The organism is Streptomyces anthophorae (genome assembly GCF_049310305.1).
In the GTDB taxonomy this organism is placed as follows: Bacteria; Actinomycetota; Actinomycetes; order Streptomycetales; family Streptomycetaceae; genus Streptomyces.
This window is the reverse complement of sequence record NZ_JBLWQQ010000001.1, coordinates 5,437,437-6,350,700: the sequence shown is the minus strand read 5'-3', so window position 1 is coordinate 6,350,700 and position 913,264 is coordinate 5,437,437. Positions and strand designations below refer to the sequence as shown.

Genomic DNA, 913,264 nt, shown 5'->3' with positions numbered 1-913,264 from the left:
CGATCCCCGCAGATGGGGGGCACCGTCAGGGCCGCGTCTGCGTTTGCGGCGCGAGCGTCAAGGCTTCATTGGTGTTTGACCGTCCGGTCACGCCCTGGTAACACCAATCAGTGACTCTGGAATCACGCCCCGTACACCCCGTGCCACAGCCGTGATCACCCTTCGAGGGGGGACCTCAACCATGCAGGCCGCGCCCGTCCGCGCCACCGCCATCCCGACCGTCACCGACGCACTGCGCGCCGTGGAGTCGCTGCTCATGAGCAGCGGCCAGCGCACCGCCCGCCGCAATGCCTGGACCTCCGTCCTGGAGGACCGCCGCCGCGCCAAGGATCGGGTCGAAGCGCAGCGCGTCCTGGAGGCCGCCGCTTCGCGGGGCTGATCGAACCAGGGATGAACCAGGGACCGGTGCGGGTTCTGCCCGCTTCCCCGGCCACGTAGACTTCAAGACATGGCGAGGAAGGAAACTGCAGCGGACGCTGCTAACACCGGGCGGCTCAAGCAGATCGCTCAGACCTACAAGATGACCCGCAGGGTCGACACCAAGATCGGTCTCGTACTCGCGGGTGTGGGAATCGTCACCTTCGGTGTCCTCCTCGCGATCGGTTTCTTGATCGGTCACCCCATCTACCTCGGAATTCTCGGCCTCCTGCTCGCTTTCCTCGCGATGGCGATCATCTTCGGGCGCCGAGCCGAGAAGGCGGCCTTCGGGCAGATGGAGGGACAGCCCGGCGCGGCCGCGGCCGTGCTCGACAACATCGGACGTGGCTGGACGACGACCCCCGCGGTCGCCATGAACCGCAGCCAGGACGTGGTGCACCGCGCGGTCGGCAAGGCCGGCATCGTGCTCGTCGCGGAGGGCAACCCGAACCGGGTGAAGTCGCTCCTCGCGGCCGAGAAGAAGAAGATGGCCCGCATCGTCTCCGACGTCCCGGTCCACGACTTCGTGGTGGGCACGAGCCAGGGACCCGAGGGAACGGTTCCGCTGAAGAAGCTCCGCACGACGATGCTGAAGCTGCCCCGCGTACTGACCGGCCCCCAGGTGACCGCGACCAACGACCGGCTGAAGGCGATGGGCGACCTCATGTCGAACATGCCGCTGCCGAAGGGTCCGATGCCCAAGGGGATGAAGATGCCCAAGGGCGGTGGCGGCCGGGCCCGCTGAACCGCTCCGCTGCTTCTACGTGAACGAGGCGGGCCGGAACCTGGTGGTTCCGGTCCGCCTCTCTTACGTTCCCGCGCGGGCTGGTGCCCGGTGCTGATTGTCGTGCGGCTCACTTGGCGCTGTGGTTCCGTTTGCGCAGTTCCCCGCGCCCCTCAAATACGGACCTGCACCGCCTTCGCGACGCGGTCGTGCAGGCCGCGGCCGTCGCGGTCCCAGATCAGCGCCGGGACGGCGACGCACAGCAGCACCGTGCGGGCCAGCACCCGGCCGAAACCGAGGCGTCCGCCGGCCTCGGAGACGACCCGCAGACCGAAGAGGCGCTTGCCGGGCGTGCAGCCGATGGTGCCGACCGTGAGCACGCCGAGTGCGAAGAAGATGAGCAGCGCCCAGTTGCCCGTAGCCTGGTTGTAGCCGTGCGTGACCAGGCCGTATGCGATCAGCATGCACAGCGCCCAGTCGACGACGAGGGCTCCGATGCGGCGTCCGGGGCGCGCGATGGAGCCGGGTCCGTGCTCGGGCAGACCGAGCTGTTCACCGCGGTAACCGAAGTCGGCGCCCGCCTGTTCCATGGCCTCACGAGGCCCGGACAGCCACGATCCCATTGCTTCCCTGTTGTCCACGCGTCAACGGTACTGCGCCGCTCTCCTGATGCGGCCCTGACCCCTGCTCCGGTTAACTTGGGCGAAACAAATGGGTCATGCTTGAGAAATCACGCCTGCATATCGTCAGGTCCCAGCGTGTGCCACCGCACCGGTCGCGCGATCGAGCTGCCAAGAGCTGCAACCCCGCCCCTCCCTGGGTGGGAGTAGGAGGAGTTGGATGTTCCAGAACGCCGATGACGCCAAGAAATTTCTCGCGGACGAGGACGTCAAGTTCGTCGACGTTCGCTTCTGCGACCTGCCGGGTGTGATGCAGCACTTCACGGTACCGGCTGCGGCGTTCGACCCCACGGAGGAGCTGGCCTTCGACGGCTCGTCGATCCGCGGCTTCCAGGCCATCCACGAGTCCGACATGGCGCTGCGCGCGGACCTCACCACCGCCCGTGTGGACCCCTTCCGCCGCGACAAGACGCTGAACGTCAACTTCTTCATCCACGACCCGATCACGGGCGAGCAGTACTCCCGCGACCCGCGCAACGTGGCGAAGAAGGCCGAGGCCTACCTGGCCTCCACCGGCATCGCCGACACCGCGTTCTTCGGCCCCGAGGCCGAGTTCTACGTCTTCGACTCGGTGCGCTTCGAGACCTCCGCGAACCGTTCTCTCTACGAGATCGACTCCGAGGCCGGCGCCTGGAACACGGGCTCCGAGGAGAACAACCGCGGCTACAAGGTCCGCTACAAGGGCGGCTACTTCCCGACCCCGCCGGTCGACCACTTCGCCGACCTGCGCGCCGAGATCTCCCTCGAGCTGGACAAGCAGGGCCTCCAGGTCGAGCGCCAGCACCACGAGGTGGGCACGGCGGGACAGGCGGAGATCAACTACAAGTTCAACACGCTGCTCGCCGCGGCCGACGACCTGATGCTCTTCAAGTACATCGTGAAGAACGTCGCCTGGCGCAACGGCAAGACCGCGACCTTCATGCCGAAGCCGATCTTCGGTGACAACGGCTCGGGCATGCACGTCCACCAGTCGCTGTGGAACGGTGGCGAGCCGCTCTTCTACGACGAGCAGGGCTACGCGGGCCTCTCGGACACCGCCCGGTACTACATCGGCGGCATCCTCAAGCACGCCCCGTCGCTGCTCGCCTTCACCAACCCGACGGTGAACTCGTACCACCGCCTGGTCCCGGGCTTCGAGGCGCCGGTCAACATGGTGTACTCGCAGCGCAACCGCTCCGCCGCGATGCGCATCCCGATCACGGGCTCGAACCCGAAGGCCAAGCGCGTCGAGTTCCGCGCGCCCGACCCGTCCTCGAACCCGTACCTCGCCTTCTCGGCGCTGCTCATGGCGGGCCTCGACGGCGTCAAGAACAAGATCGAGCCGGCCGAGCCGATCGACAAGGACCTGTACGAGCTGGCTCCCGAGGAGCACGCCAACGTCCAGCAGGTCCCGACCTCGCTGCCCGCGGTCCTCGACGCCCTGGAGGCGGACAACGAGTACCTCCAGGCCGGCGGCGTCTTCACGTCCGACCTGATCGAGACGTGGATCGACTACAAGCGCACGAACGAGATCGCCCCGATCCAGCTGCGCCCGCACCCGCACGAGTTCGAGCTGTACTTCGACATCTAAGCCGTCCCGTAGCTCCGGACGCGCTCGTCGCCGAGGGCCCGGTCTCCCCCACCAGGGAGGCCGGGCCCTCGGCCGTGTCAGGAGCGCGTGAGGCTCGCCGGGCGAAAAGCGGGCAACCGCCCTAAACTCGGGCAAGTCGCACACGCTGACAAGCCTCGGAGGAGTGCCGCCATGAGCAATCTGTTCGTCGTCGCCTATAACGACCTCGCCACCGCCGACCAGGTCCGCAACCGGCTCCTGGAGATGTCCAAGGAGCACCTCGTCGAGCTCGAGGACATCGTCGTCGTCGAGCGCCGGGAGTCCGACGGGAAGATCAAGCTGCACCAGGCGGTGAACCACACCACGATGGGCGCCACGGGCGGCGCGCTGTGGGGCAGCGTCATCGGGATGCTCTTCCTCGTGCCTTTCCTGGGGGCCGCCGTGGGCGCCGCCGCGGGTGCCGCGGGCGGGGCCGTCACGGACACCGGGATCAACGACAACTTCATGAAGGAGCTCAGCCAGAACCTGCGGCCCGGCGCCGCCGCGCTGTTCGTCCTCGTCAAGCAGGCCGCCCGCGACAAGGTCGTGCCGGAGATCGCCCAGTACGGCGGTCAGCTGGTGCAGACGTCGCTGAGCAACGACGACGAGGAGGCGCTGCGCGAGATGTTGCAGGAGGGGCAGGCGAAGGCCCAGGCCTCGGCGTAGGCGCCGCAGTCGCGGCAGGGCGGCCGCCCCGGTCCGAGTGACCGGGGCGGTCGTCGTCCGTATGCATGGACGCGGCTACCGTGCCATGAGGTCGCTGCGGCCCTCCGTGACCTCGCGCGCCACCTCCACGAGCTTGCGCTGGTGGGAGCGCGCGTAGCTGCGCAGCCCCGCGAAGGCTTCGTCCAGGGACTGGCCGGTGCGGGCGGCGAGGATGCCCTTGGCCTGCTCCACGACGACCCGGCTGGACAGCGCGTGCTCCAACTGGCCCGCGAGCACCTGGGATTCGCCCAGCTCGCGCTGGAGCGTGAGGGTGTGCCCCGCGACCTCGGCGAAGAGCCGCACCAGGGCGAGCGCCTCCTCGTCCAGCGGCTTGTCGGCGGCGGTGAACAGGACCAGCGCGCCGATCTCCTCCTCCCTGCCGTGCAGCGGCAGCGCGGTGACCCGGCCGAAGCCGAGGGCCCTGGCGCGCGCGGACCAGCGCGGCCAGCGCAGCTGGGCGGAGCGCGCCGTCACGTCCACGTCCACGAGGGCGCAGCCCGTCGTACGGGCGTCGTAGCCCGCGCCCTCGCCCCAGCGGGCGGCGTCGGCCGCGAGGGCGCCGAGCGAGGAATCGGTGCCCTCGGTGAGGAGCGGCGCGCGGCCGCCGGGCACGTACGCCACCTTCGCCCCGCGCGCGTGGAACAGCCGCCTGCCCCCTTCCGCGAGGGTGGCCAGCAGGGTTTGCGTGTCCGAGGGGTCGCGCGCGGCTCCACCGGTCAACTCGGCGAATACCGCGGCGACTTCCTGCTCTCGCAGTGTCACGGTGGAGACCTCTCAGCCAAGTCGGAGTCGTCCCTGGACGATATCCTGCGCGATGTCACCGATGGGACGGCCATCGGCGAAGGCGCGTACTTTGACCAGTTCCAGTGCATCCGCGATGCGGCAGCCGAGCTGGACGGCGACCATGCCCGCGGCCTGGTGGACCTCGGCGCGGTAGTCGATACCTCCGAAAAGGCCGGGTACCGCGTCCGTACCGAGGAAAACATTGCGGGTCAGGGAGTCGGCGACCTGAGCGACGGTCGTGGCGGACATGGCGTCCGCGCGTATGTCGAAGGCGGACAGCGCGCCGATACAACTGCCCCCCGATTGCAGGGGCACGGAGACGACGTGGCCGATTCCGAGTTCTTCGGCAGCGGGACCGTAGCCGGGCCAGCGGTCCGCCAGCACGCCCCGCGAGGCGATGACCGCGCAGCGGCCGCGCACCGCGTCGCGCGCCGGGCCCTCGCCGAGGACATACTCCAGTTCCTGCGCGGCACGCGAGGGCTCGTCGGACGAGGCGGTCGCGATCTGGTTCCGCTCCATGTCGACGAGGGTGACGGCGGCGCTCTCGCTTCCGCAGGCCTCCGCGACCCCCGTCATGAACAGCGGCGGCCGCCCTCCGATGTCCGCCCAGCGGGCGGCTCTCCGGGCATGGGACTCGAGGAGCTGCGCGGTCAGCTCGTGCCGCCGCGCGCTCGTCCGGTGGATGTGCGCCAGGCGGACGTTCAGCCGACCCTCGTCCGCCCCGCCGACGGTCTCGTACTTGCGTGCAAGCTCCAGCTCGCGGTCTGCGCGCTCACGGGCGCGGGCCGCTCGCTGCCAGACGGCCGCCGCCTGCTCTGCCGAGCTCCCCCCGAGGGTCATGTGCCCAGCGTACGCCCAGGGAGCGGATCAGGAGGCTCCGTTGCTCCTGCCGCCCTCTTCCATCAGCAGCACGACGCCACCGCGGTGTCCGTCGAAGGGGCTGCACTGCACCGTGCAGTTGATGCTGCGGCCGAGGCGGTTGACGGCGGCGACCATCACCGGGTTGCCGCGGCTGCGGGTCCTGACGCACTCCTCGACGGCCTCCCGCAGCGGCCGGGTGGGCAGCCCGAAGTCGAGGTCGAAGAAGGGTTCGTCGACCGCCTCGTCCTGGCGCAGCCCCCACAGGTCGCTCGCGCCCCGGTTCCAGCTCTTGACCCTGAGGTTCTTGTCGAGGACGACGACGGCGGCCGCGATGGAGCTGAGGACCCCCTCCAGGAAGGCGCGGGTCTCGTCGAGCTCTTCGCTGCGGATCCGCATCTCCTCGTTCATCGTCTCCAGTTCCTCATTGCCGGACTGGAGCTCCTCGTTCGTGGTCTCCAACTCCTCGTTCGTGGACTGGAGTTCCTCGTTGGTCGTCTCCAACTCCTCGATGGACGACTGGAGTTCCTCGTTCGTGGTCTCCAACTCCTCGTTCGTGGACTGAAGTTCCTCGTAGGCCGTCTCCAGGTCCTCGCGGACCCGCTTCACCTCGGACTTGAGCTGGGTGGCCACGGTGACGTCGGTGAACGAGATGTGGGTGGCGGCCGGCACTCCCCCGGCGCCGACCAGCGGCTGGACGACGATGTCGAAGTACTGGACGTCCTCGCCGACCCGGCGCTCCGCCCCGTTGACCCGCAGCGTGCGGCGCTCGTGGGTGGCCTGGTCGATCAGTGACCGCAGCTCGACGGGCCGGTAGGAGATCTCGAGGTCCCGGAAGGGACGCCCGATGTCGTTCGTGGTGAGGGCGAACTGCACGCGCGCCTGGTTGTTGATGAGGACGACCATGCCCTCGGCGTCCACGGCGAGGGCGGCACCGGGCGAGGCGTCGAGGATCAGGTCGCGCAGCTGCCGATTGCGGGCCATGTGCTGCATCTCCCCGCCCAGGTTGGAGCGCAGCTTCACCGGGGTGGGCTGATAGGGGGCCGAGGAGTCGCCGGGCCGGCGGCGGAAGATGCGCTGGCGCATGCTCACGACGTCGAAACGGTCGGCGTCGTTGAGCAGCATCTCGGCCTTGCCGAGGAACAGGAACCCGCTCTCGCGCAGCGCGAAGTGGAACCGGTCGATGATCTGCGTCTGCGCCTCGACGTTGAAGTACATCAGCGCGTTGCGGCAGACCAGCAGGTCGAGGCGGGAGATGGGGGCGTCGCGGGTGATGTCGTGGCGGCCGAAGATGACGCGGCGGCGCAGGTCGGAGCGGAAGAGGTAGCGGGCCCCGTTCTGCTCGAAGTACTTCTCGCGCAGGGCGTCGGAGAGCGGTTCAAGGGCCTTGGCCGGGTAGAGGCCGGAGCGTGCGTCGCGCAGTGCCTCGTCGTCGACGTCGGTGCCGTAGATCTTGACGCGGTTGATGGTCTCCTCGATGCCGAGGGCCTCGGCGAACATGATGGCCAGCGAGTACGCCTCCTCGCCGCTGGAGCAGCCCGCGCTCCACACCCTGATCTCGTCCTCGGGGCCGTGGTCGGCCAGCACCTCGGGGATCACCTCGCGCTGGAGGTACGTCCAGGCCTCCGCGTCCCGGAAGATGGAGGTGACGTTGATCAGGATGGTGTTGAAGAGCGCGCTGAATTCATCCGCGTTCGTCTCCAGCTGGTCGCGGTAGTCGGTGTACGAATCGATGCCGACGTCGCCCATGCGCTTGCGGATGCGGCGTCCCAGGGACGAGCGCTTGTAGCCGGTGAAGTCGAAGCCGCGGGCGTCCCGAAGGAAGCCGAGCAGATCCTCAAGCTCCTCGTCCGTCTCCACGTCGCGCCGTGCCTCAGCCTCACTCATCACTGTCCTACTTACTGCTTGGTGTCGACCAGTCCGCGGATAACCGTGGGGATTTCATTCAGCGACAGCACGAAGTCCACTGTGCCCGTACCCTCCGCTGCCTCCGGCATGCCCCGGAACTCCGCGCTGCGCGGATCCTGGGCGATCACGGTACCGCCGCGGGACTTCACCGCGTCGACACCCATGGCTCCGTCGTTGCCCGTGCCGCTCAGGACGACGGCGATGGCGCGCGACCCGTAGGCGCCCGCGACGGATTCGAAGAGCAGGTCGGCGGAGGGGCGCAGGAAGTGGACCAGTTCGCTCTGGGAGAGGCTGAGGGAGCCGTCCGGGCCCACGAGGAGATGACGGTCGGGAGGCGCGATGTAGACGGTGCCGGGCAGGGCCGCTTCGCCTTCTTCGGCGAGTTTGACGTGCAGGTCGGTGCGGCGGTCGAGGATCTCCGCGAGGACGGTGCGGTGGCGCGGGTCCAGGTGCTGGACGACGAGGACGGGCACGGGCAGGTCGGCGTCGAGCCCGCCGAGGACCGTGACAAGGGCATGGATGCCGCCCGCGGACGCGGCGAGGGCGACGACGCTGAAGCTGTCGTCGGTACTGTCGGTGCTTGGCTGTGACGGCACACCTTGAGCCTAGACGTGCCGCGGGGAGCGCGCCCATGGCCCGATGCGCGCCTCTGTGACCACTGGGCGTCACACCCCGGGCGCCGCCGTCAGCACCCCCGCCGATATCGCGCCCCGCAGCTCCGCGTGATCGCGGACCGTCTGGTCGGCGTAGTGCAGCGCGAACGCGGCGACCGCCCGGTCGAAGCCGTCCTTGCCGCCGAGGTAGGCGGCGATGGCGACCCGGTCGCCCGAGCGGGCGTGGGCGCGGGCGAGGGCGGTGCCGCACAGCCGGGCGTAGGCGAGGAGTTCGTCGGGCGGCATGACGGTGACGTCGGCGGAGCCCTTCATGTCGCGCAGCTGGCGCCAGTAGAAGGAGCGGCCCTGCGGCCCGGTCATCCAGCCGAGGAAGATGTCGCTCGCGGCCTGGAGCAGGCGCTGGCCGGAGACGACGCGGTGGCCCGGATGGATGTACGGGCCGTGGTTCGGGATGTGGTCCTCGACGACGGACCGGGTGGCCTCCTTGATCTGGAGGAACAGCGGGTCGTCGGCGTCGCGCCCGGCGAGCAGCACGATGAAGCAGCGGGTGCCGACGCTGCCGACGCCGACGACCTTGCGGGCCGCGTCGACGAAGCGGTAGCGGTCGAGCAGCCGGCGGCGTTCCTCGGCGAGCGTGGAGCGGTAGTCGCCGAACATCTTGCGGACGGCGGCGGCGTCGGAGACCCCGGCCGGTTCGAGGAGCGGCGGGTCGTAGGCGATGCGGCGGCGGCCGTCGGGGGTGGTCTCGGTGAGCTTGTCGAGGGCGTGCAGGCTGGTGCGCCGGGTGGCCTGGTTGAGGGTGTGCTCGGCGCGGCGGCGGTGCCGGGTGGAGCGGATGAGCGGGAGCAGCGCGTGGGCGTCGATGCGCTCGTACCAGACGGTGAGCTCACCGAGGGCGGCCAGGCGGCGCATGTTCGTGCGGTACGCGGTGACGGAGGCGAGGGCGGCGTGGTGCGCCTGCCGGTCGGAGTGGCCGTTGTCGCGGGCGGCGACGGCTATGGAGGCGGCGAGGCGTTTGACGTCCCACTCGAAGGGTCCCGGGTACGTCTCGTCGAAGTCGTTGAGGTCGAAGAGCAGGGCGCGGTCGGGCGCGGCGAACAGGCCGAAGTTCAACAGGTGGGCGTCGCCGCAGAGCTGGACGGTGAGCCCGGTGTGCGGTGTCGCCGCGAGGTCGCCGGTCATCACGGCCGCGGCGCCGCGCAGGAAGGCGAAGGGGCTCGCCGCCATCCGCCCGTAGCGGATGGGCAGCAGGTCGCGGAGCCGGTCGGCGCCCTGCCGTTCCAGGGTCACGACGGGGTCGGGGCGGTCGGCGGACGGGATCCACGGGCCGTGCGAGGAGCGGGGGCTGTGCTTGCGGGCCCGTCTGCCCACGGCGGCGCGTTCGGCGGGGCTGCTCATGGCGGGCGCCCCTTCGGTCAATGACGCAGGGCGCGGGGGACCTCGGCGGTGATGTCACCGTCGAGGGAGTGGGTGCTGCGCGCGGTGGCGTCCTTGGAGTCGCCGCCCGGCACGTCGTTCACGTTGAGCACGACGGTGTCGACCAGCTTGCCGTCGCCGTTCTTGAAACCGACCTGGACGGCGTACGACTTGGTGTCCGACGTGCTGTTGTCGACGGTGACGGGCACGGTGGTGCGGTTGCCTTCGGTCTTCACGTCGCCGAGCTTCACGTCGCCCTTGGCGTCGACGCCGTCCTTGAAGTCGTCGAACTTCTTCTGGGCCTCCGCGGTCGCCGACGCCACCACGTCGGAGGCCCTGGACGCGGCCGAGGACGCGGCGGACGCGGCCTTCGACGCGGCGCTGGAGGGGTTGTCGCCGTCGTCGCCGCAACCGGCCGCGGCCACGGTCAGGGCCGCCACGCACAGGGCCGCGCCCACCGCTCGGGCGCCTCGTGCGCCTCGTCGTACGTCCGCCATCGCCGACACCTCCGCTCGACCACCACTCCAGGTCGCTCAAGTCAACGGTGGGGCAGGGTCGGGGCGCATGCCAAGGGGGGCAAACAGGTGACCTCGTGCGCGGGGCGGCGGGCAGGATGTGCCGCATGAACACGAAGAGCACAGAGCCCGTGCGGCACATCGGTGACGAGGAGCGGCGCGTACGGCTGGCGCTGGCACACCGTCTCTCCCCCGCGGTGCGCGCGGACCGCGCCGAGGACGTCGCGCGCTCGCTCGTGGCGCTGCACGGGACGGACCCGGCGACCGTGTATCTGGCGGTGGGGGCGCGGCTCGCGGACGCCTCAGGGACCGTCGCGGACGTCGGGCGGGCGCTGTACGAGGACCGGACGCTGGTGCGGATGCACGGCATGCGGCACACGGTGTTCACGTTCCCGGCGGAGCTGGCGGCGACGGTGCACGCCTCGACCGGGCTCGCGGTGGCGGCGAAGGCGCGGGCCGGGCTGCTGGGGGACATCGCGGCCGGGAGCGACGGGCGCCTCACGCCCGAGTGGCTGGCGGAGGTGGAGGCGTCGGCGCTCGCCGCCCTCGGGCGGCGCGGGGAGGCCACGGTGAGCGAACTCGTGGCGGACGAGCCGCGGTTGCGGGAGCAGTTCACGTACGGGCGCGGCAAGAGCTACGAAACCGAGCAGACGGTGTCGTCGCGGCTCATGCGGGTGCTCGGGGTGGAGGGGCGGGTCGTACGGGGCAGGCCGCTCGGCTCCTGGACGTCCTCGCAGTTCCGGTGGGCGGTGGCGCCGCCGCATCCGGAGCTGCCGGTCGCCGGGGCGCAGGCGGAGCTGCTGGGGCGGTGGCTGGGGGCGTGCGGTCCGGCCACGGAGGCGGACCTCAAGTGGTGGACGGGGTGGAAGGTCACGGATGTGCGCAGGGCGCTCGCATCGGTGGGAGCGGTGACGGTGTCGCTGGACGGCGGCGGCACAGGATACGTGACGGCGGACCAAGTGGAGGCGCCAGAAGGGGACTTGGAGCCGTGGGCGGCGCTCCTTCCGGGCCTCGACCCCACGTCGATGGGCTGGCGGGAGCGGGACTGGTACTGCCCGCCGGAGCTGCGCCCCGCGCTCTTCGACGGCAGCGGGAACATCGGCCCGACGGTGTGGTGGGACGGCCGGATCGTGGGCGGGTGGGGGCAGAGGGCGGACGGCGAGGTGGTGTGGCGGTTGCTGGACACCTCCGGCGGCCGGAAGGCGGAACGCGCGATCACGGCGGAGGCGGATCGTTTGTCGTCCTGGCTGGACGGAACCCGGGTCACACCCCGTTTCCGCACGCCGCTGGAGAAGGAACTGGCAGTTGCGCGCTGACCGGCGGGTGAGCACATCAAGCCCCGCCGGCGATTGAGGCGCGGGGTCCGGGGCGGAGCCCGTGACGTGGGAATCCGCCCCGGCCGAAGGAAGCTACCGGCTGTACCGCATCAGCGCCCGGACCATGTGGCACGTCGTGTCGGACGGCGGGTGGATGCCGACGAGGTCGGCGGTCGCGCGGATCCTGCTGTTGGAGGCCTGGGTGGGGAGGTAGACGCCGGAGTCGAGGAGGGCTATCGCCAGGCGCATGGCCTTCAGGCGGCGGTTGTGGGTGATGTACCAGTCGCGGGGGCGCCCCGCGGGGAGCGGCCTCTTGGCGAGTGGCGTGTACGGCAGATCGATCAGCATCGGAGCGGCGGCAGCGGGCACAGGCATCCTCCTGTCGCGGACGTCCGAGAGCCCCCGTAGCCCTCGAACACTGCTTCTATTCTACTGCCGACCACTGACAAAAGCCGCTGGCCAGAGCCGACTTGAGGGTCGCCGCAGGGCTTCACTCGCGTACCGTTGCCCCCATGGAGATCTGGATCAACCCGGCCTGCTCGAAGTGCCGCAGCGCGCTCACCCTGCTCGACGCGGAGGGCGCCGACTACACGGTGCGCCGCTACCTGGAGGACGTCCCCGCCCCCGACGAGATCCGCGCCGTGCTCGGCCGGCTCGGCCTCGAACCGTGGGACATCACCCGCACCCAGGAGGCCGACGCGAAGGAGCTCGGCCTCAAGGACTGGGCGCGCGACGCGGACAGCCGCGAGCAGTGGATCGAGGCGCTCGCCGCCCACCCGAAGCTGATCCAGCGCCCGATCATCACGGCCGAGGACGGCACCGCGGTCGTGGGCCGCAGCGAGGACGCGGTACGGGACGCCATCGGCCGCGGCAAGGCCTGATCCGACGACAGGTTCTAGGCCACCAACTCGGCCAGCCGGGCGCCGAGTTGGAGTGGCATCGCGTGGTGCGAGAGGCCCGGGACGGTGACCGTTCCGGGGCCCGCCCGTTCGGCCACGCGCCGCACGTCGTGCGCCCTGCTCTCCCCCGCGAGCACCACCCGCACCGTGTCGCCCAGCGGCCGCAGCGCGTCCCGCGACGGGATCCGGCCGGTCACCGGCCGCACCGACGGGAAGCCCGCGGCGGCCTCCTGGAGCGCGAGCCAGTCGCCGTCGAGCGCGGCCCCGCCCGCCTCCCACGCGAGGAACCGCCGGGTCCGGTGCGGGGCGGGCCGCAGCAGCGTCGGCAGGGCGTGCGCCAGGTATCCGGGCCGCAGCCCGGCGTAGCAGCGGGTGGGATCGAGCAGGGTGAGCCGGCCGACCCGCCCCGGGTCCCGCAGCGCGCAGTGGAGCGCGATCCAGGCGCCGTACGAGTGTCCGCACAGGTCGACGGGCCCGGTGACGTCGAGACCGGCCAGCAGGGCGTCCAGCCAGCCGGACAGATCGGCGACCGTGCGGACCGGGCGGTCGGGGGCGGCGACGCTGCGGCCCGGCTCGCCGACGAGGTCGGCCGCGTACACCCGGCGCGATGCGGCGAGCGCCGCCACGCTCGCGTACCAGCCTGCGCTGCTCGCGCCGCCGCCGGGGAGCAGGAGGAGGGGCGGGGCGTCGGCCGGGCCCAGGGTGTGGACGTGCGTGGAGCCGTACGGGGTGGGGACGTCCAGGTGCGCGGTCGATTCCGGCCACTTGGCCATGACCTTGTCGTACGCCTCGAAGAACGCCCGTTGCGGTGCCACCGTCGCCACGCTCCCCTGCGCGCCACCAACTTACCTGTGAGACACGTTACTTGAGCGCCCGAAGTGGTCGTTGAGTGTTCGGGTCCGGGTGCTCGTACGTAACGGCGTGCGCAACAACGTGCATCTCACGACAGGAGGCGCGCATGTCACGCAGGAGAACTCTTGGCCCGAGGAAGCGGCTCGCCCTCACGGCGGCCGCGGCGGTGGTCGCGGGCGGCGGGGCGTTCGCCCTGGCAGCGACCAGCAACGCGGCGCAGGTCGACCAGGGCGGCGCGCAGGGCTCGGCCGTGTGCGACGGGCTGAACACCGCGCTCGCCAACAACCAGAAGTTCATCGACGGGCAGAAGGCGAACCCCGACGCCCAGTCCGAGGCCCGGATCGCCAACCGCGAAGCGGTGATCGCGGAGATCAAACGGAAACAGGAGGCCTCCGGGTGCGATACGGGGGCGGGGGGCGGGTCCGCCGCGGACGCGAGCACCCCGCCGGCCGACGCCTCCGCCTCCGCGCCGGAGGCATCCGCTTCCGCCTCCGCACCGGCCGCCTCCGACCAGGCCTCCGCCGCCTCCGGTGAGCAGGTCTGCGCCGGGCAGCAGGTGACGCTCTCCGGGGAGGGCGGGGCCCCGGCCGCGTCCAGCGACCAGTTCCCCGCGGGCACCAAGCTGAAGGTGACCAATCTCGACAACGACAAGTCCACGACCGTCGAGGTCACCTCCACGTCCGGTTCCTGCGTCCTGCTCAACAACGCCGCGTTCGAGCAGGTGAGGGAGCCCGGCAAGTTCCTCATCCGCAACGCCCGCATCGAGAAGGCGGGGTAACCGGCACACCCCGCACATCGCATACAGGGCCACGGGCCACATCCCGCCCCGCGCCACCCAGGTAACACGGGGTTCACAAACGAGCAACGGCCGGGAAATCCCCTGGTGACAGGGTCCCGGTAGTTCGAGAGACCCGCGTGAATGAGGATGTGGCCCCGTGACCTTCAAGGCTGAGTACATATGGATCGACGGCACCCAGCCGACGGCCAAGCTGCGTTCGAAGACGAAGGTCATGGCGGGCTCCCCGCAGGGCCTGGACACGCTCCCCCTCTGGGGCTTCGACGGCTCCTCCACCAACCAGGCCGAGGGCCACGCCTCCGACCTCGTACTCAAGCCGGTCGCCCAGTACCCGGACCCGATCCGCGGCGGTGACGACATCCTCGTCATGTGCGAGGTCCTGAACATCGACATGACGCCGCACCGCTCCAACACGCGTGCCGCGCTCGCCGAGGCCGAGGAGAAGTTCGGCGCCCAGGAGCCGATCTTCGGCATCGAGCAGGAGTACACCTTCTTCGAGGGCGACCGCCCGCTCGGCTTCCCGGTCGGCGGCTTCCCCGCCGCGCAGGGCGGCTACTACTGCGGCGTCGGCACCGACGAGATCCACGGCCGCGACGTCGTCGAGGCCCACCTCGAGAACTGCCTGAAGGCGGGTCTCGCCATCTCCGGCATCAACGCCGAGGTCATGCCCGGCCAGTGGGAGTTCCAGGTCGGCCCCGTGGGCCCGCTGGACGTCTCCGACCAGCTGTGGATCGCCCGCTGGCTGCTCTACCGCACCGCCGAGGACTTCAAGATCTCCGCGACCCTCGACCCGAAGCCGGTCAAGGGCGACTGGAACGGCGCGGGCGCGCACACCAACTTCTCCACGAAGGCGATGCGTGAGGGCTACGACGCGATCATCACCGCCTGCGAGTCGCTCGGCGAGGGCTCGAAGCCGCTCGACCACGTGAAGAACTACGGCGCCGGCATCGACGACCGCCTCACCGGTCTGCACGAGACCGCCCCGTGGGACGAGTACAAGTACGGCGTCTCCGACCGCGGCGCCTCGGTCCGCATCCCGTGGCAGGTCGAGCGGGACCGCAAGGGCTACATCGAGGACCGCCGCCCGAACGCCAACGTCGACCCGTACGTCGTGACGCGGCTGCTCGTCGACACCTGCTGCACCGCGCTCGACAAGGCCGGCCAGGTCTGACGGCGCCGGCCGGGTCCTGATCCGGCCAACCGCTTCGGGAGGGTGTCCACATTGTGTGGGCGCCCTCTCGTATGCGTGAAGCATCTGTTTCAATGAAGGCATGGCCAGTCTCCATCGGAACAGCAGCTCGACGGGTCGTCGACCCGACCTCGAGCCGTTCTGGCCGTCCCGCCAGCACCACGACTTCGACCGTGTGTGTCGCAGCGTGAGGAACGCGCGGGCCCTCTAAAGCCGTCGACCCGACCGACCGTCACGGCCTTCGGTCCGCGCGCACGACGTACGTCCTTCTCCCCGACGTTCCCTCGCGCGAAAGAGCCGACCATGACCTCTGCCCTGCTGACCGACCCGCTCATCTCCGTCGACACCGCCTGCCGCACGGTGCACGTCGCGGGCCGCCAACTCGACCTCACGTACCTGGAGTTCGAGCTGCTCGCCCACCTCGTCGGGCACCCGCACCGCGTGCACACCCGCGACACCCTCGTCCACACCGTGTGGGGATACGGGCATGTGGGCGACGGCCGCACCGTCGACGTCCATGTCGCCCGGCTGCGAAGGAAGCTCGGCGCCGAGTACCGGGACACCATCCGTACGGTGCGCCGCGTCGGCTACAAGTACACGCCGCCCACCACCGGTTGAGGTGAAATCCGGGGGCCGATTGAACAGGGTCGGCCCCCGTTGCGTACGTAGTCCCATGGGACGCACCTCACGGAAACGGCGCTCATCGCTGGCGACGCGCATGACCATCGCGTCGGCCGCACTGCTCCTGGGTGGAGGTGGGCTGGTCGCGGTCAACGTGTACGCGTCGGCCCACGAGGACTCCGCCGACGGACAGAACGCGGGCAGCGGGACGCAACAGACACAGCAGACGCAACAAGTGGCCACCATCGACTGTCCGGACGTCGGCGCACAGCTGTCCGACGTGCCGGGCGGCGCCCGCGACGAGGTCGACGATGAACTCGCCACCCTGGACACCCAGATCACGCAGGCCTACAAGCGGCTGGCCACGACGCGGGACGCGGCCGCGCGGGATCCGCGGTTCGTACAGAACAGCATCATGGACCCGCTGAAGAAGAATCGGGCCGCCATCCTCGACCGCATCCGCCTGGAGATGGAGCGCCGCGGCGGACAGGCCCCCGACGGCATGAACGACATGGCCGAGTGCACGGCCCAGCCGAAGGAGGGCGGGCAGGAGGGCGGGCAGCAGCCCCCGGACTCGGGCGGAAACCAGGACGGCGGCGGCGATCAGCAGCAGGGCAACGGCGGGCAGGCGGGCAACGGACCCGTCGCCGCGGACTTCGCCGACATCACCAAGGTCCAGCCCAACGTCCAGAAGCCCCGGAACGGCGACAACGCTTCCACCGGCACCTTCACCTCCCGCTGCGGCGTGAACGACAACAAGAAGTTCAACACCGACAACATCATCGTGGCGCCCGGCGTCAGCAACGGCGCGCACCACCTGCACGACTACGTGGGCAACCAGGACAACGACGCCTTCTCCAGCAACGACGACCTCGCGAACGCCGACACCACCTGCCAGAACCAGGGCGACAAGTCGACGTACTACTGGCCGGTGCTGCGCGTGCAGGACGGCTCGGCGGACTTCGACGCCGACAAGGACGGCGGCGGCAAGGAGGGCAACGTCGGCAAGATCCTCCAGGCCCAGAAGGCGAGCATCAAGTTCGTCGGGAGCCCGCAGAGCGACGTCGTCGCGATGCCCAAGTTCCTGCGCATCATCACCGGCGACGCCAAGGCCTTCACCAACGGCACGGCGAACGCCAACGCGCACTGGAGCTGCACCGGCTTCGAGGACCGGCAGTTGACGGACAAGTACCCGCTGTGCCCCGACGGTTCGAAGGTCGTGCGCAGCTTCGCGTTCCAGAGCTGCTGGGACGGGCAGAACATCGACAGCGCAAACCATCGCACACACGTGGCATTCGCCGACCAGGCCGGCAACTGTCCGCAGAATTTCAAGGCCATCCCGCAGCTGAAGATGCGCCTGGTGTACGACGTGCAGGCGCCGACGATCGAGAACGGGCAGGTGAAGAACCCGTTCGCGGTGGACGGCTTCCCCGAGCAGCTGCACAAGCCGATCACGGATCATGACGACTTCATCAACGTCTTCGACGACCAGACCATGCGGAAGGTCGTGGACTGCATCAACAAGGGCGATCGCTGCACCTGAGCGATCGCCCCTTCCCGGCCGCTGCGCGGCCGGCTCAGCGGAGACCTTCGTGCCCGGAGAACTACCCCGCCTCGTGACCCCCACCACCGCTGCTCCCCGAGTGGTGCGAGGCGGGCCTCTCCAGGGTCCCGCCGAGCCGACCGCGCAGCTTCGTGAGCTGTGCGGCGCCGCCGACCGCGATCCACTTGGGTCCGACGAGGTAGACGCCGCCGTAGTCGTTGGCCTGGTCGAACCACTCGGCCTGGCCCTTGTCGGTGGTGAAGGTGGCGAGGATGTAACGCCCGCCGCCCGCACCGCAGTTGGCCTGGCGGATGTCGGACGCGTCGGTCTGGATGTCGGGGCGGCAGCCCGCCTCCTTCGCGAGGTGTTCCAGGCTCCCGGAGGCCGTACGGGGGATCTTCGGCGTGTCGTCCTCCGGGGCCCCGCCGGAGCCGCCCGCGCCACATCCGGTCGCGGCCACGAGCACTACGGCCGCGGCCACCAGTTCTTTCCTCATTGCGCTCTCCTGTCCCGTACGTTCCGTTGCTACCGTGCGCCGCACCAACCGCGACGCAAGGGGGGTACACGTATGTCCGCACCATCGCGACGCACTGTTCTCGGCACGACGGCCGCCATCGGCCTCGGCACGGCCCTGGGGACCGGCGCCCCGGCCGCTCAGGCGGATCCGCGGCCGGTCGCCGCGAGGGAGGTGCCCGTTCTTGATACGGCTGAGGCGCGCGCGGCACTCAACCGTCAACTGCCGCACCACGCGGACCAGATCCGTCTCAGACTGATGGCCGCGAGCGGCACGGAGGACCGTTTCCGGGTGACCGGGACGCAGGGCCGCATCACGGTGTACGCGACGACCCCGGCGACGCTGCTCGCCGGGGTCCACTGGTTTCTGAAGTACGAGTGCGGGGCGCACATCGCCTGGAACGGCTCCCAGCTGGACCTGCCCGACCGCCTCCCGGCCCCCTCGAAGACGCTGGAACGCAGCACCCGGCTCCCCCACCGCTTCGCGCTGAACGACACCAACGACGGCTATACGGCGCCCTTCGCCGACTGGTCGTACTGGGAGCGCGAGATCGACGTCCTCGCGCTGCACGGCTGCAACGAGGTCCTTGTCATCGCGGGCATGGAGGCCGTCTACCACCGCCTCCTGAAGGACTTCGGCTACAGCGACGAGGAGTCCAGGGCCTGGCTGCCCGCCCCGTCCCACCAGCCGTGGTGGCTGCTCCAGAACCTCTCCTCGTACGGGGGGCCACTGTCGCCCGAACTCATCGACAGACGCGCGGCGTTGGGGCGAAGAATCGTCGGCAGACTCCGCGCGCTCGGCATGAAACCGGTGATGCCCGGCTACTACGGGCACGTGCCGAAGGGGTTCGTGGAGCGCAACGGCGGGGACGCGCACGTCGTGCCGCAGGGGGTGTGGCACGGCTTCGAGCGCCCCGACTGGCTCGACCCGCGCACCGACTCCTTCGCGCAGGTGGCCAAGGCGTTCTACGGGCACCAGAAGGACCTGTTCGGCGAGATCGGCGCCTTCAAGATGGACCTGCTGCACGAGGGCGGCACGGCCGGTGACGTGCCGGTCCCGGACGCGGCGCGCGGCGTCGAGAGGGCGCTCCAGAAGAACCGTCCCGGCGCGACATGGGTGATCCTCGGCTGGGAGGCGAACCCGCTGCCCGAGCTGATCGACGCGATCGACAAGAAGAAGATGCTGATCGTGGACGGGGTGTCCGACCGGTTCACCTCTGTCACGGACCGCGAGAAGGACTGGGGCGGCACCCCGTACACGTTCGGGACGATCCCCAACTTCGGCGGGCGGACGACGATCGGGGCCCGCGCGCACATCTGGGAGCAGAAGTTCTTCGCGTGGCGCGACAAGCCGGACAGCGCGCTCGCCGGGACGGCGTACATGCCCGAGGGCACCGACCGGGACCCGGCGGCGTTCGAGCTGTGGTCCGAACTCGCGTGGATGGACGGGAAGATGGACCGGGCGGCCTGGTTCGCCTCGTACGCCGACTTCCGCTACGGGCGCCGCGACAAGGACGCCCGCGCCGCCTGGCAGGCGCTGCACGAGACGGCGTACCAGCACAGGGCAGCCGAGCGCTCCGACCCGCACGACTCGCTCTTCGCGGCCCGCCCCGACCTGTCGGCCGACCGCGCCTCCTACTACGGGCCGCGCGCGCTCGCCTACGACCCGGGCCGCTTCGACGCGGCGCTCGCCGGACTCCTGGGTGTGGACGGGAGACTGAGAGGCAGCGCGGCCTACAAGTACGACCTCGTGGACGTGGCACGGCAGGCCCTCGCGCACCGCAGCCGCCAGCTTCTGCCGCAGCTGAAGGCGGCGTACAACGACAAGGACCAGGCCACGTTCAAGGCGCTGTCGACGCTGTGGCTGCGGCTGATGCGGCTGTCGGACGACGTGACGGGCACCAACGCGGCGTTCCTGCTCGGCCCGTGGGTCCAGGACGCCCGCGAGCTCGCCACGAACGACGCCGAGCGCGCCGAGTTCGAGCGCTGCGCGAAGACCCTGATCACCGTGTGGGGCGACCGGGCCACGTCCGATCCCGGCAACCTCCACGAGTACGCCAACCGTGACTGGCACGGCCTGATCGGCGACTTCTATCTGCCGCGCTGGCAGAAGTGGCTCGACGAGCTGTCCGACGCGCTCGCCGCGGGTCGCGAGCCCGCGAAGGTCGACTGGTTCGCGTTCGAGGAGCCCTGGACACGCGAGCGCAAGGACTACCCGCTGCGGGCGTACGGGGATCCGTACCGGACCGCCGCGAAGGTCCGCGACGTCCTCGCGCGCGCCCCGTACCAGGGCTCGGTGAAGGTCACCGCCGAGCCGCCCGCCTTCCCGCCGGGCGGGCACGCGCGCGTGACGGCCACGTTCCGCAACGTCAACGGGCTGCGCGCGACGGGCCGCGTCGACTTCGGGCTCAAGGGCATCGCCGCCGAGCCCGAGGGCGCGACCTCGCTGCCGAGTGTGCCGCCGGCCGGGGAGGGCACGGTCACGTGGCGGGCGAGCGCGCCGGGCACCCCGCTCGACGAGCCGCTGCGCCCGCTCCCGTACACGATCGACGTCCAGTACGGTCCGGCCGGCGAGAAGCGGATCACCTACGTCCACAAGGGCACGCTGTTCGAGGCGGGGCCCGTCGCCGAGGGCTGGCGCACGTACAGCAACAACGCGGCGGTCTTCGGGCAGCTCGGCGACCGGTTCGCGATCGACGGCGGCGGCGCCGACCTGTGGAAGGGCACCGCGGAGTTCGGGGCGCTGTACCGCGCGAACGCGTTCCGGGACGGTTCGGTGGCGGTGGTGCGGGTGGACGCGCAGGCGGTGACGGGCCCGTGGGCACGCGCCGGGATCATGGTGAGCAACTCCATCGGCGGCTCGGGGTCCCTGGGCTTCGCGAACCTGTCGGTGACGCCCGCGAACGGCGTCGTCCTCTCCTACGACTCCACCGGGGACGGCACCCTCGACACGTACAAGCGGATCACCGGGATCAAGGCGCCGGTGCTGCTGCGGCTGTCGCGCTCCGGCGACTCGTACACCGGGGAGTGCTCGACGGACGACGGCGCGACGTGGCGGACGGTCGCGACCGTGCCGTCGCCGAGGCTCGCGTCGGCGCAGGGCGTGGGCATGTTCATGAGCGCGACGAACGGCGGGAACGGGGCGCGGGGCACGGTGGAGTTCAGCGGCTGGAAGCTGAGCTGATCCGGCCCCGACAACTCCGGTGACACCGGGGCGCCGCTGTGTGAGAGTGCCCCGGTGAGCACCGAGAACAGTGACTGGGAAGAGCGGATCGCGGCCGCGTGGGCGACGATCGACGACTATGACGAGGCGCGCGCGGGAGAGTTCCGCGCGCTGATCGACGGGCTCGCCGCCGAGCTGCCCGCCGGCAACCCCGTCGCCCCGTTCGAGCGGGCCTGCGCCTACGACTCGACCGGCCACTCCGACCAGGCGGTCCCGCTGTACCAGGAGGCGCTGCGGCTCGGCCTGTCCGGCTACCGGGCCCGCCGCACGAAGATCCAACTGGCCAGCTCACTACGGAACACGGGGCGCCCGGAAGAGGGTGTCGCGCTCCTCGAACCGGAATTGACCGCTCCCAGCGACGAGTTGGACGACGCGGTGCGGGCGTGCCTGGCGCTGTGCCTGTCGAGTCTCGGTCGCGACAGGGAGGGCCTCGCCCTGGTGCTCGGCGCCCTTGCGCCCCATCTGCCCCGGTACCAGCGGTCGATGGCGAACTACGCGAAGGCGCTGGTCGGGGCGGATCCGAATCCGACGTCATGACCGAATGACGACGGGCGGCTGTGACCATCCCACGATTCGCTCGTTCAGCTGAACGTGCAGTCAAAGGTGCAGCAGCAAACCACGCCCCCGTCCGCAGCGCCGGCCGCCGTCATCGACGTCGAGCAGGCCGAGGCCGCCCTGGTCGAGCACTACCCACGGCTGGTACGGCTCGCCTACCTCGTGCTGCCGCCGGGCCTCGGCCGCAACCGCCGCGTGCTGACCGCCCACTCGGTCGTCCAGCGGGCCCTCCCCCGCGGCCGCACCGCGGACGCGCCCGCGCCGGTCCCGGCCCAGCGCGACTCCGCGGGCCGCACCGGCGACCCCGGCTTCGCCTACGTACGCCTGAAGGTGCTGCGCAGCGCCCTGGAGGCGGGGCTGCCGCTGCGCCGCATGGCCTGGCCCAAGCGGGCGCAGCTGCCGCCGCTGCTGCCGCAGGTGTGGGGCCTGAGGCTGTTCCCGAAGTCCGGCGGCGCCGATGAACTCGCCCTGGACCAGCAGCTCTCCGCGCTGAGCGGACCGGCCCGCGCCGCGTACGTGCTGCGCGGTCTCGAGCGGCTCGACGACATCGCCGTCCGTGCGGCCCTCACCGAGGCGGGCTGCTCCGAGGAGGACGCGGCCGCGGCCCTCGCCGAGGCGCGCGGCATGGCGGCCGACGCCGGGTCCTGCACGGAGCTCCTGGAGTCCCCCGAGTTCGACCCCTGCTCCCTGCACGCGCGGCCCACCGATCTGATGCGCCGCCGCCAGCACCTGAAGGCGGCGATCGCGGCGGTCGCGGCGACGCTCGTGTGCGGCGCGCTGCTCGGCCTGCCGGGCGAGGGCTGGGCGCCGGACGGCGCGGCGGCCCCGCCGTACGCGAAGAACCCGGCGGGGCAGGCGGCCCTGAACCCGGGCAAGCTGCGGAAGGTGTCGCCGACCGCGTGGAAGACCTCGGCGCGCACCGACTTCTCGGTGTGGCCCGCGCGCGGCTCGCTCACCGGCGACAAGGAGCTGCTGCACAGGGCCCTCGCCGTGTGGGCGCGGCCCGGCGGCTCGGTGAAGGTCTCGGCGACACCGGGCACGCCCGCGGGCGCGCCGCCCGGACCGCCGCAGCTGCTGTACGCGGGCGAGCTCGACCAGGCCCGCGTCGTGCTGCTCTACGACGGGCTGCGGATCGTGCGCTACGCCGAGCCGAAGAGCGGCACGAGCGGCGCCGCGCTCGACTTCGCGCGGGTCGACGGGGCGGCGGGCGCGCAGTCGGGCGCCGTGGTGATGGACCGGGCCGACGGCAACGTCCGCTATCTGACGGCCCCTTGGGTGGCGAAGGCCGGCACCCGCGACCTCCTGAAGCCGTCGGCGGGGACGCGGGCCCTCGCGCGTACGAAGGACGGGGTGACGGCGCCGTTCCCGAGCCCGGCGCTCGCGACGTCCTGCACGTCGTGGAACGCACTCGCGCTGACCGACTCGACCGGCACCCGGCTCACCACCGACCTCGGCGAGCTCGTCCCCGCGCACCTCACGTCCGGCAGCCCCGCGGCGCCCCGCGAGGCGCGGCCCGCGGACTGGGCGACGACCGCGTGCTCGCTCGCCGCGGCCCGCTCGCACGGCGTGCGGTCCGTGAACTCCTGGGCGTACGCGCGCCAGGCACTGCCGGAGGCGAACGGGACGGCCGAGTGGCTGTGCACCCGGGCCGACACGTGGCGGGGCACCGGGCCGCGCACCCTCGCGCTGTTCCGGGCGCCGGGGGCGGACGCCGCCGTCGTGGCGGCGAAGTCCCAGTCGTCGCCCGCGTGTGGCGCGCGCGAGGCGCAGGTGCTGGCGGGTGTGCGGTGGAAGTCGCGGGAGGGGGCGTGGTACCTGGTTGCCGCGGGCAGCCGGGGGGTGAACTCGGTGACCGCGTCGGGGCGGTCGGCCGAGGGGAATGTGCTCGCGGTGCCGCTGGCGCGGGGAGCGAAGGTGTCGCTGACCGGGCGGACGGCGCAGGGCGCCAAGGTCCGGCCCCTGAGGTGAGCCCGGTCGCGGGGCTCTGCCCCGGACCCCGCGTCTCAATCGCCGGCGGGGCTTGAATCGCTCGGCCGGCGCGCGGGGGCTGAATGGTCCACTCGGCGCGTGGGGTTGAGAGACAAAAGTGGTGCACGGGGGGTGTCCATGATGGCTACCCGTCAGTACATTGACGCCATGTCTAATACGCGCGTCCCGTTGAAGGCACGCCAGGTCTCGTTCGCCTGGGACAAGACGCCCCTGCACTGGCTGCCGGACGATCCGTTCAGCACGCACACCATCAACGTCCTGCACCTCCTGCTCCCGGCGGGCGAGCGCTGGTTCGTGCACGTCTACAAGCAGGTCCTGCCGTACATCACGGACGAGCGGCTGCGCGAGGACGTCATCGGGTTCATCGGCCAGGAGGCCATGCACTCGCAGGCGCACGACGAGGTGCTGCCGCACCTGCGCGAGCAGGGCCTGGACCCCACGCCGTACACCGCCCAGGTCGACTGGTTCTTCGAGAAGCTGCTGGGCGACCGGACGCTGCCGCCGGGCAAGGCGCGCCAGTGGTGGCTGATGGAGCGGGTCGCGCTGATCGCGGCGATCGAGCACTACACCGCGTTCCTCGGCGACTGGGTGCTCAACGCCAAGGAGCTGGACCGGCGCGGCGCCGACCCCGTGATGCTGGACCTGCTGCGCTGGCACGGCGCCGAGGAGGTCGAGCACCGGGCGGTCGCCTTCGAGCTGTTCGAGCACCTCGACGGCAGCTACCGGCGCCGGGTGCGGACCTGGGCCACCGCCTTCACCGCGCTCGTCTTCCTGTGGCAGCGCGGCGCGCGGTTCTTCATGGAGAACGACCCGACGCTGCTCGACGGGAAGGCCACCTGGAAGGACTTCTACCGGAGCGGCAAGCGGGGCGTGCTGCCGACGCCCGGGGCCATGGCGCGGTCCATCCCCCGTTATCTGAGCCGGAGTTACCACCCCGACCAGGAGGGCGACACGGCCCAGGCCGTCGCCTACCTCGCCTCGTCCCCCGCGGCCACGGCCGCCGAAGCCCGTACGGGAGCCGACCGATGAACGCCCGTACGCTGCGCGGAGCCGTGGTCGTCGCAGGTGCCGCGTTCGTGGTGCGGCGCGCCGTGCGGCGGCGGGTGCGGCGCTCACCGCTGTGGCCGATGCCCGCACTGGAGGAGCCGACGTCGGGCCGGCCGCGGGCCCGCGCGCTGAGTCTGCGCGTCACACGGCACGAGCAGGTGGCCGAGGGGGTCGTGCAACTGCGCCTGGAGGGACACGACCTGCCCGCCTGGCAGCCCGGCGCGCACCTCGATCTCGTGCTCCCCTCCGGGCTCGTGCGGCAGTACTCGCTGTGTGGCGATCCCGAGGACACGTCGTCGTACACCGTCGCCACCCGGTTCATCCCGGCGGACGAGGGCGGGCGCGGCGGGTCGCGCGAGGTGCACGAGCAGGTGCGGGAGGGCACGGAGGTCGAGGTGCGCGGGCCGCGCAACCGCTTCCCGCTCGACGCGGCGGCGCCCGCGTACCTGTTCGTCGCGGGCGGCATCGGGATCACCCCGATCCTGCCGATGCTGCGGGAGGTCGCGGCGCGGGGCGCCGACTGGAGGCTGCTGTACGGGGGCAGGTCGCTGGCCTCGATGCCGTTCGTGGAGGACGTGCGGAAGCTGGGCGGGCGGGTCACGGTCGTGGCGGAGGACGAGGACGGACGGCCCGACCTGGCCGCCGCGCTCGCGGACACCGCGCCCGGCACGGCTGTGTACTGCTGCGGGCCCGAGGGCCTGATGGCGGCCGTGGAGGCGGCACTGCCCGAGCACTGCACGTTGCACAGCGAACGGTTCACGCCACGCAATTCGGTCGAGGGCAACGGCCCGTTCGAGGTCGAGCTGCGCCGCAGCGGCAGGATCGTGGACGTTCCCGCCGACACGACGGTGCTCGCGGCGGTCCGCTCGGAGGTCCCTACGGTCGCTTACTCCTGCGAGCAGGGCTTCTGCGGAACGTGCCAACAGCGCGTCCTGGAAGGGGAGATCGAGCATCGCGACGAGTTGCTCACGGATGCCGAGCGCGCCGACTCGATGCTGATCTGCGTTTCGCGGGCCCGCGGCAAGCGTCTGGTTCTCGACCTTTAGTGGAGCCGGACGGGGGCGGGGCGCGGGGGCCGGTTGGCAGGCCGGAATCGCTCGGTAGAGTGTTCGGCATGACTACCGGGGTGCGGCGCAGGATGGGAGTCGAGGAGCGGCGGCGGCAGTTGATCGGGGTCGCACTCGAACTGTTCAGCCACCGCTCCCCCGACGAGGTCTCCATCGACGAGATAGCGGCCGCCGCGGGCATCTCGCGGCCGCTGGTCTACCACTACTTCCCGGGCAAACTCAGCCTGTACGAGGCGGCGTTGAGGCGCGCGGCGCAGGATCTGGCCGAGCGGTTCGAGGAGCCCAAGGTGGGGCCGCTCGGGGCGCGTCTGCTGCGGGTGATGGGCCGCTTCTTCGACTTCGTCGACGAGCACGGGCCGGGGTTCTCGGCGCTGATGCGCGGCGGTCCCGCGGTCGGTTCCTCGGCGACGAACGCGCTGATCGACTCCGTCCGGCAGGCGGCGTACGTCCAGATCCTCGCGCATCTGGGGGTCGCTGCGCCCTCGGCGCGCCTCGAACTCGTGGTCCGCTCCTGGATCTCCCTCGCCGAGTCGACGGCGCTGATCTGGCTCGACGGTCGCCGAATCGACCGCGCGGAGCTCCAGCTCCAGCTGGTCCACGACTTCGCGGCGCTGGCCGCGGTGAGCGCCGCGTACGACGAGGAGATGGCGGCGCTGCTCCGCCACCTCCTCGCGGACGAGCCACCGGACGGCCCCTTCGCGACCCTGATCAGCCGCCTGGCGACACTGGCGCCTTCCCCCGGGGTCCCCGCGGCAACGGGCTGAGCCCTCACGTCCCTGTTGCGCGGCACCGGGGGCCGCCTTGCCCACCCTGCCGCCCAAGGCGGCAGATTGCCCAAGGCGAGGCAAATCAAGCCCCTGCGGCGATTGAGCAGCGGGGTACGGGGCAGAGCCCCGATCTTTTGAAGCCCCGCCGGCGATTGAGGCGCGGGGACCGGGGCAGAGCCCCGAGGCGTGGGAGCGGGTAGCCGTCAGTCGGCGACGGCCGAGCGGTACGCCGGGTCCAGGTCCCGTACCTCCGCGGAGAGATGCACACCGGCCGGCTCCTTGATGTGCGCCGGCAGCGCCGCCAGAACCGCCTCCGCAAGCGCCGTCTTCGCCTCCTCCGTCCGCCCCGCGAGCAACGCGATCTCCACGTGCACGAGGGACGCGGGCCCCTCCCCGACCACCGTGGTCCCGACCTCGCGGAACCGCGTCTTGCACGCGGGAATCCGCGCGGCCACGATGTCGACCGCGGCCTGGTGCACGGCCCCGGCGAGCCCCGCCCGGTCGAGCCGGTCGTCGAGGTCCGCGGAGTGGTCGACGGTGATCTGCGGCATGGATGCCCTCCGAGGCGTCGTGGTGCGTGCCTGCGTGCGCGCACGCGTGTCGGCGCCAACCTTCACCCGGAAGCGCCCGCCCGCACAATCACGTCCCGCCCAGCGGACGCACCGCCGGACACCCGGTCACCGCGGAGCCCGCCGCAGGGCCAGGAGCGCGATGTCGTCGGCGCGGTCGCGGCCGAACCGGGCGAGGAGCGCGTCGCACAGCTCGCCGGGATCCGCCGGCGCGGCCGCGGCGGCGTGCCGCAGCTCCTCCAGGGAGACGGACAGGTCGATGCCGCGGGTCTCGACGAGGCCGTCGGTGACCATGAGGAGGCGGTCGCCGGGGTCGAGGCCGAGCACGGTGGGTTCGGGGTGCGGCAGCCCGAGCCCGAGCAGCGGCCCCGCCGCCCGCGCGTACCGGGCCGCGCCGTCGTCCGGCACGACCAGCGGCGGGATGTGCCCCGCGTTGGCCACGCTCGTACGGCCCGTGGCGGGGTCGACGAGGGCCAGGCACAGCGTGGCGGTGAGCTGCGGGTGGTAGTGCTGGAGCAGCCGGTCGAGCCGGGTCACCAGGTGGGCGGGGCGGGGGTCCTCCAGGCAGTAGGCGCGCAGCGCGTGCCGCAGCTCGACCATCACCGTCGCCGCGTCGAGCGAGTGCCCCACGACATCGCCGACGGCGACGAGGACGCCCTCGGGCGCGGGCAGCGCCGCGTAGAAGTCGCCGCCCATCTCGGCCTCCTGGGAGGCGGGCTCGTAACGGAAGTCGATGTCCAGGCCCGCGAAGGCGGGCAACTGGGAGGGCAGGAAGCTGTGTTGCAGCGTGTGGGCGACATGCCGTTCCTGCTCGTACAGGACGAGGGGCTCCGCGGCGAGCGCGATGGCGCGGGCGAGCTGGGCGACGAGCGGGCCCGTCCTGCCGTCCGAGTCGTCGAAGTCGGGCGTGGCGAGGCAGACGGGGAACCGGCCGTCGCGGGTGCGGGAGAGCGTGAGCCGGGTGCCGCCGGGCCCGAAGTAGGCCTGCGGCCACGCGGCCCCGGACCGCAGCGTGGTGCGCACGCCCCCGGGCCGGCAGCGGATCTGCCGCACCTGCTCGACGGCCCGCTCGCGCGCGGCGGCGTCCGGCTCCTCGGCCGCCGGGGCGCTCCGGGACAGGCCCCTGTACACCGCCCCGTGGTCGCCGAGGACGAAGACCGCGGCGTCGCCCCCGGTGAGCCGGGCCGTCGCGGCGGCCGCCGTTCGGGCGAGTTCCGCGAGGTCGCGGGCGCCCTGCACGTCGACGACGGCCCGGGACAGCAGGGTGAGATGGTCGAACTGGGCCTGGGTGTCGGTGAGTTCCCGGGCCCCGCGGAGCGCGGCGCGCACCACGGCGCGGATCTCCTCGGGTTCGGCGGGCACCGTCAGATAGGCCTCGCCGCCCGCGTCGAGCGCCCGGCAGCGGTCCGCAGGCACCGAGGGACGGGCGGAGAAGTGCACGACGGGGATCCCGGCGAGCGAGGGCAGCGCCTTGACCCTGCGGCACAGCTCGAACCCGCTGAGGTCGGGAAGCCCCACGTCCACGAGCGCCACATCGGGCAGCGCCCCCGCGCGCAGCCGCACATCGAGCTCGACGAGGGCCTCGCCCGCGGAGCCGACGGGGATGACGACGTGGCCCGCCCGGCTCAGGACGGCGCCCAGGGCGTACCGATTGGCGGCGCTGTCGTCGACCACCAGGACGGTGCAGCCGACGTCCGTCCCGGGTCGCTGAACCATGACGTTCACGAGAAGGCCCCTCATGAGCGGAGCGATGCCGGCCCCCTCGGCCCGCACCGCACCAAACTACCGCCGGACACCCGCGCGGCGGCCTGCCCTTCGTCCGGTTCACCGTTCCGGGTGGCGCGGTCCAACCGGGCTTGCCCGTCCGGCACTTCCCGTTCGGTGGGCAATGCGGCGAGTGACGGGTAAGGTCGCGTCCCGTGACCGCACGCCTAGCCGACATCGCAAGCCAAGCGGGGGTCAGCGAAGCGACCGTCAGCCGCGTGCTCAACGGGAAGGCGGGGGTCGCCGCGGCCACCCGCCAGTCCGTCCTCGCCGCCCTCGACGTGCTCGGCTACGAGCGCCCCGTGCGCCTCAAGCAGCGCAGCGCGGGCCTGGTCGGCCTGATCACCCCGGAGCTCGAGAACCCGATCTTCCCGGCGCTCGCCCAGGTCGTGGTGCAGGCCCTGACCAGGCAGGGTTACACCCCGGTCCTGGCCACCCAGACGCCCGGCGGCTCCACCGAGGACGAGCTGACCGAGATGCTCGTCGACCGCGACGTCAGCGGCATCATCTACGTCTCCGGGCTGCACGCCGACACCACCGCCGACCCGCAGCGCTACGAACGCCTGCGCGGCCAGGGCGTCCCCTTCGTCCTCGTCGACGGGTACGCGCCCGCGGTCGCGGCGCCGTTCATCTCGCCGGACGACCGGGCCGCGGCCCGGCTCGCGGTGACGCATCTGCTCTCGCTCGGCCACACCCGGATCGGCCTGGCCGTGGGGCCGCGCCGCTTCGTCCCCGTACAGCGGAAGATCGAGGGCTTCGTACGCACGATGACGGAGCGGCTCGACCTGCCGGGGGACGAGATCGAGCACGAGTTCGTCCAGCACTCCCTCTACACCCTGGAGGGCGGGCAGGCCGCGACGGCGGCGCTGCTGGACCGGGGCTGCACCGCGGTGGTCTGCGCGAGCGACATGATGGCGCTCGGTGCGATCAGGGCGGTGCGGGAGCGCGGCATGGACGTGCCGAAGGACGTCTCCGTGGTCGGTTTCGACGACTCTCCGCTGATCGCCTTCACCGATCCACCGCTGACCACGATCCGCAAGCCGGTGCACGCGATGGGTCAGGCGGCGGTGCACACGCTCCTCGAGGAGATCGGCGGCACGCCCGCGCCCCCGAGTGAATTCGTGTTCATGCCGGAGCTGGTGGTGCGGGGGTCCACGGCCGCGTCAGCAGCGGTGTCCGTAGGGGTTCGGCCTCGTCCGTAGGGCGTAGCGGGTGCGCTCGTGACCCGCCCAGGGGATGATCGGTCGGGGGGCCGTGATCTGGCAGACTCTGTGCCTATGGGTGAAATGACCGTGACGACACGTGAAGGCCGAAAAGGGGCCACACCCTCACCCATCGCGGAAGACCGCGCCGGGCGTCGCCTTCGGGTGCCGCGGCGTCCGCGGCTCTGGTTCGAGATCCTGCTGATCGCCGTGAGTTACTACACGTACTCGCTGATCCGCAACGCGGTCCCGGAGCAGAAGGCGCAGGCGCTGCGCAACGCCGACTGGATCTGGCGGACCGAGCACAGCCTCGGTATCGCCGTCGAGCAGGCAGTCAACCATGCCGCGAATTCGGTGAGTTGGCTCATCGTCGGCATGAACTACTACTACGCGACACTGCACTTCGTCATCACGTTGGGCGTCCTGGTGTGGCTGTTCCGCTGCCATCCCGGCCGCTACGCGGCGACGCGTCTCGCGCTGTTCGCGACGACGGCGGTCGCCCTCGTCGGTTACTACTTCTATCCGCTGGCGCCACCGCGCCTGATGAGCGGCGGCGGTTTCGTCGACACGGTCGCGGTGCACCAGACCTGGGGCTCGATGGCCTCGGGCAACCTGAAGAACATGTCGAACCAGTACGCGGCGATGCCGTCGATGCACATCGGCTGGTCGCTGTGGTGCGGCATGACGATCTTCGCGCTCGCCTCGGTGCCGTGGGTGCGGGTCCTCGGGCTCCTGTACCCGGCGCTGACCCTGGTGGTCATCGTGGCGACCGCGAACCACTTCTGGCTGGACGCGGTGGGCGGCGTGCTGTGCCTGGCGTTCGGGTTCGCGGTGGCGCGGGCCTGGTACGGGGCGCTGCCGTACGCGCTGCCGCGGCTCGTGACCCCACCCTTGATGCCGGTCAAGGCCTGAAGCCCCTCGGGGGAGGGGCGGCACCGCGCGGTGCCGCCCCTCCCCCGTGTGTCAGGCGCTGCGGTGCGTGATCCGGCCGTCCGTCACGGTGAGGACGACGGGGGCTTCTGCGACCTCGTCCGCGGGGGCCGTGACCGGGTCGAGGCCGAGCACGGTGAGGTCCGCGCGCAGGCCGACCGCGATCCGGCCGCCCTCCGCCGCCTGGCCTGCGGCGATCGCCGCGTGCGAGGTGACGCCCTCCAGTGCCTCAAGCCCCGTGAGCCCCTGCGCGGGCCCGGCGGCGCCCTGTGGCACCCGCGCCATGGCGAGCACCTTGCGGGCGTCGTAGTGGGCGATCGGCCAGTCGGAGCCGAGGGCGAGCACGGCGCCGGCCTCCCGCAGGTCACGGGTGCGCCAGGCGCGGGCGGCACGCGCGTCGCCGAGCCGCTTGGACCACTCGTCGCTGTGGTCGCCCTTCGTGTACGCGGTGTGCGGGGGCTGCATCGAGGCGGCGACGCCGAGCGCGGCGAACCGCGGGATCGTGTCGTCGGGCACGGACTCGATGTGCTCGATGCGGTGCGCGTTCCGGCCGCTCTCCCCCAGCGCCTCGATGGTGTCGAGGGCGTGCCGTACGGCGGCGTCGCCGATGGCATGCGTCGCGGTGCGCACCCCGGCCGCGTGCAGATGGCGCACGGCCGCGCTGTACGCCTCCGGGTCCGGCCAGAACGCGTCCGTTCCCTGCCCGTGGCAGTCGGCGTGCTCCAGCCAGGCGGTGCCGCCCTCGACGGTGCCGTCCATGAAGAACTTGGCCCCGCCGACGCGCCAGCGGCGCCCGCCGAGCTTCTGAAGCCCGACCAGCTCGTCGAGCCCGGCCCGGTCCACGCCCGGCATGCACCAGGGCGAGACGGTGAGCCGCAGCGGCAGCTCGGCGCCCTCCTCCACGGCGGCCAGCAGGTCGAGCCCCGAGCCGTCCATGACGTGGGCCCCGGTGAGCCCGGTGGCGGCCATGGTGCCCAGCAGCTCGACGAGTCCGGCGCGGCGGTCCTGCTCCGAGGCCCGGGGCGCGACCTCGTACACCAGGTCCATGGCGGCGTGCTCGACGAGATACCCGGTGGGCCGCCCCTCGCCGTCACAGACGATCTCGGCCCGCTGGGCGAACTCCCGCGGGCCGGTGATCCTCGCGGCGTCCAGGGCGGCGCCGCTGACCAGCGCGGAGTGGCCGTCGTACAGGCGCAGGAAGGCGGGCGCGCCGCCGAGCACGTCCTCGATCAGCTCGCGGTGGACGGCCCGCCCCTCGAAGGCGTTGTGGTCGAGCCCCCACCCGACGACCCACCCGTCGAGCCGGGCTGCTGTGCGCAGGGCGGCGCGGAGTCCGTCGAGGTCCCGCACGCCGCTGAGGTCGACACCGGTCGCCATCTCCAGGCCCCAGACGGGGTGACTGTGGGAGTCGACGAGGCCGGGGAGGACGGTGGCGTCCGCCAGGTCGAGCCGTTCCGTGGCCGGGCCCTGCCAGTCCCGTACGAGGTCGTCGGTGTCGCCGACGGCCACGATGCGGCCGTCGGCCACGGCCAGCGCGGTTGCCTCCGGCCGGGTCGGGTCGAGGGTGCGGATGTGGGTGTCGGTGAGGAGGAGGTCGGCGGATGCCATGGTGCGGTTCGCTCCGTTTCTGGTCACGCTGTCGCGTCGGCGGGTGCGGTCTTGCTGTGGCTGGCTTTGCGCAGTTCCCCGCGCCCCTGAAAAACAGATCCCTGTGCCCCGGATACACAGATCCCTGTGCCCGGGTGGGCATATCAAGCCCCTGCGGCGATTGAGCAGCGGGGTCCGGGGCGGAGCCCCGTGACGTCGGCCCCGTTACTGGCCGAACCGTGCGTAGGTGTCCGGGCGGGACCGCTTGAGCCGCCAAGCCAGCGCCAGGCCCAGGACGAAGACCGCCGGAGCCACCGCCATCAACACCCAGTTGACCAGCGGAGTCGCCCCCGTGAAGAGGTCGATGTGCGTGGCCACCAGCCCGATCGCGACGGCCAGGAGGACCGTCGCCACGACCGGCGCGACGACCGTCCGCAGCACACCCTCCTGATGCGTGATCCGCCGGAAGAAGAACGGGACGGCGAGCGCCGCGAGGAGCTGGAGGGCCATCAGGCCCAGCATTCCCGGGGTGTTGACCCACAGCAGCAGCTGGTCGTACGGGTCCGCGCCCGCCGCCCAGAACCCGAGCACGACGACCGCGCCGAGCACCGTCTGCGCGAGCCCGGCGACGTACGGGGACCGGTGCTTGGGGTGGATGCGCGCGAGCGAGCGCGGCAGCACGCCCTCGTCGGCGAGCGCGAGGGCGTACCGGTTGATGGCGTTGTGGAAGGCGAGGAGCGAGGCGATGACGCTGGTGACGATGAAGACGTGCATCAGGTCCGCCGCCCAGCCGCCGACGAAGGTGGTGATCGCGGTGAAGAAGAGGTTCGCCGGGTCGTCGCCCGCCGCCTTCACGACGGCCGCGTCGCCGAAGGACTGGATCGCGATCCAGACGGTGAAGGCGTAGAAGAGGCCGAGGAAGGCGACCGCGATGTACGTGGCGCGGGGCACCGTACGGTCCGGGTCGCGGGCCTCGCGGCGGTAGATGACGGTCGACTCGAAGCCGGTGAACGCCGCGAACGCGAAGGCGAGGACGGCGGCGGTGCCGGGCACGATGACGTTGCCGGGCGCGAAGGAGGCCAGGGACAGGCCGTGCGCACCGCCCTTGATGAGCACCCCGCCCGCGAGCAGGAGCAGGATGCCGGTCTCCGCGACGAGCAGGACGCCGAGCACCTTGGCGCCGAAGTCGATCGAGCGGAAGCCGCCGTACCAGATCAGCACCAGGCCGACGAGGGAGACCGGCAGCCAGGGCACGTCCGCGCCGAACAGGGAGTGCACGGTGTCCTGCGTGGCGGAGCCGAGGAGGCCGTAGACGCCGATCTCCATGCCGTTGTAGCCGACCATGGCGAGCAGCGCCGCCCCGATGCCGGCCGGTCTGCCGAGTCCCTGGGCGATGTACGAGTAGAAGGCGCCGCCGCCGGTGACATGGCGGCTCATCGTGGTGAAGCCGATGGCGAAGACGGCGAGCGTGATGCCGGCGAGCAGGTATCCGGCGGGCGCTCCGACGCCGCCGAGGGAGATCGCGATGGGTGCGACGCCCGCCATGACGGTGAGCGGGGCGGCGGCGGAGACGACGAAGAACGCGATGTCGGACGTGCCGAGGCTGCCTGTGCGGAGGCTGGGCGGCGTGCTCGACGGTGCGTTCTCGGTCTTCGGGGAGGTCACGGTCATGCGGCAGGAAGCCCCTCTGGCGGACGGCCCGGACTGCGGACGGGCGTAAATCTAAAGGCTTTTGGTTTTCGCAATGTAACCTCCCGTTGGGCATACGGGAAGACCCGATTTCGTGGAGCCACTGAGGAGGGACCTGGATGGGGCGGCCGCGCACACCCCTTCTCGACCGGGAGCGGATCACCACGGCGGCGCTCGCCATCGTCGACGAGAACGGCGAGTTCAGCGTCCCGCAGGTGGCACGCAGACTCGGCGTGCAGGCGGGCTCGCTCTACCACCACGTCGACGGCCGTGACGGCATCGTCGAGCTGCTGCGCGAGCGGATCTGCTCCGCGATCGACGAGACGCCGCTGACCTCCGGCCTCCCGTGGGACGAGGCGATCGCCGGGTGGGCCCGCTCCTACCGCGCCGCGTTCGCCGCGCACCCCAAGGCGATCCCGCTCCTGACGACCCACCCGGTGCGGGCGCCGCGGGTGCTCGCGCAGTACGAGCTGGGGGTGGCGCTGCTGCTCGACGCCGGGTTCGCGCTGCCGGACGTGATGCCGGTGATCATCGCGCTCGACAACATGGTGCTCGGTTCGGCGCTCGACATGGCGGCGCCCGACACGATGTGGGAGCCGACGGAGGAGGGCGCGACCCCGATGCTCGAACGGGCCCTCGCCGCCGGGCCCGAGGGCCGCACGGACGCGGCGTTCGAGCTGGTGCTCGCCGGGTTCGTCGCGCGGTGCCGGGTGCTGCTGGACGCGTAAGGGCCCCGTAGGGTTCCGGGACCTTCGTCCCGCGCGTTCACGACCGATGGCATCTGCCGCCGGGGCCCGTCCGGAGGGATCGTCGGAGGTCCAGACCTCGACGGTACGGACGGAGGGCCGGTTTCATGGCTACGGCGACGGCAACGGTACGCAAGGGCACGGCGAGCGCGAGGGTGGCGGCTCCGGGCGACGACTCCCACCCCTTCGGCGCGCTCCAGCGCGAGCACGCTTCCGCGGACGAGCGGACGGCCCTGGCGACGGCCCACGCCCACCGGGGCCCTTCCGGGCTGCCGTGGTTGTCGGCGACGACGTCGGCGAAGGTCTCCTGACACCCGCACCGGTCCTACGCCACGGGGCTCCGCCCCGGACCCCGCTGCTCAATCGCCGCAGGGGCTTGATTTGCCCACCCGCCGGCGGGGCTCAAGAGGGCCGGTCCCGCCTTGGGCAATCTGCCGCCTAATGGGGTCTCCCCTGCTCGGAGCTTGTCGGAGAGCTTGGGGAAGGCAGGGTGGGCAAGGCGGCCCCCGGTGCCGCGCAACGGAACAGCAGGCGCCGACCCCGGCACGGCCGAAAACCCCGGCGCCCGCGCAGCGCCGTCACCCGTCGTAGAACCGCTCCTCCATCACCGCCCGCGCGCGGCGCGTGGTGCGGCGGTAGTCGTCCAGCATGTCGCCGACGTGCCCGGGGTCGTAACCCAAGTACCGCCCCACGGCCCCGAGTTCGCGGCCGTCCGACGGGAACGTGTCGCCGGGCCTGCCGCGCACCAGCATCACCGCGTTGCGCACACGCGTGGCGAGTACCCACGCCTCGTCGAGGATCGCCGCGTCCTCGGCCGGAATCAGCCCGGCGGCGCACGCGGCGGCGAGGGCCTCGCGGGTGCGGGTGGTGCGCAGGCCCGGTTCGGCCCAGCCGTGCCGCAGCTGGAGCAGCTGCACCGTCCACTCGACGTCGGAGAGGCCGCCACGGCCCAGCTTCGTGTGGAGCGTGGGGTCGGCGCCGCGCGGCATCCGCTCCGACTCCATGCGGGCCTTGAGGCGGCGGATCTCAAGCACGGCGTCGTCACCGAGGCCTTCGGCGGGGTAGCGCAGCGGGTCGATCAGGTCGATGAAGGCGCGGCTCAACTCCTCGTCACCGGCGACCGGTTGGGCCCGCAGCAGCGCCTGCGACTCCCAGACCAGGGACCAGCGGCGGTAGTACGCCTCGTAGGACTTGAGCGTGCGCACCAGCGGCCCCGACTTGCCCTCGGGGCGCAGGTCCGCGTCGATGAGCAGCGGCGGGTCGGCGCTCGGCAGGGCGAGCAGCCGGCGCATCTCGGAGACGACCTTGTTGGCGGCCTGCGCCGCCTCGTGGTCGTCGACGCCCTCGCGGGGCTGGTGCACGAACAGCACGTCGGCGTCGGAGCCGTAGCCCAGCTCGTGCCCGCCGAAGCGACCCATGGCGATGACGGCGAAACGGGTGGGCAGCGTGTCGCCCCAGCCGTCGCGGACCACGGCGCGCAGCGTCCCGCCGAGGGTGGCGGCCGTCAAGTCCGACACGGCGGCGCCCACTTGGTCCACCAGGGCACCCTGGTCGGCGACGGCGGGCGTGTCCTCGGTGCCGTACGAGGCGATGATGTCGGCGGCGGCCGTGCGCAGCAGCTCGCGGCGGCGCACCGCACGCGCCGAGTAGACCGCCTGCTCGCCGCTCTCCGCGCGCCGTACCGCCGCCAGCGCCTCCTGCTCCAACTGCTCCTGCCCGCGCGGCTCCAGGCCCCGCTCGTCGCCCAGCAGCGCCACCGCTTCGGGGGCGCGCATCAGGAGGTCGGGGGCGAGGCGCCCCGCGGACAGGATCCGCGCCAGGTTCTCGGCGGCCGCGCCCTCGTCGCGCAGCAGCCGCAGGTACCAGGGCGTCTTGCCCAGCGCGTCCGAGACCTTGCGGAAGTTGAGCAGGCCCGCGTCCGGGTCGGCGGAGTCCGCGAACCAGCCGAGCAGCACCGGGAGCAGGGTCCGCTGGATGGCGGCCTTGCGGCTGACTCCGGAGGCCAGCGCCTCCAGGTGGCGCATCGCGGCGCTCGGGTCGGCGTAGCCGAGCGCGACGAGCCGCTCGCGGGCCGCGTCGGCGCGCAACCTCGTCTCGCCGGGCGCGAGTTGGGCGACGGCGTCGAGCAGCGGCCGGTAGAACAGCTTCTCGTGCAGACGGCGGACGACGGACGTGTGCCGCTTCCAGGCCCGCTTGAGGTCCGTGATGGGCTCCGTGCGCATGCCCATCGAGCGGCCGATGCGGCGCAGGTCGGCATCGTCCTCGGGCACCAGGTGGGTGCGGCGCAACTTGTAGAGCTGGATGCGGTGTTCGAGGGTGCGCAGGAACCGGTAGGCGTCGTCGAGCTGCACGGCGTCGACCCGGCCGACGTAGCCGCCGTCGGCGAGCGCGGCGAGTGCGTCCAGGGTCGTTCCGCTGCGCAGCGCGGCATCCGTGCGCCCGTGCACCAACTGGAGCAACTGCACGGCGAATTCGACATCGCGCAGGCCGCCGGGCCCGAGCTTCAGCTCACGGTCCTTCTCGCCCGCCGGGATGTTCGCCACGACCCGCTTGCGCATCTTCTGCACGTCGGGCACGAAGTTGTCCCGCTCGGACACCTGCCACACCATCGGCGACACGGCCGCGACGTACTCCTCGCCGAGCTCCAGGTCGCCCGCGACCGGGCGCGCCTTGAGCAGCGCCTGGAACTCCCAGGTCTTGGCCCAGCGCTGGTAGTAGGCGAGGTGCGAGGAGAGGGTGCGCACGAGCGGCCCGTTGCGCCCCTCGGGGCGCAGGTTGGCGTCCACGGGCCAGATGGTGCCCTCGACGGTGGTGTCGGAGCAGATCCGCATCATGTGCGAGGCGAGCCGGGTGGCGGCCTGGACCGCCTTGCCCTCGTCGGCGGACCCGTCGGCGGGCTCGCCCACGAAGATGACATCGACGTCGGACACGTAGTTCAGCTCGTGGCCGCCGCACTTGCCCATCGCGATCACGGAGAGCCGGCACAGCGCGGCGTCGGCCGGGGACGCCGCGCGGGCGATGGCGAGGGCCGCGCGCAGCGTCGCCGTCGCCAGGTCGGCGAGTTCGGCGGCGGTCTCGGTGATGTCGGTGGTGCCGCACACGTCGCGGGCGGCGATGGACAGCAGGCAGCGCCGGTAGGCGACGCGCAGCGACACCTCGTCGGTGGCCTCGGCGAGCCCCTGCTCGAACTCCTCCACGCCGGGGTGCAGATCGTTCGCCTCGTACGTGACGAGGGCCCGCCAGTCCTTCGAGTGCCGGGCCAGGTGGTCGGCGAGCGCCTCGGAGGAACCGAGCACGCCGAGCAGCCGGTCGCGCAGCGGCTTCGCGGCGACGAGCGTGTCGAGCAGTTCGCGCCGCGCCGTCTCGTCGTCCTGCGCCTCGACCAGCCTGACGAGTCCGAGGAGCGCCAGGTCCGGGTCGGCGGCGGCGCCGAGCGCGTCCAGGAGCAGCGGGTCGGAGCGCACGGCGGACAGGGCGGGGTCGTCGAGCAGCCGCTCGGCGGTGGACGGATCGGTGAAGCCGAGTCGCAGCAGCCGGGTGAAGGTGCTGCTTCTGCGGCCGCCCGTCCACCGTCCCCCTTCGTGCGGCACCGACATCATCGCCCGGCCTCCTGTTCGATCAACGGTGGCCTTGAGCCTACTGCGCCCCGGCCCGCACCGATGAGTTGCGGCGGCGTGCCGGGTCCCTACTCATGGACGAGAGGGTCCGTCCCGGGCCTCGTACTCCGTTCCCGGGCCCGTACGCGGAAAGGAAGCCCCGCGATGCCGCACGCCACCGACGACACCGACGACACCGACGACACCGACGCCATGCCGCACACATCGATCGACCCGCGCTACAGCTCCCCCGGCGCCGAACCCACCGCGTGGGCGGCGGCCGAACGGCTGCTGACCGGCGCCGAACTGTTCTGGATCTCCACGGTGCGCCCCGACGGCCGCCCCCACGTCACGCCGCTGATCGCCGTCTGGCTCGACGGGGCCCTGCACTTCACCTCCGGCGAGCGCGAGCGCAAGTCGCTCAACGTCGCGGAGAACCCCGAGGTCGTCCTCACCACCGGCACGAACACGTGGGCCGCGGGCTTCGACGTGGTGGTCGAGGGGCGGGCGGTGCGGATCACCGAAACGGAACGGCTGCGTTCCCTCGCCAAGGCGTGGGAGGCGAAGTACGGTCCGGCTTGGCACTTCGAGGTCCGTACCGACGGCGCGTTCCAGGGCCAGGAGGGCCCGGCCCTGGTCTTCGCGGTGACGCCGCGCACGGTCTTCGGCTTCGGCAAGGGCGAACAGTTCACGCAGACGCGCTGGCGGTTCGAGTGACTCGGTGAGAGGACAGGTCAAACCATGGAATGGACCCTCGAGGTGATCGTCGTCCCCGTCTCCGACGTGGACCGCGCCAAGGACTTCTACGCGAACAAGGTGGGCTTCAAGGTCGACCTGGACAGCCAGGTGGCCCCGGGCATCCGCATCGTGCAGCTCACACCGCCCGGCTCGCGCTGCTCGGTCTCCCTGGCGGAGGGCCTGCCGGGAGCGCCTGGCCAGCCGTCCATGGCCCCCGGCTCGCTGACCGGGCTCCAGGTCTGCGTCACCGACATCGCGGCGGCGCGCGAGGAACTGCTGACGCGGGGCGTCGACGTCAGCCCGGTGCAGCACGCGGGGCCGCAGGGCTGGCAGGAGGGCCCCGGCGAGGTGTGGAACTCGTTCATGTTCTTCACGGACCCGGACGGCAACGGCTGGACGGTCCAGGAGGCGCCGGCGCCCCTGTCGGAACGCTGAGCACCGGCGTCCACGTGGGTCCGGAACCGGCGATTCGCCCCTACCTTGTCCCCATGGAAATGACCCTTGAGGTAATCGGCCTGCCGGTGTCGGACATCGACCGGTCCAAGGCCTTCTACGTCGACAAGGTCGGCTTCCGCTGCGACGTCGACCGCGAGGTGATGCCCGGCGCCCGCATCGTCCAGCTCACCCCGCCCGGCTCCGGCTGCTCGGTCACCCTCGCCGCGGGCGTCCCGTCCCCGACGGGCACCGCGACCCCGGGCACGTACCACGGCCTGCAACTGTGCGTCGCCGACATCAAGGCCGCCTACGAGGAACTCCGCGCCCGCGGCCTCGACGTCTCGGAACCGGTCCAGTACGCCCCCGACGACGGCGGCACCTTCATGCACTTCACCGACCCGGACGGCAACGGCTGGTCCATCCAGGAATACCGAAAGCGCTCCGCTGTGCCGTTGCGGGACGCGTTGTAGACCGGGCGGGTCCCGGAACGTTCGCCCCTGCCTTGGCAGACCAATGCCTCACGGGCTGCCGGCGGCCGAGATGCTCTGCACGACGTTGCCCAGGACGGCGAGAATCCCCTGCCCGAACCCGGTCGGCGCGATCAGCACGCCGAACACCAGCACGATGAACACGGTCGTCCACTGGTTGGCCTTGCTCTGGAACTGGCCCTTCCGACCGATGCGGAAGTAGATGATCACGGCCAGCAGGACCGCGACGTTGAGCGTCAGGATCACTTGGCCCAGCTCCCCTTCTGGTCAGGACCGTGCCGTCGGTAGCCGTGGTGGCGGTGCTTGCACTGGATCGCCCGGACAGCCGACGGCGGGCCGTGCGCCGCGCCGGGCGACGGCCGCTCACCGGGACGCACCCGGTGGCCGCAGCCCTTCTCCGCCCATCACACAGTCCTCACCCCGTGCCCCCATGAACGAACTCCCCCTCAGGCCAAATGCGTTGGCGCAACCCCGCTCCAGTCATATGACAGCACGCACCACTGACATGGCGTAAGGATGCGATCACAGAGGGCAGTGTCATTCGGCCAGCACAGCTCCCCCTTGCGCCCACCCCGCAGCAGCGGCCTGCTCGCTCGACACCGCCGATTCCTTGCCGCTCCCACCACAGACGACAGGGCCGCCGGTCACAGACCGGCGGCCCTGAAAGCCTGATGCGGCGTGAAACCGCCCTGCCCTGCGCCTACAGCACCGGCAGGTTCTTCCTCAGCTCGAACGCCGTGACCTCCGAGCGGTACTCCTCCCACTCCTGCTTCTTGTTGCGCAGGAAGAAGTCGTAGACGTGCTCGCCCAGCGTCTCCGCGACCAGTTCCGAGCGTTCCATCAGGGCGATGGCCTCGCCGAGGTTCTGCGGGAGGGGCTCGATGCCCATCGCGCGGCGTTCCGCGTCGGAGAGGGCCCAGACGTCGTCGTCGGCGCCCGGCGGGAGTTCGTAGCCCTCTTCGATGCCCTTGAGGCCGGCCGCCAAGAGGACCGCGTACGTGAGGTACGGGTTGGCGCCGGAGTCGATGGAGCGGACCTCGACGCGCGCCGAGCCCGTCTTGCCGGGCTTGTACATCGGGACGCGGATGAGGGCCGAGCGGTTGTTGTGGCCCCAGCAGATGTAGGACGGGGCCTCGCCGCCGGCGCCCGCCGTGCGCTCGGAGCCGCCCCAGATGCGCTTGTAGGAGTTCACCCACTGGTTGGTGACCGCGGAGATCTCGGCGGCGTGCTTCAGCAGGCCCGCGATGAAGGAGCGGCCGACCTTGGAGAGCTGGTATTCGGCGCCCGACTCGTAGAAGGCGTTCCTGTCGCCTTCGAAGAGGGACAGGTGCGTGTGCATGCCGCTGCCCGGGTGTTCCGAGAACGGCTTGGGCATGAACGTCGCCTGGACGCCCTGCTCCAGCGCCACCTGCTTCATGACCAGGCGGAACGTCATGATGTTGTCCGCCGTGGAGAGCGCGTCGGCGTAACGGAGGTCGATCTCCTGCTGGCCGGGCGCGCCCTCGTGGTGGCTGAACTCGACCGAGATGCCCATCGACTCCAGCATGGTGATCGCCTGGCGGCGGAAGTCCATGCCCACGTTCTGCGGGGTGTGGTCGAAGTAGCCGGAGGTGTCGGCGGGCACCGGGCGGGTGCCGTCCAGCGGCTTGTCCTTGAGCAGGAAGAACTCGATCTCGGGGTGGGTGTAGAAGGTGAAGCCGAGGTCGGAGGTCTTGGCCAGGGCCCGCTTCAGGACGTAGCGCGGGTCGGCGAAGGACGGCGAGCCGTCGGGCATCAGGATGTCGCAGAACATGCGTGCCGTGCCGGGGGCCTCCGCGCGCCACGGCAGGACCTGGAAGGTGCCGGGATCCGGCTTTGCGATCATGTCGGACTCGTACACACGGGCGAAGCCCTCGATGGCGGAGCCGTCGAAGCCGATCCCCTCATCGAACGCCTGTTCCAGCTCGGCCGGGGCCACGGCCACCGACTTGAGGAAGCCCAGCACGTCCGTGAACCACAGACGTACGAACCGGATGTCGCGCTCCTCCAGGGTGCGGAGCACGAACTCCTGCTGCTTGTCCATCTTTCGCTTCCACCCATCCTTGCTGGTCAGGCCTACTGCTCCCACGCCGTTTGGAGGGCCTGGTCACATCCCACCACACGCCCGTTTCCGGCGCGTTGCCGACCTTGATCCTCGCTGATCGGCCGGTGATGTGTTCATAGTGCCTGCCGAAGCCCTCGGCGTCATAGTGCCCGCCTCGCGGCCGGTCCGCCGGATGGCCGACGCGGGTCTCGCACAACCGGCCCCGCCGCACCCCCCGATGCGCCCAAATCAGCCTATCCCGACCGGAGTTGAGCCGACTTGACGCCTTCTTGATCGTCCCATTTCCCCCGCGTGAACGGTTGTTGGCAAGAGTGGGCCCTTCTGCGTGTGCATTACACATGCACCTCAGCATCTCCAGCACCTCTATCCAGGGGGGTTCCACATGAGATCCAATCGCGGCGCACGCCGCACCCGGGCAGGCCTGAGCATCGCGGCCACCCTTCCGCTGCTCGCCGGCGCCCTCGCCCTCGCCGCGCCCGCCCACGCCCAGCCGGACGGCCGCGACACCCTCTCCGGCACCAAGCCGCTGTGGGCCACCGGCGCCGCCGACAAGGGCGACACCGCGGACGGCGGCAAGGTCACCGCGCGCGTCTACCTCGCGGGCCGGGACGCGAAGGGCCTCGCCCAGTACGCGAAGGACGTGTCCGACCCGGCGTCGGGTCACTACCAGAAGTATCTGAGCGCCAAGGAGGCGCGCGGCCGCTTCGGGGCGACGAAGGCGCAGATAGCCGAGGTCACGGCCTGGCTCAAGTCCGCGGGGCTCACCGTGACCGGCACAACCGCGCACTACCTCTCCGTGTCGGGCGACGTGGCCGCCACCGAGAAGGCCTTCGGCACCCAGCTGCACGACTACAAGAAGGGCGGCCACACCTACCGCGCCCCGTCCGCCGCCGCCTCCGTGCCCGCGTCCCTCGACGGCGCCGTGCTCACGGTCACCGGCCTCGACAGCGCCCCGCACAAGGCGACGAAGCAGGACCAACTGCCGCCGCCGAGCGCCGTGTTCCGCAACGCCGGGCCGTTCTCCACGTACTACGGCTCCAACACCGCGAGCACGCTCCCGGACGCGTACGGCGGCAAGGTCCCGTACGCCCCGAAGGGCTACACCGGCAAGCAGCTGCGCGCCGCGTACGGCGCCGGGAAGGCGACCGGCAAGGGGGTGCGGGTCGCGATCACCGACGCGTACGCCTCGCCGACCATCGCCAAGGACGCGGCGACGTACGCGAAGAAGCACGGGGACGCGGGCTACAACACCGGGCAGCTGAAGCAGGTGCTGCCGAAGAAGTACTCGCGGATCAAGGAGTGCGACGCGGCCGGCTGGTACGGCGAGGAGACCCTCGACGTCGAGGCCGTGCACGCGATGGCCCCGGCCGCCGGCATCACGTACGTGGGCGCCGCGTCCTGCTACGACGACGATCTGCTCGACTCGCTCGGCAAGGTCGTCGACAACCACCTGGCCGACATCGTCTCCAACTCCTGGGGCGACATCGAGGCCAACCAGACGCCCGAGCTGGCCGCCGCGTACGACCAGGTGTTCCAGCTGGGCGCCGTCGAGGGCATCGGCTTCTACTTCTCCTCCGGCGACAACGGCGACAACGTCGCGTCGACGGGTACGAAGCAGGTCGACACGCCCGCCAACTCGGCGTGGGTGACGGCGGTCGGCGGCACCTCGCTCGCGGTCGGCAAGGGCGACACGTACCAGTGGGAGACCGGCTGGGGCACGCTGAAGTCCAACCTGTCGGCGGACGGCAAGAGCTGGACCGACTTCCCGGGCGCGTACACCTCCGGCGCGGGCGGCGGCACCAGCAAGACGGTCGCGCAGCCCGACTACCAGAAGGGCGTCGTGCCGGACGCGCTCGCGGGGGCCAACGGCGGCAGGAACCGCGTCGTCCCGGACATCTCCGCCATCGCCGACCCGAACACCGGCTTCCTGGTGGGCCAGACGCAGACCATGCCCGACGGCTCGCTCGGCTACGACGAGTACCGCATCGGCGGCACCTCGCTCGCCGCGCCGGTGGTCGCGGGCGTGCAGGCGCTCGCGCAGCAGACGGGCGGCGGCAAGCCGCTCGGCTTCGCGAACCCGGCGATCTACGACCGGTACGGCACGGCGAAGTACCACGACGTCGTCGACAAGCCGACCGGCAAGGACCTCGCCGTGGCCCGCGTCGACTACGCCAACAGCTACGACTCCTCCGAGGGCCTGCTCACCTCGGTGCGCAGCCTCGGCAAGGACGCCTCCCTGAAGGCCGTCAGGGGCTACGACGACGTGACGGGGGTCGGCTCGCCGGCTCCGGGTTACGTGAACTCGTACCGCCGCTGACCGAAGGACGCCCCGGTGGTCCGGGCGGGCGCTCGCCCGGACCACCGGGGTTCAGCCCTGTTCACCGACGACCGGGTCCCGGTGGTCCGGGTGGATCCAGCTCGGCTTGCGGTACTTGAGGAACGCGACCGGCGCCGCGATGCCGAGGAGCAGCAGCCCGCCGCCGACGATCAGCAGATACCGCCACAGCGGCCCGGTGTCGTACTGGTCCGGCGGTACGAAGCCGATCACGAGCGCGAGCACGGAGGCGACGAACCCGACGCCCGCGACGGCGGTGACGGCCGGGACCACGAAGCCGCGCGGCACGTCGGGCTGCGAGCGGCGCAGTCGCACGACGGCCACGAACATCAGCAGATACGCGACCAGATAGATCTGGATCGTGATGACGGAGAACATCCAGTACTGGCTGGAGACGTTGTCGCTGAAGGCGTAGAGCACGCCGATGAGGGTGGTCAGGACGCCCTGCGCGACCATCACGTTCTGCGGGACGCCGTACTTGTTGAACTTCTGGAGGAACGGCGGCAGATAGCCCTCCTGCCGGGACAGCAGCACGAGCCCCTTCGCGGGTCCCGCCAGCCACGTGAGCATGCCGCCGAGCGCCGCGCACACCAGCATCACGCCGACGATCCGGGTCATCCAGCCGACCCCGAAGTGGTCGAAGAACGCCTGGAACGCCTGCATGAGGCCCGCGGTCAGGCTGAGCTGCTTCGCGGGCATGACCCAGCTGATGGCGAGGGCGGGCAGGATGAAGATGAGGAGTACGAGGCCGGTGGCGAGGAAGATCGAGCGCGGGTACTCGGCGCGCGGGCTGCGCAGCGAGGAGACGTGCACGCCGTTCATCTCCATGCCCGCGTAGGACAGGAAGTTGTTGACGATGAGGACGAGGCTGGCCAGGCCCGTCCACGGCGGCAGCCAGTGGCTCCCGTCCATGGGGGCGGCGGACGGATTGCCCTGCCCGAGGAAGACGATCCCGAGGACGACGAGCACGATGCCCGGGACGAGCGTGCCGATGACGAGCCCGAGGGACGAAAGCCCCGCGATGGTCTTCGTGCCGCGCGAACTCACGTACACGCCCGCCCAGTACAGGACGACGATGCAGATCGCGACGTACAGGCCGTTCTCGGCGAGGCTCGGGTGGATGACGTACGCGAAGGTGGACGCCACGTAGGCGAGCAGGCTCGGGTAGTACGCGATGGTCATCGCGAACTGGCACCACACGGCGATGAACCCGAGCGGTTTGCCGAGCGCCTCGCTGACCCAGCGGTAGATGCCGCCCGTCCAGCCGGAGGCCAGTTCGGCGCCGACGAGGGCGGTGGGCAGCAGGAAGACGACCGCCGGGAGCAGATAGAGGAAGATCGCGGCGAGTCCGTACAGGGCCATGGAGGGCGAGGGCCGCAGGCTGGCGACGGAGGCCGTGGTCATCAGGCCGAGGGTGACCCAGGAGATGAACTGGCGGCGGTTGCCGTCATCCACGGTCCGATCGCTTTGCCCTGGGTTGTCCGCAGTCGTCATGGGCTCATGATCCGCGCGGGAGGGGGAGCCCGCACATCGCCGGATACCGGGTGGGGGTAAGGTGCGGGGCATGGCGAGGACGCGGAGCGGCACCGGGCGGTGGCAGCGGCTGCTGCTGTTCGCCGCGCTGCTCCTCGGGGTCGTCGGGATGCACACGCTGGGGCATCCCTCGGGGCACGGGGCGGGGCGCGACGGGGCGATGCCGATGCCGAGCGCGCACGTCGCGACGGCCGGGCACGGCTCCCCGCACAGCACCGCCGTCACGGTTCACGAGCGCCCCGGCTCCCCCGGCCACGGCGGCATGGATCCGCTGAACGTGTGCCTCGCGGTGCTCGGTTCGTTCACGCTGCTGTTGCTGACGGCGCTGGTGCTGCGCCCGCTGCTCGCGGCGGTGGCACCGGGGCCGCGGGCCCGCGGCCTCGCCCTCGCCCAGCGCCCGAACCCTCCCCCGCCGCGAAGACTCCTGTCCCGGCTGTCGGTACTGCGCATTTAGGCCTGCGCGCGCTTTCGCACGCCTGAATCCACCATCACCGACAGCTCATCGACAGCGAGGTACACACGCATGCGCAAGGAGACTCCGCGCACCCCCACTCGACGCACCCTGCTCGGCGCGGCGGTCGCCGTGGCCGGGACGGGCGCCCTGGCGGCCTGTTCCGGTTCGTCGTCCGGCCACGGGAGCCACGCGGCGAAGGACGCCGCGCCGCGGGGCTACGTCGATCCGGCGGGCAAGGAGGTCGCCGCCGCCGAGAAAAGGCGCGGCTCCGGCGGACGGGTCCGCCGGGTCCGGCTCACGGCCGCCGCGACCCGGCTCGACCTGGGCGACCGCACCGTCAAGTCCTGGTCGTACGGCGGTGACCTGCCCGGCAAGGAGATCCGGGCCACGGCGGGCGACACGCTCGACCTCACCCTCGCCAACCACCTGCCCGAGCCCACGTCGATGCACTGGCACGGCATCGCGCTGCGCAACGACATGGACGGCGTACCGGATCTGACGCAGAAGCCGATCGCGCCGGGCGCCGACTTCACGTACCGCTTCAGGCTCGCGCACCCCGGCACGTACTGGTTCCACCCGCACTCCGGCACGCAGCAGGACCGCGGCCTGTACGCGCCGCTGATCGTGGAGGACCCGAAGGAGCCGCTCTCCTACGACAAGGAGTGGGTGGTCGTCCTCGACGACTGGGTCGACGGGGTGGCCGGCTCGACGCCGGACGCGGTGCTCAAGGAGCTGCGTTCGGGGATGGACCACGGGGGCGGCTCGGGCGGTTCGTCCGGTGGCGGCCACTCGGGCCACGACATGCCGGGGATGGAAGGCATGTCCATGCGTACGGAGGAGAAGCCGGCCGGCCCGTCCCGCATGATGATGGGCGCGAAGAGCGAGCTGCTGGGCGGCGACGCGGGCGACGTGAAGTACCCGCACTACCTGGTCAACGGCCGTACGCCACAGGCCCCTTCGTCCTTCGGGGCCCGCCCCGGCGACCGCATCCGGATCCGGTTCGTCAACGCGGGCGGCGACACGGCGTTCCGCGTCGCGCTCGGCGGCCACGAGATGACGGTGACGCACACGGACGGCTTCCCGGTGCGGCACGCGAAGACGGAGGCGCTGCTGCTCGGGATGGGCGAGCGGTACGACGTGCTGGTGACGGCGGGCGACGGGGTGTTCCCGCTGACGGCCGTCGCGGAGGGCAAGAAGGCGTCGGCTCTCGCGGTCCTGCGCACGGGCTCGGGCTCGACACCGTCCGCCTCCGCCCGCCCGAAGGAACTGGACGGCCGCCTCCTCACGGCGGACAAGCTCCGCGCGGACGACTCCGTGGCCCTGCCCTCCCGCAGGCCGGACCGCACGATCAAGCTGCGGCTCACGGGCGGGATGGCCGAGTACGACTGGGCGTTCGACAAGAAGCCGTACGACCCGGACCAGCGCCATCCGCTCCGCGCGGGCGAGCGGGTCCGCCTGGTCTTCACCAACACGACGTCGATGTGGCACCCGGTCCACCTGCACGGCCACACCTTCACCCTGCCGAACGGCCCCCGCAAGGACACGGCGATCGTCCTCCCGAACGCCACCGTCACAGCCGACTTCGACGCGGACAACCCCGGCCTGTGGATGCTCCACTGCCACAACGTCTACCACTCGGAGGCGGGCATGATGACGGTGCTGGGCTACCGGGGCTGACCTGAGAGGGCGGGGTACGCACGCGTACCCCGCCCTCTTTCACGCGGTTCCGGGGAAGCGCCGCGGCTCAGCGTCGCGCCGGTTCCTGTTCTGTGGGGATGTGGGAGGCCACCAGGCGGCCCGGGGGTGTCGGTGTGCGGCTGCGGTCGACCGCGTAGGCGACCGCGGCGACGCCCACGCCGAGGACCGCCAGGGCCGCGCCCGCGATGGCGGGGGAGGTCACTCCGAAGCCCGCGGCGAGGGCGAGGCCGCCGATCCAGGCGCCGCCCGCGTTGGCCAGGTTGAAGGCCGCCTGGTTCGCGGACGAGGCGAGGGAGGGGGCCGCGGAGGCCTTCTCCATCACGATCAGCTGGAGCGGGGAGCCCGTCGTGAACGCCGCCATGCCGAGGAGGAAGACGGCCAGGGCCGCGCTCCACTCCGTACGCATGAGGAGGGGGAAGAAGGCCAGGACCGCGGCCAGGGACGTCAGGCCGCCGAAGAGCGTGCGGCGCAGGGAGTGGTCCGCGAGGCGGCCGCCCATGAGGTTGCCGATCGTGGCGCCGACGCCGAAGAGCGCGAGCAGCACGGTCACGGAGGCCTCCGCGTAGCCCGCCGCGTCCGTGAGCATCGGCGTGATGTAGCTGTACGCCGCGAAGAGCGCGCCGAAGCCGGCGACCGTCGTGCCGAGCGCGAGCCAGACCGGGAGGGACTTCAGGGCGCGCAGTTCGCCCCGCAGGCCCGCGGCCGTCTCGGCGTGGCCGTGGTCCGCCGGGACCAGCGCCACCAGCGCCGCGATCGCGACGAGGCCGATCGCGCTGACCGCGAGGAACGTAGCGCGCCAGCCCAGCTGCTGCCCCATCGCGGTCGCGGCGGGCACGCCGACGACGTTCGCGATGGTCAGGCCGAGGAACATGAGGGAGACCGAGCGGGCCTTGCGTTCCGGGGCGACCAGCGAGGTGGCGACGACCGCGCCGACGCCGAAGAACGCTCCGTGCGGCAGTCCGCTGACGAAGCGGGCGAGCATCAGCGAGTGGTAGTCGGGGGCCGCCGCCGAGACCGCGTTGCCGACGACGAACAGCGCCATCAGGCCGATGAGGACCCGGCGCCGCGGCATCCGCGCGGTGACCGCGGCGAGCAGCGGCGCGCCGATGACCACACCGAGCGCGTACGCGGAGACGAGGTGTCCGGCGTCCGGGATCGAGATGCCCAGGTCGTCGGCGACGTTGGGCAGCAGGCCCATGATGACGAACTCGGTCGTGCCGATGCCGAAGGCGCCCACGGCGAGCGCGAGCAGGGCGAGGGGCATGGAGGAACTTTCGGTTGCGACGGCGGGAGGGTGGTGCGTTCCGTACGTGCACGCGTACAAGAACGCGTACATGAACGCGTACATGAACGCGTACCTGTGGAGTACGTAAGTTTACGTACGGAACAAAGTCTCGCCCATCGACTATTCCGTGAGGTTAAGACGCCGTGACGAGCGGCGAACCGCTGGACGTCACAGGTCGACCCGCGCCGCGATCGGCAGGTGGTCGCTCCCGGTCCTCGGCAGCGTCCACGACGTGACCGGCTCCACACCCTTGACCATGATCTGGTCGATGCGCGCCATCGGGAACGCGGCCGGCCAGCTGAACCCGAAGCCGCTGCCCGCCGCGCCCTGCGTGGAGCGCATCTGGGCGGTGACCCCGTTCAGGGCCCGGTCGTTCATGGTGCCGTTCAGGTCGCCGAGGAGGACGACCTTGTCGATCGGCTCGTCGGCGATCGCCTCGCCGAGCGCGTCCGCGCTCTCGTCCCGCTGGCTGGCGGTGAACCCGGAGTTCAGCTTCACCCGCACCGACGGCAGGTGGGCGACGTACACCGCGACCTTGCCCTGCGGCGTCGCGACGGTCGTGCGCAGCGCCCGCGTCCAGCCCAGCTTGATGTCGACGGGCCGGGTGCCGGAGAGCGGGTACTTGCTCCACAGCCCGACCGTGCCCTTGACCGCGTGGTACGGGTAGGCGCTCGCGAGCGCGTCCCGGTACGCAGGCAGCGCCTGGGCCGTCACCTCCTCCAGGGCGACGACCTGCGCGCCGGACGCGGCGACGTCCTTCGCGGTCCCGGCCGGGTCGGAGTTCTCGGCGTTGACGTTGTGCGTGACGACGGTCAGGTCGCCGCCGCTGCCCGTCTTGTCGGTGAGCAGCCCGCCGAAGAGGTTGAACCAGACGATCGCCGGGGCGAGCACCGCGACCACCGCGGTCGCCGACCTCCGCACGAGGCCCAGGACGAGCAGCACCGGCACGAAGACGCCAAGCCACGGCAGGAACGTCTCGGTCAGCGAGCCGAGGTTGCCGACGGTGTTGGGGATCTGTGCGTGCAGCAGCATGACCAGCGCCAGCAGGATCGCGAGCACCGCGAGGACGATGCCGCGCCGCCAGTAGCCGCGACCGCCCAGCGGTCGGCCACCCTGACGTCCCGGCCGGGCTCCCGGTCCGGCGGTCCCGGTCCCGCTGCCGTCGCCACCCTTGTACGCCTGCGCCATGCCGTCGTCGCCTCAACTCTGCCGTGCCCGCTGCCCTCGCCCGAAACAGTAGGGGATGAGCAGCGGCTTTCCGTTCCTCTACGGTCTGGGGGACGTGTGCGGCGGCGTCCTGAGTTCCGCGCGACCGGCCCACGAGGGACGCTGTGACGAAACCCGCACATCGTCCACCGGGCCGTCGACACCCGGCACGGGCGCCCGGCCGTCAGTGACCCGCGCGCAGCCCCGCGAGCACCGTATCGACGATCCGCTCGGCCAGGTCCTCCGCCAGCGGTGCGTCGGTCCGCATGACGGTGCGCAGCAGCATCGGCCCGGTGAACAGGTCCGCGGCGAACTCGACGTCCGTGCCGGCCGGCAGCTCCCCCTCGGCCACCCCGCGCCGCACCACGTCGTGCGTCGCGCGCCGCCGGGGTTCCACGACCAGCTCCTGGTACGCGCCCCAGAGCCTCGGCAACGTCTTCATCTGCGCGAGGACGTTGTGCAGCAGGGCGGAGGTGCGCATGCTCAGGCCCCGTCTGCGCATGTGCTCCAGGAGCCGCACGAGGTCGTCGCGCATCGAGGTGCCGGGAAGACCGGCGGGGTCGGGCTCCTCGATGGTGGCGACGACGTCGACGAAGAGTTCCTCCTTGCCGCTCCAGCGCCGGTAGATGGTGGCCTTGCCGACGCCGGCGGTGCGGGCGATGCGCTCGATGGACAGCTCGGTGAGCGGCACGCCCTGCTCGAGGAGTTCGATGACGCCCTCGATGATCGCCTGTTCGACGGCCTCGCTGCGCGGACGGCCGCGCGCGGGGGCGGCCGGCGCGGGAGAGGCCGACGCGGGGGTTCCGGGGGGTCCGGGGGTTCCGGGGGTGTCCGGGGGCCTTCGCCGCCGCGTCTGCCCCTCGGCCCGTTCCGTGCCCGCGTCCACCGCGCTCCGCCTTTCACCACGCCCCGGGCACCGCCACTGTGGCGGACCCCGGCGCATTCTCTCAATCGGCAGGTCAACGCCGGGTCAGTGGCCCGCGCCGACCTTCTCCGGCCGCTCACCGCTCTGCTCGGCCGGCGGATCCTTGGGCTTGCGCGGCAGGAAGAGCCCGGTGAGGACGGCGCTGAGCAGCGCGACCCCCGCACCGCACAGCGCGGTGATGTGCATGGCGTGCACGAAGGAGTCGTTCGCCGCCCCGACCAGCGCCTCGCCGCGCGGCCCGAGCTTCTCGGCGACACCGAGCGTGGCCTCGATGGACGCGCCCGCGGCGTCCCGGAGCCCGGCGGGCAGCGGCAGGAGCTGGTCCGCGATCCCGTTCTTGTACGCCGTGGACAGCACCGAGCCGAGCACGGCGATGCCGAGGGCGCCGCCGACCTGGCGGAACGTATTGCTGAGCGCGGAGGCCGAACCCGCCTTCTCGCGCGGCAGCGACTGCATGATCACGACGCTGGTCGGCGTCATGACGTGGGCCATGCCCGTGCCCATGAAGAAGAAGATGATCTCCATGACCCACATCGGGCTGTCCTCGTCGAGCAGCGTGAACGCGGCGAGCATGGCCGCCAGCAGCACCAGGCCGCCGGTCGTGGTGACGCGGACACCGAGCCTGTCGACGACGAGCCGGGCGCGCGGCGCGAAGATCAGCTGGGCGGCGGCCAGCGGCAGCAGGAACGCGCCGGTCTGCAACGGCGAGTAGCCGCGCACGCTCTGGATGTAGAAGGACGCGAAGAACGTGACGCCCATCATCGCGAAGAAGACGAGCGCGATGCCGGCCATGGCGGCCGAGAACACCTTGTTCTTGAAGTAGTTGATGTCGAACGACGGGTGGTCGCTGCGCTTCTCGTACAGCACGAAGGCGACCAGGACGACGAGGCCCGCGGCGATGGTGGCGAGGACCTGGGCGCTGGTGAAGTCGCCCTCGTCGCCGCCCTTGATGATCCCGTAGACGAGCAGCACGAGTCCGACGATGGACAGCACGACGCCGACGAGGTCGATCCGGCCCGGCTTCGGGTCCCGGGAGTCCGGCACGAGCGCGAGCATCAGTGCGATGGCGATGATCACGATCGGCACGTTCACGAGGAAGACCGAGCCCCACCAGAAGTGGTCGAGGAGCAGTCCGCCGGTGATCGGCCCGATGGCGATGGCGAGCCCGACGCCACCGGCCCAGATGCCGATGGCCTTCGGCTGCTCGTCCCGCTCGAACACGTTCATCAGGACGGCGAGCGTCGCCGGCATGACGAAGGCGGCACCGAGACCCATCACCGCGCGGAACGCGATGAGCTGGACCGGCGAACCGGACTCGGCGGCGAGGGCGGAGCCGACGCCGAAGACGACGAGCCCGCCGATCAGCACCTTCTTGCGGCCGAGCCGGTCGCCGAGCAGTCCGGCCGTGAACAGCAGCCCCGCGAAGACGAGCGTGTACGCGTTGATGGCCCACTCGAGCTCGCTCTGCGAGGCGCCGATGCCCACGGGCTCGGGGGTCGAGATCGTCTTGATCGCGACGTTCAGGATCGAGTTGTCGAGGACGACGATCAGCAGGCTCAGCATGAGCACACCGAGGATCACCCATCGACGGCGGTGCACGGACTCGGGCACGCGGCTACCCGGGGAGTCCGGGGAACCCTGGGAGCCCTGAGAGGCGGCGGGAGTGGTCATGGGAACGACCCTAGACCCATTTCGATACGGGACCGTCTCGTATTGAAAATCTCGGGGAAAGCCTTGCCGAGGCTTTACGTGGGCGGGGTACGGGTTGAGGAGGAGGCCTGGCGCGGGAGCGGCACGCGGTGCCACCATGGAGGCGATCCGGGGACGCCGTCAGGGCGCCTCGAGACGACATGAAGGAGCCGTTGCGATGACGCAACCCACAGAGCTTTCGGCTGCCCAGAACACACCGACCGGCGAGAGCGCCTCCCAGAACGCCCAGAAGCCCACCGTGCTGTACGGGGGCAAGGGCTCGCGGCGGGTCTCGGTCCGGGACATCGGCCTCGCCAAGGAGCGGGGCGAGAAGTGGCCCATGCTCACCGCGTACGACGCGATGACGGCGTCGGTCTTCGACGAGGCCGGGATCCCCGTGATGCTGGTCGGCGACTCGGCGGGCAACTGCCACCTCGGCTACGACACGACGGTGCCGGTGACCGTGGACCAGATGGTGATGCTGTCGGCGGCGGTGGTGCGGGGCACGTCCCGCGCGCTGATCGTCGGCGACCTCCCCTTCGGCTCGTACCAGGAGGGGCCCACGCAGGCGCTCCGGTCCGCCATGCGGCTGGTGAAGGAGGCCGGGGTCGGAGCGGTGAAGCTGGAGGGCGGCGAACGCTCGCACGCCCAGATCAAGCTGCTCGTCGACGCCGGGATCCCGGTCATGGCGCACATCGGGCTGACCCCGCAGTCGGTCAACACGCAGGGCTACCGGGTGCAGGGTCGCGGCGAGGAGGCGGCGCAGCAGCTGCTGCGCGACGCGAAGGCGGTCCAGGACGCGGGCGCGTTCGCGGTCGTCCTTGAGCTGGTCCCGGCGGAGCTGGCGGCCGAGGTCACGCGGAGGCTGCACATCCCGACGGTCGGCATCGGGGCGGGAGCCGGTACGGACGCGCAGGTCCTGGTCTGGACGGATGCGCTCGGGCTCACCGGCGGGAAGATGCCGAAGTTCGTGAAGAGTTACGCGAATCTGCGGGGCGTGATGTCCGATGCGGCGAAGGCGTTTGCGGAGGACGTCATCGACAGAACGTTCCCTCAGGAGGAACACTCCGTCCACTGACCGCGCCCCCGGGGCGGGGCCGACCCGTCCGCTTCCGCTGACCGCACCTCGGGCGGGGCGCCGACCCGCCCGCTGAGCACACCCCTGGGCGGGCCCAACTCGCCCGCAGAGCACACCCCTGGGCGGGGCCAACCCGTCCGCTGAGCCAATTCGGTACGACCGCGGCCCGCCGATCTTCCCCCGTCGGCGGGCCGCGTCACGCTCCGCGGGTGGGTCGGTGGGGCGTTGCGCATCGCCGCGCCTGGCGGTGGCCCGTCCACCGGTCTCGGGGCGGCCCGTGGCGGTCGATCGTCCACCACGCTCGGGTCCGTCTGTGACGGCCGACCATCCGCCGGTCTCGGGTCCGCCCGTGGCGGTCGATCGTCCGCCGCCCTCGGCTCAGCCCGTGACGGCCAACCATCCGCCGCCCTCGGCTCAGCCCGTGACGGCCAACCATCCGCCGCTCTCGGGGCGCTGCCCCGGGCCCCGCTGCTCAAGCGCCGCAGGGGCTGGACTGGCACGCCCACCCGCAGGCGACCGCCCGCTCCGGGGACCCCAGCGCCACGAGGTGCCACCCGCTCCGCCGGGCCGCCCCCACCGGCCTACCATCCGCCGCCCTCGGGGCTCCGCCCCCGAACCCCGCTGCTCAAACGCCGCAGAGGCTGGACTGACCCACCCGTCGCACGGACTTGAGTGACCCGGCCACCGCCACAGGGGGCTCGAGTTCACCCGCCCATCCGCAGGCCATGGCCCTCGACCGATCCCCCACCCATCTCCCACCACCCGCCCCCTCCGGGGGCTACGGCCCGACGCGGTGCCACCCGGACCAGACCGCCCCCTCCGGTCGACCTCCGCCGCCCCCCGGGGCTCCGCCCCGAACCCCGCTGCTCAAACGCCGCAGGGGCTTGATTGGCCCACCGGCCCCTCTGGGCGACCGCCCGCTGCTTGAGGCAAGCGCCGCAGGGGCGTGCGGACGGCCGTCACCGGCTTGGGCAATCTGCCGCCTGGGGCGGCAGGGTGGGCAAGGCGGCCCCCGGTGCCGCGCAACCATCACGATGGGCGCCGCCCCGGCGCGGAGGCCGGTCCCCGGACGGGCCGAAGCCCCTGGAGGGGGCGGGCGGTGGGAAGTGAGCACGCGCAACCGGTGAAGAGCGGTGCCGCGCACCGGAGCCGTGGACGCCCACACCGGCACGAAGCCGAGCCCCGAACTAGCCAAAGCCCCCGGTCGGAGCCGACGGGCGGGGGACGAGCAGGCGCAACCGCAGAAGCGCGGTACCGCGCACCGGTCCCGTGGCCCCACCCCGGCACGCGGCGCCGGCCCCCGCACCGGCCGAAGCCCCCGGAGGGGGCGGGCGGTGGGAGACGAGCACGCGCAACCGGTGAAGAGCGGTGCCGCGCACCGGAGCCGTGGACGCCCACACCGGCACGGGGCCGGCCCCCGGACTAGCCAAAGCCCCCGGTCGGAGCCGACGGGCGGGGGACGAGCAGGCGCAACCGCAGAAGCGCGGTACCGCGCACCGGTCCCGTGGCCCCACCCCGGCACGCGGCGCCGGCCCCCGCACCGGCCAAAGCCCCCGGAGGGGGCGGGCGGTGGGAAGTGAGCGGCGCAAACGGTGAAGAGCGGTGCCGCGCACCGGAGCCGTGGACGCTCACCCCGGCACGGCCCCGAGCCACACCGCACCGCACCGCCGACGACAAGCGCCGGCCCCGGCACGGCCCCGAACCACACCGCACCGCAACACTGACGACAAGCGCCACCCTGCCCCGCCCTGACCTCGCCCCGGGTGCCGGCCCGGCACACCCTGGCCTCGCCCCCGGGTGCCACCCCGGACCCGAGACCCGACACCCACCCCCGGCCCCCGGCCCCCGACCCCCGCCACTCGGCCCCGACACCCCGCCCGCCCCCCGTCGGAGACCTGTCGGGCGGCTGTCGGCGGGTTGTCGGTGGCGGCTGCCACCTTGGGGGCATGACGCGAATCGACAAGAACTCCGTGAGCGACCGCCCGGTCGCCGTATCCGTGCGGGGGCTGGTCAAGCACTACGGCGAGACCAAGGCCCTGGACGGCGTGGACCTGGACGTGCACGAGGGCACCGTCATGGGCGTGCTCGGGCCGAACGGCGCCGGCAAGACGACCCTCGTACGGTGCCTGTCCACCCTGATCACCCCGGACTCCGGCACGGCGATCGTCGCGGGCTACGACGCCGTCAACCAGCCCCGCCAGCTCCGCCGCGTGATCGGCCTCACCGGCCAGTACGCCTCGGTCGACGAGAAGATCTCCGGCCGGGAGAACCTGTACATGATCGGCCGGCTCCTCGACCTGTCCCGGAAGGACGCCAAGGCCCGCGCCGACGCCCTGCTCGAGCGCTTCAGCCTCACCGACGCCGCCACCCGCCCCGCGAAGACGTACTCCGGCGGCATGCGCCGCCGCCTCGACCTCGCGGCGTCGATGATCGGCCGCCCGCACGTCCTGTACCTGGACGAGCCGACGACCGGCCTCGACCCCCGTACCCGTAACGAGGTGTGGGACGAGGTGAAGAGCATGGTGCGGGACGGGGTCACCGTCCTCCTCACCACCCAGTACATGGAGGAGGCCGAGCAGCTGGCCTCCGAGCTGACCGTCGTCGACCACGGCAAGGTCATCGCGCGTGGCGGCATCGAGGAGCTCAAGGCGAAGGTCGGCGGCCGCACCCTGCGAATCCGCCCGGCCGACGAGCTGGAGCTGCGCCCGCTGGCGCACGCGATAGACGACATGGGGCTCACGGGCCTCGCCACCACCACCGTGGACACCCGGTCCGGGTCCGTCCTGGTCCCCGTACTCAGCGACGAGCAGCTCACCGCCGTGGTGGGCGCGGTCACCGCGCGGGGCATCACGATCGGCTCCATCACCACCGAACTGCCCAGCCTGGACGAGGTGTTCCTGTCCATCACCGGCCACAAGGCCTCCGCCCCGGAGGACGCCAGGCCCGAACTCGAGGAGGCCGCCGTATGAGTGCCACCACCCTCTCCCCCACCGCGGCCCCCACGATCACCGTCGAGGCCGACCCCAAGATCGGCCTGAGCGGCCATCTGCGTCACACGGGCGCGCTGATCCGCCGCAACCTGCTGTGGATCCGCAACGACCCGGAGTCGATGTTCGACGCGATCCTGATGCCGATCGTCTTCACGCTCCTGTTCGTGTTCGTCTTCGGCGGCTCGATCGGCTCCGCGATGGGCGGCGGCCAGGACGCGTACGTGCAGTACGTGATCCCCGGCATGGTCGCGATGATGAGCATGAACATCGCGCAGGGCGTCGGCACCGGCTTCAACGAGGACTTCCAGAAGGGCATCATGGACCGCTTCCGGTCCCTGCCCATCGGCCGCGGCTCGGTGCTCATGGCCAAGGTGGTCGTCGAGATGCTGCGGCTCCTCGTCGCCACCACGGTCCTGATGATCGTCGCGCTGCTCGTCGGCTTCGACATCACCAGCTGGGCCGGTCTGCTCGGTGCCATCGGCCTGACCGCGCTGTTCGGCTCCGCCCTCATGTGGATCTTCCTGACGCTCGGCGTGACCATGAAGAGCGCGCAAGCCGTGCAGGCCATGGGCTTCCTGGTGATGATGCCGCTCCAGTTCGGTTCGTCGATCTTCGCGCCGACCGAGTCGATGCCGGGCTGGCTCCAGGCCTTCACCGACTGGAACCCGATCTCGTCCCTCGCGGACGCCTGCCGCGGAATGATGGTCGGCGGCCCGGTCGCCCACGACCTGTGGGTGACCCTCGGGTGGACGGCAGTGATCACGGCCGTCATGGCGCCGATCGCGATCCGTAAGTTCACCACCAAGAGCTGACCCTGCGCGGGACGGGTCCGGGCGACCGGGTCGATTCGCGTCGGTCGTCAGTCGTCCAGCAGGGCGGTGGCCTCCTCCACGGAGAGGCCGCCGCCCTCGGCGTATGCCCGCCCGTACGCCGCATCGTCGAGCAGCGCGCGGACCGCCGCCTCGGCGTCCGCGCGCCAATTGCGTTCGAGGAGGCCCGGCTTGTGGCCCTTGGGCATCGCCGCGTCGGCCGCGCCCATGAGCCGCGCGGCGGCCACCGCGTCGCCGTCCCCGCCGCGCTGGGAGACGGCCCGCGCCGCGGTGCACAGATGCAGCCCCACCAGTTGCGGCATGACGAGCGCGGACAGCGGGTCCCGCGCGATGTCGAGGCAGCGCCGCACGTTCGCGAGGGCCTCATCGGAGCGCCCGTCGACGGCGTCGATCATCGCCTCCATGCCGACGGTCATGCCTTGGAAGAAGCCGATCTGCGCCACCCTGAACTCGGAGCGCAGCAAAGCGAGTTGTTCCCGGGCCACGGCGGTGCGGCCGGTGAGTGCGAGATGCGAGACGAGGAAGAGCCGGGCGGCGGGCCGGGACTCGTTGGTGTGCCGGCGGCCGTCCTCGAGGGACTCCCACAGCAGCGCCTCGCCCCCCTCTGCGTCTCCCTGCTCGATCCGCGCCTGCCCGAGCCTGACCTGGAGGATCGCGGCCTGCGAGTGGGCACCCATGCTGTGCGCGACCTCGCGGGCGCGCGTGTAGTCGGCGGCGGCGCCCTCGAAGTCGCCGAGTTTCTCGCGCGCCTCGCCGCGCGCGGACAGCGCCTCCGCGGTGCCCCATTCGTCGCCGAGCCGGCTGAACAGCTCAAGCGACTCGTCGGCGTACGCGAGCCCTTCCTCGGCCCAGTCGCTGCGGTTGGCGAAGACGTTGGCCCGCATCTGGAGGACGAGCGCCAGCTCCCAGTCGTAGCCGAGCTCGCGGCAGGTCCGCGCGGACACCGCCGCGAGTTCCTGCAACTTGTCCATGTCGCCGGTCATCAGGACGGCGAAGTACCAGATGTTGCCGGGCGGGCGGCAGGCCTGCGGGAGGTCGGCGCGGTAGGTCGCGATGACGGCGCGCAGCCGGGCCTGGCCCTCCTCCGTCTGCCAGTGGTCCATCTCCATGTCCATGTAGCCGAGTCGGCACAGGTGGACCTGGCGGCGCGCCTCTTCGAAGAGTTCGCCGGTCAGCGGGGGCGGGGTGTCGGTACAGCGCTCGTGAATCGGCGGCGCGGGGCGCACGGGCCCGGCGAACGGGTCCGGGCCGAGCGCCGCGGCCTCCCCCGTCCACGTACGGGCGTCGATGCGCAGGTCGCGCATCTGCCAGAACCAGGCCAGGGACAGGACGAGGCAGAACGCCTCCTGCTCGTCACGGGCCGCGATCGCGTGCCGCAGGGCCGTGCGCAGATTCTCGTAGTCCCGCTCGATCCGGGCGATGGCCGCGCGCTGGCCGCCGCCGCGCAGCAACGGGTCGGTGGTGCGGGCGAGTTCGCGGTAGTACGTGAGGTGGGCGCGCTCGGCGGCGGCGCGCTCCCCGGACTCGTCGAGGCGGTCGCCCGCGTACTCGGAGACGGTTTCGAGGAGCCGGTAGCGCATGCCGCCGCCGTGCTCGTCGTCCTCCGGGGCGGCGACCACGAGCGACTTGTCGACGAGGGAGGCCAGGGCGTCGAGCGCGTCGAGGCCGCAGACCGCCTCGGCGGCGGGCAGGTCGCAGCCGCCGCTGAAGACGGAGAGGCGGGCGAGGGTGGCGCGTTCGGGCTCGTCGAGCAGGTCCCACGACCAGTCGACGACGGCGCGGAGCGTCTGCTGGCGGGGCAGCGCGGTGCGGGCCCCGGAGGTCAGGAGGCGGAAGCGGTCGTCGAGGCGGTCGGCGATCTGGCGGGGCGTGAGCATGCGCAGCCGCGCCGCGGCGAGTTCGATGGCGAGCGGGAGCCCGTCGAGGCGGCGGCAGATCTCACCGACGGCGGCCGCGGTCTCCTCGGACTGCTCGACGGTGAAACCGGGACGCACGGCGGCGCCGCGCTCGCCGAACAGCCGCAGCGCGTACGGCTCCGGGAGCGGTTCCACCGGGTACAGCGACTCGCCCGGTACGCCGAGGGGTTCGCGGCTCGTGGCGAGGATCGTGACGCCGGGGCAGTGCGCGAGGAGGTACTCGGCGAGGGCGGCGGCCGCGTCGATGACGTGCTCGCAGTTGTCGAGGATGAGCAGCAGCCGGCGGTCCTCGCAGTGCTCCACGATGCGTACGAGGGGGTCGTCGCCCTGGCGCTCGCCCGCGACGCGGAGCTCTTCGGCGCCGGCGCCGCGCAGCACCGTCTCCCGTGCGCCGAGCGCGCTGACGACCGCCTCCGGCACGGCGGACGGGTCGCCGACCGGCGCCAGCTCCGCGACCCACACCCCGTCCGGCACGGCCCCGAGCCCCTCGGCGGCCTCCTGCGACAGCCGCGTCTTCCCGGCCCCACCGGGCCCGAGAAGGGTCACCAGCCGTACGCGCCCCAGGTCGGCGCGGATGGCATCAAGATCCCCCGCCCGCCCGACGAACGAGGTCAGCCGGGCCCGGAGATTCCCCGGGGCTGGGGCCAAACCATCGGCGCGCGGCACCGTGGGCCGCCTTGCCCACCCTGCCGCCCCAGGCGGCAGGGTGGGCAAGTCGGAACCGGCCGTATTAAGCCCCTCCGGCGATTGAGGAGCGGGGTCCGGGGCGGAGCCCCGTGGCGTGAGCAACTCTTGGTGCAACGCTCGAAGTTCCGGCCCGGGATCCGCCCCCAGCACATCCGCCAACTCCCGCCGCACCCCCTCGTACGCCGCCAACGCCTCCGCCGCCCGCCCCGCGGAGCGCAACGCCCGCAGCCGCAACACCTGCAACGACTCGTCCAGCGGATGCGCTTCGCACAGCGAGGTCAGCTCCGGCAGGACCTCGTCCGCACGGCCGAGGTCCAGGCACGCGGCGAGGCGCGTCCGCCGGGCGTCCAGATGACGGGCCTCCCGGCGCACGGCCTCGGCCGACCGGTCCGGAAGATCGGCGAGGACCGGCCCCCGCCACAGCCCGAGCGCGTCGTCGAGAAGGTCGACCGCCTTCGCCGGGTCACCGTCCGCGAGGGCCCGCGCTCCGTCGGCGGTCAGCCGCTCGAAGCGGAACAGGTCGACGTCGTCCGCCGCGGCGGCGAGCCGGTAGCCGCCCTCGGACGAGGTGATCGCCCCGGCCCCCAGCGCCCTGCGCAGCCGCCCGACCAGCGCCTGGAGCGCGCCCGCCGCGTCCGCGGGCGGCTCGTCACCCCACACCTCGTCGATGAGGAACGCGACGGGCACGGCCCGGCCGGGCCGCAGCGCGAGCACCGCGAGCAGGGCACGAAGCCGCGCCCCGCCAACCGGAACGGCCGTGCCGTCGTCGCGGAGTGCTTGCGTGGTGCCGAGGATGCGGTAACGCACGGACCTATTCTCCCCGCTGCCGTTCGACCCCGGCGCCGGGCACCTGCCCGCACCTCGTCATGCCCCTACCTTCTCCGGAACTCCCGCGATACCGCGACACGTTTCCCGCATACAGCGAGTACGTTCGGTGAGCCAGCCGACCAGCCTGCACCGGGAGTTCCACCCCATGACCACCGCCACCGCACGCCGCGGCGACAACAGGATCAGCCCCGTCTTCCTCGGCATCGCCGCGATCACGGCGGTGGCCGGCTGGGCGGTGTGGACGGACTTCGCGTCCCAGCCCGGCTTCGCCGTGTTCCTGTTCGTGACGGGCGCCTGGGTCGTCTCGCTCTGCCTGCACGAGTACGCGCACGCGCGCACGGCCCTGCACAGCGGCGACATCTCGATCGGCGCGAAGGGCTATCTGACCCTGAACCCGCTGAAGTACACGCACGCCCTGCTCAGCATCGTGCTGCCCGTGCTCTTCGTGATCATGGGCGGGATCGGCCTGCCCGGCGGTGCCGTCTTCATCGAGCGGGGGCGGATCCGGGGGCGCTGGCGGCACAGCCTGATCTCGGCGGCGGGGCCGCTGACGAACGTGCTGTTCGCGATCGTGTGCACGGCCCCGTTCTGGCTGGACGCGCTGGACGGGGTGCCGGACACCTTCCGTTACGCGCTCGGGTTCCTCGCCCTGCTCCAGGTGACCGCGGCGATCCTGAACTTCCTGCCGGTGCCGGGCCTGGACGGGTACGGGGTGATCGAGCCCTGGCTGTCGCAGAAGATCCGGCGGCAGGTGGAGCCGTTCGCGCCGTTCGGTCTGCTCGCCGTGTTCGCCGTGCTGTGGATCCCGGAGATCAACCAGTGGTTCTTCGACGCGGTCGACTGGGTGCTCGGCGCGCTCGGTGTGCACGAGTGGGACACGTACTGGGGCCAGCAGTTCTACCGGTTCTGGCAGGGCACCCCGGAGATCCCGACGTTCACGCAGTAGGCGCGGCCGACGCCTGCTTCTCGGCCTTCGCCCGGCGCAGGTAGAACCACGACATGTTCGACGTGACGCCCGCGATCAGCACCCACACGATCCCGAGGAAGCTGCCCTCGGCGAAGGAGACCACGGCCGCCACGACGGCCAGGGCGCAGACGACCAGGGAGAACAGTGCGATGCGGGGCATGGGGGTCGGCTCCAGACGGCGACGCGGCGGGTAGTACGCCGTCCAGTGTCCCCCATGCCCCACCGGGGCCGGAACGCGGCTATACGTCCGTGACGCGCAGTCCCGCGTGCGCCTTGTAGCGGCGGTTCACCGAGATGAGGTTGGCGACGAGCGATTCGACCTGGTGGGCGTTGCGCAGGCGGCCGGAGAAGATGCCGCGCATGCCCGGGACGCGCCCGGCGAGCGCCTGGACCAGCTCCACGTCGGCGCGCTCCTCGCCGAGGACCATGACGTCGGTGTCGATCTCCTCGACCTCCGGGTCGGCGAGCAGGACGGCCGACAGGTGGTGGAAGGCCGCCGCGACCCGTGAGTCCGGGAGCAGCGCCGCGGCCTGTTCCGCCGCGCTCCCCTCCTCGGGCTTCAGGGCGTAGGCGCCCTTCTTGTCGAAGCCGAGCGGGTTGACGCAGTCGACGACGAGCTTGCCGGCGAGGTCCTCGCGCAGGGCTTCGAGGGTGGCGCCGTGGCCGTCCCACGGCACGGCGACGATCACGATGTCACTGCGGCGGGCGCACTCGGCGTTGTCGGCACCCTCGATGCCGAGGCCGAGCTCGTCCGCGGCGGCCTGGGCGCGTTCGGCGGCGCGGGAGCCGAGGATCACCTTCTGCCCCGCACGGGCGAAGCGGTAGGCGAGTCCCTTGCCCTGCGGGCCCGTGCCGCCGAGCACGCCGACGACGAGTCCGGAGACGTCGGGGAGGTCCCAGGGGTCCTTGGCCGGGGCCTTCTGGCCGCTCGGGCTGCTTTCGGTAGAGGTCATGCAGCGACCCTACTCAAGGGTATGTGGCCCGTACGGGCGGACTTCCCCCGAACGCGGCGAACGGGGGCGCCACTTGAGGCACGATGCGGGCCCATGGACGCCGTACGAGTAGCACTGCTGCGCGAGGTACTCGCCGGGACCGAGTGGCCCTCCGCCACCCGTCGCTTCGCGGGGGCGCTGCGTTCCTCGGTCGGCGCGCACGGTGGCGGGCTGCTGCTCGTGGGCTCTCCGACGTACGAGCCCTGGCATCTGGCGGCCCATCTGGTCGACGAGGCGGCCTGGTCGGGCACGCCCGAGCTCGCCCCCACCCTCGTACGGCACGCGGCGCGCCCCGACGATCCCGCGCATCTGGCCGTCGGGCTCGGCCGGCTCGAAGCGGCCCGGCGCGGCGAGACGCTTCTCGTGGTCACGCCGTCCGAGCCGGGCGCTCCGCTCCTGGAACGGGTGCGCGATGCGCGCCGCGCGGGGGCGACGATCCTGGCGCTCGACGCGGAGGCCTCCGGCGGGGGCGACCTGCATGCCATGGCCCATGACGGGCTGAGCGTGCCCGATGACACCGATCTGGATCTGGATACGGTGCAGCATCTGGTCAGTGCGGCGGCCGGGGAGAACGCGTCACCCGCTCCGCGGGGGCGGCGGGGGTTTCGTGATCGGTTGTCGCGGCTTGCGGATCATTTGACCGCGCCGCCGCCCGCGCGGTGGTGATGTTGCGGCTGCCCGCGCGGGGCTCTGCCCCGGACCCCGCGCCTCAATCGCCGGCGGGGCTGTCCTTATTCCACTTGGGGTCGTTGTCCCACTCCAGGTTGCGTTCCTTCGCGGTGTCCATCGCGTGCTGGGCCTCCTCGCGGGAGGCGTAGGGGCCGAAACGGTCCTTGTTGGGGCACTCCGGCCCCTCTTCGACCTTCTTGTGCTCCAGGCAGTAGTACCACTCGCCCGGCTTTCCCACGGTTCGCTTCTTGAACAGCGCCACGGCGGCTCCTCTCGTCCCCGCCATGCTCCCCCACGTGCGCTCGTTACACTCGCTGGCATGTCTGGCCAGTCGCAAGCGTCGCCCGCCCTGCTCGTTCCGGGGGAGATCTCCCCCATCCGCTCCGTGCCCGGGAACATCCGGCGTCCTGAGTACGTCGGCAAGCCCGCGCCGACCCCGTACACGGGCCCCGAGGTGCAGACCCCGGAGACGATCGAGGCGATGCGGATCGCCGGACGGATCGCGGCGCGGGCCATGGCCGAGGCGGCGAAGGCGATCGCCCCGGGCGTCACCACGGACGAGCTGGACCGCATCGCGCACGAGTACATGTGCGACCACGGCGCGTACCCGTCCACGCTGGGCTACCGCGGCTTCCAGAAGTCGCTGTGCACGAGCGTCAACGAGGTCATCTGCCACGGCATCCCGGACTCGACCGTTCTCAGGGACGGCGACATCGTCAACCTGGACGTCACCGCGTACATCGGCGGCGTGCACGGCGACAACAACGCCACGTACCTGGTGGGCGACGTCGACGAGGAGTCGACGCTGCTCGTCGAGCGGACCCGCGAGTCGCTGAACCGTGCCATCAAGGCCGTCAAGCCGGGCCGCCAGATCAACATCATCGGCCGGGTCATCGAGTCGTACGCCAAGCGCTTCGGCTACGGAGTGGTGCGCGACTTCACGGGCCACGGCATCAACTCGTCCTTCCACAGCGGCCTGATCGTCCCGCACTACGACTCCCCGCAGGCCACGACCGAGATCAAGACCGGCATGACGTTCACGATCGAGCCGATGCTCACGCTCGGCACGTACGAGTACGACATGTGGGAGGACGGCTGGACCGTCGTCACGAAGGACCGCAAGCGGACCGCGCAGTTCGAGCACACGCTGGTGGTCACGGAGAGCGGCGCGGAGATCCTCACGCTGCCGTAGTGGTTCCCCGCGCTCCGCCGCGGTCTCCACCTTCCGGTTTTCTGCTTTTACGTTCCCTTGATCGCGTCGCTGGGTACGCTTTTACCGACAGCTTGTCGGAAACCCGGAGGCCGCTCGATGGACACCCCGTTCTCCACGTTGATCCGCACCGCATCGCACGAGCAGCACACGGAGGCGGAGACGTCGACGTTCATGGGCGACCTGCTCGGCGGGCGGCTCGGCGTGGACGCGTACGCGCGGTACACGGAGCAGCTGTGGTTCGTGTACCGGGCCCTCGAGGACGGCGCCCGGCGCCTCGCCGGCGATCCGGTGGCCGGGCCCATCATCCAGCCGGAGCTGGAGCGCGTGCCCGAGCTGGAGCGCGACCTCGCGCACCTGCGGGGTGCGGACTGGCGGGAGACGGTTTCGGCGTTGCCGCAGACGCGGGCGTACGCGGAGCGGGTCGCCGAATGCGCGGCGTCCTGGCCGGGCGGATACGTGGCGCACCACTACACGCGCTATCTCGGCGATCTCTCGGGTGGGCAGATCATCCGCGACAAGGCGGAGAGGACGTGGGGATTCGCGCGCAAGGGGGACGGGGTGCGGTTCTACGTCTTCGAGGGTGTGGCCAATCCCGCGGCGTTCAAGCGGCACTACCGGGAGCTTCTCGACGGCATCGGGGTGGACGAGTTGGAGAAGCAGCGGGTGGTGGCCGAGTGCAAGGCGGCGTTCGCCTTGAATACCGGGGTGTTTGTCGGGCTGGGCGAGGAGTTTCGGTCGGCCGCGTGATCCTTTGACCGGCGGCGGTGTTGCGGCCACGGGGCTCCGCCCCGGACCCCGCTGCTCAATCGCCGCAGGGGCTTGAATCGGGCTACGCGAATCAAGCCCCGCCGGCGATTGAGGCGCGGGGTCCGGGGCGGAGCCCCGTGCGGGTGGGCGTTACAGGCGGACGCGGCCGCCGACCTCCACCAGGTCCCCCGGCAGGGGAGCCGTCAGGATTTGGGAGCCGCGGCCCTGGCGGATGTTGAGGGCCCGGCCGAGGGTGCCGGTCAGGGACAGGGCCGCCGCGCCCGTCGCCTCGTCCTCCACGATGCCGTCGCCGCGGCCGGGGAAGCCGCGGGCCCGGACGCGGCCCGCGGCCTCGTCCTCCCAGGCCCACGCGTAGATCCACTCGCCCTCCGGGGGAACCGGCAGCGCGTCCACCTCGGCGACGGATCCGTACTGCCGCAGCGTGCGCCCCGGCGCCCACTCCGGGCGCGCCTCGACCCAGCTGAACTCGCCGTCCTGGCGCGCCCCGACGACGCCCGCGGGCACGACGAGTTCCGACACGTCGAGCAGCCAGGCCGTGCCGACGCAGGGGTGCCCGGCGAACGGCAGGCGCGCGGTCGGCGTGTAGATGTCGATGGCGCCGCGCTCGGGGTCGTCGACGAAGACGGTCTCGCTGAAGCCCAGTTCGGCGGCGAAGGCCTGCCGCTCGTCCTGGCCGGGCAGGTCGGCGCCCTCGCGGACGACGCCCAGCGCGTTGCCCTCCCGGCCGTCGGGGGCGCAGAAGACGCGCACCACGTCGTACTCGATGCCGTACTGGTTCATGGCGGCAGTCAACCACGCGACATTCCGGACTTGACCAGTACTTGACTCTTCCCTGACTTGGCCATGGGCGGTACTGAGGTAAGCCTCATATAAGTTAGGGCGGCCTTAGTTAGCCCTGCCCCCGTGCACCCCCCGCACCACCGCTGTACGCCTTGGAGCCCGCATGCGAGCCGCCCGACTCACCGTTTCCACCGCCGTCGCCGCGGTGGCCGCCCTGACCGCCGTCACGGGCTGCACCCAGAAGAGCGACGCGAAGAGCGCCGGTTCCGGCGCGATCAAGGTGACCGCCGACGACGACAGCTGCCAGGTCTCCAAGAAGCAGTTCCCCGCGGGGCACGTGGAGCTGGCGGTCGAGAACAAGGGATCCCGGGTCACCGAGGTCGAGATCCTCTTCCCGGACGACCGGATCGTGTCCGAGCGCGAGAACATCGGCCCCGGCACCAAGCACAGCCTCACCGCCGAGGTGAAGAGCGGCGACTACCGCATCGCCTGCATCCCCGGCATGAAGGGCAAGGGCCACCGCCAGGACGTGCAGGTGACCGGCGGCAAGTCCGCGGCGAAGCGGGACCCGAAGCTGGACAAGGCCGTCGCCGCCTACCGCGAGTACACCCAGACCCAGGCCGACGAGACGCTGCCGAAGGTGAAGACCTTCACCGACGCCGTCCGCGACGGGGACCTGGCGGCCGCCAAGAAGGCGTACGCCCCCTCCCGCATCGGCTGGGAGCGCACCGAGCCGGTCGCCGAGTCCTTCGGCGACATCGACCCGAAGGTCGACGTGCGGGCCGACGGCCTCGAAGAGGGCCAGAAGTGGACCGGCTGGCACCGCCTGGAGAAGGCGCTGTGGCAGGACAAGAAGATCGGCAAGGCGGAGAAGTCGCTCGCCGACCGGCTCGACAAGGACCTCGAGGACTGGCAGCAGCGCGTCGGCAAGGCGGAGATCACGCCCACCTCCATGGCCAACGGCGCCAAGGAGCTGCTCGACGAGGTCGCCACCGGCAAGGTCACCGGCGAGGAGGAGCGCTACTCGCACACCGACCTCGTCGACTTCAAAGCCAACGTCGAGGGCGCCGAGAAGGCCTACGAACTGCTCAAGCCGGTCGCGTCGAAGAACGACGCCGCGCTGACCAAGGAGCTCGACAAGCAGTTCGCCGCACTGGACGAGCTGCTCGACAAGTACCGCGAGGGCAGGGCCGGTTACGAGTTCACCTCCTACGACAAGGTCGGCAAGGCGGACCAGAAGGACCTGTCCGACGCGGTCAACGCGCTGGCGGAGCCGCTGTCGCAGCTGGCCGCAGCGGTCGTCAAGTAGCCGTCGCCCGAAAGCCGCTGGTCGTACACGTGAACACGCACCACGAGGAGAGGGTCGCCATGACTGCCGACGAGACCTCCAACTCCCCATCCCCGTCCCGGCGTTCCCTGCTCGCCGTCGGCGGCGCCGGGCTCGCGCTCGGCGCCGCGGCCGCGGGCGGCGCCGTCGCCCTGACCCGCTCGGGCGAGGGCTCGGACATGCAGCCCGCCGGTGAGGCCGGCGGCTCGGTGCCGTTCCACGGCGCCCATCAGGCCGGGATCGCCACGGCGGTGCAGGACCGGCTGCACTTCGCGGCGTTCGACGTGAAGACGGCCGACCGCGAGGAGTTCGTGCAGCTCCTGAAGGACTGGACGAAGGCCGCCGCGCGGATGACCGAGGGCCGTACCGTCGGCGAGGGCGCGTACGGCGGGCTCGTCGAGGCGCCGCCGGACGACACGGGCGAGGCGCTGGGGCTGCAACCCTCGCGGCTCACGCTGACGATCGGCTTCGGTCCCTCGCTCTTCGAGAAGCACGGGAAGGCCCTCGGCATCGCCGACAAGCGGCCGGAGGCGCTCGTCGACCTGCCGAAGTTCCCCGGCGAGAACCTGGAGAAGACCCGCAGCGGCGGCGACCTGTGCGTACAGGCCTGCGCCGACGACCCGCAGGTCGCCGTGCACGCCATCCGCAACCTCGCCCGCATCGGCATGGGCAAGGTCGCCATCCGCTGGTCGCAGCTCGGCTTCGGCAAGACCTCGTCGACGACGCCGGACGCGCAGACCCCCCGTAACCTCATGGGCTTCAAGGACGGCACCCGCAACATCGCGGGCACCGAGAAGGACCGCCTCGACAAGCACGTGTGGGTGGACGCCGCGGATGCCGGCTGGATGAAGGGCGGCTCGTACCTGGTCGCCCGCCGGATCCGGATGAACATCGAGACCTGGGACCGTACGTCGCTCCAGGAGCAGGAGGACGTGTTCGGCCGGGACAAGGGCGAGGGCGCTCCGGTCGGCAAGGCGAAGGAGCGCGACGAGCCGTTCCTGAAGGCGATGAAGCCGGACGCGCACGTACGGCTCGCGCACCCCGACTCCAACCACGGGGCGACGCTGCTGCGCCGCGGCTACTCGTTCACCGACGGCACCGACGGGCTCGGCCGCCTCGACGCCGGCCTGTTCTTCCTCGCGTACCAGAAGGACGTGCGCAAGGGGTTCATCCCGGTGCAGCGCAACCTCGCGACGGACGCGCTCAACGAGTACATCCAGCACGTCGGTTCGGCGGTGTTCGCGGTGCCGCCGGGGGTGCGGGACGGCAGTGACTGGTGGGGCCGCGGCCTCTTCGAGAAGACGGAGGCGTGAGAAGCGATGTTCGCGAACTACCTGATCGGACTGCGCGAGGGCCTGGAAGCCAGCCTCATCGTGTGCATCCTCGTCGCGTACCTGGTGAAGACCGAGCGCAGGGACGCCCTGAAGCCGGTGTGGGCGGGGATCGGCGTCGCCGTCCTCGTGTCGCTCTGCTTCGGCGCGGGCCTGGAGTTCGGCTCGCAGGAGCTGACGTTCCAGGCGCAGGAGGCGCTCGGCGGTTCGCTGTCGATCATCGCCGTGGGCCTGGTGACGTGGATGGTGTTCTGGATGCGGCGCACGGCCCGGCATCTGAAGTCGGAGCTGCACGGCAAGCTGGACAACGCCTTGCAGATGGGCACGGTGGCGCTGGTCGTGACGGCGTTCCTCGCGGTGGGCCGTGAGGGCCTGGAGACCTCCCTGTTCGTGTGGACGGCGGTGCACGCCACCAGCAACGGCACGACGGACCCGGTGATCGGCGCACTGCTCGGCCTCGCCACGGCGGTGTTCCTCGGCTGGCTGTTCTACCGGGGCGCGCTGCGCATCAACCTGGCGAAGTTCTTCACGTGGACCGGCGGCATGCTGGTCGTCGTGGCGGCGGGCGTCCTCGCGTACGGCGTCCACGACCTCCAGGAGGCCGACTTCATCGGCGGCCTGAACAACCTGGCCTTCGACATCAGTTCGACGATCTCCCCCGACGGCTGGCTCGGCACGCTCCTGAAGGGCGTCTTCAACTTCCAGCCCGACCCGACGGTCCTCCAGGTCACCGTCTGGTTCGTCTACCTTGTCCCGACCCTCGCCCTGTTCTTCGCGCCTCCCGGACTGTTTTCCCGCAGGGTCGCGGCAGTGCGGGCCTCCTCTTCCCGGTAGGGTTCGGGCCCGTGGCAGGGGCCGGGGAGCGGAAGGTGAATCGAACGTCATGAGCGAGGCCAGGAACAGGATCGGCCGACCGGTCGCAGCGGCGGCCGCCGCGGTCGTGCTGTCCCTCACCGCGAGCGGCTGTGTGACCGTGCACGGCGAGCTGGAGATCGTCCCGACGACCACGAAGGGGCAGGCGGCGCGCGCCGTCGACACCTTCGTGGACGCGTACAACGAGGCGGACAGGACCTACGACGCGGACGCCGACGCCAAGCACGTCACCGGCGCGCTCGGCGCGATCGACGCGGCGAAGCTGAAGGCGGGCCGCGCGCTCAACCCGAACGGCAACCCGAAGCACTCGCCGCTGAAGCTCACCGACACGCAGATCACGGTGCCGAAGAAGGCGGGCTGGCCGCGCTGGTTCGTGACGAACTCGGACAACAACCGGGTCAACGGCTACCGCTGGGTGATGGTCTTCACCCGCAACGCGCAGAACGCGCCGTGGGCGGTCTCCTACCTCTCCCTGTTCCGGGACGGCACGGTCCCCAAGTTCAAGCAGGACAAGGACGGTTGGGGCGAGTCCGTCGACCCGGACGCGTCGGGTCTCGCGCAGCGTCCGAAGGACATGGGCGACAAGTACATCCAGTACCTGAAGAAGGGCGGGGGCGGTTACGCCCCGGGCCCGCACACCACGCGCTGGCGCCAGACCCGCGAGCGGATCGACACGCGCCCCGGCCTCACCACGCAGTTCATCGACGAGACCCTCACCGAGGGCAACTACGCGCCCGTGGCCCTGCGCACCGAGGACGGCGGCGCCCTCGTCTTCTTCACGACCCGCCGCTACGAGAAGCTGACCGCGTTCCCGGGCAGCAATCTGCCCGCGATCGGCCCGGACGTGAAGGCCCTGATGAAGGGCGAGCCCAAGGAGTCGGCGATGTACGGCTACGTCTCCGGCCAGGCCGCCATCGACCCGCCCAAGTCCTCGGGCAAGGTCAACGTGGTGTCGCGCGTGGAGGGCATCACGACGGCGGAAGGAAATTAGTCCTCATCGCCGGGTGAGCAATTCAAGCCTCATCGCCGGGTGAACAATTCAAGCGTCGGCGGCGGGTGAGCACTTCAAGCCCCGCCGGCAGGTGAGCAATTCAAGCGTCGGCGCCGGGTGAGCAATTCAAGCCCCGCAGGGGGCACCTCCCAGCGTTAGCTGGGGGAGATTGAGGCGCGGGGCCCGGGGCAGAGCCCCGCGACCGCAACGCCGGACGACGCCTACGGCCACGCCGACGTATAGTCCGGCTCCGCCCCCACATACCGCGCACACGCATCCGTCAACGTCTCCAGCAACGTCAGCGGATCAGGAAGCGGATGCTCCGGCCCCCGCACCCAGAACACGCCCCGCTCCCCCGGCAACCGCGCCGGCGGCACCAGCACGTACGACCCACGGCAGTGCCACCGCAGCCCCGGATGCTCGTCCATGGTCTCGGGGTGGCAGTCCAGCTCGCAGGGCCACCACTCGTCCTCCTCGTCGGGCGTCCCGCGCGTCGCGGTGAAGAAGAGCATGCGGTCGCCGCCGGACTCGGCGACGGGGCCGACCTCGATCCCGGCGGCGAGCAGCCGCTCCAGCGCCTCGTGCCCCGCCTCCAGCGGAACGTCGAGGACGTCGTGGACCATGCCCGTCGCGGTGATGAAGTTGGCCTGCGGCTGATGCCTGGCCCAGCGCTCGATCTGCGCGCGGTCCGTCGTCGACTGGGTCTGCCAGGCGAAGGAGACGGGGTGCCTGCCGGGGGTGGGACAGCCGACGCGGTTGCACGAACATCGGTAGTCGGAGGGGTACGCGGCCGGGGCCAGCGGCAGTCCGGCGGCGGCAGCGGCGAACAACAGGTCCTCGCGGTCCGATGCGGCGGCCTCGGCGGCCGCGGTGTCCTTCGGGCCGCGCGCGGCCCTCAGCCACCGGGAGATCAGTCCACCCGGCGTACGCCCCGCCGTGTCGCCCCGCCCGCCGAATCTGCGGCCCTGCTCCGCGCCCATCAATCCCCTCACCATCGCCGTCGAGCCACTGCTGTCGTGCCGAGTCCGGATGAACCTTGGACCAAAAGTGTCCCACCATCCTGCGCCCCGGGTGGCCACAGTCCACATCCGGGGTGCGTGAGGGCGCGCGGGGCCGGGTTCCTAGGGGCGGCGGCCGGCGATCCCGTAGAGGGCGTACTCGACGATCGCGTCCGCGTACGCGTGGTCGAGCGGTCCGGTGTTCTGGAGCCAGCGCTGGGCGAGCGGTCCGGAGAACAGGTCGCGGGCGATCAGCGGGTCGACCTCGGTGCGGACCTGGCCGGCCTCCTGCGCGGCGCGCAGCCGGTCGGCGTACAGGTCGAGCCCGGGCATGAGCAGCCGGGCGACGAACTCTTCGGAGAACGCGCGGTCGGCCAGGCCCTCGGCGGCGAGCGCGCGGGCCGGGGCCTCGAACACGGGGTCCTTCAGCACGTCAACGGTGGCGTGCAGCAGCAGCTTGAAGTCGGCCTCGATGTCTCCGGAGTCGGGCAGGACGGCCGGGTCGCCCGGGTAGCCGGGGTGCCGCTCGGCGGCGACCTCCGTGTTGCGTTCGTTGAGGTCGATGAAGGCCTCCATCAGGACCTCGGCCTTCGAGCCCCACCATCGGTAGATCGTCTGCTTGCCGACACCGGCGCGGGCGGCGATGCCCTCGATGGTGGTGCGCGGGTAGCCGATCTCCCCCACGAGGCCGAGGGCGGCATCGTAGATCGCGCGGCGGGAACGTTCGCTGCGGCGGTTGGCGTCGGGGACGGACTTCTTCGCCGACTGGCTCTTCGTGGCTGACATGGTTCGAATGTAGCAGCGCACGAGCCGAGACGTACCGTCTCGTAACCCCTTGACAAGACGCGGCGTCTCGCCCACAGTGGAGCACGCCAGGGAAACGAGACGATACGTATCGTCGCATCGATGTGAGGAGCACACCCATGACCCGAGGTGGAGCAGGCGGCATGCTGGGCGTCGGCGGCGCCCGCAGCAACATGTCCCGCAAGGCGATGCGCGGCGGCGGCCGCGGCGGACGCGTCGGTGGCGGGGGCGCCGACCCCGTGGCGCAGAAGCGTGAACTGCTGCGCAAACTCCAGGAGAAGCGCGGCACGCACGACGCGTCGTGATCAGGGCCAGCCGTGAACCACCCGTTCGGTTCACAGCCCCGAGGGCTCCTCCGACCGCACCATGGGCTTCCACCCAGATCTGCGGTCGTGAGGAGCCCTCATTGCGTAATCCGCGCCCTGTCGAACGTCGCGCCACACCCCGGCGCTATCTCATGTGCCCACCGGCACACTTCAAGGTCACGTACTCGATCAACCCGTGGATGGACCCGACGAAACCCGTCGACGTCCCGCTCGCGGTCGCCCAGTGGGAGGACCTGGTCGGACGCTACCGGGCGCTCGGCCACACCGTGGAACTGCTCGACCCGCGCCCCGGCCTCCCGGACATGGTGTTCGCGGCGAACGGCGCGACCGTGGTGGACGGGCGGGTGCTCGGCGCCCGGTTCGCGCACCGGGAGCGGGAGGCGGAGGCCGCCGCGCACCTGGAGTGGTTCCGCTCGCACGGCTACGCCGAGGTGTACGAGCCCGTTCACGTCAACGAGGGCGAGGGCGACTTCGCCGTCACCGCCTCGTACGTGCTCGCGGGGCGGGGCTTCCGGGCCTCGCCGCTGTCGCACGGGGAGGCGCAGGAACGCTTCGGCCGGCCCGTGATCGGCCTCGACCTGGTCGACCCCCGCTTCTACCACCTGGACACGGCGCTGGCGGTCCTGGACGACGCGGAGGACTCCGTCATGTACTACCCGGCCGCGTTCTCGCCGGGGAGCCGGGCGGTGCTGCGGCGGATGTTCCCCGATGCGCTGATCGCCGCGGAGGAGGATGCGGTGGCCTTCGGCCTGAACGCGGTGTCGGACGGCCTGAACGTGGTGCTGCCGCAGGGGGCCGTGGGGTTGTTCGGGCCGCTTCGGGAGCGGGGGTTCGTGCCGGTGGGGATGGATCTGGGCGAGTTGTTGAAGGGGGGCGGGTCGGTGAAGTGCTGCACGCTTGAGCTCCGCTGACCGGGAGCTTCGTTCGGACCGCGCCGTGGTTGAGGTCGCGGGGCTCCGCCCCGGGCCCCGCTCCTCAATCGCCGGAGGGGCTTGATTGGCCCCACTCGGCCTTCCTGGCCCACTTGTACGCCTCACCGTGCTTCTTGGTCACCGTCCTGCGCACCAGGCCGCCCTCCGCCACGCAGAGGTCGAGCAGCACCTGGCCCTTGCGGATCTGCGGCTTGCGGACGATCCGCGCGGGCGCCGCGGCGACGGGGAAGCGGGTCGCGGCGACGTAGGCGAACTTCTCGTCCTCGTACGCGAGGGAGCCGCCCTTGACCTGGCGGTGCAGGGAGGAGCGGGCGACCCGGGCCGAGAAGTGGCACCAGTCCGTGCCGGGCACGATGGGGCAGGCCGCGCTGTGCGGGCAGGGCGCGGCGATGTGGAAGCCGGCGGCGATCAGGCGGTCGCGGGCCTCGATGACGCGGGCGTAGCCGTCCGGGGTGCCGGGTTCGATGATCACCACGGCGCCGGTGGCGGCCGCCGCGGCGGCGTCGACGACCGTCGTACGGTCGGCCTCGGTCAGTTCCTTCAGCACGTACGAGACGGTGACGAGGTCGGCCTCGGGCGCGTCGTGCACCCCGATCCGTCCCCGCTCCCACCGCACGGAGTCCGCCGAATCGCCCTGGGCCGCGGCCAGTTCGCGGCCGAGGTCGAGCGCGGGCTGCGACCAGTCGACGACCGTCGTGGTCCGCTCCCCCGGCCACACGTCCCGCGCCGCCCACACGGCCGCGCCCGTGCCGCCGCCGATGTCCAGGTGGCTCGCGGGCGACCGGCCGGACGCGGCGTCCAGCGCGTCGAGCGCGGAGCGGACCGCCTCGAACGTCGCCGGCATCCGGTACGCCGCGTACGCGACGACGTCCGCCCGCTCCCGCAGGATCGGGGCGTCGGTCGGAGTGGTCCCCCGGTAGTTCGCGATGAGCCGCTCGACGGCCTTCGCCGCCTGCGTGGGCGGAAGACCGTCGACGAGCCCGGCGAGGGCGGTGCGGAGGGTGTCGGAGGGCGACTGGAGGGGGGTGTTCACCCCCTGATTCTACGAACCGGTGGAGGCGGTCACGGGGCCCGCCTCAGACCACCGCCCGCGCCAAACGGTTCGCCGCCGTCACCCGGGGCCCGTTCGCCGGGCCGCGGCGGCGGGGGTGGACCGTGTTGGCGAGGAGGATCAGGAAGGTGTCGGTCGCCGGGTCGATCACCAGGGACGTTCCCGTGAAACCGGTGTGGCCCGCCGCGCCGCGGCCCGCCAGTTCGCCCATGAACCAGGACTGGTCGAGGCGGAAGCCGAGCCCCGGCGGGGTCAGCATCAGGTCGACGAAGTCGGGGCCGAGGATCCGGGCCGTGCCGTAGGAGCCGCCGGTCAGGAGGGTGCGGCAGAGGACGGCCAGGTCGTACGCCGTGGAGAAGAGGCCCGCGTGGCCGGCGACGCCGCCGAGCGCCCAGGCGTTCTCGTCGTGCACCTCGCCGCGCAGCATGCCCCGGTCCGCCTTGCCCCAGGGGCGGCGCTGGTCCTCGGTGGCGGCGGCGCCCGGGCACGGGCCGTACGACGTGGCGGTCATGCCGAGGGGGCGGGTGATGCCCTCACGGATCAGGACGTCGAGGGGGCGGTCGGCGACGCGCTCGAGGACCTGCTGGAGGAGCAGCATGTTCAGGTCGGAGTAGAGGTAGTCGCCCTGCGGCGACGACGGTTCCTCGGCGTGCAGGAGGGCCAGGCGCGCGGCCGTGTCCGGGGCGTCGTACAGCGGGAGTTCGGGGCGCAGGCCCGAGGTGTGGGTGAGCAGCTCGCGGACCGTGATGCCGTGCCGGGCGGCGGCCGTGAACTCGGGGACGTACGCGCCGACCTTCGCGTCGATGCCGAGCCTGCCGCGTTCGATCTGCTGCACGGCGGCGATCGCGGTGAAGAGCTTGGTGAGCGAGGCCAGGTCGAAGGGGGTGTCCGGCGTCATGGGGACGCGGGCCGCGGGCGGCAGTTCGACTCCCGTGTCGGTCGTCTCGTCGTACGACGCGTAGCGCGCCGCCCAGCCGTACGCCCCCTCCGCCGCGATCACCGGGCCGCGCCCCGCGAGCACGACGGCCCCGGCGCACCAGGGCCGAGGCCCCTCGGGCAGCCCGCGCACGTCGGAGAGCAGCCCGGCGAGCTGCTCGGCGTCGAGCCCGGCCCGCTCGGGGGTGCCGTGGCGCAGTCTCGGCGCGTTCAGCGCTGCTCACCCGCCGTGCGCCGCTGCCAGGGGCGGCACAGGGTCACGAAGGCGAGCGCCGCGACGAGCCCGGAGGCGAGCTGGACCAGTGCCATCGGGACCGCCGTGTGCTCGCCCGCGATGCCGACGAGCGGGGAGGCGATGGCGCCGATCAGGAACGAGACCGTGCCGAGCAGCGCCGACGCGGAGCCCGCCGCGTGCGGGGTGCGCATGAGGGCGAGGGCGTTGGTGTTGGGCGTGGTCAGGGCCATGCAGGCCATGAGGACGAAGAGGCCGGCGGCGATGGGCACGATGCCGAGTTCCTCGGGCGTTCCGAGGACGCCGCTCGCGGCCAGGAGGAGGAAGGCGGCGGCGAGGACGACGAGGGTGAGGCCGATGCCGAGCACCTTGTCGAGGTTGACGCGGCCGACGAGCACCTTGCCGTTGAGCTGGCCGACGGCGATCAGGCCGATCGAGTTGAGGCCGAAGAGCAGGCTGAACGTCTGCGGGGAGGCTCCATAGATTTCCTGGATGACGAAGGGGCTGGCGCTCACGTACGCGAAGAGCGCCGCGAACGCGAAGCCGCCGACGAGCGTGTAACCGAGGAAGACACGGTCGGCGAGCAGTCCGCGCATCGTGCGCAGTGCCTCCATGGTGCCGCCGCCGTGCCGCCGCTCGGGCGCGAGGGTCTCCGGCAGGAACCTCCAGACGACGGCGGTGAGCGCGATGCCGATGCCGGTGAGCACGACGAAGACGCCGCGCCAGTCGGTGAACCGCAGCACCTGGCCGCCGATCAGCGGCGCGACGATCGGGGCGATGCCCGAGATCAGCATCAGGGACGAGAAGAACCGCGCCATCGCGACACCGTCGTAGAGGTCGCGGACCACGGCCCGCGCGATCACGATGCCGGCCGAGCCCGCGAGCCCCTGCATCAGACGGAAGGCGATGAGGAGCGCGGCGTTCGGCGCGAAGGCGCAGATCGCCGTCGCCAGGATGTAGATGAGCAGGCTGATGATCAGTGGCCTGCGGCGGCCCCACTTGTCGCTCATCGGGCCGACCACGAGCTGCCCGAGCGCCATGCCGGTCAGGCACGCGGTGAGGGTGAGCTGGGCGGTGGCGGCCGAGGTGTGCAGGGACCCGGTGACCTCCGGCAGGGCCGGGAGGTACATGTCCATGGACAGCGGCGGCACGGCGGTGAGGCCGCCGAGGATGAAGGTGACGAGGAGGCTCGCGCCGGCGCCGACTGCCGCCCTGGGGAGGGGAGTTGGGGTGCCGGCCCGGATCTCACCGGTCGCGTTCTCCCCCGTGGTGCTCCCGGTGGAACATCCGCTGTCCTTCATCCCGTTGTCCCTCGTTTCCCTTCGTCTCTCCCGGCCATCTGTGCGATTCCCTATGCTCTCAGCTCGGCGGTGCGGTCGAGACCAATATCTGGAGTGGGTGGGGCGCGATGGCGGAACGGGTGCGTTGGGGAATTCTCGCGACGGGCGGGATCGCCGCGTCGTTCACGGCCGATCTGCTCGACCTGCCGGACGCCGAGGTGGTGGCCGTCGCCTCGCGCAGGGAGACCTTCGCGGAGCGCTTCGGGATCGAGCGGGCGTACGGCGACTGGGCCTCGCTCGCGGCGGACGAGGACGTGGACGTCGTGTACGTGGCGACGCCGCACGCCGCGCACCGGGAGGCCGCGGGGCTCTGTCTCGAGGCGGGCCGCGCGGTGCTGTGCGAGAAGGCGTTCACGCTGAACGCGCGGGAGGCGGCGGAGCTGGTGACGCTCGCGCGCTCGCGGGGCGTGTTCCTGATGGAGGCCATGTGGATGTACTGCCATCCGCTGGTGCGCCGCCTCAAGGCGCTCGTCGACGACGGGGCGATCGGCGAGGTGCGCACGGTGCAGGCCGACTTCGGGCTCGCCGGACCGTTCCCGCCCGCGCACCGGCTGCGCGATCCGGCACAGGGCGGCGGCGCGCTCCTGGACCTCGGGGTGTATCCGGTGTCGTTCGCGCAGCTGCTGCTCGGGGAGCCCTCCGGTGTGATGGCGTCCGCGCAGCTCTCCGACGAGGGCGTCGACCTCCAGACCGGGATGCTGCTGTCGTGGGACGGCGGGGCGCGGGCGCTGCTGCACTGCGCGATCAACGCCGGTACGGGCGTGACCGCCTCGGTGACCGGGTCCGCGGGGCGGATCGACGTACCGGACGGGTTCTTCTATCCGGAGCGGTTCGTGCTGCACCGGGACGGCCGGGAGCCGGAGGAGTTCGTGGCGGCTCCCGAGGACGGCCCGCGCGATTCGATGCGGCACGAGGCCGTCGAGGTGACGCGGCGGATCAGGGCGGGCGACACCGAGTCCCCGCTGGTGCCGCTGGACGGTTCGCTCGCCGTGATGCGGACGCTCGACGCCGTCAGGGAACGGGTCGGCGTCCGCTATCCCGGCGAGTGACCGCTACGCGGGCTTCAGGCCCGGCTCCCCCACGGCCGTCACGAACGAGGCCGCCGTGGTGAGGGCCGCCCCCGGCGTCGTCACCGCGGACACCGTCTTGAAGTCGGCGCGCGCCGCCTCCTGGCCCAACTCCACGGTCGCGTAGCCCCGCTGACCGTTGTAGTGCTTCATGTGCGGGTTGCGGGCGAGGTAGTCGGCCCAGTTGGCCGGCTTGGCGGAGCCGTCCTTGCCGCTGGTGATCGAGGTCGTGACGATCTCGGTGCCGACCGTGCGCGAGTCCTGGTCGGCGGCGTCCCGCTTGATGTCCATGGCGTACGAGACGTGGACGTCGCCGGTGAGGACCATCAGGTTCTCGACGCGGGCCGCCTCGGCGCCCTTGAGGAGCCGCTCGCGGGAGGCCGGGTAGCCGTCCCAGGAGTCCATGGAGAGCGTCGTGTTGCCCGCGGTCGGGCTGTTGCGGCGGGAGAAGGTGACCTGCTGCGGGACGACGTTCCACAGCGCCCGCGAGTTTCGCCAGCCGTCGGTCAGCCAGCGCTCCTGGGTGAAGCCGGGCAGCGTCTGCGAGGCGGCCTCGGACTCGGGCGTGGGGGTCTTCCAGCCGTCGCCGTTCGCCTGGTCGGTGCGGTACTGGCGGGTGTCGAGGATGTCGAACTGGGCGAGCCGGCCCCAGTGCAGCCGCCGGTAGACCTTCATGTCGGGGCCGCTCGGCACCTGGGGGCGGCGCAGCGGCTGGTTCTCCCAGTACGCGCGGTACGCGGAGGCGCGGCGCAGCAGGAACTCCTCGGGCGGGTCGCCGTTCTCGTCGGTGTCGCCCGCGTAGTTGTTCTCGGTCTCGTGGTCGTCCCAGGTGACGACGAAGGGGTGCGCTGCGTGCGCGGCGCGGAGGTTCTCGTCGGACTTGTAGAGGGCGTACCGCAGCCGGTAGTCCTCCAGCGTCATGGTCTCCCGGTCGAAGACGTCGGGCAGGACGCGGTCGGTGTAGTTCCGGGCGCCGCCGGCCGGGGTGACGGCGTACTCGTAGAGGTAGTCGCCGAGGTGGAACACCACGTCGACGTCGTCCTCGGCCAGGTGCTTGTACGCGGTGAAGTACCCGTCGTGGTAGGCCTGGCAGGACACCGCCGCGAGGGTCAGCGCGGAGGTCTTCGCGTCCACGGCGGGCGCGGTGCGGGTGCGGCCCGCCGCGCTCACCCAGCTCCCCGCGCGGAAGCGGTAGTAGTACACGCGGCCCGCGGCGAGCTTGTCGACCTCGACGTGCACGGAGTGGTTGTACTCGGGGTGCGCGGTGGTGGTGCCGCGGCGCACCACACGCCGGAACTTCTCGTCGAGCGCCAGCTCCCAGGCCACGTCCACGCGGGCGGCGGGCAGTCCGCCGCCGGTCTCGTACGGGGACGGGGCGAGGCGCGTCCACAGCAGCACGGAGTCGGGCAGCGGGTCGCCGGAGGCGACGCCGAGCGTGAAGGGGTTGCTCTTGATCTTCTTGGCGTCGAGCTCGGCGGCGGCCGCGGTGCCCGCGGTCGGCAGATTGGTCGCGAAGGCGAGCGCTGCGGCGGCGCCGGTGACGGTCAGGAATCTTCTGCGGCCCAAGTGCTGGGCGGCGACACGGAGTTCGGCTGCGTGCTGCGATATCTGGGGCATGAAGCGTTATTCCAGTGGCCGGGGACGACGGCCGACTGTCACGTACACAACAGCCACATGGCGGATCGATGATCTCCGCGTGGCCGCGCGACCCGTACGCTGCGGCCCCATGAACGCTTCGCAAACGGACACCGCTTCGCGCACCGCCGTCGTCACCGGCGCGGGCTCCGGCATCGGCCGGGCCGTCGCCCTCGAACTGCTGCGGGCGGGCTGGCGCGTGGCCCTCGCGGGCCGCCGCGCCGAGACCCTGGAGGCGACCGCGGCGCTCGCCCCGGACGCCGAATCCCTCGTGGTCCGCGCGGACGTGTCGCGCCCCGAGGACGTCACGGCGCTCTTCGCCGCGGCCGGCGACCGCTTCGGCCGCCTCGACCTGCTCTTCAACAACGCGGGCACGTTCGGGCCGGGCGGTGTGGGCATCGAGGACCTGGAGTACGACGCGTGGCGGCAGGTCGTCGACGTGAACCTCAACGGGGCGTTCCTGTGCGCGCAGGCGGCGTTCCGGCGGATGAAGGAGCAGGACCCGCAGGGCGGCCGGATCATCAACAACGGCTCCATCTCCGCGCACGCGCCGCGCCCGCGCTCGATCGCGTACACGACGACGAAGCACGCCATGACCGGCCTGACGAAGTCACTCTCGCTCGACGGCCGCCCCTACCGGATCGCCTGCGGTCAGATCGACATCGGCAACGCGGCGACCGACATGACCGAGGCCATGCAGCGCGGCATCCCGCAGGCGAACGGGGAGCTGGCCGCGGAGCCGGTGATGGACGTCGCGGACGTGGGCCGCACGGTGCGGCACATGGCCGAGCTGCCGCTCGACGCCAACGTCCAGTTCGCGACGGTCCTGGCGACGAACATGCCGTACATCGGCCGCGGCTGACGTCCCGGGATCCGGTGTGCGAGCTTGATCCACTGCACTAGGGTCACTCGAACGGGCCCGCGCACCGAGTGCGGGCCGGACGAGTACCGGACGGTGAGGTCATGACCTGCTCACGTTTTCGTACGTCTCGTAAGTCCTGCTCCGGGCGGCTCGATCTCGGGCTGCTCGCGCTGCGCGTCGGCACCGGCGGCGTGCTCGCCGTGCACGGGGCGCAGAAGCTCCTCGGCTGGTTCGGCGGCGGTGGGGTGTCCGGCACGGCCGCCGGCATGGAGGCCATGGGGTACCACCCGCCGAAGGCGAGCGCCATCGCCGCCGGGCTCGGGGAGGCGGGCGGCGGGGCGCTGCTCGCGCTCGGGCTCGCGACGCCGGTGGGCGGCGCGGCCGCCGCCGGGACCATGGCGGGCGCGGCCGCGGTGCACACGCCGAACGGGTTCTTCGCGCAGGGCGGCGGGTACGAGTACCCGGCGTTCCTCGGCTTCGTCGCGGCGGGCCTCGCGGTGACCGGCGCGGGCCGCTACTCCCTCGACCACGCGCTCGGGCACCGCCTCGACCGGCACTGGATGGTGCCGGCGGCGCTCGTCGGGGCGGGCGCGGCGGCGGTGGCCGTGGTGGCGTCCCGCAACAAGCAGGTGGCCGCGCGTCAGGACGAGAAGGAAGAGGAATAGCCCGCCTGCGAAACCCGCCCGCACACCCCGTCGTCGCAACCCGTCATCGCTACCCGTCGGCGCAACCCGTCGTCACAACCCGTCGTCGCAACCCGTCGGCGCAACCCGTCGGCGCAACCCGTCGGCGACCCTCTACCCTCGTCGCTCGTGACGACGAACCCCGACTCCGACGACGCCCTGTGGACGACGATCGACCGGCTGCGGTCCTGGCTCGACGACCACAACGCCCGCCCGCCCCAGGAGGCCCTTCTCCTGCGGATGCTGAAGCTCTCCGAGGAGGTCGGCGAGGTCTCCGAGGCGGTGATCGGCGCGATCGGCCAGAACCCGCGCAAGGGCGTGAGCCACTCCTGGGGCGACGTCGAGTCGGAGCTGTGCGACGTGGTGGTGACGGCGCTGGTCGCCCTCGGCACCGTGACACCCGACCCGCGGGGCACGCTCCACGCCCACGTGGCGAAGGTGGCGGACCGCTCCCTCGACGGGGCGCCCGATCACGAGAAGCCCGTCGTCGTCCCGTACGACTCCGAATGGGCCGCCGGTGGGCGGGAGTTGTGCGCCCTGCTGCGGGAGCGTCTCGGCCCGTCGGCGCTGCACGTCGACCACATCGGGTCCACCTCCGTGCCGGGCATGGCCGCCAAGGACATCTACGACGTGCAGGTGAGCGTCGCCGACCTGGACGAGGCCGCGAACGGCTTCGAGACGCCGCTGGCCGCGCTCGGCTTCGTACGGGCGCCGTATCTGCGCGATCACGTGCCGGCCGGCCGCGAGGCCGAAGAGGACCCGGCCGACTGGGGCAAGCGGTACTGGTCGCGGCGGAGCGGCACCGCGCCGGACGTCAACCTCCATGTCCGCAGGGCGGGTTCGCCCAACGAGCGGCTCGCGCTGCTGTTCAGGGACTGGCTGCGGGCCACGCCGGACGCGGTCCCGGCGTACGCTCGTTTCAAGTACGTACTCGCCGACAGCGTCTCCGACACCGGCACGTACGCCGATGTGAAGGACCCGGTCGTCGACCTCGTCGCGGTCGTCGCGGAGCAGTGGGCGAAGGCCACCGGCTGGCGCCCGCGCCCGTGAACCCCGCGCGGGCCTGGCGCACAAGGTGAACGGCTACCATCGCCGCCATGACTGACAGGCACCGAAGCCCCGAACTCCCGCGCCTGGGTGTGGCCATCGTCACCATGGGCAACCGGCCCAAGGACGTCGACGCCCTCCTGGAATCGGTGGCCAAGCAGGATGCGGTGCCCACCCGCGTCGTCATGATCGGCAACGGTACGGCGCTGCCCGCCTACCCCGGCTACCCGTTCGAGGTCACGACGGTCGAGCTGGACGACAACCTCGGCTGCCCCGGCGGCCGCAACGTCGCCCTGGCCCGGCTGCGCGAGTTCGGCGACGTGGACGTGGCCGTGGAGCTGGACGACGACGGGCTGCTCGTCGACGCCGATGTGTTCTCCACCATCCAGCGCCTGTTCGCCGAGGACCCGGGGCTCGGCATCGTCGGTTTCCGGATCGCCGACGAGCTCGGCGAGACCCAGCGCCGTCATGTGCCCCGCCTGCGGGCGAAGGACCCGATGAAGCGCGGCCTCGTCACCGCGTTCCTCGGCGGCGCGCACGGATTCTCGATGAAGATGCTCGACGAGACCGGCGACTGGCCCGCCGACTTCTTCTTCACGCACGAGGAGACCGACCTGGCCTGGCGGGCGCTCGACGCGGGCTGGAAGGTCCTCTACGAGCCGTCGCTGCTGCTCCAGCACCCGAAGACGTCCCCGGCCCGGCACGCCGTCTACCACCGGATGACCGCCCGGAACCGGGTCTGGCTGGCCCGCCGCCGCCTCCCCCTCCCGCTGATCCCGCTGTACCTGGCGGTGTGGACGGGCATCACCCTGCTGCGGACGAGGTCGCTCGGCGGCCTGCGCGCCTGGGCGGGCGGCTTCGCGGAGGGCCTGCGCGCCTCGGCCGGCGAGCGGCGCCCGATGCGCTGGCGGACGGTGTGGCGGATGACGCGGCTCGGCCGCCCGCCACTGATCTGACCGTGCCGACAGGCCCTGGGGCCTCAGATCGACTCCAGGCTCCGCCCCGTCGTGCGCGGCCCCAGGATCCGTACGTTCAGGCACAGGATCAGCATCAGCACGCCCGAGCCGATGAACACCGCGTCCGCGCCCAGGTCTTCGAGCACGTCGATCGCGACGAACGGCAGCACCACCGAGGTGAGCCGGGACAGCGAGTACGCGATGCCGATGGCGCTGGAGCGCATGCCCGTCGGGAAGATCTCCGTCTGGTAGACGTGGAAGGCGTTCGAGAAGACGTTGGAGCACACGGTGAGCAGGAAGCCCGCGCCGACGATCAGCCACGACGCCTCCGCGAACCCGAAGACCAGGCCGAACGCGGCGATCCCGAGCGCCGACAGGATGATGAGCGTGCGCCGCTCGATCCGGTCGATCAGCGGCACGGAGAGCGCCGAGCCCACCGGGTAGCCGAGGTAGCTGAGGGCCGCGTAGGAGAGGGATTCCGTGACGGTGTGGCCCTTGGCCTGGAGGACGACGGGGGCGAGTGAGCCGAAGCCGTAGTAGCCGACGGTCTGGAGGATCTGGAAGATCCACCACATCGCCGTGCGGCGGGCGTAGGGGTGCTTGAACATGTCGCTCAGCGGCACCTTTTTCGCCGGCCCCGACGGGGTTGACGTCTCGGGGCTCTGCCCCGGACCCCGCGCCTCAATCGCCGGCGGGGCTTGAGATGACTGGGCGGCGATGTTCCGCACCACCGCGTCCGCTTCCGCCGTGCGGCCCCGTGCCGCCAGCCAGCGGGGGGATTCCGGGAGGCGGGTGCGCAGGAGCTGGATGAAGGCGGCGCCGAGCGCGCCCGCGACGAGGAGCCAGCGCCAGCCGTCGATGCCGAGCAGTTCGTGCTTGGCGACGAGGCGCGCGCCGAGCAGCGCCGCGACGGGCACGCCGACGAAGCCGAGGGTGTAGGCCCAGGCGATGTAGCGGCCGCGCACCTTGCGCGGCAGGAATTCCGCCAAGTACGTGTCGACGAGCACCAGTTCGGCACCGAGGCCGAGTCCCGCGAGGAAGCGGAGCACGGACAGCTGGGTGGCGTCCTGGGCGAAGGCGCAGGCCAGCGAGAACAGCGAGTAGAGCCCCAGGTTGACCAGGAACATCTTGCGCCGCCCGAACCGGTCGGCGAGCACGGACAGCACGTTCGCGCCGACGAACATGCCGAGGAACCCGGAGGCGATCAGCCACGACTTCTCGGTGCCGGACAGTTGCCAGGGCTCCGCGAGCGCGGCGGCGAGCACGCCGCCGAGGAACACCTCGTAGAGATCGAAGAAGGCCCCTACGCCGACGATCGCGGTCAGCCGGCGGTGCCAAGGACCGACGGGCAGCCGGTCGAGCCGGTCGACCGGGTCCGTCGTGTCGTTCATGTCCGGGGTGGCGGCAGCCCCCGTGACGCCCTGCTCACTCATGGACACAGACGTTAGCTGTAAGCGGCACGCAAATGAAGGGGTGATTCCGCGCTTCCACACCTCCCCCACCTGCGCATACGCCCCCAGGCGACCGCCGATGGGGACCGGCGCACACTTATATCACCATTACTCGCATACTGGACATAATCCTTCTCCTCTCGAAAGAACGGGTCCATGTCCTCGAACGACCACGACACCACCGGCACGGCCCTGGACGTCGGCGAGTGGGCCGCATTCGACAGCGGCCTCGAAGCGACGATCGACGAGATCGAGACCTTCGCGCCCACGTACCTGGACCAGGGCCACGAGGAGGGCGACACCTACGTCCGCTTCACGGTCCGCGTGAAGAACAGGGCCCCCGGCGTCCGCGGGGCGATGCGCGCACACCACGCCGAGCATCCGCGCCGCGCGCCGCGCAGGGGCTATTCCAGCGAGGCGGCGCACACGAGGGCCGTCGACCAGCACACCAAGGAGCGCACCGACGCGCTGCGCCGGGCGAAGGCGGCGGTGCGGATGCACCTGACCGCACGCGTCCAGGTGTGGGCGGGCGGAGCCAAGGCCGTCCGCTCGTACGACGCCGGTCACGACATCCTCGCCGGGCTGCACACCGAGGTGCGCCGCCGTCGTACCCGTACGGCCACCTACGCCTTCCGCGTCCCGGCGGGCGGCCTGGACGACCTCCGCATACGCCTGAGCCCCGCGGTGAACGGCACGACCCGCGAGTCCGCGGAGTGGACGACGTCCCTTCCGGCGCCGCCGGAGGACCTCCTCGACGACTCCCTCGTACGGGAGCCCGAGGAGCACACGGCCACCGAAGCGGCGGACGACGAATCGGAGCACGCCCCCAAGAAGCGCAAGCAGCGCCGACAGGAGAAGCGGGAGCACCGGCGCCAACAGATCCGCTCGACGCACGGCGCGGCACTCTGACGCCGCCGGGGGGGGCGGGGAGGGGAAGGGGCAGACGAGTCGGGCTGTACGCCGGGTTCTGTACCCCGGGACCTCGCGGTCGTCGGGGCGACGGCCATCCATCTACGACCGGCGTTGCCACCGGCCTCCTGCGGTCTACCCGCGAACATCGGGCGGGCAGCCCTCGATCGTCCGCGCAGGACCGTCTCCGAAGAGGCGGTCCCTCTTGACCTTGCTCCAGGTGGGGTTTACCTAGCCGCCTGAGTCGCCTCAGGCGCTGGTGGTCTCTTACACCACCGTTTCACCCTTACCGAGGGCCTTGCGGTCCCCGGCGGTCTGTTTTCTGTGGCACTGTCCCGCGGGTCACCCCGGGTGGCCGTTAGCCACCACCTTGCCCTGTGGAGCCCGGACGTTCCTCGGGAGGTTCCGAAGAACCCCACGCGGCCGCCCGCCCGGCTCGTCTGCCGTCCGGCCATCCTACCTGCCGGTTCGGGGGGTTCGGCCGGTTCGGCCCGCCGCCGGCCGGTTCGGCCCGCCGCGCCGGGAGCCGAGCGCCGCGACCCCGGCCCGCCACGCCTCCGTCAGGTCCGCACCGTCCGGAAACCTGCCGTGGATCTCCAGGATCACCATGCCGTGCGCGAAGGCCCAGGCGGCGCGGGCCAGGTCGCCGTCGCCCGCGCAGGCCCGCATCAAGGGGCCCGCCGCGCGGTTCTCCAGGCCCTCGGGCAGCGCGTGCCGGGGCAACGGACGTTCGGTGGCGAGGCAGTAGAGGTGGGGGTGGGCGAGGGCGTAGGCCCGGTACGCCTCGGTGAGGGCGTCGAGTGAGCCCGGGTGCCGGCGCTCCGCCTCCTCGCAGGCCTCGGCGGACTCGGTGAGCATCTGTGCGACGAGCTCCGCCTCGACGGCCTGCTTGTCCGGGAAGTGCTTGTAGAGGGACGGGGCCTTGATGCCGAGGCGGTCGGCCAGGGCGCGCATCGTCAGGGCGTTGGGCCCGGACTCCTCCAGGAGGGCCCGGGCCTCGGCCGCGATCCCGGTGGCACGGGGCGTGAGCCGCGGCCCCTCTTTCAGGTCAGGCACGCTGGAAGCCCTCCTTGGTCCGCAGCCCGTAGCCGAAGGCGCGATCGTACGAGATGTGGGCGAGCCAGCCGCAGAAGCCCGCGAAGAGCGGCGCCCACTGGATGGGCAGGAACGTGTACGCCACGACGAGGGCGAGCGGGACCAGGGCGCGGTGGGCCGAGTTGTAGAACGGCACGGCGCGGGGCGGGAGTTGGCCCGGAGCCATCTTCCGGGTCTCGCCGATGCCCGCCAGGAACGTGAAGTCGGGGGCGAGGAAGAAGGCGACGGCGAACAGGGTCGCGAGCCAGCCGTGGTTGACGCCCTCCAGGACCGCGAAGGCCGTCCAGAACAGCGCGTGCAGGAGCCATGCGGTGCGCCGGACGACCTTGAGCGACTTGCTGACGGTGGACGGGGCGGTGGCGGTCGTCGCGGTCGGTGCTGTCGTCGTGCTCATCGGGGCCTCCCGGAGAGTCTGTGGCGTCGTCGACGCCGTGGCTAACACCGTTAGCCGAACCATGGGACGACCGTACGGCTAACAGCGTTAGCCGTCAAGCCCTCCCGGCGCGGTCCGCTTGACCCTGCCGCAGCGTCAACGTTTCTACTGAGGGCATGCGGATCGGAGAGCTGGCCCGGATCGTCGGCGTCACCACACGCGCCATCAGGCACTACCACCACCTCGGGCTGCTGCCCGAGCCCGAGCGGCTCGGCAACGGATACCGGGAGTACGGACTGCGGCACGCCATCGAGCTCGCCCGGATCAGGCGACTGACCGAGCTGGGGCTCGGACTGCCCGAGGTGCGGGACGTGCTCGCGCAGGACGCGGGGCGCGACCTCGTCGAGGTGCTGGCCGAGCTGGACGCGGATCTGGCGCGGCAGGAGGCGGCGATCCACGAGCGGCGGACCCGGTTGCGGGCGCTGCTCTCGGACGCCGAGCGGGGGCGGCTGCCGGCCGAGGGCCCGCTGTCCCCGGAACTGAGCGCGTTCTTCGGCGAGTTGGCGGACGAGCTGCGCGATTCCCCGATGGCCGCGAAGGACCGCGAGGTGCTCGCCCTCATCGACACGGCGGCGCCGCCCGAGGACCGCGAGCGGTTGATGTCGGTCCTGCTGCCCGCCCTGTCCGGGCCCGAAGCCCTGGAGGCGGCCCGCGATGTGTACGCGCGGCTCGACGCGCTCGCCGACGCCCCCGCGGACGACCCCCGGGTGGCCGGGGCGGCGCGGGCGCTGGCGGCGTGCGTGCCGCCGGACCTGCCGACCGGCGAGGCGCTCGCGGAGGGGAACACCCTGCTCGACGCCTTCCTCGCCGACTTCTCCCCCGCCCAGGCGGAGGCCGTCAGGCGCGCGCTGCGGATCGCCGCCGAGGGTGGTGCGCCGTGACAGCGCCGCGGACGGTGCTGCGCGTCCTCGCCTACGCCGCCATGGCCTGCGAACTCGTCGTCACCATCTGCCTGTTGGCGGACACGCGGCCGCCCCGCGCCGTCGAGGCCGCGGTCGTCGCGGTGCTCCTCGTCGAGGCCTGCGGGCTCACCGTGCTGTACCGGCGCGGCGGCGGGGACGCCGTGCGGGAGGTCGTCCCCGCCAAGGTCCGCCGGATCGTCGGGCACGAGCTGCGGGTGCTCACGAGCCTCCTGCGGTGGGCGGCCGGGCGGCGGCACGGGGTCCCGGTCGGCGCCGACGCCTTCCCGTACGCGCGCGGCCAGGCCGTGATGATGTACGGCATCACGTTCGTGTGCGTCGTCGAGTCCTTCGGGATGTGGGCGCTGCTGCGCGACCGGCCGACGCTCCACCACGTCGTCCTGTTCCTCGACGTCTACACGGTGCTGATGGTGCTCGGCCTGCACGCCGCGTCGGTGACCCGGCCGCACGTCGTCACCGACGACACCCTGCGGGTGCGCCGCGCCGCCCACGTGGACGTACGGATACCGCTGGAGCGGATCGCGGCGGTGCGCCGCGAGAACAAGTACACGCACACGCCGCGCGAGGGCGAGCTGAACCTGGACGTCGGCTCCCAGACCAGCATCACCCTCGAACTCACCGACCCCGTACGGCACTTCACGTTCCTCGGCCGTCCACAGGACATCCACCTCGTACGCCTGCACGCCGAGGACCCGGACGCGCTCGCCCGCACCCTGAAGCTCACGCGGGCGCGAACAGTACCTTCGCCGACCCCGGGTCCGCCTGCGTGAGCCGGACCCGCAGCCGCTCCCCCAGCGGCAGCGCGGACGCGCCGCCCTCGATCCGGGCGACGACGGCGGGCTCGGTCAACTGGACGGTACCGGCGGTCGGTTCGCGGTCCTTCACGTCCACCACCACCGCGTCGAAGACCTCGCCGACCCGGTGTCGCAGGAGCGCCGCCTCGACGATGTCGACGCACTCGCGCTCCACGGTGTTGGCCCGCCGGGTGCCCTCGGCCATCTCCTTCGGCAGCCCGTCCAGGGCCGTGAGCACCCACTCGGGAACGCCCCTCCCCGCACACGCGGCCAGACACAGTTCGGACGCGTAGCGGTCGACGAGGCGGCGCAGCGGGGCCGTGCAGTGCGTGTAGGGCGCGGCGACGGCGGCGTGCGTGGCGAGGGCCGGGGGCTCGCCACCGCTGAACGCCGTGTAGCCCGCGCCGCGCAGCAGCGTCGTGCACTCCTGGAGGAACGCGGCGTGGTGCGGGATGCGCGGGTCGAGGGAGCGGACCAGGTCGGAGTACGGGACGTGGTGCGGCCACTCGATGTGCAGGGCCTTCGCGCTGCGGCGCAGACGGCCGACCGCGCCGTCCGGGGCGGTGGGCAGGGTGCGCAGGATGCCGGTACCGGCGGCGAGCATCAGGTCGGCGGCCGCCATCCCGGTGAGCAGCGAGATCTGGGCGTTCCACGAGTCGGCGGGCAGCGGGGCCCGGTAGGCGAGTTCGTAGGCGGTGTCGCTCGCGACGATCTCCTGCTCGGGCACGTCGAGCGAGATGCCCCCGCGCTCGACCTCCAGCTGTTCGCGCAGCGTCCCGATGTCCTTGAGCAGGGCGAGCGGCTCCTCGGCGCTCCCGTCATCGATGGCCTTCTGCACGCCCGCGTAGTCGAGCTTGGCGCGGCTGCGGACGAGGGCGCGGACGACGTCGGTGGACTCGGCGCGCCCGTCGGCGTCCAGGTCGATCGTCCACAGGACGGCCGGGCAGGTCTGGCCGGGCAGCAGGCTCGCGGCGCCCTCGCTGAGCACGGTGGGGTGCAGCGGGACCTTCTCGTCGGGGAAGTAGAGGGTGGTGACGCGGCGGTGCGCCTCGGCGTCGATGGCGCCGCCCGGCGCGACGTACGCGGCGACGTCGGCGATCGCGTACCGCACGCGGTAGCCGCCGCCGGGGCGCCGGGACAGGTGCATGGCCTGGTCGAGGTCGGTCGACGTCGGCGGGTCGATGGTGAAGAACGGGATCGCCGTCTCGTCGCGGTCCGGCAGCCACGGCGGCTCGGCGGCGGCCTGCTCCGCCTCCGCGAGCACATCGGCCGGGAACTCCCCGGGCACGTCCAGCTTCGTACGCAGTTCGCGCAGCACGGCACCGAGCGGCTCCCGCGCCGCGCCGGTCACACGGAGGTGGCGACGGGGCATGCCATGAAGCGTAGGACCGGGTGGCGCGGTCGGCACGCCGTAGGCTGGTGCGCCGATCGTCTTCTGTTCCCGTACGTGCTTGAGGAGTGCCCCGTGCTTGTGCTGTTGCCGCCGTCGGAGGGTAAGGCCGCTTCCGGACGCGGGGCGCCGCTGAAGCCGGAGGGGCTCGCCCTTCCGGGGCTCACGCAGGCGCGGGCGGCCGTCCTGGACGAGTTGGTGGAGCTGTGCGCGGCCGACGAGGAGAAGGCGCGCGAGGTGCTCGGCCTGAGCGAGGGGCTGCGCGGCGAGATCGCCAAGAACGCGGAGCTGCGCACGGCGGGCGCGCGCCCGGCCGGCGAGATCTACACGGGTGTCCTGTACGACGCCCTCGACCTGGCCTCCCTCGACGCGGCCGCGAAGAAGCGGGCGGCGAAGTCGCTGCTCGTGTTCTCCGGGCTTTGGGGCGCGGTCGGCATCACCGACAAGATCCCCTCCTACCGGTGCTCGATGGGCGTGAAGCTGCCGGGGCTCGGGGCGCTGGGCGCGTACTGGCGAAAGCCGATGGCCGAGGTGATGCCGGAGGCCGCGGGCGAGGGGCTCGTCCTCGACCTGCGCTCGTCGGCGTACGCGAGCGCGTGGAAGCCGAAGGCCTCGGACGGCACGGTCGCGGAGCGGACGGCGACGGTGCGGGTGCTGCACGCGCCGACCCGCAAGGTCGTCTCCCACTTCAACAAGGCGACCAAGGGCCGGATCGTCCGCTCGCTCCTGGAGGCGGGCGCCGCGCCGGCCGGTCCCGCCGAGCTGGTCGACGTACTGCGCGGGCTCGGGTATGTCGTGGAGGTCGAGGAGCCGACGAAGGCGGGCCGGCCGTGGAACCTGGACGTCCTGGTGGACGAGATCCACTGACCGGCGACGCGGTGCATTGCAGCATGCGCAACGCCCTTTGCGCATGCTGCATGGACCGGGGCAGGATGGTGCCATGACCTCGACTGCCGCCGCCTCTGCCGGCTCCGCCTCCGTGCTGGATCTCGCCCCCGTCGTCCCCGTCGTCGTGGTGGAGGACATCGCCGACGCGGTGCCGCTCGCGCGGGCGCTCGTCGCGGGCGGCCTCCCCGCCATCGAGGTGACCCTGCGCACGCCCGCCGCGCTCGACGCGATCCGGGCGATCGCCGCCGAGGTGCCGGACGCCGTCGTCGGCGCGGGCACCGTGATCTCGCCCGCGAACGTCGCCGACTCCGTCGACGCGGGCGCCCGCTTCCTGGTCAGCCCCGGCTGGACGGACGTGCTGCTCGACGCGATGAAGCAGTCCGGGGTGCCGTTCCTGCCCGGCGTCTCGACGACATCGGAGGTCGTGGCGCTGATCGAGCGCGGCGTGCACGAGATGAAGTTCTTCCCGGCGGAGGCCGCGGGCGGCACCGCGTACCTGAAGTCCCTCGCGGGCCCGCTGCCGCAGGCCCGGTTCTGCCCCACGGGCGGCGTCTCCCCGGCCAACGCGCCCGGCTACCTGGCGCTGAAGAACGTCGGCTGCGTGGGCGGCAGCTGGATGCTCCCGGCCGACGCGATCGCGGCGAAGGACTGGGGCCGGATCGAGTCCCTGGCCCGCGAGGCGTCCTCGCTGCGCTGAACCGGCTGAACTATGCGAGGTGCGCTGTCTCGTTGAGGCAGCGCACGCTCGCGTTCCCGTCCGCGTAGTACGCGACCGTGGTCAGGGACGCCGCCGCGAGCTCCATGCGGAACATCGCCTCGGCGGGCGCGCCGAGCGCGAGCCGCACCAGCGTCTTGATCGGCGTCACATGGCTGACCAGCAGGGCGGTACGCCCCCGGTACGCCGCCGTCAGCCGGTCCCGCGCCTCCGCGACCCGCTCCGCGACCTCGGCGAAGCTCTCGCCGCCGCCGGTGGGCACGGCGTCGGACGACCCGAGCCACGCCTTGAGGTCGTCGGGATACCGCGCGCCGACCTCCTTGAACGTGAGCCCTTCCCACGCCCCGAAGTGCGTCTCCCTGAGCCCCTCGTCGACCCGCACTTCGATCCCGAGCCGCTCGCCGACGACCTCGGCGGTCTCCCGACACCGCTTGAGCGGCGACGCGACGATCACGTCGACGTCACCACGGGTGGCGAGGGCCTCGGCAGCCCGCTCGGCCTGCCGCCGCCCGACCTCCGACAGCTCGGGGTCCCCGCCCCCACTGCCTGAGAACCGCTTCTCAGGAGTCAGAGCGGTCTCCCCGTGCCGGAGCAGCAGAAAGGTGGCGGGCGGGCTCAAGTCGGGTTGCATGTCAAGCCCCTGCTGCGATTGAGCTGCGGGGCCCGGGGCAGCGCCCCGCGACCGCAACACGGTGGGGCCGCAACACTTACAGACCCGACTCAGACGTACGGACCAGAATCCGCCGACAGTTCTCGCACCGCACCACCGCATCCGCGGCAGCGGAACGCACCTCGTTCAGCTCCGTGATGTTGAGCTCGAGACGGCACCCCTCACAGCGACGCTGGAACAGCTTCGCCGCGCCGACCCCGCCCTCCTTCTCGCGGAGCTTGTCGTACAGCTTCAGCAGATCCGCGGGGATCGACCCGGCGACGACCTCGCGCTCCTTGGTCACCGACGCCACATCGGCGTCGATGGCGGCAACCGCCTCGTCGCGCCGCGCGGTCGCGTCGTCGGCCTTGGCCTGCACCGAGGAGAGCCGCTCGGCGAGCTCGCCCGCGCGCTCCTGCGCGGACTCGCGGCGCTCCATGACCTCGAGGACGACGTCCTCCAGGTCACCCTGGCGCTTGGCGAGCGAGGCGATCTCGCGCTGAAGGTTCTCCAGGTCCTTGGGGGACGTGACCGCGCCGGAGTCGAGGCGCTTCTGGTCGCGGGCGGCACGCTGGCGGACCTGGTCGACGTCCTGCTCGGCCTTGGTCTGCTCGCGGGCGCAGTCGCTCTCCTCGGTCGTCGCAGCGACGTGCAGGTCGCGCAGCTGCGTGAGGTCCTTGGTCAGCGACTCGATCTCGGCGTGCTCGGGCAGCGACCGCTTCTTGTACGCGAGCTGCTGGAGACGGGTGTCCAGATCCTGGAGGTCGAGCAGACGGATCTGGTCGGCGGGCGCGGCGTTCAGTTGGGGGCTCCAAAGTTAGATACAGACTGGGGGTTGGACGCCGCGTGGGCGGTCCAGGGATCGGTGACCGCCTTCGAGACGTGGACCCGCAGGCCCCATCCCTCGCGGTCGGAGATCTCGTCGAGCTGAGCTGCGGCCAGCTCGCACCAGGGCCACTCGGTGGCCCAGTGCGCCGCGTCGAGCAGCGCCAGAGGCGTGGTCTCGCGGGCCTCGCTCACCGGGTGGTGGCGCAGGTCCGCGGTGAGGAAGGCGTCGACGCCGGCCGCACGCACCTCGTCGAAGAGGCTGTCGCCGGAGCCACCGCTCACGGCGATCGTACGCACCGTCGCGTCGAGGTCCCCCGCGACGCGGATGCCCTGCGCGGTGGCCGGCAGCCGGTCGGCGGCGCGGCCCGCGAGTTCGCGCAGCGTCAGCGGGTGCTCCAGCTCGCAGATCCGGCCGAGGCCGCGGCGGCCCGCGGGGTCGGTGGGGTCCGGGACCAGCGGGCGTACGACGCGGACGTCGAGGGCGCCCGCGAGCGCGTCGGAGACGCCGGGGTCTGCCTTGTCGGCGTTGGTGTGCGCGACGTGCAGCGCGATGTCGTTCTTGATCAGCGTGTGCACGGCGCGGCCCTTGAAGGTCGAGGCCGCCACCGTCGTCGTACCGCGCAGATAGAGCGGGTGGTGCGTGACCAGCAGGTCCGCGCCGAGCTTGACGGCCTCGTCGACGATCTCCTGGACCGGGTCGACGGCGAACAGGACCCGGCCGACCTCGGCGTCCGGGTCCCCGGCGACCGTGCCGACCGCGTCCCATCCCTCGGCGAGGGCCGGGGGCCAGAGGGCTTCGAGGGCGGTGGTTACTTCAGACAGACGGGGCACGCAGACAGGTTACCTGCGCGGCCCACCCCACCCCCAAGCCCGGCCCTGACCGGAGGAGGGGAGCAGGAGAGCACAAGGGGCTCAGGGCGCACAGCCAATTCGGGGCATGGCCCACCTTTCGTGTGAAACGGCGGGCGCGAGGTGCCACGGAGGTTCGTGCGAAAACTAGCGTCGGCCCGGACAAGCGGAGGTGACTGATCCATGACGGCCCTGGCCACCGAACCCACGCCGGATACGCCGGAAATGCCGCCACGACCGCCGCACACCGGATGTGTGCTCACGATGGACGCGACATACGCGGCGCGGCTCGCCCGGCACGGCGCGAGCGAGGACTCCTGGTTCCCCGAGCGCTGGACCCTGGACGGACCCGAGCCGTACGCGGTCCCGCTCCCAGGCCCCCAGCCCGAGGAGCCCGGCACCGCGGTACTGCCCCTGACCGACGGCCGGGTGCTGATCCATCGCACCGCGGCGGGGCGCCAGATGTTCTCGCTGCTCTACCCGACGGGCCCCGGCACGGGCGAGGTGCCGCTCGGGGCCGTGGAGTGCGAGGAGCTCACCCTGCTGCCGCCCGCGCCCGACGGGCGGTGCGCCTACGCGCTCGCGGTGGGCGCGGAGTCGACCGCGGTCTGGCAGGTGGCGGGCGCGGGCTCCGGGCCCGAGCTGCTCGCCGAGGTGCCGGGGCGCTGCTCGGGCGGGGTCTGGCTGTCCCGCGAGGCGCGGCTGCTCGCGCTCGACCGGGCCCTGCCGGACGCGGCGGGCGGCGGCCCGGTGAAGACGGTGGTGGTGGACCTGGACCGGGGCGGCGAGGTCTCCCCGCTCCTCCAGGTCGCGGAGGACAGCGAGGACCGGCTGCTCCTCGCCGACCTCGACAGCGGCCTCATCCTGCTGCACTCGGACGCCCCGACGCCGGGTGAACTCCGGCTCGGCTGGGGCGTGTTGGGCAGTACGCTGCCGATCCGCTTCCCGGATTCGCTGCGTCTCGCCGACTGCGAGCTGACGCCGTTCGCCATCCAGCCCGGCCAGTCGCTGATGCCGGAGGGCTGCGCGGTGGCGCTGCGCGTCGCGAGCGCGGAGGGCGGCGCCCCGTGGCTCGGCCTGTGGCGGCCCGCCGAGGGCCGGATGCACCAGGTCGCGGCGCCCGGCGGCTGGCTGGAGGGCAGCGGCTTCTTCTCGCGCGACGGGGTGCTCTCCCTCCCGTACGTCACCGAGGAGACGCCGTGCGGCCTGGCGCGGCTCCCGGTACCCGAACCCGGCCCGGAACAGCGGGAGCCGAAGGCGGAATCCGCACCCCCGGAGCCCGCCGCGACACGTCCCGTCCCGCTGGCGCAGGCACCCCTCGGCGGCCGTGGGACGGACCGTTAGACTCGCCCGGCTGCAATTGAAGGATCTTGTACGTGTTTACGGGGTGAATGTTCCGATGGCGGAAGGCAACGGCACGGATGTCGAGGTCGACACGGAGGCGGCGCGCCTGGCGCGGGCCGGTTCGGGTCGGCACCGCGGCAAGGTGTCCTCGCCGCCCACTATGGGCGGCGACCAGGAGTCGAGGCCGCGCGGGCGGCATCGTGGGCCGCGCGCGGACGAGGCGTAACGCTCGACAATCGAAGTGAAGAAACGTCACTCCGAGGGGCCCGGCAACACACTGCCGGGCCCCTCGGCCGTTTCCCCTCGTCGCGCCTCCCGGCCCCGCTCCTCAGCCGTGCTTGAGGCCGAGCACCTCGGCCGCCGCGAACGTCTCGTTCGGGGGCCGGTCCTTGTAGTGCGGGGTGAGCAGCGCGTCGAGTTCGTCGTACGTGAACGCGTCCTTGGCGGTGTCGAACTTCGCCTGCACCCTGGGCCGGTCGACGACGGCGACCATGCCGCCGTGCACCACGAGCAGCTGGCCGTTGACGTTCCCGGCAGCGGGCGAGGCGAGGTAGCCGACGAGCGGCGCGACGTGCTCGGGCGCGAGCGGGTCGAGCCCGTCCTCGGGCTCGGCGAACCCGGCGAAGACGTCCTCCGTCATCCGGGTGCGGGCGCGCGGGCAGATGACGTTGGCGGTGACGCCGTACTTGGCGAGGGCGAGCGCCGTGGACGTGGTGAGCCCGACGATGCCGCCCTTCGCGGCCGCGTAGTTGGGCTGTCCGGCCGAGCCCGCGAGGAAGGCCTCGGACGAGGTGTTGATGATGCGCCCGTACACGGGGCCGCCCGCGGCCTTGGACGCCTCGCGCCAGTGGCGGGCGGCGAAGTGGCTGGTGTTGTAGTGGCCCTTGAGATGGACGTGGATGACCGAGTCCCACTCCTCCTCGGTCATCGAGAAGATCATGCGGTCACGGAGGATGCCGGCGTTGTTGACGAGAATGTCGAGCCGGCCGTACGTGTCGATCGCCAACCGGACGAGTTCCTCGGCCTGTTGGTGGTCGGCGACGTCGCCGGTGTGCGCGGTGGCGGTGCCACCGGCGGCCTCGATCTCCGCGACGACCTGCTCCGCGGGGCCTGTCGTCGCCTCGCCGGAGCCGTCGCGGCCGGGTTGGCCGAAGTCGTTGACGACGACGTTTGCGCCGAGGCGGGCGAGTTCGAGGGCTTCGGCGCGGCCCAGGCCGCGGCCGGCGCCGGTCACTATGGCCGTGAGGCCGTTGAGCGGGGTTGACATGCAGTCGGCTCCCTTGGTTCGTGTGCGCCGCGACGGTGTTGCGGGCGCGGGGCTCTGCCCCGGACCCCGCGCCTCAATCGCCGGCGGGGCTTGAAAGCCCTACAGCTCGATGCACGTTCGCAGTGCGACGCCCGTACGCATCTGGTCCAGTGCCTCGTTGATCTCCGCCAGCGGCACCCGGTGCGTGATCAGGGACTCCAGGTCGATGCGGCCCGCCCGCCACAGGGCGATCGCCCGCTCGTAGGACTGGAGGACGTCGCCGCCGCCGTACATCGACGGCAGGATCTTCTTCTCGTCGAAGAACAGCTCGAACATGTTGAGCTGGAGGAAGTCGTCCATCGCGCCCGCGCCGACGACGCAGAGCGTGCCGCCGCGCCGCGTCGTCTCGTACGCCGTGCGGGCCGTTGCGGACTTGCCGACGACCTCGAAGACGTAGTCGAAGCCCTCGCCCGCGGTGATGTTCTGCTTGGCGTCGGCGAGTTCGTCCGGGGAGATCGCCTTCGTGGCGCCGAACTTGAGGGCGGACGCGCGCCGTGACTCCACCGGGTCGACGGCGACGATCTCCGCCGCCCCCTTGAGCCGCGCGCCCTGGATCGCGGAGATGCCGACGCCGCCGCAGCCGATGACGGCGACGGACGAACCCGCCGCCACGTCCGCCGTGTTGATCGCGGCGCCGAGCCCGGTGGTGACACCGCAGCCGATGAGCGCGGCGATGTCGAAGGGCACGTCGTCGGGGATCGGCACGGCGCAGGCCGCGTTGACCACGACCTCCTCGGTGAAGGTGCCGGTTCCGGCGAAGCCGAATACATCAGAAGGGCTGCCGCCGGGGCGCTTGAAGTTCGGGGTGCCCGCGTTCATGAACCCGGCGAGGCAGAGTTCGGTCTGGCCGCGCTTGCAGGCGGGACAGGTGCCGCAGGCGGGCAGCCAGCACATCAGGACGCGCTGGCCGGGGGTCAGGTTGGTGACGCCGTCGCCGACCTCGACGATCTCGCCCGCGCCCTCGTGGCCGGGGATGAACGGGGCCGGCTGCGGCAGCACCCCGTTCATCGCGGAGACGTCGGAGTGGCACAGGCCGGTGGCGCGCAGCCGGACCCGCACCTTGCCCGGGCCGAAGCCGACCGCCTCGACGTCGTCCAGTACCTCGAGTTTGTCCTGGCCTATCTCGTGCAGTACGGCTGCTCGCATGGCGTGCGGCTCCTTCGCGTGGACGTGCGTACGGGGGGGGAATCAGCTGTGCTCGACGACCGTGTCCGCGAGCACCGGGGCGTCCTCGCGCTCCACCGCCGTGACCGTGACCTGCACCCGGCCCGGCTGCTCCCACATGCGCACGCGCAGCGTCTCGCCGGGGAAGACGATCCCGGCGAAGCGCGTGCTGTAGCGGGTGATGCGGGAGACGTCGCCGCCGAGGGCCGTGTCCGCGACCGCCTTGAGCGTCATGCCGTAGCTGCACAGGCCGTGCAGGATCGGCCTGTCGAAGCCGGCCAGCTTGGCGAACTCCGGGTCGGCGTGCAGCGGGTTCCAGTCGCCGGAGAGGCGGTAGAGGAGGGCCTGGTCCTCGCGGATGGTCCGCTCGACGGTGCGGTCGGGCGCGCGCTCGGGGACCTCCAGGCGCTCGGAGGGACCGCGCTCGCCGCCGAATCCGCCCTCTCCCCGTACGAAGATCTGGGAGTCGCTCGTCCACAACGGGCCGTCCGCGTCGGCGACTTCGCTGCGCAGCACGAGCACGGCCGCCTTCGTCTTGTCGTAGACGGCGGCGACCCGCGAGGTGGTCGTGGCCTTCCCCTTGACCGGGATGGGGCGGTGCAGCTCGATGGTCTGGCCGCCGTGCAGCACGTGTGCGAGGTTCACCTCGATGCCGGGCGCGGACAGGCCGCCGACGACGCCCATGCCGGCGCCCGCCACGGTCGCGAAGCTCGGCAGGACGTGCAGCTTCGACTCAAGGGTGTAGCGCAGCTCGTCGGGGTCGGTGGCGGGGACGCCCGCGCCGAGGCCCAGGTGGTAGAGCTGGATGTCCTTGTGGTCCCAGGTGATCTCGGCGGACCTGGGCTCTGCGGCTACGGCCTTCGCGGCGTCGATGGGCATAGAGACAAACGCTCCCTAAGGCTGGTCGAAGACCTCGGTGCGACCGTCCGCACCGTCGGCCGCACCGAGGTCGTCACGGGCCGGGTAGAACCTGTTCCATTTCCCCCGGCGCCCCCATGTATAGCCAAGAGCACATGGCTTGGGAAGGGCCGTGGCACATTTTCCTGACGATGCGTCAGGAAGACGGCGGTGACATTTGTACCGGTGAACCGGGGACAAGCGGTTCTGCCCGCCCGCGGGCACCCCTTCGTACGCTTTCGGCATGGCATGGATGCGGAAAACGCGGCGTCGGACGTGCACGGGGTCGAACTGGCCGGGCGAGGACTTCGGCGGGCCCCGGATGAACGGGTTCACCCTGCTCCCCTGGCTCCTGCTGGGCCTGGGCGCCTTCTCCAACCTCGTCCAGGGCGAGACCCCGAACCCCTGGATCGGCGGGCTCGGCCTGCTGACGTTCAACTCGCTCTACATCGCCGTGGTCTTCCGCTCCTTCGACCCGGCCAAGCGCGAGTCCCCCGCCACTCGCGGCGCGCTGCTGGTCATGGCGGTCGTGACCTGCCTGCTCGCCGGGCTGTACGGCGGCAGCTGGGTGGCGTTCTTCCCGCTGCTCGGGCTCGCCACGGGCGCGGCGCTGCGGGGGCGGCACCTCGGCAGGATCGGGATCGCGCTCGCCGCTGTCGGCGGCTTCGTCGCCGGCGCGCACAGCCCCTCCGCGGGGGCGAGCGTCGGGTACGGCACCTTCCTGTCCACGATGGTCACCGCGGCGATCCTCTCGCTCGCCGAGACCGTACGCGAACTGCGCTCGGCCCGCGAGGAGTTGGCGCGCCGGGCGGTGGCCGAGGAGCGGTTGCGGTTCTCCCGCGACCTGCACGATCTGCTCGGGCACACGTTGTCCGTGATCGTGGTGAAGTCGGAGGCCGCGCGGCGGCTCGCGCCGCGCAGCATGGACGCGGCGCTCGAACAGGTCACCGACATCGAAGCGGTCGGCCGGCAGGCGCTCACCGAGATCCGTGAGGCGGTCACCGGCTACCGCGAGGGGAGCCTCGCCCTGGAGCTGGACCGGGCGCGCTCGGCCCTCACGGCGGCCGCGATCGAACCCGTCGTACGGCAGTCGGGCCCGCCCCTGGCGGCGCGCACGGAGGCGTTGCTCGGGTGGGTGGTGCGGGAGGCCGTGACGAACGCCGTCCGACACAGCGCGGCAACCACCTGCACGATCACCGTTGAAGGCACGGCCGAGCGGGTCCGGCTCCGGGTCACGGACGACGGGGCGGGCCCCGCTCCGACCACCACCCCCGGCACCGGCCTCAAGGGCCTGACCGAGCGGCTCGCCTCCGCGGGCGGCTCGCTGGAGGCGGGCGAGGGGCCGGACGGCGGGTTCGAGGTCCGGGTCGAGCTGCCGGCCGACGAGCGGGAACCGGCGACCGGCGGCGCGCTGGCCGCGCCCGCATGACGGCGCCCGGAGGCCCTGCTCCCCGTAATCTCGTTTCCGTGACCGAGATGCCGCAGGACCACCGCCCGGCGAAGTGCATCCGCGTGCTGCTCGCGGAGGACCAGGGGATGATGCGGGGCGCGCTCGCGCTGCTGCTCGGGCTTGAGTCCGACCTGGAGGTCGTCGCCCAGGTCGCCAGGGGTGACGCCATCGTCGACACGGCCCTCGAACAGCGGCCCGACGTCGCACTCCTCGACATCGAGCTCCCCGGCCTCAGCGGGCTCGACGCCGCGGCCGAGCTGCGCGAGCAGGTTCCGGACTGCCGGGTCCTGATCCTCACCACGTTCGGCCGCCCCGGCTATCTGCGGCGGGCGATGGAGGCCGGGGCCGCGGGGTTCCTCGTCAAGGACGGTCCGGTGGAGGAGCTCGCCGAGGCGATCCGTACGGTGCTGCGCGGCGAGACGGTCGTCGATCCGGCGCTGGCCGCGGCGGCGCTGGGGGCGGGGCCGAGTCCGTTGACGGCGCGGGAGGCGGATGCGTTGCGGGCGGCGGCGGACGGGGCGACCGTCTCCGACATTGCCGGGCAGTTGCACTTGTCCGAGTCGACCGTGCGGAATTATTTGTCGTCGGCGATCGGGAAGACGGGGGCGCGGAATCGGACGGAGGCGCTTGGCGTCGCCGCGGACAAGGGGTGGCTGTAACGGGGTTGCGGTCGCGTCTATTCTTGCCGCACCGGCGTTACGGTCGCGGGGCTCTGCCCCGGGCCCCGCGCCTCAATCGCCGGCGGGGCTGAAAATGCCGCACCGGCGTTGCGGACTCGGGGCTCCGCCCCGGACCCCGCTGCTCAATCGCCGCAGGGGCTTGATGTGCTCGCCTTCCGCATGCCTGCCAGCAGTACCAGCGCGGCCACCACCAGGATGGCCGCGCCCGTGGCGAAGGCCGATGCGTAGCCGCGGGTCAGGGCGGGCGGGGCCGTGGAGCCCGCGGCGCGGCTCGTGGCGACCGTGGAGAGGATCGCCAAGCCCAGGGAACCGCCAAGCGTGCGGGACGTGTTGACGAGGCCGGAGACCAGGCCCGCGTCGCCCGGCGCGGCGCCCGAGGTCGCCAGGGAGGCCAGCGGGGTCATGGCGCAGCCGGCGCCCGCCATCATCACGATTCCGGGCAGCATGATCGTGGTGACGTACGCGCCGTCCGCGGTCATCGTCGACTGCCACAGGAATCCGGCCGCGGTCACGAGGACACCGGCCGTCGCCACGTTCCGCGCGCCGTAGCGCGGCATGAGGCGCGGCGCGAACTTCGAGCCGAGGACCACCGCGAGCGAGCTCGGCACCAGCGCGAAGCCCGCCTCGATCGGCGTGTAGCCGAGCACGTTCTGCGCGTACAGCGTCATGAAGAACCACATGGCGAACGAGCCCATGCCGCACACGAACATCGCCGCGTTCGCGACCGCCACCGAGCGCACCTTGAAGAGGCCGAGGGGCATCAGGGGCAGGCGTGTGCGGGCCTCCACGGCGAGGAATCCGACGACCAGCAGCAGGCCGACCGCCAGCGGCACCAGCGTCGCCGCGTCGCCCCAGCCCTGCTCCTCCGTCTGCACGATGCCGTACGCGAGGACGGCCGTGCCCGCCGTCACGAGGACCGCGCCGGGCAGGTCGAGGCGGCGGTCGCCGCCCGCGCGGGACTCCCGGATCCAGCGGGCCGCCGCCGCGAGGACGACCGCGCCCAGCGGAACGTTGATCAGGAGCACCCAGCGCCAGTTCAGCCCCTCGGTGAGGACGCCGCCGACGAGTCCGCCCGCCGCGCCGCCGCCCGCGCCGACGGCGGTCCATGTCGCGATGGCGCGCGCCCGCGCGGCCCCCTCCGGGACGGCCGAGGTGAGGATGGTGAGGGTGGAGGGCGCCAGGACCGCCGCGCCCAGGCCCTGGACCGCCCGCGCCGCCAGCAGCTGCCAGCCCTCCTGCGCGAGGCCGCCCGCGAGCGAGGCGAGCGTGAACAGGCCGAGCCCGACCAGGAACATCCGCTTGCGGCCGAAGAGGTCACCGGCCCGGCCGCCGAGCAGCATGAAGCCCGCGAACGCGATCGAGTACGCGTTCACCACCCATTGCAGGCCGCTCGCGCTGAGCCCGAGGTCGGCGCGCATCGACGGCAGCGCCACGTTCACCACGGACACGTCGAGGACGACGAGGAACTGTCCGGCGCAGGCCACGGCCACCACCAGCCAGGCGGGCGGAGCGGCGGCCGCACGGCCACGGGAACGTATCGCGTCGTCGCTGGCCGCTTCGGAAGCGGCGTCGGGGGGAGTCTGGGCCATGCGTGTCATGGTCTCAGTCCCCCGGCACCCCGTACATCCGGATTTCGCCGCAGCACAGGTGGGTCGTCCGGCATAGGCCCATGGTCCTAGGCCGTGTCCTTCACCCGCGACGCAGCATCGTCACCACCGCCGCGCCGCCGAGGCCGATGTTGTGCGCGAGGCCGACCCGCGCGTCCGGCACCTGCCGCGGGCCCGCCTCGCCCCTCAACTGCCAGGTCAGTTCGGCCGCTTGGGCGATGCCGGTGGCGCCCAGCGGGTGGCCCTTGGAGATGAGGCCGCCGGAGGGGTTCACCACCCACGTGCCGCCGTACGTCGTCGCGCCCGACTCGACGAGCTTGCCGGACTCGCCCTCCGCGCACATGCCGAGCGCCTCGTACGTGAGGAGTTCGTTGACGGAGAAGCAGTCGTGGAGTTCGACGACGTCGACGTCCTCGATGCCGAGGCCGGACGTCTCGTAGACCTGCCGGGCGGCCTCCCGTGACATCGGCTGTCCGACCACGTCGATGCACGAGCCGGACGCGAAGGACTCCTCCGTGTCCGTCGTCATCGACTGGGCGGCGATCTCGACCGCCTTGTCGCCGAGGCCGCGTTCCTCGACGAAGCGTTCGGAGACGACGACGGCCGCCGCCGCGCCGTCCGAGGTGGGCGAGCACTGGAGCTTGGTCAGCGGCGTGTGGATGGTCTTGGCGGCGAGGATCTCGTCGACCGTGTACGCGTCCTGGAACTGGGCGTACGGGTTGTTCACCGAGTGCCGGTGGTTCTTGGCGCCGACCGCCGCGAGCTGCGCCTCGGTCGTGCCGTACTTCTCCATGTGCTCGCGCGCGGCGTCGCCGAAGATCTGGGCGGTGGGCGGGCTCATCTCGAAGCCGTGGCGGGCCGCCATGATCCCGTAGTGCCGGGCCACGGGGGACGTCTTGAAGTCGCCCCCGTCGGCCCCTCCCCCGAGCGCGCCGCGCTGCATCTTCTCGAAGCCGAGCGCGAGCACGCAGTCGCTGATCCCGCCCTCGACGAACTGGCGGGCCATCATGAGCGCGGTCGAACCCGTCGCGCAGTTGTTGTTGACGTTGTAGACCGGTATGCCGGTCAACCCCAGTTCGTAGGCGGCGCGTTGGCCCGCCGTCGACGCCTGGAAGCAGTAGCCGACGGGGGCCTGCTGGACGTCCGCGTAGGAGATCCCGGCGTCGGCGAGGGCCGTCGTGCCCGCCTCCTTCACCATGTCCCAGTACTGCCAGTCCCGCGTCTCGGGCTTCTCGAACTTGGTCATGCCGACGCCGACGATGTACGACTTCATGGCTGCGAGCCCTCCTGACACACTGCCTGCACTGCCCTCAGTACCTCAGTACCTATCTGACGGTTCGTCAGATAGTGGCAGGGCGGGCCGCCCAACGGAAGGGCTCAGGAGCCCAGCAAGCGGTCGATCTCCGCCTCCCCGTAACCGATTTCGGCCAGTACCTCCCGGCTGTGCTGGCCCAGCGTCGGCGGTGCCGAGCGCACCGGCGGGCGGACGCCGCGGAACGTGACGGGGAACGCGACCTGCTCCAGCGGCCCCACGTCCGGGTGGTCGACCTTCCGCACCATGCCGAGGGCCGCGGTCTGCGGGCAGTCGTAGACCTCGTCGAGGGTGCGGATGGGGGTGACTGGTACGCCGAGGGGCTTGAGCAGGGCCACCCAGTGGGCCACCGGCTCGTCGACGAGGACCGCCTCCAGTTTGGCGTTCAGGGCGGTGCGGTTGGCCACCCGGTCGCGGTTGCTCGCGAAGCGCGCGTCGTCCGCCCACTCCGGGTGACCGAGCGCGGTCACGAGGCGGCGGAACAGCGCGTCGTTGCCGACCGCGATCACGAAGTGCCCGTCGGCGGCCCGGTAGGCCTGGTACGGGACGAGGCTGGGGTGGCCTGAACCGAGGCGCCCCGGCCGCTCGCCCGTGGCGAAGTAGCCCGTCGCCCAGTTGATGTGCAGGGCGAGCTGGGACTCGTAGAGGGAAGTCGTGACGTACTGGCCGCGGCCCGTGCGCTCGCGTTCGACGAGGGCCGCGTTGACGCCGACGAGGCCGAAGAGGGCGGCGCCGAGGTCGCCCATCGCGACGCCCTGGATCATGCGCAGGAGGACGAGCAGGATCGGTGCGGCGGCTCCGATCCGGTCGTAGCCGGGAAGCAGCCCGACGCAGAAGGTGGCGCCGCCCATCATGGTGAGCGTCGTGATCAGGGCCTTCTTGCGGCCGTATCTGTCGCCGAAGTGCCCGAAGATCAGGCCGCCGAGGGGGCGGGCCAGGAAGCCGACCCAGAACGTGGCGAAGGCGGCGAGCGTGCCGACGGCGGGCGAGGCGTCGGCGAAGAAGATCTTGCCGAGGACCAGCGCGGAGGCCGATCCGTAGATGTAGAAGTCGAACCACTCGATGGTGGTGCCGACGAACGCGGTGACTCCGGCGCGACGGGCGTCCTTGGCGAGGGCGGGGTCCGGGGCGGGGTCGATGGCGGGCTGCGCGGGGGCGTCTTGCGGCATGCGAGCGTCCTCTCGGTGCGGCGGGTCCCGCCCGTGGCGCGGACACCGCGGCCCGTGCACGCTCCGTCGCGAGACGTGGATCACTCTGCCCCCACGCATTAGGCGCTGTCCAAGACCAATTCCGGGGCCGATTGAGCCGCGATCCCGCACAATCAGCCCCCGTGGTGCGCGGCCTCCGGGGCGTCGTCCGGTGTCGGCAGCACGTCCCGCGCCACCCGCAGCACCGCCTTCAGCGCCGCCGACGGGTTGCCGCTGCGCCAGCCGAGCGCGATCGGCAGGACCGGCACCTCGTCCCCGGCGAGCGGCCGGAACACCACGTGCTCCAGGTGGATGTTGCGCGCCGACTCGACGACGACCGCGACGCCGACGCCCGCGCCGACGAGCGCCAGCATGTTGTACGAGTCCGGGGCCTCCTGCGCGATCCGGGGCGCGAACCCGGCGTCGTGGCACGCCTGCACCATGGCGTCCCGCACCGCCGACTCGCGGGAGAGCGGGAAGGTGACGATGGGCTCGTCGGCGAGCGCGCGCACGGGGACCTCGGCGCGGTCCGCGAGCGGATGGCTGTCGGGCAGGGCGAGGACGAGTCGCTCCATGCGGACGACGCGGGCGGTGATGCCGCGCCGCACCGGCAGCGCCACGAAACCGAGGTCGAGCGTGCCGTCGGTGACCCGCCGCAACGCCTCACCGCTGTAGGTCTGCCCCTCCAACACCAGCTCGATACCCGGCAGTTGGGACGTCACGGCCCGCGTGAGCAACGGCAGCGCCGCATAGCTGCTGGCCCCGGCGAACCCGACGGACACCCGCCCGACCTCCCCCAGGTGCGCGGCCCGCACCGTCCTGCGCACGGACGTCGCGTCCGCGAGCAGCTTCCTGGCCGGCTCCACGAGCGCCTGCCCGGCGGAGGTGAGGCGGACGGTGCGGGTGGTGCGGTCGAAGAGCTTCACGCCCAGATCGCGCTCCAGCAACTTGATCTGCTGACTGAGCGGCGACTGCGCGATGTGCAACCGCTCCGCGGCCCGCCCGAAATGCAGTTCCTCGGCAACCGCAACAAATCCCGTGAGGTGTTTGAGTTCCACACACCCATTCAAGCCCCTGCGTCAGGGTGAGCCTTTCAAGCCCCTGCGTGAGGGTGAGCCTTTCAAGCCCCTGCGGCGATTGAGCAGCGGGGTGCAGGGGCGGAGCCCCGCCGGGTGACCTAATCCCTCGGCAGGCCCAAGATCCTCTCCGCCACCACATTCAACTGCACCTGCGTCGTGCCACCGGCAATCGTCAGGCACCGCGACAGCAGGAACCCGTGCAGCGCCCGCTCCCCCGCCCCCTCCCGAAGCGCCCCCTCCGGACCGAGCAACTCGAGCGCCAACTCCGCGACCTTCTGCTGGTGCGGCGTCTGCACCAGTTTGCGGACGGAGGCGCCCGCCCCCGGCTCCACGCCCTCGACCTGCTGCATGGTCGTACGGAGTCCGATGCACCCCAGCGCGTGCGCCTCCGCCGCGAGCGCGCCGATCCTCGCCCGGTACGCCCCGTCCAGGTCACCGGCCCGCGCGAGCAGCGACTCAAGGCCGGTGTCGAAGGTCAACTGGTCGGCCATGTGCACCCGTTCGTTGCCGAGCGTGTGCCGGGCGACCCGCCAGCCGTCGTCGACCTCTCCGACCACCGCGTCGGCGGGCAGCACCACGTCGTCGAAGTAGACCTCGTTGAAGAGGGAGTCGCCGGTGATCTCGCGCAGCGGCCGGATGTCGATGCCGTCGGTGTTCTTCATGTCGAGGACGAAGTACGTGAGGCCCTTGTGCTTGGGCGCGTCCGGGTTGGTGCGGGCGAGCAGGATGCCGTGGTCGGCCCACTGCGCGGCGCTCGTCCACACCTTCTGCCCGTTGATCCGCCACCGCCCGTCGGGCAGCCGCTCCGCCTTCGTGCGCAGCGAGGCGAGGTCGGAGCCCGCGCCCGGCTCCGAGAACAACTGGCACCACAGCGTCTCGCCGCGCAGGGTCGCCGGAAGGTACCGGTCGCGCTGCTCCTGAGTGCCGTACGAGATGAGGGAGGGGACGACCCACGTGGCGATGCCGAGGTCGCTGAGTTTTACTCCAGCTGCCTTCAACTCCTGCTGAACCGACAGCTGTTGGACCGGCCCGGCGCCGAGTCCGTACGGGGCCGGGAGGTGCGGCGCCGCGTAACCGGTCGGCGCGAGAGCCCGCCGCGCGGCCTTCGGGTCGAGGCCCCGCGCCCCCTCGATGACGTCCCGGGCCGCCTCCCGGTACCCGTCCGCCTCGGCGGGCAGCGCGAACCGCAGCTCGCGGCGGACTCCGGACTCGGCGAGCCGCACGGCACGCAGCCGGTGCGCGTCGCCCGCGCCGAGCAGCTGGCGGGCGACGACGGCGCGGCGCAGATAGAGGTGGGCGTCGTGCTCCCAGGTGAAGCCGATGCCGCCGAGGATCTGGATGCAGTCCTTGGCGCAGGAGTACGCGGCGTCGAGCGCGGCCCCCGCCGCGAGCGCGGCGACGAGCCCGCGCACGTCCTGACCGCAGTCCTCGTCCAGCGCCCGCGCCGCGTCCCAGACCAGCGCCGCCGCCTGCTCGACCCGCACCAGCATGTCCGCGCACAGATGCTTGACGCCCTGGAACTGCCCGATGGGCCGCCCGAACTGCTCGCGCACCTTGGCGTGTTCGGCCGCGGCGTGCAGCGCCCAGGCGGCGGTGCCGCAGGCGTCGGCGGCCAGCAGTACGCCCGCGAGGTCGCGCACGAGGGTGCCGTCGACGTCGAGGATCCGGTCGGCGGGCACGACGGCGCCGGCCGCCGTGACCTCGGCGGTGGGCCGGGTCGGGTCACCGCTCTCGTGCGCCCGCACGGTGAGCCCTGCGCCCTCCGCGTCGACGGCGACCCACACCACGCCGTCCGCGCTCTCCGCCGCGAGTACGAGGAGGTCGGCGTCGGCGCCCGTGAGGACGGGCGGCGCGACCCCGTCGAGCACCAGCCCGTCGGGGCCCGCGACGGCGCTGAGCCCGCCGGGGCCGAACGCGACGGCGCCGATCCGCTCCCCCTCGGCGAGGGAACGGGCGAGCTCGCGCCGCCCGGCCCCGCGCAGCACCTCGGCCGCGAGCACGCTGCCGACGAAGGGCCCGGGCAGCGCCGCGCGACCCGCCTCCTCCACGACCACCGCGAGATCGAGCAGGGTCCCGCCCCCGCCGCCGTACGACTCGGGGAGGTGCACCCCGAGGAGGCCCTGCCCGGCGAGACCGTCCCAGTAGGAGGGACGGTGGCCGGGCGCGGCCGGGGCGTCGAGCAGCTTGCGCACCTCGTCGGGCGGTACGGCGCGCGCGATCCAACCGCGCACGGCGTCCGCGAGTTCCCGCTGTTCCTGCGTGATGGCGATGCCCATGCGGCGCACGGTAGAACACGTTCCAGTAGACCGGAAGACCAAATCTGACACCGGGTCAGAAACAAGCGTTCACCGGACGGTGACGTAATGAAGAGGTAAAGGATTCCGCTCGTACGACGACCGTCGGAATAGTCGCCCCAGCCAACCGGTTCGACATACACACAACCTGCCCGCAGTCAGCCCCACCGACCGCATACCGACCGCACAACGCGCGCCCCGACCCCGGCGGCGCGCGTTCGCCGTCCCAAGCGTCACGTCTCAGTACGTGGACCGAGACCGCCTTCCGGAGGCCTTCCTTCATGTCCCAGCCGACGACTCAAGCCCGCCCGTCAGGCGGCGTCGTCCCCGTCCTCGCCTTCGCGGGCATCACCGTGGCGGTCATGCAGACGCTGCTCGTGCCGGTGATCAAGGACCTGCCCGAGCTGCTGAACACCGCCCCCTCCAACGCCACCTGGGTCATGACCTCGACGCTCCTCGCGGGCGCGGTCGCCACCCCGATCATGGGCCGCCTCGGCGACCTGGCCGGCAAGCGCCGGATGCTGCTCACCAGCCTCGCCATCATGGTGTTCGGCTCCCTGGTCTGCGGCTTCACGGACAACCTGCTCGTCATGATCGTGGGCCGTGCGCTCCAGGGCTTCGCCATGGGCGCCATCCCGCTCGGCATCGGCCTGATGCGGGACATGCTGCCGCGGGAGAAGCTGGGCTCGGCGATGGCCCTGATGTCCTCCTCCATCGGCGTCGGCGGCGGCCTCGCCCTGCCGGTCGCCGCGCTCGTGGCCCAGCACGCCGACTGGCACGCGCTGTTCTTCGGCGCCGCGGGCCTCGGCGTCGTCGGCATCGTCCTCACCCTCGCCGTCGTCCCCGAGAGCCCGCTGCGCGCGCAGGGCACCTTCGACATCGCGGGCGCCCTCGGCCTCACCCTCGGCCTCATCCTCTTCCTGCTGCCCATCACCAAGGGCAGCGACTGGGGCTGGAGTTCGGGCACGACGCTCGGCCTGTTCGCGGCCGCGCTCGTCGTGCTCGTCGCGTGGGGCCTCATGGAGCTGCGCCTCAAGGCCCCGCTGGTGGACCTGCGCACGACGGTCCGCCGTACGGTCCTGCTCACCAACCTGGCCTCGATCATGGTCGGGGTCGCCTTCTACGCGATCTCCCTGGTCCTCCCCCAGCTCCTCCAGCTGCCGTCGGCCACCGGCTACGGCCTCGGCCAGTCCATGGTCGTCGCCGGCCTGTGCGTGGCGCCGCTCGGCCTGACGATGATGCTGACGGCACCGGTCTACGCCCGGCTCTCCGCCAAGTTCGGCGCGAAGGTCACCCTGATCCTCGGCATGCTGATCATCGCGATCGGCTACGGCGCGGGCCTCGGCCTGATGAGCGCCGCCTGGCAGACCATCATCATCTCGGTCCTGATCGGCGCGGGCATCGGCCTCGCCTACTCCTCCCTGCCGGCCCTGATCATCGGCGCGGTGGACCCGTCCGAGACGGGTGCGGCCACCGGACTCAACACCCTGATGCGCTCCATCGGTACGTCGGTGTCCTCGGCCGTCATCGGCATGGTCCTGGCCAACACGGCGAACAACGTGGGCGGCGTCGCCGTCCCGACGATGCACGGCTTCCGGGTCTCCTTCCTCATCGCCACGGCCGCCGTCGCGGTGGGCCTCCTGCTCGCGATCGGCCTGCCGGGCCGCCGCAGGCCGACGGTCCAGCTCCGCGCCAGCAGCGAGGAGGACGCCGTCCTGGAACGCGTAGAGGAGGCCATCGCCGCCCGGTTCCACGGCCGCGTCCTCGACCCGGCGGGCCTGCCGGTCCCCCGCGCCAAGGTCACCCTGATCGACCGCCGCGGCCGCCAGGCGGGCGCCGCCCTCACCGACCACGAGGGCCAGTACGCCCTCGACGTCCCGGCGGGCGGCTCGTACGTCCTCGCGAGCACCGCCACCGGCCACGCCCCGCGCGCACTGGCCGCCACGCACCACGGCGAGGCCCGTCCGGTGCGGGTGGACCTGGCGCTCGAGGCGCTCGCCGAGTCGGTCCGGTAGGCAGGCCGCCGGGCTGCGGGCAGCTTCGGCGGAGGGCGCGTCACGCGGGTGCGTGGCGCGCCCTCTTCGCGTGGCACTCGAACCAGACGGTCTTCCCGCCCCCGGACGCCCGGTGCGGCACCACGCCCCACCGGTCGACCACGGCCGCGACGATGGCCAGTCCCCGGCCCGACTCGGCGCATTCCCCGCGGTCCTGCGGCTCGGGCAGCACGGGATGCGCGTCGGCCACCTCGACGCGCACCCCGGCGTCCGCCCGCATCATCCGCACGGTGCAGTTCCGCCCCGGCACATGGCGGACGACGTTGGCGATCAGCTCGGTCAGCGCGAGTTCGGCGTCGTCGGCGAGCTCCCCCAGCTCCCACACCCCGAGGTGGATCCGCAGGATGCGGCGCAGGTGCCGGGCGCTGTGCTCACCCACGGTGAGGCCGAAACCGTAGGACTCGGCAAGTCCCGCGTCCGGGGCGTCAGTTGCGTGATTCATGTCACCAGCGTGGGACGGTTCGATTACTCTCGGCTACGTCGTGATCGAAACGCCGCGAGGCGTTGCACGTCTGGGGTGACCGCCCGTGCCGAACATCCGCCGCGATCTTGACCCGGGCGCCTCGCCGCTCGACTACTACGGGTTCGAGCTGCGTCGCCGCCGCGAGGAGGCGGGCCTGAAGCTGGGGCAGTTGGGCGACTGCGTCTTCTGCACGGGTTCGCTGATCGGCCAGATCGAGTGCGCCAAGAAAGTGCCGACGCGGGACTTCAGCGAGCGGGTGGACGCGGCGCTGGGCACGGACGGCTTCTTCTCGGGCCTGGTGGGCCTGGTCCTGCGAAGCCAACTTCCGACCTGGTTTCAGGCGTACGCGGAACTTGAGGCGCGGGCCACGTACATCTCCACGTTCCAGTGCCAGCTGGTGTACGGGCTGTTGCAGACGGAGGAGTACGCGCGGGCCGTCTTGGCCACGGGTCGGCCCGCCAAGCCGGACGAGTTGCTCGCGGCGCGGATGGAGCGCCAGCGCATCCTGCGGCGCGAACAGCCTCCGCTGGGCCTGGTGATCCTCGACGAGGCGGTACTGCACCGCCCGGTGGGCGGCAGAGCGGCGATGCGAAAGCAACTGCACCATCTGTTGGACGTCCAGCGTGAACGGTTGATGCAGCTCCAGGTACTGCCGTTCCATGTTGGCGAACACGCAAGCCTGGCGGGATCGTTCACGTTGCTCCGTTTCGACGAGGACCCCGACCTCGTCTACACCGAGGATTTCGTGCAGGGGCACATGACCGCCAACCCGGAAACCATTCGGGAAGCGACCCTTCGTTACGCTAGCTTGCAGGCCACCGCCCTCTCCGTGGAGGAATCGGCGGCACTGATCAAACGCGTACTGGAGGACCGTTATGGGCAGCACCCAGGACCTGGCCAACGCCCAGTGGCGTAAGTCCAGTTACAGCGGCAACACGGGGGGCGAGTGCATCGAGTGCGCCACCGGCACCGGAACCGTCGCCATCCGCGACTCCAAGGACCCGGGCCTCGGCCACTTCCAGGTCACGCCACGCGCATTCCGCGCGTTCGTGGCGGCAGTCGTCGGCGGGCAGGTCTAGCCGAAACTCGGGGGACACCCCGGAGGCACCCCGCTAATGTCACCGCTCATGAGCTGGCTGCCGCAGGACTTCGTCCACCCCACCCACGTACCCGTGCCCGGAACCGGCCTCCACCTGAGGCCGATCCGGGAGGCGGACGCCGCGATCGACTACCCCGCCGTGATGGGCTCGCGCGAGCGCCTGTGGGAGATCTTCGGCCCGGCCTGGGGCTGGCCCGCGGAGACCATGACGTACGAGGCGGACCGCGTCGACCTGCTGCGGCACGAGAAGGAGATCGCGGCCCACCAGTCGTTCAACTACGCCCTGCTGAACGCGGAGGAGACCGCGCTCCTCGGCTGCGTCTACATCGATCCGCCGGAGCGCACCGGCGCGGACGCCGAGATCTCCTGGTGGGTGGTCGACAACCTCGCCGGCGGGGTCGAGGAGCAGACGCTCGACGCACTCGTTCCCGAGTGGATCGCCACCGACTGGCCGTTCCGGCAGCCGCGCCTCATCGGCCGCGACATCGGCTGGCAGGAGTGGCTGAAGCTGCCGGAAGTCCCGTAGGGGGCCGTCAGCGCCCCACGTCGAACCGCGCCTGCACACCCAGAAGTTCGGACACGTCCGACCCCGCCGCCAGCTCCCGCGGCTCCGCACCCCGCCGGAACAGCCGCGCCGCATGCGCACCCTCCACCGACGCCCGGTCCCCGGAAACCCGCAGCCAGGAGCCCTCCCGCAGGCCGAGGACCGGCACGTCGTTCTCTTCCAGGAACTCCGTGAGGCGCTGCTCGCGGGTCTCGCCCTTGTGGGTGGAGGACGGGTCCGGGTCCAGGTAGTGCGGGTTGATCTGGAACGGGACGAGGCCGAGCGTCTCGAAGGACGGCGGCTGCACGATCGGCATGTCGTTGGTCGTGCGGAGGGTGGGCGCGGCCATGTTGGTGCCGGCGCTCGCGCCCATGTACGGCAGGCCCGCGCGGACGGCCTTCGTCAGCGCGTCCCGCAGCCCGGTGCGGCAGAGCGCGCTCAGCAGCCGGAACGAATTGCCGCCGCCGATGAACACCGCGTCCGCCGCCGCGAGTTGGGCGAGCGGGTCGTCGCCCTCGTGGACGCCGTGGACCTCGATCCCCGCGCCCTCCAGCGCGCCGCGCACCTTCGCCGTGTACGCGTCGTGGTCGGCCAGCGCGTACGGCACGAACGCGAGGCGGGCGTTCGGCGGCAGGAAACCGGTGACCGTGTCGAGCGCGTGCTCCAGGTAGCCCTGGCCGTGCTGGGTGGAGTTGGAGAGCAGCAGAAGGTTCACGACGGGGTCGCTCCGATCAACGTAATCAACAGGCTGTGCACAAAGGTCAGTTGGCGGCCGTGCGGGTGCGGCGCGCGGGCTGCGGCGGATGCGTCAGGCGCCGCTCCAGAAGGTGGGCGGCCTTGCGCAGGGCGTCGAGGCGGTCGCCGGGCCCGTCGGGGAAGCGGTCCTTCGCGGCGCCGAGGCTGAGGCTCCCGTAGGGCTCGCGGCCGAGGAAGACGGGGACGGCCACCGTGCCGATCCCGGCGTCGTACTCGCCGACCGTCCACGCGTACCCCTGGGCCCGTACGGCGAGGAACTCCCGCTCCAGCTCGTCCGCGTCGGTCACCGTGCGTTCGGTGAAGCGGGCCATGGGGCGCCCGCGGAACAGCCGGTGGCGCTGGTCGTCGGGGAGGAACGCGTAGTACGACTTGCTGGTCGCGCCCGCGTGCGCCGGGTACAGCTCGCCGACCAGCGGGTAGTAGCGCAGCGGCCCTTCCTCGCCCTCGACGGCCGCGACGCAGCGCATGTGGAAGTTGTCGGGCAGGCAGAACAGGACCGTGTCACCGGTCGCCGCCCGCAGTTCCTCAAGGACCGGTCCCGCGAGGAGTTCCAGGGAACCCGAGCGCTCCCAGAGCCGGCCGAGCCTGAGCACCGCGGGTCCGATCCGGTAGCGCCGCGTCACCGGGTCGGAGACCAGGAAGCCGCGCCCGGCGAGCGTCGAGAGCAGCCGCTGCGCGACCGAGGTGTCCCAGCCGAACTCGGCGGCTACCTCCGTCACGCCCCAGTCGGGACGCGTCCGCTCGAACGCGAGCAGCACGAGCAGGGCCCGGTCGACGGTCTGAAGCGCGCCGGCCGGGGTCTTCCGGTCGAGCGGGATCTCCGGCACGCCATCTCACCATCCAGACCTGTATTGCAAATAACGGGAAAGGCTTGCCGACAACGCTATCCGATCCCGAATCTGCTGTCAGTACCGGTGCAATCCGCGACCGGGCGCAGCGCAGTGGGCGCGGCGCGGTGAGCAGTGAGAGGGACCCCGCATGTTGAAGTACGTCCTCGATGTCGTCGATCTGCTGGACGACCCCGACGCCGACGGCAAGCGCGCCGTCGCGTATCTCGACTCGGTCGCGGGCCCGGAGGGCTCCGGCGCCGAGGTGACCACCGTGGACGGCGAGCGCGGCTCGACCGACTTCGTGCTCGTCCGCGTCCCCGGCGCCAAGGGCCGCAGCCGGGGCGGCAGCGCCCGCACGCTCGGCGTCGTGGGCCGCCTCGGCGGCGTCGGCGCCCGGCCCGAGATGACCGGCCTGGTCTCGGACGCGGACGGCGCCGCCGCCGCGCTCGCCACCGCCGCGAAGCTTCTCGACATGCGCCGCCGCGGCGACGTGCTCGACGGCGACGTGATCGTCGCCACCCACATCTGCCCGGACGCGCCCACCGCCCCGCACGACCCGGTCCCCTTCATGGACTCGCCGGTCGACATCGCCACGATGAACCGGCACGAGGTCACGGACGACATGGAGGCCGTGCTCTCCATCGACACCACCAAGGGCAACCGCATCATCAACCACAAGGGCCTCGCCCTGTCCCCCACCGTCAAGGAGGGGTGGGTGCTGCGGGTCAGCGAGGAGCTGGGCGAACTCCTCGCCGTCGTCACCGGTGAGCCGTTGGTCACGTATCCCGTGACAACCCAGGACATAACGCCTTACGGTAACGGCGCCCACCACATCAACTCGATCCTTCAGCCGGCCACCGCGACCGCCGCCCCGGTCGTCGGCCTCGCCGTCACCTCTGCCTCCGCGGTCCCCGGCTGCCAGACCGGCGCCAGTCACGAGACCGACATCGCGGCCGCCGCCCGGTTCGCCGTCGAGACCGCGAAGGCGTACGGCGGCGGTCGGATCGACTTCCACGACGCCGACGAGTTCGACGCCCTCGTGAGCCGCTACGGCTCGCTCGCCCACCTTCAGACCCTCGGCAACGCACCCACGGAGTCGTAAGCCATGGCCACCACCAAGAAGAGCGTGGGCAGCGACGACTACGCGCTGTCCAGAGTCCCGAAGGACAAGCGGCTCGGCTTCTGGACGATGCTGCTCCAGTGGCTCGCCCAGTCCGGCTCCATCTCGCAGTTCACGCTGGGCGCCACCATCGGCGTCGGCATGACCTTCGGCGACGCGTTCTGGGCCTTCACCCTCGGCGCGGTCATCCTCGAAGTCGTCATCTTCCTCATCGGCATGGCGGGCATGCGCGAGGGCCTCGCGACGCCACTGCTGACCCGCTGGGTCGGCTTCGGCCGCAATGGCTCCGCCCTCGTGAGCTTCATCATCGCCGTCAGCCTCGTCGGCTGGTTCGGCGTACAGAACACGATCTTCGGCGACAGCGTCTCGTCGCTGGTCGGCGGCCCGTCGTGGCTGTGGTGCATCGTCGCGGGCCTCGCCATCACCGTCCTGGTGATCTTCGGCTTCCGCTACATGGCGATCTTCGCGAAGATCGTCACACCCCTCTTCTTCGCGATGGTCGCCTGGTCGGTGATCGACGCACTCTCCGACCACTCCATCGGCGATCTCATCAGCTCCCCGCCGCCCGGCCAGGCCATCCCGCTCTCGGTCGCCGCGACCGCCATCGCGGGCGGCTACATGACCGGCGCGATCGTCGCGCCCGAGATGACCCGCTACAACAAGAAGGGGTCGCACGTCTTTCTTCAGACGGCGTCCTCGATGATCCTCTCCGAGTACATCGTGGGCCTGACCGGCGTCCTCCTCGGCCACATGGTCAAGAGCGACCAGGTCTCGCAGATCGTGCTCTCCACGTCCGGCGTCTTCGGCGTCCTGGTCGTCCTGATGTCGACCGCGAAGATCAACGACTGGAACCTGTACGGCTCCTCGCTCGGCGTCGTCAACTTCTTCCAGGTCGTCTTCAAGAAGCGCCTGCACCGCGGCGCCGTCACCATCGCCCTCGGCGTAGCCGGAACGGCCCTCTCCGCAGTCGGCATCATGACCCACTTCACGGAATTCCTTTCCGTCCTCGGAGTGGCCATCCCGCCCATCGGCGGCATCGTCGTCGCCGAGTACTGGGTGGTCCGCAAGATGCGCAGGCCGCTCGACGAGACCCGGGAAGCAGGCACGCTCCCGGCCACCTCCCCGACCTGGGTGCCGATGTCCCTCGTGATCTGGGCCGCCGCCTTCTGCGTCGGCAAGTTCTACGACGGCGGCATCCCGGCCCTGAACTCCCTGGCCACCGCGTTCGTCCTCTACGCCGTGCTCGGGCTGCTCGGCTGGATCAGGACGTACGGCACCACGACCCTGGCCGACGACGAGGACACGCGTCCCGCCGCCGCCGAGCAGACCCCCGTAGGAGCGGCATGACCACCCTTGCTTCGGAAGAGGCCCAGCGCGAAGTCGTCGAACTCTGCGCCGAGCTGATCCGCTTCGACACCTCCAACCCGACGAGCGACGAGCGGGCCTGCGCGGACTGGGTCGTGTCCCGCCTCGCCGAGGCCGGCATCACCTCCGAACTCGTCGAGAGCGCACCGGGCCGGGCCAGCGTCATCGCCCGGATCGAGGGCGCGGACCGCACGCGCGGCGCCCTCCTCGTCCACGGCCACCTCGACGTCGTCCCGGCGGACGCGGCCGAGTGGCAGGTCCCGCCCTTCTCCGGCGAGATCCGCGACGGCTACCTGTGGGGCCGCGGCGCCATCGACATGAAGGACACGGTGGCCGTCATGCTGGCCACCGCACGGCACTTCGCGCGCACGGGCACCAAGCCGTCCCGCGACCTGGTCCTCGCGTTCCTCGCGGACGAGGAGGCGGGCGGCAAGTTCGGCGCGCACTGGCTCGTCGAGCACCGCCCGGACCTCTTCGAGGGCGTCACGGAAGCCATCGGCGAGGGCGGCGGATTCAGCTACGCGCTCGACGACACCCGGCGCCTCTACCCGATCGAGAACGCCCAGCGCGGCATGGCGTGGATGGAACTGACGGCGAACGGGCGGGCCGGGCACGGCTCGTCGCCCAACGACGAGAACGCGGTGACGGACCTCGCCGAGTCCCTCACCCGCATCGGCCGCCACACGTTCCCCGTCCGCCTCATCGAGCCCGTACGGGCCCTGCTCCAGAAGGCGGCCGACCTCCAGAACGTGGAGATCGACTTCGAGGCCGAGGACCTGGACGCGGAACTCGCCAAGCTCGGCCACGTAGCGGACTTCATGCAGGTGGTGCTCCGCAACTCCGCGAACCCGACGATGTTCACGGCCGGCTACCAGACCAACGTCATCCCCGGAAAGGCGAAGGCCCGCGTCGACGGCCGCTTCCTCCCCGGACACGAGCAGGAGCTGATCGACGCCATCGACGCACTGCTCCTGCCGTCCGTCTCCCGCGAGTGGGTCAACCACGACATCGCGATGGAGACGACGTTCGACGGGCCGCTCGTCGACGCCATGTGCGACGCGGTGCGCGCCGAGGACCCGGAAGGACACCCGGTCCCGTACTGCAACCCGGGCGGCACGGACGCGAAGGCGTTCACCAAGCTGGGGGTGCGCTGCTTCGGCTTCAAGGGCCTGAAGCTCCCGGCCGACCTGGACTACGGACGCCTCTTCCACGGCGTGGACGAGCGGGTGCCGCTGGAGGGCCTGCGGTTCGGGGTGCGGGTGATGACCCGGCTCTGGCAGGGCTGCTGAACGGCTCCGCCGTGGGGACTGTGACGTGTAATGACGGTGGGACCGTCATTACACGTCACAGTCCCCCCACCCCCGGGCCGGGCCGCAGTCCGCGTAGGGCAGAGTGAGCGGCATGAGCATCACAAGCCGCAGCCACACCCCCGCCCCGGACGTCCTCGCCGCCTTCGAGGCGGCCAAGGGATTCATGCCGCGCGGTGAGGGGCTGGCGCTGTACGCCGCCGCCGTCGAGGCCGCGGCGCTCGGGCTGCCGCTCCTGGAGGTCGGCACGTACTGCGGGCGGTCCACCATCCTGCTCGCCGACGCGGCGCGCGCCGCCGGGGTCACGGCGCTCACCGTCGACCACCACCGGGGCAGCGAGGAGCAGCAGCCGGGCTGGGACTTCCACGACCCCGAGACGGTCGACCCCCAGGTCGGGCTCATGGACACCCTCCCCACCTTCCGGCGCACGCTGCACGCGGCGGGCCTGGAGGACCACGTGGTCGCGCTCGTCGGAAAGTCGCCGCGGGTCGCGAAGGCGTGGGGCGGAAAGCTCGGGCTGGTCTTCATCGACGGCGGGCACACCGACGAGCACGCGAACGCCGACTACGAGGGCTGGGCGCCGCACGTCGCCGAGGGCGGCCTCCTCCTCATCCACGACGTCTTCCCCGTGAAGCACGACGAGTGGACGGGGCAGGCGCCGTACCGCGTGTACCAGCGGGCACTCGCGTCCGGGGCGTTCACCGAGGTCTCCGAGTGCGACTCGCTGCGCGTCCTGCGTCGAAGTGGCGCCGGGATCTGAGCGCACGGTTAAGGTCGGAAACGTGTCGTATGTAGGTCCGGAACCCGATGGCTTCGATCCCGATGGGTGGGACGGCCGGGGCGGGGCGCCAAGCCGCCGCTTCGGCGGGCGTCCCGTGCTCGTCACCTTCGCCGCGCTGGTGCCGACGGCGCTCGCGGCGTGGCTGGTGTGGCAGGTCGTGAGCGGGCCGGGTGACAGCGAGCCGCCGAAGGTGCTGCCCGCCCCCGGCCAGTCCTCGACGGGCTCGCCCTCGCAGGACGCCTCACAGGACGGCTCACAGGACGCGAAGGAGTCGAGCGCGGCGCCGTCGAAGTCCAGTGAGAAGTCCGGCGAGAAGTCCGCCTCTCCTTCTGCCTCACGGTCCAAGGCGCCCGCGAAGCCCGCCGCCGGCTCGGGCCCCCTCAAGGGCAAGGTCGTCGTCATCGACCCCGGCCACAACCCGGGCAACTTCAAGCACACCACCGAGATCAACCGGTCCGTGAACGTGGGCAACGGCTCCAAGGAGTGCGACACCACGGGTACGTCGACGAACGCGGGCTACACCGAGGCCCGGTTCACGCTGGACGTCGCGAAGCGCATGCGGACGGTCCTCGAACGACAGGGCGCGACCGTCGAATTGACCCAGAGCGGCGAGCGCGCCTGGGGCCCCTGCGTCGACGAGCGCGCGAAGATCGGCAACACCGCGCAGGCCGACGCCGTCGTCTCCGTGCACGCGGACGGCTCGGGCGAGGGCAACCGCGGCTTCCATGTGATCCTTCCCGCATCCGTGCGCGCGGGAGCCGCCGACACCACCCCGATCGTGAAGCCCTCGCGGGACCTCGGCGAGCGGATCGCGGGCCGCTACCTCAAGGCCACGGGCCAGGCCCCGTCGAACTACGTCGGCGGTGGCACGGGCCTCGACACCCGCAGTGACCTGGGCGGACTCAACCTTTCCAAGGTTCCGAAGGTCTTCATCGAGTGTGGCAACATGCGGGACTCGCAGGACTCCGAGCGACTGACCTCGGGCGCCTGGCGGCAGAAGGCGGCGCAGGGCATCTCCGAGGGAATCGCGAGTTTCCTCGACGGGTAAATGTCACCCTGTGGATCTCGGCAGACACTCCCCGGACCCGGGCGATAGTGTCCTCCGTACGATGTGGGGCCACCCCTGCGCTCCTGCGTCGCCTCCACCCGATGACCAGACGACTGACTGACGACTGACTAAGGACTTGCAGTGAATATCCGCTCCCTCACTCGAGGCGACGGCGTGGTGATCGGAGCAGCGGTTTTGCTGTTGATCGCCTCGTTCCTCGATATCTACAACGTCGACGGGGCTCCCGACAGCTACGAGTTCCCGAACTCCTGGGAGAGCGGCCCGGTTCTCATGAGCGTGGTGCTCGCTGGCGTCATCGGCGCCGTGCTCATCGTGGTCAGCCGCGGTATGCCGGAGTCGCGCAAGATCGCGGGGATCGACCTCGGCCAGTTCGGCATCGCGGCCACGGTGCTCGCGGCGTGGGCGGCGCTCGGCAACATCTTCGACCCGTCGGGCGGCGGCAACAACGTCTCAACGGGGCTCACCAACGGGAGCTCGGACGGCCCGGACGCCGGCATCGGCCTGATCCTGGCCCTCGTCGCCACCCTCGTCATGGCCGCCGCCGCCATCGCCACGCCCCTGGTCCCGGCCCTCAAGGGCGCCCTCCTCGGTGCCCCGCGCCCGCAGCAGCCGCAGCCCTACGGCGGCCAGCCGCAGCAGGGGTACGGCTACCCCGGCGCCCAGCAGCAGCCCGGCGGCCCCGGCCAGCAGCAGCCCTACGGCGCGCAGCAGCCCGGTGGCCCGGGTCAGCAGCAGCCGTACGGCGGCCAGCCGCAGCAGCAGGGTGCTCCGGCGCCGCAGGCCGCCGCGCAGCCGCCCGCCGCGGACTTCTCGCCGTTCTGGTTCGCCGTGCCGGTGCCGCGCCCGCTCTTCGCGGAGGACGGCTCGCAGGCGCAGATCGCGGAACTGGCGCCCGGTACCTGGTACTTGGCGGTCGAGCAGCGGGGCCCCGGCCTCGTCGCGCAGACCCAGGACGGCCGCCGCGGCGTCCTCCAGGACACCTCGGGGATCCAGCGCGGCTGACCCGATCGCCGCACGGGGATCAAGCGGTTCAAGGCCCCTCGCCCGTCTTCCGGGCGAGGGGCCTTTCGCGTACAGTCGCGCACCGGAAGCTGAACTGACGGGTCATCAGTTACGTCATCGGTTATGGGGGCGCGCATGCGGCTCGGAATCGCACTCGGCTACTGGGGTCGCGGGCCGAACCCCGACTACCTTCAACTCGTGCGCGATGCCGAGGAGTTGGGCTACGACTCGGTGTGGACGGCGGAGTCCTGGGGCAGCGACGCGTTCACCCCGCTCACCTGGTTCGCCGCGCACACCTCGCGGATCCGGCTCGGCACGGCCATCGCGCAGATGGCCGCCCGCTCCCCCACCACGACCGCGATGCACGCGCTCACCCTGGACCACCTCTCGGGCGGCCGGATGATGCTCGGCATGGGGCTCTCCGGGCCGCAGGTCGTGGAGGGCTGGTACGGGCGCCCGTTCCCCCGCTCCCCGCTCACGGCCACCCGCGAGTACGTGGACGTCGTACGGCAGGTGCTGCGGCGCGAGGGCCCAGTGGAGGTGGACGGGCGCTTCCACGCGCATCCGTATCGCGGCGAGGACGGGACCGGACTCGGAAAACCCCTGAAGCCCATCACGCACCCGCTCCGCGCCGATCTGCCGATCCTGCTCGGCGCGGAGGGCCCGAAGAACATCGCGCAGACCACGCGGATCGCGGACGGCTGGCTGCCGCTGTACTGGTCGCCGACGCGGACGGACGTGTACGAGGCGTCGCTGACGGATCTGCCGGAGGGCTTCACCATCGCGCCCATGGCCCGCGCGAAGGTCTGCGACGACGTCGCCGAGGGGCTGCTCCCGGTGAAGGCGATGCTCGGCTTCTACATCGGCGGCATGGGGCACGCGACCCGCAATTTCCACGCCGACCTCATGGCGCGCATGGGGTACGAGGCCGAGGCCCGGCACATCCAGGACCTGTTCGCCGAGGGGCGCAGGGAGGAGGCCGTGCTCGCCGTGCCGGACGCGTTCGCCGACGAGATCTCGCTCGTGGGGCCGCGCGAACGGATCGCGGAGCGCCTGGAGTCGTGGCGCAAGGGCCCGGTGACCGACCTGCTGGTCCTGTCCCCGGACCCGCACACCATGCGCGTACTGGCCGAGCTCAACTCGTAGGCCAGTGACAGCGTTACGACCCCTTGGTGAGCTGGGAGGCCGACGGGACCTTGTTCGTCACCTCGGCGCCCGCACTCTTGCCCGCGTCCTTGACGCCGTTGATGACGTCGTCGAAGGAGGAGGTCACGTCACCGAGGCCCTCGCCCTTGCGGAGCTTGGTCGACAGGCCCTTCAGCGACGCGATGCCGGCCGTCAGCGGCCCGACCGCCTTCGAGAGCGTCGGGTCGCCCTTGGCGTTCTTCGTCGCGGCGTTCAGCCGGTTGTACGTGAACGCGCCCGCGAGGCCCGCCTTGATGAGCGCGAACTTGCGGCCGTCCGCGCCGGCCTTGAACTTGCCCGCGCGGTAGGGCTTCACGATCCACTGGTAGGTGGCCCCGGCCGCGAGCCCGGCGTTCGCCGCGAACCGGGTCTTGGCGAACTTCTGCTTCTCGGCCTTCGTGGTGGCGCTCGACGACGCCTTGGTCGCGGACGCCGAGTCGCTGTCGGAGCCGCACGCGGTCGCGCCCGCGAGCAGCGCGCCGCACAGCAGCAGGGCCGTGAGCAGACGTCGTACGGGAAGGGGGGAACGGGAGCCCACCGAATACCTCCGTGGCTGGAGTGGCACTCGTGGCAGCGTCACCCGGCTGCTGCGCGTGCGCCACTTGAGGAAGCCCGTACGGGTTTCACCGGGGCCCAGGCGGCAACCCGGAAGTACATGTCTGCGAATCGGCATTACCGAGGGACCAACGAGGCCGCCCGGATCGTGGCGATCGTCGCCGATGTCCTGGCACTGATCCTGGGCCTGTGGATCGTGATGTACCTGTTCGACGCCAATCGCGGCAACGACCTGGTCCAGGTCGTCCACGACGCGTCCGCCTGGCTGGCCGGCTGGTCCCATGACCTGTTCACGTTCGATGCGGCCTGGGCCCGTGTGGTCGCCGGTTACGGACTCGCGGCCGTCGTCTACCTGTTTGTCGGCCACGCGGTGGCGAACCGGCTGCGCAGGTACTGAACCGTCGCCTCAGCGGCAGCAGTCCGGCTCGACACCCGTCGGGAGCAGCTGGCCGCCGAACACGGAGCAGGTGGCCTCGTCCCCGCCGAGCGCCGCCACCGCGAGCAGCACCGAGCCCGCGGTCCACGTGGTCAGTTCCTCCGGCCAAATGGCCTTGTCGTCGAAGACGTAGCCCGTCCAGTACAGGCCCGTCTTCGGGTCGCGCAGGTGCTGGATGTCCTGGAGGATCTCCAGCGCCCAGTCGGATTCGCCCATCGCCCACAGGGCGAGGGCGAGTTCGGCGCTCTCACCGCCGGTCACCCACGGGTTGGGGTCCACGCAGCGCACGCCGAGGCCGGGGACGACGAAGGTGTCCCAGGACTCCTGGATGCGGGCCTTCGCCTCGGCGCCGCGCAGGGCGCCGCCGAGCACCGGGTAGTACCAGTCCATCGAGTAGCGGTTCTTGTCGAGGAACCGCTCGGGGTGGCTGCGGATGGCGTGCCCGAGCGCGCCGAGCGCCAACTCCCAGTCGGGCTGGGGCTCTTCGCGCTGGTCCGCGATGGCGAGCGCGCAGCGCAGGGCGTGGTGGATGGACGAACTGCCGGTGAGGAGCGCGTCGTTGACGGGCGTGCCGTCCTCCTCGCGCTTCCAGCCGATCTGGCCACCGGGCTGCTGGAGGCGGAGCACGAACTCCGTCGCCGCGCACACGGCGGGCCACATGCGGTCGAGGAAGGCGTCGTCACCGGTGGAGAGGTAGTGGTGCCAGACGCCGACGGCGAGGTACGCGACGAAGTTGGACTCGCGGCCGCGGTCCGTCACGTCGTGCGGGTCGCCGTCGCGGTAGGCGGCGTACCAGGAGCCGTCCTCGCGCTGGTGCCTGGCCAGCCACGCGTAGGCGCGCTCGGCGGCCTCGTGCTCGCCGGCCACGTCGAGCGCCATGGCGGCCTCGGTGTGGTCCCACGGGTCGAGGTGGTGCCCGCGGAACCACGGGATGGCCCCGTCGGCGCGCTGCACGGCGAGTATCCCGGCGACGGTCTGCGCGGCCTGATCCGCCGTCAGCACGCCGGGGAGTACGAGGAGTTCGGTCCGCTCCGGGCTGCTCACTCAGCGGCCCCGTCGGCCTTCGGCAGGTGCGGCTTCGTGGCGTACGCGACGAAGCTCTTGCCGACGACGGGGTTGAGGAGCCCTTCGGCGACCCGCGTGAGGGCGGGCTTCTTCATGATGTCCCAGACCAGGAGCTTGTGGTACGCCTTCACCGGCAGCGCCTTGTCGTTGTCGACGCCGAAAGCGCACTTGAGCCACCAGTACGGGGCGTGCAGCGCGTGCGCGTGGTGCGTGCCGTACGGCTTGAGGCCCGCCTCGCGCATCTTGCCGAGCAGCTCGTCGGCCTTGTAGATGCGGATGTGGCCGCCCTCGACCTCGTGGTACTCGTCGGAGAGCGCCCAGCACACCTTCTCGGGGCCGTAGCGCGGCACGGTGACCGCGATCCGGCCGCCCGGCCTCAGGACCCGCACCATCTCGGCGAGCACACCCTTGTCGTCGGGGATGTGCTCCATCACCTCACTGATGATGACGACGTCGAACGACTCGTCGGGGAAGGGGAGTTGGAGCGCGTCCCCCTCCATGGCGGTCGCGGTGGCGCCCGCGGGGGCCTCGCCGGCCTCCTTCATCGCGGCGAACCACTTGGCGACCTCGGCGATCTCTTCCTTGTTCTGGTCGAGCGCCACGACCTGCGCCCCGCGCCGGTAGCACTCGAACGCGTGCCGTCCGGCCCCGCACCCGAGATCGAGGACGCGGTCGCCCGCGGCGAGCGGGAAACGGGTGAAGTCGACGGTCAGCACGTGGCCCTGCTTTCCTGGGGGGTTTCGGTGACAACTTCGGTGCGTGCGGGGCCTGTCGGCCGCGGCGCGGCTCCCATCGCCTCGCGGTAGAGCTCGGCGGTGCCCTGCGCGGCGCGGGCCCACGTGAAGCGTTCCAGGACGCGGGCACGGCCTTCGGCGCCGAGCCGGGCGCGCAGTTCACGGTCGCCGAGGAGCCGGCCGAGGGCCGCGGCGAGCGCTCCCGCGTCGCCGGTCGGCACGGCCAGGCAGGTCTCGCCGTCGGGACCTGCGACCTCGGGGATCGCGCCGCCGGTGGTGGCGACGAGCGGGGTGCCGGTGGCCATGGCCTCGGCGGCGGGCAGCGAGAAACCCTCGTAGAGGGAGGGCACGCAGGCGACCTGCGCCGAGCGCACGAGGTCGACGAGCTCCTGGTCGGTGATGCCCTTGACGAACTCGACGGCGCCTTCGAGGCCGTAGCGCGCGATGGCCGCCGCGACCGGGCCCTCCTCGGGCCGCTTGCCGACGACGACGAGGTGCGCGTCCGGCTGCTCGGCCCGCACCTTGGCGAGCGCCTCGACGAGGAAGACGAGGCCCTTGAGCGGCACGTCGGCGCTGGAGGTCGTCACGATCCGGCCCGGCACCTCGGGCACGGCCGGATTCGGCGAGAACAGGTCGGTGTCGGCGCCGATGTGCACGACGTTGATCCGTCCAGGACGCACGCCCAGGTGCTGGACGATCTCGTCGCGGGACGTGCCGGAGACGGTGACCACGGACGGCAGGCGGCGGGCGACCCGCTTCTGCATGCGCGTGAACGCGTACCAGCGGCGCTTGGACATCCGCTGCCGCCAGCCCTCGGCGGCGTCCAGCTCCAGCTGCCGGTCCACGGTGATCGGGTGGTGGATGGTGGTGACGAGCGGGCCGCCGATGTCCCCCAACAGGCCGTACCCGAGCGTCTGGTTGTCGTGCACGACGTCGAACTCACCGCGTCTCGCCCGCAGATGACGGCGGGCGCGCAGGGAGAACGTCAGCGGCTCGGGAAAGCCGCCGGTCCACATGGTGCCGACCTCGAGCGCGTCGACCCAGTCGCGGTACTCGCCGCGCTTGGGGGTACGAAAGGGGTCGGGGCTGCGGTACAGGTCGAGGCTCGGCAGCTCGGTGAGCGAGAGCCCCTCCAGGTCCTCACCCTCGTCGAGCACGGGGTACGGCTGGGAGCCGATGACCTCGACGCGGTGCCCGAGCCGGACCAGCTCTCGCGAGAGGTGCCGGACGTACACGCCCTGACCACCGCAGAACGGGTTGCCTTTGTACGTGAGGAGAGCGATACGCAACGACTCCGCGGTCACTCCAGGCCACCCTTCTTCCTGCTTGCCCGTGGACACTACGTGGGGACGCTAATCTAGAACAAGTTTCAGACTTGATCGTTCAAGAGCATCGAATCTACCGGCTGGTAGCCGGGCCGTAAGGGGTGGATCAGGTGATTCACGCCACGGCCGGCCCCACGGGACACGGAAAGCTTTCTGATGACAGCTCCGGACGCGAGAACCACCACCCGCACGACCCCCGCGCTCACCGAGCGTCAGGAGGCCAGGCGCCGCCGCATCCTGCACGCGAGCGCGCAGCTCGCGGCGCGCGGCGGCTTCGACGCGGTGCAGATGCGGGAGGTCGCCGAGTCGTCCCAGGTCGCGCTCGGCACGCTGTACCGCTACTTCCCGAGCAAGGTGCACCTCCTGGTCGCCACCATGCAGGACCAGCTCCAGCACATGCACACCACGGTCCGTAAGCGGCCGCCGTCCGGGGACTCCCCGTCCGAGCGGGTGGCCGAGACGCTGATGCGGGCCTTCCGCGCGCTCCAGCGCGAGCCTCATCTGGCCGATGCCATGGTCCGGGCGCTGACCTTCGCGGACCGCAGCGTGAGCCCGGAGGTCGACCAGGTCTCCCGGCAGACCACGGCGATCATCCTCGACGCGATGGAGCTCGACGACCCGACCCCGGAGCAGTTGTCCGCGGTGCGGGTCATCGAGCACACGTGGCACTCCGCGCTGATCACGTGGCTCTCCGGCCGGGCGTCCATCGCCCAGGTCAAGATCGACATCGAGATGGTCTGCCGGTTGATCGACGTGACGACACCGGCCGCCGACTGACGGCAGGACGTCCGACAGCCGACAGTGTTGGCCAGTTCCATCCATCCCTTACGGGGAACCCGCCCGCTTGAATTGTTTCCGCACTCAAGGAACGGGAGGAAGTGACCGGAGCGGCACTTCAGGGGGTGGACGTGACCCGCGTACTTCTCGTGCACGACTCCTGTCTGATGCGTTCGGCCCTCGCCGAGCGTCTCGCCAGGGAACCGGACCTTCAGGTCGACCACACGCCGTGGCGCGGCGCGCCGGGGAAGGTGGGAACCCTGCGGCCACAGATCTGCGTGGCCGACCTCGAATGCGAGTCGGACTGCGGAATTCCGCCCCTGGGCGAGCTGCACTGCTCCTTGGTGGTGCTGGGGACACCGACCAGGCCGGGCCTGCTGCGGCGAGCCCTTGAGGCGCGGGCGCTCGGCTACGTCGACAGGACAGGACCGGTGGAGCGGCTGCTCACGGGCATCCGGCACGCCGCCCGCGGGGAACGGTTCATCGACGAGTCCCTGGGCTTCGGCTTCCTCAAGGCGGCCCAGAATCCTTTGACCTGCCGGGAGTTGAGCGTCCTCACGCTCGCCGCGGAGGGCGCGCCGGTGGCCGAGATCGCGCACCGGCTCCACCTCTCCAAGGGCACGGTCCGCAACTACATGGCCGCGATCACCCGGAAGATCGGCGCCCGCAACCGGATCGACGCGATACGGATCTCGCAGGGCGAGGGGTGGCTGTAGGGGCGGCCCTACGTGACCGTGGGCAGCGAGGGCCGCCGCGGGGCCTCCCAGACGCCCGCCAGGTCGCGGTAGAGCGGCGAGCGTTCCAGCAGCTCGGCGTGGCTTCCGCAGACGGTCCGGCGGCCGTCCATGACGAGGATGCGGGCGGCCCGCCGGGCGGAGCTGACCCGGTGGGCGACGACCACGAGGGTGCCGCCGGGGCGGGCGGCGAAGGCCCGTTCCGCGCGGGCCTCCGCCACCGGGTCGAGATGGCAGGTGGCCTCGTCGAGGACGGCGAGGCGGGCGGGCGCGAGCCAGGCCCTGGCCAGCGCGACGAGCTGCCGCTCCCCCGCCGAGAGCGCGCCCGGGTCGACGGGGGCGTCGAGCCCGCCGAGGCGTTCCAGGACCGGGGCGAGACCGACCGCCTCGACGGCGGCGCGCAGCTCGGGGTCCGCGACGGGCCCCGGACACAGGTAGCCGAGGTTGGCCGCGAGGGTCCCGCCGAACACGTACGCCTCCTGCGGGATCAACACCCGGCCGCGCACGGCCCGTTGGTCCCGGGCGGGGATTCCGTGCACCCGGACCTCCCCCGCTCCGGGCACGAGCAGCCCCGCGACGAGCCCGGCGAGGGTCGACTTGCCGACGCCGCTGGGGCCGACGACCGCGAGGTGGCCGCCCTGGGGGACGGTGAGGTCGAGCCCGTCGACGACGGGGGCTGCGCCGGGGCCGTAGGCGAAGGTGAGGCCGGAGGCGTTCAGTGCGGGGGGATCCGGAGCGGGCGCGGGTTCGGGCGTGACCTCCCGTGCCGGGGTGCGGGGTTCGGCGGGCCCGGGCGGGTCCGTCAGACGGTGCAGGACGACCACGAGGCGGGAGCCGCCCACGCCCAGGCCGTGGACGAGGCTCTCCAGGGCGGGCAGCAGGGACTGTGTGAGGTAGGCGACGGCGCCCACCAGGGCCCCCGGTGTCACACCGCGGTCCAGCGTCCAGGGTGCCGTCACCAGGACGAGGAGGAGCGGGAGTTGACCGCCGACGGCCAGGGCGAGGGTCCGTACGAGGGACCAGCGGGCCAGCGTGACCGACGTGCGGCGGCCCGCGTCGACGAGCGCACCCGCGGCCGCGGCGGTCGGCTCCTCCGCCCCGGCCGCCGTGATGTCCCTGAGCCCGGCGCACACCGCGCCGAGCCGGGCCGAGACGGCCTCGTCCGCGGCGAGGAACTTCTCCTGCCTGCGGGCGAGGGGGCGCAGCGTGCCGAGGAACAGGCCGACCCCCGCGGCGAGCGGCGGGGCGACGACGAGGAGCAGCGCCGGGGCGAGCGAGAACAGGCCGACCAGGGCGCCGGTCGCGGTGACGGCGAAGGTCCGGGCCACCATGATCAGCCCGGCGAAGGTGTCGCGGGCGATCTCCACCTGCTGGGTGAGGCGCGACACCGCTCCGCCGTCGCCGTCGCGGACCCCGCGCGCGACGACCTTCCGCACGAGCAGGTCCCTCAAGGGTTCGACGAGTTGGGCGACGGCCGCGTAGACCCGGGCGGTGCCGAGGGCGCCCGCGAGCACGCCCGCCGCCGCGGCGCCGAGCCACACCAGCCCCACGGCCGCCCGCCCGGCGAGGAACCCGTCGTCGAGGGCGCGGGCGACGGCGTAGCCGAGGAGGAAGGTCTGCCCGGCCTCCAGCACCGACCAGGCGGCGAGCCGGGCGAGCACGGCGCGACGGCGCAGGAGGTAGCGGACACCGCGCCGGTACGTGCCGTGGCCCCGGCCCCTGCGGCTCATCCCCGCTCGTCCTCTCCCCCGGACGCGAACACCGCGCGGTACCCGGGCATCGCCCACAGCCGCGCGTGCGGGCCGAGCGCGCGGATCCGGCCGCCGTCGAGCCAGGCCACGGAGTCGGCGCGGGCCGCGGTCGTGGCGCGGTGGGCGACGACAAGCCGGGCCGTGCCCGGAACGCACTCCAGGAGGGCCGTCGCGATCTCGCGTTCGGTGAGCACGTCGAGGCTGGACAGCGCGTCGTCGAGGACGAGGAGCCGGCCACCGTGCGCGAACGCCCGCGCCAGGCCCAGGCGTTGCACCTCGCCGCCGGACAGCGGCGCGGCCGAGCACGGTGTGTCGTACCCGCGGGGCAGTCGGCGCACGAACCCGTCGGCGTGGGCGGCCCGCACGGCGCGCACGATGTCCTCGCGGGTGCGGGCCCCTGGCCCGAGGGCGACGGTGTCCGCGAGGGTGTCGCCGAGCAGGGCGGGCCGCTCGAAGGCGTAGCCGATGGCGCGGCGCAGTTCGGCGCGGCCGAGCTCGGGCAGCGGGACGCCGTCGAGGAGGACGACCCCCTCGTCCGGGTCCGCGAGCCGCCCGGCGATCCCGGCGAGCGACGACTTCCCCGCGCCGGACGCGCCCACCACCGCGACCGTCGCCCCCGCGGGAACGGTCAGGTCGACGCGGTCGAGGACCGTCCGCCCCGCGTGGCGCACGGTGACGCCGCGCAGCTCCAACCGGCCTCCCGACGCGGGGAGTCGGGCGTTCCCGTACGTCGGCACCGGCGTCTCCAGGACCTCGCCGAGACGGCGTCCCGCCGCCCGCGCGCGGATCAGGCCCGCCATGTCGCCGACCAGGACGCCCACTCCGGTGGCCAGCACCACATAGCGCGAGGACGCGAGCAGCTCGCCCACCGAAAGGCGGCCTTGGAGCAGGAAGAGGCCGGCCAGTGCCACGACGGCGATCTGGAGCAGCGGCGCAAGGGCCACCGCTCCCGCGCTCGCCCGCCCTTGCACCCGCCACATCCTGCGTCCCTGGTGGGCCAGTTCGGGCAGCGGCTCCAGGATGCGGGCGGCCTCGCGGTCCGCCGTGTGCGCGGCGGCGATGGTGCGGGCGCCGCCGATGGCCTCGGTGAGGCGGGCGGCGATGTCGGCCTGGGCGCGCAGATAGGACGCCACGCAGCCCGACGAGGCGCGGGCGAAGGCCCGCAGGAGCAGGGCGAGCGCGGGCGCTCCCGTGAGGAGGGCGAGGGCCAGCCACGGGTCGATCAGACCGAGGGCCAGAGCCGCCCCGGCCGGTGTGACCAGCGTGGCGAACAGGGTCGCGACGATCGCGGGTCCAGGACCCGCCTGCCCCGCGCCGCCGACGAGCCGCGCGACCAGGTCACCGGCGGACAGCCGCCCCGTGACCCGGGGTCCCGCCGCAAGGGTGTGGCCCAGGAGGCGGTGCCGCAGCCAGGCGGTGGTGCGGGCGTTCGTGGTGCCGGTGAGGACGCCCTCCGCGGCGCCGAGGAGCATCAGCACCGCGATGAGCGCGCCGGCCGCCAGGAGCCACCGCCCGAACTCCCCGCCGATGGGGTCGGCCGCCCCTGCGGCGTGCGCGGCGAACAGCGCGTCGAGCGTGCGGCCGAGTGCGTACGGGAGCAGCAGCTCGGCGCCCGCGGAGCCGACGGCGAGCAGGCACAGGGCCACGCAGCGGCCCAGGCTGTGCCGGAGCGCGCCGCGCACGAGCGTGTCCCGCGACCCCGCCATGGGCCTCGCACCCCTCTCGGACAGGAAGGGCGGGCCCGCGCCTCGGCGGGCCCGCCCGTGGATCACTCGTTCACCACCCGCACGGCGTCACAGGCACAGGATCGTGCTGTTGGAGCTGTGCTTGTCACAGGTCAGCAGGGAGACGTTGCTTCCCCCGCCGCCACCGGTGGTCTCGTCGGCCTCGAGGTTCTGAAGGTCGAGAAGTGCCATGGTGCTTCCTTCCTCTTCGTCGTCGCTCTCCCGTGGGGACGGGTGTGCGGTGTTGTGTCACGACTCCGGCTCTCGGTGGCCGGAGCCGGCTTCAGGGCCGCCGTGGGGGCGGCAGGAACGGCAGGTGTGCGCGGCCGGTGTCGCGTGCGTCGCCGAGGGCCGCGGCGAGGGCGAGCAGACAGCCCGCCGACCCGGTGGCGAGGTCCATGGACAGGCGCATCATCTGGTGGCCGGGGAAGGCGAGCCGGCCCTCGTACGACATGGCGAGCCAGCCGAGCGCGTCGACCTGCGCGGCGAGCAGGTCCTCCGTCGCCCCGGGCGTCGTGGTGCGGGCGAGGTGCAGGATCATGCCCGCGCGGCCCTCGAACAGGCCGGGCTGGACGTAGAAGCGGGACGTGGCGGCGGTGAGGATGCCCTCGCGCGCCTGCCGCAGGTCGTCGTGCGGCGCGTGCCGCAGCAGGTCGTCGAGGACCAGGCCGATGCCGACGCTGCCGTCGCCCAGGTAGGGCATGGTGCGCTGCCCCTCGTCCACCTGGAGCCCGCCGTCGCGCGCCGTCCTGCACCGCTCCAGGTCCAACCGGACGGCGTCGACGGCGAGTTGGAGCAGTTCCGGGTCGCCGCCGCGTTCGTAGCGGCGCAGCAGGAACAGGGCGGGGCCCGTGAGCCCGTGCAGGAGTCCGGCCCGGCGCTTCGAGTCCGCGGCACGGTCGCGCTCCCGGGTGTCGGCGATCCGGTCCGCGACGATGCGGGCCGCCTCGCCCGCCCGGTCGGCGAGCGCGCTCTCGCCGGTGGCCCCGGCGAGATGGTCCAGGACCAGGCCGACCCCCGCGAGTCCGCCGTGCAGATGTCCGGCGAGGCGCTGCCAGTTCTCCTTGAGGAGCAGCTCGGTCAGGTCGAGGGCGCGCTGCGGGTGACCGAGCCCTTCGAGGGCGTACGCGATGCCGGCGATGCCGTCGTAGAGGCCGAGGGCGGTGCCGGGCGGCACGGGGTCGGTGTGGTCGAGGAGCCAGCGCTCGCCCTCCTCGTACCGTTCGGCGCCGGCCCCGTCGAGGGCGTACAGGACGCCGGCGGCGCCGTGCGCGAGGCCGAGGCCGCCGCCGATGGCGAACTGGGCGACGTCTCCGGGGAAGAGCCGGTCGTCGCGGTCCGGTGTGGCCGTGGCGAGGATGCCCGCGACCAGGGAGTCGCGGCTGCGGGGCCAGTCGCCGGGTGCGGGGACACCGCCGCGCGCGAAGGACGTCGCTCCGCCGTCGTACCCGCGCAGGATCTCGGCGACGGCGTCGTCGAGGAACTCCCTTGGCAGTGTGGGGAATTGCCCGGCGATGACCTCGGCGAGATGCGCCGCCTTGCCCCGGTCGACGACGAACAGCGTGGTCACGGGCAGGAACATGGCGATCCGCAGGCAGGCGAGCGCGTAGCGGTCGATGTCGGTGCCGGTGCGGTCCATCGGCGCCCAGAAGCCGGGGTGGGCGAGCAACTGGCTGCCGCTCTCCTCGACGGAGGTGGCGGCCTCGAAGTCGATGAGGGTCACGGACTCCTCGTCGGGGGCGACCAGGATGTTGAACATGTGCAGGTCGTTGAAGACGACGCCGCGTTCGTGGACGGCGGCCACCGCCTCCTCGACGGCGGTGACGATCCGCCGCGCCCACCGCGCGTACTCGGCGACGGCCTCCGGGTCCGGTTCGGGCGCGAGCAGCGGGTGACGCTCGGCGAAGAACGTGTTGAGCGCCCGCCCCTCCACGTACTCCATGGCCAGGAAGCGGTGGTCGCCGACCAGGAACCAGTCGCGCACCTCGGGCGCGACGCCGAGCCCCGACAGGCGTTCCAGGGCGGCCTTCTCGCGCTCCAGGCGGGCGACGGCGTCGGCGCCGTCGGAGGCGAGGCCCGCGTGCGGGCGGCCCTCCTTGAGGACGACCTTGTGGCCGTCGCGGGTGTCGACGCCCCGGTAGACGCCGCCGCCGTTGGAGAAGTGCAGCGCCTTCTCGAAGCGGTACGGCAGGTCGGTGACGGTCGTGGCGTTGCGGGCGTCGAGGTGGGGCTTGAGGAAGTCGGGGAGCGTCACCCAGGCCGGGACCTGGAAGGCGGGGTCCCTGAGGTCGGGGACGAGCCGGCCGGCATCGTCCTCGACGGCGCTCACCAGGGTGCCGCGCTCGTTGACGACCATGCGCCGGGCGAAGGCGCCGTAGCGGACGTACAGCGGCCCTTCGCCCCACCTCAGATCGGTGAGAATGTACGGGCCCTCGACGCCTTCCAGGAGTTCTCCGAGTTCCTCCAGAATGCGCCGGCAGCTGTCCTCGTCCGCCGGATAGACGGTGGCGAATTTTCCGCTGATGTCACGCCCGGCGTATTTGGTGTTCCGTAAGTGGAGCAGATGCGGGCCCGGCACGAATTTGAAGGGGATACCGCGTGGCACGCAGTAGTCCCAGACGGTGGCCGCGGTCCTCTCGGCGTGCGCACGGGTCGCCGACGCATGGATCTTCCAGCCCTGCCGGGGCCCCTGGCGGGGCTCGCCCCGCGCGTCGAGGGGCGTGAGATTCAGCCACTCGCCGTTGCTGTCGGCGCGCCATCCGTCGGGCACGGGGCGCCGGGCCGTCGCGTACTCGGGCAGGGCGCGGTCGGCCCCTTCGCGGCGGAGCCTGTCCGGGGTGTCGTAGAAATGCGGGTCGGCGAGCGCGTACACCTCGTACCGCTTGTCCATGACCCGCACCCCTCCCCTGGAGGCCCCTTCGGCGGCCTTTTCGCCGGCCGCCAGACGAGATTTGCACGCCTCCGGGGGAGAGGACAGTCGCGTTTGTCACGAGAAAGCCGTGCGGAACTCACAGGTCAACTCATGTTCGCCCTGTTCGAGTTCACTCGTTCTCCCGACTCTTTTTAATTCACTCACACTTAAGAGGCGCGGTTCCCGTACGTCAATCCCGGCACCGGCCCCTCCGGTCAGTCCTCGGGCGGGAAGACGACCTCGCCGGAGCCGAGGAGCGTGATGGTGATCGCCTCCACGGGGCAGCCCTCGGCGGCGGCAAGCACCTTCTCGTTCGCGTCGGCCTCCGGGTCCACCGGGTGGGACTGCCGCGCGCTGTCGAGCCGGAATCCGTCCGGCGCCGTGTTCACACACATCGCGGAGCCGATGCACACGCTCCGGTCGACCTCCACATGCCACCGGTCACCCATGCTCAGTTCGCCTCCGGCTCGTAGCCCGCGGGCAGGTGGATCATCTTGTGCTCGAAGTACTCGCCGTACCCCTCGGGACCGAACTCGCGGCCCAGGCCGGAGTTCTTGTAGCCGCCGAACGGCCCGAGCATGTCGAGGCTGAAGGTGTTCACGCTGTACGTGCCCGTGCGCACCTGCCGCGCGAGGTCGACGCCGTGCGCGGTGTCGGCGGTCCAGACGCTGCCGCTGAGGCCGTAGTCCGAGTCGTTGGCGATCTTCACGGCCTCGGCCTCGTCCCCGTACGGGAGCAGGCAGATGACCGGGCCGAAGATCTCCTCGCGGGCGATGCGCATGGAGTTGTCGACGTCGCCGAAGAGGGTCGGCTCGACGTACCAGCCCTGCTCGAAGCCCTTCGGGACGCCGCCGCCCGTGAGGATCTTGGCACCCTCGTCCTGGCCGATGCGGATGTAGTCGAGGGAGCGCTGCTGCTGGCGCTTCGCGACGAGCGGGCCGAGTTCGGTGGCCGGGTCGAGCGGGTCGCCGACCTTGAGCGCGGAGGCCGCCGAGGAGAAGGCGTCGGCGAACTCGTCGTAGCGCGAGCGCGGGACGAGGATGCGGGTCTGCGCCACACAGGCCTGACCGTTGATCATCCAGGCGAAGGGGACGATGCCGGAGACCGCGGCGCCCGCGTCGGCATCCTCCAGGATCACGGCCGCGGACTTGCCGCCGAGTTCGAGGGTGACGCGGGTGAGGTTGCGCGACGCCACCTCCATGACGCGCTTGCCCGCAGCGACGGATCCGGTGAAGGAGACCTTGTCGATGCCGGGGTGCCCGACGAGGTACTCGCTGACCTCGCGGTCGGCGGGGAGGATGGAGAGCACCCCCTCCGGAAGCCCGGCCTCCGTGGCGATCTCCGCCAGCAGGTACGCGTCGAGCGGCGTCTCCGGCGAGGTCTTCAGGATCACCGGGTTCCCGGCGAGCAGCGCGGGCGCGAGCTTCGCGGCGGCGGTGAACTGCGGGACGTTCCACGGCACGACGGCCGCGACGACACCGACGGGCTCGCGGCGCACGAGGAGCTTGCCGAGGGCGCCGTCGCGCGTCTCCTCGTACGTGAAGTTCCGCGCGACGTTGATCGCGGAGTCCCAGACCATCATCGCGGCGAGCGCCTGCACCATGACGCCCGAGGTGTACGGGGTGCCGTTCTCGCTGCTGATGACGCGGGCGATCTCCTCGTGCCGGACCGCGAACGCGTCCTTGATCTTCGTGATGACCTCGATGCGCTCGTCGAGGCTCATCCGCGGCCAGGGCCCCTCGTCGAAGGCGCGGCGGGCGACGGCGACGGCCCGGTCGACGTCGGCGGGCGCGGCGTGCGGCACCCGGCCGAAGACCTCGCCGGTGTGCGGCGAGACGACCTCGATGACCTCCTTGCCGAGCGGGTCGGTCAACTCCCCGCCGATGAACAGTTGCCCGTATTCCAAGAGCTCGGTCATGGCTGGCATCCTCACGCACGACATTTCTGACGGTGTTTCAGAACTGATACCAGTTCTAGTTGCGATCCGGAAGGGTGGTGCGCGCCCTGAAGGTCGTGTGCTCGGGCGACCATTGAAACAAGTTCTACAAGTTCCCGTACAGTGGCGGCAGTTCGGCTGGAGCGGCGGAGGGTGTCCGATGGCAGAGGCGACGCAGGTGACCGACCACAGCGGGGGCGTGCACAGCATGCGCGTACCGATCCCCGACAACCCGCTCGGCTACACCCTCGTCTACCTGGTCGACACCGACGCGGGCCCCGTCCTCATCGACACGGGCTGGGACGACCCGACGTCCTGGGACGCGCTGACGACGGGCCTGACCGCCTGCGGCACGAGCGTCGAGGAGCTGACCGGCGTCCTGATCACCCATCACCACCCGGACCACCACGGCCTGTCGGCCAAGGTGCGGGAGGCGTCCGGGGCCTGGATCGCGATGCACGAGGCGGACGTGGCGGTGGTCCGGCGCACCCGGGAGAACAAGCCGGCGCGCTGGTACGCGTACATGGTGGCGAAGCTGGTCGCGGCGGGTGCGCCCGAGGAGCACATCGCCCCGCTGATCGCGGCCCGCGACTCCGGCAAACCCCGTGAACTGCCGGGCTTCGCACCGGCGTTGCCGGACCGCACGATCACCCCCGGCGACCTCCTCGACCTGCCGGGCCGCAGACTGCGCGCGATCTGGACGCCGGGCCACACCCCCGGGCACGTCTGCCTGCACCTGGAGGAGGATCACCCCTCGGGCCGCGCGGGCAACGGCCGCCTCTTCTCCGGCGACCACATGCTGCCCGGCATCACCCCGCACATCGGCCTGTACGAGGACCCGGACGACGCGACCGTCACGGACCCGCTCGGCGACTACCTCGACTCGCTCGAACGGGTGGGGAGGCTCGACCCGGCGGAGGTCCTCCCGGCCCACCAGCACACGTTCACCGACGCCCCGGCGCGCGTACGGGAGTTGCTCGACCACCACGAGGAACGCCTCACCGGCCTGCTCACCCTGCTCTCCACTCCCCTCACCCCGTGGCAGCTCGCCGAACGCATGGAGTGGAACCGCCCGTGGTCCCAAATCCCGTACGGGTCAAGGACGATCGCGGTCTCGGAGGCGGAGGCCCACCTCCGCCGCCTCCAGAAGTCGGGCCGCGTGGAACAGGTCCCGGGCACAGACCCGGTGACGTACGTATCGAGCCCCGCCGGCGATTGAGGCGCGGGGCCCGGGGCAGCGCCCCGCGACCGCGACCCCGGTGCGGCGGATCTTTGCCGTGCCTTCATCGAAGGTGCGCCCGCAGAGGCGTATCTTCGGCCCCCAAGAGCTCTCACGAGCTGGAACGACAAGGGGGCGCCCGCCGATGACGCCGGACGAGGCAGTGGTCGGCCGAACGGGGAAGCTGGTCATCGGCACACGTGGAGCCGGCGGTCCGGGTGAGGTGTTGGTACAGGTCAGGGGCGGGACCGAGACCTTTCTCGCGTACTCGGACGAGCCCCTGGACCGTGGCGCCACCGTGCTCGTGATCGAGTCCCGCGGGAGCCGTCAGGTCGTGGTCATGGCCTGGACCGACCCTCTCCTCTCCGATGGCGAAGGCGACGCCCGCTAAGGAGACGTACAGGCATGTTCGGATATCGCGTTCCCGCACCCGACGAGGCGATGCTGATCTCGGGCGGCAGGCGGGGACTTGGGGGAGCGCCGTTCCGCGTCGTCACCGGGCACGGGAAGTTCGTGCTCCCCGTGTTCCGCAAGACCCGCTTCCTGTCGCTCGCGATGAGCGAGGCGGAGGTCGTCGAGAAGTGCGTGACCAAGCAGGGCATCGCGCTGACCGTGCGCGCGGTGATCGCCTTCAAGGTCGGCAACGACCATGAGTCGATCGTCAACGCCGGTCAGCGCTTCCTCTCCGACCAGGACCAGATGTCGGTCCTCACCGGGCGCATCTTCGCCGGTCACCTGCGCTCGATCATCGGCTCGATGACGGTCGAGGAGATCGTGACCGAGCGCCAGAAGCTCGCCACGGAGGTCCTCGACACGTCGAAGGCGGAGATGGCGAAGATCGGTCTGCACGTCGACTCGCTTCAGATCCAGTCCATCGACGACGGCCAGACCGGCTACATCGAGGCGATGTCGCGCCCGCACAAGGCCGCCATTCAGCGGCAGGCGCAGATCGCGCAGGCGCAGGCCACGCAGGCCGCGGCGGAGGCGGAGCAGGCGGCGGCCCGCAAGCAGGCCGAGTACGCGCGGGAGACCGCGGTCGTGCAGGCCGAGTACAACGCCCAGGTCGACCGGGCCAAGGCGCAGGCCGACCAGGCGGGCCCGCTCGCGCTCGCCCACGCCCAGCAGGAGGTCCTCGAAGCGCAGACGGAACTGGCCATGAAGCAGGCCGAGTTGCGGGAGAAGCAGCTGGTGTCGGAGATCGTCAAGCCGGCCCAGGCCGACGCGGAGCGCATCCGTGTCCTGGCCCTCGCCGAGGCCGAGCGGATGAAGATCCAGGCGGAGGCGGCGGCGTCGTACGACCGGGTCGCCCTCGACCGCATGCTCATCGACCAGCTCCCGCAGATCGTGAAGGAGGCCTCGGCGGGCCTCGCCGGGGCGAACGTCAACGTCCTGAACGGCGCGGACGGCCTGGGCGAGATCGCGGCGGGCCTGGTCGGCCAGGGCCTGACCATCCTCGACTCGGTCCGCAAGAACCTCGGCGGCGAGGGAGCGGACGGGGGTGGCTCGGCGGTGGAGCGCTACGTGGGCGCTCCGCGCGGCAGCGACGACGGCCCGGTGGACGTCCGCTGACGTCTCGGGGCTCTGCCCCGGGCCCCGCTGCTCAATCGCCGCAGGGGCTTGAATCGCTCCGGGTACAGTAAGTAGGTCGTCAGTACGTACGTACGAGGGGAAGCCGGTGCAAATCCGGCGCTGACCCGCAACCGTCACAGCCGGAATGCCTCGTACGTACCTGCTCGGCTCAGGACCGTCGAGGAATACGGAGCCGGAGCCGCCCGGTGCCCCCGTGTGCCGCGCCGCCCCGCTCCCCGCAGGGAGAGGCATCCGCCCCACCATGAACATTCGCCGTAGCGCCGCGCTCGTCGCCGCGACCGTCGCGATCGGCGCCGTGAGCGCGCAGGCCGCGTTCGCAGACGGTGCGGACAGTGCCTCCCCGTCGCCGAAGGTCGTCGTGCCCTCGGGCCTGTACGGAAAGAGCGACCCCACGTACGACGGAGTGTGGCGGCAGTCCCTCGCGCTCGTCGCGCAGGACACCGTGGGCGTGCGGCCCGCGAAGAAGGCCGTCGACTGGCTGGCCGGGCAGCAGTGCGAGAACGGCGGCTTCGCCGCGTTCCGCGCCGAGCCGGGCAAGGCCTGCGACAAGAAGACCAAGATCGACAGCAATGCGACCGCGGCCGCCGTCCAGGCGCTCGCCGCGGTCGGCGGCCGGGACGGCGAGGTCGCCTCGGGCGTCGCCCTGCTGAAGAAGAACCAGAACGCCGACGGCGGCTGGGGCTACAGCCTCGGCATGGACAGCGACGCGAACTCGACGTCCGTCGTCATCGGCGCGCTCGCCGCGGCCGGCGAGAAGCCGTCCGAGGTGACATCGGGCAAGGGGAAGACCGGCGCCGACGCCCTCGCCTCGCTCGCCCTCCCCTGCTCCAAGGGCAAGGACGGCGGCGCCCTCGCCTACCAGCCGGACAAGAAGGGCGAGCTCGCCGCGAACGCCGACGCCACCGCGGCCGGTGTGCTCGGCGCCCTCGGCACCGGCTTCGCGCCCGGCAAGGGCAAGGCCCCGGACGCGTACACCTGCGAGGCCGGCAAGAGCCCGGAGGCCGTGGCGCACAACGGCGCCGTCTACCTCCAGAACCAGCTCGACACCCACCTCTACCTGAAGTCCCAGCTGGCCGGCTCCACGGACCAGCCCGACTACGGCAACACCGCGGACGCGGTCACCGCCGTCGCCGCGGCCGAGGGCGTCAAGGCCACGAAGGACTCGTACACCTGGCTGGAGAAGAACGCGAAGGGCTGGGCGACGCAGACCGGCCCGGCCGCCTACGCCGAGCTGATCTTCGCCGCGCACGCCACCGGCAACGACCCGCGCGACTTCGGCGGGACGGACCTGGTGAGCGCGCTGAACAAGACGGGCCCCGAGCCCGCCTCCACCAAGTCCTCCGCCTCGGACTCGGACGAGAAGAAGGACGACGGCGGTGGCGGCGCCAACTGGTGGATCATCGGCGTGATGTTCATCGCCGCCGTGGGCGCCGGTTTCCTGCTCAGCGGCCGCAAGAAGCGGCAGCCGTGACCGCGCGCAGGTCGGCCGGGCTCGGCGGGCTCGTCCTCGCGCTGCTCGGCGCGCTGCTCGCCATGACCGTCGCCCCCGCGCAGGCGGCCGGGTACCGGTACTGGTCGTTCTGGGAGCGGGACGGCAAGCAGACGTGGACGTACGCGACGGCGGGCCCCTCGCAGACCAAGCCGGAGGACGGGGACGTGCAGGGCTTCCGGTTCGCGGTGAGCGCGGACTCGAAGGACGCGAAGCAGCCGCGCGGTTCCGCCGGCTTCGACGCGATCTGCGAGGACACCCCCGCCGAGAAGGGCAAGAAGCGCGTCGCGCTCGTCATCGACTTCGGCACGGGGACCGACGCCCAGCCGCTCGAGACCCCGCCGAAGCCGCGCACCGAGTGCGCGCAGGTGGCCGAGGACGCGACGAGCGCCGACGCGCTCGCCGCCGTCGCGAAGCCGCTGCGCTACGACAGCAGCGCGATGCTGTGCGCGATCTCGGGCTACCCGAAGTCCGGCTGCGGCGAACGGGTCTCCAAGGAGTCCTCCGGGTCGTCGACGCGGCCCACCGCGAAGGACTCCGCGTCGCAGTCCGACGACGACGGCAGCGGAGGCCCTTCCGTCGGTCTCATCGCGGGCATCGCCGTGGTCGTCGTGCTCGGTGTCGCGGCGGGCGTGCAGGCCCGACGCCGCCGCGGCTGACCCCGATGTCCGGTCGTACGCTGCGCGCCCCTCGGGCCCACCGCTCCAATTCGCTGCACCCGGGCGCCTGGTGGATCTGGGCGCTCGGCCTCGGCACGGCCGCGTCCCGCACCACGAACCCGCTGCTGCTCGCGCTGCTCATCGGCGTCGCGGGGTACGTGGTGGCGGCGCGCCGCACCGAGGCGCCGTGGGCGCGTTCGTACGGGGCGTTCGTGAAGCTGGCGCTTGCCGTGCTCGGCATCCGGCTGGTCTTCGCGACGCTGCTCGGCTCGGCGATCCCGGGCACCCACCTGCTGTTCACCCTCCCCGAAGTCCCCCTGCCGGACTGGGCGCAGGGAGTCCGGATCGGCGGCCCTGTCACCCTCGAAGGCCTCGTCTTCGCGCTCTACGACGGCCTGAAGCTGGCCACGCTCCTCATCTGCGTGGGCGCCGCGAACGCGCTCGCCTCCCCGTCCCGGCTGCTCAAGTCGCTGCCGGGCGCGCTGTACGAGGCCGGGGTCGCGGTCGTCGTGGCGATGACGTTCGCCCCGAACCTGGTCGCGGACGTCCGCAGGCTGCGGGCGGCGCGACGGCTGCGCGGCCGCCCGGACAGCGGTCTGCGCGGACTGCTCCAGGTCGGCCTGCCGGTCCTGGAGGGCGCGCTGGAACGCTCGGTCGCGCTGGCCGCCGCGATGGACGCGCGCGGCTACGGCCGCACGGCCGAGGTGCCGCCCGCCGTCCGTCGCGCCACGGCCGCGCTCACGCTGGGCGGCCTGATCGGGGTGTGCGCGGGAACGTACGGTCTGCTGGCGGCGTCCGGCTCCGGGTACGGGCTTCCGGTGCTGCTCGCGGGGGTCGCCGCCGCGCTCGGCGGGCTGTGGCTGGGCGGCCGGCGCACGGTCCGCACCCGCTACCGGCCCGACGTGTGGGGCGTCAGGGCCTGGCTCGTCGCGGCGTCCGGGGCCACGGCCGCGGCGGCGATGATCTGGGCCGGAACGCGGGACCCTGCGGCCCTGCAACCCCCCGTGGTCCCGCTCGCGGCGCCGGAACTGCCGCTGTGGCCCGCGGCCGGCATCCTGCTCGGCCTGCTCCCGGCCTTCCTCGCACCCGTTCCCGACAAGCCGACGGAGGCCTCGTCGTCATGATCCGCTTCGAGGACGTCTCCGTGACGTACGACGGCGCGCGGACGCCCACCGTGCACGGCATCCGCCTCCACGTGCCCGAGGGCGAGTTGATGCTGCTCGCCGGCCCGTCGGGCGTCGGCAAGTCGACGCTCCTCGGCGCGGTGAGCGGGCTCGTGCCGCACTTCACCGGGGGCACGCTGGCCGGGCGGGTCACGGTCGCAGGCCGTGACACCCGTACGCACAAGCCGCGCGAACTCGCCGACGTCGTCGGCACGGTGGGCCAGGACCCGCTCGCGCACTTCGTGACGGACACGGTCGAGGACGAACTCGCGTACGGCATGGAGTCGTTGGGCCTGACGCCGCCGGTCATGCGCCGCCGCGTGGAGGAGACCCTCGACCTCCTGGGCCTCGCGGACCTGCGCGACCGCCCCATCTCCACGCTCTCGGGCGGCCAGCAGCAGCGCGTCGCGATCGGCTCCGTCCTCACCCCGCACCCCCAGGTCCTCGTCCTCGACGAACCGACGTCCGCCCTCGACCCGGCCGCGGCCGAGGAGGTCCTCTCGGTCCTGCAACGCCTGGTCCACGACCTGGGCACGACGGTCCTGATGGCCGAACACCGCCTGGAACGGGTCATCCAGTACGCGGACCAGGTGGCACTGCTGCCGGCGGCCGGAGAGCCCCTGACGGTGGGCGCCCCGGCGGAGGTCATGGCCGTCTCACCGGTGTACCCACCGGTGGTGGGCCTGGGCCGCTTGGCGGGCTGGACCCCCCTGCCACTGACGGTGAGAAACGCGCGGCGAGCAGCGGGGGACCTGCGAGCGCGACTCAGCCAAAAGAAAGCCCCTGCGGCGATTGAGCAGCGGGGCCCGGGGCAGAGCCCCGCGACCGGGACCACTCTGGCTGCAACGAAAAACCTCGGCGTAAGAAGAGGCCGCATCGAAGCCCTCCGCCACATCGACCTCACGGTCACCACCGGCGAGGTTCTCGCCCTCATGGGCCGCAACGGCGCCGGAAAATCCACCCTGCTCTCCACCCTGGTCGGAATGATCAAGCCGACCTCGGGAACGGTCACGGTCGGCGGAGCCACCCCGCACAGGACCACCCCCCGCGACCTCATCCGCAAGGTCGGCCTCGTCCCCCAGGAACCCCGCGACCTGCTCTGCGCGGACACGGTGGCGGCGGAGTGCACGGCGGCGGACAAGGACGCGGCCGCCGCCCCCGGCACCTGCCGCGCCCTGCTCACCGACCTGCTCCCCGGGATCGCCGACGACACCCACCCCCGCGATCTCTCCGAGGGCCAGCGCCTCACCCTGGCTCTGGCCATCGTGCTGACCGCGGCCCCGCCGCTCCTCCTCCTCGACGAACCGACCCGCGGTCTCGACTACGCGGCGAAGTCCCGCCTCGTCGCGATCCTGCGGAACCTCGCGGCCGAGGGGCACGCCATCGTCATGGCGACGCACGACGTGGAACTCGCGGCGGAGCTGACCCACCGCGTGGCGATCCTCGCGGACGGCGAGATCGTGGCGGACGGCCCGACCCCCGACATCGTCACGTCGTCCCCGTCCTTCGCCCCGCAGGTCGCGAAGATCCTGGCGCCGCAGCGCTGGCTCACGGTCTCCGAGGTACGGGAGGCGCTGGCATGACGGCGACCACGACACCACCGCCCCTCACCGGAAGAGCGAATCCGGTACGCCTCGGCCCCCGCTCCATCGCCGCGCTGCTGCTGGTCAGCGCCGTGGGTGTGGTCGGTATCGGCTGGCCGCTGATCACCGGCCCGGGGTCCGAGGTGAACGCGCACGCGACGGACGCGCCGTGGCTGTTCGCGGCGCTGCTCGTGCTGCTGGTCGCCGTGGTCGCGGCCACGATCTCGGAGTCCGGGATGGGCCCCAAGGCGGTGGCGATGCTCGGCGTGCTGGCCGCGGCGGGGGCGGCGCTGCGGCCCATCGGCGCGGGGACGGCCGGCCTTGAGCCGATGTTCTTCCTGATGGTCCTGAGCGGCCGGGTCCTCGGTCCCGGCTTCGGCTTCGTCCTGGGGTCCCTCAGCATGTTCACCTCGGCGCTGCTGACCGGGGGCGTGGGCCCCTGGATGCCGTTCCAGATGCTGTCGATGGGCTGGTTCACGATGGGCGCGGGGCTGCTGCCGGGCGCCTGGTCGCTGCGCGGCCGTGCCGAGCGCGTGATGCTCGCGGCCTACGGTTTCCTGGCCGCGTTCGCGTACGGAACGATCATGAATCTGGCGGGCTGGCCGTTCATGAACGCGCTGGCCTCCTCCGTGGCGTACCAGCCGGATGCCGCGCTGCACGAGAACCTGGCCCGCTTCCTCGCCTACTGCGCGGCCACCTCGCTCGGCTGGGATCTGGGGCGCGCCGCGCTCACCGTCGTTCTGACGCTCGTCGTCGGCGGCGCCGTCCTCAAGGCGCTGCGCCGGGCCACGCGGCGGGCCGCCTTCGAGGCCCAGGTCACATTCGACGACCCGCGGGCGTGAAGCCCCCCACATGACCCACGTCACGTACTAAGCGGGACCGTAGTCCTGTCGCACGCCTCCCCTTTGCCGCACAACGGACATTTACCCCACACTTCACGACATCCGACTTTCCTTAGTAAAACCTGACATTGCTTCCGGCCCCCGGTCTTTGTTTCTGTGGAGCAACCGCACGGCACCACGCCCTGCACCCCCCTGCCTCCCACGGAAGGTTCCGTTTTGACCGCCACGCTCCTGCGCCGCATCGCCACTCCGAAGAAGGCCATCGCCGGCGTCACCCTCGCCGCCGCCACCACCGGTTTCCTCTTCGCATCGGCCCCGGCCCAGGCCGCGTCGACGTCGGGCTCGGCGAAGGCCATCGCCCAGCAGAAGATCTCGAACTCGGCCGAGTTCAGCTGCTTCGACAAGATCGTGTCCCACGAGAGCGGCTGGAACCCCAACGCGACGAACGCCTCCACCGGTGCGTACGGCCTGGTCCAGGCGCTTCCGGCCAACAAGATGGCATCGTCGGGATCCGACTGGAAGACGAACCCGGAGACCCAGATCGACTGGGGCGTCAAGTACATGAACGACCGCTACGGCAGCGCCTGCGGCGCGTGGGCCCACTGGCAGTCCAACGGCTGGTACTGACCGGCCCCGGAGCGAGGCGGCACCTTCTGGTGCCGCCTCGCTTTTCGTTGTCGTCACCGTGCCGGGCCGAACCACTCGGCGATCTTGGGAGCTGCCGACCTGAAGCCTCCGAAGTGGTCCCGGGCGCCCTGGTCCAGGACCGGGGTCCGGCCGCCCAGCCTGCGGGCGCAGCTGTAGGCGTTGCCGATCGGGACGTCGCTGTCGCCCGCCGCCGCGTACAGGCGGACCGGGATCCTCGGCTTCCAGGCGCAGGCGCCGTCGTTGGCCCTGAGGGTGGCGCGCAGCGCACCCGTGGGGTGCCGCAACTGCCGGTAGTAGGCGGGCGTGAGCAGCTCCCTCACCGTCCTGGGGAGGGCGTTGACGATGTCCTCCTCCTGGTGGTCGCCGTCGAAGAGGGACTCCACCCGGCTCGCGTAGGGGGCGCGGAACACCTCGGCCGGGCCCTTGTAGAGCGGGTGCAGCCGGTTCTGGGCGACGAGGAAGTACGCGGTGTAGAAGATGCCGCTGGTGTCGTTGACCCGGCCGTCGTACAGGGCCGGGATTTCCTGGCCCGAGAGGTCGTAAGGACCGCTGACCGGTGCCAGCGCCTTCAGCCGGAAGCCGTGGTCGGCGCCCGTCCTGAGCGCCTTGCCGAGGGCCATCGCAACCTGGCCGCCCTGGGAGAAGCCGGTGGCGTAGACGTCACCGGTGAGCGGGCGGTCCAGACGGTGCGCGGCGTGACGGGCGGCGCGCAGCATGTCGAGGGAGGCGGTCACCGAGGACGCCGTGTCCATGTACGGGTGGCGGCCGGGGCCCTCACCGAGACCCAGGTAGTCGGGGGCGGCGACGGCCCTGCCGGTGGAGGCGTACAGGTAGGAGGGGATGCGGCCGAAGTCGTCGCCGACGGACGGGGCGTAGCCGCGGTTGACCATGGTGCCGTGGGTGTCGGAGACGAGGCCGAGGCGCCGGTCGCCGCCGACGGGGAGGGTGAACAAGCCGGTGGCGGTGGTGGGTCGGCCGTGCGCGTCCGGTGTCCGGTAGGTGAGCCGGTAGGCCCGGACGCCATGGCGCACCTGCTCGGCGTCCACGCCGTGGTCGGTGAGCCACCGGACGACCTCGGCGCGGGTGAGCGTGGCGACCGGGATGACGGAGACGAGGGTGCCGCGGGCGGCCCGATGGGCGGCCGCCGGGGCGCTGTCGAGGGCCGTGGCGGCCGGCGCGGCGACGCCGCCCGCGAGGAGCAGCGCGGCGGCCACGGCCGCCCCTGCACGGGGCCATGAACTACGGGTGCGGATACGGGAGTTGCCGGTCTCGGTGGCCATGGCACGACGATAGGGATCGGCGCAGGTGGGAGGGCATCCGGCACACCCCCGGGGCCGAGGTGGACCTTTCCCCACCTCCACCCCTGGGGCAGCCCCCCAGGCCCCAGGGAGGTTAGAGCCGCTGAATGATCGTGCCGGTGGAGAGCGCTCCGCCCGCGCACATGGTGATGAGCGCGAACTCCTTGTCCCGGCGCTCCAGTTCGTGCAGCGCCGACGTGATGAGCCGCGCCCCTGTCGCCCCCACCGGATGCCCGAGGGCGATCGCCCCACCGTTCACGTTGACCTTCTCCAGGTCCTGCTCGAAGACCTGCGCCCAGCTCAACACCACCGACGCGAACGCCTCGTTGATCTCGACGATGTCGATGTCCTTCAGGGTCATCCCCGCCTTGCCGAGCACCGCCCGCGTCGCGTCGACCGGCCCGTCCAGGTGGTAGTGCGGGTCCGCCCCGACCAGCGCCTGCGCGACGATCCGCGCCCTCGGCCGCAGCTTCAGCGCCCGCGCCATCCGCTTCGACGCCCACATGATGGCGGACGCCCCGTCGGAGATCTGCGAGGAGTTGCCCGCCGTGTGCACGGCCGTCGGCATCACCGGCTTGAGCTTGGCGAGGCCCTCCATGCTCGTGTCGCGCAGGCCTTCGTCACGGTCGACGAGCCGCCACATACCCTGCCCCGCGGCCTGCTCCTCCTCCGTGGTGGGCACCTGCACCGCGAACGTCTCGCGTTTGAAGCGCTCCTCGGCCCAGGCGGTGGCGGCCCGCTCCTGGGAGATGAGGCCGAGCGAGTCCACGTTCTCCCGGGTCAACTCCCGCCTGCGCGCGATGCGTTCGGCGGCCTCGAACTGGTTGGGCAGATCCACGTTCCACTCGTCCGGGAACGGCTTGCCGGGCCCGTGCTTCGATCCCGACCCGAGCGGCACCCGTGACATCGCCTCGACGCCACAGCTGATGCCCACGTCGATGACGCCCGCCGCGATCATGTTGGCCGTCATGTGCGAGGCCTGCTGGGACGAGCCGCACTGACAGTCGACCGTCGTCGCGGCCGTCTCGTACGGCAGCCCCATCGTGAGCCAGGCCGTGCGCGCCGGGTTCATGGACTGCTCGCCCGCGTGCGTGACCGTGCCGCCCACGATCTGCTCGACGCAGTCCGGCTGGATGGCGGTGCGGCCGAGGAGTTCGCGGTACGTCTCGCCCAGTAGATAGGCGGGATGCAGATTGGCCAGCGCGCCGCCGCGCTTGCCGATCGGGGTGCGTACGGCTTCGACGATGACGGGCTCGGCTGCCATGACCTACGTCCTCTCCAGGATTCCCGGACCAGCACGACCAGAACTGGACAGACTCCGCGGACCTCGTGCACACGAAACTAGAACGCGTACCAGTTCTGCTTGCAGTCTCGGGTCCCTTACCCCCGGTACGCAAGGGGCGTGCACGCACATCGCACCGAACCGACACGACCGGGGGCCTTGCTACTTCTAGAACCCGTTATTACCTTCACAGCCACAACTGACGGATCGTCAGACCACCACGGGAGTGACTCCATGCCGTGCCCCGCGCTGCCCGACGGGTTCGACTTCACCGATCCCGACCTCCTCCAACACCGCATACCGCACCCGGAGTTCGCCGAGCTCAGGCAGGCCGAACCGGTCCGCTGGATCGAGCAGGAACACGGCATCTCCGGCTTCGACGACTCCGGTTACTGGGCCGTGACCCGCCACGCGGACGTCAAATACGTCTCCACTCACCCGGAGATCTACTCGTCCAACACCAATACCGCCGTGATCCGCTTCAATTCGTCGATCGAGCGCGACCAGATCGACGTACAGAAGATGATCATGCTCAACATGGACCCGCCCGAGCACACCCGGGTGCGCCAGATAGTGCAGCGCGGGTTCACTCCGCGCGCCATCCGGTCCCTGGAGGAGAAGCTCCGCAATCGCGCCGGCGACATCGTCGCCAAGGCGGTCCAACAGGCGGGCCCCGACGGCTCGTTCGACTTCGTCACCAACGTGGCCGTCGAGCTGCCGCTCCAGGCCATCGCCGAACTCATCGGCATCGAGCAGAAGGACCGCTCCAAGGTCTTCGACTGGTCCAACAAGATGGTGGCGTACGACGACCCGGAGTACGCGATCACCGAGGAGATCGGCGCCGAGGCCGCCATGGAGATCGTCGGCTACGCGATGAACCTCGCGGCCGACCGCAAGAAGTGCCCGGCCAAGGACATCGTGACGCAGCTGGTCGCGGCCGAGGACGAGGGCAACCTGTCCTCCGACGAGTTCGGCTTCTTCGTGATCCTGCTCGCCGTCGCCGGCAACGAGACGACCCGCAACGCCATCACCCACGGTATGCACGCCTTCCTCACCCACCCCGACCAGTGGGAGCTCTACAAGCGGGAGCGGCCGAGCACCACGGCCGAGGAGATCGTGCGCTGGGCGACCCCGGTCGTCTCCTTCCAGCGGACCGCCACACAGGACACCGAACTCGGCGGCCAGAAGATCAAGGCGGGCGACCGGGTCGGCCTCTTCTACTCCTCCGCCAATCACGACCCCGAGGTCTTCGAGAACCCGGACACCTTCGACATCACCCGCGACCCCAACCCGCACCTCGGCTTCGGCGGCGGCGGCCCGCACTTCTGCCTCGGCAAGTCCCTGGCGATCCTGGAGATCGACCTGATCTTCAACGCCCTGGCGGACGCGGCCCCGGACCTGCGCCTGGCGGGCGACCCCCGCCGCCTGCGCGCGGCGTGGCTGAACGGAGTGAAGGAGCTTCAGGTGGCGACCGGTTAAAGCCCCTGCGGCGATTGAGCAGCGGGGTCCGGGGCAGCGCCCCGCGACCGCACCACCGGCGCAGCCACAGAGGCCCGAGGCCCCGACAACACATACGTAAGGCCAAACCCGGCACCAACGACCACCGCACCCCCCACCGCGTCGAGAACCCAATGGTTCCCCGTCGCCACAATCGCGGACACCGTGAACAAGGGGTGGAGAAGGCCGAGCGCCTTCATCCACCACCTCGGGGCGAGCGCCACGATGACGACACCGCACCACAGGGACCAGCCGAAGTGCAGCGAGGGCATCGCCGCGTACTGGTTGGTGACCGCGGTGAGCGTCCCGTAGTCCGGCTGGGAGAAGTCCTGCACGCCGTGGACCGTGTCGATGAAGCCCAGCGTGGGCATCAGGCGCGGCGGCGCGAGCGGGTACAGCCAGAAGCCGACGAGGGCCAGGACCGTCGCGAAACCGAGGGAGGCGCGCGCCCAGCGGAAGTCCACGGGGCGGCGCACGTAGAGGACCGCGAGGACGGTCAGCGGCACCACAAAGTGAAAGGACGTGTAGTAAAAGTCGAAGAAATTGCGCAGCCATCCGACCGATACGACCGCATGGTTCGCCCAGTGCTCGACATCGATGTGCAGGAACTTCTCCAGTGAGTGCACCTGCGCCCCATGCTGCTCGGCCCGCTCCCTGCCGCCCGCCGCGACGATCCTGACCTGCTGGTACGCGGAGTATCCGACGCGGATGAGCAGGAGTTCGAGCAACAGGTTGGGGCGGGCGAGCGCGCGCCGCCACACCGGCAGCAGCGGCACCCACGGCCAGCGCGCGGGGACCGGCTCCGTGCGGACGGTGGGCCGTGCGGCCCCGAAGGCCGGGTCGGTGCGCCGCAGGAAGGGGACGGCGCAGGCCGCGGCGAGCACGGCGACCAGGACGAGGTTGTCCCGCAGCGGCGCGAGCACCGGCAGCTTCGGCAGTATCGCGGAGGCCGGGAGCGTCATGACCAGCACCACGGCGACCGGCCACACCGCCCGGTCGGCGGTCTTGGCCCCCACCCGGCCGACCACCGCGAGCAGCACCCACAGGAGCTGGTGCTGCCAGGTCGTCGGTGACACCGCGACCGCGACACAGCCGGTGACCGCTACGGCGAGCAGCAGTTGCCCGTCGCGCGCGTACGCGATGGAGCGGCGCAGGCCGAGCACGGCCACGGCGGCGCCGAGTGCCAGGAAGAGGGCGATCTCCAGGGGCCCCGACAGGCCCAGGCGCAGCAGCATGCCGTGCAGCGACTGATTGGCTACGGCGGCCGGATCCGCGGCGAGGCCCGCGCCCGCCACATGATGCACCCAGTACGTCCACGAGTCCTGCGGCATCGCGAGCCAGGCGACGCCGGTGCCCGCGGCGAAGGCGGCCCCCGTCGCGGCGGCGGCGCGGCGGCGGCCGGTGAACCAGAGGAGCGGGGCGAACAGCAGCACCGTCGGCTGGAGCGCGGCGGCGACTCCGATCAGGACGCCGGACGCCACCTGCCCGCGTACCGCGAAGCAGCCGAGCAGCACGAGCAGGACCGGGAGGATGCTGGTCTGGCCGAGCGTGAAGGCGTTGCGCACCGGCAGCGACAGCATGAGCAGGCTGATGGCGACGGGCGCCGCGAACTGTGCCGTACGCCGGGACACGGGCCGCGGCAGGGCGTGCGCGGCGACCACGCCGAGCGCGACGACCAGGGCCAGCGAGCCGAACGTCCAGCCCCAGCCGAGCGCCTGCTCCGCCGCGCGCGCGAGCGGCTTGAGGACGAGCCCCGCGAACGGGGGGCCGGTGAACCGGTCGGGCGCGTCGTACAGGGAGCCGCTGACGTGCAGCACTCCTTCGGGGCCGATCCAGGTCTCCAGATCGGTGAGCCGTTCACTCGGAGGAGCGCTCAGCACCGCCACGAGTTGACGCGCGCCGAGCACGGCCGCGATCAGCCACAGGCCGGCGCGCAGCACACCGAGCCGTCCCGTCACCGGATCAGTGGATCCCGGCGCCGCTCCTCCGTGCTCCGCGTTCGCCACGCTTTTCGGACCTCCCGCTCAACTCGGCCGGTTCACCGACATACACCGCACTCCCGGTAAGACGCAGGCAACTGCTCCTTCACCTGTCTGTCCACCGGGATTTGACGGATAGGCAGTGTCTTCAGCCACTTTGTCCCGGCCTTCACACGTGCGGTTCCGCGACATAGATCACAAGAATTTGCATCAGCACCGTGCGAACGCCTCGACGTTTTCCCAGGCCGGAGGGGGTTTCCTCACGGGGAGAAGTTAACTGAACACTACCCGTTACGGGCGCGGGCGCCCCTATGGTCGATGCGTCGGCCGTTCCGCGTGAACGGCCGTTGCTCTTGTCCCCGACGAAAGGAAGGCGAAGGACCCGTGTCCAGCGCCACTTCCATCGCCCCCAGTACCGGCGGGTCCTTCGCCCCCACGAAGGACCGCACCTCATCCGAGCCCACCACCACCGACCCCGCGCTGGTCAAGCGCGCGGTCAAGGCGGCAGCCCTCGGCAACGCGATGGAGTGGTTCGACTTCGGCGTCTACGGCTATCTGACCGCGACGCTCGGACACGTCTTCTTCCCCGCGGCATCGAGCACGGCACAGGTCCTGTCCACGCTCGGCACCTTCGCCGCCGCCTTCCTCGTGCGCCCCATCGGCGGCGCCTTCTTCGGCCCGCTCGGCGACCGCATCGGCCGTCAGCGCGTCCTCGCCATCACCATGATCATGATGTCGGCGGGCACCTTCGCGATCGGCCTGATTCCGTCGCACGGCGCCATCGGCATCTGGGCGCCGGTGCTGCTGATCGTGGCGCGCATGGTGCAGGGCTTCTCGGCCGGTGGCGAGTACGGCGGCGCCTGCACGTTCATCGCCGAGTACGCGCCCGACAAGCGCCGCGGCTTCTTCGGCTCCTTCCTGGAGCTCGGCACCAACGCCGGTTACGTCGCCGGTGCCGCCCTCGCGACGGTGCTCACGACGACGATGGCCACCGACGACCTCTACAGCTGGGGCTGGCGCATCCCGTTCCTGATCGCGGGCCCGATCGGCCTGGTCGGTCTCTACGTCCGGATGAAGCTCGAGGAGACCCCGGCGTTCAAGAAGCTGGCGGACGAGGCCGAGGCGAAGGAGAAGTCCAACCCGAAGCCGAAGCTGAAGGAGATGTTCATCGGCAACGCGAAGCCGATGTTCCTGTGCATCGCGCTGGTCCTGGTCTTCAACGTGACCGACTACATGCTGCTCTCCTACATGCCGACGTTCCTCAGCGAGGAGCTGCACTACGACGCCACGCACGGCACGCTGATCCTCATCGGCGTGATGCTGCTGATGATGATCGTGCAGCTCCCGACGGGCCTCGCCAACGACCGCTTCGGCCACCGCTGGGTGATCGGCATCGGCTGCGCCGGCTTCCTCGCGCTGTCCGTCCCCGCCATCCTGCTGATCCAGCAGGGCTCCACGTGGGCGATCGCGCTCGGCCTGGCCGCGCTCGGCCTGCTGCTCGTCTCCTTCACCTCGTCGATGCCCTCGACGCTGCCCGCCCTGTTCGACACGAAGGTCCGCTACGGCTCCCTGGCCGTCAGCTTCAACCTGTCCGTCTCGATCTTCGGCGGTACGACGCCGCTGGTCGTGGCCTCGCTCATCGCGGCCACGGGCAACCTGATGATCCCGGCCTACTACATGATGGCCGCGGCCCTCATCGGCGGTATCGCGGTGTGGCGCATGAAGGAGTCCGCGGGCAAGCCGCTGCCGGGCTCGCCGCCGGCGGTCTGAAGCGCGCGCAGATCGTGAAGCGGGCGGGTCCCGAGCGGTGAACATCGCTCAGGGCCCGCCCGCTTCCGCGTTCCCCTGCCTACGCTGACGGCCATGACGACTCAACCGGCACACCCTGGGCCCGAGTCCGCGGCCGCCGTCGACGCCTACCTCGCGGGGCTCCTCGCCCCCGCCGACGAGGCGCTGGCCGCGGCCCTCACCGACAGCGAGGCGGCGGGGCTGCCCGGCATCAACGTCTCGGCCACCCACGGGAAACTGCTGCACCTGATCGCCCGCGTCCAGGGCGCCCGCCGGATCCTGGAGATCGGCACGCTCGGCGGTTACAGCACCATTTGGCTGGCCCGCGCGCTGCCCGCCGACGGGACGCTGATCACCCTGGAGTACAGCGACCGGCACGCCCAGGTGGCCCGCGCCAACATCGCCCGCGCGGGCCTGGACAAGGTGGTCGAGGTCCGGGTGGGCGCGGCGCTCGACTCGCTGCCGCGCCTCGCCGAGGAGGGCGGCGACTTCGACCTCGTCTTCATCGACGCGGACAAGGTCAACAACCCGCACTACCTGGAGTGGGCGCTGCGGATGACGCACCCGGGCAGCGTGATCGTCGTCGACAACGTGGTGCGCGGCGGGCGCGTGACGAACCCCGACTCCACGGAGGGCGACGTCGTCGGCACCCGCGCCGCCCTCCAGCTGCTCGCGGACCATCCGAGGCTTGAGGCGACGGCGATCCAGACGGTGGGCGCCAAGGGGCACGACGGCTTCGCGCTGGCCTATGTGAGTTCGTGACAGAAGCCGACGTGCACGCTGCGCGGCCCGCTCCGGTCGGCCACGAGCACCTCGCCGGAGGAGCCGCGCGGCAGCGTCACCACCCCGCCGTACGCGACGTGTTGGCCCATCCCCCGCGACTGCGGCTCGAACCGCACGCGCACCTCGGAGGCCGGGTCGTCCTGCGAGCCGCGCAGCCAGAACAGGACCCAGTCGCCTTCGGGGCCGCACCGGAACTCCAGGTGCGCCCGCGACACGAACAGCCAGTCGTCGGGAACGACGAGCCGGCACACGCTCGCGTCGCGGCCGACCCGCAGTACGGATCCCGGCTCGCTGCGGGCCTCGGCCATGGCCATCGCGGCCGTCGCCCCCGCGTCGTCCCCGGCCATCGTGGCCATGGTCAGTTCGAGCACCGCGCTCCCCCCTCACCACCGTCGAGCTCCTGGCGCCCTGGCCGCCCCTGACCGCCCGTCGTCGCTCGCCGTCCCTCGCAGCCTATGGCGCCACGATCCGCTCTGGGACACTTGCTTCATGACCGAACGAAAACCGCCCGGAGTCAGTTTCGAGTCATTCGTCGACAAACAGATCCGCGACGCGGAACGACGCGGCGACTTCTCCTCGCTGCCCGGCGCGGGCAAGCCCCTCGACAGCTCGGCCGATGCCACGTACGACGAGAACTGGTGGATCAAGGGGAAGCTGGCCCGCGAGGGCTTCTCCGTCCTGCCGCCCTCGCTCGCGCTGCGCAAGGAGGCCGAGGACACCCTGGCGGCGCTGCCGAAGACGCCGTCGGAGCGGATCGTGCGCGACAGGCTCGCGGAACTCAACGACAAGATCCGCGACATGATGTTCAAGCCGCCGCCCGGCCCGCCGCTCGGCCTGAAGCCGTACACGGCCGAGGAGATCGAGGACATCGTGCGCGAGTGGCGGGAGGCGCGGGAGTCACGGCCGGGGCGCGAGTCGGCCTGAGAGGTCGCTGAGGCACGATGGACGCATGAGTATCGTCAAGATCAACGCGCTCACCGTCCCTGAAGAGCAGCGGGAAGTCCTCGAGAAGCGTTTCGGCGCGCGGGCCGGCGCCGTCGAGAGCTCCGACGGGTTCGAGTGGTTCGAGCTGCTGCGCCCCGTCGAGGGCACCGACCAGTACCTCGTCTACACCCGCTGGCGCGACGAGGCCGCCTTCCAGGCCTGGATGGAGGGCCCCATGAAGTCCGCCCACCAGGGCCCGCAGGACGGCGACCGCCCGAAGCCGGCCGCGACGGGCTCCACGGTGTGGTCCTTCGAGGTGGCCCAGCAGGCGGCCCCGAAGCCGTAACCCCTCCGGGCCCACCCGGCCCCGCCCCCTCGGCCTGCCGTTTCGGGGGCTTGCCCGGTGGGCCGGGGGGGGAGGGCGGCACTCGGTGGCCCGGGGAGCCTGGCCGGTTGCCTCCAGGAGACGAAGCTCCGGGCCTCCCGTCGGCCCGACGCCACCTCGGGCACCGACCTGCCACCGCCTCGGGCGCCCGCCTGCCGCCTCCACGTGCTTCGCCCACCTCCCACCCACCCGCCCCCTTCGTGGGCTCCCGCTCCGACGGGGACAGCCCCGGAGAGGGCGGGCCCGAAGCCCCGGAGAGGGCGGGCCCGAAGGTGCGGCCCCAACGGTCACGCGCCCAGAAGAGGCGCAGCCCCTAGTGGCGTGCCCCCTTAAGGGCGTTGCTGCCCCAAGGGCTGAGGCCCAATAAAGGCAGACCCACCCGGGCGCGAAGCCCCTCCGGGTGCCAGGCCCGACGAGCGTCAGACCCACCCGGACGCGATGCCCGATGGTGGCAGGCCCACCTGGATGCGAAGCCCGATGGGCCACCCGGACGCGAAGCCCCTCCGGGCGCCAGGCCCGACGAGCGTCAGATCCGCCCGGGTGTCAGGCCCACCCGGGCGCCAGGCCCGACGGAGCGTCAGGCCCACCCGGGCGTCAGACCCCCGTCCGCCTCAAGGCCCCCCGGCTCACAGCCTCAGGAGGCGTTCCGCTGTCTCCCGGTAGTCCCGGAGGGCAAGGCGGAGGCGTTCCGTGTCCTCCGTCGAGTCCTGCCAGGACGTGCGCAGGGTGTGGCGGTGGCTCGCGAGGGTTTCGGTGAGGCGGGCCGTCAGGTCCTCCAGCACGTGGTCGGCCTCCTCCACCGCGGCGCGCGGCTCGTCGACGAAGCCGGTGAGCGCGTGCCGCAGCCGCCCCTCCAGTTCCTCGCGCTCGCCCGTGGGGACGAGGCCGCCACGGGCCGGCGTGACCCCCTTGCCGGCCCCGGCCGTCCGCTCGGGATCCGGCACGACCCTCTTGTCGGCCGTGGCCGCCTGGCCGCGGGCCGGTCCGATCCCCTGGTCGGCCTCGGTCGGCCTCTCCGGGTGCAACGCGACCCCCTCGTCGTCCGCGGCCCGCCTCGCGGGAGCCGCCGACCTCTCCGGATCCACCGCGATCCCCTTGTCGACCCCGTCCGCCGCGGCGCGCTCGATGTTCGTCATGGGACTCAACTCCCCTTCGCCAGGCGCCCCTTGAACGCGCCGGGCCGCTTGTGTGTCGGGCGCTCCGCGGTGCGGGCGCGGGCCGTCGCACGGTCCGGGCCGACCAGTTCGTCGAAGAGCGGCCGCGCCTCGATCATCGCCTCGCGCAGCTCCTCCGTCCCGGCCCCGCTCTCCTCGGCGCGGCCCGTACGGGCGTGCGCCGCGCGGTGCACGCGCCGGTACCCGTGCACGTGCGAGCCGTGATGGACGGAGAGCGCGTCGAGCTGCTCCTCGTAGTGGACGCCGTCCGGGAAGCCGCGCTCGTGCGCCAGGTCGGCGAGGAGCAGATCGACCTCGGCGACGGCGGCGTCCGGGGACTCGACGAAGCGTTCCTGGGCGTCGGCCCAGCGCACCAGGTAGCGCTCGCGAACGACGGGATCCAGCGGCTGCTCGCGCAACGCACCGTGGCGCTTCACGCGCTCGGTCAGCTCCCGCTCCGCCGCCCTGGTGTCACCGTCGTGCCGCGCCACGGTCCGCTCGTACTCGGGCCCGAAGCGGCGCCGCAGTCCGCGCCCGCCGCGGGGCCCGGTCCGCGCGGCGAAGATCCCCGCCGCGACGACGACCAGGACCCCCACCACGATCAGAGCGATGATCAAGCCTGTGGACATGACTGCCTTCCCTCAACAGTGGCTGTTCCACGCCGGGTTGCCCCGGCTGAGGGCCTGAAACAGATCCGAACCGGCCACGGCGAATCCCGGTTGCGTCCACCCACCCCACCGGCCTCACCATGTCCCATGAACACCACGCCCTGGACCGTCGCCCCCGAGCCGTACGACTCCCCCGCGGCCGCCGCGCTGTGGCGCGCGTACTTCACGGAGGTGAGCGACCGCTGGTATCTCCTGCACGAGGGACACGCGTCCGACCCGGACGGGTTGGAGCGGGCGATCGCCGCCGAGTCGGGCTCCGAACTGGCCCCGCCGCACGGCCGGTTGCTGCTCGCCCGGTACGCGGGCGAGCCCGCGGGGACGGCCGGCGTACGGCTCGTGGACACGGACACGGCCGAGCTCACGCGCGTCTACGTACGCGAGGAGCTGCGCGGCAAGGGCGGCGCCGCGCTCCTGGTGGCCGCTGCGGAGGACGCGGCCCGCGCGCTCGGCGCCACCGCGATCCGCCTCGACACCCGCAGCGACCTGGTGGAGGCGCGGGCCCTGTACGCGCGGCTCGGTTACGCGGAGACGGCGCCGCACAACGCCGACGTCTACGCCGAGCACTGGTTCAGGAAGGAGCTGGCGCCGCCCCGGCCCCCTCGTGCGGGCGCTCCGCGTCCGAGCCGCACATCTCGGCGTTGAGGTCGGCGACCAGCTCGACGAGGTCGCGAGGACGGTCCGGGCCCCACCAGTCGCCGAGCAGTTCGGCGAGGGACTCCTCGCGGGCCCGCCCGAGGCGTTCGGCGACCGCGCGGCCCTCCTCGGTGAGGATCAGGTCGGGGCCCTCGCGCACGGCGAGGCGGCGCTCCTCGACCTGCCGGGCCGCGTCGATGATCACGGGCAGCGGGATCGCCGTGTACTCGGCGAGGACGCCCGGCTCCGCCCACCCGTTGCGATGGGTGCGCAGCACCAGCCAGCTCGCCGCGGGCAGCAGGTCGTAGCCGGCCTTCGCGGTGATCTTCTCGTACACCTCGCGGCGCCCCTCGCGGCTGCCGAGCGTGGACAGGGCGCGCACCGCCTCGTCGTACGAGGAGCGCTCGACGGGGTTGCTGGCGAGCGTCTCGGTGACGTCGGGCGCGGTGACCGAGCCGCGCAGCGGGTCCTCGTGCAGCAGCAGCGCGAGCGCGAAGGCGAGCAGCGTGACCGGGACCGCGTACAGGAAGACGTCCGTGATGGACGTGGAGTAGGCGTGGACGACCGGATCCCGCAGGCCCGGCGGGAGGGCGGCGATGCCGCGCGGGTCGGCGCCGAGCGAGTCCGGGGTGACGCCCGGTGGCAGCTGCCGTCCGGCGAGGGCGTCGCCGAGCCTGCTCGCGAGCTGGTTCGCGAAGATCGTGCCGAAGATCGCCACACCGAACGAGGCGCCGATGGACCGGAAGAACGTGGCGCCCGATGTGGCCACGCCCAGGTCCTCGTACGGGACGGCGTTCTGCACGATCAGGACCAGGACCTGCATGACGAGGCCGAGGCCCGCGCCGAAGACGAAGAAGTACAGGCTCATGATGCCCGTGGCCGTGTGCTCGTCCATGTTGTGCAGGAGCAGCAGCCCGATCATGGTGATGGCCGTGCCGGCGACGGGGAAGACCTTCCAGCGTCCGGTGCGGCTGACGACCTGCCCGGACAGCGTGGTCGACAGCAGGATGCCGAAGACCATCGGCAGCATGTGCACACCGGACATGGTCGGCGTGACGCCCTGGACGACCTGGAGGAACGTCGGCAGGTACGTCATCGCGCCGAACATCGCGAAGCCGATGACGAAGCTGATGACCGCCGACAAGGTGAAGGTGCGGACCCGGAACAGACGCATCGGCAGGACCGGCTCCGCCGCCCTGAACTCGACGAACACGAAGGCGACTCCGAGGAGCACACCCAGGACCGCGAGTCCGATGATCTGCGGCGAACCCCACGCCCACGTGGTGCCGCCGAGCGAGGCGACCAGGACGAGACAGGTGGCGACGGAGGCGACGAGGAACGTGCCGAGGTAGTCGATGCGGTGCTCGCGGGAGCGGGCCGGGATGTGCAGGGCCGCGGCGATCACGAGGAGCGCGACGACGCCGATCGGCAGATTGACGTAGAAGACCCAGCGCCAGCTGAGATGCTCGGTGAACAGGCCGCCGAGCAGCGGTCCGAGGACGCTCGTCGCACCGAAGACGGCGCCGAACAGGCCCTGGTACTTGCCGCGTTCGCGCGGCGAGACGATGTCGCCGACGATCGCCATGGACAGCACCATCAGGCCGCCGCCACCGAGTCCTTGCAGGGCACGGAAGCCGATCAACTGGCCCATGTTCTGCGCGAGTCCGCACAGCGCCGAGCCCACGAGGAAGATGACGATGGCGAGTTGGAAGAGCTTCTTGCGTCCGTACTGGTCGCCGAGTTTCCCCCACAGCGGGGTCGCCGCCGTCGCGGCGAGCATGTACGCGGTGACGACCCAGGACAGATGTTCCAGGCCGCCCAGATCGCTGACGATGGTCGGCAGGGCCGTCGACACGATCGTCTGGTCGAGCGAGGCCAGCAGCATGCCGAGCAGCAACGCGCCGATCGACACGAGGACGCCGCCCGTCTTGGCGCCCTCCCTGGACGCGACGGGTGCTCCGCGACCGCTGTCTCCCGGCCCCACGGCATCGATGTCCTGGCTGCTCATGGCCACCTCCGAAGCCGGCCCGGCGCGGACGGAGCCGGGTGCTTGGTACTTCCCATCCTGGTAGGTGTGACCAGGTTTGGCCTGTTGAGTCATGCGGCGCTGAAAGTTTTACGCGACGGCCCCCGGTCACGGTGTGCGCACGGGTGACGACGAGCGTTTACGGGACCGGCGCTGCGGCCGGGGCCCGCGGGTCTGCATAATGCGCTGCAACGACCGGGCGGGGGGCCCGGGCGTCCGGCAGGGGGTACCGAGCAGTGAGCGATGAACGTCGTACGTGTCCGGAGTGCGGGATCGAGGAGGGGCCCGACGGGACGCCGTCCTGCGCCTGCGACCCGGAAGCCTTCGCTCCGCTCCGTGTCCGCCCCTACGTCTCGCTCTCGGAGCCGTCCCAGCCGGCCCCGCCACGGGCCGCGGACCCGTACGCGTATCCGCCACCGCCTCCGCACACCGCGGACGACGCCGACGACGGGCGGGAGCCGGACGAGCCGCCCACCCACGGCCGGATGCTGCTGCTCTCCGCGGTCACGGGCGTGCTGAGCGTGGCGACCCTGGTCACGGTGCTGATCACGTCCCCGGGCGACGACGGCGCGTCCGCCTCGGACCACACGGCGGCGACGGCGACAGCGGTCCCTTCCGCCCCGTCCCGCCCGGCGACCCCGACCTCACGCTCCGCGTCCCCGTCGGCGAAGACCTCACCGTCCGCGTCGCCCACACCGACGCACTCGCGGACCGTCAGCGCCTCCCCCGCACCGACCAGGAAGAAGCCCGACACGGACACCAGGAAACGCGACCGCAGCCCGTCCCCTTCGGCCTCCCGCACGACGTCGTCGGCACCGGCCGACGACGCGACCCTGCGCAAGGGCGACAGCGGTCACGAGGTCGCCGAACTCCAGTGGCGCCTCAAGCAGTTGAACCTGTACGTGGGCGAAATAACCGGCGACTTCGACAACCCCACGGAATCCGCGGTCGGCACATACCAACTCTCCCGCGGCATCAACGACGACAAGCGCGGCGAATACGGCCCGGCGACCCGCACGGCGCTGGAACGAGAGACCGGAAACAAACGGAGCCGCTGGCATTAGGGGCGCGGGGAACTGCGCGCCCAGCCACGACAGGGCGAAACCCGCGACGCCCCCAAACCTCTGTGGCCCAGGGCAAAAAGCACCTCACCCCACGTGCAGCGCAACCTCGCCGCCACCGAGAACCTCAACCCGTACAACCGAAAGATCCGGAACACACACGGTCGCCCCGTGCGCCCGGGCGCGAGGCCCAACCCCCACAACCCGCATCCCCGCGGAGCGCCCCGCCGAGATCCCCGCCCCCGAGTCCTCGAACACCACGCACTCCGCCGGATCGACCCCCAGCTCGGCCGCGCCCTTCAGGAACCCCTCGGGATCCGGCTTGCTGGCCCCCACGTTCTCCGCGGTCACCCGCACCGCCGGGTAGGGCAGCCCGGCCGCCCCCATCCGCGCGGTGGACAGCGCGAGGTCCGCCGAGGTGACGAGGGCGTACGGAACCCCGCCGGCCGCGACCGCGTCGAGGAAGCGGGCCGCGCCGGGGATCTCGACGACGCCCTCCACGTCGGCGGTCTCCTCGGCGAGCATGCGCGCGTTGTCCGCGTAGTTCTCCTCCATGGGCCGCTCGGGGAGCAGCTCGGCGAGCGTGGCGTGGGCCTGGCGGCCGTGCGCGACGGAGAGGACGTGCTCGGCGTCGAATCCGTGGGCGGCGGCCCAGCGGCGCCAGATCCGCTCGACGACGGCGTCGGAGTTGACGAGGGTGCCGTCCATGTCGAGGAGGAGTGCGCGCGCCTTGAGAACAGTGGGCACCGTGGGCGAGGCCGTCATCGGCGGGCTCCAGACCTGTGAAGGCGTGAGAAGGACAAGGCGGCCCCGCCCGCTGGTCAGGGTTGAACGGGCGGGTGCCACTTTGTTTCTCCACGATACAAAAACTCTCCCGAAGATCGCCACCCGGCCCCCACCTGCCGCGCCCCGCCCCTCGGCCCCGCCCTCCGCGCCACCGCTCAGCGCGTCGTCGGCGGCGACGACGGGAACGTCTTCGTGTACGGATTCGGCAGCCCCGGCGGCGCGATCAGCGCGACCTGCGGCGCCCCGGGCTGCGGCACAGGCGGGGTCATCTGCGCCTTCGGGACCCGCGGCGGCCCGGTCTGCTCGGCGAGGGCCTGGTCCATGTTGACGAGGCCGGTCTTCTCCAGGACCTCCATGTGGTCGCGCACCACGTCGTTGGCCTCGTTCGCGAGCCGCCGTATCTCGGAGTTCTGCGTGGTGGCCCGGATATTGCTGATGGCGGGGAAGATCTGCCCGTGCGTCACGCGCATGATGTTCGACGCCGTGGAGTCGAACTCGGTGCCGCGCTTGGACTCCACGGTCGCCACGAACTGCTGTTGCTGCGCCGTGGGTTGATTGGGCAGGGTGATGCCCAGGTCCTGGGAGATCTTGCGGCAGCTGGCGTCCAGCAGGGAGTGCCCGACGACGAGGTGCCGCCCGGCCGTCTTCATCTCCGGCGTCGTCCCGCGCTTCAGAACCTCCTGGCCCAGGGGGAATTCCCACAGGCCCGCCGATCTGACCTTGACCACGAAGTCCCGGTCGGCCTCGGTGAGCGGACCCCAGCGGGTGCTGGCGACGACGCGCGTCTGCGTCGTGGTCGTGTTCTGCACGCCGAGCACGGCCGGGTAGGCCAGGGCCGAGACGGTCACGATCAACGCGCCGATCACGAAGAGGTTTCCGGCCGTGGAGCGCGAGAGTCGCATGGTGCCTCCAGTCACGAACGAGGGTCACCGGAGAGTACGGACGCGGACCCCGCCCCGATCAGCGCCCGGCGAAAATCCCCACGTTCTTTTTCGGGCCCGCCCCCGGCCAACTCCTGTTTCGTGGGGCCCACTTGTGATCGACCGCCCCGCCCGCCACCATATTGACGCGACCCTGCCACACGCGACGCCCCACGGCGCGCGGCACGGCAGACCCCCGTAACTCCACCCCACATCCAGGGAGTTCACATGCGCCGCACCTCACCCTCGCATCGCGCCCGCTCGGTCTACGCGCGTCGAATATCGATCGCCGGAGCAACCGTCGGCGCCACCGCCCTCGCCCTGCTGCTCACCACCCCGTCCGCCCAGGCCTCCCCGCCCACCCCCGTCAGCGCGGCCACCGCCCGCACCTACCTCGGCGAGCTGACCGAGAAGGCGGAAGGTTCCTCCGACGGCTACAGCCGCGACAAGTTCCCGCACTGGATCACGCAGTCCGGCACGTGCAACACCCGCGAGGAAGTCCTCAAGCGCGACGGCGAGAACGTCCGGACGGGCTCCGACTGCGCCGCGACGTCCGGCAGTTGGTACTCGGAGTACGACGGCGAGACGTGGACGGCGTCCTCCGACGTCGACATCGACCACATCGTCCCGCTGTCCGAGGCATGGAAGTCCGGCGCGAGTTCCTGGACGAACGACCAGCGCCAGGGCTTCGCCAACGACCTCACGCGCCCGCAGCTCATCGCGGTCACCGACAACGTCAACCAGTCCAAGGGCGACCAGGACCCGGCCGAGTGGATGCCCTCGCGCACCGCGTACACCTGCACATATCTGCGGATGTGGGTCCAGGTGAAGCACTACTACAAGCTCAGCGTCGACCCGGCGGAGAAGTCGGCGATCCAGTCGGGGCTCAGCGGCTGCTGAGGGTCACGGCCAGGTCGTTCAGGTATTGCGGAACCGTCCCGCCCACCTCCGGCGTTCCGTACCGTACGGTGCCGGAACGTCGGGGATTCGAGCGGAGGCGATCACGTGGCGAGGCTGCGCCTTGGACCACTGCTGCGGTACGTGGACGAGGAGACGGCGACGGTGTGGGTCGAGGCGAGCCGGCCCTGCGTCGCCGAGGTGCGCTGCGCGGACGGCGCGTCGGGCAGCGCACCCACGTTCCAGATCGACGGGCACCACTACGCGCTGGTCCCGGTCACCGGGCTCACTCCCGGCACGGAGACCACGTACGAGGTGATCCTCGACGGCGGTGGGGTCTGGCCGCTGCCCGACTCCCCGTTCCCGGCCAGCACCATCCGCACCCCGGCGTACGACGCGGACACCCCGGTCCGCGTCACCTTCGGCTCCTGCCGCTGGGCCGCTCCCCCGGCCGCCGAACACGACCCGGTGGGCCCGGACGCCCTCGACACCCTGGCCGCCCGCATCGCAGCCGACCCGGAGGGCGAGCGCCCCGACGTCCTCGTCCTCCTCGGCGACCAGGTCTACGCGGACGAGACGTCCCCGGCGACGCAGCAGTGGCTCGCCCGCCGCCGCGACCTCTCGGACCCGCCCGGCATCGAGGTCGCGGACTACCAGGAGTACACGCACCTCTACTACGAGTCGTGGCTCGACCCCGAGGTCCGCTGGCTGCTTTCGACGGTCCCGAGCGCGATGATCTTCGACGACCACGACCTGATAGACGACTGGAACACCAGCGCCGCCTGGCTCGCGGACATGCGCAAGGTGCCGTGGTGGCGCGAGCGGCTGCTGAGCGGCCTGATGTCGTACTGGGTGCACCAGCACATAGGCAACCTCTCGCCCGCCGCCCTCGCCACCGACCCGGTCTACGCGGCCGTGCGCGCGACCCCCGACGGCACGGACGCACTGCGGGAGTTCGCGGCCCGCGCGGATGCCGATCCCGCCTCGGTCCGCTGGAGCTACCGCCGCGACTTCGGCCGCGTACGGCTGCTGATGGTGGACACCCGGGCGGCCCGCGTCCTCGACGAGCAGCGGCGGGCGATGCTCTCCCCCGGCGAGGCGAAGTGGCTCCGCGAGCAGGCCCTTGCGGACCACGGCACGTACGACCACCTCCTCATCGGCACGTCGCTGCCCTGGCTGCTCCCGCACCTCATCCACGACGCGGAGGGGTGGAACGCGGCGCTGTGCCGGGGCGAGCGCGGGCCGCGCTGGGCGCGGTTCGGGGAGGATCTGCGCCGCAGAGCGGATCTGGAGCACTGGGCGGCGTTCCCGACGTCGTTCGTGGCGCTCGCCGACCTGATCGCGGAGGCGGGCTCGGGCGACGCCGCACCGGCGACCATCTCGGTCCTCTCCGGCGACGTCCACCACGCGTACGTGGCCGAGCCGACCTGGCCCGCGGACGCCGAGGCACCGAGCGCCCGCGTCCTGCAACTCACCTGCTCCCCGGTCCACAACTCCGTGCCCGCGTCCATACGCCTCGGCTTCCGCTTCGGCTGGAGCCGTTTCGGCCGGGTCCTCGGCCGCCGCTTCGCCCGCCACGCCCGCGCGGGCGCCCCGCACATCACCTGGTCCCGCACGGGCGGCCCCTGGTTCGGCAACCAACTCATGACCCTGACCCTGCGCGGCCGCGCGGCGAACCTGTCCTTGGACCAGGCAACCGCGTCCCGCGGCCTGCTCCGAACAGACGAACGCCCCCTTTCAAGCCCCGCCGATTCAAGCCCCGCCGGCGATTGAGCCGAGCGGAGGCCAAATCAAGCCCCTGCGGCGATTGAGCAGCGGGGTCCGGGGCAGAGCCCCGCGACGTGGGAAGACGCTCCCACCCCCCACCGCCCGACCAAGACCGGGTGACCCCGCCCACACCCCCACCACTCCCCGAAGGGAACCGGCATGATGACCCCGTCCGCTTCCCAGCACCCCCACATGCCACGGGAGTCCCACCTTGCCCGTCCCCCACCCCGAGTTCGCCGTCGCCGTCGTCGGCGCGGGACCACGCGGCACCAGCGTCCTGGAACGCCTCACCGCGTCCGCGGACGAGCTGCTGCCGCCCGGGACCCGGCTCACGGTCCACCTGATCGACCCGCACCCGCCGGGCGCGGGCGCGGTCTGGCGCACGGACCAGGCGCCGGAACTCCTGATGAACACGGTCGCCTCACAGGTCACCCTGTTCACCGACGACAGCGTCGACTGCGCGGGCCCGATCCGCCCGGGACCGAGCCTGTACGAGTGGGCCGCACGGCACGACGTACCGGTGGCCCCCGACGCGTACCCGACCCGCGCCCAGTACGGCCGCTACCTGCGCTGGGTGTTCGCGGAGACGGTGGCGTCCGCCCCCGCATCCGTCGAGGTCGTCCCGCACGCCACCCGCGCCGTCCGCCTCGACGACGCCGAGGACGGCCTCCAGACCCTCGCCCTCGCCGACGGCCGCCGCCTCACCGGCCTGCACGCGGTCGTCCTCGCCCAGGGCCATCTGCCCGCCGTCGCCGCCCCGGCCGAGCGCGACCTCACCGAGTACGCCCGGCGGCACGGCCTGCGCCACCTCCCGCCCGCCAACCCGGCCGACCTCGACCTGAGCCGCGTGACCCCCGGCGAACCGGTGCTGCTGCGCGGCCTCGGCCTCAACTTCTTCGACCAGATGGCCCTCTTGACGGAGGGCCGCGGCGGCCGCCACATACGCACGGCGGACGGCGGCCTGCGTTACATACCCTCGGGCAACGAGCCGCGCCTGTACGCGGGTTCGCGCCGCGGCATCCCGCACCAGGCGCGCGGAGACAACGCCAAGGGCGCGTACGGCCGCCACCAACCCGTCGTACTCACCCCGGAGTTGATATCCGGATTCCGCAAACGCGCGGACTCCGGCGACGCCCCCGACTTCCTCGCCGACATCTGGCCGCTGGTCGCGAAGGAGGTCGAAACGGTCTACTACGAGACGCTCCTGCGGACCGCGCAGGCCCGGCCCCGCGCCCACGAGGGCTTCCGCGAACGCTTCCTCGCCACGCCCCACCGCTCCCCTCAAGAGGCCGCGATCCTCCGGGAGTTCGGGATCCCTCAGGACCTGTCGTGGTCCTGGGACCGCGTCTCCCGCCCCGCCTCGGGCCGCACGTACACCTCTCCCACCGCCTGGCGCGCCTGGCTTCTCGGCCATCTTCGCGAGGACGCCGCGCACGCCGCGCTCGGCAACGTCGACGGCCCCGTGAAAGCCGCCCTCGACGTGCTGCGCGACCTCCGCAACGAACTGCGCCTCGTCGTCGACCACGGGGGCCTGACCGGACCCTCGCGCCGCGACCACCTCGACCAGTGGTACACCCCGCTCAACGCCTTCCTGTCGATCGGCCCGCCCCGGCGGCGCATCGAGGAACTGACCGCACTGATCGAGGCCGGCACCCTGACCGTGGTGGGGCCGCGCATGGAGGTGGCGGCACGGGACGGCCGTTTCGTCGCGCACTCACCCGATGTGCCCGGTTCGACCGTGAGGGTCACCACACTCGTCGAGGCCCGGCTGCCCGAGCCCGACCTCCGCAGGACCGCCGACGACCTGCTGATACGGCTCCTGAAGACCGGCGGCGCCCGCCCCCACCGGGTCGAGGGACACGAGACCGGGGGCCTCGACGTCACACCCCGCCCGTACCGCCTGATTGACCGTCAAGGCCGGGCGCACGCACGGCGGTTCGCCTTCGGCGTGCCCACCGAGGGGGTGCACTGGGTGACCGCTGCGGGGGCCCGCCCAGGGGTCGACTCGGTCACCCTCTCCGACGCCGACGCGGTGGCCCGCGCAGCCCTGAACGCCACTGGTACAGCGGCCGAAGCGGAGGCGGATCATGGCCGGATGTTGAACTTGCAAGCACTAATTAGGTTCCCCTAATCTTTGGCGCCCCACACCGGTGGCGGCAGCGGCGACGAAGGCGCTCCGTGCGCCGGATTTCTCGGTTTCGTCCCCACCGACCGAAGGAGCCCCACCATGACTGGACGTCTGAACAGCGCCCAGCCCTACGCTCTCGGCCTCTTCCGCATCGTCATAGGCCTGCTCTTCACCTGCCACGGCGCCTCCTCGCTCTTCGGCGTGCTCGGCGGCGCGATGGGCAACGGCGGCACCGTCCCGACCGGTACCTGGCCCGGCTGGTACGCGGCCGTGATCCAGCTCGTCGGCGGCGCCCTCGTGCTGCTCGGCCTCGGCACCCGCTTCGCCGCCTTCGTCGCGGCCGGCTCGATGGCCTACGCGTACTTCAAGGTCCACCAGCCCGAGGCCCTGTGGCCGCTCCAGAACGGCGGCGAGCCCTCCGTGATGTTCTGCTGGGCGATGCTGCTGCTCGTCTTCACCGGCTCCGGCGCCCTCGGCCTCGACCGCCTCTTCGCCGGACGCGGCGAGCGGGTCGAGGACCCGGCCCCGGCCGGCGAGGCCGTCCCGGCCTGAGGCCCCGCGCGTACGACGGCGGCCCGCTCCCCACGTGGACTCGTGGAGGGCGGGCCGCCTTCGTACGCGTGCGGCCTCAGGAGACCGAGGCGAACGGGACCGTGAAGCACGCCACCCGCTCCCCCGACGAGCCCGGCTTGTCGTGGATCACGACGGAGCCCGCGCCGCCCGGCCGCAGCCCCCACTTCTTGTGGACCTTCGCCCTGCCGTTGCCGTCCGCGTCGGCGGTGAAGTCGAGCCAGAGCTCGTTCTCCTCGGTCACCCGCTTCGGATCCACCACGTTCTGGTAGTGCCCGCCCGCGGCCTCGGGGTCGGCGCCGCACGCCTTCTGGTGCACGTGCGCCCCGTACTCGTGACCCGGCACGAGCCCGCTCACCCGCAGGCTCACCGTCATGCCGGAGTCGGTGCCGTGCTGCGCCACCCGGATCGCCGACGCCGGGGGCACGAGGCCCTTGTCGTACGTGAGCGCCGACGACGCGACGAACGCGTCGGGCGGCGAGAAGTGCCCCGCCGCCCGCACCCAGTAACTCGTCGTCGCGCTGGCCGTGCCGCTGCTCACCGCGAGCACGGCGGCCGCCAGGGCACCCGTCACGATTTTCGCCTTCATTCCCGTTTCCTCCGATCACCCGGGGTCACCAGACCCGCCTCTTGCTGAGCTTTTGGTACGGGACGTGACCGACCCATCACGGCAGGAACACGCGGGAACGTGAGATCCGGAACAACTGTGCCCCTTTCGTCACTTCAGCCACTTCCGAGGCGTACGCTGTACAGCTGACATGTCAGCCGCTCCTGTCGGGAGGGAACGGCCGGAAAGCAGCCGGGCAGCACCGGAACGGTCCGTACGGGAGTAGGCGAGCAGTGCTGGAGAACGTCCTGGGGTCACTGACCGACAGCTCGTGGATCTACGCGATCGTGGCGCTCTCCGTCGTCTTCGACGTGTTCGTGCCCGTGCTGCCCAGCGGCTTCCTCGTGATCGCCGCGGCCACCGCGACCGCGGGCGGCGCGGCCGCCACCGGCGGCGTCCCGCACCCCAACCTCCCGGACCTGCTCGCCCTCACGCTCTGCGCGGCGACGGCCTCGGTCCTCGGCGACCTGGTCGCCTACCGGATCGCCTGGCGCGGCGGCGAGCGCCTGGACCGCGCCCTCGCCCGCTCCCGGCGCCTGAGCACCGCGCAGGAACGTCTCGGCGGGGCGCTCGCGCGGTCCAGCGGCGGGCTGCTCGTGATCATCGCCCGGTTCGCGCCCGCGGGCCGCTCGGTCGTCTCCTTCGCGGCGGGCACGGCGCACCGCAGGGTCCGCGAGTTCCTGCCGTGGTCGGCGGCGGCGGGCGTGGCCTGGGCCGCGTACAGCGTGGCGCTCGGCTACTTCGGCGCCCAGTGGCTGGGCGCGAGCTGGCTCTCCACCGTCGTCTCGGTCCTCGCCCTGGTGGGCGCGGGCGCCGTGGCGGCGTACGTGATGCGCAGGCCGGTACCGGCGGCTCAGGAGGCCTGAGCGGGCTCCGTGGGCCTCTTCGGCTGCGCGGACCCGCGCACTTCGAGGCCGTCGAGCAGCTCGGCGGTCGCGCGGGCGATGTCGTCCACGGCCCGTTCGAACACCGCGCGATTGTGCGCGGCCGGCGCCCGGAAGCCGGACACCTTCCGCACGTACTGGAGGGCTGCGGCCCTGATCTCGTCCTCGGTGGCCTCCTCGGGGAGCGCGGGCGGGCGAAGGGTCTTGATGCTGCGGCACATGCCTCCAGTCTGCCGCCGCGGGGCGCTCCGCACCCGGCGATCGGCCGACGGTCCGGAGCCCGTTCGGCCACACGTTCGCGTGAACTGCCCACCGAAGTGGCCGAAGTTGCTCGCACCCTGAATTCGAACAGACGTACCATTGCCGGGTGGCAGCGACCGATGATTCCGACTTCGACTTTCCCGGCGACCTCCTCGCCGGCCAGGCCGAGCTGCGTCAGATCAGGGCCGAACTCCTGGCCCTGCTCAAGCGGCTCCCCTGGTCGGTCGAGCCCCACGACGCGGTCATGGACACGCACGGGTGGCGCAAGATGGAGCGCGCGGCCTCGCCCGGCTGGAGCGAGGACGATCAGGCGGAGGTCGAGAAACTCCGCAGGCGCGAGCTGGAACTGGCCGTCTTCGTGACGTGCCATCGATACTGGTCCGAGCTGACGGGCGGCGACGCGGTGCGGGCCCGCGCACGCCTCAAGCACGTGCACGACGAGCCCGAGCCCGAGCCCGAGCCCGAACATGGGCAGCCCGGCCCCGAGGACTCCGGACACGACGAAGGCCCCCGGGCCTGATCGCCGAGGGGCCTTCCGTCACGGTGGGCGCGGACGGTTTCGAACCGCCGACATTCTGCTTGTAAGGCAGACGCTCTACCCCTGAGCTACGCGCCCGTGATCCCGGCGTGCGGCCAGGACGAGTGGACAGCCTACCTTGCCGATGCCCCTGCTCGGCAATCAGGTAATCCCCGGAGAACCTCCGGGGAAAGTTACCCGCCGAACCGCGAACTAACGGACCCGTGTGTTCGTCATTAACCGATGGGAGAATGGACCGGGCAGGGCTGATGACGGCACGGACAGCGCGGGAGAGGTTAGTGACGGCGACGACGACCACGAGGAACCCGCGTCAGTCGTCCGCCCCCGGCCCCCGGCGCCCCGAAGCGTCCTTCGGACGCTCCCTCAAGGACACCCTGACGCTCGTCGCCCTCCCGCTCCCCCTCCTCGCGGCCACGCTCACGGGCGCGTTCAACGCGGGAGGCACCCGGCGCTGGTTCGGGGGCCGCGCCGAATCGCAGCGCGCCCAGGCACAGGCCGCCAAGGACGACGCGGCCGCGGCCTTCTACGAGCTGGACACCGCCCAGCGGGACCTGCGCATCTCGATAGAGACGATCACCGCGGTCGACGACTCGCCTGCGGCCCGCCGCGCCGTCGACGAGTTCGCGGGCCTCGGCCGCCGGATCGACGAGGTCAGCGGGCAGTACATCACCGCCGTCGACGCCACCGACCTGGACCGGGACGATCTGGAGGCCGCCGCCGCCTCCCGCGCCCACAGCGAACTGACGCAGGCGAAGCAGCAGTTGACGCAGGTCAAGCAGGACCTGGACCGCTTCGCGCAGGGCATCGGACCGCTGCTCGGCAAGGCGGAGACGCAGCTGGCGCGGGTCGCGCCGTCCGTGGAGCGCGCCCGGCAGTCCCTGCTCGCGGCGACGACCGCGCTCGACGCCGTACGCGAGGCGGGCCTGAAGGCCGACGACCTGGCGGCGCGGCTCGCCGCTCTCGGCCCCGAGCTGACCAAGCTCAACCAGGGGGCGGGGCAGCACGGCGTGCCGGAGACCCTGGAGCGCGCGGAGCGGGTCGCGCGGGACGCCGAGTCCGTGCGGGCCGAGGCCGAGCGGCTGCCCGAGCGGGCCGCCGAGATCGACCGCAGGCTCGTCTCCCTGCGGACCCGCGCCCAGGCGCTCCAGACGCGGGCGGGGCAGGTCGAGCCGGTGCTCAGCGAGCTGCGGCGCCGGTTCACGGCCGCGTGCTGGCAGGACCTTCAGTCCGTGCCGGACACGGCCGCGGAGAACGTGCGGCAGGCCGAGTCCAAGCTCGCCGAGGCCCGCTCGGCCCGCGAAAGCCAGGACTGGCCGAACGCGACGGCGCTGCTGTCCACGGTGCGGGCGCTGCTGAACTCGACGGACGAGTCGGTGTCGGCGGCCTCCGACCGCCTTCAGCGGCTGAACGCGGTGTCCAAGGACCCCCGCGCGGAGATCGACCGCACCCGCTTCGCGATCCGGGACGCCCAGCGCCTCGCCATGGCGGGCCGCTCCACGCCCGACCCGCGGCACGCCCGCCCGCTCGACGAGTCGGTGGCCCGCCTGGACCGCGCCGTCGCGGGTCTTGAGGGGCGCCACCCCGACTACTGGCACTTCCTGACGGAGACGGAGGGCGTGCGGCGGACGGTGGCCCGCGTGGTCACGCAGATCCGGGAGGACCGGGGCGGCGGCGTCTGACGTTGGCGTTCCCCCTGCGACGGGCGGATCCTTGAGGTGCGTACGTGCGTCAGGTGCGCACGTTCCGCGTCGTGCAAGGAGGCGAGGCGATCATGTCCACGCACGTACTCCGCCCCAGGCCCGGGCGCCATGTCACGCTCGACGAGCATCTGCCCCTCGATCACCGGCTCAGCAAGGTGTACCGCACCGGTGCCGGCCTGATGGGCCTCGTCCTGCTCGCCTTCGGCGTCCTCGGGCTCATCGACAAGATCGGTTTCTTCGACACCCGCGGGGACACCGTCGCGGGCCTGAACACGAACGGCGCGCTGAGCGTCCTGTCCATCTGCGTCGGCCTGCTGCTCTTCGCCGGCATGCTGATCGGCGGCAACTTCGCATCGACGCTCAACATGACGCTGGGCATCCTGTTCATCCTCAGCGGCTTCGTGAATCTGGCGCTCCTGGACACCGACCTCAACTTCCTGGCGTTCCGCATCCAGAACGTGCTGTTCAGCTTTGTCGTCGGCGTGCTGCTGATGTGCTTCGGGATGTACGGGCGGGTCAGCGGAACGCTGCCGCACGACAACCCGTACTGGCAGGCCAGGCACGCCCCAACCGACCGGACCTGACCGTACTCTTGGCGCATGCCACGCTACGAGTACCGCTGCCGCAGCTGCGCCACGACGTTCGAACTCACCCGTCCCATGTCCGCCTCCTCGGCCCCGGCCACGTGCCCCGAGGGCCACGAGGACACGACCAAGCTCCTCTCGACGGTGTCCGTGGCCGGGACCGCCGCATCCCCGACGCCGAGCGCCGGGGGCGGCGGATGCTGTGGGGGCGGCTGCTGCGGGTGAGCCGGGGCCGGACGGCCGACACCGGCGTCACGGTCTCGGGGCTCCGCCCCGGACCCCGCTGCTCAATCGCCGCAGGGGCTTGAATGATCCGGTCCCGCCTTGGGCAATCTGCCGCCTTGGGCGGCAGGATGGGCAAGGCGGCACCCCGGTGCCGCGCAACGGAGCCAGGGCGCCGACCCCGGCGCCGCACCGCGCTCACAGCGACCCGAGGAACCCCCGCAACACCGCCTCCCCCGCCGAAACCCCGCGTTCGGCCAAGACCGTCACCCCGGGCGACACCCAGCCCACATCCGCCAGCTCACCGTGCCCGGGCCGCCACCCCCGGTCCACCACGCTGAGCAGATCCGCGTCCAGCAGCGAGTCCCCCGCGCCCAGCGTCTGCCCCGCCCCGACCCTGCGCGCAACCTCCGCAACCGCCGCCCCCTTGGTCAACGGCTTCGGCACGGCGTACACCTTGCGCCCCTGGAGCGACACACCCCAACCGACCCCGTCGGCCCACTCCCCGAGCTCCTTGACCCACCCTTCCGGCAGGGCCGCCCGGTCGACGACCAGGTAAGCGAACAGATCCTCCGCGACCCGCTCCTTGAGCAGCCACGCCGGATCCGCCGCACCGACCATCCGCTCGCGGACCTCCCCGAGCGGCGCGCACTCCGAGTCGAGCCGCTCCCCGACCGCATGCCGCCACTCCGGATCCGACACCCCGTCGACCAGCAGGTGCCCCCCGTTCGCACAGATCGCGTACCTCGGCGCCGCCCCCGGCAGCCGCACCCGCCCGTACTGCTCGCGCGTCCGCGTGGTCGTCGGCACGAACACCGCGCGCTGCCCCAGCTCGACAAGGAGCTCGGCGGCGTCCTCGGTGACGTACGACAGGGGTCTGCCCTCGTACACCTCGACGCAGAGCAGCCGCGGCGCCTGCGCGTCCGGCATGGTGAGGCCGAGCGCGCCGGCGGAGTAGATGAGCGTACGGTCGAGATCGCTCGCGACGACGGTGGTGGTCACTTGGCCGCCACCGCCCTGCCGTCCGTCCCCGTCGCCCCGCGCGTGAACTTCGGGTGGATCAACCCGACGCAGGTGTACGGGAGTTCGCCGACCACCTCGACCGGGACCCCGCGCTGCTCCGCCAGCAACCGCACATGGTCGAGGTCCGCCCCGGCATCCGCCCGCGCCAGGATCTTCCACGGCACCCGCCGCAGCAGCACCCTGGTCGTCTCGCCGACCCCGGGCTTCACCAGGTTCACATCGTGGATCCCGTACTCCTCGCTGATCCGCTCGACGGCGGCCCAGCCTTCCCACGTGGGCGTACGGTCGGCCCCCTGCAACTCCTTGACCTCGGCGTCGACCGCATCCGCGACCTCCGCGAACCGCTCCTCCACCGCGTCGAGGAACCGCCCGGAGACGTCCGAACCGGCCAGCTCGGAGTAGAACTTCGCCCCGTGGAAATCGTCGGGACCGACCAGGTCGGAGCGCAGCACCGTCCGCGAAATCAGCCCCGACACCGTGGAGTTGAGGCAGGCCGAGGGGATGAGGAAGTCCTCCCGCGTGCCGTACGTCCGCACGCACGACCCCGGGTCGGCGAGCACGGCGATCTCCGGGTCGAAGCCCTCGAACTCGGCGACGGCCGCGGCGAGTTCCCGCGTGATGGCGCCCTTGCCGGTCCACCCGTCGACGAACACCACGTCCGCCGGATCGTGGTGCGCGGCGAGCCAGCGCAGCGCGTTCGCGTCGATGCCCCGGCCGCGCACGATGGACACCGCGTAGTGCGGCAGCTCCAGGCCGTGCCGCCGCTGCGCCCAGCGCCGCATCAGCACGCCCACCGGCGTCCCCGCGCGCGCGAGCGACACGAGGACAGGCCGCGGCGAGCGCTCGGCGAGCACCGTCTCGGTGACCACGCCCACCGCGTGGGCTATTCGCCCCGCCGACGCCTCGAGGGCCGCGTGGAACAGCTCCTGGTACTCGGCGCTCGGCTGGTACTCGACGGGCAGCGACTCCGCGTAGTGAGCGCCGCCGCCCTGAATGGCCTCCTCGCGCTCCTCGGTGGGCGCCTCAAGGCGTACGTCCGAGAGATCCTGGAGCAGCCACCCCACCTCGTCCGGCGCGTACGAGGAGAACGCGGGGCCGCGCAGCGGCTCGGGCAACGGCATGGGGGGCCTTTCCTGAGGGACGTACGAGGGCACCACGGCCACGACCACCCGCGAGGCGTGCTCGGAGACCCGCTCCAACAGCCCGCCGGGCCCTTCGAGTTCGGCGGTGTCGCCGACCGAGTCGAGCACGACGACGACCGTGTCGAAGCCGCCCCCCGCGACGTTGTACGCGAACCGCTCCCCCGGCCCGTCGGCCGGAGCGTCGTGCGCCGGGAAGACGAGGCGGCTGCGGATCGCGTAGCCGGGGTCGTCGACGGCGAGGACGGGCGAGCGGGTCGTGGTGGAGTACACGACGTCGGCGCCCGCCGCCTCCAGCTCGGTGGCGAGGCGCAGCGGCGCGTACATCAGCTCCTCGTTGCCGAGGACGAGTACGCGGCCCTCGCCGAGGTGCGGCGCGAGGCGCGCGGCCATGCCGGGCAGCGCCGCCTCGAGGCGCTCCCGGTGCTCCGGGGTGAACCCGTGCCGCCCGCCGTCCGGCAGGCCCCGCGGCCAGCCTAGGTCATCGAGGCGTATCAGCTCGGCGCGCTCCCCGCGGGGCGCGGGCAGCCGCCCGCCCTCGTGCTCCGCGACGAGCGCCTGCCCCTTCTCCAGCACCCCGTCCGGAAGCTGCACCGCACCGCGCGCCGCGACCACGAGGTCGACCCGCGCCCCTATCTCGCGCGCGAACTCCTCGAGCCGCCCCTGGTCGCCCGGCGAGCGCATGTCGACGAGCGCGACGATCACGTAGTGGCCGCGCGCGTGCAGTTCGTGCAGCGCCCGGATGGTGTTCAGGACGGTGTTCCCCGTGGAGAACTCGTCGTCGACGAGGACCAGCGGTCCACCCCCCGCGAGGAGCTGCGGGTCCTCGGGCAGCAGCAGGTGCGAGGTGGCGTGCGAGTGGGACTCCTCGAAGCCGCCCGCGCGGGCCACGCCCTCGACGGGCCTGCGCGTGGAGTGCAGATAGGGCGCGAGGGCGAGGCCGTCGGCCACCGAGTGCCCGAGCCCCGTCGCCGTCTCCGCGTAGCCGAGGACGACCGCGCGGCGCGCCGCCTCGTCGCCCAGCAACTCCCGGACCCGTACGCCGAGTTCGCGGCCCGCGCCCCACACCACGGAGGGGCGCTGCGGGACATGCTTGCCCAGCACGTTCGACACCAGCAGGTGCGCTCTCTTGGGGTTGCGGCGCAGCGCGAGCCCCAGCAGCTCGGGCAGCTCCCGGTCGCCCGTCAGCCCGACCCCGAGCCGCTCGGCGACCCACTCCCCTGACCACACCACGTTCCCGCTGCCTCTCGTCTGTTCACCCTGCCCGGAAGCCGGGCCCACCTCTGCACGCGCCCCGAAGGCGCTCATCCCGGCAACCCGGCCGTCAGCAGCTCCACGAACCCCACGTCCTCCCGCGCCACCCCGAACGCCTCCGCGCGCCGCAGCGTCCGCTCGGCCCACGCGCGGTGCGGCTTCACCTCGTTCATCTTGTTCGTGTACGCCGACCTGAGCACACCGCCGCCGCCCCGCTCGGGCCGCAGTATGTCGCAGGCGTCGCTGTACTCCTCGTGGCTGACCACGGAGAGCGCGTGCACGGGCAGTACGTGGGTGGGGTGGATGCAGGTCTTGCCGAGCAGGCCGTTGGCCCGGTCCAGCTCGATCTCGCGGAGCAGCCCGTCCATGTCGTGCTGGATGAGCGCCTGGCGCAGGTCGTCTGCCCGGCCCTCCAGGAAGGGGCTGCGGCGCAGCTGCGGCTTGAACATGCGCTCCTGGTGGCGGAAGTACTCCCAGACGGGGCCGGTCACCGTGAACCCCGTGCCGTCCGCCCGGCCCAGCAGGTTGACCACGTCCCCGATGACGGAGGCCACGATCTGGACGTCGTACGCCGTCATGTCCGCCGGCCTGCGCAGCCCGTACGCGGAGCAGAAGTCTGTGACGCCGAGGCGCAGCGCGAGGACGCGGTCGCGGTACTTGTCGACGGTGCGGGCGATGCCGGCCAGGGTGTCGCCGCGCGTCTCCAGGTGCAGCAGCTCTGCCGACTCCAGGACCGGCATGGCGAAAAGCCGCCGCCCGGAGGCCGCCTCGGCGGCGGTGAGGGCCTCCAGGAACGGAACCCCCCGCTCCTCGGTGAACTTCGGCAGCACGAATCCGGACAGCAGGTCCACGGAGCTGCCGAGCCGCGCCACGAGGTCGGTGATCTGCTCCGGGTCCCGTACCCGGATGAAGAGCAGGGGCGGCTCGGCGCCCTCGGTCCCCCGGCGCGCGAGGTCGGCGAACTGCCGCACGAGGTTCTCCTCGGCGCCCTGCACCTCGCCGTCGTGTATCGAGTCCTCCAGGCACAGCACCATGGAGACGACGCCTCGCCCGGCCTGCTTGAGCACGTCGTCCGCGAGCTGGAGGCGGGTCGCCGGACTGTAGAGCGTCGCCCCGAGCGCCGCCGCGAGCATGTGGGGCGGGGAGTCCGCGGTGAAGTCCCGCGGCTCCTCGTGGAACAGACGCTCCCGCACCTCAGGGGCGATGTGCCCGAAATGACGCATAAGACTCCCCCGCACTGCCGTGCCACCCGAAATGATGTGGCCGGTAATAGTACGTACAAGGGTGTGTCAAAGGTTCCCGTCCGCAATGAAATTCTGGTAACCGGCGCATGTCGCGCGCTGTTTCCGGCCTCGCGCGCGGCGGGACGATGCCTGCGCACAGAGATGTCGATCTTTGCACCCCGCGTTGTCCCGGCCAGGAGCGGGGAGGCAGGATGACCGCATGACGCACGCGATGCTCAAGGGGGCGAACGTCCCGCTCGACGCCACAGCGGTGCGCGCCGTGCTCCACTGGTCTCCGGGGCAGGGCGTGTCGGCCGTTGACGCTTCGGCGCTGTTGCTCGCCGCGGACGGCCGGGTCCGTTCCGACGACGACTTCGTCTTCTACAACCAGCCGCGCCACCCCGACGGGAAGGTCTGGCGGCTCGGCCAGAAGCGCGTGGCCGACGGCATGACGGACACCATCCAGGCCGACCTCTCGGGCGTCCCCGCGGAGATCGCCCGGATCCTCGTGACGGCCTCCACGGACCCGGACGCCACCCCGTTCGAGAACGTCCGGTCACTGCGGCTGTCCCTCTACGACGCAGGCGCCGAGGCCGCCGAGCCGATCGCGTACTTCGACATCAAGCCGGAGACCGGCGCCGAGACCGCGCTGATCTGCGGCGAGCTGTACCGGCGCGGTGACGGCTGGCGGCTGCGCGCGGTCGGCGAGGGCTACTCCGACGGCCTGGTGGGCCTCGCCACGGACTTCGGCATCTCGGTCGACGAGTCCGCCGAGCCCGAGGGCGCGCCCGTCACCGAGCCCGAGGCCGAGACCGCCCCGGTCGCGCGGCCCCCCGTCGCCCCCGCCCCGGCCGCCGAGCCCGCGCCGCCCCTCGCGGCCCCCGGCCCGATGCCCGAGGCCGCGCCGGTCGCGGCGGCCTCGTTCCCGCTGCCGCCCCAGCAGCCGCCCTCGTACGGCTATCCGCCCGCGGCCGCCACCCAGCAGCAGCCGCCCGCGTACGGGTACCCGCAGCCGGTGTCGGCGTGGCCCGACCCGGCCTTCAAGCTCCCGCCGCAGGGGCCGCAGTTCATCGGCCAGTGACGGACTTGTAGCCGCGGCCCCACTGAAGGCCCCAGCCGTACAGCCGGTCGAGCTCGGCCTGGAACCCGTACACGAAGCGCACCTCGCGTCGCACGACGAAGTCGCCCTTCACGTTCTCGATGGAGACCACGGCGCACGAACGGGCCTGCGGCGCCCGCTCGTCGAGGCTGATCTCGATGCGGGGGCCGTTGCTCGGGTACAGCGTCACATGGGCGTGCGTACGGTCGAACGCCGGCGTCTGGTCGTAGATGTAGACGAACACCAGCAGGCGCTTGATGGAGTCGCGGTGATCGAGATTGACGTAGATCGTCTCACCGGACGCCGAGCCGAACCGGTCGTCGCCGCTGAGCTTGACGTACGGCGCCTCGTTGAGCGCCCCGAAGAAGCTGCCGAGCGGCTGCACGACGCCCTTCTCGCCGTCCTTCAGCTCGTACAGGCAGCCGAGGTCGAGGTCCACATTGACCATCGACTGGGTGTGTGCCTGCACCACATCGGGTTTGAACATGCTGAACGGATGCCGCATCAGGCTGTTCCGCTTGGGCCCGCCGATGTCCGAAGTGCGCATCCGCCACGACAGATTGATCCGCAGATTGCCGGTGGCCGCGCCCTGTTTGGAGAGCGAGACGACCGGATGTCGCTTGGTGAGTTCGATGGCGTTGGTCGCCGCGCTGCCCGAATCGAACTCGAACTGCGCGGAGTTCCCGCGCCATAGCCTGTCCCAGAAGGACATACCGCCCCCAAGTGCCGCCGTCCATGCCGACGGGGCGGCCGCTGAGGACTTGTCCTCGTACAACCGCCCCGCTCACAGCGTTCCAGGAATGACCCAGGGGTCAAACCCGTGAATCAGACTCCTGATGACACCTCGGTCTTGTCCGCGCTCCCGGATCCGCCCTCGGCCGCCGCGATGCGCTTGTTGCGGCGCACGGAGGACAGGAACGACCAGGCGATCAGGACGACGCCGATCATGCCCGTGATGAGCTCGCTGATCTGGTACTGGATGGTGACCAGGAGGATCACGGCGAGCGCGCCGATCGCGTAGTGCGCGCCGTGCTCCAGGTACACGTAGTCGTCCAGGGTGCCCTGGCGGACCAGGTAGACCGTCAGCGAACGGACGTACATGGCACCGATGCCGAGGCCGAGCGCCATCATCACGATGTCGTTGGTGATGGCGAAGGCGCCGACCACTCCGTCGAAGGAGAAGGACGCGTCCAGGACCTCAAGGTAGAGGAACATGAAGAACGCGGCCTTGCCGGCCATCACCACCGCGGACTGCGGCTTGCCCTCGCGCTTGGCCTGCTCCTCGGCCTCGTGCTCACGCTCCTCCTCTTCCTCGAGACGGTGCTCGAAGAAGCCCGAGAGGCCGTTTACGACGAGGTACGTGATGAGGCCCGCGACACCCGCGAGCAACACGGTGGCCTGCTTGTCCGCGTGGGCGCCGCCGTGCTGGTGGGCGTTGACCGCGACGGTCATGGAGGCGACGAGCAGCACGATCAGGGCGATGCAGACCGACAGCATGTCGACCTTGCCGAGCTTGGCGAGCGGCCGCTCCAGCCAGCCCAGCCACTTGATGTCGCGCTCCTCGAAGATGAAGTCGAGGAAGATCATGAACAGGAACATGCCGCCGAAGGCGGCGATGGACGGGTGCGCGTCCGTGACCAGCTGCTGGTAGCGGTCGGGCTGGTTGAACGCGAGGTCGACCGCCTCGATCGGCCCCAGCTTCGCGCTGATGGCGACGATCACCACGGGGAAGACGAGGCGCATGCCGAAGACGGCGATCAGGACACCGACCGTGAGGAAGATCTTCTGCCAGAAGGCACTCATCTTCTTCAGGATTCCGGCGTTGACCACAGCGTTGTCGAAGGACAGCGAGATCTCCAGGATCGCGAGGATCGCGACGACCCCGAAGGCCTCCCATCCGCCGTAGAACACCGCGGCGATCAAGCCGAGCACGGTGATCGCGAACGACCAGCCGAAGGTTTTCAGAAGCACTGGCTACCCCATCATCTGAACGGGTTTCCCCGTGCTGGTTGTACGGGGCTCCCCCGCTCCGCGCACGGCTTTACGAAACATTGACCCCGAAGTCTAGAGCGATGCCCCGGAGCCCGGACGCGTACCCCTGGCCGACTGCCCGGAACTTCCACTCTCCTCCGTATCGGTACACCTCGCCAAAGATCATGGCAGTTTCGGTGGAGGCGTCCTCGGAGAGGTCGTAACGGGCGAGTTCCTGTCCGTCCGCCTGGTTCACGACGCGGATGAACGCGTTGCTGACCTGGCCGAAGGTCTGGCTCCTGTTGTCCGCGTCATGGATGGAGACCGGGAAAATGATCTTGTCGCAGCCGGCCGGCACCTTGGAGAGGTCGACCAGGATCGACTCGTCGTCGCCCTCACCCTCGCCGGTGAGGTTGTCCCCGGTGTGCTCGACCGAGCCGTCGGGGCTCGTGAGCTGGTTGTAGAAGATGAACCACTCGTCGCCCATGACCCGGCCGCCGCTGCACAGCAGCGCGCTGGCGTCGAGGTCGAAGTCGGCTCCGGTGGTGGAGCGCGCGTCCCATCCGAGCCCGACCAGGATCTGGGTGAGGTTCGGTGCGGCCTTGGAGAGGGAGACATTGCCTCCCTTGGCGAGTGTGACGCCCATGATCGTGGTCCTCCCCGAGGTGTGGCGGTGCTGTGGTCGAGCGCGTCCGGCGCCGCACTGGGAGTGCGGCGCCGGACGGGATGAACGTGCTGCGGTGCTTCGGCTCAGACGTTGACGCCGAAGTCCTGCGCGATGCCGCGCAGGCCCGAGGCGTAGCCCTGGCCGACGGCGCGGAACTTCCACTCCGCCCCGTTGCGGTACAGCTCACCGAAGACCATGGCGGTCTCGGTGGAGGCGTCCTCGGAGAGGTCGTAACGGGCGATCTCCGTGCCGCCCGCCTGGTTCACGACGCGGATGAACGCGTTGCGCACCTGGCCGAAGGACTGCTGACGGTTCTCGGCGTCGTAGATGGACACCGGGAAGACGATCTTGTCGACATCGGCCGGAACCGAGGCGAGGTCGACCTTGACCTGCTCGTCGTCGCCCTCGCCCTCACCGGTGGTGTTGTCACCGGTGTGCTCGACCGAGCCGTCGGCGCTCTTCAGGTTGTTGAAGAACACGAAGTCCTGGTCGTTGCGGACCTTGCCCTCGGCGTTCGTCAGGATGGCGCTGGCGTCGAGGTCGAAGTCCGTACCCGTGGTGGTACGGACGTCCCACCCAAGGCCCACGACCACGGCCGTGAGGCCCGGGGCCTCCTTGCTCAGCGATACGTTGCCGCCCTTGCTGAGGCTGACTCCCACGAATCCTCCCTATGGTCTCTAGGGGCGGGGAGCCCCCGTGCTGCTCTGGTATCGGATCAACGTCTGGATCCTAGTAAGGGGTTCCCGCCCCGGCGAGGGATCCTGCACGGTGTCGTCCGTCGGTGCTTCGCCTACAGGGCGTCGATCGCCTTGACGTACTCGTTCAGGTCACGCGCGTCCGGCAGCCCGTTGACGACGGTCCAGCGGACCACGCCCTCCTTGTCGATGATGAAGGTGCCGCGCACCGCGCAGCCCTTCTCCTCGTCGAAGACGCCGTACGCGCGCGAGGCCTCGCCGTGCGGCCAGAAGTCGCTCAGGAGCGGGTACTCCAGGCCCTCCTGCTCGGCGAAGACGCGCAGCGAGAACGGGGAGTCGTTCGATACGGCGAGCAGCTGCACGTCGTCGTTGACGAACTTCGGCAGTTCGTCCCGCAGCGCACACAGTTCCCCGGTGCACACGCCGGTGAAGGCGAACGGGTAGAAGAGCAGCACCACGTTCTTCTCGCCCCGGAAGTCCGAGAGCTTCACGGTCTCACCGTGCTGGTTCTTGAGCTCGATCTCCGGAGCCTTGGTGCCGGCCTCGATCGCCATGGTGAAGCTTCCCTTCCGTGGGGCTGTTCGGGTGGCTTCAGCCTAGTTGGCCGCGTACGGGCGCCGCCGCGCAGGTGGGTGCCGGGCGCCCTGTCATGCGTGAGGGCCCCCGCGGGCGCTGTGGCGCACCTGCGGGGACCCTCTTTACCGTTCTCGTTCCGCTGCGGCTGCTATCGCTTCTTGGCTGCCGCCTTCGGCGTGGCCAGACGGCTTGCGGTCCAGTCCTTACCCGCGCTGACGCTCTTGCTCGCGGTCAGGCCCGCCGTAGTGGCGGCCTCGCCGATCTCACTGGCCTCGACGTACCCGTCACGGCCGGTCTTCGGCGTCAGAAGCAGGATGGAGCCGCCCTCCTCCATGTAAGCGATGGCGTCCACCAGCGCATCAGTAAGGTCCCCGTCGTCATCCCGGAACCAGAGCACCACGGCGTCAGCCACGTCGTCGTAGTCCTCGTCGACGAGCTCGGAGCCGATGGCCGCCTCGATGGTCTCTCGGAGCTCCTGATCGACGTCGTCGTCGTAGCCGATCTCCTGGACCACCTGGTCGGTCTGGAAACCAAGCCTTACGGCAAGGTTCGTTTCCGCGTGGTCCGCGGTCGCGCTCACGGATTGCCTCCTGATCGTGTTTACGAAGTTGTCTACAGCCTCGCGTACGCGCGAAGCATTGGCCGTAGTCCACACGTGCGCGACGGATCGCGCAAGTACCCGGCCGTCAAGACCGCCGAAACGGTGACTTTCCAGGCTGTGTCACCGCAACTCCTGTCAAGGATCCCCGCTGGCCAGTGATGTATGCCACAGCGATCTGTCAGCTTTGCCCGTCACTGCCCGAGCACCGAGCGCTACCAGGGTCCGTCACCCCCACGGAACACCTGAGCGAAATCGGCGTATCGTGGCGGTTTGAGCGCGACGGCTGGTGGGATGCGCACGGGACCTCGAATTACCTCTCGGTAGAGATGACGATTCCGAATTCGAGGTACACGATGGACAACGGCGCACCCGACAGTGGAACAGTGGCATCACCGACAGTGAAGGAACAGCGTGGTTTCCGGATCCGATCGCAACCCGATCATCATTGGCGGTCTCCCCAGCCAGGTCCCGGACTTCGATCCCGAAGAGACCCAGGAGTGGCTCGACTCCCTTGACGCCGCAATCGACGAGCGCGGCCGCGAGCGGGCCCGGTACCTGATGCTCCGGCTGATCGAGCGGGCCCGCGAGAAGCGCGTGGCCGTGCCCGAGATGCGCAGCACGGACTACATCAACACGATCGCCACCAAGGACGAACCGTTCTTCCCCGGCAACGAGGACATCGAGCGCAAGGTCCTCAACGCGACGCGGTGGAACGCGGCGGTGATGGTGTCCCGCGCCCAGCGGCCCGGCATCGGCGTCGGCGGCCACATCGCCACCTTCGCCTCCTCCGCGTCCCTGTACGACGTGGGCTTCAACCACTTCTTCCGCGGCAAGGACGAGGGCGACGGCGGCGACCAGGTCTTCTTCCAGGGCCACGCCTCGCCGGGCATCTACGCCCGCGCGTATCTGCTCGACCGGCTCAGCGAGGAGCAGCTCGACGGCTTCCGCCAGGAGAAGTCGAAGTCGCCCAACGGTCTTTCCTCGTACCCGCACCCGCGCCTCATGCCGGACTTCTGGGAGTTCCCCACCGTCTCCATGGGCCTCGGCCCGCTCGGCGCGATCTTCCAGGCCCGGATGAACCGCTACATGGAGGCCCGCGGCATCGCCGACACCTCCAAGTCGCAGGTGTGGGCCTTCCTCGGCGACGGCGAGATGGACGAGCCCGAGTCCCTCGGCCAGCTCTCCATCGCCGCCCGCGAGGGCCTCGACAACCTGACCTTCGTCGTCAACTGCAACCTTCAGCGCCTCGACGGCCCGGTGCGCGGCAACGGCAAGATCATCCAGGAACTGGAGTCCCAGTTCCGCGGCGCCGGCTGGAACGTCATCAAGCTGGTCTGGGACCGCAGTTGGGACCCGCTGCTCGCGCGTGACCGGGACGGCGTCCTGGTCAACAGGCTGAACACGACGCCCGACGGCCAGTTCCAGACGTACGCCACGGAGAGCGGCGACTACATCCGCGAGCACTTCTTCGGCGACGACCACCGCCTGCGCGCGATGGTCGAGGGCATGTCCGACAAGGAGATCCAGCACCTGGGCCGCGGCGGTCACGACCACAAGAAGATCTTCGCCGCGTTCACGGCCGCCAAGGAGCACAAGGGGCAGCCGACGGTCATCCTGGCGCAGACGGTCAAGGGCTGGACCCTCGGCCCGAACTTCGAGGGCCGCAACGCCACGCACCAGATGAAGAAGCTGACGGTCGACGACCTCAAGGGCTTCCGCGACCGCCTGCACATCCCGATCACCGACGCGCAGTTGGAGAGCGGCGCCCCGCCGTACTACCACCCCGGCCGGGACTCCGAGGAGATCCAGTACATGCACGACCGCCGCAAGGCGCTGGACGGGTACGTCCCGACCCGCGTCGTGCGCGCGAAGCCGCTCCAGCTCCCGGACGACAAGGCGTACGCGAGCGTCAAGAAGGGCTCCGGGCAGCAGTCGATCGCCACCACGATGGCCTTCGTCCGGCTGCTCAAGGACCTGATGCGGGACAAGGAGATCGGCAAGCGCTTCGTGCTGATCGCCCCCGACGAGTACCGCACCTTCGGCATGGACTCGTTCTTCCCGAGCGCGAAGATCTACAACCCGCTCGGCCAGCAGTACGAGTCCGTCGACCGTGAACTCCTGCTCGCCTACAAGGAGTCGCCGACCGGTCAGATGCTGCACGACGGCATCTCGGAGGCGGGCTGCACGGCGTCCCTGATCGCCGCCGGCTCCGCCTACGCGACCCACGGCGAGCCGCTGATCCCGGTCTACGTCTTCTACTCGATGTTCGGTTTCCAGCGCACCGGCGACCAGTTCTGGCAGATGGGCGACCAGCTGGCGCGCGGCTTCGTCCTCGGTGCGACCGCGGGACGCACGACGCTGACCGGCGAGGGACTCCAGCACGCGGACGGGCACTCGCAGCTGCTCGCCTCGACCAACCCCGCCTGCGTCGCCTACGACCCGGCGTACGCCTACGAGATCGCGTACATCGTCAAGGAGGGCCTGCGCCGGATGTACGGCCCGACGGCCGACGGCAAGGCGGGCGAGGACGTCTTCTACTACCTCACCGTCTACAACGAGCCGATCCAGCACCCCGCCGAACCGGCCGATGTCGACGTCGAGGGCATCCTCAAGGGCATCCACCGCATCAGCACCGGGACCTCGGGCTCGATCCCCGCCCAGATCCTGGCCTCGGGCGTCGGCGTCCCGTGGGCGATGGAGGCCCAGCAGATCCTTGCCGACGAATGGAACGTACGGGCCGACGTCTGGTCCGCGACGTCGTGGAACGAACTGCGCCGCGATGCGGTGGAAGCAGAGCGCCACAACCTGCTGCACCCGGACGAGGAGCAGCGCACGCCCTACGTCACGCAGAAGCTGTCCGGGGCGGAGGGTCCGTTCGTCGCGGTCTCCGACTGGATGCGTGCCGTCCCCGACCAGATCGCGCGCTGGGTGCCCGGCACGTACCAGTCGCTGGGTGCGGACGGTTTCGGTTTCGCGGACACTCGGGGCGCCGCGCGTCGCTTCTTCCACATCGACGCCCAATCGGTCGTGGTCGGGGTGCTCACGGAGCTGGCCCGGGAGGGCAAGGTCGACCGCTCGGTCCTCAAGCAGGCGATCGACCGCTACCAGCTGCTCGACGTCTCGGCCGCCGATCCCGGCGCGGCCGGGGGCGACGCCTGACCTGAGGGGTTTCTGCCTGAGCGGTTTCTGCCTGTGCGGTTTCTGCCTGAGCGGCGCGCGCCCGATCGCCATCGGCCTGACGGACGGCGGTCTGACCGATGGCGATCTGACCGATGGCGGTCTGATCGAAGACTGCCTCACCGGTGACTGAGCGGAGGGCGGCGAGAGCTTCGGCCTCGCCGCCCTCCGGCATGTCGTGGGTCGCGCTCAGAACGCGCCGCCCGCGAGCGGCCCGGCCGCCGAGGCCAGCCAGACCACCGCGAGCAGTGTGTCGATCGCGCCGAGCACGACCGCGACGAGTGCCGGAACCGACTGTGTGCCGGTCCAGCGCCGGCCCATGGCCAGCCAACCGCAGACGACGGCGGCCGGTCCGAGCACGATCCCCAAGGCGAAGAGGCCGACGATCGCGCAGATGAGGCCGATGATTCCGAGCGACGCGCGGTCCGGCCCGGTCCGTGACCCTGCACGGCCACGTGAGCGGGGGTGCTTGCGCGTGGTGTGTCCGAAGCCCGCCATCATCACTCCCTGAGTTCTTCCGGGTTGTTCCGGACTCGGGCAGTGCTTCGGGTACCCCGCTTGCCGCGGTCTATCGCACGCGCCGCTCAGCGCTCCCCCGCCGGCCTATTGCTCCCAGACCTTGAACGCCCGCGCCCGGTACGGGGATTCGGGCTCCCACGTCCCGCTGCCGGGATACGTCTGGAACTCGCCCGTCTCCGCGCACACCGCGGACTGATACGTGGTGACGGGACGGCCGGTGCGATTGGCGAGAGACGCCGCGCTGCTCCCCTCCGGCAGCGCGACGCAGCTCTCGATGTCGATGTCGGCCAGTTCATAGGCGTGCCGGGACCCCTTGAACCCGCTCTTGCCCCACAGACAGAGCTCCCCCGCCGAGCAGTTGCCCAGGGATGGTGGCGCCGCCGCGGTGGCGAGGCTTGGAGTGAGTGCCACCGCGGCGAGTGCGGTGGCGGCGGCAGCCGTGGTCATGAACGTACGCATGTGCTTCAACCCCCGTGTCGTGTCGACCAGTTGCGTTCGCGACTGATCGCGTGCAGCAACTCTGGCCCGGAGGATCCGGTTCCGGGAAGGGCTGCCGAGGGACGTCACCCTGATAAGCGAAAGCCCCCGGAGAGTTCCCGGGGGCTTCCCTCGCACGAGCGGTTTCGCGCGGCACAAGGGCGGTTTCCGCACGATCCGGGCCGACGGCCGGCCGTCAGATGTGCGCCGCGCCCGCGCCCGCCTCCGCGTTCGCCCCACGCTTGGTCAGCAGCGCGACGAGGATGGCGACGACGGCGACACCGGCGGCGACCAGACAGGCCATGCTCATGCCCGCCATGAAGGTGTCCTGCGCGACGCCCGTGATCTTCTCCGCGAGCGCCGGCGGGGCGCCCGGGGGCACCGGTGCGACACCGACCTGGACCGCCTCCGAGGCCTGACCCAGCTGATCGTGGGTCAGCGGCGGGAGCCCGGCGCCCGTCCAGTTCCCGGCGAGATCGCTGTCGACCTTGGACGCCATGACGGCACCGAGCACGGCGGTGCCGAGGCTCCCGCCGATCTGCATCGCGGCCTGCTGGAGCCCGCCCGCCACGCCCGAGAGCTCCAACGGGGCGTTGCCCACGATGACTTCGGTGGCTCCGACCATCACAGGGGCGAGGCCGAGGCCGAGCAGAGCGAACCAGAGGGACATGACCCCGCTGCCCGTTCCCGGCTCCAGCGTGGACATCCCGTACATGGCGGCGGCGGTGAGCGTCATGCCGCCGGCCAGCGGTATTCGGGGGCCGACCTTCGTGATCATCGCGCCCGCCAGCGGAGAGCCGACGATCATCATGCCGGTCAGCGGAAGCAGGTGCATGCCGCTCTCGACCGGGCTCATGCCGTGCACGTTCTGGAGGTAGAACGTGACGAAGAACAGGCCGCCCATGAACGCGATGGCCATGAGCACCATCAGCACCACACCGGCCGACAGCGGCACGGAACGGAACAGGGCGAGCGGGACGAGCGGTTCGGCGACGCGGGTCTCCCAGAGCGCGAACACCACGAAGCACAGCACGGAAGCGGCTATGAACGTCCAGGTCATACCGTCGCCCCAGCCCCAGGTCGGCGCCTTGATGAGGGCCCAGACCAGGCAGAACATCGCGCCGGACAGCAGCACGATGCCGAGGACGTCGAAGGACCGCGGCGCGTTCTCGGCACGGTGGTCCAGGAGGATGAAGAGCCCCAGGGCAAGGGCGAGAACCCCGATGGGGACGTTGATGAAGAACACCGACTGCCAGCTGACGTGCTCGACGAGCAGCCCGCCGACGATCGGGCCGCCGGCGGTCGAGGCGCCGATGACCATGCCCCAGATGCCGATCGCCATGTTCAGCTTCTCGGCGGGGAACGTGGCGCGCAGCAGGCCGAGCGCGGCGGGCATCAGGAGCGCCCCGAACAGGCCCTGAAGCACGCGGAAGGTGATGACGAGGGCGATGCTGTCGGACAGGCCGATGGCCCCCGACGCGGCGGCGAAGCCGATGACACCGATGAGGAAGGTCTGCCGGTGGCCGAATCGGTCACCGAGTTTGCCCGCGGTGATCAGCGTGACCGCGAGGGCGAGGAAGTAGCCGTTGGTGATCCACTGGACGTCGGCGAAGGTCGCGCCGAGGTCCTTCTTGATGGTCGGGTTGGCGATCGCGACGATGGTGCCGTCGAGGGCGACCATCATGACGCCGATCGCGACGGAGAAAAGTGTCAACCAGGGGTGACCGCGCAGCCCCTTGGCCGGTGCCGGGACGTGCTCGGGCTCCGGAACCCGGTCCGCCTTGTCGACAGTGGTCTGACTAGTCATGTGTTCGAGGCTAATGACAGCCACTGACAGTTGACGAAGCATTTAACAAGTCAGTGACTGTCACTTCGCTCACACTATGGTGAGCTGCACAAACGGCAAGAATGAGGACCATGGCGGATCGAATCAACCTGCGTGAACTCAAGAAGCAACGCACCCGAAACTCCTTGTTGCGCACCGCACTTGAGCTGTTCACGACCCAGGGGTTCGACCGGACCACCGTCGACGAGATCGCCGAGGTCTGCGAGGTGTCCCAGCGCACGTTCTTCCGGTATTTCGCGAGCAAGGAGGACGTCGCGCTCGCGGTGCAGCAGACGGTGGAGTCCCGCTTCGTCGCCGCGCTGCGCGAACGCCCTTCGGAGGAAAGCCCGTTCGAGGCGTTGCGGCGGACCGTGCTCGGCACCTGGGACGCGATGAGCCGCGTCGTGGAGGAGCTCATTCCGCTCGAACTCCACATGCGCACCTATCAGATGATCGAGTCCACTCCCTCCCTGCTCGCCGTTCATCTGCGCCGCTCCATCGAGCTGGAAGAGGAACTCGCGCGCGTGGTCGCCGAACGCGAGGGTCTCGACGTGGACAGCGATCCGCGCCCGCGCGTGGCCGTCGCCGCGTTCGGCGGCGTCATGCGGATGACCGGACGCCTGTGGGGCGCGGGAACGGACGCGAGCATCGAGTCGATCCGCGCGCTCACCGAGTCGTACCTCGAACACTTGAGGCCGTCGCTGGCCGGACAATGGCGCCACGACCAGGGGTGATCGGATTTCTTACCCCTACGTAGCGTGAGGCCACCGCTGCACTGGTGTCCGGTTCTACCCAAATACACCACGGGAAACGTGATCCGCCTCACCTCATTCACGGTGCCGCGCGTGCTTCTCCTAGGGTGTCCCGCAGTGACTTCCTTCGATACCTCTCCCCAACTCAACGTCTGGCGCGCACTGCTTGCGCTGGTCGTCGTGTTCGTCATGCTGGCCACCACCGGCTGGACCGCGGTGCGTCATCAGCGAGGCGTCACATCGCCGCTCCAGACCGCGCTCACCGCTTGGGAGCACGGCCGGATAAACGGACATGCACTGCCCGCGCACGACGGCTCCCCCACCCGCCTCGCGCACTTCTTCGGCTCGCTGAGCGCACACCAGCGCGGCGAGCTCGCCGCCCGGTACCCGCTCGCGGTCGGCAATATGAACGGTGCTCCTGTAGAGCTGCGTTATCGCGCCAACCGCGTCGCACTCGACCAGGCCCGTCAGGTCGAGCACAGACGCATGTACGACAACCGGCTGTCGTCCGTCGGTCACGCCGACGCGAAGAAGCGCATGAACAGGTTCGCGTCCCTGGCGAAGGCCGACCGCAAGATCCTCTCCTTCGACCCCCTGGGCGGCGGCCGGGTCGCCGAGGTCTTCGGTGACCTCGACAAGGCCCAGCGGGTGTCCGTCGTGGTGCCCGGTGTCGACACGAACGTGCTCACCTTCGAGCGCACGTCCCGCCAGTACTCGGCGCCCGTGGGCATGGCGCGCTCCCTGTACGGCGCCGAGCGCAGCGCCAGCCCGCAGACGCGCACCGCGGTCGTCGCGTGGGCCGACTACACCGCGCCGGCCGGCCTGGGTGTGGACGCCGCCACGGCGATGCGCGCCGAGGAGGGAGCGGTGCGGCTCAACGCCATGCTGCGCGGTCTGCCCGGCCGGTCCTCCGTCGCCCTGTACTGCCACAGCTACGGCTCGGTGGTGTGCGGCGTCGCGGCGCACCGCATGCCGGAGCGGGTCAGCGACATCGCGGTGGCGGGCAGTCCCGGCATGCGCGCCCAGAGCGCGGCGGGCCTCGACACGCACGCGCGCGTGTGGGCCACCCGCGACCGGGACGACTGGATCCAGGACATTCCCTACATGGAGGTGGGCGGTCTCGGTCACGGAGCCGACCCGGTCTCCTCCGCGTTCGGCGCGCGCGTCATGGCGGCGGGGGACTCCAAGGGCCACACCGGTTACTTCGTGCCGGGCACCGAGAGCCTCGCCAACTTCGCCGACATCGGCACCGGCGCGTACAAGACAGTGCACTGCGCCGGCGGAGGTCAGCGCTGCTTGGACGGTTTCTCCGGGAACGTCTCCGCCTGACGCGCGTAGAAAGTGGTGAAACCGCGGTCTGCCGCGACAGGCGACGGAGACGCGTGCTCCGCCTACGATGAGCCACATGGGTGACGTACTGGCCGGATTTCATGCCGCCTGGGAGTTCGAGTCCGACTCCGTGCTCATCCGCTTCGAACGGGGGATCCGCACGCCGAAGCTCCTTCAGGCGCTTGGCGAGCGCCGCATTCCTCTGGAAGCGGTCGCGGCGGTGTCCCTGACGCCTGGCAAACGCGGGACCGTCGTGCTGCACGCGGTCCCGCGGCCGGGCGCCGACCCCTTGATGGACGCTGCCGCGGGCCAGCTCAAGGAGGGCAGCGACCCGTACCGCCTCGTGCTGCCCGCCGAGCGGGAGACGCTCGGGGAGTACTACGCGGACGAGCTGCGGGCCAAGCTCTCCGACCACGAGGACGTGCCTCCGGAGAGCTATCTGGTGGCTCCTCCCGAGGCGCCCCGCCAGTTCAAGGCCTACGACGGGAAGGCCACCTTCGACGGGGACTCGGTGGCCTTCCGCTGGTTCTGGACCGGCGCGTCCTCCGCGAAGTGGAAGGCCGGGGACAAGCGGTTCCCGGTCTCGGACCTGAGCGGTGTCGAATGGCGCTCCCCCGAACTCTTCGAAGGCCATCTGCGCCTGCTGCCCCGTGACGCCTCCGGGGAGCAGCCGGGCCAGGCCGACCAGGATCCGGCCGCGGTCGTCTTCGGCCTCGGCTACGGCCCGGTGCACGAGTCACTGCCGTTCGCCGCCTCGGTGCTCGCGGCCGTGCGCGCCTCGGGCCCCGCACCGCCACAGAACGGTGCATTGTGCACCGAGTCGGTGGGGGCCGGAAGGCGCGACCCCGCGGACATCGCCGACCGCATCCGGCACCTGGGCGAGCTGCACCAGGCGGGCCTGGTGACCGATGCGGAGTTCACGTCGAAGAAGGCCGAGCTGCTCGCCGAGCTGTGACCTCATACCTGGGTAGGGGGTGCGGTTGAGCACTCCGGTATGACGGCGCGATGGGGCCTTGATGTCTACGCTGATCTGGCCATGACTACTGCGCCGCCATCCCCCGAGAAACCACCCCGCCCGCCGGACGCCGGCGCCGGCCGGGAGGGCTCTCGGCGCATGACCACAGGGGTGCGCCGGCTGGGCGACCGGCTGGCCTCGGCCGGGGCGACGCTGACCGCGGCCCTGGGCGACGACCGGTCGGAACCCCTGCTGGCGCAAGCGCCCCGCCGGTGGATGCGGCTGCTGCCCTACCTGATCGCGCTGGGCTTCACCGCGACGCTGATCCCGGTCACGACCCAGGTCCTGTCGAACGACTACGGGGTCGGTGGCGGACTCGCCGCGGCGATCGGCGTGGCGCAGTCCGCTCCCCTGATCCTCGCGGTGAGCCGGCCGCTGGCCGCCTGGTACATCATGATCACCGCGGCCGTGCTGGGCACGATCCCGGTCTTCCAGGGGGACGCGCACCATCCCTCGCCGTGGACGGCCATGGTGATCGTCGCGTACCTGGTGCTGTGCATCGCGCTGGCTCTGCGCGAAAGCCGTCGCACCCTCGTCAACATCTGGCTGGTCACCGTCGCCGCCAGCATCGTGGTCGGCATCTTCCGGGACAGCACCAGCCAGGACACGGGAGTGCTCCTCATCGTCCTGAGCGGTGGGGTGCTGCTCCTGGGCGCGCTGCTGCGCGAGCGCGGCGAGACGAGACGCAAGCTCGTCGTGCAGGAGACGATCAGTGAGGCCGAGCGGACGCGCAGGACCCTCCTCGAGGAGCGGGCCAGGATCGCGCGCGAGCTGCACGACGTCGTCGCCCACCACATGTCGGTGATCACCGTGCAGGCCGACTCCGCGCCCTACCGTCTGCAAGGCCTGCCCGGCGAGGCGCGCGAGGAATTCGAGTCGATCGCCGCGGGCGCCCGCGCCTCGCTGACGGAGATGCGCCGCCTCCTCGCGGTCCTGCGCAGCGAGGAGTCGCAGAGCGACCTGGTGCCGCAGCCCGGCCTCGCGCACCTGCCTCAGCTGGTCGAGGCGACCGTACGGGGCGGGGTGCCGGCCAACCTGTCCTATCTGGAGCTGGCGCTCGTCGGGGAGCTGGCCCAGGTGCCCCCGGCGGTGGACCTCTCCGCGTACCGCATCGTGCAGGAGGCGCTGGCGAACGTGGTGCGGCACGCTCCGGGCGCGGCGACACAGGTGTCGATCGGCCTCGACGACGACGCCCTGCTGGTGGTCGTGGTCAACGGTCCGGCAGCGGAACCGGTATCGCCCGTCGAATCGAGCGCCGGCACCGGACACGGGCTGATAGGGATGAACGAGCGCGTACGGTTGGTCGGCGGCACGCTGGACGTGGGCCCGCTGCCCGACGGAGGTTTCCGCGTCGCGGCCCGGCTCCCGTTGACCGTGCCCGACTCCCCAACGGAATAAAGGAATTCGGCACGCATGACCATTCGCGTGATCATCGTCGACGACCAGAGCATGGTGCGGGCCGGTTTCGCCGCGCTGCTGAACGCGCAGAGCGACATCGACGTCGTGGGCGAGGCCCCGGACGGCAGGGAGGGCGTCCAGGTGAGCCGTTCCACGCATCCCGATGTCGTCCTCATGGATGTGCGGATGCCCGAGATGGACGGACTGGCCGCCGCTCAGGAACTGCTGGACCCGCCGCCCGGCGTGGTGCACCGTCCGAAGGTGCTGATGCTCACCACGTTCGACGTCGACGACTACGTGTATTCGGCGCTGCGGGCGGGCGCGTCCGGGTTTCTGCTCAAGGACGCGCCACCGGCCGATCTGATCTCGGCGGTGCGCGTGATCGCGTCCGGTGAGGCGCTGCTCGCTCCGACGGTCACCAAGCGGCTCATCGAGGACTTCGTCAAGACCCGCCCCGCGCACCGCAAGAGCCACTCTCCGCTGCTGAAGAGCCTGACACCGCGTGAGGCCGAGGTTCTCGAGCTGATCGCTCGGGGACTGTCCAACCAGGAGATCGCGCAGAAATTGGTGCTGGCGGAGCAGACGGTGAAGACCCACATCGGCCGGGTCCTGGCGAAGCTGAACCTGCGCGACCGCGCGCAGGCCGTGATCTTCGCGTACGAATCGGGCCTCGTCGCGCCCGGCGGACAGTGAACCGCCGTTCCTGAGGCAGCCGACCCCCTACTGCGGTATCAGTCGGAGTACCCAGGTATCAACGGCTAGTTGGCTCCCCAGTGTGACGTCCGGGCCGCGTCCGTCCTCCTACCTTCCCCTCGTCACACCACTGGACGAAGGGGAGACGGGCGATGGGCCTGAGCTCTTGGAAACAACGCGGCCGTCGCGCCGTGGCAGCCGCCGCGCTCACGGCAATCGCCGTGTCCGGCACGGCGGGTTGGGCATCGGGCCAGGAACAGCGCCCGCTCACGGGCCCTCCCCCGAGTACCGCTTCGTGGCGCGCGGACGGGTCGCTGGGCCGCGAACTGCCTGACCCGGCGACGGCGAAGCCCTCGCAAGTCGCCTCCTTCTTCCGCGGGTTGAGCGGGTCGGAGCGGCATGCACTGGTCGCGCGGCACCCGTCGGTCGTCGGCAATCTGGACGGCGCCCCGATCGCCCTGCGGTACGAGGCGAACGCGCTGTCCCTGAAGGCCGAGCAGGCCCGCGCCCGCGCCGACGCCAAGGACCGAACACTGACCGAGCGACAGCGGACCTCGGCGCGCGCGCTCGCCGACCGCTGTGCCCAACTACTCGCGCCGGACCGCCGGATACTCGCCTTCGACCCCCGCGGGCGTGGCCAGATCGCCGAGGTCTACGGGGACTTGGGGACGGCTCGGCATGTCTCCGTGATCGTGCCGGGCTCCGACATCGACCTGGGCACGTTCGACCGGACCAAGGACGTGTACGGGACGCCGGCAGGGATGGCGCGCTCGCTGCACCGAGCGACGGGCGGGCTGACGGCCGTGGTGGCGTGGGTCGGATACACCACTCCGGTGGGCCTCGGTCCGGACGCGGCCACGGGCCGGCTGGCCGAGGCGGGAGCCCCCAGGCTGGCCCGCTTCGCGCAGGGCCTCACCGCGGCGGGCGCCCCGAAGCCGACCGTCTTCTGCCACAGCTACGGGTCGGTGGTGTGCGGTCTCGCCGCGTCCCGGCTTCCCGCGGCGAACCTCGTGGCCCTCGGTTCGCCCGGACTGCATGCCGACTCGGTCGCCGAACTGCACACCCGCGCCAGGGTGTGGGCGGCCCGGGACGACAGCGACTGGATCGGCAAGGTGCCGAACGTCGAGCTGTTCGGCCTCGGGCACGGAACCGACCCGACGGACCCGTCCTTCGGAGCCCGGCGGGTGCCCGCCGAACGAGCACAGGGACACACGGGCTACTTCGCACCGGGCACGGACTCGCTGCGCGCCTTCGCCGACATCGCCACCGGAGCTGCGTCATGACCGCCTCCTCTGTCCGCGCTTCCCTGTCCTCGGCCGTCGCCTCGATCGACGCGAAGACCCCGGCCCACCGGGATCGGGCGGTGGACGGGCTGCGGGCGCTGGCCCTGCTCGCCGTGCCGACCGGGCACTGGCTGCTCGCCGGGTTCACGCTCGACCCGCAGGGCGCCCTGCACAATGCGAGCCCGCTGAGCAGCTTCGGCTTCTTCGCGCCCCTCAGCTGGGTGTTGCAGATGCTCGGCGTCTTCTTCCTCGTCGGTGGATACGCGTCGGTCCTGTCGTTCCGGCGGGCGCGGGAGCGGGGCACGTCGACGGCCGGCTGGCTGCGCGGCAGGCTCGCCCGTCTGGGGCGGCCGGTGCTCGGCGTGACCGCGGTGTGGGCCGCGATGGCCCCCGTGCTGTACGTCCTCGGAGTGCCGATGGCGACGTTGCGCACAGCTTCCACCCTGGTGATACAGCCCTTGTGGTTCGTCGGCATCTACACGGTGATCACCGCGCTCACGCCGTGGTGCGTCAAGGCCGCGCGACGGTTCGGCGCCTGGTCCGCGGTCCCACTGATCGGATCGGTCGCCGTCGTCGACTTCCTCCGGTACGGCCCCTTCTCCACGGCCATGCCGCCGTGGCTGAGCCTGCTCAATCTCCTTCCGGGCTGGATGTTCGCGTATCAACTCGGTGTCTGCTGGGGCGAGAAGAAGCTCGGGAAGCGGGGCGCCTGGGCGCTGCTCGTCGGTGGAACGGCTCTGTTCGCGGCCTTGTTGCTGCTCTTCCACTACCCGGCGTCGATGGTCGGGGTACCGGGCGAGGCGCGGACGAACTCGCATCCGCCGTCGCTGCTGGTCCTCGCCCTGGCCGCCGCACAGAGCGGCGCGGCGATACTGGTGCGGGACCGGCTCGGCAGGCTGCTGCGCCGCCCGGCGCTGTGGGCACCGGTCGTGGTCATCAACCTGTCGGCGATGACCATCCTGTGCTGGCACCAGACGGCGCTGCTCGCGGCGGCGATACCCGGCTCCTTCGCCGGCGCGATACCGGGCCTCACGACGGCCCCGGACACGCTCGCCTGGATAGCGATCCGCCTCGCGTGGCTACCGCTGTTCGCGACACTGCTCGTGCTGATAGGCCGCTATGCGCGGGGCTTCGAGTCACCGTGGGAGCGGGTGAGTCGGGGGCGCCGGGCGCTGGCGGGGGTGCTCGCCGCCGGGTTCGCGGTGTTCGCGCTGGGCCTGGCGTGAGCAGCCCGGGGCCTGTGCGCCGGGGCCGCCCGCCGCGGGCTGCCCGGCTACTCGCGGCCGACCGAGGTGGCGGTCATGTCCGCGTACCGGTCCCCCGAGACCTTGGAGGCGATCGGCTCGAGGAGCGCCAGTTCCTCATCGGTGAGGACGAGACGGGTCGCCCCGGTGTTCTCCTCGACGCGCGTGCGTTTGCGGGTGCCGGGGATCGGGACGACAGGGAGGCCGAAGGCCACCGCCTGCTGCTGCACCCAGGCCAGGGCGATCTGGCCGAGGGAGGCGTCGTGGGCGTCGGCGATCTGCCGGATCGGGTCCAACAGGGCCGCGTTGGCGGCGGCGTTGTCGCCGGTGAACCGGGGCTGTTGGCGGCGGAAGTCGTCGTCGCCGAGTTCCTTGTCGGCGGAGACGAAGGCGCCGGTGAGGAAGCCGCGGCCGAGCGGGGAGTACGGGACGAGCGCGACGCCGAGTTCCGCGGCGGCCGGCACCACCGAGCGTTCGATGTCACGGCTGAACAGTGACCACTCGGACTGGACGGCCGCGATCGGATGGACGGTCTGCGCAGCGCGCAGTTCGGCGGCGGTGACCTCGCTCAGACCGAGGTGCTTGACCTTGCCGGCGGCGACGAGTTCGGCCATCGCGCCGACCGACTCCTCGATCGGCACCTTCGGGTCGCGGCGGTGCATGTAGTACAGGTCGACCGAGTCGACGCCCAGGCGCTGGAGGCTGGCGTCGATGCAGGTCCTGATGTAGGCGGGGTCGTTGCGGATGACGCGCTTGTACGGGTCGCCCGGATCGGACCCGATGGCGAACTTGGTCGCCAGGACGATCTCGTCCCGGTGCGCCTTGACGAAGGGAGAGAGGAACTTCTCGTTCTCACCGGCACCGTAGGCGTCGGCGGTGTCGTACAAGGTGACGCCGAGTTCAAGGGCCCGCTCCAGGGTGGCCCTGGCCTCGTCGCTGTCCGTCGGTCCATAGGCCCAGCTCATCCCCATGCAGCCGAGGCCCTGAATGCCCACCACGGGCCCGTTGTTTCCCAACTCAACAGTGGGAATGCGCCGCTGCTCGCTCGTCCACGGCGTCCGCTCGGTGCTGCTCATGCGGTTCACGCCCTCTCCGGCGCCGGTCGGGCGCCCGCATAGAAGTCGATCTTGTAGTCCAGCACGGCCAGGGTGTCCTGCAACTCCGCCACCCGGTTCAGGACGTCGCGGCGGGTCGCTTCGAGCAGCTCCCTGCGCTCGTCGAAGGTCTGCTCGCCCCGGCGCACGAGTTCGGCGTAGCGCACCATGTCGGCCACCGGCATCCCGGTGAGCCGGAGTTTGCCGACGAGCTCCAGCCAGTCCAGGTCGCGGTTGCTGTAGCGGCGCTGCCCGGTGTGCGAGCGGTCGACGTCGGGCATCAGGCCGATCCGCTCGTACCAGCGCAAGGTGTGGGCGGTCAGACCGGTGAGGGCGACGACCTCGCTGATGGTGTAGTGGTCCTGCCCCTCGGGGCGGGGGTGCGCGGGTGGCGCCGAGGCACAGTGGTCGGTCTTCCGGGTCGCCGCGCGGGACCGGGACGTGGTCTCCATCACCGTCATGGCCCCCACGCTAGAACCTTGGAGTGCACTCCAAGCAAGCACGGCACCGGAACACGGTCCGGGAAATCGGGACGACACCCGACGGCGGCCCGGTTACGGTGCGGGCCATGACTGCCGTACGCCGTGCCACGCCTGCCGACGCCGAGGAACTGGTCCGCCTGCGCAAGATCATGCTGGACGCGATGAGACCGAGCGACGACGTGGAGTGGCAGCCGTACACGGCGAAGACGCTCCGGTCCCAGCTGGCCGTGGCGGAGAGCCCGTTGGCGGTGTTCGTGGTCGAGGCCCCGGACGTGCCGGGAAGGCTCGCGGCCTGTGCGACCGGGACGATCAACCTCAGCCTGGGCGGACCCGGAAACCCGGAAGGCACCGCGGGGCACGTCTTCAACGTCTGCACCGATCCCGCGTACCGGCGTCGCGGCTACTCACGGGCCTGCATGGACGCGCTGCTGGCCTGGTTCAAGGAGCGGGGCGTGCGCCGCGTCGATCTGCACGCCTCCGCCGAGGGCGAGCCCCTGTACTCCGCCCTCGGTTTCGCCCGCACTCCCGCACCCGCGATGAGGCTGACTCTCTGACGCCTTCAGCGAGGAATTAGGCTCGTAGGCATGCAGAGCCTCGCGTTGATCGAGAACTGGCCGGTACCGACCGCCGCAGCAGCCGTCGTCCGTGCGGACGGCACGGTACTGGGGTCCCAGGGGCCCACGGCCCACCGTTTCCCGCTGGCCTCGGTCACCAAGCCGCTCGCCGCCTACGCGGCGCTGGTGGCCTACGAGGAAGGGGCGATCGAGCTCGAGGAGCCGGCGGGCCCCGAGGGCGCGACGGTCCGGCATCTGCTGGCCCACACCAGCGGACTCGCCTTCGACGAGCACAGGACGACGTCGGAGCCGGGCACCCGGCGGCTGTACTCGAACGCGGGCTTCGAGGTGCTCGGGGACCACATCGCGAAGGCGACGGACATTCCGTTCGGCGAGTATCTGCGCCAGGCCGTGCTCGAACCGCTGGGCATGACGGCGACGACGCTCGACGGTTCGCCCGCCAAGGACGGTGTGTCGACGGTGGACGACCTGGTGCGGTTCGCCGCCGAGGTGCAGGCGCCCCGGCTGCTCGACCCGCGGACCGTGGCCGAGGCGATGACCGTGCAGTACCCGGGCACGAAGGGCGTGCTTCCGGGGTACGGGCACCAGAACCCGAACGACTGGGGCCTCGGCTTCGAGATCCGGGACCACAAGTCGCCGCACTGGACGGGCAGTTCGTCCTCGCCGCGGACGTTCGGGCACTTCGGGCAGTCGGGCACGTTCCTGTGGGTGGACCCGGATGCCGGTGTGGCCTGCGTGGCACTGACGGACCGGGCGTTCGGGCCGTGGGCGGCCGAGGTGTGGCCGCCGTTCACCGACGCGGTGCTCGCGGAACTCTGAACCGGGGGCCCGGGGCCCCGGCTCGGCCCGCCCCGGCCCACCCCGCCCCGGCCCGGCTCGCCCTGCGTGGCTCACCCGCCCCCGTTCAGCCGCCCATCTCCCAGATCAGCAGCTGTGACTCCGTCGCCGCCAGCACCTCGAGGCCGGTCTCCGCGGTGATGCGGGCGGCATCCCCGTCGGCCAACTCCGTGTCCGCGAGGCGCACTTCGCCCCGCACCACGTGCACGTAGACATGCGGGGCGGTCGGCACCTCGCCGCGCTCGCCCGCCGCCAGGCGTCGGACGTGCAGCATGGCGCCCGCCGCGGGGACGTCGTAGGGCGTGGAGTCCGCGATGCCGTGCACCACCTCGTACGCCGGCTCGCCTCCGGGGTCGACGGGGGCGAGCCACATCTGGACGAAGGTGAGGGGCTCGGCGCCGTCGTTGCGTTCGACGTGGCGGACGCCGCCGCCGGAGCTGAGGCGCTGCACGTCGCCGGGGCGGACCACCGACTCGTGGCCGGTGGAGTCGCGGTGGGTGAGCTCACCGGTGACGACCCAGGTGACGATCTCCGTGTGGCTGTGCGGGTGTTCGTCGAAGCCGGCACCGGGTGCGAGGCGCTCCTCGTTGCAGGCGAGGATCGCACCGAAGCGCAGGTTGTCGGGGTCGTAGTGCGGGCCGAAGGAGAACGCGTGGCGGGATTCGATCCCCGCCTCGGGTTCGCCGCCGGGATAACGGTCGCCGGAGCGGCGTACATCAATCACGCGGTACACGGTAGCCCTCGTATCCGGCCGTTCGACGGGCTCACCTCGGACCCTCCACTCCGCTGAGGCGTTCCGATAAGGCAGTCTTGTCCCCGTGCCCCAATCGGAATCAGAGCAGCCCTCAGCGAACGAACCAGCGGCCCGCCACGGCGGCCCCGCGGAGCCTCACCCGCACTCGGCGACCCTGAAACGCCTGGAGAAATCGTCCGGGGCACTCGCCGCGCAGGCGATTACGCGCATGGACGAGACGTTGCCCTGGTACCGGGCGATGCCTCCGGAGAACCGGTCGTGGATCGGTCTGGTGGCGCAGGCGGGTATCGCCGCGTTCACCGAGTGGTTCCGGCAGCCGGACGCCCCGCAGGCCATCTCGACGGATGTGTTCGGCACCGCACCCCGGGAGCTGACCCGGGCGATCACGCTGCGCCAGACCGTGGAGATGGTGCGGACGACCATCGAGGTCATGGAGTCCGCCATCGACGAGGTGGCGGCACCCGGCGACGAGAGCGTGCTGCGAGAGGCACTGCTCGTGTACGCACGGGAGATCGCGTTCGCGACCGCCCAGGTGTACGCGCAGGCCGCGGAGGCGCGCGGCGCCTGGGACGCGCGGCTCGAGTCGCTCGTGGTGAACGCCGTGCTGTCCGGGGAAGCCGACGAGGGCGCGGTCAGCCGGGCCGCGGCACTCGGCTGGAACTCGCCCGAGCACGTGTGCGTGGTGCTCGGCACGGCGCCCGACGGGGACAGCGAGCTGACGGTGGAGGCGATCCGGCGGGCCTCGCGCCACGCCAAGCTCCAGGTCCTGACCGGAGTGCTCGGGAACCGGCTCGTCGTGATCGCGGGTGGCAGCGACAATCCGCTGGCCGTGGCGAAGTCGCTGATCGGGCCGTTCGCGGCGGGTCCCGTGGTCGCCGGCCCCGTGGTCCCGGACCTGCTGGCCGCCACGCGGTCCGCCCAGGCCGCCGCCGCCGGGCTCAAGGCGTGCGGCGCCTGGCAGGACGCGCCGCGTCCCGTTCTGGCGGACGATCTGCTTCCGGAGCGGGCGATCGCGGGAGACCCCGCCGCGCGGGAGCAGTTGGTGGAGGAGATCTACAGACCGCTCGAAGAGGCGGGCTCGGCGCTCCTCGAGACGCTCAGCGTCTACCTGGAACAGGCAAGCAGTCTGGAGGGCGCGGCCCGGATGCTCTTCGTGCATCCGAACACCGTCCGCTACCGGCTTCGACGTGTGACCGACGTCACCGGCTGGTCACCCTCCGATGTCCGCTCGGCGTTCACGTTGCGGATCGCCCTCATCCTGGGGCGTCTGGCCGAGGCCGATCCCCAGTCGTAGGATTTTGTCGGGGGCCTACAATTCCCCCTTCGGTTCTTCGTCCCTGTCCCCACCGGCGGCCCGACCCGTCCCCAAGAGAGAGTGTGAGAGTGCTCGTACTCGTCGCTCCCGGCCAAGGCGCCCAGACGCCCGGCTTCCTGACTCCCTGGCTCGAACTCCCCGGTGCCGCGGACCGCCTTGCCGCGTGGTCCGACGCCATCGGCCTCGACCTCACCCACTACGGCACGCAGGCCGACGCGGACGCGATCCGTGACACGGCCGTCGCCCAGCCGCTCCTTGTCGCGGCCGGGCTGCTCTCGGCCGCCGCGCTCGGCGATGTCGTGCCGGGTGCCGTGGCGGGGCACAGCGTCGGTGAGTTCACCGCCGCAGCGTTCGCGGGGGTGCTCGACGAGACCACCGCGCTGAAGCTCGTGCGCACACGCGGTCTGGCCATGGCGGAGGCCGCGGCGGTCACGGAGACCGGGATGTCGGCGCTGCTCGGCGGCGACCCTGAGGTCACCGTCCCGCACCTGGAGAAGCTGGGCCTGACCCCGGCGAACGTGAACGGCGCGGGCCAGATCGTGGCCGCCGGCACGCTGGAGGAGCTGGCCGCCCTGGAGGCCGACAAGCCCGAGGGCGTGCGCCGCGTGGTGCCGCTGAAGGTGGCCGGCGCGTTCCACACCCGGCACATGGCGCCGGCCGTGGCGAAGCTGGAGGAGGCCGCCAAGGAGCTGGCCCCCGCCGACCCCACGGTCGCGTACGTCTCGAACAAGGACGGCAAGGCCGTCGCGAGCGGCGCCGAGGTGGTTTCCCGCCTGGTCGGCCAGGTCGCGAACCCCGTCCGCTGGGACCTGTGCATGGAGACGTTCCAGGAACGCGGCGTCACCGCGCTCATCGAGGTGTGCCCGGGCGGCACCCTCACCGGCATCGCCAAGCGCGCGCTGCCCGGCGTCAAGACTCTCGCCCTGAAGACCCCCGACGACCTCGACGCAGCCCGCGCCCTGATCGCCGAAGTAGCCGCAGCAGCCACGGCCTGACAAGGAGATCCGAGCAGCATGTCGAAGATCAAGCCCAGCAAGGGTGCCCCGTACGCGCGCATCCTCGGTGTCGGTGGTTACCGTCCGACCCGGGTCGTGCCGAACGAGGTGATCCTCGAGAAGATCGACTCGTCCGACGAGTGGATCCGCTCGCGCTCCGGCATCGCCACCCGGCACTGGGCCGGTGACGAGGAGACCGTGGCGATGATGTCGGTCGAGGCGTCCGGCAAGGCCATCGCCGACGCGGGCATCCGCCCGGAGCAGATCGGCTCCGTGGTGGTGTCGACCGTCTCGCACTTCGCGCAGACGCCCGCCATCGCGACGGAGATCGCGGACAGGCTCGGCACGGACAAGGCCGCCGCGTTCGACATCTCCGCGGGCTGCGCCGGCTTCGGCTACGGCCTCACGCTCGCCAAGGGCATGATCGTCGAGGGCAGCGCGGAGTACGTGCTGGTCATCGGCGTGGAGCGGCTGTCCGACCTGACCGACCTCGAGGACCGCGCGACGGCCTTCCTGTTCGGTGACGGCGCCGGTGCCGTGATCGTCGGCCCGTCCCAGGAGCCCGAGATCGGCCCGACCGTGTGGGGTTCCGAGGGCGACAAGGCCGGCACCATCAAGCAGACGATGCCGTGGGACGAGTTCCACGCCACGGATGCCGCGCAGCTGCCCGTGGACTCCCAGGGCAACATCAAGTTCCCTGCGATCACGCAGGAGGGCCAGGCGGTCTTCCGCTGGGCCGTGTTCGAGATGGCGAAGGTCGCCCAGCAGGCGCTGGACGCGGCCGGGATCAACCCGGACGACCTCGATGTCTTCATTCCGCACCAGGCCAACGAGCGGATCATCGACTCGATGGTGAAGACTCTCAAACTGCCGGAGCACGTCACGGTCGCCCGTGACATCCGCACCACCGGCAACACGTCGGCCGCCTCGATTCCGCTCGCGATGGAGCGGCTTCTGGCGACCGGCGAGGCGAAGAGCGGCGACACCGCGCTCGTCATCGGCTTCGGGGCGGGTCTCGTGTACGCCGCCACGGTCGTTACCCTCCCCTAGGCAACTCGTCCGGATCTTCCGATCCGTACGACTGCAAACAACCTGCCGCTGCCGCGGCGGGCGCCACACCCTCTGGATACACACCGAAGGAGCGCCACAATGGCCGCCACTCAGGAAGAGATCGTCGCCGGTCTCGCCGAGATCGTGAACGAGATCGCCGGGATCCCCGCCGAGGACGTCCAGCTGGACAAGTCCTTCACCGACGACCTGGACGTCGACTCGCTGTCCATGGTCGAGGTCGTCGTCGCCGCCGAAGAGCGCTTCGACGTCAAGATCCCGGACGACGACGTCAAGAACCTCAAGACCGTCGGCGACGCCACGAAGTACATCCTCGACCACCAGAACTGAGCAACAGCCTCAGTCCCTAGGTCAGTCGCTCCGCCACCCGGCGGTGGCGCCGCTGAATCCCTCGGATCCGTTGGAGAAAGAATTCCTGTGAGCTCGACCAATCGCACCGTGGTCGTCACCGGTATCGGCGCAACCACACCGCTGGGTGGCGACGCGACATCCACCTGGGAGGGACTGGTCGCCGGACGTTCCGGCGTCAAGCCCCTCGAGCAGGAGTGGGCCGCCGACCAGGCGGTCCGCATCGCGGCGCCGGTCGCCGTGGAGCCGGGCGAGGTCATCCCCCGCCCGCAGGCCCGCAAGCTGGACCGCTCCGCGCAGTTCGCGCTGATCGCCGCCAAGGAAGCCTGGGCCGACGCCGGTTTCACCGACAAGGCGGGTGACGACGCGAGCGTCGACCCCGACCGTCTGGGCGCCGTCATCGCGTCCGGCATCGGCGGCGTGACCACGCTCCTCGACCAGTACGACGTGCTGAAGGAGAAGGGCGTACGCCGCGTCTCCCCGCACACCGTGCCGATGCTGATGCCCAACGGCCCCTCGGCCAACGTGGGCCTGGCCGTGAACGCCCGCGCGGGTGTGCACACGCCGGTCTCCGCCTGCGCCTCCGGCGCCGAGGCCATCGGCTACGGCATCGAGATGATCCGCACCGGCCGCGCCGACGTCGTCATCTGCGGTGGCACGGAGGCGGCCATCCACCCGCTGCCCATCGCCGCGTTCGGCAACATGATGGCGATGTCCAAGAACAACGACGACCCGCAGGGCGCCTCGCGCCCCTACGACACGGCCCGGGACGGCTTCGTCCTCGGTGAGGGCGCGGGAGTCATCGTTCTGGAGTCGGCCGAGCACGCCGCCAAGCGCGGCGCCCGCGTCTACGCGGAGGCGGTCGGCCAGGGCATCTCCGCCGACAGCCACGACATCGTGCAGCCGGAGCCGGAGGGCCGCGGTATCGCGCACGCCCTCCAGAACCTGCTGGACAGCACCGACCTGGACCCGGCGGAGATCGTTCACGTCAACGCGCACGCGACGTCGACGCCCGCCGGTGACATCGCCGAGCTGAAGGCGCTGCGCAAGGTGTTCGGTGACGACACCGACCACTTCGCCGTCTCCGGCACCAAGTCGATGACCGGGCACCTGCTCGGTGGCGCCGGTGGTGTCGAGTCCGTGGCGTCGGTGCTCGCGCTCTACAACCGTCTGGCCCCGCCGACCATCAACGTCGAGAACCTCGACCCCGAGGCCGAGGGCACCGCCGACGTGGTCCGCGGCGAGGCGCGCAAGCTGCCCGTCGACGGCCGGATCGCCGCGCTGAACGACTCGTTCGGCTTCGGTGGCCACAACGTGGTGTTGGCGTTCCGCACGATCTGACGCTCCGCTGAACGTGGGAGTGGGCCCGCCCCGGGTTTCCGGGCGGGCCCACTTCGTTTTTCGCCTGGGCGGGTGCCACGCGTTCATGAATTGCGGGTGCGGATCCGCTGTGGCTGGGTTTGCGCAGTTCCCCGCGCCCCCAGACAGACAGTTCGCCGCGCCCCCCGAACGGCACCCCCGCCCTGTCCGAACGAGCCGTCTCACACCACCTGGTGCAGCCACCTCACCGGGGCGCCCTCTCCGGCGTAGCGGAAAGGCTCCAGTTCGTCGTCCCAGGGCTTGCCGAGGAGCTTCGCGAGCTCGGCCTCCAGGTCCGTCTCGCCGGCCTTGGAGCGGGTCAGTGCGGCCCGCAGACGGTCCTCCGGGATGAGGATGTCGCCGTGGATCCCGGTGATGGCGTGGAAGATGCCGAGTTCGGGGGTGGCGCTGTAGCGCTCGCCCTCGGCGGTGGCGCAGGGTTCGGCCGTCACCTCGAAGCGCAGCAGCTGCCAGCCGCGCAGCGCGGAGGCCAGCTTGGCCGCGGTGCCCGCCTCGGCCCGCCAGGAGAACTCTGATCTCCAGGTGCCCGGCGCCGCGGGCTGCCTGATCCAGTCGAGGCTGACGCGCGCGCCGAGTACGCCCGCGACCGCCCATTCGACGTGCGGGCACAGCGCGCGCGGAGCGGAGTGCACGTACAGAACTCCACGTGTCGTCACCGGGACCTCCAGTGTGGGTCGAGGTTCGCCTTCCCCAGCGGCCTCGCGCCCGTGCCGAGCCTTCTTCCCTGTTGCCCGGAACGACAAGGTCCAGACAAAAAGGGACACATCTGACGTGTTGTAATTTAGCGGAACCGGTACTGCGGGGCCCCAGTGGGTCGACCGGGGATCCCGGGGCGAGGCTATCGCGCAGCAGCGCAAGGAGTGTGACGTACTGTCGGTCCCGGGGCGCACAAACACGCACCTTTCACCCGGCGGGACGCAACCCCGCCCCCGCGTACGACGTCAGACGGGTCGGGATCGGTGACCGCGAGCGAGAGGGCAGGAGGGCCGATGCGAAAGCGCAGCGACCGGCCGTTCGCCGTTCGGGCCGCTGTCGCCGCCGCCACGGCGGTCGTGCTCGCGGGTGCCTCGCTCGCCGCGTGCGACGCCACGGGCGACAACTCCCCCGGCCCTTCCGGCTCCCCGAGCTCCGCGAAGCCGTCGCCGAAGCCCACTCCCACGTGGGACACGAAGCCTCGGTCGGTTGCCGCGGTGGGTGACTCGATCACGCGCGGCTTCGACGCCTGCTCGGTGCTCTCCGACTGCCCCAAGGTGTCGTGGGCGACGGGGACGGACAGGTCGGTCAGGAGTCTGGCCGTGCGCTTGCTCGGTGAGAGCCGCGCCAAGACGCACAGTTGGAACCACGCGCGGACCGGCGCGAGGATGGCCGACCTCCCCGAGCAGATGCACCGGGCGGCGGCCCGGAAGCCGGAACTCGTGACGGTGATGGCCGGTTCGAACGACGCGTGCCGTCCTTCGGCCGCCGGGATGACGCCTGTCGCGGAGTTCCGGGCCGACTTCCAGGAATCCCTGCGGCAGTTGCGCCAGACGGCGCCCAAGGCGCAGGTGTACGTGCTGAGCGTGCCGGACCTCAAGCGGCTCTGGTCGCAGGGGCGGGCGAATCCGCTGGGCAAACAGGTGTGGAAGCTCGGCATCTGCGCGTCGATGCTGGCCGATCCGGACGACCTGAACTCCACGGCCACCGCCCGGCGGGACTCCGTGCAGGCCCGCGTGGTGGCGTACAACGAGGTGCTGCGCGAGGTCTGCGCGAAGGACAAGAAGTGCCGGTACGACGGCGGGGCCGTGTTCGGGTACAAGTTCGGGCAGGCGCAGTTGAGCGAGTGGGACTGGTTCCACCCGAGCATCGACGGACAGGCCCGGCTCGCCGCGCTCGCGTACCGCGGGGTGACCGCGAGGTAGCCGGGGAAGAGACCGGGCGTAGTGTCGCGATCATGAGCAGCGAACTCTTCGGCACCCTGCCCGACCCCGACCGCACGCCCGTCCACCGCTGGACCCTGGAGCGTGAAGGGGCGCGGGTACGCGTCCTGACGTACGGCGGGATCCTTCAGTCGGTGGAGGTGCCCGACCGGGACGGCGCCGTCGCGGACGTGGTGCTCGGGTTCGCCGATCTCGACGGGTATCTGAAGCACCCTGAGCCGTACCTGGGGGCGGTGGTCGGGCGGTACGCGAACCGGATCGCCGGCGGCCGGTTCGCGCTGGACGGGCGGGTCCACCACCTCGCGCGGAACAACGGCGAGAACGCGCTGCACGGCGGCGAGCGCGGCTTCGACAAGCGGGTGTGGGACGCGGAGGCCCTCGGGGAGCACGGGGTGCGGCTGAGCCGGGTGTCGCCCCACGGCGAGGAGGGGTACCCCGGGCGGGTCGAGGTCTCGGTGACGTACACGCTGGAGGCGGGCGGTGTGCTGCGGATCGCGTACGAGGCCGTGACCGACGCGCCGACGCCGGTGAACCTGACCAACCACACCTACTGGAACCTCGGCGGGGCGCTCTCCGGGAGCGCGGTGGACGGTCACGAGCTGCGGATCGACGGTGGGCGCGTGACGGCCGTCGACGAGGGGCTCATTCCGACCGGTGAGCTGCTGGACGTGACCGGGACGCGGTTCGACTTCCGGCAGAGCCGGAAGGTGGGGCCCGGGTACGACCACAACTACGTGCTCGACAAGGGGGTGAGCGGCGAGGCCGTGGAAGTGGCCGAGCTGCACGACCCGGCGTCGGGGCGGGTGCTGAGCGTTGCCACGACCGAGCCGGGGGTGCAGCTGTACACGGCGGACGGGTTCGACGAGTCGCTGCGGTTCGCCCCCGGCGACGGGATCGCGTTGGAGACGCAGCACTTTCCCGACTCGCCGAACCGGGTGGAGTTTCCGTCGACCGTGGTGCGGCCGGGGGACGTGTACCGGTCGCAGACGGTGTACCGGTTCGGGACCCGGGGTTGACGTCTCGGGGCGCTGTCCCGGGCCCCGCGCCTCAATCGCCGGCGGGGCTTGAAAACCAGACCCCGCCGGCTCTCGCCCTAGAGCGGGCTTTGTATGCGGGCCCGCACTCGGGTGTCCGTCAGGGAGCGGCCCGCCGTCACCTCGTACGGGCCCGGGACGGAGGACCACGCATGCGTCGTCTCGTCCCAGGTTTCGAAGGCTCGGCGGGGGAGGTCGATGGTGGCCGACACCGTCTCGCCGGGGGCCGCCGTCACGTTTGCGAAACCCGCGAGCCGGCGGGGTGGACGCGTCTCGTCGGGCTCGGTCGGTGACACGTACACCTGGACGACCTCGCGTCCGGGCCGCTCCCCCGTGTTGCGCACGCGGACCGTCGCCGTGGTGCCGTGGAGCTCGATGGACTCGTACGTCCAGTCGGTGTAGCCGAGGCCGTGGCCGAAGGGGTAGGCGGGGGTCCTGCCCGCCCTGTCCCAGGCGCGGTAGCCGATGAAGACGCCCTCGGTGTAGGGGAGTTCGCCGTCCACCGGTGTCACCTGCGTGACCGGAGCGTCGGCCAGGGAGCCCCATGTGGTGGGGAGGCGGCCGCCCGGTTCCTCGGCGCCGGTGAGGACGTCGGCGAGGGCGGCGCCGCCCTCCTGGCCGGGGAACCACGACAGCAGCACGGCCGCGACGTCCTCGCGCCAGGGCAGCTCCACCGGGGAGCCGGAGTTGACGACCACCACGGTGTTCGGGTTGGCGGCGGCGACCGCGCGGACGAGGTCGTCCTGGCGGCCCGGGAGCCGCAGGTCGGCGCGGTCGAAGCCCTCGGACTCCACGCGGTCCGTCGTGGCGACCACGACGACGGCGACCTCGGCGTCGCGCGCGGCCGCGGCGGCCTCGGCGAGCAGCGTGTCCTCGTCCCGGCGCGGGTCGAGGTGCACAAGGCTGAACAGCACGACGGGCAGCGGCATGGCGAGGGACTTGTCGAGGGTGTGCAGGAGCGAGACCTCGACCGGGTGGCCCTCCGTGAGGGCCACCTTGCCGCGTTCGACGGGCGCGCCGAAGAACGCCTCGAAGGGGTCGGATCCCGTGCCCATGGCCTGCACGCCCTCGTACAGGACCGTGTCGTCGACGGTGAGCGTGAAGGCGCCGAGGCCGCGGGTGCCGAAGGCGTGGTCGCCGCTCTCGCGCGGGGTGAAGGTGCCCTTGATCTCGATGCTGTGCAGCGCCTCGTGGGTGACGCCGGACGGCAGGTCGGTGCCGAACCACTGGACCTGGCCGTTCGGCAGCGTGCCCTCGCCGAGGACGGTGCCTTCCGCGTCGCGGCAGACGGCGCGGAGCGTGAACCCCTTGTCGGCGACGGCGAGTTCGTCGCTCGGGTCGGCGCCGACACTGTATGTCAGGGAGGGCAGCGCGGCGCTCAGGCCGTCGAGCGGGGAGACGATCCGGGACGGGAACACCGTGGCCGAGCCGCCGCCGAGGACGCGGGCGTCGCGCGCGGCGGCCCCGATGAGGGCGACCCGCGTGTCCGGACGCAGCGGCAGGACACCGGAGTTGCGGACGAGGACGAAGGCGCGGTGGGCGAGCTCCCGGGCCAGCGCCTCGCCGTCGACCTCCGCGGGAAGGTCCGTGACGGCGGGCTCGGCACCCTCGAGGGCGCCGACCCGCGCCGCGAGCCGCAGCACGTTGCGGACGGCCGCGTCGACCTCGGACTCGTCGACCTCGCCGGAGCGGACGGCCTCGACCAGCGCCGGTCCGTACACCGTCTGCGGGCCGGGCATCGCGACGTCCAGGCCGCCTTTGAGGTCCCCGACGGTCGAGCGGGCGGCCATCCAGTCGGAGACGTTGAAGCCGTCGAAGCCCCACTCGCCGCGCAGGATCTCGTTGACCAGGTAGCGGTGCTCGGTCATCGAGGTGCCGTTGACCGAGTTGTAGGCGGTCATGATGCCCCACGGGTGGGCGTTCAGTGTGATCGCTTCGAAGGGGGCCAGGTACAGCTCGCGCAGGGCCCGTTCGGAGACCAGGTTGTTCACCGTGAAGCGGTCCGTCTCGGCGTCGTTCGCGACGTAGTGCTTCATGGTCGTGCCGACGCCGCCGGACTGCACGCCCTGTACGTAGCCGGTGCCCATGACCCCGGCGAGGTACGGGTCCTCGCTGTACGTCTCGAAGTGGCGGCCGCCGAGCGGCGAGCGGTGCAGGTTCACGGTCGGGGCGAGCAGTACGTGGACGCCCTTGCGGCGGGCCTCCTGCGCGAGCAGCACGCCCGCGCGACGCGCGAGCGAAGGGTCCCAGGTGGCGCCGAGCGCGGTCGGGGACGGCAGCGCGATCGACGGATCGTCGGCGCTCCAGCGCACGCCGCGCACGCCGATGGGGCCGTCGGACATGACGAGGGACTTCAGGCCGATGTCGGGGACCTCGGGCAGCGACCACATGTTCTGGCCGCCGAGCAGCCGGGCCTTGGTGTCCAGGTCGAGCTTGCCGAGCGCGGCCTCGACCGCCGCCTCGCGGGCCCGATCGGACCGTTCCCTGCCGTCGTCCGCCTGCTGCGCCATGTCGGCACCTCCTCGTCGAAGTCTGAGCGCCTCCATCCTGCACCCGCTACCTGTGGATCGGTAGGTTTCGTTACCTTGCCGTTACCCATGGGGCGAGGGGGTGTCACGCCCGTGCCGTACGGTGACCGCATGAGCAGCACCAGGACCGCCAGGAGCCAGGAACGTCGGGCCGAGATCCTGCGGGCGGCGCTCGACGTCATCGCCGAGCGCGGATACCGGGGCGCGAGCCTCGCGGCGGTGGCCGAGCGCGTGGGGCTGACCCAGCAGGGGCTGCTGCACCACTTCCCCACCAAGGAGGCGCTGCTCGTCGCCGTCCTCGAGGAACGCGACCAGTGGGACTCGGTGCCCAGCAGTCAGTGGCGGCTCGATCTGCTCGGCACGCTGGTCGAGTACAACGCGATGCGGCCCGGGATCGTGCAGACCTTCTCCGCACTGCTCGGCGAATCGGTGACCGAGGGGCATCCGGCGCGGGAGTTCTTCACCACGCGCTACACCGGCGTACGGGAGTCGATGGCCTCGGTGCTGCGGGCCGAGTACGGGGAGCGGCTGCCCGGCGGGCTCACGCCCGAGCGGGCCGCGCCACTGCTCGTCGCGGTGCTCGACGGCCTTCAGTACCAGTGGCTGCTCGACCCGGAGGCCGTGGACATGCCCGGCGCGGTGCGCGACTTCCTGGGACTCCTGGCCGCGGAGGGCTAGTTGGTCCGGCCCTGGCCGTGCGGAGCCGGCCACTGCGCCTCGGATCCGGGAGCCTGGGCCTGGGCCGGTTCCGGCGCCCCCTGCTCACCCTCCAGTTCGCGCACCATCAGCGTCGCGCCGGCGACCGCACCCGGCATCAGGAACACCGCGACGAACGGGACCAGGAACGCGAGCGCGAGCGGCGTACCGAAGCCCCACGCGAGGCCGCGGCGCGAGCGCAACACGGCAAGACGCTCACGGACTTCGCGATTCCGGCGCTGCCACGCCACCGACGTCAGCTCCTCCGTGAGGAAGTAGCCGGTGACGAAGAAGCCGATGACCGGGATCACGGTCTGGCCGATGAACGGGACGAACCCGAGGGCGAAGAGGAGGATGCCCCACAGGGCGGCGCGCACGAGCAGCCGCAGGCTGTCGCGGGCGGAGATCCACAGTTCCCGCATGAGCGAGAGGCCGGACTCCGGCGCGTGACCGCCGCTCTCGGACCGGTCGACCTCCTCGGACAGCGACTCGTAGAAGGGCTGGCCGATCAGCAGGGTCACCGCGGTGAAGGTGAGCACCGCGAGAAGCAGGGCGAGGGCGAAGAGGACCGCCGTCAGGAAACCGCGGAACAGGCCCTGCCACGGGGACGTCCAGCCATCGGCGAACGGCGTGGACCAGGAGACGAAGTCGCCGCCCCAGACGCCGAGGCAGACCAGCGCCGCCGCGTACAGGACCAGGGTGATCAACCCCGGCAGCAGGCTCCAGCCGTACCGCTTTCCGTGCTGGGCAACCCAACGCTGCCCCTTCAACAAATAGCCGAAGCCCGCCCCGAGATCACGCATGGCGCAACCCTACGGGACGGGCCCGACCGCGCATCAAGCTCAGACGGAGAGCGTGACCGTGACGTTGCCGCGGGTCGCCTTGGAGTACGGGCAGACCTGGTGGGCCTTCTCGACCAGGGCCTTGGCGGCGGCCGCGTCCACGTTCGGGATGGCGGCGGAGATCTCGACGATGATGCCGAAGCCCTCGTCGTTCTTGCCGATGCCGACGTTGGCGGTGACGGTCGAGCCCGAGACGTCGACGCCCTCCTGGCGGGCGACGACGGCGAGCGCGCCCTGGAAGCAGGCGCTGTAGCCCGCCGCGAAGAGCTGCTCGGGGTTGGTGCCCTCACCGGAGCCGCCCTGCTCCTTGGGCGGGTTGACGACGAGGTCGAGCTTGCCGTCGCTGGTGGAGACGCGGCCGTCGCGGCCGTTCTCCGCGGTGGCGGTGGCGGTGTAGACGACGTCGGACTGCGTGATGGCCATGACCGGCTCCCTCGTTCGCGCGGGTGATTCTTTCGACTAGCGGAACGAGGTTACCGAATCACGGAATCAATGGATGTGGCGGGGGTCACCCCGAGCGGGGTCGCTCCCCCCGGCACCCGAACCTCAGAGCTTGACGACCATCTTTCCGGTGTTGTCGCCGCGCAGTACCCCGAGGAACGCCTCCAGGTTGTTCTCGATGCCCTCGACGAACGTCTCGCGGTACTTCAGCTCACCGGAGCGCACCCACGCGCCGACCTCCTGCACGAACTGGGGCTGGAGGTCGTAGTGGTCGCCGACGAGGAAGCCCTCGATGCGGCCGCGGGTCTGGATGAGCCGGGCGAGGTTGCGCGGGCCGGGGGCCGGCTCCGTGTTGTTGTAGACGGAGATCGCGCCGCAGATGGCGATCCGGCCGTCGCGGTTCAGGCGGCCGATGGCGGCCTCCAGGTGGTCACCGCCGACGTTGTCGAAGTAGGCGTCGACGCCGTCGGGAGCGGCCTCCTTCAGGAGCGTGTGCACGTCGCCCGACTTGTAGTTGAAGGCGGCGTCGAAGCCGTACTCATCCAGGAGCAGCTTCACCTTCTCGTCCGAGCCGGCCGAGCCGATGACCCGCGAGGCGCCCTTGAGCTTGGCGATCTGACCGACCTGGCCGCCGACCGCGCCCGCCGCGCCGGAGACGAAGACGCTGTCGCCCTCCTTGAAGGAGAGCGTGCGCAGCAGGCCCGCGTAGGCGGTGAGGCCCGTCATGCCGAGGACACCGAGGTACGTGGACAGGGGCGCGGCGTCCGGGTCGACCTTCACGGCCTGCTTCGCGTCGAACGTCGCGTACTCGCGCCAGCCGAAGAAGTGCAGCACGTGGTCGCCGACGGACACGCCCTCGTCGTTCGAGGCCAGGACGACGCCGACGGCGCCGGCCTGCATGGGCTTGCCCAGCTCGTACGGGGCGACGTAGGACTTCGCGGCACTCATCCGGCCGCGCATGTACGGGTCCACGGACACGTACAGGTTCTTGACGAGGACCTGACCGGGGCCCGGCTCGACCACCGGGGCCTCGCGCAGCTCGAAGTCCTCGGGCTTCGGCCAGCCGACGGGGCGGCTGAGCAGGACCCACTCGCGGCCGGTGGCGGGGATCTGGGGGGTGTCGGCGGTCATGCGCTGATCCTTTGTCGAGGGGGCGGAAGCACGTGGGCCGAAGCATGCGAAAAATACTTCAGTACCTGAAACAACAATGCTCCTGAATATTTCAGGATGTCAAGCAACTGGGTACGCTGGGGGACATGGCCGCAACGAGTTCCCCCCGCACGGACCCCCTCACGCTCGAGGTCGTCGAGCTGATCGGGGAGATCGTCGCGCGCTACCACCAGGAGTACGAGGAGGCCGCCTCGCGGCACGGGCTCACCGGGGCGCAGGCGCGCGTGCTCGGCCTTCTGTCCATGGAGCCGCTGCCGATGCGGCGGGTGGCGACGCGGCTGAAGTGCGAGCCCTCGAACGTGACGGGGATCGTGGACCGCCTGGAGGCCCGCGGCCTCGTCGAGCGGCAGCCCTCGCCGGGCGACCGCCGGGTGAAGGTGGCCGCCGCCACCGCGGAGGGGCGGCGGATCGCGCGGACCCTGCGCGAGACGCTCGACTTCGCGCGGGAGCCGCTGGCCGGCCTGACGCAGGAGGAGCGGGTGGCGTTCCGGGACATGCTGCGGCGGATGCTCGGGACGGACGTCGGGACGGCCTGACCTCGGGCCCTACGTGCACCACCACAGGAAGCGCTCGCACGTGGCCGACGGGTTGGGCTCGGCGGTGGGCGTGGCCGACGGCGAGCGGGAGGGCGGGGGCGCGGGCCGGGAGCTCGCGGAGGAGCGGGGCGCGGAGGTGGCCGGGGCGGGGCGGGTCGCCCGGTGCGTCGCCTCTGCGTCGACCGGGCCGGAGGACCGGGGGCGCTCAGGGCGCGGCGGCGTCGACGCGGGGGCCGATGACGTGCGCGAGGCGCGGGACGCGGGCGGCGTGGAACGCTCGGCCGTGACGGACGGGGACACGGTGTCGGCGCCCTGCGTATCGGTGGCGGACGTGTCGGGAGCCGCCCGAGTACGGGAGCCGCCGTCCGGGGGCCCCTCGCCGAGCTGGGCGACACCGAGGCCGACGCCGCCCGCGACGAGCGCGATACCCGCCGTGGCCAGCAGGACGCGACCGCGCCGCCGGGAGCGCGCGGAGCGGCGCGTCGAGCGGTGCGAGCGGCGCCTGACCCGGGCCCGGACCGGCGCCGCCTCCCCGCCCTGCCCCTCGTCGGCCGCCCCCTCCTGAGCGGCGACCCACTCCCCGTACGAGCGCACGGCGTCGACCGGCGTGCCGCAACCCGGGCATGCCAGGGCGCCGTTGAGGTGTCTGTGGCACGGGTGGCAGTAGTCGTCCATGACCAACGGAGGCTAGGCGCAGGGCCGGTGAGGGAAAAAGTCCGTGCTGTGAATCTTCTGTACGGAATGCGACCGCGACCGGCCGGCCGCCGACCCATCCGGACCGGTCGCGCGAGCCTGCGCAGACCATTGACACCCCGGGGAGGCCGACTTACTGTCTCGCCAGCATTTCGAACGTGTGACGAAATTTCGAACAGCACAGGGGGCAACTGCCTTGCGGATCACGGGAATCAGCACGCACGTGGTCGGGACTCCGTGGCGGAACCTGACCTACGTACAGGTGCACACCGACGAAGGACTCACCGGTGTCGGCGAGACCCGGATGCTGGGCCACACCGATGCGCTCATCGGCTACTTGCACGAGGCCCAAGCCAACCACATTGTCGGCTCCGACCCGTTCGCCGTCGAGGACCTCGTACGAAGGATGAAGTACGGCGACTACGGCCGGGCCGGCGAGATCGTCATGTCCGGCATCGCCGTGATCGAGATGGCCTGCTGGGACATCAAGGGCAAGGCCCTCGGCATGCCGGTCTGGCAGCTGCTCGGCGGCAAGGTGACCGACAAGGTCAAGGCGTACGCGAACGGCTGGTACACCACCGAGCGCACCCCGGAGGCGTACCACAAGGCCGCGCAGGCAGTGATGGAGCGCGGGTACAAGGCGCTGAAGATCGACCCGTTCGGCACCGGGCGCTTCGAGCTGGACCACGAGCAGTCCCTGTACGCCGTGTCGTTGATCGAGGCCGTGCGCGACGCGATCGGGCCCGAGGCCGAGCTGATGCTGGAGATGCACGGGCGGTTCTCCCCCGCCACGGCGATCCGGCTCGCCCGCGACCTGGCGCCGTTCAACCCGGCGTGGCTGGAGGAGCCGGTGCCGCCGGAGAACCTGAAGGCGCTGGAGAAGGTGGCCGCGAAGGTGGACATGCCGGTGGCGACCGGTGAGCGGATCCACGACCGGATCGAGTTCCGGGAGCTGTTCGAGAGCCAGGCCGTCGACATCATCCAGCCCGACGTCGGCCACATCGGCGGCATCTGGGAGACCCGGAAGCTGGCCGCCACGGCGGAGACCCACTACATGCTGGTGGCCCCGCACAACGTGGGCGGGCCCGTACTGACCGCCGCTTCTCTTCAAGTGGGCTTCTCCACTCCCAACTTCAAGATCCTCGAGCACTTCAACGACTTCGCGGACGCCGAGATCAAGAAGGTCGTGAAGGGCGCGCCGCAGGTCGTCGACGGCTACTTCGAGCTGTCCCACGAGCCGGGGCTCGGCGTCGAGCTCGACGTCGACGCGGCGGCCGAGTTCCCGCAGCAGCAGGCCCGGTTCGACCTGTGGGCCGAGGGCTGGGAGAAGCGCGACCCGAAGGCGGCGTCGTGAGCTCAGCCGTCGTCGTCGAGGCGCCCGGCAAGCACCGGGTCGTCTCCCACGAGCCCGCCGCACCGGGCCCCGGTGAGGCGCGCGTGCGGGTGCACGCCGTGGGCATCTGCGGCAGCGACCGCGAGGTGTACCAGGGCAACAGGCCCGAGGGGTACGTGCGTTACCCGCTCACCCCGGGGCACGAGTGGTCCGGCGTCGTCGACGCGGTCGGCGCCGGGGTGCCACAGGCCCTGACCGGGCGCAAGGTCGTCGGCGAGGGCTTCCGCAACTGCCAGGTGTGCGAGCGGTGCCACGCCGGCGAGACGACGCTGTGCACCGACGGGTACGAGGAGACCGGCTTCACCCAGCCCGGGGCCATGGCCACGACGTTGGTGCTGCCCGCGCGGCTGCTGCACGTACTGCCCGACGACGCCGATCTCACGGCCGCCGCGCTGCTCGAACCCGCCGCGTGCATCGCCGCCGCGGCGCTCAAGGCGCAGGCGCTGCCCGGTCAGCGGGTGGGCGTGGTCGGGACCGGGACGCTCGGGATGTTCGCCGTGCAGTTCCTCGCGGCGGCGTCCCCGGCGGAGCTGGTGGTGGTCGGCACGCGGGACGACCGGGCCGCTCTGGCACGGCAGTTCGGCGGCACCGACTTCCGGCTGCGTACGGATGTACTGCCGGACGATCTCGACGTCGTCATCGAGACGGCCGGGTCCGCGTCCGCCGCGCGTACGGCGGCGTCCTTGCTGCGGCGGGGCGGTCGGCTCGTGCTGACCGGGATTCCGGCGGCCGGGGCGGCTCAGGGGCTCGACCCGACGGATCTCGTGGTGCGGCAGCTGGAGGTGCGGACCGTGTTCGGGGCCGCGCCGGACGCGTGGGCGCACGCGGTGCGGATGTTCGGGGCGGGGTTGCTGGATCCGTTGCCGCTCGTGACGCACGAGGTGCCGTTGGAGCGGTTCGCCGAGGCCATCGAGTGGGTGGGGGCGGGGGACCCCTCGGTCGGCAAGGTGCTGTTGCGGCCCTAGCCGTGTGCGGCTGCGCCCGCGGCGGGCCCTCTTCCCCAAGCCCGCCCCTTCCCGAAACGGCGCTTCGCGCCCCGTGGCCGAGGTCTCGGGGCTCCGCCCCGGACCCCGCGCCTCAATCGCCGGCGGGGCTGGATCCTTCCGAACCTCATCCGAAATCTCGAACAACCGATAAGGACCACCGTGACCGACACACCCCGCCGCCCCGGCGAACCCGCGCTCTCCGCTCTCGGGCTGAGCGCCCCCGACCACTCCCCCGCCGACGCCTCTCCCCACACGTTCCCCGACGGCGGCACCTGGCGTACCGAGATTCCCTCGGTCGAAGGGCCGGAGGCCCTCGCCACCGTGCTCAAGGAGTCCTCGCGGCTCGACGTGCCCATCCACCGGATCAGTCAGGGCAGCGGCATCTGGATGCTGCGGGACGCCGAGATCCAGGAGATGGTCGAGGCGACCGCCGAACGCGACATCGAGCTCTGCCTGTTCACCGGGCCGCGCGGCAGCTGGGACACCGGCGCCTCCGTGCGCACCGACTCGGGCGGCGCGGGGCTGCGCGCCCGTGGCCACGACGCCGTCGCCGGATGCGTCGAGGACGCCGTGCGGGCGACGGAGCTGGGCGTGAAGTGCCTGCTCGTCGCCGACGAAGGCGTGCTGTGGACGCTGCACCGGGCGCGGCAGCAGGGCGTCATCCCGGGCGACACCACGCTCAAGGTGTCCGCGCTCGTCGGCCCCGTGAACCCCGCCTCGTATGCGGTGTACGAGCGGCTCGGGGCCGACTCGCTCAACGTGCCCAGCGACCTCACGCTCGCGCACCTCACCGAGATCCGGCGGGTCTCCGCCGCGCCCATGGACATGTACGTCGAGGCGCCCGACGACCTCGGCGGCTATGTCCGGATGTACGAGATCGCCGAACTGGTGCGCCGCGGCGCCCCGTTGTACCTGAAGTTCGGCCTGGCCAAGGCCCCGGCCATCTACCCGTACGGGGCCCAGCTGCGCGACGTCACCCTGGACACGGCCCGCGAGCGGGTGCGCCGGGGCCGGCTCGCGCTCGATCTGCTGGAGCGGCACGGGGCCGCCGGCGGGATGTCGCCGCTGGGCTCACGGCTGCCGGGACCGCTGAGCCGGTTCGACACGGGCCAATAACGTTCCGGGCACGCAACTTCCCAGAACTGGACAGGGCCGCGCAGAATCCAACGCATCTCCACGCTCCACTCGGTCAACCCCAGCTCCGCGCAAGGGACTTCGCACCACCCGCATTTGTGCACTCACACATCAAGGATGATGACCATGCGAAACCGTCGAGCCGTTCTCACCGCGATAGCCGCTTCCGCCTCCCTCGCGCTCACCCTGTCCGCCTGCGGCCAGAGCAGCGAGGGCGGCAGCAAGGACGAGAAGAAGAGCGCGAAGGGCTCCACCGTCGGCATCGCGATGCCGACCAAGTCCTCCGAGCGGTGGATCGCCGACGGCAACAACGTTGTCAAGTCGCTGAAGGCGAAGGGCTACAAGACCAAGCTGGCGTTCGGTGAGGACGACCCCGACCAGCAGGTCTCGCAGATCGAGAACATGATCACCCAGGGCGTCTCGGCGCTGATCATCGCCTCGATCGACAACAAGTCCCTCACCAACGTGCTCCAGGAGGCGAAGGACGCGAACATTCCGGTGATCGCGTACGACCGCCTGATCCTGGACTCGAAGAACGTCGACTACTACGCGACGTTCGACAACGAGAAGGTCGGCGAGCTCCAGGCCGGCGCCCTCGTCAAGAAGCTGGGCCTCGACAGCGGCAAGAAGGGCCCGTTCAACCTGGAGCTGTTCGCCGGCTCCAACGACGACAACAACACCAAGTACTTCTTCAACGGCGCGATGTCGGTGCTCAAGCCGTACATCGACAAAAAGCAGCTCGTCGTGAAGTCCGGGCAGACCAAGCTCAACCAGGTCACGACGCTGCGCTGGGACGGCGCCACCGCGCAGAAGCGCATGGACGACATCCTCACCTCGACGTACAAGAGCGACAAGGTCGACGCCGTGCTCTCGCCGTACGACGGCATCTCCATCGGCATCCTCTCCGCGCTGAAGTCCGACGACTACGGCACGAAGGCCAAGCCGCTGCCGGTGGTCTCCGGTCAGGACGCCGAGGTCGCCTCCGTGAAGTCGATCATCGCGGGCCAGCAGTACGCGACGGTCTACAAGGACACCCGCAAGCTCGCCGAGGTGTCCGTGGACATGGTCGACGACGTGCTCAACGACAAGAAGCCCAAGGTCAACGACACGAAGACGTACGACAACGGCGCCAAGGTCGTCCCGTCGTACCTGCTCACCCCGGTCAGCGTCGACAAGACCAACTACCAGAAGACGCTCATCGACAGCGGCTACTACACCAAGTCCGACCTGGGCCTGAAGTAGCCCGTACCCGTCTCAGAGAAGGGCACGACCATGGCGGGACCCGTCCTGGAAATGCGCTCGATCGTCAAGACCTTTCCCGGCGTCAAGGCGCTGTCGGACGTCTCACTGAGCGTCCGTCCCGGCGAGGTCCACGCCATCTGCGGGGAGAACGGCGCCGGAAAGTCCACCCTCATGAAGGTGCTCTCCGGCGTCCACCCGCACGGAAGTTACGAAGGGGACATCCTCTTCGAGGGGGAACACTGCGAGTTCAAGGACATCAACGCCAGTGAGGCGCGCGGCATCGTCATCATCCACCAGGAGCTGGCGCTCGTGCCGTTCCTGTCGATCGCCGAGAACATGTTCCTCGGCAACGAGCACGCGAGCCGCGGCTTCATCAACTGGCACGAGACGCTCGGCCACGCGACGCGCCAGCTGCGCCGCGTCGGCCTGAACGAGAACCCGAACACCCGCGTCGCCGACATCGGGGTGGGCAAGCAGCAGCTCGTGGAGATCGCCAAGGCGCTCGCCAAGGAGGTGAAGCTGCTGATCCTCGACGAGCCGACGGCCTCGCTCAACGACGAGGACTCGGACACGCTCCTCGATCTGATCCTGGAGCTGAAGGACCAGGGCATCACCTCGATCATCATCTCGCACAAGCTGAACGAGATCCGCAAGGTCGCCGACTCGGTGACGATCCTGCGCGACGGTCGCACCGTCGAGACCCTCGACGTACGGGCCCCGGAGACCACCGAGGACCGGATCATCTCCGGCATGGTCGGCCGCGACCTCGACCACCGCTTCCCGGAACGGACCCCGCACCAGCCGGAGGCGGGCGCCTCCCCCGCGCTGGAGATCCGCAACTGGACGGTGCGCCACCCCATCGACCGCGAACGCAAGGTCGTCGACGACGTGTCGCTCACCGTGCGCCGCGGCGAGATCGTCGGCATCGCCGGGCTGATGGGCGCGGGCCGCACCGAGCTGGCGATGAACGTCTTCGGACGTACGTACGGCCGGTATGCGGGCGGCGAGGTGCTGAGGGACGGCAAGGAGATCAGTACGCGGCACGTCTCCGACGCGGTCGGCCACGGGATCGCGTACGTCACCGAGGACCGCAAGCACTACGGCCTCAACCTCATCGACACCATCGGCCGCAACATCACGATGAGCGCCCTGGGCAAGGTCGCCAAGCGCGGCGTCGTCGACGAGCACGAGGAGCGGCAGGTCGCCGAGAGCTACCGCAAGTCGATGAACATCAAGGCCCCGACGGTGTTCGAGCCGGCGGGGAAGCTGTCGGGCGGCAACCAGCAGAAGGTCGTCCTCAGCAAGTGGATCTTCGCGGGGCCCGAGGTGCTGATCCTCGACGAGCCGACGCGCGGCATCGACGTCGGCGCCAAGTACGAGATCTACACGGTCATCGACAAGCTCGCGGCCGAGGGCAAGGCGGTCGTCTTCATCTCCTCCGAGCTGCCCGAGCTGCTCGGCATGTGCGACCGCATCTACACGATGGCCGCGGGCCGCCTGACCGGCGAGTTGCCGCGTGCCGAGGCGACGCAGGAATCGCTGATGCGCCTGATGACGAAGGACAAAGAGGTAGCGCGATGAGCACGAACGTGACGGACAAGATCCCGGCGGCCGCGCCGCCACCGCCGCCGCGCAAGGCGGGAGAGGCGGCCGGGGGCGGCCTGATCCAACTGGTCGTCGCCGGCATGCGCCGCAACATGCGCCAGTACGGGATGCTGATCGCGCTCGGCCTCCTCGTCGCCGTCTTCGCCGTGTGGACCGACGGCGACCTGATCCTGCCGCGCAACGTCTCCAACCTGGTCCTCCAGAACAGCTACATCCTGATCCTCGCGATCGGCATGATGCTGGTGATCATCGCGGGCCATATCGACCTGTCCGTCGGCTCGTTGACGGCGTTCGTCGGCTCGATGGCCGCGGTCCTCACGGTCAGCCACGACATCTCCTGGCCCGTCGCCGTCATCCTCTGCCTGGTGATGGGCGGCATCGCCGGTTCCATCCAGGGCTGGCTCATCGCGTACGGCGGCATACCGTCGTTCATCGTGACCCTGGCCGGCATGCTGGTGTGGCGCGGGCTCACCGAGATCCTGCTCAAGGGCCAGACCCTCGGCCCGTTCCCCGACGGCCTCCAGAAGATCGGCAACGGCTTCCTGCCGCAGGTCGGCCCGAACACGAACTACCACAACCTCACGCTGCTGCTCGGCGTCCTGCTCGCCGCCGCCGTGGTCTGGCAGGAGCTGCGCGACCGGCGCAGGCAGCGCGAATTCTCCCTGGACGTCGTCCCGTTCAACCTGTTCGTGCTGAAGATCGTCGCGATCGTCGCGGCCATCGCGGTCGTCACGCTGCTGCTCGCCAGCTACAAGGGCACCCCGATCGTCCTGATCATCCTCGGCGTCCTGGTGGTCGGCTACGGCTACGTGATGCGCAACTCGATCTTCGGCCGGCACATCTACGCGATCGGCGGCAACCTCCCGGCCGCGAAGCTCTCCGGCGTGAAGGACAAGAAGGTCTCCTTCTACGTCTTCCTGAACATGGGCGTGCTCGCGGCCCTGGCGGGCCTGGTCGTCGCGGCCCGGCTGAACGCGGCCTCGCCGAAGGCGGGGCTCAACTTCGAACTCGAGGCGATCGCCGCGTCGTTCATCGGCGGCGCGTCGATGAGCGGCGGCGTCGGCACCATTCTCGGCGCGATCATCGGCGGTCTCGTCCTCGGCGTGCTGAACAACGGCATGAACCTGCTCGGCGTCGGCTCCGACTGGCAGTCGGTGATCAAGGGCCTGGCCCTGCTCGCCGCGGTCGGCTTCGACGTCTGGAACAAGCGCAAGTCCGGTTCGTAGTTTCGGTTTCGCATCTCACTTCAGGAGCCGCACAGATGGAACTGAGCAGACGTACGGTCATGGCCTCCGCCGCGGCGGCCGGTGTCGCAGCCACCGCGCTCGGCGGCACGGCCCACGCATCAACAGCCTCCGGAGGCAGGAAGCCCGTGAAGGAACCCTTCGGCAAGCTCGCCGACGGCACGAAGATCTACCGCTGGTCGCTGGAGAACGGCGGCACCCGCCTCAAGGTCCTGAACTACGGCGGCATCGTCCAGTCGCTCGAACTCCCGGACCGCCACGGCAAGTACGTGAACGTCTCCCTCGGCTACGACACCATCGAGGAGTACGTCGCCGGCACCACGTTCTTCGGCGCCACCATCGGCCGCTACGGCAACCGCATCGCCAAGGGGAAGTTCACCCTCGACGGCAAGGCGTACCAGGTCTCCGTGAACGACGGCGAGAACTCGCTGCACGGCGGCGCCAAGGGCTTCGACAAGCGGGTGTGGGACATCGAGCCCTTCGCCTCCGGCTCGGACGTCGGCCTGCACATGCACTACACGTCCGTCGACGGGGAGATGGGCTACCCCGGCACGCTGAGGACGACGGTCACGTACACGCTGACCTCGCGCGGCGACTGGCGCATCGACTACGAGGCCACGACCGACAAGCCGACCGTCGTGAACCTCACCAACCACACCTACTACAACCTCGCGGGTGAGGGCAGCGGCACGATCTACGACCATGAGCTGACGCTGGCCGCCTCCCGCTACACGCCCACCGACGCGGGCCTCATCCCGACCGGCGAGCTGGCGAAGGTCGCGGGCACCCCGTTCGACTTCCGCAAGGCGAAGCCCATCGGCCGCGACATCCGCGCGGCCCACCCGCAGCAGATCCTCGCCAAGGGCTTCGACCACAACTGGGTCATGGACAAGGGCATCACCGCGAAGCCCGTCCTCGTGGCGACGCTGCGCGATCCGGCCTCGGGCCGCAGCCTGAAGATCGCCACGGACCAGCCGGGCCTCCAGTTCTACTCGGGCAACTTCCTCGACGGCACGCTGGTCGGCCAGTCGGGGCGCACCTACCGGCAGGGCGACGGACTGGCCCTGGAGACCCAGCACTTCCCGGACTCCCCGAACCAGCCGTCCTTCCCGTCGACGGTGCTGCGCCCGGGCGAGACGTACCGGACGACGACGGTGCACTCGTTCGGCACGTGAGCCCCGTTCGTCATCTCTAGGTGAACACCGCATCTCTAGATGAACACCGCCCCGCCCGTATCCGTATGACACGCCACCACGGATACGGGCGGAGGCATGTGATGACCGGAAGCGTCGTCTCGCTGTTCCAGGGTTCGACGGCCCACTCCCCCTCCTACGGCCAGCTGACGCGGGCCGGGGCGGGCGGCGCCGGCGAGGTCGTCGACTTCTGCATCCCCTGCAACCCCTACTTCCCCACCCCGGGCATGCTGGAGACGCTCCGCGCGCGGCTGCCCGAGATCCTGACGTACTACCCGAGCAGCGCCGAGCACATCACGGCCGAGCTGTGCCAGGTCCTCGGCCTCAACCCGCAGACCGTGGCGATGGGCAACGGCTCGACCGAGCTCATCACCTGGATCGACCACCTGCTGGTCCGCGAGTCCCTCGCCGTGCCGGTGCCGACGTTCGGCCGGTGGACGGACCAGCCGATGGAGACGGGCAAGCGGGTCGACATGTTCCCGCTGCCCGAACGCGACGGGTTCGCGCTCGACCCGGCGGCGTACGCGGAGTTCATCCACGCGCGCGGCTCGCGGTGCGCCGTCGTCTGCAACCCGAACAACCCCGACGGCGGCCTGCTCCCCCGCCGCGCCCTGCTGACCCTCATCGACGAACTCCGGCACCTCGACCTGGTCGTGATCGACGAGTCCTTCCTCGACTTCGCCGACACCGAGGGCGGCCGGGACCCCAGCCTCGTACAGGAGGCGGTCCTGCGCCCGAACGTGATCGTGCTGCGCAGCCTCGGCAAGAACTTCGGGCTGCACGGGGTGCGCTTCGGCTACCTGGTCGCGAACCCGGGCCTGGCGGGGAAGGTGCGGTCGATGCTCCCGAAGTGGAACCTCAACGCCTTCGCCGAGACGGTCGTCTTCATGCTCCGCGAGCACCGCCAGGAGTACGCCGACAGCATCCGCCAGGTGTGCCGCGACCGCCAGGACATGCGCTGGCACCTGGCACGCCTGCGCGCACTCACCGTCCACCCCTCGCAGGGCAACTTCCTCTACGTGCGCCTGCCGGACGGTGTCGACGGAGTGACGGTCCGCGACCGGCTGCTCGCCGAGCACGGCGTCCTGGTGCGCGAGTGCGGCAACAAGATCGGATCGTCCAGCAGTTTCCTGCGCCTCGTGGTGCGACCCCAACCGGACGTCCTGCGCCTGGTGGCCGGTCTGGAGTCGCTCATGGGGAGTGGGAAGGGAGCCGCCGTGCCCGAGCGATACGGAGGGACCACCTACAGCTCGGGCACGGCGGCGGTGGACCGCCTCATCCGGTCCACGGGGGCCTGAGCCTCAGGGGTTGCGCCAGGCGGCGGGGTCCTCGGCCAGTTCCCGCACCGGTTCCGGCAGCCGGTCGTGCGCGAGGTCCGAGAGCGTGACGCCCTCCAGGATCTTGCGCACATTGGCCCGCAGCGCCACCCACAGCGGGAGCAGCGGTTCGGCGGGTCCTGTGTAGCTGAGCGCGTTCGGCCGCTCACCGCGCACCGAGACGATGGGCCCCTCGACCGCTCGCACGACGTCGGCGACGGTGATCTCGTCGGCGGGCCGGGCGAGCAGATAGCCGCCGTTGCCGCCCCGCTTGCTCACGACGATGCAGCCCCGCCGCAGATCACTGAGGATCCCCTCCAGGAACTTGTGCGGAATCTCCTGAGCCGCGGCGACGGCCTCGGCCTTGATCGGCACACCGTCCCCCTCGGCATGAACGGTGATTTCCAGGCAGGCACGTACGGCGTAGTCGGCGCGGGCGGAGATCCTCATGGCGCCATTGTGGTGGACGACCGTGGATCTTCCAGCATCTGGGACAGGGAAGCCATCCCTACCATTCCCATAGGGATGGTGCGTACAGTCGCCGTCATGGATTTCTCCTGGGCGATAGTCGTGGCCGGTGCCCTCGTCGGCCTCGCGGTGGGTCTCACCGGCATGGGCGGCGGCGCGCTGATGACGCCGATCATGGTGATGCTGTTCGGCGTCAACCCGACGGCGGCGATCGGCAGCGACCTGGCCACGTCCGTGTTCATGAAGCCGTTCGGGGCGGCGGTGCACCAGAAGGCGGGGACCGTGCGCTGGGACATCGTGCGCTGGCTGCTGCCGACGGCGATGCCCGCGGCGGTCCTCGGCGCGCTCTGCCTGGGGCTGCTCGGCGACGGGGACCAGCTCCAGGAGCGCGTGAAGTACGTCATCGGGGGCGCGCTCGTCCTGGCGGTCGTCGGGATGCTGGCCCGGATGCGCCTGGACGCGCGGCGCGGCACGGGCGCGGACGAGGCGGAGGACGCCCACGTGGCGGTCCGCCCGCTGGCCACCCTCGCCATCGGCCTGATCGGCGGCTTCATCGTCGGCATGACGTCCGTCGGCTCCGGCTCGCTGATCATCGTCATGCTGATGCTGGCGCACCCGCGCCTCAAGGCGAACCACCTCGTCGGCACCGACCTCGTCCAGGCCATCCCGGTGGTCGCGGCGGCGGCCCTCGGCCACGTGATCTTCGGCGACGTCGCCTTCGGCATGGCGGGCACGCTGCTGATCGGCGCGATCCCGGGCGTGATCGGCGGCGCCCTCCTCTCCACCCGCATCTCCGGCCCGGCACTGCGCTGGGCCCTGGTCACCCTCCTGGCGGGCTCGGGCCTGGCGATGTGGGGAGTCTCGGGGATCCCCCTGCTCCTGGTGTGCGCGGCGTTCGCGGCGCTCGGGGTGACGGTGACGCTGCGGGGGCGCCGGAGCCGCTCGCTGGTGGTGGCGGGCTCCCCGACCCCACCCCCTGCCTCCGCCTCCGCCACGGAAGAGCCCGTACAGGAGGCGAGCTCCCGGGCGTAGCCGACGGCGTCACCACCACACAGCCATCCGGCGGCCCAACCAGCACGAGCACCATCAGCGGCGCCTCAGCCACTGGCCTTCGCAGACCCGAAGAGCTGGTGGAGCATGGTGTACGAGCAGCTGGCCTAGGCTACGGACGCACTGAAGGCCCTCGGGAAAACTGGGAAACCACTTCCGGTGGCACCTTCAAGGGCCATGGTTGTCACCAACTGAATCAGTCGGCGACAACCATGGCCTTCTTATTTCGGCGGAAGGTCACGCCAGCCGGATCACATTCCACGACAGCGGTTCGAGCGAGGCCTTCAGCTTCCCGTCCTCCAAAGCCGTGGTCGTCGCCGAATGCGGCACCACGCGCTCGGGCTCCGCGAGCGTATTGCGGGCTTCCGGGTCGGCATCGGAAAGCACGCTGTGTTCCACGATTTGCGCCAACTCAAGGCCGTTCAGGGCCACTTCGAGCGGGAGCGACTCCGTCTGGCTGCGGTTCACCGCGAACACGGTGACCGTACCGTCCTCCGCGCGGACCGCCGTGGCGTGCAGGAGGTCGGCCGTGTCGTGCCGCTGGGTGTCGTACGTGGGTCCGGACACGCGGACGTCGAGGACCTCGCCCCTGCCGTACTTCGACGCCGCGGCGAACGGGTAGAACGTCGTCTGCCGCCAGGCCGGGCCGCCGGGTTCGGTCATGATCGGGGCGATGACGTTGACGAGTTGGGCGAGGCAGGCCACCGTCACGCGGTCCGCGTGGCGCAGGAGCGCGATCAGCAGTGAGCCGAAGACGACGGCGTCCGTGACCGTGTAGACGTCCTCCAGGAGGCGGGGCGCCTCCGGCCAGTCGAGCGCCGCCACTTCCTGCTGGGAGCGCGTCTGGTACCAGACGTTCCACTCGTCGAAGGAGAGGTTGATCCTCTTCGAGGACTTGAGGCGCGCGCCGACGTGGTCGCAGGTCGCCACCACGTTCTCGATGAACGACTCCATGTCCACCGCCGAGGCGAGGAACGAGTCCCGGTCTCCGTCGTGCTCCTGGTAGTAGGCGTGCAGGGAGATGTGGTCGACCAGGTCGTACGTCTCCGCGAGGACCTTCGCCTCCCACTCGGCGAACGTGGGCATGGACTGGCCGGAGCTGCCGCACGCGACGAGCTCCAGGTCCGGGTCGATCTGCCGCATGGCGCGCGCCGTCTCGGCGGCCAGTCGCCCGTACTCCTCGGCCGTCTTGTGGCCGGTCTGCCAGGGGCCGTCCATCTCGTTGCCGAGGCACCACAGGCGGATGCCGAAGGGGTCCTTGTCGCCGTGCTCGATGCGCAGGTCGGACAGGGCGGTGCCGGCGGGGTGGTTGGCGTACTCCTGGAGCTCTATCGCCTCGGCCACGCCGCGCGTGCCCAGGTTGAGCGCCATCATCGGCTCGGCCTGCGGGCCGAGCTTGCGCAGGAACGCGATGTACTCGGACAGACCGAAGCGGTTCGACTCCGTGGTGCGCCAGGCGAGGTCGAGGCGGGCCGGACGGTCCTCGACGGGGCCGACCGAGTCCTCCCACTTGTAGCCGGAGACGAAGTTGCCGCCGGGGTAGCGGATGGTCGTCACCCCCAACTCCCGTACGAGTTCCAGGACATCGGTGCGCAGACCCGCCTCGTCCGCGTGCTCGTGCCCCGGCTCGTGGATGCCGGTGTAGACGCAGCGGCCGAGGTGCTCCACGAAGGAGCCGAAGAGCCGGGGGTTGACGGTGCCGACGGTGAAGGCGGGGTCGAGGGTGAAGCGTGCGGTGCGCAATGGGTGCCTTTCCTTGAGGTTCTCTACCGAGGTACCGGGTCTTTGAGGTTCTCTACCGAGGTGCCGGGGGCATGGGGCTACTGGCCCGCCAGGCCCGTGTGGGCCACGCCCGCCACGATCTGCCGCTGGAAGAAGACGAAGACGATGATCAGCGGCAGGCCCGCCATGAGGCCGCCCGCCATCAGCTGGGCCCACTGAATGCCGTAGGAGTTCATGATGGTCGCGATGCCGTTGGGCATGGTCATCAGGTCGGGGTTGTGGGTGACCATGTACGGCCACAGGAAGTTGTTCCACGAGTTGATGAACGTGAAGATGCCGACCGCTGCGAGCGAGGGCCGCGACAGCGGCAGGATGACGGTGAAGAAGATCCGCCAGCGGCCCGCTCCGTCGATGGCCGCGGCCTCCTCCAGCTCGCGCGGGACGCCCTGGAAGAACTTGTAGAGGATGTAGACCATCGACGCGTGCGCGCACTGCGGCAGGATCATGCCCCAGTACGTGTCGACCATCCCCATCTGCTGCACCGTGGTGAACAGCGGCACGCCCAGCACGGCGGGCGAGACCATCAGGCCCGCCATGACGAGGCCCATCAGGGCACCCCTGCCCCTGAACTCGGTGCGCGCGAAGCCGTATCCGGCGAGCGCGCTGGTCAGCACCACGACGGCCGTGACACACACGGACACGACCACGGAGTTGACGAACCAGTTGGTGATGTTGCCGGTCTCGAAGATGGCGGACCAGGCCTGCCCGGTCCAGTTCTCGGGCAGCCAGTGCGTCGGCGAGGCGACCGCCTCGGTCTCCGACTTCAGGGACGTGAACAGGGCCCAGGCCAGCGGCGAGAGGAACACCGCGGACACGGCCACCCCGAGGACGGTGAGCACGATCTGGCTCGCGGTCCAGCCGCGGCGAGTCTTGAGGCGGATCTGCGGGGCGGTGGCGGTCATCGGGCGCCCTCCTCACGGTTGCGCAGCAGCCACATCCGCGCGAGCGCGACGGACGCGATGATCACGAAGAAGATGATGGAGGTGGCGGAGGCGTAGCCCACGCGGTAGGCGGTGAAGCCCTCTTCGAGGGTGAACTGCACGAAGGTGCGGGTGCTGTCCTCGGGTCCCGGCCCGAAGTCGAACATCACGACCGCCTGGTCGAAGACCTGGAGCGAGGCCAGGACCTGGAGCGTGACGACGAGTCCGGTGATGTTGCGCAGCATCGGCAGCGTGATGTGGACCATCCGGTGCCAGGCGTTCGCGCCGTCCAGCCTGGCGGCCTCGTACAGATGGGCCGGGATGCCCTGGAGCGCGGCGAGGTAGAGCAGGAAGCTGAAGCCGGCGGTCCACCACAGGGTGCAGATGACGACGGCGAGCATCGAGTAGGACTTGTCGGCCAGCCAGGCGGTCTCCAGGCCGAAGACGTGGTTGACCATGCCCGCGGTGGGGTTGAACAGCCACTCCCACAGATTGCCCGCGACGGTCGACGGCAGCAGGAACGGCAGAAAGAAGCAGAGCCGCCACAGCCACTTCCCGCGTTCGATGTGGTGGGCCAGCATCGCGAGCAGGAACGCCATGACCGTGATGCAGGGCACGACCAGGAGCGTGAAGTACGCGCTGTGGCCGAGCGAGTCCCACAGCATGTCGTCCTTGAGGGCCTCGCGGTAGTTGTCGAGGCCGATGAAGCTCGCGCCCTCGCCGGAGATGTTGGCGTCGGTGAACGAGAGGTACAGGCCCCGCACCACCGGCCAGATCACGAAGAGGCCGAACAGCACCAGGAACGGCGCCACGAACCATCCGCCGTGCTGGAAGCCCTGCTTGCGGCGGACGGTGCCGGTCCGCACGGCGGACCGCGCGGTCGCGGGGGCCAGGACGGGCTGCGCGCTGGTCGTCGTCATGAGACCGCACCTCCCTGGGCGGCCGTCTTGCCGTCCATCGGGTTCTTCGAGGCGAGGAGCTGGGCGAGGGCGCCCTTGAGGCGACGGGCCGCGGCCTCGGGGCGCGCGGAGCCGGCCGAGGCGGACATCACGATCGGCCCGGTGCGCTGGCCGAGCAGTCCGGTGGAGCCCGCGAACCAGGCCTTCGGCTCGGTCGCCATGTGGTTCATCGCGGACACGTATTCGCTCTGCGGCTCCATCTTTTGGTACGCGGCCGACGACAGGGTCGGCGTGTACGCGGGGATGTGGCCGCCGAGCGCCCACTTCCGGGCGTGCTTGACGACGTACGCGGCGAGCTGGTGGGCGCCCTCGTTGGCGGCGCCGCCGCGCTCGGCCTGGTGCGGGAGGACGAAGGCGTGGGACTCGGCGTGGGTGGCCTTCCTGCCGAAGACCGGTGGCAGCGGCGTCGCCCCGTACGACACCTTGGCGCTGTCGAAGACGGGCACCGACCAGTTGCCCTCCCAGGTGAACGGGGCGCCGTTGACCATCTGTTCGGCGCCCTTGGCGCCCTTGAAGGAGTAGCCGTCGGTGACGTGCCTGCGCAGGAACTCCAGGACCTGGGTGGCCTTGTCGGTGTCGAAGGTGACCTCGGTGCGGTCGGCGCTGAACCAGGTGCCGCCGAGCTGGGTGTAGAAGGCGACGAACATCCACCACTGGATGTTGAGGTCCTGGACGTTCAGACCGAGGGTCTGCACACCCTTCCGGGCCGCCTTCTTGGCCTCCTTCAGCACGTCGAACCACGCGTCGGTGGAGGTGACCTCGGTCATCCGTCCGTCGGCGTCGAGCAGCCCGGCCTTCTTCAGTACGTCCTTGCGGTAGAAGCAGAGCTGTACGTGGATGTCGAGCGGCAGGCCGTAGAGCTTGCCGTCGATGGTCGCGCGCTTCCACAGGACCTGGTTGAAGTCCTCCTGCCGCACCCCGTACTTGGCGAGCAGTCCGACGTCCCAGGCGTCGAGGAGGGTGCCGGGCGCGAAGCCGGGGATCCTGCCGAGGTGCATCACGGCGAGGTCGGGGGCGCGGTCGCCCGACGCGGTCATCGCGAGCTTCGAGTAGTACGGATTGCCCCACTGGAGCGTGGAGTCCTTCACGTCGACGTCCGGATGCCCACGCCGGAAGTCGTTCAGCATCGAGATCATGTTGTACCCGTCGCCGCCGCTGAAGAGGTTCCAGTAGCGCACGCGGGTGTCGGCTCCCGAGGCGAGTGCGTCGGCGCCCGTCCCCATGGCCGCGAAGCCCAGACTTCCCGCGACCGCCAACCCGCCCGCACCGGCGAGGAGTTGTCTGCGGTTCAGGCCAGATCGTCCCACAACCGGCCCCTCCCTGTGTCCGATATTTCGAATGCCGCTCGTAACTTCGAACGGGACCGTAAAATCGAAGCGATTGCGCGTCAATGGGTCGCGCGGGAATCGTGGGAAAAAGAGTGCGGGGCGCACGACGCGAACGCCGTACGCCCCGCAGGGGATCACCGGGCACGGGCGCCCGAACCCTCAGCCTCCGAAGGCCGCCTGGGCCAGCCCCTGCCCGACCCCCGGCACCACCAGCAGGGACCCCGCCAGCGGCTCCGGCTCTTCGAGGCCGACCCGTGCGGACGACACGTACAGGTCCCCCAGGTCCGCGCCGCCGAAGGCACAGGCCGTGGGGCGGCTCACCGGCAGCGGCAGCACCCGGTCGAGCCGCCCCTCGGGCGTGTACCGGCGGACGGCGGCGCCGTCCCACAGGGCCACCCACACACAGCCGTCCGCGTCGACGGTGAGTCCGTCGGGAGAACCGGCGCCGTCCTCGATCGCCGCCAACTCCCGGCGATTACCGACCCGTTCACCCTCCACGTCGAAGACGTCGATACGACCCGTCGGTGTGTCGACGTAGTACATGCGCGTGCCGTCGGGGCTCCAGCCGGTGCCGTTGGAGATCGTGACGTCGTCGAGGACCTCGGCCACCGCCCCGTCGGGCGCGACGCGGATCAGGTTGCCGCCGCCGGGCGTCTCGTCGTACGGCATCGAGCCCGCCCACAGCGCGCCGTCGGGGGCCACCGCCGCGTCGTTGCCGCGCCGGCCCGGGACGGGCTCGCGGTGCAGCCACGCGAAGGCGCCGTCGGGGCCGTAACTCCCCACGCCGTCACGGAGGTTGACGACGAGGCCGCCGCCGGCCCGCGGCTTGGCGGCGCCCACGTGCTGCTCCGTGGCCATGACGGTGCGGCGGCCGCTGCCGGGCTCGTAGGTGTGCACGCGGGAGCCGAGGATGTCCACCCAGATCACGCGGCCGGAGGCCGGGTCCCAGGTCGGCCCCTCGCCCAGCTCCGCCGAGGCCCGCACGGCCTCCTCGACGCGGATCCTCATCGCGCCGCCCCCCGGTGGCCGAGGCGCTCGGAGAGGTCCGCCGCACCCTTCGCGGCGAGCCCCGCCAGCTCCTCCTCGCGCGCGTCGCTCCAGCGGATCATCGGTACGGAGATGGAGAGCGCGGCGACGACCCGGTTGGTGCGGTCGCGCACGGGCGCGGCGACGCACGACACGTCCGTGTTCGACTCGCGGCTCTCGACGGCGATGCCACGGTCGCGCACCCCCACCAGGTGCGTGCGCAGGGCCGCCGGGTCGGTGATCGAGTTCTCGGTCATCGCGACGAGGTCCGCGTCGTCCGGGATCCGCGCGCTCAGCTCGGCCTCGGGCAGCGACGCGAGCAGCATCTTGCCGACCGAGGTGCAGTGCGCGGGGAGGCGCCGGCCCGCGGCGGAGACCATGCGCACGGCGTGCGTGGAGTCGACCTTCGCGATGTAGATGACGTCGGTGCCCTCCAGGATCGCCACGTGGACGGTCTCGTCGCAGGTCTCCGCGACGTCGCGGGCGACGTGCTGCCCCTCGGCGGCGAGGTCGAGCTGCTCGGCGTACCGGCTGCCGAGCTGGTAGGGGCGCACGCCGAGGCGGTAGCGGCCCGGCTGTCCCGGGACCTGCACGATGTACTGGCGGGCGGCGAGCGTGGTGACCAGTTCATGGACCGTGGTCCGCGGAAGCTGTAGCTTGCGGACGATGTCGGGGGCGGACAGCGTGCCGTCCCCGTCCAGGAACAGCTCCAGTATGTCCAGAGCCCGGGTCACGGCTGGTACGAGACGTCCCACAACCGACCCCTCCCTATGTTCGGTATTTCAACAGACGGTCGGTATCACGAACATAGGCTAAGCACAGGGGCATTGGCCGGGCAATGGCCGATCCGGTGCCCTGTACACGGTCTACACAGGGCCGAGCTCCCCCCGGAGGCGCCGGGCGCGGAGCACCAGTTCCAGTTCGAAGCGGCGGTCCGGGTCGTCGACCTCGTCGCCCCACAGCTCGCGGATCTGGCGCAGCCGGTAGCGGACGGTCTGCGGGTGGACGCCGAGCCGGGCCGCGACCTCGGGGGCGCCGCCGCGGGTCTCCAGCCAGGCGAGCAGGGTCTCGGCGAGCCGGCGCGCGTGCGTGGGCCCGCAGCGGGTGAGGGGTTCGAGGGCGCGCCGCGCGAGGTCGTCGACGAGTTCCTCGGGTTGGAGCAGCACGAGGGCCTGGGTGTGCTGGGTGCAGTGCACCACTTCCGCGTCGGGCAGCAGTCCGCGCTCCATGAGGGCGACGGCGGCCTCCGCCCAGCGCAGCGATTTCGCCGCGTCGGCGGGTGCGACGGGCGGCCCGATCGCCCCGGTCCAGCCGGACAGTGCGCGGCGCAGCAGGTCGGCGCGGCCCGCCGCGTCGGGTTCGGACAGGACGAGCCGGGGCCGCTCCGGCTCCATGTCGAGGAGGACGTCGGGCCCCACGGCGGGGGCGACCGCGTCCCGGGCGGGGCGCAGCAGCACGCCGACGGCGACGTGCGCGGGCACCTGCCAGCCGACGCGCGCCGCGCGTTCGGTGAGCGCCTGCACGGGGTCGCGGGGCGCGGCGGTGCGCCCTTCGAGGAGCAGGTCCATGAGCTTGCGCTGCTGGCGCAGCCGCTCCCCCGCCTGCCGGGCGGCGGCCTCCGCGTAACCGCGGACCGACTGGTCGACGAGGCCGTCGAGGTACTCGTAGCCGGCCTCCGCGAGTTCGTACATCGCCGGGGGCGGGATGTGCAGCCGCTGCCCGATGTCGGCGAGGCGCCGCCAGGCCATCTTCACGCCGAGCCGGTACATCGCCTGGAGCGAGTCGAGGCTGCGGCCGTGCAGGGACTGGCCGCGCCCGAACTCCTGAAAGAGGGCGGGTGCGTGGCCCTCCGGGAGGCCGTCCGCGGCCCCGTCGGCGAAGCCGCGCACGAAGTCCTCGACGGCGCGCCGGATGCCGACGAGGGCGACGGCTTCGCCCGACTCGTCCAGCACGACGGGCAGTTGGGGGAACTCCCGGTGGATCTCGTCGAGGATGTCCCGGGCGAGCCGGGGTGCCTCTTCGAGGGCGAGCGCCACGAACTGCTTGGCCTGGAGCCGCGGCACGTCGCACCACGCGGAACGAGTGGTGGCCGGCACCGGCTCAGCCCCCTTGGCCGGGCGTCTCGTAGGTCACCAGGGGGGTGTTGGGCTGGTCCGGCGTCGCGTTGATCAACGCGAGCACGCCGAAGGCGGCCGCGAGGGCGAGCGCGGCTCCCGTGGCCGCGGACAGCGCGGCGGCGAGCAGTCGGTTCATCGCAGGGTCAGCCTCTCGTCCGTGCCCGATCCGTGTCGGTCCACCGATCGGGGTATCGAGGTCACCAGAGGTCGTTCCCCACCCGTGCGATTGCGACGTACGGCGAGCCGTTCGTCTCAAGTGTCCAGTCTCCGCAGAACGTTGACACTTCGTCAAGAGTACGTCTACGGTTCCCGGCCCATAACCGGCCGACCGCGAATCAGCGCGGATGCCCTTCCTCACAGGAGTGCCGGATGCGCCGTACAGCCTCACCGTTCTCGCTGGTCGCAACAGGTCTCGGCACGTTCCTGCTCGTCCTCGCGGGGCTGCTCGCCTGGTACGTGGAGCCGCGCGCCGAGCGCACCAGCATCGACGTCGATGTGACGACCGTGTTCACCGGAACCGGCAGCTACTTCGACACCGACAAGATCAAGACCGTGCGCGACCGCAAGCTGGTCATCACCCGGCAGGCCCGCGGCGACGTGGCCGAGAGCGAACGCAGCGGCAACGCGGTGTGGGACGTCGCGACGTCCGTCGACACCGCGAGGACGCTGCCGGCCTCGGACCCGCACGACGCGCTCCAGTGGACCCTGGAGCGCTGGGTCGTCGACCGGAGGACCAACGCGCCCCAGCACTGCTGCGGCGAGCAGCCCGCCTTCAGCGGCGAGGCCTACCTGAAGTTCCCCTTCCACGTGGAGAAGCGCACCTACACCTGGTGGGACAACACCCTCGGCGCGACGGTCCCGCTCCGCTTCAGCGGCGTGACCAAGGTCCAGGGCTACGAGGGCTACCGGTTCACCGGCACCGTCTCCCCCGCCAGGACCGGCTCCCGGCTCGTGCCGGGGCGGCTCGTCGGGCAGCCCAAGAAGGGCCAGGTGCTCGCCGAGGAGTGGTACGCCAACCACCGCGTCGAGCTCGTCGTCGACCAGCTCACCGGCCGGGTCCTGTACGCGGCCATCGGCCCCCGCAAGACGCTGCGCGCGCCCGGCACGGACAAGGACGCGGCGGTGCTCCTGGACAGCCAAAAGATCGCCTTCACCCCGGCCACGCAGCGCGGACAGGTGGCACTCGCGGAGGACGACAACGACCGGCTCACCCTGCTCGGCACGACATTGCCGCTGGCGGCGGGTGGGCTCGGCGTGCTGCTCGTGGCGGCCGGGCTCGTGCTGGTCGTACGGGGCAGGGGCGGGCGGCCGGAGCCGGAAGGGGCGGAGCGTCCACATCCCGATACGTCCCCGACGACCCTGGAGACGTCCACGATGTGACGGCACGTCAGTCGAATACGGACCCAAACTTGTCACGCGGGTGAGTAGCCGCATCGAACAGCGGGGCGAAAACTGTCCCTCCCCACCCCGTGCACAGGCTCCGCACAGCCTCGGCACCGTACCTACCAGTACGCCCAGGTACGCCTGAACACCGGCGTACGCCCGACGAGTTGGAGCACCCATGCCCCAGCACGTGCCCCTCCCGCTGCGCGCCACGGCCCCACCCGGCGCGCGGCATCCGCAACACGACCCCCCACACCCGCGCCGCATCGTGTTCCTCGCCCACCGCGACCTCGGCAACCCGGCCGCGGGCGGCTCCGAGCTCCTGGTCGACCGGCTCGCCGAAGGGCTGACCCGCCAGGGCCACCAGGTGACGCTGCTGTGCGGAGGCCCGGCGGCCTTCCGCGACTACAGGGTCGTCTCCGCGGGCGGGGAGCACGCCCATTACCTGCGGGCGCGCTCGGCCTTCGCCCGCCAGGTCGGCGACTGCGATCTGCTCGTCGAGGTCTGCAACGGGATGCCGTACCTGGCCCCGCTGTGGCACCGCGGCCCCACGCTCTGCCTGGTCAACCACGTGCACACGGACCTGTGGCGGATGCGCCTGCGCGGACCGCTCGCGCCCGCGGCCCACCTCGGCCGAAGACTCGAACACTGGGCGCTCTCCGGGGCGCAGCGCCGCAATCTGCTCGTGGCCGTCTCGCCGTCGACGGCACACGCGCTGCACGCCATCGGCGTCGATCAGGACCGGATCCGCCTCGTGCCGAACGGCGTCGAGGAGCCGGGCCCGGCCGCCGACCGCTCCCCCGACCCGCTGTTCCTGGCGATGGGCCGGCTCGTCGAGTACAAGCGGATCGACCTGCTCCTTCGCCTGTGGGAACGGGTGCGTCCGGTGACGGGCGGCCGGCTCGTGATCGTCGGGGACGGGCCCGAGGCCCCTCGCCTGCGTCAACTGGCGGGCGAGGGCGTCGAGTTCACCGGCCATGTCTCCGAGGCCGAGAAGCACCGCCTGCTCTGCGAGGCCTGGCTGCTGCTGCACCCCTCGGCGGTCGAGGGCTGGGGCCTGGTCATCACCGAGGCGGCGGCGCGCGGCACCCCGGCGGTCGGCTTCGACGTGCCCGGAGTGCGCGACTCCGTCGAGGACGGCGTCACCGGCCTCCTCGCCCACGGCGAATCGGCCTTCGCGGCGGCCTGGTGCACGCTCGCCCTGTCCGGACACCGCCGCGAACTGATGGGCAAGGCGGCCCGGGAGCGGGCCGCGGGCTACCGATGGGCGCACACCGTGCGGCAGTTCGGCGCGGTGGCGGCGGAGGCGGTGCGGGGCTGGACGCCATGACGGCGGCCACGGGGGTCGACGACGGGCGTGCCGGGTTCAAGGACCCGTCACCGGCCCGCTCGCTCGCGCTGTTCCGGGCGTTCCTGCGCGAGCAGCGGGACCCCGAGACCTGTTACGCGCTGCTCGCCCGGGACGCCGCCGACCAGGTGGAGGCGTACGGGAAGGTGGCCGGGAAGATCGTCGTGGACGTGGGCGGCGGCAGCGGACACTTCACCCGCGAGTTCCGGGCGCGCGGCGCGCAGGCCCTCCTCTTCGAGCCGGACACCACCGAGCTGGGCCAGGACCCGCCCGCCGGCACGGTGGTCGCGGACGGCTATCTGCTGCCGCTGCCCGACGCGTCGGCGGACGTCACGTTCTCCTCGAACGTCCTGGAGCACGTCGCCGACCGCGACACGTTCGTGAGCGAGCTGGTCCGGGTCACCAAGCCGGGCGGCCTGATCTACGTCGCGTTCACCAACTGGCTGTCCCCGTGGGGCGGTCACGAGTGGGCGCCCTGGCACTACCTGGGCGCCGACCGCGCGCAGGCCCGCTACCGGCGGCGCACCGGCAGGCCGCCCAAGCACACCCTCGGCGAGAACCTCTTCGCCCACCACATCGGCCCCACTCTGCGCCATGTGCGCGCCCGCGACGACGTGCGCGTGGTCGCGGCGCGCTCCCGCTACTGGCCGTTCCTCGCGGAGGCGGTCACGCGGGTCCCCGGCGTGCGCGAGTTCGCCACCTGGAACCTCCTCCTCATCCTCAGGCGGTGTGCCCCATGACGACCATGGTCCAGGCCCCACCCGCCGCGGCGACGCACCCGGACCCCGAGCCGGGTCCGCGTGCGCGCCGCTGGCTGTTCGCGTTCTGGGCCGTGTTGTTCGTCGCGTTCTGCGCGGTGCAGCCGGGGCGGGCGACGTTCGAGACGAAGCTCGGTGTGTCGCAGGACCCCTGGAAGTTCCTCGGTGACCTCGGGGAGCTGTGGCACGACAGAGCCGGCTTCGGCGGGATCGCCGACCAGTACATCGGCTACGCCTTCCCGATGCTGCCGTACTACGGACTGACCGACCTCCTTCAGCTACCCGTATGGCTGGCCGAACGGCTGTGGATGTCGATCGTCGTGACCGTCGCCTTCTGGGGCGCCCTGCGGCTCGCCGAACGCCTCGGGGTGGGCTCGCCGCGCAGCCGACTGCTCGGCGCGGTGGCGTACGCGCTGTGGCCGACGTTCACGATCGTCGTCGGCTCGACGTCGGCCGCCGCGCTGCCCGGCGCGTTCCTGCCGTGGGTGCTGCTCCCGCTCACCAACCCCCGTACGACGGCCCGTATTTCGGCGACCCGCTCGGCGCTCCTGATCCCGTTCATGGGCGGCGTGAACGCCTCCTCGACGCTGGCGTCGCTGCTTCCCGTGGGCCTGTACCTGCTCTCCCGGCCGCCGTCCGCCCGCATGCGCCGCCAGATCGCCTGGTGGATCCCGTCGGTGATCCTCGCGACGGCCTGGTGGACGGTCCCGCTCGTCCTGCTCGGCATCCACGGCGAGAACTTCCTGCCGTACGTGGAGAGTGCGCAGACCACGACGGAGACGATGTCCGCGACGGAGACGCTGCGCGGCTCCGGCAACTGGGTGGCGTATCTGCACCTGGGCGACGCCTGGCTGCCCGCCGGCTGGGCCGTGGCGACGTCGGTGGTCGTCATCGTCTGCTCGGCGCTCGCCGCCGCGATCGGCCTCGCGGGCCTGGCCCGCCGCGACCTCCCCGAGCGCCGCTGGCTGCTGCTCGTCATGATGGCCGCCGCCCTCGTCACCCTCGCGGGATACGGGGGCTCGCTCGGCGCGCCCTTCCACGACACGGTGCGGTCGTGGCTGGACGGGGGCCTCGCCCCGTTCCGCAACGTCTACAAGTTCCAGACCGGGATCGCGCTCGCCCTCGCGCTCGGCATCGCCCACCTCGTGGGCGTCGCCTCCGACCCGCGCGGCGCCCGCCCGCTGCGCGCCCGCCGGCACGCCACGCTGATCGCCGCGATCCTCATCGTGCCGGGCCTCGCCTGGCCGTACCTCAACGGCTCGATCCTCCAGCCGGGCGCGTTCCAGAAGCTCCCCACGTACTGGCAGACGACGGCCGACTGGCTGAAGAAGTACTCGCCGGACTCCCGCGCCCTCGTCGTGCCCGCGACCGCCCACGGCATCTACACCTGGGGCTCCCCCATCGACCAGCCGCTCGACGTGCTCGCCGACTCCCGCTGGGCGCAACGCGACTACGTCCCGTTCGGTACGCCCGGCAACCGGCGTGCCATGGACGCGGTCGAGCAGGCCCTGATGAGCGGCACCCAAGTACCGGGCCTCCAGGACTACTTGAACCGGTCCGGCCTGTACTACGTGGTCGTCCGCAACGACCTCGACCCCGACCAGTTCGGCTACGTCCCCACCGCCACGGTCAAGCGCACCCTGACGGAATCGGGCTTTCACCGGGTGACCGGGTTCGGCCCGCAGGTCACGGGCGGCCGCATCGCCGAGAGGACACCGGCCCAGATCGAGGGCCTGTACCCGCGCAGCCGCTCCGTCGAGATCTACGCGCCGCGCGGCGACGCCGGCCGGCCGGGCCAGGCGGGCCTGCTCCCCGTCGGGAACACGGCGGAGGTCGGCGGCGGCCCCGAGGCCCTGCTTCGGCTCTCCGCCGACCCGTCCTTCCTGAACCGCCCCGCCGTCCTGACCGGCGACAACCACCCCGGCATCGGCAACCCCGCCCTGCGGATCGCCGCCGACGGCCTGCGCCGCGCGGACACCCGCTTCGGCCTGGTCAACACCAACACCTCGTACCCGTACACGCCGACGGAACGCAACAGCCCGAACGCCTCGGAGAACCCGGGCGAGCCGCCGAAACAGATCCTCCCGACCGACGGCGCGGCCCACCAGACGACGGCCGACATCCGGGGAGCGCGCTCGGTCACGGCGTCCTCCAGCGGCAACTGGCTCCTGCACCTGCCCCAGTTCGACCCGGTGAACGCCTTCGACAAGGACCCCGACACGGCGTGGACGGAGGGCGCCCCCGACTCCGCCAACGGCGAATGGGTCCGCGTCGACTTCACCCGCCCGACCCGGATCCCCGCCGCCATCCACCTGACGCCGCTGCCGCAGGACAACGTGCGGGCGGCCCCGACCCGCGTACGCATCGAGACCGACAAGGGCTCCACGACGGCCAACATCCAGCCGAACGGCAAACGCCAGGAGATCAAGTCCCCCGCGGGCACCGCCCATTGGCTGCGCGTGACGATCCTCGACACGCAGCGCGCCCGCCCCGGCCTCACCGGCGCCGGGTTCACGTCCATCGACGTCCCCGGCGTCAGGGCGACGCGCGCGCTGCGCCTCCCGGCCGACTCCGAGCGGGCCGACCAGTACTCCTTCCATCGCGCCACGAGCGACGGCGGCCTCACCCTCACCGACACCGAGCGCGCCCTGAACCGCGTCTTCACGACGACCGGCGAGTCCACGTACGACTTCCAGGCGACGGCCGCCCCCACCCCGGGCCCCGCGCTCGACAAGCTCCTCTACGACCTCGCCCCCGACCAGCGCCGCAAGATGACGGCGACGGCGGACTCCACGGCCGAACTGGGCCTGAACACCACGCCCCGCAACCTCACCGACGGCGACCTGACGACGGCCTGGATCGCGGGCGACGACCCCACGATCCACCTGCGCTGGCCGGACAAGCAGCCCGTCTCCACCCTCGTGCTCCCCGGGGCCGGCGGCCTCACCACGCGCCCCGAGGAGATCGAGATCAGCAGCCCGGACGGCGCCGCGGTCGCCGGTGTCGACAAGAACGGAGTGGCCCGCTTCGACCCCATCACCACGAACCGCCTGGACATCACCATCACGAAGGCGGCCCGGCTCAAGGTCCACAACCCGGTCGCCGACGAGGACCTGCAACTACCGGTCGGCCTGACCGAGGCCTACATCCCGAGCCTCGACGCGTACCGGGTCGAACAGCCCACGCCCGACCGCGAGTTCAGCCTCCCCTGCGGCAAGGGCCCGACGGTCACCGTCGACGGCACCCGCCACCGCACCTCCGCGAGCGGCACCCTGCGCGCCCTGACCGAACGCCGCCCGGTCACCGTGAAACTGTGCGGCGACGCCCTGGACCTGCCCGCGGGCCCGCACACCCTGCGGACCTCGCCCTCCGGCCCCCTCGCCCTCACGGACCTCACGCTCACGGACACGACCGCCACCACAGAGGCGCCCCCCACCTCCCGCAGGCTCACGGTCCGCGACTGGCTCGGCGACCGCCGCGAGGCACGGGTCGACGCGGGCGAGGCGACGTACCTGACCATGTACGAGAACGCCAACGACGGCTGGGAGGCGACCCTCGACGGCAAGAAGCTGACCTCGCTGCGCCTGGACGGCTGGCAGCAGGCGTGGCTGGTCCCCGGCGGAGCGAGCGGCACGGTCAAGCTGTCCTACGCCCCGGCCCGCACGTACGAGATCGGCCTGTTCGCGTCCGGCGCGGCGCTCCTGGCTCTCGGCGCGCTCTGCCTGTGGCGCCGCAAGGAAACGGAGCAGGAACCCCCGGCCCCGCCACCGGCCCCCGGCTGGATCATCGGCACGGTCCTCCTGACGGCCGTCGGCATCGTGATCGCGGGCCCTTGGGCGGCCCTGGTCCCGGCCCTCGCCCTCCTCGCCTGGAAGCGCCACACCCTCCTGGTCCCCCTCGCGTTCCTGACGATGACGGCGGCGGGAGCGGTGGCGGCGACGGGCGCGGGAGAGCCGGTACGGGAGGGCGCGGGCGCCTACGGCACGGCAGCCCAACTCCTGGCACTGGTGGCCTTGTTCGCAGCGCTGGTGACCACAAGATCAGCGCCTCCGGACCTGGAAGCGCAAGGCCCGGACAATCAAGCCCCGCCGGCGCTTGAGGCGCGGGGTCCGGGGCAGAGCCCCGAGTCCGCGACCACCCGGGGCGAAGCCCCCACGACGGGACGGGAAGGGGAGGAGGGGGCGACCTCCCCCGACCGGACACCCCCGCTCCCACCGAAACCCGCATCCCCAGGGAGCACCCCATGACCACACTGGACCGCCCCACCAACGGAAGCGGGGACCGGACCACCCGAATCCCCTTCCCGACCGTCGACGAGGTCTCCCGCCACTGCCTCCAGGACCGCGAACCGGAAACCGTCCACATCGAGATCCACCTCACCGCCCGCCTCGACCCCACCCGCCTCACCCACGCGTTCACGGAAGCCCTCCACCACCACCCCCGCATCCTCATGCGCGAGGCCCCCCGCCACTGGTACAGCAGCCGCTACGAGTGGGAACTGACCCGCACCCCGGACGTACCGCCCGTCTCGTTCCCGCCCCCCACCCCCGACGCCCTGCACCAGGCCCGCATCCGCTCCCTCGCCGACGCCCCACCCCTCACCGCGTCCCCGCCCATCCGTCTGGAGGCGGTGGAGGACCCGAAGACCCGCACTACCGTCCTGTTCGTCACGATCAACCACACGGCCCTGGACGGCCCCGCCTGCCTGCGCGTCGTCGCCACCGCGGCGGAGCTCTACTCCGGCCGCGACAACTCCCCGCCGCCAACCGCTGCCCCGCTCCTGAGTCCCCGTCCCCCGCAGGACCCGCCCTCCCCCTGGTCCCGCCCGGCCCGGGTCTCCGCCGGAACCCCTGACCCCCGCCCCGGCAACGGCCTCCTGGTCACCGAACTGTCGGTGCCGCGCCGCCCCAAGGGCGCCCCGTACACGGTCAACGACCAGCTGATGGTGGCCACGGCCCGCACCATCGCCGACTGGAACGAGGAACACGGCACGCACCACACCCGCCGCCCGCTGCGCGTCACGATGCCGGTGGACGACCGCCCGCGCGACACGACGATGCCCATCGGCAACGGCACCCGCCTGGTCGAAGTCGCGCTCACACCGGCGGAGTTGACGTCACCGACCCCCGAACTCCTCCGCCTCACCGCCACCAGAACCGCCGCCCTGAAGTCCCTGCCGCGCCCCCAACTCGGGCACGGAGCCGCCCTGTTGACCAGCCCGTACGCCCCGGTCGCCTGGCGCGCCGCCGCCACCCGGGCGCTGCGCGCGGCGGCGGCCCCGTGGACGTCGACCACCCTGCTCAGCAACATCGGCCGCGTCCCCTACCCCCTGGACTTCGGCGACGGCGGCCGCGCCCGCGCCGTCTGGTTCTCCGCCCCGGCCCGCATGCCGCGCGGCCTCACCTTCACGACGGCGTCCACCGCGGGCCGGCTCCATCTGGCCCTGCGCTGGTCGCGCACCCTGCTCGGCCCCGGCGACGGGGCCCGCCTGCGCGACCTGTTCGAGCAGCACCTCCACGCGACGCAGGAGGAGGCACCATGACCACGCATCCCGAACTCGACTCCCCACCGCGGGACTTGAGGGACTTCTACGAGAACCCGGACGTCCCGGTGGCCTCCGGCACGCCCCGCACCCGCCGCCAGGCCCGCGTCCTCGCCGCCGCCCTGTCCGGCAGCCGCAACGCCACCGTCCTGGACATCGGCTGCGGCGACGGCACGGCCGCGGCCACCACCGCCCGCCTCCTCACCGGATCCGACGGCCACCGCCTCATCGGCGTCGACTGGTCGCAGGACGCGCTGCGCCGCGCGGCCCGCCGCGTCCCCGGTGTCGTACGCGGCGAACTGACGGGCCACGGGCTGCCGTTCGCGGCCGCGTCCGCCGACGCGGTCCTGCTCTCCGAGGTGATCGAGCACCTCGTCGACCCCGACGCGGCGCTCGACGAGATCCGCCGCGTCCTGCGTCCGGGCGGCCACCTGATGCTGTCCACCCCGAACCTGGCCGCCTGGTACAACAGGGCACTGCTCCTCGCCGGAGTGCAGCCCGTCTTCTCGGAGGTGAGCCTGCGCGCGGTCCACGGCAGGCCGGGCACCGAGGTCGTGGGCCATCTGCGCCTCTACACGCCGCGCGCCCTGAAGGAGTTCGTCGCCGCCTCGGGCTTCGAGGTCGTAGGGCTCACCGGGGCGCCGTTCCACGGGGTGCCCCGCCCCCTGCGCCCCCTCGACCGGCTCGCCTGCGCGGCCCCGTCCCTCGCCTCGATCCTTCTCCTGCACGCGCGAAGGACGTGAGCGGCGATGCCCGCCGTGGCATGGGGAGTCGGCGCGGCACTGCTCGCCAACACGCTCTACAGCGTCGGCTTCGTCCTGGAGAAGCGGGCCCTCACCCGGCTGCCCGAGGTGAGCGTGCGCCGCCCCGCCCACCTCCTGCGCCAGGTGGTGACGAGCCCGCTGTGGCTGGCCGGATCCATCGCCCTGGCCTCCGGCTTCGGCGCCCAACTGGCGGTCTACCGCACGCTTCCCATCGCCGCCGCGCAGGGAATCTTCGTCTCGGGCCTGGTGCTGCTCCTGCTCCTGTCGGCCCGGCTGCTCGGCGAACGCACCTCGGGCCGCGAGCGCTACGCCATCGCCGCGATCCTGGCGGCGCTGCTCATGGTGGTGCTCTCGCTCCAGGAGGACACCGACGCGGTGGGGCACGCCTCGCCGGCACCCCTCATCCTCCTGGTGTGCGTGCCGTCGCTCGCGGCGGGCCTGTCCCTGTACGCCGCCGCGGAGCGCCGCGCGCGGCACCGCCACCGGCTCCCGACCACGGGCGTCGAGTACGGGGTCGCGGTCGGCCTGCTCTACGGGGTCAGCTCGCTCGCCATCAAGGGTGTGTCGGGTGTGCTCCCGGACGTCCCGGCACTGTTCGTCTCCCCGTACCCGTATCTGCTGATGTGCACGGGCGCGTTCGGGCTCGTCATGTCGCAGGCGGCCCTGCAACGCTGCCGCGCCTCGCTGATCGTGCCGGTGTGCACCACGGTGACCTGCCTGTTCACGGCGGTCCTCGGCACCCTCGCGTTCGGCGAGTCGCTCCCCCACGAGCCGGTGCGCCTTGCGCTGCGCGTGACCGGCACGGCCCTCGCGGTCGCCGTGCTCCTCCTGATGCCGAAACACGACACCCCCACACAACCGGACCAAGAGCCGAGGGAGTTGCTCCCGCATGAACCCTGACGACCCACTGCTCAAGATCCTCGCCTGCCCGCTCGACAAGGGCCCCCTGCTCCTGCTGCCCACGCCGGAGGGGGACGCGGGCGACTGCCTCTACAACCCCCGGCTGCACCGCCGCTACCCCATCGTCGACGGCATCCCGCAGCTCCTGCCGTCGTCCGGCGAACAGGTCCCCGAGGGCGAGCACGAGCAGCTCCTGCACCGCGCCGAGCAGGCGAAACGGGCGCTCCCATGACGACCGTCGCCGCCCGCGTCGCCCCCTGGCTGCCCGCCCGGCTGACCGCGGCGACGGCCCGCGCCCTGTACCCGCGCTTCGAGCCGGAGCTGACCCGGCTCGCCGACATGCTGCCGGCCGCGGGGCCCTGCGGCACGGCGGTGGACGTCGGCGGCTGGTACGGCCCGTGGACCCACCGCCTCGCGGTCCTGGCCCGCCGCGTGATCACCCTCGAACCGGTCCCGCACCTGGCCCGGGTGCTCGCCGCGTCCGCACCCGCGAACGTCGAGGTCGTCCGCGCGGCGGCCAGCGACCGCCCCGGCACGGCCCCGCTGTGGCAGCCCCCGCACGACGCGCGCGGCGAGCGCGGGGTGTCCTCCCTCGTCCGCCGCGACGACCTGCACGCCCCGACCGGACGCGAGGTCCCGTGCGTCACGCTCGACGAACTCGCGCTGCGCGACGTCGACTTCATCAAGGTCGACGTGGACGGGGCGGAGCTCCGGGTGCTGCGCGGCGCCCGCGCCCTGCTCGCCCACGACCGGCCCGCCCTCTTCATCGAGCTGGAGACCCGCATCCAGCCGATCTCGCCGGTCGTCTCCCATCTGCGCGCGCAGGGCTACGAGGGCTGGGTGCTGCCGGACACCGAAACCGACTGGCTGCCCCTGCCCTCCTACGATCTGGCGGCCCATCAGCGCGGCACCGCCCACATCGCCTCGCAGGGCCTGCTGCGCCGGGCCCTCACCCCGGCCGGACGCCGGCGGCGGTACGTGAACTCGGTGCTGTTCCTGCCGGACGGGCGGGCCCCCGGCGGCGTACGCCACCATGGGGCTCATGCCAGGACGCCCCGCTGAACCCTTCACCCCGCTGGACTTCCAGCTGGTCCTGCTGCGCCGCATGGCGGACCACAATCCGGAGCTCGTGGAGACGGCCCGCGCCGACCTCGGCGCGTCCGTCGCCGAGATGCGGGAGGCGAACCGCCGCTGGCAGGCGCAGCTGCACTCGCGGCACCCGCGGGCCGCCGTCTCCCGCTACCGCTCGGTACTGGGCGCCCCTGAGCGCACCCTGCTGCGCAAGGTCGGCGACCTGGAGTGCGAGGCACTGCTGTGGCCGGTGCCGCTCTGGCCCGACCTGCGCTTCGAGGTACTGCTCGCGCCCACGGGCGGGATCTGGAACGAGTGGCTGATCCGCGCCCCCGGCGCCCCGGGCCCGGTCCTGCGCACCCTCGCCGATCTGACGCCGTGGTCCTGCACGGTGGACGAGGCGGCCCGCGCCTTCGCCCCGGCCCGCCCCCTGGAGGGCTCGGCGCCCACCCGCTGGGGCCTGGCGTTCCGGGCCCCGGACGAGCAGGGGACACCGCGCGAGGTGCGGGCGGAGTTCACCTGGGGCCTGCTCCAGCGCTGGTACGAGGCCTGAAAGCGCACGAGCGGAAGAACACCCGATACGAACACCCGATACGAACACGGGCGCAGTTGTTCCCTTGAACAGGTGGTCGTCGCCGAAGAGTTTGCATGGGGCGTACGTGAACAACGATGCTTACGGTGCGCAAGCAACGGGCTGCAGACCGTAGCGACCGCATCGCGATGCACATCTCAAGTCCCAAGTCCCACATGCACGTTGCACCCCCTGTGCACTGTGCATCATCGCTAGGAGAACGCGTCACATGAACGTCATCACCGACATCGTCGCCGGCCTCGCCCACTTCCTCGGCTGGCTGGTGTAACACCGTCGGACACCGAAGCGGCGCCGTCTCCCTCGTCCCACGGGAGGCGGCGCCCCGGCGTTTGTGGACCCGCCCGGCCTACTCCAGCGAGCGCACTCGCGCGCGCGACCGCAGGATGCCAGAAGGGTCGCCGCCCGGCGAGCCCACCACGGTCCGCGCTCTCGGGAGGATCTGCCATGACCGCCAGTCTGGAGCAGTTGCGCCGCTGCCACTTCGCCGTCGATCTGGGTGCCGCGCGCACCCGCGTGTACGTGAAGGGCGCGGGCCTCGTCGTCGATGAACCGAGCGCCGCCGCGGTCAACACCCGCACCGGCGCCCTGATCGCGGTCGGCGACTTCGCCGAGAAGATGACCGGCCGCACCCCGCACTACATCCGCGTCGTACGCCCCGTCTCCGGCGGCACGGTCGTCGACATCGAGATGGCCCAGCGGATGCTGCGCCACCTGCTCGGCGACAAGCTCCGCCGCGCCCTGCGCCGCAAGCCCCGGCTGCGCGCCGCGGCCGCCGTGCCGCACGACGCCGACCCGCTGGCCCAGCGCGCCGCCGTCGAGACCCTCGTCGGCCTCGGCGCCCGCCGTGTGGAACTGGTCGACACCCTGATCGCGGCCGCCGTCGGCTGCGGCCTGCCGGTGGAGCAGCCCGAGGCCACGATGATCATCGTCTGCGGGGCGGCCACCACCCAGATCGCGGTCCTCTCGCTCGGCTCGATCGTGACGGCGGCCCGCATCCCGGTCGGCGGCGACGCCATCGACCACGCGGTCGTCCAGCATCTGCGCCAGCACCACGCCCTGATGCTGCCGTCCCAGTCCGTACGCCCCCTCCAGGTCGCCCTGAGCGGCAACGGCCTCACCCCGCTGGGGCCGGAGCAGACCGAGATCCACGGCCGCGACGTGGCGACGGGCCTGGCCCGTTCGGTGCACGTGGACACCGCCGCCGTGCGCAGCGCGATCCACACCCCGCTCACCGCCGTCCTCGACGGCATCGGCAGGGTGCTGCGCGACTGCCCGCCCGACCTGGTCGCCGACCTCGCGGAGCGCGGGATCATGATGGTCGGCGGCTCCGCCCTGCTGCCCGGCCTCGACCAGATGCTGCGGACCGCGACGGGCGTCCCCGTGCACATCGCCGAACGCCCCGACGTGTGCGCGGTGCGGGGTCTCGGCGAGATGCTGGAGGGCAGGATCCAGCCGATGGAGCTGAACCCGCTGGCCGACTGACCCGGGATCCCCGAGCCCGACCACCGGAACGACTGATGGCCCGTCACGGTTGCCGTGACGGGCCATCAGTCCGTGTACGAACCGGTCGCATCGTTTCTGCGCTGCGTACGTGCGGTGGGGCGGGTGGGACTCGAACCCACGGCCGACGGATTATGAGTCCGCTGCTCTAACCGGCTGAGCTACCGCCCCGTCTCGGCGTGGCGCGTACAAGTGTGCGCGCCGTCTGCCGCAGCATAGCCGCTCATACGATCTCCTGCCTCGGATGGTCCGGCTCTGCACGACCATGAGGACTCCGCCCGTGCGCGCACGGTTCCACCAGGCAAGAAAAGTCCCCCCGGAGTGGACTCCGGAGGGACTTGTTCACAGCTCTCCCGACTGGACTCGAACCAGTAACCTGCCGGTTAACAGCCGGCTGCTCTGCCAATTGAGCTACAGGAGATCGAGCTCCCCCGACTGGACTCGAACCAGTAACCTGCCGGTTAACAGCCGGCTGCTCTGCCAATTGAGCTACAGGGGAATGACCTCGTTTGCTTCGAACGAAGCCACCTGGGTACTTGCCAGGCGGCGCGCGCTCGCTGCGACACATACATTAGCGCAAGCAGGGGGGTGGTCCGCCAATCGGTACCCCCCAGGAGATCGACAAGCTCCGAAACGGACCGCACCGACCACGAACGCCTCGCTACGGAAAGGGTGGCCGACCATGCGCTATCGGCTCACATTCATCGCCGGTCTGGCCCTGGGTTACGTACTGGGCACGAGGGCAGGGCGGGAGCGCTACGAGAAGCTGAAGAAGTCCGCGCGCGAGATCGCCCAGAACCCGGCCGTGCGCAATACGGCGGAGTCGGCGGCGCAGCAGACGCGGAACGTCGCGGGCAAGGCCTTCCACTCGGTGAGCGAGAAGGTCGAGAGCAAGGTGCCGGACTCGGTCGCCGACCGGGTGCGCACGCTGCGCGAGCGCGGCGGCCCCGCCGACGACGGGGCGACCGACGACTGGGGCACCAGCAACACCTGACGCCCCGGACCGCACGGCCCGGACCGCACGGCACGGAAGCGTCCGGCGGTACGGCAGAATTTCAGTCATGGGGATAGTCGCCGGGCTGGACAGTTCGCCCGAATTTACGCGCATAGTCGTTTGTGACGCCGACACCGGGGCCGTGCTGCGGCAGGGGTACGCCCCGCACCCGCTGGAGGTACCGGAAGGCGGCGGACGGCCGTCCGACGTCGATCCCCAGGCGTGGCTTCTCTCGCTCGGCGAGGCCGCGGGCGGGGGGCTGCTCGAAGGCGTGCAGGCCATCGGTGTGTCCGCGCAGCAGAACACCGTGGTGCCGCTGGACGCGCAGGGCAACACCGTGCGCCCCGCCATGGTCGGCGGGGACAAGCGGGCGCAGGTCGCGGCCGCGGACCTGGTGGACCGGCTCGGCTCGCGCGAGGCGTGGGCCGAGGCCGTCGGCTGCGTGCCGCAGGCGGCGCTGCCCGTGACCAAGCTGCGCTGGCTGGCCCGCAGCGAGTCCGAGAACGCCGAGCAGGTCGCCGCCCTGATGCAGGCGCACGACTGGCTGGTGTGGCAGCTGCTCGGCCGGCCCGCGCGCCGCACCACCGACCGCGGCGGGGCCTCGAGCACCGGGTACTGGTCGGCGGCGAGCGCCGCGTGGCGGCCCGATCTGGTGGAGCTGGCGCTCGGCCACCAGGTGGCGCTGCCCGAGGTGATCGGCCCCGGCGAGGCGGCCGGGCGGACCCCGGAGGGCCTGGTCATCTCGGCCGGTACCGGGGAGACGATGGCCGCCGCGTTCGGGCTCGGCGTGCAGTCCGGGGATGCAGTGGTCTCGCTCGGAGCCTCGGGTTCCGTGATGGCCGTGCACCACGAGGCGCTCGTGGACTCCAGCGGCTCCATCACCTCGCTCGCCGATGCCACCGGGATGCACCTGCCCGTGGTCCATACGTCGAACGCGGTACGGGCGCTGCGCGGCACGGTCGACATGCTGGGGCTCGACGGAGGCCTTGAGGAGCTGTCCGAGCTGGCCATGAAGTCGACACCGGGCGCCCACGGACTCGTACTCCTGCCCTATCTGGAGGGCGAGAAGACGCCGAACCTGCCGCACACCGCGGGGACGCTGAGCGGGCTGCGCCGGGAGTCGATGAAGCCCGAGCATCTGGCGCGGGCCGCCTTCGAGGGCATGCTGTGCGGGCTCGCCGACGCCATGGACGTGCTGCGCGGACGCGGCGTGGAGATCCGGCGGGTGTTCCTGCTGGGCGCCGCCTCGGAGCTGCACGCCGTGCAGAGCGTGGCGCCGGCCCTGTTCGGGACGCAGGTCGTGGTGCCGCAGGCCGCGGACTACGCGGCGATCGGCGCGGCGCGACAGGCCGCGTGGGCGCTGAACGGGCAGCTGCCGCAGTGGCAGGGCGCGGCCGCGCAGGTCTTCGAGGCGGGCGACGAGCTGCCGGTGGGGCAGGCGGTGCGGCAGCAGTACCGGGCCGTGCGGGACCAGATCCACCCCGGCGCCTTCGCCTGAGACTTGGTTAATTCGGTTGAGGTAACGCGGGTGGAGTGTTCGACGATAGGGGTCCATGCGTAGGTCGCCGTCCGGCGGCGCACGCGTCGATCCCCCTCCCCGGACACCGCTCCTCCCACAACCGCCGACCACCGAGAGACCGAGCGTGCTCATAAGACTTCTGCGGACCCATCTCAGTCCGTACAAGAAACCCATCGGGCTGCTGGTGCTGCTTCAGTTCCTTCAGACCTGCGCCGCGCTGTATCTGCCCACCCTGAACGCCGACATCATTGACAACGGTGTCGTGAACGGCGACACCGGCTACATCCTCGAGTACGGCGCCCTGATGCTGGGCGTCACCGTCGCCCAGGTGGTGTGCAACATGGGCGCCGTGTTCTACGGCGCCCGCACCGCCGCCGCGCTCGGCCGCGACATCCGGGCCGGGATCTTCGACCGGGTGCAGTCCTTCTCGGCGCGCGAGGTCGGCCAGTTCGGGGCGCCCTCGCTGATCACCCGGACCACGAACGACGTGCAGCAGGTCCAGATGCTGGCCCTGATGACGTTCACGCTGATGGTGTCGGCGCCGATCATGTGCGTCGGCGGCGTCGTGATGGCGCTCGGCCTGGACGTGCCGCTGTCGGGCGTGCTGCTCGCCGTGCTGCCCGTGATGGCGATCGTGCTGTCGCTGATCATCCGCAAGATGCGGCCGCTGTTCCGTTCCATGCAGGTCAAGCTCGACACCGTGAACCGGGTGCTGCGCGAGCAGATCACCGGCAACCGCGTGATCCGCGCCTTCGTCCGGGACGAGTTCGAGAAGGGCCGGTTCGGCGCGGCGAACCGGGATCTGACCGAGACCTCGCTCGCGACCGGGCGCATCATGGCACTGATGTTCCCGTTCGTGATGACGATCGTGAACGTCGCGTCCATCGCCGTCGTCTGGTTCGGCGCCCACCGCATCGACAGCGGCGGCATGCAGATCGGTGACCTGACCGCGTTCCTCGCGTATCTGATGCAGATCGTGATGAGCGTGATGATGGCCACGTTCATGTTCATGATGGTGCCGCGCGCCGAGGTCTGCGCCGAGCGCATCCAGGAGGTCCTGGCGACCGACACGAGCGTCGTCCCGCCGTCGGAGAAGGCCGCCGTGCGCGAGCTGCGCCGCCGCGGCCACCTGGAGATCCGGGGCGCCGACTTCGGCTACCCCGGCGCCGAGGAGCCCATCCTGCGCGGTATCGACCTGGTCGCGCTGCCCGGCGAGACCACCGCGGTCATCGGCTCCACCGGCAGCGGGAAGTCGACCCTGCTCGGTCTCGTACCGCGCCTGTACGACACCACCGCCGGCACCGTGTACGTCGACGGCGAGGACGTGCGCGGGCTCGACCCCGACCTGATGGCGAAGACGGTCGGCCTGGTCCCCCAGCGGCCGTACCTCTTCTCCGGGACCGTCGCGAGCAATCTGCGCTACGGGCGTCCGGACGCCACCGACGAGGAGCTGTGGCACGCGCTGGAAGTGGCGCAGGCCAAGGACTTCGTCACCAAGCTGGAGGGCGGCCTCGAAGCGCCCATCACCCAGGGCGGCACGAACGTCTCCGGCGGACAGCGCCAGCGGCTCGCCATCGCGCGCACGCTCGTGCAGCAGCCGGAGATCTACCTCTTCGACGACTCGTTCTCCGCGCTCGACTACGCCACCGACGCCGCCCTGCGCCGCGCGCTCGGCAACGAGACGGCCGAGTCGACCGTGGTGATCGTCGCCCAGCGCGTGGCCACCATCCGCGACGCCGACCGGATCATCGTCCTCGACGAGGGCCGGGTCGTCGGCACCGGTCGCCACCACGAGCTGATGGCGGACAACGAGACGTACCGGGAGATCGTCCTCTCCCAGCTGACGGAAGCGGAGGCCGCCTGATGAGTGGACCCATGGGGCGGATGGCCGCGGCCGGTGCGCCCGGCTCTCGGTCGATGGACTTCAAGGGGTCGGGCAAGCGCCTCCTGAAGCGGCTCACCGTGCACCGCGCCGCGGTGACCGGGGTGCTGGCCGCGATCGTGATCGGCGTCGCCCTCTCGGTGGTCGGGCCGAAGATCCTGGGCCGCGCCACCGACCTGTTGTTCGGCGGGGTCATCGGCGGGCGGATGCCGGCCGGGCAGACCAAGGAGCAGGTCATCGAGGGCCTGCGGGCCAAGGGCGACACCGGCGTGGCCGACATGCTCGGCGGCGTCGACTTCACTCCGGGCCAGGGCGTCGACTTCGGCGCGATCGGCGAGGTGCTGCTGCTCGGGCTCGCCGTGTTCGCGTGCGCGGGCCTGGCGATGATGATCGGCACGCGGATCGCGAACCGGCTGATCAACCTGGCCGTGGCGCGGCTGCGCGGCGACCTCCAGGAGAAGCTGTCGCGGCTTCCGCTGTCGTACTACGACAAGCAGAAGCGCGGCGAGGTGCTGAGCCGGGCGACCAACGACATCGACAACCTCGGCCAGACCTTGCAGCAGACGACGGGGCAGATGCTCAACTCGCTGCTCACGATCATCGGCGTGCTCGCCATGATGTTCTGGATCTCCTGGCTGCTCGCGCTGGTCGCGCTGGTGACGGTGCCGCTGTCGGTGTTCGTCGCGGCGAAGGTCGGCAAGCGGGCGCAGCCGCAGTTCGTCCAGCAGTGGAAGGCGACGGGCGCGCTGAACGCGCACGTCGAGGAGATGTACACCGGGCACAACCTGGTGAAGGTGTTCGGGCGGCAGAAGGAGTCGGCCGAGCAGTTCGCCGAGCAGAACGAGGAGCTGTACCAGGCCTCGTTCAAGGCGCAGTTCAACAGCGGGATCATGCAGCCGCTGATGTTCTTCATCTCGAACCTGAACTATGTGCTGGTGGCGGTCGTGGGCGGCCTGCGGGTGGCGTCCGGCACGCTGTCCATCGGCGACGTGCAGGCCTTCATCCAGTACTCGCGGCAGTTCTCGATGCCGCTGACGCAGGTCGCGTCGATGGCGAACCTGGTGCAGTCGGGTGTGGCCTCGGCCGAGCGGATCTTCGAACTCCTCGACGCGGAGGAGCAGTCCGCCGACCCGGTGCCCGGCGAGAAGCCGGACCACCTGCGCGGGCACGTCGAGTTCGAGCACGTGGCCTTCCGCTACGAGAAGGACAAGCCGCTCATCGAGGACCTGTCGCTGACGGCCGACCCCGGTCACACGGTGGCGATCGTCGGCCCCACGGGCGCGGGCAAGACCACCCTCGTCAATCTGCTGCTGCGGTTCTACGAGGTCACGGGCGGGCGCATCACGCTCGACGGCGTCGACATCGCGAAGATGTCGCGGGAGGAACTGCGGGCCGGGATCGGCATGGTGCTCCAGGACACGTGGCTGTTCGGCGGGACCATCGCGGAGAACATCGCGTACGGGGCTCCGAAGGACGTCACCCGCGAGGAGGTCGAGGAGGCGGCGAAGGCCGCGCACGCCGACCGGTTCATCCGCACGCTGCCCGACGGGTACGACACCGTGCTCGACGACGAGGGCACGGGGGTCAGCGCCGGTGAGAAGCAGCTCATCACCATCGCGCGGGCGTTCCTGTCCGATCCGGTGATCCTCGTGCTCGACGAGGCGACCTCCTCCGTCGACACCCGGACCGAGGTCCTCATCCAGAAGGCCATGGCGCGGCTCGCCTCCGGGCGGACGTCGTTCGTCATCGCGCACCGTCTTTCGACGATTCGCGACGCGGACACGATTCTCGTCATGGAGAACGGGGCGATCGTGGAGCAGGGTTCGCACGAAGAGCTGGTCGCCGCGGACGGGGCTTATCAGCGTTTGTACGAGGCGCAGTTCGCGCAGGCGGTCGCCGAGGTGGACTGAGGTCGGGTTCCTGATCAGGCCCCGCCGGGGGTGCGGTTGCGGGGCTCTGCCCCGGACCCCGCGCCTCAATCGCCGGCGGGGCTTGAATTAGTCCAGGTAACCCCGCAACTGGTCCGCGAACGCGTGGTCGCGGAGCTTGTTCAGGGTCTTCGACTCGATCTGGCGGATGCGCTCGCGCGTGACGCCGAAGATGCGGCCGATCTCCTCGAGCGTGCGCGGACGCCCGTCCGCGAGGCCGTAGCGGAGCTGGACGACCTTGCGCTCGCGCTCGCCGAGCGTGGAGAGCACCGCCTCCAGGTGCTCGCGCAGCAGGAGGAAGGCCGCCGATTCCACGGGGCTCGTCGCGTCGCCGTCCTCGATGAGGTCGCCGAGCGCCACGTCGTCCTCCTCGCCCACAGGGGCGTGCAGGGACACCGGCTCCTGGGCGAGGCGCAGCACCTCGCTGACCCGCTCGTGCGGCAGGTCGAGGTGGGCGGCGACCTCTTCGGGGGTCGGCTCGTAGCCGCGCTCCTGGAGCATGCGGCGCTGCACACGGACGACCCGGTTGATCAGCTCGACGACGTGCACGGGCACCCGTATGGTGCGGGCCTGGTCGGCGAGGGCGCGGCTCATGGCCTGGCGGATCCACCAGGTCGCGTACGTCGAGAACTTGTAGCCGCGGGCGTAGTCGAACTTCTCGACCGCGCGGATCAGGCCGAGATTGCCCTCCTGGACCAGGTCGAGCATGGTCAGCCCGCGGCCCACGTAGCGCTTGGCCACGGAGACGACCAGGCGCAGGTTCGCCTCGATGAGGCGACGCTTGGCCATCCGGCCCATGACCACCAACCGGTCGAGGTCCAGGGCCAGTTGGGAGTCGAGGTCAGGGGCGTGCGCGAGCTTCTCCTCGGCGAACAGACCCGCCTCCACGCGCCGCGCGAGCTCCACTTCCTCGGCCGCCGTGAGCAGCGGAATCCGGCCGATCTCGCGCAGATACTGGCGGAACAGGTCGGAGGACGGACTGCCGCTTTCCGTACGGGCGCCGCGCACCGGCTCGGGCGGGTCCACCGACCCCGGAGAGGACCCGGCCGACTCCTCCGGCTCGGCCTCGGGATGGTGCGCGACGCGGCTCTGCGCAGGCACCGAGGCCAGTACGTCGCCCTGCGGCACGGCACCCTGGGGCGCGGCTTCGGGGTCGGCGAGGGCCTGCGCTGTGCTGTCGCTCTGGGTGAGGGTCTGGGTCTGCACGGGGGCGACCTCCAAAGTGATCGCATCTGAGGCGTGCGGCAGGGGGGCGGGAACGGCAGCCACGCCGCCGTCCTTCCCGTACGCGATGAGCGGAACCGCGGGGGTGTCGGACCCGTTGTCCGGGTTCCGGCCGCGCTCCGAGGACTCAGGCACCGCAACCCAGTGTGGAGTACGACACAGCGCCGCCACGAGGGGCGTGCGTTGACTTTTTGAGTCCGGTGCGTGACCGAGCGGTTACCGTGCTGGACGGTTACCCGCCCTTCCCCGATCCGAACGGGGAAAAACGGCGCGTTGGAGTGCGGCGGGCTACAGGGCTTCCGCGCCCCGCTCGCGAAGCGCCTGGCCGTACTGCTGGAGCACCCACAACTCGTTCTGCACCGTGGCCAGTTGTTGCGGGTCGCCGCCCGCGCCGAGGCGGGTGAGCGTGCCCTGGACGTCGCGGATGCGGCGGTCGACGGCGCGCTTGCGCACGGTCACCAGCTGCTCCCCCGCGTACGCCTCGTCGACGGTCTTGCGGCGGATGGCCTCGACGGCGAGCTCGGTCACCATCGCCCGCACCGCGTCGTCGGGCGCCGCCTCGCGCACCGAGACCAGGTACTGCTGCGGGTCGTGGACCCCCTGCTCAGCGCCGCCCGCGTCCATGATGGCCTGGCGGACGGCCGCGTACGGGTCGGCCGTGAACTCGTCGACCCCGTAGGCGTCGAAGGCCGGGGAGACCAACTGCGGGTACTGAAGCGCCAGTTTGAGCAGTTCGCGTTCGGTCGTGAAGACCGGGTTGCGCAAGGTGAGCGCCGGTCCGCCGAAGGGCCGGGCCGACGCGGCGGCGGGGGCGTCCTGCGGGCCGCCGCGCCCGGCGGCGGGCGCGGGCCCGCGGCCGCCGCGCTCACGGGCCCAGCGGGCGAGCTGCCCGACCCGCTTGACCACGAACTGGGTGTCCAGGATGCCGAGCATGCCGGCGAGCTGGACCGCGACCTCGTGCTGCGAGGCGCTGTTCTTGATGCGGGCGACCACGGGCGCCGCCTCGTCGAGCGCGGCGGCGCGGCCCGCCGGGGTCTCCAGGTCGTAGCGGCTCACGATCTGGCGGAGCGCGAACTCGAAGAGCGGCGTGCGCGGTTCGACCAGGTCGGCGACCGCGTCGTCGCCCTTGGCGAGGCGCAGGTCGCACGGGTCCATGTTGTCCGGCGCGATGGCGATGTACGTCTCGGCGGCGAACTTCTGGTCGTCCTCGAAGGCGCGCAGGGCCGCCTTCTGGCCTGCCGCGTCACCGTCGAACGTGAAGATCACGCGCGCCGAGCCGTTGTCCATCAGGAGCCGGCGGAGGATCTTGATGTGGTCGTTGCCGAACGCCGTGCCGCACGTCGCGATGGCGGTCGTGACTCCTGCCAGGTGGCAGGCCATCACGTCCGTGTACCCCTCGACCACGACCGCGCGGGAGGACTTCGCGATGTCCTTCTTCGCGAGGTCGATGCCGTACAGGACCTGGGACTTGCGGTAGATCGGCGTCTCGGGCGTGTTCAGGTACTTCGGTCCGTTGTCGTCCTCGCGCAGGCGGCGGGCGCCGAAGCCGACGACCTCGCCGCCGATGTCGCGGATCGGCCACATCAGGCGGCCGCGGAACCGGTCGATGGGGCCGCGGCGGCCCTCCTGGGAGAGACCCGAGAGCAGGATCTCCTTGTCGCTGAAGCCCTTGCCGCGCAGGAAGCGCGTGAGGTGGTCCCAGCCCGCCGGGCTGTAGCCGACGCCGAAGTGCTGGGCCGCGGCCTGGTCGAAGCCGCGCTCGGCGAGGAACGCCCGGCCGATCTCGGCCTCGGGCGACTCCAGCTGGTCGACGTAGAACTGCGCGGCGACCTTGTGCGCCTCGACCAGGCGGATCCGCTCGCCGCGCTGGTGGGTCGGGTTGTACCCACCCTCCTCGTAGCGCAGCGTGATGCCCGCCTGACCGGCGAGGCGCTCCACCACCTCGGAGAAGGAGAGGTGGTCGACCTTCATCACGAACGTGATGGTGTCGCCGCCCTCCTGGCAGCCGAAGCAGTGGAACAGCCCCTTGCTGGGGCTGACCTGGAAGGACGGGGACTTCTCGTCGTGGAAGGGGCAGAGACCCTTGAGGTTTCCGCCGCCCGCGTTGCGCAGTTGCAGGTACTCGGACACGACGGCGTCGATCGGGACCGCGTCCCGAACCGCCTTCACGTCCTCGTCATTGATCCTGCCTGCCACGCGGCAAGTCTACGGTGCCGCTCTGACACTCCTGTCACCGCTCGACGAGATCATTTGTCACTCCTCGACAAGATCACCGAGCGGGACCGACGGGTCCGAGAGCCGCTCGACGCCGGGCCTGGAGCCCGACCTGATGAGCCGCTGGATCTGCTCCGTGACGTCCCACACATTCACGTTCATCCCCGCGAGGACCTGCCCCTCCTTCAGCCAGAACGCGATGAACTCGCGCTTGCCCGCGTCCCCGCGCAGCACCACCTGGTCGTACGAGCCCGGGGGCGCCCAGCCCGAGTACTCCAGGCCCAGGTCGTACTGGTCGGAGAAGAAGTACGGCACGCGGTCGTAGCTGATGTCCTTGCCGAGCATGGCGCGGGCCGCGGCCGGGCCGCCGTTCAGCGCGTTCGCCCAGTGCTCGACGCGGAGCCTGTCGCCGAAGAGCGGGTGCTGGACCGCCGCCACGTCGCCCGCCGCGTAGATGTCCGGGTCGGAGGTGCGCAGCGTCGCGTCCACGGCGATGCCGCCGCCGTGCGCCCGGTCGGCCAGTTCGAGGCCCGCGGCCTCGGCGAGCGCGGTGCGCGGGGCGGCGCCGATCGCGGCCAGCACGTCGTGGGCCGGGTGCTCCTCCCCGTCGTCGGTGAGGGCGGCGAGGACCATGCCGTCCTGGCCCGTGATCTCGGTGAGCTTCGCGCCGAAGTGGAAGCGGACGCCGTGGTCGCCGTGCAGCTCGGCGAAGATCTGGCCGAGCTCGGGGCCGAGCACGGAGTGCAGCGGCGTCGCCTCGGGCTCGACGACGGTGACCTCCGCGCCGTACTCACGGGCGGCCGCCGCGACCTCCAGGCCGATCCAGCCGGCGCCGGCGATCACCAGGTGTCCGTTGTCCCTGCCGAGCGAGGCCAGCACGTTCTTCAGGCGCTCGGCGTGCGCGAGGCGGCGCAGGTGGTGGACGCCCGCGAGGTGCGTGCCCGGGATGTCGAGGCGGCGCGGCTCCGCGCCGGTGGCGAGCAGCAGCTTGTCGTAGCGGACGACGGTGCCCTCGCCGAGCCGCACGGTCTTGTCCGCGCGGTCGATCGTGGTGACCGTCTGGCCGAGGTGCAGCTCGATGTCGTTGCTCGCGTACCAGGCCGGTTCGTGGACGAAGACGCTGTCGCGCTCCTCCTTGCCCTGGAGGTAGCCCTTCGACAAGGGCGGTCGTTCGTACGGGTGGTCCCGTTCGTCACCGATGAGGATCACCCGCCCGGTGAAGCCCTCCGAGCGGAGCGTCTCGGCGGCCTTGGCTCCTGCGAGCCCTCCCCCGACGATGACGAACGTCTGGTCCGCGTCGACCACTTGATGCCTCCTCATAGCCATGCCGTCATATGCGAGCGTCCCGCACGCAGCGTAATGCGGGAAGGGGGCGTGGCCCGATCAGGGCATCTTTTCGTCACGCCCAGTGGTCGCGTCTCCCCTTCGATGATCCCCGCCGACGGTAAGCCGCGCGTGAAGGGATCTCGCCGAGGCGTCGGTCAGCGAGGCGATCTGATCGACGATCACGCGCTTTCTCGCGCGGTCGTCGGGCGCGGCGTCGAACAGCGCGCGGAACTGCGGGTCGAGGCCTTCGGGCGCGCGGGAGGTCAGCGCCTGCGCCAACTCGGCCACCACGATGCGCTGATCGGCCCTCAGGCGCTCCTGCTGGGGACGCTGCATCACATACCGGTCGGCGACCGCCTTGAGCACCGCGCACTCGAACCGGGCGGCGCGCGGCACCACCAGCTCCGCCGCGTAGCGCGTCAAACGGCCCGTGCCGTGTCTCGCGCGTGTCGCGCCCTCCGCGGCGAGGCAGAAGCGCCCGATCAGCTGGCTGGTCGCGTCCTTGAGCCGGGCCTGGGCGACGGCCGTGCCGTCGTAGCCGTGCGGCCACCACTCCTGGTCGAGGAGCCGGTCGAGGGCGGCGGCGAGCTCGGCGGGGTCCGTGCCCTCGGGGACGTAGCGTCCGATGGCGACCGCGAAGACGTCGGCGCGCTCGGGCTCCGCGTGCAGCACGTTCGGATCCAAGTGTCCCGCGTGCAGGCCGTCTTCGAGGTCGTGCACGGAGTACGCCACGTCGTCCGACCAGTCCATGACCTGCGCCTCGAAGCAGGTGCGGCGGCCGGGTGACATCTTCCTGATCCAGTCGAAGACCGGCCGGTCGTCCTCGTAGACCCCGAATTTCTGCGACTCGGGGTCACTGGGGTGCTCGCCGCGCGGCCACGGGTACTTCGTCGCGGCGTCCAGCGCGGCCCGCGTCAGGTTCAGACCCACGCTGGTCAGCTCGCCGGAGCTCTCGCTGCGCACGAAGCGCTTGGGCTCGATGCGAGTGAGCAGGCGCAGCGACTGCGCGTTCCCCTCGAAGCCGCCGCAGTCCTCCGCCACCTCGTTGAGCGCCTGCTCGCCGTTGTGCCCGAAGGGCGGGTGGCCCAGGTCGTGCGAGAGGCAGGCCGTCTCGACGAGGTCGGGGTCGCAGCCGAGCGCGGCTCCCAACTCCCGCCCCACCTGTGCGCATTCGAGGGAGTGCGTGAGCCGGGTGCGCGGGCTCGCGTCCCAGTGCCTGCTGCGGGTGCCCGGCGTGACGACCTGGGTCTTGCCCGCGAGGCGGCGCAGCGCCGACGAGTGCAGCACCCTGGCCCGGTCGCGCTGGAACGCCGTGCGCCCCGGGCGCTTGTCGGGCTCGGGGGCCCAGCGCTCGACCGCCGCCTCGTCGTACGCGTCGCTGCCTACGCTGTCTTCCATGGCCCGACAGTACGGGCAGCCACCGACAACCGGGAGCCGCGACGGCTCAGACGGACGCGGTACGCGCCACCGGGGCGTACGTGGCCGTGGCCGGAGCCCGGTCGTAGCGGTGCAGGACAAGGCGGGCCAGGTCCGGGTGGGTGCCCAGGGGTGCCGCGGCGATGCCGGGCGCCGCCGCGGCGGCCTCAGAGGCGAAGCGTCCGGGGGCGGTGAAGTACGAGGCGACGGCGATCCGGTCGCGGCCGTGGGCGGCGAGGGACCGGGCGGCCGTGGCGATGTCGGGGTCGGTGGCGGACGCGTACCCGGGGACGACGGGGACGCCGAGGCGGCGGGCGAGGAGCGCGGCCGTGCGGCGGACGTCGGCGGCGGCGTGCGGGTCGCGGGAGCCCGCGGCGGCGAGGACGACTCCGGCGCGGCGGCGGTCCCGGTCGCTGGGCCGCTCGGGCCAGCCGGCCTCGACGAGCCGGTCGTGGAGGGCCTCGACGAGCAGCGGATGCGGGCCGAGGGGGTCGGCGACGCGGGTGAGCAGGTGGTCGGCGGCGTCCGCGGCCCGCGGCAGGTCGTGCTTGACGTGGTGGCCGCGGGAGAGGAGCAGCGGCACGAGCACGGCGCGGCCCGCGGGCAGCTCGGCGAGGGTGTCGGCCAGCAGCGGTTCGTTGAGTTCGATGTGGCCGAGGCGGACGGTGAGGCCGGGGCGGTGCTCGCGTATCCGCTCGACGAGCGCGGTGACCGTGGCCAGGGCCCGGGGGTCGCGGCTGCCGTGCGCCACGAGCACCAGGGCGGGCGGCTGCCGGGGGGCGCGCAGCGGGGACACGTGGCTGAGTCTGCTGCCGAGCTGGTCGCTGATCATGGTGAGGAGTCCCGCCGTGCCGACTGTGTGATCCAGGTGGGTCGTGCCGTGGTCCATGGGGCCGTACGACTCGTCCGTCATGGACCGATCGTGCCGGGCCGGGGTTGCCGGGCTGTTGCCGGGCGGTGACGGGTGGTTGCCGGTCGTTCACCGGGCGGACGGGGTCGCGGTGAGCGGACACCGGGGCCGGCCCCCTCGTCACCGATGCGCGGCACCGGGGGCCGCCTTGCCCACCCTGCCTTCCCCAAGCTCTCCGACAAGCTCCGAGCAGGGGAGACCCCATGAGGCGGCAGATTGCCCAAGTCGGTGACGACCGACCGTCACGGGTGGGGAGCCGTGCCAGGGGCGGGGCGCCAAGGCGGCGGAGGCCAATCGTCGCGGGTGGCCAAAATCAAGCCCCTGCGGCGATTGAGCAGCGGGGCCCGGGGCGGAGCCCCGATCTTTTCCAGCCCCGCCGACGCTTGAGACGCGGGGTCCGGGGCGGAGCCCCGACCCTTCCAGCCCCGCCGACGCTTGAGACGCGGGGCCCAGGGCAGAGCCCCGATCCTTCCAGCCCCGCCGGCGATTGAGGCGCGGGGTCCGGGGCGGAGCCCCGTGACGTAAGGGCGGGTGGGCGAACCATAGGGGTGCCGGAAGCGTCTTAGGCCGGACCGTTGCCGACCAGCCGCACAGGGGACCCGCGATGCACCTGCCACGCACCCGGAGGGCTCAGCGCCGGACCGTCCAGGCGGCCATGGCGGCCTGCGTGGTGGCGCTGCTGCCTGCGACCTGGCTGTTCGTGTCGACCGGTGACCGGCTCCGGACCACGGCGGACGTGCCCCGCACCGGGGTTGCTGTGGTGTTCGGGGCGGGCCTGTGGAACGGGGAGCCCTCGCCCTACCTGGCGCACCGGCTCGACGCGGCGGCCGAGCTGTACCGCGCGGGAAAGGTCCGCGTCCTGCTCGTCACGGGCGACAACAGCCGCGAGGAGTACGACGAACCGGACGCCATGCGCGCGTACCTGACCCGCCACGGGGTGCCGTCGCGGGCCGTGGTCAGCGACTACGCGGGCTTCGACACCTGGGACTCCTGCGTCCGCGCGAAGAAGATCTTCGGCGTCGACCGGGCCGTCCTGGTCACCCAGGACTTCCACGCGCGGCGCGCGGTGGCGCTGTGCGAGGCCGCGGGCGTCTCCTCGTACGGGCTCGGGGTCGCCGAACCGCACGACGTGACCTGGTACGCGGGCGGGGCGCGGGAGACCCTCGCGGCGGCGAAGGCGGCGCTCGACGCGACGGTGCGGCCGGATCCGCACTTCCTGGGTCACGAGGAGAAGGGCGTGCGCGAGGCCCTGGACGCGACCTCACGCCGTCCGCAGGACGGCCGGGAGATGCCCGTTCCGGCTCCGTAACCGGGCGCGCGCCGACCGGCAACACATTCGGCGCACCCTCAAGGGCATGCTCAACACGACGGCGACGCCCACCCACTGCCCGTACTGCGCCTTGCAGTGCGGCATGAACGTGCTGCCGGGACCCTCGGTCGAGGGCCGCGCGGACTTCCCGGTCAACCAGGGTGCGCTGTGCGGCAAAGGGCAGAGCGCCGCGTCCGTGCTCGCCTCCGGGGTGCGGCTCACGGAGCCGCTGGTGCGCAGCGCCGCCACGGGCCGGCTCGAGCCCGCCACCTGGGAGGAGGCCCTTGACCGGGTCGCGGACGGTCTGGCACGCGCGCGTGCCGGGCACGGAGCGGACGCGTGCGGCGTGTTCGGCGGCGGTGGCCTGACGAACGAGAAGGCGTACGCGCTGGGGAAGTTCGCCCGGATCGTGCTCGGCACCTCGCAGATCGACTACAACGGCCGGTTCTGCATGTCGTCGGCGGCGGCCGCGGGGCAGAAGGCGTTCGGCCTCGACAGGGGGCTGCCGTTCCCGCTGGAGGACATTCCGCGTGCCGGGTGCGTGATCCTGGTCGGCTCGAACCTCGCCGAGACGATGCCGCCGGCGCTGCGCTACCTCTCCGAGCTCAAGGCCAACGGCGGCAAACTGGTCGTGATCGACCCCCGCCGCACCCGCACCGCCGACCAGGCGGACCTCCATCTGGCGCCCCGCCCCGGCACGGACCTGGCGCTCGCGCTCGGGATGCTGCACCTGGTGGTGGCGGACGGCCGGGTCGACGAGGAGTACGTGCGCGACCGCACGCGGGGCTGGGAGGAGGCCCGGTCCGCGGCGATGGCGCACTGGCCGGAGTACGTGGAGCGGGTCACGGGTGTGCCGGTGCCCCGACTGCGCGAGGCGGTCGGCATGTTCACCGGGGCGGAGACGGCGATGGTGCTCACCGCGCGCGGACCCGAGCAGCAGTCCAAGGGCACGGACACGGTGGGCGCGTGGATCAACCTGGCGCTCGCGACGGGGCGGCCGGGCCGGCCGTTCTCCGGTTACGGCTGCCTGACCGGTCAGGGCAACGGTCAGGGCGGCCGCGAACACGGCCAGAAGGCCGACCAGTTGCCCGGGTACCGCAAGCTCACGGATCCGGCGGCGCGGGCCCATGTGGCGGAGGTCTGGGGGGTGGATCCGGACGTGCTGCCCGGGCCCGGGCGGTCGGCGTACGAGCTGCTCGACGCGCTCGGCGGTGACATCCGGGCGCTGTTGCTGATGGGCTCGAACCCGGTGGTGTCGGCGCCCCGGGCGGCGCATGTGGAGTCCCGGATCCGCTCGCTCGACTTCCTGGCCGTCGCGGATGTCGTCCTCTCCGAGACGGCCGAACTGGCCGATGTGGTCCTGCCGGTGACGCAGTGGGCCGAGGAGACGGGGACGGTGACGAACCTGGAGGGGCGGGTGCTGCTGCGGCAGCGCGCGCTGACGGCTCCGCCGGGCGTCCGGTCCGATCTGGACGTCCTTCAGGGGCTCGCCGCCCGGCTCGCGCCCGAACGGGAGAAGGGGTTCCCGACGGAGGCGCGGGAGGTGTTCGACGAGCTGCGGCGCGCGTCCGCGGGCGGTCCTGCGGACTACTCCGGGATCAGCTACGAGCGGTTGGCCGAGGGGGAGGGTGTCTTCTGGCCATGCTCCTCGGAGGACGCGGCCGCCGACGCCGAGGGCTCCTCCGGTACGCCGAGGCTCTTTCTCGAACGGTTCGCCACGGAGGACGGGCGGGCGCGGTTCGTACCGGTGGCGCATCGGCCGGCGGCGGAGGAGCCGGATGCCGAGTATCCGCTGTACCTGACGACGGGGCGGGTCGTGGCCCAGTACCAGTCCGGGGCGCAGACACGGCGTGTGCCGGAGCTCAACAAGGCGGCTCCCGGGGTGTTCGTGGAGCTGCATCCGCGGTTGGCGGGGCGCCTCGGGGTGGCGCAGGGGGACGCGGTCGCGGTGACGTCGCGCCGCGGCCGGGTCGAGGCGCCGGCGCGTCTCACCTCGACGATCCGTCCGGACACGGTCTTCATGCCGTTCCACTGGCCCGGGGCGGGGCGCGCCAACACGCTGACCAACCCGGCGCTTGATCCCGCGTCGCGGATGCCGGAGTTCAAGGTGTGCGCGGTGCGGGTGGAGCGGGTGGAGCGGGTGGAGCGGGCGGGAGACCGGGTCGGGGCGTAGGACCTGTCGTCCGGATCAGGCCCTGGGCGCCGCCCCGCATCCGCTCAGGACGTCTCCGCCCGGACCCAGTCCAGGTAGGCGCCACTGCCCCGGACCACCGGTGTGGCGATGATTTCCGGGGTGTCGTAGTCGTGGTGCGACGTCAGCCAGGACTCCAGGTCCGCGTACCGCGCGACCGTGGTCTTGAGCAGCACCTGCCACTCCTGCGCCGTCTCGACCTCGCCCTCCCATCGGTACACCGACGTGACCGGTCCCACGATCTGCGCACACGCGGCGACCCGGTCGCGGATCGCCCCGCGGGCGAGGCCGGACGCCTTCTCGGCGGCGTCCGTCGTCGTGAGGACCGTCAGGACGGATGGCTCGGTCGGCTCGGACGGCTCGGTCTGCTCTGCTGACATGTCTGGATTCTCCATGCCGCCCATGGTGACCGGCCCGGCCGACCACGCTCCTTCACAGGTCCGACACTGCGGACCCCTGGACTCCGTTTGTCATGACCCCCTAAAACTGAATCAGCGTCAGGACTTGGAAGTCGCCGCTCATCTCACCGTCCCCACGGAGCCGCCTGATGAGACACATACGGACCACATCGCGCCTCACCACCGGCATCACCACCCTGGCCACCCTCCTCGCCGCCCCCCTCGCCCTCGCCCCCACGGCGACCGCGGCCCCCGCCTCCGCCGAGGCCACCTCCGTCCGGGACGTGATCACCGACCCCGACGGGGCACGGCACATCCGCTACGACCGGACGTACGATCAACTCCCCGTACTGGGCGGCGACTTCGTCGTGCACGAGGCCGCCGACGGCACGTACGAGGGCACCGACCGCGCCGTCCCCGGCAGCGTCTCCGTCCCCTCCACCACACCCCGCCTCTCCGCCCCCAAGGCCGCGGACCTCGCCACCACGCTGCTGCGCGAGGCCAACCCGGGCGCACTGCTCCGCGGCCTCGTGGCCAAGCCGCGGCTCGTCGTGGACGCGCTGCACGGCAGCCCCAGGCTGGCCTGGCGGACGACGGCCGCCGCCAAGGACCCGCTCGGCAACCCCAAGGCGCGTACGGTCCTCACCGACGCCACCACCGGCGCCGCGATCGACTCCTGGGACAGCCTCGAAACCGCCGCCCCCACGGGCGAAGGACGCTCCCTCTACTCCGGCACCGTCCCCCTCACCACCAGCCGCGCCTCCTCCGGCGGCTATCAGCTCAGCGACGCCACCCGCGGCAACACCTACACCGGCGACGCGGGCAACAAGACCGACATCTGCGTCCTCGGCATCTGCCTGGAGCGCGCCCCCGCCAAGGTCTTCACGGACGCCGACAACCACTGGGGCACCGGAACGACCGCGGACCGCAGCACGGCCGCCGTCGACGCCCAGTACGGCACGGACCAGACCTGGGACTACTACAAGGACATGCACGGCCGGATCGGCATAGCCGACGACGGCAAGGGCTCGTACAACCGCGTCCACTACGGGAAGGACTACAACAACGCCTTCTGGGACGACAACTGCTTCTGCATGACGTACGGGGACGGCGACGGCAAGACGTTCGGCCCGCTGGTCGCCCTCGACGTCACGGGCCACGAGATGTCCCACGGCGTCACCTCGTCCACCGCGGCCCTCACCTACTCCGGCGAGTCCGGCGGCCTCAACGAGGCGACCTCCGACATCTTCGGCACGCTCGTCGAGTTCCACGCGAACAACGCCTCCGACCCAGGCGACTGGCTCATCGGCGAGAAGATCGTCAAGCCCGGGGCGAAGGTGTCGGCCCTGCGCTACATGGACAAACCCAGCCGGGACGGGAAGTCGGCGGACTGCTGGAACAAGAACGTCGGCAGCCTCGACGTGCACTACTCATCCGGCGTCGCGAACCACTTCGCGTATCTGCTCGCCGAGGGCAGCGGCCCGAAGACGGTCGGCGGCGTCCACAACGACAGCCCGACGTGCGACAAGTCGACGCTCCCCGGCATCGGCAAGGAGAAGCTCGGCAAGATCTGGTACCGCGCGCTGACCGTCTACATGACGTCGTCCACGGACTACAAGGGCGCGCGCACCGCGACCCTGAAGGCGGCCAAGGATCTGTACGGGTCGGACAGCAAGGAGTACGCGGCCGTGGCCGCCACCTGGTCGGCGGTGGCGGTGAACTGACCGGGCATCACCCGCACGCCGCCTCCGTCACCCGGTCGCACGCCTCCCCGCTCCCTTCGGCTACTTTCCAGCAGATACGCCGGTGACCTGCTGGAACGTACCGGAGGGAGCGTCAGGGACACGGCGGGGGAAGGGGTCCTGACGTCACATCAGGAGGCGGGACGGCGCCACTGGCACTTACCTCGTCCTTGGCAGGGCGCGCCCGACGCCCGCGAAGGAGCTTGGACGATGCGCGTGCGCAGGGGCATGGGCCGACCGCTGACCGCGGCGGCGTTCCTCACCACCGCGGCCACGACGGCGATGCTCGCCGTCGCCGCGCCCGCGACCGCCGCGCAGGGCGGCCTTGAGGTCTACCCGGCGACGGCGGCACCGGGCGACCGGGTCACGGTGGACACCACCGCGTGCGGCGGGAGCGGCACGGCGGCCGGCGACGCCAGCGCGATCGGCGCGGGCACCTTCACCCTGGCGCCCGACACGGGCGACCCGAGCGCGTCCAACGCCATGGGGCGCTTCCGGATCCCGGTGTCCGCGCAGCCGGGAACGTACGAGATCGTCGCGAGGTGTGCGGGCGGCCCCGAGGTGACGGGCGACCTCATCGTCTCCGTGACCGGATCGGACGTCTCCGTGGCCCAGCTGCCCAAGGGCCATGTGGACACGGGCGTCGGCGGCGCCCTCGGCCCCGAGCCCACGCGGACCTCCGCGGGTGTCGCGGCGCTCGCGCTCGCCGCCGCGGGCGGCACCTGGCTGCTGCACCGCAGGGCGCGCGGCGACCGCATCTGAGCCGGTCCCGCACCACCCGCCCCGTGATCGAGTGACGAACTGCGAGGAACCCAGGACCCCATGCGCAAGCCCACGCGCACCGGCACGCGCCCGCGTGCCACGAACCGTGCCAACACCGCCATGGGAACGGCCACCGCCCTGGCCCTCGCCGGTGGCGCCTGGCTGCTGGCCAGCGGGGCGGAGGGGCAGCCGCCGCCCCAGCCGTCCGCCGCGCAGGCCCACGTCGACCGGGCCCGTGAAGCGCCCGCCGCCGCTCCCCTGGCCCCCTCCCCGCCGGACCGCGTCCGCATCCCGTCACTCGCGGTCGACGCCCCGCTGATGGGCCTGGACCTGAACCGCTCCGGCAGCCTCGACGTGCCACCGCCCGGCAGGAAGAACCTCGCGGGCTGGTACCGGGCCGGCACCAAGCCCGGAGAGACGGGCACCGCGGTGATCGCGGGCCACGTCGACAACGCGCGCGGCCCGTCCGTCTTCTACGCCCTGGGCTCGCTGAAGCGCGGCCGTGCGATCGAGGTGCGGCGGCGGGACGGTTCGGCCGCCGTGTTCACGGTGGACGCGGTCGAGGTGTACGACGCGAAGCACTTCCCCGACGCGAAGGTGTACGGCGCGGCCCGCCGCCCCGAGCTCCGGGTGATCACCTGCGGCGGACCGTACTCGCGCACAACGGGCTACCAGGGGAACGTGGTCGTCTTCGCGCACCTGACGGGAAGCCGCTAGTACCTCTCCTTCGAGAGGGCGGCTCAGGCCACCCACTGCTCGTACGCCATCTTCACCACCAGCGCGCACACCACCGTCAGCAGCACGACGCGCACGAACCCGGCGCCCCGCTTCAGGGCGGTGTGCGCGCCCACCATGCCGCCCGCCAGGTTGAACACGGCCATCAGGCCCGCGAGCTGCCAGTAGACCTGGCCCTTCCAGGCGAACATCGCCAACGCGCCCGCGTTGGTGCAGCAGTTGACGATCTTCGCGGTGGCGGAGGCGGTGACCAGGTCGAGGTGGAGGATCGCGGTCAGGGCCAGGACCAGGAAGGTGCCGGTGCCCGGTCCGATCAGGCCGTCGTAGAAGCCGATACCGAGGCCCGCGAAGCCGATGGCGGCCCAGATCCGGCGGGGCGAGGTCGGGACCGTAGACGGGGCCGTGCCGAACGCCGGGCGGAAGATGACGAACGCGCCGACCGCGACGAGGACCACCATCACGACCGGTTTGAGGACGTCCGTGCTCATGCCCGTCGCGAGCAGCGCCCCGCCGGTCGACCCGGCGAGCGCGGCCGTCCCGATGCGGACGGCGAGGCGTACGTCGACGGGGGCCTTGCGGGCGTAGGTGACGGCGGCGCCCGTGGTGCCGACGATGGCGACGGCCTTGTTGGTGCCGAGGGCGTGGCCCGCCGCGGCGGAGTTCGGCAGGCCGAGGAGGAGGGCCGGGAGCAGGAGCAGTCCGCCGCCGCCCACCACCGCGTCGACCCAGCCCGCCGCGAGCGCGGCGACGCACAGGACGACGACGGTGGTCAGTGATATGTCAGGCATGATCAGGACTCTACGGACGGGCGGCCTGCACGACCCCGGGGCCCCCGGAAGGCTGAGGTTGATCTGAGGGTTCCGTATCGGTGTGCGGGACGGCCCGGTCGGGGGCCGGGGGCGCCGCCGGTTCGACGGTGAGCGCGAGGCACGCCGCGACCACCGCGCTGGCCGAGGCGAGCCCGGCGGTGAGCCTGCGGCGGGCCTGGATCGTGGGGGCGTGTGCGGTGCGGGCGGGTCTGGTGTGGCGGCCCATGGCGGTGTCTTCTCTTCTCCGGAATCGAGGCGGGGCAGGGCGGGGGCGGGGCGCGGTCAGTACGTGAAGGACTCCGCGTGGATGCGGCTCCCGGGGACGCCGGCCTTGATCAGTGCCGCCGTCGCCGTCTCCGCCATGCCGGGCGGGCCGCACAAGTAGACGTCGTGGTCGGGGAGTTCGGGCACGAGGTCGCGCAGGGCCTGCGGGGCGAGGGAGTCGAAGGCCGCGCCGGAGGGGCCGAGGAGGTAGTGCAGGGCCGCCTCGCGGGTGTGGGCGATGGACTCCAACTCCTCGCGGAGGACCAGCTGTTCCTCGGTGCTCGCGCGGTACAGGAGGGTGATGTCCCCGGGGGCGCCGGGCAGCGTCTCGAACAGCGCCCGCAGCGGCGTGATGCCCACTCCCCCGGCCAGCAGCAGCACCTTGCGGCGGGTGCGGCGGTGCGCCGTGAGCGCGCCGAACGGCCCGGTCGCGACCACCCGTACCCCGGGGCGCAGCCTGCGCACCCGGCGCGTGTGGTCGCCGACGGCCTTCACGGTGATCCGGACGTGGTCGCCGTCGACCGGCGCCGACAGCGAGAACGGCAGCGCCGTGTGCCACAGCCGCCGGGTGAGGAACCGCCAGCGCAGGAACTGGCCCGGTTCGGCGCGCAGCAGGCCGAGGTCGGTGCCGCGCATCAGGACGGAGGCGACGCCCGGCCCCTCCTGCCGTACGTCGACGATCCGCAGCCGGTGCCGCAGCGCCTGCCGCACCGGCACGACGAGCCGGTACCAGACCAGCAGCACCGCGACGGTGGCGTGCAGCAGCGACCACAGGCCGAGGCCGAGGGGACTGGATGCGACGTCGGGGCCCGAGAGCTGGTGCGCCGAGGCCAGCGCCGCGGCGAGGTACGTCAGCAGGTGCAGGCCCCGCCACGTGCCGTGCCCGACGCGGCGGCGGACGGCACGGGCACTGCTCACCCCGACCGCGGCGAACAGCACGGTGCCGGCCGTCGCGGCGGCGATCCCCGGGTAGCCGAGCAGTTCGGTGACCGTGCCGACCAGATCGGTCCCGGTGTGCGCCGCGTACCCGCACAGGGCGAGCACGACGTGGGCGGCGCACAGGGTGAGGACGTGGCGGCCGCCGCGCGCGTGGTGGCGGGCGAGCCGGTCGGCGCCGATGCCGTGCTCGACGGCGGGCACCCGGGCCATGAGGAAGAGCATGACCAGGATTCCGTACCCGGCGAGCAGGCCGGTGAGGTGGGCGCCGGTCGTGAACAGCGCGTCGATGCGTGCCGAGGGGCGGACCTGCGCCATCCACAGGGCGGTCACGAGCAGCGCGCCCGCGCGGATCCCGGTGCGCAGCCCGTGCGGGGTGAGCCGGGCGGGCGCGGCGGGCCGCACCCGGGGTGCCCTGCGGGGGCGCGGCGGGATCGGCGGGGCCTTGCGGGGCTTCTCCGTCTGTCTGCGGTAGGACGCCAGAGCGGGGTAGCGGGCGAGTTCGGGGTCGACGGCCTTGGTGGTCACGACCGGCACACTAGGCTCGGCAGGGCCCGGGTTCGGGCTGGTCAGCGCCGTACGGCCGATCCTTAAGGCGCCCTTGAGGACGGACTGAACACGGGTTAAGCCCGCTACGTTTCCCTCACATCCGCCCGTCGGCCCCGCTGAGCGCACCGTTCCCCCCGGGAAACCATCGGGACGCCACCGGGTAACACCCGCCGCGCACGCTGCGATGCATGACCGCACCGTACGAGCACGTCGACGCCGCGACCGGGCCCGGCCGCGTCGTCGTCATCGGCACCGGCCTCGCCGGCACCCGCGTCGCCCACCGGCTCGGCGAGCGCGCCACGCTGATCGGCGAGGAGACGCACGCCCCGTACAACCGGGTGCTGCTCGCCGAGGTGCTGGCGGGGACGTACCCGCCCGAGGTCATCGAGCTGCCCCGGGTCACCGGTCCGCGCCTGCGCACCCGCGCCGTCCGGATCGACCGCGAGCGGCGGCTCGTGCAGTGCGAGAACGGGGACGAGGTCGGCTACGACACTCTCGTCCTCGCCACCGGCTCCAACCCGGTACTGCCGCCGCTGCGCGGCCTGTTCGCGCCGGACGCCACCGAACTGCCCGGCGGTGTCCACGCGTTCCGCACGATGGACGACTGCCTGGCGCTGTCCGAGGCCGTCACCGATGGCACCCGCGCCGTCGTCATCGGCGGCGGCCTCCTCGGTGTCTCCGCGGCCCGTGCGCTCGCCCGGCGCGGCGCCCAGGTGGTGCTCACCCAGCAGTCCGAGCGGCTGATGGAGCGCCAGCTCGACCCGCGCTCCTCCGAACTCGTCCGCCGCCATCTCACCGCGCTCGGCGTGGAGATCCACACCGAGTGCCGGGTGCGCGGTGTCGGCGTCGTCGAAGGACACGTCCGCCGCGTCGAGCTGCACGACGGGTACGTGCTCGGCACCGACGTCACCGTCCTCGCCTGCGGGGTGCGGCCGCGCGCCGGTCTCGCGCAGGCCGCGGGGCTCGACGTCCGCAAGGGCGTCGTCGTCGACGACGCCCTGCGCACGAGCGATCCGCACATCCGGGCGGTCGGCGACTGCACGCAGCACGCCGACACCGTCTACGGCCTCGCGACCCCGGCCCTGGAACAGGCCGACGCGCTCGCCGACCTGCTGACCGGCACCGACAGCGCGTACACCGGCACCCGCACGCTCACCCGGCTCACCCTCCCGCACCACGCCGGGCCGCTCGATCTCGCCGCGTTCGGCGAGACCGAGGCGCTGCCCGGCGACGACGTCGTGCAGCTCGCCGACGCCACCCGCGGCACGTACCGGAAGGTCGTCGTGCGCGGCGACCGTCTGGTCGGCGGGGTGCTGGTCGGCGAGCTGGCCACGGTCGGCGCGCTCGCGCACGCCTGGGAGTCGGACGAATCACTGACCGCCGGCCATGTCGACAACGCCGTCGGCTCGCCTCTGCTGCACCTGCTCACCCACGACGGAGGCCTCTGACATGGCGACCTCAATGCCCACCCTCGTACTCGTCGGCCACGGCATGGTCGGCCAGCGCTTCCTGGAGGCCGCCGCCGAGCGCGGGCTCACCGAGTCGCACCGCGTGGTCGTCCTGTGCGAGGAGCCGCGCCCCGCCTACGACCGCGTGCACCTCACCTCGTACTTCTCGGGCACCACGCCCGAGGAACTCTCCATGACCGACCCGGAGTTCATCGAGAAGCACGGCATCGAGCTGTACGTCGGGGATCCCGCCGTGGTCGTCGACCGCGAGTCCCGCACCGTGCACGCCCGCTCCGGGCTCAAGGTTCCCTACGACACGCTCGTGCTGGCCACCGGCTCCTACCCGTTCGTCCCGCCGGTGCCCGGCAAGGACGCCACCGGCTGCTTCGTGTACCGGACGATCGACGACCTGTACGCGATCGAGGAGTACGCGAAGAACAACGCGACGGTCGGCGCCGTGGTCGGCGGCGGCCTGCTCGGCCTGGAGGCCGCGGGCGCGCTCCAGGGCCTCGGACTCTCCACCCACATCGTCGAGTTCGCGCCGCGCCTGATGCCCGTGCAGGTCGACGAGGGCGGCGGCGCTGCCCTGCTGCGGACCATCTCGGACATGGGGCTCGACGTGCACACGGGCGTCGGCACCCAGGAGATCGTCACCGACGACGCGACCGACGCCGTACGGGGCATGAAGCTGTCGGACGGCAGCGAACTCGCCACCGACCTCGTCGTCTTCTCCGCCGGTGTCCGCCCCCGCGACCAACTCGCCCGCGACATGGGCCTCACGGTCGGCGAGCGCGGCGGCATCAGCGTCGACGAGCGGTGCCGCACCAGCGACCCCGACGTCTTCGCGATCGGCGAGTGCGCGCTGGCCTGCGACGGCCGGGTGTACGGGCTCGTGGCCCCCGGCTACGAGATGGCGCTCACGGCCGCCGACACCATCGCCGACGAGGACGCGTCCTTCACCGGCGCCGACCTCTCCACCAAGCTCAAGCTGCTCGGCGTCGACGTCGCCTCGTTCGGCGACGCGCACGGCGCCACCGACGGCTGCCTCGACGTCGTCTACTCGGACTCGCGCTCGGGCACGTACAAGAAGCTCGTGATCGGCGGCAAGGGCGAGCTGCTCGGCGGCATCCTCGTCGGCGACGCGGAGGCGTACGGGACGCTGCGCGCGCTCACCGGGACCGTGCCGCCGGTCGCCCCCGAGCAGCTGGTCCTCCCGGCGGGTGCGGGCGCCCCCGCCCAGCTCGGCCCGGAGGCGCTGCCCGCCGACGCCGTCATCTGCTCCTGCCACAACGTCACCAAGGGCGAGATCTGCGAGCACACCTCGCTGCCCGAGGTGAAGAAGTGCACCAAGGCCGGTACGGGGTGCGGCAGTTGCGTCAAGCTCATCGGCCAGCTCCTGCCGAAGTCCGGCGACGACGGGCTGTGCGGCTGCTTCGAGCACACCCGCCAGGAGCTGTACGAGATCGTCCGCGTCAAGCGGATCACGTCGTACGCGCAGCTCCTCGACGAGCACGGCAGGGAGGGTGCGCGCGGCGGCGAGGGCTGCGAGATCTGCAAGCCGACCGTCGGCTCGATCATCGCCTCGCTCGCCCCGTCGATCGGCGCCGACGGCTATGTCCTCGACGGCGAGCAGGCGGCCCTCCAGGACACCAACGACCACTTCCTCGCCAATCTCCAGAGGAACGGCTCGTACTCGGTCGTCCCCCGGATCCCCGGCGGCGAGATCACGCCCGAGAAGCTGATCGTGATCGGTGAGGTCGCGCGGGACTTCGGCCTCTACACGAAGATCACGGGCGGCCAGCGCATCGACCTGTTCGGCGCGCGGGTCGACCAACTGCCCATGATCTGGGCCCGGTTGGTGGACGCCGGCTTCGAGTCCGGGCACGCGTACGGCAAGGCGCTGCGGACCGTGAAGTCGTGCGTGGGACAGACCTGGTGCCGTTACGGGGTGCAGGACTCGGTCCGGATGGCGATCGACCTGGAGCTGCGCTACCGGGGCCTCAGGGCACCCCACAAGCTGAAGTCGGCGGTCTCCGGGTGCGCCCGCGAGTGCGCGGAGGCCCAGTCGAAGGACTTCGGCGTCATCGCCACCGCCAACGGCTGGAACCTGTACGTGGGCGGCAACGGCGGCATGACACCGCGCCACGCCGACCTCCTCGCCCAGGACCTGAGCGACGCCGAACTGATCCGGCTCATCGACCGGTTCCTGATGTTCTACGTCCGCACCGCCGACCGTCTGGAGCGCACGGCGGCCTGGCTGGAGCGGATCGAGGGCGGGCTCGACCACGTGCGGGACGTCGTCGTGCACGACTCGCTCGGCATCTGCGACGAGCTCGAGGCCCTGATGCGGGCGCACGTCGCGCACTACCGCGACGAGTGGGCCGAGACCATCGACGACCCCGAGCGCCTCTCCCGCTTCGTGTCCTTCGTCAACGCCCCCGACACCCCCGACCCGACGGTCCGCTTCATGCCCGAGCGCGACCAGATCAAGCCCGAGCTGCCGCTGATCCCCCTGGAAGGACTGGCTGTCCGATGACCATTGCCCCTGAACTGACGACCACCACGACCCTTGTGCAACTCGACGTGGACGGCGAGCCGTTGGCCGTGTGCGAGTCGGCCCGCCTGAGCGGGGGGCGCGGCGTCGCCGTGCTGCTGCCGGACGGCCGCCAGGCGGCGGTGTTCATGGACCGCGCGGGCCGCGTGTACGCGATCGACAACACCGACCCGTTCACCGGTGCGTCCGTGCTCTCTCGGGGGCTGCTCGGCTCGGCGGACGGACGGCCGTTCGTGGCCTCACCGCTCCTGAAGCAGCGCTTCGACCTGGAGACGGGGCGGTGCCTGGACGACGACGGGGTCGCCGTCCGGACGTACGCGGTGCGTGAAGAACGGCAGTGACATCAGTCACAGAGAAAACACAGGGATAGAGAGCAACTTTCACAATCCGTCCGGATTTCGTCCCCAGTAAGCGCAGAACACCGCTTACACCCGGACAGAAAGCCCCGCACGGGCGCCCTCGAACCGCCTTAGGATCTCGGCACCTCAGCGCTTATTCGCGCCTTACTCCGATCCGAACAGAGGGCGTCCCGTGCAGATCCGTCAGATTCTCGCGACAGCCGCAGTCGCCGCCGTGACCGCTCCGGTGGCGCTGCTGTCCGTCTCTCCGGCGTTCGCCGACACGAAGCCCGCGGCCCAGACCGAGCAGAAGCCCTCCATAGCCGAGCTGCGGAAAGCGGTGAAGGAGGCGCGGCAGGCGTACCGGACGGCCGTGGCCACCTGGAAGGCGCTCCAGCAGGAGATGGACGACACGGATCTTCCGTCGTATCCGCCCCGGGTCGACCGCGACAACGCGAAGAAGGTCGCCGACGAGGCCGCGGCGGCCCTGACGGCCGCCGACCAGGCCGTCACCGACGCGCAGGCGAAGCTGGACGCCGCCACCACCGACGAGGACAAGGCGGCCGCCCAGAAGGAACTGGACGACGCCAAGACCGCCGCGGTGGCCGCTGCCGCCACCAAGAAGGACGCCGACGCCAAGGCCACCGCGGCGCAGACGGCCCTCGACGACGCCCGGGTCGCCATCGCCCGGAAGATCCACCAGGCCGACCAGGACGTGAAGACCACCCGCGCCGCGAAGAAGGCCGCCGAGAAGGCGCTCGCCGACGCGCAGGACGAGGCGGGCGAGCCGGGCGACCCGGCGGACCCGGAGGACCCGCAGTGCACGGAGGGCGTCGCCCTCAAGTCGGCCCTGTCCGGCCTGCCGTCGAAGATCGCCGCCGGCTCCACGGTCGACTTCGGCCTGCGCCTGACCAACAACACGAAGCGGACCCTCGACGAGGTGCTGCCGATCGTGGTCGTGGGCGCGGACGCCAAGGTCGGCGGGAAGGACATCTCCGACAAGCTGCACCTCAAGTCCAAGCAGGACGGCACCTGGAAGACCATCGGCGAGTTCGACTACGCGGGCGAGTTCACCGACGTCAAGGCGGGTGCGCACGTCGACCTGTCGCTGCGTCTGACGGTCGACCGCTCGGCACCGGCCGGCTACGGCGGCAGCCTGGCCGTGGGCCAGTACCTCAACAAGGACGAGAGCTGCGGCTTCGGCGACCCCGCCATCTACGAGTTCACCATCAACCCGGTCGGCGCAGGCAACTCCACGACCCCCGCCGACAAGGGCAACAAGCCGAAGCCGCAGGGCAGTGCCTCCCCCGTGGCGAACTCCGGTACGGGCTCCACCGACGGCTCGCTCGCCCACACCGGCTCGTCCTCCGCCCTGCCGACGATCGGCCTGGCGGGCGGCGCGGCCGTGGTGCTCGGCGCCGGTGCGGTGTACGTGGTGCGCCGCCGCAAGGCCGGTGCCAACGGCTGAGGCTCGCACCGATGACCGACGCCGGACCGGCACCCCTGCTGGAGGGGGTGCCGGTCCGGCGTCTTTTTCGGCCCGGTGTCCCTACCGGCCCAGTGCCTTGAAGTCCACGCCCGTGAGCTGCTCCGACGCGGCCCACAGCCGCTCCCCCGCCGCGTCGTTGAGCGTCCACGACGCCCGCCAGGACGTGGTGGGGGCGCCGCGCCACATCAGCACGCGCGGGCCGTAGAAGTCGTCGGGGCGCACGCCCGGGTCCGTGGCCGCGCGCAGCGTCGGCAGTGCCCCGGCCGCCGCGGGCTGCCCGAAGAACCGGTTGCCGACGTCGAAGAACCGCTCCATGCCCTTGCGGCCCTCCATCCGGGCGCCGCGCGCCTGGAGTTCGGTCGCCGCGTACCCGGGGTGCGCGGCCGCCGCGACGAGCTTCGCGCCCGCCGCCCGCGCCTGTCGCGCCAGCTCGTGCACGAACAGCAGGTTGGCCGTCTTGGACCGCCCGTAGGCGACCCAACGCCCGTACTTGCGCTCGCTGTTGAGGTCGGCGATGTCGATGTTGGCCAGGGCGTGCAGCCCGCTGGAGACGGAGACGACGCGGGGCGCGGGCGCCGCGAGCAGGCCCGGCAGCAGCAGCCCGGTCAGGGCGAAGTGGCCGAGGTGGTTGACGCCGAACTGGGTCTCGAAGCCGTCGGCGGTGCGCCCGAAGGGGAGGGCCATCACGCCCGCGTTGTTGACGAGGAGGTCGAGCGGGCGGTCCTGGCGGGCCTCGGCGAAGGCGCGTACGGAGGCGAGGTCCCCGAGGTCGAGCGGCGCGAACTCGGCCCGCGCGCCCGGCACCTCGGACGTCAGCCGGTCCAGGGCCGCGGTGCCGCGCGGCTCGCTGCGGCAGGCCAGGACCACGTGGGCGCCCGCGCGGGCCAGTTCGCGTGCGGTGACGTAGCCGATGCCGGTGTTGGCTCCGGTGACCACCGCCGTACGGCCCTGCTGGTCGGGGATGTCGGTCGCGCTCCAGCCGCTCATGGGTCGGCTCTCCTTCGGGGGGACGTCGTCAGTGGGGGTTACCGAAGGGTACGCACGCACGGAAAAGGGCGGCACCCCCCGCACAGGGGTGCCGCCCTTTCGTGGATACCGGGGCCGCCGCGAATCGGTGAGGGTCGGGGACTCGCGGCGGCCCCGGAGTTCAGGGCCCGTCAGGTGAGGTCTGCCGGGCTCCGTCCGCCGGTCAGCGGTGGTCGCTGCCCTCGGAGCTGCTGGCCGCGCGGCCGGCCTCCAGACGGGCGACGGGGATGCGGAACGGGGAGCAGGAGACGTAGTCGAGTCCGACCTCGTGGAAGAAGTGGACCGACTCCGGGTCGCCGCCGTGCTCGCCGCAGACGCCGAGCTTGAGGTCGGGCCGCGTGGCACGCCCTGCCTCGACGGCGGACTTCACGAGCGAGCCGACGCCGTCCTTGTCGATCGTCTCGAACGGGCTGACGCCGAAGATGCCCTTCTCCAGGTACGCGGTGAAGAAGCTCGCCTCCACGTCGTCGCGGGAGAAGCCCCAGACCGTCTGCGTGAGGTCGTTCGTGCCGAAGGAGAAGAACTGGGCCGCCTCGGCGATCTGCCCGGCCGTGAGGGCGGCACGGGGCAGCTCGATCATGGTGCCGATGGCGAGCTTCAGCTTGACGCCGGTCTGCTCCTCGACCTCCGCGATGACCTGGTCGGCCTCCTCGCGGACGATCTCCAGCTCCTGGACGGTGCCGACGAGCGGGATCATGATCTCGGCGCGCGGGTCGCCCTTGGCGTTCTTGCGCTCGGCGGCGGCCTCGGCGATGGCGCGGACCTGCATGGTGAACAGGCCGGGGATGACGAGGCCGAGCCGGACGCCGCGCAGACCCAGCATCGGGTTCTGCTCGTGCAGCCGGTGCACGGCCTGGAGCAGGCGCAGGTCGTTCTCGTTGTTGTCCTTGCGGGACTCGGCGAGCGCGACGCGGACCGACAGCTCGGTGATGTCGGGCAGGAACTCGTGCAGCGGCGGGTCGAGCAGGCGGACGGTGACCGGGAGGCCGTCCATCGCCTCGAACAGCTCGACGAAGTCCTGCTTCTGGAGCGGCAGGAGGAGCTTCAGGGACTCCTCGCGCTCGCCCTCCGTGTCGGCGAGGATCAGCTTCTCGACCAGCTCGCGCCGGTCACCGAGGAACATGTGCTCGGTGCGGCACAGGCCGATGCCCTGGGCGCCGAAGCGGCGGGCGCGCAGCGCGTCCTCGGCGTTGTCGGCGTTGGCGCGTACGCGCAGGCGGCGTACTCGGTCCGCGTAGGCCATGATCCGGTGCACGGCGCCCACGAGTTCGTCGGCGTCGTCGGCGCCGGCGTGCATGCGGCCCTCGAAGTACTCGACGACCGGGGAGGGCACGACGGGCACCTCACCGAGGTAGACCTTGCCGGTGGAGCCGTCGATGGAGACGGTGTCGCCCTCCTCGACGACGGTCTCGCCGATGGTCATCCGGCGGCGCTTGGTGTCGACCTCCAGCTCCTCGGCGCCGCAGACACAGGTCTTGCCCATGCCGCGGGCGACGACGGCCGCGTGCGAGGTCTTGCCGCCGCGCGAGGTGAGGATGCCCTCGCAGGCGATCATGCCGTCGAGGTCGTCGGGGTTGGTCTCGCGGCGGATCAGGATGACCTTCTCGCCGGAGCGCGACCACTTGATGGCGGTGTACGAGTCGAAGACCGCCTTGCCGACCGCCGCGCCGGGCGACGCGGCGATGCCGCGGCCGAGCAGCTCGACCTTCGCCTCGTCGTCGAAGCGCGGGAACATCAGCTGCGCGAGCTGCGCGCCGTTGACCCGCTGGAGGGCCTCGGCCTCGTCGATCAGGCCCTGGTCGACGAGCTGCGTCGCGATGCGGAAGGCGGCACCGGCGGTGCGCTTGCCGACGCGGGTCTGGAGCATCCACAGCTGGCCGCGCTCGATGGTGAACTCGATGTCACAGAGGTCCTTGTAGTGGTTCTCAAGGGTCTCCATGATCTGCATGAGCTGGTCGTAGGACTTCTTGTCGATCTGCTCCAGCTCGGCGAGCGGCACGGTGTTGCGGATGCCCGCGACGACGTCCTCGCCCTGGGCGTTCTGGAGGTAGTCGCCGTAGACGCCCTGGTGGCCGCTGGCCGGGTCGCGGGTGAAGGCGACGCCCGTGCCGGAGTCCGGGCCGAGGTTGCCGAAGACCATGGAACAGACGTTGACCGCCGTGCCGAGGTCGCCGGGGATGCGCTCCTGGCGGCGGTACAGCTTGGCCCGGTCGGTGTTCCACGACTCGAAGACCGCGTTTATGGCGAGGTCCATCTGCTCGCGCGGGTCCTGCGGGAAGTCGCGCCCGGCCTCGGTCTTGACGATCTTCTTGAAGCGCGTGACGAGCTTCTTGAGCTCGGCGGCGTCCAGGTCGGTGTCGACCGTGACCTTCTTGGCGGCCTTGGCCTTCTCCAGAGCGTCCTCGAAGAGCTCGCCGTCGATGTCCAGGACGGTCTTGCCGAACATCTGGATGAGGCGGCGGTACGAGTCCCAGGCGAAGCGGTCGTCGCCGGCCTGCTTGGCGAGGCCCTGCACCGACTTGTCGGAGAGACCGATGTTGAGGACGGTGTCCATCATGCCGGGCATGGAGAACTTCGCGCCCGAACGGACCGACACCAGAAGGGGGTTGTCGGCCTGGCCGAGCTTCTTCCCCATCTTCTTCTCGAGCGCGTCGAGGTGCTGGGTGACCTCGTCACGGAGTGCCACCGGCTCCTCGCCGCTGTCGAGGTAGACCTTGCAGGCCTCGGTGGTGATGGTGAAGCCCGGAGGGACGGGAAGGCCCAGGTTGGTCATCTCGGCGAGGTTCGCGCCCTTGCCGCCGAGAAGGTCCTTGAGGTTCTTGTTGCCCTCGGTGAAGTCGTAAACGAACTTCGCTACCTGAGGATCTTTGTTTTCCGACACGGGTCTCGACTCCTCGAGGCTCGGGTGGCTGCCCTGACGGCGAGGAACATACCCAGATCCAAGGCCTGTGGGTACGTCCACTCAGCTGTCATACGGGCGTAACCACCCGTCCGCCAGGAGATCGAAGTTGATGCACGGGAGGTGAGCCCTTTGACCTTGTGTTCATTACTTGAAGACACTACCCCCGTAGACCCCCTTCATTGCTCACATGAGCGCCCTCTGCTCGTTTGTGCGTTCAGGGCATAAATGATCGAGCGTTGGCACTGAGTGCCACGGCTTGGAGAAGTGCAGACGGGCTTTAATCGCTCATCTGAGCGCAACCCCGATCAGGGGTGGCGAGAATCACGCCGTTTGAAGCGGCTCGCGGACGGTCCCGTTCCAGCATGCGGACGCCCCTCGGGGGACGAAACGGGCGCGTCACAGGCCCAGTGCGGCCAGCCGGCGCTCGGCCCGCCCGGGGGCGTACAGCTCCTCCACCACCAGCGCTCCCGCTCCGATGAGCGCCGAGCGCTCGCCGAGCCGGGAGGTGACCACGTCCAGGTGCGCGGTCGAGCGGGGCAGTGCCCGTTGATACAGGAGTTCACGGACTCCCGTGAGGAAGGCAGTTCCGGCCAGATCTCCGGCGATCATGAGAACGCCGGGGTTGAGGAGCGTCACCACGGTCGCGAGCACCTCGCCCACGGAGCGCCCCGCCTCCCGCGCGAGCCGCAGCGCCTCCGGGTGCCCCGCGGCGAGCAGTTCGCGCACATCGGAGCCGGAGGCCGCGGGGACGCCCGCCTCCGTGAGCCGGCGGGCCACGGCCCGGCCACTGGCCACGGCGGCCAGGCAGCCGTACGAGCCGCACTTGCACAGCGCGTCCGCGCCGTCCGGCACCCGGATGTGCCCGATGTCGCCCGCGCCGCCGTCGATGCCCCGGTAGACCGCGCCGTCCACGACGACGCCCGCGCCGATCCCGGTGGAGACCTTGACGAGGGCGAAGGCGCGGCAGTCCGGGTGGGCGGTGCGCTGTTCCCCGTACGCCATGAGGTTGGCGTCGTTGTCGACGAGGACCGGGACGTCCTGCGGGGTGCCCGCGCCCTCGGCGGCCGCGCGGGCGAGCCGGCCCACGATGTCGTAGCCGTCCCAGCCGGGCATGATCGGCGGCTGGACGACCCGGCCGGACGCGAAGTCGACGGGCCCCGGCACCGCGAGGCCGATCCCGCACACGAGGTCCGGCGAGCGGTCCGCCTTCCGCAGCAGGTCGCCGAACCAGCCTCCGAGGTGGGACAGCACCCGCTCGGGCCCGTCCTCGACGGTGAGGGTGTCCGTGTGCTCCGCCAGCACCTCGCCGTTCAGGGTCAGGACGGCGGCGCGGGCGTGCCGGGTGTCGAGGTCCGCGGCGAGCACCACGGCGTGCGCGTCGTCGAACTCCAGGTGGACCGAAGGGCGGCCCCCGAGCCGGGAGTTGACCGGCTCCGCGGTGCCCTCGCGCAGCCAGCCCGCGCGGAAGAGCCGGTCGAGGCGCTGGCCGACGGTGGCCCTGGACAGGCCCGTCACGTCCTGGAGGGCGCCCCGCGTGGTCGCTCTGCCGCTGCGCACCAGGTGCAGCAGCTCTCCGGCGCTCGCCCGATTCCCCGCCATGCCGTCGTGACCCCCTTGTGTTCACCAACTGCGCGTTACATTCTGGGTTTTGCGTGTTAAATAGACGTAACCTTATGCGGTGAACCGCGTAACCGACACCCGTTGGAAGGGGTGTGGGAAAGCCTGTGGAGCACACGACCGAGCGGCGCGGCGGAGCGCTGCGGCCCGCGCGGCCCCGCTCCTCCTTACGGGACCGCGCCGCGCGCGTGCTCGATGCCAACTGGACGGGGACCTCGACCGTTCCCTCGCGCACGCTCTACCCGCACCAGTGGTCGTGGGACTCGGCGTTCATCGCGATCGGCCTGCGCCATGTCTCTGCGCTGCGCGCCCAGGGCGAGTTGGAGACACTGCTCGCCGCGCAGTGGGGCGACGGCCGGATCCCGCACATCGTCTTCAACCCCGCCGTCGCGCTCGACGCCTACTTCCCGAGCCCCGACTTCTGGCGCTCCTCCACCGCGGGCCGCGCCGCGGGCGCCCCGGCCGCCGTGCAGACCTCCGGCATCGTGCAGCCGCCCGTGCACGCGCTGGCCGCCTGGCTCGTGCACCGCGCGGACCCCGGCCTCTCCCGCTCCCGCGGCTTCCTGGCCCGCGTGTACCCCCGGCTCGCCGCCTGGCACCGCTACCTCCTGCACCGCCGCGACCACGGCGGCGGGGGCCTCGCCTCCGTGATCCACCCCTGGGAGCAGGGCATGGACAACAGCCCGTGCTGGGACGCCCCGCTCCGCCGGGTCTCCCCCGCCCGGAACTTCCGCCGCGCGGACCTGGAGCACGGCGCGGCCCAGGACCGGCCGACGGACCTCGACTACGGGCGGTACGTACGCCTCGCGGCCGACTACCGGGACGCCGAGTACGCGGACGGGGAGGGCGGGTTCGCGGTCGAGGACCCGTCCTTCAACGCCCTGCTCGCGGCCTCCGAGCACGCGCTGGCCCGGATCGCCTGCGAGCTGGGGGCCGCGGGGACGGCGCGGCACGCGCGCGCGGAGCGGCTCACGGCGGCGCTGGTGCGGCGGCTGTGGGACCCGCGGGCCGGGATGTTCTTCTGCCGGGATCTGCGCGGCGAGGGCGGCCTCGTCCGCGAGTACGGCGTCTCCGGGCTGCTGCCGCTGATCCTGCCGACGCTGCCGCGCGAGGTGGTGCGGGCGCTCGTGGACGCGGCGTGCGGCCCGCGCTTCGGCGTCGGCGGCCTGGTGCGGATGGCGCCCAGCTACGACCTCACCGGACCGGCCTTCGACCCGCACCGCTACTGGCGCGGCCCCGCCTGGTTCAACACCAACTGGCTCCTGGAGCACGGCCTGCGGCTGCACGGCGAGCACGCGCGGGCCGGGCGCCTGCGCGCCGCGATGCTCGATGTCGCGGGGGCATCGGACTTCGCCGAGTACGTCGATCCCCGGACGGGGGCGGGCCGCGGCGCCCGCGGCTTCGGCTGGACCGCCGCGCTGACGCTGGATCTGCTGGCCGAGAGGACGTCGCGATGACGGATGGGTACGGACATGGGCAGGGCAATCAACTCCTGGTGCACGGAAGGACGTTCGCGGCGACCGACCCGTCCGGTGCGCTGACGGCGTTGCGCGGCGGCTCCTCGCCGGACGGCCTGTTCGTGCGGGACGCGCGCCACCTGTGCCGCTGGCAGCTCACCGTCGACGGAGCGGCGCCCGAGGTCCTCACCCCCATGTCGTACGAGCAGGAGGGCGTCGGCCGCTGCGTGCTCGTGCCGCGCGGCGGGCGCCAGGAGCCGTCGGCGTACACGCTGTTCCGCGAACAGGCGGTGGCGGAGGGCTCGTTCGTGGAGCTCCTGAAGGTCGTCTCGAACCGCCCGGTGCCGACGACGGTGCGGATCGCGCTCACGGTGGACGCCGACTTCACCGATCAGTTCGAGCTGCGCTCCGACCACCGTACGTATGTGAAGACCGGGGCGGTGCGCACGCGCGAAGTCCTCGACGACGGAGTGGAGTTCACGTACACGCGCGGCGACTGGCGCTCTACGACAACGGTGACGAGCGAGCCCGCGCCGGACGCGGTGGAGGAGACGGGCACCGGGGCGCGCCGCCTCGTGTGGTCGCTGGACCTCGCGGGGCAGGGCGCCGCGGAGCTGACGCTGCGGGTGGTGGCGCGGCCCTCGGGGGCGGAGCCGGTGCGGGCGGCGGTGAGCCCGGCAGCGGTGGCGGCCGAACTGGCCGACACGGTACGGGAGTTCACCGCGGGCATCGAGCTTCCTGGCGCGTGGCCCGAACTCGCGGACGCCTGTACGCGGGGGCTCGCCGACCTCGCGGCGCTGCGGGTACCGGCGGCGGGGCCCGACGGGGAGCGGCATCTGGTGCCTGCGGCCGGGGTGCCGTGGTTCCTGACGCTGCTCGGCCGGGACGCGGCGCTGACCTCGCTCTTCGCCCTGCCGTACCGGCCGGAACTGGCCGCGGCGACGCTCCCCGTCCTGGCCGCGACGCAGGCCACCGAGCCGGTCGAGAGCGCGGTCGCCCAGCCCGGGAAGATCGTGCACGAGGTGCGGTACGGGGAGCTGGCCCACTTCGGCCAGGTCCCCTACGGCCGCTACTACGGTTCGGTGGACGCGACGCCGCTGTTCCTGGTCCTGCTCGGCGCGTACGTGGAGCGGACCGGGGACGAGGCACCGGCGCGGCGCCTCGAGTCCCAGGCGCGGGCGGCGGTGGGCTGGATGCTCGACCACGGCGGCCTCACCTCGCGCGGCTACCTCGTGTACCGCGCCGACCGGGGCGGCCTCGCCAACCAGAACTGGAAGGACTCCCCCGGCGCGATCTGCTCCGCGGACGGCGGCCGGGCGACGGGCCCCGTGATGGCGGCGGGGGCGCAGGGATACGCGTACGACGCGCTGCGCCGCACGGCGACGCTCGCGCGCACGGTCTGGTCCGACACGGTCTACGCGGATCTGCTGGAGCAGGCGGCGGCGGATCTGCGGGACCGCTTCGTACGGGACTTCTGGATGGCGGACGAGGGCTTTCCCGCGCTGGCCCTGGACGGCGAGGGCCGCCAGCTGGACGCGCTCGCCTCGGACGCGGGTCATCTGCTCTGGTCGGGCCTCCTCGACAAGGAGTACGGGGAGGCGGTCGGCCGCCGACTCCTCGAACCGGACTTCTTCTCCGGCTGGGGCGTCCGCACGGTGGCCTCCGGCCAGGCCGCGTACCACCCGCTCTCCTACCACCGGGGTTCGGTCTGGCCGCACGACAACGCCCTCATCGCGCTCGGCCTCGCGCGGTACGGGCTGCATGACGAGGCGCGGACGGTGGCGGCCGGTCTGATCGCGGCGTCGACCGCGTGCGGCGGCCGCCTCCCGGAGGTCATCGCGGGGTACGCCCGCTCGGCGTACCCCGGCCCGGTCCCCTACCCACACGCATGCGCCCGGGAGTCACGCTCGGCGGCAGCACCACTGGCCCTGCTCACCGCGATGTCCGGCTAGGCCCTCCGGCCCCGCTGCCCCGCTGCCCCGGCGCCTCTGCCCCCCTCGCGCCTCGGTCCCCCGCTGCCCCGGCGCCTCTGCCCCGGCACCTCTACCCCGGCCCCTCTGCCCCCTCGCCCCTCGGTCCTCGGCGCCCCGTATCCCATCCCATCCCTTGCCCCACCTCCCACCCGCCCGCCCCCTCCGGGGGCTACGGCCCCACGGGGTACGCCGCACCGTGGCCGGAGCCACCCGCATCGGCCTGCGGCACCGGGGCGCCGCCTTGCCCACCCTGCCGCCCCAGGCGGCAGACTGCCCAAGGCGGTGGCTGCCGACCGGAACGGGCGGGATCCGAGCCTGACGGTGGATTGCCCAGGCGGTGGCGGCCGACCGCAACGGGCGGGGAGACGGACCGGGCGGCGGATTACCCCAGGCGGTGACAGCCGACCACAACGGGCGGGATCCGAGCCTGACGGTGGATTGCCCAGGTGGTTGCGGCCGACTGCAACAGGCGGGGAGACGGGCCGGGCGGCGCACCCCGCGAGGCCGACGCCCCCGGAGGGGGCGGGTGGTGGGAGATGGGCGGGGCACACGGGCGATTGCCTGCGGGTAGGCCGGCAAATTCAGCCTCGGCGACGGGCGGGCAACTCAAGCCCCGCTTTGCGTACGAGGGCCAGCGGGGACCAGGGCGGAGCCCGGTGCCGGTAAATCAAGCCCCGTCGGCGATTGAGGCGCGGGGTCCGGGGCAGAGCCCCGCGGCCGGGACCCGGTGCCGGTACAACAAGCCCCGCCGGCGATTGAGGCGCGGGGTCCGGGGCAGAGCCCCGCGGCCGGGACCCGGTGCCGGTAAATCAAGCCCCGCCGGCGATTGAGGCGCGGGGTCCGGGGCGGAGCCCCGTGGCCGCAACCACGGTGCCGCGCAACAAAGGACCGGTCAGCCGCCGGACGTGTCCAGTTCCGCGTCCTCCGAGACGCCCGCACAGTCGTACGGATCCTTCAGCCACCCGTCCGGCAGGACCACCCGACCGTTGCCCGACGTACGGCCGCGAGGCCCGTCCGCACCGGCCGGCCACCCCTGGTCGAGGTCCAACTCGTCCAGCCCGGACCGGAGTTCCTCCAGGGACGAGGTGGTCGCGAGCCGCTTGCGCAGCTCGCCGCCGACCGCGAACCCCTTGAGGTACCAGGCCACGTGCTTGCGGAAGTCGATGACGCCCCGCGACTCGTCGCCGATCCACTCACCGAGCAGCGACGCATGCCGCACCATCGCGTCGGCCACCACCCGCAGCGTCGGCCGGACCCGCTCCTCGCGCCCCTCGAACGCCGCCACCAGATCCGCGAACAGCCACGGCCGCCCCAGGCAGCCGCGCCCGACCACGACCCCGTCGACCCCGGTCTCGCGGACCATCCGCAGCGCGTCGTCCGCCGACCAGATGTCGCCGTTGCCGAGGACGGGGATCTCCGGCACGTGCTCCTTCAACCGGGCGATCGCGTCCCAGTCCGCCGTGCCGCCGTAGTGCTCGGCCGCCGTGCGCCCGTGCAGCGCGATCGCCGTGACGCCCTCCTCGACCGCGATCCGGCCCGCGTCGAGGAACGTGATGTGGTCGTCGTCGATGCCCTTGCGCATCTTCATGGTGACCGGCAGGTCACCCGCCCCCGAAACGGCCTCGCGGAGAATCGCCCGCAGCAGATTCCGCTTGTACGGAAGCGCGGACCCGCCGCCCTTGCGCGTCACCTTCGGGACCGGGCAGCCGAAGTTCAGGTCGATGTGGTCGGCCAGGTCCTCTTCCGCGATCATGCGGACGGCCTTGCCGACGGTGGCCGGGTCGACCCCGTACAGCTGGATCGAGCGAGGCTTCTCGGTCTCGTCGAAGTGGATGAGCTGCATCGTCTTCTCGTTGCGCTCGACCAGCGCCCGCGTCGTGATCATCTCGCTCACGAACAGGCCCTTGCCGCCCGAGAACTCCCTGCACAGAGTGCGGAACGGCGCGTTCGTGATCCCCGCCATGGGGGCGAGCACCACGGGGGGCTGCACCAGGTGGGGGCCGATGGTCAGAGCGGACATCTCAGGGCTCTCCGGGACGGACGACGGGTGGGGGCAAGCATCCATTGTCCCTCACTCCCCGCTCAGCCCGGCACGGCCGTCGGGGCCGCCAGCTTCTCCAGGCGGGCGCCGGTCTCGTCGTCCGCGGGAACGTACGCGACCAGGCGGTACGCACCGCTCTCCGGCGACAGCCACAGATTGCGGTGCTCCAGGCGCAGCAGCCCCACCTCGGGGTGCCGGTACCGCTTCACGTGCGGCACCATCGGCGCGACCTCGTGCCGCTCCCAGATCGCGCGGAACTCCGCCGACGCCTCCAGGAGGCGGGCGACCCGCGCCTTCCAGGCGGGTTCGGCGACATGCTCGGCCATCGACGTGCGGTACTTGGCGGCCAGGTCGCGCAGCATCTCGTCGCGGTCGAGGAACTGATCGCGCCACCGGTCGCTCATGGCGAGCAGCCACATGCAGTTGCGCTCGTCGGGGGCGAGCTCGGCGGGGTCGCCGAAGACGGCGGCGTAGGCGGGGTTGGAGGCGAGCACGTCGTAGCGGGCGTTCTGGAGGGACGCCGGGTAGGGCGACAGGCCTTCCATGAGGCGCAGCATCGTCGGCGTGACGGCCGGGCAGACGGTCTCCGCGTGCGGGTCGGTGCTGCCCGCGAGCGCGAAGGCGTGGGCGCGCTCGGTCGGGTCCATCTGGAGGGCGCGGGCGATCGCGTCGAGGACACCGGGCGAGACGTTGATCGCGCGGCCCTGCTCCAGCCACGTGTACCAGGTGACGCCCACGGCGGAGAGGTGCGCGACCTCCTCGCGGCGCAGGCCCGGGGTGCGGCGGCGCGCGGTGCGCGGCAGCCCGGCCCGCTCCGGCGAGATCCGCTCGCGGCGGCTGCGCAGGAACGCGGCGAGTTCGGTGCGGCGCGGATCGTCGGAGACGGGGCGGGTCGACATGCCACCAGCTTGCCCGCCTCCTCATCCGGTTGCCAGGTACTGCCTGTAACAGGATGAGGAGACTCTGGTAACAGGCTGAGCCTTTGGCGATGGTCGACCCATGACCACCCTCACCACCACCGCCGCGCCTCCGGCTCGGGAGACCCCCCTGCTCGGCCGCGCAGGCCTGCTCACCATCCTCCTCGGCGCCGCCCTGCCGATGATCGACTTCTTCATCGTGAACGTCGCCCTGCCCAGCATCGAGCGCGACCTGAACGCCTCCCCCGCCGGCCTGGAGATGGTCGTGGCCGGCTACGCCGTCGCGTATGCCGTGCTGCTCGTGCTCGGCGGCCGGCTCGGCGACACGTTCGGGCGCAGGCGGCTCTTCCTCGCCGGGGTCGCCGCCTTCGGTCTCACCTCGCTGGCCTGCGGGCTCGCCCCGGGTGTGTGGGCCCTGGTGGGCGCCCGGGTCGCGCAGGGCGCCTCGTCCGCGCTGATGCTGCCGCAGGTGCTGGCCACCATTCACGCCACGACGAGCGGGGCGCGCCGGGCCCGGGCGGTGTCCCTGTACGGGTCCGTGGGCGGCGTCAGCATCGTGCTCGGGCAGGTGGCGGGCGGCCTCCTGGTGGCCGCCGACGTGTTCGGCACCGGCTGGCGGGCGGTGTTCCTCGTGAACGTGCCGGTCGTCGTCCTCGCCCTGCTGCTCGGCGCCCGCGCCGTGCCGGACAGCCGCGCCGAGCGGCCCGCGCGCGGCGACCTCGCGGGCACGGCGCTGTTCGCCGCGTCGCTGACCGCGCTGCTACTGCCGCTGACGGAGGGGCGGGCGACGGGCTGGCCGCTGTGGTCGGTGGTGTCGCTGGTCGCGGCGCCGTTCCTGGCCCTGGCGTTCGTGGCGGTGGAGCGGCGGGCGGAGCGCTCCGGCGGGAGCCCGCTGCTGCCGCCCTCGCTGGTGGCGGCGCCCGCGGTGCGGCGCGGCCTCGTCCTCGGTCTGCCGATCTTCATCGGGTTCGCGAGCTGGATGTTCGTCAGCGCCGTCACCCTCCAACAGGGCCTGGGGTACGGCCCGTTGGAGGCGGGGCTGACGCTGGTACCGATGGGCGTGGCGCAGTTCGCGGCGTCGACGCTCGCTCCCCGGCTCGCCGCGCGGCTCGGCTCCCGGACGCTGGTGCTGAGCGCGGTGTCGCACATCGCGGGGCTCGCCGTGTTCGCCCTCACCGCGCTGTGGGTGCCGTGGGACCGGATCACGCCGCTGACGCTCGCGCCGGGGCTCGTCCTGACGGGTCTCGGTACCGGCCTCCAGCTGCCGCTCTACTACCGGATCGTCCTCGGCGCGGTGCCGGCCGCCCGTGCCGGTGCGGGCAGTGGGCTCGCGGCGACGGTGCAGCAGGCGTGCCTTGCGGTGGGGGTGGCCACGATGGGGTCCTTGTTCCTGGCGTTGGTGCCGGGGGCCGGGATGCGGGCGGCGCTCGTGGTGGTGCTTCTGGTGCAGGCGGGTGGGTTGGTCGGGCTGGCGGTGTTGGCGTTGCGGTCGCCGCGAGACCTCGGTTGACCGTCCTCCGGACTCGGGGCTCTGCCCCGGACCCCGCTGCTCAATCGCCGCAGGGGCTTGATTTGCCCACCCGGGCTCGGTTTGCCCACCCGGGCCCGGGCCGACCGGACATGCCCGCTCACAGCAGATCCGGCTACCGTCGGACACATGCCCGATGCACGACAAACCCTGACCCACCGCAGGCGGATGCTCGTGCTGGCGATCTGCTGCATGAGCCTGCTGATCGTCAGCCTCGACAACACCGTCCTGAACGTCGCCCTCCCCTCCATGGCGAAGGACTTCGACGCCACGCTCTCGGGCATGCAGTGGACGATCGACGCCTACACGCTGGTCCTCGCCGCACTGCTGATGCTGGCCGGGTCGACCGCCGACCGGATCGGGCGGCGCAAGGTCTTCACGATCGGCCTGACCGTCTTCACGGTGGCGTCCGTGGCCTGCTCGCTCGCGCCGAGCCTGGAGGCCCTGGTCGCGTTCCGGATGCTTCAGGCCGTCGGCGGCTCGATGCTCAACCCGGTCGCGATGTCGATCATCACGAACACCTTCACGGACCCGCGCGAGCGGGCCCGCGCCATCGGCGTGTGGGGCGGCGTCGTGGGTATTTCCATGGCGGCGGGACCGCTGGTCGGCGGCCTGCTCGTGGACTCCGTCGGCTGGCGCTCGATCTTCTGGATCAACCTGCCCGTCGGCCTCGCGGCCCTCCTGCTCACCCTCCGCTACGTCCCCGAGTCCCGCGCCCCGAAGGCCCGCCGCCCCGACCCGGTCGGCCAGCTCCTGATCATCACGCTGCTCGGCTCGCTCACGTACGCGATCATCGAGGCGCCGGACGCGGGCTGGACCTCGGTCCGGATCCTGGTCTTCGCGGCGCTCGCCGTCGCGGCCCTGGCCGGGATCCTGCTCTACGAGCCGCGCCGCGAGGAACCCCTCATCGACCTGCGGTTCTTCCGCTCGGCCCCGTTCAGCGGCGCCACGGTGATCGCGATCTGCGGCTTCGCGGCGCTCGGCGGCTTCCTGTTCCTGTCGACGCTGTACCTCCAGGACGTGCGCGGCCTGGACGCCCTGCACGCGGGCCTGTGGATGCTGCCGATGGCGGCGATGACGCTGGTGTGCGCGCCGCTGTCGGGCCGCCTCGTCGGCAACCGCGGACCGCGCCTGCCGCTGCTCGTCGCGGGCGTGATGATGACGGCGAGCGGGGTGCTGTTCGCGGCGTTCGACGCCGAGACCTCGAACGTCACGCTCGTCGTCGGCTACGTCCTGTTCGGCATCGGCTTCGGTTTCGTGAACGCGCCGATCACCAACACCGCGGTCTCCGGAATGCCGCGCGCCCAGGCCGGAGTGGCGGCCGCGGTCGCCTCCACCAGCCGTCAGATCGGGCAGACCCTCGGCGTCGCGGTGATCGGCGCGGTCCTCGCGTCCGGCGTCGTCGAGTCCTCGTACGCCGACACCTTCGTCGCCGCCAGCCGCTCCTGCTGGTGGATCATCGCGGGCTGCGGCCTCGCGGTCCTCGTCCTCGGCGCGCTGACCAGCGGCCACTGGGCCCGGGAGACGGCACGCCGGACGGCGGAGCGCCTGGAGGACGCGGAGGACGCGGAGCTGACCCGGGCGGCCACCCGGTCATGACGTCCGGCGGGCCGCCAACTCGCCGAGCGCTTCGAGGCGTTCGCGGGACGTGTCGTCCGCCGGTGTGTACGTGACCATGCGGGCGCCGCAGTCCCGGCCGAGCCACAGGTCGGTGCGGACGACGGAGAGCTCCCCGACGTCCGGGCTGCGGAAGTGCTTGACCTTGCTGGGCACGGACGCCACGACGTCGTGACGCTCCCACAGCGCGCGGAACTCGGCGGACTCGTCGAGCAGCCGCTTCAGGACCAGCTTCCAGGCGGGATCGGCGAGGCGGTCGGTCATGCCCGCACGGAACTTGGCGGCCATGACGCGCAGGGCGTCGTCGAGGAGGACGATCCCCGCGCGCCACTGCTCGTTGGTGAACGCCAGCAGCATGCAGTTGCGGTCCTCGGGCGGGATCCCGTCCAGATCCACCAGCATCCGCCCGTACGTGCGGTTGTAGGCGAGGATGTCGTAGCGGCTGTTCATCACGCAGGCCGGCATCGGCTCCAACTGGACGAGCATCTGGCGCAGTTCGGGCGTCAGTGTGGCGCAGCTCGCCGCCGGTGTCGGGTCGATGGCGCCCGCGAGGCCGAACAGATGGGCCCGCTCGCTCCGGTCGAGCCGCAGGGTGCGGGCGAGCGCGTCGAGGACCTGCGCGGAGACCTGGATGTCGCGGGCCTGCTCCAGCCACGTGTACCAGGTGACGCCGACCGCCGAGAGGTGCGCGACCTCCTCGCGGCGCAGGCCGGGCGTGCGGCGGCGGCTGCCGCGCGGCAGCCCCACGTCCTCGGGCGCGATCCGCTCGCGCCTGCTGCGCAGGAAGGCCCCCAGCTCCTGCCGCCTGATGTCGGCCGGACCGCTGTCCCGTGCGCCCGTCACGTCCCGTGTCATCGTGGCCATTCCCCCAGGATGGACCCGCCGCGAGCCTGTTTCCAGGTGGCGCTTGTACCAGGACAAGGACACTCTGGTACCCCTCTCGGGCCCGGGCGAAGCTCGACGGCATGACGACCCACATCCAGGCCCGGACCACCCGTGCCGGTGACCGGACCCCGCCCGCGCTCGGCGGCCTCGGCCTGCTCACCGTGCTGCTCGGCGCGGCCCTGCCCCTGATCGACTTCTTCATCGTCAACGTCGCCCTGCCCACCATCGGCCGCGATCTGCACGCGAGCGAGCCCGTCCTCGAACTCGTCGTCGCGGGCTACGGGATCACGTACGCGGTCCTCCTCGTCCTCGGCGGCAGGCTCGGCGACCTCCTCGGACGGCGCCGCCTGTTCCTCGCGGGCACGGCCGCCTTCGGCGTCACCTCGCTCGCCTGCGGCCTCGCCCCGACCGCCTGGGCGCTGGTCGCCGCCCGGATCGCGCAGGGCGCCGCGTCCGCGCTGATGCTGCCGCAGGTCCTCGCCACGATCCAGGCCACGACGAGCGGTCCGCACCGCGCGCGGGCCATGAGCAAGTACGGCGCGACGGCCGGCCTGTCGATGGTCGCGGGGCAGGTGCTCGGCGGCCTGCTCGTCTCGGCGGACCTCCTCGGCACGGGCTGGCGCTCGGTGTTCCTGGTGAACGTGCCGGTGGTGGTGCTCGCCCTGCTGCTCACCGCCCGGTCGGTCCCCGAGACCCGCTCCGAGCGTCCCGAGCCGGTCGACGTGCCCGGCACGGTGCTGCTCGCGCTCGCCCTGATCGCGCTGCTCGCCCCGCTGACCGAGGGCCGGGCGGCGGGCTGGCCGCTGTGGACCTGGCTGTGCCTCGCGGCGTTCCCGTTCCTCGCGTACGCCTTCTACGCGGTGGAGCGCGCGGCCGACCGCACGGGGCGCACCCCGCTCGTACCGCCCTCGCTCTTCCGGTTGACGTCGCTGCGGCGGGGGTTGGTGATGGTCGTGCCGTTCTCCATCGGCTTCAGCGGCTTCATGTTCGTGATCGCGGTGGCCTTGCAGCGCGGCGCGGGACTCGGCGCGACGGAGGCCGGTCTCGCGCTCGCCCCGATGGCGGGGGTCTTCTTCGCGACCTCGCTCGCGGGGCCGCGCCTTGTGGCCCGGTGGGGCACGCGGGTCGTCACGGTGGGCGGTCTGCTGCAAGCGGCGGGTGTGGCGCTGATCGCGTTCGCCGCGTGGCGGACCTGGCCGGACCTCGGGATCCTGGAACTCCTGCCGGGCGCGGTGCTCGCGGGCGCGGGCCAGGCGCTCCAGCTTCCGATCCTCTTCCGGATCATCCTCTCCGAGGTGCCGGCGGCGCGGGCGGGTGTCGGCGGCGGCGTGATGACGACGACGCAGCAGGCGGCGCTCGCGCTGGGCGTGGCCACGCTGGGTTCGCTGTTCCTCTCCGTGGCGCCCGGCGCGGGCATGCGCGACGCCCTGGTGGCGACGCTGCTCGTGCAGCTCGCGGCGGTGGCGCTGACGACGCTCCTGAGCGTGCGGCTGCCGCGCCGGATCGCGTGACGCCCTCTCGTGGAGCCATCACGAGCGGCATGACATCGCACGACCGGTGACAGATGACAGATATTGAAATCTGTCATCTGTCATGCGACGCTGGAGTCACCCACCCGAAGGAGCCCCCTCATGAACACCGCCCTCCCTGCCCGCACCCTCGGCACCACGGGCCCCCGCACCGCCGCCCTCGGCCTCGGCTGCATGGGCATGTCCGCGCTGTACGGCGAGGCCGACCGCGCCGAGTCCATCGCCACGGTGCACGCCGCGCTCGACGCCGGGGTCACGCTCCTCGACACCGGCGACTTCTACGCGATGGGCCACAACGAGATGCTGCTCGGCGAGGCCCTGCGCACGGCCCCCGCCGCGGCCCGGGAGAACGCGCTGACCAGCGTGAAGTTCGGCGCCCTTCGCGGCCCGGACGGCTCGTGGAACAGCTACGACGCCCGCCCCGAGGCCGTGAAGAACTTCGCCGCGTACTCGTTGCAGCGCCTCGGCGTCGACCACATCGACATCTACCGGCCCGCCCGCCTCGACCCCGAGGTGCCGATCGAGGAGACGGTCGGCGCCATCGCCGAGCTCGTCGAGCAGGGCTACGTACGCCACATCGGCCTCTCCGAGGTCGGCGCGGACACCATCCGCCGGGCGGCGGCGACGGCCCCGATCTCGGACCTCCAGATCGAGTACTCGCTCATCTCGCGCGGCATCGAGGACTCGATCCTGCCCACCGTCCGCGAGCTCGGCATCGGCGTCACCGCGTACGGCGTGCTCTCGCGCGGACTGATCTCCGGCCACTTCAGCCGCGACCGCAAGCTCGGCGCGGGCGACTTCCGGTCCTTCAGCCCACGCTTCCAGGGCGAGAACCTCCAGCACAACCTGGACCTCGTCGAGCAGCTGCGCAAGATCGCCGAGCAGAAGGGCGCGAGCGTCGCGCAGATCGCCATCGCGTGGGTGGCCGCGCGCGGCGAGGACATCGTCCCGCTGGTCGGCGCCCGCCGCCGCGACCGCCTGACCGAGGCCCTCGGCGCGCTCGACGTGACCCTGGACGCCGCGGACCTCGCCGCGATCGAGGAGGCCGTGCCCGCCGACGCCGCGGCCGGCGAGCGCTACCCGGCGGCCCAGATGGCACACCTCGACAGCGAGCGCTGATCAGCGGCCCGGTAACTTCGTAGCCATGGCCCCCGAGACCCTGACCCCCGAGCGCATCCTCGCCGCGACCGAGGAGGTGCTGCGCAGGCACGGCCCCGCGAAGGCGACCGTCGTCGACGTGGCCCGCGCGCTCGGGGTCAGCCACGGCTCGGTGTACCGGCACTTCCGGACGAAGGCGGAGCTGCGCGGCGCGGTCACGAAGCGCTGGCTGGACCGCACGACGGCGCGGCTCGCGGAGGTCGCCGCCGGCGACGAGCCCCCCGCGGCCAAGCTGCGCCTCTGGCTCGCGACCCTCTTCGAGGCCAAGCGCCACAAGGCGGGCGACGACCCGGAGCTGTTCGCCACGTACACCGTCCTCACGGACGAGCAGGGCGGCGTGGTGGACGCCCATATCGCGGACCTCACGGGCCAGTTGACCTCGATCCTCCAACAGGGCGCGGCCTCCGGCGAGTTCGAGATCCCGGACCTGCCCGCGACGGCCCGTGCCGTCTTCGAGGCGACCGCCCACTTCCACGACCCGGTGTACGCGCCCGAGTGGTCACGCCCCGGCGCGGAGTCCGCGTTCGACGCGGTGGTCTCCCTCGTCCTGCGCGGGATCGCGACCCGCCGGCCAGAGACCTCCTGACCGGCCCGGCATACGCTCTCGGCCATGCTTTGCGAACAATTTCAGCACAAACGGAAGGCCGCCGTCGGCCCGTGCCACCCCGCGAACGGCGGGGACCAGCAGTAATACCGTTGGCCAAGGGTCAAGTTCGGCCGGGAGGCCTCGCCAAACACTTGACCGAATCCGCAATGCTGCCACTGTGATGTTTTCGCGCCCGCTCGTACTCTCCGGACGAGGGGCGGAACCACGTACCGTGCTCGCCCCCCACATTCCGCCCCATACGGAAACAGCGCCCCGGACCCCGGCGCGGCCCCGCGTGCACCCCACGCGACCACGCAGAGGATTCGGTTGGACACCCACAGAGGCACGTCAGTCGGCCCCGCCCGACTCGGCGTCATCCAGGACCAGTTCGGCCCACACCACCTTCCCGGTGGACGTCGGCAGCACTCCGACGGCGGAGGCGTAGGACGAGACCAGGAACAGGCCCCGGCCGCCGGTCTCGAGGAAGTCCGGTGGCTCCGCGGGGATGACCACGAGCTCGCTGGACGTGTCCGTCACTTCGAGGCGGACACCCTTGGTGATACGCCCGATGGCGAACTCGAAGGTGCTGTCGTCGCAGTGCCGCACATTGCTGCACAGCTCCGTCGCCACGAACGAGGTGTCGTACACCAGCTTGTGCAGGCCCCAGCACCGCAGGCGAGCACCGACGATCCTGCGGATCTGTTCCAGGCGGTGCGGGCTGTACTCCATACGGATCGAGCACGGCTGATCGAGCATCTCCAGCACCTCGATCACATCGATCTCGTCCGTCGTCTGGTCCTGCATTACCCCTCCGGGGGTCCCATGGCGGTCAACTCACGTGCGGACAAAGGGCGTTGCATCGTCATCCTGACGCCGAAACTATGCCTTAGGCAAGTATTACGCGCGAGTCAGCATATTGATGGAGTGGGTAGGCATATGACAGTTGTGTGGCCTGAAGGCGCGGGACATCATGTGCCCATGCCCCAGAGCGAGATGCCCACCATGCGCAGCCGTCGCCTAGGAGCCGAGCTGCGACGACTGCGTTCCGAAGCCGGCCTGAAGGTCAATGACGCGGCAATGGCACTCGAATGCGGGCAGCCGAAGATCAGCCAGATCGAGACGGGAAAACGAGGCATCCGCCAGCTCGATCTGACAACGCTCCTCAACCTCTACGGAGTCGAGGACGACCGGCAGCGCACCAATCTCAAGCGGCTGGCCCGCGACATCCACAAGGTGGACTGGTGGTCGGGCCAAGGACCGCTGCTGAGCGACGACTTGCGCGACTACCTCACCCTTGAGGCCGACTCCACACTCGTGCGCTCCTTTGAGCCATCGGTACTGCCGGGGCTTTTGCAGACCGAGGCGTACATGCGCGAGATATTCACCGTGGGGGCGGAGGAGGCCCGCGTCGAGACCCTGGTGAAGACCCGCATGAGGCGCAAGAACCTGCTCGAAGGACCCGCGGAATTCCGCCTCAGAGTGGTCGTCGACACGCCCGCGCTGCACCGCATCCCGGGCCCGAGGGAATTGATCCGTCAGCAGTTTGAATACCTGATGGAAACAGGCGAGTTGCCCAATGTCACCATCCAGGTCCTGCCATTGGACATCACTCTGCCTCTCGCACAGTACGCTCCGTACACGCTGTTCACGATGCGCGGTGAACCGCCCGTACAGGTCGCGTGGCTGGAGCACATGACCGGCGGCACGCTCCTCGAGCAGCGCCCCGATGTAGAGATGTACGCAAAGGCCTGGGACGACCTGACGGCCGCCGCGCTGTCCCCTGCGCAGTCCCGCCGGTACATCAGTGACCGAATCAAGCAAGAAAGCGGGTCGTGATGCCCCCCACCTCCGCCCCCACCGCGTCGCTCGCCGAAGTCGGGTCAGCGGTCTGGCGAAAGAGCACGTTCAGCGGCGCGTCCAACGGATGCGTCGAGCACGCCGAACTCACTTCCGGCCGACGCGCGATCCGCGACACCAAGCACCGGGAGTTCGGCGCGATCGTCTTCGAATCCCCGGCGTGGCACGCATTCGTTTCCAGCCTCAACTCCGGGGCCCTGCCGCTGTGAAGGAGAAGGAAAGGCTCTACGCACTCGACATCTCCGAGGCGCAATGGCTGAGCGCTCCGGGCGCCGCCGCCCGGAGCGGCCCCGTGGAGGTCGCCGCGCTCGGCGGCGGCGCCGTGGCCCTGCGCAATCCGGCCGACCCGCGCGGGCTCGTCCTGCGCTTCACCGCCCGCGAGTGGGAGGCGTTCAAACTCGGGGCGCTGCACGGCGAGTTCGACTGAAACCGAAACGCCCCGGCCCACCGTGGAAACGGTGGGCCGGGGCGTTTCGTGCGCCGGGTTCCGGTCAGCAGCCGACGAGGCGGCTGGCCAGGTAGCCCTCGATCTGGTCGAGGGAGACGCGCTCCTGCTTCATGGTGTCGCGCTCGCGCACGGTCACCGCGTTGTCCTCGAGCGTGTCGAAGTCGACGGTGACGCAGAACGGCGTACCGATCTCGTCCTGGCGACGGTAGCGGCGGCCGATGGCGCCGGCGTCGTCGAAGTCGATGTTCCAGTTCTGCCGCAGCGCCTGCGCGAGGCCCTTCGCCTTCGGCGAGAGCTCCGGGTTGCGGGACAGCGGGAGGACCGCGACCTTCACCGGGGCGAGGCGGTGGTCGAAGCGCATGACCGTGCGCTTCTCCATCTTGCCCTTGGCGTTGGGCGCCTCGTCCTCGACGTACGCGTCGAGCATGAAGGCGAGCATCGCGCGGCCGAGGCCGGCCGCGGGCTCGATGACGTACGGGGTGTAGCGCTCGCCCTTCTCCTGGTCGAAGTAGGAGAGGTCCTGGCCGGAGGCCTTGGAGTGCGCGGTGAGGTCGTAGTCCGTGCGGTTGGCGACGCCCTCCAGCTCGCCCCACTCGCTGCCGCCGAAGCTGAAGCGGTACTCGATGTCAGCGGTGCGCTTCGAGTAGTGGGAGAGCTTCTCCTTCGGGTGCTCGAACCAGCGCATGTTCTCCTCGCGCATGCCGAGGCCCGTGTACCAGTTCCAGCGCTGCTCCATCCAGTACTCGTGCCACTCCTCGTCCTCGCCGGGCTTGACGAAGAACTCCATCTCCATCTGCTCGAACTCGCGGGTGCGGAAGATGAAGTTGCCGGGCGTGATCTCGTTGCGGAACGACTTGCCCGTCTGCGCGATGCCGAAGGGCGGCTTGCGGCGCGAAGTCGTCTGCACCTGGCTGAAGTTGGTGAAGATGCCCTGCGCGGTCTCGGGGCGCAGGTAGGCGACGGAGCCGCTGTCCTGCGTCGGGCCGAGGTGCGTGGAGAGCAGGCCGGAGAACTGCTTGGGCTCGGTGAACGTGCCCTTGTTGCCGCAGTTGGGGCAGGAGAGGTCGGCGAGGCCGTTCTCGGGCAGGCGGCCCTTCTTCGCCTCGTACGCCTCCTCCAGGTGGTCCGCGCGGTAGCGCTTGTGGCAGGAGGTGCACTCGGTGAGCGGGTCGGTGAACGTGGCGACGTGGCCGGAGGCCTGCCAGACCTCGGTCGCCAGGATCACGGACGAGTCGAGACCGACGACGTCCTCGCGCGAGGTGACCATGTAGCGCCACCACTGACGCTTGAGGTTCTCCTTCAGCTCCACGCCCAGCGGCCCGTAGTCCCAGGCGGCACGCTGCCCACCGTAGATCTCGCTGCAGGGGTAGACGAAGCCACGGCGCTTGCTGAGGCTGACGATGGTGTCGATCTTGTCGGCGGCCACGGTGCTCTCTTCATTACGACGACGGTGAGCGCGCTGGATACGCGCTCCGGGAGCGAATGCCTCAGGTTACCGGCGGGCCCACCCCCCTAACCAAATCGGTTCCGGGGACAGAGCGGGACCGAGCGTGACGAAGACCTCGATGAACGCTTTGTTGACAACCGTTTCCAGTTTTGTTGAAAATGACTGTCATGAACGTACGTCGCCCTCGGGGCCTCCCCCGCTCCCGTCGCCTGATACCCGTCGCCGCCGTCACCGCCCTCGGTCTCGGCGCCCTCACCGCGTGCGGCAGCTCCGCCGCCGAGGACAAGGGGAGCGACGGCAAGCTGAGCGTCGTCGCGTCGTTCTATCCGATGCAGTACCTCGCGCAGGAGATCGGCGGCGACCACGTCGACGTCACGAACCTGACCGAGCCCGGCCAGGAACCCCACGACCTGGAGGTCAGCGCCAAGCAGCGCGCCCAGCTCGAGGAGTCCGACGTCGCCCTCTCCCTCAAGGGTCTCCAGCCCTCCGTGGACGAGGCCATCGACCAGTCGGACATCAAGACGAAGATCGACGCCGGCACCCTGACCTCCCTCGAGAAGCACGGCACCGAGGTCGACGGTCACGACCACGGGCACGGCGAGGAGACCCACGACGAGGACGCCGCCGACCCGCACATCTGGCTCGACCCGGTGAAGTACGCCGAGGTCGCCGAGGGCGTCGGCAAGGCCCTCCAGAAGGCCGACCCCGACCACGCGGCCGACTACAAGAAGAACACCAAGGCCCTGGTCGGCAAGCTCGACGAGCTGAACACCAAGTTCGAGAAGGGCCTCAAGGACACCAAGTCCTCGACCTTCATCACCACGCACGCCGCCTTCGGCTACCTCGCCGAGCGCTACGGCCTCACCGAGGAGGCCATCAGCGGCCTGGACCCGGAGAGCGAGCCCAGCGCCGCCCGCGTCAAGCAGCTCCAGAAGACGGCGAAGGCCGACGGCGTCGGCACCGTCTTCTACGAGACGCTCGTCAGCGACAAGACGGCCAAGACCCTCGCGGGCGACGCGAAGCTCAAGACCGATGTGCTCGACCCGATCGAGGGCATCACGAAGAAGTCCAAGGGTGACGACTACATCTCGGTCATGGAGTCGAACCTGGCGGCACTCCAGAAGGCGCTGGGCACCAAGTGACCACCGAGGAGGGCGACATGGGAGGACGGGAAGCCGTCATCTCGCTGAGCAAGGTGACGGCCGAGCTCGGCGGGCGCCCCGTGCTGCGCGGCATCGACCTCACCGTGCACCGCGGCGAGGTCGTCGCCCTGCTCGGGGCGAACGGGTCGGGCAAGTCCACCGCCGTCCGCAGCGTCATAGGGCAGGTCCCGACCACCGGCGGCGGCATCGAGATCTTCGGCACGCCCCGGCGCCGCTTCAAGGACTGGGCGCGCGTGGGCTACGTGCCGCAGCGCACCACGGCCGCGGGCGGCGTGCCCGCGACGGTGACCGAGGTCGTCTCCTCGGGCCGCCTCTCGCGCGCGAAGTTCGGCCTGCTGCGCAAGGCCGACCGGGACGCGGTGACCCGCGCCCTCGAACTCGTCGGGATGGCGGACCGCGCCAAGGACTCCGTGGACGCGCTCTCCGGAGGCCAGCACCAGCGCGTGCTCATCGCGCGCGCCCTGGCCGCCGAACCCGAGCTGCTGATCATGGACGAGCCGATGGCGGGTGTCGACCTGGCCAGCCAGGAGATCCTCGCCGCGACGCTGCGCACGCAGGTCGCGGCCGGCGCGTCCGTCCTCCTCGTCCTCCACGAGCTCGGCCCGCTGGAGCCGCTGATCGACCGCGCGGTCGTGCTGCGCGACGGCTGCGTGCTGCACGACGGCCCGCCGCCGGAGGCCGTCGGCCAGCACGCGCTGCCCGGCCACGACCACGTGCACCCCCACACCTCCGTGGACGCCGAACCCCTGCGCACAGGACTGCTGAGCTGACTGACATGGAACTCCTCTCCTACGACTTCATGCAGCGGGCGCTGCTGGCCGCCGTCCTCGTCGGCATCACCGCCCCGGCCGTCGGCATCTACCTCGTGCAGCGCCGCCAGGCCCTGATGGGCGACGGCATCGGCCACGTGGCGATGACGGGCGTCGGCCTCGGCTTCCTGCTGTCGGCCTCGCCGGTGTGGATGGCGACGGCGGTCTCCGTACTCGGCGCCGTGATCATGGAGTTGATCCGCTGGTACGGGAAGACGCGCGGCGACATCGCGCTCGCGATGCTCTTCTACGGAGGCATGGCGGGCGGCGTCATGTTCATCAACCTGGCGCCCGGCGGCTCCAACGCCAACCTGAACTCGTACCTCTTCGGCTCGCTGTCGACGGTGTCGCAGGACGACGTCCTCGCCATCTGCCTGCTCGCGGCCTTCGTGGTGCTCGTGACGGTGGGCCTGCGCAGGCAGCTGTTCGCGGTGAGCCAGGACGAGGAGTTCGCGCGGGTGACGGGGTTGCCCGTGCGCTTCTTGAACCTGCTGATCGCGGTGACGGCGGCGGTGACGGTGACCGTCGCGATGCGCGTGGTGGGCCTGCTCCTGGTCTCCGCCCTGATGGTGGTGCCGGTGGCCGCGGCCCAGCAGCTGACCCGCAGCTTCAAGGCGACGTTCGTGATCTCGGTGGCGCTCGGCGTCGCGGTGACGCTCGGCGGCACCGCGACCTCGTACTACCAGGACGTGCCGCCCGGGGCGACGATCGTGCTCCTGACGATCGCGGCCTTCATCGTCCTCGCCCTGCTCGCGAAGCCCCTCGCCCGGCGCAGGGCGCGGTCCGTCCCGGTGCCCGCCGGGGACCCGGCCGAGTGCCCGATCCCGGAGCAGGCCACCGCCAAGGTCTGAGCCACCTGCGGCGCCGCCTGGCACAATGGCGGCCGTACGTACGTGGCAGGGATGTGAGGAGAAACCCGTGGCAGCCCCGGTTCGAGGCAGGTCGACCCGCCAGCGCGCGGCCGTGGCGGCGGCGCTCGACGAGGTGGACGAGTTCCGCAGTGCCCAGGAGCTGCACGATGTCCTCAAGCACAAGGGGGACTCGGTCGGGCTGACCACGGTGTACCGGACGCTCCAGTCCCTCGCGGACGCCGGCGAGGTCGACGTGCTGCGGACGTCCGAGGGCGAAGCGGTGTACCGCCGGTGCTCCACGGGCGAGCACCACCACCACCTCGTGTGCCGGGTCTGCGGCAAGGCGGTCGAGGTCGAGGGCCCCGCGGTGGAGAAGTGGGCCGAGGCGATCGCCTCCGAGCACGGGTACGTGAACGTGGCACACACGGTGGAGATCTTCGGCACGTGTGCGGAGTGCGCCAAATAAGCCCCGCCGGCGATTGAGGCGCGGGGTCCGGGGCAGAGCCCCGGCGGCGCCGCGCGCTCAACGACACGGGGCTCCGCCCCGGACCCCGCTGCTCAATCGCCGCAGGGGCTTACTTGCGCAGCAGAACCTCGTTCGGAGTCGCCCCGCCGAACCGCCGGTCGCGGGAGGCGTATTCCACGCACGCCCGCCACAGGTCACGGCGGTCGAAGTCCGGCCACAGGACGTCCTGGAAGACCATCTCGGCGTACGCGCTCTGCCACAGCAGGTAGTTGGACGTCCGCTGCTCACCGCTGGGCCGCAGGAACAGGTCGACGTCGGGCATGTCCGCGTAGTACAGGTACTTCGCGAACGTCTTCTCGCTGACCTTCGACGGGTCGAGCCGCCCCGCCTTCACGTCCTCGGCGAGCGCCTGCGCCGCGTCGGCGATCTCGGCGCGGCCGCCGTAGTTCATGCAGAAGTACAACGTCAGCTTGTCGTTGTCCTTGGTCTGCTCCTGGGAGATCTCCAGCTCCTTGGCGACCGACTTCCACAGCTTGGGCATCCGGCCCACCCAGCGCACCCGGACACCGAGCTCGTCGAGCTGGTCGCGGGTCCTGCGGATGAAGTCCCGGTTGAAGTTCATGAGGAAGCGGACCTCGTCGGGCGACCGCTTCCAGTTCTCCGTGGAGAAGGCGTAGAGGGAGATGGCGCCGACGCCCATCTCGATGGCGCCCTGGAGGACGTCGAGCACACGCTCGGCGCCGACCTTGTGGCCCTCGGTGCGCGGCAGGCCGCGGTCCTTGGCCCAGCGTCCGTTGCCGTCCATGACGATCGCCACGTGCTGGGGCACCAGCTCGCCTGGGATCTTCGGCGGCCGCGCGCCCGACGGGTGCGGTTCGGGCGCTGTGTACTCACGGCGGTTCCGTCCGAGGATTCCGCGACGTGCCATTTCCGGGCCTCTCCCCTAGCTCAGTGCCAGCTCTCGCTAGCTTTTCTCTACGTAGCGCAGCGAACGCAGTCCGCGCTCCAGGTGCCAGTGCAGGTAGGCCGACACCAGCCCGTTGCCCTCCCGTACGAACCGTGCCTCGCACGTGTCCGCCGTCTGCCAGTCTCCCGTGAGCAGCGCACCGAGCAGGTCGAGGGCCTGCGGTGAGGGTACGACGCTGCCCGGTACCCGGCAGTCGACGCAAACCGAGCCGCCCGCGCCGACGGAGAAGAACCGGTTGGGACCGGGCATTCCGCACTTCGCGCAGTCGCCGAAGCTGGGCGCGTAGCCGTTGACGGCGAGGGAGCGCAGCAGGAAGGCGTCGAGGACGAGGCCGGGCGCGTGCTCCCCGCGGGAGAGCGTGCGCAGGCCGCCGACGAGGAGCAGGTACTGCTGCACCGCGGGCTCGCCCTCGTGATCGGTGAACCGTTCCGCCGTCTCCAGCATGGCGGTCCCCGCGGTGTACCGGGCGTAGTCCGTCACGATCCCGCCGCCGTACGCGGCGATGGTCTCACTCTGCGTACACAGGGGGAGCCCGCGCCCGATCAACTCGCTGCCCCGCGCGAAGAACTGCACGTCGACATGGGAGAAGGGTTCGAGCCGGGCGCCGAACTTGGACTTGGTGCGCCGCACACCGCGGGCGACGGCGCGCACGCGTCCGTGGTTGCGGGTGAGCAGCGTGATGATGCGGTCGGCCTCGCCGAGTTTCTGGGTACGCAGCACGACCCCGTCGTCACGGAACAGACTCATGCCACTCATTGTCCCTTACGGACGGAGCCCGTTTGCGGGAACGGGGGCAGGGACGCGGTCGGGCCCGCCGCAGCTCCCGCAGGGCCCGGCTGGCGTCGTACATGACCTGCGTCACTCCGCACGGGCCCGTGCACCCCTCGACCGGCGCGGTGTTCGTCCCTCCCCGCCCGCCCTACGGCACCTCGCCCCGGCTCCTTCTGTTCTCGTACGCCGTCGCCGCGCGCACCCGTTCCGTCGTCGACGCCACGCGCAGCACGTCCGGCGGGCAGTCCCACTCGCGTCCGCCGCCGAAGGGCCGCAACTGTACGTACGGACCCTCGTGCCCCATCACTCGTCCCACCTGACCCGTGCTCGTGTCGACCGCGTACGAACCGATCGGCGGTTTCATGGCGTAGCGCTCCTGTCGTCCGTCCCTGCGAGGAGTACGGCGGCGAGCCGGGCCGCCGCGTCAACCGGACAACGCCCCAATTCCACCAAGGGACACGGGGCACTCCGTGCGATTGACCCGGGATCGAGGCCGAGCGAGGGCAGCACAATTCCCGCTCCGGCGAGTGCGGCTCGCAATGTCTCCACCATTTCCTCGGCTTCCTCCACGCACAGCGCGGCGTGCTTCGATTGTCCCGTCACGTGGCTCCCCTGCCTCATTGAATTTCACGCTTTGCACCTCCACGGTGGCGTGCCGTCCCTACAGTGGGGAGAGGTCTGCGCACTACAACTGCGGCGCTTGACTTGGGGGTTGGCCATGGCCAAGGGTTCGCGCCAGGCGGCGTGGGAGTTCTTCGGAGTGGAGTTGAAGCGGCGCCGCGAGGACGCGGGGCTGACCCAAGTGGAGTTGGGGATACGGGTATTCGTTTCCGGCGGCTACATCGGCCAATTCGAACAGGCAATTCGCAAGCCGCAGTTGGATGTAGCCCGCAGGATCGATGAGGCGCTGCAAACCGACGGTATTTTCGAGCGGATGTGGCGGGGCCTGATCGATGACCGTCGGTATGCGGAGTATTTCGCGCGGGTCGTCGAACTGGAGCGGATGGCGACGAAGATCTGCGACTTCGCGCCGACCCTGGTGCCCGGCCTCTTGCAGACGCCCGCCTACGCCCGTGCGGTCACGCTCGCGACGAACCCGTTCGCCACGGACGAGTCCGTCGAGGAGAAGGTCACCGCACGCATGGAACGCACGCGCATCCTTGGTGACGCTACAAGGCCCCAGTACTGGGTGATCCTTCACGAGAACGTGCTGCGCATCCCCGTGGGTGGGCCACCGCTCATGGCCGAGCAGCTGGAGCACATCGCGGCGGCGACACGTGAGCGCAAGGTCCTGGTCACAGTCCTGCCCGACGCGGCGGGGCCGCACGCCCTGATGGCCGGGATGGTGACCCTCATGGAGTTCGAGGATGCCCCGCCAACTGCCTATACAGAGGCCGTGTTTTCGGGGACGTTGCTGGACGATCCGGCTGTGGTGAAGCGCGTGCAGGAGGCTTACGATCTGCTCAGGGTTGCCGCACTGTCGCCGCAGGCATCCCTGGCCATGGTCGACGCGGCGGCTGAGGACTACAGACGATGCGCGAGTACGACCTGAGCGACGCCAACTGGCGCAAGAGCAATCACAGCGGAGGCGATGGCGGCGAGTCCTGCATCGAGGTCGCATACGACTTCGACGGAGCCGCCCGCTGGCGCAAGTCGACGTACAGCGACGGCAACGGTGGTTCGTGCCTCGAAGTCGCCGACGGAGTCCCCGGGGTCGTGCCCGTCCGGGACTCCAAGGTCGTCGACGGCGACGTCGTCGTCATCGGCGCGGCGGCGTGGTCCGCGTTCGTGACCGGGGCGAAGACGACGACCTGAGCGAGGCGACGGCCTGCGGCGCGACGTCACTCGCAGCCAAGCCGGACCTCGTGCGGCCCTGGTCGTGACCGGGGCTAGGACGACCTGAGCCAGGCGCCACAGCCGCCCGCGCGGCGGAGGACGGGTTATTGGAGCCCCGCCGTCGGACGAGAGCCGGCGGGGGCCGGGGCGGAGCCCCGTGACGTGGGCCACGCGGTGAGCGCCGCCAGGACCGCCACCCCCACCAGCACCGCAGGTACCGGCACCGCCCGCGACACCAACGTGATGACGTACGGCGTGAACATCCCCACGTACGCCGCCGTCCAGAACCTCGCCGTCCACCCCGCCAGTTGGTGCGGCGGCGCCAACGCCACCGTCCGGGTCAGCCCGTACGTGAGCGTCAACCCGTACCCCGCACCGAGGACCGCCGCGGCCGGCAGCGCCAGCACCGCGCTCCCGGCCCCCGCCGCCCCCGCGGCCATCGCCGTACCCACCGCCACCGTGAGCAACCCCGGCACCGGGGACGCGACCGCACGGCGCGCCGTAAGGAGCCCGACCCCGGGGACCACGGCCGTCGCGACCCCCGTGAAGATCAGCCCCGCGTGCAGGGTCCCGGGCAGCGTCACGAAGCCGATGGTCGGCGCCGTGAAGATCCACGGGGCGACCGCGAGGACCTCGCGGCGGAAGGCGCGGCTGGGGTGCCCGCCCACGGGTGCCGGCACGGTGGCGGGCACGGTCCGCGTCTCCGGCTCTCGTACGGCCATGAGGCCCGCCACCAGGCCCAGCAGCACGTGCGGAACGTACGCCGTCACCATCGGCCACGGCGCCCACTCGGCGATGAGCGCCGCGCCGAGCCCACCCGTGGCGAAGCCCGCCGAGACGAAGAGGCCCGAGCGGCGCGGCGAGCCGGAGAGTTCCTTGATCCAGGCGCTGCCCGCCGCGAGCAGCGCCCCCGCGCTGACCCCGGTGAGGAAGCGGCCGGGCAGCAGCAGCCACGTGGCCCACAGGCCTCCGGCCATCAGCAGGAGTGTGGAGAGGACGTTCAGGGCCAGTGCCACGAGCGCCACCGACCGCCGGCCCCTGCGGTCCGCCATCGGGCCCGCCACGAGGAGCGCCGGTATGAGCCCCACCACGTACACGGCGAACAGCCCCGTCACCGTCGACTCGCTCAGGCCCAGGTTGCTGCGGTAGGCCCCGAGCAGCGCCGAGAACTGGTTGGCGCTCCAGCCGGACGCCAGCATGATCCAGGCGGCCCGGCCGCCATGGGCCGAGATCCTGGTGGGTCCTGGGGCGGGGGCCGGCGCGGTCGAGGCGGAGGTCACGGGTCGGGTCATGCCACCAGTGGTACGTGCCCCGCCGCACGGCACGCATCGCGCCTTCATGAATCGTGAACGGCCCGTGCCGCTTCCCCGGCTCTCCGCCTACGCTGGACGTATGGCGCTTGACCTGCGGCTTCTGTCGTCGTTCCTGGCGGTCGTCGAAGAAGGGCACTTCGGGCGGGCCGCCGGACGGCTCTTCCTGTCGCCCGCCGCCGTCACCCAGCACCTGCAACGCCTGGAGGGCCAGGTCGGGGCGCGGCTGCTCGACCGGACGACGACGCCCGTCGTGCCGACCGCCGCCGGGGTGCGCCTGGCCGGGCACGCGCGCGTGCTGCTCGCCGCCGCGAACGCCGCGCTCGACGATGTCGCCGAGGTCACCGCCCGGGAGCCGGAGTCCGGCCGTCCGCTGCGGGTGGGGATCATGGGGCACGGCTCGGCCGAGCTGACCCCGGCCGCGATCAACGCCTACCGCCGGGCCCGCCCCGACGTGCGGGTCGAGATCCGCCAGCTGAACTTCACGGAGCACGTGACCGCGCTCCTGGAGGACCGGGTCGACGTCGCGTTCGTACGGCCGAGCCCGGACGACGAGCGGGTCGTCGCCGATGTGCTCACCACCGAGCAGCGGATCGTCGTGGTGCCGGAACGCTCGCCCCTCGCGGCCGCCCGCGCGACCGGTGTGGGCGTCACGGACGTGGCCGACCTGCCGTTCTTCCGGGTGCCCCGGCACACCCCGCACACGTTCACCGACTACCTGTACTTCGACGACCGGGCGCGGCGCCGCAGCACCGAGTGCGCGCTCACCCCGCAGGAGGTGCTGACGGGCGTCGTGACCGGGCGCTCCGCGGGATCGGGGCTGCGGTCCTTCGCGCGGTACTACGCGTGGCCGGGCGCGGTGTTCGTGCCGGTGCTCGACGCCCCGTGGGAGAGCAGCTATCTGGCGGCGCGGGCCGACGAGGACAACCCCGAGGTGCGGATCTTCCGGGCGCTTGCCACGGCGCTGGCGAAGGACCTGGGACCGGTCATCAACTCGCGCCCGCTGCCCGGTGCGTGACCGTCACGGGACAACCGGGGCCGGGCGGGATGCCTGACACCCCGCTCTCGCACCGGACCATCGCCATGTCGTCCCGCAGCGGTCCGCCGCTGTGCGCGGTCACCTCCGCGTACAGCTCGTCGGGGGCCTCCCACCGAGCTCGCGGAAGCCGTCGCCGGCCGCGAGCACCGCGTGAGCGAGCGGCCCCCTGTGACCCAACGCACCGGCCCGTACGCACCGTTGACCCGCATCGGCCGGGAACGGACCGGAACTGGTCACCCTCCGTCGCATTCCGTCCGGTATCCGGGGCCGGCCGCGCTTGAGGCGCTCAGCTCATCGGATCCCCGCCGGTCCGGTCGCCGGGCGGAGCAGAATATGACCGTGGAAACCCTGCCCGTCGAAGCCACCCCGTTCATCGGCCGCGAGGCCGAACTCGCCTACCTGGAGCAGGAGCTGAGCGACCACCGGCTGCTCACGCTCACCGGCGTGGGCGGGGTCGGCAAGACACGGCTCGCCGCGCGCCTGGCCCTGCGCACGGGCCCGCGCCTGGCGGACGCGGTGTGCTTCGTGCCGCTCTCCCCGCTGCACGACCCGACGCTGCTCGGCAACGTCCTCCTGGAGGAGCTGCGGCTCGCGGACAACTCGAACGAGGACGCCACCGACGTCGTCGCCCAGTGGCTCGCCGACAAGCGGGTGCTGCTCGTCCTCGACACGTGCGAGCACCTTCTGGAGGAGTGCGGCCGCCTTGTCCGCAAGCTGCTCGACGTCGCGCCTGGCCTGCGCGTCCTGGCGACGAGCAGGCAGCCGCTGGGTCTCGCCGACGAGCACCGGTTCATGGTCGCGCCGCTGCCCGTCACGGCCGAGGGCGACGCGGGGCGGCCCGGCGACGCGGTCGCGCTGTTCGCCGACCGTGCGGCGCTCGCCGCCCCAGGATTCCGGCTCGGGCCCGGCGAGCGGGACGTCGCCGAGGCCGTCTGCCGGCACCTCGACGGCATCCCGCTGGCGATCGAACTGGCCGCGGCCCGGCTCGCCGAACTCCCCCTGGAGCGGCTCAGCTCGCTGCTCGGCGACCGCCTGGACGCGCTGACCGCGTCGGAAGGCCACACCGGCCCCCCGCGCCATCGCACGCTGCGCGCCACCATCGGCTGGAGCCACGAACTGTGCACGCCGCTCGAACGGCTGCTGTGGGCCCGCCTCTCCGTGTTCACCGGCGGCTTCGACGAAGCGGGCGCGCGGGCGGTGGGCCGCGGCGGACCGCTGCGCGAGGCCGAGGTGTCCGGGGCGCTCGAAGGGCTCGTGGCCAAGTCACTGGTGCGGCGCAGGCCCGGCGGGCGCCACGACATGCTCGACACGGTCCGCGAGTTCGGGGCCTCGTGGCTGGCGCAGCTCGGCCCCGAGGAGACGACGGGCGCGCGGCGCAGGCACCGGGACTTCCACCTGGAGCTCGCGCGGCGGGCCGACGCGGGCTGGATGGGGCGCGCGCAGGAGCACTGGTACGAGCGACTCGTCACCGACCACCCCAACTTCCGTACGGCGCTCGACTTCTGCCTGGAGAGCCGCGAAGGCCCGGCCGCGCAGCAGCTGTGCGGGCACCTGTGGATCCTCTGGTTCCCCTGCGGGTTCGCCCGCGAGGGCCGGCGGTACGCGGAGGCGGCCCTGGCCCTGTCGGAGCGGCCTGGCCCGGAGTATCTGCTCGGCCTGTGGGCCCGCGCGACGGCGGCGCTCTCTCAGGGCGACACGGAGACGGGCCTGAAGGTGGCCGGGATGTTCCGCGAACGCACGCTGCCCGCGCCCTCACCGGCCCAGATGATGGCTTCGGCCTACCTGGAAGGTACGTCGCTGTGTCTGAGCGGCCGCCTGGCCGAGGCCGCCGAAGTCCTCGACGCCGCCCCGGACACCCGCACGTACACCGGCCCCTACGAGGCCGCCTGGTTCGTGGCGACGGCCTGCCGCTCGGTCGTCCACGTCATGTCGGGCGAGTTCACCGCCGCCGGCGCGGTGGCCGGCCGGCTGGTCGACGAGTGCGACCGGCGCGGCGAGCAGTGGGCGCGGGCCTGGGCCGGCTGGGCGGCGGCCCTCGCGGCGAACGGCCAGGACCGCCCCCGCGAGGCCGCGCGGCACGCGCTCACCACCATCGCGGGCAAGTCCCGCTTCCGCGACCGGGTGGGCGTCGCCGTCGCGATCGACGCGCTGGCCGCCTCGCTGAGCACGCTCGGCGAGGCGCGGCGCGCGGCACGGCTGCTCGGCATCGGCCAGCGCGTGTGGGAGAGCCTCGGCCGCGCCCAGCTCGGCTCCCCCGACCTCATGGCCACGCGGCAACGCACGGAGCGCCGCATCCGGGACTCGCTCGGCGACAGCGCGTACGAGGAGCAGTACGCGGCGGGCCTGGCGATGGACACCGCGGACGGCATCGCCTACAGCCTGGCCACGGAAGCCGGTGTCGACACCGGCTGACGGCGCCCCCGCCCCGCTACGCTCGCCCGCATGATCACCGGAGCGCACACGATCCTCTACTCCTCCGACGCGGACGCCGACCGGGCCTTCCTGCGGGACGTGCTCGGCTTCCCGCACGTCGACGCCGGGGGCGGCTGGCTGATCTTCACGGCGCCGCCCGCCGAGATCGCGGTGCACCCGACGGAGGGCGCGCCCCAGCACGAGCTGATGCTGATGTGCGACGACGTGGACCGCACGGTCTCCGAACTGACCGCCAAGGGAGTCGAGTTCACGTCCCCCGTCCAAAACCTGCGCTGGGGCCGCCTGACGTCGCTGCGGCTGCCGGGCGGCGGCGAGCTGGGCCTGTACGAGCCGCTGCACCGGACGGCGCTCGGCTCCTAGCGGGACGGGGCGACGAGCCCCGACTCGTACGCGGCGATCACCAGCTGCGCCCGGTCCCGGGCGGCCAGCTTGCCCATGATCCGGCTGACGTGGGTCTTGGCGGTGAGCGGGCTGAGCCCGAGGGCCTCGGCGATCCCGGTGTTGTTGAGCCCCCGCGCGACGAGCGCGAGCACCTGGCGCTCGCGCTCCGACAGCAGGCCCAGGGCATCGGCCGACGACGGCGCGGGTGGCAGCTCGGGGGCGCGCAGCACCCGGGCGATGAGCCGGGCGGTGGGCCCCGGCGACAGCAGCGAATCGCCCGCGGCCACGACCCGTATGGCGTCGAGGAGTTCGGCGGGTCTGGTGTCCTTCACGAGGAACCCGGAGGCCCCGGCGCGCAACGCCTCCACGACGTGCTCGTCGGTGTCGTACGTGGTGAGCACCAGCACCTTCACCCCGGCCAGGTCCTCGTCGGCGGCGAGCAGCCGGGTGGCCTCGATCCCGTCGAGCTCGGGCATCCGGATGTCCATGACCACGACATCGGCCCGCTCCTCCCGGGCCAGCACGACGGCCTCCCGCCCGGTCCCGGCCTGCCCCACCACATCCATGTCGGCGGCGGACTCGACCAACATGGCAAAGGCGGCCCGCACCAGCCCCTGATCATCAGCAAGCACAACCCGAATCCCACTCACTGACCGCCCCCTCCGCTCGAATCCCGCCCGGCGGCAGTCGACTCTTCAAGCCCCTGCGACGCCCCAGAAGCAGAAGCCTGCATTCCAACCCCTCCCGACACCCCAGAAGCAGAAGCCTGCATTCCAACCCCTCCCGACGCCCCAGAAGCAGAAGCCTGCATTTCCAGCCCTTCCGACGCCCCAGCGGCGGAAGTCGGCTTTTCAAGCCCTTCCGACGCCCCAGCGGCGGAAGTCGGCTTTTCAAGCCCCTGCGGCGATTGAGCAGCGGGGTCCGGGGCAGAGCCCCGAGGCCGCAACGCCGGTTCGGCGCAATCAACAGCGGGTGACGTCAACGGCAAGCTGGCCCGAACCTCGAACCCGCCACCCCCACCCCGCGGCCCCGCCTCCAACACGCCCCCCACACTCCGCACCCGCTCCCGCATCCCCACCAGCCCGAACCCCGGCCCCGCCGCCCCCGCATCCGCATCCGCACCCGCACCCGCCCCCACCCCGTCGTCCACCACGGACACCTCCACCGCCCCCGGAGCCGCCCGCAGCACGACCCACACCGACAGGTCCGCCCCACCGTGCCGCACCGCGTTGGTCAACGCCTCCTGCACGATCCGGTACGCCGCCGCACCCACCGCCGCCGGCACCTCGGGCACCTGAAGATCGCACCGCACCGTGACCCCCGACGTACGCGCCGCCTCCGCCAGCTCCGGTATCCCGTCCACCCCCGGCAGGGGCCCCCGCGCCTCGTCCGGCGACGACCGCAGCACCTCCAGCGTGGCGCGCAGCTCCCCGCGCGCCGACCGGCAGGTGTCCGCGATGTCGTCGAGCGCCTTGGCGACGGTGGCCCGGTCGAGCCGCTCGGGATCCGCGTTCAGGACGTGCGCCGCGACGGATGTCTGCACACCCACCAAGGTGATGCTGTGCGCGAGCAGATCGTGCAGATCGCGGGCCACCCGCAACCGCTCCTCCGCGACCCGCCGCCGCGCCTCCTCCTCCCGCGTCCGCTCCGCCCGCTCGGCCCGCTCGACGACGGAGGCGAGGTACTGCCGGTGCACCCGCACGTACACACCGAAGAGGACGACGGTGACGACCCAGCCGGAGACCCGCAGCGCCTGCGCCCCCTCGGCCATGCCGTGGCTGAACTTCACGAGGAGCATCAGCCCGATGACGGCGGAGCCGACCAGCACGGACCGCAGTGGCCGCCCCGTCCGGGCGACGGTGAACAGGGCGACCAGGGAGACGGCCACCGGCGCCGAGTCCGTGAACCCCATCGCGTGGTACGGAACGACGAAGACGGCCACGCCGAGGAGCGCGCGGAGCGGGGCGCGGCGCCGCCAGACCGCCGGAACGTGCGCGGCGAGCAGCAACGTCCAGCCGACCGCGTCCGGTTGCCGGCCGTCGGCCCGCACCGTGAGCCCCAGCACCACGGCACCGGCCGCGAGCAGCGCGGCGAGCACCGCATCCTGGCGGAGCACACGACCGGGGTCCGGCGGTTCGGCCGGACGCGCGGGCCCCGGGCTCACCGCGGGCAACAGGAGCAGTCGTTGGACGTCCACCGGTTCATCTTCCGTCAGGAGGGCGCCCCTCCGGGAGGGAGGAGCGCCCCGATGTGCGTTCAGGGGGTGCGGGTGAGGGCGAGTTCCTCGGCGGTCGGCGCGGCGGGCGGCGCGGGCCGCCGGGACAACGGCCCCGGCCACCACACCTTCCGGCCGAGCGCGTAGGACGCCGACGTCACGAGGTACGTCCGTACGAGGAAGGTGTCGAGCAGCACGCCGACCGCGATCACGAAGCCCAGCTCGACGAGTTGGACCAGCGGCATGCTGGTGAGCACGGCGAACGTGGCCGCGAGCACCAGACCCGCCGACGCGATCACCGCCCCGGTCGTCCGCAGCGCGGTGAGCGCCGCCGTCCCGGTGGGCGCCCCGCCGAGCACCTCCTCGCGCATCCGGTGCATCAGGAAGATCCCGTAGTCCACGCCGAGGGCGACGAGGAACACGAAGGACAGCAGCCCGAGTCCGGGGTCGGTGCCCTCGAAGCCGAACAGCGGCCCGAAGACGAGCCCGCCCATGCCGAGGGCCGCTCCCCACACCGCGACCACGGCGGCGAGCAGCAGCAGCGGCGCGACCAGGCTGCGCAGCAGGAGGACCAGGATCAGCAGCACGGCGGCGAGCACGATCGGCACGACGACGAGTCGGTCGCGGGCGTTGGTGTCCTTCAGGTCGAGCTGCTCGGCGCTCGGCCCGCCGACGTAGGAGCCCTGCCCGTCGAGTCCCTCGCGCAGCGCCTCGATGGTGGCGGTCTCGGCGGCGGTCTGCGGGGCGGCCCTGGCGACGACGTTGATCTCGGTCCAGCCGCCGCCGCTGCGCCCGCGCGTGGCCTCGGTGACGCCGTCGGTGTCGCGTGCGGTGGCGAGGGCGTCGGCTGCCCTGCCGGTGGGCGCGATGACGGTGATCGGCTGGCTGCTCGCCTCCGGGTAGGCAGCGGCGAGGGTCCGCATCGCGACGATCGAGTCCGGCCTGTCGGTGAAGGAGTCCTCCTGCTTGAGGCTGCCGGGCAGCGCGAACGAGCCGAGCGCGAGCGCCCCGAGCAGCACCGCCCCGACGCCGAGGACGGTGAGCGGCCTGCGCCCCGCCGACGAGCCCATCGCCGTGAACAGCGACCTGCGCTGCTTCGGCCGCAAGCCGAACGCGGGGACCAGCGGCCAGAACACCCGCCGCCCGAGCAGTACGAGCACGGCCGGCAGCAGCGTCAGCATGGCGACGAGCGCGCACAGCACGCCGACGGCCCCCAACGGGCCCATCCCGCGGCTGGAGTTGAGGTCGGCCGCGAGCAGGCACAGCAGCCCGGCGGCGACGGTCGCGGACGAGGCGAGCACGGCGGGGCCGCAGCCGCGCAGGGCCGCGCGCATGGCGTCGTACGGCCGCTCGAACCTCCTGAGCTCCTCCCGGTACCGCGACACGATCAGCAGCGCGTAGTCGGTCCCCGCGCCGAACACGAGGATCGTCATCACGCCCTGGCTCTGCCCGCTGATCGTGGTCCCGAAGGCCTGGTTGAGGCCGTACGCGACGCCCATCGACAGGAAGTCGGCGACCCCGGCGACGGCGAGCGGCACGAGCCACAGGAACGGGCTGCGGTAGATCAGGATCAGCAGCAGCGCGACGACGGCGACGGTGGTGTAGAGCAGTGGCCCGTCGAGCGACTGGTACACCTCGGACGCGTCGGTGGCCAGCGCCCCGGGCCCGCCGACGTCGACGCCCATTCCGTCGGTGTCGTGCGCGATGTCCCGCACGTCGTTCACGAACGCGTCGCGGGCCTTCTCGTCCGTGCCCGGTCCAGTGCTGGCGACGGGGTACATGACCGTGTCACCGCTCTTGGACGGCACCGCTTCGGGCGTCCGTACGAGGTTCAACTTCCGGTCGATGTCGGCCACTTGCTCCGCGGCGGTCGCGCGATCGGCCGCGCCGAGCCCGCCGCTCCGGTGGTACACGAGCACCAGCTCGGTGGTCTCGCCGCCCGGCAGCCGCTCCTGGATCTTCGCGACCTGCGTCGAGTCGGCACTCGCGGGCAGGTAGTCGACGGCCCGATTGTGCTGTACGTCGCCGAGCTTGCCCGCGAAGGGCCCCGCGAGGGCGAGCACGGCGACCCACAACGCGAGCACCCCCCAGGCAACCGCGATCCGCCTCATGACTTGACCCCTCTCCGACCCCGAAATCCGATGCGTCCAGATTCCGGCCCAGAGGGCCCCGCCACGTCGACCGGGAGACCGACTTGGGAGGTACTGCGAGGGGCGTCAGGGGCGGCCCACTACTCCCAGGGGAGTATCAACGGGCTTCACGCGTTCACGCGGGAGCCGACAGCGGGAGTCCGCATTTCAAGCCCCTGCGGCGATTGAGCAGCGGGGTCCGGGGCAGAGCCCCGAGACGCAGGCTCAGCTCGGCGTACGCGAAGCGGCGGCCAGAAGCTCTCCGACCTCATCCGTGCACAAGGTCAAGGCGGCGCCCACCGTGCCGAGCACATCCCGCTCCCCCGCCGAGTACACCCCATCGGCAAGCGCGATCCGCGCGCCCTGCAAGAGGATCGACTCCCGCCCCGCCGGAGCGAGATGCTGCGCGAGCGGATCCAGCGCCTCGTGCAGCTCTATGGCGAGCCCGGCCCCCGCCCCGCACTGCTCGGCGACCCGCCCCGCGTCGGTGACCAACGCCTCGACGAGCGCGGCGAGTTGTTCCTCGGAGGTGTCCTCGAACCCGGCGTCCCGCAGCGTGCCCACCGCGCACTCGAGCGCCAGCGGAGACGTTCCACCGCCCGCGAGCACCGCGAGCACCACCGTGTGCACGGCGTCCCGCAGCATCGCCGAGAAGCGGTGCGTGGTCGGGTGGTCGAGCGCGTCCGTGCCGAACCGGCCCTCGCAGGCCGCGCATTCGGCGACCGGGCCTTCCTGGCCGCGCGGCACGACGGGCACACCGAACAGCACGAGGCGGCGTTTCCCGGTCCGCCGACGGTAGTTGCGATCGCCGCCGCAACCAGGACAGAAGAACTCGCCGTCACCCACGGTGGTCCATATGGTGTGCACCCCGAACACCCGCGAGAGCCCGGTCAGTCCCATGCGTCCATGATTCGGCAGCACGTCGCACACCTCCCGTCGTGGCGCCGCATCATCGCGGCGTTGGCGTGATGTTAGCCACATTGTTGATGCGGCGTCAGTACCTTGGTCACGCCGAGGTCACGGAACTTGTCGTTCCTGGCCTGGACACGACGCGGCCCCGCACACCCACAAAAGGGGCGCGGGGCCGCGTCTTCCCAGCTCAAGTACGTCAGCGGCTCGCGCGGTTGACCGCGGAGACGACCGCCTTCAGCGAGGCACGTGTCGTGTTCGCATCGGTGCCGATGCCCCACAGAACCTTGTCCCCGATGGCGACCTCGATGTACGAGGCGGCGACCGCGGAGGCGCCCTCGCTCATCGTGTGCTCCTGGTAGTCCAGGAGCCGGGCGTCGATGCCGATGCCCTGGAGGGCGTGGAAGAAGGCGGAGATCGGGCCGTTGCCCGTACCCACCAGAACCTTCTCCTCCCCGTCCACCTCGGCCTCGACGGTCAGCGTGTCCACGCCGTCCTTGTCGGTCGTGGTCTGGCCCGTCTTGACCTGGATGCGGCCCCACGGGTTGGACGGGTTGGGCAGGTACTCGTCCTGGAAGACGGCCCAGATGTCCTTGGGCGTGACCTCGCCGCCCTCGGCGTCCGTCTTCTGCTGGATGACCTTGGAGAACTCGACCTGCATACGGCGCGGCAGGTCCAGGTTGTGGCCGTCCTTCAGGACGTACGCGATGCCGCCCTTGCCGGACTGCGAGTTGACGCGGATGACGGCCTCGTAGGAGCGGCCGACGTCCTTCGGGTCGATCGGCAGGTACGGGACGGCCCACTCGATGTCGTCGACGGTGACGCCCTTGGCCTTGGCGTCGGCCTCCATGGCGTCGAAGCCCTTCTTGATGGCGTCCTGGTGGGAGCCGGAGAAGGACGTGTAGACCAGGTCGCCCACGTACGGGTGGCGCGGGTGGACCTCCATCTGGTTGCAGTACTCCCACGTACGACGGATCTCGTCGATGTCGGAGAAGTCGATCTGCGGGTCGACGCCCTGCGAGAACAGGTTCATGCCCAGGGTGACCAGGTCGACGTTGCCGGTGCGCTCGCCCTGGCCGAACAGGCAGCCCTCGACACGGTCGCCGCCCGCCATGACGCCCAGCTCGGCGGCGGCGACGGCGGTGCCGCGGTCGTTGTGCGGATGGATGGACAGGCAGACGTACTCGCGGCGCGACAGGTGGCGCGACATCCACTCGAAGCGGTCCGCGTGCGTGGACGGCGTCGAACGCTCCACCGTGGCGGGCAGGTTGAGGATGATCTCGCGGTCCGGGCCCGGCTGGTAGACGTCCATGACGGCCTCGCAGACCTCCAGGGCGAACTCCAGCTCGGTGTCCGTGAAGATCTCGGGGCTGTACTGGTAGCCGAACTTCGTCTCCGGGCCCAGCAGCTTCTCCGCGTACTTCATGACCAGGCGGGTGCCGTCGACGGCGATCTGCTTGATCTCTTCCTTGGAGCCGCGGAAGACGACGCGGCGGAAGACCGGCGCCGTGGCGTTGTACAGGTGGACCGTGGCGTTCTTGGCGCCCTTCAGGGACTCCACGGTCCGCTCGATCAGGTCCTCACGGGCCTGGGTCAGTACGGAGATCGTGACGTCGTCCGGGATGGCGGCCGGGTCCTCGATGATCGAGCGTACGAAGTCGAAGTCCGTCTGCCCCGACGCGGGGAAGCCGACCTCGATCTCCTTGTAGCCCATCTTGACCAGCAGGTCGAACATCGCGCGCTTGCGGGCCGGGGACATCGGGTCGATCAGCGCCTGGTTGCCGTCGCGCAGATCCGTGGAGAGCCAGCGGGGGGCGGTGGTGATCCGCTTGCCGGGCCACGTGCGGTCCGGGAGGTCGACCTGGTCGTACTGGCCGTACTTGTGGATCGGCATGCTGCTGGGCTGCTGGCGGTTTGCCATGATGCGTGGGCTCCTCGGAGGTGGCCTTGAAGGCGGCCGACGGCGCAACACCAAACTCCGCGGGGAGGGAGCCGGCCTTGTCTACAGGCCCTCGCCGCGGCAGCTAAGGAGAAGCAGCCCGAAACGCATGATGCAGTGCACCTTAGTCGAGTCTCGTCGTTCGCGAAGGCCCGTATCAGTATGCGGGACCGTGGACAGGTAACGGGTAAGAGGTGATCAATACCTCTATTTCGTTAATCATGGTGGCAGGTAGTGACAGCGGCATGACCCAGTGCCACATTGCCTCGCATGACCGCGAAACCCACGGGGAACCCAGCGGGGTTCGAGCCCGTTTTCTGCACCATCGTGCCGCCCCACGTCCTCGACAAGGCAGCTCGCAGCGAGGACTCCGCGATCGCCGCCAGGGCCCGCCGCTCCCTGGAGCGCGACGCCTTCGAGCGCACGCACCGCCGGCTGACGACCGTCATCGGCGCGCCCTCCGTCGCCCCGCCCGCGGGCGTCACGGGCCAGAAGCCGCACCGCACCATCTATGACGCCCGGCACCGCACGGAGCTGCCGGGGCGGAAGGTGCGCGGCGAGGGGGACAAGCCGGGCAAGGACGCGACCGTCAACCGCGCGTACGCGGGGCTCGGCGCGACGTTCGAGCTGTACCTGGAGAAGTTCTCCCGCTACTCGATCGACGGCAACGGTCTGCCGCTGAACGCGACGGTGCACTACTCCGAGGAGTACAACAACGCCTTCTGGAACGGCGAGCAGATGGTGTTCGGCGACGGTGACGGCGAGATCTTCCTCGACTTCACCATCCCCGTCGACGTCATCGGCCACGAGCTGACCCACGGCGTCACGCAGTACACGGCGAACCTGACGTACTTCGGTCAGCCGGGCGCGCTCAACGAGTCGATGTCGGACGTCTTCGGCTCGCTGATCAAGCAGTACACGCTGGGCCAGACCGCCTCCGAGGCCGACTGGCTGATCGGCGCGGGCCTGCTCGCTCCGCGCGTCACGGGGGTCGCCCTGCGCTCCATGAAGGCGCCCGGCACCGCGTACGACGACGACGTGCTCGGCAAGGACCCGCAGCCCGCCGACATGGACCACTTCGTGAGGACGGGCCGTGACAACGGCGGCGTGCACATCAACTCCGGCATCCCGAACCACGCGTTCTACATCCTGGCCGAGTCGCTCGGCGGGCACGCGTGGGAGCGGGCGGGCCAGATCTGGTTCGACACGCTGACCGGCGGCGAGCTGAAGCAGGACTGCCTCTTCGCCGACTTCGCCAAGGCGACTGTGAAGGCGGCGCAGGCCCGCTACGGCGGCGGCGAGGAGTACCAGTCGGTGCTCAAGGCCTGGGAACAGGTCGGCGTTCCTACCCAGTAGCCGCGGGTTGGAGTAGACAGGGACCCATGCGTATTCACGTAGCGCGCACGGGCGGATTCGCCGGCATCGACCGGCACGCCGAGGTGGACACGGCGGGCCGGTCCGATGCCCACGAGTGGCACGACCTCGCCGAGAAGGCGGTGGCCTCCGGCCGGAGCACACCGCCGATAGGGGTGCCCGACGGCTTCAACTACACGATCACGGTGGACGGGAAGACGGTGTACTGCGCGGACCCCCGGCTCACGGAGGAACAGCGCAGGCTCATCACCCGCGTACTGAAGGAAGGGGCGTAACAAGCCCCGGCCGCACGGGCGTTGACTTCTTACCGACGGGTACAGATGATCGCGCCCATGACCGCGACCGAGGCACAGCTCCCGGCCTTCCCGCCCGGTTTCCTGTGGGGCGTCTCCACATCGGCCCACCAGATCGAGGGCGCCGTCGACGGGCGCGCACCCTCGGTCTGGGACACGTTCGGCGCCGAACCCGGCCGGATCAAGGACGGCTCGACGGCGGCGGTGGCCTGCGACCACGTGGCCCGCTACCGGGAGGACGTGGCGCTCGTCCGTGACCTGGGCGTCGACGCGTACCGCTTCTCCGTCTCGTGGCCCCGGGTGCTCGCCCCGGGCGGCCTGGACTTCTACGACCGGCTGGTCGACGAGCTGTGCGCGCAGGGCGTGCGCCCCGTCCCGACGCTCTTCCACTGGGATCTGCCGCTGGCCCTCCAGGAGGCGGGCGGCTGGCTGGAGCGCGACACGGCGTCCCGGTTCGCCGAGTACGCGGCGACGGTCGCGGACCGCCTCGGCGACCGCGTAGCCAAGTGGATCACCCTCAACGAACCCGCGGAGCACACCCTGCTCGGGCACGCGCTCGGCGAGCACGCCCCCGGCAAGAAGCTGCTCTTCGACGCGCTGCCCGTGGCCCACCACCAGCTCCTCGCCCACGGCCTCGCGGCGCGGGCGCTGCGCGCGGCGGGCGCCCGCGACATCGGGATCGCCAACTCGCACGGACCGACCTGGCCGGCCTCCGCCGACCCGGCCGACACCGGGGCCGCCGACCTGTACGACATCGTCCTCAACCGGCTCTTCTCCGACCCGCTGCTGCTGGGGCGCTACCCGGACGGGTTCGGCGAGCTGATGCCCGGCGCCGACGTGGCCGCCGACCTGAAGGTGATCTCCGAGGACACCCTCGACTGGTACGGCATCAACTTCTACCAGCCGACGAAGGTGGGCGCGCCCGGCGCCGCCGACGTGGACTTCTCCGGCATCACCATCCCCGCCGAACTCCCCTTCTCCGTGAGGGAGATCGAGGGCTACCCGACGACGGACTTCGGCTGGCCCGTGGTGCCCGAGGCGCTCACCGAGCTCCTCGTCGGCTTCCGCGAGCGCTACGGCGACCGGCTGCCACCGCTCGTCATCACGGAGAACGGCTGCGCGTACGAGGGCCTCGACGACCAGGAGCGCATCAGCTACCTGGACGGCCACATCCGGGCGGTGCACCGGGCCGTCACCGCCGGCGTCGACGTACGCGGCTACTTCGTCTGGTCGCTGCTCGACAACTTCGAATGGGCGGAGGGCTACACGAAGCGCTTCGGGCTCGTGCACGTCGACTACGCGACGCAGCAGCGCACCCCGAAGGCCTCGTACGGCTGGCTGCAAGGCGCCCTGCGGGCCCGCCGGGCATGACGGACCCCGCCCTTCAGGAGCCCTCCGAGCGGGTCGGACGCGGCTGGACGGCGGCCCTCTCGCTGGCCAACGGGGCGATCTGGGTCGGCTGGTACGGGCCGCTGCAGATCCTGCTCGCCCGGCAGTCCGAGCACTTCGCGCCCGGCACGGGCCTGTCGAAGGAGTCGCTGCTCGCGTGGGTGACGGGCCTCGGCGCGGTGGTGTCCCTGGCCGCGAACCCGCTCTTCGGCGCCCTCTCGGACCGCACGGTGTCGCGGTACGGGCGGCGCACGCCATGGATCGTGGCGGGCGCGGCGGGCGGCGCCCTGGCGCTGCTGCTGCTCGGGGGCGCGGGCGCGGTGTGGGTGCTGTTCGCGGGCTGGTGCCTGGTGCAGCTGGCCCTGAACGCGGCGTTCGCCGCGGTCACGGCGGCCGTCCCCGACCGGGTGCCGCGGCGGCAGCGGGGCACGGTGGGCGGCTGGCTGGGCGCGGCGCAGATCCTGGGCGTGGTCGTCGGCACGGGGCTCGCGACGGTGGCGGGCGGGGTGGGCGCCGGGTACGCGGCGTGCGCCGCCTTCACGCTCCTCGGCGTGGCCCCGTACGTGCTGCGCCACCCGGACCTGCGGCTCGCGCCGGACGACCGCCCGGCGTGGTCGTGGCGCCGGTTCGCCGCGGGGTTCCGGCTGAGCCCGCGGCGCCACCCGGACCTCGCCATGGCGTGGCTGACCCGCTTCCTGATCAACCTGGGAAACGCGCTGGTCCTGCTCTACCTCTACTACTACCTGCGCGACCGGCTGCACCTCGACGACCCGGACTCGGGGGTCCTCGTGCTGACCGCGGTGAACGGGGTGACGCTGCTCGCCACCGTCGTGGTGGGCGGCGCCTGGTCGGACCGGACCGGGCGGCGCAAGCCGTTCGTGCTGTGGTCGGGCGTGCTGATGGCGGCGGCGACCGGGATGCTCGCCGGCTGGCAGACCTGGACCGGCGCGATCGTCGCGGCGGCCGTCCTCGGCGTCGGCTTCGGCGTGTTCACCTCGGTCGACTTCGCGCTGATGACCGACGTCCTGCCGAAGGCGCTCGACCGCGGCAAGGACCTCGGTGTCATCAACATCGCCAACTCCCTGCCCCAGGTCGCCGCCCCGGCCCTCGCCGCTCCGCTGGTGAACCAGCTGGGCGGGTACCGGACGCTGTACCTGGTGGCGGCGGGGGTGGGGCTCGCGGGGGCACTGCTGGTGCGGCGGATCAAGGGGGTGGCGTGACGCCGAGCCCCTGGGGCCGCGCCCGCATCACGCGTGGCTACATCACCCCGGCGTCCCGTGCCGTCCACACCGTCGGGTGGATCGGGCGGTAGCCCAGCTCGTGCCGGATGCGGCCCGTCGACATCACGGAGTGCCACGGGTCCGGGGTCTCCTTCTCGTACACCTCCGGGGGCATCGGAAGACCGGCGAGCTGGAAGAGGTCGACCGTGGTCACCGGGGCGTCGTCGGCGATGTTGTAGACGCCGGACGCCCCGGCCGCGTACAGCAGACGCCGCAGACCCTGCGCCACATCGGCGTGGTGGCCCATGTGGAGGCGCTGCATGGCGGGCCAGGCCGGCGCCCACTCCATGACGTCGTCCAGGTGCGGGTCGCCGTCGCCGTACACGAAGGGCAGCCGCCCGATCCGCAGGTCGTCGAGGCCGTCCAGGGCACCGAGCGCCCGCTCCGCCTCCCACTTGGACTGCGGGTAGGCGCCCCACAGATGCCCGCCCGGCCGCGTCTCGTCGTCCTCGACCAGCGGCCTGCCGCGCCCCGCGCCGTACACGAGACCCGTACTGACCTGCACGAACCGTCGTACGCCCGAGGCCGCGGCGGCGCGGCCGAGCTCGATCGCGGCGTCCCGGTTGACCGCCTGCGCCTCCTCGTCCGGCACCCCGCGGAAGGCCGCGGCCACATTCACCACGGAGTCCACCCCGGTGGTCGCCTTGCCCAGCGCGTCCGCGTCCCGCAGGTCACCGACGACCACCTCGGCGCCGAGCTCCGCGAAGCGCTCGCCGCGCGCCTCGTCCCGTACGAGCACCCGCACCCGGTCGCCCTGCGGCGCGCCCTGAAGCAGCCGGGGCACGAAGCGCCGCCCGACCTGTCCCGTCGCACCCGTCACCAGTGTCAGCATGGCCGCCTCCTTGTTGCCGTGGCCCGTTGTCGTAGCCATGCCTGAAGCCTGTGGCAGCGACGGCCGCGGCGGGAGAGACGCGTTCATCCAGGGACCGGCACTCCCTGGATACGCACTGGATCCCGGCCCGGTGCCGGGCGATCCTGAAGAGGTGAACCGATCCGAGCTCGCCGACTTCCTGCGCCGCTGCCGCACCAGGCTGAACCCGTCCGACGTCGGGATGACCGCGGGCCCGCGCCGCCGCACACCCGGCCTGCGCCGCGAGGAGGTGGCGCAGCTCGCCGGGATGTCCGCGGACTACTACACGCGGCTCGAACAGCGCCGGGGCTCGCACCCGTCGCGGCAGATGCTCACCGCGCTGGCCCGGGCGCTGCGCCTGACCGACGCCGAGCGCGACCACCTGTTCCATCTGGCCGGCGAGGAACCGCCGCGGCCGGGCGGCTCCTCCGTGCACGTCCGGCCGGGGCTGCTGCTGATCCTGGACCGGCTGCACGATCTGCCGGCGAGCGTGATGAGCGACTGGGGCGAGATGCTCGCGCAGAACACGATGTCGGTGGCGCTGACCGGCGACCACACGGGGACCAATCTGATCCGCCGCTGGTTCACGGACCCGGCGGGCCGCACCCTGGCACCGCCCGAGAAGCACGAGCAGCACAGCCGGGCCCACGTGGCGAGCCTGCGGGCGGTCAGCGCGGCCCGCCCGAAGGACCCCGGGCCTGCCGCGCTCGTGGCCGAGCTGCGGGCCGCGTCGAAGGAGTTCGAGGAGCTGTGGGCCTCGCACGAGGTGGTGGTGCGCCGCCCGTCGCCGAAGCGGTTCCTGCACCCCGTGGTCGGCGCCCTCGACCTGGACTGCGAGGTCCTGGTCGGCGACGGGCACAGCCAGCAGCTCGTCGTGCACTCGGCGCGGCCGGGCACGGAGACGTACGAACGCCTTGAGCTGCTGCGGGTGATAGGGCTCCAGGACCTGACGCCGAGCGGCCCGTAAAAGGATCAGAAGCCGAGCTTGCGCAGCTGGCGCGGGTCGCGCTGCCAGTCCTTGGCGACCTTGACGTGCAGGTCCAGGTAGACCGGGGTGCCGAGGAGCGCCTCGATCTGCTTGCGGGACTTGATGCCGACGTCCTTGAGGCGCTTGCCCTTCGGGCCGATGATGATGCCCTTCTGGCTGGGCCGCTCGATGTAGACGAACGCGTGGATGTCCAGGAGCGGCTTGTCCTTGGGTCGGTCCTCGCGCGGCAGCATCTCCTCGACCACGACGGCGATGGAGTGCGGCAGCTCGTCCCGTACGCCCTCGAGCGCGGCCTCGCGGATCAGCTCCGCGACCATGACCTGCTCGGGCTCGTCCGTGAGGTCGCCCTCCGGGTAGAGCATCGGCCCCTCGGGCAGCATCGGGATCAGCAGATCGGCAAGCAGGTCGATCTGCTTCTCGCCGACCGCCGACACCGGCACGATCTCCGCCCACTCGATGCCCAGCTCCTTGCCGAGCTGGTCGATCGCGATGAGCTGCTCGGCGAGCGCCTTGCTGTCGACGAGGTCCGTCTTGGTGACGATGGCGACCTTCGGCGTCTTCTTGATCGACGCGAGTTCCTTGGCGATGAACTTGTCACCGGGGCCGAGCTTCTGGTCGGCGGGCAGGCAGAAGCCGATCACGTCGACCTCGGCCCACGTGGTGCGCACCACGTCGTTGAGGCGCTCGCCCAGCAGGGTGCGCGGCTTGTGCAGTCCGGGGGTGTCCACCAGGATCAGCTGCGCGTCCTCACGGTGCACGATGCCGCGCACGGTGTGCCGCGTGGTCTGCGGCTGGTCGGCGGTGATGGCCACCTTCTTGCCGACCAGAGCGTTCGTGAGGGTGGACTTGCCCGCGTTGGGGCGGCCGACGAAGCAGGCGAAGCCGGCGCGGTGCACGGGCTCCGAGGAATTCGACGACTGGGACTGCTGGGTACGAGCGCTCATGGCGCCCATTGTCCCCGATGCCGGGGGTGCCGCAGCACAGTGAGGCCCCGGTAACCACCCGGCAACAAGAAACACGGCGGAAACCCGAGTGTGCGGTTCCGGAAACGCGCACCCGTGACGCTGATCGGCATGCCTGCCACGACCGTGCCCCTCGCGGCCCCCGCACTCGATACCGGCGACACCGCCTGGCTGCTCGCCGCCACCGCGCTCGTCCTGCTCATGACACCCGGGCTCGCGCTCTTCTACGGCGGCATGGTCCGCACGAAGAGCGTCCTCAACATGCTGATGATGAGCTTCGTGTCGATCGCCCTCGTGACAGTGGTGTGGCTGGTCGCGGGCTACTCGCTCGCCTTCGGCGACGACTCCTTCGCGGGCCTGATCGGCGGCCTCCAGCACGCCGGCATGGTCGGCATCGGCCCGTCCGACGTGACCGGCACGGTCCCCACCTTCCTCTTCACCACCTTCCAGCTGACCTTCGCGATCCTCACCGCGGCACTGATCAGCGGGGCGGTCGCGGACCGTACGAAGTTCGGGGCGTGGCTGGTCTTCGTACCCGTCTGGGCACTGCTCGTATACGTTCCCGTGGCGCACTGGGTGTGGGGCCCCGGAGGCTGGATCAGCACGCATCTCGGCGCGCTGGACTTCGCGGGCGGTCTGGTCGTGGAAATCGCGTCCGGCGCCTCCGGTCTGGCCCTCTGCCTCGTCCTCGGCCCGCGCATCGGCTTCAAGAAGGACGCAATGCGCCCGCACAACCTGCCGATGGTGGTCATGGGCGCGGGCCTGCTGTGGTTCGGCTGGCTCGGCTTCAACGGCGGCTCGGCGCTCGGCGCGAACGGCATCGCCGCGGCCTCCCTGTTCAACACCCTGATCGCGGGCTGCACGGGGCTGCTGGGCTGGCTGTTCGTCGAGCAGCGCCGGGACGGGCACCCGACGACGTTCGGCGCGGCCTCGGGCGCGGTGGCCGGGCTGGTCGCCATCACCCCGGCCTGCGGGGTCGTCGGCGTACCGGGCGCGGCGGTCGTCGGGCTCGTGGCCGGTGTCGTCTGCTCGTACGCCGTCGCCTGGAAGCTGCGCTTCCACTACGACGACTCCCTCGACGTCGTCGGCGTGCACTTCATCGGCGGCGTGATCGGCACGGTCCTCATCGGCCTGTTCGCGACGTCCGCGATGACCGGCTCCGCCGCCAAGGAGGGCCTGTTCTACGGCGGCGGGTTCGGGCAGCTCGGCAAGCAACTGCTCGCGGTGCTCGTGGTCGCGGCCTACACCTTCCTCGTCACGTACGGGATCGGGAAGGCCATCGACAGGCTGATGGGCTTCCGGGCGGCGGCCGACGAGGAGCTGAAGGGGCTCGACCAGACGGCGCACGCGGAGAGTGCGTACGATCACGGCGTCCTGAGTGCCGCCCCCGTCTCCCGAAAGGTCGCGCCATGAAGCTGATCACCGCGGTCGTGAAGCCGTTCCGCCTCGACGAGGTCAAGACAGCGCTGCGGGAGCTGGGCGTGGACGGGCTGACCGTGACCGAGGCCAGCGGCTACGGCCGCCAGCGCGGGCACACGGAGGTGTACCGGGGCGCCGAGTACCAGGTCGACCTGGTGCCGAAGGTGCGGATCGAGGTCGTCGTCGAGGACGCGGACCTGGAACCGGCGATGGACGCGATCGTGCGGGCCGCACGGACCGGGAAGATCGGCGACGGCAAGGTGTGGGCGGTCCCGGTGGACACGATCATCCGCGTCCGCACGGGCGACCGCGGCCCTGACGCGGTCTGACCCCATCAAGCCCCTGCGGCGATTGAGCAGCGGGGTCCGGGGCAGAGCCCCGAATCTTTCGCCCCGTCGGGGTTGACGTCTCGGGGCTCTGCCCCGGACCCCGCGCCTCAATCGCCGGCGGGGCTTGATTGGGTCCAGCTCAGAGGCCGGCCTTGGCGCCGCAGACCGGCCAGGCGCCCGGGCCCTGTTCGGCCAGAACCTTGTTGGCGACGGACATCTGCTGCGACGGAGTGGCCTGATACGCAGCGGACGCGTACTGCGTGCCGCCATACGCGGCCCACGTCGACGGCGTGAACTGAAGCCCGCCCGAGAACCCGTTCCCCGTGTTCGCGGCCCAGTTCCCACTGGCCTCGCACTGGGCGACGGACTGCCACTGGGACGCCGACGCCCCGGTGGCGGCCGAGGCACTGCCCGTGCCCGAGAGCACCAGCATCCCGCTGGCTCCGGCCAGCACCGCGACGGTGCCGAGACGACGGGTACGGGACATACGGGCGGTGGGACGACGAAGCGCGGCGGAGAACACGAAGCAGAACCTTTGCTCGGGGACGTGGTGGGTCGCCCGGTACGGCGGCCGGTCGGTCGGCTGCCGCAGCGGGCGACCTCTCCACCGTGAGCCACGCCGAGCCCCCGCCCCATGGGCCGCCCGTCCCACCGGCCCACCCTTCGGTCCCCGCCCGGGGTCCCGCTCCACCAGGACCTGCGCCTCGGGCCGAACGTCCCGCCGACCGCTCCCCCGGCGCCCACGCCCCGACGCACGACGCCCGCCGCACCGGGCCGTCGGACCCGGGTGTGCGGCGGGCGTGAGCGTGCTCACAAAACCCCGCGGGGCACGGGAGTTCAGCCGGCCGGCAGCGTCTCCTTCACGGCGCCGTCGCCCCCGGCCAGGAACACCGGCGTACCGGCCCCGCCCAGGTCGCGTACGGCCGCGAGGTCCTCGGCCGGAAGCTCGTCCGACGCGGAGACGACGGCCGCCGCCTCCAGGGACTGCGCGCCGGACGCCACCGCCATGGCGACGGCCGTCTGGAGCGCGCTCAGCTTCAGGGAGTCGAGGGCGACGGTGCCCGCGACGTAGGTGCGCCCCGTCTCGTCCCGCACGGCCGCGCCCTCGGGCACACCGTTGCGGGCCCGCGTGGAGCGGGCCAGGGTGACGATCTTGCGGTCCTCGGGGCCGAGGTCGGTGCTCTCAGTCATGGGGTGAGCATAGGGAACACACCCACCGGGGCACTCACCCGGCCACCGGGTACATCGCGCCGCGCCGCCCCTCCGGGGAGGCCAGCCACTCCAGCTTCGCCGCGGTGTCCGCCTCGGCCAGCGGAGTGTGCAGCACGACCGTCAGGTCCGGCCGCGCGGGGATCTTCATGGCGGTCGACTCCAGGTGCAGCAGACCGGCCACGGGATGCGTGAGCTCCTTGCGGACCTGCCCCTGCGCCTTGATGTCGCGGCGCTCCCACAGCTCGACGAACTCCGGGCTCACCGCCTTCAGTTCGGCGATCACCTCCTGGAACCCCTCGTCGTCGGGGCACTCCGAGCAGGCGGCACGGAACTGGGCGACGACCGTCGCCGCGTTCTGCTCCCAGCTCTCGCTGCGGGCGCGGTAGAGGGAGTCCGTGAAGAAGTCGATGACGCAGTTCTGCCGGTTCTCCGGCCGCATCGCGAGGACGATCGCCGCCGCGTCGTTGTACATCACGCAGTTGTAGTACGCGTCCATGATGTGCGCGGGGAACGGCATCCAGGCGTCGATGAGCCGCTGCAACCCGTCGCACATCTGCTGGTCGCCCGGCTCCACCTCGTACGCGGGCGGGTTGAGACCGGCGAGCACATACAGGTGGCGCCGCTCGGAGCTGCTCATCTTCAGGACCCGCGCCACGGAGTCGAGCACCTGCGGCGACACCGAGATGTCCCGGCCCTGCTCCAGCCACTGGTACCAGGAGGCACCGACGCCCGCGAGCACCGCGACCTCCTCGCGGCGCAGGCCCGGCGTGCGCCTGCGGGCACCCCCGTCGGGCAGGCCCGCCTCGGTGGGCGAGACCCGCGCCCGCCGGCTCATCAGGAACTCCCGCAACTCGCTGAGCCGGTGCTTCTTGAGCGCTGCGCTCTCGGCCACGAACGACTCCCCCGGTTGTCTGGTGGTGCGACCACCAGCATAAGTTCCCACTCTCCACGGATATTCCGGTCGTACGAAGCTCTTGGCCATGGCGATCGACACCGCAACCTCCACGGCTCCCCTGCCCCAACCACCCACCGCACCGCGCCTGTCCGGCCGGGACAAGCTCGTCCTCTTCGTGCTCTGCGCCGCCCAGTTCATGGTGGCGCTCGACTTCTCCGTGCTGAACGTGGCGCTGCCGGTGCTCGGTCCCGATCTCGGCATGAGCACGTCCGCGCTGCAATGGGCGGTCACCGCCTTCGCCCTGCCGTCCGGCGGCTTCCTTCTCCTCTTCGGTCGGATCGGCGACCTCTACGGACGGCGCCGGATCTTCCTGACCGGGCTCGCCCTGTTCGGCACGGCCTCGCTGCTCGCGACGTTCGCCTGGGACCCGGCGTCCTTCCTCGCGGGCCGCGCCCTGCAAGGCGTGGGCGCGGCGGCCATCGTGCCGACCGGCATGTCGCTGCTGACCACGACGTTCCCCGAGGGGCCGCAACGCGACAAGGCGCTCGGCATCTCCGGCACCCTGATGTCCCTCGGCTTCACCGTCGGCATGGTGGCCGGCGGGGTCCTCACCGACGCGCTCGGCTGGCGCTCCACGATGGGCCTGCTGACCCTGTTCGCCCTGCTCGTGCTGCCGCTCGCGCCCGGACTGCTCCCCGAGTCCCGCACCCCGGACCGCCCGCGCCTGGACGTCCCCGGCGCCGTCACGGTCACCGGCGGCCTGCTCGCCCTGATCTACGCCCTGTCCACGGCGGCGGAGGTCGGCTTCGGCCGCGCCGACGTCCTCGTCACGCTGGTCGCGGGCCTCGCCCTGCTCACCGCGTTCGGCTACGTCGAGTCCCGCAGCGCCCAGCCGCTGGTCTCGCTGCCGATGCTGCGCCGCCGCACCATCGCGTGGGGCAACGTGGGCGGCCTGGTCACCTTCTCGATGATGTCGACGATCGTCTTCGTGCTGACCCTGTACTTGCAGGAAGTGCTGCGCCTCTCCGCCTTCCAGACCGGACTCGTCTTCGGTGTGCAGGGCGTCCTGTCGGTGGTCGCGGGGGCGTACACCCCGAAGGTCGTCGGCCGCTTCGGCGCCCGCCGCACCCTGATCGGCTCCCTCGTCGGACAGGGCGTGCTCATCGCCTCGCTCCTGGGCATCGGCACCGACGGCGCCTCGGTCTGGCTCGCGACCGCCGGAGTCTCCCTGGCCAGCGCCTTCCACCTGGGCGCGATCATCTCGTACGGCCTCACGGTCACCTCGGGTGTCCCGAACGAGGAGCAGGGCCTGGCCACCGGCCTGGTGACCTCGACCCAGCAGGTCGGCATCACGATCGGCATCCCGCTCCTCGGCGTCCTCGCGACGACGTCCACGGACCTGCTGACCGGGGTGCACACGGTGATCGCCCTGGACGCGGCGATCGTCCTGGTGGCGGCGGCGCTGGTGGCACTGGGGCTGCGTACGACCCGCGGCCGACGGTGACGCGGGGAACGCGGCCCGGCGGGGTGGACCCCGGCCGGGCCGCGTCCGCGCGCGTCACACCCCCGGCGGCTTCGGGAAGCCCTGCGGCCACACCTGCGGGCCGCCCGCCGTGGCGCCGCCGTCCACCGCGACCTCCGCACCCGTGAGGTAGCCGAACTCGTCGGAGGCCAGGGCGAGTACGGCGCCCGCGATGTCCTCGACCGTGCCCATCCGCCGCGCCCCGGCGACGTTCAGCGGCCCCCACGCCTTCTTGAACGCCGCCCAGTCCGCGTCCGACACCCCGGCGGGGCGCACGAGGGCGGTGTCGACGGTGCCGGGCCTGATCGCGTTGACGCGGATGCCCCGGTCGCCGTAGTCCATGGCCGCCGCCCGCACGATGCCCTCGATGCCGCGCTTGCTCGCCGCGTACGCCGCGTGCCCCGGGCGGACCCGCTCCGCGCCCGCCGACGAGGTGCAGACGACGACCCCGCCGCCGCGCCGCAGCAGGTGCGGGATCTGGTACTTGAGGCCGAGGAACACGCCGCGCTCATTGGTGGCGAGGAGGTTGTCCCATTCGGCGACCGTCATCTCGTGCAAGGCCTTGGACGTCTCGATCCCGGCGTTGTTGAAGGCGATGTCGAGCCCGCCGAACCGCCTCGCGACGCCGTCGACGAACGCCTCGACCTGCTCCGCCTCGCGCACGTCGGCGTGCAGATAGACCGCCTCTCCGCCCGCGCTCCTGATCTCCCTCTCGACCTCCCTGCCCAGCTCGCGGCGGCGCCCGCAGAAGCCGACCCTGGCCCCCTGCGCGGCGAAGGCCTTCGCGGTGGCCCGGCCGATACCGGACGTGGCGCCGGTGACGGCGACGACCTTCCCGGCGAACCGGCCGCCGCCGGCTTCCCTGGCCGCGGCGCGGGCCCGGGGCGCGGCGGCGACCGTCGCGGCGACGGCTCCCGAGAGCGCGGCACGACGGCTGAACGAGGTTGCGGACACGGGGATCTCCTCCGTACGTGGATCAATCGCTGGCCGATCCGACTCTCCGCCGCCGCCCCGCCCCCGGGCATCTGTCACATCGACCGGTCGCGCTGCCGCACCCCGAGCGGTGGCTAGTCTCAAGAGGTGGCAAAGACACAGGAGTTGCTCGGACGGGAGCGCGAACGGGAGGTCCTGCGCGGCCTGGTGGCCGACGCCGCGGACGCCCGGGAGGGCCGGTCGCTCCTTGTGCGCGGGGAGGCCGGCATCGGCAAGACCGCGCTGCTCGACGACACCGCGGCACGGGCCGTCCGGAGGCACCCGAAGGCGACGGTGCTGCGCTGCGCGGGCGTCGGGTCCGAGGCGGACGGCTCGCCCGCCTTCGGAGGCCTGCTGGAACTCCTCACGCCGGTACTGGACCGTACGGAAACCCTCCCACCCTTCCAACGGGCCGCTCTGGAAGCCGCGTTGGGCCTGCGATCCGTACACGACGAGACCGGGAACTTCGGCGAACTGACCGTCCGCACGGCGCTCCGTACGCTCCTGGAAACCCTCGCCACCGACACACCGCCGCTCCTCCTCGTCGTGGACGACCTCCCGTCGCTGGACGCGGCGACCCGCGCGGCGCTGCTCTACGTGGCCCGCCGCCCGCTGCCCGGGTCGGCCGTCCTGCTGGCCGCGCGCCCCGCCCCGCACACCGACGCGACCCTGCGCGACCTGCCCGTACTGGATGTCTCCGGGCTCGACGCGACGGCGGCCCGCGCACTGCTCGCGGCGCGCGGTGTACGCGGCGTGGACACCGCCGCGCTGCTCGACGACGCCGAGGGCAACCCGCTCGCCCTCCTCGAACTGCCCGCCCCCGACGGCACGTCGCCCGGCCCGCTCCCCCTGGACACCCGGCTGCGCGCCGCCTTCACGCACCGCACCCGCGCACTGCCGCCCGAGGCCCGGACGCTGCTCTTGACGGCGGCGGTCGAGACGCGCGGCAGCACGGACGCGGTGCTGGCCGCCGCGCGCCACCAGGGCGTGCCCGACGCCGCCCTGGCCATCACCGAGGAAGCGGGCCTGCTGGACGTCACGGGCCCCACGCTCCGCTTCCGTCACCCGCTGCTGCGCTCATCGGTGCACGCCGACGCCCCCTCACGGGACCGCGGCCGCGCCCACCTGGCCCTCGCCGCGACACTGACCGGCCACGACGCGCTCTGGCACCGGGCCCTGGCCGGCGATCGCCCCGACGCGGAGCTGGCATCCGCCCTGGAATCCGCGGCCGACGAGATCAACGGCCGCGGCGGTCTCGCCGCCACGGCCACGGTCCTGACCCGCGCGGCCGACCTCAGCACCGACCCGGAGGCGACCACCCGGCGTCTGGCGGCCGCCGCCCACGCGGCCTGGAAATCGGGCCACCCGGAGGCGGCCCGCCGCCTGGTGTCCCGCGCGACCGAGCAGCACCACGACGCCGGCGCCCTCGAACTCGCGCGACTTCGCGGCCTCATCGCCTACTCCGGGGGCGACCAGCCGGACGCCCTGCGGCAGTTGGCCCGGGCCGCCGACGAGCACGCCCCCTGCGCGCCCACCGCGGCCGCCGCCCTCCTCTTCATGAGCTGCGACACGGCCGAGCACGCGGGGCTCGACGACGAGGTACGGCGCGCCGCCCTGCGGATCACCGAACTCCAACTCCCGCCCCGCTACCGGGAGTACGGGAGGCTGCTGGCCGAAGCCCCCGAAGGCGCGGTGCACGACCCGTGGGCCGTGCTGAGCGCGGCCCCCGACGACCTGGGCACCAGCCGCGTGCACCGCTGGCTGTGGCCGCTCGCGATCACCCGGGACGGCGCTGAGCCGCTGACGGCCCGCGAGTTCGCCGCCACCGCCTGCGCGGAGATCGCCGCCGCGGGCGTCGCGGCGCTGCTCCCCCGCCCGCTGCTCTGGCTGGCCGACCTGGAGTGCCGTACGGGGCGGCTCGCCGAGGCGGCCGCGCACGCGAAGGAAGCGCTGCGGCTCACGCGGGACCTCGACCACCCCGTGTCCCGGGCCGACGCCCTGGCCCTGCTCGCCAGGCTCGCCGCGCTGCACGGCGACACGGCCGCGTGCCGCACGTACGCCGACGAGGCCGCGGCCGCCGCGCTGCCGCTGCGCAACCGGGCCGCGGCGGCGGAGGCCGCGTGGGCGCTCGCTCTGCTGGCCCTGGCCCACGGCGATCCCGCCGGGGCCGCCGACCGCCTGCTGCCCGTCCACACCCCCGGATCGCCGCGGGCCCACCGCCGGATCGCGAGGCTCAGCGCGGCCGAGCTGACACAGGCCCTGGCCGGGGCGGGCGACCCGGAGGCGGCAAAGACGGTCGCCAAGCAGGCGGCGGCCCGGGCCGAAAGCGCGGGACTGCCGTGGGCCACGGCGCAGGCGGCGTTGTGCCGACTGTTCCTGACCACCGAGGAAACCGGTGAGGAATCCGGTGAGGAGCTCTGGGCCGCGGCCGATCACGGCTACGCCGAGCAGCCGTTCGCACGGGCCCGCGCCGCTCTCGCCCATGGGGAACGGCAGCGCCGCGCACGACGTACGACCGCCGCACGACAGCATCTGGGCCTGGCCCTCGACCTGTTCGACGGGCTCGGTCTGCCGGTGTGGCGGGAACGGGCCCGCGGCGAACTGCGGGCGGCAGGAGGCTCGGCCCCGCACGGGCCCGACAGCGCGGGCGAGCGGCTCACCCCGCAGGAGCTCCGGGTGGCCCGGCTCGCCGCCCGCGGCCTGTCGAACCGGGAGATCGGCGCCCGCCTCACGATGAGCCCGCGCACCGCCGGCTACCACCTGGCCAAGGTCTTCCCCAAGCTGGGCGTCACGGGCCGAGCCCAGCTGCGCGACCTCAACCTCTGAACGCCCCGACAGATCAGGCCCGGTCGATCAGGCCCGGTCGAGGCGCAGCCGCTCCGCCTTCGGCAGACCGGCCACCACCAGGTCGTACGAGTCCTCGACGAGCTCCCGGACCACCCGGTCCGGGAGCTCGTCGGGCCGGTCCACGGTCACCGTGTTCCAGTGCCGCTTGTTCATGTGCCAGCCCGGCACGACGACACCCTCGTACTCGCCGCGCAGCCGCAGCGCGTCGTCGGGGTCGCACTTCAGGTTGACGGTCAGCGGGCTGCCGTCCAGGTGCGAGAGCGCGAACATCTTGCCGAGCACCTTGAAGACGGAGATCTCCGGGTTGAACGGGAAGTCCTCCACCACCGCGTTGAACGACAGGCAGAACGCTCGCAGCTCCTGAGGTGTCACCCGGCGCTCTCCTCCTGGTCGCCGCCGACCGGCTCCGAGAGCACGGTCACGATCTTGTTCCGGCGGCCCGCGGCGGCCTCCGCCGTCAGCCGCAGCTCCCGCCCGTCGGGCAGCGTGACCAGGGACGAGGCCCCGGCGATCGGCACCCGGCCGAGGGCCTTGGCGAGCAGCCCGCCCACCGTCTCCACGTCCTCGTCGTCGAACTCCTCGATGCCGTACAGCTCACCGAGGTCACCGATGTCGAGGCGGGACGTCACCCGGAACCGCTCGTCGCCCAGCTCCTCCACGGAGGACACCTCACGGTCGTACTCGTCGGTGATCTCGCCGACGATCTCCTCCAGGATGTCCTCGATGGTGACGATGCCCGCCGTGCCGCCGTACTCGTCGATCACGACGGCGACGTGCGTGCGCAGCTGCTGCATCTCGCGCAGCAGGTCGCCCGCGTTCTTGGTGTCCGGCACGAAGGTCGCGGGCCGCATCGCGGTGGACACCAGCTCGGCCTCGGCGTCGCGATTGATGTGCGTCTTGCGCGAAAGGTCCTTCAGGTAGACGACACCGACGACGTCGTCCTCGCTCTCCCCGACCACGGGGATGCGGGAGAAGCCGGACCTGAGGGCGAGCGTGAGGGCCTGCCGGATCGTCTTGTACCGCTCGATGACGACGAGGTCGGTGCGCGGCACCATCACCTCGCGCACGAGGGTGTCGCCCAGTTCGAAGACGGAGTGCACCATGCGGCGCTCCTCGTCCTCGATGAGGGACTCCTTCTCGGCGAGGTCGACCATCGCCCGCAGCTCGGCCTCGGAGGCGAACGGGCCGCGCCGGAAACCCTTGCCGGGCGTGAGCGCGTTACCGATCAGGATCAGCAGCGGCGGAATCGGCCCCATGATGCGGGCCAGCGGCAGCAGCACATACGCGGCCGCGGTGGCGGTGTTCAGCGGGTGCTGCCGACCGATGGTGCGCGGCGACACCCCCACCGCCACGTACGACACCAGCACCATCACACCGATGGCGACCAGCAACGCCTGCCACGTCTCCCGGAACTCCTCCAGGCACGCGTACGTGACGAGCGCGGCCGCGGCCATCTCGCAGGCGACGCGCACCAGCAGCGCCACGTTCAGATAGCGCGTCGGGTCCGCGGCCACCTGGGAGAGCTTGGCGCTGCCGCGCCGCCCGGACCGCACGGCCTCCTCGGCACGGAAGCTCGACACCCGCGCGAGACCGGCCTCCGCGCAGGCGGCGAGCCAGGCGACCACGACCAGCGCGACGGCCCCGGCGATCAACGAGAAACTCATGACACGGTCGGCGCCGGCGACGGCCCCGTCAGCCCCTTCTCCGCACGCCAGCCGTCCACGATGCCCGCCTGAAGCCCGAACATCTCGGCCTTCTCGTCGGGCTCCTCGTGGTCGTACCCGAGCAGGTGCAGCACCCCGTGCACGGTGAGGAGCTGGAGCTCCTCGTCCATGGAGTGCTGCGTGGGCGCGTCCTCACCCTGCTGCTTGGCGACCTCCGGGCACAGCACGATGTCGCCGAGCAGACCCTGCGGGGCCTCCTCCTCGTCCTTCATCGGCGGCCGCAGCTCGTCCATCGGGAACGACATGACGTCCGTCGGCCCCGGCAGGTCCATCCACTGCACGTGCAGCTGCTCCATGGCGTCGGAGTCCACGACGATCACGGACAGCTCGGACAGGGGGTGGATCCGCATCCGGCCGAGCGCATAGCGGGCGATGTCGAGGATCGCCTGCTCGTCGACCTCGGTTCCGGACTCGTTGTTGACGTCGATCGACATGGCGCTGTTGGACTACTTTCCTTGGTTCCCTCTGGGGCGGCTCTTTCGGGAGCCGTTCTCCGTACCGTTCTCGGAGTCGTACTTCTCGTACGCGTCGACGATACGGCCGACGAGCTTGTGCCGGACGACATCCTGCGAGCTGAGCCGCGAGAAGTGCACGTCGTCGACCCCGTCCAGGATGTCCTGCACCTGCCGCAGACCGCTCTTCGTGCCACCCGGCAGGTCGACCTGCGTGACGTCACCGGTGATGACGATCTTCGACTCGAAGCCGAGCCGGGTGAGGAACATCTTCATCTGCTCGGGCGAGGTGTTCTGCGCCTCGTCGAGAATGATGAAGGCGTCGTTGAGGGTGTTGTGCGTCAGCAGGTAGTCCTGCGTGACGTACAGCGAGTCCTCGGCCGCGACCTGAATACAGACCGTCTCCTCGCGGCCCGCGGGCTCGATCGAGTCGATGAACCGCATGGGGCGACCGCCGCCTCCGGCCTCGCGGTACTTCTCGGCCTTACGAGCGAGCCGGAAGGGCTCGATGCCCTCGGGGAGGCGGATGTCGACGATGTGGGCATCGCAGCGGTAACCGACGTCTCGGCCGTTCGCAAAGCCCGGCTTGCGGCCCTCCGCAGCCCTGCGACGGGTGTACGCCACTCCACCCAGCGACTGGACCAGAGCCATCACGTCGTCGCGCAGCAGGATGGACGTCGTCGTGTACTGGATCCGGCAGGTGCGGTCTTGCTGGGTGACCGGGCCGCCGTCGGAGTCGAGCAGGCCCTGGAGCAGCGCAAGGCGGACCTCGTAGGAGTTGTACAGGTAGTCGTCGGGGACGAACTTGGAGTGCGACCGCGTGCCGACGAGGTCCAACTGGCGCAGCATTCCGGTCACCGGGTTTTCCAGGGTGACCACGTCGCCAGGGGACTTCACCCTGTTCAACACATAATCCGGGCCCCCCTTGTGCCGCACCGCCACGCCGGGCAGCGCGCCTTCCAAGGCCCTGGCGAGTTCCTCGTCCCCCGTGGCGAAGGACGGGGTGGTCGAGCCGGTCAGACAGCCGTCCCCCAACAGGAGCCCCAGCGCGTACGGATCCATCGGGACCTCACGCTCAGGAAACTCCACGGGGGCGGTGAGCATCGGCAGCTCGTACCTGCGCGCGTGCGCCGCCCGGAGGTTGCCGATCATCTCCTGGGTCTCGAGGACCCGCCACGGCTTGTCGCGGCGCTTGTCCGACGCCGTACGGACGGTCCACAGGTGCTCGCCGCAGCAGAGGGTCCAGGAGCCGTCCTGGGCAGTGACGCGGTAGACGTCCTTCTCGCCCTGCGGGTAGACGCCCAGGACCGGGGTGGGCTCACCGTTCGAGCCCATGACCAGGTCACCCACCTGGAGGTCACCGATGGGGCGCCAGCCGTCGGGCGTCAGCACGTTGGAAAAGACTGGCTGCGCGCGACCCCTCATGTATGCCAGCGGCGCCACCTCGATGGTTCCCGCCGCCATCAGGCGCGGGATCGAGTCCGGGTCGAGCATGTCGTGCAGGGCGTCGTACAGCGGGCGCAGGTACGGGTCGATCTTCTCGTAGAGCGTGCCGGGCAGGAACCCGAGGCGCTCTCCGGCCTCCACCGCGGGGCGGGTCAGGATGATGCGGTTGACCTGCTTGGACTGGAGGGCCTGGACCGCCTTGGCCATCGCGAGGTACGTCTTTCCGGTGCCGGCGGGGCCGATGCCGAAGACGATCGTGTGCTTGTCGATCGCGTCGACGTAGCGCTTCTGGTTCAGGGTCTTGGGGCGGATGGTGCGGCCGCGCGAGGACAGGATGTTCTGCGTGAGGACCTCGGCCGGGGTCTCCTCGCCGTCGCCCTCGCCGTTCTGCGTCGCCTTCAGCATGGCGATGGAACGCTCCACGGCGTCCTCGGTCATCGGTGCCCCTGTCCTCAGTACCAGCATCATCTCGTCGAACAGGCGCTGGACGAGGGCGACTTCCCCCGGCTCTCCGGTCGCGCTGATCTCATTGCCCCGGACGTGGATGTCGGCCTCCGGGAAGGCCTTCTCGATCACTCGCAGCAGCGCGTCCCCGGATCCCAGCACCTCGACCATGGGGTGCTTCGGCGGAACGGTGAACTGTGCGCGGGCGCTGGATGGTGTCTGCGTCATGAGCCGGGCCGATGGCCCTTGCTTCCTCCCCGTACGGGACTTTCTCTGCGGTGTGTTCTGCGGTGTTGCCCTGCACCGTCAAGGGTACGGCGCGGGTACGACAACGCCGAGTGGGTTTCGGATACGGGTGGGGCCTGTCAGGCGTCGCGCATGCCGATCCGGCCGCGACGGCGGCAGGTGCGCTGCACTGGACGCCGCGACCGTTCGTGACCGTTACACCTACGCCGAGCGGCCGAAGCCGATCGTCGGTACCGCCCGGCGCAGGGGCCATGCCCGGGAGGTTTCCGGGAGGACCGGGTCCAGGAAGGTGTAGCGGTCCAGGGCGCAGGTGTTCTGGTGGTCGTTCGAGCGGGCCTCCTTCCACCAGGCCGCGATCTCCGACCAGCCCGGCGCCGAGAGCGAGCCGCCGAACTCCTGGACGGAGAGGGCCGCGGTGAGGCCGGCGAAGGCGAGGCGGTCGGCGAGCGGCCAGTCGGCGAGGGTGGCGGTGACGAACCCTGCGACGAAGACGTCCCCGGCCCCGGTGGGGTCGAGGGCCTCGACCTCGATGGCCGGTACGGAGGCCGTCTCGCCGGTCCGTCCGTCCACCGCGTACGCGCCTTCGGCGCCGAGCGTCACCACGGCCACCGGCACGTGTTCGGTGAGCGCGTGCGCGGCGGCCCGCGGACAGGACGTACGGGTGTAGCGCATCGCCTCCTCGGCGTTCGGCAGGAACGCCTCGCAGTGCCGCAGGCCGGGCAGCGCCGCGAGGTCCCAGCGGCCGGTGTCGTCCCAGCCGACGTCGGCGAAGATCTTCGTTCCGGAGCGCGCCGCCGTCGCGACCCACAGCTCGTCGGTGCCCGGTACGAGCGAGGCGACGGCGGCCCTGGCGTGCGGCGGGCAGTCGGGTGCGGGCTCGACGGGCGGCGGCTCGTGCCCGTGGCTCACCATCGTGCGTTCGCCCTCGTACGCCATGGACACGGTGACGGGCGAGTGCCAGCCCGGCACGGTCCGCGCGTAGCTGAGGTCGATGCCCTCGCCGTGTTCGAGTGCGTCCCAGCAGTACTCGCCGTAATGGTCGTCGCCGAAGGCCGCGGCGAGCGAGGTGCGCAGGCCGAGCCGCGCGAGCGCCGTCGCCATGTTCGCGATCCCGCCGGGGCTCGACCCCATGCCGCGCGCCCAGGACTCCGTCCCCCGCACGGGCGCGCTGTCGAGGCCGGTGAAGACGATGTCGAGGAAGACCGTGCCGGTGAGATAGACGTCGTAGGGCGGGTCGGCCGTGGTGCGCAGCGCCGCGAGGGGGTCCGTTCTGGGTCGTGTGGAGGTCACGTCGCGCTCCCTGAGTGGTACGGGTCCGGACAGTGTGCACGACCGGTTCCCGTACGACGGGGGGCGACATCAACCTGTCACGAAGCGGTGGTTCCGGCGGGGCTGCGGTCGCCGCATGCCGGACAGTGCCGGCACGGATCCGCAGCGCGGGGTCCGACGGCATCGTCGGCTTCGGTTTCGCGCTGCGCGACGCGGCCCCGGCGCACGACGCCATCAGTTGTTCGGTGCCCCGCAGGGGGACCCCGGACGCCCCCGACCGGCGCTGAACACCCCTGCCGACCCGGGCAAAAAGCCCTCGGCTACCCGACCGAACCACACACAAACCAAATGTGTCACGCGTCACAGCGCCCCGGCTTCCATGCACCCCCCATGGACTTGATACAAATTGGCGGCGCCCAACGTCCCCGGTTCGGTTCCGTTCGCAAAGACGTCGCGCTCCCCAACTCCCCTGCCTTACCACCCCCTTGCCCAAAACAGCGTCCAAGGCAAGGGGCCCGTCCTCAGGAACGCCCGTGTCCTCGCGCACCCCCCGGCCCGCGCTCGTCGCCCTCTTCACGGCCGGCTATCTCGCCGCCTATCTCCTGCCCACCATCGTCGGCAGAGTCGCCGACAGCCTGCGGCTCTCTCCCACTCAGGCCGGCCTCGTCGGCAGTGCGCTGCTGCTGAGTTCGGCCGCCGCGGGCCTCACGCTCGCGGCCCGCGTCGAACGGGTCGGCGCCCGCCGCGCGGCCCGCGCGGGACTGCTGCTCGCCGCCGTCGGATACGGCACCGCGGCCCTCGCCGCCACCACTCCGCTGGTCGTCGCGGGTGCGATGGTCGGCGGCTTCGGCTCGGGCACGGCGACGGCGGTCGCGGCCACCGGGATCGCCGCCCAGAAGGACCCGCACCGCGCCTCGACGCTCGGCCTGCTGACCGTGTCGGCGCTCGCGTGCGGCCTCTACCTGACCATCCCGCGGATCAGCGACGGCAGCGCCCTGCCGTTCGCGGCGCTCGCCGTCACCGCGCTCGCCGTGTGGCCCGCGACGGGCCGGCTCGAAGGTCCTGCGACCCCGGACAACCGCGCGGCCCCGGCCCCCAAGTCGCCGCTGCCCCACGCCCGTTCGGGGCTGATCCTCGCGGTGACGCTGGTCTGCTGGTCGATGGCGCAGAACGCGCTGTGGGGCGTCAGCAGCCGCATCGGCACCGAACAGGCGGGCCTGTCCGAGGTCGCGGTCGGTTCGGTCTTCGCGGTGGCGCTCGGCGTCGGGCTGCTCGGGGTGATCGGCGCGGGCGCGGTCGGCGTCCGCCTGGGCCGCGCGCTGCCCATCGGCGCGGGCACGGCCGCGATCGCCGCTTGCGTCCTGATCAGCGCCCGCGCGGACGACCTCGCGTCCTTCGCCACGGGTGAGATCACCTGGAACACCCTCTACCCGGTGGTCCTGTCGTACGTCCTCGGTCTCGCCGCCTCGCTCGACCCGCGCGGGCGCTGGGCGGTCCTCATGGGCTCGGCGTCCTCGCTCGGCACCGCGTGCGGCCCCCTGGCGGGCAGCCTGCTGGCCCAGTCGGCCGGTTTCCCGGTGATGGGCACGGTGCTCGCCGCCGCGCTGCTGCTGCTCGCGGTGCCGCTCACCGCGGTGACCCTGCACACCGGTGGCCGCCCGCTGTTCGCGGGGGCGGCACGGCGCCACAGCGGCGCCCCTGTCGGTGCGACGGTGCCGCCGTCGGGTGTGCTGGAGCAGCCGGTGGTCGAGCTGTTCGACATCGAGACGACCGTCGAGACGCCCGCGTACACGGCGTTCACCGCGGTGGGCCCCGACGGCGTCGAGCCGGAGCCCCTCGCACAGGATCAGCCGGAGATGTCGTCCAGTTCGTACGCCTCGACCTCGGCGATGTAGCGCGCCCGGAGCGCTTCCTCCTCCTCGCTGCCGTCGAGGAAGGAGGCCACGAACGAGTTGCGGGCCAGCTCCCGCACTCGGTCGTGGTCGAGGCCGAGCGCCTCGTGGACGGCGTGGAAGGTGTCTCCGGCGTAACCGCCGAAGTAGGACGGGTCGTCGGAGTTCACGGTGCACAGCAGGCCCGCGTCCATCATCTTGACCAGCGGGTGGTCCTCCAGCATGTCGATGGCGCGCAGCCGCACGTTCGACAGCGGGCACAGCGTGAGCGGGATCCGGTCCCGTACGAGGCGGGTCACAAGCTCCGGGTCCTCAAGGGACCGCAGTCCGTGGTCGACGCGCTCGACCCCGAGGATGTCCAGGGCCTCCCACACGTACGAGGGGTCGCCCTCCTCGCCCGCGTGCGCGACCTTGCGCAGGCCCAGCGCGTCGGCCGCCGCGTACACCTCGCGGAACTTGGACGCGGGGTTGCCGACCTCGGCGGAGTCGAGCCCGACGCCGACGATCCTGTCGAGGTACGGCTTCGCGGCCTCCAGGGTCTCCATCGCCGACTCGGCGGACCGGTCCCGCAGGAAGCACATGATGAGCTTGGTCGAGATCCCGTGCCGCTCCTCGCTGCGCGCGAGCGCCCGGTGCAGCCCCTCGACGACGGTGCCCATCTCCACGCCGCGCGCCGCGTGCGCCTGCGGGTCGAAGAAGATCTCGGCGTGCCGCACGCCCTGCTCGGCGGCGCGCGCGAGGTAGGCGTCGGCGAGCGCCTCGAAGTCGTCCTCGGTGACGAGGACGGCCATCAGCGAGTAGTAGAGGTCGAGGAAGGACTGGAGGTCGGCGAAGAGGTACGCCTTGCGCAGTTCCTCGGTGTCGGCGTACGGCAGGGTGATGCCGTTGCGGCGGGCGAGTTCGAAGGCGAGCTCGGGTTCGAGGGTGCCTTCGATGTGCAGGTGGAGCTCGGCCTTGGGAATGCGCGCGAGTGGTGCGAGTGACATCCGACCAGCGTACGGCGGGCCCGGGCTCAGCGGCGCTTCGGCACGGGGACGCGGTCCAGGTCGCGGGCGACCGTCAGCTCCCCGTCGAAGCCGGCGGCTCGGGCCTGCCGCGCGAACTCCTGCGGGTCGGTGTAGCGCTGGCTGAAGTGCGTGAGGACAAGGTGCCGGACCCCGGCGTCCCGTGCGACGCGGGCGGCCTGGGAGGCCGTCAAGTGGCCGTGGTCGGTGGCGAGTCGCTCGTCCTCGTCCAGGAAGGTGGACTCGATGACGAGCAGGTCGCACCCTTCGGCGAGGGCGTCGACTCCCTCGCACAGCCGGGTGTCCATCACGAACGCGACGCGCTGCCCGCGCCGCACCTCGCTCACCTCGTCGAGCGTGACGCCCCGCAGGGCGCCCTCCTTCTGGAGCCGCCCGACGTCGGGCCCCTTGATGCCGTGCGCGGCGAGCCGCTCGGGCAGCATGCGGCGCCCGTCGGGCTCGACGAGGCGGTAGCCGTACGACTCGACGGGGTGCGACAGGCGGCGGGCCTCCAGGCGGTACACGGGGGTGTCGGCGAGCACCGCGCCGTCCCCGGCCACCGGTTCCTCCGCGATGTCGACGGTCTCCCGGTACGCGGTGGAGTACCGCAGCCGGTCGAAGAACCGCTGCCCGGACGCCGGGTAGTGCGCGGTCACCGGGTGCGGCACGCGGTCCAGGTTGATCCGCTGGATGACGCCCGCGAGGCCGAGGGAGTGGTCGCCGTGGAAGTGCGTGACGCAGATCCGGTTCAGGTCGTGCGCGGCCACACCGGCGCGCAGCATCTGCCGCTGGGTGCCCTCGCCGGGGTCGAAGAGGATGCCCTCGCTGTCCCAGCGGAGCAGGTAGCCGTTGTGGTTGCGCTGCCGGGTCGGCACCTGGCTCGCGGTGCCGAGCACGACGAATTCGCGTACGGACATGGGGAATCGACTATCCGGGGGGCCACTGGAGGCCACGGCCGCCGAGGACGTGGGCGTGTGCGTGGAAGACGGTCTGGCCCGCGCCGCTGCCGGTGTTGAACACGATGCGGTAGCTGTCCAGCTTCTCGTCCTTGGCGACCTCGCCGGCCTCGCGCAGCACGTCGGCGGCGATGGCCGGTTCGGCGGCGGCGAGCGAGGCGGCGTCGGGGTGGTGGACGCGCGGAATGACCAGGACGTGGGTGGGGGCCTGGGGGTTGATGTCCCGGAACGCGACGGTGGACTCCGTCTCGCGGACCACGGTGGCGGGGACGTCCCCGTTGGCAATCTTGCAGAACAGGCAGTCATCCATGACCGCATCGTATCGATCACCCGCCCGGCGTCGCGCTCACGGGGCTCCGCCCCGGCCCCCGCGCCTCAATCGCCGGCGGGGCTTGGTATTTCAAGCCCCTGCGGCGATTGAGCAGCGGGGTCCGGGGCAGAGCCCCGCGGCCGCAACCACTACTCCGTCGAAGCCCGCGGCAGCGTCGGCGCGGACTTGGCCGGGTTCTCCGCGAGAGCAGCCAGCGCGATGCGGATCGCCTCGTCCAACTGCGGGTCACGACCGGCCGCCGCGTCCTGCGGAGTGAGGACCACCTCCACGTCCGGATCCACCCCGTGGTTCTCCAGGCCCCAGCCGTAACCCTCCATCCAGGTCGCGTACTTGGGCTGGGTGACCAGCGTCCCGTCCACCAGCCGGTAGCGGCTGTCGATGCCGATGACGCCGCCCCACGTACGTACGCCCACGACGGGACCGATACCGAGCGCCTTGATCGCCGCGTTGACGATGTCGCCGTCCGAGCCGGAGAACTCGTTGGCCACCGCGACGACGGGCCCGCGCGGCGCGTCCATCGGGTACGTGAAGGGGCGGCTGTCGCGCGGCAGGTCCCAGCCCACCACGCGGCGCGCCAGCTTCTCCACGACGAGCTGCGACGTGTGCCCGCCCCGGTTCTCCCTGACGTCCACGACGAGGCCCTCGCGCGCCACCTCCACGCTCAGGTCCCGGTGGATCTGCGCCCAGCCCGGCGCCTGCATGTCCGGGACGTGGAGGTAGCCGAGCCGCCCCTCCGACTGCTGGTGCACGTACGCCCGCCGGTCCTCGACCCACGCGTGGTAGCGCAGCGGTTCCTCGTCGTCGAGCGGCACCACGATCACATGGCGGGGGTCGCCGCCCCCGGCCGGCGAGACCGTCAGCTCCACCGGCTTGTCGGCCGTGCCGACCAGCAGCGGCGCGGGCCCCGTCACCGGGTCGACGGGCCGACCGCCCACCGCCACGATCGCGTCCCCGGCGCGCACCGCGACACCGGGCGCGGCGAGCGGTGAGCGGGCGCGCGGGTCGGAGGTCTCCGAGGGCAGTACCCGGTCGACGACCCAACTCCCTTCCTCGTGACGGGAGATGTCGGCGCCGAGCAGCCCCTGCCTGCGCGCGGCGGAGCCCCGCCCGCCCCGCGGCGTGACATACGCGTGCGAGGTCCCCAGCTCGCCCTGCACCTCCCACAGCAGGTCGACCAGGTCGTCGTGGGTGGCGACCCGGTCGAGCACCGGCCGGTACCGGTCCAGGACCCCGTCCCAGTCGACGCCGTTCATGTCGGCCCGCCAGAAGTTGTCCCGCATGAGGCGCCCGGCCTCCTCGTACATCTGCCGCCACTCGGCCGCCGGGTCGACACTCTGGCTGATCCTGGAGAGGTCGACGGTGATGTTGGTGTCGCTGTCGTCGTCGTGGGCCGGGCGCCGGTCGCTGGGGACCACCTTCAGGACCTCGCCCGTCCACAGCAGCACCCGCTTGCCGTCGCCGCTGACCTCGAAGTGGTCGGCGTCGGAGCCGATCTCCTCGATGCGCTGCTGGACCAGGTCGTAGCGTTCCAGGCGGGTCTTGGGCTCCGGCGCGTCGAGACCGGCACGGGAGTCGCCGAGCACGCCGCGCACCGGGTGCCGCAGCCACAGCACGCCGTCCTTGGCCGTGCGCAGCCGGGAGTAGCGCGCCGCCTCCACCGGGAACGGGACGATGCGGTCGAGCAGGCCCTCCAGGTCGACGCGGGTCGCGGGCGCGCCCTCGCTCTCGGGTGTCTCGGCCCCCGGACTGTCCGGGGCGTCGAAGGGACGGCCGTGGCGCTGTGGCCCGAACGGCGACGGGGTCGTCGCGGCGAGCGTGATCAGGTGCGGCCGCGAGCCGCTGACGAACGCGAGGTCGAAGGCGTGCTCGTCGTAGACCGGGTCGAAGGAGCGCGCCGACAGGAACGCCAGGTGCTTGCCGTCGAGCGTGAACGCGGGCGACCAGTCCCGGAACCGCAGCGGGGTCGCCTCGCTGACCGACAGGTCGGTGGCGTTGGCGAGCTTGAGCTGGCGCAGGTCGTGCGGTCCCGGGTGCGACCAGGCGAGCCACGCCGAGTCCGGGGAGAACGCGAGCCCTGTGGCGTTCCCGTCCTCGCTGCGGTCCACCTCCCGTACGTCGCCGCTGTCCCGCTCGACGAGCAGCACCCGGCCGTCGTGCGAGGCGACGGCGACCCGGCCGCCGTCGGGCGCCACGGTCAGGGCGAGCACCCGGCCGAGCCGCCCGGCGCCGAGTCTGCGCGGCGTTGCGCCGGGCGCGGCCCCTGTGGCGGGCGCGAACTCCAGGGCGTCGTCGCCCTCGGCGTCCGTCACCCACACCACGTGTTCCTCGCCGTCGACGCGGAAGGTGTGCGGGAGCCGGGCCCGTACGCCCGGTTCGGCGGCCAGCGCGCGGGCGGGGCCCGCCCGGTGGGTCACCCAGTGCACGGCGCCGCGCACGTTGACGGCGCTGCCGCGTCCGGTGTGGTCGGGGGACGCGGCGCCGAACCAGTTCGCGGCGTCGACGGGGCGCGGCTGCATGTCGACGCGCTGGCCGCCGAGGCGGATGTCGAGGCGGCGCGGCTCCACGCCCTCGTCGAGGCCCTCGACCAGCCACAGTTCACCGGCGCTCGCGTAGACGACCCGCTCGCCGTCGGTGGCCGCGTGCCGCGCGTAGAAGCCTCCCCCGGACTCCGTCCGGGAGGTGCCCCCTACGGCGCTGTGCCGCCGCAGTTCGGAGCCGTCGGGCAGGGACGAGTAGAGCGCGCCGACGCCCTCGTGGTCGGAGAGGAACGCGACGCGCTCCCCCACCCACATCGGGCACTCGATGTTCCCGTCGAGCTCGGTGTGCAGCCGCCCGAAGTCGCCTTCGCCGCTCCGGTCGATCCACAGCTTGCCCGCCGTGCCGCCCCGGTACCGCTTCCACCAGGCGGCCTCCCGGCCCATCGGCGCGGACAGCAGCAGGACCTGGGACCGCGGCCCGAACGCGACGCCGCCCACCGGCCCGTACGGCAGTGTCTCGGCCGGTCCGCCGTCCAGCGGCACGGCCCGCGCCCAGCTGCGGCGCAGGGATGCCTGGCCGTGCGTGGTGGTGGCGAGCACCCGTCCGTCGGGGGTCCAGCCGCGCACGTTCGTCGTCCAACTCCCCCAGTGCGTCAGGCGCTTGGCCGGCCCGCCGGCCACCGGGGCGATGTGCACCTCCGGGGCCCCGTCGCGGCGCGAGGTCCAGGCGACCGTCCCGCCGTCCGGGGAGAGCCGGGGGTGTGCGACGGGCATGTTGTCGGCGCTGACCCGCCAGACGCGGCCGCCGTCGAGGGGCGCGGCCCACACGTCGTCCTCGGCGGTGAAGACCACCAACTCGCCTTGCAGGTGCGGGAACCGGAGGTATGCAGGAGTCGTCACCCGGCCCAGCCTAAATTTGGCCGCGTGCCACGTCAGCCCGTCCGATCACTTGTGGTGGAAAGTCGGCGTCACTTGCCGTGGAACGTGGGCGGCGGCCCCGTCACCGTGACGGTCTCGGTGACCGTGCTGGTGGAGCCCGGTTGGGGCTCCTGCGGCTCGGGTTCCTGTGGCTTCGGGTCCTGCGAGGGCGCCGGCTGCTGCGATTCCTGCGGGGGCGAAGTGCTGTCGTTCGCTGCGCAGTTGCCGAGCACCGCGTAGCTGAACCACACCTTGCCGTCGATGCGCGCGATGGTCTTCCCCCGCACGCACTTTCCGGAGACGACCCCGTACACCCACCCCTGCACGGTGATGTCCTTGCCGTCCTCGGTCTTCCCCCGGCAGTCGACCTTCACCTCGCCCGCCGTGGCACTGCCGGACGGCGAGCCGCCGGCCGTCGAGCTGCTGCTGTACGAGCCGGTGCAGCTGAGCCAGTCGACCTTGGCGTGCTGCCGGTTGAGCTCGGCGGTGGCCAGCTGGTCGGTGGTGATCGCGACCGTCGACACGTTGAGGTCGCCCTCGATCGGCTGGCACGCGACGCCCGTGGCGACGACGGCAGCGACGAGGACGAGCCCGCCGAACCCCCTCGATCCCCGCATGCACGGCAGAATGCCAGCGGACGTACAGCCTCGGTAGTGCGGTTGCGGCCACTATCGGGACAATGTGCGGGCGGGTGTCTAACCCCACCGTCCCGTACGCCCCAGCAGCAACGCCACTGCCGCCGTTCCGGCCGTCGAGGTGCGCAGGACGCTCCGCCCGAGCCGCATCGGAAGCGCCCCGGCCTCCTCGAACACCGCCAGCTCCTCGGGCGACACACCGCCTTCGGGGCCGACGACGAGCACGATCTCGCCGCTGTCCGGAAGTCCGGCCGAAGCCAGCGCCCCGCTCGGGGCGTCCCGGTCCTCGTGCAGCACCGCCGCGAAGTCCGCCCCGGCGAGCAGCGCGGCGACCTCCTTCGTCGTCGCGGCCTCCTCGACGACCGGAAAGCGCACCCGCCGCGACTGCTTCCCGGCCTCGCGCGCGGTGTTCCGCCACTTTCCGAGCGCCTTGAGCCCGCGGTCGCCGCGCCACTGCGTGATGCACCGGGACGCGGCCCACGGCACGATCGCGTCGACGCCCGTCTCGGTCATGGTCTCCACGGCGAGCTCGCCCCGGTCGCCCTTCGGCAGGGCCTGTACGACGGTGATCCGCGGCCGCTCCTCGGCCTCGACGTGCACGGGACCCGCCTCGACCGCGAGCCGGTCCTTGCCCTCGCTGCCGGTGACGACGGCCTCGCACCACGAGCCGAGCCCGTCGGTGAGGGTCACGGTCTCGCCGGCCCGCAGCCGCTTCACGGAGACGGCGTGCCGCCCCTCGGGCCCGTCGAGCACATACGGGCGGTCGCCGGGGACGTCCCCCTCGACGACGAACACGGGAGCGGTCATCAGGCGGCACCCCGCTGCGTCAACGCGGCCCTCGCGGCGTCGAGTTCGGCGGCCAGGACCTCCACGAGGTGCCCGGCCGGGAGCTCCCGGGCGAGCCGGTGTCCCTGGCCCGCCCACAGCGCCATGCCCTGCGGGTCACCGGCCTTGGCCGCGGCCTTGCGCAGCGGCGACGTCATGTGGTGGACCTGCGGGTACGCGGCGGGGGCGTACGGGCCGTGCTCGCGCATGAACCGGTTGACGAGGCCGCGCGCGGGGCGGCCGGAGAAGGCCCGCGTCAGTTCGGTCCGGTTGAACAGCGGGTTGGTCATGGCCTGCTTGTGCGGCTCCGGCGCGCCGGACTCCGGGGTGACCAGGAACGCGGTGCCGAGCTGCGCGAGATCGGCGCCGGCCGCGAGCACCGCGGCGATCTGCGCGCCGCGCATGATGCCGCCCGCGGCGATGATCGGCAGCTGCACGGTCTCGCGCACCTGCGCGATCAGCGACAGGAGGCCGATCCCGCTGCCGTCGGCCTCGGGGTTGTCCCGATGCGTGCCCTGATGGCCGCCGGCCTCGATCCCCTGTACGCACACCAGGTCGGCGGCGGCCTCCTGCGCGGCCTGCGCCTCCTCCACCGTCGTGACGGTGACGCCGACCTTCGTGCCGACGCGTTGCAGCGCCTGGACGTCCGCGCGGCGGGGGCAGCCGAAGGTGAAGGTGACCAGCGGGACGGGGTCGTCGACGAGGATCGCGAGCTTGGCGTCGTAGCCGTCGTCGCCGCAGCTGTCGGTCTCGCCGAGCGGGGTGCGGTACCAGGTGGCCTCGCCCGCGAGCTGGTTGCGGTAGACCTCGACGGTGGCCGGGTCCGCGTGTTCGGTCTGCGGCATGAAGAGGTTCACGCCGAAGGGGCGTCCGGTGAGCGCCCGCACCTGTTTGATCTCCTGGTACATCCCGTCGGCCGTTTTGTATCCGGCGGCGAGGAAACCGAGCCCTCCGGCCTCGGCCACGGCGGCGACCAGGGCGGGGTGCGAAGCGCCGCCCGCCATGGGGGCCTGCACGATCGGGAGGGGGCAGAGATCGGTCAGTGCGGAGGACATGCCCGCATCGTGCCACGTCCCCTCCGGGGGGCCGAATCGACCCGGCTCCCGCCCGCACACGTCACGGGGCTCCGCCCCGGACCCCGCTGCTCAATCGCCGCAGGGGCTGAAAATCAGGGCCCGGACATACCTATCGCCGGCGGGGCTTGATTTATCAAGCCCCGCCGGCGATTGAGGCGCGGGGTCCGGGGCGGAGCCCCGGGGCCGTAACGCCGGTGCGGCGTAAACGGGTGGCTCAACGGCCGTTGAACGCGTCCTTCAGACGGGAGAACAGACCCTGCTGACCCGGCTGGAACTGCCCCGTGGGCCGCTCCTCGCCGCGCAGCTTCGCGAGCTCCCGCAGCACCCGCTCCTGCTCCGGGTCCAGCTTCTGCGGCGTCATGACCTCGACGTGCACGATGAGGTCGCCACGGCCGCCGCCCCGCAGATGCGTGACACCGCGCCCGTGCAGCGGAACCGACTGGCCGGACTGGGTGCCGGGCCGGATGTCGATCTCCTCCGTGCCGTCGAGCGTCTCCAGCGGCACCTTCGTGCCGAGGGCCGCCGCCGTCATCGGGATGGTGACCGTGCAGTGCAGATCGTCGCCGCGCCGCTGGAAGGTCGGGTGCGGCAGCTCGTGGATCTCCACGTACAGGTCACCGGCGGGACCGCCGCCGGGGCCGACCTCGCCCTCGCCCGCGAGCTGGATCCGCGTGCCGTTGTCCACACCGGCCGGGATCTTCACCGTGAGCGTGCGACGGGACCGGATCCGGCCGTCGCCCGCGCACTCGGGGCACGGCGTCGGGACGACCGTGCCGAAGCCCTGACACTGCGGGCACGGCCGCGAGGTCATGACCTGGCCGAGGAAGGACCGCGTCACCTGCGAGACCTCACCGCGCCCGCGACACATGTCGCAGGTCTGCGCCGAGGTGCCGGGCGCCGCGCCCTCACCGCTACAGGTCGTACAGACCACAGCCGTGTCGACCTGAATGTCCTTGGTGGTGCCGAAGGCCGCCTCGTCCAGCTCGACCTCGAGCCGGATCATGGCGTCCTGGCCACGGCGCGTGCGGGACCGGGGTCCCCGCTGCGACGCCGTGCCGAAGAAGGCATCCATGATGTCCGAGAAGTTCCCGAACCCGCCGGCGCCGAAGCCACCGGCCCCGCCGCCTCCGCCGGCCTGCGACAGGGGGTCGCCCCCGAGGTCGTAGACCTGCTTCTTCTGCGGGTCGGAGAGCACCTCGTAGGCGGCGTTGATCTCCTTGAAGCGCTCCTGAGTCTTCGGGTCCGGATTCACGTCCGGGTGAAGCTCACGCGCCAGCCTTCGGAAGGCCTTCTTGATTTCGTCCTGGGAAGCGTCGCGGCGCACGCCGAGTACGGCGTAGTAGTCCGTGGCCACTTACGACTCCGCCAGGATCTGTCCGACGTAACGTGCCACTGCGCGTACTGCTCCCATCGTTCCCGGGTAATCCATGCGGGTCGGGCCGACCACGCCGAGCTTGGCCACTGCCTCGCCGCCCGAACCGTAGCCGACCGACACGACGGATGTGGAGTTGAGTCCCTCATGGGCGTTCTCATGACCGATCCGTACGGCCATGCCCGAATCTCCCAGCTCGCCAAGGAGCTTGAGGAGCACGACCTGCTCCTCAAGGGCCTCCAGAACGGGCCGGATGGTGAGGGGAAAATCATGTCCGAAGCGCGTGAGATTGGCGGTACCGCCGATCATCAGCCGCTCCTCGGTCTCCTCGACGAGTGTCTCCAGAAGAGTGGAGAGCACCGTGGAGACCGTGCCCCGGTCCTCCTGCTCGAAGGCCTCCGGCAGGTCCTGCACCAGCTGCGGCACGTCGGCGAACCTGCGGCCCGCGACGCGGCTGTTCAGCCGGGCCCGCAGATCCGCGAGGGAGGACTCGCCGAACGGCGCCGGGCAGTCGATCATCCGCTGCTCCACGCGCCCGGTGTCCGTGATCAGTACGAGCATCAGACGGGCGGGCGCGAGCGAGAGCAGCTCGACATGGCGCACGGTGGACCGGGTCAGGGACGGGTACTGGACGATCGCCACCTGCCGCGTGAGCTGCGCGAGCAGCCGCACGGTGCGGCCGACGACGTCGTCGAGATCGACGGCGCCGTCCAGGAAGTTCTGGATGGCGCGCCGCTCGGGCGCGGCCATCGGCTTCACGGCGGTGAGCTTGTCGACGAACAGGCGGTAGCCCTTGTCGGTGGGGATGCGCCCGGCGCTGGTGTGCGGCTGGGCGATGAATCCCTCGTCCTCCAGGGCTGCCATGTCGTTGCGCACGGTCGCCGGCGAGACCCCGAGCTTGTGCCGCTCGGTGAGCGCCTTGGAGCCGACGGGCTCCTCGGTGCCGACGTAGTCCTGGACGATGGCGCGCAGTACTTCGAGCCTGCGTTCGTTGAGCATCGGCGCACACCTCCAGAGAACAGCCGCTGCGTTCGTTCCTTGCGATCTTCCTGCTTTGGCACTCCCTGTGGGCGAGTGCCAATCTTCCCCGGCTCAGTGTACGGCCGGTGGGTACGGGCCCGGCAAGGGAGCTAGCGTCGAGGTATGGAGTTCGCGCAACGTATCGATTGGGCCTCGTCGGGCTGGGAGAGGCTCGCGCCGAACGTGGGGCGGGTGCGGTTGCCCGGCTGGGACTGCACGACCGGCCTCGTGGTCGGTGAAGACGCGGCACTCTTGATCGACACCGGATCCTCACTCCGTGAAGGCGCCCGGCTGCGCGCGGACACCCGGGCGCTCCTCGGTCCGCACCGAAGGGTGACGCATGTCGCGCTGACCCACCCCCATTTCGACCATGTGCTCGGCACGGCCGCGTTCGCGGGGGTCGAGGCGTACGGGGCGGTGGGCATCGACGCCCTCTTCGAGCACGGCGCCGAGGGGCTGCGCGCCGACGCCGTGCGCCACGGGGTGCCCCCGGAGGAGGCGGCCGAGGCGGTCGACATCCTCGTCACTCCGCCGCACCGGGTGTGCGGGGAGCGGACGCTCGACCTGGGCGGCGGCCTGACGGTACTGCTGGCGAACATCGGCCCTGCGCACAGCGGCCACGATCTGGCGGTGCTGGTCCCGGGCGCGCCGGAGATCGTCTTCTGCGGCGACCTGGTGGAGGAGTCGGGCGAACCGCAGGCGGGCCGGGACGCGGCGCCGGGGCACTGGCCCGCGGCGCTCGACCGGCTGCTCGACCTCGGCGGCGAGGACGCGGTGTACGTGCCGGGGCACGGTTCGGTGGTGAATGCGGAGTTCGTCCGCGCGCAACGCGCCACATTGGCGACGCGTTTCGGCGTGTCGTAGCCGGGGACCTGGGACTTCTCTTATCGTCCCTCGAATGCGCCAGTACTCTGCCGATCTCACTCCCCCGTGGAAGCGGAACAAGCCGACCCCCGAGGTGCCGGCCGAACCCGACCTCGTCGTCGAGGAGGTCACCACGGGCTTCTGCGGCGCGGTGATCCGGGTCGAGAAGACGGCGCAGGGGCCGACGGTCACGCTTGAGGACCGCTTCGGCAAGCTCCGGGTGTTCCCGATGGAGCCGCGCGGTTTCATGATCGACGGCAAGGTCGTCACCCTCGTACGTCCCTCGGCGCAGGCCCCGACGCGGCCGGCCCGCAGCGCGTCGGGATCGGTGGCGGTGCCCGGCGCCCGCGCCCGGGTGGCCCGCGCGGGCCGCATCTACGTCGAGGGCAAGCACGATGCCGAGCTCATCGAGCGGGTCTGGGGCCACGACCTGCGCATCGAGGGCGTGGCGGTGGAGTTCCTTGAGGGCGTCGACGACCTCCCGGCGGTCGTCTCCGAGTTCGCGCCGGGGCCGGACGCGCGGCTCGGGGTTCTCGTGGACCACCTGGTGCGGGGCTCGAAGGAGTGGCGCATCGCCCAGTCGGTGACGAGTGAGCACGCGCTGGTCGTGGGCCACCCCTACATCGACATCTGGGAGGCGGTGAAGCCGGCCTCGGTGGGCATCGAGGCGTGGCCGCGTGTGCCGCGCGGGCAGGACTGGAAGACGGGGGTGTGCCGGGCGCTCGGATGGCGGGTGGCGAACACGGGGGAGGCGTGGCAGCACATCCTGTCGCGGGTGCACTCCTACAAGGACCTGGAACCGGAACTCCTCGGCCGAGTCGAGGAACTGATCGACTTCGTGACGGCCCCGGCGTAACTCGCCCCGCACCGTGGTTGCGCTCTCGGGGCTCCGCCCCGGACCCCGCGCCTCAATCGCCGGCGGGGCTTGAATTGCCCACCCGCTCCCTCCCGGGGCGGCGGTCCGAAGTCAGTCGACCAGGTCGCGGACCACGCCATCCGCCAGCAGGCGGCCACGCAACGTCAGGACCGCGCGGCCCGCGGCGAACGGTTCCGCCTCGAGGAGCCCGTCCCGCAGCGCGCCCCGCGCCGCCGCAAGGCCGTCCGCCCGCAGCAGCTCCAACGGGCACCCGTCCCGAAGCCGCAGCTCAAGGAGGATCCGCTCGACCCGGCGGTCCTCCTCCGCCAGTACCTCACGCCCGGCCCCGGGCGACCGCCCACCCGCGAGCGCCGCCGCGTACGCGCCGGGGTGCTTCACGTTCCACCACCGCACCCCGCCCACATGGGAGTGCGCCCCGGGCCCGGCCCCCCACCAGTCGGCCCCGCGCCAGTACAGCTCGTTGTGGAGGCAGCGCCCGGCCTCGGACGTCGCCCAGTTCGACACCTCGTACCAGTCGAACCCGGCCGCGCCGAGCACCTCGTCGGCGATCAGATAGCGGTCCGCGTGCACGTCGTCGTCGGTCATCGGCACCTCGCCGCGCCGGATCCGCCGCGCGAGCTGCGTGCCCTCCTCGACGATCAGCGCGTACGCCGACACGTGGTCGGGCCCCGCCCCGAGCGCCGCGTCGAGCGTGGCCCGCCAGTCGTCGTCCGTCTCTCCGGGGGTGCCGTAGATGAGGTCGAGGTTGACGTGGTCGAACCCCGCCGCCCGGGCCTCCGCGACACAGGCCTCGGGCCGCCCCGGCGTATGCGTCCGGTCGAGGACCTTCAGCACGTGCTGCCGGGCGCTCTGCATCCCGAACGAAATCCGGTTGAAGCCGCCCTCCCGCAGCGTCTCCAGGTAGGCCGGGTCCACCGACTCCGGATTCGCCTCGGTCGTGATCTCCGCGTCGTCCGCGAGCCCGAACTCGTCACGGATCGACCCCAGCATCCGCACGAGATCCGCGGCCGGAAGGAGCGTCGGCGTACCGCCGCCGACGAACACGGTGCGGACCGGGCGCGGGTTGTCCCCCAGGACCTTGCGCGCGAGGCGCACCTCGTCGACCAGCGTCTCCGCGTAGTTGTCACGGGACGCGAGCACGCCGCCCGTGCCGCGCAGCTCGGTGGCCGTGTACGTGTTGAAGTCGCAGTAGCCGCAGCGCGTGGCGCAGTACGGGACGTGGAGGTAGAAGCCGAGGGGCCGGGAGCCGGACCCGGCGAGGGCGGACGCGGGCAGCGAACCGTCGTCGGGCACGGGCTCACCATCGGGAAGTGCGGAAGGCATGAACCCATTGTCCCGCCTCGCCGGGCAAACCCCGCCTCACTGCGCCTGGAGCACCAGCAGCGCCAGGTCGTCGTCCGGCGGACTGTCCCCGAAAGCGTGCACGAGCCGCCGGATCCGCTCCGCGAGCAGCTGCGCCGTCAGCCCCGCGCACCCGGCGAGCGCCTGCGCCAGACCGTCGCCGTCGTCGAACTGGACGGCACCGCGGCGCCGCTCCGTCACCCCGTCGGTGACACCGAGGAGCGTGTCCCCGGTGCGCATCACGAACGTTTCGCTCGTGTAGTCCGGGTCGTCCACGACACCGAGCAGCACCTGCGGCGCGGCCGCGGCGACGACCTCTCCGCCCGGCCGCATCAGCAGCGGCAGCGGATGCCCGGCGGAGGCGAGGGTGCAGAGCACGCCGTCCTCGGTGGGGGTCAGCTCGCCGTAGAGGAGCGAGAGGAAGCGGGAGGTGGAGCCCTCCGGCGGGACGCCCCGGCCGTCGGCGGCGGCGAGGGCGCGGGCGGCGGCGTCGGAGGCCTCGGTCGCGTCGTCGAGCAGCAGCCTGTTCAGCCGGTCGAGGACCTGCGCGACCTGGTACTCCTCGCGCGCCAGGAGCCGCAGCCAGGGGCGTACGAGGCCGATGACGACGGCGGCCTCGGGGCCCTTGCCCTGGACGTCGCCGAGTGCGAAGCACCAGCGTCCGTCGCCGGCCGGGAACACGTCGTAGAAGTCGCCGCCGGGGCCGCCCGCCTCCTTCGGCTCGTACACGAGGGCCGTCTTGACGCCGGGGATCTCGGCCATGGACGTGGGCAGCAGTCCGCTCTGAAGGATGCGGCTGATGGTGGCCTGCCGGGTGAACCTGCGGGCCGCGCTGACGGCGAGGGCGACGCGCCTGCTGAAGTCCTCGACGAGCCCGGTGATCTCGTCGGGGAAGCGGTGCAGCCCCGACCGGCCGATCAGCAGGATGCCGAGGGCGCGGCCGCCCGCGGAGAGCCGGTAGGCGAGCGCGGAGCCCGAGCCCTCCGCCCCCGCGCCGCCCCGCGCGTCGAAGGGCCAGGGCACGGGGACGGCGCCGGAGAGCCGGTCGGGCAGCCGCGGGGGCTCCTTCTCCAGGAGTCCGCGCAGCTCCTCGGTCCGCTGTTCGTGGGTGTGCCAGACGCGGGCGAGCCGGGGCAGCTGCATCGGGCCCGCGCCCAGCACGTCGTGCTCGACGACGCCCGGCAGGCCGCGCCCCTCCTCCTCGTAGAACCAGATGGCGCACCAGTCGGCGAGCCGCGGCACGAGGAGCTGGCCGACGAGGGCGGCCACCATGTCCTCGTCGAGCTGTCCCGCGAGCAGGTCGGAGGCCTCGGCGAGGAAGGAGAGCGCGCCGCGGTTGATCCAGTCCTGGTCCTGGGGGGCGCGCCGGGACGCGGGCGCCAGGATCTCCGCGGCGCGCAAGCCCCTTTGCAGGTTGCGCACGCGGGCCGGGGTGTCGGGAATCTCCGCGGCGGCCGTCGGGGCGTCGGCGGGGATGCGGGCCCAGACGGTCTTGGTTCCGTGCCCGTAGGTGATGCCCCACAACTCGGCCAGGGAGGCGACGAGTTGGAGCCCGCGGCCGTACTCGGGGGTCTCGGGCGAGCGGAAGCCCCGGTCGTTGCGGACGGCGCGGGCCGGGTGCCGGTCGGTGACCTCGACGACGAGCCCGGCGGTGGCGCTGCCGTCGGGAGTGGGGCCCTCCAGGCGGCACAGGAGGTCGACTCCGGTGCCGGCGTGCACGACGGCGTTGGTGACGAGTTCGCTGAGCACGACGGTCGCGTCGTCCATCAGGCGGCCGTCGAGGGTCAGGGAAACCGACAGCTCGGGCAGTTCGGTCCAGTCGGCGAACGCGGCCCGCAGGAAGCGGCGGGCGGCGGAGGGCGCGAGCGGGTTTCCCGGCAGCGACGTGCGCGCGAAGATCGGCTCCCCGGCCGGCTGGTCCGGCACGTCCGGGTGGCCGAGAGCGCTCTCCCGCTGGATCGGAATGGAACCCACGTTTCGGCTCCTGAGTAGTTGTGGCAAAGACGCCTCAGGCGACACCGACAGAGTGACAGACTGACCACGCCCATAAGCGCGGAGTTACCTAAGTAGGCCGCTATGAGTGAGAACAGTGGTATGCGTGCACCTCAGAAGGGCTACGGTGACGAAGCCATTCGCCCGAGCGATCTCCGGCCGTTATTGGCCGCGCTGACGGCTGCCCGGGACGGCACGTTCACCCATGTGCCCTCCACCGCGGACGGGCTGGTCGGTGAACTCGGCGCGACGTTCAACCAGCTCGCGGACCGCAGCCTGCACTTCAATTCCGAACTCGCGCGCGTGCGCAGAGAAATCACCCGGCACGGCCGCCTCGACGAGCGCCTCGACGCCAGTCCGGGACAGGGCGCCTGGATCACCCGGGTCGGCGATGTGAACACCATCATCGACGCGCTCGTCGCGCCGACCGCGAACGCCACGCGGGTGCTCGAAGCGGTGGCGGGCGGCGACCTGACCCAGCGCGTCGATCTGCACGACGGCTCCCGCCAACTCCGGGGCGACCTGCGGCGGTTGGGGCGTTCGGTCAACAAGATGGTGGACCAGCTCTCCCTGTTCACCGGCGAGGTGACACGGGTGGCCCGCGAGGTGGGCACCGAGGGCAGGCTCGGCGGGCGCGCCAAGGTGACGGGGCTCTCCGGGAGCTGGCGCGACGTGACCGAGGCGGTCAACACCATGGCGTCGCGGCTCACGGCGCAGGTGCGGGACATCGCGCTCGTGACGACGGCGGTGGCGCAGGGCGACCTGACGCGCACGGTGACGATCGAGGCGACGGGCGAGCTGCTCGAGCTGAAGCTGACCGTGAACACGATGGTCGACCAGCTCTCCGCGTTCGCCGACGAGGTCACGCGCGTCGCCCGCGAGGTCGGCACCGAGGGCCAGTTGGGCGGGCGCGCCCAGGTCCGCGGCGTCTCCGGCGTCTGGAAGGACCTCACCGACAACGTCAACTTCATGGCGTCGAACCTGACTTCCCAGGTCCGCAACATCGCGCAGGTCACGACCGCCGTGGCCGATGGCGACCTGAGCCAGAAGATCACGGTCGACGCCCAGGGCGAGATCCTGGAACTCAAGTCGACGATCAACACGATGGTCGACCAGCTCTCCGCCTTCGCCGACGAGGTCACCCGCGTCGCCCGCGAGGTCGGCACCGAGGGCCAGTTGGGCGGGCGCGCCCAGGTCCGCGGCGTCTCCGGCGTCTGGAAGGACCTCACCGACAACGTCAACTTCATGGCGGACAACCTGACCTCCCAGGTCCGCAACATCGCGCTCGTGTCGACGGCGGTGGCGCAGGGAGACCTCGGCAAGAAGATCACGGTCGAGGCGAAGGGCGAGATCCTCGAACTCAAGTCGACGATCAACACGATGGTCGACCAGCTCTCCGCCTTCGCCGACGAGGTCACCCGCGTCGCCCGCGAGGTCGGCACCGAGGGCAACCTCGGCGGCCAGGCGCAGGTCCGCGGCGTGTCCGGGGTCTGGAAGGACCTCACCGACAACGTCAACTTCATGGCGTCGAACCTGACCTCGCAGGTGCGCAACATCGCCCAGGTCACGACCGCCGTGGCGCAGGGCGACCTGTCGAAGAAGATCTCGGTCGACGCGCGCGGCGAGATCCTGGAGCTGAAGGACACCGTCAACACGATGGTGGAGCAGCTGCGCGGCTTCGCCGACGAGGTGACCCGCGTGGCCCGCGAGGTCGGCACCGACGGGCGGCTCGGCGGGCGGGCGACCGTGCACGGGGTCTCGGGCGTCTGGAAGGACCTCACCGACAACGTCAACTACATGGCGGACAACCTGACCTCGCAGGTGCGCAACATCGCGCAGGTCGCCACCGCCGTGGCCCAGGGCGACCTGTCGAAGAAGATCGACGTCGACGCCCGCGGCGAGATCCTGGAACTGAAGACGACGATCAACACGATGGTCGACACGCTCTCCTCGTTCTCCTCCGAGGTGACCCGGGTGGCCCGCGAGGTGGGCTCCCAGGGCCAGCTGGGCGGCCAGGCCCGGGTCGAGGGCGTGTACGGCACGTGGAAGCGCCTGACGACGAACGTGAACGAGCTGGCGCTGAACCTGACCACACAGGTCCGCGCCATCGCCGAGGTCGCCTCCGCAGTGACCTCGGGCGACATGTCCCGCTCGATCACGGTGGACACGCAGGGCGAGGTCGCCGAGCTCAAGGACAACATCAACCTGATGGTGGCCAACCTCCGCGAGACGACCCGCGCGAAGGACTGGCTGGAGTCGAACCTGGCCCGCCTCGCCGCCCTGATGCAGGGCCACCGCGACCTGATGGAGGTCGCCGACCTGATCCTGCGCGAGCTGACACCGCTGGTGAACGCGCAGTACGGCGCCTTCTTCCTCGCGGAGGAGGACGAGGACGGCACGCAACAGCCGACAGCCGTACCGACCAAGGGACTCGCGTACATCGCGGGGTACGGCTCGGGCTCCGCCTCGGTCATCGACACGGGCGGGATGCCGGTCCACGGCCTCGTACGGCAGGCGGCCCTGGAGAAGAAGCGGATCCTGGTGGAGGAGGTGCCGCCGGACTACATCAACATCAACAGCGGGCTCGGCGAGGCGGCGCCCGCGTCCGTCGTGATCATCCCGATCCTCTTCGAGGACAAGCTCCTCGGCGTGATCGAGCTGGCCTCGTTCTCCCGCTTCTCCGACGTCCACCTGGCGTTCTTCGACCAGTTCGTGAACACCATCGGCGTCGCCATCAACACCATCATCGCCAACTCCCGCACGGAGTCCCTGCTCGGCGAGTCCCAGCGGCTCGCCATCCAGCTCCAGGAGCGCTCGGACGAACTCCAGCGCCAGCAGGCCGAATTGCAGCGCTCGAACGCCCAACTGGAGGAGAAAGCCGCTCTGTTGGCGACCTCCTCGCAGTACAAGTCGGAGTTCCTGGCGAACATGTCGCACGAGCTGCGCACCCCGCTCAACTCGCTGCTCATCCTCGCCCGGCTGCTCTCCGACAACCCGGACGGTCATCTCAACGACCAGGAGGTGCAGTTCGCGACGACGATCCACCGCTCCGGCTCCGACCTGCTCCAGCTCATCACCGACATCCTCGACCTGTCGAAGATCGAGGCCGGCCGGATGGACGTACGCCCCAAGAAGCTCCCCCTCATCAAGGTCCTCGACTACGTCCACGCCACGTTCCGGCCCCTCACCCTCGACCGCGGCCTCGCCTTCGAGGTGTCGGTCGGCGAGGACGTTCCGCGGGAGATGTTCTCCGACGAGCAGCGGCTCCAGCAGATCCTGCGCAACCTCCTGTCGAACGCGATCAAGTTCACCGCGCAGGGCCGGGTCGAACTGCGGGTCCGCCGGGTCAAGAGCCCCGAGGGGGCCCCGCTGAGCGACAGCGACGACCTGCTCGCCTTCGCCGTCACCGACACCGGGATCGGCATACAGCGCGACAAACTGGCCGTCGTCTTCGAGGCGTTCCAGCAGGCCGACGGCACGACGAACCGCAAGTACGGCGGCACGGGCCTCGGCCTGTCCATCAGCCGGGAGATCTCCGCGCTGCTCGGCGGCCACATCGTCGCGGAGAGCGAGCCCGGCGAGGGCTCCACCTTCACCCTGTACGTCCCCGTGCGCTGCCCCGGGCACGAGCCGCCGCCCGGACAGGAGCAGGAGCCGCCCGCCCTGCCGGACGCGACCTCCGTGCCCGAGCAGGGAACCCCCGCGGACACGTTCGCGACGCCGCAGCCACCGGAACAGGAGGACAACTGGCCGGCGACGACGAAACTGGAGCAGTGGAAGACGGGCAGGCCGGGGCAGGTCCTGCCGGGCCGCCGCGTCCTGATCGTCGACGACGACATCCGCAACGTCTTCGCGCTCACCCATGTACTCGGTCGCGTCGGCATGCCGGTCCTGTACGCGGAGAACGGCCGCGAGGGCATCGAGACGCTGGAGAGCCACCCCGATGTCGAACTCGTCCTGATGGACATCATGATGCCCGAGATGGACGGCTACGAGACGATCTCCGTCATTCGCAGTACACCGCGGTGGGCCGGACTGCCCATCGTGGCGCTGACTGCCAAGGCCATGCCCGGCGACCGCGAGAAATCCATCGCCAAGGGTGCGAATGATTACGTACCGAAACCGGTGGACGTCGACCAGTTGCTGAACGTCGTGTGCGAGCTGCTGGCCCCCGAGGAGGCGGAACCGTCCGCCGCCGAGGTCTCCGGTACTCCGGCGACCACTGAGTGAGGCACCGTCAACATGACCACTGCACAGACCACTTCAGCGGATCGAGCCAGCATCCTCCTCGTCGACGACATGGAGGACAACCTGACCGCCCTCGAAGCCGTCCTGGGGCCGCTCAACGAGCCGCTGGTCAGGGCCCGTTCGGGCGAGGAGGCGATGAAGGCGCTGCTGCGCAGGCAGTTCGCCGTCGTCCTCCTGGACATCAGGATGCCCGGCATGGACGGCTTCGAGACGGCGACGAACATCAAGCGTCTCGACCAGACCAAGGACGTCCCGATCATCTTCCTGACCGGCACGGAGGCCGACACCGGCTACGCCTTCCGCGGCTACGCGACCGGCGCGGCGGACTATCTGACCAAGCCGTTCGACCCCTGGGTGCTGCGCGCGAAGGTGACCGTCTTCCTCGACCTGCACCGCAAGAACCGCCAGCTGCAACGCCTCCTGACCCGCGAGCACCAGCAGCTGGACGACCTCGCGGCCCGCATGACGACGATGGAGCGCCGCCTGACCGAGAACGAGAACCCCGAAGTGCGGGAACTCCGCCACGACATCGGGGAGATGAAGGAGACGCTGCGGCTGCTGCGCCGGGGGTAGGGCCCGTCCTCGACGGGCCCTGCCCGGGCGCCTGCCCGACCGCGGCGTCTCCTCGGGGCGTCAGCCCTCGCGGCTGCCGGAGTACATCTCGTCGAGCAGCGCCTTGTACTCGCGCTCGACGACCGGGCGCTTCAGCTTCAGGCTGGGCGTCAGCTCGCCGTGCTCGATGTCGAGGTCGCGGGGCAGGAGCTTGAACTTCTTGATGGTCTGCCAGCGCTGGAGACCCTCGTTCAGCTCCTTCACGTAGCCCTCGATGAGCTGCACCGTCTGCGGCGCGGCGACGACCTCCGCGTACGAGGCGCCGCTGAGGTCGTTCTCCTTGGCCCACTCCAGGATCGACGGCTCGTCGAGCGAGATGAGCGCCGTGCAGAAGTTCCGGTCGGCGCCGTGCACCAGGATGTTGGAGACGTACGGGCACACGGCCTTGAACTGGCCCTCGACCTCGGCGGGCGCGATGTACTTGCCGCCCGAGGTCTTGATGAGGTCCTTCTTGCGGTCGGTGATCCGCAGGTAGCCGTCGTTGGACAGCTCGCCGATGTCGCCGGTGTGGAACCAGCCGTCGGACTCCAGGACCTCGGCCGTCTTGTCGGGAAGGCCGTGGTAGCCCTCCATGATGCCGGGGCCGCGCAGCAGGATCTCGCCGTCGTCCGCGATCCGCACCTCGGTACCGGGCAGCGGCTTGCCGACGGTGCCGGTGCGGTACGCCTCACCGGGGTTCACGAAGGAGGCGGCGCTGGACTCGGTCAGTCCGTAGCCCTCCAGGATGTGCACGCCCGCGCCGGCGAAGAAGTAGCCGATCTCGGGAGCGAGCGCGGCCGAGCCGGACACGCACGCCCGCAGGCGCCCGCCGAAGGCCTCCCGCAGCTTGCCGTAGACCAGGCGGTCGGCGGCCTTGTGCTTCGAGGCGAGCTTGAACGGCACCGAGGCGACGCCCGTGCGGCGGAAGTTGTCCTGGCTGACCTTCGCGTACTCGCGCGCGACCCCGGCCGCCCACTGGAAGATCTTGAACTTGGCGCTGCCGCCGGCCCGCGCCTTCGCGGCGACACCGTTGTAGACCTTCTCGAAGATGCGCGGCACGGCGGCCATGTAGGTCGGCTGCACGACCGGCAGATTCTCGATGATCTTGTCCACGCGGCCGTCGACCGCGGTGACGTGCCCGACCTCGATCTGGCCGGAGGTGAGCACCTTGCCGAAGACGTGCGCGAGCGGCAGCCACAGGTACTGCACGTCCTCGCCGCTCACGAGGCCGGTCGCCGCGATGGCCTTCGCCATGTACGACCAGTTGTCGTGCGGGAGCCGGACACCCTTGGGGCGGCCGGTGGTGCCGGAGGTGTAGATGAGCGTGGCGAGCTGGTCCTTCTCGATCGCCGCGACCCGCTCGGTGACGACGTCCGGGTTCTTCTCCAGGTACGCGGCGCCGCGCGCCTCCAGGTCCTCCAGGGTGAGCACCCAGCCGTCGGGGTCGGCGGCGTCCGGCTCGACACCGGTCGCGTCGATCACCACGACGTGCCGCAGCTCCGGCAGCTCGGAGCGGCGGGCCCGCGCCTTGGCGAGCTGCGCGGCGTCCTCCGCGACCATCACCTTCGACTCGGAGTCGGACAGGATGAACGAGGACTCGTCCTCGTTGGTCTGCGGGTACACGGTCGTGGTCGCCGCGCCCGCGCACATGATGCCGAGGTCCGCGAGTATCCACTCGACGCGGGTCGAGGAGGCGAGCGCCACCCGCTCCTGCGGGCCCACGCCCAGCTCGACCAGGCCGGCGGCGATGGCGTACACGCGCTGCGCGGCCTGCGCCCAGCTCAGCGACTTCCAGTCGTCGGGGCCCGTGCCGGAGGCCGGGGGCACCGGATAGCGGTAGGCCTCGGCGTCCGGTGTCGCCGTCACGCGCTCCAGGAAGAGGTTCGCCACGGAGGGCGGACGGTTCTCGATCAAGGTCTGTGTGTCGCTCACGACGTCCTCCGGGCCCGCGGCAGTGCGGCTTGTTTCAGCGGCTTGTTTAACTGGTGAGTAACCATTGGGCAGTGATCAGGGTAAGCGTCACCCGCCCGCCGCGTAAGGGGCTCCGGCCTCCGACTTCACCCGACTGCGTGCTTCGTCCCCACCCCTCACAGGGCTTACACAAAAGCAGGGCCCGGCGGCGCGAACGCCTGCCGGACCCTGTGTGCTCAGTGTGCTCAGTGGCTCACTTCTTGCTCTTGGAGCCGCCGCCGTCGTCACTGGAGAGCACCGAGATGAAGGCTTCCTGCGGCACCTCGACGGAGCCGACCATCTTCATCCGCTTCTTGCCCTCCTTCTGCTTCTCCAGGAGCTTGCGCTTACGGGAGATGTCACCGCCGTAGCACTTGGCGAGGACGTCCTTGCGGATGGCGCGGATGGTCTCGCGGGAGATGACCCGGGACCCGATGGCCGCCTGGACGGGGATCTCGAAGGCCTGCCGCGGAATGAGCTCCCGCAGCTTGGCCACCAGGCGCACGCCGTACGCGTACGCGGCGTCCTTGTGCGTGACGGCGGAGAACGCGTCGACACGGTCGCCGTTCAACAGGATGTCGACCTTCACCAGGTCGGAGGCCTGCTCGCCGGTGGGCTCGTAGTCCAGGGACGCGTAACCGCGCGTCTTGGACTTCAGCTGGTCGAAGAAGTCGAAGACGATCTCGGCGAGGGGGAGGGTGTAGCGGATCTCCACCCGGTCCTCGGAGAGGTAGTCCATGCCGAGGAGGGTGCCGCGGCGGGTCTGGCAGAGCTCCATGATCGCGCCGATGAACTCGCTGGGCGCGAGGAGCGTGGCGCGCACCACGGGCTCGTAGACCTTGTCGATCTTCCCCTCGGGGAACTCGCTCGGGTTCGTGACCTGGTGCTCGGTACCGTCCTCCATGTCCACGCGGTAGACCACGTTGGGGGCGGTGGCGATGAGGTCGAGCCCGAACTCGCGCTCAAGACGCTCACGGATCACGTCGAGGTGCAGCAGGCCGAGGAAGCCGACGCGGAAGCCGAAGCCGAGCGCGGCCGAGGTCTCCGGCTCGTAGACCAGGGCGGCGTCGTTGAGCTGAAGCTTGTCCAGGGCCTCGCGCAGGTCCGGGTACTCCGAGCCGTCCAGCGGATACAGACCCGAGAAGACCATCGGCTTCGGGTCCTTGTAACCGCCGAGGGGCTCGGTCGCGCCCTTGTTCAGGGAGGTGATCGTGTCACCGACCTTGGACTGACGGACGTCCTTCACGCCGGTGATGATGTAGCCCACCTCGCCGACGCCGATGCCGTCGGCCGGGGTCATCTCGGGGGACGACACACCGATCTCGAGCAGCTCGTGCGTGGCGCCGGTCGACATCATCCGGATCCGCTCACGCTTGTTGAGCTGGCCGTCGACGACACGGACGTACGTGACGACGCCGCGGTAGGAGTCGTAGACCGAGTCGAAGATCATCGCGCGGGCGGGGGCGTCGGCGACGCCGACCGGGGCCGGGACCTCGCGGACGACCTTGTCGAGCAGCGCCTCGACGCCCATACCGGTCTTCGCCGAGACCTTCAGCACGTCCTCGGGGTCGCAGCCGATGAGGTTGGCGAGCTCCTCCGAGAACTTCTCCGGCTGGGCGGCCGGAAGGTCGATCTTGTTGAGCACCGGAACGATCTTGAGGTCGTTCTCCATCGCCAGGTAGAGGTTGGCGAGGGTCTGCGCCTCGATGCCCTGCGCCGCGTCGACCAGGAGGATCGTGCCCTCACAGGCCGCGAGCGAGCGCGAGACCTCGTACGTGAAGTCCACGTGGCCCGGCGTGTCGATCATGTTGAGGATGTGGGTACTGCCCTTGTCGGGCCCCTCGGTCGGGGCCCAGGGCAGCCGCACCGCCTGGGACTTGATCGTGATGCCGCGCTCTCGCTCGATGTCCATCCGGTCGAGGTACTGAGCACGCATCTGCCGCTGCTCAACCACACCGGTCAGCTGGAGCATCCGGTCGGCGAGCGTGGACTTGCCGTGGTCGATGTGCGCGATGATGCAGAAGTTGCGAATCAGAGCCGGGTCGGTGCGGCTCGGCTCGGGCACATTTTTAGGGATCGCGGGCACGCAGGGTCCTGTCTCTTGAGGCCTTCTGCCTCAGGTCGGCCTCGGTTGGGATCGATACGTAGCCTCCATGGTCCCATGAGCGGGGGGCTGCGCTCGGTTTGGGCCGCCTGGATGACGGCTGATACCGTGGGCAGCTGTGTCTCCTGCCCTCTCAGCGCGAGGCACGCACTCAGTGACAATCACCGGTACGGGTCCCTCACCGGCTCCGTGCCTGAACCTGAAAAGGCTCATTTCGTGGCGAACATCAAGTCCCAGATCAAGCGGATCAAGACCAACGAGAAGGCTCGGCTGCGCAACAAGGCCGTGAAGTCCTCCCTCAAGACCTCGATCCGCAAGGCCCGCGAGGCCGCTGCCTCCGGTGACGTCCAGAAGGCCGTCGAGGCCCAGCGCGTTGCCGCGCGTCAGCTCGACAAGGCCGTCTCCAAGGGCGTCATCCACAAGAACCAGGCCGCCAACAAGAAGTCGGCGCTTGCTTCGAAGGTCGCGTCCATCCAGGCCTGAACCTGACCTGACCTGATCGACCGTCGGTGGGACCCGGGCGGGCCCTCTCTTCCGCCCCCGACCGACACCCAGAGCCCGCACGCGATCTGCGTTCGCAAGTCGCGGCGAGTATCGGACCAAAATCGTGAGCAGTTCCGGACCCTCTGCCGGATCACGTGCAGTCTCGTAGTACGCCACGCTACGTAAACGCCCCCGGACCCACTCCGGGGGCGTTGCTGTTTCTACCTGCGGAAATGACGACGCCCCGCCCTCATCCCGTACGCGGGGACAGACGAGGACGGGGCGCGCCGTCAGAGCGAGCAGGGTCCCGAACGGCGACGCCGGGACCCCGCCCGCGCCCGCCCTCTCCGCGCTCCCGGGCGCTGGCACGGGAGCGCGGGTCTATGGAGGGTTCTCCCAGTGGAGTTCCCCGATGTCGAGCAGTCGGCCGGCATGCACGGTGCGCGGGTGCTGTGGGGTCAGGAAGCAGTGGACTATGACCCCTGAGACGTCACGGCCGCAGATCTGCCACAAGTTCTGAGCTATCGGCTCCGGGACGCGCCCCTCCACGCCGCACACGGGGCGCTCGTCGACGCTCACGGCTCGACCTTCGGCGGCTCAATGCGGGCGAGATCCGCCTTCGGCGGGTCGACCGGGACGACGTCGTCCTCCATGGGCGTCGCCCGCCAGAGGGTCAGCATCCAACACCGGTATCCCGTGTGCGACGGATGTTTGCTGGCGTGCCCGATCGCCCACTCTTCCGGGGCGCCCGTCATCGGGTCGACGACCCCCGATATCTCAGGGCACGTCGCACAGCCGACGATGATGGTCGTCCCTTTAGGCGCGCCTTCGCTCGTGTCGGGCCCGATGTGCCACCGCACTTCGCGGACGATGGAGCGCGTCATCACGTGACCCCTTCCACGTACGCGAGTGGTAAGCCCAGGATTCCCGCCCGCACCTTTTCGCCGTCATTAGCCCTGCGGAGTCGGGTCGGGTCGGCGTCCCATTCACGTCCGCCGCCAGGCGGACGGAGCTGGACGTAGGGGCCTTCCCGCCCCATGACCCTTCCGACTCTTTGCGTGTCCTCGTCGACGACGAGTGCGCCGACCCATAGTTCTTCCGCCTTCACGCCGTAGCGCCCCCTCTGCGGATAACGTCAGCGAGCCTTATAGCTACGTCGGCCCGAGCGCGGCCTAGGTTGACGAGTCCCGGACCGAAAGATCCGTTGTCGACACCCAATGACGGGAGCACGATTCCGGCACCATCAAGTGCCGCTCGCAGTGCTTCAGTTGCCGCGTGAGCGTCGGCTTCCGATGGGTGCGCTGTGACCATGGGGACGACGCTAGGGATCTCAGTGTTCCGGTGTCGACACGATGTTCTCGAATGTTCTCGCGCGTTCCCGGGATTCCCTCGCGTGTTCTCACGTGGCGTGCTGAAGTATGTGGAGAACCAAGAACACAACGGCGACGCTGAGAGGACCCAACTCCCTTGAAAGGGGCCGAACATGGTTCGCTACATCAGGTTCAACGGCACCGACAGCAAGAACGGCGGATGCCCGGCGGTTCACGAGGTCGTCGGCACTGACGAGTTCATCGTCCAGGGCCTCCCTGTCACCGACCCTGCCGAGTTGGCGAAACTCCGGTTCCTAGGGGCCGATGACGTCGCCGTCCTCGTCCCGCGGGAGACTCTGGTCAACCACGGACCTAGGGAGCTTGCGCGCGTGCCGAAGCTGATCGACCTGGAGGAGTTCGGGCGGCTCTTCGAGACGTTCGAGTACACCGCATGGAGGTTAGAGACCCGCGGGCGGTATCAGTCCGACACGGAGGATCCGACCTACGACGAGTTCGTCCGGACCGGAACCTTCGCACTCGACACCGACGACGAGTGGTCGCGGCTCATGCGGTCCCAGACGTCAGCCGGCAAGACGGTGGGGCGCGTGCGTGTTGTCGACAACCCACCCACAGTCGGCCAACGCTTCCTCTTCGCGGACGCACCGCGGAACGCCGCCGCTGGGGAGGACATGCGCTATCTGTGGCGCGAAGAGGCGGACGACCGCAACCTCCCTCGCGAAGACTTCTGGATCTTTGACTCCCGCCTCGTCGCTGTGCTCCGCTTCGACGAAGTGGACGTCCTCCACGGGGCGGAGATCATCACGGAGCCGGCGGAGGTCAACCGCTACGTACAGTTGCGCGACATCGCGTCGCACGAGGCCGTCCCGCATGATGTCTTCGCGCACGCCGTGGCGATCTTCGACGAGTAAGTGAGAGCCGGTGAGCACTGATTACCAACAGGCACGCGAAGCCTTCGGCGTCTCTCTTCGGGAGCTGCGGCTCCGATGCCCGTCGGGCAAGCTCACCGGTACACAACTCGCCTCCGCCCTCAACTGGCCTCACTCGAAGGTCTACAAGTGCGAGGGCGGGAGGCAGACCATCACGGAGGACGACCTCCGCAGGTGGGTCGACGCATGCGAGCAGCCAGACAAGTTCGACGGCATGCAGGCTCGGCTACGCGGATTCGAGTCGCAGATCCGCTCATGGCGGCGCCAACTTTCCTCCGGGCACAGCGCCGTTCAGGACTCGTGGAACGTGGAGGTGCAGCGCTCCCGGGTCCTGTACGCATGGGAAGAGTCCGTGGTCGCGGGCATGCTCCAGACCGCGGACTACGCGCGCCACGTCTTCCGGCGGTACGCCACATTCTTCGGGACCACGCAGGACGCCGAGGAAGCAGTACGTGCCCGTGCCCGGCGGCAGGAGTGGCTTTACGAGAGTGGTCACACGCTGCGCGTGGTCATGTGGGAGGCAGCCCTTCGAGCGCTCGTCTGTCCTCCGTCCGTGCTCGACGCCCAGTTGGACCGACTCGCAAGCGTCGTCGGCATGGACTCTGTCGAGCTGGGAATCATCCCGTTCACCGCGTCACTGAAACTCCCAACGGCCAACGGTTTTTGGGTCTTTGACGAGCGCCTCGTCGTCACTGAGGACTGGCACGCGGAGCTATGGCTCGACGACGCCGACAACATCGCCCTGTACGGACGAGTCTGGTCAGCCCTCCGGGAATCCGCGGTCTACGGCTCCGACGCCCACAACGTCATCAACGCCGCCCGGCGCTCGCTCAGTTCACGGTGATGTCAGATCGGGAAGCCCAGCGCGCGCATGCGACGTCGGTACGACCGACCGTGCTCGGGGGTGCAGTAGTGCCGTGCGCGCCCACAGCCGGCCGTCTGCGGCACGTCAGACCCGCAGTGTCCACAGGCGACGGGGGCAGCCTTAGCGGGCTTCGTCACGTCGTGCATGGCGTTGTCCTCTCAAGTGATGGGAGCGCCCCGCGCGGCACCATGGTCGCGCTCAGCGTGGGGTGCGGAAGTGGGTAAGCCGCTCAACGTGTCGGTGAGCGGCCCGTGTGTGCGTCGTGTACTCCGATGCGCTTGTCCACCCTCGGAGGTCCTGGCCGTCGAGCACAGTCGTGATTCTGAGACCGTCTTCGACGGTGAGGACCAGAAGGCCGGTCGTCGGGCATGGGTCCCCCGTGCTTGTGGTCGGGGGTGCACGGTACGTCGGGAAGCGGGGGAACGTGTGCGGCTGTGGATAACGGGCCCTGACCTGACTGGCGAGCGACGCCTCGACTGAGGCGCAGGCTTCACAACAGGCCGATCTGCGCGGGAAGTTTGAGGCAAAATGGACCTGTGGCTGACGAGAATGAACCCCACACGCTGGCGGAGCGCCCCTCCGCGGATGCAGAACTGGAAGCCGAGACCGATGTAGGCGCGAAGGAATCAGGTGTAGAGGCCGAGCCGGGTCCGAAGTTCCGGATCGGCATTATCGACGGCAGTGCGTTCGCCGTCGGAAGCCACAACACCGTCCATGTGCCCTATACTGAAGGGCACATCACCAACTGCCCACATACGTCCATCGAGAGCGCGGATGCGGCGCTCAAGCGTGGGGCCGAGCCCGAGATCGTCAACGAGATCCTGGCCGGCGGAGCTGTCGCTGCCTCGTTCACTGCTGCTGCCAGCATCGCTAAGGCGAAGTTGGAGGCCACCACTCAGCGCCAGAAGAACACCCTCGATGCCGAGACGGAACGGCTGAGGATCGAATCTAACGAGCGCATCGCCGGCTTCCAGGGCATGACGGCGCAGGTCGAGACCGAGGGGCCGGAGCCTGGTGACGCCTGACCCGCGCCCCCTCCTCACGCTCCCTCGTCGGGCGCGGGCGACGACACATACACGGCACGGAGCGCAGGCAGCGGATTACAGGTCTTGCACGCGACGATGGGCCTGTCACGCATCATGATCGCGGCCTCCGGCGCTTGGAGAAGGTCGCCGTCCGTGGGGTTCCGACCGCACCCGCCACGCCTCGTCCTCCCACGTGTGCTCGACCTTGAACCGGCTCTCGCGGTAGGCGACTGCTTTGCGGCGCTCCTGCTCGGTGACCTTCAGCTTCAGGTGAGCTCCTCCCTTCGGAGGGGCGCCGAACTTGGCTCCTGCAAGGGGGACTTCGGGAGGGAGGCCTCCATTGACCCCTCGCTCACAACGTGTGGCGCACGAGTGCGGTATCGATGACGCCGTCCTCTTTACCGAGCACACCCGCGGGCAGTTCAGGACCGCGGAGCTCGTCGTCGGGGACGATGACCGTCTCCGGGGCGGTGGCGTTACGCCGGCGGCGCTTCGTGGGGTCCTTCGGGGCGGGACCACGTCCAGCCATCGGCGCTCCTCCTTCTCAGTCAATCGATTTGCATATGCCCTGAACAACCACTATGCGCAGTAAGCCACGGCAGCTGACATGCGCCAGACCGCGACCGCTCGTACGATGAAACAGGGGCGAGCCGGGAGGCTCCTAATGGCAGCAGCGCAACTCATACGAGTCACTGCGGATATTCCGCCTGCGACTCTCGAAGAGGTTGCATCCTTCTTCCGCAACCTGAACTCTGTGTACGGCTATGCGCAATATCTTGCTCGGTGCGCAAACACGAGCCATGAACCAACCCCAGCAGAGATCAACGAGATATGGACGCACGGCTATAAAGAGGCGTCACCGGCCGTAGTTCGAATCGCCATGGGCTCGATCTCTATCGACGTCCTCAAAAACCCGGGCGAATGGGTTGATGCAATATTCCTCGCGCTGATCAACCTCGCCACCCTACCCGCCCAGATACGCGAACGCTGGCATGAGTCGCAATACGGCGCGGAAGTGTTCAAGGCAAAGCGCGATGAGCTGCGCAAGAGCGGGAATATAACCGCCGAAGAGATTGAACCTGACTAGTGAACGTCAGGTGACTTGGAGAATGCCGTAGCCTAAGCCACTCGCACTGCCCGAGTTAGATCCGAGAGCACAGACGGGGCGTTGCCGTGTCGGCGCCCGTCATTGCGACGCAGCGGCCCCAGGGGCGAGCGGGCCCCCTTCGGGGCGGGACCACGCCCAGCCATCGGCGCTCCTTCGTAGCAGTTGGTGCCAGTTATGCGAGCGAGCACCGGCGGGGCCTGGGCTCATCCGGCGCGTGGGTTTTGACTCGCAGTGCGCGGGTATCTCCCCGGCAGGCGGTACTTCGCCACCTCCGCGCGCATACGACCGGGCCGCAACGGCTCCAGTGATTCTGTGGCGTCGACGGCTACGGGAGTCTACAGCTGAGAGTGCGGAGAACTACGTGATTGGGATGATCTAGCTACCAGGCGCTAGCCACGCAGCGAGCTTCTGTGACATGTCGGGCAGAGACTCGGTTTGACCAAGGAGATAGACATTGGTCAGGCCGAGCATGCCCAGACGACAGCCGGCCTGACGACTCCCTCAGGTGAGAGGAACGCAGTCCGGTGGAAACCGTCGGATGGGTTGCAGGTTCAGTCCTGGGTATTGGCGGAGTTGTCGCTATCGTTAATTACGTGTTGGATCAGGTGCCACCCCTCAGCCGAAAGCTCATAAAGGCAACACGTTCGGTCCGTGAGGCGCGGGATGCGATCCGCGCACTCAGGGATGACAACCACGCAGGGCATGGCTCGAACAGCGGGCTTCAAGGATCAGCCCGTCAGCGAAACAACGACCGCTGACACATCGCCCAGCAGCGACGGGGTGTTGCCATGTCGGCGCCCCGTCATTGCGATGTAGGGCCCGTGCCGAAGATCTCCACGGCCGTACCTTCGGGGCGTTGGATGCGGAGCCCCTGGCGGACGCCGGCGCGGCCCAGGATGTGGCGTTGCTTTACGGCTCAACGCAGCCGTTTAGTGGCGTTTAGAACCTGCAACCCGGCAGCCTTCTCCACACGCGTCGATTAGAGGCGCCTCGTCGACCGCGTAGCAGTCCACGACGAAAACTGTGTACTCGTCGCCGTGGCGTACAGGCTCGCCCTGGACGTCGCCAGGACCGTGCACGACGAAGAACTCCATCCATGCGACCGCCATCCACCCGAGAGAGCGGGAGCGGTCGTGACCGGGGGCGCGCACGGTGACGTGCGGCACGCGGTCTCCTAACCGGTCAGACGCGCTCTGCGCGAGTTGATGTCAGTCACCCCGCCGGGGCGCTGTGCGGGCGTCTGCGGCTTCACCGTGGGGTCGTCGACCTTCAGCTTCAGGCGAGCCCTGTCCTCCGGCGTGGCGCCGAACTTGGCGGCGCGGAGGCGCACTTCGGATGCGAACTCCCATCGACCTTTCGCCCACATCGTGTGATGCATGAGGGCGGTGTCGATCAGGAAGAGCCAGTCCGCGTCGGTGAAGGTCTGCGCCTGCGCGGAGGTGTGCCAGGAGTTCCACCACGCCTGCGTCATGGCATGCCACTCGACAGCGACGCCGCCCTCTTCGCCGAGGACGCCCTCCAGCAGCTCAGGGCCGCGGAGCTCGTCGTCGGGGGTGATGACCGTCTCCGGGGAAGTGGCGTTGCGCCGGCGGCGCTTCGTGGGGTCCTTCGGGGCGGGACCACGTCCAGCCATCGGCGCTCCTCCTTCGAATTTCATACGAGATGGACACAGCGTCACCGTGCGAGTACATTGCGTGGCTCCTCGCCATGGAAGAGCGAGGGCGCACCCGCAGTACTGGGGTCACCGCGGACGAGGCGCGCCCGCAACTGCCCGGAACCTTCTGCCCCCGGGAGTGAGCGAGGCACAAGGCCAGACCCTCCCGGAGGGAGTGATGCCTAATGGAAGGGCTGTAACCCCAGTGGAAACCGTTGGATGGGCGGCAGCCGCAATCGTCTCAGTAGGCGGCGCAGGTGCGGTCATTGCCCACGCGCTAGACCAAGTCCCCACACTCAGCGACAAGTTCGTGAGGGCAGTTCGAGCCCTACGTAAAGCTCGGGACGAGGTCCGTAGGAATCGAGCTCGTTAGCAGGCTCACCGACTGAATTCAGTCACCAGAGCCGCGAGACTTCCCAACACTGACGGGGCGTTGCCATGCCGGCGCCCCGTCATTGCGATGTACCGGCCGGTCCCGTAGATCTCCACGGCCGTACCGTCGGGGCGCCGGATCTTCCGTCCATGGCGGACGTCAGCGCGACCCCAGATATGCAGACCGTCGCCGGACGGGGACACCTCTACGTAGGTGGCGCCCGCGTCGCGAACGATGGCTGCGGCCCACGGCGCCAGACGGCCCGTGAGCGGATTGAGACAGTGGTCCAGGTCGAGACAGACAATGTCGTCGACGTCCGAGAGGACGAAACCGAGACCGACGCCGGCCGTCGAAGCGGCGGCGTCCTTCCCTTCCCCAGGGCGGGGCTTCGGTACGTTCTGACCCGTTGGGCGCCTCATTCCAGCCCGTCTGGGCGCTCATCTCCAGCCCGTCCGGCGATTGAGGACACTGCCGAAGGCCGCCAGGGGGGTCTGGGGGCGCAGCCCCCAGGGATGGGACGGGTAGGGGCGGCGGGGGCGACCTTCTATCGCCCGCGCGCACGGGCAGCCCGCGCCACGGTCACGACGGCCTTCTCCAACGCATACTCCGGATCGTCCCCGGCCCCCTTGACCCCGGCATCCGCCTCCGCAACGGCCCGCAACGCAACGGCAACCCCATCCGGCGTCCACCCCCGCATCTGCTGCCGCACCCGATCAATCTTCCACGGCGGCATCCCCAACTCCCGCGCAAGATCCGCCGGCCGCCCCCCACGCGCCGACGACAGCTTCCCGATCGCCCGCACCCCCTGGGCCAGCGCACTCGTGATCAGCACCGGCGCCACCCCGGTCGAGAGCGACCACCGCAACGCCTCAAGCGCCTCGGCCACCCGCCCCTCCACGGCCCGGTCGGCGACGGTGAAGCTGGACGCCTCGGCCCGCCCCGTGTAGTACCGCCCGACGACGGCCTCGTCGATGGTCCCCTCGACGTCGGCGGCGAGCTGCGACACGGCGGACGCCAGCTCCCGCAGATCACTCCCGATCGCGTCGACGAGCGCCTGCGACGCCTCGCCGGTGGCGGACCGCCCCACCGCCCGGAACTCGGCCCGCACGAACGCCAGCCGATCCGCAGGCTTCGTCATCTTGGGGCAGGCGACCTCCCTGGCCCCGGCCTTGCGCGCCGCGTCCAGCAGGCCCTTCCCCTTGGCGCCGCCCGCGTGCAGCAGCACCAGCGTGATCTCCTCGGCGGGCGAGCCGATGTACGCCTTGACGTCCTTGACCGTGTCCGCCGACAGGTCCTGCGCATTGCGTACGACGACGACCTTGCGCTCGGCGAACAGCGAGGGACTGGTCAGCTCGGCCAGCGTCCCCGGCTGGAGCTGATCAGGGGTGAGGTTCCGTACGTCGGTGTCCGCGTCCGCGGCGCGCGCGGCCGCCACGACCTGCTGCACCGCGCGGTCGAGCAGCAGATCCTCCTGCCCCACCGCGACGGTGAGGGGAGCGAGCGGTTCGTCGTTTGCACTCTTCCTGGCCATCGCGCCAAGCATCCCACGCGCCACTGACAACCAGGGGCCCACGGGACGGGGGCCGGGCCCGGGGGCCGACCGGAGGCAGGGCCGGAGGCAAGGCCCGAGGCGGGGCCGGAGGCGGGCCGCGCCGATGGGAGTCCTAGGGCTCTCCTAGGGCTCCTCGCGCCAGCCGTCCCACTCGCCGACGAACCCGTCCAGCTCCTCGGCGGTCAGCCGCCCCGCCGCGTCCTCGACGACGACCAGCCACTGCGCGTCCTCGGCGTCGTCCTCACCGGCCAGCGCGTCCCGTACGAGCTGGGGTTCCTCGGTCACCCCGAAGCGCTCCCCGAGCGCCTCCGCGACCTCCTCCGCGGCGTCGCGGTCGGGCAGCACCAATACGTGTCTCACATCGCTCACGCCACCATTTTCCGCACGCAGGCGGCGCCGCGCCGCACGGGGTCAGCCCTTGGGCACGACCTGTATGTCGAGGTCGATGCGGACGCTGGAGCCGACGACGGCGATGCCCCTCGCCAGCATGGTCTGCCAGCTCACGGTGAAGTCGTCGCGGTGCAGCTCCGTGCTCGCGCGGCAGGCGGCCCGGGTCTCGCCCTCCATGCCGGTGCCCACGCCCAGGTACTCGGCGTCCAGCGTGACGGTCCTGGTCACACCGTGCAGCGAGAGCGCCCCGGTGATCGCCCAGCGGCTGCCGCCCTTGTGCACGAACCGGTCGCTGTAGAACTCCAGCGTCGGGAAGCGCTCGACGTCGAGGAAGTCCGCGGATCTGAGGTGGTCGTCGCGCATCTTCACGTTCGTGTCGATGGACGAGGCGTCGATGACGACGTGCATCGCGGAGTCCTCGGCCCGCTCGGCCACCCGCAGCACCCCCGCGAACGTGTTGAACCGGCCGTAGACCCGCGCCATCCCGATGTGCCGCGCCGTGAACCCGACCGAGGAGTGCGTCGGCTCGACCTCCCAGTCCCCCGGCGTCGGCAGCGGCGGCGGCGCGGTGACCTGGAGCGTCACGTCACCGAGCGCCGCCTGCTCGCCCTCTGCCACGGTGACCCCACCGCGGAACGGCGCGTACCCCTCGGCCGAGACGGCGAGCCGGTACTCCCCCGCGGGCACCGTCGCCATGAAGGAGCCGAACGGGTCGACGCCCCCGCTCACCACCTTGCGCCCCCTCGCGTCGTTCACCGAGAATTCCGCGCCGCGCACCGGTTCGCTCACCGGGTCGATGATCCGGCCGCTGAGCACCCCCGCCCCCGGCGGTATCGCCGGTCCCGCGAGGGAACTCGAACCTACTGACCGGTTAGTACGGTTTCTCCGCCAACGACCGAACATGCCCTACCCACCCCAGAACGCCTGGACAACGACCTGATCTTCTGCATTCGACAAGCATTCGATCATCGTGGGCAGTTTCGAGGCAACATGCGCCCACATGGCAAGAACTCGACCCTGCGCCCGCGGCGCCCGTGCTAAGGGAACACCCGGAGCGCGTCCCCGCCTCCTCCCACGACCGCGACCGCTCCGTCCCGGTCCGTCCTGAGCACGACCGAACCGCGCGCCCGCAGCGCCGCCAGGGTGCTGGGCGCCGGGTGGCCGTACGGGTTGTCGCGGCCCACCGAGATCAGCGCGACCCGGGGCGCGGCCCTGCGCAACAGCTCCGGATCCTGATACGCCGAGCCGTGATGGGCGACCTTGAGCACGTCGACCGGGGGCAGCCGGGCCCCCTGCGGCGTTCTCAACAGGGCGCGCTGCGCCGGTGGTTCCAGGTCACCGAGGAGCAGCAGGGTCATCCCCGCGACGCGGACGAGCAGGGTCACGCTCGCGTCGTTCGGCCCGTCCGGCGTCGGGGCCGGGTCCGGCGGGGGCCACAGCACCTGCCAGCCGAGCGGGCCCGTCCTGCGTCGCTCCCCCGCCGCCGCGCGCACCACCGGGACCCCGCGCCGGGCGGCCTCCCTCCGCACGAACGCCACCTGTTCCTGCGGCTCCTCGAACCCGGTCGTCTCGATCTGCCCGACGGCCCTCCCCCGCAGCACCCCCGCGAGCCCGGCCACATGGTCCGCGTGGAAGTGCGTGAGCACCACTGCCGGGACCCGGGTGACGCCCAGCGAACGCAGACACCGGTCGACGAGCAACGGGTCGGGCCCCGCGTCCACCACCACCCCGGTCCCCGCCCCCGCCGCGAGCACCAGCGCGTCGCCCTGTCCCACGTCGCACATGGCCAGGCGCCAGCCGGCCGGCGGCCAGCCGGTGACGCCCCGCACGAGCGGCGCGGGCCTCGTGATCACCAGGACGAGCAGCAGCGCGCAGACCCCGCAGATCCAGGGCGACCGGAGCACTCTGCGCCCGACGAGCACGAGGACCGCCGTGCCGAGCGCGAGCAGCGCCCCGCCGCGCCAGCCGCCCGGCCAGTCCACCCCGCTGCCGGGCAGGGCGGCCCCGGTCCTGGCGAGGTCCGCGATCCAGCCCGTGGGCCAACCGGCACACCATGCCAGGGACTTCGCCACCGGTATCGAGAGCGGCGCAGCCGCCAGCGCCGCGAACCCGAGCACCGTCGCGGGCGCGACCGCGAACTCCGCCAGCAGATTGCACGGCACCGCCACCAGACTCACCCGCGCCGCGAGCACCGCGACGACCGGGGCGCACACCGCCTGCGCGGCAGCGGCGGCCCCCAGGGCCTCGGCGAGCCGCGCGGGCACCCCACGCCCGCGCAGCGCCGCGCTCCACCTCGGAGCCAGCGTCAGGAGCGCGCCCGTGGCGAGCACCGACAGCAGGAACCCGTAACTCCGCGCCAGCCACGGGTCGTACAGGACGAGCAGCAGCACCGCCGTGGCCAGCGCGGGCAGCAGGGATCTGCGGCGCCCGGTGGCCACGGCGAGCAGCGCGATCAGCCCGCACGACGCCGCCCGCAGCACGCTCGGCTCGGGCCGGCACACCACCACGAAGCCGAGCGTGAGCGCCCCGCCGAGCACCGCGGTCGTCCGCAACGGCAGCCCGATCCGGGGCGCGAGACCGCGCCGCTCCACGAGTTGGGCGGTGCCGGGCGGGCCGATCAACAGGGCGAGCAGAATCGTGAAGTTGGCCCCGCTGACCGCCATGAGGTGCAACAGGTCCGTCTCCTCGAAGGCGGCATGCAGCTCCGGTGTCACGCGCGCCGTGTCCCCGACGACGAGCCCCGGCAACAGTGCGCGCGCGTCCGCGTCGAGCCCGTCCGTGGCCTCGCGCAGCCCCGCCCGCAGCGCCCCGGCCACCCGCTGCGACCGGCTCGGCGCCGCCACGACCCACGCCCGCTCCCCGCTCCCGACCCGCAGCACCGCCGCGACCCGGTCCCCCGCCACCATCGGCGGAGCGAGACTCCCCCGCACCCGCAACCGGGTGCTCGGCAGCACCGACAGCCATGAACTCCCCTGTACCGGCGCCGATTTGCCGGGACCGCGACGGGAATCGGCGCCCCGGTCGCCCACGCTCACCACGACCAGCACCGGCGTCCGCGTCCGCACCGCACCCCCGTCCGGCCCCGTCACGCGCACCACATCCGCCTCCACCAGCACCGACGTCGGCGCCGCGTGGTCACCGCGGACCCTCGGCCGGGTGAGCCGGGGATCGGAGGTCACCTCCAACTCGGCCTCCACCCGGGCGAATCGGGACCCGAGCCCGGGCACGGGGCCGCGCCGCAGATCTGCCCCGTGCAGACCGGCGGAGGCCGCCGCCGCGGCGGTGCACAGGAGCAGCGCCGCCGCCGACGGACCACGCCAGAGCGGCACCCCGCCCACGCCCCCTGCACGGCGACGCCCCACCACCAACAGCCCCGCCCCGCCCACCGCGCACACCACCGCCACGAGCCCCGCCCACCACGGCGAACCGGTCACCGCCAGCGCAGCCGTGCCCCACGCCGCGAGCGCGGGCGGCACCAACCGCAGGTCCAGCGGCCCTTCTTGACGCGGATGCGCGTCACCGAGCCGCCCCGCGGCACGCCGCCCCGACGCGGACGGCACCTCCCGGCCACCCGCCACGACCGGGCGGTCCACCGCCGCCCGGTCCGCGGCTGCCCGGTCCACCGCTCCCCGGTTCACGGCCGCACGAGATTCTGCAGATCCTCGAAGCGGCGGTCCCCGATGCCATTGACCTCGCGCAGTTCGTCGACGGAGCGGAACCCGCCGTGCTCCGTGCGGTAGTCGACGATGTGCTGCGCCAGCACGGGGCCGACGCCCGGGAGGGTGTCGAGCTGCTCCAGGGTGGCCGTGTTGAGGCCGACCGGGCCCGCGGGCGCCGACGCTCCCGCGGTTCCGCCCGACGGCGCGGCGGCGGCTGCCGGCGCCGGCTCGCCCACCACGACCTGCTCGCCGTCCACGAGGAGCCGCGCCCTGTTGAGCCCCGCGGTGTCCGCACCGGGCCGCACCCCGCCGGCCGCCCGCAACGCGTCCGCGACACGGGCCCCGGCGGGCAGCCGCCGGATCCCCGGCCTTCGCACCTTTCCGCCGACGTCCACGACGATCCCGGTCGCGCCGGTCGCCACGGGCCCCGGCCCCGAAGCGGCCGGGGAGGCGCCGCCTCCCGGGGGCTCCACGGCCCGCGGCGCCGCCGCCCGCACCGCCTCGGGTGCCCGCACCGCCTGCGTACGCCCCGCCCAGAAGTGCTGCACCGCGAAGAGCCCGACGACCGCGACGAGGACCGCCAGCGCCACGGCCCCTCGCCGCTCGACCCCGCACCGCGTCTGCACCCACAGCGGCAACCGGTCCCGCACGGCGAGCACGGCACGCCGCCGCCACGGGGACTCCGCGGGAGGCGGGGGCTCGACCGTCGGCCCGGTCTCACGCGCCCACGACGGACCGGCAGCGCCCGGTACCGCACCCCGCGCGGGCCGCTCCGCTGGCCTCACCGCCCCCGGCGGCGCGAACAGTGCCTCCGCCCGCAGCCGCGTCCGCTCCGCCTCGACGCGCCTGCGCCGCACGCGCCGCCGCACGATGTGCCGCTGCCTCGCGCGGCCGTCGGATGTGCGGCCGCGCCCCGGCCCGCTGGATGCCCGCGTCGTCCGTGTCCGTGATCGAAGTTCCATGACACGAGACGGTAGGCAGCACGCCGCCCACGAGTGGATCTTGCTCAATTCCCGGGGACAACCCGGCAGTTGTGGAAAACCCCGTCACCCACACGACCGACGACGGGGCTCGCATCGCCGCCCCGGCGCCCTACGTCCGGGGCGAGACCACGGCCCCCAGCAGCCCCGGCCCGGTGTGCGCCCCGATCACCGCGCCCACCTCGCTGACATGCAGCTCGGCGAGGCCGGGCACCTGCTCGCGCAGCCACTCCGCGAGGGCCTCCGCCCGCTCCGGCGCGGCCAGATGATGCACGGCCACGTCCACCTGCGCGCTGCCCGCCCGCTCGGCCACGATCTCCTGCAACCGCGCGATCGCCTTCGACGACGTACGGACCTTCTCCAGGAGTTCGATGCGTCCGCCGTCGAGCTGGAGCAGCGGCTTGACCGCGAGCGCGGACCCGAACAGCGCCTGCGCGGCGCCGATCCGGCCGCCCCTGCGCAGATAGTCCAGCGTATCGACGTAGAAGTACGCCGAGGTGCCCGAGGCCCGCTTCTCCGCCGCGGTCACCGCCTCGTCGGCGGTGCCTCCCGCATCGGCCGTCTCCGCCGCCGCGAGCGCGCAGAAGCCGAGGGCCATGGCCACCATCCCCGTGTCCACGACGCGCACCGGGACCGGGGCCTCGCGCGCGGCCAGTACCGCGGCGTCGTACGTCCCGGAGATCTCGGCGGACAGGTGCAGCGAGACGATGGCGGTGGCGCCGGACTCGGCCACCCTGCGGTAGGTCTCGGCGAACAGCTCCGGGCTGGGTCTCGACGTCGTCACCGACCGCCGCTTCTGGAGGGCCTCCGCGACCGAGCGGGCGGAGATCTCCGTACCCTCCTCGAGCGCCCGGTCACCCAGGACCACGGTCAACGGCACCGCCGTGATGCCGTGGCGCTCCATCGTCCGCTGCGGCAGGTAGGCCGTTGAATCGGTGACGATCGCGACATGGCGGGACATGCACCGGAGATTACCTGCCGCGGCCGGTGCACGGCAGCCCGGCCCCTACCCTCCGGCCCCGGTTCAAGTCGTGCTCTCCGGACGGGGTTTCTTCTCCCACGGATACACGGGGCGTACACCTGGCGGAGTGATCGCGGCCCGGTTCCGCTCCCGGTCCGGCTCCGGTGCGGGGCCCTGCCCGGCCGGCTCCTGCGTGGATTCGGTCGTCCAGTGCCGCAGCGCCCCGGCCTCCAGGTCGATCTGCGAACTCAGCGCGTCCAGGTCGTCGCTCGCGAAACGCCCTGCCCGGTCGCGGGCCGCGTGCCGCAGCGCGTCGGCGGACCGCGTGATCTGCTCCGTACGCGTCCTGAGCTCCGGCAGCACGCGCGCCACCTGCCCCTTGTCGGGCTCGCTCTCCAGGCGCTTGAGCTCGGCGTCCACCTCGTGCCCGTGCGCACTGAGGCGCTCGAAGAGGCCGAGGGACTCCTTGAGCGAGGGATCCTCGGTCACCCGCGCGTGCAGCGCGTCCTGCGTGGCCCGCATGGAGGTGCGCAGCTTCAGCCGCAGCTGTGCCACCTCGGCCGCCGCGCCGGGCTGCGCGTAGCTCTTGGCGCGCAGCGCGGTGTCCTCCACCGCCCGCCGCGCCTGCTCGACCTTGCGGTCCACTCCGCGCTTGGCGGCGCCGACCGCCTTCACCGTCACGTACCCCCCGAACGCCAGGAAGGCGACGAAGATCAGCGCAATGATCACTAGCACGGTTTCCATAGCGCTCTCTCCTCCAGGTCGCCCCGCCCCACCGCTCTCTCCACCGTAAACGGAGCGGGCAGGCCGAGGGTTCCAGCGGAACCCCCAACCTGCCCGTAGGGAACAACCCTGAGCACCGTGCGCGCGAACTACGCGGGGACGATGTTCACCAGCTTCGGCGCCCGCACGATGACCTTGCGGATGCCGGCGCCGTCCAGCGCGGCGACGACCTTCTCGTCGGCCAGGGCGATCTTCTCCAGCTCCTCGTCGGAGATCGCCGGGGAGACCTCCAGGCGGGCCTTGACCTTGCCCTTGATCTGGACGACGCAGGTCACGGCCTCGTCGACCACGTACTCGGGGTCGGCGACCGGGAAGTCCTGGTGGACGACCGAGTCGGTGTGGCCCAGCTTGCGCCACAGCTCCTCGGCGACGTGCGGGGCCAGCGACGCGACCAGCAGCACCAGGCGCTCGGCGACGGAACGCGGCAGCGAGCCTCCCGCGTACGACTTGACCAGGTGGTTGTTCAGCTCGGTGACCTTGGCGATCGCGGTGTTGAACCGCATGCCCTCCAGGTCGCCGCGCACGCTGTCGATCGCCTTGTGCAGGGCGCGCAGCGTGGCCACGTCGATGTCCGCCTCGGGCACGTCCACGACGGTGACCTCACCGGTCTCCTCGTCGACGATGTTGCGCCACAGGCGTTGCAGCAGCCGGAACTGGCCGACCACCGCGCGCGTGTCCCACGGTCGGGAGACGTCCAGCGGGCCCATCGCCATCTCGTACAGGCGCAGCGTGTCCGCGCCGTACTCGGAGCAGATCTCGTCCGGCGTGACGGCGTTCTTCAGGGACTTGCCCATCTTGCCAAGCAGCCGGGAGACCTTCTCGCCCTGGTAGTAGTACGCGCCGTCGCGCTCCTCCACCTCGGCGGCCGGTACGGCGATCCCGCGCGCGTCCCGGTAGACGTACGCCTGGATCATGCCCTGGTTGTACAGCTTGTGGAACGGCTCGGACGACGAGATGTGGCCCAGGTCGAACAGCACCTTCGACCAGAAGCGCGCGTACAGCAGGTGCAGCACGGCGTGCTCGGCGCCGCCGACGTACAGGTCGACGCCACCGGTGGGCATGCCCTCGCGGGGGCCCATCCAGTACTGCTCGATCTCCGGGTCGACCAGCTTCTCGCTGTTGTTCGGGTCCAGGTAGCGCAGCTCGTACCAGCACGAGCCCGCCCAGTTGGGCATGGTGTTGGTCTCGCGGCGGAACGTGCGCGGGCCACGGCCGTCGCCCAGGTCCAGCGTGACGTTGACCCAGTCCTCGTTGCGCGACAGCGGCGTCTCGGGCTGTGTGTCGGCGTCGTCCGGGTCGAAGGTGCGCGGGCTGTAGTCCTCGACCTCGGGCAGCTCCAGCGGCAGCATCGACTCGGGCAGCGCGTGCGCGATGCCGTCCTCGTCGTAGGCGATCGGGAAGGGCTCGCCCCAGTAGCGCTGGCGGCTGAACAGCCAGTCGCGCAGCCGGAAGTTGACCGTGCCGGCGCCGATACCCTTGCGCTCCAGCCACTCGGTCATGCGGGCCTTGGCGTCGGCGACGCCCAGGCCGTCCAGGGAGATGTCGTCGCCGCTGGAGTTGACCAGCTTCGCGTCGCCCGAGACGAACGCGTCGTCCCACGTCGCCGGGTCGGTGCCACGGTCGTCGGACGGCTCGACCACGCAGCGCATGGGCAGCTCGAAGGCGCGCGCGAACGCGAAGTCGCGGCTGTCGTGCGCCGGGACGGCCATGATCGCGCCGGTGCCGTAGCCCATCAGTACGTAGTCGGCGATGAAGACCGGGACCTGCTCGCCGCTGACCGGGTTGATCGCGTACGCGCCCGTGAAGACGCCGGTCTTGTCCTTGGCCTCGGCCTGGCGCTCGACGTCGGACTTGGCGGCGGCCTGCTTGCGGTACGCGGCGACGGCCTCGGCGGGGGTCGCGTGACCGCTCGTCCACACGTCGTGCGTGCCCTCCGGCCAGGCGCCCGGGGTGATCTTCTCGACCAGCTCGTGCTCGGGGGCCAGCACCATGTAGGTGGCGCCGAACAGGGTGTCCTGGCGGGTGGAGAAGACGGTGATCTTCTCCTCGCCGGATCCGTCGGCGTCCGGCACGGCGAAGTCGATCCGCGCGCCCTCGGAGCGGCCGATCCAGTTGCGCTGTTGCAGCTTGATCGCCTCGGGCCAGTCCAGGCCGTCCAGGTCGTCGATCAGGCGGTCCGCGTAGGCCGTGATGCGCATGTTCCACTGGCGCAGCTTCGACTTGAAGACGGGGAAGTTGCCGCGCTCGGAGCGGCCGTCGGCGGTGACCTCCTCGTTGGCCAGGACGGTGCCCAGGCCCGGCGCCCAGTTCACGGGCGCGTCGGAGGCGTACGCCAGGCGGTACTCGCCCAGGATGTCGGCACGCTCGCGCTCGCTCAGCCCGCTCCAGGAGCCGCCGCCGGGAACGGCGCGCTCACCGGTCTCGAACTGCTTGACCAGGTCGGCGATCGGACGGGCCTTCTTCAGGTCGTCGTCGTACCAGGAGTTGAAGATCTGGAGGAAGATCCACTGCGTCCACTTGTAGTACTCCGGGTCGATCGTGGCGAACGACCGGCGCTTGTCGTGGCCCAGGCCCAGGCGGCGCAGCTGGACCTTCATGTTCTCCATGTTGGCCTCGGTCGACGCGCGCGGGTGGGTGCCCGTCTGCACGGCGTACTGCTCGGCGGGCAGGCCGAACGCGTCGAAGCCCAGGGTGTGCAGCACGTTGTGGCCCGTCATGCGCTGGAAGCGCGCGAAGACGTCCGTGGCGATGTAGCCCAGCGGGTGGCCGACGTGCAGGCCCGCACCGGAGGGGTACGGGAACATGTCCATGATGAACTTCTTGGGCCGCGAAGCGACCTCCCGGTCCGCCTCGGTGGACCCCGCCAGGTCACCGCTCGGGTTCGGCGCCTCGTACGTGCCCTCGGCGTCCCAGAAGTCCTGCCAGCGTGCCTCGATGTCGGCGGCCATGGCCGCCGTATAGCGGTGCGGCGCGACCGCCGCCTCGGAAGCGGCGGCGGTGTTCGTCTCGCTCATGATCCTCAAAGCTCCATCGATCGTCTCTGCCAGCAGCCCAGCGCTTAGGAAATGAAAAAGCCCCTCGCACAGGAGGGGACGCCGCGCCGATTCCGACCACTCACCCCGGGGGCGGGTCGGGACTGATCAGCGCGGCTCGCTAAGCAGAAGGCGTACGGCACGCATGGCGTCAGGGTACCGCAGCCCTCGCCCGGCCCGCGACGGGCTTCCCCGGGGCCCACCGCACCCCAGTGGTTACTCGGCGTACCGCCCCCTATCAGGACAACGCAGCGAGCAAACATCTCGTAGATAACAGCGAGATAACTCAAACCTCGTACTGCCCGGTATGCCTCGATCTAGAGTGCGGGCCGTGGGACCACCGTGCCGAACCGTTCGGAGTCACCCCCATGAACCCTCGAACCCCTCACTCCCTGAACTCCCTTCGTACGACGCCGAGTTCACGCAACCCCGGCGCCGGCCGTCGCAGGAGAACAGGGCTGCTCATCGCGGGAGCCCTCCTCCTGCTGCCCGTACTGGTGTCCACCGGGGGCGACGCCGTGCGGGCGACGCTCGACTTCGGCGCGGGCGTGCTCTCGCTGGTCTCCCTGACCTCGTCCGTCGTCTGGGGCCTGGTCGCGTCCGACCGGGTCTTCCTCACCTCGCGCCAGCGGCTGCTCGCGCAGGCCGTGCACCGGATCACCGCGGTCGCCTCGCTGGTCTTCCTGCTGCTGCACATCAGCGTGAAGCTCGCGCTCTCGCACGTGACGCTGCTCGGCGCGCTGATCCCGTTCTCCGGGGGCTTCAGCGGCAGCGCGGGCCTGATCGGCCTGGGCGTGACCGCGGGACTCCTCATGATCACCACGGGCGTCACGGGCGCGCTGCGCAGCTCCATGGCCTCCCCCGCCCGGCTCGCCGCCCGCTGGCGCGCGACCCACATGCTCGCCTACCCGGCCTGGTGCTTCGCCCTCATGCACGGCCTGTACTCGGGCCGGCCCGCGAAGGCGTACGTGACCGTCCTGTACTGCCTGGCCCTGGTCGCGGTCGCCGGGGCGATCGCCCTGCGGGCCTCGCCGCAGGCCGTGCGGCGCAGGGTGGCGGTGCGCATCCTCGGATTCCTGGACGCGGGACCGCGGGCGAGCGGCACCAGGCGGGCCGGTTCACCCCTCCCGCAGCCCCGCACGGAGCCCACGCCGCAACACTCCTTCGAGCCCGCTCCCCCGATGCCGACATCGGCACCGACGCCGCCCCGGACCGACATCGGCTTCGCGGCCGCCTACCGCGCGGTGTCGTCCCTCCCCCGCTCGGAACTGCCCACCCAGTCCGTCCCGTACCTGGAGCAGCACTCGGTCCCGTACGTGGAGCAGCACCCGGCCCCCTTCGCGGAGCAGTACCCGGAGCCCACGGCGTCCGCGCCCGCCGAGCGCTGGCCCGCCCCCTCCCCGCCGCCACCGGCCCAGGCCCCGCCCTCCCTGTACGACCCCACGTACGACACCCCCTACGGAGGCGTGCCCGGCTATCCGCCCTCCTACGGAGACGGCACGAACAGCGGCGCCCACGAAGACCTCTACAACGAAGCGCCCGATCCCACCGAACCGCTCCCCGGCCCCTACCAAGCACCCGCTTCCGGCGAGCCCTGGACCACGCCCTACGGAGGCACGCAGTGAACACCGCACTGCCCGACGTCCCGGAAGTCCGGGTCGTCGGTCTTCCCCAGCTCACTTCGGGGTTCGACCTCGTGGAGCGGCTCGACCTCGACATGCACCTGAAGGTGCACGGACCGCTGGAGCCCATGGCGGGCGAACAGCTCGCACAGCTGGCCCAGGCGATATCCCTGCGCGGCCGGGGCGGGGCGGGCTTCCCCTTCGCCAAGAAGCTCCGCGCGGTCGCCGAGTCGGCGATCCGGCGCGGGGTGCGCCCGGTCGTCGTCGTCAACGGCAGCGAGGACGAGCCCGCCTGCCGCAAGGACACCGTGCTGATCAACCGGGCCCCGCACCTGATCCTGGACGGCGCCCTGCTCGTCGCGGAGGCGATCGGCGCGCGCACCCTCGTCATCGGTGTGACCCGCGACAGCACCGAGGCGTCGATGCAGGCGGCCCTCGCCGAGCGCGGCCTGTCGAACCGCCGCAATTCGCCGCTCCGCGCGCGCGTGCAGCGCAATCCGGTGCGCATGGTCACCGGCGAGTCCTCGGCCCTGATCCGCTCGGCGGACGGCGGCCCGCCGATGCCGCCGGGCCGCAAGGTCCGCGCCTCCGACTCCGGTGTCGGGGGCGCCCCGACGCTCCTGTCGAACGCGGAGACCTTCGCCCAACTCGCCGTCGCCGCCCGCACGGGGGCCGAGCGCTACTGCCGCACGGGCCTGCACGACGAGCCCGGCACGGTCCTGCTGACGCTCTCCGGGGCGGTCGCACGCCCGATGGTCCTGGAGGTGCCGTCCGGCGTCCCGCTGCGCTACGTGCTCCAGCTCGCGGGCGCTCCCCCGCTCCCCCAGGGCGTCCTCACGGGCGGCTATCACGGCAAGTGGCTGGACGGGGTCGGTGCGCAGGACGCCATCGTCTCCCGCGCCTCCCTGGAGGCCTCGGGCGGTGCGCTCGGCGCCGGGGCGATCCTGCCCATCGGGCCCGACACCTGCCCGCTCGGCGAGGCCCTGAAGGTGGCGCAGTGGCTGGCCTCGGAGAGCGCGGGCCAGTGCGGTCCCTGCTACCTGGGGCTGCCCGCGGCGGCGCGCGGCCTGGAGGACGTCCTGAACGGCGGCGGCCCGGCCGCCCTTGAGGCGCTGCGCGAGGTCACGCGCGCGGTGAAGCGGCGCGGGGCGTGCAAGCACCCGGACGGTTCGGCGGCGTTCATCGAGTCGACGATCTCGGCGTTCACGGACGATCTGGCCGCGCACGTCCTGGGCGCGGGCTGCGGCCGCCCGGTGCTCGGTGTGCTGCCGCTGCACGCGGAGGCGCCGGCGAGCTCGACGCCCAGCGGGAAGCGGCTCGCGGTCGACTGGACGCTGTGCCGGGGCCACGGCCTGTGCGCGGACATCGTGCCGGAGCTGCTCCAGTTGGGTCCCGACGGCTTCCCCACCGTCGCGGAAGCGGCGGTGCCCGCCTATTCGGAGGCGAACGCGGTACGAGCCGTGCGCCGCTGCCCCGCGCTGGCGCTGCGCATCGAGGAGGACGCGTCGGCGGCCCCGCAGGCCGGGCGGCCCGCGCGCCCCGCGCTCCCGCCGGGCCGCAGCCGGGCCCGGCGATAGCGGAACCTCCCCGGGCACACACGAAGGCGGGCCATCCGATTCGGATGGCCCGCCTTCACTTTCCTGTGGAGCTAAGGAGAATCGAACTCCTGACCTCCTGCATGCCATGCAGGCGCTCTACCAACTGAGCTATAGCCCCGCGCTTTGGTCCTCCGGGGGTTTCCTGTCGGTCTCCCCGGCGGCGTCGCCAACATTACACGGTCACCGGGGTGCATCACCAAATCGTTTCCCTTCCGCCCCCTTCTGTATGGAAAAGTCGCCGTTGACGACTACTAGTGTTCCCTCGTGTGACTGTGCTCGCCCTGCCCCGCACCCGCCACGCACCGACAGCGCTGGGAGCCTGCCTGCTCTCGTTCGCGGCCTTCGTGATCGCCCAGCGCGTGGCCGACGTCTCGATGATCGATCTGATGGTCTACCGGGCCGAGGGCTGGACGGTCCGCACGGGCGGCGACCTGTACGCACTGCGCGCGACCTACGCCGACCTGCCGACCACCTACCCGCCGTTCGCCGCGCTGCTGTTCCTGCCGCTGACGTTCCTGGACGTCGTGACCATGAAGGTCGCCGCGACCGCGCTGAACCTCGCCCTCCTCTTCGGCCTCGTCCACCTCTCGCTGCGCCTTGTGCGGCGCCACGCGCGCGTGGAGCACGCCCTGTGGGTGGCGGCCGTCGCCGTGTGGTGCGAGCCGGTGTGGACGACGCTGCGCTACGGGCAGGTCAATCTGCTGCTCGCCGTGCTCGTCCTGTGGGACCTGACGCGCCGGCCCGGGCACCGCTGGGCGGGCGTGGGGATCGGCGTCGCGGCGGCGATCAAGCTGACGCCCGCGCTGTTCGCCGTCTTCCTGTTGTGCACCGGGCTCGCGCAGTTGGCGCGGGGCGGGGCCTGGCGGCCATGGGTGCGCGGGGCGTGCGTGGCGGTGGGCTCGTTCGTCGGCGTGACCGTGCTGACGGCCCTCGTCCTGCCGCGCGACTCCCGGCACTTCTGGACGCGGATGGTCTTCGAGTCGGACCGACCGGGGCACGCCGAGGAGACCGGCAACCAGTCGCTGCGCGGCGTACTGGCCCGACTGCTGCACACCGGGGACCCCGGGGTGTGGTGGGCCCTTGCCGCCGCCCTCACGGCCCTCGTCGGGCTCACGGTCGCGGTCGCTTCGGCACTGCGCGGGCGGCGGGCCCAGGCGGCGCTGGCGTGCGCGACGACGGCGCTCCTGATCAGCCCGGTCTCGTGGTCCCACCACTGGGTCTGGTGCGTGCCGTTGGTGCTGCTCGTGTGGGAGTCGGGCCGCCAAAAGGCCGCGCTCGCGCTGGCCTTGGCGTTCAGCACGTACGCGCTGTGGTGGGTGCCGCACACCCACGGCAGGCCCGAACTCCACCAGAACGCAGGGGAATCGATGCTTTCGGCGCTCTACGTAGGAGTGGGCTGCGCCTTCCTGGCGTACTCCGCGGTCAGGCTCTGGCGAACGAGTAGAACCGCTTGAGCGTGCAGTGCTCGTCCAGGAGCCGGCCGTAGATCGGCTCGCCCTCCAACTCCCGATACGTCTCGATCGGGTCGCCTTTTATGATCAGCGCCCGCGCGCATTCCTCGCACCAGTACTGGTAGTCGGGGTTCAGCGGCTCCATGTCCCGCACGATGGGCGTGCCGCTGCCGCACCAGTCGCACTTCCTCCTGTGTGCACCCATGTGTTCCGCTCAGCTCCAGCTGTGGCCGCAGGCCGTGCACACGTACGAGATCCCGCCGTTGTCGCCGAGCATCTGGGCGACGTGGAAGGAGCCGCAGGACGGACAGTTGAGGGACGGGGCTTCTGTTGAAGCGGCCGGGGGCTCGGCGGATATCACTGCCATGCCGAGGAAGCGATCGGCTTCCTCGTTGATGCTCAAGGGCATCGCGCACTCCCTCCCCAGCGGGCCGCCTTCGTCGGTCGGACACAGCCCCGTTCCGGCCGTCCGATTCTGCCACGGCGGAAGCGACCCGGTCAGCGACGCCCGCGTACCAGTCCGGACACGACGTTCACCGAGGTATACGCCCCGGGCGCCGCCGGTGCCTCAAACCTGCCGCAAAATCGGCAACGAAAAATCCCGCCCCTGACGGGACGGGATCTTTGTTTCCTGTGGAGCTAAGGAGAATCGAACTCCTGACCTCCTGCATGCCATGCAGGCGCTCTACCAACTGAGCTATAGCCCCTCGCGTTCTTCCCCCTCCGGTCTTTCCCCCGGCGGGCCGAACAAGAAGAACTTTAGCCTGCGACCTGCCGGAAAGTGAAATCCGGCCCCTGCGGCCCCAGGGGCCGGTCCCGGCGACCTAGTCGTCGTCGCCGAGGACCGGTTCCGGCAGCGTGCCCGCGTTGTGCTCGAGCAGTCGCCAGCCGCGGGCGCCCTCGCCGAGGACGGACCAGCAGCAGTTCGACAGTCCGCCGAGGCCTTCCCAGTGGTGGGCCTCCAGGCCGAGCAGCCGGCCGATGGTGGTGCGGATGGTGCCGCCGTGGCTGACCACGACGAGCAGACCGTTCTCGGGCAGCTTGTCCGCGTGCCGCAGCACGACGGGCGCGGCCCGGTCGGCGACCTCGGTCTCCAGCTCGCCGCCGCCGCGCCGCACGGGCTCGCCGCGCTTCCACGCCGCGTACTGCTCGCCGAAGCGGCCGATGATCTCCTCGTGCGTGAGGCCCTGCCACTCACCCGCGTAGGTCTCGCGCAGGTTCTCGTCGTACGTGGCGTCGAGGCCGGTGAGCGCCGTCAGTTCGGCGGCGGTGGCCGCCGCGCGCTGGAGGTCGGACGCGACGATCGCGTCCGGCTTCAGGGAGGCGAGCAGCCGGGCGGCACGCCGGGCCTGGGCGACACCGGTCTCGGTGAGCCCGATGTCCGTGGTGCCCTGGAAGCGGCGCTCCAGGTTCCAGGCGGTCTGGCCGTGCCGCCACAGGACGACGCGCCGCCCGCGGGAGGTGCTGGTCACAGCACCTCCTCCGCCTCGGCGTCCGCGGCCTCGCGCTCCTTGGCGTGCTCCTCGCCCTTGCCGCGGGTGGCCTTGGCGTCCTCGGGAAGGTCGATCTCGGGGCAGTCCTTCCACAGCCGCTCCAGGGCGTAGAAGACGCGCTCCTCGCTGTGCTGGACGTGGACGACGATGTCGACGTAGTCGAGCAGGATCCAGCGGGCGTCGCGGTCGCCCTCACGGCGCACCGGCTTGGCGCCGAGCTCCTTGTTCAGCTTCTCCTCGATCTCGTCGACGATCGACTTGACCTGGCGGTCGTTGGGCGCCGAGGCCAGCAGGAAGGCGTCCGTGATGGACAGCACATCGCTGACGTCGTAGGCGATGATGTCGTGCGCGAGCTTGTCCGCTGCCGCCTGTGCGGCGACGTTGATGAGCTCGATGGAACGGTCAGTGGCGGTCACTACAAGGCTTTCCGTCGGCGGTCTGAATCCCCCGAGAGATCCCTCAGGGCAGTACCCCAAGGGTCTCACGGCCCGCCGACACGCCTCACGGTCACCGGCCGGTGTAGTCCTGACCGAGCACCACGGACACGTCCGCGTTCCTCGCCGCCTTGCCCTTCGTCACGGACGACGTCGGCAGGCCCAGGGTCTTGGCGACCTCCACGGCGTCCTTCTTGTGCGCGGCGTCCGCGTACGTGACCCGGGAGCTCGCGATCGCCGTTCCGGTTCCACCGGACACGAACGTGTAGCCGCCGTTGACCAGCGCGACCCGGGCCTTCTCGGTGCGGGCCTTGTCGCCGGTGGCGTTCTCGATGCCGACGCGCGGCGAGTCTCCGCTGGAGGGGGACTTCACGGTGCCGCCCAGCACGTTCTCGACCACGGAGTCCGCGGTGGCCCGGGAGATGGCGCCGCCGCTCTGCACCGGCAGCACCTCGCTCTTGTAGTCGCCCTCCTTGGCCCGGTCGGCCATCTTGGCGAGGAAGGCGCCGAGGTCCTTCTCGTTCAGCGACGGGTCGAGGATCTGGGCGAGCGTCTGCACCGTGGTCGTCGCGGCCTGCGGGTCGGACGACAGCTTGCGCAGCACGCCCTGCATGACCTGGCCGAACCGTTCCAGCTGGGCCGTCTGCGGCTCGCCCTTGGCGCGGTACGTCGCGTACGCCACGGCCGCCGGGCCGCTGAGGGTCTGGTCCGCCCCCTTGTGGACGAGGACGGTGCCCTTCTTCTCGGGGTCGGGCACGGTCGCGTCGGTGGTGACCTCGATGTTCCCGACGAGTTCGACGAGGTTGTTGAGGTACGGGGTGTCGAGCCGCCAGGTGCCCTGGATGTCGGTGCCGAGCAGGGTGTCGAGGCCGTCGCTCGTGCCGGAGGAGCCGTCCTCGTCGACGGACTTGGCGAGCGTGGTGCTGGTGCCGTCCTCGTCCGACAGGGCGAGGGAGTTCGGCAGCAGGACGGTGGTGGCCTGCTTCGTGGTCGTGTTGTTCACGAGCAGCGCCGTGGACGTGCCCCCGCCCTTGGTGTTGTGCAGGTGGAGCACGATGACGTCACGGTTCTGCGGACCGGTCGCGGCGGCCGCGCCCGTCTTCGCCGCGTCCTTCGACAGGAACGGCAGCTTGTCCTGGGACCAGAGATAGCCGGCGCCGCCGACCAGGCACAGGGCGAGGACGACGACGAGGGCGATGCCCCGGTTGCGGCCGCGGCGCCGGGCCTCCTCGCGCCGCTCGGTGCGCGACTCGGTGAACTTCAGCCAGTCGATGACGTCTTCGGAGTCCTCGTCCGGCTCCTCGACGAACTCGAACTGCTCGGTGCGGTAGTCGCGCTCGGCCTGCGGCGGCGCGGGCGGCGGGCCCTGCTGCGGGATGTACGCCGTCGCCTGCTGGGCCTGCTGCGGCTGCTGGGCCTGGTACGACTGCGGGGCCTGCTGCGGCGCTCCGCCGTAGGGGTCGTACGAAGGGGCCTGCTGAGGGTGCTGGGGCTGCTGTCCGGTCGGCTGCTGCTGCCCGCCCGCGTACGGGTCGTAACCGTATCCGTACGCGGAGTTCTGCTCGTACGACGGCGCCTGCTGGACCGGCCGGTAGACCGGCCGGCCGGACTCGTCATATCCGACCAGCTCGTAATTCTGCTGGTCGTAACCGTCGTATCGGTCGTTCACCGATGCCCCTCTCGGCGGTGCAGGGTTCAGTCGCCTCGGTACAGCTGGCGCTTGTCGATGTAGCGCACCACACCGTCCGGCACCATGTACCAGATGGGGTCGCCCTTGGCGACCCTGTCGCGGCAGTCCGTGGACGAGATGGCGAGGGCGGGAACCTCGACGAACGAGACGCCGCCCTCCGGCAGGCCCGGGTCGGCGAGCGTGTGGCCCGGCCGGGTGACTCCGATGAAGTGTGCCAGGGAGAACAGCTCGTCGGTGTAACGCCAGGTGAGGATCTGGCCGAGAGCGTCGGCACCCGTGATGAAGAAGAGGTCGGCCTCGGGGTTGAGCTGACGCAGATCCCGCAGGGTGTCCGTCGTGTACGTCGGGCCGCCGCGGTCGATGTCGATGCGACTCACCGAGAACTGCGGGTTCTCGGCGGTCGCGATGACCGTCATCAGATAGCGGTCCTCGGCCGGCGAGACCCGCTTGTCGCTCTTCTGCCAGGGCTGCCCGGTCGGCACGAACACCACCTCGTCGAGGTCGAACTGCGCGGCGACCTCACTGGCCGCCACCAGGTGTCCGTGGTGGATCGGGTCGAACGTCCCGCCCATGACGCCGAGGCGTCGCTTGGCCGGTGAGGCCCACTCGTGATCCGGGCCGCCGGCCGGGTTGTTGACCGGGCCGGTAGGCATGTCCTGCGCTCCCATGCGTGCAGAGCCTACTGGCCCGTTCCCAGTGGTCCCGTCCGGGCTCAGCGGTCGCGGTTGAACCGGGTGGTGATCCACAGCAGCAGGATCAGGATGATGAAGGCCGCACCGCCCGTCACGAGGGGGCTGAGGCTTTCGTGGTTGCCGCCGTTCTCGCCCTCGGCAGCGAGAGTGGCGAGCTGGGCAGCGGTGCTGTGGAGGCTCATCTTCAGCAGGACCTATCCGGTGTGGGATCGGGATAAAGACTTCTGACCCATCGTAAGCGGTGGGGTCAGTCGTCGCTCTTGTAGCCCCGCAACAGGAACCAGGCGAGGAAGACGGCGCCCAGAACGCCCACGATCAGCACGCCGCGCAACAGGTTTCCCGCCCCCTGGTCCCCGGCCGCGCTGATGACGTGATCGATGTGGTTCATGACGGTTCGCTCCTTCGGTGTGCTGCCCCGTCACGGTATATCCGCCTAGTGTGGACTCCACCTTGGGGGCACACCGGAAACGGCGAGACTCGCCGCACACACGGAACATGGGGGAAGTCGGATGCCCGACGAACCGAACGAGCAGCACGAGAACGTACCCAGCAGGCAGCGCAGGCGCTTCCCGGGGATCTCCTCGCGGGCGTACGAGCACCCCGCGGACCGCTCGGCGCTGGTCGCGCTGCGCAAGCTCAGCGGGTTCGACACGGTCTTCAAGGCGCTGAGCGGACTGCTGCCGGAGCGCAGTCTGCGCCTGCTGTTCCTGTCGGACTCGGTGCGGGTGTCCGACGAGCAGTTCACGCACCTCAACACCATGCTGCGGGACGCCTGTTACATCCTGGACCTGGAGAAGGTCCCCCCGATGTACGTCAATCAGGACCCGCAGCCGAACGCGATGTGCATCGGCCTCGACGAGCCGATCATCGTCGTCACCACGGGACTCGTGGAGCTCCTCGACGAGGAGGAGATGCGGGCCGTCGTCGGCCACGAGGTGGGCCACGCGCTGTCCGGCCACTCGGTGTACCGGACGATCCTGCTGTTCCTGACGTCGCTGGCGCTGCGCGTCGCATGGATCCCGCTCGGCAACCTCGCGATCATGGCGATCGTGACGGCGCTTCGCGAGTGGTTCCGCAAGTCCGAACTCTCCGCGGACCGCGCCGGGTTGCTGGTCGGCCAGGATCTCCAGGCCTCCATGCGCGGCCTGATGAAGATCGCCGGCGGCAACCACCTGCACGAGATGAACGTGGACGCGTTCCTCAAGCAGGCCGAGGAGTACGAGGCCGGGGGCGACCTGCGCGACTCCGTGCTGAAGATCCTGAACGTGATGCCGCGCTCACACCCGTTCACCACGGTGCGCGCCGCCGAGCTGAAGAAGTGGGCGGCGAGCCGCGACTACCAGCGCCTGATGGACGGTCACTACCCGCGCCGCAGCGAGGACAAGGACACCTCGGTGTCGGACTCGTGGCGCGAGTCGGCCTCGCACTACACGGACTCAGTGAAGACCTCGAAGGACCCGCTGATGAAGCTGGTCAGCGACATCGCGGGCGGTGCGGGCGACCTGGGCGGCCGGGTGCGGCGCGGCTTCGGGAACTTCGGCGGCAACGGCGGGGGCAACACCGGGAACCACGGCACCGCGGACGACGACCGCGAGAACTGACGGCCGCGAGAACTGAGCGGCTACACCTTCGGCTGGGCGTCCGGTGCGAGCGCGCCGCACAGCGCGGTCGCACTGTCCGTCGCGTACGGGTCGGTGCCGGCCGGGCCGCCCTTCTTCGCGCTCTGGCCCGCGAGCAGCGGATGCAGGTACCCGGCGGAGTCGGAGGAGCAGGCGAGCGGGCCGGCCTGGACGTAGGACACCAGCAGTTCGGTCTGGTGGTTGCGCAGGTCCTGGCGGTCGAAGCGGAAGTGCATGGAGCGGCGGACGGTGAACAGGGACGCCTGGGGCTTCTTGTCGCCGTCGGCCGCCTTCGCGTTCTTGTCGGCCTTGCCGGTCTTCTCGGTCTTCTCGGTCTTCTCCACGGGGCGCAGCGCGTAGACGAAGGTGTGGTCGGAGGTCACTTCGAGGGTGTTCGCGTCGGTCTCCGCCACGTGGAGTGCGCCGCGGACCCGGATGCGGGAGTCGGCGAGGGCGGTCTGCGAGGGGTCGAAGCGGACGAGCCAGCCGGTGGCCGCGTGCCGCCCGTCGGTGACCGGCCTGTTGACGCTCTGGTCGAACTGCGGGAGCTGCTGCGGGTCGATCAGCATCCGCACCGGGCGCACGGCGCCGCGCGTCAGCACGTCGGGGTCGAGCGAGGAATCGACGAGGTAGTCCTTGGCCGTGGTCAGCGCGGTGACGACCTGGCTGTCGGAGAAGTGCGCGGTGGCCTTGGGGTCCTGCGGGAGGTCGATGGCGCGGGCGGCGCGCTTGAACCGGGCGGCGGGGCTGTGCTCGTACAGCTTGTTCACGGAGTCGGCGCCGGGGACGCGGCCGGTCGGCGCGAGGGGTATGACGGTCATCCGCAGCGGTTCGGTGTTCCGGGCCATCGGCGTCGTCCGGTACGGGCTTCGTACGCCCATGTAGACCGCGGTGCCGAAGGCGATCACGATCAGGACGACGAGGATGACGGCCTGCCGGGTGAGGCCGCGGCGCAGCACGGGCAGGCGGCGCACGGCAGGCGAGTGGTCGGCGATGCGCTCCTGGGCGGAGAACTCCTGGAGCCGGGCAGCCTTGACGAACGATTCGTCGAACACGACGGATCGGTACTCTTCCTCGCTGCCGCCACTACCGGGACCGCTGTCCGGCGTCCCCTCCGGTGGGTCTCCTGGCCCGCTCATACCTTCAGGGTAGGTCTCCGCGACGCCAGGTAAACGCCCTGGTGCGCGTCAACTTCCCAGGCCCCCGCGCGAGCGCCCCGAGCGCCCCCTCACGGGGTCCGCGGGACCGCCGACACCGCGGGCTGGGAGTAGTCCGCGGAGGCGGAGGGAGAGCCCGGAAGGTTCTTCTCCAGTTCGGTCGTCGCGGGCGGCGGGACCTCGTCCTGGCTGCCCGAGGACGCGCCCCGGTAGACGGCCGTGAAGGCGAGGGCGACCATGCCGATGCCCATCAGCAGGGCGAGCGCCCAGGCGACGGGCCTGCGCCAGCGGACACCGCCCGCGGGGCGGCTCTCCCGGTCGAGCTCCTCCTCGTACAGTTCGTCCGACTCGTCCCCGTAGCAGCCGAATTCGCTGTCCTCGGTGCGGCCGTAGCCGTCCGCCTCGTCGTAGAACTCGTCGTCGGGCGCCGGCCGGATGCGGGCCCTGCGGGCCTCGGCCTCCTGGGCCTCGGCGCGCGCCTGCGCAGCGGCGAGCAGCCGCTCGACCGCGGTGGGCTCATGGACTTCCGCAGCCTTCACGAAGTCCTCGTCGAAGACCACGGAGGCGAACTCTTCGTCCCAGCCCCCGCGGTCGTGGTCGTCGTCGGGCTCCCAGCCGTCCGGGAACGGCGAGCCCCCCACGTCCTCCGGCACGCGTCCAGCCTAGACCGAAGGGGTCAATTTGGGCAGACGGTAAGGGAATTCATCGCGTGTGGCCGTCGCCCGTGACGATGTACTTCGTGCTCGTCAGCTCGGGCAGGCCCATGGGGCCGCGGGCGTGCAGCTTCTGCGTGGAGATGCCGATCTCGGCGCCGAAACCGAACTGGCCGCCGTCGGTGAACCGCGTCGAGGCGTTGACGGCGACGGTCGTGGAGTCGACGAGCTGCGTGAACCGGCGGGCCGCCTGCTGCGAGGTCGTGACGATGGCCTCGGTGTGCCCGGAGGACCACAGGCGGATGTGCTCGATCGCCCGGTCCATGTCGTCGACGACCGCGGCCGCGATGTCGTACGAGAGGTACTCGGTCTCCCAGTCGTCGTGGGTCGCCTCGACGACCTCCGCCTTGGACTGCGGGGCGTACCCGAGGATCCGCCGGTCCCCGTGCACGGTGACGCCCGCGTCGGCGAGCGCGTCGAGGGCGCGCGGCACGAACGCGTCGGCGATGTCCTTGTGGACGAGGAGCGTCTCGGCGGCGTTGCACACGGAGACGCGGTGCGCCTTGGAGTTGACGAGGATGTCGACCGCCATGTCGAGGTCGGCGTCGGCGTCCACGTAGACGTGGCAGTTGCCGGTGCCGGTCTCGATGACGGGGACGGTGGAGTTCTCCACGACGTTCTTGATGAGCGAGGCGCCGCCGCGCGGGATCAGCACGTCGACCAGGCCGCGGGCGCGCATCAGCTCGGTCACGGAGTCGCGGCTCTCGCCGGGGACGAGCTGGATCGCGTCGGCGGGCAGGCCCGCGCCGCCGACGGCGTCGCGCAGCACGCGGACGAGCGCGGTGTTCGACTCGTACGCCGAGGAACTGCCGCGCAGGAGCACCGCGTTGCCCGACTTGAGGCAGAGGGCGGCGGCGTCGACCGTGACGTTCGGGCGGGCCTCGTAGATGATGCCGACGACGCCGAGCGGGACGCGGACCTGGCGCAGGTCGATGCCGTTCGGGAGGGTGTTGCCGCGCACGACCGTGCCGACCGGGTCGGGCAGGGCGATGACGTCGCGCACGTCGGAGGCGATGGCGCGGACGCGCTCCGGGGTGAGCGTGAGCCGGTCGATGATCGCCTCGGGGGTGCCGGCCTCGCGGGCCTTGGCGATGTCCTTGGCGTTGGCCTCGACGATCTCGGCGGTACGCACTTCGAGGGCGTCGGCGATGGCACCGAGGGCGTCGTCCTTCTCGGCGCGCGGCAGGGCGGCGAGGTCATGGGCCGCGGACCGTGCGCGGTACGCGGTCTGGGTGACCGGGGTCATCGAGTCGTACGGGTTCAGCGGCAGCGACGTCATGCTCCGCAGGATATCGGGGGCGTGGGGGCGGTCCACCGTGTGTTTCGGGAGGTGAGACATGGCTCAAAACGGCCTGGGCCACAGGGGTGGAGGTTTCCGCCTCGTGAACGCCACAGTGCTTCTGCGCGCAGTTCCCCGCGCCCCTTGCCTAGAAGGGGTGGACGCCCACCGGAGTCGCGGGCAGTGGACCGTAGCCCTCGGCGATGCGCTGGTGGTAGGTCTGGCGGTCGATGACCTCCAGGCCGACGATCTCCCAGGGCGGGAGCTGGGACGTGCGGCGGTGTTCGCCCCACAGGCGCAGCGCCACCGCGGCCGCGTCGTGCAGGTCGCGGGCCTCTTCCCAGTAGCGGATCTCGGCGTGGTCCACCGCGTAGCGGCTCGTCAGCAGGAAGGGATGGTCGTGCGCGAGCTGTTCGAGGCCGCGGCGCACCTCCGCGAGCGGGGCCTCGGCGCCGGAGACGCTGAGCGTGACGTGCCACAGGCGCGGGCCCTCCTCGGCGCTCCCCTCGGTGGCCTCCCCCGCGGTCTCCTCGTCGTACGCGTCTCCCGCGGCCACGCTCGTCAGCGCCCGCTCCGCCGACCCTCGGGACCCCTTGGACGCGGCCCCCGGGCGCGCTCGTCTCACGACGGCCTCCTCTGCGCAATGGTCGTGCGGACCTTCCCCGGATGAATTCCCTGCCTCAAGAGTTGAGCAGGACACGGAGCTTCTTGGGGCGGTTTTGGGGAAGGTCCCCCACGGGTGGCAGGCTTTCGGCCTTTCACACAGGGGATTTCGAAGGCGCGCGGGGCGTTTCAAGCCTGGAGGATGACCAGGTCGTCCCTGTGTACGACTTCCCGCTCGTAGGCGGGGCCGAGGTCGCGGGCCAGCTCGCGCGTGGAGCGGCCGATCAACTGCGGGATCTCCTTGGCGTCGAAGTTGACGAGCCCGCGGGCTACGGCGCGCCCCTGCTCGTCGCGCAGCTCGACCGGGTCGCCCGCGCCGAACTCGCCCTCCACGGCCGCGATCCCCGCGGGCAGCAGTGACTTGCGCCGCTCGACCACGGCCCGGACGGCGCCGTCGTCGAGGGTGATCGCGCCCTGCGGCGTCGAGGCGTGCTGGAGCCACAGCAGGCGGTCGGCGCTGCGGCGGCCCGTGCTGTGGAAGTACGTGCCGGTGTCGCGGGCGGCGAGGGCGTCCGCGGCGTGCGTGGCACTCGTCAGCACCACCGGGATGCCGGCGGCCGCCGCGATCGAGGCGGCCTCGACCTTGGTGACCATGCCGCCGGTGCCGACGCCCGCCTTCCCGGCGGAGCCGATCTTGACGTGCGCTATGTCGCCGGGGCCGCGCACCTCGGCGATGCGGGAGCTGCCGGGCTTGCTGGGGTCGCCGTCGTAGAGGCCGTCGACGTCGGAGAGGAGGACGAGGAGGTCGGCGTGGACGAGGTGGGCGACGAGGGCCGCGAGCCGGTCGTTGTCGCCGAAGCGGATCTCGTCCGTGGCCACCGTGTCGTTCTCGTTGACGATCGGGAAGGAGCCCATCGCCAGGAGCTGGTCGAGGGTGCGCGACGCGTTGCGGTGGTGGGCGCGGCGGGCCATGTCGTCGCTGGTCAGCAGGACCTGCCCGACGCGGACGCCGTAGCGCGCGAAGGAGGCGGTGTAGCGGGCGACCAGAAGCCCCTGTCCGACGCTCGCCGCGGCCTGCTGGCGGGCGAGGTCCTTGGGACGGCGCGTCAGGCCCAGCGGGGCGAGTCCGGCGGCGATGGCACCGGACGAGACGAGCACGATCTCCCGCGCTCCCCCTCCGCGCTGCTTCGCCAGTACGTCGACGAGCGCGTCGACGCGGTCCGCGTCCAGGCCCCCCGCCGCCGTCGTCAGTGACGACGATCCGACCTTGACGACGATCCGGCGGGCGTCCGCCACGCCCTGCCGTGACGTCCCCGACGCTGCCCCAGTTGTTGCCCCTGACATGCCTGGCAATGTACGTGACCTGCCCCTTCGGCCGCTCTTGGGTTTCGAGGTACGGACAGGGCCGTGGACGCCCGGTAATCAGGAAAGGGAGTTGGTCCCCGCACATTCACGCCATTTGCCCGTGTTTCTGCTGCTTACGGCCCTGGAGGATTGCTAGGGGGCCACAGAAAGTCATACGGTCAGTGGTCAGCATTTCCGCGAGGTGGACCTCCCCCACGGTCCCCCCACCCTCCGAGACCCCCTGCCAGGAGCCCAGCCCGTGCCCTCCGCCGGACGTGCCTCGCGCCGCCTCGTGCAGCTTTCCGCGCTGTTCACGATGTTCGCGCTCTATGTGGCCCAGCTCGTCAGCGCGCTCGTTCCATACGTACCCGTCTTCGTCGCCGCGAGCGCGGCCGGACTCGCCCTCGACACTTACTTGCAGTACAAGCAGCCGGGGCTGCTCTCGCTGCTCGGCAAGATCCGCTTCGACGTGACGGTGCGGCAACTGCTGCGCGACATGCTGATCTTCGTCGGCCTGCTGCGCATCCACGGCATCAACCCGCTCGACGAGCAGGCGCCGCTGCTGGTCATGGTGCTCGCGATGTACCTGCTGCACTTCGCCTGTCAGGCGGCCGCGGTCCTGGTGCGCCGCACCCGCACCCTGCCGATCGTCACGCGCAACATCGACGCGTCCGCGCTGAACCTGTGCAAGTCGCCGCCGCGCCTCCTTGCCCGGCGCGCGGCCCACCGCCTGCTGACCTTCGCGATCCCGTCCACGCTCGGCCTGGTGATCACGGCCGCGACGACCGACGCGCTCTGGGGCGTCATCGGCATCGGCGTCTCGATCGCCCTGTTCCTCGTCGGCACGGTCTTCCTCGGCACGTGGCTGCTGCCGAAGAAGCGTCCGGTGAGCGACGCCAAGGCCATGGAGTGGCTCGACGCGTGGCTGGCCGAGTACCAGCCGACCGTCGGCATGTACTTCTCCGGCGGCACCACCTCCGCGTACCAGGCGAACATGTGGCTCTCCACGCTCGCCGACGTCGACGGCAAGCCGCTGCTCGTGCTGCGCGAGCGCTTCATGGTGAACAAGATCGACGCCACGGACGTGCCGATCATCTGCTTCCCGAAGGTCGCCACGATGTTCTCCCTGGAGAACTCGACGCTGAAGATGCTGCTGCACCCGGCGAACGCCGCGAAGACCTCGCAGGTCCTGCGCATCCCCACGATCAAGCACGCCTTCATCAACCACGGCGAGTCCGACAAGCTGTCGTCCTGCAACCCGTACGCGAAGGCGTACGACGAGGTGTGGGTGGCGGGCCCCGCGGCGCGCGACCGCTACCAGCTCGCCGACGTCGGCGTCGACGACAAGGACGTCGTCGAGGTGGGCCGCCCGCAGCTGGCCCCCATCCAGCTGGCGTCCGGCCCGGCCACCGGCGAGTACACGACCGTCCTGTACGCCCCCACCTGGGAGGGCTGGGACGGCAACCCGGGCAACACCTCGGTCATCCTCGCCGGCGAGAACATCGTCCGGCAGCTGCTCGACGACCCCAAGGTCCGGCTCATCTACAAGCCGCACCCGATGACCGGTTCGCAGGTCCCCGCCGCCGGTGAGGCCAACAAGCGGATCATGGCGATGATCCAGGAGGCCAACACCCGCCGCTCCGGCGCGCGTCCGGGCCCCGAGGCCGCCGTGGAGCTGGAGCGCCGCTTCGAGGCGCTGAACGAGCTGACCTCAACCAAGTTCCCCAAGGGCACCGACGAGCAGGAGCGGATGCTGCTCCAGGGCAAGCCGGACGGGAACCGGGCGGCCGCGGTGGCCGAGGCGACGGCGGCGTGGGAGGAGGCGTACTGGGCGTCCTTCCCCGAGTGGGAGCACCTGATCATCACGCAGGCGCGGCCCGCGATCTTCACCTGCTTCAACGCGGCCGACGTCCTGATCTCCGACGTCTCCTCGGTCGTCTCCGACTGGCTGAGCAGCGAGAAGCCGTACGCGGTGGCGAACACGTCGGGCCTCACGGAGGACGAGTTCCGCACGGGCTTCCCGACGGTGCGGGCGGCGACCGTCCTCTCCCCCGAGGCGACCGAGATCCCCGACCTGCTCGCGGTCGTCCGCGGTGAGGCGGAGGACACGCAGGCCGAGGCCCGTGTGGCCCTGAAGGAGCACCTCCTCGGCCCCTCGGACCCGCCCTCCATCGACCGGTTCAACGCGGCCGTGCGGGCGCTGTGCGCGAAGGCGGACGAGCGGCGGGCGCGGATGGCCGCGCGGGGCGAGGACGAGGTGCCGTCGGTCCGCGAGGACTCCGTCGAGGAGCAGGTGGCGGAGGTTGCGGAGGCGGAGCCGGAGTCGGAGGACACGGTTACTGCGTAGTGCTTGACCTGTACGCGCGTGGGGCCCGGGAGAACTCCTCCCGGGCCCTTTCGCGTACGGGGTTGTGTTGCCCCACCGCGGCTGCGGCCACAGGGCTCCGCCCGGCCCCCGCGCCTCAATCGCCTGCCGAACCGGCGTCACGGCCACGGGGCTCCGCCCCGGACCCCGCGCCTCAATCGCTTGCCGAACCGGCGTCACGGCCACGGGGCTCCGCCCCGGACCCCGCGCCTCAATCGCCGGCGGGGCTTCAAAAGCTCGGGGCTCCGCCCCGCCCCTGCGTGTCTCGTTCCAGAGCCGGTCTTGATGGGCCCACCCGTCGCACGGGCTTGCCCCACCGGCACGGGCCCTACGGTCCCGTGTGTCGGCCTCACGGCGTTCCTCACCCCGCCTGCGGCGAACCGCCGCCAGGCCCGTTACAGCCGACGGCCGCCCCCGCCCTGCGCACCCCGCCACCGGCACGGCTCCCCACCGGTGACAGACGACCATCCCCACCTTGAGCACCCCGCCACCGGCACGGCACCCCACCCGTGGCGGTCGGAGCCGCCCCGCCTTGAGCAATCTGCCGCCTTGGGCGGCAGGGTGGGCAAGGCGGCGCACGGTGCCGCGCAACAGACCTTGAGGCCCGGCCCCGGCCGACATCGCGACCCCGGTGCCGCGCAACGCGGACGGATGGCGCCGGAGGGCCGAAGCCCCCCGGAGGGGGCGGGTGGTGGGAGATGAGCGCAGGACGTGCAGCACCCGGCAGCCTGAAGGACAGGCAGTCGGGGAACGGGCCCAAGACGCGCAACACCCGACAATCCCAGGGACGGGCGCAAGACGCGCGGCAGCCCGAAGGACATGCCGCAGGGGGAGGGACGGGCGCAAGACGCGCGCGGCAGCCCGCAGGAGGCGAACGCAAGGCGCGCAACACCCGGCAGAGCACCACGCCACCACGCCCGCAACGCCCGCCGTCTCCTCCGCCGACGGCCCCCGCCCAAGCCCACCTCGCACGCCCCCGCCCCGCCCCACGACAAAGCGGGCCGCACCCATCGGTGCGGCCCGCCCGGACGAAACGGTCGCCGGAGGTTAGAAGGGCTCGAAGTCGTCGAACTCCTGCTGCGACTCGTCCCGCTCCGCCTGCCGGTCACGGCGACGCTGCGCGGCAGGACGCGGCGCCTCCATACGGTGGTCCTCGCCACGGCGCCCAAGCATCTCGGCGCCCGCCATCATCGTCGGCTCCCAGTCGAAGACGACCGCGTTGTCCTCGGGACCGATCGCGACGCCGTCACCGTGCCGCGCGCCCGCCTTCATCAGCTCGTCCTCGACACCGAGGCGGCTGAGCCGGTCCGCGAGGTAGCCGACGGCCTCGTCGTTGTTGAAGTCGGTCTGGCGCACCCAGCGCTCCGGCTTCTCGCCGCGGACGCGGAACAGCGGCTCGCCGTCGGCGTCCTCGCGCTTGACGGTGAAGCCCGCGTCGTCCACGGCCTTCGGCCGGATGACGATCCGGGTCGCCTCGTCCTTGGGCTTCGCGGCCCGCGCCTCGCCCACCAGCTCGGCGAGCGCGTACGACAGCTCCTTGAGGCCCTTGTGCGCGACGGCGGAGACCTCGAAGACGCGGTAGCCGCGCTCCTCCAGGTCCGGGCGGACCATGTCGGCGAGGTCCTGGCCGTCGGGCACGTCGATCTTGTTGAGGACGACGAGGCGCGGCCGGTTCTCCAGGCCCGCGCCGTACTCGCGCAGCTCCGCCTCGATGACGTCCAGGTCGGACACCGGGTCGCGGTCGGACTCCAGCGTCGCCGTGTCGAGGACGTGCACGAGGACGCTGCACCGCTCCACGTGCCGCAGGAACTCCAGGCCGAGGCCCTTGCCCTGGCTGGCGCCGGGGATCAGTCCGGGGACGTCGGCGATCGTGTAGACGGTCGCGCCGGCCGTCACCACGCCCAGGTTCGGGACCAGCGTCGTGAACGGGTAGTCCGCGATCTTCGGCTTGGCGGCGGAGAGCACCGAGATCAGCGAGGACTTGCCGGCGCTCGGGTAGCCGACGAGCGCCACGTCCGCGACGGTCTTCAGCTCCAGGTGGACGTCGCCCTCGTCGCCCGGCACACCGAGCAGCGCGAAGCCGGGCGCCTTGCGGCGGGCCGAGGCGAGGGCCGCGTTGCCGAGGCCGCCGCGGCCGCCCTGCGCGGCGATGAACGTGGTGCCCTGGCCGACCATGTCGGCGAGCACATTGCCCTGCTTGTCGAGGACGACCGTGCCGTCGGGCACCGGCAGGATCAGGTCCTGGCCGTCCTTGCCCGACCGGTTGTCGCCCGCACCGGGCGCGCCGTTCGTCGCCTTGCGGTGCGGCGAGTGGTGGTAGTCGAGCAGCGTCGTGACGTCCTGGTCGACGACCAGGATCACGTCACCGCCACGGCCGCCGTTGCCGCCGTCCGGGCCGCCGAGCGGCTTGAACTTCTCACGGTGGACGGAGGCACAGCCGTGGCCCCCGCTACCCGCGGCGACATGAAGTTCGACGCGGTCCACGAAGGTGGTCATGGTTCAGTGCCTCCAGAAACGTACGGAAATGTCTCTACTTCAACACGCGAAAGGCGGACCCGCTTCCCCTGGGGGGAAGTGAGGTCCGCCTCGCGAAAAAATCCAGGTCAGAAAGCCCTCAGGCGTTTCAGACGACCGGGACGATGTTCACGACCTTACGGCCACGGTGGGTACCGAACTCCACCGCACCGGCGTCAAGGGCGAACAGCGTGTCGTCCTTGCCGCGGCCGACACCGTTGCCCGGGTGGAAGTGGGTGCCGCGCTGGCGGACCAGGATCTCACCGGCGTTGACGGCCTGACCGCCGAAGCGCTTCACGCCGAGCCGCTGAGCATTGGAATCGCGCCCGTTCCGAGTGGACGATGCGCCCTTCTTGTGTGCCATCTTGTCTCAGTCCCTTACTTCGCAGCCGTGGGGATACCGGTGACCTTGATCGCCGTGTACTGCTGACGGTGACCCTGGCGACGGCGGTAGCCGGTCTTGTTCTTGTAGCGAAGGATGTCGATCTTCGCGCCCTTGTGGTGGTCCACGACCTCGGCCTGGACCTTGATGCCGGCCAGCACCCACGGGTCGCTGGTCACGGCGTCGCCGTCGACAACGAGCAGCGTAGAGAGCTCTACGGTGTCGCCAACCTTGGCGGTGGGAAGCTTGTCAACCTCAACGATGTCGTCGACAGCAACCTTGTGCTGACGACCACCGCTGCGCACGATGGCGTACACGGATCTCTCTTTTCGCTCGGAACGGAACCCCCGCAGTCCAGCCGCGCGAGGCGGCCTCTCCCGGATTTCACGAGGAACTCCGGGAGGAAAAAGGTTTACGGGAGTGAGGCGCATCGATGGACACGCCGACGGTCAAGGTTACGGGTCGCCCCACGGAAGGGCAAACCGGCCCCCTGACCGGCGGACTCACGTGGTCTTGACGGTCTTGGCCTCGCCGTCCTGCGGCAGCGTCTTGACGCCCTTGCACAGGCTCGTATTGTCCGAGACCCCCGGGTACGCGACGCCCCACACCTTGTTGAAGTGCGTGCGGTACGTGTCGTGCACGGAGTCGTCGTCGATCTTGACGTACGCCTCGTCGTTCTCGCGCAGCGCCGGGTTCGAGGCGTTCTGCGAGCCGGTGAACGTGATCTTGTTGCGCGCGCCGTCGTACATGCCGTCGATCGCCACGTACTTGGTGTGGATGATGTACGGCGTCGTCGGCGAGGTCCTCGGGTCGTTGTAGCAGCGCACCGGCGGGGCGCCGGAGGCGTGCATCGACGTCCAGGCGCCGCTGTCGGACGTCGCGTACTCGATCTGGACCGTGCAGCCCGCCTTCTTCAGCGAGACCAGCTTGTCGGCGATGGCCTGCCGGGTGATCTGGAAGATCGCGGCGCGCACGATCGTCCGCTTCGTGGTGCCGGTCGTCGCGTCCTTGTAGGTGCACGAGACGTTGTTGAGCACCGAGTGCAGCGTGTCCGTGGAGTTCGTGCTGCCGGCCCGCGGGAAGAAGTACGCCTTGTAGCGGCCGTTGCTGACCGTGCGGTAGTCCCAGTTCGCCCAGTCCTTGACGACCATGTCGTCAAAATAGTCCGCGTACGCGCCGTAGAGCACCCGGTTGTTGGGCAGCAGGAGCGCGTCGTTGAAGAACTTCGTGCTCGCGGACGGCGTGGAGTTCGCCGTGGTCTGCACGACGACGTTCGTGGCGCCCTCGACGGCCGAGAACAGCCAGAACTTGTTGTGCATGATCGACTTCCCGAACTTCGGGTCGCCGAGGCAGGACTTGTCCGTGGGACACAGCTGCACGAAGGACGGATTGGCGCGGCTCGTGCCGAACAGCGCGACCAGCTGCGAGTAGACCGTGTTGTCCGGCCGGTCCGTCCTGCTGGTCGAGTCGAGCAGGATCTGCACGCGTACGCCGCGGTCCCTGGCCCGCTTCAGAGCGTCGACGATCGTCTGCTCCCACACGTGGAAGACGGCGACCTTGATGGTCGATCCCGGCAGCGCCGCGTCCGTCAGCTCGACGAGCCGGGTGCGGATGGCGTACTGCTCCTGGGTGGTGCCCAGCGGATCGTTGAAGATCGGCCCCTCGGTCCAGGTCCGTGTCCCGTCCGCCTGTGCGGTTCCCCCCGCGGCCACCGCCTGCACCCCGGCCGCGGAGAGCACGGTGGCCAGTGCCACCATCTGCCGTCCGCCCTTGGCCGGCTTCTCGGCACGGTGTCTGCCCGTGCCTCTGAGACGCACGTGCGCCATCGCATTCCCTCCCCTGACACGAGTACGCGTCTCCCCAACGCCCACCCGAGTCCTTCACTTGTATGACTGCATGAGTTTTACAGGCAGTTGGCCGTGCTCCAAGAGGCGGGGTGCAAAACATGTGGTCTTCACGACCTCCCGTGTGCACCACACGACGACGCCCCCGCACAGCGCTGCTGTGCGGGGGCGTCGCTGCCCGGTACGGGCGGAGCCTCAGGCCTCGTCGGCCGCGGCCGAGACGGACGGCAGCGACTGCTGCTCGGCCGCCGCGGTCTTCTTCGCGGTCGTCTTCTTGGCCGTCGTCTTCTTGGCGGCGGTCTTCTTGGCGGTCGCGGTGGTCTTCTTCGCCGCGGTCGCCTTCTTCGCCGTCGCCTTCTTGGCGGCCGTCTTCTTGGCCGCCGTCTTCTTGGCGGGCGCCTCGTCCTCGGCCGTGTCGTCGGCGGACGACTCGGTCGTGGCCTTCTTGGCGGCCGTCTTCTTGGTGGTGGCGGCCTTCTTCGCCGTCGCCTTCTTGGCCGTCTTGCGGGCGGCCTTCTTGGCGGCGGGCGCCTCCTCGGCCTCCGCCGGAGCGGCGTCCTGGGCAGGCGCCTCGTCCGTGGCCGACGGGACGACCACGACGGCCGTGTCCTCGGCGGAGGACGGGGCGGTCGCCTTGCGCACGGCGCGACGGCGCGGGCGGGCCGGGGCCGCGGCCTCGGTCACCTCGGCCTTCGGCGCCTCGGGCTCGGCGGCCTGCGGCTCCTCGACGGGCTCGGCCTTGACCGGCTCCGTGACGGTCACCGCGGCGGCCTCCTCGGAGGACGCCTTCGGGGAACCGGCGGGAGCGGACGCCTTGCGCGTGGCACGGCGGCGCGGACGCGGCGCGGGGGCCTCGTCCTGCACCGGCTCGGGCACGGGGGCCGGGGCCGGCTCGGCGGCCTTCGGCTCCTCGACGACCGGCTCGGGCGCCGGAGCCTCGGCCTCGGCCTCGGCGGCCCTGCGCTCAGCGGCCCGCTCGGCCTTCGACTTCCTGCCGGACCTCGCCGGCTTCTCGGCCTCCGCCTGCGGGGCGCCGGCCGGGGCCGACACACGACGCGTGGCGCGGCGGCGCGAGCGGCCACGGCTGCCCGCGGCGGCCTCCGCCTCGGCGGCGCTGGAGTACAGCTCCTCGTCCGGGACGAACTCGGGCTCGGGCAGCGCCGCGGGGGCGGCCGCCTCAGCGGCGACCTCGGCCTCGGTCTCGGTCTGCTCCGCGGCCGGGGCCTCGTGCGTCTCGTGCTGGTGCTCGCCGTTGTGCTCGCCGTTGCCACCGCGGCCGCGCTTCTTGCGCTTGCCGCCGCCACCGCCGGACGCGGGCTGCTCCATGTGCACGATGACGCCGCGGCCGTTGCAGTGCACGCAGGTCTCGGAGAAGGACTCCAGGAGGCCCTGCCCGACCCGCTTACGGGTCATCTGGACCAGGCCGAGCGAGGTGACCTCGGCGACCTGGTGCTTCGTACGGTCCCTGCCCAGGCACTCGAGCAGGCGCCGCAGGACCAGGTCCCGGTTGGACTCCAGGACCATGTCGATGAAGTCGATGACGACGATGCCGCCCAGGTCGCGCAGCCGCAGCTGGCGCACGATCTCCTCGGCCGCCTCCAGGTTGTTCCTGGTGACGGTCTCTTCGAGGTTGCCGCCCTGGCCGGTGAACTTCCCCGTGTTGACGTCGACCACGATCATGGCCTCGGTCTTGTCGATCACCAGGGAGCCGCCGGACGGCAGCCACACCTTGCGGTCGAGCGCCTTGGCCAGCTGCTCGTCGATCCGGTACGTCGCGAAGACGTCGACCTCGGACGTCCACTTGGACAGGCGGTCCGACAGGTCGGGCGCCACGTGGTTGACGTAACCGTGGATGGTCTCCCACGCCTCGTCACCGGAGACGATGACCTTGGAGAAGTCCTCGTTGAAGATGTCGCGCACGACGCGGACGGTCATGTCCGGCTCGCCGTACAGCAGGCTCGGCGAGGACGTCGAGATCTGCTTGGACTTCTTCTGGATGTCCTCCCACTGCCCCTGGAGACGCTCGACGTCGCGGCGCAGCTCGTCCTCGCTCGCGCCCTCGGCGGCGGTGCGCACGATGACGCCCGCGTCCTCGGGGACGATCTTCTTGAGGATGGTCTTCAGGCGCGCCCGCTCGGTGTCGGGCAGCTTGCGGCTGATGCCGGTCATCGAGCCCTCGGGCACGTAGACCAGGTAGCGGCCGGGCAGCGAGACCTGGCTGGTCAGGCGGGCGCCCTTGTGGCCGATCGGGTCCTTGGTGACCTGCACGAGGACGGACTGGCCGGACTTGAGTGCGGTCTCGATGCGGCGCGGCCCGTTGGCCATGCCGAGCGCCTCGAAGTTGACCTCACCGGCGTACAGCACCGCGTTGCGGCCCTTGCCGATGTCGATGAAGGCGGCCTCCATCGACGGCAGCACGTTCTGGACCTTGCCCAGGTACACGTTGCCGACGTACGAGGTCGACTGCTCCTTGTTGACGTAGTGCTCGACGAGGATGTCGTCCTCGAGCACGCCGATCTGGGTGCGCTCGCCGTGCTGGCGGACCACCATGACGCGCTCGACGGCCTCGCGGCGCGCCAGGAACTCGGCCTCGGTGATGATCGGGACGCGGCGGCGGCCCTGCTCGCGGCCCTCGCGACGGCGCTGCTTCTTGGCCTCCAGACGCGTGGAGCCCTTGATGGACTGCACCTCGTCCGAGGAGGTCGACCGCTCTTCCTTCTTGCGCGGCTCGCGGACCTTCACGACCGTGCGCTCCGGGTCGTCGGCCGGCTGCTCGACGTCCGAGGAGCTGTCCCCGGCGCGACGGCGACGGCGACGGCGGCGACGGCTGCTGCTGGAGCCGCCGGAACCGGCGGACTCGTCGCGCTGCTCGTCGTCCTCGGCGCGGTCGTCCTCGGACTCCGCGGCGGCCGGCTCGGCGTCCTCGTCGGAGGCGTCGGACTCGTGCTCGTTCTCGCTGTCGTTGTCGACGTCGCCGGACTCGCCGCGGCGACGGCGACGGCCACCCCGGCGACGGCGGCGGGCCGGGCGGTCCCCGTGCTCGTCCTGCTCGTCGTTGTCGCCGTTCTCCTCGGCCCGCTGGTCCTCGGCCTCGGTCTCGGCGGCGGCCTCGGGGGCCTCGGTCTCCTTGGGCGCCTCGGCAGCGGCGGGCTGCTCGTCGGAGGCGCGACGGCGGCGACGGTTGCGGCGCGGCCCCTGCTCCTCCTCGACGGCGGCGGGGGCAGCGGGGGCCTGCTCGGGCTCGGGCTGCGGCTCGACGGCGGCCTCGGCCGCGGCAGCGGCGGCGGCCCGCTCCGGCGTCTGGAACATCGGCTCGGTGAAGACGGGCGCCTGGAACGTGGCGACGGAGGCGCGCTTCGGGCGCGTGTCGTCGTCCTGCGCGTCCCGGCCGGCCTTCGCCTGCTTCGATCCGGACCTGGCGGACTTCGTGGCCTTGGTGGCCTTCGGCTCGGCGAAACCGCCGGCGGCCTTACGGGTGGCGCGGCGCCTGCGGCGCGGCGACTCGTCCTCGGCGGCCTCGGCGGTCTCGGTGTTCTCCGTGGCCTCGGCCTCCGGCGCCTTCTCGGCGGCGATGGCGTCGGAGACCTCGGGGGGACCGGCAGGCACGCTCGGCGCGGAGGAGCCACGGGTGGCGCGGCGACGGTTGCGGCGCGGCCCCGAGGCCTCGTCGGCGACCGGCTCCGGCTCCGCGGCGGGCGCGGCGGCCTCGGCCTGCGGCTCCTCGGCGGAGGCGGCCTCTGCGGCCGGGGCGTCCGGGGTCGACACGGTGCGGGTGGCGCGGCGACGGCCGCGGCGCGGGGCCGCGGGCTCCTCGGCGGCGGCCGGCTCCGGCGCGGCGGCGGGCTCGGCGACCGGCTCGGCGGGCTCCGCCACCACGGTCGTCGCCTCGGCCTGAGCGGCGGGCGCACCCGTGGGTGCGGTGGCGCGTCGGGTCGCGCGGCGGCGCGGGCGTCCTGCGGGCTCCGGGGCCTCGGCGGCCGGGGAAGTCTCGGGGGTCTCGACGGGCGCCTCTTCGGCGGCCGGAGTCGGGGTGGCAGTGGCCGGTATGGCCACAGCGGCGTCCTCCGCGGCCTCGCCGGTCGCGGCGACCGGCGGGCCCGCGGGGCGCGAGGCGGCCCGGCGCCGACGGCGCGGGGGCAGGGTGTCGCTGGGGCTGTCCAGCTCGGGGTTGGTGGCTTCGGTCTCGGGCATGCGGGTGGATCTCCCGTCGGGCCTCCGGGCGCCGCGCCTGATCCGTGACCGGTGACGTCTGCGGCTCACGCGCATCGAGTCGAGCGCGGTGCCGCCGGTCCGGGGCGCGGGCGCCGCACGGAGGCTCTTTATGTCTGTTCTCGCCGGTTCCGGTACGCGATGTACGTACGGCCTGGCGAAAGTCCTTGGGTGGGTGCGCTGCCCGACCCAGATGGCTCCCGAGTACGAGGGCGGCGCTACGACGACCGCCTTACGCGGGACCTTCCACGGCAGGCGCCGTCGCGGTGGCAGTGCCTGCGGCCGCCTTTTGTGGGGCGGCCCGGTCTGCCTCGCGGTCGAGCGCGAGCGGGTCGGTCACCGTGCCTGTCTCTTCGTCGAAAAGCCCCTGCGCCAGCCTGGTCACCGCTGCGGGGACCGGCGGCGCCAGGTCGGCCACGGCGCGGAGACCGGACAGGACGTCGTCGGGTCGTACGGCAGGCGTCACGTGCCGAACAACCAGCCGCAGTATCGCACAGGCCGCCTCGCTGGGCCTATCAGCCGGACCAGCCGAAACGTCGGAGACCTCGATCGCGTCCAGGCTGACGACGGCCTCGCGGGCGTCGAACGTCCGGATCCCGCTCTTTGTCTTCCTCTGTACCTCGACGGTCTCCGCGGCACGGAACGCCTCAGCGGCGCGCGCCGCCTCCTCGACGCTCACGCCGTCGAGCCGCAGCTCCCACACGGAGGCGGTGAGCCGGTCGGCGAGGCCCGAGGTGCGGGCCTCCACGGCGTCCACGATGTCGAGGCCCGCGGGCATCGACTCGTCGAGGAGCTGCCTGAGCTTCTCGGGGTCGCGCGGCGCGGTGAGCGCGATCTCCAGGTACTCGGCCTCACTGCCCGTGCCGGTGGGTGCGGCATTGGCGTAGGACACCTTCGGGTGCGGCGTGAACCCCGCCGAGTACGCCATGGGTACCTCGGCGCGGCGCAGCGCACGCTCGAAAGCACGCTGGAAGTCACGGTGGCTGGTGAACCGGAGGCGGCCGCGCTTGGTGTAGCGCAGTCGGATGCGCTGCACCGCGGGTGCGGGCGGCGGGCCTACGGGCTGTCGCTTGCCCAGTGTCCTAGTCCTTAATGAATGCGGTCTTCGTGGGTGCGGTCGTACTGCTGTCAAGACTACGTCCCTGCGGGCCGCCCGGTTCCCTCCGGGCGCTGACCTGCGGTTCAGGCCGGGGCGGTGGGCCGAAGAGCAACCGTCGCACGTCGGCCCGTGCCTGCCGGGCCGCGGCGCGCACGCTCGCGGCCACCCGCCCGACGGGCCGCAGCACGTAGTCGCGCACGACGTGCCCGACCGGGGTGAGCACCGTGCGGTACACCCAGCGCAGCGGGTCCACGATCAGCCACCGCAGCGCCCGGCCGACGGCACGGGAGACGTACCCGGCGATCCGCCACGCGAAGCACAGCGCGTTCCAGATCTCGCGCAGCACGACACCGAGCACCCGGCCGATCGGGGCGAGCACGTACGTCCACAGGGCGACCAGCGGCACCACGATCAACACCCGTACCAGCCAGGCGAGTCCACGGCCGAGCGGCACCAACACGTGGTCCCGCAGCGCCCTTCCGACGGGCGCGAGGACATGGACGTACAGCCACACCGCGGGGACCACGAGCAACACGCGGCCGAGCCAGGCGAGTCCACGTCCGACAGGCGCGAGCACGTACCGCCACAGCATCAGGAACGGCCACACGAGCAGTCCGTACAACACCCAGCCGATCGCCCGCGCGAGCGGCAGCAGCAGCCACCGCCCGACGAAACGGCCGACCGCCGCGAGCGCGTCCCACACGAGCCGCACGGGTACCACGACGACGACCATCACGATCCGCAGCGGCAGCCGGATCGCCGTCACGAGGCAGCCCTCGGCGGCGGGTTCGGGGCGCTTCTCCAAGTCCATGTCTCTCCAGACGCGCGGGACGCCGTCGCGGATGCAACCCGGCATGGCCGATCAGGTCCCGTACGTCGTATGTTCGGGGCAGTCCGCAATATCGCGGTTGTGCCTTTAGGGGGAGGAATTACGCATGATCACACTCACCAAGGAAGACGGCCCCGCCGACCTGGACGGGGTGACCCACCTGTCCATCGGGGTGTCCTGGGACCCCACCGCCGGCAGCAGCGGGGGCGTCCTCGGCGCGCTGCGCCGCAAGCAGGGTACGGACCTCGACCTGATCGCCATCGCCATGCAGGGCGCTGATCCGGTGCGCCTGGCGGGGCTCGACTCGCTGGACCCGATGGGCAACGGCTCGCTCGTCCACAGCGGCGACAACCAGACCGGCAAGGGCGAGGGCGACGACGAGACGGTCACCGTCGAGTTCTCCCGCCTCCCGCAGCAGATCACGTCGATCGTGTTCGTGGCGGCCGCGTACAAGAAGGGCAGCTCGTTCCAGAAGGCCCGCAACATCAGCTTCAAGGTCTACGACGCGACGGGCGGCAGCTCCCAGCAGGTCGCCGACATCTGGCCGAGCCTGATGACCAACGACAACGGCTGCGCGGTCGCCAAGGCCATGCGCGTGGGCGGCTCCTGGAAGCTGGAGGTGATCAATACGCCGGGCAAGATCAAGCAGGGTGACGAGCACGCCCTGATGCGTTTCGCGGCCAGCAAGTAGGCCCGCGAGCAGGCCCGCGCGAGACGAAGGGGCGGCCGGTCAGGAACCGGCCGCCCCTTCGTCGTGCGCGTGCGTCCTACTTGACGACCGTCAGCGGCAGCAGCTGCTTGCCCGTCGGGCCGATCTGGATGTTCGTGTCCATCGCCGGGCAGACACCGCAGTCGAAGCACGGCGTCCAGCGGCAGTCGTCGACCTCGGTCTCGTCGAGCGCGTCCTGCCAGTCCTCCCAGAGCCAGTCCTTGTCGAGACCGGAGTCCAGGTGGTCCCAGGGCAGGACCTCCTCGTACGTGCGCTCACGCGTCGTGTACCAGTCGACGTCGACGCCGTACTCGGGCAGCGTCTTGGCGGCGCAGGCCATCCAGCGGTCGTAGCTGAAGTACTCGCGCCAGCCGTCGAAGCGGCCGCCGTCCTCGTAGACGGCGCGGATGACGGAGCCGATGCGGCGGTCGCCACGGGAGAGCAGGCCCTCGACGATGCCGGGCTTGCCGTCGTGGTAGCGGAAGCCGATGGAGCGGCCGTACTTCTTGTCGCCGCGGATCTTGTCGCGGAGCTTGGCCAGGCGCTCGTCCGTCTCCGTGGAGCTGAGCTGCGGCGCCCACTGGAACGGGGTGTGCGGCTTGGGGACGAACCCGCCGATCGACACCGTGCAGCGGATGTCGTTGCCCGCGACCTCGCGGCCCTTGGCGATCACGTTGGCCGCCATGTCGGCGATCTGGAGGACGTCCTCGTCGGTCTCGGTGGGCAGGCCGAGCATGAAGTACAGCTTCACCTGGCGCCAGCCGTTGCCGTACGCGGTCGCGACCGTACGGATCAGGTCCTCTTCGGAGACCATCTTGTTGATGACCTTGCGCATGCGCTCACTGCCGCCCTCGGGGGCGAAGGTGAGGCCGGAGCGGCGGCCGTTGCGCGTCAGCTCGTTGGCGAGGTCGATGTTGAAGGCGTCCACGCGGGTGGAGGGGAGGGACAGACCGATCTTGTCCTCCTCGTACCGGTCCGCCAGGCCCTTCGCGACCTCGCCGATCTCGGAGTGGTCCGCGGAGGACAGCGAGAGCAGGCCGACCTCCTCGAAGCCGGTCGCCTTGAGGCCCTTGTCGACCATCTCGCCGATGCCGGTGATGCTTCGCTCCCGCACGGGGCGCGTGATCATGCCGGCCTGGCAGAAACGGCAGCCGCGGGTGCAGCCGCGGAAGATCTCGACGGACATCCGCTCGTGGACCGTCTCCGCGAGCGGCACGAGGGGCTGCTTCGGGTAGGGCCACTCGTCGAGGTCCATGACGGTGTGCTTGGACACCCGCCACGGCACGCCGCTGCGGTTGGGCACGACGCGGCCGATGCGGCCGTCCGGCAGGTACTCGACGTCGTAGAAGCCCGGGATGTAGACGCTGCCGGTCTTCGCGAGGCGGAGCAGGACCTCCTCGCGTCCGCCGGGACGGCCCTCGGCCTTCCACTGGCGGATGATCTCGGTCATGTCGAGCACGGCCTGCTCGCCGTCGCCGATGATCGCGGCGTCGATGAAGTCGGCGATCGGCTCGGGGTTGAAGGCCGCGTGGCCGCCCGCGAGGACGATCGGGTCCTCCACCGTGCGGTCCTTGGACTCCAGCGGGATGCCCGCCAGGTCGAGCGCGGTCAGCATGTTCGTGTAGCCGAGCTCGGTGGAGAAGCTGAGCCCGAAGACGTCGAACGCCTTCACCGGGCGGTGCGAGTCGACCGTGAACTGCGGGACCTCGTGCTTGCGCATGAGTTCCTCGAGGTCCGGCCACACGCTGTAGGTGCGCTCGGCGAGGACGCCCTGGCGCTCGTTGAGCACCTCGTACAGGATCATGACGCCCTGGTTGGGCAGACCGACCTCGTACGCGTCCGGGTACATGAGTGCCCAGCGGACGTCGCACTCCTCCCACGGCTTGACCGTGGAGTTCAGCTCACCGCCGACGTATTGGATCGGCTTCTGCACATGCGGCAGCAGGGCTTCGAGCTGCGGAAAGACAGACTCCACCGGCGAGGCGGCGGGTTCGGCAGACATAACCGTTGACCTTCGTGAGCTGACAGGGGTGACCATCCAGCCTAACCCGCCGAAAGCTCCGGTTCCGCCGCCCGCTCCCAGACCCCCGGCAGCTCCCGCTCCCGGTCGGCCGCGGCCGCCTGCTCCTGGCCGTACAGGAGGCCCCAGGTGAAGGCGGTCTCCCCCGCCGCGTGCGCCTGGATCGCGAGGTCGCGCAGGGTCTCGCGGGCGACCACGCTGTCCTGGTGGTCGCCGAGCAGCGACTGCACGTCCTTCATGGCGCGGGCGAACCGCTTGGCCTGCTTGCCGAGGACGGGCACCGCGGTCTCCCCCGCGTACCGGGCGCGCTTGGCGGCCTTGCGGGCGTCATGCATCGCGAGGTCGCGGTCGTGGCCCGCGGGCAGCGACAGGGCGTGCTCGATGCGCGTCGCGAGGCGGGCGTGGTCCTTGAGGGCGGCCTTGGCGAGGACCTCGGCGGCGGGGCGGCCGGCCGGCTTGCCCCGCAGCGGCGGCTCGGCGAGCAGGGCGTCGAGGGCCCGCAGCAGGTCCAGGTAGCGCTTGCCGTCGAGCACGGCGACCGTGTGCCGGCGCGAGCCGTGGCGGCGGGCGACGGCCCAGATGCGCAGGCGGCCGCGGACGGGGCCGAGCAGCAGGGTGCGGGGCAGGGCGTCCATCCGGCCGGTGATCCGCTCGGTGAGCACCTCGCGGTCCCGGTCGATGCCCAGCTCGCCCGCGAGCCACTTCAGCTCCTCGCCGACGGGCTCGGTGACGGCCGGGTCGAGCACCTTCTTGTACGTCTTGAACGCGCTGCGGATGCGGCGGGTGGCCACGCGCATCTGGTGCACGGAGTCGGGCAGGTCGCGGCGTACGGCGGGGTCGAGCTCGACGAGGGCGTCGCGCTGGGCGCGCAGATGGGCGAGGACGTGGTCGCCCGCGGTGTCCCCCGTGTCGGACGCCCCGTGGTCCGTAGGCCGCGCGGCCCCGGTCTCCTCCAGGGCGCGCGCCAGCTTGGAGGCGGAGCCGGAGCGCTCGACGCCGGCCTTGCGGAGGCGTTTTTCGACCTTGCCGAGGAAGGCGGGGTCGGCGCCGTCCGCGAGTTCGACCTCGATCTCGGTCCAGGCGGTGGTCCGCTCCCCGTCGGCCCGCTCGGCGCGGACGGCGTCGACGCACACCTCGGCGAGGAGTGAGCCGTCGGCGCCGGTCAGGTGGGACACGTCCCGCGACGAGCGGAGCCGGACGACGGGGATGAGCTCGTCGCCGCGGACCCGGGAGCGTACGAGGCCCGCGAGGGCGCGCGGCAGGGTGGCGGAGGGCGGCGCCTGCACCTCGTCGCGGACGCCCTCGCTCAGCGCGACCGGCAGTTTCAGGTGCCAGCCCGCGTCGTCGCCGCCGGTGCGGTGGCGCAAGGTGATCCTGTCGGTGGCGAGGCGCTGGTCCTCGGTGTCGTAGTAGACGGCGTCGAGTTCGACGACGCCCTTGTCGACGACGGCCGATACGCCGGGGACCTTCAGCAGGTCGGGCAGCCGGAAGTGGCCGGTCGGGGCGTCGTACTTTCGCTCGATCTCGCGCTTCGTCTCCGCCATAACCTGAATTTAGGCGTCTGCGGCGACGGGGCCAAGGTCTCGGGGCGCTGCCCCGGACCCCGCTGCTCAATCGCCGCAGGGGCTCAATCAGCCGAATCGGAGCGCCGACGGCACCCGCGCCGCCAAGGTCTCGGGGCTCCGCCCCGGGCCCCGCGCCTCAATCGCCGGCGGGGCTTGCTATGCGCGACTCACGCCGACATCGGACGTTGCACCTTGATCGATTGCAGTAGGCCGACCGCCACCCACACCGCGAACATCGATGAACCGCCGTACGAGACGAACGGGAGCGGGAGGCCCGCCACCGGCATGATGCCGAGGGTCATGCCGACGTTCTCGAAGGCCTGGAAGGCGAACCAGGCGATGATGCCCGCCGCCACGATCGTGCCGTACAGCTCGCTCGTGCCGCGCGCGATCTTGCACGCCCGCCACAGCACCACGCCGAGCAGCAGCAGGATCAGCCCCGCGCCCAGGAAGCCGAGCTCCTCGCCGGCCACCGTGAACACGAAGTCCGTCTGCTGCTCGGGCACGAACTGCCCGGTGGTCTGCGAGCCGTGGAAGAGGCCCGCGCCGGAGAGCCCGCCCGAACCGATCGCGATGCGCGCCTGGTTGGTGTTGTAGCCGACGCCCGCCGGGTCGAGCGCCGGGTTGGCGAAGGCCGCGAACCGGGCGATCTGGTAGTCGTCCAGGACCCCCAGCTTCCAGACCGCCACCGCGCCCGCCGCACCGACGCCGATGAGCCCGAGCACCCACCGGTTCGAGGCCCCCGACGCGAGCAGCACGCCGAGCACGATCATCACCATCACCATGACGGACCCGAGGTCCGGCATCAGCATGACGATCAGCATCGGGACCGCGGCGAGGCCGAGGGCCTGCAACACCGTGCGGTGGTCGGGGTGCTCCCGGTCCCCCGCGTCGACGCGGGTCGCCAGGATCATCGCCATGCCCAGGATGATCGTGATCTTCACGAACTCCGAGGGCTGCAACGAGAAGCCGCCGCCGATGACGATCCAGGCGTGCGCCCCGTTCACGGTCGCGCCGAGCGGGGTGAGCACGAGGAGGACCAGGAAGACGGAGATGCCGTAGAGGATCGGCACGGCCGTGCGCAGCGTGCGGTGGCCGAGCCAGACCGTGCCCGCCATCAGCGCGACGCCGATGCCGGTGTTCAGCAGGTGCCGGAACAGGAAGTAGTAGGGATCGCCCTGGTTGAGCTCGGTCCTGTTGCGGGTCGCCGAGTAGACGAGCGCGGCGCCGATGAACGACAGCGCGATCGCCGAGAGCAGCATCGGCCAGTCGAGCCTGCGCAGCACCGAGTCGCGGGCCATGAGCCGCGTCATGGTGGAGCGCTGCGGCCCGTAGCCGGAGACGGAGAAGCCGTTGCCGGTCACCGGTCAGTCCCTCCTGCTGTTTCCGTACGAGGAGACGGGCAGCGTCGCCGCCAGCTCCTGCTGGGCGGGCGTCGTGTCCTTGCCCGGCTGGAACGGCTTGATCTCCGGGGCGTCGATCGAACCGTCCTTCTGGATCTTCGGCAGGCTCTTCTCCGGCTCGGGCAGCAGGGCCTTCTTCTTGTTGATGCCGCCCTTGTTGTCGACGCCGTAGAGCGCGTCGTAGATCTTGCGGACGGCGGGGCCCGAGGCTCCGGAACCCGTACCACCCTGGGCGATCGTCATGACGACCGAGTAGTCCTTCGTGTACGTCGCGAACCACGAGGTCGTCTGCTTGCCGTAGACCTCGGCGGTACCGGTCTTGGCGTGCATCGGGATCTTGTCCTGCGGCCAGCCGCCGAAGCGCCAGGCGGCGGTGCCGCGCGTCGCCACGCCCGCGAGGGCCTGGTCGATGTGGCGCTGGGTCTGCTTCGTCATGGGCAGCTTGCCCTGCGACTTCGGCGCGATCTCGCTGACCTGCTTGCCGTCGGGGCTGATCACGGCCTTGCCGACCGCGGGCTGGTAGAGCGTGCCGCCGTTGGAGATGGCTCCGTAGATCCGGGCCATCTGGATCGGGGTGACGAGCGTGTCGCCCTGGCCGATGGAGTAGTTGACCTCGTCACCGGCGCGCATGACATTGCCCTGGCGGCAGTTCTCCCAGTTGAGGCGCTCGACGTACGAGCCGTCCTTCTTGCCGCCCTTGCACCAGGCGTCCTTGTTGGCCTTCCAGTACTGCTGCTTCCACTTCCGGTCGGGCACCCGGCCGTTGACCTCGTTGGGCAGGTCGATGCCGGTCTCCTTGCCGAGACCGAACTGGTGGGCCGTCTTGTAGAAAGAGTCCTCGGTGTTGACGCCGCCCTTGGGGTGGATGCCGCCGAGCTTCTGCCACTCCTTGTGGGCGAGGCCGTAGAAGACGGTGTCGCAGGAGACCTCAAGGGCGCGGCCGAGGCTGATCGGGCCGAAGTTCTCCGACTCGAAGTTCTTGAAGACCTGGCTGCCGATCGAGTACGAGCTGGTGCACGGGTAGCGGCCGTTGAACGGGTACCCGGCGTTGACCGCGGCGGTGCTGGAGATGACCTTGAAGATCGAGCCGGGCGCCGACTGGCCCTGGATCGCCCGGTTGAGCAGCGGGTAGTTGGACTGCTTGCCGGTGAGCTTGTCGTAGTCCTTGCCGGAGATGCCGCCGACCCAGGCGTTCGGGTCGTACGTCGGGTTGGAGGCCATGGCGACGACGCGGCCGGTCTTGGCCTCCATCACGACGACGGAGCCGGAGTCGGCCTTGTAGTTCTCGCCGGTGTTCTTGTCGAACTCGTGCCGGGCGGCCTTCATCGCCGCGTCCAGCTCCTTCTCGGCGACGGACTGCACGCGGGCGTCTATCGACGTGACGACGTTCGCCCCGGGCTCGGCCTTGTCGCTCTCGGCGCGGCCGATGACGCGGCCGAGGTTGTCGACCTCGTAGCGGGTGACGCCCGCCTTGCCGCGCAGGTCCTTGTCGTACGTGCGCTCAAGGCCGCTGCGGCCGACCTGGTCGGAGCGCAGGTACGGCGAGTCGGAGTTCTTGGCCTTCTCGATCTCCGCGTCGGTGACCGGGGAGAGGTAGCCGAGGACCTGCGCGGTGTTGGAGCCGCCGGGTCCCGCGTAGCGGCGCACGGCGGTGGGCTCCGCGGTGATGCCGGGGAAGTCCTCGCTGCGCTCGCGGATCTGAAGGGCCTGCTTGGGCGTGGCCTCGTCGGTGATCGGGATGGGCTGGTACGGCGAGCCGTTCCAGCAGGGCTGCGGCGTCTTCGCGTCGCACAGCCGGACCTTCTCCTGGATGGTCTTGGGCTGCATCCCGAGGACCTTGGCGAGCTTGGTGAGGACGGCCTTGCCCTCGTCGTCCATCTTCATCAGGTCGGTGCGGGAGGCGGAGACGACCAGCCGCGTCTCGTTGTCGGCGAGCGGGATGCCGCGCGCGTCGAGGATGGAGCCGCGGGTGGCGGGCGTGACGACCTGCTGGACGTGGTTCCCCGAGGCCTCCTTGGCGTACTCGTCGCCGTTGCGGATCTGGAGGTACCAGAGCCGGCCGCCGAGGGTGAGCAGGAGGGAGAGGACGAGGATCTGGAGAATGATGAGGCGGATCTGGACGCGAGGCGTGCGGCCCGTCTCGGGAATGTTGGTCATGGGCGCAGCCCATTCGTTGAAAGGGCGGTGGTGGGTGACGGGCGGGCGGTCACGGTGGCGTGCTCCCCCTCTCAGTACGAGGACGTGTACGAGTACGAGTAGGTGTACACGCCGAAGCTGTGCGTGCCTGCGGTGTCGTCGGTCAACTGCCGTGCGCTCACAGGCGCTTGACCCCCTTGATGCGGCCCGCGCGGGAGGCGCGCGCCTTGACCGACTTCATGCGCAGACCGCCGCGCTGGCCGCCGCCGATGCTCAGGCCCGTGCCGCCGCCGGAGAGCCAGCCGGAGGCGACGTCCGCGGCCTTGGCGGAGCCTCCGGAGGAGTCGCCCAGCGGATCGTTCTCGGCGCGTCTGGCGAGCCACATCACGCCCGGCACCACGAAGGGCGCGAGCAGCAGGTCGTAGAGGGCCGCGGTGAAGATGAGGCCGCCGAGGCCGACGTCGCGGGCGGCGGTGTCGCCGACGAGCGCGCCCACGCCCGCGTACAGCAGGGTCGTGCCGACGGCGGCGCCGACGACCACGAGCATGGGTCCTGCCGCCGAACGCAGCTGCCCGCTCTCGGGCTTGGCGAGGCCCGCCAGGTAGCCGATGACGCAGAGCACCAGGGCGTAGCGGCCCGCGGCGTGGTCGGCGGGCGGCGCGAGGTCCGCGAGCAGTCCTGCGCCGAAGCCGACGAAGGCGCCGCCCACGTGTCCGTACACGAGGGCGAGGCCGAGGACGGTCAGGAGCATCAGGTCGGGGACGGCGCCGGGCAGTTGCAGCCGGGCCAGGACACAGACCTGGAGGACGAGGGCCACGACGACAAGGACCGTGGAGAGCAGCATCCGGTTGAAGCGCATGATTCCTTGCTCCTCCTGCTACTGCTGCTGGTCTGCGTTGTTGTCGGCGGCGTTCTCGCCGTTGCCGTTGCCGTTGCCGCCCGCGTCCGCGCCCGGGGTGGCCGTCACGGTCACGGTGGGCGTCGGCTTGGGCTTGGCGGGCTTCTTCGGCAGCACCGTGTCCCGCGGGTCGGTGCGCGGCGCCTGCACGACGACCCCGACGATGTCGAGCTTGGTGAAGCCGACGTACGGCTTCACGTAGACGGTGCGGGTCAGGTCGCCGCCGGAGGGGTCGACGCGGACGACGCGGCCGACCGGCACGCCCGGCACGAACGGCTTGTCGGCCTGCGAGCCGAAGGTGACGAGCCGCTCGCCCTTCTTCACCTTGGCCTTGCCGTTGAGGAGCTGGACGCGCAGCGGGCGGTCGCCCTGCCCGGACGCGAAGCCCAGCTCGTCGGACTTCTCCATGCGGGTGCCGACGGTGAAGTCCGGGTCGTTGGCGAGCAGCACCGTCGCGGTGTTCGGGCCGACGGTCGTGACACGGCCGACGAGGCCGTCGCCGTTGAGCACCGTCATGTCGCGCTTGAGGCCGTCGTTCGCGCCGGCGTCGATGGTCACGGTCCAGGAGAAGCCCTGTGCCGAGCCGATGGCGATGACCTGGGCGCCCTTGATGCCGTACTGGCCCGCGCCCGCCGTCTTCAGCATGGCGTCGAGCTGGCGGACCTTGCTGCGGTTGCGGTCGCCGCTGCCGAGCTTGGCCTTCAACGCGGCGTTCTCGTGCTCCAGTTCGCCGATGCGGTTGTGCCGCTTGTCGGAGTCGCGGACCGCGCTTATGGCGTTGCCGATCGGGTCGACCGCGCCCGAGACCCCGTTCTCCACGGGGCCGAAGACCGTCGCGGCGGCGTGCCGGGCACCGTCGACAGGCGAGTCCTCGCCGCCGCGGATGTCCACCGTGATCAGTGCGAACGCGATGGCGATCAGCAGCACCAGGAGCAGCCGGCTCTCTCGTGTGTCCCTCACGTGCGGCGGCCGTGCCTTCCTCTGTCGATTACGTCGAGCGGTGCTCGGCCGAGCCGAGCGATGCTGGGGAGGATTTCTTATGCCTTGCCTATATATCAACGATCCGCCGCACGAGGTGGCAGGCACTCGTACGGCGGACGTTTTCGCTTCACATCATCTGCGCGGCGAGGCGTCCAGAACCTGCTGGAGCGCCTCGAACTCCTCGACGCACTTGCCGGAACCGAGCGCCACACTGTCGAGCGGGTCCTCGGCGATGTGGATCGGCATGCCGGTCTCGCGGCGCAGCCGTTCGTCGAGGCCGCGCAGCAGGGCGCCGCCACCGGTGAGAACGATGCCGCGGTCCATTACGTCACCGGACAGTTCGGGCGGGCACTTGTCGAGGGTGGTCTTCACGGCGTCGACGATCGCGTTGACCGGTTCCTCGATCGCCTTGCGGACTTCCGCCGCCGAGATGACGACGGTCTTCGGCAGCCCCGACACCAGGTCGCGGCCGCGGATCTCGGTGTGTTCGTCGGAGTCGAGGTCGTACGCGGAGCCGATCGTGATCTTGATCTGTTCGGCGGTGCGCTCACCGAGGAGGAGCGAGTACTCCTTCTTGATGTGCTGGATGATCGCGTTGTCCAGCTCGTCGCCCGCGACGCGGATGGACTGCGCCGTGACGATTCCGCCGAGCGAGATCACCGCGACCTCGGTGGTGCCGCCACCGATGTCGACCACCATGTTGCCCGTGGCCTCGTGGACCGGGAGCCCGGAACCGATGGCCGCGGCCATGGGCTCCTCGATGATGTGCACCTGGCGGGCACCGGCCTGCGAGGAGGCCTCGATGACCGCGCGGCGCTCGACACCGGTGATGCCGGACGGCACGCAGACGACGACACGAGGCCGGGCGAGGTAGCGCCGCTTGTGCACCTTCAGGATGAAGTAGCGGAGCATGCGCTCGGTGATCTCGAAGTCGGCGATCACGCCGTCCTTCAGCGGGCGGACGGCCACGATGTTGCCCGGCGTGCGCCCGATCATCTTCTTGGCTTCGGCGCCGACCGCGAGGATGCCGCCGGTGTTGGTGTTGATCGCGACCACGGACGGCTCATTGAGCACGATCCCTCGACCCCTGACGTACACCAGCGTGTTGGCGGTCCCGAGGTCGACAGCCATGTCACGGCCGATGAACGACATTGAGTTCCCCATCAGGATTCGTCTGGCCTTCCCAAGTGGAGCGTTTGATGGCTTGTCAGGTAGGCGAGAGGTGGACGCAGTGTGGCGTGGAGGCTCCATCGTAGTCTCGCCTGCACGATCACGGCGCGAGGGTCTTCGCCATTGTCAGCATGGGAGTCCCCGCCCCGCTAATGGGGACGTCCCGACGGAGGAGTGCGTTCCCCCAATCGGGCCGCATATGCAAAAGAGCGGCCCGAATTCTCGGGCCGCTCCTGGTCAGTGGCGCTCCGTGACTGACGCTGCATCAGAAAACGAACTCGCCGGTCTCATGGAGCGGACACCGGGTGTCTCACGGGAGTGGATCGAAGTCCGGAATACGAGAAGACCCGGATAGTCGACCCCTTCGCCCCGTTACGAGAAATCGGGGAAGAAAAGCTTCAGCTCGCGCTCCGCGGACTCCTCGGAGTCGGAGGCGTGGATCAGGTTCTCCCGGACAATGCTGCCGAAGTCGCCGCGGATCGAACCGGGGGCGGCGGCGATCGGGTCCGTGGGACCCGCCAGCTGGCGCACGCCCTCGATCACGCGCTCGCCCTCGACGACCAGGGCGACCACCGGGCCGGAGGACATGAAGTCGACCAGCGGCTCGTAGAACGGCTTGCCCTTGTGCTCGCCGTAGTGCGCCTCCAGCGTCTCCTGGCTCAGGCTGCGCAGTTCGAGCGCGCTGATCGTCCAGCCGGCCTTGCGCTCGATGCGGCCGATGATCTCGCCGATCAGGCCGCGGCGGACGGCGTCGGGCTTGAGCAGGACGAGCGTGCGCTGGGTCATTCGCGGGACTCCTTGTAGGCCTAGGTGTGCGGTGACGCCCGAGGTTACAGGGCGTGACCACCGCCCCGGCAGGCGGGCGGGCGGCTCAGGCCTGCTCGGCCTGCGCCGCCCAGCGGGCCTTCGCCTCGTCGACCTTGCGGCCGAAGTGCACCGAGGCCCACCACAGGCCCGCGAAGCAGGCGCCGAGGAAGAACATGACCGGCACGAAGAAGCCGCTGATGATCAGGGCGATCTGGAGCGCCCAGCCGAGCTGCACGCCGCCCGGCCGCGTCACCATGCCGCACAGCAGCACGCTGAGCAGCATCGCGATGCCGCTCACCGTCCACACGAGCGTGGCCGACAGATCGGGGTCCTTCATGGCGACGAGCCCGGCGAAGCCGATGACGAAGAACTCGGCGAGCAGCGTCGAGGAACAGAGAATACGCACGGCGGTCAGCCCTTCCCGAGGAGCAGCCGGGCTTCGCCGACCGTGATCACGGAACCGGTGACGAGCACTCCCCCGCCCGCGTACTCGCCCTCTTCCTCGGCGAGCGTGATCGCGGCCTCGATGGCGTCGTCGAGGCGGGGTTCGACCTGGACGCGCTCGTCGCCGAACACCTCCACCGCGATGCCCGCCAGCTCGTCGGCGTCCATCGCGCGGTGGCTGGAATTCTGCGTGACGACGATCTCCGCGAAGATCGGCTCGAAGGCCTCGAGGAGCCCCCGTACGTTCTTGTCGCCACTGGCGCCGACGACACCGATGAGGCGGCTGAAGTCGAAGACCTCGCCGATCGCCTCGGCGGTGACGCGGGCGCCCGCCGGGTTGTGCGCGGCGTCGAGGACGACCGTCGGCGAGCGGCGCACGACCTCCAGGCGGCCCGGCGAGGTGGCCGAGGCGAACGCGGTGCGGATCGTGTCGATGTCGAGCGGGCGCGCGTGCTGCGAGCCGATGCCGAAGAACGCCTCGACGGCGGAGAGCGCCACCGCCGCGTTGTGCGCCTGGTGCGCGCCGTGCAGCGGCAGGAAGATGTCCTCGTACTCGCCGCCGAGCCCGCGCAGCGTCACCAACTGGCCGCCGACGGCGACCTCGCGGCGGACGACGCCGAACTCCAGGCCCTCGCGGGCCACCGTCGCGTCCGTCTCCACGGCCTTCTTGAGGATCACCTGCGCCGCGTCCACCGGCTGCTGCGCCATGATCACGGAGGCGTCCTGCTTGATGATCCCGGACTTCTCGCCGGCGATCTCGCCGGGCGTCTCACCGAGCCGGTCGGTGTGGTCCAGGTCGATGGGGGTGATGACGGCGACCGAGCCGTCGATCACGTTCGTCGCGTCCCAGCTGCCGCCCATGCCGACCTCGACGACCGCGACGTCCACCGGGGCGTCGGCGAAGGCCGCGTAGGCCATGCCGGTCAGCACCTCGAAGAACGAGAGGCGGTACTCCTGCTGCGCGTCGACCATCTCGACGTACGGCTTGATGTCGTCGTACGTCTCGATGAAGCGCTCGTGGTCGATCGGGGCGCCGTCCAGGCTGATCCGCTCGGTGATCGACTGGACGTGCGGCGAGGTGTACCGGCCGGTGCGCAGGTCGAAGGCCGTGAGCAGGGCCTCGATCATGCGGGCCGTGGACGTCTTGCCGTTCGTGCCCGTGATGTGGATCGAGGGGTACGCCTTCTGCGGCTCGCCCAGCACGTCCATCAGCGCGGCGATGCGGCTGACGGACGGCTCCAGCTTCGTCTCGCCCCAGCGGGTGGCGAGCTCGGCCTCCACCACCCGCAGCGCCTTCTCCACCTCGGGGTCCTGCGGGCGGGCCGGGATCCCGTCGCCCTGCGGCGGGGCCGACTGGGCGCGCAGGGTGCGGCTGCCCGCCTCGATCACCGCGAGGTCGGGGTCGCGGGTGGTCTCTTCGCCGACGATCTCTTCGAACTGGTCGGCGTCGTCGGGGTTGTCGGGAAGGCCGTTGTCGCTGCTGTCGCGCGGGGGGAGGTCACTCACGCATGCCAGTCTACGGAGGTCCACCGACAGCGCGCCCGACACCACCCGTCGTCCCGTTTCGGGACTTTCGGCCTGTCCGTTTCGGGACCTTGGTCCCTCCGGAACGGTCCACGGCCCGGCAAACTTGCTGATCATGGACATAGGCATCGATCTCGGCACCGCCAACACCCTTCTCTACGTACGCGGTCAGGGCATCGTGCTGAACGAACCCTCGGTCGTCGCCGTGAAGGCGGCCGGGAAGCCGGGCGGGAAATCGGGCGGCAGGCCGGGCGGTCGCGGCGACGTGCTCGCCGTGGGCAGCGAGGCGAAGGAGACCATCGGGCGCACGCCGGGCTCGATCACCGCGATCCGGCCGCTGCGGGACGGCGTGATCAGCGACTACGAGGCGGCCGAGGCGATGATCCGGCACTTCGTGCGCAAGGCGGTCCCGGGGCGCCGGCCCCGTATCCGCATGGTGGTGTGCGTGCCCAGCGGGGTCACGCCCGTGGAGCGGCGGGCGATCGAGCACGCGGCGCAGCGGGCCGGGGCGAAGACCGTGCACCTGATCGAGGAGCCGATGGCGGCGGCGATCGGGGCGGGGCTCCCGGTCGCGGACCCGCGCGGGTCGATGGTCGTGGACATCGGCGGCGGCACGAGCGAGGTCGCCGTCATCTCGCTTGGCGGCGTGGTCACTTCGCAGTCGCTGCGGGTCGGCGGCGACCGGTTCGACGAGGCGATCACGGACTACGTGCGCAAGGAGCACGGGCTGCTGATCGGCGAGCGCACGGCCGAGGACATCAAGGTCGCGATCGGCTCGGCGTGGCCGGTGCCCGGCGAGGAGGCGTTCGAGCTGCGGGCGTTCACGGTGCGGGGGCGGGAGAAGGTGGCGGGCCTCCCGAAGACGGTCGAGCTGACGGTGCGCGAGGTGCGGGCCGCGCTCGACGAGCCCGTGGAGGCGGTCATCGCCGCGGTGAAGGCGACGCTGGAGGAGTGTCCTCCGGAGCTGTCGGGGGACGTGATGGAGCACGGGATCGTGCTGACGGGCGGGGGCGCGCTGCTCCCGGGGCTCGACCTGCGGATCGCCTCCGGCACGGGCATCCCGGTGTTCGTCGCGGACGATCCGCTGGACAGCGTGGCGCTGGGGTGCGGGAAGTGTGTGGACGACTTCGACGGGTTGCAGCGGATGCTTGCGGCGTAACCGGGTCTGTCCGGTGGGTGCGGTGTTGCTGTGGTTGCGTTCTTTTGCGCAGTTCCCCGCGCCCCTGAAAGCACCTGTCTACGTCCTCGCCGGGAAGGTTGCCTCGACCTCGTACGTGGCCGAGTCCGTGCGGCCCGCGCTGAACGTGCCGCCCAAGGACAGGACGCGTTCCGCCATGCCGGCCGTGCCGGTGCCCGCCGAGACCGGGGGCAGGGTGGGGGCGTCCGTCGGCAGCGGGTTGGCGACCGTGACGTGGAGGCGGTTCGCCGCGACCGTCACCGTGACGGACACCGGCTGGCCGGGGGCGTGCTTCGCGGCGTTCGTGAGGCACTCCTGGACGACGCGGTAGACCGCGGCCTGGCGCAGCGGGGACTGGGCGCGGGCGGCGGCGTCCACGTCGACGGCGACCTCGTTGCCGGCCGCCGCGCTCTCCTCGGCGAGCCGGGGCAGCGCGTCGAGGCCGGGGGTCGGCGTGCCGCCCCCGGTGCCGCGGCGCACCACGATCTCGTTGAGCAGCAGATGGGCCCGCCGCGCCGTCTCGGACAGCTCGTCGAAGTCCGACTCCCAGCGCTCGCCGCGGGCCCGCCGCGACAGCACCTCCGCCCGCACCGACAGCATCGTCAGCTCGCGGCCCACGAAGTCGTGCACGTCGCCCGCGACGTCGGAGCGCTCCTGCTGCACGGCCTGGAGCAGCGCGGTCTCGGCCCCCTTGGCCTCCAGGGCGCGGACGAGGTCGATGCGGCGCGCGGCGATGCCGACACCGGTGGCGAGCACCCCGATGGGCACGGCGAGCGCGAGGAACTGGCTGACGCTCTCGCCGCCCCGGTGCGCGGGCCATTCGAAGAGCGCGTACGCGGCGCAGGCCCAGACGAGGTAGAGGCAGCAGGCGAGGACGCCGGAATTGCGGCCCCGGTAGCGGGCCACGGAGTACAGGGCGAACTGGATCAGCGTCACATCGTGCAGCCAGCCCAGGAAGACCATCCCGACGGCGAACGACAGCCAGGGCCCCCACGGCCCGCGCCTGCGCAGCAGCAGCGTCGCGGCGCCGAGGGCCAGCACGAGCGTGGCGGAGGTCCCGTTGAGTGCGTTGTCCGCCCGGGCGAGGCCGGGGATGTCCAGGCCCATCAGGGCGAAGCAGCCGACCGCCGTGACGAGGTCGACGGCGTGCGGGGTGCCGCGCCAGCGCTCCAGACGCGACCAGAGACGGCCGAGGCGCCGGCCCGCGACGGTCGTCGCCGCGCCGCTCGTCGCCGGCCCGTCGGCCTCGTCGTGCATGGAGCTCCGTCCCTCCGTGACTGCGCGCCCGGTACGTCCCTTTAATACCCCGGCCGGGCACGACCGGGCATCTCGTGCCGCCTGCCCGGAACGCGACAGGGCCCCCGGAACCCTGCGGTTCCGGGGGCCCTGGGACGCGTACGGTCAGGCCTGCGGCAGCCGGTCCAACTGCGCCTGGATCCGGGCGATGTCCTCGTCCGCCTTGGCGAGCCGGCCCTTGATCTTGTCGACCACCTGGTCCGGGGCCTTGGCGAGGAACGCCTCGTTGCCCAGCTTGCCCTCGGAGGCCGCCTTGTCCTTCTCCGCGGCGGCGAGGTCCTTGGCCAGGCGCTTGCGCTCGGCCGCGACGTCGATCGCGCCGGACAGGTCGAGCGCCACCTCGGCGCCCGCGACCGGCAGCGTGGCGGTGGCCGTGAAGCCCTCGCCCTCCGGCTGGAGCTTGAGCAGCTGGCGGATCGCCGGCTCGTGCGCGGCGAGCGCCGTGCCGTCCAGGCTCAGGCGGGCCGGGACGCGCTGGCCCGCCTTGAGGCCCTGGTCGCCCTTGAAGCGGCGGACCTCGGTGACGACCTGCTGGAGCGTCGCGATCTCCTGCTCGGCGGCGTCGTCACGGAAGCCGCTGTCGTTCGGCCAGTCGGCGATGACGACCGACTCGCCGCCCGTGAGCGTCGTCCAGAGCGTCTCGGTGACGAACGGGACGATCGGGTGCAGCAGCCGCAGCATGACGTCCAGGACCTCGCCGAGGACCCGGCCGGACACCTTGGCCTGCTCGCCGCCCGCCATGAACGTCGTCTTCGACAGCTCGACGTACCAGTCGAAGACCTCGTCCCACGCGTAGTGGAAGAGCGCGTCGGAGAGCTTCGCGAACTGGTAGTCGTCGTAGAACGCGTCGACCTCGGCGACCGTCTTGTTCAGGCGGGAGAGGATCCAGCGGTCCGTCGCCGTCATCTCGGACGGCTCCGGCAGCGGGCCCTCGACGGTCGCGCCGTTCATGAGCGCGAAGCGCGTCGCGTTCCAGATCTTGTTCGCGAAGTTCCGGGACGCCTGGACCCAGTCCTCGCCGATCGGGACGTCGATACCCGGGTTGGCGCCGCGGGCGAGCGTGAAGCGCAGCGCGTCGGAGCCGTAGGTGTCCATCCAGTCCAGCGGGTTGACCGCGTTGCCGAAGGACTTCGACATCTTCTTGCCGTGCTCGTCGCGGACCATGCCGTGGAACGCGATGGTCTTGAAGGGGACCTCGCCGTCCATCGCGTACAGGCCGAACATCATCATCCGGGCGACCCAGAAGAACATCAGGTCGTAGCCGGTGACCAGGGCCGAGTTCGGATAGAACTTGGCCAGGTCCTCGGTCTGCTCCGGCCAGCCCAGCGTGGAGAAGGGCCACAGGCCCGAGGAGAACCAGGTGTCCAGGACGTCGGTGTCCTGGTGCCAGCCCTCGCCGCTCGGCGGCTGCTCGTCGGGGCCGACGCAGACGATCTCGCCGTTCGGGCCGTGCCAGACGGGGATGCGGTGGCCCCACCACAGCTGGCGCGAGATGCACCAGTCGTTGAGGTTGTCGACCCAGTCGAAGTAGCGCTGCGACAGGTCGGCGGGGTGGATGTTCACGCGGCCGTCGCGGACCGCGTCACCGGCGGCCTTGGCGAGCGTCTCGACCTTGACCCACCACTGGAGCGAGAGCCGCGGCTCCAGCGTCGTCTTGCAGCGCGAGCAGTGCCCGACCGAGTGCACGTACGGGCGCTTCTCGGCGACGATCCGGCCCTCGGCGCGCAGCGCGGCGACGATCGCGGAGCGCGCCTCGAAGCGGTCGAGCCCCTCGAAGGGACCGTGGGCGGTGATGACGCCGCGCTCGTCCAGGACCTCGATCGCCTCGAGGTCGTGGCGCTGGCCGATCGCGAAGTCGTTCGGGTCGTGGGCGGGGGTGACCTTGACGGCGCCGGTGCCGAACTCCGGGTCGACGTGCGTGTCCGCGACGACGGGGATCGTGCGGCCGGTCAGCGGCAGCTTGATCTGCTTGCCGATCAGGTGCGCGTACCGCTCGTCGTCCGGGTGGACGGCGACCGCGGTGTCGCCCAGCATCGTCTCGGCGCGGGTGGTCGCGACGACGATGGTGTCCTCGCCCTCGCCGTACTTCATGGAAACGAGCTCGCCGTCGTCGTCCTGGTAGTCCACCTCGATGTCCGAGATGGCCGTCAGGCAGCGCGGGCACCAGTTGCTGATGCGCTCGGCGCGGTAGATCAGGTCGTCGTCGAACATCTTCTTGAAGACCGTCTGGACCGCGCGGGACAGGCCCTCGTCCATGGTGAAGCGGTCGCGGCTCCAGGCCACGCCGTTGCCCAGGCGGCGCATCTGTCCCGCGATCTGGCCGCCGGACTCGGCCTTCCACTGCCAGACCCGCTCGACGAACGCCTCACGGCCCAGGTCGTGGCGGGACAGGCCCTCCTTGGCGAGCTCGCGCTCCACCACGTTCTGCGTGGCGATGCCCGCGTGGTCCATGCCGGGCTGCCACAGCGTCTCGTAGCCCTGCATGCGCTTGCGGCGGGTGAGGGCGTCGATCAGCGTGTGCTCGAAGGCGTGGCCGAGGTGCAGCGAGCCCGTGACGTTCGGCGGCGGGATGACGATCGTGTACGGCGGCTTCTCGCTCTTGGGATCGGCATCGAAGTAACCGCGCTCTACCCAGCGCTCGTACAGCGGCGCCTCCACTTCGGCCGGCGCGTACTGGGTCGGCAGTTCGGAGGTGGGCACTGGCGTCTGCTGCTGAGAGTTCTCGGTCACGGGGCCAGTTTAGAGGGGTTACAAGCTCGTACTGAAACCGAATCCGGTGGAACGGATCGCACCCACGTACGTCAGGATGTCGGCAGCACATAAGCAACGGGAGGGAACGCCAGTAATGAGCCACAACCAGCCGGGCCCGTACGGGAACCAGCAGCCCCAGCAGCCGGGACCGTACGGTCAGCAGCCCCAGCAGCCGGGCCCCTACGGGCAGCCGCAGCAGCCGGGGCCGTACGGCCAGCCGCAGCAGGCGCCGCAGCCCGGCTACGGTTACCCGCAGCAGCCGCCTCAGCAGGCGCCGCAGGGCGTTCCTCCTCAGCAGCCCCCGGGCGCCCCGTACGGCCAGCCGCAGGCGCCCGGCGGTTACGGCCAGCCCCAGCAGCCGGGTCCCTACGGGCAGCCGCAGCAGGCTCCGTACGGCCAGTACCCGCAGCAGCCGCCGGCCGGCGGGGGCGGCAACAAGAAGGTGCTGGGCATCGTGATCGGCGCGGTCGCCGTGGTGGCGGCGCTCGGCGTGGGTGGCTACTTCATCTTCGGTGGCGGGGGCAGCGGCGGCGGCAGCGGCTCGTCCGTGGCGGACGACGGCGCGCACAAGCTGACGACGCCGGCCACGGTCCTCGGCGAGTACCAGAAGAGCAGCTCGAACACCTCCAGCAGCGGCACCTTCAGCGACAGCGACCTCGCGGAGGCCAAGAAGTGGGGCGTGACCGACCCCAAGAGCGTGAACGCCAGCTACAAGGCGGGCTCCGGCACCTCGGTCAAGGCGATCAACTTCGGTGGCGTCTACGGCACGATCGAGGACCCGGAGAAGGTCGTCGACTCGATGTTCACCGAGATGGAGAAGAAGTCCAAGGAGGAGGCGGCCGGAGCGAGCGGCGCCAAGGTCTCCTTCGAGGGCTCGCCCCAGAAGTTCGAGCCGGCCGGCTTCAAGAACGGCGTCATGAAGTGCCAGAACGCCAAGTACGCGATGCCGGGCGGCAGTTCGTCCACCGCGGGCGTGCCGTCGAGCTTCAAGATGCCGATGTGCATCTGGGGTGACCACAGCACGGTCACGTACATCGTGTACTCCGACAGCGGCGCCATCATCTCGAAGAAGGAGCAGCCGCTGAGCGAGGCGGCCGACACGACGGCGAAGCTGCGCAACGAGGTGCGCGTCAAGTCCTGACGCTCGCACCCGCACCCCATGAGAAGGGCCCCGGTCGGATCTCCGACCGGGGCCCTTCTCGTGCCGACTGGCGTTCCGCTACGCCGACTTCTGCTCGCCGCTGCCGCCGCCGCGGGCGTCGCGCGGGATCAGCGTCGGGTTCACGTTCGAGTGAACGGCGTCCGCGGTGATGACGACGCGGGCCACGTCCTTGCGGGACGGCACCTCGTACATCACCGACTGGAGGACCTCCTCCATGATGGCGCGCAGTCCTCGCGCTCCGGTGCGGCGCAGGATCGCCTGGTCGGCGATGGCCTCCAGCGCCTCGCGCTCGAAGTCCAGCTCCACACCGTCGAGTTCGAAGAGCCGCTGGTACTGCTTGACCAGAGCGTTCTTCGGCTCGACGAGGATCTGGAGCAGCGCCTCACGGTCGAGGTTCTGGACCGCGGTGATGACCGGGAGGCGGCCGATGAACTCCGGGATCATCCCGAACTTCACCAGGTCCTCCGGCATGACCTCCTGGAACTGGTCCTTCTCCTCCAGCTCGCGCTTGGAGTGCAGGGTCGCGCCGAAGCCGATGCCCTTGGCGCCCGCCCGCGACTCGATGATCTTCTCCAGACCGGCGAACGCGCCGCCCACGATGAACAGCACGTTCGTCGTGTCGATCTGGATGAACTCCTGGTGCGGGTGCTTGCGGCCGCCTTGCGGCGGGACCGAGGCGCTGGTCCCCTCAAGGATCTTGAGAAGCGCCTGCTGCACGCCCTCACCGCTCACATCACGGGTGATCGACGGGTTCTCCGACTTGCGGGCCACCTTGTCGATCTCGTCGATGTAGATGATCCCGGTCTCGGCCTTCTTGACGTCGTAGTCGGCCGCCTGGATCAACTTCAGCAGAATGTTCTCGACGTCCTCGCCGACGTAGCCCGCCTCCGTCAGCGCCGTCGCGTCGGCGATGGCGAACGGGACGTTGAGCATGCGCGCCAGCGTCTGCGCGAGGAGCGTCTTCCCAGAACCGGTCGGGCCGAGGAGAAGGATGTTGGACTTCGCGAGTTCGATCGCGTCGTCCCGTCCGTTCGCCCCGCCGTTCTCGCCGGCCTGGACGCGCTTGTAGTGGTTGTACACCGCGACGGACAGGGCCTTCTTGGCGGCTTCCTGTCCTACGACGTAGCTCTCGAGGAACTCGTAGATCTCGCGCGGCTTGGGAAGTTCTTCCCAGCGCACTTCGCTCGTCTCCGCGAGCTCTTCCTCGATGATCTCGTTGCAGAGGTCGATGCACTCGTCGCAGATGTATACACCGGGGCCTGCGATGAGCTTCTTGACCTGCTTCTGGCTCTTTCCGCAGAACGAGCACTTGAGCAGATCGCCGCCGTCACCGATGCGTGCCACGAGGTGCTTCCCCTTCGCCTGGGAGACGCTCGCGTAAGCGGCTCCTGGTGCCTGTATCCGACGGTACCTTGCCGGGCCCCCCGTTCGGGCCCCCCTTGGCACGGTTCACTTTTACGGGAACCGTGCCGAGGGGACGGCAGACGATACAGCGCTGACTACGCGATCGCCTCGTTGTTCATCTTGCGCGTCGAGACGACCTGGTCGACCAGGCCGTACGCGAGCGCGTCCTCGGCCGTGAGGATCTTGTCGCGCTCGATGTCGTCGCGGATCTTCTCGATCGGCGTCGTCGAGTGCTTGGCCAGCATGTCTTCCAGCTGAGCACGCATGCGCATGATCTCGTTGGCCGCGATCTCCAGGTCGGAGAGCTGCTCACGGCCGGTGCCACCGGAGGGCTGGTGGATCAGCACGCGGGCGTTGGTCAGCGCCATGCGCTTGCCCGGGGTGCCGGCGGCCAGCAGGACGGCGGCCGCGGAGGCGGCCTGGCCCATGCAGACCGTCTGGATGTCCGGCTTCACGAACTGCATCGTGTCGTAGATGGCCGTGAGGGCCGTGAACGAGCCGCCGGGGCTGTTGATGTAGATGGAGATGTCGCGGTCCGGGTCCATCGACTCCAGGCACAGCAGCTGCGCCATGACGTCGTTGGCCGACGCGTCGTCGATCTGCACGCCGAGGAAGATGATGCGCTCCTCGAAGAGCTTCGCGTACGGGTCGTACTCGCGCACGCCCTGCGAGGTGCGCTCGACGAAGCGCGGCACCACGTAGCGGTTGTCGACCTGGGGGCCCTGGTACAGGCCGCTGCCGGGGAAGTTGTTCATGCTCGGTGTTCCGTCCTGGTGAAGGTGGGCTTGGCTGGCTGTGCCGACGTGATCGCGAGGATCAGGCGCCGGTGCCGCCGCCGCCCGGAACGCCCGTAGCGGCAGTGATGATCTCGTCGATGAGGCCGTACTCCTTGGCCTCGTCGGTGGTGAACCAGCGGTCGCGGTCACCGTCACGGATGATCGTCTCGACGGTCTGGCCCGAGTGGCGCGCGGTGATCTCGGCCATGCGCTTCTTCGTGCGCAGCAGGTACTCGGCCTGGATCTTCACGTCCGACGCGGTACCGCCGATGCCCGCGGAGCCCTGGTGCATCAGGATGTCGGTGTGCGGCAGCGCGAAGCGCTTGCCCGCCGCGCCGCCGGTCAGCAGGAACTGGCCCATGGAGGCGGCCATGCCCATGCCGATGGTGACGACGTCGTTCGGGATGTACTGCATGGTGTCGTAGATCGCCATGCCGGCCGTCACCGAGCCGCCCGGGCTGTTGATGTACAGGTAGATGTCCTTGTCCGGGTCGGCGGCAAGGAGCAGCATCTGTGCGGTGATCTTGTTCGCGATGTCGTCGTCGACCTGCTGCCCGAGGAAGACGATGCGCTCGCCGAGCAGCCGGTTGTAGACATGGTCGCCGAGGCCACCACCGATGGACGGCTCGCCTGCGGCGGAAGGCATCAGATTCGTCACGTATCCACCTGCTCGTCTCTGACGGCTACGCGCCGTCTCGCGTCTTTAGCTGGGTCGGGGGCCGTGCTCGGACGCCCCTGCCCTTCTCTTCATGGACCCTAACGCGCGGCCCCCTCCGGGGAATCCCGCGGATGGAACTGTTCGCTGTGAGCGCAGGTACGGCGCCACGAGGGGCACGTGTGACCGAGGCCCCCGGAACCACTGCGGTTCCGGGGGCCTCGGTCACATGTTCCGAGCGGGGCGGTTACGCCTCGTTCTTCTCCTCGGCGGAGTCGGTGGACTCGGCGGCGGCCTCAGCGGCCTCCTCCGTCTCCTCCTCGTCGTCCGAGAGGTCGACGACCTCGCCGTTGGTGTCCTTGACCGTGGCGGCCTCGACGACCGTGGCAAGGGCCTTTCCGCGGGCGACCTCGCCGACCAGCATCGGGACCTGGCCACCCTCGACGACGGCCTGGGCGAACTGGTCGGGGGACATGCCGGAGGAGGCGGCGCGGCGCATGAGGTGCTCGGTGAGCTCCTCCTGGCTGACGTTCAGCTTCTCCTTGTTGACGAGCTCGTCGAGGACGAACTGCGTCTTGATGCCCTTGACGGCCTGCTCGCTCGTCTCGGCGTCGAACTCCTCGACCGTCTTGCCCTGGATCTCGAGGAACTTCTCGAGGTTCAGGCCCATCTGGGCGAGCTGGTGGTTCTCGAGGTTGTGCTTGCGGGTCTGGACCTCGTCCTCAAGGAGCTTCTCCGGGACGGGGACCTCGACCAGCTCGAGCAGCTTCTCGAGGACGCGCTCCTGGGCCTGCGTGGCCTGGTCGTTCAGCTTCTGGTTCTCGAGGCGCTTGCGGCTGTCGGCCTTCAGCTCCTCGAGGGTGTCGAACTCGGAGGCGAGCTGCGCGAACTCGTCGTCGAGCTCCGGCAGTTCACGCTTGGCGACCTGGGTCACCTTGACGGTGACCTCGGCGTCCTTGCCCTCGGCGGAGCCGCCCTTGAGCTCGGAGGTGAAGGTGGCCTCGCCACCGGCCTCCAGGCCCTTGACGGCGTCGTCGATGCCGTCGAGGAGCTCGCCCGAGCCGATGGTGTACGAGACGCCGGAGGCGACGCCGTCCTCGAGGACCTCGCCCTCGACCTTGGCCTCCAGGTCGATCGTCACGACGTCGCCGTCCTCGGCGGCGCGCTCGACCGGCGCGGTGGAGGCGAAGCGGTCGCGCAGCTGCTCGACGGCCTTGTCGACGTCCTCCTCGGTGACCTCGGTGGCGTCGACCTCGACCTCGATGCCGGAGTAGTCCGGGATCTCGATCGTCGGGCGGACGTCGACCTCAGCGGTGAAGTTCAGCGTCTCGCCGTCCTTCAGGTCCGTGATGTCGACCTCGGGCTGGCCGAGGACGTTGAGCTCCGCCTCGTTCACGGCCTCGGTGTAGAACTTCGGGAGCGCGTCGTTGACCGCCTCTTCGAGAACCGCACCGCGGCCGAAGCGCTGGTCGATGACGCGGGCCGGGATCTTGCCCTTGCGGAAGCCCTTCACCGTGACCTGCTGGTTGATCTTCTTGTACGCCGCGTCGAGGCTGTCCTTGAGCTCCTCGAAGGGCACCTCAATGCTGAGCCGAACCCGGGTCGGGTTCAGGGTCTCGACGGCGCTCTTCACGGTGGGTCTCCTTGGGGGCTGACTTCTGGGATCTGCCCGGCTTAGAGACACACGGGCATGCAGCTTGCATAGTAACGGCACGCCGCTGCTGACCCACAATGCGATCTTGATGCGATCCTGGAGAACCCCGGGGCGGTCTCACGACCTGCGCCCGAACGCTGGTCGGGGTGGCGGGATTTGAACCCACGGCCTTCCGCTCCCAAAGCGGACGCGCTACCAAGCTGCGCCACACCCCGTCGGTGCGACACGTAGGGTACATGCCCGCAGGCAGTGCGGCGCCCGCGCTGCGGGCCGCCGGAAAGAGGGTGTGCACTCGACGCCCTCGACCCGCTACGATGCCTGCGTGCCGCGGTCACCGACCTGCGGTGCAGCCGTGCGGGCGTAGCTCAATGGTAGAGCCCTAGTCTTCCAAACTAGCTACGCGGGTTCGATTCCCGTCGCCCGCTCTATACGACTCAAGGCCAGGTCAGAGGCTATTTCCTCTGCCTGGCCTTGATCGTTTCCTAGGGACCCGTTCAGTCCTCCGCCCCCCAGGGGTTCACCAGGGTGTTACCCCTGCCTCACCTGCGGTGATTACTGATGGCTCCCATCGATCACTGCGCTCGGCTTCATCCGCACACGGGAACTGCTCGACAAACCCAGGCTCGTCGGGGGTCCTGCGGGCAGCGCTGCCGAGTGCGGGCCCGCGGGAGGGTGCGTGAAGGGCTCCCATCCCGTCCGCCGTCGACCCAGGCAGAGCCGAGCAGGCGTGGTTCATGTTGCTGTCGGCCTTGGACCATCGGGGTCTTGTCGTCGAGCTGGAACTGCACGCGGCATCCAGGCGGTCATGCGGTGCCGGGCCTGTAGCGATGGTGTGCTGCCCGCAGGGCGCGCAGCTGGTCCTCGAAGCCGAACGCGCCCACGGAGCCGGCGTACGGCACCGGAAGCCAGACGGCTTCGCCGCTGCGCAGCTTGACCACGACACGGAGATTGTGGGTACTCAGGCGACGGTCGCCGGGTTGTACCCGCACGTCCTCGAAGCGGTCGATCTCGCCCCATTCCAGTCGGTGCCACCGCAGCACTGTGCGATACCGCAGCCCGTCCTGGCCCACCTCCAGGCGGCGCCCGAGGAATCCGAAAGCCGTAAGGGTTCCCACAGCGAGGACCGAGGAGCAGGCCACCCACTCGTCGTACCCCGGAACACCGAGACCGGCCGCGACTCCTGCCCCGATCGCCGCCAGCGCGGCCAGCGCGGCCGCCCAGCGCGCGGACGCGCCCATGATGCGGAAGGACAGCTCGGCATTGCTTGTCATGCTCGTGATCCTTCCATCCGCCTGGCGCCGTGCGTAGCTTCCGACCGAGCGGGGAACCACGGGGAGTCGCGGCGAGCCTCCCGAGAACGCGCAGGCCGGCGTCTTGCCTGGTCAGAGCGGGTGTGCGTACGCGACCTTCCGGACTGGCTACGCGGGTTCGATTCCCGTCGCCCGCTCTCGTGAAAAGCCTCCGGCCCGGATCCACTCCTCGTGGACCGGGCCGGAGGCTTTTTCGCGGTCTCCGCCGGGCGCCCTGGACCGCTGCCTCAGAATTTGATCGCGCTGACGCTGTCCGCGACCGAGTTGAGGAAGTTGTTGATCGCCGGCGCCATTCCGGTCGATGCGAGGAAGAAGCCGAAGAGCACCGCGACTATGGCGGGTCCCGCCTTGATCGAGCCGCCGCGCATGAGGACGACGAGAACGATCGCCAACAACAGCACCACTGACAGCGAAATGGCCACACTGATCACACCCTAGGTCGGTCCGCTCTCCCGGCCCGGAGGGTGAAGCCGCACCCCCCGCCAGAACCATCGTGCCACCAACCCGGCGCGCCTATGCGGCCCGTGACGCATCGTCGGCCACGTACCCGCGGGTTTCGGCTTGATCGTTTCTATCGTCCCGGCCGCCCCGCACACCCGCCCCCGGCTCGGCGTGCAGGCTTTCTCTCAGTTTCCCCTTGGTTTGCACACAGGAAAATCAAGGAAAAGCGATGTCCAATTAACGCCCGCGCGGTACGGGACGAATCGGTCATTTCACCAAGGGCGGGCAAACCGATGGGGCGCAACCGCACAAACCTCATGTCGACTTCCGCGCAAACGGGGTACCTGGAAACACCAAGGAGGAATCGAGTTGAGGGTTTTACGAAATCACAGGGGCCCCACTAAGGTGCCTCAGATGTTCCACACTGCCATCATCCCCACCGGCGCAGTGCGGCCCCCCACGATCTCCCCGAGTTCCTGGTGGGAGGGCCTGTGACCAACTCGCTGCACCCACAGGGCTCGCACCGCACCCCGCTCCCCCCGACCGCGCGGCCCGCCGCGGAGGTCGCCCCCCAGCAGAAAACGGCCCCCGCTCCGGCCGACACCCCCAAGCCCAAGCAGCGCGACGCGTTCTTCGACAACGCCAAATACCTGGCCATCGTCTTCGTCGCGATGGGCCATTCCTGGGAGCCGCTGACCGACGGCAGCCGTACCGCCGAAGCGCTGTACGAGATCGTCTACACGTTCCACATGCCGGCGTTCATCATCATCTCCGGCTATTTCTCGCGCAGCTTCGACATGCGGCCCGACCGCCTGCGGCGCCTCATCACCGGCGTCGCCGTGCCATATGTGATCTTCGAGGTCGCGTACAGCATCTTCAAGAAGTACGCGGACAACGACCCGGCGCACCCGATCAGCCTGCTCGACCCGTGGTTCCTGACCTGGTTCCTCGTCGCGCTGTTCATCTGGCGGCTCACCACTCCGCTGTGGAAGATCGTCCGCTGGCCGATCCCGCTCTCCATCGCCATCGCCGTGCTCGCGGCGGTCTCCCCCGACATCGGCGACGACCTGGACCTCCAGCGGGTGCTTCAGTTCCTGCCGTTCTTCGTGCTCGGCCTGTTCCTGAAGCCGGAGCACTTCCAGCTCGTACGGCGGCGCGAGGTGCGGATCCTGTCCGTGCCGATCGGCGTGTGCGCCTTCCTGCTCGCCTACTGGGCGGCTCCGCGCATGACGTCGGTGTGGTTCTACCACCGCGACAGCGCTCAGGAGCTGGGCGTCCCGTGGTGGGTCGGCGTCGTCATGACGCTCGCCCTGTTCGGCTGCTCGATCGTGCTCACCGCGTGCTTCTTCGCGTGGGTGCCGGGCCGCAGGACGTGGTTCACGGTGCTCGGCGCCGGGACGCTGTACGGCTATCTGCTGCACGGGTTCCTGGCGAAGGGTTCCCGGTTCTGGGGCTGGTTCGACGCGGACTGGACGCACACCCCGTACGGCGAGGTCGCCGTCACGCTCATCGCGGGCGCGGTCGTCACCGCCCTGTGCACGCCACCCGTGCAACGGGCCTTCCGCTTCGCCATGGAGCCGAGGATGCCGTGGGCGTTCAAGAAGGACGCCACCGAGACGGCACGGGCCAGGCAGCGCGCCTGACGTGGTTCGGGTAAGGGTGGGACCGGGGACGAACCCGCCCACCCTTACCCGAACCCGCATCACGAGGAGTCCCGGCCTCATGCAGATCGATCTCAACGGGCGCACCGCCCTGGTCACCGGATCCACCCAGGGCATCGGCGCCGCCATCGCGACGGGCCTCGCCCGCTCCGGGGCCCGCGTGGGCGTCAACGGCCGTACCCGGGAGCGCGTCGACGAGGCCGTGTCCCGGATCCGCGCCGAGGCGCCCGGCGCGGACCTGGTCCCGGTCGCGGCCGACGTCACCACCGAGGACGGCCTGCGGGACGCCGCCGCGGCGCTCCCCCACGTCGACATCCTGGTCAACAACCTGGGCATCTTCGGCTCCGCCGACCCGCTGGAGATCACCGACGAGGAGTGGCGCCGCTACTTCGAGGTGAACGTGCTGGCCGCGGTCCGCCTCATCCGCCACTACCTGCCCGGCATGACCGAGCGCGGCTGGGGCCGGATCCAGAACATCGCGAGCGACTCGGCCGTGGTGATCCCCGCCGAGATGATCCACTACGGGATGTCCAAGACGGCGCTGCTCTCCGTGACCCGCGGCTTCGCGAAGCAGGCCGCCGGCAGCGGTGTGACCGTCAACTCCGTCATCGCGGGCCCCACCCACACGGGCGGCGTCGAGGACTTCGTCTACGAACTGGTCGACCGCGATCTGCCCTGGGACGAGGCGCAGCGGGCCTTCATGCGCGAGCACCGTCCGCAGTCCCTGCTGCAACGGCTCATCGAGCCCGAGGAGATCGCGAACATGGTGGTCTACCTGGCCTCCGACCTGTCGAGCGCCACGACGGGCGGCGCCCTGCGGGTGGACGGCGGGTACGTGGACTCGATCCTGCCGTAGGGCCCCGCAAGGCCCCGCGCACAAGCTAAGAGAGCCCCAGCAGCGCGCGCATCCTCGCGTACTTGCTGGTCAGTCGATTCCGGGTCGGCTCGTCGAGGACGGCGAGGCGGCCCGGATCCGCGTTGTGGGCCAGGTCCGCCTCCTTGACCAGGCGGGCGCCGGGGGTGGCGAGGATGCGCTGGGCGTACGCCTCCGGGGGCTCGCCCTCGCGCTTGGTCAGCGCGCGGACGACCGCCTTCGCCTCCGCCGGGAGCGGGGCCGCGTCCAGCCACTCCTCCGTGAGCGCGTTGTCCTCGATCGCGTCGTGCAGCCAGGCCGCGGCGATCTGGGCCTCGGTGCCTCCCCTGGCGCGGGTGCCTTCGGCCACGGCCGCCAGATGCTCCGCGTACGGGCGGCCCGCCTTGTCCTTCTGGCCCTGGTGGGCCTGCCGCGCGAGGGCCTCGACTTCCGTCAGCGTGAGCATGTCGCAGAGCCTCCCACGCGGCCCCCGCACGCGCTCGGGACTTTGGACCCAGGTCGTTTGGTAAGCTAAGTATTGACGTTTTCTTGACGCTCTCTTGACCAAAGCCTCCAGTCTGTCCTGACGGCGGGGCTTCAAGACCAAGGAGGAACGGGCCCATCGGACACGCAGACACCTTGATCGCCATGGGCGGCGCCTTTCTGGCCGCCGCCGTCCTCGCCCGCCTGGGCGGGCGCATAGGACTCCCCACCATCCCCCTGTTCATCCTGGCCGGAATACTCCTCGGCCCTCACACGCCGGGCGTCGTGCTGCTCTCCGACCCGCACGACCTGGAGATGCTCTCCGCGCTCGGCCTCGTACTGCTGCTCTTCTATCTCGGCCTCGAGTTCCACATGGACGACCTCAAGACCGGCGGCCGCAAGATGGCCGTCGCCGGAGGGACGTACCTCGCGTTGAACGTCGGCGCCGGCCTCGGTTTCGGATTCGCCCTCGGCTGGGGCACATCCGAGGCTCTGGTCCTCGCCGGGGTGCTCGGCATCTCGTCGTCCGCGATCGTCACCAAGGTCCTCGTCGACACCGGCAGGCTCGGCAACCCCGAGACCAAGCCGATCCTCGGCATCATCGTGGTCGAGGACATCTTCCTCGCCCTGTACCTGGCCGCCCTGCAACCGATCCTGTCCGGCGCGGACTCGCTGTCGGCCGCCGTGCTCGACGGCGGCAAGGCCTTCGGGTTCCTGCTGCTGCTCGCGCTCGCGGCGCGGTTCGGCACACGGATCGTCGGCATGCTCTTCAACACCAAGGACGACGAACTCCTCGTCATCTCCTTCCTCGGTGCCGCGGTGTTCGTGGCGGGGGTCTCCGAGTGGTTCGGGGTCGCCGACGCCATCGGGGCGTTCATGGTCGGCCTGATGCTCGGCTCGACCGCCTCCGGCGAGCGGATCCGCACGCTGGTGCACCCGCTGCGGGACGCCTTCGGAGCGATCTTCTTCTTCGGGTTCGGGCTCTCCATCGACCCCGGCGACCTGCCGTCCGTGCTGTGGCCCGTGCTCGCCGCGGTCGCGCTGACGCTCGTCATGAACGTCCTCGCGGGGATCGGCGGGGCGAAGATCTACGGGTTCGGGGCCGGGCCCGCCGCGAACATCTCGACCACCTTGCTGGCGCGCGGCGAGTTCGCCCTGATCCTCGCCACGATGGCCGCGGGCGCGGGGCTCGACGAACGCCTCTCGCCGTTCATCGCGGGCTACGTGCTGCTGCTCGCGGTGCTCGGCCCGATGGCCGCGGGCCGCTCCGCGTGGCTGGCCCGGATCCTGCCGATCAAGGAGCGGGCGCCGTTGCTCGAGGAGCCACGCGTCGGCGCCGGGGTGTAGGGCGCCTCAGGCGTCCCGGCAGATCAGCAGCAGGGCCCGGTCGTCGTTGACGTCCTTGGCCACCGCCTCGATGAGGTGCCAGGCCGCACCGTGGAAGCCGCCGGTCACATACCGGTCGGCTTCCCCGGTGAGGCGGTCGATGCCCTCGCTGATGTCCCGGTCGGAGGTCTCCACGAGGCCGTCCGTGAACAGCATCAGCACGTCACCGGGGCGCAGCGTCCCCTTCGTGGCGTCGAACTCGGCCCCGTCGTAGACGCCGAGGAGCGGGCCCTCGGCCGCCTTCTCCTCCCAGCGCCCGGTGCCCGCGCTGAGCTGGAGGCCCGGCGGGTGGCCCGCGGAGTACAGCTCGTAGTCCCCCGATTCGAGGTCCAGGACGAGGTGGATCGAGGTCGCGAAGCCCTCGTCCCAGTCCTGGCGGAGCAGATAGCCGTTGGCCGCGGGCAGGAAGGCGTGCGGCGGCAGCGAACCGAGCAGCCCGCTGAAGGCGCCGGCCAGCAGCAGCGCGCGCGAGGCCGCGTCCATGCCCTTGCCGGACACATCGGTGAGGACGACCTCAAGCGTGCGGCCGTTGTTCGTGCGGGCCGCGACGACGAAGTCACCGGAGAACGACTGGCCGCCCGCCGGGCGCAGCGCCATCTCGCGGTGCCAGCCCGGCGGCAGCTTGGGCAGCCGGCTCTGTGTACGGATCCGCTCGCGCAGGTCGAAGAGCATCGTTCCGCCGCGCCGCCAGGGCACGCCGACCCGGCTGCGGAACTGGGCGATGAGCAGGCCGAAGAAGCCGCAGGCCGCGACCGTCAGCACGGTGCCGGGCGTGACCCCGGCCGAGCGCTGCGTGTACGGGCCGAGCTGGAACGACTCCACGATCAGCGCCGCGGCGGCCGCCGCGTACAGACCGAGCAGGCTGGCCGGGCGCAGCAGCAGGCCGCCCGCGACGATCGGCAGGACGAGGACGGCGGGCGCGCACCACACGGGGTTCAGGATGGTGGCGAAGGCGATCACGGGGACGGTGATGAGCAGCCCGACCAGCGCGATCCAGTCCGAGCCGTCACCGCGGAAGTAGTCCACCCCGGATTTGCGCACGGCTGTGCGGACCCGGTGCACACGCATCCTCAACCGGGCCGGGAACGTATCGGCTTCCGCGCGCTGTCCGCGCCCGCGCCGCTCTCGTCGTACCGCCATTGTTCGTGGACCTTATCCACCGGGTCCGGGGCTGTGCACGGGAGGTCCCACTTGTCCCCCTTTCCGGGCACGCCCGTCAGCCCCCGTACAGGAGGGAAAATCCCTCGCCCGTCGCTGCCCGCCCTGGTAGGGATGGCGTATGGCGACCGATCTGCGCACCTTGCACGACAGCGAGTGGGACGACTGGTACGGGAAGCTGGAGCGGGCCTTCGGAGGGATCGCCGAGGCGCCGGAGGAACGCGGCCTGTACCGGGAGCTGACCTCCATCGACCGCTCGATCGGCGTCTGGGACGGCGACGAGTGCGTGGGCACGGCGGGCGCCTTCCCGTTCCGCGTCTCGGTGCCCGGCGGGGCCTTCGTGGCAGCGGCGGGCGTGACCATGGTCAGCGTCGCCGCGACGCACCGCAGGCGCGGCATCCTGACCCAGATGATGCGCCGTCAACTCGACGACGTACGAGGGTGGGGCGAGCCCCTCGCGGTGCTCACGGCGTCCGAGCCCGTGATCTACGGACGGTTCGGCTACGGGACCGGGACCCGCAAGGCGACGGTGCGCATCGAGTCGCGGCGGGTGGGCGTCGACGCGCCCGCGGAGGCCGACGACGTGCGGCTGCGGTACGCGGACCCGGCGCAGGCCGCCGAGCGCTGCGAGGCCGTGTATCTGCGGACCGTGGGGACGCGGCCGGGGATGCTCGGGCGGCTGCCCGGCTGGGAGCGGCTGTCGCTGCTCGACCCGGAGCGGGACCGGGGCGGGGCCTCGCCGTTGCAGTGCGTGGTCGCCGAACTGGGCGGGGAGATGGTCGGGTTCGCGCGATTCCACGTGAAGCCGGAGTCCGAGCACGGTCTTGACCGCAGCACCGTCCAGGTGCGCGAGGTGACCGCGGTCGAGCCCGCGGCGTACGCGGCGCTGTGGCGGTTCCTGTGCAGCATCGACCTCACCGAGACCGTGGAGTGCGGCAACCTGCCGGTGGACGATCCGCTGTTCTCGCTGGTCTCCGACATCCGGCGGTGCGAGGTACGGGTGCGGGACTCGATGCACGTACGCCTGGTGGAGGTGGGCGAGGCACTCGAAGCGCGTACGTATCTGGCGCCCGTGGACGTCGTGTTCGAGGTGCGGGACGCCTTCTGCCCCTGGAACGAGGGGCGTTGGCGGCTCACGGGTGACGCGAAGGGCGGCGCGTCCTGCAAGCGGACCGAGGACCCGGCCGATCTCGCCCTCTCCGTACGGGAGTTGGGAGCCGCCTACCTCGGCGACGCGTCACTGCTCGAGCTGGCCGGGGCCGGGCGGGTGCGGGAGCTGCGGCCGGGGTCGCTCACGGAGGCGTCGGTGGCGTTCGGGTCGACCGTCGCACCCTGGCTGCCGCACGGGTTCTAGTACGTGCCCGGCGGCTGGCAGGTGGGGCACCAGAAGAGGTTGCGGGCCGCCAGTTCCGCCGTGCGGATCTCGGTGCCGCACAGGTGGCAGGGCTGGGGTGCGCGCCGGTAGACGTAGACCTCGCCGCCGTGGTCGTCGACGCGCGGCGGGCGGTTCATCGCCTCGGGGGTGTGCTCGGGGCGGACGGTGTCGATGCGGTTGGCGCGGACGCCGTCGTGCATCAGCGCCACCAAGTCGTCCCAGATGGCGTGCAGTTGGGGCTCGGTGAGGTTCTTGCCCGGGGTGTACGGGTCGATGCCGTGCCGGAAGAGGACCTCGGCGCGGTAGACGTTGCCGACGCCCGAGATGACCTTCTGGTCCATGAGGAGCGCGGCGATGGTGGTGCGGCTGCGGGAGATCCGCGCGTAGGCCCTGGCGGGGTCCTCGGCGGGGCGCAGCGGGTCCGGGCCGAGGCGGTCGTGTATCGCCTGCTTCTCGGCGTCCGTGATGAGGGCGCAGGTGGTGGGGCCGCGGAGGTCCGCGTAGTGGGTGTCGTTCGCCAGGCGGAGGCGGACGGTGTCCGTGGGGGGCGGGGCGGGGGTGGAGCCGAAGGTGTACTTGCCGAAGAGGCCGAGGTGGATGTGGACCCAGTGCTCCGCGGGGAACCCGAGGAAGAGGTGCTTGCCGTGGGCCTCGGTGCGGGTGAGTTCTTGACCGGTGAGGAGCGCTGCGGCGTCGGAGAACTTGCCCTGGGGGCTGGTGACGGTGACCTTGCGGTCGGCGAATTTCTCGGCGTGGTCCTGGGCGAGCCGGTGAATGGTGTGACCCTCGGGCACGCCGGTTCCTTTCAGCCGATCGTGGTTGACGCCTCGGGGCTCCGCCCCGGACCCCGCGCCTCAAACGCCGGCGGGGCTGGAAAAGATCGGGGCTCCGCCCCGGACCCCGCTGCTCAATCGCCGCAGGGGCTTGAAATACGCACCCGTATCGCCGGCGGAGCTTGAAAATCAAGCCCCGCCGGCGCAACCACGGGGCAGGTGCAGCCCCGGAGGGGGTCAGTCCTGCTGCGGGTGGTGGGGCGGGATCGCGGGGAGGACGCCCGACACCTCGTAGGCCGACAGCATGTCGATGCGGCGCTGGTGGCGCTCCTCGTTGGAGTACGGCGTCGCCAGGAAGATCTCGACGAACTTCGTCGCCTCCTCCTCCGTGTGCATCCGCCCACCGATGGAGATCACGTTCGCGTTGTTGTGCTCACGGCCCAGCGCGGCGGTCTGCTCGCTCCAGGCGAGGGCCGCACGGACGCCCTTCACCTTGTTCGCGGCGATCTGCTCACCGTTGCCGGAGCCGCCGATCACGATGCCGAGGGCGTCGGGGTCCGCCGCCGTCCGCTCCGCGGCGCGGAGGCAGAACGGCGGGTAGTCGTCCTGGGCGTCGTAGATGTGGGGCCCACAGTCGACGGGCTCGTGGCCGTGGGCCTTGAGCCATTCGACCAGGTGGTTCTTGAGTTCGTAGCCGGCATGATCCGAGCCGAGGTACACGCGCATGGGTCCGAGTGTGGCACGAGGCGGGCCGGGTAGCCGCCTCCGGGTGCCCGCCGGGGCGCCGGTCGTGGCCTTGACAACAATCCGGACTCAAAGCTTCCGAACCGGCCGCCCGGGTGCATTGAATGCGAGCGCACGTTTACCGCAAACGTAAGGACCCGTGCATGACCACGCAGTCGCCCCCCACCACTGGGGCCTCCTCCGGCACGCCGCCCACCGGCGGCGACGGAGACGGACTCAAGGCAGGGCTGAAGAACCGGCACCTGTCCATGATCGCCATCGGCGGCGTCATCGGAGCCGGTCTGTTCGTCGGCTCCGGCTCCGGCATCGCGGCCGCAGGACCGGCCATCCTCGTCTCGTACGCCCTCGTCGGCGCGATGGTCGTCTTCGTGATGCGGATGCTGGGCGAGATGGCCGCCGCACGGCCGTCGTCCGGCTCCTTCTCCGCCTACGCCGACCAGGCGCTCGGCCGCTGGGCCGGCTTCTCCATCGGCTGGCTGTACTGGTTCTTCTGGGTCGTGGTGCTCGCCGTGGAGGCGACCGCCGGCGCGAAGATCCTCAACGGCTGGATACCGGGCGTCCCCCAGTGGGGGTGGGCGCTGATCGTGATGGTCGTGCTGACCGTCGTGAACCTGGCGGCCGTGGGCTCCTACGGAGAGTTCGAGTTCTGGTTCGCCGGGATCAAGGTCGTCGCGATCGCGGCGTTCGTGATCGTGGGCATGCTCGCCGTGTTCGGCGTGCTGCCGGGCTCCGACAACCCGGGCGCCGGGTTCGCGCACCTCACCGATGCCGGTGGATTCTTCCCGAAGGGGCCCGGAGCGATCCTCACCGGTGTGCTGATGGTCGTCTTCTCCTTCATGGGCTCCGAGATCGTCACGCTCGCCGCCGGTGAGTCCGAGGACCCGCAGAAGGCCGTCACCAAGGCCACGAACTCCGTGATCTGGCGCATCGGCATCTTCTACCTGGGCTCGATCTTCGTGGTCCTCACGCTGCTGCCGTGGAACGACCCGTCGATCACCAAGGACGGCAGCTACGTCGCCGCGCTGAACTCCATCGGCATCCCGCACGCCGGGCAGGTCATGGACGTCATCGTGCTGACGGCCGTGCTGTCGTGCCTGAACTCCGGGCTCTACACCGCTTCCCGGATGGCCTTCTCGCTGGGGCAGCGCGGGGACGCGCCGAAGGCGTTCGCGAAGACCACGTCGCGCGGTGTGCCGCGGGTCGCGATCCTCGGGTCCGTCGTGTTCGGGTTCCTCGCCGTCTGGTTCAACTACCAGTGGCCGGACACCGTCTTCAACTTCCTGTTGAACTCCTCCGGAGCCGTCGCGCTGTTCGTGTGGCTCGTCATCTGCTTCACGCAGCTGAAGATGCGCGGGATGATCCTCCGGGACCAGCCGGAGAAGCTCGTCGTCAAGATGTGGCTGTTCCCGTATCTGACGTGGGCGACGATCGCGATGATCTCGTTCGTTCTCGTGTACATGCTGACGGATGACGCGGGGCGGGAGCAGGTTCTGCTTTCCCTGCTCGTCGCGGCGTTCGTCGTCGGGTTCGCGCTCGTTCGCGAGAAGGTGCAGCGGGCGAAGGCGTAGGTGTTTCGGTGGTCCGGGGTTGGCGTCGCGGGGCGCCGCCCCGGCCCCCGTGCCTCAATCGCCGGCGGGGCTTGATCTGCCGGATGGGGTGAACGTCGACTTCACCTTTTCGTACGTTGCCTTCGCCCGTTCCTCCACCTCCGGGCGGTACCACGTCCCCACCTGGTAGGAGCGGCTGCCGCGGTCGAAGCCGAGGAGTTCCGCGTGCCAGCGGGCGCCCTTGAGGGTGAAGAGGTACTCCCAGACCACCGCGGGGCGGCCGCGGAACGTGGTGCGGCTCAGGCGGAGCTTCTTGTAGTCCTGGCCCTGGTGGGCGGCGCGTTCGGACTTCTGCCACGTCGCCAGGAGATCGTCCTTCGCGAGGGCCGACTGGGCGACGAGTTCCTGGGTCCCGTCCGGTGACGTGTAGTGCACCTCGGACGCCGTCTTCACGACCCGCTCCCAGCCCTTCGGCGGCACCCAGGCGTACCCCGCCTCCCGCCGCGCGCCCGCCGGAAGGCTCTCGGTGGGCGGCCTGGACGTGCCCTCGACGGTCGGCGGGCGGGACGTCGTCGGTGCCGGGCCGCCGGCCCGCGGGTCCCCGTTCGGCAGCGTGAGGGCGAGGGACACCGCGAGGCCCACGGCCAGCACTCCCCCGCCCGCGACGAGGGCCGTCCTGCGGCGGTTCGCCCGACGCGGCCGCGGCGGCGCGGATTCCGGGCGGCGCACACCGATGTCGAGGGTGTGGGTCCTGGGCTGCGGCGCCCCGGAGGGCTTCGGGGGCTCGGCGGGGGCCAGTGCCCCGGTCACCGTGTCGACGTCGGGGCGGTCCCGCGGCTCCTTCGCCAGCAGGCCCGCGAGGAGCGGGCCGAGGCGGCCCGCCTCGGGCGGCAGCCGCGGCTCCTCGTAAAGGACGGCGTGCAGGGTCGCGAGGGTCGTCTCCCGGGAGAACGGCGAGCTGCCGCCGAGGGCCGCGCAGAGCGTCGCCCCGAGGGACCACAGGTCCGACGGCGGGCCCTGCGGGCGGCCCGCGACCCGCTCCGGAGCCATGTAGTCCGGCGAGCCGACCAGCATCCCCACCATGGTGAGCGCCTTGGCGTCCTGGATCGCGGCGATGCCGAAGTCGGTGAGCATGACGCGGCGCCGCCCCACGCGCTCGATCAGTACGTTGCCGGGCTTGATGTCCCGGTGCAGCACGCCGCCCGCGTGCACCTGGCGCAGCGCCCCTGCCAGGCTCAGCCCGATCCGCTCGACCTCGTCGGGCGGCAGCGGCCCGTCCTCGACGAGGACCTGTTCCAGGGAGCGGCCGTCGACCAGCTCCATGACGATCCACAGGCGTTCGCCCTCGTCGACGACGTCGTAGACGCGCACCACCCCGGGGTGGTCGATGCGGGCGGTGGCGCGGGCCTCGCGCAGCGTGCGCTCGCGGCGGGTGCGGGCGTCCTCGGGGTCGAGACCGTCGATGCGCATTTCCTTGACGGCGACCCGGCGGTCGAGCATTTCGTCCACCGCGCGCCACACGCGCCCCATTCCGCCCTGGCCTATCGATTCGTCCAGGCGGTAGCGGGACGCCACCAGTAATCCCTGGACGCCTCCACTCGCATTCCCAGGCAATCGACTGCACCCCCGAAACACAGAGAATCACGAATTCGACGCTTCGCGCCGCCCCAGCATAGTGCGGAGAAATCTTGTGGTACCTCTTCAAGTGCCGCGAATTCGGCCGCGGTTGGGGGTAGCCGAAAGACCGAGGGGGACGACGAGTATGGGTTCACGACGTCAGATCAAAATCGCCGGGTCGCTGTGCGCAGCCGCCGCGACGGCGTTCATGGTGCTGCCGGGCGCCGCGCTCGCGGACGACGGGCCTGGTCCGGGCAGCGGCGAGGGCGGGAAGCAGGTGGACGCGGCGCCCTCGGGGGTGAAGCTGACCACGACGCTGCCGGAGAAGATCTCGGCCGACAACTCGACCGGGCAGACACGGAATCTGGTCGCGAGCGTCGGCAATCAGGGAAGCAAGGGCAGCGGGCCGGTGATCCTGGCCGTCGTGGGGTTCGACGGGCTCGTGGTGAAGGATGTGCCGAACTGCACGGCGATACCGGAGAACAAGCTGCCGAAGGGATCCAACAGCGGATTCTCCTGCGCCATCGAAAATCTCGCGGCGGGAAAGTCGAAGTCGTACAAGGTCGCCGCGACATTCGATCTCGACAAGACCGGGAGGATCTGTCTGCCGGTACAGAGCGGGGACACGAAGAAGACGTTCTGGCAGCAGGGCCCGGTGCCGTTCGGCACGACGAGCCCCTCGCCGAACGCGCCGGTCACTCCGCTGCTGCTCGGCACCGAGAACAAGCCGGCCGCCCCTGCCGGAGACTCCGGGGACAAGGGCGGCGACAAGGGGACCGGGGACTTGCCCTCGACCGGCGTCGGTGACGCCGTGCTGCCGCTGGGCGCGGTCGGCGCGGCGCTGCTCGCGGCCGGCGGGGCGGGCCTGTGGTGGACCCGCCGCACCGAGCCGGGCGCGCGCTAGGCGGTTACTTGTCGGCGAGCTTCCAGGCGGTGGGCAGCGCGCCCATCGCCAGGGCCGCCTTCAGCACGTCGCCGATGAGGAACGGCGTGAGGCCCGCGGCGATCGCGGCCGTGAGGCCCATGCCGGTGGACAGGGCGAGGTACGGGACGCCGACCGCGTAGACGATGGCCTCGCCGAGGACGAACGTTCCCGCGGTGCGCAGCATCGAGCGGTCGCCGCCGCGCCGGGCGAGCGCGCCGACCGCGGCCGAGGCCAGCATCAGGCCGATGACGTAGCCGAACGAGGCCGACGCCATGCCCGAGCCGCCCTCCGCGAACCACGGCACCCCGGCCATGCCCGCGAGCGCGTACACGGCGAGCGCGAGGAAGCCGCGGCGGGCGCCGAGCGCGGTGCCGACGAGCAGCGCGGCGAAGGTCTGTCCGGTGACCGGGACCGGCGAGCCCGGGACCGGGATCGCGATCTGCGCGGCGATGCCGGTGAGGGCGGCGCCACCGACGACAAGCGCGATGTTCTTCGCGCGGGAGGCGGGGAGGAGGTCGGCCAGGACCTTGCCCGGACGGGCGGTCGTGACAACGGCGGTGCTCATGGGGACTCCGCGTTCGGTTGGAGGACCTTGCGGTCGGGCAGGGGCAGGACTTTGTGACGCTATCCCAAGGGAGTTGGGCCGATCACGGTCGCCGGTCGACAAAGCGGCCCACGCCGTGTTGGTGGGCTCTGAACAAACAACGGCGCGTACACCCCGTACAAGGTGATGCTCGTCACTGGGCGAGGCCGCAGGGTAGTCCGTTTTGCGCGCGGGGCCGCTTGAACGGGAGACTGTAGGTTCCCGCCAAACCGCGCACGCCGGCGCGGCCCGCACATCCGAGATCGGCTGAAGCCCCATGCAAGACGAACCACTCTCCACCGGGCTGAAGCAGCGCCACCTCACGATGCTCGGTCTCGGCGGGGTCATCGGCGCGGGCCTGTTCGTCGGCTCGGGTGCCGGTATCGCGGTCGCGGGGCCCGGCATCGTCGTCTCGTACCTGATCGCGGGCGCGCTCGCGATGCTGGTGATGCGGATGCTCGGCGAGATGTCCGCCGCCATGCCCGCGTCCGGTTCCTTCTCGGTGCACGCGGAGCGGGCGCTCGGGCGGTGGGCCGGGTTCAGCGCCGGCTGGCTCTACTGGTTCATGCTCGTGGTGGTGCTCGCCGTCGAGGCGACGGGCGCGGCGCAGATCGCGAACGGCTGGGTGCCCGGCATCCCGCAGTGGGCGTGGGTGCTGCTCTTCATGGTCGTGTTCACCGCCGCGAACCTGACGGCGGTGAAGAACTTCGGCGAGTTCGAGTTCTGGTTCGCGGCCCTCAAGGTCTTCGCGATCGTCGCGTTCCTGGTGCTCGGCACGCTCGCGATCTTCGGCGTCCTGCCGGACACCGATCCGGTCGGCCTCACCCATCTGACCGGCGACGGCGGGTTCCTGCCGCACGGCTGGCAGGGCGTCGTCTCCGGAGTGCTCGCGGTGGTCTTCGCGTTCGGCGGCCTGGAGGTCGTGACGATCGCGGCCGCCGAGTCCGAGGACCCGGCCCGCTCGGTCGCGCGCGCGGTGCGCAGCGCGGTGTACCGGATCCTGTTCTTCTACGTCGGGTCGATGCTGGTCATCGTGACCGTGCTGCCCTGGACGGAGCAGAAGGCGGGGATCAGCCCGTACGTCACCGTGCTCGACTCGATCGGCGTCCCGTCGGCGGCGCAGATCATGAACATCGTGGTGTTCGTGGCGCTGCTCTCCGCGCTGAACGCCAACCTCTACGGCTCGTCCCGCATGATCTTCTCGCTGGCCGAGCGCGACGAGGCGCCGAAGTCGCTGCTGAAGGTGAGCGGTGGCGGGGTGCCGCGCCGCGCGGTGCTCGCCTCGGTGGCCTTCGGGTTCATCTCGGTCCTGCTCAACCTGGAGTGGCCGGACACGATCTTCCTCTACATGCTCAACTCGGTCGGCGCGGTGCTGCTGTTCGTGTGGGCGCTGATCGCGGTGTCGCAGCTGCGGCTGCGGCGGCGCATCGAGCAGGAGGCCCCGGAGCGCCTCGTGTTGAGGATGTGGGCGTTCCCCTACCTGACGTGGGTGGCGATCGCCGCGATGGCCGCGGTCTTCGGCCTGATGCTGACCGACGACACGGCGCGGCCGCAGTTGATGTGGTCGACCGGGGCGACGCTGCTCGTCCTCGCGGTCGCGGGCGTACGGGAGTTGCGCGCACGGCGTGCCTGAACGGTGCCCGGTCGTTCACCGTACGTCGACATGATCGTCGCGGCGTGTGAGCGTGGTGTCCGTATACCGGAAACCTATTCCCTGTGAGCGGGCCGTGCGCCGAGACTGTGGCAGTTTTACGCACCGTTTACGCCAGGACCGTCACCGCTACTGAACAGGGCACACCCATGTCTGGGAACTCAGCGCAGTCCACAGCAGAGAGTGCGGACGCGCGGCCGGAGGGGCAGGAGCCGGCCGAGCCGTCGCTGTCGCACGGCCTCAAGCAGCGCCATCTTTCCATGATCGCGCTCGGTGGCGTGATCGGCGCAGGGCTCTTCGTGGGCTCCGGCACCGCGATCGCCGCGGCCGGCCCGTCGATCATCCTCGCCTACGCGATATCCGGCGCGCTCGTCATGCTCGTGATGCGCATGCTGGGCGAGATGGCGGCCGCCTACCCGGCCTCCGGCTCCTTCTCGGTGCACGCCGAGCGGGGCATCGGGCCGTGGGCGGGCTTCACGGCCGGATGGTCGTTCTGGTTCCTGCTCTGCGTGGCCGTCGGCCTGGAGGGCATCGGCGCGGCGGGCATCGTGCACGGCTGGGTGCCGGGCGTCCCGGAGTGGGCCTGGGTGGCCCTCTTCATGCTGCTGTTCACGGTCACGAACCTGTCGGCGGTGAAGAACTTCGGTGAGTTCGAGTTCTGGTTCGCCGCCCTCAAGGTCGGCGCGATCGTGCTCTTCCTCGTCATCGGCGTCCTGGCGATCCTCGGCGTGCTGCCCGACGTCGACGCCCCCGGCATGTCCAACCTCACCGGCCACGGCGGCTTCATGCCGAACGGCACGGAAGGGTTGATCGTCGGCCTCTTGGCCTCGGTCTTCGCGTACGGCGGCCTGGAGACGGTGACGATCGCCGCCGCCGAGTCGGAGCACCCGATCCAGGGCGTCGCGAAGGCGGTCCGCACGGCGATGTGGCGCATCGCCCTCTTCTACGTCGGCTCGATGGCGGTCGTCGTGGTCCTGCTCCCCTGGACCGCGAAGGAGATCCCGACCAAGGGCCCGTACGTCGCCACGCTCGACCACCTCGGCGTCCCCGCGGCCGGCCAGATCATGAACGTGGTCATCCTCGTGGCGCTGCTCTCCGCCATGAACGCCAACATCTACGGCGCCTCCCGCATGGCCAGTTCGCTGGTCGCCCGCGGCATGGGCCCGAAGGTCATCGGCAAGGTCTCCAACGGAGTGCCGCGCGTCGCCGTCCTGTTGTCGGCCGTCTTCGGCTTCGTGTGCGTGCTGCTCAGCTACTGGCGCCCGGACGACGTCTTCGCCTGGCTGCTCAACACCATCGGCGCGATCATCCTCGTCGTCTGGTTCTTCATCGCGGTCTCGCAGCTGGTGCTGCGCCGCAAGCTGGAGCGCGAGGCGCCGGAGAAGCTCGTCGTGAAGATGTGGGCGTACCCCTACCTGACGATCATCGCGCTCGTCGGCATGGTCGCCGTCTTCGTCCTGATGGCCCGCGAGCACGACACGCGGATCCAGCTGTACTTCTCGGGCGGCCTGGCGGTCGTCCTCGCGGCGGTCGGCTACGCGCGGCAGAAGATGGCCGAGAAGAAGTAGCCCCACCCGCTCACCGTTCAACGTTCAACACGAAGGGCCCCCGGACCACTTGGTCCGGGGGCCCTTTCGTCGCGCCCGCCCATTGCGCCCGGCACTCCTGCTGTTAGCCTGCACTTGCAATAGAGTTGCAATAAGCAGTCGGAGGGCACGGAGAGACATGGCCACGTACACGCTTCCTGAGCTTCCGTACGACTACGCGGCGCTTGAGCCGGTGATCAACCCGCAGATCATCGAGCTGCACCACGACAAGCACCACGCGGCGTACGTGAAGGGCGCGAACGACACCCTGGAGCAGCTCGCCGAGGCCCGGGACAAGGAGCAGTGGGGCTCCATCAACGGCCTGGAGAAGAACCTGGCCTTCCACCTCTCCGGCCACATCCTGCACAGCATCTACTGGCACAACATGACCGGCGACGGCGGCGGCGAGCCGCTCGCGGCGGACGGCGTGGGCGAGCTCGCGGACGCACTGACGGAGTCCTTCGGCTCGTTCGCGGGCTTCAAGGCCCAGCTGACGAAGGCCGCGGCGACCACGCAGGGCTCCGGCTGGGGCGTCCTCGCGTACGAGCCGGTGAGCGGGCGGCTCATCGTCGAGCAGATCTACGACCACCAGGGCAACGTCGGTCAGGGCTCGACCCCGATCCTCGTCTTCGACGCCTGGGAGCACGCGTTCTACCTTCAGTACAAGAACCAGAAGGTCGACTTCATCGAGGCGATGTGGCGGGTCGTCAACTGGCAGGACGTCGCCAAGCGGTACGCCGCCGCGAAGGAGCGGGCGTACAACCTGCTGCTCGTGCCGTGACCAGCACCGCGTGATGCGTCCCGCCTCGTGATCGTCTTCTCAACCTTCACGCGCGGCGGGCGGAAAGAGACGGGCCCCCGCGAGGATGTGACTCGCGGGGGCCTGTCGGTATGCGGGGTTCCGGGGGAAATTGGCTGCATGATGAAAGCAGAGCGCCACGACTGGGACTGCCGCACCTGCCACGGGATGCGCGGCTTCCGTCAGCTGAAGCCCCACGAGGCAGCACATCTGGCCTCGGAGGGCCACAGCTCGGCCGACATCAACAAGACCTGGCGATGCGCCACTCCCGGATGCCTGACGCTGCGGCGCCACCTGTCCTCATGGCACGGTCGGCTCCCGGACGACATCGACGACTAGTCGAAGATCGGGCCCACCGTGCGCGTGCGCTTGATCTCGTAGAAGCCCGGGACCGAGGCGACGAGGAGCGTGCCGTCCCAGAGCTTGGCCGCCTCCTCGCCCTTGGGCGCCGGGGTGACGACGGGGCCGAAGAAGGCGATCTGGTTGCCGTCGGCTCCCGGCACCGCGATGACCGGCGTGCCGACGTCCTGGCCGACCAGGTCGATGCCCTCCTTGTGGGAGGCGCGGAGCTCCTCCTCGTACTTCGTGGCGTCCCAGTGGTCGAGGAGCGAGGCGGGCAGGCCGACCTCCTCCAGGGCGCCGGCGACGGCCTCCTTCGTGGGGCCCTCGCCGCGGTTGTGGATACGGGTGCCGAGCGCGGTGTAGAGGTCGCCGAGTACCTCCGCGCCGTGCTCCTGCTGTGCGGCGATGACGACGCGGACCGGGCCCCAGGCCTGGGTGCGCATCATCTCCTGGTACTCCTCCGGCAGCTCGTCGAGGCGCGGCTCGTTGAGCACCGCGAGGCTCATCACGTGCCAGCGGACCTTGATGTCGCGGACCTTCTCGACCTCCAGGACCCAGCGCGAGGTCATCCAGGCCCAGGGGCACAGGGGGTCGAACCAGAAGTCGACAGGGGTCTTCTCGGACATGGCTCTCCTCAAGGTTCACCGGGTGGTCTCGGCTGCGGCAACACGGTCCGTGCCCGGTCCATTCCCCGATGTCCGGTGTCGGAGCCGCGTGCGAGGATCGTAGGCGGCTGAACAGTTACGTCACAAAGGAGTGCCGCCGTGCCCGGTGAGAATCTGTCCCGCGACGAGGCCCGCGAGCGGGCGGGGCTGCTGTCCGTCGACGGGTACGAGGTGGCGCTCGACCTGCGCTCCGCGATCGGCGAGTTCGCCGGCGAGGGGCCGCGCACCTTCCGCTCCGTGACCACGATCCGGTTCCGGTCGAACGAGGCGGGGGCGGGCACGTTCGTCGACCTGATCGCGCCGTCCGTGACGGCCGTGTCGCTGAACGGCGAGGACCTCGACCCCGCGGCCGTGTTCGACGGCAGCCGCATCCAGCTGGAGAGCCTGGCCGAGGAGAACGAACTGGTGGTCGACGCCCAGTGCGCCTACTCGCGCACCGGCGAGGGCATGCACCGCTTCGTCGACCCCGAGGACGGCGAGGTCTACCTCTACACGCAGTACGAGCCGGCCGACGCGCGCCGCGTGTTCGCGAACTTCGAGCAGCCCGATCTGAAGGCCCCGTACCGGTTCAGCGTGCAGGCCCCCGAGGGCTGGACCGCGTGGTCCAACGGCACGGGAGAACTGGTCGACGGCGTCTGGCGGTTCGCCGAGACCAAGCCGATCTCGACGTACATCACGGCGGTCGTCGCCGGCCCGTACCACTACGTGACGGACTCGTACGAGCGGACCTTCGAGGACGGCTCGAAGCTCGTCGTGCCGCTCGGCGCGATGTGCCGCAAGGGCCTCGCTCCGTACTTCGACGCCGACGACGTCTTCACCGTCACCAAGCAGGGCCTCGACTTCTTCCACGACAACTTCGACTACCCGTACCCCTTCGGGAAGTACGACCAGGCCTTCGTGCCCGAGTACAACCTCGGCGCCATGGAGAACCCCGGGATGGTCACGTTCCGCGAGGAGTTCATCTTCCGCGGCAAGGTCACGCAGGCGTCCTACGAGCGGCGCGCGAACGTGATCCTCCACGAGATGGCCCACATGTGGTTCGGCGACCTCGTCACCATGCGCTGGTGGGACGACCTGTGGCTGAAGGAGTCCTTCGCGGACTTCATGGGCGCGTTCTCGATGGTGGAGGCGACGCGGTTCACGGACGGCTGGATCACCTTCGCCAACAACCGGAAATCGTGGGCGTACCGGGCGGACCAGCTGCCGAGCACGCACCCGATCACGGCCGACATCCGGGACCTGGAGGACGCGAAGCTCAACTTCGACGGCATCACGTACGCCAAGGGCGCCTCGGTCCTGAAGCAGCTCGTCGCATACGTCGGGCGGGACGCGTTCCTCGAAGGCGCGCGGCGGTACTTCAAGCGGCACGCGTACGGGAACACCGAGCTCGGCGATCTGCTCTCCGCCCTTGAGGAGACGAGCGGGCGCGATCTGGCCGCCTGGTCGCGGTCCTGGCTCCAGACCGCGGGCGTCAACTCCCTCACTCCGCAGGTCACGTTGAACGCCGAGGGGCAGATCACCGAGCTGGCGGTCGTGCAGGAGGCCGCCGCTTCGCACCCCGAACTGCGGCCGCACCGGGTCGCCGTGGGCCTGTACCGGCGTACGGCCGAAGGGGCGGTCGAGCGGTACGCGCGCGCAGAGGTGGACGTCGACGGGCCGCGGACCGTGGTCGCCGAGCTGGCCGGGGCCGAGGCCCCCGAGCTGGTCCTGGTCAACGACGACGACCTCACGTACTGCAAGATCCGCTTCGACGAGGGGTCCCTCGCGACGCTGCGGGAGCGGCTCGGGGACGTCTCCGACCCGCTGGCGCGGGCGCTGTGCTGGTCGGCGCTGTGGAACGCGACGCGGGACGCGTTGATGCCCGCGCGGGACTTCATCGACCTCGTCCTCCGGTTCGCGGGCCGCGAGTCCGACATCGGGGTCCTCCAGATGCTGCACGCGTGGGCGCGTTCCGCGCTCGTGCACTACGCGGCGCCCGAGTGGCGCGGGACCGGCGGGCGGCTGCTCGCCGAGGGGGCGCTCAAGGAGCTGCGGATCGCGGAGCCCGGCAGCCAGCACCAGTTGACGTGGGCGCGGTTCTTCGGCGCGGTCGCCTCCAGCGAGGCCGATCTCCAGTTGCTGCGGGGCCTGTTGGACGTGGACGGCGGCGCGAAGATCGACGGGCTCGACGTCGACCAGGAGCTGCGGTGGGCGTTCCTGGAGACGCTCGCGACGTACGGGGTCGCGGACGAGGGCGTCCTGGCGGCGGAGCTGGCGCGGGACGACACCGCCTCCGGCAAGCGGCACCAGGTGCGGTGCCTCGCGGCGCGGCCCTCCGAGGCCGTGAAGGCGCAGGCCTGGGCGCAGGTCGTGGAGTCGGACGCGCTCAGCAACGCGCTGGTGGAGGCCACGATTTCGGGGTTCCAGCAGCCCTCGCAGCGGGCGCTCACCGCGAGGTACGCGGAGAAGTACTTCGCGGTGATCGAGCGGGTGTGGGGCGAGCGGTCGATCCAGATCGGGATGGATGTGGTGCGGGGTCTCTTCCCCGGGTTGCAGGACTCGCAGGCGACGTTGGACGCGACGGATGCGTGGCTCTCCGAGCATGAGGGGGCGGCGCCTGCGTTGCGGCGGCTGGTGCTCGAGGCGCGGGACGATTTGGCCCGGTCGCTGCGGGGGCAGGCCTGCGACCTCGCTGCCGCCAGGTAGTCGGAGTGGTGGCGGTACCCCGGGGTTGCGGCCCCGGGGCTCTGCCCCGGACCCCGCGCCTCCATCGCCGGCGGGGCTTGACTGGGCCAGTTTTGCTTGATGTGGCCAGTGTTACCGAATGCTGGCATTCGCGGCCGTAACCCAGGGTTCGCCTGGGGTTTTCGGCAGATGGAGGCGGGGGCTTTAGGGCGGGGATGTCCCGAGTTTCCTACGGGGACGTAACAGCGGTTAGCGGGGGGTTCCGGGGCGGGAATGGGCCGGTCATGAACCAGAACACCCCCGCCCCGCTCTCCCCCCGCCCCCTGCGTCACCTCACCCAGAACCAGCGGCAGCTGATGAGCGCCGCGCAGTTGAAGGCGCACGGCGTGGGCGCCGCCGCCGTGTCCGAGCAGTGCCGGGCCGGTGGGTCCTGGCAACAACTGCTGCCAGGTGTGTACTTGTTGCACCCCGGCCCGCCCAGCGGTGAGGAGCGGCTGCACGCCGTGCTGCTGTACTCGGGGCGGGCCCCCGAGCGGCGCGGGCGCCCGGACGGCGTGCCCGCGCAGCACACCCCCGACCGCGTCCCGTACACCGACACCATGGTCACCGGGCTCGCCGCCCTCGCGCTGCACGGCTTCTCCGCCGCTCCCCCGCTGGCCTCCCTCGACCACATCGACGTGCTCGTCCCGCGCACCCGCCGGCTGCGCTCCACCGCCTTCGCTCGGCTGACCCGGACCACCGCACTGCCGACCCCCGTACAGCTGCGGGGAGTTCCGGTCGTCCCCGTGCCGCGGGCGCTCGCCGACGCGGTGTCCCAGCTGTCCGACGCGGGTGCCGTGCGGCGGCTGCTCACCGAGGCCGTGCGGGGCGGACACTGCGAACCGGCGGTCGTCGTGCGGGAGTTGACGCAGGCGCGGCTGCTGACCAGGCCGTACGTCGTCGACGCCGTCGACTCGCTGCTCGCCGAGGGGCGCACCATCGCCGAGGACCGGCTGTACGCGATGGTGCGCGAGCACGGGCTGCCCGATCCCGTCTGGAACGTGGATCTGCGGCTGCCCGGCGGCCCGCACCTCGGCGGCGTCGACGCGTTCTGGCCCGACCACTCCGTCGCCCTGGAGCTGGACACCCGCTCGCCGCGCCCGGGCATTCGGCAGGACGACGGCCCGTTCTGGAGCGAGCACGCCCGTAAGCGCGAGCACTTGGAGCGGCTCGGGATCACGGTCGTGCACATCGCCCCGAAGAAGCTGCGCGAGTCGGCCGAGCAGCAGGCCGCCATCGTGCGGACCGCGCTGATGGCCTCCGGGGACCGGGACCCGGGGGCGTACGTCGTGGTCCTGCCCCGGTGACCGGGTGGACTACTTCGGGCAGAACTCCGCCAGGGCCACCTTCGCCTGGTCGCCCGCCCAGTCGCCGTTGAAGTTGAACGCGAGCGCGTGGTCGCCGTCGGCCGTGGTCAGGGCCAGCGTCGAGGAGCCGTGGATGCCGCCGCTGTGGCCCCAGACCGTCTTTCCGCAGGGCAGGTCCTCCCGCATCAGGGCGAGGCCGTAACGGGAGTCGGGCGTCTCGGGTCCGGTGGGGACCGTCGTCTTCATCTCCTTGAGCTGCCGCGCCGGAAGGAGTTCGCCGCGCAGCAGCGCGGAGTAGAAGGTGTTCAGGTCCTTGGAGTCGGAGATGATCTCGCCCGCCGCGCCCGCGATCGAGGGGTTGAGCTCGGTGACGTCGACCGGGGTTCCGCTGCCGTCCGCGGTGAGCTTGGAATACGCGCGGGAGGCGGGGCGCGGGACCGTGGGGTCGGTGCCGGGCAGTGAGGTGCCGGTCAGGTGGAGCGGGTCGAGGATGCGCTCGCGGATCTCCTCGGCGTACGGGCGGCCCGTGACCTGCTCGACGACCATGCCCGCGAGGACGAAGTTGGTGTTGGAGTAGGCCCACTTCGCGCCGGGGGCGAAGTCGGGCTCGTGGCGGGTGGCGACGCGGACGAGTTCGGTCGGGGTCCAGGTGTCGTAGCGGTGCTTCAGGAAGCCGTCCTTGGCGAAGACCTTCCGCTGGAAGTCCTTGTCGGCCGTGTAGTTGAAGATTCCGCTGGTGTGGTTGAGGAGCTGCCGGAGGGTGATCTTCGTGCCGTCGTTGCCGTTGCCCTCGATCAGGCCGGGCAGCCAGTGGTCCACGGTGTCGTCGAGGCGGAGTCTGCCCTCGGCCTCCAGCTGGAGCAGGACCGTGGCGACGAAGGTCTTGGTGAGCGAGCCCGCGCGGTAGTGGTCGTGGGCGCCGCGGCGGCCCGCCGTCCCGTTCCAGGCCCGGCCGCCGTCCACGGCCCGGGCGGTGGCCCCGGGGACTCCGGCGCGGACCGCGGCGTCGAGCGCCTGTTGGGTCGCCCGGTGCCCGCCGCGGTCGGCCGCGCCGGGCGCCGCGACGGCCGGGGCGGCGAGCGCCCCGGTCGCGACCGTCGTGATGGCGAGTACCGTCGCCGCCCCCAGCTTGATCGTGCGCTGCAACATGCTTCTCCCTCAGTCCGAAAGGCCCTGGTCCGTGAGGGCCGTTGGCCGGTTCGGCCGGAGGGACTCGAGGGGCCGCCGCGAGGGTTGCTTCGGATTGTGAGGGTTGAGCCGGTTTCAGCCCTTCCGCAGAACGAGCTCCGTGTTGCGGTCGCCGGGGGTGCCGGAGAGGGTGGCGCGGGAGCCGGGTGCGTTGAAGGAGAGCTCGCGGTAGAGGGCGGCAAGGCCGGTCTGGGTGAGGTCCGTGAAGTCGGTGCGGTGCGGGGCCGAGGACTCGATGAGCGTCGTGAACACGGACAGCGTGCCGTCGTGGTTGTCGGCGACCTCGATGATGCGGGCGAGCTGCGGGAAGTCGACGTGGGACGCGGTGGAGATCTCCCAGAAGCCGGTGCCTCCGTCGGCTCCCGGATGTGGCGTGATGTCGTTCTTGTGACTGTGGCCGTTCACCCAGGCGAGAACGGGGCGGTGGGCCGCGAGCAGGGCGGTCAGCTCCTCGCCCCCGTGCCGCTTCTCGCCGCGACGGGCGGGGTCCTCGCGGAGGTTGCGCATCGTCTTGGACGTGTGGTGCGAGAACACGAGGACGTGGTCGCCGCGCCGCTCGGCTGCCTTCAGCTCGCGCTTCAGCCAGTTCAGTTGGGACGTGCCGATCGAGCCCTCGTAGTGGCCGGCCGGGTCCGTGGTGTCGAGGCTGATGCCGAGGACGTCGTCGGAGATCCGGAACACGTAGTGCTGCGTCGCGTCGGCCAGGTTGGCCTGGGTGTAGCCGTGGCCGATCGGCCCCGGGCCCATGTGGGCGGGGTCGAGGTGCGCCGCGACGTACTCGGCCGGGGTGAACGGGGCGCGCGCCTCGTCGGGCGTCACCCGGCGCATCTTCCGCTTGTGCGAGACGAGCAGCTCCTTGAACGCCGCGCCCTTCGGGTCGCCGCCGCTCTGCACGTTGTCCCAGATCGCCTTGCCCGTGGCGGTGTCGAGGTCCATCAGCTTGCGGTCGCCCACCGCGAACTCGGCGAAGTACGGGTCCGCGGGCGCGTAGCAGCCGCCGGGCAGCGAGTCGTGGTTGCCGACCGTGGAGTACCAGGGGAGGTTCAGTCCTGGGCTGCGCAGTTCGGCGATGGCCGCGTCCAGGAAGCCGGGGATGCGGGGGAAGCCGTGGTCCCGCTTGTCGCCGTCCCGGAAGGCGTCGTCCGGCTGCCAGTACAAGGGCAGCCCGCTGTTCTGGACGCCTTCGTAGTGGCGGGGGTCGCCGGTGTTGGGGCTGATGCGGCCGCCGCTCATCGCCTTGAGGAACCAGTCGAGTTCGGAGCGGGCGTTGTTGTCGGTGTTGTCGCCCGTCGTCATCACGAAGTGCAGCGGTGAGGCGGTGACGGGGGCGCCGCGCAGTGCGTTCACCCGCTCCACGAGGGCGACGGCCCCGGCGACGCTCAACGCCTCCTGCGGGCGCCAGGCGCTCGCGGTCTGCGAGCGCAGGTACTCGTAGCGCAGGGGGTGCTGTACGTCGACCAGGTGCAGGTCGGTGAACTGGACGAACGCGGCGAGCGGCGTCCGCTTGGCCGTGCGGCCGCCGTGGGCGGGGCCGAGTTCGGTGCGGACGACGCGTTCCCAGGCGGGTCCGTCGCCCAGGCGCCGGTAGCCGGAGCCCGCGGCGGCGGTGGCGACCGCGGCGAGGGTGGTGCCGCGGGTGTACGGGGCGAGGGGGGCGGCGGGGGCCTCGCGGGACATCGCCCGTACGGGGGCGGCGGCCTGGTGGGCGGCGGCGCGGGTCTCACCGCCCGGGCCCAGGGCGTATCCGATACCGGCAGAGAGGGTCACCGCGCCGGTCGCGGTCAGGAATGCGCGGCGGTCGATCTCTGCGGCGGCTGTGGTGACAGAGCGTATGCGCGGCATGGCGCGGTCTCCCCGAGTGCGAACGCGTCGACAGTGACGGCCGGGCCGGTCCGGTCGGACCGCCCTTCCGTACTGGATCGTTGGCAGTGGGGGTGACCTGCGCGTGAACGGCGCCGCAACGGGCGCCGCCGATACCGGGACGTGGATCTTGGCCCAGCCGTGACTGTGCCGCATCGTCACGCGACGGTGGGTCCGGGGCGCCCCGTCGGTCACGCCGTGTTCACCTTCCGGGGAAGCGGGGGTGTGGAGCCGTGCCGTGGTCGGCGCCCTCGTACCCGTTGCGCGGCACCGGGCGCCGCCTTGCCCACCCTGCCGCCCAAGGCGGCAGATTGCCCAAGGCGGTGGCGGCACCCCGCGAGGCCGAGGCCCCCGGAGGGGGCGGGTGGTGGGAGATGACCGGGGGCAAAGCGCGTCACCTACGGGTGGCCGGGCAAATTCAGCCCCTGCGGCGATTGAGCAGCGGGGGCCGGGGTGGAGCCCCGAGGGTGGTGGGCGTCACGACGGGACGTGGCCGGAGGACGGACGCTCGCGCCACAGCGTCATGCCCACGTCGACCAGTTCCACCCGCGGCAGGTCCTGGACCGCCTCGAGGTCGTGCCAGGCGGCCATGTCGGTCGAGCCGTTCTCCTCGTGCCGCAGCTCACCCCCCGTGATCACCCCCTCGTACACGAGCCGCAACCCGTGGAAGTCGGCCATCTTGCCGAGCTTGCGGGGGTAGCGGCGCAGCACCGAGTGGACGCCGAGCAGAGCGACCGGGTCGACGACGTAGCCCGTCTCCTCGTCGACCTCCCGGATCACCGTGTCGTACGGGTCCTCACCGTGGTCCATGCCACCACCCGGCAGGGTCCACCGCTTGCTCCCGTCCCCGGCGACCCAGCGGGCCAGCAACACCCGCCCCTCGCGGACGCACACCGCATAGGCCGCCACCCTCAGCTCTTTGTTCATCCCCCGACGCTAGAGGCATCCGCGCCCGGGTGCAGGTGTTACGCGCCTTGCCGGTCCCGTCACGGTTTGGGCGGGATGACGCATGGCGGAAGTACGCCATGGCGAGTTCCCGGCTCGGGCAACTCTCCCCAAACTGTGGTCACTTACGTAAAGCTGAGCGGTCATCCGGCACCGAAATCCGGATTCCTTTCACCTTTTACGTACAGGGATGCTGATGACCACCGATCCCCAGCGCGCCCCCATATCCGGCGCGAGACGCGCGGCCCGGCTCGCGGCGGCCGCCGGCCTCGTGGCCGCGCTCACCGCGACCGGGCCGATACCCATGGCCTTCGCCGCGGACGCGGACCCCGCTCCGACCCCGAAGTCCGCGACCGACAAGCTCGGCGCGCACGACGCCGAACTGCTCGCCGACGCCAAGGCCGACCACAAGAAGAACGTGACCATGATGGTCGCGACCACCCCGGGCAGGACCGAGCAGGTCGCCGACCAGCTCGACGCCGTCAAGGGCGGCTCCGTGGGCCGCACCTACGACAAGCTCGGCTACGTCCGGGCGACCGTGCCCACCGGCCGCGCCGAGTCCGCCATCAAGTCCGCGGAGAAGCTCGACTCCGTGCGCGGCATCGACCTCCGCCAGGAGATCGCGCTCGACGACCCGAGGCCCGCCGCCGACACCACGAAGGGTGCCTCCGCGAAGGCCACCGGCTCGTACAGCGGCCCCGGCAAGAGCACCCCGGCCAAGAACCCGTACAACCCGTCGTTCGAGACGGGCGCCGTCGACTTCGTGAAGCAGCACCCGAAGTCGGACGGCCGCGGCGTCACCATCGGCATCCTCGACTCGGGCGTCGACCTCGGCCACCCGGCGCTTCAGAAGACCACCACCGGCGAGCGCAAGATCGTCGACTGGGTCACCGCGACCGACCCGATCGTGGACGGCGACGCGACGTGGCGGCCGATGGTCACGAAGGTGAGCGGTCCGACCTTCACGTACAACGGCCGCACGTACAAGGCCGCTTCGGGCTCCTACGGGATCAGCACCTTCGCCGAGTCCGTCACGGCCGGCGGCGACGCCAAGGGCGACGCGAACCGGGACGGCGACACCACCGACAAGTGGGGCGTGCTCTACGACGCCGCCAAGGGCACGGTGACCGTCGACCTCAACGACAACGGCGACTTCACCGACGACGCCCCGATGAAGCCGTACAAGGACGGCTACCAGGTCGGCTACTTCGGCAAGGACGACCCGTCCACCGACGTCGTCGAGCGCCAGCCGTTCGTCGTCGAGGTCCGCAAGGACGTGCCCATGGACCCGTACGGCGGCGACTGGGTCGGCAAGAAGGCCGACTTCGTCAACATCGGCGTCATCGAGTCCGAGCACGGCACGCACGTCGCGGGCATCACCGCGGCCAACGGCCTGTTCGGCAACAAGAACATGAACGGCGCCGCCCCGGGTGCGAAGCTCGTCTCGTCGCGTGCCTGCACGTGGACCGGCGGCTGCACCAACGTCGCGCTCACCGAGGGCATGATCGACCTCGTGACGAAGCGCGGCGTCGACATCGTCAACATGTCGATCGGCGGCCTGCCCGCGCTGAACGACGGCGCCAACGCCCGCGCGCTGCTCTACACCCGCCTCATCGACGACTACGGCGTGCAGCTGGTCATCTCGGCGGGCAACTCGGGCCCCGGCGCGAACACCATCGGCGACCCCGGCCTCGCGGACAAGGTGCTGTCCGTCGGCGCGTCCATCTCGAAGGACACCTGGGCCTCCAACTACGGCTCCCAGGTCGAGAAGTCGTACGCGATGATGCCGTTCTCCTCGCGCGGCCCGCGTGAGGACGGCGGCTTCGCGCCGCTGATCTCGGCCCCCGGCGCCTCCATCAACTCCACCCAGACCTGGCTGCCGGGCAGCCCGACCCCGGAGGCCGGCTACTCGCTGCCCGCCGGTTACTCGATGCTCCAGGGCACGTCGATGGCATCGCCGCAGGCGGCCGGCGCGAGCGCGCTGCTGATCTCGGCCGCCAAGCAGCAGAAGGTGTCGCTGAACCCGGCGAAGCTGCGCACCGCGCTGACCTCGACCGCGAAGCACATTCCGGGCGAGCAGGCGTACGCGGAGGGCACCGGCCTCATCGACATCGTCGACGCGTGGGACTCGATCGAGCACCGGCCGAGCACGCAGACGTACACGGTGAAGGCACCGGTCGACACCGCGCTCGACTACGCGCTGAAGACCCCGGGCTCCGGCACCGGCATCTACGACCGCGAGGGCGGGCTCAAGGCCGGGCAGAAGAAGACCTACGAGGTCACCGTCACCCGTACCTCGGGCTCCTCGAAGGCCGTCGCGCACAAGCTGTCGCTGAAGAACAACTCCGGTGACACGTTCTCGATCGTCGGCTCCAGCACGGTGTCGCTGCCGCTGAACAAGCCGGTCACCGTGAAGGTGCAGGCGAAGCCGTCGGCCGCCGGGCTGCGCAGCGCGATCCTGCGCGTCGACGACCCGAGGACCGAGGGCGTCGACCAGCAGATCATGGCGACGGCCGTCGTCTCCTCGCCCGTCAAGTACACGTTCGCCGCGAAGGGTTCGGTGCAGCGCAACAGCGTGAAGTCGTACTTCGTGACGGTGCCCGAGGGCGCGAAGTCGCTCGAGGTGCGGATGGGCGGGCTCGCGGCGAAGAGCCAGACGCGCTTCATCTCCATCCACCCGTACGGCGTTCCGGTCGACACGACGTCGACGCCGAACTGCTACCCGAACTACGGGGACGGGTCGGGCAACGGCTGCCGTCCCGACCTGCGGTCGTACGACGCGCCGCAGGCCGGTGTCTGGGAGATCGAGGTCGAGGCACGGCGTACGTCGCCGCTGCTCGACAACCCGTACGCCCTTGACGTCGCCGTGCTCGGCGCGGACTTCGACCCGGCGGTGCAGACGCTGCCCGAGGCGAAGGTGGGCACGCCCGCCGACGTCTCGTGGAAGGTGGCGAACAAGTTCGCGGCCATCGACGGCGGCAGGCTGACGGGCGGTGCGCTCGGCTCCTCGAAGACGGCGCGGCCGACCATCGCGAACGGGGCGTCGCAGACGTCGACCGTGGAGGTTCCCGAGGGCGCCGACAAGCTCGACGTCACCATCGGCAACGTCTCCGACCGGGCCGCGGACCTCGACCTCACGGTCCTCGACAAGGACGGCAAGGTCGTCGGGTCCTCGGCCGACGGTGACTCCGAGGAGTCCGTGAGTGTCGCGAAGCCGGCCGCCGGTACGTACACGGTGCAGGTGGACGGGTACTCGGTGCCGTCCGGGTCGACCGAGTACGACTACGTCGACGTCTTCTTCTCGCCGTCGCTCGGCACGGTGAAGGTCGACGAGTCGAAGACGGTCTCGCTGGAGACGGGCGCGTCGGCGTCCGTCTCGGCGCAGGTCGTCGCGGCGGCCGCGGCGCCTGAGGGGCGGGAGTTCTTCGGGCAGGTGCGGTTGCTGAATGAGCGGGGCGTTGCCGCGGGGGTCGGTAGCGTGAAGCTGGAGAAGGTCACGCCGTAGCCTCCGGCTGGGCGTGATCTGGGGGCGGTCACCTGCGGGTGGCCGCCCCTCCATCGTTGATGGGTCTGTTTCCGCCTCACCGGCGCCACGGCCTCGGGGCTCCGCCCCGGACCCCGCGCCTCAATCGCCGGCGGGGCTGAAATTGCCGAACCGGCGTTCCGGACGCCCCGGACCCCGCTGGCTCTCGTACGAAAGGCGGGCTTGATCTGCCCACCCGCAAGCCATGGCCCCTGCGGCCCTCGCCCCGGCCTCCGCCCGTCTCCCACCACCCGCCCCCTCCGGGGGCGTCGCCCCGGACGGGGTGGCGGCGGCAACCGGTACGCGGCACCGACAGCTTGAGGTCTGCGTCATCCGTGAGCGGCACGGGCCCTTGGGGTCGCGGCGGGGCGGGGCGTCGGTTGTTCTCGGCGCGCGGTGCCTTGGTGGCCGGCCCTGCGTGGTGGCTACCGGGGGCACTCCGGGGCTGGAGCCCCCGGAGGGGGCGGGTGGGTGGGAGGTGGGCGGGATACCGGCGAAGGCCGGGTGACTGCACACAGCGGGGTACCGGCACAGGGTGCGGTACCCGGCACAGGACCAGGTACCGGCACAGGGCGAGGTACCCGGCGCAGGATCAGGTGCCGACACAGGAGCTGGTGCCGGCGCACGGCCAAGTAGCGGCGCAGCGCTGGTACCCGCGCACGGCCAAGTACCGGCGCAGCGCTGGTACCCGCGCACGGCTGTCGGTCCGCGCCGCCGGCAGCCCGACCAGCCGGTGGCGCGACCACATCCGCCGCCTCAACGCCCCCCCCATCAAGGCGCATCGCAGTGGAGGTCCCGGGACTCGGGCAGCGCGCGCAGGATGTCCGCGCGGGCCTCGGTCACGGCGCGGCCCGTCTCCCAGGTCTGCCGGTCGTCCGGGCCCGCCGGCACCCGGATCAGCGTGTACGTGCCCCGTCGCAGGTCGCGTTCGGCCGTGCCGTCGAGTGTCAGCGTCAGCGTGGGGTGGGACCGGGCCGGGCGGTCGGGGCGGTAGGAGCGTTCGACCTTGAGGACGACCCGTACGTCTCCGTCGGCGCGCGGCGTGATGCTGGTCACCCGGCCCTCCACCAGCACCCGCGAGCACGCGATGCGCATCGCCTGCGAGGAGGCGGCGGACTTTCCGCCGTCCTGGGCCACCGCCTTGTCGTCCGCCGAGCTCGCGTCCCCGCCGCCGCCCGGCGCGCTCATCCCGAGCCACACAAGGCCACCGAATACGGACACCGCGCACGCCGCGACGAGCCCGCCGAAGGCCCACCGCACCGGCCGCCGACGCCGCACCGGCGCGGGCCGGGCCGCGGCCACCGGCTCCCGGCGGGACGCCAGCGCGTCGCCGAGGCCCCGTACCTGTTCCCGCAGCAGCGCGACATCCGCCGCGACCGCCGCCGCCTCGGGGTCGTCGGCCGGCAGCGGCTCCCCGGCCACGGCCAGCATCAGCAGCCGGTCCTCGGACTCAGCGCCGTTCACGTCACACCACCTCCCCTTCGCGCAGCCGCACCCGCAGCATCCGCACCGCCGTGTGCAGGCGGCTCTTGACGGTGCCCTCGGGCACGCCCAGCTCGGCCGCGATGTCCCGCACCGGCAGATCCGCGTAGAAGCGCAGCACCACTACCTGCCGCTGCTCGTCCGGCAGCTGGTCGAGGCCCTGCGCCACCGCCATCGACAGGACGCGGGTGTCGGCCGCGTCACGTGTGTCCTCCTGGCGCAGCGCGGCGAGCCGCTCGCCGAGGCGTTCCTGGCGGCGCCGCGCCCGGTGCCAGTCCATGGCGAGGTTCGAGGCGACGACCGCCGCCCAGGCCGAGACGTCGCGGGGCGCCTCCTGCCCCTTCGCGGCCCGTTCCAGCAACCGCAGCCGCACCTGCTGCACGCCGTCCGGCAGCTCCGCGTACGGCATTCCGCCGAGCGACAGCACGGCCCGCACCCGGTCCTCGACGGCCGCCTCCAGGGGGTCGTCCGGACGGCCCCCAGGTTTTCTGCGCAGCACTGCGCCTCCCCTCCCCGCGTACGCCCTACGACGCCGAAGGAGCCGGAAACGTTCGCCGGGGGCGCCTGAAACTGTGGCCAGTGCCATACCGTCCCGGACCCTGGACAATGGATTGGACAAGGCGGGCCTGGACAGACGCATCATGGACACACCCGCCAGGCCGGATGGCCGCTTGCACGAAAATCACGGAGGACCCTGTGAAGGTCGGAATCGTCGGAGCCACCGGTCAGGTCGGCACGGTCATGCGCAAGATCCTCGTCGAGCGGGACTTCCCGATCGACGAGCTGCGCCTGTTCGCGTCGGCCCGCAGCGCGGGCTCGGTGCTCGACGGCGTGACGGTCGAGGACGCCTCGACGGCCGACTACAGCGGCCTCGACATCGTCCTGTTCTCCGCCGGTGGCGCCACCTCCAAGGCCCTCGCCGAGAAGGTCGCCGCCCAGGGCCCCGTCGTGATCGACAACTCCTCGGCCTGGCGCAAGGACCCCGAGGTCCCGCTGGTCGTCTCCGAGGTCAACCCGCACGCGATCGCGAACCGCCCCAAGGGCATCATCGCGAACCCGAACTGCACGACGATGGCCGCGATGCCGGTGCTGCGTCCGCTGCACGACGAGGCGGGCCTGGAGGCCCTGACCGTCGCCACGTACCAGGCGGTCTCCGGTTCCGGCCTCGCGGGCGTGGCCGAGCTGCACGGCCAGGCGCAGAAGGTCGTCGCGGAGGCCGACAAGCTGACGCACGACGGCGAGGCCGTCGACTTCCCGGAGCCGAACGTCTACAAGCGCCCCATCGCCTTCAACGTGCTGCCGATGGCCGGCTCGATCGTCGACGACGGCCTGAACGAGACGGACGAGGAGCAGAAGCTCCGCAACGAGTCCCGCAAGATCCTGGAGATCCCGGAGCTGAAGGTCTCGGGCACCTGTGTGCGCGTCCCGGTCTTCTCCGGTCACTCGCTCCAGGTCAACGCCCGCTTCGCCCGCCCGCTCAGCCCGGAGCGCGCCACCGAGATCCTCGGTTCGGCCCCCGGCGTCGAGCTGTCCGAGATCCCGACGCCGCTCCAGGCGGCCGGCAAGGACGCGTCGTACGTGGGCCGCATCCGTAACGACGAGACGCTGGAGAACGGCCTGGCGCTGTTCATCTCCAACGACAACCTCCGCAAGGGCGCCGCGCTGAACGCGGTGCAGATCGCGGAGCTGGTGGCCAAGGAGCTGTCCGCCAAGTAAGCCGCGTTACGTCGCCGCAGGGGCGGTCACCGGATGTCCGGTGACCGCCCTTCGCGCATTTCAGACCCTCGGTACGGCGAAGTGCAGGCAGCCGTACTCCACCGCCCTGACGTGCACGAGCACCACCTCCGGGTCGGCGAACGCCTCGTCGAGGGCCGCGTCGATCCCGGCCGTCGGACCGTCCTGCGGGATCTCCAGGAGGCGGCCGCCCGCGATGTGGCCGCGGGCGTCGTAGCGGCGCAGGGTGCGCAGCGCGCCGGGGCGGGCGAACGGGTAGCCGCTCCGGTCGGCCGCCGGGCCGCCGCAGTCCTCGGCGTGGATGAAGACCGGGCCCTGCTCGTCGTACGCGCCGGGGGTCGCGCCCGTCCGTGCGGCCCAGCGGCGCAGGGGCGCGTACGAGACGAGGGCGATGTGCTCGCCCTCGGCGACGGGCCGCAGGCAACAGCGCAGCGGGGAGCCGACGGAGGCCTCGCCGCTCGCCGTGAAGGGACGCATCGCGCGGCCCGCGTCGTCCGTGGTGCGGAGTTCCTTGAGGGCGGTCGGGTCGATGGGGAGTGCGGTGTACCTGGTCATGGCTCCACAGTCGCTCCGGTCGCACGTGTTCACCGGCGGGAAACGGACATCGCCTTCGCGTACCCCGCGTGGAAGGATGACCGGAAACGTCACAAACGTAGACCGCTTACTAGGAGATGACCGCGTGCCTGGCACCAATCTGACCCGTGAAGAGGCGCAGCAGCGGGCGAAGCTGCTCACCGTTGACTCGTACGAGATCGATCTCGACCTCTCCGGCGCGCAGGAAGGCGGCACGTTCCGGTCGGCGACCACCGTGCGCTTCGACAGCGCGGAAGCGGGCGCCGAGACCTTCATCGATCTCATCGCCGACGCCGTGCACGAGGTGGTGCTCAACGGCCGTTCGCTCGATGCCGCCGCCGTCTTCCGGGACTCGCGGATCGCGCTGAAGCACCTGGAGTCGGGTCCGAACGAGCTGAGGGTCGTCGCCGACTGCGCGTACACGAACACCGGTGAGGGGCTGCACCGCTTCGTCGACCCGGTCGACGAACAGGCCTACCTCTACACGCAGTTCGAGGTTCCCGACGCGCGGCGCGTCTTCGCGTCGTTCGAGCAGCCGGACCTCAAGGGCACCTTCCGGTTCACGGTGAAGGCGCCCAGCGGCTGGACCGTGATCTCCAACTCGCCGACGCCCGAGCCGAAGGACGACGTCTGGGCCTTCGAGCCGACGCCGCGCATCTCGACGTACATCACGGCGCTGATCGTCGGCCCGTACCACTCGGTGCACTCGTCGTACGAGAACGCGGAGACGGGCCAGTCCGTGCCGCTCGGCATCTACTGCCGCCCGTCCCTCGCCGAGTTCCTCGACTCGGACGCGATCTTCGAGGTGACGCGGCAGGGCTTCGACTGGTTCCAGGAGAAGTTCGACTACGCGTACCCCTTCGCCAAGTACGACCAGCTGTTCGTGCCGGAGTTCAACGCGGGCGCGATGGAGAACGCGGGCGCGGTCACCATCCGCGACCAGTACGTGTTCCGCTCGAAGGTGACCGACGCCGCGTACGAGGTGCGGGCCGCGACGATCCTGCACGAGCTGGCCCACATGTGGTTCGGCGACCTGGTCACCATGGAGTGGTGGAACGACCTGTGGCTGAACGAGTCGTTCGCGACGTTCGCCGAGGCGGCCTGCCAGGCGTACGCGCCGGGCTCGAAGTGGCCGCACTCGTGGACGACGTTCGCCAACCAGATGAAGACGTGGGCGTACCGGCAGGACCAACTGCCGTCCACGCACCCGATCATGGCGGACATCAGCGACCTCGACGACGTGCTCGTGAACTTCGACGGCATCACGTACGCGAAGGGCGCCTCGGTCCTCAAGCAGCTCGTCGCGTACGTCGGCATGGACGAGTTCTTCCAGGGCGTGCAGGCGTACTTCAAGCGCCACGCGTTCGGGAACACGCGCCTCTCCGACCTCCTCGGCGCCCTTGAGGAGACCAGCGGGCGCGACCTGAAGTCCTGGTCGAAGGCGTGGCTGGAGACCGCAGGCATCAACATCCTGCGCCCGGAGATCGAGACCGACGCGAACGGCGTCATCACCTCGTTCGCCGTCCGCCAGGAGGCCCCCGCGCTGCCCGAGGGCGCCAAGGGCGAGGCGACGCTGCGCCCGCACCGGATCGCGATCGGCTTCTACGACCTCGACGACGAGTCCGGCAAGCTGCTGCGCGGCGAGCGCGTCGAACTCGACGTCACGGCGACCGAGTCGACGCAGGTCCCCGACCTGGTCGGCAAGCGCCGCCCCGCGGTGATCCTGCTCAACGACGACGACCTGTCGTACGCGAAGGTCCGCCTCGACGAGGAGTCCCTGGCCTTCGTCACGCAGCACCTCGGCGACTTCGAGGCCTCACTGCCGCGGGCGCTGTGCTGGGCCTCCGCCTGGGACATGACGCGCGACGCCGAGCTGTCGGCGAGCGCGTACCTGGACCTGGTGCTCAGCGGCGTCGGCAAGGAGTCCGACATCGGCGTCGTGCAGTCGCTGCACCGCCAGGTGAAGCTCGCCGTCGACCTGTACGCGGCGCCCGCCCACCGGGACGCGCTGCTCACCCGCTGGACCGAGGCGGCCCTCACGCACCTGCGGACCGCCGAGGCGGGCAGCGACCACCAGCTCGCGTGGGCCCGCGCGTTCGCGGCGAGCGCCCGTACGCCGGAGCAGCTCGACCTCCTGGACGCCCTGTTGGAGGGGTCGCAGACGATCGAGGGGCTTGCCGTCGACACCGAGCTGCGCTGGGCGTTCGTGCAGCGGCTCGCGGCGGTCGGGCGGCACGACGAGGCGGAGATCGCGGCCGAGTACGAGCGGGACAGGACGGCGGCCGGTGAGCGGCACGCGGCCAGCGCCCGCGCGGCGCGGCCGACCGCGGAGGCGAAGGCGGAGGCGTGGGCCTCGGTCGTCGAGTCGGACAAGCTGCCGAACGCGGTGCAGGAGGCGGTGATCGGCGGCTTCGTCCAGACCGACCAGCGTGAGCTGCTCGCGCCGTACACGGAGAAGTACTTCGCGGCGCTGAAGTCCGTCTGGGACGCCCGCTCCCACGAGATGGCGCAGCAGATCGCGATCGGCCTCTACCCGGCGATCCAGGTGTCCCAGGAGACGCTGACGGCGACGGACGCGTGGCTGGCGTCCGCCGAGCCGAGCGCGGCGCTGCGCCGCCTGGTGTCGGAGTCGCGGGCGGGCGTGGAGCGCGCGCTGAAGGCGCAGGACGCGGACGCATAACGCCGTGAGCCCGGTCCCCTTGCCCCCTGTCGTGTGAGACTGGGCGCATGGGGGCCGGGCGGGAGTCGCGGGTGGAGAAGGACGCGATGACGGTGGAGATCGTCTACGCGTTGGTGAGCGGCGTGGTGATCGGCGCTGTGGTGACCTTGGTCGCGGTCGCGATCTTCAAGGTGCCGCTCACGCCGTACGGGGCGACGCTCGGCGGCCTCGTCGGCGTGGCACACATCGTGCGTGTACTGCGCCGGTTCGACCGGGAGCGCCGCCTCGGGCGGTGAAGTCCCTCGCGTACCGCGGGGGTTACTGCGTGAAGCGGTCGCGGAGCGCCTTGCGGCCCGTCTCCGTCAGGCTGCCGTGCACGCGCATCCGGGCCACGCCCCCGTCGGGGAACGCGTCGAGGCGTACGTGGGTGGCCACGGCCTCCTTCGGGAGCTTGAAGCGGTGCAGGGTGTCGGGCTGAAGCTTGGTGCGCGGGATGATCTCGAACCACTCGCCGGTCTCGCCGTCACGGCCGCTCAGCGCGATCCAGCCGGCCGAGTTGCCCTTGAGGTACGCCGTGTCGATCTCGACGGCGCGGATGGTGCCCTGCGCGGCGAGGCGGAAGCGGACCCAGTCGTTGGTGCCGCGGACGCGGCGGCGGCGGTTCTCCCAGCCGTCGTCCATCTTCTGCGACGTGCCCGGCAGGATGATCTGCGTCGGCGACGAGTAGAACTTGTCGGACGCGTCCTCGTAGGCGCCGCCGTTGAGCACCGACGCCAGGTCGAAGGTGCCGAGCAGGTCCAGCCACTCCGGGTCCGGGACGACCTCGCCGTGCACGCGCAGGCGGGCGATGCCGCCGTCGGGGTGCTGGCAGACGCGGAGGTGCGTGTAGCGGCGCTCGGACGTGATGGTGAAGGCGTTCGCCGCGTGGCCCTTGACCTGGCTCTTCGGGACGATCTCCTCCCACTTCACGTCGTCGGCGAGCAGCTCGGCGGGGCCGGGGCTGCCTGCCACGTTCGTCGCCTGGATGCTCACCTTCTGCGGGTAGTTGCCGCGGAAGTGGGCGGTGTCGACGATCACGCCGCGGATGACGCCGGGGGCGCCGAGCCGCACGATGGCCCAGTCGTGCTCCTCCGGTGCCGGGAACGGGGAGTCCGCAGTTCCCCTGCGCCTGCGGGTCTCCCAGCCGTCCATGACCTTGCCCTTGTGCCCGAAGTGCTCCGGGTCGAACACCGCGCGGTGGCGCAGCAGCAGGTTCTCGCGCATCGCGAAGAACTCGTCGTTCGCGGCGATCACACCGCCGCCGAGCCGCCGGTCGGCGAGGTCGACGAGGTCGGCGAAGGCCTCGGCGTCCCCGAAGGTGCGGTAGTCGGCGTACGGGTCGCCGCCTCCGTAGGGGGCGGCGTCGTTGGCGTGCGGGTCCTGGTCCTGGGCGGGAGTCGTCTGGGTCATGGGCCCACTCTCGCGCGCGACGCGCCGACAGGTCCATCGAAAGTTTTCGAGGTGGCCTTTCAGTTTTCCTGAACGGTCAGGGCTTCCAGCACCCTGCGCACCGCCGTCCCCTCCTCCGAGCCCTTCCGCACGGCCGCCACCACGTGCCGTACGGGACGGTCCGCGCCGAGCGGGCACATCACGACGCCGTCCCGGCGCGCCGCCGCCATCCGCGGCACGAGGGCGACGCCCATCCCGGCCTCGACCATCGCGAGGATCGCGGTCCACCCGGCGGCGCTGTGCGCCTGCTCAGGGACGAATCCGGCGGCCTCGCACGCGTTCGTCGTGATCTCCGACCAGGGCCCGGACCCGCCGAAGATCCACGGCTCCCCGGCGAGATCGGCGAGCCGCAGGCCCGGCTCGCCCGCCAGCGGATGCCCCACCGGCAGCGCGACGTCCAGCGGGTCGGCGAGCAGCTGCACCCGCGTGAACTTGGGGTCGCGGGGCGTCGGCGCGTGCGCCGCAAGGGACAGGGCCAGGTCCACGTCACCGGTGGCGAGCAGCTCGTACGCCTCGCCGGCCTCCGCCTCCCGCACCCGGACGGTGATGCCCGGGTGCGACTCGCGCAGCTGCCGCACGGCGGGCACCACGAGCGCGGGCACGGCGGTGGAGAACGCGGCGACCCGCACGGTCCCCGTCTCGCCGTGCACCCACTGCGCCAGCTCGGCGTCCGCGCGCTCCAGCTGGGCGAACACGACCTCCGCGTGCCGCAGCACGAGCTGCGCGGCGTCGGTGAGCCGCACCCGCCGCCCCTGCGCCTCCAGGAGCGGCACACCGAGCTGCTTGGCGAGGTTGGTGAGCTGCTGCGAGACGGCGGACGGCGTCATGAGCAGCGTCTGCGCGGTGGCGGTGACGGTGCCGCACTCCCGCAGGGTGCGCAGGATCACCAGCTTCTTCACGTCCCACCGGTCGGGTCCCGGCACTCGCTTCTCGCTGCTGCTCATACGCCACAACGTATCCGCTCGCGCGGCCGTCCTACGCTGCCCTCATGGCACACTCCGCGCGCCTCCGCCCGGCCCGCCCCGACGAGGCGGCACTCCTTTCCGCCCTCGCGCTGCGCTCGAAGGCGCACTGGGGCTACGACGACGCCTTCATGGCGGCGTGCGTGGACGAGCTGACGCTGCGCCCCTCCGAGGTCGTGCGCCGCCGCACGACGGTCGCCGAGGACGCGGACGGCCGGCCCGTCGGACTGGTGACGCTCGAAGGTCCGCCGCCGGTGGGCGAGCTGGGCCTGATGTTCGTGGAACCCGACGCGATCGGCCTCGGGGTGGGCCGGCTGCTCTTCGAGCACATGCGGGAGACGGCGCGCGCGGCCGGGTTCCGCGCGGTGAGCTGGTCGGCGGACCCGAACGCGGTCCCGTTCTACGAGGCGATGGGCGGGCGGCACGTGGGCGTGACGCCGTCGGGTTCGGTGCCGGGGCGGGTGCTCCCCCTGATGGAGCTGCGGTTGTGACGAGCGGGCGATCAGGCGAGCAGCCGCGGTACCGCCCGTACGTAGACCACCATGCCGATGACCTCGACCAGTGTCTGGGTGACGACCACCACCGCCGCGACGGCCAGCGGGTCCGGCAGGGAGAGGGCGAGGGGGAGGACGACGAGGGAGTTGCGGGTGGCGCCGCTGAAGACGACGGCGCGGCCGGAGGATGTGTCGAGCCGGAGCAGACGCGCCACGGCACGTCCCGCGAACGCCATCACCAGCAGGAACAGCACGTAGAACGGCACGACGCGTGCCACGTCCCCGAGGCTGTCGTCCAGCTTGGGGACCTGCGAGGCGACGACCGTCAGCAGGGTGGCGGCCATGAGCGGCACCATCGCCGTGCCCATGGCGTCGGACACGCGCTGCCCGGCGGGGCGGCGGGCGGCCCAGGCCTGGGTGAGCCAGGCGAGGGCGAGCGGGGCGACGACGAGCGCGAGGAAGGCCTCGACGAACGGTCCCGCCTCCACGACATCGCTCAGCCCCTCCCCCATGAACAGATACAGATACCCCGGCAGCAGCACCATCTGCGCGAGCAGCAGCAGGGGTGTGGCGGCGAGGAGCCGTTGGCTCGCGGCACCCGCGAGGCCGCTGAAGACGATCACGTAGTCGACGCAGGGGCAGAGCAGCACGAGCAGCACGCCGAGGCGGACCGCCCGGCCGTCGGGCAGGAACGCGAACATGGCGGCGACGACGAGCGGAACGACGACGAAGTTGACCGTGAGCGCGGCGGCCAGAAACCGCCCCGCACGCAGCGACCGCAGCAGTTCCGCTGCGGGGACCTGGAGGAAGGTGACGTACAGCAGGGCGGCGAGCACGGGGTTGATGACCCCTTCGAGCCGGCCCCCGGCACCCGGGGCGGCCACCCCGACGAAGCCTCCGGCCACCATGGCCCCCAGGTACACGCCCACCTGGCGCCGCTCCATCCACCCCGTCACACTCACGCCCCGACGTTACGTTGCGCGGCACCGGGGCGCCGCCTTGCCCACCCTGCCGCCCAAGGCGGCAGATTGCCCAAGGCGGGACGGGTTCCGGCACCCCGCGAGGCCGACGCCCCCGGAGGGGGCGGGGGGGGGAGATGGGCGACGGCAGGGGCGATTGCCCGCGGGGCGATGGGCCCGCTTGAGCCCCAGCGACGGGTGAGCCAATTGAGCCCCGCCGGCGATTGAGGCGCGGGGCCCGGGGCGGAGCCCCGAGGGCGCAACGCCGGTGCGGCGAATCCAGTCCCGCGAGGCTCGGCAAAACCAGCCCCGCCGGCGATTGAGGCGCGGGGTCCGGGGCGGAGCCCCGTGGCGTAGGGGCGGTCGGCCGGTCAGGAGAGGTGCCGCAGCCAGTCGACCAGCAACCCGTTGACCTCCACGGGACGTTCCTGCTGAAGCCAATGACCCGCCCCATCGAGAACGTGGGACCCCACAAGCCCCGGCAACGTCACCGGATACGCGTCGATCGCGTCGGCCAGCCACACCGTGGACGCATCCCGCCCACCCCCGACGAACAGGGACGGCTGCCCGATCGCCGCCCCGTCGTACGCCGCGAGGTCCTCCCAGTCCCGGTCCATGTTCCGGTACCGGGCGAGCGCACCGCTCATCCCCGTACGCTCGAACTCCCCCGCGTACACGTCGAGTTCAACCTCGCTCAGCCACCCCGGCCGCACCCCCGGGAACCGGTCCCGCAGCCGCCCGCCCCGCGCGAGGAAGTGCGGATCGGGCTCACCGGCCCCCGGCATCGTGTCGGCGGACATCGCCGCGTAGATCCCGGCCAGCCACCCCCGTACGTCCGGCTCGATCTCCGCCTCCGCGCGCCCCGGCTCCTGGAAGTACGAGACGTAGAACTCCTCCGCGTCCCCGCCCATCCCGGCGAACACCTCACTGGGCCGCGGCCCGCCCCGCGGCGCGTACGGCACGCTCAGCAGCCCCACCGCCCGGAACACCTCCGGACGGACCAGCGCCGACGTGGCCGCGATGTTCGCCCCCCAGTCGTGCCCGATCACGACCGCCGTCTCCTCGCCGAGGGCCCGCACCACGGCGACGTTGTCCTCGACGAGCTCCAGCATCCGGTACGCGGCGACGTCGTCCGGCCGCGACGACCGCCCGTACCCGCGCACGTCGATCGCGACCGCCCGGTACCCGGCGGCGGCGAGCGCCGGGAGCTGCCGGCGCCACGAGTACCAGGACTCGGGGAAGCCGTGCAGCAGCAGGACCAGCGGCCCCGTCCCCTGCTCCACGAGATGGGTACGGCCGGCCGGCGACGGCACGAGACGGTGGACCGGTTCGGGCAGATCAAGCACGTCGGACATCGCTTCCTCCAGTTCGAGGGGAACCTCTCGGCTCCCTCGATCCTGCCGCTACGCCCGCCCCGCCCCCGCCTTTGTTGCCGTTCCGGCAAACCGCGCCGGGGCGACCGACGCCAGCACCACCCCGCCGAGGATCAGCGCCATGCACCCCACCTGCACCCACCCCATCGACTCCCCGAGGACGAGGTACGAAAGCACCGCCACGCACACCGGCTGGAGGTAGTACACGACGCCCGCCCGCGCGGCCCCCACCAGCGCGATCGCCTTGTTCCACGCGAAGAAGGCGACGGCCGACGACACCACGCCGACGTACAGCAGCGGACCGACCGTGCCCGCCCGCACCTCGAAGCCGCCCTGCACCGCCACGCTCACCGCGTACACGGGCAGCAGCATCAGCGCGCCGAGCACGAACGTCGCGAACAGGAAGGCCACGCCGCCGAGTTCGCGCGGCTTGCGGCGCAGCAGCGCGCTGTACGAGCCGAAGCAGACGGCCGCGACGACCACCCACAGGTCACCGGGCGCGAAGTCGGGCGCGAGGGATCCCTTGCTGACCAGGAGCACAACTCCCGTGCAGGCGACGAGAGTCCCGGTCACCCGACGCGCCCCGAGCCGCGCCCCGCCGAGCCGTTCGTACACCGCCATGACCACCGGCGACGCGGCCATGATCATGCCCATATTGCCCGCGGAGGTCGTCATGCCTGCCTGGTTGACGAGGGTGTTGTAGGTCGCGATGCCGAGCAGCGAGGCGAGCGCCACGAACCCCAAGTGCCGCCGCAGCGCGGCCCGTTCGCGCCATGCCGCCCGCACCCCGAACGGCGCCACCGCGACGATCGCCACGATCCAGCGCCAGAACGCGTGCTGGATCGGCGGCACGCTGTCGTGCAGCCCGCGCGAGGTGACGAAGCTGCCGGACCAGACGACCGTGGCGAGCGCGGCGAGCGCGAGGCCGACACCGAGCCCGCCGGCCGCTCTCGGCTCCACCGGGGTACGGGTACGGTCCAGGACTGCCATCAGGGTCGGGCCTCTCGGTAGCGGGTTCTGTTGCCCCGCTACCGTCGCAGCGCCCTACCCATCACGTCCATCGAAACTTTACGGCGATTACTTTAAGCAGAACAGAACATTCGCTAGCCCTCCAGATACGCAAGGACCGCCAGCACCCGCCTGTTGTCGCTCTCCCCCGGATACAGGCCGAGCTTCGTGAAGATGTTCCCGATGTGCTTGGTGACGGCCTTCTCCGTGACGACCAGGGACTCCGCCACCCCCGCGTTCGACCTGCCCTGCGCGAGCAGCGCGAGCACCTCGCGCTCGCGCCCGGTCAGGGAGCCGAGCCGCTGGTCGCGGACCTTGCGGGCGAGCAGCTTCGACACCACCTCGGGGTCCATCACCGTGCCGCCGCCCGCCACCTGCTGGATGGTGCGCAGGAACTCGGAGCCGTTCGTGACCCGGTCCTTGAGCACGTAGCCGACCGCGCCCGCACCGTCCGCCAGCAACTCCCGCGCGTACAGCGGCTCCACGTACTGCGACAGCAGCAACACCGGCAGGCCCGGCACCTGTTCGCGGGCTTCGAGGGCCGCGCGCAGGCCCTCGTCGCTGAAGTCCGGCGGCAGCCGCACGTCGACGATCGCGACGTCAGGACGCTCGGCGACGAGGACCTTGCGCAGCTCGGGGCCGTTGTCCACGGCGGCGACGACCTCGTGCCCGTACGCGCCGAGGAGCCGCACCAGACCGTCCCTCAGCAGGAAGTGGTCTTCGGCGACGACAACACGCACGGCACCTCCATGGAGATCTGGGTCGGCCCGCCGGCCGGGCTGTGGACGGCGAGGACGCCGTCGAAGGTCGCGAGGCGGCGTTCGATGCCGGCGAGGCCGCTGCCCCGGGCCGGGTCCGCGCCGCCGCGCCCGTCGTCGGTGACGGCCACGCGCAGCGCCATGGTCCCCGCGTCGTAGGTGATGTCGATCCACAGCCGCTCGGCCTCCGCGTGCTTGGCCGCGTTGGTGACGGTCTCGGCGACCGCGAAGTAGACCGCGGACTCGACCGGCGGCTCGGGGCGGGCGGGCAGGTCGACCGTGACCTCCGCCGCCAGCGGGCTGAGCAGCGCCAACGACCGTACGGCGTCGCCGAGTCCGCGGTCGGCGAGGACCGGCGGGTGGATGCCGCGGACCAGGTCGCGCAGTTCCTGGAGCGCCGCGGACGAGGAGGCGCGGGCCTCCGCGAGCAGCGCCCTGACGGCCTCCGGGTCGTCGTTCAGGCGGTGCTCGGCGGCGTCCAGGGTCATGCCCATCGCGACGAGCCGGGCCTGCGCCCCGTCGTGCAGGTCCCGCTCGATGCGGCGCAGTTCGGCGGCGGAGGTGTCCACGGCGTCGGTGCGGGTCGCGGACAGATGGGCGATGCGGGCGGCCATCAGCTCCTGCTCGGTCGGGGAGAGCGTGGCGCGGACGAAGCGGGCGTGGCGGTCGACCATGGAGGGCGCGATCCACAGTCCGGTCTTGGCGAGGACGAGTCCGAGCAGGCCCGCCATGATGCCGGTCGGCACGTCGCTGACGGGGATCGCGGTGTACCAGAGGCCGCCCCAGCCGGCGTCCTGGGCCAGGTACGCGCCGAAGAAGGCGAGGAAGACGCCCCACAGGCCGAAGAGGACGAGCGCCCCGGGAACGCAGGCGATGAGGCCGCCGACGAAGGAGTACATCGTCGTCCAGCGCCACTCACGGAACCGCTGGGCGTCCCCGAACACCCAGCGGTAGCGGGCGAGCGGGCCGAAGCGCTCCTTCTCGTTCCCGAGCACCGGCGCGGGCGTCGACTCGACGGCGATGCCCGACCACTCGGCCGCGAGGGCCCGCTCCCGGTCCACGACGCGCCGCATGCCCGCTGCCGCCCAGGGCAGCAGGCCGGGGACCGGCGTCCACACCGCGATGTGCAGCATCGTCGACCAGTGCAACGCCACCATGGACAGCCACCACAGCCGGTGGCACCGCCCGACCGCCTCGACCCGCTTCATGTCGCCAACTCCCCCGACTCGACCGCAATCCCGGCTGTTCGCCGCTACCGGAACGAGTATCCGGCGAACTCCTCGGGCAGGTCGGTGGACTTAACTCCCCCATCCGGCACCGCGTCCGACGCCCACGCCGCGTACCCGTCGGGCCGCACCAGGAGCGCCGTGCGCCGCTCGCTCGCCCAGTGGGCGACCCGGAGGCCGTCCAGCTTGTCCGGCGAACCCTGGGGCAGGACGAGGACGAACTCGCCCGCGCGCAGGGCCTCGTAGAGCCGGGTGCCGCCGTGCAGCGCGATGTCGGGGACGCGCCTGCCGACGAGCGGGTGGGCGCGCCTGGGGGCCGGGTAGCGGAAACCGATGCCGGTGATCTGGCCGACGGCGCGGTTGCGGGCGGGGCGGGCCCGGTTCACCGCGGTGGTGAGGGCCGAGCGGGCCGCGAGCGTCCAGGGGCGCTTGGCCATCGCCAGGCGGACGAGGCCGCCGCTGCTGCGCAGCACCGCCTTGCCGACGGGGTGGCGTTCCGCCTCGTAGGTGTCGAGGAGTTCCGCACTGGCCCGTCCGCTCACCACGGCCGCCAGTTTCCAGCCGAGGTTCGCGGCGTCCTGGATGCCCGTGTTCATGCCCTGGCCGCCCGCGGGGGTGTGCACGTGCGCGGCGTCCCCGGCCAGCAGCACCCGGTCCACGCGGTACTTCGGCGCCTGGCGTTCGTCGCTGTGGAAGCGGGACATCCAGCGGGCGTCGTGCATGCCGTAGTCCTGGCCGAGGGCGAGCCGCGCGGTCTCCTTGATCTCGTCGAGTTCGAGCGGGGCGTCGTCGGACACGTCGTGCGCCCGGTTCCAGGCGATCACCCGGTAGTAGCCGTCGCCGAACGGGGCGATGAAGGCGAAGGCGTCGCCGACCGTGTTCACGGTGAGGACGTTGTCGGGCTGCTCGCCGAGCCGTACGTCGGCGAGGACGACCGAGCGGATGACGGACTTGCCGGGGAACGGCAGGCCCACCGCGGTCCGTACGGAGCTGCGCATGCCGTCGGTGCCGACGACGTACGCCGCACGCAGGTCCTTCGACTCCCCCTGTGCGCGTACGTGGAGCGTGACGCCGTCCGCGTCCTGCGCAAGGCCCGTCACCTCGGTCTCGTACGCGAAGGTGACCCCGGCGTCGACGGCCCGCCGCTCCAGGAGCTTCTCGACCTCGTACTGCGGGACGACGAGGAGGTGGTTGAAGCGCGAGGGCAGCTCCGCCAGTTCGAGGAAGAGGCTGCCGAACAGCCGCAGCCGCTGGAGCCGTTGGCCCTTGGCCTCGAGCTCGTCGGCGAGACCCCGCGCGTCGAGCTGCTCCAGCGTGCGGGCGTGCACGGCGAAGGCGCGGGAGAGATTGCTGATCTGGTGGGGGCGCCGCTCGACGAGGGTGACGGGCACGCCCGCGGCGGCGAGGTCCCCCGCGAGCAGCAGTCCGGTCGGGCCCGCGCCGACCACGATCACTGAACCGGTGTTGCGCGATGAGCCGATGCTGTCCATGAGGCCTCCAGAAGCGGTGACGCCCGGATCGACCCGCCCATCCTGCCCGCACAGACGCGTCGAGGGCACCCGCCGCGACCGAACGCGACGGGTGCCCTCGACGGGGAAACCTCGGGGAAGCGGAGCCTCAGCCCTGCTTCGGCTGCTTGCGGGACTTGTCGCCCAGCGCGACCAGACCGGCGATCACCAGGAACAGCACGATCGGCGTCACCACGTAGAGGCCGAGCGTCTCGATCACGCTCAGGCCGGTACCCGGGTCGTCGCCGTCGTCGCGCGTGAGCGCGAGCGCGGGGGACGACATGAGCAGCATCATCAGCGTCGTACCGGAGGCCAGGGCGCCGGCGCGCAGGGCGTTCTTCTTGTCCACGAGCCCAACGTAGCGAACGCCTAAACGGGCCGCGCGTCCGGGGGGCCTGTAAGGGGCACTTCGGCTCCCGGGCGAGGCTCCGTGAACACGCCGAGCAGGGCGTGCGCGCGGGGCGACGCGGCCAGTTCCTCAAGGGTGACGGGACGGCCCCCGGCGTCGGCCACCGGCAGCCGCCAATTCGGGTACTCGGCCCAGGTCCCGGGCAGGTTCTGCGGGCGCCGGTCGCCGACCAGGTCGGGCAGCCACACCCCGGTCATCCGGGCCGGTGTACGCCACAGGAACCGGTGGACGGCGCGCACCGCCTCCTCCTCGTCGTGCGTCCCGCGCGTGAGCAGGCCCATCCGGGCGAACAGGGCGAGCCACTCCGCGACCTCCGCCGCCGACTCGGCCCCGCTCGCCGTCGACAGGCCGAGCCGCTCGCGCAGCCGTACGTCGTCGCCGCTGAGGCGGGCGGCGGTGGACGGCAGGTCGTGGGTGGTGGCGGTGGCGACGCAGTCCGTGCGCCACGCCTCGGCGGGCACCGGCCGCCCGTCGCCCTCCCAGTCGCGCTCGAACCACAGCACGGACGTGCCGAGCACCCCGCGCGCGTGCAGCGTCCCGCGCACACCCGGCTCGACGGTGCCGAGGTCCTCCCCGATGACGTACGTGCCCGAGCGCGCCGCCTCCAGGAGCAGCACGGCGAGCATGGCCTCGGCGTCGTAGTGGACGTAACAGCCCTCGGTGGGGGGCTCGCCCTCGGGGATCCACCAGAGCCGGAACAGGCCCATCACGTGGTCGATGCGGACGGCGCCCGCGTGCCGCATCAGATTGCGCAGCAGGTCGCGGAAGGGCGCGTAGCCGGTCTCCGCGAGCCGGTCGGGGCGCCACGGCGGCAGGCCCCAGTCCTGGCCGCGCGCGTTGAACGCGTCCGGGGGCGCGCCCACGCTGATGCCCTGCGCGAAGACGTCGCGCTGCGCCCACGCGTCGGCGCCGCCGGGGTGCACGCCGACGGCGAGGTCGTGCACGAGCCCGATCGGCATGCCCGCCTCGCGGGCGGCGCGCTGGGCCGCGGCGAGCTGCCCGTCGGTGAGCCAGGCGAGGCGGCAGTGGAAGTCGACGCGGTCCATCAGCTCCCGGCGGGCGCGGGCGGTGGCCGCCGAGCGCGGGTCCTGGAGCGCGGCCGGCCAGGTGTGCCAGTCGGGGCCGTGGACCTCGGCGAGCGCGCAGTACGTGGCGTGGTCCTCCAGGGCCGTGCCCTGCGCGGCGAGGAAGTCGCAGTAGGAGGCGCGGCGGCCGGGGGTGAGCGGCACCGCGTGGATCGCTTCGAGCGCCGTCCGCTTCAGCGCCCACACCGCGTCCCGGTCGATCAGCGCGCCCCCGGTGAGGACCGCCTCGCGCAGCCGGGCGGCCTCCCGGGCGTGCTGGGGGACGTACGCGTACTCGGGGATCTCCTCGATCCGCAGATGGACCGGGTCGGGGAAGCGGCGTGAGGAGGGGCGGTAGGGCGACGGGTCGGTGCCGCCTTCGGGCCCGCTCGGCACCGCCGCGTGCAGCGGGTTGACCTGGAGGAATCCGGTGCCGTGGGTGCGGGCCGACCAGGACGCCAGGTCGGCCAGGTCCGCGAGGTCGCCCATGCCCCAGGAGCGGGTGGACAGCAGCGAGTACAGCTGGACCAGCAGGCCGTGGGTGCGCGGCGGCGGGGCCGGGGCGGTGGGCGGCGCGGCGATGAGGTGGGCCTCGGCGGTGCGCCCCTCGGGCGCAGCGACACGCAGCCGGTGCACGCCGGGCGGGGTCGCGGTGCCCGGGTCCCAGGGGTCGAAGCGGTCCCCGCCCTCGGGCCGCAGCCGCAGCTCGGCCCCTGCGGGCAGGCCCGCCACCCAGGGCGGGACGCTGCCGTCGGCCCACACCACCACGGTGGGCGGCAGCAGCCGCTCGGGCGCCTCGGCCGGGTCGGAGGTGACATCCACGCCGAGCGCCTCGAGGGCCGCCGCCACCGCAGCGTCCGAGGCGTGGACGGTGCGGCCCGGCGCCGGGGAGTAGGAGGTGGCCACTCCGTGCAGCGCGGCGTGCCGGGCCTGCGTCATGGGCTCAGGCGAGGCCGCTCGGGCAGCCCGCGGCCAGGCCGTTCGGGGTGGGCTCGGAGGTGAGCGGCGCCTCGTCGTTCATGGGCGGCTCGGAAGTCAGGGGGGCGTAGTCCGTGAAGGCGGGCTCGCTGGTGAGGGGTGATTCGAAGGAGCTGGTGCTGGTGACGTCGGCGTCGTCGAGCATGCTGAGGTCCGCCTGTTTGGAGAGGGCCGAGAGCAGGAGCTGTGCTGATGCGGCCACGGGGGCCTCCTTCGTCGTAAGGCGTCGGGAGTCGAAGCCCTACCCAGAAGGCGCGGGCGCAGACCTTTTCCGTGGGACAACGTGTTGCTGGTCACATTGTGTACGACGAAAGGAACTTTCCCGCAGGGCCGGTGGAACCGAAAAAACTCCCGTCCGACCAGGCAACTCGTCGGTAGGGCCGGTTCCCGCCCATCGACGACCGCCACCCTTCTATCCTTGTGCCTCTTGAGTCGGTTTCGAACCAACGAGGAGTACGCCGTGCAGCTCCGGCGCAGGAAGAGGGCGGCCGCCCTCGCGGTCGCCGTCATCGCCGGGACGCTGGGCGGGGCCACGGGGGCCGCGGCCGCTCCCCCGAGGCCGGGGACGACCACGGGCGACCTGAAGCCGGACACGAAGCTGCCCGCGGTGTGGCCGCGCCCGCAGTCCCTCAAGGCCTCGGACGAGGCGGACGGGGTGACGGTCCCGGACCAGGTGACGCTCCTGGTGCCGCCGGGCTCCGACACGTACGCGGTGGACGCGCTGCTGAGGGCGCTCAAGGACGCGGGGGCGCGGGACGTCCGGCAGGTGCACACCGAGGCGGACGTGCCGCGTGACGCGCGGCTCGTGGTGCGGCTCGCCACCGGGTCCCCGCGGGCCAGGAGCGGCGCGGGCGACTACCGCCCCGACTCGGGCAAGGAGAAGGCGGGACCGCTCGACGCGACGCTGCGGGGCCTCGGCGCGAGCCCCCGCGGCGATCTGCCGTCCGGCGGCTACCGGCTGGCCGTGGGCCGCGCGGCGGGCACACCGACCGTGGCGATCGAGGGCATCGGCGACGACGGCCTGTTCCACGCCGCGCAGACGTTCCGGCAGCTGATCGACGGGCGGACCGTCGCGGGAGTCGTCGTACGGGACTGGCCGGGCACGGCGGTCCGCGGTCTGACGGAGGGTTTCTACGGCACGCCGTGGACGACGGAGCAGCGTCTTGAGCAGCTCGACTTCATGGGCCGCACCAAGCAGAACCGCTATCTGTACGCGCCCGGCGACGACCTGTACCGCCAGGCCCGCTGGCGCGAGACGTATCCGGCCGCCCAGCGCGCCGACTTCCGCAGGCTCGCCGAGCGGGCCCGCGCCAACCACGTGACGCTCGGCTGGGCGGTGGCTCCGGGCCAGGCGATGTGCATGTCGTCGCCGGACGACATCAAGGCGCTGACCCGCAAGCTCGACGCCATGTGGGCTCTCGGGGTGCGGGCCTTCCAGCTCCAGTTCCAGGACGTGTCGTACAGCGAGTGGCACTGCGAGTCGGACGCGCGGGAGTTCGGCTCCGGGCCCGACTCCGCGGCGAAGGCGCAGGCGAAGGTCGCGAACGCGGTGGCGAAGCACATGGCGGCCCGGCACCCGGGCGCCGGGCCGCTGTCCCTGATGCCGACCGAGTACTACCAGGACGGCGCGACGGAGTACCGCACGGCGCTCGCCCGCGATCTGGACGACGCGGTGGAGGTCGCGTGGACGGGCGTCGGCGTGGTGCCGCGCACGATCACCGGCGGTGAACTGGCGGGCGTGCAGAGCGCGTTCGGCGGCGGGCACAAGCTGCTGACGATGGACAACTACCCGGTCAACGACTTCGCGCAGGACCGGATATTCCTGGGCCCGTACATGGGCCGGGAGCCCGCCGTGGCCTCCGGTTCGGCGGCGGTCCTCGCGACGGCGATGGAGCAGCCCGCGGCCTCCCGCATCCCGCTGTTCACGACCGCGGACTACGCCTGGAACCCGCGCGACTACCGGGCCCAGGAGTCCTGGAAGGCCGCGATCGACGACCTGGCGGACGGCGACGAGCGGACCGAGGAGGCGCTGCACGCCCTCGCGGGCAACGACGCGTCGTCGGTGCTCGGCGCTGACGAGTCGGCGTATCTGAAGCCCCTGATCTCGGCGTTCTGGACGGCGCGCACGACGACGGACCCGGACGGCAACAAGAAGGCGGCGAAGTCCCTGCGGGACGCGTTCACGCAGATGCGCCGCACGCCCTCGGCCCTCGACGGCACGGACCTCGACTCCGAAGTCCGGCCCTGGGCCGACAAGTTGGGCCGCTACGGTCAGGCGGGCGAGGCCGCCGTCGACATGCTGGAGGCGGCGGGCCGCGGCGACCAGACGACGGCGTGGAAGGCGGCGCGTCACCTGGCGGCCCTGCGCGAGGACGTGAAGAAGTCGCACGTCACGGTCGGCAAGGGCGTCCTTGACCCCTTCCTGAAGCGGGCCGAGAAGGAGTTCGCCTCCTGGTCGGGCACGGACCGCGCGGACGCGTCGAAGGGCGCGAAGGCCGAACTCCCGCGCCCCCGCGCCCTGTCCACGGTCACGGTCCTCGCCGACCCCGGCACCTCGGGCGCGGTCGAGGCGCACGTCCCCGGCGAGGGCTGGAAGCGGATCGGCGCGCTCACGGACGGCGGCTTCACGGAACTGAAGGCGCACGACACGCGCGCGGACGCGGTACGGGTGAGGGGCGCGTCCGACGACGCGGTCGCCCACATCGTCCCCTGGTACGCGGACTCCCCCGCGGCCTCCGTCACGCTGGCCCGCACCGAGGCGGACCTGGAGATCGGCGGCAGGACCGAGCAGGTGACGGCGCACCTGACCGGGCAGCGGCCCGACAACGTGCGCGGGAAGCTCACGGCGAAGGCCCCGCACGGCATCAAGGTCGAACTGCCGCACCAGTCCGAACTCCCGCGCGGCACCAAGGTCGACGTGCCGGTGAAGGTGACGGTCCCGTCGACCACCCCGGCGGGCACCTACGAGATCCCCCTCCGCTTCGGCGACGAGACCCGCACCTTCTCGGTCCGCGCCTACCCCCGCACGGCGGGCCCCGACCTGGCCCGCTCCGGCAAGGCCTCCTCGTCGGGTGACGAGACCCCGGACTTCCCGGCGAAGGACGCCAACGACGGCAAGGCGTCGACCCGTTGGTCCTCCCCCGTGAAGGACGGCGAATGGTGGCAGGTGGAACTCGCCGAGCCCACCCGCCTCGGCCTGGTCACCCTCCACTGGCAGGACGCCTACGCCGAGCACTACCGCGTCCAGACGTCCGGCGACGGCCGCACCTGGCGCACGGCGGCGACCGTCCGCGACGGCCAGGGCGGCCACGAATCGGTCCGCATGGACGCGAAGGACGTGCGCTTCGTGCGGATCGTGGGCGACAAGAGGGCGACGCAGTACGGGTTCTCGTTGTGGTCGGTGGGGGCGTACGGGGTGGCCGGGGACTCGCGGGACTGAGCCCGCGGGCCGGCCCCGCGGGCCCGGCGGCAAACGGAGTTGGGCCTCCCACTTGTCCCGGCTTCCGCATCACTATGTACTCGATACATATACGCCGTACATACTCAGCGCATGAGCACCCGTCACGTCCTGCTGGGGCTGCTCGCGGACGGTCCACGCCACGGCTATGACCTCAAGCGGCGGCACGACGAACGCTTTCCGCAGGCCCGTCCCCTCGCCTACGCGCAGGTCTACACGACCCTGCAACGACTGGTCCGCGACCACCTGGTCGAGGTCGAAGGCACCGACTCCGACGGCGGCCCCGAGCGCACGCTGTACCGGTCGACGCCCGAGGGCAGACGCGAACTCCTCGGCTGGGCGGCGGAGATCACCCCGCCCGCGCCGCACGTCGCCAACGAGATCTTCGCCAAGGTCGTCGTCGCCATCCTGGTCGCCGACCAGGGCGCGGACCCCGCCGCCCACCTGTTGCGACAGCGGGCCGCGCACATGGCCCGGATGCGCGAACTCACCGCCGTGAAGAGCGACCCGGGTGCCGACCTGACCACCGTCCTCTCCGCCGACTACGCACTCGTCCACCTCGACGCCGATCTGCGCTGGATGACCACCACCGCCGCCCGGCTCACCACCCTGACCGCGGAGGTCACCTCAGCATGAACCCACTCCTGACCGCCGAAGGGCTCACGAAGTCCTACGGCAGAACCCAGGCGCTGCGCGGCGCCGGGGTCGACGTCCGCCCCGGCGAGATCCTCGCCGTCACGGGCGCGAGCGGCAGCGGCAAGTCGACACTGCTGCACTGCCTGGCCGGCATCGTCCGCCCCGACCAGGGCTCGGTGACGTACGACGGCGGGCGGCTCGACCGATTCGGCGAGGAACGGCTCAGCGAGCTGCGCCGCACCGAGTTCGGAATCGTCTTCCAATTCGGCCAGCTCGTCCCGGAGTTGAACGCTCTCGACAACGTCGCCCTGCCGCTGCTGCTCGCGGGGACGCCGCGCGCGGCGGCGCGGGCGGAGGCCGACGCGTGGCTGGAGCGGTTCGGGGTGCGAGGCCAACGCGACGCGCGCCTCGGCGAGATGAGCGGCGGACAGGCCCAACGGGTCGCGCTCGCGCGGGCCCTGGTGACCGGACCCAAGGTCGTCTTCGCCGACGAGCCGACCGGCGCCCTCGATTCGCTCGCCACCGAGCAGGTCCTCGCGTCCCTGGTCAACGCGTCCCGTGAGTCGCACACGGCCGTGGTCCTGGTCACGCACGAGGCGCAGGTCGCGGCCTACGCGGACCGGGAGGTGAGCCTGCACGACGGGAGGGTGCAGGAGACCTCCGTGCCCACGGTGGCGGTGACCCGATGAGCGTCTCCTGCGAGCTGCGCCTCGCGTGGCTGCTGACCCGCGGCGCGGACCGCGTGGAGCGGCGGCGGGCCGCGCTCACGGCGCTCGGCGCCGCCGTGGCGACCGGGTTCGCGTGCGCGGCCCTGGCACTCGCGAGCGTGCGGGGCCAGGTCTGGTTCCCGTACGGGAACGGCCTGTTGGACCAGCCGGGCACCCGGCAGGGCGTCGCCGCGGGGCTGCTGCTGCTCCTTGTCCCGGTGCTCGGCTTCCTCGGTCAGTGCGCCCGGATCGGGGCGGTCCACCGCGACCGGCGGCTCGCCGGGCTGCGGCTCAGCGGGGCGGGACCGAAGCAGGTGCGGCGGATCGCGGCTCTGGAGGCCGGGGTCGCGTGCCTGGCGGGAACGCTCGGCGGGGGCGTGGTGTTCGCGGCGGCCGTGCTGGGCCTGGGCAGGGCGGTCGATCCCCTGGCGTGGCTGGGCTTCGCCTTCGTGGTGCTCGCGATGCCGGTGCTCGGCGCCCTGGCGAGCGCGGTGGCGCTGCGCCGGGTCATCGCCTCGCCGCTGGGGTACGTGCGGCGGGAGCGGGCGGGGCGGGGGCCGGGGCCCGTCCTCGGCCTGCTGGTGCCCGTCCTGCTCGTCGTGCTCGGCGCGGGCCTGGTCCTGTCGCTCGGCAGCCTCGGCACGCTCGCGTCGCTGCCGCTGTTCGTCGTCGGCGCCGTCGTACTGAGCGGGACGGGCGCCGTCTGGGTCGCGGGGACGTCCGCCCGGGTCATCGGGCGACGGCTCGCCCCGCGCGCCGAGCACCCCGCCGTGCTGCTCGCCGCGCACCGGCTCCAGGAGGACGCTTGGTCGGCGGCGCGCAGCCACGCGGCCGTCATCCTGGTCACCGTCTTCGGGGTCGGCGTGGCCGGAATCCGGGAGATCTTGCTCGGCCAACTGGCGGCGAACGCGGCGGAGACCGGCGAACCCCAGAACGTCGGCTACTACACGTACGGCCTGAACCTCACCGCCGTCGCCGTCCTGATCGCCCTTCTGATCGGCCTGTCGGCGCTCGCCGTCGGCACCGGCGAATCGCTGTCCTCGCGACGCCGGGCACTGGCCGCGCAGTCCGCGGCAGGCGTGCCGCGCCGGACCCTGACGCGGGCCCTGCTCCTGGAAACGGGCCTTCCGCTGGCCCCTGCCCTGGTCCTCGCGACCGTCGGCGGCACGGCGGTCCACACGGCGTACGCCACTCTCACCCACCAGCCCGTCCCCTGGGCGCTGCCGCTCCTCGTCCCGGCCGGCGTCTACGCGGCCTGCCTGCTGGCCACGGCCACGGTCCTGCCGCTGCTGCGCCGCTCGACGCACCCGTCGCACCTCAGGACGGCGTGACGGCTCCCGATACGAGGGCGGGGCGCGGGAGAAGAACTCCCGCGCCCCGCCCTCGTCGTACGGACGCCTACTTCGACAGATTCGCCGGCGGTATCGGCGACGCCGCCAGCGACTGCGGTGACGTGGACGACGCGTAGGCCGACGGGGCCGAGACGCCCGCCGCCGGGTCGGCCGCGGTCTCGGCGTCCGGCTGGGCGGGGACGCCGCCGACGATGCGGATGCCCGCCTCGTCGAAGGCCCGCTTGATGCGCCAGCGCAGTTCGCGGGAGATGGTCAGGGCCTTGCCGGGCATCGTCTTGGCGGAGACGCCGACCACCATGGAGTCGAGCAGCACGCTGTCCAGGCCGAGCACCTCGACCGGACCCCACAGCATCTCGTTCCACGGCTCGGACTTGCTCATGTCCTCGGCGACCTCGGTCAGCGTCGCCCTGACCTTGTCGAGGTCCTCGTCGGCGCGGACGGTGACGTCGACGGCCGCGGTGGACCAGCCCTGGGAGAGGTTGCCGATCCGCTTGACCTCGCCGTTGCGCACGTACCAGATCTCGCCCTCGGCGCCCCGGAGCTTCGTCACGCGCAGGCCGACCTCGATGACCTCACCGGAGGCGACGCCCGCGTCGATCGTGTCCCCGACGCCGTACTGGTCCTCAAGGATCATGAAGACGCCGGAGAGAAAGTCGGTGACGAGGTTGCGCGCGCCGAAACCGATCGCCACACCGGCCACACCCGCGGAGGCGAGCAGCGGCGCCAGGTTGATCTTGAACGCGCCGAGCACCATGAGCGCCGCGGTGCCCAGGATCACGAACGAGGCGACCGAGCGCAGCACGCTGCCGATGGCCTCCGAGCGCTGGCGCCGTCGCTCGGTGTTCACAAGAAGACCACCGAGTGCGGTGGTGGCGCCGCTCTCGCCGCGGCGGTTCATGCGGTCGACGAACTTGGTGATGGCGCGGCGTATGACCGCGCGCAGCACCAGGGCGATGACGACGATCAGCAGGATCCGCAGGCCCACGCTCAGCCAGGTGGACCAGTTCTGCTCGACCCAGCCGGCGGCCTGTCCGGCCTGCTCCTGGGCGTCCTTGAGGGTGGGTTTCGCGGGGTCGGACGAGGCGTCGCTCGCCCCCGTTTCCGACAGGACGGACAAGATCACGGCAGGTACCTCCAGGCGTAGCCATCTGCCCGCCTCACGGCGCTGCTCGGGGACAGGAGCGGGCAGACCCACCACACTAACGGGGCATTGTGTGTGGATCGTCGTCACATTCGACGGAGAGACGGTGCTCACGTGAAGCCGCATGGCGCACCAGGGGACTTCACCCGGCCCGGACCGGGAATGAAGGGTCTTGTGGTCGAAAACACTCCAAGCCCGTTACGCGGACATGGTGGCGCCATGACCAGCCGTGAGGGGAGACTGGCTAGGAGATCGTCCCGGCGCGAGCCACGCGCCGCCGGCGTACAAGGAGGCCTCCGTGCCGCATGTCCTGGTCCTCAACGCGTCGTACGAGCCCCTCGGCGTCGTACCGCTCCGCCGCGCGCTCGTACTCGTCCTCGAGAACAAGGCCACGTGCCTCGAGGAGTCCGGCGCCTTCATGCACAGCGCAACACGTACCGTCGCCGCTCCCAGCGTCGTCCGGCTCAAAAGGTTCGTCCGGGTTCCCTACCGGGGGCCCGTTCCTCTGACCCGACGCGCACTGTTCGCCCGTGACGGCGGCCGGTGCATGTACTGCGGTGGCGTCGCAACCAGCGTCGACCACGTGATCCCGCGCAGCCGCGGGGGTCAGCACGCCTGGGAGAACGTGGTGGCGTCGTGCCGCCGCTGCAATCACACGAAGGCCGACCGCCACCTGGTGGAGATCGGCTGGCGCCTGCGCCACAAACCGGCTCCGCCGTCGGGCCTGGCCTGGCGCATCATCGGGACCGGACATAGGGATCCGCGCTGGCTGCCCTACTTGCAGCCATTCGGCGCGGACGAGGCCCTGGCCCGGATCGAAGGCATTTCAGCCTGACTTCGATCCGGGCTTTCGCTGTCCTGCGCGGTTGTCCCGCGCGGTTGTCCTGCGTGCCTTGAGAGGCCGCGTACGTGAAGTGCGCGGCCCCTCCCCTATTGACCGCACCCGTATGGGCGGCTTAGTTTCCTCGCACCCCGATAGGAAAGTTTCCTAACAGTACGAGGAGGCGGGTCCCCGCAATGGTCCACACCGCGGCCGGCACCCCCGGCACCCCCAGCGTCCTGCGCGCCATGAACGACCGCGCCGCGCTCGACCTCCTCGTCGCCCACGGCCCGCTCACCCGCACCCGGATCGGCGAGCTGACCGGCCTGTCCAAGCCGACCACCTCCCAGCTGCTCGGCCGCCTCGAAACCGCCGGGCTCGTGCGGACCACCGGCAGCCAGACCGGCCGCCCGGGGCCCAACGCCCTGCTGTACGAGATCGACCCAGGCACCGCGCACGTCGCCGCCCTCTCCGCCGACCCCACCGGCATCACCGCCGTCGTCGCCGACATCACCGGCGCCGAACGCGGCCGCCGCCGCATCGAGGCCGAGGCCGTCAGCGAGGACGTGCGGCACCGCACCGCCCAGCTCGTCGCCGAGGCCGTCGACGGGGCGCTGGCCCGAGCCGGGCTCGGCCACGGCGACCTGACCGCCACGGTCATCGGCACCCCCGGCGCCATCGACCCGCACACCGGAGCGCTCCGCTACGCCCCGCACCTGCCGGGCTGGCACTCCCGCACGCTGCGCGACGACCTCGCGCAGGTGCTCGGCACCCCCGTCTCCATCGAGAACGACGTCAACCTCGCCGCCGTCGCCGAGCAGTACGAGGGCGCCGCGCAGGACCACGACGACTTCGTGCTCGCCTACGTCGACGAGGGGGTGGGCGCCGCGATCGTGCTCGGCGGAAACCTGCTGCGCGGGGCGACCGGCGGCGCGGGCGAGATCGGCTACATGCCGCTGCCGGGCGCTCCCCTCGCGCGCGGCGGCTCCGACTCCGTCGCCCGCCCGGACGGGGGTGGCGGTCTCCAGAGCCTCGTCGCCGCCGCCGCGATCCGTGAACTGGCCGGTGGGGTCAAGGACTTGAGCGAGGCGCTGGCCGAGCCGGGCGTCCTCGACGAGGTGGCCCGCCGCCTCGCCACCGGGCTCGCCGCCGTCGTCGCCGTCGTGGACCCCGAGCTCGTCGTGCTGTCCGGCCAGGTGGCCCGGTGCGGCGGCGACGCCCTGCGCGACCGCGTCGAGGCCGAGCTCACCGGGCTCGCCCTGCCCCGCCCCCAGCTGCGCATCAGTGACCTGCCCGGTGATCCCATCCTCACCGGCGCCCTGCGCACCGCCCTCACCCAGGCCCGCGACTCCGTCTTCGACACCAGCACCCCCGCGTAACCCCTCCCCCGCAGAACACCCCAATCCCCGTACACGTAAAGGACGTTCGCCATGCCGCGATGGCGCATACCCCTGCGCGCGCCCGTAGGGCTCGCCGCGGCCGGACTGCTGCTCGCCGGCTGCGCCAATCCGAGTACCGGCAGCGCCGCCGACGACCCGACGAAGCCGGTGACGCTGAAGTTCTGGCACGGCTGGTCGGCGCCCGGCGAGGTGAAGGCGATCAACGACTCGATCGCCCGCTTCGAGAAGCTGCACCCGAACATCAAGGTGCAGGCCACCGGCAACGTCTCGGACGCCACCACCAATCAGGCCCTGCGGGCCGGTGGCGGCGAGGCCCCCGATGTCGTCTCCTCGTTCACCACGAACAATGTCGGCCAGTACTGCGACTCCGGCATGTGGGTCGACCTCGACCCGTTCATGAAGAAGACCGGGCTCAAGAAGGACGAGGTCTTTCCCAAGTCGCTGCTCGACTACACGAGTTACCGCGGCAATCAGTGCGCCCTGCCGCTCCTCGCGGACGCCTTCGGCATGTACTACAACAAGGACGCCTTCAAGAAGGCGGGCATCGAGCGGCCGCCGCGGACCATGTCCGAGTTCGTCGCCGACTCCAAGAAGCTCACCGTCAAGAACGGCTCCTCGTACAAGCGCGTCGGGTTCATGCCGGACTTCCGGCTCTACCAGAACAGCCCGGACCGGCTGTTCGCCCAGTGGGGCCCCAAGTACTTCGACGCGAAGGGCAATTCACGGCTCGCCGAGGAACCCGCCTCGTACGAATTCTTCAGGACCGCCAGGAAACTCCGGGACGCGCAGGGCGGTTACAAGGCCCTTGAGCGGTTCCGGACCTCGTTCGGCGACGAGATGTCGAACCAGAACGCCTTCCTGAGCGGAAAGCTCGCCATGCACATGGACGGCGAGTGGCGCGGGCTCATGCTGAAGGAGGCGAAGGCGAAGTTCGACTGGGGCGTCGCACCGCTGCCCGTCCCGGACGACCAGGCCGAGACGTACGGGCGCGGCTATCTGACCGGCACCGTCGCCGGTATCGCGCACAGCAGCAAGCACCAGAACGCGGCCTGGGAACTGGTGAGGTTCCTGACGTCCGACACCGATCAGGTCGTCGATTTCGCGAACGCCATTCACAACGTGCCGTCCACGTTCGCCGCCCTCAAGTCGCCGAAGCTGGACGCCGATCCGACGTTCCGCACCTTCCTCGACATCGCGGAGAACAAGCACAGCCAGGTGATGCCGCCTTCCACCAACGGCGGCATGTACATCACGCAGTTGCAGGACTTCAGCTACGGCGAGGAGGCCGGTGAGGTCCCCGACCTGAAGTCCGGTCTGCGGCGCCTCGACACACTCATCGACGCCGACACCGTGCAGTCGCAGAACTGAGGAACGCGCCATGGCACTCACCCTTTCCCGGCCCGCGCGCCGCAGATTGCGCACCGTGGGCTTTCTCTCCCCCTGGCTGATCGGATTCAGCGCCTTCTTCGCCTATCCGCTGCTCGCCACCGTCTATTTCTCGTTCATGCACTACAACCAGATCAAGGCGCCCACCTTCGTGGGGCTGCGGAACTGGGTGTACGTGTTCCGGGACATGCCGCTGTTCGGGCCTGCCCTGTGGAACACGGTGTGGCTCGTCGTGGTGATGGTGGCGCTGCGCGTGGTGTTCGGGCTCTCGCTCGGACTGCTCGTCACGAAGATCAAGAGCGGGGTCGGATTCTTCCGGACCGCCTTCTACCTGCCCTACCTCGCACCGCCGGTGGCCGCGACCGTCGCCTTCGTCTTCCTCCTCAACCCCGGCTCGGGCCCGGTCAACGAGATCCTCGCCAAGGTCGGCATCGAAGGACCCAACTGGTTCAACGACCCCAGCTGGGCCAAGCCCTCGCTCGTCCTGCTCTCGCTGTGGGGCATCGGCGACCTCATGGTCATCTTCATGGCCGCGCTGCTCGACGTACCGAAGGAGCAGTACGAGGCCGCCGAGCTGGACGGCGCGGGCCCCTTCACCAAGTTCCGCTACGTGACGTGGCCCTCGATCACCCCGATCGTCGGGTTCGCCGTGGTGACGGGCGTCGTGCAGACCATGCAGTACTACACGCAGGCCCTCGTCGCCGGAAAGATCGCCTCGGGCGTCTCCATCGGCCCCGGCTCGGTCATCCAGCCGGGATATCCCGACCACTCGACGCTCACCGTCCCGCAGCTCGTCTACTCGATGGGCTTCCAGAACTTCAACACCGGCGCGGCGTGCGTGCTCTCGCTCGTCCTGTTCGCCATTGCCATGGCCGTGACCTCGCTGCTCATGCGCAAGCGCTCGGGTCTGCTCGCGGCGGAGGACTGATCGACATGACCACTACGACATTGAGGCCGGGCCCCGCCGTCACCGCCGGGCCCGCCCCCGAGCACGGCCCCGCCTCGCGCCGCGCCCGCCGCCAACGCGTCCTCCACTGGATCGCCGTGCACAGCATCGCGATCGCGGTGGCACTGCTCTTCGTCCTCCCCTTCGTGTTCGTCTTCCTCACCTCCGTGATGAGCGACGGGCAGGCGATGAGCGGCGACCTGTGGCCGGACTCCTGGCACTGGGAGAACTACAAGGCGGTCCTCCAGACGGACGGCTTCCTCGACTGGTGGAAGAACTCGCTGCTGTACGCGGGTCTCGGCACGCTGTTCACGGTGTGCTCGGCGATCCCCGTCGCCTACGCGCTCGCCAAGTTCCGCTTCCGCGGGCGGCGCACGGCGATGCTCCTCGTCATCTCGACGATGATGCTGCCGCCGCAGGTCGTCGTGATCCCGATGTACCTGGTGTGGGCACAGCAGTTCCACCTCTCGGGATCGCTGTGGCCGCTGATCATCCCGATGGCGTTCGGCGACGCGTACTCGATCTTCCTGCTCCGGCAGTTCCTGCTGACGATCCCGAAGGAGTACATCGAGTCGGCGAAGGTCGACGGCTGCGGCGAACTGCGCACGCTGCTGCGGATCGTGGTGCCGATGGCCAAGCCGGGCATCGCCGCCGTCGCCCTCTTCCAGTTCTTCTACTGCTGGAACGACTACTTCGGGCCGCAGATCTACGCGGCCCAGAACCCGGCTTCCTGGACGCTGAGTTACGGCCTGGAGTCCTTCAAGTCCGCGCACAGCGTCAACTGGAACCTGACGATGGCGGCCACGCTCCTGGTGATGGCGCCGGTCTGCCTCGTCTTCTTCTTCGCACAGAAGGCCTTCGTCGAAGGCGTCACCCTCACCGGAGTAAAGGGCTAAGGGATTTCTATGAAGCTCGCCGTGGTCGGCGGAGGATCGACCTACACACCCGAACTCATCGACGGGTTCGCGCGGCTGAGGGACACGCTGCCGATCGAGGAGCTCGTCCTCGTCGACCCGGCCGCGGACCGCCTCGAACTGGTCGGCGGCCTCGCCCGCCGCATCTTCGCCAAGCAGGGGCACCCGGGCGTCATCCGTACGACGTCCGACGTGGACGCGGGCGTCGCGGACGCCGACGCCGTCCTCCTCCAGCTGCGCGTCGGCGGCCAGGCCGCCCGCAACCAGGACGAGACGTGGCCGCTCGACTGCGGCTGCGTCGGCCAGGAGACGACCGGCGCCGGCGGCCTCGCGAAGGCCCTGCGCACGGTCCCCGTCGTCCTCGACATCGCCGAACGGGTGCGCCGCGCCAACCCGGACGCCTGGATCATCGACTTCACCAACCCGGTGGGCATCGTGACCCGCGCGCTGCTCCAGGCGGGCCACAAGGCGGTCGGCCTGTGCAACGTGGCGATCGGCTTCCAGCGCAAGTTCGCCAGGCTCCTCGACGTCACGCCCTCACAGGTCCACCTCGACCACGTCGGCCTCAACCACCTCACGTGGGAGCTGGGCGTGCGCCTCGGCGGCCCCGACGGCGAGAACGTACTCCCCCGCCTGATCACCGAGCACGGCGACGCCATCGCCGAGGACCTGCACATGCCGCGCTCGGTCGTCGACCGCCTCGGCGTCGTCCCGTCCTACTACCTGCGCTACTACTACCAGCACGACGAGGTCGTCCGAGACCTGCGCACGAAGCCCTCCAGGGCCGCCCAAGTGGCGGAGATGGAAACCGAGTTGCTGAAGATGTACGCGGACCCCTCCCTCGACGAGAAGCCGGAACTGCTCGCCAAGCGCGGCGGCGCCTTCTACAGCGAGGCGGCGGTCGACCTCGCGGCCTCGCTCCTCGGTGGCGGCGGCTCCCCGCACCAGGTGGTGAACACGTACAACAACGGCACGCTCCCCTTCCTCCCCGACGACGCGGTGATCGAGGTCCAGGCGTCGGTGGACGCGAAGGGCGCCAAGCCGCTGCCCGTGCCGGCGCTCAACCCTCTCTACTCGGGCCTGATCGCGAACGTCACGGCGTACGAGGACCTGGCCCTGGAGGCGGCCCTCAAGGGCGGCAGGGACCGCGTCTTCAACGCGCTCCTCTCCCACCCCCTCATCGGCCAGATCGAGTACGCGGAGAAGCTCACCGACGAACTGATCGCGCACAACCGGGAGCACCTCGCGTGGGCATGACGGTCCTCGCCATCGACGCGGGGAACAGCAAGACCGACGTCGCGGTGGTCGCGGCCGACGGCACGGTCGTCGGCGCGGCCCGCGGCGGCGGCTTCCAGCCGCACCGGACGAACGCCGAACCGGCGGTGGACGTCCTGGCGGAAGCGGTCGACCGGGCGTTCGCACAGGCAGGAGTGACGTCGGTCGACCACGTCTCGGCATGCCTGGCCAATGCCGACCTCCCCGTGGAGGAGCGGCAGTTGGCGCACGCCCTGACCGCCCGCCGCTGGGGCTCGCGGGTCGACGTCCGCAACGACACCTTCGCCGTGCTGCGCGCGGGCCTCCTGGAGGACGCCGAACCGCGCGGCGTCGCGGTCGTGTGCGGGGCGGGCGTCAACTGCGCCGGGATGCTCCCGGACGGCCGCACGGCCCGCTTCCCCGCGATCGGCCGCCTCTCCGGCGACTGGGGCGGCGGGGGCGGCCTGGCGGAGGAGGCCATCTGGTACGCGGCACGCGCGGAGGACGGCCGCGGCGACCCGACGGCCCTGATGCACACCCTCCCCGCCCACTTCACCCTCCCGTCCATGTACGCCCTGATCGAGGCGCTCCACCTGGGCCACGTCCCGACGTCCCGCCGCCACGAACTCACCCCCGTCCTCTTCGCGACGGCGGCCGAGGGCGACCCGGTGGCCCGCGCCCTGGTCGACCGCATGGCCGACGAGGTGGTGTCGATGGCGACGGTCGCCCTGCGCCGCCTCGACCTCCTGGAGACGGAGGTCCCCGTCCTCCTGGGCGGCAGCGTCCTGGCGGCCCAACACCCTCAACTCAACGACCGCGTCACCACTTTGCTGTCCACCCAAGCCCCCCACGCCCTCCCCCGCGTGGTAACAGAACCCCCGGTCCTCGGCGCGGCGCTGCTGGGCCTGGACGCGGTGGGCGCTCCCACGGAGGCACACACGCAACTGCGCAAGCATTACGCACCACATCCAAGCCCGGCCGGCGATTGAGGCATTCAAGCCCCGCCAGCGATCGAGGCGCGGGCCCGGGGCAGCGCCCCCAAATAAAGCCCCTCCGGCGATTGAGGAGCGGGGCCCGGGGCAGAGCCCCGCGACCCCAACCCCAAATCAAGCCCCTGCGGCGATTGAGCAGCGGGGCCCGGGGCAGAGCCCCGCGACCTCAACCCCGGTGCCGCGGACACAAACAGGGAACCGAACCCCCCGCCCCCACGTGTTCCTGAGCGGAGCGCTTCCGCACAAGATCCAGCGAATGCCCGTGCGGATGTCACTCGCGGAAGCGATACTTGCGACCGACGTACGACCATGGGGGAGGGTCGAAGTGACATACCCGTCGAACGGGAGCGTGGCGCCGCCAGAGCGCCCCGCCGCCCCGCCGTCGATGCCGGGCGTGCCACCGCAGGCACAGCGGGGCGGGTCGCCCGGCGCGCCCGCGCCCCGGCGGCGTACCGCCTGGGCCGAGGGCGTGGACCGGTTGAAGGCGGGGGCGACGACCGAGCCGGGCCGGCTGCGCATCATCGGCGCCGTGCTCGCGCTGCTCGTCGTGGCGTTCGGCGCGACGACGGCCTGGCAGATGACGGACCGCTCGGCGGCGGCCGACGACGTGCTGCACTCCAGCCAGCCGCTGAGCGCCGATGCCGCCGACATCTACCGTTCGCTCGCCGACGCCAACACGGCGGCGTCCAGCGGGTTCCTGGCGGGGGGCCAGGAACCGGCGGCCGCGCGCGACCGGTACGAGCGGGACATCAGGAACGCCGCGGACAAGCTGGTGACCGCGGCGACCAGCACCGACCCCGGCACCCGCTCGGCGGCCACGATCTCGCGGCTCAACAAGCTGCTGCCGCAGTACAAGGGCCTCATCGAGCGGGCCCGCGCCAACAACCGGCAGGGCTTCCCGCTGGGCGGCGCGTATCTGCGGTACGCGAACGAGAAGATGCAGACCGAGATGCTCCCGGCCGCCGAGGACCTCTACAAGACGGAGAACCAGCGGCTGCGCGACGACTACGACTCGGCGACGCCCTACCCGTGGATCGCCATCGCCATCGGCGTGCTCGCCCTCGCGGGCCTCGCGTGGGCGCAGCGGCGCAACTACCGCCGTACGAACCGGGTGTTCAACCAGGGGCTGCTCGCCGCCACCGCCGCGTCCACCGTGGTGCTGCTGTGGCTCGTCGTCGGTCACACCGTGGCGCGCAGCGGGCTGAGTGCGTCCTACGACCATGGCGTACGGTCCTTGAACGTGTTGCACGACGCGAGCATCGCGTCCCTGAAGGCGCGGGGCAGCGAGAACTTGACGCTGGTCAGCCGGGGCGCCGAGACGGTGTCCGTGAAGGGCGAGACGAAGGACAAGTACGACGTCGACTTCCAGCAGGAGATGACGGCGCTCGGCGGCAAGCTGAAAGCCGCGTACGCGCTGGCCGACGACGAGGGCGACACGGCGGGCCGCAAGCCGGTGACCAAGGCGAACGACAGCATGAAGGCGTGGCTGGGTCGCCACAAGGAAGCTCGCGAGCAGGACGACTCGGGCAACTACCAGGGCGCGCTCGACAAGATCATCGGTTCGAAGAAGGACAAGCCGACGGGTGAATGCTTCGATCTGGTGGACAAGAATCTGGACACGGCCCTCGTGCACGAGCAGCGTCAGTTCAGTGACAAGGCGAGCGGCGGCCGCGACGCGATGACCGGACTGCCCGTGGGCGCCGCGGTGCTGGCCGTGCTCGCCGCGGCGGGCGCGGTGTTCGGCATCGGACGCCGGCTTTCGGAGTACCGATGAGAGGGGGTGCAGCGATGGAGAACCAAAGCACGGCGCGGAGGGTGACCCTGCGCGGCTGGGGCGGCGTGGCCGCCATGGCGGTGGCCTGTGCCCTCACGGCGGTGTTCGCGCTGCTGCTCCCGCTGACGCAGCAGCAGCGCCCCGCGGACGACGGTGCGGCGACGAGCTACGCGTCGGGCGGCGTCGCCGAGGGCCGGCAGGCCCGGGCGGACGACTGCGACCCGGCGGTGAAGGGCAAGGAGCCGGAGCGCAGCCTCTCCCCCTCGGGCAGCGAGAGCGGCAGCGCGGTGGGGGCCATAAAGGACCGCGGCTATCTCTCGGTCGGTGTCGACCAGAACAGCTACCGCTGGGGCTACCGCGACCCCAACAGCTCCGCGAAGAACAGCGAGTTGGAAGGCTTTGACATCGATCTCGCGCACGAGATCGCGGGCGACATCCTCGGCGACCGGGACGCGGTCCGCTTCCGGGCCATCCCCACCAACGAGCGCATCCCGGCGATCCAGCGCGGCGAGGTCGACATGGTGGTCCGCACGATGACCATCAGCTGCGACCGCCTCAAGGACGTCGCGTTCTCCACCGCGTACTTCCAGACCGGCCAGCAGGTGCTCGCCCCGAAGACCTCGGACATCAAGGGGTACGGGGCCTCGCTCGCCGGCAAGCGGATCTGCACGGCGACCGGTTCGACGGCCGCGTCCTCACTGGAGGACGGCAAGAAGAAGCCGGTGGACGAGGGCGGCCTCCCGCAGAGCACCGACATCTCCACGACCGTGCCGAACCAGCTGGACTGCCTGGTGCGGCTCCAGCTCGGCGAGGTCGACGCGGTGGTCACCGACGGCGCGCTCGCGGCGAGCCAGGCCGCGCAGGACCCGACGGTGGAGCTCAAGGGCGAGCCCTACACCAAGGAGTTCTACGGCGTCGCCATGAAGAAGGGCGCGGACGACCTGGTGCGCCGGGTCAATCAGGTGCTGGTGGACTACCGCAAGTCGGACGGCTGGCAGAAGTCGTACGACCACTGGCTGAAGCCGGCCCTCGGCCCCTCCTCGGGACCGCCCGCACCGAAGTACCAGTAGCGGCAGGCAGCACGCACAACGCAGGACACGGCACGCAGGACACAGCACGCAGCGCGGCAGGGACTTGACGAGGACTCGGGAAAGCGAGAGGTGATCGATGGGCGTCGCGGGACCCGCCGGCCCAGTGATGGACCGGGACGAGGTGGACCGTGCCCTGGCCCGGCTCGGCGCGGAGCACGAAGCGATCGAGACGTCTCTGCTGGCCCTCCAGGACCACGCGGGGCGCAGACTCCTGGAGGGCGCCCGGCTGACCGGGACGACCCAGGAGCGCTGGGCCTCGGCCGAGCAGGAGATCACGCTGCTGTGGGCGTACTTCGACGCGTACGCGGCCGCGCTGCGTACGGCACGCGAGGTCCGCTCGCGGCGCCGGCTGCCCAACCGCGGCGACCTGGTGGAGCTGACGGAGCTGCTGCGCGGCGAGTCCGTCACGATCCGCGCCCGGCCCGGCGATCGAGGGCGCGGGCGGCACCTCGCCCTCGATCACCGGGCCCGCGAAGCTGTCCGAGCGGTTCACGCTCGCGGCGCTCGTCGACCGGATGAACGCGCTGTACGCGTCGTCCCTCGACATGGTGGTGGCCGCCGACGCGGTGTGGTCGGCGCTGCCCGCCCGCATCGACATGCTCGCCGCGGAGCTGGCCCGCACCCGGCAGCTCGCGCACTCGGTGGGGGTGCGCCCCGGTGAGCATCCGGCGGGCGACGACCTGGAGCGGATCACCGCCTCGCTGACCCTGCTGCGCGAGGAAGTGGTCTCGGACCCGCTCACGTACTGGCGCAGGACGGCGGGGAGTTCGGCGCCCGGCGGCGGACGCCCCGACACGACGGCGTACGACCGGGAGGCCCGTGCCCTGGAGGACGTGCGCCGGGAGATCGAGGCCGTCCTCGGCGTGCGGCAGGACGCGGAGGCGCGGCTCGGCCGGCTGCGGGACGTGCTGTCGCGCGCGGACCGCACGCTCGCGGAGGCGAGGTCGGCGCGCGGCGAGGTGCTCGCGAAGATAGCCGGTTCCGACGTGCCCGCGGTGTCGGGTCCGCCGACGGTGCTTCAGGAGCAGTTGGCGACGGCGGCCGAGTACCGCAGGCACGGCCAGTGGAACCGGCTCTCGCCGCTCCTGGAGTCGCTCGAGTCGAAGGCGGAGGACGAACTGCTGCGCGCCCGCGATGAGTTGACGGCGGTGACCGCCCCGCTGGCGGTCCGCGCGGAGCTGCGCGGGCGGCTCGACGCGTACAAGGCGAAGGTCGCGAGACTCGGCTTCGCCGAGGATCCGTTCCTGGTGGAGCGGTACGACGCGGCGCGGCGCATGCTGTGGAGCGCGCCCTGCAATCTGCGGGCCGCGGAGGCGGCGGTGCTGCGGTATCAACGGGCGGCGGCGGACGCGCTGTCCGCGCCCGCCGACAGAACGGCCAGGGGGGAGTCGTGAGCGTGGCGCCACAGAAATGCGGCAGAGCGGGTTGTACGGGCTCGTACGAGGACATGGGCGGGGAGCTGTACTGCAACACGTGCGGCCTGAAACCGCAGGCGGCCGGTGGCACCTACGGGGGCAGCGCCCCCACGCACCGGCCCGCCGCCCGACCGCCGAGCGCGCCCGTGGCCGCGCCCGCGGCGGCGTCCACCTGCCAGCGGCCGGGCTGTTCCGGTTCCTATGAGGACATGGGCGGCGGCGAGCTGTACTGCGACATGTGCGGGCTCGCCCCGGTGGTGTCACAGACCGGGATGGTGGCGTCGCCGCCGACCGGGATCGCCGGTGGCGGGCAGCGCGGTTCGCAGAGCTCCGGCTCCAGTTCGCGGGCCTCGGCCAGGACCTCGGCGCGCTCCTCGCAGTCCCGCAGGTCGGTCTCGGGCCGGCTCTCCCGCTCCCTCTCGGGGAGTTCGACCTCGCGCTCGGTGTCGGTGCGCAGCTCCGGGGCGGGCGCGAGCGGTTCGGGCCGGGCGCGGCTCGGTGTCGGTCTGGTCACCGTTCCGGACGTGCCGCGGCCCGATCCGCGCGCGATGGTGCAGGAGCACCCCGAGGTCCCCGAGCGGAAGCGGTTCTGCTCGCGCTCCGACTGCGGTGCCCCCGTGGGCCGTTCGCGGGGCGACCGGCCGGGCCGGACGGAAGGGTTCTGCACCAAGTGCGGCCACCCGTACTCCTTCGTGCCCAAGCTCGCCGCGGGCGACGTCGTGCACGGCCAGTACGAGGTCGTGGGCTGTCTTGCGCACGGTGGCCTCGGCTGGGTCTACCTCGCCGTCGACCGCGCCGTCTCCGACCGCTGGGTGGTCCTCAAGGGCCTGCTCGACACGGGCGACCAGGACGCGATGGCCGCCGCGATCTCGGAGCGCCGCTTCCTCGCGGAGATCGAGCACTCCAACATCGTCCGCATCTACAACTTCGTCGAGCACCTCGACCAGCGCACCGGCTCCCTGGACGGCTACATCGTCATGGAGTACGTGGGCGGCAAGTCCCTCAAGGAGATCGCCAACGAGCGGCGCACTCCCGAGGGCAGGCGGGATCCGCTGCCGGTGGAGCAGGCGTGCGCGTACGGCATCGAGGCCCTTGAGGCGCTCGGCCATCTGCACAGCCGCAACCTCCTCTACTGCGACTTCAAGGTCGACAACGCGATCCAGACCGAGGACCAGCTCAAGCTCATCGACATGGGCGCGGTCCGCAGGATGGACGACGACGAGAGCGCGATCTACGGGACGGTCGGCTTCCAGGCGCCCGAGGTCGCCGAGCTGGGCCCCTCCATCGCCTCCGACCTCTACACCGTGGCCCGTACGCTCGCGCTGCTCACCTTCGACTTCCAGGGCTACACGAACGTGTTCGTGGACTCCCTGCCCGACCCCGACAACATCGAGGTCTTCCGCACGTACGAGTCGTTCTACCGGCTCCTCGTGCGCGCCACCGACCCTGACCCGGCGCGCCGTTTCGCCTCGGCGCAGGAGATGGCGGAGCAGCTGACGGGCGTGCTGCGCGAGGTCGTCGCACTCCAGACGAACCGGCCGCGCCCCGCCCTGTCCACGCTGTTCGGCCCCGAGGTGAAGGTCACGGACACGGAGCTGTTCGGCGTGTTCGAAGGTGAGGTGTCGCCGCTCGGGGCCCGGGAGGTTCCCGTACGCGCGCGGGGCGGCCGGGGACCGCGGAAGGCGGCGGCCGCGCTGCCACCGCAGCCCGCCGCGGCCGCGCTCCCGCCGTCGTCCGCCGAACTCGTCAAGCCGCTCCAGGCGCAGGGCACCGCGCTCGCGCTCCCGGTGCCGCGCGTCGACCCGGCGGATCCCAACGCCGGGTTCCTCGCGGGCCTGATGGCCTCGGCGCCCGGCGAGCTGATCGCGGCCCTGCACGCGGCGCCCGCCGACTCCCTCGAACTGCGCCTGCGCGAGCTGCGGGCCCGCCTCGAAATGGGCGAACTCGACGCGGCGGCGCGCGGCCTGGCCGCCCTGGAGGCCGACCATCCCGACGACTGGCGGGTGGTCTGGTACCGGGGCGTCGCGGCGCTCGCGACGGGTGACCACACGAACGCGGCGCTGTCCTTCGACGCCATATACGACGCGTTCCCCGGCGAGCCCGCACCGAAGCTGGCGCTCGGCGTGTGCGCGGAGGTGCTGGGCCAGCTCGACAACGCGGCGGAGTACTACCGCCTGGTGTGGTCGACCGACCCGAGTTACGTGAGCGCGGCGTTCGGCCTCGCGCGCGTGCAGCTCGCCTCCGGTGACCGGGCCGGCGCCGTGCGCACCCTGGAGTCGGTGCCCGAGTCGTCGATCCACTACACGGCGGCGCGGGTCGCCGCGGTGCGCTCGCGGCTGCGGGGCCGCACGGCCCAGGGGCTGAACGGGGACCCGCTGCTGCACGACCTGACGGCCGCCGCGGGACAGGTCGAGGCGCTCGACGCGTTCGGCCTCGACGCGGTCCGTCGCGAGCAGTTGTCCACCGAGGTGCTCGGCACCGCGCTGGACTGGGTACTCTCCGGTAGGCAGGGTTCCGGTCCGCCGCAGGGTCCCGTGCGTACGGTGGTGCTCGGCAGCGATCTGGACGAGCGCGGTCTCCGCCTCGGTCTTGAGCGCTCGTACCGGACCCTGGCCAGGCTCGCTCAGCGCGGCGAGGAGAGGATCGAACTGGTGGAGCGGGCCAACCGCTACCGCCCCCGGACGTGGGTGTGAGGATGTCGCAGACGCACAAGGCGGCCGCTATGTCAGTGTGTCCCAGTTGCGAGGAGCCTCTGGAGGAGGCCGATCGCTTCTGTGGGGCGTGCGGATACGACCTGTCGTCGGCTCCGCGACCAGGGGCACGGGGCGCCGTCGAGGAGCCCGCCTCCGTGGAGTGGCCCGTCGCCCCCGACCTGGACAGTTCGGATCTGCCCGCGCCGGTGCACCTGCCGACCGATCTGCGGGGCACCGAATCGGGCGGCACCGAGATCCCCGCCGCCGTACGCTTCGACGACCCGCCGTCCGACGACGAGTTCAGGATCGCCGCGCCCGACCCGCGCACCGCGACGCCCGAGGAACTGGGCGCCGCGACTCCCCCCGCCGGCACGAAGCTGTGCGTGGCGTGCCGCTCGGGGCACGTCGACCCGGACGGCTACTGCGAGAACTGCGGCCACGCCCAGCCCCGCGAACGCGACCACATGGAGCAGGAGTTGGGCGCGGTCGCCGCGGTCAGCGACCGGGGCCTGCGCCACCACAGGAACGAGGACTTCTTCACGATCTCCTCGGCCGCGCTGCCCGACGGCTCGGCCGCGGTCGTCGCCGTGGTCTGCGACGGGGTGTCGTCGGCGACGCGGCCCGACGACGCCTCGCTCGCCGCGTCCCGCGCCGCCACGGAGGCGCTGCACGAGGCGCTGCCGCGCGGCACGCACCCGCAGCAGGCCATGCACGAGTCGATCGTCGCGGCCGCCGAGGCGGTCAACGCCCTCGCGGACGAGCCCGAGACGGCCCGCGAGCACAAGCCGCACCAGAACTCGCCCGCGTGCACGTTCGTCGCCTCGGTCGTCACCAAGGAGCTGCTGATCGTCGGCTGGATCGGCGACTCGCGCGCCTACTGGGTGCCCGACGACCGCGAGGCGCCCGCGGCCCGGCTCACCGAGGACGACTCATGGGCCGCGCAGATGGTCGCGGCGGGCCTGATGAGCGAGGCGGAGGCGTACGCGGACGAGCGGGCGCACGCGATCACGGGCTGGCTCGGCGCGGACGCGTACGAACTGGAGCCGCACACCGCCTCGTTCAAGCCGGACCGTCCCGGCGTGGTCGTGGTCTGCACGGACGGGCTGTGGAACTACGCGGAGTCCGCCGACGAGATGGCCCGTGTGCTGCCCGCGGACGCGGCCCGCACCCCGCTGCACAGCGCCCAGGTACTGGTCGGCCACGCCCTGGACGGCGGGGGCCACGACAACGTAACAGTGGCGGTGCTGCCGTTCCCCGTGCCGCAGTCGGGGGCAGGATCGGCGTAGCGCGGGAAAGCCGCACAAATGGTCTTGTTCAGGGGGGACATGACACCATGGCAAATTTCTCGAAATCGCAGCGGCCGCAGTTCGCCGTCGAGGTCTACCAGAACGAGTTCCTGCCGGAGGGCGGCCGCGACGTCAACGCGATCGTCACGGTGACGTCGACCGGGGGCGGCACGGTGGGCGGCGCGGTCAGCGCTCCCCATCTCTACAGCGTGGCGAGCGGGGGCGCGGACGCCGCGGTCGCGCTGATGGTGGACTGTTCGGGGTCGATGGACTATCCGCCCACCAAGATGCGCGGCGCGCGCGAGGCCTCGGCCGCGGCGATCGACGCGCTGCGCGACGGCGTGCACTTCGCGGTGATCGCGGGCACGCACGTGGCCAAGGAGATCTATCCGGGCAACGGACGCCTGGCCGTCGCCGACATGACCACCCGCGGGCAGGCCAAGCAGGCGCTGCGCAAGCTCTCCGCGGGCGGCGGCACCGCGATCGGCACCTGGCTGCGTCTTGCGGACCGGCTCCTCGCCTCCGCGGACGTGTCGATCAGGCACGGCATCCTGCTCACCGACGGCCGCAACGAACACGAGTCGCCGGAGGATCTGCGCGCCTCCCTCGACGCGTGCGCGGGCCGTTTCACCTGCGACGCCCGCGGTGTCGGCACGGACTGGGAGGTGAAAGAGGTCACGGGCATCGCCTCCGCCCTCCTCGGCACCGCCGACATCGTTGCCGACCCGGCCCATCTCGCCGAGGACTTCACGCAGATGATGGAGACGGCGATGGGCAAGGAGATCGCCGACGTGGCTCTGCGGCTGTGGACGCCGCTCGGCTCCGAGATCAAGTTCGTGAAGCAAGTCGCCCCCACCGTCGAGGAGTTGACGGAGCGCCGCACGGAGGCGGGCCCGCGGGCCGGCGACTACCCCACCGGCTCCTGGGGCGACGAGTCCCGCGACTACCACGTGTGCGTGCGGGTGCCGGAGGCCGATCTCGGCCAGGAGATGCTCGCGGCGCGCGTCTCCCTGGTGATCCCGCAGCCGGACGGCTCGGTGCAGACCCTCTCGCAAGGCCTCGTACGTGCGGTGTGGACGGACGACATGGTGGCCTCTACGTCGATCAACCCGCAGGTCGCCCACTACACGGGCCAGGCCGAACTGGCACAAGTCATCCAGCAGGGACTCGACGCACGAAAGTCGGGCGATGCGGACGGGGCGACCGCGAAACTGGGCCGCGCGGTGCAGCTGGCGGCCCTCTCGGGGAACGCCGATACGGCCAAGCTGCTTTCGAAGGTGGTGGACGTGGTGGACGCCGCGGAAGGTACTGTTCGATTGAAAGCGAAGGTCGCGGAGGCCGACGAGATGACTCTCGAGACCCGGTCGACCAAGACGGTTCGCGTCAAAAAATAACCACCCACGCACTACGGCAAGCCCTGCTTGCCCTTGAAGGAGAGGGGGAAGCGCCGACATGCCGACCTGCCCGAACGGACACCAGTCGGGTTCCGAAGACTGGTGCGAGGTCTGCGGTCACCGCATGGCCGGTGCCGTGCCCCCGCCCCCTCCGCCGCCTCCGGCCGCCGGTTACGGCTACCCGCAGCCGGCCGCGCCGCAGGCGCCGCAGGGTGGGGCCGGTACGCCCGAACTGTGCCCGCAGTGCCGCACGCCGCGTGAGGGCGGCGCGCCGTTCTGCGAGGAGTGCCGCTGGAACTTCCTCACGAACACGGCGACGTCGTACACGCCCGCGGCCCCGAACCCGCCGCTGCCCACCTCGGGCGGCCAGGGCGGTCCCGGTGCGCCCGGCTTCCCGCCGCAGCAGCAGTCCCAGGACCCGCAGGGCCCGAACCCGGCGCTGCACTTCCAGCAGCAGCCGCCCGGCCCCGACTCGTACGAGTACCAGGGCTCGCGGCCCTCGCAGATGAACCGGCCGGCGGAGCCGATCCCGCCGTCCCCGTTCGGGAACGAGCCGTCGGGCCAGGCCCCGCCGCCGCCCCCGCCGTCCTTCGAGAACCCCGGCTCGTACGAGACCGGTGGCGGAGCCCCGCAGGGCTTCCAGCAGCAGGCTCCGGCGCCCGCTCCGGCGCCGCCCGCGCAGCCGGGCCCGCCGCCCGGTCCCGCGCAGCCCGTGCAGCCGGGGCCCATGCAGCCCCCGCCGCCCGGCTTCCCGCAGCACCAGGACCCGCAGGGCCCGCCGCCCCCGCCGCCCAACCCGTCGTTCGGCGGCCAGGGCGGACCCGGTGGGCAGGGCGGTCCCGGCGGGACCAACGGGGACGACTGGATGATCCCGCCCCCGTCCGACCCGTCGACGCAGGGCGGGCCCTCGACGACCCCGCCGCCGTTCCAGCAGCAGCCGCCGCAACAGCAGCACGCCCCGCTGACGTGGTCGGCGACGATCGGTCCCGACCGCGACTACTTCATGGCGATGATGCAGCGCAGCGGCCCCGAGGCCTCGGGGCTCAACCTGCCCGCGTACTCGCCGGAGCAGCAGCGCCAGCTCACCGGGAACCAGCTGTCGATCGGCCGGCGCCGGCACTCCACCGGGGAGTCCCCCGACATCGACCTGTCGGTGCCGCCGGAGGACCCGGGCGTCTCGCACCAGCACGCGGTGCTCGTGCAGCAGCCGGACGGAACCTGGGCGGTCGTCGACCAGAACTCGACGAACGGCACGACGGTCAACGGCGGTGACGAACCGATCCAGCCGTTCGTCCCGGTGCCGCTCCAGGACGGGGACCGGGTGCACGTCGGAGCGTGGACGACGATCACGATCCGGCGCGGCTGAGCACACACGGTCGCAGGACGTTGCCGGGCATCTAGCGGGTGCCCGGCAACTCCCATGTGTGGGGCCCTTCCGGATCGTCGAGCCACGCCCACTGGCGGCCGTCGCCCCGCACGGTCACCCCGAACCGCTCGCGTTCGGGTCTGCCCTCCCGCTCCCACAGCGCGAGCACGTCGTGCGGGTCCAGGCGGCCCGACGCCAGCGTGAGCAGGAACCGGAACGACTCGTCGCGCAGCACGGGGTGCGGCAGTCCCCCGCCCCGCGGCTCGGGAGCCCGGCCCGCGCCGCCGCGCAGCGCCATGAAGTACGCGGGCGTGTGCAGGAACCGCCCCTGCGCGTACCGCCCCGCCACGTCCCGCACGTCGAGGGCCACGAGCCCGGTCGACACGGGCGCCAGGATCCGCGCGCCGGGCCCGCACTGCCCGAGCCACTCCACCGGCACCGAGGGCAGCGCGCACGTCGCCATGATCCGGTCGTACGGCGCCCGCTCCGGGCACCCCCGCGCCCCGTCGCCGGTGACGACGGCCGTCCGGTAGCCGGCAGCGGCAAGATGAACCCTGGCGGACTCGGTGATCTCCGGATCGAGATCGACGGACGTGACGTTCCCCGCACCGACCCGGTGCGCGAGCAGCGCGGCGTTGTACCCGGTCCCCGCCCCGATCTCAAGGACCCGGTCCCCGTCCCGTACCCGCAGCTCCGCGAGCATCCGCGCCATCAGCGACGGCTGACTGCTCGACGACACCAGCTCCCCGTCCCGCAACCGGGTGGCCAGCGGCTCGTCGGCATAGGCCCCGCGCAGCCACCGCTCGCGCCGCTCCGGATCGGGATGCTCGCCCCACAACCGCTCGTACCCTCCGGGCACCCCCACGAAGTAGTACGGCACGAACAGATGCCGCGGCACCGCCTCGAACGCCTCCCGCCACACCGGGTCCGCGTCAAAGGCGCCACTGTGATCGATCTCGCGCACGAGCGCGGCCCGCGCCCGTACGGCGAGCTGCTCCAGATCCCGGGTGTGCTCTGCGCCCATATGTCCACTGTCCTGCGCCGCACCGGAATCGGCGAGCCCTGTTCCGGTGCGGGACGGGGCCAGAGCCTGTCCTAGGTCTCGGGTCCTGGTCCGGTGCGTCTGAGAGCATGGAGGGGTGACTGAGATCCCGCGCGACACGCTTCAGGAGCAGACGTTCTACGAGCAGGTGGGTGGCGAGGAGACGTTCCGCCGCCTCGTGCACCGCTTCTACGAGGGCGTCGCCCAGGACGAGCTGCTGCGCCCCATGTACCCGGAGGAGGACCTGGGCCCCGCCGAGGAGCGCCTCGCCCTCTTCCTCATGCAGTACTGGGGCGGCCCCCGCACCTACAGCGACAACCGCGGCCACCCGCGCCTGCGGATGCGCCACGCCCCGTTCCAGGTCGACCGCGCGGCCCACGACGCGTGGCTGAAGCACATGCGGGTGGCGGTGGAGTCCCTGTCCCTCTCCGAGGAACACGAGCGCACCCTGTGGAACTACCTGACGTACGCGGCGGCATCAATGGTGAACACGGCGGGCTGACACCCAGATCAAGCCCCGCCGGCGATTGAGGCGCGGGGTCCGGGGCAGAGCCCCGCGACCGCAACCCCGTCCCGGGCCCCCGCTTACGCGGGGCTGAGGGAAATCCCACCCAACGTCGCGGACGCCCGCCGAACCGCCACGGACCCGTACGCGGTACGCAACCGCACCCACGCCCCCGCCGCCAACAAGTCGACCTCGTCCCCCCGCAGAAACCCGAGGGACGCCGCCGCATGCACGATCCGCACCGGCGCCCCACTGTCGCCGATCTCCCGCGCCCACACCTCGCCACCGATCCGGTCGAGCGCACCGCGAGTCCGCGCCTCGGGCGCCAACTCCTCGACCCGGGCCCGGAACTCGGCGACCGCCGCCTTCACAAGCCCCCGCAACGCATCCGCGTCCGGGAACCCGGCCACCCGCTCCCACCCACCGAGCGGCGGCAGCACACCGGCCCAGGGCGGCCCGGTGACAGCGGCGGGAACCGTGGCGGTGGCGGTCCCCTCGTCGAGGGAGTCGAGCAACTCCCCCGCGGACACGGTCACATCGAGGGTGTCCTCGATCCCGTTCTCGTACGGCTTGAGCAGCCGCGCCGTACGCACGGCCAGCACCTCGAACGAAGGCGGCCGGCCGAACACCGCGAGCGCCTGGCCACCGGCCTGCGCCCGCAGCCGCACGGCGGCCGCCCTGTCGTAGTGCAGCAGCCGACCGAGGAAGGCGGCGAGATCCGCCGCCTCCCCCCGGTCGGCCAGGAACAGCACGGGCGCGCTCATGCGACGAGCGCCTCCGCACGATCCGCGTCGTCCCGGTACTCGTCGAGGAACTCCCGCTCCTCGGCGGTGATCCGGCGCGGCCGCTGCGCCTCGAAGTCGAAGGGCACGACGACCGTCGAGGCACGCACGTACACGACGTCCTCGTCCTTCACCTCGTACGACAGCGTGAACGAAGCCGCCTTTATCTCGCTCACCCACAGCTCGATGTCCACGGGCCGGTGCCGGTGCACCAACTGCCGCTTGTAGTCGATCTCATGGCGTGCCACGACCGACCCCTGCTGGAAGTCCTTGTCGGGCCGGAACAGGAAGTCGATACGAGCTTCTTCGAGGTACCGAAGAAAAACCACGTTGTTGACGTGTCCGTACGCATCCATGTCGGCCCAGCGCAGGGGGCAGGCGTATACGTGGCGAGCCATCAGCCGCGGGTCAGCTTCTTGTACGTGGCACGGTGCGGACGGGCCGCGTCCGCACCGAGCCGCTCGATCTTGTTCTTCTCGTAGGACTCGAAGTTGCCCTCGAACCAGAACCACTTGGACTCACCCTCGTACGCGAGGATGTGCGTGGCGACCCGGTCGAGGAACCACCGGTCGTGGGAGACGACCACAGCGCAGCCCGGGAACTCGAGCAGCGCATTCTCAAGGCTGCTGAGGGTCTCGACGTCCAGGTCGTTCGTCGGCTCGTCGAGGAGCAGCAGGTTGCCGCCCTGCTTGAGGGTGAGCGCGAGGTTCAGACGGTTGCGCTCACCACCGGAGAGCACGCCGGCCGGCTTCTGCTGGTCAGGACCCTTGAACCCGAAGGCGGAGACGTACGCACGCGACGGCATCTCGACCTGACCGACATTGATGTAGTCGAGCTCGTCGGAGACGACGGCCCAAAGAGTCTTCTTCGGGTCGATGTTGGAGCGGTTCTGGTCGACGTAGCTGATCTTGACGGTGTCGCCGACCTTGATGGAACCGGAGTCCGGCTCCTCGAAGCCCTGCAACATCTTGAACAGCGTGGTCTTACCGGCACCGTTCGGGCCGATGACACCGACGATGCCGTTGCGCGGCAGCGTGAAGCTCAAGTCGTCGATGAGCACCTTCTCGCCGAAGGCCTTGCTGAGGTTCTCGACCTCGACGACGACATTGCCCAGACGCGGGCCCGGCGGGATCTGGATCTCCTCGAAGTCCAGCTTCCGCATCTTGTCGGCCTCGGCCGCCATCTCCTCGTAGCGGGCGAGACGCGACTTCGACTTGGTCTGGCGCCCCTTGGCGTTGGACCGCACCCACTCAAGTTCTTCCTTGAGCCGCTTCTGCCGCTTCTCGTCCTTCTTGCCCTCGACCTTGAGGCGCTCGGACTTCTTCTGGAGGTAGGTCGAGTAGTTGCCCTCGTAGGGAATGGCCCGCCCGCGGTCGAGCTCGAGGATCCACTCGGCGACGTTGTCGAGGAAGTACCGGTCGTGAGTAATGGCGACAACGGTGCCCTTGTACTGGGCGAGGTGCTGCTCCAGCCAGTTCACGGACTCGGCGTCGAGGTGGTTGGTGGGCTCGTCGAGGAGCAGCAGGTCGGGCGCCTCGATGAGCAGCTTGCAGAGCGCGACGCGGCGCTTCTCACCACCGGAGAGGTTGGTGACACCCCAGTCGCCGGGCGGGCAGCCCAGGGCGTCCATGGCCTGCTCCAGCTGACCGTCGAGGTCCCACGCGTCGGCGTGGTCGAGGTCCTCCTGGAGCTTGCCCATCTCCTCCATGAGCTCGTCGCTGTAGTCGGTCGCCATGAGCTCGGCGACCTCGTTGAAGCGCTTGAGCTTGCCCATGATCTCGGCGGCGCCGTCCTGCACGTTCTCCAGAACGGTCTTGGACTCGTCGAGCTTCGGCTCCTGCATGAGGATGCCGACGCTGTAACCGGGAGAGATGAACGCGTCACCGTTCGACGGCTGCTCGATCCCCGCCATGATCTTCAGGACAGTCGACTTACCGGCGCCGTTCGGCCCGACAACGCCGATCTTCGCCCCGGGGTACATGCTCAGGGTGACGTCGTCGAGGATCACCTTGTCGCCGTGCGCCTTGCGCGCCTTGCGCATGGTGTAGATGAACTCAGCCAAGAGAAACCGTCCGGCAGTCGAAGTGTGTATCGCAGTAAGGGGCCCGCGTGCTGCGGCTCCACCGCGTGAGGGCAGATACACCCCATCTTGCCGTACAGCCACCGCACGGGGGAAACCCGTATCGGTGGGTGGCCCTGAACTGGGGGTTCGTGGAGCGCTCGGGTAGTTGGGCCGTCACTGTTGGTGGCCGGACCGGCGAGAGGAGGGCTGTCGGCCTCACTCCTGTGGCGCGACGGCTTCGACCCAGTCGTCGACCGTCAGTACGTCCGCCCAGTGCGGGAACAGTCTTCCTGTGAGGAATCGATGCACTTCGGGGTCGGTATCAAGGCAGGCGTCCCGCAGGACGGTGAGGCCGAGGTCCAGGTCGACGGCGTGCAACAAGGTGGAGAGCACGACGGCGCTGGTGGCGATCCCGGTGAGGACGAGGCTGTCGATGCCGCGGGCCCTGAGGACCAGATCCAGGTCGCTGCCCGAGAACGCGCTCCCGCGCCTCTTGGTGACCACCACGTCACCCTGCTGAGGGGCGATGTCGGGATGGATCTCGGTGCCCGGCTCGCCCTCGATGTGCAGCCCGGCCCGCACAACCTTTGTGAGCGCCTTGTTGCGGGGGCTGACTACCGGATCGCCGGGCCGCAGCCCGATCACCACGTAGATCACGGGGATACCGGCGGCCCGGGCCCCGTCGATCGCCCGGCGCAGGCGCGGCAGGTACCCGGAACCGTCGTCGGCGATCGCCACGACGTCCCGTTGGACGTCCATCACCAGAAGCGCACTGTTGGCCATGCTCGCCACCCCTCATCCGTTCGGGAAAGAGTGAGTCTCCCGGTGACCGCGGGCACGACCATCGGCCGCCACGGCGGACTCGTGGGTGCCGGGGAGGCAGCCCCCGGCACCCGCCGTCACTCGCCGTCGCCCTCGCCCGGCGACTTCTTCTTGCGGCCCAGGACGACCGACGCCCCGCCGACCAGGACCAGCAGCACCGCGACGCCCGCGATGATCGGCGTCGCGTTCGAACTGCCCGTCTCGGCCAGGTCCGTGCCGTTGCCGGAGCCCGTGCCGCCGACGGAGGCCGGGCTCGGCTGCGTCGTCGCCTGAGTCCTCAGGCCGCCGCCCGCCGTGGAGCCCGCCCGCGAGGTCGTCGCGCAGTCGAGCACGCCCCGTATCCGCTTCTCGAAGCCGTGCGGCCCCTTGATCGTGAAGTCGTACGCCTGGTCCTCCTGGAGCGGTATCGTCACCGTCCGCGTCGCCCCGGCCGGGATCCTGTGCCGGGTGCCCATGAGGCTGAACGTGTACGGCGCGTCCCCGTTGTTGGCGGCCGTGATGTCGACGCCGCCCTTCGCGCAGTTCTCCCGCGCGGACAGCGCGGGCACGGCGCCCTTACTCGCCCAGGTCGCCGTCGCGGTCGCGGAGACCGTGGACTCGCTGGAACCCGCGAGGATCTGCGTCTGGCTTCTGGTGTCGGAGGCGAAGGCGCGGCCGACCGGAACCGTCGTCGACGCCTGCACGGTCAGCTCCGCCGAACCCGCCTTCGCCCGCTCGGGTACGTCGAAGTAGAGCCGGCTGCCGTTCTTCGCGGTGGTGACGCGCTCGCCCTTCTCGTCGACGAGCTTCACCCCGCCCGCCGCGGCCTCGACGGGCGGCATCACCGTGACGCTGTCGGCGTTCGTGTGCACCGTGACGGGGCCGACCCGCTGCCCGGCTCCGGAGTTCGGCCGAGCCGGAGAGGGGGCAGCGGAGGGAGACGCCTCGTCGCCCGGTCGCGCGGAGACGGCCTGCGGCGTCAGGGTCAGCGAGGCCCGCGGCTCCGCGAGGTCACGCGCGCTGCGCTGCAAATAGTCGGCGAGCTTCTCGGCGGCGGGGCTGACCGCGTCCACATCGACCTTGTCCGAGTAGCGCCAGATCGCGACCTGCGTCCCGGCCGCGGCCTCCTGCTCGGTGAGACTCCCGGCGTGCGCCTTGCGGGCGAGCGCCGCGAGATCATTGACCTGCGGATACGAGTTCTGGAGGATCCAGCGGATCCGCCCCGCGTTCGCGTTGTCGTGCAGCGACGTGCCGGACCAGGACGTCTCCCGGTACTTGGCGTCCGGCTGCGTCGGGTTGTGGATGTCGACGCAGTACGTCTGGAGCGTCCCGCCGTCGTCGACGGCCATCCGGAACAGGCCCGCCGACACCTCCTCGTCCTTCCCGGCCTCGTGGATCACGGCCGCGCCGTACGTCTCCAGGCCTCCCAGGGTGGCGCTCGCACCACTCTGCTCCGTGGCACCGTCGTCGGCTTGCGCGACGCCCGCGCCGGATATCGCCCCTGTCGCCATGAGTCCCGACATCAGGGCCGCCGCGGCGAGACGGGCTGCGCCTCGTCCACGCCATGCGGTCCATGAGCACACAGAAAACACGAAATTCCCCTTCAGGCGGGACGGGTGGTCACATGGGGGGTGGTGTCCCGCCGGCAGAATCAACGCCAACCACGGTGATTCGGCTGGCCCTTGCACTCCCGTCCCGTCGCTGCACCTGGTGCGCAGAGGTCCCGACGAGCCCCGGAGTCACGCTCGGCATCCTAGGGAAATGATCTTTGGCGATCTCCGGAGCCGCCTTCCGGCAACCGATCCGAATCGCAATCGTTATCGCCAACACCGTTTCCGAGCTGGGCTTATCGACAAATCACCAGCGCCTGGGGCCGATAAGCCGCAGTTCGGCCACGGTCATCCCACGGGCTGCGGCTCCGACAGATCGGGCTCCGACAGATCGGGCTCCACCAAGTCAGGCTCCACCGAGTCGGGCTGTGCCCCGCCCGGCTTCGTCACGTCCCGCTCCGCTGCGTCCGACTTCGCCGCATCCGACCTCGCGGCGCCCGGCTTCACCACGTCCCACGGAGAGTCGCCCCGCGGCGCGTTCTCCACCCGGAGCTGCTGCGCCCGGCGGAACGCGGAGGTGCCGCGCGACAGATCGTGCCCGATCGCGACGGCCTCGATGTCCGCCGACGTCCAGTGCTGCCCGCCCCGCTCCTCGTCGCGCACCTTCAACTTGCCCTGCACCATGACCGGTTCACCGAGCGACAGGGAACTCTGCACATTCGTCCCCAGCGCGCGCCACGCCCACACGGTGAAGAAGTTGGTGTGCCCGTCCACCCACGTGTTCTGCACCCGGTCGAAGCGGCGGGTGTGCGCCGCGAGCCGGAACCGCGCGACCGGCCCTGTCGGCAACTCCCGGAACACCGGTGTCGTCGCCACGTTCCCCACCACGGTCACCATCGTCTCGCTGCTCATCCGGAACCCCTCCCGTGCCCCCGCCCGGCCCGGCTCGGCCGCGGCGTCCGTGCGCGGCCCGAGCCCTTCCCGAGCCGCGATCACAGAGTGCCCCCGCGCCGCGATCCCCGCCGACGCCTGTGGCCTACCCGCGGGTTGTGGAAACTCCGGTCACTCCCCCGGCCACCCGTACGTACTGCTCCCGCACCTCCCGGTACCGCAGCAGCTCCGCCGCGACGGGGTCCAGCACCCGCGCCCTGCCGCAGGCCGCTGCCGCGTCCCTGAGCCGCCGTTCGGCCTCCTGCCCGTACCGCCGCGCGGGCCCCCGCGCCGCCATCCGGCAGGACCACTCCACGCACGGCCCGCCCACGAGCCCCGCGAGGACCAGCAGCAGCGGCACGCCCAGATTCGTGGAAAAGACCCCGACGACCTGCCCCAACAGCCACAGCACACCCAGGACTTGCAGCAGCGTCATGGCCACCTGGGAGAACACCGCGACCGGCCACCAGCCGGGCCGCGGCGGCCGCCCGGCCCCGTGCTCCGGCTTCAGCGGCTCGGACCCGGCGCCGGAAGCCGCCTCGGACGCGGCATCGGACGCCAGCTCGTCGAGCGCCTCGGGCAGCCCCTCCCCGCCCCGCGTCGCGGCCTCCCGCACCGCCTGCCCCCACGCGGCGGGCAGCCCGGTCGCGGCGGCGTCGCCGACCACCCGCACCGCGTGCTCGACGCGCTGACGGGCCGTGACCTCCTCGTCGTCGGCCGGGACCACGGGAACCGTGACGGTCGAACCGACCGCACGCCGGTCCTCGTACCAGCGCCAGAGCCTGAGCCACGGGGTGCCGCAGGCCCGGTTGGCGCCCCGGCTCCACTCCCGCTCGGCCGCCTGGCCGGCGGCTGCCGCGCCGACGGCCTCGGCGAGCCGGTCCGCGAACTCCTCGCGGGCCTCCTCGCTCAGCCCGCTCTGCCGCCCGGTCGCGTACACCTGCTTGAGGTGGTCGGCGGCGGCGTCGACGTCGGCGCCGATCCGGCGCGCGGCGGCCCGGCGTTCGGTGGTGACCTGGTCGAGGCAGTCGCGCAGCTCGTCCACGCCCTCGCCGGTGAGGGCGGAGAGCGGCAGCACGGTGGCGCCGGGCTCCCCGTGCTCGCCGAGCGCGATGCCGTCCTCGTCGAGCAGCCGCCGCAGATCGTCCAGGACCTGCTCGACGGCGTCGCCGGGCAGCCTGTCGACCTGGTTGAGCACGACGAACATCACCTCCGCGTGCCCCGCCATGGGCCGCAGATACCGCTCGTGGAGCATCGCGTCGGCGTACTTCTCGGGGTCGACGACCCACACCACGGCGTCCACGAGCCCGAGCACCCGGTCGACCTGCTCACGGTGTTCGAGCGCGGCGGAGTCATGATCGGGCAGATCGATGAGGACCAGCCCGTCCAGCTCCGCCTCTCCTTGCTGCCCTTGCTGCGCGGGGCGGCGCCGCGCGCGTCCGGGAATCCCGAGCCGGTCGAGCAGCCCTGCGGCCCCGTCCGTCCAGCTGCACGCGATCGGCGCGGACGTGGTGGGCCTGCGCAGCCCGGTCTCCGAGAGGGGCACGCCGGCGAGGGCGTTGAACAGCGTCGACTTGCCGCTCCCCGTGGCCCCCGCGAGCGCGACGACGGTGTGCCGTGACGACAGCCGCCGCCGGGCCGCGGCCTCGTCGAGCACCTGCCCGGCCTCGGCGAGGGTCGCCCCGTCGAGCCGGGTGCGCGAGAGCCCGACGAGCTCCCGCAACGCGTCGAGCCGCTGCTTCAACTGTCCGTCGTACGTCCCCGATCCGGCGGGCACCGCCGCCGCACCGCCCTGCTTGGCGACGCGCCGCGCGATGAGACCGTCGTCCCAGGGGGTGGACTCCGTACGCCCTTGGGGAATCTCCACGCCTTGAGAGGCGCCGCCAGCAGCGGCATCGCCCTCGGACGACGCACCCTCTCGGGGCGCTGCGTCCCCTGTCCGTCCCGCGTCCCCGAGATTGTCGGCGAGATCCGTCAGATCGGAGTCGTCCGCCAGATCGGAGTCGTCCGCGGAACCGGCGCGATCGACGGGGTTGACCGGACTGAGGGAGTTGACGGGGTTGACGGGGTCGGCGGGGTCCCTGGGATCGGGATTGTTCTGATCCGTGACGGCGGCGGTCAGCGCCCTCACCTCACCTTCTGCAACAGCGAAAGGGCCGCGATCAACTCGGCCTGGGATTCGGGGGTGATGTCGAGCGCGTCGAGCGGCGCGAGCCGGCGTTCGCGCTCCGCGCCGAGCACGGTGTCCAGGTACTCACTCAGGAGCTGCCCGCCCCGGTCGCGCAGCCGCAGGGCACCCTGGGCGCCGATCCGCTCGGCCAGGTTCTCGCCGGCGGCCTTGCCGCGGCGTCCGCCGAGCAGGCCGGTGGCGACGAGCGCCGCGACGGCCTCGGCGTCGGGCGGCGAGCCGTCCATGGCCTGCGCCGCGGTCCGCACCTCGTCCTCGGCGTACTCCTCGAGCACCCGTCGCCAGCGTCGTACGGCAAGACCGATCCGCTGCTCGACGGTGTCGGACTCAGGACCCTGCCCCCGCAGTTCGGCGGCACGCGCGCCCGGTTCGCGGCGCCAGGCCTCGTCGACCCGCTCGTCGGCCGCGGTCACCGCACACGCCAACAAGGAGCCGAGACTCTCGACCAGTGCGTCGAGCAGCTCCCCGGCCGCGCAGTCCGCCGGGTAACTGCGCCAGTGCTTCAGGGCGTTCCCCGAGAGCACACCGCCCTTCCGCAAACGCTCCAGTACGCGCGCGTGCTCGGTCTCGTACGCATCGTCCACGGCGGAGGTGAGCCGGACCATGGCGGAGTGCTGCGCGGCGACCGCCGACGCCAGTTCGGGCATCCGGGCGCGCAGCGAGTCGAGCGTGCCGCGGGCGGTACGGGCCATGGCGCGGGCCCGGGCCTCGGGGTCCTGGGCGCGATGGGTCAGCCAGGCGCGCAGCGGGGCGACGGCGGTGGCGGGCAACAGTCCGCCATTGCCGGTCGACTCCGGGAGTTCCGGCACGGTGAACCGCGGCACCTCGCCGAGCCCGGCCTTGGCGAGCAGCGCGCCGTACTGTCGGGAGACCTCGGCGACGACCTGGTGGGGCACCCGGTCGAGCACGGTCACCAGGGACGCGTCGTACTCCTTGGCGGTACGCAGCAGCCGCCAGGGCACGGCGTCGGCGTACCGGGAGGCGGTGGTGACCATGACCCACACGTCGGCGGCGCTGATGAGCCGTGCGGCGAGCACGCGGTTCTCGGCGACGAGGGAGTCGATGTCGGGGGCGTCGAGCAGCGCGAGCCCGCGGGGCAGGACGCCCGAGGTCTCGACGCGGAGTACCCGCGGCTCCTCGTCGGGAACGGGCTCCAGGTCGTCCTCCTCCTCGCCCTCCCCCTCCAGGCTGCCGTCGGCCTGCTTGGGCATCCATACGCGCGCGAGGTCGGGCAGCACCCGCACCCCGGAGAACCAGTGGTGGTCGTCCGGATGGCAGACGAGGACCGGAGTACGCGTGGTCGGCCGCAGCACCCCGGCCTCACTCACGACACGCCCTACGAGGGAGTTCACGAGGGTCGACTTGCCCGCACCGGTCGACCCGCCCACCACGGCGAGCAGGGGCGCTTCGGGAGCCCGCAGGCGGGGCACCAAATAGTCGTCGAGTTGTGCGAGCAGTTCGCCGCGGTTGGCACGCGCGCGTGGCGCCCCCGCGAGCGGGAGCGGAAAGCGCGCGGCGGCGACACGGTCGCGCAGCGCGGTAATTGCGTCGAGCAGCTGAGGCCGAACGTCCAAGGTCACCACACGTGAAGAATGCCCAATTTTGGACGCATTATGAAGCATATGACCATGCCTGCGCGCCGATAAGTCACGCGATACGGCACAGGAAGCACACAGCGGGACGGAAGGGGCGACTGGGGGCGCAGGCATAACGAGTGCACAACACCCGAGGCGTATGAAGCCAAAAGCGATGCAGGATTCGTACCTACCTGCGATTATCGGGACCGCTTCACTGAACCTCCACATCGTGCCGCGGAGGCGAAGCAGCAAGGGCAGGGACCCGGGAGCCCTATCCTTGTCCCCGGCAAGGTCACGGATCACCCCACATCCCCCGACCAAGCCACCGGCCACACACCGGCCCCCGTAGCTCAGTGGATAGAGCAGGCGCCTTCTAAGCGCTTGGCCGCAGGTTCGAGTCCTGCCGGGGGCGCCTTTCTTAGGCTCCGCTTCGGCGGGGCCTTTTTGCTGGTCGGGGCGGGTGCCGGGCGGCGCCCGGGAGCCCTGGCCTCTCCCCCGTCGATCAGTGCGCGGGCCATGGACCTTGCGGCTGTCACCGGGTTTTCGCGGGTCGCCGTGTCGAATACGTGTCGAAGTTTTCGGCGGCGATCAGTCGCGGTGATCGGGAGCCGGGTCGACGTCGGCTTCGGTCTCGACCTCGGGGAGGTCTCCAGCCGCTTCGAGCCGTTTCTTGAGGTCTGGCAGTTGACCTTCGACACATCGGGCGTACGTGGCCAGCAGCACGGGCACGCTGTTGCCTGCCCAGTCGGCCACCTGTGCGGGCGGGATTCCGTCATTGAGCCACTTGGTCAGGCGGGTGTGCCGGATGTCGTACACGCGCTTGCCGGTCGGCGAGTCGAAGACGTGCGGAGCGAGCACCGCGGCGCGGGCGCTGCGCCAGGCGCGGCGGATGAGGGAGCCGGCGAGGATGCCGCCCTGCTCACCCTGGAAGAGGAGATCGCCGGGGTTCAGTTCCTCGGCTTCGATGTGCGTCCGCAGGATGCGGGTCAGGGCGGGGTGGCCGGGCACCGTGCGGGTATCGCCTTCAGCGCGGCCCTTGAGATCGCGGACTTCGTGGATCTCCCCGGTATCGGTCCATTGCCTGCCGACCTCCGGAGTGGCCCGATGGATGAGCAGCTCGCACCACTGGTCGGTGGCGTCGGCATCGGGCAACCGAACGTCCGACACACGCATGGCCACGGCCTCTTCGGGACGCAGCCCCGGATTCAACGATGATCCGCCAGCGCGGCGAGGAGGAGGGCATCGGCGAGAACCTGGCAGCGCGAGCACGGATCACGCACAGCTACCTGGAACCGGTCGCGTCCACCCCCGGACTCGACATCCGGCTCCACGACACGATCCTCTACAACTCGATCTACCGGTTCGACGACGACATGTTGGTCAACCCTCACGTACTCGGAGCCCCCGCCGGGCAGAACCCCGTGCTGCACTTCCGCTACCTACCCGGAGGCCGCACGTTCCGGCACTACATGAAGAGCTTCGACTACGCGTGGAAGCGCGGACGTCCCGCGTAGGACTGCTCGTCGGCCGAGCGTGCGACGCTGGATCCATGGCCCGCATCGACTACGTGAATGATCCCAACGCCCCCAAGGCGAACAGCATCGTCCCCTCAGTGGTCGCCGTCGCAGTCAATGACGCCGGACAGGTCCTGTTGATCCACAAGACGGACAACAACCTGTGGGCACTGCCTGGAGGCGGTGTCGAGGTCGGAGAGTCAGCCGCCGACGCCGCGGTACGGGAAACCAAGGAAGAGACCGGCATCGACGTCGAGGTGACGGGCCTGGTCGGCATCTACACCAACCCAGGCCACGTCATGGCCTACGACGACGGCGAAGTACGCCAACAGTTCTCGCTCTGCTTCACGGCCCGGATCACCGGCGGTGAACTGCGAACAAGCAGCGAGAGCAAAGAAGTCGCGTTCGTCGAACCGAGCACGCTGGAGGCCCTGAACATCCACCCCTCCATGCGGATGCGGATCGAGCACGGCCTGGCCGGCCTACCCACTCCGTACATCGGCTGATCACTTGTCGAGACGTACCCGGGTGCGCTCAACAGCGGCCGCCAGATACGGACGTGCCTTGCTGATCGCGATGTACACCACGCTGTCCGGCTCGTACCGGTCGAGGATCTCGTCCATGCGCCGGTCGAAGTCGAAGGACTGCCCAGCAGGACCCGTGGTCATGTCGGCGTAGATCAAAGCGTCGAGCAGCGACGAGTCCTCCCGCTCATACGCAGCCAACTGATCGGCCAACCCACGCTGCTGCGCCTCGTAAACCGCCCCAGAGTGATGCGCGACCAGCCTCACAAGCCGACCAGGAGCGCCCAAGGACTCCAGGTGCCGAGCTCCATCGAGCGGGTGGAACCCCGTCTCCCGCAGTTCCGGGGCATAGCCGACGTCGTGCAACCAGGCGGCCGCCTCAAGGAGATTTCGCTCAGCTTCCGGCACGGCCGCAGCTACCTCGCGTGCGCGCGCTGCAACGGCCTGAGTGTGCAGCCAACGGTTCCCGAGCTGAGGCAACAGAGACTCGGCCAGCTCCGCAGCACCCCGAGGCGTGTCCAGTGCAGTAGGCATGAATCGCACCGTATCGGAGCTACCGACCAGCCAACAGAGCGCGATCACCACTCCCCGATCACGTCGTATATCTACTACTGCGCAGGCGACTTCGGCAATCAGCCGCTCAGCCACACACGTCGGCGCCGGGCCACTTCGTACAGGGTCTCGACCTGCTCCTTGGCAAGGACACCATCGAGTGGCGCCAGCGAGGACACCTCTCGCTCTCGGTAGACACGCACGGTGAACTGCGTAGGGGCCCTGGCCACATCTTCAGCACCCACCAGGACGATCGCCGGTTCGACCGGAACGTTGAAATCGACGTACAGCTCCAAGACAGCTCGCACACGCTGCGCCTCAGCCTTGCTCGCGCGGGCATAGGGCCGAGCAGGACCATGGTCGATCCGAGCCATCTCGTCACCGACCCACACGCTCTTGCCGTCGTGGTGCTTGGTGTTGATCGCGAATACACCGCCAGGACCGATCAACAGATGGTCAATGTCGGCACCGTTTGGCAGCGGTATCCCATGCAACACCCGCCAGCCCGAGCTCTCCAGCCGGCGCAGCTCATTACCCACACGGCGTTCGCCTTCCAGCCCGGCGAACCAAGAATCCCATTCCGTGGACCGGCCCCGGAGACGAGCCCAGGCTCTCTGCGTGCGCGTAGGCCCCCGCTCGGCAATCAAGCCAAGCAACCGAGCTCCAGGGCGATTCGCTGCCAGGTCCTCCCCCGGAGACAGAGCTGGCAGCGACTTCCTTCGCGTGTCCCTCGGTCGTGGCGCAACCGACGGCCGACGCGATGACGGAGTACGAGCAGCCGGACGACCCTTCTCATGGCGTGGCTGCGACCCCCGGTACACACGAAGGGCCCCCAAGGCCTCACGCCGATAGCGCTCGTCCAAGATCTCAATCTTCCCGGTACGGCAATCCATCCAAGCCACCGTGGTGCCGTCCGGCAGGTTCACGTACAACCGATCGTGTCCGTGCCGCTTCCAACGCACGACCTTGAGCGAACCCATGACCACCCCCGACAGCGTCCCAAGGGTCATGGCAGCAGCCGTTCAACAACCCCGCAAGAGCGCCGATCAGCCAGCGCGGACAAACTTTCCCTACGTCATCAAGGCTCGCTCCGCTCGCGGCAGCCCGTCAGCCAGAGACGCCAACCACCCTTGCCCCGAGGCTCCGCCCCTGGTGACGCGGGAGAGCCCGCGACGTCCCGCCGCCCCGATCCGACCTTGGACGGGGAAGAACATCAACACCCGCAGGACCACAGGGCGCACGCACCAAGGACACCCCATCAAACAAGGAACACCCACCAGACCCGAGCCGTCCCGAAGGGATCAATCCGAAGGCCCGAGGGCCCCACAAGGGCCGGGGCGCCGGTCGGCCGCCGCCCCGCCGCTCCTTGCCTCCGTCACCGCTGCGTGTCGCCGTCCGCCCGTCGCCCACGCCAAGGGGCCAAAACCCAGCACCGGGCCCTGGGGTACAGGGGATTGCCGCACCGCAGGTCACAGACGCTTTGTGTTCCCGAAAAGGCCGGATCGGGGCGGCGGGCCGCCGCGGTCTATCCCTCTACCGGGGTCGTTGCCCCGTGGCTGGGGCGGTCGGCTCCACGGCTTTAGGCAGCCACTTTGGGGCGAGCCTCTAAGATCTCGGCCCCAACGTCGTGCTTTAACGGGCAGCTCCACAGACTGCCCGACTCGCCGGAAGCTTAAGGAGCCAAGATCACTCGCCCCAAAGCAGCTCCCGCCCAAAGCCGCTCCGCCGACCTAAAGGGAGAAGTCGGACTTGCAGGAATCCCCACTCAACCGGCGCAAAAAATAGTCGTACCGCGATCATCGTGACTCAATAGAGCCAGCGCTTGATCGACCATAACTCTCGGATCGACGAGATCACGATCCCCCGGCCACGCATCAACCCAGGATCGAGAAACACTCTGGATTGCACGCGAAGCCCTTCCGTAGCAAGAAATCACATTTTCTATCGCTCGGCCAACCAATTCCGGTCGGTCAACTGCCGACAGTGTGACGCACAGCCCAAAAGGGGATGGACTGAAAACATTGACGACAGCCTCTCGAACCACCGAATCCATACCAGACCAGAATCTCTCCAAGTCAACGAAGTAGTCCGGCCCCCCTAGATCCAGCGCCCACAAGAACCCCGGCTTACCGGAAATGCGGTCGGAGACACTCTCTCGATCAGCCCAAACTTGACTGGCAAATCCGAGCGTAATATCTAGAGTGTACTTTCGCTCCACATGCTCCCGCAGGTGCGAGATCTTCGAACCTCTCCACTGCTCAATCACGGGATCCCCCATCAGGATCTTTGATGCCTCAGCCGATTGAGCATCGAAGAAGTGCCAGAATCCTGGCTCAAGATCTCTGAGAAGTTGCTCCAGTCGATTCACGTCGTCCCTATGAGGGCGCCGACAGTGAGCAATCGACCTACGAATCTTTTGAAGCTCCGGAACTCTTCCACTCCATGACGCGCGAGAGATCAAAATTTCATCGAGGCGATACTTCTCGAACTTCCCCTCAATCAGCTCAAAGAGCTTTCCGGTATCAAGGTATGACATCAAGTCACTGCGGTCTGGAGTGCTCATATATTCATGGGCGCTGTCATTGCGGGCATATCGCGCAGCCTGAGGAGCGAGATGACCGTGCCATGATGTCCCGAATTCGCTCTTCAGGTTGATGTACATCACTGTGCGGAGCCAGGTTTCCACCTGCCACCACCTACCGTAAGCATCAAGGATTTGCTCGGGCATCCCCGCACGAACAGCCCCGAAAGATTTACCCATCTCTCCCCCTGTGCGCCTTCAACTCCTGCTCGCGCATGATAATTGGTAATTATCCCGCCCGCAGTGTTTTTCACGGAGCCTGGGAGGTACCCACGACGGGCCACACGAAGATCTCCCTCCCATGCGCAGCACGCGAAGAGCCAGGCCCTTCAGTCGAATACGTGTCGACGTCACCACCCGGAGGGACACGGGCCCACACTCACCCGTGTCACTTCTAAGCGCTGGGCCGCAGGTTCGAGGCCCACCAAGGCCCTATCAACACGCCCGTCTCTGCGGGGCCTTCTGCAAGCCAGAGTGGCTGCATCCACTTGCGGAGGCGGGCCGAACCACTCCCAGGTTGTCACGGAACGTGACGAAGCTGTCTGGGTATCTGGTCACGCGCAGCCGGGAAGCTTGGGGAGGTGCTCTTGTCTCTCTATGTGGCAGGCGCAGAACGCCAACGAGACCGGCGCCCTACTGCCCCACACAACCTGGGCGCCGTGCGTACTCACATCACTCCCCGTCTCGACACCTTTCACCTTGATGGCAGCATTCGCGGTGCTTGCACGCTATGGACGCTTGCGCAGGTTGCCGACATGATGGTCAGTCACTCCTTCAACAACGTCATGCGGAGACAGGAAGCGCCCATGCAGGTTCCCCCACCCAGGTTCGTCTCATATTCACAAGCACAGTAACTAGACACGAGGGAATGTCTTCCTTCGTCGACCGTCTTGGACCGAAGGGCAGGACCAAGTACCACATGGCGTACGACCTCGCGCCTCCCGAGCCCGTTGGGATGGTGGCCTCCCTGAGTTCGCTGGGCTACTCACTGCCGGACGCCATCGCAGACTTGGTGGACAACAGCGTCTCGGCCAAGGCACGGACGATCGATGTGGAGTTCACCTGGGACGGGCGCTCCTCGTGGGTCGCCGTGGTCGACGATGGCCATGGCATGTCGGAGGAGGCCTTGGTCACCGCGATGACCGTCGCGGCCCGCTGGTCAGCGACAGACCGCACGTCCAGGGACCTGGGCCGGTACGGAGTGGGGCTGAAGTCGGCATCCTTCTCCAAGTGCCGTCTGCTGACGGTCTGCACCGCGGAGGCCGGCGGTCCCTGGCGCTCACGTACATGGGACTTAGACGTGGTCGAACAGACCGGCGAGTGGCGGTTGCTCCGCCAGCCGCCGGCCGAGGCCGACAAGGCCTTGGAGCAGCTCACCGCGGGACGGTCCGTCGGCACAATCGTTCTCTGGCACCGACTCGCCGGGTACCGGGAGATCAACGCGGCCGACCGCAGGACCCAGCAGCAGTTCTATGACGACGCCGAGAAGGTTCGCAGCCACCTCGGTCTCGTCTTCGCCCGATTCCTCACTGGCTCGGCCGCGTTGACGTTGCGTGTCACGGGCCTGGCCGTCGAGCCGTGGGACCCGTTCCTGTCCAGCCATCCGTCGGTGCTGCATCAGCCGGTGGAGAATCTGCCGCTCGAAGGACACAAGGTCAGGGTTGAGCCATATCTCCTGCCTGGGCTGCAGCGGCTGTCCCCCGCCGAGGCGGAACGTGCAGGGGGACCCAAGGGGTGGCTGCGGCAGCAGGGTTTCTACGTGTACCGCCGAAACCGTCTGATCCTCGCAGGGAGTTGGCTGGGCATACGAGGGCTCCGCCGCGAGGAGAAATACAACCTGGCCCGCATCGCCGTCGACATTCCGGCGGAGACCGACACCCAGTGGCAGGTCGACGTCCGGAAGGCGACAGTGGTGCCGCCGATCGCACTGCGGCAGCACCTCCAGCGTATAGCGCGCACGGTCCGGTCTGCCGCAGCGGAGACCGTCCGCAACCGGGGCCAGATAGCGGCACGGCAGCGCGCCGAGAATCTGTCATTTGCGTGGAACGTACGGCGGGACGAGAACACGGTCCAGTGCCGAATCAACCGGAAGCACCCCATGGTCCAAGCGGTACTACGAGAGGGGGGCGGCGACCCAGCGAACCTCCGTGCACTGCTGCGGCTGTTGGAGGAGACCGTTCCCGTGCCGGCGCTGCGTGTGCTGCATGAGACTGACACAGCAGACGATCCTGAGCCCTTCGGCGGTCCGGGGAAGGCCACCGAGGAGGCGACCAGAGTGGCCCAACGCATGTTCGATGTACTCGTCGCCCAAGATCGCTCTCCGGATGAGGCACGACAGGTCATCCGTACAACGCAACCGTTCGACCAGCTTGATGGATTCTGGAACAAGTGAACGAGAGTCGAAGGTGGGGCGTACCCTCCTGTTCCCGACCATCAAGTGACGTATCTCTGGGGGGAGAAATCTGTGGATCTAGCTGGCAGCGAGGACCTGTCCTTCGTTCTGAAGGTGGCCATTCAGTTTCTGCCGGAGGACCGGCAGGCCACTCCGGACGAGGTGACCAAGGCTGTTGAGACAGCCAAGATGGTCGCTGGCCTCAACGGCGTGACGGTGGAAGCCGACGATCTGCGCAAGCTGGTCGAGTCCCGCACTAGCACCTTTCAGGAGAGTTCAGCAGGGCTGAGCAACAGCGAGGACCACGTCCGGTGGCTGCCCGACGCAAAGAACGACCGTTCATGGGCCTTTTGGGCCCGTTACGAACGGTTCCTGAAGCATTCACGGGGCATGCCACTCCAGGTCGTGAACAGCATCGACCGGACGACAGACGAGGTTCTCGGGGAGCTGGAAGATCCGCATCGGCCCGGCTCATGGCGTCGGATGGGACTGGTGATCGGCCAGGTACAGTCCGGAAAGACTGGCCAGTTCATCGGACTGGCCGCGAAGGCTGCCGACGCCGGATACCGACTGATCGTCGTCTTCGCCGGCGTCCTCAACGACCTACGCGCCCAGACACAACTCCGCATCGACGAGGGCTTGCTGGGATTTGACACCCAGTACCAGCTCCGCTCCGACCAAGAGGGCGCCGACCGTTACGTCGGCGTCGGTGCCATGGCCGGTGAGCCCCGTCTCCACATCGCGTCGCTGACCAACAGCACCGAAAAGGGCGACTTCGACCGGAAGACCGCTTCCAAGGCGAATCTGCCGATCGGCAACTTCCCGGTGGTTCTCGTAGTCAAGAAGCATCCGAAGATCATCGACTATCTGCGTACCTGGGTTACGGAGGTCCACGGCGTTGAGGACCCCAAGACGGGTCGCAAGATAGTGCAGGACATCCCGCTCTTCGTCATCGACGACGAGGCCGACAACGCGTCCGTCAACACGGCCGCTGACGGTGCTGACCCCACCAGTATCAACACCGCCATCCGCAAGCTGCTGACCAGTTTCGATAAGTCGTCCTATGTGGGTTACACCGCGACACCCTACGCAAACATCTACATAGATCCAGATGCTGACCACGCCAGCCTCGGCGGCGACCTGTTCCCCGAGAGTTTCATCCGGACGCTGCGGGCACCGTCTAACTACCTCGGGCCAGAGCGCCTGTTCGGTCTGCGTGCCTACGCAGAAGAGGAGGACATCGACCCGCTGCCGCTGGTGCACCATGTCGACGACACCGAGGACTGGATTCCCGAGAAGCACAAGTCCGGCTTCACAGTGACTGCCGAGCTGCCGGATTCATTGCGGCGCGCCATCCATTCGTTCGTCCTGACCTGTGCCGCCCGCCGCGCGCGTGGGCAGGTGGATGTCCACAACTCGATGTTGGTGCACGTCACCCGCTTCACCAAGGTGCAGGGGCAGGTACGGGACCAGATCGACGACTACGTGAGGCTGCTCCGCAACGGCCTCATGGACCGCTACGGGGATGCATCCCGTGCGTCTATGAACGAACTGCGGGATCTGTGGGAGGAGGACTTCGAGACCACCACCGACTTCTTCACTGCGGACGAGGCCGAACGGCTGTCCTGGGAGCAAACCGCGGCCGAGATTCTCCCCGCGATCCAGAAGTTCGAGATCAAGGCCATCAACGGGGTGGCCAAGGACGTACTGGACTACTACTCGAACCGGCGCACAGGCATGTACGTCATCGCTGTCGGCGGGCAGAAACTGTCGCGTGGCCTCACCCTCGAGGGCCTTTCGGTCAGCTACTACCTGCGCTTCGCCAAGACCTACGACACGCTGCTGCAGATGGGCCGCTGGTTCGGCTACCGGCCCGGCTACGAGGACCTGTGCCGGCTGTACACGACCTCGCAGTTGGTGGGTGCCTACGAAGAGATCACAGCAGCCACTGACGAACTCCGCCGGGACATCGAGGAGATGGCGGCGATCGGCTTCACCCCCCGCCAGTTCGGTCTCAAGGTGCGCACCTCTTCGCTCGGTCTGAGCATCACTGCCGCCAATAAGATGCGTCAGGGCACACGGGTGCGGCTCAGCTTCTCCGGCGAGCTCGCCGAGACGACCATCTTCCCGCTCACCAATGGGGTACCGAAGCACAACTTCGACTGCCTGAAGGCATTCACCGGCATGCTCCTGGAGCAGGCTTCACCCGAGGTCGATCCGAAGGGTACTGGCAGCCTCGTGTGGTCGGACATCCCGGCAGAGGTGGTGGCGTCCGGCTTTTTCGACCGATACAGAACTGCGCCGGAGGCGAACCGGATCCGGCCGGACGCCATCTCTGCCTATATCCAGCAGTGCGCCAAGGCCGGGGAGCTCGGCATGTGGACCGTCCGGATCGTCTCCCGCCAGGGAGCGGACATGCCCGTCAACCTCGCAGGACACACGCTGGGTGCGGTCACACGAGCAGCTTCCAAGACCGCCCGTCCAGACTCCACGAAGCACACCATCAAGCGCATCCTGAACCCCAAGGACGAGTCGCTCGATCTCGACCGCCCGGAGCAGTACGCCGCCGCGCTGGAGGCGACGAAGAAGGCCGCTGCAGGGCGCAAGAACCGCAAAGGCGAACCGCTCGCGCCCACTCTGCCGACAGGTGAGCCGCTGCGCTGGCAGCGCCGCCCCGATCAGGCTCACCTGCTCATCTACATGATGGAGCCGCCAGACAAGGCGAACCTCGAGATACCGCTGATCGGATTCGCCGCCAGCTTCCCCTTCTCCCAGGTCCACACCGCGACCGAGTACGTCGTGAATGTTCCCTGGTGGAAGGACGGCTCGGAGGACGACCTCAGCTACGAGGACGGAGCCGAGGACGCGTGATCGACGAAGCGCTGTGGCAAGAGCTCGAAGCACCACAGCCGAAGCGGGGACGCTCCACCCGGCGGTTATTCCCCGAGAGCGGTCTCGACATCCATTTGGGTGTGGCGCACCCGGGCCGGCAACGCATGCTGCTGGTGAGAGGGGGTTCGCGGGCGGTCGACCGCGCGCGCCCCCTCCTTGTCAACCTGCGGGAAACCCACGGCCTGAGCTTGTCCTGCAGTTCGGTGAGCAATCGCGAGTTCGAGCTCCAGATCTCCCTAACCGCGGGTGAACTGCGACAGGTGTTCACTCCCCTCGCGGAGGACATCGCGCGGACCTCGAAGGACGCGTCGTCGGAGACCGTCCTAGAGCGAGCGGTTCGACGGTTCACGCACTGGCAGCAGCTCATGCGCAGTGTCGGATCCCAGGGCCTGGGCAGAGAGGCACGGCTGGGGCTCTACGGAGAGCTGTGCTACCTGCGCACCGACCTGCTCGCGGCCCTCCCGGCGAGTACAGCCGTGGAGGCTTGGACCGGGCCAGAGGGCAGCAACCAGGACTTTCAGCTCCCGTCCGTTGCCATCGAGGTCAAAACCACCGCCAAGAAGAATCCAAGCACCGTCCGGATCGCGAACGAACGGCAACTCGACGATCGTGGAGTCGGCCGCCTGGTGCTCGTGCACCTGGCCCTCGACGAACGCCGGGGCGGTCTGGGCGAGAGCCTCAACTCGGTGGTGGACGACATCCGCACCGCCGCCGGCATCACCTCGGCATCCGCTCGGTTCGAGAGCCGCCTCATCCAGTCCGGCTATTTGCCGCATCAGCGGGACCTCTACGACGAGCCGCGCTACACGCTTCGTCGTGCCGACTTGTGGACGGTCGGCGAGGGATTCCCGCGCATCGTGGAGACCGTCCTTCCCGACGGGGTCGGCAACTGCGCCTACGACATCAGCGTCATCGCGCTTGAGAAGCATCGCACCACGACCGAAATGGTCGCCGAATTAATCAGAGGTACTGATGGCTGAGCTGCCCCTTGCCGACTACGCCCGTACGCTCACGGGCGATATGCAGACCCTGGCAGAAGCGGAGGACGGCTACATCCCGAAGACGTTCACCCGGTGGGTGCTGGAGCAGCTGGAGGAGTCTGGCTTCGTCTCCAATATGACGGTCGCCTACCACGGCGGGCATGGCTTCATGGTGTACGGCTTCGGCTATAGCGACGACCGCTCCGTCCTCGACCTCTACACCACTGCGTTCAGCCTGGACCCCACGGCCGACGGGCTGACCAAAGCCGACGTGACACAGCATTTCCGCAGACTGCTCGCCTTCCTGCAGAAGGCCAGCAGTATCCGGGGCAATTTCGATCAGCCAACCGAAGTGCACCAACTGTGCGAGGGCGTCGAGAAGCTGCTCGCCAACGCCTCGAAAGTACGCCTGTTCCTGTTCAGCAACTGCGAGTCGACGGCCCGCACGCAGCCGGAGCCCACCGACTTTCAGGGCCTCCCCGTCGAGCATCACCTCTGGGATCTCGCCCGGCTCTACCGTCACCAGACGTCCGGTGCCGCCAGCGAGCCGATCGTTGTGGAGTTCGATCCGCCGATCAGCTGCCTGTCGGTGAAGAGCATCGAGCCCAATCTCTCCGTCACCCTCGCCGTCGTTCCCGGACGCCACCTCGCCGAGCTTTACGAAGAGCACCGCACGCGCCTCCTCGAACTCAACGTGCGCGCGTTTCTACAGGCCCGCAGCACCGTCAACCGGGGGATCCGCCTCACTCTGCTCAATGAGCCGGGGCGGTTCCTGGCCTACAACAACGGCATCACGGCGACGGCGACCGACGCAGAGTTCGTCGAAGACGCCGAAGGCAGCCGCGTCGGCATCCGCAGACTCACCGGCCTCCAGATTGTGAACGGCGGACAGACTACCGCCACCCTCCACCACGTCTTCAAACGGGACAAGAAGGATCTGGCCGGGGTCAGCGTCCAGATGAAGCTGATGCTGATGAGATCGGACGATCTAATGGAAATCGTCCCGAGTATCTCGCAGTACTCGAACACTCAGAACAAGGTCACACTGGTCGATCTCTCGGCCAACGACAAGTTCCATGTCGAGTTCGAACGAATCAGCCGTACCTTGTGGGCGCCCTCACGCACCCCCGGCGGTCCGCAGACACGCTGGTTCTACGAGCGGGCCCGCGGTTCGTACGCGGTGGAGGAGGCGAAGCACACGGCAGTCGTCGCACGGCGGAAGTTCAAAGGCGAGAACCCGGCCGCGCAGCGATTCGCCAAGTCTGACCTGGCCAAGTTCGTCAACGCGTGGAACGGGATGCCGCACCTGGTGAGCCGTGGAGCGCAGAAGAACTTCGCTGCCTTCCAGGCTGACGTCAGGAAACAGCCCCCAGTCATTGATGCGGACTACTGCCGTCGGACGATCGCAATGGGCATTCTCTTCAAGGCCATCGACAAAGTGGCCAAGGTCCATGACGCAGGAAGCCACAAGGCCCTGATCACGGCCTACACGATGGCCCGCCTCTGTGAGGAGACTGGGCGGCGCATCGACCTCAACCGCATATGGCGTGAGCAGAAGGTGAGCGACGCGGTCGTCCAGGCTGCCCACGATCTGTGTCCGCTGATCATGGACATCGTCATCCAGGAAGGCAAGCACGTCACCGAGTGGGCGAAGAGCAGCAAGTGCTGGGAGGAGGTCTCTCTCATCCCCTGGACCGTTCCGGTCGAACTGGCCGAGGAACTGCTAGCGCTGCCCGTCGAGTTCGCTGTGGACACCCGGGAGGAAGAGGAGGAACAGCTCTCACGACTCAAGCAGATCGAGTTGAGCGAGTGGGAGATGCTGGCTGACTGGGCCCGGGAGACACGCGCCTTGGAGTTGGCCGAGCAGCAGATCGCCACGACGATCGCCGCCAAACTAGCGACCAACGGCACCATCACGGCGGCCCAGGCCAGGAAGGCGCTGGAGGTCTACGACAGGGCGATCGAAGAGGGCTTCAGCGCGTTCGCTCCATAGGACGGCTAATGACGGAGCTGCTCTCGAAGCAGAGCGCACTTTGGGAGCAGGCCCTAAACCTCCTTGATCAGGAAGCGGCCCGGCCGCCGTCCTCCTCAATGAAGGTCTGGCTGTACAGATCGTCCGCCGGGGGCTTGCCGACGCAGTGCTTGCGCAGCGGGCACAACGAGCAGGCCGGCTGCGTGACCTTGCAGTACGCATTGCCGATCACGCGAAGAGCGGCCATACGCAATGACGCGTCCTTGCCCGCGCCGACGAGGCGGATCAGGTCGACGCGACCGTCGGTCAGCTTGTTGACCTGGTCGCCCGTGCTGCCATTGACCCTGGCTCCGACCCGCAGTGCACCCTGCGTGATGAGCAGGAGGTCCTGCTCTCCCAGAAGAAGTGTGTACAGGGCTTCTTCGGCGGGCTTGAAACCGAGGCGTTCCGGAACGCTGTTCCTCTTCGCCTCACCCCATGCATTGCGGTCGTCGACCAATGGTTGCAGGCGGCTCAGTCTGCCCTGAGCCGACGTCGTGGGGGCCTTCTCTATGATCTGTTCGAGAAGTCGGCTCGTCACAGCCTTCCTGCCACGGACGACATCCATGATGTCGCGGATCTCACCACTCTTCATGCGGCTTCCCGCCAGCAGAGCCATCACCGCGGCCTGAGGGGCGTCCATCTCGTCCCCCGGGAATTGGTACCACCCCTCCTGCTCTCGCGCAGAATCCGCCCACTTGCCAAGGTCGTCCCGAACCTGGCGCCAATGCGGAACCAGCCCCGAGTTCTCAGGCATTCCCTCGATGGGGAGGACCACCTTGGCTGCCGCGTGTCCGAGGAGAGGCGGCACTGCATTGCCGATTTGCCGGAAGGCATCGCTCCGCGTCCCAGCGAACCGGAATCGGTCCGGGAACGTCTGAATTCTGGCAGCCTCTCGCACCGTCAAGGTTCGGTGATCCTCAGGGTGGATGTACCAGTAGCCGTCCTTGGCAATGTGGGCCGTGATTGAGCGGCTGAGTTCATTCCAAGCCAGACGCTTGTATTTGTCTGTGAAGTTGTCCGCACGGTAGCGACGCAACTTCTCAGGAATATCCGAGTACAAGGTCTTCGACGTCATGTGTTCGGAGAAGATCTCCAGGTCGTCGCTACGCACCCGCCGAGTCATGTGGTCATGAATAAAGCCGTCCGGAGCGCCCTCCCGCATCCTGTCGGCGAACTCGGATAGATCCACAGGTTGCGCGTAGGGCAGTTCCCGCTCTCCAACGCGCTCCTGCGCCTCCACCTGGAAACGTGGGAGGTCGGAGATCGCCTGCTGCAGGTTGACGGCCGTCTCCACCTTCGGCTGCCAGTCGAAGCGCTCCACGTCGTTGCGGGCCAGCAGTATCAGCCGCTTGCGGTGCTGCGGGACGCCGTACTGCCATGCGTCGACGAGGCGAACCTGCGTCGCATACCCGAGCTCCTCGAGCTTCTCCTCAATGATTCGCACAACGGCGAAGTCATCGCCCAGCCCCATGTCTGGGACGTTCTCCATGAGAACGGCTCGCGGCCGGACGCGTGTCACGATGTCCAGGTACGCCTGCCAGAGTTGCTTCCGGTGGTCCTGCGGGTCCCGGCCATAGTTGCGCACTAGGTCTCGGATCTTGCTCCGGCCGGCCCGGCTGAACGGCTGGCAGGGAGGCCCGCCGGCAACGAGGTCAATCTTCGCCTGGGACAGCAGCTCCACCAGGGCGTCGCGTACCTCCGGGTCACCCAGGTCCCTCCGCAGGCTGAGACCGGGGAAATTGTGGGCGTGGGTCTCTAGGGCGCGCTCGTCGAAGTCGACACCCGCAGCCATGGTCCAGCCTGCTTCTTGGATACCAAGGCTCAGCCCACCGGCACCGGTGAACAAGTCCACGGCCAAGAGGTCATCTTGATGACGACTGAGCCAGTCGGAGAAATCATCCTCGGTGCAGTGATCGTCGTGGGGGTTGAGTCGGAGGTAGTCCGACCGTTCCAGAGGGACTCCGTACCATCCCTTAGTGCTCATGCTGCCCTCCACGCCCACGAGTCGGCGATCACTCTGAGCGCGCAAGCATCCACTGAGAGCAGTGGCCCCCGTGGTGAGACTCTACGTGGCGCCAGGCCCGTCGCCGACCTAAACAGCAGAATCCGCGGGTGGTATCGCTCGAAGAATTCAGCGAATCATTCGAGCGAGACCACCCGCGGAAGCCACAACCAACGATCTACGAGTCCACCGATCGTACTCGAAGCACCCAAGATTACCTAGCCAGTCTCCGCTCCTCCAGCCCGAACTTTCGCCCTTGCATGTCGCGTTGCGCGCACATCGCGGCCGGCCAGCGCGTTCGTGGATGACTCCGGCGAATGACCTTCGCGCATTGCCCTGGCCACAAGCGTTGTGCGGGACTGAACAGGCCTCCACGTCCGTGGACCATTCGCGAACGGGGCGCCAACGCCGGACGAGTTGCAACGCCCTGACCAGTGAGAACAAGGCGGACCTTAACGGCCTCCGGAGTCACTGCCGTGCAAAGCTGCGTCAGGCATCCAGAGGCAGTTGGGAAGCCTTGCGGGCAGCCAAACGGATATCCCATCGAGTCGGCAGCGCGACTGCAAGCACGCACCAGCACCCCAGCGGCAGGGGAGGCTCCGAGTGCACGCGGAGGCGTCAGTCAAGACTCAAGTGCGCGGCCACGTCTTTGTACAGGGCGGCAACCTCTGGCGGCGTTCCGTGGGGGTAGCGGGCAGCGAAGAGGGCGCCCACTCGCGGCTTGCTGGTGGTGTCCCTCTGGGCCTGGCCGAGGATCTGGGGGTCCAGGCGTCGCAGGTACGCCTCCAGTTCGCCGGACTTGCTTCGGTCATCCCCGAACTGGGCGGCGAGGGTGAACACGCCGGCTGTCTTCCAGTAGTTGGTCCAGGCGGTGAAGTCGTCCGCGTCGTCGGGCGGGTTGGGGGGTCGAAGTCCCTGCTTGGCAAGTTGTTTAGCGAGTCCGCTGGTGCCGCGCAGGGCTGGTCCGTCGGCGATAACGGCCCAGGGGATGCCGAAGGCGGTGAGGTACTTGATGTAGCCGCCGAAGTTGTTCTGGCCTCCGACGTCCAGCAGCGGGACGTTGGCCGCCTCCGGCCCTCGCTGGGTGGCTGTGTTCCACCAGTGGCCCAGTGCGCCAGTCTCCGACGCGCCCTCGCAGAGGATCACGGCGCGGGCGAAAAGCAGGGCCCTGGTGTCAGCGGCGGCTAGGTTCTGGATCCAGCCAGCCAGTTCCGAAGCAGTCCTGGCCAGGACGCGCCGGACAGTGGTCGCTCCATCCTGCCCTGGGGCTAGGCGGACAATCCGCTCGATGTCGGCCGGCGTGGCCACCGGGACCAGGTCCGCGCTGTGGGTGATCAGAAGGGCTTGTACGTCACGCAGGGCCGTTGTGGCGATCCGTCGCTGCATGGTCGGATGCAACTGGACCGCCGGTTCGTCCAAGACGATGACGCGGCCGGGCTCACCCGCTGACAGCACCGCCAGCAGGACGGCCTCCTGCAGTCCTGCTCCGCTGAACTCAGCACGGCGTTCACCGTGGCCAGCGTCGATCACGACATCAATGGCCATCCCGTCCGTCTCGGGTGATGCCTGAACATCCAGGTCTGCCCTGGTGATGGTGTGAAACAACTTCTGGGCTCTGAGGAAGCCCTCGCGCTGTTCACGCGCACCGTTCTTCAACCTGTACAACTCGGCCGAGACGCGGCTGCCGTCGCTCAGATCGAGGGGGCCCATCAGTTCATCGAGAGAGAAATGCCGACGCGCAGGCAGACGCCGATTGACGGTCACCGAGACGCCCGCGGCCCAGATCTTCCCGAGCACGGCGACGAAGGGTACGGAATTCTGCTCGGTCAGACGCAGCGCTTGGGCGAGCGCGGTCATGGAGACAGGCCGGGGGCTCGACGCGTCGTTGAGCGTAGGCACGCTAAACATGACCGGCTGCTCAAGCCGGTCCAGGAAGGCTGGGAAGTCGACCAGTTCAGGCGGGGGCTCTTCGGTCACCTGCTCCATGGCTACGGTCTTCAAGCCCTGCGCCGCTCCGGGGCGGAGCTGCTCCTGCCAGGGGCCCTCCAGCTGGATGTGGAAGGTGTTCTTGCCGTAGTTGAACTGCCAGGCACAGGACCAGCCAGTGTGCCGGTGGGAGTCGAAGTCCAATCGGAGTGTGCCGTGGAATAGAGGAGCCACTGAGTCGGTGGTGATGCATGTCTCAGCGGCCTGCTCCAAGTCTTCGGTGCTGGGGCCCATCCCGTCGTACTTTTGAGAGGCAACGCTGATGTACGAGGCCTTCACGAAGTCGGTGACCAGGTCCTGTTCCCATGGCTGGTCCAGTTCGAAGGAGACCGTCAGCGTGAAGGCGGAGGCCCCGTAGTGGCCGGCCTGCTCGTACAGGGAGAGCAGATCGCGCTGCTCCGAGTCGCGGTGGCGGCCCAGGAACGCGGATACAACCGTGAGTACTTGGCACAGGTTCGACTTGCCCGCAGCGTTGGGGCCAGTGACCACAGTTAGGCCCTGCCCCAGCTCCATGCTCAGCTCGGCGAAGGACAAGAAGCCCTGTGCCGTGATCCTGCTGATCTTCACGCTGTGCCCCCGCCCGTCCATTTACTGCTGGCGGTGATCCTTCCAGAATCTGCGGCACCCGGCCGCAGATTCGTGGACCTTGGTCTGGGGCGGTCCGCACCCCTGTGGCTACCAGTTCGCAGCGACCAATGGGGCCCCTAAGGTGCGGCCATGACCGAGAAGTCGTTCACAAGGCGTGTTCAGCATCTGTTCAAGGCGCTAGCTGACGCTGCCCGCGACAACGCTCCATCGCGGGTCAACGCAGTGCCAGCGCGTCCTGGCCTCTGGACTATCCGTGGACGGATCCCCGCCGGACAGGCCCTACGGTTCCCCTGACCTGCAAGTTTTATATGAGACGAAGCGCCCTCCGGAGCCGTGTGCACTCAACCTTGCGCTCTGGAAGGTCGCGACCGGGATCGCTGCAGTCCAACATGATCCATCGACAGCAGCCCGACTGTGCGCCCTGGGAACAGGTTCCGTTTATGCCAGGGCCTCGCTACCTTGGTCGGCCATCGGCCGATAGCACGGCCAGTTGCCCATGGCGGAGGCCGCGCCAACAAGTCGACGGACAGTGTCGCAGCCAGCGACAAGGGGGAAATTGTGCCGGGATGGGTCCTTGCTTGGGATGGGAAGCCAGAGAACTTTCGCCCGGAGACGGATGGTGCCCCGGGCCATGAGTTTCGTTGGTCGATGGCTCAGCACTTCAAGGGCGCCGAAGCCCCGCAACCGGGCGAGCCGTTCCTCCTTTGGAAGGCGGACTACAAGGCCCGCCGACAGGTAGTGATCGTGCAAGGAGAGGTCGTCTCTACCGAGCCCTTCGAAGAGGGCGGGCAATGGTGGATGAGAGTCGTCGCCAAGGACAGTAACCCGATCTCGGTGAGCCGAGATGACTTGCGAAGTGATCCCGTACTCACCAATAAAGGAACCTTTATCGAGTGCGGTTTGTTCAACCGTCGAGGCAGCAACCACCAAAAGGGCCCGTACCGGCTCACGAAGGAAGAGTGGATGCGTCTACTCCACCACCTGGCAACCCCTGGCACCTGACCGCCGCCACGTTCGGGGCCACAAGGCAATCTGTGTCGAATGCGTGTCGAAGTTCGCGTGCCCCGGTGCATGCGTCGTAGCAGAGATGCAGGTGAGCCCCGTAGTGGCGCTCTTGCCGCAACGCCCCTTCTAAGCGCTTGGCCGCAGGTTCGAGTCCTGCCGGGGGCGCCTTTCTTAGGCCCTACTCCGGTAGGGCCTTTTTGCCGTTCAGGGGGTTGCCGGGCGGCGATCGGTCGCGGTGATCGGGAGCCGGGGCGGCACCGCCCCGGTCTCGTCCTCGGTTTCGGGGAGTTCTCCGGCCGCTTGTGTGACCTGGAAGGGCCGTGGCAGAAGGGCGCCTCAGGAGGCGGACGGCTCGATCTCGCCCGCGAAGACGATGACCTCGTCGATGAGGCTCCGGCGCAGATGGACGACGTCCGTTCCCGCCAGGCGGGGGCCTCCGTCCGGTGTGGTGAAGACCCACTGGTAGCGGGCCCACTCGCCGGGCATGTCCACCGCTGAGCAGCGCACCATCGTGCCGGTTCCCGCCGGGTGGCGCCGGATGTCCAGCACGAACCGCTCGACCGCGGCGATCCCTTCGCTGCGGCCCAACGGCCCCCAGAAGACCACGTCTGAAGTCAGGGCCTGGGAGAGCAGGGAAGTCACATAGTTGTCGTCCGAGGTGTTGAACGCGGAGATGAACGTGTCGATCGCGGAGCGTGCCGTCTCTTCCTCCATGCCCCAGTAATACCAGCCGTTGCGCGTGCGCCGGCCGGACGAGCAGCACTCGCTCCGCCGCCCCCGGGCCCGGGTGGGGTTCGGGCTGCGCCATCCGGCCAGGCGGTCACTCCCGGCCGGAGGCCCTGGAGGCTGCGGTCACCAGCCCAGGGCGGACCCACTCGGCGCAGGGCTTCTGTGACGCCGGACCGCGACATATTCGTCATTGGACGTCACAGTCCCCAGGACAGGGCGAGGCCCCTCCGGGCGGGTCAGGTCAAGGCTGCCGCGCAGGGCGGCGCACCGTGTCCGCGAGCCGCGCCACCCCTGGGGTCATGCGGCCGCCGGGCAGCGGTACTTCGTTCTTCCTGCTCACACCGTTCTCCGTTCGGACATCCGGCACGTCACCGCCCGCTCGTCCCCTTCACCCCGCTCTTCTCCCCCTCCCCTTTCGTCACCGTTCCGCAACAGCCCCCGCCCCCGTGAACCGCCTCGTCAGGTGCCCCGTAGAGCCCACTGTGCGCGGATCTACGACCGCGGGCGAACCGAGACGAGAGAAGGACGCGAGATGGCCGGCGGCAACATTCAGATCAGCCCGGACGAGATGCGTGAGGCGTCCACCTGGCTTCAGAACCAGAAGGAACTCATGCAGCAGAGCCTGCACGAGGCCAACACCAAGATGGACGAGATGGTCGAGGCGGCGTACGCGACGCCGGGTTCCGAGAGCAAGTTCCGCCCGTACTGGGAGGAGTACAAGAACGGCACCGAGAAGGCCATCGAGGGACTTCAGGGTGTCAGTGAGTTCATCAAGCAGGTCGCGGACGCGTTCGTCGACACCGACGACCAGACCGCCGGCTCCATCGGCTGAAGCTCACCCGCATCGCCCGGCCCCGCTCTCCCTGTGAGGGCGGGGCCGGGCGGCCGGGACAGGAGAGGGGACACCGATGGGCAAGATCAGCGTGCCTGTTCAGGATCTGAAGGACACCGTCAAGGAGCTCCAGAACATCGGGGACCTGATCGGGAACTCCGCGACGCTCTACAACGCCACGGGCGGGGCGGACGACTTCAAGAGTCTGGCCGGCGACAGCACGCTCGCGGACGCCCTCGACGCCTTCGACAAGGCGTGGGTGGCGGGTCACGAGCGGGTTCACGACAACGTGAAGACGTTCGCCGACAACACGGACACCATCGCCGAGAACTTCACGCAGACGGACGACGAGACCGTCAAGTCGCTCGAAGAAGACAAGCAGGACGCGTGACGGAGGAACGTCACCCGGGAGGGAACAGCGCAATGACGGAGCCGGGCACGGAGCGGCCGGAGGCGGCCGCGCCCGCGGAGTACAGCCTGAGGTTCCCCGACTCGTGGTGGCATCTCGACCTCGACCCGAGCACGCGGGACGCGTCGATCCGCCGCCGCATCGAGGCACAGGTGGAGAAGGCACCACAGCTCACCCGCGAACAGGTCGACGGCCTGATCCGCAGCACCCGGCGCATCGCCCGCGAGGCGCACGCGCAGGGCGCGCTGCGGGCGTCGGGCATGCTCAGGATCCTGCGTGCGGGCAGCGGCCCGCTGGTGCTCAGTGCCACGACGGTGGTGCTGCGGATCACCGTTCCCGAGGGGGAGTCGGAGGATCTGGCGGACCTCGTCATGGCCGCCGGCGTGCAGCTCGGCACCGACGCGGAGAGCAGCGGACTGCCCGCCGGCGAGGTGGAGTTGGTGGAGCTGCCGCACGCCGGGGCGGGCGGGCGGATCACCCGGGTCGAGGACGTGGACTACCAGGGGAAGCGGGTGCCCACCGCGGTGCGGCACACCCTCGTCCCGGTGCCCGGCACCCACGACTACCTGGTGATCGCCAGCTCGACCCCCAACGTCGATCTGGCGGAACAGTTCTACGAGGTCTTCGACGCGATCACTGAGTCGCTCCGCTTCGGCGACCCGGCCGACGCAGAACAGGGAAAGTGAGGTTACGGCCATGGCCCGGCCTGCGGTGTCCGACTGGGAAGACGTCTTCGGGTTCTCGGACGACCCGACCCCTGGAGACGCGGACATGCTCGGCGATCTCGCCCGCCAGTACCGCTCCGTCGCGGACAACGCGGGCGACGCCCTGCCCCTCGTGTCCGGCCTGGAGAACGACCAGGTCGGCGAGGGAAAGACGATGGACAAACTCCGCGACAAGCTGGGCGACCTGGCCGAGCAGGTGCGCAAGCTGCACAGCTCCTACGACCAGGCCGCCGGCGCCCTCGATGTGTACGTGCACTCGCTGAGGGATCAGCAGCGCAACGCCGACAACGCGCTCGAAAAGGGGCGCGAGGCCAAGGCGCGGCTCGATTCGGCCACCGATGTGGTGAGTGCGCTCACCGCCGACATCAGTCATCTCGACGGCCAGAAGCATCCGCCGGACGACAAGGAAGCGCGGGCCAGCACCCGGCGCGCCCTCGACGAGGCGCACAGCAAGCAGTCGTCGGCGCAGGCGCAGGCCGACGACGCGCAGGCCGACCTCGATGCCGCTCGCATGCTCGCCGAGGACGCCCGGCAGGTGCGCGAGGAGGATGCCGCTGTCGCCGCGCAGAAGCTGGACGACGCCCGCGGTGACTCCGTCGAGGGGTACAGCCTCTGGGACAAGATCAAGAAGGCGTTCAGCAAGGCCCTCGGCATCATCAGTGCGGTGTTGGGTGTGCTCGCGATGCTCATCCCCGGTATGCAGGCCCTGGGCATCGCGCTCACCATCGGTGCGGTCGTGGCCGGTGCGGCGTCACTGGGCATCAATATGTCGATCATGGCCGAGACCGGCGACTGGGACATCGGCGAGATCGTCCTCGGCATCGTGGGAATGGTTGCCGGAGGTGGCGCGCTGCTCAAGGGCGCCGGGAGTATCGGCTCGGCCCTGAAGGACGTGGCGCGCACCGGGCTGAGCAAGATCAACTCGGCCTTCCGTATCAACGGCCGCGGCGGGGGCATCAAGAAGTGTGCGACCGACCCGGTGGACGTGGCCACCGGCGAGATGCTGCTGCCGCAGACCGACCTGGAGCTGGACGGTGTGCTGCCGCTGCGGCTGACCCGGACGTTTCTGTCGACGTACCGCTACGGGCAGTTCTTCGGGCCGTCCTGGGCCTCCACGCTGGACGAGCGTCTCGAAGTCGACGGCCGGGGGCGGGCGTTCTGGGCGCGTGAGGACGGGTCGATCCTGAGTTACCCGCGACTCCCCGAGGCCGGCCCGGCAAACGACCTGGTGTGGCCCGAGGAGGGGGCGCGCCTGCCGCTGGCCGCCGAGGAGACGGCCGAGGGCGAGGTCGCCTACTCGGTCGCCGATCCGCACACCGGCATCGTCCACCACTTCACGGACCGCGCCACGGACGGCGCCGACGGCGACACCCGCGTGCACTGGCTGGTCCGGTGGCACGACCGGAACGACAACGAGGTGCGCATCGAGCGGGAGGAGGACGGATCGCCGACGGCGATGGTCCACTCCGGCGGCTACCGCGTGGAAGTGAACTGTCTCCTCGGGCTGCTCCTCGACGTGGCGGTCGCCACGCCCGAAGGGCCCGTCGAGGTGATGTCCTACCGGCACGACTCGGACGGCAACCTCAGCCATGTCGTCAACTCCAGTGGCAAGGCGCTGGTGTTCGACTACGACGAGCAGCACCGCATCACCGCCTGGACCGACCGCAACGCCTCCACCTACCGCTACGTCTACGACGACGCGCATCGCGTCACCGAGACCATCGGTCCTGAGGGTTATCTCTCCTCGCAGTGGTCCTACGACCCCGTCGAGCAGCGCAACCACTACACCGACGCGTGCGGCGCGACGACCGTCTACCAGCTGAACGATCTGTATCAAGTCGTCGGCGAGACCGACCCGTTGGGCAGCACCACCACATCCGAGTGGGACCGCTGGGACAACCTCCTCGCCGAGACCGACGCCCTCGGCAACACGATCCGGTACGAGTACGACCGGGCCCACAACCCCACCGTCATCGAACTCCCCGACGGCAGCCGGTCCACGGCGACGTACAACGCGCTGAACCTCCCCGTCACGATGACGGACCACGCCGGGGTGGTCTGGCACCAGGAGTTCGACGAGCGGGGCAATCTGACCGCCGTCACGGCACCGGGCGGCGCCACGAACCGGTTCACCCACCACCCGGGCGGCGCGGTCGCCTCGGCGATCGACCCGGTCGGCGCGGAGGCCTCGTACGAGGTGGACGGCGCGGGCCTGCCCGTCGCCATCGGCAACCCGGCCGGTGAGCGGTCGACGATCGAGCGCGACGCGTTCGGCCGGCCCACGGTCATCACCGACCCGGCGGGCGCGGTCACCCGCGCGGCCTGGACCGTCGAGGGCCTGTTGACGGAGCGGACCGCGCCCGACGGCCGGGTCGAGCGGATGACCTGGGACGGCGAGGGCAACTGTCGCGCCTCCACCGACGCCGCGGGCGGCATCACCCGCCACGAGTACACGCACTTCGACCTGCTGTCGGCCCGGACCACTCCTGACGGTGTCCGCCACACCTTCGCGTACGACCCCGAACTCCGCCTCACCCAGGTCACCAACCCGCAGGGTCTCACCTGGGACTACACCTACGACCGCGCAGGCAACCTGATAGCGGAGTCCGACTTCGACGACCGTGAAGTCCGTTACGAGCGGGACGCGTTGGGGCAGGTCGTCTCCCACACCACGCCGCTGGGAGCGGAGATCACCTTCCGGTACAACTCCGTCGGCGAGCTGGTGGAGAAGAACGTGGCGGGCGCGGTCACCTCGTACGCGTACGACGCGGCCGGGGCGCTCGTCCGGGCGGTCTCCCCCACCTCGACGCTGGAGTTGGAACGGGACGCCCTCGGCCGGATCGTGGCCGAGACCGTCGACGGACGGGCCACCCGCTTCACCTACGACGTGCTCGGTCGGCGCACCTCCCGCACCACCCCGACGGGCGCCGTCAGCGAGCTGGGCTACGACGGGCGCGGCAACCGCGACACCCTCACCTCCGCCGGCCACCGCCTCGACTTCACCCATGACGTGGTGGGGCGGGAACTCGCCCGCGTATGGGGCGCGTCGACCTCCCAGGCAAGCGCGGGCTCCGGGGTGAGCGCGACGACCGCTTGGGACGTGGCCGGGCGCTCGGTCTCCCACTCCCTCGTCGCACCGGGGCGCACCCTGCGCGAGCGGTCCTACACCTACCGGGCCGACAACCACCTGACCGGCGTCGCGGATCGCGCGACGGGCAAGCGCCAGGACATCGAACTCGACCCGGTCGGGCGCCCGTTGACGGTCACCGCGGACGGCTGGACCGAGTCCTACGCGTACGACCAGGCAGGCAATCAGACGGCGGCCGACTGGCCCGCGAAGGCGCCCGGCGCCGAGGCCCGCGGCGAACGCACCTACACCGGAACCCGTATCCAGGCAGCGGGTTCGGTCCGCTACGAGTACGACGCCGCGGGCCGCATGGTGCTGCGCCAGAAGCGCCGGCTTTCGAGAAAGCCCGACACCTGGCGCTACGAGTGGGACGCCGAGGACCGCCTCACCGCCTGCGTCACCCCCGACGGCGTCCAGTGGCGCTACACGTACGACCCGATGGGGCGCCGCACCGCGAAGTACCGCATGGCCGAGGACGGCGTGAGCGCCGTCGAGACCGTGCTGTTCACCTGGGACGACTCCAACCTCGCCGAGCAGACCGACACCACCACCGGCGTCACCCTCACCTGGGACCACGACGGCCACCGGCCTCTCACCCAGCTGGAGCGCAAGCCGCGGGGACAGGGCGAGTACGATTCGCGCTTCTTCGCCATCGTCACCGATCTCGTCGGCGCCCCCACCGAACTCGTCGACGAACAGGGCGACATCGCCTGGCGCTCCCGCACCACCATCTGGGGCACCACCGCGCACAGCCGCGATGCCACGGCGGTGACACCCTTGCGTTTCCCGGGTCAGTACGAGGACCGCGAAACCGGCCTGTACTACAACTACTTCCGGCATTACGACCCGGAGAGCGGCCGGTACACGGCACCGGACCCCCTGGGGCTCGGTCCCGCCCCCAACCCGGTGGCGTACGTCGACAATCCGCAGTCGTTCAGCGACCCGCTGGGTCTGGTCCCCTGCAACGAGGCGGACCCCACCTGGGGCGGGAAGGTCAGGTTCTCGAGCGACCGCCTCAAGCGCCCCGGGAGGATGTCCTCCAAGCTCGACCCGGGCATGACGGGCGGCAAGACCAATGCGAGGCCGACGACCGAGCCGCCGGGTTGGGCGGGCGGAATGACAAAGACCGCCACCCCGATGAATCGCGGCCATCTGCTCGGCGCCCAGCTCGGCGGCTCGAACAAGCACCCGCTGAATTTCGTCACCATGCACCGCAATACGAACGCGCCGGTCCATGTGCACTACGAGAACGAAATTCGCAAGGCGCTTGATGTCGGAGAGAACATCAAGTACAACGTGACGCCCATTTACAAGGGGAAGAACCCGATCCCGACCCACTTGAAGCTGGACGCCTCGGGAACCAACGGGTTCAAATTCAGCCATCACAAGACCGGGCAGCTCATCAACCAGGTGGTGTTCCCCAACAAACCGAAGTAATAGCGCCCCCGCACGACCGGCGCAGGGACGGTCGGAGAACTCGTAAGACTCCTACGAAATTGAGGTTAAGGCCATGGTCCGGCCTGCGGTGTCCGACTGGGAAGATGTCTTCGGGTTCTCGGACGACCCGACCCCCGGCGATGCGGACATGCTCGGTGACCTCGCCCGCAAGTACCGCTCCGTCGCGGACAACGCGGGCGACGCCCTGCCCCTCGTATCCGGTCTGGAGAACAACCAGGTCGGCGAGGGAAAGACGATGGACAAACTCCGGGAAAAGCTCGGGGATTTGGCCAATCAGGTGCGCAAGCTGCACGACTCGTACGATCAGGCCGCCGGTGCGCTCGACACGTACGTCCATTCCCTGCGCGATCAGCAGCGCAACGCCGACAATGCCCTGGAGAAGGGGCGTGAGGCCAAGGAGCGGCTGAACTCGGCCACCGATGTGGTGAGTGCGCTCACTGCCGACATCAGTCATCTCGACGGCCAGAAGCATCCGCCGGACGACAAGGAAGCACGGGCCAGCACCCGGCGCGCCCTCGACGAGGCGCACAGCAAGCAGTCATCGGCGCAGGCGCAGGCCGACGACGCGCAGGCCGACCTCGACGCGGCCCGGATGCTCGCCGAGGACGCCCGGCAGGTGCGGGAAGAAGACGCCGCTGTCGCCGCGCAGAAGCTGGACGATGCCCGCGGTGACTCCGTCGAGGGCTACAGCCTCTGGGACAAGATCAAGAAGGCGTTCAGCAAGGCCCTCGGCATCATCAGTGCGGTGTTGGGTGTGCTCGCGATGCTGGTGCCCGGGCTTCAGGGGCTCGGCATCGCGCTCACCATCGGTGCCGTCGTCGCCGGTGCCGCGTCACTCGCGATCAATATCGCCGATATGGCCGAGACAGGTGATTGGGACATAGCCGGCATCGTGCTCGGTGTCGTCGGCATGATCGGAGGCGGGGCCGGACTGCTCAAGGGGATCGGCGGGATCGGCCGGGCGCTCAAGACGCCCAAGCCCGGCGCGGTCAAGACCCCGGACGCCCGTGGCGTGGGCCGCGGCGCCGACAGGCGCACCTGCGCGACCGACCCGGTCGATGTGGCCAGCGGTGAGATGTTGCTGCCGGAGACCGATCTGGTGCTGCCCGGTGTGCTGCCGCTCGCCATATCCCGTACGTACCTTTCGACTTACCGGTACGGGCAGTTCTTCGGGCCCTCGTGGGCCTCCACCCTCGACGAGCGTCTTGAGGTCGGAGAGCGGGGGCGGGTGGCGTGGACCCGTGAGGACGGGTCGATCCTGTTCTACGCGGGTCTGCCCGGCGCCGATTCCCATGACAGCGACAACTCCGGTGTGCTGCCCGAGGAAGGGGCCCGGCTGCCGCTCGCCCGTGCAGGGGACGCGGAAGACGGCTCCACCTACCGCGTCACCGACCCGCACACCGGCGTCGTTCGCACCTTCGTCAAGCACCCCGATGACCCCAATGGCCTTTACTGGCTGGCCGGTTGGCGCGACCGCAACGACAACCACATCACCGTCGAGCGCCTCTCCGACGGCACCCCGACCGCACTGCTGCACTCCGGTGGCCACCGCGTCGACGTCCACTGCCTCGCCGGCCTGATCCTCGGCCTGAAGGTCGCCGCGCCCGACGGCTCCGTCGAGGTCATGTCGTACGAGCACGACGCCGACGGCAATCTCACGCATGTCGTCAACTCGTCCGGGAAGCCCATGGTGTTCGGGTACGACGAGCACCACCGGATCACCTCGTGGACGGACCGGAACAACTCCATCTACCGGTACGTGTACGACGACGAGAACCGCATCACCGCGACCATCGGGCCCGAGGGATATCTGTCGTCGAGTTGGTCGTACGACCCCGACGAGCGGCGTACGCACTACACGGACGCCGAAGGCGCCACGACGGTCTACCAGTTGAACGACTTGCACCAGGTCGTCGCCGAGACCGACCCGCTGGGCAACACCGTCCACTCCGAGTGGGACCGTTGGGACAATCTGCTGTCCCGCACCGATGCCGTCGGGAACACCGTCCGGTACGAGTACGACGAGCGGCACAACCCGACCGTCACCCACCACCCGGACGGCACCAGCTCCACGGTGGCGTACAACGGGCTGAATCTGCCGGTCTCGGAGACAGGTCCCGACGGGCGCGTCGAGCGGCAGGAGTTCGACGAGCGGGGCAATCTCGTCGCCTTCGTCGCGGCCGACGGGACCGTGCACCGGCTGACCAGGCATGCCACCGGCGCCCTCGCGTCCGTCACCGATCCGGCGGGCGGCGTCGTCACGTACGAGGCCGACACGGCGGGGCTCGCCGTCGCCGTCGTACGGGCGGACGGGAGCAGGTCGACGGTCGAGCGCGATGCCTTCGGGCGCGTCGTCGCCGTCACCGATCCGCTGGGCGCGGTCGCGCGCAACGAGTGGACCGTCGAGGGGCTGCTGGCGAAGCACACCGGGCCCGACGGCCGGGTCGAGGTCAGGACCTGGGACGGGGAGGGCAACTGCCTCTCCGTCACGAATCCTTCGGGCGCCACCACCCGCTACGAGTACACCCACTTCGACCTCGTCGCGGCCCGCACCGGTCCCGACGGCGTGCGCCACACCTTCGGCTACGACCGGGAGCGGCGCCTCACGCGGGTCACCAACCCGCAGGACCTGACCTGGGACTACACGTACGACGAAGCGGGCCGCCTGATCCGCGAGTCCGACTTCGACGACCGTGAACTCGGCTACGTGCACGACGCGTCGGGCCGTATGGTCGCCCGTACGACGCCGCTCGGCGAGCGGATCACCTTCGAGTACAACGCCGTCGGCGAGATCGTGCGCAGGGATGTGGCGGGGGCCGTCACGTCCTACGACTACGCCCCGTCCGGGGATCTCGTCCGTATCTCCTCCCCCGATTCGACGGTGGAGTTCGAGCGGGACGTCATGGGGCGGGTCGTCGCCGAGACCGTGGACGGGCGGCGTACCGCGTACGGGTACGACGTGCTGGGCCGCCGCACCTCCCGTACCACGCCGTCCGGTGTCGTCACCGAGCTCTCCTACGACGAGATGGGCAACCGCGACGGTCTCTCGGTCGACGGGCACCGGGTGGCGTTCAGCCACGACGTGCTCGGCCGGGAGGTGGCGCGTGCGTGGGGCGATCGGACCGTGGCCGCCACGACCTCGTGGGACCTGGCCGGGCGCGCCGTCGCCCGCGGCCTCACCGCCTCGGGGCGCACCCTGCGCGACCGGCACTACACCTACCGCGGCGACGACCTGCTCACGTCCGAGACGGAAACCGTCACGGGCCTGCGCCGGCAGATGGAACTCGACCCGGCCGGGCGCCCGTTGACGGTCACCGCCGAGAACTGGTCCGAGTCCTACGCCTACGACCAGGCCGGCAACCAGACGTCCGCCGACTGGCCGGAGAAGGCGGGCCGCGCCGAGGCCCGCGGTGAGCGCGCCTACACCGGTACGCGCCTTCAGGCCGCGGGCGGCGTCCGCTACGAGTACGACGCCGCGGGCCGCGTCGTACTGCGTCAGAAGCGCCGTCTGTCGAAGAAGCCCGACACGTGGCGCTACACGTGGGACGCCGAGGACCGGCTCTCCGCGTGCGTGACGCCGGACGGTGTCCAATGGCGCTACGCGTACGACCCGTTGGGCCGCCGCACTGCCAAGTTCCGTATGGCACAGGATGGTTCGGTCGCGGAGACGGTCCGCTTCACGTGGGACGAGAGCCGGCTCGCCGAGCAGACCGACAGCGCCACCGGCATCACCACGACCTGGGACCACGACGGCGGCAGCCACCGTCCGCTGACCCAGCTGGAGCGCAGGCCCCGCACCCAGGACGAGTACGACTCGCGGTTCTTCTCGATCGTCACCGACCTGGTGGGCACGCCCACCGAACTCGTCGACGAGCGGGGCGGCATCGCCTGGCGCTCCCGCTCCACCCTGTGGGGGACCACCAGCCGCAACCGCGACGCCGTGGCCCTCACCCCACTGCGCTTCCCCGGCCAGTACGAGGACAACGAAACCGGCCTCCACTACAACTACTTCCGCCACTACGACCCCGAGACCGCGCGCTACACCTCCCCCGACCCGCTGGGACTCGAACCGGCCGACAACCCGGTCGCGTACGTCCACAACCCGCACACCTGGGTCGACGTGCTCGGTCTGGCTCCGCGCACCTGCCGGCCGCGCGCGGAGCCGGTCCCCGAGAGCAAGCACTTCCCCAGCCGCCACGCCGCGTTCCGGGAGGCCAAGCGGGATCTGGGTCTCTCCAGGTACCAGCACCCCGACTACGTCGGGCGGGTTCCGATGGCGAAGCCCAACGGCAAGGCCATCAAGAAGGAGGACGGCGTCACGGACATCATGACCCGCGAGTACCACTACACGCGCAGGGACGGCAGCGAGGTGGTCATCCAGGAGCACTCCGCGGGCCACCAGTACGGCGCCGCGGGCCGCGAGGGCGACCAGGGAGCGCACTTCAACGTGCGCCCCTCGGGCAACACCCGCAACGGTAAGGTCGCCGGGACCTCGGAGCACTACAGCTGGGGGCCCCAGCCCAATGGCTGAATCGCGCGTACCGACCGGAGGGCGGCACATGAACTGGACCGATCACGTCGACCTGTCGACGGGACTCGTGAAGATCTACGCGGGCGAGGTGCCGCCCCTGCGCGGTGTGCACCTGCACGCCGTCGACCTGCACCGGGACGGCCCCACCCTGTCCCTGCGCTTCGACCTCGACGGCTACCCGGCGGGCCCGCCGAGCAAGTGGGTGGCCCAGGGCTTCAACCGGGTCCAGGTCGTGCTGGCCGTCACCGGCATCGACTCCTGCTCGATCGACGGGTTCGACACGGACCCGGTGGTCGACATCGACCTGGAACGGGGTGACGGCGGCCTTGTCGTCGCGGTGAACTCGGACGACGTCCGGGTGCGGGCCGTCGGACAGTCGGCGTACCTGGCCAAGATGTCGGCCTACCAGGAAGGCGACGGCTGACCGTCGTCCCGTCCCCGTACGCATGTGAGGGCCCCCGCCGAAATCCTCGGCGGGGGCCCTCACACAGGCACAGGCTTCAGTTCGCCGCCGCCGGCAGCACCGTCTCCGGCACCTGGATCGTCCTCAGCACCCCGTCGCCGAGGTGCAGGATCGCGCGCCCTGCGGTGGGGGCGTTGAGGCGGCTGCGCGGGATCTTGACGCCGATCAGGTCTCCGTCGCTCATGTTCTGCGGCTTGAGGAGCAGACCGCAGCGGTTGCGGCGGGCCTCCGTGTGCCAGCCGGAGAAGCCGGAGGAGAGCCGGTCGGTCTGGCCCGCGATGACCAGGCCGCGGCCGTTCTCCGCGCCGGACTTGGCGATCTGGGTGAGGACCGGTTCGGCCTTCGTCTTCAGCAGCAGGTCGGCGTCGTCCAGGATCACCACGGCGCCCTTCGGCGCGGCCGCGAGGACCTGCTCAAGGGCCGTGGGGTCGATGTCGGACTCCTCGTAGACCGCGAGGACGCCGGGCCGGCCGGCGAGCCTGCGCAGCGGCGACCTGGAGGGCGCGCCGATGACGATGGGCGTCTTCGTCGACAGCAGCGACATCGCGAGCGTCGAGAGCACCGTGCTGCGTCCCGAGCGGGCGGGGCCGGAGACCATGAACGTCGGCGTGACCGAGAAGTCGGGCCCCGCCGCGGCGAGTTCGTCGCCGCCGACGCCCGCGATGGCCCACCGCGGCGACGGCAGCCTGCGCGGCACGTACTGGATCGCCTGCTCCCAGCTGAGCCGGTCCGGCAAAGTGTCGACGCGGAACGGGCGTGTGGAGGCGGGGAGTTGGGCCGCCCGCTCCTGGCAGTGGGAGGCGATCTGGTGCAGCACACCCGCCTGCGCCTGGCCCTCCGGGTTGTCCGTGAGGAGCGCGATCTGCACCTCCGCCTTGTCGGCGGCGCGGAAGGCGCGGCCCGGCGGGATCTCGTCGGGGACGTTGCGCTGGGTGATGCCGATCTGGCCGTACTCGGACTTCTCGTTGAGCTTGAGGACGAGCTTGTCCTCGGTGGAGCCGTTGACGCGGCTGGAGAACAGCGCGCGGTCGCCGGTCATGAGGAGGTGGATGCCGACGCTGGCGCCGTCGCGGAGCAGGTTCATGACGGAGGCCAGCAGGTTCCCGGAGTCGTACTCGCCGAGCTGCTTGTCGAAGACCTCCCAGCGGTCGATGAACAGCACGATGTGCGGCGGGCGTTCGGCCTCCGGCAGTGCGCGGCGCAGTTCCGGCAGGTCGGCGCTGCCGCGTGCGGCGAGCATCTCCTGGCGGCGGGTCAGCTCGCGGGTGAGGCGGGCGAGCAGCCGGGCGACGCGGTCGGGCTGGGTGCGCTGGGTGATGGCGCCGCAGTGCGGCAGGCCCTCGATGGGCAGCAGTGCGCCGTTGCCGCAGTCGATGCCGTACATGTGCAGCTTGTCGGCGCCGTGTGCGAGGGCCATGGCGCCCGCGATGGTGCGCAGCGTCTGCGACCTGCCCTGGCGGGGCGAGCCGACGATGTGCAGGTGGCCGAGGGTCGCCGGGTCGATGACCAGGGGCTGGCGCGCCTGCTGCGCGGGCAGGTCCACGACGCCGTACGGGACGGGCTGGAGGTCGTAGCCGGTGGGCGCGGGGGCCGGGAGTTCGCGGGTCACGAGGGCCTCGGGCAGCGGCGGGAGCCAGGGGCTGTGCTGCCGGGGGATGCCCATCTCGCGGTCGGCCTCGCGGATCGCCGTGACGAGCCCGGTGAGGTCGGTCTCGACCTCGGCAGGCGCGGCGGCGGCGCGGGGCCGCGCCGGGAGCGGGTCGCCGAGGCGTTCCCAGCCGACGGCCACCGCCCAGGGGGCGGGCAGGGAGCTCGTGGCAGCACCGGGGCGCCGGCCGCCCACCCGGCCCGACTGGAACGGAACGAGCGAGTTCTGGCCGAGGCGGACGTACGCCCGGCCCGGGTTGCTCTGCGAGATCCCTGCCGCCTCACCGGAGTTGATGACGTCCTGGCTCTCGCCGGAGTCTGTGACGCGGAGCGCGATGCGCAGGTTGGTGTTGGCGCGGATCTCGGAGGAGACGACGCCGCTGGGGCGCTGGGTCGCGAGGATCAGGTGGATGCCGAGCGAACGGCCCCGCTGGGCGATGTTGACGAGGCCCTTCACGAAGTCGGGCAGGTCGCGGACCATCGAGGCGAACTCGTCGATGACGATGAGGAGTCGGGGCATCGGGTCGCGGCCCGCGTTCGGCTCGCGCTCCAGCAGATCGACGTAGTCCTCGATGTCCTTGGCCCCTGCGGCGGCGAGGATGTGCTCGCGGCGCGTCAGTTCGGCCGTCAGGGACACCAGGGCGCGCTCCACGAGGTGCGCGTCGAGGTCGGTGACCATGCCGACGGTGTGCGGCAGGTCGACGCAGTCCTTGAACGCGGAGCCGCCCTTGTAGTCGACCAGTACGAAGGTCATCGCGTCGGGGCGGTTCGCCACGGCGAGGGAGGCGACGATGGTCTGGAGGAGCTCGGACTTGCCGGAACCCGTGGTGCCCGCGACGAGGCCGTGCGGGCCGTCGCGCTTGAGGTCCAGGTGGAACGGGCCGTCCAGGGAGACGCCGACCGCCGCGCGCGTCGAGCGGCCGCCGGCCGTCCAGCGGGCCCGGATGCCGGAGGACTGCGGCGGGTCGAGGGCGATGACGTCGAGCAGCCGCGCGGAGGCGGGCAGCACGGCGGCCTCCTCGTCGCCGCCGCCCGGGTCGCGCAGCGGGCCCATCGCGCGGGCGAGGGAGCGGCAGTAGTCGACGGAGACGAGGTCGGGGCGGACGCCGGTGACGGTGCCGCGGCCCGAGCGGCCCACTCGTACGGTGCCGCCGGGTTCCTCGGCGACGACGGCGAGGCACTCCTCGGGCAGCAGCAGTTCCTCGGCGTCGAGGCAGACGGCGCGGACGCCGACGGCCGGTCCCTCGCGCAGGATCTGCGTGACGCCGGGCAGCGAACGCAGCCTGCGGGCGCCGTCGAGGACGACGAGGACGTCGGGTCCCGCGGGCTTGCCGCGCCGTTCGGCCGCCGTCGCGGTGGCGCGTTCGGCGATCAGCGCGGTGAGTTCGGCGACACGGCGGGCGCAGCTCTCGGTGCCGTAGCCGATGGAGGCCGGGATGTCGCCCGACTTCTTGCGGACGTGCGGCAGCCAGCGCAGCCAGGACCAGCCGTCGCGGCCCTGTTCGCCGGTGGTCAGCAGGTGGATCTGGAGGTCGCGGGGGCTGTGCAGGACGGCGGCCTGGGCGATGGCCCAGCGGGCCACGGAGCGCGCGGCGGGGCCCTGGCCCGCGATGCCGAGTACGTGGTGCTCGCGCAGCGGCACCGTCACGGGGACGTCGTACGCGGTCCACGGGTCCTGGCGGCGGTGCTCGTCCTTCGTCGGGTCGTGGAGGACGACGTCGGAGTCCATGTCGTGGGTGCCGACGCGTAGTTCGAGGAAGTCGGCGTCGGTGGCGCGGCGCTCCCAGAGGCGGCGGCGGGGGCCGACGGCGGTGAGGACGACCTCGGCCGGGTCCGGGAAGCCGCGGCGGCGGGCGGTGCGTTCGGCCGTCAGGGCCTCGTTCGCGTCGCCCTCGATGCGCGCCTTCTTCTCCTCGAACTCGGCGACCCTTTCGGAGTGGGACTGCTTTCCGGAGCGGCGGCTCATCACGTAGTTGCCGACGATCACGACCGGGGAGAGCAGCCCGAACAGCAGCATCGACATGCGGCCGAAGGCCAGGGCGCCCGCGACGGCCATCACGATCGGGGCCGCGGCGGTGATCCACGGGAGCGGCCTGGCGGCGAGCGGGGCGGGCGGCGAGGGCAGCGAGAAGTGGGTGGCGCGCTCGGCGGGGCGAAGGCGCGGCGGCCGGTTGTAGTCCCAGCCGGTGCCGTCCTCGGACGCCTGCACGGCGGCGTCCGGCTTCTGCGGGAGCGCGAGCTCCAACAGGGTTGCGCCGACGAGGAGTTGACCGCCGACGGGCCAGGACGCCGCCTCGGTGAGGGGCTCGCGGTCCAGCTGCGCCGCGCCGTCCCCACTGGCGTCGGGCGCGATCCGGCAGCGCCCGCCCGGGCCCACCGTGAGCACGGCGGAGGGCCGCTCGGGGACGGCGCGCAGCACCTGCGCGGAGCCATCGTGGCCGAGGCCGATCCGGTACTCGCCCATGTCGAGCCGGTGCACGGCGCCCGCGCCCGGACCGCCGACCGCGCGCACCTCGACGAGCCCGTCCGGTTCGACGGACGCGGCGCCCGCCGGGCGGCCGAGGCCCACGATCGCGGCGTGCTTGAGCGGCGCGTCCCGCAGCCGCAGGTCGGCGGGGAGCAGCCGGTCGTCGGCGTACAGGCCGAGGCCCTCCGGGGGCCGGTGGACGCCTCCCGCCCCGGCAAGGGCCGACGCGACAGCGCTCATGGGCGTGTCGGGGTCGGCGTCGAGATGGACGTCGAACGCGTCACCACCCGCCTCGACCACGGTCAACATCAACGACACGAAAACGTCCTCCAACCGGCGTGAATGAGGGGATTCGAGAACCTTGATCGGCGGCTCCCGCACCACTGATGGCACTACGGGGCCGGCCCTCGGACGGTTCACGGGACCTTCCTGTGAACCATCCGCGGACCGGCCCCGTAGTGGCCATCGGGTGCACGGCACAGCGGCCGTGCCGCCCCTCGTTTTGTGACAAGGAGTCAGTGGATGATCTGGTACGTCCTGGCCGCGGTGCTGGGTCTTGCGCTGATCGCGGCGGTGGTGGCGCTGATCGTCACCGAGCGGCGGCCCCGTCCGCCGAAGCCGGTCGCCGCCTCGGCCGCCGTCACGAGTCGCGGGGCGCTCGAGGTGGTCAACGCGGGCCTGCGCCGACTGACGGGCGAATGCCTGCGCTCCGGCCGGTCGCTGCCCGATCTGTACGCCGTCGTGTACTCGGAGGAGCGGCTCGGGCTGCTGCTCGCGGGGGTCGGTGACAAGAGCGCGAAGGCTCCCGCGCCGTGGACCGTCGAGCAGGACGGCGAGCGCTGGACGATCTCGACCGACGACCTGCACCGCCCGGGCCCCGAGGGCGAACCGGCGGTGCCGTACGCGCTGACGGTGACGGTGGGCCTGGACGGCCCCGACCGCGTGCTCGTCGACCTGTCCCGCGCGACCGGTCCCGTCTCGGTGACGGGCCCCGACGCCGAGGTGCGCGCGCTGGCGCGGGCCCTCGTGATCGAGGCGATCGCAGGGCCGGTGGGCTCGCTCGCCCAGGTCACCCTGATCGGCTCGCTGGGCGACGGCCGGCTCCTGTCCGGCGACGAGACGCGCAGCTCGCGGCTGCACCACGCGGCCAGCCTCGAGGAGGCGTTCGCGACGGCGGCGTCGGCGAGCACGGGCGTGCCGGAGCCCGGTTCGGCCGACGTCACCCAGGTGTTCCGCCTCATCGAGGGCAGCAGCAGGCTCGCCGTGCAGGGCGAGGTCCCGCACCTGTTCGTCGTGGAGGCCTCGCAACTGCCGCGCCACGAAGGGGTGCTGGCGGGGCTGCGCCGCACGGACGCCCTCCTCGTGCTCGGCGAGGCGCCCACGGGCTGGCGCTGGAAGGCAGGCGCGGACGGCACGCTCGACACCGGGCCGCTCGGCCTGGAGATCACGCGGCACGCGGGGCGGATGGCATGAGGGTCATCCACCGCGCCGGACGTCCGGCCGTCTGAGTGTCACGCCGCCTCGCTGTCCGCCACGCCGTGCGCGTAGAGCCCGCGTCTGTTCAGCGCCTCCCGCATGGCGCGGGCGGCGTAGTACGTGCGGGACTTGACCGTGCCGGGCGGCACGCCGAGCACCTCGGCCGTCTGGTTGACGGTGCGTCCGAGGTAGTGGACGTGCAGCAGGACCTCGCGCTGGGACGGCCGCAGGTCCCCCAGCGCCTCGACGAGGACCTGGGTGGTCAGGAGGTGGTCGACGTTGTCGGACACCGGAAGGTGGGCGAGTTCGGGGTCGCCGGTCTCCGGCGGTCTGGCCTGGCGCGCGCGGTGGCCGTCGATGACGAGGTTGCGCAGCGCGGTGAACAGCCAGGGCCGCGCGGAGTCCGCGGTCGGGTCGAGTTCCGCGGCATGCCGCCAGGCGCGGATGGCGACTTCTTGCAGGATGTCCTCGGCGCGGTGCCAGTCGCCCTCCAGGCGCCGCGCGGCGAATTGCAGCAGCGCGGTGCCGTGGAATTCGTAGAGCGCTCTGAGGAACTCGTCGGGCTGGAGGTCCGCGGCGCGGGGGCCGGGTATCCGGTCTTCGGGCGAAGCGCTGGCCGACAAGGGCCTTTCCTCTCCGGATCGTCTGTGGGGGAAGACGGGTTCCGCCGGGTGCGGGGAGAACCGACGAGCAGCACCGCGGGCCGCCGGGCACCCGTGCGGCGCCCGGCGACTCGCGGCGGCGGTGACGTTCGGCGCGTCGGCGCCGGTCAGCCCGGTTCGTGGGAGGAGAGCGTGCTCACCTCACGGGATGTCAACTCGCGGTCGTAGACATGCACGTCGGCGATGTCACCGTTCCAGTAGTCGGTGGCCTTCCCGCCGAACTTGCCGCGTCCGATCATCACGCTGCCCGTGGGCTTGACGCTGCTGGAAGCGACCCTGGTTCCAGCCGGCTTGCCGTCCACATAGATCCGCATCCGGTGGTCCTTCTGACTGTACGTGCCGGCCAGGTGGTACCAGTGGTCGGCCTGCGGCTGCTCGGACGACTCCGCGACGGTACGGGCGCCGGGAAAACTGAAGGCGAAGTTCTGATCCTGGCCGGAGTACTGGAGGAAGAACGCGCTGTTCCGCGGACCCTCCTGGGACAGCGCGGTGTGCATGCCCTTCAGGTCCTCGTCGGTGAGGCGTACGCGCGCGGCGACCGAGTAGTCCTTGCCCGCGGTGTCGAGGCGGGTGTTGGTGTCGGCGTATCCGCTGGTGCCGTTGAGCCGCAGGGCGCCACCCTCGGGGCCGTCGGTCCACTTCACGCCGTCGCCGAACACGGCGTCGTGCTCACCGACCTTCGCGGTGCCGGACCGGTGCAGCGGCCACCAGCCGAGGCCGTCGAGCGACTCGGCGTCGCCGCTGGGGCTGGAGGACGCGGCCGGTTTGGCCTCCGCCCGCCCGTCCCCTGAATCCTGGCCGCGCACCAGTTGGACGCCGACGAAGACCAGCGCGGCGGTCAAAACGGCGATCGTACTGATAAGCGCCCATCTGCGCGTCATGAAGTTCCTCAGAGGTGCGGCATAAACGTGTCACTGGTTGGCTACGCACCTCGGCGAAAAACGGTTCAGCATGCACGTAACCTTCACGCGGCACCACCGCAGCGTCACATGGCGCCACGTGATGCCATGTGGTGCCACATGGCGCCATAACACTTGCGCGTGGCGCCATAGTGGTGCCACTATGACGTCATGGACCTCACGCCCTACGTCGACAATCTGCACCGCGAGCTCGCGGTGGCCGCCGAAGCCGGCGGGGACGAAGCACGCGCGCTGGCCGAGCGGCTGACCGCTCCCCTGGAGTCGGCGACCCGGCTCACGATGCTCAACGTGCTCTCCGCCGCCATGGACGAGATCACCCGCGACCTGGCGCCCGGTTCGGTCGACGTACGGCTGCGGGGGCTCGACCCCGACTTCGTGGTGACACCGCCCCCGCACGACATCCCGGCAACACCCGCCGAACCCCAGCAGAACCCCACCCCGCCGCCCGCCCCGGAGACCGACGAGGGCGGCACCGCCCGCGTCAACCTGCGACTGCCCGCCCAGCTCAAGGCCCGCGCCGAAGAGGCCGCGAGCCGCGAGGGGCTCTCGGTCAACGCGTGGCTGGTGCGCGCGGTGTCCGCCGCGGTCGACGGCGGCCCGGCACCGCGTGCGGCGGAGAAGAGCCGCACCGTCGGACAGAGCTTCACGGGGTGGGTGCGCTAGCCGCGCCGCCACCCCGCCCAGCACCACCGCCAACAGAACGGCACACCACGTCCCACCAGCGGGGACGCCCCAACGAGCCAGGAGGACGGGACAGCCATGCCTACGTACGAGACCCCTGAAGCCATCTCGGTCAACGCCCATGTGGGCGCCGGTTCCATCCAGTTCACCGCGAGCGAGCGCACCGACACCGTCGTCGAGGTGCAGCCGAGCAACCCCAAGCGCGACAAGGACGTGAAGGCCTCGGAGCAGACCGAGGTCGCGTTCACGGGCGGCGTCCTCACCGTCCGGACCAAGGAGCGCCGCATGATCGGCCCCAGCGGCGCCGTCACGGTGACGGTCGACCTGCCGGCCGGCTCCTCCGTCGACCTCACCGGCTCCTGGACCCATGTGACCGGTGAGGGCCGGCTCGGCACGGTCGACGTGAAGACCTCGGGCGGCGACTTCCGCCTCGACACCACGGGGCCGCTGCGCCTCAAGTCGGCGCACGGCTCGATCCGCGTGGGCCGGGTCGAGGGCATGGCCGAGATCACCGCGAGCTCCAGCAACGTACGGGTCGGCCTCGTCGACGGCCACGCGGTCCTGAAGAACGCGCACGGCACCACGACGATCGACGCGGTGACCGGCGAGCTGCGGGTGAGCGGCGCCCACGGTGACATCGAGATCGGCCGCGCCGAGAGCTCGGTCGCCGCCACCACCGCCCACGGCGCCCTGCGCGTCGGCGATGTCGCCCGCGGCACCGTCCAGCTGGAGACCAGCTTCGGCGCCATCGAGGTCGGCATCCGCGAGGGCACCGCCGCCTGGCTGGACGCCAACGCCGAGAACGGCCAGGTCCGCAACACCCTCACCGCCTCCGAGGCGCCCGCGGAGTCCGAGGACTCCGTCAAGGTCCGCGCCCGCACCAAGTGGGGCAACATCGACGTCCGCCGCGCCGCCCACTGAGCGTACGAGCCGCAACTCCCTGACGCTTCAAGGCACTTCACCGGCGCCTTCGCCGGTCCCCATCACTCCTCACCCTCACACCGGAGGGCCCCATGCCTTCATCTGTCATGTCCACATCCACCCACGGCGAGTCCGGACAGGTCCCGCTCGCCGTCTCCACCGTCGGCCTTCGCAAGTCCTACGGCGACAAGACCGTCCTCGACGGCATCGACCTGAGCATCCCCGCGGGCTCGGTCTTCGCGCTGCTCGGGCCGAACGGGGCCGGGAAGACGACGACCGTGCGGATCCTGTCCACGCTCATCGACGCCGACGGCGGGCAGGCGCAGGTCGCCGGGCACGACGTCGCCGGCTCGCCGGACGGCGTGCGCGCCGCGATCGGCGTCACCGGGCAGTTCGCCGCGCTCGACGACCTGCTCACCGCGGAGGAGAACCTGCTCCTCATGGCCGACCTGCTGCGGCTCGGCAAGCGCGAGGGCAGAAAGCGTACGAAGGAACTCCTCGAACGGTTCGGCATCGCCGATGTCGCGGGCAACCGCGCGGCCACCTTCTCCGGCGGCATGCGCAGGCGCCTCGACCTCGCCATGACGCTCGTCGGCGACCCGCGGATCATCTTCCTCGACGAGCCGACGACCGGGCTCGACCCGCGCAGCCGCCGCACCATGTGGGAGACCGTGCGCTCCCTGGTCGCCACGGGCGTCACCGTCTTCCTGACCACGCAGTACCTGGAGGAGGCCGACCAGTTGGCGGACCGGATCGCCGTGCTCGACGGCGGCCGGATCGTCGCCGAGGGCACCGCCGACGAGCTCAAGGCGCAGATCCCCGGCAGCCACGTACGACTGCGGTTCAACGCCACGGACGAGTACGAGCGGGCGGCCGGGGCCTTCCCCGGTGCGGCCCGGGACGACGAGGAGCTGGCCCTGCGGATCGCGGGCGACGGCGACCTCGCCTCGCTGCGCACCCTGTTCGACCGGCTCGACGCCGCGGGCGTGCAGGCGGCCGACTTCTCCGTGCACACCCCCGACCTCGACGACGTGTTCCTCGCCCTGACCGGCGACGGCACCGACGCCACCCCGCTCCACGTCAAGGAGACCCTGCGATGAGTACCGCCACGAGCACCCTCACGTACGCCGTGCACGACTCGATGACGATGCTGCGGCGCAACATCAAGCACGCCCTTCGCTACCCCGCGGTCTCGCTGGGCGCGTCCATGATGCCGATCCTGATGCTGGTGCTCTTCGTGTTCGCCTTCGGGGACTCGATGTCGGGCGGCGCGGGACGGGACGCGTATCTGGAGTACCTGACGCCCGGGATCGTGATCATGGGAGTCGCCGCGGGGGCCATGTCGACCTCGATCGCGGTCTGCCAGGACATGACCGAGGGCATCATCAACCGCTTCCGCACCATGAACATCACGCGCTCCTCGTTCATGACGGGCCATGTCGTCGGCAGCGTCATCACGACGATGGTGAGCCTGGTCCTCGTGGTGGCCGTCGCGATCGCGCTCGGCTTCCGGCCCGACGCGAACCCGGTCGAGTGGCTGGCCGCGGCCGGTCTGCTGGCCGCGATCACGTTCGCGATCACCTGGCTCGCGGCGGCGCTCGGCCTGAAGTCCAAGACGGTCGAGTCCGCGAGCAACAAGCCGCTGCTCATCCAGTTCCTGCCGTTCCTCGGCTCCGCCTTCGTGCCGGCCGAGTCGATGGCCCCGGGCCTGCGCTGGTTCGCCGAGCACCAGCCGTTCACGCCGATGACCGAGACGCTGCGCGGGCTGCTCACCGGTTCGGCGATCGGCAACGACGGGTGGATCTCGCTCGCCTGGTGCGTCGGGATCACCGTCGTCGGCTTCGCCTGGACGCGCAGGCTGTACAGCATCAACACCGAACGCTGAGCGAGCGGTTCACAGTGGGGGCTCCGCCTTGTGCGGAGCCCCCACTCATGCGCCCGAGACTCGTGCGCCCGAGGCTCACGTGCCCGAGTCGCCGCGCGCGAACGCCACCGTCAAGTCCCGCACCAGGGCATTGCGTTCGTACTCGTCGAGCTCCACAAGGCCGCGCCCCGTGAGGCGTTCGAGCGTGTCCTCCACCGAGTCGACGACGCTGGTGAGCACGCCCGCCCGCTGCCGCGCGTCAAGGGCCGCGATCCGGCGGCGATGCATCGCGTCGGCGACCTCCGGCGCGTACTCGATGCGCGTCGGGCGCACCGCGAGCACCTCGACGCCGATCGCCGCGCACTCCGCGGACAGCACCTGGGCCAGCTCGGCCCCGACGGCCTCGGGATCGCGCAGGGTCGGGGCGGAGTCGTGAAAGGCCTCCGGCGGCAGCCGCGCGAACACCCGGGCGAGCGCCACCTCGATCTGTCCGCGCAGATACGCGTCGTGGTCCTGCACCGCGAACAGGGCCCGCGCGGTGTCCCGCACCCGCCACACCACCAGGGCCTCGACGCGCAGCGCCATGCCGTCCGCGTCGACCGCGGGCAGCGGCTCGCTGCGCCAGTGCCGCAGCCGTACGTCGACCCGGCGGCGCAGCACGAGCGGGTTGACCCAGCGCAGACCGGTGCGCCGCACGGTGCCCCGGTAGCGGCCGAAGAGGCTGAGCCCGAGCGCGTCCCCCGACCCGCACCGGGTCAGCCCGCCGAAGGCGAGGACGGCGAGCACCCCGCAGCCCGCGACGTACGCGCCCCACGCCGCCCGGACGGCGTCGTCGGCCCGGGCCGGGGCGGCGGGCCCGAGGAAGTCGGTGACCGTGTCGGGGATCCAGCCGAGCAGCCGGCTTCCGTACAGCGCGCCCGCGAGCGCCAGCGCCCCGGCCGCCGCGCCCAGCCAGCCGGGCAGCGACCACCCCGCCCGCTCGACGACCTCGTCCCGCTGTCCCATCGGCCCTCCCGAATCCCGTGAACACGACCTCGCCGTACTCACGTTATGCGGCAATAGACCAAAAATGCCGGAATTCGAGGGCGGTGCGGGGTCACTCCAGCCGCAGCTCCCCGTACGCCCCGGCGGGAACGGCCGGGCTGCGCGGCGGCACGGGCCTCAACTCCCGGTAACCATCACCCTGTTCGGGCCGCGGATCCTCCTCGCCCTTGTTCGGCCAGTACGACATCGCCCGCTCGGCCTGCGCCGTGATCGTCAGGGACGGGTTCACGCCGAGGTTCGCGGAGACCGCCGAGCCGTCGACGACGGAGATGCCGGGATGCCCGTAGAGCCGGTGGTACGGGTCGATGACTCCGTTCTCCGCGCTGTCCCCGATGGCGCAGCCGCCGAGGAAGTGCGCGGTGAGCGGCTTGCCCATGAGTTCGCCGAGGTTGGTGCCCGCGAAGCCGTTGATGGACTCGGCGATCAGGCCCGCCGCCTGCCAACCCTCCGGTATGTGCACGGGGTTGGGGGTGCCGTGGCCCTGTTCGGCGGTGAGCAGTCCGCGCCGGTCGAGGCCCGTCGTCAGGGAGTTGTCGTGCGTCTGCATGACGAGCCCGATGATGGTCCGCTCCGACCAGTGCCGCAGCGCGACCGTCCGGGCGACGAGGACCGGGTGGGAGAGGAACGCGAGCGCGGCGGCGAGCGGCTTCGGCAGGTTCTGCCGGTACTGGGGCACGCAGATCAGGGCCATGAGGTTGGAGCCCTTGCCGTAGCGGACGTTCTCGATGTGGGTGTTCGCGTTGGGGTGCACGGACGAGGTGATGGCGACGCCGCGCGTGAAGTCGACGTCCGGGCGGCCGTAGCGGCGCGGCCAGGTCAGGGCCCCGACGAGGGCCTCGGAGTTGGTGCGGGTCAGCTCGCCGAGGCGGCGCGACAGGCGCGGCAGGACACCGTCTTCGCGCATGCGGTGCAGCAGGGTCTGGGTGCCGTACGTGCCCGCGGCCAGGACGACGCGGCGGGCGCGGAGCACGGTGCGGCGGCCGCGGCGGCGCTTGTCCGTGGGGGCGGTCGTGACCTCGAAGCCCGCGCCGTCCGGCAGTTCCCGCACGCCGGTGACGGTCGTCATCGCCCGGACCTCGGCGCCGGCCCGTTCGGCGAGGTGCAGATAGTTCTCGGTGAGCGTGTTCTTCGCGCCGACGCGGCAGCCGGTCATGCAGGAGCCGCATTCGGTGCAGGCGGCACGCGAAGGGCCCGCTCCGCCGAAGTACGGGTCGGGAACCTCCGTGCCCGCCTCGCCCGTTGTCGTACCGTCGGCGTCCCGCCCGTCGCCGAAGAACACGCCCACGGGCGTGAGCCGGAAGGTGTCCCCCGCGCCCATCCGCCCGGCCGCGTCCCGCAGCAGCTCGTCGGCCTCGGTGACGGTCGGGTTGGTGCGCACGCCGAGCATGCGCCGCGCCTGCTCGTAGTAGGGCGCGAGTTCGGCCTGCCAGTCGGTGATGTGCCCCCACTGCCGGTCCTGGAAGAAGGCGGGCGGCGGGACGTACAGCGTGTTGGCGTAGTTCAGCGAGCCGCCGCCCACCCCTGCGCCCGCGAGCACCATCACGTTCTTCATCAGATGGATGCGCTGGATCCCGTACATGCCGAGGCGGGGCGCCCACAGATAGTCGCGCAGCTTCAGGGACGTACGGGGCAGGGTGTCGCGCGTGTAGCGCCGCCCGGCCTCCAACACGCCCACCCGGTAGCCCTTCTCGGTCAGCCGGAGCGCGGAGACGGACCCGCCGAAGCCGGAGCCGACGACGAGGACGTCGTAGTCGTACGCGGTGTCGCCGGCGTCCTCAGTCACCGTAGAGCTCCTCGATCTCCCGCTCGTACTCGCTCATGACGGCCGTGCGCTTGATCTTCAGGGACGGGGTGAGCAGCCCGTTCTCCTCGTTGAACTCGCCCTCCACCAGCGTGAACCTCCGGATCGACTCGGCGCGCGAGACGGCCTCGTTGGCGTAGTCGACGGCCTTCTGGACGTCCGCGACGATCCGCGGGTCCCGGATGATCTCGGCCATCGGGGTGTCGGCGGGCATCTTGCGGACGCTGAGCCAGTGCGCGACGGACTCCGGTTCGAGGGTGATCACGGCGGCGACGTACGCGCGGTTGTCGCCGACGACGATGCACTGGCCGATGGGCGAGCGGCTGCGCAGCCGGTCCTCCAGGACGGCGGGCGAGACGTTCTTGCCGCCGCTGGTCACGAGGATGTCCTTCTTGCGCCCGGTGATCCGCAGATAGCCGTCGCCGTCCAGCTCCCCGAGGTCGCCGGTCGCGAACCACCCGTCCTCGTCCAGGACCTGGTCGGTCGCCGCCTGGTTGTTCCAGTACGCGCCGAAGACGATGCCGCCCTTGATGAGCACCTCGCCGTCGTCCGCGATCCGGACGGCGGAGCCGGGCACGGGCAGGCCGACGGTGCCGGGGCGGGGCCGCAGCGGCGGGGTGATCGTGGCGGCGGCCGTGGTCTCGGTGAGGCCATAGCCCTCGTAGATCACGACCCCCGCGGCGTAGAAGAACAGATTCAGATTGCGGTCGAGGGGCGAGCCCCCACTGATCGCGTACCGCAGCCGCCCGCCCAGCTCCTTGCGCACCCGCCGGTAGACGAGCAGGTCGTAGAGCCCGTGGGCGAGCCGGAGTCCGGGCCCCGGCCCCTCTCCCCCGTCCAGGAACCGCGACAGATGCGCCTCGGCGAAGCGCACCGCGATCCGGTCGGCGCGGTCGAAGGACGAGCCGCGCCCGAGCTTCTCGGCGGTCGCGCGCCCGGTGTCGTGGATCTTCTCGAAGAGGTACGGGACGCCGACCACGAACGTCGGCCGGAAGGAGCGGAGTTCGGGCCGCAGCTCGTCCGGCTTGATGCTCGGACAGTGCCCCAGCTCGATCCGGGCGAGCATGCACGCCACCTGGATCGTCCGCCCCAGGATGTGCGCGAGCGGCAGGAACAGCAGGGTCGACGCGGCCTGCCCGGTGATCGCCTTGAAGATCGGGTGCAGCAGCTCGACGGTGTTCGCGGCCTCGGCGTACAGGTTGCCGTGCGTGAGGACGCAGCCCTTGGGCCTGCCGGTGGTGCCGGAGGTGTAGCAGACGGTCGCGATGGTGTCGGGGGTGAGCGCGGCCCGGCGCTTGACGACGTCCTCGTCGGCCACCTCGGCGCCCAGGGCGGCGAGTTCGAGCACGGCGCCCCCGTCGATCTGCCGGATGCCGGGCCGCTCGGCCTCGGGCAGATCCGTGACGGCCCGCTCGGCGGCGACGGCGTTCTCCGGGGTCTCGACGATCAGCATCGTCGCGCCCGAGTCCCGCACGATCCACTCGATCTGCTCGGGCGAGGACGTCGCGTAGATGGGGACGGTCTGCCCGCCCGCGGCCCAGATCGCGAAGTCGAGGACCTGCCACTCGTAGCGGGTGCGGGACATCAGGGCGACGCGGCCGCCCGGTTCGAGCCCCGCCGCGATCAGCCCCTTGGCGGTGGCGGTCACTTCCCGGGCGAACGCGGCGGCGGTGACCGGCCGCCATTGATCGCCCTCCTTGCGCCGCACGACGACGGCGTCGGGCTCTTCCTCGGCGTTCAGATACGGGATGTCGGCGGGCGTGGACCCGTCCTTCGGCGGCTCGGCGAGCGCCGCGACCCGCGCCTCGCGCACGGTCCCCTGCTCATCCCTGACGAGTTCGACCTTCGCGCGGTCGGCCAGGTCGCCGCGCTTCCCGGCCCGCTTCAGATCTTTTCGTACGCCCATGACGGCTCCCGTGTGCGCGGCTGCCCGACTCGTACCTACTCGCTCACTCGCTCGTACTTACTCGGGAGTCAACTTACCTACGCGTAAGGAAAATTCAATGGTCCCGTACGAATCGGTGACCACCAAGGACGGACCGGACGGACCGGGGGCCAACCGCGCACCAACCGGGGACTACGGGGCCCAGACCTCGCCGTCGAGCACGTCCCGCATGCCCACCCACACCATGTTCATCAGGCGCAGCGTGATGCCCTCCGGGGACTGCCCCGGGTTGCGCTCCATCCAGTCGGTGAGCGAGTCGGCGGCGCCCACGAGGGCGTGCGCGACGAAGTCGGCGTCCTCGTCGCCCAGTCGGGAGCCGCGACCGCTGTCCGAGATGCCGTCCCTGATGAGCCCGGCCACCTCGGCCATGACCGCGCGCCGCGCGTCGGCGACGGCAGCGGCGATCGCCTCGCTCAGCTCCGAGGCCTGCCGGTGCAGCACGACCCAGCTGTCGCGGTGCTCGGCGACGAAAGCGAAGAACGCGGAGAGCCCGGCGTACAGCCGCAGTTCGGGCGCGGCACCCGCGCCGCGCGCGGCCTCCTGAAAGGCCCCGACGAGCCGCCCGGCCTCCCGGCGCAGGCATGCGAGAAAGAGGCCCTCCTTGGATTCCAGGTACAGATACACCATCGGCTTGGAGATTCCGGCGAGTTCCGCGATCTCGTCCACGGACGCCGCGTGGTAGCCACGCTTGGCGAAGACCCGCACACCCACGTCGATGATCTGCTGCTCGCGCACCTGGCGCGGCACGCGCTTCCTGCGCGCCGCCGTACGCCCTTGAGCCGCTTCCGATGTGCCCGTCACCCTTGTCAGCCTATCCACGTCGCCAGTACCTTACCAATCAGTAAACTTACTAAGCGGTAAGGTCGCGATGAGCAACGACCCGACGGAATGGAGAGTGGACCCATGAGCGGTGCCGAGGAGATCGCGGCGCTCGACTTCGCGAGCGTCACGCCCGAGGAGTTCGCACGGATCGTGAAGGGTCTCTCCGCGAAGGAGATCAACGAGATCGCGCGGGACGAGGCGCTGCGCACCCGCGTCCTCAAGGAGGTCTTCGGGCGCATGGAGCGGCAGTTCAAGCCCGACGTCGCGGGCTCACTCGAAGCGCTCATCCGCTGGAAGGTGGCCGGCCAGGACGAGGTCCCCGAGGCGGTCTACGAAACGAAGATCGCGAACGGCACCTGCACCGTCACCGAGGGCCGCTCGGACGCGGAGCCGCGCGTCACGCTGATCATGGGCGACGCCGACTTCCTCAAGCTCGTCTCGGGCAACTCCTCGCCCGTCACGATGTTCATGATGCGCAAGGTCAAGATCGCCGGCGATGTCGCGCTCGCCTCCGGCCTGACCCGCTACTTCGACATTCCCAAGGCCTGAGGAAGGGGCGACGGGTCCACCATGGCTTTCTCTCTTGAACTGGGCGAGGAACAGCGCGATCTGCGGGACTGGGTGCACGGCTTCGCCGCCGACGTCGTGCGCCCCGCGGCCGCCGAGTGGGACGAGCGCGAGGAGACGCCCTGGCCGGTGATCCAGGAGGCCGCGAAGATCGGCCTGTACGGATTCGAGTCCCTCGCGGAGATGTTCGGCGACCCGAGCGGCATCTCGCTCCAGATCGCCAACGAGGAGCTGTTCTGGGGCGACGCGGGCATCGGCATGGCCCTCTTCGGCACGTCCCTCGCGGTCGCCGGCATCTTCTCCGCCGGCACGCCCGACCAGCTCGCCGAGTGGGTGCCGCAGTGCTACGGCGACGAGGACGACCCCAAGGTCGCGGCGTTCTGCGTCTCGGAGCCGCAGGCCGGTTCGGACGTGGCGGGGATGCGCACGCGCGCCCGCTACGACGAGGCGAAGGACGAGTGGGTGCTGTCCGGCCAGAAGGCCTGGATCACCAACGGCGGCATCGCGAACGTGCACGTCGTCGTCGCCTCCGTCGACCCGGACCTCGGCTCGCGCGGCCAGGCGGCGTTCATCGTGCCGCCGGGCACACCGGGCCTCGAAGGCGCCAAGAAGATAAAGAAGTTGGGCCTACGGGCGTCCCACACGGCCGACGTCTTCCTCGACGACGTCCGCGTCCCCGGGCACTGTCTGCTCGGCGGCAAGGAGAAGCTGGACGCGCGGCTCGCACGGGCCCGCGAAGGCACCCGCTCGTCCGGCGGCCGGGGCCAGGCCGCGATGTCGACCTTCGAGGTCAGCCGGCCGACGGTGGGCGCGCAGGCGCTCGGCATCGCGCGCGCCGCGTACGAGTACGCGCTGGAGTACGCGGGCGAACGGGAGGCGTTCGGCCGCCCCATCATCGAGAACCAGGCCATCGCGTTCGCGCTGGCGGATCTGCGCACGGAGATCGAGGCGTGCCGGCTGCTGATCTGGCAGGCGTCCTGGATGGCCCGCAACGACAAGGTCTTCGACGCGGGCCAGGGCTCCATGTCCAAGCTGCGCGCGGGTGAACTGGCGGTGGCTTCCACCGAGAAGGCCATCCAGGTCCTCGGCGGGGCCGGCTACAGCCGGGAGCACCCGGTGGAGCGGATGTACCGGGACGCGAAGATCTACACGATCTTCGAGGGCACGAGCGAGATCCAGCGGCTCGTGATCGCGCGGGCGATCTCGGGGCGGCAGATCCGCTGAGCGGCGCCGCGGACGGGAACGGGCCGCGCACGGGGCGGGGCGGGGCCGGGTCGTGACCGGGACTGTGACGCAGGACTTCGACCTGACCGTAGTTCTGCGTCACAGTCCCTCCCACGCCCCCTTACGACACCACGTCCTTGCGCGCGAACCCGCGGAACGCCAGCGCGAACAGCACCACCGCGTACGCGACGGACACCGAGGCCCCCTGGATCATCCCGCCCCACTCGGGCTGCGTCTGGATCGCGTCCGCCCACGCGAACTGCCAGTGCGCGGGCAGGAAGTCGCGCCAGTCGCCCAGCGCGGTGACCGCGTCGAGGACATTGCCGACGATGGTCAGGAAGACCGCGCCGCCGACCGCGCCCAGCGGGTTGTCCGTCTTGGTGGACAGCCAGAACGCGAGCCCCGCCGTGACCAGTTGGGACACGAAGACGAACGCGACGACCAGCAGCAGCCGCTGCACCGCCGTGCCCGCGGGCAGCGCCCCGCCGGTCGGGATGTCCAGCGGGCCCCAGCCGTACGCCACCGCGCCGACGCCGAGCGCGACCAGTGGGAGCAGCAGCATCGCGGCGAGGCTGAGCCCGAACGCGACGGCCAGCTTGGACCAAAGGAGGCGGGCCCGCGGCACCGGCGCGGCCAGCAGATAGCGCAGGCTCGACCAGTTCGCCTCGGAGGCGACGGTGTCGCCGAAGAACAGGGCCACCGGGACGACCAGCAGGAATCCGGCGGAGACGAACAGGCTCGTCGCCGCGAAGTTCGCCGCGGACGCGGTGGCGGTGTCCATCAGGTTCACGCGCTGGCCGCTGTCGCCGCCGCCCGCGCCCGGCTCCCCGCCGATCGCGAACGCGGCGACGAGCACGAACGGGAGCAGCGCGAGCACCGCGCCCATCACGAGCGTGCGCCGCCGCTTCACCTGGCGTACGAGTTCCACGCGGAGCGGGAGCGTGCGCCGCGGCCGGTAGCCGTGGGCGAGTTCGGGCACGTCGCGCGCCCCGGTGTCGACTCCGGTCGTCGTCATGCCGGGGTCCCTCCGATCAGGGTCAGGAACGCGTCCTCGAGGCGGCGGTGCGGGCCGAGGGAGCGCACCGGTACGTCGAGCCGCACCAGCTCCGCGACGAGGCGGGCGGCCGGGTCGGAGACGGCGGCCGGGCCCGAGTCGGGGTCGGGGTCGGCTTCGGTCGCCGGTACGAGGCTGACGAGCAGGCCGTCGTCGACGCGCACCACCGATGCCACGCCCGCGAGACCGCCCACCTTCTCCACGAGCGCGTCGGAGACCTCACCGGCGACGCCCACGAGCAGCGTGTCGCCGGAGCCGACGATGTCTGCGACGGGGCCCGCCTGGACGAGCCGGCCGCGGTCCATCACCACGAGGTGCGTGCAGGTCTGCTCGACCTCGGCGAGGAGGTGGCTGGAGACGATGACCGTGCGTCCTTCGCGCGCGTAGCGGATCATCACCTCGCGCATCTCGCGGATCTGCGGCGGGTCGAGCCCGTTCGTGGGTTCGTCGAGGATGAGCAGGTCCGGGAGGCCGAGCATGGCCTGGGCGATGGCGAGACGCTGGCGCATGCCCTGCGAGTACGTGCGCACCGCGCGCGCGAGGGCGTCGCCGAGGCCCGCGATCTCCAGGGCCTCGTCGAGGTGCGCGTCCTCGGCGGGGCGTCCTGTCGCCTTCCAGTACAGCTCCAGGTTCTCGCGCCCGGAGAGGTGCGGGAGGAAGCCCGCCCCCTCGACGAAGGCGCCGACGCGGGACAGGACCGGGGATCCGGGCCTGATCTCGTGGCCGAAGACCCGGATCCCGCCCTCGTCGGGACGGATGAGGCCCATCAGCATGCGCAGGGTCGTCGTCTTGCCCGCGCCGTTCGGCCCGAGGAGGCCGAGGACCTGGCCCTGCTCGACGCGGAAGGACAGGTCGCGCACCGCGTACCGGTCCGTGGAGCCCGCGTACTTCTTGCTGAGGTCCGTGATCTGGAGCGGAACCTCGGCGAGCGCCGGGTCGGGTGCGGGGGCCTTGGTCCGCCGCCTGGCCGTGAGCAGCAGTGCCGCCGCGACGACGAGCGCCCCGGCCGGCAGCCACCACACCCAGGCGGGCAGCGGCTCGGCCTGCGTCCGCACGTCGGGAGCGGTGGGCACGCTCAGGCTGTCGTGCACGGAGACCTGGTACGTCGCGGGCTCGTTCGGCGACGCGTAGCCGAGGTCGGTCGCGGAGAGCACGAGCCGGAGCTTGTGGCCCTTCTGCACCTCGTGGTCGACGGCCGGGAGCGTGATCCGCACGTCCTTGCCCGCGCCGTCCGCACCGGTCACCCGCAGCGGCGTCACCAGCTGCGAGGGCAGCACCTGGCGCGTCCCGTCCGGCCCGGAGTCGTAGACCTTCGCGAACAGCACGGCCGTGCCGGTGGAGGACTTCACGTGCGCGGTGACCGTCGGGGAGCCGGTGATGCGCATCGACTTCTTCAGCGGCGCCGAGTCGAAGCGCGCGAACTGGCCGGGGTACTCAAGGGAGAATCCGACGCCCAGCGACGTCGACAGGTTCGACACCTTGCCGAGGCCCGGGACCGAGGAGATCGACGGCGGTCCGCCGCCGGGCGGGTTCTGGAAGGTCTCGGTGGCCGACTTCAGCGGCACCCCCGTGCGCCGCTCGCCGCGCAGGCCCGGGTACAGGTCGCCGCTCGCGCCGCGCAGGGTGGCCGCGCCGTCCGTGGAGTCGACGCCGCCGGTGCGGGTGACGCGGAACGCGGGGCCCGTGTCGACGTTCTCGTCCTTCAGGTAGCGGTCGAACCAGGAGGTCACGCGCGCGTGCAGCCGGTCGAGCTCCATGTCGCCGCCGTCGTGCCCGCCGTTCAGCCAGTCGACCTCGACCGGTGCGCCGTTCGCCTTGACGTGGCGCGCTATCTCGTCGGCCTGGCCGAGGGGGAAGAGCGAGTCGGTCTGGCCCTGGGCGATGAACGTCGGCACCTTGATGCGGTCGCCGACGGCCACGGGGCTGCGCTCCTCCAGGAGCTTTCGCGCCGCCTCGTCCGGCTTCCCGGCGACGGCGACGCGCTTGTACATGTCGCACAGCTTCTTCTCGAAGCGGCCGCAGGCGAGCCCGGCCTCGCTGGTGCGTGTGCCGAGCTGCGCGGACCCGGAGGTGAAGAAGGCACCGGCCCACAGCTTCTTGAAGACGCCGTCGGGGAACAGCGCGTCCGCCAGGTTCCAGTACGTGATCTGCGGGGCGATGGCGTCGACCCGCTCGTCGTGGCCCGCCGCGAGCAGCGAGACCGCGCCGCCGTACGAGGCGCCGCTGACGCCCACGCGCGGGTCGCCCGGCCGGTCCAGCTCGATCTCGGGGCGCTTCGCGAGCCAGTCGATCATGCGTGAGACGTCGGCGACCTCGTGCTTCGGGTCGTTCAGGCCGATCTTGCCGCCGGAGCGGCCGAAGCCGCGGGACGACCAGGTCATGACCGCGTACCCGTGGGCCGCGAGCTTCTCCGCCTCGGCGCGGACGTCGGCCTTGCTGCCGCCGAAGCCGTGCGTGAGCAGCACCGCGGGCCGCTTGTGGGACGGGTCACCCGCCGTGAAGTACGAGGTGTCGATGCGCACCCCGCCGCCCATCGGCATCATCCGGTCCTGCCGGTGCACGGCGGTCTCCCCGCCGGAGCCGGATGCCGCGGCGGCCGAACCCGCTCCCGCGAGCACCACGAGGGCCGCCGCGGCGGCTGTCCACCGTCGCGGCCACCCGCGGATTCGCTCACGCCGTACGCGCCGTCGAAAAGACATGCGCTCAACGGTATGCGCACCCACCGACAACCTCTGCATCCGGTGGTCGGTGCACACGTCACGGGGCTCCGCCGCGGGCCCCCTTACTCGGCCGGGACCGACACCAACCACCGCGACTCCTGGCGCGGGCGGAGGTAGAAGGCCCAGTAGAGGGTGGCGACCGCCATGATGCCGCCCGTCCACAGGAGGTACGTGACCTCCTGCTCGATCAGGATGTAGATCATCAGCGCGATCAGGACCACGGGGATCCCCGGCCACAGCGGCATCCGCCAGGCCGGCTGGTCCTTGTGGGCGCCGCGGCGGGCGAACAGGGCGGCCACCGCGACCAGCAGGTACATGCCGGTGACGGAGACGCCCGTCACGCCGTACAGGGTGTCGAGGTTGACGAAGCAGAGGGCCGCGCCGGGGACGCCGACGGCCAGGGTCGCGACCCAGGGGGAGCCGAAGCGGCCGAGGCGGGAGAGGGCGTTGTTGACCGGGCCCGGCCAGGCCTTGTCGCGGGCCGAGGCGAACAGGACGCGGGAGTTCTGGATGACCATGACGATGCCCGCGTTGATGATGGCGAGCGCGACGCAGAGCGAGACGAACGTGCCGACCGCCGAGTTCGACCAGGCCACGACCATGCTGCTGATGTCGCCCGAGGTGAGCGCGGAGAGGTCCTTGGCACCCATCGTGATCGCGACGACCGGGACCAGGATGACGACGGAGGAGATGGCGAGGGTGGCGAGCACCGTACGGGCCACGGACTTGCGGGGGTTCTCCAGTTCCTCGGAGAGGTAGACGGCCGTGGAGAAGCCCTGGGTGACGAAGAGGGCGATGGCCAGGCCGGAGACGACGAGCATGCCGGTCACGGCGTCCGTGTGGCCGTTTCCGCCCGCGACCTGCATCGAGGCGAGCGAGTCGACGCCGCGCTCGCTGTGTGCGAAGCCGAGGACCGCGACCAGCGCCGCCGCGATGACCTCCAGGACGAGGAAGATGCCGGTGATCCACGCGTTGGCGCGCAGGTCGAGCAGGCCCGCGAGGGTGGACAGGAGCATCACGCCCGCGCCCGCCATCGCCGGGTCGAGGTGGATCAGCGGCTCCAGGTAGTCGGCCGTGCCCATCGCGATCACCGGCGGGACGATGAAGACGACCAGCAGGGACAGGACGAAGACCAGCCAGCCGGCGAGGCGTCCGGCCAGCGTCGAGACCATCGCGTACTCGCCGCCCGCGCTGGGGATGAGGGTGCCCAGCTCCGAGTAGAGGAAGGCCACGCCGATACAGATCAGCGAGCCGACGGCGATGGTGAGGGCGGTGGCGGTGCCGAGGCTGCCGAACAGGTCGGGGACGACGACGAACAGCGAGGAGGCGGGCGTCACGCAGGAGAGCGTGAGCAGGGTGCCTCCGACGACGCCGATGGAACGCTTGAGCTTCTGGGCCTGGGGGGCCGACTCCGGCGGGGAGGGTGGAGCGGCGGGGCGAAGCGTGTCGGTCATGGAGCGGTTCCGATCGACTCGTGCGGCAGGGGGACGGCTCGGGCGGGAGCGCTATCGCCTCCGAGGGCTGGGGGTTGATCGTGCTGCGGCTGCTCCCGGCGCGACATGCAACCTCGCCGATATCCGAACGTCAACGCCTGTTTTCCTTCGGAATCCGCAGCTCCGCTCTCGCCAACCGCGTGCGATTCTTCAGGAGTTCGCAAAATCGGCCGGGATAGATGCGTCGACCCCCGCTGTTGACCTTCATAAGCAAGGTCAACAGCGGGGGTCGACTTAAGGCGCCCGGTTCATCCCCTACGTACGGGAACCGCAGCCTGAGCGCTGAAGTTCACGAGGAACTGTCCGTACTCCGGACGTCGCGCGGGCCTCAGTGGTTGCTGGGGAAGCCCAGGTCCACGCCCGCGGGGGCGTCGGCCGGGTCCGGCCAGCGGGTGGTGACGACCTTGCCGCGGGTGTAGAAGTGCGTGCCGTCGTTGCCGTAGATGTGGTGGTCGCCGAAGAGGCTGTCCTTCCAGCCACCGAAGGAGTGGTAGCCGACCGGCACCGGGATCGGCACGTTCACGCCGACCATGCCGGCCTCGATCTCCAGCTGGAAGCGGCGGGCGGCGCCGCCGTCACGGGTGAAGATCGCGGTGCCGTTGCCGAACGGGGAGGCGTTCATGAGGGCCACGCCCTCCTCGTACGTCTCCGTGCGCAGCACGCACAGCACCGGGCCGAAGATCTCGTCCTGGTAGGCCTTGGCGGTCGTGGGGACGTGGTCGAGGAGGGAGAGGCCCACCCAGTGGCCGTTCTCGAAGCCGGGCACCGTGTAGTCGCTGCCGTCGAGGACGACCTCGCAGCCCTCGGCCGCCGCGCCCTTCACGTAACCGGCGACCTTGTCGCGGTGGGCGGCCGTGATGAGCGGGCCCATCTCGGACGTCGGGTCGTTGCCGGGGCCGATCTTGATCTTCTCGGCGCGCTCCTTGATCTTCGCGACGAGCTCGTCGGCGATGGAGCCGACGGCGACGACGGCCGAGATCGCCATGCAGCGCTCGCCCGCCGAGCCGTACGCGGCCGAGACCGCGGCGTCGGCGGCGGCGTCCAGGTCGGCGTCCGGAAGCACCAGCATGTGGTTCTTGGCGCCGCCGAGGGCCTGTACGCGCTTGCCGTTGGCGGAGGCCGTGGCGTGGATGTACTTCGCGATCGGCGTCGAGCCGACGAAGGAGACGGCGGCGACGTCCGGGTGCTCCAGGAGGCGGTCGACGGCGACCTTGTCACCGTGCACGACGTTGAACACACCGTCGGGCAGACCGGCCTCGGACAGCAGCTCGGCGATCTTCAGCGACGCCGACGGGTCCTTCTCGGACGGCTTCAGCACGAAGGTGTTGCCGGTCGCGATGGCGATCGGGAACATCCACATCGGCACCATGGCCGGGAAGTTGAACGGCGTGATGCCCGCGACGACACCCAGCGGCTGGCGGATCGAGGAGACGTCCACGTTGGTCGCGACCTGCGTCGACAGCTCGCCCTTGAGCTGCACGTTGATGCCGCAGGCCAGGTCGACGATCTCCAGGCCGCGGGCCACCTCGCCGAGCGCGTCCGAGTGCACCTTGCCGTGCTCGGCGGTGATCAGCTCGGCGATCGCGTCACGGTTGGCGTCGAGCAGCGCGCGGAACCGGAAGAGGATCTCGGTGCGCTTGGCGAGCGAGGACAGGCCCCAGGTCTTGTACGCCTCCTTGGCGGTGGCGACGGCCGCGTCCACCTCCTCGACCGAGGCGAAGTCGACGTGCGTGGTGACGGCGCCGGTCGCCGGGTCGGTCACCGGGCCGTGATTGCCCGACGCGCCCTGGACGGTCTTGCCGCCGATCCAGTGGTGGACCAACTTCGTGTCAGACATACGGGCAACTCCTGTGACGGCTACGTACTTCTCAGAGGTGGCGGCGCCGACCGGCGGCGTGCCGGTCGTACTCCTCCCGGGCCTTGACCGCGGCGCTGCGCTCCGCCGTCTCGGCCACAGGAACATCCCACCACGCCTGTGCGGGAGGCGGGCCCGACACTGTGTCTGCCGTTTCGGTCTCCACGTAGACACATGTGGGGCGGGTGGCGTCGCGCGCCGCGGCGAGCGCTTCGCGCAGGTCACGCACGGTCTTGGCGCGATGCACGGTCATCCCGAGGCTGGCCGCGTTCGCGGCGAGGTCGACGGGCAGCGGCGCGCCCGCGTACGCCCCCCGCTCCCCCGCGAACCGGTACTGCGTGGCGAAGCCCTCGGCCCCGACGGACGCGGAGAGGCCGCCGATGGAGGCGTACCCGTGGTTCTGGAGGATGACCACCTTGACCGGGATGTTCTCCTGGACCGCGGTGACGATCTCGGTGGGCAGCATCAGATACGTGCCGTCGCCGACGAGCGCCCATACGGGCCGGCCGGGCGCGGCGAGCGCGACGCCGAGCGCGGCCGGGATCTCGTAGCCCATGCAGGAGTACCCGTACTCGACGTGGTACTGGTCGCGGGAGCGGGCCCGCCACAGCTTGTGCAGGTCACCGGGGAGCGAGCCCGCCGCGTTGATGAGGATGTCGTCGCCGTTCACCAGCTCGTCGAGCACGCCGAGGACCTGGGACTGGGTGGGGCGTACGAGCTCGTCCTCGGCGGTGAAGCAGGCGTCGACGCGGTGCTCCCAGCGCTCCTTGTCCTCGGTGTACTCGGCGACGTACGCGGGCTCGGCTCGGCAGTCGTCGTCGAGCGCGCCGCGCAGCGCGTCGAGCCCCGCGCGGGCGTCGGCGACGAGCGGTTTCGCGGACAGCTTGTGGGCGTCGAAGGCGGCGACGTTCAGATTGAGGAAGCGGACGTCGGGGCCCGCGAAGAGGGTGGAGGAGGCCGTCGTGAAGTCCGTGTACCGGGTGCCGACGCCGATCACCAGGTCGGCGGTGCGGGCCAGCTCGTTCGCGGTGGCGGTGCCGGTGTGGCCGATGCCGCCGACGTCGGCGGGGTGGTCGTGCAGCAGCGAGCCCTTGCCGGCCTGGGTGGAGGCGACGGGGATACGGGTGGCCTCGGCGAACTCCTTGAGCGCGTCCTCGGCGCCGCTGTGGTGGACGCCGCCACCGGCGACGAGCAGCGGACGCCGGGCGCGCCTCAACTCGCCGACCGCCTCGCGGAGTTCGCCGGCATCGGGCGCGGGCCTGCGCACCGCCCAGATCCGGTGCCGGAAGAACTCCTCCGGCCAGTCGAAGGCTTCCGCCTGCACGTCCTGCGGCAGCGCGAGCGTGACGGCGCCCGTGTCGACGGGGTCGGTGAGCACCCGCATCGCCTGGAGCGCGGCCGGAATCAGCTGCTCGGGCCGCTCGATCCGGTCGAAGTACTTGGAGACCGGCCGCAGACAGTCGTTGACCGACACGTCGCCCGCGTACGGCACTTCGAGCTGCTGGAGCACCGGATCGGCGGGCCGCGCCGCGAACACATCGCCCGGGAGCAGCAGTACGGGCAGATGGTTGATGGTGGCGAGGGCGGCACCGGTGACGAGGTTGGTGGCGCCGGGACCGATCGAGGTGGTGACGGCGTGCGTCGACAGGCGGTCGCACTGGCGCGCGTACCCGACGGCGGCGTGCACCATCGCCTGCTCGTTGCGGCCCTGGTGGAAGGGCATGTCGTCGCCGTACTGGAGGAGCGCCTGGCCCAGCCCGGCGACGTTGCCGTGGCCGAAGATGCCCCAGGTGGCGCCGATCAGCCGGCGCCGGACGTCGTCGCGCTCCGTGTACTGGCAGCTGAGGAAGCGGATGAGGGCCTGGGCGACGGTGAGCCGTACCGTTCGGGTCGTCGTCATCGGTATCCCTCCGTGGCGTGATCGGGATGGAAGCAGATCCTCCACTCCCGCTCGTCCCCCGGGCCCGCCATGACGTTCAGGTAGTACATGGCGTGCCCCGGCTGGGCGATCGAGGGGCCGTGCCAGCCGTCGGGGACGAGCACGGTGTCACCGGAGCGGACCTCGGCGAGGAGATCGGTGCCGCCGGGCCTGGACGGGGACACGCGCTGATACCCGTACCCCTCGGGACCGCCCTGCTGCCCCTCGATCTCGAAGTAGTAGATCTCCTCGAGCAGGGTCTCCTCGCCGGGGCGGTGCTCGTCGTGCTTGTGCGGCGGGTACGAGGACCAGTTCCCGCCGGGGGTGATCACCTCCACGGCGATGAGCTGATCGCAGTCGAAGGCGTCGGCGGAGGCGAAGTTGCGCACCTGCCGGGCGCTCTGTCCGCCGCCCCGGTCCTCGACGGAAACCTCCGGCGCGGGGCCGTAGCGGACGGGGAGTCGTCGACCGCATTTCGCTCCTGCCAGGGCGAACCGGCCTCCCGCACCGGAGGAGATCTCCACGCTGCTGTCGCGCGGTACGTAGGCGAAGTCACTCACCGAGCTGAATACGCTGCCCCTGCCCGTCAGTTCAAGGTTCATCCCTTCCGCGCGGACGGAACATCCGCCGGAGAGCGGCAGCACGATCCACTCGCTCTCCCCGGTGGCGAAGGCGTGCGTCTGCCCGGCCCGGAGTTCGAGGATCCGCAGCCCGGCCCGGGACCAGCCGACCTTGTCGGGGTCGACGGACAGGGCGTAGGGCCCGTCGGCGGCGCTGCCGCGTGGAAGGTGCGTCATCCCTCTACTCTCCTCCTAGCCATCCGTACGTGTACTGCGCAGCAGGCCGACGGCCGTGTCGACGGCGCCCGCCACGTCCCCGTCGGCCGGGTAGAGCAGCGAGCGCCCCACCACGAGCCCCTGAACGGTGGGCAGTCGCAGCGCGGCACGCCACTTCTCGTACGTGGCGTCCTGGTCGCCGTCCTTGATGTCGCCGCCGAGCAGCACGGCGGGCAGGGCGGAGGTCTCCATGACCCGGGCCATGTCGTCGGGGTCGTCGGTGACCGGGAGCTTCAGCCAGGTGTACGCGGAGGTGCCGCCGAGGCCCGAGGCGACGGCGATCGACGTGATGACGCTCCCGGGGCTCAAGTCGGCGCGCAGCACGCCGGTTTCGGGGTCGCGGCGGCTGAGGAACGGCTCGACGAACAGGGGCAGCCGACGCGCGGCCATGGCGTCGACGGCGCGGGCGGCAGCCTCCAGCGTGCGCACGGACCCGGAGCCCGGATCGTCGTAGTCGAGGCGCAGCAGCAGCTTCCCGGCGTCGAGGCCGAACCGCTCCAGGTCCTCGGCCCGGTACCCGGTGAACCGGTCGTCGAGTTCGAAGGAGGCCCCGGCGAGTCCGCCCCGGTTCATGGAGCCGATGACGAGCTTGCCGTCCAGGACGCCGAGCAGCAGCAGGTCCTCGACGACATCGGCGGAGGCCAGCACCCCGTCGACGCCCGGCCTGGCCAGCGCGACGCACAGCCGGCGCAGCAGATCCGCCCGGTCGGCCATGGCGTAGGCCCGGTCCCCGACGCCGAGCGCGCCCCGCGCCGGATGGTCGGCGGCCACGATCATCAGCCGTCGCCCCGCGCCGAGCAGCGCCCGCCGCTTCCGCCGCCCCGCGGCCTCGGCGACGATCTCCGGCTCCTCCGCCCGGACCCGGGCGAGCCACCGGAGATCAACGCGCTCTGCGTCACTCAAGCCCGGCTCCTCCCCTTCGGGACGACATTCCGCAACGTCCGTCGCCCGACAGATCTAGACCCGCCCGAGCGCCCTGTCAAGACTTTGTCCTGACATTCGGACGACGCCTTGACACCCCTCTCCGAACAGCTTGAGGCTGGCTTCATGACGACCACGCCCGCGCGCATCCGCATCGGCTCGGCCCCGGACTCCTGGGGCGTCTGGTTCCCCGACGACCCGCGGCAGGTCCCGTACGGCCGCTTCCTCGACGAGGTGGCCGAGGCCGGGTACGAGTGGATCGAGCTGGGCCCGTACGGCTATCTGCCCCCGGACCCGCGCGTCCTCGCCGAGGAGACGGGCCGCCGCGGGCTGAAGGTCTCGGCGGGCACGGTGTTCACGGGCCTGCACCACGGCCCGGCGGTGTGGGACAAGACCTGGGAGCACGTGTCGTCCATCGCCGAACTCACCCGGGCGATGGGCGCCGAACACCTGGTCGTCATCCCGTCCTTCTGGCGCGACGACAAGACGGGCGAGGTGCTGGAGGACTCGCGCCTGACCGCCGAGCAGTGGCACCACCTGGCGGCCCAGACCGAACGCCTCGGACGCGAGATCGGTGACCGCTACGGGCTGAAGCTGGTCTTCCACCCGCACGCCGACACGCACGTCGACTCGGAGGAGAACGTCACGCGGCTCCTCGACGCCACCGACCCGGACCTCGTGTCGCTGTGCCTGGACACGGGCCACTACGCGTACTGCGACGGCGACAGCGTCAAGCTCATCGAGACGTACGGGGAGCGGATCGGCTATCTGCACCTGAAGCAGGTGGACCCGGCGGTCCTCGCCACGGTCCGCGAACAGGGCACGCCGTTCGGCCCGGCGGTGGCGCAGGGCGTCATGGTGGAACCGCCGCGCGGAGTGCCGGAGCTGGAACCGGTCCTCGCCGCCGCGGGCAGGCTCGACATCGATCTGTTCGCGATCGTCGAGCAGGACATGTACCCGTGCGAACCGGACCGCCCGTTCCCTGTCGCCGACCGCACGCGCCGCTACCTGCGCTCCTGCGGGGTTTGACGCCCCTCCTGTCCACTCGCGCGCCGGAGTATGCGCCCGCGACGCGCCCCCTTTGCATCATTCGCGTCACAAACGCCCCCATCGCGTCACACATGTCAGGCCTACGCGGGTTCTGCGTCACAGAGGCCCCACAGGCCCTCCCTTCCTCCCGGGTCACCTCGTTCTCCGGGCACAGGCTGAGTTGATCACGGGCGGCACCCCCGGCCGCCGTGAGCACCGCCAGGGAGGAGCCACCGATGAGCGACCGCAGGCTCTGGTCGTACAAGGACATCGCCGCACACATCCGCGTGCAGCCCGACACCGTCCGCTCGTACCGCAAGCACGGTCTGCTGCCCCCGCCGGACCACGTCGAGTCGGGCAAGCCCTATTGGTACGCCGACACCGTGCGCGCCTGGGTGGCCTCCCGCCCGAGCAACCGGGGCCGCAAGGACTGACCACGGACGCCGGGCCGTACGGACGCGCGGCCCGGCGCTCACACTGCGACGCCTCCGGCCCCGCCATAAACTTCGGGACAAATCACCCAAGGTGACCGAAAGTTGCCGGCAAGCCGGAGGGACCCCCGTGACGCAGCAGCCCCAGCCGCCCTACGGGGCGCCCCAGGCCCGCATCCCCCAGCAGCCGCCCCCGCCGGGACCGCAGATCCGCCCCGGCCTCTGGAAGCGCTGCCTCTGGGGCGGCCTGGCACTGTGGGCCCTCACGGCGGTCGTCACGTACGCCACGCAGAACACGACACTGCTGCCCACGCTCATCCTGCTGGGCAGCTTCCTCACGCCGGCGGTCTTCGTCCTGTGGGCGTACGAGCGGCACGGCCGCGACCTGGGCGTGAGCCTGATCCTGGGCTGCTTCCTGGTGGGCGGCATCCTGGGCGTACTCGGCGCGTCGGTGATGGAGTACTACCTCGTCCACCCCTCGGCGTGGATGTTCGTGGCGGTGGGCCTGATCGAGGAAGCGGCCAAACTCCTGGCCCTCGTCTACGTACTCCACCGCCACCCGCGCATCAACGGACTGCGCGCGGGACTGGTCCTGGGCGCGACGGTCGGCTTCGGCTTCGCGGCCTTCGAGAGCGCGGGCTACGCGTTCAACGCGGCGATCACCATGAAGGGCATCGACCTGCGGGCCCTCCTGGAGACGGAGGTGCTGCGCGGACTGCTCGCCCCCTTCGGCCACGGCCTGTGGACGGCGATCTCCGGAGCGGTCCTGCTCTCCTTGCGCCGCCCGGACGGCCGCTACCGCCTCGCGGCGCCGGTCATCGGCACGTACCTGGGCGTCGCGCTCCTGCACGCGCTCTGGGACTCGATGCACGGCATCGCGCTCTGGCTGGTGGCCAGGCTGACCACCTCCAGCCTGGACCGAAGCCTCTTCGCGGAGGGCTACATCCCCGAGCCGACCGAGGCCCAGCAGCACCTCTTCACGCTCTTCTCGGTCGGCGGACTGGCCGTCATCACGCTCCTGGCACTCACCTGGGTGCGTTCACTCGCACGCCGGGATCCTTCTTGGAGAAGTACCCCCTAGGGGTATATGGTCGAGAGCGTCAAGAGATGCCTCTCATCACCAAGGAGTACGCCATGAGCGCCCACACCGAACTCCCCCAGGCCGACGCCCAGTCCACCGGCTCCTGCTGCGGCGGCGCCTGCCACAGCGAGGGCGCGGAGCAGGCCACCGAGGGCGCCTTCACCACGGTCTACGAGGTCAAGGGCATGACGTGCGGTCACTGCGAGGGCGCGGTGTCCGGCGAGATCTCGGAGCTCGAGGGCGTCACCTCGGTCCAGGCGAGCGCCGCCACGGGCAAGGTCACGGTCGTCTCCACCACCCCGCTCGACGAGGAGTCGATCCGCGCCGCGGTGGACGAGGCGGGCTACGAACTGGCCTGAGCCGCGACAGAGCGGCCCGAGCCGAACAGGGAGTAGAGCTCGACAGCCGGCCGCCGACGCGGCCCCGCACCCACAGGCACGAATCAGGCACCCACGGGCGACCTCCCGACCAGGCTCCGCCGACACCTCGCGGCCAGGCAATCCACCCCCGGCTCCACACATTCACGCAGAGACCTGCAAAGAGCTCTGGACCTCCACACAATCCACACGGCACAATTGCAGCACTCCCCCACAGAGGCCGATATCCACATATCGGACCTCTTGCGCACGCACGGGACATATGCAAGAGACGCAGATCACATTGGTCTGGACGTAACCCTTTGCGGTTCTCGTGAGTCTAAGGAGGCGATGCAGGAACGTCTTGGGGGACGTTTCCGCACCGGAGGGCCCGCCTTGGGGGGCGGTCCCGACAGCGTTGGCCGGGGCACGTGCGCCGGGAAGCTTGAGCGGCCCGCCCGTCGGTACGTGTTCCGGCGGCCGACGCACCACAGACCCCCAGGCCGGATCCCGTGGGGGGAATCCGACCCGGGTAAAGGAAAGCGCCCCGACTGTCGGCCCGTGGGGGGACCGACAGCGGGGCGCTTTCTGCTGCGCAGCGTGACCCGTGCTGTTGCGGTGGGGCGGGGTTACGGTCTCGGGGCTCCGCCCCGGACCCCGCGCCTCAATCGCCGGCGGGGCTCGATATGCCGAACCACCGCCGGGAAAAGATCAACTAACGCTGCTCGACCGGGATGAAGTCGCGCTCGACGACGCCCGTGTAGATCTGGCGCGGGCGGCCGATGCGGGAGCCCGGCTCCTTGATCATCTCGTGCCACTGGGCGATCCAGCCCGGAAGACGGCCGAGGGCGAAGAGGACCGTGAACATCTCGGTCGGGAAGCCCATGGCCCGGTAGATCAGGCCGGTGTAGAAGTCGACGTTCGGGTAGAGCTTGCGCTCGACGAAGTAGTCGTCGGAGAGCGCGTGCTCCTCCAGCTTCAGGGCGATGTCGAGCAGCTCGTCGGACTTGCCGAGCGCCGAGAGGACATCGTGCGCCGCCGCCTTGATGATCTTCGCCCGCGGGTCGAAGTTCTTGTAGACGCGGTGCCCGAAGCCCATGAGCTTCACGCCGTCTTCCTTGTTCTTCACCTTGCGGATGAAGGCGTCGACGTCGCCGCCGTCGCGCTGGATGCCCTCGAGCATCTCCAGCACCGACTGGTTGGCGCCACCGTGCAGCGGACCCCACAGCGCGGAGATACCGGCGGAGATCGACGCGAACATGTTGGCCTGCGACGAGCCCACCAGGCGCACCGTGGACGTCGAACAGTTCTGCTCGTGGTCCGCGTGCAGGATGAGCAGCTTGTCGAGCGCGGAGACGACGACCGGGTCCGGCACGTACTCCTGGGCCGGGACCGAGAACGTCATGCGCAGGAAGTTCTCGACGTAGCCGAGGTCGTTGCGCGGGTAGACGAACGGGTGGCCGATCGACTTCTTGTAGGCGTACGCCGCGATCGTCGGCAGCTTCGCGAGCAGCCGGATCGTCGAGAGGTGACGCTGCTGCTCGTCGAACGGGTTGTGGCTGTCCTGGTAGAAGGTGGACAGCGCGGAGACCACGGAGGACAGCATGGCCATCGGGTGGGCGTCCCGCGGGAAGCCGTCGAAGAACCGCTTCACGTCCTCGTGCAGGAGCGTGTGCCCGGTGATCTCGTTCTTGAAGGTGGAGAGCTCGTCCACGGTCGGGAGTTCACCGTTGATCAGCAGGTAGGCGACCTCGGTGAAGGTCGAGCTCTCGGCCAGCTGCTCGATCGGGTAGCCGCGGTAACGCAGGATGCCCTGCTCACCGTCGAGATAGGTGATCGCGGATTTATAGGCGGCGGTGTTGCCGTATCCGCTGTCGAGGGTCACCAGGCCCGTCTGGGCCCGCAGCTTCCCGATGTCGAAGCCCTGGTCGCCCACGGTGCTGTCGATCACCGGGTAGGTGTACTCGTCGTCGCCGTACTGGAGTACTACAGCCTTCTCGTTCTGCTCGCTCACGTCATCCCTCACCGACGTAGTGCCTCTTCTTCGAGGTGCCCTGACTGTCTCTACCTTCCCCCACTTGGCCCAGCAGAGTGCACTCGGGGTCGCCCATTGGGCTCATCGACGGCACTCAGTGCCGCCAACTTGCTCATCCTGCCCCCTTCGCCCTGGTTCCGGAAGTGCTTGTGACCTTCGTGACGCATCTGATCGATCAAATCTTTTGAACGGCAGCGCCTGACAGCCGGAAATTCAGGGCGGTACACCGCCTACCGGCCGAAATCGTACGCACCGCCTGGCCGATCGCTCTGCGCGAACCGACCAGAACGACGAGCTTCTTGGCGCGCGTGACCGCCGTGTAGAGGAGGTTGCGCTGGAGCATCATCCACGCCCCCGTCGTGACAGGGATCACCACGCACGGGTACTCGCTGCCCTGGGAGCGGTGGATGGTCACAGCGTAGGCATGCGCCAGCTCGTCCAGCTCGTCGAAGTCGTAGGGGACCTCCTCGTCCTCGTCGGTGCGGACGGTGAGTCTCTGCTCCTCGGAGTCCAGGGACGTGACGACTCCGACCGTGCCGTTGAAGACGCCGTTGGCCCCTTTCTCATAGTTGTTCCTGATCTGGGTGACCTTGTCGCCCACCCGGAAGACGCGGCCGCCGAAGCGCTTCTCGGGCAGGTCCGGGCGGCCGGGGGTGATGGCCTGCTGGAGCAGCCCGTTGAGGTTTCCCGCCCCCGCGGGGCCGCGGTGCATCGGCGCGAGCACCTGGACGTCGCGCCGCGGGTCGAGGCCGAACGTGGCGGGGATCCGGCGGGCCGCGACGTCGACGGTCAGCCGGCCCGCCTCCTCCGTGTCGTCCTCCACGAACAGGAAGAAGTCCTTGAGGCCCGAAGTGATCGGCTGCGTACCGGAGTTGATCCGGTGGGCGTTCGTGACGACGCCGGACTCCTGGGCCTGCCGGAAGATCCGGGTGAGCCGGACCGCGGGCACCGGGCTCTCCTCGGAGAGCATGTCGCGCAGCACCTCGCCCGCCCCGACACTCGGCAGCTGGTCCACGTCCCCCACGAACAGCAGGTGCGCCCCGGGCGGCACCGCCTTCGCCAGCTTGTTGGCGAGCAGCAGGTCCAGCATGGAGGCCTCGTCGACCACGACGAGGTCGGCATCGAGCGGCCGCTCCTTGTCGTACGCGGCGTCCCCACCCGGCTTCAGCTCCAGGAGACGGTGGACGGTGGAGGCCTCGGCCCCGGTCAGCTCGGCGAGCCGCTTGGCGGCGCGGCCCGTGGGCGCGGCGAGCACGACCTTGGCCCGCTTGGCGCGGGCCAGCTCCACGACGGACCTTACGGTGAAGGACTTTCCGCAGCCGGGGCCGCCGGTGAGCACGGCCACCTTCTTGCTGAGCGCGAGCTTGACCGCCTCCTCCTGCTCGGGCGCGAGCTGAGCGCCCGTGCGGTCGGCGAGCCAGGCGAGCGCCTTGTCCCACGCCACGTCCTGGAAGGCGGGCATCCGGTCCTCCTCCGTGCGCAGCAGTCTGAGCAGCTGGGCGGAGAGGGAGAGTTCGGCCCGGTGGAAGGGGACCAGGTAGATCGCGGTGACCGGCTGACCGTCCTCGCCCGGCACCGTCTCGCGTACCACTCCGGGCTCGCCGGAATCCTCGTCGGGCAGGGCGAGTTCGGCGAGGCACTCGATGACGAGGCCGGTGTCGACCTGGAGCAGCTTCACGGCGTCGGCGATGAGCCGCTCCTCGGGCAGGAAGCAGTGCCCTTGGTCGGTGGACTGCGACAGGGCGTACTGGAGGCCGGCCTTGACCCGCTCCGGGCTGTCGTGCGGAATGCCCACGGACTGGGCGATGCGGTCGGCGGTGAGGAAGCCGATGCCCCAGACGTCGGCGGCGAGCCGGTACGGCTGGTTCTTGACGACGGAGATCGAGGCGTCGCCGAACTTCTTGTAGATGCGCACGGCGATGGAGGTCGAGACGCCGACCGATTGGAGGAAGACCATGACCTCCTTGATGGCCTTCTGCTCCTCCCAGGCGTCGGCGATCTTCTTCGTGCGCTTGGGGCCGAGGCCCGGGACCTCGATGAGCCGCTTCGGCTCCTGCTCGATGATGTCGAGGGTGTCGAGCCCGAAGTGCTGCGTGATGCGGTCGGCGAAGACCGGTCCGATGCCCTTGACCAGGCCGGAACCGAGATAGCGGCGGATGCCCTGGATCGTCGCCGGGAGGATCGTCGTGTAGTTCTCGACGGTGAACTGCTTGCCGTACTGCGGGTGCGAGCCCCAACGGCCCTCCATCCGCAGTGACTCCCCCACCTGCGCGCCGAGCAGCGAGCCGACGACGGTCAGCAGATCGCCCGCGCCTCTGCCGGTGTCGACCCGGCCGACGGTGTACCCCGTCTCCTCGTTGGCGTACGTGATCCGCTCGAGGACCCCCTCGAGCCGCGCCATCTGCCGCGCTCCGGCAGCCGCCTGCTGGTTCGCCATGATCCGACGGTAGCGGTCGGGTCCGACAACGCGGGAGGGTCCTGCGGTCAGGTCCGGCCCGGGCCGGTCAGGAGGGCCGGGCGGCGCAGCCCTCAGATCCCGCCCATGGGCTCCGGGTCCACGCGCACGGGGGTGCCCCACACCCGCACCACCTCGTAGTCCGTGAACTCGTGGACCAGGCGGTACGCCATCGCCGCGTCCGGGCGGCGGCGCTGGGCCGCCAGGTAGAGGTCCGCCTCGCGGCGGTCGTGGCGGGGGGTGCCGCAGAGCTGCCACACCTGCCCGTTCCACATCTCCGGGATCCAGCGCTGCTGGGGCTGGGGGCGGTCCTCGCGGGTGCCGTAACGGGAGAGCACGGGGCGCTCCGCGGTGGGGCGGCCGGCCGGTCCCGGCTCCCCCGAGATCTGGGAGCGGCGGGCCTTGCGGCGGCGGGTCTCGCAGAACAGGCACAGGTCCTGGGCGGACTCCTCGACCGGGCCGTAGGGGTGCTCCTTGCAGCGGGTCGTGGGCTTGTCGCCGGACACCGCGTCGTCGAGCTGGTCGAGGGCGCGGGTCAGGTCGCCGCGGATCTCGTGCAGCACGTCGTCCGGGGTGTCGCCGGTCAGCTTCTCGCCGTGCTCGCCGAGTACGCGCAGGGCGCGGCCGAGTGCGGTGAGCTGCGCGTGATTCACGTCCTGGGCTCCGTCTTCTCATCCGTCGTGGGTTGCGGTTCTTCCACCTTCGCACGCGGCACCGACAATTCCCTTCGGCCCGCGACGTGGTTGCGGCCTCGGGGCTCCGCCCCGGACCCCGCTGCTCAATCGCCGCAGGGGCTTGATTGCTCAAGCCCCGCCGAGCTTGATCTTTCAAGCCCCGCCGGCGATTGAGGCGCGGGGTCCGGGGCGGGGCCCCGAGAGCGCAACGCCGGTTCCGGCCGCGATCACGATCGCGTCACGACCGTCCGCCACCCCTTGCCGCGGCCTCGTGTAATCGATTCCAATCCTCCGTGTAATCGATTACACGTAGCCACAAGGAGGTGGCGCGATGGCGAGCATCAAGGATGTCGCGGCCGCGGCGGGCGTCTCCGTCGCCACGGTCTCCCGCGTCCTGAACAGCCATCCGTCCGTGAGCCCGGACGCCCGCACCCGCGTGCTGGCCGCCGTGGAGTCGCTCGGATACCGGCCCAACGCCGTGGCCCGTTCGCTGCGCACCGCGCAGACCCGCACGCTCGGGCTCGTCATCAGTGACGTGCTCAACCCGTACTTCGGTGAGCTGACCCGGGCCGTCGAGGACGAGGCCCGCGGGCTCGGCTACAGCGTGATCATCGGCAACGCCGACGAACGGCCCGAACTCCAGGACCACCACGTACGCACGCTGCTCGACCGGCGCATCGACGGGCTGCTCGTCTCCCCCACCGACGGCGCGTCGCCGCTGATGCTGGACGCCGCGCGGGCCGGTACGCCCATGGTCTTCGTCGACCGGTGGATCCCGGGCGTCGACGTGCCCGTGGTGCGCTCCGACGGGCGCGGCGCCGTGCGGGACCTCGTCGCGCATCTGCACGCGCTCGGGCACCGGCGGCTCGCGATCATCGCCGGGCCCGCCGCCACCACGACCGGCAGCGAGCGCGTCGACGCCTTCCGCGCGGCCCTCGCCTCGTACGAGCTGGAGCTGCCGGACGCCTACATCGGGCAGGGCGACTTCCAGGCGGACAGCGGGCGGCGGGTGACCGAGGCCTTCCTCGATCTGCCCGAGCCGCCGCAGGCCGTCTTCGCGGCGGACAACCTCATGGCACTGGGCGCGCTCGACGCCATCCGCGCGCGCGGGCTGCGCGTCCCGGACGACATCGCGGTCGCCGCGTTCGACGACATCCCGTGGTTCGTGCACACCGATCCGCCCATCACGGCGATCGCCCAGCCCACCAAGGACCTCGGCCGGGCCGCCGTGCGCGCCCTGGTCGACCGCATCGAGGGGCGGGTGCCCGAGTCGGTCACCCTCCCCGCCCACCTCGTCGTACGGCGCTCCTGCGGCGAAGACCCCCACCCGCCCACCTCAATGGAGAGGAGCAACGGATGAGCAGCTCCGAAGAGTTGCTGCGTATCGAAGGGATACGGAAGACCTTCCCCGGCGTGGTCGCGCTCGACAGCGTCGACTTCGACCTGCGACGCGGGGAGGTGCACGTCCTGCTCGGTGAGAACGGGGCCGGGAAGAGCACGCTGATCAAGATGCTCTCCGGTGCCTATACGCCCGACGAGGGCCGGATCACCGTCGGCGGCGAGCAGGTCCGTATCAACGGTGCGCAGGACGCCGAACGGCTCGGGATCGCGACGATCTACCAGGAGTTCAATCTCGTTCCTGATCTGACCGTCGCCGAGAACATCTTCCTGGGGCGCCAGCCCCGGCGGTTCGGGCTCATCGACCGGAAGGCGATGGAGGCCGACGCCGAGAAGCTCCTCGCGCGCGTGGGCGTGAAGGTGTCGCCCCGCGCGCGGGTGCGCGAACTGGGCATCGCCCGGCTCCAGATGGTGGAGATCGCGAAGGCGCTCAGCCTGAACGCGCGCGTGCTCATCATGGACGAGCCGACCGCCGTGCTGACCTCCGAGGAGGTCGAGAAGCTGTTCGCGATCGTGCGGCAGCTGCGCGAGGACGGGGTGGGCGTCGTCTTCATCACCCACCACCTGGAGGAGATCGCCGCTCTCGGTGACCGCGTCACCGTCATCCGGGACGGCAGGAGTGTGGGGCAGGTGCCCGCCGCCACCCCGGAGGACGAGCTCGTCCGCCTCATGGTGGGCCGCTCCATCGACCAGCAGTACCCGCGCGAGCGCCCCGACACCGGTGGTGCGCTGCTCAAGGTCGAGGGTCTGACCCGGGACGGCGTCTTCCACGACGTCGGCTTCGAGGTGCGGGCCGGCGAGGTCGTCGGCATCGCGGGCCTCGTGGGCGCGGGACGTACCGAGGTCGTACGCGCCGTCTTCGGCGCCGATCCCTACGACTCGGGCACCGTCGAGGTCGCGGGCAGCGCGCTCCCCCGGCACGACGTCATCGCCGCGATGGCCGCCGGGGTCGGGCTCGTCCCCGAGGACCGCAAGGGGCAGGGCCTCGTCCTCGACCAGTCGGTGGAGGAGAACCTGGGGCTCGTCACGATGCGGGCGGCGACCCGCGCCGGGTTCGTCGACCGGCAGGGCCAGCACGAGGCCGCCGAGCGGATCGCGAAGCAACTGGGCGTCCGCATGGCCGGGCTCGGCCAGCACGTGCGCACCCTGTCCGGCGGCAACCAGCAGAAGGTCGTCATCGGCAAGTGGCTGCTCGCCGACATCAAGGTACTGATCCTCGACGAGCCGACGCGCGGTATCGACGTCGGCGCGAAGGTCGAGATCTACCAGCTCATCAACGAGCTGACCGCCGCCGGCCACGCCGTGCTCATGATCTCCAGCGATCTCCCCGAAGTGCTCGGCATGAGCGACCGGGTCCTTGTGATGGCGCAAGGACGCATCGCCGGTGAACTCGCCGCCGAGGAAGCCACCCAGGACTCCGTGATGGCACTCGCCGTCAGCAACCAGCAGCACAACGCCTTCGAGGAGGAGGGCTCCCGTGACCTCAACAAGCACTGACACGCTCAAGAACACACAGGCCAAGAACGGGAGTCTGCTGCGGCTGCTCCTCGACAACGGCGCGCTGACCGCGCTCGTCGTCCTGGTCATCGCCATGTCGCTGATGTCCGGCGACTTCCTGACCACGCAGAACCTGCTGAACGTCGGCGTGCAGGCGGCCGTCACCGCGATCCTCGCGTTCGGCGTCACCTTCGTCATCGTCTCGGCGGGCATCGACCTGTCGGTCGGCTCGGTGGCGGCCCTGTCGGCGACCGTCCTCGCGTGGGCGGCCACGAACGAGGGCGTGCCGGTCGTCATAGCCGTGCTGCTCGCCGTCATCACCGGTATCGCCTGTGGCTTCGTCAACGGCCTGCTCATCTCGTACGGGAAGCTGCCGCCGTTCATCGCGACGCTGGCGATGCTGTCGGTCGGGCGCGGGCTCTCGCTCGTGATCTCGCAGGGCTCGCCGATCCCGTTCCCCGACTCGGTCTCCAAGCTCGGTGACACGCTGGGCGGCTGGCTGCCGGTGCCGGTCATCGTGATGATCGTGATGGGCCTCATCACGGCGGTCGTCCTCGGCCGTACGTTCATCGGCCGGTCCATGTACGCGATCGGCGGCAACGAGGAGGCGGCGCGCCTCTCCGGTCTGCGCGTCAAGCGGCAGAAGCTCGTCATCTACGGCCTGTCCGGCCTGTTCGCCGCGGTCGCGGGCATCGTCCTCGCCTCCCGGCTCGCCTCAGCGCAGCCGCAGGCCGCGAACGGCTACGAGCTGGACGCCATCGCCGCCGTCGTCATCGGCGGCGCCTCCCTCGCGGGCGGCACGGGCAAGGCGTCGGGCACGTTCATCGGCGCGCTGATCCTCGCCGTGCTCCGCAACGGCCTCAACCTCCTTTCGGTGTCCGCCTTCTGGCAGCAGGTCGTCATCGGTGTCGTCATCGCGCTTGCCGTGCTGCTCGACACCGCGCGGCGCAAGGCCGGTGCACAGCCCGCCGCCGCGGGTGCCGGGGCCGGTGGCCCCAAGCAGCGGATGCAGTACGTGATGGCGGCCGTCGTCGCCATCGCGATCGTGGGCGGGCTCGCGGTGTGGAACAACACCGGCGGGTCCGGCGGCAAGAAGGACCTGAAGCTCGGCATGGCCGTGTCCACGCTCAACAACCCGTTCTTCACGGAGATGCGGGCGGGCGCGCAGGCCGAGGCGAAGAAGCAGGGCGTCGAGCTGACCGTCACGGACGCGCAGAACGACGCCTCACAGCAGGCCAACCAGCTCCAGAACTTCACGAGCGAGGGCATGAGCGCCGTCATCGTGAACCCGGTCGACTCCGACGCCGTCGGCCCGTCCGTGCGCACCGCCAACGACGCCGACATCCCCGTCGTCGCCGCCGACCGCGGCGTCAACAAGGCCAAGGCCGCCACCCTCGTCGCCTCCGACAACGTCGCGGGCGGCAAGCAGGCCGCGAAGATCATGGCCGACAAGCTGGGCGGCAAGGGCAGGATCGCGGTCCTTCAGGGCCAGGCCGGTACGTCGGCCAGCCGCGAGCGCGGCGCCGGCTTCGCCGCCGGGCTCAAGAACTACCCCGGCATCAAGGTCGTCGCCAAGCAGCCCGCGGACTTCGACCGCACCAAGGGCCTGGACGTCATGACGAACATGCTCCAGTCGCACCCCGACGTCGACGGTGTCTTCGCCGAGAACGACGAGATGGCGCTCGGCGCGATCAAGGCGCTCGGCTCCAAGGCCGGCAAGTCCGTCCCCGTCATCGGCTTCGACGGCACCCCCGACGGCTTCAAGGCCGTCAAGGCGGGCACGCTGTACGCCTCCGTGGCCCAGCAGCCGCGCGAGCTCGGCAAGATGGCCGTGCAGAACGCGATCTCCGCGGCGAAGGACAAGAAGATCTCCTCGGCCGTGAAGGTGCCGGTGAAGGTCGTCACGGCGAAGAACGTCGCCGACTTCAAGTGACTCGTCCCGGTTGGCATATCTTCGAGTGACATACGAAGAAGGGCACTGCATGAACACGTACGACCTCCTCGTCGTCGGGTCGGCCAACGCCGACCTGGTGGTGGGCGTCGACCGGCGGCCGGGCGCGGGCGAGACCGTCCTCGGCTCCGACCTGACGACCCACCCCGGCGGCAAGGGCGCCAACCAGGCGGTCGCCGCCGCCAAACTGGGGGCGAGTACGGCGCTGCTCGCGCGGGTCGGCGACGACGGGCACGGCAGGCTGCTGCGCGACTCGATGGAGGCGGCGGGCGTGGACACGTCCGGCGTGCTGGTCGGCGGGGCGCCCACGGGCGTCGCACTGATCACCGTCGACCCGTCGGGCGACAACTCGATCGTCGTGTCGCCGGGCGCGAACGGGCGGCTCACGCCCGAGGACGTACGGGCGGCGGGTGAGCTGTTCGCGAACGCGCGGGTCGTCTCGATGATGCTGGAGATCCCGCTGGAGACGGTCGCGGAGGTGGCGCGGAGCCTCGCGGAGGGCGCGCGGCTCGTCCTCAATCCGTCCCCGCCCGCGCCGCTCCCCGACGAGGTGCTCGCGGCCTGCGACCCGCTGATCGTCAACGAGCACGAGGCGAAGGTCATCGCGGGTGAGGACCTCGGCGGCGAACCGGAGGACTGGGCGCGGGCACTGCTCGCGCTCGGCCCGCGCTCGGTCGTCGTCACGCTCGGCTCCGAGGGCGCGCTCGTCGCGAACGCGGACGGCTCCCAGCGGGTCCCGGCGGTCAAGGTGAAGGCCGTCGACACGACCGGCGCCGGTGACGCGTTCACGGCGGCGCTCGCGTGGCGGCTCGGCACCGGCGAATCGCTCGCCGAGGCCGCCGCCTACGCCGCGAAGGTCGGCGCGGCCGCCGTCACGAAGGAGGGCGCGCAGGCCTCGTACCCGAGCGCCGAGGAGGTCGCGGCGCTGTGCTGTGTCTCCCCGGGGGACAACCCCCGGACCCCCGGCCGGAAGAGCGGGCCCGACGGTCTGGAGGGCAACGCCGGACGAGGTGAGTCCCAGTGAAGCGAGCCGGGATACTCAACCGTCATCTGGCCGGCGCCCTCGCGGAGTTGGGGCACGGCGACGGGGTGCTGGTCTGCGACGCGGGCATGCCGATCCCGGCGGGGCCGCGCGTCGTCGACCTCGCGTTCCGGGCCGGGGTGCCGTCCTTCGCCGAGGTCCTCGACGGCCTGCTCGACGAGCTGGTGGTGGAGGCTGCCACGGCGGCCCGCGAGGTCCGGGACGCGAACCCGGACACCGCCGGACTCCTCCAGGACCGGCTGAAGCCGCTCGGCTTCGTCACGCACGAGGAGCTGAAGGCGCTCTCGGCGCACGCGCGCCTCGTCGTGCGCACGGGAGAGGCACGCCCGTACGCGAACGTGCTGCTGCGCTGCGGGGTCTTCTTCTGACGGTGAGGGCCACTCGGCCGTGATGCGCTGCGAGGGGCCCGGTCCGCGGACCGGGCCCCTCGGGCTTTCCCCCTCCTGAGCCGGAACCCCCCGATCCCCCCAGATCTCCCCCCCCTGGGTGTTCCGACACCCAGTACGACACGCGGCCGGCGCCGAGGGTTGTACGTGGTCGCAAAGAAAACTTCTACGCGGCGTGAGCCGTGAACCGCTCCGCCGTCTCCGCCAGCACCTCGCGCCCGTCGCGGGCCCACAGGACGTCGTTGAACAGCTCGACCTCGATCGGCCCCGTGTACCCCTGCGCCTCGACGAGGCCGCGCCAGTACCGCATGTCGATCGCGCCGTCGCCGATCTGACCCCGCCCGTTGAGGACGCCCTCGGGCAACGGCGTGGTCCAGTCGGCGAGTTGGAACGTCGCGATCCGCCCCTGCGCCCCGGCCCGCGCGATCTGTGCGGGTGCCTGGTCGTCCCACCAGACGTGGTACGTGTCCACGCAGACGCCGACCTGCTCCGCCGGGAAGTTCTCGGCGATGTCGAGGGCCTGCGCGAGCGTCGAGACGACGCAGCGGTCGGACGCGTACATCGGGTGCAACGGCTCGATCGCCAGCCGGACACCGCGCTCGGCGGCGTACGGGGCGAGCTCGACGAGCGCGTCGCCGATGCGCCCGCGGGCGGCGCCCAGGTCGTACGAACCGGCCGGGAGGCCGCCCGAGACGAGCACCAGGACGTCCGTGCCGAGCGTCACGCACTCGTCGACGGCCCGCTTGTTGTCCTCGACCGCGGCCTTGCGCCCGGTCTCGTCGATCGCCGTGAGGAAGCCGCCGCGGCAGTGCGTGGTGACGTTCAGTCCGGCGTCGCGCAGCAGCTTCGCCGCGGCCTCGACGCCGTACTCCTGGACGGGCGCACGCCAGGTGCCGAGGTGCTGGACGCCCAATTCGCGGCAGGCCTCGGCGAGTTCGGGAAGTCCGAGCTGCTTGACGGTCATCTGGTTGATGGAGAAGCGGGGGTCCGCGGTGAAGCTCATGAGGTCACTCCGTACAGGGCGAGCAGGTTCTTCATGCGGGCCTCGGCCAGCTCCGGCTTCGGGAACAGGCCCAACCGGTCCGCCAGTTGATAGGCGCGCGCGAAGTGCGGCAGCGAGCGCGAGGACTGCTGCCCTCCGACCATCGCGAAGTGGTCCTGGTGGCCGGACAGCCATGCGAGGAACACGACGCCCGTCTTGTAGAAGCGGGTCGGCGCCCGGAACAGGTGGCGGGACAACTCGACGGTCGGGTCGAGGAGTTCGCGGAAGCCCTGGACGTCGCCCGTGTCGAGGACGCGCACCGCCTTCGCGGCGAGCGGGCCCAGCGGGTCGAAGATGCCGAGCAGCGCGTGGCTGAAGCCGCGGTCGTCGCCCGCGATCAGCTCGGGGTAGTTGAAGTCGTCGCCGGTGTAGCAGCGCACGCCGTTCGGGAGGCGGCGGCGGATGTCGATCTCGCGCCGGGCCTCCAGGAGCGAGACCTTGATGCCGTCGACCTTGTCGGAGTGCGCCTTGATGATCTCGACGAAGGTGTCGGTGGCGGCGTCCAGGTCGGACGAGCCCCAGTAGCCCTCCAGGGCCGGGTCGAACATCGGGCCGAGCCAGTGCAGGACGACGGGCTCGGCGGCCTGCCGGAGCAGGTGGCCGTAGACCTCGGCGTACTCCTCGGGCCCGGACGCCGCGGCCACGAGGGCGCGGGAGGCCATGAGGATGACCTGGGCGCCCGCCTCCTCGGCGACCGCGAGCTGCTCCTCGTAGGCCGCGCGCACCTCGGCGAGCGATGCACCGGGCGCGAGCTGGTCGGTGCCGACTCCGACCGCGATCCGGCCGCCGACCGCCTTGGCCTCGGCGGACGAGCGGCGGATCAGCTCGGCGGCGCCCGCCCAGTCCAGGCCCATGCCGCGCTGCGCGGTGTCCATGGCCTCCGCGACGCCGAGGCCGTGCGACCACAGGTGGCGGCGGAAGGCGAGGGTGGCGTCCCAGTCGACGGCGGCCGGGGAGTCCGGGGTGGTGTCGGCGAGCGGGTCGGCGACGACGTGCGCCGCCGAGAACACGACGCGGGACGCGAGCGGCGCCCCCGTGTCGAAGGTCAGCGGCTCGACGCGCGGCTCGTAGGCCTTCAACTCGCCTGCGGAGTCGGGGAGATGGATGGTCACAGCGAGAGCTCCGGAACGTCGAGGCGGCGGCCCTCCGCCGAGGACTTGAGCCCCAGCTCGGCCATCTGCACACCGCGCGCGCCCGCCAGCAGGTCCCAGCGGTAGTCGGCGCCCGCGTAGACGTGCTTGAGGAAGAGCTCCCACTGGACCTTGAAGCCGTTGTCGAACTCGGTGTTGTCCGGCACCTCCTGCCACTGGTCGCGGAAGGAGTAGGTCGCCGGGAGGTCGGGGTTCCAGACGGGCTTCGGGGTGGAACTGCGGTGCTGGACACGGCAGTTGCGCAGCCCCGCGACGGCGGAGCCCTCCGTGCCGTCGACCTGGAACTCGACCAGCTCGTCGCGGTTGACGCGCACGTCCCACGAGGAGTTGATCTGCGCGACGATGCCGCCCTCGATCTGGAAGATGCCGTACGCGGAGTCGTCGGCGGTGGCCTCGTAGGGCTTGCCGTTCTCGTCCCAGCGGGTCGGGATGTGCGTCGAGGCCAGTGCGTTGACGGAGGTCACGCGGCCGAACAGCTCGTGCAGGACGTACTCCCAGTGCGGGAACATGTCGACGACGATGCCGCCGCCGTCCTCTGAGCGGTAGTTCCAGGACGGCCGCTGGGCCTCCTGCCAGTCGCCCTCGAAGACCCAGTAGCCGAACTCGCCGCGCACGGACAGGATCCGCCCGAAGAAGCCGCCGTCGATGAGCCGCTTCAGCTTGAGCAGCCCCGGCAGGAACAGCTTGTCCTGCACGACACCCGACTTGACGCCCGCCTCGCGCGCCAGACGGGCCAGCTCGACGGCGCCCTCCAGGCCGGTGGCGGTCGGCTTCTCGGTGTAGATGTGCTTGCCGGCGGCGATGGCCTTCTTGAGGAAGTCCTCGCGGGTGTGGGTCATCGCGGCGTCGAAGAAGATGTCGACGCTGTCGTCGGCGAGGACGGCGTCGACGTCGGTGGAGATGTCGGCCGGGTCGAGGCCGTGCTGCTCGGCGATCGCCTTCAGGGCGTGCTCGCGGCGCCCGACGAGGACCGGCTCGGGCCACAGCACCGTGCCGTCGCCGAGGTCGAGTCCGCCCTGCTCGCGCAGCGCGAGGATGGAGCGGACGAGGTGCTGGCGGTAGCCCATGCGCCCCGTCACACCGTTCATGGCGATGCGCACCGTCTTGCGTGTCACGTGAGTCCCTTCCTCCGGCCGACCGGCCACTCGTGCCCCACGCAGTGCCGCACACGCGAGGCGGCGCCCGCCGAAGCTTTCGTAGCAAGCGCTTTCTACCTAAGAAGAAGCTAGCCTCTGGACTGCCGCTCGGACAAGAGCGGATACGAGACCGGGTCCACGGAGGCCTTACCGCGGACCCGGGACCCCTCCCGGAGGCTGACTCGATGACCGTGACCCTGGCGGACGTGGCCGCCCGCGCGCAGGTGTCCCCCGCCACCGTCTCGCGCGTGCTGAACGGGAACTACCCCGTCGCCGCGAGCACACGCGAGCGGGTGCTCAAGGCCGTGGACGAACTGGACTACGTACTGAACGGTCCGGCGAGCGCCCTTGCCGCCGCCACGTCCGACCTCGTCGGAGTGCTGGTCAACGACATCGCCGACCCGTTCTTCGGGATCATGGCCTCGGCGGTGCAGTCGGAGATCGTCGGACCCGGCGGCCGGGCGGGCGGCGAGCGGCTCGCGGTGGTCTGCAACACGGGCGGCGAGCCCGAGCGCGAGCTGACCTATCTGACCCTGCTCCAGCGCCAGCGCGCGGCGGCGGTCGTGCTCACCGGCGGGGCGATCGAGGACGAGGCCCATGTCGCGGCCGTCGCGAGCAAGCTGCGGCGGCTCGCGGAGGCCGGGACGCGGGTGGTGCTGTGCGGTCGGCCGCCGGTGCCGGACACCGACGCGGTGGCGCTGACCTTCGACAACCGGGGCGGGGCGCGGGAGTTGACGGAGCATCTGCTGAACCTGGGGCACCGCAGGATCGGCTACGTCGGCGGCCCCGAGGAGCGCACGACGACCCGCCACCGCCTCGAAGGGCACCGTGAGGCACTGACCGCGGCCGGGGTGGGCGAGTCGGACGGGCTCGTGGTGCACGGCTCGTTCGACCGCACGTCGGGCTACGGGGCGACGGCCGAACTGCTGCGCCGCGAACCCGACCTGACGGCCGTGGTGGCGGCGAACGACAGCGTGGCGCTCGGCGCGTGCGCGGCCCTGCGGGAGGCGGGCCTGCGCATCCCGGAGGACGTCTCGGTGGTCGGCTTCGACGACCTGCCCTTCAGCATCGACGCGGCCCCTCCGCTGACGACGTTCCACCTCCCGCTGGCCGAGGCGGCCGCGCGGGCGGGCCGGATCGCGATGGGCCGGGAGGCGGCGCCCAAGGGGCGGATCGTGGAGGTGCGCGGGGAGCTGGTGGTGCGCGGGTCGACGGGGAAGCCGCGCGCGTAGCCGCCACTGCCGGGAGGGGCGGCGCGCAGCCGCCGCTACCGGGCGTCGGCCGCGCGCGGCCGACGCCCGGCGAGCCGGCACCCGGCACAGTTCGCATGGCCTTCGCGGGCGGTCATGTCCCGCACGCCGACGGGGTGTTGGCCCGCCGGCCGCGGCCCCGGCGGCTTCCCCCAGCCCGCGAGATGCAGGGCCCAGGCGAGCAGCGCGGCCAGGGCGAGGACGGCGGCGCCGAGCCAGAGGCCGGGCCGCCAGCCGATGATTCCCACGCCCGTGACCGCGGCCCCGGCCGCGGCGAGCGCGCAGCCGGTCCAGCCCGCGAGGGTGTGTCCTTCGTCCGTAGCCACCATGTGCCGTGCCCCCAGTTCCCTGATCGCCGTCATTTGTTGAGCGATGACTCAAGAACAAGCCGAGCCGACCGTAGCACTCTTCTTGAGTGCTCGCTCAAGAAGAGTCGGTACAGTGGCGGCATGACTGGCGGCACGACTGAGGGAAAGACCCGGCCGCGCGGACGACCGCGCACGTTCGACCGCGACGCGGCGCTGGCCGTGGCCGTCCGGCTGTTCTGGGAGCGGGGCTACGAGGCGACCTCCGTGGGCGAGCTGACCACGGCCATGGGCATCCGCCCGGCCAGCCTCTATGCCGCGTTCGGCGACAAGAAGTCGCTGTTCAAGGAGGCCGTCGAGGTCTACGGCCGGTCCCCCGTCGGCGCCTTCGTCGGCGTGGCCCTCGCCGAGGAGGCGACGGCGTACGCGGCGTTCGCCCGCATCCTGCGCGAGGCCGCCCACGTCTACGCGGACCCCTCGCACCCGGCGGGCTGCCTGGCCAACAGCGCCGCGACCAACGTGACGGAGCAGGACGCGGAGGTCGCCGCGTTCCTGCGCGACGTCCGCAACGCCGGGGTCGCCTCCTTCGACGCGCGGCTGCGCCAGGGGCGGGCGGCGGGCGAGCTGCCGAAGGACACGGACACGGCCGCGCTCGCCTCGTACTTCGCCGCCGTGGTGCAGGGCCTGTCGCAGCGCGCGCGGGACGGCGCCGACGCGCGGGAGCTGGCACAGGTGGCCGAGTTCGCCCTGGCGGCCTGGCCGGGGGACCGGGACTGACAACGGGGTGCGGGCGCATCTCGTGGACGCGCCCGCACCCCCCGGCGTACTGTGGGCAGCACCCCGAACCTCTGACTGAGTCAACTGTCCGAGCAGCGAGGTCACCCATGACCGTGCACGACATCCGGTCCTTCAACCGCTTCTACACGAACGTCATCGGCGCGCTCGACTACAGCCGCCACCTGTACGCCCCGTACACCCTCACCGAGTCCCGCGTGCTGTACGAGCTGGCGCACACGGAGAAGGTCGACGCGGCCGACCTGCGGGTCCGACTGAGCCTGGACGCCGGGTACTTGAGCCGCATTCTCAACAAGTTCGAGCGGGACGGGCTCGTCGAGCGCGGCTCCTCCGAGCGGGACTCGCGGCGCCGCCGCATCACCCTCACCGCGCGCGGCCGCACCACCTCCGAACTGCTGGAGGAGCGCTCGCGGGAAACCGTCGGCGCGCTCCTCGGCACCGTCCCCGCCGCCGACCGCGAGCGCCTCTCCGAGGCGCTGCGCACGGTGCGCGAGGTCCTCGGCGACGGCCGCGCGGCCCCGCACCCCGAGAACGTCCTGCTGCGCGATCCCGGACCCGGGGACCTGGGCTGGATCGTGGCGCGCAACGCGGCGCTGTACGCCGCCGAGTTCGGCTGGAACACGGACTACGAGGGCCTGGTCGCCCGCATCGTCGCCGATTTCGCGCAGGACCACGATCCGCACCTGGAGCGGGTGTGGATCGCGGAGCTGGACGGCCGCCCGGTGGGCTGCGTGATGTGCGTACGCGACGAGGCCCCGGGCACGGCGCGGCTGCGGCTGCTCCTGGTGGAGCCGGAGGCGCGCGGCCTCGGGATCGGGGACCGTCTCGTGCGGGCGTGCATCGATTTCGCGCGCGGGGTCGGGTACCGGGAGATGGTGCTGTGGACGAACGACGTGTTGAAGTCGGCCCGTTCGATCTACCAGCGGCACGGATTCGTCCTCGTCGGCGAGAAACCGCACCGCTCCTTCGGCGCGGACCTGATCGGCCAGGACTGGAAAATGGCCCTCCATAGGACGGCGGACTGAAGGGTAGGGTCCGCCCCATGAAGCTGGCGTTCTCCACTCTCGGTGTCCCCGGTCTCCCTCTCGACGACGTGCTCGCGCTCGCCACCGCGCACGGGTATCACGGCGTGGAACTGCGCGCCCACCCCGAGGAGCCGGTGCATCCGGGCATCGACCGGGAGCAACGGGCGGACGTCGCCGCCCGGTTCAAGAAGGCCGGGGTGGAGGTCCTGGGCGTGGCCGGGTACGCGCGCGTGGCGGCGCCCGGCGAGGACGGTCCCGTGCTCGACGAGGTGCGGGCCCTGGTGGACCTCGCCCGCGACCTCGGCGCTCCCTACGTACGGGTCTTCCCCGGCGGGGGCGACGAGCAGGGCCCTGAGGAGGCCGACGCCACCGCCGCGCGGCGCCTGGGCGTCGCCGCCGAGTACGCGGCCGACCGCGGGGTGCGGGTGCTCCTCGAGACGCACGACTCGCATCGGACCGGGGCGGCCGCGTCCCGCATCCTCGGGATCGTCGGGCACCGGAACGTGGGCGCGCTGTGGGACGTGATGCACACCTGGCTCGGCGGCGAGCAGCCGGCGTCCTCGTACGCGGCGCTCTCCCCCTACCTCGGGTATGTGCAGGTCAAGGACATCGCGGGGCCCTCCGACACGGTGCCGCTGCCGCTCGGGGACGGGGTGCTTCCGTTGGCCGAGTGCGTGGAGGTGCTGAGCCGGGAGGGGTGGGACGGGTGGTTGTGCTGGGAGTACGAGGCGCGGTGGTATCCGGCGGCGGCGCCGCTGCCGGGGCTTCTTGGCGGGGGCCGGGAGCACGTCGCGCGCCTCCTGAACGAGTCGGCCTAGGCCGGTCGTTTCGTTGCGCCCACCGTCCCCCTACGTCACGGGGCTCCGCCCCGGACCCCGCGCCTCAATCGCCGGCGGGGCTTGATGTGGCTGCTCGATTTCCGTCGAGCCCTGCGGTGGGTGGGCATATTTGAGCCCCTGCGGCGATCGAGCAGCGGGGTTCGGAGCGGAGCCCCGTGACGTCAGGGCCACGCCGCCCACCAACAACGCCCCCGCACACCACTGGAGCGGGGTCACCGGCTCCCCCAGGAAGACCGCCGCCGACGACATGCCGAAGACGGGGACCAGCAGGGAGTACGGGGCCACCGCGGACGCGGGGTAGCGGTGGAGCAGTCGGCTCCACGCGCTGAACCCGAACAACGTCGTCACCAGCGCCACGTAGAGGATCGCCCCCGCCCCGGGGAGGTCGAGGGACCTCAGCGCCGACACGTCGCGCCGCGGCCCCTCGAACAGCAGCGACAGCGCGAGGAGCGGCAGTACCGGTACCGCGCTCGACCAGACCATGAACGCGAACGGGGCCTCGGGCGACGCCTTGCGGGTCAGTACGTTCGACACGCCCCAGAAGGCCGCCGCGACCAGGACCAGCGCGAACGCGCCGAGCGGCCCCGAGCCGCCCTCGTCGACCGCCGCCACCGCGATGCCCGCGAGCGCCACCGCCATGCCCACCACCCGTACGGGGCCGGGGCGTTCGCGCAGGAAAGCGAAGGCGAAGACCGCCGTGAAGACGGCCTGGACCTGGAGGACGAGGGAGGACAGACCCGCGGGCATCCCCGCGTTCATGCCGACGAAGAGCAGCCCGAACTTGCCCACGCCGAGCGCGAGTCCCACCCCCACGACCCAGCGCCACGCCACCCGCGGCCGCCCCACGAAGAAGATCGCGGGCAGCGCCGCGAGCAGGAAGCGCAGGGCGCAGAAGAGCAGCGGCGGGAAGTGGGCGAGGCCGATGTCGATGACGACGAAGTTGACGCCCCAGAGAGCCGCCACGAGGACGGCGAGGGCGGTGTGCGCGGGTTTCATGCGTCGAGGATCACCGCCCGCGACCCTTTAGCACCAGCGATGATTACTGCATGGTGGGATGAAGACCTGCTAACGAAAAGAGCGAGGGCATGTTGGATCTGCAGCGGCTGCGCGCCCTGCACGCCGTCTCCGTGCACGGCACCGTGGGCGCCGCCGCGACCGCGCTCGGCTACACGCCGTCCGCCGTCTCGCAGCAGATCGCGAAGCTGGAGCGGGAGACCCGTACGGTGCTGCTCGAACGGGAGGGGCGGGGCGTCCGGCTCACGGACGAGGCGCTTGAACTGGCCGAGACCGCGCGCGAGTTGATGGCCATCATGGAGCGCGCCGAGACCGGCCTCGAAGAGCGGCGCGGGGTACCGGCGGGGCGCCTGACGATCGCCGCGTTCGCCTCGGCCGCGCGAGGCCTGCTGCCCGGCGCGCTCGCCGAGCTGGCCTCCCGGCATCCCGCGCTCGACACCCGGCTCCGCGAGGTGGACCCGCATCTGTCCGTGGACCTCGTGGCGAAGGGCGCCGTCGACCTCGTGGTCGCGCACGACTGGGACATCGCGCCGCTGCCGGCTCCCGCCGGGGTCGAACAGGCCGTCATCGGGGACGACTTGTGCGATCTCGTCGTACCCGCGGGGCATCCGCTGGCGGGGCGGGCGTCGGTGCGGCGCGAGGAGCTCGGGGGCGAGCGGTGGGTGTCGCAGCCGCCGGGCCGGGTGTGCCACGACTGGCTGCTGCGGACGATGCGTTCCGCGGGCTTCGAGCCGCTGATCGTGCATCAGGCCGAGGAGAATCCGACGCTCGCCGCTCTCGTGGCGGCGGGCCTCGGTATCGCGGTGCTCCCCCGGCTCGGCCGTGGCCCGCTGCCCGAAGGGGTGGTGGCGGTGCGGCTGGATCCGGTGCCGCGGCGGCGGCTGTACGCGCTGTGGCGCGACGGGACGTCGCGCCGTCCCGCGGTGCGGGCGGTCGTCGAGGCGCTGCGCGCCCAGGGGGACACCTGCCTGGTGCGGGCGGCGGACCGGCCCTGACCACGGCCGCCTCGTTCACCACCTGCGCACCTATTTCACGAAATCCACGAATTCCGGGAACCCGTGCCAGCATGCTTCCGTCAGAAGGACACGCTGCCGGAGAGTCACCGCAGTGCGGTGTCGGCATCGCTGCTGGCTGCGAACGCTGACAAACCCTCTCCGCCGCCTGCGGCCGGCAGCGTCGCCGTCACCGGTGCGCCCCCTCCAAAGTGCCGGTGGCGGCCCCTTCCTCCTATGCGGTAACCCGCCAACTCCCTTACCTGCGCGGGCCCTTGACCGGCAGAAATTTTCCGGATACTCGTTGCGCGCGGAAGTTTTTTTCAGGGTCCGCGCCTCCTCCGGAAGGAGCGATCGTGCCACTGTCCAGACGTACCGTGCTCGCCGCCGCCACCGTCGGCGCCGCGGCGGTCGGCCTCACCGCCCCCGCCGCACGGGCCGCGGGCGCCGCCGCGTCCGACCAGGCCCTCAAGAAGATCATCTCCAAGATGTCCCTGGAGGAGAAGGTCGGCCAGCTGTTCGTCATGCGGGTCTACGGCCACTCGGCCACCGACCCCGACCAGGCCGACATCGACGCCAACCTCAAGGAGCTCGGCGTCCGCACCGCCGCCGAACTCATCGAGAAGTACAAGCTCGGCGGCATCATCTACTTCGCGTGGGCGCACAACGTCCGCGATCCGCACCAGATAGCCGACCTCAGCAATGGCATCCAGAAGGCGGGTCTCCAACAGCCCTCCCGCATACCGCTGTTGATCTCCACCGACCAGGAGCACGGCATCGTCGCCCGGGTCGGCAAGCCCGCCACCCTCTTCCCCGGCGCGATGGCGTTCGGGGCGGGAGGTTCGCGGGACGATGCCCGCCGGGCCGGGCAGATAGCGGGCGCCGAGCTGCGCGCCATCGGCATCCGGCAGGACTACGCGCCCGACGCCGACGTCAACGTCAACCCGGCCAACCCCGTCATCGGCGTGCGCTCCTTCGGCGCGGACCCGAACGCGGTCGCCGGGCTCGTGGCGGCGGAGGTCAAGGGCTACCAGTCCTCGCACATCGCCTCGACCGCCAAGCACTTCCCCGGGCACGGCGACACCGCGACGGACAGCCACACCGGGATCCCGTACATCTCCCACACCCATGAGCAGTGGGAACAGCTGGACGCACCGCCGTTCAAGGCGGCGATCGCGGCGGGCATCGACTCGATCATGACGGCCCACATCGTCGTCCCCGCGCTCGACCCGTCCGAGGACCCGGCGACGCTCTCCCGCCCCATCCTCACCGGCATCCTGCGCGAACAGCTCGGCTACGACGGCGTCGTGGTGACCGACTCGCTCGGCATGGAGGGCGTACGCATCAAGTACGGCGACGAGCGGGTACCGGTGCTCGCGCTGAAGGCGGGCGTCGACCAGCTGCTCAACCCGCCGGACCTGTCGGTCTCGTGGAACGCGGTGCTCGAAGCCGTGCGCGGCGGTGAGCTGACCGAGGCGCGGCTCGACGAGTCGATCCTGCGCGTCCTGCGCCTGAAGTCGAAGCTGGGGCTCCTCAAGGACCCGTACGTCTCGCACTCCGGCGTCGACCGCACCGTCGGCACGCCCGCGCACCTCGCCACGGCCGACCGGATCGCCGAGCGCACGACGACGCTCCTGGTCAACAAGAAGGGGCTGCTGCCGCTGTCCCGCCGCACGCACGGACGCGTCCTCGTGCTCGGCGCCAACCCGGCCTCGCCGTCCCTCAGCGACGGCCCGCCGACCACCGTGATCGGCGCGGCGCTCACCGAACTCGGCTTCACCGCCACGGTCCTCCCGACCGGCACGGCGCCCGGCCAGGCGACGATCGCGCAGGCCGTGGCGGCGGCGGAGGGGAAGGACGCTGTGGTCATCGGGACGTACAACGTCGCCGCGGGCAGCGCGCAGCAGTCGCTTGTGAACGCGGTGGCCGCGAGCGGGGTGCCGGTCGTGACGCTGTCCATGCGCAACCCGTACGACGTCGCCCAGCTGTCGGCCGCCGACGCGCATCTGGCGGCGTACTCGTGGATCGACGTCGAACTGCGGGCGGCCGTGCGGGTGCTGGCCGGGAAGGCGGAGCCGCGCGGGAAGCTGCCGGTGCCGGTGCAGCGGGCCGACGATCCCGCGCAGGTCCTCTACCCGATCGGCTACGGGCTGTCGTACTGACCCGTCCGTAGGGGGGCGTACGCCGTGATCGGCGCACGCCACCGCCAACTGGCGCAAAGCCCCCCGCACACCTGGCGTGCGCCCGCCGCCACGGGCCACGCTGGTCGGGATATCGGGGGGTTCTGCCATGCTCGGGCGGTCGGTCGGTGCGGTGTGCGCGGTGCCGCTGCTGGCACTCGTGCTCGCGCTCGCCGGATGCCAGGGCTCGCCGGGATCCTCCGACGAAGGCCCGTCCTCGCGCGCGTCCTCCGCCGGGTACGGGGCGGTGTTCCTCGCGGTCGGCGAGTGCAGTTCGCGCGGGCGGGCGTCGTTCAACGAGGTGCCGTGCCGCAGCGAGCGGGCGGTGGCCCGGGTCCTCGCCCGGCACGACGGGGAGACGTCGGAGGGTCCCGCCTGCCCGGCCCGCACCGACTTCGTGCTGCACATCAGCGAGAACCGGCCCGCGGCCGACGAGAACGGCGACGGGTCCGTGGCCCGCGGCTATGCCTGCATGCGCAATCTGGATCCCCCGCACCCCGGCGACCCGGGCGGCGGTGGCGGCCCCCGCACGATCGTCGGCGACTGCCTCACGGAGGCGGGCAAGGGCCGGGTGCGGGAGACGGCCTGCGCCGCGACGGGCGGGCGCGCCCCGCGCTACCGGGTGGTCACGGCGGTGCTCTCCCGCTCGGCGTGCCCGCCGTCGACCTCGCTCTACGTGACGCTCGGCGGCAGCAGACCGGTGGGGTGCGCGGTCACGGTGTGAGGTTCGCGCGGGCCCCCGCTCAGCACAGGATCCAGCCGGTGCGCACCGACTTCGTGCCCACGGAGCCCTTCACCCGGACGCAGCGGTGTCCCGCGTGCACGGTGACGGGGCCCGCGTGCCGGGTGTAGCGGCCCTTGTCGACGACGGCCCGGTTGCCGCGGGCCTGGACGCTCACGGACATGGTGCGGCGGGCGCCCGTCCGCTTGGCGTAGGTGACGGCGCAGACGTAGCCGTTGTTCTTGTAGAGGACCGTGCGGCCCGTCGCGAAGTTCAGGGTGCGGGCCTTGTGGCCGCCGCACGGCGAGGCGGCCTGGGCGCCGGTGACGGTGGGGCCGCCGATGACCAGCAGGGCTGCGACGGCCAGGACGGACAGGGCCGGCGCGAGCATCCGACGTGGCCCGCGCGGCGTGCGTATGTCGGCCTCACCGAGCCCTCGTCCGCGCACCGCAGCCCCTCCCGTCACTTCAGCACCAGCGTACTGTTGAACTGACGCGACAGACCGGCCGGGCGGTTGCGCGCCGACCCGGCCCGAAAGGCGGGTCCGTCATGACATCCATGCACCGCACCGCACGCTACGTCCTCGCGGCGGGACTGCTCACCGCCGCCCTCGCGGTCCCCAGCGCCGCCGCGCCCCGCACCGACGGCAACCCCTCCGGCGCCCCCTCCCGCAGCGGCGACCCGGGCGCCGTCTACGACCGCGTCGCGCACTTCTACGGCGCGTACATCGACGTCGCGAACGATCCGGGCGACAACGCGCTGGCCGGGCAGCTGCGGCAGTTCTACCTGACCTCCGACCTGCGCTCCCGGCTCGCGAACTGGGAGAAGCGGCACGACGCCGACGGGGTGCTGCGCGCGCAGAACGTGCCGAGCGCCTGGAAGGTGACGGCCGGCGACAGCGGCATGGGCAGGACGTACTCCACGGTGCGTCTGACCTGGGGCACCGGGAAGCACGTCTCGTACACCTACCTGACGGTCCAGTCGGACCTGGGGACGAAGAAGATCTCCGACATCACGTCGAAGAGCTGACCTCCACCGGCTCTCCGAGGAACGTCCGCCACAACGCGGCGTACTTCCCGTCGAGCTGAAGCAGCTCGTCGTGTGTCCCGTCCTCCGCGACGCGACCGTGGTCCATCACGATCACCCGGTCCGCGCGGGCCGCCGTCGTCAGGCGGTGGGCGACGACCAGGGTGGTGCGCTTGCCGGAGATGCGGTCCGTGGCCTGGTTGACCTGGGCCTCGGTGGCGAGGTCGAGGGCGGCGGTCGCCTCGTCGAGCAGGAGGATGTCCGGGTCGACGAGTTCGGCGCGGGCCAGGGCGATCAACTGCCGCTGTCCCGCCGAGAGGTTGCGGCCGCGCTCGGCGACCTCGTGGAGGTAGCCGCCGTCGAGCGTCGCGATCATCTCGTGCGCGCCGACCGCGCGCGCCGCCGCCTCCACCTCGGCGTCGCTCGCGCCCGGGCGGCCGTAGGCGATGGCGTCGCGGACCGTGCCGGGGAACAGGTACGCCTCCTGCGGGACGACGCCGAGGCGGTGCCGGTACGCGGTGAGGTCGAGCTCGCGCAGGTCGATGCCGTCGGCGGTGACCCGGCCCGCCGTCGGGTCGTAGAACCGGGCGACGAGCTTGACCAGCGTCGACTTGCCCGCGCCGGTCTCGCCGACGAACGCGACGGTCTGCCCGGCGGGGATGCGCAGGTCCACGCCGCTCAGGGCGACTTCCGGCTGGTCGGCGGACCCGTACGCGAAGTCCACGTCCTCGAAGGCGATCTCGCCGCGCAGCGCCGGCACCTCGCGGGGCCGCTCGGCGTTCTTCGTCGACGTCGGCTCGCGGAGCAGTTCCTGGATGCGGCCGAGCGAGACGGTGGCCTGCTGGTACCCGTCGAAGACCTGGGACAGCTGCTGCACGGGCGCGAAGAACAGGTCGATGTAGAGGAGATACGCGACCAGCGCGCCCGTCGTCAGGGTGCCCGCGTCGACCCGGTTCGCGCCCACCGCGAGGACGGACGCCGTGGCCACCGCCGACAGGAGCTGCACGAACGGGAAGTACACGGAGATCAGCCACTGGCCGCGGATGCGCGCCTTGCGGTAACTGGCGCTGCCCGCCGCGAACTTCGCGCCGCCGTCCTTCTCACGCCGGAACGCCTGCACGATCCGCAGTCCGGCCACCGTCTCCTGAAGGTCGGCGTTCACGACGGAGATCCGCTCGCGGGCCAGCTCGTACGCCTTGACGCTGGAGCGGCGGAAGAAGAACGTCCCGATGATCAGCGGCGGCAGCGTCGCGAAGACGACGAGCGCGAGCTGTACGTCGATCACCAGCAGGGCGACCATGATGCCGAAGAACGTGACGAGCGAGACGAACGCGGTGACGAGCCCGGTCTGGAGGAACGTCGACAGGGCGTCCACGTCCGTCGTCATCCGGGTCATGATGCGACCCGTCAGCTCCCGCTCGTAGTAGTCGAGCCCGAGCCGCTGGAGCTGGGAGAAGATCTTCAGGCGGAGCGAGTACAGGACCCGCTCGCCGGTGCGTCCCGTCATCCGCGTCTCGCCGAACTGCGCGGCCCACTGCGCGAGCACGGCGGCGAGCGCGAGGGCGGACGCCGCCCACACCGCGCCGATCGCGAGCTGCGAGACGCCCTCGTCGATGCCGTGCCGGATCAGGATCGGCAGCAGCAGGCCCATGCCCGCGTCGACGGCGACCAGCGCGAGGCTGATCAGCAGCGGCGCCCCGAAGCCGCGAAGGAGGCGGCGCAGCCCGTACGACTCCTCGGGCGTGACGGCGCGCGCCTCGTCGATGTCGGGGGTGTCGGTGGCCGGCGGCAGCGCGTCGACCTGCGCGAGGAGTTCCGGTGTCGCGGGGGTCCCGGCGAGCGCGGCGTCCCGCGGCTCGCGGTCTCCCGTCCACAGCCTGGGGGTGACGCCCCGCTCGGCGTCGAACTCGGCGTCGAGCTCCTCGCGTACGGAGGTGTCCTCCACCGGCTCCCCGGCGGCGGAGGCGGTGTGTCCCGGCGAGACCCCGCCCAGCTCGTCGGGGTCGGTGAGCAGCCGCCGGTAGAGCGGCGAGGAGGCCTCCAGCTCCTCGTGCGTGCCGATCGCGGCGAGCGCCCCGCCGTCGAGCACGGCGATCCGGTCGGCGAGGCCGAGGGTGGAGCGGCGGTGCGCGATGAGCAGCGTGGTGCGGCCCGCCATCACGTGGGCGAGCGCCTCGTGGATCTCGTGCTCGACGCGGGCGTCCACGGCGGACGTCGCGTCGTCGAGGACGAGGAGGCGGGGGTCGGTGAGGATGGCGCGGGCGAGGGCGACGCGCTGGCGCTGGCCGCCGGAGAGGGTGAGGCCGTGCTCGCCGACCTTGGTGTCGTAGCCCTCGGGCAGCGCGCTGATGAACCCGTGGGCCTGCGCGGCGCGCGCGGCCGTCTCGATCTGCTCCTGTGTCGCCTCCGGGAACCCGTACGCGATGTTGGCGCCCACGGAGTCGGAGAACAGGAAGGAGTCCTCGGGGACGAGCCCGATCGCGGAGCGCAGGGACGCCGTCGTCAGCTCGCGCACGTCGTGGCCGCCGACGAGGACGGCGCCGTGCGTGGCGTCGTAGAAGCGCGGGAGCAGCAGCGAGACGGTGGACTTGCCAGAGCCGGAGGAGCCGACGACCGCAAGGGTCTCACCGGCCCGGATCTCGAAGGAGAGGCCGTCGAGGACGGGGTGCTCGGCGTCCGAGTACGTGAAGGACACGTCGTCGAACTCGACGGTCGCGGGGGCGTCCGCGGGCAGTTCCAGGGTTCCGTCGACGAGGCTCGGCTCGGTGTCGATGAGTTCGAGGACGCGCTCGACACCGGCGCGGGCCTGCTGCCCGACGGTGAGGACGACGGCGAGCATCCGCACCGGCCCCACAAGCTGGGCGAGGTACGAGGAGAACGCGACGAAGGTGCCGAGCGTGACCTGCCCGCGCACCGCGAGCCAGCCGCCGAGGGCCAGCATGGCGACCTGCCCGAGTGCGGGCACGGCCTGGAGGGCGGGGGTGAACTTGGAGTTCAGCCGGACGGTGCGAAGCCGTCCCGCGAAGAGCCTGCGGCCGACCGTCCTGAGCTTCCCGGTCTCCTGCTCCTCCTGCCCGAAGCCCTTGACGACGCGGACGCCGCTCACCGACCCGTCGACGACCCCGGCCACGGCGGCGGCCTGCGCCTGCGCGTACCAGGTGGCGGGGTGCAGCCGGGAGCGGCTGCGCCTGGCGATGAACCAGATGGCGGGGGCGACGGCGAGCGCGACCAGGGTCAGCGGCGGCGACAGCCACGCCATGATCATCAGGGAGATGAGGAACAGCAGGACGTTCCCGATGGTCATCGGGAGCATGAAGAGCAGGCTCTGGATCAGCTGGAGGTCGCTGGTGGCGCGCCCGACGACCTGGCCGGTCGACAGCTCGTCCTGACGCCGGCCGTCGAGCCGGGTGATCGAGCCGTACATCTCGGTGCGCAGATCGTGCTGGACGTCGAGGGCGAGCCGGCCGCCGTAGTAGCGGCGGACGAACGCGAGGACGTAGACGATCACGGCCGCGCCGATGAGGGCGCCCGCCCAGACGCCCATGGAACGGGAGTGGTTCCCGATCACGTCGTCGATGATCACCTTCGTGATCAGCGGGACGAGCGCCATGACGCCCATGCCGCCGAGCGAGGCCCCGAGCGCGAGGACGACGTCCTTGGGGTAGCGCCACGCGTACCCGGCCAGCCGTTTCGCCCAGCCCCGTTGTTCCGCCACGCCGTGCCGCCTCCCGCTCGCTTGACCTCTCGCTTTGAGCTGCCGCAGGGGCCAACGCGACCGGGAGCGGATTTCATCCCGCCGTAACAATCCGGGGCTGGTGGGCGGGGTTTCCGTGGGCGGGCTTTCCGTGGGCGGTACGGGCCACCGGCCGGGATCCACAGGTGCCGCCCAGCTTCGGCACAGCGTGCGCCCACGACGGCCGTGCACGGTGCAGTGGTGACCACTGCGACCGAACCGCTCTCCCCCGCTCCCGCGCCACCGCCCCCGGCGGACCCCGCGACCGCGCACCGCGCGCCCCGCTGGTCCCTTCCGGCGCTGCTCGCGATCCTCGTGCTCGCCGGGGTGCTGTACGCCTGGAGTCTGTCCTCGTCCGGCCTCAACAGCTTCTACAGCGCCGCCGTCTACAGCGGCACGCAGAGCTGGAAGGCCTGGTTCTTCGGCTCCATCGACGCGGGCAGCTTCCTGACCGTCGACAAGCCGCCCCTGTCCCTCATGACGATGGGCCTGTCCTGCCGGATCCTCGGCTTCGGCACGTGGCAGATGATGCTGCCGCAGATCGCGTCAGGGCTCGGCACGATCTGGATCCTGCACTCGTCCGTGAAGCGGGTGTGGGGCCACGCCGCCGCCGCGATCGCCGCGCTGGTCCTGGCGCTGACCCCGATCACCGTCGCCATCAACCGGGACAACAACCCGGACACCCTCCTGGTCCTGCTGATGGTGGGCGGCGCAGCCCTCGCGCTGCGCGCCACCCGCGACGGACGGCTGCTGCCGCTGCTCGCCTCGGCGGCGTGCTTCGGCCTCGCCTTCAACACGAAGATGCTCCAGGGGTACATCGCGCTGCCGGCGGTCTTCGCCGTGTACGTGTACGCATCCCACCTGGGCTGGGCGAGGAAGGCGCGCGACCTGGCGCTCGCGGCCGTGGTGCTCGTGGTCTCCAGCTTCTGGTGGGCCACGGCGGTCTCGCTGGTCCCGGCCGACGAGCGCCCGTACATCGGCGGCTCGACGGACGGCACCGCCTGGGACCTGATCCTGGGCTACAACGGCCTCGGCCGGGTCCTCGGCGGCGAGGGCAACGGCGGGGGCGGGGGCGGCGGCTTCTCCGGCACGGCGGGCCTCGGCCGGCTCTTCAACGACACGCTCGGCGGGCAGATCTCCTGGCTGATCCCGTTCGCGGCGATCGCCCTGGTCGGCGGTCTGGTGCTGCGCGGCCGCGCCCCGCGCACGGACGTCACGCGCGCGGCGCTCGTGCTGTGGGGCGGCTGGCTGGTGCTGCACTACGTCACGTTCGCGACGGCCGAGGGCACCATGCACCCGTACTACACGACCGCGGTCGCCCCGGGCATCGCGGCGCTGTGCGGGGGCGGCGGCGTGATGCTGCTGCGCGCGTTCCGCGACGACAAGCGGTGGGCGTGGGTGCTGCCCGTGGCACTCGGCGTCACCGGGATCTGGGCGGTCGTGCTGCTGCGCCGCGCCTCCGGCTGGAACGGCTGGCTGTGGCCGGTGATCGCGCTCGTCATGGCGCTCGCGATCGCGGGGCTGCTCGTCCTGCGTACGTCGACGGGCCGCAGGCTGCGGCTGTTCGCGGTGGCCGTGGCGGCTGCCGTCGTCGCGTCGGTGGCGGGCCCCGCGGCGTACTCCTTCGCGGAGCCCTTCTCCTCCGGAGCGGGCGGCGGCATGGGCGGCACGAACCCGACGGCCGGGCCGATGACGGGCGGCGGCATGGGCGGTCCCGGCGGGGGCGGCCGTGGCGGGTTCCCGGGTGGCGGCGAGCTGCCGGGGGGCGGTTCGCGGCAGGGCGGGGGCTCCCAGCGGGGCGGCGCTCCCCAGGGCGGCGAGATGCCCGGCGGCGGCTCGATGCCGGGTGGGGGCGAGATGCCCGGAGGCGGCCAGGCGCCCGAGGGCGGCTTCCCCGGCGGCGGCGAGCTGCCCGGCGAACGCGGCGGAGCCACCCGCGGCCCCGGTGGCATGGGCGGAATGGGTGGCATGGGTGGCAACGTCTCCAGCGACCTGATCTCGTACCTGGAGAAGCACCAGGACGGCGCCAAGTGGCTGCTCGCGGTGTCGAATTCGCAGTCCGCGGCCCAGCTCGTCCTCAGCACCAAGAAGCCCGTCATCTCCATGTACGGCTTCACGGGATCCGACAAGGGCATGACCGTCGCCAAGCTCAAGAAGCTGGTGAAGAGCGGCCAGTTGCACTACATCCAGGTCGGCGAGGGCGGCATGGGCGGCCCCATGGGCGGCGGCAACGACGTCGGCTCCGCGGTCACCGCGTGGGTGAAGAAGCACGGCACGGCGGTGAAGCCGAGCGAGTACAGCAAGAAGAAGTCCAGCGACTCGACCGACTCCCAGTCGCTGTACCGCCTCGACCCCTCCGACGCGAACTGACCCGACAACTCAACCCACGACGAGGGCCCCTGACACCCCATCAGGGGCCCTTGTCGTCACAGGATCGACGCCCGGCATTCACCCAATCCATACGTGTTCATGTCACGCTCCGTTCCACCACTCAACCCGCGTAGAACGGACGGACACCCCACATGCCCGGAATCCACATACGCACCTTCGCCCTCACGACCGCGGCCGTACTGGCCGCCCTCGCCCTCCCCACGGCGGCGACGGCGAACCCGGCCCCCGTGGCCACCGCCGCGTACGACGACACGTACTACAAGGACGCCGAGGGCAAGACAGGCGCCGAGCTCAAGAGCGCACTGCACACGATCATCAGCGACCAGACGAAGCTCTCCTACGACGCGGTCTGGGACGCCCTGAAGACCACCGACCAGGACCCCGCCAACAGCTCCAACGTGATCCTGCTCTACAGCGGCACCTCACGCGCCAAGTCCGCCAACGGCGGCGACAGCGGGGACTGGAACCGCGAGCACGTCTGGGCCAAGTCGCACGGTGACTTCGGCACCGCGACGGGCCCCGGCACCGACCTGCACCATCTGCGCCCCGAGGACGTCACGGTCAACTCGATCCGCGGCAACAAGGACTTCGACAACGGCGGCAGCGAGGTCGCGAACGGCGGCGGCAGCCTCACCGACTCCGACTCGTTCGAGCCGCGCGACGCCGTCAAGGGCGACGTCGCGCGGATGATCCTCTACATGGCGGTCCGCTACGAGGGCGACGACTCCTTCGCCGACCTCGAACCCAACGACTCCGTGGACAACGGCAGCGCGCCGAACATCGGCAAGCTCTCCGTCCTGAAGCAGTGGAGCGACGAGGACCCGCCGGACTCCTTCGAACAGCACCGCAACGACGTCATCTTCGACACCTACCAGCACAACCGAAACCCGTTCATCGACCACCCGGAGTGGGTCGGCTCGATCTGGTAGGCGCGCCCGGCCTCAACCCAAGTGGGTCGGCGCGAACATCCTGAGCAGGGCCGGGAGGACCACCACGCGTGGGCCCGGTGCTGACAGCGCCTCGGACAGGTCGTCCTTCAGCGTCTCCGGGGTCGTACGGACCCCGGGGACGCCGAACGACTCGGCGAGGGCCACGAAGTCGGGGCGGGTCAGCTCCGTCGCGGTGGCCTCGCCGAAGGCGTCGGTCATGTACTCGCGCAGGATGCCGTAGCCGCCGTCGTCGACGATGAGCCAGGTGACGTTCAGGTCGTACTGCTTCGCCGTGGCCAGTTCGGCGATGGAGTACATGGCGCCGCCGTCGCCGGAGACCGCCAGGACGGGGGTCGTCGGGTCGGCCGCCGCCGCGCCCAGCGCCGCCGGGAACCCGTAGCCGAGGCCGCCCGCGCCCTGCGCCGAGTGCATGACGCCGGGCCATGCGGACCACGCCCAGTAGGCGAGGATCGTCATGTCCCAGAAGGACGGGGACGCGGCAGGCAGCGCCTCGCGCACGGAGGCCAACACCCGCTGCTCCAGGGTGAGTTCCTGCGCGTCGATACGTTCTCGTACGGCCTTCAGGACCGCGGCGACGCGGGCGGGCGCCCCGTCGTCCGGGCGCTCGGCGACCGTTTCGACGAGGGCCTGGAGCGCGAGGCGGGCGTCCGCGTGGATGCCGAGGGCCGGGTGGTTGGACTCCAGCTTTCCGGCGTCCGCCTCGATCTGGACGACCCGGCCGCGCGGCGCGAACGTGTGGTAGTTCGAGGAGAGTTCGCCGAGCCCCGAGCCGACGACGAGCAGGACGTCGGCGTCCTCCAGGAAGTCCGTCGTGTGCCGGTCCTCCATCCAGGACTGGAGCGAGAGCGGGTGCTCCCAGGGGAAGGCGCCCTTGCCGCCGAAGGTGGAGACGACCGGGGCGTTCACCTTCTCCGCGAGCGTGCGCAGCTTGCCCGTCGCGTCCGCGCGGACGACGCCGCCGCCCGCGATGATCGCCGGGCGTTCGGCATGAGCGAGCAAGTCGGCAGCAACGGCCGTGAGTTCGGGGCGCGGGACGAGGTCGTGCGGCGTCGCGTCCACGGCCGTGACGACCGGGAGGATCGTCTCGGCGAGCAGCACGTCCTGCGGGATCTCCACCCAGACCGGGCCGTGCGGGGCGCTCAGCGCCGACTCCCAGGCCGCGGCGATCGCCGACGGGATCTGGGACTGCGTACGGACGGTGTGGACGGACTTGACCACGTCCCGGAACGAGGCCTGCTGGTCCCGGAGTTCGTGGAGGTAGCCGTGGCGGCCACCGCCGAGCCCCGCGACCGGGATCTGGCTGCCGATCGCGAGCACCGGGGCGGACGCGGCCGCCGCCTCCTGGAGCGCGGCCAGCGACATCAGCGAACCGGGCCCGGTGGACAGCAGCAGCGGCGCCACCTCACCCGTGACCCGGCCGTACGCGTCCGCCGCGAATCCGGCGTTGTTCTCGACGCGCAGCCCCACGTACCTGAGCGACGACCGGCGCAGCGCGTCGAACATGCCGAGCGCGTGCTGTCCCGGAAGACCGAAGACGGTGGACGCGCCGAGCCCGTGCAGGGTCTCGACGACCAGATCGCCGCCGGTGCGACCGGCCGGCGGGTTGAGCGCCGCCTCGATCTGCGCGGGGGTGGGCGTCAGCTCCAGGTCGTGGTCGTGCGTCACGGGTGTCCGTCTCCTTCAGGCGCCGCCCGTCAGGCGCGCGCGTCGGCGATCTGGCGGGACATGATCGTCGTCAGCTCGTACGCGGTGTGCGAGGCGGCGACGGACGTGATCTCCGCGTGGTCGTACGCGGGCGCCACCTCGACGACGTCCGCTGACACCAGGTTGCACGAAGAAAGGCCGCGGAGGATCTCCAGGAGCTCGCGCGAGGTCATGCCGCCCGCCTCCGGAGTGCCGGTGCCGGGCGCGTGGGCCGGGTCGAGGCAGTCGATGTCGATGGAGATGTACAGCGGGCGGTCGCCGATCCGCTGGCGGAGCTGGTCGGCGACCTCGTCGGCGCCGCGCCGGTAGACGTCGGCGGAGGTGACGATGCCGAAGCCGAGCTTCTCGTCCTCGGTGAGGTCGGAGCGGCCGTAGAGCGGGCCGCGCGTACCCACGTGGGACAACGCCGACGTATCGAGGATGCCCTCCTCGACGGCGCGGCGGAACGGCGTGCCGTGCGTGTACTCGGCGCCGAAGTACGTGTCCCAGGTGTCGAGGTGCGCGTCGAAGTGCAGCAGCGCGACCGGGCCGTGCTTCTTGGCGACGCTCCTGAGAAGAGGCAGCGCGATGGTGTGGTCGCCGCCGAGCGTCATCATGCGGGCGCCGGAGCCGAGCAGGTCGTCGGCCGCGGCCTCGATGGTGTCGACGGCCTCGTTGATGTTGAACGGGTTGGCCGCGATGTCACCGGCGTCCGCGACCTGGGCGAGCGAGAACGGGGATGCGTCCTGCGCCGGGTTGTAGGGGCGCAGGAGGCGGGAGGCCTCGCGGATCGCGTTGCCGCCGAAGCGGGCGCCGGGCCGGTAGGAGACTCCGGTGTCGAAGGGGACGCCGACGACCGCCACGTCGGCGGCGTCCACCTCGTCGAGCCGGGGCAGGCGGGCGAACGTCGCCGGACCCGCGTAGCGCGGGACCCGGGAGGAGTCGACCGGTCCGACGGCGCCCGTGGGGCCGTTGGGAACGCGGGGCGTCTCGTTGCTGTTCATTGCGCGCATGCCTTCTTTCCTACGAGGGTTACTGCGGTGCTGCTGCTTACTGCGCCGCGGCGGCGGGAGCCGGCTCGGGCTCCTCGGCGCCGCGCCCGGCGAGCCGCTCGCGCCAGTTGGCGAGGACGGCGGCGTCGGTGGGCCGGGTGGCCAGGGACACGATCACGTAGACGACGAGTGACGCGACCAGGCCGTAGTACACGGGCTCGTTGGCGAGGATGCCGTAGTGCCACATCCCGCCGATGACGGTGAGGCCGCCGACGGTGACGGAGGCGAGGGCGCCGCTGACGTTGCCGCGCTTCCAGAGCAGCCCGCCGAGGATGGGCACGAGCAGCCCGCCGACGAGCAGGTTGTAGGCGACGGTCAGCGCCTCGACGACGTTGTTGAGGAGGATCGAGATGACGATCGCGACGATGCCGAGGCCCAGGATGAACATCCGGTTGCCCTTCACCTCGTCGTGCTCGTCCTCCACGGACGCCTCCGCCTTCACTCCGCGCAGCCGCTTCCAGATGTCGTTGTTGGCGACGGTGGCGCAGGCGATGAGCGCGCCGGAGGACGTCGACATGACGGCCGCGAGGGCGGCGGCGAGCACGAGCCCGCGGACGCCGACGGGCAGCTCGTCCTTGACGATCTGCGCGAACGCCTCGTCGGCCTGGCCGAGCCCCTTCGGGTAGAGGACCTTGGCCGCGGTGCCGATGACGGCGCCGCCGATCGCGTAGAGCAGGCAGTAGACGCCGGAGACGGTGCCGCCCCAGCGGGCCACCTTGTCGTTGCGGGCCGTGAAGACGCGCTGCCAGATGTCCTGGCCGATGAGCATGCCGAACGTGTAGATCAGCACGTAGGTGAAGATCGTCTCGCCGCCGATGCCCAGCGGGTCGAAGTACGAGGTGGGGAGCTGGGCCTTCATCTCGCTGAAGCCACCGGCCTTGATGACCGCGACGGGCAGCAGGATGATCAGCACGCCGATGGTCTTCACGACGAACTGGACCATGTCGGTGATGGTGATCGACCACATGCCGCCGAGCGTCGAGTAGGCGACGACGATGGTGCCGCCGACGACGATCGCGAGGGTGCGCGGCACGTCGAAGAGCACGTCGAAGATCGTCGCGTACGCGATGGTGGACGTGACGACAAGCATCAGCGTGTAGGCCCACATCACGATGCCGGAAATCATCCCGGCGCGGCCGCCGCCGTAGCGCAGGTCGAGCATCTCGGAGACCGTGTAGACCTTCAGACGGGCGATGCGCGCCGAGAAGAAGAGCGACAGGGCGAGGATGCCGAGGCCGATGGTGAACACCATCCAGGCGCCCGACAGACCGTACTGGTAGCCGAGGCCGACGCCGCCGATGGTGGAGGCGCCGCCGAGCACGACGGCCGCCATGGTCCCGGAGTACATGGCGGGGCCGAGGCGCCGGCCCGCGACCAGGAAGTCGCTCTTGGACTTGGCGCGGCGCATGCCCCACCAGCCCATCGCCAGCATGCCTGCCAGGTAGACGACGATCACGATGTAGTCGACGGCCATAGGGCTGTCCTCCTTCGTCCACCTCGGTGGCGTGTCGTGCAAGGGAGTGTGTCCGGCTGCGGAGCCCCTGCTGGGCCCCTGGGGGTGTCGGGGACATCCGCCCGTACCCGCACCCACCGGTCGGAAGAAATCTAGGTGGCCGAAAAGCAGCGCTGAAGTGTACGTTCCATCCACCGATCGCAATCAGAGCAGAGGAATCGTCCACAGGTGACCGTGACCGCACCCCCCACACAGGGCGTTCCGCTCGCCGCGGTGCTCGCCCGCGCCGACCTGGGCCTTCGCCAGATCGCGGGGCCCGCGGCGGCGGGCGTCCTGGTGCACGGGGCGCACACGTCGGAGCTGACGGACCCGGAGCCGTACCTGCTGGGCGGCGAGCTGCTCCTGACGGCGGGCGTGCACGCGCCCGCCGCGCCCGTCGACGGCTACTTCGAGGAGTACGCGGAGCGGGTCGCGCGGGGCGGCGCGGTGGCGCTCGGCTTCGGTGTGACGCCGGTCTTCGACACGGTGCCGCCGGAGCTGGTCACGGCCTGCGAGCGGCGCGGGATCCCGCTCGTCGAGGTCCCGCCGCGGACCACGTTCAGCGGCATCGCGCGGGCCGTGTGGGAGCTGATGGCGCAGGCCAGGAACGCGGAGCTGCGCCGGGTCACGGAGGCTCAGCAGGCGCTGGCCTCGGCGGCGGCGCGACCCGATCCGCTGCCCTCCGTCCTTCGCCAACTCGCCCAGCGCACGGGCGGGTTCGCGGTGGCCGTCACTCCGGAGGGCGACGAGCCGCACCACGCGGGGACGCGCCCGCCGCGCGCCGTGAGCGAGGCGCTCGCCGAGCTGACGGCGGTGGTCCGCCCGCACGCCACGCACCTCTTCCCCACCCCGTCGTCGGCGGCGGACACGGTGGGCGGCACGCACCTGTCGGCGTACGCGCTGAGCACGGGCGGCGCGCTCGGCCTCGCGACGCAGGTCCGCTCGCCGGGCGACCACACGATCGCGGGGGCGGCGGTGGTCCTGCTCTCGCTCCTCACGGGCGAGCACCGCTCGACGGGGGACACGCGCCGTGCGGCGACCCTGGTGGACCTCCTCCTCGGAGCGGACCGCGCGGAGGCGGCGACGGAGCTGCTTGGCGCGGACACCATGTGGCGCGTGATCCACGCCCGCCCGCTGTCGCCCCGCCCGGCCCCGGACCTGGCGACGCCGCTGACCACCACCGCCGCTTCCCCCGACGATCCGCTCACCCGCGCCCTGATCCCGTCCGACCAGGACGTCACGGCGCACACGGGCCATGTGCTCGGCGTCAGCGCCCCGGCGCTCCCCCGGGACCTGCCGCTCGCCGACGCGCAGGCGGCCCACGCCCTGACCCGCGCACGGGCGACCCGCAGCCCGCTGGCCCACCACCGCCCGGACGGCACCCCCGCGCCGACGCTGACCGCGCTGGCCGACAAGCCGGCCCTCATGGAGACCCTGCGCACCTGGCTCTCCCTGCACGGCAGTTGGGAGAGCACGGCCCTGGCCCTGGCCATCCACCGCAACACGGTCCGCCAGCGCATCGCCCGCTGCGCCACGCTCCTGGACACGGACCTCGACGACCCGGACACCCGCATGGAGCTCTGGTTCGCGCTGCGCCGGACGCGGTGACGGTGTGACCGACGTTCCACTCCCCGGTACCGATCACCGCCGCCCCGCGGCCCCCTGCACAATGGGCTCATGCCGATACCCGGATTGCCCAGCGACGTCCCGACCCGTGCCGCCCTGATCAAGCACCTCGTCCGCACGCGCATCGCGGGCGACGTGGCGACGCCCCGCGAGAACAACCTCTCGCACTACCGAAGGCTCGCGAACGGCGACCGCCACTACTGGCTGGGCCTGGAACTCGGCGACCGCTGGACCGACGAGCGCGACGTGCTCGCCGTCATGGCCGAACGCTGCGGCGTCGTGTCCGACCCCGACCACCGCTCGGGCCAGGACACCATCGACCCGGAGCTGACGGTCGCCGCCCTGGACCGCGCGGCGACGCGTCTGCGCAAGGCCGCGGAGGACCGCCAGCTCGTCCTGTTCGCCACGGGCCACCCCGGCGGGCTCCTCGACGTCCACCGCGCGACGGCGACGGCCCTGCGCGCGGCCGGCTGCGAGATCATGGTGATCCCCGAGGGCCTCGCCACCGACGAGGGCATGGTCTTCCAGTTCGCGGACGTGGCGATGCTGGAGCGCGGCGCGACGCTGTGGCACACGCACTCCCCCGACCCCATGGCCGCGATCCTCGACGGCCTCGCCCGGGAGGGCCGCGCGCTGCCGGACCTGGTCGTCGCCGACCACGGCTGGGCGGGCTGCGCGGCGCAGCGCGGCCTGGACTCCGTCGGTTACGCGGACTGCAACGACCCGGCCCTCTTCGTGGGCGAGTCCGAGGGCACGATGCAGGTGACGGTCCCCTTGGACGACCACGTGACGAGCCCGCGGCACTACGACCCGATGACGGCGTACCTCCTTGCCGCGGCGGGCCTCAACCAGTAGGGCCCTCTTTCCTGACCCCGGCGCCGGCCGAGCATTTCAAGCCCTTTGCGCCGGTTGAGCATTTCAACCCCCTTGCGCCGGTTGAGCATTTCAAGCCCCTGCGGCGATTGAGCAGCGGGGTCCGGGGCAGAGCCCCGAGGCGTCAACCACGGCGCCGCCTCAAAAGACATGGGGCGCCGCCCCATACCCCGCTGCTCAATCGCCGCAGGGGCTTGATTCGCTCGATCACCGCAGGGGGGATGGCTCACCCCCGCAGGGGAGAATGACTCACCCCCGCCGAAGGGCATCACCACGGATTGAGACCCTCCGTGCGGCGCGCCGCGAACCCCGGGGTCGGGTCGAGGAAGACGCGTCGCACCGCGGGAAACCGCTCCCGAATCCGCCGCGAGGCGTCCTCGCACGCCCACTCGATCTGCGCAGCAGTGGACGCATCCCGAAAATCGACCTTCGCCGCGACGAGCGCCTCCCGCGGCCCCTGCACCAGTGTGGTCAGCTCAAGCACGGCCTCGACATGCGCGACCCCGAGCACGATCTCCCGGATCTCGTCCCGGAAGGGCTTCGGCAACGGCCGCCCCACCAACAGCTCCGCGTTGGACCGCCCCAGCACCCACGCCACCCACAGCAGCAGCAACCCGATGCACAGGGACGCCACCCCGTCCCACACCGCCGACCCGGTGAGCTGCGAGCCGAGCAGCCCACCGCCCGCGAGCAGCAGACCGGCGAGGGCCGCGCTGTCCTCCAGGACGACCGCCTTCACCGCCGTGTCGGGCGTGTGCCGCAGATACGTACCGAAGGGCACCCGCACCCTGGCCGCCTCGCCCCGCGCCTGCTTCACGGCGGTCCGCAGCGAGAACCCCTCCAGCACGAAGGCGACACCCAGCACCACGTACGACACGACGGGGTTGCCCAGCTCCTCGCCCGCGACGAGCGTGTGGATCCCGTCGTACAGGGAGAAGACCGCGCCACCGACGAACGTGGCGACGGCCGCGAGCAGCGCCCACACGTACCGCTCGCCCCCGTAGCCGAGCGGATGCTCCTCGTCGGCGGGCTTGTCGCTGCGCTTCAGAGAAGTGAGCAGCAGCAGCTCGGTGACGGTGTCGGCGAACGAGTGCGCGGCCTCGGAGAGCATCGCGCTGGACCCGCTGATGACGCCGGCGACGGCCTTCGCGAGGGCGATGCCCAGGTTGGCCGCCGCGGCGACGAGCACCGTGAAGACGCTCTCCCCGCCCGCTTCTTCCGTGCCGCCCGCACCCTCGTCCGCCCGTACATCCATGTACGGGACGTTATGTCCGATCAGCGCGGAACGCGAACGACGCCCTCCTGGATGACGGTGATCGCGAGCCGCCCGTCCTGCGTGTAGATCCGCGCCTGCCCGAGCCCGCGCCCACCGGAGGTGGAGGGCGACTCCTGGTCGTACAGGAGCCATTCGTCGGCCCGGAACGGCCGGTGGAACCACATCGCGTGGTCGAGGGAGGCGCCCACGACGTCACCGACGGCCCAGCCGCCGCGCCCGTGGGCGAGCAGCACCGAGTCGAGGAGCGTCATGTCGGAGACGTACGTGGCGAGGCAGACGTGCAGCAGCGGGTCGTCCGCGAGCTTGCCGCGCGCCCGGAACCAGACCTGCGAGCGCGGCGGCTGGGGGTCGCCGACGAAGGCGAACGGCGGCGCGTCCACGTACCGCAGGTCGACGGCCTCACGGGCCTCCAGGAGGCGCTGGACGACCTCGGGCTTGAGCACGTCGCCTGCGTACCGCGGCAGCATCTCCTCCGCGGTCGGCAGCGACTCCGGGTCGGGCGCGGGCGGCATGTCGGCCTGGTGGTCGAGCCCCTCCTCGTACGTCTGGAAGGACGCGGAGAGGTGGAAGATCGGCTGCCCGTGCTGGACGGCGACGACGCGCCGCGTCGTGAAGGAGCGGCCGTCGCGGATCCGGTCGACGGTGTAGACGATGGGCGCGCCCGGGTCCCCCGCGACCAGGAAGTACGCGTGCAGGGAGTGAGCGTGCCGGTCGGCCGGGACGGTGCGTCCGGCCGCGACCAGCGCCTGGGCCGCCACCTGCCCGCCGAAGACGCGCGGGACCACGGAGGACCGCGACTGGCCGCGGAAGATGTCCTCCTCGATCTGCTCGAGGTCGAGCAGATCGAGGAGGGATTCGAGTGCCTTGTGCATGGGATCAGTTGTACCGAGCAAAGATTCCGGGCCGGTTACCGGCACCGGTCACGGAGTCGGTTACAGCCCCATGTTCTTCGCGATGATCGACTTCATGATCTCGCTGGTGCCGCCGTAGATGCGGTTCACGCGGTTGTCCGCGTACAGGCGGGCGATCGGGTACTCGTTCATGAACCCGTAGCCGCCGTGCAGCTGGAGGCAGCGGTCGATGACGCGGTGCGCGACCTCGGTGCAGAACAGCTTCGCGGACGCGGCCTCGGCGGCGCTCAGCTCACCGGCGTCGAGGGCCTCCAGGGCGCGGTCGGCGACGGCCTCGGCGGCGTCCACCTCGGCCTGACAGGCGGCCAGCTCGAACTTGGTGTTCTGGAACGACGCCACGGTCTTGCCGAAGACGGTGCGGTCCTGGACGTACTCCTGGGCGAACCGCACGGCGGCCTTGGCCTGCGCGTACGCGCCGTAGGCGATGCCCCAGCGCTCCGAGGGGAGGTTCTTGCCGAGGTAGTAGAAGCCCTTGTTCTCCTCGCCGAGGAGGTCCTCGACGGGGACCTTCACGTCGACGAACGCCAGCTCGGCGGTGTCGGAGGTCTTGAGGCCGAGCTTGTCGAGCTTGCGCCCGATCGAGTAGCCCTCGGACTTCGTGTCGACGGCGAACAGGGAGATGCCGTGGCGGCGGTCCTCGGCGGTCGGCGCGGCGGTGCGGGCGCAGACGATGACGCGGTCGGCGTGCACGCCGCCGGTGATGAACGTCTTCGAGCCGTTGAGCACGTAGTGCGTGCCGTCGTCGGAGAGCTTGGCCGTGGTCTTCATGCCGGCCAGGTCGGAGCCGGTGCCCGGCTCGGTCATCGCGAGGGCCCACATCTCCTCGCCGGTGACGAACTTCTCCAGGTAGCGCTTCTTCTGCTCGTCGGTGGCGAGCAGCTTGATGTACGGCAGGGCGAGCAGCACGTGCACGCCGGAGCCGCCGAAGGACACGCCCGCGCGGGCGGTCTCCTCGTACTGGATGGCCTCGAACTTGTGGGTGTCGAGCCCGGCGCCGCCGAACTCCTCCGGCACGTTGATGCCGAACAGGCCCAGGTCGGCCATCTTCGAGTAGAGCTCGCGCGGCACGATGCCCTGCTGGAACCACTCGTCGTAGTGGGGGACGACCTCGGCCTCGATGAAGGCGCGCAGGGTCTCCCGGAACGCCTCGTGGTCCTCATCAAAAACGGTACGGCGCACGGAGAACTCTCCCTCTACGACGAGTGTGCGGACGACAACCAAGCGACTAAGCGCTTGCTCAGAGGCAGGTTACCCGCGAGTCGCAAGGAGCGTCCAGAGATACAGGTCACTCCGCGCCGGCCGCCGACCTCACTCTGCGGCAGCCGCGGCGAACGCGCCACGCGCCAGCTTGTGCAGCATCCCCGCCGTCGCGGTCCGGCTCGGCAGCGAGCTCGGGCGGCTCAGGTGCGGGGTCGAGTTCAGCAGCCCGAAGACCGCGTGCACGGCCACGCGCGCGTGCGCCTCCAGCAGCTCGGGGTAGACCTTGCGCACCGCGTCCACCCACAGCTCCACGTACTGGCGCTGCAACTGCCGCACCAGCTTGCGGTCGCTGTCGCGCAGCCGGTCGAGCTCCCGGTCGTGCAGCGTGATCAGGTCGCGGTCGTCCAGCGCGAAGTCGATGTGCCCCTCGATGAGCGAGTCGAGCAGCGCCTCGGGCCCGTGCTCCGCCTCGGCGACCCGGCGCTTGCCACCGGTCAGCAGCTGTCCGCTGATCCCGACGAGCAGCTCGGCGAGCATCGCGTCCTTGCCGGCGAAGTGCCGGTACAGGCCGGGGCCGCTGATGCCGACCGCCGCGCCTATCTCGTCCACGCCCACGCCGTGGAACCCGCGCTCGGCGAAGAGCCGCGCGGCCTCCCTGAGGATCTGCTCGCGGCGGGTGGGGGCGTCGGTTCTTGTGGCCATGAGGCAATTCTAGACAGGGACGTTAGCGAGCGTTAACCTGACGGAAACGGGTTAACGCTCATTAACTTTCCGGGTACGGGCAAGGGGGCTCGAGGCCATGCAGGAGGCACCGGAGCTGACGAGTGCGGCGGAGCCCGCGTCGGAGGCCTGGCGGGCCAATGAGGCGGCGCACCGGGCGCTCGGCGAGGAGCTGCGCGCGAAGCTCGCCGCGGCCCGGCTCGGCGGCGGCGAGAAGGCGCGGGCGCGGCACACCGCGCGCGGCAAGCTGCTGCCGCGCGACCGGGTGGACGCACTGCTCGACCCCGGCTCCCCGTTCCTGGAGCTGGCGCCGCTGGCGGCGGACGGGATGTACGAGGGGCAGGCGCCGGCCGCGGGTGTGATCGCCGGGATCGGCCGGGTGAGCGGCCGCGAGTGCGTGATCGTCGCCAATGACGCGACGGTCAAGGGCGGCACGTACTACCCGATGACGGTGAAGAAGCATCTGCGCGCGCAGGAGGTGGCCCTGGAGAACCGGCTGCCGTGCGTCTATCTGGTGGACTCGGGCGGTGCGTTCCTGCCGATGCAGGACGACGTGTTCCCGGACCGCGAGCACTTCGGGCGGATCTTCTACAACCAGGCGCGGATGTCGGGCGCGGGCATCCCGCAGATCGCGGCGGTCCTCGGCTCGTGCACGGCGGGCGGGGCGTACGTCCCGGCGATGAGCGACGAGGCGGTGATCGTCCGCAACCAGGGCACGATCTTCCTCGGCGGCCCTCCCCTGGTGAAGGCGGCCACGGGCGAGGTGGTGACGGCCGAGGAGCTGGGCGGCGGCGAGGTCCACTCGCGGGTGTCCGGTGTGACGGACCACCTGGCGGAGGACGACGCACACGCGCTGCGGATCGTGCGGACCATCGTCTCGACGCTGCCGGAGCGCGGCCCGCTGCCGTGGGCGGTGAAGGCGGCCATCGAGCCGAAGGTGGACCCGGCGGGGCTCTACGGCGCGGTGCCGGTGGACTCGCGCACTCCGTACGACGTGCGGGAGGTCATCGCGCGCGTGGTGGACGGTTCGCGGTTCGCCGAGTTCAAGGCCGAGTACGGGCAGACGCTGGTCACCGGCTTCACGCGGATCCACGGCCACCCGGTCGGCATCGTCGCGAACAACGGCATCCTGTTCTCCGAATCCGCCCAGAAGGGCGCCCACTTCATCGAGCTGTGCGACCAGCGCGGCATCCCGCTGCTCTTCCTCCAGAACATCTCGGGCTTCATGGTCGGCAAGGACTACGAGGCGGGCGGCATCGCCAAGCACGGCGCCAAGATGGTCACGGCGGTGGCCTGCACACGCGTGCCGAAGCTGACCGTGGTCATCGGCGGCAGTTACGGCGCGGGCAACTACTCGATGTGCGGCCGGGCCTACAGCCCCCGCTTCCTGTGGATGTGGCCCGGCGCGAAGATCTCCGTGATGGGCGGCGAGCAGGCCGCCTCGGTGCTCGCGACCGTCAAGCGCGACCAGTTGGAGGCGCGCGGCGAGGAGTGGGCGGCCGAGGAGGAGGACGCCTTCAAGGCCCCGATCCGCGCCCAGTACGACGCGCAGGGGAACGCCTACTACGCGACGGCCCGGCTGTGGGACGACGGCGTGATCGACCCGATGGAGACCCGCCAGGTCCTCGGCCTGGCCCTGACCGCGTGTGCCAACGCGCCGCTGCCGGAGAAGTCCGCCGGCTTCGGCGTCTTCCGGATGTGAGGGGCGGACCAGACGTGTTCGAGACGGTACTTGTGGCCAACCGCGGCGAGATCGCGGTGCGCGTCATCCGTACGCTGCGGGCGCTCGGCATCCGCTCGGTGGCGGTGTACAGCGACGCCGACGCGGACGCGCGGCATGTGCGCGAGGCGGACGAGGCGGTACGGATCGGCCCGCCCGCGGCCACCGAGAGCTACTTGGTGGCCGAGCGGCTGATCGAGGCCGCGGCGGCGACCGGCGCACAGGCGGTGCACCCGGGCTACGGATTCCTCGCGGAGAACGCCGCGTTCGCGCGCGCCTGCGAGGAGGCGGGCCTGGTCTTCATCGGCCCGCCCGCGGAGGCGATCGCCCTGATGGGCGACAAGATCCGCGCCAAGGAGACGGTGAGCGCGGCCGGGGTCCCGGTGGTGCCCGGCGGCCGTGACCCGGAACTGGCCGAGGCGGCCCGCACGTTGGGCGCACCCGTCCTCCTGAAGCCGAGCGCGGGCGGCGGCGGCAAGGGCATGCGCCTCGTCCGCGACCTGACCGTCCTGGAGGAGGAGATCGCGGCGGCCCGGCGCGAGGCGCGCGCCTCCTTCGGCGACGACACGCTCCTCGTGGAGCGCTGGATCGACCGCCCCCGCCACATCGAGATCCAGGTCCTGGCGGACGGGCACGGGAACGTGGTGCACCTCGGCGAGCGCGAGTGCTCCCTCCAGCGCCGTCACCAGAAGATCGTCGAGGAGGCGCCCTCCGTCCTCCTCGACGAGGCCACGCGCGCGGCGATGGGCGCGGCGGCCGTGGAGGCGGCGCGCTCCTGCGGCTACCGGGGCGCGGGCACGGTGGAGTTCATCGTGCCGGGCGAGGACCCGGCCGCGTACTGCTTCATGGAGATGAACACGCGCCTCCAGGTCGAGCACCCGGTGACGGAGCTCGTCACGGGCGTCGACCTGGTGGAGTGGCAGGTCCGGGTGGCGGCGGGCGAACAACTCCCGTTCGCCCAGGACGACATCACGTTCACCGGGCACGCGGTGGAGGCCCGCCTCTGCGCCGAGACTGTGTCCATTAAAGAGGGCACGCGCGGTTTCCTCCCCTCCGGGGGCACGGTCCTTGCCCTGAGCGAGCCCGAGGGCGAGGGCGTCCGGGTCGACTCCGGGCTCACCGAGGGCACGGAGGTCTCCAGCCTCTACGACCCGATGCTCGCGAAGATCATCGCGTACGGCCCCGACCGGGACACGGCGCTGCGCAGGCTGCGCGCGGCCCTCGCCCGCACGGTGACGCTCGGCGTGCCGACGAACGCCGGGTACCTGCGGCGCCTGCTCGCCCACCCCGACGTCGTGGCGGGCGAGTTGGACACCGGACTCGTGGAGCGCGCGACGGACGAGCTGGTCGACGCGGAGGTCCCGCCGGAGGTGTACGCGGCGGCGGGCGTGCTGCGCCAGGAGCGCCTCGCCCCGGCCGTCACCGAGGGCTGGACGGACCCGTTCTCCCGGCCCACCGGCTGGCGGCTCGGCGGCGAACCGGCGTGGACCGTGCACCCCTTGAAGGCCGCGGGCCACGACCCGGTCGAGGTCCGGGTGCGCGGCACCGAGGTCCTGGTCGACGGCGTGCCGGCCACACCCGCCCGCCCCACCGCGACCGCGGGCGACTGGCTGGCGCGCGAGGGCGACGCCTGGCAGGTGCGGGACCACGACCCGGTGGCGGCGAACCTCACGGGGGCGGGGGCCGGCGGCGCGGGCTCCCTGACGGCGCCGATGCCCGGCACGGTGACCGTGGTGAAGGTGGCCGTGGGCGACCAGGTGACCGCGGGCCAGAGCCTGTTGGTGGTGGAGGCGATGAAGATGGAACACGTGATCACGTCCCCGCACGCGGGCACGGTGAGCGAGCTGGACGTGTCACCGGGGACGACGGTGGCGATGGACCAGATCCTCGCGGTCGTCGCCCCCGAGGAGACGGACGACGGCGGGGAGGCCGCGCGATGACCCCCACACCGCCGCTCCCCATGGTCGTCCCCGCCCAGGACCTCCCGGCCCGCGTCCGGATCCACGAGGTGGGCGCCCGGGACGGTTTGCAGAACGAGAAGCGGGCCGTCCCCACGGAGGTGAAGGCGGAGTTCGTCCACCGCCTGGCCGCCGCCGGCCTCACCACCATCGAGGCCACGAGCTTCGTGCACCCCAAGTGGGTGCCCCAACTGGCGGACGCGGAGGACCTGTTCCCGCGGCTCCAGGACATCGAAGGCGTCCACCTCCCCGTCCTCGTACCGAACGGGCGCGGCCTGGACCGCGCCCTGGCCCTCGGCGCGCAGCGCGTCGCCGTGTTCGCCAGCGCCACGGAGTCCTTCGCCAAGGCGAACCTGAACCGGACGGTTGCGGAGTCCCTGGCCGTCTTCGAGCCGGTCGTGGCGCGGGCCAAGGAGTCGCGGGCGCACGTTCGCGGCTACCTCTCCATGTGCTTCGGCGACCCGTGGGAGGGCCCGGTCCCGGTCCATCAGGTCGTCTCCGTCGCCAAGTCGCTGATGGACATGGGCTGCGACGAGCTGAGCCTCGGCGACACCATCGGCGTGGCCACGCCGGGCCACGTACAGACCCTCCTGTCGGAGCTGAACGAGGAGGGCGTGCCGACGAACACGATCGGCGTGCACTTCCACGACACGTACGGCCAGGCACTCTCCAACACCCTGGCGGCGCTCCAGCACGGCGTGACGACGGTGGACGCCTCCGCGGGCGGCCTCGGCGGCTGCCCGTACGCGAAGAGCGCCACCGGCAATCTCGCCACCGAGGACCTCGTCTGGATGCTGCGCGGACTCGGCATCGAGACCGGGGTCGACCTCGGCCTTCTCACCGACACCAGCAGGTGGATGGCCGGACACCTGGGCCGACCCAGCCCGTCCCGCACCGTTCGCGCCCTCGCACCCGAGGCCGACGCCGATACCCATGCCGATCCCGGCCAGGAGCAGTGAGGCAGTCATGGATCACCACCTCTCCCCCGAGCACGAGGAACTCCGGCGCACCGTCGAGGAGTTCGCGCACGAGGTCGTCGCCCCGAAGATCGGCGACTTCTACGAGCGGCACGAGTTCCCCTACGAGATCGTCCGCGAGATGGGCCGCATGGGCCTGTTCGGGCTGCCGTTCCCCGAGGAGTACGGCGGCATGGGCGGCGACTATCTGGCGCTCGGCATCGCCCTGGAGGAGCTGGCCCGCGTCGACTCCTCGGTCGCGATCACCCTGGAGGCCGGGGTCTCGCTCGGCGCCATGCCGCTCCACCTCTTCGGTACGGAGGAGCAGAAGCGGGAGTGGCTGCCGAAGCTGTGCGCGGGCGAGGTCCTCGGCGCGTTCGGGCTGACGGAACCCGAGGCGGGCTCGGACGCGGGCGGCACCCGCACGACGGCGGTGCGGGACGAGGAGACCGGCGACTGGATCATCAACGGCACGAAGTGCTTCATCACCAACTCCGGCACGGACATCACGGGCCTGGTGACGGTGACGGCGGTGACCGACCGCACGGCGGACGGCCGCCCGGCGATCTCCTCGATCATCGTCCCGTCCGGCACACCGGGGTTCACGGTCGCCGCGCCCTACTCGAAGGTGGGGTGGAACGCGTCGGACACCCGTGAGCTGCACTTCGACGACGTCCGGGTGCCGGCCGCGAACCTGCTGGGCACGGAGGGCCGGGGCTTCGCCCAGTTCCTGCGGATCCTCGACGAGGGGCGTGTGGCGATCTCGGCGCTCGCCACGGGGCTGGCGCAGGGCTGCGTCGACGAGTCGGTGAAGTACGCCAAGGAGCGCCACGCCTTCGGCCGCAGCATCGGCGGCTACCAGGCGATCCAGTTCAAGATCGCCGACATGGAGATGAAGGCGCACACGGCGCGGCTCGCCTGGCGGGACGCGGCGTCCCGGCTCGTCTCCGGGGAACCGTTCAAGAAGGAGGCGGCGCTCGCGAAGCTGTACTCGTCGACGGTCGCGGTGGACAACGCGCGGGAGGCCACGCAGATCCACGGTGGCTACGGCTTCATGAACGAGTACCCGGTCGCCCGCATGTGGCGCGACTCCAAGATCCTGGAGATCGGCGAGGGCACGAGTGAGGTGCAGCGGATGCTCATCGCCCGCGAACTGGGCCTGACCAGCTAGCGCCACCGCGGCACCGGCCGGACATTCGAGCCACGGTAAATCAAGCCCCTCCGGCGATTGAGGAGCGGGGTATGGGGCAGAGCCCCATGTCTTTCAGCGCCTGCGCCGGGGGCGCGGTCCCGGGGCTCCGCCCCGGACCCCGCTGCTCAATCGCCGCAGGGGCTTGATTCGCGCGGCCCCGCCCTCTGGACAACCGGGGAACTTAGGTTAACCTACCCTGAGTTTGCACCCCGCCCGGTCGCCGCCATGGCACGTCCGAAAGTTGCCCGTCATGCCCAACGCCCGACTGTCCCGCCCCACCCGCCGCGGCATACTCGCCGCGACCGGCGCCATCGGCCTCGGAGCCGCACTCGCCGCCTGCGGCGACGGCGGTTCCAAAGACGGCGGCTCCAGCTCGGCGGGCGCGGCGAAGAAGTCCGGCCCCTGGTCGTACAAGGACGACCGCGGCAAGACCGTGAAGCTGGACAAGGTACCGACGGAGATCGTCGCCTTCACCGGCATGGGCGCCGCCCTCTACGACTACGGCATCCAGGTCAAGGGCGTCTTCGGCCCGACCACCACGAAGGGCGGCAAGCCCGACGTCCAGGCCGGCGACATGCCCGTCGACAAGGTCACGGTCATCGGCAACGAGTGGGGCCAGTTCAACATCGAGAAGTACGCGGGGCTCTCCCCCCAGGTACTGATCACCACGATCTTCGACGGCGCGGGCACCCTCTGGTACGTCCCCGAGGAGTCCGCCAAGAAGGTCGCCAAGCTCGCCCCGAGCGTCGGCATCTCCGTCTACGACCGCCAGCTGACGACGCCGCTGGAGCACGTCTACAAGCTGGCCGAGTCGCTCGGCGCCGACCTGAAGGCCGACAAGGTCGTCAAGGCCAAGAAGCGCTTCGAGGACGCCGCGGCCCGGCTGCGCAAGGCGGCCAAGGCCAACCCCGACATCAAGGTGATGGCGGGCAGCGCGAGCCCCGACATCTTCTACGTCTCGGGCACGAACCTCTCCATCGACCTGGAGTACTTCAAGGCGCTCGGCGTGAACTTCGTGGAGCCCTCGGAGGGCGCGAAGAAGGCGTCCGGCGGCTGGTTCGAGAACCTGAGCTGGGAGAACGTCAACAAGCACAAGGCCGACATCATCATGATGGACGACCGCGCCCAGGCGATTCAGCCCGCCGACATCGACGAGCCGACCTGGAAGAAGCTGCCGGCGGTCAAGGCGGGCCAGGTCATCTCCCGCTCCCCCGAGCCGATCCTGTCCTACGACAAGTGCGCCCCGCTCCTGGAAGACCTCGCGAAGGCCATCGAGACGGCGAAGAAGGTGTCCTGATCCCATGACGACGACGGCCGAAGCCCCCGCTGTTGCCCCTTTCCGATTCTTCGATCTGCAAGTGGTCCGCACGCGGCGGCTCGGCCCGTCGCTCCTCAGGGTCACCTTCACAGGGCCCGAGCTCGCCGAATTCCACGGCGGCGGCCGGGACCAGTCCCTCTCCCTCTTCCTGCCGCACCCCGGCCAGGACGCCCCCGTGCTCCCGCCGATCACCCCGGGCGACGACGGCCGCGGCTGGCACACCGCCTACCGGGCGATCCCGGACGACGAGCGCGCGATCATGCGCTCGTACACGCTGAGCGGCCAGCGCCGCTTCCCCGCGGAGGAAGTCGACATCGACTTCGTGCTGCACGACGACGACCCGTCGGCCTCCGGCCCCGCCTGCCGCTGGGCCCGCGCCGCGGCCCCCGGCGACCGTGCCGTCGTGCTCGGCCCGGCGATCGCCGACAACGCCGCGGTGCGCTGCCGCCCCCAGGACGACTTCGACCAGATCCTCATGTGGGGCGACGAGACCGCCCTTCCGGCCGCGCTCGGCGTGCTGGCCTGGCTGCCCGAACACGTCTCGGCGCACGTGTACTTGGAGGTTCCGCACCGCGCGGACATCCAGCCGATCATCACGCTCGCGGACATCCAGGTGACCTGGCTGGTCCGCGACGAGGGCACACCCTCCGCGGTGGACGCGGTGCGCGCGGCCCGGCTCCCCGAGGCCACGAGTCCGTACGCCTGGCTGGCCGGTGAGTCCGGAACGATGAAGGAGCTGCGGCGGCACCTGGTGCGCGAGCGCGGCTACGACAAGCGTGCGGTCACGTTCGTCGGGTACTGGCGGCGCGGCATGAGCGAGGACGCGCTGCGGGCGGGGTAACACCCCTGCCCGCACCACTCACACCACTCACACCACTCACACCACTCACAACAGAACATTCCAGCCAATCCAGCCACAGAACAGGGGGCGGGGTCGCGAGCCGAAGTTAGGTTAGGCTAACCTAATCAAAGGGTTCGCGACCTCGCCCTTTTTCCTGCCCCACCCGGGAACCACCCCATCCCACCCGGAGGAACCGTTCATGCGCTCGCACCTGCTCAATGACACCACCGCGGAGCTGTACCGCAGTTCCGTGACCGAGGGAGTCGAGCGGGTGGCGGCCAAACTCGCCACCACCACAAGGCCGTTCACCGGCGTCACCCCCGACGCGCTCGCCCCCACCGTCGACGCGGTCGACCTGGACGAGCCGCTCCAGGACACGATCGCCGCCCTGGACGAGCTGGAGGACGTCTACCTCCGCGACGCCGTCTACTTCCACCACCCCCGCTATCTCGCCCACCTCAACTGCCCGGTCGTCATCCCGGCCGTGCTCGGCGAGGCGATCCTCGCCGCGGTCAACTCCTCGCTCGACACCTGGGACCAGTCCGCGGGCGGCACGCTCATCGAGCGCAAGCTCATCGACTGGACCACCGGACGCATCGGCCTCGGACCCGCGGCCGACGGCGTGTTCACCTCCGGCGGCTCCCAGTCCAACCTCCAGGCGCTGCTGCTGGCCCGCGAGGAGGCCAAGTCGAAGGACCTGTCCGCACTCCGCGTCTTCGCCTCCGAGGTCAGCCACTTCAGCGTCAAGAAGTCCGCGACGCTGCTCGGCCTCCCCCCGGAGGCGGTCGTCTCCGTCCCGGTCGACCGCGAGAAGCGCATGCAGACCGTGGCCCTCGCCGCCGAGCTGGAGCGCTGCCGCGAGAACGGGCTCGTCCCGATGGCCGTCGTCGCGACCGCGGGGACGACCGACTTCGGCTCCATCGACCCGCTCCCCGAGGTCGCCGAGCTGTGCGCCCAGTACGACACATGGATGCACGTCGACGCCGCCTACGGCTGCGGGCTGCTCGTCTCGAACAGGAACCGCGACCGGATCGACGGCATCGAGCGCGCCGACTCGGTCACCGTCGACTACCACAAGTCGTTCTTCCAGCCCGTGAGTTCGAGCGCGATCCTGGTCCGCGACGGTGCCACGCTGCGGCACGCCACGTACCACGCGGAGTACCTCAACCCGCGCCGCACGGTCGCCGAGCGGATCCCCAACCAGGTCGACAAATCCCTCCAGACCACGCGCCGCTTCGACGCGCTCAAGCTGTGGCTGACGCTGCGCGTGATGGGCGCGAAGGGCATCGGCTCCCTCTTCGACGAGGTGTGCGAGCTGGCGCACGAGGGCTGGCAGCTGCTCGCCGCCGACCCGCGCTACGACGTGGTCGTGGAGCCGAGCCTGTCCACGCTCGTCTACCGCTACATCCCGGCCGGTGCCACCGACCCCGCGGAGATCGACCGCGCCAACCTCCACGCCCGCAAGGCCCTGTTCGCCTCGGGCGACGCCGTCGTCGCGGGCACCAAGGTGGGCGAGCGCCAGTACCTGAAGTTCACCCTGCTCAACCCCGAGACAAAGCTCGCCGACATCCGAGCCGTCCTCGACCTCATCGCCGGCCACGCCGAGCAGTACCTGGGAGACACCCTTGACCGCGCATCCTGAGACGACGAAGAACACCGTGCACGACTTCATCGGGATCGGGCTCGGCCCCTTCAACCTCGGCCTGGCCGCGCTCACCGAGCCGATCGACGAGCTGAACGGCCTGTTCATCGAGTCCAAGCCGGACTTCGAGTGGCACTCGGGCATGTTCCTCGACGGGGCCCACCTCCAGACCCCGTTCATGTCGGACCTGGTGACGCTCGCCGACCCCACCTCGCCGTACTCCTTCCTCAACTACCTGAAGGAATCGGGGCGGTTGTACTCGTTCTACATCCGCGAGAACTTCTATCCGCTGCGCGTCGAGTACAACGACTACTGCCGCTGGACGGCCGCCAAGCTGTCGTCCATCCGCTTCTCGACGACCGTCACCGAGGTGCGCTACGACGAGGCGGCCGAGGTCTACCTCGTCACCACCGACAAGGGCGAGACCCACCGGGCCCGCCGCCTCGTCCTCGGCACCGGCACTCCGCCGTACGTCCCCGAGGCGTGCCAGGGGCTCGGCGGCGACGGGGTCATCCACAACTCCCGCTACGTGCAGCACAAGGAGCAGCTCCAGAAGAAGAAGTCGATCACGCTGGTCGGCTCGGGGCAGTCCGCCGCCGAGATCTACTACGACCTCCTCGGCGAGATCGACGTGCACGGCTACCGGCTGAACTGGGTGACGCGCTCGCCGCGCTTCTTCCCGCTGGAGTACACCAAGCTCACGCTGGAGATGACGTCCCCGGACTACATCGACTACTTCCACCAGCTGCCGGAGCAGACCCGCTACTCGCTGGAGGAGCGGCAGAAGGGCCTGTTCAAGGGCATCGACGGCGAGCTGATCGACGCCATCTTCGACCTGCTCTACCAGAAGGGTCTGAACGGTCCCGTCCCGACGCGGCTGCTCACCAACTCGGCTCTCCGCACGGCTGGTTACGAGTCCGCCACCGGCACGTACACCCTCGGCCTGCACCAGGAGGAGCAGGACAAGGAGTTCGAGCTCGAGACCGAGGGCCTGATCCTCGCCACGGGCTACAAGTACGCCACTCCCGCCTTCCTTGAGCCGGTCAAGGACCGCATCCGCTGGGACGGCCGGGGCCGCTACGACGTCGCCCGCAACTACTCGATCGACACCACGGGCCGCGGCATCTTCCTCCAGAACGCGGGCGTGCACAGCCACTCGATCACCAGCCCCGACCTGGGCATGGGCGCCTACCGCAACAGTTACATCATCGGCGAGCTGCTCGGCACCGAGTACTACCCCGTCGAGAAGACCATCGCGTTCCAGGAGTTCGCAGCATGAGCAATACGAGCACCACGAAAAGCACCGTAGGGAATCTGACCCTCCGGCCGGTCGACGCACAGGTCGACGCCGAGCTGCTGCACCGCTGGGTCACCGACCCCAAGGCGGCCTTCTGGCTGATGCAGGAGGCCAGGCTCCAGGACGTCGAGCGCGAGTACATGTCGATCGCGGCGCACGAGCACCACGATGCCTTCCTCGGCCTGCACGACGGCGAACCGGCCTTCCTGATGGAGCGCTACGACCCGCGGTACGTCGAGCTGGTCGGCCTGTACGAGCCGGAGCCCGGCGACATCGGCATGCACTTCCTCACCGCGCCCTCCGACGTCCGCGTCCCGGGCTTCACGCGCGCCGTGATCACCGCCGTGATGGAGCACCTCTTCGCCGACCCTTCGGTGGAGCGCGTCGTGGTCGAACCCGACGTACGGAACAAGGCCGTCCACGCCCTGAACGAGGCTGTCGGCTTCGTCCCCGAGCGTGAGATCGACAAGCCGGAGAAGAAGGCGCTGCTGAGCTTCTGCACGCGCGCCCAGTTCGAAGCGGCCACGGGAAGGACGACCGCAGCATGAGCATCGCCGACGCCGCCACCCACCTGACCCCCGAGCGCTGGGCCGAGGCCAACCGCCTCCTCATCCGCAAGGCCTTGGCCGAGTTCAGCCACGAGCGGCTCCTCATACCCGAGGCCGCCACGGGCCCCGACCGGTTCTTCGTCCTGAGCGACGACGGCCTGACCCGCTACGAGTTCACCGCGCGCCGGCTGCGCCTGGACCACTGGCAGGTCTCCGCCGACTCGATCACCCGCCACCGCGACGGCGCCGAACTCCCGCTGAACGCCCTCCAGTTCTTCATCGAGCTGAAGGACAGCCTGGGCCTGAGCGACTCGACGCTCCCGGTCTACCTGGAGGAGATCTCCTCCACGCTCTCCGGCACCTGTTTCAAACTGACGAAGCCGTACGTCGACTCCGCCGAACTCGCCGCCACCGGCGACTTCCAGGCGATCGAGACGGGCATGACCGAGGGCCACCCCTGCTTCGTCGCCAACAACGGCCGCCTCGGCTTCGGTGTCCACGAGTACCTCTCGTACGCCCCCGAGACCGCGAGCCCCGTCCGGCTGATCTGGCTGGCGGCGAGCCGCGAGCGCGCGGCGTTCACGGCGGGCGTGGGCCTGGAGTACGAGTCGTTCCTGCGCGCCGAGCTGGGCGACGGGACGATCGCGCGCTTCGACACGGTCCTGCGCGACAAGGGCCTCGACCCGGCCGACTACCTCCTCATCCCCGCCCACCCGTGGCAGTGGTGGAACAAGCTCTCCGTCACCTTCGCCGCCGAGGTCGCGCAGCAGAACCTGGTGTGCCTGGGCGAGGGCGACGACGAGTACCTGGCGCAGCAGTCGATCCGCACGTTCTTCAACAAGAGCGAGCCCACGAAGCACTACGTGAAGACGGCCCTCTCGGTCATCAACATGGGCTTCATGCGTGGCCTTTCGGCGGCGTACATGGAGGCGACGCCGGCGATCAACGACTGGCTCGCGAACCTCATCGAGAACGACGAGGTGCTCAAGGACACCGGCCTGACGATCATCCGCGAGCGCGCTGCCGTCGGCTACCGGCACCTGGAGTACGAGGCCGCCACCGACCGCTACTCGCCGTATCGCAAGATGCTGGCGGCGCTGTGGCGCGAGTCCCCGGTGAACTCGCTCGCGGAGGGCGAACGCCTGGCGACCATGGCGTCCCTCCTGCACGTGGACCGCGAGGGCAAGTCCTTCGCGGGCGCCCTGATCGAGCGCTCGGGCCTCACCCCCCGCGAGTGGCTCAAGCCGTACCTGAAGTCCTACCTGACCCCGCTCCTGCACAGCTTCTACGCCTACGACCTGGTGTTCATGCCGCACGGCGAGAACGTCATCCTGGTCCTGGACGAGCGGGGCGTCGTCAAGCGGTCGATCTTCAAGGACATCGCCGAGGAGATCGCGGTGATGGACATGGACGCGGTGCTGCCGCCCGCCGTGGAGCGCATCAAGGCCGAGGTCCCCGACGACATGAAGCTGCTGTCCATCTTCACGGACGTCTTCGACTGCTTCTTCCGCTTCCTCGCGGCGAACCTCGTCGAGGACGGCGTCGTGGACGAGGAGACGTTCTGGTCGACGGTCGCGGACTGCGTGCGCGACTACCAGGAGGCGATGCCCCAACTGGCGGAGAAGTTCGAGCGGTTCGACATGTTCGCCCCGCACTTCTCGCTCTCCGCCCTCAACCGCCTCCAGCTGCGCAACAACGAGCAGATGGTCGACCTGGCGGACCCGTCGGGCGCGCTTCAGCTGGTGGGCGACCTGGAGAACCCCATCGCGTAACGGGGTTTGGCCGGTCCTGTGGACCAGGGGCTCGGGAGACGGTCCTCCCGGGCCCCTTTCCCGTACGAGAATGGCGGCATGGCGGAAATCATCCAGCGCGACGGCACCTGGACGTATCTCGGGGACACGCTGCGGCTCGTGCCGGGCCGGGACAAGGGGGTCAGCCCGCTCCGCAAGGCGCTGGGCGAGCTGACCGTGCCGCTGACGGCGCTCGCGGGCGCCTCCTTCGAGCAGGGCAAGAAGACGGGCCGGCTGCGCCTGCGCCTGCGCGACGGCGCGGACCCGCTGCTCCAGGCGACGGGCGGCAAACTGACCGAGGGCGCGGACCCGTACCAGCTCACCGTCGAATCGGACCGCTACGGCGTCGCCGAGTACTTCGTGGACGAGGTGCGCAACGCGCTGCTCCTGGAGGAGGTTCCCGCCACGCCCTGCACCACGTACCTCCTGCCGGGCCCCGCCGTACCGCTGTCCGTCTCCGCTGGGGACGGCACGGCGAGCTTCGACGGGGAGCGCGTGCGCCTGGAGTGGAACTGGAAGACCGAGGAGGCGAAGTCCTCGGCGGGCACGCGGGTGCTCGCGCTCGGCGACATCACGGCGGTCGAGTGGCAGCCGGCCATCGGCCTGGAGAACGGCTGCCTGCGCTTCACGGTCCGCTCGTCACCGACGAAGGCGCCGCCGAAGTACGACCCGAACTCCATCGAACTGTGGGGCTTCAAGAAGGACCCACTGATGGCCCTGGTGGCAGCAGCGGTCCAGGCCCGCCTCCCCCATACGACCCCGACCCCTGCCCTGGAGGAGACCCCGCCTCCCCCGCAGCCCCCGGCGGAGGACGACCACGACGCCCTCCTCCGCCGCCTCCGCGAACTGGGCGACCTCCACCACCAGGGCGTCCTGACGGACGAGGAGTTCAAGCTCGCGAAGGCGGCTCTGCTCAAACGGATGTGACCTACGTGCGTACCTTCCGCGCCACCACGAACCGGTCGACCTCCGCCCCCGTCTCCGCCAGCCCCCGAACGGTCAGCTTCGCCGTCCGCCCCACGGGCGCCGGCTCCACGTCGACCCGCAGGAACGAATAGTTGGTGTACCGCACCCGCGACCAGTCGACGGTGACTTCCTTCTTGCCACCCTCCTGCGTCACGTACGAGGCGAACGGATCGACCTCCTTCTCGTGCCCCTCGTACGAGTCGTCGACCGGGAACTCATAGAGCCCCTTGCCCGCCGCGCCCGCGGTGACGTACACGACGCCGTCCGTCTCCGGGTACGCCGTGCCACCGATCGGCAGCTCCTTGGTGACCTTGTCGCCCTTCAGCACGTCCGTCCGCTCGTAGACGTGGTTGTGCCCGTTGATCACGAGGTCGACCGTGTACTTCTCGAACAGCGGCACCCACTCCTTGCGCACCCCGCCCTCGGAGGCGTGCGCGGTGGCGGTGCAGTAGGCGCAGTGGTGGAAGAAGACCACAACGAAGTCGATCCCTGACCCGGGCGCCCGGAACTTCCTCAACTGCCGCTCGAACCAGGTGGTCTGGGTCCCTCCGCTCAGCCCCAGGTTCGCCGGAATCTCGTGCGAGACGTCGTTCGCGTCGAGCGAGACGACGGCCGTGTTCCCGTGCACGAAGGAGTAGGCGCCCGGCAGGTTCTTCGGGTCGGGCCCGTTGCGCGGCGGCGCGAACCGGGCCTCCTGGCTCCCGTACCCGTTCGGCGAGTACCAGGCCTCCATGTCGTGGTTGCCGTACGACACCATCCACGGCACGGACTTGGCGACGGTCTCGGTCTGCGCGAGGAACAGGTCCCAGGTCCGCGCGTCGAACGTGTCGCTGGTCTTCCCCTGCCCGGAGGGGTCCGCGTACGCGATGTCACCGGCGTGCAGGTGGAAGGCCGGGCCCTGCGCGAGGATCAGGCTGTCGTTGGCGAGCGCGTGGTAGCTGACGCCCTGGTCGCCGAAGGCGGTGAACGTGAAGCGCTCGGAGCGGGCGGGCGCGGTCGTGAAGGTGCCGATGGTGCCCGCGAACCTCGGCGACGCCGGGTCGAAGCCCCGGTGCCCGACCCCGTAGTAGTACGTGCTGCCGGGCTTGAGGTGGGTCAGCTTCGCGTGCACGTAGTACTGGGTGTGATCGGCGCTCGTGCCGACGCCCGCAGGGGTGTAGAGGCTGCGCAGCTCGGCGGGGATCTTCCGCGACAGCTCACCCGCGCTGCCCCCGACCCGGACGAACGGGTCCTTCACCGCGACCGGCACCTGCCAGGACACGGTCATCTCGGTGCGCGCGTCGTCGCCGTAGGAGAGGTGCCGGCCGAAGGGCGCGACGAGCGCGCCGTCGACGGCCTCCGTGGCGGCCGCCGGGGCCGTGGTGCTCGCAGCCCGCGCGGCGCCCGGCACGAAGACCCCGCCCGCGACCGCGCCGAGCGTGACGGCCCCGCCGCGCATCACGGTGCGCCGCGAGAACCGGCTGCGCAGATATTCGTGCTGCTCGGCGAGCGACCGGTCGGCAAGCTCGTCGGGTACGCCCATACGTGGAATGTCCATGCCCGGAAAGATGCTTGAGGCACCTATCCACCAGGGGTACTCCGGGTGAACGCGGCCATAAATAAGCCCCGCCGGCGATTGAGGCGCGGGGCCCGGGGCAGAGCCCCGCGACCGCAACCCACGACCACCCGAGCGAACCTCCTGCCCGAATTCGGGCAGGATTCTTGCGAAAACGACCCGCAACCCCGAGGATCGGCTGCGTGCACGAGGACCTGATCGACCACCTGACGCGCAGCACCGCCCTGACTCGGGGCGAGGCGCTGCGGGTGATCCAGGACGTGCTCGCCTACTTCGACGAGCCGACGGAGGACTACGTCCGCCGCCGGCACCGCGAACTCCAGGGTCAGGGCCTGGTGAACGCGGAGATCTTCGAGCGGATCCTGGCGGATCTGCGCTACCGGGCGGTGTCGCCGCCGGAGCTCTCCCTCCGCCAGCTGCGCCGCATCGTCTACGGCTGAGGGGAATTTCTCTACTTATGTGCGGAATCGTCGGTTACATCGGAAAGCGTGACGTCGCGCCGCTCCTTCTCGAAGGACTCCAGCGCCTGGAGTACCGCGGATACGACTCCGCGGGCGTCGTCATCACCAGCCCCAAGGCCACCGGCCTGAAGATGGTCAAGGCCAAGGGCCGGGTGCGCGACCTGGAGGCGAAGGTCCCGGCCCGCTTCAAGGGCACCACGGGCATCGCCCACACCCGCTGGGCCACGCACGGCGCCCCGTCCGACGAGAACGCGCACCCGCACATGTCGTCCGACGACAAGGTCGCGGTCGTCCACAACGGCATCATCGACAACGCCTCCGAGCTGCGCGCCAAGCTGACGGCCGAGGGCATCGAGTTCCGCTCCGAGACGGACACCGAGGTCCTCACCCACCTCATCGCCCGCTCCCAGCTGCCCGAGCTCGAGGACAAGGTCCGCGAGGCGCTGCACCTGGTCGAGGGGACGTACGGCATCGCGGTCGTGCACGCCGACTTCCCGGACCGCATCGTGGTCGCGCGCAACGGCTCGCCGGTCGTCCTCGGCATCGGCGACAAGGAGATGTTCGTCGCCTCGGACATCGCCGCGCTGATCACCCACACCCGCCAGATCGTCACGCTCGACGACGGCGAGATGGCCACGCTCAAGGCCGACGACTTCCGTACGTACACCACGGCCGGCACCCGCACCGCCAACGAGCCGACCACCGTGGACCTCGAGGCCGCCTCCTTCGACATGGGCGACCACGACACGTACATGCACAAGGAGATCTCCGAGCAGGCCGACGCCGTGGACCGCGTGCTGCGCGGCCGCATCGACGACCGCTTCTCCACGGTGCACCTGGGCGGCCTGAACCTGGACGCCCGCGAGGCCCGCACGGTCCGCCGCGTGAAGATCCTCGGCTGCGGCACCTCGTACCACGCGGGTCTGATCGGCGCCCAGCTGATCGAGGAGCTGGCCCGCATCCCCGCGGACGCCGAGCCGGCCTCCGAGTTCCGCTACCGCAACGCGGTGGTGGACCCCGACACCCTCTACATCGCGGTCTCCCAGTCCGGCGAGACGTACGACGTCCTCGCGGCGGTCCAGGAGCTGAAGCGCAAGGGCGCCCGCGTCTTCGGCGTCGTGAACGTCGTCGGCTCGGCCATCGCCCGTGAGTCGGACGCGGGCGTGTACGTCCACGCGGGCCCCGAGGTCTGCGTCGTCTCGACCAAGTGCTTCACCAACACGACGGTCGCCTTCGCCCTGCTCGCCCTGCACCTCGGCCGCATCCGTGACCTCTCGGTCGCCGACGGCAAGCGGATCATCGAGGGCCTGCGCAAGCTCCCCGCCCAGATCACCGAGATCCTGGAGCAGGAGGCGGAGATCAAGAAGATCGCCGAGGAGTACGCGGACGCCCGCTCGATGATGTTCATCGGCCGCGTCCGTGGCTACCCGGTGGCCCGCGAGGCGTCCCTGAAGCTCAAGGAGGTCTCGTACATCCACGCCGAGGCCTACCCGGCCTCCGAGCTGAAGCACGGCCCGCTGGCCCTCATCGAGCCCGCGCTCCCGACGGTGGCGATCGTCCCGGACGACGACCTCCTGGAGAAGAACCGCGCCGCGATGGAGGAGATCAAGGCCCGCTCCGGCCGCATCCTCGCGGTCGCCCACCAGGAGCAGGAGAAGGCCGACCGCACGATCGTCGTCCCGAAGAACGAGGACGAGCTGGACCCGATCCTGATGGGCATCCCGCTCCAACTCCTCGCCTACCACACGGCCTTGGCCCTCGGCCGCGACATCGACAAGCCCCGCAACCTGGCGAAGTCGGTCACGGTCGAATAGGCGACCATCAAGCGCGACTGGAGCAGATCAAGCCCCGCTGTGTGGACGAGAGCCAGCGGGGCATGGGGCAGCGCCCCAGATCAAGCCCCGCCGGCGATTGAGGCGCGGGGCCCGGGGCAGAGCCCCGCGACCGCAACACCGCCCCCGCGCAACAACGACCGCACAAACGGGTCCCGTACGCGCCACCATGCGTACGGGACCCGTTTTCGAGAGGGCCGGGGCCGCCCATTGCCCCGCCCCTTGGCCGTCGGCCGGCGGCCGTCACCCGCCGGCCACCAGCCCGCCCAGCATCTTCCAGCGACCCGTATTTACCCTTCACAAGGGCACAAAGCACCTCTACGCGAGAGTAGATTTATCCAGCGGCGTGATTTGACGCCGAATCAACTCCCGGCAGCCCGCGGGGACTTACGGGATGACGATGACGGGACGCTGCGCGCGCCGCGCAAGGCGTCCCGCGACCGAGCCGAAGATCCGCCCGACGAGCCCGTGGGTCGAGCCCACGACGATGGCGTCGGCCGAGTACTCGTGCCCGACCTCCTCCAGCTCGTGGCAGATGTCGCCACCGCGCTCGACGAGGATCCAGGGCACCTCGGCCAGATACTCCGCGCAGGCCAGCTCGAGCCCCAGGACCTCCGTGCGGTGATCCGGCACGTCCACGAACACGGGCGGTTCACAGCCCGCCCACACCGTGGTGGGCAGCCGATTGGCCACATGGACGATGATCAGCCCCGAGCCCGAACGGTGGGCCATGCCGATCGCGTACGCCAGGGCCCGCTCGCTCGACATCGAGCCGTCGAAACCGACGACGACACCGTGCTTGAAAGCGGGATCACAGGCTTGACGTGTCTCTTCCGCCGCTCGGGGCGTCGCCGTGGGGTCGGCGACCTGCCGCTTGCGGTCCGCGGGTTCGGGGATTTCGTGACCGGCCATGAGTGTCTCGGCGTGTACCTCGTGGGCCTCTAAAGAGGGGACGACAACTGATCGGCGGAGCTGTGTCCGGGAATCATCTTCCCAACCCCATACCCCCAAGGGTACGGCGACACTCCTCCTCTGCCCAGACTCTGATTCCGGGCCCCAGAGCTGCGCCTTCTTCGTCGATGGTCTCGCTCCGCCGCGTTCAGGGGAGCATGCACGAGGGCCGCCCGTATGGCAATGGTTGCTGCCCCGTACAGGCGGTTTGCGCACTCAACTGGGCGTCCGACGTCCCCCGACGAAGTGACCCGGGCCGGTCGGCGGCGTTGAACTCGCGTACCGAGAGACACAGGGAGCGCTCAGTGCCCGTACCGACCCTCGACCGCCGCCCCGGCGCCGCGCACCACCACGACCCGCGGCTGCCCGCGCGCTGGGCCGCGTTCAGTTGCGTCCTGGTGCCGCTCGTACTCGTCTGGTACGGCTCGTCCGCCGCGGGCGCGGGCGGCGCCGCGCTGGGCCTCGCGGCGATCACCGCGGCGTGCCGGCTGCTCCTTCGACAGTCGGAACGCGGGGCTGCACAGTTGCACAGTGAACAATGCAGCGCGCATCGTAGGGAGTACGACGGAAGCGCTCCTGACGCACGCGACGGCGGGCGCCGGGCCGGGTGGGATACGCCGGTTGGCTGACCGGTTTCAACGCGACGCTCCGATAATTTTCAGCCAACTTGGGTCAGCGGGCCCTCCCTTGCGTTGCGCCTCCTCCAACCCCCTTTCCACCAGGGCCGAAACCACGGGGAAAGGCGCTTGTGCCCTACGGGGACCGGCCACGGAGTTGAGGCCCACTTCCCAGCAACGGCCCTGAGTGCGACGCTTCGTGATCGAATGCTTCACGCCAAGTTGCCATGTCGACAATCTGTCAGGTTCTTAACTGGTCACGACGGCACCATGGGACGCAGTAGATTCGATCATGACTGTCTGATCTGAAGGCGGCGGGGGACTTCGTGCATCACCGAGGGGAAACGTGCAGGAGCGAACAACCCGTCAAAATATTGAGGGAGCCGGGATCACCGAGGGGGGCTTAGCAGCATGAGCCACGACGCCACCACCGCGCCGGAGGCGGCGGCTCGCAAGCTGTCGGGGCGCCGTCGACGAGAGATCGTCGCGGTGCTGCTGTTCAGCGGCGGACCCATCTTCGAGAGTTCCATTCCACTCTCCGTGTTCGGGATCGACCGACAGGACGCGGGAGTTCCGCGCTATCGATTGCTCGTGTGCTCGGGCGAAGACGGGCCCCTGAGGACCACGGGGGGACTCGAACTCACCGCGCCGCACGGACTAGAGGCGATATCGCGAGCGGGCACGGTCGTCGTGCCCGCCTGGCGGTCCATCACTTCTCCGCCACCGGAGGAGGCGTTGGACGCCCTGCGCCGCGCTCACGAAGAGGGCGCGCGCATCGTCGGCCTGTGCACGGGAGCCTTCGTGCTCGCCGCGGCAGGCCTGCTGGACGGCCGTCCGGCGACCACGCACTGGATGTACGCACCGACGCTCGCCAAGCGCTACCCGTCGGTCCATGTGGACCCGCGCGAGCTCTTCGTGGACGACGGAGACGTACTGACGAGCGCCGGCACCGCGGCCGGAATAGATCTCTGTCTGCACATCGTGCGCACGGACCACGGCAACGAGGCGGCCGGAGCGCTCGCCCGCCGCCTGGTGGTCCCACCGCGCCGCAGCGGCGGCCAGGAGCGCTATCTCGACCGGTCGCTGCCGGAGGAGATCGGCGCGGACCCGCTGGCCGAGGTCGTCGCGTGGGCACTGGAGCACTTACACGAACAGTTCGACGTGGAGACGCTGGCCGCCCGCGCCTACATGAGCCGCCGCACCTTCGACCGCCGCTTCCGGTCGCTGACGGGGTCCGCCCCGCTCCAGTGGCTGATCACGCAGCGGGTGCTTCAGGCCCAGCGGCTCCTGGAGACCTCCGACTACTCGGTCGACGAGGTGGCGGGCCGCTGCGGCTTCCGCTCCCCCGTCGCGCTGCGCGGGCACTTCCGGCGCCAGCTCGGCTCGTCGCCCGCCGCGTACCGGGCCGCCTACCGGGCGCGCAGGCCGCAGGGCGAGGGGCAGGGGCAGGGGAAGCCGGAGAAGCCCGACAGGCCGGTCGAGCTCACGGGCGTGCCGGGCACCGAGGGGACGCCGGTCCCCGCGCAGTCCCGGCGCACGGCGGCCGCCAACGCACTCGGCCCGCCGGCGGCCTCGATGCCAATGGGCCACTCGGGACTGCCGGGCCCGCGCACGGCTTCGTAGCCCCGGGGCCCGGCACCGGGCACAGGAGCTGACGCCCGTCGTCTGCCAGTGAGAAGGTCGGACCCGTAGGGTTGGGCGCATGAACGATCGCATGGTGTGGATCGACTGCGAGATGACCGGACTCTCGCTGGCGAACGACGCGCTCATCGAGGTGGCCGCACTGGTCACCGACTCGGAGCTGAACGTACTCGGCGACGGAGTGGACATCGTGATCCGCCCGCCGGACGAGGCCCTGGAACAGATGCCCGAGGTGGTGCGCACGATGCACACCGCCTCGGGCCTCCTCGACGAGCTGGCGGGCGGCACGACGCTCGCGGACGCCGAGGAGCAGGTCCTGGCGTATGTACGTGAACACGTCAAGGACGCGGGCAAGGCCCCGCTGTGCGGGAACTCGGTCGGTACCGACCGCGGATTCCTGCTGCGTGACATGCCGACGCTGGAGGACTACCTCCACTACCGGATCGTCGATGTGTCCTCGGTCAAGGAGCTCGCCAGGCGCTGGTACCCGAGGGCGTACTTCAACAGTCCGGACAAGAACGGCAACCACCGGGCGCTCGCCGACATCCGCGAGTCCATCGCCGAGCTGCGCTACTACCGTGAGGCGGTCTTCGTCCCGCAGCCAGGACCCGACTCGGACACCGCGAAGTCGATCGCGGCGAAGTACGTCCTGCCTGCTGAGTAACCCCTCGCAAACCCCTGTGTACGGGGTCCGGGCCCGCTCGGGAAAAGGTGTGCGCGAGCACCCCTTCGGACCCTGTACACTTTTTCTCGGCCGGTCGGAAGAAAGACAAACGACCGGACATGGTGGGTGTAGCTCAGTTGGTAGAGCACCTGGTTGTGGTCCAGGTGGCCGCGGGTTCAAGTCCCGTCACTCACCCTGAAGGGTCCGAAGGCCCCGGTTCGAGAGAACCGGGGCCTTCGGCGTTCCCGGAGGCGATCAGGGCCACGGTCGGGGCCCCGGGGCCACGGCTATGACGAGGCGCGGACCACGAGCTCCGTCGGAAGCACCAGGTGGCGCTGCGTGCCGCGCCGGACGGAGGAGCGCTTGCCCTCCGCGGCCAGCGCTATCTCGTCGAGCAGCAGCTCCGTCATCGCCCGGCCCATGTCCCGGGTCGGCTGGCGCACGCTGGTGAGGCCCGGCTCCATGTGGCGGGCGATCACCGAGTCGTCGAAGCCGACCAGGGAGACGTCGTCGGGGATGCGGCGGCCCGCCTCGCGCAGCACCTGGCGGGCGCCGGAGGCCATCAGGTCGGAGCAGGCGAAGACCGCGTCGAGGCCGGTGCCGCGCTCCAGGAGCTCCTCCATGCAGCGGCGGCCGCCCTCCTCGGTGAAGTCTCCGTACGCCACCAGCTTCTCGTCGTAGGCGATCCCGCTCGCGGCCAGCTCGTCCTGGTAGCCGGCGAGGCGGCGCTGGGCCCCGTACACGTCGAGCGGGCCCGCGATGATCGCGACGGACCGGCGGCCCCGGGAGACCAGGTGCTCGACGGCGGAGCGGGCGCCCGCGTAGTTGTCGGTGTCGACCGAGGGCAGCGGCTCGTCCGCGGAGCGGGGGCCGCTGATCACGGTCGGGATGTCCATCTGCATGAGGCGGTCCGCGAGCGGGTCGTCGGAGTGGACCGAGACCAGCAGGACACCGTCGACGCGATGGGCGGCGAGGTAGGCGGCGAGCCGGTCCTGTTCGCGCTCGCCGCGGGCGAAGGTGAGCAGGAGCTGGAGGTTGGTCTCGGCGAGGGCGAGACCGACGCCGCCGACCATGCCGGAGAAGTACGGCTCGGAGAAGAACCGGGACTCGGCCTCCGGGACCACCACCGCTATCGAGTCCGAGCGGTTGGCCGCGAGGGCCCGCGCCGCCGTGTTCGGTACGTAGCCGAGCTCGGCCACCGCCTCCTCGACCGCCGCCCGGGTGCGGTCGCTGACCCGCGGCGATCCGTTGATGACGCGGGAGACCGTGCCCCGGCCGACGCCCGCTCGGGCCGCGACCTCCTCGAGGGTCGGGCGCCTGCCGTGCGTGCCGTGAGCCACCATGACTCCTACCTCCCCAGATCTTGAGCGGAATCTAACAGCCCGATAACCGCACGAACTTGTCGTCGCCGAGTGTCTTGACACCCCGGGTTCGAGCGACGACCCTTCAACTCATCACGGGTGGGAGCGCTCCCACCCTACTGGACGCATACAGAAGCCGCACGTTCCCCGCCCGAGCCGCACGTGAACGAACGGGCCCAGTACAGCAGTTGGCAGCAGGCCGGGATCTGCACGTCTCAGCATCAAGAGCACATGAGCACTTGGAGGACCAATGCGCACTGCCCGTACGTCCCGACGCGCGATGACCTTCGCGGTCGTCGCCGCCCTGGCCACAGGCCTGCTTGCCGGTTGTGCGAGCGATGACGACGACGGCTCCGGGGGCGCCGGGGGTTCCGGGGACAAGAAGGGCTCGACCACGCTGACGGTCGGCACCTTCGGCACCTTCGGTTACAAGCAGGCCGGGCTCTACGACGAGTACATGAAGCTGCACAAGAACATCACCATCAAGGAGAACGTCACCACCAGGACCGACGTCTACTGGCCCAAGACCCTCACCCGTCTTCAGGCCGGGTCCGGCACCGACGACATCCAGGCCATCGAGATCGGCAACATCACCGAGGCCGTGCAGACGCAGGCGAACAAGTTCGTCGATCTCGGCAAGGAGGTCGACAAGTCGCAGTGGCTGGACTGGAAGAACAAGCAGGCCACCACCAAGGACGGCAAGCTGATCGGCCTCGGCACCGACGTCGGCCCGATGGCGATCTGCTACCGCAAGGACCTCTTCAAGAAGGCCGGCCTGCCCACCGACCGCACCAAGCTCGCCGAGATGTGGAAGGGCGACTGGGCGAAGTACGTCGACGTCGGCAAGGACTACATGAAGAAGGCGCCGGACGGCACCAAGTTCGTGGACTCCGCCTCTTCGGTCTACAACGCGGCCCTCGGCGGCGCGAAGGACCGCTACTACGACAAGAGCGGCAAGGTCATCTGGGACACGTCCCAGGGCGTGAAGGACTCGTGGGACGCCGCGATGGAGGTGGCGACCTCCGACATGTCGGCGAAGCTGAAGCAGTTCGACAAGCCGTGGGACCAGGGCTACGCGAACGGCACCTTCGCCACCGTCGCCTGCCCGGCGTGGATGATCGGCTACATCCAGGAGAAGTCCGGTGACGCCGGCAAGGGCAAGTGGGACGTCGCCGCCGCGCCGACCGCGGCCAACTGGGGCGGCTCCTTCATCGGCGTGCCGACGGCGAGCAAGCACCAGAAGGAGGCCATCGCCCTCGCGAAGTGGCTGACCGCCCCCGAGCAGCAGGCGAAGGTCTTCGCCAAGCAGGCCAGCTTCCCGTCGACCCCGTCGGCGTACGCGAGCCTGAAGCCGAAGGCGGACACCACGGCCTACTTCTCGAACGCGCCGCTCACGCAGATCTTCTCCGACTCGGCGAAGACCATCCCGGTGCAGATCTTCGGCATCAAGGACCAGCCGATCAACACCGCGATCACCGACACCGGCATCCTCCAGGTCGAGCAGAAGGGCAAGTCGCCCAAGCAGGGCTGGGACGCGGCCACCAATGAGGTCAAGGACGTGCTCGGCCAGTGAGCAGCTCCCACGAGGCTCTCGCGCACACCGCGTCGAGCGCCGACGCCGCGTCCGACTCCACGAAGGAGTCGGGCGCGGCCCGGGGCGCTCAGGGTCGCGGTACGCCGAAGAACGCCGACTCCTGGCGCAGCCGGCTGTACCGCTGGGACATGAAGGCGTCCCCGTACGCGTTCATCGCCCCCTTCTTCATCATCTTCGGTGCCTTCTCGCTGGTGCCGCTGCTCTACACCGCCTGGTACTCGCTGCACAACGTGCAGCTGTCGAACCTGGACGGCCAGACCTGGGCGGGCCTGGAGAACTACACCAACCTGTTCCAGTCGGACTTCTTCTGGAACGCGCTGAAGAACACCCTGTCCATCGGGGTGATCTCCACGGTGCCGCAGCTGGCCGCGGCGATCTGGCTCGCCCACATGCTCAACTACCGGCTGCGCGGCTCGGTCGTGTGGCGCGTCGTCGTGCTCACTCCGTACGCCACGTCGGTGGCCGCCGCGACGCTCGTCTTCGTGATGCTCTTCGCCCCGGACAGCGGGATGATCAACTGGATCCTCGACTCCATCGGGCTCGACAAGATCAACTGGCGGGAGTCCGACTGGGGTTCGCAGCTCGCGGTGTCCTCGATCGTGATCTGGCGGTGGACCGGGTACAACGCGCTGATCTATCTGGCGGCGATGCAGGCCATCCCCGCCGACCTCTACGAGTCGGCGGCCCTCGACGGGGCCAACCGCTGGCAGCAGTTCCGGCACGTGACGATCCCGATGCTGCGGCCGACGATCCTGTTCACGGTCGTGGTCTCCACCATCGGCGCGATGCAACTCTTCGGTGAGCCGCTGCTGTTCGGCGGGGTCAGCGGCACCAAGGGCGGGTCCGAGCACCAGTACCAGACGATCGGCCTCTACATGTACGACCAGGGCTGGATCGTCGGCAACCTCGGCAAGGCGTCCGCGATCGCCTGGTCGATGTTCCTGATCCTGCTGGTCGTCGCCGCGATCAACATACTGATCTCCCGCCGGCTGAGGAAGTCCCAATGACCACCATCGAAGATGTGACGCGGCCGAAGCGGCGCCGGGTCCTCGGCGCGGGCAAGCAACTGCACGCGGGTCCCGTCACGTACGTAGCCCTTGCCCTGTTCGCCCTGATCTCCCTCGCCCCGCTGCTGTGGACGGTGATCGCGGCCTCGCGCACCAACGCGCGCCTCGCGCAGACGCCGCCGCCGTTCTGGATCGGCGGGAACCTCTTCAAGAACCTGGAGACCGCCTGGAACCAGGCGGGGCTCGGCGCGGCGATGTGGAACAGCATCCTCGTCGCGTCGGCCATCACCGTCGGCACGGTGCTGTTCTCCACGCTGGCCGGGTTCGCCTTCGCCAAACTGAAGTTCCGGTTCTCGACGGCGCTGCTCCTGATGACCATCGGCACGATGATGATTCCGCCGCAACTCGCCGTCGTACCGCTGTACTTGTGGATGACCGATCTGGGCTGGGCGAACCATCTCCAGACCGTCATCCTGCCGACGCTCGTGTCCGCCTTCGGCACGTTCTTCATGCGGCAGTACCTGGTGCAGGCGCTGCCGTCCGAGCTCATCGAGGCGGCGCGGGTCGACGGGGCGAGCAGCCTGCGGGTGGTGTGGCACGTCGTCTTTCCCGCGGCGCGGCCCGCGATGGCCGTGCTCGGGCTGCTGACCTTCGTCATGGCCTGGAACGACTTCCTGTGGCCGATCATCGCCCTCACCCAGGAGAACCCGACGGTCCAGGTCGCCCTGAACGCGTTGGGCACGGGGTACATCCCCGACGACTCGGTGATCATGGCGGGGGCGTTGTTGGGGACGTTGCCGTTGCTCGTCGCGTTTCTGCTGTTCGGGAAGCAGATTGTGGGCGGGATCATGCAGGGGGCCGTCAAGGGGTGACACGCCCTCCGGGTGGGCGGGGTGTTCGTGTTGCGCCCCGCCTGTCCTACGTCTCGGGGCTCTGCCCCGGGCCCCGCGCCTCAATCGCCGGCGGGGCTTGATTGGCCTACCCGCCGAAGCAGCCCAATTTCTATCTATGGGAGCGCTCCTATGACCACCACCGACAACACCGGCCCCGACCTCGCCAACGCCCCCGTCGCGACCCGGTTTCCCGCCGGGTTTCTTTGGGGGGCGGCCACCGCCTCGTACCAGATCGAAGGAGCCGTGCGGGAGGACGGGCGGACGCCGTCGATCTGGGACACGTTCAGTCATACGCCGGGGAAGGTGGTGAACGGTGACACCGGGGACGTCGCCGTGGACCACTACCACCGGTGGCGCGACGACGTGCGGCTGATGGCCGACCTGGGGCTCACCGCGTACCGGTTCTCCGTGGCGTGGCCGCGGGTGCAGCCGACCGGGCGCGGGCCCGCCGTGCAGCGTGGGCTCGACTTCTACCGGGGGCTCGTGGACGAGCTGCTCGCCCATGGGATCAAGCCCGTCGTGACGCTCTACCACTGGGACCTGCCGCAGGAGTTGGAGAACGCGGGCGGCTGGCCCGAGCGGGACACCGCCTACCGGTTCGCCGAGTACGCGGGGCTGGTCGGCGAGGCGCTCGGCGACCGGGTCGAGAGCTGGGTGACCCTCAACGAGCCCTGGTGCAGCGCCTTTCTGGGCTACGGCTCCGGGGTGCACGCCCCCGGGCGGACGGACCCGGCGGCGGCGCTGCGCGCGGCGCACCACCTCAACCTCGGCCACGGGCTTGCCAGTTCGGCCCTGCGTGAGGTGCTGCCGGCCCGCGCCAAGGTGGGGATCAGCCTGAACCCGAGCGTGGTCAGGGCCCTCACCGACGCCCCTGCCGACCTGGATGCCCGCCGCCGCATCGACGCGCTGGCGAACCGGGTCTTCACCGGGCCGCTGCTGAAGGGCGCCTACCCGCGCGACCTGATCACCGACACCGCGGCCGTCACGGACTGGTCGTTCGTGCGGGACGGGGACACCGCGGCGATCCACCAGCCGCTCGACTTCATCGGCCTGAACTACTACACCCCGGCCGTCGTCTCCGCCGCCCGCCCCGACCAGGACGGACCCCGCCTCGACGGGCACGGCGGAGGCGAGCACACGCCGTGGCCGGCCGCCGACGACGTCGCCTTCCACCACGCGTCCGGCGAACTGACCGCCATGAACTGGCCCGTGGACCCGACCGGCCTCACCGACCTGCTCCTCGACCACGCCTCGCAGGCGCCGGGAATTCCGCTGTACGTGACCGAGAACGGGGCGGCGTACGAGGACGTGGTCGACGCCGATGGCCGCGTGCACGACCCGGACCGCATCGCCTATCTGCACGGCCACCTCGCCGCCGTCCACGACGCCATCGAGCAGGGCGCCGACGTCCGCGGCTACTTCCTCTGGTCGCTGCTCGACAACTTCGAGTGGGCCTACGGATACGGCAAGCGGTTCGGCGCCGTGTACGTCGACTACGAGACGCAGGAGCGCATCCCGAAGTCCAGCGCCACCTGGTACTCCCGGGTGGCCCGAACCGGGGGGCTGCCCGCCGAGTCCTGACCCCGGCGGGCAGAGGGGCCGGTGCGCGCTGTGTGGCAGCAGCGCGCATCGGCCCTTATTTTGCGCATATGCACGATACTTACCTATACGAGCGGTCCTGAAGCGCCATGGGTGTGCTCAAGGACCATCCGGAACTCGTCCTGTTCGTGAGCCTCGCGCTCGGCTACCTCGTGGGGAAGCTGCGCGTGGGGCCGCTGACGCTGGGCGGCATCTGCGGGACGCTGATCGTCTCGCTGCTGCTCGGGGCCTGGACCAAGGCCCATGTCTCCGACGACGTGAAGACCGTGTTCTTCGCGCTGTTCATCTTCGCGCTCGGCTACATGGCCGGGCCCCAGTTCTTCCGCAACCTCAACAAGAAGAGCCTGCGCTTCTTCGTGCTGTGCGGCATCGAACTGGTCTGTGTCATCGGCATCGCGCTCGGCCTCGCGAGCTGGTTCGACCTGGACGTCGGCACCGCCTCCGGCATCCTGGCCGGCGCCGCCACCGAGTCCGCCGTGGTCGGCACGGCCACCGAGTCCATCGGCAAGCTCAGCGACCTCACCGCCGCCCAGATCACCGAGTACCAGGGCAACGTCGCCACCGCGTACACGGTCTGCTACCTCTTCGGCCTGATCACGATCGTGCTCTACACGAGCCAGATCATGCCGATGATGATGCGCATCAACCTGCGCGACGCCGCCCGCGAACTGTGGGAGCGCACGCGCAGCCGCGGCAGCCTGGAGGCGGACGAGCGCCCCGCCCTGCCGGGCATGGTGGGCCGCACGTACCTGGTGACCACCGCTGATGGCCGTACGGTCGGCGATCTGCGGTCCTCGTTCGGCGAGCGGGTCACCGTCGAGGCGGTCAAGCGCGGCAGCAAGGTCCTCGACGTCACGCCGGGGCTCGAGCTCACCCTCTCCGACCTGGTGCTCCTGGTCGGCCGCCGGGCGAACGTGATCGACGCGGGCCGGATCGTCGGCCCGGAGACACCGGGCGTGCCGGGCCTCGACTCACCGCTCGCCTCCCGCGAGGTGTCGGTCACCGACAAGGAGCTGGACGGGCGGTCCATCGACGAGGTGCAGAAGGCGAACCCCGAGTTCTACCAGGACGGCGTCTACGTCACCGACATCACCCGCGGCGACCAGGACATGCCCGCCACCGGGGACACCGTGCTGCACCGCGGTGACGTGCTGACCCTGGTGGGCGCCCGCTCGGGCCTGGACAAGCTGGTCGCGCGGATCGGCTCGGTGGTCAAGAACGACGCCACCGACTTCATCTATCTGGGGCTCGGCATCGCGGCCGGTTCGCTGCTCGGACAGGTCGTGGTCAAGTTCGGCGACATCCCGATGTCGCTCGGCACCGGCGGCGGCTGCCTGATCTCCGGGCTGCTCTTCGGCTGGTTCCGCTCCCGCTCGCAGACCTTCGGCGCGTTCCCGCCGCAGGCCGCCTCGACCATCAAGGACATGGGGCTCGCGGTCTTCATCGCCTGCACGGGCCTCGTCTCCGGGCCGCAGGCCTGGCCGCTGATCAAGGAGTACGGGGCGCTGCTCCCGTTCGCCGGGATCGCCATGGTGCTGATCCCCGCGACGATCTCCCTGATCATCGGGCGCAAGCTGCTCAAGATCGAGAAACCGCTCCTGATCGGCGCCATCGCGGGACAGCAGTGCTCGACCCCCGCGATCACCGCGGTCACCCAGGTGGCGCAGTCGTCGGTGCCGATGCTCGGCTACACGATCACGTACGCCCTCTCCAACTTCCTGCTCCCGCTGACGGGCCCCGTGCTCGTCGGCATCCTCGGCAACTGAGAGGACGCTCCGCGACGTGATCGACTTCCTCAACCGGAACATCTTCCAGCCCTATCCGGAACTCCTCGTCTTCCTCACGGTCGCCTTCGGCTTCCTGCTCGGGAAGATCCGCTACAAGGCCATCGCGCTCGGCGCCGTCACCGGCTGCCTCATCGCGGGCCTGCTGCTCGGCGCCTGGACCGGCGTCGAGATCAACGGCACGGTGAAGAGCCTGTTCTTCATCATGTTTCTGTTCGCCCTCGGCTACAAGGTCGGCCCGCAGTTCTTCCGCGGCCTCAAGACGGACGGCCTGCCGCAGGTCCTCAACGCCGTCGTGGTCTGTGTCTCCGGCCTGCTGATCTGCTGGGTCTTCGCCGCGATGCTCGGCTACGGCCCCGGGCTCTCGGCCGGACTGCTCGGCGGCGCCCTCACCCAGTCCGCCGTGATCGGTGTCGCGCAGGACGCCATCGGCACCCTGCCGGGCCTGTCCACCGGGGACGCCAAGCACGAGGCGAACCTCGTCGCGATCGGCTACGCGGTGACGTACCCGCTCGGCACCATCCTGTGCGCGATGCTGCTCGCCAACATCCTGCCGAGGCTCTACAAGAAGGATCTCGCCGCCGAATCGGCCCAGATGGCGAAGGAGTTGGACGCCCCCGACAACGACCCGGACCTCGCCGAGGGCTACTACGAGGTGGTCCTGCGCGCCTACACCATCGAGCGCCCCGACATCGTCGGCCGCACCATCGACGACTTCGAGAACCAGCAGAAGGAGCTCGGCCACCGCATCTACCTCACCCGGGTGCGCCGCGACGGGAAGATCCTCGACCACACCCAGCAGACCGTGCTCCGCGAGGGCGACATCGTCGCGGTGAGCGCGCTGCGCGGCTCGCTCGTCGACTACGACGCCCGCACCCACATCGGCAGGGAGACCGACGACGTCGAGCTGCTCGGCTACGAGACGGAGACGCTGCACGTGGTGGCGTCCGAGAAGGCACAACTGGGCCGCACCGTAGCGGAGTTGCGCCGCGAGCCGTTCATGGTCGGCGTCTACATCGACAAGATCTACCGCTCGGGCGCCGAGTTCCCCTACCGCCTCTCCTCGAAGGTCGAGCGCGGCGACACCCTCGTGCTCACCGGGCCCAAGCGCCTGGTGGACCCGGCGGGCGCGGCGCTCGGCAAACCGGTGCCGACCTCGTTCGCCACCGACATGATCTGGGTGGGGCTCGGCATCTTCCTCGGCGGCTGCATCGGCATCCCCGCACTGACCGTCTCCGGCGTCCCCATCTCGCTGTCCACCTCGGGCGGCGCGCTCATCATGGGCCTGGTCTTCGGCTGGATCCGCGGCAAGTACCCGACGTACGGCAATGTGCCGCCCGGTGCCCAGTGGTTCATGGACACGCTCGGCCTGTGCATGTTCGTCGCCATCGTCGGCATCAACGCGGGCCCGAGCTTCACCTCGGGGCTCTCCGACGCCGGCTGGGGCCTGCTGGTGTTCGGCGCGGTCGCCACCGTCGTCCCGCTGATCGTCGGCTTCCTGTTCGGCCACTACGTGCAGAAGATCCGCTTCCCGATCCTGATGGGCGTACTCGCCGGAGGCCAGACCACCACCGCCGCGATCGGCGCGATCAACGAGTCCTCCCGCTCCCAGGTGCCGACCCTCGGCTACACGATCCCGTACGCGGTCGGCAACGTCCTCCTCACCATCTGGGGCGCCGTGATCGTCCTCCTCCAACACTGAGCCCCCGCACCGCACTTAAGGACCACAGATGACCAAGACGACGTTCACGCGCGAAGAGATCCAGCAGTACGCCCAGCTCTCCCCCTTCGAGCTGAAGAACATCTTCATCGACCTCGCCGAGCAGGCACAGGCCGACAAGCCGGGCCAGAAGGAGAAGTCCAGCCGCCAGATGCTCAACGCGGGCCGCGGCAACCCGAACTGGATCGCCACCGGACCCCGCGAGGCGTTCTACGCCCTCGGCTACTTCGCCCTGGAGGAGTCGCGGCGCGTGTGGACCGCCGACAACCTCGGCGGAATGCCGGAGAAGCACGGCGCGTACGAGCGCTTCGACACGTTCGTGCGCCGCCACCCGGACCTGCCGGGCATCGAACTCCTCGCGCAGTGCGTCCAGCACGGCATCCAGCGCTTCGGGTTCGACAAGGACGAGTGGGTGCACGAGCTGACCGACGGCATCACGGGCGACAACTACCCGGTGCCGGACCGGATGCTGGTCCACGGCGAGCAGGTGGTGCGCGGCTATCTCGCGGACGAGATGTTCGACAAGAAGGCGCCCGCGGACAACAACCTGTCGCTGTTCGCCACCGAGGGCGGCACGGCGGCCATGTGCTACATCTTCGACTCCCTCATGAAGAACGGGCTGTTGAAGAAGGGCGACAAGATCGCGCTGATGGTCCCGGTGTTCACCCCGTACATCGAGATCCCCGAGCTCGACACCTACGAGTTCGACGTCACCTACATCTCGGCCAGCAAGTTCGCCGAGACGGGCGTGCGCGAGTGGCGGTACCCGGAGGAGGAGGTCGCCAAGCTGGCGGACCCGGAGATCAAGCTGGTCTGCCTGGTGAACCCCTCCAACCCGCCGTCCCTGGCGCTGAGCACCCGGGTCGCGAACCAGATCAAGGAGATCGTCGCGACGAAGAACCCGAACCTGCTGCTCGTCACCGACGACGTGTACGGCACGTTCGTCGAGGGCTTCCGCTCCATCGCCGCCGACCTGCCGCGCAACACCCTGCTCGTCTACTCGTACTCGAAGCACTACGGGTGCACGGGCTGGCGGCTCGGCGTGATCGGGCTGCACGACGACAACATCATCGACGAGCGGATCGCCCAGCTCCCGCAGGAGGAGAAGGACCGGCTGAACAAGCGGTACGGCTCGCTGACCCTGGAGCCGGAGAAGATCAAATTCATCGACCGGCTCGTCGCGGACTCCCGGCAGGTGGCGCTCAACCACACGGCCGGCCTGTCGCTGCCGCAGCAGGTGATGATGGCGCTCTTCTCCCTCTTCGACATGCTGGAGGAGGGCCAGGCGTACAAGGAGAAGATCCGCTCCATCGTCCGCCAGCGCCTCGACCTGCTCCTCGAAGGCGCCCAGATGAAGATCCACGAGGATCCCCACCGGGCCGCCTACTACATCGAGCTGGACCTCCTCGCCGAGGCCGAGCGCGTGCACGGCACGGCGTTCGCCCGGTTCCTGGAGAAGAACTACGAGCCCGTCGACGCCCTGTTCCGGCTCGCCCAGCAGACGGGCGTGGTGCTGCTCAACGGCGGCGGCTTCGAGGGCCCCGAGTGGTCGGTCCGCGTCTCCCTCGCCAACCTCGACAACCTGGACTACCTGAAGATCGGCCACCATCTGCGCGGCATCTTCAACGACTACGCGGAGGAGTGGCGCACCTCGCAGGCGTAGGCCACCCGTGCACCACGAAAGCCCCGGCCGGATGGGGGGTGAGCCGGTCGGGGCTTCCGCTTGCGTGGGGGCGCGGTGGGGCGCGGCGGCCGTGCGGGGGGGGCTAGTTGAACTTCGCGAACGCCTTCTGGAACGCGTCCGCCTCCTGCTCGATCGAACTGCACGTCGGCTGCGCCGAGTCGGAGGCCCCGCCCTCGCAGGCCTTGTCGCGGGTCGCCGACCACATGGAAAGACCGCCGAGGCCCTTCTCCTTGGCGAAGGAGACGAGCTGGGTGGCGTCCTCGACCTTGAAGACCTCGGACGAGACGTCGTTGACGCCGATCATCGGGGTGATCGCGACGGCCTTCCAGGCGTCCGCGTCCGACAGGCCGAGGGCCGACTTCACCTGCGCCTGCGTGGCGGTCGCCGCCTGCTCGGCGTAGTCACCCATGTCGCCGCTGTACGAGGCCCCGTAGTCCATCGCCATGATGTTGACGAGGTCGGGCGAGGCGCCGTTGTCCTTGGCGTTCTTGAGGAAGTTCACGCCGTCCTGGGTGAGCCCCTCGGGCATCACCGGCAGGGTGACCGAGACGTTCAGGCCCGCGTTGTCCTTCTGGAGCTTCGCGATCGCCTCGGCGCGCTTGGTGTTGGCCGCGGTGTCGGGCAGCGCGCCGCCCTCGATGTCGAAGTCGACCTTGGTGAGGTCGAACTGGTCGATGACCTTCTGGTACGCCGCCGCCAGGTCGCCCGCCGATGAGCAGGCCTGCGCCAGCTCGGTGCCGCTCGCGCCGCCGAAGGAGACGCGCACGTCGCCGCCCGCCGACCTCAAGTCGCCGATCTGCGCGGCGACTTCGTCGCTGCCGACGTCGGTGACGCCGCCCCACTTCGGCGCGCAGTCGCCGCCGGAGGTGATGAAGGCGAGGTTGTACTCCTTGACGCCGGTGGCCTTGGAGGAGCCGACCAGGTCGAACTTCGGCTGGAGCGAGGTGTCGACGTACGGCGCGAAGGCGGCGCCCGCGTCCGTCACTTCGGCGGACGCGCCGGAGGCGAAGAGGAACGCGCCGCCGCCCACGAGCGCGGCGGCCACGACACCGCCCACCGCCTTCTTCCTGCCGCTGATCCTGCGCCGGTGCGTGCTGCTGCTCATCGCGTGCCTGCCTTAGATGTGCGTGGGGGGTGTGGGTGCGCCCACGAGAAGGTGGGGCGCGGCAGCACGCTAGCGATCCACAACCCGGCAATTCGGGCAACGGGGAAGGGCGTTGAGGATCTTAGGGTTGGCTTAAGTGAGGGATCGGGACCGGTTAAAGGTCGATACCAATCCGTGCACGACCGACTTCTTTCGGCTGCCGTTCCCGCCCTTTCGGTCCCGGCCGCGCCGACCGTGCCCGCGGCGCCCCGCGACCGGCCGGTACCCCTCCAGCTGGAGCCAGATCCGCACCTCGGTGCCGCCGAGCACGGACGAGCCGATGCGCACGTCGCCGCCGGTGGACTCGGCGACCCGGCGCACGATGTCCAGGCCGAGCCCGGTCGAGCCGACCTCGACGCCCTCCGTGCCGCGGGCCAGCGCGGCCTCCGGGTCGGCGATCCCGGGGCCCGCGTCGGAGACGAGCACGATCACGGCACCCTCCGCCCGGTGCACGTCGACCGCGAACGCGGTGCCCTCCGGGGTGTGCCGGAACACATTGCCGAGCAGCGCGTCGAGCGCGGCCGCCAGCTCCCCGCGGGCGACGGGGAGACGTACGGGGCGGTCGACGCCCGCGACCCGCACCTTGCGGCCCTCGTCCTCGGCGAGCGCCGACCAGAAGTCCATGCGCTCGCGGATCACCTCGGCGGCGTCGCAGCCGGCACCGGGCCCCGCGGCGGCGGTCTGGGGCTTGGCGTCCCTGGCCGTCCGGATGATGGTGTCGACCTCGTGCTCCAGCTGCTCCACGGCGGCCCGGGTCTGCTCGGCGGCGGGCCCGTCCCCGAGCGAGGCGGCGTTGAGCCGCAGCACGGTCAGCGGAGTCCGCAGCCGATGCGACAGATCGGCCGCCAACTCCCGCTCGTTGGCAAGCAGTTGCACCACTTGATCGGCCATGGAGTTGAACGCCACGGCGGCGAGCCGCAGCTCGGTCGGCCCGTCCTCGGGCACCCGCGCCCCGAGCTTGCCGTCCCCCAGGTCGTGCGCGGCCCCGACGAGCCGCTGGGCCGGCTGCACCATCCGCCCGCCGAGCCGGTCCGCGACCGCCACGGACCCGATGATCAACGCGATGCCGACCCCGCCGAGCACGACCCATGCGGTCGTCACGCCGTTGGTGACCTCGTCCTGGGGCACGTAGACCTCGACGACGGCGATCTTTCCGGTGCTCACCGCGATGGGCTGAAGCCACACCGAGCCGCCCGGCACGTCCACGACGGTGGCCTGCCGGATGTCGAGCCGGTCACGTCCGACCCGCTGCTCCCCGAGCCGGATCTCCTCGTGCCCGCCACCGGCCGGCACGTACACGGACATCCGGTCCTCGCCGCCGGTCTGCGCGGTGGCGAGGGCGCGGTCGAGCTGGTCGCGATCAGTGGTGATGGAGAGGGTGGGGCCGATGGCGGCGGCGGTCCGCTCGGCGTTGGAGAAGGCCCGGTCCCGCGCCATCTCCTTGATCACGAGGCCGAGCGGGACGGCGAAGGCGACCACGACCATCGTCGTGACGGCGAGGCACACCTTGACGAGCGCCCACCTCAAGGCGAGGGCTCCGGCCGCGGGGGTTCCAGCTTCACACCGACGCCGCGCAGGGTGTGCAGATACCGCGGCCGCGCGGCAGTCTCCCCAAGCTTTCTCCGTAGCCAGGACAAATGCACATCAATGGTCTGATCGTCCCCGTACGACTGCTGCCACACCTCGGCGAGCAGTTCCTTGCGGGCGACGACCACGCCGGGCCGCCCGGCGAGGAAGGTCAGCAGATCGAACTCGCGCCGCGTGAGATCCAGCGGCGCACCGTCGAGCTCGGCCTGCCGCCGCAAGGGATCGATGGCAAGGCCGCCGACCCGGATCACCCGCGAGGGCGGCTCGGCCGCCGTGTTCCCCCGCGAGCGCCGCAGCACGGCGGCCATCCGCGCGGACAGGTGCTCGGGCGAGAACGGCTTGGTCAGATAGTCATCGGCACCGTCATTGAGCAACCGCACGATCTCGGCCTCGTCGTCCCGGGCCGTGGCGATGATCACGGGTACGTCGGTGATCCCGCGCAGCATCTTCAGGGCCTCGGCCCCGTCGAGATCGGGCAGGCCAAGATCCAGGATCACCACGTCGAAGCGGAGATGGGCGACCTCGCGCAGCGCCTCCAGAGCCGTGCCGACGCTGCGCACGGTGTGCGCGGCGTCGGTCAGGTGCCGGATGAGGGCTGAGCGTACGAACTGGTCGTCCTCGACCACGAGCACACTTGCCATGGGACGGCACCGTACGCCATCCGGCGGTTTCCGGGTCTCGTTCGGGTGGTCACGGGCCTCGCGGGACAGCCGGGGCGGGTGTGGTGCAGTATGGCCCGCGATGCACGAGACCCCCGGAACCCCGCGCAGCCCGCACCCCGCCCGACGGCGGTTGGTGCACGGGGTGGCGTGGCTGCTCGCGACCGGGGCGGCGGTGACGCTGTCGTGGTGGGGCGTGCACACGGTGATGGCGGGCACCGTGTACGACCCGCCGCAGGCGCTCCCCGTCGTGGCGACCCAGGACGAACCGACCGCGAAGCCCCCGGTCTCCTCCTCGACCCACCGCCCGGAACCGTCGGTGTCGGCCTCCGCCCCTTCGGCGTCCCCGAGCCGCACGTCACACTCCCCGAGGCCCACGCCCACCCCACGCACGACGTCCCCCGCCCCGCCGCCCTCCGGCTCCGTCAAGAGCTACGCGACGGCGGGCGGCCGCGCGGTCTTCGACCTCCAGAAATCTTCCGCGACCCTCGTCTCGGCGACACCGGCGGCGGGCTGGTCGGTCCAGGTCTGGAAACAGCCCACATGGATCCGCGTCGAATTCACCTCGGCCGACAAAAAGGTCTCCGCCTTCTGCACCTGGCACGACCACGAACCCACGGTCGAGATCGCCAACTACTGACCCGATCAAGCCCCTGCGGCGATTGAGCAGCGGGGTCCGGGGCAGAGCCCCGATCTTTTCTCCCTCGCCGGCCGATCGGGACACGGTTTTCAAGCCCCGCCGGCGATTGAGGCGCGGGGCCCGGGGCAGAGCCCCGCGACGTAGGCAACGACTACCGAAACACCGACGGCGGCGGCGCCGGAGACGCCTTGGCCGAAGCGTCGGTGACCGCAACCGCCCCACCCGCGAAATCCACAAGCGCCTTACCGTGCTCAACCCGCCCCGGATGCGAATCCCCCGCCGCCCGCCGGGTCAGCTCACCCACACCCAACACCCCCGCGGACGCGACAAGCACCGCGTTCCCGAACCGCTTCCCCCTCAGCACCGTCGGATCCGCGACAAGCGCCAGCTCGGGAAAGACGGCCGCCGCGGTGGCGATCTGCCCCCGCAGATACGCGAGCGGCGGCCCGTCCGCGATATTGGCGACATACGTCCCCGTGGGCCGCAGCACGCGCCGCACCTCGGTCAGGAACTCCGTACTGGTGAGATGCGCGGGCGTGCGCGCCCCACTGAACACATCGGCGACGAGGACGTCGGCCCAGTCGTCGGGCAGCTTCGCGAGCGCCTCACGCGCATCGGCGGTCCGCACCCGGATCCGCTGCCCCGGATCCAACGGCAGCGCCCCCCGCACGAGTTGGACCAGCGCCCCGTCACGCTCCACGACCTGCTGCGTGGAGCGGGGCCGGGTGGCGGCGACGTAGCGCGCCAGCGTGAACGCCCCGCCGCCGAGGTGCACGGCCTGCACGGGCCGCCCCCGCTCGGCGGCCAGATCGATGACGTGCCCGATCCGCCGCTGGTACTCGAAGGAAAGATACGACGGGTCGTCGAGGTCGACGTGGGACTGCGGCGCCCCGTCCACGAGCAGCGTCCAGCCGGCCGGCCGGTCCCGGTCGGGCACCAGCTCGGCGAGCCCGCCGTCGACCTCCTCGACCACGGCCTCCCGCCCCGCGCGCCCCTGCGCCTGCTTCCCTCGCGACCTTGCCATTCGGCCATTATCGACGGCCGCGCGCGGTTCGGCTCAGCGGCAGCTGTCCGCGGCGTCGATCATGCGCGCCGCCTCGTCGAGCGCGGCCCGCAGCACCGCGGGGTCGGTGACCAGGTCCGAGGGCCGCTCCGCGGGGTCCGGCGGGAGGAGCCAGCCCGTGCCCTCGACCGGCGGGTCCGGCCGCACACCGATCGCGAGGCCGCGCCCCCGCGTCTGCGTGCAGTCGCTGCCGGGCACGTCCCAGCCGTCGGCGGTGCCGGGCGGGACGAGGAAGCCGAGGGTGTCGCCGCCCCCGTCGTGCAGCACCGGGCCAACCGTTTCCGTACAGCCGCGGCGCAGGATGTCGACCGCTTCGAGGCCCTGCCGGGCCGGCACCGTGACCAGGTCGCAGTCGCCGGGCGGCGACGCGCTGCACTCCTCGCTCGGCCGGTGCCGCACCGTCGTGGGGGGCGTGGGCAGTGAAACCGTGGGCATGGACGCGTTCAACACGTCGGCCCCTCCTCACTCGTGGGGATTCGCCGCATGGTTCAACGCGCACGCGCCGTCAACCGCTACGGCGGCACGCCGCCGCAAAGGATGGCAGTTCATGGCGGATCGTGGGTGAGATATCCGGTTTGTAGCCAAACCCAGCGTGTCGCGACCGTGACAGCCGGTACCTTCGAGCCTCGCCGGAACAAGGAAGTCGCGGCAGCCCTCCCCCTCGGGGCCCCGGGCGCTCCCAACTTCCCTGCCGTCCGGCACGGTTCGCACGGGAGGACCCGCTCATGACGTCGTCGCCGATCGCCCCGGACACCTCGACGCCGCAGTCTCCACGGCCGAACCTCGCCTTCCGAGAGCTGCGCGGTCAGCGCTCGCCCGGTGAGTTCGCGGCCGCGGTGCGGCGCGCGGCCCGGGAGATCGGGGAGCGGGTCAGCTGCGACGCGCGCTACATCGGACGCGTGGAGGCGGGCGAGATCCGCTGCCCCAACTACGCGTACGAGCGGGTGTTCCTGCACATGTTCCCGGGCCGGACCCTCGCGGACCTGGGGTTCGCGCCCCGCTCCGCGGTACGTGGCCGGGGCGCGCGCCCCGCGGCTGCTTCCGCCGACGGGCAGTACACGTGCCACGCAGAGAACAAGGAGAGCGACGTGCGACGTCGCGCATTCATGACCGGCATGACCGGCTCCACGGCCACCGTGGCCGTCGCCGCCCTGACCCCCTTCGGTGTCCCCGCACTGCCCGCGGACCTCGACCGGCATCCGGCGCGGGCCGGGATCGGCGCCGTCGAGGAGGCGATCCGGCGGATCCGGCTGCTCGACGACCGGCACGGCGCCGACGGCCTGTACCGGCGGGCCTCGGCCCCGCTGCGTACCGCCTTCGAGCTGCTCGACGCGGGCACGGGCCGCCGCGAGGGCGCCGAGCGCCTCCAGGCCGGCGCGGGCGAACTGGCCATCTCCGTCGGCTGGTTGGCCCACGACTCGGGCCGCTTCGACGACGCGCGCTCGCACTACGCGGAGGCGCTCGCGACGGCGCGGATGGCGGGCGACGAGGCGCTGGAGGCGCACGCGTTCTGCAACACGGCGTTCCTGGCGCGCGACGCGGGGCGCCCCCGCGAGGCCGTGCGGGCCGCCCAGGCCGCGGCCCGCGTGGCGGCCCGCCTCGGCTCGCCCCGGCTGCTCTCGCTGCTCGCGCTGCGCGAGGCGGGCGGCTGGGCGGGGCTCGGCGACCAGGCCTCCTGCGAACGCTCCCTCGCCCGCGCGCAGGCGCTGTTCGCGCGCGGGGGGTCGGACGCGGATCCGGAGTGGATGTCGTTCTACGGAGAGGCCGAGCTGGAGGGCCTTGAGGCGCAGTGCTGGTCGGCGCTGGGCGGCTGGGACCGCGCGTCCGTGCACGCGCGGCGCGCGGTGGCCCTCCAGGACCCGCACTTCACCCGCAATATGGCGCTCTACACGGCCGAGTTGGCGGACGACCTGGCGCGCGCGGGCCAGCCCGACGAGTCGGCCTCCGCCGGTCTGCGCACCCTCAACCTCCTCCAGGACGTCCGCTCGTCCCGCATCGAGGGCATGCTGGCCGCGACGGCCCGCGTACTGCTGCCGCACCGCCGTGCGCCGGGCGTCTCCACGTTCCTGGACACGCACGCGCTGTCGCGCCGCTCGGCGTAGGCACTTCCGGGGACCCGCCCCGGGTCAGCCCGCCGTCAGGTGGCCCGTCTCGTTCCACGACTCCAGTGCGGGCTCCCCGTACGCCCATCCCAGTACGGAAAGCGACGTCGGGTTCAGCCGGATCCGCGCGGCGAAGTCCAGCGGGAGACCGAGCCAGCGCGCCCCGATCGAGCGCAGGATGTGGCCGTGGGCGAAGACCAGGACGTCCCGGTCGGCGGAGCGCGCCCACGCGACGACCTCGTCGGCCCGCGCCGTCACCTCGGCGAGCGTCTCGCCCTGCGGGACCCCGTCCCGCCAGATGAACCAGCCGGGCCTGAGCTCCTGGATCTGCGCCGGTGTCAGCCCCTCGTACGCCCCGTAGTCCCACTCCAGGAGCGCGTCCCAGGTGGTCGCCCGCTCGCCGAACCCGGCGAGCTCGCACGTCTCGCTCGCGCGCACCAGCGGTGATGTGCGCACCTCGACGCCGTCGAGGCCGTCGTAGGGCGCGCGCCCGAGCCGCTCACCGAGCAGTTTCGCGCCGCGCCTGCCCTCCTCCAGGAGTGGAATGTCCGTCCTCCCGGTGTGCCGTCCGGACAGCGACCATTCGGTCTGTCCGTGCCGGGCCAACAGGATGCGCGGTGCCATGAGGAGGCCTCTTTCGAAACTACAAGCAACTACAAGGGTTCAAGGGTGAACATAGGGCGAGCGGGAAGGATCGCCCCGTCCATCATCGCGCAAGCCACAGGGAGGACGCCCGGCGGGCAACCCGCAGTGTGATCGCTGCGTCTAGGAGGGTCAGGGGTCGCCCGGACAGAGCCCCGCACACACCGTAAGAGTGAGAGGCCGTGGCCTAAGGCCGCCGCACGAGCGAAGAGGGGGAGCGGCCCGCATGTCGCAGACCGACGAGGCACCGCGCACGGAAGCGATACCCGGCGCCGGGCTCCGCTGGTGGACGGAGCTGCCGCTGATCCTTCTCGTGTACGGCGCCTACTCCGCGGGCCGGCTGCTCGCCCGCGGGGACGTCGGCCAGGCCGTCGACCACGGTGTCGCGATCCTGAAGGCCGAACAGGCCCTCCATCTCAACCTCGAGAACCCGCTGAACCGTCTCTTCACCCGCGAACCGTGGATCGGTGTCCCCGCCGACTTCTGGTACGCCTCGCTGCACTATCTGGTCACTCCGCTCGTCCTCGTCTGGCTGTTCCGCCGCCGCGCCGAGATCTACCGGACGGCCCGCACCTGGCTGATGACCTCGACGATGATCGGCCTCGTCGGCTTCGTCCTGCTGCCGACCAGCCCGCCCCGGCTGCTCGCCGCGCACCACGGCTTCATCGACACGATGGCCCACTACAGCTCGTACGGCTGGTGGGGCGGCGCGGCCAGCGCCCCCAAGGGCATGGGCGGTCTGACCAACCAGTACGCGGCGATGCCCAGCCTGCACGTCGGCTGGGCGCTGTGGTGCGGCGTCCTGCTCTGGCGGCACGCGCGCTCCCCGTACGTGAAGGCGATCGGCGTCGTGTACCCGCTGATGACCACCGTCATCGTGATGGGCACGGCCAACCACTACTTCTTCGACGCGCTCGCCGGGGCCGTGGTGATGGCCGCGGGCCTGCTCCTGACGAAGCCGGTGCGGCTCGTCGCGGCCCGCCTCAAGGACCGGGCGTACGGCGTGTTCGCGGGGGCTCCGGCCTCCCCTTCCGCCACGCACGCCCCGATTGTCAGTGGAGAGTGCCAGACTTTCCCGGGTGAGCGAATTCCCCGACAGCGCAAGGAAGCCACGTCGCACGACAGCGGCGACGGGGCTGCGGCACCGGCTCGCTGAGCTGCGCGGCCCGGACCATCCACCGCGTCCGCTGGACGCCCGGGCCCTGGCCGCGCTCGCGGCGAACCCGGGCTGCCGAAGGCGGGCGCTCCTGGACGGCGCGGGCGTCGACAAGGCGCGCATAGCGGATGCGCTGGGCTCACCTTCCTCGTTCGGCCAGTCCCAGTTCGCCCTGGCCCGCGGCAATGTGTTCGAGGCGCGGGTGAAGTCGGACGGCGGCTCCGAGCTCCTCAAGCTGGTGCACGCGCGCGTGGACGGCAGCGCGCCCGAGCCGGTCCCCGATCTCGTACGGGCCCCGGACCTGTCGGCGATCGGCCCCGAGGGCCGCACGGCGCGCACGGCGCTGGCCCTGCGGGAGGCCGTCGAGTCGCCGGGGACGTGGACGTTCCTCGACCACCCGATGCTGGCGCTCGACGTGGCGGGCAGCCCGGCGTTCCTTGAGCCGGACGCCGTGGTGGTGCATCCGGACGGCAGTTGGACGGTCGTCGAGATCAAGTCGTTCCCGATGATCGACGGCGCGGCGGACGCGTCGAAGGTGGGCGCGGCGGCCCGCCAGTCGGCGGTGTACGTGCTGGCCCTCGAGGAGGTCGCGGCGCGGCTGCCGGACGCACAGGTGCGGGTGCGCGACCGGATCGTGCTCGTGTGCCCCAAGGACTTCTCGAACCTGCCCGCGGCGTCCGCGGTCGACGTGCGCAAGCAACGCTCGGTGACGCGCCGCCAGTTGGCGCGCCTGACGCGCGTGGAGGACATCGCGGCGGCGCTCCCGCCGGGCACGGTCTTCGACCCGGAGCTGCCCGCGGCCGAGCTGACGGCGGCCGTCGAGTCGGTTCCGGCGACGTACGCGCCGGAGTGCCTGGCCGCGTGCGAGCTGGCGTTCCACTGCCGTGACCGTGCGCGTGAGCGCGGCGCGGTGACGGCCCTCGGTCGGCCCCTGCGGGCCGAGCTCGGGTCGCTGGCGACGGTCGACGAGGTGCTGGCCGCGGCCCGCGGTGAGGCGGGGGATCCTGCGGATCCGACGGTGGCGGCGCTGCGCCGTGCGGCGGCGTTGCGGCAAGAGGCGCTCGGGGGTGCCCGGTGCTGACCCGGAACACGCGGCAAATCGGTGCGCAACCCCAGAAGGAGCGCCGGTGAGCCTGATCAACCACCTGGCCAGGCTGGAAGCCACGAGCACGGGCCGCGCCCAGCCCACGGCCACCGTTCGGCACCGCCATCTGTCCCAGCGCCCCCTGGTGGTCGTGCCGCTCACGACGGCCGGTGAGACCGGTGCCCCGCTCGGCGCGCTCGTCGGCACCGAGCGCACGTCGCCGCGTCTCCTGGTCGTCCCGCAGCCCCGCGACCGCGACCTCCGCTTCGCGTTCCTGACGCAGCTGGCCGACGAGGTCCTGCCGTACATCGACACCTGCGCCACCGAGGTCGAGGCGGCGGAGCGCAGCGAGGTCGACCCGGAGACCGGCAAGAAGGTCAAGGTCGAGGTCGAGCTGTGCGCGGACGCGCCGCAGTTGATCGTGCCGAGCCGCGCGGGCATCGAGTTCGTCCGCCTCCTGGGCCGCTCGATGCGCTTTCGCCGCACCGCCGAGCAGGACCCGGAGACGCCCTACCCCGCGCCGCCGCACGTCCCGCTCCTCGGCCGCTGGCTCACGCATTTCGGGGAGCGCGTGCGGGTCCCGGGCTCCGCCCTGCTCCTCGCGATGACGGACCTGCTGTCGCGGCACTGGGCGACGGGCCAGTCGAGCCTGGAGGACCAGCACTTGGGCGCGCTGCTCGCCTGGATCGAGGCTCCGGAGGGCACGTCGGGCGCGGCGGCCGCGCTCGGCGCCGAGCTGGACCGCGACCGGCACGGCCAGCTGCTCTGCCCGCCGGCCGGACCCGCGACGGACCCCGCCTTCGACAACAAGCTGCTTGCGCCGGCGATCGAGCGCTACGACAAGGCCCGTACGCGGCACGCGGCGGCCGAGGACGCGATCGAGGCCGAGGGGCGCCTCGCCGAACTCACCGCCGCCGAGCGGGAGATCAACGCCCTGGTCGAGTCCCGCACCCGCCCCACCTGGGACGCGGTGTGGCGCGGCCTCGACCAGCTGTGCACGCTGCCCGAGGGCGGGTACGCGGCGGAGCGCTGGACCCGCGACCGCTGGTCGTTCACCGGCCACCGCGACCGGGTCCTGGCGGGCGAACCCCCGCAGCCGCGCCGGGACGACGCGGTGACGGCGGCGAACAAGCTGGCCACGCGCGAGCGCGAGCAGGCCCGCCTGGACGCGCAGGAGGCGCTGGACGACCCGCTGGTGATGGCGGGCCGCCGCCTCTCGGGCGAGGCCTTCGCCGGAGAGGTGACCGAGGTGGTGGCGGCGTACAACGAGAAGAAGCGCCCCCGCCCGCTCGTCACGCTCACGACGGACGACAGGCCGCGGCTCGGCGTGGGCGTGAAGGTGTACCGCACGCTCGAAGGCAAGCCGCAGACGGCCGAGTTCGTGGGGTACGAGGAGGAGGGCGCGGTGAATGGGGACGCCCCGATCGTGCTGCGGATCCTGGACAAGATGGGGCGCGGCAAGGAGCCGGCCGAGGGCTCGCTGCCGCAGAAGGGCGAGCGGGTGTGCTGGACGCTGTTCGAGCACGAGCAGCGCGGCGGCCCCAAGCTGCCGGAGCCGGAGGAGACGCCGTGGACGCACGGCGGCCCGCCGGGGACGGCCGCGGAGACGCCCGACACCGTGACTTCGGAGGACGTACTGTGACCGCGACGACCCTCGCCCTCAGCCCGTCCGATGCGGCGGGGCAGGCCACCGCCGCGATCCTCCACGACACGCTGCACGGCACGGCGCGCGGCATCGTCGTCGACTCGCCGCCCGGCGCGGGAAAGTCGACCCTCGTGGTGCGGGCAGCGCTCGAACTCGCTGACGCGGGACGCCCATTGATGATCGTGGCGCAGACGAACGCGCAGGTGGACGACCTCGTCCTGCGCCTCCACGCGAAGAACCCGGAGCTCGCCGTCGGCCGCCTTCACAGCAGCGACCCGGACGCGTACGACAAGGCGCTGGACGACCTGCCGAACGTCCGCCTGTCGACGAAGGCCGGCGACCTGGCCCCGCTGCCGGTCGTGGTGTCCACGGCCGCGAAGTGGGCGCACGTCAAGGACGTCGAGCCGTGGCCGCACGCGATCGTCGACGAGGCGTACCAGATGCGCTCCGACGCGCTGCTGGCCGTGGCGGGACTGTTCGAGCGGGCGCTGTTCGTGGGCGACCCGGGGCAGTTGGACCCGTTCTCGATCGTCGGGGCGGAGCAGTGGGCGGGCCTGTCCTACGACCCGTCGGCCTCGGCGGTGTCCACGCTCCTCGCCCACAACCCGGAGCTGCCGCAGCACCGGCTGCCGGTCTCCTGGCGGCTCCCCGCCTCGGCGGCGCCCCTCGTCTCCGACGCCTTCTACCCGTACACGCCGTTCCGCAGCGGCACGGACGAGGGCGACCGGGAGCTGGGCTTCACGCTGGAGTCGGACGGTTCGGGTCCCGACCGGGTCATCGACGAGGCGGCGGCCTCCGGTTGGGGCCTGCTGGAACTCCCCGCGGCGCACACTCCTCGTACGGATCCGGAGGCGGTGCGAGCGGTGGCCCAGGTGGTCCGGCGCCTGCTCGACCGCGAGGGCGTCACGCGCTCCGAGTCCGGCGAGGGCACCCTGACGGCCGACCGGATCTGCGTCGGCACCGCGCACCGCGACCAGGCGGCGGCGGTGCGGGCGGCGCTCGCGGATCTCGACGTGCACGACGTCACGGTCGACACGGCGAACCGCCTCCAGGGCCGGGAGTTCGACGTCACGGTCGTCCTGCACCCGCTGTCCGGACGGCCGGACGCGACGGCGTTCCACCTGGAGACGGGCCGCCTGTGCGTGCTGGCCTCGCGGCATCGGCACGCGTGCGTGGTGGTGTGCCGGGCCGGGGTCGCGGACCTCCTGGACGAACACCCGTCGGCGGACCCGGTGCAGCTCGGGGTGACCGTGAAGTTCCCGGACGGCTGGGAGGCGAACCACGCGGTCCTGGCCCGCCTGGGCGAACACCGGGTCTCGTACTGAGCCCGCGCCCTCGGACTGATCCCTTCGCCCCCTTGCGGGCCGACGGACAATGGAAGGTGGCCCGGCACGGAACCGCGGGCCACCCCGGCAACAGGAGGCCGCACCATGGCGGAGCCCGACCGTACTCACCAGCCCCGGCTGCGACCCGCCCCGCTGATCTTCGAACCCGCGGAGGCGGCCGGCGACCCGGAGCACTTCTTCGACCTGGAGTCCATCGAGGACCCCCGCGACCTGCTCGCCCGGGCCACGGAGCTGACGCACGCGTTCCGCTCCGCGGCGGACCGGTCGATGGAGTTCCAGGCCGTCGCGGCGGCCCAGCTCGCCGATCCGCGCCGCTTCGACCGGCTCACCACGGCGGACATCGCGGAGCGCGCGGACTGGACCGAGGACTACGCGAAGAAGATGGTCGAGTTCGGCCGTGATCTGCTGCGCGGGACCACGGAGCAGTCGACGTAACGGGGCCGCGTCGGGGCCGTAATGATCGTTTGGCATATGCCAGGGGGGCAAGATACTCCACCCCGCCCCCTCCTGTCCCGATTTTCCGCAACCCTTGGGAACTGCTCCCTCACCCCCTGTAGATGTATGAGGCATGAGCACCGCGACGCCTCCGTACTCCCCCCACGCCCCTTCGGCCACGGCCCCTGGCGCGCGTGACCACTTCGACATCTGCGACGTCACCCCCGAGGGCGCGGCCTGGCTCGCGTCCGCCGGGGCGTACCCCCGCTCCACGCGCGCCCACTGGGAGGCCCGTCCCACGGCCCCCGTGGTCCTCCCCTGCGGATCCGTCTTCGACGTGGTGAACGTCCCCGCGATCTTCGGCCGGCGGATGTTAGACCGGCTCTGGTCCGAGGGCCCCGGCTCCGGACCGGTCGCCACGCACCGGGGCCGCATGCTCCTGTTCACCGCGCCCGGCACGGCCCAGCGCCTGCCGTCCCTCCTGCGCTGGGAGGAGTGGGGCCCCTCGGTGCCGCCGCTGCTCTTCCACGGCGCGGGCGACGCGGTCACGGGCCCCGCCCCCACGACCAGCGCGGCACTCCACCCCGACCAGCGCCAGGAGTCCCGCTGGGTGGTCGCCCCCGACACCCGGCACCCCTGGCTGCCGGGGCCCGAGGTCATGCGCTGGGCGTGCGTCCGCGCGGCCCGCGCGAGTGCGCAGGCCGCGGTGCGGATTTCGATTTTTCCTGCCACGGATCCTGGTGCTAATGTCTACGACGTCAACCGGCGCCATTAGCTCAGTTGGTTAGAGCAGCGGACTCTTAATCCGCGTGTCCGGGGTTCGAGTCCCTGATGGCGCACATGCAGACAAGGCCTCTCGCTACCGCGGGGGGCCTTCGTCGTGTCCTCGGACGTCTCCGCCGTCGCCGACAAGCGCGGCTGGGGGTCCGGGGGTTATCCCCCGGGGAATGCAGCATCCGCGTGTCCGGGGTTCGAGTCCCTGATGGCGCACGTTGTCGGTGGCGGCCTGTATTCGCGGAAAGCGCGAATCGGGCCGCCATCGTCGTTCCTGCACGGCTTCGCCGCGCGCTGTGGGGGCTTCGCCACCCACACCCCCACGAGGAAGCCGGGGCCGAGCATGGGTGGGCCAATCAAGCCCCGCCGGCGATTGAGGCGCGGGGTCCGGGGCAGAGCCCCGAGACCGCAACACCGGTGCCGGTGTGGGGTCAGCCGGTCGTCGTCACCTTTACCGTCCACGAACCCGAACCCGTCCGGCCCTCGGCCTCCACACGGATACCGTCCCCCGGCACCGTGAAGGTCTCACCCGCCCCCAACGGCGCGTCGGCCAGCGGCGGGTAGACGGACTCGCCGTAACAGGCCTCGGTACGCGGATGGGCGTCGAGGACCTCTATCGGCCCCCCGCCGGACGAGGAATCGCTGCGTACCCGGTACACCAGGACACCCCGGCTACAGGTCGCGGCGTCATTGCCGGAGCCGCCCCGCGCCTCCAGGGCGATGGCACTGTCCACACCCGTGCGGATGACGGCGAGCTTGGTGCCGTCACCCGTACCGAACGGCGCACCGGCCCCCCGCGGCGCCGTACTCAGCGGCTCAAGCGTCAGCCGCGTCTCCCCGCTCCGCTTCACGCAGGCCACCTGCCGCCGGTCCAGCCACCCCAGCTTCCACTTGTGCCAGCCGAACAGATCCGGCGAGAGGCCGAACTGGCTGCCCATGACGTCCCAGTCACCGACGTACGTGTCCCAGTCGCCCTTCCCGTCGGTGGGCCGGTGATAGAGGTCCGGCAGGTCGAAGACGTGCCCCGTCTCATGCGCGAGCACATTGCGGTCCGGCGGATGCCGCTCGAAGACCGTGACGATGCGGCGGATGTCCGTGCCGTCCGCGCGCATCGGCCGGTCGAAGTTCACGACCTTCGTCGCGTCGGAGTCGACACCGGGCGCGTCCGGATCGGCGACGAAGTAGACGACGTCGTACTTGCTGAAGTCCGTGTGCGGATCCGCCGCCTCCAGGGCGTCCTGGAGATACGCGCTGCGGTGCGCGGAGTCCCAGTCGCGCTGTATGGCGTACGCGGTCGACGCGTGCGGCATCCGGATCCAGCGCCGCTGCGGATGCGGCACCAGGGAGAACTTCCCGTACGAGGCCCGGTCGAAGAAGCGGCTCGTGGACGGGAAGTAGTCCTTGGCCAGCTCGCCGGGCGTGGCCAGGGGCCGCGAGTCGGGGAACGAGAGGAAGACCATCACCGCGTCGAGGCTCTTCGTGGGCTTCGGGTACGCCGGGTTCCAGGTGTCCAGGCCCTCGGAGTGGTGCGCCGCGGTGCGCTCCAGGGCGCAGGGCCCCGCGAACGGCACGGCCGCCGCCGGCCCCGCGACGAGCCCCATGGCGGCCACCGCGGCGAAGGCGGTGAGCGCCGCCGCGAGGGCGCGCGGGCGTGGCTTGTCCACTCCCCCGAGTGGCTGCGGACGCGGCAAGTCGACCTCCGGGACGGGAATGCGGGGCACCCAACCCAGAGTGTTGGTGTTTATATGGCTTTGCCCTGTTTATCTGGCCCGGACGAGTGAGTGGACGACACTCCGGTCGATCACGGAACGTCACAGTCGATCGGCCGCGATCGGGCCACGACCGAAGGTGTGGCAGCACCGAGCAGAAACGATCTACCGGGGCGGGGTCCCGCGGTCCGGAACCCGCGTACACCGCAATCCAGGCTGGATAGGCCGTCCGACCTGCCTCTATGATCGGCACACTTTCCTGCCGGGACCCGGCCGCAGCAGACCACGCAACCATCCGACGCACCACGGGAGCGAGCGGTGAGCGCACAGCCCGAAGGGCCCACGACCGCGCGCTGGGTGGCCCCGCCCGGCCAGATCACGCAGAGTGATGGCATGCGCTCGGCTTCGCGGCCCCCGTCGGCCCAGACCCAGACCCTCTACCGGCCGGCGTTCGCGACCTCGCCGCTGGCCATGGCGGTCGTCGACCGCGAAGGCGTGATCGTCGGTGCCAACGACGCCGCCTGCGAGCTGCTGTGCGGGGCGGCCACCGGAGAGCTCGTCGGCCACGCCGCCGACGAACTGCTCGACCTGCGCTCGGACCCGCGCACCGCGGACGCGTACCAGGAGATCCTGCGCGGCCGGCAGGCCCGGCTCAGCCGCACCCGCCGCCTCAAGCACCCCTCGGGCCAGTCGGTGTGGCTGCGCGTCACGGTGTCGCCGCTCCCGGACGCGGACGCCGTGCTGCTCTCGCTCGGCGACATCACCGCGCACCGCGGACTCCAGGACCGGCTGCACCACCTGGAGATGCACGATCCGCTGACCCGGCTGCCCAATCGCGCCCTGTTCTTCGAGCGCGTCTCCGCCGCCCTGGAGGCGGGGACGTACGAGAGCACGGGCGCGACCGGGCGGGTGGGGCTCTGCCTGCTCGACCTCGACGGGTTCAAGGCGGTCAACGACTCGCTCGGGCATCCCGTCGGCGACCGGCTGCTCCTCGCCGTCGCCGAGCGGCTCACGCACTGCGCGGACCGCGCGCAGAGCGCCACGGGCGCGCCGCTGGTGGCCCGGCTCGGCGGTGACGAGTTCGCGCTGCTCGTCGAGGACTCCACCGGCACGGAGCAGCTGGCCGAGCTCGCCCGGGCGGTGCTCGACGCGCTGCGGGAGCCCTTCGACCTGGCCGGTCACGAGGTGTCCGTGTCCGCCTCGATCGGCGTGGTCGAGCGGCAGGTCACGGGCACCAGCACGACGGCCCTGATGCAGGCGGCCGACACCACCCTGTACTGGGCGAAGGCGGACGGGAAGGCCCGCTGGACCTTCTTCGACCCGGAGCGCAACGCCCACCGGATGACCCGCCAGGCCCTGTCGTCGAGCCTGCGGCCCGCGGTGGACCGGGGTGAATTCGCCCTGGAGTACCAGCCGTTGGTGGAAATGGCGGACGGTGAGCTGCGCGGCGTCGAGGCGCTGGTGCGCTGGCGGCACCCGCAGTTCGGCCTGCTGACGCCGAATCGGTTCATCGGACTGGCCGAAGAGGACGGCTCCATCGTGGAGTTGGGGCGGTGGGTGCTGCGGACGGCCTGCGCGCAGGCGCGGCGCTGGCAGGTGGAGCACCAGGAGGCGCCGCCGGTGTTCGTGAGCGTGAATGTGGCGGTGCGTCAGATGTGGGACTCGGACCTGGTGGCGGACGTCGCGCAGATCCTCGCCGAGACCGGACTGCCCCCGGAACTCCTCCAGTTGGAGCTGATCGAGTCCGCCGTGATGGGGCCGACGGGGCGGCCGCTCCAGGCCCTGCGGGCGCTGAACGAGATGGGTGTGCGCATCGCCATCGACGACTTCGGCACCGGGTACTCCAACCTCGCGTACCTCAGCCGGCTGCCGGTGTCGGTGCTCAAGCTCGACGGGGCGTTCGTGCGGGGGTTCCGGGAGGACGGGGCCGCAGCCACGGAGCCGGCGGACACGATGATCGTCGAGGCGCTCGTGCAGTTGGCGCACCGGCTCGGCCTCACGGTGACCGCCGAGTGCGTGGAGACGGCGGAGCAGGCGGAGCGGCTGCGCCGGCTCGGGTGCGACACCGGGCAGGGGTGGCTCTACTCGCGGCCGGTGGCGGCGGATCGTATCTCTGGGCTCCTCGCGGAGCGCGGGTGATCCGCCGCCGTCGCGCGACCGTGCGCCGTCAGGAGCGCGGCAACCCGTAGGCGTCCGCGATGAGTTCGTAGGAACGCAGGCGTACGTCGCCGCCGTGGGCGTTGGCCGTGAGCATCAACTCGTCGGCTCCCGTGCGCTTTTGCAGCTCGTCGAGGCCGGAGCGGACCTCGTCGGGGGTGCCGTGGATGACGTTCGAGTTCCAGGAGTTGACGAAGTCCCGCTCCATCTCGCTGAACTGGTACGCCTCCGCCTCCTCGGGCGTCGGCACGAGGCCGGGGCGGCCGGTGCGCAGCCGGACCATGTTGAGGGCGGCGGCGAGCACCTGGCGGCGGGCCTCCGTGCCGTCGTCGTCGGTCGCGAGGGCGGACACGCCGATGAGGGCGTACGGCTCGGACAGCAGCTCGGACGGGCGGAAGTTCTCCCGGTACAGGTCGAGCGCCGGGAGGGTGTTCTGCGCCGAGAAGTGGTGCGCGAAGGCGAACGGGAGGCCGAGGGTCGCGGCAAGGCGGGCGCTGAAGCCGGAGGAGCCGAGGAGCCAGACGGGCGGGCGGTTCGGGTCCTGCACGCCGCCGGGGGACGTGGCCTGGACCGGGCCCGGGACCGCGTGGATGCGGGAGTACGGGTGACCGTCGGGGAAGTCGTCGTCGAGGAAGCGGGTGAGCTCGACGAGCTGCTGCGGGAAGTCGTCGGCGCCCTCGTTGAGGCGGTCGCTGCGGCGGAGCGCGGCGGCGGTCGCGCCGTCCGTGCCCGGGGCGCGGCCGAGACCGAGATCCACCCGTCCCGGGGCCATCGCCTCCAGCGTGCCGAACTGCTCCGCGATCACGAGCGGGGCGTGGTTCGGGAGCATGACGCCGCCGGAGCCGAGGCGGATGCGGTCCGTGTGGGCCGCCAGGTGGGCCAGGATCACGGCGGGGCTGCTGGAGGCGACGCCGGGCATCGAGTGGTGCTCGGCGACCCAGTAGCGGTGGTAGCCGCGGGTCTCGGCGAGGCGGGCGATGTCGACGCTGGTGTGCAGGGCCTGCGTGGCCGTGCGACCCGCTCCCACGGTGACCAGGTCCAGGACGGAGAGCGGGGTGGGTGCGGTCCCGAGGGCTGCGCCGCGGATCACGGGTCCTCCTGCGAATACGTACGTACGGGTGAGTGTCTTCGACCCCGACGTAACGGAGGCCTACTCCGCTTTATTCCCGCACCGTGCCCGAGGCCGTCGTTCGGGTGGGCAAAATCAAGCCCCGCCGGCGATTGCGGCGCGGGAGCCGGGGCGGAGCCCCGTGGCGTGGGACCGGGTGGCCGCAACCCGTCAGACCTGCACCAACGGCTCCTTCGTGAAGAGGGCGCCGAGGGCCGGCGCGTTGACCCGCCGGTCGACCAGCCGCAGCGCCTCCCAGACCGTGACCTGGTTCGCCGTGAGAACCGGCTTGCCGAGCTCGGCCTCCAGGTCGCGGACGTACGCCGCCGTGTGCAACGCCGTGTCCGGCAGCAGCACCGCGTCCGCCTCGGGATGGTCGCCCGCGCGGGCCATGGCGCGCACCTCGTCCCAGCCCCACGTGCCCACCTCGGCCGCCGTGATGATCCCGCTGCCCCGGACGGCCAGGACCTCCGCCCCGGCCGCCTTGAGGAACGTCGCGAAGTGGTCCGCGACGTCCTCCGGATAGGTCGCGGCCACCGCCACCCGTCGCGCGCCCACCTCCCGCAGCGCGTGCGCGAAGGCGAAGGACGTACTGGAGGCGGGCAGGCCCGCCGCCATCGCGAGACCGCGGACCTGTTCGTGCGCACCGTCCCAGCCGCGGACGAAGCTCCCGGACGTGCACGCCCAGACCACCGCCTCCGCTCCGGACAGCCGCAGCTCCTCGACGCCCGCGGCGAGCCGGTCGGGCGCGCCCATCTTCAGCAGCGCGTCGACCCGGTGCGCGTCCTCACCGATGTCGGTGTGGACGACGGGCAGTCGCACATCGCTGTCGATCAGCATCTCGATGCGCGGGTAGTCGTCCTCAGCGGAGTGTCCGGGGTAAAGAAATCCCAGCGAGGTCATGACCTATGCCCACCCTTCCTGTTCCTTCGGCCGTTCCCTCGGCAGCTCCTGCGGGGGCAGCGCCTCCGGGAGCTCCGACGGGGGCCAGACCCGCGCCGCCGGATCGAGCAGCGCCTGGTACGGCCCCACCGCACGGGTACCCAGCCGGGCGAGGGCTGCCCACATCGTGACTTGATTGGCCGAGATCACCGGCACCCGCAGCTCCGCCTCCAGCTGCGGGATGATGTCGTACGTCGGCAGGTTGGTGCAGCTGATGAAGAGCGCGTCGGCCCCGGCGCTCCCCGCTTCCCTGGCCATCGTCGCGACGTCCCGGTAGGGCACCTTCCAGATGTGCCGGGTGAGCCCGAGGAAGGCCCGCCCGGTGACCGTGATCCCCGCCTCCGCCAGATACTCCTCCAGCGATTCGGTGACCGACTGCGTGTAGGGAGTGACGAGCGCGATGCGCCGCGCGCCCAGTTCGGACAGGGCCTCGAGCAGGGCCCCCGATGTGGTGACGGCGGGCAGCTCTCCGGCCCGCCGCATCGCCGCGCACAGCGCCCGCTCCCCCGCGAGCCCGCCGACGAAGCTGCCCGAGGCACAGGCGTATGCGAGGACTTCCGGCCCGGTGGCGCCGAGCGCACGGACCGCCTCGCCGAGCGTCTCGTGTTCGCTGACCAGGCGCGCCAGGTCGAGGCCGACCTCGACGGGCACGAAAGGGGTACGGGTGAGGTGAAGGGAGACGTGGTCGGGAACCCAGCGCCACAGTTCACGGTCGAGAGCGAAGTCGAACGGAGCGACAACGCCCACACCGCGCTGCGGTTCCGGTCCCCCCAGGAATGAGACGTCCATGAGCAGGCCCCATGTTCAGCTGACTGATCAATGCCGGTGTTGTGCTGGAGCCGGCGAATCGCCGGGACGTCGGGACAGCGACACAGCGCGAAACAAGGTGCAGGAACCCTGGTGGAGTACCTCTGTTGTCGACGGTAGGTTCCGGTGCCTGCGGGGTCAATCCGCACATGTCGGCAGGTGCCTTCGATCTTTCCGGTGTTCATGAAATGGGCGGCTGTTCCCGACTTCTCGCGTCCAGGAAAGCGGATCTTCATTGCCGCACGGTTTCCCCGCGATGTCCGTGCCTGACGAGGTGATCCTGGGTAGGTCCCCGGCAACGTATCGCGAGCGCTGGTGCTGGAGGGCGGATGACGAGCGAGCTCATCGGACTGACCGCGCAGGACCTCATCGAGGGATATCGCAAGGGAGAGTTCAGTCCGGTCGACGCGACCCGCGCCGTGCTCGCCAGGATCGAGGAGACCGAACCGGCGCTGAACGCGTTCGTGCGGGTCGACGCGGAGGGGGCCCTCGCCCGCGCCGAGGAGAGCACCCGGCGGTGGCGCGAGGGCGAGCCGACGGGCCTGGTCGACGGGGTACCCGTGTCGGTGAAGGACATCCTGCTGCAGAAGGGCGCGCCCACGCTGCGCGGCTCGAAGACCGTGTCGGAGCAGGGCGATTGGGACGAGGACTCGCCCTCGGTGGCCCGGCTGCGCGAGCAGGGCGCGGTCTTCGTCGGCAAGACGACGACGCCCGAGTTCGGCTGGAAGGGTGTGACCGACTCGCCGCTGTCGGGCGCGACCCGCAATCCGTACGACACCTCGCGCACGGCGGGCGGTTCGAGCGGCGGGAGCGCGGCGGCGGTCGCGGTGGGCGCGGGGCCGCTGTCGCTCGGCACGGACGGCGGGGGTTCGGTGCGGATCCCGGCGTCGTTCTGCGGGATCTTCGGCCTCAAGCCGACGTACGGGCGGGTGCCGCTGTATCCGGCGTCCGCGTTCGGGACGCTGTCGCACGTGGGGCCGCTGGCCCGCACGGCGGCCGACGCGGCGCTGCTGATGGACGTGATCTCGGGCCCCGACCCGCGGGACTGGTCGGCCTCGGGGCAGCCGGCCGGCGGCTTCCGGGACGCGCTGCACGGCGGGGTGCGCGGGCTGCGGGTCGCGTACTCGCCGGCGCTGGGCGGGCAGGTGGCGGTGCGGCCCGACGTCGCCGCGGTGGTGCGCGCGGCGGTGACACGGCTCGCCGAACTCGGCGCGTACGTCGAGGAGGTGGATCCGGACTTCACGGATCCGGTCGAGGCCTTCCACACCCTGTGGTTCAGCGGGGCCGCGCGCGTGGTGCAGCATCTTCCGGCGTCCAGGCGGCAGTTGCTCGACCCGGGGCTGCGCGAGATATGCACGCGGGGCGCGCGGTACAGCGCGCTCGACTACCTGGCGGCGGTCGACGCGCGGATGGCGCTCGGGCGGCGGATGGGCGCCTTCCACTCCACGTACGACCTGCTGGTGACGCCGACCGTGCCGATCACCGCGTTCGAGGCGGGGGTCGAGGTCCCGCGCGGCTCCGGCCTGCGCCGATGGACGGGCTGGACCCCGTTCACGTACCCCTTCAACCTGACCCAGCAGCCCGCCGCTTCGGTGCCCGTGGGGCTCGACGGGGACGGACTTCCGGTCGGCCTCCAGCTCGTGGCCGCGCGGCACAGGGACGATCTCGTGCTCCGCACCGCGCACGCGTTCTACGAATCCGGGGTGGCGAGTCACGCCGGTCCCAACACCTCTTGAGTCGCGTGAAGTTAGGACATGGCCGTATTGCTGTGAATTCAGGTCTCGGCTTTATCAAGGGCCGAAAACGATAGGCATACCTCCCGGGGCTTCGGGTAATGGCGCGCCATGGCTCCACCACTTGGTAACAATGAGGGATTCATCGCCAGACCAGTCCGCCGCCGCTCCCTGCTCTACGGTGCGGGAGCGGCGGCTCTGGGTGTGTTCGGCACCGCGGCCTGTACGCGCGTGCCGGAGGAGGGGAAGGTCGAGGGCGGGAATCTGCTGGACCGGCTGCGCGACGCGGGCGAGGTCAAGATCGGTGTGGCGGGTGAGGTCCCGTTCGGCTACATCGACGAGAACGGCGAGGTCACCGGAGAGGCGCCGGCGATCGCCAAGGTGATTTTCCCGCGCCTCGGGGTGCCCAAGGTGAAGGCGGTGCCGACGCAGTTCAGCGCGCTGATTCCCGGGCTGACCCAGGCGCAGCAGTTCGACGTGGTGTCGGCGGGCATGTACATCAATCCGGATCGCTGCGCACAGGTGCTGTTCTCCGATCCCGACTACCTGATGCCCGACTCGTTCATCGTGCGCAAGGGGAACCCGCACGGGATCAAGACGTACGAGGAAGTCGCGAAGAAGAAGCTGAAGTTCGCGACGGGCACGGCCTACGCGGAGATCGAATACGCCAAGGCCTATGGCATCAAGGACATGCTGATCCTGCCCGACCAGGTGGCAGGGCTCGACGCCGTGCGCCAGGGCAGGGTCGACGCCTTCGCCGGCACGGCCGTCACGGTCCGCACCGTGATCAAGGGCAAGAGCGGGGTCGAGGCCATCCCTGCCTTCCAGCCCGTCGTCGACGGCAAGCCGGCCTACGGAGCGGGCGGATTCGCGTTCCGGAAGTCGGAGAAGAACCTGCGCGACGCGTTCAACAAGGAGCTGCACAAGCTCAAGGACAGCGGTGAACTCCTGCGCATCATGGCGCCCTTCGGTTTCACGAAGAAGGAGATGACCGACCTCACGGTCGAGAAACTCTGCCCCCCTGCCAAGGGAGCCGCCTCATGATGTCCGCGAAGTTCTTCGAGAACTGGTTCCTGCCGGGTATCTGGATCACGCTCGAGATCACGGTCCTCAGCGCGATCTTCGCCTTCGTCATCGCGATCATCATCGGCGTGCTCCGCACGTCCAATGTGTGGTTCGTGCGCTTCCTGTCCGGGGCGTACTTCGAGATCTTCCGCAGCACGTCGTCGCTGGTCTTCATGTTCTGGATCGCGTTCACCGTGCCGATGCTGTTCCACATCAACTTCGAGCCCATGTTCGCGGGCATCCTGGCGCTCAGCATCACCTACGGCGCCTACGGTTCGGAGATCGTGCGCGGCGCGCTCGCCGCGGTGCCGCCCGCCCAGCGCGAGGCCGGCATCGCCCTCAACTTCACGCGCGCCCAGCGCCTGCGCCGCATCGAACTCCCGCAGGCCTGGCCGGAGATGATCCCGCCGTTCAACAACCTGCTGATCGAGCTGCTCAAGGGAACCTCGCTGGTCTCCCTCATCGCGGTGGCCGACATGACGTTCGCGGGCAACCTCAAGCGGCTCGTCTCCGGTGACAGCGCGCCGGTCTACACGCTGCTGCTCGTGCTGTACTTCGTGTTCGCCTTCATCTTCACGCGCCTCATGCGCCTGCTTGAGCGCCACGCCAAGAGCCGTGTCGGCCAGACGCCCGAGCAGGGCGGTCTGCGCGTGCTCCTCGGCGGGATGCGCTCCAAGTCGACGATCGACGCCGTCACCGGTGCCGGAGGTGCCAAGTGAACTGGGACTGGTCCAACGTCGCGGACTTCATGCCGCAGTTCTGGGACGGCCTGGTCGTCACGCTCCAGGCGCTCGTCGGGGGCGCGGTCATCGCCTTCGCCCTCGGCCTTGTGTGGGCGATCGCCCAGCGCTCGAAGGAGAAGTGGATCAGCTGGCCGGTGACGGCGGTCACCGAGTTCATCCGGAACACACCGCTCCTGGTGCAGCTGTTCTTCCTCTTCTACGTCGTTCCCTCCTGGGGCATCTCGATGTCCCCGCTGGTCACCGGCATCGTCGGGCTCGGCCTGCACTACTCGACGTACACCTCGGAGGTCTACCGGGCCGGCATCGACGGCGTGCCCGTCGGCCAGTGGGAGGCGGCCACCGCGCTCAACCTCCCCAAGGGCCGCACCTGGCGCGCGGTGATCCTGCCGCAGGCCGTGCGCAGGGTGATCCCCGCGCTCGGCAACTACGTGATCGTCATGCTGAAGGAATCGCCGCAGATCATGGCGATCGGTGCGCTGGACATGCTGGGCGAGGCCCAGGGCTTCAGCCAGACCACCTTCACCTACGAGGCCATCAGCGTCGTCGGTGTCGCCTTCATCGTCATCGCCTACCCGGCTTCTCTTCTTCTGCGAGTTTTGGAGCGTCGTCTTGTCCGCTGACAGCAGCACTTCCCAGGAAATCCCCAATCCTGCCGTCGACGGCAGCGAGCTCATCCGCTTCGACAAGGTCACCAAGCGGTTCGGCAGCAACACCGTCCTGGACAACCTGGACTTCTCGGTCGACTCCGGCAAGCACGTCACGCTGATCGGCCCGTCCGGTTCCGGCAAGACCACGATCCTGCGGCTCCTGATGACGCTGATGAAGCCCGACGAGGGCACCATCAAGGTCGGCGGCGAGTACCTCACGCACGAGCAGAAGGACGGCAAGCTCGTCCCGGCCGGCGAGAAGCACATCCGCGAGATCCGCAAGAACATCGGGATGGTCTTCCAGCAGTTCAACCTGTTCCCGAACATGAACGTGCTGCGCAACATCACCGAGGCCCCGGTCAACGTGCTCGGCCTGTCCAAGGACGAGGCGGAGCAGCGGGCCAAGGAGCTGCTCGACATGGTCGGTCTGGGCGACCGCTGCGAGGCGTACCCGTCCCAGCTCTCCGGCGGCCAGCAGCAGCGTGTCGCCATCGCGCGCGCCCTCGCGATGCGGCCGCAGGTGCTGCTCCTGGACGAGGTCACGTCGGCGCTCGACCCGGAGCTGGTGGCCGGCGTCCTCGACGTGCTGCGCGACATCGCGCACAGCACGGACATCACCATGCTGTGCGTGACGCACGAGATGAACTTCGCGCGGGACATCTCGGACCAGGTCCTGATGTTCGACTCGGGGCGCATCATCGAGTCCGGTTCGCCGGAGAAGATGTTCGGGGAGCCGGAGCACGAGCGCACCAGGGAGTTCCTGAGCGCGGTCCTGTGACCAGCCGCTCACCGAGTGGTGCATGACTTTGGCATATGCCACGGTGGCGCGTTCCTGTTGAGAGGCGCGGAGCGCGCCACCAATCTCCCCAACCAGCGCCCATGAAAGGGGTGTTGGCGACTATCGTGGACCTCAGCCCAGCTGTCCGGAACCGGTCCATGCAGGGGGAAGAACCGTGGCGCTGAAGCACGAGCAGGGTGCGTCCCCGCACCAGCCGCACGAGGCGGTGCAGCACGCCTTGCGCGTGCTGGAGACCATCGCGCACCGAGGCGTGGGCGTGACCGACACGGAGCTGGCGCGGGTCACCGCGCTGCCCGCCGACCAGCTGACGCTCCTGCTGCGGATGCTGCGCCGCGAGGGGTACGTCCAGCAGACCGCGGACGGGGCGTACATCACCGGCGAGACCCTGAGCAGGCTCGGTGCGGCGGACGGCCATGCGGTCGCGCTCACCGCGAAGCTCCAGCACACGCTCGACCGGCTGCGGGACGACGTGGGCGCGGCGGTCTACATGAGCCGTTACGTCGACGGGGAGATCCGGGTCACACAGATGGCGACGGGGCCCGAGACCCCGGCGGTCAACGAGTGGGTGGACTTCCGCGTCTCGGCGCACGCGAGCGCGATCGGCAAGAGCCTCCTCGGCCAGCTGGACATGAACGGGCGGCGGGATCATCTGGCCCGGCACAAGATGGCCCGGCTCACCTCGCGCACGATCACCAACGAGAAGGTGCTGCTGTCCCGCCTGGCCTCGCAGCCGGCGACGGTTCCGGTGCTCGATCTTCAGGAGTACGCGGTGGGCACGGTGTGCGCCGCCGTTCCCATCACGGCGGGCGCGTCCGTCGGGTGTCTGGCGCTTTCCCTGCCGGTTGAGCATGCGCATCGTCTGCACGATGCGGCGGAGCAGCTCAACAAGGAGGCGGCGCCGGTTCTTCTTTCCATGGCGATCTGACCGGTCACCGACGACGGCGTTGCGCTCTCGGGGCTCTGCCCCGGACCCCGCTGCTCAATCGCCGCAGGGGCTTGATCTGGCCCACCCGGGCTTGTACCCGACCGCAACGACAAGAGCCCCCCGCTGTTGCGGAGGGCTCTCACCTTTAGGTGCGCCATCAGGGACTCGAACCCCGGACACGCGGATTAAGAGTCCGCTGCTCTAACCAACTGAGCTAATGGCGCCGGTTGACGAGGTAAATACTACCTGGCCCCAGGGGGTGCTTTTGACCACCGGGGGCGCAGGCGTCACGTGGGGGTGAGGAGGTGGTCGCGGGCGTGGTCGCGGTAGGCCGCCGTCAGGGCCGTGCGGTCCTCGGGGGTCAGGGGGCGGTAGCCGGGGGCGGCCGGTGGGCGCCACCACAGGGTGCCGCCGGACCAGAAGCCCTCGCGGCGCAGTTCCCCGCGCCGCACCTTGTTCGTCGCGGTGACCGGCATCCGTTCCACCACCCGGATGAAACGGGGCGCCATCTTCGTGCCGAGGTCCGGCTGCGACCGGAGGAAGGCGTCGAAGCCGACCGGGTCGAAAGCGAGGCCCGAGCGGAGCGCCACCGTCGCCATCACCTGGTCGCCGGCCACCGGGTCCGGCACCCCGTAGACCGCGACGGCCGCCGCGTCCGGCCAGCGGGCGAGGATGTTCTCGATCATGGCGGGGGCGAGGTTCTCGCTGTCGACGCGGATCTTGTCGTCGCCGCGCCCGGCGAAGTAGAGGAACCCGTCGGCGTCCCGGTAGAAGTGGTCGCCGGTCCAGTACCAGCCGTGTTCGCGGACGCGTTCCGCGTACGCGGCGTCGTTGCGCCAGTAGCCCTCGAAGGATGAGCGGCCGCGGTTGACCAGCTCGCCTATCGCCTCCGCACCGTTGAGGAGGCGGCCGCCCTCGTCGAAGCGTGCAGGCGGGCACTCCGTCCTCGTCTCCGGGTCGAGCACCGCGAGGTCACTGCCCGGGGCCGCCAGGCCGATCGCGCCCGCCGGGGTGTCGGACGTCCGCTGCACCGCGGCGCCGCCCTCCGACGACCCGTACCCCTCGACGAGCCGCACCCCGAACCGTTCCTCGAACCGCGCCGCGTCCACGGCCCCGGCCTCCGTGCCGAACCCGACCCGCAGGGGGTTGTCGCGGTCGTCCGGGCGCTCGTCGGTGGCCAGGATGTACTGGACGGCCCGGCCCACGTAGGTGAAGTACGTGGCACCGAAACGACGTACGTCCTCCAGGAAGCCGGACGCCGAGAAGCGGCGGCGCAGCGCGACCCCCGCCCCCGCCGCGACGGCCGGCGCCCAGTCCGCGATGACCGCATTGCCGTGGAAGAGGGGCATGCAGATGTAGTGCACGTCGTCGGCGCGGACCTTGAAGTTCTCCACCAGGGACTGCCCCGCCGCCGCGAGGCGCCCCTGCGTGCACAGCGCCGCCTTCGGCGCCCCGGTCGAGCCGGAGGTGAAGTAGAGCAGCATGCGGGTGCCGGGGCCGACCCGGCCGTCGGCCTCCGGCTTCGCGCCCTCGTACGGCGTGAGCAGTTCCTCGTACGCGTCGGTGTCGGTCACCAGGATCCGGATGCCCGGGAGGTCGAGGCCGTCGAGCAGCGGGAGGTGGGCCCGCTCGGTGACCAGGACGCGGCACTCGGTGTGGGTGATGTCGCGGGCGAGTTCGGGGCCGCGCCGGGTCGGGTTGAGGCCGGCGACGGCGGCGCCGGAGAGCGCGGCCGCGCCCAGCCACTGGGGGAACTCGGGGGTGTTGTCGAGGAGCAGCCCGACGTGGGGCTCCGCCGACCGCGGCAGCAGCTCACCGAGGAGTGCCGCACGGCAGGCCGCCCCGGCCGCGACCTGGTGATGGCTGAGGACCTGATCCTCGTACGCGAGTCCGGGCCTGTGGTCGCCCCAGCGCGCCTGGATCAGCTCCGCGAAGGTACGCGTCGTCTTGAGTCCCATGGCGGTGCACCATAAGTGACGCATCGTCAGATGTGGAGGGCGGCGGCACCGATCCAGCCCCTCCCCGGTACGCCGTGGGGCGGCGCACCGGGGAGGCTCAGCTCAGAACGTGACGTCCGAGCACGCGTAGAAGGCGTTGGCCGTGTCCGCGACGGTCCACACCGCGAGGATCACGTGATGGCCGGACTTCCCGGAGGGCAGCGTGCCGGAGTGCGAGAGCGTCGCCGGCGGCTGGCCGCTGAACGGGACCGTGAGGAACGGGGTGGTCTGCAGGGCCGACCGGGTCAGCGGCTGGCTCTGGTCCCAGCCGTCCTTGGTGATGTAGTAGCGGAAGTCCGTGGTGGAGTGCCGCGCGGTGAACTGCCAGCGGAAGGTCTGGCTCTGACCGCCCGTCACCTTCGTGGTCGGCCAGGCGTTCCCGTTCGGCTGCTTGGCGGCGTCGAGCGCGCTGAAGTTGCCGTGCCCGGCCGAACAGATCTTGCCGTCGGCGGGACCCGCCGCCGGGAAGCCCTTGGGGCCCTCGACGCTCTGCGGCTCCCACTGGATGTCGCCGCAGCCGCTGACACCGCCATTGGCGCAGAGTTTCTGCCTACTGATCGGCAGATCGGTGTAGCCGTGGCCGCTCGCGCCGCCCGCGGAGAGCGCGAACGCCCCCGCGGTCGTCAGGCCGAGCAGGGCCGCGTACGCCTTCGTACGCTTCGAAGTCTTTCGCATGCTGCCGCTCCTGGGGGGTGTTGGGAGTGCCGGAAGCCGTGCGCACAGCGATGGTTCAGATGGCTCGGATGAACCAGACAGTTCAGGTCTAGACCAACGCACAATGTAGGACCGTGAGTTGGGCATGTCCAGACCAATCGCAATTCCCGGCACGGGCCCTTCCGCTCACCCCCGGAGCGTCACTCCCCCTGCCTCACTCCCCCCGGCCCGTGTAGAACGCCACCGTCAGATCCTTCACGAGCAACTTGCGCTCGTAGTCGTCGAGATCGACGAGCCCGCGCGCGGTCAGCCGCGTCACGGTGTCCTCCACCGAGTCCACGACCGTGGTGAGCACGCTGTCCCGGCGCCGCGCGTCGAGGGCCGCGATCCGGCGGCGCCGCATCGCCGCGGCCACCTCCGGCTCGTACTCGATGCGCGTGGGCTGCGCCGAGAACACCTCGATGCCGACCGGGGCCGCGTCCTCGGCGAGGCGCCGGGTGAGCAGATCGCCGAGGGCCTCCGCGTTGCGCAGCACGGGCGCGTCCCGGTCGCCGACCACGGCGGGCAGCCGGGACAGCACCCGCGCGAGCCCGGCCTCCACGCACTCGCGCAGATACGTCTCGTGGTCCTCGGTCCCGAGCGTCGCCCGCGCCGTGTCCTTGATCCGCCAGGCGACGAGGACGACGACGCGCAGCGCCTCGCCATTGGTGTCGACCGCCGGCATCGGCTCGCTGCGCCAGTGCCGAAGCCGCAGGTCGACCCGGCGGCGCACGAGCAGCGGGTTCAGCCACAGCAGCCCCGGCTTGCGCACGCTCCCCCGGTACCGGCCGAAGCGCGTGAGCACCCAGGCCCCGCCGGTGCGCCCGCGCGCGAGCCCGCCGACGCCGAACAGGGCGAGCAGCCCGGATCCGGCGAGCGCCGCCCACTGCGCGGGGCCGAATCCGGCGCCCGCGTATCCGTCGAGGCCCGCGAGGTCGGTCATGATCCGGGGCAGCGCCCCCGCCCAGCCGAGCGAGGCCGCGGCCCCGGCCGCGCCCACTGCCCCGCCGAACACCCCGAAGGCGCCGGGCAGCACCCGTCCGGGCCGCTCCTCCAGGCCGGGGTCGACGGAGGGTACGGGCCTGGCCGGGGCGGGACCTGGCGTCCGGCGGGTGTTCGCCGCGGTCGCGCGTTCGACCTGGGCCTTGGTGACCACCGCGGGCCGTAGCGGCACGGCCACCGGGTCCGGGTCGTCGCGGAAGAGGAGGTGGACCGGGATCTCGGTGGTGGACTCGTTCCGGATGAGCCGCGCGGCGCGCGCCCCTCCGTCGGTTTCGGTCATGGAATCCTCCGCGTTGCGCGTCATGAGAACAGCCGGCGCCAGGTCTCGGGGCCGGGGTAGCCGTCGGCCGCCTTGCCCCGCCAGCCCTGGGCCCGCTGGAAGGCCTCGACGTTGCGCCGGTCCGCCTCGCTCCAGCGCGGTCCGGGGCCCGTGGTGTAGAACTTGCCGAATCCTTTCTTCACGAGCTGCTTGCCGAGCCGCGTGACGTCGGAGTTCTCCGCGCCGGGCCGGAACTTCGCCGCGCCGGGGAATTCCGACGACCCGGTCCGTTCGGCGCCGCCGCTTCCGCCGGACGGAATGCTCCGCCCTTGCCCCGTCGACAGATACGCCCAGGTCGTGGGCCCCGGGATGCCGTCCGCCGCCGCGCCGCGCCAGCCCTGTGCACGCTGGAACGCGCGCGTGGCCTTGCGGTCCGCCTCGCTCCACTTCGGCCCTGGACCGACCCGGTAGAACCGCTTGCCGCCCCGCTCGACGAGCATCTTGCCGAGCCGCGTCACGTACGCGTTGTCCTTGCCGGGGCCGAAGTACTCGGCGCCGGGGAACTTCGTCGTCGCGCCCGCCCCGGAGCTGCCGCCCGAGACCGCCCGGTACCGGTACGCGACGTAACTGCTCGAGTGGCTCCAGTAGGCGTACGGGGTGGACTGCACCCGGGTGCCGGGCCTGGTCTGCTCGTACGCGATGTACCGGGTGCGGGACGCGTCCGCCCAGCCGCCGAAGATCGTGACGTGCGAGCCCTTCTCCGGGTCGGCCGGGTTGTGGAAGAGCAGCATGTCGCCGGGTTGCAGCTGCGCCTTGGTGATCCGGGTGCCGTACTGGGCGAGGCTCCCGGTCCACTCGTTGCCCGGCAGGCCCCACGCCATGGAGACGAAGCCGGAGCAGTCCTGGCGGTAGCCGTCCTTCCAGAACTTGTTCATGTTGTACGGGACCTTGGCCGCGACCCACTTCCTGGCGCGGTCGAGGATCGCGGCCCGGGAGGTCTTGCGCAGGGTCGGGGACTTGACCAGTGACACGGATCCCGCGGCCGGGGCCGGCGCTCCGTGCAGCGGGCCGGACCCGCCCTGCGGAGTCGTGTCGCCCGGGGGCGGGGTCAGCGGTCTGGCCTCGTGGTGTTCGGCCGCGGCGGCCGGGGTGGTCTGGAGTCCGCCGATGACGGTGCCCGCGGCGGCGGCGAGGACCAGCGCGTGGCGGGCGCCCACCTTGGTGCGCACCGGGTGGGGCACCGCGCGCCGCCACTCGGCGCAGCCGGCGCAGTCGCAGTCCTCGGCCGGGTCGACGTCCTCGAAGACCGGGGCGCCCATCGGCTCCGCCGTGTCCCCTCGCTCCATCCGCTCCATGCGATTCCCCTCACACTCCGGTGCCGGACTTTGGAATAACGAGCCTCGATTCCGCACGCAGGAAGCGTCTCAACTGTCCAGACAAATCGCATGTTGACGGTCCGAATGATTGAAACCACCAGAATTCACCCACCTCCTCGGCGTGTCGAGTGGTCAGAAGCACCCGGGAGGCTCGGGTAAAGTTATGCAGGTCGACCGGCGCCATTAGCTCAGTTGGTTAGAGCAGCGGACTCTTAATCCGCGTGTCCGGGGTTCGAGTCCCTGATGGCGCACGTTGACGGTGGCGGTCTGTATTCGCGGAAAGCGCGAATCGGGCCGCCATCGTCGTTTCTGCGCGGCTTCGCCGCGCGCTGTGGGGGCTTCGCCACCCACACCCCCACGAGGAAGCCGGGCCCGGGCACGGGTGGGCCAATCAAGCCCCTGCGGCGATTGAGCAGCGGGGTCCGGGGCGGAGCCCCGAGGCCGCAACGCCGGTACCGGGGGCAAGCACAGCCGGGCCACATCAAGCCCCGCCGGCGATTGAGGCGCGGGGTCCGGGGCAGCGCCCCGTGGCCGTAACCGCGGAGTGGCGCAACCCGTGGCAAGCCCGGTAAACACCATGTATCGGCCTTGCGATCATGAACCGGGGCACAGCACTCTGTCATGGAGCCATTGGCTCCCAAGATGCTTACGGTACAAGGCAGTTGAAATGGGCGCCGTGTCACGCCGGGCCCGAGCCGGTTGCCGATCGCGCGGGGAGGGGGCCCCGCCCATGAACCGATGTCGAGGGGGGCATCATGCAACCGGAAGGCCGCCGTTCCAGTCTTACGTATGTAGGTAAGGGTGGGACGGTGGCCCGCCAGTGATACGTCCGGGGGCACGGTCAGGGGGCCCGTTCCCGGGCGCAGGACCGACGACCACGCGGTGACGCGTGCGGGGGGATGACTCATGACGTCGACGCCGACGGGCGCCCGGCCGGAATTCGACCCGTCCGAGACGACCCAGCTGCGAGTGCCACCGCATCGCACTGGCGGTTTCCGGCGCATCAGGAAATCGTTGCCGCGCTACGACTACGAGCACTACAGCCGGCTCGCCGGGCCACTGACCCAGCCCGATCCGAACCAGCCGTACAAGGTGCGCTATCGCTCGCTCCTCTCACAGGAGCCGCACAGGATCCGGGCCGCGCTGATGCTGGGCGCGGCCCCGCTGCTCTCTCTCGTCCTGCTGTTCTGGCTGATGCAGCCCGAGCACTGGACCGAACGGGACTATCCCGCCTACGACTTCCTGCCCGCCCTCGACATCGTGATGCTGGTGTCCATCGGGCTCATCGAGTTCTTCCGCTGCATGAACGTGTTGTCGAACGCGCACGCGACGCTGGTCGCCCGCGACCCGATCCCGGTGGTCCCGGAGACCGGCACCCGCGTCGCGTTCCTCACCTCGTTCGTGCCCGGCAAGGAGCCGCTCGAGATGGTGACGAAGACCCTGGAGGCGGCGGTCAAGCTGCGCCACCGGGGTCTGCTGCACGTCTGGCTGCTCGACGAGGGCGACGACCCCGCGGTCAAGGAGGTCTGCGAGCGGCTCGGCGTGCACCACTTCTCCCGCAAGGGTGTCGCGAAGTGGAACCAGCCGAAGGGCCCGCACCGCGCCAAGACCAAGCACGGCAACTACAACGCCTGGCTGGACGCGCACGGGGACGAGTACGACTTCTTCGCCTCCGTGGACACCGACCACGTGCCGCTGCCCAACTACCTGGAGCGGATGCTCGGCTTCTTCCGCGACCCCGACGTCGGGTTCGTCATCGGCCCGCAGGTGTACGGCAACTACGACAACTTCATCACCAAGGCCGCCGAGTCCCAGCAGTTCCTCTTCCACGCGCTGATCCAGCGCGCGGGCAACCGCTACGGCGCGCCCATGTTCGTCGGCACGTCCAACGCCGTGCGCATCAAGGCGCTCAAGCAGATCGGCGGCCTGTACGACTCCATCACGGAGGACATGGCCACCGGCTTCGAGATCCACCGGCACCGCAACCCCTTCACCGGCAGGAAGTGGCGTTCCGTATACACACCGGACGTGCTCGCGGTCGGCGAGGGCCCCAGCGCCTGGACGGACTTCTTCACCCAGCAGATGCGCTGGTCGCGCGGTACCTACGAGACGATCCTCAAGCAGTACTGGAAGGGCTTCTTCACGCTCCCGCCGAGCAAGCTCTTCAACTACACGATGATGATCATCTTCTACCCGATGGCGGCGATGAACTGGATCCTGGCGGCGCTGAGTTGTGCGCTGTTCCTGGGCCTGGGCGCATCCGGCGTGAACATCGACCCGACGATCTGGCTGATGCTGTACGGCAACGCGTCGGCGCTCCAGATCGGCCTCTACGTGTGGAACCGCCGGCACAACGTCTCGCCGCACGAGCCGGAGGGCTCCGGCGGCGTGGCCGGCATGGTGATGTCCGCGCTGTCGGCGCCGCTGTACGCGAAGGCGCTCTTCGACGCCGTGCTGCGCCGCAAGAGCAAGTTCGTGGTGACCCCCAAGGGCGATTCGGCGAGCCCCGACCGCTGGTTCGGGACCTTCCGCTACCACTGGTACTTCATCCTCATCTTCGGCGGCTCGATCGGCGCGGGCTTCTACTTCGGCCACTCCCACCCGGCGATGATCACCTGGGCCTCCTTCGCGCTGCTGATCACCGCGGCGCCGATGTTCGCGTGGCGCTACATGATCCGCCAGGAGAAGAAGAAGCCGAAGCAGCAGCCCGCGGCCGAGGCCCCGCAGCCGGAGTCCGCCGAGCGCCCGGCGCCCGCGCGGACGCACACCGCGCCGCAACAGAAGCCGAGTTGGGCCGCCCAGCCGCGGGACGGGGGTCCGGCCGCGGACGGGGGCAATGAACAGACCATGCAGATTTCCCTGGGGGGACACAACAAGTGAAAGACGGTGCGAGCCGCCGCCGTGCCCGGCGCATAGTCATCGGCACGGTGGTGGTCCTGGCGCTGGCCGGGATGAACGGACCCTGGCTGTACCGCTTCGGGTCGGCCAAGTATCACGAGTACAAGATCAACAAACCGGAGTACAAGGCCGAGAACGGGCACTGGGACGTCATCGATTTCCCCAAGGACATGCGCCTGAACACGATTCACGCGGCGCTGTTGCACACCGGGAAGATCCTGCTCGTCGCCGGGTCGGGGAACAACCAGAAGAACTTCGACGCGAAGAAGTTCGACACCCGGCTCTACGACCCGGTGAAGAAGACCATCAAGAAGATCCCCACGCCGACGGACCTGTTCTGCACGGGACACACGCAGCTGGCGAACGGGAACCTGCTGATCGCGGGCGGCACCAAGCGCTACGAGAAGCTGAAGGGCGACGTCACCAAGGCCGGCGGCCTGATGATCGTGCACAACGAGGACCCGGACGCGCCCAAGACCATCAAGGCGGGCACGGTCTTCACCGGCAAGGAGAACGGCAAGTCGTTCGTCGCCAAGGACAACATCACGGTCGAGCGCGCCAAGAAGGTCTTCGACAAGGCGACCGGCAGGTTCCTGCGCAATGAGCCGGGCCTCGGCCGGGTGTACGTGGAGGCGCAGCGGTCCGGCGCCAAGTACGAGACCGGCACCCAGGACAACTACCGGGTGCAGGGCCTCACCGGCCAGGACGCGCGCAATCTGTACGGCATCGCGCAGAAGCTCGCCCTGGACAAGAAGGACTTCCAGGGGATCAGGGACAGCTACGAGTTCGACCCGGTCGCCGAGAAGTACATCAAGGTCGACCCGATGAACGAGGCGCGCTGGTACCCGACGCTGACCACGCTCTCCGACGGCAAGGTCCTCTCGGTGTCCGGGCTCGACGAGATCGGGCAGCTGGTGCCGGGCAAGAACGAGGTGTACGACCCGAAGACGAAGAAGTGGACGTACCTGAAGGACGTCCGCCAGTTCCCGACGTATCCCGCGCTGTTCCAGATGGAGAACGGGAAGATCTTCTACTCGGGCGCTAATGCCGGTTACGGCCCCGACAACGTTGGCCGCAAGCCCGGCATTTGGGATCTGACGAACAACAAGTTCCAGAAGATTCCCGGGCTTTCGGACCCGAACATGATGGAGACGGCCAACACCGTCGAACTGCCGCCCGCTCAGGACCAGAAGTACATGGTGGTCGGCGGCGGTGGCGTCGGCGAGTCCAAGCTCTCCAGCGAGAAGACCCGGATCGTCGACCTGAAGGACAAGAGCCCGGAGTTCGTGGACGGGCCGAAGCTCGACAAGGGGACCCGGTACCCGCAGGCCTCGGTTCTGCCGGACGACTCGATCCTGGTCTCCGGCGGCTCGGAGGACTACCGCGGGCGCGGCGACTCCAACATCCTCGAGGCGCGGCTCTACGACACGAAGAAGAACGCGTTCAAGCGCGTCGCCGACCCGCACGTGGGGCGCAACTACCACTCGGGCTCGCTGCTGCTGCCCGACGGGCGCGTGCTGTTCTTCGGCTCGGACTCGCTCTACGCCGACAAGGCCAACACCAAGCCGGGCACGTTCGAGCAGCGCATCGAGATGTACACGCCGCCGTATCTGTACCGGGACTCGCGGCCGGCCCTGGAGGGCGGCGAGAGGACGATCCGGCGCGGCGGCTCGGCGACGTACAAGACGGAGCACGCGTCGTCCATCAAGACCGCCCGGCTGATCCGGCCGAGCGCCTCCACGCATGTGACGGACGTGGACCAGACGTCCATCGCGCTCGACCTCAAGAAGTCGGCGGACTCGGTGACGGTGTCCGTGCCGAGGAGCCGGTCGCTGGTGGAGTCGGGCTGGTACATGTTGTTCGTGACGGACGACCAGGGGACGCCCAGTAAGGCGCAGTGGGTCCACGTGCCGTAGGGCACGGGAGGCCGGAGCCCCGGACGTTGCACACGTCTCGGGGCTCCGCCCCGGACCCCGCTGCTCAATCGCCGCAGGGGCTTGAACGGGTTACTTGGCCCCTGCCAGCTTCAGGGCGTACTCGCCCCACCACTCGCCCGCCTTCGGGCCGCCCTTGCACGTGCCGTCGGACTCGCCCGGGCGCTTGACCCAGAGGTAGGCCTTGACCTGCGGGTCGCCGGTCCTGGTGGTCGGCTTCTCGCCGAGGGCCCGGCCCGGCGGGTTGCACCAGCGCTCGTCGGCGGCGCCGCCCGTGTACGGCCCGTTGCCGTTGCGGCTCGTGTCGACCACGAACGGCTTGTTGCCGACCTTCGCCGACAGCTCCTTGCCGTACTTGACCGACTCGTCGGTGGTGTAGAAGTTCGACACGTTGACCGAGAAGCCGTCGGCCTGGTCGATGCCCGACCGCTTCAGCGGCTCGTAGATCTGGTCCGGCTTGCCCCAGCCCGCGTTGCCCGCGTCGAGGTAGACCTTCGTGTCCTTCAGGGACTTGAGCTTCGCGATGGCGCCCTTGAGCAGGTCGTAGCGCTCCTCGTGGAACTGCTCGGGCGTGCAGTTGTCGACCATGTGCTGCACCGCGTCGGGCTCCAGGATCACCGTCGCCGGGCGGTCCCCGATGCCAGAGGCGACCTGGTCGATGAACTCCCGGTACGCGTTCCCGTCCGCGGCGCCGCCGCCCGAGTACTGGCCGCAGTCGCGGTGCGGGATGTTGTAGACGACGAGCAGCGCGTCCCGGTCGGCCTTCTGGGCGGCCTCGGTGAAGCCGCGCGCCTGGTCCGCCGCGTTCTCCGGCAACAGCCATTCCCCGCTGGGCTGTTCGGCGATCCTGCGGACCTTCGCGGCCTCGGCGTCCTTGCCGTCCTTCGCGAGGGCCGACGCGGCCTTCGCGGCCTTGCTGTCGGGGTTGACCCAGAACGGGTCGGCGCCCTTGGGCTGTTGCTTCACGGGGCCGGTCGCCCCGTCCCCCTCGTTGTCCCCGCCGCCGGAGGAACAGGCGGACACGAGCAGCGCCGCCCCCACGACGACCGCTCCAGCCCTCAGTTTCCGGTACATCCACTCCCCCTTGGGTGCACTGTCTGGCTCTCAATCGTGGCACACGCCCCTGCCGTGCCACGAGCGCGTACGCCGCTTGTCAAGGACCTGTTACAGCGCCCGGTCCCGCCTGTCCTGAACCCGTGACCGCACCCTGTGCCGATCCGCCCATCCGCTCTAGAGTCGAGACGAGCGGCCCCAGTCCTCGGCCGGTCGGATCCGACGGACCATCACAGCCTCCCGTGCCGAGGCCGGGCCTTCCCGCGGCCCCGCCGTCCGCATGGTCGAGGACCTGTCCGGTCGGCCGCCCCGGGGGGAGTGGGCTGCCGACCGGACAGGTGCACGCACCCGCTCAACCCGCCCTCCGCGGCGCGCCGTCCACGTCCGACAGGTACGCGGAGACGACCACGTTCGCGGTGTACGTGCCCGAGGCCTTGTCGAAGGTGCCTCCGCAGGTGATCAGCCGGAGCTCGGCGCGCCCCGAGTCGTGCGGGCCGTACGCCTCGGCCGGGTCGAAGTTCTCTCGGGAGAACACCCGGACGTCGTCGACGGTGAACCCGGCGACGGAGCCGTCGGCCCGCGTCACCCGCACCGTGTCCCCGGGCTCGGCCTCGCTGAGGTGGTAGAAGACGGCGGGCCTGCTCTCGGTGTCGACGTGCCCGACGAACAGGGCGGTGCCGCGCTCCCCCGGTTCCACCCCGTCGCGGTACCAGCCGACGACTCCGGCCCGCGCGTACGGCGGCGGGTCGACGGCACCGTTCCCGTCGAGTCCGCGGGGCACGACGGGCGCCTGGACGCGCAGCGCCGCGATGTCGACGCGGCGCGGCTGCGCGCCCTCGACCGGCCGGTGGGCGGCCGGCAGGTCGACGTCCGCGGGGCGGCCGACGGCGGCCGCGTCCCCGGTCGTCGGCGAGGACAGGTTCACATCGGTGGCGCCGTGGCCCCACAGCCACAGGCCGAGCAGCAGCACGGCCCAGGCCACTCCCGTGAGGAGCCGCCCGGCCCCCTGCGACCGGTCACTCATGGCGGACTCAGTGCCTCGTCGGCGAACCGGACGACCTGCGGCGGCGGGTGCTGCGGACGGCCACGGCGACCGCGGCGACCGCCGCGAGGCCCAGGCCGATGAGGGCGTGCCGGGTGCCGGGGCCCTCGCTGGGCGCGGCCGTGGGGGCCCGGTGGACGGCGAGGGCCTGCCGCTGCGCGGTGCCGCCGCCACCCGCGTGCACGAGGGCGGTCGGGGACGGGGCCGGCGAGGCACCCTCGGCGGATCCGTCGAGGACCCGGAGGGTGCCGGTGACCTTGCCCTCCACTCCGTCGCAGGTCACCGAGACCGGGTAGGCGTCGGGCTCGGCGGAGGACTTCACGCGGGCCTCCGCGAACAGGGTGGGTTCGTCGGCGGAGGGCGCGAGCCGGGCCGGGGAGACGAAGGCCGCGGAACTCGCGCTGCCCGCGGAGCCCTCGCAGCCGGTCACCCGCAGGTCGACATCGGTGCCCGCGGGTGCCTCCCGCGGGGTGACGGTGATCGTTCCCCCGCCGTCGGCCGCCTGGGCCGCGGTGGCCGGCGCGGTCACCAGGACGGCCGCCCCTGCGACACCGACAGCAAGCAGTCCTGCACGCATCGTGAACCTCCTGAAGTCAGCGTCACGCTCCTGGCCGCGTTCCGCATCCCGAGAGGCTCCAGTGGCGCGTCACACCGGGCGGGGCAGGGGTGCATACGATGGCAGTCCGTCGATCGAGCGCCGAGGAGTCCGCACACATGGCAGAGCCCAAGCCCATCGAATCGTGGCTGACCGACATGGACGGCGTGCTCATGCACGAGGGGGTGCCGATCCCGGGCGCGGACGCGTTCATCAAGAAGCTGCGGGACTCGGGCAAGCCGTTCCTCGTCCTGACGAACAATTCCATGTACACGGCCCGTGACCTGCACGCCCGGCTGAACCGGATCGGTCTGGAAGTCCCCGTCGAGAACATCTGGACGTCCGCCCTCGCGACCGCCCGGTTCGTGCGCGGCCAGCGGCCGAACGGCACGGCGTACGTGATCGGCGAGGCGGGTCTGACGACGGCGCTGCACGAGGAGGGCTACATCCTCAGCGACTCCGACCCCGACTTCGTGATCCTCGGCGAGACCCGTACGTATTCGTTCGAGTCGCTCACCAAGGCGATCCGGCTGATCAACGGCGGGGCCCGGTTCATCGCCACCAACCCCGACAACACCGGCCCCTCCACGGAGGGCGTGCTGCCCGCGACGGGCTCGGTGGCGGCACTGATCACCAAGGCGACCGGCAAGGACCCGTACTTCGTCGGCAAGCCCAATCCGCTGATGATGCGGACCGGGCTCAACGCCATCGGGGCGCACTCGGAGTCCAGCGCCATGATCGGCGACCGGATGGACACGGACGTGCTCGCGGGCCTGGAGGCCGGGATGACGACGTACCTCGTCCTCACCGGGCTCACCGGCCAGTCGGACATAGACCGTTTCCCGTTCCGGCCGACCGAGGTGGTCGACTCGATCGCGGACCTCGTCGACCGGGTCTGAGGAACGTACGGCGGCGGCCGGGGCCTCCTCAGCTGCCGGTCGCCGTCTTCCAGTCGTCCACGTACGTCTGGAGGTTCTTGGCGACGTCGTTCCAGTCCGGCTCGAAGATCTGCACGCCGTCCATGATCTTGGCGAGTTCCACGGCGTTGTCGTCGGTGGCCTTCACATCGGCGCGCGGCGAGAAGCCGCCGCCGACGGAACTGACCTGCTTCTGCTGCTTCGCCTCCAGCATGAAGTCCAGGAGCTTCTTGCCGTTGGCGGTGTGCGGGGCGTTCTTCACGAGGCCGCCCGCGTACGGCAGGGCGAAGGAGGTCGGCTTCCCTGAGGCCTTCTTCGGGAACCAGATGCCGAGGTTCGGCATGTCCTTGGACTGCGCGTAGTTCATCTGCACATCCCCGTTGGCGACGAGGAGTTCGCCCTTGTCGACCTTCGGGGAGAGCTTGCCGGTGGAGGCGGACGGGCCGACGTTGTTGGCCTGGAGCTTCTTCAGGTAGGCCATGGCCTGCTCCTTGCCGCCGAAGTCGTGCATGGCCTTGACGAGCAGGGCGGTGCCGTCGCCCGCGACGCCGGGCGTGGAGTACTGGAGCTTGTTCTTGTACTTGGCGTCGAGGAGCTGCTCCCAGGTGGTGGGCGGGGTCTTCAGCTCCTTCGTGTTGTGGACGAAGCCGAAGTAGTTGTTCACGACGGACGTCCAGGTGCCGTTCGCCGCCTTGTCGGCGCCGTCGACCTGGTCGGAGCCCTTGGGCGCGTACTTCGCCAAGAGGCCCTTCTCGTCGGCCTGTTGGATGAACGGCGGGAGGGTGACGAGGACGTCGGCCTGGGTGTTGACCTTCTCGCGGACGGCGCGCTGCACCATCTCGCCCGAGCCGCCCTCCACGTAGTCGACCTTGATGCCGGTCTTCTTGGTGAAGTCCTTGAAGACCTTGTCGTACCAGCCGTCGCCGTTCTCGCCCTTGAGGCCGTCGGCGCTGTAGACGGTGACGGTCTTCTCGTCGGAGGCGGCGGAGCTGCCGCCGCAGCCGGTCAGGGCCGCGGCGAGGGCGAGGCTGCCGGTGACGGCGGCGACGGTGGTGAGCGTGTGCTTGCGCATGGCGTGGTGAACTCCCGTGTCGTGTCAGGGGGTTGTCAGCGGTACGAGGCCTTGGTGCGGATCCGTGAGACGGCCAGCAGGACGAAGAGCGTGGCGGCCATCAGGACCACCGCGATCGCGGATCCGGTGAACAGGGAGCCGCGGTCGGTGGTCGCGTAGATCTGCACCGGGAGCGGCATCCAGTCGGGCGGGTAGAGCATCATCGTGGCGCTCAACTCGCCCATGGACAGGGCGAAGCAGAGGCCGGCGGCGGCGTTCAGGGAGGGCAGCAGCAGCGGCAGCTTCACCTTCCACAGGACGTACGCGGGCCGGGCGCCGAGGGAGGCCGCGGCCTGTTCGTACGCCGGGTCGAGACGCTGGAGGGCGGCCGAGACGGACTGGTAGGCGAACGCGGTGACCAGGATCGTGTGGGCGATGATCACGATCCAGCGGGTGCCGTTGAGCAGCATCGGCGGCCGGCTGAACGCCACGAGGACGGCGAGGCCGACGACCACGGACGGCACGGCGACCGGCAGCATGAACAGGGCGTCCAGCACACGCCGACCGCGCTTCCTGAGCGCCGCGGCGGCGAGCGCGGCCCAGCCGCCGACGACCAGCGCGAGCACGCTCGCGGTGACGGCCGTGACGAGGCTGGTGGTCAGGGCGGCGAGGGACTCGCCGCGGGTGGCCGCCTCGTAGTGCCCGCCGGTGAACCCGGAGGGCAGCGCGCCGGACCAGTTCGTGGCGAAGGACGCCGCGAGGACGACGAGGAGGGGAAGGGCGAACAGCGGCAGGAAGAGGGCGAAGAAGAGGCCCCAGACGGCCCACCGGCCGGTCCTGCTATGAACCAACACGACGGCTCACCACCCGGTACAGGCCGTAAAGACCCACGGAGACAAGGACGTTGATGACGGCGACCACGCACGCGCCCGGATAGTCGGACTCCAGGATCGCCTTGCTGTAGACGAGGGTCGGCAGCGTCGTGACGCCCTTGGCGCCGGTGAACAGGACGATCCCGAACTCGTTGAGGCACAGGACGAGGACCAGCGAACCGCCGGCGGCCAGCGCGGGCAGCGCCTCCGGCAGGATCACCTGCCGCACGATCCGGGCGGGCCGCGCCCCGAGCGACGCCGCGACCTCCAGCTGCGCCGTCTCCACCTGCGAGAACGCGGCGAGCAGCGGGCGCATCACGAACGGCGTGAAGTAGGTGATCTCGGCCAGCAGCACGCCCCACGGCGTGGCCAGGAACTGGAAGGGGCCGGTGGCCGCCCCGGTGACGTCCGTCCACAGCCCGTTGGCCATGCCCACCTGCCCGTAGACGAACAGCAGGGCGAGCGTGATCAGGAAGGAGGGGAAGGACAGGAACACGTCGATGAAGCGGGCGACGGCCTTCGCTCCGGGGAACGGCACGAACGCGACGATCAGCGCGAGCGCGAAGCCGAGGACGAGACAGCCGGCCGTGGAACCGACGGCCAGCCACACCGTCGTGCCGAGCGCCTCGCGGAACGCGGAGGACGCGAAGACGTCGGCGTACGGCTTCAGCGAGGTGCCGCCGGTGTCCGGGGTGAGCGACTGCTGGACGACGAGGAAGAGCGGATAGAGGAAGACGACCGCGAGGACGGCGACGGGCGGCAGCGCCCATATCCAACCGCTGCTCCTCGTACGGGACTTGGCGGCGCCCTGGCGGGGCGCGGCGAGCGTGGCGCTAGCCATGGCCGCCCACCTCCGACACGACCCCGGCGCCGAGCAGCACCGCGTCCTCGGGCGCGAAGTGCACCGTGATCCGCTCCCCCAGCACCGGCGGCTCGCGCAGCTCGCGCAGGTCGGCCTTGACGCGGTGGCCCTCGACGTCGACGTAGAGACGGTGGGTCGAGCCGCGCCACTGCACCTCGGTCACCTTGCCCGTGAGGGAGTTGGGTCCTTCGCCGAGGCCGACGAGGTGCGGGCGGACGCAGAGGGTGGCCGTGGCCCCGGCGGCCACGTCCTGGGTCGGGACCTTCAGCTCGGCGGCGCCGAAAGAGACGGTGTCCGTGCCGACCTGCACGGGGAGCAGGTTCGCGTTGCCGACGAAGGAGGCGGTGAACTCGGTGCGCGGGCGCCGGTACAGGTCCTGCGGCGTGCCGACGTCCTGGAGGCGGGCCCGGTCCATGACGGCGATGCGGTCGGCGAGGGTGAGCGCCTCGACCTGGTCGTGGGTGACGTAGAGGATCGAGACGTCGGGCAGCTCGCGGTGCAGGCGCGCCAGTTCGGCGAGCATCCCGGAGCGGAGCGTCGCGTCGAGCGCGGACAGCGGCTCGTCGAGCAGCAGCACGCCGGGCCGGACGGCGAGGGCGCGGGCGATGGCGACGCGCTGCTGCTGGCCGCCGGAGAGCTCGCGCGGGTAGCGCTTGGCGTAGGAGGCCATGCCGGTCAGTTCGAGGGCCTCGGCGACGCGCGCGGGGATCTCGCCCTTCGGCACCTTCTGCGCCCGCATCCCGAAGGCGACGTTGTCCTCGACGCGCAGGTGCGGGAAGAGCGCGTAACTCTGCACGACCATGCCGATGCCGCGCCGGTGCGGCGGCAGGTCGGTGACGTCGCGCCCGCCGAGGAGCACCCTCCCGGACGCGGGGCGCACGAACCCGGCGACGGCGCGCAGCGCGGTGGTCTTCCCCGAGCCCGAGGGGCCGAGGAGGGCCATCACCTCGCCGGGCTCGACGGTCAGGTCGAGGGAGTCGAGAACGGTGGTGCCGCCGTACGCGACCGACACCCGGTCGAACCGGATGCCGCTCAGCTTCTGGTCGTTGTCTCTCACGGCGGCCACGCTCCTGGCGGCGGGTGTCCCGCGCGGAGCGGCCCGGCAACGGGACGGTGAACGGGCACCCAAGCTTGGACCAGACCCGTTATCGTTCTGTTACCTGCGAGGGGTGGGCCGGGTCAACTGCCGCCGAAGGAGCGGGCGTTACCAGCCGTCCGAGCCCAAACGCGCGGTGAACGAGAACCGGTCCCCCCGGTAAAGCGTCCGCACCCGCTCCGTGGCGCGGCGCCCCGTGTCGTACGAGATCCGGTGGATGAGCAGCATCGGCAGCGCGGGCGGCGTGCCGATGAGCAGGGCCTCGCGCGGGGTCGCGAGCACCGTCTCGATGCGCTCGTCGGCCGAGCCGAACTCGATGCCGAGGCGGTCGTGGACGTAGGAGTAGAACGAGGAGTCGGGGTCGAACTCGGCGTCGAGGCGCGGCACCCGGGACACGGGCACGTAGGTCGACTCCAGGCCGACGCGCTCGTCGTCGGCGAGCAGCACGCGCTCCATGTGCCAGACGGGCTCGCCGCGCTCCAGGCCGATCTCGGCGGCGAGCGCGGGCGGGCACGGGAAGCGTTCGAGGCCGATGAGGGTGCGTCCCGGGCGCCGGCCCTGCCTGCGCACGCCCTCCGTGTACGAGGCAAGGGACAGCGGCTGCGCCAGCTTCGGGCCGGCGACGACGGTGCCCCTGCCGTGCCTTCGCAGCCGCCCTTCGAGCAGCAGCTCGCGCAGCGCCTGCCGCACGGTCTCGCGCGCCACCTCGTAGCGCAGGGCGAGTTCGCGCTCGGCGGGAAGGGTCTCGCCCTCGGCCAACTCGCCGACGAGCGCGGCGATCTGGGCCTTTACGGCGTAGTACTTCGGGATGCGCCCGTGCTCGGGGATGCCGTCGCGCACGGGGGCGCCGGGGGCCTGGTCGTTCGGGTAGTCCACGCGGGGATGGTCGCAGACGCGGGTGAACACCGGCTCCGGCGTCCGTCCCGCGCCCTCTTGGGCCCGGCCGCCGCGCGTGGTCGGCTGGGGCGGCGGCCGGGCCGGTGGCGGGCCGGGGCTCAGCGTCCGCCGACGCGGAGCCGCCGGGCTCCCACCACGAGGGTCGCGCCGGCGAGGAGGAGGGTGCCGGCCGCGACCCCCAGTCCGAGCAGGGCGCGCGGGCCCGTACGGGCGAGTTCGTCCGCGAGGGTCGGGCCCGCGGCCTCTTCGATGGTGAACGGGTAGTCGTCGGACTCGCCGACCCATTCGCCGTCGTCGTCCTTGCGCCGGACGAGCGCAGCGTTGGCGACGACCCGGTCGGGCGGGGTGCCGTCGGCGAACGCGAGGCGGACGTCGACGGTGACCGTGTCGCCCGCGCCGACCGAGAACCCGGGGAAGCCGTCGAAGACGCCGATGTTCTCGTCCCTGGCGGTCCGCTCGACGGTCACGGGGCGCCAGCGGCCCGCGTCCCGGAACTCCATCGTGATCCGCTTCGGCGTCAGCTTCCGGGTCCGGTCGACGAGTACGAGGACGGGGTGGAGGTCGGCGCAGCGGGCGGTGGTGGTGTTGGTCAGGTCGAGCGAGAAGTGCCGGGGGGCGTCGCCGGGGTGGTAGGTGGCGGGGCCCTCGTCGATACGGGTGTCGATCGGGAAGTCGCCGCCCTTGGCTGCCGCGCAGGCCTGGGTGCCGGTGTCGGCGGTGGCCTCGTGCGTGGGGGCGAGCGGGGTGAGGGCGGAGGCGGCGATGGCGGTGACGGCGAGGGCGAGCGGTCGGCGCAGTCGCATGAAGGCCCTTCACTGGTCGCGGAGTTGACGACAGTCGTGGGCCAGAACCTTTCCATCGCGGGGCGACCGGGTGGGGTTGGTGCGCCGCGGCGCGCGCGGCGGTTCCCTCGATCGGCCCAGCCGAACGCACACCGGCACCGGCGTTGCGCTCCCGGGGCTCCGCCCCGGACCCCGCGCCTCAATCGCCGGCGGGGCTTGAATGATCCGGTCCCGCCTTGGGCAATCTGCCGCCTCATGGGGTCTCCCCTGCTCGGAGCTTGTCGGAGAGCTTGGGGAAGGCAGGGTGGGCAAGGCGGCCCCCGGTGCCGCGCGCCCCTTACGACGGCCCCCGCCACGGAGCTGTTACGACGGAGCCGCTCGCCCGAACAGTGGGGCCAGGATCATGTGGGCCGCGCCCTCGACCGCTTGGGTGTCGCCGCCGGGGGCCGCACGGACGGGTATCGCGGGGCCGCCGCCCTCCCGGCGCGCGCGGGCCGCGACGACCCGTTCCACCCCGCGGACGAACCGCTTCTCGTGCGCCGCCACCGTCCGCCCACCGAGCAGCACCGCGTCGATGTCGAGCAGGCTCACCAGATTCGCCGCCCCCTCCCCCAGCACCCGCGCCGCCTCGTCGAGCCCCCGCTCCGTGCCGGAGGCGACCGCCGCGAGGCAGATGGCCTCGATGCAGCCCCGGTTGCCGCAGCCGCACACAGGACCGTCCAGCTGGATGACCTGGTGGCCGAACTCGCCCGCACCGGTGCGCGCGCCACGGTAGAGCGAGCCGTCGAGGACGAGGCCGGCGCCGAGCCCCGTACCGAGGTGGAGGTAGGCGAAGGAGCGCTCGCCCTCACCCTCCAGGGCGAGGCCGAGCGCCGCCGCGTTCGTGTCCTTGTCCACGACGACCGGCAGCCCGAGCCGCTCCGCGAGCGCGTCGCGCAGCGGAAAGCCGTCCCACTGCGGGAAACCGGTGACCCGGTGCAGCACCCCGTCCGCGTGGTCGAGCGGCCCCGGCACGGCGACCCCGACGCCGAGGACCGTCCGGCCCCCGTCCGCGTCCAGCAGCGCGTCCACCTCGCAGGCGGCGGCCGCGAGCACCGCGTCGGCCCCCGCGCCGAGGTCGAGCGGTGCGCGCCGGGCCGCGACGACGGCGCCGGACAGGTCGGTGAGCACGGTGTGCAGCTCGTCGCGGTCCAGGTGCAGGCCGACCGCGTGCGCGGCGCCCGCGAGCAGCCGCAGGACGGTGCGCGGCTTGCCCCCGGTGGAGGCCCGGCGGCCCGCCTCGACCGCGAGACCGTCCCCCCGCAGCCGCGCCGTGATCTTGCTGACGGCCTGCGGGGTGAGCCCGGTGCGCTCGGCCAGCTCGAGACGGCTTATCCCGTCCTCCCCCGCCGTCCGCAGCAGATCGAGCACGAGCGCCGCGTTGTGCCCGCGCAGGGCGCTCAGGTTGGCGCCCACCGTCGCGGCCATGGTCCTCCTCACGTGTGCAGTCACCAGCCCATTGTCCCCCGCGCTTGCACTTTGGCAACACCGTTGCTTAAGTGGAGGCATGACTGGTACGAGTGCAGCCCTCCGCGTGGGCCTGGTCGGCTACGGCCTGGCGGGCTCCGTCTTCCACGCCCCGCTGATCGCCGCGACCGAGGGCCTGACCCTGGACACGGTCGTCACCTCGAACCCCGAGCGGCAGGCCCAGGCCCGCGCCGAGCACGGTGACGGACTGCGCTTCGTCGCCTCCCCCGACGACCTGTGGGAGCACGCGGACGAGCTCGACCTCATCGTCATCGCGTCACCCAACAAGACGCACGTGCCGCTCGCGAAGGCCGCCATCGCCGCGGGCCTCCCGGTCGTCGTCGACAAGCCGGTCGCGGGCACCGCCGCCGAGGCCCGCGAGCTCGCCGAGCTGGCCGAGAAGCAGGGCGTCCTCCTGTCGGTCTTCCAGAACCGCCGCTGGGACAACGACTTCCTGACCCTCCAAAAGCTCCTCGCGGACGGCGAGTTGGGCGACGTCTGGCGCTTCGAGTCCCGCTTCGAGCGCTGGCGTCCGCAGCCCAAGGGCGGCTGGCGCGAGTCCGGCAACCCGGAGGAGATCGGCGGCCTGCTGTACGACCTCGGCAGCCACGTCGTCGACCAGGCCCTCGTGCTGTTCGGCCCGGCCGTCTCCGTCTACGCCGAGTCGGACGTGCGCCGCCCCGGCGCCGAGGCCGACGACGACACGTTCATCGCGATCACCCACGCGAGCGGGGTGCGCTCGCACCTGTACGTCTCCGCCACCACCGCCCAGCTCGGCCCGCGCTTCCGCGTGCTCGGCTCGCAGGCGGGCTACGTGAAGTACGGGCTCGACCCGCAGGAGGCCGCGCTGCGCGACGGCAAGCGCCCGACGGCCGGCGAACCGTGGGGCGTGGAGGGCGAGTCGCTGTGGGGCCGGGTCGGCTCCGGCGAGTCCCCGCTGACGGGCGGTGGCCGCCCGCTCGCGACGGTCGACGGCGACTACCCCGCGTACTACGCCGCCGTCGCCGCGGCGCTGCGCGACGGCGCCCCGAACCCGGTGCCCGCCACGCAGGCCGCCGACGCGCTCGACGTCCTGGAGGCGGCCCGGGTCTCGGCCCGCGACGCCAAGGTGGTGGCCCTGTGACGCAGCCGGTTGCGGCCAACCCCGAAGGCGCCCCGCAGATCCGCGAGTTGGAGGAGCAGGAGCGCCGCCTCGTCCTGGACTCCTTCACGTACGACGACGCCTGGACCCTCGGCAACCTCTTGGTCGACCTCGCCCGCGAACGCGAGGCCCCCGTCGCCATCGACATCACCCGCGGCGGCCAGCAGCTGTTCCACGCGGCGCTGCCGGGCTCGGCCCCGGACAACGACGCATGGATCGCCCGCAAGCGCCGCGTCGTCGAGCGCTACCACGCCTCGTCCTACCTGGTCGGCAGCCGCTTCCGGGCCAAGGGCACGACGTTCGAGGACGCCTCGCGCCTCGACCCGGACACGTACGCGGCGCACGGCGGCGCCTTCCCGATCTCCGTACGGGGAGCGGGAGTCGTCGGCGCCGTGGTGGTCTCGGGCCTTCCGCAGGTCGAGGACCACAAGCTGGTCGTGACGGCGCTGGAGCGGTTCGTCGGCTAGCGCGGTGTGAGCCTCAGCCGCACCGGTTCGGCCGGGCGCATCGTGATGCCGAACGCCGTCGCGATCTCCCGGTCGTCCACCGCCTCGACCTCGTACGGCTGAAGCAGCACGGCGAGGCCGAGGACCGATTCGAGCATCGCGAACTGCGCGCCGATACAGGCCCGCGGGCCGCCGCCGAACGGCATCCACGCGTACCGGTGGCGGCCCTGCTCCGCCTCCGACAGGAAGCGGTCCGGGTCGAAGCGCATCGGCTCGGGCCAGTACGCGGGGTCGCGGTGCGTGACGTAGGCGGAGACGGTGACGTCCGAGCCCGCCGGGATCAGCACGCCGTCGACCTCGGTGTCGGCGACCGCCTGACGGCCGGTCGCGGCGGCGGCCGGGTACAGCCGCATCGCCTCCTTCACCACGCGCTCGGTGTACGGCATGCGGCCGAGGTCGGCGGCCTGCGGCAGCCGTCCGTCGGCGAGGACCGAGTCGATCTCCTCGTGGGTCCGCTTCTGGGCGTCCGGGTTCCGGCCGAGCAGGTGCAGGGCGAAGGTCAGCGAGGTCGACGTCGTCTCGTGCCCGGCGAGCAGGAAGACAAGCACCTGGTCGCGGATCTCGTCGGGCGACAGCGCCTCGCCGTCCTCCGTACGCGCCTTGATCAGCAGGCCGAGCAGGTCACTGCCCGGCTCGTCGGCGGCCCTGCGCTCCGCGATCAGCGTGTCGCAGACGGCGTACAGCTCCTCGCAGGCGGAGTCGAAGCGCCGGTTGCGCGGCGTCGGCCAGGAGGGCTTGACGAGACCCGCGCCGTACGCGCGCCGCAGCGAGGTCTCGCTGATCTCGGGGAAGAAGCGGCGGACGGCGGGCACGGCGGTGTCGATGTCGGCGCCGAACAGGATCCGGGCGACGGCGCGCAGCGTGAACTGCTCCATCTCGGCGGCCACGTCCACGACGTCCCGGCCGCGCCAGCCCTCGGCGGTGGCCGTCGCCTCACCGGTGATGGCGGTGTCGTAGGTGCGGGTGCCGCGCGGCGTGAACAGCGGCTGGATGAGCCGCCGTTGACGCAGGTACGTCTCGTCCTGGCTGGTCAGCAGGCCGTTGCCGAAGGTGCTGCGGAGCACCTCGTAGAAGTAGTTGTCCTTGCGGAAGTTGGCCGACTCGGTGGCGAGCACCTGCTGTGCGGCCTCGGCGGAGAACAGTCCGTACATGGTGCGCCGCAGGCCGGGCGGCCCGGCGACGAACTTCACGACGTCGCCGTGCGTTTCACGGGCCCGCAGGAAGGTCCCGAGCGCATCGCGCTTCAGATCGAGCATGGAGCCGAGGAGCGGGGTCCCGGTGGGTATGGGCGCTTGGGTGGTTGCTGTCACGAGCGGCAGCGTGCGCGCCCCGTCGCCCGCGGGCAACGGGGCGCGACGGGACGTGCGCAATCTTCACGTTCCCGGTGCACCGCGGCGTGCGGTTCAGCCGCGTCCGCCGGTCCGCCGCCTGCGGCTCAGGAAGACGAACGCCGCGCCCGTCGCCGCGGTGGCCGCCGCGATCGAGCCGAGCACGGCGGCGCCCAGGGACGGCGTCCCGGTATCGGCGAGGTGACCACCACCTCCACCTCCGCCACCCGTGCCCCCGGTGGTGCCGCCGCCGGACGTCCCACCGCTGTCACCGCCATCGGGCGGGGGCGCGGGGGTGGAGTCGGTCGGGGTGGGGGTGGGGGTGTCCTCGGTGGGGGTGGGGGTCGGCGTGTCCTCGGTGGGCGTAGGGGTCGGGGTGGAGTCGGTCGGCGTCGGAGTGGGTGTGGGGGTGGGGGTGGAGGTGTCCGTCGGGGTCGGCGTGGGCGTCACATCGGTCGGGGTCGGGGTGGGAGTGGGCGTGGGGGTAGGGGTGGGGTTGTACGGGTCCGGGCAGGACGGCAGGTCGCCGTCGAACGGGTAGGCGTGGATCTCCTGGCCCCCGCCGCCGCCCGCGGCCGAGGTGTGGGTCAGCGAACCCGCGCTGTAGAAGCGGCCGTTGAACCCGGACATGGTCATCGTCGTCGTGCTCGACGGGTTGCCGACCAGCGCGCTGCCGGAGAACTGGGTGCCGCCCGCGAGCTCCACGCTGCTCGCGTCGGGGAAGTTCCACAGCAGCCGGTCGCGCAGCTCGGCGGGGAGCAGGCCCTCGTACGTGTTGATCCTCCGCGCGTCGCCGTAGGCGTTGACGAGGACGGTGGCCCCGGACGGGATGTCGTCGAACCGGAAGCCGCCCATGCCGCCGCTCGCCGCGGCCACGTCGAAGTCGATGTCGAAGACTTGCAGCTCAGAGCTGCCGTCGCCGGTGAAGACGGTGGTGTTGCCGTCGTTGACCGCGGTGCCGGTCGGGGTGCGGCGCGCGCCGTTCTCGTACGCGTAGCACTGGCTGGCGTCGGTGAGCTGCTGCCGCAGGCCCTCGTACGGTTCGGCGGCGTCGGGGTCGTGCACGGACTTCGACTCGACGGTGCCGTCGAGCGCGCCCCCGTAGCGCGCGACGCCATGCGCCGAGGCGTCCTCGACGGCGACCCGCTCCCCCGCCGCGACGGACAGGTCCCCGCCGGTGGTGAGGTAGTCGGTCCCGTCGTCCGGAGGCACGCGCGACCCGACACCTGCGACGCCCACGTTGTAGATCTGCGAGCCGCCCGCGTCCTTGTCCTGGTCGAAGCCGCCGAGGGTGACGACCTTGCCCTCCGCCTCGGCGGCGCCCCCGCGAACCCGGAAGTCGTCACCGACGAAGACGTTGATGTTGTTGTCGCGGCCGGTCGGTGCGGCGTTGTTCGGTTCGGGATACGTGCCGGGGCAGTTGCTCCCCAGGCAGGGCCCGAGGCCACCCGGCAGCGGGGCGGCGGACGCGGGCGCGGCGGCGGCCCCCACGACGAGGATCGCCGACGCGAGCGTCCCGGCGGGCAACCGTGACTTTGAGATGACGGTACGAAGAGTTCCCATGGCCGAACTATGGGAACGGCCCTCCCGTCCTCCCGGGAGACACGCGCCCAGCCGGGCCGAGGGCACCCCGAACGGGGGTGCCCTCCCGCTGCCGAGCCCAGCGGCGCGGCTACGCCGGCTTCAGCTCCTGCCGCTGCCGCCCCAGCCCGTCGATCTCCAGCTCCACCACGTCACCCGCCCGCAGATACGGCTTCGGCTCGGGCTGGCCCATGGCGACACCCGCCGGCGTACCGGTGTTGATCACGTCACCGGGGTACAGGGTCATGAACTGGCTGACGTAGCGCACCACTTCGGCGACCGGGAAGATCTGGTCGGCCGTCGTGCCGTCCTGCTTCAGCTCCCCGTTGACCCACAGCCGCAGGCCGAGCGCCTGCGGGTCCGGGACCTCGTCGGCGGTGACCAGCCACGGGCCGAGCGGGTTGAACGTCTCGCAGTTCTTGCCCTTGTCCCAGGTGCCGCCGCGCTCGATCTGGAACTCGCGCTCGGACACGTCGTGCGCGACCGCGTACCCGGCGACGCACGCGAGGGCGGCCTCGTGGGACTCGACGTAGCGGGCCGTGTGCCCGATGACGATGGCGAGCTCCACCTCCCAGTCGGTCTTCACGGAGCCGCGCGGTACGAGGACCGTGTCGTCGGGTCCGACGACCGTGTCGGCCGCCTTGAAGAACACGACCGGCTCGGCGGGCGGCTGGGCGCCGGTCTCCGCCGCGTGGTCGTGGTAGTTCAGCCCGATGCACACGACCTTGCCGATACGGGCCACCGGAGGGCCGATCCGCAGCCCCGACGCATCGAGGACGGGCAGTTCCCCGGCCGCGGCCGCGGCCCGCACGCGCTCGATCGCGGCGTCGTCGTCGAGGAGTGCCCCGTCGACGTCCGTGACGAGTCCGGACAGGTCGCGCAGCGTTCCCTCGGCGTCGAGCAGCGCGGGGCGCTCGGCTCCGGCGGGACCGACTCGCAGCAGCTTCATGGTGTAACTCCCTCTGCAGTAGGAGGAGCCTCCACGGCCCGGTGCGGCGTGCAGCCATCGGAGGACTGGTCGATCCTCCAAGGAGAACGTCCAGTCCGCAATACCCCGTTCACGGACTGGACCCGGACGACCGCTCTGCGCGCCCGTCGCGCCCGGCCGCGCTCAGAGTGCGGGCGCGGCCGCCGCCCCGCCCGCGTACGGCATGTCCCGGTAGAGAACGGCCCGCTCGATCGAGCTCCACGTCGTCGACGTGACGACGTACAGCGCGGCGGCGAGCGGCACGAAGGCCACCGTGAAGAGGGTGAAGAAGGACATCAGCGGCATGAACCTGCCCATCGCCGCCATGCCCGGCACCGGCTGCCCCGCATCGGCCCCCGGCGTCGGCGCCTGCGCCATCTGCCGCTTCGTGCGCCGGTAATTGAAGGTCGCGACGGTGGCGACGAGCGCGAACAGCGCCACGTAGACGAGCCCCTGCTCCCCGAAGAGCCCGCCGTGCGCGAGCGCGTCGTGGAAGCGGCCGCCGAGCGGGGCCGCGCCGAGGGTGTGGCCGAGCAGGACGTTGGGCTCGCCGCCGATGCTCCGGTTGGAGAACAGGTGGTAGAGCAGGAAGAACGCCGGCATCTGGAAGAGCATCGGCAGGCAGCCGGTCAGCGGGGAGACCTTCTCCTCGCGGTGCAGCTCCATGATCGCCTTCTGCATCGCCTCGGGGCTCTTCTTGTGCTTCTTGCGCAGTTCGGCGATGCGCGGCTGGAGCTTGGCCCGCTCCCGCTGCCCGCGGGCCGCGGCCCGCGACAGGGGGTGGACGAGGAGGCGTACGAACGCGGTGAACAGGATGATCGCCGCGGCGGTGGCGGACGCGTGCAGGAGCGGCTGGAGCAGGTCGGCGAGGTGTGCGACCAGGCCTGCGAATACGGACATGAACGACGACATGGGTGAGCCCTCCGGGGGTCTCGTCGTGCCTGACATCAAAGATCGAGAAATGAGTCGGCGTGACGGACCGGTGAGCCCAGAGGGTTCAGGGGTTCAGCAGCCCGTCGGGACGAGGCGTCCGGGGGCTCGGGGCCTGGGGCGGCCGGAGGCGTCGGGATCGCGCTGCGGCAGGAACGCGGTGCGCCGCTCGCGGTCGCGGATGGCGGTGCGGACGCGGGTGCGCGCCACGGCGGGCGCGGAACGCGCGGCCAGGACGGCGCAGGCGGCGAGGGCCGAGCCCGCGGCGGCGGTCGCGGCGAGCGCGACGGCACCGACGAAGCTTCCGGTGTCGACGAGCGCCGACCCGAGGAGGACGAAGAGCAGCAGGGCGACGGGTCGCAGTGCCGTGGTGCCACTGGTCGTGCGTGCCATGCGCCTGCCTCCTCCCGCCGCTCGGGTACGTGTCTCCCGCCAGTTATACAGGCTCGGTCACGACCGGCTGGAGGAGGCGTCGCGGTTCGAGCAGCGCCCGGCTGACCGGGTCGGCGGGGTCGGGGTCGAGCCCGGCGCCCGGCAGCATCTCGACGTCCTCCGGTTCGACGGGCGCGCCCCCGCACGTCGCGCACTCGCCGACGACACCGAGCGGCGTGCCGCACACGGCGTGCCGGAACTCGCGCATCGGCAGCGATCCCGGGATCTCCCGGCCCCACGCGCCGAGCGCCCGCACGGCGGGCCACAGCCCGCGCCCGTGTTCGGTCACGACGTACTCGTGGCGCGGCGGCGACTCCTGGTACTGCCGCTTCTCCAGGACTCCGGCCGCGGTGAGCGCCTGGAGCCGGGTCGCGAGGACGGCGCGCGGGATGCCCAGGTGCACGAGGAAGTCGTTGTAGCGCCGCACGCCGTAGAGCGCGTCGCGCACGACGAGCAGCGTCCAGCGTTCGCCGACGATCTCCAGCGCGCGGGCGAGCGAGCACTGCTGCGACGCGTAGTCCTTGCCGAGAGCCATGGCCCCACTGTAGCCACTTTCCGGCTTTCCAGTTCAATGACCGAACCTACCGTGCTACGTTCATCGGACCCGGTGAGTTCATTCACTGAACCTAAGTCCGCATCTGAGACTGGATGGGTCCACCCATGCCACAGCCCCAGCCCGTACGCACCCAGGCGCCGCGCGGCACCGCCTCCCCGGCGACGCCGCCGCCCCGCCCCGTCGCCACCCTCGCCGTCACGAGCGCGGCGACGGCCGTGGCCCTCATGACGTACACCGCGCCGATGATCACGCTCGCCGACACGGCCGCGTCCCTGCACACGGGACTCTCCGCCCAGGCCTGGCTGCTGAACGGCACCCCGCTCGGCCTCGCCGCGCTGCTCCTGGTCGCGGGCAGCCTCGCCGACGACTACGGGCGGCGCCGCGCCTTCGTCCTCGGCACCGCCCTGCTCGCCGTCACGACCGCGCTCGGCGCGCTCGCCACGAACACGCTCCTGTTCACGCTCGCCCGGATCGCGCAGGGCGCGGCGTCGGCCGCGATCCTCGCCGCGAGCCTGGGCCTGCTGGTGCACGCCTTCCCGAGCCCGGCGGGCCGGATCAGGGCCACCGGCGTGTGGGGCGCGTTCGTCAGCGGAGGCATCGCGCTCGGCCCGGTCCTCGCGGGCGCGGTCACCGACCTCGCCGACTGGCGCTGGGCGTACGGGGCGCTCGGCCTGGCCACGGCCGTCGTGGCGGTCCTGGCACCCCGCGCCCTCACCGAGTCCCGGTCCCCGCGCGGCGGCCGCCCCGACCTGCCCGGTGCCCTCACCCTCGGCCTCGCCCTCGTCGCCCTCCTCGCGGCACTCACCCTCGGCCGCGACGGCTGGCTGCGCGCCCCCATCGGCGCCCTGCTCGCGGCGGCGGCCGTACTGCTCGCGGCGTTCGCGGCCATCGAACGCCGCACCCGCACGCCGATGATCGACCTGTCCCTGCTGCGCCGCCCGCTCTTCCTCGCGTCGACGACGGGCGCGTTCTTCACCGGCTTCGCCGTCGTGGCGCTCTTCTCCTACGTCCCCACGCTCGTGCAGCACACGATGGGGGTGACCGCGATGGGCACGGCGGGCCTGTTCGTGCTCTGGTCGGGGACGTCGTTCGTGGTGGCGCTCCAGGCGAGGCGGCTCGCGGGCCGGATCTCGCCGCGGCACCAGCTCGCCGCCGGTTTCGCGCTGCACGCGGTGGCCGTGGCGACGATGCTGGGCGCGGCGGGCTCGGGCGACTGGAAGCGCCTGCTGCCGGGCCTCGTCGTCTCCGGGATCGGCAGCGGACTGCTGAACGCCGCGCTGCCGCTGCTCGCGGTCGACTCGGTGCCGGCCGACCGGGCGGCGATGGGCTCGGGCGCCAACAACACGTCCCGCTACATCGGTTCGGCGGCGGGCGTGGCCCTGATGATCGCGGTCGCCACGTCGACCGGGACCACGCGGCACGCCCTGGACCAGGGCACGAACGCGGTGTTCGGGGTGTCGGCGGCGCTGGCGCTCCTGGCGGCGGTCCTGCTGCTCACGCTGCGGGAGCGGCGGCCGGCGCCCGAGCGGCCCTGAACCCGCTGCCGTTGCGGGGGTTCTCCCCACCCCGCACACGGGCGCCACTCCCATGGGCGCCCACGCCCCGGGTCCCTAGCGTGATCGGTGGGACCAGGCGGAGGGGACGAGGGACATGTGGAAGCTGGCCAGGCGCACCATCCGGTACCGGGGGAAGAGCCTCACGGCCACGTTCCTCGCGCTCTTCCTCGGCACGGTCACCGTGATGACCTGCGGTGGGCTGCTGGAGACCGGCGTACGCAACAACGCGCCCGCGCAGCGGCTCGCGCGGGCCGACCTCGTGGTGACGGGCGACCGGTCGGTGGCTCCGCCGGCCAAGGGCGACGACACCGAGGATCCGGCGATCATGCCCGAGCGGGTCCCCGTGCCCGCCGCGGCACTCGACCGGGTGCGGGGCGTCGAGGGCGTCCGCGCGGCCGTCGCCGAGCGGACCTTCGACGCGGCGCTCGTACGGGACGTAAGGGATTCACGAGACGCCGAGGACGTACGGGACGGGGCGGGCCCCGTGAAGGCGCAGGCGCACGGCTGGGCCTCGGCCGCCTTCGCGCCGTACGGGATCGTCGCGGGCAGGGCGCCGGCGCGGGACGACGAGGTGGCGCTGGACGCCGGAACGGCTCGGGCCGCGGGCGCCGGCCTCGGTGACGAGGTGCGGATCGCGGCCGGGGACGGTACGCGGAAGTACACCGTGAGCGCGGTGGTGAACACCGCCCGGCAGCTGGACCGGGCGGCGCTGTTCCTCTCCGACGACGCGGCGCGGGCGCTCGCCCCGGCGGTCGCGGACATCGCCGTGACGACGGACTCCGGCACGGACCTCGGCGACGTACGCGACCGGGTCGCCGCGGCGCTCGACGGGCAGCCGCTCAAGGTCGTGTCCGGCGACGGCAGGGGCACCGTCGAGTTCCCCGAGGTGCTGACCGGCGGCAGCGATCTGGTCGCGCTGGCGGGGGCGTTCGGCGGCATGACCACCATCGTCGCGATCATGGTGGTGTCCGGGACGGTCGCACTGTCGGTGGGGCAGCGGCGCCGGGAGTTCGGGCTGCTGCGGTCCATCGGCTCGACGCAGCGCCAGCTGCGGCGGATGCTGCTGACCGAGACGCTGATGGTCGCCGTGGCCGCGGCGGGCGCGGGCTGGTTCGCGGGACCGCCGGTGGGCCGATGGCTGTTCGGCGAGTTCCAGGACACGGGCTTCGTCTCCGACTCCGTGACGTACGCGCAGGGCTGGATCCCGGCCGTGGCCGCGGGCGGTGCGCTGCTGATCACCGCGCTCCTCGGCGGCTGGATCGGCGCCCGGCGCGGGGTGAACGTCAGGCCGGTGGAGGCGCTGCGGGAGGCCGAGGTGCAGCTGCGCTGGGCGCACCCGCTGCGGATCGTCCTGGCGGTCCTGTTCCTGTCCGGGGCCGCCGCGCTGGCGATCCTCACCGTCCTGCTCTTCGACGGACCGATCGCGGGCAGCACCGCGGGACCGACCGTGCTGTGCGCCGTCATCGGGTTCGCGCTGCTCGGACCGGGTCTCACCAAGCTGATGGCGTGGCTGATCGGCGGCCCGGTGCGCTGGTTCACCGGAGCCGGCGGAAAGCTGGCCGTCTCGCACGCCCGGGTCCGCGCCGTCCGCATGGCCGCCGCGGTGACGCCGCTGATGCTGGCGACGGGCGTGGCGACCGGCAATCTCTATCTCCAGACCACGCAGATCGAGGCCACGAATGCGGCGTACGCGGCCAACCTCCGGGCGGACGCGGTGCTTTCACCGACGGCGGGCGGGATCTCCGACGCGCTCCTGGCCGAGGTCCGGCGCACCAAGGGCGTCGAGGCGGCGAGTGCCTACGCCACGAGCACGGGCTTCATCGACGGTGCGACCGGCGAGGACGGCATCCCACTACAGGGCGTCAGCGGGCAACAGGCCTCACTCACCACAGCCGTACGACCGGTCGCGGGCAGCCTCGAAGAACTCGACGGGAACACCGTCGCGCTGACCACCGAGCGGGCGCGCGAGCTGCACAGGACGGTCGGCGACAGCTTCACGCTCCGCCTCGGCGACCGCGGCGAGGTCGACGTCCGTATCGTCGCGCTGTTCAAGGGCCGCCCCGGCTACGAGACGGCCTTCCTTCCCGCCGACCTGCTCGCGTCCCACACCGATCCGGGCCGGCCCACGCAGATCCTGGTCCGGGCCTCGCCCTCGGCCGTCGCCGGTCTCGCGACCCTCGCGCCGGGCCTGGACGTCACCGACCGCGAGACGCTGATCGAGGCCCATGCCGAGGACGCGCGGACCCAGGCCTGGATCAACTACCTGCTGATCGCGATGATCGTGGCCTACACGGTGCTCGCGGTGGTGAACAGCCTGGTCCTCTCCGTCGGCAGCCGCCGCCGGGAGTTCGCGCTCCAGCGGCTGGTCGGTTCCACGAAGGGCCAGGTCATGAAGATGCTGACCATCGAGTCCCTGATCGTCGCCGCGATCGGACTGCTGCTCGGCACGGCGGCCGCGAGCACCTCGCTGGTCCCGTTCGCCCATGCGGCGGCGAACACCTGGATGCCGTCCGGGCCTTGGTGGATCTACGGGGCGATCGTGGCCGGCGCCGTCACGCTGTCACTGGCCGCGACGCTGCTGCCAGCCTGGTCGGCGCTGCGCACGCGGCCGGTGGAGGCGGCCGGGGCGCAGGAGTAGGAGCGGCCGGCCCGCCTTCGCGGACGACCTGGTCGTCCTGGACTCCGCCGAGCGGCTACCCCGCCGCCCCGACCGGATCCCGGGCCAGCACGTCCTCGTCCGCCCGCTCGTCCCGGTCCGCCGGGAACGCGTACGTCACCACCAGCGTCACGGCGAGATTGGCGGCGAGGGCGACGATCCCGGCGTTCATCCCGAACACCGGATCGTGCCCGCTGAACACGAGCCCGCACACGATCCCGACCCCGACGACGAGCCCGCTCACCGCCCCGGCGAAGCTCAACCTGCGCCACACAAGACCCACCAACAGCATCGGCACGAGCTGCGCCATCCCCTCGTACGAGATGAGGGACAGCCGTACGAGGGTGTTCGGCGCGGCATACGTGAGGACCAGCGCGAGCGACCCGGCCACCACGACGACGACCTGCGCCCCGGTCTTCTGCGACCGGGAGGCCCCCCGCCACCGCGGCACGAGGGAGAAGACGCTGCTCCCCCACATCGTCCCGATGACCAGCATGAAGACGGCCATCGGCACGATCGACGACAGCGCGGCCGCGACCCCGACGATCCCCACCACCCACGCGGGCAGCGAATCGACGACGAGCTTGAACAGCGCGAGATTCGAGTCGGCCCCGGTGAGCCCCGGCACGACGAACAGGGCCGCCATCCCGAGGAACATGGGCACGAACAGCAGCACGTTGTACGCGGGCAGCCACATCGCATTGCGCCGCAGCGCGTCGGCGCTGCGCGCGCCCAGATACCCGGCCACGGTGGTCGGGAAGATGACGACGGTGAGCGCGTTCAGGAAGGTCGTGGTCGCGAACCACCCCTCCCCGTAGGGCGATCCGCCGCTCCCGGGAAGGGTGAGCCAGGCGCTCTTCTCCTCGACGAGCCGGTCGAGGAACGCCCCGTAGCCGTCGAAGTAGTGCAGCGGAACGTAGAAGGCGAGAAAGGCGAGCGTGACGATGACGAGCAGATCCTTCATCACCGACACCCACGCGCTCCCGCGCAGCCCACTCACCACCACGAACAACGTGGTGACGGCGAAGCCGATGAAATAGGCCCAGTTGAGGCTGACGGCGCCGTACGAGATCGTCGAGACGACGACGCCCATCCCCGTGATCTGCAACTGGATGTACGGGAGCAGGAACACGGTGACGAGGACGGCGACGGCGGCGCCGAGCCACGGCCTGCGGTACCGGTGGGCGACCATGTCGGTGATGCTCACGAGCCCGTGCCGGCGCGCGTAGGACCACAACAACGGCCCGACCACGTACCCGATGGCGTACCCGCAGGACATATAGGCGACGACGTACAGCACGGGGGCGCCGTAGTTGTACCCCCACCCGGCAGCCCCCAGGTAACTGAAACTGGTGTACCCCTCCCCCGCCATCAGCACCCACACGAACACGGCCCCCAGCGAGCGCCCGCCCACGGACCACTCGGCGAGCCCGCCGCCGCTGCCCCTGCCGCGCACGGCGAGCAGCCCGAGGGCGACGGTGGCGACCATGAAGGCGCCGAAGAGGGTGGTGGCGACGGCGGCGTTGCTCATGACCGGCCCCGCTTGAGCCGCTGGTCGCCGCGCCAGGTGAGCCAGGCGGCGAACGGGGTGACGAGCGTGGCCCCCAGCAGCCACACGAACAGGAACGGCAGCCCGAACACGACGGGTTCGACGCGGTTCACGAAGGGCAGCGCGCCGATGTAGAGCACGAAGGGGACGAGGAGCCAGAGCAGATGGGGCCGTTTGATCACGAAACGGCAGCCTATCGGGGGTGTGCCCGGCCATCGCGGACGCATGGCGGCTACCTGGGACGCATGGCGCTGAGCTTCCCCCACACCACGAGCCGGTACTTGGACGTGAACTCGGGCGTACAGGTGGTGAGGGTGATGTAGTACCCGGGCTCCCCGTACCCGGCCCCCGGCACGACGCGACTGCGCGGCACAGGGTTGATGACACCCCCGTCGCCGGCCGAGGTCTGCGCGAGCGTCTTGTCGACGACGTACGTGTACGAGGCCGCCTTCGTCTCGACGGTGAGGGTGTCGCCGCGCCGCAGCCGGTTGATGTACCGGAACGGTTCGCCGTGCGTGTTCCGGTGCCCGGCGAGCGCGAAGTTCCCGGCACCGCCGGGCTGGGCGGTGTCCGGGTAGTGGCCGACGTAGCCCTGGTTGAGGACGGCCGACTTGCTGATGCCCTGGGCGACGGGTGCGCGCAGGCCGAGGCGGGGGATGCCGAGGATGGCGTAGGCCTGGTCCCAGTCGGGCCGGGGCGCGGGCTTGGCGGGGGCGTCGGGAGCGACGGAGGGATCGTCACTCGGGGCGTCGGTGGGTTCGGCGGTCCCGGCGGCGGGTTCGGTGGAGTCGCCGGGGTCACTCGACCCTCCGGACCCGGCGGCCGGCCCGTCCCCCCACTGCTGCTCCAGTGCCTGCACCTGATGGTCGGCGCCAGCCCTGGCCTGCCGATTGGTCCACCACAACTGGTGCACGACGAGCAGCAGCACGACGAGGCCGAGGGTGACGGCGGCCTCGGCGCCGTTCCAGAGCAGGCGGCGGGCGGTGGACCTGTGGGCCCGCCCTTGAGTGACGACGGCGGGCCGGTCGGTACGCATCCGGGGCATACGTTGCAGCAGCACGCGCGCAAGATAGATCGCGGCGCGCGAAGTCACCAGAGGCAGGGCGCGGGGAGTAGGGGGGTCCGGGGTACGCGGTGGCTGCGGGGTGGCGGGGTACGGGGTGGCGGCGGGGTGGCGGGGTACGCAGAGGCCGCGCGGGGCGGCGGGGTACGCAGTGGCGGCGGGGTGGCGGGGCACGCGGTGGCCGCGGGGCGGCGGGGTACGCGGTGACCGCAGGGCGGCGGGGTGGCGGCCATGCGTGCGATGGCCGGGTGTCCGCGACCCGATCGGGCGGGTCCGTGCGAAAGCTTCCGGCAGTACGGTGTCCCCCATGCGCCCCGACACCCCTGCCACGCCCGCAGAGAACGCCGAGACCGACCGTGCGAGCCACGTCGCGGAAGCCGAGCGCCTGGAGCGCACGGCGGCGATGTACCCGGAGGACGCGGAGCACCTGCTCCTCCAGGCCGCGGCCCACTACGAACTGGCCGAGGCCCGCGACCGCGCGACCACCCTCTACGACAACCTGCTGGCCGCCGACTCCCCCCAGTCCCCCGCCCTGATCCGCGCGCTCAAGGCGGCGAACCTGTGGGAGTACGGCCACGAGGCGGAGGCCCGGGCGATCATCACGGGCGTCCGCACGGCGGCGCCTCGGGACCCGGCTCCGTGGGTGATCGTGGCGGAGTCCCTGGAGGCCCACGACGAGCTGGAACAGGCCCACGACACGTTCACGGAGGGCCTGGAACTCCTGGTCACGGACTCGGAGCGGGAGACAGGAATCCCCCTGCCGAAACACCCCCTGCTCCTCGGCCGCCACCGCGTGCGCCGCATGCTCGGCTCGGACCACGACGCGTGGGACGCCCTCGCCGACCAGGCCAACCGCACGCCGGTCTCCCTCGACGAACTCCACGACCCGAAGCGCACGTGGGCCCTCGGCTCGGAGAACCCGGCGGAACTCCAGGCCGAAATCTCCCGCCTCCGCGCGGAGTTGGGCACGTACCGGGAGGCCCTGTCCCGCCCGTTCCCGGTGGCGGTCCTCCACTGGCCGTCGTCGGAGTACACGGAGCTGTTGTCGGCGTATCCGAGCCTGTCCTCGGAATACCCGTCGTACGAGGCCCACTTGGCGGCCACGGAAGCCTCCCTGCGAGAACTCTCCGCCTCCGGCACGGCCAACCTCGGCATCGTCACGGGCACGGTCCCGTCCTACGAGGCCTTCGCGGCGTCGGAGGGTTCTTCCCCGGAGGACGTCTCCCTGCTCCCCCAGTACGCGACGACGCTGGCGGCGCGGGGTCGCGCGGTGGCGTGGCCTCCGGCGGCGGGGGCGGAGTGCTGGTGCGGGTCGGGGGTGGCGTATTCGGGGTGCCACGGAACGGCCGGCTGACGACCAAGGGCCCCGCACCATGCACCACCCCGTCCCGTCCTCCGCCGCCGTCTCGGCGCGCATGAGCCGCCAGGGCTCACGCGACACCACGCCCGAGGTGGCGGTCCGACGCCTCCTGCACGCCGCCGGCCTGCGCTACCGCCTGAACGTCCCGGTCCCCGGCATGCCGCGGCGCACCATCGACATCACCTTCGGCAAGGACAAGATCGCCGTCTTCATGGACGGCTGCTTCTGGCACGGCTGCCCCCAACACGCGACGAAGCCGAAGGCCAACGCCGAGTGGTGGCGGAACAAGCTCGACAAGAACATGGCTCGCGACAACGAGACGACGCGGCACCTCGAGGCGGCGGGCTGGACCGTGCTCAGGTTCTGGGAGCACGAGGATCCGGCGGAGGTGGCGCGGGTGATCGCGGAGGCCCGCGAACCCACCGTAAAGAGGACTTAGGTCCGCTTGTCCGCCCCGTGCCCTACCGGCACCATTGGGCGTACGTATGTGTAGTGACCACGAGGCGAGGCAATGACCACGGACTGGCAGTTCGACGTGCCCACCGCAGGGAGCAAGCATCTCCCGCCCGACGCGCGGTACATGGAAGCACTCAGCAGCCAGGGATACGGCTTCGAGGTCGCCATCGCGGACCTCGTCGACAACTCCATCGACGCCGGCGCCAAGGACGTGGTGATCCACTTTCTCAGGGACGGCGATCAGCTCGTCAACCTGCTCGTCGTGGACGACGGCAAGGGAATGAGCGACGAGGACCTGGACGTCGCGATGACGGTGGGCGGTCGCCGCAACTACGCCCCCAGGGCTCTGGGCATGTTCGGTACCGGTCTGAAGTCCGCGTCCCTCAGCCATGCCTCCGCCGTCACCGTCGTCAGCACCACCAAGCGCACCCGGACCGCCGGCCGTCGCTGGCTGATGCAGCGGGCCGTCTCCGGCTTCCAGTGCGACATCGTCGACCCGGACTACGCGCAGAACCTGATCGACCGGTACGCGGACCGACCCATCGTCTGGCAGGGCACGGTCGTCCGCTGGGACGGCGTCAAGGACTTCCCGAAGCACGGCGGGGGCGGCCAGACCGACCGCTACCTCCACCGCACGATCAACAAGCTGGGCCTTCACCTGGGTCTTTACCTCCACCGGTTCCTGGCCCGCGACGACTTCAACATCACCATCGCAGTGGAGGACGTCCGCAACGGAACGGTGTACCTGGACTTCGGCGTCCAGCCGCTCGACCCCTTCGGCTACCCGGTCAGCGGCCACCCCGACTTTCCCCGCCGCTTCGCGGCCGCGCTCCCCTCCTCCGGCGAACTCACTCTCGACGCCCACATATGGACGCCCAAGTCCAACCTCGACGAGTACAAGGCGGTCGGCACCGTCCTCGACCGCCAGGGCTTCTACTTCTACCGGCACGACCGCCTGGTCCAGGCCGGTGGCTGGAACGGTTTCCGTCAGCCCGAGCAGCACCTGTCACTGGCCCGGATCGCCGTCGATCTCCCGGACCACGATGCCGGCGACGTCTTCCGCCTCACCGTGAAGAAGTCCGGTGTGGAGGCCTCGCCGGAGTTCGCCACCGCCCTGGAGAAGGCCGCGGACCCCGCCGGCCACACCTTCCTGCAGTACCTCGCCGACGCCGAGGGCACCTACCGCGAGGCACGCAAGCGTTCCGGCACCACCCGCAAGGCCGTCGTCCCGCCGGGCAAGGGCCTCGACCCGACCGTCCGCGAGACCATCGCCGAGGAACTGCCCGCGATTCCGTACGAGGACCCCGTACAGCTGCGCTGGCAGAAGCTCGCCGACAACGGCACCTTCTTCGAGATCGACCGCGAGAACCGCACCATCGTCCTCAACCAGCACTACCGCGCCGCCATCCTCGGCGGCCGTCGGGGCGGCCTCAACGACGCCCCCGTCCTGAAGTCCCTCATGTACCTGCTCCTCCACCAGGTCTTCGAGAAGGAGTACAGCGGCAGCCGCGAGAAGGACAACCTGCAGCTGTGGCAGTCCGTGCTCGTCTCCGCGGCTCGCGCGGAACTGGAGCGTGTGGGGGACGACGATGACTGAGTCGACCGGCGCCCCGCGCCCCTCGGTGTCCTGGTCCGAAGTGTCGGGCTATCTGGACAGGGGTCAGGCCACCACGTTCCCGCTGGGCACCTCGCCGTCCGTGGAGTACGTCGTGGGCCACGGCGGCGATCACATCGCCCTGCACGTCGGTCTGCAGTCGCGACAGCGGCCACCGCGCACCAACCTGCCGATGATCCGCATCGACCAGATCCGCGAGAACGGCGCGCGCAAGGCTCGCATCGAAACCACCGACCCGGCGCTGCTGCGCGACTTCCACGACCTGCTCACAGCGATCGCCGACCGCATCGTCACCCACGGCCGCACCCTAGACCAGGCCTTCGCCGAAACGGTCCGCGCCTGGACAGCGCTGCTCGGCCGGACCCGCGAGCTGTCCACAGAGAAACGAATCGGCCTGCTCGGCGAGCTGACCGTGATGCGTGCGCTGGCGGCCGCCCACGGCTGGGAGAAGGCCGTCACCGCCTGGACGGGCCCCGCAGGCGAGGAACACGACTTCGGGCTGCCCGGCTACGACGTCGAGGTGAAGACCACCGCGAGCGAGGAGCGCCGGCACGCCGTGCACGGCCTCGGTCAGCTCGATCCCGCGCCCGGCCGAGCCCTGTGGTTCGTCTCGCTGCAGCTCACTCGCGGCGGCGCCGAGGGCGTGACCCTCGCCGACACTGTCGCCGCCGTGTCCGTCGAGATCTCCGAGCACGCCCCCGCTTCACTCGCCCGTCTCGAGCGCGACCTCGCGACGATCGGCTGGTCCCGTACGCAGGAGGACGACGAGCGCTGGGTGGCCCGCTCGACCCCGCTGGTCCTGGACTCCCCCGTACTGCCGCGCCTCCCCCTCGCCGCCGCCCCTCCCGAGCGCATCGGCTCGGTCCAGTACGTCATCGACGTCGGCGGACTGGCCCCCACCACCGAGCCGCCCGCCCCGCTCACCGACCTCCAGCTCCCGTCCTGACCCTCCTCGGAAGAAGCCCTCCCGTGCACGACGACATACGCCTGGCCCTGCACACCGCCGCCCTCTCCGGCATGCGCGACAGCCGCCCCAAGCGACTGGAACGCGCGCTGGCGTACCACGCCGAGGACGAGGGCCCCGAGGCCGAGGCCCACACCACCGAGGACGACTTCCGCGCCGCCCTGTCAGCCGCCCACTCCTCGGACCCGCTGGTCTCCCTCTGGCGCCGGGACCTCACGGCCTGGGACTACGCGGAGGCCCCCGCCTGGTCCGACGCCCCTCCCCGCAGCGACGCACGCCGTGCGGACATCCACCGGTTGCTCGGGCTCACCGAGGACACCGCCAAGCTGCTGTCCGCTCTCGTCCCGGTGGCGAAGGCGGAGGCCGCGGTCGTCATCGCCGACGAGCACACGCCCTGGTACTCCCCGCAGTCCCAGGTCGGCCGCGGCTGGTACTGGCCGGCGTACCGCAGGCTGCTGTCGGACAAGGGGTGGCCCGACCACGCGGTCGCCGGCCTCGACGCCGCGTCCGACCAGGTCGTGGAGCGTCTCGCCAACCCCACCCAGGAGTCGGCCTACCAGTCCAAGGGCCTGGTGGTCGGCTATGTGCAGTCCGGCAAGACCGCCAACTTCACCGGTGTCATCGCCAAGGCCGTCGACGCGGGGTACCGGCTGGTCATCGTCCTCGGCGGCACCCTGAACCTGCTGCGCGCCCAGACCCAGCGGCGCCTGGACATGGAACTCGCCGGCCGCGAGAACATCCTGCGAGGGGCCGCCGAACACGAGTCGGACTACGCGGACGATCCGGCCTGGGCCAAGGGCAAGTTCCTCTCGCACGGCGGCCTGCCCTCCGCTCTCGGTGGCTTCGACATCGTCCGCATGACGACCCGGGACAACGACTACAAGTCCCTGCTCCAGGGCATCGTGGCCCTGGAGTTCGAGAAGCAGGAACCGGCCCTCCCCCTCTACGACCCGCGCAACCTGCACCGTTCCTCGGCCCGCCTGATGGTCGTCAAGAAGAACAAGACGGTGCTCGGCAAGCTGGTGAAGGACCTGGGCAAGATCAAGACGCCGCTGTCGGAGATACCGGTCCTGATCATCGACGACGAGTCGGACGAGGCGTCCGTGAACACGGGCAAGCCCGACGCCGACCGCACGGCGATCAACGAGAAGATCTCCGAACTCCTCCGCATCCTCCCGCGTGCCCAGTACGTGGGCTACACGGCGACGCCCTTCGCGAACGTCTTCGTGGACCCGAGCGACACCGAGGACATCTTCCCGAAGGACTTCATCGTCTCGCTCCCCCGCCCCGACGGGTACATGGGCGTACGGGACTTCCACGACCTGGATTCGGTAATCCCGCCGGAGGAACGCACATACGCCAACTCCAACGAGAAGGCCCACGTCCGCGACATCGTCCTGACCTCGGACGAGGACGACACAGCCCTCCAACAGGCAATGGACATGTTCGTCCTCACGGCAGCCATGAAGCTGTACCGCGAGGACAAGGGCGGCCTGGGCGACCGCTTCTTCTCGCACCACACGATGCTGATCCACGAGTCGGTCCGCACTGCGGAACACCGCGAACTCCTGGGCCGGGTCACACAGTTGTGGTGGAACGCCGGCTACACGGGCTCCCGCGGCCACGACCGCCTGCGCGAACTCTTCGAATCGGACGTCCGCCCCGTCTCTCACGTCCGCGCGGAGGGCCACGCCGTCCCCGCCTCGTACGACGAACTGGCTCCCTACATCGGCGCGGCCGCGATCCGCATCGGCGGCGACGACCAGCCGATCATCGTCGTCAACGGCGACAGGGACATCGAGACCGGCGAAGCCGACTTCGACAAGCGCAACATCTGGAAGATCCTGATCGGCGGCCAGAAACTGGCCCGCGGCTTCACGGTGGAGGGCCTGACCGTCACCTACTACCGCCGCCGCACCAACAACGCCTCGACGCTGATGCAGATGGGCCGCTGGTTCGGCTTCCGGGGTGGGTACCGGGATCTGGTGCGCCTCTACCTCGGGCGTGAAGAGGTCATGGGCAAGAAGGACGTCGACCTGTACGAGGCCTTCGAGGCGATCTGCCGGGACGAGGAGACGTTCCGGGATGAACTGAAGCGGTACGCGGCGGCGGACCTGGTCGACGGCCATCCGCAGGTGACGCCGGCGCAGGTGCCACCGCTGGTGTCGCAGCACTTGAGTTGGCTGAGGCCCACCAGCCCGAACAAGATGTACAACTCCCGCCTGGTGGAGGTGCGTTCACCGGGTCGCTGGGAGGAGCCGACCGCCTACCCGAAGAAGGCGACAGACCTCCGGCACAACACCCAGACGTGGTCCCCGGTCCTCGACCGTCTCGACAGCTCGGGCACCTTCGCGTATCGCTTCCCGGAGGTCGGCCGCGTCCACAGGTTCGACGCCCTCCACGGCCTGTTCTCCCCGGGCGAGATCCTCGACGTGTTCCGCACGCTGCGCTGGCTCCCCGGCGACCAGTTCGGCCCTCACCTCGCCTACTTGGAGCAGATGAGCAAGGACCCCGAACAGCTGGCGGACTGGCTCGTGGTCGCCCCTCAGCACACACGTACGGGCAAGCGGCTCACGCTCGGCGACCGCGGCCACCAGTACTCCTGGTTCGGAGTGGAGCGCCGCCGCGACCCACTGTTCGGCGCGATCAGCAACCCCCGACACCGCGCCGCACTGCTCCGCGTCGCAGGCTCCCTGCCGTCGAGCGACGACCCGACCACAGAGCAGCTGGCGACCGAACGGCGTGGGGTGATCGCGCTCTATCCCATCGTCGAGTCGGCCAACTCCGAGACGATGTCCGAGACATCGCCGGCCGACCCCTCGAAGGTCGTGATGGCCTTCACTTTCATTGCGCCGACAACGGCTCGCGGCGACGACGGGCGGGTGATTCGCTTCACCACAATCGACAGCTCCCGTGAAGGTGCGGCCATCATCGACACGAGGTGACAACGGTGGACTGTCGAAACGAGGAATCAAGGGGACGGGTGGCAGAGTGAGCGAGTTGACGTTCGTCGACGTCTGCAGCGGGGCCGGTGGCCTTGCGCTGGGCATGGAACAGGCAGGGCTGCGCCCCCGACTGTTGCTCGACAACGATCCTCTGGCCTGCGAGATTCTCCGCCTCAACCGGCCCGACTGGCCGATCGAAATGGCGGATCTGCTGGACTTCGACCCGGCCGAGAACAACGAGGTGTACGACGTCGACGTTCTGCTCGCGGGAGGGCCGCGGTTTCGTTCCGCCGCGACCGTCCAGCGCGCGTCGGACGACGAGGCTGTACGGATGTTCCGGGCAGCCATGTACCTCACCCCGGCCGTACGCCCCAGGGTGTTGGTGATCGAGAACGTCCCCGCCATGGTGGAGTCGGAGGAATTGGCGGCGGTACGCGAACTGGCCCACGCGGAGCTCGAGCACCTCGGGTACCAACTGCACTGGACAGTATTGAACGCGATGCACTTCGGCGTACCCCAGGATCGCAGAGTGGGCCTCCTCGTCGCGGTTCACGCGGACGTCGCGGACGCGTTCCAGCTGCCGGAGGCCACCGTTCCTGAACCACTCACCGTTGGTGAGGCGCTACTGGATTCCATGGCCTCGCGCGGCTGGTCCGACGCAAGTAGGTGGGCGTCCCAGGCCGATCAGGTGGCACCCACGCTCGTGGGCGGGTCCACTGTGCGCGGCGGACCCGACTTCGGTCCGCGTGGCTCCCAACGCCGTTGGCAGCGGATGGGGGTGTACACCAAGTCGTACGGTGACAGCCCGCCCGGCCCGGACTTCGTGTGGGACCCCGCCCTGGGGCCCGGTGGCCTGGTGCGCGTCACCGTGGAACAGGCGGCACTGGTCCAGGGCTTCCCGGCGGACTGGCGGTTCACCGGCGGCAAGACGAGGCGGTACGGCCTGATCGCCCAGGCATGCCCGCCACCTGTGAGCACGGCCCTGGGGAGGGCGATCGAAACCGCTCTGCGACGACCGTCACACCGGTCCGCCGGCTAGAATCCAGTCCGTACCGCCTCCCTCAGAGCAACGGAATCCACTGTGCCTGAACAACGATTCAAGATCCTCGACCTTTTCGCCGGGCCCGGCGGATTGGACGCAGCGGCACACTTCCTGGACATTCCGAGCCTGGGTGTCGAGTGGGACAAGAACGCTTGCCTGACGCGTTACCGAGCCGGGTTGAACACCATCCATGGAGATGTCTCCGAAGTACGCAAGAAGCGCTTCTCGGAGATCCCGGAGGAGTTCAACGTACTGACGGGCGGCCCCCCTTGCCAGTCCTTCTCGGTCGCCGGCAAGGGGCGGGGGCGGGGTCAGATCGAAGACCTCAAGAAGCTCATGAATCTCATGAAGGCACTGGTCGACGACCACGAGAATCCCGAGATCGACCGGGACCTCGAGAAGCTCGACCCCCGCGCCGCCCTGGTACTGGAACCTCTGCGTTGGCTGTTGAAGCGAAACGCCGAATACGGAAAGCCGTACGATGCGATCGTCCTGGAGCAGGTACCGACCGCACTCCCCGTCTGGCATGAATACAAAGAGATCCTGGAAAGCCTGACCGGGGAGCTCGAATACGAGTGTGCCGTACCGCACGTATTGCGCACCGAACGCTACGGAGTTCCGCAGACCCGACAGCGAGCCATCTTCATCGCTCGGCGGAAACGTGCCAATTTCGGTAGCGTCCCCGAACTGCCCAAGGGGCCCTTCCGAAGCTTCGATCCACGGGCGCCGTACGAACGGTCCGTCGACGTACCCGTACAGGAACAGACCCTGTTCGACTCCCACCCGGACCCGGACGAACCCCAGCCCTGGCGATCCATGCACAACGCCCTGCAGGCGGCGGGCCCGTTCCTGCCGCACCCGGAAGGGACGACGGCACTGCCGGAGAACTTCGTCGTGGTCTCCAACTACGGCTCCGGTGGCGACCCGAAGAAGCGCGGCAGGCGTTCCAGCCACTTTCCGGCGTTCACCGTGACCGGGAAGGTGTCACGGAATGTCATCCTGGTCGACGGGGATGACCACCGCCGGTTCAGCATCCCGGAAGCCGGTGCGCTGCAGACCTTCCCCGGGAACTATCCGTGGGCCGGAAACGATCAGTCACAGCAGGTCGGAAATGCCGTACCACCGGTGTTCGCGATGCACGTTCTCGGCGCGGCGCTCGGGGTGCCCCTGCCGAAGGACCCGGTCGCGGCCGCACTCAAGTGGGAGCCCGCGACCGAGGAACGGGCCGCGGAACTCCGCACGCGAGGGTGCGGAGATAGCGACGAATGCACCGACCGCTGCCCCCCACCGGACGACGTCAAGAAGAAGTGACCCCTTCGCCGTCACTCTCCTCGGACTCGTCACCCTGCTTGCCGTCACGGACAGGCGCGTCCTTGAAGAGGTCGGCGAAGATCTCCGTGAGGGTGTCAGTCGATCCCTTCGGCACCGGAGGCTCGGCCGGGCCGACCGGGAGAACGACATCGCTGAGGATGGTGGAGTCGTGTCGGATCCAGTCGGCCACAGCGCCTGCGTCCCGTTCGATGTCCGGCGCAATCGCCTCGTAGGACAGGGTCATGGCCGCCGCGTTCACAACGGTGCAGAGGGCGTTGACCTGACGACCGTTCGAGACAACGCCTCGGTCCAAGAGAGCTGCGACGGCCTGGGCAACCGGACGGTGGTCCATGACGTCCAAACGCAGGGCCGTATTGAGCATGTCCTGCTGGTTCTTGCAGATGAGCGCCACGGGCCGATAGTCGTCACCGTTTCGGAAGAGTTCGGCTGCCCACCAAAGACGTGCGAATGCCTGCTTGTAATGCAAACCCTGGAATCGAACAGGATCGATCCTTCCTGTCCCTCCGTGCCGCCACTCCACATAGTCCGGAGCCACTACTAGCCCGATGTAGGCCCAGAGTTCGGGATCCGCGGCCTCGGAACGGGTCAAACGCAGAGTCGCATGCAAACGCGGCGCAAGCCATTCATCGGCCACTGTCGGCTTATCGTTTCGACACTGATGCATGACACGATCAACCAACGAACGGACCGGCTCAGCACGGAATCGCTCTTCCTTCGGCAGCGGTCGCGCCAGATCCAAAAGGTCAAGCGTCCGCGGGTTCTCCGTGCCCGTCAGCAGCCCCTCGGTGAGGTGCTCCGCGACAGTCTCCGCGTCCAGCAAACCGACGAACTCTGGGGTGTAGGAGGGTTTTTTGATGGTCACTCCGACTCCTCACGGTCGATCTTTTCCAATGCTCTGACGGTCTCACGGACGGCCTTCGCGAGGCCGGCGCGCTCCTGGGCCGCGGCCTGAATGCGGGACTGGAGCTCTGCCCAACCATGGTCACCTGTCCGACGACGGTGTACTTCCCGCAGCGCTTCGCCGGGGGCGAGGTCGGGCACGACAGTCTGGAGCATGTCCCTCAGCGCCTCACCCCGCCAATCCGTGGGGAACAACGGACTGCCATCGTCCTCGTCGAACTCCAGGTCACCGAGAGCGGCATGGAAAGTGGCCGTCCACATGGCCTCGCCGAGTTGCGCCAAGAGGAGGCCTCCGACGATGCCGGCCGGACTGTCTCCTTGGGCATCTAGCAGCTCAGTGAGACGCTCCATGTCCGTGTTTAGCCGGACCTCCGGCCGACTCCCGGCTGCGTTGATCGACCAGGGAAGATCCGCCATGTTTCGCAGCCAAAGCGGAGAGCGGGAAAATGCCGTCTCCCGGACGCTGAACGTCTCTCCTCGCTCCGGCTGAGCAGCACGTACGTCGACAATCCAGTCCTCGGCGGGCTCCGCCAGAATCCGGCCTCTAACGCCTCCTACCGTGCCGATGACCTGAACGGTGAGAGCGGCCCGGTGAAAAATGTCGGTCCGTAGGACATCCAGGTCACCAGTCCATTCGGTGAGTTCCCCCGTGGGTCGCAGCAAGCTGGTGGAGCGGAGGTTGGTGGCGCCTTCGGTGAGAACCGCGAGCACCTTCACTTCGCTCCACGGCTCGCCGGCAGCGGTCGCCTTCGCGGGAATCGTCACCGAGACCCGCAACCGGGCCGTGGTCCAGTCGACAGTGTCGGCGGATCCGAGGGCTGTCGTGCGGTCGGCGGAGACCGCCACGTCGAGGTGCTCCCAGTCGCCGTCGGCGCCCTTGACACTCGCGGCCTGCACGCGCAACGCGACCGTACCCTTGAGCGTCGGGTACGGGCGGATGACCCTCGCCATCAGTGCTGCTCCTTCTCACCAGTGCGCAGTTCCACGACGAGACCGCTTCTGCTCGCACGGACAGGGTGGGTGCCGGGGTCGGTGACTGCCCGGAAGGTGGCTCGCCGGGCGCCAGGCACAAAGGTCAGCAGTCCGTCCTCTTCCGACCAGACGCACCCTTCAATGGCTTCGACACTCTCCCAGGAGACGAGCGGAGCGCTGCCGGAACGCACGGCGAACCGGGCTGTCGGGACGGCGAACACGGCCTCGGGCACGGAACCCGGCCTGATCTCCCCATAAACCTCCCAGGCACCCGAATCGATCGGCTTCGCCTCCACGGTGTCCAGAGCCGGTGCCGTGGGCGCGCCGCGTCGGGAGCGTGAACGTGCCGCGGGCCTCGTGGGTTTCGCCATCGCCTTCTTCAACCGCTCGCCCCCCGCCGGTCGTTCGGCCATAGGAACGGTGACCAGGTCCTTCACCACAGCATTCGCATCGCGGATGAGCGTGGCGATCCGTCTGTGAGCCGAGTACGAGTAGCGTGCCGCCAGTTCCTCCGTCTGACGCCACTTGTTGTGCTCCGGCGGTTCGGAAGCGCGCAGGAACCGCTCGGCGGCAACTGCTCCACGCGCGCCCGGTCCTGCGGCCAGTCCAAGCAAAAGAACAGCTTGGAAGGGGCGTACGTTTCCCGGCAGCGCTGGGACATGGCGGTCCCGGACAACCATGCGATTGCCGCGCATGGCAACCAGGCGTTTGTGCCGATCGTCGCCGTCGTCGGCACGGGTCACCAAGAGCACCGCGTCATGCGGTTCACCACCGGCGCCGCCTCCCTCGAGCGGCACATTCATGGGGATCGTGGCCATGGCTACATCGTCGGCGTGCGTACGCCTTTCGACTGTCGTCCCGTTCAGGAAGGCCCTGACGGCACGTGTACGGGAGGGCTGCTCAGTCTCCGGGTCGACTTCCTCGGCGGGCATGATCTCGACCCCGTCACGGAGCACCCGGACCGAGGCCTGCAGCAACGGAGCTTGTCCACCGCCCCCAGCCATCGCCGCCCAGAAGTTGCGTCCCAGCGCCTTGAGCAGGCGGTCCCGCATGGCGAGCACGGAAGCACCCTCGTCCTCGTCCCCGGCTTCATCGGAGGTCCGCTCATCGAAGGAGGCCATGTCATAGGCGCCGACGATAAGGAAGGAGGTCCCCGGTTCGTCGGTGTCACGAGCGAGATGGAATCGCTCGAGCTCATCGTCCTCGGCCCACCAGGATCGGGTGATCTCCCCTCGCGGCGATTCCGGATCGGGGTGACCGAACCACGCCGGGCCTGCGAGCGCCTCGTCGCCCACCTGCCTCCAGGGCAGGTCGAGACGACCGACGACGCGGTTCCGGGTACGCCCCTCATGCGGTTCGGAGAGCGTCGAGTTGATCAACACGAGACCCAGACGGCTGGTCCCCCAGACGGTGGCCTTACCCAACCCGTAGGAACCGCCGGCAGTGGGTCCCGACTCCTTGCGACTGTCCAACTGCCGGCGAACGACGGCGGAGAAGCGACCGTCCGCGTAGTCGTCACCGGTGAGACCGGCGGCGTTGTAGTCGTCGACACGCAACAGCACCAGCCGTTGCCGTTCTCGCATGTCACGCAGCCCGGCGGCCACCACCCGACCGACCTTCTGGTCCTGGTCGGCAACTGCCTCGTAGTGTGGCAGCAACTCGTCCCAATGTGCGGCGTCCAGAAACTGCTGCAGGTGCTGGCCCGTCAGCTCGTGCAACGTGTAACGAACCTGCACCGGACGGCCCGTGTCACTCAGCCGCTCGTCCAGGCTGTTCTGACAGGTCTCGCGCGCGAGCACCTCGACATCGGGATCGAACGCGAACGCGGCCGCGTTCCCGAACTCCCGCCCCCCATCCTCATGGCCGGGCCGGTGATACCAGACAGCCTGCGTCGCCCGGTCCTGTCGCCCTACAGGAAAGAGCGCCTTCACCTCGACCAGGAGGTCCGGGCGCGGCACCGAACGGTTGTCGAGCCAAGCCGATACAACTGCCCGCGTAACGCCCAGACGTCGCGCCAGCTCGTCCCGGTCCACTCGGTTGTCGCGCATCTGCTCGGCAAGCCATCTCCCGAACTCCGAATCCCCCGAAGCGACGTCCACCGGCATGTCCGAAGCCTTTCGAAGGTCTACTTTTCCAGTATTTTTCTGGATATTGGGCCGAGCCCCCTCGGCCTTTGCGTGTCGACGCCCCTCTGCAGGGCCGTCCGGGTCCAGGCCCACGTGACTCCTCATGTCCTTTATGGATTTCTTCTCTATCTGGCGAATACGTTCCCGCGTAACACCGAACCGCCGACCGATCTCGTCCAAAGTCCAGCGCTCACCGTCCACGAAACCGTACCGAAGGAGGAGTATTTCGATAATCCGCCCAGAGAATCCACACGCCATGAATATTTGAAAAATCTCTTCACGGTCGAAACTGGAACGGAGAACAGACTCCGGTCCTGGAACCGGACGGGCCTCATCGACCACCAGATCCCCGAGAGTGGAGCCTTCCCCCACGGGCAACTCGAACGACACCACCGTCCTGCGCGCCAACCTCAGGCACTCCACGACCCGTTGGGGGCTGATTTTGCACGCCAGAGCCAAATCATCCACATTCGGCTTTTCGCCTCGGTTCAGAAATTCGCGCTCCATCCTGCGAACTTTATCCAACCGCTCCCACATGTGAACGGGAATGCGAATGAACGACCCTTCATTCACAACCGCTCGACTGACACTCTGCCGAATCCACCACGTCGCATATGTCGAGAACTTGCAACCAAGCGAGACGTTGAACTTCTCCACCGCCCGTATCAGACCCGCCATTCCATGCTGAGCGAGGTCCGCGTATGCCGAGGCCGTCTCCCTGTAGCCCAAATTTTGGAGAATCTTGTGAACAAGGCGCTGATTGTGCAGGACCATCGCACTGAAGGATCTGTGGGCCTCGCTGTCTCTCGACAGCCCGGCCGCGTAGCCCGAGGGCAGCGACTCCGACGGCGACCTCTCCGCCCGGAACAAGAGGCACAGCCCCACCTCCTCCTCGGGACTCAGGAGCCGGTCCTCCGGGGCTCTCCTCCTGGCGTCGGCAGCGATCACCGCGCGAGCCGCACGCCTCGCCTCATCGTGATCGGCAACCCGCACGGTGCCTCGGAGCGACTCGAGGTCCGGAATCTCCTCCGCCTCTTCCTCGGACACCTCGAAGTCGTCAGGCGGCCCGTCGACGCCAACGTCCTCCGCGGTCGCGTCGCCAACGTCCTCGATGACTTCATTGGGGAGGTCCTGGTCGCCATCGACGGGCTCAAGACCAGCGTCTGCTGCAGCAACAAACTGGTAGAGCTCCTGCGCCTGCGCCGCATCGAGTCTCGCAGCCTTCACCACCTGCCACAGAGCGACGCGGAGCCCAACGCCCTCGGCCGTGAATCGCCGGACGAGGTCGATCAGAGTCGCCCAACCACCCTCATTCTCAGGCTTGTTGGCTGAGCCAGTCCGCCCCGTTGCCATCGCTCCCCCGCACTCCGCTCCAGCTCCCCCAAGTTCACCATCCATCCAGCACTTGCCGCCAGCACTTCCCCACGAAGGCCTGCGACAACGCGCGTCCACCCTCGATACTTAGGAAGCGTTGGCGTGACCATGGGGAGAGTTGATGCGGATCATTCCGAGCGAGATCTCGAGCGACACCAAGAGCAGGGCCGAGCACAGCGTGCACAGAGCCCTCAAGGCGATCCCCGACGACCAGAGTGTTGCGCTGCACACGGTTCACCTGCCGAAACACCACAAACAGCGCCTCGGCGAGATCGACTTCATCGTCATCACGCCCGACCTCCTGCTCTTCATCGAGGTGAAGGGTGGTCGTGTGATCCAGCGGGACGGCAAGTGGTTCTACGGCCCGGCCGGCCGTGAAGACGGCCCCAAGAAGAGCCCCTGGGTGCAGGCCAGTGATGGCATGCACGAGTTTGAGCGAGAACTTGGCGAGTTGGTCGGGGACTTGAAGAACCATGGCGTCCCGAGCGGTTACCTGGTGATCACCCCGGACATCAACATCCCGCGTATGACCCAGTTCGAACCCCAGCAGTATCTCGGTCGGGACGCCTACGACGGCGGCCGCGGCCTGGAACTGGGTATCGAGCGGGCCACCCGATTCTGGCTTGCTGCCAACCGGGGGGCGCGCATCCCCGTTTCCGCCACGCTGCGCAGGCGAATGCTCGAGGCCGTCCGCCCGGACTTTGACCTGGTCCCCAATCTCCAGTCCAGGCTTACGGATCTTGACGTCTCCTTCGAACGCCTGACCGCTGAACAGTTGGACCGACTCGATGAGTTGGAGTCGAATCCCCGACTCATCTGGACCGGCGGCGCTGGAACCGGGAAAACGTTCCTCGCGGCCGAGGCGGCCCGTCGCAAGTCCGCAAGAGGCACCGTATTGTTCACCTGCGCAAGCACCACACTGGCGGCCCACCTGGCAGGCATCCTCGCCGATCACTCCGTCACGGTCCTGCCCTTCCACCGTCTCGACGAAGTCCAAGGACGCACCTTCGACCACCTGATCGTGGACGAGGCACAGGACCTGATGTCCTTCGACCGTCTGGACACCCTGGAGAAGCTGGTTGACGGCGGGCTGGCAGAAGGCCGGTGGATCTTCATGCTCGACCCGAACAACCAGGTACTGGCCTCCGAGGACTTCGAGTCGGACGCCTGGGACTACCTGCGTCCGCTCGGCTTTTCGTACGGCCCGCTGAAACGCAACTGCCGCAACACCGTGCAGATCGTCAAGCAGGTCCGCTTCTACACGGGAGCGGACCTGGGGGTGGCTTCGGCCGGCGAGGGTACACCGGCTCAGTTCGCGGATGTGCGCGACGTGCGCGACGAAGCCACCAAGCTCGATGCCTATGTGAACGAGCTCGTGCAAGAGGACGTCTCACCGAAAGACATCACTCTGTTGTCCATGTCCGGCGACTGGGAGACGAGTTCGGCCCATCTCTCGCAGCGGGCATCCAAGATCGAGCGTTTTGTGAACGTGGTGGGGACGCCTCGCACCAAACACCGTCTCACCTGGTCGTCCGTCTCCGACTTCAAGGGCCACGAGAATCACATCGTCTGTCTCATCGACATGGAGCCGGAACACCTCGATGGCCGGCTCGACGCCCTCTACGTGGCCTGTACCCGGGCCCGCGCCCAGTTGTGGATCGCGTGCCGCCCAGGTACACGCCAACTACTTAAGGAACTCGGCGCGAACGAACTGATGCGACAGAGGAAGCTGTGATGAACGCTTCGGATTCCCAGCTTTCCAAGCACCGTGAAGAATTCGTCAAGTACCTCCGCAAACAGTTGGTCGGTCCTGCCGGGGCCGACGACGAAACACTCACCGACCCCCCGGACCGGCGCTACCTCATGGGCACCCTGTACCCGCGGGGGGCATCCTTGACCGAACACTCCCAGGACGCTGGCGAGCAGGGCTTCAACGAGACGGTCGCCGGCCCCGGAGAAGAGGACGGCTTCGCGGACGACCCCGTGGCCGAGGCCAACGCATGGCTGCCGTCATCCCTGGGCTTCTCGTTCTTCACCAACGCCAGCCGCATCCACGTGACATGTGCGGCATCGCGATACTCCACGTCCCGCGAAGGTGGACGACGCACCTGGCAGCGGCTGCCCCGCCTCTCCTCCACGCCGACGGTCTCCACCGAGGACACGGACCCGGTCGAGGTCCTGGACGGACATGGTCGCCTCCACGTGCGGTGGCGCCCCTTCGGCGGAGGTTCTCTCGTCACCTGCGTACTCGCCAACGCCCACCGAGAGGACGAGAGCTCCCACAAGGACCGGGACCTGATGCTCTTCCAGGCCGAGCTGTCCGCTCGGACACTCGACGGAACGGTCCTCGAATACCCGAGCACTCGTCTCAACAGCAGCGACGAGGAGGAGCAGGAACTGCGCGTCCAATACCGGCACATGGTGACCCGAGCAGTGGGGCACGGATGCGCCGTGGAGTGGAGCGAGGATTCCACCGATGTCACTAAGGTGAGCGCGCAGGTCATGCCTCAAGAGGTGGTCGAGCACATCAAGCCCGATGGCCCGAAGGACCTGCGGGTGCTCAATCTCGCGCACCTCTCGGATCCCGAACTGTCCGTGGACAGCCTTCGGGCCGAACTCCTCTCTTTCGTGCGTGGATACCAAGATTGGTTCACATCACAGGAGATGAAGAAGGCATCTCTCCCTGCGTGGGCCACGAAACCCGCTGAGCGCATCATCAAGCGCATCAAGACCGCCCGCCACCGTATGGAATCAGGGGTAGAGGCCCTCACCGGGGACACCCGAACAGCAGGGAAGGCACGTGAGGCATTCCGGCTGGCCAACCGTGCCATGGCTCTGCAAATGCTGCACAGCAGAAGGGAGTTCGCCGGAACCCGTCGCCGCAGGGACAGCGAGGTCGTCGAGCCTATGGAACCGGGCGACGACTACGCCTGGTACCCGTTCCAGCTCGCCTACTTCCTCCTCATCGTCGAAGGGATGATGAAGCCAGAACATGAGGACCGCACCACCGTCGACCTCATTTGGTTCCCCACCGGTGGCGGCAAGACCGAGGCCTACCTTCTCGCAGCCTGCTTCGAAATCCTCCGCCGCCGCATGACGTTCGGCGCCGAAGGAGGAGGCACAGCCGTTCTGAGCCGGTACACGCTGAGCCTGCTCACCACTCAACAGTTCCAGCGCACGGCGACGGCCGTCTGCGCACTCGAATACATCCGGGCGGGGCGCGATGGCGCGCTGTCCCACGACTTGGGTGAAGAGCCCATCTCCATTGGGCTCTGGGTCGGCCAGGACACGACGCCGAACAAAATCGCCGCTGCACAGGACGAACTCAGCGACCTCAAGCAGATGAACGAACCGGACGATCGTTTCCTGCTGGAGCGTTGCCCCTGGTGCGGAACCGAGATCGTCCCGGAGCGGCAGGGGCAGGACAAGGACTTCGGCATCACAGCCGACGGCATCACCACCTCGTTCTTCTGCCCACGCGCAACCTGCTACTTCCACAAGGGCCTCCCGGTCGCCGTGGTGGATCAGCAGATCTACAAACAGCCACCTACCTTCCTGCTCGGCACGGTCGACAAATTCGCTCGGCTGGCGTGGGAACCGGATGCGGGCAACCTCTTCGGTGGGAACGGCACGCTCAAGCCGTCGCTCGTGATCCAGGACGAACTGCACCTTCTGGCCGGACCTCTGGGAACAACCGTCGGTCTGTACGAATCCGCCATCCTCGAACTGTGCGCATGGGGCGGTGCCCCGCCAAAGGTCATCGCCTCCACAGCCACCATCCGACGCTCGCAGGACCAGGTCCAAGCCCTCTACGGACGCCCCACTCAGCTGTTTCCGCCGGCCGGCATCGATGCCGGGAACTCGTACTTCGCGTCACCCGACACCGAGAAGCCCGGGCGACTGTACGTCGGTGTCATGGCCCAGGGACACACCGCCTCGACCTCGACCGTCCACGTGGGCGCCGCCGCCCTGCAGGCCCCGAACGAAGTATCCGAGGACGACGCCATCCGGGACACCTACTGGACCGTGGTCGCCTACCACAACAGCCTGCGAGAGCTCGGACGCACCGTCACCATCGCGCGGGACGACATCCCCGCGCGCCTGGAACACCTGACGAACGACAACCAGCGGCGTCGCAAACTGATCGACGACTCCGTGCTCGAACTCACCAGCAACATCCCACGTTCCGCACAACCAAGACTTCTGGAACGCCTGGGCAAGCAGTACAAGGAACGCGGCAGCATTTCCTTCCTCGCGACGACCAACATGCTCTCGGTCGGAGTCGACGTCCCACGCCTCGGCCTGATGCTCATGAACGGGCAGCCCAAGACGACATCGGAGTACATCCAGGCCACCAGCCGAGTGGGAAGACGTCATGTGCCGGGGTTGATCCTCACGCTCTTCCGCTCGACCAAACCGCGCGACAGGTCGCACTACGAGTCCTTCGGTGTCTATCACCGCTCGCTCTACCGGCACGTGGAGCCGACCAGTGTCACACCGTGGTCCATGCCTTCCCGCAACCGTGCGCTGCATGCCGTGCTGACCATCCTCGTACGACACGGACTCGGCCTGAGTGCCGAGAACCGGGCCGGGGAAATCCTGGATCACCCGGACGACGTGGCACGCATTCGAAACCTCATCGTGGGCCACGTCCAGCGGGCCGACTCCACGGAGGCCGATGCCTCGACCGAGAAGCTCGACGACCTGATCGAGGAGTGGCGGCAGGAGGCAGAGACCGCTCGGCACGACGGCAGCCGTCTCTACTACCAATCGCAGGGTCGCTTGTACTACGCCCTGCTCACCGACTTCGGTAAACAGGGTGGCCGTTGGCAGACACCGCAGTCGATGAGAAACGTCGACCGTGAATGCCTAGTCGAAGTGAGGGGAGTCAAGCGATGAAGGACGTTCGACGCAAGGTGCGCAGGGCGCAGACCATCGTTCCCTTCGGTGTCGGAGGGATTATCGACCTTCGAGGCGAATCATTCGTCGCCGCGGACACTCGTAGCTGGTCGGCCCACGGTGAGCGAGTGGAATCACCGCGCCTGGCCCGGAAGTTGGGTGTCCAGGGCTTTCGGTCGGCACCCGTGATTCCTTCTGGAAAGGCTGCCTTCGCGGCTCGCATCGGGCCCGTGTACGTACGGTTTCCCAAGTGGCTGTTCTGCCCCCATTGCCGGACCATGACTCGCTGGAAACTGATCAACGAACAACGGGACAGGGCACCGCTCTGCGGCCGTTGCCCCGGCAGGCCGCAGTTGGCGCCCATGCGTTTCATTCAGGTGTGCAGTTCGGGGCACATGGCCGACATCAACTGGCGTCGATGGGCCCATTCCACGGCGGAAAATCATGATCAGCGCCAGTGCCAGGGCCAGCCACTCCGATTCGTCGCGACCCCTGACTCCTCTGGGCTGGAAGCCCTCCGGGTCGTGTGCATGGCCACGTCCTGCCGGGCCGAGCGCAGCCTTGCCGGCATCAGCCAGAAGAACATCCTCAAACGGATCGGTCTGCCATGTCCGGGAACCCACCCGTGGAACTCCGATACCGATGAAGCGGTTCAATGCGAAGAGACACCACAAGCAGTCCAACGCGGCGCGTCCAACGTGTACTTTCCGATCACTCACTCAGCCCTCGACATTCCTGCCCCACAAGGGTCTTCCGAGGACGAAGAGCTGGCCGCGAGGATCACGGACCACGAATTGTGGACCGACCTCACGAGTGCCGAAAACGCCCCCAATGCGGATGCCTTCAGGAATATCCTCGCGATCAAGTTCTCCGTCTCGGAGGACTTCATCGAGTCTCTGCAACGCCGACATGCGCAGGAGACTGCCGCGGCAACGACGGTGGTCGACGCGGACGACGATCTCAGCATCGCCGAGTGGGCAGCCTTTACCGCCCCGGAGTCCGCCACCATGTCTCGTACGTTCGCCGTTCGTCGCACCCATCTCGGAGTAGACCCCGACGATCCTCGGTCGCTGCTGGAGTTGAACGCACGAATCTCCGACGTGGTCCTGGCCGATCGCGTACGTGAAGTCCGGGCGCTGGAAGGGTTCACGCGTTACGAGGCCAACGCCGGTGACGGTGAGGAGGGAGAGGGCGGCCGGATCGTGTCGGTCAACACTCACGCCCGCGCCCAGTGGCTGCCCGCCATCGACACCTTGGGTGAAGGAATCTTTCTCTCCATCGACGAGCAACACCTAACCGCCTGGGAGGGACAGCCCTCAGTGCGCGAATGGACCCGCCGAATCGCGGAGAACGTGAGGCACTCCTACAAGGCCGATCGACTCGGCGAGAAGACCGGCCCCGAACTTCTCCCGCGATTCGTCATGCTCCACACCCTGGCCCATCAGTTCATTCGCCAGCTCTCCTATGACAGCGGCTACAACGCAGCCTCGCTCCGCGAGCGGGTCTATGCTCGGAGTCACGCGCCGGGCAGTGAACACCCCCCGCAGTCGGGGGTATTCATCTACACGGCTGCGGGGGACGCGGAAGGAACACTGGGCGGACTCGTCCGCCAAGGTCAACCACGCAATCTCCGGGAAACCCTGATCCGTCTGCTCGAATCGGCCCAGTGGTGCTCTCAGGACCCATTGTGCGCCGATTCGACGGGGCGATCCCTGGCCAACCTCAATAGGGCTGCCTGCCATGCATGCACGCTCCTGCCTGAAACATGCTGCGAGATCGACAACTCCCTCCTGGACAGGACCTTGTTGATCGGTGACGGCGAGGTGCCGGGATTCTTCCGAGATGCCGTCCAAGCAGCCGTGGAGGAGTCGGCAAGGACCGTTGATCTGTCATGAGGTTCCCTTCTCTTCTGGATCTCGAGCCAGAACAACAAGCCGTCATCGACAGCCCCTTCCACGGGCGCCATGTCGTGACGGGAGGACCTGGCGCAGGAAAGACGGTGATGGCCGTCCTCCGCGCCTGGTCGCTGGCAACAGCGGGTCGAGAGGTCACCCTCTTCGCACGCTCCAACCTGTTGCGCCAATATCTCGACCAAGCATCCCCCGGCCTGACGGAATCCGTTACTGTCACCACTTTTCACAGGTGGGTCAGGGGGTTCTGGCGAGAACGATTCCAGGTCGACCCTCCGCAAACAGACGAAGGCGGATGGAACTACGACTGGCTCGATATGCAGAGGCATTGCGTTTTGCAGCGGGTCACGTCCACAGCACACCTGGTCATCGATGAGGGCCAGAACCTTCCCGTCGCTTTCTACGAGCTCTGCCGAGTAATCGGCATCGGTGTAACAGTATTCGCCGACGAGGAACAACGAATTGGCGAGGAGCAGAGCTCCCTATCGGAAATAGGCCACGCGCTTTCCACCCATACAGACCCGTTCATACTGCGCAACAACCATCGCAACAGTCGCGAAATCATGATGCTGGCATCCGGGTTCCATGACAGGGCATTCACGGGGGGCCACACCCCAGCAGGTTCCGGAAGCATTCCATGCGCACTACGAATGGACTCTCTCGAACAACTCGTCACCGGTATCACCCAGTACTTCCATGCCAACCCTGGACGAAGCATCGGGATCATTTGTAGATACAGCTCCCTGCTTCGAGACATCCAGAGCAGGCTCACCTTGCACAGTCTCTCCAAATACACCCAGGCCTACGTCCACGACGACAGACACCGGATGGAGATGGACTTCTCCGCAAAGCCCATCCGGATCGTGACCACTGCCAGCATGAAGGGCCTGGAGTTCGACAGCGTATTCGTGCCGGACCTGGACGCGTACACAGAAGATCCAACGAGTGTCGATGCGCGACTACGCTTCTTCGTGTTGTGCACCCGCGCCCGCGAGGACCTCCATTTCATCTATCGCGGCCCTCGGGAGCCGGCCATCGTTTCGAGCATCAGCGAGTCCCTTCTCGCCAGGCGGCCCGGGTGAGGTGCGACCAGCGTGAGGAATCGCATTCCGACTCGAAGTGAACCTGAGCCCGGTCCAGAGCCGTATCCGGATCGCACCCGTGCGCCCTGAGCCAGTGAAGGAGATCGGCGATCAGGTCGATCGCCGTCTCCTCCGCCACGGCGACGTGGATCCTGTCTCGGCCGACCGGTTGGAGCGGCGGCTCGAGCCTTCCGCTCAGCCTCAGCACGGCCTCCGCCTTCGTGACCCAAGCCCCTCCCCCGTGCCCGCCCGGCGACATCAAATCCGTCGCCAGTTCGCACCAAGTGACCTTGCGGCCACCTCGCAGTTCAACGCCCCACCGATCGGATACGGCATCGACCAGGGCCACGCCTCTCCCCGACTCCGAGTCCGAGGTGGCGGCAAGGAGCGTGGGCAGGACCCCGGTGTCGGGGTCCTGGACCTCGATGCGCAGGTACGTGCCGTTCATCGAAACGGCGAGCGTGGCGGGGGTTCCGGTGCCCACATGCGTGATGATGTTGGAGGCCAGTTCGCTCACGCAGAGTTGGGCCGACTCAATCACCCCGTGCAGGCCCCAGCGTTCGAGGTGTGCTCGCATGACTCGGCGCAGGCCTGCCACTTCCTCGGGCTCGGCCGTGAAGGCCAGATTCCAAGACCTTCGTGACATGCAAGTGGATGCACAGTCCACAACCAGACTCCCCACGGCTCGACTTGAGAACGCTATGCGCACTCGATTCACTACCGAGAGTTGCATTGGAACTTCCAAAATGGAACTCTCATAACGAGGCAGAAGGAGCACGCGACGCACCCGTGCGCCCCTGGCGCGCGCCACCTTGCCGTGGCACACGGCCGCCCCTCACGATCTGATGGATCGACACGGAAGGCACTGAACATGGCCGTTGGACCCACCACTCGCCGTCGCCAACTAGGGGCGGACCTGCGGCGCCTTCGCGAGGAAGCCGGACTGACCCTGGAGGAGGCAGGCGCTCGTGTCGGCTCGTCCAAGGCCACGTTGAGTCGCTACGAGACCAAAGAAGGCAGCGTGAAGTGGCCGACGGTCGACGCGCTGTGCCGTGAGTACGGGGCCGACGACGCGGAGCGTGAAGCGCTCGTCGAGCTCGCCAAGGGCGCCCGGATTCAGGGCTGGTGGCGCTCGCTCGCCGACCCGGTCCCCGAGTCCATGAACCTCATGCTCACCCTCGAGGACGAGGCCATCCGCGAGGACCACTACGCCTCCATGTACGTCCCGGGGCTGCTCCAGACCCGCGCCTACTCCGAGGCCGTGCACCGCGCCTCCGAAATGCGCTGCCCCGAGCAGGAGGTGCGGCACATGGTCGAGATCCGCATGAAGCGCCAGGAGTTGCTCGACCGCGACGAGCCACCGCACGTCTGGGCCGTCATCGACGAGGCGGCGATCCGACGTGTGGTCGGCAGCCCCGAGGTAATGAGCGCACAACTGCGGCACTTGCTGGCCATGTCGGAGCGCCCCAACATCACCGTGCAGGTACTGCCGTTCGCATCGGGCGCGCACGCCGCAGCGGTGGGCAGCTTCCTTATCCTCGGTGGAGCGACGCCCGAACTCGACGTCGTCTACGTCGACATCCTCGGCGGGGGCCTGTTCATGGAGAAGCCCCAGGAGCTCGAACGCTATAAGTTGGCCTTCCAGTACCTCTGCGCACAGGCGCTCGATCTCGGCGCCTCGGCGCAGCTCATCGACCGTATAAGCAGGGAACTTTGATGTCCGACAGAGAGCAACTCCACTGGTTTACGTCGTCATTCAGTGGAGGAAGCGGAAACGAGTGCGTCGAGTGCGCCCGAGCCGCCGGCTCGATGGTCGTTCGTGACTCCAAGGCCCCCGAAGGAAACGTCGCTACCTTCAGCGCCCGCTCCTGGGCCCACTTCCTGCTCTCCCTTCAGGGCTCCGGCCACCCCCGCGGTCCGCAGGGCGTGAGGTAGAACTCGGCTCCCGCCGCGGCGGGTTGACGAGGAGGTGAGGCGCCGGGCGGCAGCGCGCCGCGGCCAACGCCCCCCGAATCTCCCCCGCCACCCCCTCCCCCCGCCCCCGCCCCCGCCCCCGCAGATCCTCCGCCGTGACGGCAAGCACTGGGAGGCCCGCCGCCGCGAGGCGGTTGCGCTGGGACAGTGTGCGGCGCCAGGACGCCGGGTTCAGGTGGTACTCGCGGGAGTCGACCTCCAGGGCCAGGCCCTCCGCCGGCCAGTACGCGTCCGGGCGGGCCAGGAAGGCGCCGGTCACCGGGTCGTGGAGGTTCGGGTTCCACAGGGGTTCCGGGAGGGCGTACGCGTGGATCAGGGTCCGGGCGTCCGCCTCAAGGGGTGAGTGGATGCCCGCCATCAAGTGGGCCGTCGACCTCGCCACGTACGGGGCGTAGCGGCGCCGCGACGCGGACAGTTCCGCCAGCAGCTCATCCGGCGTGCAAAAGCCCCGCTGCACCGCCTCCGCAAGGAGCGCCGTCACATCGCGTTCGCAGGCCAGCGCCGGCACGGCATCCGCCACCGCGCGGGCCGGTGCCGCGCACCGCAACCCCGCCACCGGGCAGGCCTCCGGCATCCGGCGCGTGCGGTGCACCCTCACGTACGACGTTCCGCGCGCGCCCGCCCCCTCGTACGGGACCAGTACGTCCACCCATCGCAAGCGCTCCGGGCGCGGCGCCGCACGGAAATCCCGTGCCGCGAGCGCCGCGTGCCCGGTCAGCAGGGCGTCCTCACCCGCGTACAGGAGCGCCGCGCGCATGCGCTGACGCGGGGTCGGGGTGCCGGAGTGGAGGAGGTGGACCCGCGGCAGCAGCCGCTGCCACGGGCCGCCGCGGTGGCAACGGTTGTTGGTGGTGGAGTTCGCGCAGCCGAGGTCCATCAGCTGTTCGCGGGTGAGGAGTTGGTCCTGGGTGAGGGCGAGCGGGTGGCGGGCGAGTGCGCGCGCGGAGGCGGTGTCGTTCACGTGGGCTTCGTGCCCGGACCCGGGCGCGCCCACCTCTCCGTATCCGGGCCGTGGCGGGGCGCGGACCGGACTGTGACGGCTCAGCGCCGCCCCGTCGTCATTTCGCGTCACAGTCCCGGCGAGGCGTGAGACCCAGATCACATTCAGGGGTGTCACACTCCCGCTCCCGGCTCCGTCACATCTACGTAGCCATCAACAAGGCCCGCGCAGGGCGAACCCGAGGAGCCCACCATGGAAGCCCGCCTCAACCCCTTCACCAGCCCCATCGCCGGCAAGGTCATCAAGCACCTCAACTCCGCAGGGAAGGTCGTCGCCGACTCCACCCTCCCCGCCGTCACCCAGGAGCTCGTGAAGATCCGGGCCAGCCAGATCAACGGGTGCGGGTTCTGCACCGACATGCACACCAAGGACGCCGCACACGCCGGGGAGACCCAGCAGCGGCTCAACCTGATCGCCGCCTGGCGCGAGGCCACCGTGTTCACCGACGCCGAGCGCGCCGCGCTCGAGCTGACCGAGCAGGGCACCCGGATCGCCGACGCCGCCGGCGGCGTCCCGGACGAGGTGTGGGCGAACGCCGCGAAGCACTACGACGAGGAGCAGCTCACCGCCCTCGTCTCGCTGATCGCGATCATCAACGTCTACAACCGCATGAACGTCATGGTCCAGATGCCCGCCGGGTCCTACCAGCCCGGCCAGTTCGCCTGACGGACCCAGGGCGTAACCTCACAAATGGGCGGGACCGGCCCACCCACGGGCCATGGCCCACCCACGGGTCCCGGCCCGCCCACCGGAAGCCGCTTCCGGACACCACTACGCAGGAGGTTCACCCCATGGCCCGCGCCCTCCCCACCGCCCCGATAGCCGCCGCCGGACTCGTCGGGGGCTACGCCACCGCCCGGTTCACCAAGAAGCGGCAGCTGGGCGGGGCCGTGCTCGCCGTGGCCGGGGCCGCCGCCGCGACGCAGTGGACGAAGACGCGGGGCGGGAAGGTCGCGGGGGCGCTGGCGGGCGCGTACGTCGCCGCGTTCGCCGGGTCGCACCCACTGGCCAAGAAGGTGGGCGCCTGGCCCGCCGTCTTCGGGGTCGCGGGGGCCGTCGCCGCCGCCTCGTACGTCCTCGTGGACCGCAAGGCCGGCGGAGCTCACGTCTGACGGGTGTGCGTCAGGACGTTCACCACTTTCCCCTGCGGGTCCCGTACGAAGAAGCGGCGCACGCCCCACTCCTCGTCCCGCAGGTCGTGGACGATCTCGGCGCCCGCCGCGCGCATCGCCGCGTACACGGCGTCGACGTCGCCCACCTCCACGCTGATGTCCGGCACCACCGGGGCCGTGGCCTCGCGCGTCAAGAACTGGATCTGCACCGTGGGGTCGGAGGGTGAGACCAGGGTCATGATCCAGGCCACGGGGGCCTGGGGGTCATCCCCAAGAGAGCGCAGCATGGCCTCGCGGAAGCCGAGCGCCCCGTAGAAGTCACGGTTGGCCGCCATCGCCTCCTCCCCCGGCACCTGCACGTTCGGGACTGCCCTGCGGATGTGCGCTTCGTCGGTCGGCATGTCGCTCATCGTCCCCGGAACGTAGCCCTGTACGCCCCCGGCGACACTCCCAGCACCGCCTGGAAGTGCTGGCGCAGCGAGGTTCCGGAGCCGAAGCCCGTCTCCGCCGCCACGCGGTCCACCGTGTGGTCCGTCTGTTCCAGCAATTCCCGTGCGCGGTCGACCCGTTGGCGGTTGAGCCAGGTCATCGGCGTGACGCCCGTCTCCTCGCGGAAGCGGCGGTTGTACGTGCGGATCGACATGGCGTCGCGGGCCGCCAGCTGTGCCAGGGTCAGCGGGTCCGCCAGTCGTCCCAGCGCCCACTCCCGCGAGCGGGACGTCGACGACGGGCCGCCCGCCTCTTCCAGCGGCACCGGCCGCTGGATGTACTGCGCCTGGCCGCCCTCCCGGTGCGGGGGCACGACGGTGCGGCGCGCCAGTTCCGTCGCCACCGCCGCGCCGTGGTCCTCGCGGATCATGTGCAGGCACAGGTCGATGCCCGCCGCCTCGCCCGCCGAGGTCAGCACCCGCCCCTCGTCGACGTAGAGGACGTCCGCGTCGACCGTCACCGACGGGAACGTGCGGGCGAAGTGGGCCGAGGACATCCAGTGCGTCGTCGCCCGGCGGTCCTCCAGCAGGCCCGCCGCCGCCAGGACGAAGGAGCCCGTGCAGATCGACGCCACGCGGCCGCGGTCGCGGGCCGCCGTCAGCGCGGCCGCCAACTCGGCTTCCAGACCGTCCGGTTCGAGCTTTTCGTCCAGCTCGTGCGAGGCGGGCACCAGCACCGTGTCCGCCGCCGCCACCGCCTCCAGGCCGTGCTCCGCGTAGATCGGGAAATCGGCGTCCGTGCGGATGCGGCCGGGGCGGGGCGCGCACGTCGTCACCTTGTAGAGGCGTTCCCCGGTGGAGGGGTTGCGGGCCGTGCCGAAGAGCTGGTGGATCAGGCCCAGCTCCATGGGCAGGACGCCGTCCCGTACGAGGACCGCCACCGAGGTCGGGCCGCCGCTCTGTGCACGCCGAGTACGCATGGCCAGATTCTTTCATACCGTGACCGTCTGGCCAGTCGTGCCGACCCGCCCTCCCGGCGCAGGGTCGTAGGCATGGACAGAAAGTGGATCGTCGCCGCCGGTGCCGCCCTCGCCATCGTCGTCGCCGGAGCCTTCAGCACGCTGGCCGGACTGCTCGTCGGGCCGTTGCACGAGGAGCTGGGGTGGTCGCGGTCGGCCGTCGGGTTCGGCTCGCTGGTGAACATGGTCGTGTACGGGGCCACCGCGCCGTTCGCCGCCGCCCTCATGGGCCGGATCGGCATGCGGCGGGTCGCCACGGGCGCGCTGGGGCTCGTCGGCGTCGGGGCGCTGCTCGCCACCACCATGACCGCACCCTGGCAATTCGCCCTCTACTGGGGCGTGTTCGTCGGCATCGGGACCGGGGCCACCGCGACCACCTTCGCCGCGACCGTCACCGAGCGGTGGTTCGTGGCGCGACGCGGGCTCGTCGCCGGGCTGCTCACGGCGGCCAGCGTGGTGGGGCAGTTCGTGTTCCTGCCGTTGCTGTCGTGGGTGATCGACGGGTGGGGGTGGCGGGCCGCCGCGTACGGGCTCGCCCTCGCCGCCGCGGGCGCGCTGCCGCTCGTGTACGCAGCCGTACGGGACCCGCGCGCCGCTCCGCGTACGAAGACGGTCTCGTCGCCACACGTCAACTTCCTGCGCAGAGGGGCCTTTTGGCTGCTCACCGCCACCTTCGCCGTCTGCGGCGCCTCCACGAACGGCGTCATGTGGACCCACTTCGCGCCCGCCGCGCACGACCATGGGATGCCGACGACCGTCGCCGCCTCGCTCCTCTCCCTCATCGGGATCTTCAACGTCGCCGGGACCGTCGCGTCCGGATGGGCGACCGACCGGATGGACCCGCGGCGGCTGCTCGCCGCGTACTACGCGCTGCGGGGACTGTCCCTCCTCGCGCTTCCCCTGCTGCTGAGCGCGAGCGTGAATCCGCCGCTCGTCGCGTTCACCGTCGCCTTCGGGCTGCTCGACGTCGCGACCGTGCCGCCGACCATCGCGCTCGCCCGCGCCCACTTCGGCTCCGCCGCCCCCTACGTCTTCGGCTGGGTGAGCGCCGCGCACCAGGTGGGCGCCGGGTCGGTGGCGTACGTCGGGGGCGCGGTACGGGACGTCTTCGGGTCGTACGACATGGTGTGGGTGGGGGCGGGGGTGCTGTGCGCGGTGGCGGCGCTGGGGGCGCTCGTCATCGGGCGCGGGGAGCCGTGCGTGACGACCGCCTCTCGGCGGGGCCCGTCCGCCGGGGACGCTTCCGCCGACCCCGGCCGAACGGCCCCTTCCGGACAGGCCTACGCTCCCGATCATTGCTGACCAGGCGGGACGACCCGCACGAGCGCCCGGGGGTACGCCATGGCCGACTGGACGCTGCGGGCGGCCACGCCCGCCGACGTCGAACCGATCGTCGAGCTGCGGGCCGTCGTGATGCGACCCGACCTCGAACGGCTCGGCCGGTACGACCCGCAACGGGTGCGGCAGCGGTTCCGCGACGCGTACGAGCCCGCGTACGCCTGGGTGATCGAGGTCGCCGGGGCCTTCGCCGGGTGCGTGGCGCTGCGCCCGGACGGCGCCGCCTACTGGCTGGAGCACTTCTTCCTGGCCCCGGAACTGCACGGCCGGGGCCTCGGCGGCGCCGTCCTCGGCGAACTCCTGGAACGGTGCGACCGGGAGCGCGCCCCGGTCCGCCTGAACGTCCTCCAAGGCAGCCCGGCCCGCCGCCTCTACGAACGGCACGGATTCGCCGTCGAGAGAGAGGACCCGGTCGACGTGTTCATGGCCCGCCCCCCGCACGCCCGGCTCCACTGATCAGACGGTCGCTCCCTCCCGCGGCCGCGCCGCCGACAGCGGTCGGGCGATGTCCTCCAAGGACCGCCGCTCCGCCCGCACCGCGAACACCGCGGCCACCAGGCCCGCCACGCACATCAGCGAGGCACCGATCTGGAAGGCGAGGACCGTGTCGGCGACCTTGCCGGACTCGGTGAGGCCCGCGAACAGCAGCGGCCCGCTGATACCGCCGGCCGCCGTACCGACCGCATAGAAGAAGGCGATCGCCATCGCGCGCGTCTCCATCGGGAAGATCTCGGAGACCGTGAGGTACGCGCTGGAGGCGCCGGCCGACGCGAAGAACAGGACCACGCACCAGCAGGCCGTGAGCGTCGTCGCGGTCAGCGAACCTCGGTCGAACAGCCAGGCCGTACCGAACAGCAGCAGCCCCGACAGGAGGTACGTCGACGAGATCATCACCCGGCGCCCGACCGTGTCGAAGAGCTTGCCGAGCAGCAGCGGACCCAGGAAGTTGCCGGCCGCGATGACCGCGAAGTAGTAACCCGTCGAACCGGTCGGCACATCGAAGAACTTGGTGAGGATCACGCCGAAGCCGAACGTGATCGCGTTGTACAGGAACGCCTGGCCGATGAAGAGCGCGAGGCCGAGCGTGGTGCGGCGCGGATACGAGCGGAAGACCGTACGGGCGATCTCCACGAAACCGATGCTCTTGCGCTGGTGGATGGTGATCTCCCCGGCGGGCGGCGGGAGTTCGGCGCCGCCCCGCTCGGCGCGCACACGTTTCTCCACGTCCGTCACCAGCGATTCCGCCTCCCGCGCCCTGCCGTGGATGAACAGCCAGCGCGGACTCTCGGGAACGTTGCGCCGCACGAGCAGAACGACCAGACCCAGGACGACACCGAGGCCGAAGGCGAGCCGCCAGCCGACGTTCATCGCGAACAGGTCCGTGTCGAGCGCGACGATCGAGAGCAGCGAGCCGCCGATCGCGCCGAGCCAGAAGCTGCCGTTGATGATCAGGTCCACGCGACCGCGGAAGCTCGACGGGATCAGCTCGTCGATGGCCGAGTTGATGGCCGCGTACTCACCGCCGATGCCGAACCCGGTGAGGAAACGGAAGAGGAAGAACCACCAGGAGGAGAAGGAGAGGGCCGTGAGGGCCGTCGCCACGAGGTAGACCGCCAACGTCACCAGGAAGAGCTTCTTGCGGCCGAAACGGTCGGTCAGCCAGCCGAAGAACAGCGCGCCGACACAGGCGCCCGCCACGTACAGAGCGGCAGCGACGCCGGTGACCTGCGCGGACGAGATCGGCAAGCCACTGCCGGACTCGGACAGCCGGCCGGCGACATTGCCGACGATCGTGACTTCGAGACCGTCGAGGATCCAGACGGTGCCGAGGCCGATCACCACCATCCAGTGCCAGCGGGACCACGGGAGGCGGTCGAGGCGGGCGGGGACGGCCGTGGTGACGGTGGCCCCGCCGGTTCGGGGGGTGGAGTGGTTCCGGTGCTGCTCTCGGGACATCGGCCCCTCCTCGTTGAGGGAATGGGGCGTCCGAGTCCCCAGCCCACCAGGGGTTACGCCCGCGGGGCTCCGCCCCGGACCCCGCTCCTCAAACGCCGGAGGGGCTGAATTCGGGTTACGCCCCCAGCGCCCGCGACACCGTGAAGATCAGCAGGCCCGCCAGCGAACCCACCACCGTGCCGTTGATCCGGATGAACTGAAGGTCGCGGCCGATGTGCGCCTCGATCTTGCGGGTCGTGTGCTCGGCGTCCCAGCCCGCGACCGTGTCCGTGATCAACGACGTGATCTCCGCGCGGTACGTCGTCACGACATACACCGCCGCGCCCTCCACCCAACCGTCCACCTTCGAGCGGACGTCCGGCTCCGTCGCCATCCGGCGGCCCAGCGACAGCAGCGAGGCCCGCGCCCGGAGCCGCAGCTCGCTGCGCTCGTCCTCGGCCGCCGCGACGATCATCTGGCGCACCGCCGACCAGGCCGAGGCGATGATGTCCTGCACCTCGGAACGGCCCAGGATCTCCGACTTCAGACGCTCCACACGGTCCCGCGTGTCGGAGTCCGACTGGAGATCGCCCGCGAAGTCGCCCAGGAAACGGTCGAGCGCGCCACGCGCCGGGTGGTCCGGCATGTCGCGCATCTCCGTCACGAAGCGCAGCAGCTCCTTGTAGACGCGCTCGCCCACCCGCTTGTCGACGAAACGAGGCGTCCAGCCGGGGGCACCGCCCTCCACCGCGTCCATCACCGAGTCGGAGTGCAGCACCAGCCAGTCATGGGCGCGGGCGCACACCAGGTCGACGATCCGCTTGTGACCGCCGTCCGCCACCACCTTCTCCAGCATCTTGCCGAGACCCGGCGCGATCTCCGCGTTGTCCGCGCGGCGCGTGATGGCCTCGCCGACGATCGCCTGCACGTCGGAGTCGCGCAGCACCGTCAGGGCGCCCCGCAGCGCCGTCGCCGCCTCCGCCGTCACCCGATCGGCGTGCTCCGGCTCCGCGAGCCACGAACCCAGGCGGCTGGCGATGCCGACGGAGCGCAACCGGTCCCGCACGACCGTGCCGGACAGGAAGTTCTCGCCCACGAACTCGCCGAGCGAGACACCCAGCTGGTCCTTCTTCTTCGGGATGATCGCCGTGTGCGGGATCGGGATGCCCAGCGGGTGCCGGAACAGGGCCGTGACCGCGAACCAGTCGGCCAGCGCACCGACCATGCCGGCCTCCGCGGCCGCCGCGACATACCCCGTCCAGGCGCCCGCGCCCGCGTGCTCCGCCCACGTCGCCAGTACGTAGACCAGCGCCACGAAGACGAGCAGCCCGGTCGCCGTCAGCTTCATCCGGCGCACGCCGCGCCGCTTCTCCTCGTCCGCCGCGGTGAACTCCGCGACGAAGCGGCGGGAGGGCCGGGAGGGCCTGGATTGGCCCGATGTGACACGGGAAGACTTCCCGGTGTCCGCTTCGGCCGCTTCAACTGCTTTGTCCGCTGTGTCGTACGCCCCCGGAGACTCCCCCTGGGACGCACCCCGGGACGCCCCATCGGCCCCCTGAGCCCCGCGCTTCACGTCGCCGTCCACTCAGCCCACTCCGCATCGGTCATCGGCCCGACTCGTCGACTTCGACTCGACTGTCATTCGCCTCACACATTGTCCCTTCCTGACCTACTCCCGGAACGAACCAAAGGTTCCCGGCGTCTACCTGTCCGGAGGGGGGCAGTGTCGGCCCCAGCCCGCCCCATGACGCATCATGGATTCATCACACCGGAGCCTCGGGCTCCCCCTGCCCGAGGAGACACACACCGCATGACCAAGCGTCACGGTTATGCCTTGTTGACCGCGCTCGTAGCGGTCGTCGTGATGATCTCTGCCGCCATTTACGTGGGCTTCTCCGGAGTCCTGGGCGGCGACGACAACATAGAGGCGGGCGGCGCACACCCGCGCAGCTCCGCCGCCCCCGCCTCCACCGGCACCTGGGCCGGCAGCTGGTCCGCCTCCCCCGCAGGCGGCGAACCCGGCACGGAGACGAACGGCTTCTACGGCCACTCCATCCGCAACATCGTGCACACCAGCGTCGGCGGCAACGCGGCACGCATCACCCTCTCGAACCTGTACGGGCAGTCGCCCCTGCGCATCACGCACGCCTCGATCGCCGTGGCCTCGGCCCCCAACAACCCGACGGCCCTGTCCGACACGATGCGGCGCCTGACGTTCTCCGGGAACTCCTCGGTCGTCATCCAGCCCGGCCAGCAGGCCGTCAGCGACGCGCTGCGGATCACCGTGCCGAGCGACTCCGACATCCTGGTCACCACGTACTCGCCGACGCCCTCGGGCCCGGTCACGTACCACCCGCAGGCCCGCCAGATGTCGTACGTCGCCCGCGGCGACCGCACCGAGGACCCCAGCGGCACGCTCTACAACCAGCAGAGCCCGTACTGGCGCTACCTCAGCGCCCTCGACGTGCTCAGCAACGAGGCACAGGGCACCGTCGTCGTCATCGGCGACTCCCTCACCGACGGCATCACCTCCACCATGGGCGCCAACCGCCGGTGGACGGACATACTCGCCGAGCGGCTGCGCACCGAGTCGGACGCCCCGCGCTACGGCGTCGTCAACCAGGGCATCAGCGGCAACCGGATACTGGCCGACGGCTTCGGCCGCCCCGCCAACAACCCGAGCGGCCTGTCCCGCTTCGAGCGGGACGCGCTCAGCCGCTCCGGCGTCCGCGCCGTCATCATCGACCTCGGCATCAACGACATCCTGCGCACGCCGCAGCAGACCGACCCCACGAAGATCGTCGAGGGCCTGAAGGAAATGGTGCGCCAGTCGCACACGCGCGGCCTGCGGGTCGTCGGCGCGACGCTGATGCCGTTCCAGGGCCACCCCGGCTACCGCCCGAACCTCGAGGCGGTCCGCCAGTCCGTGAACGCGCAGATCCGCGCCGGCAAGGTCTTCGACAGCTACGTCGACTTCGACCGCGCCCTGCGCGACCCGTACAACCCGCGCCGCCTCCTGGACCAGTACGACTCCGGCGACCACCTCCACCCCAGCGACGCGGGCTACCGCAAGATGGCGGAGGCCCTTGACCTGTCGTCGCTGCGGGGGTCGACGGGGGCGGAGCTGTAGCCGGTACCGGCTGAGACCGGCCACGCACGACGAAGGGCGCTCCCGGATGGGAGCGCCCTTCGTTTCGTGGGCCCGGTGGGACTCGAACCCACGACACACCGGACCTAAACCGGCGCCCTCTTGGCCAGCTGGGGTACGGACCCGTTCGGGCCACTCTACTGGGTGAGGCGTTCGCGGTTCGAGAAGGATTCGGTCTGGCTGTGGCATGAGGGACAGAGGTAGCGGAGGTTGTCCCGGCGGTTGTCGAGCCTGTCCCCGTTGATGTGGTCGATCTCAAGGACCAGCCGCTTCCCCTGCCACGCATCACCCAGGCCGCACTCGGCACAGCCGTGCGGAACTCCGACTTCGTCGAGAGCTCTACGCAGCAGGGCCGTCCGAGTCCGCGACGAGCCTGCCGGCCGGCGCACAAGGATCTCCTGGGCCGTCATACGCGTTGGTGAGGGAACGCCGACGTAGTGCCCCTGCCCCGTGAAGTGCTCGGTCGAGAGACCGTACTCGTCGATACTTCGACGCGCCTTGGCGCGGGCGGCCCCGTTGAACGGCGGCAGCCCAAGGCGACGCATCAGGTCCGCCAGGCCATGGGAAGCGGCGACGGCTCGCGTGATTTCCTCCTCGGGGAAGAGACCGCTGCCGATGCCAGATCGTGGCGGCACGAAATGACTGGTGTCGACACCGAACAGCTTGAGCCGCCGCTTCACGTGCTCGTACGGGCCGTCTTCTGGCGGAATGCCCATCACGAGGAACATCCCGCGGATGCTGGTGGAACGCGCCGCCGCTTCGGTCAGAACTTCTTTGGAGTACGACCGCTTCGGCCGTTCAGGCAGCGGTTCGTCCTGGAAGTGAGACGTGTCGATGCCGTAGTGGGCGAGCCGCATGCGCAGATACCTGCGTGGCTTGCTGCCCATGGGCGCGTCGACGCGTCGCATGAGATCGACCAGGCTGGAGGAGGCCGCCGCGGTCTTCTCCAGGAGTTCCCGTGGGTACTTGCTCACGCCGACGCCTCCTTCCGGCCGCGGTAGGTGTCGGTCACGGAGTGGCAGTTGGGGCACAGCAGGCGCAGGTTCTCGCGGCGGTTGTCCCACCACTGACCGTTGATGTGGTCGACCTCCAGCCGCAGGGGCCGGTTGTTCCACTCCGTGCCCGTCCCGCACATCGCGCATTGCTCGGGGATGCCGAGCTGCAGCAGCCCTCGCCGGAGACGGCGCCCCGGAACACGGCCGTCCGCCGGCGACCGAAGGACCAGCGGGTTGCCGAGGGCCCCCTTGGGCCGCTGCTCGGGTCGTACGAAGTGCGAGGTGTCGATGCCGAGCGCCGCGATCCGCCGACTGATGTGAGCCTGGTTGCCGCCCACAGCGTTGACGCCCAGGCGGCGCACGACGTCCTTGAAACTGCTGGCCTCCGCGACCACCGCTCGGAGTGTCTCCTCCGTGTGCCGTGACCAGTACCGAGGAAAGTGCGACGTGTCGATACCCTCCTCGGCCATCCGTTTCTGGAGGTAGGCCCGGCGGCCCGCCGTCGGCTCACCCCCGCAATACCGAACCGCCTCGTCCCACGTCCCCGCGCTTCGGGCCGCCGCCTCCAGCAGGTCCCGTGTGTACCGCTGCCCCGTCATGTGCGCCCTCCCCTTTTCGGCCGCGCGTTCGCGGCCTCGTACAGGGAAACGAAATGAAAATCGGACCGTCACGCACGGAATGCGGAACGGTCCGAACTGTGTGGGCGGGCCACATATGGGGGGTGTGGCCCGCCCACACAAGGAACAAGGGAGGGGTGTCAGAACTTCGGTGTCGGGGCCTGGGATTCGACCATTTCCGCGGCCTCCTCGTCCGTCTCCACCGAGGGCGGGGAGCCGGCCAGGGGCTGCTTGGCGGTCTCCTTCATGCAGGCGACCGCGATGACGCCGACGAGGGCCGCGGCCATCGAGTAGTACGCGGGCATCATGTCGGAGCCGGTGAGGCCGATCAGGGCGGTGATGACCAGGGGGGTCGTGCCGCCGAAGATCGAGGCCGAGAGGTTGTAGCCGACCGAGAGGGAGCCGTAGCGGACCTGGGTCGGGAAGAGCGCCGGGAGCGCCGCCGACATGGTGCCGAGGAGGCAGACCAGGGAGAGGCCGAGCAGCAGCATGCCGAGCGAGACCGCCCACAGGGCGCCGTTCTTGACCAGGAGGAAGGACGGGACCGAGAGGACGAAGAAGCCGATCATGCCGGCCATCAGGAGCGGCTTGCGGCCGAAGCGGTCGGAGAGCTTGCCGACCTGGTTGATCAGACACATGAGGACGATCATGGTGACGATCAGGATCAGCAGGCCGTGCGTCTCCGAGTAGCCCATCTCGTCCGACAGGTAGGTCGGCATGTACGAGAGGAGCATGTAGTCGGTGATGTTGTACGCGCCGACGAGGCAGATGCAGAGGATCAGCGTGGGCCAGTAGTCGCGGAAGATCTTCGCGAGGTCGCCCTTGGCCGTGGTCTCCACGGAGGAGGCGGCGTCGGTCGCGCGGTGCGAGGACTCGTCCTCCAGCTTCTGGAAGGCGGGGGTCTCGTCGAGGCGGAGCCGGAGGTAGAGGCCGACCAGGCCGATGGGGCCCGCCACCAGGAACGGGATGCGCCAGCCCCAGGACTCCATGCCGTCGCTGCCGAGGACGGAGGTGAGGATCGTGACGAGTCCGGCCGCGCCGACGTAGCCGGCGAGGGTGCCGAACTCGAGGAAGCTGCCGAAGAATCCGCGCTTCTTGTCGGGGGCGTACTCGGCGATGAAGGTGGAGGCGCCGCCGTACTCGCCGCCGGTGGAGAAGCCCTGGACGAGGCGGAAGAGGATCAGCAGGACCGGGGCCCAGAAGCCGATCGTCGCGTAGGACGGGATCAGGCCGATCGCGAAGGTGCCGATGGCCATGAGGATCATCGTCAGCGCGAGGACCTTCTTGCGGCCGACCTTGTCACCCATGGGGCCGAAGACCATGCCGCCGATCGGGCGTACGAGGAACGAGACCGCGAAGGTCGCGAACGACGAGATCAGCTGGACCGTGTCGTTCCCGGAGGGGAAGAAGACGTGGCCGATGGTGACGGCGAGGTAGGAGTAGATGCCGAAGTCGAACCACTCCATGGCATTACCGAGCGACGCCGCCTTTACCGCGCGCTTCACAGCGGTGTCGTCGGTGACGGTGATGTCGGTGCGGCGCAGCGGCGGGTTCTTGCGCCGCTTGACGGCGCGGAACAAGGCGCGGTGACGCTTGACCGCCTCCGGGTCGGGCACCAGCCCTTCCTCGGTGTCGGTGGTCATGGGGTGGATCCCTTCTCTGACTGCAAAGCGCTTCCAGGTTCCACCTGCTCACGGTCGTTGGTTGCAAACGAAAGTCCCAGGCGATCGGGACTTTCGTCACAACCTTTCGTCCCTAACCTCCGTCAATGACCGAAGTTCCGCACGCGGAATTGGTCCGGAAGGTGCGGGGATTCTCAGATGCCGAGATCCTTGATGATCTTCGCTACGTGGCCGGTCGCCTTCACGTTGTAGAAGGCGCGCTCGACCTTTCCTTCCTCGTCGACGACCACCGTTGAGCGGATCACTCCGGTGACGACCTTGCCGTAGAGCTTCTTCTCGCCGAAGGCGCCGTAGGCCTCGAGGACCTTCTTCTCGGGGTCGCCCACCAGGGTGACCTTGAGGTTTTCCTTCTCGCGGAACTTGGCGAGCTTCTCCGGCTTGTCGGGGGACACGCCGATGACGTCGTAGCCGGCCTCGGCGAGGACGTCGAGGTTGTCGGTGAAGTCGCAGGCCTGCTTGGTGCAGCCGGGGGTAAGCGCAGCGGGGTAGAAGTAGACGATCGTCTTGCGGCCCTTGTGGTCGGCGAGGGAGACCTCGTTGCCGTCGGCGTCGGGCAGGGTGAAGGCGGGCGCGGTGTCGCCGGGCTGAAGTCGCTCGCTCATGGGGGCCTCCTGGGGCGTCGTGACACGTGGTCTTCGCAAGTGGACTCGGTTGAGCGTAATGGGGGTGCCGGGGGGTGGGGCGGGCGGCGAGCTGACAGACTGTCCATTACTCATACGCAGTGAGAGCAGCGACCTTGGAGGCAGCGCGGTGTCGCACATGTCCAGCACGCCGGATACCCCGGATACGCGAACCCCGGCTCAGATCGAGGCGGACATCAAGCGCCGCCGCGACACCCTGGCCGAGACGCTCGACGAGATCGGGATCCGGGTGCACCCGAAGACGATCGTCGGTGACGCGAAGGCCAAGGTCGCCTCGAAGGTGGACCACACTCTTGGGCGGGCCTATGTCGGGGCGAACCGGCTGGTCTCCGAGGTGAAGGGGCAGCTGGTCTCCGAGGAGGGCGCGCCTCGTCTGGAGCGGGTCGTGCCGCTCGCGCTCGTCGTGGTGGGCGTGACGGGGCTGCTCGTGGTGGGTTCGCGGCGCCGCAAGCGCTGACCGCGGGGCGGCCTTGACGGTGTCCCGCCGGTTCCCGGATGGCGGACGAAGGGCCGACCCGGCGGCGTACAAGTGCGCGTGGGGCAGGTAAGTTCGTCGGCGTGAGCGCCAATCCCGATAAGCACAGCACCCGCCATGACGACAAGCTGCCCATCCGCATGCTGCACGACCGTGTGCTCGTGCGGCAGGACTCCTCCGAGGGCGAGCGGCGCAGTGGCGGCGGCATTCTGATTCCCGCGACGGCGGCCGTCGGCAAGCGGCTTGCCTGGGCCGAGGTCGTCGCGGTCGGGCAGAACGTGCGGGCCGTGGAGCCGGGTGACCGGGTGCTGTTCGATCCGGAGGACCGGGCGGAGGTCGAGGTGCGGGGTGTCCCGTACGTGCTGATGCGCGAGCGGGATCTGCACGCGGTGGCGGCCGACCGGTTCGAGGGTTCCGAGGATTCGACGGGCCTGTACCTGTAGCCGACCGACTGTGCACGTCAGGGCTGGTGACCGTGGTCACCAGCCCTTTTCCATGCGTTGCCGCGTCTCGCGGTCGTGGAGGTCAGGGCGACCTCAGGGCGCCCAGGGGGTTCACGTCCGTGTCGCCGGGGCTGGGGGAATCGGTCGGTTCCTCGCCGCCCGTCGGTTCCTCGGACGGGGGCGTCTCGCTGGACGGTTCCTCGGACGGGGTCTCCTCGTCCGAGGGGGTCGCGGAGGCGGTGTCCGAGGGGGACTCGGTCGCCGTGTCCGAGGGGGACTCCGGGGCCGAGGGCAGCGGTTCCTGTTCGGCGCCGCTCTGGAGGTCCAGGTCGAAGTCGCTCGCCGGGGTGCCGGACAGGGCGGCCTGGGTGAACTGGGCCCAGATCTGCGCCGGGTATCCGCCGCCGTTGATCCGGGGGAGGCCCGTCGCCCCGTACAGCGGGGTCTGGGTGCCGGAGACCGGGTCCTGGCCCATCACGGAGACGACGGTGGCGAGGTCGGGGGTGTAGCCGGCGAACCAGGCCGCCTTGTCCTCCTCGGCTGTGCCGGTCTTGCCGGCGGCGGGGCGGCCCGCGGCCTTGGCGGCGGTGCCGGTGCCGCCGTCGACGACCGACTTGAGGATCGACGTGGTGGTGTCGGCGGCCTGGCGGGGGACGGCCTGCCGGGTCTCCTTCTTGGGGAGGGTGATGTCCTCGCCGTTCTTGGTGATCGAGTCGAGCAGCGTGTACCTGCCGTGTTCGCCGTGGTTGGCGAGCGTCGCGTAGGCCTCGGTCATGTCGAGGACGGAGGCGGTGGACGGGCCGAGGGCGATCGACGGGGAGGCCGTCAGGTCCGGGGTGTCCGAGGGGATGCCGAGGTCGAGGGCGGTCCGTTTGACCTTGTCGGAGCCGACGTCGACGGCCATCTGCGCGTACACGGCGTTGACGGACTTGTCGGTGGCGGTGGAGACGGTGATGTTGCCGTAGGAGCGGTCGTCCTCGTTGGCGGGTGCGTAGTGGCCGCCGTCCCAGCCCTGTACGGGGCGCTTGTTGGTGCCGTCGTAGATGGTGCTGGGGGTGATGCGGCGGCCGTCCTGCGTGGTCGAGGCGTTCTCGACGGCGGACGTGAACACGAACGGCTTGAAGGTGGAGCCGACCTGGTAGTCGCGGCGGGTGGCGTTGTTGACGTACTGCTTGGTGTAGTCGACGCCGCCGTACATGGCGCGCACCTTGCCGTTGGAGGGGTCGATGGCGGCGCCGCCCGCGCGGACGTTCTTGTCGATGTCCCGGGCCTTCTTGTCGAGCTTCGACATCAGCTGGTCGTCGACCGCCTTCTGGAAGGCGTTCTGTTTCTTCTTCTGGAGCGTGGTGGTGATGCGGTAGCCGCCGCCGGCGAGGGTGTCCTCGTCGAGGATCTTGTTGTCGGTGATGTAGTCCTTCACGGCCTGCACGAGGTACCCGCGCTGGCCGGAGAGGCCGGAGGGCGCCTTGGCCTGGTCGGGGGCGGGGAACTTCATGTTCTCGCGGTCGGAGGCGTCGAGCCAGCCCTCCTTGACCATGCCGTCGAGCACGTAGTTCCAGCGGGCGGTGGCGGCGTCCTTGTTCTCGGGGTGGGCGGCCACGTCGTACGCGCTGGGGGCGTTCACCAGGGCGGCGAGGTAGGCGCCCTGGGCCGCCGACAGGTCCTGGACGTCCTCGCCGTAGTAGGCCTGGGCGGCGGCCTGGATGCCGTACGCGTTGCGCCCGAAGTAGCTGGTGTTGAGGTAGCCCTCGAGGATGTCGTCCTTGGACTTCTCGCGGTCGAGCTTGATGGAGATGAAGAACTCCTTCACCTTCCGGGAGACGGTCTGCTCCTGGCCGAGGTAGTAGTTCTTCACGTACTGCTGGGTGATGGTCGAGCCGGACTGTTTGCCCTTGCCGGTGAGCGTGTACCAGGCGGCGCGCAGCATGGCCTGCGGGTCGACGGCGGATTCGGAGTAGAAGTCGCGGTCCTCGGCGGCGAGCACCGCGTGCTGCACCGATTTGGGGATCTGAGTGAGGCTCACGTTCTCCCGGTTGACCTCGCCGTCGCGGGCGATCTGGCTGCCGTCGGCGTACAGATAGACGTTGCTCTGGGCGGTGGCCGCGGAGTTGGCGGCCGGGATGTCCACGAGGAAGTAGCCGAGTGCGAACAGGCCGATGCACAGCAGGACGAAGCCGATGACGCCGCCGAGCACCATCCGCCACGTGGGGATCAGGCGCCGCCAGCCGGTGCGCCCCGGGCGTTTGGCCTTGCCGGTGGCGGCGGGCGTGGCGCCCGCGTCGTGCGCTGCCGGTTCCTGGGGCTCCGTCGGCTGCTCAGGCTGCTCGGGCTGCTGGGGCCGCTCCGGCTCGTCGCTGCTCATGTCCTGTGGAACTCCTGATCCGCCTCGTACGTCACGTACGCCTCGTATGGCACATAAGACCTCTAAGACTGCTACACCGCACGGAAAATCCGTGGCAGGCGACGCGCACTCTGACTAGGCTCCTGCGCTTCGGCCCATTTCGCGAGGGGGACTGGACTGGTGGGAGCAGTGCGGCTGTACGCGACTGTCGCGGCCGGGGGTTTCCGCAGGTACGCCACCTATCGCGGGGCGACGCTCGCCGGGGTCTTCACGAACACCGTGTTCGGCCTGATCATCGCCTGCACCTATATCGCGCTGTGGGACGAGCGGCCGCACCTCGGCGGGTACGACCAGGCGCAGGCGCTGACGTTCGTGTGGGTCGGGCAGGCGATGTTCGCGGTGATGGTGCTCCAGATCGGCGGCGGCTTCGAGACCGATCTGATGGAGCGGATCCGCAGCGGGGACATCGCCGTCGACCTGTACCGGCCGGTGGATCTTCAGTGCTGGTGGCTGGCGCAGGACCTGGGCCGGGCCGCGTTCCAGTTCCTGGGGCGCGGGGTCGTGCCGATGGCGGTGGGGTCGCTGATCTTCCGACTGGCGCTGCCCACGGACCCGTTGAGATGGGCGGCGTTCCTGCTGACGCTGCTCGCGGGGGCGACGGTGAGCTTCGCGATCCGCTATCTGGTGGCGCTGTCCGCGTTCTGGCTGCTCGACGGCAGTGGGATCGTGCAGATGTCGGGGCTCGTGTCGACGTTCCTCTCGGGGATGCTGCTGCCGCTGAACGTGTTCCCGGGCGCCTTCGGCGAGTTCGCCCGCGCGCTGCCCTGGTCGGCGCTCCTCCAGGTGCCGGCGGATGTGCTGCTCGGCGAGCGGGGCGTGGCGGGCGCGCTGCTGTTCCAGGGGGTGTGGGCGGTGGTGCTGCTCGGCGCGGGGCGGCTGCTCCAGTCCGCCGCGACACGGAGGGTGGTGCTTCAGGGTGGCTGAGCGGGGCACGGTCCTTGCCGAGGCGGCGCGGACGTACCGGCTTGTGGGCGGGATGTGGATCCGGTCCACGATGACGTACCGGGCGTCGTTCCTGATGACGGTCTTCGGGAACTTCGCGGTGACCGGCCTGGAGTTCGTCGGGATCCTGCTGATGTTCTCGCAGGTCGACCGGCTCGGCGGGTACGGGCTGCCCGAGATCGCCTTCCTGTACGGGGCGGCGGGCACGTCCTTCGGCCTCGCGGACCTGGCGTTCGGCTCGGTGGGGCGGCTCGGGCAGCGGGTGCGGGACGGCACGCTCGACACGTTCATGGTGCGGCCGGCGCCGGTGCTCGCGCAGGTCGCGGCGGACCGGTTCGCGCTGCGCAGGCTGGGGCGGGTGACGCAGGGCGTGGTGGTCCTCGGGTGGAGCCTGACGGCGATCGACGTGACGTGGACGCCGCTGAAGGTGCTGCTCGTCCCGGCCCTGGTGGTCAGCGGCGGCGCCATCTTCACGGCCGTGTTCATCGCGGGCGCGGCCTTCCAGATCGTGGCGCAGGACGCCTCCGAGGTGCAGAACGCGGCGACGTTCGGCGGCAACGCGATGCTCAGCTATCCGCCAACGGTCTTCGGCGACTCGCTGCTGCGCGGCGTCACCTTCGTCCTCCCCCTGGCCTTCGTGAACTGGCTGCCCGGCCTGTACATCCTGGGCCGCCCCTATCCGCTCGACCTGCCGCGGTGGGTGGCGTTCGCGCCGCCGCTGGTGGCGGCCGCGTGTCTGGCCCTCGCGCTGCTCGCCTGGCGGGCGGCGCTTCGTACGTACCGCAGCACAGGGAGTTGACGTTGGAAATGGGGCCCATGGGGGACGAGTTCATCCGGCTCGACGAGGTCGAGAAGGTCTTCGACGTACGGCGCAAGACGGGCTTCATGCGGCGGGAGCGGCGCGAGGTGCGGGCCGTGGACTCGCTGAGCTTCAGCGTGCGGCGCGGCGAGATGGTCGGCTACATCGGGCCGAACGGGGCGGGCAAGTCGACGACGATCAAGATGCTGACGGGCATCCTCACCCCGAGCGGGGGCCGGCTCCGGGTCGCGGGCATCGACCCGTCGAGGGAGCGGGCGCGCCTGGCGAGCCGGATGGGCGTGGTGTTCGGGCAGCGGACGACGCTGTGGTGGGACCTGCCGCTGATCGACTCGTACCGCCTGATGCGCCGGATGTACCGGGTCGAGGAGCGCCGCTACGAGGAGAACCTGGCTCGCTGCGTCGAACTCCTCGAACTGGGCGACCTGTTGGAGACGCCGGTACGGCAGCTGTCGCTCGGGCAGCGGATGCGCGGGGACATCGCGGCGGCGCTGCTGCACGACCCCGAGGTGCTGTACCTGGACGAGCCGACGATCGGCCTGGATGTGGTGTCGAAGGTCAAAGTACGCGGATTCCTCCGGGACTTGAACGCCGAGCGCGGCACGACGGTCCTCCTCACGACGCACGACCTGACCGACATCGAGCAGCTGTGCCGCCGCGTGATGGTCATCGACCACGGGAAGCTCATGTACGACGGCGAGCTGGACGGCCTGCACGCGACGGGCGGCGCGGCGGCGGAGCGCACGCTCGTCGTCGACCTGGAGCGTGAACTGCCGCCGCTGGACGTGGAGTTCGCGCGGGTGGTGAAGGTGGAGGGGGTGCGGCAGTGGCTGGCGTTCCCGGCCGGGCAGTCGGCGGCGCCGCTCGTGGCGGGGATCGCGGAGCGGTATCCGCTGGTCGATCTGTCGGTGCGCGAGCCGGACATCGAGGCGGTGATCGCGCGGATGTATGCGCGGGACACGTCCGTAGCGCCGTGACGCCGACGTTCGTACGCTGACACTCATGACGGACGAATCCGGCCTCCCGAGGCCCTCCGCTGCCACCCCCGAACTGCGCGCGTCCGATGCCGACCGAGAGCTGGTCGCCGAGCGGCTGCGGGACGCGCTCGCGGAGGGGCGGCTCGACATGGAGGAGTTCGGCGAGCGGCTCGACGCGGCGTATCAGGCGCGTACGTACGGGGAGTTGGCGCCGCTCACGAAGGACCTGCCGGTCGGGTCGGGGGCTTCGGGGGCCGTGAGTTTCGTGAAGGAGCCGCTGCCGGAGGGGGCCGTCGACTGGTCGGCGCGGATCCGGGGCGAGGCGAGTTCCACGTGGGGCGTCGGGATCATGTCCGGGTTCCAGCGCAAGGGGCGGTGGACGGCGCCGCGGCGGTTCAACTGCTTCACGTTCTGGGGCGGCGGCGAGATCGATCTGCGCGAGGCGGACTTCGAGGCGCGCGAGGTCGTGATCAACTGCGTGGCGGTCATGGGCGGGGTGAACGTGATCGTGCCGCCGGGCGTGGAGGTCGTGGTGCGCGGCATCGGCATCATGGGCGGCTTCGACCACAGCGAGGAGGGGGTACCGGGCGAGGTGGGCGCGCCGCGCGTGGTGATCACCGGTTTCGCCTTCTGGGGCGGGGTCGGCGTGGAACGCAAGGTGACGCGGGCGGAGAAACGCCGCCTGAAGGAGGCGCGGCGGCGCGGTCGCTTGGAGCGGGGGGACGGGTGAGCGCTGCTCGGGCCGGGGGCGGGGTGGGGCTGAGGGCTGCCGGGGGTGGGGGAGGTCGGCCGGGGTTTGCTGGGGCGGGGTGGGCGCTGCTCGGACCTGGGGCGGGGCGGGGGCTGAGGGCTGCCGGGGGCGGGGGAGGTCGGCCGGGGTTTGCTGGGACGGGGTGGGGCTGAGAGCCACCGGAGGCGGGGTGGGGCCAGGACTGCCGGGGGCGGGGTGAGGCTGAGAGCCACCCGAGGCGGGGTGGGGGTTGCTGAGGCGGGGGCGGCGCCTACCGCGCCGCGGGGCGGCTGTGTCGTTTCCGGCCGCCGCCCATCTCCCACCCACCCGCCCCCTCCGGGGGCGTCGGCCCCGCGGGGTTCCGCAACCGTTGCGGTCGGCCGCACCGCTTCGGGGCTCCGCCCCGGACCCCGCGTCTCAATCGCCGACGGGGCTTCAAAAGATTCAGGGCTCCAGCCCCGGACCTCGCGTCTCAATCGCCGGCAGGCCCTCAAAGGATTCGGGGCTCCGCCCCGGACCCCGCTGCTCAATCGCCGCAGGGGCTTGATGTTGCCCGCCGCGCGGACCCTGCCCACGGGGGCCGAGCCCCCGGAGGGGGCGGGTGGGTGGGAGATGGGCGGGGCAACGGGCCAGGCAGCGGGGTACCTGGCCCGAGCGGTGCGGGTAGGTCGTTCAAGCCCCGCCGGCGTTTGAGGCGCGGGGTCCGGGGCGGAGCCCCGAGACCGCAACGCCGGCGCCGCAGAATCAGACCCCAGGCGCAACGCCGCTGCCGCAGAATCAGACCCCAGGCGCAACGCCGGTGCCGCGGAATCAACCCCGAGGCCCAGGAACGGCTCAGCCCAACAGGTCCCGCACCACCGGCACCAACGCCCGAAACGCCTTCCCCCGGTGGGAAATCGCGTTCTTCTCGTCCGCCGACAGCTCCGCCGCGGTGCGGGTGTCCCCCTCGACCTGAAGGATCGGGTCGTATCCGAAGCCCCCCGACCCCGCGGGCGCGTGCCGCAGCACACCGCGCAACTGGCCCTCGACCACCCGCTCCGTCCCGTCCGGCAGGGCGAGCGCCGCCGCGCACGCGAAGTGGGCCCCGCGATGGACGTCGTCGTCGATGTCACCGAGCTGGGCCAGCAGCAGGTCCAGGTTGGCCTTGTCGTCGCCGTGCTTGCCGGCCCAGCGGGCCGAGAAGATGCCGGGCGCGCCGCCGAGGACGTCGACGCAGAGGCCGGAGTCGTCGGCGACGGCGGGCAGCCCGGTCGCCCTGGCGAGGGCGTGGGCCTTGAGGAGGGCGTTCTCGGCGAACGTCACGCCGGTCTCACGGACGTCCGGGACCTCCGGATACGCGTCGGCGCCGACCAGCTCGTGGGGCAGGCCGGCGTCGGCGAGGATGGAGCGGAGTTCGACGATCTTGCCGTTGTTACGGGTGGCGAGGATGAGGCGGGTCATGCCACCCAGTGTTCCAGGCCCTCCCCCACTACGACGTGCAGACCTTCGTCAGCTCGCCCGCGGAGTCGGTGACCGGGGAGACGTCCGGGGTCTCGTCACCGTTCTTGATCGACGTACGGACGTTGTCCACGGCCTTGTTGAGGTCGTCGACGGCCTTCGAGACATCGGCGTTGTCGGTCTTGTCGCCGATGCTGTCGAGGTTCTTGTCGATCTTGTCGAGGGACTCGTCGGCCTGCGTCGGGTCGTTGGACGCGTTCTCCACGGCCTGCTGGAGCTCGGCGACGCTGTCGGCGACGGACTCGGCGGTGCGGGCACAGTCGAGTGCCTTGTCGACGGCCGAGCAGCCGACGGTGGCGGGAATCGCGACGAGCGCCGCGGTGGCGGCCAGTACGGCGAGACGGCGGTGGCGCGCGGGCATGGAAGGGTCCTCCCCCTGAAGTACGGACGGGCGGACGGCAGTTGGTGTCGTGCGCCGTCCACCCACCCGTAGGGACGCAGTCGATGGCTGGGCGGTTGCTGTGCCCGGCCACCCTACTTGGGGAGTTCTTTACCTCGGCGGACAGTTGTCGGCGGGCGTTATCCGAGCGTCTCCTCCAGCGCCTTGCGCTGGATCGCGGCGAGCTCGTCGCAGCCCGCGACGGCCAGGTCGAGCAGGGAGTTGAGCTCGTCGCGGGCGAACGGCTCGGCCTCGGCGGTGCCCTGGATCTCGACGAAGCGGCCGTCGCCGGTGCAGACGACGTTCATGTCGGTGTCGGCGCGCACGTCCTCCTCGTAGGGGAGGTCGAGCATGGGGACGCCGTCGATGATGCCGACGGAGACGGCGCTCACCGAACCGGTCAGCGGCTTGCGGCCGGCCTTGATGATCTTCTTGCCCTGGGCCCACGCCACCGCATCCGCGAGCGCCACGTACGCGCCGGTGATGGCGGCCGTGCGCGTACCGCCGTCGGCCTGGAGGACGTCGCAGTCGAGGACGATCGTGTTCTCGCCGAGGGCCTTGTAGTCGATGACGGCGCGCAGCGAGCGGCCGATCAGACGGCTGATCTCGTGCGTGCGGCCGCCGATCTTTCCGCGCACGGCCTCGCGGTCGCCGCGGGTGTTCGTGGAGCGCGGGAGCATCGAGTACTCGGCGGTGACCCAGCCCTCTCCGCTGCCCTTGCGCCAGCGCGGGACGCCCTCGGTGAAGGAGGCGGTGCAGAAGACCTTGGTGTCTCCGAAGGAGACGAGGACGGAGCCTTCGGCGTGCTTGCTCCAACCGCGTTCGATGGTGATCGGGCGGAGCTGTTCGGGGGTGCGGCCGTCGATGCGAGACATGGGGACGAGCGTATCGGGTGCGCCGAAGGCCCCACCTTCCGCATGGCCGAAGGCCCCGCCCTCCGTACAGGGGGGCGGGGCCTTCGCGCGCGTGGCCTCAGCGGCTCACATCATGTCTTCGATGTCGGCGGCGATGGGGTCCGCGTCGGTGCCGATGACGACCTGGATCGCGGTGCCCATCTTGACGACGCCGTGGGCGCCGGCGGCCTTGAGCGCGGCCTCGTCGACCAGGCTCGGGTCGGAGACCTCGGTACGCAGGCGGGTGATGCAGCCCTCGACCTCTTCGATGTTGTCGAGCCCGCCGAGGCCGGCGACGATCTTCTCAGCCTTCGTGGCCATTTCGTTCTCCCTGTGTTCTCCGGGCCCGCCTCTGGGCCGCTTTGTCACGGTAACCCACGGTTGGCCCATCTTCGCGGGCGGTAACCCCACCCGTGACGAAAGATGACGAGCACGGACCGACCCGTCCCCGCAACTGGTCTACACCAGTATCCAACGACCGCCAAGCGTGGCTTGTTCCGGGAGGACGCTCATGAGCTCCAACGCTGCCGCCGCACCACGACCGAGCCCCTGGAGCAACTTCTTCCAGGGGCTCCAGAAGATGGGGCGCAGCCTTCAACTGCCCATCGCCGTGCTCCCGGCGGCGGGCATCGTCAACCGTCTCGGCCAGCCCGACGTCTTCGGCGACGACGGTCTCGGCTGGACGAATGTCGCCAAGGTCTTCTCGGGCGCGGGTGGCGCGCTGCTCGACGCCGACCTCGGGCTGCCGCTGCTGTTCTGCATCGGTGTCGCGATCGGCATGGCCAAGAAGGCGGACGGTTCGACGGCTCTCGCGGCGGTGGCCGGCTTCCTCGTCTACCGGGGCGTCCTCCACCAGTTCCCGATCGACTGCCCGGCCGGGTCGAAGGAGGTGGCGACGGGCTGTCTGGCGGACGGGGCCGTGACCGCCGCGACCTTCCAGAACCCCGGCGTGTTCGGCGGCATCATCATGGGCTTTCTGGCCTCGTTCTTCTGGGTCCGTTACCACCGCACCAAGTTGGTCTCCTGGCTCGGCTTCTTCAACGGCCGCCGGCTCGTCCCGATCATCATGGCCTTCGTCGGCATCGTCTTCGCGGCGCTGTGCCTGTGGATCTGGCCCGCGATCGGTGACGCCCTGGAGAGCTTCTCCAACTGGCTGGAGAGTCTGGGCGCGGTCGGCTCCGGCATCTTCGGTGTCGCCAACCGGGCGCTGCTCGTGATCGGTCTGCACCAGTTCCTCAACGTCCCGCTGTGGTTCCAGTTCGGCTCGTACACGAAGCCCGACGGCACGACCGTGCACGGCGACATCAACATGTTCCTGAGCGGCGACCCGAGCGCGGGCATCTACCAGTCCGGCTTCTTCCCGATCATGATGTTCGCCCTCCCCGCGGCCTGCCTGGCGATCGTGCACTGCGCGCGGCCGGAGCGGCGCAAGGTGGTCGGGGGCATGATGCTGTCGCTGGCGCTGACCTCGTTCGTCACCGGCATCACCGAACCGATCGAGTACTCCTTCGTGTTCATCGCTCCGGCGCTGTACGCGGTGCACGCGGTTCTGACCGGTGTGTCGATGGCGGTGACCTGGGCGCTCGGCGTCAAGGACGGCTTCAGTTTCTCCGCCGGTCTGATCGACTATCTGATCAACTGGAACCTGGCCACGAAACCATGGATGATCATTCCGATCGGCCTCGTCTTCGCTCTCCTCTATTACGTGATCTTCCGTTTCGCGATCACGAAGTGGGACATCAAGACTCCGGGGCGCGAGCCCGAGGAAGAGGTCGAGGACATCACCAAGGCATAACGCTTTCGGCTCCGCCGCGAGCGCCTGCGGCAAGGGCCCCCGGACCACTCGGTCCGGGGGCCCTTTGCTGCGGGAATCAAGGGTTCCTTATCCCGCCTTGACCGTGCTACAACAGGTCTACACCACTGAGTGGTGTAGACCATCTGCTTTTCATGGAGGAAGTTGATGAGCACCGCCAGCGCTACGGCGGCCCCCGCAAAGAAGCGGGGCTCCGGCCTTTTCCAGGGCCTCCAAAAGGTGGGCCGCAGCCTGCAGTTGCCGATCGCGGTGCTTCCTGCCGCCGGCATCATGGTGCGGCTCGGCCAGGACGACATCTTCGGCAAGGACGGCCTCGGCTGGGACAAGGTCGCCGCGGTCTTCAACAACGCGGGCAGCGCCCTCACCGGCAGCCTTCCCATTCTGTTCTGCATAGGCGTCGCCATCGGCTTCGCCAAGAAGTCCGATGGCTCGACGGCGCTCGCCGCCGTCGTCGGCTTCCTCGTCTACAGCAAGGTCCTCGAGGCCTTCCCGGTCACCGAGGCGGTGATCAAGAAGGGCGAGGACGTCGCGGCGACGTACAACGACCCGGGTGTCCTCGGCGGCATCATCATGGGTCTGCTCGCGGCCGTCCTGTGGCAGCGGTTCCACCGCACCAAGCTGGTCGACTGGCTCGGCTTCTTCAACGGCCGTCGGCTCGTCCCGATCATCATGGCCTTCGTCGGCATCGTCATGGGTGTCTTCTTCGGCCTGATCTGGGAGCCCATCGGCAACGGCATCTCCAGCTTCGCCGACTGGATGACGAGCCTCGGCTCCGGCGGTGCCGCCCTCTTCGGCGGCGTGAACCGCGCGCTGATCCCGGTCGGCATGCACCAGTTCGTGAACACCGTCTCCTGGTTCCAGCTCGGTGACTTCACCGACTCGGCCGGTGCCGTCTGGCACGGCGACATCCCGCGCTTCCTGCACGGCGACCCGACCGCGGGCATGTACCAGTCCGGCTTCTTCCCGATCATGATGTTCGGTCTGCCGGCCGCCGCCATCGCCATCGCGCACTGCGCCCGCCCCGAGCGCCGCAAGGCCGTGATGGGCATGATGGTCTCGCTCGCCCTGACCTCGTTCGTCACGGGTGTGACCGAGCCGATCGAGTTCTCGTTCATGTTCATCGCGCCGATCCTGTACGTGCTGCACGTGGTGCTCACCGCCGCCTCGATGGCCCTCACCTGGGGCCTGGGCGTGCACGACGGCTTCAACTTCTCGGCCGGCTTCATCGACTACGCGCTGAACTGGAACCTGGCGACGAAGCCATGGATGATCATCCCGATCGGCCTCGTCTTCGCGGTCGTCTACTACGTGGTGTTCCGCTTCGCGATCACCAAGTTCGACCTCAAGACCCCGGGCCGCGAGCCCGAGGAGGAGGTCGAGGACCTCACGAAGGCGTGAGCCCCTCCCCCGCGTGACGCACGAGGGCCCCGGAACCGCTGAAGGTTCCGGGGCCCTCGTCGTTCCCGTACGCGGACGGGTACGGGGCTCAGACCGTGTACGTCACTCCCGGCGCGGCCAGCTCCACCGGGCCGTCGTACACCGCGCGCGCGTCCGCGAGGTTCACCTGCGGGTCGGTCCACGGCGGGATGTGCGTGAGGACGAGCTTGCGGGTGCGGGAGCGCTGCGCCGCCTCCCCCGCCTCCCGGCCGTTGAGGTGCAGCGCCGGGATGTTCTCCTTGCCGTGCGTGAACGCGGCCTCGCACAGGAACAGGTCGCTGTCCTCGGCCAGTTCGTCCAGCGCGGCGCACGGCCCGGTGTCCCCGGAGTACGTCAGGGAGCGCCCGCCGTGCTCGACCCGGATCGCGTACGACTCCACCGGGTGGCAGACCTTCTCCATGCGGACGGAGAACGGCCCGATCTCGTACGAGCCCGGCTTCACGGTGTGGAAGTCGAAGACCTCGCTGAACGCGGAGGCCGAGGGCGTGTCGGCGTGCGCGGTGGTCAGGCGCTGCTCGGTGCCCTCGGGGCCGTAGACGGGCATGGGGGCGCAACGGCCGCCGTCGTGGCGGTAGTAGCGCACGACGAAGTACGCGCACATGTCGATGCAGTGGTCCGCGTGCAGATGCGAAAGGAAGATCGCGTCGAGGTCGTAGAGACCGACGTGGCGCTGCAACTCGCCCAGGGCGCCATTGCCCATGTCGAGGAGCAGCCGGTAGCCGTCGGCCTCGACGAGGTAGCTCGAGCAGGCCGAATCCGCGGACGGGAACGACCCCGAGCAGCCGACGACGGTGAGCTTCATAAGAGCCTTCAACCTCCGCGCTGGCGGTCGGAAAATGCGGGGTGGAACCAAGGGCCTTGGGCCGGAAGGTGTGCCAAGGGGGTCAGTCGAGCGTAAGGCGCAAAAGGGCGGGTGGCTCCTCCGTCACGGGCTGTTGTGGGCGAACTCACCTGCGCTGTCACCGGTTCGGAGGGGTTCGGGGCGCGGAAGCACCCCGCGCGTCCCACCGGTACCGTCATGCCTATGGACACGTCCTGGTGGCTCGCGCTCGCTGCCGTCGTACTGCTCGCGCTCGTCGCGACGCTGGTCGACGGGTGGGGGCGCGGCACGCGCCACCGCCGCCGGGAGCGGCACGCGCCGCGGGAGGGACACGCCCGTGGGCCCGAGCCGGGTGACATCTGGTGGGCGATGGTGCCGTACGAGGACGGGCCCGGCGGCAAAGATCGGCCGTGCCTGGTCCTGTCGGTGCGGCGCGGGGTGGCCACGGTCGCCAAGATCACCAGCCGCTACCACGACGAGCGGCCGGGTGTGATCGCGTTGCCGCCGGGGTCGGTGGGTGACGCGCGGGGGCGGGCGAGCTTCCTGGAGACGGACGAGCTCCGTCAGGTGCCGCTGGCGGATTTCCGGCGGCCGGCCGGGGTGATCGATCCGGGGTTGTGGGACCAGGTCCGGCATCTGGGCAGGTGAAAGCCCCTCCGGCGCTGCGGTCCCGGGGCTCTGCCCCGGACCCCGCTCCTCAATCGCCGGAGGGGCTCAAAATGACGTGGCTGATCCGAGAGGTCACGCCCAGAGTTGGCCGTGCAGGACCTCGATCGCTTCTTCCGTCGTGGCCGCCGTGTAGACCCCCGTCGACAGGTACTTCCAGCCGCCGTCGGCCACCACGAACACGATGTCCGCGGACTCCCCCGCCTTCACGGCCTTCTTGCCGACGCCGATCGCGGCATGCAGCGCCGCCCCCGTGGAGACGCCCGCGAAGATGCCCTCCTGCTGGAGGAGGTCACGCGTGCGGGTCACCGCGTCGGCCGAGCCGACCGAGAAGCGGGTCGTGAGGACGGAGGCGTCGTAGAGCTCGGGGACGAAGCCCTCGTCCAGATTGCGCAGGCCGTAGACGAGGTCGTCATAGCGCGGCTCGGCCGCGACGATCTTGACGTCGGGCTTGTGCTCGCGCAGATAGCGGCCGACGCCCATGAGCGTGCCGGTGGTGCCGAGGCCCGCGACGAAGTGCGTGACGGACGGGAGGTCGGTGAGGATCTCCGGGCCGGTCGTGGCGTAGTGCGCGCCCGCGTTGTCCGGGTTGCCGTACTGGTAGAGCATCACCCAGTCCGGGTGCTGCTCGGCCAGCTCCTTGGCGATGCGGACCGCCGTGTTGGAGCCGCCCGCCGCCGGGGACGGGATGATCTCCGCGCCCCACATCGCGAGCAGGTCGCGGCGCTCCTGCGAGGTGTTCTCCGGCATGACGCAGACGATGTTGTAGCCCTTGAGGCGGGCGGCCATCGCGAGCGAGATGCCGGTGTTGCCGGAGGTGGGTTCGAGGATGGTGTCCCCGGCCTTGATCCGGCCTTCCTTCTCGGCCTGTTCGATCATGTGGAGCGCGGGGCGGTCCTTGATCGAGCCGGTCGGGTTGCGGTCCTCCAGCTTCGCCCAGATCCGCACGTCGTCGGAGAGCGAGAGCCGCGGCAGGCGCACCAGGGGGGTGTTGCCCACCGCGGCCAGCGGGCTGTCGTAGCGCATGAGCCGGCTCAGCGCATTCCGCCGGCCACGGCCGGCAGGATCGTGATGCTGTCGCCGTCGGAGAGCTTGGTGCTGATGCCGTCGAGGAAGCGGACGTCCTCGTCGTTCAGGTACACGTTCACGAAGCGGCGCAGCTGACCGTTGTCCACGATGCGGTCGGCGATGCCCGCGTGCCGCGTGTCCAGGTCGGCGAAGAGCTCGCTGAGGTTGTCCCCGGCGCCTTCGACGGCCTTCGCGCCGTCGGTGTAGGTGCGGAGGATGGTCGGGATGCGGACCTCGATGGCCATGCTGGGCTCCTGTCGGGAGTCGGAAGTCGTGTGGGTGAGCGCGCCGGGGCGCGGGCGTTTCCGGTCAGGTGCGTGGGTGGCTGGAGCAGCGGGCCCTCGACGGGCGCCCGGCGATCCGGCTCAGCGCGGACAGATGGCGCTGGCGAGGCGGCACAGGTCGACGTGCAGCCGCGCCACGAGCAGCATGCCCGGCGTCTTTTCGCTCACGTCGTGGGAAACCATGGGCTCATCGTATCGATTCCCGGTCCGGATCCCGGAATGTGATCTCATCATGCGGTCGAAATGCGTCCGGTGGCTGAGAACGTCGAGGTCGAGGGCCGCCGTCAGGCGGTGATCTCGACCTCTTCCTCGGTGATCTCGCCCTCGACGATGCGGTACGAGCGGAACTGGAAGGGGCCCGCGTCGTCCGCGTCGGCGGTGGAGACCAGGACGTAGTGGGCGTTCGGCTCGTTCGCGTACGTGACGTCGGTGCGCGAGGGGTACGCCTCGGTGGCCGTGTGCGAGTGGTAGATGACGACCGGCTCCTCGTCGCGGTCGTCCATCTCGCGGTAGAGCTTCAGCAGGTCACCCGAGTCGAACTCGTAGAACGTGGGCGAGCGGGCGGCGTTCAGCATCGGGATGAAGCGCTCGGGGCGGCCCTCGCCGACCGGGCCCGCGATGACGCCGCAGGCCTCGTCGGGGTGGTCCTTGCGGGCGTGCTCGACGATCTGGTCGACCAGGGTCTGGGAAATCTTCAACATGCGGCCAGCATAAGCAAGTGGGCCTCCTCGTACCGGAGTGCGGTACGAGGAGGCCCACTTGGTGAGACGGGGAGCGTCAGCCGCGCTTCGAGAAGGCGGCGGCCTCCGGGTTGCGCTTCTTGAGGAAGAAGTACGAGACACCCAGGATCGCGGCCCAGACCGGCGCGGCGTACAGGGAGACGCGCGCGTCCGGGTCGATGCCCATCAGGACGATGACCATGAAGATGAACGCCAGCGCGAGACCGCTGACCCAGACGCCCCACGGCGCGCGGAACTCGGACTTCGGGAGCTCACCGCGGTCGGACTTGAGGCGGTAGCGGATCTGGCAGATCAGGATGATGATCCAGGCCCACATGCCGGAGATGGTGGCGAAGGAGACGACGTAGTTGAACGCCTCGCCCGGCCACTGGTAGTTGATCCAGACGCCGACCAGCATCATCGCGGCGGAGAACGTGGTGCCGATGACCGGCAGGCCGTTCTTGCTGAGCTTGGTGAAGAAGCTCGGGCCCTGGCTGTTCTGCGCGAGGTCGCGCAGCATGCGGCCGGTGGAGTACATGCCCGAGTTGCAGGAGGACAGGGCGGCGGTCAGCACGACGAAGTTGACGATGGCGGCGCCGACGCCGAGGCCCATCTTGTCGAAGGCGTGCACGAACGGGCTCTCGCCGGCCTTGAAGGAGGTCCACGGCACGACCGAGAGGATCATGATCAGGGCGCCGACGTAGAAGACGGCGATGCGCCACGGCACGGTGTTGATGGCCTTCGGCAGGACCTTCTTGGCGTCCTTGGCCTCGCCCGCGGTGACACCGACGAGCTCGACCGCGAGGAACGCGAACATCACCATCTGGAGGGTCATCAGCGTCGAGCCGATGCCGTTCTCGCCGGCGAAGAAGCCGCCGAGGTCCCACAGGTGCGTGAGGGAGGCCGTGTCACCGGCGTCGGAGAAGCCGATGGTCAGGATGCCGGCGCAGATCAGGATCATGCCGATGATGGCGGTGACCTTGACGGTGGAGAACCAGAACTCCAGCTCACCGAAGAGCTTCACGGAGATCAGGTTGGCGCCGTAGAGGATGACGGTGAAGACGAGTGCGGACACCCATTGCGGGATGTCCCACCAGAACGTCATATAGGTGGCCGCCGCGGTGACCTCGGTCATTCCGGTGATGACCCAGAACAGCCAGTACGTCCAGCCGGTCGCGAAGCCCGCGAAGGGGCCGATGAACTCGCGTGCGTACTCCGAGAAGGAGCCGGACACGGGGCGGTACATGAGGAGCTCGCCGAGAGCCCGCATGATGCAGAAGATGACCACGCCGGCGACCGCGTACGCCAGGATCAGGCTGGGCCCCGCCTTGGAGATGCCCTTGCCCGCGCCGAGAAAGAGGCCGGTCCCGATGGCGCCGCCGATGGCGATCATCTGGATCTGCCGGGCCCCGAGTCCCCGCTTGTAACCCTCGTCGGTCTCGGCCTGCGCGGCCTCATTGCCGTCGTGCTGCTCGTCGACCTGCACTGAGGTCATGGTGTGCGCCTTTCTCCATGCCGATCCGTGCCGTGCGCGGCTCGGATCGACTGTGACGATCCTTTGGGGTCTGGGCCCCTGGATGGATGGAGCTGGTGCCTACCGGCGGTCGGCCGGTCGGGGCGCCCCCCGACAGGACAGGGGTGGCGTCCCTCGGGTGGTCGTGAAGATTTATCACGGCGTTCATCGGGGTCGGCCGGGACGCGTGTGGCCCACGCCACCAGGAAAACAGGACAAAACAATCACCGCACCACAATGTGGGTGGGTGCGGTGACGGGATCGTTATACGGATTTGAGGACCCGCTGAGCGAACAGCACAACCTGACCGAAGGTCAGGCCGTCAGGGTCTCGACGAGGGTCTCCTGGAGCCCGCCGAGCCACAGATACGCCATCACCATCGGCTTGCGCGCGTCGTCGTCCGGGAGCCGGTAGAGGAGGTCCGTGTCCTCCTCGTCGGTGATGTCGAGGCGGGTGCCGATCGCCAGGCGCAGATCGTTGAGCGCGCGCATCCACTGGACCGACTCGCCCTGCTGGAGCTTGAGGACCGCGCCGCCGTCCCCCGCGGGGCTGAGCGTGTCGAGCGAGCGGATCACCGCGAGGGCGTCCTCGCGCTTGCCGGCCCGCAGGTCGTTCTCGGTGAAGCGGCGGAACTCCGAGGAGTGGGCGCGCAGTTCGTCGGCGTCCTCGACGCTCTCGCCCTCCCCGCCCGGACCGCCGTAGGCGTCGGGGAAGAGGCGGCGCAGCACCGCGTCGGAGGGCGGTTCGCTCGGCCCCTCGGCGAAGAGTTCGGCGAGCGGGTCGTCGCTCACCTCGCCGCCGGGGCCCGGCCCGATCAGCTCGAGGAGCTGGACCGCCAGCGAGCGGATGATGGAGATCTCGACGTCGTCGAGGGCGACGGCCGCGCCGCCACCGGGGATCGGTTCGAAATGTCCTGGCATCGGGATGCTGCTACTTCCGATCCTGTTGAAGCGTGGCCCACAGGCCGTACCCGTGCATCGCCTGCACGTCGCGTTCCATCTCCTCGCGGGAACCGGTGGAGACGACGGCCCGGCCCTTGTGGTGCACGTCCATCATGAGTTTGGTGGCCTTGTCCTTGGAGTACCCGAAGTACGTCTGGAAGACGTACGTCACGTAACTCATGAGGTTCACCGGATCATTGTGGACGAGCGTGATCCAAGGGACGTCCGGCTCGGGGACGACGGACGCGTCCTCCGTCGTCTCGGGCCTTTCGATCTCAAGGGGTGCTGGAGCCGTCACAGGGCCCATGCTGCCACCACCACCCGCCCCACGCACAAACGGACGCAGAAATCGTCACCCTGACGTTAATCGGGGGTAGCATCCTTCGTATGAACACAGCGGACCTTGGCCTGCCGGTGGACGTTCCGTCGACAGCGCTCTTCACCGACCACTATGAGCTGACGATGTTGCAGGCCGCCCTGCGCGCGGGCACCGCCGACCGGACTTCCGTCTTCGAGGTCTTCACCCGCCGCCTGCCCGAGGGCCGCCGCTACGGCGTCGTCGCGGGCACCGGGCGCGTCCTGGACGCCGTCGAGAACTTCCGCTTCGACGCGCAGGTGCTCGACTTCCTGCGCGAGCGCGACGTCGTCGACGAGCCGACGCTGCGGTGGCTCGCGGACTACCGCTTCTCCGGCGACATCTGGGGCTATCCCGAGGGCGAGGTCTACTTCCCCGGCTCCCCCGTGCTGCGCGTCGAGGGCTCCTTCGCCGAGTGCGTGCTCCTGGAGACGGTGATCCTCTCGATCCTGAACCACGACTCGGCGATCGCCGCAGCCGCCTCCCGGATGTCCTCGGCAGCCGGGGACCGGCCGCTGATCGAGATGGGTGCGCGCCGTACGCACGAGCTGGCCGCCGTGGCCGCCTCGCGCGCCGCGTACGTGGGCGGCTTCGCGACGACCTCGGACCTGGCGGCGGGTTTCCGGTACGGGATCCCGACCGTCGGCACCAGCGCGCACGCCTTCACGCTGATCCACGACACCGAGCGGGACGCGTTCCGGGCCCAGGTCGACTCCCTGGGCAAGGGGACGACGCTACTGGTCGACACGTACGACGTACAGGAGGCGGTCGCGACGGCCGTCGAGATCGCGGGGCCCGAGCTGGGCGCCGTCCGCATCGACTCCGGTGACCTGCTGCTCGTCGCGCACCGGGTGCGGCAGCAGCTGGACGAGTTGGGCGCGACGAACACCAAGATCGTCGTCACCTCCGACCTCGACGAGTACGCCATCGCCTCGCTCGCCGCCTCGCCGGTGGACGCGTACGGGGTGGGTACGCAGCTGGTGACCGGGTCCGGGCACCCCACCTGCTCCATGGTCTACAAGCTGGTCGCGCGCGCCGAGTCCGCCGACCCGAAGGCGCCGCTGGTGCCCGTGGCGAAGAAGTCGGCGGGCGGGAAGACCTCGATCGGCGGCCGCAAGTGGGCCGCGCGCCGGCTGGACGCGGACGGGGTCGCGGAGGCCGAGGTCGTCGGCACGGGGGACGTCCCGGCGGACCTTGCCGACCGGCAGCTCCTCGTCGAGCTGGTCAAGGGCGGTGAGGTGCTGGCCCGGGAGCCGCTCGACGCGGTGCGCGAGCGGCACATCGCGGCGCGCGACCTGCTGCCGCTGTCGGCGACGCAGCTGTCGCGTGGCGAGCCGGTGATTCCGACCGAGTACGTCTGAGGGCCGCGGCCTTCCCCGGTGCGCGCCACGCCCTCTCCCGCAACGCACTTGAAGCTTCTACGCTCGTAGTCTCCAAGCAGAAGGACAGCAATCATGCGTCGCGCCCTGATCGTCGTGGATGTGCAGAACGACTTCTGCGAGGGCGGCAGCCTCGCGGTGGCGGGGGGTGCCGATGTCGCTGCCGCGATCACCGATCTCGTCGGGCAGGCCGGGGGCGGGTGCTACCAGCACATCGTCGCCACGCGTGACCATCACGTCGACCCCGGTGACCACTTCTCGGAGGCGCCGGACTTCGTGCGCAGCTGGCCGCGGCACTGTGTCGCGGGGACCGAGGGGGTGGGGTTCCATCCGAACTTCGCCCCCGCGGTGGCCTCCGGCGCGATCGACGCGGTGTTCGACAAGGGGGCGTACTCGGCCGCCTACAGCGGCTTCGAGGGGGCGGACGAGAACGGGGTGCCGCTGGCGGAGTGGCTGCGGGCGCGGGAGGTGTCCGAGGTGGATGTGGTCGGGATCGCCACGGATCACTGCGTTCGCGCTACCGGGTTGGATGCGGTGCGGAACGGGTTCCGGACCAAGGTGCTGCTCGATCTGACCGCCGGGGTCGCGGCTGCCTCTACCGAGGCGGCGCTGGATGAGCTGCGCTCGGCTGGGGTCGAGCTGAGCGGGAAGCCCGTCGTGGCTTGACGTCGCGGGGTTCTGCCCCGGACCCCGCTGGCTCTCGTCCAAGAGCGGGGCTCGATTTGGGGCTCTGCCCCGGGCCCCGCGCCTCAATCGCCGGCGGGGCTTGATTTGCTCACCCGGGCTTGCGGATGTCAGGCGCCGGCCGCGCTCACGCTGCCCGGCAGGAGTGCTCGTATCGGGTGCCACAGTTCGCCGGATCTTGGGTCCGGGGCCGTGCGCCAGATGAGGCCGTCGGGGTGGTGGAGGACCGCGGTTATCTCGTCCGGGGTCGGCGGGTGGGCGTTGCCCCGCAGGTAGACCGCGCGCAGGCCCAGATTGCGCAGGCGGGTCAGGGCCCGGGGGCGGTTCGCGGCGTGCACCAGGACCCGTACGGCGCCGTCGGCCGAGCCGGGCGCGGGCAGGGTCAGGGCGACGACCACGGTGCCTCCCGGCAGCTTGCAGAACCCTCCTGCGGACATGACTGTCACACCCCCGTGAGACGTAGTGTCAATAAGGAACTCACAGGACGCACCTAAGCACGACCGGCCGCGACCCCGCTAGAGGGTCGCGGCCGATCCGCTTCTGACCTGCGGTTTTACTGTTCTACTTGGCCGAGGGGCCCACCTTGACCGTCATCGAGGAGCCGTCGCGCGGCTGGCTCACGATGCTGATCTTGGTGTTGGTGTCAGTTGTGCGCACGCTTCCCGTGGGGTTCTCGGCGTACCAGTACGTGCCCTTGTGATCGTCGAAGACGGGCGTCCCCGACTGCGCCGGGATCTTCGTTTCGACGCCCAGCTTGTGGAGCGTCATGCCGGGGACCGGGTAGCGGCCGAAGGCGGCGTCGTACGGGGTGATCTTGTTGGTGATCAGCTTGCCGTCGGACCACTTCAGCGGCTTCGCGTGCGCGTCGACCGGGAGGATCAGCCCCTTGCCGGGGTGCTGGCCGACGTTGTTGTTGCGCTGCGAGGTGTCCCACTGCCAGATCATGAGGCCGGGGCGGTACGCGTAGTGCTCGACCCAGTTCTGCTTGGCCCCGCCGTCGCGCCAGCCGAAGTTGTACGGGCCGACCGCGAGGGTCTTGTCGTACGACACGTACTGGCGGTTCTCCGCGATGTAGAACTGCGGGAAGTCACCCGTGATCGAGGCGCCGATGCGGGAGAAGCCGCGCGTGGTCCAACCGGCCTGCTCCGTCTCGGCGTTGTCGGAGAACAGCGTCGCGCCGTCCGCCTTGACCGTGAAGTTGTCGAAGGCGAAGCCCATTTGGGCCACACCGCCGTCGGTCTTGTAGCGGAAGCGGACGTCGATCTTCTGACCGGCGTAGTCGTTCAGCGGGTACGTCAGGTGCTGGAACTTGCCGTTGGTGCCGGTGAGGGCCGGCTTGTCGCCGCCGTCGCGCGGGATCGGCTGCCCGTCGGCGGTGCCGTCGACGGTCTTCCAGCTCGCGCCGCCGTCGGTGGACACCTGCGTGTACAGGTAGTCGTAGTCCTTCTCGATGTCGTACCAGCCGTCGAGTTCGAGGGCCGCCGACGTCTTGCCGGTCAGGTCCACGGTGCGGCTGAGCGTGTTGTCCAGGTCGTCGCCGTAATCCGACCACCACTGCTTCGCACCCTCGGCGGGCTTCACGATGTCCGTGGTGACGTTCTTCTTCGGCAGTTCGACGACGAGCGCCTGCTTGAGCTTGGTGTTGTACTCCGCGACACCCAGCTTGTGCGTCGACCTGGTGGCGGCCTTCGCCTTGTCGTAGTTGAGCCAGCCGAGCTGGAGCTTGTCCCAGGCCGTCATGTCGCCCGGCATGTCGCCGATCGACTCCTTGCCGGTGCCGAGCCAGGAGCCCGCCGACATCAGCGACCAGAAGCCGACCGAGTTCTCGCCGGTGTACGTCGTGTCGTACAGGTCGGGCAGGCCCAGGTCGTGGCCGTACTCGTGGGCGAAGACGCCGAGGCCGCCGTTCTCCGGCTGCATCGTGTAGTCGCCGACCCAGATGCCGGTGTCGCCGATCGGGGTGCCGCCCGCCTTGAAGCCGGACGGGCCCGTCTCGCCGTCGTCACGGGAGTAGGCGTAACCGCGGTGCGCCCACAGGGAGTCGCCGCCCTGCGCGCCGCCGCCCGCCGAGCCGTCCTCGCCCGCGTGCACGATCTGGAAGTGGTCAATGTAGCCGTCGGGCTCGTTGAAGTTGCCGTCGTTGTCGTGGTCCGTGCGGTCCCACTGGTCGTACTGGGCCATGTCGGCCTTGATGTCGGCGTCCGACTTGCCGGCCGCCTTCTGCTGCGCGACCCAGGCGTTGACGCCGTCGCGGACCAGGTCCTCGACGTTCGGGCAGTTGTCGGCGCCGCAGTAGTTGGAGCCGTAACGGGCCTCGTTCCACTCGACCTTGACCCAGTCGGAGACCTCGCCCTCGACCGAGTAGCGGCCCGACGAGGTCTTCTCGTAATAGGTCTTGAGGGAGTCGGCGCCCTTGCCGGAGGCGGTCTTGCCTTCGCCGAAGTAGAGGTCCTTGTAGTGCTGGGAGTTGTAGTCCTTCTGCCAGGCCGTGCTGTTGTCCTTGGCACGGTCCGGCTCGGCTATCTGATTGTGCAGCGGGCCGGGCGTGCCGCCGTACTTGGGCTTCAGCTCGTCCGTGTCGTCGTCCGCGCGGTCCACCAGGGTGGTGTTGTCGACCTTGTCGCCGAACTCGGCCAGGATCGTGAAGATCTTGTCCGTGCGCTCGCGGCCCAGTTCGACGTATTTGCCCTTGGAGAGCTCCACGACCTTGGAGCCGTGCTTCTCCTGGACCTTCGACGTGCCCTGGAGGACCTGCTGGAGCGCGGCCTGCCGCTGCTTCTCCTGCTGCTTGCTGAACGGGCCGTCGAAGACGTGCCCCTTGCCCCCGTACGTCTTTCCGTCGGCGGTCGAGCTCGTCGCGGCCGGGGTGTCGGCCTGGGCGGTGGTCGCCGCGAGCGAGCCCGTGGCCGCGGTGGCGGCGAGCGTCGCGATGACGGCGACGGATCTCAACGCCCGTCTCTTGGTGGTCACTTGAGTGGTCCCCTCCTCCGTGGCATGAGAGCCACGCGTCACAAGTGACGTCATTTGACCGGAAGTAGAGGAGAAATAACAGACCTTGACTGAGACATTCACATTGCACTATGCAGAGCGACCGGTTCGGAATGCGGACGCGTCGTCCGCCGCTTCCCCACGGGCAACGGGCGCGTCGTTCCGTCCACTTGGTGGACCTGATGACTCCGTGCGCCCCCCATGCTCCGGCGGTATTGCTTAGGGCATGCTTACCGGGTGCTCCGCTCGGGCACAGGTCCGAATAGTCCCCCGATGTCACGAGGACGGATCTCACCATGCCTCGCCCGACTGTCGCTCAGCTCGCCTACGGATCGGCCACCGTCGTCTGCTCCACCATCGCCATGGTTCTGCTGTCCCGGACGAGCTCGGGCCCCGGTATCCCGGTGATCGCCGTCTCGGCTCTCATCCTGGGCCTGTTCGTGGCAATGTCGGTGCCGACCCGCAAGCGGGAGCCCGCCGCAGGGACGGCCACCGCGGAGGAGCGGGTTCCGGCCCAGCGCCTCAGCACGACGGTGCCCTCCCCCTCGGCCCCCGCCGAGCCCTCGCGCGCACGCGAACCGGCGGGCCCGTGAGACACGGACCCGCCGGTGCTTCGCTGACCGGTTTCGTCAGGCGGTGCTGACCACCACGGTCTTCGCCGCCTTGTCGTGCAGACCCTGCTTGTAGGGCTTGTCGAAGAAGCTCCAGCCGCCGCAGATCGCCGTCCAGATGCAGGCGCAGCAGAACACCGCGGGCACCCACAGGACGACCGCGCGCAGCAGGTTGCTCTGCATGGCGGGCGTCGCGCCGTCGCTCAGGTTGGCGACGCGCAGCTTCAGCAGCTTCTTGCCGAGCGTCTGCCCGGTCCTCGCCGTCATGATCGTGTCGTAGCCGACGTAGAGGATGGCTCCGATCAGCGACTGCCCGAGCCGCTTCCCCGCGTCCATCTCGTCGGTGTCGATGTTGTACTGGCCGACCCCGAAGAGCCACGACAGCAGGCCCACGACGATCGCGATCAGGATGATGTCGATGATCCGCGCGAGGACGCGCTTGCCGCTGTCGGCCAGCGGCGGCATCCCCGCGAGCGGGTCGGCCGCGCCGTAGCCGCCCCCATAGGGATCACCACCGTACGGGGGTGGCGGCGGGGGCGGGGGCGCCGAGCCGTAGGGGTTCTGGGGGTTGTCGTACGGCGAGCCGCCACCCTGGTCGTTGGGCGGCGGCTTGCGGAACGGGTCGTCGTCCGGCGGCTGGCCGGACCCGGCGGGCGGCGGTTCGGTGCTCATGGCCCGAGTGGAACGCGAACCCCGCCGCCCTGCACGTGGCGGGCCGCCGTCCGGATGACCCTTCCGTCAGTCGGCCGCCACGAACGTGCGCGCCGCCTTGTCGTGCAGACACTGGCGCCACGGGCGGTCGAAGGCGCCCCACAGGACGCCGAGGACGCCCACGACGAGGACGCCGGGCACGCTGTAGGCGATCCAGCGCTTGAGGGCCGAGACGAACGTCGGGGCTTCGTGCTCCTCCATGTCACGGACCGTCAGACCGAACAGCTTCTTGCCGAGCGTGTAGCCCCACTTCGACGTCGGCAGCGCCTCGTAGAGCGTGCCGACCACGAGCAGCACCGCGAGGACGATGCCCAGGTACGTGCCGGTCGTGCCGTCGAGCAGCCAGACCGTGACCTGGTGGCCCGAGGCCTTCGCCTCGTCGATCTTGCCGTTGATGTGGTCGACGGCCTTGGTGCCGAGCGGCACGGCGACGGTCGCGGTGACCGCGCCGACGACGGCCGAGTCGATGAGCCGGGCCGCGAACCGCTTGCCGAGGCTTGCCGGGCGGGCCGCGGCGGCGGCCTGCGCCGCGGCGAGGAACGGGTCGGTGGAGACCGGCTTGAACGGCGTCACCGGACCGTTCGGCTCCGCCGCGGGTGCGGGCGCCTGCCCCTGCCCCGCCAGTTGGTGCACCTGCTGCGGCCAGGACGGGGAGCCGCCACCGGGCCCCTGCGTCATGGGGCTCTGGAGGTGCGCCTGCGCCTGGGGCGGCTGCTGCTGGTGCGGCTGCTGCTGCGGCTGTTGCTGCTGCGGCTGCTGGTGCGGGACGTTCGGCTGGGCGGGGGCGGCCGGGGTCTGCGGGGCGGGCTGCGGGTTGAGGCCCGCGCGGGACTGCGCCTGCGACTGGCCCGGCGTCGCGGTCCCGGCCTGGCCGTCCTGCTTCGGCAGCGCCCTGAACGCCATCGTGCCGTCGGCGGGGGCCGGCTTCCCGGCTCCCGGCTGCTGCATGGCGCGGAGCTTGACCGTGCCGTCCGTGCGCTCCGGCGGCGCGGACGCCTCCGGGGCGGACTGCTCGGGGGGCTGCGCGTTCGGGTCCGCGCCCCAGGACACCCGCCCGGCCTGCTCGGCGCCGAAGCCCGCCTGCCGGGAGGTGTTGGCCTGCCAGGCGGACGCGGGCTCGGGCGCCGCGGGTGCGCCGTGCTCCGGGGGGCCCATCTCCGTACGCACGGAGGGCTCCTCGTCGAGGAAGACGGGGCCGGTCTCCTCCGCGGGAGGCGGTTCGGAGGCCGAGGTGGGGGCGGGGGCGGCGCCCGCTCCGGGCGGGGCCGGAAGGGACTGTCCGTCGGAGGGCGCGGGGCGACTGGTGCCCGGCACCCACGCGGCCCCGTTCCAGTACCGGACATATCCGGGAATGGACGGATCGGGGTAGTAGCCTTCGCGGGGCCTGTCGTCGCCGGGGGCCGGGGTTGGGGCACTCATGTCCGTCGTCCCGTATCTGCTCGGGGGTCTTGTTGTGGGGTCCACATCTATCAGACCGCCGCGCCCGCCCGTGCCGCTCCGCCGTTACGGACCACTTTCCGGGGAACTCCGCACCCCTGACGGACCGCCGGAAAACTTCTTCGGCGAACTCGCGTAATGCTCCGTGCGGATCGCGCTCTCACCTTCCAGCGGGCCCGCTCCGGGCCCGTACGACGGAGAGGAAACGCACGACATGCACAACGTGGTGGAACGCGAACTGGAACTGAAGCTCGTGCTCTCGCCGGAGCGGAGCATTCCCGTCCCGGCCCGGCTGACCTACCGCGCCGGCGACCCCTATGCCGTCCACATCACCTTCCACATCGGCTCGCACCACCCCGTCAACTGGACGTTCGCCCGCGAGCTGCTCGTCGAAGGCGTGTTCCGGCCGTGCGGGCACGGGGACGTGCGGGTGTGGCCGACGAAGGTGGACGGGCGCAGCGTGGTCCTGGTGGCGCTGAGCTCGCCGGACGGGGACGCGCTCCTGGAGGCGCCGGCCGCGCAGGTCTCGGCCTGGCTGGAGCGGACGCTGCGGGCGGTCCCGCCGGGCACGGAGGCCGATCAGCTCGGCATCGACGAGGCCCTGGCCGAGTTGCTCACCCCGACGCCGGCCGCGGACGACCTGTACCTGTGCGACCCGTGGCCGGGGGACGAGTCGTCCTCCGAGGACCTGTGAGGGGCCCGGCACGGGGGCCGGATCACTCGGAAGGCGTGCCCGGGTCCAGGGTGCCGGTGAGCGTGGTGCCCGCCGGGGCGGGACCCGGGTCCGCGACCGCGGTGCCGACCGCGAGGCCGACGGAGGACAGCGCGAGCGCGCCGACCAGTACGGCGGCGGTCCTCCTGCGGCGACGGGCGGACTTGTCGTGGTTACGGCCTGCGGTGCTGGTGCTCATCGGCGGGACCTCTTCGGGCTGCGGGATGCCGGCCGGCGCCCTGAAGGCCGGCCGTGCGACCCCTCCAGGGTCCCGCCGGACGACACCCGGCCACATGAGGCTTTCGTCCTTTATGTGGACGATACGTAACCGGGGACGCACGCCCTGCGACACCCCGCGCGACGCCGTCCGCGGTCAGAACAGCTTGCCGGGGTTGAGCAGGCCCAGCGGGTCGAAGGCCGCCTTCACCGCCTGCTGCATCTCGACGCCGACCGGGCCGAGCTCGCGGGCGAGCCACTCCTTCTTCAGCACGCCGACGCCGTGTTCGCCGGTGATGGTGCCGCCGAGTTCGAGGCCGAGCGCCATGATCTCGTCGAAGGACTCGCGGGCGCGGCGCCCTTCGTCGGGGTCCTGCGCGTCGAAGCAGACGGTGGGGTGCGTGTTGCCGTCGCCCGCGTGCGCGCACACCCCGATGGTGAGGTCGTACTTCTCGGCGATCCGCTCGACGCCTTCGAGCAGCTCGCCGAGCTTGGAGCGGGGCACGCACACGTCGTCGATCATCGTGGTGCCCTTGACCGCTTCGAGGGCCGTGAGCGACAGGCGGCGCGCCTGGAGCAGCATCTCCGACTCGGCGGCGTCCTCCGCCGGCACGACCTGGGTGGCGCCCGCGGCCTCGCACAGCGCGCCGACGGCCGCCAGGTCCGCCGCGGGGTCCGGGGTGTCGAAGGCGGCGAGGAGCAGCGCCTCCGTGGTCTCCGGCAGGCCCATGTTCGCCATGTCGTTGACGGCCTTGACCGTCGTACGGTCCATGATTTCGAGCAGGGACGGGACGTGCCCGCCCTCCATGATCTTGCACACCGCGTCGCAGGCGGCCTCCGCCGAGGCGAACTCCGCCGCGAGCACGAGCTGCCCGGGCGGCTGCGGCTTCAGCGCGAGCGTCGCCTTCACGACGATCCCGAGGCTGCCCTCGGAGCCGACGAAGAGCCGCGTCAGGTCGTAGCCGGCGACACCCTTCGCGGTGCGCTTGCCGGTGTGCAGCAGCCGGCCGTCGGCGAGGACGACGTCGAGCCCGAGCACGTACTCCGCCGTCACTCCGTACTTCACACAGCACAGGCCGCCCGAGGCCGTGCCGATGTTGCCGCCGATGGTGCACATCTCCCAGCTGGACGGGTCCGGCGGGTAGTAGAGCCCGTGTTCGTTGACCGCGCGGGAGAGCGTGGCGTTGATGACGCCCGGTTCGACGACGGCGATCCGGTCGACCGGGTTGATCTCCAGGACGCGGTCCATCTTGACGAGCGAGAGGACGATGCAGCCCTCGCTCGCGTTGGCCGCGCCCGACAGGCCCGTGCGGGCGCCCTGCGGGACGACCGGGACGCGCAGCGCGGTCGCCGTGCGCATCACGTGCTGGACCTCTTCGACGGTGCGCGGCAGGACGACGACGGCCGGGGTGCCGGCGTCGCAGAAGCTGGCCATGTCGTGGGCGTAGGAGGCGGTGATGTCGGTGTCGACGATGATCGCTTCCGCGGGCAGGCCCGTGCGGAGCTCTTCTATGAGAGTGCGGCTCATGATCACAGCCTTGCACTCCGTTTCGGCCGTGTGAACCCCTTGCAGTCACCCGTCGTTGCGGTCGCGGGGCTCCGCCCCGGACCCCGCGCCTCGATCGCCGGCGGGCTTGATCGGGCTTGAATTCGTTACACCAGAGCCGTGCCGATCAGGCCGTTGCGGGTGATCAGGGAGGCCAGGTCCGGCTCGGTCAGGTCGTCCGTTCCGGCGGGGCGCCGTGGCAGGACCATGTAGCGGGTCTCCGCGCTGGAGTCCCAGACGGTGATCTTGACGTCGGGCGGCAGCGTGACGCCGAACTCGCCCAGGACGGAACGGGGTTCACGGACCACGCGGGAGCGGTACGCCTCGCTCTTGTACCAGCCGGGCGAGGGGCCGAGGAGCCGCAGCGGGTAGCAGGAGCAGAGCGTGCACACGATCATGTTGTGCACGTCCTCCGTGTTCTCGGTGACGCGCAGCCGCTGGGGCTGGACTCCCCCGCTGGAGAAGCCCAGTTCGGCCACGGCCGCCGAACCGTCCGCGAGCAGCCGCTCCTTGAACGCCGGGTCGGTCCAGGCGCGGGCCACCACCTTCGCGCCGTTGACCGGCGAGGCGCCCGCGAGGAAGCCGTCGATGACCTCGTCGACCGTTTCGCCGCCGACGATGCCCTTGTCCTCCAACAGGCTCTCCAGGAGCCGTACTTGGCGGGAGATCACCGCGTCGTCGTGGTCACCTGACATCGGCGTCGGCCTCCTCGAAGGGCTCCAGGTAGCTTGCGGACAGGTCGAGGACGACGTCGTGCTCGCCCTCGCCCCACAGTTCGCGCGCCGCGAACCGCACCGCGTAGATCATCTCGACGGGGGCGTCCTCCCGCCCCTGCGCGCGCACGTCGGCGAGCGGCGCCCGGCCCTCGGGCTCGACGACGACCCCGAGCTTTCCGCGGGCGTAGCGCGGCAGGCGGGTGTGGTGCGGCGGGTCGTGGCGGTAGGTGCGGACCCGGTCGCCCGGTGCGAAAGCGGCTCGCTCAGACATGGTCGAGGGCCCCCTCCTCGATGACGCCCTTGCGTTCGAGGAGCGTCCGGATCGCGTGGAACCAGCGCTCGTAGTACGAGGCCGCCAGATACTCCTGGGGCGGCATCGTCTCGATGGCGTCCCGGAACTCGTCGAGGTTGAAGACCTTCTGGACGAGCAGCGCGCGCTGGAGCGCGAAGACCCGCGCCTCCCAGTCCGCGTGGAAGGGTTCGGCGTCATCGGTGGTGTCGATGGCGCCGAACCCTGTCGTTCCGCCTACGTCGTTCATCCTGGCCATGCGGCCAGACTAGGCGCGGACCTCCCAAGAACTACAGGTTTCCGCGCTTCTCCTGCTCGCGCTCGATCGCCTCGAAGAGGGCCTTGAAGTTGCCCTTGCCGAAGCCCATGGAGCCGTGCCGCTCGATCATCTCGAAGAAGACGGTCGGCTTGTCCTGGACCGGCTTGGTGAAGATCTGCAACAGGTAGCCGTCCTCGTCGCGGTCGACGAGGATCTTCAGCTCGCGCAGCGTCTCGACGGGCACCCGGGTCTCGCCCGCCCACTCCCCGAGCGTGTCGTAGTACGAGTCCGGGGTGTCCAGGAACTGAACTCCCGCCGCGCGCATGGCCTTCACCGAGGCGACGATGTCGTTCGTGGCGAGCGCGATGTGCTGGACGCCCGCGCCGCCGTAGAACTCCAGGTACTCGTCGATCTGGGACTTCTTCTTGGCGACGGCAGGCTCGTTGATCGGGAACTTCACCTTGAGGGTGCCGTCCGCGACCACCTTCGACATCAGCGCCGAGTACTCGGTCGCGATGTCGTCGCCCACGAACTCCTTCATGTTCGTGAAGCCCATGACCTTGTTGTAGAACGCCACCCACTCGTTCATCTTGCCGAGTTCGACGTTGCCGACACAGTGGTCGATGGCCTGGAAGGTGCGCTTGGCCGGGGGCTCGACGATCGGGTCGGCGGCGGCGAAGCCGGGCAGGTAGGGGCCGTCGTAGCCGGAGCGCTCGACCAAGGTGTGGCGGGTCTTTCCGTACGTGGCGATGGCGGCGCGCACGACGGTGCCGTGTTCGTCCTTCGTCTCGTACGGCTCCTGGAGGCCGCGGGCGCCGTGCTCGACGGCGTACGCGTACGCGGCGCGGGCGTCCGGGACCTCGATGGCGAGGTCGACGACGCCGTCGCCGTGCGCCGCGACGTGGTCCTGGAGGAAGGTGCCCCACTCGGTGGAGGCCTTGATGACGGAGGTGAAGACGAAGCGGGCCGAGCCGTTGGTCAGGACGTAGGAGGCCGTCTCGCGGCTGCCGTTCTCCGGTCCGGAGTAGGCGACGAGCTTCATGCCGAAGGCGGTCGAGTAGTAGTGCGCGGCCTGCTTGGCGTTGCCCACGGCGAAGACGACCGCGTCCATCCCCTTGACCGGGAAGGGGTCGGCCTGCCGTGCGGTGTCGGGGGTGTGGTGTGTGGTCTGCGTCATACCGTGAGGTTCCCGCCGCTCCGCAAGGTGCGCAATAGTTTGCGTTTTCGCTGGGCAATCTGACCAGTGCGGGGCTCGTTTCTGCGGGCTGCTTGTACAGGGTGACCACCCGGAGACGGGACGGCGACGGAGGCGTACATGGCGATCGACGATCTGGACGGGCGGCTCATCGTGCTGCTCGCGCGCGAACCGCGGATCGGGGTGCTCGAGATGTCCCGCCGGCTCGGCGTCGCGCGCGGCACCGTACAGGCCCGCCTCGACCGGCTTACCTCGAACGGAGTCATCCGCGGCTTCGGCCCCCAGGTGGACCCGGCGGCGCTCGGCTACCCGGTCACCGCGTTCGCGACGCTACAGATCAGGCAGGGGCAAGGAGCCGACGTCAGGACCCATTTGGGCGGCGTCCCCGAGGTCCTGGAACTGCACACGACGACCGGCAGCGGGGACATGCTGTGCCGGCTCGTGGCCCGCTCGAACGCGGATCTTCAACGTGTGATCGACCGGGTTGTCGGTTTTGATGGCATCGTCCGGGCTTCCACGGCGATCGTCATGGAAAATCCTGTTCCGCTGCGCATCATCCCCCTGGTGGAACAGGCGTCAGGAGATTCCTGACGGCTATCCGAGCACCGCCCGGGAGTGAGGTGCGATGAACTTCTGGGACTACCTGGGCGCCCGGCATCAGCAACTGCTCGCCGACGCCTATCAACACGCGAGCGCCGTCTTCCAGTGCATGGTGCTCGCGACCTTGATCGGCATCGTCATCGGCATCGTCTCGTACCGCAGCGAATGGGCCGGGAACCTGGCGACGACCGCCACCTCGACCATTCTGACCATCCCCTCGCTCGCCATGATCGGTCTGCTGATCCCGATCGTGGGCCTCGGCGTCGCACCGACCGTCATCGCGCTGACCCTGTACGGGCTGCTGCCGATCGTGCGGAACGCGATCGTGGGCCTGCGCGGCGTCGACCCCGCGCTGATCGACGCGGCGAAGGGCATCGGGATGTCCCGGACCGCCCGCCTGTTCAAGGTGGAGCTGCCGCTCGCCTGGCCGCCCATCCTCACCGGCATCCGGGTCTCCACGCAGATGCTGATGGGCATCGCCGCCATCGCCGCGTTCGCCTCGGGCCCCGGGCTCGGCAACGAGATCTTCCGCGGCATCGCCTCCCTGGGCAGCGCCAACGCGCTCAACCAGGTGCTCGCCGGAACGCTCGGCATCATCATCCTCGCCCTGCTCTTCGACGCCGCGTACGTCCTCATCGGACGGCTGACCATCCCGAGGGGGATCCGTGCCTGAGACCACGACGACCGCGACGACCGAGCCGTCCGGGGCCCCCGAGGCGTCCGGGGCCAGCATCGAGCTGGAGAACCTCACCAAGCGCTATCCGGGCTCCACCGACCCCGCCGTGGACAGCGTCAACATGGAGATCAAGGCGGGCGAGCTGATCATCTTCGTCGGCCCGTCCGGCTGCGGGAAGTCCACGACGCTGAAGATGATCAACCGCCTCATCGAGCCGACCGCCGGGCGCATCCGCATCGGCGGCGAGGACGTCACCGACATGGACCCGGTGAAGCTGCGCCGGAAGGTCGGCTACGCGATCCAGTCCTCCGGGCTCTTCCCGCACATGACGGTCGCCCAGAACATCGCGCTCGTGCCGAAGATGATCGGCTGGTCCAAGTCGAGGATCAAGTCTCGCGTGGAGGAGATGCTCGACCTGGTCGGCCTCGACCCCGCCGAGTACCACGGCCGCTATCCGCGCCAGCTCTCCGGCGGCCAGCAGCAACGCGTCGGCGTGGCCCGGGCGCTCGCGGCCGACCCGCCCGTGCTCCTGATGGACGAGCCGTTCGGCGCCGTCGACCCGATCACCCGCGACCACCTCCAGGACGAGCTGATCCGGCTCCAGCACGAGCTGCACAAGACGATCGTCTTCGTCACGCACGACTTCGACGAGGCGATCAAGCTCGGCGACCGGATCGCCGTCCTGCGCGAGAAGTCGCACATCGCGCAGTTCGACACCCCCGAGGCGATCCTCACCAACCCGGCGGACGACTTCGTCTCCGGTTTCGTCGGCGCGGGCGCGGCGCTCAAGCGCCTCAACCTCACCCGCGTACGCGACGTGGAGGTCACCGACTATCCGACGGTGAGCGTCGACGACCCGTTGCAGGACATCTTCAACAAGCTGCGGGCGGCCGGCACGAACGAGCTGCTGCTCCTCGACAAGCGCGGCCGGCCCTACAAGTGGCTGCGCCGCGGCGACCTGATGCGCGCCAAGGGCTCCCTCGCCCGCGCGGGCACCCTCGTGCACGACACCGTCACCCGCGACGCCACCCTGCGCGACGCCCTGGAGGCGGTCCTCACCGACAACGCGGGCCGCGTCGCGGTGACCGGGCGGCGGGGCGCGTACGAGGGCGTCGTCGACATGGAGACACTGATGAACTCCGTACAGGAACTCCTGGAGGCCGACCGGCTCGAAGCGGTCGAGCACCAGCACGAGCTGGAGGAGCAGCGCGCCGAGCAGACGCATCAGGAGCAGGAGGGTTCCTACGGCCCCGGCGGGGAGGCGAAGGCGTGAGCACACCGTCCCGTAAATCGCCTCCCAAGGGCGCGCGCCCCGAGGGCGAACACGAGGTCAGGGGCCTCGCGTTCCGCGACGAGGGCCGGGCCGAGCCCGAGGCGCCGCCCTCCCCGGCCGTCCGGAAGGACCCGCCGCGCATCACCTGGAAGAAGCTGACGTTCCTCCCGGTGTTCCTGGTCCTGGTCCTGCTGATCACCTGGCTGTGGTTCCGCAACGCCGACCTCGACACGATCTCCGAGAACGCCATCTCGGGCGGCGCGGTCGGCAAGGCGCTGCGCCAGCACATCAGCCTGACGGTGATCTCGACCTTCTTCGTGCTGATCATCGCGATCCCGCTGGGGATCCTGCTGACCCGCAAGATGTTCCGCAAGGCGACCCCGTTCGCCCTGGCCATCGCCAACATGGGCCAGGCCACCCCGGCCATCGGCCTGCTCGCCCTGCTCGTCATCTGGCTGGGCATCGGCGAGAGGTCGGCCCTGATCGGCATCATCATCTACGCGATCCTGCCGGTGCTCTCCAACACCATCGCGGGCCTGAAGGCCAACGATCCGACGCTCCTCGAAGCGGCGAAGGGCATCGGGATGTCGCCGATGGGAGTGCTGCGCAAGGTCGAACTCCCGCTCGCCGTCCCGCTGATCCTCGCGGGCGTGCGCACGGCGCTCGTCCTCAACGTCGGCACGGCGACCCTTGCCACCTTCGGCGGTGGCGGCGGCCTCGGCGTGCTCATCACCACCGGCATCACCAACCAGCGCATGCCGGTCCTGATGCTCGGCTCGATCCTCACCATCGCACTCGCCCTGCTCGTCGACTGGCTGGCCTCGCTGGCCGAACTGCTGCTGCGCCCGCGCGGGTTGGAGGTGCGCTCATGAAGCCCGTGAAGCACATGAGGCCCGTGAGGCACATGAAGTACCGCGTGCGGGTGGCCGTCGCGGCGAGCTGCGGGATCGCGCTCCTGGCGAGCGGCTGCGGACTGACCAGTGGCAGCCCGCTGGTCGACGACGTACAGCCGGGCTCCATCGGCAAGGACAAGCCGCTGGAGGGCGCGGACATCACCGTCACGTCCAAGGAGTTCACCGAGCAACTGGTGCTCGGCGCGATCATGGGCATCGCGTTCAAGGCGGCCGGCGCGGACGTCCTCGACCGGACCGGCATCCAGGGCTCCATCGGCGCCCGCGAGGCCATCAAGTCCGGCGACGCCGACGCCATGTACGAGTACACGGGCACGGCCTGGATCACGTACCTCGGCAACTCGGACCCGATCACCGACCCGCAGAAGCAGTACGAGGCCGTGGCCAAGGCCGACAAGAAGAACGGCATCACGTGGCTGCCGCAGGCCGAGCTCAACAACACCTACGCGCTCGCCATGAACGACGCCAACTTCAAGAAGTACGGCACGAAGACGCTCTCCGACGTCGCCGCGCTCGCCAAGAAGGACCCGAAGGCCGTCACGCTCTGCGTGGAGAGCGAGTTCGCCAACCGGGCCGACGGCCTGCACGGCATGCAGAAGGCGTACGGGATGAACGTGCCCGCCGCGAACATCACGCAGATGGACAGCGGCATCATCTACACCCAGGCGTCCAAGGGCAGTTGCACCTACGGCGAGGTCTACACGACCGACGGCCGGATCAAGGCGATGCACCTGAACGTCATGGAGGACGACAAGAAGTTCTTCCCGAACTACAACGCGGCGCCCTCGATCAACAGCAAGGCGCTCAAGAAGTACCCGAAGATGGCGGACGTCCTGGAGCCGATCACGAAGAAGCTCAACAACACGGTCGCCCAGGACCTCAACGCGAAGGTGGACGTCGAGGGGCAGGACCCGCACGACGTGGCGAAGGACTGGCTGGTGAAGGAGGGCTTCGTCAAGGAGTGAGGGTCCGGACTCCCCCGGTCAGCACTCCGGGACCGTGCCCGAACCCTTCTCCAGGTTCGTCAGCGCGGTCATCGTGCCCTTGAGCGTGCTCACCGAGATCAGCTTCATCGAGTCCGGCGCGGAGGCCTTCGCGTCCGAGCACTCCGCCTTCGGTACGAGGAAGACCGTGGCGCCGTCCCGGTCGGCGGCCTGCACCTTCAGCGACACGCCGCCGACCGGGCCGACCTTGCCCTCGGCGTCGATGGTGCCGGTGCCGGCGATGGACTTCCCGCCGGTGACGTCGCCGCCGCTGCCGTCGCCGTCCAGCTTGTCGATGATGCCGAGGGAGAAGAGCAGGCCCGCGCTCGGGCCGCCGACGTCGCCGAGCTGGAGGTCGACCTCGATGTCCTTGGAGGACTTGCCGAGGTAGGAGAGGGCGGCCTCGGTCGCAGCGTCCTGCGAGCCCTTCATCTCCTTCTTGTTGTGCTGCTCGACCTCCTTCGTCGAGTCGCCCGACGGGTACACCGCGTCGCGCGGCATCACCGCCCGGTTCTCGGCGAACCAGCCGTCGAGCACGTCGCCGAGGTGCACGGAGGCGTCGGGGCCCGTCGCCACGATGGTCACCGCGCGCAGCTTGCCCTCCGTGGGGCGGGTGGGGGCGCCGCTGATGTCGATGACGGGTTTGCCGTCCGACTTCCCGAGGACGTTCGTCGTGGGGCCTGGCTGGGCCACGGAGAACGGCAGGGGGGCGAAGCCCGCGATCGCGAGGAGGGCGACGACCGGGGCGGCGCAGAGGGCCAGGGCGGCGGGGCGGCTGAGGCGATTGAGCACGGTGTGACTCTAACGTGGCAGGTTGTTTCTGCGGCGACGGCGTTGCGGTCGCGGGGCTCTGCCCCGGACCCCGCGCCTCAATCGCCGGCGGGGCTTGAAATGACTACCGCAGCGCGTCCGCTACCTCACGGGCCGCGTCCAGGACTCGCTGGCCCACTCGTTCGGGGACGGAGTCCGAGAGCATGACCACGCCCACGCTGCCCTCCAGGCCTGTCACGCCGAGCAGGGGGGCCGCCGCCCCGCTCGCGCCGGCCTCCAGTTCGCCGTGCGTGAGGGTGTAGCCCGTCTCGGGGAGCACGCCCTGGCGGGCGCCGAGGATGGCGCGGCCCGCGGCGCCCCGGTCGAGCGGGTGGCGGAAGCCCGTGCGGTACGCCACGTGGTAGTCGGTCCAGGTCGGCTCGACGACGGCCACGGCGAGGGCCTCCGTGCCGTCCACCAGCGTCAGGTGCGCCGTCGCCCCGATGTCCTCGGCGAGTGCGCGCAGGGCGGGGAGCGCGGCCTCGCGCACCAGGGGATGGACCTGCCGGCCGAGCCGGAGCACGCCGAGCCCGACGCGGGCGCGGCCGCCCAGGTCACGGCGGACCAGGGCGTGCTGCTCCAGGGTGGCGAGCAGACGGTAGACGACGGTCCGGTTGACACCGAGCTTGTTGGAGAGCTCGGTGACGGTCAGGCCGTGGTCGGTGTCGGCGAGCAGTTTGAGGACGCGCAGTCCCCTGTCGAGCGTCTGGGAGGTCTCCGCGGTCACGACGCCCACTCCTTAGTGGTGAGGGACGACGGCCTCCTGCGCGGGGGTCGCGTCACCTGTCCCGTGGGCGACGCGCGTGAGAGGCCGCCGGTCGGTGATCAGGCGCTGGGCTGCTTACGGCTGTCATTGGACGCACCGGCTGCGCTCCGCGGCGGCTCTGCCACGGGGCGTGTGCGTTGCCCGGAATGTAGCGAGGTCGTCCCGCTGAGCGGAAGACTCCGTCCAGAATCCGGTCAGTCAACGGCCGGAGATGTGCGCGAATGCCCGCACTTGATCCCCATGTCACTTCATGCGGGTCGCCCATTCCTGCACCTTGGCGATGCGCTGGCGCAGCTGTCCGCCGGTCGCCTCCGCGCTCGGCGGGCCGCCGCACACCCGGCGCAGTTCCGTGTGGATGACACCGTGCGGCTTCCCGCTCTGATGCACGTACGCGCCGACGATCGTGTTCAGCTTCTTGCGCAGCTCCATCAGCTCCTTGTGGGAGACGACGGGGCGGCGGTCGGCCGGCAGCTCCAAGAGGTCGGCCTCGCTGTCCGGCTTCTTCTTGCTGTGCGAGATCTGCCGCGCCTGCCGCTTCTGGAGCAGCATCTGCACCTGGTCGGGTTCGAGCAGGCCCGGGATGCCGAGGTAGTCCTGCTCCTCCTCGCTGCCGGGGTGCGCCTGCATGCCGAACTCGGCGCCGTTGTACATCACCCGGTCGAAGGTGGCCTCGGACTCCAGGGCCTCGAAGGAGAACTGCTCCTGCTCGCCGGTGTCCTCGTCCTGCTCCTTGTTCGCCTCGTCCATCTCCTTCTCGGACTCGGCGTAGGGGTCCTCCTCGTTGTCCTTCTTCGGCTTGTCGAGGACGTGGTCGCGCTCGACCTCCATCTCGTTGGCGAAGCCGAGCAGGTCGGGGACGGTGGGCAGGAAGACGGAGGCCGTCTCGCCGCGCCTTCGCGAACGCACGAAGCGGCCGACGGCCTGCGCGAAGAAGAGGGGTGTCGAGATCGTCGTGGCGTAGACGCCGACCGCGAGGCGCGGGACGTCGACGCCCTCGGACACCATGCGGACCGCGACCATCCAGCGGTCCTCGCTCGCCGCGAAGTCGTCGATCCGCTTCGAGGCGCCGGTGTCGTCGGAGAGCACGACGGTGGCCTTGCTGCCGGTGATCTCGCGGATCAGCTTCGCGTACGCGCGGGCCGAGTCCTGGTCGGTGGCGATGACGAGGCCGCCCGCGTCCGGGATGCCCTTCCTGACCTCGGTGAGGCGGGCGTCGGCGGCGCGCAGCACGCTGGGCATCCACTCGCCGCGCGGGTCGAGGGCGGTGCGCCAGGCCTGGCTGATGGCGTCCTTGGTCATCGGCTCGCCGAGCCGGGCCGCGATCTCGTCACCGGCCTTCGTGCGCCAGCGCATGTTGCCGCTGTAGCTGAGGAAGATCACCGGGCGCACGACGTTGTCGGCGAGCGCGTTGCCGTAGCCGTACGTGTAGTCGGCGGCCGAGCGCCGGATGCCGTCCCGGCCCTCCTCGTACTGGACGAAGGGGATCGGGTTGGTGTCGGAGCGGAACGGCGTACCGGTCAGCGCGAGGCGGCGGGTGGCCGGCTCGAAGGCCTCCAGGCAGGCCTCGCCCCACGACTTCGAGTCACCGGCGTGGTGGATCTCGTCGAGGATCACGAGGGTCTTGCGCTGCTCGCAGCGGTTGCGGTGCAGCATCGGCCGCACGCCCACACCCGCGTACGTGACGGCGACGCCCTGGTACTCCTTGCTGAGCGGACCGGCGCTGTACTCGGGGTCCAGCTTGATGCCTATCCGGGCGGCGGCCTCGGCCCACTGCTTCTTCAGGTGCTCGGTCGGCGCGACCACGGTCACCTGCTGCACGACGTGGTGGTGCAGCATCCACGACGCGAGGGTGAGCGCGAACGTGGTCTTTCCGGCGCCCGGGGTGGCGACCGCGAGGAAGTCGCGGGGCTGCTCCTGGATGTACCTGTCCATCGCACCCTGCTGCCACGCACGCAGCTTGTTGGCGGTGCCCCAGGGGGCGCGGCCGGGAAAGGCGGGTGACAGGTGGGCGGACGAGGCAGAAGGAGTGGCGGATGTAGTAGTCACGGTCTCCGGTTACTCAAAGCTGGACGGCACGGCTACGTATGACAACCGGGCCACCCTACCGGTGACGCGGTTGACGAGCGCGCCCGGCGAGGCCGGACGGGGGCCGGTTGGGACGCGCGTCACAGATCAACTCGCCGACCCGTACGGGCAGTCAGGGCGACGTCACCGGAGCGCGCAGCCGCGCCGCCACCCACACCCCGACCAGCGCGACCGCCGCCATCGGCAGGAACACGGCGGCGAACGCGGCCGGATGCGAGCCCCCGGCCGCCTGTGCGGCGCCGTGCCCCGCCGCCCCCACCGCTCCCCCGCCGAGCGCCGCGAAGGCGGCGCCGCCCGCGGCGAGCAGCAGCGCGTTGGAGAGCCCGTCGGAGATCTGAAGCGCGGCGGAGTTCGACCCGGCCTCCTCGGGCGCGGACAGCTGGAGCAGCAGCACGGACGTGGAGGAGATCACGAGCCCCATGCCCAGGCAGCCGAAGGCCCAGGCGACGGCCACGGTCCACACGGGCACGGCCTGGATCAGCACGCTCGGCGCGACGGCGACGGCCGCGGCGACCAGCACCATCCCGCAGGCCACGAGCCGCTCCCGGTACGGCTCGACGCGCGGCCGGGACTGGAGCCACGAGCCCAGCGCCCAGGTGCCGCCGCCCGCGGCGAGCGAGAACCCGGCGAGCGTGGGGCTGAGCCCGCGCTGCGTCACCAGCATCAGCGGCACGAAGGACTCGGCCGCGATGAACGACCCGGCCGCGATGCCGCGCAGCAGCACCACGGACGGCAGCCCGCGCGCGGCCCGGTAGGTGCCGCGCGGCAGCAGCCCGAGCACGGACGGCACGAGGAGGGCGGTGCCGACGGCGGCGGGCAGCAGGGACAGCGGGCGCAGGTCCTGGGCGGCGTACTGGAGGAGTCCCGCGCCGAGCGAGATGCCGAGGGCGAGCCGGATCCGGCGCCGGTCGAAGGCGGCCGGTGCGGCGCCGTCGGGCGGCCCGCCGGCCCGCCGCCGCACCTCGGGAAGGGCGAGCGCGAGCGGCAGGACGACCAGGATCGGGATGCCGAGGAACACCCACCGCCAGCCGATGTGCTCCGTCACGGCGCCCGCCGCGAGCGGCCCCACGATCGACGGCACGACCCAGCTCGCCGCGAACGCCGCCATGATCGCGGGCCGCAGCCGCTGCGGGTAGGCCCGGCTGACCACGACGTAGAGCCCGACGATCACCAGGCCGCCGCCGAGCCCCTGCACCGCCCGACCGGCGATGAACATCCACATAGTGCCCGCGGTCCCGGCGAGCAGCAGCCCCGCGGCGAAGGAGCCGATCCCGGCCGTGACGGGTCCGAGCGGCCCGCTCCTGTCGGCCCACTGCCCGGCGAGCACCATCCCGAACAGGCTGGTCGTGAAGAAGCCGGAGAACGCGAACGCGTACAGCGACACCCCGTCCAGCTCCCGGGCCGCGACGGGCATCGCGGTCCCCACGGCGGTCGCCTCGAAGGCGATGAGCAGCACGACCGTGACGATGCCGACGCTGAGCGCGCGATAGGTGCGGCCGAGGACACCTTCGGACGCGGAGAGGACGGGGCGGACGGTGGCGTCGTCGGTGACGTCTTCGAGGGCGGCCATGCGGTTCAGAGTAAGGGGCGTACGGCTCTCTGACCCCTGTCCTGAGGAGGTCGGGCACTGGTCCCTTGGTCGTAGGTCCGGGCGCTTCATGAACGGCGCATGGCAGTCGTGTTGCGGGGCCCCGGGAACCCTTGAGGGGCGGCTGAGCAGGCCCGTAGCTTGGGCAGTGCTTGGCCGTGTGCCCGAGTGGCTGAGGGATTCGCCTGCAAAGCGAAGCACGCCGGTTCGATTCCGGTCACGGCCTCCACGCACGAAGGGGCGCCCCGCGAGAAGCGGGGCGCCCCTTCGTCGTGCTCGGGATACGGCCTCAGCCGGTCGCGTCCGCCACGACCGCTCCGGGAGCCGGCGCGTCCGTGACCACCGCCGCCTGCGGCCTGATCGGCAGCCGGTTGACCGGGCGGCCCGTCGCCGCGCGGACCGCCGAGGCGACCGCGGCCGGGGCCGCGACCACCGGGGCCGCGCTCGCCGACTTCGCGCCGAAGGGGGCGACCACGTCGCGCTCCTCGACCAGGTTGACGATGCGGATGTCAGGGGCGTCGAGCGAGGTGGGCAGGGCGTAGCCGGTGAAGTCGGGGCGGCGGACGATGCCCTTCGGGGTGCGGAGGTTCTCCGTGAGGGCCGCGCCGACGCCCTGGGTGACGCCCGCCTCGATACGGGCCGCGAGCTGGGCGGGGTTGAGGATGCGGCCGACGTCCTGGGCGACCGCGAGTTCGACCACGCGCACCGAGCCGAGCTCCACGTCCACGTCCACCACCGCGCGGATCGCGCAGAAGGCCATGCCGACGAACGCGTCGCCCTGGCCCGAGGCGTCGAGCGGCTCGGTGGGGTGCGGGCGGCACTGCGCCGTGGCCCACAGCTCCTTGCCGTCCATGGCCTCTTCGACGGTCGTCGACAGCACGCCGTCGTACGACGTGATCTTGCCGTCCGCGATCTGGAGCAGCTCCGTGGACATGCCGAACTTGTGGGCGAGCGGCTGGAGGAGCTGGGTGCGGACCATCTTGGCCGCCCGCTCGACCGCGCCGCCGGACACCCACGTGTGGCGGCCGCGGCAGCCGGGGCCCGCCGGCGGCTGGTCGGTGTCGACCGGCGCGACGTGGACCTCCTCGATGCCGAGCGTCTCCTGGACGATCTGGCGGGCGAGCGTGGCGAAGCCCTGGCCCGTCTCCACGGCGGCGCAGATGACCGTCGCGACGCCGCCCTGGACCTTCACCGTGGCCGTGGAGACCTCGTCCGCGCCCTCCGCGCCCAGCATGTGCACCATGCCGACGCCGTAGCCGACGCCGCGGCGGATCGCGCCCGGTTCACCGACTCCCTCGGGCCCGCCGGGGAGCAGCCAGTCCTCCTCCGGGGTGTCCTTGGGCAGCGGCGGCAGCGGGAAGTCCCGCACCGACGTGAGCAGTTCGGCCACGGGCGCCGGGCACGTCACCGTCTGCCCCGTCGGGAGGATGTCGCCGGTCGCCAGGACATTGCGCAGGCGCAGTTCGGCCGGGTCGACGCCCAGCTTCTTCGCGAGCTTGTCCATCTGCGCCTCGTACGCGGCGCAGACCTGGAGCGCGCCCTCTCCCCGTACGTGTCCTGAGGGCGGGTTGTTCGTCCGGACCGCCCAGCCCTCGATGGAGGCGTGCGGCACGACGTAGGGGCCGCAGGCGAAGGAGACCGCGGCCGCCAGCGCGTCGGACGACGTGTCCGCGTACGCGCCCGCGTCCAGCAGGATCTGGGCCTCCACCTTGACCAGCCGGCCGTCCGCGTCCGCGTGGTGGCGGTAGCGCAGGAGAGTCGGGTGGCGGTGCGGGTGGCCGAGAAAGGACTCCTCGCGGGACGCGGCGAGCTTGACCGGGCAGCCGGTGTGCAGGGCGAGCAGACCGAGCGGGAGGTGGAAGCTCGGGTCCTCCCGGTCCGCCGTCGCGCCGGGCACGCCGGTGACGACGACCTTCACGCGCTCGCGCTCCAGGCCGTAGCGGGCCGCCGCGAGGTCGCGGTCGCCGTGCGGGTCGGTGGAGGCGATGTACAGCTCGACGCCGCCGTCGGGGCGCGGCACCGCGAGGCCCGCCTCCGCTCCGATCGGCGCCGGATCCTGACGGCCGATGCGGTAGAGGCCCTCGACGACGACCTCGCCCGTCGCCCCGGCGTCGCCGTGCTGGAGCGGGATGTGGCGGATCAGGTTGCCGTCGGGGTGCAGGGGCTCCGCCGCGAAGGACTGCTCGGGGTCCGTGACCGGGTCAAGTACCTCGTACTCGACGATGATCGCGGCCGCGGCCATGCGCGCCGTGTCCGGGTGGTCGGCCGCGACGGCGGCGAGCGCCTCCCCGTGGTGACGCACCACCTCGGAGGCGAACATCGGGCGGTCGGAGGCACGATGTCCGGTCAACGGGCCACCGGGGACGTCCTCGTGCGTGACGACCGCCTGGACGCCGGGCATCTCGCGCGCGTGGCTGGTGTCGATGCTCACCACGCGCGCGTGCGCGTGCGGGGAGCGCAGGACCGACGCCCAGAGCAGTCCCTCGGCCCACAGATCGGCGGCGTACGGGAACGTGCCCTCCGCCTTGGCGTGCGCCTCCTGCGAGGGGAGCGACATGCCGAGGCCGTGCGGGAAGCTCTCCGGCTCAGGGGTGGCGGGGGCCGCGGAGGTCGTGGCCGTCTCGTTCGTCATGCCTGGCCTCCGTCCGGGAAGTCCTGGAAGTCCTGCGGGTTCTGCGGGTTCGGGAAGTCCTGCGGCTCCGCGCCGCCCTGGATGTCCTCGGTCGCCAACGGGCCCGCCTGGCGCGGGATCATCGGCTCCTCCGCGGCGCCCTCGGCCGACGAGTCCTCGCTCGCGGCGTCCGCCGCGGCCCGCCGCTCCTCGGCCACCTGGCGCACGGCGTCCACGACACCCCGGTAGCCGGAACAGCGGCACAGGTTGCCGCACAGCGCCTGGCGGGTCTCCAGGGCGGTCGGGTTCGGGTTGCCCTCCAGGAGGTCGTGCGCCGTCATCGCCATGCCGGGGACACAGAAGCCGCACTGCACCGAACCGCACGCGGCCAGCGCCCGCTGCACGTCGGAGGGCCGGCCGTCGGTGGCGAGCCCCTCGACCGTACGGACCTCACTGCCCGCGGTGGTCGCCGCCGGCACCAGGCAGGAGGCCACGAGCCGGCCGTCCACCTGCACGTTGCACGCGCCGCACTCGCCCTGCGAACAGCCGTCCTTGGCACCCGCGAGACCGAGGCGCTCGCGCAGCACGTACAGCAGCGACTCCCCGATCCAGGCGTCCGTGACGGGCCGATCCGCACCATTGACCCGCAGAACGTAACTGGCCAGCGGGTGGTCGTCGTGCAGCGGCGGCCGGGCGGGAGCCTCGTCCTCGACTTCGGCTTCGGCTTCGGCCTGGACCTCAGCCGCGGGTGCCGCTACCTCGACGGGCTCGGGCGATTCAAGCCCCGCCGGCGATTGAGGCGCGGGGTCCGGGGCAGCGCCCCGCGACGCAGGCTCGGTCGGCCGCTCCGGAGCGCTGACCGAAGCCCCGTCCTCCACACCCGGTACGGCCGGGGCCTCCGGCTGCGCAGCCCAAGGCGCAGGCGCCCCACCGGGCAACGTCGCAGGCGGCTCTTGACCCCACGCCTGCCCCACCGCGGCAGCGGATGTCGTGAACTCACCGGACTCGTCCGGCAGTTCCCCCTCGGCCAACGGAATCGACCACTGCCCCGTCTGCCCCTGGTGGGGCGCGGGCTCCACGGGGGCAGGCGGCTCGGCACCGGCGGCCGCACCAGGACCGACCAGGTTCTCCGGCAGCACCCACACCCCGGTCGCCGCGGGATCCGTCGCGGCCGCACCCGTGGCCGGGCTCACCGTTATCGGCGGCGGCACGTAACCGTGGCCCGGCGCCTCCAGCGGCGCCGCGTCCGGGAAGCCCTCGGGGGGCAGCTGCACGAAGGCCGTCGCGTCGGAGTCGTACTCGCCCTGGGGCAGCGGCTCCCAGCCGTCGGGTCCGGGGTACTCGTTCGTCACGACAGCGCCCTCCCAAGTGCACGTCGGGCCAGCACGGCGACGGTGCGCCGCAGATGCAGTACGGCGGGCGGCAACTGCTGCTGCGTGCCGTCCGGCGCCGGTTCCGGGTCGGGGACGCAGGCCGCGGCGACGTATTCGCCGAAGGCGTGCACGGCCTCCGGCACGAGGGCGCCGCGCTCGCCGTCCCAGTCGATGAGCGAGGCCACCCACTGCTCGGCCTCCAGGGGCCGCAGCGGCATCGGCGCGATGGCCCCGACGGCGCAGCGCACCCCGCGCCGCGCCGGGTCGAGGACGAGCGCGACGGACGCCATCGCGCGCCCCGGGCCCGTACGCCCCGTCGCCTTGAGGAAGACCTGCCGCGCGTGCAGCAGCGGAACCCGTACGAAACCGATCAACTCGCCCGGAGCGAGCATCTCCATGCCGGCCAGCAGGTGCGAGACCGGCACTTCGCGTCTCGCGCCGTCCTGCCCCGCGATGATCAACGTGGCTTCGAGCGCGGCCAGTACGGGCAGCGTGTCGTTGGCGGGGGCACCGGAGGCGATGTTGCCGCCGAGCGTCGCCGCGTTGCGGATCTGGGGCGGGCCCGCGGCCCGCGCGGCGGCGGCGAGGCCGGGGATGAGCGCGGCGAAGTCGGGGCGGCCGATGCGCGCGTGCGTGAGGCCCGCGCCGAGCAGCGCGTTGCCGTCCTGGTACTGCCAGCCGCGGATCTCGCTGATCCGGCCGAGCCCGACGAGGGCGGCCGGGCGCAGTCCACCCGCGTTGACCTGGGCCATCAGGTCCGTGCCCCCGGCCACCGGTACGGCGGCGGGCATGGCGGCGAGCGCCGCGACTGCCTCGTCCAGCGAACCCGGAAGTACCGCGGCCTGTGTCGTCGCCTGCGGTGCGTGCGTGGTCAAACCGGCTGCCCCTTCCCGATGTCCGGCCGCGTGCCTGGCAACGGCGCCGGTCCCCGCGTGGTCCGCGCGTGACCGCCGTTCCCGCCGTTACGCCTGTTCCGCCGTACGGTACGTGCTGACAGGCCGGACGTGGCAACTCTGGCACATCTTCCGTCCGGCCCGAATAGGGGGTCCGGTAGGAGGCATTCGCCCCTTCCACCTCATGGATGACCGATATCGCACCAGATCACCTGTGGGCGCGAATTGGCACCCCGCGCTGCATATGAGGTGAGGTGCTCGCCGGGACGCGACCCTCGGCGCGGACAAGCTCACACGTTCGGGGGTTCCCCTTCGAAGGGACGTCCGAGCACACCCGGGCGCCGCTGCCAGGGCAACGGGCCGCCGGGCGGCCGGTAGGCCACCCCCAGGGCGTCAAGTCGCGCGTAGTGCGCGGTCATTCGGCGTTCGAAGTCCGCGAAGTCGCGCGCGCCGGGTTCGGGCAGCTCGCTCCACGCGACCTCGCTGAAGGCACAGAGCCGCGGGAACAGCTGGTAGTCGAGGCGCTGTTCGGTCTCCGTCACCTCGGTCCACATGTTGGCCTGCGTGCCGAGGACGTGCCGCGCCTCCTCCTCGCTCAGCTCCGGGGGCACCGGTTCGAAGCGGTAGACGTCCTCCAGGGTGCGGACGTAGCCGATGGGGACCGGCTCCTCGTCGCCGGGGGCCTGGCGGTAGTTCAAGTAGACCTGCTGCTCGGGGCACATGACGACGTCGTGGCCCGCCTTCGCCGCGGTGATGCCGCCCTCGTAGCCGCGCCAGGAGGAGACCGTGGCGCCGGGCGCGAGGCCGCCCTCGAGGATCTCGTCCCAGCCGACGAGGCGCCGGCCGCGGGCGCCGAGCCAGGTGTCGAAGTGCCGGATGAACCAGGACTGGAGCTCGTCCTCGTCGGCCAGCCCGAGTTCCTTGATGCGGGCCTGCGCCGTGGGCGACTGCCTCCACTGGTCCTTGGGGCACTCGTCGCCCCCTACGTGGATGAAGGTGGACGGGAACAGGTCGAGGAGTTCCTCGAAGACGCCCTCGTAGAAGCGCAGGGTGGTGTCAGTGGGGGCGAGTACGTTCGGATTGACGCCCCAGGTGTCCCAGACGGGGAGGGAAGCCGTGTCGACGACATCGCCGTTGCCGAGTTCCGGATACGCGTGGATGGCGGCCTGCGAGTGGCCCGGGATGTCGATCTCGGGGACGACCGCGATGTGCAGCGCGTCGGCGTGGGCGACGATTTCGCGGATGTCGTCCTGGGTGTAGAAGCCGCCGTGCGGCCTGTCGTCCCACAACTGCGAGTCGCGGTGGCCGAATTTCGTCCGTGACCGCCAGGAGGCGGCCTCCGTCAGCCTCGGGTGCCGCTTGATCTCGACGCGCCAGCCCTGGTCGTCGGTGAGGTGGAAGTGCAGGACGTTGAGCTTGTGGGCGGCCATCAGGTCGAGTTGGCGCAGCACCCCGGCCTTCGGCGTGAAGTGCCGGGCGACGTCGAGCATCATGCCGCGCCAGCGGAAGCGGGGCGCGTCCTCGACAGTGAGGTGCGGGACGCTCCAGGCGCGCCCGGGGAGCGGGGCCCTGCGGTACGCGTCGGGGCCCAGGAGTTGACGCAGTGTCTGGGCGCCCCAGAAGACGCCTGCCGCGGAGCCGCCCTCGATCGTGACGCCCGCGTCCGTCGCGCGCAGCCGGTAGCCCTCCGGTTCGAGGGCGGGGTCGACGCGCAGGACGACGACGTCGCCGTCGGCCGCGTCCTTGGGCGGCAGGGCGAGACCGGTCGCGGCGCCGAGCGTCGCGCGCAGCCAGCGCGCGGTCCCCTGGGTCCCCTCCCCCGCCGCGATGCCGGTGCGGTCGCCGAACACGCAGCGGCCGTCGCCCGCGCGCGCCGGCCGACGGGGTGCGGGGATGAGATCCATGACGGGAGGCTAAGAGGACTGGACCAATTCCCGCAATGGCGCGACGCCCCGGACACGCGCGAAACACCGGACACGCGAAACCCCGGACACGCGAAACCCCGGGCATGCGTCACCGCACGCCCGGGGCCACCGGGAAGTTCCACCGGGAAACCGGGAGGAGAGCAGGGGCCGGTTACTTGCCCTTGCCGCCGCCGTCCTTGCCGCCCTTGTCCTTGTCGCCGCCGGCGCCCATGGACTCGTAGATCTCCTTGCACATGGGACAGACGGGGTACTTCTTCGGGTCACGGCCCGGCACCCACACCTTGCCGCAGAGCGCGACGACGGGCGTCCCGTCGAGGGCGCTCGCCATGATCTTGTCCTTCTGGACATAGTGGGCGTAGCGCTCGTGATCGCCGTCGCCACTCGACGTCTGTGGCGTCGGCTCTACGAGGGTCCCCGTACCTGTCCCGCGCTCGGGCTCAAGAGTGCTCATAACCGCCAAGGGTACTTAAGCCCGCCCGGTCCCGGAACGAGGTCAGTTGAGCGAGGGATCGTCCGGATACGTGGCCACCATCGCCAGTTCGCCGCGCTGGCGCCGCAGGACCGCGCGCCACAGCCCCTCGGGGCGGGTGGCGGAGACGTCGCCCGGCTCCGACTCGACGACGTACCAGGCGCCCTCGGTCAGTTCGTCCTCCAGCTGTCCCGGGCCCCAGCCCGAGTAGCCGGCGAAGATCCGCAGGGAGCCGAGCGCCGCCGCGAGCAGCTCCGGCGGCGCCTCCAGGTCGACGAGCCCGATCGCCCCGTGCACCCGGCGCCAGCCGAGGGGCGTCTCCCGCTCGTCGTCCCCGGGGATCACCGCGACGCCGAGCGCCGAGTCGAGCGAGACCGGGCCGCCCTGGAACACGACGCCCGGCTCGCCGGCCAGATCGGCCCAGCCCTCCAGGATGTCCCCGACGTCCACCGGCGTCGGCCGGTTCAGCACGACGCCGAGCGAGCCCTCCTCGTCGTGGTCGAGGAGCAGCACGACCGCCCGGTCGAAATTCGGGTCCGCGAGGGCGGGTGTGGCCACGAGCAGCCGCCCTGTGAGCGAGGACACCTCGGTCATGCATGACATGATCCCGCATCCGGCGGCCGTCGGGGGCGCCAAGCGCAACAACCGCGTGAACGCAGCTCAGGGCGCGGGGAAGCGGAAGATGCGCACTTCACAAAACCGTCACGCTTTGTGCTCCACCCTGCGCGCTTCGTGTTGTAGCGAACTCATGACGCTCTTAGGCACCCACGGGCATACGAATAAGGGGCGTACCCCCCTTACCCTTGAGCCTGGCCCTGCCCTTCTCTTCGGAACGCGAGATTCATGACCGTCACCGACGATGTCCTCCTTGTCCACGGCGGAACCCCGCTCGAGGGCGAGATCCGTGTCCGCGGCGCGAAGAACCTCGTGCCCAAGGCCATGGTCGCCGCGATTCTCGGCAGTGCGCCGAGTCGGCTGCGCAATGTCCCGGACATCCGCGACGTGCGCGTCGTACGCGGCCTGCTTCAGCTGCACGGCGTGACGGTCGGCCCCGGTGAGGAGCCGGGCGAGCTGGTCATGGACCCCTCGCACGTGGAGTCGGCGAACGTGGCCGACATCGACGCGCACGCGGGCTCCTCCCGCATCCCGATCCTGCTGTGCGGCCCGCTGCTGCACCGCATCGGCCACGCCTTCATTCCGGGGCTCGGCGGCTGCGACATCGGCGGCCGTCCCGTCGACTTCCACTTCGAGGTGCTGCGCCAGTTCGGCGCGACCATCGAGAAGCGCGCGGACGGCCAGTACCTGGAGGCCCCGCAGCGCCTGCGCGGCACGAAGATCCGCCTCCCCTACCCCTCCGTGGGCGCCACCGAGCAGGTTCTGCTCACGGCCGTCCTCGCCGAGGGCGTCACGGAGCTCTCGAACGCGGCGGTCGAGCCGGAGATCGAGGACCTGATCTGCGTCCTTCAGAAAATGGGCGCGATCATCGCGATGGACACCGACCGCACCATCCGCGTCACCGGCGTGGACAAGCTCGGCGGCTACACGCACCGCGCCCTCTCGGACCGCCTGGAGGCGGCCTCCTGGGCGTCGGCGGCGCTCGCCACGCACGGCGACATCTACGTCCGCGGCGCGCAGCAGCGCTCGATGATGACGTTCCTCAACACGTACCGGAAGGTCGGCGGCGCCTTCGAGATCGACGACGACGGCATCCGCTTCTGGCACCCCGGCGGCCAGCTGAAGTCGATCGCGCTGGAGACGGACGTCCACCCCGGTTTCCAGACGGACTGGCAGCAGCCGCTCGTCGTGGCGCTCACGCAGGCCACGGGCCTCTCGATCGTCCACGAGACGGTCTACGAGTCGCGTCTCGGCTTCACGTCCGCGCTGAACCAGATGGGCGCGCACATCCAGCTCTACCGCGAGTGCCTCGGCGGTTCCGACTGCCGCTTCGGGCAGCGCAACTTCCTGCACTCGGCGGTCGTCTCGGGCCCGACCAAGCTGGAGGGCGCCGACCTGGTCATCCCCGACCTGCGCGGCGGCTTCTCGTACCTGATCGCGGCGCTGGCGGCCCAGGGGACGTCCCGCGTCCACGGCATCGACCTGATCAACCGCGGCTACGAGAACTTCATGGAGAAGCTCGTCGAGCTGGGCGCGAAGGTCGAACTCCCCGGCAAGGCGCTCGGCTAGCCGTTCGCCCCACGTAGACGAAGAACAGGGCCGCCCCCGGTCGACCGGGGGCGGCCCTGTTCTTTGCCTCTAGGGGCGCGGGGAACTGCGCAAACGCAACCACACGCGAACCGCACCCGCCGGCGCACGAAGAGCCGCCACGCACCCGCGCGGCAACGCAAAGGGGCGGTCACCCGGAAGGTGTTCCGGGTGACCGCCCCAAGGCGTTGCGCCTAGGACTTACTTACCCTTGGCGGCTTCCTTGAGCTTCGAGCCCGCGGAGACCTTCACGCTGTAGCCGGCCGGGATGTTGATCGGCTCCCCGGTCTGCGGGTTACGAGCGGTGCGAGCGGCACGGTGGGTGCGCTCGAAGGTCAGGAAGCCGGGGATGGTGACCTTCTCGTCGCCCTTGGCAACGATCTCGCCGACGGTCTCGGCGAACGCGGCCAGCACGGCGTCGGCGTCCTTGCGGGTCACCTCGGCGCGGTCGGCCAGCGCGGCCACCAGCTCACTGCGGTTCATGTTTGTACTCCCGTGTTCTTCTTGCCGTTGAGGCGTGCCACGCGGCCAGGCCGCGTGTTGGGCAACAGCAAAGTTGATGCTGCCAGGGTCTCGGTCAGGCCCAGGACCCGGGTCCGTCGTCCAGACCCTTGCGCCTGAAGAGGCATCCTGCCCCTACCCACGGCGGTAAAGCCAATCCGGCACCCCTTGGGGTCACACGGACAGCGCCACCACGCCGGTCGCAGGGGCGGGCCGGGGGCCTGTTTCCCGGCCAGCCTATGGGGCCCGGGGGCCCCGTAAACCGCGACGCGCCGGTAATCAGGCGGTCGTGGCCCCCGTCACAGCCACTCCGGCGGCCTTGGCGGCGTCCCGGACGGCTCCGGCGACCGCTCCGGCCACCTTGTCGTTGAAGACGCTCGGAATGATGTAGTTCGGGTTGAGCTCGTCCTCGGTGACCACGTCGGCCAGGGCCTTCGCGGCCGCCAGCATCATCTCCGTGTTGACCGCGCGCGACTGGGCGTCGAGCAGGCCGCGGAAGACGCCGGGGAAGACCAGCACGTTGTTGATCTGGTTCGGGAAGTCGGAGCGGCCCGTGGCCACCACGGCGGCCGTCTGACGGGCGATCGCCGGGTCGACCTCGGGGTCCGGGTTCGCGAGCGCGAACACGATGGCACCCTCGGCCATGGCGGCCACGTCGTCGCCGTTCAGCACGTTCGGGGCCGAGACGCCGATGAACACGTCCGCGCCGACGACCGCTTCCTTCAGCGTGCCGGTGAGGCCCTCGGGGTTGGTGTTGTCGGCGATCCAGCGCAGCGGCGAGTCGCTGTCGGCGTCCTTCAGGTCCTCGCGGCCCGCGTGCACGACACCGTGGATGTCGGCCACGACGGCGTTCTTGACGCCCGCCGCGAGCAGCAGCTTCAGGATGGCCGTACCGGCGGCGCCGGCGCCCGACATGACGACGCGGGTGTCACCCATGTCCTTGCCCGCGACGCGCAGCGCGTTGGTGAGCGCGGCGAGCACGACGATGGCGGTGCCGTGCTGGTCGTCGTGGAAGACGGGGATGTCGAGGGCCTCGCGCAGGCGGGCCTCGATCTCGAAGCAGCGGGGCGCCGAGATGTCCTCGAGGTTGATGCCCGCGAAGCCCGGGGCGATGGCCTTGACGATCTCGACGATGGCGTCGGTGTCCTGGGTGTCCAGGCAGATCGGCCAGGCGTCGATGTCCGCGAAGCGCTTGAAGAGGGCCGCCTTGCCCTCCATGACCGGCAGCGCGGCCTTCGGGCCGATGTTGCCGAGGCCGAGCACCGCGGAGCCGTCGGTGACGACCGCGACGGAGTTGCGCTTGATGGTCAGACGCCGGGCGTCCTCGGGGTTCTCCGCGATCGCCATGCAGACGCGGGCCACACCCGGCGTGTAGACCATGGAGAGGTCGTCACGGTTGCGGATGGGGTGCTTGGACTGCATCTCGATCTTGCCGCCGAGGTGCATGAGGAACGTACGGTCGGAGACCTTCCCGAGCGTGACGCCCTCGATACCGCGGAGCTTGTCGACGATCTCGTCCGCGTGGGACGTCGACGAGGCCGCGATGGTGACGTCGATCCGGAGCTTCTCGTGACCGGAAGCGGTGACGTCGAGGCCGGTCACCGAGCCGCCGGAGGACTCCACGGCCGTGGTCAGCTGCGAGACGGCGTTACCGCCCGCGGGGACCTCCAACCGGACCGTCATCGAGTAGGAGACGCTGGGCGCCGTTGCCATGGCCGACTTCCTCTGCTTTCACCGTGTAGCTGTTGCCGTCCGATGGTCCCACCTACCGGTGAGTACGTGGTAGTCGCATCGGGTTTTGAAGCTAACGTTCATTCGTCCTTTGGAAAGTACTTTCCACCATACGAGAAGTGCCGGGAAACCGGAAGAGGAAACAGAACGAGGCCCACGCCACCGGAGTGACGTGGGCCTCGTCCCACGTAGACGACACCGACCCGCCATGCTCGCCTCGCGGCAAGTGGTCCCTCTAAGGGACGATGGTTGGGCCCGGGGGCTTGGATCGAGCCGGTGCCGTCATCAACGGTAACACCGGAGACAGCAGGGGCAAGGGTCAGTCGCGGAGCAGGTCCGGCACCCCGTTCGCATCCGGTTCGTCGCGTTCGCCGGAGACCACCGTGAGCTGCTGCGTCGCCCGCGTCAGAGCCACGTACAGGACCCGCAGGCCCGCCGGGGACTCGTCGGCGATCTCCGCCGGGGAGACCACGATCGTGGCGTCGTACTCCAGGCCCTTCGCCTCCAGGGAGCCGAGCGCGACGACGCGCTCGCCGAGCCCGGAGAGCCAGCGGGCGGCCTCCTCGCGGCGGTTCATCGCCACGACGACGCCCACTGTGCCGTCGACCTGCTCAAGGAGCCGTGCGGCCTCGGCCCTGACGGTGTCCCCGGTCTTGTCCCGTACGACCTCGAAGCGCGGCCGGACGCCCGTCGAGCGGACCGCCGAAGGGGACTCCGAGCCGGGCATCGCGAGCGCCAGGACCTTCGCGGCCAGCTCGGCGATCTCGGACGGGTTGCGGTAGTTCACGGTCAGCGTGAAGCGGCGGCGGGGCCGGGTGCCGAGGGCCTCGTCGCGGGCCTCGGCCGCCTCGTCGGGGGTCGACCAGGACGACTGGGCCGGGTCGCCGACCACCGTCCACGTCGCGTGCCGGCCGCGGCGGCCGACCATCCGCCACTGCATCGGCGTGAGGTCCTGCGCCTCGTCGACGATGACGTGCGCGTACTCGGTGCGCTCCTGGGCGAGGCGCTCGGCGCGCTCGCGCTGGGACTCCTCGCGCTGCGGCATCAGCTCTTCCAGGCCGGAGAGCTGGTCCAGCGGGTCGTACTCGCGCTTCTTCTTCGGGCGGGCCGGGGTGCCGAGGACGGCGGTCAGCTCGTCGAGCAGGGCCACGTCGTGGACCGAGAGGGCGTCGCGGCGCAACGATTTGGCGAGCCTGCGGATCTCGCCCGGGTTGAGGATGCGGCGGGCCCAGCGGCCGAGGCGCCGCTCGTCGGACATGGCGGTCAGGACGGCGCGGGGCGTCAGTTCCGGCCACCACGCGTCGAGGAAGCGCAGGAACTCGTCCTCGCTCGTGATGTCCTCGTCGAAGGAGGAGCGCAGTTCGGCCGCGAGCTCGGGGTCGGAGTGCCTGCTCCCGGCGCCGGACTGGTCCCAGAGCGCGTCGAGGAGGAGCTTGCGGGCGCGCGGGCGCAGGTGGTTGACGGGGGCGGTGCCGCCGAGGGCGGACTGCCGGATCCGGTTCAGCCGGTCCGCGTCCAGTTCGAGGCGGCGGCCGAAGGCGACGACGCGCAGCCGGGTCGGGGTCTCCGTCGGACCGGCCTCGGATTCGTCCTCGTCGCCGAACGCGAGCTGTTCCTGGACGGCGGGCCGCTGCGGGCGCCCCGACTCCAGCGCGCCGCGCGCCGCCTTCCGCAGCACCTTGAGCATCCGCGACGAGCCCTTGATCCGGGCGACGGCCGGGGAGTCGTAGACCGTGGCCTCCGCCCCGTCGACCAGCGAGCCGACCGCGCGGATCGCGACCTGGCCCTCCTCGCCGAGCGAGGGCAGCACGCCCTCGGTGTAGGCGACGAGGAGCGGGGTCGGCGAGACGATCAGGATGCCGCCCGCGTAGCGCCGCCTGTCCTGGTACAGGAGGTATGCGGCGCGGTGCAGCGCCACCGCCGTCTTGCCGGTGCCGGGGCCGCCCTCCACGTACGTCACGGAGGCCGCGGGGGCCCGGATGACCTGATCCTGTTCGGCCTGGATGGAGGCGACGATGTCGCGCATCGAGTGGCTGCGGGCCTGGCCGAGCGCGGCCATCAGCGCGCCGTCGCCGATGGCGGGCAGCCGCTCGCCGTCCAGGTACGCGGTCAGCTCGGGGCGCATCAGGTCGTCCTCGACGCCGAGCACCTTGCGGCCCTTGGAGCGGATGACGCGGCGGCGCACCACGCGGCCCGGGTCGACCGGTGTGGACCGGTAGAACGGGGCGGCGGCCGGGGCGCGCCAGTCGATGACGAGCGGCGAGTAGTCCGCGTCGAGCACCCCGATGCGGCCGATGTGCAGCGTCTCGGCGATGTCGGCCGTGTTGTCCTCGCGGACGGCGCCCTCGGCCGGCTCGACCGCCGTGTACGCGCCGTCCGGGCCCTTCTTGCCGTCCTTGCCCTCGAGCAGGTCGACGCGGCCGAAGAGGAAGTCCTCGAACTCGTTGTTGAGGCGGTTGAGGTGGATGCCCGCGCGGAAGACCTGCGCGTCGCGCTCGGCGAGCGCGCCGGGCGTGCCGACCTGGCCGCGCTTGGTGGCGTCCTCCATCAGGAACTCGGCCTCGTGGATCTTCTCCTCGAGGCGTCGGTAGACGGCGTCGAGATGATCCTGCTCGACGCCGAGCTCACGGTCGCGCACCGAGTCCGCGTTCGCGTCCTTCGCTGCGTCCGTATCCGATTTCACCGCTGAATCGTGCGGAGCCTGAGCGGCCACCGGGCCCCCTTCTGACGTGCTGGGCAGCCGTCAAAGGTACGCGAAAGGGGCCCCGTAGGGCTACGTGCGGCGCCGCGCGTTCAGCCGCGCGGTCAGGCGTTCACCTCCACGAGGCGCTTGCCGTCGAGCGTCTCGACCTCGAAGTGGTCGATCTGGCCCCGGTCGAAGGCCGCGCCCCCGTGCACGTACAGCGGGCGCTTCGCGTTCGCGTTGGTGCTGGTGTCGATGCCGTAGCCCCATTTCGGGACGGCCCAGGTGGTGACCGTCTCGCGCTCGCCGTTCTTGCCGACGGCGACGAGGGAGCACTTCAGCGGGCCCTTGACGTTCTTCAGTTCCAGGACCGTGTGGGTGCCCCAGGCCTTCTTCTCCATGCCGATCGTCGCCGTGACGTTCGTCTTCGCGTCCGTGGCCTTCACCTTCTCGGGCATGTGGTGGAAGAAGGCGTCCTCCGCCGGGCTCGTGGGGTGCGGGTCCGCGAGGGTGCCCGTGCCCCCGTCGTCCGTCACCGCCATGACCGTCAGCGGGCCGCCGATGATCAGGGCAGCGGCGGCGGCCACCAGAAAGAGGCCGCGCCTGCGCTTCTTCGCGCGGCGGCGCCCCAGTTCGTCCGCCAGGGACTCCGCGAGGCGGGGACTCGGGCGGGCGGCCAGCGAGTCGCCGATGTCCGGGGTCGGAAGGCGCGGAGCGCCGCGCTCGGCCGGCAGGTCGGCGAGGGCGGCGAGCATCGGCTCCATGCCCGCGAACTCCTCCAGGTTCCGCGCGCACTGCTCGCACGTCGCCAGGTGGGCCTCGAACGCGCTCGCCTCGGTGTCGTCGAGGATGCCGAGCGCGTAGGCGCCGACGGTCTCGTGCACATCGCCGCCCGCCGGTCCGTGGCCGAAGGAACCGTACGATTCGTGCCCCGTCGTCATGCCGTCACCCCCCGTTCCTCCAGCGCCAGCTTCATCGAGCGCAGCGCGTAGAAGACCCGCGAGCGCACCGTGCCGCTGGGGATGCCGAGCGTCTCGGCAGCCTCGTTGACCGTACGTCCTTTGAAGTACGTCTCCACGAGTACTTCCCGGTGGGCCGGGGTCAAGTCCTCCAGGGCGTCGGAAAGGGTCATCAGCCACAGCGCCTTGTCGATCTCGTCCTCCGCGGGGATGACCTCCAGCGGCGACGGGTCGACCTCCTGCGGCCGGGCCTGCCGACTGCGGTGGCCGTCGATGACGATGCGCCGGGCGACCGTCACCAGCCAGGGGCGTACCGAACCGGTCGCTCGGTTGAGCTGGCCGGCGTTCTTCCAGGCACGGATGAGCGTCTCCTGTACGACATCCTCCGCGCGCTGCCGGTCCCCCGCCACCAAGCGGAGCACATAGGCCAGAAGCGGCCGTGCGTGCTCGGCGTAGAGCGCGCGCATCAGCTCCTCGTCCGGCTCGGGGGGCCGGGGAGCGCGATGTCGGGCCCGGGGCGGGCGTTCATCGGCCACGGCGGAATCCTTGCGCACGCCTACCTCCGGTGTCCCCTGTTCGGCCATGTCTCTCGGCTGGGCTCACGGGAGGGATACGCAGACGAACTCGCGGATGTTCAAAGGGAGTTGCAGAACGTGTCTCAGGCCCTGGCCAGGGCCGCCGCTCTGCGCCGGTGTCTGGCCACGCGTTCCCGGTTGCCGCACACCTCACTTGAGCACCAGCGGCGCCTGCGCCCGCGGGACATGTCGAGGCTGCATCTCCCGGGGGATAACCCCCGGACCCCCAGCCGGAAAGGCCGCCGACCCGCGGCCCGGTCACCGGGACGAACCGCACACTCCACGGCTCAAGCCCTGGCCAGGGCCGCCGCTCTGCGCCGGTGTCTGGCCACGCGTTCCCGGTTGCCGCACACCTCACTTGAGCACCAGCGGCGCCTGCGCCCGCGGGACATGTCGAGGTAGATGATCGGGCAGTTGTCGCCCTCGCACTGGCGCAGGGAGCCGCGCACCGCGGGGTCGGTGAGGAGGTCGACGGCGTCGCGCGCGACGGCCGCGAGCAGGGCCGGGCAGCCGGGTTCGACGTGCAGGGAGCGGACGAGGGTGCCGTCGGCGGCGCGTACGGCGCGGGGTGCGGGCGGGGCCGCGCGGGCGAGCAGGTTGACCCGTTCCAGGGCGGCGGAGGCCGGGCGGCCCGAGAGTTCGCCGCGCACCAACTGGGTGATGTGGCCGCGCAGTTCACGGAAGGCGGCGAGCCAGGCGGGCGAGCGGTCCGGCAGCGCGGCGGCGCCCGGGACGAGCCCCGCGCCGATCAGCCAGGCGCGCAGCAGGTCGGGGCTCGTGAGGCGTTCGTCGGGGTGCGCGGTGGCGAGGAGGTCCAGGCAGAGACGCCCGGAGTCGAAGCGCAACTCGTAGGGGGCATGGGCAGGCGGGTGGGGCCCTGTGGGTACTGCTGCCATGCCCTCTACAGTGCCCGCCCGCGGGCCGTGCCGGAACCCCCGCTGCCGGAACGGGGGTTGACGGGTCACACCTGCCCGTACGCCGGTGGGTCGTCGTGCAGGAGCCGCTGGAAGAGGACGTGGTCGCGCCAACCCCCGTTGATGTGGAGGAACTTGGGCGCGAGCCCGTACCGGACGAAGCCGCACTTGGCGAGCACGCGCTGGGACGCCGCGTTGTCCGTGAGCGTGCCCGCCTCGATGCGGTGCAGGCCCAGTTCGTCGCGGGCGGCGCGGCAGACCTCCTCGACGGCGGCGGGAATCAGTCCCCGGCCCCGGTGGTCGGCGTCGACCCAGTACCCGAGGTTGGCGCTGCACAGCGGGCCGAGGTGGATGCCGCTGAGCGCGGCGCGGCCGACCACGCGACCGCCCGCTGCCCGGTCGAACAGCAGCCACGTCGCCCCGGAGCGGTCGGCGATCCGCTCGGCCTGCTCCCGCGCCGTGTAGTAGCCCTCGGGGCGGTACGGCTCCCAGGTCCGCATGAACTCCCGGTTGCGGACGACGGCGTCGGCGAGCGCCGGTGCGTCCCCAGGGACGGCGCGGCGCAGTTCGATGTGGTCGTCGATCAGCATGCCCGTACGGTACGCGGGCCCCTGGACGCTCGCGTATGCGGCCGCGCGGATCGACGATGTCGGGCGGCACGGCCCGCGGCTTGACTGGGGTCATGACGACAACGACGCGTGTCACGGAGTGGGTACTGGGGGCGGCCACGGTCGCCATGGGGCTGGCAGCCGGGTCGTTCTACGTGTTCTCGTGCGCCGTGATGCCCGCCCTGGCGCGCAGCGGCGACCGCACGTACATCGAGGTGATGCAGAACATCAACGACGTCATCCAGAACCCGGTGTTCTTCCTGAGCTTCGTCGGGGCGCTGCTGCTCACCGGGTGCGCGGCCTGGCGGGTGCGGCGTCGGCGGGGGCTGCGCGGCTGGGTGTTCGCGGCGCTGGCCGGCTACGCGGTGGCGTTCCTGCTGACGTCCGCGGTGAACGTGCCGCTGAACGACGCGCTGGCCGCGGCGGGCGCCCCCGCGAAAATCTCCGATCCGGCGCGGGTGCGGGAGGACTTCGAGGGGCCGTGGGTGGCGTGGAACGTGGTGCGGGCGGTGCTGTGCACGGGCGCGCTCGGGTGCCTGGCGCGGGCGCTCCTCGTGTGGGGCCGCCGATCAAGCCCCTGCGGCGATTGAACAGCGGGGCCCGGGGCAGAGCCCCGCGACGTGCACCCGGTCGACCGCAACAGGACAGGTCAACCGTCGGCGTACTTGGCGTCCGCCGCCGGGTCCAAGGCCAACCGGTACCCCCGCTTGACCACGGTCTGGATCAGCTTCGGTGTCCCGAGGGACGACCTGAGCCGGGCCATCGCCGTCTCCACCGCGTGCTCGTCGCGGCCCGCGCCCGGCAGCGCGCGCAGCAGCTCCGCGCGGGACACCACCCAGCCGGGGCGGCGGGCCAGCGTCCGCAGCAGCGACATGCCGGCGGGCGGCACCGGTCGCAGCTCGTCGTCCACCACCACGGCCTGCCCGCGGATCTGCATCTGGTGACCCGCGACCGGCAACGTACGCGCGCGTGCCGGGAGTTCCGTGCACAGCAGCTGCACCAGGGGGCCGAGCCGGAACCGCTCCGGCTGCACCGTGTCCACGCCGGCCGCTTGCAGCGGCACCGCGGTGACCGGGCCGACGCACGCCGCGAGCACGTCGTGGTGCAGGGCCGCGAGCAGCTCCTGCGTGAGGCCCCGCTCCTCCGCGCGGCGCAGCAGCGCCGTGGCGGCGGGGGCGGAGGTGAAGGTCAGGGCGTCCACGCCGCGCGCCACCGTGGCGTCGAGGAGGCGGTCGACCGGCCCTATGTCCTGCGGCGGGAGCCAGCGGTAGACGGGGACGCCCACCACCTCGGCGCCCGCCTCCCGCAGCGCCTCGACGAAGCCGGGGAGCGGCTCGCCGTGCAGCTGCACCGCGACGCGCCGCCCCTCGACGCCCTCGTCGAGCAGCCGCTCCAACACCTCGGCCATCGACTCGGACGAGGGCGACCACTGCTCGGTGAGGCCGGCCGCGCGCACCGCGCCCTTCACCTTCGGGCCGCGCGCGAGGAGCTCCACGCCGCGCAGGCGGTCGAGCAGGTCCTCGCCCAGGCCCCAGCCGTCGGCGGCCTCGACCCAGCCGCGGAAGCCGATCGCGGTGGTGGCGACCACCACGTCGGGCGCGTGGTCTATCAACTCCTTGGTGGCGACGAGGAGTTCACTGTCGTCCGCGAGCGGCACGATACGCAGGGCGGGCGCGTGCAGCACCGAGGCACCGCGCCGCTGGAGCAGCGCGCCGAGTTCGTCGGCGCGGCGCGCCGCGGTCACGCCCACGGTGAAGCCGTCGATCGGCCCGTGGGTCCGCTCCGGCCTCGTGGCCTGCTGTTCCTCGTCCATGCTGGTTCTCGCCCCGCTCGACGTTCTTCCGTGCACCAGGCCCACCGGTGCGTCGTCCGAGCCTGTCAACGCTCCGTGTCGACCCCGGATCAACGCTATTGCGTGCGTGTTACGGGCGCCATTGTCACACCTCCGCGTAGCTGAGCTGCGGCTTCGTCTCGGCCGTGGAACTCGCGACGGTCCGCGAGGCCGAGCGGCGAAGGTATACGGCCCAGGTCACCGCGAAGCACACGGCGTAGAAGGCGAGGAACGCGACGAAGGCGCCGGTGCCGGTGCCCGCCGTCTGGAAGGACTGCCGGAACGCCAGGTTGATGCCGAGCCCGCCGAGCGCGCCGACGGCGCCGATCAGCCCCATGGAGGCACCGGACAGGCGCCGCCCGTACGCGGCCGCGTCCTCCCCCGTGAGCCCCTTGGCCAGCGCCTTCGTCTGGAAGATGCCGGGGATCATCTTGTACGTCGACCCGTTGCCGAGCCCGCTCAGGACGAACAGGGCGATGAACGCGACGGTGAACAGGGTGAGCGACTTCTCGACCGAGGCCAGGGTCACGACGGCCGTGGCGGCGGCCATGCCGACGAAGTTCCACAGCGTGATGCGCGCGCCGCCGTACGTGTCGGCGAGCTTGCCGCCGACGGGGCGGATGAGGGAGCCGAGCAGCGGGCCGATGAAGGTGACGCCGGCCGCCTGGAGCGGCGTACGCCCGAACTGCGTCTGGAGGACGAGCCCGAAGGCGAAGGAGTAGCCGATGAAGGAGCCGAAGGTGCCGATGTACAGGAACGACATGATCCACGTGTGGGCGTCGCGCACGGCCTCCTTCGCGGCGCCGGTGTCGTTCTTCACGGTCGCCAGGTTGTCCATGAACAGCGCGGAGCAGACGGTCGCGACGACGATCAGCGGGATGTAGATGCCGAGCAGCACCCGCGGCCCGCCGCTCGCGCCGATCACGGCGAGCGCGACGAGCTGGATGACGGGGACCCCGATGTTGCCGCCGCCCGCGTTCAGGCCGAGCGCCCAGCCCTTCTTGCGCAGCGGGAAGAAGGAGTTGATGTTGGTCATGGAGGAGGCGAAGTTGCCGCCGCCGACGCCGGTGAGCGCCGCGCACCACATGAAGGTGGTGTACGAGGTGCCCGGCTCCATGACCAGGAACGCGGCGACGGACGGCACGAGCAGCATGCTCGCCGAGACGATCGTCCAGTTGCGGCCGCCGAAGACGGCGACGGCGAAGGTGTAGGGCACGCGCGCGAAGGCGCCCACCAGCGTCGCCATCGACACGAGGAAGAACTTCCCCGCCGGGTCGATCCCGTACTCGGGCCCCATGAAGAGGACCATCACGGACCACAGGGTCCAGATCGAGAAGCCGATGTGCTCGGAGAGGATCGAGAAGGCGAGGTTGCGCCGGGCGACCTTCGCGCCCGTCTCCTCCCAGAACACTTCGTCCTCGGGATCCCACCGCTCGATCCAACTCCGGCGCCGGGTCTGTTCCTTGGGGCCAGGCATGGCACGCCTCCAGGTCACGGTTCGCAGGTGATGCCCCTGAAGGTAGGGAGGCGGGATTTCCGCCTCATGGCCTGACGTGACCACCGGGGAACGTTGCTCTCACCCGGCCGGTGGCCGGGTGGTGAGGCCTTGGGCGGAGCTTCGGGAGCGCGCCACCGGGTCGCCCTCCAGCGTCTGCGGGTCGAAGAGCAGCACGGCACCGGCGAAGAACAGCACGAGGAACGGGCCGATGAGATACGGGACCAGGACCGTGAACACCGCGGAGCCCGTGCTGCCGGACGCCGCCATCAGCTCGACGGTGAGCGCCTCCATGCCCAGGTAGTGCATGGCGCAGACGGCCACTCCCATGAGCAGGCTGGCGCCGAGGCTGACGAGGAACCCGCGTACGTTCATGATCAGCCACAGGGCGGCGGTGGCGGCCACCACGGCCACGCCCACCGAGGCGGCCACGATGGGCGCACTGTAGTGGAGGGTCCCGGAGAACTGCATGGCGGCCATGCCCAGGTAGTGCATGGCCGCGACGCCGAGCCCCATGAAGAGGCCGGCGCCGAGCAGGACCGGCGTGCGCTGCCCGGCGTAACCGGCGGCGAAGACGCCCACGCCGACCACGAGCACCGCGACGGCGAGGCTGAGGAAGGTGAGCTGCGCGTCGTAGTCGATGTGCGCGCCGTGCACCTGGAAGCCCATCATCGCGATGAAGTGCATGGACCAGATGCCGACGCCCAGCGAAAGCGCGCTGTACGCAAGCCACTTGGGCCGCCCCGAGTCGAGGTGCCGCGCCCGCACGGTGCAACGCAGCCCGATCCCGCCTCCCAGACTGGCCACTAAGAACGCCGCCACCGGGGTCACGGCCCCGTAGCCGAACCCGTCAACCGTCGCCTGCACGTCACACCTTCACCTGGTCGCCCCGCCGGCGCTCGTCCGTCGCGAGCGCCCCGCAGCACGCTAGCGAGCCCCTCCACCCCTTGGACGCGAAAAATCCACACCGCCATCACATCGTGACCCAGGAGCCCGCCCCGGCGGCCCGTCAGGCGTGCCGCGCCCGCTTCCGGCCACCCTTCCGCGCCCCGTCGGGCCACAGCCGCGGTCTGCGCTTCGCGGCGAGGTCCTCGACCCAGCCGGTGGAGACGATCGCGAGGCCGATCAGGGGCCAGACGAGGACGAAGGACCAGAGCATGTACGTCGCGTCGAGCGCGGAGCTCAACCGGTCGTCCATGAAGGGCAGTTGATAGAGCAGGTCGATCAGCGGGAACGTCGCCATGATGAGCAGGTTGTGCCACAGGTAGATCGTGACGGCCCGGTTGTTCGCGAGGGTCACCAGGCGGTCCCAGCGCGCGAGGCGGCCGGGCAACTGCTGCCAGGACGGCGCGTACTGGAGCAGGATGACGACGAACCCGAGGGACCAGGTCGCCTGCGCCAATGGGATCTCGTTCAGGTCCCAGCCCTCTTCGGAGAGGTGACCCGAGGCCCACCACAGGCCGAAGCCCATGAGCAGCGCCGCGCAGGACACCGCGGCGTAGCGCGGCACCTTCTGGAGCACGCCCTCCTGGTGCGCGAAGCCGAGGATCCAGCAGCTGCCGTACACGGCGAAGTCGGTGACGGCCTCGCCGGTACGGCCGGGGATCTCCACCAGGCCCGTGCCGACCACGGCCGTGAGGACGAGCGGCGCGCACAGCGTCGCCCACGGGAGCTTGCGGAACGCCTTGAGCAGCAACGGGGACGCGAGCACGAACCACAGGTAGGCGCGCAGGTACCAGAGCGGGCCGATGCCCTGCTCGGCCCACGTGGTCTCCAGGAAGCCGGGCGGGTCGGCGATCTCCCACGGGTAGGCGGGGGCGCCGATCGGGATCACGTAGTTGACGATGCCGAGCCAGCCCCAGGCGCCGCCGCCGGTGTCGGGGTCCTTGCCCGGATTCCAGCCGCCCATGAACAGCAGCGGCAGCACCAGCGCGCTGAACAGCCACATCGGCGGCAGGAGGCGGCGCAGCCTTCCCCGTACGACGCTCAGCGCGGGCCTGCTCAGGGAGCGTGCCATCAGCGATCCGGCGAGCGCGAACATCACGCCCATGGACGGGAAGAGGATCGAGAGCCAGACCCAGCCGAACAGGTGGTAGGCGACGACGCGGACGAGCGCGATGGAGCGCAGCAGGTCGAGATAGCGGTCCCGGCCGGGCTTCTTGGGTGCGGCGGCCGGCTCCGCGGGCGTCGGCGGCCGCTGAGTGGGCAGCGGCCGCGTGGGCATCGCGCGCGTGGGGTCGGCGTTGCCTTCGTACGTCGGGTGGGTCATGACACCGGCCTCCGCTGGTCGTCGGAGACGGAGGTCGTCCGCTGGCGCGGCATCCGGGCGCCCGCGTCCGCGCCGACCACGCCGGTGCGGCGCAGCTTCTGCCAGCGAAGGCGGCCGCCGGTGAGCGCGGTGATCCAGGACTGGAGCAGGACGACGTACATCAGCTGCCGGTACAGGAGCTGCTGGAGCGGGAGGGATATCAGGTGCGTCATGCGTTCCTTGTCGAGCCGGAAGGCGTACGCCGCACAGACCGCCTGGATCGCGAGCACGCCGAACCAGGCGGCCACCGTCTTCTCCGTCGGGCCGAATACCAGTCCGTAGAGGAAGAAGATGTCGATCAGCGGCGCGAGCAGCGGGGCCAGGACCATGAAGAGCGAGACGAGCGGGAGACCGACCCGGCCGAAGCGGCCCGATGGACCCTTGTCGACCAGCGCCCTGCGGTGCTTCCAGATGGCCTGCATCGTGCCGTACGACCAGCGGTAGCGCTGCGACCACAGCTGCTGCACGGTCTCCGGGGCCTCGGTCCAGGCACGCGCCTTCTCGGCGTAGACGACGCGCCAGCCGTCGCGGTGCAGTGCCATCGTGACGTCGGTGTCCTCGGCGAGCGTGTCGTCGCTCATGCCGCCGACGCGCTCCAGGGCGCTGCGGCGGAAGGCGCCGACCGCCCCGGGGATCGTCGGCATGCAGCGCAGGACGTCGTACATGCGGCGGTCGAGGTTGAAGCCCATCACGTACTCGATGTGCTGCCACGCGCCGATCAGCGAGTCCCGGTTGCCCACCTTCGCGTTGCCCGCGACGGCGCCGACGCTCGGGTCGCCGAACGGCTGGACCAGCTCGCGCACGGTGGCCGGTTCGAAGACGGTGTCGCCGTCCATCATCACGACGATGTCGAACCGGGCGTTGGCCAGGCCCCTGTTGAGGGCCGCGGGCTTGCCCGCGTTGTGCTGCCGGACCACGCGGACGCCGGGCAGCCGCATGTTCTCCACGATGCGCGCGGTGCCGTCCGTCGAACCGTCGTCGATGACGACGACCTCGATGGGGTGCTCGCTCAATGCCAGCGAACGGACCGTGTTCTCGATGCACTTGGCTTCATTGAAGGCCGGTACGAGGACGGAGACCGGCTCCGTGACCGGCCGCCCCCACGCGAAGCCCTTGCGGCGGACCCTGCGCGCGTGCACCGCGGACAGGATCAGCATCAGGCCGAAGCGGGACATGACGAGGACGCCGATGACGGCGAGGCCGACGACGAGGACGCCCGTGATGTTGTCCGAGGCCCCCACCGCGTAGACCCACGCCTTGCCCTTCCACAGCTCGACGCCGGTGACCGGCGTGTGGGCGCTGGGCATGCCGAGGGCCTCGGTGAGGTTCGCGAACTTGTAGCCCTCGCCCTGAAGATGCGGCAGAAAGCGGTCGAGCGCGGCGACGGTCTGCGAGCGGTTGCCGCCGGAGTCGTGCATGAGGACGATCGCGCCCTTGCCGTCCTTGGGCGTGGCACGGCGGATGATCTCGTCGACGCCGGGGCGCTTCCAGTCCTCGCTGTCCGTGTTGTTGACGACGGTGATGTAGCCGCGCGAGCCGATGTACTTGGTGACCGGCCACGACGCGTCGTCCATGGCGTCGGCGAACGAGGAGTACGGCGGCCTGAACAGGGAGGTGCGCACGCCCGCCGCGCCTTCGAGGGCCAGCTGGTTCTGCGACAGCTCCCAGTCGATGCGCTTCTTCGACTGGTAGGAGAGGTCGGGGTGGTTGAAGGTGTGCAGGCCGACCTCGTGCCCCTCGTCGACCATGCGGCGCACCAGGTCGGGATAGCGGGAGGCCATGGTTCCGGTGACGAAGAAGACGGCGTGCGCGTCGTGCTTCTTGAGGACGTCGAGGACCTTCGGGGTCCACTCCGGGTCGGGGCCGTCGTCGAAGGTGAGCACCAATTGGTGCTTGCCTATGGAACGGCTGCTCTCGCGGCCGCCCCGGGTGTCGATGACGGGTCCGCCGTCGAGGATCTTCTCCGGCACCTTGTCGGTGGCCGCCTCGGGGCGGATGCGGTGGTCGGCGAGGATCTCGCTGTGGACATAGCCGCGCAGCATCAGCATCGCGATCACGGCGACGAGCAGCAGCGAGGGCAGCAGGTAGCGCAGCGGGAGGCGGCGCCTGCGGGCCGCGGCCGGTGCGCGGCGCGAGCGGCGTGAGCGGTCGGACATCTACAGGACGCTGCTTTCCAGGGGCGGGACGAGGGGCGCCACCAGGGGCGCTGCGATCAGACGCGCGAGGCCGCCGTCGGCGAGGGTGCCCGAGCCGTCGGTCCCCGCTCCGTCCGCCGGGCCGCTCGGCTGGTCGCCGGGGTCCGTCGACGGGTCGGCGGGGCTGCCGCCGGACGGTCCCGTCGTCGGCTTGTCGCTGTCGTCCGGCTTCGTGGGATTCACGGTCGTCGAGGGCTTGCCGCTGGGCCTGCCGGACGGCGACGTGCCGGTGGACGGCTTCCCCGACGTACTGGCTCCGGTCGTCGGCGACGCGCTCGCGCCCGGCGCCGCGGAGGTGCTCGGCTGCGCGCCGCCGGAGGCGCTGGGCTGCGCGGTGGCGCCCGGCGACCCGGACGACGAGAGAGTCGGCGTGGGCTCGGACGACTCGGTGTCCACCTTGCCCGACCCCTTGCCCTCGGCCGGCATCGGCAGCCACGGCGCGTCGGAGTTCCCGGAGAAGACGGTGATCACGATGGCGACGGCGTAGACCGCGATGGCCAGGCCCGCGGCCACGCCGAAGCGGCGGAAGGTGCGGCCGCGCCGACCCGAGTCGTCGACGAAGACGGGGAGTTCCTTGTCGTCCGAGCCCGCGGGCTCCGCGCCGAGGGGCGTGCGCGCACCCGGTCTCGCGCCGACCGGGCCGCCCAACTGCCGACCTATGAAGTCGAGTTGGACCGTCACCTCGTGCGGGTCATGGGTCGGCCCTGACAGGCCGTCTTCTCGCGAGTTCTCCACCGTACGCACATCCCCCCAAGGACACATTCACGGGTGCGCGGGCGATGTCGCGGGCCTTCGCCGACCGAACCGGGCCCCCACCCGATCCGGGCACCCCACTATCACATCGCACCCGAGACCAGAATGTAGCGCACACCAGTGACACCCATGCACACACCTCATTCACGACTCAACATAATCTGCACATCTGCGGCTGGAATCCATGCCTCCGGAGGCCTTTCCAGCCACCCGCTCTCCGCCGCGAGGGCGTCCGCGGCGGCCCGAAGTGCCGTGATTCCAGGGTGTTTACACCCCTTTCGCCACACGAGCGACACGGGCGACAGCGGCACCGGATCGACGAGCGGGCGCAGCACCGAGCCCGGCATGACCGGAAAGTCCACCCCCGTGAGGACCGGATTGCGGTACTTGTCCATGATCCGGCGGAACTCCTCCTTGCCGACGGCGAGCGGCGCGGGCGGCGCGACGTGGATGCCCCGGCCCTCGAACAACAGCCGGGCCAGCTCCGTCCATTCGGGCGTGCGGGGGTTGCCGGCGCCCGCGTAGACCGACTCCCCGGCGAGCCGGTCCAGGGGCACGGCGTCGAGCGCCGCCAGCGGATGGTCCTCGGGCAGCATGATCGCCATCGGCTCGTAGCGCACGGGCTGTTGGGAGAGCCGGGCGCGCACGGCCGGGTCGAGACCTGCGAAGCGGCCGAAGGACACGTCGAGGCGGCCCGCGAGGAGTTCGGCCGCGGCGCCGGTCAGACCGCTCTCGTAGCGGGCCATCAGCTCGTGGTCCGGGGCGAGTTCGCGGGCCCGCGCGAGCACCCGCTCGTGCGCGAGACCCGGGCTGTTGACGTCGACGAGCAGCGGCCGTCCGGCGGCGGGCCCGGTGAAGGCCGCCAGCAGCTCGTCCTGCGCCGCGATCACGCGCCGCGCGTGCGGCAGCAGCCGGGCCCCGTCCGTGGTCAGCGTGACCTGCCGGGTGGTGCGCCCGAAGAGGTCCACGCCCAGTTCCCGCTCCAGGCGCCGGATGTCGCGGCTGAGCGCCTGCTGGGCGACGTAGAGGCGGGCGGCGGCGCGCGTGAAGTGCAACTCGTCGGCGACGGCGAGGAAGGCGCGCAGCAGGCGGGGTTCGACGTTCGCGGGAGGCATCGGGCGAACTTACAACGCAGGTGCGTCGAAATTAACAGCACAGGCGCGTGAATCGACGCCGAGTAGGTGTTGGACCCCGCAGGTGACCTGCGGGGACGCTCTTCGCATGCCCACCGCTCCCACGACCACCGGCTCCACGTCCTCCACCGCCACGTCCTACACCCGTCTCTTCACGATCCCGGGCACCCGCGCCTTCACCCTCGGCAACCTCATCGCCCGCTTCCCGCAAGGGATGTTCAGCATCAGCGCGGTGATCATGATCTCCGGCTCGCGCGGCTCGTACGCGCTCGCGGGCGCCGTCACCGCCACGGGACTGGTCGCCAACGCGCTCGTCGGGCCGTGGACGGCGCGGCTCGTGGACCGCTACGGGCAGGCGCGGATCGCGGTCCCGGCCACCCTCATATCGGCCTGCGGCTCGCTCGCCCTGCTCCTGTGCGTGCACTTCGGGGCGCCGAACTGGACGCTGTTCGCCGCCTACCTGGCATCCGCGACGACCCCCAACACGGGCGGCCTGTCCCGGGCCCGCTGGGCGCACCTGCTGAAGGAGACCCCGGACGCCCTGCACACCGCGAACTCCTTCGAGCAGGCGGCTGACGAACTCTGCTACATGCTCGGCCCCGTCGTGGCGGCCTTCCTGTGCGGCTCTCTCTTCCCGGAGGCGGGCACCCTGGTCAGCGTCGTCCTCATGGTGACCGGCGTGCTGATCTTCACCGCGCAACGCGCGACGGAACCGCCGCCCCACGCGCGCACGAAGGCGACGAAAACGCCACTACGCGCGCGTGGCATGCCGCCCCTGCTGCTCGCGTTCCTCGCCTCGGGCGCGATCTTCGGCTCACTGGAAGTCGTCACGGTCGCCTTCGCCGAGGCGCAGGGCCACAAGGTGTGGGCGGGCGGCATCCTGGCGCTCCAGGCGGCGGGCTCCTGCGCGGCGGGCCTGCTCTACGGGGCGTGGCGGCCGGCGGGCCCTGCGGCGCGGCGCCACCCGCTCTGCGTGGCGGCGATGGCGGCCCTGATGACGCTGCCGCTGCTCGCCGCATGGTCCACGGGCTCCCTGTACGTCCTCGGGGGCGCGCTCCTGATCGCGGGCATGGCCACGGCGCCGACGATGGTGACGGGCATGACCCTGGTCCAACAGCGCACGCCCACCGGCCAGTTGAACGAGGGCATGACGCTCGCCGTGACCGGCATCCTCACGGGCATCGCGACCGGCTCGGCCTCGGGCGGCGCCGCGGTGGAGCACTGGGGCCCCACCGCGGCGTACACGGTGCCGGTCGCGGCGGCTTCGTGCGCGCTTCTGCTCGCGCTGTACGCGTACGTACGACGCCCGGGCCGCCGCTAGCGGCTCAGCACACGGCCGGCTTGCGCCACGAGCACTCCAGGTCGCCGTCCCGCTCGGCCGCCGGGACGGCGCGCGTGGACTTCGGCACGACGGCCTTCGCCTCCTTGGACGTCGACTTCGCGAGGGTCACCACGATGGCGTCCTCCAGCGGCTTCACGGAGTCGACGAGATAGTTGTTCTGGACGACGCTGTAGACGAGCAACCGCCCGTCGGCGTCCTTCACGTAGCCCGAGAGCGCGGAGGCGCCCGTCAACGACCCGGTCTTTCCACGGGCGTTGAGGGCGGCCGGGGTCCCGCACATCCGGCTGCGCAGCGTCCCGCCGACGAACCGGTCCGGGTCGCAGGCCACGGGCAGCGACTTGTACCAGTCGGCGTACCAGGACTCGTCCTGAACGGACAGCAGCAGGTCGGCGAGCTGCCGGGCGGCGAAGTTGTCCTTGCGCGAGAGCCCGGACCCGTCGACCTGCCGCAGCTTGCCGGCGTCGACCCCGGCGCCCTTCAGATAGTCGGCGACGGCGTCGATGCCGTCACCCCAACTCCCGGGCCTCCCGGTCGCCTTGTACCCCATGGCCTTGGTGAGGGACTCGGCGTGCATGTTGTTGGAGAGCTTCATGAACGGGATCAACAGGTCCTTCAGGGCCATGGAGTCGTGCGCGGCGAGCCGCTTCGCGCCCTTGGGCGTGGCCTGCCCCAGCTTGGTGGACCCGCCGACCTTCACGCCGTGCGCGGCGAGCGCGTCCCGGAACACGGCGGCCGCGTACCCGGTCGGCTCCCACACCGTCACCCACTCCTTGGTGGTGTCCCCGCCCACGGGGACGGTGCCGCTCACGGTGACCGTGTTGGTCCCGTGCCGCCGCTCGACGGCGACTGTGTCCTCTCCCCCGGCCCCGACGGTGGACGCCTGCACGTCCAGGTGCACGTAGTCGTTCTTCGGCGTGACGCTGACGGCGGGCTTGTCCCCGGCCCCGGCCCCGGGCTTCACCTCGACGATGACGGTCCCGGTGTCGTAGTCGGTGTCGGGCGCGACGCTCAGCGCGCTGATCTGGGCGGCGTAGTACGAGGACTCGTCGTCGCCACCCCAGGTGTCACCGATCCGGTGGTCGTCGAACCGGGTGTCGTCCGCGACGAGCCGTCCGCTCACCCGCTTCACCCCGGCCGCGGCGACATCGGCGGCGAGCCTGTCGTAGTCGGCGGCGAGCGTGGTCGGGTCCCCGGTACCGCGCAGATACAGGTCCCCGTCGAGCACCCCGCCGCGCACCCGCTCACCGGCGAGCACGTCCGTACTGAACCGGTAGTCGGGGCCGAGGGTCCCCATGGCCGCGGCGGAGGTGGCGAGCTTCGTGTTGGAGGCGGGCATCAGCCGCCCGGTCGGATTGTGCTGGTACAGGGTCTCTCCGGTCTTCGCGTCGGCCACGACGACGCTCGCGGCGCCGCCCTCCATCCGCGGATCCCCGAGAATCGTGTCGATGGCCTCCGGCAGTCCACCGGGAGTGGAATCGGCGCCGGCGGGCGCGCTCCACGACAGACCCGCGGCGGCCACGACGAGCACGAGAGGCCAGGCCCATTGACGGGCTCTGACGGACGGCTTTCCATCACGTCTACTCATGCCACAGGAGCATCCCGGAACCGCAGGGCTCCGCCAAGACCCACTACTGGCCACCGGGCACTGCGCAACGGCACCCACGACAAAGGCCCGGCTGTGTGAACAGCCGGGCCTGAATCGCATGGGATGAGGGGGTCTGGGGGTCATGCCCCCAGAAGTCCCGACGGGACGGACAAGGCTCGCGCTTTCTGCGAGCAGAGTCCGGGCTCCGTCTCGTGGTGGAGATGGCGGGAATCGAACCCGCGTCCAACGGTGCAGCAGCAGGGCTTCTCCGTGTGCAGTTCGCTTCGATTTTCTCGGCCCCGGTGATCACGCGAACAAGTCACCGACGGGCCCAGCCACTGTTTGATTTCCTTTTCCGCCCCGTGGCCGGACGGAAAAGTTTAGTTCCCTAGATTATGCCAGGATCCGGGCCGGGAACACTCCCGGGCTGACACCCTTTTAGGGTCCTTCAGTCGCTACTTATTAGGCAGCGAGGGCGAAGGACTGGGAATCGCTCTTAGAATTGGCGATTATTGGTTGCGACATATGGTTAACGAGATCATTGCCGCTTCCTCGACACGCTTCCCCTGCTTCGACATCCGCTGTCGAAACCGATCATCCCCATGTTGATTTTTCAAGCGTGGACCTTGCGGTCCGGCGTCCCTGCGTGAGGAACAGTGCCATCGTACGTGACCAACGCACGACGATGCCAGCGTATTCCTGAGGGTCGACGGGCGACGGGCGTCAGCCCATCCGCTCGTTGTTCCGCTGGCGCCGCTTCGCCGCCGCGATCGCCCGGTCCGAGTCCCGCCTGTCCTGCTTCTCACGCAGCGTCTGCCGCTTGTCGTACTCCTTCTTGCCCTTGGCGAGCGCGATCTCGGCCTTCGCCCGGCCGTCCTTGAAGTAGATCGCCAGGGTGACGATCGTGTGACCGGTCTCCTCGGACTTCGACTCCAGCTTGTCGATCTCCTCGCGGTGCAGCAGCAGCTTGCGCTTGCGGCGCACCGCGTGGTTCGTCCAGGTGCCCTGGTGGTACTCGGGGATGTGGGCGTTGTGCAGCCACGCCTCGCCCCTGTCGATCTGGACGAAGGCGTCGGCGAGCGAGGTGCGGCCCTGCCGCAGCGACTTGACCTCGGTGCCGGTCAGCACGATGCCGGCCTCGTAGGTGTCCATGATCAGGTAGTCGTGGCGCGCCTTCTTGTTCTGCGCGACCATCTTGCGCTTGCCGTCCTTCTTGTCGGACGACGCCCCCTTTTTGCCCTGCTTGGGCTGGGACTCCTTCGGTACATACATTGCCTTGGCCATAGTGCTGACCATTTTCGCACTACGAGGGGTCCCCGAGGCCAGTCAATACTGTCTCCGCCCGCCGCAGGGTGTCCGCCTCGGTCTCCAGATCGGGCGTGATGCCGCGGCCGTCGACCGCGCGGCCCGAGGGGGTGCGGTAGTGCCCGACGGTCAGCTCCGCCACGGAGCCGTCGGGCAATCGGCTCGGCATCTGGACCGAGCCCTTGCCGAAGGTCCTGGAGCCCACGACGACCGCGCGGCCACGGTCCTGGAGGGCGCCGGTGAGCAGCTCGGCCGCGCTCATCGTCCCGCTGTCGACGAGCACGACCACCGGTCTGGAGGTGTCGGCCCCGCGCTGCGCGTGCAGGGCCCGCTGCGCCCCGCGCACGTCGTACGTCGCCACGAGCCCGCCGTCGAGGAACGCGGAGGACGCCTTGACCGCCTCGGCGACCAGGCCGCCGGAGTTGCCCCGCAGGTCGAGCACGACGCCCGCGCGCTCGGGTACCGCGCCGACCGCCGTACGCACCTGGTCGCCGACGCCCTTGGTGAAGGCGCTCACCTTCACGAGCGTCGCGCCGTCCGGCAGCCGGGTGGAGGCGACCGAGTCGGTCGACAGATTGGCGCGGCGCAGGGTCTCGCTCCACGCGCGCGTGCCGCGCTGGAGACCCACATGAACCGGGGTGCCCGCGTGCTTGCCCCGCAGGAGCGCGAGGACCTCGGTGACGGGGCGGCCGGTGACCGGCTCGCCGTCGACGGCCGCGATCCGGTCGCCCTCACGGATGCCGGCGAGCTGCGCGGGCGATCCCCTGCGGACCTTGGAGACCTGGACCCGCCCGTCGGCGGTGCGCCGGGCCCGCAGGCCGATGCCGGTGTACTCGCCGTCGAGGGCCTGCTCGAACTCCTCGTACTCGCCCCGCGTGTAGACGGAGCCCCAGCGGTCGCCGCTGCGGCTGACGGCGTCCTGGGCGGCCTTCGTGGGCGACTTCCCGTCGGCCATCGCCTCGGCCGCCGCGTCGCTCGGGTCGGTCGGGCCCGCGATCGGCTTCTCGTGCGCGGCGACGAGCGAACTGTCCCCGCCTTCCGCGGGTTTCCGGTTCTCCCCCGGCCAGGAGCCGGTGGCGGCGCCCGCCGCGAGGACCGTCATGAAGATCAATGTCAGGGTCGCCCCGCGGCCGATGCGACGGGGCCTGGAGTACAGCTCCGGACCTGACATGTCGGTGAGTCTAGGACAACGAAGGGCGTCGTACGGGCCGTTGACCCGCACGACGCCCCGTGGCGCGAAGGACTCTCGTCACACCTTCAGGTACTTGCGCAACGCGACGAACGCGGCAAGCGCAGGCATCAGCACGCTCACGGCGAGGATCAGCGGCAGCTTCGTCAACACCGAGTCCCAGCCGATGAAGTTGATGAGCTGCAACTTGTCGGAGAGGGCCACGCCGTTGTCGATCACGAAGTACTGGCCGGCCGCGAGGAACACACAGGCGATGCCGCCGCCGATGAGCCCGGCGACCGCGGCCTCCATGATGAACGGCGCCTGGATGTAGAAGCCCGAGGCACCGACGAGCCGCATGATCCCGGTCTCGCGCCGTCGGCTGAACGCGGACACCCGCACGGTGTTCACGATCAGCAGCAGCGCGACGACGAGCATCACCACCATCACCGCGCCCGCCGCGTAGTTCAGGTAGCCGAGCAGCCGGAAGAGGTTGTCGAGCACGCCCTTCTGGTCCTGCACGGACTGCACACCGGGCCGCCCGTTGAACGCCGTCGCGATGACGTCGTACTTCTCCGGGTTCTTCAGCTTGATCCGGTACGACTCCTGGAGCTGGTCCGGCGTCAGCGAGCTGGCCAGCGGGGAGTCGCCGAACTGCTCCTTGTAGTGCTTGTACGCCTGGTCCTGCGACTCGTGCGCCACGCTGTCGACGACGGGCAGCTTCCTGAGGTCGCCGAGGATGTCCTTCTTCTGCTCGGTCGTGACCGGGCCCTTGGCGCAGTTCGGGTCGGAGTCGGCGTCCCCCTTGTTGCACAGGAAGATCGAGACGTTGACCTTGTCGTACCAGTAGCCCTTCATCTGGTTGACCTGGTCGCTCATGAGCAGCGAGCCGCCGAACAGGGCGAGCGAGAGGGCAACCGAGATGATCACGGCGAAGGTCATCGTGAGATTGCGGCGGAGTCCTACGCCGATCTCCGACAGAACGAATTGGGCACGCATAGCGTCACTAACGCCTTTCGCAGCTTTCTTTGCTCGGTACTTCTCGTACTTCTCGCGGTTCCGCGGTTCTCAGTGCTGATAGCCGTAGACGCCGCGCGACTGGTCGCGCACGAGGCGGCCGTGTTCCAGCTCGATGACGCGCTTGCGCATCTGGTCCACGATGTTCTGGTCGTGGGTGGCCATGATCACGGTGGTGCCCGTCCGGTTGATCCGGTCGAGCAGCTTCATGATGCCGACCGAGGTCTGCGGGTCCAGGTTGCCCGTCGGCTCGTCCGCGATCAGCAGCTTGGGCCGGTTGACGAAGGCCCGCGCGATGGCCACGCGCTGCTGCTCACCACCGGAGAGCTCGCCGGGCATGCGGTCGTCCTTGCCGCCGAGGCCGACGAGGTCGAGGACCTGCGGCACGGACTTGCGGATCTCACCGCGGGACTTGCCGATGACCTCCTGTGCGAAGGCGACGTTTTCACCGACCGTCTTGTTGGGCAGGAGCCGGAAGTCCTGGAAGACCGTGCCGAGCTGGCGGCGGATCTGCGGGACCTTCCAGTTGGATACGCGTCCGAGGTCCTTGCCCAGCACGTGCACCTGGCCGTGGCTGGCCCGCTCCTCGCGCAGTACGAGGCGCAGGAACGTCGACTTGCCGGAGCCGGACGAGCCGACCAGGAAGACGAACTCACCACGCTCGACCTCCAGGGAGACATCCCTGAGGGCGGGCCGGGTCTGCTTGGGATAGACCTTGGAGACGTTGTCGAATCGGATCACGGGTGCGCCTCGGTGCATCGGGGGGCGTCGGAGGTAGGTGTGCGTGACCATACGCGAAGCCGCGCACAGAGCGCAGGCGCCGTCCCCCGTTGAGCGTTTTGTCCCGCTGTGATGCCGGATACGGCGCCGGAATTGTCCGCCCCGTGCCTGGTCAGGGACGGCACATCCGGCGGGACGCGCCGAATTTCCGGGAAGCTGGCACAGTGGTAGGGGGAACGGTTGCGTTTCCCGGAGCGTTGAGCGGAGAGAACCCAGGGGTACCCGGTGGCAGGCTCCGCCGCGCGGGAGGAGGAGAAGCGCATGACCTACGACCGATTGGTGTGCGCGAACTGCGCGGCCCCCGTGAACGAGGGACGCTGCCCGGTGTGCCGGGCGAATCGCGAGCGGCTTCAGCAGCAGAACCCGCTGTCCGCACTGAGCCCCATGGCGCTGGTCGCCCTGGTGGCGGTGCTCGTGGCGGCGATGGCGCTCCTCGCGCATCAGACGGTGTAGCCACCGCACACGGACATGCGAAAGGGCCCGGAGCCGATCGGCTCCGGGCCCTTTGCGTGTGCGCAGTGTTACGCGGCGGCGCCGCCACCGCGGTTGCCCGCGAGGCGCGGCAGGAGTCGGAAGCCGACACCGCCCGCGATCATCGTGGCCGCACCGATCACCAGGAACGTGGTGCCGGAGGAACCGGTCTCGGCGAGCTCACCGGTGGCCTGGGCCTTGCCGGAGCCGGTGCCGGTCTGCTGGGCCGGCTCGGAGCCGGTGTCGTTCAGGCCTTCCTTGCCCTGGCCCTGCTCGACGGGGTTGTTGTTGCCGTCGGGCGTGGTGTTGTCGCCACCGCCGGTGGACGAACCACCGGTCGAGGAGCCGCCACCCGTGGAGCCGTCGCCACCGGTCGAGGAACCGCCGGTGGAGGACGAACCGCCGGTGGAGGAGCCACCGGTCGACTGGTCGCCGCCGGTGCCGCCACCGTTGCCGTTGCCACCACCGTTGCCGTTGCCGCCGGTGGAGTCGTCGCCGCCGATCGTGCCGCCGGTGGAGTCGTCACCACCGTTGCCGCCGGTGGTCTCGTCGCCGCCGTTGCCGCCGGTGACCACGCCGGCAACCGAGCCGCCGTCGCCGCCACTGCCGCCGGTGGCCACACCGGCGACCGAGCCACCGTCGCCGCCACCGGCAACGCCGGCGATCGAGCCCTCGGTGCCGCCGTCGTCGTCGCCGCCCTCGTCCTCACCCTTGGTCGGCCAGCAAATAATGCCGAGCGGACCGCAGGTCTCGCCGCTCTTCTCGTCGACGGTGGCGGCGGATGCCGCACCCGCGGCGGTCAGCGAGGCGCCGGCCGCAATCACCGCACCGGCCGCTATCCGCGCAACGCGGATCCGCGTCTTCTTGGTCATCTGTCTGCTACCCCCAGTAGCCAATCGTCAATGGAGCAGCGCCAGGGACCGCGTTCAACCGGAGGCAGCAGAGGCCTCGTGCACCCCTCCCCCGTTCACACGCGTCCCACTAATACGCATGCCGCGCGCCAGCCTTTCCACTTTTGGGATCAACGTCAAGGCCGTTGCGCACGCTATGTCCACACTTGAGCGAGTTGACCGCCTTACGAACATGTGACTGTGACGTAAATGGCTGGCCAGTCTTCACAGATGCGCCACATTTGAAAGGGGTCCCAGGGCAAAACGAAAGGCAACTGCCGTTCGATGAACGGCAGTTGCCTTCAATTCGTTGAATCCTGGAGTTACTTCTCCTGCTGCTTGCGCCAGCGAATTCCGGCCTCGATGAAGCCGTCGATCTCGCCGTCGAGCACGGCCTGCGGGTTGCCGACCTCGAACTCGGTGCGCAGGTCCTTGACCATCTGGTACGGGTGCAGGACGTACGAACGCATCTGGTTGCCCCAGGAGCTGCCGCCGTCGCCCTTGAGGGCGTCCATCTTGGCGCGCTCCTCCTGGCGCTGGCGCTCGAGGAGCTTGGCCTGCAGCACGTTCATGGCCGTGGCCTTGTTCTGGATCTGCGAGCGCTCGTTCTGACACGAGACCACGATGCCGGTGGGGAGGTGCGTCAGGCGGACCGCGGAGTCGGTCGTGTTGACGCCCTGGCCGCCGGGGCCCGAGGAGCGGTAGACGTCCACGCGCAGGTCCGACTCGTCGATCTCGACGTGGTCGGTCTGCTCGACCACCGGGAGCACCTCGACGCCCGCGAAGGAGGTCTGGCGGCGGCCCTGGTTGTCGAACGGCGAGATGCGCACCAGGCGGTGCGTGCCCTGCTCGACGGAGAGCGTCCCGTACGCGTACGGGACCTGGACGGAGAAGGACGTCGACTTGATGCCGGCCTCTTCCGCGTAGGACGTCTCGTAGACCTCGGTCTTGTAGCCGTGGCGCTCGGCCCAGCGCATGTACATGCGCTGCAACTGCTCGGCGAAGTCGGCCGCGTCGACGCCGCCGGCCTCCGCGCGGATGTTGACGATCGCCTCGCGGGAGTCGTACTCGCCGGACAGGAGGGTGCGGACCTCCATCTCGTCGAGCGCCTTCTTCACGGCCGTGAGCTCGGACTCGGCCTCGGCACGGGTGTCCGGGTCGTCCTCCTCCTCGGCCATCTCGAAGAGGACCCCGAGGTCGTCGATACGACCGCGCAGCGCCTCGGCCTTGCGGACCTCCGCCTGGAGGTGGCTCAGCTTGCTGGTGATCTTCTGCGCCGCCTCCGGGTCGTCCCACAGGGACGGCGCGGCCGCCTGCTCCTCGAGCACGGCGATATCTGCCCTCATCTTGTCGAGGTCCAGGACGGCCTCGATCGACTCCATGGTCGAGGAGAGGGACTTCAGCTCTTCGGATACATCGACGACTGCCACAGGACCAGCCTAACGGCTGGTGCAAGTGATCCGCCCCGGCCGCCCCCGGGGGCCCCTTTACGGCTGTTCGGGCGCCGAATTGTTGCTGTCCGCTGGGGGCGCCTCGTCGGAGCCGGAGGAGGACGCCGCCCAGACGCCGCCGCCGACCGCGGCCACCAGGACGAGCCCGGCCACCCCGAACGTGATGCGTCTGCGGCGCGCGGAGTGCCGGTTGCGGGCCGAGCCGGGGCGCGGCGAGCCGTGGGCGCGGGGCGCGCGGGCCGTGCCGCGGGCGCCACCCGCCAGCTCGTCCGGGGCCGGGACCCGCATCGACGTATGGGTGTCGCGGTTGGAGTCCTTGGGCGTGGAGCCGGGGATCAGGGAGACGGCGCCGCGGCGGGGCCGCTCCGGGGGGTCCTCCGGGGTCTCGGTCCGCGGCTCCGGCTCGTCGGCGGCGGGCTCGGTCTCCGGCTCGTCCACGTCGAGCGGGGGCAGGCCCGTGAGCATCGGCTGGAGTTCGCGCAGGCGCGCGGCCAGCTCGGAGGCCCGCAGGCGGGAGGCCGGGGCCTTGGCGAGGCACTGGATGAGCAGCTGCCACAGCTCGTCGGGGATGCCGGGGAGCGGGACCACCGTCTCCGTGACGTGTCGGCGCAGGATGGCGCCGGGGTGGCCGCCGCCGAACGGCGTGAAGCCGGCGAGGAGTTCGTACAGGACCGTCGCGAGCGCGTAGATGTCGACGGCCGCGCGCGCGGGCAGGCCCTCGACGACCTCGGGGGCGAGGTAGTCGGGCGTACCGATGATCTTCGTCGCGCGCGTGCGGCGCGGGGTGTCGATCAGCTTGGCGATGCCGAAGTCGGTGAGCAGCGCGGGGTGCGAGCCGCCGGGGCCGAGCTCGCCCTGCATGTCGAGGAGGACGTTCTCCGGCTTGACGTCGCGGTGCACGATGCCCGCGGCGTGCGCGGCTGCGAGGCCCTCGGCGATGTCCGCGACGACGGCGACGGCCGCCTCGGGCGGCATCCGGCGCTCGCGGTCGAGCCGGGTGCGCAGGTCGGTGCCGCGGACGAGGTCCATGACGAGCGCCAGGTCGTTGCCGTCCACCACCAGGTCGCGCACGCCCACCACGCGCGCGTGGTCGAGGCTCAGCAGGGCGGTGCGCTCCTGGACGAAGCGGCCGACCAGTTCCTGGTCCGCGGCGAGGTCCTCGCGCAACAGTTTGATGGCGACCGGACCCTCGGGTCCCTCACCCAGCCACACCGTGCCCGCACTGCCGCGCCCCAGGATCTGGTGTGCGGTGTACCGGCTGCCGATCTTCCGTGCCAAGGCTGCTCCTACAGACGCGTGTTGGCGCCCAAGCTACGCGGCTCGGACGCCAACCTGCGCATCAGAGGGGGAATTCACCCGCCAGATGTCGACAAATCTCCAACGTCACCGACGAGTTGCCGGTTCGGTCGTCGCTAGTTGCCGGTCTTGCTCCCCAGATCGCCGATCCAGCCGGACACCGTGGAGAACCAGTCGGAGAGCTGGGCCCAGTAGCCCTTGCCGGTGCCGATCCAGTCCTGGAGCGGGGTGAACTCCCAGACCAGCCAGCTCACGACGAAGAGCATCACGATCATGAACAGGCAGCCCTTGAGGCAGCCGAGGCCCGGGATCCGCATCCGGTTGGGGCTGCGGCGCCGCGGCTCACGCGGCTCCGGCTCCCGGCGCGGGGCCTGGCGGGGCGGCGGCTGCTGCGGCGGCGCGTACTGCTGGGGCCGCTGCTGCGGCTGCTGGGGCGCGTACTGCTGCGGCTGCTGCTGTTGTTGCTGCGGGCGCGCGACCTGGCGCTGCGGGCGGCGGCGCAGCGGGTCCTCGTTCGGGTCGAGGTACTGGACCTGCGTCTGCTCGTTGCGGTCGCGGGCCGCGCGCAGCTGGTCGCCCCAGGCGTCCGGCATCTGCTCGGGCGGGCCCTGCGGCATCGGCGGCATGACGGCGGTCGGATCGGCGGCGTCACCGCCCTGGCCGTTGCCCTGCTGCTGCATGACGCTGGTGGCCGCGTTCGGGTCGTACGCCCCCGCCGCGGCGGCACCGGCCGCGGCGCCCGCGGCACCGGCGAACCCCGCGGCCGCCGCGTTGTTCGGCAGCACCTGCGTGGGGTCCGCGTCCGAGGTGCCTTCGGCGCCCGGAACCTGCGCCGGAGTCGGATCCGGCATCAGGAGCGCGCCGACGCCCTCGGCGGCGGCGATCTGCGCGCTGTTCGCGTGCACGCCGATGCCCTCGGCGACGGTGCGCAGGCCGCGCGCGAGGTTCTCCGCGCTCGGCCGTTCGTCCGGGTTCTTGCGCAGGCAGCGCTCGATGACCGTCCACAGCGGGTCGGGGACCGTCGAGGGGCGGCGCGGTTCGGCGCTGAGGTGCTGGTGCAGGACTTCGAGCGCCGAGCCGCCGGAGAACGGCGGCCGGCCCGTGACCAGCTCGTACAGCAGGATGCCAGCGCCGTAGACGTCGACGGCGCTGGTCTGGGGGCGGCCCTCGGCGGACTCGGGCGCCACGTAGGCGGGCGTGCCGACGAACTCGTGGGTGCGGGTCAGGCCCGGGGAGTCGGCGAGGCGGGCGATGCCGAAGTCGGTGAGCATCGGGTACATCTCGCCGGTGTCCTGCTTCAGCAGGACGTTGGCCGGCTTGAGGTCGCGGTGCACGACCCCGTCCGCGTGCGAGGCGGCCAGCGCGTCGGCGACCTGGGCCGTCAGGAGCGCGGCGCCGACCGGCGAGAACGGTCCGTTCTCGCGCAGGTAGCGGTGCAGGTCCGGGCCCTCGACGAGGTCCATGACGAGGGCGAGCAGATCGCCCTCCACCACGAGGTCGCGCACCCGCACGATGTTCGGGTGGGTGAGCCGCAGCAGGACGGAGCGCTCCCTGAGGAAGCGCATCACCACGTCCGCGTCGTTGGCGAGCTCTTCCTTGAGGACCTTGATCGCGACGGTCTCGCCGGGCTGGCCGGCGACGGCCGCCTCCGCGCCCGCCGTCTCGCGCTGGCGGGCTCGCCAGACGGTGCCCGTGGCGCCGCGTCCGAGCGGCTCCTCGAGCAGGTACTTGCTGCCTACCGGCCGCACGTCATGCGCTCCCTGCATCGGTCTTTGCTTGGGTCACCTGGTTCCGGGTGTTCCTCCCCCAAGCTCTTAAGGAGCAGGGGGGACCCCCCTACTCTAGTGGCGGATCCCCCCGTACCGACTGTCGATCTTCTGTGGCTTTCGGTCGGTCCCGTGCCATCCGTCGCACCGGTGTACGGCCCCGGGCCTACCCGCGTTCGACGCAAAGACGCACGGCTGGGGCTGTTGGTTGCCGCGGGACGACGTGACCGATCTCAAGCGGGCATCGAGCAGGCACTTTTACGGGCAGAGCCGACCAATCAAGATCACTTACGGGTGGCTGACGGGCGTGTTGTCAGCGGCAAGTGCAAGGATGCCTTCAGCACTGGCTGACGTGCCCGTGGCGGTGGGGGGAATCTGCGGTGGGGGACCGCGGGGCAGCCCCTCTGTTTCCGGGCGCCCGCGCAGAAGGGACCGCAGGCGGCGATGCAGATCCGGCTTACCGTCGTAGACCCCCTGGGCACGCGCCCCGACATGCTCGCACGTGGTGACGACACACTCGCGCGCGGTGTCGACGTACTGGTCACGGCCCCCGCGGGCACGGCGCTCGCCGCGGTCGCCTCCGGCCTGGCCACGGCCGCCGCGGGCGGCGAGGCGGGGTCCACGACCCTGTACGCGGGCACGCAGCGGCTCGACGCGCAGCGCTGCGTCATAGGCGAGCCCCCGCTGATCGACGGCGCGGTGATCGCGCTCGGCGCCCCCGTGGACCCGGGCCCCGAGCCGGACGACGCCGCGGCCCAGCTGCACGTGGTGGCGGGTCCCGACGCGGGCGGCGTCCACCTGCTGCACGGCGGGCAGATCCGCATCGGCCGCTCCGCCGACGCGGACGTCTCCCTCGACGACCCGGACGTGTCACGGCTGCACTGCGCGGTGACGCTCGGCGCCGACGGCCGGATCTCGGTGGAGGACCTGGACTCGACGAACGGCACGTCGGTGGACGGCCGCCCCCTCGACACCCGCCCCGTCCGCCTGTCCCCCGGTTCGCTGGTGCGCCTCGGCGAATCGGCGCTGCGGGTCTCCGTCGCCGGAGACGCGGCCCGCCCCAGGCCGCTGCGGACGGCGCCGGACGGCGAGGGGCACGTCCGGGTGCTGTTCGCCGAGCAGCCGGTGGACGCGCCCGCGCAGGCGCCCGTCGCCGACCCCGACCAGGAGACCCGGCACGCGTACGGGGACTCCGCCTGGGGCGCGGCGAGCGATGCCGCCCAAGGCGGCGCGCGGTCCCTCGTCACCGAGCCGGAGCCGACGGAGGAGGCGGAGGGCACGCGCGTGAGCACCCCCGCGCGCGGCACCACGCTGCCGCGCGCCCCGCGCAAGCGCGGCGGGCTCTCCCGGCTGCTGCGCCGCGGCCGGCGCGACGAGCGCGACGGCTTCGCCATGGTCGACCAGCATCACGAGATCTACGAACCGCACGTACTGCGCACCCCGCACCTCTCGGACCCCGTCGCCGCCCCCGGCACACCCCCCGATGAGGCCTCCCCGTACGAGGAGGAGCCCAGGCCCGTCGCCGGCACCGCCGAGACCTGGCCCGACGCCGCGGCGCTGCTGCTCACCGCGCTCGGCCCGGGGCCGCGCCTGTGGGAGCGCGGTCCCGGCCACGCGGAGGCGCTCGCGGTGCGGCTCGGCAGCGTCGACCGGCCGGGACCCGGCGGCGTGGGGCTGCTGCCCGCGGTGCCGGTGACCGTGGGCCTCGCCGAGGCCGGGGCCCTGGGGCTCGCGGGGCCGCGCGCGCGGCTCACCGGCCTGGCCCGCTGCGCCATCGCCCAGCTCACGACGCTGCACGCGCCGGAGCGCCTGGAGCTCGTGCTGATCTCGACCGACCGGGCGCGCTCCCTGGAGGAGCGGGTCGCCGACTGGTCCTGGCTCGGCTGGCTGCCCCAGGTGCGGCCCGCCCACGGCCAGGACTGCCGGCTGCTGCTCGCGTACGACCGGGAGCAGGCGGCGGCCCGTACGAACGAGCTGCTGCGCCGCCTCGACGACCACGCGGCGGGATTCAGGCCCTCCGCGCAGGCCTCCGACGAGCCCGTCGCCGCCACGGTCGTCGTGATCGACGGCGACCCCGGAAGCGCCTCGCTTCGGGAGGCCACGGTGCGGCTCGCCGCCGAAGGGGCCGCGGCGGGGATCCACGTCGTGTGTCTGGCCGAGGCGCCCGCCGCCTCGCCCGCCTCACCGGCCACGCAGAGCTACGAGGCCGCCTGCGCCGAGAGCCCGGCGTTTCGCGCGTGCGGGGCGGTGGCGCTGCTCAGCGGCGATGTGGCGACGACGCTGCGGCTGCACCGGGCGGCGCAGGGACAGCTCGTCGGGCACGGGACGGTCGGCACGGCCGACGCGGTCTCGCTCGCCTGGGCGGAGCGGTTCGCGCGGGCGCTCGCGCCGTTGCGCCCGGACGCGGTGGGCGGTTCCGGCGACCGGCCGGGCGCGCGCGTGTCGGCGCCGCTGCCGCAGACCTCCCGCCTGCTGGACGAGTTGGGGCTCGCCCGTGCCACCCCGGCGTCCCTCATGGCGCGCTGGGCGGCGGCAGGGGACGATCCGGACTCGCTCGGCGGGCGGGTCTGGGCGGTGCTCGGGGCCGGGCCGCGCGGCCCGCTGACCGTGGACCTGGCCGCCGAAGGGCCGCATCTGCTGATCGAGGGGCCCGCGGGCAGCGGCCGTACGGAGCTGCTGCGTTCGGTCGCCGCCTCGCTCGCCGCGGCGGAGCGTCCCGACCGGCTCGGCATGGTGCTGGTCGACGGGACGTCGGGCGGGGAGCGCGCGGAGGGGCTGCGGGTCTGCACGGACCTGCCGCACGTCACGACGCATCTGGCCGCCAACGACCCCGTACGGATGCGGGAGTTCGCGCAGGCGCTGAGCACCGAGCTGAAGCGGCGGGCCGAGCTCATAGGGCGTACGCACTTCTCGGAGTGGCACACGCAGCGGGCCGTGGCGGGGCGGGTCGTCTCCCAGCGCGGTGCGCCGTCCTCCGAGAGCGCCGGGGATGTGGACGTGCCGCCGAGTTCCACGATGCGGCTGCGGCCCGGGGCCACGCGGGAGCGGGCGGAGGCCGGTCCTCCACTGCCGCGGCTCGTGGTCGTCGTGGACGACCTGGACGCGTTGCTCTCGCCGCCGCTCGGGTCGATGGGGCGGCCGGCCGCCGGGTCGGTCGTGCGGGCCCTCGAGGCCGTGGTGCGGGACGGGGAGCGGCTCGGGGTGCACCTCGTCGCGGCGTTCACCTCCGGCGGGGCCCAGGGGTGGACGGCCCGGCCGCGGGTCGTGCTCGACGCTCCGGGGACCGGGAGCGAGGATCCGGCGCCGGGGCGCGGGGTGCTGCACGGGGCGGACGGGCGTGACGTGGAGGTGCAGGCGGGGCGGGTGACCGGGCGCATTCCCCGGACGGCGACGCAGCGGCCCACCGTGGTGGCCCTTGAGTGGGCCCGCATGGGCGATCCGCCGGACCGCCGCCCGGTCCGCGAACTGGGCAACGGGCCCACGGACCTGGCGCTCCTTGCCAGCGCCCTGGAACGCGCGGCCCGCTCCGTCTCGGCCACCGAGGTCCCTTCACTCCTCTGACCACATCAAGCCCCATCCGCCAACCAAGCCCCTGCGGCGATTGAGCAGCCCTTGCGGCGGTTGAGCCAATTAAGCCCCTGCGGCGATTGAGGAGCGGGGTCCGGGGCAGAGCCCCGAGGCCGCAACCGCGGCGGGGCCGAGCCCAGTCGGACCGTTGCGCGGCACCGGGGTCCGCCTTGCCCACCCTGCCGCCCAAGGCGGCAGATTGCCCAAGGCGAGACGGCAACAACCGCCGGAACTCGACGGGTTGGCGTATCACGACCCCGTCACGATCGCCGCGGATGCGGCACAGGCACTCTTGCCGCTCATCCCTGGTCGGGCGTAGAACCAGTGCGCACGGGACAGCGCTCAGTACATACGTTCAGCGTTCAGGACGAGAACGGGGCAGTGATGGGCAGCACTCGCAGCACTCTTCGTACACGCACACCCGGCACCCGCAGGAGCACCTTCCGCACCGCACTCGCGGGCATCGCCATCGGTTCCCTCGCGCTCACGCTCACCGCCTGTGGAGGCGACGACGACAACGGCAAGGACGGCGGGGGCGGCGACAAGACGCCCGCGTCCTCGGTCAAGCTGCCGAAGCTGAACGGCAAGTCGCTGGAGATCGCCGCCGTGTGGACCGGCGACGAGCAGAAGAACTTCAAGCAGGTGCTCACGGAGTTCGAGAAGCGGACGGGCGCGAAGGTCACCTTCGTCCCCGCCCAGGACCCGATCATCAACTTCCTCGGCTCGAAGGTGGCCGGCGGCGCCCCGCCGGACGTCGCGATGCTGCCGCAGCCCGGCGCCATCAAGCAGGCCGTCGACAAGAAGTGGGCCAAGCCGCTGGGCGAGGAGGCCCAGGCGCAGCTCACCAAGAACTACGCGCAGGGCTGGCAGGACCTCGGCAAGGTCGGCGACAAGCAGTACGGCGCTTATTACAAGGCCGCCAACAAGTCCCTGATCTGGTACAACACCAAGGTCTTCGAGAACGCGGCCGCCAAGGAACCGGGTACCTGGAAGGACCTGCTGAGCACCTCGCAGGCCATCTACGACTCGGGTGTCACGCCGTTCTCCGTCGGCGGCGCCGACGGCTGGCCGCTGACCGACTGGTTCGAGAACATCTACCTCTCCCAGGCGGGGCCCGAGAAGTACGACCAGCTCGCCAAGCACAACATCAAGTGGACCGACCCGTCCGTGAAGGACGCGCTCACCACGCTCGCCGAGCTGTGGGGCAAGAAGGACTTCCTCGCGGGCGGCAACAAGGGAGCCGTGCAGACCGAGTTCACGAAGTCGGTCGAGCAGACCTTCACCGGCGGCGACCAGCCCAAGGGCGCCATGGTCTACGAGGGCGACTTCGTGCAGGTCAACATCCAGCAGACGAAGGCGAAGGTCGGCACGGACGCGAAGGTGTTCCCGTTCCCGGCCGTCGGCTCCGGGGACCGGCCGGTGGTGAGCGGCGGTGACGCCGCGGTGATCCTGAAGGACTCGCAGGCGGCGCAGGCCCTTGTGACGTGGCTGGCCTCGCCGGAAGCGGCCACGATCCAGGCCAAGTTGGGCGGCTACCTCTCCCCCAACAAGAACGTGGACCTCGCCTCGTACCCGAACGCCGTGCAGCGCGAGATCGCCAAGCAGCTCGTGGGCGTCGGCAACGACTTCCGCTTCGACATGTCGGACCAGATGCCGCAGGCCTTCGGCGGCACGCCCGGCAAGGGCGAGTGGAAGGCGTTGCAGGACTTCCTGATGAACCCGAAGGACGTCGCGGGCACTCAGAAGACCCTGGAGGCCGAAGCGGCCAAGGCGTACAAGGACTGACGCGGCGATGACCTCCGCCGCAGGCGGCGGCACCCCGGACCCCGGGGCTGCCGCCGCGACGTCACCACGCATCCGTAAGAGCGTGACCGGCACGCGCAGGTCCGTCGCCGCGCTCTTCCTGCTGCCCGCGCTGATCCTGCTCGGCGCCCTCGTCGTGTACCCGATCGGGTACTCGGTCGTCCGCAGCTTCTTCAACGCCTCGGGCGGCTCGTTCATCGGGTTCGACAACTACGAGACGCTGTTCACGCGCGACGACACCAAGGCCGCGATCAACAACAACATCTGGTGGGTGGTGCTCGCCCCGACGGTCGCCACGGCGCTCGGCCTGATCTTCGCCGTGCTCACCGAGCGGATCCGCTGGGCCACCGCGTTCAAGCTGGTCGTCTTCATGCCGATGGCCATCTCGATGCTGGCCGCGGGCATCATCTTCCGGCTCGTCTACGACCAGGACCCGGAGAAGGGCGCGGTGAACGCGGTCATGGTGGGCGTGCACGACACGTTCGCCGATTCCTCCGCGTTCCCGAAGGCGCATCCGCGGGGGCCGGACACGCTCACCGGGAAGAGCGGCGGACCGTTCCTCACCAAGGAACCGGTGAAGGCCGGAACTCCGGTACTGCTCCCGCTGGTCGGCGTGGCCGCCGACCAGATGCCCAAGGGCGCCAAGCCCGCGAAGCAGCCCGCGACAGGGAAGGCCGGGGTCACCGGCACCGTCTGGCAGGACTTCACCCTCGGCAAGGGCGCGGGGGCCCGCGACAAGATCGACCCGACCGAGGTCGGCTATCCCGGCATGCGTGTCGAGGCCGTCAGGAACGGCAAGGTCATCGCCTCCACGACGGCCGACGCCGACGGCACCTTCGCGCTCCCCGCCAAGGCCGACGGCGCCCAACTTCGGCTGCCCGCGGCCAACTTCAAGGAGCCGTACAACGGCGCCGACTGGCTCGGCGACAAGAAGTTCTTCACGGTCCACCTCGGCGGATTCGATCTGTACCTCAACATCGTGACGACCTCGATCATGGTCGCGTACGTATGGATGTGGGCCGGGTTCGCGATGGTGCTCATCGGGGCGGGGCTCGCCGGTATCCCCCGCGAACTCCTCGAAGCCGCCCGCGTGGACGGCGCCTCCGAGTGGCAGGTGTTCCGCCGGGTCACGGTGCCGCTCCTGGCGCCCGTGCTCGCGGTCGTCCTCGTCACGCTGATGATCAACGTACTGAAGATCTTCGACCTGATCTTCATCATCGCGCCCGGAGCCTCGCAGGACGACGCCAACGTGCTGGCCCTCCAGCTGTACCGCTCGGCGTTCAGCGAGGACAACGAGGGGCTGGCCAGCGCGATCGCCGTGCTGCTCCTGCTGCTCGTGATCCCGGTGATGTGGTTCAACATGAGGCGGCTGCGGCGGGAGACGAGGCGATGAGCACGCTCGACGACACCGTGAAGGCCCCGCGCTCGCTCGCGCGCCGGATCGGCGACAAACTCGGCGGCGGATTCGTCCAGTTCGTGCTGCTGCTGGTCGGCGCGCTGTGGCTGGTGCCGACGATCGGCCTGCTGTTCTCCTCGCTGCGCTCTCCGGAGGACATGGCGGACAGCGGCTGGTGGACGGTGTTCAGCAAACCGGCGCAGCTGACCTTCGAGAGCTACAGCAGCCTCCTGGAGAACTCGGACATCACGCGTTCCCTGGTCAACACGGCCCTGATCACGGTGCCCGCGACCCTGCTCGTGATCGTGATCGGCTCGCTGGCCGGCTACGCGTTCGCGTGGATGGAGTTCCCGGGCCGCGACTGGTGGTTCCTGATCGTGGTCGGGCTGCTCGTGGTCCCCGTGCAGGTCGCGCTCGTGCCGATCGCGCGGCTCTTCGGCGACATCGGCATCTTCGGCTCGATCCTCGGCGTGATCCTCTTCCATGTCGGGTTCGGGCTGCCGTTCGCGGTGTTCCTGCTGCGGAACTTCTTCGCGGAGATCCCGCGCGAACTCCTGGAGGCGGCGCGCCTGGACGGCTCGGGCGAGATGCGCCTGTTCCTGCGGGTGGTGATGCCGCTCGGCGCGCCCGCCATCGCCTCGCTCGGCATCTTCCAGTTCCTGTGGGTGTGGAACGACATGCTGGTCGCGCTGATCTTCACGGACACCGACAGCCAGCCGATCACGGTCGCGCTCCAGACCCAGGTGCGGCAGTTCGGCAACAACGTCGATGTGCTCGGCCCCGGCGCGTTCATCTCGATGGTGATCCCGCTGGCCGTGTTCTTCGCGTTCCAGCGCCAGTTCGTGTCCGGAGTGATGGCAGGTGCCGTGAAATAGGGCACGGTGGCGTGTCATATCACCCGGGAGGATAGGAACAAGACACACAACGGGGATTTATGGAGCGAGAGGGCCTCTCGTTCCCTCCCGTCCACCACGAGGACACCCCGGGCACCTACCCAGAGCGGATGGCCTCCCGGACCCCGCGGGCCGAGCGCGTCGCCCGCGGGGCTCGCACCCACGTCATCCGTACTGGAGCTGACATGCAGCACGAGTCCCACACCGCGCCCGCCGAGCTGCCGCGCCCGGCCGCGCTCGACGACGTCAAAGGCTGGTTCCACAACATCGACCAGGTGCTCTTCGACTGGTTCCTGAGCCGGCAGCGCGCGCTCGGCCAGGGCGGGGATCTCCTCGAACTCGGCGTCTATCTGGGCAAGAGCGCCATCTTCATGGGGCAGTACCTGGAGGAGAAGGAGACCTTCACGGTCTGCGACCTGTTCGACTCGCCCGCCGACGACACGGCGAACGACAAGGAGATGAACAAGTCCTACAGCACCCTCACCCGAACCGCCTTCGAGGCCAACTACCGCGCCTTCCATGAGGAGTTGCCCGAGGTGGTGCAGGGCCCCTCGAACGTGATCACGTCCCTGGTCGCCCCCGACAGCTGCCGCTTCGTACATGTCGACGCCTCGCATCTGTACGAGCACGTGCACGGCGACATCGAGGCGTCCCGCGAACTCCTCGGCGAGGACGGCATCGTCGTGCTCGACGACTTCCGTGCCGAGCACTGTCCGGGCGTCGCTGCCGCGACGTGGGGCGCCGTCGCCACGACCGGGCTCAAGCCGCTGTGCATCACGGCGACCAAGTTCTACGGGACGTGGGGCGCGTTCGACCCGGTGCGCACCGAGCTGGGCGCGATGCTCGCCGGCCGCAAGGACTTCTGGCACGGCGCGGAGGAGGTCGCAGGGCACTCGATGATCCGCATCGACGGCCGGAAGGCGAAGCACCCGGCCCAGCCGGTGTCGCGTCACGCGTCGACGGCCTCGGCCATGCCCGCGCAGGCTCCGCGCTCGAAGGGCCTGCTGCGCTCGCTGCTGGGCCGCTGACCTCCTGGCCTTTCGTGGGCCGTCACCCGCACGGCCCACGAAAGGCGGGGCGGGGCGCTCAGGCGGGGCACGCATGCCCCATGCCGTACATGACGACCACCGCGCTCGTGCGCGGAGCGGCGCGCGGCGCGACGGCGCTGCGCGGCGGGCAGTTCTGGCGCCCGACCCCGTTCTTCGTCTTCGGCGGCCTGTGCTGGCTGCTGCTGACGCTCGCGTACTGGTGGGTGCCGATGGCCTACGAGTACGGGCTGCACGCGGCGGTGATCGAACGCCTGAAGGTGAGTCTGCTGCACCCGCGCCACCCGCTGGCCGACCTGCCGGGCGCGGGCAGCCCGTACCTCGTCTCCCCGTACGCGATGGCGGAGGGCCTCTTCGCGCGGGCGACGGGCCTGACGGGCTGGGAGGTCATGAAGCTCGCGGGCCCGGTCAATCTGCTGGTCCTGCTGACGGGCCTGAACCGCCTCGTCCGTACGCTCACGCCCCGTCAATGGGCCCCGGTCCTCGCCCTGTTGACGCTGACGCTGCTGTGGGGAACGAGCACGGACTGGCGGACCGAACCGCTCGCGCCGCGCTCGCTGACGATCGACCTCGGCTACCCGTCGACGTTCGCGATCGGGCTCGCGTTCTGGGTGTGGGCGGGGGCGTGGCGGCTGCGGCGCGAGGGGGCGCGGTGGGCCCTGGCCGGGCTCGCGGCGGCCGGCCTGGTGTGGCTGTGGCCGGACGCGGACCCCGCGACGCCGCACGTCCCGTGGCTCGCGCTCATCGGCCTCCCGCCGCTGTGGCTGCGCCTGCGACGCGACCGCGGGGACCCGCTCGTCCTCCTGTGCGCGGCGGGCGTCGCGGCCCTCGGGTACGCCGCGCTGCTCCACCCCTCCGCGTACGGCGCGGCGATGGTGCTCACGGTGGTGCCGCTCCAGCTCGCCCTGGCCGTCGCGCTGGCGGCGCCCCGACCGTGGACGCGGCAGCGCCGGGCGCTCGGCGGGCTGGCGGCGACGGGTGCGGCGCTCGGCTTCCTGGCCACGGCCCTCGACCCGCCGCCGAGCTGGCCCGACTACACGTGGGCCGCGCGGCACGTCCCGCCCGGCGACGTGGTCCTGACGGACGGCTACCGCGCGGTCCGCTCCCTGCCGGGCCACGGTCCGACGCTGGTCGCGCCCGCCCGCCCGGACCCGGTCGTCGACAGGGCCGACCTGGACCGGCGCCGGGCGGCGGTGCGCGCCTACCTCTCCCCCGCGTCCACCCGCGCCGAGCGGCAGGCGATCGCCGACCGCTACCGCGTGCGCTGGTTGCTGCTCGACCGGGGCGAGCGGCTGCCGCCCGAGGCGGTGCTCGTGGCCTGGGGCCCGCGCACGGGCGAGGCGCTGGCACGGGTCAACGGGGGTTCTTCCAGGCGCACTTGACGCCCGCCAGGCTCCCGCCCGGCTGCTTGCTCGACGGCTTGTTCGACGGCTTATTCGACGACGAGCTGCACGTCGATGTTGCCCCGGGTGGCGTTCGAGTACGGGCACACCTGGTGCGCCTGCTCGACCAGCTTGCGGCCGGTCTCGGCGTCGACCGAGTCGGGCAGCTCGACGCGGAGCACGACGGCGAGCCCGAAGCCCTCGCCCTGCTTGCCGATGGAGACCTCGGCGGTGACGGCGGCGTCGGAGACGTCCACCTTGGCGCCGCGGCCGACGAGCCCGAGCGCGCTGCCGAAGCAGGCCGCGTAACCGGCGGCGAAGAGCTGCTCGGGGTTGGAGCCCTGCCCGTTGCCGCCCATCTCGGTGGGCACGCCGAGCTGGAGGTCGACGACGCCGTCCGAGGAGACGGCGCGCCCGTCGCGGCCGTGGGTGGCGGTGGCGACGGCGGTGTAGATGGCGTCCATGGGAAGGACCTGCCTCTCGGATCCGTGAATCTCTTCGGAGTCTCTTCGTGAGTCTCTCCGTACCCCTCAAATAGAGCACACAATTCAGTTGTGCACAACTGAATCGCGCAACGAGTACCCTGTTCCCATGGCCAGTACCGACGACTACCTGCGGCTCGACCGCCAGATCTGCTTCGCGCTCAACGCGGCGTCGCGCGCCTTCGGCGGCGTCTACCGGACGCTGCTCAAGGACCTGGGCCTCACCTACCCCCAGTACCTGGTCATGCTGGTGCTCTGGGAGGCCACGGAGGACGAGGGCCCGCTCCCGGTCAAGCGCCTCGGCGAACGCCTCCGCCTCGACTCCGGCACGCTCTCCCCGCTCCTCAAGCGCCTGGAGGCGAACGGCCTGGTCCGCCGCGAGCGCAGCGCCACGGACGAGCGCTCGGTGACGGTCGCCCTCACCGACTCCGGCGCGACCCTGAAGGACCGCGCGGCCGAGGTCCCGCGCCGGATCGCCGCAGCGACAGGCTTCGACCTGGACGAGATCGAATCCCTGCGGACCCGCCTCGAACACCTGACGAGCGCACTGGACGAGTGGGCAATTTCAAGCCCCGCCGGCGATTGAGGCGCGGGGGCCGGGGCGGAGCCCCGTGACGCCCACCCCGCCGCGCCGAAACACTTCCCGCCCCCCGGACCCTCCGGACCAGCTGCGCCGCCTCCCCCGCGAGTCCCACCCCCACGGCGATCGCCAACGTCACCCCGGCGGCATGCACAAGCCCCCCGATCCCCGTCATGGTCCGCCCGGAGGCAAGCGCCGCCAACGCCACGTACAGCGCACCGCCCGGCAGCAACGGCGCGATACCGGGGACGACGAGCGGCAGCGCGGACTCCCGCCGCCGCCGGGCCACGGCATGCGCGGCGCACCCGACACCGGCCGCCACCACCGCCGTACCGACGAGCGAGGGCAGCCCCAGGACGGCGAACTCGGCCGCCACCACGAACCCGCCGGTCCCGAGCAGCGCGGCAGGCAGCCAGTCGCGCCGCGGCGTGCGCGCCCGCGCCGCCACGGCCACCGAGAACACCGCGGCGCCCACCGCGGGCGCCCCCAGATACTCGGCCCGCTCGGCCGTCGGCACGACCGGCGCCTCGAACCCGACGAGCCGCCCCACGCCGAGCACGGCGACCACGCCCGTGACCACCGCGGCGAACACCAGGATCGCGTCGAAGAGCCGCCCGAGCGCGGTGAGATAGTGCCCGGTGAGCGCGTCCTGCACGGCGCTGACGAAGGTGACGGTCGGCAGCAGCCCCAGCACCCCGGCGACCACGACGGACTGCACGGTCGCGGGCGGCGCGCTGTGACTGATCGCGACGGCCAGCACGGCGGCCGGCATCGCGGCGACGGCCGACCGGTAGAACGCGGGCACACCGTGCCGCCCCAGCCAGCCGCTCAGCAGCGCCCCGAGCAGCCCCGCGACGAACGCGCACACCGAGGTCAGCGCACCACCGCCGAACGCGATGCCGCCACCGGCCGCCACGAACCCGGTCTGCACGGGCACCCTCCACCGCACCCACCGCCCCCGTTCCGCGGGCGCGTCGAGTATCCGCGCGGTCGCGGCCCGCGCCTCGTCGAGCCCGAGCTGCCCGGCACTGATCCGCTCGACGAGCGCGTGAATGCGCCCCAGCGTCCGGAAGTCGGTGGCGTGCTTGCGGATCACCCGGTTCGCGTGCAGGGGCGTCAGCTCACCGGGCGCGTGCGCGGACAGCGACACGGAGGCGAGCGTGACCCCCGGCTCGCAGTAGCTGAGCCCGTACGTCTCGGCGATCACGAGCATCCCGGCGACCGCCTCCTCGGCGGAGGCCCCGTACGACAGGAGCGCCTCCCCGAGCCGCGTGGCGAGCTCGGCGACGCGCGCGCCGTAGGCCTCCATGTCGGCCCGCCCGTCGTCGTGCAGCAACTCTCCGCCGTAGCCGTAGCTTCTGGTCGGCTCGATGCCGCGCAACCGGGGCAGCGCCTTGGTCAGCCAGGGGTCGGCACGGTCGAAGGTGGCGGCGGGGCGGGTCCTCGAAGGCATACAAATGGAGCGTAACGGACATCACACTTGAACGGCTTAAGAGTTTCGACTCCACCGCGCGACCCCACGCCGCAGCCCCACCCCACAGCCCCTCACAGCGCCTTCAGCGCCGCCGCCGTCGCCACCGACAGGCGCTTCAAGTGGTCCTTCGGGAGCTTGGGTGCCCTGACCACCAGCGTGCGCCAGTACAGCGGGCCCGAGATGAGGTCCAGGGCGAGTTCCTCGTCGAGACCGGAACGCAGCTCACCCCGCTCCACCGCCGCCCGCACGATTCCGCTCGCCACCCCGTGCTGCCCCTCGCGCAGCGCCTTCTGGAGGGCCTCGGCGATCTCCGGGTTGCGGGCCGCCTCCGCCTGGAGGTCCGGGATGATCTGGCCGGCCACGGGGTGGCGCAGCGCGCGCGACGTGACCTCGTAGAGGAGGCGGAGGTCGGCCTCCAGCGAGCCGGTGTCCGGGGCGGGCAGACCCTGCACGGCGATCGCCGAGACCAGGTCGAGGACCAGGTGGAGCTTGGACTTCCAGCGGCGGTAGACGGCCGTCTTGCCGACGCCCGCGCGGCGCGCGATGCCCTCGATGGACATGCGCGCATAGCCGGCCGAGGCCAGCTCCTCGAAGACCGCCGCGCGGATGGCTTCCGTCACGTCCTCGCGCAGGACGGCCGCGCCTGCGGGGGCCCTGCGACGCGTCGGCTTGGAGGAGTCGGCGTTGGTCGTCATATGGCAAAGCATAAGTGCGCGAGGACGAAACGGTTGCGTTCCGACGTCGATCCGCCCTACTCTCACGTCACGACGATACGGACCCGTTCCGACGTGAACGGCGGGTGAACACCGGCCGTCGCCCCCACCCCCTCCGACCGAAAGCAGCGGATGTGAGCCAGGTCCTGGACACTCCTCCCCCGCAGGAGGCACCGCGGTCCACCCCCGAGGATCCGGCGGCCCTCGCCGCCCGGTACGGGCTGAGCGTCAGCGGCGCCCGGCCCTCGCTGCCCGCGTACGTACGCCAGCTGTGGCAGCGCAGGCACTTCATCACGTCTTTCTCGACCGCCAAGCTCACCGCGCAGTACAGCCAGGCGAAGCTCGGGCAGGTCTGGCAGGTGCTGACGCCGCTGCTGAACGCGGCGGTGTACTACCTCATCTTCGGCAAGCTCATGGGGACCAGCCGGGGCGTGCCGGACTACATCCCGTTCCTGGTCACGGGCGTGTTCGTGTGGACGTTCACGCAGTCGTCGGTGATGGCCGGGACCAAGGCGATCTCCGGAAACCTCGGGCTCGTCCGGGCCCTGCACTTCCCGCGGGCCTCGCTTCCGGTCTCGTTCTGCCTCCAGCAGCTCCAGCAGCTGCTGTTCTCGATGTGCGCGCTGGTGGTCATCCTGCTGGCGACGGGCGTGCCGCCGGCGCCGTCCTGGGTGCTCGTGGTGCCCGCGCTCACGCTCCAGTTCGTGTTCAACACCGGGCTCGCGCTGATTATGGCGCGGCTCGGTTCGAAGACCCCGGACCTCGCGCAGCTGATGCCGTTCCTGCTGCGTACGTGGATGTACACGTCCGGCGTGATGTGGAGCCTGACCCGGCTGACGGACGGGCGGGACGTCCCGTCGTTCGTGCGGACGCTGCTCCAGCTCAACCCGGCCGCCGTCTACATCGACCTGATGCGCTTCGCGCTCATCGACAGCTTCACCAAGGATCAGCTGCCGCCGCACATCTGGGCGCTCGCGGCCGGCTGGGCGCTGCTCGCCGGGGTCGGCGGGTTCATCTACTTCTGGAAGGCCGAGGAGACGTACGGTCGTGGCTGACACTCTTTCCGAAACGAACGGCGAACGGGTCCCCACCGTCATCGCCGACGGCGTCGACATCGTCTACCGCGTCAACGGCACGGGCGCGGGCCGCGGCGCCGCGACCGCCGCCCTCAGCCGCATCCTCGGCGGCCGGAAGAAGGCCGAGAAACGGGCGGGCGTGCGGAGGGTGCACGCGGTCAGGAACGTGTCCTTCACCGCCTACCGCGGCGAGGCCATCGGGCTGATCGGGACCAACGGGTCGGGAAAGTCGACCCTGTTGAAGGCGGTGGCCGGTCTCCTCCCGACCGAGAACGGGGCGATCTACACCAACGGCCAGCCCTCCCTGCTCGGCGTCAACGCGGCCCTCATGAACGACCTCACCGGCGAGCGCAACGTACGGCTCGGCGGGCTCGCGATGGGCATGTCCCGCGAGCAGGTGCGGGACCGCTACGACGAGATCGTCGACTTCTCCGGGATCAACGAGAAGGGCGACTTCGTGACGCTGCCGATGCGGACCTACTCGTCCGGCATGGCGGCGCGGCTGCGGTTCTCGATCGCCGTCGCGAAGGAGCACGACGTGCTCTTGATCGACGAGGCCCTTGCCACCGGCGACCGGTCCTTCCAGAAGCGGTCCGAGCAGCGCATCAAGGAGCTGCGCCGGCGCGCGGGCACCGTGTTCCTCGTCAGCCACAGCAACAAGTCCATCCGCGACACCTGCGACCGGGTGCTGTGGCTGGAACGCGGCGAGCTGCGGATGGACGGGCCGACCGAGGACGTCCTCAAGGAGTACGAGGCGTTCACCAACGCCTCGGGCCCGGCGAAGCCCAAGCCGAAGCCCAAACCGAAGGCGCCCGTCGCCGTGTAGGCCTTCTCCGTACGAAGATCTCTGTACGCGAACGGGGGCGCCCCGAGCCGATGTTCCGGCTCGGGGCGCCCCCGTTCGCGTATCCGCTACGAGTGCGTACGCAGCAGCGTGCGCATCGTGCGCATGGCGACCGAGAGGTTCGCCAGGTCGAACGAGTCCGAGCCCTGGATCTCCTCCAGGGTCGAGCGCGCCCGGCCCAGGATCGCGGCGTTCTTCTCCTCCCACGCCTTGAACCGCTGCTCCGGCGTCGAGGTCCCGTTGCCCGCCGCCAGTACGTCGGCGGTGAGCGCGGCGTGTGCCGCGTACAGGTCCTCGCGGATGGAGGCGCGGGCCATCGACTGCCAGCGGTCGGACCGCGGCAGTTCGATGATGCGGTCCATGAGCTGGGTGATGGAGAGCCGGTCGGCGAGGTCGTAGTAGATCTCGGCGACGGACAGCGCGTCCTTGCCCGTGCGGTCGGCGATCTGCACGATGTCGAGCGTCGGGAACGCGGACGAGAATCCGGCGACCCGCGCCGCCAGCTCCTCCGGAACACCGGCACCGGTCAGCTCGTCGAGGATGCCCTGGTACCACTCGGCGTCGGCGCCGCGCAGCATCTTCGGCAGCTCGGCCCAGACCTTGGTGACGTCCTCCTGGAAGAACTCGATGGTCTCGGCGAGCTGGAGCGGCTGCGGGCGGTTGTTGAGCAGCCACCGCGTGCCGCGCTCGACGAGACGCCGCGAGTGCAGCCGGATCCGGGTCTGGACGTCGGCGGCGACGACATTGTCGAGCGCCTCGACCGCGTCCCACACCTCGCTGAGGCCGAAGATCTCGCGCGCGGCGAGCTGCGCCCGCACGATCTCCTCCAGGGACGCGCCCGTCTCCTCGCGCAGGCGGTGCAGGAACGTCGAACCGCCCGTGTTCACCGTGTCGTTGACGAGGACCGTCGTGATGATCTCGCGGCGCAGCGCGTGCCCGTCGATCGCCTCGCCGTACTTCTCCCGCAGCGGCTGCGGGAAGTAGGCGTGCAGCAGGCGGCGCAGGTACGCGTCGTCCGGGAGCGAGGTCTGGATCAGCTCGTCGGCGGCCGTGATCTTCGTGTACGCGAAGAGGACGGCGAGCTCCGGCTGGCTCAGGCCGCGGCCGGAGTTGAGGAGTTCGCGGATCTGCCGGTCGTTCGGCAGGAACTCCAGGCCCCGGTCCAGGTGGCCCTGCTTGCCCAGGCGGCGCATGAACCGCTGGTGGGCGTGGAGCAGGGACGGCGCCTGGGCGCAGGAGTTGGCCAGCGCCGTGTTCTGCGCGTAGTTGTTGCGCAGCACCAGGTGGCCGACCTCGTCCGTCATGGCGGCGAGCAGCTTGTTGCGCTGCTTGACCGTCATGTCGCCGTCGGAGACCAGACCGTTGAGCAGGATCTTGATGTTCACCTCGACGTCCGAGGTGTTGACGCCCGCGCTGTTGTCGATGGCGTCGGTGTTCACGCGGCCGCCGCTGCGGGCGAACTCGATGCGGCCCAGCTGGGTCGCGCCGAGGTTGCCGCCCTCGCCGATGACCTTGGCGCGCACGTCCTGGCCGTCGACGCGGATCGGGTCGTTGGCCTTGTCGCCGACGTCCGCGTTGGACTCGACCGACGACTTGACGTACGTGCCGATGCCGCCGTTCCACAGCAGGTCGACCGGCGCCTGGAGGATGGCCTTCATCAGCTCGGCCGGGGTCATCTTCGCCTGGCCGGACTCGATGCCGAGGGCCTCGCGGATGTGGGCGTTGAGCTGGATCGACTTGGCGGAGCGCGGGAAGATGCCGCCGCCCGCCGAGATCAGCTCCTTGTTGTAGTCCGCCCACGAGGAGCGCGGCAGCTCGAACATCCGGCGGCGCTCGGCGTAGCCGGTGGCCGCGTCCGGCTTCGGGTCGATGAAGATGTGCCGGTGGTCGAAGGCGGCGACCAGGCGGATGTGCTCGGAGAGCAGCATGCCGTTGCCGAACACGTCACCGGACATGTCGCCGACGCCGACGACCGTGAAGTCCTCGGACTGGGTGTCGACGCCCAGCTCCCGGAAGTGCCGCTTGACGGACTCCCAGGCGCCGCGGGCGGTGATGCCCATGCCCTTGTGGTCGTAGCCGGCCGAGCCGCCGGAGGCGAAGGCGTCGCCGAGCCAGAAGTTGTACGACTCGGCGACCTGGTTGGCGATGTCCGAGAACGACGCCGTGCCCTTGTCGGCCGCGACCACGAGGTACGTGTCGTCCCCGTCGTGCCGCACGACGTCGGCGGGCGGTACGACCTCGCCGCCGACCAGGTTGTCGGTGATGTCGAGCAGCGCCGAGATGAACGTCTTGTAGCTCGCGATGCCCTCGGCCATCCAGGCGTCGCGGTCCACCGACGGGTCGGGCAGCTGCTTGGCGACGAAGCCGCCCTTGGCGCCGACCGGCACGATGACGGTGTTCTTCACCATCTGCGCCTTCACCAGGCCGAGGATCTCCGTACGGAAGTCCTCGCGCCGGTCCGACCAGCGCAGGCCACCGCGGGCGACCTTGCCGAAGCGCAGGTGCACGCCCTCGACACGCGGCGAGTACACCCAGATCTCGTAGGCGGGCCGCGGCTCGGGCAGGTCGGGGATGGCCTGCGGGTCGAGCTTCATGGAGACGTACGCGTGCGGCTTGCCGCCCTGCGCCTCCTGGAAGAAGTTCGTGCGCAGGGTCGCCTTGATGACCGTGAGGAAGGACCGCAGGATCCGGTCCTCGTCGAGGGACGCGACCTGGTCCAGAGCCCCGTCGACCTCTTCGAGCAGCCCGTCGATCAGCTCGGTCCCGGCGCGCTGCCGGTCCGGCGACATCCGCGCCTCGAACAGCGACACCAGCAGGCGCGTGGTGTGCACGTTCGTCCGGAGGGTGTCCTCCATGTAGTCCTGCGAGAACGTGGAGCCCGCCTGGCGCAGGTACTTGGCGTACGCGCGAAGGACCATCGCCTGACGCCAGTTCAGACCGGCGCCCAGGACGAGGGAGTTGAAGCCGTCGTTCTCGGCGAGCCCGGTCCAGGTGGCGGCAAAGGCCTCCTGGAAGCGCTCGCGGCCGTCGGCCCCGAGGTCGTCGCCGTTGCCGTTCGCCGGCTTCGGCATGCGCAGGCCGAAGTCGTAGATCCACGCGGTCTTGCGGTCGCTGCACCGCAGCTCGTACGGGCGCTCGTCGGTGACCTCGACGCCCAGGCGCTGGAGCACCGGCAGGACGGCGGACAGGGAGACGGGCGCGCCGATCCGGTAGATCTTGAAGCGGCGCTCGCCGGGGGCCGCGCCCACCGGCTCGTACAGGGAGAGCTCGAAGTCCTTGTTCTCCTGCGTGAGCTGTTCGAGGTGGACCAGGTCGGCCACGGCGGCGCGCGGCGAGTGGTCGGCCTTGAAGCCCTCGGGGAAGGCCTGGCCGTAGCGGCGCAGCAGCTCGGCGGCGCGCTCCTCGCCGCACTCGGCGTTCAGCGCCTCCCCGAAGCCGTCGGCCCAGGAGCGGGCGGCCTCGACGAGGCGGGCCTCGATGCGGTCCTTGTCGGCGTCGGAGAGCTCCGGCAGCTCGGTGCCCTGCGGGACGCGGACGACGAAGTGCAGCCGGGAGAGGATCGACTCGGTGTTCCAGGCGGTGAAGTCGACGCTGGTGCCGCCGAGCTCCTCCTTGAGGATGTCGATGATCCGCAGCCGGACACCCGTGGTGTAACGGTCGCGCGGCAGGTAGACGAGGGCCGAGTAGTAGCGGCCGTACTCGTCCTGGCGCAGGTAGAGGCGCAGCCGGCGCCGCTCCTGGAGGTACAGGACGGACGTCACGATGGAGCGCAGCTCGTCGGCGGGCGTCTGGAACAGCTCGTCGCGCGGGTACGTCTCCATGATCTGCATCAGGTCACGGCCGTCGTGGCTGTTGGGCGTGAAGCCCGCGCCCTTGAGGACCTCTTGGACCTTGCGGCGGATGACCGGGACGCGGCGCACGGACTCGGTGTACGCGGCCGAGGAGAACAGCCCGAGAAAGCGGCGCTCGCCGACGACATTGCCCTCGGCGTCGAACTTCTTCACGCCGACGTAGTCGAGGTAGCTCGGCCGGTGCACGGTGGCGCGGCTGTTGGCCTTGGTGAGGACCAGCAGGCGGTGCTCGCGGGCCTTGGCGCGGGCGTCGGCCGGGAGCCGGTTGAAGGACGGGGACACCGGGTGGTGCTCGTCGCGCTCGTGGTGCGGGTCGGAGCGCAGGATGCCGAGGCCGGTGCCGGGCACGGCGGCCAGGGAGTCGTCCTCGGAGAGGTCGTACTCGCGGTACCCGAGGAACGTGAAGTGGTCGGCGGCCAGCCAGCGAAGCAGCTCGCGGGCCTCCTCGACCTCCTGGTCGGGCAGGTCGCCCGCGGTCGGCTCGCTCGGCAGCTCCTCGGCGATGCGCAGCGCCGAGTCCCGCATCTTCTCCCAGTCCTCGACGCACTCCCGTACGTCGGACAGGACGCGCAGCAGGTCGGAGGTGATCTGCTTGAGGTCGGCGCGGTCGGTCTCGCGGTCCATCTCCACGTGGATCCACGACTCGGTGAGCACGTCGTGGCCCTCGGCGGACGTGCCGGCCGGAAGTACCTCGAGGAGCTTGCCGGTGACATCGCGCCGGACGGTGATCTGGGGGTGGATGACGACGTGGATGCCGCGCCCCTGCCGGGACAGCTCGTTGGTGACGGAGTCCACCAGGAACGGCATGTCGTCCGTGACGACCTCGACGACGGAGTGGCTGCACGTCCAGCCGTTCTCCTCCACGGTCGGCGTGTGCACCTTCACGTTCGCCGTGCCCTGCGGGCGGTTCTCCGCGAGGCGGTAGTGCGAGTGCGCCGCCCCGAAGACGTCGACCGGGTCGCGGTCGCTCAGGTCCTCCGGTGCGGTGTGCAGGTAGTAGCGCTGGAGGAACGGGAGCACGCCGTCGGTGTTGGTGGTGGTCCCGGCGGCCCGCGTGCCCTTGCCCGTCGTCCCGGTCGGTAGGTTCCCCCCTACCGGGCTGTTCTCAGCTACCCGGGCGGCCCTGGTGAGCAGCTCGGCTTTGGCTTCGTCCAGCTTGGTCTGCATTGTCCTCTGGCTCCTGTCGCGCGCCGTTGCGAGACGTAGATGTGGCGTAGATGAATCGCTCGGCACAACGTCCCGACGCGGGGTGTCCGGTCTGAGACGACGTTATGCCCGGATGAGAGATGGGTGGACGACAATGCGCCGTTTTCAACGAAGAGGCCATCCGCCCGAAATGATCAGCGGCTGAGCGCCGGGCACGACCGCTGCTGTGGCAGGTCGTGATCTCCCGGCGCGGGCAGGGGGCGACGATGCCCCCGCGAGATATCGCGCTGATCACGGGACCAGGCTATCGCTCCCCGAGGGGGCAACGTCATGAGCCGCTTGTGTACAAAACAGGGGGGCGAACTTTGACACTCTGCACAGAACCCCTGAAGCCCTTGCGTAGTACGGGCTCTTGCCAGCGGAGCGGCGCGGCGACACGTTGGGCGCACGACACGGCGGATCCCGGCGAGGGGAGCGTGTGACCAATGGCACCCAAAATCCTGATCGTCACCGGCGACGCGGCGGAGTCGCTGGAAGTCCTCTACCCGTACCAGCGGCTGCGCGAGGAGGGGTACGAGGTCGACATCGCGGCGCCGACCCGCAAGAAGCTCCGGTTCGTGGTGCACGACTTCGAGCCCGGCTTCGACACGTACACGGAGAAGCCCGGCTACACCTGGCCCGCCGACCTGGCCTTCTCCGAAGTCGATCCGGGCCAGTACGCCGCATTGGTGATTCCCGGCGGCCGGGCGCCCGAGTACCTGCGCGGGGACGCCGAGCTCCGCAAGATCATCAAGTCCTTCTTCGACACCGACAGGCCCGTCGCGCAGATCTGCCACGGGCCGCTCCTGACGGCGGCGGTGGACGCGCTGCGGGGGCGGCGCGTCACGGCGTACCCGGCGCTCGAGACGGACATGCAGGCGGCAGGCGCCACGTTCCAGGACGCGGAGGCCGTCGTCGACGGCACCCTCGTCTCCTCCCGCGCCTGGCCGGACCACTCCCAGTGGATGCGGGAGTTCCTGACGGTGCTGCGGGCGAAGGCGCCGGCCGGGGGCTGACACCCCGGCGGGGAAAGAAATGCGGTGGCTGCCCCGCCGACGAGGGCAGCCACCGAAACGCGCCGTGCCCCGGACGCAGCGACGAGGGGCCGATGCCACGACAGCCGTGGGGAGTTGACCATTGCCGTCCGGCACCCCGCCGCGCCGTTCCTCCAGAGCACGCGACACATGTACATCCTGTCCGTTCCCGAAACCCCCCGGCATCGGTATCGGAAGGGAGCCGTATACGCATCTGTGCAGCGGGCACGGGATCCGTATACCTAGCGTGGGGATCACCAAGCCCCGCCGGCGATTGAGGCGCGGGGTCCGGGGCAGAGCCCCGCGACGTTCACCCCGGCGGGGCTACGCGCGACCCGGCTGCCTGCCCGGCTCACCGACGGAGGCGATCTGCGCGATCTCCGTCCGGGACCCCACCCCCAGCTTCGCCAGGATGTGCTCCACATGCGCATCCGCCGTCCGCTTCGAAATCACGAGCCGCTCCGCGATCTCCCGGTTGGACATCCCCTCCGCCACCAGCGCCGCGACCTCCCGCTCCCGCCGGGTGAGCGCATCGACCCCCGCCCCGCGCGCGGTCGGCACGGACGCCACCGGCGGCGCGTCGGCCCCGGACCGTACGGCATCGAGCACCTGCGCCCCCGACAGCCGCGCCCCGACGCCCCACCAGCGCCCGAACTCCTCCTCGCCCAGGGCCAGCAGCACGGCCCCGCGCACGGACTCCTGCTCCTCGAAGAGGGACGGCAGCATCCCCACCGGGTCGCCGCCCCCGAGCCGCCGCGCGTTCTCCGCGTACCCGAGCAGCCACGCCGCCCGCACATACCGCTCGTCGTGCGCGGCGGACCAGGCGAGCCCGAGGCAGCACAGCGCGGCGACCAGCACCTCGTCGATCTCCGCCGCGGCCTCCAGGCCCCGGCACAGCGCGGCGACGGCGTCCTTCCGCTCCCCGGCGAGCCAGAGGATGACGCCCTGCACCATCAGCGTGGACCCGAACAGCTGCCGCTCCCCCGTGCCCTCCAGGTGGGCGAGTCCCGTGCGGCACAGGTCGAGCGCGCCGTCCGTGTCCCCGAGCACGCCGAGCAGCAGCGCCGCTTCGTAGTGGATGACCCCGGTGCCGAGGCCGTCCTCGCGCGCGAGGATCCGCTGCCGCGCGTCCTCCATGGCGTCGAGCCCCTCGGGTTCCCCGCACAGCGCGCCGAGGCCGCCCAGATACGCGTCGCAGAACAGCTCCACCCGGTCGTTGCCCGAGCGGCGCGCGATGTCGATAGCCTGGTGGAAGAGTTCGAGCGCGCCCGGCAGATCTCCCTGCCACACGGAGAACAGGGCGGTCATGAACCGCCCCCACGCCTGCTCCTGCCCCACCTCGTCGAGGAGGGCGAGCCCCTTCTCGATCCAGTACCGCCCCTCGGAGAGCTGGCCGACCGCCCGCCAGTACGGGCCGAGCTGCGATGCGAACCAGACGCCGGAGGCCACCGTGTCGGGGCTCTTGTACGCGTAGTCGAGCGCGGCCCTGACATCGGCCCGCGCCGCGCGCAGCACCCGGTAGTGGCCGACCTGCTCGGACGTCAGGAAGCCGTCCCAGTACCGCTGCCCGAGCTCCCGGTGGTACGCGGAGTGCCGCTGCCGCACGGCCTCCGCCTGCCCCGCCTCCTCCAGCCATTCGGCGCCGTACTCGCGGATCGTGTCGAGCATCCGGTACCGGCCGCCGTTCTCCCCGATGCGCTGCACGACGGACTTGTCGACGAGCCCGATGAGCTGCTCCATGACGTCACCGCTCGTCAGCTCGCCGCCCGCGCCCACGACTTCGGCGGCGGCCGGCTCGAAGGAGCCCGCGAAGACGGAGAGCCGCGCCCACAGCAGCCGCTCCCCGGGCGTGCACAGTTCGTGCGACCAGCCGATGGCCGTACGCAGCGTCTGGTGCCGGGTCAGCGCGGTGCGCCGCCCGCCCGTGAGCACCTCGAAGCGCTGCCCGAGCCGCTGCACCAGATGTTCGAGGGGCACCGCCCGCAGCCGCACCGCCGCCAGTTCGATGGCGAGCGGGATCCCGTCGAGGCGGCGGGCGAGCGCCGCGAGCTGCTCCCGGTTCGCCTCGTCCACGGCGAAGGACGGCACCACGGCGGACGCCCGCTGCACGAACAGTTCAAGGGCGTCGTCCGGGGTGAGCGGCGCGATGGCGCAGCAGCGCTCACCCGGCACGTCGAGCGGCTGCCTGCTGGTGGCGAGCACGCTGACGCCCGCCGTCTCCCGCAGCAGCACGTCGGTGAGCATGGCGCAGGCGTCGACGAGATGCTCGCAGGTGTCGAGCACGATGAGCAGCCGCCGCCCCTGAAGGTGCGCGACGACCGCGTCGAGCGGCTCCATGCCCGCCTGCTCCGGCAGTTCGAGCACGGCGGCCAGGGTGGCGGGGATCAGCTCGGGGTCGCGCAGCGCGCTCAGCTCGACGAGCCACACCCCGTCGGGGAACCGCCCGGCGAGCCCGGCCGCGGCCCGCATCGCCGTACGGCTCTTGCCGACGCCGCCGGGCCCCACCAGGGTGACGAGACGGGCGCGCTCGAACCCGGCCCGCACCTCCGCCAGTTCGGCCGTTCTGCCGACGAACGTGGTGACTTCCACGGGGAGTTGACCGCCCCGCCGCTGACCGAATCCGAAACCCATGACTCTCGCCCCCGTCGTATCGCCGCGCCACTGGCTCCAGCACAGCGTACGCAGCCGACAGCGGAGGGTGAACTGAGTCGATGCAAAAGGCTGCGGATACGGGTCGGTTCAGCGGTTCCGGTTGACGTCTTGGGGTGGGCGCGGGGCTCAGGCCGCCGCGGCCATCCGCTCGGCCTCGCGCACCGCGTCCGCCAGGGTGTCGACGACGGGCGCCCCCACCCCTTCGAGGCTGGCCCTGCTGTGCGAGCCTCCGGTGTAGAGGACGGCCTGCGCGCCCGCGGCGATGGCGGCCACCGCGTCGTCGGCCGCGTCCCCGATGACGACGGTCCGCTCCGGGGCCACGCCGTCGAGGACTCCCAGATGGCGCACCATGTGCTCGGCCTTGCTGCCGCCGGAGGGCCCCGTCCGCCCGTCGACGCGCACGAACCGCTCGGCGATCCCCAACCGGTGCACCAGCGGCACGAGATCCTCGTGCCCGGCCATGCTGAGGATGGACTGGCTGCGCCCGGAGTCCTGCCAGCCGGCGAGCAGCAGTTCGACGCCCTCGGTGAGCCCGCAGTCCACCGCGTAGCGCGCGTAGTGCTGATGGAACGCGCCGTCCATCGCCGCCCACTCCGCTTCGGTGGGCAGCCGGCCCATCAGCCGCTCGTAGAACTTGGGGATGGGTATGCAGTAGAGCTCGCGGTACTTCTCCAGCGTGATCGGTTCGAGCCCGACCGCGGCGAAGGCCGCGTTGCTGGCGCGGATGACGGCCTCGTTGTCGTGGAACAGCGTGCCGTTCCAGTCCCAGACGATGTGTGTGTCCGTACCCGCGTGCGTGTTCGTGTGCGTCCCGAAGTGCTTCCCCATGAAAGGAAACTACCCACCTGGCGGCGGTCCGTCAGTGGCCGCCCTCACCCAGGAGGCCCGGGATCTCCTGCGTGGCGAACCACAGCAGGTCGTGGTCCTCGGCGCCGTCCACGACGAACTGCGCGTCGTCGTCGCCCCGGTCGGCCGCGGCGAGCGCCTCGGCGGCGGCCCTGACATCGGCGTCCGCGTCGCCCGAGTCGACGTGCACGGCGGCGGCCTTCGCCAGCGGCACCGTCTCGCGCACCGTCAGCTCGCCGAGCGCGCCCTGCTCGCCCCCGCGGTCCGGGTCGGCGACGACGGCCCGGTCCGGCACGTCCACGGCGACGACCACCCGGCGGCGCGCGGCTCCGGGGTCGGCGGCGACGAGCCGCAGCGAGGCGAGCGCGGCACGGCCCAGGGCCGCGTACTCCAGCTCCTCGATGTCCTCCGACAGGTACCACTCGCGCAGCGCGGGCGTCACGGCGAAGGCGGTGACGGGCGCGGGCCCGATCTCGCCGGCCTTGTACGCCTCTGCGAGTCGAGGCAGGGACAGAGGTACGTACACGCGCATGGTCCGGCTGCTTTCTGCTCTGCGTCGGGGGCTTCAGGATACGTGGGGGCGTCCCCCTTCGGGCCGCGGCCCGGGCCCGCCCGGGCGTCAACGCCCGCCCTCGGCCGACCTCCGTACGCCCCCGGGGTTCCGGCCCGCGCACCGGCCCGCTCACCCTGATAGGCGAACCCGTCGCCGTGCCCCGGCGCCGCCCGCCGGCCCTTGCCGCCGCGCCCCCGGCCTCGTACAAGATCCCCACGAGGAGTTACCGGCCGGTATGGGGAGGCGTCATGCAGAAGGTCATGAACAGGCGGGGGCCGCGGGGGAACAGCCGGCCGCCGGGCCGCCACGACAGCCGCCGCCCCGCCGCGGGGCCGCGGCGCGTCCCGCCGCGGGTGCCGCCGCACCCCACCGAGCTGTTCACCCAGCGCCTGCTCCTGGTGCTCAGCGGCGATCGGCCCCTGCACTGGTTCGCCCGGCACGCCGCGCACCAGGCCTTCGACGACCTGCTGTGGCTGGTGGAACGCCGCGCCCTGACGCCCGGCCCGGGGCCCCGCCCGACCGTGCACGGCATCGGCCACTTCGAACCCGCGCCCGGCAGCTTCGAGGTGTTCGCCCGCATCGCGGTCGGCCCCCGGCTGCACGCCCTGGCCTTCCGGCTCGCCCTGGGCGAGGACCAGCGGTGGCGCTGCACGGCGGTGGAACTGGGCGGCCGGCCGCCACGCGACACCCTGGACGCCGACGGGTGACGCGGGCCCGCCCCGGAACGCGCGGAGGGGCCGGACACCCCGTGTCCGGCCCCTCCGCGTACCTCACGTCACTTCTTGCGACGGCGGCCCTTCTGCTGCTTGCGCCGCTCGGCGCGGGTCAGCCCATCCGCCGAGGACCGGGTGGGCCCGCCCTCGGTCACGAAGTCGCCCTCGTCGACACCGCCCTCGGCGTTCGGCGCCTGGAAGTGCAGGCGGTCGGGGCGCTGCGGGGAGTCCAGGCCCTTGGCCCGGATCTCCGGACGGCCACCGGCCTGCGCGGGCACCGCGTCCTGCTTCTCCAGGTTCGCGGCCGGCGCCTTGTCCTCGACCGGGACCTCCTCGACCTGCTGCTCGACCTGGACCTCCAGGTTGAACAGGTAGCCGACGGACTCCTCCTTGATGCCCTCCATCATGGCGGTGAACATGTCGAAGCCCTCGCGCTGGTACTCGACCAGCGGGTCCTTCTGCGCCATGGCGCGCAGGCCGATGCCCTCCTGGAGGTAGTCCATCTCGTAGAGGTGCTCGCGCCACTTGCGGTCGAGCACGGACAGCACCACCCGGCGCTCCAGCTCACGCATGATCTCGGAGCCGAGCTGCTCCTCGCGCGCCTCGTACTGCGCGTGGATGTCGTCCTTGACGGCCTCGCCGATGAACTCGGCGGTGAGACCGGCGCGGTCCCCGACCTCGTCCTCCAGCTCCTCCACGGTGACCTTGATCGGGTAGAGCTGCTTGAACGCGCCCCACAGCCGGTCGAGGTCCCACTCCTCGGCGAAGCCCTCGGCGGTCTCGGCACCGATGTAGGCGTCGATCGTGTCGTTCATGAAGTGCTGCACCTGCTCGTGCAGGTCCTCGCCCTCCAGGACGCGGCGCCGCTCGCCGTAGATGACCTCGCGCTGGCGGTTGAGCACCTCGTCGTACTTCAGGACGTTCTTGCGCGTCTCGAAGTTCTGCTGCTCGACCTGCGACTGGGCGGAGGCGATGGCGCGGGTCACCATCTTGTTCTCGATCGGGACGTCGTCCGGCACGTTGGCCATCGACATCACGCGCTCGACCATCTGCGCCTTGAAGAGCCGCATCAGGTCGTCACCGAGCGACAGGTAGAAGCGGGACTCGCCGGGGTCGCCCTGACGGCCACTGCGACCGCGCAGCTGGTTGTCGATACGCCGCGACTCGTGCCGCTCCGTACCGAGGACGTAGAGCCCGCCGAGTTCCTTGACCTCTTCGAACTCGGCCTTGACGGCCTGCTCGGCCTTCTCCAGGGCGGCGGGCAGCCGGGCCGCCCACTCCTCGACGTGCTCGACGGGGTCGAGGCCCGCCTGGCGCAGCTCGGCCTCCGCGAGGTCGTCCGGGTTGCCGCCGAGCTTGATGTCGGTACCACGACCGGCCATGTTCGTCGCGACGGTGACGGCGCCCTTGCGGCCGGCCTGGGCGACGATCGTCGCCTCACGGTCGTGCTGCTTCGCGTTCAGCACTTCGTGCTGAACCCCGCGCTTGGAGAGCTGCTGCGACAGGTACTCGGACTTCTCGACGGAGGTCGTACCGACGAGGATCGGCTGGCCCTTGGCGTGCTTCTCGGCGATGTCGTCGACCACCGCGTCGAACTTGGCCACCTCGGTGCGGTAGATCAGGTCGGCCTGGTCCGCACGGATCATCGGCTTGTTCGTCGGGATCGGGACGACGCCGAGCTTGTAGATCTGGTGGAACTCTGCGGCCTCGGTCATCGCCGTACCGGTCATGCCGGAGAGCTTGTCGTAGAGCCGGAAGAAGTTCTGGAGGGTGATCGTGGCGAGGGTCTGGTTCTCATCCTTGATGTCGACCCCTTCCTTCGCCTCGATCGCCTGGTGCATGCCCTCGTTGTAGCGGCGGCCGGCGAGGATACGGCCGGTGTGCTCGTCGACGATCATGACTTCGCCGTCGATGACGACGTAGTCCTTGTCCTTCTTGAAGAGTTCCTTGGCCTTGATGGCGTTGTTCAGGTAACCCACGAGCGGCGTGTTGACCGACTCGTAGAGGTTGTCGATACCCAGCCAGTCCTCGACCTTGGCGACACCCGGCTCGTGGATGGCCACGGTGCGCTTCTTCTCGTCGACCTCGTAGTCGCCGGTCTCCTCGATGCCCTTCAGCGTGTTGCCCGCCTCGCCCTTCTTGAGGCGCGTCACGAGCTTGGCGAAGTCGCCGTACCACTTCGTGGCCTGGTCGGCGGGGCCGGAGATGATCAGCGGCGTACGGGCCTCGTCGACGAGGATGGAGTCGACCTCGTCGACCACCGCGAAGTTGTGGCCGCGCTGGACGAGCTCGTCCTGGGACCACGCCATGTTGTCGCGGAGGTAGTCGAAGCCGAACTCGTTGTTCGTGCCGTACGTGATGTCGCAGTTGTACATCTCACGGCGCTGCGCCGGGTTCATGTTCGCGAGGATGCAGCCGACGCTGAGGCCGAGGAACTTGTGGACGCGGCCCATCATCTCGGAGTCGCGCTCGGCCAGGTAGTCGTTCACCGTGATCAGGTGGACGCCCTTGCCGGACAGCGCGTTCAGATACGTCGGCAGCGTGCCGACCAGGGTCTTGCCCTCACCGGTCTTCATCTCCGCCACGTAGCCGAGGTGCAGCGCGGCGCCGCCCATCAGCTGCACGTCGTAGGGGCGCTGGCCCAGCACGCGGCGGGCGGCCTCACGGACGGTGGCGAAGGCCTCGGGCAGGAGGTCGTCGAGGGTCTCGCCGTCCTCCAACCGCTGCTTGTACTCGTCCGTGAGTGCGCGCAGCTCGGCGTCGGAGAGACTCTCGAAGTCCTCTTCGATGGAGTTGACCTGGTCCGCGATGCGGTGCAGCTTGCGCAGGATCTTGCCTTCGCCTGCACGCATGAGCTTCTGGAGGACGGACACGGGGGTTGGTCTCCTTGCCGGTCGGGCCTGGCACGGTCGGTTTTCTCTAAAACGTCTAGGTATTACTGGGCACTACTGGAAATTGCAAAGGACTACTGGAGCAACGGCCATCGTATGCGAGGACCCCACCGTGCCGGGAGGTCTGCCATCAGGTCCAACGCGCGGGCCGCCGCGAAGGTGCCGGTACTGGCCATGAAAAGTCATGGCGCCCTCGCCGCGTGCCGAGCAGAATCGGTCGATGGACCCCGTGACGCTGACCACCGACCGCCTGCAGCTGCGCACGTTCGTGCCCGCCGACATCGACGAGGTGTACGCCGCGGCCCAGGATCCCGACATCCAGCGCTGGACCACGATCCCCTCGCCGTACGCGCGCGTGGACGCGGAGTACTTCATCAACCGTGTCGTGGTTGACGGCTGGCGTGGTGACACCGAGTACACGTTCGCGCTGCGCACGGAGGACCGCGGTCCGGTGGTGGGGGCGGTCGCGCTGCACCACCCGCGCGCGGGCGGCTGGGAGATCGGCTTCTGGACGGCCAAGCGGTTCCGCGGCCACGGCTATATGACGGAGGCCGTCCTGGGCGTGGCCCGCTGGGCCTTCACCGACCTCTCCTGTACGCGCCTGGAGTGGCGCGCGGAGGTCGGCAACGTGGGCTCCCTCACGGTGGCGGAACGCGCGGGCTTCACCCTGGAGGCCACCCTCCGCGCCGCCATGCCGAACAAGGGCACCCTGCGCGACTGCTGGCTGGCCTCCCTCCTCCCCACAGACCTGGGCCTCCCCACCCCTCTCCCGTACCTCCCAACCCCAAGCTGACGAACGAACCACCTTCTTCCTCGACCACCCTCTCCCCACCACACCCCGCCTGCCCGCCCGCCCACAGCCGGTGCCGCGCACCCTTCACGGCGGCCCCGGCCACGCCACAGCAAAGAACCCCGCCGCCGCGCACACGAAACTCGACGCCCACCCCGACACGGCCCACGAACCCCGGCGCAGACCACACAACGCCCAGCCCCGCCCCGTTGTCAGACCCGCCCTCTATCGTTCCGGCCATGACGACCTCGCCGCGTCCCGCCGCCACCTTGTCCGCCGACGAAGCCCGCCGCATCGCCCTCCGCGCCCAGGGCTTCGTCGGCGCCCCCGACCGCCGGTCCGGCGTACGCGGCGTCCTGCGCCACCTCGGCGCGGTCCAGCTCGACACGATCTCCGTACTCGCCCGCTCGCACGAGCTGATCCCCTACGCCCGCCTGGGCACGGTCCCCCGCACCAAGGTCGAATCGGCGTACTGGACCCCGGGCACGGCCCCGTCCCCCACCCCCCACGCCTTCGAATACTGGTCGCACGCCGCCTGCGTCCTCCCCATCGAGGAGTGGCCGCACTTCGCCTTCCGCCGCCGCGCCTACCGCGCCCGCCCCCACTGGCACCACCACCTCCCCGACGGCGCGTACGAACAGGTGATCAAGCAACTCCGCGCGGAGGGCCCCCTCACCGCCACGGAACTGGGCGGCGCGAAGAACAAGGGCGAGTGGTGGGACTGGTCCGAGTCGAAGATCGCCGTCGAGCGCGCGCTGATGTACGGCGAGGTGGTCTGCGTGGAGCGCCGCGGCTGGAAGCGGGTCTACGACCTGGCGGAGCGCGCGATCCCGTCGGACCTCCTGCACGACGACCTCGACGACACCGAGTGCGTACGCCGCCTGGTCCGGCAGGCCGGCGAGGCCCTCGGCGTCGGCACCCGCTCGGACATCGCGGACTACCACCGCCTGAAGAGCGAACAGTTCGACGCGGTGATCGAGGACACCGGCCTCGTCCCGGTCACGGTGGAGGGCTGGGGCGGCAAGCCGGCCTGGGCCGACCCCGCGGCCCTTGAGTCGGCGCCCCGCGGCCGCCACCGCACGACGCTCCTGTCGCCCTTCGACTCCCTGATCTGGGAGCGGGCCCGTACGGAGCGGATCTTCGGCTTCACGCACCGCCTGGAGGCATACGTCCCCAAGCCGAAGCGGATCCACGGCTACTTCGCGATGCCGGTGCTGTCCGGCGGCCACCTGGTGGGCCGCGTCGACCCCGCGCGCGCGGGCACCACCCTGGTCGCCAAGCAGGTCTCCCTGGACGGCCCGAAGGCCGTACCGGCGGTGGCGGCGGCGCTCCTCGAAGCGGCGGGCTGGGTCGGCTGCGACAGCGTGCGAGTGGAGCACATGGAGTCGGCCCCACTGAAGAAGTCCCTGATCGAGGCCCTGCGCTAGCAGCCCCGGCGCCGGGGCCCGCCCCTACCGGATCTCCAGAATCTTCTCCCGCATCGCGTACACCACCGCCTCCATCCTGGAGTGCAGCTGCAACTTCTCCAGGATGTTGCGCACATGGTTCTTCACGGTGTTCTCGGAGATGAACAACTCCTTGGCGATGTCCCGGTTGTTCATGCCCGTCGCCACCAGCTTGAGCACCTCGAGCTCCCGGTCGGTCAGCCGGGGCGCGGGCACGAGCCGGCGCTCGTCCGTGCGCTGGATCATCGACTTGAACTCGGTGAGCAGCTTCGACGCCATGGACGGACTGATCTGCGACTGCCCGTCGGCCACGGCGCGGATGGCCGTGGCCACCTCGTCGGTCGAGATCTCCTTCAGCAGATATCCCGTCGCGCCCGCCTTGATCGCGTCGTAGAGATCCGCTTCCTCATCGCTGATGGTCAGCATGATGATCTTGGCGCTGGGCGCCACCTCCTTGATGGAGGTGCACGCCTCGATGCCGCCTCTCTTGGGCATCCGCACGTCCATGAGGATGATGTCCGGCAGCAGATCGGCCGCCTTGTCCACGGCCTCCGCCCCGTCGCCCGCCTCACCGACGACCTGGATGTCCTCCTCGGCCTTGAGGACGATCTCAAGGCCGCGCCGGAACAGGGCATGGTCGTCCACCACGAGCACCCGGATGGGCTCCTCGCGCGAGGACGCGTCCGGCCCCATGTCGGCGCCGTCCTCGCCGGCACCGGCGTCCTCGCCCCGCATCAGTCCGAAGCTGTCCGCCATCGTTCCTCCCCCTGAAGGCCGCGGCCCGTCTTCCTGTGCCGCGCCAACCCGAGGCACCAGCACGCCGGTTGACCCGGCACGGCCATGATTTCATGCCGCGGCCTCGGCGCGGTGGCCGTGCGGTGCACACGGGGGTCGCACAAGGGTGCCCCTGGGGGCGCACACGCACCCCAGGGGCACCCGATGAGTGGGTGTCAGTTGTCGTCAGCCGCCGATGGCGTCGCCCCCGTCGGCTCCCCTGACCTGGGAGACCATGGGGTCGGTGCTGAGGTGGATGACGCCGTAGTCGTAGGCGTGCCGCCGGTAGACGACGCTGGGTTCCTTCGTCTCGGAGTCGACGAACAGATAGAAGTCGTGCCCGACCAGCTCCATCTCGTAGAGCGCCTGGTCGAGCGTCATGGGTGCCGCCACGTGGGTCTTCTCACGGACGACGAGCGGGCCCTCGCCCTTGACCTCAAGCGAGCCCATCTTGGTGGTCGGTACGCCGTCGGGCTCGGCCTCCTCGGCCTTGGCGATCGTGCCGTCCCCGTTGAGCAGGGCGGCGTCCGGGACGTGCTCGGCGACCTCCGCCGCCGAGATCCGCTTCCCGCGCCGCGACGACCGCTTGTCGTGCTGCTTGCGCAGGCGCGCGTCGAGCTTGTCCGTGGCCAGGTCCAGTGCCGCGTACGGGTCGCTCGCGGCTGCCTCCGCCCTGATCACCGGGCCACGCGTACGCAGCGTGATCTCCACGCGCTCGCAGCGGTCCGCCTGCCGGGGGTTCGGCTCCTTGGACACCTCGACGTCGAGGCTGATCACCTTGCCGTCGAGCTTCTGGATCTTGTCCAGCTTCAGCTTCTCGGCCACGTGCTTACGGAACCGCTCTGGTACTTCGGTCTTGCGGCCCTTGACGACGATGTCCACGCAGAACTCCGTTCCCGGATAGCCCCGCTCCTTGGGCGGAGCATCTCCCTCTTGCACCAGACTCCGGCCACTTCCGGAGTCTCGGACTCGGTGACTTCCACCTCCTCCTCCCCCGTGGACAAGATCTACACCCCACCATCCCGGGTGATTGCGAAAATGCCTGTGCAATGTGCCTGACAGGGCAATCCAATGGTGAGGGGTGGCGGCCGCCTTTCCTGCCGAGTTCCTCACAACCGAACATATCTCGCCTGGACGGTTGTCGGCACCCTCTACTGGCACGTACCTCCAACCGAGCGAATGAACCCTGTCTCTACCTGCAACGATGCAGATTCCCTACTAGTTCCGGTTTATTTCGAAGGATTCCGGAGAAGCGGCCACTACGGCCGCCCGGAACGTGATCTCACTGATCGCGTTCGCCATTCCCGGACCCGCCTCGGGGCGGCCCCGCTCCGGCCTGCCATCCCTCTCGATCTTCCCGGAACCGGTCGCGGCCGCTATTGCGCGCGCCGCCTCCGCCAAAGAAGCCCCCGTCGTGATCAGGTCGTCGACCAGCACGATCCGGCCAATTCCGGTGAGCAGCCCGCTGCCACCGCCCGCCACCTCCAACGCACCCGTCACATTGACCAGCCGCTGCCGGCCGTCCAGGCCCGACTGATCGGCCACCGCACGCCGCTGCCGCAGCACCGCCAGCACCCGCGCCGCGACACCCGCACGGCGCAGCTCGGCCGCAGCCGCGTACGCGATCCGCCGCGTCGGATCGTGCCCGCGCGCCCGCACGGCCCGGGGTGCGGAGGGCACAGGGACAAGCGTCACGGGGCCCAGAGGGCCGCCAGGGGCCCGCTCACGCGCGCCGCCCCCACCTGCCCCGCCCTCCACGAGTCCGGCCCGCACAGCCCCGGCCAGCGCCACACCCAAGGGCCGGGCGAGACCGAGCGCGCCGCGCTCCTTGTGGGCGAGGAGCACGGCCCGCACCGCGTTCCGGTACGGGACGGCGCCGAACACGACCGGCAGCCCGGGCGGCGCAGGCCGCGGCCGCACCCGGCCCGGCCCGGCGCCGCGCAACGCCGCCGAGCACCGCGCGCACAGCGCCGTACGAGATCTGCCGCAGCCGGCGCACTCGGCCGGCAGCACCAGATCGGAGAGGTCCTGCCACCACCCCCGCATACCCACCACTGTGCCGATCCGCGGGCCGCCCCACCAGCCCTGTGGACAACGCCCTGTGGACAACTCGACGGTTGTGACCAGCGGTTGAGCTCGTGCGGGTGACACCCGGGCCGACGGGCCCCGCCGCCTACCCCGGATAGACCGGAGCCGTCCCGTCCTTCAGCACCGACTGCCACGCCGCCCCGGAGGGCAGCCGGACGATCCCGTCGTCGGAGTGCGCGAGCAGCGGCAACTCGTCGTTGTCCGACGCCGCGATCTCGCTGACCCTCGTGAGCCCCGGCAGCGCCTGCCCGGTCGGCGTCGACCCGTCGCTCAGCACGTACTGCATCTGCTGCAACCCGCCGGGCTCCCGGCCGACGACGACGAGCCGACTGTCGCCCGCCCACGACACGGCCGTGACCTCTTCCATCTGCGGCGCGGCCCTGCGCAGTTCGGTCACCGAGACCTCCGTGTCGCCGTTCGCGTCGGGATGCCGCTCGACGCGCCCGATCCACAGCGACGTGGTGTCCTTCTCGGACACGAGAAGCCCGATGCGCGCGCCGTCGGCGGACGCCTTCACCGTCTCGATGGTCGCGTCGTCGCCGAGCCCCTCGACCCGGACCTTCTGGACCTTGTCCGCCTGCCCCTGCCCGAACATCAGCAACCGCCGGTGCTTCGGATCACGGTCGGCCACCCACAGGTCGCCGTTCCCGTCCCAACTGGGCGTCGTGAAGCCGTTCTTCTCCGCCTTCGCGTGGCTGCGCGCGACCGGGTCCCCCAGCGAGGCGCCGGAGATGAGCGACGCCACGTACAGCGAGCGCCCGTCGTTCGAGATCCCCGCCGCGCGCTCCTGGTCGCGCGAGACGGCCACGGAGCGCAGCACCTGCTCGCCCTCGCCGAGCGGCCCCGGCACCCGCTCGGGCTTCTTGTCGGACCTGCTCTTGCCCGGCATCCGCACCAAACGGCCCTTGGCGTCGAGGAAGTACTGGTCCGGCACGCGCCCGGTGGAGCGCGGCGCCGCGAGCGCGTCCGCCCCGTCCTCGGTCATCGCGCACATGAACCGGCCGTCGGAACGCTTCAGTTCCACCTCGTTCACGCTCGACGACGACAGGTCCCGCAGCGAGAACAGCAGTTGGGCCGCCATCTCCTTGCACTTGGCCTGACCCGCCCTGCTGCCCGCCTCGTTCAACGGCACCGTCAGCTTGTTCGCGTCGTCCGGCGCCAGCGAGTCGGTGCCCTTCCTCAGCGCCGCGTGCGAGGGGAACGCCGTCCGCACCACCGGATTCAGCCAGCTCGTCGGCCCCTGCAACAGCTCCTTGACGGTCTCCGTCAAGGGATCCGTCCACTGCCGTACGAAGACGGGGTCCGCGACCAGCCGCCGCTGCCCGGACTCGCCGCCCGACGTCGAATCCACCGCGTAGTAGTACTTGTTGACGGAGCTGTAGATCCGCTGGAAGTCGGACTCGCCGAGCACGACCCCCTTCGGGAGGGAGTCGATCCGCCACTGCTTGCCCTTGGCGGTGTTCACCTGCGTCAGGTGCAGATTCCCCTCGTACGACGTGTCCCGCGGCTGGTAGGCCTGCCGCTGGTCGACCGTGGCGACCTGATGGCCGGTCAACTGGTAGGAACGGCCGTCGTTCCCCGAGTTCGGCCGGTCCGTCGGGCGCCTGCTGGGGCCCTCGTCGAGCACGACGGTGCGCTGCTCGGGCGACCAGTTCTTCGCGGCCTTCGGGGTGAGGTACTTGCGCGCCATCGTGTACGAGGGGTCGTCGCTGGTCAGCGCTTCGAGGAAGCCGTCGACGATGGCTGAGGGCCCCACATCGTCCTTCGGCGGCAGGGCGAAGACGCGCACCTGCGAGTCCGGCCGCTGCGAGGCCTCGACCGATTCGAGGCCTCCGTTGTCCGGCATCGACGCGCATCCGGCGAGCACGAGCGCGCCGCATCCGGCCAGCATTCCGGCCCTCATCCCGCGCCGCTGCCGCGGCACTCGCTGCTCATCCACGACTGCCGTCGCTCCCCTCGCCACGCGACGTCGCCGCCGTCCGCCCCGTACGCGCCTGTGCGGGCTCCGCCGACGCGTCGTCCGTCCCGCCCGCCGCGTCCGGCCGCTCGTCCCGCTGCCCGTGGCCCTCCCGGTCACCGCGCTCCGCGGCGTCCTCGGCCTGCCGCGGCCCGCTCGCCACCTCGCCACGCGCCACCACGCGCGCGCCGCTGCCGGGCAGCGCCGTGGGATCCGCGGACACCGCCGCCTGCGCGTGGCGCGGGGCGATCGGCGTCCGGGCCGCCACGGGCGGCGCCTGGGCCGGCACCGTCGCGAGCTTCTTGTCGTCCGCGCCCGGCAGCCCGGCGTCACCGAGCCCCCGGTTGCGCCGCGAGTCCTCCGGCTCCAGCGGTATCGGTGAACCGCGCAGCGCCTCGTCCACGGTCCTCGGCAACGTCAGCCGGAACTGCGAACCGCCACCCGGCTCGCCCCACGCCTGCAGCCAGCCTCCGTGCAGCCGCGCGTCCTCCAGGGCGATCGACAGGCCGAGCCCCGTTCCCCCCGTGGTACGCGCGCGTGCCGGGTCGGCCCGCCAGAAGCGACTGAACACGCGGGTCGCCTCGCCGGGCTTGAGCCCCACTCCGTAGTCGCGCACCGCCACTGCGACCGCGCCGCCCGCCGCCGCGAGCCGCACCACGACGTCCCGGCCGTCGCCGTGCTCCACGGCGTTCACCACCAGGTTGCGCAGCACCCGCTCCACACGCCGCGCGTCGGCCTCGGCGACCACCGGCTGGTCGTCGCCGACGACCAGGATGTGCGAGCCCTTGCGCTCCGCGAGCGGCTCGGCTCCGCCCACCACGCGCCGTACGACCTCCCGCAGGTCTATCGGCTCGGCCTCGAGGGCGGCCGCGCCGGCATCGAACCGGCTGATCTCCAGCAGGTCGGCAAGGAGCGACTCGAACCGGTCCAGCTGGTCGGCGAGCAGCTCCGCGGACCGCGCCGTCACCGGATCGAAGTCGACACGCGCCTCATGGATGACATCGGCGGCCATCCGTACCGTCGTCAGCGGCGTACGCAGCTCATGGCTCACGTCCGACACGAACCGCCGCTGCATCCGCGACAGATCCTCCAACTGCTGGATCTTCAGATACAGGTTCTGCGCCATCTTGTTGAAGGCCTCGCCCAGGCGCGCGATGTCGTCCTCGCCGGTGACCTTCATCCGCTCCTGGAGGCGGCCCGCGGAGAGCCGCTCGGCGACTCCTGCCGCCATCCGCACCGGCGTGACGACCTGCCGCACGACGAGCCAGGCGATGGCACCCAGCAGCACCACCACGAAGAGCCCCGCCGTCGCGAGGGTTCCCTTGACCAGGCCGAGGGACTTCTCCTCCTGCGTCAGCGGGAAGAGGTAGTACAGCTGGTAGGCGTGCCCCTGAGGGTCGTTGAGCCGCTTTCCGACGACGAGGCCCGGCTGCGGGTCCTCACCACCGTCGTAGACGATCTTCGTGTACTGCTGCGAGGCACCGGCGATCCGGTCGACCTGCGCGCGCAGGTCGTCGGGCACGCTGCGGTTCGGATCCACCAGGCCAGAGCCACGCGGCGCCAGCCCGTTACCGCTGTCGGCGTCGCTCGACCCCAGGATCACCACGTCGAACGCGCCCTTGCCACCACTGGCGAGTTGCGTGACGAGTTCGCTCATCCAGTTGTTGGGCGTCAGCGTCGTGCGGCTGTCGCCGGACGCGCCGTCCCGCACGCCCGCCGCCGCGGAGTCCGCCCTGTCCTTGGCCGCGCGGAAGCCGCCCTCGGCCTGGCTCTGCGAGGCCTTCGCCTTGGCGTCGAGCAGTCCGTTGCGCACCGAGCCGATGACGACGATGCCGAGCAGCAGCACGACACCGAGCGACATCAGCAGCGTCGTGACGACGACCTTCAGCTGAATGTTCCGCCGCCACAGCCGCATCGCGGGCAGCAGCGGACGCCGCACCCAGCGCGCGAAGAGGCGCAGCACGGGGCTGCCCTGCATCCCGCCCTGGAGCAGCAGGCTCCTGTCGACGGCCCGGCGCAGCCGTGAGCCACGGGCGGCGGCAGGTCCCACCGCGGGTCCCACAGGCCGCTCCGGGCGGGACCCCGGGGCCCCGGGCGCCGAAGCGGCACTGTTTCGGGACACGTCAGCTCGGTCCTGCCTTGTAACCGACGCCTCGGACGGTCACCACGATCTCCGGCCGCTCCGGGTCCTTCTCGACCTTGGAACGCAGCCGCTGCACATGCACATTGACCAGGCGCGTGTCCGCCGCGTGCCGGTAGCCCCAGACCTGCTCGAGGAGCACCTCACGCGTGAACACCTGCCAGGGCTTGCGCGCGAGCGCGACCAGCAGATCGAACTCCAACGGCGTCAGCGCGATCGGCTGCCCGTCCCGCTTCACCGAATGACCCGCCACATCGATGACCAGGTCACCGATGGCGAGCTGCTCCGGCGCGGGCTCCTCCGACCTCCGCAGCCGCGCCCTGATGCGGGCGACCAGCTCCTTCGGCTTGAACGGCTTGACGATGTAGTCGTCGGCCCCCGATTCGAGGCCCACCACCACATCGACGGTGTCGCTCTTCGCCGTGAGCATCACGATCGGTACCCCGGACTCCGCCCTGATCAGGCGGCACACCTCGATTCCGTCCCGGCCCGGCAGCATCAGATCGAGCAGCACCAGATCGGGCTTGGTCTCACGGAAAGCAGCCAGCGCCTTGTCGCCGTCAGCTACGAACGACGGCTCAAAACCTTCACCACGCAGCACAATGCCGAGCATCTCGGCCAGTGCGGTGTCGTCGTCGACGACAAGGACTCGTCCCTTCATGGACCACATCATCCCATTAGCTCATCGAAACCTGAGGTGACCTGGCACACAGCTCACTCAGGCCCTCACCTGTCACGGGCGAAACAACGCCCCACTCCGTGACGATCGCCGTCACCAAATCCGGAGGCGTCACATCGAACGCGGGGTTGTACGCCTGCGTCCCCAGTGGTGCCACCGGAATCCCGCCACCTGCCTCCACTCCGGCCAGCGGCGCCCGGGGCGCCGTGACCTCCGTCACCTCATGCCCGGCCCGCTGCTCCACCTCGATGGAAGCACCATCCGCGGTCTCCGGGTCGATCGTCGTCACCGGCGCGACCACGATGAACGGCACGTGGTGATAACGCGCCAGCACCGCGAGCGGATAGCTCCCCACCTTGTTGGCCACCGAACCGTCGGCCGCGATCCGGTCCGCACCGATCAGCACGGCATCCACCTCGCCCGCCGCGAACAGCGATCCCGCCGCGCTGTCCGTGAGCAATGTGTACGCCATCCCGTTGCGCGCGGCCTCGTAGGCGGTCAGCCGGGCCCCCTGCAACAGCGGGCGCGTCTCGTCCACCCACAGCCGGCGCAGCCGTCCCGCCCGATGCGCGGCGAGCGCGACCGCGAAGGCCGTGCCCTCGCCGCCGGACACCAGCGCCCCGGTGTTGCAGTGCGTCAGGATGCGGTGATTGCCCCCGGGCACCAGCTCGTCCAGGAGCCGCAGGCCGTGTCCGGCCATCCTGGTGCTGGCCTCGGCGTCCTCCGCGTGCAGCGCCCGCGCCGAGGAGAGCGCCGCCTCGGTGGCCCGCTCCCGCGCCCTGTCGCCCGCCTCGCTCCCGAGCGCGGACCGGTACGCCTCCTGCGCCCTGCGCACCCCGTACGCCAGATTGACCGCGGTGGGCCGCGCGTCGGCCAGTGCCTCCGCCGCCTCCTCGACGTCGAAGCCGCGGGCAGCCGCGAGCGCCACCCCGTACGCCCCCGCGATCCCGAGCAGCGGCGCACCGCGCACGGCCAGGGAACGGATCGCCTGCACCAGTGCCTGCGGATCCGTGCACACCAGCTCGACCTCTTCGGCGGGCAGCCGCGTCTGGTCGAGCAGCACCAGAACGGGCCCCTCCGCCGGCTCCTCCCACCGGATCGCCGGGATGTCGACGGCCTCGGGCCGGATGCCGCCGATGGGCCGTATGTCCTCGCCGGATTGCGCGTACTGATCAGCCATCCGCCCAGTCTGCCCCGTACCGACCCGACAATTGAAGGCATCCAGCCCTCCCGGGGCCAGGTCATCCGGCGCCCGCCCCATGGCACGATGGCAGCCAACCTGCTGCCGCGACCGCGGACGGGCACTTTGAAGGAGCGACGATGAACGACACTCCGGGCTGGGCATCGCCCGGATCTGCCCCCTCCGACGGCCCGGACGGCGACCGCAAGGACGGCCCCGACCGGAACAGCGGCGCCCAGGGCAGCGGTCCGCAGGACACGCCCCCGCAGGACGCCGCGGGCCAGGGCCCGAAGTGGTCCAAGGAGCAGCCGCCACCCGCCCAGTGGTCCGCGCCCTCCGGCCCCGCCCAGACTCCTCCCGCGCCCCCGCCGGCTCCCGGCCAGGGCTGGGGCGGTCAAGGCTGGGGCGGTCAAGGCTGGGGCGGCCAGGGCGGCGGCGGTGGCTACGGTCAGGGGCCGGGCGGCCCCGGCGGCGGCTACCCCGGCTGGGGCGGCGGCTGGCAGGGCAAGCCCCAGGCGGCCAAGCCCGGCGTCATCCCGCTGCGCCCGCTCGGCGTCGGCGAGATCCTCGACGGCGCGGTGTCGACGATGCGGACCTACTGGCGCACCGTCCTCGGCATCTCGCTGACCGTCGCCGTGGTCACCCAGCTCCTGGCGGTCCTCCTCCAGGGCTTCGTCCTCAACGACGCGGCGACCACCACGGCCCTCGACAACCCCGACGCCACCCCGCGCGAGATCTTCAGTGCCCTGGGCTCGCTCCTGATCGGCTCCGCGCTCGTCGCCGTCGTCACACTGCTCGGCACGATCGTCGCGACGGCCCTGCTGACGACGGTCACCAGCCGCGCCGTGCTCGGCCGGCCCGTCACCATAGGAGAGGCCTGGCGCGACGCCCGGCCGCAGATCCTCAGGCTGCTCGGCCTGACGCTGCTGCTCCCGCTGATCGCCGCCGCCATCATGCTCGTGAGCGTCGCGCCCGGCATCCTGGTCGGCGCGCTCGGCTCGAGCGAGGGCGGTATCGCGCTCGGGGTCGTCGGCGGCCTCGCCGGTCTCGTCGTGACGATCTGGCTGATGGTCCGCCTGTCGCTGGCGTCGCCCGCGCTGATGCTGGAGAAGCAGACGGTCCGCAAGGCCATGGGCCGCTCCACCAAGCTCGTCCGCGGCTCCTGGTGGCGAGTCTTCGGCATCACGATCCTGGCGTCCCTGATCGCCGCGATCGTCTCGGAGATCATCCTCTTCCCGTTCACCGCCATCGCCGGGGCGGTCAGCGGAGACGGCTTCTCCAGCCTCCTGGACAGCGGCGGGAACTTCGGCTGGGCCTTCCTCATCATCACGGGCATCGGCTCGGTCGTCGGCTCCACCATCACCTTCCCGATCACGGCCGGCGTCACCGTGCTGCTCTACATCGACCAGCGCATCCGCCGCGAGGCCCTCGACCTCGAACTCGCCCGCGCCGCGGGCCTGCACGACTACGGGTCCGCCTCCGGCGCCACTCCGGGGAGCTGATGGCGTGAGCGCACTTGGGGGAGTGCTCCACACGACGATCTCGTCGGTCCTCACCGGCGGCGACGAGCCGCCGGTGAGGATCCCGCGCGACCCCGCGCGGGAAGCTGCGAAACGCGAGCTGTCCAAGCCCGCGTACCACCAGGACGACCCGAACTGGTTCATGCGCGCCCTGAACAAGTTCTGGGACTGGATCGACGAGCTCTTCTCCGCCGCGTCCGGCGCCGCCCCCGGCGGCACCGTCGGCCTGCTCGTGATCCTGCTCGCCGTCGTCGCCGTGGCCGCCGCCCTGTGGTGGCGCCTCGGCACGCCGCGCCGCTCCCCCACCTCCGCGCCCCCTCTCTTCGACGCCCGCCCGCGCAGCGCCGCCGAACACCGCTCGGCCGCCGCGGCGCACGCCGCCCAGGGCCACTGGAACCAGGCAGTCCAGGAACGGATGCGCGCCCTCGTCCGCTCCCTGGAGGAACGCGCCCTCCTCGACCCCCGCCCCGGCCGCACCGCCGACGAGGCCGCCGCAGAAGCGGCCCGCCCGCTGCCCCAGCACGCGGACCGCCTCCGCGCGGCCGCCCGCGACTTCGACGACATCGCGTACGGCGGCCGCACCGCGACCCCGGAGACGTACGAACGGCTGTCCACCCTGGACTCCGAGGTGGAACGCACCACCCCCGACCTCGCCGCCGCGGGAGCCGCCCGGTGACCGAACCGACCGACCCCGGCACCCCGAACCCGGCGCGCGCCCAGGGCGACCCGACATCCGACCTGTCGCACCCGACGCAGCCCACCGCGCACCCCGGCGGCCGCCCGCTCGATCAGCCCGCCCCCACCCCGGCCGCCCACCCGCGGTCCACGACGACCACGCTCGCCCCGCCACCACCACCCGACGCCGGCCCGGACGGCCCCGGCGACGCCACCTCCATCACGCCCACCGCCCGCCAGATCTGGACCCGCACCCGCGGCATCGCCCTGGCGCTGGCCTTCCTCCTGGTCGCGGCCATGGTCATCGCGGTCGCCCGCTCCGGTGACCAGCACGGCGCCCTCGATCCGCGCTCGGCCGACCAGCGCGGCAGCCGCGCCGTCGCCGAACTCCTCGCCGACCGGGGCGTCGACACGCGCGTGGTCACCACGACCGCCGAGGCCCGCGCGGCGGCGGGCCCCGACACGACCCTCCTGGTCGCCGCGCCCGACCGGCTCACGGCCCGTCAGCAGTCCCGACTCCAGGACGCCGCCGCCGGCTCCGGGGGCCGCACGGTCCTCGTCGCCCCCGGCACCTCGGCGGTCGAGGCCCTGGCCCCGGGCGTCACCGCCGACCCCGAGCCCGCCGCCGACAAGCCCCTCGCGCCCGGCTGCGCGCTCCCCGAGGCCCGCCGCGCCGGCCCCGCCAACACCGGCGGCCACCGCTACGGCACGACGCTCACCGGCGCCGACTCCTGCTACCCGAGCCACGGCTCCCCCACGCTCCTGCGCCTGCCGTCCCCCTCCGGCGAAGGCGACACGATCGTCCTGGGTTCCCCCGACATCGTCGTCAACGACACCCTCGACGAGCAGGGCAACGCCTCGCTCGCCCTCCAACTCCTCGGCTCGCGCCCTCATCTCGTCTGGTACCTCCCCTCCCTCTCCGACGACTCGGCGGCGGACGGCGCACAGAACGACCGCAGCTTCGTCGACCTGATCCCCAAGGGCTGGCTCTGGGGCACACTTCAGCTCTTCATCGCGGCAGCACTGGCCGCACTGTGGCGCGCACGCCGCCTGGGCCCCCTGGTCCAGGAGCGCCTGCCCGTCGCGATCCGCGCCTCCGAAACCGTCGAAGGCCGCGCCCGCCTCTACCGCAAGGCGAACGCCCGCGACCGCGCCGCCACAGCCCTGCGTATCTCCACCCGCACCCGACTGGCCCCCCTCATCGGCGTCCCCGTCTCCCAGGCCCACTCGCCCGAGACCTTCCTCCCGGCCCTGGCACGCCAACTCCCCACGCCCGCCCGGGACCCGCACGCCCTCCTCTTCGGCCCGCCACCCGCGACCGACGCAGCACTCATCGCACTCGCCGACCACCTCGACGCCCTCGAAAGTGAGGTACGGAACCCATGATGGACCCGACCACTGACAACGCCGGGCCCACAACGGATCCCCGCAGCTCAAGGGCGTCCTTGGAGGCCTTGCGCACGGAGATCGCCAAGGCCGTGGTCGGCCAGGACCCCACCGTCACGGGCCTGGTCGTGGCCCTGCTCTGCCGCGGCCACGTCCTGCTCGAGGGCGTGCCCGGCGTCGCCAAGACCCTCCTCGTACGCGCCCTCGCCGCGTCCCTCGAACTCGACACGAAGCGCGTCCAGTTCACCCCCGACCTGATGCCCAGCGACGTCACGGGCTCCCTGGTCTACGACACCAACACCGCCCGCTTCTCCTTCCAGCCGGGCCCGGTCTTCACCAACCTCGTCCTCGCCGACGAGATCAACCGCACCCCGCCCAAGACCCAGTCCTCCCTGCTCGAAGCGATGGAGGAACGCCAGGTCACGGTGGACGGCACGGCCCGCCAACTCCCCGACCCCTTCATGGTGATCGCGACCCAGAACCCGGTCGAGTACGAGGGCACCTACCCCCTCCCCGAGGCCCAACTGGACCGCTTCCTGCTCAAGTTGAACGTCCCCCTGCCCTCCCGGCAGGACGAGATCGACGTCCTGACCCGCCACGCCTCCGGCTTCAACCCCCGCGACCTCAAGGCGGCGGGCATCAGCCCGGTGGCCACGGCAGCCGACCTCGAAACGGCCCGCACCGCGGTCGCCAAGACGACGGTCTCCCCCGAAATCACCGCCTACGTGGTCGACATCTGCCGTGCGACCCGCGAATCCCCTTCGCTCACCCTCGGCGTCTCCCCGCGAGGAGCCACGGCCCTCCTCGCCACGGCCCGCGCCTGGGCCTGGCTGACCGGCCGCGACTACGTCACCCCCGACGACGTCAAAGCCTTGGCCCTGCCCACCCTCCGCCACCGCATCCAACTGCGCCCTGAGGCCGAGATGGAAGGCGTGACCGCAGACTCGGTCATCAACGCGATCCTCACCCACGTCCCCGTCCCCCGCTGACCGACCTACAACGGAGACGGAGGACGACACAACAATGGCTCTGACCGGACGTACGGCCCTTCTCGCGGCCCTGGGTTCCCTCCCCATCGGCATCTGGGAGCCCAGCTGGACCGGCATCCTGGCCGTCAACACGCCACTGGCCCTCGCCTGCGCCTGCGACTTCGCCCTGGCCGCCCCCGTACGCCGCCTGCGCCTGACCCGCTCGGGCGACACTTCCGTACGCCTCGGAGACCCGGCCGACGTCACCCTCACGATCACGAACCCCTCGCGCCGCCCGCTGCGCGCGAAGATCCGTGACGCCTGGCCCCCGAGCAGCTGGCGGCCCGGCATGGAGTACGACTCGTCCCGCCACCGCGTGCACGTCCCCGCAGGCGAAAGGCGCCGCGTCACCACGCGCTTGCAGCCCACCCGCCGCGGCGACCGCACGGCGGACCGCGTCACGGTCAGCTCCCAGGGCCCCCTCGGCCTCTTCACGCGCCAAGGCACACACAGGGTCCCCTGGACGGTCCGCGTACTCCCGCCCTTCCACAGCCGCAAGCACCTCCCCTCCAAACTGGCCCGCCTCCGCGAACTCGACGGCCGCACCAGCGTGTTGACCCGAGGCGAGGGCACAGAATTCGACAGCCTCCGCGAGTACGTTCCCGGAGACGACACCCGCTCCATCGACTGGCGCGCAACGGCCCGCCACTCCTCGGTGGCCGTCCGCACCTGGCGCCCGGAACGCGACCGCCACATCCTCCTGGTCCTCGACACCGGCCGAACCTCCGCCGGCCGAGTCGGCGACGCCCCGCGCCTCGACGCCTCCATGGACGCCGCGCTCCTCCTGGGCGCCCTGGCATCCCGAGCCGGCGACCGCGTGGACCTGCTGGCCTACGACCGCCGTACCCGTGCGCTCGTCCAGGGCCGCACCGCAGGCGACGTCCTCCCGGCCCTGGTCAACGCCATGGCCCCGCTGGAACCAGAACTCATCGAAACGGACGCCCGCGGCCTCACGGCAACAGCCCTGCACACAGCGCACCGCCGTTCCCTCATCGTCCTTCTCACGTCCTTGGACGCGGCCCCCATCGAAGAGGGCCTTCTCCCCGTACTCGCACGCCTCACGAAGCGCCACACGGTCGTCGTCGCATCAGTGGCCGACCCCAAAATCGAATCGATGGCATCGGCACGGGGCACAACAGAAGCCATCTACGAAGCCGCCTCGGCAGCCCAGGCAAAGGCCGAACGCCTGCGCACAGCCGAACAACTCACCCGCCACGGAGTCACCGTCGTGGACGCCACCCCGTCCGAACTGGCCCCAGCTCTCGCGGACGCCTACCTGGCCCTGAAATCCGCCGGCCGCCTTTGAGGAAACCCCTGAGGAAAGGGGTGTGGCGTGCCCCTAAACGCAGAAAAGCCCCGTGCCATTGGCACGGGGCTTTTCTCTAAAATTAGTTCGGCGGCGTCCTACTCTCCCACAGGGTCCCCCCTGCAGTACCATCGGCGCTGTGAGGCTTAGCTTCCGGGTTCGGAATGTAACCGGGCGTTTCCCTCACGCTATGACCACCGAAACACTATGAAACTGTCAACCGGAGCCGTGGCACATGGCTACGACGGTTGTTCGTGGTTTCAGAACCAACACAGTGGACGCGAGCAACTGAGGACAAGCCCTCGGCCTATTAGTACCAGTCACCTCCACACCTTGCGGTGCTTCCAGATCTGGCCTATCAACCCAGTCGTCTACTGGGAGCCTTAACCCCTCGAGGGGGTGGGAATACTCATCTCGAAGCAGGCTTCCCGCTTAGATGCTTTCAGCGGTTATCCTTTCCGAACGTAGCCAACCAGCCATGCCCTTGGCAGGACAACTGGCACACCAGAGGTTCGTCCGTCCCGGTCCTCTCGTACTAGGGACAGCCCTTCTCAATATTCCTACGCGCACAGAGGATAGGGACCGAACTGTCTCACGACGTTCTAAACCCAGCTCGCGTACCGCTTTAATGGGCGAACAGCCCAACCCTTGGGACCGACTCCAGCCCCAGGATGCGACGAGCCGACATCGAGGTGCCAAACCATCCCGTCGATATGGACTCTTGGGGAAGATCAGCCTGTTATCCCCGGGGTACCTTTTATCCGTTGAGCGACGGCGCTTCCACAAGCCACCGCCGGATCACTAGTCCCGACTTTCGTCCCTGCTCGACCCGTCGGTCTCACAGTCAAGCTCCCTTGTGCACTTACACTCAACACCTGATTACCAACCAGGCTGAGGGAACCTTTGGGCGCCTCCGTTACCCTTTGGGAGGCAACCGCCCCAGTTAAACTACCCATCAGACACTGTCCCTGATCCGGATCACGGACCCAGGTTAGACATCCAGCACGACCAGAGTGGTATTTCAACGACGACTCCACAACCACTGGCGTGGCCGCTTCACAGTCTCCCACCTATCCTACACAAGCCGAACCGAACACCAATATCAAACTGTAGTAAAGGTCCCGGGGTCTTTCCGTCCTTCTGCGCGAAACGAGCATCTTTACTCGTAGTGCAATTTCACCGGGCCTATGGTTGAGACAGTCGAGAAGTCGTTACGCCATTCGTGCAGGTCGGAACTTACCCGACAAGGAATTTCGCTACCTTAGGATGGTTATAGTTACCACCGCCGTTTACTGGCGCTTAAGTTCTCAGCTTCGCCACACCGAAATGTGACTAACCGGTCCCCTTAACGTTCCAGCACCGGGCAGGCGTCAGTCCGTATACATCGCCTTACGGCTTCGCACGGACCTGTGTTTTTAGTAAACAGTCGCTTCTCGCTGGTCTCTGCGGCCACCCCCAGCTCAGAGTGCAAGACTCATCACCAGGAATGGCCCCCCTTCTCCCGAAGTTACGGGGGCATTTTGCCGAGTTCCTTAACCATAGTTCACCCGAACGCCTCGGTATTCTCTACCTGACCACCTGAGTCGGTTTAGGGTACGGGCCGCCATGAAACTCGCTAGAGGCTTTTCTCGACAGCATAGGATCATCCACTTCACCACAATCGGCTCGGCATCAGGTCTCAGCCTCGTGTGCGACGGATTTACCTACCGCACGGCCTACACCCTTACCCCGGGACTACCATCGCCCGGGCTGGACTACCTTCCTGCGTCACCCCATCGCTCACCTACTACCAGCTTGGGCCGGCGGCTCCACCACTTTCCATTCCCCGAAGGGTCCGGAACGGCTTCACGGCCTTAGCATCACTGGATTCGATGTCTTTCGCGTCACAGCGGGTACCGGAATATCAACCGGTTATCCATCGACTACGCCTGTCGGCCTCGCCTTAGGTCCCGACTTACCCTGGGCAGATCAGCTTGACCCAGGAACCCTTAGTCAATCGGCGCACACGTTTCTCACGTGTGTATCGCTACTCATGCCTGCATTCTCACTCGTGAACCGTCCACAACTACCTTCCGGTGCTGCTTCACCCGGCACACGACGCTCCCCTACCCATCCATACAGGCGTTGGCCCTGTTGTATGAATGACACGACTTCGGCGGTACGCTTGAGCCCCGCTACATTGTCGGCGCGGAATCACTTGACCAGTGAGCTATTACGCACTCTTTCAAGGGTGGCTGCTTCTAAGCCAACCTCCTGGTTGTCTCTGCGACTCCACATCCTTTCCCACTTAGCGTACGCTTAGGGGCCTTAGTCGATGCTCTGGGCTGTTTCCCTCTCGACCATGGAGCTTATCCCCCACAGTCTCACTGCCGTGCTCTCACTTACCGGCATTCGGAGTTTGGCTAAGGTCAGTAACCCGGTAGGGCCCATCGCCTATCCAGTGCTCTACCTCCGGCAAGAAACACACGACGCTGCACCTAAATGCATTTCGGGGAGAACCAGCTATCACGGAGTTTGATTGGCCTTTCACCCCTAACCACAGGTCATCCCCCAGGTTTTCAACCCTGGTGGGTTCGGTCCTCCACGAAGTCTTACCTCCGCTTCAACCTGCCCATGGCTAGATCACTCCGCTTCGGGTCTTGAGCGCGCTACTATGTCGCCCTGTTCGGACTCGCTTTCGCTACGGCTTCCCCACACGGGTTAACCTCGCAACACACCGCAAACTCGCAGGCTCATTCTTCAAAAGGCACGCAGTCACGACGCATCGAGTAAACTCAATGCGCGACGCTCCCACGGCTTGTAGGCACACGGTTTCAGGTACTATTTCACTCCGCTCCCGCGGTACTTTTCACCATTCCCTCACGGTACTATCCGCTATCGGTCACCAGGGAATATTTAGGCTTAACGGGTGGTCCCGCCAGATTCACACAGGATTTCTCGGGCCCCGTGCTACTTGGGTGTCTCTCAAACGAGCCGCTAACGTTTCGACTACGGGGGTCTTACCCTCTACGCCGGACCTTTCGCATGTCCTTCGTCTACATCAACGGTTTCTTACTCGTCTCACGGCCGGCAGACCGTAAAAGAGAGATCCCACAACCCCGCACACGCAACCCCTGCCGGGTCTCACACGTATACGGTTTGGCCTCATCCGGTTTCGCTCGCCACTACTCCCGGAATCACGGTTGTTTTCTCTTCCTGCGGGTACTGAGATGTTTCACTTCCCCGCGTTCCCTCCACACTGCCTATATATTCAGCAGCGGGTGACAGCCCATGACGACTGCCGGGTTTCCCCATTCGGAAACCCCCGGATCAAAGCCTGGTTGACGACTCCCCGGGGACTATCGTGGCCTCCCACGTCCTTCATCGGTTCCTGGTGCCAAGGCATCCACCGTGCGCCCTTAAAAACTTGGCCACAGATGCTCGCGTCCACTGTGCAGTTCTCAAACAACGACCAACCACCCATCACCCCAAACCTTCCGGTTCGAGTGCACTGGGGCCGGCACTGAAGGCGACCATCACGGCCGTACCTTCAGACACCCAACAGCGTGCCCGACACTCTCGCTGCTTCCCTCAACGTTCCACGCTCCGAAGAGCAGTACTGGAAGGAGAAGACAGTCAAGTGTGCCGAATAATCAACGTTCCACCCATGAGCAACCACCGTCGAACGTGTGCCGACGTAATGGCCCTGGACCACCAAACAAGTTTGGCGGCCTAGATGCTCCTTAGAAAGGAGGTGATCCAGCCGCACCTTCCGGTACGGCTACCTTGTTACGACTTCGTCCCAATCGCCAGTCCCACCTTCGACAGCTCCCTCCCACAAGGGGTTGGGCCACCGGCTTCGGGTGTTACCGACTTTCGTGACGTGACGGGCGGTGTGTACAAGGCCCGGGAACGTATTCACCGCAGCAATGCTGATCTGCGATTACTAGCAACTCCAACTTCATGGGGTCGAGTTGCAGACCCCAATCCGAACTGAGACCGACTTTTTGAGATTCGCTCCACCTTGCGGTATCGCAGCTCATTGTATCGGCCATTGTAGCACGTGTGCAGCCCAAGACATAAGGGGCATGATGACTTGACGTCGTCCCCACCTTCCTCCGAGTTGACCCCGGCGGTCTCCTGTGAGTCCCCATCACCCCGAAGGGCATGCTGGCAACACAGAACAAGGGTTGCGCTCGTTGCGGGACTTAACCCAACATCTCACGACACGAGCTGACGACAGCCATGCACCACCTGTACACCGACCACAAGGGGGCGCCTGTCTCCAGACGTTTCCGGTGTATGTCAAGCCTTGGTAAGGTTCTTCGCGTTGCGTCGAATTAAGCCACATGCTCCGCTGCTTGTGCGGGCCCCCGTCAATTCCTTTGAGTTTTAGCCTTGCGGCCGTACTCCCCAGGCGGGGCACTTAATGCGTTAGCTGCGGCGCGGACAACGTGGAATGTTGCCCACACCTAGTGCCCACCGTTTACGGCGTGGACTACCAGGGTATCTAATCCTGTTCGCTCCCCACGCTTTCGCTCCTCAGCGTCAGTAATGGCCCAGAGATCCGCCTTCGCCACCGGTGTTCCTCCTGATATCTGCGCATTTCACCGCTACACCAGGAATTCCGATCTCCCCTACCACACTCTAGCTAGCCCGTATCGACTGCAGACTCGGGGTTAAGCCCCGAGCTTTCACAATCGACGTGACAAGCCGCCTACGAGCTCTTTACGCCCAATAATTCCGGACAACGCTTGCGCCCTACGTATTACCGCGGCTGCTGGCACGTAGTTAGCCGGCGCTTCTTCTGCAGGTACCGTCACTTGCGCTTCTTCCCTGCTGAAAGAGGTTTACAACCCGAAGGCCGTCATCCCTCACGCGGCGTCGCTGCATCAGGCTTTCGCCCATTGTGCAATATTCCCCACTGCTGCCTCCCGTAGGAGTCTGGGCCGTGTCTCAGTCCCAGTGTGGCCGGTCGCCCTCTCAGGCCGGCTACCCGTCGTCGCCTTGGTGAGCCATTACCTCACCAACAAGCTGATAGGCCGCGGGCTCATCCTTCACCGCCGGAGCTTTTAACCCCCATCCAGGAGAATGGGAGTGTTATCCGGTATTAGACCTCGTTTCCAAGGCTTGTCCCAGAGTGAAGGGCAGATTGCCCACGTGTTACTCACCCGTTCGCCACTAATCCACCCCGAAGGGCTTCATCGTTCGACTTGCATGTGTTAAGCACGCCGCCAGCGTTCGTCCTGAGCCAGGATCAAACTCTCCGTGAATGCTTCCCCGTAATCGGGGTGACACCACGAGAGCGGAACGGCCGGAGGAATAATCCGGCCGTTCACAGCGTCCTCGCTGTGCGCCTACCAGCCAATGACCGGCAGGACTTTTCAAAGGAACCTCGTCCCAGCGGATGCTGGAGACGGGGTATCAACAAATTTTGGCGTTGATTTTTGGCACGCTGTTGAGTTCTCAAGGAACGGACGCTTCCTTTGTACTCACCCTCTCGGGCTTTCCTCCGGGCGCTTCCCTTCGGTATTTCGTGTTTCCAACTCTACCAGATCCGTTTTCCGTTCCGTTTCCGGTTCGGATTTCATTTCCGGTGGCCGTTGGAGGGCCTTTGCCTTTCGGCGGTGCCGACTTTATCAGAAGTTTTGGGCCGGTCTGACCGGCTCAGGGTTTCCGATTAATCGGGAGAGGCTTCTCGAAGAATTGAATTTCGTGAAGCGCGCTAGATGCTAGCCGTTGCAGCCGAACCTGTCGAGTTCGGGGCAACTGTTCGAATCTACCTCCCCGGTCTGTCCGTGTCAACGGTCTTTCCGGGGCGAAGAGGAGACTAGCAGGTCAGCGGTGCACACGCACATCAGGCCGCCGTGGGCAGAAGCGCGCTGCGCTCGTCCGCGTCCACGTCGCCCGTCTCGCCCTCACGTGCCGCTCGGCCGCCGAGGACATAGACGTACGCCAGGAAGGCCACTTCAGCCGCGATGCCGATGCCGATGCGGGCCCAGGTCGGCAGGCCGGAGGGGGTGACGAAGCCTTCGATGGCGCCGGAGATGAAGAGGACAAGGGCCAGGCCGATGGCCATGCCGAGGGCCGCGCGGGCCTCTTCGGCGAGGGCCGTTCTGCGGGAACGGGGGCCCGGGTCGATCACCGTCCATCCGAGGCGGAGGCCGGTCCCGGCGGCTACGAAGACCGCGGTCAGTTCGAGCAGGCCGTGCGGGAGGATCAGTCCCAGGAAGGTGTCGAGGCGGCCGACGGAGGCCATCAGGCCGATACCCACACCTACGTTGAGCATGTTCTGGAAGAGGATCCACAGGACCGGAAGGCCCAGGAAGACGCCCAGGACGAGGCACATGGCGGCGGCCTGGGCGTTGTTCGTCCAGACCTGGGCGGCGAACGACGCGGCCGGGTGGCTCGAGTAGTACGTCTCGTACTGGCCTCCGGGGCGGGTCATCTCGCGGAGCTCCGAGGGGGCCGCGATGGAGGCCTGGACGTCGGGGTGGGTGCCGATCCACCAGCCGATCAGGGCGGCTATCGCAGTCGAGAGCAGCGCGGTGGGCACCCACCAATGGCGCGCTCTGTAGACCGCTGCCGGGAAACCGTGGGTCAAGAAGCGCGTTACGTCGCGCCATGAAGCGCGGCGGGTGCCCGTCACGGCACTACGCGCGCGTGCCACGAGTTGGGTGAGGCGGCCGATCACCCGGGGGTCCGGTGCGCTGGACTGGATGAGCGAGAGGTGGGTGGCGGTGCGCTGGTACAGCGTCACCAGTTCGTCCGCCTCCGTGCCGGTGAGACGGCGTCGGCGGCGCAGCAGAGCGTCCAGTCGGTCCCACTCGGCCCGGTGGGCGGACACGAAGACGTCGAGGTCCATCCGGTCTGCTGCTCCTCGCTTTCCGGCACCTGTACGGCGCGATGGTCCTTCAGCTTGGCAGACTGGCGGTTCCTGCGGCAGTTCGTTGAAGGGTGGGTGGCCGGCGTGAGTGAGCTGGTGACGGGTGAGGCGGTGGCGCTGGAGCTGCGGCCCGCGAAGTTGCCGAGTCGGGCGCTTGCCGTGCTCATCGACCTGGCGGTGGCGTTCGCCGTCTACATCGCGGTGACCATGGCGTTCGCGGCTGCGACCGCCTCGCTCGACGACGCCGCGGTCGCGGCCGTCGCTGTGGCGACTTTTTTGTTGGTCCTTGTCGGGATCCCGATCGCCGTGGAGACGCTGAGCCATGGGCGGTCGCTGGGGAAGCTCGCGTGCGGGCTGCGCGTGGTGCGGGACGACGGCGGGCCGATCCGGTTCCGGCATGCGCTGGTGCGGGGAGCCGTGGGGGTCGTGGAGATCATCATGACCTTTGGCGTCGTGGCCTGCATCGCTTCGCTCGTGTCCGCACGGGGCCGTCGGGTCGGGGACGTGTTCGCCGGGACCCTCGTCGTACGGGAAAGGGTGCCCACCGGGCAGATGGCGTTCGTGCCGGCTCCCCCGCCGTGGCTGGTGGGGAGGTTCGCCGAGCTGGACCTGTCGGCCGTGCCGGAGGGGTTGTGGCTCGCGGTGCGGCAGTACCTGACGCGGATGGGGCAGTTGGATCCGCAGGTGGGGTGGGGGATGGCCGAGCGGCTCGCGGGTGAGCTCGCCGCGCACACGGGGGCGCCGGTGCCGAGTGACATGCAGCCCGCCGCGTTCCTCGCGGCCGTGACGCACGAGAGGCAGTCGCGGGAGGCCCGCCGTGCGTTCGGGGCGAATGCCGCCGCGGGTGGTCAAGCGGCTCCGCCTGTGGCTGGTGCCGCTCCCGGGCCGTACGGCGGCTATGTGCAGGCCGCGGGGCCCGTGCCACCGGCGGCTCCGCTCGCGCCTCCCGTTCCTCCGGCTCCCGTTTCACCTGCTCCCGCGCCTGGGCCGGTCGACAACCCCTCGGCCGGGTCCGGTAGTTCGGACGGGCCGGCCACCGGGTTCGTACCGCCTGCCTGAGCCCGCGGCGGCGTCAGCGGAACGCCGACGGTGGGTTCTCCAGGTCCTCCAGCTCGATGCCGGGGGCCGCGAGGACCACGTCGCCGCTGATGTGGACCGTCTGCTGCTCCCCCGTGTCCAGGGCTGTGACCTGGTATTCGTCCACGGTCAGAGGCCCGCTGTCAGTGGCGTGTGCTTCGCTGTTCAGCAGGGTCCAGGACTGGTCCACCGTGAGTGGCGCGAGGACTGGATCCGTCAGGGTGACGAGGCGGACGCGGGTCGGAGGGGAAGCGGGGGTGAGAGCGAGCAGGCGTGCGGTGGCGATGAGGAACGCGGGGGATGTTCCCGTGAACGCGTGCGCGGGGGCGTTTCCTTCGGTGGCGTGAGTGCCCGTGGGGTCGGTGCGGACCCATGTGACGCCGTCAATGGCGGCACCTCTCACCTGCCAGCTCGCCGCGTTCAGTTCGAGGCGGATGGGGCGGCCGAGTTCGTCGAGGGCGAGGTCGATCGAGCCGGCGTGGTCGCCGGAGGGGGTGGTCCGTTGCGCTACATAGCGCCAGCCGGAGGGGCCGGGCGCGCACTGGAAGTGCTCTTCGCCGAGGGGGGTGTGATCGTGCAGATCGTGGAGCGAATAACGGCCGCGGGGCATGGCGTTCGTGGGGTCCTCTGTCTGGCCTGGTGACGGCCGCCGTCGCGTACGAGGCGGGCGGACGTCGAAGGGCGTGTCCACCGTAGCCAGCGGTGTGCGCGGACACGGGACAGGCCCCCGACACGGGGGTGCGGGGGCCTGTCCTGCGAAGCGGTCAGCCGACGGGCGGCCGGTGCGCGGTGCCGAGTCGAGTGGTCAGCGGACGCGTGGTCCGGAGACGTGTGCTCGGCGGTGCGTGCTCAGTAGCGGTAGTGGTCCGGCTTGTACGGGCCCTCGACCTCGACGCCGATGTACGAGGCCTGCTCCGGGCGGAGCGTCGTCAGCTTCACGCCGAGCGAGTCCAGGTGGAGGCGGGCGACCTTCTCGTCCAGGTGCTTGGGCAGCACGTAGACGCCGGTCGGGTACTCGGACTGCTTGGTGAAGAGCTCGATCTGGGCCAGCGTCTGGTCCGCGAACGAGTTGGACATCACGAAGGACGGGTGGCCCGTCGCGTTGCCCAGGTTCAGCAGGCGGCCCTCGGACAGCACGATGATGACCTTGCCGTCGGGGAACGTCCAGGTGTGGACCTGCGGCTTGACCTCGTCCTTGACGATGCCGTCGATCTTCGCCAGGCCGGCCATGTCGATCTCGTTGTCGAAGTGGCCGATGTTCCCGACGATGGCCTGGTGCTTCATCTTGGCCATGTCCGAGGCCATGATGATGTCCTTGTTGCCCGTCGTCGTGACGAAGATGTCGACCTTGTCGACGACCTCGTCGAGCGTCGTGACCTGGAAGCCGTCCATCGCCGCCTGCAGCGCGCAGATCGGGTCGACCTCGGTGACGATGACGCGGGCGCCCTGGCCGCGCAGCGACTCCGCGCAGCCCTTGCCGACGTCGCCGTAGCCGCAGACGAGGGCGGTCTTGCCGCCGATGAGGACGTCCGTGGCGCGGTTGATGCCGTCGACGAGCGAGTGGCGGCAGCCGTACTTGTTGTCGAACTTCGACTTGGTCACGGCGTCGTTCACGTTGATCGCCGGGAACAGGAGGACGCCGTCGCGCTGCATCTCGTACAGGCGGTGGACGCCGGTCGTGGTCTCCTCGGTGACGCCGCGGATCTCGGAGGAGAGCTGGGTCCACTTCTGCGAACCGTTCGAGATCGTGCGGTTCAGGAGCTGGAGGATGACGCGGTGCTCGTCGGACTCGGCGGTGTCGACCGAGGGGACCTTGCCGTCCTTCTCGTACTCGACGCCCTTGTGGACGAGGAGGGTGGCGTCACCACCGTCGTCGAGGATCATGTTCGGGCCGCCGGTGGGGGTGTTCGGCCAGGTCAGGGCCTGCTCCGTGCACCACCAGTACTCCTCCAGCGTCTCGCCCTTCCAGGCGAAGACCGGGATGCCCTGGGGGTTGTCCGGCGTGCCGTTCGGACCGACGGCGATGGCCGCGGCGGCGTGGTCCTGCGTGGAGAAGATGTTGCAGGAGGCCCAGCGGACCTCGGCGCCGAGGGCGACGAGGGTCTCGATGAGGACGGCCGTCTGGACCGTCATGTGGAGGGAGCCGGTGACGCGGGCGCCCGCGAGGGGCTGGGCGGCGGCGTACTCCTTGCGGATCGCCATGAGACCGGGCATCTCGTGCTCGGCGAGGGTGATCTCCTTGCGGCCGAAGGCGGCGAGGGAGAGGTCGGCGACCTTGAAGTCCTGGTCCTGTCGGTTGGCGACAGAAGTCATAAGTGAGCTGCTCCTCGGTGCTGTTGCAGTCGGTCGAGGTGGGCTGAGGCGCCTGCCCGCGATACGGGTGGTGCGCGCATGGCTGACCTGCGGCGTCCTGGGACACAAGTGTCCCCTGGTCGTTCGCAGCGCAGTCCGTCGGAGGCCCTCTCTCCCTCGGTCGACCCGGCGTACGGGCCGCCCGACCGCCATCAGCAGCGACGTCTGGCTCGGTACAAAGCTACACCGATCGGCCCAGCCGAACCCACCCCGCCTCTCGATCCGGTCGGACGAGTTCCGGATCGGACCGCATCGGAGGGAGGGCCGGGGCGAAATCAGGGATACATGACCACGGACTACCCGATACGGGACCTTTGAACTGTCGGCACTGTGCGTATGTGTTGCACCATGACGAGACAGCCGCAAAGATTTGCGCGCTCTTGCACGGAACGCTTGAAGGAGACCCCACGTGACCAGTCCGGCCGACCCCCACGCGGGCGGAGGGGCCGTCGAGCAGCAGAAGAAGTTGAAGCTGCTCGCGGTGACCGCATGTCCGACCGGCATCGCGCACACCTACATGGCGGCGGAGAAGCTGCAGCAGGCAGCGGACGCCGCGGGCATCGACATGAAGGTGGAGACGCAAGGGTCCATCGGGGCCGAGAACGTTCTCACCGACAACGATGTCAAAGCCGCCGACGGCATCATCATCGCCGCGGACAAGGACGTCGACCGCGCCCGGTTCGCCGGGAAGCGGGTGCTGTCGGTCGGCGTGTCGGAGGGCATCAGCCACCCCGAGCAGCTGATCGAGCGGGTCCAGAGCGCGCCCGTGGCCGGCTCCGCGGGCGGCGGGGCGCAGGAAGCCGCGGCATCCGGCGGCAAGGAGCGCAGCGCGGCGTACAAGGCGCTGATGAACGGCGTCAGCTTCATGATTCCGTTCGTCGTCGTCGGCGGTCTGCTGATCGCCGTCTCGCTGGCGATCGGCGGGCACGCGACGCCCGACGGGATCCAGATTCCCAAGGACACGTTCTGGTTCAACGTCAACGCGCTCGGCACGCTCGGCTTCAAGCTGATGCTGCCGATCTTCTCCGGCTACATCGCCTTCGCGCTCGGTGACCGCCCCGCACTCGTGCCCGGCATGATCGGCGGCTTCCTCGCCGCCGACGCCAGCATCTACGGCTCCGACGCCAACGCGGGCTTCCTCGGCGCCATCGTGACCGGTTTCCTCGCGGGCTATCTCGTCCTCGCGATCCGGAAGATCAAGGTGCCGAAGGCCATCCAGCCGATCATGCCGATCATCGTGGTGCCCATCGCGTCCACGCTGGCCGTCGGCCTCGCCTTCATCTACATCCTCGGCGGCCCGATCTCCTGGGTGTTCACGCACCTCACCGACTTCCTCGGCGGGATGACCGGGTCGAGTGCGGTACTGCTCGGCGCGCTGATCGGTCTCATGATCGCGTTCGACATGGGCGGTCCGGTCAACAAGACCGCGTTCCTGTTCGCCGTCGGTCTGATCGGGACGAACAACGCCGTCATGGGCATGGCCGCCGCGGCCATCCCGGTGATGCCGCTCGGCCAGGGCCTGGCCACGATGATCCGCCGCAAGCTCTATACGCAGCAGGAACAGGAAGCCGGTATCGCGGCGCTGTTCATGGGCTGTTTCGGCATCTCGGAAGGCGCGATCCCGTTCGCGGCGGCGCGTCCGGCGCAGGTCATCCCGGCGAACATGCTGGGCGGCGCGGTCGCCGGTGCGATCGCCGGTCTCCTGGGCGTCGAGGACTCCGTGCCGCACGGTGGTCCGATCGTCGCGGTGTTCGGCGCGATCAGCGGTCTCGCCTGGTTCTTCGTCGCGATCGTCGCGGGCACCGTGGTCACCGCCGTGACGACGAACGCGCTCATCGGGGTGAGCAACCGCCGCGCCGCCGCCAAGCAGGCCTCGGCCGACTCGGCCGAGGCCGACGAGCCCGCCCTGGCCGGTGCCACCCCGGCCGTCTCCGCCGAGAGCGCTCCCGCGGCCCACGCCACGGCGACCGTCGCCTCCGCGTCCGCGAGCGCCTCGCTCCAGGCGGCCGCGGCGACCTCCACCGCGGCCGGCGCGGCCGAAGCCGGGACGGAGGCGCCGGCAGCCGCCGAGGAGCCCGAGGTCCTCTCCGGTTACCTCACCGACCGGACGGTCAAGGTGCAGCTGGACGCGCAGGACAAGGAGGCGGCCATCCGCGAGCTGGCGGGCCTCGCCGCCGCCACCGGCAAGGTCGCCGACGTCGAGGAGCTCGTGCAGACCGCACTGCGGCGCGAGGAGCAGGGCACGACCGGGCTCGGCGAGGAGATCGCCATCCCGCACGCCAAGACGGACGCGGTGACCGCCCCGGTCGTCTGCTTCGCGCGGTCCGACGAGGGCATCGAGTGGGGTTCGCTCGACGGCACGAAGGCCCGGCTTGTCTTCATGATCTCGGTGCCGGAGGCCGCGGCGGGCGACGAGCACCTGCGGATCCTGGCGCTGCTGTCGCGCAAGCTGATGGACACGGACTTCCGGGCGCGGCTCCAGGCCGCGCCGGACGAGGCCGCGATCCTCCGGGTGCTCGCCGAGGTGCAGTGACCGCAACGCGCGTCTACGTAGATGGGGCCCAGCCGGGATTCCCGGCTGGGCCCCATCTACGTAGAGGAGTGCTTCAGTGCTCAGTGCTCCGGGCTCGGCGTCGGGCCGCCGGGGCGGGCCTCCGGGTCGGAGCCCTTCGCGGCCTCGGACTCGCTGTAGATGTCGGGCTCGAGGTAGATCACGCGAGCGATCGGGACGGCGGCGCGGATGCGGGCCTCGGCATCGTCTATGGCGCGGGCGACCTCGGCGGCCGTGTCGTCGTGCTGCACGGAGATCTTCGCGGCGACGAGGAGTTCCTCGGGACCGAGGTGCAGCGTGCGCATGTGGATCAGGCCGGTGACGGTCTCGCCGTCGACGACGGCCTTCTCGATCTTCGCGACCTCGTCGGCGCCGGCGGCCTCGCCGAGCAGCAGCGACTTGGTCTCCAGGGCGAGGACGATCGCGATGGCGATCAGCAGGATGCCGATGCAGAGCGTGCCGATGCCGTCCCAGACGGCGTCACCGGTGGCGAGGGTGAGGCCGACGCCGCCGAGCGCGAGGACCAGACCGATGAGCGCGCCGAAGTCCTCCAGGAGGACGACCGGCAGCTCGGGCGCCTTGGCGCGCTTGATGAACTGGCCCCAGGAGAGCTTGCCGCGCAGCGCGTTGGACTCCTTGATGGCCGTACGGAAGGAGAAGCCCTCGGCGATGATCGCGAAGACGAGGACGCCGACCGGCCAGTACCAGTGCTCCAGGTCGTGCGGGTGGCTGATCTTCTCGTAGCCCTCGTAGACGGCGAACATGCCACCGACGGAGAAGAGCACGATCGACACCAGGAAGGCGTAGATGTAGCGCTCGCGCCCGTACCCGAAGGGGTGTTGCGGGGTCGCCTCGCGCTGCGCCTTCTTGCCGCCGAGCAGCAGCAGGAACTGGTTGCCGGAGTCGGCGAGCGAGTGGACCGACTCGGCGAGCATCGACGAGGAGCCACTGAAGAGGAACGCCACGAATTTCGCTACCGCGATCGCTAGGTTGGCGGCCAGCGCCGCCACGATCGCCTTGGCTCCGCCTGAAGCACTCATGTCGTTCCTGGTGTCCCTTCGAGGTTCTACGTATTACGTCCCGTGCGCGGTGGGTCATTGTTGCAGCACGGGACGCCTCGCATGCCTCTCAGGCCACAACCGTCGCCCGGAAAACCGTGCCGGAACCGGACACATTCACCTTTTCCCCCGCCGGAACGAAGGCCGACTCGCCGGGCGCGAGCGCGAGCTCTCCGGCCCGGACGGCGCCCGCCGTGCACAGCAGGATCTGCGGCGTCGCGGCCGTCAGGTCGTGGTCCGCGCCGCTCTCGGGCAGGACGAAGCGCGAGAGGCGGAACTCGTCGATGGGGGTGTCGTAGACCTCTTCGCCGTCGGGCGAGGCCTCGGGGCGCAGCACGCCGGGGTCGGTGGCCTCGAAGCGGACGATGCGCAGGAGTTCGGGCACGTCGACGTGCTTGGGGGTGAGGCCGCAGCGCAGCACGTTGTCCGAGTTGGCCATGATCTCGACGCCGAGGCCGTTGAGGTAGGCGTGCGGGACGCCGGCGCCGAGGAACAGGGCCTCGCCGGGCTGAAGTTGTACGTAGTTGAGGATCATCGCGGCGATGACGCCCGGGTCGCCGGGGTAGTGGTGGGCGATGCCCGCGTACGGCTCGTAGGCGCCGCCGATGCGCTGGGCGGCGGCCGTCGCCTCGGTGACGGTGTGCTCCATGTCGGCCGGGTCCGCGCTCAGTACGGCCGTCAGGACCTCGCGCAGCGCCGCCTCTTCGGGGTGGGCGCGCAGCAGATCGGCGTACGGCTTGAGGCTGTCGACGCCGAGGCCTTCGAGGAGCTTCGCCGCCTCTTCGGGCGCGCGGAAGCCGCACAGGCCGTCGAACGGCGTGAGGGCGCAGATCAGTTCGGGCTTGTGGTTGGCGTCCTTGTAGTTGCGGTACGGGGCGTCGATCGGAACGCCGCGCCTCTCCTCGTCCTCGTAACCCTCCTTCGCCTGCTGGAGGTCGGGGTGCACCTGGAGGGAGAGGGGCGCGCCCGCGGCGAGCAGCTTGAGGAGGAACGGGAGGCGGGGGCCGAACTTCTCGACGGCCGCCGTACCCAGTTCGTCCGCCGGGTGCGCGTCGATGACCTCGTTCAGCGGGCCGCGCTCGGTACGAGAGGGGGCGCCGGGGTGCGCGCCCATCCACATCTCCGCCTGCGGCTCGCCGGTCGGCTCCGCGCCGATGAGCTGCGGGATGGCGGTGGTGGAGCCCCAGGCGTAGGGGCGGATGGTGTTGGTGAGGCGGTCCATGAGGGGTTCTTTCGGTACGCGGTCCAGGGCGGGGCGGCCGGGCGCCGTCGGGTCGGCCGGGGAAAGGGTCGGTCCGGGTCAGGCCCGGGAGGCGAGGCCCAGGTAAACGGCGGCGAAA

Annotated in this window: 768 protein-coding genes, 16 tRNA genes, 3 rRNA genes, 2 other RNA genes, 9 pseudogenes and 1 riboswitch (1 of these 799 running past the window's edge); of the genes and pseudogenes, 382 read left to right on the top strand and 416 right to left on the bottom strand. The window is 70.9% G+C overall.

Translation table 11 applies throughout. The features are described from left to right. The first annotated feature begins 181 nt into the window (after positions 1-181). Positions 182-379: an SCO2195 family GlnR-regulated protein gene (locus ACNYS0_RS28800; protein WP_306323515.1), complete on the top strand. Its 198-nt coding sequence runs from the start codon at positions 182-184 to the stop codon at positions 377-379. Between the two features lie 69 nt (positions 380-448). Further along, positions 449-1,162, top strand: a complete 714-nt coding sequence (locus tag ACNYS0_RS28795; protein WP_266720370.1) for a DUF4191 domain-containing protein — start codon at positions 449-451, stop codon at positions 1,160-1,162. 152 nt (positions 1,163-1,314) lie between these two features. Here ACNYS0_RS28795 and ACNYS0_RS28790 read toward each other — a convergent pair whose 3' ends face one another. After that, the gene (locus ACNYS0_RS28790) at positions 1,315-1,782 is read right to left on the bottom strand and encodes an RDD family protein (RefSeq protein WP_422477505.1); all 468 of its coding nucleotides are present in this window, start codon (positions 1,780-1,782) and stop codon (positions 1,315-1,317) included. Positions 1,783-1,981: 199 nt separating this feature from the next. On the opposite strand from ACNYS0_RS28790, the gene glnA reads away from it, so the two are divergent. Both glnA and ACNYS0_RS28780 read left to right on the top strand, forming a co-directional pair. Further along, the gene (glnA, locus tag ACNYS0_RS28785) at positions 1,982-3,391 is read left to right on the top strand and encodes a type I glutamate--ammonia ligase (RefSeq protein WP_422406908.1); all 1,410 of its coding nucleotides are present in this window, start codon (positions 1,982-1,984) and stop codon (positions 3,389-3,391) included. A gap of 171 nt (positions 3,392-3,562) precedes the next feature. Further along, on the top strand, positions 3,563-4,075 hold the full coding sequence (locus ACNYS0_RS28780; RefSeq protein ID WP_422477503.1) for a DUF1269 domain-containing protein: 513 nt from the start codon (positions 3,563-3,565) through the stop codon (positions 4,073-4,075). A 75-nt stretch (positions 4,076-4,150) separates the two neighbouring features. On the opposite strand, the gene ACNYS0_RS28775 is transcribed toward ACNYS0_RS28780, so the two are convergent. From ACNYS0_RS28775 to ACNYS0_RS28750, 6 genes are all read right to left on the bottom strand, one after another. Beyond that, positions 4,151-4,876 carry an ANTAR domain-containing protein gene (locus ACNYS0_RS28775; protein ID WP_422477501.1) on the bottom strand — a complete coding sequence of 242 codons (726 nt, stop codon included), beginning with the start codon at positions 4,874-4,876 and terminating at the stop codon, positions 4,151-4,153. A gap of 12 nt (positions 4,877-4,888) precedes the next feature. Then, positions 4,889-5,737, bottom strand: coding sequence for a GAF and ANTAR domain-containing protein (locus ACNYS0_RS28770; protein WP_422477499.1), 849 nt, complete (start codon positions 5,735-5,737; stop codon positions 4,889-4,891). Positions 5,738-5,764: 27 nt separating this feature from the next. Continuing rightward, entirely contained in the window at positions 5,765-7,642 is a 1,878-nt protein-coding gene (locus tag ACNYS0_RS28765) for a CheR family methyltransferase (RefSeq protein WP_422477497.1), read from the bottom strand. Between the two features lie 11 nt (positions 7,643-7,653). Further along, on the bottom strand, positions 7,654-8,259 hold the full coding sequence (locus tag ACNYS0_RS28760) for a chemotaxis protein CheB (protein WP_422477495.1): 606 nt from the start codon (positions 8,257-8,259) through the stop codon (positions 7,654-7,656). Between the two features lie 69 nt (positions 8,260-8,328). Then, the gene (locus ACNYS0_RS28755) at positions 8,329-9,675 is read right to left on the bottom strand and encodes a DUF2252 domain-containing protein (protein WP_422477493.1); all 1,347 of its coding nucleotides are present in this window, start codon (positions 9,673-9,675) and stop codon (positions 8,329-8,331) included. 17 nt (positions 9,676-9,692) lie between these two features. Next, positions 9,693-10,190 carry a hypothetical protein gene (locus ACNYS0_RS28750; protein WP_422477491.1) on the bottom strand — a complete coding sequence of 166 codons (498 nt, stop codon included), beginning with the start codon at positions 10,188-10,190 and terminating at the stop codon, positions 9,693-9,695. A gap of 116 nt (positions 10,191-10,306) precedes the next feature. Here ACNYS0_RS28750 and ACNYS0_RS28745 point away from each other — a divergent pair, with 116 nt between their 5' ends. Further along, positions 10,307-11,524 carry a winged helix DNA-binding domain-containing protein gene (locus ACNYS0_RS28745; RefSeq protein WP_422482803.1) on the top strand — a complete coding sequence of 406 codons (1,218 nt, stop codon included), beginning with the start codon at positions 10,307-10,309 and terminating at the stop codon, positions 11,522-11,524. Between the two features lie 93 nt (positions 11,525-11,617). Here the strand turns inward: ACNYS0_RS28745 and ACNYS0_RS28740 are convergent, their stop codons facing one another. After that, positions 11,618-11,899: a hypothetical protein gene (locus ACNYS0_RS28740; RefSeq protein WP_422477489.1), complete on the bottom strand. Its 282-nt coding sequence runs from the start codon at positions 11,897-11,899 to the stop codon at positions 11,618-11,620. Positions 11,900-12,036: 137 nt separating this feature from the next. On the opposite strand from ACNYS0_RS28740, the gene ACNYS0_RS28735 reads away from it, so the two are divergent. Continuing rightward, positions 12,037-12,405 carry an arsenate reductase family protein gene (locus ACNYS0_RS28735; RefSeq protein WP_422406918.1) on the top strand — a complete coding sequence of 123 codons (369 nt, stop codon included), beginning with the start codon at positions 12,037-12,039 and terminating at the stop codon, positions 12,403-12,405. Positions 12,406-12,419: 14 nt separating this feature from the next. Here ACNYS0_RS28735 and ACNYS0_RS28730 read toward each other — a convergent pair whose 3' ends face one another. Continuing rightward, the gene (locus tag ACNYS0_RS28730; protein ID WP_422482802.1) at positions 12,420-13,196 is read right to left on the bottom strand and encodes an alpha/beta hydrolase; all 777 of its coding nucleotides are present in this window, start codon (positions 13,194-13,196) and stop codon (positions 12,420-12,422) included. 185 nt (positions 13,197-13,381) lie between these two features. On the opposite strand from ACNYS0_RS28730, the gene ACNYS0_RS28725 reads away from it, so the two are divergent. The 4 genes and pseudogenes from ACNYS0_RS28725 to ACNYS0_RS28710 all read left to right on the top strand — a co-directional run bounded on the left by ACNYS0_RS28725 (position 13,382) and on the right by ACNYS0_RS28710 (position 17,424). After that, positions 13,382-14,053, top strand: coding sequence for an RlpA-like double-psi beta-barrel domain-containing protein (locus ACNYS0_RS28725; protein ID WP_422477487.1), 672 nt, complete (start codon positions 13,382-13,384; stop codon positions 14,051-14,053). Positions 14,054-14,210: 157 nt separating this feature from the next. Then, entirely contained in the window at positions 14,211-15,242 is a 1,032-nt protein-coding gene (gene glnII, locus ACNYS0_RS28720) for a glutamine synthetase (protein ID WP_422477485.1), read from the top strand. 360 nt (positions 15,243-15,602) lie between these two features. Beyond that, positions 15,603-15,878: pseudogene (locus ACNYS0_RS28715) on the top strand (winged helix-turn-helix domain-containing protein); the annotation flags it as partial. Between the two features lie 55 nt (positions 15,879-15,933). Further along, positions 15,934-17,424, top strand: coding sequence for a DUF1996 domain-containing protein (locus ACNYS0_RS28710; RefSeq protein WP_422477483.1), 1,491 nt, complete (start codon positions 15,934-15,936; stop codon positions 17,422-17,424). A gap of 61 nt (positions 17,425-17,485) precedes the next feature. On the opposite strand, the gene ACNYS0_RS28705 is transcribed toward ACNYS0_RS28710, so the two are convergent. After that, complete coding sequence (locus ACNYS0_RS28705; protein ID WP_422477481.1) at positions 17,486-17,920, bottom strand: hypothetical protein; 435 nt, start codon at positions 17,918-17,920, stop codon at positions 17,486-17,488. Positions 17,921-17,992: 72 nt separating this feature from the next. On the opposite strand from ACNYS0_RS28705, the gene ACNYS0_RS28700 reads away from it, so the two are divergent. The 6 genes from ACNYS0_RS28700 (at position 17,993) to ACNYS0_RS28675 (ending at position 26,582) form a co-directional block, all read left to right on the top strand. Next, the gene (locus ACNYS0_RS28700; RefSeq protein WP_422477479.1) at positions 17,993-21,121 is read left to right on the top strand and encodes an alpha-N-acetylglucosaminidase; all 3,129 of its coding nucleotides are present in this window, start codon (positions 17,993-17,995) and stop codon (positions 21,119-21,121) included. Positions 21,122-21,175: 54 nt separating this feature from the next. Then, positions 21,176-21,697 carry a tetratricopeptide repeat protein gene (locus ACNYS0_RS28695; RefSeq protein ID WP_422477477.1) on the top strand — a complete coding sequence of 174 codons (522 nt, stop codon included), beginning with the start codon at positions 21,176-21,178 and terminating at the stop codon, positions 21,695-21,697. Between the two features lie 66 nt (positions 21,698-21,763). Beyond that, positions 21,764-23,683, top strand: coding sequence for a hypothetical protein (locus ACNYS0_RS28690; protein WP_422477475.1), 1,920 nt, complete (start codon positions 21,764-21,766; stop codon positions 23,681-23,683). A 168-nt stretch (positions 23,684-23,851) separates the two neighbouring features. After that, a complete protein-coding gene (locus ACNYS0_RS28685) occupies positions 23,852-24,733 on the top strand; it encodes a metal-dependent hydrolase (protein ID WP_422477473.1) in 882 nt (293 codons plus the stop codon). Continuing rightward, the gene (locus ACNYS0_RS28680) at positions 24,730-25,797 is read left to right on the top strand and encodes a PDR/VanB family oxidoreductase (RefSeq protein ID WP_422477471.1); all 1,068 of its coding nucleotides are present in this window, start codon (positions 24,730-24,732) and stop codon (positions 25,795-25,797) included. Before ACNYS0_RS28685 ends, ACNYS0_RS28680 begins: the two co-directional genes overlap by 4 nt. A gap of 68 nt (positions 25,798-25,865) precedes the next feature. Then, positions 25,866-26,582 (top strand): TetR/AcrR family transcriptional regulator, encoded by a 717-nt coding sequence (locus tag ACNYS0_RS28675; protein ID WP_422477469.1) that lies wholly within the window; start codon positions 25,866-25,868, stop codon positions 26,580-26,582. Between the two features lie 206 nt (positions 26,583-26,788). Here ACNYS0_RS28675 and ACNYS0_RS28670 read toward each other — a convergent pair whose 3' ends face one another. Next, positions 26,789-27,136, bottom strand: coding sequence for a 5-carboxymethyl-2-hydroxymuconate Delta-isomerase (locus ACNYS0_RS28670; protein ID WP_422477467.1), 348 nt, complete (start codon positions 27,134-27,136; stop codon positions 26,789-26,791). Between the two features lie 126 nt (positions 27,137-27,262). Further along, positions 27,263-28,870, bottom strand: coding sequence for a SpoIIE family protein phosphatase (locus ACNYS0_RS28665; protein WP_422477465.1), 1,608 nt, complete (start codon positions 28,868-28,870; stop codon positions 27,263-27,265). A gap of 203 nt (positions 28,871-29,073) precedes the next feature. Here ACNYS0_RS28665 and ACNYS0_RS28660 point away from each other — a divergent pair, with 203 nt between their 5' ends. Both ACNYS0_RS28660 and ACNYS0_RS28655 read left to right on the top strand, forming a co-directional pair. After that, the gene (locus ACNYS0_RS28660) at positions 29,074-30,120 is read left to right on the top strand and encodes a LacI family DNA-binding transcriptional regulator (RefSeq protein ID WP_422477463.1); all 1,047 of its coding nucleotides are present in this window, start codon (positions 29,074-29,076) and stop codon (positions 30,118-30,120) included. Between the two features lie 75 nt (positions 30,121-30,195). After that, a complete protein-coding gene (locus tag ACNYS0_RS28655; RefSeq protein WP_422477461.1) occupies positions 30,196-31,032 on the top strand; it encodes a phosphatase PAP2 family protein in 837 nt (278 codons plus the stop codon). A gap of 51 nt (positions 31,033-31,083) precedes the next feature. Here the strand turns inward: ACNYS0_RS28655 and ACNYS0_RS28650 are convergent, their stop codons facing one another. Next, complete coding sequence (locus tag ACNYS0_RS28650; RefSeq protein WP_422477459.1) at positions 31,084-32,658, bottom strand: amidohydrolase; 1,575 nt, start codon at positions 32,656-32,658, stop codon at positions 31,084-31,086. A 204-nt stretch (positions 32,659-32,862) separates the two neighbouring features. Then, a complete protein-coding gene (locus ACNYS0_RS28645; RefSeq protein ID WP_422477457.1) occupies positions 32,863-34,308 on the bottom strand; it encodes an APC family permease in 1,446 nt (481 codons plus the stop codon). Positions 34,309-34,445: 137 nt separating this feature from the next. Here ACNYS0_RS28645 and ACNYS0_RS28640 point away from each other — a divergent pair, with 137 nt between their 5' ends. Together ACNYS0_RS28640 and ACNYS0_RS28635 are read left to right on the top strand one after the other, a co-directional pair. After that, positions 34,446-35,054, top strand: a complete 609-nt coding sequence (locus tag ACNYS0_RS28640) for a TetR/AcrR family transcriptional regulator (RefSeq protein ID WP_422477455.1) — start codon at positions 34,446-34,448, stop codon at positions 35,052-35,054. 125 nt (positions 35,055-35,179) lie between these two features. Then, positions 35,180-35,383 (top strand): hypothetical protein, encoded by a 204-nt coding sequence (locus ACNYS0_RS28635; protein WP_422477453.1) that lies wholly within the window; start codon positions 35,180-35,182, stop codon positions 35,381-35,383. Positions 35,384-35,650: 267 nt separating this feature from the next. Here ACNYS0_RS28635 and ACNYS0_RS28630 read toward each other — a convergent pair whose 3' ends face one another. Then, positions 35,651-38,671 carry a bifunctional [glutamine synthetase] adenylyltransferase/[glutamine synthetase]-adenylyl-L-tyrosine phosphorylase gene (locus ACNYS0_RS28630; RefSeq protein WP_422477451.1) on the bottom strand — a complete coding sequence of 1,007 codons (3,021 nt, stop codon included), beginning with the start codon at positions 38,669-38,671 and terminating at the stop codon, positions 35,651-35,653. Positions 38,672-38,833: 162 nt separating this feature from the next. Here ACNYS0_RS28630 and ACNYS0_RS28625 point away from each other — a divergent pair, with 162 nt between their 5' ends. The 3 genes from ACNYS0_RS28625 to ACNYS0_RS28615 are packed head-to-tail and all read left to right on the top strand — an operon-like array spanning position 38,834 to position 40,311. Further along, positions 38,834-39,385: a pyridoxamine 5'-phosphate oxidase family protein gene (locus ACNYS0_RS28625; RefSeq protein ID WP_422477449.1), complete on the top strand. Its 552-nt coding sequence runs from the start codon at positions 38,834-38,836 to the stop codon at positions 39,383-39,385. Between the two features lie 24 nt (positions 39,386-39,409). Continuing rightward, entirely contained in the window at positions 39,410-39,841 is a 432-nt protein-coding gene (locus tag ACNYS0_RS28620) for a VOC family protein (RefSeq protein WP_422477447.1), read from the top strand. Positions 39,842-39,894: 53 nt separating this feature from the next. Further along, complete coding sequence (locus ACNYS0_RS28615) at positions 39,895-40,311, top strand: VOC family protein (RefSeq protein WP_385768454.1); 417 nt, start codon at positions 39,895-39,897, stop codon at positions 40,309-40,311. 48 nt (positions 40,312-40,359) lie between these two features. On the opposite strand, the gene ACNYS0_RS28610 is transcribed toward ACNYS0_RS28615, so the two are convergent. Both ACNYS0_RS28610 and ACNYS0_RS28605 read right to left on the bottom strand, forming a co-directional pair. After that, positions 40,360-40,575, bottom strand: a complete 216-nt coding sequence (locus tag ACNYS0_RS28610; RefSeq protein ID WP_326022277.1) for a hypothetical protein — start codon at positions 40,573-40,575, stop codon at positions 40,360-40,362. A gap of 454 nt (positions 40,576-41,029) precedes the next feature. Then, positions 41,030-42,391 (bottom strand): glutamine synthetase family protein, encoded by a 1,362-nt coding sequence (locus ACNYS0_RS28605; protein WP_422477444.1) that lies wholly within the window; start codon positions 42,389-42,391, stop codon positions 41,030-41,032. A 403-nt stretch (positions 42,392-42,794) separates the two neighbouring features. On the opposite strand from ACNYS0_RS28605, the gene ACNYS0_RS28600 reads away from it, so the two are divergent. Then, a complete protein-coding gene (locus tag ACNYS0_RS28600; RefSeq protein WP_422477442.1) occupies positions 42,795-44,729 on the top strand; it encodes a S53 family peptidase in 1,935 nt (644 codons plus the stop codon). 51 nt (positions 44,730-44,780) lie between these two features. On the opposite strand, the gene gadC is transcribed toward ACNYS0_RS28600, so the two are convergent. Next, complete coding sequence (gene gadC, locus ACNYS0_RS28595) at positions 44,781-46,241, bottom strand: glutamate/gamma-aminobutyrate antiporter GadC (protein ID WP_422477440.1); 1,461 nt, start codon at positions 46,239-46,241, stop codon at positions 44,781-44,783. 70 nt (positions 46,242-46,311) lie between these two features. Between gadC and ACNYS0_RS28590 the strand changes: the two genes are divergently transcribed. Beyond that, positions 46,312-46,734 (top strand): DUF6153 family protein, encoded by a 423-nt coding sequence (locus ACNYS0_RS28590; RefSeq protein ID WP_422477438.1) that lies wholly within the window; start codon positions 46,312-46,314, stop codon positions 46,732-46,734. A 69-nt stretch (positions 46,735-46,803) separates the two neighbouring features. Then, positions 46,804-48,411, top strand: coding sequence for a multicopper oxidase family protein (locus ACNYS0_RS28585; RefSeq protein ID WP_422477436.1), 1,608 nt, complete (start codon positions 46,804-46,806; stop codon positions 48,409-48,411). 67 nt (positions 48,412-48,478) lie between these two features. Here ACNYS0_RS28585 and ACNYS0_RS28580 read toward each other — a convergent pair whose 3' ends face one another. The 4 genes from ACNYS0_RS28580 to ACNYS0_RS28565 all read right to left on the bottom strand — a co-directional run bounded on the left by ACNYS0_RS28580 (position 48,479) and on the right by ACNYS0_RS28565 (position 53,519). Further along, entirely contained in the window at positions 48,479-49,696 is a 1,218-nt protein-coding gene (locus tag ACNYS0_RS28580) for an MFS transporter (RefSeq protein ID WP_422477434.1), read from the bottom strand. A gap of 189 nt (positions 49,697-49,885) precedes the next feature. Continuing rightward, positions 49,886-50,905 (bottom strand): endonuclease/exonuclease/phosphatase family protein, encoded by a 1,020-nt coding sequence (locus ACNYS0_RS28575; protein WP_422477432.1) that lies wholly within the window; start codon positions 50,903-50,905, stop codon positions 49,886-49,888. Between the two features lie 202 nt (positions 50,906-51,107). Then, positions 51,108-51,809, bottom strand: a complete 702-nt coding sequence (locus tag ACNYS0_RS28570; RefSeq protein WP_422477430.1) for a TetR/AcrR family transcriptional regulator — start codon at positions 51,807-51,809, stop codon at positions 51,108-51,110. 84 nt (positions 51,810-51,893) lie between these two features. Continuing rightward, entirely contained in the window at positions 51,894-53,519 is a 1,626-nt protein-coding gene (locus tag ACNYS0_RS28565; RefSeq protein ID WP_422477428.1) for a DHA2 family efflux MFS transporter permease subunit, read from the bottom strand. A gap of 196 nt (positions 53,520-53,715) precedes the next feature. Here ACNYS0_RS28565 and panB point away from each other — a divergent pair, with 196 nt between their 5' ends. The 3 genes from panB (at position 53,716) to ACNYS0_RS28550 (ending at position 58,417) form a co-directional block, all read left to right on the top strand. Continuing rightward, positions 53,716-54,615, top strand: coding sequence for a 3-methyl-2-oxobutanoate hydroxymethyltransferase (gene panB, locus ACNYS0_RS28560; RefSeq protein ID WP_422477426.1), 900 nt, complete (start codon positions 53,716-53,718; stop codon positions 54,613-54,615). 1,946 nt (positions 54,616-56,561) lie between these two features. Next, positions 56,562-57,584 carry an ATP-binding cassette domain-containing protein gene (locus ACNYS0_RS28555; RefSeq protein WP_422477424.1) on the top strand — a complete coding sequence of 341 codons (1,023 nt, stop codon included), beginning with the start codon at positions 56,562-56,564 and terminating at the stop codon, positions 57,582-57,584. Beyond that, a complete protein-coding gene (locus ACNYS0_RS28550; RefSeq protein ID WP_422477422.1) occupies positions 57,581-58,417 on the top strand; it encodes an ABC transporter permease in 837 nt (278 codons plus the stop codon). Before ACNYS0_RS28555 ends, ACNYS0_RS28550 begins: the two co-directional genes overlap by 4 nt. A 47-nt stretch (positions 58,418-58,464) precedes the next feature. On the opposite strand, the gene ACNYS0_RS28545 is transcribed toward ACNYS0_RS28550, so the two are convergent. Continuing rightward, positions 58,465-61,845, bottom strand: coding sequence for an AfsR/SARP family transcriptional regulator (locus ACNYS0_RS28545; RefSeq protein WP_422477420.1), 3,381 nt, complete (start codon positions 61,843-61,845; stop codon positions 58,465-58,467). A gap of 166 nt (positions 61,846-62,011) precedes the next feature. Between ACNYS0_RS28545 and ACNYS0_RS28540 the strand changes: the two genes are divergently transcribed. Continuing rightward, positions 62,012-62,812: a site-2 protease family protein gene (locus ACNYS0_RS28540; protein ID WP_422482801.1), complete on the top strand. Its 801-nt coding sequence runs from the start codon at positions 62,012-62,014 to the stop codon at positions 62,810-62,812. Here the strand turns inward: ACNYS0_RS28540 and ACNYS0_RS28535 are convergent. Further along, on the bottom strand, positions 62,802-62,993 hold the full coding sequence (locus tag ACNYS0_RS28535; protein ID WP_422477418.1) for a hypothetical protein: 192 nt from the start codon (positions 62,991-62,993) through the stop codon (positions 62,802-62,804). The two genes, ACNYS0_RS28540 and ACNYS0_RS28535, sit on opposite strands and share 11 nt — an antisense overlap. 79 nt (positions 62,994-63,072) lie before the next feature. Next, positions 63,073-63,786, bottom strand: coding sequence for an NADPH-dependent F420 reductase (gene npdG / locus ACNYS0_RS28530; RefSeq protein WP_422477416.1), 714 nt, complete (start codon positions 63,784-63,786; stop codon positions 63,073-63,075). Positions 63,787-63,879: 93 nt separating this feature from the next. Here npdG and ACNYS0_RS28525 point away from each other — a divergent pair, with 93 nt between their 5' ends. Next, positions 63,880-64,491, top strand: a complete 612-nt coding sequence (locus ACNYS0_RS28525) for a hypothetical protein (protein ID WP_422477414.1) — start codon at positions 63,880-63,882, stop codon at positions 64,489-64,491. Between the two features lie 43 nt (positions 64,492-64,534). On the opposite strand, the gene ACNYS0_RS28520 is transcribed toward ACNYS0_RS28525, so the two are convergent. Next, positions 64,535-64,756 (bottom strand): hypothetical protein, encoded by a 222-nt coding sequence (locus ACNYS0_RS28520; protein WP_403855671.1) that lies wholly within the window; start codon positions 64,754-64,756, stop codon positions 64,535-64,537. 57 nt (positions 64,757-64,813) lie between these two features. On the opposite strand from ACNYS0_RS28520, the gene map reads away from it, so the two are divergent. Together map and ACNYS0_RS28510 are read left to right on the top strand one after the other, a co-directional pair. Then, positions 64,814-65,686: a type I methionyl aminopeptidase gene (gene map / locus ACNYS0_RS28515; RefSeq protein ID WP_422477411.1), complete on the top strand. Its 873-nt coding sequence runs from the start codon at positions 64,814-64,816 to the stop codon at positions 65,684-65,686. Positions 65,687-65,803: 117 nt separating this feature from the next. Next, positions 65,804-66,454 carry a biliverdin-producing heme oxygenase gene (locus ACNYS0_RS28510; RefSeq protein ID WP_422477409.1) on the top strand — a complete coding sequence of 217 codons (651 nt, stop codon included), beginning with the start codon at positions 65,804-65,806 and terminating at the stop codon, positions 66,452-66,454. A gap of 150 nt (positions 66,455-66,604) precedes the next feature. Here the strand turns inward: ACNYS0_RS28510 and ACNYS0_RS28505 are convergent, their stop codons facing one another. Next, positions 66,605-67,255 carry a PhzF family phenazine biosynthesis protein gene (locus tag ACNYS0_RS28505; protein WP_422477407.1) on the bottom strand — a complete coding sequence of 217 codons (651 nt, stop codon included), beginning with the start codon at positions 67,253-67,255 and terminating at the stop codon, positions 66,605-66,607. Positions 67,256-67,418: 163 nt separating this feature from the next. Here ACNYS0_RS28505 and efeO point away from each other — a divergent pair, with 163 nt between their 5' ends. Genes efeO through ACNYS0_RS28485 form a run of 4 tightly spaced genes read left to right on the top strand, consistent with a single transcriptional unit; the run spans position 67,419 to position 71,777 of the window. Then, a complete protein-coding gene (gene efeO, locus ACNYS0_RS28500; RefSeq protein ID WP_422477405.1) occupies positions 67,419-68,564 on the top strand; it encodes an iron uptake system protein EfeO in 1,146 nt (381 codons plus the stop codon). A gap of 59 nt (positions 68,565-68,623) precedes the next feature. Beyond that, entirely contained in the window at positions 68,624-69,895 is a 1,272-nt protein-coding gene (gene efeB, locus ACNYS0_RS28495; protein ID WP_422477403.1) for an iron uptake transporter deferrochelatase/peroxidase subunit, read from the top strand. A 6-nt stretch (positions 69,896-69,901) separates the two neighbouring features. Then, positions 69,902-70,747, top strand: coding sequence for an iron uptake transporter permease EfeU (gene efeU, locus ACNYS0_RS28490; protein ID WP_422477401.1), 846 nt, complete (start codon positions 69,902-69,904; stop codon positions 70,745-70,747). Between the two features lie 49 nt (positions 70,748-70,796). Beyond that, positions 70,797-71,777, top strand: a complete 981-nt coding sequence (locus ACNYS0_RS28485) for an SCO2278 family lipoprotein (RefSeq protein WP_422477399.1) — start codon at positions 70,797-70,799, stop codon at positions 71,775-71,777. Positions 71,778-71,998: 221 nt separating this feature from the next. On the opposite strand, the gene ACNYS0_RS28480 is transcribed toward ACNYS0_RS28485, so the two are convergent. Beyond that, positions 71,999-72,757 (bottom strand): bifunctional DNA primase/polymerase, encoded by a 759-nt coding sequence (locus ACNYS0_RS28480; protein WP_422477397.1) that lies wholly within the window; start codon positions 72,755-72,757, stop codon positions 71,999-72,001. 141 nt (positions 72,758-72,898) lie between these two features. After that, positions 72,899-73,561 (bottom strand): TetR/AcrR family transcriptional regulator, encoded by a 663-nt coding sequence (locus ACNYS0_RS28475; RefSeq protein WP_422477395.1) that lies wholly within the window; start codon positions 73,559-73,561, stop codon positions 72,899-72,901. 137 nt (positions 73,562-73,698) lie between these two features. Between ACNYS0_RS28475 and ACNYS0_RS28470 the strand changes: the two genes are divergently transcribed. Together ACNYS0_RS28470 and ddaH are read left to right on the top strand one after the other, a co-directional pair. Next, positions 73,699-73,884: a DUF6243 family protein gene (locus ACNYS0_RS28470; protein ID WP_422477393.1), complete on the top strand. Its 186-nt coding sequence runs from the start codon at positions 73,699-73,701 to the stop codon at positions 73,882-73,884. A 101-nt stretch (positions 73,885-73,985) separates the two neighbouring features. Then, on the top strand, positions 73,986-74,816 hold the full coding sequence (ddaH, locus tag ACNYS0_RS28465; RefSeq protein ID WP_422477391.1) for a dimethylargininase: 831 nt from the start codon (positions 73,986-73,988) through the stop codon (positions 74,814-74,816). A 64-nt stretch (positions 74,817-74,880) separates the two neighbouring features. Here the strand turns inward: ddaH and ACNYS0_RS28460 are convergent, their stop codons facing one another. Genes ACNYS0_RS28460 through ACNYS0_RS28450 form a run of 3 tightly spaced genes read right to left on the bottom strand, consistent with a single transcriptional unit; the run spans position 74,881 to position 78,357 of the window. Next, positions 74,881-75,870: a small ribosomal subunit Rsm22 family protein gene (locus tag ACNYS0_RS28460; protein ID WP_422477389.1), complete on the bottom strand. Its 990-nt coding sequence runs from the start codon at positions 75,868-75,870 to the stop codon at positions 74,881-74,883. 43 nt (positions 75,871-75,913) lie between these two features. Then, positions 75,914-77,038 carry a serine hydrolase domain-containing protein gene (locus ACNYS0_RS28455; RefSeq protein WP_422482800.1) on the bottom strand — a complete coding sequence of 375 codons (1,125 nt, stop codon included), beginning with the start codon at positions 77,036-77,038 and terminating at the stop codon, positions 75,914-75,916. Then, complete coding sequence (locus tag ACNYS0_RS28450) at positions 77,035-78,357, bottom strand: multidrug effflux MFS transporter (RefSeq protein ID WP_422477387.1); 1,323 nt, start codon at positions 78,355-78,357, stop codon at positions 77,035-77,037. Before ACNYS0_RS28450 ends, ACNYS0_RS28455 begins: the two co-directional genes overlap by 4 nt. Before the next feature lie 107 nt (positions 78,358-78,464). On the opposite strand from ACNYS0_RS28450, the gene ACNYS0_RS28445 reads away from it, so the two are divergent. Beyond that, positions 78,465-79,445, top strand: a complete 981-nt coding sequence (locus ACNYS0_RS28445; RefSeq protein WP_422477385.1) for a Gfo/Idh/MocA family protein — start codon at positions 78,465-78,467, stop codon at positions 79,443-79,445. Between the two features lie 3 nt (positions 79,446-79,448). Here ACNYS0_RS28445 and ACNYS0_RS28440 read toward each other — a convergent pair whose 3' ends face one another. After that, positions 79,449-81,080 (bottom strand): alkaline phosphatase D family protein, encoded by a 1,632-nt coding sequence (locus ACNYS0_RS28440; RefSeq protein ID WP_422477383.1) that lies wholly within the window; start codon positions 81,078-81,080, stop codon positions 79,449-79,451. 109 nt (positions 81,081-81,189) lie between these two features. Here ACNYS0_RS28440 and ACNYS0_RS28435 point away from each other — a divergent pair, with 109 nt between their 5' ends. The 4 genes from ACNYS0_RS28435 to ACNYS0_RS28420 all read left to right on the top strand — a co-directional run bounded on the left by ACNYS0_RS28435 (position 81,190) and on the right by ACNYS0_RS28420 (position 84,646). Beyond that, positions 81,190-81,960 (top strand): SDR family oxidoreductase, encoded by a 771-nt coding sequence (locus tag ACNYS0_RS28435; protein ID WP_422477381.1) that lies wholly within the window; start codon positions 81,190-81,192, stop codon positions 81,958-81,960. A 101-nt stretch (positions 81,961-82,061) separates the two neighbouring features. Beyond that, complete coding sequence (locus tag ACNYS0_RS28430) at positions 82,062-82,625, top strand: DoxX family protein (RefSeq protein ID WP_422477379.1); 564 nt, start codon at positions 82,062-82,064, stop codon at positions 82,623-82,625. A gap of 147 nt (positions 82,626-82,772) precedes the next feature. Continuing rightward, positions 82,773-83,693 carry a GrpB family protein gene (locus ACNYS0_RS28425; RefSeq protein WP_422477377.1) on the top strand — a complete coding sequence of 307 codons (921 nt, stop codon included), beginning with the start codon at positions 82,773-82,775 and terminating at the stop codon, positions 83,691-83,693. 47 nt (positions 83,694-83,740) lie between these two features. Next, the gene (locus ACNYS0_RS28420) at positions 83,741-84,646 is read left to right on the top strand and encodes a glycosyltransferase family 2 protein (protein ID WP_422477375.1); all 906 of its coding nucleotides are present in this window, start codon (positions 83,741-83,743) and stop codon (positions 84,644-84,646) included. A gap of 23 nt (positions 84,647-84,669) precedes the next feature. Here the strand turns inward: ACNYS0_RS28420 and ACNYS0_RS28415 are convergent, their stop codons facing one another. Further along, positions 84,670-86,037, bottom strand: coding sequence for an MFS transporter (locus ACNYS0_RS28415; protein WP_422482799.1), 1,368 nt, complete (start codon positions 86,035-86,037; stop codon positions 84,670-84,672). Positions 86,038-86,253: 216 nt separating this feature from the next. Between ACNYS0_RS28415 and ACNYS0_RS28410 the strand changes: the two genes are divergently transcribed. After that, entirely contained in the window at positions 86,254-87,006 is a 753-nt protein-coding gene (locus tag ACNYS0_RS28410) for a hypothetical protein (protein WP_422477373.1), read from the top strand. 31 nt (positions 87,007-87,037) lie between these two features. Here the strand turns inward: ACNYS0_RS28410 and rnpB are convergent. The 3 genes from rnpB to ACNYS0_RS28395 all read right to left on the bottom strand — a co-directional run bounded on the left by rnpB (position 87,038) and on the right by ACNYS0_RS28395 (position 88,495). Then, positions 87,038-87,445: RNase P RNA component class A (gene rnpB / locus ACNYS0_RS28405), an RNA gene on the bottom strand. A 17-nt stretch (positions 87,446-87,462) separates the two neighbouring features. Further along, entirely contained in the window at positions 87,463-88,062 is a 600-nt protein-coding gene (locus tag ACNYS0_RS28400) for a TetR/AcrR family transcriptional regulator (protein WP_422477371.1), read from the bottom strand. Beyond that, on the bottom strand, positions 88,055-88,495 hold the full coding sequence (locus ACNYS0_RS28395) for a DUF4260 family protein (RefSeq protein ID WP_422477369.1): 441 nt from the start codon (positions 88,493-88,495) through the stop codon (positions 88,055-88,057). Before ACNYS0_RS28395 ends, ACNYS0_RS28400 begins: the two co-directional genes overlap by 8 nt. A gap of 155 nt (positions 88,496-88,650) precedes the next feature. Between ACNYS0_RS28395 and ACNYS0_RS28390 the strand changes: the two genes are divergently transcribed. Together ACNYS0_RS28390 and ACNYS0_RS28385 are read left to right on the top strand one after the other, a co-directional pair. Continuing rightward, positions 88,651-89,415 (top strand): MerR family transcriptional regulator, encoded by a 765-nt coding sequence (locus ACNYS0_RS28390; protein ID WP_422477367.1) that lies wholly within the window; start codon positions 88,651-88,653, stop codon positions 89,413-89,415. After that, on the top strand, positions 89,412-90,224 hold the full coding sequence (locus ACNYS0_RS28385) for a hypothetical protein (protein ID WP_422477365.1): 813 nt from the start codon (positions 89,412-89,414) through the stop codon (positions 90,222-90,224). Before ACNYS0_RS28390 ends, ACNYS0_RS28385 begins: the two co-directional genes overlap by 4 nt. On the opposite strand, the gene ACNYS0_RS28380 is transcribed toward ACNYS0_RS28385, so the two are convergent. Further along, positions 90,175-91,620, bottom strand: coding sequence for an RNB domain-containing ribonuclease (locus ACNYS0_RS28380; RefSeq protein ID WP_422477363.1), 1,446 nt, complete (start codon positions 91,618-91,620; stop codon positions 90,175-90,177). The two genes, ACNYS0_RS28385 and ACNYS0_RS28380, sit on opposite strands and share 50 nt — an antisense overlap. 93 nt (positions 91,621-91,713) lie before the next feature. On the opposite strand from ACNYS0_RS28380, the gene yaaA reads away from it, so the two are divergent. Then, the gene (yaaA, locus tag ACNYS0_RS28375) at positions 91,714-92,505 is read left to right on the top strand and encodes a peroxide stress protein YaaA (protein WP_422477361.1); all 792 of its coding nucleotides are present in this window, start codon (positions 91,714-91,716) and stop codon (positions 92,503-92,505) included. Between the two features lie 73 nt (positions 92,506-92,578). Then, on the top strand, positions 92,579-93,223 hold the full coding sequence (gene eda / locus ACNYS0_RS28370; RefSeq protein WP_422477359.1) for a bifunctional 4-hydroxy-2-oxoglutarate aldolase/2-dehydro-3-deoxy-phosphogluconate aldolase: 645 nt from the start codon (positions 92,579-92,581) through the stop codon (positions 93,221-93,223). A 10-nt stretch (positions 93,224-93,233) separates the two neighbouring features. On the opposite strand, the pseudogene ACNYS0_RS28365 reads toward eda, so the two are convergent. The 3 genes and pseudogenes from ACNYS0_RS28365 to ACNYS0_RS28355 all read right to left on the bottom strand — a co-directional run. Then, a pseudogene (locus ACNYS0_RS28365) lies at positions 93,234-93,872 on the bottom strand (histidine phosphatase family protein); the annotation flags it as partial. Positions 93,873-93,948: 76 nt separating this feature from the next. Next, complete coding sequence (locus ACNYS0_RS28360) at positions 93,949-94,692, bottom strand: zinc ribbon domain-containing protein (RefSeq protein ID WP_422482798.1); 744 nt, start codon at positions 94,690-94,692, stop codon at positions 93,949-93,951. Further along, complete coding sequence (locus tag ACNYS0_RS28355; protein ID WP_422477357.1) at positions 94,689-95,549, bottom strand: Nif3-like dinuclear metal center hexameric protein; 861 nt, start codon at positions 95,547-95,549, stop codon at positions 94,689-94,691. Before ACNYS0_RS28355 ends, ACNYS0_RS28360 begins: the two co-directional genes overlap by 4 nt. A 201-nt stretch (positions 95,550-95,750) precedes the next feature. On the opposite strand from ACNYS0_RS28355, the gene ACNYS0_RS28350 reads away from it, so the two are divergent. Together ACNYS0_RS28350 and ACNYS0_RS28345 are read left to right on the top strand one after the other, a co-directional pair. Next, entirely contained in the window at positions 95,751-96,911 is a 1,161-nt protein-coding gene (locus ACNYS0_RS28350) for a hypothetical protein (RefSeq protein ID WP_422477355.1), read from the top strand. Positions 96,912-96,966: 55 nt separating this feature from the next. After that, positions 96,967-97,137 carry a hypothetical protein gene (locus tag ACNYS0_RS28345; protein ID WP_422477353.1) on the top strand — a complete coding sequence of 57 codons (171 nt, stop codon included), beginning with the start codon at positions 96,967-96,969 and terminating at the stop codon, positions 97,135-97,137. 102 nt (positions 97,138-97,239) lie between these two features. Here ACNYS0_RS28345 and ACNYS0_RS28340 read toward each other — a convergent pair whose 3' ends face one another. The 3 genes from ACNYS0_RS28340 to ACNYS0_RS28330 all read right to left on the bottom strand — a co-directional run bounded on the left by ACNYS0_RS28340 (position 97,240) and on the right by ACNYS0_RS28330 (position 100,260). Continuing rightward, the gene (locus ACNYS0_RS28340; protein ID WP_422477351.1) at positions 97,240-98,178 is read right to left on the bottom strand and encodes a 3-oxoacyl-ACP reductase; all 939 of its coding nucleotides are present in this window, start codon (positions 98,176-98,178) and stop codon (positions 97,240-97,242) included. A 99-nt stretch (positions 98,179-98,277) separates the two neighbouring features. Further along, positions 98,278-99,363 (bottom strand): Zn-dependent alcohol dehydrogenase, encoded by a 1,086-nt coding sequence (locus tag ACNYS0_RS28335; protein WP_422477349.1) that lies wholly within the window; start codon positions 99,361-99,363, stop codon positions 98,278-98,280. Positions 99,364-99,405: 42 nt separating this feature from the next. After that, entirely contained in the window at positions 99,406-100,260 is an 855-nt protein-coding gene (locus tag ACNYS0_RS28330) for a MaoC/PaaZ C-terminal domain-containing protein (RefSeq protein ID WP_422477347.1), read from the bottom strand. A gap of 271 nt (positions 100,261-100,531) precedes the next feature. On the opposite strand from ACNYS0_RS28330, the gene ACNYS0_RS28325 reads away from it, so the two are divergent. Both ACNYS0_RS28325 and ACNYS0_RS28320 read left to right on the top strand, forming a co-directional pair. Then, positions 100,532-101,707, top strand: coding sequence for a sensor histidine kinase (locus ACNYS0_RS28325; RefSeq protein ID WP_422482797.1), 1,176 nt, complete (start codon positions 100,532-100,534; stop codon positions 101,705-101,707). 47 nt (positions 101,708-101,754) lie between these two features. Next, a complete protein-coding gene (locus ACNYS0_RS28320; protein WP_422482796.1) occupies positions 101,755-102,387 on the top strand; it encodes a response regulator transcription factor in 633 nt (210 codons plus the stop codon). A gap of 143 nt (positions 102,388-102,530) precedes the next feature. On the opposite strand, the gene ACNYS0_RS28315 is transcribed toward ACNYS0_RS28320, so the two are convergent. The 5 genes from ACNYS0_RS28315 to ACNYS0_RS28295 form a co-directional block, all read right to left on the bottom strand. Further along, complete coding sequence (locus ACNYS0_RS28315) at positions 102,531-103,997, bottom strand: DHA2 family efflux MFS transporter permease subunit (RefSeq protein ID WP_422477345.1); 1,467 nt, start codon at positions 103,995-103,997, stop codon at positions 102,531-102,533. A 100-nt stretch (positions 103,998-104,097) separates the two neighbouring features. Beyond that, complete coding sequence (locus ACNYS0_RS28310) at positions 104,098-105,288, bottom strand: lipid-transfer protein (RefSeq protein ID WP_422477343.1); 1,191 nt, start codon at positions 105,286-105,288, stop codon at positions 104,098-104,100. A gap of 104 nt (positions 105,289-105,392) precedes the next feature. Further along, on the bottom strand, positions 105,393-106,496 hold the full coding sequence (locus tag ACNYS0_RS28305; RefSeq protein ID WP_422477341.1) for a CoA transferase: 1,104 nt from the start codon (positions 106,494-106,496) through the stop codon (positions 105,393-105,395). A gap of 152 nt (positions 106,497-106,648) precedes the next feature. After that, positions 106,649-107,572, bottom strand: coding sequence for a LysR substrate-binding domain-containing protein (locus tag ACNYS0_RS28300; RefSeq protein ID WP_422477339.1), 924 nt, complete (start codon positions 107,570-107,572; stop codon positions 106,649-106,651). A gap of 119 nt (positions 107,573-107,691) precedes the next feature. Then, positions 107,692-109,869 carry an acyl-CoA dehydrogenase family protein gene (locus tag ACNYS0_RS28295; protein WP_422477337.1) on the bottom strand — a complete coding sequence of 726 codons (2,178 nt, stop codon included), beginning with the start codon at positions 109,867-109,869 and terminating at the stop codon, positions 107,692-107,694. A gap of 299 nt (positions 109,870-110,168) precedes the next feature. On the opposite strand from ACNYS0_RS28295, the gene ACNYS0_RS28290 reads away from it, so the two are divergent. Further along, positions 110,169-111,902: an MFS transporter gene (locus tag ACNYS0_RS28290; RefSeq protein WP_422477335.1), complete on the top strand. Its 1,734-nt coding sequence runs from the start codon at positions 110,169-110,171 to the stop codon at positions 111,900-111,902. A gap of 40 nt (positions 111,903-111,942) precedes the next feature. On the opposite strand, the gene ACNYS0_RS28285 is transcribed toward ACNYS0_RS28290, so the two are convergent. Next, a complete protein-coding gene (locus ACNYS0_RS28285; protein ID WP_422477333.1) occupies positions 111,943-112,383 on the bottom strand; it encodes an ATP-binding protein in 441 nt (146 codons plus the stop codon). An 85-nt stretch (positions 112,384-112,468) separates the two neighbouring features. Between ACNYS0_RS28285 and ACNYS0_RS28280 the strand changes: the two genes are divergently transcribed. The 3 genes from ACNYS0_RS28280 to ACNYS0_RS28270 are packed head-to-tail and all read left to right on the top strand — an operon-like array spanning position 112,469 to position 114,029. Next, positions 112,469-113,320, top strand: coding sequence for a helix-turn-helix domain-containing protein (locus ACNYS0_RS28280; protein WP_422477331.1), 852 nt, complete (start codon positions 112,469-112,471; stop codon positions 113,318-113,320). Next, the gene (locus tag ACNYS0_RS28275; RefSeq protein WP_422477329.1) at positions 113,280-113,483 is read left to right on the top strand and encodes a DUF397 domain-containing protein; all 204 of its coding nucleotides are present in this window, start codon (positions 113,280-113,282) and stop codon (positions 113,481-113,483) included. The genes ACNYS0_RS28280 and ACNYS0_RS28275 overlap by 41 nt, the downstream gene beginning before the upstream one ends. 48 nt (positions 113,484-113,531) lie before the next feature. After that, positions 113,532-114,029, top strand: coding sequence for a GNAT family N-acetyltransferase (locus tag ACNYS0_RS28270; protein WP_422477327.1), 498 nt, complete (start codon positions 113,532-113,534; stop codon positions 114,027-114,029). A 7-nt stretch (positions 114,030-114,036) separates the two neighbouring features. On the opposite strand, the gene pepE is transcribed toward ACNYS0_RS28270, so the two are convergent. Together pepE and ACNYS0_RS28260 are read right to left on the bottom strand one after the other, a co-directional pair. Beyond that, positions 114,037-114,762, bottom strand: coding sequence for a dipeptidase PepE (pepE, locus tag ACNYS0_RS28265; RefSeq protein ID WP_422477325.1), 726 nt, complete (start codon positions 114,760-114,762; stop codon positions 114,037-114,039). 46 nt (positions 114,763-114,808) lie between these two features. Next, complete coding sequence (locus ACNYS0_RS28260; protein ID WP_422477323.1) at positions 114,809-115,630, bottom strand: IclR family transcriptional regulator; 822 nt, start codon at positions 115,628-115,630, stop codon at positions 114,809-114,811. 151 nt (positions 115,631-115,781) lie between these two features. Between ACNYS0_RS28260 and ACNYS0_RS28255 the strand changes: the two genes are divergently transcribed. The 7 genes from ACNYS0_RS28255 to ACNYS0_RS28225 all read left to right on the top strand — a co-directional run bounded on the left by ACNYS0_RS28255 (position 115,782) and on the right by ACNYS0_RS28225 (position 123,423). Continuing rightward, positions 115,782-116,735, top strand: a complete 954-nt coding sequence (locus tag ACNYS0_RS28255; protein WP_422477321.1) for a DUF1177 domain-containing protein — start codon at positions 115,782-115,784, stop codon at positions 116,733-116,735. A 3-nt stretch (positions 116,736-116,738) separates the two neighbouring features. Further along, positions 116,739-118,100, top strand: a complete 1,362-nt coding sequence (locus tag ACNYS0_RS28250) for a cytosine permease (RefSeq protein ID WP_422477319.1) — start codon at positions 116,739-116,741, stop codon at positions 118,098-118,100. Next, positions 118,097-119,407 (top strand): M20/M25/M40 family metallo-hydrolase, encoded by a 1,311-nt coding sequence (locus ACNYS0_RS28245; RefSeq protein WP_422477317.1) that lies wholly within the window; start codon positions 118,097-118,099, stop codon positions 119,405-119,407. Before ACNYS0_RS28250 ends, ACNYS0_RS28245 begins: the two co-directional genes overlap by 4 nt. Positions 119,408-119,519: 112 nt before the next feature. Then, positions 119,520-120,185 carry a class I SAM-dependent methyltransferase gene (locus ACNYS0_RS28240; protein ID WP_422477315.1) on the top strand — a complete coding sequence of 222 codons (666 nt, stop codon included), beginning with the start codon at positions 119,520-119,522 and terminating at the stop codon, positions 120,183-120,185. 22 nt (positions 120,186-120,207) lie between these two features. Beyond that, positions 120,208-121,254 (top strand): N-acetylmuramoyl-L-alanine amidase, encoded by a 1,047-nt coding sequence (locus ACNYS0_RS28235; protein ID WP_422477313.1) that lies wholly within the window; start codon positions 120,208-120,210, stop codon positions 121,252-121,254. Positions 121,255-121,395: 141 nt separating this feature from the next. Continuing rightward, entirely contained in the window at positions 121,396-122,277 is an 882-nt protein-coding gene (locus ACNYS0_RS28230; protein ID WP_422477311.1) for a hypothetical protein, read from the top strand. Between the two features lie 135 nt (positions 122,278-122,412). Continuing rightward, entirely contained in the window at positions 122,413-123,423 is a 1,011-nt protein-coding gene (locus ACNYS0_RS28225; protein WP_422477309.1) for an LLM class F420-dependent oxidoreductase, read from the top strand. A gap of 13 nt (positions 123,424-123,436) precedes the next feature. On the opposite strand, the gene ACNYS0_RS28220 is transcribed toward ACNYS0_RS28225, so the two are convergent. Beyond that, a complete protein-coding gene (locus ACNYS0_RS28220) occupies positions 123,437-124,000 on the bottom strand; it encodes a hypothetical protein (RefSeq protein WP_422477307.1) in 564 nt (187 codons plus the stop codon). Between the two features lie 117 nt (positions 124,001-124,117). On the opposite strand from ACNYS0_RS28220, the gene ACNYS0_RS28215 reads away from it, so the two are divergent. Next, positions 124,118-124,414 carry a hypothetical protein gene (locus ACNYS0_RS28215; protein ID WP_422477305.1) on the top strand — a complete coding sequence of 99 codons (297 nt, stop codon included), beginning with the start codon at positions 124,118-124,120 and terminating at the stop codon, positions 124,412-124,414. A gap of 9 nt (positions 124,415-124,423) precedes the next feature. Here ACNYS0_RS28215 and ACNYS0_RS28210 read toward each other — a convergent pair whose 3' ends face one another. The 3 genes from ACNYS0_RS28210 to ACNYS0_RS28200 are packed head-to-tail and all read right to left on the bottom strand — an operon-like array spanning position 124,424 to position 127,556. Beyond that, positions 124,424-125,497 carry a prenyltransferase gene (locus ACNYS0_RS28210; RefSeq protein ID WP_422477302.1) on the bottom strand — a complete coding sequence of 358 codons (1,074 nt, stop codon included), beginning with the start codon at positions 125,495-125,497 and terminating at the stop codon, positions 124,424-124,426. Next, the gene (locus tag ACNYS0_RS28205) at positions 125,494-126,234 is read right to left on the bottom strand and encodes a class I SAM-dependent methyltransferase (protein WP_422477300.1); all 741 of its coding nucleotides are present in this window, start codon (positions 126,232-126,234) and stop codon (positions 125,494-125,496) included. Before ACNYS0_RS28205 ends, ACNYS0_RS28210 begins: the two co-directional genes overlap by 4 nt. Continuing rightward, the gene (locus tag ACNYS0_RS28200) at positions 126,228-127,556 is read right to left on the bottom strand and encodes a glycosyltransferase family 4 protein (RefSeq protein ID WP_422477298.1); all 1,329 of its coding nucleotides are present in this window, start codon (positions 127,554-127,556) and stop codon (positions 126,228-126,230) included. Before ACNYS0_RS28200 ends, ACNYS0_RS28205 begins: the two co-directional genes overlap by 7 nt. 177 nt (positions 127,557-127,733) lie before the next feature. Here ACNYS0_RS28200 and ACNYS0_RS28195 point away from each other — a divergent pair, with 177 nt between their 5' ends. Together ACNYS0_RS28195 and ACNYS0_RS28190 are read left to right on the top strand one after the other, a co-directional pair. Continuing rightward, a complete protein-coding gene (locus ACNYS0_RS28195; protein ID WP_422407059.1) occupies positions 127,734-128,354 on the top strand; it encodes a TetR family transcriptional regulator in 621 nt (206 codons plus the stop codon). A 131-nt stretch (positions 128,355-128,485) separates the two neighbouring features. Continuing rightward, positions 128,486-129,070, top strand: coding sequence for a LuxR C-terminal-related transcriptional regulator (locus ACNYS0_RS28190; RefSeq protein ID WP_422477296.1), 585 nt, complete (start codon positions 128,486-128,488; stop codon positions 129,068-129,070). Positions 129,071-129,078: 8 nt separating this feature from the next. Here the strand turns inward: ACNYS0_RS28190 and ACNYS0_RS28185 are convergent, their stop codons facing one another. From ACNYS0_RS28185 to ACNYS0_RS28160, 6 genes are all read right to left on the bottom strand, one after another. After that, on the bottom strand, positions 129,079-130,818 hold the full coding sequence (locus ACNYS0_RS28185; RefSeq protein WP_422477294.1) for an ATP-binding cassette domain-containing protein: 1,740 nt from the start codon (positions 130,816-130,818) through the stop codon (positions 129,079-129,081). Beyond that, positions 130,815-132,545: an ABC transporter ATP-binding protein gene (locus ACNYS0_RS28180; RefSeq protein ID WP_422477292.1), complete on the bottom strand. Its 1,731-nt coding sequence runs from the start codon at positions 132,543-132,545 to the stop codon at positions 130,815-130,817. The genes ACNYS0_RS28185 and ACNYS0_RS28180 overlap by 4 nt, the downstream gene beginning before the upstream one ends. Positions 132,546-132,632: 87 nt before the next feature. Continuing rightward, positions 132,633-132,755, bottom strand: a complete 123-nt coding sequence (locus ACNYS0_RS28175; protein ID WP_422407063.1) for a SapB/AmfS family lanthipeptide — start codon at positions 132,753-132,755, stop codon at positions 132,633-132,635. Between the two features lie 91 nt (positions 132,756-132,846). Continuing rightward, positions 132,847-135,453 (bottom strand): class III lanthionine synthetase LanKC, encoded by a 2,607-nt coding sequence (lanKC, locus tag ACNYS0_RS28170; protein WP_422477290.1) that lies wholly within the window; start codon positions 135,451-135,453, stop codon positions 132,847-132,849. 236 nt (positions 135,454-135,689) lie between these two features. Beyond that, entirely contained in the window at positions 135,690-135,923 is a 234-nt protein-coding gene (locus tag ACNYS0_RS28165; RefSeq protein WP_422477288.1) for a ferredoxin, read from the bottom strand. A 2-nt stretch (positions 135,924-135,925) separates the two neighbouring features. Then, on the bottom strand, positions 135,926-137,392 hold the full coding sequence (locus ACNYS0_RS28160; RefSeq protein WP_422477286.1) for an aldehyde dehydrogenase: 1,467 nt from the start codon (positions 137,390-137,392) through the stop codon (positions 135,926-135,928). Between the two features lie 178 nt (positions 137,393-137,570). Here ACNYS0_RS28160 and ACNYS0_RS28155 point away from each other — a divergent pair, with 178 nt between their 5' ends. The 9 genes from ACNYS0_RS28155 (at position 137,571) to ACNYS0_RS28115 (ending at position 146,582) form a co-directional block, all read left to right on the top strand. Continuing rightward, complete coding sequence (locus ACNYS0_RS28155) at positions 137,571-138,629, top strand: Strvi_7410 family MBL fold metallo-hydrolase (RefSeq protein ID WP_422477284.1); 1,059 nt, start codon at positions 137,571-137,573, stop codon at positions 138,627-138,629. Between the two features lie 145 nt (positions 138,630-138,774). Continuing rightward, positions 138,775-139,020 carry a hypothetical protein gene (locus ACNYS0_RS28150; RefSeq protein WP_422407068.1) on the top strand — a complete coding sequence of 82 codons (246 nt, stop codon included), beginning with the start codon at positions 138,775-138,777 and terminating at the stop codon, positions 139,018-139,020. Positions 139,021-139,034: 14 nt separating this feature from the next. After that, complete coding sequence (locus tag ACNYS0_RS28145) at positions 139,035-140,198, top strand: flotillin family protein (protein WP_422477282.1); 1,164 nt, start codon at positions 139,035-139,037, stop codon at positions 140,196-140,198. A gap of 83 nt (positions 140,199-140,281) precedes the next feature. Then, a riboswitch (adenosylcobalamin-variant (AdoCbl-variant) riboswitch) is annotated at positions 140,282-140,357 on the top strand. A 103-nt stretch (positions 140,358-140,460) separates the two neighbouring features. Then, the gene (locus ACNYS0_RS28140) at positions 140,461-141,690 is read left to right on the top strand and encodes an SCO2321 family membrane protein (protein WP_422477280.1); all 1,230 of its coding nucleotides are present in this window, start codon (positions 140,461-140,463) and stop codon (positions 141,688-141,690) included. Then, the gene (locus ACNYS0_RS28135; protein ID WP_422477278.1) at positions 141,687-142,367 is read left to right on the top strand and encodes an SCO2322 family protein; all 681 of its coding nucleotides are present in this window, start codon (positions 141,687-141,689) and stop codon (positions 142,365-142,367) included. The genes ACNYS0_RS28140 and ACNYS0_RS28135 overlap by 4 nt, the downstream gene beginning before the upstream one ends. 5 nt (positions 142,368-142,372) lie before the next feature. Next, positions 142,373-143,491 (top strand): energy-coupling factor transporter transmembrane component T, encoded by a 1,119-nt coding sequence (locus ACNYS0_RS28130; protein ID WP_422477276.1) that lies wholly within the window; start codon positions 142,373-142,375, stop codon positions 143,489-143,491. Further along, positions 143,488-145,113: an ABC transporter ATP-binding protein gene (locus ACNYS0_RS28125; protein WP_422477274.1), complete on the top strand. Its 1,626-nt coding sequence runs from the start codon at positions 143,488-143,490 to the stop codon at positions 145,111-145,113. The genes ACNYS0_RS28130 and ACNYS0_RS28125 overlap by 4 nt, the downstream gene beginning before the upstream one ends. Then, positions 145,110-145,955, top strand: coding sequence for an ECF transporter S component (locus ACNYS0_RS28120; RefSeq protein ID WP_422477272.1), 846 nt, complete (start codon positions 145,110-145,112; stop codon positions 145,953-145,955). The genes ACNYS0_RS28125 and ACNYS0_RS28120 overlap by 4 nt, the downstream gene beginning before the upstream one ends. A 216-nt stretch (positions 145,956-146,171) precedes the next feature. Next, positions 146,172-146,582, top strand: coding sequence for an aggregation-promoting factor C-terminal-like domain-containing protein (locus ACNYS0_RS28115; RefSeq protein ID WP_385756688.1), 411 nt, complete (start codon positions 146,172-146,174; stop codon positions 146,580-146,582). A 53-nt stretch (positions 146,583-146,635) separates the two neighbouring features. Here ACNYS0_RS28115 and ACNYS0_RS28110 read toward each other — a convergent pair whose 3' ends face one another. Continuing rightward, positions 146,636-147,883, bottom strand: a complete 1,248-nt coding sequence (locus ACNYS0_RS28110; protein WP_422477270.1) for an alpha/beta hydrolase — start codon at positions 147,881-147,883, stop codon at positions 146,636-146,638. Between the two features lie 112 nt (positions 147,884-147,995). Further along, positions 147,996-149,165 (bottom strand): steroid 3-ketoacyl-CoA thiolase, encoded by a 1,170-nt coding sequence (locus ACNYS0_RS28105; RefSeq protein WP_422477268.1) that lies wholly within the window; start codon positions 149,163-149,165, stop codon positions 147,996-147,998. Between the two features lie 252 nt (positions 149,166-149,417). Between ACNYS0_RS28105 and ACNYS0_RS28100 the strand changes: the two genes are divergently transcribed. Continuing rightward, complete coding sequence (locus tag ACNYS0_RS28100; protein ID WP_422477266.1) at positions 149,418-150,662, top strand: cytochrome P450; 1,245 nt, start codon at positions 149,418-149,420, stop codon at positions 150,660-150,662. Here the strand turns inward: ACNYS0_RS28100 and ACNYS0_RS28095 are convergent. After that, positions 150,659-152,686, bottom strand: coding sequence for a bifunctional glycosyltransferase 87/phosphatase PAP2 family protein (locus tag ACNYS0_RS28095; protein ID WP_422477264.1), 2,028 nt, complete (start codon positions 152,684-152,686; stop codon positions 150,659-150,661). The genes ACNYS0_RS28100 and ACNYS0_RS28095 overlap by 4 nt on opposite strands. A gap of 357 nt (positions 152,687-153,043) precedes the next feature. Here ACNYS0_RS28095 and ACNYS0_RS28090 point away from each other — a divergent pair, with 357 nt between their 5' ends. Together ACNYS0_RS28090 and ACNYS0_RS28085 are read left to right on the top strand one after the other, a co-directional pair. Further along, complete coding sequence (locus tag ACNYS0_RS28090; protein ID WP_422477262.1) at positions 153,044-154,429, top strand: MFS transporter; 1,386 nt, start codon at positions 153,044-153,046, stop codon at positions 154,427-154,429. 93 nt (positions 154,430-154,522) lie between these two features. After that, entirely contained in the window at positions 154,523-155,209 is a 687-nt protein-coding gene (locus tag ACNYS0_RS28085) for an O-methyltransferase (protein WP_422477260.1), read from the top strand. On the opposite strand, the gene ACNYS0_RS28080 is transcribed toward ACNYS0_RS28085, so the two are convergent. Then, positions 155,194-155,601 carry an FHA domain-containing protein gene (locus tag ACNYS0_RS28080; protein ID WP_422477258.1) on the bottom strand — a complete coding sequence of 136 codons (408 nt, stop codon included), beginning with the start codon at positions 155,599-155,601 and terminating at the stop codon, positions 155,194-155,196. The two genes, ACNYS0_RS28085 and ACNYS0_RS28080, sit on opposite strands and share 16 nt — an antisense overlap. Positions 155,602-155,719: 118 nt before the next feature. On the opposite strand from ACNYS0_RS28080, the gene ACNYS0_RS28075 reads away from it, so the two are divergent. Beyond that, positions 155,720-156,154, top strand: coding sequence for a DnaJ family domain-containing protein (locus ACNYS0_RS28075; RefSeq protein ID WP_422477256.1), 435 nt, complete (start codon positions 155,720-155,722; stop codon positions 156,152-156,154). A gap of 25 nt (positions 156,155-156,179) precedes the next feature. Then, the gene (locus ACNYS0_RS28070; protein WP_422477254.1) at positions 156,180-156,500 is read left to right on the top strand and encodes an antibiotic biosynthesis monooxygenase family protein; all 321 of its coding nucleotides are present in this window, start codon (positions 156,180-156,182) and stop codon (positions 156,498-156,500) included. 665 nt (positions 156,501-157,165) lie between these two features. On the opposite strand, the gene ACNYS0_RS28065 is transcribed toward ACNYS0_RS28070, so the two are convergent. Further along, positions 157,166-157,675, bottom strand: a complete 510-nt coding sequence (locus ACNYS0_RS28065) for a hypothetical protein (RefSeq protein ID WP_422477252.1) — start codon at positions 157,673-157,675, stop codon at positions 157,166-157,168. A gap of 5 nt (positions 157,676-157,680) precedes the next feature. Then, positions 157,681-158,322, bottom strand: a complete 642-nt coding sequence (locus ACNYS0_RS28060; protein ID WP_422477250.1) for a hypothetical protein — start codon at positions 158,320-158,322, stop codon at positions 157,681-157,683. Positions 158,323-158,448: 126 nt separating this feature from the next. Between ACNYS0_RS28060 and ACNYS0_RS28055 the strand changes: the two genes are divergently transcribed. Further along, on the top strand, positions 158,449-159,003 hold the full coding sequence (locus ACNYS0_RS28055) for a GNAT family N-acetyltransferase (protein WP_422477248.1): 555 nt from the start codon (positions 158,449-158,451) through the stop codon (positions 159,001-159,003). Here the strand turns inward: ACNYS0_RS28055 and ACNYS0_RS28050 are convergent. Then, positions 158,930-161,002 (bottom strand): MDR family MFS transporter, encoded by a 2,073-nt coding sequence (locus ACNYS0_RS28050; protein WP_422477246.1) that lies wholly within the window; start codon positions 161,000-161,002, stop codon positions 158,930-158,932. The two genes, ACNYS0_RS28055 and ACNYS0_RS28050, sit on opposite strands and share 74 nt — an antisense overlap. Positions 161,003-161,256: 254 nt before the next feature. Here ACNYS0_RS28050 and ACNYS0_RS28045 point away from each other — a divergent pair, with 254 nt between their 5' ends. Further along, the gene (locus ACNYS0_RS28045) at positions 161,257-162,084 is read left to right on the top strand and encodes a peptidoglycan-binding domain-containing protein (protein WP_422477244.1); all 828 of its coding nucleotides are present in this window, start codon (positions 161,257-161,259) and stop codon (positions 162,082-162,084) included. Positions 162,085-162,168: 84 nt separating this feature from the next. On the opposite strand, the gene ACNYS0_RS28040 is transcribed toward ACNYS0_RS28045, so the two are convergent. Further along, complete coding sequence (locus ACNYS0_RS28040) at positions 162,169-162,846, bottom strand: HAD family hydrolase (RefSeq protein WP_422477242.1); 678 nt, start codon at positions 162,844-162,846, stop codon at positions 162,169-162,171. Positions 162,847-163,022: 176 nt separating this feature from the next. Further along, positions 163,023-163,769, bottom strand: coding sequence for a DUF4142 domain-containing protein (locus tag ACNYS0_RS28035; RefSeq protein ID WP_422477240.1), 747 nt, complete (start codon positions 163,767-163,769; stop codon positions 163,023-163,025). A gap of 246 nt (positions 163,770-164,015) precedes the next feature. Here ACNYS0_RS28035 and ACNYS0_RS28030 point away from each other — a divergent pair, with 246 nt between their 5' ends. The 4 genes from ACNYS0_RS28030 (at position 164,016) to ACNYS0_RS28015 (ending at position 169,131) form a co-directional block, all read left to right on the top strand. Next, complete coding sequence (locus ACNYS0_RS28030) at positions 164,016-164,687, top strand: HNH endonuclease family protein (protein ID WP_422477238.1); 672 nt, start codon at positions 164,016-164,018, stop codon at positions 164,685-164,687. Between the two features lie 105 nt (positions 164,688-164,792). Then, entirely contained in the window at positions 164,793-166,457 is a 1,665-nt protein-coding gene (locus ACNYS0_RS28025; protein ID WP_422477236.1) for an alkaline phosphatase D family protein, read from the top strand. Positions 166,458-166,662: 205 nt separating this feature from the next. Continuing rightward, positions 166,663-168,582, top strand: a complete 1,920-nt coding sequence (locus ACNYS0_RS28020) for an FAD/NAD(P)-binding protein (RefSeq protein WP_422477234.1) — start codon at positions 166,663-166,665, stop codon at positions 168,580-168,582. Positions 168,583-168,678: 96 nt separating this feature from the next. After that, positions 168,679-169,131, top strand: a complete 453-nt coding sequence (locus ACNYS0_RS28015; protein ID WP_422477232.1) for a DoxX family protein — start codon at positions 168,679-168,681, stop codon at positions 169,129-169,131. A gap of 76 nt (positions 169,132-169,207) precedes the next feature. Here the strand turns inward: ACNYS0_RS28015 and ACNYS0_RS28010 are convergent, their stop codons facing one another. After that, on the bottom strand, positions 169,208-169,738 hold the full coding sequence (locus tag ACNYS0_RS28010; RefSeq protein WP_422477230.1) for a superoxide dismutase family protein: 531 nt from the start codon (positions 169,736-169,738) through the stop codon (positions 169,208-169,210). Positions 169,739-169,989: 251 nt separating this feature from the next. Here ACNYS0_RS28010 and ACNYS0_RS28005 point away from each other — a divergent pair, with 251 nt between their 5' ends. Continuing rightward, positions 169,990-170,622: a DedA family protein gene (locus ACNYS0_RS28005; protein ID WP_422477228.1), complete on the top strand. Its 633-nt coding sequence runs from the start codon at positions 169,990-169,992 to the stop codon at positions 170,620-170,622. On the opposite strand, the gene ACNYS0_RS28000 is transcribed toward ACNYS0_RS28005, so the two are convergent. Next, on the bottom strand, positions 170,610-170,861 hold the full coding sequence (locus ACNYS0_RS28000) for a DUF2277 domain-containing protein (protein ID WP_422477226.1): 252 nt from the start codon (positions 170,859-170,861) through the stop codon (positions 170,610-170,612). The genes ACNYS0_RS28005 and ACNYS0_RS28000 overlap by 13 nt on opposite strands. 146 nt (positions 170,862-171,007) lie before the next feature. Between ACNYS0_RS28000 and ACNYS0_RS27995 the strand changes: the two genes are divergently transcribed. Then, on the top strand, positions 171,008-171,421 hold the full coding sequence (locus tag ACNYS0_RS27995) for a hypothetical protein (protein ID WP_422477224.1): 414 nt from the start codon (positions 171,008-171,010) through the stop codon (positions 171,419-171,421). 24 nt (positions 171,422-171,445) lie between these two features. Here ACNYS0_RS27995 and ACNYS0_RS27990 read toward each other — a convergent pair. Then, positions 171,446-171,517 (bottom strand) — tRNA-Val (locus ACNYS0_RS27990). Positions 171,518-171,687: 170 nt separating this feature from the next. On the opposite strand from ACNYS0_RS27990, the gene ACNYS0_RS27985 reads away from it, so the two are divergent. From ACNYS0_RS27985 to ACNYS0_RS27975, 3 genes are all read left to right on the top strand, one after another. Further along, positions 171,688-173,118, top strand: a complete 1,431-nt coding sequence (locus ACNYS0_RS27985; protein WP_422482795.1) for a hypothetical protein — start codon at positions 171,688-171,690, stop codon at positions 173,116-173,118. A gap of 92 nt (positions 173,119-173,210) precedes the next feature. After that, positions 173,211-173,723: a DUF4383 domain-containing protein gene (locus ACNYS0_RS27980; RefSeq protein ID WP_422477222.1), complete on the top strand. Its 513-nt coding sequence runs from the start codon at positions 173,211-173,213 to the stop codon at positions 173,721-173,723. A 15-nt stretch (positions 173,724-173,738) separates the two neighbouring features. After that, a complete protein-coding gene (locus ACNYS0_RS27975; RefSeq protein ID WP_422477220.1) occupies positions 173,739-173,948 on the top strand; it encodes an FmdB family zinc ribbon protein in 210 nt (69 codons plus the stop codon). 195 nt (positions 173,949-174,143) lie between these two features. Here the strand turns inward: ACNYS0_RS27975 and ACNYS0_RS27970 are convergent, their stop codons facing one another. The 3 genes from ACNYS0_RS27970 to ACNYS0_RS27960 all read right to left on the bottom strand — a co-directional run bounded on the left by ACNYS0_RS27970 (position 174,144) and on the right by ACNYS0_RS27960 (position 178,584). Next, positions 174,144-174,875 (bottom strand): HAD family hydrolase, encoded by a 732-nt coding sequence (locus ACNYS0_RS27970; RefSeq protein WP_422482794.1) that lies wholly within the window; start codon positions 174,873-174,875, stop codon positions 174,144-174,146. Positions 174,876-174,943: 68 nt separating this feature from the next. Continuing rightward, complete coding sequence (locus ACNYS0_RS27965) at positions 174,944-177,340, bottom strand: phosphoribosyltransferase (protein ID WP_422477218.1); 2,397 nt, start codon at positions 177,338-177,340, stop codon at positions 174,944-174,946. A 71-nt stretch (positions 177,341-177,411) separates the two neighbouring features. Next, positions 177,412-178,584: an HpcH/HpaI aldolase/citrate lyase family protein gene (locus ACNYS0_RS27960; protein WP_422477216.1), complete on the bottom strand. Its 1,173-nt coding sequence runs from the start codon at positions 178,582-178,584 to the stop codon at positions 177,412-177,414. Between the two features lie 220 nt (positions 178,585-178,804). On the opposite strand from ACNYS0_RS27960, the gene ACNYS0_RS27955 reads away from it, so the two are divergent. Beyond that, positions 178,805-179,665 carry a TerD family protein gene (locus ACNYS0_RS27955; protein ID WP_422477214.1) on the top strand — a complete coding sequence of 287 codons (861 nt, stop codon included), beginning with the start codon at positions 178,805-178,807 and terminating at the stop codon, positions 179,663-179,665. Here the strand turns inward: ACNYS0_RS27955 and ACNYS0_RS27950 are convergent. From ACNYS0_RS27950 to ACNYS0_RS27925, 6 genes are all read right to left on the bottom strand, one after another. Beyond that, positions 179,652-180,395, bottom strand: coding sequence for a TerD family protein (locus ACNYS0_RS27950; protein WP_422477212.1), 744 nt, complete (start codon positions 180,393-180,395; stop codon positions 179,652-179,654). The two genes, ACNYS0_RS27955 and ACNYS0_RS27950, sit on opposite strands and share 14 nt — an antisense overlap. A gap of 113 nt (positions 180,396-180,508) precedes the next feature. Then, positions 180,509-181,654, bottom strand: coding sequence for a DUF475 domain-containing protein (locus tag ACNYS0_RS27945; RefSeq protein ID WP_422477210.1), 1,146 nt, complete (start codon positions 181,652-181,654; stop codon positions 180,509-180,511). A 70-nt stretch (positions 181,655-181,724) separates the two neighbouring features. After that, positions 181,725-182,300 carry a TerD family protein gene (locus ACNYS0_RS27940; protein WP_422477208.1) on the bottom strand — a complete coding sequence of 192 codons (576 nt, stop codon included), beginning with the start codon at positions 182,298-182,300 and terminating at the stop codon, positions 181,725-181,727. 104 nt (positions 182,301-182,404) lie between these two features. After that, positions 182,405-182,980: a TerD family protein gene (locus ACNYS0_RS27935; protein WP_399233230.1), complete on the bottom strand. Its 576-nt coding sequence runs from the start codon at positions 182,978-182,980 to the stop codon at positions 182,405-182,407. 131 nt (positions 182,981-183,111) lie between these two features. Further along, positions 183,112-183,570 (bottom strand): peroxiredoxin, encoded by a 459-nt coding sequence (locus ACNYS0_RS27930; RefSeq protein ID WP_266720040.1) that lies wholly within the window; start codon positions 183,568-183,570, stop codon positions 183,112-183,114. Between the two features lie 170 nt (positions 183,571-183,740). After that, positions 183,741-184,172, bottom strand: coding sequence for a DUF3052 domain-containing protein (locus tag ACNYS0_RS27925; protein ID WP_266720038.1), 432 nt, complete (start codon positions 184,170-184,172; stop codon positions 183,741-183,743). Positions 184,173-184,604: 432 nt separating this feature from the next. Here ACNYS0_RS27925 and aceE point away from each other — a divergent pair, with 432 nt between their 5' ends. Further along, positions 184,605-187,352, top strand: a complete 2,748-nt coding sequence (aceE, locus tag ACNYS0_RS27920; RefSeq protein ID WP_422477206.1) for a pyruvate dehydrogenase (acetyl-transferring), homodimeric type — start codon at positions 184,605-184,607, stop codon at positions 187,350-187,352. Positions 187,353-187,559: 207 nt separating this feature from the next. On the opposite strand, the gene ACNYS0_RS27915 is transcribed toward aceE, so the two are convergent. The 3 genes from ACNYS0_RS27915 to ACNYS0_RS27905 all read right to left on the bottom strand — a co-directional run bounded on the left by ACNYS0_RS27915 (position 187,560) and on the right by ACNYS0_RS27905 (position 190,173). Next, positions 187,560-187,868 (bottom strand): small hydrophobic protein, encoded by a 309-nt coding sequence (locus ACNYS0_RS27915; protein WP_422407111.1) that lies wholly within the window; start codon positions 187,866-187,868, stop codon positions 187,560-187,562. 105 nt (positions 187,869-187,973) lie between these two features. Further along, a complete protein-coding gene (locus ACNYS0_RS27910) occupies positions 187,974-188,336 on the bottom strand; it encodes a peptidase inhibitor family I36 protein (protein WP_422477204.1) in 363 nt (120 codons plus the stop codon). A 226-nt stretch (positions 188,337-188,562) separates the two neighbouring features. Beyond that, the gene (locus tag ACNYS0_RS27905) at positions 188,563-190,173 is read right to left on the bottom strand and encodes an MFS transporter (RefSeq protein WP_422477202.1); all 1,611 of its coding nucleotides are present in this window, start codon (positions 190,171-190,173) and stop codon (positions 188,563-188,565) included. 110 nt (positions 190,174-190,283) lie between these two features. On the opposite strand from ACNYS0_RS27905, the gene ACNYS0_RS27900 reads away from it, so the two are divergent. The 7 genes from ACNYS0_RS27900 to ACNYS0_RS27870 all read left to right on the top strand — a co-directional run bounded on the left by ACNYS0_RS27900 (position 190,284) and on the right by ACNYS0_RS27870 (position 197,887). Beyond that, positions 190,284-190,925 carry a TetR/AcrR family transcriptional regulator gene (locus ACNYS0_RS27900; RefSeq protein ID WP_422477200.1) on the top strand — a complete coding sequence of 214 codons (642 nt, stop codon included), beginning with the start codon at positions 190,284-190,286 and terminating at the stop codon, positions 190,923-190,925. A gap of 135 nt (positions 190,926-191,060) precedes the next feature. Beyond that, positions 191,061-192,272, top strand: a complete 1,212-nt coding sequence (locus ACNYS0_RS27895; RefSeq protein ID WP_422477198.1) for an alpha/beta hydrolase — start codon at positions 191,061-191,063, stop codon at positions 192,270-192,272. A gap of 76 nt (positions 192,273-192,348) precedes the next feature. Then, positions 192,349-193,227, top strand: a complete 879-nt coding sequence (locus tag ACNYS0_RS27890; RefSeq protein WP_422477196.1) for a DUF4429 domain-containing protein — start codon at positions 192,349-192,351, stop codon at positions 193,225-193,227. 81 nt (positions 193,228-193,308) lie between these two features. Then, complete coding sequence (locus tag ACNYS0_RS27885; RefSeq protein ID WP_422477194.1) at positions 193,309-194,685, top strand: sensor histidine kinase; 1,377 nt, start codon at positions 193,309-193,311, stop codon at positions 194,683-194,685. A gap of 15 nt (positions 194,686-194,700) precedes the next feature. Beyond that, complete coding sequence (locus ACNYS0_RS27880) at positions 194,701-195,378, top strand: response regulator (RefSeq protein WP_422477192.1); 678 nt, start codon at positions 194,701-194,703, stop codon at positions 195,376-195,378. 152 nt (positions 195,379-195,530) lie between these two features. Next, entirely contained in the window at positions 195,531-196,661 is a 1,131-nt protein-coding gene (locus ACNYS0_RS27875; RefSeq protein ID WP_422477190.1) for an alpha/beta hydrolase, read from the top strand. Further along, the gene (locus tag ACNYS0_RS27870; protein ID WP_422477188.1) at positions 196,658-197,887 is read left to right on the top strand and encodes an acyltransferase family protein; all 1,230 of its coding nucleotides are present in this window, start codon (positions 196,658-196,660) and stop codon (positions 197,885-197,887) included. Before ACNYS0_RS27875 ends, ACNYS0_RS27870 begins: the two co-directional genes overlap by 4 nt. A gap of 47 nt (positions 197,888-197,934) precedes the next feature. Here ACNYS0_RS27870 and ACNYS0_RS27865 read toward each other — a convergent pair whose 3' ends face one another. Next, the gene (locus ACNYS0_RS27865) at positions 197,935-198,981 is read right to left on the bottom strand and encodes an aldo/keto reductase (protein ID WP_422477186.1); all 1,047 of its coding nucleotides are present in this window, start codon (positions 198,979-198,981) and stop codon (positions 197,935-197,937) included. Between the two features lie 5 nt (positions 198,982-198,986). Further along, a complete protein-coding gene (locus tag ACNYS0_RS27860; RefSeq protein ID WP_422477184.1) occupies positions 198,987-199,460 on the bottom strand; it encodes a MerR family transcriptional regulator in 474 nt (157 codons plus the stop codon). Positions 199,461-199,567: 107 nt separating this feature from the next. On the opposite strand from ACNYS0_RS27860, the gene ACNYS0_RS27855 reads away from it, so the two are divergent. Together ACNYS0_RS27855 and ACNYS0_RS27850 are read left to right on the top strand one after the other, a co-directional pair. Further along, a complete protein-coding gene (locus ACNYS0_RS27855) occupies positions 199,568-200,035 on the top strand; it encodes a GNAT family N-acetyltransferase (protein WP_422477182.1) in 468 nt (155 codons plus the stop codon). Between the two features lie 30 nt (positions 200,036-200,065). After that, positions 200,066-200,875 (top strand): serine hydrolase domain-containing protein, encoded by an 810-nt coding sequence (locus tag ACNYS0_RS27850; RefSeq protein ID WP_422407132.1) that lies wholly within the window; start codon positions 200,066-200,068, stop codon positions 200,873-200,875. Positions 200,876-200,960: 85 nt separating this feature from the next. On the opposite strand, the gene ACNYS0_RS27845 is transcribed toward ACNYS0_RS27850, so the two are convergent. After that, the gene (locus ACNYS0_RS27845) at positions 200,961-201,626 is read right to left on the bottom strand and encodes a pirin family protein (RefSeq protein WP_422477180.1); all 666 of its coding nucleotides are present in this window, start codon (positions 201,624-201,626) and stop codon (positions 200,961-200,963) included. 85 nt (positions 201,627-201,711) lie between these two features. Between ACNYS0_RS27845 and ACNYS0_RS27840 the strand changes: the two genes are divergently transcribed. The 5 genes from ACNYS0_RS27840 to ACNYS0_RS27820 all read left to right on the top strand — a co-directional run bounded on the left by ACNYS0_RS27840 (position 201,712) and on the right by ACNYS0_RS27820 (position 206,714). Continuing rightward, positions 201,712-202,941, top strand: a complete 1,230-nt coding sequence (locus ACNYS0_RS27840; RefSeq protein WP_422477178.1) for a PucR family transcriptional regulator — start codon at positions 201,712-201,714, stop codon at positions 202,939-202,941. Between the two features lie 89 nt (positions 202,942-203,030). Then, entirely contained in the window at positions 203,031-203,957 is a 927-nt protein-coding gene (locus ACNYS0_RS27835; RefSeq protein WP_422477176.1) for an ACP S-malonyltransferase, read from the top strand. Positions 203,958-203,975: 18 nt separating this feature from the next. Further along, complete coding sequence (locus ACNYS0_RS27830) at positions 203,976-205,007, top strand: ketoacyl-ACP synthase III (protein WP_422477174.1); 1,032 nt, start codon at positions 203,976-203,978, stop codon at positions 205,005-205,007. 99 nt (positions 205,008-205,106) lie between these two features. Then, the gene (locus tag ACNYS0_RS27825; RefSeq protein WP_422407142.1) at positions 205,107-205,355 is read left to right on the top strand and encodes an acyl carrier protein; all 249 of its coding nucleotides are present in this window, start codon (positions 205,107-205,109) and stop codon (positions 205,353-205,355) included. 87 nt (positions 205,356-205,442) lie between these two features. Continuing rightward, a complete protein-coding gene (locus ACNYS0_RS27820; protein ID WP_422477172.1) occupies positions 205,443-206,714 on the top strand; it encodes a beta-ketoacyl-[acyl-carrier-protein] synthase family protein in 1,272 nt (423 codons plus the stop codon). Between the two features lie 200 nt (positions 206,715-206,914). Here the strand turns inward: ACNYS0_RS27820 and ACNYS0_RS27815 are convergent, their stop codons facing one another. Then, on the bottom strand, positions 206,915-207,409 hold the full coding sequence (locus tag ACNYS0_RS27815; protein ID WP_422430650.1) for a DUF3145 domain-containing protein: 495 nt from the start codon (positions 207,407-207,409) through the stop codon (positions 206,915-206,917). Between the two features lie 333 nt (positions 207,410-207,742). Here ACNYS0_RS27815 and ACNYS0_RS27810 point away from each other — a divergent pair, with 333 nt between their 5' ends. Together ACNYS0_RS27810 and ACNYS0_RS27805 are read left to right on the top strand one after the other, a co-directional pair. Next, positions 207,743-208,651 (top strand): SGNH/GDSL hydrolase family protein, encoded by a 909-nt coding sequence (locus tag ACNYS0_RS27810; RefSeq protein WP_422477170.1) that lies wholly within the window; start codon positions 207,743-207,745, stop codon positions 208,649-208,651. Positions 208,652-208,683: 32 nt separating this feature from the next. After that, the gene (locus tag ACNYS0_RS27805) at positions 208,684-209,685 is read left to right on the top strand and encodes an aldose epimerase family protein (protein WP_422477168.1); all 1,002 of its coding nucleotides are present in this window, start codon (positions 208,684-208,686) and stop codon (positions 209,683-209,685) included. 77 nt (positions 209,686-209,762) lie between these two features. Here the strand turns inward: ACNYS0_RS27805 and ACNYS0_RS27800 are convergent, their stop codons facing one another. Further along, positions 209,763-212,213 carry a beta-glucosidase family protein gene (locus ACNYS0_RS27800; RefSeq protein WP_422477166.1) on the bottom strand — a complete coding sequence of 817 codons (2,451 nt, stop codon included), beginning with the start codon at positions 212,211-212,213 and terminating at the stop codon, positions 209,763-209,765. 111 nt (positions 212,214-212,324) lie between these two features. On the opposite strand from ACNYS0_RS27800, the gene ACNYS0_RS27795 reads away from it, so the two are divergent. Continuing rightward, positions 212,325-212,909 (top strand): TetR/AcrR family transcriptional regulator, encoded by a 585-nt coding sequence (locus tag ACNYS0_RS27795; protein WP_422477165.1) that lies wholly within the window; start codon positions 212,325-212,327, stop codon positions 212,907-212,909. On the opposite strand, the gene ACNYS0_RS27790 is transcribed toward ACNYS0_RS27795, so the two are convergent. The 3 genes from ACNYS0_RS27790 to ACNYS0_RS27780 form a co-directional block, all read right to left on the bottom strand. After that, entirely contained in the window at positions 212,906-213,730 is an 825-nt protein-coding gene (locus ACNYS0_RS27790; protein ID WP_422477164.1) for an EI24 domain-containing protein, read from the bottom strand. The genes ACNYS0_RS27795 and ACNYS0_RS27790 overlap by 4 nt on opposite strands. A gap of 39 nt (positions 213,731-213,769) precedes the next feature. Continuing rightward, positions 213,770-214,192 carry an organic hydroperoxide resistance protein gene (locus ACNYS0_RS27785; RefSeq protein ID WP_422477163.1) on the bottom strand — a complete coding sequence of 141 codons (423 nt, stop codon included), beginning with the start codon at positions 214,190-214,192 and terminating at the stop codon, positions 213,770-213,772. 123 nt (positions 214,193-214,315) lie between these two features. Next, positions 214,316-215,341, bottom strand: coding sequence for an NADP-dependent oxidoreductase (locus tag ACNYS0_RS27780; RefSeq protein WP_422477162.1), 1,026 nt, complete (start codon positions 215,339-215,341; stop codon positions 214,316-214,318). A gap of 125 nt (positions 215,342-215,466) precedes the next feature. Between ACNYS0_RS27780 and ACNYS0_RS27775 the strand changes: the two genes are divergently transcribed. Then, positions 215,467-215,916, top strand: a complete 450-nt coding sequence (locus ACNYS0_RS27775; protein ID WP_422477161.1) for a MarR family winged helix-turn-helix transcriptional regulator — start codon at positions 215,467-215,469, stop codon at positions 215,914-215,916. A 9-nt stretch (positions 215,917-215,925) separates the two neighbouring features. On the opposite strand, the gene ACNYS0_RS27770 is transcribed toward ACNYS0_RS27775, so the two are convergent. Further along, complete coding sequence (locus tag ACNYS0_RS27770; protein ID WP_422477160.1) at positions 215,926-216,591, bottom strand: SCO2400 family protein; 666 nt, start codon at positions 216,589-216,591, stop codon at positions 215,926-215,928. Positions 216,592-216,805: 214 nt separating this feature from the next. On the opposite strand from ACNYS0_RS27770, the gene ACNYS0_RS27765 reads away from it, so the two are divergent. The 8 genes and pseudogenes from ACNYS0_RS27765 to ACNYS0_RS27730 all read left to right on the top strand — a co-directional run. Next, positions 216,806-217,963: a mandelate racemase/muconate lactonizing enzyme family protein gene (locus ACNYS0_RS27765; RefSeq protein WP_422477159.1), complete on the top strand. Its 1,158-nt coding sequence runs from the start codon at positions 216,806-216,808 to the stop codon at positions 217,961-217,963. Beyond that, the gene (locus ACNYS0_RS27760; RefSeq protein WP_422477158.1) at positions 217,960-218,967 is read left to right on the top strand and encodes a zinc-dependent alcohol dehydrogenase; all 1,008 of its coding nucleotides are present in this window, start codon (positions 217,960-217,962) and stop codon (positions 218,965-218,967) included. The genes ACNYS0_RS27765 and ACNYS0_RS27760 overlap by 4 nt, the downstream gene beginning before the upstream one ends. Positions 218,968-219,147: 180 nt before the next feature. Further along, complete coding sequence (locus ACNYS0_RS27755) at positions 219,148-220,104, top strand: hypothetical protein (RefSeq protein WP_422477157.1); 957 nt, start codon at positions 219,148-219,150, stop codon at positions 220,102-220,104. Between the two features lie 144 nt (positions 220,105-220,248). Further along, positions 220,249-221,364, top strand: coding sequence for a multiple monosaccharide ABC transporter substrate-binding protein (chvE, locus tag ACNYS0_RS27750; protein WP_422477156.1), 1,116 nt, complete (start codon positions 220,249-220,251; stop codon positions 221,362-221,364). A gap of 30 nt (positions 221,365-221,394) precedes the next feature. Further along, on the top strand, positions 221,395-222,945 hold the full coding sequence (gene mmsA / locus ACNYS0_RS27745; protein ID WP_422477155.1) for a multiple monosaccharide ABC transporter ATP-binding protein: 1,551 nt from the start codon (positions 221,395-221,397) through the stop codon (positions 222,943-222,945). After that, a complete protein-coding gene (gene mmsB / locus ACNYS0_RS27740; RefSeq protein WP_422477154.1) occupies positions 222,942-224,195 on the top strand; it encodes a multiple monosaccharide ABC transporter permease in 1,254 nt (417 codons plus the stop codon). Before mmsA (ACNYS0_RS27745) ends, mmsB begins: the two co-directional genes overlap by 4 nt. 35 nt (positions 224,196-224,230) lie before the next feature. Then, complete coding sequence (locus tag ACNYS0_RS27735; protein WP_422477153.1) at positions 224,231-225,388, top strand: aldose epimerase family protein; 1,158 nt, start codon at positions 224,231-224,233, stop codon at positions 225,386-225,388. A gap of 101 nt (positions 225,389-225,489) precedes the next feature. Then, positions 225,490-226,695: pseudogene (locus ACNYS0_RS27730) on the top strand (pyridoxal phosphate-dependent aminotransferase); the annotation flags it as partial. A 12-nt stretch (positions 226,696-226,707) separates the two neighbouring features. Here the strand turns inward: ACNYS0_RS27730 and ACNYS0_RS27725 are convergent. Continuing rightward, on the bottom strand, positions 226,708-227,172 hold the full coding sequence (locus ACNYS0_RS27725; RefSeq protein WP_422477152.1) for an RrF2 family transcriptional regulator: 465 nt from the start codon (positions 227,170-227,172) through the stop codon (positions 226,708-226,710). Positions 227,173-227,268: 96 nt separating this feature from the next. Between ACNYS0_RS27725 and ACNYS0_RS27720 the strand changes: the two genes are divergently transcribed. Further along, the gene (locus ACNYS0_RS27720; protein ID WP_422477151.1) at positions 227,269-228,222 is read left to right on the top strand and encodes a sulfite exporter TauE/SafE family protein; all 954 of its coding nucleotides are present in this window, start codon (positions 227,269-227,271) and stop codon (positions 228,220-228,222) included. Positions 228,223-228,477: 255 nt separating this feature from the next. On the opposite strand, the gene arfA is transcribed toward ACNYS0_RS27720, so the two are convergent. From arfA to ACNYS0_RS27680, 8 genes are all read right to left on the bottom strand, one after another. Then, the gene (gene arfA / locus ACNYS0_RS27715) at positions 228,478-229,983 is read right to left on the bottom strand and encodes an arabinosylfuranosidase ArfA (protein ID WP_422477150.1); all 1,506 of its coding nucleotides are present in this window, start codon (positions 229,981-229,983) and stop codon (positions 228,478-228,480) included. 77 nt (positions 229,984-230,060) lie between these two features. After that, the gene (locus ACNYS0_RS27710; protein WP_422477149.1) at positions 230,061-230,924 is read right to left on the bottom strand and encodes a carbohydrate ABC transporter permease; all 864 of its coding nucleotides are present in this window, start codon (positions 230,922-230,924) and stop codon (positions 230,061-230,063) included. Next, a complete protein-coding gene (locus tag ACNYS0_RS27705; RefSeq protein WP_422477148.1) occupies positions 230,921-231,862 on the bottom strand; it encodes a carbohydrate ABC transporter permease in 942 nt (313 codons plus the stop codon). The genes ACNYS0_RS27710 and ACNYS0_RS27705 overlap by 4 nt, the downstream gene beginning before the upstream one ends. Then, positions 231,859-233,208, bottom strand: a complete 1,350-nt coding sequence (locus tag ACNYS0_RS27700) for an extracellular solute-binding protein (protein WP_422477147.1) — start codon at positions 233,206-233,208, stop codon at positions 231,859-231,861. The genes ACNYS0_RS27705 and ACNYS0_RS27700 overlap by 4 nt, the downstream gene beginning before the upstream one ends. A 180-nt stretch (positions 233,209-233,388) precedes the next feature. After that, complete coding sequence (locus ACNYS0_RS27695) at positions 233,389-234,237, bottom strand: SMP-30/gluconolactonase/LRE family protein (protein ID WP_422477146.1); 849 nt, start codon at positions 234,235-234,237, stop codon at positions 233,389-233,391. Continuing rightward, on the bottom strand, positions 234,234-235,010 hold the full coding sequence (locus tag ACNYS0_RS27690; RefSeq protein ID WP_422477145.1) for an IclR family transcriptional regulator: 777 nt from the start codon (positions 235,008-235,010) through the stop codon (positions 234,234-234,236). The genes ACNYS0_RS27695 and ACNYS0_RS27690 overlap by 4 nt, the downstream gene beginning before the upstream one ends. A 111-nt stretch (positions 235,011-235,121) precedes the next feature. Then, positions 235,122-236,351, bottom strand: a complete 1,230-nt coding sequence (locus tag ACNYS0_RS27685) for a PucR family transcriptional regulator (protein WP_422477144.1) — start codon at positions 236,349-236,351, stop codon at positions 235,122-235,124. A gap of 4 nt (positions 236,352-236,355) precedes the next feature. Continuing rightward, the gene (locus ACNYS0_RS27680; protein WP_422407177.1) at positions 236,356-236,508 is read right to left on the bottom strand and encodes a hypothetical protein; all 153 of its coding nucleotides are present in this window, start codon (positions 236,506-236,508) and stop codon (positions 236,356-236,358) included. A gap of 233 nt (positions 236,509-236,741) precedes the next feature. On the opposite strand from ACNYS0_RS27680, the gene pgfA reads away from it, so the two are divergent. The 11 genes from pgfA to ACNYS0_RS27625 all read left to right on the top strand — a co-directional run bounded on the left by pgfA (position 236,742) and on the right by ACNYS0_RS27625 (position 250,212). Then, on the top strand, positions 236,742-237,752 hold the full coding sequence (gene pgfA, locus ACNYS0_RS27675; RefSeq protein WP_422477143.1) for a cell envelope lipid trafficking protein PgfA: 1,011 nt from the start codon (positions 236,742-236,744) through the stop codon (positions 237,750-237,752). Between the two features lie 181 nt (positions 237,753-237,933). After that, entirely contained in the window at positions 237,934-239,085 is a 1,152-nt protein-coding gene (locus ACNYS0_RS27670; RefSeq protein ID WP_422477142.1) for a glycosyltransferase family 4 protein, read from the top strand. Further along, on the top strand, positions 239,082-239,843 hold the full coding sequence (locus ACNYS0_RS27665; protein WP_422477141.1) for a class I SAM-dependent methyltransferase: 762 nt from the start codon (positions 239,082-239,084) through the stop codon (positions 239,841-239,843). The genes ACNYS0_RS27670 and ACNYS0_RS27665 overlap by 4 nt, the downstream gene beginning before the upstream one ends. Further along, on the top strand, positions 239,840-244,108 hold the full coding sequence (locus ACNYS0_RS27660) for an alpha-(1->3)-arabinofuranosyltransferase (RefSeq protein ID WP_422477140.1): 4,269 nt from the start codon (positions 239,840-239,842) through the stop codon (positions 244,106-244,108). The genes ACNYS0_RS27665 and ACNYS0_RS27660 overlap by 4 nt, the downstream gene beginning before the upstream one ends. After that, positions 244,105-245,403: a condensation protein gene (locus ACNYS0_RS27655; protein ID WP_422477139.1), complete on the top strand. Its 1,299-nt coding sequence runs from the start codon at positions 244,105-244,107 to the stop codon at positions 245,401-245,403. Before ACNYS0_RS27660 ends, ACNYS0_RS27655 begins: the two co-directional genes overlap by 4 nt. Next, positions 245,400-246,146, top strand: a complete 747-nt coding sequence (locus tag ACNYS0_RS27650) for a class I SAM-dependent methyltransferase (RefSeq protein WP_422477138.1) — start codon at positions 245,400-245,402, stop codon at positions 246,144-246,146. Before ACNYS0_RS27655 ends, ACNYS0_RS27650 begins: the two co-directional genes overlap by 4 nt. A gap of 6 nt (positions 246,147-246,152) precedes the next feature. Next, positions 246,153-247,067: a DMT family transporter gene (locus ACNYS0_RS27645; protein ID WP_422477137.1), complete on the top strand. Its 915-nt coding sequence runs from the start codon at positions 246,153-246,155 to the stop codon at positions 247,065-247,067. Further along, positions 247,057-247,299 (top strand): Trm112 family protein, encoded by a 243-nt coding sequence (locus ACNYS0_RS27640; RefSeq protein WP_422477136.1) that lies wholly within the window; start codon positions 247,057-247,059, stop codon positions 247,297-247,299. The genes ACNYS0_RS27645 and ACNYS0_RS27640 overlap by 11 nt, the downstream gene beginning before the upstream one ends. Next, positions 247,296-248,129 carry an FkbM family methyltransferase gene (locus tag ACNYS0_RS27635; RefSeq protein ID WP_422477135.1) on the top strand — a complete coding sequence of 278 codons (834 nt, stop codon included), beginning with the start codon at positions 247,296-247,298 and terminating at the stop codon, positions 248,127-248,129. Before ACNYS0_RS27640 ends, ACNYS0_RS27635 begins: the two co-directional genes overlap by 4 nt. Next, positions 248,101-248,691 (top strand): hypothetical protein, encoded by a 591-nt coding sequence (locus ACNYS0_RS27630; protein ID WP_422477134.1) that lies wholly within the window; start codon positions 248,101-248,103, stop codon positions 248,689-248,691. The genes ACNYS0_RS27635 and ACNYS0_RS27630 overlap by 29 nt, the downstream gene beginning before the upstream one ends. 483 nt (positions 248,692-249,174) lie before the next feature. After that, positions 249,175-250,212 carry a rod shape-determining protein gene (locus tag ACNYS0_RS27625; RefSeq protein WP_422477133.1) on the top strand — a complete coding sequence of 346 codons (1,038 nt, stop codon included), beginning with the start codon at positions 249,175-249,177 and terminating at the stop codon, positions 250,210-250,212. A gap of 115 nt (positions 250,213-250,327) precedes the next feature. Here the strand turns inward: ACNYS0_RS27625 and ACNYS0_RS27620 are convergent. The 3 genes from ACNYS0_RS27620 to ACNYS0_RS27610 form a co-directional block, all read right to left on the bottom strand. Continuing rightward, positions 250,328-250,401, bottom strand: a tRNA-Ile gene (locus ACNYS0_RS27620). 177 nt (positions 250,402-250,578) lie between these two features. After that, positions 250,579-250,651: transfer RNA gene (locus tag ACNYS0_RS27615), tRNA-Asn, on the bottom strand. Between the two features lie 5 nt (positions 250,652-250,656). Beyond that, positions 250,657-250,729 (bottom strand) — tRNA-Asn (locus ACNYS0_RS27610). Positions 250,730-250,912: 183 nt separating this feature from the next. On the opposite strand from ACNYS0_RS27610, the gene ACNYS0_RS27605 reads away from it, so the two are divergent. From ACNYS0_RS27605 to ACNYS0_RS27590, 4 genes are all read left to right on the top strand, one after another. Next, positions 250,913-251,224, top strand: a complete 312-nt coding sequence (locus ACNYS0_RS27605; protein WP_385756854.1) for a YtxH domain-containing protein — start codon at positions 250,913-250,915, stop codon at positions 251,222-251,224. Positions 251,225-251,291: 67 nt separating this feature from the next. Then, the gene (locus ACNYS0_RS27600) at positions 251,292-252,722 is read left to right on the top strand and encodes a xylulokinase (RefSeq protein ID WP_422477132.1); all 1,431 of its coding nucleotides are present in this window, start codon (positions 251,292-251,294) and stop codon (positions 252,720-252,722) included. Between the two features lie 145 nt (positions 252,723-252,867). Next, positions 252,868-254,607: an ABC transporter ATP-binding protein gene (locus tag ACNYS0_RS27595; RefSeq protein WP_422477131.1), complete on the top strand. Its 1,740-nt coding sequence runs from the start codon at positions 252,868-252,870 to the stop codon at positions 254,605-254,607. Further along, on the top strand, positions 254,607-256,535 hold the full coding sequence (locus tag ACNYS0_RS27590) for an ABC transporter ATP-binding protein (protein ID WP_422477130.1): 1,929 nt from the start codon (positions 254,607-254,609) through the stop codon (positions 256,533-256,535). The genes ACNYS0_RS27595 and ACNYS0_RS27590 overlap by 1 nt, the downstream gene beginning before the upstream one ends. A gap of 87 nt (positions 256,536-256,622) precedes the next feature. Here the strand turns inward: ACNYS0_RS27590 and ACNYS0_RS27585 are convergent, their stop codons facing one another. The 5 genes from ACNYS0_RS27585 to ACNYS0_RS27565 form a co-directional block, all read right to left on the bottom strand. Beyond that, a complete protein-coding gene (locus ACNYS0_RS27585; RefSeq protein WP_422477129.1) occupies positions 256,623-257,912 on the bottom strand; it encodes an RNA polymerase sigma factor in 1,290 nt (429 codons plus the stop codon). A gap of 153 nt (positions 257,913-258,065) precedes the next feature. Continuing rightward, on the bottom strand, positions 258,066-259,973 hold the full coding sequence (gene dnaG, locus ACNYS0_RS27580) for a DNA primase (protein ID WP_422477128.1): 1,908 nt from the start codon (positions 259,971-259,973) through the stop codon (positions 258,066-258,068). A gap of 57 nt (positions 259,974-260,030) precedes the next feature. Then, on the bottom strand, positions 260,031-261,296 hold the full coding sequence (locus ACNYS0_RS27575) for an NAD(P)/FAD-dependent oxidoreductase (protein WP_422477127.1): 1,266 nt from the start codon (positions 261,294-261,296) through the stop codon (positions 260,031-260,033). A gap of 78 nt (positions 261,297-261,374) precedes the next feature. Beyond that, positions 261,375-262,715 carry a deoxyguanosinetriphosphate triphosphohydrolase gene (locus tag ACNYS0_RS27570; protein WP_422477126.1) on the bottom strand — a complete coding sequence of 447 codons (1,341 nt, stop codon included), beginning with the start codon at positions 262,713-262,715 and terminating at the stop codon, positions 261,375-261,377. Between the two features lie 46 nt (positions 262,716-262,761). Next, positions 262,762-263,622 (bottom strand): sirohydrochlorin chelatase, encoded by an 861-nt coding sequence (locus ACNYS0_RS27565; RefSeq protein ID WP_422482793.1) that lies wholly within the window; start codon positions 263,620-263,622, stop codon positions 262,762-262,764. Positions 263,623-264,247: 625 nt separating this feature from the next. Between ACNYS0_RS27565 and ACNYS0_RS27560 the strand changes: the two genes are divergently transcribed. Together ACNYS0_RS27560 and ACNYS0_RS27555 are read left to right on the top strand one after the other, a co-directional pair. Further along, positions 264,248-264,952, top strand: a complete 705-nt coding sequence (locus ACNYS0_RS27560) for a SanA/YdcF family protein (protein WP_422477125.1) — start codon at positions 264,248-264,250, stop codon at positions 264,950-264,952. Positions 264,953-264,998: 46 nt separating this feature from the next. Further along, positions 264,999-267,125, top strand: a complete 2,127-nt coding sequence (locus ACNYS0_RS27555; protein WP_422477124.1) for a molybdopterin oxidoreductase family protein — start codon at positions 264,999-265,001, stop codon at positions 267,123-267,125. Between the two features lie 44 nt (positions 267,126-267,169). Here ACNYS0_RS27555 and cutA read toward each other — a convergent pair whose 3' ends face one another. Next, positions 267,170-267,523, bottom strand: coding sequence for a divalent-cation tolerance protein CutA (cutA, locus tag ACNYS0_RS27550; RefSeq protein WP_422477123.1), 354 nt, complete (start codon positions 267,521-267,523; stop codon positions 267,170-267,172). 167 nt (positions 267,524-267,690) lie between these two features. On the opposite strand from cutA, the gene ACNYS0_RS27545 reads away from it, so the two are divergent. The 3 genes from ACNYS0_RS27545 (at position 267,691) to ACNYS0_RS27535 (ending at position 270,762) form a co-directional block, all read left to right on the top strand. Then, entirely contained in the window at positions 267,691-269,265 is a 1,575-nt protein-coding gene (locus ACNYS0_RS27545) for a M4 family metallopeptidase (protein WP_422477122.1), read from the top strand. Between the two features lie 228 nt (positions 269,266-269,493). Continuing rightward, positions 269,494-270,045, top strand: coding sequence for a hypothetical protein (locus ACNYS0_RS27540; RefSeq protein ID WP_422477121.1), 552 nt, complete (start codon positions 269,494-269,496; stop codon positions 270,043-270,045). A 60-nt stretch (positions 270,046-270,105) separates the two neighbouring features. Then, positions 270,106-270,762: a class F sortase gene (locus tag ACNYS0_RS27535; protein WP_422477120.1), complete on the top strand. Its 657-nt coding sequence runs from the start codon at positions 270,106-270,108 to the stop codon at positions 270,760-270,762. Between the two features lie 23 nt (positions 270,763-270,785). On the opposite strand, the gene ACNYS0_RS27530 is transcribed toward ACNYS0_RS27535, so the two are convergent. From ACNYS0_RS27530 to ACNYS0_RS27520, 3 genes are read right to left on the bottom strand one after another with little or no spacing between them, the layout of a single operon-like run. After that, positions 270,786-271,568 (bottom strand): sulfite exporter TauE/SafE family protein, encoded by a 783-nt coding sequence (locus ACNYS0_RS27530; protein ID WP_422477119.1) that lies wholly within the window; start codon positions 271,566-271,568, stop codon positions 270,786-270,788. A gap of 10 nt (positions 271,569-271,578) precedes the next feature. Then, positions 271,579-271,815 (bottom strand): hypothetical protein, encoded by a 237-nt coding sequence (locus tag ACNYS0_RS27525; protein WP_422477118.1) that lies wholly within the window; start codon positions 271,813-271,815, stop codon positions 271,579-271,581. Positions 271,816-271,871: 56 nt separating this feature from the next. Continuing rightward, complete coding sequence (locus ACNYS0_RS27520; RefSeq protein ID WP_422477117.1) at positions 271,872-273,326, bottom strand: ferredoxin reductase family protein; 1,455 nt, start codon at positions 273,324-273,326, stop codon at positions 271,872-271,874. Positions 273,327-273,526: 200 nt separating this feature from the next. Between ACNYS0_RS27520 and ACNYS0_RS27515 the strand changes: the two genes are divergently transcribed. The 4 genes from ACNYS0_RS27515 (at position 273,527) to ACNYS0_RS27500 (ending at position 279,146) form a co-directional block, all read left to right on the top strand. Beyond that, on the top strand, positions 273,527-274,786 hold the full coding sequence (locus tag ACNYS0_RS27515) for an NAD(P)/FAD-dependent oxidoreductase (protein ID WP_422477116.1): 1,260 nt from the start codon (positions 273,527-273,529) through the stop codon (positions 274,784-274,786). 1 nt (position 274,787) lies between these two features. Beyond that, positions 274,788-277,322: a nitrite reductase large subunit NirB gene (gene nirB, locus ACNYS0_RS27510; protein ID WP_422477115.1), complete on the top strand. Its 2,535-nt coding sequence runs from the start codon at positions 274,788-274,790 to the stop codon at positions 277,320-277,322. Continuing rightward, a complete protein-coding gene (gene nirD, locus ACNYS0_RS27505) occupies positions 277,319-277,681 on the top strand; it encodes a nitrite reductase small subunit NirD (RefSeq protein WP_422477114.1) in 363 nt (120 codons plus the stop codon). Before nirB ends, nirD begins: the two co-directional genes overlap by 4 nt. A 190-nt stretch (positions 277,682-277,871) precedes the next feature. Beyond that, the gene (locus ACNYS0_RS27500) at positions 277,872-279,146 is read left to right on the top strand and encodes an LPXTG cell wall anchor domain-containing protein (protein WP_422477113.1); all 1,275 of its coding nucleotides are present in this window, start codon (positions 277,872-277,874) and stop codon (positions 279,144-279,146) included. Between the two features lie 81 nt (positions 279,147-279,227). On the opposite strand, the gene ACNYS0_RS27495 is transcribed toward ACNYS0_RS27500, so the two are convergent. From ACNYS0_RS27495 to ACNYS0_RS27485, 3 genes are all read right to left on the bottom strand, one after another. Then, a complete protein-coding gene (locus ACNYS0_RS27495) occupies positions 279,228-280,154 on the bottom strand; it encodes an oxidoreductase (RefSeq protein ID WP_422477112.1) in 927 nt (308 codons plus the stop codon). Positions 280,155-280,356: 202 nt separating this feature from the next. Then, positions 280,357-283,074: a pyruvate, phosphate dikinase gene (gene ppdK / locus ACNYS0_RS27490; protein ID WP_422477111.1), complete on the bottom strand. Its 2,718-nt coding sequence runs from the start codon at positions 283,072-283,074 to the stop codon at positions 280,357-280,359. Positions 283,075-283,491: 417 nt separating this feature from the next. After that, entirely contained in the window at positions 283,492-284,694 is a 1,203-nt protein-coding gene (locus ACNYS0_RS27485) for an ROK family protein (RefSeq protein WP_422477110.1), read from the bottom strand. 125 nt (positions 284,695-284,819) lie between these two features. Between ACNYS0_RS27485 and ACNYS0_RS27480 the strand changes: the two genes are divergently transcribed. Together ACNYS0_RS27480 and ACNYS0_RS27475 are read left to right on the top strand one after the other, a co-directional pair. Further along, positions 284,820-286,169, top strand: coding sequence for an MGH1-like glycoside hydrolase domain-containing protein (locus tag ACNYS0_RS27480; protein WP_422477109.1), 1,350 nt, complete (start codon positions 284,820-284,822; stop codon positions 286,167-286,169). Further along, the gene (locus ACNYS0_RS27475) at positions 286,166-288,121 is read left to right on the top strand and encodes an amylo-alpha-1,6-glucosidase (protein ID WP_422477108.1); all 1,956 of its coding nucleotides are present in this window, start codon (positions 286,166-286,168) and stop codon (positions 288,119-288,121) included. Before ACNYS0_RS27480 ends, ACNYS0_RS27475 begins: the two co-directional genes overlap by 4 nt. A gap of 913 nt (positions 288,122-289,034) precedes the next feature. Here ACNYS0_RS27475 and dusB read toward each other — a convergent pair. Both dusB and ACNYS0_RS27465 read right to left on the bottom strand, forming a co-directional pair. Then, positions 289,035-290,162 (bottom strand): tRNA dihydrouridine synthase DusB, encoded by a 1,128-nt coding sequence (dusB, locus tag ACNYS0_RS27470; RefSeq protein WP_422477107.1) that lies wholly within the window; start codon positions 290,160-290,162, stop codon positions 289,035-289,037. 62 nt (positions 290,163-290,224) lie between these two features. Further along, a complete protein-coding gene (locus ACNYS0_RS27465; RefSeq protein WP_422477106.1) occupies positions 290,225-291,082 on the bottom strand; it encodes a helix-turn-helix transcriptional regulator in 858 nt (285 codons plus the stop codon). A 100-nt stretch (positions 291,083-291,182) separates the two neighbouring features. Here ACNYS0_RS27465 and ACNYS0_RS27460 point away from each other — a divergent pair, with 100 nt between their 5' ends. Together ACNYS0_RS27460 and ACNYS0_RS27455 are read left to right on the top strand one after the other, a co-directional pair. After that, positions 291,183-292,610, top strand: a complete 1,428-nt coding sequence (locus ACNYS0_RS27460; protein WP_422477105.1) for an MFS transporter — start codon at positions 291,183-291,185, stop codon at positions 292,608-292,610. 147 nt (positions 292,611-292,757) lie between these two features. Beyond that, positions 292,758-294,227: an MFS transporter gene (locus tag ACNYS0_RS27455; RefSeq protein WP_422477104.1), complete on the top strand. Its 1,470-nt coding sequence runs from the start codon at positions 292,758-292,760 to the stop codon at positions 294,225-294,227. On the opposite strand, the gene ACNYS0_RS27450 is transcribed toward ACNYS0_RS27455, so the two are convergent. After that, entirely contained in the window at positions 294,222-295,109 is an 888-nt protein-coding gene (locus ACNYS0_RS27450) for a helix-turn-helix transcriptional regulator (protein WP_422477103.1), read from the bottom strand. The two genes, ACNYS0_RS27455 and ACNYS0_RS27450, sit on opposite strands and share 6 nt — an antisense overlap. Positions 295,110-295,210: 101 nt before the next feature. On the opposite strand from ACNYS0_RS27450, the gene ACNYS0_RS27445 reads away from it, so the two are divergent. From ACNYS0_RS27445 to ACNYS0_RS27435, 3 genes are all read left to right on the top strand, one after another. Continuing rightward, positions 295,211-296,641, top strand: a complete 1,431-nt coding sequence (locus ACNYS0_RS27445) for an MFS transporter (RefSeq protein ID WP_422477102.1) — start codon at positions 295,211-295,213, stop codon at positions 296,639-296,641. A 120-nt stretch (positions 296,642-296,761) separates the two neighbouring features. Beyond that, positions 296,762-297,778: an aldo/keto reductase gene (locus ACNYS0_RS27440; protein ID WP_422477101.1), complete on the top strand. Its 1,017-nt coding sequence runs from the start codon at positions 296,762-296,764 to the stop codon at positions 297,776-297,778. A 25-nt stretch (positions 297,779-297,803) separates the two neighbouring features. Then, the gene (locus ACNYS0_RS27435; protein ID WP_422477100.1) at positions 297,804-298,403 is read left to right on the top strand and encodes a TetR/AcrR family transcriptional regulator; all 600 of its coding nucleotides are present in this window, start codon (positions 297,804-297,806) and stop codon (positions 298,401-298,403) included. Positions 298,404-298,751: 348 nt separating this feature from the next. Here ACNYS0_RS27435 and ACNYS0_RS27430 read toward each other — a convergent pair whose 3' ends face one another. Next, positions 298,752-299,207 (bottom strand): ATP-binding protein, encoded by a 456-nt coding sequence (locus tag ACNYS0_RS27430; RefSeq protein ID WP_422477099.1) that lies wholly within the window; start codon positions 299,205-299,207, stop codon positions 298,752-298,754. A gap of 174 nt (positions 299,208-299,381) precedes the next feature. On the opposite strand from ACNYS0_RS27430, the gene ACNYS0_RS27425 reads away from it, so the two are divergent. Genes ACNYS0_RS27425 through ACNYS0_RS27415 form a run of 3 tightly spaced genes read left to right on the top strand, consistent with a single transcriptional unit; the run spans position 299,382 to position 300,687 of the window. Beyond that, positions 299,382-300,239, top strand: a complete 858-nt coding sequence (locus tag ACNYS0_RS27425) for a helix-turn-helix domain-containing protein (RefSeq protein ID WP_422477098.1) — start codon at positions 299,382-299,384, stop codon at positions 300,237-300,239. Next, entirely contained in the window at positions 300,239-300,469 is a 231-nt protein-coding gene (locus ACNYS0_RS27420; RefSeq protein WP_422477097.1) for a DUF397 domain-containing protein, read from the top strand. Before ACNYS0_RS27425 ends, ACNYS0_RS27420 begins: the two co-directional genes overlap by 1 nt. Next, on the top strand, positions 300,466-300,687 hold the full coding sequence (locus ACNYS0_RS27415) for a DUF397 domain-containing protein (RefSeq protein ID WP_422477096.1): 222 nt from the start codon (positions 300,466-300,468) through the stop codon (positions 300,685-300,687). The genes ACNYS0_RS27420 and ACNYS0_RS27415 overlap by 4 nt, the downstream gene beginning before the upstream one ends. 64 nt (positions 300,688-300,751) lie before the next feature. Here the strand turns inward: ACNYS0_RS27415 and ACNYS0_RS27410 are convergent, their stop codons facing one another. Continuing rightward, positions 300,752-302,134, bottom strand: coding sequence for a glycine--tRNA ligase (locus tag ACNYS0_RS27410; protein ID WP_422477095.1), 1,383 nt, complete (start codon positions 302,132-302,134; stop codon positions 300,752-300,754). Positions 302,135-302,322: 188 nt separating this feature from the next. On the opposite strand from ACNYS0_RS27410, the gene ACNYS0_RS27405 reads away from it, so the two are divergent. The 4 genes from ACNYS0_RS27405 (at position 302,323) to ACNYS0_RS27390 (ending at position 305,444) form a co-directional block, all read left to right on the top strand. Beyond that, entirely contained in the window at positions 302,323-303,297 is a 975-nt protein-coding gene (locus ACNYS0_RS27405; RefSeq protein ID WP_422477094.1) for a metal ABC transporter substrate-binding protein, read from the top strand. Positions 303,298-303,314: 17 nt separating this feature from the next. Further along, positions 303,315-304,088 (top strand): metal ABC transporter ATP-binding protein, encoded by a 774-nt coding sequence (locus tag ACNYS0_RS27400; protein ID WP_422477093.1) that lies wholly within the window; start codon positions 303,315-303,317, stop codon positions 304,086-304,088. A 5-nt stretch (positions 304,089-304,093) separates the two neighbouring features. Continuing rightward, the gene (locus ACNYS0_RS27395) at positions 304,094-304,978 is read left to right on the top strand and encodes a metal ABC transporter permease (protein WP_422477092.1); all 885 of its coding nucleotides are present in this window, start codon (positions 304,094-304,096) and stop codon (positions 304,976-304,978) included. 67 nt (positions 304,979-305,045) lie between these two features. Next, positions 305,046-305,444, top strand: a complete 399-nt coding sequence (locus tag ACNYS0_RS27390; RefSeq protein ID WP_385756931.1) for a Fur family transcriptional regulator — start codon at positions 305,046-305,048, stop codon at positions 305,442-305,444. Between the two features lie 109 nt (positions 305,445-305,553). Here ACNYS0_RS27390 and ACNYS0_RS27385 read toward each other — a convergent pair whose 3' ends face one another. The 3 genes from ACNYS0_RS27385 to ACNYS0_RS27375 all read right to left on the bottom strand — a co-directional run bounded on the left by ACNYS0_RS27385 (position 305,554) and on the right by ACNYS0_RS27375 (position 307,546). Then, positions 305,554-306,372 (bottom strand): isoprenyl transferase, encoded by an 819-nt coding sequence (locus ACNYS0_RS27385; protein WP_422477091.1) that lies wholly within the window; start codon positions 306,370-306,372, stop codon positions 305,554-305,556. Positions 306,373-306,408: 36 nt separating this feature from the next. Continuing rightward, positions 306,409-307,158: a DNA repair protein RecO gene (recO, locus tag ACNYS0_RS27380; protein ID WP_422407233.1), complete on the bottom strand. Its 750-nt coding sequence runs from the start codon at positions 307,156-307,158 to the stop codon at positions 306,409-306,411. A gap of 172 nt (positions 307,159-307,330) precedes the next feature. Further along, positions 307,331-307,546: a hypothetical protein gene (locus ACNYS0_RS27375; RefSeq protein ID WP_422407234.1), complete on the bottom strand. Its 216-nt coding sequence runs from the start codon at positions 307,544-307,546 to the stop codon at positions 307,331-307,333. A 354-nt stretch (positions 307,547-307,900) separates the two neighbouring features. On the opposite strand from ACNYS0_RS27375, the gene ACNYS0_RS27370 reads away from it, so the two are divergent. Both ACNYS0_RS27370 and ACNYS0_RS27365 read left to right on the top strand, forming a co-directional pair. Beyond that, on the top strand, positions 307,901-308,734 hold the full coding sequence (locus tag ACNYS0_RS27370; RefSeq protein WP_422477090.1) for a helix-turn-helix domain-containing protein: 834 nt from the start codon (positions 307,901-307,903) through the stop codon (positions 308,732-308,734). Continuing rightward, entirely contained in the window at positions 308,716-308,997 is a 282-nt protein-coding gene (locus ACNYS0_RS27365) for a DUF397 domain-containing protein (RefSeq protein WP_422477089.1), read from the top strand. The genes ACNYS0_RS27370 and ACNYS0_RS27365 overlap by 19 nt, the downstream gene beginning before the upstream one ends. 125 nt (positions 308,998-309,122) lie before the next feature. Here the strand turns inward: ACNYS0_RS27365 and ACNYS0_RS27360 are convergent, their stop codons facing one another. After that, positions 309,123-310,310: an MFS transporter gene (locus ACNYS0_RS27360; protein ID WP_422477088.1), complete on the bottom strand. Its 1,188-nt coding sequence runs from the start codon at positions 310,308-310,310 to the stop codon at positions 309,123-309,125. A gap of 100 nt (positions 310,311-310,410) precedes the next feature. Here ACNYS0_RS27360 and ACNYS0_RS27355 point away from each other — a divergent pair, with 100 nt between their 5' ends. From ACNYS0_RS27355 to ACNYS0_RS27345, 3 genes are all read left to right on the top strand, one after another. Further along, complete coding sequence (locus ACNYS0_RS27355) at positions 310,411-311,346, top strand: LysR family transcriptional regulator (protein WP_422477087.1); 936 nt, start codon at positions 310,411-310,413, stop codon at positions 311,344-311,346. A gap of 354 nt (positions 311,347-311,700) precedes the next feature. Beyond that, positions 311,701-313,779 carry an ATP-binding protein gene (locus tag ACNYS0_RS27350; RefSeq protein ID WP_422477086.1) on the top strand — a complete coding sequence of 693 codons (2,079 nt, stop codon included), beginning with the start codon at positions 311,701-311,703 and terminating at the stop codon, positions 313,777-313,779. A 30-nt stretch (positions 313,780-313,809) separates the two neighbouring features. After that, positions 313,810-314,160 carry a VOC family protein gene (locus tag ACNYS0_RS27345; protein ID WP_422477085.1) on the top strand — a complete coding sequence of 117 codons (351 nt, stop codon included), beginning with the start codon at positions 313,810-313,812 and terminating at the stop codon, positions 314,158-314,160. Here ACNYS0_RS27345 and ACNYS0_RS27340 read toward each other — a convergent pair. The 5 genes and pseudogenes from ACNYS0_RS27340 to leuA all read right to left on the bottom strand — a co-directional run bounded on the left by ACNYS0_RS27340 (position 314,157) and on the right by leuA (position 321,355). Beyond that, a complete protein-coding gene (locus ACNYS0_RS27340) occupies positions 314,157-314,771 on the bottom strand; it encodes a response regulator (protein ID WP_422482792.1) in 615 nt (204 codons plus the stop codon). The two genes, ACNYS0_RS27345 and ACNYS0_RS27340, sit on opposite strands and share 4 nt — an antisense overlap. Before the next feature lie 386 nt (positions 314,772-315,157). Next, positions 315,158-316,378 (bottom strand): annotated as a pseudogene (locus ACNYS0_RS27335) (sensor histidine kinase); the annotation flags it as partial. Between the two features lie 59 nt (positions 316,379-316,437). Further along, a complete protein-coding gene (locus tag ACNYS0_RS27330; protein ID WP_422477084.1) occupies positions 316,438-318,507 on the bottom strand; it encodes an MMPL family transporter in 2,070 nt (689 codons plus the stop codon). A 243-nt stretch (positions 318,508-318,750) separates the two neighbouring features. Beyond that, positions 318,751-319,446, bottom strand: coding sequence for a tellurite resistance TerB family protein (locus tag ACNYS0_RS27325; RefSeq protein WP_422477083.1), 696 nt, complete (start codon positions 319,444-319,446; stop codon positions 318,751-318,753). 187 nt (positions 319,447-319,633) lie between these two features. After that, the gene (leuA, locus tag ACNYS0_RS27320; protein ID WP_422477082.1) at positions 319,634-321,355 is read right to left on the bottom strand and encodes a 2-isopropylmalate synthase; all 1,722 of its coding nucleotides are present in this window, start codon (positions 321,353-321,355) and stop codon (positions 319,634-319,636) included. Positions 321,356-321,643: 288 nt separating this feature from the next. Between leuA and ACNYS0_RS27315 the strand changes: the two genes are divergently transcribed. Genes ACNYS0_RS27315 through ACNYS0_RS27300 form a run of 4 tightly spaced genes read left to right on the top strand, consistent with a single transcriptional unit; the run spans position 321,644 to position 325,649 of the window. Then, positions 321,644-322,729, top strand: coding sequence for a M4 family metallopeptidase (locus ACNYS0_RS27315; protein ID WP_422477081.1), 1,086 nt, complete (start codon positions 321,644-321,646; stop codon positions 322,727-322,729). Between the two features lie 26 nt (positions 322,730-322,755). After that, complete coding sequence (locus tag ACNYS0_RS27310; RefSeq protein WP_422477080.1) at positions 322,756-323,022, top strand: protealysin inhibitor emfourin; 267 nt, start codon at positions 322,756-322,758, stop codon at positions 323,020-323,022. 57 nt (positions 323,023-323,079) lie between these two features. Next, positions 323,080-324,411, top strand: a complete 1,332-nt coding sequence (locus tag ACNYS0_RS27305; protein ID WP_422477079.1) for a GH1 family beta-glucosidase — start codon at positions 323,080-323,082, stop codon at positions 324,409-324,411. Further along, positions 324,408-325,649, top strand: coding sequence for an MFS transporter (locus ACNYS0_RS27300; protein WP_422477078.1), 1,242 nt, complete (start codon positions 324,408-324,410; stop codon positions 325,647-325,649). The genes ACNYS0_RS27305 and ACNYS0_RS27300 overlap by 4 nt, the downstream gene beginning before the upstream one ends. A gap of 37 nt (positions 325,650-325,686) precedes the next feature. On the opposite strand, the gene ACNYS0_RS27295 is transcribed toward ACNYS0_RS27300, so the two are convergent. Next, a complete protein-coding gene (locus ACNYS0_RS27295; RefSeq protein ID WP_422482791.1) occupies positions 325,687-326,541 on the bottom strand; it encodes an NAD-dependent epimerase/dehydratase family protein in 855 nt (284 codons plus the stop codon). A 151-nt stretch (positions 326,542-326,692) separates the two neighbouring features. Between ACNYS0_RS27295 and ACNYS0_RS27290 the strand changes: the two genes are divergently transcribed. Continuing rightward, the gene (locus ACNYS0_RS27290) at positions 326,693-327,526 is read left to right on the top strand and encodes a helix-turn-helix transcriptional regulator (protein ID WP_422477077.1); all 834 of its coding nucleotides are present in this window, start codon (positions 326,693-326,695) and stop codon (positions 327,524-327,526) included. A 5-nt stretch (positions 327,527-327,531) separates the two neighbouring features. Here ACNYS0_RS27290 and era read toward each other — a convergent pair whose 3' ends face one another. Further along, a complete protein-coding gene (gene era / locus ACNYS0_RS27285; protein WP_422477076.1) occupies positions 327,532-328,500 on the bottom strand; it encodes a GTPase Era in 969 nt (322 codons plus the stop codon). A gap of 120 nt (positions 328,501-328,620) precedes the next feature. Here era and ACNYS0_RS27280 point away from each other — a divergent pair, with 120 nt between their 5' ends. Further along, complete coding sequence (locus ACNYS0_RS27280) at positions 328,621-329,922, top strand: ammonium transporter (protein ID WP_422477075.1); 1,302 nt, start codon at positions 328,621-328,623, stop codon at positions 329,920-329,922. Continuing rightward, complete coding sequence (locus ACNYS0_RS27275) at positions 329,919-330,257, top strand: P-II family nitrogen regulator (RefSeq protein WP_422477074.1); 339 nt, start codon at positions 329,919-329,921, stop codon at positions 330,255-330,257. Before ACNYS0_RS27280 ends, ACNYS0_RS27275 begins: the two co-directional genes overlap by 4 nt. Before the next feature lie 157 nt (positions 330,258-330,414). On the opposite strand, the pseudogene ACNYS0_RS27270 reads toward ACNYS0_RS27275, so the two are convergent. From ACNYS0_RS27270 to ACNYS0_RS27260, 3 genes and pseudogenes are all read right to left on the bottom strand, one after another. Beyond that, positions 330,415-330,744, bottom strand: a pseudogene (locus tag ACNYS0_RS27270) (transglycosylase family protein); the annotation flags it as partial. 350 nt (positions 330,745-331,094) lie between these two features. Next, positions 331,095-331,448, bottom strand: coding sequence for a cytidine deaminase (locus tag ACNYS0_RS27265; protein ID WP_385756986.1), 354 nt, complete (start codon positions 331,446-331,448; stop codon positions 331,095-331,097). 34 nt (positions 331,449-331,482) lie between these two features. Beyond that, a complete protein-coding gene (locus ACNYS0_RS27260; protein WP_422482790.1) occupies positions 331,483-332,304 on the bottom strand; it encodes a helix-turn-helix transcriptional regulator in 822 nt (273 codons plus the stop codon). A 145-nt stretch (positions 332,305-332,449) separates the two neighbouring features. Between ACNYS0_RS27260 and ACNYS0_RS27255 the strand changes: the two genes are divergently transcribed. Further along, a complete protein-coding gene (locus ACNYS0_RS27255) occupies positions 332,450-333,868 on the top strand; it encodes an MFS transporter (protein ID WP_422477073.1) in 1,419 nt (472 codons plus the stop codon). 54 nt (positions 333,869-333,922) lie between these two features. Here the strand turns inward: ACNYS0_RS27255 and ACNYS0_RS27250 are convergent, their stop codons facing one another. Then, the gene (locus ACNYS0_RS27250; protein WP_422477072.1) at positions 333,923-334,840 is read right to left on the bottom strand and encodes an SDR family NAD(P)-dependent oxidoreductase; all 918 of its coding nucleotides are present in this window, start codon (positions 334,838-334,840) and stop codon (positions 333,923-333,925) included. A gap of 126 nt (positions 334,841-334,966) precedes the next feature. Here ACNYS0_RS27250 and ACNYS0_RS27245 point away from each other — a divergent pair, with 126 nt between their 5' ends. Beyond that, on the top strand, positions 334,967-337,684 hold the full coding sequence (locus ACNYS0_RS27245) for an AAA family ATPase (RefSeq protein WP_422477071.1): 2,718 nt from the start codon (positions 334,967-334,969) through the stop codon (positions 337,682-337,684). A 27-nt stretch (positions 337,685-337,711) separates the two neighbouring features. On the opposite strand, the gene ACNYS0_RS27240 is transcribed toward ACNYS0_RS27245, so the two are convergent. The 5 genes from ACNYS0_RS27240 to ACNYS0_RS27220 form a co-directional block, all read right to left on the bottom strand. Further along, positions 337,712-338,077, bottom strand: a complete 366-nt coding sequence (locus tag ACNYS0_RS27240; protein ID WP_422477070.1) for an MmcQ/YjbR family DNA-binding protein — start codon at positions 338,075-338,077, stop codon at positions 337,712-337,714. After that, positions 338,074-339,369 carry a hemolysin family protein gene (locus tag ACNYS0_RS27235; RefSeq protein WP_422477069.1) on the bottom strand — a complete coding sequence of 432 codons (1,296 nt, stop codon included), beginning with the start codon at positions 339,367-339,369 and terminating at the stop codon, positions 338,074-338,076. Before ACNYS0_RS27235 ends, ACNYS0_RS27240 begins: the two co-directional genes overlap by 4 nt. After that, positions 339,366-339,863 (bottom strand): rRNA maturation RNase YbeY, encoded by a 498-nt coding sequence (gene ybeY / locus ACNYS0_RS27230; RefSeq protein ID WP_422477068.1) that lies wholly within the window; start codon positions 339,861-339,863, stop codon positions 339,366-339,368. The genes ACNYS0_RS27235 and ybeY overlap by 4 nt, the downstream gene beginning before the upstream one ends. A 12-nt stretch (positions 339,864-339,875) precedes the next feature. Further along, the gene (locus ACNYS0_RS27225) at positions 339,876-341,999 is read right to left on the bottom strand and encodes a PhoH family protein (protein ID WP_422477067.1); all 2,124 of its coding nucleotides are present in this window, start codon (positions 341,997-341,999) and stop codon (positions 339,876-339,878) included. Between the two features lie 219 nt (positions 342,000-342,218). After that, entirely contained in the window at positions 342,219-343,307 is a 1,089-nt protein-coding gene (locus ACNYS0_RS27220; RefSeq protein WP_422477066.1) for a carbohydrate kinase family protein, read from the bottom strand. A 140-nt stretch (positions 343,308-343,447) separates the two neighbouring features. Here ACNYS0_RS27220 and ACNYS0_RS27215 point away from each other — a divergent pair. Together ACNYS0_RS27215 and ACNYS0_RS27210 are read left to right on the top strand one after the other, a co-directional pair. Beyond that, a pseudogene (locus ACNYS0_RS27215) lies at positions 343,448-343,555 on the top strand (IclR family transcriptional regulator); the annotation flags it as partial. Positions 343,556-343,819: 264 nt separating this feature from the next. Further along, a complete protein-coding gene (locus tag ACNYS0_RS27210) occupies positions 343,820-345,181 on the top strand; it encodes an MFS transporter (protein WP_422477065.1) in 1,362 nt (453 codons plus the stop codon). Here ACNYS0_RS27210 and ACNYS0_RS27205 read toward each other — a convergent pair. The 9 genes from ACNYS0_RS27205 to hrcA form a co-directional block, all read right to left on the bottom strand. Further along, positions 345,133-346,164, bottom strand: coding sequence for an adenosine deaminase (locus ACNYS0_RS27205; RefSeq protein WP_422477064.1), 1,032 nt, complete (start codon positions 346,162-346,164; stop codon positions 345,133-345,135). The two genes, ACNYS0_RS27210 and ACNYS0_RS27205, sit on opposite strands and share 49 nt — an antisense overlap. A 26-nt stretch (positions 346,165-346,190) precedes the next feature. Continuing rightward, entirely contained in the window at positions 346,191-347,099 is a 909-nt protein-coding gene (locus ACNYS0_RS27200) for a ribonuclease Z (RefSeq protein ID WP_422477063.1), read from the bottom strand. A 10-nt stretch (positions 347,100-347,109) separates the two neighbouring features. Continuing rightward, a complete protein-coding gene (locus ACNYS0_RS27195) occupies positions 347,110-347,448 on the bottom strand; it encodes a histidine triad nucleotide-binding protein (RefSeq protein ID WP_422477062.1) in 339 nt (112 codons plus the stop codon). A gap of 149 nt (positions 347,449-347,597) precedes the next feature. Beyond that, on the bottom strand, positions 347,598-350,846 hold the full coding sequence (locus tag ACNYS0_RS27190) for a S41 family peptidase (RefSeq protein WP_422477061.1): 3,249 nt from the start codon (positions 350,844-350,846) through the stop codon (positions 347,598-347,600). A 68-nt stretch (positions 350,847-350,914) separates the two neighbouring features. After that, the gene (locus tag ACNYS0_RS27185) at positions 350,915-351,481 is read right to left on the bottom strand and encodes a hypothetical protein (protein WP_422477060.1); all 567 of its coding nucleotides are present in this window, start codon (positions 351,479-351,481) and stop codon (positions 350,915-350,917) included. Positions 351,482-351,559: 78 nt separating this feature from the next. Next, positions 351,560-352,306: a 16S rRNA (uracil(1498)-N(3))-methyltransferase gene (locus ACNYS0_RS27180; RefSeq protein WP_422407263.1), complete on the bottom strand. Its 747-nt coding sequence runs from the start codon at positions 352,304-352,306 to the stop codon at positions 351,560-351,562. Next, positions 352,306-353,379, bottom strand: coding sequence for a nitronate monooxygenase (locus ACNYS0_RS27175; protein ID WP_422477059.1), 1,074 nt, complete (start codon positions 353,377-353,379; stop codon positions 352,306-352,308). Before ACNYS0_RS27175 ends, ACNYS0_RS27180 begins: the two co-directional genes overlap by 1 nt. A gap of 235 nt (positions 353,380-353,614) precedes the next feature. Then, on the bottom strand, positions 353,615-354,754 hold the full coding sequence (gene dnaJ, locus ACNYS0_RS27170; protein WP_385757015.1) for a molecular chaperone DnaJ: 1,140 nt from the start codon (positions 354,752-354,754) through the stop codon (positions 353,615-353,617). Next, positions 354,755-355,771 carry a heat-inducible transcriptional repressor HrcA gene (gene hrcA / locus ACNYS0_RS27165; protein WP_422407266.1) on the bottom strand — a complete coding sequence of 339 codons (1,017 nt, stop codon included), beginning with the start codon at positions 355,769-355,771 and terminating at the stop codon, positions 354,755-354,757. 144 nt (positions 355,772-355,915) lie between these two features. Here hrcA and ACNYS0_RS27160 point away from each other — a divergent pair, with 144 nt between their 5' ends. Both ACNYS0_RS27160 and ACNYS0_RS27155 read left to right on the top strand, forming a co-directional pair. Then, positions 355,916-356,656, top strand: coding sequence for an MBL fold metallo-hydrolase (locus ACNYS0_RS27160; RefSeq protein WP_422477058.1), 741 nt, complete (start codon positions 355,916-355,918; stop codon positions 356,654-356,656). A 34-nt stretch (positions 356,657-356,690) separates the two neighbouring features. Next, positions 356,691-357,512, top strand: coding sequence for a DUF3097 domain-containing protein (locus ACNYS0_RS27155; protein ID WP_422477057.1), 822 nt, complete (start codon positions 356,691-356,693; stop codon positions 357,510-357,512). Between the two features lie 111 nt (positions 357,513-357,623). Here the strand turns inward: ACNYS0_RS27155 and hemW are convergent, their stop codons facing one another. Together hemW and ACNYS0_RS27145 are read right to left on the bottom strand one after the other, a co-directional pair. Continuing rightward, on the bottom strand, positions 357,624-358,856 hold the full coding sequence (hemW, locus tag ACNYS0_RS27150; protein ID WP_422477056.1) for a radical SAM family heme chaperone HemW: 1,233 nt from the start codon (positions 358,854-358,856) through the stop codon (positions 357,624-357,626). Between the two features lie 36 nt (positions 358,857-358,892). Further along, positions 358,893-360,848 carry a SpoIIE family protein phosphatase gene (locus ACNYS0_RS27145; protein ID WP_422477055.1) on the bottom strand — a complete coding sequence of 652 codons (1,956 nt, stop codon included), beginning with the start codon at positions 360,846-360,848 and terminating at the stop codon, positions 358,893-358,895. Between the two features lie 102 nt (positions 360,849-360,950). On the opposite strand from ACNYS0_RS27145, the gene ACNYS0_RS27140 reads away from it, so the two are divergent. Beyond that, complete coding sequence (locus ACNYS0_RS27140; protein ID WP_422477054.1) at positions 360,951-365,096, top strand: HAMP domain-containing protein; 4,146 nt, start codon at positions 360,951-360,953, stop codon at positions 365,094-365,096. A 12-nt stretch (positions 365,097-365,108) separates the two neighbouring features. Beyond that, complete coding sequence (locus ACNYS0_RS27135; RefSeq protein ID WP_422477053.1) at positions 365,109-365,687, top strand: response regulator; 579 nt, start codon at positions 365,109-365,111, stop codon at positions 365,685-365,687. A 60-nt stretch (positions 365,688-365,747) separates the two neighbouring features. Here ACNYS0_RS27135 and ACNYS0_RS27130 read toward each other — a convergent pair whose 3' ends face one another. Next, the gene (locus ACNYS0_RS27130) at positions 365,748-367,637 is read right to left on the bottom strand and encodes an AMP-dependent synthetase/ligase (protein ID WP_422477052.1); all 1,890 of its coding nucleotides are present in this window, start codon (positions 367,635-367,637) and stop codon (positions 365,748-365,750) included. A 232-nt stretch (positions 367,638-367,869) separates the two neighbouring features. After that, a complete protein-coding gene (lepA, locus tag ACNYS0_RS27125) occupies positions 367,870-369,741 on the bottom strand; it encodes a translation elongation factor 4 (protein ID WP_422477051.1) in 1,872 nt (623 codons plus the stop codon). Between the two features lie 234 nt (positions 369,742-369,975). Here lepA and rpsT point away from each other — a divergent pair, with 234 nt between their 5' ends. Beyond that, positions 369,976-370,242: a 30S ribosomal protein S20 gene (gene rpsT / locus ACNYS0_RS27120; protein WP_266719751.1), complete on the top strand. Its 267-nt coding sequence runs from the start codon at positions 369,976-369,978 to the stop codon at positions 370,240-370,242. A gap of 575 nt (positions 370,243-370,817) precedes the next feature. On the opposite strand, the gene ACNYS0_RS27115 is transcribed toward rpsT, so the two are convergent. Genes ACNYS0_RS27115 through ACNYS0_RS27105 form a run of 3 tightly spaced genes read right to left on the bottom strand, consistent with a single transcriptional unit; the run spans position 370,818 to position 371,553 of the window. After that, positions 370,818-371,126 carry a DUF7848 domain-containing protein gene (locus ACNYS0_RS27115; RefSeq protein ID WP_422477050.1) on the bottom strand — a complete coding sequence of 103 codons (309 nt, stop codon included), beginning with the start codon at positions 371,124-371,126 and terminating at the stop codon, positions 370,818-370,820. Beyond that, the gene (locus ACNYS0_RS27110; RefSeq protein WP_422477049.1) at positions 371,126-371,350 is read right to left on the bottom strand and encodes a hypothetical protein; all 225 of its coding nucleotides are present in this window, start codon (positions 371,348-371,350) and stop codon (positions 371,126-371,128) included. The genes ACNYS0_RS27115 and ACNYS0_RS27110 overlap by 1 nt, the downstream gene beginning before the upstream one ends. Continuing rightward, entirely contained in the window at positions 371,347-371,553 is a 207-nt protein-coding gene (locus ACNYS0_RS27105; protein WP_422477048.1) for a hypothetical protein, read from the bottom strand. Before ACNYS0_RS27105 ends, ACNYS0_RS27110 begins: the two co-directional genes overlap by 4 nt. A gap of 172 nt (positions 371,554-371,725) precedes the next feature. Between ACNYS0_RS27105 and ACNYS0_RS27100 the strand changes: the two genes are divergently transcribed. The 3 genes from ACNYS0_RS27100 (at position 371,726) to ACNYS0_RS27090 (ending at position 374,389) form a co-directional block, all read left to right on the top strand. After that, on the top strand, positions 371,726-372,481 hold the full coding sequence (locus ACNYS0_RS27100) for a DUF6879 family protein (RefSeq protein WP_422477047.1): 756 nt from the start codon (positions 371,726-371,728) through the stop codon (positions 372,479-372,481). A 10-nt stretch (positions 372,482-372,491) separates the two neighbouring features. Continuing rightward, a complete protein-coding gene (locus tag ACNYS0_RS27095; RefSeq protein WP_422477046.1) occupies positions 372,492-373,343 on the top strand; it encodes a helix-turn-helix domain-containing protein in 852 nt (283 codons plus the stop codon). Between the two features lie 557 nt (positions 373,344-373,900). Next, a complete protein-coding gene (locus ACNYS0_RS27090) occupies positions 373,901-374,389 on the top strand; it encodes a hypothetical protein (protein ID WP_422477045.1) in 489 nt (162 codons plus the stop codon). 352 nt (positions 374,390-374,741) lie between these two features. On the opposite strand, the gene ACNYS0_RS27085 is transcribed toward ACNYS0_RS27090, so the two are convergent. Beyond that, the gene (locus ACNYS0_RS27085; RefSeq protein ID WP_422477044.1) at positions 374,742-374,918 is read right to left on the bottom strand and encodes a hypothetical protein; all 177 of its coding nucleotides are present in this window, start codon (positions 374,916-374,918) and stop codon (positions 374,742-374,744) included. A 135-nt stretch (positions 374,919-375,053) separates the two neighbouring features. Between ACNYS0_RS27085 and ACNYS0_RS27080 the strand changes: the two genes are divergently transcribed. Beyond that, positions 375,054-375,476 carry a hypothetical protein gene (locus ACNYS0_RS27080; protein WP_422477043.1) on the top strand — a complete coding sequence of 141 codons (423 nt, stop codon included), beginning with the start codon at positions 375,054-375,056 and terminating at the stop codon, positions 375,474-375,476. Positions 375,477-376,671: 1,195 nt separating this feature from the next. Here the strand turns inward: ACNYS0_RS27080 and ACNYS0_RS27075 are convergent. From ACNYS0_RS27075 to leuS, 9 genes are all read right to left on the bottom strand, one after another. Beyond that, positions 376,672-377,130, bottom strand: a complete 459-nt coding sequence (locus ACNYS0_RS27075; protein WP_422477042.1) for a phage terminase small subunit — start codon at positions 377,128-377,130, stop codon at positions 376,672-376,674. Between the two features lie 938 nt (positions 377,131-378,068). Next, complete coding sequence (gene holA / locus ACNYS0_RS27070; RefSeq protein WP_422477041.1) at positions 378,069-379,055, bottom strand: DNA polymerase III subunit delta; 987 nt, start codon at positions 379,053-379,055, stop codon at positions 378,069-378,071. 144 nt (positions 379,056-379,199) lie between these two features. Continuing rightward, positions 379,200-379,445, bottom strand: coding sequence for a hypothetical protein (locus ACNYS0_RS27065; protein ID WP_422477040.1), 246 nt, complete (start codon positions 379,443-379,445; stop codon positions 379,200-379,202). A gap of 42 nt (positions 379,446-379,487) precedes the next feature. Next, positions 379,488-380,369, bottom strand: a complete 882-nt coding sequence (locus tag ACNYS0_RS27060) for a YceI family protein (protein WP_422477039.1) — start codon at positions 380,367-380,369, stop codon at positions 379,488-379,490. Between the two features lie 134 nt (positions 380,370-380,503). Next, on the bottom strand, positions 380,504-383,044 hold the full coding sequence (locus ACNYS0_RS27055; RefSeq protein WP_422482789.1) for a ComEC/Rec2 family competence protein: 2,541 nt from the start codon (positions 383,042-383,044) through the stop codon (positions 380,504-380,506). A gap of 56 nt (positions 383,045-383,100) precedes the next feature. Further along, a complete protein-coding gene (locus ACNYS0_RS27050) occupies positions 383,101-384,087 on the bottom strand; it encodes a ComEA family DNA-binding protein (protein WP_422477038.1) in 987 nt (328 codons plus the stop codon). Positions 384,088-384,217: 130 nt separating this feature from the next. After that, positions 384,218-385,066 carry a DegV family protein gene (locus ACNYS0_RS27045; protein WP_422477037.1) on the bottom strand — a complete coding sequence of 283 codons (849 nt, stop codon included), beginning with the start codon at positions 385,064-385,066 and terminating at the stop codon, positions 384,218-384,220. A gap of 63 nt (positions 385,067-385,129) precedes the next feature. Continuing rightward, positions 385,130-385,810, bottom strand: coding sequence for a hypothetical protein (locus ACNYS0_RS27040; RefSeq protein ID WP_422477036.1), 681 nt, complete (start codon positions 385,808-385,810; stop codon positions 385,130-385,132). 128 nt (positions 385,811-385,938) lie between these two features. After that, the gene (gene leuS / locus ACNYS0_RS27035; RefSeq protein WP_422477035.1) at positions 385,939-388,863 is read right to left on the bottom strand and encodes a leucine--tRNA ligase; all 2,925 of its coding nucleotides are present in this window, start codon (positions 388,861-388,863) and stop codon (positions 385,939-385,941) included. 386 nt (positions 388,864-389,249) lie between these two features. Here leuS and ACNYS0_RS27030 point away from each other — a divergent pair, with 386 nt between their 5' ends. Together ACNYS0_RS27030 and ACNYS0_RS27025 are read left to right on the top strand one after the other, a co-directional pair. Continuing rightward, the gene (locus tag ACNYS0_RS27030; RefSeq protein ID WP_422477034.1) at positions 389,250-390,506 is read left to right on the top strand and encodes a ferric reductase-like transmembrane domain-containing protein; all 1,257 of its coding nucleotides are present in this window, start codon (positions 389,250-389,252) and stop codon (positions 390,504-390,506) included. Next, the gene (locus ACNYS0_RS27025; protein ID WP_422477033.1) at positions 390,503-392,080 is read left to right on the top strand and encodes an NADH-ubiquinone oxidoreductase-F iron-sulfur binding region domain-containing protein; all 1,578 of its coding nucleotides are present in this window, start codon (positions 390,503-390,505) and stop codon (positions 392,078-392,080) included. Before ACNYS0_RS27030 ends, ACNYS0_RS27025 begins: the two co-directional genes overlap by 4 nt. A 66-nt stretch (positions 392,081-392,146) precedes the next feature. On the opposite strand, the gene ACNYS0_RS27020 is transcribed toward ACNYS0_RS27025, so the two are convergent. Then, a tRNA-Ala gene (locus tag ACNYS0_RS27020) sits at positions 392,147-392,219 on the bottom strand. A 148-nt stretch (positions 392,220-392,367) separates the two neighbouring features. Between ACNYS0_RS27020 and ACNYS0_RS27015 the strand changes: the two genes are divergently transcribed. Next, positions 392,368-393,555 (top strand): glycosyltransferase 87 family protein, encoded by a 1,188-nt coding sequence (locus tag ACNYS0_RS27015; protein ID WP_422477032.1) that lies wholly within the window; start codon positions 392,368-392,370, stop codon positions 393,553-393,555. Here ACNYS0_RS27015 and ACNYS0_RS27010 read toward each other — a convergent pair. From ACNYS0_RS27010 to ACNYS0_RS26970, 9 genes are all read right to left on the bottom strand, one after another. Then, positions 393,524-393,757: a hypothetical protein gene (locus ACNYS0_RS27010; RefSeq protein ID WP_266719727.1), complete on the bottom strand. Its 234-nt coding sequence runs from the start codon at positions 393,755-393,757 to the stop codon at positions 393,524-393,526. The two genes, ACNYS0_RS27015 and ACNYS0_RS27010, sit on opposite strands and share 32 nt — an antisense overlap. Positions 393,758-393,766: 9 nt before the next feature. After that, the gene (locus tag ACNYS0_RS27005) at positions 393,767-393,961 is read right to left on the bottom strand and encodes a hypothetical protein (RefSeq protein ID WP_422477031.1); all 195 of its coding nucleotides are present in this window, start codon (positions 393,959-393,961) and stop codon (positions 393,767-393,769) included. Between the two features lie 225 nt (positions 393,962-394,186). Further along, a tRNA-Ala gene (locus ACNYS0_RS27000) sits at positions 394,187-394,259 on the bottom strand. Positions 394,260-394,376: 117 nt separating this feature from the next. Beyond that, positions 394,377-395,024 carry a histidine phosphatase family protein gene (locus tag ACNYS0_RS26995; RefSeq protein WP_422477030.1) on the bottom strand — a complete coding sequence of 216 codons (648 nt, stop codon included), beginning with the start codon at positions 395,022-395,024 and terminating at the stop codon, positions 394,377-394,379. Beyond that, positions 395,021-395,461 (bottom strand): ribosome silencing factor, encoded by a 441-nt coding sequence (gene rsfS, locus ACNYS0_RS26990; protein WP_385770651.1) that lies wholly within the window; start codon positions 395,459-395,461, stop codon positions 395,021-395,023. Before rsfS ends, ACNYS0_RS26995 begins: the two co-directional genes overlap by 4 nt. 91 nt (positions 395,462-395,552) lie before the next feature. Beyond that, positions 395,553-397,148: an LCP family protein gene (locus ACNYS0_RS26985; RefSeq protein WP_422477029.1), complete on the bottom strand. Its 1,596-nt coding sequence runs from the start codon at positions 397,146-397,148 to the stop codon at positions 395,553-395,555. A gap of 26 nt (positions 397,149-397,174) precedes the next feature. Then, positions 397,175-397,837, bottom strand: coding sequence for a nicotinate-nucleotide adenylyltransferase (gene nadD / locus ACNYS0_RS26980; RefSeq protein ID WP_385770655.1), 663 nt, complete (start codon positions 397,835-397,837; stop codon positions 397,175-397,177). Between the two features lie 44 nt (positions 397,838-397,881). Further along, on the bottom strand, positions 397,882-398,043 hold the full coding sequence (locus ACNYS0_RS26975; protein ID WP_327663392.1) for a hypothetical protein: 162 nt from the start codon (positions 398,041-398,043) through the stop codon (positions 397,882-397,884). Positions 398,044-398,108: 65 nt separating this feature from the next. Then, positions 398,109-398,249, bottom strand: coding sequence for a hypothetical protein (locus ACNYS0_RS26970; RefSeq protein WP_422477028.1), 141 nt, complete (start codon positions 398,247-398,249; stop codon positions 398,109-398,111). Positions 398,250-398,370: 121 nt separating this feature from the next. Here ACNYS0_RS26970 and ACNYS0_RS26965 point away from each other — a divergent pair, with 121 nt between their 5' ends. Beyond that, complete coding sequence (locus ACNYS0_RS26965; protein WP_422477027.1) at positions 398,371-399,462, top strand: M48 family metallopeptidase; 1,092 nt, start codon at positions 398,371-398,373, stop codon at positions 399,460-399,462. Between the two features lie 20 nt (positions 399,463-399,482). On the opposite strand, the gene ACNYS0_RS26960 is transcribed toward ACNYS0_RS26965, so the two are convergent. The 5 genes from ACNYS0_RS26960 to proB all read right to left on the bottom strand — a co-directional run bounded on the left by ACNYS0_RS26960 (position 399,483) and on the right by proB (position 404,576). After that, entirely contained in the window at positions 399,483-400,619 is a 1,137-nt protein-coding gene (locus ACNYS0_RS26960; RefSeq protein WP_422477026.1) for an SCO2583 family membrane protein, read from the bottom strand. Between the two features lie 89 nt (positions 400,620-400,708). Beyond that, on the bottom strand, positions 400,709-401,290 hold the full coding sequence (locus ACNYS0_RS26955) for an SCO2584 family spore wall biosynthesis protein (RefSeq protein ID WP_422477025.1): 582 nt from the start codon (positions 401,288-401,290) through the stop codon (positions 400,709-400,711). 49 nt (positions 401,291-401,339) lie between these two features. Further along, positions 401,340-402,629 carry a glutamate-5-semialdehyde dehydrogenase gene (locus ACNYS0_RS26950; RefSeq protein ID WP_422477024.1) on the bottom strand — a complete coding sequence of 430 codons (1,290 nt, stop codon included), beginning with the start codon at positions 402,627-402,629 and terminating at the stop codon, positions 401,340-401,342. A 148-nt stretch (positions 402,630-402,777) separates the two neighbouring features. Continuing rightward, positions 402,778-403,254, bottom strand: coding sequence for a hypothetical protein (locus ACNYS0_RS26945; protein WP_422477023.1), 477 nt, complete (start codon positions 403,252-403,254; stop codon positions 402,778-402,780). A 167-nt stretch (positions 403,255-403,421) separates the two neighbouring features. Next, a complete protein-coding gene (gene proB / locus ACNYS0_RS26940; protein WP_422477022.1) occupies positions 403,422-404,576 on the bottom strand; it encodes a glutamate 5-kinase in 1,155 nt (384 codons plus the stop codon). A 259-nt stretch (positions 404,577-404,835) separates the two neighbouring features. Between proB and ACNYS0_RS26935 the strand changes: the two genes are divergently transcribed. Continuing rightward, complete coding sequence (locus ACNYS0_RS26935; RefSeq protein ID WP_422477021.1) at positions 404,836-406,923, top strand: hypothetical protein; 2,088 nt, start codon at positions 404,836-404,838, stop codon at positions 406,921-406,923. A gap of 1,065 nt (positions 406,924-407,988) precedes the next feature. On the opposite strand, the gene obgE is transcribed toward ACNYS0_RS26935, so the two are convergent. The 7 genes from obgE to ACNYS0_RS26900 all read right to left on the bottom strand — a co-directional run bounded on the left by obgE (position 407,989) and on the right by ACNYS0_RS26900 (position 417,800). Next, positions 407,989-409,437: a GTPase ObgE gene (gene obgE / locus ACNYS0_RS26930; RefSeq protein WP_422477020.1), complete on the bottom strand. Its 1,449-nt coding sequence runs from the start codon at positions 409,435-409,437 to the stop codon at positions 407,989-407,991. A gap of 127 nt (positions 409,438-409,564) precedes the next feature. Further along, a complete protein-coding gene (gene rpmA, locus ACNYS0_RS26925; RefSeq protein ID WP_266719696.1) occupies positions 409,565-409,819 on the bottom strand; it encodes a 50S ribosomal protein L27 in 255 nt (84 codons plus the stop codon). Positions 409,820-409,833: 14 nt separating this feature from the next. Next, the gene (rplU, locus tag ACNYS0_RS26920; RefSeq protein ID WP_326024203.1) at positions 409,834-410,154 is read right to left on the bottom strand and encodes a 50S ribosomal protein L21; all 321 of its coding nucleotides are present in this window, start codon (positions 410,152-410,154) and stop codon (positions 409,834-409,836) included. 186 nt (positions 410,155-410,340) lie between these two features. Beyond that, positions 410,341-411,663 (bottom strand): phospholipase D-like domain-containing protein, encoded by a 1,323-nt coding sequence (locus ACNYS0_RS26915; protein ID WP_422477019.1) that lies wholly within the window; start codon positions 411,661-411,663, stop codon positions 410,341-410,343. A gap of 213 nt (positions 411,664-411,876) precedes the next feature. After that, complete coding sequence (locus tag ACNYS0_RS26910) at positions 411,877-415,872, bottom strand: Rne/Rng family ribonuclease (RefSeq protein ID WP_422477018.1); 3,996 nt, start codon at positions 415,870-415,872, stop codon at positions 411,877-411,879. 250 nt (positions 415,873-416,122) lie between these two features. Beyond that, positions 416,123-416,926, bottom strand: coding sequence for a TIGR03936 family radical SAM-associated protein (locus tag ACNYS0_RS26905; protein WP_422477017.1), 804 nt, complete (start codon positions 416,924-416,926; stop codon positions 416,123-416,125). Positions 416,927-416,972: 46 nt separating this feature from the next. Further along, complete coding sequence (locus ACNYS0_RS26900; protein ID WP_422477016.1) at positions 416,973-417,800, bottom strand: hypothetical protein; 828 nt, start codon at positions 417,798-417,800, stop codon at positions 416,973-416,975. A gap of 124 nt (positions 417,801-417,924) precedes the next feature. Between ACNYS0_RS26900 and ACNYS0_RS26895 the strand changes: the two genes are divergently transcribed. Then, entirely contained in the window at positions 417,925-418,509 is a 585-nt protein-coding gene (locus ACNYS0_RS26895) for a TerD family protein (protein ID WP_422477015.1), read from the top strand. Between the two features lie 76 nt (positions 418,510-418,585). On the opposite strand, the gene ACNYS0_RS26890 is transcribed toward ACNYS0_RS26895, so the two are convergent. The 10 genes from ACNYS0_RS26890 to folC form a co-directional block, all read right to left on the bottom strand. After that, entirely contained in the window at positions 418,586-420,529 is a 1,944-nt protein-coding gene (locus ACNYS0_RS26890; protein ID WP_399230727.1) for a TIGR03960 family B12-binding radical SAM protein, read from the bottom strand. Positions 420,530-420,570: 41 nt separating this feature from the next. After that, the gene (locus tag ACNYS0_RS26885) at positions 420,571-422,091 is read right to left on the bottom strand and encodes a CYTH and CHAD domain-containing protein (RefSeq protein WP_422477014.1); all 1,521 of its coding nucleotides are present in this window, start codon (positions 422,089-422,091) and stop codon (positions 420,571-420,573) included. 188 nt (positions 422,092-422,279) lie between these two features. Next, complete coding sequence (gene rodA, locus ACNYS0_RS26880) at positions 422,280-423,476, bottom strand: rod shape-determining protein RodA (protein WP_422407306.1); 1,197 nt, start codon at positions 423,474-423,476, stop codon at positions 422,280-422,282. 3 nt (positions 423,477-423,479) lie between these two features. Then, positions 423,480-425,672 carry a penicillin-binding protein 2 gene (mrdA, locus tag ACNYS0_RS26875; protein WP_422477013.1) on the bottom strand — a complete coding sequence of 731 codons (2,193 nt, stop codon included), beginning with the start codon at positions 425,670-425,672 and terminating at the stop codon, positions 423,480-423,482. 157 nt (positions 425,673-425,829) lie between these two features. Continuing rightward, positions 425,830-426,510, bottom strand: a complete 681-nt coding sequence (mreD, locus tag ACNYS0_RS26870) for a rod shape-determining protein MreD (RefSeq protein ID WP_422477012.1) — start codon at positions 426,508-426,510, stop codon at positions 425,830-425,832. 18 nt (positions 426,511-426,528) lie between these two features. Next, entirely contained in the window at positions 426,529-427,509 is a 981-nt protein-coding gene (gene mreC / locus ACNYS0_RS26865; RefSeq protein ID WP_422477011.1) for a rod shape-determining protein MreC, read from the bottom strand. Between the two features lie 153 nt (positions 427,510-427,662). After that, a complete protein-coding gene (locus ACNYS0_RS26860; RefSeq protein WP_266719674.1) occupies positions 427,663-428,682 on the bottom strand; it encodes a rod shape-determining protein in 1,020 nt (339 codons plus the stop codon). A 390-nt stretch (positions 428,683-429,072) separates the two neighbouring features. Then, on the bottom strand, positions 429,073-429,486 hold the full coding sequence (gene ndk / locus ACNYS0_RS26855) for a nucleoside-diphosphate kinase (RefSeq protein ID WP_422477010.1): 414 nt from the start codon (positions 429,484-429,486) through the stop codon (positions 429,073-429,075). A gap of 85 nt (positions 429,487-429,571) precedes the next feature. Further along, on the bottom strand, positions 429,572-429,913 hold the full coding sequence (locus tag ACNYS0_RS26850) for a DUF4233 domain-containing protein (RefSeq protein WP_422407310.1): 342 nt from the start codon (positions 429,911-429,913) through the stop codon (positions 429,572-429,574). Positions 429,914-429,918: 5 nt separating this feature from the next. Next, positions 429,919-431,457 (bottom strand): bifunctional tetrahydrofolate synthase/dihydrofolate synthase, encoded by a 1,539-nt coding sequence (gene folC, locus ACNYS0_RS26845; protein ID WP_422477009.1) that lies wholly within the window; start codon positions 431,455-431,457, stop codon positions 429,919-429,921. Between the two features lie 133 nt (positions 431,458-431,590). Here folC and ACNYS0_RS26840 point away from each other — a divergent pair, with 133 nt between their 5' ends. Further along, entirely contained in the window at positions 431,591-432,634 is a 1,044-nt protein-coding gene (locus ACNYS0_RS26840; protein ID WP_422477008.1) for a rod shape-determining protein, read from the top strand. 78 nt (positions 432,635-432,712) lie between these two features. Here ACNYS0_RS26840 and ACNYS0_RS26835 read toward each other — a convergent pair whose 3' ends face one another. Together ACNYS0_RS26835 and ACNYS0_RS26830 are read right to left on the bottom strand one after the other, a co-directional pair. Next, a complete protein-coding gene (locus tag ACNYS0_RS26835; RefSeq protein WP_422477007.1) occupies positions 432,713-433,909 on the bottom strand; it encodes a sensor histidine kinase in 1,197 nt (398 codons plus the stop codon). Between the two features lie 144 nt (positions 433,910-434,053). After that, positions 434,054-436,678 (bottom strand): valine--tRNA ligase, encoded by a 2,625-nt coding sequence (locus ACNYS0_RS26830; RefSeq protein WP_422477006.1) that lies wholly within the window; start codon positions 436,676-436,678, stop codon positions 434,054-434,056. A 115-nt stretch (positions 436,679-436,793) separates the two neighbouring features. On the opposite strand from ACNYS0_RS26830, the gene ACNYS0_RS26825 reads away from it, so the two are divergent. Further along, positions 436,794-437,840, top strand: coding sequence for a hypothetical protein (locus ACNYS0_RS26825; RefSeq protein WP_422477005.1), 1,047 nt, complete (start codon positions 436,794-436,796; stop codon positions 437,838-437,840). A gap of 78 nt (positions 437,841-437,918) precedes the next feature. Here ACNYS0_RS26825 and clpX read toward each other — a convergent pair whose 3' ends face one another. From clpX to ACNYS0_RS26800, 5 genes are all read right to left on the bottom strand, one after another. Continuing rightward, on the bottom strand, positions 437,919-439,205 hold the full coding sequence (clpX, locus tag ACNYS0_RS26820; protein WP_385767265.1) for an ATP-dependent Clp protease ATP-binding subunit ClpX: 1,287 nt from the start codon (positions 439,203-439,205) through the stop codon (positions 437,919-437,921). 155 nt (positions 439,206-439,360) lie between these two features. Next, a complete protein-coding gene (locus ACNYS0_RS26815; protein ID WP_266719658.1) occupies positions 439,361-440,020 on the bottom strand; it encodes an ATP-dependent Clp protease proteolytic subunit in 660 nt (219 codons plus the stop codon). Between the two features lie 61 nt (positions 440,021-440,081). After that, positions 440,082-440,687 carry an ATP-dependent Clp protease proteolytic subunit gene (locus ACNYS0_RS26810; RefSeq protein WP_422482788.1) on the bottom strand — a complete coding sequence of 202 codons (606 nt, stop codon included), beginning with the start codon at positions 440,685-440,687 and terminating at the stop codon, positions 440,082-440,084. A 256-nt stretch (positions 440,688-440,943) separates the two neighbouring features. After that, the gene (gene tig, locus ACNYS0_RS26805) at positions 440,944-442,329 is read right to left on the bottom strand and encodes a trigger factor (protein WP_422477004.1); all 1,386 of its coding nucleotides are present in this window, start codon (positions 442,327-442,329) and stop codon (positions 440,944-440,946) included. 159 nt (positions 442,330-442,488) lie between these two features. Then, a tRNA-Pro gene (locus tag ACNYS0_RS26800) sits at positions 442,489-442,565 on the bottom strand. A 139-nt stretch (positions 442,566-442,704) separates the two neighbouring features. On the opposite strand from ACNYS0_RS26800, the gene ACNYS0_RS26795 reads away from it, so the two are divergent. Then, a tRNA-Gly gene (locus ACNYS0_RS26795) sits at positions 442,705-442,775 on the top strand. Positions 442,776-443,153: 378 nt separating this feature from the next. Here the strand turns inward: ACNYS0_RS26795 and ACNYS0_RS26790 are convergent. Beyond that, on the bottom strand, positions 443,154-443,621 hold the full coding sequence (locus ACNYS0_RS26790) for a hypothetical protein (RefSeq protein WP_422477003.1): 468 nt from the start codon (positions 443,619-443,621) through the stop codon (positions 443,154-443,156). Positions 443,622-443,737: 116 nt separating this feature from the next. Between ACNYS0_RS26790 and ACNYS0_RS26785 the strand changes: the two genes are divergently transcribed. Continuing rightward, a tRNA-OTHER gene (locus tag ACNYS0_RS26785) sits at positions 443,738-443,797 on the top strand. A 90-nt stretch (positions 443,798-443,887) separates the two neighbouring features. On the opposite strand, the gene ACNYS0_RS26780 is transcribed toward ACNYS0_RS26785, so the two are convergent. Continuing rightward, positions 443,888-444,082, bottom strand: a complete 195-nt coding sequence (locus ACNYS0_RS26780) for a hypothetical protein (protein ID WP_399230785.1) — start codon at positions 444,080-444,082, stop codon at positions 443,888-443,890. Between the two features lie 510 nt (positions 444,083-444,592). On the opposite strand from ACNYS0_RS26780, the gene ACNYS0_RS26775 reads away from it, so the two are divergent. Further along, entirely contained in the window at positions 444,593-445,744 is a 1,152-nt protein-coding gene (locus ACNYS0_RS26775; RefSeq protein WP_422477002.1) for an acyltransferase family protein, read from the top strand. 79 nt (positions 445,745-445,823) lie between these two features. Beyond that, positions 445,824-446,618, top strand: coding sequence for an SDR family NAD(P)-dependent oxidoreductase (locus ACNYS0_RS26770; RefSeq protein ID WP_422477001.1), 795 nt, complete (start codon positions 445,824-445,826; stop codon positions 446,616-446,618). A 25-nt stretch (positions 446,619-446,643) separates the two neighbouring features. Here ACNYS0_RS26770 and ACNYS0_RS26765 read toward each other — a convergent pair whose 3' ends face one another. Next, a complete protein-coding gene (locus tag ACNYS0_RS26765) occupies positions 446,644-447,081 on the bottom strand; it encodes an HD domain-containing protein (protein ID WP_422477000.1) in 438 nt (145 codons plus the stop codon). Between the two features lie 182 nt (positions 447,082-447,263). On the opposite strand from ACNYS0_RS26765, the gene ACNYS0_RS26760 reads away from it, so the two are divergent. Further along, a complete protein-coding gene (locus ACNYS0_RS26760; protein WP_422476999.1) occupies positions 447,264-448,445 on the top strand; it encodes a cation:proton antiporter in 1,182 nt (393 codons plus the stop codon). Positions 448,446-448,451: 6 nt separating this feature from the next. Here the strand turns inward: ACNYS0_RS26760 and ACNYS0_RS26755 are convergent, their stop codons facing one another. Then, positions 448,452-449,624 (bottom strand): SpoIIE family protein phosphatase, encoded by a 1,173-nt coding sequence (locus tag ACNYS0_RS26755; RefSeq protein WP_422476998.1) that lies wholly within the window; start codon positions 449,622-449,624, stop codon positions 448,452-448,454. Positions 449,625-449,763: 139 nt separating this feature from the next. On the opposite strand from ACNYS0_RS26755, the gene ACNYS0_RS26750 reads away from it, so the two are divergent. Beyond that, the gene (locus ACNYS0_RS26750; RefSeq protein ID WP_422476997.1) at positions 449,764-450,996 is read left to right on the top strand and encodes a GNAT family N-acetyltransferase; all 1,233 of its coding nucleotides are present in this window, start codon (positions 449,764-449,766) and stop codon (positions 450,994-450,996) included. Here the strand turns inward: ACNYS0_RS26750 and ACNYS0_RS26745 are convergent. Continuing rightward, positions 450,993-451,811: an Fpg/Nei family DNA glycosylase gene (locus ACNYS0_RS26745; protein WP_422476996.1), complete on the bottom strand. Its 819-nt coding sequence runs from the start codon at positions 451,809-451,811 to the stop codon at positions 450,993-450,995. The genes ACNYS0_RS26750 and ACNYS0_RS26745 overlap by 4 nt on opposite strands. A gap of 216 nt (positions 451,812-452,027) precedes the next feature. Then, positions 452,028-452,516, bottom strand: a complete 489-nt coding sequence (locus ACNYS0_RS26740; protein ID WP_422476995.1) for a ribose-5-phosphate isomerase — start codon at positions 452,514-452,516, stop codon at positions 452,028-452,030. Between the two features lie 161 nt (positions 452,517-452,677). Here ACNYS0_RS26740 and ACNYS0_RS26735 point away from each other — a divergent pair, with 161 nt between their 5' ends. Next, positions 452,678-454,102, top strand: a complete 1,425-nt coding sequence (locus tag ACNYS0_RS26735; protein ID WP_422476994.1) for an amino acid permease — start codon at positions 452,678-452,680, stop codon at positions 454,100-454,102. Positions 454,103-454,156: 54 nt separating this feature from the next. Here the strand turns inward: ACNYS0_RS26735 and ACNYS0_RS26730 are convergent, their stop codons facing one another. Then, positions 454,157-455,656, bottom strand: coding sequence for a protein kinase domain-containing protein (locus ACNYS0_RS26730; RefSeq protein ID WP_422476993.1), 1,500 nt, complete (start codon positions 455,654-455,656; stop codon positions 454,157-454,159). 187 nt (positions 455,657-455,843) lie between these two features. Here ACNYS0_RS26730 and ACNYS0_RS26725 point away from each other — a divergent pair, with 187 nt between their 5' ends. Beyond that, complete coding sequence (locus ACNYS0_RS26725) at positions 455,844-456,602, top strand: LPXTG cell wall anchor domain-containing protein (protein ID WP_422476992.1); 759 nt, start codon at positions 455,844-455,846, stop codon at positions 456,600-456,602. A gap of 4 nt (positions 456,603-456,606) precedes the next feature. Here the strand turns inward: ACNYS0_RS26725 and ACNYS0_RS26720 are convergent, their stop codons facing one another. Beyond that, the gene (locus tag ACNYS0_RS26720) at positions 456,607-457,188 is read right to left on the bottom strand and encodes a biotin transporter BioY (RefSeq protein WP_422476991.1); all 582 of its coding nucleotides are present in this window, start codon (positions 457,186-457,188) and stop codon (positions 456,607-456,609) included. Between the two features lie 295 nt (positions 457,189-457,483). On the opposite strand from ACNYS0_RS26720, the gene ACNYS0_RS26715 reads away from it, so the two are divergent. From ACNYS0_RS26715 to ACNYS0_RS26700, 4 genes are all read left to right on the top strand, one after another. Beyond that, a complete protein-coding gene (locus tag ACNYS0_RS26715) occupies positions 457,484-458,839 on the top strand; it encodes an amino acid permease (protein WP_422476990.1) in 1,356 nt (451 codons plus the stop codon). A 167-nt stretch (positions 458,840-459,006) separates the two neighbouring features. Further along, positions 459,007-460,425, top strand: coding sequence for an amino acid permease (locus ACNYS0_RS26710; RefSeq protein ID WP_422476989.1), 1,419 nt, complete (start codon positions 459,007-459,009; stop codon positions 460,423-460,425). Between the two features lie 157 nt (positions 460,426-460,582). Then, complete coding sequence (locus tag ACNYS0_RS26705; protein WP_267070450.1) at positions 460,583-461,224, top strand: superoxide dismutase; 642 nt, start codon at positions 460,583-460,585, stop codon at positions 461,222-461,224. A gap of 138 nt (positions 461,225-461,362) precedes the next feature. Further along, positions 461,363-461,581 (top strand): hypothetical protein, encoded by a 219-nt coding sequence (locus ACNYS0_RS26700; protein ID WP_422476988.1) that lies wholly within the window; start codon positions 461,363-461,365, stop codon positions 461,579-461,581. Here ACNYS0_RS26700 and ACNYS0_RS26695 read toward each other — a convergent pair. Further along, a complete protein-coding gene (locus tag ACNYS0_RS26695; protein ID WP_422430744.1) occupies positions 461,578-462,210 on the bottom strand; it encodes a mycothiol-dependent nitroreductase Rv2466c family protein in 633 nt (210 codons plus the stop codon). The two genes, ACNYS0_RS26700 and ACNYS0_RS26695, sit on opposite strands and share 4 nt — an antisense overlap. A gap of 138 nt (positions 462,211-462,348) precedes the next feature. On the opposite strand from ACNYS0_RS26695, the gene pepN (ACNYS0_RS26690) reads away from it, so the two are divergent. Both pepN (ACNYS0_RS26690) and ACNYS0_RS26685 read left to right on the top strand, forming a co-directional pair. Beyond that, positions 462,349-464,934: an aminopeptidase N gene (gene pepN / locus ACNYS0_RS26690; RefSeq protein WP_422476987.1), complete on the top strand. Its 2,586-nt coding sequence runs from the start codon at positions 462,349-462,351 to the stop codon at positions 464,932-464,934. A 263-nt stretch (positions 464,935-465,197) separates the two neighbouring features. After that, positions 465,198-466,259 (top strand): hypothetical protein, encoded by a 1,062-nt coding sequence (locus ACNYS0_RS26685; RefSeq protein WP_422476986.1) that lies wholly within the window; start codon positions 465,198-465,200, stop codon positions 466,257-466,259. 9 nt (positions 466,260-466,268) lie between these two features. On the opposite strand, the gene ACNYS0_RS26680 is transcribed toward ACNYS0_RS26685, so the two are convergent. The 3 genes from ACNYS0_RS26680 to ACNYS0_RS26670 form a co-directional block, all read right to left on the bottom strand. Continuing rightward, entirely contained in the window at positions 466,269-467,408 is a 1,140-nt protein-coding gene (locus ACNYS0_RS26680; RefSeq protein ID WP_422476985.1) for a serine hydrolase domain-containing protein, read from the bottom strand. 114 nt (positions 467,409-467,522) lie between these two features. Then, positions 467,523-469,289 carry a TIGR03767 family metallophosphoesterase gene (locus ACNYS0_RS26675; RefSeq protein WP_422476984.1) on the bottom strand — a complete coding sequence of 589 codons (1,767 nt, stop codon included), beginning with the start codon at positions 469,287-469,289 and terminating at the stop codon, positions 467,523-467,525. 495 nt (positions 469,290-469,784) lie between these two features. Next, positions 469,785-470,234 (bottom strand): NUDIX hydrolase, encoded by a 450-nt coding sequence (locus ACNYS0_RS26670; protein WP_422476983.1) that lies wholly within the window; start codon positions 470,232-470,234, stop codon positions 469,785-469,787. A 214-nt stretch (positions 470,235-470,448) separates the two neighbouring features. Between ACNYS0_RS26670 and ACNYS0_RS26665 the strand changes: the two genes are divergently transcribed. Continuing rightward, on the top strand, positions 470,449-473,757 hold the full coding sequence (locus tag ACNYS0_RS26665) for a S8 family serine peptidase (RefSeq protein ID WP_422476982.1): 3,309 nt from the start codon (positions 470,449-470,451) through the stop codon (positions 473,755-473,757). Between the two features lie 789 nt (positions 473,758-474,546). Here the strand turns inward: ACNYS0_RS26665 and ACNYS0_RS26660 are convergent. Beyond that, positions 474,547-475,239: a hypothetical protein gene (locus ACNYS0_RS26660; RefSeq protein WP_422476981.1), complete on the bottom strand. Its 693-nt coding sequence runs from the start codon at positions 475,237-475,239 to the stop codon at positions 474,547-474,549. 1 nt (position 475,240) lies between these two features. Continuing rightward, on the bottom strand, positions 475,241-475,843 hold the full coding sequence (locus ACNYS0_RS26655) for a sigma-70 family RNA polymerase sigma factor (protein ID WP_422476980.1): 603 nt from the start codon (positions 475,841-475,843) through the stop codon (positions 475,241-475,243). Positions 475,844-475,953: 110 nt separating this feature from the next. Here ACNYS0_RS26655 and ACNYS0_RS26650 point away from each other — a divergent pair, with 110 nt between their 5' ends. Next, the gene (locus tag ACNYS0_RS26650; RefSeq protein WP_422476979.1) at positions 475,954-476,973 is read left to right on the top strand and encodes an aspartate-semialdehyde dehydrogenase; all 1,020 of its coding nucleotides are present in this window, start codon (positions 475,954-475,956) and stop codon (positions 476,971-476,973) included. A gap of 60 nt (positions 476,974-477,033) precedes the next feature. On the opposite strand, the gene ACNYS0_RS26645 is transcribed toward ACNYS0_RS26650, so the two are convergent. Further along, positions 477,034-477,546 (bottom strand): DUF1203 domain-containing protein, encoded by a 513-nt coding sequence (locus ACNYS0_RS26645; protein WP_422476978.1) that lies wholly within the window; start codon positions 477,544-477,546, stop codon positions 477,034-477,036. Between the two features lie 124 nt (positions 477,547-477,670). Here ACNYS0_RS26645 and pepN (ACNYS0_RS26640) point away from each other — a divergent pair, with 124 nt between their 5' ends. Together pepN (ACNYS0_RS26640) and ACNYS0_RS26635 are read left to right on the top strand one after the other, a co-directional pair. Then, on the top strand, positions 477,671-480,244 hold the full coding sequence (pepN, locus tag ACNYS0_RS26640) for an aminopeptidase N (protein WP_422476977.1): 2,574 nt from the start codon (positions 477,671-477,673) through the stop codon (positions 480,242-480,244). 47 nt (positions 480,245-480,291) lie between these two features. Then, positions 480,292-480,519, top strand: coding sequence for a DUF6332 family protein (locus ACNYS0_RS26635; protein ID WP_422476976.1), 228 nt, complete (start codon positions 480,292-480,294; stop codon positions 480,517-480,519). 22 nt (positions 480,520-480,541) lie between these two features. Here ACNYS0_RS26635 and alc read toward each other — a convergent pair whose 3' ends face one another. After that, positions 480,542-481,672 carry an allantoicase gene (gene alc, locus ACNYS0_RS26630; RefSeq protein ID WP_422476975.1) on the bottom strand — a complete coding sequence of 377 codons (1,131 nt, stop codon included), beginning with the start codon at positions 481,670-481,672 and terminating at the stop codon, positions 480,542-480,544. Between the two features lie 59 nt (positions 481,673-481,731). Further along, complete coding sequence (locus ACNYS0_RS26625) at positions 481,732-482,655, bottom strand: LysR family transcriptional regulator (protein WP_422476974.1); 924 nt, start codon at positions 482,653-482,655, stop codon at positions 481,732-481,734. Positions 482,656-482,699: 44 nt separating this feature from the next. Between ACNYS0_RS26625 and ACNYS0_RS26620 the strand changes: the two genes are divergently transcribed. Then, positions 482,700-483,164, top strand: a complete 465-nt coding sequence (locus ACNYS0_RS26620; RefSeq protein WP_422476973.1) for a GNAT family N-acetyltransferase — start codon at positions 482,700-482,702, stop codon at positions 483,162-483,164. A gap of 11 nt (positions 483,165-483,175) precedes the next feature. Here ACNYS0_RS26620 and ACNYS0_RS26615 read toward each other — a convergent pair whose 3' ends face one another. The 9 genes from ACNYS0_RS26615 to ACNYS0_RS26575 form a co-directional block, all read right to left on the bottom strand. After that, positions 483,176-484,111, bottom strand: coding sequence for an arsenic resistance protein (locus ACNYS0_RS26615; protein ID WP_422482787.1), 936 nt, complete (start codon positions 484,109-484,111; stop codon positions 483,176-483,178). Positions 484,112-484,497: 386 nt separating this feature from the next. After that, on the bottom strand, positions 484,498-485,481 hold the full coding sequence (locus ACNYS0_RS26610) for an alpha/beta hydrolase (RefSeq protein ID WP_422476972.1): 984 nt from the start codon (positions 485,479-485,481) through the stop codon (positions 484,498-484,500). A 48-nt stretch (positions 485,482-485,529) separates the two neighbouring features. Next, complete coding sequence (locus ACNYS0_RS26605) at positions 485,530-486,489, bottom strand: DMT family transporter (RefSeq protein WP_422476971.1); 960 nt, start codon at positions 486,487-486,489, stop codon at positions 485,530-485,532. Positions 486,490-486,602: 113 nt separating this feature from the next. Further along, entirely contained in the window at positions 486,603-487,247 is a 645-nt protein-coding gene (locus ACNYS0_RS26600; RefSeq protein WP_422407348.1) for a response regulator, read from the bottom strand. Continuing rightward, positions 487,211-488,473, bottom strand: coding sequence for a sensor histidine kinase (locus ACNYS0_RS26595; protein WP_422476970.1), 1,263 nt, complete (start codon positions 488,471-488,473; stop codon positions 487,211-487,213). The genes ACNYS0_RS26600 and ACNYS0_RS26595 overlap by 37 nt, the downstream gene beginning before the upstream one ends. A 44-nt stretch (positions 488,474-488,517) precedes the next feature. Then, positions 488,518-489,981 carry an FAD-dependent monooxygenase gene (locus ACNYS0_RS26590; RefSeq protein WP_422476969.1) on the bottom strand — a complete coding sequence of 488 codons (1,464 nt, stop codon included), beginning with the start codon at positions 489,979-489,981 and terminating at the stop codon, positions 488,518-488,520. A 127-nt stretch (positions 489,982-490,108) separates the two neighbouring features. Then, complete coding sequence (locus tag ACNYS0_RS26585) at positions 490,109-490,348, bottom strand: hypothetical protein (protein WP_385769334.1); 240 nt, start codon at positions 490,346-490,348, stop codon at positions 490,109-490,111. Positions 490,349-490,368: 20 nt separating this feature from the next. Next, the gene (gene malQ / locus ACNYS0_RS26580; RefSeq protein ID WP_422476968.1) at positions 490,369-492,411 is read right to left on the bottom strand and encodes a 4-alpha-glucanotransferase; all 2,043 of its coding nucleotides are present in this window, start codon (positions 492,409-492,411) and stop codon (positions 490,369-490,371) included. 4 nt (positions 492,412-492,415) lie between these two features. Then, positions 492,416-492,652, bottom strand: coding sequence for a hypothetical protein (locus tag ACNYS0_RS26575; protein WP_356376799.1), 237 nt, complete (start codon positions 492,650-492,652; stop codon positions 492,416-492,418). A gap of 258 nt (positions 492,653-492,910) precedes the next feature. Here ACNYS0_RS26575 and ACNYS0_RS26570 point away from each other — a divergent pair, with 258 nt between their 5' ends. The 4 genes from ACNYS0_RS26570 (at position 492,911) to ACNYS0_RS26555 (ending at position 498,581) form a co-directional block, all read left to right on the top strand. Next, positions 492,911-495,889: a glycoside hydrolase family 84 protein gene (locus tag ACNYS0_RS26570; RefSeq protein ID WP_422482786.1), complete on the top strand. Its 2,979-nt coding sequence runs from the start codon at positions 492,911-492,913 to the stop codon at positions 495,887-495,889. A 111-nt stretch (positions 495,890-496,000) separates the two neighbouring features. Further along, complete coding sequence (locus ACNYS0_RS26565; RefSeq protein WP_422476967.1) at positions 496,001-496,543, top strand: PadR family transcriptional regulator; 543 nt, start codon at positions 496,001-496,003, stop codon at positions 496,541-496,543. Continuing rightward, entirely contained in the window at positions 496,540-497,232 is a 693-nt protein-coding gene (locus ACNYS0_RS26560) for an ABC transporter ATP-binding protein (protein WP_422476966.1), read from the top strand. Before ACNYS0_RS26565 ends, ACNYS0_RS26560 begins: the two co-directional genes overlap by 4 nt. Continuing rightward, entirely contained in the window at positions 497,229-498,581 is a 1,353-nt protein-coding gene (locus ACNYS0_RS26555) for an FtsX-like permease family protein (protein WP_422476965.1), read from the top strand. Before ACNYS0_RS26560 ends, ACNYS0_RS26555 begins: the two co-directional genes overlap by 4 nt. A gap of 67 nt (positions 498,582-498,648) precedes the next feature. Here ACNYS0_RS26555 and ACNYS0_RS26550 read toward each other — a convergent pair whose 3' ends face one another. Then, complete coding sequence (locus ACNYS0_RS26550; RefSeq protein ID WP_422476964.1) at positions 498,649-499,725, bottom strand: mechanosensitive ion channel family protein; 1,077 nt, start codon at positions 499,723-499,725, stop codon at positions 498,649-498,651. A 316-nt stretch (positions 499,726-500,041) separates the two neighbouring features. Here ACNYS0_RS26550 and ACNYS0_RS26545 point away from each other — a divergent pair, with 316 nt between their 5' ends. The 14 genes and pseudogenes from ACNYS0_RS26545 (at position 500,042) to ACNYS0_RS26480 (ending at position 518,474) form a co-directional block, all read left to right on the top strand. Beyond that, positions 500,042-500,578, top strand: coding sequence for an HNH endonuclease (locus tag ACNYS0_RS26545; protein WP_326023161.1), 537 nt, complete (start codon positions 500,042-500,044; stop codon positions 500,576-500,578). Positions 500,579-500,760: 182 nt separating this feature from the next. Then, a complete protein-coding gene (locus ACNYS0_RS26540) occupies positions 500,761-501,942 on the top strand; it encodes an ROK family transcriptional regulator (protein ID WP_422476963.1) in 1,182 nt (393 codons plus the stop codon). Between the two features lie 51 nt (positions 501,943-501,993). Beyond that, positions 501,994-503,331, top strand: coding sequence for an ABC transporter substrate-binding protein (locus ACNYS0_RS26535; RefSeq protein ID WP_422476962.1), 1,338 nt, complete (start codon positions 501,994-501,996; stop codon positions 503,329-503,331). 10 nt (positions 503,332-503,341) lie between these two features. After that, positions 503,342-504,277 (top strand): carbohydrate ABC transporter permease, encoded by a 936-nt coding sequence (locus ACNYS0_RS26530; RefSeq protein ID WP_422476961.1) that lies wholly within the window; start codon positions 503,342-503,344, stop codon positions 504,275-504,277. 5 nt (positions 504,278-504,282) lie between these two features. Then, positions 504,283-505,191, top strand: a complete 909-nt coding sequence (locus tag ACNYS0_RS26525; protein ID WP_422476960.1) for a carbohydrate ABC transporter permease — start codon at positions 504,283-504,285, stop codon at positions 505,189-505,191. A gap of 9 nt (positions 505,192-505,200) precedes the next feature. Next, complete coding sequence (locus ACNYS0_RS26520; protein WP_422476959.1) at positions 505,201-506,466, top strand: 6-phospho-beta-glucosidase; 1,266 nt, start codon at positions 505,201-505,203, stop codon at positions 506,464-506,466. Beyond that, positions 506,457-507,452 carry an N-acetylglucosamine kinase gene (locus tag ACNYS0_RS26515; protein WP_422476958.1) on the top strand — a complete coding sequence of 332 codons (996 nt, stop codon included), beginning with the start codon at positions 506,457-506,459 and terminating at the stop codon, positions 507,450-507,452. The genes ACNYS0_RS26520 and ACNYS0_RS26515 overlap by 10 nt, the downstream gene beginning before the upstream one ends. Before the next feature lie 328 nt (positions 507,453-507,780). Next, the gene (locus ACNYS0_RS26510) at positions 507,781-509,229 is read left to right on the top strand and encodes a hypothetical protein (protein ID WP_422476957.1); all 1,449 of its coding nucleotides are present in this window, start codon (positions 507,781-507,783) and stop codon (positions 509,227-509,229) included. A gap of 14 nt (positions 509,230-509,243) precedes the next feature. Then, positions 509,244-510,299: a glutamate ABC transporter substrate-binding protein gene (locus tag ACNYS0_RS26505; protein ID WP_422476956.1), complete on the top strand. Its 1,056-nt coding sequence runs from the start codon at positions 509,244-509,246 to the stop codon at positions 510,297-510,299. Positions 510,300-510,396: 97 nt separating this feature from the next. Next, positions 510,397-511,714 (top strand): annotated as a pseudogene (locus ACNYS0_RS26500) (coiled-coil domain-containing protein). After that, a complete protein-coding gene (locus ACNYS0_RS26495; protein ID WP_422476955.1) occupies positions 511,711-514,428 on the top strand; it encodes a serine/threonine-protein kinase in 2,718 nt (905 codons plus the stop codon). Before ACNYS0_RS26500 ends, ACNYS0_RS26495 begins: the two are co-directional and overlap by 4 nt. Positions 514,429-514,430: 2 nt before the next feature. Beyond that, positions 514,431-515,714 carry a protein phosphatase 2C domain-containing protein gene (locus ACNYS0_RS26490; RefSeq protein WP_422476954.1) on the top strand — a complete coding sequence of 428 codons (1,284 nt, stop codon included), beginning with the start codon at positions 514,431-514,433 and terminating at the stop codon, positions 515,712-515,714. Positions 515,715-515,761: 47 nt separating this feature from the next. Continuing rightward, positions 515,762-517,108, top strand: a complete 1,347-nt coding sequence (locus ACNYS0_RS26485; RefSeq protein ID WP_422476953.1) for a vWA domain-containing protein — start codon at positions 515,762-515,764, stop codon at positions 517,106-517,108. A 58-nt stretch (positions 517,109-517,166) separates the two neighbouring features. Continuing rightward, on the top strand, positions 517,167-518,474 hold the full coding sequence (locus tag ACNYS0_RS26480) for an FHA domain-containing protein (RefSeq protein WP_422476952.1): 1,308 nt from the start codon (positions 517,167-517,169) through the stop codon (positions 518,472-518,474). Positions 518,475-518,505: 31 nt separating this feature from the next. Here the strand turns inward: ACNYS0_RS26480 and ACNYS0_RS26475 are convergent, their stop codons facing one another. After that, positions 518,506-519,498: a methyltransferase domain-containing protein gene (locus tag ACNYS0_RS26475; RefSeq protein WP_422476951.1), complete on the bottom strand. Its 993-nt coding sequence runs from the start codon at positions 519,496-519,498 to the stop codon at positions 518,506-518,508. Between the two features lie 115 nt (positions 519,499-519,613). Between ACNYS0_RS26475 and ACNYS0_RS26470 the strand changes: the two genes are divergently transcribed. After that, positions 519,614-520,018 carry a globin gene (locus tag ACNYS0_RS26470; RefSeq protein WP_422476950.1) on the top strand — a complete coding sequence of 135 codons (405 nt, stop codon included), beginning with the start codon at positions 519,614-519,616 and terminating at the stop codon, positions 520,016-520,018. 83 nt (positions 520,019-520,101) lie between these two features. Here ACNYS0_RS26470 and ACNYS0_RS26465 read toward each other — a convergent pair whose 3' ends face one another. The 8 genes from ACNYS0_RS26465 to ACNYS0_RS26430 form a co-directional block, all read right to left on the bottom strand. After that, positions 520,102-520,785 (bottom strand): DUF8010 domain-containing protein, encoded by a 684-nt coding sequence (locus tag ACNYS0_RS26465; RefSeq protein WP_422476949.1) that lies wholly within the window; start codon positions 520,783-520,785, stop codon positions 520,102-520,104. After that, on the bottom strand, positions 520,782-521,201 hold the full coding sequence (locus ACNYS0_RS26460; protein ID WP_385769385.1) for an acyl-CoA thioesterase: 420 nt from the start codon (positions 521,199-521,201) through the stop codon (positions 520,782-520,784). Before ACNYS0_RS26460 ends, ACNYS0_RS26465 begins: the two co-directional genes overlap by 4 nt. Continuing rightward, positions 521,201-522,865: an energy-dependent translational throttle protein EttA gene (gene ettA / locus ACNYS0_RS26455; protein ID WP_422407373.1), complete on the bottom strand. Its 1,665-nt coding sequence runs from the start codon at positions 522,863-522,865 to the stop codon at positions 521,201-521,203. Before ettA ends, ACNYS0_RS26460 begins: the two co-directional genes overlap by 1 nt. Positions 522,866-523,081: 216 nt before the next feature. Then, positions 523,082-523,648, bottom strand: a complete 567-nt coding sequence (locus ACNYS0_RS26450) for a cysteine hydrolase family protein (RefSeq protein WP_422476948.1) — start codon at positions 523,646-523,648, stop codon at positions 523,082-523,084. Positions 523,649-523,764: 116 nt separating this feature from the next. Beyond that, complete coding sequence (locus ACNYS0_RS26445; protein WP_422476947.1) at positions 523,765-525,189, bottom strand: Cys-Gln thioester bond-forming surface protein; 1,425 nt, start codon at positions 525,187-525,189, stop codon at positions 523,765-523,767. A 375-nt stretch (positions 525,190-525,564) separates the two neighbouring features. After that, positions 525,565-526,128, bottom strand: coding sequence for a single-stranded DNA-binding protein (locus ACNYS0_RS26440; RefSeq protein ID WP_422476946.1), 564 nt, complete (start codon positions 526,126-526,128; stop codon positions 525,565-525,567). A 124-nt stretch (positions 526,129-526,252) separates the two neighbouring features. Then, positions 526,253-528,277, bottom strand: a complete 2,025-nt coding sequence (locus tag ACNYS0_RS26435; RefSeq protein WP_422476945.1) for a YfjP family GTPase — start codon at positions 528,275-528,277, stop codon at positions 526,253-526,255. Then, complete coding sequence (locus ACNYS0_RS26430) at positions 528,274-529,917, bottom strand: dynamin family protein (protein ID WP_422476944.1); 1,644 nt, start codon at positions 529,915-529,917, stop codon at positions 528,274-528,276. The genes ACNYS0_RS26435 and ACNYS0_RS26430 overlap by 4 nt, the downstream gene beginning before the upstream one ends. Positions 529,918-530,250: 333 nt before the next feature. Here ACNYS0_RS26430 and ACNYS0_RS26425 point away from each other — a divergent pair. Further along, positions 530,251-530,323 (top strand) — tRNA-Arg (locus ACNYS0_RS26425). 176 nt (positions 530,324-530,499) lie between these two features. Here the strand turns inward: ACNYS0_RS26425 and ACNYS0_RS26420 are convergent. Further along, on the bottom strand, positions 530,500-531,120 hold the full coding sequence (locus ACNYS0_RS26420; protein ID WP_422476943.1) for a hypothetical protein: 621 nt from the start codon (positions 531,118-531,120) through the stop codon (positions 530,500-530,502). A 2-nt stretch (positions 531,121-531,122) separates the two neighbouring features. On the opposite strand from ACNYS0_RS26420, the gene ACNYS0_RS26415 reads away from it, so the two are divergent. After that, complete coding sequence (locus tag ACNYS0_RS26415) at positions 531,123-531,425, top strand: hypothetical protein (protein ID WP_422476942.1); 303 nt, start codon at positions 531,123-531,125, stop codon at positions 531,423-531,425. Positions 531,426-531,460: 35 nt separating this feature from the next. Further along, positions 531,461-531,931 carry an NUDIX hydrolase gene (locus ACNYS0_RS26410; protein WP_422476941.1) on the top strand — a complete coding sequence of 157 codons (471 nt, stop codon included), beginning with the start codon at positions 531,461-531,463 and terminating at the stop codon, positions 531,929-531,931. Here the strand turns inward: ACNYS0_RS26410 and ACNYS0_RS26405 are convergent, their stop codons facing one another. From ACNYS0_RS26405 to ACNYS0_RS26395, 3 genes are all read right to left on the bottom strand, one after another. Beyond that, complete coding sequence (locus ACNYS0_RS26405; RefSeq protein WP_422476940.1) at positions 531,932-532,483, bottom strand: HD domain-containing protein; 552 nt, start codon at positions 532,481-532,483, stop codon at positions 531,932-531,934. A 98-nt stretch (positions 532,484-532,581) separates the two neighbouring features. After that, positions 532,582-533,394 carry a nuclease-related domain-containing protein gene (locus ACNYS0_RS26400; protein ID WP_422482785.1) on the bottom strand — a complete coding sequence of 271 codons (813 nt, stop codon included), beginning with the start codon at positions 533,392-533,394 and terminating at the stop codon, positions 532,582-532,584. Between the two features lie 872 nt (positions 533,395-534,266). Beyond that, the gene (locus ACNYS0_RS26395; protein WP_422476939.1) at positions 534,267-535,229 is read right to left on the bottom strand and encodes a hypothetical protein; all 963 of its coding nucleotides are present in this window, start codon (positions 535,227-535,229) and stop codon (positions 534,267-534,269) included. Positions 535,230-535,950: 721 nt separating this feature from the next. Between ACNYS0_RS26395 and ACNYS0_RS26390 the strand changes: the two genes are divergently transcribed. The 4 genes from ACNYS0_RS26390 to ACNYS0_RS26375 all read left to right on the top strand — a co-directional run bounded on the left by ACNYS0_RS26390 (position 535,951) and on the right by ACNYS0_RS26375 (position 543,339). Beyond that, positions 535,951-537,474, top strand: a complete 1,524-nt coding sequence (locus ACNYS0_RS26390) for an ATP-binding protein (protein ID WP_422476938.1) — start codon at positions 535,951-535,953, stop codon at positions 537,472-537,474. A 72-nt stretch (positions 537,475-537,546) separates the two neighbouring features. After that, on the top strand, positions 537,547-540,345 hold the full coding sequence (locus ACNYS0_RS26385; RefSeq protein ID WP_422476937.1) for a Z1 domain-containing protein: 2,799 nt from the start codon (positions 537,547-537,549) through the stop codon (positions 540,343-540,345). After that, positions 540,342-541,346 carry a PD-(D/E)XK motif protein gene (locus ACNYS0_RS26380; protein WP_422476936.1) on the top strand — a complete coding sequence of 335 codons (1,005 nt, stop codon included), beginning with the start codon at positions 540,342-540,344 and terminating at the stop codon, positions 541,344-541,346. Before ACNYS0_RS26385 ends, ACNYS0_RS26380 begins: the two co-directional genes overlap by 4 nt. Continuing rightward, on the top strand, positions 541,339-543,339 hold the full coding sequence (locus ACNYS0_RS26375; RefSeq protein ID WP_422476935.1) for an AIPR family protein: 2,001 nt from the start codon (positions 541,339-541,341) through the stop codon (positions 543,337-543,339). The genes ACNYS0_RS26380 and ACNYS0_RS26375 overlap by 8 nt, the downstream gene beginning before the upstream one ends. 67 nt (positions 543,340-543,406) lie before the next feature. On the opposite strand, the gene ACNYS0_RS26370 is transcribed toward ACNYS0_RS26375, so the two are convergent. Then, a complete protein-coding gene (locus tag ACNYS0_RS26370; protein WP_422476934.1) occupies positions 543,407-545,344 on the bottom strand; it encodes a DNA cytosine methyltransferase in 1,938 nt (645 codons plus the stop codon). A 636-nt stretch (positions 545,345-545,980) separates the two neighbouring features. Continuing rightward, a complete protein-coding gene (locus tag ACNYS0_RS26365) occupies positions 545,981-547,915 on the bottom strand; it encodes an AAA family ATPase (protein WP_422476933.1) in 1,935 nt (644 codons plus the stop codon). A 669-nt stretch (positions 547,916-548,584) separates the two neighbouring features. Here ACNYS0_RS26365 and ACNYS0_RS26360 point away from each other — a divergent pair. Then, on the top strand, positions 548,585-548,938 hold the full coding sequence (locus ACNYS0_RS26360; protein WP_422476932.1) for a hypothetical protein: 354 nt from the start codon (positions 548,585-548,587) through the stop codon (positions 548,936-548,938). Between the two features lie 339 nt (positions 548,939-549,277). Here ACNYS0_RS26360 and ACNYS0_RS26355 read toward each other — a convergent pair whose 3' ends face one another. Then, a complete protein-coding gene (locus ACNYS0_RS26355) occupies positions 549,278-549,655 on the bottom strand; it encodes a nuclear transport factor 2 family protein (RefSeq protein WP_422476931.1) in 378 nt (125 codons plus the stop codon). Positions 549,656-550,202: 547 nt separating this feature from the next. Here ACNYS0_RS26355 and ACNYS0_RS26350 point away from each other — a divergent pair. From ACNYS0_RS26350 to ACNYS0_RS26325, 6 genes are all read left to right on the top strand, one after another. Further along, positions 550,203-550,502 (top strand): WXG100 family type VII secretion target, encoded by a 300-nt coding sequence (locus ACNYS0_RS26350; protein WP_111662277.1) that lies wholly within the window; start codon positions 550,203-550,205, stop codon positions 550,500-550,502. Between the two features lie 76 nt (positions 550,503-550,578). Beyond that, positions 550,579-550,893, top strand: coding sequence for a hypothetical protein (locus tag ACNYS0_RS26345; protein WP_422476930.1), 315 nt, complete (start codon positions 550,579-550,581; stop codon positions 550,891-550,893). 32 nt (positions 550,894-550,925) lie between these two features. Next, entirely contained in the window at positions 550,926-551,597 is a 672-nt protein-coding gene (locus ACNYS0_RS26340) for a hypothetical protein (protein ID WP_422476929.1), read from the top strand. 10 nt (positions 551,598-551,607) lie between these two features. Further along, on the top strand, positions 551,608-556,200 hold the full coding sequence (locus tag ACNYS0_RS26335) for a DUF6531 domain-containing protein (protein ID WP_422476928.1): 4,593 nt from the start codon (positions 551,608-551,610) through the stop codon (positions 556,198-556,200). A gap of 88 nt (positions 556,201-556,288) precedes the next feature. Next, positions 556,289-560,752, top strand: a complete 4,464-nt coding sequence (locus ACNYS0_RS26330) for a DUF6531 domain-containing protein (RefSeq protein WP_422476927.1) — start codon at positions 556,289-556,291, stop codon at positions 560,750-560,752. 28 nt (positions 560,753-560,780) lie between these two features. Then, positions 560,781-561,176: an Imm50 family immunity protein gene (locus ACNYS0_RS26325; RefSeq protein WP_422476926.1), complete on the top strand. Its 396-nt coding sequence runs from the start codon at positions 560,781-560,783 to the stop codon at positions 561,174-561,176. Between the two features lie 76 nt (positions 561,177-561,252). On the opposite strand, the gene ACNYS0_RS26320 is transcribed toward ACNYS0_RS26325, so the two are convergent. Continuing rightward, a complete protein-coding gene (locus ACNYS0_RS26320) occupies positions 561,253-565,638 on the bottom strand; it encodes an FtsK/SpoIIIE domain-containing protein (RefSeq protein WP_422482784.1) in 4,386 nt (1,461 codons plus the stop codon). 213 nt (positions 565,639-565,851) lie between these two features. On the opposite strand from ACNYS0_RS26320, the gene ACNYS0_RS26315 reads away from it, so the two are divergent. Further along, complete coding sequence (locus ACNYS0_RS26315) at positions 565,852-566,802, top strand: hypothetical protein (protein WP_422476925.1); 951 nt, start codon at positions 565,852-565,854, stop codon at positions 566,800-566,802. A 38-nt stretch (positions 566,803-566,840) separates the two neighbouring features. Here the strand turns inward: ACNYS0_RS26315 and ACNYS0_RS26310 are convergent, their stop codons facing one another. Together ACNYS0_RS26310 and ACNYS0_RS26305 are read right to left on the bottom strand one after the other, a co-directional pair. Further along, complete coding sequence (locus ACNYS0_RS26310) at positions 566,841-567,428, bottom strand: sigma-70 family RNA polymerase sigma factor (protein WP_422476924.1); 588 nt, start codon at positions 567,426-567,428, stop codon at positions 566,841-566,843. A 146-nt stretch (positions 567,429-567,574) separates the two neighbouring features. Next, entirely contained in the window at positions 567,575-568,309 is a 735-nt protein-coding gene (locus ACNYS0_RS26305) for a LamG domain-containing protein (RefSeq protein ID WP_422476923.1), read from the bottom strand. Positions 568,310-568,537: 228 nt separating this feature from the next. Between ACNYS0_RS26305 and ACNYS0_RS26300 the strand changes: the two genes are divergently transcribed. The 4 genes from ACNYS0_RS26300 (at position 568,538) to ACNYS0_RS26285 (ending at position 571,874) form a co-directional block, all read left to right on the top strand. Beyond that, positions 568,538-569,050 (top strand): toxin-antitoxin system HicB family antitoxin, encoded by a 513-nt coding sequence (locus tag ACNYS0_RS26300; protein WP_422476922.1) that lies wholly within the window; start codon positions 568,538-568,540, stop codon positions 569,048-569,050. A gap of 96 nt (positions 569,051-569,146) precedes the next feature. Further along, the gene (locus ACNYS0_RS26295) at positions 569,147-569,989 is read left to right on the top strand and encodes a DUF4097 family beta strand repeat-containing protein (RefSeq protein ID WP_422476921.1); all 843 of its coding nucleotides are present in this window, start codon (positions 569,147-569,149) and stop codon (positions 569,987-569,989) included. Between the two features lie 107 nt (positions 569,990-570,096). Further along, entirely contained in the window at positions 570,097-571,089 is a 993-nt protein-coding gene (locus ACNYS0_RS26290; RefSeq protein ID WP_422476920.1) for an ATP-binding cassette domain-containing protein, read from the top strand. Further along, positions 571,086-571,874 carry an ABC transporter permease gene (locus ACNYS0_RS26285; protein ID WP_422476919.1) on the top strand — a complete coding sequence of 263 codons (789 nt, stop codon included), beginning with the start codon at positions 571,086-571,088 and terminating at the stop codon, positions 571,872-571,874. The genes ACNYS0_RS26290 and ACNYS0_RS26285 overlap by 4 nt, the downstream gene beginning before the upstream one ends. A 75-nt stretch (positions 571,875-571,949) precedes the next feature. Here ACNYS0_RS26285 and ACNYS0_RS26280 read toward each other — a convergent pair whose 3' ends face one another. From ACNYS0_RS26280 to ACNYS0_RS26265, 4 genes are all read right to left on the bottom strand, one after another. Further along, positions 571,950-572,858: an SPFH domain-containing protein gene (locus ACNYS0_RS26280; protein ID WP_422476918.1), complete on the bottom strand. Its 909-nt coding sequence runs from the start codon at positions 572,856-572,858 to the stop codon at positions 571,950-571,952. Positions 572,859-572,949: 91 nt separating this feature from the next. Beyond that, positions 572,950-574,680, bottom strand: coding sequence for an FAD-dependent oxidoreductase (locus tag ACNYS0_RS26275; RefSeq protein ID WP_422476917.1), 1,731 nt, complete (start codon positions 574,678-574,680; stop codon positions 572,950-572,952). Next, complete coding sequence (locus tag ACNYS0_RS26270) at positions 574,673-576,604, bottom strand: AMP-dependent synthetase/ligase (RefSeq protein WP_422476916.1); 1,932 nt, start codon at positions 576,602-576,604, stop codon at positions 574,673-574,675. Before ACNYS0_RS26270 ends, ACNYS0_RS26275 begins: the two co-directional genes overlap by 8 nt. 171 nt (positions 576,605-576,775) lie before the next feature. Then, entirely contained in the window at positions 576,776-577,444 is a 669-nt protein-coding gene (locus ACNYS0_RS26265) for a TetR/AcrR family transcriptional regulator (protein ID WP_422476915.1), read from the bottom strand. Between the two features lie 102 nt (positions 577,445-577,546). On the opposite strand from ACNYS0_RS26265, the gene ACNYS0_RS26260 reads away from it, so the two are divergent. Both ACNYS0_RS26260 and ACNYS0_RS26255 read left to right on the top strand, forming a co-directional pair. Beyond that, the gene (locus ACNYS0_RS26260) at positions 577,547-578,014 is read left to right on the top strand and encodes an SCP2 sterol-binding domain-containing protein (RefSeq protein WP_422476914.1); all 468 of its coding nucleotides are present in this window, start codon (positions 577,547-577,549) and stop codon (positions 578,012-578,014) included. A gap of 21 nt (positions 578,015-578,035) precedes the next feature. Continuing rightward, positions 578,036-579,256, top strand: a complete 1,221-nt coding sequence (locus ACNYS0_RS26255; RefSeq protein ID WP_422476913.1) for an acyl-CoA dehydrogenase family protein — start codon at positions 578,036-578,038, stop codon at positions 579,254-579,256. Between the two features lie 121 nt (positions 579,257-579,377). On the opposite strand, the gene ACNYS0_RS26250 is transcribed toward ACNYS0_RS26255, so the two are convergent. From ACNYS0_RS26250 to ACNYS0_RS26220, 7 genes are all read right to left on the bottom strand, one after another. Continuing rightward, a complete protein-coding gene (locus ACNYS0_RS26250) occupies positions 579,378-580,271 on the bottom strand; it encodes an ABC transporter permease (RefSeq protein ID WP_422476912.1) in 894 nt (297 codons plus the stop codon). Continuing rightward, positions 580,268-583,009 (bottom strand): alpha/beta fold hydrolase, encoded by a 2,742-nt coding sequence (locus ACNYS0_RS26245; protein WP_422476911.1) that lies wholly within the window; start codon positions 583,007-583,009, stop codon positions 580,268-580,270. Before ACNYS0_RS26245 ends, ACNYS0_RS26250 begins: the two co-directional genes overlap by 4 nt. An 83-nt stretch (positions 583,010-583,092) precedes the next feature. After that, positions 583,093-584,484, bottom strand: coding sequence for an APC family permease (locus tag ACNYS0_RS26240; RefSeq protein ID WP_422476910.1), 1,392 nt, complete (start codon positions 584,482-584,484; stop codon positions 583,093-583,095). A 367-nt stretch (positions 584,485-584,851) separates the two neighbouring features. Further along, positions 584,852-586,360: a CoA-acylating methylmalonate-semialdehyde dehydrogenase gene (gene mmsA, locus ACNYS0_RS26235; RefSeq protein ID WP_422476909.1), complete on the bottom strand. Its 1,509-nt coding sequence runs from the start codon at positions 586,358-586,360 to the stop codon at positions 584,852-584,854. Positions 586,361-586,391: 31 nt separating this feature from the next. Continuing rightward, positions 586,392-588,278, bottom strand: a complete 1,887-nt coding sequence (gene iolD / locus ACNYS0_RS26230; RefSeq protein WP_422476908.1) for a 3D-(3,5/4)-trihydroxycyclohexane-1,2-dione acylhydrolase (decyclizing) — start codon at positions 588,276-588,278, stop codon at positions 586,392-586,394. Next, positions 588,275-589,093, bottom strand: a complete 819-nt coding sequence (iolB, locus tag ACNYS0_RS26225; RefSeq protein ID WP_422476907.1) for a 5-deoxy-glucuronate isomerase — start codon at positions 589,091-589,093, stop codon at positions 588,275-588,277. Before iolB ends, iolD begins: the two co-directional genes overlap by 4 nt. Before the next feature lie 15 nt (positions 589,094-589,108). Continuing rightward, positions 589,109-590,035 (bottom strand): Cgl0159 family (beta/alpha)8-fold protein, encoded by a 927-nt coding sequence (locus tag ACNYS0_RS26220; protein WP_422476906.1) that lies wholly within the window; start codon positions 590,033-590,035, stop codon positions 589,109-589,111. Between the two features lie 144 nt (positions 590,036-590,179). Between ACNYS0_RS26220 and ACNYS0_RS26215 the strand changes: the two genes are divergently transcribed. The 4 genes from ACNYS0_RS26215 (at position 590,180) to ACNYS0_RS26200 (ending at position 592,953) form a co-directional block, all read left to right on the top strand. Then, complete coding sequence (locus tag ACNYS0_RS26215; RefSeq protein WP_422476905.1) at positions 590,180-591,082, top strand: sugar phosphate isomerase/epimerase family protein; 903 nt, start codon at positions 590,180-590,182, stop codon at positions 591,080-591,082. 236 nt (positions 591,083-591,318) lie between these two features. Continuing rightward, entirely contained in the window at positions 591,319-591,516 is a 198-nt protein-coding gene (locus tag ACNYS0_RS26210; protein ID WP_351343131.1) for a helix-turn-helix transcriptional regulator, read from the top strand. 127 nt (positions 591,517-591,643) lie between these two features. Then, positions 591,644-592,594: a PrsW family intramembrane metalloprotease gene (locus tag ACNYS0_RS26205; RefSeq protein WP_422476904.1), complete on the top strand. Its 951-nt coding sequence runs from the start codon at positions 591,644-591,646 to the stop codon at positions 592,592-592,594. A 53-nt stretch (positions 592,595-592,647) separates the two neighbouring features. Beyond that, positions 592,648-592,953, top strand: coding sequence for a heavy-metal-associated domain-containing protein (locus tag ACNYS0_RS26200; protein WP_422482783.1), 306 nt, complete (start codon positions 592,648-592,650; stop codon positions 592,951-592,953). A 712-nt stretch (positions 592,954-593,665) separates the two neighbouring features. Here the strand turns inward: ACNYS0_RS26200 and ACNYS0_RS26195 are convergent. The 3 genes from ACNYS0_RS26195 to ACNYS0_RS26185 form a co-directional block, all read right to left on the bottom strand. Next, the gene (locus ACNYS0_RS26195; RefSeq protein ID WP_385759934.1) at positions 593,666-594,976 is read right to left on the bottom strand and encodes a citrate synthase; all 1,311 of its coding nucleotides are present in this window, start codon (positions 594,974-594,976) and stop codon (positions 593,666-593,668) included. A 184-nt stretch (positions 594,977-595,160) separates the two neighbouring features. Next, positions 595,161-597,422 (bottom strand): SF1B family DNA helicase RecD2, encoded by a 2,262-nt coding sequence (gene recD2 / locus ACNYS0_RS26190; protein ID WP_422476903.1) that lies wholly within the window; start codon positions 597,420-597,422, stop codon positions 595,161-595,163. Positions 597,423-597,514: 92 nt separating this feature from the next. Beyond that, complete coding sequence (locus ACNYS0_RS26185) at positions 597,515-598,093, bottom strand: hypothetical protein (protein WP_422476902.1); 579 nt, start codon at positions 598,091-598,093, stop codon at positions 597,515-597,517. Positions 598,094-598,445: 352 nt separating this feature from the next. On the opposite strand from ACNYS0_RS26185, the gene ACNYS0_RS26180 reads away from it, so the two are divergent. Genes ACNYS0_RS26180 through rbsD form a run of 5 tightly spaced genes read left to right on the top strand, consistent with a single transcriptional unit; the run spans position 598,446 to position 604,370 of the window. Further along, the gene (locus ACNYS0_RS26180; RefSeq protein ID WP_422476901.1) at positions 598,446-599,474 is read left to right on the top strand and encodes a LacI family DNA-binding transcriptional regulator; all 1,029 of its coding nucleotides are present in this window, start codon (positions 598,446-598,448) and stop codon (positions 599,472-599,474) included. Then, complete coding sequence (locus ACNYS0_RS26175) at positions 599,471-601,009, top strand: sugar ABC transporter ATP-binding protein (protein WP_422476900.1); 1,539 nt, start codon at positions 599,471-599,473, stop codon at positions 601,007-601,009. The genes ACNYS0_RS26180 and ACNYS0_RS26175 overlap by 4 nt, the downstream gene beginning before the upstream one ends. Continuing rightward, complete coding sequence (locus ACNYS0_RS26170; protein ID WP_422476899.1) at positions 600,990-602,942, top strand: ABC transporter permease/substrate-binding protein; 1,953 nt, start codon at positions 600,990-600,992, stop codon at positions 602,940-602,942. Before ACNYS0_RS26175 ends, ACNYS0_RS26170 begins: the two co-directional genes overlap by 20 nt. Positions 602,943-602,991: 49 nt before the next feature. Further along, complete coding sequence (gene rbsK / locus ACNYS0_RS26165) at positions 602,992-603,984, top strand: ribokinase (RefSeq protein WP_422476898.1); 993 nt, start codon at positions 602,992-602,994, stop codon at positions 603,982-603,984. Continuing rightward, positions 603,981-604,370: a D-ribose pyranase gene (gene rbsD / locus ACNYS0_RS26160; protein ID WP_422476897.1), complete on the top strand. Its 390-nt coding sequence runs from the start codon at positions 603,981-603,983 to the stop codon at positions 604,368-604,370. The genes rbsK and rbsD overlap by 4 nt, the downstream gene beginning before the upstream one ends. A gap of 184 nt (positions 604,371-604,554) precedes the next feature. On the opposite strand, the gene ACNYS0_RS26155 is transcribed toward rbsD, so the two are convergent. From ACNYS0_RS26155 to ACNYS0_RS26145, 3 genes are read right to left on the bottom strand one after another with little or no spacing between them, the layout of a single operon-like run. Next, positions 604,555-605,391: a sugar phosphate isomerase/epimerase family protein gene (locus tag ACNYS0_RS26155; RefSeq protein ID WP_422476896.1), complete on the bottom strand. Its 837-nt coding sequence runs from the start codon at positions 605,389-605,391 to the stop codon at positions 604,555-604,557. Further along, complete coding sequence (locus tag ACNYS0_RS26150) at positions 605,388-606,542, bottom strand: dihydrodipicolinate synthase family protein (RefSeq protein WP_422476895.1); 1,155 nt, start codon at positions 606,540-606,542, stop codon at positions 605,388-605,390. The genes ACNYS0_RS26155 and ACNYS0_RS26150 overlap by 4 nt, the downstream gene beginning before the upstream one ends. After that, on the bottom strand, positions 606,539-607,696 hold the full coding sequence (locus ACNYS0_RS26145) for a Gfo/Idh/MocA family protein (RefSeq protein ID WP_422476894.1): 1,158 nt from the start codon (positions 607,694-607,696) through the stop codon (positions 606,539-606,541). The genes ACNYS0_RS26150 and ACNYS0_RS26145 overlap by 4 nt, the downstream gene beginning before the upstream one ends. A gap of 206 nt (positions 607,697-607,902) precedes the next feature. On the opposite strand from ACNYS0_RS26145, the gene ACNYS0_RS26140 reads away from it, so the two are divergent. Next, positions 607,903-608,949: a LacI family DNA-binding transcriptional regulator gene (locus ACNYS0_RS26140; RefSeq protein WP_422476893.1), complete on the top strand. Its 1,047-nt coding sequence runs from the start codon at positions 607,903-607,905 to the stop codon at positions 608,947-608,949. 35 nt (positions 608,950-608,984) lie between these two features. On the opposite strand, the gene ACNYS0_RS26135 is transcribed toward ACNYS0_RS26140, so the two are convergent. Beyond that, the gene (locus ACNYS0_RS26135) at positions 608,985-609,329 is read right to left on the bottom strand and encodes an HGxxPAAW family protein (protein WP_422476892.1); all 345 of its coding nucleotides are present in this window, start codon (positions 609,327-609,329) and stop codon (positions 608,985-608,987) included. A gap of 87 nt (positions 609,330-609,416) precedes the next feature. Here ACNYS0_RS26135 and ACNYS0_RS26130 point away from each other — a divergent pair, with 87 nt between their 5' ends. The 3 genes from ACNYS0_RS26130 to ACNYS0_RS26120 all read left to right on the top strand — a co-directional run bounded on the left by ACNYS0_RS26130 (position 609,417) and on the right by ACNYS0_RS26120 (position 611,910). Further along, a complete protein-coding gene (locus ACNYS0_RS26130; protein ID WP_422476891.1) occupies positions 609,417-610,049 on the top strand; it encodes a TetR/AcrR family transcriptional regulator in 633 nt (210 codons plus the stop codon). A gap of 107 nt (positions 610,050-610,156) precedes the next feature. Continuing rightward, positions 610,157-611,092: a bifunctional helix-turn-helix transcriptional regulator/GNAT family N-acetyltransferase gene (locus ACNYS0_RS26125; protein WP_422476890.1), complete on the top strand. Its 936-nt coding sequence runs from the start codon at positions 610,157-610,159 to the stop codon at positions 611,090-611,092. Positions 611,093-611,109: 17 nt separating this feature from the next. Continuing rightward, complete coding sequence (locus ACNYS0_RS26120) at positions 611,110-611,910, top strand: sugar phosphate isomerase/epimerase family protein (RefSeq protein ID WP_422476889.1); 801 nt, start codon at positions 611,110-611,112, stop codon at positions 611,908-611,910. 30 nt (positions 611,911-611,940) lie between these two features. Here ACNYS0_RS26120 and ACNYS0_RS26115 read toward each other — a convergent pair whose 3' ends face one another. After that, positions 611,941-612,927 (bottom strand): EamA family transporter, encoded by a 987-nt coding sequence (locus tag ACNYS0_RS26115; protein ID WP_422476888.1) that lies wholly within the window; start codon positions 612,925-612,927, stop codon positions 611,941-611,943. A gap of 89 nt (positions 612,928-613,016) precedes the next feature. On the opposite strand from ACNYS0_RS26115, the gene ACNYS0_RS26110 reads away from it, so the two are divergent. The 3 genes from ACNYS0_RS26110 to ACNYS0_RS26100 all read left to right on the top strand — a co-directional run bounded on the left by ACNYS0_RS26110 (position 613,017) and on the right by ACNYS0_RS26100 (position 616,841). After that, positions 613,017-613,940: a LysR family transcriptional regulator gene (locus ACNYS0_RS26110; protein WP_422476887.1), complete on the top strand. Its 924-nt coding sequence runs from the start codon at positions 613,017-613,019 to the stop codon at positions 613,938-613,940. 350 nt (positions 613,941-614,290) lie between these two features. Further along, the gene (locus ACNYS0_RS26105) at positions 614,291-616,099 is read left to right on the top strand and encodes a glycoside hydrolase family 3 protein (protein WP_422482782.1); all 1,809 of its coding nucleotides are present in this window, start codon (positions 614,291-614,293) and stop codon (positions 616,097-616,099) included. 127 nt (positions 616,100-616,226) lie between these two features. Continuing rightward, positions 616,227-616,841, top strand: a complete 615-nt coding sequence (locus ACNYS0_RS26100; protein WP_422476886.1) for a hypothetical protein — start codon at positions 616,227-616,229, stop codon at positions 616,839-616,841. A 19-nt stretch (positions 616,842-616,860) separates the two neighbouring features. Here the strand turns inward: ACNYS0_RS26100 and ACNYS0_RS26095 are convergent, their stop codons facing one another. Beyond that, on the bottom strand, positions 616,861-617,229 hold the full coding sequence (locus ACNYS0_RS26095) for a hypothetical protein (protein WP_422482781.1): 369 nt from the start codon (positions 617,227-617,229) through the stop codon (positions 616,861-616,863). Between the two features lie 158 nt (positions 617,230-617,387). On the opposite strand from ACNYS0_RS26095, the gene ACNYS0_RS26090 reads away from it, so the two are divergent. Then, positions 617,388-617,867, top strand: a complete 480-nt coding sequence (locus tag ACNYS0_RS26090) for a hypothetical protein (protein WP_422476885.1) — start codon at positions 617,388-617,390, stop codon at positions 617,865-617,867. Here ACNYS0_RS26090 and ACNYS0_RS26085 read toward each other — a convergent pair. Then, positions 617,851-621,579: an ABC transporter ATP-binding protein gene (locus tag ACNYS0_RS26085; RefSeq protein WP_422476884.1), complete on the bottom strand. Its 3,729-nt coding sequence runs from the start codon at positions 621,577-621,579 to the stop codon at positions 617,851-617,853. The genes ACNYS0_RS26090 and ACNYS0_RS26085 overlap by 17 nt on opposite strands. 219 nt (positions 621,580-621,798) lie before the next feature. Between ACNYS0_RS26085 and ACNYS0_RS26080 the strand changes: the two genes are divergently transcribed. Beyond that, positions 621,799-623,967 carry an ArnT family glycosyltransferase gene (locus tag ACNYS0_RS26080; protein ID WP_422476883.1) on the top strand — a complete coding sequence of 723 codons (2,169 nt, stop codon included), beginning with the start codon at positions 621,799-621,801 and terminating at the stop codon, positions 623,965-623,967. Positions 623,968-624,119: 152 nt separating this feature from the next. After that, a complete protein-coding gene (locus ACNYS0_RS26075; RefSeq protein ID WP_422476882.1) occupies positions 624,120-624,917 on the top strand; it encodes an endonuclease I family protein in 798 nt (265 codons plus the stop codon). Positions 624,918-624,929: 12 nt separating this feature from the next. Here ACNYS0_RS26075 and ACNYS0_RS26070 read toward each other — a convergent pair whose 3' ends face one another. Genes ACNYS0_RS26070 through ACNYS0_RS26060 form a run of 3 tightly spaced genes read right to left on the bottom strand, consistent with a single transcriptional unit; the run spans position 624,930 to position 629,147 of the window. Further along, entirely contained in the window at positions 624,930-626,603 is a 1,674-nt protein-coding gene (locus ACNYS0_RS26070; RefSeq protein ID WP_422476881.1) for a thiamine pyrophosphate-binding protein, read from the bottom strand. Positions 626,604-626,632: 29 nt separating this feature from the next. Beyond that, a complete protein-coding gene (gene speB, locus ACNYS0_RS26065; protein ID WP_422407456.1) occupies positions 626,633-627,625 on the bottom strand; it encodes an agmatinase in 993 nt (330 codons plus the stop codon). Positions 627,626-627,671: 46 nt separating this feature from the next. Then, positions 627,672-629,147 (bottom strand): sodium:solute symporter family protein, encoded by a 1,476-nt coding sequence (locus ACNYS0_RS26060; protein ID WP_422476880.1) that lies wholly within the window; start codon positions 629,145-629,147, stop codon positions 627,672-627,674. Positions 629,148-629,360: 213 nt separating this feature from the next. Here ACNYS0_RS26060 and ACNYS0_RS26055 point away from each other — a divergent pair, with 213 nt between their 5' ends. Further along, on the top strand, positions 629,361-630,773 hold the full coding sequence (locus ACNYS0_RS26055) for a PucR family transcriptional regulator ligand-binding domain-containing protein (protein WP_422476879.1): 1,413 nt from the start codon (positions 629,361-629,363) through the stop codon (positions 630,771-630,773). Between the two features lie 69 nt (positions 630,774-630,842). Continuing rightward, positions 630,843-631,646 carry a phosphatase gene (locus ACNYS0_RS26050; RefSeq protein WP_422476878.1) on the top strand — a complete coding sequence of 268 codons (804 nt, stop codon included), beginning with the start codon at positions 630,843-630,845 and terminating at the stop codon, positions 631,644-631,646. 286 nt (positions 631,647-631,932) lie between these two features. Here the strand turns inward: ACNYS0_RS26050 and ACNYS0_RS26045 are convergent, their stop codons facing one another. From ACNYS0_RS26045 to ACNYS0_RS26030, 4 genes are all read right to left on the bottom strand, one after another. Then, positions 631,933-632,919 carry a cation diffusion facilitator family transporter gene (locus tag ACNYS0_RS26045; protein WP_422476877.1) on the bottom strand — a complete coding sequence of 329 codons (987 nt, stop codon included), beginning with the start codon at positions 632,917-632,919 and terminating at the stop codon, positions 631,933-631,935. Between the two features lie 20 nt (positions 632,920-632,939). Beyond that, the gene (locus tag ACNYS0_RS26040; RefSeq protein WP_422476876.1) at positions 632,940-633,812 is read right to left on the bottom strand and encodes an acyl-CoA thioesterase; all 873 of its coding nucleotides are present in this window, start codon (positions 633,810-633,812) and stop codon (positions 632,940-632,942) included. Positions 633,813-633,872: 60 nt separating this feature from the next. Beyond that, positions 633,873-635,030, bottom strand: a complete 1,158-nt coding sequence (locus ACNYS0_RS26035; RefSeq protein ID WP_422476875.1) for an acyl-CoA dehydrogenase family protein — start codon at positions 635,028-635,030, stop codon at positions 633,873-633,875. Positions 635,031-635,159: 129 nt separating this feature from the next. After that, positions 635,160-635,753 carry an SACE_7040 family transcriptional regulator gene (locus tag ACNYS0_RS26030; protein WP_422476874.1) on the bottom strand — a complete coding sequence of 198 codons (594 nt, stop codon included), beginning with the start codon at positions 635,751-635,753 and terminating at the stop codon, positions 635,160-635,162. A gap of 97 nt (positions 635,754-635,850) precedes the next feature. Here ACNYS0_RS26030 and ACNYS0_RS26025 point away from each other — a divergent pair, with 97 nt between their 5' ends. From ACNYS0_RS26025 to ACNYS0_RS25975, 11 genes are all read left to right on the top strand, one after another. Continuing rightward, positions 635,851-637,473: a carboxyl transferase domain-containing protein gene (locus ACNYS0_RS26025; RefSeq protein WP_422476873.1), complete on the top strand. Its 1,623-nt coding sequence runs from the start codon at positions 635,851-635,853 to the stop codon at positions 637,471-637,473. A 14-nt stretch (positions 637,474-637,487) separates the two neighbouring features. After that, positions 637,488-639,431, top strand: coding sequence for an acetyl/propionyl/methylcrotonyl-CoA carboxylase subunit alpha (locus tag ACNYS0_RS26020; protein ID WP_422476872.1), 1,944 nt, complete (start codon positions 637,488-637,490; stop codon positions 639,429-639,431). Beyond that, the gene (locus ACNYS0_RS26015; protein ID WP_422476871.1) at positions 639,428-640,408 is read left to right on the top strand and encodes a hydroxymethylglutaryl-CoA lyase; all 981 of its coding nucleotides are present in this window, start codon (positions 639,428-639,430) and stop codon (positions 640,406-640,408) included. The genes ACNYS0_RS26020 and ACNYS0_RS26015 overlap by 4 nt, the downstream gene beginning before the upstream one ends. A gap of 7 nt (positions 640,409-640,415) precedes the next feature. Then, positions 640,416-641,576: an acyl-CoA dehydrogenase family protein gene (locus ACNYS0_RS26010; protein WP_422476870.1), complete on the top strand. Its 1,161-nt coding sequence runs from the start codon at positions 640,416-640,418 to the stop codon at positions 641,574-641,576. 271 nt (positions 641,577-641,847) lie between these two features. After that, positions 641,848-642,894, top strand: a complete 1,047-nt coding sequence (locus tag ACNYS0_RS26005) for an ABC transporter substrate-binding protein (protein WP_422476869.1) — start codon at positions 641,848-641,850, stop codon at positions 642,892-642,894. A gap of 4 nt (positions 642,895-642,898) precedes the next feature. Continuing rightward, positions 642,899-643,756: a siderophore-interacting protein gene (locus tag ACNYS0_RS26000; protein ID WP_422476868.1), complete on the top strand. Its 858-nt coding sequence runs from the start codon at positions 642,899-642,901 to the stop codon at positions 643,754-643,756. 199 nt (positions 643,757-643,955) lie between these two features. Next, entirely contained in the window at positions 643,956-645,398 is a 1,443-nt protein-coding gene (gene desA / locus ACNYS0_RS25995) for a lysine decarboxylase DesA (RefSeq protein ID WP_422476867.1), read from the top strand. Next, positions 645,382-646,677 (top strand): lysine N(6)-hydroxylase/L-ornithine N(5)-oxygenase family protein, encoded by a 1,296-nt coding sequence (locus tag ACNYS0_RS25990; protein WP_422476866.1) that lies wholly within the window; start codon positions 645,382-645,384, stop codon positions 646,675-646,677. Before desA ends, ACNYS0_RS25990 begins: the two co-directional genes overlap by 17 nt. Beyond that, on the top strand, positions 646,674-647,243 hold the full coding sequence (locus tag ACNYS0_RS25985; protein ID WP_422476865.1) for a GNAT family N-acetyltransferase: 570 nt from the start codon (positions 646,674-646,676) through the stop codon (positions 647,241-647,243). The genes ACNYS0_RS25990 and ACNYS0_RS25985 overlap by 4 nt, the downstream gene beginning before the upstream one ends. Beyond that, complete coding sequence (locus ACNYS0_RS25980; RefSeq protein WP_422476864.1) at positions 647,240-649,015, top strand: IucA/IucC family protein; 1,776 nt, start codon at positions 647,240-647,242, stop codon at positions 649,013-649,015. Before ACNYS0_RS25985 ends, ACNYS0_RS25980 begins: the two co-directional genes overlap by 4 nt. A 78-nt stretch (positions 649,016-649,093) precedes the next feature. Continuing rightward, entirely contained in the window at positions 649,094-649,960 is an 867-nt protein-coding gene (locus tag ACNYS0_RS25975; protein WP_422476863.1) for a DUF4429 domain-containing protein, read from the top strand. A 1-nt stretch (position 649,961) separates the two neighbouring features. Here ACNYS0_RS25975 and ACNYS0_RS25970 read toward each other — a convergent pair whose 3' ends face one another. Continuing rightward, positions 649,962-651,536, bottom strand: a complete 1,575-nt coding sequence (locus ACNYS0_RS25970; RefSeq protein ID WP_422476862.1) for a purple acid phosphatase family protein — start codon at positions 651,534-651,536, stop codon at positions 649,962-649,964. 200 nt (positions 651,537-651,736) lie between these two features. On the opposite strand from ACNYS0_RS25970, the gene ACNYS0_RS25965 reads away from it, so the two are divergent. Continuing rightward, positions 651,737-651,994, top strand: a complete 258-nt coding sequence (locus ACNYS0_RS25965) for a hypothetical protein (RefSeq protein WP_422407476.1) — start codon at positions 651,737-651,739, stop codon at positions 651,992-651,994. 17 nt (positions 651,995-652,011) lie between these two features. Continuing rightward, positions 652,012-653,829, top strand: coding sequence for a glutamine--fructose-6-phosphate transaminase (isomerizing) (glmS, locus tag ACNYS0_RS25960; protein ID WP_422407477.1), 1,818 nt, complete (start codon positions 652,012-652,014; stop codon positions 653,827-653,829). A 405-nt stretch (positions 653,830-654,234) separates the two neighbouring features. On the opposite strand, the gene ACNYS0_RS25955 is transcribed toward glmS, so the two are convergent. Then, positions 654,235-654,759 carry a universal stress protein gene (locus tag ACNYS0_RS25955; RefSeq protein WP_422476861.1) on the bottom strand — a complete coding sequence of 175 codons (525 nt, stop codon included), beginning with the start codon at positions 654,757-654,759 and terminating at the stop codon, positions 654,235-654,237. Positions 654,760-655,160: 401 nt separating this feature from the next. Here ACNYS0_RS25955 and ACNYS0_RS25950 point away from each other — a divergent pair, with 401 nt between their 5' ends. The 4 genes from ACNYS0_RS25950 to ACNYS0_RS25935 all read left to right on the top strand — a co-directional run bounded on the left by ACNYS0_RS25950 (position 655,161) and on the right by ACNYS0_RS25935 (position 657,915). Continuing rightward, positions 655,161-655,427 (top strand): hypothetical protein, encoded by a 267-nt coding sequence (locus ACNYS0_RS25950; RefSeq protein WP_422482780.1) that lies wholly within the window; start codon positions 655,161-655,163, stop codon positions 655,425-655,427. Between the two features lie 399 nt (positions 655,428-655,826). Further along, complete coding sequence (locus ACNYS0_RS25945) at positions 655,827-657,038, top strand: GlxA family transcriptional regulator (RefSeq protein ID WP_422476860.1); 1,212 nt, start codon at positions 655,827-655,829, stop codon at positions 657,036-657,038. 79 nt (positions 657,039-657,117) lie between these two features. Next, positions 657,118-657,720 (top strand): oligoribonuclease, encoded by a 603-nt coding sequence (gene orn / locus ACNYS0_RS25940; protein WP_422476859.1) that lies wholly within the window; start codon positions 657,118-657,120, stop codon positions 657,718-657,720. Between the two features lie 122 nt (positions 657,721-657,842). Further along, positions 657,843-657,915 (top strand) — tRNA-His (locus tag ACNYS0_RS25935). A 92-nt stretch (positions 657,916-658,007) separates the two neighbouring features. Here ACNYS0_RS25935 and ACNYS0_RS25930 read toward each other — a convergent pair. After that, positions 658,008-659,063: a LacI family DNA-binding transcriptional regulator gene (locus ACNYS0_RS25930; RefSeq protein WP_422476858.1), complete on the bottom strand. Its 1,056-nt coding sequence runs from the start codon at positions 659,061-659,063 to the stop codon at positions 658,008-658,010. Positions 659,064-659,331: 268 nt separating this feature from the next. Here ACNYS0_RS25930 and ACNYS0_RS25925 point away from each other — a divergent pair, with 268 nt between their 5' ends. From ACNYS0_RS25925 to ACNYS0_RS25895, 7 genes are all read left to right on the top strand, one after another. Then, on the top strand, positions 659,332-660,654 hold the full coding sequence (locus ACNYS0_RS25925; RefSeq protein WP_422476857.1) for an ABC transporter substrate-binding protein: 1,323 nt from the start codon (positions 659,332-659,334) through the stop codon (positions 660,652-660,654). After that, on the top strand, positions 660,651-661,682 hold the full coding sequence (locus ACNYS0_RS25920; protein ID WP_422476856.1) for a carbohydrate ABC transporter permease: 1,032 nt from the start codon (positions 660,651-660,653) through the stop codon (positions 661,680-661,682). Before ACNYS0_RS25925 ends, ACNYS0_RS25920 begins: the two co-directional genes overlap by 4 nt. After that, positions 661,679-662,554, top strand: coding sequence for a carbohydrate ABC transporter permease (locus ACNYS0_RS25915; RefSeq protein WP_422476855.1), 876 nt, complete (start codon positions 661,679-661,681; stop codon positions 662,552-662,554). Before ACNYS0_RS25920 ends, ACNYS0_RS25915 begins: the two co-directional genes overlap by 4 nt. A 150-nt stretch (positions 662,555-662,704) precedes the next feature. Continuing rightward, complete coding sequence (locus tag ACNYS0_RS25910; protein ID WP_422476854.1) at positions 662,705-664,156, top strand: GH1 family beta-glucosidase; 1,452 nt, start codon at positions 662,705-662,707, stop codon at positions 664,154-664,156. Between the two features lie 107 nt (positions 664,157-664,263). After that, on the top strand, positions 664,264-665,940 hold the full coding sequence (gene aspT, locus ACNYS0_RS25905; RefSeq protein ID WP_422476853.1) for an aspartate-alanine antiporter: 1,677 nt from the start codon (positions 664,264-664,266) through the stop codon (positions 665,938-665,940). 16 nt (positions 665,941-665,956) lie between these two features. Then, positions 665,957-667,660, top strand: a complete 1,704-nt coding sequence (aspT, locus tag ACNYS0_RS25900; RefSeq protein ID WP_422476852.1) for an aspartate-alanine antiporter — start codon at positions 665,957-665,959, stop codon at positions 667,658-667,660. Positions 667,661-667,688: 28 nt separating this feature from the next. Then, the gene (locus ACNYS0_RS25895; protein WP_422476851.1) at positions 667,689-669,341 is read left to right on the top strand and encodes a bifunctional aspartate transaminase/aspartate 4-decarboxylase; all 1,653 of its coding nucleotides are present in this window, start codon (positions 667,689-667,691) and stop codon (positions 669,339-669,341) included. Between the two features lie 103 nt (positions 669,342-669,444). Here ACNYS0_RS25895 and ACNYS0_RS25890 read toward each other — a convergent pair whose 3' ends face one another. The 3 genes from ACNYS0_RS25890 to ACNYS0_RS25880 all read right to left on the bottom strand — a co-directional run bounded on the left by ACNYS0_RS25890 (position 669,445) and on the right by ACNYS0_RS25880 (position 672,734). Continuing rightward, entirely contained in the window at positions 669,445-670,467 is a 1,023-nt protein-coding gene (locus ACNYS0_RS25890; protein WP_422476850.1) for a chitinase, read from the bottom strand. A 132-nt stretch (positions 670,468-670,599) separates the two neighbouring features. Beyond that, positions 670,600-672,033 carry a sensor histidine kinase gene (locus ACNYS0_RS25885; protein ID WP_422476849.1) on the bottom strand — a complete coding sequence of 478 codons (1,434 nt, stop codon included), beginning with the start codon at positions 672,031-672,033 and terminating at the stop codon, positions 670,600-670,602. Then, the gene (locus ACNYS0_RS25880; RefSeq protein WP_422407489.1) at positions 672,030-672,734 is read right to left on the bottom strand and encodes a response regulator transcription factor; all 705 of its coding nucleotides are present in this window, start codon (positions 672,732-672,734) and stop codon (positions 672,030-672,032) included. The genes ACNYS0_RS25885 and ACNYS0_RS25880 overlap by 4 nt, the downstream gene beginning before the upstream one ends. Before the next feature lie 100 nt (positions 672,735-672,834). On the opposite strand from ACNYS0_RS25880, the gene ACNYS0_RS25875 reads away from it, so the two are divergent. After that, entirely contained in the window at positions 672,835-673,392 is a 558-nt protein-coding gene (locus ACNYS0_RS25875; RefSeq protein WP_422476848.1) for a hypothetical protein, read from the top strand. A 151-nt stretch (positions 673,393-673,543) separates the two neighbouring features. Here the strand turns inward: ACNYS0_RS25875 and ACNYS0_RS25870 are convergent, their stop codons facing one another. Together ACNYS0_RS25870 and ACNYS0_RS25865 are read right to left on the bottom strand one after the other, a co-directional pair. Continuing rightward, the gene (locus tag ACNYS0_RS25870) at positions 673,544-674,416 is read right to left on the bottom strand and encodes a spermidine synthase (protein ID WP_422476847.1); all 873 of its coding nucleotides are present in this window, start codon (positions 674,414-674,416) and stop codon (positions 673,544-673,546) included. Positions 674,417-674,449: 33 nt separating this feature from the next. Next, on the bottom strand, positions 674,450-674,890 hold the full coding sequence (locus ACNYS0_RS25865) for a hypothetical protein (protein WP_422482779.1): 441 nt from the start codon (positions 674,888-674,890) through the stop codon (positions 674,450-674,452). 290 nt (positions 674,891-675,180) lie between these two features. On the opposite strand from ACNYS0_RS25865, the gene ACNYS0_RS25860 reads away from it, so the two are divergent. Then, the gene (locus ACNYS0_RS25860; protein WP_422476846.1) at positions 675,181-676,557 is read left to right on the top strand and encodes an NsdA family TPR-like regulatory protein; all 1,377 of its coding nucleotides are present in this window, start codon (positions 675,181-675,183) and stop codon (positions 676,555-676,557) included. 24 nt (positions 676,558-676,581) lie between these two features. Here ACNYS0_RS25860 and ACNYS0_RS25855 read toward each other — a convergent pair whose 3' ends face one another. After that, positions 676,582-677,181, bottom strand: coding sequence for a histidine phosphatase family protein (locus ACNYS0_RS25855; protein WP_422476845.1), 600 nt, complete (start codon positions 677,179-677,181; stop codon positions 676,582-676,584). A gap of 244 nt (positions 677,182-677,425) precedes the next feature. Between ACNYS0_RS25855 and ACNYS0_RS25850 the strand changes: the two genes are divergently transcribed. From ACNYS0_RS25850 to ACNYS0_RS25820, 7 genes are all read left to right on the top strand, one after another. Beyond that, complete coding sequence (locus tag ACNYS0_RS25850) at positions 677,426-678,355, top strand: phosphatase PAP2 family protein (protein ID WP_422476844.1); 930 nt, start codon at positions 677,426-677,428, stop codon at positions 678,353-678,355. Then, a complete protein-coding gene (locus tag ACNYS0_RS25845) occupies positions 678,279-679,436 on the top strand; it encodes a hypothetical protein (RefSeq protein ID WP_422476843.1) in 1,158 nt (385 codons plus the stop codon). Before ACNYS0_RS25850 ends, ACNYS0_RS25845 begins: the two co-directional genes overlap by 77 nt. Before the next feature lie 46 nt (positions 679,437-679,482). Next, positions 679,483-681,081, top strand: coding sequence for a hypothetical protein (locus tag ACNYS0_RS25840; RefSeq protein ID WP_422476842.1), 1,599 nt, complete (start codon positions 679,483-679,485; stop codon positions 681,079-681,081). After that, on the top strand, positions 681,078-682,409 hold the full coding sequence (locus ACNYS0_RS25835) for an AAA domain-containing protein (RefSeq protein ID WP_422476841.1): 1,332 nt from the start codon (positions 681,078-681,080) through the stop codon (positions 682,407-682,409). Before ACNYS0_RS25840 ends, ACNYS0_RS25835 begins: the two co-directional genes overlap by 4 nt. Before the next feature lie 105 nt (positions 682,410-682,514). Beyond that, complete coding sequence (locus ACNYS0_RS25830; protein WP_422476840.1) at positions 682,515-682,865, top strand: hypothetical protein; 351 nt, start codon at positions 682,515-682,517, stop codon at positions 682,863-682,865. Positions 682,866-682,998: 133 nt separating this feature from the next. Then, entirely contained in the window at positions 682,999-683,640 is a 642-nt protein-coding gene (locus ACNYS0_RS25825; RefSeq protein ID WP_422476839.1) for a bifunctional DNA primase/polymerase, read from the top strand. Further along, positions 683,631-683,704: transfer RNA gene (locus ACNYS0_RS25820), tRNA-Lys, on the top strand. Before ACNYS0_RS25825 ends, ACNYS0_RS25820 begins: the two co-directional genes overlap by 10 nt. 366 nt (positions 683,705-684,070) lie before the next feature. Here the strand turns inward: ACNYS0_RS25820 and ACNYS0_RS25815 are convergent. After that, a complete protein-coding gene (locus ACNYS0_RS25815; RefSeq protein ID WP_422476838.1) occupies positions 684,071-685,360 on the bottom strand; it encodes a M6 family metalloprotease domain-containing protein in 1,290 nt (429 codons plus the stop codon). A 306-nt stretch (positions 685,361-685,666) separates the two neighbouring features. Between ACNYS0_RS25815 and ACNYS0_RS25810 the strand changes: the two genes are divergently transcribed. Next, entirely contained in the window at positions 685,667-687,487 is a 1,821-nt protein-coding gene (locus tag ACNYS0_RS25810) for a putative bifunctional diguanylate cyclase/phosphodiesterase (RefSeq protein WP_422476837.1), read from the top strand. A gap of 28 nt (positions 687,488-687,515) precedes the next feature. Here ACNYS0_RS25810 and ACNYS0_RS25805 read toward each other — a convergent pair whose 3' ends face one another. The 3 genes from ACNYS0_RS25805 to ACNYS0_RS25795 form a co-directional block, all read right to left on the bottom strand. Further along, positions 687,516-688,595 (bottom strand): LLM class flavin-dependent oxidoreductase, encoded by a 1,080-nt coding sequence (locus ACNYS0_RS25805; protein ID WP_422476836.1) that lies wholly within the window; start codon positions 688,593-688,595, stop codon positions 687,516-687,518. Positions 688,596-688,784: 189 nt separating this feature from the next. Further along, a complete protein-coding gene (locus tag ACNYS0_RS25800; protein WP_422476835.1) occupies positions 688,785-689,516 on the bottom strand; it encodes a maleate cis-trans isomerase family protein in 732 nt (243 codons plus the stop codon). A gap of 3 nt (positions 689,517-689,519) precedes the next feature. Beyond that, positions 689,520-690,344 carry a maleate cis-trans isomerase family protein gene (locus ACNYS0_RS25795; RefSeq protein ID WP_422476834.1) on the bottom strand — a complete coding sequence of 275 codons (825 nt, stop codon included), beginning with the start codon at positions 690,342-690,344 and terminating at the stop codon, positions 689,520-689,522. A 347-nt stretch (positions 690,345-690,691) separates the two neighbouring features. On the opposite strand from ACNYS0_RS25795, the gene ACNYS0_RS25790 reads away from it, so the two are divergent. From ACNYS0_RS25790 to ACNYS0_RS25765, 6 genes are all read left to right on the top strand, one after another. Further along, complete coding sequence (locus tag ACNYS0_RS25790; RefSeq protein ID WP_422476833.1) at positions 690,692-692,098, top strand: amidase; 1,407 nt, start codon at positions 690,692-690,694, stop codon at positions 692,096-692,098. Positions 692,099-692,206: 108 nt separating this feature from the next. Further along, positions 692,207-693,139, top strand: coding sequence for an ectoine/hydroxyectoine ABC transporter substrate-binding protein EhuB (ehuB, locus tag ACNYS0_RS25785; protein WP_422476832.1), 933 nt, complete (start codon positions 692,207-692,209; stop codon positions 693,137-693,139). After that, complete coding sequence (ehuC, locus tag ACNYS0_RS25780) at positions 693,136-693,879, top strand: ectoine/hydroxyectoine ABC transporter permease subunit EhuC (RefSeq protein ID WP_326014358.1); 744 nt, start codon at positions 693,136-693,138, stop codon at positions 693,877-693,879. The genes ehuB and ehuC overlap by 4 nt, the downstream gene beginning before the upstream one ends. Continuing rightward, positions 693,876-694,523, top strand: a complete 648-nt coding sequence (gene ehuD / locus ACNYS0_RS25775; RefSeq protein WP_422476831.1) for an ectoine/hydroxyectoine ABC transporter permease subunit EhuD — start codon at positions 693,876-693,878, stop codon at positions 694,521-694,523. Before ehuC ends, ehuD begins: the two co-directional genes overlap by 4 nt. Continuing rightward, positions 694,513-695,328, top strand: coding sequence for an ectoine/hydroxyectoine ABC transporter ATP-binding protein EhuA (ehuA, locus tag ACNYS0_RS25770; RefSeq protein WP_422476830.1), 816 nt, complete (start codon positions 694,513-694,515; stop codon positions 695,326-695,328). Before ehuD ends, ehuA begins: the two co-directional genes overlap by 11 nt. Before the next feature lie 175 nt (positions 695,329-695,503). Further along, positions 695,504-696,274: an IclR family transcriptional regulator domain-containing protein gene (locus ACNYS0_RS25765; RefSeq protein ID WP_422476829.1), complete on the top strand. Its 771-nt coding sequence runs from the start codon at positions 695,504-695,506 to the stop codon at positions 696,272-696,274. Between the two features lie 150 nt (positions 696,275-696,424). Here the strand turns inward: ACNYS0_RS25765 and ACNYS0_RS25760 are convergent. The 5 genes from ACNYS0_RS25760 to ACNYS0_RS25740 all read right to left on the bottom strand — a co-directional run bounded on the left by ACNYS0_RS25760 (position 696,425) and on the right by ACNYS0_RS25740 (position 701,544). Further along, positions 696,425-696,498 (bottom strand) — tRNA-Lys (locus ACNYS0_RS25760). Positions 696,499-696,561: 63 nt separating this feature from the next. Next, complete coding sequence (locus ACNYS0_RS25755) at positions 696,562-698,232, bottom strand: AMP-binding protein (RefSeq protein ID WP_422476828.1); 1,671 nt, start codon at positions 698,230-698,232, stop codon at positions 696,562-696,564. A 102-nt stretch (positions 698,233-698,334) separates the two neighbouring features. After that, a complete protein-coding gene (locus ACNYS0_RS25750) occupies positions 698,335-698,946 on the bottom strand; it encodes a lytic polysaccharide monooxygenase auxiliary activity family 9 protein (protein WP_422476827.1) in 612 nt (203 codons plus the stop codon). Between the two features lie 193 nt (positions 698,947-699,139). Further along, positions 699,140-700,246: an SPFH domain-containing protein gene (locus ACNYS0_RS25745; protein WP_422476826.1), complete on the bottom strand. Its 1,107-nt coding sequence runs from the start codon at positions 700,244-700,246 to the stop codon at positions 699,140-699,142. Positions 700,247-700,266: 20 nt separating this feature from the next. Further along, positions 700,267-701,544, bottom strand: coding sequence for a peptidoglycan-binding protein (locus ACNYS0_RS25740; protein WP_422482778.1), 1,278 nt, complete (start codon positions 701,542-701,544; stop codon positions 700,267-700,269). 234 nt (positions 701,545-701,778) lie between these two features. Between ACNYS0_RS25740 and ACNYS0_RS25735 the strand changes: the two genes are divergently transcribed. From ACNYS0_RS25735 to glxA, 3 genes are all read left to right on the top strand, one after another. Then, a tRNA-Lys gene (locus ACNYS0_RS25735) sits at positions 701,779-701,852 on the top strand. A gap of 655 nt (positions 701,853-702,507) precedes the next feature. Further along, positions 702,508-704,481 (top strand): glycosyltransferase family 2 protein, encoded by a 1,974-nt coding sequence (locus ACNYS0_RS25730; RefSeq protein WP_422476825.1) that lies wholly within the window; start codon positions 702,508-702,510, stop codon positions 704,479-704,481. After that, positions 704,478-706,415: a radical copper oxidase GlxA gene (glxA, locus tag ACNYS0_RS25725; RefSeq protein ID WP_422476824.1), complete on the top strand. Its 1,938-nt coding sequence runs from the start codon at positions 704,478-704,480 to the stop codon at positions 706,413-706,415. Before ACNYS0_RS25730 ends, glxA begins: the two co-directional genes overlap by 4 nt. Positions 706,416-706,505: 90 nt before the next feature. Here glxA and ACNYS0_RS25720 read toward each other — a convergent pair whose 3' ends face one another. The 3 genes from ACNYS0_RS25720 to ACNYS0_RS25710 all read right to left on the bottom strand — a co-directional run bounded on the left by ACNYS0_RS25720 (position 706,506) and on the right by ACNYS0_RS25710 (position 709,105). Further along, complete coding sequence (locus tag ACNYS0_RS25720) at positions 706,506-707,507, bottom strand: glycoside hydrolase family 6 protein (protein ID WP_422476823.1); 1,002 nt, start codon at positions 707,505-707,507, stop codon at positions 706,506-706,508. Between the two features lie 331 nt (positions 707,508-707,838). Further along, entirely contained in the window at positions 707,839-708,510 is a 672-nt protein-coding gene (locus tag ACNYS0_RS25715) for a class F sortase (RefSeq protein ID WP_422476822.1), read from the bottom strand. Positions 708,511-708,517: 7 nt separating this feature from the next. Beyond that, positions 708,518-709,105, bottom strand: coding sequence for a hypothetical protein (locus tag ACNYS0_RS25710; RefSeq protein ID WP_422476821.1), 588 nt, complete (start codon positions 709,103-709,105; stop codon positions 708,518-708,520). Positions 709,106-709,242: 137 nt separating this feature from the next. Between ACNYS0_RS25710 and ACNYS0_RS25705 the strand changes: the two genes are divergently transcribed. Further along, a complete protein-coding gene (locus ACNYS0_RS25705; protein WP_385760173.1) occupies positions 709,243-710,022 on the top strand; it encodes an HAD-IIA family hydrolase in 780 nt (259 codons plus the stop codon). A 28-nt stretch (positions 710,023-710,050) separates the two neighbouring features. Here ACNYS0_RS25705 and ACNYS0_RS25700 read toward each other — a convergent pair whose 3' ends face one another. From ACNYS0_RS25700 to ACNYS0_RS25670, 7 genes are all read right to left on the bottom strand, one after another. Further along, complete coding sequence (locus ACNYS0_RS25700; RefSeq protein WP_422476820.1) at positions 710,051-711,112, bottom strand: 2-aminoethylphosphonate ABC transporter substrate-binding protein; 1,062 nt, start codon at positions 711,110-711,112, stop codon at positions 710,051-710,053. A gap of 35 nt (positions 711,113-711,147) precedes the next feature. Then, the gene (locus ACNYS0_RS25695; RefSeq protein ID WP_422476819.1) at positions 711,148-711,945 is read right to left on the bottom strand and encodes an ABC transporter permease; all 798 of its coding nucleotides are present in this window, start codon (positions 711,943-711,945) and stop codon (positions 711,148-711,150) included. Continuing rightward, positions 711,932-712,804, bottom strand: coding sequence for a 2-aminoethylphosphonate ABC transporter permease subunit (locus tag ACNYS0_RS25690; protein WP_422476818.1), 873 nt, complete (start codon positions 712,802-712,804; stop codon positions 711,932-711,934). Before ACNYS0_RS25690 ends, ACNYS0_RS25695 begins: the two co-directional genes overlap by 14 nt. After that, positions 712,797-713,882, bottom strand: coding sequence for an ABC transporter ATP-binding protein (locus tag ACNYS0_RS25685; protein WP_422476817.1), 1,086 nt, complete (start codon positions 713,880-713,882; stop codon positions 712,797-712,799). The genes ACNYS0_RS25690 and ACNYS0_RS25685 overlap by 8 nt, the downstream gene beginning before the upstream one ends. 147 nt (positions 713,883-714,029) lie before the next feature. Beyond that, positions 714,030-714,797: a GntR family transcriptional regulator gene (locus ACNYS0_RS25680; RefSeq protein WP_422476816.1), complete on the bottom strand. Its 768-nt coding sequence runs from the start codon at positions 714,795-714,797 to the stop codon at positions 714,030-714,032. 119 nt (positions 714,798-714,916) lie between these two features. Continuing rightward, on the bottom strand, positions 714,917-715,621 hold the full coding sequence (locus ACNYS0_RS25675; RefSeq protein ID WP_422476815.1) for a hypothetical protein: 705 nt from the start codon (positions 715,619-715,621) through the stop codon (positions 714,917-714,919). A 342-nt stretch (positions 715,622-715,963) separates the two neighbouring features. Continuing rightward, positions 715,964-717,067, bottom strand: coding sequence for an ROK family transcriptional regulator (locus ACNYS0_RS25670; RefSeq protein WP_422476814.1), 1,104 nt, complete (start codon positions 717,065-717,067; stop codon positions 715,964-715,966). A gap of 79 nt (positions 717,068-717,146) precedes the next feature. Between ACNYS0_RS25670 and ACNYS0_RS25665 the strand changes: the two genes are divergently transcribed. Both ACNYS0_RS25665 and ACNYS0_RS25660 read left to right on the top strand, forming a co-directional pair. Beyond that, positions 717,147-718,229: a Gfo/Idh/MocA family protein gene (locus tag ACNYS0_RS25665; RefSeq protein WP_422476813.1), complete on the top strand. Its 1,083-nt coding sequence runs from the start codon at positions 717,147-717,149 to the stop codon at positions 718,227-718,229. Next, positions 718,226-718,714 (top strand): heme-degrading domain-containing protein, encoded by a 489-nt coding sequence (locus tag ACNYS0_RS25660; RefSeq protein ID WP_422476812.1) that lies wholly within the window; start codon positions 718,226-718,228, stop codon positions 718,712-718,714. Before ACNYS0_RS25665 ends, ACNYS0_RS25660 begins: the two co-directional genes overlap by 4 nt. Here ACNYS0_RS25660 and ACNYS0_RS25655 read toward each other — a convergent pair. The 6 genes from ACNYS0_RS25655 to ACNYS0_RS25630 form a co-directional block, all read right to left on the bottom strand. Further along, positions 718,711-720,063, bottom strand: coding sequence for a cytochrome P450 (locus ACNYS0_RS25655; protein WP_422476811.1), 1,353 nt, complete (start codon positions 720,061-720,063; stop codon positions 718,711-718,713). The genes ACNYS0_RS25660 and ACNYS0_RS25655 overlap by 4 nt on opposite strands. A gap of 93 nt (positions 720,064-720,156) precedes the next feature. Then, the gene (locus tag ACNYS0_RS25650; protein ID WP_422476810.1) at positions 720,157-721,644 is read right to left on the bottom strand and encodes a choice-of-anchor A family protein; all 1,488 of its coding nucleotides are present in this window, start codon (positions 721,642-721,644) and stop codon (positions 720,157-720,159) included. A gap of 109 nt (positions 721,645-721,753) precedes the next feature. Next, entirely contained in the window at positions 721,754-722,611 is an 858-nt protein-coding gene (locus ACNYS0_RS25645) for a fumarylacetoacetate hydrolase family protein (RefSeq protein WP_422476809.1), read from the bottom strand. Positions 722,612-722,773: 162 nt separating this feature from the next. Then, the gene (locus tag ACNYS0_RS25640; RefSeq protein WP_422476808.1) at positions 722,774-723,541 is read right to left on the bottom strand and encodes a YidC/Oxa1 family membrane protein insertase; all 768 of its coding nucleotides are present in this window, start codon (positions 723,539-723,541) and stop codon (positions 722,774-722,776) included. Between the two features lie 93 nt (positions 723,542-723,634). Continuing rightward, positions 723,635-723,952 carry a DUF6412 domain-containing protein gene (locus tag ACNYS0_RS25635; protein ID WP_422430869.1) on the bottom strand — a complete coding sequence of 106 codons (318 nt, stop codon included), beginning with the start codon at positions 723,950-723,952 and terminating at the stop codon, positions 723,635-723,637. A gap of 43 nt (positions 723,953-723,995) precedes the next feature. Further along, positions 723,996-724,526: a winged helix-turn-helix transcriptional regulator gene (locus ACNYS0_RS25630; protein WP_422476807.1), complete on the bottom strand. Its 531-nt coding sequence runs from the start codon at positions 724,524-724,526 to the stop codon at positions 723,996-723,998. 125 nt (positions 724,527-724,651) lie between these two features. Between ACNYS0_RS25630 and ACNYS0_RS25625 the strand changes: the two genes are divergently transcribed. Beyond that, on the top strand, positions 724,652-726,082 hold the full coding sequence (locus ACNYS0_RS25625; RefSeq protein WP_422476806.1) for an MFS transporter: 1,431 nt from the start codon (positions 724,652-724,654) through the stop codon (positions 726,080-726,082). Positions 726,083-726,197: 115 nt separating this feature from the next. Continuing rightward, entirely contained in the window at positions 726,198-728,741 is a 2,544-nt protein-coding gene (locus ACNYS0_RS25620; protein WP_422476805.1) for an FtsX-like permease family protein, read from the top strand. Positions 728,742-728,796: 55 nt separating this feature from the next. On the opposite strand, the gene ACNYS0_RS25615 is transcribed toward ACNYS0_RS25620, so the two are convergent. Genes ACNYS0_RS25615 through ACNYS0_RS25605 form a run of 3 tightly spaced genes read right to left on the bottom strand, consistent with a single transcriptional unit; the run spans position 728,797 to position 731,344 of the window. Next, complete coding sequence (locus ACNYS0_RS25615) at positions 728,797-730,290, bottom strand: sodium:solute symporter family protein (RefSeq protein ID WP_422476804.1); 1,494 nt, start codon at positions 730,288-730,290, stop codon at positions 728,797-728,799. Continuing rightward, entirely contained in the window at positions 730,287-730,535 is a 249-nt protein-coding gene (locus tag ACNYS0_RS25610) for a DUF3311 domain-containing protein (RefSeq protein WP_422476803.1), read from the bottom strand. Before ACNYS0_RS25610 ends, ACNYS0_RS25615 begins: the two co-directional genes overlap by 4 nt. Positions 730,536-730,540: 5 nt before the next feature. Further along, complete coding sequence (locus ACNYS0_RS25605; RefSeq protein WP_422482777.1) at positions 730,541-731,344, bottom strand: class E sortase; 804 nt, start codon at positions 731,342-731,344, stop codon at positions 730,541-730,543. 334 nt (positions 731,345-731,678) lie between these two features. On the opposite strand from ACNYS0_RS25605, the gene ACNYS0_RS25600 reads away from it, so the two are divergent. From ACNYS0_RS25600 to ACNYS0_RS25570, 7 genes are all read left to right on the top strand, one after another. Continuing rightward, positions 731,679-732,725, top strand: coding sequence for a tetratricopeptide repeat protein (locus ACNYS0_RS25600; RefSeq protein WP_422476802.1), 1,047 nt, complete (start codon positions 731,679-731,681; stop codon positions 732,723-732,725). A 19-nt stretch (positions 732,726-732,744) separates the two neighbouring features. Beyond that, positions 732,745-733,170: a very short patch repair endonuclease gene (locus ACNYS0_RS25595; protein WP_422476801.1), complete on the top strand. Its 426-nt coding sequence runs from the start codon at positions 732,745-732,747 to the stop codon at positions 733,168-733,170. Between the two features lie 72 nt (positions 733,171-733,242). After that, complete coding sequence (locus ACNYS0_RS25590) at positions 733,243-734,784, top strand: ATP-binding protein (protein ID WP_422476800.1); 1,542 nt, start codon at positions 733,243-733,245, stop codon at positions 734,782-734,784. Next, the gene (locus ACNYS0_RS25585; protein WP_422476799.1) at positions 734,777-735,748 is read left to right on the top strand and encodes a PD-(D/E)XK motif protein; all 972 of its coding nucleotides are present in this window, start codon (positions 734,777-734,779) and stop codon (positions 735,746-735,748) included. The genes ACNYS0_RS25590 and ACNYS0_RS25585 overlap by 8 nt, the downstream gene beginning before the upstream one ends. A gap of 71 nt (positions 735,749-735,819) precedes the next feature. Further along, complete coding sequence (locus ACNYS0_RS25580) at positions 735,820-738,711, top strand: Z1 domain-containing protein (RefSeq protein ID WP_422482776.1); 2,892 nt, start codon at positions 735,820-735,822, stop codon at positions 738,709-738,711. A 46-nt stretch (positions 738,712-738,757) separates the two neighbouring features. Next, complete coding sequence (locus tag ACNYS0_RS25575; protein ID WP_422476798.1) at positions 738,758-739,750, top strand: DNA cytosine methyltransferase; 993 nt, start codon at positions 738,758-738,760, stop codon at positions 739,748-739,750. Positions 739,751-739,792: 42 nt separating this feature from the next. After that, on the top strand, positions 739,793-741,064 hold the full coding sequence (locus ACNYS0_RS25570; RefSeq protein WP_422476797.1) for a DNA cytosine methyltransferase: 1,272 nt from the start codon (positions 739,793-739,795) through the stop codon (positions 741,062-741,064). Here ACNYS0_RS25570 and ACNYS0_RS25565 read toward each other — a convergent pair. Genes ACNYS0_RS25565 through ACNYS0_RS25555 form a run of 3 tightly spaced genes read right to left on the bottom strand, consistent with a single transcriptional unit; the run spans position 741,051 to position 746,436 of the window. Continuing rightward, positions 741,051-741,947, bottom strand: a complete 897-nt coding sequence (locus ACNYS0_RS25565; RefSeq protein WP_422476796.1) for a DUF6339 family protein — start codon at positions 741,945-741,947, stop codon at positions 741,051-741,053. The two genes, ACNYS0_RS25570 and ACNYS0_RS25565, sit on opposite strands and share 14 nt — an antisense overlap. Further along, on the bottom strand, positions 741,944-742,936 hold the full coding sequence (locus ACNYS0_RS25560) for a hypothetical protein (RefSeq protein ID WP_422476795.1): 993 nt from the start codon (positions 742,934-742,936) through the stop codon (positions 741,944-741,946). Before ACNYS0_RS25560 ends, ACNYS0_RS25565 begins: the two co-directional genes overlap by 4 nt. After that, the gene (locus ACNYS0_RS25555; RefSeq protein WP_422476794.1) at positions 742,936-746,436 is read right to left on the bottom strand and encodes a sigma-70 family RNA polymerase sigma factor; all 3,501 of its coding nucleotides are present in this window, start codon (positions 746,434-746,436) and stop codon (positions 742,936-742,938) included. Before ACNYS0_RS25555 ends, ACNYS0_RS25560 begins: the two co-directional genes overlap by 1 nt. Positions 746,437-746,578: 142 nt before the next feature. Between ACNYS0_RS25555 and ACNYS0_RS25550 the strand changes: the two genes are divergently transcribed. From ACNYS0_RS25550 to ACNYS0_RS25535, 4 genes are read left to right on the top strand one after another with little or no spacing between them, the layout of a single operon-like run. Then, a complete protein-coding gene (locus ACNYS0_RS25550) occupies positions 746,579-748,192 on the top strand; it encodes an NERD domain-containing protein (protein ID WP_422476793.1) in 1,614 nt (537 codons plus the stop codon). Continuing rightward, positions 748,192-751,356, top strand: coding sequence for a helicase-related protein (locus ACNYS0_RS25545; protein WP_422476792.1), 3,165 nt, complete (start codon positions 748,192-748,194; stop codon positions 751,354-751,356). Before ACNYS0_RS25550 ends, ACNYS0_RS25545 begins: the two co-directional genes overlap by 1 nt. Continuing rightward, a complete protein-coding gene (gene drmB, locus ACNYS0_RS25540; RefSeq protein WP_422476791.1) occupies positions 751,323-753,251 on the top strand; it encodes a DrmB family protein in 1,929 nt (642 codons plus the stop codon). Before ACNYS0_RS25545 ends, drmB begins: the two co-directional genes overlap by 34 nt. Then, a complete protein-coding gene (locus tag ACNYS0_RS25535) occupies positions 753,248-754,348 on the top strand; it encodes an AAA family ATPase (RefSeq protein ID WP_422476790.1) in 1,101 nt (366 codons plus the stop codon). The genes drmB and ACNYS0_RS25535 overlap by 4 nt, the downstream gene beginning before the upstream one ends. On the opposite strand, the gene ACNYS0_RS25530 is transcribed toward ACNYS0_RS25535, so the two are convergent. After that, entirely contained in the window at positions 754,314-754,994 is a 681-nt protein-coding gene (locus ACNYS0_RS25530) for an ATP-binding protein (RefSeq protein ID WP_422476789.1), read from the bottom strand. The two genes, ACNYS0_RS25535 and ACNYS0_RS25530, sit on opposite strands and share 35 nt — an antisense overlap. A 225-nt stretch (positions 754,995-755,219) precedes the next feature. On the opposite strand from ACNYS0_RS25530, the gene ACNYS0_RS25525 reads away from it, so the two are divergent. Both ACNYS0_RS25525 and ACNYS0_RS25520 read left to right on the top strand, forming a co-directional pair. Further along, the gene (locus ACNYS0_RS25525; RefSeq protein WP_422476788.1) at positions 755,220-756,065 is read left to right on the top strand and encodes a helix-turn-helix domain-containing protein; all 846 of its coding nucleotides are present in this window, start codon (positions 755,220-755,222) and stop codon (positions 756,063-756,065) included. Further along, positions 756,065-756,283, top strand: coding sequence for a DUF397 domain-containing protein (locus ACNYS0_RS25520; protein ID WP_422476787.1), 219 nt, complete (start codon positions 756,065-756,067; stop codon positions 756,281-756,283). Before ACNYS0_RS25525 ends, ACNYS0_RS25520 begins: the two co-directional genes overlap by 1 nt. Here the strand turns inward: ACNYS0_RS25520 and ACNYS0_RS25515 are convergent. Further along, a complete protein-coding gene (locus ACNYS0_RS25515) occupies positions 756,204-757,283 on the bottom strand; it encodes a hypothetical protein (protein ID WP_422476786.1) in 1,080 nt (359 codons plus the stop codon). The genes ACNYS0_RS25520 and ACNYS0_RS25515 overlap by 80 nt on opposite strands. A gap of 231 nt (positions 757,284-757,514) precedes the next feature. Here ACNYS0_RS25515 and ACNYS0_RS25510 point away from each other — a divergent pair, with 231 nt between their 5' ends. Next, entirely contained in the window at positions 757,515-757,988 is a 474-nt protein-coding gene (locus ACNYS0_RS25510; RefSeq protein ID WP_422476785.1) for a carboxymuconolactone decarboxylase family protein, read from the top strand. A gap of 125 nt (positions 757,989-758,113) precedes the next feature. Then, positions 758,114-758,434 (top strand): hypothetical protein, encoded by a 321-nt coding sequence (locus ACNYS0_RS25505; RefSeq protein ID WP_422476784.1) that lies wholly within the window; start codon positions 758,114-758,116, stop codon positions 758,432-758,434. On the opposite strand, the gene ACNYS0_RS25500 is transcribed toward ACNYS0_RS25505, so the two are convergent. Continuing rightward, the gene (locus tag ACNYS0_RS25500; protein WP_422476783.1) at positions 758,425-758,835 is read right to left on the bottom strand and encodes a VOC family protein; all 411 of its coding nucleotides are present in this window, start codon (positions 758,833-758,835) and stop codon (positions 758,425-758,427) included. The genes ACNYS0_RS25505 and ACNYS0_RS25500 overlap by 10 nt on opposite strands. Positions 758,836-758,840: 5 nt before the next feature. Then, positions 758,841-759,842 (bottom strand): GlxA family transcriptional regulator, encoded by a 1,002-nt coding sequence (locus ACNYS0_RS25495; RefSeq protein ID WP_422476782.1) that lies wholly within the window; start codon positions 759,840-759,842, stop codon positions 758,841-758,843. 72 nt (positions 759,843-759,914) lie between these two features. Between ACNYS0_RS25495 and ACNYS0_RS25490 the strand changes: the two genes are divergently transcribed. Together ACNYS0_RS25490 and ACNYS0_RS25485 are read left to right on the top strand one after the other, a co-directional pair. Next, on the top strand, positions 759,915-761,183 hold the full coding sequence (locus ACNYS0_RS25490; RefSeq protein WP_422476781.1) for an MFS transporter: 1,269 nt from the start codon (positions 759,915-759,917) through the stop codon (positions 761,181-761,183). 39 nt (positions 761,184-761,222) lie between these two features. After that, on the top strand, positions 761,223-761,675 hold the full coding sequence (locus tag ACNYS0_RS25485) for a GNAT family N-acetyltransferase (RefSeq protein WP_422476780.1): 453 nt from the start codon (positions 761,223-761,225) through the stop codon (positions 761,673-761,675). On the opposite strand, the gene ACNYS0_RS25480 is transcribed toward ACNYS0_RS25485, so the two are convergent. Beyond that, positions 761,676-763,175 carry an MFS transporter gene (locus tag ACNYS0_RS25480; protein ID WP_422476779.1) on the bottom strand — a complete coding sequence of 500 codons (1,500 nt, stop codon included), beginning with the start codon at positions 763,173-763,175 and terminating at the stop codon, positions 761,676-761,678. It lies immediately after the preceding gene. 115 nt (positions 763,176-763,290) lie between these two features. Next, positions 763,291-764,739, bottom strand: coding sequence for a DUF445 domain-containing protein (locus ACNYS0_RS25475; RefSeq protein WP_422476778.1), 1,449 nt, complete (start codon positions 764,737-764,739; stop codon positions 763,291-763,293). A 225-nt stretch (positions 764,740-764,964) separates the two neighbouring features. Between ACNYS0_RS25475 and ACNYS0_RS25470 the strand changes: the two genes are divergently transcribed. Further along, entirely contained in the window at positions 764,965-766,284 is a 1,320-nt protein-coding gene (locus ACNYS0_RS25470) for an SGNH/GDSL hydrolase family protein (protein ID WP_422476777.1), read from the top strand. A 67-nt stretch (positions 766,285-766,351) separates the two neighbouring features. Here the strand turns inward: ACNYS0_RS25470 and ACNYS0_RS25465 are convergent. The 5 genes from ACNYS0_RS25465 to bcp all read right to left on the bottom strand — a co-directional run bounded on the left by ACNYS0_RS25465 (position 766,352) and on the right by bcp (position 770,198). Further along, positions 766,352-766,427: transfer RNA gene (locus ACNYS0_RS25465), tRNA-Leu, on the bottom strand. A gap of 12 nt (positions 766,428-766,439) precedes the next feature. After that, positions 766,440-767,276, bottom strand: a complete 837-nt coding sequence (locus ACNYS0_RS25460) for an HNH endonuclease (protein ID WP_422476776.1) — start codon at positions 767,274-767,276, stop codon at positions 766,440-766,442. Further along, positions 767,273-767,896 carry an HNH endonuclease signature motif containing protein gene (locus ACNYS0_RS25455; protein WP_422476775.1) on the bottom strand — a complete coding sequence of 208 codons (624 nt, stop codon included), beginning with the start codon at positions 767,894-767,896 and terminating at the stop codon, positions 767,273-767,275. The genes ACNYS0_RS25460 and ACNYS0_RS25455 overlap by 4 nt, the downstream gene beginning before the upstream one ends. Before the next feature lie 158 nt (positions 767,897-768,054). Beyond that, the gene (gene proP, locus ACNYS0_RS25450; RefSeq protein ID WP_422476774.1) at positions 768,055-769,557 is read right to left on the bottom strand and encodes a glycine betaine/L-proline transporter ProP; all 1,503 of its coding nucleotides are present in this window, start codon (positions 769,555-769,557) and stop codon (positions 768,055-768,057) included. A gap of 173 nt (positions 769,558-769,730) precedes the next feature. Beyond that, the gene (gene bcp, locus ACNYS0_RS25445; RefSeq protein WP_327655519.1) at positions 769,731-770,198 is read right to left on the bottom strand and encodes a thioredoxin-dependent thiol peroxidase; all 468 of its coding nucleotides are present in this window, start codon (positions 770,196-770,198) and stop codon (positions 769,731-769,733) included. Between the two features lie 157 nt (positions 770,199-770,355). Here bcp and ACNYS0_RS25440 point away from each other — a divergent pair, with 157 nt between their 5' ends. Together ACNYS0_RS25440 and ACNYS0_RS25435 are read left to right on the top strand one after the other, a co-directional pair. Further along, on the top strand, positions 770,356-770,694 hold the full coding sequence (locus ACNYS0_RS25440; RefSeq protein ID WP_422407552.1) for a DUF3618 domain-containing protein: 339 nt from the start codon (positions 770,356-770,358) through the stop codon (positions 770,692-770,694). A 158-nt stretch (positions 770,695-770,852) separates the two neighbouring features. Continuing rightward, on the top strand, positions 770,853-771,155 hold the full coding sequence (locus ACNYS0_RS25435; protein WP_422482775.1) for a GroES family chaperonin: 303 nt from the start codon (positions 770,853-770,855) through the stop codon (positions 771,153-771,155). Between the two features lie 82 nt (positions 771,156-771,237). On the opposite strand, the gene ACNYS0_RS25430 is transcribed toward ACNYS0_RS25435, so the two are convergent. After that, positions 771,238-773,517 (bottom strand): transglycosylase domain-containing protein, encoded by a 2,280-nt coding sequence (locus tag ACNYS0_RS25430; protein WP_422476773.1) that lies wholly within the window; start codon positions 773,515-773,517, stop codon positions 771,238-771,240. A gap of 159 nt (positions 773,518-773,676) precedes the next feature. Between ACNYS0_RS25430 and ACNYS0_RS25425 the strand changes: the two genes are divergently transcribed. Genes ACNYS0_RS25425 through ACNYS0_RS25410 form a run of 4 tightly spaced genes read left to right on the top strand, consistent with a single transcriptional unit; the run spans position 773,677 to position 777,022 of the window. After that, the gene (locus ACNYS0_RS25425; RefSeq protein WP_422476772.1) at positions 773,677-774,480 is read left to right on the top strand and encodes an ABC transporter permease; all 804 of its coding nucleotides are present in this window, start codon (positions 773,677-773,679) and stop codon (positions 774,478-774,480) included. Positions 774,481-774,532: 52 nt separating this feature from the next. Then, a complete protein-coding gene (locus ACNYS0_RS25420) occupies positions 774,533-775,297 on the top strand; it encodes an ABC transporter permease (protein ID WP_422482774.1) in 765 nt (254 codons plus the stop codon). A gap of 8 nt (positions 775,298-775,305) precedes the next feature. Then, positions 775,306-776,292 carry an ABC transporter ATP-binding protein gene (locus ACNYS0_RS25415; protein WP_422476771.1) on the top strand — a complete coding sequence of 329 codons (987 nt, stop codon included), beginning with the start codon at positions 775,306-775,308 and terminating at the stop codon, positions 776,290-776,292. Positions 776,293-776,317: 25 nt separating this feature from the next. Beyond that, on the top strand, positions 776,318-777,022 hold the full coding sequence (locus ACNYS0_RS25410) for a DUF1707 SHOCT-like domain-containing protein (protein WP_422476770.1): 705 nt from the start codon (positions 776,318-776,320) through the stop codon (positions 777,020-777,022). 834 nt (positions 777,023-777,856) lie between these two features. Here ACNYS0_RS25410 and rdgB read toward each other — a convergent pair. From rdgB to ACNYS0_RS25390, 4 genes are all read right to left on the bottom strand, one after another. Further along, positions 777,857-778,462, bottom strand: a complete 606-nt coding sequence (rdgB, locus tag ACNYS0_RS25405; RefSeq protein WP_422476769.1) for an RdgB/HAM1 family non-canonical purine NTP pyrophosphatase — start codon at positions 778,460-778,462, stop codon at positions 777,857-777,859. Between the two features lie 28 nt (positions 778,463-778,490). After that, a complete protein-coding gene (locus ACNYS0_RS25400; RefSeq protein WP_422476768.1) occupies positions 778,491-778,880 on the bottom strand; it encodes a hypothetical protein in 390 nt (129 codons plus the stop codon). A 158-nt stretch (positions 778,881-779,038) separates the two neighbouring features. Continuing rightward, positions 779,039-779,773, bottom strand: coding sequence for a ribonuclease PH (gene rph / locus ACNYS0_RS25395; protein WP_356376303.1), 735 nt, complete (start codon positions 779,771-779,773; stop codon positions 779,039-779,041). A gap of 105 nt (positions 779,774-779,878) precedes the next feature. Next, on the bottom strand, positions 779,879-780,112 hold the full coding sequence (locus ACNYS0_RS25390; RefSeq protein WP_306322340.1) for a PTS sugar transporter subunit IIB: 234 nt from the start codon (positions 780,110-780,112) through the stop codon (positions 779,879-779,881). Positions 780,113-780,302: 190 nt separating this feature from the next. Here ACNYS0_RS25390 and ACNYS0_RS25385 point away from each other — a divergent pair, with 190 nt between their 5' ends. Then, positions 780,303-781,586 (top strand): PTS transporter subunit EIIC, encoded by a 1,284-nt coding sequence (locus ACNYS0_RS25385; protein WP_422476767.1) that lies wholly within the window; start codon positions 780,303-780,305, stop codon positions 781,584-781,586. A gap of 165 nt (positions 781,587-781,751) precedes the next feature. Then, on the top strand, positions 781,752-783,002 hold the full coding sequence (locus ACNYS0_RS25380; protein ID WP_422476766.1) for a PTS transporter subunit EIIC: 1,251 nt from the start codon (positions 781,752-781,754) through the stop codon (positions 783,000-783,002). Between the two features lie 88 nt (positions 783,003-783,090). Here ACNYS0_RS25380 and ACNYS0_RS25375 read toward each other — a convergent pair whose 3' ends face one another. Further along, entirely contained in the window at positions 783,091-783,843 is a 753-nt protein-coding gene (locus ACNYS0_RS25375) for an MBL fold metallo-hydrolase (RefSeq protein ID WP_266710785.1), read from the bottom strand. 222 nt (positions 783,844-784,065) lie between these two features. Here ACNYS0_RS25375 and ACNYS0_RS25370 point away from each other — a divergent pair, with 222 nt between their 5' ends. Further along, on the top strand, positions 784,066-784,509 hold the full coding sequence (locus tag ACNYS0_RS25370) for a type II toxin-antitoxin system PemK/MazF family toxin (protein WP_422476765.1): 444 nt from the start codon (positions 784,066-784,068) through the stop codon (positions 784,507-784,509). 93 nt (positions 784,510-784,602) lie between these two features. On the opposite strand, the gene ACNYS0_RS25365 is transcribed toward ACNYS0_RS25370, so the two are convergent. From ACNYS0_RS25365 to clpS, 7 genes are all read right to left on the bottom strand, one after another. Next, positions 784,603-785,553, bottom strand: coding sequence for a PLP-dependent cysteine synthase family protein (locus ACNYS0_RS25365; protein ID WP_266710789.1), 951 nt, complete (start codon positions 785,551-785,553; stop codon positions 784,603-784,605). An 8-nt stretch (positions 785,554-785,561) separates the two neighbouring features. Next, positions 785,562-785,840, bottom strand: a complete 279-nt coding sequence (locus tag ACNYS0_RS25360; RefSeq protein WP_422476764.1) for a MoaD/ThiS family protein — start codon at positions 785,838-785,840, stop codon at positions 785,562-785,564. 120 nt (positions 785,841-785,960) lie between these two features. Beyond that, positions 785,961-786,062 (bottom strand): putative leader peptide, encoded by a 102-nt coding sequence (locus ACNYS0_RS25355; protein WP_323179532.1) that lies wholly within the window; start codon positions 786,060-786,062, stop codon positions 785,961-785,963. A gap of 101 nt (positions 786,063-786,163) precedes the next feature. Beyond that, positions 786,164-786,580, bottom strand: a complete 417-nt coding sequence (locus tag ACNYS0_RS25350; RefSeq protein ID WP_399233421.1) for a M67 family metallopeptidase — start codon at positions 786,578-786,580, stop codon at positions 786,164-786,166. Positions 786,581-786,656: 76 nt separating this feature from the next. Then, a complete protein-coding gene (locus tag ACNYS0_RS25345) occupies positions 786,657-788,093 on the bottom strand; it encodes an amino acid permease (protein ID WP_422476763.1) in 1,437 nt (478 codons plus the stop codon). 332 nt (positions 788,094-788,425) lie between these two features. After that, complete coding sequence (locus ACNYS0_RS25340) at positions 788,426-789,031, bottom strand: DUF2017 domain-containing protein (protein WP_422476762.1); 606 nt, start codon at positions 789,029-789,031, stop codon at positions 788,426-788,428. Positions 789,032-789,041: 10 nt separating this feature from the next. Then, positions 789,042-789,359, bottom strand: coding sequence for an ATP-dependent Clp protease adapter ClpS (clpS, locus tag ACNYS0_RS25335; protein ID WP_422407566.1), 318 nt, complete (start codon positions 789,357-789,359; stop codon positions 789,042-789,044). An 80-nt stretch (positions 789,360-789,439) separates the two neighbouring features. On the opposite strand from clpS, the gene ACNYS0_RS25330 reads away from it, so the two are divergent. Together ACNYS0_RS25330 and ACNYS0_RS25325 are read left to right on the top strand one after the other, a co-directional pair. Beyond that, on the top strand, positions 789,440-790,768 hold the full coding sequence (locus ACNYS0_RS25330) for a nicotinate phosphoribosyltransferase (RefSeq protein WP_422476761.1): 1,329 nt from the start codon (positions 789,440-789,442) through the stop codon (positions 790,766-790,768). A gap of 93 nt (positions 790,769-790,861) precedes the next feature. Continuing rightward, positions 790,862-791,452 carry an isochorismatase family protein gene (locus ACNYS0_RS25325; RefSeq protein ID WP_422476760.1) on the top strand — a complete coding sequence of 197 codons (591 nt, stop codon included), beginning with the start codon at positions 790,862-790,864 and terminating at the stop codon, positions 791,450-791,452. Positions 791,453-791,580: 128 nt separating this feature from the next. On the opposite strand, the gene ACNYS0_RS25320 is transcribed toward ACNYS0_RS25325, so the two are convergent. Both ACNYS0_RS25320 and ACNYS0_RS25315 read right to left on the bottom strand, forming a co-directional pair. Further along, on the bottom strand, positions 791,581-791,907 hold the full coding sequence (locus ACNYS0_RS25320) for a hypothetical protein (protein ID WP_422476759.1): 327 nt from the start codon (positions 791,905-791,907) through the stop codon (positions 791,581-791,583). Between the two features lie 124 nt (positions 791,908-792,031). Further along, positions 792,032-794,440 (bottom strand): immune inhibitor A domain-containing protein, encoded by a 2,409-nt coding sequence (locus ACNYS0_RS25315; protein WP_422476758.1) that lies wholly within the window; start codon positions 794,438-794,440, stop codon positions 792,032-792,034. A gap of 314 nt (positions 794,441-794,754) precedes the next feature. Between ACNYS0_RS25315 and ACNYS0_RS25310 the strand changes: the two genes are divergently transcribed. Next, a complete protein-coding gene (locus ACNYS0_RS25310; RefSeq protein ID WP_422476757.1) occupies positions 794,755-795,051 on the top strand; it encodes a hypothetical protein in 297 nt (98 codons plus the stop codon). 36 nt (positions 795,052-795,087) lie between these two features. On the opposite strand, the gene ACNYS0_RS25305 is transcribed toward ACNYS0_RS25310, so the two are convergent. Together ACNYS0_RS25305 and ACNYS0_RS25300 are read right to left on the bottom strand one after the other, a co-directional pair. Next, positions 795,088-795,741: an RDD family protein gene (locus ACNYS0_RS25305; protein ID WP_422476756.1), complete on the bottom strand. Its 654-nt coding sequence runs from the start codon at positions 795,739-795,741 to the stop codon at positions 795,088-795,090. Between the two features lie 66 nt (positions 795,742-795,807). After that, positions 795,808-797,199, bottom strand: coding sequence for an RDD family protein (locus ACNYS0_RS25300; protein WP_422476755.1), 1,392 nt, complete (start codon positions 797,197-797,199; stop codon positions 795,808-795,810). A 232-nt stretch (positions 797,200-797,431) separates the two neighbouring features. Between ACNYS0_RS25300 and ACNYS0_RS25295 the strand changes: the two genes are divergently transcribed. After that, complete coding sequence (locus tag ACNYS0_RS25295; RefSeq protein ID WP_422476754.1) at positions 797,432-797,911, top strand: SsgA family sporulation/cell division regulator; 480 nt, start codon at positions 797,432-797,434, stop codon at positions 797,909-797,911. A gap of 22 nt (positions 797,912-797,933) precedes the next feature. On the opposite strand, the gene ACNYS0_RS25290 is transcribed toward ACNYS0_RS25295, so the two are convergent. The 6 genes from ACNYS0_RS25290 to hppD form a co-directional block, all read right to left on the bottom strand. Beyond that, positions 797,934-798,128, bottom strand: a complete 195-nt coding sequence (locus ACNYS0_RS25290) for a hypothetical protein (protein ID WP_422476753.1) — start codon at positions 798,126-798,128, stop codon at positions 797,934-797,936. 174 nt (positions 798,129-798,302) lie between these two features. Next, positions 798,303-799,673, bottom strand: a complete 1,371-nt coding sequence (locus ACNYS0_RS25285; protein WP_422476752.1) for an FAD-binding oxidoreductase — start codon at positions 799,671-799,673, stop codon at positions 798,303-798,305. Positions 799,674-799,798: 125 nt separating this feature from the next. Continuing rightward, a complete protein-coding gene (gene nthA / locus ACNYS0_RS25280) occupies positions 799,799-800,386 on the bottom strand; it encodes a nitrile hydratase subunit alpha (protein ID WP_422476751.1) in 588 nt (195 codons plus the stop codon). Then, entirely contained in the window at positions 800,376-800,678 is a 303-nt protein-coding gene (locus tag ACNYS0_RS25275; protein WP_422476750.1) for an SH3-like domain-containing protein, read from the bottom strand. The genes nthA and ACNYS0_RS25275 overlap by 11 nt, the downstream gene beginning before the upstream one ends. Further along, a complete protein-coding gene (locus ACNYS0_RS25270; protein ID WP_422476749.1) occupies positions 800,671-800,955 on the bottom strand; it encodes a hypothetical protein in 285 nt (94 codons plus the stop codon). Before ACNYS0_RS25270 ends, ACNYS0_RS25275 begins: the two co-directional genes overlap by 8 nt. Before the next feature lie 31 nt (positions 800,956-800,986). Continuing rightward, entirely contained in the window at positions 800,987-802,132 is a 1,146-nt protein-coding gene (gene hppD, locus ACNYS0_RS25265; protein WP_422476748.1) for a 4-hydroxyphenylpyruvate dioxygenase, read from the bottom strand. A gap of 138 nt (positions 802,133-802,270) precedes the next feature. On the opposite strand from hppD, the gene ACNYS0_RS25260 reads away from it, so the two are divergent. From ACNYS0_RS25260 to ACNYS0_RS25240, 5 genes are read left to right on the top strand one after another with little or no spacing between them, the layout of a single operon-like run. After that, complete coding sequence (locus tag ACNYS0_RS25260) at positions 802,271-802,741, top strand: Lrp/AsnC family transcriptional regulator (RefSeq protein ID WP_351338227.1); 471 nt, start codon at positions 802,271-802,273, stop codon at positions 802,739-802,741. A 34-nt stretch (positions 802,742-802,775) separates the two neighbouring features. Then, positions 802,776-803,423: an ABC transporter permease gene (locus ACNYS0_RS25255; RefSeq protein WP_266710829.1), complete on the top strand. Its 648-nt coding sequence runs from the start codon at positions 802,776-802,778 to the stop codon at positions 803,421-803,423. Next, complete coding sequence (locus tag ACNYS0_RS25250) at positions 803,416-804,699, top strand: betaine/proline/choline family ABC transporter ATP-binding protein (RefSeq protein ID WP_422476747.1); 1,284 nt, start codon at positions 803,416-803,418, stop codon at positions 804,697-804,699. The genes ACNYS0_RS25255 and ACNYS0_RS25250 overlap by 8 nt, the downstream gene beginning before the upstream one ends. Continuing rightward, positions 804,696-805,571: an ABC transporter permease gene (locus ACNYS0_RS25245; RefSeq protein ID WP_422476746.1), complete on the top strand. Its 876-nt coding sequence runs from the start codon at positions 804,696-804,698 to the stop codon at positions 805,569-805,571. Before ACNYS0_RS25250 ends, ACNYS0_RS25245 begins: the two co-directional genes overlap by 4 nt. A gap of 32 nt (positions 805,572-805,603) precedes the next feature. Beyond that, the gene (locus ACNYS0_RS25240; RefSeq protein WP_422482773.1) at positions 805,604-806,575 is read left to right on the top strand and encodes a glycine betaine ABC transporter substrate-binding protein; all 972 of its coding nucleotides are present in this window, start codon (positions 805,604-805,606) and stop codon (positions 806,573-806,575) included. An 18-nt stretch (positions 806,576-806,593) separates the two neighbouring features. On the opposite strand, the gene ACNYS0_RS25235 is transcribed toward ACNYS0_RS25240, so the two are convergent. The 4 genes from ACNYS0_RS25235 to ACNYS0_RS25220 form a co-directional block, all read right to left on the bottom strand. Next, entirely contained in the window at positions 806,594-807,385 is a 792-nt protein-coding gene (locus ACNYS0_RS25235; protein WP_422476745.1) for a S16 family serine protease, read from the bottom strand. Between the two features lie 103 nt (positions 807,386-807,488). Then, positions 807,489-808,130, bottom strand: a complete 642-nt coding sequence (locus tag ACNYS0_RS25230) for an IclR family transcriptional regulator (protein WP_422476744.1) — start codon at positions 808,128-808,130, stop codon at positions 807,489-807,491. A 282-nt stretch (positions 808,131-808,412) separates the two neighbouring features. Beyond that, positions 808,413-810,215: a DEAD/DEAH box helicase gene (locus ACNYS0_RS25225; protein ID WP_422476743.1), complete on the bottom strand. Its 1,803-nt coding sequence runs from the start codon at positions 810,213-810,215 to the stop codon at positions 808,413-808,415. A gap of 151 nt (positions 810,216-810,366) precedes the next feature. After that, entirely contained in the window at positions 810,367-811,824 is a 1,458-nt protein-coding gene (locus ACNYS0_RS25220; protein WP_422476742.1) for an MFS transporter, read from the bottom strand. Positions 811,825-811,996: 172 nt separating this feature from the next. On the opposite strand from ACNYS0_RS25220, the gene ACNYS0_RS25215 reads away from it, so the two are divergent. Further along, positions 811,997-812,071: transfer RNA gene (locus ACNYS0_RS25215), tRNA-Cys, on the top strand. A gap of 60 nt (positions 812,072-812,131) precedes the next feature. On the opposite strand, the gene ACNYS0_RS25210 is transcribed toward ACNYS0_RS25215, so the two are convergent. From ACNYS0_RS25210 to ACNYS0_RS25185, 6 genes are all read right to left on the bottom strand, one after another. Next, on the bottom strand, positions 812,132-814,474 hold the full coding sequence (locus ACNYS0_RS25210; protein WP_422476741.1) for a xanthine dehydrogenase family protein molybdopterin-binding subunit: 2,343 nt from the start codon (positions 814,472-814,474) through the stop codon (positions 812,132-812,134). Beyond that, a complete protein-coding gene (locus ACNYS0_RS25205; protein ID WP_422476740.1) occupies positions 814,471-815,805 on the bottom strand; it encodes a 2Fe-2S iron-sulfur cluster-binding protein in 1,335 nt (444 codons plus the stop codon). The genes ACNYS0_RS25210 and ACNYS0_RS25205 overlap by 4 nt, the downstream gene beginning before the upstream one ends. Continuing rightward, on the bottom strand, positions 815,802-816,701 hold the full coding sequence (locus ACNYS0_RS25200) for an FAD binding domain-containing protein (protein ID WP_422476739.1): 900 nt from the start codon (positions 816,699-816,701) through the stop codon (positions 815,802-815,804). The genes ACNYS0_RS25205 and ACNYS0_RS25200 overlap by 4 nt, the downstream gene beginning before the upstream one ends. A gap of 308 nt (positions 816,702-817,009) precedes the next feature. After that, positions 817,010-818,623, bottom strand: a complete 1,614-nt coding sequence (locus ACNYS0_RS25195; RefSeq protein ID WP_422476738.1) for a beta-N-acetylhexosaminidase — start codon at positions 818,621-818,623, stop codon at positions 817,010-817,012. Between the two features lie 172 nt (positions 818,624-818,795). Beyond that, positions 818,796-819,095, bottom strand: a complete 300-nt coding sequence (locus ACNYS0_RS25190) for a DUF3039 domain-containing protein (protein WP_385760375.1) — start codon at positions 819,093-819,095, stop codon at positions 818,796-818,798. 42 nt (positions 819,096-819,137) lie between these two features. Then, the gene (locus ACNYS0_RS25185; protein WP_422430901.1) at positions 819,138-819,707 is read right to left on the bottom strand and encodes a YqgE/AlgH family protein; all 570 of its coding nucleotides are present in this window, start codon (positions 819,705-819,707) and stop codon (positions 819,138-819,140) included. A gap of 249 nt (positions 819,708-819,956) precedes the next feature. Between ACNYS0_RS25185 and murA the strand changes: the two genes are divergently transcribed. Continuing rightward, complete coding sequence (gene murA, locus ACNYS0_RS25180; protein ID WP_266710853.1) at positions 819,957-821,297, top strand: UDP-N-acetylglucosamine 1-carboxyvinyltransferase; 1,341 nt, start codon at positions 819,957-819,959, stop codon at positions 821,295-821,297. A 219-nt stretch (positions 821,298-821,516) separates the two neighbouring features. On the opposite strand, the gene ACNYS0_RS25175 is transcribed toward murA, so the two are convergent. From ACNYS0_RS25175 to ACNYS0_RS25140, 8 genes and pseudogenes are all read right to left on the bottom strand, one after another. Continuing rightward, entirely contained in the window at positions 821,517-821,798 is a 282-nt protein-coding gene (locus ACNYS0_RS25175) for an HU family DNA-binding protein (RefSeq protein ID WP_016645140.1), read from the bottom strand. A 297-nt stretch (positions 821,799-822,095) separates the two neighbouring features. Further along, complete coding sequence (locus ACNYS0_RS25170; RefSeq protein WP_422476737.1) at positions 822,096-823,529, bottom strand: NAD-dependent malic enzyme; 1,434 nt, start codon at positions 823,527-823,529, stop codon at positions 822,096-822,098. A gap of 337 nt (positions 823,530-823,866) precedes the next feature. Beyond that, entirely contained in the window at positions 823,867-826,230 is a 2,364-nt protein-coding gene (locus tag ACNYS0_RS25165) for a HelD family protein (RefSeq protein ID WP_422476736.1), read from the bottom strand. A gap of 122 nt (positions 826,231-826,352) precedes the next feature. Further along, complete coding sequence (locus ACNYS0_RS25160; RefSeq protein ID WP_422476735.1) at positions 826,353-827,171, bottom strand: anti-sigma factor family protein; 819 nt, start codon at positions 827,169-827,171, stop codon at positions 826,353-826,355. Further along, on the bottom strand, positions 827,168-827,773 hold the full coding sequence (locus ACNYS0_RS25155) for a sigma-70 family RNA polymerase sigma factor (RefSeq protein ID WP_266710860.1): 606 nt from the start codon (positions 827,771-827,773) through the stop codon (positions 827,168-827,170). Before ACNYS0_RS25155 ends, ACNYS0_RS25160 begins: the two co-directional genes overlap by 4 nt. A gap of 74 nt (positions 827,774-827,847) precedes the next feature. Further along, positions 827,848-827,958, bottom strand: a pseudogene (locus tag ACNYS0_RS25150) (CGNR zinc finger domain-containing protein); the annotation flags it as partial. 93 nt (positions 827,959-828,051) lie between these two features. Further along, a complete protein-coding gene (locus ACNYS0_RS25145) occupies positions 828,052-828,660 on the bottom strand; it encodes a CGNR zinc finger domain-containing protein (protein ID WP_422476734.1) in 609 nt (202 codons plus the stop codon). A 65-nt stretch (positions 828,661-828,725) separates the two neighbouring features. Then, positions 828,726-829,268 carry a GNAT family N-acetyltransferase gene (locus ACNYS0_RS25140; protein ID WP_422476733.1) on the bottom strand — a complete coding sequence of 181 codons (543 nt, stop codon included), beginning with the start codon at positions 829,266-829,268 and terminating at the stop codon, positions 828,726-828,728. A 92-nt stretch (positions 829,269-829,360) separates the two neighbouring features. On the opposite strand from ACNYS0_RS25140, the gene ACNYS0_RS25135 reads away from it, so the two are divergent. Beyond that, a complete protein-coding gene (locus ACNYS0_RS25135) occupies positions 829,361-829,876 on the top strand; it encodes an anthrone oxygenase family protein (protein ID WP_422476732.1) in 516 nt (171 codons plus the stop codon). Between the two features lie 59 nt (positions 829,877-829,935). Here ACNYS0_RS25135 and ACNYS0_RS25130 read toward each other — a convergent pair whose 3' ends face one another. From ACNYS0_RS25130 to ACNYS0_RS25100, 7 genes are all read right to left on the bottom strand, one after another. After that, the gene (locus ACNYS0_RS25130; protein ID WP_422476731.1) at positions 829,936-831,099 is read right to left on the bottom strand and encodes a uroporphyrinogen-III synthase; all 1,164 of its coding nucleotides are present in this window, start codon (positions 831,097-831,099) and stop codon (positions 829,936-829,938) included. Between the two features lie 124 nt (positions 831,100-831,223). Continuing rightward, on the bottom strand, positions 831,224-832,594 hold the full coding sequence (locus tag ACNYS0_RS25125) for a nitrate/nitrite transporter (protein WP_422476730.1): 1,371 nt from the start codon (positions 832,592-832,594) through the stop codon (positions 831,224-831,226). Positions 832,595-832,693: 99 nt separating this feature from the next. Continuing rightward, positions 832,694-833,479: an MHYT domain-containing protein gene (locus tag ACNYS0_RS25120; RefSeq protein ID WP_422476729.1), complete on the bottom strand. Its 786-nt coding sequence runs from the start codon at positions 833,477-833,479 to the stop codon at positions 832,694-832,696. Positions 833,480-833,621: 142 nt separating this feature from the next. Further along, positions 833,622-834,836: an acyltransferase family protein gene (locus ACNYS0_RS25115; RefSeq protein ID WP_422482772.1), complete on the bottom strand. Its 1,215-nt coding sequence runs from the start codon at positions 834,834-834,836 to the stop codon at positions 833,622-833,624. Positions 834,837-834,877: 41 nt separating this feature from the next. Further along, positions 834,878-837,076, bottom strand: coding sequence for a bifunctional polysaccharide deacetylase/glycosyltransferase family 2 protein (locus tag ACNYS0_RS25110; protein ID WP_422476728.1), 2,199 nt, complete (start codon positions 837,074-837,076; stop codon positions 834,878-834,880). Beyond that, entirely contained in the window at positions 837,077-837,850 is a 774-nt protein-coding gene (locus ACNYS0_RS25105; RefSeq protein WP_422476727.1) for a hypothetical protein, read from the bottom strand. 158 nt (positions 837,851-838,008) lie between these two features. Continuing rightward, the gene (locus ACNYS0_RS25100; RefSeq protein ID WP_422476726.1) at positions 838,009-838,983 is read right to left on the bottom strand and encodes a LysR family transcriptional regulator; all 975 of its coding nucleotides are present in this window, start codon (positions 838,981-838,983) and stop codon (positions 838,009-838,011) included. Between the two features lie 106 nt (positions 838,984-839,089). Here ACNYS0_RS25100 and ACNYS0_RS25095 point away from each other — a divergent pair, with 106 nt between their 5' ends. Beyond that, a complete protein-coding gene (locus tag ACNYS0_RS25095; protein WP_422476725.1) occupies positions 839,090-840,322 on the top strand; it encodes an MFS transporter in 1,233 nt (410 codons plus the stop codon). A 4-nt stretch (positions 840,323-840,326) separates the two neighbouring features. Here the strand turns inward: ACNYS0_RS25095 and dacB are convergent, their stop codons facing one another. The 6 genes from dacB to ftsE form a co-directional block, all read right to left on the bottom strand. After that, positions 840,327-841,928: a D-alanyl-D-alanine carboxypeptidase/D-alanyl-D-alanine endopeptidase gene (dacB, locus tag ACNYS0_RS25090; protein WP_422476724.1), complete on the bottom strand. Its 1,602-nt coding sequence runs from the start codon at positions 841,926-841,928 to the stop codon at positions 840,327-840,329. A 213-nt stretch (positions 841,929-842,141) separates the two neighbouring features. Further along, positions 842,142-842,530, bottom strand: a transfer-messenger RNA (tmRNA) gene (gene ssrA / locus ACNYS0_RS25085). A 121-nt stretch (positions 842,531-842,651) separates the two neighbouring features. Continuing rightward, positions 842,652-843,200 carry an SsrA-binding protein SmpB gene (gene smpB / locus ACNYS0_RS25080; RefSeq protein WP_385769785.1) on the bottom strand — a complete coding sequence of 183 codons (549 nt, stop codon included), beginning with the start codon at positions 843,198-843,200 and terminating at the stop codon, positions 842,652-842,654. Positions 843,201-843,231: 31 nt separating this feature from the next. Continuing rightward, on the bottom strand, positions 843,232-844,404 hold the full coding sequence (locus ACNYS0_RS25075; RefSeq protein WP_422407608.1) for a S41 family peptidase: 1,173 nt from the start codon (positions 844,402-844,404) through the stop codon (positions 843,232-843,234). 78 nt (positions 844,405-844,482) lie between these two features. Beyond that, positions 844,483-845,400: a permease-like cell division protein FtsX gene (gene ftsX, locus ACNYS0_RS25070; RefSeq protein WP_422476723.1), complete on the bottom strand. Its 918-nt coding sequence runs from the start codon at positions 845,398-845,400 to the stop codon at positions 844,483-844,485. Positions 845,401-845,469: 69 nt separating this feature from the next. Further along, on the bottom strand, positions 845,470-846,159 hold the full coding sequence (ftsE, locus tag ACNYS0_RS25065; RefSeq protein WP_266710884.1) for a cell division ATP-binding protein FtsE: 690 nt from the start codon (positions 846,157-846,159) through the stop codon (positions 845,470-845,472). A gap of 300 nt (positions 846,160-846,459) precedes the next feature. On the opposite strand from ftsE, the gene ACNYS0_RS25060 reads away from it, so the two are divergent. Continuing rightward, positions 846,460-846,651 carry a hypothetical protein gene (locus ACNYS0_RS25060; protein WP_422407610.1) on the top strand — a complete coding sequence of 64 codons (192 nt, stop codon included), beginning with the start codon at positions 846,460-846,462 and terminating at the stop codon, positions 846,649-846,651. A 68-nt stretch (positions 846,652-846,719) separates the two neighbouring features. Here the strand turns inward: ACNYS0_RS25060 and ACNYS0_RS25055 are convergent, their stop codons facing one another. The 4 genes from ACNYS0_RS25055 to ACNYS0_RS25040 form a co-directional block, all read right to left on the bottom strand. Further along, entirely contained in the window at positions 846,720-847,541 is an 822-nt protein-coding gene (locus ACNYS0_RS25055; protein ID WP_422476722.1) for a hypothetical protein, read from the bottom strand. A gap of 341 nt (positions 847,542-847,882) precedes the next feature. Beyond that, positions 847,883-848,989, bottom strand: coding sequence for a peptide chain release factor 2 (prfB, locus tag ACNYS0_RS25050; RefSeq protein ID WP_422476721.1), 1,107 nt, complete (start codon positions 848,987-848,989; stop codon positions 847,883-847,885). A 57-nt stretch (positions 848,990-849,046) separates the two neighbouring features. After that, positions 849,047-850,288, bottom strand: coding sequence for a serine/threonine-protein kinase (locus ACNYS0_RS25045; RefSeq protein WP_422476720.1), 1,242 nt, complete (start codon positions 850,286-850,288; stop codon positions 849,047-849,049). Positions 850,289-850,422: 134 nt separating this feature from the next. Then, positions 850,423-852,054 carry a serine/threonine-protein kinase gene (locus ACNYS0_RS25040; RefSeq protein WP_422476719.1) on the bottom strand — a complete coding sequence of 544 codons (1,632 nt, stop codon included), beginning with the start codon at positions 852,052-852,054 and terminating at the stop codon, positions 850,423-850,425. Positions 852,055-852,516: 462 nt separating this feature from the next. Between ACNYS0_RS25040 and ACNYS0_RS25035 the strand changes: the two genes are divergently transcribed. From ACNYS0_RS25035 to ACNYS0_RS25010, 6 genes are all read left to right on the top strand, one after another. Next, complete coding sequence (locus ACNYS0_RS25035; RefSeq protein WP_422476718.1) at positions 852,517-855,633, top strand: FHA domain-containing protein; 3,117 nt, start codon at positions 852,517-852,519, stop codon at positions 855,631-855,633. Positions 855,634-856,023: 390 nt separating this feature from the next. Further along, entirely contained in the window at positions 856,024-857,424 is a 1,401-nt protein-coding gene (locus ACNYS0_RS25030) for an ABC transporter substrate-binding protein (protein WP_422476717.1), read from the top strand. A gap of 7 nt (positions 857,425-857,431) precedes the next feature. After that, the gene (locus tag ACNYS0_RS25025; RefSeq protein WP_422476716.1) at positions 857,432-858,835 is read left to right on the top strand and encodes a carbohydrate ABC transporter permease; all 1,404 of its coding nucleotides are present in this window, start codon (positions 857,432-857,434) and stop codon (positions 858,833-858,835) included. Continuing rightward, positions 858,832-859,713, top strand: coding sequence for a carbohydrate ABC transporter permease (locus tag ACNYS0_RS25020; protein ID WP_422476715.1), 882 nt, complete (start codon positions 858,832-858,834; stop codon positions 859,711-859,713). The genes ACNYS0_RS25025 and ACNYS0_RS25020 overlap by 4 nt, the downstream gene beginning before the upstream one ends. A 203-nt stretch (positions 859,714-859,916) precedes the next feature. Next, entirely contained in the window at positions 859,917-860,759 is an 843-nt protein-coding gene (locus ACNYS0_RS25015; RefSeq protein ID WP_422476714.1) for a class I SAM-dependent methyltransferase, read from the top strand. 89 nt (positions 860,760-860,848) lie between these two features. Next, the gene (locus ACNYS0_RS25010) at positions 860,849-862,159 is read left to right on the top strand and encodes a hypothetical protein (protein WP_426883750.1); all 1,311 of its coding nucleotides are present in this window, start codon (positions 860,849-860,851) and stop codon (positions 862,157-862,159) included. A gap of 50 nt (positions 862,160-862,209) precedes the next feature. On the opposite strand, the gene ACNYS0_RS25005 is transcribed toward ACNYS0_RS25010, so the two are convergent. Next, a complete protein-coding gene (locus ACNYS0_RS25005; protein WP_385769723.1) occupies positions 862,210-862,623 on the bottom strand; it encodes an organic hydroperoxide resistance protein in 414 nt (137 codons plus the stop codon). Positions 862,624-862,750: 127 nt separating this feature from the next. Here ACNYS0_RS25005 and ACNYS0_RS25000 point away from each other — a divergent pair, with 127 nt between their 5' ends. Next, positions 862,751-863,227, top strand: a complete 477-nt coding sequence (locus ACNYS0_RS25000) for a MarR family winged helix-turn-helix transcriptional regulator (RefSeq protein ID WP_422476712.1) — start codon at positions 862,751-862,753, stop codon at positions 863,225-863,227. Between the two features lie 109 nt (positions 863,228-863,336). On the opposite strand, the pseudogene ACNYS0_RS24995 reads toward ACNYS0_RS25000, so the two are convergent. Beyond that, positions 863,337-864,530 (bottom strand): annotated as a pseudogene (locus tag ACNYS0_RS24995) (threonine/serine exporter family protein); the annotation flags it as partial. Between the two features lie 236 nt (positions 864,531-864,766). Beyond that, the gene (locus tag ACNYS0_RS24990; protein ID WP_422476711.1) at positions 864,767-865,390 is read right to left on the bottom strand and encodes a TetR/AcrR family transcriptional regulator; all 624 of its coding nucleotides are present in this window, start codon (positions 865,388-865,390) and stop codon (positions 864,767-864,769) included. A gap of 152 nt (positions 865,391-865,542) precedes the next feature. Between ACNYS0_RS24990 and ACNYS0_RS24985 the strand changes: the two genes are divergently transcribed. Next, on the top strand, positions 865,543-866,463 hold the full coding sequence (locus tag ACNYS0_RS24985) for an ABC transporter permease (protein WP_422476710.1): 921 nt from the start codon (positions 865,543-865,545) through the stop codon (positions 866,461-866,463). Next, positions 866,456-867,310: an ABC transporter ATP-binding protein gene (locus ACNYS0_RS24980; protein WP_422476709.1), complete on the top strand. Its 855-nt coding sequence runs from the start codon at positions 866,456-866,458 to the stop codon at positions 867,308-867,310. Before ACNYS0_RS24985 ends, ACNYS0_RS24980 begins: the two co-directional genes overlap by 8 nt. A gap of 86 nt (positions 867,311-867,396) precedes the next feature. Here the strand turns inward: ACNYS0_RS24980 and ACNYS0_RS24975 are convergent, their stop codons facing one another. Continuing rightward, the gene (locus ACNYS0_RS24975) at positions 867,397-872,346 is read right to left on the bottom strand and encodes an NAD-glutamate dehydrogenase (protein WP_422476708.1); all 4,950 of its coding nucleotides are present in this window, start codon (positions 872,344-872,346) and stop codon (positions 867,397-867,399) included. 464 nt (positions 872,347-872,810) lie between these two features. On the opposite strand from ACNYS0_RS24975, the gene ACNYS0_RS24970 reads away from it, so the two are divergent. Continuing rightward, complete coding sequence (locus ACNYS0_RS24970; protein ID WP_422476707.1) at positions 872,811-873,380, top strand: DJ-1/PfpI family protein; 570 nt, start codon at positions 872,811-872,813, stop codon at positions 873,378-873,380. A gap of 342 nt (positions 873,381-873,722) precedes the next feature. On the opposite strand, the gene ACNYS0_RS24965 is transcribed toward ACNYS0_RS24970, so the two are convergent. The 3 genes from ACNYS0_RS24965 to ACNYS0_RS24955 all read right to left on the bottom strand — a co-directional run bounded on the left by ACNYS0_RS24965 (position 873,723) and on the right by ACNYS0_RS24955 (position 877,428). After that, positions 873,723-876,029, bottom strand: coding sequence for an ATP-binding protein (locus tag ACNYS0_RS24965; RefSeq protein WP_422476706.1), 2,307 nt, complete (start codon positions 876,027-876,029; stop codon positions 873,723-873,725). Between the two features lie 147 nt (positions 876,030-876,176). Further along, a complete protein-coding gene (locus tag ACNYS0_RS24960; RefSeq protein WP_422476705.1) occupies positions 876,177-876,878 on the bottom strand; it encodes an HAD family hydrolase in 702 nt (233 codons plus the stop codon). A gap of 31 nt (positions 876,879-876,909) precedes the next feature. Further along, complete coding sequence (locus ACNYS0_RS24955; protein WP_422476704.1) at positions 876,910-877,428, bottom strand: DUF6912 family protein; 519 nt, start codon at positions 877,426-877,428, stop codon at positions 876,910-876,912. 269 nt (positions 877,429-877,697) lie between these two features. On the opposite strand from ACNYS0_RS24955, the gene ACNYS0_RS24950 reads away from it, so the two are divergent. Then, positions 877,698-878,156, top strand: a complete 459-nt coding sequence (locus ACNYS0_RS24950; RefSeq protein ID WP_422476703.1) for an Rv3235 family protein — start codon at positions 877,698-877,700, stop codon at positions 878,154-878,156. 68 nt (positions 878,157-878,224) lie between these two features. On the opposite strand, the gene secA is transcribed toward ACNYS0_RS24950, so the two are convergent. Continuing rightward, positions 878,225-881,035, bottom strand: a complete 2,811-nt coding sequence (gene secA / locus ACNYS0_RS24945; RefSeq protein WP_422476702.1) for a preprotein translocase subunit SecA — start codon at positions 881,033-881,035, stop codon at positions 878,225-878,227. Positions 881,036-881,273: 238 nt separating this feature from the next. Between secA and ACNYS0_RS24940 the strand changes: the two genes are divergently transcribed. After that, the gene (locus ACNYS0_RS24940) at positions 881,274-881,846 is read left to right on the top strand and encodes a GNAT family N-acetyltransferase (protein ID WP_422476701.1); all 573 of its coding nucleotides are present in this window, start codon (positions 881,274-881,276) and stop codon (positions 881,844-881,846) included. 236 nt (positions 881,847-882,082) lie between these two features. Then, positions 882,083-883,270 carry a winged helix-turn-helix domain-containing protein gene (locus ACNYS0_RS24935; RefSeq protein WP_422476700.1) on the top strand — a complete coding sequence of 396 codons (1,188 nt, stop codon included), beginning with the start codon at positions 882,083-882,085 and terminating at the stop codon, positions 883,268-883,270. A gap of 24 nt (positions 883,271-883,294) precedes the next feature. On the opposite strand, the gene ACNYS0_RS24930 is transcribed toward ACNYS0_RS24935, so the two are convergent. The 7 genes from ACNYS0_RS24930 to mtnA all read right to left on the bottom strand — a co-directional run bounded on the left by ACNYS0_RS24930 (position 883,295) and on the right by mtnA (position 892,106). Beyond that, positions 883,295-884,044 carry a response regulator gene (locus tag ACNYS0_RS24930; protein WP_385770492.1) on the bottom strand — a complete coding sequence of 250 codons (750 nt, stop codon included), beginning with the start codon at positions 884,042-884,044 and terminating at the stop codon, positions 883,295-883,297. A 204-nt stretch (positions 884,045-884,248) separates the two neighbouring features. After that, the gene (hpf, locus tag ACNYS0_RS24925; RefSeq protein WP_422476699.1) at positions 884,249-884,944 is read right to left on the bottom strand and encodes a ribosome hibernation-promoting factor, HPF/YfiA family; all 696 of its coding nucleotides are present in this window, start codon (positions 884,942-884,944) and stop codon (positions 884,249-884,251) included. 336 nt (positions 884,945-885,280) lie between these two features. Next, the gene (locus tag ACNYS0_RS24920; RefSeq protein ID WP_422476698.1) at positions 885,281-886,108 is read right to left on the bottom strand and encodes a ComF family protein; all 828 of its coding nucleotides are present in this window, start codon (positions 886,106-886,108) and stop codon (positions 885,281-885,283) included. 127 nt (positions 886,109-886,235) lie between these two features. Beyond that, positions 886,236-888,089 (bottom strand): LpqB family beta-propeller domain-containing protein, encoded by a 1,854-nt coding sequence (locus ACNYS0_RS24915; RefSeq protein ID WP_479685800.1) that lies wholly within the window; start codon positions 888,087-888,089, stop codon positions 886,236-886,238. Beyond that, on the bottom strand, positions 888,082-890,229 hold the full coding sequence (mtrB, locus tag ACNYS0_RS24910) for an MtrAB system histidine kinase MtrB (RefSeq protein ID WP_422476697.1): 2,148 nt from the start codon (positions 890,227-890,229) through the stop codon (positions 888,082-888,084). Before mtrB ends, ACNYS0_RS24915 begins: the two co-directional genes overlap by 8 nt. 1 nt (position 890,230) lies before the next feature. Continuing rightward, the gene (gene mtrA, locus ACNYS0_RS24905; protein ID WP_306324333.1) at positions 890,231-890,920 is read right to left on the bottom strand and encodes a two-component system response regulator MtrA; all 690 of its coding nucleotides are present in this window, start codon (positions 890,918-890,920) and stop codon (positions 890,231-890,233) included. Between the two features lie 4 nt (positions 890,921-890,924). Further along, positions 890,925-892,106, bottom strand: a complete 1,182-nt coding sequence (mtnA, locus tag ACNYS0_RS24900) for an S-methyl-5-thioribose-1-phosphate isomerase (RefSeq protein ID WP_422476696.1) — start codon at positions 892,104-892,106, stop codon at positions 890,925-890,927. Positions 892,107-892,246: 140 nt separating this feature from the next. Between mtnA and ACNYS0_RS24895 the strand changes: the two genes are divergently transcribed. From ACNYS0_RS24895 to ACNYS0_RS24875, 5 genes are all read left to right on the top strand, one after another. Then, complete coding sequence (locus ACNYS0_RS24895; protein ID WP_422476695.1) at positions 892,247-893,608, top strand: DUF7847 domain-containing protein; 1,362 nt, start codon at positions 892,247-892,249, stop codon at positions 893,606-893,608. 4 nt (positions 893,609-893,612) lie between these two features. Further along, positions 893,613-894,302 carry a DUF4129 domain-containing protein gene (locus tag ACNYS0_RS24890; RefSeq protein ID WP_422476694.1) on the top strand — a complete coding sequence of 230 codons (690 nt, stop codon included), beginning with the start codon at positions 893,613-893,615 and terminating at the stop codon, positions 894,300-894,302. A gap of 218 nt (positions 894,303-894,520) precedes the next feature. Continuing rightward, the gene (locus ACNYS0_RS24885) at positions 894,521-895,687 is read left to right on the top strand and encodes a DUF4350 domain-containing protein (protein WP_422482770.1); all 1,167 of its coding nucleotides are present in this window, start codon (positions 894,521-894,523) and stop codon (positions 895,685-895,687) included. Then, the gene (locus ACNYS0_RS24880) at positions 895,687-896,676 is read left to right on the top strand and encodes an AAA family ATPase (protein ID WP_422476693.1); all 990 of its coding nucleotides are present in this window, start codon (positions 895,687-895,689) and stop codon (positions 896,674-896,676) included. Before ACNYS0_RS24885 ends, ACNYS0_RS24880 begins: the two co-directional genes overlap by 1 nt. 34 nt (positions 896,677-896,710) lie before the next feature. Continuing rightward, positions 896,711-898,021, top strand: coding sequence for a DUF58 domain-containing protein (locus ACNYS0_RS24875; RefSeq protein ID WP_422476692.1), 1,311 nt, complete (start codon positions 896,711-896,713; stop codon positions 898,019-898,021). A gap of 85 nt (positions 898,022-898,106) precedes the next feature. Here the strand turns inward: ACNYS0_RS24875 and rrf are convergent. The 3 genes from rrf to ACNYS0_RS24860 all read right to left on the bottom strand — a co-directional run bounded on the left by rrf (position 898,107) and on the right by ACNYS0_RS24860 (position 903,273). Continuing rightward, a 5S ribosomal RNA gene (gene rrf, locus ACNYS0_RS24870) occupies positions 898,107-898,223 on the bottom strand. Between the two features lie 88 nt (positions 898,224-898,311). Next, positions 898,312-901,433: ribosomal RNA gene (locus tag ACNYS0_RS24865) — 23S ribosomal RNA — on the bottom strand. 314 nt (positions 901,434-901,747) lie between these two features. After that, positions 901,748-903,273 (bottom strand): 16S ribosomal RNA (locus tag ACNYS0_RS24860). Together the 16S, 23S and 5S rRNA genes form the textbook arrangement of a ribosomal RNA operon. Positions 903,274-903,407: 134 nt before the next feature. On the opposite strand from ACNYS0_RS24860, the gene ACNYS0_RS24855 reads away from it, so the two are divergent. Beyond that, entirely contained in the window at positions 903,408-903,662 is a 255-nt protein-coding gene (locus tag ACNYS0_RS24855; protein ID WP_422476691.1) for a hypothetical protein, read from the top strand. Positions 903,663-903,857: 195 nt separating this feature from the next. Here ACNYS0_RS24855 and ACNYS0_RS24850 read toward each other — a convergent pair whose 3' ends face one another. After that, positions 903,858-904,865, bottom strand: a complete 1,008-nt coding sequence (locus ACNYS0_RS24850) for a stage II sporulation protein M (RefSeq protein WP_422476690.1) — start codon at positions 904,863-904,865, stop codon at positions 903,858-903,860. A 105-nt stretch (positions 904,866-904,970) separates the two neighbouring features. Between ACNYS0_RS24850 and ACNYS0_RS24845 the strand changes: the two genes are divergently transcribed. Further along, positions 904,971-905,945 (top strand): RDD family protein, encoded by a 975-nt coding sequence (locus ACNYS0_RS24845; protein ID WP_422476689.1) that lies wholly within the window; start codon positions 904,971-904,973, stop codon positions 905,943-905,945. Between the two features lie 13 nt (positions 905,946-905,958). Here the strand turns inward: ACNYS0_RS24845 and ACNYS0_RS24840 are convergent, their stop codons facing one another. Beyond that, entirely contained in the window at positions 905,959-906,573 is a 615-nt protein-coding gene (locus tag ACNYS0_RS24840) for a hypothetical protein (RefSeq protein ID WP_422476688.1), read from the bottom strand. Between the two features lie 239 nt (positions 906,574-906,812). Beyond that, the gene (gene ahcY / locus ACNYS0_RS24835; RefSeq protein ID WP_422407643.1) at positions 906,813-908,276 is read right to left on the bottom strand and encodes an adenosylhomocysteinase; all 1,464 of its coding nucleotides are present in this window, start codon (positions 908,274-908,276) and stop codon (positions 906,813-906,815) included. 448 nt (positions 908,277-908,724) lie between these two features. On the opposite strand from ahcY, the gene ACNYS0_RS24830 reads away from it, so the two are divergent. Continuing rightward, positions 908,725-910,848 carry a fructose-specific PTS transporter subunit EIIC gene (locus ACNYS0_RS24830; RefSeq protein ID WP_422476687.1) on the top strand — a complete coding sequence of 708 codons (2,124 nt, stop codon included), beginning with the start codon at positions 908,725-908,727 and terminating at the stop codon, positions 910,846-910,848. 80 nt (positions 910,849-910,928) lie between these two features. Here the strand turns inward: ACNYS0_RS24830 and ACNYS0_RS24825 are convergent, their stop codons facing one another. From ACNYS0_RS24825 to ACNYS0_RS24815, 3 genes are all read right to left on the bottom strand, one after another. Continuing rightward, positions 910,929-911,906, bottom strand: a complete 978-nt coding sequence (locus tag ACNYS0_RS24825) for a cation diffusion facilitator family transporter (RefSeq protein ID WP_422476686.1) — start codon at positions 911,904-911,906, stop codon at positions 910,929-910,931. An 88-nt stretch (positions 911,907-911,994) separates the two neighbouring features. Beyond that, positions 911,995-913,146 carry a mannose-6-phosphate isomerase, class I gene (manA, locus tag ACNYS0_RS24820; protein WP_422476685.1) on the bottom strand — a complete coding sequence of 384 codons (1,152 nt, stop codon included), beginning with the start codon at positions 913,144-913,146 and terminating at the stop codon, positions 911,995-911,997. Positions 913,147-913,224: 78 nt separating this feature from the next. Next, positions 913,225-913,264 carry the final stretch of an SIS domain-containing protein gene (locus tag ACNYS0_RS24815; protein WP_422476684.1) on the bottom strand. 1,088 nt of this gene lie beyond the right edge of the window, so 40 of the gene's 1,128 nt are visible here — the last part of the coding sequence; its start codon lies off the right edge, out of view — the gene reads right to left on this strand; its stop codon occupies positions 913,225-913,227.

Bases quoted from the DNA above. Each gene is read 5' to 3' on its own strand.
- holA (WP_422477041.1), bottom strand. From the start codon at position 379,055: ATGGCCAGGAAGAGTGCAAACGACGAACCGCTCGCTCCCCTCACCGTC.
- ACNYS0_RS28670 (WP_422477467.1), bottom strand. From the start codon at position 27,136: ATGCCGCAGATCACCGTCGACCACTCCGCGGACCTCGACGACCGGCTC.
- ACNYS0_RS25505 (WP_422476784.1), top strand. From the start codon at position 758,114: ATGGCCCGCGCCCTCCCCACCGCCCCGATAGCCGCCGCCGGACTCGTC.
- efeB (WP_422477403.1), top strand. From the start codon at position 68,624: ATGACTGCCGACGAGACCTCCAACTCCCCATCCCCGTCCCGGCGTTCC.
- ACNYS0_RS25370 (WP_422476765.1), top strand. From the start codon at position 784,066: ATGGACACGTCCTGGTGGCTCGCGCTCGCTGCCGTCGTACTGCTCGCG.
- ACNYS0_RS26885 (WP_422477014.1), bottom strand. From the start codon at position 422,091: ATGGCGGAGACGAAGCGCGAGATCGAGCGAAAGTACGACGCCCCGACC.
- ACNYS0_RS25390 (WP_306322340.1), bottom strand. From the start codon at position 780,112: ATGGCCACGAAGGCTGAGAAGATCGTCGCCGGCCTCGGCGGGCTCGAC.
- ACNYS0_RS25855 (WP_422476845.1), bottom strand. From the start codon at position 677,181: ATGGCACCGCGCATCCTGTTGGCCCGGCACGGACAGACCGAATGGTCG.
- ACNYS0_RS26180 (WP_422476901.1), top strand. From the start codon at position 598,446: ATGGCGAGCATCAAGGATGTCGCGGCCGCGGCGGGCGTCTCCGTCGCC.
- ACNYS0_RS26120 (WP_422476889.1), top strand. From the start codon at position 611,110: ATGAAGCTGGCGTTCTCCACTCTCGGTGTCCCCGGTCTCCCTCTCGAC.
- ACNYS0_RS27310 (WP_422477080.1), top strand. From the start codon at position 322,756: ATGCGTATTCACGTAGCGCGCACGGGCGGATTCGCCGGCATCGACCGG.
- ACNYS0_RS28440 (WP_422477383.1), bottom strand. From the start codon at position 81,080: ATGCCCCAGATATCGCAGCACGCAGCCGAACTCCGTGTCGCCGCCCAG.
- ACNYS0_RS27045 (WP_422477037.1), bottom strand. From the start codon at position 385,066: ATGTCCCGCCATGTCGCGATCGTCACCGATTCAACGGCCTACCTGCCG.
- ACNYS0_RS28350 (WP_422477355.1), top strand. From the start codon at position 95,751: ATGACGGCCCTGGCCACCGAACCCACGCCGGATACGCCGGAAATGCCG.
- ftsX (WP_422476723.1), bottom strand. From the start codon at position 845,400: ATGCGTGCCCAATTCGTTCTGTCGGAGATCGGCGTAGGACTCCGCCGC.
- ACNYS0_RS28735 (WP_422406918.1), top strand. From the start codon at position 12,037: ATGGAGATCTGGATCAACCCGGCCTGCTCGAAGTGCCGCAGCGCGCTC.
- ACNYS0_RS27345 (WP_422477085.1), top strand. From the start codon at position 313,810: ATGATCACCGGAGCGCACACGATCCTCTACTCCTCCGACGCGGACGCC.
- hppD (WP_422476748.1), bottom strand. From the start codon at position 802,132: ATGACGCAGACCACACACCACACCCCCGACACCGCACGGCAGGCCGAC.
- mreD (WP_422477012.1), bottom strand. From the start codon at position 426,510: ATGCGCTTCAACCGGATGCTGCTCTCCACGGTCCTTGTCGTCGTGGCC.
- ACNYS0_RS27880 (WP_422477192.1), top strand. From the start codon at position 194,701: ATGACCATTCGCGTGATCATCGTCGACGACCAGAGCATGGTGCGGGCC.
- cutA (WP_422477123.1), bottom strand. From the start codon at position 267,523: ATGTCAGCAGAGCAGACCGAGCCGTCCGAGCCGACCGAGCCATCCGTC.
- rph (WP_356376303.1), bottom strand. From the start codon at position 779,773: ATGTCTCGCATCGACGGCCGCACCCCCGAACAGCTCCGCCCGATCACC.
- ACNYS0_RS28330 (WP_422477347.1), bottom strand. From the start codon at position 100,260: ATGCCCATCGACGCCGCGAAGGCCGTAGCCGCAGAGCCCAGGTCCGCC.
- ACNYS0_RS28600 (WP_422477442.1), top strand. From the start codon at position 42,795: ATGAGATCCAATCGCGGCGCACGCCGCACCCGGGCAGGCCTGAGCATC.
- ACNYS0_RS27830 (WP_422477174.1), top strand. From the start codon at position 203,976: ATGTCGAAGATCAAGCCCAGCAAGGGTGCCCCGTACGCGCGCATCCTC.
- ACNYS0_RS28745 (WP_422482803.1), top strand. From the start codon at position 10,307: ATGTGCCGCATGAACACGAAGAGCACAGAGCCCGTGCGGCACATCGGT.
- ACNYS0_RS24895 (WP_422476695.1), top strand. From the start codon at position 892,247: ATGAACGACACTCCGGGCTGGGCATCGCCCGGATCTGCCCCCTCCGAC.
- ACNYS0_RS24875 (WP_422476692.1), top strand. From the start codon at position 896,711: ATGGCTCTGACCGGACGTACGGCCCTTCTCGCGGCCCTGGGTTCCCTC.
- ACNYS0_RS25825 (WP_422476839.1), top strand. From the start codon at position 682,999: ATGAGCACCGCGACGCCTCCGTACTCCCCCCACGCCCCTTCGGCCACG.
- ACNYS0_RS26350 (WP_111662277.1), top strand. From the start codon at position 550,203: ATGGCCGGCGGCAACATTCAGATCAGCCCGGACGAGATGCGTGAGGCG.
- ACNYS0_RS28450 (WP_422477387.1), bottom strand. From the start codon at position 78,357: ATGAAGGACAGCGGATGTTCCACCGGGAGCACCACGGGGGAGAACGCG.
- ACNYS0_RS28320 (WP_422482796.1), top strand. From the start codon at position 101,755: ATGCCGCAGGACCACCGCCCGGCGAAGTGCATCCGCGTGCTGCTCGCG.
- ACNYS0_RS26320 (WP_422482784.1), bottom strand. From the start codon at position 565,638: ATGTTGACCGTGGTCGAGGCGGGTGGTGACGCGTTCGACGTCCATCTC.
- ACNYS0_RS26355 (WP_422476931.1), bottom strand. From the start codon at position 549,655: ATGGAGGAAGAGACGGCACGCTCCGCGATCGACACGTTCATCTCCGCG.
- ACNYS0_RS27105 (WP_422477048.1), bottom strand. From the start codon at position 371,553: ATGGTCACAGCGCACCCATCGGAAGCCGACGCTCACGCGGCAACTGAA.
- ACNYS0_RS25615 (WP_422476804.1), bottom strand. From the start codon at position 730,290: ATGAGCAACGCCGCCGTCGCCACCACCCTCTTCGGCGCCTTCATGGTC.
- ACNYS0_RS26135 (WP_422476892.1), bottom strand. From the start codon at position 609,329: ATGACGGCGATCAGGGAACTGGGGGCACGGCACATGGTGGCTACGGAC.
- ACNYS0_RS26250 (WP_422476912.1), bottom strand. From the start codon at position 580,271: ATGACGACGACCGGAGTCGACACCGGGGCGCGCGACGTGCCCGAACTC.
- ehuC (WP_326014358.1), top strand. From the start codon at position 693,136: ATGATGTCCGCGAAGTTCTTCGAGAACTGGTTCCTGCCGGGTATCTGG.
- ACNYS0_RS28780 (WP_422477503.1), top strand. From the start codon at position 3,563: ATGAGCAATCTGTTCGTCGTCGCCTATAACGACCTCGCCACCGCCGAC.
- alc (WP_422476975.1), bottom strand. From the start codon at position 481,672: ATGACCCAGACGACTCCCGCCCAGGACCAGGACCCGCACGCCAACGAC.
- ACNYS0_RS26890 (WP_399230727.1), bottom strand. From the start codon at position 420,529: ATGTCTGCCGAACCCGCCGCCTCGCCGGTGGAGTCTGTCTTTCCGCAG.
- ACNYS0_RS25125 (WP_422476730.1), bottom strand. From the start codon at position 832,594: ATGCCTGGCCCCAAGGAACAGACCCGGCGCCGGAGTTGGATCGAGCGG.
- ACNYS0_RS28120 (WP_422477272.1), top strand. From the start codon at position 145,110: ATGACGGCGACCACGACACCACCGCCCCTCACCGGAAGAGCGAATCCG.
- ACNYS0_RS25320 (WP_422476759.1), bottom strand. From the start codon at position 791,907: ATGTCCGCAGGAGGGTTCTGCAAGCTGCCGGGAGGCACCGTGGTCGTC.
- ACNYS0_RS26270 (WP_422476916.1), bottom strand. From the start codon at position 576,604: ATGGGCGTACGAAAAGATCTGAAGCGGGCCGGGAAGCGCGGCGACCTG.
- ACNYS0_RS26025 (WP_422476873.1), top strand. From the start codon at position 635,851: ATGCAGGAGGCACCGGAGCTGACGAGTGCGGCGGAGCCCGCGTCGGAG.
- ACNYS0_RS25880 (WP_422407489.1), bottom strand. From the start codon at position 672,734: ATGGCAAGTGTGCTCGTGGTCGAGGACGACCAGTTCGTACGCTCAGCC.
- eda (WP_422477359.1), top strand. From the start codon at position 92,579: ATGACCTCGACTGCCGCCGCCTCTGCCGGCTCCGCCTCCGTGCTGGAT.
- ACNYS0_RS28160 (WP_422477286.1), bottom strand. From the start codon at position 137,392: ATGACCGAGCTCTTGGAATACGGGCAACTGTTCATCGGCGGGGAGTTG.
- ACNYS0_RS27940 (WP_422477208.1), bottom strand. From the start codon at position 182,300: ATGGGCGTCACACTCGCCAAGGGAGGCAATGTCTCCCTCTCCAAGGCC.
- ACNYS0_RS24940 (WP_422476701.1), top strand. From the start codon at position 881,274: ATGGACCCCGTGACGCTGACCACCGACCGCCTGCAGCTGCGCACGTTC.
- era (WP_422477076.1), bottom strand. From the start codon at position 328,500: ATGGGCGCCATGAGCGCTCGTACCCAGCAGTCCCAGTCGTCGAATTCC.
- ACNYS0_RS25000 (WP_422476712.1), top strand. From the start codon at position 862,751: ATGGCCAGTACCGACGACTACCTGCGGCTCGACCGCCAGATCTGCTTC.
- ACNYS0_RS28035 (WP_422477240.1), bottom strand. From the start codon at position 163,769: ATGCGACTCTCGCGCTCCACGGCCGGAAACCTCTTCGTGATCGGCGCG.
- nadD (WP_385770655.1), bottom strand. From the start codon at position 397,837: ATGGGAGCGCAGGACATGCCTACCGGCCCGGTCAACAACCCGGCCGGC.
- ACNYS0_RS25270 (WP_422476749.1), bottom strand. From the start codon at position 800,955: ATGGCCAGGATGAACGACGTAGGCGGAACGACAGGGTTCGGCGCCATC.
- ACNYS0_RS28585 (WP_422477436.1), top strand. From the start codon at position 46,804: ATGCGCAAGGAGACTCCGCGCACCCCCACTCGACGCACCCTGCTCGGC.
- murA (WP_266710853.1), top strand. From the start codon at position 819,957: ATGACCGTCACCGACGATGTCCTCCTTGTCCACGGCGGAACCCCGCTC.
- ACNYS0_RS25100 (WP_422476726.1), bottom strand. From the start codon at position 838,983: ATGCCTCCCGCGAACGTCGAACCCCGCCTGCTGCGCGCCTTCCTCGCC.
- proP (WP_422476774.1), bottom strand. From the start codon at position 769,557: ATGACCACCGACACCGAGGAAGGGCTGGTGCCCGACCCGGAGGCGGTC.
- ACNYS0_RS28070 (WP_422477254.1), top strand. From the start codon at position 156,180: ATGAGTATCGTCAAGATCAACGCGCTCACCGTCCCTGAAGAGCAGCGG.
- ACNYS0_RS27710 (WP_422477149.1), bottom strand. From the start codon at position 230,924: ATGACCGCCACCGCCCCGCAGATCCGCCTCAAGACTCGCCGCGGCTGG.
- ACNYS0_RS28195 (WP_422407059.1), top strand. From the start codon at position 127,734: ATGACAGCTCCGGACGCGAGAACCACCACCCGCACGACCCCCGCGCTC.
- ACNYS0_RS27330 (WP_422477084.1), bottom strand. From the start codon at position 318,507: ATGAGGCGGATCGCGGTTGCCTGGGGGGTGCTCGCGTTGTGGGTCGCC.
- ACNYS0_RS25495 (WP_422476782.1), bottom strand. From the start codon at position 759,842: ATGCGTACTCGGCGTGCACAGAGCGGCGGCCCGACCTCGGTGGCGGTC.
- ACNYS0_RS27295 (WP_422482791.1), bottom strand. From the start codon at position 326,541: ATGCTGACACTGGTGACGGGTGCGACGGGACAGGTCGGGCGGCGCTTC.
- ACNYS0_RS26975 (WP_327663392.1), bottom strand. From the start codon at position 398,043: ATGAGCCTCCACAGCACCGCTGCCCAGCTCGCCACTCTCGCTGCCGAG.
- ACNYS0_RS26010 (WP_422476870.1), top strand. From the start codon at position 640,416: ATGGATCACCACCTCTCCCCCGAGCACGAGGAACTCCGGCGCACCGTC.
- ACNYS0_RS28795 (WP_266720370.1), top strand. From the start codon at position 449: ATGGCGAGGAAGGAAACTGCAGCGGACGCTGCTAACACCGGGCGGCTC.
- ACNYS0_RS27180 (WP_422407263.1), bottom strand. From the start codon at position 352,306: ATGACCGCTCCCGTGTTCGTCGTCGAGGGGGACGTCCCCGGCGACCGC.
- ACNYS0_RS27775 (WP_422477161.1), top strand. From the start codon at position 215,467: ATGGCCGCAACGAGTTCCCCCCGCACGGACCCCCTCACGCTCGAGGTC.
- ACNYS0_RS26700 (WP_422476988.1), top strand. From the start codon at position 461,363: ATGATGAAAGCAGAGCGCCACGACTGGGACTGCCGCACCTGCCACGGG.
- iolD (WP_422476908.1), bottom strand. From the start codon at position 588,278: ATGACGACGACCCGAACGGTACGGCTCACCGTCGCCCAGGCCCTCATC.
- ACNYS0_RS26475 (WP_422476951.1), bottom strand. From the start codon at position 519,498: ATGGGCGCAGAGCACACCCGGGATCTGGAGCAGCTCGCCGTACGGGCG.
- ACNYS0_RS28215 (WP_422477305.1), top strand. From the start codon at position 124,118: ATGTCTGCGAATCGGCATTACCGAGGGACCAACGAGGCCGCCCGGATC.
- ACNYS0_RS28085 (WP_422477260.1), top strand. From the start codon at position 154,523: ATGACGACTCAACCGGCACACCCTGGGCCCGAGTCCGCGGCCGCCGTC.
- ACNYS0_RS26045 (WP_422476877.1), bottom strand. From the start codon at position 632,919: ATGGATGTACGGGCGGACGAGGGTGCGGGCGGCACGGAAGAAGCGGGC.
- ACNYS0_RS26130 (WP_422476891.1), top strand. From the start codon at position 609,417: ATGACTGGCGGCACGACTGAGGGAAAGACCCGGCCGCGCGGACGACCG.
- ACNYS0_RS25240 (WP_422482773.1), top strand. From the start codon at position 805,604: ATGAAGTACCGCGTGCGGGTGGCCGTCGCGGCGAGCTGCGGGATCGCG.
- ACNYS0_RS28475 (WP_422477395.1), bottom strand. From the start codon at position 73,561: ATGTCAGCCACGAAGAGCCAGTCGGCGAAGAAGTCCGTCCCCGACGCC.
- ACNYS0_RS27770 (WP_422477160.1), bottom strand. From the start codon at position 216,591: ATGGACGACTACTGCCACCCGTGCCACAGACACCTCAACGGCGCCCTG.
- ACNYS0_RS28575 (WP_422477432.1), bottom strand. From the start codon at position 50,905: ATGGCGCAGGCGTACAAGGGTGGCGACGGCAGCGGGACCGGGACCGCC.
- ACNYS0_RS28525 (WP_422477414.1), top strand. From the start codon at position 63,880: ATGGACGCCGTACGAGTAGCACTGCTGCGCGAGGTACTCGCCGGGACC.
- mtnA (WP_422476696.1), bottom strand. From the start codon at position 892,106: ATGGCTGATCAGTACGCGCAATCCGGCGAGGACATACGGCCCATCGGC.
- ACNYS0_RS25860 (WP_422476846.1), top strand. From the start codon at position 675,181: ATGACGTCGTCGCCGATCGCCCCGGACACCTCGACGCCGCAGTCTCCA.
- ACNYS0_RS28165 (WP_422477288.1), bottom strand. From the start codon at position 135,923: ATGGGTGACCGGTGGCATGTGGAGGTCGACCGGAGCGTGTGCATCGGC.
- smpB (WP_385769785.1), bottom strand. From the start codon at position 843,200: ATGTATGTACCGAAGGAGTCCCAGCCCAAGCAGGGCAAAAAGGGGGCG.
- ACNYS0_RS27350 (WP_422477086.1), top strand. From the start codon at position 311,701: ATGACCGTGGAAACCCTGCCCGTCGAAGCCACCCCGTTCATCGGCCGC.
- ACNYS0_RS25140 (WP_422476733.1), bottom strand. From the start codon at position 829,268: ATGCTGATCGACGACCACATCGAACTGCGCCGCGCCGTCCCTGGGGAC.
- ACNYS0_RS26390 (WP_422476938.1), top strand. From the start codon at position 535,951: ATGTCTTCCTTCGTCGACCGTCTTGGACCGAAGGGCAGGACCAAGTAC.
- ACNYS0_RS28705 (WP_422477481.1), bottom strand. From the start codon at position 17,920: ATGAGGAAAGAACTGGTGGCCGCGGCCGTAGTGCTCGTGGCCGCGACC.
- ACNYS0_RS27535 (WP_422477120.1), top strand. From the start codon at position 270,106: ATGCGCAAGCCCACGCGCACCGGCACGCGCCCGCGTGCCACGAACCGT.
- ACNYS0_RS26755 (WP_422476998.1), bottom strand. From the start codon at position 449,624: ATGGCGGTACGACGAGAGCGGCGCGGGCGCGGACAGCGCGCGGAAGCC.
- ACNYS0_RS25030 (WP_422476717.1), top strand. From the start codon at position 856,024: ATGGGCAGCACTCGCAGCACTCTTCGTACACGCACACCCGGCACCCGC.
- ACNYS0_RS26835 (WP_422477007.1), bottom strand. From the start codon at position 433,909: ATGCACGACGAGGCCGACGGGCCGGCGACGAGCGGCGCGGCGACGACC.
- hemW (WP_422477056.1), bottom strand. From the start codon at position 358,856: ATGCCTTCCGCACTTCCCGATGGTGAGCCCGTGCCCGACGACGGTTCG.
- ACNYS0_RS26315 (WP_422476925.1), top strand. From the start codon at position 565,852: ATGATCTGGTACGTCCTGGCCGCGGTGCTGGGTCTTGCGCTGATCGCG.
- ACNYS0_RS28340 (WP_422477351.1), bottom strand. From the start codon at position 98,178: ATGTCAACCCCGCTCAACGGCCTCACGGCCATAGTGACCGGCGCCGGC.
- ACNYS0_RS28240 (WP_422477315.1), top strand. From the start codon at position 119,520: ATGAGCATCACAAGCCGCAGCCACACCCCCGCCCCGGACGTCCTCGCC.
- ACNYS0_RS25130 (WP_422476731.1), bottom strand. From the start codon at position 831,099: ATGGACGAGGAACAGCAGGCCACGAGGCCGGAGCGGACCCACGGGCCG.
- ACNYS0_RS26695 (WP_422430744.1), bottom strand. From the start codon at position 462,210: ATGTCCGAGAAGACCCCTGTCGACTTCTGGTTCGACCCCCTGTGCCCC.
- ACNYS0_RS28580 (WP_422477434.1), bottom strand. From the start codon at position 49,696: ATGCCCCTCGCCCTGCTCGCGCTCGCCGTGGGCGCCTTCGGCATCGGC.
- ACNYS0_RS27420 (WP_422477097.1), top strand. From the start codon at position 300,239: ATGCCCCCCACCTCCGCCCCCACCGCGTCGCTCGCCGAAGTCGGGTCA.
- ACNYS0_RS27115 (WP_422477050.1), bottom strand. From the start codon at position 371,126: ATGACGCGCTCCATCGTCCGCGAAGTGCGGTGGCACATCGGGCCCGAC.
- orn (WP_422476859.1), top strand. From the start codon at position 657,118: ATGAACGATCGCATGGTGTGGATCGACTGCGAGATGACCGGACTCTCG.
- ACNYS0_RS28015 (WP_422477232.1), top strand. From the start codon at position 168,679: ATGACTGGACGTCTGAACAGCGCCCAGCCCTACGCTCTCGGCCTCTTC.
- ACNYS0_RS26215 (WP_422476905.1), top strand. From the start codon at position 590,180: ATGACGACCACGCCCGCGCGCATCCGCATCGGCTCGGCCCCGGACTCC.
- ACNYS0_RS28290 (WP_422477335.1), top strand. From the start codon at position 110,169: ATGTCCCAGCCGACGACTCAAGCCCGCCCGTCAGGCGGCGTCGTCCCC.
- ACNYS0_RS26005 (WP_422476869.1), top strand. From the start codon at position 641,848: ATGCCCAACGCCCGACTGTCCCGCCCCACCCGCCGCGGCATACTCGCC.
- ACNYS0_RS28645 (WP_422477457.1), bottom strand. From the start codon at position 34,308: ATGACCGTGACCTCCCCGAAGACCGAGAACGCACCGTCGAGCACGCCG.
- ACNYS0_RS28110 (WP_422477270.1), bottom strand. From the start codon at position 147,883: ATGGCCACCGAGACCGGCAACTCCCGTATCCGCACCCGTAGTTCATGG.
- mmsA (WP_422476909.1), bottom strand. From the start codon at position 586,360: ATGTCTGACACGAAGTTGGTCCACCACTGGATCGGCGGCAAGACCGTC.
- ACNYS0_RS26520 (WP_422476959.1), top strand. From the start codon at position 505,201: ATGAAGCTCGCCGTGGTCGGCGGAGGATCGACCTACACACCCGAACTC.
- ACNYS0_RS28485 (WP_422477399.1), top strand. From the start codon at position 70,797: ATGAGCGAGGCCAGGAACAGGATCGGCCGACCGGTCGCAGCGGCGGCC.
- ACNYS0_RS25005 (WP_385769723.1), bottom strand. From the start codon at position 862,623: ATGGACGCCATCTACACCGCCGTCGCCACCGCCACCCACGGCCGCGAC.
- ACNYS0_RS25500 (WP_422476783.1), bottom strand. From the start codon at position 758,835: ATGCCGACCGACGAAGCGCACATCCGCAGGGCAGTCCCGAACGTGCAG.
- ACNYS0_RS28620 (WP_422477447.1), top strand. From the start codon at position 39,410: ATGGAATGGACCCTCGAGGTGATCGTCGTCCCCGTCTCCGACGTGGAC.
- ACNYS0_RS25520 (WP_422476787.1), top strand. From the start codon at position 756,065: ATGTCCGACAGAGAGCAACTCCACTGGTTTACGTCGTCATTCAGTGGA.
- ACNYS0_RS25300 (WP_422476755.1), bottom strand. From the start codon at position 797,199: ATGAGTGCCCCAACCCCGGCCCCCGGCGACGACAGGCCCCGCGAAGGC.
- ACNYS0_RS25590 (WP_422476800.1), top strand. From the start codon at position 733,243: ATGACCACGGACTGGCAGTTCGACGTGCCCACCGCAGGGAGCAAGCAT.
- ACNYS0_RS25895 (WP_422476851.1), top strand. From the start codon at position 667,689: ATGACCAAGACGACGTTCACGCGCGAAGAGATCCAGCAGTACGCCCAG.
- ACNYS0_RS25190 (WP_385760375.1), bottom strand. From the start codon at position 819,095: ATGAGCACTCTTGAGCCCGAGCGCGGGACAGGTACGGGGACCCTCGTA.
- ACNYS0_RS26910 (WP_422477018.1), bottom strand. From the start codon at position 415,872: ATGCCCGAGACCGAAGCCACCAACCCCGAGCTGGACAGCCCCAGCGAC.
- ACNYS0_RS26735 (WP_422476994.1), top strand. From the start codon at position 452,678: ATGACCACGCAGTCGCCCCCCACCACTGGGGCCTCCTCCGGCACGCCG.
- ACNYS0_RS27485 (WP_422477110.1), bottom strand. From the start codon at position 284,694: ATGGCGGGGAATCGGGCGAGCGCCGGAGAGCTGCTGCACCTGGTGCGC.
- ACNYS0_RS27625 (WP_422477133.1), top strand. From the start codon at position 249,175: ATGACCGCCAGTCTGGAGCAGTTGCGCCGCTGCCACTTCGCCGTCGAT.
- ACNYS0_RS25610 (WP_422476803.1), bottom strand. From the start codon at position 730,535: ATGCGTCCGCGATGGCCGGGCACACCCCCGATAGGCTGCCGTTTCGTG.
- ACNYS0_RS25910 (WP_422476854.1), top strand. From the start codon at position 662,705: ATGACCACCACCGACAACACCGGCCCCGACCTCGCCAACGCCCCCGTC.
- ACNYS0_RS28680 (WP_422477471.1), top strand. From the start codon at position 24,730: ATGAACGCCCGTACGCTGCGCGGAGCCGTGGTCGTCGCAGGTGCCGCG.
- ACNYS0_RS26715 (WP_422476990.1), top strand. From the start codon at position 457,484: ATGCAAGACGAACCACTCTCCACCGGGCTGAAGCAGCGCCACCTCACG.
- ACNYS0_RS27440 (WP_422477101.1), top strand. From the start codon at position 296,762: ATGAACACCGCCCTCCCTGCCCGCACCCTCGGCACCACGGGCCCCCGC.
- ACNYS0_RS27135 (WP_422477053.1), top strand. From the start codon at position 365,109: ATGACCACTGCACAGACCACTTCAGCGGATCGAGCCAGCATCCTCCTC.
- ACNYS0_RS26725 (WP_422476992.1), top strand. From the start codon at position 455,844: ATGGGTTCACGACGTCAGATCAAAATCGCCGGGTCGCTGTGCGCAGCC.
- ACNYS0_RS27570 (WP_422477126.1), bottom strand. From the start codon at position 262,715: ATGGAAGACAGCGTAGGCAGCGACGCGTACGACGAGGCGGCGGTCGAG.
- ACNYS0_RS25015 (WP_422476714.1), top strand. From the start codon at position 859,917: ATGCAGCACGAGTCCCACACCGCGCCCGCCGAGCTGCCGCGCCCGGCC.
- ACNYS0_RS26710 (WP_422476989.1), top strand. From the start codon at position 459,007: ATGTCTGGGAACTCAGCGCAGTCCACAGCAGAGAGTGCGGACGCGCGG.
- ACNYS0_RS26335 (WP_422476928.1), top strand. From the start codon at position 551,608: ATGGCCCGGCCTGCGGTGTCCGACTGGGAAGACGTCTTCGGGTTCTCG.
- ACNYS0_RS26900 (WP_422477016.1), bottom strand. From the start codon at position 417,800: ATGGACTTGGAGAAGCGCCCCGAACCCGCCGCCGAGGGCTGCCTCGTG.
- ACNYS0_RS25930 (WP_422476858.1), bottom strand. From the start codon at position 659,063: ATGGTGGCTCACGGCACGCACGGCAGGCGCCCGACCCTCGAGGAGGTC.
- ACNYS0_RS27005 (WP_422477031.1), bottom strand. From the start codon at position 393,961: ATGCCCTTGAGCATCAACGAGGAAGCCGATCGCTTCCTCGGCATGGCA.
- ACNYS0_RS26115 (WP_422476888.1), bottom strand. From the start codon at position 612,927: ATGAAACCCGCGCACACCGCCCTCGCCGTCCTCGTGGCGGCTCTCTGG.
- ACNYS0_RS24840 (WP_422476688.1), bottom strand. From the start codon at position 906,573: ATGCCCCGCGGCCGTTATTCGCTCCACGATCTGCACGATCACACCCCC.
- ACNYS0_RS24970 (WP_422476707.1), top strand. From the start codon at position 872,811: ATGGCACCCAAAATCCTGATCGTCACCGGCGACGCGGCGGAGTCGCTG.
- ACNYS0_RS25630 (WP_422476807.1), bottom strand. From the start codon at position 724,526: ATGGCTCTCGGCAAGGACTACGCGTCGCAGCAGTGCTCGCTCGCCCGC.
- ACNYS0_RS28125 (WP_422477274.1), top strand. From the start codon at position 143,488: ATGATCCGCTTCGAGGACGTCTCCGTGACGTACGACGGCGCGCGGACG.
- rdgB (WP_422476769.1), bottom strand. From the start codon at position 778,462: ATGACCCGCCTCATCCTCGCCACCCGTAACAACGGCAAGATCGTCGAA.
- ACNYS0_RS27635 (WP_422477135.1), top strand. From the start codon at position 247,296: ATGACGACCGTCGCCGCCCGCGTCGCCCCCTGGCTGCCCGCCCGGCTG.
- ACNYS0_RS28395 (WP_422477369.1), bottom strand. From the start codon at position 88,495: ATGAGCACGACGACAGCACCGACCGCGACGACCGCCACCGCCCCGTCC.
- malQ (WP_422476968.1), bottom strand. From the start codon at position 492,411: ATGACGCAGGCCCGGCACGCCGCGCTGCACGGAGTGGCCACCTCCTAC.
- ACNYS0_RS27680 (WP_422407177.1), bottom strand. From the start codon at position 236,508: ATGAACCGACTGCTCGCCGCCGCGCTGTCCGCGGCCACGGGAGCCGCG.
- ACNYS0_RS27050 (WP_422477038.1), bottom strand. From the start codon at position 384,087: ATGGAACTTCGATCACGGACACGGACGACGCGGGCATCCAGCGGGCCG.
- ACNYS0_RS27665 (WP_422477141.1), top strand. From the start codon at position 239,082: ATGACGGCGGCCACGGGGGTCGACGACGGGCGTGCCGGGTTCAAGGAC.
- ACNYS0_RS26825 (WP_422477005.1), top strand. From the start codon at position 436,794: ATGAGCCACAACCAGCCGGGCCCGTACGGGAACCAGCAGCCCCAGCAG.
- ACNYS0_RS28730 (WP_422482802.1), bottom strand. From the start codon at position 13,196: ATGGCCAAGTGGCCGGAATCGACCGCGCACCTGGACGTCCCCACCCCG.
- ACNYS0_RS26175 (WP_422476900.1), top strand. From the start codon at position 599,471: ATGAGCAGCTCCGAAGAGTTGCTGCGTATCGAAGGGATACGGAAGACC.
- ACNYS0_RS28245 (WP_422477317.1), top strand. From the start codon at position 118,097: ATGACCACCCTTGCTTCGGAAGAGGCCCAGCGCGAAGTCGTCGAACTC.
- ACNYS0_RS25415 (WP_422476771.1), top strand. From the start codon at position 775,306: ATGGGGCCCATGGGGGACGAGTTCATCCGGCTCGACGAGGTCGAGAAG.
- ACNYS0_RS28470 (WP_422477393.1), top strand. From the start codon at position 73,699: ATGACCCGAGGTGGAGCAGGCGGCATGCTGGGCGTCGGCGGCGCCCGC.
- ACNYS0_RS25440 (WP_422407552.1), top strand. From the start codon at position 770,356: ATGTCCAGCACGCCGGATACCCCGGATACGCGAACCCCGGCTCAGATC.
- ACNYS0_RS26675 (WP_422476984.1), bottom strand. From the start codon at position 469,289: ATGCCGCGCATACGCTCTGTCACCACAGCCGCCGCAGAGATCGACCGC.
- ACNYS0_RS27590 (WP_422477130.1), top strand. From the start codon at position 254,607: ATGAGTGGACCCATGGGGCGGATGGCCGCGGCCGGTGCGCCCGGCTCT.
- ACNYS0_RS28225 (WP_422477309.1), top strand. From the start codon at position 122,413: ATGCGGCTCGGAATCGCACTCGGCTACTGGGGTCGCGGGCCGAACCCC.
- ACNYS0_RS26525 (WP_422476960.1), top strand. From the start codon at position 504,283: ATGACCACTACGACATTGAGGCCGGGCCCCGCCGTCACCGCCGGGCCC.
- ACNYS0_RS28000 (WP_422477226.1), bottom strand. From the start codon at position 170,861: ATGTGCCGCAGCATCAAGACCCTTCGCCCGCCCGCGCTCCCCGAGGAG.
- ACNYS0_RS26740 (WP_422476995.1), bottom strand. From the start codon at position 452,516: ATGCGCGTGTACCTCGGCTCGGATCATGCCGGCTACGAACTCAAGAAC.
- ACNYS0_RS26540 (WP_422476963.1), top strand. From the start codon at position 500,761: ATGGTCCACACCGCGGCCGGCACCCCCGGCACCCCCAGCGTCCTGCGC.
- ACNYS0_RS25355 (WP_323179532.1), bottom strand. From the start codon at position 786,062: ATGGTTTCCCACGACGTGAGCGAAAAGACGCCGGGCATGCTGCTCGTG.
- ACNYS0_RS28050 (WP_422477246.1), bottom strand. From the start codon at position 161,002: ATGAGCAGCCAGGACATCGATGCCGTGGGGCCGGGAGACAGCGGTCGC.
- ACNYS0_RS28770 (WP_422477499.1), bottom strand. From the start codon at position 5,737: ATGACCCTCGGGGGGAGCTCGGCAGAGCAGGCGGCGGCCGTCTGGCAG.
- ACNYS0_RS25975 (WP_422476863.1), top strand. From the start codon at position 649,094: ATGGCGGAAATCATCCAGCGCGACGGCACCTGGACGTATCTCGGGGAC.
- ACNYS0_RS27060 (WP_422477039.1), bottom strand. From the start codon at position 380,369: ATGTTCGGTCGTTGGCGGAGAAACCGTACTAACCGGTCAGTAGGTTCG.
- ACNYS0_RS28255 (WP_422477321.1), top strand. From the start codon at position 115,782: ATGTTGAAGTACGTCCTCGATGTCGTCGATCTGCTGGACGACCCCGAC.
- ACNYS0_RS26605 (WP_422476971.1), bottom strand. From the start codon at position 486,489: ATGGCAGTCCTGGACCGTACCCGTACCCCGGTGGAGCCGAGAGCGGCC.
- ACNYS0_RS26415 (WP_422476942.1), top strand. From the start codon at position 531,123: ATGATCCGCCAGCGCGGCGAGGAGGAGGGCATCGGCGAGAACCTGGCA.
- ACNYS0_RS27375 (WP_422407234.1), bottom strand. From the start codon at position 307,546: ATGAAACCGCCGATCGGTTCGTACGCGGTCGACACGAGCACGGGTCAG.
- ACNYS0_RS28750 (WP_422477491.1), bottom strand. From the start codon at position 10,190: ATGGCGGACGTACGACGAGGCGCACGAGGCGCCCGAGCGGTGGGCGCG.
- ACNYS0_RS24850 (WP_422476690.1), bottom strand. From the start codon at position 904,865: ATGGACCTCGACGTCTTCGTGTCCGCCCACCGGGCCGAGTGGGACCGA.
- ACNYS0_RS26760 (WP_422476999.1), top strand. From the start codon at position 447,264: ATGGGCGGCGCCTTTCTGGCCGCCGCCGTCCTCGCCCGCCTGGGCGGG.
- ACNYS0_RS25970 (WP_422476862.1), bottom strand. From the start codon at position 651,536: ATGGACATTCCACGTATGGGCGTACCCGACGAGCTTGCCGACCGGTCG.
- ACNYS0_RS28390 (WP_422477367.1), top strand. From the start codon at position 88,651: ATGCGGATCGGAGAGCTGGCCCGGATCGTCGGCGTCACCACACGCGCC.
- ACNYS0_RS28700 (WP_422477479.1), top strand. From the start codon at position 17,993: ATGTCCGCACCATCGCGACGCACTGTTCTCGGCACGACGGCCGCCATC.
- ACNYS0_RS27805 (WP_422477168.1), top strand. From the start codon at position 208,684: ATGAGCAGCGAACTCTTCGGCACCCTGCCCGACCCCGACCGCACGCCC.
- speB (WP_422407456.1), bottom strand. From the start codon at position 627,625: ATGAACAGCAACGAGACGCCCCGCGTTCCCAACGGCCCCACGGGCGCC.
- ACNYS0_RS24930 (WP_385770492.1), bottom strand. From the start codon at position 884,044: ATGGCGGACAGCTTCGGACTGATGCGGGGCGAGGACGCCGGTGCCGGC.
- ACNYS0_RS24990 (WP_422476711.1), bottom strand. From the start codon at position 865,390: ATGACGACCAACGCCGACTCCTCCAAGCCGACGCGTCGCAGGGCCCCC.
- ACNYS0_RS25945 (WP_422476860.1), top strand. From the start codon at position 655,827: ATGAGCCACGACGCCACCACCGCGCCGGAGGCGGCGGCTCGCAAGCTG.
- ACNYS0_RS28335 (WP_422477349.1), bottom strand. From the start codon at position 99,363: ATGCGAGCAGCCGTACTGCACGAGATAGGCCAGGACAAACTCGAGGTA.
- ACNYS0_RS25410 (WP_422476770.1), top strand. From the start codon at position 776,318: ATGACGGACGAATCCGGCCTCCCGAGGCCCTCCGCTGCCACCCCCGAA.
- ACNYS0_RS25670 (WP_422476814.1), bottom strand. From the start codon at position 717,067: ATGGCCGCGACGGTGGGCGCCAACCTGAGCGCCCTGCGCGGGCACAAC.
- ACNYS0_RS25420 (WP_422482774.1), top strand. From the start codon at position 774,533: ATGTGGATCCGGTCCACGATGACGTACCGGGCGTCGTTCCTGATGACG.
- recO (WP_422407233.1), bottom strand. From the start codon at position 307,158: ATGAGTCTGTTCCGTGACGACGGGGTCGTGCTGCGTACCCAGAAACTC.
- ACNYS0_RS27280 (WP_422477075.1), top strand. From the start codon at position 328,621: ATGCCTGCCACGACCGTGCCCCTCGCGGCCCCCGCACTCGATACCGGC.
- ACNYS0_RS27225 (WP_422477067.1), bottom strand. From the start codon at position 341,999: ATGACGCAGACACCATCCAGCGCCCGCGCACAGTTCACCGTTCCGCCG.
- ACNYS0_RS25095 (WP_422476725.1), top strand. From the start codon at position 839,090: ATGCCCACCGCTCCCACGACCACCGGCTCCACGTCCTCCACCGCCACG.
- ACNYS0_RS28565 (WP_422477428.1), bottom strand. From the start codon at position 53,519: ATGACCACTCCCGCCGCCTCTCAGGGCTCCCAGGGTTCCCCGGACTCC.
- ACNYS0_RS26790 (WP_422477003.1), bottom strand. From the start codon at position 443,621: ATGACAAGCAATGCCGAGCTGTCCTTCCGCATCATGGGCGCGTCCGCG.
- mtrA (WP_306324333.1), bottom strand. From the start codon at position 890,920: ATGATGTGGTCCATGAAGGGACGAGTCCTTGTCGTCGACGACGACACC.
- ACNYS0_RS26610 (WP_422476972.1), bottom strand. From the start codon at position 485,481: ATGTCCGACGTGCTTGATCTGCCCGAACCGGTCCACCGTCTCGTGCCG.
- glnA (WP_422406908.1), top strand. From the start codon at position 1,982: ATGTTCCAGAACGCCGATGACGCCAAGAAATTTCTCGCGGACGAGGAC.
- ACNYS0_RS26100 (WP_422476886.1), top strand. From the start codon at position 616,227: ATGCTCGGGCGGTCGGTCGGTGCGGTGTGCGCGGTGCCGCTGCTGGCA.
- npdG (WP_422477416.1), bottom strand. From the start codon at position 63,786: ATGACCTCTACCGAAAGCAGCCCGAGCGGCCAGAAGGCCCCGGCCAAG.
- ACNYS0_RS26445 (WP_422476947.1), bottom strand. From the start codon at position 525,189: ATGTCGGGACTCATGGCGACAGGGGCGATATCCGGCGCGGGCGTCGCG.
- ACNYS0_RS27465 (WP_422477106.1), bottom strand. From the start codon at position 291,082: ATGTCGACCCGCCCCGTCTCCGACGATCCGCGCCGCACCGAACTCGCC.
- ACNYS0_RS24955 (WP_422476704.1), bottom strand. From the start codon at position 877,428: ATGCGCGTGTACGTACCTCTGTCCCTGCCTCGACTCGCAGAGGCGTAC.
- ACNYS0_RS26950 (WP_422477024.1), bottom strand. From the start codon at position 402,629: ATGACGTCGCTGCCGCTGAACCCGTACGACTCGATGACCCCGGTCACC.
- ACNYS0_RS25985 (WP_422476865.1), top strand. From the start codon at position 646,674: ATGAGCAATACGAGCACCACGAAAAGCACCGTAGGGAATCTGACCCTC.
- ACNYS0_RS25730 (WP_422476825.1), top strand. From the start codon at position 702,508: ATGACGTCGACGCCGACGGGCGCCCGGCCGGAATTCGACCCGTCCGAG.
- ACNYS0_RS26970 (WP_422477028.1), bottom strand. From the start codon at position 398,249: ATGAACCACATCGATCACGTCATCAGCGCGGCCGGGGACCAGGGGGCG.
- ACNYS0_RS28540 (WP_422482801.1), top strand. From the start codon at position 62,012: ATGACCACCGCCACCGCACGCCGCGGCGACAACAGGATCAGCCCCGTC.
- ACNYS0_RS28725 (WP_422477487.1), top strand. From the start codon at position 13,382: ATGTCACGCAGGAGAACTCTTGGCCCGAGGAAGCGGCTCGCCCTCACG.
- ACNYS0_RS27040 (WP_422477036.1), bottom strand. From the start codon at position 385,810: ATGGAAACCGTGCTAGTGATCATTGCGCTGATCTTCGTCGCCTTCCTG.
- ACNYS0_RS28175 (WP_422407063.1), bottom strand. From the start codon at position 132,755: ATGGCACTTCTCGACCTTCAGAACCTCGAGGCCGACGAGACCACCGGT.
- ACNYS0_RS26360 (WP_422476932.1), top strand. From the start codon at position 548,585: ATGGCTCAGCACTTCAAGGGCGCCGAAGCCCCGCAACCGGGCGAGCCG.
- ACNYS0_RS27905 (WP_422477202.1), bottom strand. From the start codon at position 190,173: ATGACTAGTCAGACCACTGTCGACAAGGCGGACCGGGTTCCGGAGCCC.
- ACNYS0_RS26590 (WP_422476969.1), bottom strand. From the start codon at position 489,981: ATGGACAGCATCGGCTCATCGCGCAACACCGGTTCAGTGATCGTGGTC.
- ACNYS0_RS28410 (WP_422477373.1), top strand. From the start codon at position 86,254: ATGTCCTCGAACGACCACGACACCACCGGCACGGCCCTGGACGTCGGC.
- ACNYS0_RS28380 (WP_422477363.1), bottom strand. From the start codon at position 91,620: ATGCCCCGTCGCCACCTCCGTGTGACCGGCGCGGCGCGGGAGCCGCTC.
- ACNYS0_RS27735 (WP_422477153.1), top strand. From the start codon at position 224,231: ATGGAACTGAGCAGACGTACGGTCATGGCCTCCGCCGCGGCGGCCGGT.
- leuA (WP_422477082.1), bottom strand. From the start codon at position 321,355: ATGGCAAACCGCCAGCAGCCCAGCAGCATGCCGATCCACAAGTACGGC.
- nirB (WP_422477115.1), top strand. From the start codon at position 274,788: ATGGCGACCTCAATGCCCACCCTCGTACTCGTCGGCCACGGCATGGTC.
- ACNYS0_RS25720 (WP_422476823.1), bottom strand. From the start codon at position 707,507: ATGTACCGGAAACTGAGGGCTGGAGCGGTCGTCGTGGGGGCGGCGCTG.
- ACNYS0_RS26240 (WP_422476910.1), bottom strand. From the start codon at position 584,484: ATGACCGACACGCTTCGCCCCGCCGCTCCACCCTCCCCGCCGGAGTCG.
- ACNYS0_RS26895 (WP_422477015.1), top strand. From the start codon at position 417,925: ATGATCACACTCACCAAGGAAGACGGCCCCGCCGACCTGGACGGGGTG.
- ACNYS0_RS26625 (WP_422476974.1), bottom strand. From the start codon at position 482,655: ATGAGCAGCAGCGAGAAGCGAGTGCCGGGACCCGACCGGTGGGACGTG.
- ACNYS0_RS28480 (WP_422477397.1), bottom strand. From the start codon at position 72,757: ATGGGCGCGGAGCAGGGCCGCAGATTCGGCGGGCGGGGCGACACGGCG.
- ACNYS0_RS25675 (WP_422476815.1), bottom strand. From the start codon at position 715,621: ATGCGACTGCGCCGACCGCTCGCCCTCGCCGTCACCGCCATCGCCGCC.
- ACNYS0_RS28180 (WP_422477292.1), bottom strand. From the start codon at position 132,545: ATGGCGGGGTCGCGGGACACGCTCGTGCGCGGCGCGCTCCGGCACAGC.
- ACNYS0_RS26620 (WP_422476973.1), top strand. From the start codon at position 482,700: ATGGCACACTCCGCGCGCCTCCGCCCGGCCCGCCCCGACGAGGCGGCA.
- ACNYS0_RS28010 (WP_422477230.1), bottom strand. From the start codon at position 169,738: ATGAAGGCGAAAATCGTGACGGGTGCCCTGGCGGCCGCCGTGCTCGCG.
- ACNYS0_RS27235 (WP_422477069.1), bottom strand. From the start codon at position 339,369: ATGAGTTTCTCGTTGATCGCCGGGGCCGTCGCGCTGGTCGTGGTCGCC.
- ACNYS0_RS28150 (WP_422407068.1), top strand. From the start codon at position 138,775: ATGACGCCGGACGAGGCAGTGGTCGGCCGAACGGGGAAGCTGGTCATC.
- ACNYS0_RS27950 (WP_422477212.1), bottom strand. From the start codon at position 180,395: ATGTCCTTCTGGGACAGGCTATGGCGCGGGAACTCCGCGCAGTTCGAG.
- ACNYS0_RS28185 (WP_422477294.1), bottom strand. From the start codon at position 130,818: ATGAGCCGCAGGGGCCGGGGCCACGGCACGTACCGGCGCGGTGTCCGC.
- ACNYS0_RS25585 (WP_422476799.1), top strand. From the start codon at position 734,777: ATGACTGAGTCGACCGGCGCCCCGCGCCCCTCGGTGTCCTGGTCCGAA.
- ACNYS0_RS25135 (WP_422476732.1), top strand. From the start codon at position 829,361: ATGACGACAACGACGCGTGTCACGGAGTGGGTACTGGGGGCGGCCACG.
- ACNYS0_RS25385 (WP_422476767.1), top strand. From the start codon at position 780,303: ATGAGCTCCAACGCTGCCGCCGCACCACGACCGAGCCCCTGGAGCAAC.
- ACNYS0_RS24960 (WP_422476705.1), bottom strand. From the start codon at position 876,878: ATGGGGAAGCACTTCGGGACGCACACGAACACGCACGCGGGTACGGAC.
- ACNYS0_RS25665 (WP_422476813.1), top strand. From the start codon at position 717,147: ATGACTGGTACGAGTGCAGCCCTCCGCGTGGGCCTGGTCGGCTACGGC.
- ACNYS0_RS27695 (WP_422477146.1), bottom strand. From the start codon at position 234,237: ATGAGGATCCGCGTCGAGGAGGCCGTGCGGGCCTCGGCGGAGCTGGGC.
- ACNYS0_RS26595 (WP_422476970.1), bottom strand. From the start codon at position 488,473: ATGAAGCGGGTCGAGGCGGTCGGGCGGTGCCACCGGCTGTGGTGGCTG.
- ACNYS0_RS25635 (WP_422430869.1), bottom strand. From the start codon at position 723,952: ATGGCACGCACGACCAGTGGCACCACGGCACTGCGACCCGTCGCCCTG.
- aspT (WP_422476853.1), top strand. From the start codon at position 664,264: ATGGGTGTGCTCAAGGACCATCCGGAACTCGTCCTGTTCGTGAGCCTC.
- ACNYS0_RS28605 (WP_422477444.1), bottom strand. From the start codon at position 42,391: ATGGACAAGCAGCAGGAGTTCGTGCTCCGCACCCTGGAGGAGCGCGAC.
- ACNYS0_RS26110 (WP_422476887.1), top strand. From the start codon at position 613,017: ATGTTGGATCTGCAGCGGCTGCGCGCCCTGCACGCCGTCTCCGTGCAC.
- ACNYS0_RS27010 (WP_266719727.1), bottom strand. From the start codon at position 393,757: ATGGGTGCACACAGGAGGAAGTGCGACTGGTGCGGCAGCGGCACGCCC.
- ACNYS0_RS26325 (WP_422476926.1), top strand. From the start codon at position 560,781: ATGAACTGGACCGATCACGTCGACCTGTCGACGGGACTCGTGAAGATC.
- ACNYS0_RS27555 (WP_422477124.1), top strand. From the start codon at position 264,999: ATGCTCAACACGACGGCGACGCCCACCCACTGCCCGTACTGCGCCTTG.
- ACNYS0_RS26655 (WP_422476980.1), bottom strand. From the start codon at position 475,843: ATGGCACTGGCCACAGTTTCAGGCGCCCCCGGCGAACGTTTCCGGCTC.
- ACNYS0_RS25255 (WP_266710829.1), top strand. From the start codon at position 802,776: ATGAACTTCTGGGACTACCTGGGCGCCCGGCATCAGCAACTGCTCGCC.
- ACNYS0_RS25285 (WP_422476752.1), bottom strand. From the start codon at position 799,673: ATGAGCCGCACTCTCATAGAAGAGCTCCGCACGGGCCTGCCCGCGGAA.
- clpS (WP_422407566.1), bottom strand. From the start codon at position 789,359: ATGGGCCCTGTGACGGCTCCAGCACCCCTTGAGATCGAAAGGCCCGAG.
- ACNYS0_RS26460 (WP_385769385.1), bottom strand. From the start codon at position 521,201: ATGGCTCGCCACGTATACGCCTGCCCCCTGCGCTGGGCCGACATGGAT.
- ACNYS0_RS28040 (WP_422477242.1), bottom strand. From the start codon at position 162,846: ATGACGGCCTCGCCCACGGTGCCCACTGTTCTCAAGGCGCGCGCACTC.
- ACNYS0_RS26555 (WP_422476965.1), top strand. From the start codon at position 497,229: ATGAGCGTCTCCTGCGAGCTGCGCCTCGCGTGGCTGCTGACCCGCGGC.
- ybeY (WP_422477068.1), bottom strand. From the start codon at position 339,863: ATGTCGATCGACGTCAACAACGAGTCCGGAACCGAGGTCGACGAGCAG.
- ACNYS0_RS26245 (WP_422476911.1), bottom strand. From the start codon at position 583,009: ATGTCTTTTCGACGGCGCGTACGGCGTGAGCGAATCCGCGGGTGGCCG.
- ndk (WP_422477010.1), bottom strand. From the start codon at position 429,486: ATGACCCAGCGCACGCTCGTCCTGCTCAAGCCCGACGCCGTCCGCCGC.
- ACNYS0_RS26810 (WP_422482788.1), bottom strand. From the start codon at position 440,687: ATGCCTTCCGCCGCAGGCGAGCCGTCCATCGGTGGTGGCCTCGGCGAC.
- ACNYS0_RS26560 (WP_422476966.1), top strand. From the start codon at position 496,540: ATGAACCCACTCCTGACCGCCGAAGGGCTCACGAAGTCCTACGGCAGA.
- ACNYS0_RS28435 (WP_422477381.1), top strand. From the start codon at position 81,190: ATGAACGCTTCGCAAACGGACACCGCTTCGCGCACCGCCGTCGTCACC.
- ACNYS0_RS27175 (WP_422477059.1), bottom strand. From the start codon at position 353,379: ATGTCCTCCGCACTGACCGATCTCTGCCCCCTCCCGATCGTGCAGGCC.
- ACNYS0_RS25060 (WP_422407610.1), top strand. From the start codon at position 846,460: ATGACCTACGACCGATTGGTGTGCGCGAACTGCGCGGCCCCCGTGAAC.
- ACNYS0_RS27875 (WP_422477190.1), top strand. From the start codon at position 195,531: ATGGGCCTGAGCTCTTGGAAACAACGCGGCCGTCGCGCCGTGGCAGCC.
- pgfA (WP_422477143.1), top strand. From the start codon at position 236,742: ATGCGCCGTACAGCCTCACCGTTCTCGCTGGTCGCAACAGGTCTCGGC.
- ACNYS0_RS26140 (WP_422476893.1), top strand. From the start codon at position 607,903: ATGACCGTGACCCTGGCGGACGTGGCCGCCCGCGCGCAGGTGTCCCCC.
- ACNYS0_RS26960 (WP_422477026.1), bottom strand. From the start codon at position 400,619: ATGAGCGGGCCAGGAGACCCACCGGAGGGGACGCCGGACAGCGGTCCC.
- ACNYS0_RS26635 (WP_422476976.1), top strand. From the start codon at position 480,292: ATGGGGGCCGGGCGGGAGTCGCGGGTGGAGAAGGACGCGATGACGGTG.
- rpmA (WP_266719696.1), bottom strand. From the start codon at position 409,819: ATGGCACACAAGAAGGGCGCATCGTCCACTCGGAACGGGCGCGATTCC.
- ACNYS0_RS27395 (WP_422477092.1), top strand. From the start codon at position 304,094: ATGGAACTCCTCTCCTACGACTTCATGCAGCGGGCGCTGCTGGCCGCC.
- ACNYS0_RS25890 (WP_422476850.1), bottom strand. From the start codon at position 670,467: ATGAGCAGCAGCACGCACCGGCGCAGGATCAGCGGCAGGAAGAAGGCG.
- ACNYS0_RS26840 (WP_422477008.1), top strand. From the start codon at position 431,591: ATGGACATAGGCATCGATCTCGGCACCGCCAACACCCTTCTCTACGTA.
- ACNYS0_RS26075 (WP_422476882.1), top strand. From the start codon at position 624,120: ATGCCCGGAATCCACATACGCACCTTCGCCCTCACGACCGCGGCCGTA.
- ACNYS0_RS27660 (WP_422477140.1), top strand. From the start codon at position 239,840: ATGACGACCATGGTCCAGGCCCCACCCGCCGCGGCGACGCACCCGGAC.
- ehuB (WP_422476832.1), top strand. From the start codon at position 692,207: ATGGCTCCACCACTTGGTAACAATGAGGGATTCATCGCCAGACCAGTC.
- ACNYS0_RS27405 (WP_422477094.1), top strand. From the start codon at position 302,323: ATGAACGTACGTCGCCCTCGGGGCCTCCCCCGCTCCCGTCGCCTGATA.
- ACNYS0_RS25875 (WP_422476848.1), top strand. From the start codon at position 672,835: ATGCACGAGACCCCCGGAACCCCGCGCAGCCCGCACCCCGCCCGACGG.
- ACNYS0_RS28630 (WP_422477451.1), bottom strand. From the start codon at position 38,671: ATGATGTCGGTGCCGCACGAAGGGGGACGGTGGACGGGCGGCCGCAGA.
- ACNYS0_RS25915 (WP_422476855.1), top strand. From the start codon at position 661,679: ATGACCACCATCGAAGATGTGACGCGGCCGAAGCGGCGCCGGGTCCTC.
- glmS (WP_422407477.1), top strand. From the start codon at position 652,012: ATGTGCGGAATCGTCGGTTACATCGGAAAGCGTGACGTCGCGCCGCTC.
- ACNYS0_RS25365 (WP_266710789.1), bottom strand. From the start codon at position 785,553: ATGCGCTACGACAGCCCGCTGGCCGCGGTGGGCAACACCCCCCTGGTG.
- ACNYS0_RS25750 (WP_422476827.1), bottom strand. From the start codon at position 698,946: ATGCGAAAGACTTCGAAGCGTACGAAGGCGTACGCGGCCCTGCTCGGC.
- ACNYS0_RS25800 (WP_422476835.1), bottom strand. From the start codon at position 689,516: ATGACCTCGCTGGGATTTCTTTACCCCGGACACTCCGCTGAGGACGAC.
- ACNYS0_RS27370 (WP_422477090.1), top strand. From the start codon at position 307,901: ATGGCCAAGGGTTCGCGCCAGGCGGCGTGGGAGTTCTTCGGAGTGGAG.
- ACNYS0_RS25640 (WP_422476808.1), bottom strand. From the start codon at position 723,541: ATGTCGTCGTTCATGTCCGTATTCGCAGGCCTGGTCGCACACCTCGCC.
- ACNYS0_RS25560 (WP_422476795.1), bottom strand. From the start codon at position 742,936: ATGGCGAGGGTCATCCGCCCGTACCCGACGCTCAAGGGTACGGTCGCG.
- ACNYS0_RS26705 (WP_267070450.1), top strand. From the start codon at position 460,583: ATGGCCACGTACACGCTTCCTGAGCTTCCGTACGACTACGCGGCGCTT.
- ACNYS0_RS27185 (WP_422477060.1), bottom strand. From the start codon at position 351,481: ATGCGGGGATCGAGGGGGTTCGGCGGGCTCGTCCTCGTCGCTGCCGTC.
- ACNYS0_RS25740 (WP_422482778.1), bottom strand. From the start codon at position 701,544: ATGGGCGCCCCGGTCTTCGAGGACGTCGACCCGGCCGAGGACTGCGAC.
- obgE (WP_422477020.1), bottom strand. From the start codon at position 409,437: ATGACCACCTTCGTGGACCGCGTCGAACTTCATGTCGCCGCGGGTAGC.
- ACNYS0_RS25700 (WP_422476820.1), bottom strand. From the start codon at position 711,112: ATGCGCAAGCACACGCTCACCACCGTCGCCGCCGTCACCGGCAGCCTC.
- ACNYS0_RS25595 (WP_422476801.1), top strand. From the start codon at position 732,745: ATGCACCACCCCGTCCCGTCCTCCGCCGCCGTCTCGGCGCGCATGAGC.
- ACNYS0_RS28755 (WP_422477493.1), bottom strand. From the start codon at position 9,675: ATGAGCAGCCCCGCCGAACGCGCCGCCGTGGGCAGACGGGCCCGCAAG.
- mmsB (WP_422477154.1), top strand. From the start codon at position 222,942: ATGAGCACGAACGTGACGGACAAGATCCCGGCGGCCGCGCCGCCACCG.
- ACNYS0_RS25160 (WP_422476735.1), bottom strand. From the start codon at position 827,171: ATGACGACGGGGCACGAATCGTACGGTTCCTTCGGCCACGGACCGGCG.
- ACNYS0_RS25340 (WP_422476762.1), bottom strand. From the start codon at position 789,031: ATGCCAGGACATTTCGAACCGATCCCCGGTGGCGGCGCGGCCGTCGCC.
- ACNYS0_RS25055 (WP_422476722.1), bottom strand. From the start codon at position 847,541: ATGACCAAGAAGACGCGGATCCGCGTTGCGCGGATAGCGGCCGGTGCG.
- ACNYS0_RS27100 (WP_422477047.1), top strand. From the start codon at position 371,726: ATGGTTCGCTACATCAGGTTCAACGGCACCGACAGCAAGAACGGCGGA.
- ACNYS0_RS25350 (WP_399233421.1), bottom strand. From the start codon at position 786,580: ATGTTGAAGATTTCCCAGACCCTGGTCGACCAGATCGTCGAGCACGCC.
- ahcY (WP_422407643.1), bottom strand. From the start codon at position 908,276: ATGACTTCTGTCGCCAACCGACAGGACCAGGACTTCAAGGTCGCCGAC.
- gadC (WP_422477440.1), bottom strand. From the start codon at position 46,241: ATGACGACTGCGGACAACCCAGGGCAAAGCGATCGGACCGTGGATGAC.
- ACNYS0_RS24935 (WP_422476700.1), top strand. From the start codon at position 882,083: ATGACGACCTCGCCGCGTCCCGCCGCCACCTTGTCCGCCGACGAAGCC.
- ACNYS0_RS26680 (WP_422476985.1), bottom strand. From the start codon at position 467,408: ATGTTGCAGCGCACGATCAAGCTGGGGGCGGCGACGGTACTCGCCATC.
- ACNYS0_RS25175 (WP_016645140.1), bottom strand. From the start codon at position 821,798: ATGAACCGCAGTGAGCTGGTGGCCGCGCTGGCCGACCGCGCCGAGGTG.
- ACNYS0_RS27400 (WP_422477093.1), top strand. From the start codon at position 303,315: ATGGGAGGACGGGAAGCCGTCATCTCGCTGAGCAAGGTGACGGCCGAG.
- ACNYS0_RS27605 (WP_385756854.1), top strand. From the start codon at position 250,913: ATGCGCTATCGGCTCACATTCATCGCCGGTCTGGCCCTGGGTTACGTA.
- nirD (WP_422477114.1), top strand. From the start codon at position 277,319: ATGACCATTGCCCCTGAACTGACGACCACCACGACCCTTGTGCAACTC.
- mmsA (WP_422477155.1), top strand. From the start codon at position 221,395: ATGGCGGGACCCGTCCTGGAAATGCGCTCGATCGTCAAGACCTTTCCC.
- ACNYS0_RS27460 (WP_422477105.1), top strand. From the start codon at position 291,183: ATGACCACCCTCACCACCACCGCCGCGCCTCCGGCTCGGGAGACCCCC.
- ACNYS0_RS25865 (WP_422482779.1), bottom strand. From the start codon at position 674,890: ATGCCCACGGTTTCACTGCCCACGCCCCCCACGACGGTGCGGCACCGG.
- ACNYS0_RS25550 (WP_422476793.1), top strand. From the start codon at position 746,579: ATGCGGATCATTCCGAGCGAGATCTCGAGCGACACCAAGAGCAGGGCC.
- ACNYS0_RS25555 (WP_422476794.1), bottom strand. From the start codon at position 746,436: ATGGCAACGGGGCGGACTGGCTCAGCCAACAAGCCTGAGAATGAGGGT.
- ACNYS0_RS26815 (WP_266719658.1), bottom strand. From the start codon at position 440,020: ATGAACAACTTCCCCGGCAGCGGCCTGTACCAGGGCCCCCAGGTCGAC.
- ACNYS0_RS25330 (WP_422476761.1), top strand. From the start codon at position 789,440: ATGAACACAGCGGACCTTGGCCTGCCGGTGGACGTTCCGTCGACAGCG.
- ACNYS0_RS26280 (WP_422476918.1), bottom strand. From the start codon at position 572,858: ATGGGACAGCGGGACGAGGTCGTCGAGCGGGCGGGGTGGTCGCTGCCC.
- ACNYS0_RS27255 (WP_422477073.1), top strand. From the start codon at position 332,450: ATGGCGATCGACACCGCAACCTCCACGGCTCCCCTGCCCCAACCACCC.
- ACNYS0_RS25580 (WP_422482776.1), top strand. From the start codon at position 735,820: ATGCGCGACAGCCGCCCCAAGCGACTGGAACGCGCGCTGGCGTACCAC.
- ACNYS0_RS26860 (WP_266719674.1), bottom strand. From the start codon at position 428,682: ATGTCGTTCATCGGCCGTGACATGGCTGTCGACCTCGGGACCGCCAAC.
- ACNYS0_RS26400 (WP_422482785.1), bottom strand. From the start codon at position 533,394: ATGGATTGCCGTACCGGGAAGATTGAGATCTTGGACGAGCGCTATCGG.
- ACNYS0_RS25260 (WP_351338227.1), top strand. From the start codon at position 802,271: ATGGCGATCGACGATCTGGACGGGCGGCTCATCGTGCTGCTCGCGCGC.
- ACNYS0_RS25925 (WP_422476857.1), top strand. From the start codon at position 659,332: ATGCGCACTGCCCGTACGTCCCGACGCGCGATGACCTTCGCGGTCGTC.
- ACNYS0_RS24920 (WP_422476698.1), bottom strand. From the start codon at position 886,108: ATGCGGGGGTGGTGGCAGGACCTCTCCGATCTGGTGCTGCCGGCCGAG.
- ACNYS0_RS24950 (WP_422476703.1), top strand. From the start codon at position 877,698: ATGCAGAAGGTCATGAACAGGCGGGGGCCGCGGGGGAACAGCCGGCCG.
- ACNYS0_RS27885 (WP_422477194.1), top strand. From the start codon at position 193,309: ATGACTACTGCGCCGCCATCCCCCGAGAAACCACCCCGCCCGCCGGAC.
- ACNYS0_RS28270 (WP_422477327.1), top strand. From the start codon at position 113,532: ATGAGCTGGCTGCCGCAGGACTTCGTCCACCCCACCCACGTACCCGTG.
- ACNYS0_RS27565 (WP_422482793.1), bottom strand. From the start codon at position 263,622: ATGGACCACGGCACGACCCACCTGGATCACACAGTCGGCACGGCGGGA.
- ACNYS0_RS25715 (WP_422476822.1), bottom strand. From the start codon at position 708,510: ATGAGTGACCGGTCGCAGGGGGCCGGGCGGCTCCTCACGGGAGTGGCC.
- ACNYS0_RS28655 (WP_422477461.1), top strand. From the start codon at position 30,196: ATGGGTGAAATGACCGTGACGACACGTGAAGGCCGAAAAGGGGCCACA.
- ACNYS0_RS28445 (WP_422477385.1), top strand. From the start codon at position 78,465: ATGGCGGAACGGGTGCGTTGGGGAATTCTCGCGACGGGCGGGATCGCC.
- ACNYS0_RS28590 (WP_422477438.1), top strand. From the start codon at position 46,312: ATGGCGAGGACGCGGAGCGGCACCGGGCGGTGGCAGCGGCTGCTGCTG.
- ACNYS0_RS28325 (WP_422482797.1), top strand. From the start codon at position 100,532: ATGCGGAAAACGCGGCGTCGGACGTGCACGGGGTCGAACTGGCCGGGC.
- ACNYS0_RS28275 (WP_422477329.1), top strand. From the start codon at position 113,280: ATGGGCAGCACCCAGGACCTGGCCAACGCCCAGTGGCGTAAGTCCAGT.
- ACNYS0_RS24975 (WP_422476708.1), bottom strand. From the start codon at position 872,346: ATGCAGACCAAGCTGGACGAAGCCAAAGCCGAGCTGCTCACCAGGGCC.
- ACNYS0_RS27385 (WP_422477091.1), bottom strand. From the start codon at position 306,372: ATGGCACGTCGCGGAATCCTCGGACGGAACCGCCGTGAGTACACAGCG.
- ACNYS0_RS27160 (WP_422477058.1), top strand. From the start codon at position 355,916: ATGGAGTTCGCGCAACGTATCGATTGGGCCTCGTCGGGCTGGGAGAGG.
- ACNYS0_RS27850 (WP_422407132.1), top strand. From the start codon at position 200,066: ATGCAGAGCCTCGCGTTGATCGAGAACTGGCCGGTACCGACCGCCGCA.
- ACNYS0_RS27305 (WP_422477079.1), top strand. From the start codon at position 323,080: ATGACCGCGACCGAGGCACAGCTCCCGGCCTTCCCGCCCGGTTTCCTG.
- ACNYS0_RS25380 (WP_422476766.1), top strand. From the start codon at position 781,752: ATGAGCACCGCCAGCGCTACGGCGGCCCCCGCAAAGAAGCGGGGCTCC.
- ACNYS0_RS26490 (WP_422476954.1), top strand. From the start codon at position 514,431: ATGTCGCAGACGCACAAGGCGGCCGCTATGTCAGTGTGTCCCAGTTGC.
- ACNYS0_RS28100 (WP_422477266.1), top strand. From the start codon at position 149,418: ATGCCGTGCCCCGCGCTGCCCGACGGGTTCGACTTCACCGATCCCGAC.
- ACNYS0_RS25075 (WP_422407608.1), bottom strand. From the start codon at position 844,404: ATGTCAGGTCCGGAGCTGTACTCCAGGCCCCGTCGCATCGGCCGCGGG.
- ACNYS0_RS27540 (WP_422477121.1), top strand. From the start codon at position 269,494: ATGCGCGTGCGCAGGGGCATGGGCCGACCGCTGACCGCGGCGGCGTTC.
- ACNYS0_RS27155 (WP_422477057.1), top strand. From the start codon at position 356,691: ATGCGCCAGTACTCTGCCGATCTCACTCCCCCGTGGAAGCGGAACAAG.
- ACNYS0_RS27140 (WP_422477054.1), top strand. From the start codon at position 360,951: ATGAGTGAGAACAGTGGTATGCGTGCACCTCAGAAGGGCTACGGTGAC.
- ACNYS0_RS28315 (WP_422477345.1), bottom strand. From the start codon at position 103,997: ATGGCCCAGACTCCCCCCGACGCCGCTTCCGAAGCGGCCAGCGACGAC.
- ACNYS0_RS26440 (WP_422476946.1), bottom strand. From the start codon at position 526,128: ATGAGCAGCGAGACGATGGTGACCGTGGTGGGGAACGTGGCGACGACA.
- ACNYS0_RS28765 (WP_422477497.1), bottom strand. From the start codon at position 7,642: ATGAGTGAGGCTGAGGCACGGCGCGACGTGGAGACGGACGAGGAGCTT.
- ACNYS0_RS26040 (WP_422476876.1), bottom strand. From the start codon at position 633,812: ATGCACAAGGCACTCGAATCCCTCCTCGATCTGCTCGACCTCGAGCAG.
- ACNYS0_RS25305 (WP_422476756.1), bottom strand. From the start codon at position 795,741: ATGAGCACCGAACCGCCGCCCGCCGGGTCCGGCCAGCCGCCGGACGAC.
- ACNYS0_RS24825 (WP_422476686.1), bottom strand. From the start codon at position 911,906: ATGAGTGCTTCAGGCGGAGCCAAGGCGATCGTGGCGGCGCTGGCCGCC.
- ACNYS0_RS25600 (WP_422476802.1), top strand. From the start codon at position 731,679: ATGCGCCCCGACACCCCTGCCACGCCCGCAGAGAACGCCGAGACCGAC.
- ACNYS0_RS27655 (WP_422477139.1), top strand. From the start codon at position 244,105: ATGACCACACTGGACCGCCCCACCAACGGAAGCGGGGACCGGACCACC.
- ACNYS0_RS24965 (WP_422476706.1), bottom strand. From the start codon at position 876,029: ATGGGTTTCGGATTCGGTCAGCGGCGGGGCGGTCAACTCCCCGTGGAA.
- ACNYS0_RS26375 (WP_422476935.1), top strand. From the start codon at position 541,339: ATGGCTGAGCTGCCCCTTGCCGACTACGCCCGTACGCTCACGGGCGAT.
- ACNYS0_RS26290 (WP_422476920.1), top strand. From the start codon at position 570,097: ATGTCCACATCCACCCACGGCGAGTCCGGACAGGTCCCGCTCGCCGTC.
- ACNYS0_RS28305 (WP_422477341.1), bottom strand. From the start codon at position 106,496: ATGCCGCAAGACGCCCCCGCGCAGCCCGCCATCGACCCCGCCCCGGAC.
- mrdA (WP_422477013.1), bottom strand. From the start codon at position 425,672: ATGACCAACATTCCCGAGACGGGCCGCACGCCTCGCGTCCAGATCCGC.
- bcp (WP_327655519.1), bottom strand. From the start codon at position 770,198: ATGAGCGAGCGACTTCAGCCCGGCGACACCGCGCCCGCCTTCACCCTG.
- ACNYS0_RS28130 (WP_422477276.1), top strand. From the start codon at position 142,373: ATGTCCGGTCGTACGCTGCGCGCCCCTCGGGCCCACCGCTCCAATTCG.
- ACNYS0_RS27860 (WP_422477184.1), bottom strand. From the start codon at position 199,460: ATGACGGTGATGGAGACCACGTCCCGGTCCCGCGCGGCGACCCGGAAG.
- ACNYS0_RS25710 (WP_422476821.1), bottom strand. From the start codon at position 709,105: ATGCGTGCAGGACTGCTTGCTGTCGGTGTCGCAGGGGCGGCCGTCCTG.
- chvE (WP_422477156.1), top strand. From the start codon at position 220,249: ATGCGAAACCGTCGAGCCGTTCTCACCGCGATAGCCGCTTCCGCCTCC.
- ACNYS0_RS25145 (WP_422476734.1), bottom strand. From the start codon at position 828,660: ATGGCAGCAGTACCCACAGGGCCCCACCCGCCTGCCCATGCCCCCTAC.
- ACNYS0_RS27560 (WP_422477125.1), top strand. From the start codon at position 264,248: ATGCACCTGCCACGCACCCGGAGGGCTCAGCGCCGGACCGTCCAGGCG.
- ACNYS0_RS26395 (WP_422476939.1), bottom strand. From the start codon at position 535,229: ATGCCCGAGCAAATCCTTGATGCTTACGGTAGGTGGTGGCAGGTGGAA.
- ACNYS0_RS27495 (WP_422477112.1), bottom strand. From the start codon at position 280,154: ATGAGCGGCTGGAGCGCGACCGACATCCCCGACCAGCAGGGCCGTACG.
- ACNYS0_RS27340 (WP_422482792.1), bottom strand. From the start codon at position 314,771: ATGTTGGTCGAGTCCGCCGCCGACATGGATGTGGTGGGGCAGGCCGGG.
- ACNYS0_RS28420 (WP_422477375.1), top strand. From the start codon at position 83,741: ATGACTGACAGGCACCGAAGCCCCGAACTCCCGCGCCTGGGTGTGGCC.
- ACNYS0_RS25435 (WP_422482775.1), top strand. From the start codon at position 770,853: ATGCTGCACGACCGTGTGCTCGTGCGGCAGGACTCCTCCGAGGGCGAG.
- ACNYS0_RS26125 (WP_422476890.1), top strand. From the start codon at position 610,157: ATGACCGTGCACGACATCCGGTCCTTCAACCGCTTCTACACGAACGTC.
- ACNYS0_RS26260 (WP_422476914.1), top strand. From the start codon at position 577,547: ATGAGCGGTGCCGAGGAGATCGCGGCGCTCGACTTCGCGAGCGTCACG.
- ACNYS0_RS25870 (WP_422476847.1), bottom strand. From the start codon at position 674,416: ATGGCAAGGTCGCGAGGGAAGCAGGCGCAGGGGCGCGCGGGGCGGGAG.
- ACNYS0_RS27265 (WP_385756986.1), bottom strand. From the start codon at position 331,448: ATGACTGAGAGCACCGACCTCGGCCCCGAGGACCGCAAGATCGTCACC.
- ACNYS0_RS27790 (WP_422477164.1), bottom strand. From the start codon at position 213,730: ATGCGTGATCTCGGGGCGGGCTTCGGCTATTTGTTGAAGGGGCAGCGT.
- ACNYS0_RS25345 (WP_422476763.1), bottom strand. From the start codon at position 788,093: ATGACCTCAGTGCAGGTCGACGAGCAGCACGACGGCAATGAGGCCGCG.
- ACNYS0_RS27515 (WP_422477116.1), top strand. From the start codon at position 273,527: ATGACCGCACCGTACGAGCACGTCGACGCCGCGACCGGGCCCGGCCGC.
- recD2 (WP_422476903.1), bottom strand. From the start codon at position 597,422: ATGGCGAACCAGCAGGCGGCTGCCGGAGCGCGGCAGATGGCGCGGCTC.
- ACNYS0_RS25545 (WP_422476792.1), top strand. From the start codon at position 748,192: ATGAACGCTTCGGATTCCCAGCTTTCCAAGCACCGTGAAGAATTCGTC.
- ACNYS0_RS27900 (WP_422477200.1), top strand. From the start codon at position 190,284: ATGGCGGATCGAATCAACCTGCGTGAACTCAAGAAGCAACGCACCCGA.
- ACNYS0_RS26090 (WP_422476885.1), top strand. From the start codon at position 617,388: ATGACATCCATGCACCGCACCGCACGCTACGTCCTCGCGGCGGGACTG.
- ACNYS0_RS27910 (WP_422477204.1), bottom strand. From the start codon at position 188,336: ATGACCACGGCTGCCGCCGCCACCGCACTCGCCGCGGTGGCACTCACT.
- ACNYS0_RS28640 (WP_422477455.1), top strand. From the start codon at position 34,446: ATGGGGCGGCCGCGCACACCCCTTCTCGACCGGGAGCGGATCACCACG.
- ACNYS0_RS26030 (WP_422476874.1), bottom strand. From the start codon at position 635,753: ATGGCCACAAGAACCGACGCCCCCACCCGCCGCGAGCAGATCCTCAGG.
- ACNYS0_RS27975 (WP_422477220.1), top strand. From the start codon at position 173,739: ATGCCACGCTACGAGTACCGCTGCCGCAGCTGCGCCACGACGTTCGAA.
- ACNYS0_RS28250 (WP_422477319.1), top strand. From the start codon at position 116,739: ATGGCCACCACCAAGAAGAGCGTGGGCAGCGACGACTACGCGCTGTCC.
- proB (WP_422477022.1), bottom strand. From the start codon at position 404,576: ATGTCAGGGGCAACAACTGGGGCAGCGTCGGGGACGTCACGGCAGGGC.
- ACNYS0_RS27450 (WP_422477103.1), bottom strand. From the start codon at position 295,109: ATGGCCACGATGACACGGGACGTGACGGGCGCACGGGACAGCGGTCCG.
- ACNYS0_RS25360 (WP_422476764.1), bottom strand. From the start codon at position 785,840: ATGGCCATCGAGGTCCGCATCCCGACCATCCTCCGCACCTACACCGAC.
- ACNYS0_RS28295 (WP_422477337.1), bottom strand. From the start codon at position 109,869: ATGGGCATCGCCATCACGCAGGAACAGCGGGAACTCGCGGACGCCGTG.
- ACNYS0_RS28740 (WP_422477489.1), bottom strand. From the start codon at position 11,899: ATGCCTGTGCCCGCTGCCGCCGCTCCGATGCTGATCGATCTGCCGTAC.
- ACNYS0_RS27960 (WP_422477216.1), bottom strand. From the start codon at position 178,584: ATGCGTCATTTCGGGCACATCGCCCCTGAGGTGCGGGAGCGTCTGTTC.
- ACNYS0_RS27360 (WP_422477088.1), bottom strand. From the start codon at position 310,310: ATGACCCGACCCGTGACCTCCGCCTCGACCGCGCCGGCCCCCGCCCCA.
- ACNYS0_RS26530 (WP_422476961.1), top strand. From the start codon at position 503,342: ATGGCACTCACCCTTTCCCGGCCCGCGCGCCGCAGATTGCGCACCGTG.
- ACNYS0_RS25470 (WP_422476777.1), top strand. From the start codon at position 764,965: ATGACCAAGCGTCACGGTTATGCCTTGTTGACCGCGCTCGTAGCGGTC.
- ACNYS0_RS27525 (WP_422477118.1), bottom strand. From the start codon at position 271,815: ATGGGCCGCCACACCAGACCCGCCCGCACCGCACACGCCCCCACGATC.
- ACNYS0_RS25955 (WP_422476861.1), bottom strand. From the start codon at position 654,759: ATGGCCGGTCACGAAATCCCCGAACCCGCGGACCGCAAGCGGCAGGTC.
- ACNYS0_RS25650 (WP_422476810.1), bottom strand. From the start codon at position 721,644: ATGGGAACTCTTCGTACCGTCATCTCAAAGTCACGGTTGCCCGCCGGG.
- ACNYS0_RS27435 (WP_422477100.1), top strand. From the start codon at position 297,804: ATGGCCCCCGAGACCCTGACCCCCGAGCGCATCCTCGCCGCGACCGAG.
- ACNYS0_RS25525 (WP_422476788.1), top strand. From the start codon at position 755,220: ATGGCCGTTGGACCCACCACTCGCCGTCGCCAACTAGGGGCGGACCTG.
- ACNYS0_RS28140 (WP_422477280.1), top strand. From the start codon at position 140,461: ATGAACATTCGCCGTAGCGCCGCGCTCGTCGCCGCGACCGTCGCGATC.
- ACNYS0_RS25375 (WP_266710785.1), bottom strand. From the start codon at position 783,843: ATGAAGCTCACCGTCGTCGGCTGCTCGGGGTCGTTCCCGTCCGCGGAT.
- ACNYS0_RS26965 (WP_422477027.1), top strand. From the start codon at position 398,371: ATGCCCGACGAACCGAACGAGCAGCACGAGAACGTACCCAGCAGGCAG.
- ACNYS0_RS26645 (WP_422476978.1), bottom strand. From the start codon at position 477,546: ATGACCAGGTACACCGCACTCCCCATCGACCCGACCGCCCTCAAGGAA.
- ACNYS0_RS26155 (WP_422476896.1), bottom strand. From the start codon at position 605,391: ATGAGCTTCACCGCGGACCCCCGCTTCTCCATCAACCAGATGACCGTC.
- rbsK (WP_422476898.1), top strand. From the start codon at position 602,992: ATGAACACGTACGACCTCCTCGTCGTCGGGTCGGCCAACGCCGACCTG.
- manA (WP_422476685.1), bottom strand. From the start codon at position 913,146: ATGGACCGCCTCACCAACACCATCCGCCCCTACGCCTGGGGCTCCACC.
- ACNYS0_RS28675 (WP_422477469.1), top strand. From the start codon at position 25,866: ATGACTACCGGGGTGCGGCGCAGGATGGGAGTCGAGGAGCGGCGGCGG.
- ACNYS0_RS27955 (WP_422477214.1), top strand. From the start codon at position 178,805: ATGACGCACGCGATGCTCAAGGGGGCGAACGTCCCGCTCGACGCCACA.
- ACNYS0_RS27930 (WP_266720040.1), bottom strand. From the start codon at position 183,570: ATGGCGATCGAGGCCGGCACCAAGGCTCCGGAGATCGAGCTCAAGAAC.
- ACNYS0_RS27600 (WP_422477132.1), top strand. From the start codon at position 251,292: ATGGGGATAGTCGCCGGGCTGGACAGTTCGCCCGAATTTACGCGCATA.
- ACNYS0_RS26295 (WP_422476921.1), top strand. From the start codon at position 569,147: ATGCCTACGTACGAGACCCCTGAAGCCATCTCGGTCAACGCCCATGTG.
- ACNYS0_RS28665 (WP_422477465.1), bottom strand. From the start codon at position 28,870: ATGGTTCAGCGACCCGGGACGGACGTCGGCTGCACCGTCCTGGTGGTC.
- ACNYS0_RS28430 (WP_422477379.1), top strand. From the start codon at position 82,062: ATGACCTGCTCACGTTTTCGTACGTCTCGTAAGTCCTGCTCCGGGCGG.
- ACNYS0_RS25480 (WP_422476779.1), bottom strand. From the start codon at position 763,175: ATGTCCCGAGAGCAGCACCGGAACCACTCCACCCCCCGAACCGGCGGG.
- ACNYS0_RS26255 (WP_422476913.1), top strand. From the start codon at position 578,036: ATGGCTTTCTCTCTTGAACTGGGCGAGGAACAGCGCGATCTGCGGGAC.
- ACNYS0_RS28030 (WP_422477238.1), top strand. From the start codon at position 164,016: ATGCGCCGCACCTCACCCTCGCATCGCGCCCGCTCGGTCTACGCGCGT.
- ACNYS0_RS28710 (WP_422477483.1), top strand. From the start codon at position 15,934: ATGGGACGCACCTCACGGAAACGGCGCTCATCGCTGGCGACGCGCATG.
- ACNYS0_RS25530 (WP_422476789.1), bottom strand. From the start codon at position 754,994: ATGTCACGAAGGTCTTGGAATCTGGCCTTCACGGCCGAGCCCGAGGAA.
- ACNYS0_RS28415 (WP_422482799.1), bottom strand. From the start codon at position 86,037: ATGAACGACACGACGGACCCGGTCGACCGGCTCGACCGGCTGCCCGTC.
- efeO (WP_422477405.1), top strand. From the start codon at position 67,419: ATGCGAGCCGCCCGACTCACCGTTTCCACCGCCGTCGCCGCGGTGGCC.
- ACNYS0_RS27705 (WP_422477148.1), bottom strand. From the start codon at position 231,862: ATGACGACGACCAGCGCGCAGCCCGTCCTGGCCCCCGCGACCGCGCGG.
- ACNYS0_RS25400 (WP_422476768.1), bottom strand. From the start codon at position 778,880: ATGCCCGCGCGCCACCGCCGTCTCGCCGTACTGGCCGCCACCGCGGCG.
- ACNYS0_RS27205 (WP_422477064.1), bottom strand. From the start codon at position 346,164: ATGTCACTCGCACCACTCGCGCGCATTCCCAAGGCCGAGCTCCACCTG.
- ACNYS0_RS28345 (WP_422477353.1), top strand. From the start codon at position 96,967: ATGGCGGAAGGCAACGGCACGGATGTCGAGGTCGACACGGAGGCGGCG.
- ACNYS0_RS26485 (WP_422476953.1), top strand. From the start codon at position 515,762: ATGGCAAATTTCTCGAAATCGCAGCGGCCGCAGTTCGCCGTCGAGGTC.
- ACNYS0_RS28285 (WP_422477333.1), bottom strand. From the start codon at position 112,383: ATGAATCACGCAACTGACGCCCCGGACGCGGGACTTGCCGAGTCCTAC.
- ACNYS0_RS26770 (WP_422477001.1), top strand. From the start codon at position 445,824: ATGCAGATCGATCTCAACGGGCGCACCGCCCTGGTCACCGGATCCACC.
- iolB (WP_422476907.1), bottom strand. From the start codon at position 589,093: ATGACGCACCTTCCACGCGGCAGCGCCGCCGACGGGCCCTACGCCCTG.
- ACNYS0_RS25690 (WP_422476818.1), bottom strand. From the start codon at position 712,804: ATGGCTAGCGCCACGCTCGCCGCGCCCCGCCAGGGCGCCGCCAAGTCC.
- ACNYS0_RS25535 (WP_422476790.1), top strand. From the start codon at position 753,248: ATGAGGTTCCCTTCTCTTCTGGATCTCGAGCCAGAACAACAAGCCGTC.
- ACNYS0_RS25745 (WP_422476826.1), bottom strand. From the start codon at position 700,246: ATGACCGAAACCGACGGAGGGGCGCGCGCCGCGCGGCTCATCCGGAAC.
- ACNYS0_RS26615 (WP_422482787.1), bottom strand. From the start codon at position 484,111: ATGGAGCGGCGCCAGGTGGGCGTGTACCTGGGGGCCATGGTGGCCGGA.
- ACNYS0_RS25170 (WP_422476737.1), bottom strand. From the start codon at position 823,529: ATGGCAACGGCGCCCAGCGTCTCCTACTCGATGACGGTCCGGTTGGAG.
- ACNYS0_RS27200 (WP_422477063.1), bottom strand. From the start codon at position 347,099: ATGTCCGTACGCGAATTCGTCGTGCTCGGCACCGCGAGCCAGGTGCCG.
- ACNYS0_RS26095 (WP_422482781.1), bottom strand. From the start codon at position 617,229: ATGCTCGCGCCGGCCCTGTCCGTCCTGGCCGTCGCAGCCCTGCTGGTC.
- ACNYS0_RS27870 (WP_422477188.1), top strand. From the start codon at position 196,658: ATGACCGCCTCCTCTGTCCGCGCTTCCCTGTCCTCGGCCGTCGCCTCG.
- ACNYS0_RS26210 (WP_351343131.1), top strand. From the start codon at position 591,319: ATGAGCGACCGCAGGCTCTGGTCGTACAAGGACATCGCCGCACACATC.
- ACNYS0_RS27970 (WP_422482794.1), bottom strand. From the start codon at position 174,875: ATGCCGGACGCGCAGGCGCCGCGGCTGCTCTGCGTCGAGGTGTACGAG.
- ACNYS0_RS27275 (WP_422477074.1), top strand. From the start codon at position 329,919: ATGAAGCTGATCACCGCGGTCGTGAAGCCGTTCCGCCTCGACGAGGTC.
- ACNYS0_RS25980 (WP_422476864.1), top strand. From the start codon at position 647,240: ATGAGCATCGCCGACGCCGCCACCCACCTGACCCCCGAGCGCTGGGCC.
- ACNYS0_RS25620 (WP_422476805.1), top strand. From the start codon at position 726,198: ATGTGGAAGCTGGCCAGGCGCACCATCCGGTACCGGGGGAAGAGCCTC.
- desA (WP_422476867.1), top strand. From the start codon at position 643,956: ATGCGCTCGCACCTGCTCAATGACACCACCGCGGAGCTGTACCGCAGT.
- ACNYS0_RS26450 (WP_422476948.1), bottom strand. From the start codon at position 523,648: ATGGCCAACAGTGCGCTTCTGGTGATGGACGTCCAACGGGACGTCGTG.
- ACNYS0_RS26565 (WP_422476967.1), top strand. From the start codon at position 496,001: ATGAGCACCCGTCACGTCCTGCTGGGGCTGCTCGCGGACGGTCCACGC.
- ACNYS0_RS27195 (WP_422477062.1), bottom strand. From the start codon at position 347,448: ATGGATGACTGCCTGTTCTGCAAGATTGCCAACGGGGACGTCCCCGCC.
- drmB (WP_422476791.1), top strand. From the start codon at position 751,323: ATGCCTAGTCGAAGTGAGGGGAGTCAAGCGATGAAGGACGTTCGACGC.
- ACNYS0_RS25035 (WP_422476718.1), top strand. From the start codon at position 852,517: ATGCAGATCCGGCTTACCGTCGTAGACCCCCTGGGCACGCGCCCCGAC.
- ACNYS0_RS28105 (WP_422477268.1), bottom strand. From the start codon at position 149,165: ATGGCAGCCGAGCCCGTCATCGTCGAAGCCGTACGCACCCCGATCGGC.
- ACNYS0_RS25605 (WP_422482777.1), bottom strand. From the start codon at position 731,344: ATGCGTACCGACCGGCCCGCCGTCGTCACTCAAGGGCGGGCCCACAGG.
- dusB (WP_422477107.1), bottom strand. From the start codon at position 290,162: ATGTCCGCTCTGACCATCGGCCCCCACCTGGTGCAGCCCCCCGTGGTG.
- dacB (WP_422476724.1), bottom strand. From the start codon at position 841,928: ATGAGTAGACGTGATGGAAAGCCGTCCGTCAGAGCCCGTCAATGGGCC.
- lanKC (WP_422477290.1), bottom strand. From the start codon at position 135,453: ATGGACAAGCGGTACGAGGTGTACGCGCTCGCCGACCCGCATTTCTAC.
- ACNYS0_RS28055 (WP_422477248.1), top strand. From the start codon at position 158,449: ATGAACACCACGCCCTGGACCGTCGCCCCCGAGCCGTACGACTCCCCC.
- panB (WP_422477426.1), top strand. From the start codon at position 53,716: ATGACGCAACCCACAGAGCTTTCGGCTGCCCAGAACACACCGACCGGC.
- ACNYS0_RS27355 (WP_422477087.1), top strand. From the start codon at position 310,411: ATGGCGCTTGACCTGCGGCTTCTGTCGTCGTTCCTGGCGGTCGTCGAA.
- efeU (WP_422477401.1), top strand. From the start codon at position 69,902: ATGTTCGCGAACTACCTGATCGGACTGCGCGAGGGCCTGGAAGCCAGC.
- ACNYS0_RS26050 (WP_422476878.1), top strand. From the start codon at position 630,843: ATGCCGATACCCGGATTGCCCAGCGACGTCCCGACCCGTGCCGCCCTG.
- ACNYS0_RS27800 (WP_422477166.1), bottom strand. From the start codon at position 212,213: ATGGCGCAGCAGGCGGACGACGGCAGGGAACGGTCCGATCGGGCCCGC.
- ACNYS0_RS25155 (WP_266710860.1), bottom strand. From the start codon at position 827,773: ATGGCCGAACAGGGGACACCGGAGGTAGGCGTGCGCAAGGATTCCGCC.
- ACNYS0_RS27640 (WP_422477136.1), top strand. From the start codon at position 247,057: ATGAACCCTGACGACCCACTGCTCAAGATCCTCGCCTGCCCGCTCGAC.
- ACNYS0_RS25705 (WP_385760173.1), top strand. From the start codon at position 709,243: ATGGCAGAGCCCAAGCCCATCGAATCGTGGCTGACCGACATGGACGGC.
- ACNYS0_RS28685 (WP_422477473.1), top strand. From the start codon at position 23,852: ATGTCTAATACGCGCGTCCCGTTGAAGGCACGCCAGGTCTCGTTCGCC.
- ACNYS0_RS25275 (WP_422476750.1), bottom strand. From the start codon at position 800,678: ATGTCTGAGCGAGCCGCTTTCGCACCGGGCGACCGGGTCCGCACCTAC.
- ACNYS0_RS27315 (WP_422477081.1), top strand. From the start codon at position 321,644: ATGACCGCGAAACCCACGGGGAACCCAGCGGGGTTCGAGCCCGTTTTC.
- ACNYS0_RS27475 (WP_422477108.1), top strand. From the start codon at position 286,166: ATGACGGATGGGTACGGACATGGGCAGGGCAATCAACTCCTGGTGCAC.
- ACNYS0_RS27030 (WP_422477034.1), top strand. From the start codon at position 389,250: ATGAACCCTCGAACCCCTCACTCCCTGAACTCCCTTCGTACGACGCCG.
- ACNYS0_RS27855 (WP_422477182.1), top strand. From the start codon at position 199,568: ATGACTGCCGTACGCCGTGCCACGCCTGCCGACGCCGAGGAACTGGTC.
- hrcA (WP_422407266.1), bottom strand. From the start codon at position 355,771: ATGCTCAACGAACGCAGGCTCGAAGTACTGCGCGCCATCGTCCAGGAC.
- ACNYS0_RS26535 (WP_422476962.1), top strand. From the start codon at position 501,994: ATGCCGCGATGGCGCATACCCCTGCGCGCGCCCGTAGGGCTCGCCGCG.
- ACNYS0_RS27260 (WP_422482790.1), bottom strand. From the start codon at position 332,304: ATGAGCCGGCGGGCGCGGGTCTCGCCCACCGAGGCGGGCCTGCCCGAC.
- ACNYS0_RS26405 (WP_422476940.1), bottom strand. From the start codon at position 532,483: ATGCCTACTGCACTGGACACGCCTCGGGGTGCTGCGGAGCTGGCCGAG.
- ACNYS0_RS28310 (WP_422477343.1), bottom strand. From the start codon at position 105,288: ATGAAGTCGTACATCGTCGGCGTCGGCATGACCAAGTTCGAGAAGCCC.
- ACNYS0_RS25430 (WP_422476773.1), bottom strand. From the start codon at position 773,517: ATGAGCAGCGACGAGCCGGAGCGGCCCCAGCAGCCCGAGCAGCCTGAG.
- ACNYS0_RS25115 (WP_422482772.1), bottom strand. From the start codon at position 834,836: ATGCCCACGCGGCCGCTGCCCACTCAGCGGCCGCCGACGCCCGCGGAG.
- ACNYS0_RS25210 (WP_422476741.1), bottom strand. From the start codon at position 814,474: ATGACGAACGAGACGGCCACGACCTCCGCGGCCCCCGCCACCCCTGAG.
- ACNYS0_RS27650 (WP_422477138.1), top strand. From the start codon at position 245,400: ATGACCACGCATCCCGAACTCGACTCCCCACCGCGGGACTTGAGGGAC.
- ACNYS0_RS26670 (WP_422476983.1), bottom strand. From the start codon at position 470,234: ATGAACAAAGAGCTGAGGGTGGCGGCCTATGCGGTGTGCGTCCGCGAG.
- ACNYS0_RS25020 (WP_422476715.1), top strand. From the start codon at position 858,832: ATGAGCACGCTCGACGACACCGTGAAGGCCCCGCGCTCGCTCGCGCGC.
- ACNYS0_RS26000 (WP_422476868.1), top strand. From the start codon at position 642,899: ATGACGACGACGGCCGAAGCCCCCGCTGTTGCCCCTTTCCGATTCTTC.
- ACNYS0_RS25790 (WP_422476833.1), top strand. From the start codon at position 690,692: ATGACGAGCGAGCTCATCGGACTGACCGCGCAGGACCTCATCGAGGGA.
- ACNYS0_RS27785 (WP_422477163.1), bottom strand. From the start codon at position 214,192: ATGGCCATCACGCAGTCCGACGTCGTCTACACCGCCACCGCCACCGCG.
- ACNYS0_RS25185 (WP_422430901.1), bottom strand. From the start codon at position 819,707: ATGACCGAGGTGTCCTCGCTCACAGGGCGGCTGCTCGTGGCCACACCC.
- ACNYS0_RS27645 (WP_422477137.1), top strand. From the start codon at position 246,153: ATGCCCGCCGTGGCATGGGGAGTCGGCGCGGCACTGCTCGCCAACACG.
- ACNYS0_RS27980 (WP_422477222.1), top strand. From the start codon at position 173,211: ATGTCCACGCACGTACTCCGCCCCAGGCCCGGGCGCCATGTCACGCTC.
- ACNYS0_RS25110 (WP_422476728.1), bottom strand. From the start codon at position 837,076: ATGTCCGACCGCTCACGCCGCTCGCGCCGCGCACCGGCCGCGGCCCGC.
- ACNYS0_RS26505 (WP_422476956.1), top strand. From the start codon at position 509,244: ATGGAGAACCAAAGCACGGCGCGGAGGGTGACCCTGCGCGGCTGGGGC.
- ACNYS0_RS27365 (WP_422477089.1), top strand. From the start codon at position 308,716: ATGCGCGAGTACGACCTGAGCGACGCCAACTGGCGCAAGAGCAATCAC.
- ACNYS0_RS25010 (WP_426883750.1), top strand. From the start codon at position 860,849: ATGACGACCACCGCGCTCGTGCGCGGAGCGGCGCGCGGCGCGACGGCG.
- ACNYS0_RS25310 (WP_422476757.1), top strand. From the start codon at position 794,755: ATGCCTCGCCCGACTGTCGCTCAGCTCGCCTACGGATCGGCCACCGTC.
- ACNYS0_RS28535 (WP_422477418.1), bottom strand. From the start codon at position 62,993: ATGCCCCGCATCGCACTGTTCTCCCTGGTCGTCTGCGCCCTGGCCGTC.
- ACNYS0_RS25510 (WP_422476785.1), top strand. From the start codon at position 757,515: ATGGAAGCCCGCCTCAACCCCTTCACCAGCCCCATCGCCGGCAAGGTC.
- ACNYS0_RS27825 (WP_422407142.1), top strand. From the start codon at position 205,107: ATGGCCGCCACTCAGGAAGAGATCGTCGCCGGTCTCGCCGAGATCGTG.
- ACNYS0_RS27455 (WP_422477104.1), top strand. From the start codon at position 292,758: ATGCCCGATGCACGACAAACCCTGACCCACCGCAGGCGGATGCTCGTG.
- ACNYS0_RS26480 (WP_422476952.1), top strand. From the start codon at position 517,167: ATGCCGACCTGCCCGAACGGACACCAGTCGGGTTCCGAAGACTGGTGC.
- ACNYS0_RS27890 (WP_422477196.1), top strand. From the start codon at position 192,349: ATGGGTGACGTACTGGCCGGATTTCATGCCGCCTGGGAGTTCGAGTCC.
- ACNYS0_RS26200 (WP_422482783.1), top strand. From the start codon at position 592,648: ATGAGCGCCCACACCGAACTCCCCCAGGCCGACGCCCAGTCCACCGGC.
- ACNYS0_RS25755 (WP_422476828.1), bottom strand. From the start codon at position 698,232: ATGGGACTCAAGACGACGCGTACCTTCGCGGAGCTGATCCAGGCGCGC.
- ACNYS0_RS26665 (WP_422476982.1), top strand. From the start codon at position 470,449: ATGACCACCGATCCCCAGCGCGCCCCCATATCCGGCGCGAGACGCGCG.
- ACNYS0_RS26370 (WP_422476934.1), bottom strand. From the start codon at position 545,344: ATGAGCACTAAGGGATGGTACGGAGTCCCTCTGGAACGGTCGGACTAC.
- ACNYS0_RS25295 (WP_422476754.1), top strand. From the start codon at position 797,432: ATGCACAACGTGGTGGAACGCGAACTGGAACTGAAGCTCGTGCTCTCG.
- ACNYS0_RS28060 (WP_422477250.1), bottom strand. From the start codon at position 158,322: ATGTCCACAGGCTTGATCATCGCTCTGATCGTGGTGGGGGTCCTGGTC.
- ACNYS0_RS28155 (WP_422477284.1), top strand. From the start codon at position 137,571: ATGGCAGAGGCGACGCAGGTGACCGACCACAGCGGGGGCGTGCACAGC.
- map (WP_422477411.1), top strand. From the start codon at position 64,814: ATGTCTGGCCAGTCGCAAGCGTCGCCCGCCCTGCTCGTTCCGGGGGAG.
- ACNYS0_RS26765 (WP_422477000.1), bottom strand. From the start codon at position 447,081: ATGCTCACGCTGACGGAAGTCGAGGCCCTCGCGCGGCAGGCCCACCAG.
- ACNYS0_RS27300 (WP_422477078.1), top strand. From the start codon at position 324,408: ATGACGGACCCCGCCCTTCAGGAGCCCTCCGAGCGGGTCGGACGCGGC.
- ACNYS0_RS27075 (WP_422477042.1), bottom strand. From the start codon at position 377,130: ATGGCTGGACGTGGTCCCGCCCCGAAGGACCCCACGAAGCGCCGCCGG.
- ACNYS0_RS25290 (WP_422476753.1), bottom strand. From the start codon at position 798,128: ATGAGCACCAGCACCGCAGGCCGTAACCACGACAAGTCCGCCCGTCGC.
- ACNYS0_RS27725 (WP_422477152.1), bottom strand. From the start codon at position 227,172: ATGAGGATCTCCGCCCGCGCCGACTACGCCGTACGTGCCTGCCTGGAA.
- ACNYS0_RS26060 (WP_422476880.1), bottom strand. From the start codon at position 629,147: ATGGCCGTCGACTACATCGTGATCGTCGTCTACCTGGCAGGCATGCTG.
- ACNYS0_RS27425 (WP_422477098.1), top strand. From the start codon at position 299,382: ATGCCCCAGAGCGAGATGCCCACCATGCGCAGCCGTCGCCTAGGAGCC.
- ACNYS0_RS27545 (WP_422477122.1), top strand. From the start codon at position 267,691: ATGAGACACATACGGACCACATCGCGCCTCACCACCGGCATCACCACC.
- ACNYS0_RS27430 (WP_422477099.1), bottom strand. From the start codon at position 299,207: ATGCAGGACCAGACGACGGACGAGATCGATGTGATCGAGGTGCTGGAG.
- ACNYS0_RS27810 (WP_422477170.1), top strand. From the start codon at position 207,743: ATGCGAAAGCGCAGCGACCGGCCGTTCGCCGTTCGGGCCGCTGTCGCC.
- ACNYS0_RS28635 (WP_422477453.1), top strand. From the start codon at position 35,180: ATGGCTACGGCGACGGCAACGGTACGCAAGGGCACGGCGAGCGCGAGG.
- nthA (WP_422476751.1), bottom strand. From the start codon at position 800,386: ATGTCAGGTGACCACGACGACGCGGTGATCTCCCGCCAAGTACGGCTC.
- ACNYS0_RS26685 (WP_422476986.1), top strand. From the start codon at position 465,198: ATGAACCAGAACACCCCCGCCCCGCTCTCCCCCCGCCCCCTGCGTCAC.
- ACNYS0_RS28505 (WP_422477407.1), bottom strand. From the start codon at position 67,255: ATGAACCAGTACGGCATCGAGTACGACGTGGTGCGCGTCTTCTGCGCC.
- ACNYS0_RS27445 (WP_422477102.1), top strand. From the start codon at position 295,211: ATGACGACCCACATCCAGGCCCGGACCACCCGTGCCGGTGACCGGACC.
- ACNYS0_RS28065 (WP_422477252.1), bottom strand. From the start codon at position 157,675: ATGACGAACATCGAGCGCGCCGCGGCGGACGGGGTCGACAAGGGGATC.
- ACNYS0_RS28650 (WP_422477459.1), bottom strand. From the start codon at position 32,658: ATGGCATCCGCCGACCTCCTCCTCACCGACACCCACATCCGCACCCTC.
- ACNYS0_RS28145 (WP_422477282.1), top strand. From the start codon at position 139,035: ATGTTCGGATATCGCGTTCCCGCACCCGACGAGGCGATGCTGATCTCG.
- ACNYS0_RS26410 (WP_422476941.1), top strand. From the start codon at position 531,461: ATGGCCCGCATCGACTACGTGAATGATCCCAACGCCCCCAAGGCGAAC.
- ACNYS0_RS25455 (WP_422476775.1), bottom strand. From the start codon at position 767,896: ATGACGGGGCAGCGGTACACACGGGACCTGCTGGAGGCGGCGGCCCGA.
- leuS (WP_422477035.1), bottom strand. From the start codon at position 388,863: ATGAGCGAGACGAACACCGCCGCCGCTTCCGAGGCGGCGGTCGCGCCG.
- ACNYS0_RS28510 (WP_422477409.1), top strand. From the start codon at position 65,804: ATGGACACCCCGTTCTCCACGTTGATCCGCACCGCATCGCACGAGCAG.
- ACNYS0_RS26720 (WP_422476991.1), bottom strand. From the start codon at position 457,188: ATGAGCACCGCCGTTGTCACGACCGCCCGTCCGGGCAAGGTCCTGGCC.
- ACNYS0_RS27085 (WP_422477044.1), bottom strand. From the start codon at position 374,918: ATGGCTGGACGTGGTCCCGCCCCGAAGGACCCCACGAAGCGCCGCCGG.
- ACNYS0_RS28625 (WP_422477449.1), top strand. From the start codon at position 38,834: ATGCCGCACGCCACCGACGACACCGACGACACCGACGACACCGACGCC.
- ACNYS0_RS25830 (WP_422476840.1), top strand. From the start codon at position 682,515: ATGGCGGAGCCCGACCGTACTCACCAGCCCCGGCTGCGACCCGCCCCG.
- ACNYS0_RS26300 (WP_422476922.1), top strand. From the start codon at position 568,538: ATGGACCTCACGCCCTACGTCGACAATCTGCACCGCGAGCTCGCGGTG.
- ACNYS0_RS28800 (WP_306323515.1), top strand. From the start codon at position 182: ATGCAGGCCGCGCCCGTCCGCGCCACCGCCATCCCGACCGTCACCGAC.
- ACNYS0_RS27670 (WP_422477142.1), top strand. From the start codon at position 237,934: ATGCCCCAGCACGTGCCCCTCCCGCTGCGCGCCACGGCCCCACCCGGC.
- ACNYS0_RS27080 (WP_422477043.1), top strand. From the start codon at position 375,054: ATGGCAGCAGCGCAACTCATACGAGTCACTGCGGATATTCCGCCTGCG.
- ACNYS0_RS25195 (WP_422476738.1), bottom strand. From the start codon at position 818,623: ATGGATCTCATCCCCGCACCCCGTCGGCCGGCGCGCGCGGGCGACGGC.
- ACNYS0_RS25220 (WP_422476742.1), bottom strand. From the start codon at position 811,824: ATGGCCGCCCTCGAAGACGTCACCGACGACGCCACCGTCCGCCCCGTC.
- ACNYS0_RS28555 (WP_422477424.1), top strand. From the start codon at position 56,562: ATGACGCGAATCGACAAGAACTCCGTGAGCGACCGCCCGGTCGCCGTA.
- ACNYS0_RS27865 (WP_422477186.1), bottom strand. From the start codon at position 198,981: ATGAGCAGCACCGAGCGGACGCCGTGGACGAGCGAGCAGCGGCGCATT.
- ACNYS0_RS25490 (WP_422476781.1), top strand. From the start codon at position 759,915: ATGGACAGAAAGTGGATCGTCGCCGCCGGTGCCGCCCTCGCCATCGTC.
- ACNYS0_RS25645 (WP_422476809.1), bottom strand. From the start codon at position 722,611: ATGAAGCTGCTGCGAGTCGGTCCCGCCGGAGCCGAGCGCCCCGCGCTG.
- ACNYS0_RS26750 (WP_422476997.1), top strand. From the start codon at position 449,764: ATGGCGACCGATCTGCGCACCTTGCACGACAGCGAGTGGGACGACTGG.
- ACNYS0_RS27985 (WP_422482795.1), top strand. From the start codon at position 171,688: ATGACGGCACGGACAGCGCGGGAGAGGTTAGTGACGGCGACGACGACC.
- ACNYS0_RS26015 (WP_422476871.1), top strand. From the start codon at position 639,428: ATGACCCCCACACCGCCGCTCCCCATGGTCGTCCCCGCCCAGGACCTC.
- ACNYS0_RS25325 (WP_422476760.1), top strand. From the start codon at position 790,862: ATGCGTCGCGCCCTGATCGTCGTGGATGTGCAGAACGACTTCTGCGAG.
- ACNYS0_RS26345 (WP_422476930.1), top strand. From the start codon at position 550,579: ATGGGCAAGATCAGCGTGCCTGTTCAGGATCTGAAGGACACCGTCAAG.
- ACNYS0_RS24855 (WP_422476691.1), top strand. From the start codon at position 903,408: ATGCTGGAGACGGGGTATCAACAAATTTTGGCGTTGATTTTTGGCACG.
- ACNYS0_RS28615 (WP_385768454.1), top strand. From the start codon at position 39,895: ATGGAAATGACCCTTGAGGTAATCGGCCTGCCGGTGTCGGACATCGAC.
- ACNYS0_RS25795 (WP_422476834.1), bottom strand. From the start codon at position 690,344: ATGGACGTCTCATTCCTGGGGGGACCGGAACCGCAGCGCGGTGTGGGC.
- ACNYS0_RS26915 (WP_422477019.1), bottom strand. From the start codon at position 411,663: ATGGCGCACGTGCGTCTCAGAGGCACGGGCAGACACCGTGCCGAGAAG.
- ACNYS0_RS25025 (WP_422476716.1), top strand. From the start codon at position 857,432: ATGACCTCCGCCGCAGGCGGCGGCACCCCGGACCCCGGGGCTGCCGCC.
- ACNYS0_RS28075 (WP_422477256.1), top strand. From the start codon at position 155,720: ATGACCGAACGAAAACCGCCCGGAGTCAGTTTCGAGTCATTCGTCGAC.
- ACNYS0_RS26285 (WP_422476919.1), top strand. From the start codon at position 571,086: ATGAGTACCGCCACGAGCACCCTCACGTACGCCGTGCACGACTCGATG.
- ACNYS0_RS26465 (WP_422476949.1), bottom strand. From the start codon at position 520,785: ATGAGCGCGCCCGTGCTGTTCCTGGCCGACCGGGGGGAGGCGGCGGAT.
- ACNYS0_RS27530 (WP_422477119.1), bottom strand. From the start codon at position 271,568: ATGCCTGACATATCACTGACCACCGTCGTCGTCCTGTGCGTCGCCGCG.
- ACNYS0_RS28550 (WP_422477422.1), top strand. From the start codon at position 57,581: ATGAGTGCCACCACCCTCTCCCCCACCGCGGCCCCCACGATCACCGTC.
- ACNYS0_RS27915 (WP_422407111.1), bottom strand. From the start codon at position 187,868: ATGGCGGGCTTCGGACACACCACGCGCAAGCACCCCCGCTCACGTGGC.
- ACNYS0_RS27780 (WP_422477162.1), bottom strand. From the start codon at position 215,341: ATGACCGCCGACACCCCCCAGATCCCCGCCACCGGCCGCGAGTGGGTC.
- ACNYS0_RS24880 (WP_422476693.1), top strand. From the start codon at position 895,687: ATGGACCCGACCACTGACAACGCCGGGCCCACAACGGATCCCCGCAGC.
- ACNYS0_RS26340 (WP_422476929.1), top strand. From the start codon at position 550,926: ATGACGGAGCCGGGCACGGAGCGGCCGGAGGCGGCCGCGCCCGCGGAG.
- ACNYS0_RS27630 (WP_422477134.1), top strand. From the start codon at position 248,101: ATGGGGCTCATGCCAGGACGCCCCGCTGAACCCTTCACCCCGCTGGAC.
- ACNYS0_RS27720 (WP_422477151.1), top strand. From the start codon at position 227,269: ATGGATTTCTCCTGGGCGATAGTCGTGGCCGGTGCCCTCGTCGGCCTC.
- ACNYS0_RS25850 (WP_422476844.1), top strand. From the start codon at position 677,426: ATGTCGCAGACCGACGAGGCACCGCGCACGGAAGCGATACCCGGCGCC.
- ACNYS0_RS25485 (WP_422476780.1), top strand. From the start codon at position 761,223: ATGGCCGACTGGACGCTGCGGGCGGCCACGCCCGCCGACGTCGAACCG.
- ACNYS0_RS25625 (WP_422476806.1), top strand. From the start codon at position 724,652: ATGCCACAGCCCCAGCCCGTACGCACCCAGGCGCCGCGCGGCACCGCC.